Origin of the sequence: Paenibacillus sp. FSL M8-0142, from assembly GCF_038597315.1 — a bacterium.
Taxonomy (GTDB): Bacteria; Bacillota; Bacilli; order Paenibacillales; family Paenibacillaceae; genus Paenibacillus_AQ; species Paenibacillus_AQ lactis.
In genome coordinates this window covers 5,414,570-6,337,315 of sequence record NZ_CP152008.1, presented here as the reverse complement: position 1 = coordinate 6,337,315, position 922,746 = coordinate 5,414,570, and the positions used below count along the sequence as shown (strand labels likewise).

The 922,746-nt window shown below is 52.1% G+C and carries 773 protein-coding genes, 1 tRNA gene, 3 rRNA genes, 5 pseudogenes and 7 riboswitches; of the genes and pseudogenes, 556 read left to right on the top strand and 226 right to left on the bottom strand.

Going from position 1 to position 922,746, the window contains the following annotated elements:
- Positions 1-109: 109 nt before the first annotated feature.
- Entirely contained in the window at positions 110-529 is a 420-nt protein-coding gene (locus NSQ46_RS28590; RefSeq protein ID WP_342575654.1) for a VanZ family protein, read from the bottom strand.
- A 218-nt stretch (positions 530-747) separates the two neighbouring features.
- Here NSQ46_RS28590 and NSQ46_RS28585 point away from each other — a divergent pair, with 218 nt between their 5' ends.
- The 33 genes from NSQ46_RS28585 to NSQ46_RS28425 all read left to right on the top strand — a co-directional run bounded on the left by NSQ46_RS28585 (position 748) and on the right by NSQ46_RS28425 (position 41,404).
- Positions 748-2,712 carry a glycosyl hydrolase family 28-related protein gene (locus NSQ46_RS28585; protein WP_342575652.1) on the top strand — a complete coding sequence of 655 codons (1,965 nt, stop codon included), beginning with the start codon at positions 748-750 and terminating at the stop codon, positions 2,710-2,712.
- Between the two features lie 271 nt (positions 2,713-2,983).
- Complete coding sequence (locus NSQ46_RS28580; RefSeq protein ID WP_342575650.1) at positions 2,984-3,736, top strand: Wzz/FepE/Etk N-terminal domain-containing protein; 753 nt, start codon at positions 2,984-2,986, stop codon at positions 3,734-3,736.
- Positions 3,717-4,358, top strand: coding sequence for a CpsD/CapB family tyrosine-protein kinase (locus tag NSQ46_RS28575; protein WP_342575649.1), 642 nt, complete (start codon positions 3,717-3,719; stop codon positions 4,356-4,358). Before NSQ46_RS28580 ends, NSQ46_RS28575 begins: the two co-directional genes overlap by 20 nt.
- Before the next feature lie 285 nt (positions 4,359-4,643).
- On the top strand, positions 4,644-5,534 hold the full coding sequence (galU, locus tag NSQ46_RS28570) for a UTP--glucose-1-phosphate uridylyltransferase GalU (protein WP_342575647.1): 891 nt from the start codon (positions 4,644-4,646) through the stop codon (positions 5,532-5,534).
- 15 nt (positions 5,535-5,549) lie between these two features.
- Positions 5,550-6,248 carry a sugar transferase gene (locus tag NSQ46_RS28565; protein ID WP_342575646.1) on the top strand — a complete coding sequence of 233 codons (699 nt, stop codon included), beginning with the start codon at positions 5,550-5,552 and terminating at the stop codon, positions 6,246-6,248.
- The gene (locus NSQ46_RS28560) at positions 6,182-7,195 is read left to right on the top strand and encodes a glycosyltransferase family 2 protein (protein WP_342575644.1); all 1,014 of its coding nucleotides are present in this window, start codon (positions 6,182-6,184) and stop codon (positions 7,193-7,195) included. The genes NSQ46_RS28565 and NSQ46_RS28560 overlap by 67 nt, the downstream gene beginning before the upstream one ends.
- 632 nt (positions 7,196-7,827) lie before the next feature.
- Positions 7,828-8,598, top strand: a complete 771-nt coding sequence (locus tag NSQ46_RS28555) for an O-antigen ligase family protein (protein ID WP_342575643.1) — start codon at positions 7,828-7,830, stop codon at positions 8,596-8,598.
- 1 nt (position 8,599) lies between these two features.
- Positions 8,600-9,382 carry an SGNH/GDSL hydrolase family protein gene (locus NSQ46_RS28550; RefSeq protein WP_342575641.1) on the top strand — a complete coding sequence of 261 codons (783 nt, stop codon included), beginning with the start codon at positions 8,600-8,602 and terminating at the stop codon, positions 9,380-9,382.
- Entirely contained in the window at positions 9,379-10,527 is a 1,149-nt protein-coding gene (locus NSQ46_RS28545) for a glycosyltransferase family 4 protein (protein WP_342575640.1), read from the top strand. The genes NSQ46_RS28550 and NSQ46_RS28545 overlap by 4 nt, the downstream gene beginning before the upstream one ends.
- A gap of 14 nt (positions 10,528-10,541) precedes the next feature.
- The gene (locus NSQ46_RS28540) at positions 10,542-11,885 is read left to right on the top strand and encodes an oligosaccharide flippase family protein (RefSeq protein ID WP_342575639.1); all 1,344 of its coding nucleotides are present in this window, start codon (positions 10,542-10,544) and stop codon (positions 11,883-11,885) included.
- A 64-nt stretch (positions 11,886-11,949) separates the two neighbouring features.
- A complete protein-coding gene (locus NSQ46_RS28535) occupies positions 11,950-12,819 on the top strand; it encodes a glycosyltransferase family 2 protein (protein WP_342575638.1) in 870 nt (289 codons plus the stop codon).
- A gap of 26 nt (positions 12,820-12,845) precedes the next feature.
- Positions 12,846-14,039 carry a glycosyltransferase family 4 protein gene (locus tag NSQ46_RS28530; protein ID WP_342575637.1) on the top strand — a complete coding sequence of 398 codons (1,194 nt, stop codon included), beginning with the start codon at positions 12,846-12,848 and terminating at the stop codon, positions 14,037-14,039.
- Positions 14,036-15,232: a glycosyltransferase family 4 protein gene (locus NSQ46_RS28525; protein ID WP_210094285.1), complete on the top strand. Its 1,197-nt coding sequence runs from the start codon at positions 14,036-14,038 to the stop codon at positions 15,230-15,232. Before NSQ46_RS28530 ends, NSQ46_RS28525 begins: the two co-directional genes overlap by 4 nt.
- Complete coding sequence (locus tag NSQ46_RS28520; RefSeq protein WP_210094284.1) at positions 15,233-16,372, top strand: glycosyltransferase; 1,140 nt, start codon at positions 15,233-15,235, stop codon at positions 16,370-16,372.
- 2 nt (positions 16,373-16,374) lie between these two features.
- Positions 16,375-17,751, top strand: a complete 1,377-nt coding sequence (locus tag NSQ46_RS28515) for a sugar phosphate nucleotidyltransferase (protein WP_342575633.1) — start codon at positions 16,375-16,377, stop codon at positions 17,749-17,751.
- 48 nt (positions 17,752-17,799) lie between these two features.
- Positions 17,800-19,137 carry a UDP-glucose/GDP-mannose dehydrogenase family protein gene (locus tag NSQ46_RS28510; RefSeq protein ID WP_342575630.1) on the top strand — a complete coding sequence of 446 codons (1,338 nt, stop codon included), beginning with the start codon at positions 17,800-17,802 and terminating at the stop codon, positions 19,135-19,137.
- A gap of 32 nt (positions 19,138-19,169) precedes the next feature.
- Complete coding sequence (locus NSQ46_RS28505) at positions 19,170-20,336, top strand: nucleotidyltransferase family protein (RefSeq protein ID WP_342575628.1); 1,167 nt, start codon at positions 19,170-19,172, stop codon at positions 20,334-20,336.
- A 43-nt stretch (positions 20,337-20,379) separates the two neighbouring features.
- Positions 20,380-20,673, top strand: coding sequence for a lasso peptide biosynthesis PqqD family chaperone (locus NSQ46_RS28500; protein ID WP_213613295.1), 294 nt, complete (start codon positions 20,380-20,382; stop codon positions 20,671-20,673).
- Complete coding sequence (locus NSQ46_RS28495; RefSeq protein ID WP_007132650.1) at positions 20,673-21,173, top strand: lasso peptide biosynthesis B2 protein; 501 nt, start codon at positions 20,673-20,675, stop codon at positions 21,171-21,173. The genes NSQ46_RS28500 and NSQ46_RS28495 overlap by 1 nt, the downstream gene beginning before the upstream one ends.
- Positions 21,170-22,975 (top strand): ABC transporter ATP-binding protein, encoded by a 1,806-nt coding sequence (locus NSQ46_RS28490; protein ID WP_342575624.1) that lies wholly within the window; start codon positions 21,170-21,172, stop codon positions 22,973-22,975. The genes NSQ46_RS28495 and NSQ46_RS28490 overlap by 4 nt, the downstream gene beginning before the upstream one ends.
- 157 nt (positions 22,976-23,132) lie before the next feature.
- Positions 23,133-23,657, top strand: coding sequence for a GNAT family N-acetyltransferase (locus NSQ46_RS28485; protein ID WP_251536174.1), 525 nt, complete (start codon positions 23,133-23,135; stop codon positions 23,655-23,657).
- A 318-nt stretch (positions 23,658-23,975) separates the two neighbouring features.
- Positions 23,976-24,680, top strand: a complete 705-nt coding sequence (locus NSQ46_RS28480; RefSeq protein ID WP_341341370.1) for a PspA/IM30 family protein — start codon at positions 23,976-23,978, stop codon at positions 24,678-24,680.
- Positions 24,681-24,707: 27 nt separating this feature from the next.
- Entirely contained in the window at positions 24,708-25,739 is a 1,032-nt protein-coding gene (locus tag NSQ46_RS28475; RefSeq protein WP_007132645.1) for a TFIIB-type zinc ribbon-containing protein, read from the top strand.
- Positions 25,736-26,521 carry a TPM domain-containing protein gene (locus tag NSQ46_RS28470; RefSeq protein ID WP_341341371.1) on the top strand — a complete coding sequence of 262 codons (786 nt, stop codon included), beginning with the start codon at positions 25,736-25,738 and terminating at the stop codon, positions 26,519-26,521. Before NSQ46_RS28475 ends, NSQ46_RS28470 begins: the two co-directional genes overlap by 4 nt.
- Before the next feature lie 21 nt (positions 26,522-26,542).
- Entirely contained in the window at positions 26,543-27,595 is a 1,053-nt protein-coding gene (locus NSQ46_RS28465) for an SPFH domain-containing protein (RefSeq protein ID WP_341341372.1), read from the top strand.
- Between the two features lie 259 nt (positions 27,596-27,854).
- Complete coding sequence (locus NSQ46_RS28460; protein ID WP_077570320.1) at positions 27,855-28,046, top strand: hypothetical protein; 192 nt, start codon at positions 27,855-27,857, stop codon at positions 28,044-28,046.
- A 424-nt stretch (positions 28,047-28,470) separates the two neighbouring features.
- Positions 28,471-29,580 carry a BMP family protein gene (locus NSQ46_RS28455; RefSeq protein WP_007132641.1) on the top strand — a complete coding sequence of 370 codons (1,110 nt, stop codon included), beginning with the start codon at positions 28,471-28,473 and terminating at the stop codon, positions 29,578-29,580.
- Between the two features lie 161 nt (positions 29,581-29,741).
- Positions 29,742-31,268: an ABC transporter ATP-binding protein gene (locus tag NSQ46_RS28450; RefSeq protein WP_342575620.1), complete on the top strand. Its 1,527-nt coding sequence runs from the start codon at positions 29,742-29,744 to the stop codon at positions 31,266-31,268.
- Entirely contained in the window at positions 31,265-32,359 is a 1,095-nt protein-coding gene (locus NSQ46_RS28445; RefSeq protein WP_007132639.1) for an ABC transporter permease, read from the top strand. Before NSQ46_RS28450 ends, NSQ46_RS28445 begins: the two co-directional genes overlap by 4 nt.
- Entirely contained in the window at positions 32,343-33,296 is a 954-nt protein-coding gene (locus tag NSQ46_RS28440) for an ABC transporter permease (protein ID WP_342575617.1), read from the top strand. Before NSQ46_RS28445 ends, NSQ46_RS28440 begins: the two co-directional genes overlap by 17 nt.
- 167 nt (positions 33,297-33,463) lie before the next feature.
- Positions 33,464-39,736 (top strand): 5'-nucleotidase C-terminal domain-containing protein, encoded by a 6,273-nt coding sequence (locus NSQ46_RS28435; RefSeq protein WP_342575614.1) that lies wholly within the window; start codon positions 33,464-33,466, stop codon positions 39,734-39,736.
- Between the two features lie 163 nt (positions 39,737-39,899).
- Entirely contained in the window at positions 39,900-40,391 is a 492-nt protein-coding gene (locus NSQ46_RS28430) for a sigma-70 family RNA polymerase sigma factor (protein WP_210094271.1), read from the top strand.
- 65 nt (positions 40,392-40,456) lie between these two features.
- Positions 40,457-41,404 carry a hypothetical protein gene (locus NSQ46_RS28425; protein WP_244869055.1) on the top strand — a complete coding sequence of 316 codons (948 nt, stop codon included), beginning with the start codon at positions 40,457-40,459 and terminating at the stop codon, positions 41,402-41,404.
- Positions 41,405-41,815: 411 nt separating this feature from the next.
- Here the strand turns inward: NSQ46_RS28425 and NSQ46_RS28420 are convergent, their stop codons facing one another.
- A complete protein-coding gene (locus tag NSQ46_RS28420) occupies positions 41,816-43,732 on the bottom strand; it encodes a beta-N-acetylhexosaminidase (RefSeq protein ID WP_342575612.1) in 1,917 nt (638 codons plus the stop codon).
- A gap of 334 nt (positions 43,733-44,066) precedes the next feature.
- Here NSQ46_RS28420 and NSQ46_RS28415 point away from each other — a divergent pair, with 334 nt between their 5' ends.
- The 9 genes from NSQ46_RS28415 to NSQ46_RS28375 all read left to right on the top strand — a co-directional run bounded on the left by NSQ46_RS28415 (position 44,067) and on the right by NSQ46_RS28375 (position 66,486).
- Positions 44,067-45,080, top strand: coding sequence for a LacI family DNA-binding transcriptional regulator (locus NSQ46_RS28415; protein WP_342575610.1), 1,014 nt, complete (start codon positions 44,067-44,069; stop codon positions 45,078-45,080).
- Between the two features lie 158 nt (positions 45,081-45,238).
- Positions 45,239-46,912 (top strand): ABC transporter substrate-binding protein, encoded by a 1,674-nt coding sequence (locus NSQ46_RS28410; RefSeq protein ID WP_342575608.1) that lies wholly within the window; start codon positions 45,239-45,241, stop codon positions 46,910-46,912.
- 107 nt (positions 46,913-47,019) lie between these two features.
- Positions 47,020-48,930 carry an ABC transporter permease subunit gene (locus NSQ46_RS28405; RefSeq protein ID WP_342575607.1) on the top strand — a complete coding sequence of 637 codons (1,911 nt, stop codon included), beginning with the start codon at positions 47,020-47,022 and terminating at the stop codon, positions 48,928-48,930.
- Between the two features lie 12 nt (positions 48,931-48,942).
- The gene (locus tag NSQ46_RS28400) at positions 48,943-49,773 is read left to right on the top strand and encodes a carbohydrate ABC transporter permease (RefSeq protein WP_342575606.1); all 831 of its coding nucleotides are present in this window, start codon (positions 48,943-48,945) and stop codon (positions 49,771-49,773) included.
- A gap of 26 nt (positions 49,774-49,799) precedes the next feature.
- Positions 49,800-51,947, top strand: a complete 2,148-nt coding sequence (locus NSQ46_RS28395) for an alpha-L-rhamnosidase C-terminal domain-containing protein (RefSeq protein WP_342575604.1) — start codon at positions 49,800-49,802, stop codon at positions 51,945-51,947.
- The gene (locus NSQ46_RS28390) at positions 51,944-54,304 is read left to right on the top strand and encodes a family 78 glycoside hydrolase catalytic domain (RefSeq protein WP_342575602.1); all 2,361 of its coding nucleotides are present in this window, start codon (positions 51,944-51,946) and stop codon (positions 54,302-54,304) included. The genes NSQ46_RS28395 and NSQ46_RS28390 overlap by 4 nt, the downstream gene beginning before the upstream one ends.
- Positions 54,305-54,407: 103 nt before the next feature.
- A complete protein-coding gene (locus tag NSQ46_RS28385; protein WP_342575601.1) occupies positions 54,408-58,274 on the top strand; it encodes a DUF5722 domain-containing protein in 3,867 nt (1,288 codons plus the stop codon).
- Between the two features lie 16 nt (positions 58,275-58,290).
- Positions 58,291-60,978 (top strand): family 78 glycoside hydrolase catalytic domain, encoded by a 2,688-nt coding sequence (locus NSQ46_RS28380; protein WP_342575599.1) that lies wholly within the window; start codon positions 58,291-58,293, stop codon positions 60,976-60,978.
- 513 nt (positions 60,979-61,491) lie between these two features.
- On the top strand, positions 61,492-66,486 hold the full coding sequence (locus tag NSQ46_RS28375; RefSeq protein ID WP_342575598.1) for a pullulanase: 4,995 nt from the start codon (positions 61,492-61,494) through the stop codon (positions 66,484-66,486).
- Positions 66,487-66,869: 383 nt separating this feature from the next.
- On the opposite strand, the gene NSQ46_RS28370 is transcribed toward NSQ46_RS28375, so the two are convergent.
- Positions 66,870-68,222, bottom strand: a complete 1,353-nt coding sequence (locus NSQ46_RS28370; protein WP_342575596.1) for a sodium-dependent transporter — start codon at positions 68,220-68,222, stop codon at positions 66,870-66,872.
- A gap of 397 nt (positions 68,223-68,619) precedes the next feature.
- Between NSQ46_RS28370 and NSQ46_RS28365 the strand changes: the two genes are divergently transcribed.
- Positions 68,620-69,939, top strand: a complete 1,320-nt coding sequence (locus NSQ46_RS28365) for an amino acid permease (protein WP_342575593.1) — start codon at positions 68,620-68,622, stop codon at positions 69,937-69,939.
- A 143-nt stretch (positions 69,940-70,082) separates the two neighbouring features.
- The gene (locus NSQ46_RS28360) at positions 70,083-70,982 is read left to right on the top strand and encodes a sigma-70 family RNA polymerase sigma factor (protein ID WP_342575592.1); all 900 of its coding nucleotides are present in this window, start codon (positions 70,083-70,085) and stop codon (positions 70,980-70,982) included.
- On the opposite strand, the gene NSQ46_RS28355 is transcribed toward NSQ46_RS28360, so the two are convergent.
- The 4 genes from NSQ46_RS28355 to NSQ46_RS28340 form a co-directional block, all read right to left on the bottom strand.
- Positions 70,951-71,397, bottom strand: coding sequence for a carboxymuconolactone decarboxylase family protein (locus NSQ46_RS28355; protein WP_210094261.1), 447 nt, complete (start codon positions 71,395-71,397; stop codon positions 70,951-70,953). The two genes, NSQ46_RS28360 and NSQ46_RS28355, sit on opposite strands and share 32 nt — an antisense overlap.
- Before the next feature lie 468 nt (positions 71,398-71,865).
- Positions 71,866-73,521 (bottom strand): DUF4179 domain-containing protein, encoded by a 1,656-nt coding sequence (locus tag NSQ46_RS28350; RefSeq protein WP_342575590.1) that lies wholly within the window; start codon positions 73,519-73,521, stop codon positions 71,866-71,868.
- Entirely contained in the window at positions 73,508-74,041 is a 534-nt protein-coding gene (locus NSQ46_RS28345) for an RNA polymerase sigma factor (protein WP_210094259.1), read from the bottom strand. The genes NSQ46_RS28350 and NSQ46_RS28345 overlap by 14 nt, the downstream gene beginning before the upstream one ends.
- A gap of 216 nt (positions 74,042-74,257) precedes the next feature.
- Positions 74,258-77,053 carry a glycoside hydrolase family 3 C-terminal domain-containing protein gene (locus NSQ46_RS28340; protein WP_342575589.1) on the bottom strand — a complete coding sequence of 932 codons (2,796 nt, stop codon included), beginning with the start codon at positions 77,051-77,053 and terminating at the stop codon, positions 74,258-74,260.
- Positions 77,054-77,307: 254 nt separating this feature from the next.
- Here NSQ46_RS28340 and NSQ46_RS28335 point away from each other — a divergent pair, with 254 nt between their 5' ends.
- Together NSQ46_RS28335 and NSQ46_RS28330 are read left to right on the top strand one after the other, a co-directional pair.
- A complete protein-coding gene (locus NSQ46_RS28335; RefSeq protein ID WP_210094257.1) occupies positions 77,308-77,637 on the top strand; it encodes a PadR family transcriptional regulator in 330 nt (109 codons plus the stop codon).
- 2 nt (positions 77,638-77,639) lie between these two features.
- Positions 77,640-78,959: an FtsW/RodA/SpoVE family cell cycle protein gene (locus NSQ46_RS28330; RefSeq protein WP_342575586.1), complete on the top strand. Its 1,320-nt coding sequence runs from the start codon at positions 77,640-77,642 to the stop codon at positions 78,957-78,959.
- A gap of 226 nt (positions 78,960-79,185) precedes the next feature.
- Here the strand turns inward: NSQ46_RS28330 and NSQ46_RS28325 are convergent, their stop codons facing one another.
- From NSQ46_RS28325 to nikC, 4 genes are read right to left on the bottom strand one after another with little or no spacing between them, the layout of a single operon-like run.
- On the bottom strand, positions 79,186-80,196 hold the full coding sequence (locus NSQ46_RS28325; protein ID WP_342577025.1) for a dipeptide ABC transporter ATP-binding protein: 1,011 nt from the start codon (positions 80,194-80,196) through the stop codon (positions 79,186-79,188).
- A 4-nt stretch (positions 80,197-80,200) separates the two neighbouring features.
- Complete coding sequence (locus NSQ46_RS28320) at positions 80,201-81,217, bottom strand: ABC transporter ATP-binding protein (protein WP_342575584.1); 1,017 nt, start codon at positions 81,215-81,217, stop codon at positions 80,201-80,203.
- 32 nt (positions 81,218-81,249) lie between these two features.
- Entirely contained in the window at positions 81,250-82,173 is a 924-nt protein-coding gene (locus NSQ46_RS28315; RefSeq protein ID WP_028404120.1) for an ABC transporter permease, read from the bottom strand.
- Between the two features lie 19 nt (positions 82,174-82,192).
- Positions 82,193-83,092, bottom strand: a complete 900-nt coding sequence (gene nikC, locus NSQ46_RS28310; RefSeq protein ID WP_028404119.1) for a nickel transporter permease — start codon at positions 83,090-83,092, stop codon at positions 82,193-82,195.
- 227 nt (positions 83,093-83,319) lie between these two features.
- Between nikC and NSQ46_RS28305 the strand changes: the two genes are divergently transcribed.
- From NSQ46_RS28305 to NSQ46_RS28230, 16 genes and pseudogenes are all read left to right on the top strand, one after another.
- Positions 83,320-84,984 (top strand): glutathione ABC transporter substrate-binding protein, encoded by a 1,665-nt coding sequence (locus tag NSQ46_RS28305; RefSeq protein WP_341341379.1) that lies wholly within the window; start codon positions 83,320-83,322, stop codon positions 84,982-84,984.
- Positions 84,985-85,249: 265 nt separating this feature from the next.
- On the top strand, positions 85,250-85,582 hold the full coding sequence (locus NSQ46_RS28300; protein WP_100085238.1) for a metalloregulator ArsR/SmtB family transcription factor: 333 nt from the start codon (positions 85,250-85,252) through the stop codon (positions 85,580-85,582).
- A gap of 69 nt (positions 85,583-85,651) precedes the next feature.
- Positions 85,652-86,161 carry an SRPBCC domain-containing protein gene (locus NSQ46_RS28295; protein WP_342575580.1) on the top strand — a complete coding sequence of 170 codons (510 nt, stop codon included), beginning with the start codon at positions 85,652-85,654 and terminating at the stop codon, positions 86,159-86,161.
- A 15-nt stretch (positions 86,162-86,176) separates the two neighbouring features.
- A complete protein-coding gene (locus NSQ46_RS28290) occupies positions 86,177-87,001 on the top strand; it encodes an alpha/beta hydrolase (protein ID WP_251536141.1) in 825 nt (274 codons plus the stop codon).
- A 269-nt stretch (positions 87,002-87,270) separates the two neighbouring features.
- A complete protein-coding gene (locus NSQ46_RS28285) occupies positions 87,271-88,230 on the top strand; it encodes a LacI family DNA-binding transcriptional regulator (RefSeq protein ID WP_007130687.1) in 960 nt (319 codons plus the stop codon).
- Between the two features lie 164 nt (positions 88,231-88,394).
- Positions 88,395-89,657: an ABC transporter substrate-binding protein gene (locus tag NSQ46_RS28280; RefSeq protein WP_007130686.1), complete on the top strand. Its 1,263-nt coding sequence runs from the start codon at positions 88,395-88,397 to the stop codon at positions 89,655-89,657.
- A 294-nt stretch (positions 89,658-89,951) separates the two neighbouring features.
- A complete protein-coding gene (locus NSQ46_RS28275) occupies positions 89,952-90,827 on the top strand; it encodes a sugar ABC transporter permease (RefSeq protein WP_007130685.1) in 876 nt (291 codons plus the stop codon).
- The gene (locus NSQ46_RS28270) at positions 90,827-91,663 is read left to right on the top strand and encodes a carbohydrate ABC transporter permease (protein ID WP_341035069.1); all 837 of its coding nucleotides are present in this window, start codon (positions 90,827-90,829) and stop codon (positions 91,661-91,663) included. The genes NSQ46_RS28275 and NSQ46_RS28270 overlap by 1 nt, the downstream gene beginning before the upstream one ends.
- Positions 91,660-92,421, top strand: coding sequence for a ChbG/HpnK family deacetylase (locus NSQ46_RS28265; RefSeq protein WP_342575577.1), 762 nt, complete (start codon positions 91,660-91,662; stop codon positions 92,419-92,421). Before NSQ46_RS28270 ends, NSQ46_RS28265 begins: the two co-directional genes overlap by 4 nt.
- Before the next feature lie 54 nt (positions 92,422-92,475).
- On the top strand, positions 92,476-93,915 hold the full coding sequence (locus tag NSQ46_RS28260) for a serine hydrolase (RefSeq protein WP_341341385.1): 1,440 nt from the start codon (positions 92,476-92,478) through the stop codon (positions 93,913-93,915).
- A gap of 275 nt (positions 93,916-94,190) precedes the next feature.
- Positions 94,191-95,111 (top strand): proline dehydrogenase family protein, encoded by a 921-nt coding sequence (locus NSQ46_RS28255; RefSeq protein ID WP_342575574.1) that lies wholly within the window; start codon positions 94,191-94,193, stop codon positions 95,109-95,111.
- Positions 95,112-95,679: 568 nt separating this feature from the next.
- Positions 95,680-95,854, top strand: a riboswitch (cyclic di-AMP (ydaO/yuaA leader).
- A 129-nt stretch (positions 95,855-95,983) separates the two neighbouring features.
- Entirely contained in the window at positions 95,984-96,394 is a 411-nt protein-coding gene (locus tag NSQ46_RS28250) for a hypothetical protein (RefSeq protein WP_340897820.1), read from the top strand.
- Between the two features lie 264 nt (positions 96,395-96,658).
- The gene (kdpA, locus tag NSQ46_RS28245; RefSeq protein WP_340897818.1) at positions 96,659-98,338 is read left to right on the top strand and encodes a potassium-transporting ATPase subunit KdpA; all 1,680 of its coding nucleotides are present in this window, start codon (positions 96,659-96,661) and stop codon (positions 98,336-98,338) included.
- A 22-nt stretch (positions 98,339-98,360) separates the two neighbouring features.
- A complete protein-coding gene (kdpB, locus tag NSQ46_RS28240; protein WP_342575572.1) occupies positions 98,361-100,394 on the top strand; it encodes a potassium-transporting ATPase subunit KdpB in 2,034 nt (677 codons plus the stop codon).
- Between the two features lie 96 nt (positions 100,395-100,490).
- A complete protein-coding gene (gene kdpC / locus NSQ46_RS28235) occupies positions 100,491-101,123 on the top strand; it encodes a potassium-transporting ATPase subunit KdpC (protein WP_342577024.1) in 633 nt (210 codons plus the stop codon).
- Positions 101,116-103,054, top strand: a pseudogene (locus tag NSQ46_RS28230) (histidine kinase). The gene kdpC and the pseudogene NSQ46_RS28230 overlap by 8 nt, the downstream one beginning before the upstream one ends.
- 157 nt (positions 103,055-103,211) lie before the next feature.
- Here NSQ46_RS28230 and udk read toward each other — a convergent pair.
- Entirely contained in the window at positions 103,212-103,847 is a 636-nt protein-coding gene (gene udk, locus NSQ46_RS28225) for a uridine kinase (RefSeq protein ID WP_007130673.1), read from the bottom strand.
- Positions 103,848-104,045: 198 nt separating this feature from the next.
- Here udk and NSQ46_RS28220 point away from each other — a divergent pair, with 198 nt between their 5' ends.
- A complete protein-coding gene (locus tag NSQ46_RS28220) occupies positions 104,046-104,675 on the top strand; it encodes a carbohydrate-binding family 9-like protein (protein WP_342575570.1) in 630 nt (209 codons plus the stop codon).
- A 65-nt stretch (positions 104,676-104,740) separates the two neighbouring features.
- Positions 104,741-105,160: a hypothetical protein gene (locus NSQ46_RS28215; RefSeq protein ID WP_144869610.1), complete on the top strand. Its 420-nt coding sequence runs from the start codon at positions 104,741-104,743 to the stop codon at positions 105,158-105,160.
- A gap of 195 nt (positions 105,161-105,355) precedes the next feature.
- Here the strand turns inward: NSQ46_RS28215 and NSQ46_RS28210 are convergent, their stop codons facing one another.
- The 4 genes from NSQ46_RS28210 to fabF form a co-directional block, all read right to left on the bottom strand.
- On the bottom strand, positions 105,356-106,477 hold the full coding sequence (locus NSQ46_RS28210; protein ID WP_342575568.1) for a stalk domain-containing protein: 1,122 nt from the start codon (positions 106,475-106,477) through the stop codon (positions 105,356-105,358).
- A gap of 202 nt (positions 106,478-106,679) precedes the next feature.
- On the bottom strand, positions 106,680-107,564 hold the full coding sequence (locus NSQ46_RS28205) for a DUF3298 domain-containing protein (RefSeq protein WP_251536122.1): 885 nt from the start codon (positions 107,562-107,564) through the stop codon (positions 106,680-106,682).
- Entirely contained in the window at positions 107,564-108,076 is a 513-nt protein-coding gene (locus NSQ46_RS28200; RefSeq protein ID WP_342575567.1) for an RNA polymerase sigma factor, read from the bottom strand. Before NSQ46_RS28200 ends, NSQ46_RS28205 begins: the two co-directional genes overlap by 1 nt.
- A gap of 201 nt (positions 108,077-108,277) precedes the next feature.
- Positions 108,278-109,522 carry a beta-ketoacyl-ACP synthase II gene (gene fabF / locus NSQ46_RS28195; RefSeq protein ID WP_342575565.1) on the bottom strand — a complete coding sequence of 415 codons (1,245 nt, stop codon included), beginning with the start codon at positions 109,520-109,522 and terminating at the stop codon, positions 108,278-108,280.
- A gap of 138 nt (positions 109,523-109,660) precedes the next feature.
- Here fabF and NSQ46_RS28190 point away from each other — a divergent pair, with 138 nt between their 5' ends.
- A complete protein-coding gene (locus NSQ46_RS28190; RefSeq protein WP_007130666.1) occupies positions 109,661-110,497 on the top strand; it encodes a helix-turn-helix transcriptional regulator in 837 nt (278 codons plus the stop codon).
- 433 nt (positions 110,498-110,930) lie between these two features.
- On the opposite strand, the gene NSQ46_RS28185 is transcribed toward NSQ46_RS28190, so the two are convergent.
- Positions 110,931-112,022, bottom strand: coding sequence for a S1 family peptidase (locus NSQ46_RS28185; RefSeq protein WP_342575563.1), 1,092 nt, complete (start codon positions 112,020-112,022; stop codon positions 110,931-110,933).
- A 38-nt stretch (positions 112,023-112,060) separates the two neighbouring features.
- Here NSQ46_RS28185 and NSQ46_RS28180 point away from each other — a divergent pair, with 38 nt between their 5' ends.
- Positions 112,061-112,420: a DUF3221 domain-containing protein gene (locus tag NSQ46_RS28180; RefSeq protein ID WP_007130664.1), complete on the top strand. Its 360-nt coding sequence runs from the start codon at positions 112,061-112,063 to the stop codon at positions 112,418-112,420.
- A 371-nt stretch (positions 112,421-112,791) separates the two neighbouring features.
- On the opposite strand, the gene NSQ46_RS28175 is transcribed toward NSQ46_RS28180, so the two are convergent.
- The 4 genes from NSQ46_RS28175 to NSQ46_RS28160 all read right to left on the bottom strand — a co-directional run bounded on the left by NSQ46_RS28175 (position 112,792) and on the right by NSQ46_RS28160 (position 118,368).
- Positions 112,792-115,752 carry a DEAD/DEAH box helicase gene (locus NSQ46_RS28175; RefSeq protein WP_341341393.1) on the bottom strand — a complete coding sequence of 987 codons (2,961 nt, stop codon included), beginning with the start codon at positions 115,750-115,752 and terminating at the stop codon, positions 112,792-112,794.
- Entirely contained in the window at positions 115,749-117,401 is a 1,653-nt protein-coding gene (locus tag NSQ46_RS28170; protein ID WP_341341394.1) for an SWIM zinc finger family protein, read from the bottom strand. The genes NSQ46_RS28175 and NSQ46_RS28170 overlap by 4 nt, the downstream gene beginning before the upstream one ends.
- A gap of 304 nt (positions 117,402-117,705) precedes the next feature.
- Positions 117,706-117,876: a hypothetical protein gene (locus tag NSQ46_RS28165; RefSeq protein WP_007130661.1), complete on the bottom strand. Its 171-nt coding sequence runs from the start codon at positions 117,874-117,876 to the stop codon at positions 117,706-117,708.
- 201 nt (positions 117,877-118,077) lie between these two features.
- Positions 118,078-118,368, bottom strand: coding sequence for a hypothetical protein (locus NSQ46_RS28160; RefSeq protein WP_341341395.1), 291 nt, complete (start codon positions 118,366-118,368; stop codon positions 118,078-118,080).
- Positions 118,369-118,922: 554 nt separating this feature from the next.
- Between NSQ46_RS28160 and NSQ46_RS28155 the strand changes: the two genes are divergently transcribed.
- The 7 genes from NSQ46_RS28155 (at position 118,923) to NSQ46_RS28125 (ending at position 127,888) form a co-directional block, all read left to right on the top strand.
- Positions 118,923-120,728: a sensor histidine kinase gene (locus NSQ46_RS28155; RefSeq protein ID WP_210094240.1), complete on the top strand. Its 1,806-nt coding sequence runs from the start codon at positions 118,923-118,925 to the stop codon at positions 120,726-120,728.
- A complete protein-coding gene (locus NSQ46_RS28150) occupies positions 120,725-122,287 on the top strand; it encodes a response regulator (protein WP_342575560.1) in 1,563 nt (520 codons plus the stop codon). The genes NSQ46_RS28155 and NSQ46_RS28150 overlap by 4 nt, the downstream gene beginning before the upstream one ends.
- 97 nt (positions 122,288-122,384) lie before the next feature.
- Entirely contained in the window at positions 122,385-123,710 is a 1,326-nt protein-coding gene (locus NSQ46_RS28145; protein WP_007130658.1) for an extracellular solute-binding protein, read from the top strand.
- A gap of 51 nt (positions 123,711-123,761) precedes the next feature.
- Positions 123,762-124,637, top strand: a complete 876-nt coding sequence (locus NSQ46_RS28140) for a sugar ABC transporter permease (RefSeq protein ID WP_007130657.1) — start codon at positions 123,762-123,764, stop codon at positions 124,635-124,637.
- Positions 124,638-124,655: 18 nt separating this feature from the next.
- Positions 124,656-125,525: a carbohydrate ABC transporter permease gene (locus tag NSQ46_RS28135; RefSeq protein WP_342575558.1), complete on the top strand. Its 870-nt coding sequence runs from the start codon at positions 124,656-124,658 to the stop codon at positions 125,523-125,525.
- Positions 125,526-125,832: 307 nt separating this feature from the next.
- Positions 125,833-126,894: a trifunctional transcriptional activator/DNA repair protein Ada/methylated-DNA--[protein]-cysteine S-methyltransferase gene (locus NSQ46_RS28130; protein ID WP_342575557.1), complete on the top strand. Its 1,062-nt coding sequence runs from the start codon at positions 125,833-125,835 to the stop codon at positions 126,892-126,894.
- Between the two features lie 145 nt (positions 126,895-127,039).
- Positions 127,040-127,888 (top strand): arylamine N-acetyltransferase, encoded by an 849-nt coding sequence (locus NSQ46_RS28125; protein ID WP_342577023.1) that lies wholly within the window; start codon positions 127,040-127,042, stop codon positions 127,886-127,888.
- 154 nt (positions 127,889-128,042) lie between these two features.
- Here the strand turns inward: NSQ46_RS28125 and NSQ46_RS28120 are convergent, their stop codons facing one another.
- Positions 128,043-128,861 carry an AraC family transcriptional regulator gene (locus NSQ46_RS28120; RefSeq protein WP_028405938.1) on the bottom strand — a complete coding sequence of 273 codons (819 nt, stop codon included), beginning with the start codon at positions 128,859-128,861 and terminating at the stop codon, positions 128,043-128,045.
- A gap of 141 nt (positions 128,862-129,002) precedes the next feature.
- Here NSQ46_RS28120 and NSQ46_RS28115 point away from each other — a divergent pair, with 141 nt between their 5' ends.
- Both NSQ46_RS28115 and NSQ46_RS28110 read left to right on the top strand, forming a co-directional pair.
- Entirely contained in the window at positions 129,003-129,776 is a 774-nt protein-coding gene (locus NSQ46_RS28115) for a sugar phosphate isomerase/epimerase (protein WP_007130652.1), read from the top strand.
- Positions 129,777-129,815: 39 nt separating this feature from the next.
- Positions 129,816-130,835, top strand: coding sequence for a Gfo/Idh/MocA family oxidoreductase (locus tag NSQ46_RS28110; protein WP_007130651.1), 1,020 nt, complete (start codon positions 129,816-129,818; stop codon positions 130,833-130,835).
- Positions 130,836-130,901: 66 nt separating this feature from the next.
- Here the strand turns inward: NSQ46_RS28110 and NSQ46_RS28105 are convergent, their stop codons facing one another.
- Entirely contained in the window at positions 130,902-132,191 is a 1,290-nt protein-coding gene (locus NSQ46_RS28105) for a Gfo/Idh/MocA family oxidoreductase (protein WP_007130644.1), read from the bottom strand.
- A 128-nt stretch (positions 132,192-132,319) separates the two neighbouring features.
- Here NSQ46_RS28105 and NSQ46_RS28100 point away from each other — a divergent pair, with 128 nt between their 5' ends.
- From NSQ46_RS28100 to NSQ46_RS28090, 3 genes are all read left to right on the top strand, one after another.
- Positions 132,320-133,180, top strand: coding sequence for an AraC family transcriptional regulator (locus NSQ46_RS28100; RefSeq protein WP_341034541.1), 861 nt, complete (start codon positions 132,320-132,322; stop codon positions 133,178-133,180).
- A gap of 237 nt (positions 133,181-133,417) precedes the next feature.
- Positions 133,418-134,548, top strand: coding sequence for a DUF4261 domain-containing protein (locus tag NSQ46_RS28095; protein WP_007130642.1), 1,131 nt, complete (start codon positions 133,418-133,420; stop codon positions 134,546-134,548).
- A 297-nt stretch (positions 134,549-134,845) separates the two neighbouring features.
- Positions 134,846-135,391: a hypothetical protein gene (locus tag NSQ46_RS28090; protein WP_138919333.1), complete on the top strand. Its 546-nt coding sequence runs from the start codon at positions 134,846-134,848 to the stop codon at positions 135,389-135,391.
- Positions 135,392-135,395: 4 nt separating this feature from the next.
- On the opposite strand, the gene NSQ46_RS28085 is transcribed toward NSQ46_RS28090, so the two are convergent.
- The gene (locus NSQ46_RS28085; RefSeq protein ID WP_007130640.1) at positions 135,396-135,902 is read right to left on the bottom strand and encodes a hypothetical protein; all 507 of its coding nucleotides are present in this window, start codon (positions 135,900-135,902) and stop codon (positions 135,396-135,398) included.
- Positions 135,903-135,931: 29 nt separating this feature from the next.
- Positions 135,932-136,891, bottom strand: coding sequence for a phosphotransferase (locus NSQ46_RS28080; protein WP_341034540.1), 960 nt, complete (start codon positions 136,889-136,891; stop codon positions 135,932-135,934).
- A 292-nt stretch (positions 136,892-137,183) separates the two neighbouring features.
- Between NSQ46_RS28080 and NSQ46_RS28075 the strand changes: the two genes are divergently transcribed.
- On the top strand, positions 137,184-138,422 hold the full coding sequence (locus NSQ46_RS28075; protein WP_341035068.1) for a DUF4073 domain-containing protein: 1,239 nt from the start codon (positions 137,184-137,186) through the stop codon (positions 138,420-138,422).
- A gap of 127 nt (positions 138,423-138,549) precedes the next feature.
- On the opposite strand, the gene pgmB (NSQ46_RS28070) is transcribed toward NSQ46_RS28075, so the two are convergent.
- On the bottom strand, positions 138,550-139,224 hold the full coding sequence (gene pgmB, locus NSQ46_RS28070) for a beta-phosphoglucomutase (protein ID WP_341341400.1): 675 nt from the start codon (positions 139,222-139,224) through the stop codon (positions 138,550-138,552).
- A 274-nt stretch (positions 139,225-139,498) separates the two neighbouring features.
- Positions 139,499-141,787 (bottom strand): glycosyl hydrolase family 65 protein, encoded by a 2,289-nt coding sequence (locus NSQ46_RS28065; RefSeq protein ID WP_144869588.1) that lies wholly within the window; start codon positions 141,785-141,787, stop codon positions 139,499-139,501.
- A gap of 111 nt (positions 141,788-141,898) precedes the next feature.
- On the opposite strand from NSQ46_RS28065, the gene NSQ46_RS28060 reads away from it, so the two are divergent.
- From NSQ46_RS28060 to NSQ46_RS28000, 13 genes are all read left to right on the top strand, one after another.
- On the top strand, positions 141,899-142,651 hold the full coding sequence (locus NSQ46_RS28060) for an AraC family transcriptional regulator (RefSeq protein WP_007130635.1): 753 nt from the start codon (positions 141,899-141,901) through the stop codon (positions 142,649-142,651).
- A 17-nt stretch (positions 142,652-142,668) separates the two neighbouring features.
- The gene (locus NSQ46_RS28055; RefSeq protein ID WP_040738808.1) at positions 142,669-144,471 is read left to right on the top strand and encodes a sensor histidine kinase; all 1,803 of its coding nucleotides are present in this window, start codon (positions 142,669-142,671) and stop codon (positions 144,469-144,471) included.
- Between the two features lie 6 nt (positions 144,472-144,477).
- Positions 144,478-146,028: a response regulator gene (locus NSQ46_RS28050; RefSeq protein ID WP_341034538.1), complete on the top strand. Its 1,551-nt coding sequence runs from the start codon at positions 144,478-144,480 to the stop codon at positions 146,026-146,028.
- 174 nt (positions 146,029-146,202) lie between these two features.
- Positions 146,203-147,441, top strand: coding sequence for a sugar ABC transporter substrate-binding protein (locus NSQ46_RS28045; protein WP_007130632.1), 1,239 nt, complete (start codon positions 146,203-146,205; stop codon positions 147,439-147,441).
- Positions 147,442-147,544: 103 nt separating this feature from the next.
- Positions 147,545-148,489: a sugar ABC transporter permease gene (locus tag NSQ46_RS28040; RefSeq protein WP_007130631.1), complete on the top strand. Its 945-nt coding sequence runs from the start codon at positions 147,545-147,547 to the stop codon at positions 148,487-148,489.
- 5 nt (positions 148,490-148,494) lie between these two features.
- A complete protein-coding gene (locus NSQ46_RS28035; protein ID WP_007130630.1) occupies positions 148,495-149,319 on the top strand; it encodes a carbohydrate ABC transporter permease in 825 nt (274 codons plus the stop codon).
- Positions 149,320-149,368: 49 nt separating this feature from the next.
- Positions 149,369-151,477, top strand: a complete 2,109-nt coding sequence (gene bglX / locus NSQ46_RS28030; protein ID WP_007130629.1) for a beta-glucosidase BglX — start codon at positions 149,369-149,371, stop codon at positions 151,475-151,477.
- A gap of 33 nt (positions 151,478-151,510) precedes the next feature.
- The gene (locus tag NSQ46_RS28025; protein ID WP_342577022.1) at positions 151,511-153,583 is read left to right on the top strand and encodes a glycogen debranching N-terminal domain-containing protein; all 2,073 of its coding nucleotides are present in this window, start codon (positions 151,511-151,513) and stop codon (positions 153,581-153,583) included.
- Between the two features lie 241 nt (positions 153,584-153,824).
- Positions 153,825-154,298, top strand: a complete 474-nt coding sequence (gene tnpA, locus NSQ46_RS28020) for an IS200/IS605 family transposase (RefSeq protein WP_251535087.1) — start codon at positions 153,825-153,827, stop codon at positions 154,296-154,298.
- 239 nt (positions 154,299-154,537) lie between these two features.
- On the top strand, positions 154,538-155,008 hold the full coding sequence (locus tag NSQ46_RS28015) for a DinB family protein (protein WP_007130627.1): 471 nt from the start codon (positions 154,538-154,540) through the stop codon (positions 155,006-155,008).
- A gap of 906 nt (positions 155,009-155,914) precedes the next feature.
- Positions 155,915-156,220 carry a DUF3139 domain-containing protein gene (locus NSQ46_RS28010; protein WP_007130626.1) on the top strand — a complete coding sequence of 102 codons (306 nt, stop codon included), beginning with the start codon at positions 155,915-155,917 and terminating at the stop codon, positions 156,218-156,220.
- Between the two features lie 240 nt (positions 156,221-156,460).
- Complete coding sequence (locus NSQ46_RS28005) at positions 156,461-157,243, top strand: helix-turn-helix domain-containing protein (protein WP_007130625.1); 783 nt, start codon at positions 156,461-156,463, stop codon at positions 157,241-157,243.
- Positions 157,244-157,318: 75 nt separating this feature from the next.
- The gene (locus NSQ46_RS28000) at positions 157,319-158,116 is read left to right on the top strand and encodes an inositol monophosphatase family protein (RefSeq protein WP_007130624.1); all 798 of its coding nucleotides are present in this window, start codon (positions 157,319-157,321) and stop codon (positions 158,114-158,116) included.
- Between the two features lie 123 nt (positions 158,117-158,239).
- On the opposite strand, the gene NSQ46_RS27995 is transcribed toward NSQ46_RS28000, so the two are convergent.
- The 4 genes from NSQ46_RS27995 to NSQ46_RS27980 are packed head-to-tail and all read right to left on the bottom strand — an operon-like array spanning position 158,240 to position 161,720.
- On the bottom strand, positions 158,240-159,229 hold the full coding sequence (locus tag NSQ46_RS27995) for a ketoacyl-ACP synthase III (RefSeq protein ID WP_007130623.1): 990 nt from the start codon (positions 159,227-159,229) through the stop codon (positions 158,240-158,242).
- 12 nt (positions 159,230-159,241) lie between these two features.
- Positions 159,242-159,583, bottom strand: coding sequence for a hypothetical protein (locus NSQ46_RS27990; RefSeq protein ID WP_007130622.1), 342 nt, complete (start codon positions 159,581-159,583; stop codon positions 159,242-159,244).
- Between the two features lie 59 nt (positions 159,584-159,642).
- Positions 159,643-161,268, bottom strand: coding sequence for a thiamine pyrophosphate-binding protein (locus NSQ46_RS27985; RefSeq protein WP_007130621.1), 1,626 nt, complete (start codon positions 161,266-161,268; stop codon positions 159,643-159,645).
- Complete coding sequence (locus NSQ46_RS27980) at positions 161,265-161,720, bottom strand: GAF domain-containing protein (protein WP_007130620.1); 456 nt, start codon at positions 161,718-161,720, stop codon at positions 161,265-161,267. The genes NSQ46_RS27985 and NSQ46_RS27980 overlap by 4 nt, the downstream gene beginning before the upstream one ends.
- Before the next feature lie 951 nt (positions 161,721-162,671).
- On the opposite strand from NSQ46_RS27980, the gene NSQ46_RS27975 reads away from it, so the two are divergent.
- The 8 genes from NSQ46_RS27975 to NSQ46_RS27940 all read left to right on the top strand — a co-directional run bounded on the left by NSQ46_RS27975 (position 162,672) and on the right by NSQ46_RS27940 (position 171,477).
- Positions 162,672-164,012: an ABC transporter substrate-binding protein gene (locus tag NSQ46_RS27975; protein WP_342575549.1), complete on the top strand. Its 1,341-nt coding sequence runs from the start codon at positions 162,672-162,674 to the stop codon at positions 164,010-164,012.
- 5 nt (positions 164,013-164,017) lie between these two features.
- Positions 164,018-164,968 carry a sugar ABC transporter permease gene (locus tag NSQ46_RS27970; protein WP_342575548.1) on the top strand — a complete coding sequence of 317 codons (951 nt, stop codon included), beginning with the start codon at positions 164,018-164,020 and terminating at the stop codon, positions 164,966-164,968.
- Positions 164,958-165,818: a carbohydrate ABC transporter permease gene (locus tag NSQ46_RS27965; protein ID WP_007130617.1), complete on the top strand. Its 861-nt coding sequence runs from the start codon at positions 164,958-164,960 to the stop codon at positions 165,816-165,818. The genes NSQ46_RS27970 and NSQ46_RS27965 overlap by 11 nt, the downstream gene beginning before the upstream one ends.
- A 110-nt stretch (positions 165,819-165,928) precedes the next feature.
- The gene (locus tag NSQ46_RS27960) at positions 165,929-166,648 is read left to right on the top strand and encodes a glycerophosphodiester phosphodiesterase family protein (RefSeq protein ID WP_007130616.1); all 720 of its coding nucleotides are present in this window, start codon (positions 165,929-165,931) and stop codon (positions 166,646-166,648) included.
- A 274-nt stretch (positions 166,649-166,922) separates the two neighbouring features.
- Complete coding sequence (locus NSQ46_RS27955) at positions 166,923-168,380, top strand: MDR family MFS transporter (RefSeq protein WP_342575547.1); 1,458 nt, start codon at positions 166,923-166,925, stop codon at positions 168,378-168,380.
- 59 nt (positions 168,381-168,439) lie between these two features.
- On the top strand, positions 168,440-169,015 hold the full coding sequence (locus tag NSQ46_RS27950; protein WP_232239381.1) for a TetR/AcrR family transcriptional regulator: 576 nt from the start codon (positions 168,440-168,442) through the stop codon (positions 169,013-169,015).
- A 250-nt stretch (positions 169,016-169,265) separates the two neighbouring features.
- The gene (locus tag NSQ46_RS27945; protein ID WP_342575545.1) at positions 169,266-170,588 is read left to right on the top strand and encodes an MFS transporter; all 1,323 of its coding nucleotides are present in this window, start codon (positions 169,266-169,268) and stop codon (positions 170,586-170,588) included.
- Positions 170,560-171,477, top strand: a complete 918-nt coding sequence (locus tag NSQ46_RS27940) for a polysaccharide deacetylase family protein (protein ID WP_251536102.1) — start codon at positions 170,560-170,562, stop codon at positions 171,475-171,477. Before NSQ46_RS27945 ends, NSQ46_RS27940 begins: the two co-directional genes overlap by 29 nt.
- Before the next feature lie 317 nt (positions 171,478-171,794).
- Here the strand turns inward: NSQ46_RS27940 and NSQ46_RS27935 are convergent, their stop codons facing one another.
- Complete coding sequence (locus tag NSQ46_RS27935; RefSeq protein ID WP_251536100.1) at positions 171,795-172,694, bottom strand: hypothetical protein; 900 nt, start codon at positions 172,692-172,694, stop codon at positions 171,795-171,797.
- A gap of 161 nt (positions 172,695-172,855) precedes the next feature.
- On the opposite strand from NSQ46_RS27935, the gene NSQ46_RS27930 reads away from it, so the two are divergent.
- The 26 genes from NSQ46_RS27930 (at position 172,856) to NSQ46_RS27805 (ending at position 209,861) form a co-directional block, all read left to right on the top strand.
- Positions 172,856-173,578 carry a response regulator transcription factor gene (locus NSQ46_RS27930; protein WP_251536098.1) on the top strand — a complete coding sequence of 241 codons (723 nt, stop codon included), beginning with the start codon at positions 172,856-172,858 and terminating at the stop codon, positions 173,576-173,578.
- The gene (locus tag NSQ46_RS27925) at positions 173,575-174,960 is read left to right on the top strand and encodes a HAMP domain-containing sensor histidine kinase (RefSeq protein ID WP_251536096.1); all 1,386 of its coding nucleotides are present in this window, start codon (positions 173,575-173,577) and stop codon (positions 174,958-174,960) included. The genes NSQ46_RS27930 and NSQ46_RS27925 overlap by 4 nt, the downstream gene beginning before the upstream one ends.
- Positions 174,961-175,181: 221 nt before the next feature.
- Positions 175,182-175,772, top strand: a complete 591-nt coding sequence (locus NSQ46_RS27920) for a TetR/AcrR family transcriptional regulator (RefSeq protein WP_342575541.1) — start codon at positions 175,182-175,184, stop codon at positions 175,770-175,772.
- A 142-nt stretch (positions 175,773-175,914) separates the two neighbouring features.
- Positions 175,915-176,382, top strand: a complete 468-nt coding sequence (locus NSQ46_RS27915) for an SRPBCC domain-containing protein (RefSeq protein WP_342575539.1) — start codon at positions 175,915-175,917, stop codon at positions 176,380-176,382.
- Positions 176,383-176,624: 242 nt separating this feature from the next.
- A complete protein-coding gene (locus NSQ46_RS27910) occupies positions 176,625-178,046 on the top strand; it encodes an aspartate ammonia-lyase (RefSeq protein WP_342575538.1) in 1,422 nt (473 codons plus the stop codon).
- 309 nt (positions 178,047-178,355) lie between these two features.
- A complete protein-coding gene (locus NSQ46_RS27905; RefSeq protein WP_342575537.1) occupies positions 178,356-179,993 on the top strand; it encodes an ATP-binding protein in 1,638 nt (545 codons plus the stop codon).
- A 109-nt stretch (positions 179,994-180,102) separates the two neighbouring features.
- Positions 180,103-181,731: a Na/Pi cotransporter family protein gene (locus NSQ46_RS27900; protein ID WP_342575535.1), complete on the top strand. Its 1,629-nt coding sequence runs from the start codon at positions 180,103-180,105 to the stop codon at positions 181,729-181,731.
- A 273-nt stretch (positions 181,732-182,004) separates the two neighbouring features.
- Positions 182,005-183,336 (top strand): hypothetical protein, encoded by a 1,332-nt coding sequence (locus tag NSQ46_RS27895; RefSeq protein ID WP_342575533.1) that lies wholly within the window; start codon positions 182,005-182,007, stop codon positions 183,334-183,336.
- A 286-nt stretch (positions 183,337-183,622) separates the two neighbouring features.
- Positions 183,623-184,714 carry a DUF4349 domain-containing protein gene (locus NSQ46_RS27890; protein WP_342575531.1) on the top strand — a complete coding sequence of 364 codons (1,092 nt, stop codon included), beginning with the start codon at positions 183,623-183,625 and terminating at the stop codon, positions 184,712-184,714.
- A gap of 229 nt (positions 184,715-184,943) precedes the next feature.
- Positions 184,944-185,960 (top strand): NAD(P)-dependent oxidoreductase, encoded by a 1,017-nt coding sequence (locus tag NSQ46_RS27885; protein WP_028406198.1) that lies wholly within the window; start codon positions 184,944-184,946, stop codon positions 185,958-185,960.
- The gene (locus NSQ46_RS27880) at positions 185,961-187,043 is read left to right on the top strand and encodes a dihydrodipicolinate synthase family protein (protein WP_028406197.1); all 1,083 of its coding nucleotides are present in this window, start codon (positions 185,961-185,963) and stop codon (positions 187,041-187,043) included. It abuts the gene before it with no gap.
- Positions 187,044-187,082: 39 nt separating this feature from the next.
- A complete protein-coding gene (gene sdaAB / locus NSQ46_RS27875) occupies positions 187,083-187,766 on the top strand; it encodes an L-serine ammonia-lyase, iron-sulfur-dependent subunit beta (protein ID WP_007130600.1) in 684 nt (227 codons plus the stop codon).
- Entirely contained in the window at positions 187,763-188,683 is a 921-nt protein-coding gene (gene sdaAA, locus NSQ46_RS27870; protein WP_028406196.1) for an L-serine ammonia-lyase, iron-sulfur-dependent, subunit alpha, read from the top strand. The genes sdaAB and sdaAA overlap by 4 nt, the downstream gene beginning before the upstream one ends.
- A 6-nt stretch (positions 188,684-188,689) precedes the next feature.
- Entirely contained in the window at positions 188,690-189,625 is a 936-nt protein-coding gene (locus NSQ46_RS27865; protein ID WP_251536090.1) for a Gfo/Idh/MocA family oxidoreductase, read from the top strand.
- Between the two features lie 292 nt (positions 189,626-189,917).
- Positions 189,918-193,409, top strand: a complete 3,492-nt coding sequence (locus NSQ46_RS27860; protein ID WP_028406195.1) for an endo-1,4-beta-xylanase — start codon at positions 189,918-189,920, stop codon at positions 193,407-193,409.
- A 332-nt stretch (positions 193,410-193,741) separates the two neighbouring features.
- On the top strand, positions 193,742-194,605 hold the full coding sequence (locus tag NSQ46_RS27855; protein ID WP_034273841.1) for an ABC transporter permease subunit: 864 nt from the start codon (positions 193,742-193,744) through the stop codon (positions 194,603-194,605).
- Positions 194,606-194,627: 22 nt separating this feature from the next.
- Entirely contained in the window at positions 194,628-195,506 is an 879-nt protein-coding gene (locus NSQ46_RS27850) for a carbohydrate ABC transporter permease (RefSeq protein ID WP_028406193.1), read from the top strand.
- Positions 195,507-195,623: 117 nt separating this feature from the next.
- The gene (locus NSQ46_RS27845; protein ID WP_028406192.1) at positions 195,624-197,318 is read left to right on the top strand and encodes an extracellular solute-binding protein; all 1,695 of its coding nucleotides are present in this window, start codon (positions 195,624-195,626) and stop codon (positions 197,316-197,318) included.
- Positions 197,319-197,461: 143 nt separating this feature from the next.
- Positions 197,462-199,171, top strand: a complete 1,710-nt coding sequence (locus NSQ46_RS27840) for a histidine kinase (RefSeq protein WP_051425175.1) — start codon at positions 197,462-197,464, stop codon at positions 199,169-199,171.
- Positions 199,149-200,768 (top strand): response regulator, encoded by a 1,620-nt coding sequence (locus NSQ46_RS27835; RefSeq protein WP_028406191.1) that lies wholly within the window; start codon positions 199,149-199,151, stop codon positions 200,766-200,768. Before NSQ46_RS27840 ends, NSQ46_RS27835 begins: the two co-directional genes overlap by 23 nt.
- 599 nt (positions 200,769-201,367) lie before the next feature.
- Complete coding sequence (locus NSQ46_RS27830; RefSeq protein WP_007130597.1) at positions 201,368-202,990, top strand: extracellular solute-binding protein; 1,623 nt, start codon at positions 201,368-201,370, stop codon at positions 202,988-202,990.
- Positions 202,991-203,073: 83 nt separating this feature from the next.
- On the top strand, positions 203,074-204,039 hold the full coding sequence (locus NSQ46_RS27825; protein ID WP_007130596.1) for an ABC transporter permease subunit: 966 nt from the start codon (positions 203,074-203,076) through the stop codon (positions 204,037-204,039).
- Positions 204,033-204,911 carry a carbohydrate ABC transporter permease gene (locus tag NSQ46_RS27820; protein ID WP_007130595.1) on the top strand — a complete coding sequence of 293 codons (879 nt, stop codon included), beginning with the start codon at positions 204,033-204,035 and terminating at the stop codon, positions 204,909-204,911. The genes NSQ46_RS27825 and NSQ46_RS27820 overlap by 7 nt, the downstream gene beginning before the upstream one ends.
- A 66-nt stretch (positions 204,912-204,977) precedes the next feature.
- Complete coding sequence (locus tag NSQ46_RS27815; protein WP_341341414.1) at positions 204,978-207,218, top strand: AraC family transcriptional regulator; 2,241 nt, start codon at positions 204,978-204,980, stop codon at positions 207,216-207,218.
- 27 nt (positions 207,219-207,245) lie between these two features.
- Positions 207,246-208,244: a zinc-binding alcohol dehydrogenase gene (locus tag NSQ46_RS27810; RefSeq protein WP_342575520.1), complete on the top strand. Its 999-nt coding sequence runs from the start codon at positions 207,246-207,248 to the stop codon at positions 208,242-208,244.
- Between the two features lie 42 nt (positions 208,245-208,286).
- Complete coding sequence (locus tag NSQ46_RS27805) at positions 208,287-209,861, top strand: FAD-dependent oxidoreductase (protein WP_251536082.1); 1,575 nt, start codon at positions 208,287-208,289, stop codon at positions 209,859-209,861.
- A gap of 98 nt (positions 209,862-209,959) precedes the next feature.
- Here NSQ46_RS27805 and NSQ46_RS27800 read toward each other — a convergent pair whose 3' ends face one another.
- A complete protein-coding gene (locus tag NSQ46_RS27800; protein WP_028406183.1) occupies positions 209,960-210,325 on the bottom strand; it encodes a hypothetical protein in 366 nt (121 codons plus the stop codon).
- 305 nt (positions 210,326-210,630) lie between these two features.
- Here NSQ46_RS27800 and NSQ46_RS27795 point away from each other — a divergent pair, with 305 nt between their 5' ends.
- From NSQ46_RS27795 to NSQ46_RS27775, 5 genes are all read left to right on the top strand, one after another.
- Positions 210,631-211,857 carry a glycosyl hydrolase family 8 gene (locus NSQ46_RS27795; protein WP_342575515.1) on the top strand — a complete coding sequence of 409 codons (1,227 nt, stop codon included), beginning with the start codon at positions 210,631-210,633 and terminating at the stop codon, positions 211,855-211,857.
- Between the two features lie 393 nt (positions 211,858-212,250).
- The gene (locus tag NSQ46_RS27790; RefSeq protein ID WP_342575513.1) at positions 212,251-214,653 is read left to right on the top strand and encodes a LamG-like jellyroll fold domain-containing protein; all 2,403 of its coding nucleotides are present in this window, start codon (positions 212,251-212,253) and stop codon (positions 214,651-214,653) included.
- A gap of 307 nt (positions 214,654-214,960) precedes the next feature.
- Positions 214,961-215,362 carry a DoxX family protein gene (locus NSQ46_RS27785; protein ID WP_007130588.1) on the top strand — a complete coding sequence of 134 codons (402 nt, stop codon included), beginning with the start codon at positions 214,961-214,963 and terminating at the stop codon, positions 215,360-215,362.
- Between the two features lie 30 nt (positions 215,363-215,392).
- Entirely contained in the window at positions 215,393-216,019 is a 627-nt protein-coding gene (locus tag NSQ46_RS27780) for a nitroreductase family protein (RefSeq protein WP_007130587.1), read from the top strand.
- Positions 216,020-216,268: 249 nt separating this feature from the next.
- Positions 216,269-217,381, top strand: a complete 1,113-nt coding sequence (locus tag NSQ46_RS27775) for a hypothetical protein (protein WP_251536077.1) — start codon at positions 216,269-216,271, stop codon at positions 217,379-217,381.
- Between the two features lie 113 nt (positions 217,382-217,494).
- On the opposite strand, the gene NSQ46_RS27770 is transcribed toward NSQ46_RS27775, so the two are convergent.
- From NSQ46_RS27770 to NSQ46_RS27745, 6 genes are all read right to left on the bottom strand, one after another.
- Positions 217,495-217,929 carry a DUF6376 family protein gene (locus tag NSQ46_RS27770; protein ID WP_007130585.1) on the bottom strand — a complete coding sequence of 145 codons (435 nt, stop codon included), beginning with the start codon at positions 217,927-217,929 and terminating at the stop codon, positions 217,495-217,497.
- Between the two features lie 216 nt (positions 217,930-218,145).
- Positions 218,146-218,655: a hypothetical protein gene (locus NSQ46_RS27765; RefSeq protein ID WP_244152713.1), complete on the bottom strand. Its 510-nt coding sequence runs from the start codon at positions 218,653-218,655 to the stop codon at positions 218,146-218,148.
- Between the two features lie 300 nt (positions 218,656-218,955).
- Positions 218,956-219,606 carry an amino acid ABC transporter permease gene (locus tag NSQ46_RS27760; protein ID WP_007130583.1) on the bottom strand — a complete coding sequence of 217 codons (651 nt, stop codon included), beginning with the start codon at positions 219,604-219,606 and terminating at the stop codon, positions 218,956-218,958.
- A 65-nt stretch (positions 219,607-219,671) separates the two neighbouring features.
- Complete coding sequence (locus NSQ46_RS27755; RefSeq protein ID WP_040738847.1) at positions 219,672-220,325, bottom strand: amino acid ABC transporter permease; 654 nt, start codon at positions 220,323-220,325, stop codon at positions 219,672-219,674.
- A gap of 132 nt (positions 220,326-220,457) precedes the next feature.
- A complete protein-coding gene (locus NSQ46_RS27750; protein ID WP_007130581.1) occupies positions 220,458-221,267 on the bottom strand; it encodes an ABC transporter substrate-binding protein in 810 nt (269 codons plus the stop codon).
- A 99-nt stretch (positions 221,268-221,366) separates the two neighbouring features.
- Positions 221,367-222,095 carry an amino acid ABC transporter ATP-binding protein gene (locus NSQ46_RS27745; RefSeq protein ID WP_040738845.1) on the bottom strand — a complete coding sequence of 243 codons (729 nt, stop codon included), beginning with the start codon at positions 222,093-222,095 and terminating at the stop codon, positions 221,367-221,369.
- Between the two features lie 192 nt (positions 222,096-222,287).
- Here NSQ46_RS27745 and NSQ46_RS27740 point away from each other — a divergent pair, with 192 nt between their 5' ends.
- On the top strand, positions 222,288-223,475 hold the full coding sequence (locus NSQ46_RS27740; protein WP_342575506.1) for an acyltransferase: 1,188 nt from the start codon (positions 222,288-222,290) through the stop codon (positions 223,473-223,475).
- A 152-nt stretch (positions 223,476-223,627) separates the two neighbouring features.
- Here the strand turns inward: NSQ46_RS27740 and NSQ46_RS27735 are convergent, their stop codons facing one another.
- Positions 223,628-224,161 (bottom strand): AAA family ATPase, encoded by a 534-nt coding sequence (locus tag NSQ46_RS27735; protein ID WP_040738801.1) that lies wholly within the window; start codon positions 224,159-224,161, stop codon positions 223,628-223,630.
- Between the two features lie 301 nt (positions 224,162-224,462).
- Between NSQ46_RS27735 and NSQ46_RS27730 the strand changes: the two genes are divergently transcribed.
- From NSQ46_RS27730 to NSQ46_RS27685, 10 genes are all read left to right on the top strand, one after another.
- The gene (locus NSQ46_RS27730; RefSeq protein WP_342575504.1) at positions 224,463-226,085 is read left to right on the top strand and encodes a cellulase family glycosylhydrolase; all 1,623 of its coding nucleotides are present in this window, start codon (positions 224,463-224,465) and stop codon (positions 226,083-226,085) included.
- A 25-nt stretch (positions 226,086-226,110) separates the two neighbouring features.
- On the top strand, positions 226,111-226,575 hold the full coding sequence (locus NSQ46_RS27725) for a pyridoxamine 5'-phosphate oxidase family protein (protein WP_251536058.1): 465 nt from the start codon (positions 226,111-226,113) through the stop codon (positions 226,573-226,575).
- A 338-nt stretch (positions 226,576-226,913) separates the two neighbouring features.
- Positions 226,914-227,114 carry a cold-shock protein CspD gene (gene cspD, locus NSQ46_RS27720; protein WP_006207896.1) on the top strand — a complete coding sequence of 67 codons (201 nt, stop codon included), beginning with the start codon at positions 226,914-226,916 and terminating at the stop codon, positions 227,112-227,114.
- Positions 227,115-227,289: 175 nt separating this feature from the next.
- Positions 227,290-227,532 (top strand): cold-shock protein, encoded by a 243-nt coding sequence (locus tag NSQ46_RS27715; protein ID WP_028404717.1) that lies wholly within the window; start codon positions 227,290-227,292, stop codon positions 227,530-227,532.
- 188 nt (positions 227,533-227,720) lie between these two features.
- On the top strand, positions 227,721-227,894 hold the full coding sequence (locus NSQ46_RS27710; RefSeq protein ID WP_007130574.1) for a hypothetical protein: 174 nt from the start codon (positions 227,721-227,723) through the stop codon (positions 227,892-227,894).
- 275 nt (positions 227,895-228,169) lie between these two features.
- On the top strand, positions 228,170-229,168 hold the full coding sequence (locus NSQ46_RS27705) for an ABC transporter permease subunit (protein WP_007130573.1): 999 nt from the start codon (positions 228,170-228,172) through the stop codon (positions 229,166-229,168).
- Between the two features lie 22 nt (positions 229,169-229,190).
- On the top strand, positions 229,191-230,072 hold the full coding sequence (locus tag NSQ46_RS27700) for a carbohydrate ABC transporter permease (protein ID WP_251536056.1): 882 nt from the start codon (positions 229,191-229,193) through the stop codon (positions 230,070-230,072).
- Between the two features lie 171 nt (positions 230,073-230,243).
- Positions 230,244-231,917, top strand: a complete 1,674-nt coding sequence (locus NSQ46_RS27695; protein ID WP_007130571.1) for an extracellular solute-binding protein — start codon at positions 230,244-230,246, stop codon at positions 231,915-231,917.
- A gap of 223 nt (positions 231,918-232,140) precedes the next feature.
- The gene (locus NSQ46_RS27690; RefSeq protein WP_028404719.1) at positions 232,141-234,072 is read left to right on the top strand and encodes a sensor histidine kinase; all 1,932 of its coding nucleotides are present in this window, start codon (positions 232,141-232,143) and stop codon (positions 234,070-234,072) included.
- Positions 234,047-235,630 (top strand): response regulator, encoded by a 1,584-nt coding sequence (locus NSQ46_RS27685; protein WP_213613206.1) that lies wholly within the window; start codon positions 234,047-234,049, stop codon positions 235,628-235,630. Before NSQ46_RS27690 ends, NSQ46_RS27685 begins: the two co-directional genes overlap by 26 nt.
- Before the next feature lie 180 nt (positions 235,631-235,810).
- Here the strand turns inward: NSQ46_RS27685 and NSQ46_RS27680 are convergent, their stop codons facing one another.
- Together NSQ46_RS27680 and NSQ46_RS27675 are read right to left on the bottom strand one after the other, a co-directional pair.
- Positions 235,811-235,963: a hypothetical protein gene (locus NSQ46_RS27680; protein ID WP_007130568.1), complete on the bottom strand. Its 153-nt coding sequence runs from the start codon at positions 235,961-235,963 to the stop codon at positions 235,811-235,813.
- A 300-nt stretch (positions 235,964-236,263) separates the two neighbouring features.
- Positions 236,264-237,133 (bottom strand): AraC family transcriptional regulator, encoded by an 870-nt coding sequence (locus tag NSQ46_RS27675; protein WP_007130567.1) that lies wholly within the window; start codon positions 237,131-237,133, stop codon positions 236,264-236,266.
- Between the two features lie 157 nt (positions 237,134-237,290).
- On the opposite strand from NSQ46_RS27675, the gene NSQ46_RS27670 reads away from it, so the two are divergent.
- The gene (locus NSQ46_RS27670; RefSeq protein ID WP_007130566.1) at positions 237,291-238,685 is read left to right on the top strand and encodes an MATE family efflux transporter; all 1,395 of its coding nucleotides are present in this window, start codon (positions 237,291-237,293) and stop codon (positions 238,683-238,685) included.
- Between the two features lie 195 nt (positions 238,686-238,880).
- On the opposite strand, the gene NSQ46_RS27665 is transcribed toward NSQ46_RS27670, so the two are convergent.
- A complete protein-coding gene (locus NSQ46_RS27665) occupies positions 238,881-239,282 on the bottom strand; it encodes a hypothetical protein (protein ID WP_007130565.1) in 402 nt (133 codons plus the stop codon).
- 496 nt (positions 239,283-239,778) lie between these two features.
- Here NSQ46_RS27665 and NSQ46_RS27660 point away from each other — a divergent pair, with 496 nt between their 5' ends.
- From NSQ46_RS27660 to NSQ46_RS27635, 6 genes are all read left to right on the top strand, one after another.
- Positions 239,779-240,771: a LacI family DNA-binding transcriptional regulator gene (locus NSQ46_RS27660; RefSeq protein ID WP_007130564.1), complete on the top strand. Its 993-nt coding sequence runs from the start codon at positions 239,779-239,781 to the stop codon at positions 240,769-240,771.
- 149 nt (positions 240,772-240,920) lie between these two features.
- Positions 240,921-242,417, top strand: a complete 1,497-nt coding sequence (locus tag NSQ46_RS27655) for a sucrose-6-phosphate hydrolase (protein ID WP_007130563.1) — start codon at positions 240,921-240,923, stop codon at positions 242,415-242,417.
- Complete coding sequence (locus NSQ46_RS27650) at positions 242,414-243,835, top strand: sucrose-specific PTS transporter subunit IIBC (RefSeq protein WP_007130562.1); 1,422 nt, start codon at positions 242,414-242,416, stop codon at positions 243,833-243,835. The genes NSQ46_RS27655 and NSQ46_RS27650 overlap by 4 nt, the downstream gene beginning before the upstream one ends.
- A 141-nt stretch (positions 243,836-243,976) precedes the next feature.
- Positions 243,977-244,519, top strand: coding sequence for a sigma-70 family RNA polymerase sigma factor (locus NSQ46_RS27645; RefSeq protein ID WP_007130561.1), 543 nt, complete (start codon positions 243,977-243,979; stop codon positions 244,517-244,519).
- Positions 244,509-245,330: a hypothetical protein gene (locus NSQ46_RS27640; RefSeq protein WP_007130560.1), complete on the top strand. Its 822-nt coding sequence runs from the start codon at positions 244,509-244,511 to the stop codon at positions 245,328-245,330. The genes NSQ46_RS27645 and NSQ46_RS27640 overlap by 11 nt, the downstream gene beginning before the upstream one ends.
- Positions 245,331-246,098: 768 nt before the next feature.
- Positions 246,099-247,319, top strand: coding sequence for an asparaginase (locus tag NSQ46_RS27635; RefSeq protein ID WP_034272904.1), 1,221 nt, complete (start codon positions 246,099-246,101; stop codon positions 247,317-247,319).
- Positions 247,320-247,531: 212 nt separating this feature from the next.
- Here the strand turns inward: NSQ46_RS27635 and NSQ46_RS27630 are convergent, their stop codons facing one another.
- Positions 247,532-249,538: a S9 family peptidase gene (locus NSQ46_RS27630; RefSeq protein WP_028404722.1), complete on the bottom strand. Its 2,007-nt coding sequence runs from the start codon at positions 249,536-249,538 to the stop codon at positions 247,532-247,534.
- 531 nt (positions 249,539-250,069) lie between these two features.
- Here NSQ46_RS27630 and NSQ46_RS27625 point away from each other — a divergent pair.
- Together NSQ46_RS27625 and NSQ46_RS27620 are read left to right on the top strand one after the other, a co-directional pair.
- The gene (locus tag NSQ46_RS27625) at positions 250,070-250,654 is read left to right on the top strand and encodes a nitroreductase (RefSeq protein ID WP_007130557.1); all 585 of its coding nucleotides are present in this window, start codon (positions 250,070-250,072) and stop codon (positions 250,652-250,654) included.
- Positions 250,655-250,765: 111 nt separating this feature from the next.
- Positions 250,766-251,137 (top strand): hypothetical protein, encoded by a 372-nt coding sequence (locus NSQ46_RS27620; RefSeq protein WP_007130556.1) that lies wholly within the window; start codon positions 250,766-250,768, stop codon positions 251,135-251,137.
- Positions 251,138-251,250: 113 nt separating this feature from the next.
- On the opposite strand, the gene NSQ46_RS27615 is transcribed toward NSQ46_RS27620, so the two are convergent.
- Positions 251,251-251,442 carry a hypothetical protein gene (locus NSQ46_RS27615; RefSeq protein WP_028404723.1) on the bottom strand — a complete coding sequence of 64 codons (192 nt, stop codon included), beginning with the start codon at positions 251,440-251,442 and terminating at the stop codon, positions 251,251-251,253.
- Positions 251,443-251,635: 193 nt separating this feature from the next.
- Between NSQ46_RS27615 and NSQ46_RS27610 the strand changes: the two genes are divergently transcribed.
- Positions 251,636-252,466 (top strand): aldo/keto reductase, encoded by an 831-nt coding sequence (locus tag NSQ46_RS27610; protein ID WP_007130554.1) that lies wholly within the window; start codon positions 251,636-251,638, stop codon positions 252,464-252,466.
- An 84-nt stretch (positions 252,467-252,550) separates the two neighbouring features.
- Here NSQ46_RS27610 and NSQ46_RS27605 read toward each other — a convergent pair whose 3' ends face one another.
- The 8 genes from NSQ46_RS27605 to NSQ46_RS27570 form a co-directional block, all read right to left on the bottom strand.
- On the bottom strand, positions 252,551-253,126 hold the full coding sequence (locus NSQ46_RS27605) for a PadR family transcriptional regulator (RefSeq protein WP_342575456.1): 576 nt from the start codon (positions 253,124-253,126) through the stop codon (positions 252,551-252,553).
- Between the two features lie 14 nt (positions 253,127-253,140).
- Positions 253,141-254,646, bottom strand: a complete 1,506-nt coding sequence (locus NSQ46_RS27600; protein ID WP_342575455.1) for an MDR family MFS transporter — start codon at positions 254,644-254,646, stop codon at positions 253,141-253,143.
- A 281-nt stretch (positions 254,647-254,927) separates the two neighbouring features.
- Positions 254,928-255,335, bottom strand: coding sequence for a VOC family protein (locus tag NSQ46_RS27595; RefSeq protein WP_007130551.1), 408 nt, complete (start codon positions 255,333-255,335; stop codon positions 254,928-254,930).
- A gap of 261 nt (positions 255,336-255,596) precedes the next feature.
- The gene (locus tag NSQ46_RS27590; protein WP_007130550.1) at positions 255,597-256,658 is read right to left on the bottom strand and encodes a glycoside hydrolase family 130 protein; all 1,062 of its coding nucleotides are present in this window, start codon (positions 256,656-256,658) and stop codon (positions 255,597-255,599) included.
- Between the two features lie 120 nt (positions 256,659-256,778).
- Entirely contained in the window at positions 256,779-257,720 is a 942-nt protein-coding gene (locus NSQ46_RS27585; protein ID WP_186311115.1) for a DUF1861 family protein, read from the bottom strand.
- Positions 257,721-257,785: 65 nt separating this feature from the next.
- Positions 257,786-258,625, bottom strand: coding sequence for a carbohydrate ABC transporter permease (locus NSQ46_RS27580; protein WP_210094230.1), 840 nt, complete (start codon positions 258,623-258,625; stop codon positions 257,786-257,788).
- Positions 258,612-259,490, bottom strand: coding sequence for a sugar ABC transporter permease (locus tag NSQ46_RS27575; RefSeq protein ID WP_342577021.1), 879 nt, complete (start codon positions 259,488-259,490; stop codon positions 258,612-258,614). Before NSQ46_RS27575 ends, NSQ46_RS27580 begins: the two co-directional genes overlap by 14 nt.
- Positions 259,490-260,803, bottom strand: a complete 1,314-nt coding sequence (locus NSQ46_RS27570) for an ABC transporter substrate-binding protein (protein ID WP_342575450.1) — start codon at positions 260,801-260,803, stop codon at positions 259,490-259,492. Before NSQ46_RS27570 ends, NSQ46_RS27575 begins: the two co-directional genes overlap by 1 nt.
- Before the next feature lie 358 nt (positions 260,804-261,161).
- On the opposite strand from NSQ46_RS27570, the gene NSQ46_RS27565 reads away from it, so the two are divergent.
- Entirely contained in the window at positions 261,162-262,193 is a 1,032-nt protein-coding gene (locus NSQ46_RS27565; protein WP_340897691.1) for a LacI family DNA-binding transcriptional regulator, read from the top strand.
- A gap of 281 nt (positions 262,194-262,474) precedes the next feature.
- Here NSQ46_RS27565 and NSQ46_RS27560 read toward each other — a convergent pair whose 3' ends face one another.
- The gene (locus NSQ46_RS27560) at positions 262,475-264,967 is read right to left on the bottom strand and encodes a UvrD-helicase domain-containing protein (protein ID WP_210094227.1); all 2,493 of its coding nucleotides are present in this window, start codon (positions 264,965-264,967) and stop codon (positions 262,475-262,477) included.
- 191 nt (positions 264,968-265,158) lie between these two features.
- On the opposite strand from NSQ46_RS27560, the gene NSQ46_RS27555 reads away from it, so the two are divergent.
- Positions 265,159-265,338 carry a hypothetical protein gene (locus tag NSQ46_RS27555; RefSeq protein ID WP_028404731.1) on the top strand — a complete coding sequence of 60 codons (180 nt, stop codon included), beginning with the start codon at positions 265,159-265,161 and terminating at the stop codon, positions 265,336-265,338.
- A gap of 31 nt (positions 265,339-265,369) precedes the next feature.
- Here NSQ46_RS27555 and NSQ46_RS27550 read toward each other — a convergent pair whose 3' ends face one another.
- From NSQ46_RS27550 to NSQ46_RS27530, 5 genes are all read right to left on the bottom strand, one after another.
- Positions 265,370-265,996, bottom strand: coding sequence for a hypothetical protein (locus tag NSQ46_RS27550; protein WP_342575446.1), 627 nt, complete (start codon positions 265,994-265,996; stop codon positions 265,370-265,372).
- A gap of 268 nt (positions 265,997-266,264) precedes the next feature.
- Entirely contained in the window at positions 266,265-267,392 is a 1,128-nt protein-coding gene (locus NSQ46_RS27545; RefSeq protein ID WP_028404733.1) for a glycosyltransferase family 39 protein, read from the bottom strand.
- 155 nt (positions 267,393-267,547) lie between these two features.
- Positions 267,548-267,778, bottom strand: a complete 231-nt coding sequence (locus tag NSQ46_RS27540; RefSeq protein WP_007130540.1) for a hypothetical protein — start codon at positions 267,776-267,778, stop codon at positions 267,548-267,550.
- Between the two features lie 109 nt (positions 267,779-267,887).
- Positions 267,888-269,744, bottom strand: coding sequence for an HD-GYP domain-containing protein (locus NSQ46_RS27535; protein ID WP_007130539.1), 1,857 nt, complete (start codon positions 269,742-269,744; stop codon positions 267,888-267,890).
- Between the two features lie 262 nt (positions 269,745-270,006).
- Entirely contained in the window at positions 270,007-270,624 is a 618-nt protein-coding gene (locus tag NSQ46_RS27530) for a DUF5317 domain-containing protein (RefSeq protein WP_210094224.1), read from the bottom strand.
- 315 nt (positions 270,625-270,939) lie between these two features.
- Here NSQ46_RS27530 and NSQ46_RS27525 point away from each other — a divergent pair, with 315 nt between their 5' ends.
- Both NSQ46_RS27525 and nfsA read left to right on the top strand, forming a co-directional pair.
- Positions 270,940-271,143: a cation transporter gene (locus NSQ46_RS27525; RefSeq protein ID WP_007130536.1), complete on the top strand. Its 204-nt coding sequence runs from the start codon at positions 270,940-270,942 to the stop codon at positions 271,141-271,143.
- A gap of 365 nt (positions 271,144-271,508) precedes the next feature.
- Positions 271,509-272,249 (top strand): oxygen-insensitive NADPH nitroreductase, encoded by a 741-nt coding sequence (gene nfsA / locus NSQ46_RS27520; RefSeq protein WP_028404734.1) that lies wholly within the window; start codon positions 271,509-271,511, stop codon positions 272,247-272,249.
- Between the two features lie 213 nt (positions 272,250-272,462).
- On the opposite strand, the gene NSQ46_RS27515 is transcribed toward nfsA, so the two are convergent.
- Positions 272,463-274,790, bottom strand: coding sequence for a helix-turn-helix domain-containing protein (locus NSQ46_RS27515; RefSeq protein ID WP_210094223.1), 2,328 nt, complete (start codon positions 274,788-274,790; stop codon positions 272,463-272,465).
- A 287-nt stretch (positions 274,791-275,077) separates the two neighbouring features.
- Here NSQ46_RS27515 and NSQ46_RS27510 point away from each other — a divergent pair, with 287 nt between their 5' ends.
- The 4 genes from NSQ46_RS27510 to NSQ46_RS27495 all read left to right on the top strand — a co-directional run bounded on the left by NSQ46_RS27510 (position 275,078) and on the right by NSQ46_RS27495 (position 279,123).
- On the top strand, positions 275,078-276,121 hold the full coding sequence (locus NSQ46_RS27510; protein WP_342575441.1) for a sugar ABC transporter permease: 1,044 nt from the start codon (positions 275,078-275,080) through the stop codon (positions 276,119-276,121).
- A 30-nt stretch (positions 276,122-276,151) separates the two neighbouring features.
- Positions 276,152-277,036: a carbohydrate ABC transporter permease gene (locus NSQ46_RS27505; RefSeq protein WP_007130532.1), complete on the top strand. Its 885-nt coding sequence runs from the start codon at positions 276,152-276,154 to the stop codon at positions 277,034-277,036.
- Positions 277,037-277,124: 88 nt separating this feature from the next.
- Positions 277,125-278,675: an extracellular solute-binding protein gene (locus tag NSQ46_RS27500; RefSeq protein WP_342575440.1), complete on the top strand. Its 1,551-nt coding sequence runs from the start codon at positions 277,125-277,127 to the stop codon at positions 278,673-278,675.
- Positions 278,676-278,946: 271 nt separating this feature from the next.
- A complete protein-coding gene (locus NSQ46_RS27495) occupies positions 278,947-279,123 on the top strand; it encodes an aspartyl-phosphate phosphatase Spo0E family protein (protein WP_028404736.1) in 177 nt (58 codons plus the stop codon).
- 135 nt (positions 279,124-279,258) lie between these two features.
- On the opposite strand, the gene NSQ46_RS27490 is transcribed toward NSQ46_RS27495, so the two are convergent.
- From NSQ46_RS27490 to NSQ46_RS27465, 6 genes are all read right to left on the bottom strand, one after another.
- Positions 279,259-280,101 carry a TatD family hydrolase gene (locus NSQ46_RS27490; RefSeq protein WP_007130529.1) on the bottom strand — a complete coding sequence of 281 codons (843 nt, stop codon included), beginning with the start codon at positions 280,099-280,101 and terminating at the stop codon, positions 279,259-279,261.
- Positions 280,102-280,482: 381 nt separating this feature from the next.
- Positions 280,483-281,313: an ABC transporter ATP-binding protein gene (locus tag NSQ46_RS27485; protein WP_342575437.1), complete on the bottom strand. Its 831-nt coding sequence runs from the start codon at positions 281,311-281,313 to the stop codon at positions 280,483-280,485.
- Positions 281,314-281,503: 190 nt separating this feature from the next.
- Positions 281,504-282,259, bottom strand: coding sequence for an ABC transporter permease (locus NSQ46_RS27480; protein WP_342575436.1), 756 nt, complete (start codon positions 282,257-282,259; stop codon positions 281,504-281,506).
- Positions 282,256-282,549, bottom strand: a complete 294-nt coding sequence (locus NSQ46_RS27475; protein WP_340897672.1) for an MTH1187 family thiamine-binding protein — start codon at positions 282,547-282,549, stop codon at positions 282,256-282,258. The genes NSQ46_RS27480 and NSQ46_RS27475 overlap by 4 nt, the downstream gene beginning before the upstream one ends.
- Positions 282,550-282,652: 103 nt before the next feature.
- Complete coding sequence (locus tag NSQ46_RS27470) at positions 282,653-283,693, bottom strand: ABC transporter substrate-binding protein (RefSeq protein ID WP_342575434.1); 1,041 nt, start codon at positions 283,691-283,693, stop codon at positions 282,653-282,655.
- Between the two features lie 120 nt (positions 283,694-283,813).
- A riboswitch (TPP riboswitch) is annotated at positions 283,814-283,925 on the bottom strand.
- Positions 283,926-284,124: 199 nt separating this feature from the next.
- Positions 284,125-284,508, bottom strand: coding sequence for a VOC family protein (locus NSQ46_RS27465; protein ID WP_007130524.1), 384 nt, complete (start codon positions 284,506-284,508; stop codon positions 284,125-284,127).
- Between the two features lie 302 nt (positions 284,509-284,810).
- Between NSQ46_RS27465 and NSQ46_RS27460 the strand changes: the two genes are divergently transcribed.
- Together NSQ46_RS27460 and NSQ46_RS27455 are read left to right on the top strand one after the other, a co-directional pair.
- Positions 284,811-286,349, top strand: coding sequence for a GGDEF domain-containing protein (locus NSQ46_RS27460; RefSeq protein ID WP_210094222.1), 1,539 nt, complete (start codon positions 284,811-284,813; stop codon positions 286,347-286,349).
- Positions 286,350-286,561: 212 nt separating this feature from the next.
- Complete coding sequence (locus NSQ46_RS27455; RefSeq protein ID WP_028404740.1) at positions 286,562-287,605, top strand: EAL domain-containing protein; 1,044 nt, start codon at positions 286,562-286,564, stop codon at positions 287,603-287,605.
- 353 nt (positions 287,606-287,958) lie between these two features.
- Here NSQ46_RS27455 and NSQ46_RS27450 read toward each other — a convergent pair whose 3' ends face one another.
- The 3 genes from NSQ46_RS27450 to NSQ46_RS27440 form a co-directional block, all read right to left on the bottom strand.
- Positions 287,959-290,265: a glycoside hydrolase family 65 protein gene (locus tag NSQ46_RS27450; protein ID WP_342575432.1), complete on the bottom strand. Its 2,307-nt coding sequence runs from the start codon at positions 290,263-290,265 to the stop codon at positions 287,959-287,961.
- Between the two features lie 88 nt (positions 290,266-290,353).
- Positions 290,354-291,013, bottom strand: coding sequence for a beta-phosphoglucomutase (gene pgmB / locus NSQ46_RS27445; protein WP_213613163.1), 660 nt, complete (start codon positions 291,011-291,013; stop codon positions 290,354-290,356).
- 142 nt (positions 291,014-291,155) lie between these two features.
- On the bottom strand, positions 291,156-292,190 hold the full coding sequence (locus tag NSQ46_RS27440) for a LacI family DNA-binding transcriptional regulator (RefSeq protein ID WP_077570010.1): 1,035 nt from the start codon (positions 292,188-292,190) through the stop codon (positions 291,156-291,158).
- A 626-nt stretch (positions 292,191-292,816) separates the two neighbouring features.
- Between NSQ46_RS27440 and NSQ46_RS27435 the strand changes: the two genes are divergently transcribed.
- Positions 292,817-294,559 (top strand): alpha-amylase family glycosyl hydrolase, encoded by a 1,743-nt coding sequence (locus NSQ46_RS27435; protein WP_342575429.1) that lies wholly within the window; start codon positions 292,817-292,819, stop codon positions 294,557-294,559.
- Between the two features lie 104 nt (positions 294,560-294,663).
- Here the strand turns inward: NSQ46_RS27435 and NSQ46_RS27430 are convergent, their stop codons facing one another.
- Entirely contained in the window at positions 294,664-296,955 is a 2,292-nt protein-coding gene (locus NSQ46_RS27430) for an excinuclease ABC subunit UvrA (RefSeq protein WP_342577020.1), read from the bottom strand.
- Between the two features lie 173 nt (positions 296,956-297,128).
- On the opposite strand from NSQ46_RS27430, the gene NSQ46_RS27425 reads away from it, so the two are divergent.
- From NSQ46_RS27425 to NSQ46_RS27400, 6 genes are all read left to right on the top strand, one after another.
- Positions 297,129-298,073, top strand: a complete 945-nt coding sequence (locus tag NSQ46_RS27425) for a YafY family protein (RefSeq protein ID WP_007130516.1) — start codon at positions 297,129-297,131, stop codon at positions 298,071-298,073.
- A gap of 147 nt (positions 298,074-298,220) precedes the next feature.
- Complete coding sequence (locus tag NSQ46_RS27420) at positions 298,221-298,895, top strand: response regulator transcription factor (RefSeq protein WP_007130515.1); 675 nt, start codon at positions 298,221-298,223, stop codon at positions 298,893-298,895.
- Positions 298,892-300,367 carry a HAMP domain-containing sensor histidine kinase gene (locus NSQ46_RS27415; RefSeq protein ID WP_007130514.1) on the top strand — a complete coding sequence of 492 codons (1,476 nt, stop codon included), beginning with the start codon at positions 298,892-298,894 and terminating at the stop codon, positions 300,365-300,367. Before NSQ46_RS27420 ends, NSQ46_RS27415 begins: the two co-directional genes overlap by 4 nt.
- Positions 300,368-302,261: 1,894 nt before the next feature.
- On the top strand, positions 302,262-303,176 hold the full coding sequence (locus NSQ46_RS27410; RefSeq protein WP_007130512.1) for an ABC transporter ATP-binding protein: 915 nt from the start codon (positions 302,262-302,264) through the stop codon (positions 303,174-303,176).
- Positions 303,173-303,889 carry an ABC transporter permease gene (locus NSQ46_RS27405; protein WP_007130511.1) on the top strand — a complete coding sequence of 239 codons (717 nt, stop codon included), beginning with the start codon at positions 303,173-303,175 and terminating at the stop codon, positions 303,887-303,889. The genes NSQ46_RS27410 and NSQ46_RS27405 overlap by 4 nt, the downstream gene beginning before the upstream one ends.
- 1 nt (position 303,890) lies before the next feature.
- Positions 303,891-304,625 (top strand): ABC transporter permease, encoded by a 735-nt coding sequence (locus NSQ46_RS27400; RefSeq protein WP_007130510.1) that lies wholly within the window; start codon positions 303,891-303,893, stop codon positions 304,623-304,625.
- A gap of 152 nt (positions 304,626-304,777) precedes the next feature.
- On the opposite strand, the gene NSQ46_RS27395 is transcribed toward NSQ46_RS27400, so the two are convergent.
- The 6 genes from NSQ46_RS27395 to NSQ46_RS27370 all read right to left on the bottom strand — a co-directional run bounded on the left by NSQ46_RS27395 (position 304,778) and on the right by NSQ46_RS27370 (position 311,779).
- On the bottom strand, positions 304,778-305,635 hold the full coding sequence (locus NSQ46_RS27395) for a hypothetical protein (RefSeq protein ID WP_007130509.1): 858 nt from the start codon (positions 305,633-305,635) through the stop codon (positions 304,778-304,780).
- A 33-nt stretch (positions 305,636-305,668) separates the two neighbouring features.
- Entirely contained in the window at positions 305,669-306,751 is a 1,083-nt protein-coding gene (locus NSQ46_RS27390; protein ID WP_028404750.1) for a Gfo/Idh/MocA family oxidoreductase, read from the bottom strand.
- 171 nt (positions 306,752-306,922) lie between these two features.
- The gene (locus NSQ46_RS27385) at positions 306,923-307,855 is read right to left on the bottom strand and encodes an AraC family transcriptional regulator (RefSeq protein ID WP_341034519.1); all 933 of its coding nucleotides are present in this window, start codon (positions 307,853-307,855) and stop codon (positions 306,923-306,925) included.
- 603 nt (positions 307,856-308,458) lie between these two features.
- Entirely contained in the window at positions 308,459-309,055 is a 597-nt protein-coding gene (locus NSQ46_RS27380) for a TetR/AcrR family transcriptional regulator (RefSeq protein WP_341034517.1), read from the bottom strand.
- A gap of 7 nt (positions 309,056-309,062) precedes the next feature.
- Positions 309,063-309,818 carry an alpha/beta hydrolase gene (locus NSQ46_RS27375; protein ID WP_341034515.1) on the bottom strand — a complete coding sequence of 252 codons (756 nt, stop codon included), beginning with the start codon at positions 309,816-309,818 and terminating at the stop codon, positions 309,063-309,065.
- 212 nt (positions 309,819-310,030) lie between these two features.
- Positions 310,031-311,779, bottom strand: a complete 1,749-nt coding sequence (locus NSQ46_RS27370; protein ID WP_341034513.1) for an alpha-glycosidase — start codon at positions 311,777-311,779, stop codon at positions 310,031-310,033.
- Positions 311,780-312,210: 431 nt separating this feature from the next.
- On the opposite strand from NSQ46_RS27370, the gene NSQ46_RS27365 reads away from it, so the two are divergent.
- Both NSQ46_RS27365 and NSQ46_RS27360 read left to right on the top strand, forming a co-directional pair.
- Positions 312,211-312,471, top strand: a complete 261-nt coding sequence (locus NSQ46_RS27365; protein WP_007130503.1) for a metal-sensitive transcriptional regulator — start codon at positions 312,211-312,213, stop codon at positions 312,469-312,471.
- A 150-nt stretch (positions 312,472-312,621) separates the two neighbouring features.
- Positions 312,622-313,635: an NADP-dependent oxidoreductase gene (locus NSQ46_RS27360; RefSeq protein ID WP_007130502.1), complete on the top strand. Its 1,014-nt coding sequence runs from the start codon at positions 312,622-312,624 to the stop codon at positions 313,633-313,635.
- Between the two features lie 118 nt (positions 313,636-313,753).
- Here the strand turns inward: NSQ46_RS27360 and NSQ46_RS27355 are convergent, their stop codons facing one another.
- The 3 genes from NSQ46_RS27355 to NSQ46_RS27345 all read right to left on the bottom strand — a co-directional run bounded on the left by NSQ46_RS27355 (position 313,754) and on the right by NSQ46_RS27345 (position 315,752).
- Entirely contained in the window at positions 313,754-314,245 is a 492-nt protein-coding gene (locus NSQ46_RS27355) for a cytochrome c biogenesis protein CcdC (protein WP_007130501.1), read from the bottom strand.
- 212 nt (positions 314,246-314,457) lie between these two features.
- Positions 314,458-315,030 carry a TetR/AcrR family transcriptional regulator gene (locus NSQ46_RS27350; protein ID WP_007130500.1) on the bottom strand — a complete coding sequence of 191 codons (573 nt, stop codon included), beginning with the start codon at positions 315,028-315,030 and terminating at the stop codon, positions 314,458-314,460.
- Complete coding sequence (locus NSQ46_RS27345; RefSeq protein ID WP_007130499.1) at positions 315,027-315,752, bottom strand: MBL fold metallo-hydrolase; 726 nt, start codon at positions 315,750-315,752, stop codon at positions 315,027-315,029. Before NSQ46_RS27345 ends, NSQ46_RS27350 begins: the two co-directional genes overlap by 4 nt.
- Positions 315,753-315,994: 242 nt before the next feature.
- Here NSQ46_RS27345 and NSQ46_RS27340 point away from each other — a divergent pair, with 242 nt between their 5' ends.
- The 3 genes from NSQ46_RS27340 (at position 315,995) to NSQ46_RS27330 (ending at position 318,369) form a co-directional block, all read left to right on the top strand.
- Positions 315,995-316,183 (top strand): hypothetical protein, encoded by a 189-nt coding sequence (locus NSQ46_RS27340; protein WP_007130498.1) that lies wholly within the window; start codon positions 315,995-315,997, stop codon positions 316,181-316,183.
- Positions 316,184-316,448: 265 nt separating this feature from the next.
- Positions 316,449-316,979 (top strand): sigma-70 family RNA polymerase sigma factor, encoded by a 531-nt coding sequence (locus NSQ46_RS27335; protein WP_144867153.1) that lies wholly within the window; start codon positions 316,449-316,451, stop codon positions 316,977-316,979.
- On the top strand, positions 316,972-318,369 hold the full coding sequence (locus NSQ46_RS27330) for a DUF4179 domain-containing protein (protein WP_342575419.1): 1,398 nt from the start codon (positions 316,972-316,974) through the stop codon (positions 318,367-318,369). The genes NSQ46_RS27335 and NSQ46_RS27330 overlap by 8 nt, the downstream gene beginning before the upstream one ends.
- A gap of 227 nt (positions 318,370-318,596) precedes the next feature.
- Here NSQ46_RS27330 and NSQ46_RS27325 read toward each other — a convergent pair whose 3' ends face one another.
- The 3 genes from NSQ46_RS27325 to NSQ46_RS27315 all read right to left on the bottom strand — a co-directional run bounded on the left by NSQ46_RS27325 (position 318,597) and on the right by NSQ46_RS27315 (position 320,907).
- On the bottom strand, positions 318,597-319,007 hold the full coding sequence (locus tag NSQ46_RS27325; protein ID WP_007130495.1) for a hypothetical protein: 411 nt from the start codon (positions 319,005-319,007) through the stop codon (positions 318,597-318,599).
- Positions 319,008-319,193: 186 nt separating this feature from the next.
- Positions 319,194-319,571, bottom strand: coding sequence for a hypothetical protein (locus NSQ46_RS27320; protein WP_007130494.1), 378 nt, complete (start codon positions 319,569-319,571; stop codon positions 319,194-319,196).
- Between the two features lie 175 nt (positions 319,572-319,746).
- Entirely contained in the window at positions 319,747-320,907 is a 1,161-nt protein-coding gene (locus tag NSQ46_RS27315; protein WP_244869046.1) for a copper amine oxidase N-terminal domain-containing protein, read from the bottom strand.
- A gap of 242 nt (positions 320,908-321,149) precedes the next feature.
- Between NSQ46_RS27315 and NSQ46_RS27310 the strand changes: the two genes are divergently transcribed.
- On the top strand, positions 321,150-322,229 hold the full coding sequence (locus NSQ46_RS27310) for a lactonase family protein (protein ID WP_213613145.1): 1,080 nt from the start codon (positions 321,150-321,152) through the stop codon (positions 322,227-322,229).
- 162 nt (positions 322,230-322,391) lie between these two features.
- Here NSQ46_RS27310 and sleB read toward each other — a convergent pair whose 3' ends face one another.
- On the bottom strand, positions 322,392-323,051 hold the full coding sequence (sleB, locus tag NSQ46_RS27305; protein WP_028404758.1) for a spore cortex-lytic enzyme: 660 nt from the start codon (positions 323,049-323,051) through the stop codon (positions 322,392-322,394).
- A 383-nt stretch (positions 323,052-323,434) separates the two neighbouring features.
- On the opposite strand from sleB, the gene NSQ46_RS27300 reads away from it, so the two are divergent.
- The 4 genes from NSQ46_RS27300 to NSQ46_RS27285 all read left to right on the top strand — a co-directional run bounded on the left by NSQ46_RS27300 (position 323,435) and on the right by NSQ46_RS27285 (position 326,697).
- Complete coding sequence (locus tag NSQ46_RS27300; RefSeq protein WP_213613143.1) at positions 323,435-324,529, top strand: sulfate ABC transporter substrate-binding protein; 1,095 nt, start codon at positions 323,435-323,437, stop codon at positions 324,527-324,529.
- A gap of 29 nt (positions 324,530-324,558) precedes the next feature.
- Entirely contained in the window at positions 324,559-325,416 is an 858-nt protein-coding gene (cysT, locus tag NSQ46_RS27295; RefSeq protein WP_007130489.1) for a sulfate ABC transporter permease subunit CysT, read from the top strand.
- Between the two features lie 21 nt (positions 325,417-325,437).
- Entirely contained in the window at positions 325,438-326,301 is an 864-nt protein-coding gene (cysW, locus tag NSQ46_RS27290) for a sulfate ABC transporter permease subunit CysW (protein WP_007130488.1), read from the top strand.
- Between the two features lie 171 nt (positions 326,302-326,472).
- On the top strand, positions 326,473-326,697 hold the full coding sequence (locus tag NSQ46_RS27285; RefSeq protein WP_007130487.1) for a YezD family protein: 225 nt from the start codon (positions 326,473-326,475) through the stop codon (positions 326,695-326,697).
- A gap of 213 nt (positions 326,698-326,910) precedes the next feature.
- Here the strand turns inward: NSQ46_RS27285 and NSQ46_RS27280 are convergent, their stop codons facing one another.
- Positions 326,911-327,801 carry a hypothetical protein gene (locus NSQ46_RS27280; RefSeq protein ID WP_028404760.1) on the bottom strand — a complete coding sequence of 297 codons (891 nt, stop codon included), beginning with the start codon at positions 327,799-327,801 and terminating at the stop codon, positions 326,911-326,913.
- A 217-nt stretch (positions 327,802-328,018) separates the two neighbouring features.
- Here NSQ46_RS27280 and NSQ46_RS27275 point away from each other — a divergent pair, with 217 nt between their 5' ends.
- The gene (locus NSQ46_RS27275; protein WP_213613141.1) at positions 328,019-329,002 is read left to right on the top strand and encodes an alpha/beta hydrolase; all 984 of its coding nucleotides are present in this window, start codon (positions 328,019-328,021) and stop codon (positions 329,000-329,002) included.
- Positions 329,003-329,013: 11 nt separating this feature from the next.
- Positions 329,014-329,766, top strand: coding sequence for a MerR family transcriptional regulator (locus NSQ46_RS27270; protein WP_028404762.1), 753 nt, complete (start codon positions 329,014-329,016; stop codon positions 329,764-329,766).
- Positions 329,767-330,151: 385 nt separating this feature from the next.
- Here NSQ46_RS27270 and NSQ46_RS27265 read toward each other — a convergent pair whose 3' ends face one another.
- A complete protein-coding gene (locus NSQ46_RS27265; RefSeq protein ID WP_007130483.1) occupies positions 330,152-331,045 on the bottom strand; it encodes a hypothetical protein in 894 nt (297 codons plus the stop codon).
- A 349-nt stretch (positions 331,046-331,394) separates the two neighbouring features.
- Here NSQ46_RS27265 and NSQ46_RS27260 point away from each other — a divergent pair, with 349 nt between their 5' ends.
- Together NSQ46_RS27260 and NSQ46_RS27255 are read left to right on the top strand one after the other, a co-directional pair.
- Positions 331,395-332,027, top strand: coding sequence for an NAD(P)-dependent oxidoreductase (locus NSQ46_RS27260; RefSeq protein WP_007130482.1), 633 nt, complete (start codon positions 331,395-331,397; stop codon positions 332,025-332,027).
- Positions 332,028-332,224: 197 nt separating this feature from the next.
- The gene (locus tag NSQ46_RS27255) at positions 332,225-333,967 is read left to right on the top strand and encodes an NAD(P)H-hydrate dehydratase (protein ID WP_213613139.1); all 1,743 of its coding nucleotides are present in this window, start codon (positions 332,225-332,227) and stop codon (positions 333,965-333,967) included.
- A 27-nt stretch (positions 333,968-333,994) separates the two neighbouring features.
- On the opposite strand, the gene NSQ46_RS27250 is transcribed toward NSQ46_RS27255, so the two are convergent.
- Positions 333,995-334,453, bottom strand: a complete 459-nt coding sequence (locus NSQ46_RS27250) for a hypothetical protein (protein ID WP_007130480.1) — start codon at positions 334,451-334,453, stop codon at positions 333,995-333,997.
- Between the two features lie 70 nt (positions 334,454-334,523).
- Positions 334,524-335,432 carry an SDR family oxidoreductase gene (locus NSQ46_RS27245; protein ID WP_028404765.1) on the bottom strand — a complete coding sequence of 303 codons (909 nt, stop codon included), beginning with the start codon at positions 335,430-335,432 and terminating at the stop codon, positions 334,524-334,526.
- A 191-nt stretch (positions 335,433-335,623) separates the two neighbouring features.
- Here NSQ46_RS27245 and NSQ46_RS27240 point away from each other — a divergent pair.
- The 4 genes and pseudogenes from NSQ46_RS27240 to NSQ46_RS27225 form a co-directional block, all read left to right on the top strand.
- A pseudogene (locus NSQ46_RS27240) lies at positions 335,624-336,439 on the top strand (VanW family protein); the annotation flags it as partial.
- Between the two features lie 414 nt (positions 336,440-336,853).
- Positions 336,854-337,399 carry an NADPH-dependent FMN reductase gene (gene ssuE / locus NSQ46_RS27235; RefSeq protein WP_210094350.1) on the top strand — a complete coding sequence of 182 codons (546 nt, stop codon included), beginning with the start codon at positions 336,854-336,856 and terminating at the stop codon, positions 337,397-337,399.
- A gap of 96 nt (positions 337,400-337,495) precedes the next feature.
- Positions 337,496-338,086, top strand: a complete 591-nt coding sequence (locus NSQ46_RS27230; protein ID WP_210094207.1) for an AAA family ATPase — start codon at positions 337,496-337,498, stop codon at positions 338,084-338,086.
- 194 nt (positions 338,087-338,280) lie between these two features.
- The gene (locus NSQ46_RS27225) at positions 338,281-339,039 is read left to right on the top strand and encodes an AAA family ATPase (protein ID WP_007130474.1); all 759 of its coding nucleotides are present in this window, start codon (positions 338,281-338,283) and stop codon (positions 339,037-339,039) included.
- A gap of 98 nt (positions 339,040-339,137) precedes the next feature.
- Here NSQ46_RS27225 and NSQ46_RS27220 read toward each other — a convergent pair whose 3' ends face one another.
- The 3 genes from NSQ46_RS27220 to NSQ46_RS27210 all read right to left on the bottom strand — a co-directional run bounded on the left by NSQ46_RS27220 (position 339,138) and on the right by NSQ46_RS27210 (position 340,732).
- Positions 339,138-339,935: a DUF817 domain-containing protein gene (locus tag NSQ46_RS27220; protein ID WP_050954042.1), complete on the bottom strand. Its 798-nt coding sequence runs from the start codon at positions 339,933-339,935 to the stop codon at positions 339,138-339,140.
- A 64-nt stretch (positions 339,936-339,999) separates the two neighbouring features.
- Positions 340,000-340,239: a helix-turn-helix transcriptional regulator gene (locus NSQ46_RS27215; RefSeq protein ID WP_210094206.1), complete on the bottom strand. Its 240-nt coding sequence runs from the start codon at positions 340,237-340,239 to the stop codon at positions 340,000-340,002.
- Positions 340,240-340,249: 10 nt separating this feature from the next.
- Positions 340,250-340,732 carry a DUF2975 domain-containing protein gene (locus NSQ46_RS27210; RefSeq protein WP_007130471.1) on the bottom strand — a complete coding sequence of 161 codons (483 nt, stop codon included), beginning with the start codon at positions 340,730-340,732 and terminating at the stop codon, positions 340,250-340,252.
- Positions 340,733-341,012: 280 nt separating this feature from the next.
- Here NSQ46_RS27210 and NSQ46_RS27205 point away from each other — a divergent pair, with 280 nt between their 5' ends.
- Together NSQ46_RS27205 and NSQ46_RS27200 are read left to right on the top strand one after the other, a co-directional pair.
- On the top strand, positions 341,013-341,153 hold the full coding sequence (locus NSQ46_RS27205) for a hypothetical protein (RefSeq protein WP_007130470.1): 141 nt from the start codon (positions 341,013-341,015) through the stop codon (positions 341,151-341,153).
- Positions 341,154-341,306: 153 nt separating this feature from the next.
- Entirely contained in the window at positions 341,307-342,248 is a 942-nt protein-coding gene (locus tag NSQ46_RS27200) for a GNAT family N-acetyltransferase (RefSeq protein WP_210094205.1), read from the top strand.
- Positions 342,249-342,520: 272 nt separating this feature from the next.
- On the opposite strand, the gene NSQ46_RS27195 is transcribed toward NSQ46_RS27200, so the two are convergent.
- On the bottom strand, positions 342,521-343,552 hold the full coding sequence (locus NSQ46_RS27195) for a ribonucleotide-diphosphate reductase subunit beta (protein ID WP_210094204.1): 1,032 nt from the start codon (positions 343,550-343,552) through the stop codon (positions 342,521-342,523).
- A 1,252-nt stretch (positions 343,553-344,804) separates the two neighbouring features.
- Entirely contained in the window at positions 344,805-347,138 is a 2,334-nt protein-coding gene (locus NSQ46_RS27190; protein WP_007130467.1) for a ribonucleoside-diphosphate reductase subunit alpha, read from the bottom strand.
- A gap of 193 nt (positions 347,139-347,331) precedes the next feature.
- Positions 347,332-347,572, bottom strand: a riboswitch (cobalamin riboswitch).
- Positions 347,573-347,927: 355 nt separating this feature from the next.
- Between NSQ46_RS27190 and NSQ46_RS27185 the strand changes: the two genes are divergently transcribed.
- Together NSQ46_RS27185 and NSQ46_RS27180 are read left to right on the top strand one after the other, a co-directional pair.
- Positions 347,928-348,233 (top strand): MTH1187 family thiamine-binding protein, encoded by a 306-nt coding sequence (locus tag NSQ46_RS27185; protein WP_007130466.1) that lies wholly within the window; start codon positions 347,928-347,930, stop codon positions 348,231-348,233.
- A 113-nt stretch (positions 348,234-348,346) separates the two neighbouring features.
- A tRNA-Thr gene (locus NSQ46_RS27180) sits at positions 348,347-348,418 on the top strand.
- 275 nt (positions 348,419-348,693) lie between these two features.
- Here the strand turns inward: NSQ46_RS27180 and NSQ46_RS27175 are convergent.
- On the bottom strand, positions 348,694-349,224 hold the full coding sequence (locus NSQ46_RS27175) for a dihydrofolate reductase family protein (RefSeq protein WP_210094203.1): 531 nt from the start codon (positions 349,222-349,224) through the stop codon (positions 348,694-348,696).
- 620 nt (positions 349,225-349,844) lie between these two features.
- On the opposite strand from NSQ46_RS27175, the gene NSQ46_RS27170 reads away from it, so the two are divergent.
- The gene (locus NSQ46_RS27170) at positions 349,845-349,949 is read left to right on the top strand and encodes a YjcZ family sporulation protein (RefSeq protein WP_232239453.1); all 105 of its coding nucleotides are present in this window, start codon (positions 349,845-349,847) and stop codon (positions 349,947-349,949) included.
- 318 nt (positions 349,950-350,267) lie between these two features.
- Positions 350,268-351,131 carry a carboxypeptidase-like regulatory domain-containing protein gene (locus NSQ46_RS27165; RefSeq protein ID WP_007130464.1) on the top strand — a complete coding sequence of 288 codons (864 nt, stop codon included), beginning with the start codon at positions 350,268-350,270 and terminating at the stop codon, positions 351,129-351,131.
- A gap of 385 nt (positions 351,132-351,516) precedes the next feature.
- Here the strand turns inward: NSQ46_RS27165 and NSQ46_RS27160 are convergent, their stop codons facing one another.
- Complete coding sequence (locus NSQ46_RS27160; protein ID WP_028407331.1) at positions 351,517-351,801, bottom strand: hypothetical protein; 285 nt, start codon at positions 351,799-351,801, stop codon at positions 351,517-351,519.
- A 141-nt stretch (positions 351,802-351,942) separates the two neighbouring features.
- On the opposite strand from NSQ46_RS27160, the gene NSQ46_RS27155 reads away from it, so the two are divergent.
- Both NSQ46_RS27155 and NSQ46_RS27150 read left to right on the top strand, forming a co-directional pair.
- A complete protein-coding gene (locus NSQ46_RS27155; protein ID WP_050954041.1) occupies positions 351,943-352,704 on the top strand; it encodes a DUF2935 domain-containing protein in 762 nt (253 codons plus the stop codon).
- 20 nt (positions 352,705-352,724) lie between these two features.
- Positions 352,725-353,114 (top strand): YmaF family protein, encoded by a 390-nt coding sequence (locus NSQ46_RS27150; RefSeq protein ID WP_007130461.1) that lies wholly within the window; start codon positions 352,725-352,727, stop codon positions 353,112-353,114.
- A 168-nt stretch (positions 353,115-353,282) separates the two neighbouring features.
- On the opposite strand, the gene NSQ46_RS27145 is transcribed toward NSQ46_RS27150, so the two are convergent.
- The 3 genes from NSQ46_RS27145 to NSQ46_RS27135 all read right to left on the bottom strand — a co-directional run bounded on the left by NSQ46_RS27145 (position 353,283) and on the right by NSQ46_RS27135 (position 356,248).
- A complete protein-coding gene (locus tag NSQ46_RS27145) occupies positions 353,283-354,041 on the bottom strand; it encodes a MerR family transcriptional regulator (protein WP_342575405.1) in 759 nt (252 codons plus the stop codon).
- Positions 354,016-354,942: a DUF2268 domain-containing protein gene (locus tag NSQ46_RS27140; protein WP_342575404.1), complete on the bottom strand. Its 927-nt coding sequence runs from the start codon at positions 354,940-354,942 to the stop codon at positions 354,016-354,018. Before NSQ46_RS27140 ends, NSQ46_RS27145 begins: the two co-directional genes overlap by 26 nt.
- A 190-nt stretch (positions 354,943-355,132) precedes the next feature.
- On the bottom strand, positions 355,133-356,248 hold the full coding sequence (locus NSQ46_RS27135) for a nitronate monooxygenase (RefSeq protein ID WP_342575403.1): 1,116 nt from the start codon (positions 356,246-356,248) through the stop codon (positions 355,133-355,135).
- A 242-nt stretch (positions 356,249-356,490) separates the two neighbouring features.
- Here NSQ46_RS27135 and NSQ46_RS27130 point away from each other — a divergent pair, with 242 nt between their 5' ends.
- The gene (locus NSQ46_RS27130) at positions 356,491-357,363 is read left to right on the top strand and encodes a LysR family transcriptional regulator (RefSeq protein ID WP_342575402.1); all 873 of its coding nucleotides are present in this window, start codon (positions 356,491-356,493) and stop codon (positions 357,361-357,363) included.
- 184 nt (positions 357,364-357,547) lie between these two features.
- Here NSQ46_RS27130 and NSQ46_RS27125 read toward each other — a convergent pair whose 3' ends face one another.
- Positions 357,548-358,138, bottom strand: a complete 591-nt coding sequence (locus tag NSQ46_RS27125; protein WP_341341433.1) for a hypothetical protein — start codon at positions 358,136-358,138, stop codon at positions 357,548-357,550.
- Positions 358,139-358,286: 148 nt separating this feature from the next.
- On the bottom strand, positions 358,287-358,619 hold the full coding sequence (locus tag NSQ46_RS27120) for a hypothetical protein (protein WP_144872333.1): 333 nt from the start codon (positions 358,617-358,619) through the stop codon (positions 358,287-358,289).
- Between the two features lie 408 nt (positions 358,620-359,027).
- On the opposite strand from NSQ46_RS27120, the gene NSQ46_RS27115 reads away from it, so the two are divergent.
- The 3 genes from NSQ46_RS27115 (at position 359,028) to NSQ46_RS27105 (ending at position 363,347) form a co-directional block, all read left to right on the top strand.
- A complete protein-coding gene (locus NSQ46_RS27115) occupies positions 359,028-360,773 on the top strand; it encodes an ABC transporter ATP-binding protein (RefSeq protein ID WP_342575397.1) in 1,746 nt (581 codons plus the stop codon).
- The gene (locus NSQ46_RS27110) at positions 360,770-362,584 is read left to right on the top strand and encodes an ABC transporter ATP-binding protein (RefSeq protein WP_007130454.1); all 1,815 of its coding nucleotides are present in this window, start codon (positions 360,770-360,772) and stop codon (positions 362,582-362,584) included. The genes NSQ46_RS27115 and NSQ46_RS27110 overlap by 4 nt, the downstream gene beginning before the upstream one ends.
- Before the next feature lie 487 nt (positions 362,585-363,071).
- Complete coding sequence (locus tag NSQ46_RS27105) at positions 363,072-363,347, top strand: phage holin family protein (RefSeq protein ID WP_007130453.1); 276 nt, start codon at positions 363,072-363,074, stop codon at positions 363,345-363,347.
- A 328-nt stretch (positions 363,348-363,675) separates the two neighbouring features.
- Here NSQ46_RS27105 and NSQ46_RS27100 read toward each other — a convergent pair whose 3' ends face one another.
- Together NSQ46_RS27100 and NSQ46_RS27095 are read right to left on the bottom strand one after the other, a co-directional pair.
- Complete coding sequence (locus tag NSQ46_RS27100; protein ID WP_007130452.1) at positions 363,676-363,906, bottom strand: hypothetical protein; 231 nt, start codon at positions 363,904-363,906, stop codon at positions 363,676-363,678.
- An 18-nt stretch (positions 363,907-363,924) separates the two neighbouring features.
- Entirely contained in the window at positions 363,925-364,479 is a 555-nt protein-coding gene (locus tag NSQ46_RS27095; protein ID WP_341341435.1) for a hypothetical protein, read from the bottom strand.
- 183 nt (positions 364,480-364,662) lie between these two features.
- Between NSQ46_RS27095 and NSQ46_RS27090 the strand changes: the two genes are divergently transcribed.
- From NSQ46_RS27090 to NSQ46_RS27080, 3 genes are all read left to right on the top strand, one after another.
- A complete protein-coding gene (locus NSQ46_RS27090; protein ID WP_341341436.1) occupies positions 364,663-366,912 on the top strand; it encodes an excinuclease ABC subunit UvrA in 2,250 nt (749 codons plus the stop codon).
- A gap of 558 nt (positions 366,913-367,470) precedes the next feature.
- On the top strand, positions 367,471-369,168 hold the full coding sequence (locus NSQ46_RS27085; RefSeq protein ID WP_342575392.1) for an alpha-glucosidase: 1,698 nt from the start codon (positions 367,471-367,473) through the stop codon (positions 369,166-369,168).
- 19 nt (positions 369,169-369,187) lie between these two features.
- The gene (locus NSQ46_RS27080; RefSeq protein ID WP_342575391.1) at positions 369,188-370,249 is read left to right on the top strand and encodes an NAD(P)-dependent alcohol dehydrogenase; all 1,062 of its coding nucleotides are present in this window, start codon (positions 369,188-369,190) and stop codon (positions 370,247-370,249) included.
- A 202-nt stretch (positions 370,250-370,451) separates the two neighbouring features.
- Here NSQ46_RS27080 and NSQ46_RS27075 read toward each other — a convergent pair whose 3' ends face one another.
- Both NSQ46_RS27075 and NSQ46_RS27070 read right to left on the bottom strand, forming a co-directional pair.
- The gene (locus tag NSQ46_RS27075; protein ID WP_342575389.1) at positions 370,452-371,300 is read right to left on the bottom strand and encodes a hypothetical protein; all 849 of its coding nucleotides are present in this window, start codon (positions 371,298-371,300) and stop codon (positions 370,452-370,454) included.
- On the bottom strand, positions 371,290-371,811 hold the full coding sequence (locus NSQ46_RS27070) for a sigma-70 family RNA polymerase sigma factor (RefSeq protein ID WP_251535998.1): 522 nt from the start codon (positions 371,809-371,811) through the stop codon (positions 371,290-371,292). Before NSQ46_RS27070 ends, NSQ46_RS27075 begins: the two co-directional genes overlap by 11 nt.
- A 354-nt stretch (positions 371,812-372,165) precedes the next feature.
- Here NSQ46_RS27070 and NSQ46_RS27065 point away from each other — a divergent pair, with 354 nt between their 5' ends.
- The gene (locus NSQ46_RS27065; RefSeq protein ID WP_144873448.1) at positions 372,166-373,404 is read left to right on the top strand and encodes an MFS transporter; all 1,239 of its coding nucleotides are present in this window, start codon (positions 372,166-372,168) and stop codon (positions 373,402-373,404) included.
- 471 nt (positions 373,405-373,875) lie between these two features.
- Here NSQ46_RS27065 and NSQ46_RS27060 read toward each other — a convergent pair whose 3' ends face one another.
- Complete coding sequence (locus tag NSQ46_RS27060) at positions 373,876-379,563, bottom strand: WIAG-tail domain (protein ID WP_342575384.1); 5,688 nt, start codon at positions 379,561-379,563, stop codon at positions 373,876-373,878.
- Positions 379,564-380,270: 707 nt separating this feature from the next.
- Between NSQ46_RS27060 and NSQ46_RS27055 the strand changes: the two genes are divergently transcribed.
- From NSQ46_RS27055 to NSQ46_RS27035, 5 genes are all read left to right on the top strand, one after another.
- Entirely contained in the window at positions 380,271-381,776 is a 1,506-nt protein-coding gene (locus tag NSQ46_RS27055; RefSeq protein WP_342575382.1) for an HD domain-containing phosphohydrolase, read from the top strand.
- A 295-nt stretch (positions 381,777-382,071) separates the two neighbouring features.
- Positions 382,072-382,275, top strand: coding sequence for a CsbD family protein (locus NSQ46_RS27050; protein WP_007130439.1), 204 nt, complete (start codon positions 382,072-382,074; stop codon positions 382,273-382,275).
- A gap of 28 nt (positions 382,276-382,303) precedes the next feature.
- Complete coding sequence (locus NSQ46_RS27045; RefSeq protein WP_007130438.1) at positions 382,304-382,585, top strand: hypothetical protein; 282 nt, start codon at positions 382,304-382,306, stop codon at positions 382,583-382,585.
- Positions 382,586-382,839: 254 nt separating this feature from the next.
- Entirely contained in the window at positions 382,840-383,514 is a 675-nt protein-coding gene (locus NSQ46_RS27040; RefSeq protein WP_007130437.1) for an NAD(P)H-binding protein, read from the top strand.
- 69 nt (positions 383,515-383,583) lie between these two features.
- A complete protein-coding gene (locus NSQ46_RS27035; protein ID WP_007130436.1) occupies positions 383,584-383,964 on the top strand; it encodes a RidA family protein in 381 nt (126 codons plus the stop codon).
- Positions 383,965-384,289: 325 nt separating this feature from the next.
- Here the strand turns inward: NSQ46_RS27035 and NSQ46_RS27030 are convergent, their stop codons facing one another.
- Together NSQ46_RS27030 and NSQ46_RS27025 are read right to left on the bottom strand one after the other, a co-directional pair.
- On the bottom strand, positions 384,290-385,903 hold the full coding sequence (locus NSQ46_RS27030; protein ID WP_007130435.1) for a response regulator: 1,614 nt from the start codon (positions 385,901-385,903) through the stop codon (positions 384,290-384,292).
- A gap of 9 nt (positions 385,904-385,912) precedes the next feature.
- Positions 385,913-387,694 carry a sensor histidine kinase gene (locus NSQ46_RS27025; RefSeq protein ID WP_007130434.1) on the bottom strand — a complete coding sequence of 594 codons (1,782 nt, stop codon included), beginning with the start codon at positions 387,692-387,694 and terminating at the stop codon, positions 385,913-385,915.
- A gap of 153 nt (positions 387,695-387,847) precedes the next feature.
- Between NSQ46_RS27025 and NSQ46_RS27020 the strand changes: the two genes are divergently transcribed.
- The 3 genes from NSQ46_RS27020 (at position 387,848) to NSQ46_RS27010 (ending at position 390,996) form a co-directional block, all read left to right on the top strand.
- Positions 387,848-388,729: a sugar ABC transporter permease gene (locus NSQ46_RS27020; protein WP_007130433.1), complete on the top strand. Its 882-nt coding sequence runs from the start codon at positions 387,848-387,850 to the stop codon at positions 388,727-388,729.
- Positions 388,729-389,565, top strand: a complete 837-nt coding sequence (locus NSQ46_RS27015) for a carbohydrate ABC transporter permease (RefSeq protein ID WP_007130432.1) — start codon at positions 388,729-388,731, stop codon at positions 389,563-389,565. Before NSQ46_RS27020 ends, NSQ46_RS27015 begins: the two co-directional genes overlap by 1 nt.
- Positions 389,566-389,703: 138 nt before the next feature.
- A complete protein-coding gene (locus NSQ46_RS27010) occupies positions 389,704-390,996 on the top strand; it encodes an ABC transporter substrate-binding protein (protein WP_007130431.1) in 1,293 nt (430 codons plus the stop codon).
- Positions 390,997-391,170: 174 nt separating this feature from the next.
- Here the strand turns inward: NSQ46_RS27010 and NSQ46_RS27005 are convergent, their stop codons facing one another.
- Complete coding sequence (locus NSQ46_RS27005) at positions 391,171-391,383, bottom strand: hypothetical protein (protein WP_007130430.1); 213 nt, start codon at positions 391,381-391,383, stop codon at positions 391,171-391,173.
- Between the two features lie 190 nt (positions 391,384-391,573).
- Here NSQ46_RS27005 and NSQ46_RS27000 point away from each other — a divergent pair, with 190 nt between their 5' ends.
- The 3 genes from NSQ46_RS27000 (at position 391,574) to NSQ46_RS26990 (ending at position 396,698) form a co-directional block, all read left to right on the top strand.
- Positions 391,574-394,675 carry a DEAD/DEAH box helicase gene (locus NSQ46_RS27000; RefSeq protein WP_007130429.1) on the top strand — a complete coding sequence of 1,034 codons (3,102 nt, stop codon included), beginning with the start codon at positions 391,574-391,576 and terminating at the stop codon, positions 394,673-394,675.
- Between the two features lie 217 nt (positions 394,676-394,892).
- A complete protein-coding gene (locus NSQ46_RS26995; protein WP_342575378.1) occupies positions 394,893-395,618 on the top strand; it encodes a hypothetical protein in 726 nt (241 codons plus the stop codon).
- A 180-nt stretch (positions 395,619-395,798) separates the two neighbouring features.
- Positions 395,799-396,698 (top strand): M15 family metallopeptidase, encoded by a 900-nt coding sequence (locus tag NSQ46_RS26990; protein ID WP_340897568.1) that lies wholly within the window; start codon positions 395,799-395,801, stop codon positions 396,696-396,698.
- 444 nt (positions 396,699-397,142) lie between these two features.
- Here the strand turns inward: NSQ46_RS26990 and NSQ46_RS26985 are convergent, their stop codons facing one another.
- The gene (locus NSQ46_RS26985; protein WP_007130426.1) at positions 397,143-397,511 is read right to left on the bottom strand and encodes a hypothetical protein; all 369 of its coding nucleotides are present in this window, start codon (positions 397,509-397,511) and stop codon (positions 397,143-397,145) included.
- Positions 397,512-397,884: 373 nt separating this feature from the next.
- On the opposite strand from NSQ46_RS26985, the gene NSQ46_RS26980 reads away from it, so the two are divergent.
- From NSQ46_RS26980 to NSQ46_RS26955, 6 genes and pseudogenes are all read left to right on the top strand, one after another.
- Entirely contained in the window at positions 397,885-398,688 is an 804-nt protein-coding gene (locus NSQ46_RS26980) for a zinc ribbon domain-containing protein (protein ID WP_342575374.1), read from the top strand.
- Positions 398,689-398,794: 106 nt separating this feature from the next.
- Positions 398,795-399,574 (top strand): annotated as a pseudogene (locus tag NSQ46_RS26975) (helix-turn-helix domain-containing protein); the annotation flags it as partial.
- Positions 399,575-400,053: 479 nt separating this feature from the next.
- Entirely contained in the window at positions 400,054-400,359 is a 306-nt protein-coding gene (locus NSQ46_RS26970; protein ID WP_007130423.1) for a hypothetical protein, read from the top strand.
- A gap of 140 nt (positions 400,360-400,499) precedes the next feature.
- Positions 400,500-401,600, top strand: coding sequence for a metallophosphoesterase (locus tag NSQ46_RS26965; RefSeq protein ID WP_342575372.1), 1,101 nt, complete (start codon positions 400,500-400,502; stop codon positions 401,598-401,600).
- 295 nt (positions 401,601-401,895) lie between these two features.
- Positions 401,896-401,996, top strand: a riboswitch (purine riboswitch).
- Between the two features lie 150 nt (positions 401,997-402,146).
- Positions 402,147-402,716 carry a xanthine phosphoribosyltransferase gene (locus tag NSQ46_RS26960; protein WP_007130421.1) on the top strand — a complete coding sequence of 190 codons (570 nt, stop codon included), beginning with the start codon at positions 402,147-402,149 and terminating at the stop codon, positions 402,714-402,716.
- Between the two features lie 43 nt (positions 402,717-402,759).
- Positions 402,760-404,118 (top strand): nucleobase:cation symporter-2 family protein, encoded by a 1,359-nt coding sequence (locus NSQ46_RS26955; RefSeq protein WP_341341446.1) that lies wholly within the window; start codon positions 402,760-402,762, stop codon positions 404,116-404,118.
- A 140-nt stretch (positions 404,119-404,258) separates the two neighbouring features.
- Here the strand turns inward: NSQ46_RS26955 and NSQ46_RS26950 are convergent, their stop codons facing one another.
- The 4 genes from NSQ46_RS26950 to NSQ46_RS26935 all read right to left on the bottom strand — a co-directional run bounded on the left by NSQ46_RS26950 (position 404,259) and on the right by NSQ46_RS26935 (position 408,229).
- Complete coding sequence (locus NSQ46_RS26950; protein ID WP_007130419.1) at positions 404,259-404,597, bottom strand: hypothetical protein; 339 nt, start codon at positions 404,595-404,597, stop codon at positions 404,259-404,261.
- Positions 404,598-404,702: 105 nt separating this feature from the next.
- Complete coding sequence (locus tag NSQ46_RS26945; protein ID WP_007130418.1) at positions 404,703-406,658, bottom strand: hypothetical protein; 1,956 nt, start codon at positions 406,656-406,658, stop codon at positions 404,703-404,705.
- A 165-nt stretch (positions 406,659-406,823) separates the two neighbouring features.
- A complete protein-coding gene (locus NSQ46_RS26940) occupies positions 406,824-407,099 on the bottom strand; it encodes a transposase (RefSeq protein ID WP_144869925.1) in 276 nt (91 codons plus the stop codon).
- A gap of 92 nt (positions 407,100-407,191) precedes the next feature.
- Positions 407,192-408,229, bottom strand: a complete 1,038-nt coding sequence (locus NSQ46_RS26935) for a serine hydrolase (protein WP_007130416.1) — start codon at positions 408,227-408,229, stop codon at positions 407,192-407,194.
- Positions 408,230-408,567: 338 nt separating this feature from the next.
- Between NSQ46_RS26935 and NSQ46_RS26930 the strand changes: the two genes are divergently transcribed.
- The 14 genes from NSQ46_RS26930 to NSQ46_RS26865 all read left to right on the top strand — a co-directional run bounded on the left by NSQ46_RS26930 (position 408,568) and on the right by NSQ46_RS26865 (position 422,285).
- Positions 408,568-408,756, top strand: coding sequence for a hypothetical protein (locus NSQ46_RS26930; protein ID WP_007130415.1), 189 nt, complete (start codon positions 408,568-408,570; stop codon positions 408,754-408,756).
- 298 nt (positions 408,757-409,054) lie between these two features.
- A complete protein-coding gene (gene map, locus NSQ46_RS26925) occupies positions 409,055-409,804 on the top strand; it encodes a type I methionyl aminopeptidase (protein WP_144869929.1) in 750 nt (249 codons plus the stop codon).
- 402 nt (positions 409,805-410,206) lie between these two features.
- Positions 410,207-411,256, top strand: coding sequence for a cytochrome c oxidase subunit II (gene coxB, locus NSQ46_RS26920; protein ID WP_144869931.1), 1,050 nt, complete (start codon positions 410,207-410,209; stop codon positions 411,254-411,256).
- An 83-nt stretch (positions 411,257-411,339) separates the two neighbouring features.
- Entirely contained in the window at positions 411,340-413,187 is a 1,848-nt protein-coding gene (gene ctaD, locus NSQ46_RS26915; protein WP_050954040.1) for a cytochrome c oxidase subunit I, read from the top strand.
- A complete protein-coding gene (locus NSQ46_RS26910; RefSeq protein ID WP_028407358.1) occupies positions 413,184-413,807 on the top strand; it encodes a cytochrome (ubi)quinol oxidase subunit III in 624 nt (207 codons plus the stop codon). The genes ctaD and NSQ46_RS26910 overlap by 4 nt, the downstream gene beginning before the upstream one ends.
- Positions 413,808-413,810: 3 nt before the next feature.
- Positions 413,811-414,134, top strand: a complete 324-nt coding sequence (locus tag NSQ46_RS26905; RefSeq protein WP_007130410.1) for a cytochrome C oxidase subunit IV family protein — start codon at positions 413,811-413,813, stop codon at positions 414,132-414,134.
- Positions 414,135-414,233: 99 nt separating this feature from the next.
- Positions 414,234-415,139 (top strand): cytochrome c oxidase assembly factor CtaG, encoded by a 906-nt coding sequence (gene ctaG, locus NSQ46_RS26900; protein WP_007130409.1) that lies wholly within the window; start codon positions 414,234-414,236, stop codon positions 415,137-415,139.
- 29 nt (positions 415,140-415,168) lie between these two features.
- Positions 415,169-415,633 (top strand): DUF420 domain-containing protein, encoded by a 465-nt coding sequence (locus NSQ46_RS26895; protein WP_007130408.1) that lies wholly within the window; start codon positions 415,169-415,171, stop codon positions 415,631-415,633.
- 1,082 nt (positions 415,634-416,715) lie between these two features.
- A complete protein-coding gene (locus NSQ46_RS26890; RefSeq protein ID WP_007132528.1) occupies positions 416,716-417,432 on the top strand; it encodes a hypothetical protein in 717 nt (238 codons plus the stop codon).
- A gap of 70 nt (positions 417,433-417,502) precedes the next feature.
- The gene (locus tag NSQ46_RS26885; RefSeq protein WP_028407361.1) at positions 417,503-417,904 is read left to right on the top strand and encodes a GntR family transcriptional regulator; all 402 of its coding nucleotides are present in this window, start codon (positions 417,503-417,505) and stop codon (positions 417,902-417,904) included.
- 3 nt (positions 417,905-417,907) lie between these two features.
- Entirely contained in the window at positions 417,908-418,810 is a 903-nt protein-coding gene (locus tag NSQ46_RS26880; RefSeq protein WP_144878776.1) for an ABC transporter ATP-binding protein, read from the top strand.
- Between the two features lie 16 nt (positions 418,811-418,826).
- Positions 418,827-419,729 (top strand): ATP-binding cassette domain-containing protein, encoded by a 903-nt coding sequence (locus tag NSQ46_RS26875; protein ID WP_007132525.1) that lies wholly within the window; start codon positions 418,827-418,829, stop codon positions 419,727-419,729.
- On the top strand, positions 419,722-421,020 hold the full coding sequence (locus tag NSQ46_RS26870; protein WP_007132524.1) for an ABC transporter permease: 1,299 nt from the start codon (positions 419,722-419,724) through the stop codon (positions 421,018-421,020). Before NSQ46_RS26875 ends, NSQ46_RS26870 begins: the two co-directional genes overlap by 8 nt.
- 47 nt (positions 421,021-421,067) lie before the next feature.
- Positions 421,068-422,285 carry a TraB/GumN family protein gene (locus NSQ46_RS26865; protein WP_007132523.1) on the top strand — a complete coding sequence of 406 codons (1,218 nt, stop codon included), beginning with the start codon at positions 421,068-421,070 and terminating at the stop codon, positions 422,283-422,285.
- A 182-nt stretch (positions 422,286-422,467) separates the two neighbouring features.
- Here NSQ46_RS26865 and NSQ46_RS26860 read toward each other — a convergent pair whose 3' ends face one another.
- Positions 422,468-423,340 (bottom strand): AraC family transcriptional regulator, encoded by an 873-nt coding sequence (locus NSQ46_RS26860; RefSeq protein WP_007132522.1) that lies wholly within the window; start codon positions 423,338-423,340, stop codon positions 422,468-422,470.
- Between the two features lie 154 nt (positions 423,341-423,494).
- Here NSQ46_RS26860 and NSQ46_RS26855 point away from each other — a divergent pair, with 154 nt between their 5' ends.
- From NSQ46_RS26855 to NSQ46_RS26805, 11 genes are all read left to right on the top strand, one after another.
- Positions 423,495-424,679 carry a Gfo/Idh/MocA family oxidoreductase gene (locus NSQ46_RS26855; protein ID WP_007132521.1) on the top strand — a complete coding sequence of 395 codons (1,185 nt, stop codon included), beginning with the start codon at positions 423,495-423,497 and terminating at the stop codon, positions 424,677-424,679.
- A gap of 291 nt (positions 424,680-424,970) precedes the next feature.
- Complete coding sequence (locus tag NSQ46_RS26850) at positions 424,971-425,570, top strand: TetR/AcrR family transcriptional regulator (RefSeq protein WP_007132520.1); 600 nt, start codon at positions 424,971-424,973, stop codon at positions 425,568-425,570.
- 190 nt (positions 425,571-425,760) lie between these two features.
- Positions 425,761-426,234, top strand: a complete 474-nt coding sequence (locus NSQ46_RS26845) for a DUF3574 domain-containing protein (protein WP_007132519.1) — start codon at positions 425,761-425,763, stop codon at positions 426,232-426,234.
- 39 nt (positions 426,235-426,273) lie between these two features.
- Positions 426,274-426,951 (top strand): hypothetical protein, encoded by a 678-nt coding sequence (locus tag NSQ46_RS26840; RefSeq protein WP_007132518.1) that lies wholly within the window; start codon positions 426,274-426,276, stop codon positions 426,949-426,951.
- Positions 426,944-428,749 (top strand): NPCBM/NEW2 domain-containing protein, encoded by a 1,806-nt coding sequence (locus NSQ46_RS26835; RefSeq protein WP_007132517.1) that lies wholly within the window; start codon positions 426,944-426,946, stop codon positions 428,747-428,749. The genes NSQ46_RS26840 and NSQ46_RS26835 overlap by 8 nt, the downstream gene beginning before the upstream one ends.
- Positions 428,750-429,000: 251 nt before the next feature.
- On the top strand, positions 429,001-429,666 hold the full coding sequence (locus NSQ46_RS26830; RefSeq protein ID WP_007132516.1) for a TetR/AcrR family transcriptional regulator: 666 nt from the start codon (positions 429,001-429,003) through the stop codon (positions 429,664-429,666).
- A 115-nt stretch (positions 429,667-429,781) separates the two neighbouring features.
- Positions 429,782-430,450 carry a pentapeptide repeat-containing protein gene (locus NSQ46_RS26825; protein ID WP_084047061.1) on the top strand — a complete coding sequence of 223 codons (669 nt, stop codon included), beginning with the start codon at positions 429,782-429,784 and terminating at the stop codon, positions 430,448-430,450.
- A 99-nt stretch (positions 430,451-430,549) separates the two neighbouring features.
- Positions 430,550-431,779 carry a serine hydrolase domain-containing protein gene (locus NSQ46_RS26820; protein WP_040740216.1) on the top strand — a complete coding sequence of 410 codons (1,230 nt, stop codon included), beginning with the start codon at positions 430,550-430,552 and terminating at the stop codon, positions 431,777-431,779.
- Between the two features lie 310 nt (positions 431,780-432,089).
- Entirely contained in the window at positions 432,090-432,626 is a 537-nt protein-coding gene (locus NSQ46_RS26815; protein WP_223260682.1) for a sigma-70 family RNA polymerase sigma factor, read from the top strand.
- Positions 432,613-433,821, top strand: coding sequence for a DUF4179 domain-containing protein (locus NSQ46_RS26810; RefSeq protein WP_007132511.1), 1,209 nt, complete (start codon positions 432,613-432,615; stop codon positions 433,819-433,821). The genes NSQ46_RS26815 and NSQ46_RS26810 overlap by 14 nt, the downstream gene beginning before the upstream one ends.
- 42 nt (positions 433,822-433,863) lie before the next feature.
- Positions 433,864-434,808 (top strand): DUF5643 domain-containing protein, encoded by a 945-nt coding sequence (locus NSQ46_RS26805; RefSeq protein WP_340897553.1) that lies wholly within the window; start codon positions 433,864-433,866, stop codon positions 434,806-434,808.
- 397 nt (positions 434,809-435,205) lie between these two features.
- On the opposite strand, the gene NSQ46_RS26800 is transcribed toward NSQ46_RS26805, so the two are convergent.
- The 6 genes from NSQ46_RS26800 to NSQ46_RS26775 form a co-directional block, all read right to left on the bottom strand.
- Positions 435,206-436,198 (bottom strand): hypothetical protein, encoded by a 993-nt coding sequence (locus NSQ46_RS26800; protein ID WP_007132509.1) that lies wholly within the window; start codon positions 436,196-436,198, stop codon positions 435,206-435,208.
- Positions 436,199-436,227: 29 nt separating this feature from the next.
- A complete protein-coding gene (locus NSQ46_RS26795) occupies positions 436,228-437,334 on the bottom strand; it encodes a DUF4179 domain-containing protein (protein WP_007132508.1) in 1,107 nt (368 codons plus the stop codon).
- Complete coding sequence (locus NSQ46_RS26790; RefSeq protein ID WP_007132507.1) at positions 437,324-437,902, bottom strand: sigma-70 family RNA polymerase sigma factor; 579 nt, start codon at positions 437,900-437,902, stop codon at positions 437,324-437,326. The genes NSQ46_RS26795 and NSQ46_RS26790 overlap by 11 nt, the downstream gene beginning before the upstream one ends.
- Before the next feature lie 72 nt (positions 437,903-437,974).
- Positions 437,975-439,222: an anti-sigma factor gene (locus NSQ46_RS26785; RefSeq protein WP_342575359.1), complete on the bottom strand. Its 1,248-nt coding sequence runs from the start codon at positions 439,220-439,222 to the stop codon at positions 437,975-437,977.
- Complete coding sequence (locus NSQ46_RS26780) at positions 439,219-439,659, bottom strand: sigma-70 family RNA polymerase sigma factor (RefSeq protein WP_342575358.1); 441 nt, start codon at positions 439,657-439,659, stop codon at positions 439,219-439,221. Before NSQ46_RS26780 ends, NSQ46_RS26785 begins: the two co-directional genes overlap by 4 nt.
- A gap of 386 nt (positions 439,660-440,045) precedes the next feature.
- Complete coding sequence (locus NSQ46_RS26775) at positions 440,046-440,264, bottom strand: hypothetical protein (protein WP_342575357.1); 219 nt, start codon at positions 440,262-440,264, stop codon at positions 440,046-440,048.
- A gap of 324 nt (positions 440,265-440,588) precedes the next feature.
- Between NSQ46_RS26775 and NSQ46_RS26770 the strand changes: the two genes are divergently transcribed.
- Together NSQ46_RS26770 and NSQ46_RS26765 are read left to right on the top strand one after the other, a co-directional pair.
- A complete protein-coding gene (locus tag NSQ46_RS26770; RefSeq protein WP_342575355.1) occupies positions 440,589-441,560 on the top strand; it encodes a hypothetical protein in 972 nt (323 codons plus the stop codon).
- 16 nt (positions 441,561-441,576) lie between these two features.
- Positions 441,577-442,032: a hypothetical protein gene (locus NSQ46_RS26765; RefSeq protein ID WP_342575353.1), complete on the top strand. Its 456-nt coding sequence runs from the start codon at positions 441,577-441,579 to the stop codon at positions 442,030-442,032.
- Between the two features lie 136 nt (positions 442,033-442,168).
- Here the strand turns inward: NSQ46_RS26765 and nfi are convergent, their stop codons facing one another.
- Positions 442,169-442,843, bottom strand: coding sequence for a deoxyribonuclease V (gene nfi / locus NSQ46_RS26760; protein WP_028407375.1), 675 nt, complete (start codon positions 442,841-442,843; stop codon positions 442,169-442,171).
- A 292-nt stretch (positions 442,844-443,135) separates the two neighbouring features.
- Here nfi and NSQ46_RS26755 point away from each other — a divergent pair, with 292 nt between their 5' ends.
- Together NSQ46_RS26755 and NSQ46_RS26750 are read left to right on the top strand one after the other, a co-directional pair.
- Complete coding sequence (locus NSQ46_RS26755) at positions 443,136-443,699, top strand: SMI1/KNR4 family protein (protein WP_028407376.1); 564 nt, start codon at positions 443,136-443,138, stop codon at positions 443,697-443,699.
- Between the two features lie 37 nt (positions 443,700-443,736).
- Complete coding sequence (locus tag NSQ46_RS26750; protein ID WP_028407377.1) at positions 443,737-444,711, top strand: aminoglycoside phosphotransferase family protein; 975 nt, start codon at positions 443,737-443,739, stop codon at positions 444,709-444,711.
- 23 nt (positions 444,712-444,734) lie between these two features.
- Here NSQ46_RS26750 and NSQ46_RS26745 read toward each other — a convergent pair whose 3' ends face one another.
- Genes NSQ46_RS26745 through NSQ46_RS26735 form a run of 3 tightly spaced genes read right to left on the bottom strand, consistent with a single transcriptional unit; the run spans position 444,735 to position 447,061 of the window.
- The gene (locus NSQ46_RS26745; protein WP_028407378.1) at positions 444,735-445,601 is read right to left on the bottom strand and encodes a DUF4097 family beta strand repeat-containing protein; all 867 of its coding nucleotides are present in this window, start codon (positions 445,599-445,601) and stop codon (positions 444,735-444,737) included.
- A 31-nt stretch (positions 445,602-445,632) separates the two neighbouring features.
- On the bottom strand, positions 445,633-446,337 hold the full coding sequence (locus tag NSQ46_RS26740) for an ABC transporter permease (protein WP_007132495.1): 705 nt from the start codon (positions 446,335-446,337) through the stop codon (positions 445,633-445,635).
- Positions 446,330-447,061 carry an ABC transporter ATP-binding protein gene (locus NSQ46_RS26735; protein ID WP_028407379.1) on the bottom strand — a complete coding sequence of 244 codons (732 nt, stop codon included), beginning with the start codon at positions 447,059-447,061 and terminating at the stop codon, positions 446,330-446,332. Before NSQ46_RS26735 ends, NSQ46_RS26740 begins: the two co-directional genes overlap by 8 nt.
- A gap of 187 nt (positions 447,062-447,248) precedes the next feature.
- Here NSQ46_RS26735 and NSQ46_RS26730 point away from each other — a divergent pair, with 187 nt between their 5' ends.
- The 14 genes from NSQ46_RS26730 (at position 447,249) to NSQ46_RS26665 (ending at position 461,388) form a co-directional block, all read left to right on the top strand.
- Entirely contained in the window at positions 447,249-447,968 is a 720-nt protein-coding gene (locus tag NSQ46_RS26730) for a response regulator transcription factor (RefSeq protein ID WP_028407380.1), read from the top strand.
- A complete protein-coding gene (locus NSQ46_RS26725; protein WP_007132492.1) occupies positions 447,959-449,080 on the top strand; it encodes a HAMP domain-containing sensor histidine kinase in 1,122 nt (373 codons plus the stop codon). Before NSQ46_RS26730 ends, NSQ46_RS26725 begins: the two co-directional genes overlap by 10 nt.
- Before the next feature lie 344 nt (positions 449,081-449,424).
- Complete coding sequence (locus tag NSQ46_RS26720) at positions 449,425-449,922, top strand: pyridoxamine 5'-phosphate oxidase family protein (RefSeq protein WP_007132491.1); 498 nt, start codon at positions 449,425-449,427, stop codon at positions 449,920-449,922.
- Between the two features lie 162 nt (positions 449,923-450,084).
- The gene (locus NSQ46_RS26715) at positions 450,085-451,011 is read left to right on the top strand and encodes a helix-turn-helix domain-containing GNAT family N-acetyltransferase (RefSeq protein ID WP_007132490.1); all 927 of its coding nucleotides are present in this window, start codon (positions 450,085-450,087) and stop codon (positions 451,009-451,011) included.
- An 87-nt stretch (positions 451,012-451,098) separates the two neighbouring features.
- Positions 451,099-452,298 carry an acyl-CoA dehydrogenase family protein gene (locus tag NSQ46_RS26710; RefSeq protein WP_341034480.1) on the top strand — a complete coding sequence of 400 codons (1,200 nt, stop codon included), beginning with the start codon at positions 451,099-451,101 and terminating at the stop codon, positions 452,296-452,298.
- Between the two features lie 369 nt (positions 452,299-452,667).
- Complete coding sequence (locus NSQ46_RS26705; RefSeq protein ID WP_210094188.1) at positions 452,668-453,336, top strand: hypothetical protein; 669 nt, start codon at positions 452,668-452,670, stop codon at positions 453,334-453,336.
- A gap of 211 nt (positions 453,337-453,547) precedes the next feature.
- On the top strand, positions 453,548-454,333 hold the full coding sequence (locus NSQ46_RS26700) for a hypothetical protein (RefSeq protein ID WP_210094187.1): 786 nt from the start codon (positions 453,548-453,550) through the stop codon (positions 454,331-454,333).
- A gap of 185 nt (positions 454,334-454,518) precedes the next feature.
- Positions 454,519-455,283, top strand: coding sequence for a MerR family transcriptional regulator (locus NSQ46_RS26695; RefSeq protein ID WP_028407384.1), 765 nt, complete (start codon positions 454,519-454,521; stop codon positions 455,281-455,283).
- Positions 455,284-455,552: 269 nt separating this feature from the next.
- The gene (locus NSQ46_RS26690) at positions 455,553-456,965 is read left to right on the top strand and encodes an alanine/glycine:cation symporter family protein (protein ID WP_210094186.1); all 1,413 of its coding nucleotides are present in this window, start codon (positions 455,553-455,555) and stop codon (positions 456,963-456,965) included.
- Positions 456,966-457,120: 155 nt separating this feature from the next.
- On the top strand, positions 457,121-458,188 hold the full coding sequence (locus tag NSQ46_RS26685) for an anti-sigma factor C-terminal domain-containing protein (protein WP_210094185.1): 1,068 nt from the start codon (positions 457,121-457,123) through the stop codon (positions 458,186-458,188).
- A 222-nt stretch (positions 458,189-458,410) separates the two neighbouring features.
- Complete coding sequence (locus NSQ46_RS26680) at positions 458,411-458,773, top strand: PadR family transcriptional regulator (RefSeq protein WP_028407387.1); 363 nt, start codon at positions 458,411-458,413, stop codon at positions 458,771-458,773.
- Entirely contained in the window at positions 458,760-459,443 is a 684-nt protein-coding gene (locus NSQ46_RS26675; RefSeq protein WP_232239456.1) for a permease prefix domain 1-containing protein, read from the top strand. Before NSQ46_RS26680 ends, NSQ46_RS26675 begins: the two co-directional genes overlap by 14 nt.
- Entirely contained in the window at positions 459,440-460,033 is a 594-nt protein-coding gene (locus NSQ46_RS26670; protein ID WP_144867678.1) for a DUF4825 domain-containing protein, read from the top strand. Before NSQ46_RS26675 ends, NSQ46_RS26670 begins: the two co-directional genes overlap by 4 nt.
- A 50-nt stretch (positions 460,034-460,083) precedes the next feature.
- A complete protein-coding gene (locus tag NSQ46_RS26665; protein ID WP_028407390.1) occupies positions 460,084-461,388 on the top strand; it encodes an LLM class flavin-dependent oxidoreductase in 1,305 nt (434 codons plus the stop codon).
- Positions 461,389-461,482: 94 nt separating this feature from the next.
- On the opposite strand, the gene NSQ46_RS26660 is transcribed toward NSQ46_RS26665, so the two are convergent.
- The 3 genes from NSQ46_RS26660 to NSQ46_RS26650 form a co-directional block, all read right to left on the bottom strand.
- Complete coding sequence (locus tag NSQ46_RS26660) at positions 461,483-462,001, bottom strand: DinB family protein (RefSeq protein ID WP_210094184.1); 519 nt, start codon at positions 461,999-462,001, stop codon at positions 461,483-461,485.
- 130 nt (positions 462,002-462,131) lie between these two features.
- Positions 462,132-462,737 carry a class I SAM-dependent methyltransferase gene (locus NSQ46_RS26655; protein WP_028407392.1) on the bottom strand — a complete coding sequence of 202 codons (606 nt, stop codon included), beginning with the start codon at positions 462,735-462,737 and terminating at the stop codon, positions 462,132-462,134.
- Positions 462,730-464,145: an NAD-dependent malic enzyme gene (locus NSQ46_RS26650; RefSeq protein WP_341341459.1), complete on the bottom strand. Its 1,416-nt coding sequence runs from the start codon at positions 464,143-464,145 to the stop codon at positions 462,730-462,732. The genes NSQ46_RS26655 and NSQ46_RS26650 overlap by 8 nt, the downstream gene beginning before the upstream one ends.
- 208 nt (positions 464,146-464,353) lie before the next feature.
- On the opposite strand from NSQ46_RS26650, the gene NSQ46_RS26645 reads away from it, so the two are divergent.
- Complete coding sequence (locus NSQ46_RS26645) at positions 464,354-464,653, top strand: hypothetical protein (protein WP_007132474.1); 300 nt, start codon at positions 464,354-464,356, stop codon at positions 464,651-464,653.
- Between the two features lie 448 nt (positions 464,654-465,101).
- Positions 465,102-466,139 carry a lytic polysaccharide monooxygenase gene (locus NSQ46_RS26640; protein WP_342575342.1) on the top strand — a complete coding sequence of 346 codons (1,038 nt, stop codon included), beginning with the start codon at positions 465,102-465,104 and terminating at the stop codon, positions 466,137-466,139.
- 284 nt (positions 466,140-466,423) lie between these two features.
- Here the strand turns inward: NSQ46_RS26640 and NSQ46_RS26635 are convergent, their stop codons facing one another.
- A complete protein-coding gene (locus tag NSQ46_RS26635; RefSeq protein ID WP_144867668.1) occupies positions 466,424-467,185 on the bottom strand; it encodes a DeoR/GlpR family DNA-binding transcription regulator in 762 nt (253 codons plus the stop codon).
- 355 nt (positions 467,186-467,540) lie between these two features.
- On the opposite strand from NSQ46_RS26635, the gene NSQ46_RS26630 reads away from it, so the two are divergent.
- The 6 genes from NSQ46_RS26630 to NSQ46_RS26605 all read left to right on the top strand — a co-directional run bounded on the left by NSQ46_RS26630 (position 467,541) and on the right by NSQ46_RS26605 (position 473,780).
- A complete protein-coding gene (locus tag NSQ46_RS26630; protein WP_144867666.1) occupies positions 467,541-468,596 on the top strand; it encodes an ABC transporter ATP-binding protein in 1,056 nt (351 codons plus the stop codon).
- Positions 468,589-469,467, top strand: coding sequence for a sugar ABC transporter permease (locus NSQ46_RS26625; protein ID WP_007132470.1), 879 nt, complete (start codon positions 468,589-468,591; stop codon positions 469,465-469,467). Before NSQ46_RS26630 ends, NSQ46_RS26625 begins: the two co-directional genes overlap by 8 nt.
- Positions 469,468-469,592: 125 nt before the next feature.
- Positions 469,593-470,333 carry a carbohydrate ABC transporter permease gene (locus tag NSQ46_RS26620; RefSeq protein ID WP_260985731.1) on the top strand — a complete coding sequence of 247 codons (741 nt, stop codon included), beginning with the start codon at positions 469,593-469,595 and terminating at the stop codon, positions 470,331-470,333.
- A 76-nt stretch (positions 470,334-470,409) separates the two neighbouring features.
- Positions 470,410-471,747 (top strand): ABC transporter substrate-binding protein, encoded by a 1,338-nt coding sequence (locus tag NSQ46_RS26615; RefSeq protein ID WP_342575338.1) that lies wholly within the window; start codon positions 470,410-470,412, stop codon positions 471,745-471,747.
- Between the two features lie 36 nt (positions 471,748-471,783).
- Positions 471,784-472,548 carry a glycerophosphodiester phosphodiesterase family protein gene (locus tag NSQ46_RS26610; protein WP_144867658.1) on the top strand — a complete coding sequence of 255 codons (765 nt, stop codon included), beginning with the start codon at positions 471,784-471,786 and terminating at the stop codon, positions 472,546-472,548.
- Complete coding sequence (locus NSQ46_RS26605) at positions 472,548-473,780, top strand: sn-glycerol-1-phosphate dehydrogenase (RefSeq protein WP_342577019.1); 1,233 nt, start codon at positions 472,548-472,550, stop codon at positions 473,778-473,780. Before NSQ46_RS26610 ends, NSQ46_RS26605 begins: the two co-directional genes overlap by 1 nt.
- 179 nt (positions 473,781-473,959) lie before the next feature.
- On the opposite strand, the gene NSQ46_RS26600 is transcribed toward NSQ46_RS26605, so the two are convergent.
- Both NSQ46_RS26600 and NSQ46_RS26595 read right to left on the bottom strand, forming a co-directional pair.
- Positions 473,960-474,370 (bottom strand): VOC family protein, encoded by a 411-nt coding sequence (locus NSQ46_RS26600; RefSeq protein ID WP_144867656.1) that lies wholly within the window; start codon positions 474,368-474,370, stop codon positions 473,960-473,962.
- Positions 474,371-474,443: 73 nt separating this feature from the next.
- Positions 474,444-475,196, bottom strand: coding sequence for an RNA polymerase sigma factor (locus NSQ46_RS26595; protein WP_144867654.1), 753 nt, complete (start codon positions 475,194-475,196; stop codon positions 474,444-474,446).
- 388 nt (positions 475,197-475,584) lie between these two features.
- Here NSQ46_RS26595 and NSQ46_RS26590 point away from each other — a divergent pair, with 388 nt between their 5' ends.
- From NSQ46_RS26590 to NSQ46_RS26570, 5 genes are all read left to right on the top strand, one after another.
- Complete coding sequence (locus NSQ46_RS26590) at positions 475,585-477,549, top strand: methyl-accepting chemotaxis protein (RefSeq protein WP_144867652.1); 1,965 nt, start codon at positions 475,585-475,587, stop codon at positions 477,547-477,549.
- A gap of 162 nt (positions 477,550-477,711) precedes the next feature.
- The gene (locus NSQ46_RS26585; protein ID WP_342575330.1) at positions 477,712-478,572 is read left to right on the top strand and encodes a transporter substrate-binding domain-containing protein; all 861 of its coding nucleotides are present in this window, start codon (positions 477,712-477,714) and stop codon (positions 478,570-478,572) included.
- Positions 478,573-478,795: 223 nt separating this feature from the next.
- Positions 478,796-480,022, top strand: coding sequence for an extracellular solute-binding protein (locus NSQ46_RS26580; protein ID WP_342575328.1), 1,227 nt, complete (start codon positions 478,796-478,798; stop codon positions 480,020-480,022).
- Positions 480,023-480,085: 63 nt separating this feature from the next.
- Positions 480,086-480,952: a sugar ABC transporter permease gene (locus tag NSQ46_RS26575; protein WP_144867646.1), complete on the top strand. Its 867-nt coding sequence runs from the start codon at positions 480,086-480,088 to the stop codon at positions 480,950-480,952.
- A complete protein-coding gene (locus NSQ46_RS26570) occupies positions 480,952-481,770 on the top strand; it encodes a carbohydrate ABC transporter permease (RefSeq protein ID WP_342575327.1) in 819 nt (272 codons plus the stop codon). The genes NSQ46_RS26575 and NSQ46_RS26570 overlap by 1 nt, the downstream gene beginning before the upstream one ends.
- 210 nt (positions 481,771-481,980) lie before the next feature.
- On the opposite strand, the gene NSQ46_RS26565 is transcribed toward NSQ46_RS26570, so the two are convergent.
- Positions 481,981-483,444, bottom strand: coding sequence for a carboxylesterase/lipase family protein (locus tag NSQ46_RS26565; protein ID WP_007132458.1), 1,464 nt, complete (start codon positions 483,442-483,444; stop codon positions 481,981-481,983).
- A 364-nt stretch (positions 483,445-483,808) separates the two neighbouring features.
- Here NSQ46_RS26565 and NSQ46_RS26560 point away from each other — a divergent pair, with 364 nt between their 5' ends.
- From NSQ46_RS26560 to NSQ46_RS26545, 4 genes are all read left to right on the top strand, one after another.
- Positions 483,809-484,807, top strand: a complete 999-nt coding sequence (locus NSQ46_RS26560) for a Gfo/Idh/MocA family oxidoreductase (RefSeq protein ID WP_007132457.1) — start codon at positions 483,809-483,811, stop codon at positions 484,805-484,807.
- On the top strand, positions 484,804-485,790 hold the full coding sequence (locus tag NSQ46_RS26555; RefSeq protein ID WP_007132456.1) for a Gfo/Idh/MocA family oxidoreductase: 987 nt from the start codon (positions 484,804-484,806) through the stop codon (positions 485,788-485,790). Before NSQ46_RS26560 ends, NSQ46_RS26555 begins: the two co-directional genes overlap by 4 nt.
- 231 nt (positions 485,791-486,021) lie before the next feature.
- The gene (locus NSQ46_RS26550; protein ID WP_342575324.1) at positions 486,022-486,927 is read left to right on the top strand and encodes an AraC family transcriptional regulator; all 906 of its coding nucleotides are present in this window, start codon (positions 486,022-486,024) and stop codon (positions 486,925-486,927) included.
- A gap of 105 nt (positions 486,928-487,032) precedes the next feature.
- Positions 487,033-487,353 carry a hypothetical protein gene (locus NSQ46_RS26545; RefSeq protein ID WP_028407405.1) on the top strand — a complete coding sequence of 107 codons (321 nt, stop codon included), beginning with the start codon at positions 487,033-487,035 and terminating at the stop codon, positions 487,351-487,353.
- A gap of 541 nt (positions 487,354-487,894) precedes the next feature.
- Here the strand turns inward: NSQ46_RS26545 and NSQ46_RS26540 are convergent.
- The 8 genes from NSQ46_RS26540 to NSQ46_RS26505 all read right to left on the bottom strand — a co-directional run bounded on the left by NSQ46_RS26540 (position 487,895) and on the right by NSQ46_RS26505 (position 496,461).
- Positions 487,895-488,737, bottom strand: a complete 843-nt coding sequence (locus NSQ46_RS26540; RefSeq protein ID WP_007132453.1) for an undecaprenyl-diphosphate phosphatase — start codon at positions 488,735-488,737, stop codon at positions 487,895-487,897.
- 132 nt (positions 488,738-488,869) lie between these two features.
- A complete protein-coding gene (locus tag NSQ46_RS26535) occupies positions 488,870-489,481 on the bottom strand; it encodes a DedA family protein (RefSeq protein ID WP_007132452.1) in 612 nt (203 codons plus the stop codon).
- Between the two features lie 55 nt (positions 489,482-489,536).
- Positions 489,537-491,474, bottom strand: a complete 1,938-nt coding sequence (locus NSQ46_RS26530) for an ABC transporter permease (protein WP_007132451.1) — start codon at positions 491,472-491,474, stop codon at positions 489,537-489,539.
- Positions 491,449-492,219, bottom strand: coding sequence for an ABC transporter ATP-binding protein (locus NSQ46_RS26525; protein WP_007132450.1), 771 nt, complete (start codon positions 492,217-492,219; stop codon positions 491,449-491,451). Before NSQ46_RS26525 ends, NSQ46_RS26530 begins: the two co-directional genes overlap by 26 nt.
- Positions 492,220-492,319: 100 nt before the next feature.
- On the bottom strand, positions 492,320-493,315 hold the full coding sequence (locus NSQ46_RS26520) for a HAMP domain-containing histidine kinase (RefSeq protein WP_007132449.1): 996 nt from the start codon (positions 493,313-493,315) through the stop codon (positions 492,320-492,322).
- On the bottom strand, positions 493,312-494,013 hold the full coding sequence (locus NSQ46_RS26515) for a response regulator transcription factor (RefSeq protein ID WP_007132448.1): 702 nt from the start codon (positions 494,011-494,013) through the stop codon (positions 493,312-493,314). Before NSQ46_RS26515 ends, NSQ46_RS26520 begins: the two co-directional genes overlap by 4 nt.
- 208 nt (positions 494,014-494,221) lie before the next feature.
- On the bottom strand, positions 494,222-495,778 hold the full coding sequence (locus NSQ46_RS26510; RefSeq protein WP_342575321.1) for an ATP-binding protein: 1,557 nt from the start codon (positions 495,776-495,778) through the stop codon (positions 494,222-494,224).
- Positions 495,775-496,461 (bottom strand): response regulator transcription factor, encoded by a 687-nt coding sequence (locus NSQ46_RS26505; RefSeq protein ID WP_144878038.1) that lies wholly within the window; start codon positions 496,459-496,461, stop codon positions 495,775-495,777. The genes NSQ46_RS26510 and NSQ46_RS26505 overlap by 4 nt, the downstream gene beginning before the upstream one ends.
- A gap of 241 nt (positions 496,462-496,702) precedes the next feature.
- Here NSQ46_RS26505 and NSQ46_RS26500 point away from each other — a divergent pair, with 241 nt between their 5' ends.
- From NSQ46_RS26500 to NSQ46_RS26485, 4 genes are all read left to right on the top strand, one after another.
- On the top strand, positions 496,703-497,467 hold the full coding sequence (locus NSQ46_RS26500) for a pirin family protein (RefSeq protein ID WP_007132445.1): 765 nt from the start codon (positions 496,703-496,705) through the stop codon (positions 497,465-497,467).
- 478 nt (positions 497,468-497,945) lie between these two features.
- Positions 497,946-498,662, top strand: coding sequence for an SH3 domain-containing C40 family peptidase (locus NSQ46_RS26495; RefSeq protein ID WP_244152786.1), 717 nt, complete (start codon positions 497,946-497,948; stop codon positions 498,660-498,662).
- Between the two features lie 209 nt (positions 498,663-498,871).
- Positions 498,872-499,069 carry a YwbE family protein gene (locus NSQ46_RS26490; RefSeq protein WP_007132443.1) on the top strand — a complete coding sequence of 66 codons (198 nt, stop codon included), beginning with the start codon at positions 498,872-498,874 and terminating at the stop codon, positions 499,067-499,069.
- A 281-nt stretch (positions 499,070-499,350) separates the two neighbouring features.
- Entirely contained in the window at positions 499,351-499,929 is a 579-nt protein-coding gene (locus tag NSQ46_RS26485; protein ID WP_007132442.1) for a hypothetical protein, read from the top strand.
- Positions 499,930-500,046: 117 nt separating this feature from the next.
- Here NSQ46_RS26485 and NSQ46_RS26480 read toward each other — a convergent pair whose 3' ends face one another.
- Positions 500,047-500,391, bottom strand: a complete 345-nt coding sequence (locus tag NSQ46_RS26480; protein ID WP_007132441.1) for a hypothetical protein — start codon at positions 500,389-500,391, stop codon at positions 500,047-500,049.
- Between the two features lie 76 nt (positions 500,392-500,467).
- Positions 500,468-500,953 carry a GAF domain-containing protein gene (locus tag NSQ46_RS26475; protein WP_007132440.1) on the bottom strand — a complete coding sequence of 162 codons (486 nt, stop codon included), beginning with the start codon at positions 500,951-500,953 and terminating at the stop codon, positions 500,468-500,470.
- A 186-nt stretch (positions 500,954-501,139) separates the two neighbouring features.
- Here NSQ46_RS26475 and NSQ46_RS26470 point away from each other — a divergent pair, with 186 nt between their 5' ends.
- A complete protein-coding gene (locus NSQ46_RS26470; protein WP_007132439.1) occupies positions 501,140-501,445 on the top strand; it encodes a hypothetical protein in 306 nt (101 codons plus the stop codon).
- A 110-nt stretch (positions 501,446-501,555) separates the two neighbouring features.
- Here the strand turns inward: NSQ46_RS26470 and NSQ46_RS26465 are convergent, their stop codons facing one another.
- Entirely contained in the window at positions 501,556-502,545 is a 990-nt protein-coding gene (locus NSQ46_RS26465; protein WP_144878041.1) for an alpha/beta hydrolase, read from the bottom strand.
- A gap of 222 nt (positions 502,546-502,767) precedes the next feature.
- On the opposite strand from NSQ46_RS26465, the gene NSQ46_RS26460 reads away from it, so the two are divergent.
- From NSQ46_RS26460 to NSQ46_RS26440, 5 genes are all read left to right on the top strand, one after another.
- Positions 502,768-503,346 (top strand): GNAT family protein, encoded by a 579-nt coding sequence (locus tag NSQ46_RS26460; RefSeq protein ID WP_341341467.1) that lies wholly within the window; start codon positions 502,768-502,770, stop codon positions 503,344-503,346.
- A 2-nt stretch (positions 503,347-503,348) separates the two neighbouring features.
- Entirely contained in the window at positions 503,349-504,107 is a 759-nt protein-coding gene (locus NSQ46_RS26455) for an energy-coupling factor transporter transmembrane component T (RefSeq protein WP_341341468.1), read from the top strand.
- 264 nt (positions 504,108-504,371) lie between these two features.
- On the top strand, positions 504,372-504,902 hold the full coding sequence (locus NSQ46_RS26450; RefSeq protein WP_050954094.1) for an ECF transporter S component: 531 nt from the start codon (positions 504,372-504,374) through the stop codon (positions 504,900-504,902).
- A complete protein-coding gene (locus tag NSQ46_RS26445; RefSeq protein ID WP_342577018.1) occupies positions 504,899-506,566 on the top strand; it encodes an ABC transporter ATP-binding protein in 1,668 nt (555 codons plus the stop codon). Before NSQ46_RS26450 ends, NSQ46_RS26445 begins: the two co-directional genes overlap by 4 nt.
- A gap of 155 nt (positions 506,567-506,721) precedes the next feature.
- On the top strand, positions 506,722-508,242 hold the full coding sequence (locus NSQ46_RS26440) for an MDR family MFS transporter (RefSeq protein ID WP_144878043.1): 1,521 nt from the start codon (positions 506,722-506,724) through the stop codon (positions 508,240-508,242).
- Positions 508,243-508,429: 187 nt separating this feature from the next.
- Here NSQ46_RS26440 and NSQ46_RS26435 read toward each other — a convergent pair whose 3' ends face one another.
- Positions 508,430-508,897: a MarR family transcriptional regulator gene (locus tag NSQ46_RS26435; RefSeq protein ID WP_007132432.1), complete on the bottom strand. Its 468-nt coding sequence runs from the start codon at positions 508,895-508,897 to the stop codon at positions 508,430-508,432.
- Between the two features lie 250 nt (positions 508,898-509,147).
- Here NSQ46_RS26435 and NSQ46_RS26430 point away from each other — a divergent pair, with 250 nt between their 5' ends.
- Positions 509,148-509,882: an ABC transporter ATP-binding protein gene (locus NSQ46_RS26430; RefSeq protein WP_007132431.1), complete on the top strand. Its 735-nt coding sequence runs from the start codon at positions 509,148-509,150 to the stop codon at positions 509,880-509,882.
- 14 nt (positions 509,883-509,896) lie between these two features.
- Positions 509,897-511,192 (top strand): ABC transporter permease, encoded by a 1,296-nt coding sequence (locus NSQ46_RS26425; protein ID WP_244152784.1) that lies wholly within the window; start codon positions 509,897-509,899, stop codon positions 511,190-511,192.
- 167 nt (positions 511,193-511,359) lie between these two features.
- Here the strand turns inward: NSQ46_RS26425 and NSQ46_RS26420 are convergent, their stop codons facing one another.
- On the bottom strand, positions 511,360-512,628 hold the full coding sequence (locus NSQ46_RS26420; protein ID WP_007132429.1) for an NAD(P)/FAD-dependent oxidoreductase: 1,269 nt from the start codon (positions 512,626-512,628) through the stop codon (positions 511,360-511,362).
- Between the two features lie 211 nt (positions 512,629-512,839).
- On the opposite strand from NSQ46_RS26420, the gene NSQ46_RS26415 reads away from it, so the two are divergent.
- From NSQ46_RS26415 to NSQ46_RS26380, 8 genes are all read left to right on the top strand, one after another.
- Positions 512,840-514,567 carry an ATP-binding protein gene (locus NSQ46_RS26415; protein ID WP_342575319.1) on the top strand — a complete coding sequence of 576 codons (1,728 nt, stop codon included), beginning with the start codon at positions 512,840-512,842 and terminating at the stop codon, positions 514,565-514,567.
- 322 nt (positions 514,568-514,889) lie between these two features.
- A complete protein-coding gene (locus NSQ46_RS26410) occupies positions 514,890-515,324 on the top strand; it encodes a BrxA/BrxB family bacilliredoxin (protein WP_007132426.1) in 435 nt (144 codons plus the stop codon).
- Between the two features lie 111 nt (positions 515,325-515,435).
- Positions 515,436-516,245, top strand: a complete 810-nt coding sequence (gene nadE / locus NSQ46_RS26405) for an ammonia-dependent NAD(+) synthetase (protein ID WP_007132425.1) — start codon at positions 515,436-515,438, stop codon at positions 516,243-516,245.
- 670 nt (positions 516,246-516,915) lie between these two features.
- Positions 516,916-517,212 (top strand): transposase, encoded by a 297-nt coding sequence (locus NSQ46_RS26400; protein WP_007131733.1) that lies wholly within the window; start codon positions 516,916-516,918, stop codon positions 517,210-517,212.
- Between the two features lie 11 nt (positions 517,213-517,223).
- The gene (locus NSQ46_RS26395) at positions 517,224-518,084 is read left to right on the top strand and encodes an IS3 family transposase (protein ID WP_244152709.1); all 861 of its coding nucleotides are present in this window, start codon (positions 517,224-517,226) and stop codon (positions 518,082-518,084) included.
- A gap of 375 nt (positions 518,085-518,459) precedes the next feature.
- Entirely contained in the window at positions 518,460-518,861 is a 402-nt protein-coding gene (acpS, locus tag NSQ46_RS26390; RefSeq protein ID WP_028406117.1) for a holo-ACP synthase, read from the top strand.
- A gap of 19 nt (positions 518,862-518,880) precedes the next feature.
- Entirely contained in the window at positions 518,881-520,218 is a 1,338-nt protein-coding gene (gene mutY / locus NSQ46_RS26385) for an A/G-specific adenine glycosylase (protein ID WP_007133069.1), read from the top strand.
- 31 nt (positions 520,219-520,249) lie between these two features.
- A complete protein-coding gene (locus tag NSQ46_RS26380) occupies positions 520,250-521,482 on the top strand; it encodes an MFS transporter (protein ID WP_007133068.1) in 1,233 nt (410 codons plus the stop codon).
- Between the two features lie 211 nt (positions 521,483-521,693).
- Here the strand turns inward: NSQ46_RS26380 and NSQ46_RS26375 are convergent, their stop codons facing one another.
- Entirely contained in the window at positions 521,694-522,302 is a 609-nt protein-coding gene (locus NSQ46_RS26375) for a superoxide dismutase (protein ID WP_007133067.1), read from the bottom strand.
- A gap of 284 nt (positions 522,303-522,586) precedes the next feature.
- On the opposite strand from NSQ46_RS26375, the gene NSQ46_RS26370 reads away from it, so the two are divergent.
- The 4 genes and pseudogenes from NSQ46_RS26370 (at position 522,587) to NSQ46_RS26355 (ending at position 528,621) form a co-directional block, all read left to right on the top strand.
- Positions 522,587-525,160 carry a hypothetical protein gene (locus NSQ46_RS26370; RefSeq protein WP_007133066.1) on the top strand — a complete coding sequence of 858 codons (2,574 nt, stop codon included), beginning with the start codon at positions 522,587-522,589 and terminating at the stop codon, positions 525,158-525,160.
- A gap of 36 nt (positions 525,161-525,196) precedes the next feature.
- A pseudogene (locus NSQ46_RS26365) lies at positions 525,197-525,856 on the top strand (ABC transporter ATP-binding protein); the annotation flags it as partial.
- Between the two features lie 314 nt (positions 525,857-526,170).
- On the top strand, positions 526,171-527,499 hold the full coding sequence (locus NSQ46_RS26360) for an ABC transporter permease (RefSeq protein WP_007133064.1): 1,329 nt from the start codon (positions 526,171-526,173) through the stop codon (positions 527,497-527,499).
- A gap of 36 nt (positions 527,500-527,535) precedes the next feature.
- On the top strand, positions 527,536-528,621 hold the full coding sequence (locus tag NSQ46_RS26355) for an efflux RND transporter periplasmic adaptor subunit (protein ID WP_007133063.1): 1,086 nt from the start codon (positions 527,536-527,538) through the stop codon (positions 528,619-528,621).
- A gap of 146 nt (positions 528,622-528,767) precedes the next feature.
- Here NSQ46_RS26355 and NSQ46_RS26350 read toward each other — a convergent pair whose 3' ends face one another.
- Positions 528,768-529,565, bottom strand: coding sequence for a nucleotidyltransferase domain-containing protein (locus NSQ46_RS26350; RefSeq protein WP_007133061.1), 798 nt, complete (start codon positions 529,563-529,565; stop codon positions 528,768-528,770).
- Between the two features lie 403 nt (positions 529,566-529,968).
- On the opposite strand from NSQ46_RS26350, the gene NSQ46_RS26345 reads away from it, so the two are divergent.
- From NSQ46_RS26345 to folE, 5 genes are all read left to right on the top strand, one after another.
- Positions 529,969-530,397, top strand: a complete 429-nt coding sequence (locus NSQ46_RS26345) for a GNAT family N-acetyltransferase (RefSeq protein ID WP_007133060.1) — start codon at positions 529,969-529,971, stop codon at positions 530,395-530,397.
- 385 nt (positions 530,398-530,782) lie between these two features.
- Entirely contained in the window at positions 530,783-531,385 is a 603-nt protein-coding gene (lepB, locus tag NSQ46_RS26340) for a signal peptidase I (protein ID WP_007133059.1), read from the top strand.
- Positions 531,386-531,426: 41 nt separating this feature from the next.
- The gene (queG, locus tag NSQ46_RS26335; RefSeq protein WP_342575312.1) at positions 531,427-533,295 is read left to right on the top strand and encodes a tRNA epoxyqueuosine(34) reductase QueG; all 1,869 of its coding nucleotides are present in this window, start codon (positions 531,427-531,429) and stop codon (positions 533,293-533,295) included.
- A 147-nt stretch (positions 533,296-533,442) separates the two neighbouring features.
- Positions 533,443-533,679 carry a YneF family protein gene (locus NSQ46_RS26330; protein ID WP_007133057.1) on the top strand — a complete coding sequence of 79 codons (237 nt, stop codon included), beginning with the start codon at positions 533,443-533,445 and terminating at the stop codon, positions 533,677-533,679.
- Positions 533,680-533,875: 196 nt separating this feature from the next.
- Complete coding sequence (folE, locus tag NSQ46_RS26325; protein WP_007133056.1) at positions 533,876-534,469, top strand: GTP cyclohydrolase I FolE; 594 nt, start codon at positions 533,876-533,878, stop codon at positions 534,467-534,469.
- Between the two features lie 176 nt (positions 534,470-534,645).
- Here the strand turns inward: folE and NSQ46_RS26320 are convergent, their stop codons facing one another.
- The 5 genes from NSQ46_RS26320 to NSQ46_RS26300 form a co-directional block, all read right to left on the bottom strand.
- On the bottom strand, positions 534,646-534,918 hold the full coding sequence (locus tag NSQ46_RS26320; RefSeq protein WP_007133055.1) for a hypothetical protein: 273 nt from the start codon (positions 534,916-534,918) through the stop codon (positions 534,646-534,648).
- 35 nt (positions 534,919-534,953) lie between these two features.
- Positions 534,954-536,228: a hypothetical protein gene (locus NSQ46_RS26315; protein WP_342575310.1), complete on the bottom strand. Its 1,275-nt coding sequence runs from the start codon at positions 536,226-536,228 to the stop codon at positions 534,954-534,956.
- A gap of 23 nt (positions 536,229-536,251) precedes the next feature.
- The gene (locus NSQ46_RS26310) at positions 536,252-536,548 is read right to left on the bottom strand and encodes a hypothetical protein (RefSeq protein WP_028406127.1); all 297 of its coding nucleotides are present in this window, start codon (positions 536,546-536,548) and stop codon (positions 536,252-536,254) included.
- Between the two features lie 376 nt (positions 536,549-536,924).
- Complete coding sequence (locus NSQ46_RS26305) at positions 536,925-538,139, bottom strand: Fe-Mn family superoxide dismutase (RefSeq protein ID WP_028406128.1); 1,215 nt, start codon at positions 538,137-538,139, stop codon at positions 536,925-536,927.
- Positions 538,140-538,276: 137 nt separating this feature from the next.
- Positions 538,277-539,278, bottom strand: coding sequence for an alpha/beta fold hydrolase (locus tag NSQ46_RS26300; RefSeq protein ID WP_007133051.1), 1,002 nt, complete (start codon positions 539,276-539,278; stop codon positions 538,277-538,279).
- Between the two features lie 334 nt (positions 539,279-539,612).
- Here NSQ46_RS26300 and NSQ46_RS26295 point away from each other — a divergent pair, with 334 nt between their 5' ends.
- Positions 539,613-540,353 carry an IclR family transcriptional regulator gene (locus tag NSQ46_RS26295; protein WP_007133050.1) on the top strand — a complete coding sequence of 247 codons (741 nt, stop codon included), beginning with the start codon at positions 539,613-539,615 and terminating at the stop codon, positions 540,351-540,353.
- A 242-nt stretch (positions 540,354-540,595) separates the two neighbouring features.
- Here the strand turns inward: NSQ46_RS26295 and NSQ46_RS26290 are convergent, their stop codons facing one another.
- On the bottom strand, positions 540,596-540,757 hold the full coding sequence (locus tag NSQ46_RS26290) for a hypothetical protein (protein WP_007133049.1): 162 nt from the start codon (positions 540,755-540,757) through the stop codon (positions 540,596-540,598).
- A gap of 184 nt (positions 540,758-540,941) precedes the next feature.
- Positions 540,942-543,659: an aconitate hydratase AcnA gene (gene acnA, locus NSQ46_RS26285; protein WP_007133048.1), complete on the bottom strand. Its 2,718-nt coding sequence runs from the start codon at positions 543,657-543,659 to the stop codon at positions 540,942-540,944.
- A gap of 299 nt (positions 543,660-543,958) precedes the next feature.
- Here acnA and NSQ46_RS26280 point away from each other — a divergent pair, with 299 nt between their 5' ends.
- The 8 genes from NSQ46_RS26280 to NSQ46_RS26245 all read left to right on the top strand — a co-directional run bounded on the left by NSQ46_RS26280 (position 543,959) and on the right by NSQ46_RS26245 (position 551,001).
- A complete protein-coding gene (locus NSQ46_RS26280; RefSeq protein ID WP_007133047.1) occupies positions 543,959-544,981 on the top strand; it encodes an amidase domain-containing protein in 1,023 nt (340 codons plus the stop codon).
- 46 nt (positions 544,982-545,027) lie between these two features.
- On the top strand, positions 545,028-546,122 hold the full coding sequence (locus NSQ46_RS26275) for a D-alanine--D-alanine ligase (RefSeq protein ID WP_007133046.1): 1,095 nt from the start codon (positions 545,028-545,030) through the stop codon (positions 546,120-546,122).
- 97 nt (positions 546,123-546,219) lie between these two features.
- The gene (locus tag NSQ46_RS26270) at positions 546,220-546,537 is read left to right on the top strand and encodes a hypothetical protein (protein WP_007133045.1); all 318 of its coding nucleotides are present in this window, start codon (positions 546,220-546,222) and stop codon (positions 546,535-546,537) included.
- Positions 546,534-547,535: a UV DNA damage repair endonuclease UvsE gene (gene uvsE / locus NSQ46_RS26265; protein ID WP_342575307.1), complete on the top strand. Its 1,002-nt coding sequence runs from the start codon at positions 546,534-546,536 to the stop codon at positions 547,533-547,535. Before NSQ46_RS26270 ends, uvsE begins: the two co-directional genes overlap by 4 nt.
- A 261-nt stretch (positions 547,536-547,796) precedes the next feature.
- Positions 547,797-548,660 carry an inositol monophosphatase family protein gene (locus NSQ46_RS26260; RefSeq protein WP_007133043.1) on the top strand — a complete coding sequence of 288 codons (864 nt, stop codon included), beginning with the start codon at positions 547,797-547,799 and terminating at the stop codon, positions 548,658-548,660.
- Between the two features lie 144 nt (positions 548,661-548,804).
- Positions 548,805-549,098, top strand: a complete 294-nt coding sequence (locus NSQ46_RS26255; protein WP_007133042.1) for a hypothetical protein — start codon at positions 548,805-548,807, stop codon at positions 549,096-549,098.
- 224 nt (positions 549,099-549,322) lie between these two features.
- Entirely contained in the window at positions 549,323-549,655 is a 333-nt protein-coding gene (locus NSQ46_RS26250) for a hypothetical protein (RefSeq protein WP_007133041.1), read from the top strand.
- Positions 549,656-549,741: 86 nt separating this feature from the next.
- Complete coding sequence (locus NSQ46_RS26245; RefSeq protein ID WP_007133040.1) at positions 549,742-551,001, top strand: stalk domain-containing protein; 1,260 nt, start codon at positions 549,742-549,744, stop codon at positions 550,999-551,001.
- 141 nt (positions 551,002-551,142) lie between these two features.
- Here the strand turns inward: NSQ46_RS26245 and NSQ46_RS26240 are convergent, their stop codons facing one another.
- The 5 genes from NSQ46_RS26240 to NSQ46_RS26220 all read right to left on the bottom strand — a co-directional run bounded on the left by NSQ46_RS26240 (position 551,143) and on the right by NSQ46_RS26220 (position 556,542).
- Entirely contained in the window at positions 551,143-552,000 is an 858-nt protein-coding gene (locus tag NSQ46_RS26240) for a DUF4367 domain-containing protein (protein WP_244152808.1), read from the bottom strand.
- Positions 552,001-552,076: 76 nt separating this feature from the next.
- Positions 552,077-552,676, bottom strand: a complete 600-nt coding sequence (locus NSQ46_RS26235; RefSeq protein ID WP_007133038.1) for a sigma-70 family RNA polymerase sigma factor — start codon at positions 552,674-552,676, stop codon at positions 552,077-552,079.
- Positions 552,677-553,005: 329 nt separating this feature from the next.
- A complete protein-coding gene (locus NSQ46_RS26230; RefSeq protein ID WP_007133037.1) occupies positions 553,006-553,878 on the bottom strand; it encodes an aminoglycoside 6-adenylyltransferase in 873 nt (290 codons plus the stop codon).
- A 184-nt stretch (positions 553,879-554,062) separates the two neighbouring features.
- Entirely contained in the window at positions 554,063-555,379 is a 1,317-nt protein-coding gene (locus NSQ46_RS26225; protein ID WP_007133036.1) for a glutamate-1-semialdehyde 2,1-aminomutase, read from the bottom strand.
- Between the two features lie 86 nt (positions 555,380-555,465).
- Positions 555,466-556,542 carry an LCP family protein gene (locus NSQ46_RS26220; protein WP_007133035.1) on the bottom strand — a complete coding sequence of 359 codons (1,077 nt, stop codon included), beginning with the start codon at positions 556,540-556,542 and terminating at the stop codon, positions 555,466-555,468.
- A 138-nt stretch (positions 556,543-556,680) separates the two neighbouring features.
- On the opposite strand from NSQ46_RS26220, the gene bcp reads away from it, so the two are divergent.
- From bcp to NSQ46_RS26085, 27 genes are all read left to right on the top strand, one after another.
- The gene (bcp, locus tag NSQ46_RS26215) at positions 556,681-557,154 is read left to right on the top strand and encodes a thioredoxin-dependent thiol peroxidase (protein WP_040740367.1); all 474 of its coding nucleotides are present in this window, start codon (positions 556,681-556,683) and stop codon (positions 557,152-557,154) included.
- A 183-nt stretch (positions 557,155-557,337) separates the two neighbouring features.
- A complete protein-coding gene (locus tag NSQ46_RS26210) occupies positions 557,338-558,678 on the top strand; it encodes a polysaccharide deacetylase (protein WP_342575301.1) in 1,341 nt (446 codons plus the stop codon).
- A 271-nt stretch (positions 558,679-558,949) separates the two neighbouring features.
- Positions 558,950-559,408 (top strand): DUF1641 domain-containing protein, encoded by a 459-nt coding sequence (locus tag NSQ46_RS26205; protein ID WP_007133032.1) that lies wholly within the window; start codon positions 558,950-558,952, stop codon positions 559,406-559,408.
- Between the two features lie 33 nt (positions 559,409-559,441).
- Entirely contained in the window at positions 559,442-560,620 is a 1,179-nt protein-coding gene (locus NSQ46_RS26200) for an NAD(P)/FAD-dependent oxidoreductase (RefSeq protein WP_144878063.1), read from the top strand.
- 548 nt (positions 560,621-561,168) lie between these two features.
- Positions 561,169-562,944, top strand: a complete 1,776-nt coding sequence (locus tag NSQ46_RS26195) for a sensor histidine kinase (protein WP_007133029.1) — start codon at positions 561,169-561,171, stop codon at positions 562,942-562,944.
- The gene (locus tag NSQ46_RS26190) at positions 562,922-564,478 is read left to right on the top strand and encodes a response regulator (protein WP_007133028.1); all 1,557 of its coding nucleotides are present in this window, start codon (positions 562,922-562,924) and stop codon (positions 564,476-564,478) included. The genes NSQ46_RS26195 and NSQ46_RS26190 overlap by 23 nt, the downstream gene beginning before the upstream one ends.
- A 154-nt stretch (positions 564,479-564,632) precedes the next feature.
- On the top strand, positions 564,633-565,952 hold the full coding sequence (locus NSQ46_RS26185; protein ID WP_007133027.1) for a sugar ABC transporter substrate-binding protein: 1,320 nt from the start codon (positions 564,633-564,635) through the stop codon (positions 565,950-565,952).
- A 29-nt stretch (positions 565,953-565,981) separates the two neighbouring features.
- Entirely contained in the window at positions 565,982-566,935 is a 954-nt protein-coding gene (locus NSQ46_RS26180; RefSeq protein ID WP_007133026.1) for a sugar ABC transporter permease, read from the top strand.
- Positions 566,936-566,964: 29 nt separating this feature from the next.
- Positions 566,965-567,798, top strand: a complete 834-nt coding sequence (locus NSQ46_RS26175; protein WP_007133025.1) for a carbohydrate ABC transporter permease — start codon at positions 566,965-566,967, stop codon at positions 567,796-567,798.
- A gap of 323 nt (positions 567,799-568,121) precedes the next feature.
- Complete coding sequence (locus NSQ46_RS26170; protein ID WP_085978431.1) at positions 568,122-569,129, top strand: MoxR family ATPase; 1,008 nt, start codon at positions 568,122-568,124, stop codon at positions 569,127-569,129.
- Positions 569,126-570,433 (top strand): DUF58 domain-containing protein, encoded by a 1,308-nt coding sequence (locus NSQ46_RS26165; protein WP_342575299.1) that lies wholly within the window; start codon positions 569,126-569,128, stop codon positions 570,431-570,433. The genes NSQ46_RS26170 and NSQ46_RS26165 overlap by 4 nt, the downstream gene beginning before the upstream one ends.
- Positions 570,408-572,780: a transglutaminase-like domain-containing protein gene (locus NSQ46_RS26160; protein WP_342575297.1), complete on the top strand. Its 2,373-nt coding sequence runs from the start codon at positions 570,408-570,410 to the stop codon at positions 572,778-572,780. The genes NSQ46_RS26165 and NSQ46_RS26160 overlap by 26 nt, the downstream gene beginning before the upstream one ends.
- A gap of 78 nt (positions 572,781-572,858) precedes the next feature.
- A complete protein-coding gene (guaA, locus tag NSQ46_RS26155) occupies positions 572,859-574,397 on the top strand; it encodes a glutamine-hydrolyzing GMP synthase (protein WP_007133021.1) in 1,539 nt (512 codons plus the stop codon).
- 274 nt (positions 574,398-574,671) lie between these two features.
- A riboswitch (purine riboswitch) is annotated at positions 574,672-574,770 on the top strand.
- Between the two features lie 213 nt (positions 574,771-574,983).
- Positions 574,984-576,354: an NCS2 family permease gene (locus NSQ46_RS26150; protein WP_007133020.1), complete on the top strand. Its 1,371-nt coding sequence runs from the start codon at positions 574,984-574,986 to the stop codon at positions 576,352-576,354.
- A gap of 764 nt (positions 576,355-577,118) precedes the next feature.
- Positions 577,119-578,672, top strand: a 16S ribosomal RNA gene (locus NSQ46_RS26145).
- A 346-nt stretch (positions 578,673-579,018) separates the two neighbouring features.
- Positions 579,019-581,945, top strand: a 23S ribosomal RNA gene (locus NSQ46_RS26140).
- A gap of 270 nt (positions 581,946-582,215) precedes the next feature.
- A 5S ribosomal RNA gene (rrf, locus tag NSQ46_RS26135) occupies positions 582,216-582,332 on the top strand.
- The 16S, 23S and 5S rRNA genes sit together here, the layout of an rRNA operon.
- A 425-nt stretch (positions 582,333-582,757) precedes the next feature.
- A complete protein-coding gene (locus NSQ46_RS26130; protein WP_341034423.1) occupies positions 582,758-583,501 on the top strand; it encodes a GDSL-type esterase/lipase family protein in 744 nt (247 codons plus the stop codon).
- A 124-nt stretch (positions 583,502-583,625) separates the two neighbouring features.
- Positions 583,626-584,606, top strand: coding sequence for a ketoacyl-ACP synthase III (locus NSQ46_RS26125; protein WP_251537867.1), 981 nt, complete (start codon positions 583,626-583,628; stop codon positions 584,604-584,606).
- Positions 584,607-584,925: 319 nt separating this feature from the next.
- On the top strand, positions 584,926-585,990 hold the full coding sequence (locus NSQ46_RS26120) for a PhnD/SsuA/transferrin family substrate-binding protein (protein WP_251537866.1): 1,065 nt from the start codon (positions 584,926-584,928) through the stop codon (positions 585,988-585,990).
- Positions 585,991-586,228: 238 nt separating this feature from the next.
- Positions 586,229-587,593 carry an extracellular solute-binding protein gene (locus NSQ46_RS26115; RefSeq protein WP_028406392.1) on the top strand — a complete coding sequence of 455 codons (1,365 nt, stop codon included), beginning with the start codon at positions 586,229-586,231 and terminating at the stop codon, positions 587,591-587,593.
- 133 nt (positions 587,594-587,726) lie between these two features.
- On the top strand, positions 587,727-588,686 hold the full coding sequence (locus tag NSQ46_RS26110; protein ID WP_342575293.1) for a sugar ABC transporter permease: 960 nt from the start codon (positions 587,727-587,729) through the stop codon (positions 588,684-588,686).
- Positions 588,683-589,546, top strand: coding sequence for a carbohydrate ABC transporter permease (locus NSQ46_RS26105; RefSeq protein WP_007132753.1), 864 nt, complete (start codon positions 588,683-588,685; stop codon positions 589,544-589,546). Before NSQ46_RS26110 ends, NSQ46_RS26105 begins: the two co-directional genes overlap by 4 nt.
- Positions 589,547-589,624: 78 nt before the next feature.
- Positions 589,625-591,346 carry a sensor histidine kinase gene (locus tag NSQ46_RS26100; RefSeq protein ID WP_007132752.1) on the top strand — a complete coding sequence of 574 codons (1,722 nt, stop codon included), beginning with the start codon at positions 589,625-589,627 and terminating at the stop codon, positions 591,344-591,346.
- Positions 591,347-591,360: 14 nt separating this feature from the next.
- Positions 591,361-592,704, top strand: coding sequence for an extracellular solute-binding protein (locus tag NSQ46_RS26095; protein WP_028406391.1), 1,344 nt, complete (start codon positions 591,361-591,363; stop codon positions 592,702-592,704).
- Positions 592,705-592,726: 22 nt separating this feature from the next.
- The gene (locus NSQ46_RS26090; RefSeq protein ID WP_007132750.1) at positions 592,727-594,325 is read left to right on the top strand and encodes a response regulator; all 1,599 of its coding nucleotides are present in this window, start codon (positions 592,727-592,729) and stop codon (positions 594,323-594,325) included.
- A 469-nt stretch (positions 594,326-594,794) separates the two neighbouring features.
- Positions 594,795-595,766 carry a ring-cleaving dioxygenase gene (locus NSQ46_RS26085; RefSeq protein WP_007132749.1) on the top strand — a complete coding sequence of 324 codons (972 nt, stop codon included), beginning with the start codon at positions 594,795-594,797 and terminating at the stop codon, positions 595,764-595,766.
- A 100-nt stretch (positions 595,767-595,866) separates the two neighbouring features.
- On the opposite strand, the gene NSQ46_RS26080 is transcribed toward NSQ46_RS26085, so the two are convergent.
- Positions 595,867-596,817 (bottom strand): YafY family protein, encoded by a 951-nt coding sequence (locus NSQ46_RS26080; RefSeq protein ID WP_028406390.1) that lies wholly within the window; start codon positions 596,815-596,817, stop codon positions 595,867-595,869.
- Positions 596,818-596,951: 134 nt separating this feature from the next.
- Here NSQ46_RS26080 and NSQ46_RS26075 point away from each other — a divergent pair, with 134 nt between their 5' ends.
- Positions 596,952-597,845, top strand: coding sequence for an SDR family oxidoreductase (locus NSQ46_RS26075; protein WP_007132747.1), 894 nt, complete (start codon positions 596,952-596,954; stop codon positions 597,843-597,845).
- Between the two features lie 186 nt (positions 597,846-598,031).
- Here the strand turns inward: NSQ46_RS26075 and NSQ46_RS26070 are convergent, their stop codons facing one another.
- The gene (locus NSQ46_RS26070) at positions 598,032-598,289 is read right to left on the bottom strand and encodes a GlsB/YeaQ/YmgE family stress response membrane protein (protein WP_007132746.1); all 258 of its coding nucleotides are present in this window, start codon (positions 598,287-598,289) and stop codon (positions 598,032-598,034) included.
- 210 nt (positions 598,290-598,499) lie between these two features.
- Here NSQ46_RS26070 and NSQ46_RS26065 point away from each other — a divergent pair, with 210 nt between their 5' ends.
- From NSQ46_RS26065 to NSQ46_RS25920, 30 genes are all read left to right on the top strand, one after another.
- The gene (locus NSQ46_RS26065; protein WP_028406389.1) at positions 598,500-599,237 is read left to right on the top strand and encodes an acyl-ACP thioesterase domain-containing protein; all 738 of its coding nucleotides are present in this window, start codon (positions 598,500-598,502) and stop codon (positions 599,235-599,237) included.
- Positions 599,238-599,311: 74 nt separating this feature from the next.
- Entirely contained in the window at positions 599,312-600,010 is a 699-nt protein-coding gene (locus NSQ46_RS26060) for a response regulator transcription factor (RefSeq protein WP_251537871.1), read from the top strand.
- Complete coding sequence (locus NSQ46_RS26055; RefSeq protein WP_028406387.1) at positions 600,007-600,993, top strand: sensor histidine kinase; 987 nt, start codon at positions 600,007-600,009, stop codon at positions 600,991-600,993. The genes NSQ46_RS26060 and NSQ46_RS26055 overlap by 4 nt, the downstream gene beginning before the upstream one ends.
- A gap of 270 nt (positions 600,994-601,263) precedes the next feature.
- Positions 601,264-602,034 (top strand): ABC transporter ATP-binding protein, encoded by a 771-nt coding sequence (locus NSQ46_RS26050; protein WP_007132742.1) that lies wholly within the window; start codon positions 601,264-601,266, stop codon positions 602,032-602,034.
- Positions 602,009-603,940, top strand: a complete 1,932-nt coding sequence (locus NSQ46_RS26045; RefSeq protein ID WP_342575289.1) for an ABC transporter permease — start codon at positions 602,009-602,011, stop codon at positions 603,938-603,940. Before NSQ46_RS26050 ends, NSQ46_RS26045 begins: the two co-directional genes overlap by 26 nt.
- Before the next feature lie 85 nt (positions 603,941-604,025).
- Positions 604,026-604,850 carry an MBL fold metallo-hydrolase gene (locus tag NSQ46_RS26040; protein ID WP_007132740.1) on the top strand — a complete coding sequence of 275 codons (825 nt, stop codon included), beginning with the start codon at positions 604,026-604,028 and terminating at the stop codon, positions 604,848-604,850.
- A gap of 269 nt (positions 604,851-605,119) precedes the next feature.
- Complete coding sequence (locus NSQ46_RS26035; protein ID WP_007132739.1) at positions 605,120-607,258, top strand: DNA topoisomerase III; 2,139 nt, start codon at positions 605,120-605,122, stop codon at positions 607,256-607,258.
- Between the two features lie 102 nt (positions 607,259-607,360).
- Positions 607,361-607,498 carry a hypothetical protein gene (locus NSQ46_RS26030; protein WP_007132738.1) on the top strand — a complete coding sequence of 46 codons (138 nt, stop codon included), beginning with the start codon at positions 607,361-607,363 and terminating at the stop codon, positions 607,496-607,498.
- Between the two features lie 342 nt (positions 607,499-607,840).
- Complete coding sequence (locus tag NSQ46_RS26025; protein WP_007132736.1) at positions 607,841-608,104, top strand: DUF1294 domain-containing protein; 264 nt, start codon at positions 607,841-607,843, stop codon at positions 608,102-608,104.
- A gap of 134 nt (positions 608,105-608,238) precedes the next feature.
- The gene (locus NSQ46_RS26020; protein ID WP_007132735.1) at positions 608,239-608,673 is read left to right on the top strand and encodes a universal stress protein; all 435 of its coding nucleotides are present in this window, start codon (positions 608,239-608,241) and stop codon (positions 608,671-608,673) included.
- 367 nt (positions 608,674-609,040) lie between these two features.
- Positions 609,041-609,142, top strand: a riboswitch (purine riboswitch).
- Positions 609,143-609,439: 297 nt separating this feature from the next.
- Positions 609,440-609,925, top strand: a complete 486-nt coding sequence (gene purE, locus NSQ46_RS26015; RefSeq protein ID WP_007132734.1) for a 5-(carboxyamino)imidazole ribonucleotide mutase — start codon at positions 609,440-609,442, stop codon at positions 609,923-609,925.
- Positions 609,922-611,109, top strand: coding sequence for a 5-(carboxyamino)imidazole ribonucleotide synthase (purK, locus tag NSQ46_RS26010; RefSeq protein WP_007132733.1), 1,188 nt, complete (start codon positions 609,922-609,924; stop codon positions 611,107-611,109). The genes purE and purK overlap by 4 nt, the downstream gene beginning before the upstream one ends.
- 3 nt (positions 611,110-611,112) lie before the next feature.
- Positions 611,113-612,408, top strand: a complete 1,296-nt coding sequence (gene purB, locus NSQ46_RS26005) for an adenylosuccinate lyase (RefSeq protein WP_007132732.1) — start codon at positions 611,113-611,115, stop codon at positions 612,406-612,408.
- Positions 612,409-612,667: 259 nt separating this feature from the next.
- The gene (locus NSQ46_RS26000; protein WP_007132731.1) at positions 612,668-613,558 is read left to right on the top strand and encodes a phosphoribosylaminoimidazolesuccinocarboxamide synthase; all 891 of its coding nucleotides are present in this window, start codon (positions 612,668-612,670) and stop codon (positions 613,556-613,558) included.
- 50 nt (positions 613,559-613,608) lie between these two features.
- Entirely contained in the window at positions 613,609-613,854 is a 246-nt protein-coding gene (gene purS / locus NSQ46_RS25995) for a phosphoribosylformylglycinamidine synthase subunit PurS (protein ID WP_007132730.1), read from the top strand.
- Positions 613,855-613,858: 4 nt separating this feature from the next.
- Positions 613,859-614,548 carry a phosphoribosylformylglycinamidine synthase subunit PurQ gene (purQ, locus tag NSQ46_RS25990; protein WP_007132729.1) on the top strand — a complete coding sequence of 230 codons (690 nt, stop codon included), beginning with the start codon at positions 613,859-613,861 and terminating at the stop codon, positions 614,546-614,548.
- Entirely contained in the window at positions 614,526-616,769 is a 2,244-nt protein-coding gene (purL, locus tag NSQ46_RS25985) for a phosphoribosylformylglycinamidine synthase subunit PurL (protein ID WP_007132728.1), read from the top strand. The genes purQ and purL overlap by 23 nt, the downstream gene beginning before the upstream one ends.
- The gene (purF, locus tag NSQ46_RS25980; RefSeq protein WP_007132727.1) at positions 616,754-618,232 is read left to right on the top strand and encodes an amidophosphoribosyltransferase; all 1,479 of its coding nucleotides are present in this window, start codon (positions 616,754-616,756) and stop codon (positions 618,230-618,232) included. Before purL ends, purF begins: the two co-directional genes overlap by 16 nt.
- A 482-nt stretch (positions 618,233-618,714) precedes the next feature.
- Positions 618,715-619,755, top strand: a complete 1,041-nt coding sequence (purM, locus tag NSQ46_RS25975) for a phosphoribosylformylglycinamidine cyclo-ligase (RefSeq protein WP_341034405.1) — start codon at positions 618,715-618,717, stop codon at positions 619,753-619,755.
- A complete protein-coding gene (gene purN, locus NSQ46_RS25970) occupies positions 619,755-620,387 on the top strand; it encodes a phosphoribosylglycinamide formyltransferase (RefSeq protein WP_007132725.1) in 633 nt (210 codons plus the stop codon). Before purM ends, purN begins: the two co-directional genes overlap by 1 nt.
- 624 nt (positions 620,388-621,011) lie before the next feature.
- Positions 621,012-622,559, top strand: coding sequence for a bifunctional phosphoribosylaminoimidazolecarboxamide formyltransferase/IMP cyclohydrolase (gene purH / locus NSQ46_RS25965; protein ID WP_007132724.1), 1,548 nt, complete (start codon positions 621,012-621,014; stop codon positions 622,557-622,559).
- 200 nt (positions 622,560-622,759) lie between these two features.
- Complete coding sequence (gene purD / locus NSQ46_RS25960; RefSeq protein ID WP_341034404.1) at positions 622,760-624,028, top strand: phosphoribosylamine--glycine ligase; 1,269 nt, start codon at positions 622,760-622,762, stop codon at positions 624,026-624,028.
- Between the two features lie 493 nt (positions 624,029-624,521).
- Complete coding sequence (locus NSQ46_RS25955; protein WP_007132722.1) at positions 624,522-625,238, top strand: response regulator transcription factor; 717 nt, start codon at positions 624,522-624,524, stop codon at positions 625,236-625,238.
- Positions 625,235-626,437, top strand: coding sequence for a HAMP domain-containing sensor histidine kinase (locus NSQ46_RS25950; RefSeq protein WP_007132721.1), 1,203 nt, complete (start codon positions 625,235-625,237; stop codon positions 626,435-626,437). The genes NSQ46_RS25955 and NSQ46_RS25950 overlap by 4 nt, the downstream gene beginning before the upstream one ends.
- 90 nt (positions 626,438-626,527) lie before the next feature.
- On the top strand, positions 626,528-627,448 hold the full coding sequence (locus tag NSQ46_RS25945) for an ABC transporter ATP-binding protein (RefSeq protein ID WP_007132720.1): 921 nt from the start codon (positions 626,528-626,530) through the stop codon (positions 627,446-627,448).
- The gene (locus NSQ46_RS25940) at positions 627,445-628,152 is read left to right on the top strand and encodes an ABC transporter permease (protein WP_342575284.1); all 708 of its coding nucleotides are present in this window, start codon (positions 627,445-627,447) and stop codon (positions 628,150-628,152) included. Before NSQ46_RS25945 ends, NSQ46_RS25940 begins: the two co-directional genes overlap by 4 nt.
- Before the next feature lie 14 nt (positions 628,153-628,166).
- Positions 628,167-628,901 (top strand): ABC transporter permease, encoded by a 735-nt coding sequence (locus NSQ46_RS25935; RefSeq protein WP_007132718.1) that lies wholly within the window; start codon positions 628,167-628,169, stop codon positions 628,899-628,901.
- Between the two features lie 571 nt (positions 628,902-629,472).
- Positions 629,473-630,783, top strand: coding sequence for a maltose ABC transporter substrate-binding protein (locus NSQ46_RS25930; protein WP_007132717.1), 1,311 nt, complete (start codon positions 629,473-629,475; stop codon positions 630,781-630,783).
- Between the two features lie 100 nt (positions 630,784-630,883).
- Entirely contained in the window at positions 630,884-632,197 is a 1,314-nt protein-coding gene (locus tag NSQ46_RS25925; RefSeq protein WP_007132716.1) for a sugar ABC transporter permease, read from the top strand.
- Positions 632,197-633,039: a sugar ABC transporter permease gene (locus NSQ46_RS25920; protein WP_007132715.1), complete on the top strand. Its 843-nt coding sequence runs from the start codon at positions 632,197-632,199 to the stop codon at positions 633,037-633,039. The genes NSQ46_RS25925 and NSQ46_RS25920 overlap by 1 nt, the downstream gene beginning before the upstream one ends.
- 595 nt (positions 633,040-633,634) lie before the next feature.
- Here NSQ46_RS25920 and NSQ46_RS25915 read toward each other — a convergent pair.
- A complete protein-coding gene (locus NSQ46_RS25915) occupies positions 633,635-635,776 on the bottom strand; it encodes an alpha-amylase family glycosyl hydrolase (RefSeq protein WP_007132713.1) in 2,142 nt (713 codons plus the stop codon).
- 440 nt (positions 635,777-636,216) lie between these two features.
- On the opposite strand from NSQ46_RS25915, the gene NSQ46_RS25910 reads away from it, so the two are divergent.
- From NSQ46_RS25910 to NSQ46_RS25900, 3 genes are all read left to right on the top strand, one after another.
- Positions 636,217-637,641 (top strand): serine hydrolase domain-containing protein, encoded by a 1,425-nt coding sequence (locus NSQ46_RS25910; protein WP_342575282.1) that lies wholly within the window; start codon positions 636,217-636,219, stop codon positions 637,639-637,641.
- 159 nt (positions 637,642-637,800) lie between these two features.
- A complete protein-coding gene (locus NSQ46_RS25905) occupies positions 637,801-638,760 on the top strand; it encodes a GNAT family N-acetyltransferase (protein WP_342575280.1) in 960 nt (319 codons plus the stop codon).
- Between the two features lie 29 nt (positions 638,761-638,789).
- Complete coding sequence (locus NSQ46_RS25900; protein WP_244152791.1) at positions 638,790-639,500, top strand: PIG-L family deacetylase; 711 nt, start codon at positions 638,790-638,792, stop codon at positions 639,498-639,500.
- Positions 639,501-639,888: 388 nt separating this feature from the next.
- Here the strand turns inward: NSQ46_RS25900 and NSQ46_RS25895 are convergent, their stop codons facing one another.
- Entirely contained in the window at positions 639,889-640,803 is a 915-nt protein-coding gene (locus NSQ46_RS25895; RefSeq protein WP_342575278.1) for an arginase family protein, read from the bottom strand.
- A 105-nt stretch (positions 640,804-640,908) separates the two neighbouring features.
- On the opposite strand from NSQ46_RS25895, the gene NSQ46_RS25890 reads away from it, so the two are divergent.
- From NSQ46_RS25890 to NSQ46_RS25825, 14 genes are all read left to right on the top strand, one after another.
- The gene (locus NSQ46_RS25890) at positions 640,909-641,250 is read left to right on the top strand and encodes a helix-turn-helix domain-containing protein (protein WP_341341478.1); all 342 of its coding nucleotides are present in this window, start codon (positions 640,909-640,911) and stop codon (positions 641,248-641,250) included.
- A 212-nt stretch (positions 641,251-641,462) separates the two neighbouring features.
- Positions 641,463-642,077: an alpha/beta hydrolase gene (locus NSQ46_RS25885; protein WP_341341479.1), complete on the top strand. Its 615-nt coding sequence runs from the start codon at positions 641,463-641,465 to the stop codon at positions 642,075-642,077.
- Positions 642,078-642,183: 106 nt separating this feature from the next.
- Positions 642,184-643,155 carry a sugar ABC transporter permease gene (locus NSQ46_RS25880; RefSeq protein ID WP_342575277.1) on the top strand — a complete coding sequence of 324 codons (972 nt, stop codon included), beginning with the start codon at positions 642,184-642,186 and terminating at the stop codon, positions 643,153-643,155.
- A 16-nt stretch (positions 643,156-643,171) separates the two neighbouring features.
- On the top strand, positions 643,172-644,011 hold the full coding sequence (locus NSQ46_RS25875) for a carbohydrate ABC transporter permease (RefSeq protein ID WP_007132705.1): 840 nt from the start codon (positions 643,172-643,174) through the stop codon (positions 644,009-644,011).
- 85 nt (positions 644,012-644,096) lie between these two features.
- On the top strand, positions 644,097-645,467 hold the full coding sequence (locus tag NSQ46_RS25870) for a sugar ABC transporter substrate-binding protein (protein WP_342575274.1): 1,371 nt from the start codon (positions 644,097-644,099) through the stop codon (positions 645,465-645,467).
- A gap of 90 nt (positions 645,468-645,557) precedes the next feature.
- A complete protein-coding gene (locus NSQ46_RS25865; RefSeq protein WP_050954100.1) occupies positions 645,558-647,570 on the top strand; it encodes a sensor histidine kinase in 2,013 nt (670 codons plus the stop codon).
- Positions 647,563-649,197, top strand: coding sequence for a helix-turn-helix domain-containing protein (locus NSQ46_RS25860; protein ID WP_007132702.1), 1,635 nt, complete (start codon positions 647,563-647,565; stop codon positions 649,195-649,197). Before NSQ46_RS25865 ends, NSQ46_RS25860 begins: the two co-directional genes overlap by 8 nt.
- 63 nt (positions 649,198-649,260) lie before the next feature.
- Positions 649,261-651,084, top strand: coding sequence for a heparinase II/III family protein (locus NSQ46_RS25855; protein ID WP_007132701.1), 1,824 nt, complete (start codon positions 649,261-649,263; stop codon positions 651,082-651,084).
- A 26-nt stretch (positions 651,085-651,110) separates the two neighbouring features.
- On the top strand, positions 651,111-652,247 hold the full coding sequence (locus NSQ46_RS25850) for a glycoside hydrolase family 88 protein (protein ID WP_210095588.1): 1,137 nt from the start codon (positions 651,111-651,113) through the stop codon (positions 652,245-652,247).
- Between the two features lie 163 nt (positions 652,248-652,410).
- A complete protein-coding gene (locus NSQ46_RS25845; RefSeq protein WP_210095590.1) occupies positions 652,411-654,423 on the top strand; it encodes a DUF2264 domain-containing protein in 2,013 nt (670 codons plus the stop codon).
- Positions 654,424-654,943: 520 nt separating this feature from the next.
- Complete coding sequence (ilvA, locus tag NSQ46_RS25840; RefSeq protein ID WP_213617248.1) at positions 654,944-656,176, top strand: threonine ammonia-lyase IlvA; 1,233 nt, start codon at positions 654,944-654,946, stop codon at positions 656,174-656,176.
- 507 nt (positions 656,177-656,683) lie between these two features.
- Positions 656,684-657,892 carry an IS4 family transposase gene (locus NSQ46_RS25835; protein ID WP_342575273.1) on the top strand — a complete coding sequence of 403 codons (1,209 nt, stop codon included), beginning with the start codon at positions 656,684-656,686 and terminating at the stop codon, positions 657,890-657,892.
- 405 nt (positions 657,893-658,297) lie between these two features.
- Entirely contained in the window at positions 658,298-658,594 is a 297-nt protein-coding gene (locus NSQ46_RS25830) for a transposase (RefSeq protein ID WP_007131733.1), read from the top strand.
- An 11-nt stretch (positions 658,595-658,605) separates the two neighbouring features.
- Positions 658,606-659,466: an IS3 family transposase gene (locus NSQ46_RS25825; RefSeq protein ID WP_244152709.1), complete on the top strand. Its 861-nt coding sequence runs from the start codon at positions 658,606-658,608 to the stop codon at positions 659,464-659,466.
- Positions 659,467-659,745: 279 nt separating this feature from the next.
- Here the strand turns inward: NSQ46_RS25825 and NSQ46_RS25820 are convergent, their stop codons facing one another.
- From NSQ46_RS25820 to NSQ46_RS25805, 4 genes are all read right to left on the bottom strand, one after another.
- Positions 659,746-660,036: a YfzA family protein gene (locus NSQ46_RS25820; RefSeq protein WP_210095616.1), complete on the bottom strand. Its 291-nt coding sequence runs from the start codon at positions 660,034-660,036 to the stop codon at positions 659,746-659,748.
- Between the two features lie 81 nt (positions 660,037-660,117).
- Complete coding sequence (locus NSQ46_RS25815) at positions 660,118-661,050, bottom strand: hypothetical protein (protein WP_210095617.1); 933 nt, start codon at positions 661,048-661,050, stop codon at positions 660,118-660,120.
- Between the two features lie 130 nt (positions 661,051-661,180).
- Entirely contained in the window at positions 661,181-661,843 is a 663-nt protein-coding gene (locus NSQ46_RS25810) for a DUF1129 family protein (RefSeq protein WP_007130999.1), read from the bottom strand.
- Positions 661,840-662,181, bottom strand: a complete 342-nt coding sequence (locus NSQ46_RS25805; protein ID WP_007131000.1) for a PadR family transcriptional regulator — start codon at positions 662,179-662,181, stop codon at positions 661,840-661,842. The genes NSQ46_RS25810 and NSQ46_RS25805 overlap by 4 nt, the downstream gene beginning before the upstream one ends.
- A 628-nt stretch (positions 662,182-662,809) precedes the next feature.
- Between NSQ46_RS25805 and NSQ46_RS25800 the strand changes: the two genes are divergently transcribed.
- The 7 genes from NSQ46_RS25800 to NSQ46_RS25770 all read left to right on the top strand — a co-directional run bounded on the left by NSQ46_RS25800 (position 662,810) and on the right by NSQ46_RS25770 (position 671,070).
- Complete coding sequence (locus tag NSQ46_RS25800) at positions 662,810-664,837, top strand: penicillin-binding transpeptidase domain-containing protein (protein ID WP_213615014.1); 2,028 nt, start codon at positions 662,810-662,812, stop codon at positions 664,835-664,837.
- Between the two features lie 153 nt (positions 664,838-664,990).
- On the top strand, positions 664,991-665,374 hold the full coding sequence (blaI, locus tag NSQ46_RS25795; RefSeq protein WP_040739251.1) for a penicillinase repressor BlaI: 384 nt from the start codon (positions 664,991-664,993) through the stop codon (positions 665,372-665,374).
- Positions 665,375-665,751: 377 nt separating this feature from the next.
- Complete coding sequence (bla, locus tag NSQ46_RS25790; RefSeq protein WP_007131003.1) at positions 665,752-666,702, top strand: class A beta-lactamase; 951 nt, start codon at positions 665,752-665,754, stop codon at positions 666,700-666,702.
- A 67-nt stretch (positions 666,703-666,769) separates the two neighbouring features.
- The gene (locus NSQ46_RS25785) at positions 666,770-668,542 is read left to right on the top strand and encodes a BlaR1 family beta-lactam sensor/signal transducer (RefSeq protein ID WP_342575268.1); all 1,773 of its coding nucleotides are present in this window, start codon (positions 666,770-666,772) and stop codon (positions 668,540-668,542) included.
- A gap of 409 nt (positions 668,543-668,951) precedes the next feature.
- The gene (locus NSQ46_RS25780) at positions 668,952-669,203 is read left to right on the top strand and encodes a hypothetical protein (RefSeq protein WP_342575266.1); all 252 of its coding nucleotides are present in this window, start codon (positions 668,952-668,954) and stop codon (positions 669,201-669,203) included.
- 191 nt (positions 669,204-669,394) lie between these two features.
- Complete coding sequence (locus NSQ46_RS25775; protein ID WP_028406998.1) at positions 669,395-670,216, top strand: alpha/beta fold hydrolase; 822 nt, start codon at positions 669,395-669,397, stop codon at positions 670,214-670,216.
- A gap of 77 nt (positions 670,217-670,293) precedes the next feature.
- A complete protein-coding gene (locus NSQ46_RS25770; RefSeq protein ID WP_213615012.1) occupies positions 670,294-671,070 on the top strand; it encodes a class III extradiol ring-cleavage dioxygenase in 777 nt (258 codons plus the stop codon).
- A 1,504-nt stretch (positions 671,071-672,574) separates the two neighbouring features.
- Here NSQ46_RS25770 and NSQ46_RS25765 read toward each other — a convergent pair.
- The 3 genes from NSQ46_RS25765 to NSQ46_RS25755 form a co-directional block, all read right to left on the bottom strand.
- Positions 672,575-673,117, bottom strand: a complete 543-nt coding sequence (locus tag NSQ46_RS25765) for a DoxX family protein (protein ID WP_144878511.1) — start codon at positions 673,115-673,117, stop codon at positions 672,575-672,577.
- Positions 673,118-673,358: 241 nt separating this feature from the next.
- Positions 673,359-673,883, bottom strand: coding sequence for a DoxX family protein (locus NSQ46_RS25760; protein ID WP_342575261.1), 525 nt, complete (start codon positions 673,881-673,883; stop codon positions 673,359-673,361).
- A gap of 281 nt (positions 673,884-674,164) precedes the next feature.
- Complete coding sequence (locus NSQ46_RS25755) at positions 674,165-674,704, bottom strand: DoxX family protein (protein ID WP_007131012.1); 540 nt, start codon at positions 674,702-674,704, stop codon at positions 674,165-674,167.
- A gap of 812 nt (positions 674,705-675,516) precedes the next feature.
- Here NSQ46_RS25755 and NSQ46_RS25750 point away from each other — a divergent pair.
- The 5 genes from NSQ46_RS25750 to NSQ46_RS25730 all read left to right on the top strand — a co-directional run bounded on the left by NSQ46_RS25750 (position 675,517) and on the right by NSQ46_RS25730 (position 680,270).
- Complete coding sequence (locus NSQ46_RS25750) at positions 675,517-676,791, top strand: DUF3048 domain-containing protein (RefSeq protein WP_342577017.1); 1,275 nt, start codon at positions 675,517-675,519, stop codon at positions 676,789-676,791.
- Between the two features lie 213 nt (positions 676,792-677,004).
- Positions 677,005-677,619: a DUF47 family protein gene (locus tag NSQ46_RS25745; RefSeq protein ID WP_028406869.1), complete on the top strand. Its 615-nt coding sequence runs from the start codon at positions 677,005-677,007 to the stop codon at positions 677,617-677,619.
- A 14-nt stretch (positions 677,620-677,633) separates the two neighbouring features.
- Entirely contained in the window at positions 677,634-678,614 is a 981-nt protein-coding gene (locus NSQ46_RS25740; RefSeq protein WP_007131015.1) for an inorganic phosphate transporter, read from the top strand.
- 105 nt (positions 678,615-678,719) lie between these two features.
- Complete coding sequence (corA, locus tag NSQ46_RS25735; RefSeq protein WP_007131016.1) at positions 678,720-679,676, top strand: magnesium/cobalt transporter CorA; 957 nt, start codon at positions 678,720-678,722, stop codon at positions 679,674-679,676.
- A gap of 228 nt (positions 679,677-679,904) precedes the next feature.
- A complete protein-coding gene (locus tag NSQ46_RS25730; RefSeq protein WP_007131017.1) occupies positions 679,905-680,270 on the top strand; it encodes a YrhK family protein in 366 nt (121 codons plus the stop codon).
- 269 nt (positions 680,271-680,539) lie between these two features.
- Here the strand turns inward: NSQ46_RS25730 and NSQ46_RS25725 are convergent, their stop codons facing one another.
- Positions 680,540-681,166, bottom strand: coding sequence for a hypothetical protein (locus tag NSQ46_RS25725; protein ID WP_007131018.1), 627 nt, complete (start codon positions 681,164-681,166; stop codon positions 680,540-680,542).
- A 319-nt stretch (positions 681,167-681,485) separates the two neighbouring features.
- Between NSQ46_RS25725 and NSQ46_RS25720 the strand changes: the two genes are divergently transcribed.
- The 3 genes from NSQ46_RS25720 to NSQ46_RS25710 are packed head-to-tail and all read left to right on the top strand — an operon-like array spanning position 681,486 to position 683,443.
- Positions 681,486-681,776 (top strand): YerC/YecD family TrpR-related protein, encoded by a 291-nt coding sequence (locus NSQ46_RS25720; RefSeq protein ID WP_028406870.1) that lies wholly within the window; start codon positions 681,486-681,488, stop codon positions 681,774-681,776.
- A 2-nt stretch (positions 681,777-681,778) separates the two neighbouring features.
- Positions 681,779-682,543 carry a CbiX/SirB N-terminal domain-containing protein gene (locus tag NSQ46_RS25715; protein WP_028406871.1) on the top strand — a complete coding sequence of 255 codons (765 nt, stop codon included), beginning with the start codon at positions 681,779-681,781 and terminating at the stop codon, positions 682,541-682,543.
- Between the two features lie 18 nt (positions 682,544-682,561).
- Positions 682,562-683,443 carry a diacylglycerol kinase gene (locus NSQ46_RS25710; RefSeq protein WP_007131021.1) on the top strand — a complete coding sequence of 294 codons (882 nt, stop codon included), beginning with the start codon at positions 682,562-682,564 and terminating at the stop codon, positions 683,441-683,443.
- 170 nt (positions 683,444-683,613) lie between these two features.
- On the opposite strand, the gene NSQ46_RS25705 is transcribed toward NSQ46_RS25710, so the two are convergent.
- The gene (locus NSQ46_RS25705; RefSeq protein WP_028406872.1) at positions 683,614-683,808 is read right to left on the bottom strand and encodes a hypothetical protein; all 195 of its coding nucleotides are present in this window, start codon (positions 683,806-683,808) and stop codon (positions 683,614-683,616) included.
- Between the two features lie 120 nt (positions 683,809-683,928).
- On the opposite strand from NSQ46_RS25705, the gene rlmD reads away from it, so the two are divergent.
- The 5 genes from rlmD to NSQ46_RS25680 all read left to right on the top strand — a co-directional run bounded on the left by rlmD (position 683,929) and on the right by NSQ46_RS25680 (position 690,713).
- Entirely contained in the window at positions 683,929-685,605 is a 1,677-nt protein-coding gene (gene rlmD, locus NSQ46_RS25700; protein ID WP_342575256.1) for a 23S rRNA (uracil(1939)-C(5))-methyltransferase RlmD, read from the top strand.
- A gap of 286 nt (positions 685,606-685,891) precedes the next feature.
- Positions 685,892-687,037: an endospore germination permease gene (locus NSQ46_RS25695; protein WP_007131025.1), complete on the top strand. Its 1,146-nt coding sequence runs from the start codon at positions 685,892-685,894 to the stop codon at positions 687,035-687,037.
- A gap of 2 nt (positions 687,038-687,039) precedes the next feature.
- On the top strand, positions 687,040-688,566 hold the full coding sequence (locus NSQ46_RS25690) for a spore germination protein (protein WP_007131026.1): 1,527 nt from the start codon (positions 687,040-687,042) through the stop codon (positions 688,564-688,566).
- Positions 688,563-689,699: a Ger(x)C family spore germination protein gene (locus NSQ46_RS25685; RefSeq protein ID WP_007131027.1), complete on the top strand. Its 1,137-nt coding sequence runs from the start codon at positions 688,563-688,565 to the stop codon at positions 689,697-689,699. Before NSQ46_RS25690 ends, NSQ46_RS25685 begins: the two co-directional genes overlap by 4 nt.
- 786 nt (positions 689,700-690,485) lie before the next feature.
- The gene (locus NSQ46_RS25680; protein WP_342575253.1) at positions 690,486-690,713 is read left to right on the top strand and encodes a hypothetical protein; all 228 of its coding nucleotides are present in this window, start codon (positions 690,486-690,488) and stop codon (positions 690,711-690,713) included.
- Between the two features lie 58 nt (positions 690,714-690,771).
- Here the strand turns inward: NSQ46_RS25680 and NSQ46_RS25675 are convergent, their stop codons facing one another.
- Together NSQ46_RS25675 and NSQ46_RS25670 are read right to left on the bottom strand one after the other, a co-directional pair.
- Positions 690,772-691,752 carry a BtrH N-terminal domain-containing protein gene (locus tag NSQ46_RS25675; protein ID WP_341034356.1) on the bottom strand — a complete coding sequence of 327 codons (981 nt, stop codon included), beginning with the start codon at positions 691,750-691,752 and terminating at the stop codon, positions 690,772-690,774.
- On the bottom strand, positions 691,736-692,308 hold the full coding sequence (locus NSQ46_RS25670; RefSeq protein ID WP_213614984.1) for a PadR family transcriptional regulator: 573 nt from the start codon (positions 692,306-692,308) through the stop codon (positions 691,736-691,738). Before NSQ46_RS25670 ends, NSQ46_RS25675 begins: the two co-directional genes overlap by 17 nt.
- 322 nt (positions 692,309-692,630) lie before the next feature.
- On the opposite strand from NSQ46_RS25670, the gene NSQ46_RS25665 reads away from it, so the two are divergent.
- The 4 genes from NSQ46_RS25665 (at position 692,631) to NSQ46_RS25650 (ending at position 698,267) form a co-directional block, all read left to right on the top strand.
- Positions 692,631-693,587 carry an AraC family transcriptional regulator gene (locus NSQ46_RS25665; protein WP_210095629.1) on the top strand — a complete coding sequence of 319 codons (957 nt, stop codon included), beginning with the start codon at positions 692,631-692,633 and terminating at the stop codon, positions 693,585-693,587.
- A gap of 197 nt (positions 693,588-693,784) precedes the next feature.
- The gene (locus NSQ46_RS25660; protein WP_341034355.1) at positions 693,785-695,617 is read left to right on the top strand and encodes an ABC transporter ATP-binding protein; all 1,833 of its coding nucleotides are present in this window, start codon (positions 693,785-693,787) and stop codon (positions 695,615-695,617) included.
- Entirely contained in the window at positions 695,586-697,334 is a 1,749-nt protein-coding gene (locus NSQ46_RS25655) for an ABC transporter ATP-binding protein (RefSeq protein WP_210095631.1), read from the top strand. Before NSQ46_RS25660 ends, NSQ46_RS25655 begins: the two co-directional genes overlap by 32 nt.
- Positions 697,335-697,403: 69 nt before the next feature.
- The gene (locus NSQ46_RS25650) at positions 697,404-698,267 is read left to right on the top strand and encodes an alpha/beta hydrolase (protein ID WP_028404462.1); all 864 of its coding nucleotides are present in this window, start codon (positions 697,404-697,406) and stop codon (positions 698,265-698,267) included.
- Positions 698,268-698,371: 104 nt separating this feature from the next.
- Here the strand turns inward: NSQ46_RS25650 and NSQ46_RS25645 are convergent, their stop codons facing one another.
- The 4 genes from NSQ46_RS25645 to NSQ46_RS25630 all read right to left on the bottom strand — a co-directional run bounded on the left by NSQ46_RS25645 (position 698,372) and on the right by NSQ46_RS25630 (position 702,388).
- Positions 698,372-698,782, bottom strand: coding sequence for a VOC family protein (locus tag NSQ46_RS25645; protein ID WP_342575249.1), 411 nt, complete (start codon positions 698,780-698,782; stop codon positions 698,372-698,374).
- A 338-nt stretch (positions 698,783-699,120) separates the two neighbouring features.
- Complete coding sequence (nhaC, locus tag NSQ46_RS25640; protein ID WP_210095633.1) at positions 699,121-700,497, bottom strand: Na+/H+ antiporter NhaC; 1,377 nt, start codon at positions 700,495-700,497, stop codon at positions 699,121-699,123.
- 225 nt (positions 700,498-700,722) lie between these two features.
- On the bottom strand, positions 700,723-701,373 hold the full coding sequence (locus NSQ46_RS25635) for a nitroreductase family protein (RefSeq protein ID WP_007131039.1): 651 nt from the start codon (positions 701,371-701,373) through the stop codon (positions 700,723-700,725).
- Between the two features lie 31 nt (positions 701,374-701,404).
- The gene (locus tag NSQ46_RS25630; protein ID WP_007131040.1) at positions 701,405-702,388 is read right to left on the bottom strand and encodes a DMT family transporter; all 984 of its coding nucleotides are present in this window, start codon (positions 702,386-702,388) and stop codon (positions 701,405-701,407) included.
- A 205-nt stretch (positions 702,389-702,593) separates the two neighbouring features.
- On the opposite strand from NSQ46_RS25630, the gene NSQ46_RS25625 reads away from it, so the two are divergent.
- Positions 702,594-703,934: a PLP-dependent aminotransferase family protein gene (locus NSQ46_RS25625; protein ID WP_028404459.1), complete on the top strand. Its 1,341-nt coding sequence runs from the start codon at positions 702,594-702,596 to the stop codon at positions 703,932-703,934.
- Positions 703,935-704,000: 66 nt separating this feature from the next.
- Entirely contained in the window at positions 704,001-704,708 is a 708-nt protein-coding gene (locus NSQ46_RS25620) for a DNA alkylation repair protein (RefSeq protein ID WP_028404458.1), read from the top strand.
- Positions 704,709-704,858: 150 nt separating this feature from the next.
- Here the strand turns inward: NSQ46_RS25620 and NSQ46_RS25615 are convergent, their stop codons facing one another.
- The 4 genes from NSQ46_RS25615 to NSQ46_RS25600 all read right to left on the bottom strand — a co-directional run bounded on the left by NSQ46_RS25615 (position 704,859) and on the right by NSQ46_RS25600 (position 708,277).
- Positions 704,859-705,041: a hypothetical protein gene (locus tag NSQ46_RS25615; RefSeq protein ID WP_028404457.1), complete on the bottom strand. Its 183-nt coding sequence runs from the start codon at positions 705,039-705,041 to the stop codon at positions 704,859-704,861.
- The gene (locus NSQ46_RS25610; protein WP_028404456.1) at positions 705,022-706,182 is read right to left on the bottom strand and encodes a hypothetical protein; all 1,161 of its coding nucleotides are present in this window, start codon (positions 706,180-706,182) and stop codon (positions 705,022-705,024) included. The genes NSQ46_RS25615 and NSQ46_RS25610 overlap by 20 nt, the downstream gene beginning before the upstream one ends.
- A gap of 51 nt (positions 706,183-706,233) precedes the next feature.
- Positions 706,234-707,487: an MBOAT family O-acyltransferase gene (locus NSQ46_RS25605; RefSeq protein WP_232239262.1), complete on the bottom strand. Its 1,254-nt coding sequence runs from the start codon at positions 707,485-707,487 to the stop codon at positions 706,234-706,236.
- Between the two features lie 394 nt (positions 707,488-707,881).
- Positions 707,882-708,277 carry a helix-turn-helix domain-containing protein gene (locus tag NSQ46_RS25600; RefSeq protein ID WP_007131046.1) on the bottom strand — a complete coding sequence of 132 codons (396 nt, stop codon included), beginning with the start codon at positions 708,275-708,277 and terminating at the stop codon, positions 707,882-707,884.
- Between the two features lie 209 nt (positions 708,278-708,486).
- Between NSQ46_RS25600 and NSQ46_RS25595 the strand changes: the two genes are divergently transcribed.
- The 12 genes from NSQ46_RS25595 to NSQ46_RS25540 all read left to right on the top strand — a co-directional run bounded on the left by NSQ46_RS25595 (position 708,487) and on the right by NSQ46_RS25540 (position 726,004).
- Positions 708,487-709,065, top strand: coding sequence for an NAD(P)H oxidoreductase (locus NSQ46_RS25595; protein WP_028404454.1), 579 nt, complete (start codon positions 708,487-708,489; stop codon positions 709,063-709,065).
- Positions 709,066-709,296: 231 nt separating this feature from the next.
- Positions 709,297-711,594, top strand: a complete 2,298-nt coding sequence (locus NSQ46_RS25590; protein ID WP_034272647.1) for a beta-L-arabinofuranosidase domain-containing protein — start codon at positions 709,297-709,299, stop codon at positions 711,592-711,594.
- A 192-nt stretch (positions 711,595-711,786) separates the two neighbouring features.
- Positions 711,787-712,956, top strand: coding sequence for a DUF4317 domain-containing protein (locus NSQ46_RS25585; protein ID WP_007131049.1), 1,170 nt, complete (start codon positions 711,787-711,789; stop codon positions 712,954-712,956).
- A 239-nt stretch (positions 712,957-713,195) separates the two neighbouring features.
- Complete coding sequence (locus NSQ46_RS25580; RefSeq protein ID WP_007131050.1) at positions 713,196-713,765, top strand: hypothetical protein; 570 nt, start codon at positions 713,196-713,198, stop codon at positions 713,763-713,765.
- A gap of 203 nt (positions 713,766-713,968) precedes the next feature.
- Positions 713,969-715,129 carry a cobalamin-independent methionine synthase II family protein gene (locus tag NSQ46_RS25575; protein WP_007131051.1) on the top strand — a complete coding sequence of 387 codons (1,161 nt, stop codon included), beginning with the start codon at positions 713,969-713,971 and terminating at the stop codon, positions 715,127-715,129.
- Positions 715,130-715,476: 347 nt separating this feature from the next.
- Positions 715,477-718,848: a HEAT repeat domain-containing protein gene (locus NSQ46_RS25570; RefSeq protein WP_341034349.1), complete on the top strand. Its 3,372-nt coding sequence runs from the start codon at positions 715,477-715,479 to the stop codon at positions 718,846-718,848.
- Between the two features lie 15 nt (positions 718,849-718,863).
- Positions 718,864-719,673 carry an AAA family ATPase gene (locus NSQ46_RS25565; protein WP_341034348.1) on the top strand — a complete coding sequence of 270 codons (810 nt, stop codon included), beginning with the start codon at positions 718,864-718,866 and terminating at the stop codon, positions 719,671-719,673.
- A 218-nt stretch (positions 719,674-719,891) separates the two neighbouring features.
- Entirely contained in the window at positions 719,892-720,473 is a 582-nt protein-coding gene (locus NSQ46_RS25560) for a TetR/AcrR family transcriptional regulator (RefSeq protein WP_077569673.1), read from the top strand.
- Between the two features lie 39 nt (positions 720,474-720,512).
- Entirely contained in the window at positions 720,513-721,802 is a 1,290-nt protein-coding gene (locus tag NSQ46_RS25555) for a cytosine permease (RefSeq protein WP_342575242.1), read from the top strand.
- Between the two features lie 4 nt (positions 721,803-721,806).
- Positions 721,807-722,922 carry a DUF917 domain-containing protein gene (locus NSQ46_RS25550; RefSeq protein ID WP_342575240.1) on the top strand — a complete coding sequence of 372 codons (1,116 nt, stop codon included), beginning with the start codon at positions 721,807-721,809 and terminating at the stop codon, positions 722,920-722,922.
- Positions 722,919-724,496, top strand: a complete 1,578-nt coding sequence (locus NSQ46_RS25545; protein WP_342575237.1) for a hydantoinase/oxoprolinase family protein — start codon at positions 722,919-722,921, stop codon at positions 724,494-724,496. Before NSQ46_RS25550 ends, NSQ46_RS25545 begins: the two co-directional genes overlap by 4 nt.
- A gap of 539 nt (positions 724,497-725,035) precedes the next feature.
- Positions 725,036-726,004: a tRNA-dihydrouridine synthase gene (locus NSQ46_RS25540; RefSeq protein WP_341034346.1), complete on the top strand. Its 969-nt coding sequence runs from the start codon at positions 725,036-725,038 to the stop codon at positions 726,002-726,004.
- 278 nt (positions 726,005-726,282) lie between these two features.
- On the opposite strand, the gene NSQ46_RS25535 is transcribed toward NSQ46_RS25540, so the two are convergent.
- Positions 726,283-726,456, bottom strand: a complete 174-nt coding sequence (locus NSQ46_RS25535; RefSeq protein ID WP_341034345.1) for a hypothetical protein — start codon at positions 726,454-726,456, stop codon at positions 726,283-726,285.
- Between the two features lie 666 nt (positions 726,457-727,122).
- Here NSQ46_RS25535 and NSQ46_RS25530 point away from each other — a divergent pair.
- The 5 genes from NSQ46_RS25530 to NSQ46_RS25510 all read left to right on the top strand — a co-directional run bounded on the left by NSQ46_RS25530 (position 727,123) and on the right by NSQ46_RS25510 (position 730,288).
- The gene (locus NSQ46_RS25530; RefSeq protein WP_077569668.1) at positions 727,123-727,413 is read left to right on the top strand and encodes a type II toxin-antitoxin system Phd/YefM family antitoxin; all 291 of its coding nucleotides are present in this window, start codon (positions 727,123-727,125) and stop codon (positions 727,411-727,413) included.
- Positions 727,391-727,708, top strand: coding sequence for a type II toxin-antitoxin system RelE/ParE family toxin (locus NSQ46_RS25525; RefSeq protein ID WP_341034344.1), 318 nt, complete (start codon positions 727,391-727,393; stop codon positions 727,706-727,708). Before NSQ46_RS25530 ends, NSQ46_RS25525 begins: the two co-directional genes overlap by 23 nt.
- A 308-nt stretch (positions 727,709-728,016) precedes the next feature.
- Positions 728,017-728,868, top strand: a complete 852-nt coding sequence (locus NSQ46_RS25520; RefSeq protein ID WP_341034343.1) for a hypothetical protein — start codon at positions 728,017-728,019, stop codon at positions 728,866-728,868.
- Between the two features lie 31 nt (positions 728,869-728,899).
- Entirely contained in the window at positions 728,900-729,343 is a 444-nt protein-coding gene (locus NSQ46_RS25515) for a hypothetical protein (RefSeq protein WP_007131066.1), read from the top strand.
- A 195-nt stretch (positions 729,344-729,538) separates the two neighbouring features.
- Positions 729,539-730,288: a superoxide dismutase family protein gene (locus NSQ46_RS25510; protein ID WP_007131067.1), complete on the top strand. Its 750-nt coding sequence runs from the start codon at positions 729,539-729,541 to the stop codon at positions 730,286-730,288.
- A gap of 114 nt (positions 730,289-730,402) precedes the next feature.
- Here the strand turns inward: NSQ46_RS25510 and NSQ46_RS25505 are convergent, their stop codons facing one another.
- Entirely contained in the window at positions 730,403-731,059 is a 657-nt protein-coding gene (locus NSQ46_RS25505; RefSeq protein WP_007131068.1) for a transcriptional regulator, read from the bottom strand.
- A gap of 164 nt (positions 731,060-731,223) precedes the next feature.
- On the opposite strand from NSQ46_RS25505, the gene NSQ46_RS25500 reads away from it, so the two are divergent.
- From NSQ46_RS25500 to NSQ46_RS25450, 11 genes are all read left to right on the top strand, one after another.
- The gene (locus NSQ46_RS25500) at positions 731,224-731,838 is read left to right on the top strand and encodes an FMN-dependent NADH-azoreductase (protein ID WP_007131069.1); all 615 of its coding nucleotides are present in this window, start codon (positions 731,224-731,226) and stop codon (positions 731,836-731,838) included.
- A 38-nt stretch (positions 731,839-731,876) separates the two neighbouring features.
- On the top strand, positions 731,877-733,415 hold the full coding sequence (locus NSQ46_RS25495) for a DHA2 family efflux MFS transporter permease subunit (RefSeq protein ID WP_342575233.1): 1,539 nt from the start codon (positions 731,877-731,879) through the stop codon (positions 733,413-733,415).
- Between the two features lie 38 nt (positions 733,416-733,453).
- On the top strand, positions 733,454-734,593 hold the full coding sequence (locus NSQ46_RS25490; protein ID WP_342575231.1) for an NADH:flavin oxidoreductase: 1,140 nt from the start codon (positions 733,454-733,456) through the stop codon (positions 734,591-734,593).
- A 194-nt stretch (positions 734,594-734,787) separates the two neighbouring features.
- Positions 734,788-735,183 (top strand): hypothetical protein, encoded by a 396-nt coding sequence (locus tag NSQ46_RS25485; protein ID WP_007131072.1) that lies wholly within the window; start codon positions 734,788-734,790, stop codon positions 735,181-735,183.
- A 52-nt stretch (positions 735,184-735,235) separates the two neighbouring features.
- A complete protein-coding gene (locus NSQ46_RS25480; RefSeq protein WP_341034339.1) occupies positions 735,236-735,598 on the top strand; it encodes a hypothetical protein in 363 nt (120 codons plus the stop codon).
- A gap of 102 nt (positions 735,599-735,700) precedes the next feature.
- A complete protein-coding gene (locus tag NSQ46_RS25475; protein ID WP_077569658.1) occupies positions 735,701-736,654 on the top strand; it encodes a sugar ABC transporter permease in 954 nt (317 codons plus the stop codon).
- The gene (locus NSQ46_RS25470; protein WP_342575228.1) at positions 736,651-737,496 is read left to right on the top strand and encodes a carbohydrate ABC transporter permease; all 846 of its coding nucleotides are present in this window, start codon (positions 736,651-736,653) and stop codon (positions 737,494-737,496) included. The genes NSQ46_RS25475 and NSQ46_RS25470 overlap by 4 nt, the downstream gene beginning before the upstream one ends.
- A 120-nt stretch (positions 737,497-737,616) precedes the next feature.
- Positions 737,617-739,338 (top strand): sensor histidine kinase, encoded by a 1,722-nt coding sequence (locus tag NSQ46_RS25465; protein WP_342575227.1) that lies wholly within the window; start codon positions 737,617-737,619, stop codon positions 739,336-739,338.
- Positions 739,339-739,450: 112 nt separating this feature from the next.
- On the top strand, positions 739,451-740,776 hold the full coding sequence (locus NSQ46_RS25460; RefSeq protein WP_341034334.1) for an extracellular solute-binding protein: 1,326 nt from the start codon (positions 739,451-739,453) through the stop codon (positions 740,774-740,776).
- Between the two features lie 206 nt (positions 740,777-740,982).
- Positions 740,983-742,605, top strand: coding sequence for a response regulator transcription factor (locus NSQ46_RS25455; RefSeq protein ID WP_342575226.1), 1,623 nt, complete (start codon positions 740,983-740,985; stop codon positions 742,603-742,605).
- A gap of 335 nt (positions 742,606-742,940) precedes the next feature.
- Positions 742,941-743,414, top strand: a complete 474-nt coding sequence (locus tag NSQ46_RS25450) for a hypothetical protein (RefSeq protein WP_210095773.1) — start codon at positions 742,941-742,943, stop codon at positions 743,412-743,414.
- Positions 743,415-743,458: 44 nt separating this feature from the next.
- Here the strand turns inward: NSQ46_RS25450 and NSQ46_RS25445 are convergent, their stop codons facing one another.
- Both NSQ46_RS25445 and NSQ46_RS25440 read right to left on the bottom strand, forming a co-directional pair.
- Positions 743,459-744,247, bottom strand: coding sequence for a DUF4367 domain-containing protein (locus tag NSQ46_RS25445; protein WP_342575224.1), 789 nt, complete (start codon positions 744,245-744,247; stop codon positions 743,459-743,461).
- Entirely contained in the window at positions 744,240-744,815 is a 576-nt protein-coding gene (locus NSQ46_RS25440) for an RNA polymerase sigma factor (RefSeq protein ID WP_342575222.1), read from the bottom strand. Before NSQ46_RS25440 ends, NSQ46_RS25445 begins: the two co-directional genes overlap by 8 nt.
- A gap of 371 nt (positions 744,816-745,186) precedes the next feature.
- Between NSQ46_RS25440 and NSQ46_RS25435 the strand changes: the two genes are divergently transcribed.
- A complete protein-coding gene (locus NSQ46_RS25435) occupies positions 745,187-745,645 on the top strand; it encodes a hypothetical protein (protein WP_007131082.1) in 459 nt (152 codons plus the stop codon).
- Positions 745,646-745,713: 68 nt separating this feature from the next.
- On the opposite strand, the gene NSQ46_RS25430 is transcribed toward NSQ46_RS25435, so the two are convergent.
- Positions 745,714-746,988, bottom strand: coding sequence for a M56 family metallopeptidase (locus NSQ46_RS25430; protein WP_341034331.1), 1,275 nt, complete (start codon positions 746,986-746,988; stop codon positions 745,714-745,716).
- 9 nt (positions 746,989-746,997) lie between these two features.
- Entirely contained in the window at positions 746,998-747,372 is a 375-nt protein-coding gene (locus tag NSQ46_RS25425; RefSeq protein ID WP_007131084.1) for a BlaI/MecI/CopY family transcriptional regulator, read from the bottom strand.
- A 313-nt stretch (positions 747,373-747,685) separates the two neighbouring features.
- On the opposite strand from NSQ46_RS25425, the gene NSQ46_RS25420 reads away from it, so the two are divergent.
- The 6 genes from NSQ46_RS25420 to NSQ46_RS25395 all read left to right on the top strand — a co-directional run bounded on the left by NSQ46_RS25420 (position 747,686) and on the right by NSQ46_RS25395 (position 754,838).
- A complete protein-coding gene (locus NSQ46_RS25420) occupies positions 747,686-748,015 on the top strand; it encodes a nucleoside triphosphate pyrophosphohydrolase (protein WP_341341521.1) in 330 nt (109 codons plus the stop codon).
- Positions 748,016-748,344: 329 nt separating this feature from the next.
- Positions 748,345-749,889, top strand: a complete 1,545-nt coding sequence (locus NSQ46_RS25415) for a hypothetical protein (protein ID WP_342575219.1) — start codon at positions 748,345-748,347, stop codon at positions 749,887-749,889.
- Between the two features lie 21 nt (positions 749,890-749,910).
- A complete protein-coding gene (locus NSQ46_RS25410) occupies positions 749,911-750,945 on the top strand; it encodes a hypothetical protein (protein WP_342575217.1) in 1,035 nt (344 codons plus the stop codon).
- A 262-nt stretch (positions 750,946-751,207) separates the two neighbouring features.
- Positions 751,208-751,648, top strand: coding sequence for a hypothetical protein (locus NSQ46_RS25405; RefSeq protein WP_342575216.1), 441 nt, complete (start codon positions 751,208-751,210; stop codon positions 751,646-751,648).
- Between the two features lie 53 nt (positions 751,649-751,701).
- Complete coding sequence (locus tag NSQ46_RS25400) at positions 751,702-754,257, top strand: DUF4268 domain-containing protein (protein WP_341341525.1); 2,556 nt, start codon at positions 751,702-751,704, stop codon at positions 754,255-754,257.
- 17 nt (positions 754,258-754,274) lie between these two features.
- Entirely contained in the window at positions 754,275-754,838 is a 564-nt protein-coding gene (locus NSQ46_RS25395; RefSeq protein ID WP_342575214.1) for a hypothetical protein, read from the top strand.
- A 62-nt stretch (positions 754,839-754,900) separates the two neighbouring features.
- Here the strand turns inward: NSQ46_RS25395 and NSQ46_RS25390 are convergent, their stop codons facing one another.
- Positions 754,901-755,128: a hypothetical protein gene (locus tag NSQ46_RS25390; protein WP_342575213.1), complete on the bottom strand. Its 228-nt coding sequence runs from the start codon at positions 755,126-755,128 to the stop codon at positions 754,901-754,903.
- Positions 755,129-755,385: 257 nt separating this feature from the next.
- Between NSQ46_RS25390 and NSQ46_RS25385 the strand changes: the two genes are divergently transcribed.
- From NSQ46_RS25385 to NSQ46_RS25370, 4 genes are all read left to right on the top strand, one after another.
- Positions 755,386-755,736, top strand: a complete 351-nt coding sequence (locus NSQ46_RS25385; RefSeq protein WP_342575212.1) for an HIRAN domain-containing protein — start codon at positions 755,386-755,388, stop codon at positions 755,734-755,736.
- A 101-nt stretch (positions 755,737-755,837) separates the two neighbouring features.
- Positions 755,838-758,735 carry a PD-(D/E)XK nuclease family protein gene (locus NSQ46_RS25380; protein ID WP_342575211.1) on the top strand — a complete coding sequence of 966 codons (2,898 nt, stop codon included), beginning with the start codon at positions 755,838-755,840 and terminating at the stop codon, positions 758,733-758,735.
- Positions 758,728-762,027, top strand: a complete 3,300-nt coding sequence (locus tag NSQ46_RS25375; RefSeq protein WP_342575210.1) for a UvrD-helicase domain-containing protein — start codon at positions 758,728-758,730, stop codon at positions 762,025-762,027. The genes NSQ46_RS25380 and NSQ46_RS25375 overlap by 8 nt, the downstream gene beginning before the upstream one ends.
- Before the next feature lie 189 nt (positions 762,028-762,216).
- Entirely contained in the window at positions 762,217-763,173 is a 957-nt protein-coding gene (locus NSQ46_RS25370) for a WYL domain-containing transcriptional regulator (protein ID WP_342575208.1), read from the top strand.
- A 9-nt stretch (positions 763,174-763,182) separates the two neighbouring features.
- Here NSQ46_RS25370 and NSQ46_RS25365 read toward each other — a convergent pair whose 3' ends face one another.
- Entirely contained in the window at positions 763,183-763,845 is a 663-nt protein-coding gene (locus tag NSQ46_RS25365) for a 3'-5' exonuclease (RefSeq protein WP_342575206.1), read from the bottom strand.
- Between the two features lie 209 nt (positions 763,846-764,054).
- Here NSQ46_RS25365 and NSQ46_RS25360 point away from each other — a divergent pair, with 209 nt between their 5' ends.
- The 5 genes from NSQ46_RS25360 (at position 764,055) to mutT (ending at position 773,837) form a co-directional block, all read left to right on the top strand.
- Positions 764,055-767,129 (top strand): metallophosphoesterase, encoded by a 3,075-nt coding sequence (locus NSQ46_RS25360; protein WP_342575204.1) that lies wholly within the window; start codon positions 764,055-764,057, stop codon positions 767,127-767,129.
- 327 nt (positions 767,130-767,456) lie between these two features.
- Positions 767,457-767,786 (top strand): nucleoside triphosphate pyrophosphohydrolase, encoded by a 330-nt coding sequence (locus NSQ46_RS25355; protein WP_342575203.1) that lies wholly within the window; start codon positions 767,457-767,459, stop codon positions 767,784-767,786.
- A complete protein-coding gene (locus NSQ46_RS25350) occupies positions 767,767-770,214 on the top strand; it encodes a DEAD/DEAH box helicase family protein (RefSeq protein ID WP_342575202.1) in 2,448 nt (815 codons plus the stop codon). Before NSQ46_RS25355 ends, NSQ46_RS25350 begins: the two co-directional genes overlap by 20 nt.
- 57 nt (positions 770,215-770,271) lie before the next feature.
- Positions 770,272-773,424 carry a DUF3427 domain-containing protein gene (locus NSQ46_RS25345; protein WP_342575201.1) on the top strand — a complete coding sequence of 1,051 codons (3,153 nt, stop codon included), beginning with the start codon at positions 770,272-770,274 and terminating at the stop codon, positions 773,422-773,424.
- Between the two features lie 11 nt (positions 773,425-773,435).
- The gene (gene mutT / locus NSQ46_RS25340) at positions 773,436-773,837 is read left to right on the top strand and encodes an 8-oxo-dGTP diphosphatase MutT (protein WP_342575200.1); all 402 of its coding nucleotides are present in this window, start codon (positions 773,436-773,438) and stop codon (positions 773,835-773,837) included.
- 1,031 nt (positions 773,838-774,868) lie between these two features.
- Here mutT and NSQ46_RS25335 read toward each other — a convergent pair.
- Positions 774,869-775,150 (bottom strand): hypothetical protein, encoded by a 282-nt coding sequence (locus NSQ46_RS25335; RefSeq protein ID WP_342575198.1) that lies wholly within the window; start codon positions 775,148-775,150, stop codon positions 774,869-774,871.
- Between the two features lie 192 nt (positions 775,151-775,342).
- Between NSQ46_RS25335 and NSQ46_RS25330 the strand changes: the two genes are divergently transcribed.
- The 7 genes from NSQ46_RS25330 (at position 775,343) to NSQ46_RS25300 (ending at position 793,672) form a co-directional block, all read left to right on the top strand.
- On the top strand, positions 775,343-776,308 hold the full coding sequence (locus NSQ46_RS25330; protein WP_342575196.1) for a hypothetical protein: 966 nt from the start codon (positions 775,343-775,345) through the stop codon (positions 776,306-776,308).
- A 310-nt stretch (positions 776,309-776,618) separates the two neighbouring features.
- On the top strand, positions 776,619-780,143 hold the full coding sequence (locus NSQ46_RS25325; RefSeq protein ID WP_342575194.1) for a helicase-related protein: 3,525 nt from the start codon (positions 776,619-776,621) through the stop codon (positions 780,141-780,143).
- A 2-nt stretch (positions 780,144-780,145) separates the two neighbouring features.
- Entirely contained in the window at positions 780,146-782,986 is a 2,841-nt protein-coding gene (locus NSQ46_RS25320; protein ID WP_342575193.1) for a DUF1156 domain-containing protein, read from the top strand.
- 30 nt (positions 782,987-783,016) lie between these two features.
- A complete protein-coding gene (locus NSQ46_RS25315) occupies positions 783,017-785,872 on the top strand; it encodes a DUF499 domain-containing protein (protein ID WP_342575192.1) in 2,856 nt (951 codons plus the stop codon).
- A gap of 624 nt (positions 785,873-786,496) precedes the next feature.
- Positions 786,497-792,370 carry a DUF3320 domain-containing protein gene (locus NSQ46_RS25310; protein ID WP_342575191.1) on the top strand — a complete coding sequence of 1,958 codons (5,874 nt, stop codon included), beginning with the start codon at positions 786,497-786,499 and terminating at the stop codon, positions 792,368-792,370.
- A gap of 168 nt (positions 792,371-792,538) precedes the next feature.
- Positions 792,539-792,709, top strand: coding sequence for a hypothetical protein (locus NSQ46_RS25305; protein ID WP_342575190.1), 171 nt, complete (start codon positions 792,539-792,541; stop codon positions 792,707-792,709).
- Between the two features lie 258 nt (positions 792,710-792,967).
- Positions 792,968-793,672, top strand: a complete 705-nt coding sequence (locus NSQ46_RS25300) for a nuclease-related domain-containing protein (protein ID WP_342575188.1) — start codon at positions 792,968-792,970, stop codon at positions 793,670-793,672.
- A gap of 67 nt (positions 793,673-793,739) precedes the next feature.
- Here NSQ46_RS25300 and NSQ46_RS25295 read toward each other — a convergent pair.
- Positions 793,740-794,860, bottom strand: a protein-coding gene (locus tag NSQ46_RS25295) for an IS3 family transposase (RefSeq protein ID WP_156124786.1) whose coding sequence is annotated in 2 segments (ribosomal slippage) — positions 793,740-794,611 and positions 794,611-794,860 — 1,122 coding nt in all. Because the reading frame shifts where the segments join, the coding sequence is not laid out codon by codon here.
- A gap of 134 nt (positions 794,861-794,994) precedes the next feature.
- On the opposite strand from NSQ46_RS25295, the gene NSQ46_RS25290 reads away from it, so the two are divergent.
- The 7 genes from NSQ46_RS25290 (at position 794,995) to NSQ46_RS25260 (ending at position 799,244) form a co-directional block, all read left to right on the top strand.
- Entirely contained in the window at positions 794,995-795,342 is a 348-nt protein-coding gene (locus NSQ46_RS25290) for a hypothetical protein (RefSeq protein WP_342575186.1), read from the top strand.
- A complete protein-coding gene (locus NSQ46_RS25285; RefSeq protein WP_007131112.1) occupies positions 795,342-795,671 on the top strand; it encodes a hypothetical protein in 330 nt (109 codons plus the stop codon). The genes NSQ46_RS25290 and NSQ46_RS25285 overlap by 1 nt, the downstream gene beginning before the upstream one ends.
- A gap of 391 nt (positions 795,672-796,062) precedes the next feature.
- The gene (locus NSQ46_RS25280; RefSeq protein ID WP_342575185.1) at positions 796,063-796,428 is read left to right on the top strand and encodes a hypothetical protein; all 366 of its coding nucleotides are present in this window, start codon (positions 796,063-796,065) and stop codon (positions 796,426-796,428) included.
- 169 nt (positions 796,429-796,597) lie between these two features.
- Entirely contained in the window at positions 796,598-797,086 is a 489-nt protein-coding gene (locus NSQ46_RS25275; protein WP_342575184.1) for a SitI3 family protein, read from the top strand.
- Between the two features lie 256 nt (positions 797,087-797,342).
- Positions 797,343-797,744 carry an Imm7 family immunity protein gene (locus NSQ46_RS25270; RefSeq protein ID WP_342575182.1) on the top strand — a complete coding sequence of 134 codons (402 nt, stop codon included), beginning with the start codon at positions 797,343-797,345 and terminating at the stop codon, positions 797,742-797,744.
- Positions 797,745-797,898: 154 nt separating this feature from the next.
- Positions 797,899-798,300 (top strand): hypothetical protein, encoded by a 402-nt coding sequence (locus NSQ46_RS25265; protein ID WP_342575181.1) that lies wholly within the window; start codon positions 797,899-797,901, stop codon positions 798,298-798,300.
- Between the two features lie 542 nt (positions 798,301-798,842).
- Positions 798,843-799,244, top strand: a complete 402-nt coding sequence (locus NSQ46_RS25260; RefSeq protein WP_342575180.1) for a WXG100 family type VII secretion target — start codon at positions 798,843-798,845, stop codon at positions 799,242-799,244.
- Here the strand turns inward: NSQ46_RS25260 and NSQ46_RS25255 are convergent.
- A protein-coding gene (locus NSQ46_RS25255) for an IS3 family transposase (RefSeq protein WP_156124786.1) occupies positions 799,188-800,308 on the bottom strand; the annotation gives its coding sequence in 2 pieces (ribosomal slippage) (positions 799,188-800,059 and positions 800,059-800,308; 1,122 coding nt in all). The genes NSQ46_RS25260 and NSQ46_RS25255 overlap by 57 nt on opposite strands.
- A 107-nt stretch (positions 800,309-800,415) precedes the next feature.
- Between NSQ46_RS25255 and NSQ46_RS25250 the strand changes: the two genes are divergently transcribed.
- The 10 genes from NSQ46_RS25250 (at position 800,416) to NSQ46_RS25205 (ending at position 806,738) form a co-directional block, all read left to right on the top strand.
- Positions 800,416-801,333, top strand: coding sequence for a hypothetical protein (locus NSQ46_RS25250; protein WP_342575179.1), 918 nt, complete (start codon positions 800,416-800,418; stop codon positions 801,331-801,333).
- Between the two features lie 16 nt (positions 801,334-801,349).
- Positions 801,350-802,470 (top strand): IS3 family transposase gene (locus NSQ46_RS25245; protein ID WP_156124786.1). Its coding sequence is split into 2 segments (ribosomal slippage): positions 801,350-801,599 and positions 801,599-802,470, totalling 1,122 coding nucleotides; the frame shifts between segments, so codons are not numbered across the junction.
- A gap of 50 nt (positions 802,471-802,520) precedes the next feature.
- Positions 802,521-802,691: a hypothetical protein gene (locus NSQ46_RS25240; protein ID WP_342575178.1), complete on the top strand. Its 171-nt coding sequence runs from the start codon at positions 802,521-802,523 to the stop codon at positions 802,689-802,691.
- A gap of 8 nt (positions 802,692-802,699) precedes the next feature.
- Positions 802,700-803,179 carry a hypothetical protein gene (locus tag NSQ46_RS25235; RefSeq protein WP_342575177.1) on the top strand — a complete coding sequence of 160 codons (480 nt, stop codon included), beginning with the start codon at positions 802,700-802,702 and terminating at the stop codon, positions 803,177-803,179.
- Positions 803,180-804,039: 860 nt separating this feature from the next.
- Positions 804,040-804,399: a hypothetical protein gene (locus NSQ46_RS25230; protein WP_342575176.1), complete on the top strand. Its 360-nt coding sequence runs from the start codon at positions 804,040-804,042 to the stop codon at positions 804,397-804,399.
- A 291-nt stretch (positions 804,400-804,690) separates the two neighbouring features.
- Positions 804,691-804,939, top strand: a complete 249-nt coding sequence (locus tag NSQ46_RS25225; RefSeq protein WP_342575175.1) for a hypothetical protein — start codon at positions 804,691-804,693, stop codon at positions 804,937-804,939.
- A 372-nt stretch (positions 804,940-805,311) separates the two neighbouring features.
- Positions 805,312-805,554, top strand: a complete 243-nt coding sequence (locus NSQ46_RS25220; RefSeq protein WP_342575174.1) for a DUF1871 family protein — start codon at positions 805,312-805,314, stop codon at positions 805,552-805,554.
- Between the two features lie 228 nt (positions 805,555-805,782).
- Positions 805,783-805,992, top strand: a complete 210-nt coding sequence (locus NSQ46_RS25215) for a hypothetical protein (protein ID WP_342575173.1) — start codon at positions 805,783-805,785, stop codon at positions 805,990-805,992.
- Positions 805,993-806,126: 134 nt separating this feature from the next.
- Positions 806,127-806,249 (top strand): restriction endonuclease fold toxin, encoded by a 123-nt coding sequence (locus NSQ46_RS25210; RefSeq protein ID WP_342575171.1) that lies wholly within the window; start codon positions 806,127-806,129, stop codon positions 806,247-806,249.
- Between the two features lie 84 nt (positions 806,250-806,333).
- Positions 806,334-806,738 carry an Imm7 family immunity protein gene (locus tag NSQ46_RS25205; RefSeq protein WP_342575170.1) on the top strand — a complete coding sequence of 135 codons (405 nt, stop codon included), beginning with the start codon at positions 806,334-806,336 and terminating at the stop codon, positions 806,736-806,738.
- A 408-nt stretch (positions 806,739-807,146) separates the two neighbouring features.
- On the opposite strand, the gene NSQ46_RS25200 is transcribed toward NSQ46_RS25205, so the two are convergent.
- Positions 807,147-807,989 carry an AraC family transcriptional regulator gene (locus NSQ46_RS25200; RefSeq protein WP_342575169.1) on the bottom strand — a complete coding sequence of 281 codons (843 nt, stop codon included), beginning with the start codon at positions 807,987-807,989 and terminating at the stop codon, positions 807,147-807,149.
- A 113-nt stretch (positions 807,990-808,102) separates the two neighbouring features.
- Between NSQ46_RS25200 and NSQ46_RS25195 the strand changes: the two genes are divergently transcribed.
- From NSQ46_RS25195 to NSQ46_RS25175, 5 genes are all read left to right on the top strand, one after another.
- A complete protein-coding gene (locus NSQ46_RS25195) occupies positions 808,103-810,088 on the top strand; it encodes a beta-galactosidase (RefSeq protein ID WP_342575168.1) in 1,986 nt (661 codons plus the stop codon).
- 501 nt (positions 810,089-810,589) lie between these two features.
- Complete coding sequence (locus tag NSQ46_RS25190) at positions 810,590-810,865, top strand: hypothetical protein (protein ID WP_342575167.1); 276 nt, start codon at positions 810,590-810,592, stop codon at positions 810,863-810,865.
- A gap of 89 nt (positions 810,866-810,954) precedes the next feature.
- The gene (locus tag NSQ46_RS25185; protein ID WP_342575166.1) at positions 810,955-811,392 is read left to right on the top strand and encodes a hypothetical protein; all 438 of its coding nucleotides are present in this window, start codon (positions 810,955-810,957) and stop codon (positions 811,390-811,392) included.
- A gap of 203 nt (positions 811,393-811,595) precedes the next feature.
- Entirely contained in the window at positions 811,596-812,066 is a 471-nt protein-coding gene (locus NSQ46_RS25180; RefSeq protein ID WP_342577016.1) for a hypothetical protein, read from the top strand.
- A gap of 32 nt (positions 812,067-812,098) precedes the next feature.
- Positions 812,099-812,608, top strand: coding sequence for a hypothetical protein (locus NSQ46_RS25175; RefSeq protein ID WP_342575165.1), 510 nt, complete (start codon positions 812,099-812,101; stop codon positions 812,606-812,608).
- A 597-nt stretch (positions 812,609-813,205) separates the two neighbouring features.
- Here NSQ46_RS25175 and NSQ46_RS25170 read toward each other — a convergent pair.
- The 3 genes from NSQ46_RS25170 to NSQ46_RS25160 form a co-directional block, all read right to left on the bottom strand.
- Complete coding sequence (locus NSQ46_RS25170; protein WP_342575164.1) at positions 813,206-813,868, bottom strand: hypothetical protein; 663 nt, start codon at positions 813,866-813,868, stop codon at positions 813,206-813,208.
- 493 nt (positions 813,869-814,361) lie between these two features.
- Positions 814,362-815,906, bottom strand: a complete 1,545-nt coding sequence (locus NSQ46_RS25165; RefSeq protein ID WP_342575162.1) for a response regulator — start codon at positions 815,904-815,906, stop codon at positions 814,362-814,364.
- Entirely contained in the window at positions 815,899-817,689 is a 1,791-nt protein-coding gene (locus tag NSQ46_RS25160; RefSeq protein ID WP_340897217.1) for a histidine kinase, read from the bottom strand. Before NSQ46_RS25160 ends, NSQ46_RS25165 begins: the two co-directional genes overlap by 8 nt.
- Before the next feature lie 213 nt (positions 817,690-817,902).
- On the opposite strand from NSQ46_RS25160, the gene NSQ46_RS25155 reads away from it, so the two are divergent.
- The 4 genes from NSQ46_RS25155 (at position 817,903) to uidA (ending at position 822,866) form a co-directional block, all read left to right on the top strand.
- Positions 817,903-818,790, top strand: a complete 888-nt coding sequence (locus tag NSQ46_RS25155) for a sugar ABC transporter permease (protein WP_342575160.1) — start codon at positions 817,903-817,905, stop codon at positions 818,788-818,790.
- Between the two features lie 13 nt (positions 818,791-818,803).
- Positions 818,804-819,634, top strand: a complete 831-nt coding sequence (locus NSQ46_RS25150; RefSeq protein WP_099477429.1) for a carbohydrate ABC transporter permease — start codon at positions 818,804-818,806, stop codon at positions 819,632-819,634.
- A gap of 77 nt (positions 819,635-819,711) precedes the next feature.
- Entirely contained in the window at positions 819,712-821,055 is a 1,344-nt protein-coding gene (locus tag NSQ46_RS25145) for an extracellular solute-binding protein (RefSeq protein WP_342575158.1), read from the top strand.
- Positions 821,056-821,066: 11 nt separating this feature from the next.
- The gene (uidA, locus tag NSQ46_RS25140; protein WP_342575156.1) at positions 821,067-822,866 is read left to right on the top strand and encodes a beta-glucuronidase; all 1,800 of its coding nucleotides are present in this window, start codon (positions 821,067-821,069) and stop codon (positions 822,864-822,866) included.
- A 188-nt stretch (positions 822,867-823,054) separates the two neighbouring features.
- On the opposite strand, the gene NSQ46_RS25135 is transcribed toward uidA, so the two are convergent.
- The 6 genes from NSQ46_RS25135 to ssuC all read right to left on the bottom strand — a co-directional run bounded on the left by NSQ46_RS25135 (position 823,055) and on the right by ssuC (position 828,947).
- The gene (locus NSQ46_RS25135) at positions 823,055-824,041 is read right to left on the bottom strand and encodes an aliphatic sulfonate ABC transporter substrate-binding protein (RefSeq protein ID WP_342575154.1); all 987 of its coding nucleotides are present in this window, start codon (positions 824,039-824,041) and stop codon (positions 823,055-823,057) included.
- 27 nt (positions 824,042-824,068) lie between these two features.
- Positions 824,069-825,211: an LLM class flavin-dependent oxidoreductase gene (locus NSQ46_RS25130; protein ID WP_342575153.1), complete on the bottom strand. Its 1,143-nt coding sequence runs from the start codon at positions 825,209-825,211 to the stop codon at positions 824,069-824,071.
- 1 nt (position 825,212) lies between these two features.
- Positions 825,213-826,112, bottom strand: coding sequence for an aliphatic sulfonate ABC transporter substrate-binding protein (locus NSQ46_RS25125; RefSeq protein ID WP_342575152.1), 900 nt, complete (start codon positions 826,110-826,112; stop codon positions 825,213-825,215).
- Positions 826,109-827,125: an ABC transporter substrate-binding protein gene (locus tag NSQ46_RS25120; RefSeq protein ID WP_342575151.1), complete on the bottom strand. Its 1,017-nt coding sequence runs from the start codon at positions 827,123-827,125 to the stop codon at positions 826,109-826,111. The genes NSQ46_RS25125 and NSQ46_RS25120 overlap by 4 nt, the downstream gene beginning before the upstream one ends.
- Positions 827,126-827,356: 231 nt before the next feature.
- Positions 827,357-828,154, bottom strand: coding sequence for an ATP-binding cassette domain-containing protein (locus tag NSQ46_RS25115; RefSeq protein WP_342575150.1), 798 nt, complete (start codon positions 828,152-828,154; stop codon positions 827,357-827,359).
- 13 nt (positions 828,155-828,167) lie between these two features.
- The gene (gene ssuC / locus NSQ46_RS25110; RefSeq protein WP_342575148.1) at positions 828,168-828,947 is read right to left on the bottom strand and encodes an aliphatic sulfonate ABC transporter permease SsuC; all 780 of its coding nucleotides are present in this window, start codon (positions 828,945-828,947) and stop codon (positions 828,168-828,170) included.
- A 289-nt stretch (positions 828,948-829,236) separates the two neighbouring features.
- Here ssuC and NSQ46_RS25105 point away from each other — a divergent pair, with 289 nt between their 5' ends.
- On the top strand, positions 829,237-829,719 hold the full coding sequence (locus NSQ46_RS25105) for a hypothetical protein (protein ID WP_342575147.1): 483 nt from the start codon (positions 829,237-829,239) through the stop codon (positions 829,717-829,719).
- Between the two features lie 224 nt (positions 829,720-829,943).
- On the opposite strand, the gene NSQ46_RS25100 is transcribed toward NSQ46_RS25105, so the two are convergent.
- Entirely contained in the window at positions 829,944-831,755 is a 1,812-nt protein-coding gene (locus NSQ46_RS25100; RefSeq protein WP_342575145.1) for an Ig-like domain-containing protein, read from the bottom strand.
- Between the two features lie 523 nt (positions 831,756-832,278).
- On the opposite strand from NSQ46_RS25100, the gene NSQ46_RS25095 reads away from it, so the two are divergent.
- From NSQ46_RS25095 to NSQ46_RS25085, 3 genes are all read left to right on the top strand, one after another.
- On the top strand, positions 832,279-833,013 hold the full coding sequence (locus NSQ46_RS25095) for an SMI1/KNR4 family protein (RefSeq protein ID WP_341341552.1): 735 nt from the start codon (positions 832,279-832,281) through the stop codon (positions 833,011-833,013).
- A 150-nt stretch (positions 833,014-833,163) separates the two neighbouring features.
- The gene (locus tag NSQ46_RS25090) at positions 833,164-834,411 is read left to right on the top strand and encodes a WXG100 family type VII secretion target (protein ID WP_342575144.1); all 1,248 of its coding nucleotides are present in this window, start codon (positions 833,164-833,166) and stop codon (positions 834,409-834,411) included.
- 6 nt (positions 834,412-834,417) lie between these two features.
- Entirely contained in the window at positions 834,418-834,891 is a 474-nt protein-coding gene (locus NSQ46_RS25085) for a hypothetical protein (protein ID WP_251536554.1), read from the top strand.
- Between the two features lie 399 nt (positions 834,892-835,290).
- Here the strand turns inward: NSQ46_RS25085 and NSQ46_RS25080 are convergent.
- Positions 835,291-835,398, bottom strand: a pseudogene (locus NSQ46_RS25080) (putative holin-like toxin); the annotation flags it as partial.
- 53 nt (positions 835,399-835,451) lie between these two features.
- Here NSQ46_RS25080 and NSQ46_RS25075 point away from each other — a divergent pair.
- Both NSQ46_RS25075 and NSQ46_RS25070 read left to right on the top strand, forming a co-directional pair.
- Positions 835,452-835,796, top strand: coding sequence for a hypothetical protein (locus NSQ46_RS25075; protein ID WP_340897182.1), 345 nt, complete (start codon positions 835,452-835,454; stop codon positions 835,794-835,796).
- 318 nt (positions 835,797-836,114) lie between these two features.
- Positions 836,115-836,618 (top strand): C40 family peptidase, encoded by a 504-nt coding sequence (locus tag NSQ46_RS25070; protein WP_007131131.1) that lies wholly within the window; start codon positions 836,115-836,117, stop codon positions 836,616-836,618.
- A 324-nt stretch (positions 836,619-836,942) separates the two neighbouring features.
- Here NSQ46_RS25070 and NSQ46_RS25065 read toward each other — a convergent pair whose 3' ends face one another.
- Entirely contained in the window at positions 836,943-838,328 is a 1,386-nt protein-coding gene (locus tag NSQ46_RS25065) for a helix-turn-helix transcriptional regulator (protein ID WP_210095351.1), read from the bottom strand.
- A gap of 402 nt (positions 838,329-838,730) precedes the next feature.
- Between NSQ46_RS25065 and NSQ46_RS25060 the strand changes: the two genes are divergently transcribed.
- Together NSQ46_RS25060 and NSQ46_RS25055 are read left to right on the top strand one after the other, a co-directional pair.
- The gene (locus NSQ46_RS25060) at positions 838,731-839,156 is read left to right on the top strand and encodes a DUF6157 family protein (RefSeq protein ID WP_007131133.1); all 426 of its coding nucleotides are present in this window, start codon (positions 838,731-838,733) and stop codon (positions 839,154-839,156) included.
- 45 nt (positions 839,157-839,201) lie between these two features.
- Positions 839,202-839,381, top strand: a complete 180-nt coding sequence (locus tag NSQ46_RS25055; protein WP_342575142.1) for a hypothetical protein — start codon at positions 839,202-839,204, stop codon at positions 839,379-839,381.
- On the opposite strand, the gene NSQ46_RS25050 is transcribed toward NSQ46_RS25055, so the two are convergent.
- Complete coding sequence (locus tag NSQ46_RS25050; protein ID WP_007131134.1) at positions 839,382-840,251, bottom strand: hypothetical protein; 870 nt, start codon at positions 840,249-840,251, stop codon at positions 839,382-839,384.
- Positions 840,252-840,401: 150 nt separating this feature from the next.
- On the opposite strand from NSQ46_RS25050, the gene NSQ46_RS25045 reads away from it, so the two are divergent.
- The 4 genes from NSQ46_RS25045 (at position 840,402) to NSQ46_RS25030 (ending at position 843,656) form a co-directional block, all read left to right on the top strand.
- Positions 840,402-841,103, top strand: coding sequence for a MerR family DNA-binding transcriptional regulator (locus tag NSQ46_RS25045; protein WP_007131135.1), 702 nt, complete (start codon positions 840,402-840,404; stop codon positions 841,101-841,103).
- A 92-nt stretch (positions 841,104-841,195) separates the two neighbouring features.
- On the top strand, positions 841,196-842,014 hold the full coding sequence (locus NSQ46_RS25040; protein ID WP_007131136.1) for a helix-turn-helix domain-containing protein: 819 nt from the start codon (positions 841,196-841,198) through the stop codon (positions 842,012-842,014).
- 80 nt (positions 842,015-842,094) lie between these two features.
- The gene (locus NSQ46_RS25035; RefSeq protein ID WP_342575141.1) at positions 842,095-842,550 is read left to right on the top strand and encodes a VOC family protein; all 456 of its coding nucleotides are present in this window, start codon (positions 842,095-842,097) and stop codon (positions 842,548-842,550) included.
- Between the two features lie 560 nt (positions 842,551-843,110).
- Positions 843,111-843,656, top strand: a complete 546-nt coding sequence (locus NSQ46_RS25030; protein WP_342575139.1) for a hypothetical protein — start codon at positions 843,111-843,113, stop codon at positions 843,654-843,656.
- A 261-nt stretch (positions 843,657-843,917) separates the two neighbouring features.
- Here NSQ46_RS25030 and NSQ46_RS25025 read toward each other — a convergent pair whose 3' ends face one another.
- Together NSQ46_RS25025 and guaD are read right to left on the bottom strand one after the other, a co-directional pair.
- Complete coding sequence (locus tag NSQ46_RS25025; protein WP_342575137.1) at positions 843,918-845,270, bottom strand: solute carrier family 23 protein; 1,353 nt, start codon at positions 845,268-845,270, stop codon at positions 843,918-843,920.
- Positions 845,271-845,314: 44 nt separating this feature from the next.
- Complete coding sequence (gene guaD, locus NSQ46_RS25020; RefSeq protein WP_342575135.1) at positions 845,315-846,679, bottom strand: guanine deaminase; 1,365 nt, start codon at positions 846,677-846,679, stop codon at positions 845,315-845,317.
- Positions 846,680-846,901: 222 nt separating this feature from the next.
- Between guaD and NSQ46_RS25015 the strand changes: the two genes are divergently transcribed.
- A complete protein-coding gene (locus NSQ46_RS25015) occupies positions 846,902-847,411 on the top strand; it encodes a DUF4241 domain-containing protein (RefSeq protein WP_144870926.1) in 510 nt (169 codons plus the stop codon).
- 91 nt (positions 847,412-847,502) lie between these two features.
- Positions 847,503-848,096 (top strand): GNAT family N-acetyltransferase, encoded by a 594-nt coding sequence (locus tag NSQ46_RS25010; RefSeq protein WP_342575133.1) that lies wholly within the window; start codon positions 847,503-847,505, stop codon positions 848,094-848,096.
- Between the two features lie 198 nt (positions 848,097-848,294).
- Here the strand turns inward: NSQ46_RS25010 and NSQ46_RS25005 are convergent, their stop codons facing one another.
- Both NSQ46_RS25005 and NSQ46_RS25000 read right to left on the bottom strand, forming a co-directional pair.
- Positions 848,295-849,056 carry an alpha/beta hydrolase gene (locus NSQ46_RS25005; protein ID WP_210095356.1) on the bottom strand — a complete coding sequence of 254 codons (762 nt, stop codon included), beginning with the start codon at positions 849,054-849,056 and terminating at the stop codon, positions 848,295-848,297.
- 96 nt (positions 849,057-849,152) lie between these two features.
- The gene (locus tag NSQ46_RS25000; protein WP_144870930.1) at positions 849,153-850,073 is read right to left on the bottom strand and encodes a copper amine oxidase N-terminal domain-containing protein; all 921 of its coding nucleotides are present in this window, start codon (positions 850,071-850,073) and stop codon (positions 849,153-849,155) included.
- Positions 850,074-850,160: 87 nt separating this feature from the next.
- Here NSQ46_RS25000 and NSQ46_RS24995 point away from each other — a divergent pair, with 87 nt between their 5' ends.
- The 3 genes from NSQ46_RS24995 (at position 850,161) to sigJ (ending at position 852,660) form a co-directional block, all read left to right on the top strand.
- Positions 850,161-850,412 (top strand): hypothetical protein, encoded by a 252-nt coding sequence (locus tag NSQ46_RS24995; RefSeq protein ID WP_144870932.1) that lies wholly within the window; start codon positions 850,161-850,163, stop codon positions 850,410-850,412.
- Positions 850,413-850,496: 84 nt separating this feature from the next.
- The gene (locus tag NSQ46_RS24990) at positions 850,497-851,798 is read left to right on the top strand and encodes an NAD(P)/FAD-dependent oxidoreductase (RefSeq protein WP_342575131.1); all 1,302 of its coding nucleotides are present in this window, start codon (positions 850,497-850,499) and stop codon (positions 851,796-851,798) included.
- Positions 851,776-852,660 carry an RNA polymerase sigma factor SigJ gene (gene sigJ, locus NSQ46_RS24985; RefSeq protein ID WP_210095357.1) on the top strand — a complete coding sequence of 295 codons (885 nt, stop codon included), beginning with the start codon at positions 851,776-851,778 and terminating at the stop codon, positions 852,658-852,660. Before NSQ46_RS24990 ends, sigJ begins: the two co-directional genes overlap by 23 nt.
- 183 nt (positions 852,661-852,843) lie before the next feature.
- Here sigJ and NSQ46_RS24980 read toward each other — a convergent pair whose 3' ends face one another.
- Together NSQ46_RS24980 and NSQ46_RS24975 are read right to left on the bottom strand one after the other, a co-directional pair.
- A complete protein-coding gene (locus tag NSQ46_RS24980; protein ID WP_245256134.1) occupies positions 852,844-854,430 on the bottom strand; it encodes a glycoside hydrolase family 30 beta sandwich domain-containing protein in 1,587 nt (528 codons plus the stop codon).
- Positions 854,431-854,520: 90 nt separating this feature from the next.
- Positions 854,521-857,202 carry a glycoside hydrolase family 3 protein gene (locus NSQ46_RS24975; protein WP_210095358.1) on the bottom strand — a complete coding sequence of 894 codons (2,682 nt, stop codon included), beginning with the start codon at positions 857,200-857,202 and terminating at the stop codon, positions 854,521-854,523.
- Positions 857,203-858,009: 807 nt separating this feature from the next.
- On the opposite strand from NSQ46_RS24975, the gene NSQ46_RS24970 reads away from it, so the two are divergent.
- The 3 genes from NSQ46_RS24970 to NSQ46_RS24960 all read left to right on the top strand — a co-directional run bounded on the left by NSQ46_RS24970 (position 858,010) and on the right by NSQ46_RS24960 (position 863,636).
- The gene (locus NSQ46_RS24970) at positions 858,010-861,363 is read left to right on the top strand and encodes an S-layer homology domain-containing protein (RefSeq protein ID WP_342575129.1); all 3,354 of its coding nucleotides are present in this window, start codon (positions 858,010-858,012) and stop codon (positions 861,361-861,363) included.
- Positions 861,364-861,537: 174 nt separating this feature from the next.
- Positions 861,538-862,371 (top strand): hypothetical protein, encoded by an 834-nt coding sequence (locus NSQ46_RS24965; protein ID WP_342575127.1) that lies wholly within the window; start codon positions 861,538-861,540, stop codon positions 862,369-862,371.
- A 107-nt stretch (positions 862,372-862,478) separates the two neighbouring features.
- Positions 862,479-863,636 carry a hypothetical protein gene (locus tag NSQ46_RS24960; protein WP_342575126.1) on the top strand — a complete coding sequence of 386 codons (1,158 nt, stop codon included), beginning with the start codon at positions 862,479-862,481 and terminating at the stop codon, positions 863,634-863,636.
- A 186-nt stretch (positions 863,637-863,822) separates the two neighbouring features.
- Here the strand turns inward: NSQ46_RS24960 and NSQ46_RS24955 are convergent, their stop codons facing one another.
- Together NSQ46_RS24955 and NSQ46_RS24950 are read right to left on the bottom strand one after the other, a co-directional pair.
- Complete coding sequence (locus NSQ46_RS24955) at positions 863,823-864,839, bottom strand: hypothetical protein (protein ID WP_028406424.1); 1,017 nt, start codon at positions 864,837-864,839, stop codon at positions 863,823-863,825.
- Positions 864,840-865,046: 207 nt separating this feature from the next.
- Positions 865,047-865,592 (bottom strand): hypothetical protein, encoded by a 546-nt coding sequence (locus NSQ46_RS24950; protein ID WP_340901493.1) that lies wholly within the window; start codon positions 865,590-865,592, stop codon positions 865,047-865,049.
- 183 nt (positions 865,593-865,775) lie between these two features.
- Here NSQ46_RS24950 and NSQ46_RS24945 point away from each other — a divergent pair, with 183 nt between their 5' ends.
- The 3 genes from NSQ46_RS24945 (at position 865,776) to NSQ46_RS24935 (ending at position 868,677) form a co-directional block, all read left to right on the top strand.
- Positions 865,776-866,369, top strand: coding sequence for a TetR/AcrR family transcriptional regulator (locus tag NSQ46_RS24945; RefSeq protein WP_340901492.1), 594 nt, complete (start codon positions 865,776-865,778; stop codon positions 866,367-866,369).
- Between the two features lie 170 nt (positions 866,370-866,539).
- Entirely contained in the window at positions 866,540-867,661 is a 1,122-nt protein-coding gene (locus NSQ46_RS24940) for a beta-ketoacyl-ACP synthase III (protein WP_251536587.1), read from the top strand.
- A gap of 158 nt (positions 867,662-867,819) precedes the next feature.
- The gene (locus NSQ46_RS24935; protein WP_251536588.1) at positions 867,820-868,677 is read left to right on the top strand and encodes a hypothetical protein; all 858 of its coding nucleotides are present in this window, start codon (positions 867,820-867,822) and stop codon (positions 868,675-868,677) included.
- A 50-nt stretch (positions 868,678-868,727) separates the two neighbouring features.
- Here NSQ46_RS24935 and NSQ46_RS24930 read toward each other — a convergent pair whose 3' ends face one another.
- The 5 genes from NSQ46_RS24930 to NSQ46_RS24910 form a co-directional block, all read right to left on the bottom strand.
- Positions 868,728-869,516: a response regulator gene (locus NSQ46_RS24930; protein ID WP_144878173.1), complete on the bottom strand. Its 789-nt coding sequence runs from the start codon at positions 869,514-869,516 to the stop codon at positions 868,728-868,730.
- Positions 869,509-871,209 carry a sensor histidine kinase gene (locus tag NSQ46_RS24925; protein ID WP_342575123.1) on the bottom strand — a complete coding sequence of 567 codons (1,701 nt, stop codon included), beginning with the start codon at positions 871,207-871,209 and terminating at the stop codon, positions 869,509-869,511. The genes NSQ46_RS24930 and NSQ46_RS24925 overlap by 8 nt, the downstream gene beginning before the upstream one ends.
- 134 nt (positions 871,210-871,343) lie before the next feature.
- A complete protein-coding gene (locus tag NSQ46_RS24920) occupies positions 871,344-872,999 on the bottom strand; it encodes an iron ABC transporter permease (protein WP_342575121.1) in 1,656 nt (551 codons plus the stop codon).
- Positions 872,996-874,108: an ABC transporter ATP-binding protein gene (locus tag NSQ46_RS24915; protein WP_007131172.1), complete on the bottom strand. Its 1,113-nt coding sequence runs from the start codon at positions 874,106-874,108 to the stop codon at positions 872,996-872,998. The genes NSQ46_RS24920 and NSQ46_RS24915 overlap by 4 nt, the downstream gene beginning before the upstream one ends.
- Before the next feature lie 22 nt (positions 874,109-874,130).
- Entirely contained in the window at positions 874,131-875,153 is a 1,023-nt protein-coding gene (locus NSQ46_RS24910) for an ABC transporter substrate-binding protein (protein WP_342575119.1), read from the bottom strand.
- Between the two features lie 246 nt (positions 875,154-875,399).
- On the opposite strand from NSQ46_RS24910, the gene NSQ46_RS24905 reads away from it, so the two are divergent.
- From NSQ46_RS24905 to NSQ46_RS24850, 12 genes are all read left to right on the top strand, one after another.
- Positions 875,400-875,639: a hypothetical protein gene (locus NSQ46_RS24905; protein WP_213615024.1), complete on the top strand. Its 240-nt coding sequence runs from the start codon at positions 875,400-875,402 to the stop codon at positions 875,637-875,639.
- 338 nt (positions 875,640-875,977) lie between these two features.
- Positions 875,978-876,352 (top strand): BlaI/MecI/CopY family transcriptional regulator, encoded by a 375-nt coding sequence (locus NSQ46_RS24900; protein WP_007131175.1) that lies wholly within the window; start codon positions 875,978-875,980, stop codon positions 876,350-876,352.
- Between the two features lie 5 nt (positions 876,353-876,357).
- A complete protein-coding gene (locus NSQ46_RS24895) occupies positions 876,358-877,884 on the top strand; it encodes a M56 family metallopeptidase (protein ID WP_342575117.1) in 1,527 nt (508 codons plus the stop codon).
- Between the two features lie 270 nt (positions 877,885-878,154).
- A complete protein-coding gene (locus tag NSQ46_RS24890; RefSeq protein WP_007131177.1) occupies positions 878,155-879,030 on the top strand; it encodes a radical SAM/SPASM domain-containing protein in 876 nt (291 codons plus the stop codon).
- A gap of 439 nt (positions 879,031-879,469) precedes the next feature.
- Entirely contained in the window at positions 879,470-880,942 is a 1,473-nt protein-coding gene (locus tag NSQ46_RS24885; RefSeq protein ID WP_007131180.1) for a DEAD/DEAH box helicase, read from the top strand.
- 739 nt (positions 880,943-881,681) lie between these two features.
- On the top strand, positions 881,682-882,119 hold the full coding sequence (locus NSQ46_RS24880) for an NUDIX domain-containing protein (RefSeq protein WP_342575114.1): 438 nt from the start codon (positions 881,682-881,684) through the stop codon (positions 882,117-882,119).
- A gap of 56 nt (positions 882,120-882,175) precedes the next feature.
- On the top strand, positions 882,176-882,616 hold the full coding sequence (locus NSQ46_RS24875) for a hypothetical protein (protein ID WP_342577015.1): 441 nt from the start codon (positions 882,176-882,178) through the stop codon (positions 882,614-882,616).
- Positions 882,617-882,668: 52 nt separating this feature from the next.
- Complete coding sequence (locus tag NSQ46_RS24870) at positions 882,669-883,343, top strand: uracil-DNA glycosylase (protein ID WP_028406402.1); 675 nt, start codon at positions 882,669-882,671, stop codon at positions 883,341-883,343.
- 50 nt (positions 883,344-883,393) lie between these two features.
- The gene (locus NSQ46_RS24865) at positions 883,394-883,942 is read left to right on the top strand and encodes a delta-aminolevulinic acid dehydratase (RefSeq protein ID WP_340901485.1); all 549 of its coding nucleotides are present in this window, start codon (positions 883,394-883,396) and stop codon (positions 883,940-883,942) included.
- 294 nt (positions 883,943-884,236) lie between these two features.
- The gene (locus NSQ46_RS24860; RefSeq protein WP_342575113.1) at positions 884,237-885,268 is read left to right on the top strand and encodes an ROK family protein; all 1,032 of its coding nucleotides are present in this window, start codon (positions 884,237-884,239) and stop codon (positions 885,266-885,268) included.
- A gap of 99 nt (positions 885,269-885,367) precedes the next feature.
- Complete coding sequence (locus NSQ46_RS24855) at positions 885,368-885,928, top strand: sugar O-acetyltransferase (protein ID WP_028406399.1); 561 nt, start codon at positions 885,368-885,370, stop codon at positions 885,926-885,928.
- A gap of 207 nt (positions 885,929-886,135) precedes the next feature.
- Entirely contained in the window at positions 886,136-886,891 is a 756-nt protein-coding gene (locus tag NSQ46_RS24850; protein ID WP_342575110.1) for a hypothetical protein, read from the top strand.
- A 20-nt stretch (positions 886,892-886,911) separates the two neighbouring features.
- On the opposite strand, the gene NSQ46_RS24845 is transcribed toward NSQ46_RS24850, so the two are convergent.
- From NSQ46_RS24845 to NSQ46_RS24835, 3 genes are read right to left on the bottom strand one after another with little or no spacing between them, the layout of a single operon-like run.
- Positions 886,912-887,307 (bottom strand): hypothetical protein, encoded by a 396-nt coding sequence (locus NSQ46_RS24845; protein ID WP_340901482.1) that lies wholly within the window; start codon positions 887,305-887,307, stop codon positions 886,912-886,914.
- A 25-nt stretch (positions 887,308-887,332) separates the two neighbouring features.
- Positions 887,333-888,163, bottom strand: coding sequence for a WYL domain-containing protein (locus NSQ46_RS24840; protein ID WP_007131191.1), 831 nt, complete (start codon positions 888,161-888,163; stop codon positions 887,333-887,335).
- On the bottom strand, positions 888,150-889,457 hold the full coding sequence (locus tag NSQ46_RS24835; RefSeq protein ID WP_007131192.1) for a WYL domain-containing protein: 1,308 nt from the start codon (positions 889,455-889,457) through the stop codon (positions 888,150-888,152). Before NSQ46_RS24835 ends, NSQ46_RS24840 begins: the two co-directional genes overlap by 14 nt.
- 886 nt (positions 889,458-890,343) lie before the next feature.
- Here NSQ46_RS24835 and NSQ46_RS24830 point away from each other — a divergent pair.
- From NSQ46_RS24830 to NSQ46_RS24820, 3 genes are all read left to right on the top strand, one after another.
- Positions 890,344-891,162: a nucleotidyltransferase domain-containing protein gene (locus NSQ46_RS24830; protein ID WP_007131193.1), complete on the top strand. Its 819-nt coding sequence runs from the start codon at positions 890,344-890,346 to the stop codon at positions 891,160-891,162.
- Complete coding sequence (locus NSQ46_RS24825; protein WP_245256135.1) at positions 891,137-892,741, top strand: limonene hydroxylase; 1,605 nt, start codon at positions 891,137-891,139, stop codon at positions 892,739-892,741. Before NSQ46_RS24830 ends, NSQ46_RS24825 begins: the two co-directional genes overlap by 26 nt.
- A 317-nt stretch (positions 892,742-893,058) precedes the next feature.
- A complete protein-coding gene (locus NSQ46_RS24820) occupies positions 893,059-894,285 on the top strand; it encodes an RtcB family protein (RefSeq protein ID WP_340901478.1) in 1,227 nt (408 codons plus the stop codon).
- A 404-nt stretch (positions 894,286-894,689) separates the two neighbouring features.
- Here the strand turns inward: NSQ46_RS24820 and NSQ46_RS24815 are convergent, their stop codons facing one another.
- Positions 894,690-895,421 carry a class I SAM-dependent methyltransferase gene (locus NSQ46_RS24815; RefSeq protein WP_144868969.1) on the bottom strand — a complete coding sequence of 244 codons (732 nt, stop codon included), beginning with the start codon at positions 895,419-895,421 and terminating at the stop codon, positions 894,690-894,692.
- Between the two features lie 247 nt (positions 895,422-895,668).
- Between NSQ46_RS24815 and NSQ46_RS24810 the strand changes: the two genes are divergently transcribed.
- From NSQ46_RS24810 to NSQ46_RS24740, 15 genes are all read left to right on the top strand, one after another.
- Positions 895,669-895,914 carry a PepSY domain-containing protein gene (locus NSQ46_RS24810; protein WP_007131197.1) on the top strand — a complete coding sequence of 82 codons (246 nt, stop codon included), beginning with the start codon at positions 895,669-895,671 and terminating at the stop codon, positions 895,912-895,914.
- 407 nt (positions 895,915-896,321) lie between these two features.
- A complete protein-coding gene (locus tag NSQ46_RS24805; RefSeq protein WP_007131198.1) occupies positions 896,322-896,510 on the top strand; it encodes a hypothetical protein in 189 nt (62 codons plus the stop codon).
- Positions 896,511-896,791: 281 nt separating this feature from the next.
- A complete protein-coding gene (locus tag NSQ46_RS24800) occupies positions 896,792-897,397 on the top strand; it encodes a metalloregulator ArsR/SmtB family transcription factor (protein WP_028405445.1) in 606 nt (201 codons plus the stop codon).
- Positions 897,398-897,637: 240 nt separating this feature from the next.
- Entirely contained in the window at positions 897,638-897,901 is a 264-nt protein-coding gene (locus NSQ46_RS24795; RefSeq protein ID WP_007131200.1) for a B-box zinc finger protein, read from the top strand.
- Positions 897,902-897,946: 45 nt separating this feature from the next.
- Positions 897,947-898,735, top strand: a complete 789-nt coding sequence (locus NSQ46_RS24790) for a prolipoprotein diacylglyceryl transferase family protein (RefSeq protein WP_028405443.1) — start codon at positions 897,947-897,949, stop codon at positions 898,733-898,735.
- Positions 898,736-898,758: 23 nt separating this feature from the next.
- Positions 898,759-900,174: a radical SAM protein gene (locus NSQ46_RS24785; RefSeq protein ID WP_007131202.1), complete on the top strand. Its 1,416-nt coding sequence runs from the start codon at positions 898,759-898,761 to the stop codon at positions 900,172-900,174.
- Between the two features lie 5 nt (positions 900,175-900,179).
- Complete coding sequence (locus NSQ46_RS24780; RefSeq protein WP_342575099.1) at positions 900,180-901,292, top strand: SGNH/GDSL hydrolase family protein; 1,113 nt, start codon at positions 900,180-900,182, stop codon at positions 901,290-901,292.
- A gap of 289 nt (positions 901,293-901,581) precedes the next feature.
- Positions 901,582-902,637 carry a LacI family DNA-binding transcriptional regulator gene (locus NSQ46_RS24775; RefSeq protein ID WP_028405442.1) on the top strand — a complete coding sequence of 352 codons (1,056 nt, stop codon included), beginning with the start codon at positions 901,582-901,584 and terminating at the stop codon, positions 902,635-902,637.
- A 1-nt stretch (position 902,638) separates the two neighbouring features.
- Positions 902,639-904,510, top strand: coding sequence for a sensor histidine kinase (locus tag NSQ46_RS24770; protein WP_342575098.1), 1,872 nt, complete (start codon positions 902,639-902,641; stop codon positions 904,508-904,510).
- Positions 904,511-904,512: 2 nt separating this feature from the next.
- Positions 904,513-906,027, top strand: coding sequence for a response regulator (locus tag NSQ46_RS24765; RefSeq protein ID WP_210095370.1), 1,515 nt, complete (start codon positions 904,513-904,515; stop codon positions 906,025-906,027).
- 113 nt (positions 906,028-906,140) lie between these two features.
- Positions 906,141-907,025, top strand: a complete 885-nt coding sequence (locus tag NSQ46_RS24760) for a sugar ABC transporter permease (RefSeq protein WP_342575097.1) — start codon at positions 906,141-906,143, stop codon at positions 907,023-907,025.
- Positions 907,022-907,852 carry a carbohydrate ABC transporter permease gene (locus NSQ46_RS24755; protein ID WP_007131208.1) on the top strand — a complete coding sequence of 277 codons (831 nt, stop codon included), beginning with the start codon at positions 907,022-907,024 and terminating at the stop codon, positions 907,850-907,852. Before NSQ46_RS24760 ends, NSQ46_RS24755 begins: the two co-directional genes overlap by 4 nt.
- Positions 907,853-908,209: 357 nt before the next feature.
- Positions 908,210-909,196 (top strand): 1,4-beta-xylanase, encoded by a 987-nt coding sequence (locus NSQ46_RS24750; protein WP_210095371.1) that lies wholly within the window; start codon positions 908,210-908,212, stop codon positions 909,194-909,196.
- Between the two features lie 299 nt (positions 909,197-909,495).
- Positions 909,496-910,806: an extracellular solute-binding protein gene (locus NSQ46_RS24745; RefSeq protein WP_210095372.1), complete on the top strand. Its 1,311-nt coding sequence runs from the start codon at positions 909,496-909,498 to the stop codon at positions 910,804-910,806.
- 368 nt (positions 910,807-911,174) lie between these two features.
- Positions 911,175-911,753 (top strand): SEC-C metal-binding domain-containing protein, encoded by a 579-nt coding sequence (locus NSQ46_RS24740; RefSeq protein WP_007131211.1) that lies wholly within the window; start codon positions 911,175-911,177, stop codon positions 911,751-911,753.
- Positions 911,754-911,811: 58 nt separating this feature from the next.
- Here the strand turns inward: NSQ46_RS24740 and NSQ46_RS24735 are convergent, their stop codons facing one another.
- From NSQ46_RS24735 to NSQ46_RS24720, 4 genes are all read right to left on the bottom strand, one after another.
- Positions 911,812-912,270, bottom strand: coding sequence for a hypothetical protein (locus NSQ46_RS24735; protein ID WP_251536607.1), 459 nt, complete (start codon positions 912,268-912,270; stop codon positions 911,812-911,814).
- Positions 912,271-912,399: 129 nt separating this feature from the next.
- Entirely contained in the window at positions 912,400-913,251 is an 852-nt protein-coding gene (locus tag NSQ46_RS24730; RefSeq protein WP_050954056.1) for an ABC transporter ATP-binding protein, read from the bottom strand.
- Positions 913,252-913,274: 23 nt separating this feature from the next.
- The gene (locus NSQ46_RS24725; RefSeq protein ID WP_341034288.1) at positions 913,275-914,321 is read right to left on the bottom strand and encodes an iron ABC transporter permease; all 1,047 of its coding nucleotides are present in this window, start codon (positions 914,319-914,321) and stop codon (positions 913,275-913,277) included.
- Positions 914,318-915,301, bottom strand: a complete 984-nt coding sequence (locus NSQ46_RS24720) for an iron ABC transporter permease (RefSeq protein ID WP_144878184.1) — start codon at positions 915,299-915,301, stop codon at positions 914,318-914,320. The genes NSQ46_RS24725 and NSQ46_RS24720 overlap by 4 nt, the downstream gene beginning before the upstream one ends.
- Positions 915,302-915,500: 199 nt before the next feature.
- Here NSQ46_RS24720 and NSQ46_RS24715 point away from each other — a divergent pair, with 199 nt between their 5' ends.
- The 7 genes from NSQ46_RS24715 to thiE all read left to right on the top strand — a co-directional run bounded on the left by NSQ46_RS24715 (position 915,501) and on the right by thiE (position 922,645).
- A complete protein-coding gene (locus NSQ46_RS24715; protein WP_144878185.1) occupies positions 915,501-916,529 on the top strand; it encodes an iron-siderophore ABC transporter substrate-binding protein in 1,029 nt (342 codons plus the stop codon).
- A gap of 348 nt (positions 916,530-916,877) precedes the next feature.
- Entirely contained in the window at positions 916,878-917,411 is a 534-nt protein-coding gene (locus NSQ46_RS24710) for an RNA polymerase sigma factor (protein WP_028405431.1), read from the top strand.
- Entirely contained in the window at positions 917,371-918,774 is a 1,404-nt protein-coding gene (locus tag NSQ46_RS24705) for a DUF4179 domain-containing protein (RefSeq protein ID WP_342575092.1), read from the top strand. The genes NSQ46_RS24710 and NSQ46_RS24705 overlap by 41 nt, the downstream gene beginning before the upstream one ends.
- Positions 918,775-918,937: 163 nt before the next feature.
- Positions 918,938-919,041, top strand: a riboswitch (TPP riboswitch).
- 399 nt (positions 919,042-919,440) lie between these two features.
- A complete protein-coding gene (gene tenA, locus NSQ46_RS24700; protein WP_144878187.1) occupies positions 919,441-920,145 on the top strand; it encodes a thiaminase II in 705 nt (234 codons plus the stop codon).
- Between the two features lie 138 nt (positions 920,146-920,283).
- Positions 920,284-921,144, top strand: coding sequence for a hydroxyethylthiazole kinase (gene thiM / locus NSQ46_RS24695; RefSeq protein ID WP_342575091.1), 861 nt, complete (start codon positions 920,284-920,286; stop codon positions 921,142-921,144).
- Entirely contained in the window at positions 921,141-921,974 is an 834-nt protein-coding gene (thiD, locus tag NSQ46_RS24690; RefSeq protein WP_210095379.1) for a bifunctional hydroxymethylpyrimidine kinase/phosphomethylpyrimidine kinase, read from the top strand. Before thiM ends, thiD begins: the two co-directional genes overlap by 4 nt.
- Positions 921,971-922,645, top strand: coding sequence for a thiamine phosphate synthase (gene thiE / locus NSQ46_RS24685; RefSeq protein WP_342575090.1), 675 nt, complete (start codon positions 921,971-921,973; stop codon positions 922,643-922,645). The genes thiD and thiE overlap by 4 nt, the downstream gene beginning before the upstream one ends.
- The last annotated feature ends 101 nt before the right edge of the window (positions 922,646-922,746 follow it).

Below are 922,746 nucleotides of genomic sequence, written 5' to 3'. Positions count from 1 at the left end.
TTTATCCTCACGATTATTTAGATACACTTCGTATCAATGACATTATATATCATGTATACGTTTTGTATCAATACATTTTCACCCGTATTATGCAACAACTTAATCCCAATCATTTTTTTAGATGTATTGCTCTGTGTTCATTCCTACGGAATATGAGACAAATCAGGTAAGCGAGACCGATTCCGAAGGCATCGTTGATTACATCATAGATCCGCCCGCCCCTGAAGAAAAACAATTGCAAGATCTCGGTTAATGCCGCATATCCCACGCATACATAGAAGGCCATCTTGCTTTTGCCGAAGCCGGAGGCAAGCTGGGCAAGAATAAAGAAGCCCAGGAAATGACCTATTTTTCGCATGACCCAATTCGTGCTGTACCATTGAAAATCCATTTTAAAGAGCTCCGACCAATCCGGGGAGGGGTTTAGTTGAAAATTGATGATGTGATACCGGATAAGAAGCTGAAAGTTCAGTGAGCAGGTGAAGATGAAGAGAATCAAGCCCCATAGGACGGTTAGAATGGTGCGCATGAGAAAGCTCCTTTAATGAAAACGCTTCTATTATAAAAATGTGATGTTGTTAGTCTTAAGCATGATGATACAAAATGTATCTTTAGATATGTATATTATAGGAGGATCGGGGCCATTGCAAGTCATAAATTGGGTGAGAGGCATGCGTCCCAAATAGGCATCTTCATCAAGCACATCCGCAAAGGAACCACTACTATGGTAGCAAGGAGGCGATCAGCATGGCCAAGGAAACGGATTTCATGAAGATGGATACATGGTCATCCACAGACCCGATCAATCCAGAGGATTTAAGCTCCAATTTCAATATGCTCGATGAGGAATTGATGGAACGCGGGATCAACGTCAAGTGGTTCGGAGCTAAGGGAGACGGCCGGACGGATGATACGGCTGCGTTCCAGGCTGCTATGGCCGTGTGCGACAAGCGGTATAGGTTGTTTGTTCCTGCGGGGAGTTACAGAATTAGGAGAACCATAGAAAACAATAGTCGAGGTATTTTTGGTATCGCCCCCTATATAGACGGCGGGCAAATGGGCACAAGACTGATATGGGATCCTATCGATAACTCGACTGACCTGCTTCCTTGCATAAGGATTGCGACGGCAGGTATAAAGGCAGTCTTTGAGGATTTTGAAATTGTAGGAGTTACAAACTATTCCACTAAAATTCTGTCTTCCTGGGTGAAAAAGGATTTGTTTGAACAAAGCCTATACAGCATGTTTGCTGTCGGCACGGCAGCCATCGAAGTAGCAAACACATCGACACCGATATTCAGAAACATTAAAACATCGGGTGTTAAAGTTGGCCAATTGCTGAATAGTATTCATGGCCATATATCCTCATACGATTGTATTTGGAATGGACTGATTGGTGTCTATTGCCGGCTCAATTCAGGCGATTATTTTTACCAAGGATGTTCGATTTTAGGGGCATTTTGCGGAATTTTAATCGGAACATTAGCAGTTGCAGGCCATCGTGGAGGTTTTAATGGGCACTTGCTTCGGACACATTTAGGGTTTTCGCCATACGCGATTTATCAATGCATCGATACTGAACCTAATGATTATGAAAGAACCTCCACTGTGCTGGGGTTAAGCGGCATCATATTGAACTCACCATTCGAGCAATGTGGAGAAGCAGCTATCAAATTGCTGACAAAATCCTCGACTACAAACTTAACCATTTTTGGGTTTGGATTGTCTTGGTCAGTAACCAACAATACTGGAAACTCAACCAACTGGGAATACGCGCTGCCGGATGATCTTATGAAGCCAGGGGAAAAGCAACAGTATGCCGCATGGTTCGGTACGATAAGTTCTCCTGTCAACATTAGAGATGACCTTGGGAGGTTGAGAAGGTCTCCAGTTTCCGGAGCAATGGGTTCGGCTTATATCGATACTTTAACCGGCGATAAGGAATCGGATCTAATCGGGCTTGATCCTGCGGATGCCTTTATTCGAAGAAAGGTTGCTCCTTTATACAAAACTGCAGACTTAAAGACGCGCATGGAAGAAAGAGAGCATCGGGCCTTGATGCCTGTATCGGCACCAAATCTGTTGAGAAATCCAGAGGTGCTATCCAATTGGTCAGTAACAAATGGAGCTATCCTAAGTATTGTCACGGTTGATCAAGTTCCAATCCCGATAACAAATGAGATAAAACAGATTGTCGGTCCTCATCCGGCCATTTTGAAAATTACGCCAGATGGAGTTCGGTCGCCAATGATCTCGATTAAGTTTAATAGCAACAGTCTGCCTTATCAAGGCGATCCTAACCGCAATTTGGCCATGCAATATTTTATCCTGGAAACAGAGTATGAGAGCGGATCATTATATAAATCAATAGGGCGGATTTCGGCTCAAAATGCGGAGTATATTTTTAACGATGCAGCCACCTGGTCCGATAAAGGCTGGAAGCATATGAGAGGAAGGGAGCTTGCCAGTCGAACCGGACTCCTGTATGAGTTCAGCATTGGATTTATCCCCAGAAAAGGAGATACCTATATTTTGGGGGTAATGGTTACCTGGGACCATATAGGCTCCTATTCGCCATACTCGCATAGCTACATGACAGATACTCTTGAGATTGCCGGCCCGGGAAATGGTATTATTTTGACGGACGCTGTAACCAACAAAAGATACCGAATATCAATGGTGAATGGCAGTATCCAAATTAAACCTGAGTGATGGAGATTTTCGCAAAGTACGGCATCAGCTCTGTTGATTTTCGACAAAGCTGATTCTTTATTTCTAACAATATTGTAAGCGTTTTTAGATACATAATGTTTCTCTATTTTTGAAAATGCATGAAAATCGGCCTTGACATGATACAAAATGTATCGTAAATTATGGATTGTAAATTATACAGATTGTAGCCGAACCATGGCTAGGGGAATGAATTCATGTCAAGCATTTAAGGTTTCCAATCCACATTACAGAGTTGGAGGACTGCTGCAGAATGGAACTTAAACAGTATTTTCGAATTATGAAGAAGAAATGGTGGTTAATCGCGGTCATTGTCTGCGTTGCAATGGTAGCAACAGCAGTTAAAACCTTCTATTTTACAACACCGATTTATGCAGCGAATGCCAAACTCATCGTAAACCAGTCGTCAGGTGATGGAAGTGCAACTCTAAACGCCAGCACCATTCAAACCAGTATTTTCCTTATTAATTCATACAAGGAAATTATTAAGTCGTCTGCCGTGATGAACAAAGTGGTTGAGCAGTATCCTGAACTCGGGCATAGCGCCTCACAGATTGCTGCGAGAATATCTGTTACCTCTGCAAACAACTCTCAGGTAATGAACTTAGTTTATGAGGATACCTCGTATGCAAAGGCTGCCAATGTTGTGAATGCTGTATCGACGGTATTCAAGGAACAAATCCCCAACATTATGAACGTGGATAACATCACAATATTAAGCGAGGCAGACGTGTCTGCTTCCCCTGCTCCAATTAACTTTAATCCAGTCATGAACATGATTATTAGTTTTGTTATCTCTGCCTTGTTAGCGGTTGGCTTTGTATTTCTGCTCGATTATCTGGACGATACGCTCAAAACCGAAGTGGAGATTACTGAAATCATGGATGTTCCTGTACTGGCCGTAGTTGGGAAAATTAGCAGAAGAGAACTAAAGGAGTCGTCAAGATCCAGGATGTTTAAGAAACCAAAGGCAGGTGAAAGTCAATATGCGACGGTCCACCAATGAGAGTAGCCTAATTGTTTCAGCTAGCTCCAGGTCGCAAATATCTGAAGTGTATCGGCTTCTTCGGACAAAAATTCAGTTTTTCTTTAAAGACCAGGAGCTGAAGACGGTCATGGTTACATCGTCTCAGCCAGGAGAGGGAAAAAGCACTACCATCAGCAATCTGGCAATCGCCTATGCACAAGAAGGCAAGAACGTTCTTTTAATTGACGCAGATTTAAGGAAACCTTCATTGCACCGTATGTTTTCGTCCCTCAACAATCCCGGACTAAGCACTGTTCTGGCCGGTAACTCCGAGGTATTGGATTCAATTCAGGAGACCGGTTATGAGCGACTGTCACTCCTCCCATCCGGACCAGTGCTCACTAATCCTTCGGAACTTATTGATTCGCAGACTATGCGCGAATTATTGGAGCAATTGAAACCGCAATACGACGTCATTCTAATTGATACGCCATCGGTCCTCGAAGTGTCAGACACGGTACTTGTCAGCGCGTTATGTGACGGAGTTATTATGGTGGCTGCTGCCGGTAAAGTGAAGAAGGACCATCTTAAAAAGGCACGAGAACAGCTAGACCATGTTAATGCTCGAATGCTGGGAATCGTAATGAATCGAGTAATGTGAAATTCTTTGAGAATAGTTTTTAGCCAAAGGTGATACCGAAGAACTGTTGAAGCACCAGGTAATGTCTACTGTACCTCTATCACTGTAGACACTCGGTTACGCTGTGGGTCGATACGACCTTAGACATGATTGTCGAGGGTGTAATGTGAGGACGGGTTAAATGCCCTAAATTCCATGAAAGGCTTAGCCATATACTCTTCCTGACTAAAGAGAATATGGCTAAGCCTTTCCATTATGTGTAAACAAGGATATCTATATAAAAATTGTTGGAGAGTGAATTGGGCTATGATGAGAGTAAAGAAAGCAATTATTCCTGCAGCTGGCCTTGGGACTCGCTTCCTGCCTGCAACGAAAGCCATGCCGAAAGAAATGCTGCCGATTGTTGATAAGCCCACTATTCAATACATAGTGGAAGAAGCTGTGGCCTCAGGAGTTGAAGATATTATTATTGTAACCGGTAAAGGCAAGCGTTCTATAGAAGACCACTTCGACCATGCCTTTGAACTGGAGCAAAACCTTTTCTCTAAAGGGAAATTGGATTTACTGGACGAAGTGCGTCGCTCCTCTAACGTGGACATCCATTACATACGCCAGAAGGAAGCCAGGGGGCTTGGCCATGCTGTATGGTGTGCAAGAAATTTCATCGGTAATGAACCGTTCGCTGTTCTTTTGGGAGATGATATCGTACAATCAGATGTCCCATGCATCCGCCAATTGGTCGAGCAATTTGAGCAGGTGCAGAAGTCAGTGATTGGTGTTCAAACTGTGGATTACAATCAAACCCACCGCTACGGAATCATAGCCCCGCTGGGTAAAATGCAGCGTTTATATGAAGTTGATTATTTTGTGGAGAAGCCCCCGGTTGGCCAAGCGCCATCACAATTAGCCATCATGGGTAGATACATATTGACTCCAGAAATTTTTGATTTTTTAGAGAAGCTCGAAGAAGGCGCAGGCGGGGAAATCCAATTGACCGATGCTATCCAGAAGCTTAATGAAAGTCAAGGAGTGTATGCCTACAATTTCGAGGGCACCCGGTATGATGTGGGCGAAAAACTGGGATTTATCTTGACTACCTTGGATTTTGCTCTGCAAAATGGAGAACTTCGCATGCCGCTTCTGCAAGGTATGGAGAAACTTCTCGAAAGAGAGTATTTAGGTAAAATAAATGGCTGATGAGGTGAATGATTCATGTACCCCAATCCGCAACGAAACGATGCAGATATTTTCTTCGAGGGGAATGCCAGCTATAAGAGAGAAGTAACTCCAGATGCAGAGCCGAATTTGGCTTATATGATTACCAAGCGGATGATGGACTTTACATTCGCCATGATCGGGCTGATTATGCTTTCCCCGCTCTTCCTAATCATATCGATTCTTATTAAGTTAGAGGACCCAAAAGGGTCCGTTTTTTTTTGCCAGACTCGTATCGGAAAAGGAGGAAAGCCGTTCCGAATGTTTAAATTCCGCTCGATGGTATCGAATGCTGAAGAAATGTTGGAAGGGCTTCTGGATTTAAACGAGATCAGCGGCGCGATGTTTAAGATGAAGAATGATCCCCGCGTTACTAAAATCGGAAAATGGATTCGGAAGACAAGCATCGATGAACTCCCACAACTATGGAATGTAATTCGAGGAGATATGTCTTTGGTCGGCCCAAGACCAGCATTGCCCCGAGAAGTTGAGCTTTACAGCAACTATGACAGACTACGATTGAGGGTGAGCCCCGGCTGTACTGGATTATGGCAAGTTAGTGGTCGTAGCAATTTAAGCTTTAACCAAATGATTGAACTGGACCTTAAATACATCGAACGGAGAGGGCTTTGGTTGGATTTAAAATTAATATTCTGCACGATCAAAATCATGTTATTTCCAAACTCAGCCTATTAATGGAGCGTGTTAAAATTATGCAACTAACAATAAGTGTAGTCATCCCAACCTATAACAGGGTGGATGCGCTTGTGAACTGTATAGAGGGAATACGTCGGCAGGTGCGGTTACCTGACGAAATAGTCATTGTGGTTAGAAGTTCTGATGACAATACCCGGCAGTTTCTAACATCAATTGACATAGGAGACCTTAAAGTCGCTTTAGTTGAACGGGGCGGTATGATTGCAGCCCTCAATACGGGAATCTCCAAAAGCAAGGGCTCGATTATAGCACTAACTGATGATGATACAGTTCCGCATCCGGATTGGCTGCAGAATATGGAGCGATATTACATAGAAATGCCTGACGTTGGAGGTGTTGGCGGTAGGGATATCGTTTATCATGGAGGAAAGCCGGTTCCGCCTCAAAAGCGAAAGGTAGGAATTATAAGGCCTTACGGGCGTATTGTAGGTAATCATCATATTGGTATGGGGGGAGTTCGAGAAGTAGATATCCTCAAAGGTGCCAACATGAGCTTTAGGAGAGAGGCTATTAGAGGGTTGACCTTCGACGAGAGGCTCAGGGGGACAGGAGCACAAGTCCATAATGAATTGGATTTCAGCCAGGCTGTCAAAAAGAAGGGTTGGAAGCTCCTCTATGATCCAAATATAATGGTAGATCATTTTCCTGCAGTGCGATTCGATGAAGATCAACGTCACAGTTTCAATGAAATAGCCTTTTTTAATGCCGCCCATAATGAAACCTACGCGATGCTTAAGCATCTGGGGTTATTCAACCGAATCATGTATTTATTATGGGTGGTGTCGATAGGTAGCAAATCATCGCCCGGTGTGGTCCAAGGTATTAGGATGCTTCCACGTCAAAAAGGCATTGCATTGAAGAAAGTAGCTCTGGCATTTAAAGGCAGATGGGGTGGCTGGAAAACATGGAAGGGATCTATGGAGTAAGTATCAGGAGGAAAACTGTCTCCCATATTATATTGGGTGCGGCAAAGATAGCAGGGTTAATCGCATTTGGGGGAGCCATCGGGTATGCAAGTTCTATCGACTCCTTGCATGTGAAACTGCTAGAGTTGGTATTCCTGCTCCTCGGCATATTACTTTGTTTACATATCTACAGTAGAAGTCCCCAAAATCTAATCCCCTATACACTCGTAATATGGACGATCAGCCCGGAGGCAAGGCGTTTGCTTGACTGGAGTTTTCAAACGTATAGCGATACTTCAATTATCATGTTGACACCTTATTGCGTCAGCTTAGTTCTACTTATACCTATCCTTAGGCAGTTTAAACATGTTGATTCTCGAATAAGTCTGATACTAAAAATTATAGGAGCTGCATTCATATACGGGTTCTTTCTCGGATTTCTGAAGTATGGGCTATCCTCGGTTTATGAATTGTTGAACCTAATCGTCCCGTTTCTGGTACTTGTCTATGTACGGGTCAGCAGATTTGACAGTCGGGTCTGGGACAGATGGCTGCGGAGTTACGCTTATCTAGCGGTCTTGGTCGGAGCTTACGGTATATATCAGTATCTGGTGCTCCCCCCGTGGGATCATTTTTGGATGATTAGCGCCGACATGAATTCCGTCGGACTTCCGGAACCACAAAAATTCCGGTTGTTTTCCCTTCTGAATTCACCCGGACCAGCGGGGATGTTTCTCGGATTCGCTCTTGCAATTATGATTGTGCAGAAGAAATGGCGAGCATTTGGTATCTTAGGCATCATGGTTGTTGCGTTTGCTTTATTGCTCACATTGGTGAGGGTAGGTTGGATAAGCTGCATCATTATGATTGTCGCGTACTTTGCTCGGTCTCAATTAAAGAATAAGGTGCAGTTGATTGTTCTCGGTCTAATCTTGATTCTAGCTTATGTATTTGTTCTTCCAACATTGCCTGGTGCAAAGGAAGTGTCTTCCCGAATAAGTACATTTGAATCATTGGAGGAAGATCATTCATTTAATGAGCGACTGGTATTTGCTCAACATATTATATCGGATGTTATCTCGAACCCCGTCGGAAGAGGTATAGGGAGTTCAGGATTGGGGGTTAAGCTGACTCAAAGTTCTGATACGGTAAAGGTTTTTGATAATGGGTACTTAAATTTATTTTATTTATTCGGATTACCGTTGGGGCTCGGTGTAATCTTCATGTTAGGGTATATATTTTTGGTTTTATTCAAAATCAGCAAGATGGAGAAGATTTATGCACCTATTTCCTTTGCAGCCATCAGTGCCACTTTATTTCTTCTACTAGGCAGCAATGTACTGAGTGGGTTATCAGGGTACATTCTAATGCTCGTGATTTCGTTTGCATTATCGCATACGACTATAAAGCGGAGGGACATGTAAGATGCAAATCGTTTTTATAGGAGATTCCATTACAGAAGGATTAGGTGTGATTAGATCCAAGACCAATTATGCCAATCTTCTGCAAGCACAGCTTAAGTCCTCGATGGGCCAGCCTGTCCATGTTGTAAACTTCGGTTCAAGTGCCATGCAGGTCAATGAATCCAGAGAGAAGTACGAGCGGCGTATCTTGGGATTGCAGCCGGATATTATTGTGTTTGCCCACGGGATAACTGAAGCGATTGTTCGTGAGCAGAAGAAGTATTTAAAATGGATGCCAAAGCGCTGGAGGAGACCTGGCTGGATGGATCCAAGGCCTTACTACTCGACTCGAAAAATTCGGAAGTGGATGGAGAAGGTTGAATCGGGTGTTCGCTGGCGTTTGAAGGTGGCACTGATCAAAACGTTTGGAGGTAAGCCATGGATGAGTCTGGAGGAATTCAGGCAGCATACGAACGATTTTGTACTGAATGTACTGAATTATAGCCCGAACACCAGCATTATTTTCCTTGCTCCAAGCGATATTGAGGAGAAGTACTTCCCGGGATCATCGGAGTCAATGCGGATATATCGTCAAGTGTTTCATGAAATATGTAACAATACTAGATCGACGAACAGGATATTCTTTTGCGATACCTCTCAAGCCTTACATAAGTGGAAGGACTATTTAGAAGACCGATTTCATCCTAACGAGCTGGGTCACAGCAAAATAGCAAGGGCACTGCTGAATACAATAGTGGAACACTCGTTGATAAGTCGGTTTGTACAGAAAGAGGTAAGCCGATGAGAATCTGCTTTGTTACTCATAAGGTAATAAAGGGAGACGGACAAGGCCGCGTTAATTATGAAGTTGTTACAGAGGCATTAAAGAAAGGGCATAAAGTCATAATCATCTCCTCAGAATTGTCCGAAGATCTAATGAATCAAGCTTCTGTAGAATGGATTAAGATCAAGATTCCCAATTTGCCAACCGTGCTCCTGAGGTATCAACTATTTGCAATTGCTTCTGCCTTTTCTATCTGGATGCGTAAAAGCAGCATAGATCTCATTGTTGCTAACGGGTTCATAACTTATGCCCGTTCTGATATAAATTGCGTACATTTTGTACATAGTGCTTGGGTGAGGTCAGAATATCATCCATTTAGACAACAGAAGGATATTAGGACGATGTATCAGTTTGCTTATAATCGTCTGAATTCGGTGCTAGAGCGATTTGCTCTGAAACGCTCTCGCCACATCATTGCCGTTTCCGAACAGGTAAAGCAGGAGCTTGTATATGATGCAAGAATTAATGAACAACTGATTTCGGTAGTTCATAACGGTGTTGATATTAGCGAATTCTACCCGAAGCAGATTAGTCGAACCCAATATAATCTGGATGAGGATACGATTTATGCGCTTTTCGCTGGTGACTTAAATTCCGGAACTAAGAACTTGGATACTGTGCTTCAGGCATTACGCGAAGTAGACGAGGTCCACTTGCTGGTACTCGGAAATGCTGAAAGGAGTCGTTATCCGAAAATAGCTGAACAATTGGGCATTGGACACCGGGTACATTTTCTCGGTTACAGGAAGGATATTTCGGATATTATGTCCCTTGCTGATTTGTTTATTTTCCCCTCTAGGTATGAATCCTTTTCGCTCGTGATCTTGGAGGCTATGGCTTCCGGCTTGCCTGTTATCATGAGCAATCGCTGCGGAGTGGCAGAATTGATATCTGAAGGTGCCGCTGTCATTATGGAAGACCCCGACGATAAAGTAGGTTTAGTTAACGTGCTTACAGAGCTTGTTGCTGATCCGGAACGACTTAAAACTATGGCAGCAAGAGCAAGAGAGGAAGCCTTGAAAAATCATTGGGGCATTATGGCAGACAAGTACATGAACATATTCAAGCAAACAGTCAACCCACTGCCGGCGGCGAATAAGGCCTGAAGGGAAGCATTCAAATGGCGATATTACAAATGATTAAACCTAGAAAAATACGCGGTAGCGTAGGGAATGTGATGCAAATTTTCGCATCCAATATTTTTATGCTTGGCATAAATGTATTAAACGGTATCATGATCGCAAGGTTTCTAGGCCCCGAAGGTCGTGGCGAACAAGCTGCAATCATCATGTGGCCGCAATTTTTGGCTTATTGTTTAACTCTAGGTATTCCTTCTGCGCTAGTTTACTATATGAAAAAAAAGGGAGAAGATCAGGGGACTTACTACATTACTGCATTGTATATGAGTGTGATTCTTGGAAGCGTTGCGATGGTCATCGGGGCTGTATTGATTCCCTTTTGGATGAAGGATTATTCTCAGGAAGTCATTGAATTTGCTGCTTGGGCATTAGTGATGACGCCTATCGCTATGATAGGTACAGTAAACACAGCAGCTTTACAAGCGCGAGAAGAGTTCACGCTTTATAGTTTCTCCAGATATATTCCGTTAGTTGGAACGATGCTGTTGCTCAGCGGTCTGATTATCACTGGGCATTTCACACCCTTTTTCTCATCGGTTGCCTACCTCTTTCCTGTCTTGCCAGTCGCCGTGTGGATTACGCTTAAATTGGTCTCGCAATATAAAGTAAGTCAAAGGAATAAGCGGAAATCTGGCCGGAAAATATTGAGTTATGGGATCCGCTCATATGGAACCGATGTCGCGGGTACTTTCTCCGGTTATATTGACCAAATACTGGTGGTAGGCCTTCTTTCACCGGCTAGTCTCGGCTTGTATGTTGTTTCACTGAATTTATCGAAAATTGTGAATATGATCCAAAATGCAATTACATCGGTGCTTTTTCCCAAGGCCTCGGGGCTTGAACAATCGGAGGCTATTCAACTAACATTCAAAGTTTATCGTATTAGTACCCTGGTAACTATTTTCGTAGGTATCGGGGTATTCATCGTTGCGCCGTACCTATTGATTCTGTTGTACGGAAGGTCATTTGCTGATGCCATTCCAGTATTCCGTATTTTGATTTTTCAAACGGCCATTGCAAGTTTGTCGTGGGTTCTTTCCCAAGGCTTCATGTCTACGGGCAAGCCAGGAATAGTTACGGTCATTCGTGTATTGACACTAGGGCTTAACATTGTTCTCTTGAGAGTTCTGATTCCGATTCTGGAAATCAAGGGAGCGGCAATTTCGCTATTGATAACATGTTTGGTGGAATTTTTAGCGATATTTTTGATTTACACGATAAAGCACCAAATGAAACTAAGAGACTTTATCGTCTCAAAGAACGATGTTAGATGGCTGCTTCAGCTTGTTCGCGGTCGCAGAAGAATAAATGAGATGAATGTATGAATTTTCTCGGTTGTACCTCAAAAACAATTTTGAAAAATTTTATTATGTATAGGGTGACGGTAGCATGGAGATTTCGGTAGTGATTCCCACCAGAAACCGACCTAGTAAATTACTTAAGTGTCTTAAAGCTCTAGAGAGAGCAAGAGAGCATATTAATTTCACAGTGTTTGTATGTGATTCAAGTACGGATGAAGAAACTTTCCAAAAGGTTGTTGATGTTTGCAGTTCTTTTGAATTTGTTAAAGTGTTCAAGCATGATGGAAAAAACGTTGCAGCAGCTAGGAATACTTGTGCAAGAGTTGCAACTGGAGATGTAATTGTCAATGTCGATGATGATATTTATGTCGAGCCTGAGTCGATCCTTAAACTGTATAATAAGTACATTTCTGAGGGGGGATGGCGAGTGGTTGCTGGGAGTGTAGCCTGGAGCAACGATTGGAGCACACCTGTAATTATGAGACCGATTGGCTATGCCCGAAAAGTTAACCCTGGAGAAAAACCGAGTTTCATTATTGGTGCATTCTTCATTTATTCAAAGGCCTTGGCTCACTCGCTTCCATGGAATGAAAGGGTTCGAACCTCAGATGACAGATTTATGGGTGCATTATGGCGAAGCAAAGGGATACAAATGTTATTTGAACCCGATGCCAGGGCATTCCATGATCATCAACATACAAGTTATGGGGCGGAACATTACGAATCACATATTTATGTGAATATGTTTGACGCCGTCGTTACCAATTTCAATTGCTCGAGGATTTTAAGTTATCAGTTTCTAGGGTTTTTAGCGGGTATAAAGCAGTACAGAAAGAACTTGAAAGAGATTAGGATATTTATTAAAGCATGGATAAAAGGAAATTATAAATTTATAAAAGATTTAAAGTTTTTATACAACTATAAGAAATTAGCTCTTAAGAATGATGTCCACTACTAGGATAAAATTTACGGGAGAAAAGAGAGATGGCCATGAATGTGCTTTCGACGGGAATGGGATGGATTGATATCCAGCATGGAGGACTGAACCGCTATTTTGCGGACTACACCAAGGCTATGAAGGAATACGGTCATACCGGGCTGGGTGTTGTGGTAGCCCCGCAAGGAGCGGAGCTGCCTCCCGACCGGAACATCAGCAATGCAACCAAAGAGCTTCGTCTCAACCATTTCCTGCCGCGCATGAAATCGGTGCAGAAGCATGCGGTCCATGCGGTCCGAAGCTTTCGGCCGGATGTCTTTAATCCGCATTTTGCTTTCTATACAACGATGGTTACTAGAAGCCATATCCCTTCCCATATCCCGATCGTTACCCATTTTCACGGACCGTGGGCGATGGAGTCCAGGGTAGAGGAGAAGGGCAATATCGGCATGATCCAAGGCGCGAAGTTTTGGCTCAAAAAACAAGTGGAGCTGCTGACCTATCGTCGGTCGGATAGCTTCATCGTGCTTAGTGAGTATTTCCGGGACATTTTAAGGAACACCTACGGCGTAGATGAACGAAAAATCCATATTATACCGGGTGCGGTTGACCATCATCTGTTCCTGCCTAACCCGGATCGGGAAGGGCTCCGATTGCAAATGGGGATCCTTCCGGACCAGCCTGTGTTGTTCTGTATTCGGAGGCTGGTACGCCGGATGGGAATCGATCGCCTCATTCATGCCATGGTGGCTGTCGTTCGCGAGCACCCGGATGTCCGCCTCTATATCGGGGGAGACGGGCCGATGCGCGAACCGTATGAAGCGCTTATTCGGGAGCTCGGGCTTACTGCCAATGTTCGACTGCTCGGCCGGATTACGAACGAGGAGCTTGTGCAATACTATCAGGCTGCCGATATCAGCATCGTTCCGACATTGACGCTCGAAGGCTTTGGCCTGATCACCGTGGAATCGCTAGCTTGCGGAACACCTGTGCTCGGCACCCCGTATGGAGGAACGAAGGAAATTTTGCATCGCATCTCCGACGACTTGATGTTTGAGGACGGGACGTCTGAGGCGATGAGCCGCAAGATCATTGACGTGCTCAATGGGCAATCGTTTCTCCCGTCACGTGAAGCATGCAGAGAACATGTATTGAATCGATACACATGGAACCGGGTTGCAGAAGCCGTGACCGAGGTGTTCGCGGAGGAAATCGATAAGAGAAGGGTGTTTCGGAAATGAAGATCGCCTTTTATAACCATACGAGCGCGATCAGCGGCGCGGAGATCAGCCTTCTGCTGACCGCCAAGCATCTGACGAGAGCCGAGCCGATTCTATTCGCTCCCGAGGGGGAGCTGCTGCAGAAGGCTCGCGATCAAGGGCTTGAGGTAGTAGCCCTCCCTAGCTACCGTGCGAGAATGACCCGCAATCCGTTTCTCCTGCTGATATATGTTATGGGGATGCTCTTGGCAGGCTGGAGGCTGGCGCTTCTAATGAAGAAAAGCGGGGTGGATCTCATCCATGCCAACTCCATACGCGCCGGCATCATGGCAGGGCTGTTCCGGTGGTACCATCGGATACCGGTCATCTGGCATGTGAGGGATATGCCTCCGGAAGGAATAATAGGCCGCTTGATCCGGAGGTTTGCAGGCAGCACCGCCGGGGCGCTGATCGGCATTTCCGAGCCAGTCATTCAAGCGATGGACCATCGGTCCCTAACCGGGAAATGCCATCTTGTACATAATGGAGTCGAGATTAAGCCATTCCGAGCTGAAGAGCGGCAATCGATACGTGAACGGACCCGGAGGGAGCTGGGAACGCCGCAGGATGCGGAGGTCATGGCAATCATAGGCCAGATCGCCCCTTGGAAGAGACAAGAGGACGCCATTGAGGCGCTTTCCCGTTTATTCCGCGAGGGAAGGCAGGCGTATCTGTGGATCGTTGGTGAAGCGAAGTTCCGCCAGGAGAATGAGGATTACCTCACTAGCTTGAGGGAAAAGGTACGATCGTTAGGGCTTGAACAACACGTCATATTTACGGGATTTAGAGAAGATGTACTGGAGATCTGCTGCGGAGCAGATCTCCTTTTATTATGCTCGGATCGCGAGCCCTTCGGCCGGGTCGTGATCGAAGCGATGTCTCAAGGCACCCCAGTCGTGGGAACCCGGGGCGGAGGCGTCCCCGAAATTATTGAGCACGGCAAGAGCGGATTGATGTACGAGACTGGAAACATTGACGAGTTGAATCATTGCATCCGTCTCCTTCTGGATGATCCGCAAATCCGGGCTATGCTGAGCCGTGGCGGACAGGAGCGGGCGGAGGAACGGTTCTCCATCATGCAGACATCGCACCGCGTGGAACTGATCTATCAGCAGCTGCTGACGAAATCCGGCCGGGAACGGTCCCGACGCCAACAGGCAAAGGAGTTCATGTAAATGCGAAAAGTGAAGGTTGCCATTGTCCATGATTATCTCAACCAAATGGGCGGCGCGGAACGGGTGGTGGCCGTATTCCACAAAATGTTCCCGGACGCACCGATTTATACGACGATTGTCGACCGGGACAAATTGCTTCCGGAATTGAAGGATGCGGACATCCATACAACCTGGATGCAGCGGATACCGGGGATTTTGCGCCAATTCAAGCTGTTCTTCTGGCTCTATCCCTTCGCCGTATCATCCATGAAGTTGAAAGGCTATGACCTCATCCTGAGCTCTAGCAGCGCTTATGCGAAAGGGGCAAGGAAGGGCCGTGACAGTGTACATATCTGCTACTGCCATACGCCGATGCGATTCGCCTGGAACTTCGAGGCCTATATGGAAGGTGTTCCGGTGCCAAAGAACGTAAAACGGATTGCAAAATGGCTGACATATCCGCTTCAGGCATGGGATTGCCGCAACTCCAAGCGGGTGGATCGTTTGATTGCCAACTCGACCATTGTTAAAGAGAGGATCGGACATACGTACGGAATGAACGCAACGATTATTTTTCCTCCGGTAGAAATCAGCCGGTTCAGTGTTGGAGAAGGCGATCCGGAGGATTACTTCCTGGTTGTCTCCAGACTTGTGTCGTACAAAAGGATCGATCTTGCGGTTGAAGCCTGTTCCCGGCTTGGCCGAAAGCTCATCGTGATTGGGGATGGGCCCGATCGGCCTCGGCTGGAGCAGCTTGCAGGTAATACGGTTACGTTCCTTGGGAGAAGAAGCGACGAGGAAGTGGTCAGTCATATGCAGCGCTGCAAGGCACTGATCTTTCCGGGAATCGAGGATTTCGGGATAACGCCGCTCGAGGTGAATGCTTGCGGCAGACCGATTGTCGCATTTCGCGGAGGCGGAGCATTGGACACGGTTGTAGCCGAGCGGACAGGTCTGTTCTTTGCAGAGCAATCGGTGGAATCCTTGGCGGAGACGATCGAGCGTTTCGACCAATATGAATGGGACCCGGCCCGGATTCGGGAGCATGCAGAGGCTTTCGGCGAGCATGTATTCATCGAACGTCTGCAATCGAGTATTGACGGACTGATGGGCGCCAGGGAAAGAGGCGCCAAGATCGCGCAAGTGGAAGGGAGCTATTAACTATGCAAATCATACTGTTATCTGGAGGAAGCGGTAACCGGTTATGGCCGCTATCGAATGAAACCAGATCCAAACAGTTTCTGAAAATACTAAATAGCGCTTCCGGAAAGCGGGAGTCCATGGTGCAGCGGGTGTGGAGCCAGCTGGGGCTGATGAATCTCCAGCCATCCGCCGTAATCGCTACCGGAAAGTCACAGGTGGAGTTGCTGCAGAATCAGCTGGGCTATGAAGTGGAGCTGGTCGTCGAGCCGGAGCGCCGGGATACCTTCCCGGCCATCGCCTTATCGGTCTGCTACCTGTACTCCGTTAAAGGCGTCAGTCCCCGGGATATCGTGATCGTTCTCCCGGTGGATCCGTATGTGGACACGCATTTCTTTCGAAAGGTGCAGGAGCTGGAGACGCTGATGCAGGAAACCGGGGCAGATATCGGGTTGATCGGCGTCTCGCCGGATCATCCTTCCTCGAAGTTCGGTTATATCGTCCCGCAGTCGGTATCGAGACTCGAGAACGGCACGGAATATTTGAACGTAAGCCACTTCGTCGAGAAGCCGGAAGAAGAGGCCGCACGCAGCTTAATCGAGCATAAGGCTCTGTGGAACTGCGGCGTCTTCGCGTTCCGGCTGGAATATGTTCTTGAGCACTTGTTGGAGCGCTCCCTTCCAATCCAGTACGATGAGCTGCTTCGGCAATACGGGCAAGTCGAGAAAACCAGCTTTGATTACGCGGTTGTCGAGCAGGCGAAGAATATCGTTGCACTGCCTTATCAGGGGCTATGGAAGGACCTCGGGACCTGGGATGCGCTCACGGAGGAGATTCATACACCACTAGTCGGAAAGGGGACACTGACCGACGACTCCGTTAATACGCATGTCATCAATGAATTGGATATCCCGATTACGGTAATCGGTGCGCCGAATTTGATCGTGGCCGCCAGCCCGGACGGGATTCTGGTATCCGAGAAGAATGCCAGCATGCGGATCAAGGAGGTGCTCCAATTCGGAGACCAACGACCGATGTATGAAGAGCGTCGATGGGGACGTTATCGCGTGTTGGATTATATCAAGTATCCGAACGGTCATGAGGTGTTGACGAAGCGCATTTGCGTCCTTCAAGGCAAAAATTTGAGCTATCAATACCACTTGCTGCGCAGTGAAGTGTGGACCGTCGTATCCGGGCAAGGCGAAATGATATTGGACGGCGCCGTTCGCATGATCGGCAAGGGCGATGTCGTCATCATTTCGGCGGAAGCCAAGCACAGCCTGCGGGCCATTACGGATATTGAAATTATAGAGGTTCAGACGGGCAGCGAGCTGATTGAGGACGACATTGTCCGGTTGGCCATGGACTGGGATGAAATCAAGATTAGCGTTTTGAATTAATAGGGCTGACCGTTGTGCAAGAACCATTATAAAGGTGAGGTGAGAACCATGAAAATTACGGTGATCGGTACAGGTTACGTCGGGCTGGTATCCGGCGTGTGCTTTTCCGAGCTTGGCAATGAGGTTATATGCGTTGATCAGATCGAGGCCAAGATTGAAATGCTGAATCGGGGAGAGGTACCGATTTATGAACCGGGACTGCAAACATTGATCGCAAACAACCGTGAGAGGGGGCGGCTGCGCTTTTCGACCGACTTGAGAGCGTCCGTAAAGCATGCCGAGGTCATCATCATTGCGGTAGGGACGCCCTCGCTGCCGAACGGTCAGGCTAATCTGAGCTTCATTGAACAAGCGGCGAGCGAGATCAGTCAGGCCATGAACGGCTATAAAATCATTGTCACCAAGAGTACCGTGCCGGTAGGGACGAACGAGCGTATCCGGGACATTATCGCGCAGCATTCGAAGGAGCCTTTCGATATTGCTTCTGTGCCGGAGTTTCTGCGAGAGGGAACGGCGGTTTCGGACACGATGAACCCTGACCGTATCATTATCGGTACGGACAGCGAAGTGGCGCGGGAGCGGCTAACCGAACTCCATCGGAGCCTGACCTCCAATATTATCGTTACGGATATCCGCAGCGCCGAGATGATCAAATATGCCTCCAATGCATTCCTGGCAACCAAAATTTCATTTATCAACGAGATTGCGAATATTTGCGAGAAGGTAGGAGCGGATGTAACGAAGGTCGCCTATGGAATGGGATTTGACCAGCGCATCGGCGCATCGTTCTTAAAGGCCGGCATTGGATACGGCGGCTCCTGCTTTCCAAAGGATACCCAAGCCCTGATCCAAATCGCCGGACAGATGGATTATGATTTCAAGCTGTTGAAATCGGTCGTCGAGGTGAACCGGGAGCAGCGGTTTAATGTGATCCGCAAGCTGGATTCCTTGATGGGCCATCTCGCCGGGAAGACGATTGGCATATGGGGTCTGGCGTTTAAGCCGGAGACGGACGACGTGCGTGATTCCCCTGCTTTCGAAATCATTGCAGCTTTAACCGAGATGGGGGCCAAGGTGAAGGCTTACGACCCAATTGCTGCTGAGAACTTCAGAAGAAACTGCGATGTCGACAGTCTAATCTACTGCGACACTGCCCGCGAAGCCGCTTGGCAGGCGGATGCGCTATGTGTCCTCACGGAATGGAAGGAGTTTCAGCACATTCCGCTTTCCGAGATCGAGAGTTGGCTGAAGTCCCCGTATTTGATCGATGGCCGCAATATCTATAAGGAAGAGCAGCTGGCCAATACGCAGCTAGTGTACTATTCCGTAGGCCGTCCGGGGATGAATCGGGGTGTGAAGGAACCTGCACCGTATATTTTGCTATGACAAAGCAAACATTTGGGGTGGTTGGATTGATTATGGAGGACGCCTTGACGCTTGAAATGCGCGATGCGCCGAAGGAGCTGTCGTTCCTGCTGTCGATTTTACGGAATCGGGATCAGGATCAGGCCATTCTTCCGCAGGAGGCCGCCGACATGGATTGGAATCTGTTCATGAAGCTGGCTGTGCATCACCGAGTCTATCCGCTGGTTTACTTGGCTTTGAAAGGGAGCGATACCTCGCTGATCCCGGCTTATGTGATGCAGTCGCTGCAGCGGCATTATCATAACAACACGATCAAGATGCTTCACTTAAGCAGAGAGATGAGCCGAATATGCGACGTATTCGCAGAGGCTAGGATTAGGAGTCTTTGGCTGAAGGGGCCGCTTCTGGCCCTGCACCTATATGGGGACGTGGCTCACCGAACGTCGAAGGATCTGGATATCCTAGTCGATGCAGAAGATGTGGAGAAGGCGGAGCAAGTGCTGACACAGCTCGGATATGAGGCCGAGGAAGAGATCGTGCTGGGCAATTGGAAGAAGAAAAGCCATCATCGCTCGTTCGAGCATCGGGAGCATTTCGCTCAGGTGGAGATTCATTGGCGATTAAATCCCCATTATAGCAGGTCCTTCTCGTTTGAGCAGCTGTGGCAGCGGCGAAGAGAGGTCAGGCTGTCCAGCCAGACCTATTTCTGCCTTGGTAACGAGGATCTGCTGTGTTACCTGACGGACCATGGAGCCAGGCATGGCTGGTTCCGATTACGTTGGTTAGCGGATATTGTCCGTTTGCTGCCTCTGCTTGACAACAGCCGATTAAACCAGCATCTGGAGCGGTACGGAGGCGAGATGTATGCAGGGCAGGCCTTTATTTTATCGTCGCTGCTCCTTTCGGCTAAGGTTCCTCATGACTTGGAGGCGGCAACAGTTGGCGCTAATTCGTACCGACTGGCGGAGCAGGCTCTTTATTACATCCAAAGAATCGTGCAGCTGAATCCGGTACCGGAAAAAAGCGTAGCCCGTCATTATAACCGTTATCTTTTTTCGCTGATGTCCGGCAAACAGAGAATCGCCTACGTGTTTAATAAGCTGCTTCCAAGCTCGCGGGATGCCCTGCAGCTGCCTTTGCCTAAACCGCTTTATTTTTTATATGTTCCGCTTCGGCCCTTCCTTTGGTTTTGGAGGCGGATGAAGCAGCCGTCGGTGTGACGGGTGTAACGGTTACGATGTAAAACGAACGGAGGATGAGCCCATGAGCACGGAATTCATTACGGATGAGGTACTGATCATGCAGTCCGAAGGCTTTCTGGTCAGTGATATGGACGGCGAGAAGGTTATGCTGAGTATCGATAATGGAAAGTATTACAATCTGGGCCGGATTGGCGGCCGGATCTGGGAGTTGGCGTCTACGCCGATTACGGTCGGCGGTATGGTGGAGAGGCTCGTTGAGGAATACGATATCGAACCGGATGCGTGCGAGGAGCAGGTACAGCGGTTCCTGCGGCAGCTTGCCGATGAAGGGCTTGTGCAGGTGAAGAAGGCCTAATGAGTCTATACCGGAAAGCAAGGACGTATATGTCTTTTCCCGTTGCGATGAAGCTGATGTTCATCGAAGCCTATGTTTACTTGGCTTGGGGGAGAGTGTTCAAGCAGCTGCCTTTCGCGAAGGTGGCGCCCTCCTTGGGCGATTTTATGAAGGAAACGCCGTATACCTGCTCGGAGGAGGAGCTGAAGCAGCTCCGCCAAATCTCCAGAGCCGTACATGCGATGAGCCGAGTTACCTGGTGGGAAAGCCAGTGCTTGGTCAAAGCCGTTGCCGCCAAGAAAATGCTGGAGCGAAGAAGCATTCCCTATACACTGTATTTAGGAAGCGGGCGGGATGACCAAGGACAAATGGTGGCTCACGCCTGGCTCCGCAGCGGTTCTTACATTGTTACGGGCAAGGAAGGGCATGAGAAATATGCGATCGTCGGAATATTCGGCAAGGATATGCGGGCGGAGAAGATGAACTTTAATCGGTCATCCGGTAAGGAGTTTTTACGTTGAAGGATCTCATTTATTTTATCCGAAAAATGCACGGGATGGCCGGGTTCAAGCTCTACCTTAATATGTGCATGATCCTGGTCATCAGCATCCTGGACGGTATCGGCATCTACCTGATCGTCCCGCTTCTCGGCGTGATCGGCGTATTTCAGACCGATCTGAGCGGAGTCCCGCTCGTCTCGACCTTGACGGATCTTGCGGATTCGTGGTCCCTGCAGCTCAATTTGCCGATGGTGCTGGGCATCTATGTCGTGATTGTGGGCGGGCAGGCCCTGCTGCAGCGAAGCCAGACCTTGCTAAACGCCAAGATCCTGCAGCGATTTATCCGCAAGCTGCGAATGGAGACGTACCAGGGATTGCTGCATGCGAAATGGGAGTTTTTTCTCCGCCACCGCAAATCGGATTTCAATCATGTCATGACCAATGAGCTTGGGCGCGTGAACCAAGGCACCTTTCTGTTCTTCCAAATGATCTCGTCGTTGTTGTTCACGGTCATTCAGATTGGCCTTGCCTTATGGCTGGCTCCGTTGTTAACCCTCATCGTGCTGGTCAGCGGAGGGGTCCTCGCCCTGTTCGGGCGCAAGTTCATCCGCAGCTCGAAGCGGATCGGCGAGCAGACGACCGAGCTTTCAAAATATTATTTTGCCGGCATCAGTGAGCATTTCAGCGGCATCAAGGACATCAAGAGCAACCGGCTGGAGCCGTCCCATATGGATTGGTTTGACAGGCTGTCGCGAAAAATGGAGCGGAACTTCATCCAATTCAATAAAGTGAACTCCCTATCCCAGCTCATTTACCGGCTCTCGTCCGTCATCCTCGTTGCCGGGTTCGTATACCTTGCTCTTGAGGTGCTTCGCACCCCGGCTGAGCAGCTGCTGATGATTGTGCTTATTTTCTCACGGTTATGGCCAAGATTTATCAGTATTCAAACCAGTACCGAGCAGCTTGCTTCGAATTTCCCGGCGTTTCGGGCAATACGCGAGCTGCAAGCGGAATACGAGGCAGACCGGGAGCTTGCCGGAACGGCTGGAGTCCCGGATGGCGAGCGACTGCATCTGCAGCAGGGTATTACTTGCAGTGATGTGGACTACCGATATGACGCTTCTTCTCCGACCTACGCTTTGCGGGGCATTAACTTACATATTCCGGCCCGCCGCATGACGGCCATCGTCGGCAAATCCGGCGCGGGCAAGAGCACCTTGATCGATCTGCTCATGGGACTGATCCAGCCGGAGAGCGGGCAGGTTCTGGCGGACGGGGTGTCTATCCAGGATGAACGTCAGCTTCTGTCGCTCCGGGGGAGCATCGGTTATGTGGCGCAGGACCCTTTTCTCTTCAATGAGAGCATCCGGGATAACCTGAAGCTGGCCGCTCCCGAGACATCGGATGATGAGCTGTGGGAAGCGTTGAGGTTTTCGGCGTCGGACGAATTCGTGCGAAGCTTGCCGCAGGGTCTTGACACGGTCATTGGCGACCGCGGCGTGCGCTTGTCCGGCGGTGAGCGACAGCGGATCGTCCTGGCAAGAGCCATCTTGAAGCGGCCCTCGATTCTTGTGCTGGATGAAGCGACAAGCGCGCTGGACAGCGAGAATGAGCGGCAGATCCAGGAGGCGCTGGAGCAGCTGAAGGGAAGCATGACCATTATCGTGATCGCCCATCGGCTGTCCACGATCCGCCATGCCGATCAGGTCATCGTGATGGAGCAAGGGCGGATTATCCAGCAAGGAGGCTATCAGCAGCTGTCTCAGGATCAGAAGGGCACCTTCCGGCAGCTTCTCAGTTACCAAACAGGCGCCCAGATGTAAACAGTGTTCAACAGCCGTCCCTCGTTGAGGGGCGGCTGTTTTTTTGTTTTTAGTTTGCGGTGTTGGCGCTCACCCGAATTCCTATTATCATTTGTACTAACGATGGCCGTTGTTTATCGGCCAATGTTCAATCTTTATATGCAGAGGGGGAAAGTGAATGGATGGCCAAAGCAACCTTTCACAGTGGATTCACATACGGCCGATTACCCTGGATGATTTTGAAAATGTCTTGGCATGGAGCAAGGATGACTCCTTCTGTGAAGCGAATGGATGGGAAATCAACAGAAGCTCTGAAGAATTATATAAATGGTGGCGCAATTGCGTAAATCATCCTGCCGAAGATTTTATTCGAATGGGAATTACGTTGAACGGGAAATTAATTGGATATGCAGATATGGCCTGCATGAAAGGTAATACGGCTGAACTGGGCATTGCAATTGGTGAGAGCAGGCTGTGGGGGCAGGGGATCGGATCTGCTTCGGCAAAGTGTATGATGGAATATGCATCGAAGAAGTTAGGAATTTCAATTTTTAACGCTGAAACTCACGAGGCCAACGCTCGTTCAAGAAAAATGCTTGAGAACTTAGGGTTCAAAGAAATAAGTCGAATAGGCAGTGAAGAATATCAAGGGATGAGGAGCGAACGAATTCAATATAGACTTATTTTTAATGGGGAAACCTGAATGAAGAATCTACGCACAAGGCCTAAAACTCCTCCTTCAACCAGTAAAAATCCTTAAAGCTAGACGCTTTGATAACCTTTTGTCCAATTTGCCTTAACAACAATTCCTCGTCATATTTCCCAGAAATACTCAACATTCGACCAGGATAGACAATGGTTTCCCCGTTACGATCAACCACTAATGAAGCCCCGCCTAACTACCTCTCGCTACCCAATGTAAATTTTAGGAAAACATGCCATGAAATATCGAGAAATGAAACCCCTCCGGATGAATTCCGGTATTATTAGATAAACAAAGTTGCCAAGGAGGAACATGTCCATGGGAATGCTGTCGAGATTTACCGATATAATGCGAGCGAATGTGAACGCTTTGCTGGATCGGTCGGATGATCCGGAGAAGACGATTGATGAATATATGCGCAGCCTGCACAGCGACTTGGGCCAGGTGAAGGCGGAGACGGCCTCACTGCTTGCGGAGGAGCGGCGGGCCAAACGGACGCTGGATGAGTGCATTACGGAGGTCGCCAAGCTGCAGCGGTATGCCGAGAAGGCGGCGGAAGCAGGAAATGAAGTCGATGCCCGCAAATTCCTGGAGCGTAAGGCGGAGACGGCCGTGAAGCTCGATGACTTGCAGCAGGCATATGAGCAGGCCGCTTCCGATGCGGCGAGCATGAAGCAGATGCAGGATAAGCTAGTCGCGGATATGGAGCGGCTCGAAGCAAGACGGTTGGAGCTCAAAGGGAAAATGGCCGAGGCGAGGCATCAGCAGCGCTTAAATGAGAGCGGCTCCTCCCGTGGCGACGTTGCTGGGGCGTTCCAATCGATGGAGGAGAAGGCGAACCGGACCCTGGACGAAGCGCTGGCGCTCGCGGAGCTACGGGCCGGATCGAAGGAAGACGATTTGGACGTGCTGATGGCGGAGCTTGAGGAACAGATGAAGCAACGCAGCGATGATAGCCATCCGGCAGCAAGTCCGGAAGCAGTCCCGGATGATCGCAGCGGCGAATCGAAACAGAAGGAGTAATGGTCTGATGGGAATTGAGGTGATCCGATGCCGGTAATTGAATACAAATGTCCGTACTGCGGCAGCGGGATGAGCTTTGATGCGGCGACGGGAACGCTGTCTTGCCCGGGCTGCGGAAACCAAGAACATATTGATCAGCTCCCCGATCCGATGAAGCAGCAGGTGTTTACGGAGGGTGAAGTCAAGGAATACCACTGCGGCAGCTGCGGGGCCGTGATCATGACGGATGCGGAGACCAGCGCAACGAGCTGCAGTTATTGCGGTTCCGCGGTAGTGCTCGCTGATCGGCTGACCGGAGAGCTTGCTCCGGCGATGGTCATTCCTTTTTCCATTAGCAAGGAGGAAGCGATCAAGGCTTTTCGAAAATGGTGCAGAAACGGCCTTCTCACGCCGCGGGGGTTCATGAACGCCAACCGGATCAAGAGCTTAACCGGCATGTATGTGCCGTTCTGGTTATATGAGCTGCATAACCGGGTGGAGGTACACGGTCACGCAACGAAGGTAAGAACATACACGCAAGGTGACTACGAATATACCGAAACGCAGCACTACGAGATCTACCGTAAGATGCGCTTGAATTACACGAAGCTTCCGCTTGATGCATCGGCGAAAATGGACGATGAGCTGATGGATAAGCTGGAGCCTTTTCCTTACGAGCAGCTGAAGGAATTCAAAACCCCGTATCTTGCCGGATATTTGGCGGAAAAATACAGCTACAACGACCAGGAGCTTCTCCCTCGGGCGAAAGAGAAGGTTCGCAGCTACATCGATGCGGCTATTTCGTCTGCAGTCGCCGGATATACAACGGTTAATTACACTAATAAACAGATTGATACAATGATGAAAAAAGCGGATTACGTCCTTCTTCCGGTATGGATGGTGCATTACGACTACAACAAAACCGTGTACACGTTCGCCATGAACGGTCAAACGGGCAAGGTGGTGGGCAGGCCGCCGCTCAGCAAGGCGAAGATCGCCGCGTGGTTCGCCGGGATATCCGGCGTGTCGTTCTTGTCCTTGAAGCTGATCGCCTGGATGATGGGAGGTGGGTTCTGGTGAGAAGACGACGGTCGTTGCTAAGGTTAGGATGGATTATGATGCTGGCGGTATTCCTTATGATGCCGCTTCGAACGGCAGCCGCTGCTGCCGAGGCCAAGCCGCTCATCTTTGATGACGCCGGGCTTTTGAGTTCGCAGGAGTATGAGGAGCTCAGCGCCTTGGCCCGCGAGTACGGAGCCGAACGGGAGACGGACTTTATCATTATTACTACAGACAATCCGGACAATGTGGATATCGAGATATTGATTGAGGATTTTTATGATACGTATGCGCCCGGGTATGACAGACCTCACGGCAACGCCGTAATTTTGGCGCTGGATATGCGCAACCGCGATGTGGAATTGCAAGGATATTACAAAGCCGAGGAATACCTCGACGATAACCGGCTGGATAAAATCCACCGCAAGATCACGGGCGACTTATCGGATGGGGAGTATAAGAAGGCATTCGAAGCCTACATTATATCCGCGCATGAATATATGGGCTATGAGCCGGGATTCAATCCCGATAATCCGCTGTTCAATATATGGGTTCAGCTCGGCGGTGCTGTCCTGATCGGCGGGCTGGCCGTCGGCCTGATGACGTACCGCGCCGGCGGCCGGGTGACGGTCAATCGCCGGACTTATGAGGATGCGAGCACCTCGGGCATTATTGATCAGGAAGATCGGTACATTCGAACGACGACAACAAGACGGGAGATACCCAAAAATGATGGAGGCAGCTCCGGCGGAGGCGTAACGAGCGGCGGCCATTCGCATAGCAGCAGCCGTGGGAAATTCTAAAGGAAGGGATGGAATCGTAGCATGGGATTTTTCAGAAATCAATTCTCCAACGTGGTGGAATGGGAAGAATTTAGAGATGATATGATTTTTTGGAAGTGGAGCAACCGGGAGATCAAGAAAGGCAGCAGACTGATCATTCGCGCCGGCCAAGACGCCGTATTTGTGAACAACGGCAAGATTGAAGGGATCTTTGAAGATGAGGGCGAGTACAGTATCGATTCGGATATCATTCCGTTTCTGTCCACGCTGAAGGGCTTTCGGTTCGGGTTCAACAGCGGTATGCGGGTAGAGGTTCTATTCGTCAACACGAAGGAGTTTACCGTCCGGTGGGGAACGCAAAATCCGATTCTGATTCCGACGCCCCAGCTTCCGGGCGGCATGCCGATCCGGGCTAACGGCACCTTCAATTTCAAAGTCACCGATTATGTGACGTTGATCGACAAGATTGCGGGCATGCGGGAGAGCTACCTGGTGGAGGATGTCAAAATTCGCATTACGTCCGTTTTGGATCAGCTCCTGATGAAATGGATCAGTCGTGAAAGCAAGAACATGTTCAATCTACAGGCGAATGCCTCCGAGATCGCCAAAGGCATCCGGGAGGACCTGGATATGGAAGTGATGGACAACGGAATCTCTATCACCGGCTTTCAGGTCATGAGCTTCAATTATCCGGCGGAAATCCAAGAGATGATCACGAAGACGGCATCCCATGAAATGATCGGCAACCTGCAGAAATACCAGCAGGTCAGCATAACGGACGGCATCGCTTCAGGTAAAATAAAGGGCGGAGGCGCTGCTTCGGATATGGCCGGCATGATGATGGGGATGAATATGGCCAATGAGATGATGCGAAACATGAATGCGAGCTCAAATCCGGGCCAGCGTGGCCCCGAGGGGGCGGAGGGCCAAGACCAAGCCCGGAACGACAAGCAGCATGCAGGCGGAGAATCCCAGTCATCGTCGCCGGCGTCTTCTTCCTCGGAAGGCAAGGGCAAACCGAACTTCTGCCCGAATTGCGGCGCGAAGAACGAGGGCTCCAACTTTTGTCCGAACTGCGGACATAAGCTGGGATAGATTCAGGCAGAGCCTGGCGTAAAGTACAGCCATAAGCTGGGGGCTTTTGATAAGCGGCCAACTTATGGCTGTTTTTATCAGGATACCGCTATCTAATATAGTTGCTTGAATCTCATTGTAGATTCTACATTGGAGCTGCTTTCTAACCATTTTATAAAATGTATGCGCATACTTATTCATGGTATAATGTTTTTATGAAAGATGATAATGCTGGGAGCAGGATGCGTCAATAGACCTTGGGGGCAGGAGTGTTGCGGGAATGAGAGGATATAATGTGTGGCGGCCGTTGATCTTGATTGCGGCGGCGCTGCTGACTAGAAGCTTGGTAACCAATTTATGCGTTTTGTTTGGCATGACGCCGGAGTCGGCGAGCAATTTGGGGTTCATCGCGATGATCGCTGCCGCGTTCATCACATACAGCCGAATGATGAAGCATCAGCGTAGGAAGTAAGAAGGTTCAGCTGTGAGCCGTAAACGTACATATACAGAATGCATCATTATATATACTGAATGAGCACCTCGGGAGGGGTGCTCTTTTATGCTTTCAAATGAACGGAATAGGCGCATGCTACTGGAATGAGAGGATCAACTCTATTTTTTTCTTTCTCTATAAAATTCGTTGCTTCAACCACTGCATCACACCTCCTGTAAACCCTATGTTATCTATAAATGCGGATCTATTGCCTTCTTTCTGTTCAGGTGCTCTAAAATGCGCATGAAATGGCTATATACCAAGGCTTAAGCCATTCACCGCTTTACAGATGTACTTTGGCAAAAACACCCAAATTTTTGTTGAAAACGGTCTATATTATTAATATATTGTAAATAGCGCGAATCTACCATTCGGGCATATAAACCTAGGAGGGTCAACCTTAATGAAAAAAGGGGTCTTATCATTAATCAGTTTGGCGTTATCGGTCACCATGCTCGCGGGCTGCGGCGGCAAGCCAGCATCTGAGCCAACCGGAGGTGCAGGCTCGGACGCACCGAAGGCAAACTTCAAGGTCGGAATGGTTACCGACGCAGGCACCATTGACGACAAGTCGTTCAACCAAGGGACGTATGAAGGTATTCTCAAGGCGAACAAGGACTTTAAAATCGAGTATAAATACCTGAAGCCGGCCGGAACAACGGAGGCCCAATATACCAATGAGATCGTCAACCTGTACGATGCCGGATTCAAATTCATCGTAACGCCGGGCTTCAAGTTCGAGACGGCTGTGCATAAGGCACAAGAGAAATATAAGGACGCAAAATTCGTCCTGATCGACGGATCTCCTCGTCCTAATCCGGATGCGGATCCAGAACTTAAAGAGAACACCGTAGCCATCTACTTCGCCGAGCAGGAGTCCGGCTTCCTGGCGGGCGTTGCAACAGCCCTTCACGTGAAGGACGGACAGGCCGGCTTTATCGGCGGCATGAAAATTCCTCCGGTGCAGAAATTCAACTGGGGCTTCCAGCAGGGCGTGAAATACGCGAATGAGAGCCTGGGGACGAAAGTGACGATCAACAAGGAAAATGTCGTGTATCAGGGTACCTTTGATGATGTTGCCGCAGGCAGCCAGCTGGCCGCCCAAATGTACGACCGCGGCGTGAATGTCATCTTCGCTGCCGCAGGCGGCGTTGGCGTTGGGGCGATCAACGAAGCCAAGACGCGTGTGCAGAACGGCAATGACGTATGGGTTGTCGGCGTAGACGTCGACCAGTATCAAGACGGCGTGTATGAAGGCGACAAATCCGTGATCCTGACTTCCGCAGTGAAGAAGATTGACCAAGCGGCTTACGACATGATCAAAGCCGAAACCGAAGGCAAGTTCCCTGGCGGACAGACGATCACGCTGGATGCGAAGAATGACGGCGTCGGCCTTCCGGCTGAAAATCCAAACTTGAGCGAGGACATTCTCAAGCAAGTGGATGAAGTGTTCAATAAGATCAAGGCCGGCGAAATTACGGTGGCGGCAGAGCAAGGCGACCTGATCGAATAGTCAAGGGAGCGCCCTGCTCGGGGTTGCCGGGCACATTTGAATGGATAACCGCAATGCGTTAAAAAAAGACGGACTTCCCTCCGTCTTTTTTTAAGGTAAGTGGGAATAGGATTGGAACAACAGACGGCATCTACCAAATATGAAGGAGAGGACGCTAAACCATGGACTATGTTGTCGAGATGGTGGGCATCCGCAAGGAATTTCCGGGCATCGTGGCCAATGACGACATCACGCTTCAGTTGAAGAGAGGGGAGATCCATGCGCTGCTCGGCGAGAACGGCGCGGGGAAATCAACCCTGATGAGCATTCTGTTCGGCATGTACCAGCCCGACCGCGGAGTCATTAAGGTCAACGGCCGGGAAGTGCGGATTTCGAATCCGAACGTGGCGAACAGGCTCGGCATCGGGATGGTGCACCAGCACTTTAAGCTTGTTGAGGCGTTCACCGTGACGGAGAACATTATACTGGGCAGCGAGACGCGTCGAGTGGGGATGCTAGATATCAGGACCGCTGCCAACCGAGTGGAGGCGTTGTCCAAGCAGTACGGTCTGAACGTGGACCCGCACGCCAAAATCGAGGACATCTCGGTTGGCATGCAGCAGCGCGTGGAAATTCTCAAAATGCTGTACCGCGATGCGGAGGTGCTGATCTTCGACGAACCGACCGCGGTGCTGACGCCGCAGGAGATCGAGGATCTGCAGGGCATTATGAAAAACCTGGTTCAAGAGGGCAAATCGATCATCCTGATCACCCATAAGCTGAAGGAGATCAAGGCGGTGGCTGACCGCTGCACCGTCATCCGGCGCGGCCGGACGATCGGCACCGTCGACGTGGCTGATACGAGCCGGGAGACGATGGCCGAGATGATGGTCGGCCGCAGCGTTTCCTTTAAGGTCGACAAGCAGGAGAGTCGACCGGGAGAGACGGTGCTCGATATTCGCTCGCTGACCGTGAAGAACAGCAAGAAGGTCGATGCGCTTAAAGCCTTCTCGCTTGAGCTGCGTGCCGGCGAGATCGTCGGCATTGCCGGGGTGGACGGTAACGGGCAAACCGAGCTGATAGAGGCTATCACGGGTCTGCGGCAGGCAGAGAGCGGCAGCGTGATCCTGAATGGAAAGGATATTACCGGGCTGTCCGTGCGCCAGCGCAATGAGAGCGGCATCGGGCATATCCCCGAGGACCGTCAGAAGCGCGGGCTTGTACTGGACTATACGCTGGAAGAGAATTTGATTCTGGAAGTCTACAAGCGGCCCCCGTACTCCAAGAACGGGCTATTGCAGCGAGCGGCCATCCGCAAGCATGCGGAGCATATCATTCAGAGCTTCGATGTCCGTTCCGGGGAGGGCGGGCGCTCCATCGTCCGCTCCATGTCCGGGGGGAACCAGCAGAAGGCGATCATCGGCCGCGAGGTCGAGCGCGATCCGGATCTGCTGATCGCGGTTCAGCCGACGCGGGGTTTGGATGTCGGCTCGATCGAATATATTCACAGACGTCTTGTGGAGCAGCGGGACAAAGGAAAAGCGGTGCTGCTCGTATCCTTGGAGCTCGATGAGGTGCTGAACCTGTCCGACCGCATCGCGGTCATCAACAACGGCGAGCTGGTCGGCGTGGTCATCGCTTCCGAAACGAACGAACAAGAGCTGGGCCTCATGATGGCCGGGTATCATAAAGAGGAGGGCAGCGCATGAATAACAGCATAAAATCACTGCTGGCCGTCCTCTTCGGCCTCCTGGCTGGGGCGCTGCTGATGGCGGTGACCGGCCACAATCCGGTGGAAGGCTACAAATTCCTGATCCAGGGCGGGCTGAAGAGCCCGGAGAGGATCGGCAACACGCTGGCGACGGCAACCCCGCTTATCTTGACGGGCTTGTCGGTTGCTTTTGCCTTCCGGACGGGGCTGTTCAACATCGGGGCCGCAGGCCAGATGCTGTTCGGCGGCTTCTGCGCGACGGCAGTCGGCCTGTCGGTGGATCTGCCGCGGGCCTTGCTGCTGACGCTGATGGTGCTGGCCGGATTCATCGGCGGCGCTTTGTGGGCGCTGATCCCCGGCATTTTGAAGGCCCGTTACAACGTGCATGAGGTCGTATCGACCATCATGATGAACTGGACGGCGTATTGGACCGTGTATTACGTCATTCCGGGATATTTTAAAGGGGAAAGCCTGGAGACGGAATCCCGTCAGCTCCCGCCGGAGGCGATGCTTCACGCGTCCTGGCTGAGCGATATGTTCCAGGGCTCGTACATCAATCTCGGCTTTTTTATCGGGGTGGTGGCCGTTCTGGTCGTCGCCTTCCTGATCAATAAAACGACGCTCGGCTATGAGCTGAAGGCGGTCGGATTCAACCGCCACTCGGCCGAATACGCAGGGATTGCGGTGAAGCGCAGCATCGTGCTGTCGATGTTCATCGCCGGCGGCATTGCCGGCCTTGCGGGCGTGGCGCAGTACGCCGGGAATGCGTCGAGCCTTCAGATCGGCGTCTTGCCGAGCCAGGGCTTTGACGGCATTGCCGTTGCGCTGCTCGGGGCGAACGCGCCGCTTGGCGTGATGGTCTCCGCGCTCTTCTTCGGCGTGCTGTACTCGGGCCGGGGATTCATGAATGCGATGACGGAAATTCCGCCGGAGATCGCCGATTCGATTATTGCCATCATCATCTACTTTGCGGCGACAAGCATTCTGATCGAGCGCCTGTTCCGCAAGTGGAAAGTGCGCAAGTCACGAGCACCGCACAGCGCGGCAAATAAAAAGCAGGGGGAACGAGAACATGTGGACAACGCTTGAACAGATTTTTCCGTATGCCATCGTCTTCACCATCCCGCTGTTGATAACCGCCTTGGGCGCGCTGTTCAGTGAACGAAGCGGGGTCGTGAATATCGGCCTCGATGGACTGATGATCGTCGGTTCCTTTATTGGAGCCTTTGTCGTATCCAAAATGCAGGCGCAGTTCGGGGGAAGCTGGTGGGTGCTGTGGGTCGGACTTCTGGCCGCAGCGGCGGCAAGCGCCCTGTTCTCGCTCCTTCACGCCTTTGCGAGCATTAATCTTAGCGCCAACCAGATCATCAGCGGTACGGCAATCAATATGATTGCCGGGGCGCTGACGATCTTCCTGGCCCGGAATATTACGGGGAGCGGCAACATCCGCATTACGAGCGGCTTTAGACCGTTTGATTTTCCGTTCTTGTCGGATATTCCGATCATCGGAGATCTGTTCTTTACGAACACTTACATTACGACGTGGCTCGTGCTGATCCTGCTATTGGTGAGCGCGTTTATCCTGTACAAGACGCCGTTCGGTCTGCGCCTAAGAGCTTGCGGCGAGCATCCGCATGCGGCGGAGGCGGCCGGAATTCGGGTACGCGCCATGCGGTATGTCGGCGTCATGATTTCCGGCGCTTTCGCCGGGCTTGGCGGTGCCGTTATCCTGATGACCTATTCCGGCGAATTTACCGGCAACGTCGCAGGTTTGGGCTTCCTCGCCCTGGCCTCGCTCATCTTCGGCCAATGGAAGCCGTTCGGCATTCTGGCGGCAACGTTCTTCTTCGGATTTGCGAGCACCGTGGCGAACGTCTCGCAGGTTATTCCGCAGCTGGCCGTGATCCCGCCGGTGATCCTGAAGATTTTCCCTTACGTGGTCACCTTGATCGCATTGGTCATTTTCTCGAAGTCCTCCAATGCGCCTAAGGCCGTCGGGGAGCCGTTCGACTCAGGCAAGCGATAGGATTTTGACGAAAAAAGAAACCTCCGATAGGACCTCCGCCTGGAAGGCTGGGTCTAACGGAGGTTTTTTTACATAGGATTCACTTTCTATTAGATCGGCCAAAACAATTCTGGTATATATAGTAAATAAGGCTGAAAATCTAATAGAGTTGAGGAGTGAATACCTGAATGCGCATTCGATTCCAGAAGGGCCGAAAACCACTTAGTGTACTTCTTGCTATTGCTATGCTGGTAAGTATTCTTGTTCCTTTCGGATCCGTGCAGGTAGCGGAAGCTTCGCCTCGGAATGATCAAGTGGTCATCAGCCAGGTTTATGGGGGCGGCGGGGGCAACGGGGCGGTCTATGCCAACGATTTCATCGAGTTGTTCAACCCTACGGGACAGGCCGTGGACCTTACAGGCTGGAAGGTACGTTATGCAAGTGCAGCAGGTGATTTTAATAACACAACCTCTTTAACAGGTAGCATCGAGCCTTATCAATATCTATTAATTCAGCAAAGCGGGGGCTCAACAGGTAGTCCTCTTCCTGAGCCGGATTTGAAAGGGACTTTGAATCTGAGCGGCAGCCAGGGCAAGGTTGAGCTTGTAAACGCGGCTGGTGCCCGTATTGATTTCGTAGGCTACGGCCAGGCGAATGAATTCGAAGCTAGTCCGACACCAGCTCTATCGAATGCCAAGGCGGCGATCCGGAAAGAATTGACCGCAGGTCAGCCAGGGAATCGCGGTTTGGATACGGACAACAATGCAGAAGATTTCTACGTTGGTTCACCGGACCCTCGAAACAAATCATATCAGGCTACGCCCGGAAATCCCGGCAGCGGCTTAGGCAAGGTAACGGCCTCCCCGGAACCGAATGCCTGGCCGGCAGGGACAGAGATTACGCTGGCCCCGCCTACGGTAGGCGCCTCGGTCTATGCGGATGTGTACGTTTCGGGTAACGCTGGCAGAGGGTTTGAGCTCGTAGACGGTCCGATCGTCATCAACGAGCCGACCCGAATCGATGCGTTTGCCGCTATGGAAGGCATTCCGGATGGGCCGGTAACGTCGTTCCAATATGATATTTTGAAGCAAACATCGGTTGCGGAAGCGAGAGCCAAGTCTAAGGGCGAACACGTCTGGACGGAAGGCATCATCACACATATCGAAGGCAGAGAAACTTATATCCAGGACGATACGGCCGGCATCGTGCTCTACGATTATCCGATTGGCGCAGGAGTGGGCGATCGGGTCAGCGTGGCCGGCGTGATGGAAATTTACAACAATTTGCAAGAGATCAAGCCGCATGCGCTGCTGCCGTATAACGTGACGGACAGCAACGTCGGATCGCCGCAGGCGGTACGGATTAGCGGAGCGGATCTTGCTGCAGACAAAGGGGAAGCTTACGAGGCAAGGCTGGTTTATTTGGAGGATGTGTCCATTAAGTCCGAGAATCGGGCGGGCGAGTTTACGGCCGAGCAAGGCGGGCACGAATTCATCATTTATTCCGGTCTGTCGAAGCTTGCTCCGGGTAAAACCTTCAGCCGGGTAACGGGCGTGGTGAAGCAGTACGGCAATATCTACGAGCTGATCCCGCTAAGCAATGACGCCTTGATTGAAGACTTGTTCTCCGTGATCGCAAGCCCGGGGCCAGGCCCGATCATGATCGGAAGCACGGTAGAGCTGTCGAGTCCGACGACTGGAGCCAGCATCTATTATACGGTGGACGGAACGACTCCGACGACGGCAAGCACGCTGTACACCAAGCCGATTCAAGTGGACCGCGACATGACCATCAAGGCCATCGTGGTCTCTGGCACGAATATGAGCAAAGCGTATGAGTTTGCTTACAAGGCGACACAGCAGCCGCGCATTGCGGACATTCAAGGCGAAGGACACGCCTCGCCGTATAATGGGCAAACCGTAAAGGGCATTGAGGGTATCGTTACGCAATACGGCTATACCTTCTCCAATGGCAGCATCAAGGGCTTCTATATCCAGGATGCAGAGCCGGATAATAATCCGAACACCTCCGATGCGATTTTCGTGTTTGGGACGGGCAGTACTAACCTGCCGGATGTAGGCGACCTTGTGTCCGTTACCGGCAAAGTGGCGGAATATAACGAAGGAAGCTCGTCCAATCTGACTTCAACCCAGATCGAGCTGCAATCGCTCACCGTAATCTCGGAAAATCAGCCGCTGCCGGAGCCGGTTACGCTGGGCAAAGGCGGACGGCCGATCCCGGCATCGATCATCGATAATGACGGATTCCAGGTGTTCGATCCGGAAGAAGACGCCATCGATTTCTACGAATCGCTTGAAGGGATGCGGGTCAGACTGCCGGATCCGACGATTATTAGTCCGTATTGGACGAGCAGCGGCACCTACAACATTCCGACCCGTGTCGAAAATAACGTTCCGGACGTCATTACGCCGGCAGGCGGTCTGGTGCTGAAGGAGCAAGGCAACTTCAACCCGCAGCGCCTGATCATCGCTTACGGGAATCCGGGGCAGGAAGTGAGCACGGGCGATACGTTTGCCGAGGATGTCATCGGCGTGATCGGATACAACAGCGGCAATTTCAAGGTCATTCCTCCAAAAGACGGGCTGCCTGCGATCGAAGGCGGTTCCTTTGAACAAGAGGTATCCACGATCGACGTGAAGGATGACCAGCTGCGCGTGGCGACCTATAATATCGAGAACTTTTACCCTGGCGTGGGCTCCGCCAAGATCAACAAGCTTGCGGATTCCATCGTGAGTCATTTGAAATCCCCGGACATCATTGGACTGGTCGAAGTTCAGGACAACAACGGGGAGAAGAATGACGGCACGACCGCGGCGGATCAAAGCTATCGGGCGCTGATCGAAGCGATCAAAGCGGCCGGCGGACCGGAGTACAGCTTCACGGACATCGATCCGGTCAACAACAAAGATGGCGGTGCACCGGGTGCGAATATCCGGGTTGGCTTCCTCTATAACGCCGACCGCGTCAAGCTGTCGGAGAGCGTGAACGGCAAGAAAGGCTCCTCGACGGATGCGGTTGCCTATGATGCGGCCACGGATCAGCTTACCTACAATCCGGGCCGGATCGAACCGGAGAACAGCGCGTTCCATGCATCCCGCAAGCCGCTGGCCGCCCAGTTCGAATTCCGCGGCGAAAAAGTGATCGTCGTAGCGAATCACTTCAATTCGAAATCCGGAGACCAAGGGCCTTTCGGCAGCACGCAGCCGCCACTGCTATCCAGTGAGGCTCAGCGCCATCAGATTGCGGCTGTCGTGAACGGCTTCGTCAAGGATGTGCTGCAGGGCAATCCTGACGCGAATATCATCGTTCTGGGCGATTTGAATGATTTCCAGTTCACGCAGACCGGAACGATTCTGAAAGGCAATGAGCTCGACAATCTGATCGACATTCTGCCGCCGGGAGAGCGGTATACGTATACGTACGATGGCAACTCGCAGGTGCTTGACCATATTCTGGTCAGCAAGAATCTGACGAAGTCGGCTGAGGTTGACGTTGTCCATCTTAACGCCGATTTCCCGGCCTCCAAAGGCCGCGTGTCCGACCATGATCCGGTGGTCGCGCAGCTGGACCTGACGGGCGAGGCCGCTTCGGGCTTCCCGCTGACGATTCTGCATACGAACGATACGCACGCGAATCTGGATACCGTCAGCTCGCCCGACAACATCGCGCGCCGGGTGACGGCCATTAAAGAAGCGAAGGCTTCAGCGGTGAATCCGCTGCTTGTGGATGCGGGGGATGTATTCTCCGGGACGCTCTATTTTAATCAATATGAAGGACAAGCCGATCTGGCGTTCATGAATCTGGTTCAATACGATGCGATGACCTTCGGAAACCATGAATTCGACAAAGGATCCGAGGTGTTGAACGCATTCATCGAGAACGCAAAATTCCCGTTCGTGTCTTCGAATGTGAACTTCTCGGCAGATCCTGTGCTTCGGGAGAAATTCAACGATGGCGTCACGCGGGATGCCAAAGCCGCCAACATTTATCCGGCGGTCATCATGGAAGTGGACGGCCAGGAGGTCGGCCTGATCGGCCTGACCACCGAAGACACGGCGAACATTGCCTCTCCGGGGCCGGTCACGTTTGACGATGCCGTACAGAAGGCTAAGGATACCGTCGCGATGCTTCAGCAGGAAGGCATTAACAAAATCGTCGTGCTGTCGCACTTGGGCTACGACGTCGACGTAAACCTGGCCAAGGCCGTGGAAGGCATCGATATTATCGTGGGCGGGCACAGCCACACCAAGCTGGATCAAGCCGTCGTGGATCGTACGGACAGCGAGCCGAAGCTGATCGTACAGACCGGCGAGAAGGGTCAATTCCTAGGCAGGCTGGAAGTCGTGTTCGACGACGAGGGTGTTCTGCAGGATTGGAACAGCCGCTTGGCCTCGGTTGATGAAAAGGATAGCAGCGGCCAGTACGTGATCCAGCCGGATGCCGAGGCGCTCAACCTTCTGAATACGAAATATAAGCCGGGCGTAGAGGAACTGAAGCAGACGGAGGTCGGCTATACGGAGGTTAAATTAAACGGTGTCCGGGCCGATGTGCGGACGAAGGAGACCAATCTTGGAAACCTGATTGCCGACGGCATGCTGGATGCGGCGCGGGCAGCGGGAACGAATGCGGTGATCGCGCTGCAGAACGGCGGAGGCATCCGGGAGTCGATCGAAGCCGGCAAGGTTACGATGGGCGACATCATGACGGTCCTGCCGTTCAACAACGATCTGGTTACCATCACCCTGACCGGTCAGGAAATTAAAGAGGCGCTGGAAAACGGAGTGTCCAAAATCCCTGCCCAGGACGGACGGTTCCCGCATATTGCCGGCATGAGGTTCTACTATGATTCCACGAAACCGGCCGGTGAGCGTGTGCTCCGCATGGAAGTGAAGGGCAAGAACGGCTATGAGCTGATCGATCCGAAGCAATCGTACGAGGTTGCTACGAACGCGTTTACCGCCAAGGGCGGCGATTTCTACGCATCGCTAGAGAAGGCCTATCAGGAAGGGCGCGTAAAGCTGCTTTATCTTCCGGACTATGAGGTTTTCTCGGGTTACGTGAAAAAGGTAGGCACGATTACGGACAAAACCTCGGCAGTCGAAGGCCGGATCGTTGACTTGAAGGGAGCACCGCTTCCTGGAGGACCGGATCCAGGGCAGCCAGGACAGCCAGGGCAGCCTGGCCAGCCGGGAAATCCAGGCACACCGGGTTCCCCTGGACCGGCAACCCCTCCGGTGAACCCGCCGGGTACCGGCACGCCATCGCCTGCAGAGCCGGGCAAAGTCAAGGTGCAGGTTCAAGTGAAGGATGGAGAAGCTTCCGGCACGGTGACCGGGTCTGCCTTGAAGGATGCGTTGAAGCAGCCGGCTGGCGGAAAAGTAACGGTCGAGGCCGTTAGCGCGCAGCCTTTCCAATCCACTTCGATTACGGTGGATAACGAAGCGTTGCAGGCTTGGCTTGCCCAAGCAGGCGTCCAGGTGCTGAGCGTCGTAACGCCTTACGGAAGCTTCGAACTGCCGAAGAAGGAGATTAACCTTCAGGAATTGGCGAAGCAGATTGGGACGGATACCGCCGGGATTCGCCTGGTTGTCCGGGTGGCCAAGGATACCGACGCGCTGAAGGCAGCTGCAGCCCAGGGCTATCGCCCGCTGCAAGCGGTGAACTACGCTGTAGAGGCGCATGCTTCCAGCGGCAAAACCGCGCAGTTGAATGAGTATGCCTCTTACGTGAAACGCTCGGTCGCGGTGGATCAGACCGGGCCGGCCAATTCGCTGGCGGTGGTGCGTCTGAACGAGGGACGCTACACACCGGTGCCGTTCAAAGTGAATGGGCAGCAGGTCGATATCTACAGCCGGGAGAGCGGGACTTATCTGGTTCTCCGGAATACGGCCACGTTCCCAGACATCGGTTCCCACTGGTCGAAGGGGGACGTTGAATCACTCGCTGCCAAGATGATCGTTACCGGACGTTCGGAGCAGTCCTTCGTGCCGAATGCTCCGATCACGCGGGCGGAGTTTGCAGCGCTGATTGTAAGGGCACTCGGTCTGACTGCTGCTTCGTCATCGGATCCTTTCCAGGATATATCGGTGTACGACTGGCATGCCGGTTCGATCCGGGCAGCTGTGGAAGCAGGCATCGTCAATGGTTATTCGGACGGCACATTCCGACCGGACCGGACGATTACGCGCGAAGAGATGGCGGCTATGGCGCATAAGGCGCTGGAATACGCCGGGTACGAGCAAGGCGGCGATGTGCCAATCCGCTTCGCTGATGAGGCTCATATCGGTGCTTGGGCCGAGGAAGCGGTGCAAGTTTTAGGCGAGCTTGATATTCTGAACGGCGATAACCGACAGCGGTTTGCGCCGAAGTCCCATGCAACGCGAGGCGAGAGCGCCGCGGTGCTGAACCGGATGCTAGGCAAGCTGACCTTTGCGAAGTAACATGGGCGCACATCATCGTGCGAAATGTACGGCAGCTTCGCGCTGCTGTGAGGATTGACCGCAAAAGAGCTGTTCCCTATGGGAACGGCTCTTTTTTTTGTACCCAAATGTGACCCATCTGCGTCCATAACTGTGTTAAGGGTAAAAGGAGGTCTGAAACACCATGCAGACATATTCGCTCCGGCCGGGCGGGGATATTGCGGAAGCCTATGAACTTTACGGCGGCATGCTGTTCAAAATTGCAATGGTATACCTTGGAAACAAGCAGGATGCCGAGGAAGCCATGCAGGAAACGTTCATCAAGCTGATGAACAAAGCACCTGTGTTCACAGACAGGGAGCACGAGAAAGCCTGGCTGATCCGGGTGATTACAAACCAGTGCAAAAACATGCTGTCCAGTTTGTGGCGCAAACGGGTGACCCGAATGGAGCATATGGACGATTACTTCGAGGAGCCGTCGGAACGTCTGCTTATGGATCATGTGATGGGCCTGCCTTTTAAATACAAGTCGGTTATTCATCTGTTTTATTACGAGGATTATTCGGTGCGGCAAATCGCCGGCATTCTCCAGATCAGCGAATCTGCCGTCAAGATGCGTCTTCAGCGCGGCAGAAAGCTGCTGCGAATGGACCTGGAAGGGGAGGAGCGCCCATGAACCGGAATGATTACAAGAAATTGATAAATCGTATAGAACCTGATCAAGGATTGGAGGAACGTCTCATGAATGGAATCCGAGAAAAAGAGCAAGAGAAACATCCGCCGATAAGGAGAAGCCGGATCGGCATGGCTGGCGTTGGCGCTGCCGTTATGCTAGGCGTGGTGCTGGTGATATCGATCATCTGGCAGACAGAGAATACGCCTATAGCGGAAGCGCCTGCTGTGACGCCGACCGTGAGCGATGGCCAGGACGCACTGCCCGGGATGGAGGGTCCTCGGGATCCGGCCGAAGCCGGGCACGAGAAGGTGGAGCTTCCTGCAATCGAGCTTCCGAAAGACGACGGCGTCATGATGGATATGATCGGCCTGGTCGTCTATAAAGGCAACATTTACACCCAGACAGGGACGCAGATCACGGCCGAGACGGCCAAGGAGCTGCGCGGAGAGAAGCTCGGCAGGACGACGGCGGGCATTACGGAATGGAGCACGCAGGCGGATTATACGGAGCTTGCCTCCACCATCGGCGAGGCGGATATTTACGCGGTACAGGGGTACGATGAGACGTTTCGGATCATGTCCTATGAAGAGCACGACGGTCAGGTCTTTGCCGAGTTATATGAGCATTTGAATGGCATTACCGTTATGCGGGGTGAGGATATCGCGGGCAAGCTTAAGCTTGACGGCCGGATCGCCTCAGCGCAGTGGCAGGACTTTGACAGCTGGAATATGGGGGAGACCCGTCTCGAGGAGCTGCCCGCGGATGCTTCACTGGACGCTTTCATCAAGGCGTTATATGAGGCAAAGCCGGTTGCGGAGAACCAGCTGATGGAAGCCGGAATATACGATGCCGGTTCGGGTGAACAGAAATTCTTATATCTGAATCTGGAGGATGGAACCAAGGTAGAGCTGCGGCTGTTCAAAAGCGGGCCTTATGCAAAATACAGCCATGCGCAGGTGTTTTTCGAAATGGATGCCGAGGCCTTCGGCGCGCTATGGGATCGCATGGAGTAGCATAAATGGAGTGCCTTTGATTATAGGAAACGTTGACTTTATGAAAAAAGAGCGACCCTTGGGGCCGCTCTTTTTTTGGGTCACTCGTTGGATGAGCCAGCCGAGCTGATGCAAATGGGTTGAGTTACCGCGGATGAGACGCTGGGTTCAACGGATGAAGCCGGTTTAACTTTGATTCGAGGTGATTCCATGTTGGTCCAATGTTGGTCCAATGTTGATCCAATGTCGGTTCAATGTCGGTACAATGTGGTTCAATGTCGGTTCAAAGTGGTTCAATGTCGATTCCATGTTGGCTTGGTGTTGGCCCATTGTTTGCTCAATGATGTTGGCTCACTGCTGCGACATGGACAAGAGGCACGCCCTGGTAACCCGAGGGCATTCGGCCTTCGGGTCCATTCGGAGTTTGCCGGATTAGAACGGATTCAGCACATGATAGAATACGTTTGGCGACGCCATCCGGTAATAGTGGCTGCACCAGCCGACGCCTTTGTGGTTGAAGCGGTTGGTGGTGCTGAACACGAGCCGCTCCTGCTCCAGCTCCTCGAGCCGCGGGATTCGTCCGTCCACATAATCAAGAATGCGGAGCGATGCGGTATCCAGGCGGGTGAGGACGCCGCCGTAGCGGATATCGATGACCTCCCAGCCGAAAGGCTTGAACATCCGGTGCCACTGGATGCGGTGCGAGGCGCGCAGGTCACGGACGGCATCCGCGATGGCAGGAAGCACGCTTTTGGCGATATGCCGCAGCGACTCGTGATCCTTGGCATCATAGGCATGTTTCAACGTAATGCCGATTTCGCTTTTGCGCTTCAATACGGCGCTCAGCTTTTCCGGCATGTCGAACAGATAATCCAGCCCGGCATCCGGGCTGCGCTTGTCGCGAATGCGCTGCTCCAGCTCCGCGTAATGGTTCGCGAGGTCCAAGCCCTCAATCTGCTTGTCGAATAAACCGAGAAGCACATCCTGGTACAGCAGAAATTTAGATGGATTACTTTGCTTCGCATTGTTCGGCTCCTGGCCCGGAATTTCGTCCAGATCTTTGAGCAGCAGAAAGGTGTCCATCTCGATGCCCGTGCAGAATTTTACCCGTTCGGCCAAGTGGGCCCAGGAGGGTTTTTGCTCCGAGTAGGCATGCTCTGCGTATAACTGAAGGCCCAGCAGGGCCGCGAACGGATTGCCCTCATTTCCGTCGTCTCCCCACATGGTTGCGTATACCTCGCGGATGCCCTCCTGCTTACACACCTGCAATGCGACATCGGATGCGTTCAGGGAGAGCCCGTAATTGACGCCGAACGTATTGAAAATCCACACCGCGCCGGCAAAGACGAGGTTGCAGCCGAGAGGACGGTGATTTGCGATCAACTTCTCATAGTCCCCCGGCTCCATGTGGGTATAGTCCCAGTACACCATGTCCACGTCCTTCGGGATGCGGCGGGCCATCTCTTCCGGGATCGAGGTGTCCTTAGCGTAATATGCCGCATCGCCGCCTCCGCCGGAAGCGAGCTTGAGGAACATGTCGCTCCACATCATCGGCTTGAGTCCGCGCTTGCGGACGGCAGCCAGCACTTTGTCCAGGTGCGCGAGCATGATGTCGAAGCGGCTCTCATATCCGTTCAGGTCCAAATATTTGCCGCGACCGAGCTCCTCCGCCTCGTCCATGCCGATGTGGATTTTCTTGCTGCGGAACGGGGCGCTGGCTGCTTCGATCATCCGTTCAATAAGGGAATCGGTTCGCTCGCTGCCGACGAGCAGCGCTCCCTTCGTATCGCGGTAATGCTTGATCGGCTCCCACTTCAGGAATTCCTCCAGATGTGCCAAGGTCTGGATGCTCGGGAACGCCTCAATGCCGAATTGATCGGCATAGTCGTCGATTTCCCGCAGCTCCTCCTGCGTATAGCGGCCCCGCATATATCCGAAATAGGGCTCATCCTCGATCTCGTACGTATCCTCCATATACAGCATGACGGTATTCATGCCCATTAAGGCGAGTTTATTCAGCATCAGCTTGAAGCTCTCTACCGTGAGCACTGCATTGCGGGACAGGTCGAGCATAGGCCCCATCTGGTCGAATTGTTGTTGTTCCCGAATATGGAAGGCTTCGCGCTGGCGGCTGTGCTGAACGAGCAGGCCAAATCCACGGAAGAATTGATGCTTCGCCCCATAGCGGATGTAGGCATGGTCCGCTTCGCGGCCGACCACGAGTTCGCCCTCCGACTGTCCGATGCGGACAGGAAATCCGTCCTCACTCATCTCCACGCCAAGCTCATGCAACAATATCCGGGCACCGGATTCAATATCCGCGGTTAGGCCCTCGAAACGTAATTTCATCGAGATAATCCCCCTGTTTCACGATTTTTACGTCACAACATTATATCATTATAATGTTTAATGGTATTGCAATCGTGGGCGGAAAGCAATAAGGATTTTATCAAGCCGGGCTGAACCGGTTTCTTAACAGCAATCTGTAACTCATTCCAAATCCGCGGTATCGAATCGAGGAAAAATTCTGTTGACACTGGTAAATTACGGGTGTATTTTAGATACAAATCGTTTTTGCAAAAACGTTTTGCATACCGAGCTACTACTCCAATCGATCGTTTAGGTTATTATGATATCGCTTACACGGATTACATATGATTTCATTCGAGATAAGGAGATAACCATGGCAGCAACCATTAGAGACGTCGCCCGCGAAGCGGGAGTGGCAGTATGTACCGTATCCTTCGCGATGAATGGATCGGCCCATGTGGCCGAAGCGACGAAGAAACGCATTTTTGAAGCAATCGAGAAGCTGAATTACCGGCCGAATCAATCGGCGCGCGGATTAGTGACCAAGAAGACGAACAACATCGGCTTGGTCGTCGAGGACACCGTAGACGGGCTGGAGAACAGCATTCTTCTTGACGTGATCAAGGGTCTCGGGCAGGCGACGGGAGATAATAATTACGATCTGCTGCTCTCCTTCCAGAAGCCCAGCACAAGCAAGCTTGCGGATCATCTGCTCGACGTGTACCGGAAGCAGTCGGCCGACGGCCTGATTTTGATGGGGGCAGCCATCAATCAGCCATTCGATGAATTGATCAAGAACCGCTTCCCGTTCGTGCTGCTTGGAAGGCCCGCCATCCCGGGTCTATGCCACAGCGTTAACGCGGATAACGAACAAGGGGCATACGAAGCGGTGAAGTATTTAGTCGGCAAGGGCCACCGCCGCATTGCGCTTATTACGCCATGCACGCTGGAGGTGGATGCCTCGCTTGACCGGTATAACGGGTATCGTCTGGCGATGGAGGAATTCGTGGGCCGGTTCGACGAGCAGCTGGTTGCCATCGGTTCGTTCGAGCAGGACAGCGGATATGCGGAAACCGAGAAGCTGCTGAGCCTGAAGGACCGCCCAACCGCTATTATCGCAGGCCGGGACGTCATTGCCTCCCGCGTTGTGGAGCGGGCGCAGGAGCTCGGCTATGCAGTGCCGGACAACGTAGCGGTCATCGGCTTCGACAATACCGTCGTATCCCAGCTGGCCCGTCCGTCCATCACCTCGATCGAGCTGCCGATGCGGCAGATGGGCCTCGAAGCGGCGCAGCTGCTGATGAAGCTGATCGACGGCGAGATCGGCTTTGATGATATCCAGACCATTGTACTGCCTTGCACCGTGTGCGAAAGAGAATCGACCTGATAACGAATAGATTTCGTTGGACGGTTCTTTTTTTAAACCATACAAAAACGTTTTTGTACCCCATCGTCATTGAAGGGAGTGATGCAGGTCAACTTGATCAGCTTAGACTTCACATAAATGTAAGCGAATACATTGAACGCTTAGGGGGAGTGAAAGTCATGTTTCCATTTCGAAGATTCGTTAGCCTCATCCTGATCACCTCGCTCATTACGCTGCTCGCCGCTTGTTCCGGCGGCAGCGCCAACCGTGCCGAACCGGCACCGACTCCCGTTAGTAACGACAATAACGACAATACGACACCCGCAGAACCTGCTACCGGCCAGCCGGTAGCACAATCAAAAAGCGGCACCATCCAGATCTCCTTGCGCGGAGCCTCCGCCGAAGTATGGGGCAAGGTAGCCGAAGCCTATATGGCGAAGCATCCCGACGTTAAAGTGGTCGTGGATATCAAGCCGGCCGAGGGGTACCGGGATTGGCTGCAGGCTCAGTTTGCCGCCGGGGAACCGGAGGCCGATTTTGTGAACACGAATGAGAACAGCGATCTCAATGAAGACCAGAAATTCGTCGATTTCAAGCCTTGGCTGGAGACGGAGAACCCCTATACGGGGAAGCTCTGGAAGGAGAGCTTCAATCTCGACGGCATGGGCGTCAATTTGGATGATCCGAATCTGCAAACGCTGCAAGCGCTGAACTTCGAATCGGTGCAAATTTTGTGGATGTACAACAAAGAGATGTTTGAGAAGGCTGGTATCACAGACACCCCGAAAACCTTTAACGAGCTGACCGCGGCTTTTGACAAGCTGAAGGCAGCAGGGTACATCCCGTTTACGATCGGCGGCAATGCGCTCTCCTTATGGAGCGGTCAGGCCGGTTGGCTGATGCGCATTTATCCGGACCAGTATTTCCGCGACTATGTGGAGCTGATCCGGTCCAAGCCGGAAGATTATACCTATATGCCGAGCATCGACGATAACTGGAAGTTCGATCTAAACGATCCGTACAACGATTCCCGTTCCAATGTGTCGACGAATGAGCTGCGGATGTATAAGGCAATCAAAGACAAGGTCGGTCCATACAAAGTCGAGGGCAATCCTGCTTGGCGCGAGGTGTTGACCAATCTGAAGACCTTGTTCAGCTACGCACCCGAGGGATTCATGGGCATGTCGGAGGAGCAGGCCTACAAGCTGTTCCTGACCGGCAAGGCCGCAACCATGGTTGCGCTGCCGTCCTCTTATTGGCAGCTTCCGAAGGATTTTGCCGATGCGGAGAAGACGGGCGAGAGCGGAGGCGTAAAATCATTCGATTTCGGATTCTTCAACATGCCTTCCATGGAAGGGGAGCTGGTGCAGGCGCCTGCTAGAACGATCCATATCTATACCGGTTTTTACGGCTTTGTCAAAAAGAATGCGGAGCAGACCGCACTGAACATTGATTTCATGATGTATCTGACCAGTCCGGAAGGATACAAGGTATACCTTGAGGCTGTTCAAAACTCCAAGGATGCTTCCTTAAGCGGCGCTCCGCTGTTAAACGATATCGAGCTGCCGGAGGAAATGAAGAAGACATTCGAGTCGTTCGACGCGATCGGAAACACGGAAGGACTGAACAGCCCGGGCAATGTGCTGGCGCGCGGTCTCCACGACTATCAGCCGTCCGTGCAGAGCTACATCGGCCTCATCTCCAAATATTTCAACGATGAAATCGATGTGGACCAATTGCTGAAGCAGTACCAGGCCGACATTGATGCCAAGTTTGAGGCTATGCTGAAGGAACGCAAGAAGGAGCTCTCCGACCTTGAGCATCCGGAGCGGCAGCCGCCGGTTAGGCAGTAGCATGCGAAATCGTGAAGCGCAGGGTACCGTTTTAAACAAAAAGGGGTACTCGTATCGAACGGTCCTGCGTTTCCACTTGGCATGGAAGGGAGTGTGAACATAAGGTTATGCGGGCAATCAAATCCATCCTATTAGTACTGCTGCTGCTATGTCTGTGGATCCCGCCGATTTATGCCTCCGTGCCGATCTGGACCATGGAGCAGGGGCTGACGATCAAAGCGGTGTCCATCTCCGAAGACGGCGAGCAGGTGGCGGTCGGCACGCAGAATGCAACCGCAATATTGCTTCAGCAAGATGGCACGCAGCAGTTCGAATTTGCGGCAAAAAACGTCGTTACCGGTGTCGCGCTTCTGAATGACGGGCAGATGCTGGTCTCCTCCGACGACCGGCATCTGTATAAGCTTGATGCGAAGGGCGAGGAGATCTGGAGCCGGGATTTCCGAAAAATGATCAAGAATTTATCGGCAACACCGGACGGCAAACGAGTGATCATAACGCTCCACAACGAAAGCGTGATTCGTTTGCTGGACGAACAGGGAGAGGTGCTGCAAGAGATCCCTGTGGGCATCGCCGTGAAGACAGCAGCCTTATCGCCGAATGGGCAATGGCTGGCAGCGGGTGCGGCCAATCAGTATGCTTATATGTTCGGCCCTTCCGGAGAGCAGCTATTTCAGATCCCCCTAGATGGTGATATCCAGCATGTGGCTGTCAGCGACAATGGCACGCTGGTCGTAGGATCGTCCAACAACAAGGCGGTCATCTACTCGTCCGAAGGCGACAGCCTTGGCGAATTGGTGACCAAGGACAAGGTCACATCTGTCCATATCACCAATGATGGAGCATTTGTTGCGGCCGCTGATTATTCCGGCAATTATTACGTGGCGGACGAGGGCGGCTCTCTGCTGTGGAGCACGAAGGAGGTTGGTGCCGGCCAGCAAATCCGATTCAGCGCTGACGGCACGAGGCTCTTTGCAGGATCGGATCAAGGAGCCGTTTTCCAATATGAAGTCGGAGCCGTGCTTGCGCAAGGCAAACAAGCGGCGATGACTCAGAAGATGCTTCAAATCGGGGCGGTCGTGGTCTCCATCGTGCTGATCGCACTGTTGTTCCTGTGGCTTTGGCGCAAGAAGCCCCACATCCTTCAGCGATTGTGGAGGAGCAAGCTGGCCTATGCCATGCTTCTGCCGAGCTTCACGCTTCTGATCATATTCCTGTATATCCCGGCTATCTCCGGCTTGATTCATTCCTTATATGACTGGAATCCGGGGGCCAGGAGCGAATTCATCGGCCTGGACAATTTCAGGCGCATGCTGAATGATCCGTACGTCACCAAAGGCGTGGGCAATCTTCTGATCCTGATCGTGACCGGGCTGATTAAGGCTCTCATCCCTCCGCTGATTGTAGCGGAGCTGATCTACCATCTGAGAAGCAAGAGATCACAATACGTATTCCGTACGTTCTTTGTTATTTCCATGGTCATTCCATCCGTCGGCATGCTGCTGGTCTGGCAGGATATGTATGATCCGAACATCGGTCTCGTGAATCAGGTTCTGCGGATGATCGGGCTCGGCTCGCTTAGCCATGCATGGCTGGGAGACCCGAATACCGCGCTGTGGGCTATCATCATGATGGGCTTCCCGTTCGTCGGCATTCTTCAGCTGCTGGTGCTCTACTCGGGGCTGATCGCCATTCCGGACGAGGTCATTGAAGCGGCCAGGATCGACGGGGCCAAATCCTTCCGGATTATCCGCACCATCCATCTGCCGCTGCTGGCCGGGCAATTCAAGCTGCTGATCGTGCTCGGGCTGATCGGCATCATCCAGGACTTCGGCTCGATTCTGATCGTAACGGGGGGCGGGCCGGCGGATTCAACCTACGTACCGGCGCTGCAGATGTATTTTGCCGCTACGAAATTCAATGATCTGGGGTATGCCTCGGCGCTCGGCGTCAGCATGTTTGCCATCATAATGATCATTACGGTCATCAATATGAAATTTATCAAAACGAATACGGACTAGGAGGGGAGCGGCATGAATACCAAGGCAAGGCTTGTTCAGCAGTCGGCGCTTTATGTGCTGCTTACGGTTTTTGTAGGATTAACCCTCGCCCCGATCGTCTTTACGCTGATCTCATCCTTCAAAAATAACGCCCAGATTCTAGGAGGCATCTGGACGCTGCCCATTCCGGCGCAAACCGGCAATTATGCGGAAGCGTTCGCTGCCATTTGGCGGTACACCTTGAACACGGTGCTGTATGCGGCGGTGGGAGGCACGCTCGTGGTGGCCTTGTCCGCTGTGGCGGGCTACACCTTTGCCAAGAAGGAATTCCTCGGCAAGGAGGTGCTCTTCATGATGATGCTCGCGATCATGATGATCCCGGGCGTGATGACCCTAATCCCGTCGTACGTGCTGTATGCGAACCTGGGCCTGGTCAACACGCCTTGGGTTATTATTATCAGCGCCGCGGCTGGAGGACAAATCTTCGGCACGTTTCTGTGCAGAAGCTTCATGGCGGGGATTTCCAATGAGCTGTTTGATGCGGCCAAAATCGACGGCGCAGGCGAATTCGTCGTTTTTACGAGAATGGTGCTGCCGTTGTCGGTTCCGGTTCTCATGACCCTGATGATCATGCAATCGGTCGGTATTTACAACGACTATATTTGGCCGCTGCTCACGATCAAATCGAACAGCATTCAGATGATTGGCGTCGGTCTTACGCAGTTTACGAACCAGTTCGGCATATCCAACATGGGCGTGGAATTCGCAGCTTATATCATTTCGGCGATTCCGCTCGTGCTGCTGTTCAGCTTCGGGATGAAGTACTACATTCAAGGGGTTACGCAGGGTGCCTTGAAAATATAAACGACGGACCAAATGGAGAGAGATGGATGAATATACACAGACAAGCGGAGAAGATTCCCAGCTGGATCTGGCACCGGGAACGGGAAGGCAGACGACGGATCGTGCTGGAGAGATCCTTTGTTCTGCAAGAGGCGGAGCGGATAGAGATGAAGCTTGCCTGCACGGGAGAAGTGGAAATCATGCTGAACGGAGCGCCCGTTGGTCGCGTTGCGGAGCACGCCAGGCATACGTCGGCATTCTTCAAGGTAGAAGGATTGCCGGACCGGCTGGAGCCGGGGGCGTACACGATTCGTTTGGAAATCCGCAACACGGTATCGATGCCCATGCATCCGATCAACATGCATCTGCACGACCGCTCGGTCGGCTGTATCGCGTATATAAGCGGAAGTGAAGGATTATGGCTGGCCACGGACGAGACCTGGAGCGCTGGCGATTCCCCTGCCGAAGTGGTTTGCGTATGGGGCGAGGAGCCCTTCGGTGATCTGGACGGGGCTCCCGGCTGGTTCATTGCCGGCGGTTACGGCGATATCGCTACCGAGCCGATCCATGGCGTGAACGTTATGTCGGTTCACGGCATGGTGGCGGACTCTGATCAGGATGGCGCCTTTCTCCTACAAGGGACTACAACCGGACCGATCCTCCTGGGGGAGGTAAAGGCCCGGAACGAGCGGCATATTTTCTACCACCTCCTGAAGCAGGGCGAGTGGAAGGAACGCCGGACGCAGCAGCGCCAGCTGGATTTAAGCCGGGTGCCGCAGCTGCTGCTTGAACTGCCTCAGGAGCTGAACGTGCGGTTCTGGGTCGAGAACAGGGGGGATACGGAGATCGGTCTGTTGTGGAACGGCGCGGAATCTTTGCAAGAGCTGCTGCATTACGACGGATGTATGACCGAATGGCTGACCGTGCCTGCGGGGAGCGCCGTCGCAACCAATCCCCAAGGCATGCGCTACGTCAGGATGTATGTGAGCGGGGATTGCGGAGCGCCCTTCCAAGCCGAGATTCGGCTGGAGGCTGCCGGCGTTGCACTGAACCAGGTCGGGCAATTGCAGGTCGATCAGCCGTTGATGCGGCGAATCTATGATGTATCAGTCCATACAAGCCGGGTATGCCACCAAATCGGGCTGTGGGACGGCATCAAGCGGGACCGTCTGAATTGGGCGTACGATATTTATTTGGCAGCCAAAACCGAATATTCGCTGTGGGACGATTACTCCGTCCTGAAACGGTCGCTTCTCGAGCTGGGCCGGACGCCTTACGGCTATTGGATGAACAATCTGCCCTCCTATACGCTGTGGTGGCTCAGCAGCATTTGGGATTACTACTTTGAGACGGGCGACCGTGCGTTTGTGCTGGAGCTCCGGGAGGAGCTGCTGCGGCATATCGCCTGGGTAAGGGCGAATGCGGATGCCGGCACCGGGGTGTTCATGCCGGAGGCCGAGGGGACTTACTCCTTCATCGAATGGTCGCCGATGGCCGAGTCCGAGTCCTGGGCGTGCTTAAATGCGATTTATAGCATGACGAAGAGCCAAATGCAGCAGCTGGCAGGGGATATACCGGAGCTTGGCATTCAGTGGGGTGAGCCGCGCGCGGAGCTTGACGAGAGCCGATTCATCGGCTCCTCTTACGCGTTGCTGACTTCGGTCATCGGCATTAAGAGCGGGTATGTCGGTAAAGAGCATGCACGCCGGTTTCTGCTTGGCTATCGGCTGAGGGACCCGCTCACCCCGCTTTCGGCTTATTGGCTGGCCGAGTGCTATTCGGAGCATGGAATGCACGAGAGGGCGTGGGAAGTGATTGCCACCGTGTGGGGGACGATGCTGGATGCGGGAGCAACGACCTTTTGGGAAGGCGTGAGGCTGACGCCGAGCAGCGATATTCACCACGCGCTGACCACATATACCGCGTACAGCTCCTACAGGATGAGTCTGTGCCATAGCTGGTCCAGTACGCCGGTCGTGTGGATCGCCAAGTATGTGCTCGGCATTCGGGCGCTTTCTCCCGGATATGAACGCATTGCGTTTGAACCTCATGCCATCGGAGGGCTGACGGCGGCAAGCGGCGTGATCCCGAGCCCGCGGGGACCCATTTCGGTGGAGTGGAGATTGGAGGAGGACGGTCGTATGATCAAATCGGCCCGCATCCGAGGGGCGGAGCTGGCAGGGAGGCTGGGATGAAAGCTGAATTGCACAAAAAGAAGGCGTCATGGCAGGCGAGCTGGATCTGGGGAGACATTCCCCCCAATACGCCGAATGTTTACCTGGAGGCTCGAAAGAGCTTTGATCTTGAAAAACCAGCTTCCCGAGCCCGGCTGTTCGTGTCGGCGAATCAAAAATATCAGGTGTACCTCAACGGAAGCTTTGCGGGAAGAGGCCCGTCTCCCGCTGACCTTCAGTGGAAATATTACGACGAAATCGACGTAACCGGCCTGATCCGCTCAGGAAGGAATGCGCTCGCGATCGTCGCCTACAACTTCGGAACCTCCGATATCGTGACAGGACAGATGCAGGGTCCGGGCGGCCTCATCGCTGAGCTGGAAATAGAGATGGGCGACGGGACACTAGCTGTTATTGCAACGGATACCGACTGGAAGGTCCGCCGTTCGCCAAGGTGGATGGCCCAGGTCTCCAGGCAGCATTTGTGGAACGGTTTCCGCGAAATTTACTTGGCGGAGAAAGAGGATGGCTGGGAGGAGCCCGATTATGACGATGCTTCATGGGCCGGAGCATCCGTAGTCGCCGCTGCGCTGGATCCGGACTCCCCTTGGCCGCGGCTGCTTCCCCGGGAGATTCCGCCGCTGGAACGGGTATTGGCGAAGCCGGCTGCGATCATCCGGACGGACTCCAATTTCGGGGTCAGCGCCGGAGAATGCCGGATGCTGGCCGAAGCAGCGCAAGCATCGGCCGGAGCCGGCGGCAGCGGCTGGGATAGCTGGACGCTGGATGCAAGCGCCCCCGGATCGCTCCCCGGGGTGGTGTTCGACTTCGGCAAGGAAACGGTAGGGTACCCCGAGCTGGAGGTTCATGCACCAGAAGGCGGCGTCATCCAGCTGTCGTATGGGGAATCGCTGGAGCTGCAGCTGTACGATACGTTTATTCTGCGTCCAGGGATGAACCGGCTTAAGCCGTTCGGTCGGCGGGCATTCCGGTTTCTGCAGGTGTCGTGCCAGGCGACGCCGGTTCCGTTGAAGGTGGCGCATTTTGCCGTCGAATCCGTGCATTATCCGTTTGACCGTTCCGGTTATTTCCGAAGCAGTGATGAGCGGCTCAACCGGATCTGGGAGGTCGGCGTCTACACGACCCTCGTCAACAGCCAGGATCATCTGGAGGATTGCCCGCTGCGGGAGGAGGCGCTATGGGTAGCGGATGCCGTGGTAATGGGCAAAGTGATTTACCATGCTTTCGGCGACGAACGGCTGCTTCGTAAATGCTTGCTGCAAGGAGCGCGCATTCAGAATCCGGACGGCTCCATTCCGGGTACGGGACCGGAGCGAAATTCGTTCCTGCTGCCGGATTTCTGCGCGCACTGGCTGTTCGGCGTGCACGCCCATTGGCTCTACACGAAGGACCGCGGGTTTCTCGGCGAAATCTGGCCAGCGGTCGAGCGGCTCATGGCGTGGTTCCTGGACCAGGAGGATTCCAGCGGCTTGTTTGCACGGGCCGACAGGCCAGGCTGGTGGTGCTTTATCGACTGGGCCGATTACATCGATCGGCGGGACCGGGTGACGGCCGTTTCCTGCTTCTATTACAAGGCGCTGGGATTGGCGGCGGATCTGGCTGCCGAGATGGATCTCCACGATTTGGCAAGGCAGTGGCGGGAGCATGCGGCCCGGCTGAGGACGGCGATCCGGGGGCAGATGCGGAAGCCCGGCGATATCGTATTCGCTGATTGCATCGGTCCGGAAGGGTTGTCGGCTCAGATCACGGCTCAGACCAATTTTGCTGCCGTCTGGTCGGGCGTTATGGATCCGAAGGAAGCCGATCGGTTTCTGGATGAATGGTATGAGGCCGGGAAGCTTCCTCCTTTAAAGGGCGCTTTCTTCTATCATGTGGTCCTTGAAACGCTAATCGGCAAAGGGAGAACCCGGCGCGCGCTGGACCTTATTCGCGAATACTGGGGCGGAATGCTGGACCGCGGAGCGACGACCTGGTGGGAGACGTTCGATCCAGCCCTGCCGTTCAGCACGGTGCCGAGTCCGTATCAGGGACACACGCCGACCTATCTGATCGATCATATCCCTGTGAGCTTCAGCCATGGTTGGGGGGCGTCGCCCAGCTATATTTTGACCCGATATGTGCTGGGATTGGATTTGAGACGGCTTGGCGATCGGGAGGTGCGAATTGAATTCGATCCGGGTGATTTGTCCGAGGCGGAAGGAGCAGTGCCAACCCGTTACGGGCTGATTGAAGCCCGCTGGAATCGAAAGGAAGGGGGAGGTTTGCGCTATGAGCTGACGATTCCGCAATGCCTGACGGTGAAGGCTGAGCAAGGAACGGAGCTTGTTGTGAGCACACGAGAAGGGATGATTGTGTAACGGATCCGGAACAATGCGGAGGAGAGCGGAAAGGGGGTGAATGGTGAAGCAGCAGTAATATCCGTGTGTGAACATATTCATAGCCATGCGAGGAGGATTGAACGTGAATAAGCTGAAGAGGTTCATGAAACCGCTGCTCGTTGCCGCCATGGCGGCGATTGCCCTGCAATCATTCCCTGCGGGGATTGCCCTTGCAGGTACGTATGACCCTGACCTGACAGCATCTGCCCATGTCAGAAGCGTCTCGGGTTACACGCCGTCCATCATCATCGATGATTTTAATCAGCCTGACGAGGTGAACCAGCCGGGGAAATGGAGCGCGGGAGCCGGTGCGGAGAACGTTACCTATGCCGACCGGTATGCGAACGGCCCGAATACGCCTTATGAGGGAAGCCATACGCTGGAGATTTGGTCGGACCAAGTCAAAGCCTATGAATGGAGAACCGTATCCAAGGAGTTTGATCAGCCCATTGACTTATCGGGAGTAAACTATTTAACGTTTGCGGCAAACAGCTATGGCTGGCAGACGGAGGATTATCTCATTAAGGCGACGTTGTTTAACGGAGACGAAGCCTACGAGAGCATTGCCAAGATCAACCCGAACAGCTGGAACAAAATTGCGGTATCCATCGAGGATTGGGCGCATCGGGATGCGATCACGAAGATCGAATTCGCGTTCATGCTCAATTTTGACCACGGCGGCTTGAAGCCAGGAGATCCCGGCTATGAATATTGGGGAGGCAATTATCAAATCGATTATCTCAGCGGGTCGAACGCGATCGGCATGGACTTCAGCATCGACGGTGAAACGGAAGGATTTACCGCGCAGGGGGCGGCCGTGAGCGCGGCCGGCGGCGAGCTGCTGCTGGATGTGTCGGATGCTGCTCCGGTGCTGCAGTCTCCCATGATCATTCAGGACATCGAGCATTACAATACGCTCAGCGTAAAGCTTCGGAATGATGCTTCGTTCCATAAAGTAAGGGTCGAATGGGTGACGGAGGAGAGCCCGGCCTGGGACACCGCCAAATCGGAGGAATTCGATATTGCGGCTAATCACGCCTCGTCCGCCGAGTATGAGTTCAATCTGTCGCTGAGTCCCGACTGGACCGGTACCTTAAAACAGTTCAGGCTGTCGTTCTTAAGCGAGGACGGAGCAAGCGGAGGACAGATCGGCATCGATCAGATCCGGTTCAAGCAGCTGGCGCCGATCGAGCGTTTCCCGGGAGAGCTGACCAGGCATGAGATCGCCTCCTCTCTCGACCGGATCATCATCGAAGGAGTGCTCGACCCGGAAACGGTCGATTCCTATGAGAGCGCAAAGCTTCAATTGTTTGAGCTCCAGCCTTACGAATCGGATCGAGACCTGCAGAATCGGGCGCCGTTAGCCGAGCAGGATTTGTCCGAAAGATTCACGTTCGACATCGGCTTGGCGGACGACGCGGGCCATACCCGGATATATTCCAAATTCGCCGTTGCCATCGTCCGGCAGGACGGGACGATCGACCTTGTAGACCGAGCCAAGTATGTGAGCAATCCGGATGCGCTCGCGCTCGGAACTTATCCGTTCCCGGTTGCGAAGAGCAAAAAGGGGCTCCAGGTGCAAATGGTGGGCGATGCGGAGGATTTGGGCATCAGTCACGCGGCGCTGAATGTGGACTACAATAACGCCTTATATATCGATGGCACGGTTAACCCCGCCAATACGTTCGAATACGTGCATGAGGGAGAGACTTTTTACTTCAAGAAGGATTGGATCGAAGAGAGGGATAATTCCATTAAGAGCTTGTCGGATAACGGGGTGACGGTATCCCTGATCCTGTTGATGTATAAGACCGGGATGGACGCCACAACGCCAAACCGGTATCTCCTCCATCCGGATGCGACCGACGGCATTGTGTATGCCTTCAATACAACGGATGAGTTCGGCATGAAGTACTATAAAGCGATTACCGCCTTCCTGGCGGAACGCTACACGCGCGAGGACGAGAAATACGGAAGGGCCGTGAACTACATCGTCGGCAACGAGGTGGACGCCGGGGAGACATGGTACAACATGGGCAATGATAAGACGGTGCGAGAGTTCGTATCGGACTATGCCCGGACGGTGCGTCTGACGAATACGATCGTAAAAAGCTACTACAGCAACGCCAGAGTATACATCTCGCTCACGCATAACTGGGACCAGCAGCTGCCACCGACACAGATCGGCTCGTTTGACGGCCGCTCGATTATCGACACGCTGCAGGCGGAGATTGCTGCGGAAGGCGATATTCCATGGCATATCGCTTATCACCCATACCCGGAGAACCTGTTCGATCCGCGGGCATGGATTGCACCCCAGTCGCTGGAGCAATTCGATACGCCAAAAATCACGTTCAAGAACCTGCACATCCTTGTAGAATACATGAACCAGCCGAAGTTCCTGTACGGTGATGAAGCGCGCCGGATCATCCTTTCGGAGCAGGGCTTTCATAGCGGCGACAATTCGCCGGAGAGCCAGCGGGTGCAGGCGGCCGCTTATGCGTATGCCTATTACATTACCGATTTTCTGGACGGGATTGACTCCTTCATCTTGCACAGGCATGTGGATCATGCCGGAGAATACGGCTTGAACCTCGGTCTGTGGACGCATGATCCAGACACGAGTAAAGGCTTAAACATCCCTGACGAGCACAAGCTCGTATACGATGTGTTCAAATATATCGATACCGAGCGCTCGCTCGAGGTGACGGAATTCGCAAAACCGATCATCGGCATCGGCGATTGGACGGAGATCGCGCCGGCTTTTGATGCCAGCAAGCTCGCGCGGCGGGAAATGCCGGATGCAGCCCAGGCCGAGGCGATTCAGGTCGGCCAGCTGGAAGGGGCCGAGGTCAGGTTTGATTTCGAACAAGACGATCAAGGCTGGACCAAAGCGGAATACGTCTCCCAGGTCGGAATGGATGATTCCATCGCCGCCAGCGGCAGCCGGTCACTGAAGGCATCCGTGATGGGGAGAGCACAGCTGGGCGACAGCAAAGGGATTGCCAAGACGTTCGATCAGCCATGGAGCGCCGAAGGCAAGCGGTACCTGTTCTTCGGCATTCATCCTTCGCAAGGTCCGGCGTCGGCCGAAGCTTATACTGTACGGGTGAAGATCTACAGCGATCAGCATATACTTGAAGCGGAAGAGAATGTCCCGGCGAAGCAGTGGACCCAAGTGGCAGTCGATCTTGGAGAATGGGCGCATAAGGACCGCATAACGAAAATTAAAATCTGGATTGCCCCGGAGAACCGGATTCCTTGGTCTGGCGGTTCCTTCCATGTCGACGGCATCGGTCTTGCGGACAGCATCGAACGGGTGAAGCTTGCCGCAGCTGTATCGCCCGAGCAGCCGGATGGACGCGGGGACTGGTACCTTCAGCCGGTGAACGTGTCCATCGAGGCGGAAGGCGGCGTACCTGAAGGCTGGAGCATTCAATATCGCGTCAACGGCGGAGAGTGGCAGGCTTACGACGCCGCATTTACGATCGATACGGACGGTGTCAATACGGTCGAATACCGCGCCGTCCATACATCGGGTGAAACTGGAAAGTCCACATCGCTGGCCATTCCGATCGACCGGACTGCGCCGAGCGTGAATGTTACGCTTGATCAAGCGGTGCTGTGGCCGCCGAATCAGAAGCTCGTGCAGGTGAATGCGGTCGTGGAAGCAAGCGACGAAGCTTCGGATATCGACTCGGTCGTTCTCACTTCGATTACGAGCAATGAAGAACTGCAGCCTGAGGATATTCAGGATGCGGACTACGGCACGCCCGATACCGCCTTCCTGCTGCGGGCAGCAAGGTCAGGCCAGGGCTCCGGCCGAATCTACACGATAACGTATACCGTTACCGATCAGGCAGGCAATGAGACGGTGGCTACGGCTGAAGTACAGGTACCGCATGACGGGTCAGAGATGAAAGAGAGTGGTTTGGCAGAGGTCGAATGAACAGGGGATGGACGACATGCTTAGGATACAAAATCCAAGGGTCAACGGGCTCAATGCGCCGCCGGGGCTGGATGAGCGGTTTCCTGTATTCTCCTGGCAGTTGACCGGCACTAGGCGGGGAGAGGAGCCGGCTGCCTGCCGGGTGAAGGTAGCCTCAACGAAGGCGGGTCTTCGCAGCGAGGATGGGGAAGTCTTATGGGATAGCGGGAAGCGCTGCGGTCATGAGCTGTCCCTGTCTTATGAAGGACCCGCGCTTCGCGGAAACCGGCGCTATTGGTGGCAGGCCGAGGTGTGGGACTGCGACGGGAGCCGTTATGCGATGGAACCTGCCTGGTGGGAGACGGGACTATTCTCTGGCGACTGGCAGGCGGAGTGGATCTGGCGAGCAGGCGACATTGTGATCAATGATTTCGTCTATTTCCGCAAAACCTTTGAGCTTGGCGCACCGGTCGTTCGCGCAAAATTATTCGTCTCGGCCCATCATATTGTGCAGTTGTATGTAAATGGGCAGCGGGTAAGCGGCTTCGGGTCGCCTGCGCCGACGGGAGTTCCCCGCCGCAAGTTTTACCTGGCGTATGACGTCACCTCCTTGTTGTCCCATGGCGCCAATTGTATCGGGGCATGCGTCCATTATCTGGGGGGCAGCGGCCAGAACTATGTCGACGGCTCCCCGGGACTTCTGCTGCAGCTTCATGCGGAGCATGCGGACGGCAGCGAGTCGCTCGTCGCCTCCGATCGGAGCTGGCGGACGCTTCGGCGCATCCCGCATCGGATCGGGACTTCTTATCAACAGAACCGCCGTCTGTCCGCCGTGGAGGATTACGACGGGGGCCTGCTGGATCCGAGGTGGCTTACTCCGGCTTACGACGATTCATTATGCGATCCTGCCGTTGCGGCCAGCCCGGATTGCCGAGCGTGGCCACTGATGTGGCAGCGGCTCCCGGAAGGAGCGGAGCTGGAGCTAATCCAGCCGACCACCGCGGGGCAGCCGAGGAAGGGGGCAGAAGGCTGGGTTCAGGTGTTCGATGCGGTGAAAATCGTCTCTGGTTGGCCTCGGATTACGCCTCCCGGCAAGGCTGGGGTGACGGTGCAGCTGCGTTACGCGGAATCGCTGGACCCGGACGGCCGGGTGCCGCATCAGGTCTGCAATGAAATCTCGCATAGCTATTTCGACCGTTATACGATGCACGGCCGGGGAGGTCCCGAGTGCTGGCAGCCGGATTTCAGCTACAAGGCCTTTCGCTATGTCGAGGTGACCGGATATCCAGCTCCTCTGGAGAAGGGACAGCTGACCATCTGCGCAGCGGGAACGGACATGGAGCGAACGGGACATTTCCGCTGTTCCTCCGCTTTCATCAACAAGCTGTATGACGTTTGCATGCAAACCCAGCGCAACAACGTGCTGGGCCAGGTCGTGGACTGCCCGCATCGCGAGCAGGCGCAGTATTTGGCGGATACCGATCTGCAGGCCGAGGCCTTGCTGTATAATTTCGAAGCGGTTCCGGTGCTGGACAAAACGCTGGGGGATTTCGCGGACGGGCAGCTTCCGGATGGCACCTTTCCGTTCGTGTTCCCGTCGAACTACTTGCATCCGGACTTCAATCTTCGTATTCCGGAGTGGGATTTGCATTATGCGACGCTGCTTTGGAAGCTGTACCGTTTTACCGGGGATCGGCAGCTGCTTCTCCGCCATTACGGGCCGATGCGGCAAATGATTGACGCCTACATCTCCGGGGCGTCGCCGGAGACCCGCTTAATACCGGTCGGAGATGGCTGGCATATCAGCGATTGGCCATATCCAACGGTTGAGCATGAGGGCGAGTTCCTGACGGTGCAGCAGATTAAAGCTTGGCAGGCGCTCCGGATTGCGGCGGAAGCGGCGGATGTGCTGGGCAAGGCGGAGGACCAGGAAATGTATGAACGACAGGCTGCGGCATTGCGCTCAGGTATTCTGACTTTCCTATACGATCCGTTCCGAAAGCTGCTTCGCGACAGCTCCGGCTCGCAGGCCTTCCACCAAGGCGTGAATGCGTTGGCGATCTATGCCGGACTGCTGCCGGAGGAGGACCGGGAAGCTGCGGTGGAAGCCGTTGCGGGTATGCCATGGGAGAGCAGAACCGTGCTTTCGCTGCCGCTGGTGCGCTTGTTGTTTGAGGAAGGACGGTCTGAAATGGCTTATCAGCTGCTTAGTAAATCCGATTACCCCGGTTGGGGGTATATGATTGCCCAAGGCGCAGAGACGCTGTGGGAGGGCTGGGACGACATCGAGTCCCACTGCCATGCGTGGAACGGGTATCCCGCCAGACTGCTGCAAGAATATATATGCGGTATCCAGAGCGGCAAGCCGGGATTTGCGGAGGCTCGAATCCGTCCCTTTTTCCCGGATGAGCTTGAGTTCGCCGAGGCTGCGGTGCCAACTGTGAGGGGAAGCATCAATGTGCGCTGGGAGCGGGTTCTGCGCGGCGGGATTCGGCTGCGAGTTACACTGCCCTGCACGATGAAGGGGCTTGTTGTCCTTGATTCGCGGCCTGATCGTCCCATAACAAGCATAGCGGACCGGGATGAGCCGGTCTGGGAAGATGGGGCCGTCCTTCGGGACTTTCCGGGGATCGCGGGGTGCCGGCTTTGCGGAACGCGGCTGGAATTGGAGCTTCTGTCGGGGGACTATGAGCTGATGATTCGATATGCCGGTGAGGGCTTGTAGCGATTTTGGCGATCTTCCAAGAGAGTACGCTCTGGACGGCGAAGCGGAAAGTAGGATTTCGGACATAAGGTAACCGAGAAATCATGAAACGCTGGAATACGGCAGAAATGGTGTAGTGGCTAAACGCTGGAATGGAACGGGAAATTGAAGGGAGAGGTCCGCTATCGTCGCGGGATCTCCCTTTTTTATGAAGTGTTATTGGCTGCCAACGAAACCAGCACTCCTCACATTTTGTTGATGAAGTCAAGAGAAGGGAGAAATGAAGTAAAAAAGGGTGGTTGACGTTAACTTGGAGCGATACTACAATAGAGAATGCAAACGTTTACATTATAATCGCTTTCGGTTAATTAGCCTATGACAACGCATCTGAAGGTTCAGCATCTTTCAGCAGACTTTGTCGGGGAATGTCGTCAGTTTCGAAGAATTGAAAGCCCTTACCCATTTATGCAAGCGTTTGCGCAAACGGTAGCACTCAATCAGTATTGTACATTTAACGAAAAAAGGAGGCTTTTGATGATGAGTAGGGCCGTAATGAATCCGGCAATGAAGCGAGCATGGTCCATCCTGGTGATTCTATCCTTGGTGCTGTCCATGCTGGGCATCTCTCCTGCAACGGTACATGCGAACCAGGCGCCAAGCAAGGTTGTCCTCGTCGGCAGCCTGCAAACCAAGCTGGGCCATGACAAGGACTGGGACCCTGCGGCGGCGGTTACCGAAATGACCGCTACCGCTGACGGCGAATACCGTCTGACAGGGGTACTGCCGGCAGGAACGTATGAGTACAAAATCGCGATAATTGGCGATTGGAACGAAAGCTACGGATTCGACAATTACTCGAACCGCAATGGTGTCAAGAAGGGCGATAACATTGAGATTACACTCGATAAGGAGACCGAGGTAACCTTCTACTATCATCACGGTACACATCGGATTGCCGATTCTACATATTACAAGCCGCTTGCCGCGGACAAGCTTCCGCGGGTCATTGGCAGCTTCCAGACCGGCATTGGTGAAGCCGCCGATTGGTCTGCTTCAGATGCGCGGCTCATGCTGCAGGATACGGATTATGACAATGTTTATACCGTGACGGCAGACGTTTACGGCGGCGATCATGAATACCAGATCGCGCTCGGGGCGGATTCAGCCGCCGAGGTCTATCCGGCAAGCAAAGAAACGCTCAAGCTGCCAGAGGACGCTGCGGTCACCTTTGCTTACAACGCGCTGGATCACAGTGTATCCGCAACCTATCAAATTCCGCAGCAGCCGGCCAACCCGGCGGATCCGATCCCGGTCGATCATGTTCGGGTTCATTACCAGCGGATGGACGGCAATTACCGCAATATGGGGCTGTGGATTTTTGGCGATGTCGCGTCACCGTCTGCAAATTGGCCGGCAGGTGCGACACCATTTCCTGACGGGCAAGTCGACGAATACGGCGCCTTCGTGGACATTCCGCTGAAAGCGGACGCCAAGAAGGCCGGCATCGTGGTCGTTGACCGGGTCAGCGGCAACAAGGACGGCGGCGACAAAAACTTCGCTGTTACGTCTCCGGAGATGAACGAGGTATGGCTCAAGGAAGGCTCCGATACGGTATACCTCTTCGAGCCGGTGGATCTGCCGGCGGACACCGTACGGGTTCATTATCAAAGACAGGACGGTAACTATTCTTCATACGGCCTATGGCTGTGGGGAGATGTGGCCGCGCCTTCGGAGAACTGGCCTACCGGCGCAACCATGTTCCCTGCGGGTCAGACAGACCGTTACGGGGCTTATGTCGACATTCCGATGAAGGCCGATGCGCAGAAGATTAACTTGATCGTGCTGGATCCGTCGAAGGGGGATGCAGGCAAGGACGGAGGCGATCGCGGCTTTGCTTTAGTCGACCGTTACCAGCATCTGTTCTTGAAAGAGGGAGACAATACGGTGTATGTATCTCCTTACGGAGAGGTTGCAACCGGGCTGGTCTCGGCCGAAGTGCTGGCTCCAGGCAAGCTGCGTCTTGGCTTTACAATGACGGACGGGCTGGAAGCCGGCGCTGTCCAAACCGAGCTGCAGATCCGCGACAAAGACGGCAGCACGGTCAATGTCGGCAAGGTGAGCATCCTTGATGGCACGACGGTGGAAGTGGAGGCTGATTTTACGCTGGACCAGGTGCCGCTTCAGGTCACCTATGCCGGGAAGACCGTAACGGCCTCCACCGGCTGGCGCATGCTGGACGAGATGTACGCCTACGAAGGCGATGATCTCGGCGCGACCTATCAAGGCGGAGGTGCTGTACTGAAGCTGTGGGCGCCGACGGCGGACAATGTGGCGGTGAATGTGTACGATAAAGGCGACGCGACAAAGCTGATTGGAACCGTCCCGCTGCATAAGGGCGATCGCGGCGTATGGTCGGTGGAGCTGAAGCCGGGAGACCTCGGGATTGCCGACTTTAGAGGCTATTACTACCAGTATGAAGTGACCAACCAAGGCGTTACGAAGAAGGTGCTGGATCCTTACGCCAAATCGATGGCGGAGTTTCGGGTCAACACGAAGGGCGAAGCAGGACCGGACGGCGACACCGTCGGCAAGGCTGCGATAGTGGACTTGAGCGGGACAGACCCGGCCGGCTTCGACTTCGCGAATATCCCGGGGTATCAGCAGCGCGAAGATGCGATTATTTGGGAAATCCATGTCCGGGATTTCACGTCCGATCCTTCGATCGAGCACGATCTGAACCATGCGACATGGGGATCCTATGATGCCTTCAAAGAGAAGCTTGAGTACATTAAATCCCTCGGCGTGACGCATGTTCAGCTTCTGCCCGTCATGGCATGGTATTACGGCGACGAGGCCGCCATGAAGAACCGGGAGCTGGAATACTCCGCGAAGGACAACGAATACAACTGGGGCTATGACCCGCACAGCTATTTCTCGCCGGACGGCGCTTACTCGGAGAATCCGGCCGATCCGGAGCTTCGGATCAAAGAACTGAAAGCGATGATTCATGCGATCCATGAAGCGGACATGGGCGTCGTTCTCGACGTCGTGTACACGCATATGGCCAAGGCCGATTTCCTGAACGATATCGTGCCGAATTATTATGCCTTCCAGGATGCCAACGGCAATTTCATCGGCGGGTTCGGCAATAACCTGGCCACCAACCGCAAAATGGCCGAGAAGCTGATGGTAGATTCGGTGAAATACTGGTTTAAGGAATACAAAATCGACGGCATGCGCTGGGACATGATGGGTGATGCCACATATGAGGCTGTCCAGAATGCGTATGACGCTGCAGCTGCAATCAATCCGAATGCGCTGTTCATCGGCGAAGGCTGGGTGACATTCGGCGGGCATCTATCCGATCCATCCCTGGCAGGCAAAGGCGCAGACCAGAACTGGATGGATAAAACGGATGATGTCGGCGTATTTTCCGATGAGTTCCGCAATGAGCTGAAATCGGGCTTCGGCCATGAAGGGGAGCCTAGATTCATTACCGGCGGGGCACGCGACATTCAGACGATTTTTAACAATATCAAGGCACAGCCAAGCAATACGAAAGAAGACGATCCGGGCGATATCGTGCAGTATATCGAAGCTCATGATAATCTGCCGTTATATGACATCATCGCGCAGTCTATCAGGAAGGATCCTTCCGATCCGTCGAATGATCTGGAGATCCATAAGCGGATCCGGCTTGGCAACCTGATCACGTTAACATCCCAGGGAACGGCGTTCCTCCATGCCGGGCAGGAATACGGCCGCACCAAGCAATGGAAGGGGCAGGGGGTTCCGGAGCAGAAATATCACGAATTGTTTGATGAGAACGGCAGGAGCTTCGGCTATTTTATTCATGACTCCTACGATTCCTCGGATGCGATCAATATGTTCGACTGGGCGAAGGCGACGGATGAAGTCCAGTTTCCGGAGAACAACAAGACGCGGGAGTATACCACAGGCCTGATTGAGCTTCGGAAATCAACCGACGCATTCCGGCTCGGCGATCGCGGCTTGGTGGATTCCAATGTGACGCTGCTGCAGATTCCGGAAGTAAAGGCGCAGGACTTGGTGATCGCGTACAAAAATAAGGCAACGGACGGCACCGGATCCTATTATGTGTTCGTGAATGCCGACAATCGGGAGCGTTCGCTGACGCTGAGCGAGGACTTGACCTCCGGGCAAGTGCTCGTGGACGACGATGAAGCCGGCACGAGCGGGGTCACAACGAAGTCGGGCTTCACGCTGACATCCGGCTCCATTGCGCTGGAGCCGTTGACCGCGGTCGTTATTAAGATGAACCCTGCCACGAACCCAGGAGGCAACGACGGCGGCAGCCCTGGCGCAGGCTCCGGCGGCGGTTCAGGCAACGGAGATGGAGGTGCCGGTGGCATTGCTCCGCCGACGAATCCGGCGAAGCCGCAGCAACCGGAGACCGGTCAGCGAATCCTTACCGAGGACATGCTGAAGAGCGGACAGGGCAGCGTAACGATCGGACTGCAAGCAGGGGACAAGGAGATCCTGCTGCCGCTTCAGGCAGGCGATTTGCTGGGCACGAAGGCACTGGAGCTCAAACGGGAAGGCTTGGTGGTACGACTTCCTGCCTCACTGCTAAGTTCGCTGCAGAAGCTGGTACCGGCAGGCCAGGGGAAGAATGCCGTGATCTCCTTCACGCTGGAGGAGATCGCGCAGCAGAACGCGGATGCAATGACGACTAAGGCGGCATCGTCCGTGAAGGCCAAGATCAAGCGCGGCGGCAAGATGTACGACGTTCAGCTTGCCGTTAAGCTGTCCGACGGCACGGAATACAAGCCGGAAGCGTTCGCTTCGCCGATTACGTTCGGGTCGGCCCTGGAAGCGGGGATCAATGCCAAGTGGGCAGGAATCTACCGTATTGCAACCGATGGAGGTTTGATGTATATCGGCGGCAAGTCGGGTGATGGCTATTTGACCGCGCAGCTTAATCAACCTGGCATATTCGCCGCTTGGGAGTACGATAAGTCATTTGCCGACCTTGCCGGCCACTGGGCGGAGCAGGCGGTTAAGGAGCTGGCGGCCAAGCATATCGTGAACGGCACCAGCGAATCGACATTCAGCCCGCAGCAGCAGCTGACACGGGCGGAATTCGCGGCTATGCTCGTACGTGCATTGCATTTGGAAGCCGATCAAACCGAGGCTGTCTTCCGTGACGTCGACAGCTCGGCGTGGTATGCTTCCGCCGTCGCCGCCGCGAGCCAGCATGGACTGGTGAATGGCAAGGGCAGCGGGATGTTTGCGCCTCACGCGGCGGTGACCCGTCAAGAAATGGCGGCCATGCTCCTGCGTGCTTACGAAGCGAACGGAACAGCTCCTAAAGCGCCGGCTCCTAAGGATCAGGAGCAAATCTCGGCGTGGGCAGCAGAGATGGTGGAAGAGGCGCTGACGCACGGCCTGATGAAGGGCCGCACGGACGGCAGCTTCGCACCGAAGGATGCAACGACCCGGGCGGAGAGCGCTCAGGCGATCTTGAACCTGCTGAGCAAACGGCAATAAGCAGAATTGGAATTGGGGAATTCAAGCAATCCTGCTCATGCAGGGGAGCGTTGGCGATGACCGCGGGGACGTAATAATAAAACTGGCGAATAACGAACAACGGGCACCCTTTGGGGTGTCCGTTTCTATTCGTCATACAAAATAGGCGATATCGGCCCATCGAATAACTGCTGGAACTCCGCAACCGTTTCGGCCTTATATATGAGCATTAAGATCCTCGATCATGCATGTTTTGAGTGGCAAGGCGCTTGATTTCGTATGCTCTGATTGTCGAGCGTAGCAATAGCGCGGAAATTCTTGCTTAGTCCCAATCCATGAAAAAGGCAACCTATCCCCGGTGACGGGTCAGGTTGCCTTAAGTTGTCTTGCTTTAAGTCTTCTTATTAGACTTTAATTACGCCTGTCGTATGCAGCAGAACGAGGACAACCAGAATCGGTGCAATGTATCTGAGCATGAACAGCCACACGCGGAACCATCCGGCTTTGAGGCCGGCGGCATCGGCTGCTTTTTTCCAGAAGTATCCTGCAAACAAGGTTGTAATCAAGCCGCCTACCGGAAGCAGGATATTGGACGTAATGAAATCAAGCCAGTCAAAGAAATTTTTGCCGCCGATGTCTTCAAGGCCGGGTACGATCCCGAAGGACAATGCGGATGGAAGACCCAGCAGCAGCACCAGCGAGCCTACGATAGCAACGGCTTTCGTCCGCCCCCAATGCCAGCGGTCCATGACATACGACACGGGCACCTCGAGCAAGGAGACGGCCGAGGTCAATGCGGCGATAGCAAGAAGGATGAAGAACAATCCGCCGAAGAATGCGCCGAGCGGCATTGCCGAGAAGGCAGCCGGCAGTGCGATAAATACGAGCGACGGACCGGCATCCGGTGCGATTCCGAAGGACGCGGTCGTTGGAAAAATAATCAGGCCGGCGATAAAAGCATAGATCAAGTCTCCGGCGCCAATAGCAAGGGTAGCTTGTCCAAGCGACTGCCGCTTGTCCACATAGGCCCCATAAGTCAGCAATATCCCCATTCCAAGCGACAAGGAGAAAAAGGCATGGCCGAGAGCGACCAGTGCAGCCTCTGCACTCAGCTTCGAGAAGTCCGGGTTCAGGAAGAAGGATACCCCCGCGCCGGATCCCGGAAGCGTGACCGCCCGTATCATCAATACGATCAGCAGGATGACGAGACCCGGAATCAGAATTTTATTGAATTTCTCAATTCCGCCGGAGACGCCTTTGGCGACAACCCATCCGGTGAGTGCAATCGCAACGACCTGCCATACAATCGGCATATAGCCTGCCGTGAAGGAGCCGAACTGTCCGGTAAAATCGGTGCTCTCATACAGTGCACCGCTAAAGGACATGACCGCATAATGGAGCGTCCAGCCCGCCACAATGACATAGAACGTCAGAATCAGGAATGGAGCGATGACCTGCAGCAATCCGAGATGGCCGAATATTTTGGCTCCTCCAGCTTTCACGAAGGAAGTGGCCGCACTGCCGCGGCCGGCTCGTCCAATCGCGAGTTCAGCGAGCAAGACCGGCAAACCGATCAGGATGAGACAGATGATAAAGAGCAAGAAGAAGGCGGCGCCGCCATGCTCACCCGTAATGTACGGAAACTTCCACATGTTGCCGAGTCCGACGGAGCTTCCGATGGCCGCCAGTATGAAACCCGCTGAAGAAAAACGATCCTGTTTTCCGGATGCAGCTGGGTCGTTTAGCTGTTTTTTCATAGATGTTCCCCCAGTAGATTTTTTATTTAAGTTTCTCTATTATATTTCAAGTTTGCTTATAAGGCATAAGTAAATTTTCCTAATACGTCCGAGTGCGCAGGCCACGGCCGCTAAATTGGGAGTTTCGTCACAACTCCGCGTTATCCGAAACAGCTTTGTTTTGTACCATGTGCGCCGCCTGTTCCATGCCTGCCAACCCATATCTTATTGAATATTTGCCTGATTGTCGATAGATTTATTGGTTTTGGAGCGGCTAATGTCTTCAAGCAGGCCATTGCCCTAGAAGACTATCCGCTAAAAATCATTGAAAACTGACCCTTTAAAAGCGATGGGCCCTCAGCTAGAGTAGGAGATAATTTGGGGAGACAAAACATACTGAACGAAAGGAAGGTGCAAAATGGATAGAAAAGAGCTGCGCCAGGTGCTTCGGCTTCCGCATATTATTGCGTTATATCTCGGTTCGGTGATCGGGTCCGGCATTCTGCTCATCCCCGGCTTAACGGCAGAGCTGGCAGGTCCCGCATCGCTCATAGCCTGGCTGGCCATGTCCATCCTGGTTGTTCCGATGGCCGTAACAATGGGGCTGTTGGCGTCAAGGCACCCGAGTTCCGGCGGCGTATCCCATTTTGTCAGGCTGGCCTTTGGCCGCCATTACGGCAATCTGGTCGGTTGGCTGTTCCTATTGTCGGTGCCGATCGGGGGACCGGTCCTTGCGGTAACGGGAGCACAGTACGTGGCTGTTTTGCTTGGGTGGGGCAGTATGGAGACGTATATCCTTGCCCTGCTCATATTCATCCTGCCTTTGGTTATGAACGGGTTTGGGCTAAAATTAGCCGGGAGGGTGCAAATGATCGTCGTAGCCTTAATCCTCGGCATCCTGCTGCTGGCAATCTGCACGTCGGTTCCGCATTATGACGCCGCTCATTTCACGCCTTTTCTTCCGCACGGCGGGCTGAGCGTGTTTCAGGCAGCTGCTTTAATGTTCTGGTGCTTTATCGGCTGGGAGGCGGTGACCCACCTGTCGGCCGAGTTCGTTGACCCGAAGCGGAATGCTCTTCGCGGTGTGATATGGAGCGCCGGCATCGTAGCGATCATATATTTTGCCGTGGCATTCATGAACGTGGCAACCCGAAGCTACGGCCAAGAGGAGGGCTCGGCAACTTCCCTGAGCGCCATGGTGCAGCTGACGCTTGGCCCGGCAGGCGGGTGGATTGTTGCCGCGGCCGCGCTCTTTATTTGCTTCGCTGCACATAATGCGTATTCAAGCGCAGCCTCCCGCATTGCGTTAACGCTGGCTCGGGAAGGGGCCGCACCGCGGTGGATGGGTACGTTGAACGGCAAATACGGGACGCCTGTCGGCGGACTTGGTTTTATCGCAGCCGGCGGAATTCTCGCTTTGTGCGTCTTGGGGAGCGGTGCGGTAACGTTAAACGAATTGATTGCTCTGCCCAATGCGACATTTATAGCAACGTATGTCGGCGGCTGCCTTGCCGGATTCAAGCTGCTGCGGGACGATCGCATAGGAAGGCTGGCTTCCGGGGTATCGCTTGTCGTGACGGTGGCTCTTTATCCATTCCTGGGATGGCCGGCCGTCTATCCGCTTGCCGTCGTCGCCGTTGCGGCGTTTTGGAGAAAGCGTCACACGGGTTGGCTTGCACGGAAGAAGGGCACAGATTTTATAGCCGCCCCTGAAGACGGGGAGGCCCCAAAGTTGTGATAGCTGGTCACAGCTTCGCAATTTCGCAGTTTCGGGACACCCTAATCATGACAGTCGGCAGGTGACGTCACAAATGCGGCAGCTGAATTGTCTTCATTATGAGGTAAGGATAGAGAAATGCAGAAGTGACGAGGAGGGAGCTTATGCTGCTGGAACAAATTTATACCGCCTATCGACCGCTTCTGTTCAGCCTCGCATACCGAATGCTGGGAAGTGCCGCCGATGCGGAGGATATTGTACAGGACGTCTTTTCCCAATTTGTTGCGATGGACCAAGGTGAGGTATCGAATGTAAAGGCGTACTTGGCAAAAATGACCACGAACCGCTGCATCAATCTCCTGCGCTCGTCCCGCCGTCAGCGCGAGACTTATACAGGACCTTGGCTGCCGGAGCCGCTGCCGATTGACGGGCCGGTAATGCCGGCCGATCCCGCCGAGCGCCGTGAAAATATAGGCTATGCTTACCTGGTGCTCCTGCAGCAGCTGACGCCGCTGGAACGTGCAGTGTACGTATGCAAGGAAACGCTAGGGCTGGAATACAAGGATCTGGCGGAGATGCTTGGCAAGACGGAGCCCGGCTGCAGGAAAATCTTCAGCAGGGCCAAGCAGAAGATTGGCCGAATCTCATGGAATACGGACACGCGGCAGCACCGGATAGAAGCGCAGGAGCGTTTTGTCGAGGCATTCTTGAAAGCTTCCGATGAGGGTAATTTCAAACCTCTGCTGGCATTTTTGACGGATGAGGTAACGCTCATCTCGGATGGAGGGGGCAAGGCAAGAGCTGCGCTTAAGCCCATTCTGGGGGTCGATCGGGTACGCGCCTTTTTCGAGGGGCTTTCGGCAAAGGGTAGATTTCGTGAAGGCTTTGAGCCGGTTGCGGTGAATGGGGAGCCCGGGCTTCAGCTGAAACAGAACGGCCGGGTTACGCTGGTGCTGACCGTAGAGTGGGAGCCTGACGGCTCCCGCATCAGACGGATCTTTCTTATGGTAAATCCCGATAAACTGCTCCGATTTAATCAAAGCAGCCCGGGAACATGCCGGTAGACACGCCGATCCGGTTCCAGGCATTGATCGTGCTGATGGCCAGGATCAGATCGACGTATTCCTTCTCGTCGAAATGCTCCCGCACGCGCGCATAGACGTCATCGGGAACGCCGGCCTCATGGAGCTTCGTCACGCATTCGGTCAGCTCCAGAACGGCGCGCTCAGCCTCGGAATAGATCGGTACTTCCCGCCACATTGGGAGGAGAAGCAGCCGATCGGTGCTTTCCCCCATGGACAGCAAGTCCTTGGCGTGCATATCGACGCAATACGAGCAGCCGTTGACTTGGGATGCCCGAAGCTTGATCAGTTCGTACAGCTTGTGGTCAAGGCCGCTGTTTTTGGCGGACTGCTCTAAGGCGAGCAGCGACTTAAAGGCATTTGGATTGACGGATCTGTGATTCATTCTAAGGGTCATGGGAGGGTCTCCTTTGCGGTTGTTTTATTTTGTGTTCACCCTTATGACAACCGGGTCCATGGAATTGTGACGTCCATCCGAAAAAAGTTTTGACCAAGCAAATCCAGCAACTTCTAGTGGACTTTAGCTGTGGACCTTAGTTGACGATACCCTATCTAAGGCAGTTTAAGGGATAATTATCAGCGGCATGACTGTGCCAGCTCGGAGAACCCCTCCGACAGAACCGGATTATCGGCAGTGAAAAAACAGCAGCCCGTCCTGGGCAGAGATTCTGCCGGAAGGGCTGCTGTTTTTGTGGGCGAGAGAGCCCGCTTAGGCTGTCAGCCGTGAAAAATGAGGGAGCGGCCGGATTGCGGGCTTCGCGCAGCTGCTAAATGGTTGGCTGCACACGAATTGGCTGCGACGTGCGTTAATGGCTTGTCGTACCAGCGTGGACGCTAAGCAACGCACCGGTGGTATCATCATGACTTATTTTCCCTGTCTAATTGGAACGCGAAGCTCGTCATCAGGCTGGGTGGTCGTATAGTTATAGATATACAGCTCTTGCTCGGTTCCGGTATAGTTCTCATAAACGTCCATATGCTGATTATTTCCGTCTCCGAATACCCCGAGGATGGCAGGTCTTCCGTATTCCCGATCCTTGCCGTCCAGATAATAGGTTTGATTCACTCCGCCGAACGCAGAATCCGTGCTGCTGGATTGTACGTACAGATTGCCGTCCTTCATGTAGTAGGTCCAGGTGACCGGATAACCCCCAATGATGGAGCTTACCGTTTGCCGCTCTGTGGAGATCCCGGTTAGCCGAACCACCGGATTATCATCGCCCTTGTGCTCATCGACCCGATGGTTAGCAATCAGCGTTAGTGGTTGTTGGGCCAAGCTTTCAGGCGTAAGGCCGGCCATTTCGAACCGAAGCTCCGTTTTGTTTGATTGATTCGGCACAGTCCACACGTTGCCATTGAGAAGCTTGCCGCCCACATCCAGCTTGTAATTCATATAGTGGGCCCTTGTAAATTTCTCTTCATGGGTCAAGACGAGCCGAACCTGAGTTGGCGTGACGATCATTTCTGCGATTTTCGTTCCCCCTGGTACCTCGGTGAATGGAATATTCAACTCTTCCTTAAACGAGCTGTCCTCCAGCTGCTTCTTCGAAAGGGAGGTGCCCAGGCTCCAAGTTCCATCGGCCCTTCCGATCGTGCGATCATATTTGAGCTGGAACGTCGTTCCTTCGGCGCGCAAGGAGGCTGCGGAAAATACCTGTTGGCTCGAATATTCGTCGGACGCTCCCGGTGTCCCGAATACCGGGGTTTCCGTTTCCTTTATACGCGCTCCCTCGTGATTCGTCGCTTCGATCCGAACCCAGCTGTTAGACTGAACGGCCGGATCGGTAAAGGTAATGACGGAATTGAGCAGAACCTTGTCTCCGGGCTGATCGAAGGATTGCAGCGTAACCGTGCCGATCCCGTCCTTCTGGATCTCGAATGTTTGCGTCTCCGGATGGTCGGGACGGAAAGCGATGGTTTGGCTGCCGTCTCCGATAAAGCGGATGTTTTCCACGACAAACTCCATCTCGGCTTGGCGCTCATTCAGCACCCAATCGGTTTCGAAATATCCCTGGAAGACCTGAAGCTCCTCATTCCATTGGTGATAGTAGCGGCCTTTAATCAGCTTGCCGTTGGCATCTTTAAGCCCGATGTTTTCGAAGCTGACAGATTTCCCTTTCGCGGACGCTCCAGGATCGAGACTGTATAAAAGAAAGGTCCGGTTCTCATCCGTAAAGGCGGTATGCAGCGTCAACGTGATGCCGTCTCGGGTGACCGATTGCTCGATCGTTTGGCCGAGCCCCTGCTCCAGGGCAGTCTCAATACCGGCTCTGAAGGACAGAAGATTGGACCAATCATAGGTCACTGCTGCGTATACGGGCGTTGCCATAAGGGCGACAGACAACGAGACTGCAATTGCGGTCCGCTTTCGGCTGCGCGAACGGGGGGCTGCTAATTCTCCTCCGGCGGCTGTCCGCAGCTCGCCCTGCTGGATGCTGCTCCACATCCGGTCGAAATCCGGATAAGGCACCGTGTTCGAGTGTTTCATTAGGTCTTTCATTTGATTCTCAAGACGTTCCAAGTCGTTCCTCTCCCTTCAACCATACGGAATGATTTTGTTCCAGCTTCTTGCGCATCAGCTTCAATGCTTTATGGAGCCTTGACTTCACGGTTCCTTGCGGAATATGCAAGGTATCGGCGATTTCCGCCACCGACAGCTCGCCGATAAAGCGGAGGGTTACCACCGCAAGCAGCTTATCGGGAAGCTGCTTCAGCAGTTTCTCCCATTCGGCCGAGGTCTCTCTCTCGAGCACGACTGCGTCGACCGATTTGATCGATGCGGCCTTGTGTTCATGGAGCCACTGAACCTGGGGCTGCTTCTCGCGTTTCGTCTGGTTTTTCCTAAGCAGATTCAGGCAGTGATTCATCGTGATGCGCATAATCCATGCCCGGATATTCTCGATACGCTTCCAGTCCTGCCGAAATACGGTGACGAATACGTCATGGCATACATCCTCCGCATCCTGCGCGTTTCGGAGCATGTAATAACAAGTCCGGTACACTTCCTTGTTGTACGAATCAAACAGCTCACGTTCGGTCAATTACGGCACTCCTTTCTTCGCGTTATGCTATATAAACAAATGACCCTTGGAAAAGGTTCATTTTCCGAAATAGCCCCAAGTATGGTAGAACAATCCGTTAAAGCTATGACTCTAAGATAGCAAAAGAACATCTGTCCCGCTCTAAAAAAAGAGGGGCAGATGTTCTCGGAATTGATAGGGAGAAGGCATTGCCGAAAATATAAGCAGTTTCGCCGATTAAACCATCCGCAGCCAGCTTACTTGAACTTCGCCTTTTAAGATAAGGAACACATCATGCCGTCCGCATATGGCCTCTACGGACGCCTTGACGGTCGTCCAGGCTTGGCGTCCGCCGGTCGGGATCACCTTGCAGCTTCCGATGATCGGGCCATCTGGGCTGCCTGTTGCGAGAACTAACTCGCCGCCCCGGATATGGCCGGACACTCTGGCCTCGAACGTAGAGACAGGTTCGCTGAACTCAACGTCATGGAAGGCGATCCATCCGCTTTCCGTGGCGACACGGATGCTTTCGCCGCCTTCGCGGCATTCGTCGATGAACACCCCGCTGTAATCGTCGTAATTGACGGCACGGACACGCCCGGATAAGGAACGCGGCGGAATGACTTCTCCTTCCACTTGCAGGATAGCCGTTTCGGCAGCCTGTGAAGAGGAAGGTCCGACCATAACGCTGTATTCACCGCTCTCGATGCAGTAACGCTCGCGCGTGACGTCCCAGAACGCCAGCTCCTCCGCGGCTAGCTCGAAGCTTACCGTTTCCGAGGCGCCCGGGTCCAGGTGAATCCGGCGGAAGCCCTTTAACGTTTTGAGCGGACGCACGACGCGGGAGTTGTTCGCGCTGACGTACAGCTGGACGACCTCGTCGCCGGCGCGATCGCCTTCATTGCGCACCTGAACGGAGACCGTAACCTGACCGTCCGCTTTCATAACGGGTTCGCTGATGGACAGCCGGCCGTAAGCGAAGCGGGTATAGCTAAGACCATGTCCGAACGGGTAAAGCACATCCCCGTCAAAATATTGATACGTACGCTTCCCATTAATGATATCGTAGTCCATCAGGTTCGGAAGCTGATCAACGGATTTATACCAGGTCATGTTCAATCGGCCGCCCGGATTGTAGTCTCCGTATAGGACATCCGCTACGGCACGGCCGAGCTCCTGGCCGGCATGCGACGTGAAGACGATGGAAGGCACGTGCTCCTGCTCCCAGTTCACGGCGAATGGATAGCTGCCCACAATGACAACAACCGTGTTTGGATTCGCTGCATGTACTGCTTGAATCAGCTGCTGCTGGGATGACGGGAGCACGATGTCAGGACGGTCGATGGTTTCCTTGCCGTTAATGAACGGGCTGTTGCCGACAAAAACGATGGCCGTTTCGGCCGCTTTCGCCGCGGCAGCCGCTGCTTCGATGCCATCCTCAACGGTCTCCAGCATAAACGGTGCGGCCTCTGCACCGTCAGCACCGATGGTTAACCGGCCTTGTTCATCCAGAATGACCGGCTTGCCTTCCCATGAAGTCATGACCGTTGTACCGTCCGGAAGCGTTTCGAGACCAAAGGCTTCCTTCACGAACCAGCCGCGGGCTTCGTCAGCGATTGCCTGAAGACCGTTCTCGGTCTCCGTCACGAATTTGCCGCTGCTCACAAGGCGGAGCGTAACGGATCCCCAGCCCCAATCGTTGCGTTCAAAGAGGGCAGCCTCCGAAGACTCGTTCGTTCCGAAGAGAAGCCTGTTATCATCCGCCAACGTCACGTACTGACCGCTGGCCGCGCTGCGCAGGCGCACTTGATCCAGCCCGGTATGGAGGTTCACCTTGCGGCCGTTCATTTTCTCCGTAATGCCTTGGAGCGGCGTGATCCGGTATGGCGGCGTGCCGCTGTACCAGTCGGTAAAGGCTTCATCCGCAAGCGGGCCGATCACCGCTGCCGACGGCATATTGTTGTTCAGCGGCAGCAGGCCGTCGTTCTTCAACAGGACTACGGATTCACGAGCTGCCCGTAAGGACAGCTCGGCATGCTCGGGTGCGCACAGCTTCGATTCCGGGACATGGCTGTATGGATTGCGGTCCTCCGGATCGAATTCGCCGAGGCGGAAGCGCACGCGAAACGTGTTGCGGAGCGCGTGATCGAGATCCTGCTCTGTAAGCAGGCCCTGCTCCAGCGCATCGCGGAGGGCGCGGAAGGAGATCTCCTGGTCATCGGTAATGCTGTCGATTCCGGCCTTTACGGAACGGGCTACAGCCTCGGCGTAGGAATCGACGTAATGATGGTCCATGACGGTGCCGAGCACGTCCCCGGCATCGCCGACGACAAATCCGTCCATGCCCCATTCCTGTTTGACGATCCGGTTTACCTCATCGTTCAGATTGCACGGCGTACCGTTAATGCCGTTATAAGCGGTCATCATCGACTTGGCGCCGCCTTTACGGAAAGCCGGCTCGAAGGCCTTCAAATAGTACTCCCGCTTGTTCCGCGGGTCGATGCTTACCGAAGCGCAGCCGCGGTCAACCTCGTTGTTGTTGCCGTAGAAATGCTTAAGGGTCGCGACCGTTTTGTAGTAGAAAGGATGGTCGCCTTGCATGCCTTGAACGAGTCCGGTGGACAGCTCGCCGGTCAGATGGGGGTCCTCGCCGTAGGCTTCCTCGGTGCGTCCCCAGCGGGGATCGCGCTCCATATCGACGGTCGGCGCCCAGATGGTCAGGCCGTTGACGGCCTTGTCGCGCTGGTAGTAGACGCGGGCCTCATCGGCGATAACTGATCCGATCTGACGCATCAGCTCGGGATTCCAGGTGCAGGCAAGCCCGGTATTTTGGGGAAAGACCGTCGCTTCGCCAAGCCATGCAACGCCGTGGGCACCTTCAGTGCCGTGTTTGTATTTTTGCACGCCAAGACGGGGAATCTCTGCCTGGTATTGGCACATGAGCTCGATTTTCTCCTCCAGCGTGAATCTTGAGACCAGGTCGTTAACCCGTTCTTCCAAGGGAAGATCGGGATTCTGGAATGGATAATTCATAATATAACCTCATTTCTTAGCATGATTGTGAAATGGAAACGCTGTCAGTAACAGCCGAGCAGCGTCTACACATTGCAGCCGAATTGAAATCAACTCTATCATATCGTGGACGGCGGCCGCTTCATACACGCATAATTAGCGTTGTTTTCATGCGATAATTTAGCCTGTTTAGGATTGCGAATCAGGGGAGGATGTTTTATAATCATACCTAGAATTACGATACATAGATTTACTAGGTATGGGAGGGTAGCGGGATGGGCATCAACAAAGAATTGCTGAAGGGCAGCACCGTCATTTTACTGCTGACCGTTTTGAACAAGCGGGAGATGTACGGGTATGAGCTGATCAAGGAGATCGAGCAAAGCTCGGACGGCGTATTCGTTATGAAGGAAGGCACGCTGTATCCGATCCTGCATACGCTTGAGGCGGAAGGGTGGCTTGAATCCTATTGGAGTCAGGTTGATGGACGCAAACGGAAGTATTATCGGATCACGGAGCGGGGGAAGGATCAGCTTCATGAGAAGACCAAAGAATGGATTGCGTTCCGAACCGCTGTAGATACCGTCATCGGGGAGGGAAGCTAACCGTGCGGTATATTGAAGAGTACAGGACGGTACAGGATTTTCTGGACCGCGTGTGCAAGCAGGTTCGGGCAAAGCCCATGCACGCGGAGATCCGGGAAGAGCTGCTAAGCCATATCGAGGAGCGGGCAGAGCTGCTGATGCTGGAGGGGAATGCCGAGGAGCCGGCCGTGCTGGAGGCGGTTCGGCAGATGGGCGAGCCGGAGGAGATCGGGCGAAGTCTGCATATGGCCCACCGGCCGCAGCTGGATTGGAAGCTGCTTGTCATTGTAGGATTGTTCTCGGTAATCGGACTGTTCGGGACAATGAGCGTTTACTATACCGATGTTATTCGCTTTATGCAAATCCCTGATAGGAAGATACTGTTTTTTGGAATAGGGATTTTCCTGCTTATCGTTCTTTATTTTACGGATTATCGAAAATTAAGAAGATTCGCGGGAATCGTATTTTTCTCTGTCTTATTCTTACTTGGATATGTTTTAGTCTACGGTAAGCTGCATGGATACAATACAGGATATTTGGGTATCGGCTTTATTGGGGTCAATATGATTACCTTTTCCTTGCTCCCGCTCCTTGTTGCACAGGCTGGAATGAAACCTGCATTCGAGTGGGGGCGATGGGAGATGGTGCTGAATCTGCTGTATCGGGGCGTTCTGCCAATCGTGCTTTACAGCATGAGCAACTCGGTTATGTATTCTCTTATTTACGCGGCCGGATTCCTTGTCTTGACCTGGAGAACGAAGAAAAAACCGCGGCAATTTGTCCTAATCATGACGCTTCCACTTGCGAGCTTAACGATTTCTCTTTTTACGCATATGGAACTTTTGCTTATTCGGTGGAGGGATATGTTAAACCCGCTTTCCGGCTATAACTGGCATGTTGGCAACAGCATAAGTGCGATTAAGAATGCCGGGTGGTTTGGGCAAGGTTTCGGAGCAGAATCCCCCAAATTGCCTTATATCTTGAATGATAGCGTATTTCCTTATCTCGTATATTGCTTCGGTTGGATTTTTGGTATTGCCGTTGTAGTCTTGACGATATTATTCCTGATTAGAATCTGGAAAGTTTCCAAAACGCATCGGGATCTTTATGCCAGACATATGGCAGCGATGATCATGGTCGTCTTTGGAATCCGGCTGTTATGGCCGTTACTTATGGGAATAGGGATTGCCCCGCTCGTCTCTCTGGACCCGCCCTTCATCTCCTACGGTGGGACGAACCAGCTCATAGATTTGGCTGTCGTCGGCCTGATCCTGTCGATTTACCGGCGGAAAAATATGATTCCGAGCGACCTCGGAGGAATCGAAGCGGTTAGAGTGAAGTGAGCGAAAAAAAGCTACCACGTAGCGGTTGATTCTGCTCTAGCCCATGATTAAGACCGAGCGGCACAGCCGCTCGGTCTTTCTATTGCATCACTTCTACCCGCACCATTTCTATCACACCTGTTTCTTACGCATTTGTTTCTATTCGCACCTGCGTCCACTCCATCAGTTAAATTTCGCACCCGGTTCTTTCCTCCGCATAGCGATGTATTACCGGGAGCCTGCGGTATTACTCCTTCCTAGAATAAAGCGCACCTTCCGCAATCTCCTCGATATAATGGCACGCTGCCTGATGGCCGCCGCCCATGCCTGCTTCCCGAAGGACTGGGGCTTCGGATTTGCAGCGGTCCGTGGCGTACATGCAGCGGGTATGGAAGCGGCAGCCGGACGGCGGGTTGAGCGGGGAAGGGACGTCCCCTTTCAGCAGAATCCGCTCCTTCTTGCGGTCGGGATCGAGGGTGGGGATCGCAGACAGCAGCGCTCGGGTGTAGGGATGCTGCGGCCGCCGGAACAGCGATTGTTTGTCCGCAATCTCAACGATCGTGCCAAGGTACATCACGATGATCCGGTCGGAGATGTGGCGGACGACGCCAAGATCATGGGAGATGAACAGATACGTCAGCTTGAATTCCTTCTGGAGCGATTTCATCAGGTTCAGCACTTGAGCCTGGATCGAGACGTCAAGAGCGGACACGGCCTCGTCGCTTATAATGAGCTTGGGATTGACCGACAGCGCGCGGGCGATGCCGATCCGCTGCCGCTGTCCGCCGCTGAACTCGTGCGGGTAGCGATCGGCCTGATAGGCGGATAAGCCGACGGTTTCGAGCAGCTCGATGGCCCTTGACCGCCGCTCCTTTTTCGGGACGATGTTCTGAATTTCCATCGCTTCCTCCAGCACTTGAACCGCCGTTTTGCGAGGGTTCAATGAAGCGTACGGGTCTTGGAAAATCATCTGCAGGTCCTTGCGCTTCCGATTCATCTGCGATTTGCTTAAGGCAAGTAGATTGGTGCCCTCGAACACGACTTCGCCGGAGGTGGGCTCATCTAGGCGCAGAATTGCCCGTCCGGTCGTCGATTTGCCGCATCCGGATTCGCCGACGAGGCTGACGGTCTCCCCCTCGTTAACGGAGAAGGAAATGTCGTCTACGGCCTTCACGACATTGACGGTACGTCCAAAGATGCCGCCCTTGATCGGAAAATACTGCTTCAGATGCTTAACGGACAATAATTCCTTGCCGATTCTATTATCGCTCATCGTTATCGTTCACCTCGCTTACGGCATCCCATTGATCGGTATACTTCCAGCAGCTGACCTGCTGGCGGTTCGTCAGCGCCGACAGCTCGGGCTGCTGATCATAGCAGAGCTTCCGGGCATCCGGGCAGCGCGGGGCAAACCGGCAGCCTTTCTGCAGGTCGAATGGGCTCGGCACCGAGCCCCGGATCGGCTCCAGCGCTTCTTGGTCGACGTCATGGCGCGGCAGCGAATTCATCAATCCGATGGTGTAGGGATGCTTCGGATGCTTGAATAGGGAACGGACATCGGCATATTCCACGACCTTGCCGCAGTACATCACCGCCACATCATCACAGGTTTCGGCGACAATCCCCAAATCATGCGTGATGAAAATAATCGACATATGCAGCTTCTGCTGCAGCTCTTTCATCAGCTCCAGAATTTGCGCCTGAATCGTCACGTCGAGCGCGGTCGTGGGCTCATCCGCGATCAGGAGGTCGGGATTGCAAGCGAGCGCCATTGCAATCATGACGCGCTGCCGCATCCCGCCTGACAGCTGGAACGGGTACTGCGAAATCCGCTTCTCCGGTGAGGGGATGCCGACAAGCCGCAGCATGTGCACGGCTTTCTCCAGCGCTTGTTTTTTGCCCAGCTGCTCGTGAATGCGATAAACCTCGGCGATTTGATCACCGATCGTAAAGACCGGGTTCAGCGATGTCATCGGCTCCTGAAAGATCATCGAAATTTGATTGCCCCGCAGCTTGCGCATCTGCCGGTCCGTTTTATCCAGCAGATTCTCGCCGTTATATAGAATTTGACCGCCTACAATCCTGCCCGGACTCAAGATGAGGCGGAGAATCGACAAGGACAGAATGCTCTTCCCCGAGCCGGATTCGCCTACGATGCCAAGCGTCGCTCCTTTGCGGACATGCAGGCTGACCCCGTCCACGGCCTTGACCTCCCCCTGCTCCGTGAAAAAGGAAGTCTGCAAATCCTTAATGTCCAGCAGCGTTGATGCTGACTTCATCTACCATCTCTCCCTTCTCTGCGTATTCGCGATTAATCGAAATCAATGCGTTTGTTGAAATACCGGTAGGAGATGTCCACGAGCAGGTTGACCAGCACGAACATGACCGAGAGCACCAGCACCGTAGCCTGCACGACCGGGAAATCCCTGCCCCTGATGGAATCGACCACATAACGGCCCATGCCATTGACCGCGAATACGGATTCGGTAAGCACCGCGCCGCCAAGCAGTCCGCCGAATTCGAGACCGATGACGGTGATGACCGGAATCATCGCATTTTTCAGCGCGTGCCGGTAGATGATGACGCGTTCCCGAACGCCCTTCGCCCGCGCTGTGCGGATATAATCCTGGCTGATCACCTCCAGCATGCTGGAGCGGGTCATCCGCGCAATGATCGCGGCACCGCCGGTCCCAAGGGTAATGACGGGCAGGACGGTCTGCGACCAGGTGCCCCAGCCGGAGGGACGGAACCAGCCGAGATCCACTGCAAAATATTGGATCAGCATCAGACCGAGCCAGAAATTCGGCATCGACAGCCCGAACAGGGCGATGAACATGACCCCGATGTCGGCGGGGGAGCTTTTCTTGACGGCGGAGATGATGCCGGCGAGGATGCCGAGAAACACGGCCAGAATCGTACTATACACGGCGAGCTCTAACGTAATCCAGAACCGGCTGGTGAAAATCTCATCGGCAATCGGCCGGCTGCTGCGGATCGAGTCGCCCAGATCCCCCTGAAGCAGCCCGCTGACATAGTTCCAATACTGAAGCGGCAGCGGATCGTTGAGTCCGAGATTTTCCCGGATCTGTTCGACTTGCTCTCTCGGCGCGCCTTCCCCGATGATGACCTGTGCCGCGTCCCCGGGAATGAGATGCATGAGCAGGAAAACGACAATCGTGACGCCGATGATCACGGGAATCGTCTGAATCAGTCTCCGAACGGAATACTTGAGCATGGCCCGGCAGCTCCCTTCATTATTTTTTTAATTTCGGGTCAAGGACGTCCCGCAGCCCGTCGCCCAGCAGATTGAAGGCAATGACGACAAGCACGATCGACAAGCCGGGGAATAAAGCGACATGCGGATGGTCGGTAATATAGTTGCGGCCGTCGTTCAGCATGGCCCCCCATTCCGGCGTAGGCGGCTGCGCCCCGAGCCCAAGGAAGGAGAGTCCGCTTGCCGTCAGAATGGCAACGGCAATCCGGAGCGTAGCCTGTACGATGATCGGCGACAGGATATTCGGCAGTATGTGGCCGAAGATAATCCGTCGGTCGCTGGCGCCGAGCGAGCGCATGGCATCAATGTACTCCAGCCGGCGTACGGCAAGGGTGGAGCCGCGCACGACCCTGGCGAACATAGGGATGGAGAAAATACTGACGGCGATGATGACATTGAACAGATTTTTGCCAAGAACGCTGACGATCGCCAGGGCAAGCAGTATGCCGGGGAATGCAAGCATCACGTCGGTGATCCGCATGATGAACGTATCCCATTTGCCCCCGTAATACCCCGAAACAATCCCGAGCACGATCCCGAACGCGGCGCCGATGATGACGGAGACGAAGCCGACCGACAGCGTCAGCCGCATGCCGTGAATGATGCGGGTGAAGATATCTCGTCCATTATGGTCCGTGCCGAACCAATGATCGGCGGATGGCTTCAGGAATTTGGCCGTATAGTCGATTTTGCTCGGGTCGTATTGGGTCAATAGCGGACCGATTATCGCAACGAGGATGACGAATAGGAGAAAGTAGCCTCCGAATAATGCCGCTTTATTCTTCCTCAACCGATAATAGAAAGATTTCCATCTAGTCCTGTGAGCCTCATGCAGGCCGGGCTGCTGTGTTGTTCTAGCATCAGCGGTCAGGTTATCCATGGGGAATCATCCTTTCTCCAAAATATGAATTTGAGAATTGCTGCTAACATGCGCATGCGGATGTTGGATTAATATCTAGCTGGTATCAGGAATATGCAATATAGCTGATGGAAAGTCGATCTTTGGATTTTTGCAAAATCCTCGTATAAATATCAAATAGTAAAATATATGTTAACTGTGCATGAAATATTTTCCTATTTATCGCAAGAAGGGGGAGGATGTTTACTATGACAGGTAACAAGAGGACAAAATGGTGGCTGATCTGCATGCTGGTCATCTTTACGTTGCTGCTGTCGGCCTGCGCAGGCGGCGGCAAGAGCGCTAACCCGGAGACGCCGCCAAGCGGCGGAACGACTACGCCTTCCGGGACGGACAACAAGGACCCCGGCACGGACACCGGCAAGGATACCGGGGAGGCGGCAGCTAATGAGCTTGTGATAGCCTGGCTTTCGGATCCGGCATCGATGGATCCCCACATGTCGACAGACCAGCAAAGCAGCATCGTGACATCGCATATCTATAACACGCTGCTGGTGCATGATAAAGACCTGAACTTCCAGCCGGGGCTTGCCGAGAGCTGGGAGGCTGTCGATGAATTAACGTGGGAGTTCAAGCTGAGACAAGGCGTGAAATTTACGGACGGGTCGCCTTTTAATGCCGAAGTGGTGAAGGCCAATCTGGATCGTATGCAGGATCCGAAGGTCGCATCGCCGCGGGCTTCGCTCGTCGCTATGATTAAAGAGGTCAAGGTCGTGGATGAACACACGGTTCAGCTTATAACCGAGTATCCTTACTCGCCGCTGCTCGCCCATCTCGCCCATCCGGCCGTCGGCATGATCAGCGCGGAGGCGATCAAGCTGGATTATGAGAAGGTCAATGCCGGCGAAAAGGCCGGTGCTTATCTCGCCCAAAATCCGGTCGGCACGGGGACCTTTAAGCTGGAGAGCTGGAATCCGGGCTCAGAGGTGAAGCTTGCGGCCAACCCGGACCACTGGGGAACCAAGGCGAAGGTGGACCGGGTGACGTTCAAGGTCGTCAGCGAAGAGGGGACGCGGATTGCGGAGCTGGAGACCGGATATGCCCATATCATCGATCCGGTATCGCCAAGCAGCATCAGCCGGATTGAGAGCAATGACGGAATGTCGCTGAATCGGCAATCGTCGTTAAGCTTGTCTTATATCGGGTTCAACAACAATAAGAAGCCGTTTAACGATATTCGCGTGCGGCAAGCCTTGACGATGGCCATCAATAAAGACGAAATTATGCAGGGCATCTACGAAGGAACGGGAATTCCGGCCGTCGGCCCGCTGGCCCCGGACGTGAACGGCTATGATCCGAGCGTGAAGCCGATTGAATACAATATGGATAAGGCGAAGGAGCTCCTGAAGGAGGCCGGCTATGAACAAGGCTTCTCGACGTCCATCTGGACGAACGACAATCCGGAACGGATCAAGATCGCGGAGTACGTCCAGTCCAAGCTGAAAGAATTGAACATCGACGTCAAAATCGAAGTGGTGGAGTGGGGGTCTTACCTCGCCCAAACGGCAGAGGGCAAGCATGATATGTTCGTGCTCGGTTGGTCCACGGTCACGGCCGATGCCGACTACGGAATGTATGAGCTGTTTCACTCGAAGAACGCCGGAGAGCCGGGCAACCGAACCTTTACCAATGACCCTGAATTGGATCAGCTGCTCGATGCCGGACGCAAGGAGAACGATCCGGAGAAACGCAAGGCGATCTATAAGCAGGCCCAGGAGAAGCTGGTCGAGCTCGCACCGATGCTCTACATTCACCACCAGGAGTATTTGAACGGCGTTAGCAGCAAGGTGCAAGGATTCTGGAGGCACCCGAATGGCATAATGCAGCTGCACGATGTGTCCATTCAGCCCTAATGTGCAGGCATAAAAGAGGCATAAAAGGGTAATGGCGCGACGGGATTTCAATTTCTCGTAAGCAGCTTCATTTTAGGGGGAGGCAGCCCGATCGGGCTGTCTTTTTCTTTTTCATATCGGATAGAGCACTGAGCACTCACCAGGGAAGATCCGCCCGGTTAACGATGCTGAGAAGAAGAGGCTGACGGGAGCATTTGAAAGAAAAATAATGTTTACGTCAATATATTTGTTGACACGTATATACACATAGGTGTATATTTCAATCATGAACACTTCAGCAATGCAATTAACCCTGTCTACGATCTCGGAACCGAACCGTTTTAACATTATCGAGCTATTAAAGCAAGGACCGCGTTCGGTAAGTGACCTCGTAGAGCTGCTTAACATCGGTCAGCCGCAAGTATCCCGGCATTTGCGGATCCTGAACGAAGCGGGATTGGTGAAGGTCCGCAAGAACGCGCAGCAGCGCATCTATAGTCTTGAAGCCCGTCCGTTCCAGGAACTGGACGAGTGGCTCGACTCCTTCAGCCGCCTGTGGGAAGAGAGACTCGACAATTTCGAAGACTATATGAGCGACTTGAACGGAAAGGAGAGTTAATTGACTTTTTTGCTAGATCCACAGGAAGGGCTCTGCCGGGGCAGAGCCGAATAGACGGGAGGGATTCACATGGGCAGGAAGACAACCATTAGGAAAGACAGAGAACAGCGAAAGCTGACGGTGGAACGCATCGTTTCCATCCCCCTGAAGCTGTCCTGGGAAGGCTGGACCAAGCCTGAGCACATCGAACGCTGGTGGGGGCCGAGGAACTGGACCGCCACGGTGTACGAAATGGATGTAAGACCGGGCGGCGCTTGGCGCTACCGGATTGCGCCCGATACGGCCGGTGAGGGAGATACGGCATTCTGCAAGGCGATTTATACCGAAGTGGTGGAATGGTCGAGGCTTGTTTACAATGATACATTTACAGACTCGCAGTGGAACCCCGTCGAGGGAAGCGATATGCTGACGTCCGTCACATTCGACGAGGCAAGGGGTGGGACAAGGCTGAGCATTATCACTCAGTTTGCAAGCGCAGAGGACCTGGATCAGGCAGAGCCCATGGGCATGGTGGAAGGATACCAGGAGACGCTGGAAAGATTCGAGCATCAAATGCAGTACATATTGAATCAACCATAACAAGGAGGAATTGGGATGAGCCATGTGATTTCGAAAGACGGAACACGGATTTATTATGAGAAAAAGGGTACGGGACCGGCAATCGTGCTTGTGTCCTCCGCCGCTGCGGATCACAACGATGGATCGCGCCTTGGCGAGCTGTTGTCCGAGCATTTCACCGTCTATAATTATGACCGGAGAGGGCGCGGCGACAGCGCGGATACGGCTCCATATGCAGTTGAACGCGAGATCGAAGACTTGGAAGCCCTTATTCAGGAGGCGGGCGGCAGCGCCTATTTATTCGGGAGCTCATCGGGGGCCGTTCTGGCTCTGGATGCAGCCAGCAGCCTCGGCAGCGGTAAAGTTAGCAAGCTGTTTCTATACGAGCCGCCTTTTATCGTTGACGACAGCCGCGCACCCGTACCGACGGAATACGTGCAGCATCTAAATACATTGATGGCCGGCAACCAGCGTAGCGAAGCGGTAGAATACTACATGACTGCAGCTCTGGGAATTCCCGGGGAATACCTGGAATTCATGAAAGCAGACCCATCCTGGAAGGCGATGGAAGGCTTGGCGCATACGCTGGCCTATGACGGTATGATTATGGGAAATACGCAATCCGGTCAACCGTTGCCGACGGACCGATGGGAGGTCAATGCCCCGGTTATGGTGGTGACGGGCGAGAACAGCGGGGCTCTATTCCATAACGCTGCCAGCGCATTGGCCGACTTGCTCCCGCAATGCGAGCACCGCATGCTTCCAGGCCAAGACCATTCGGCTGTCGTCATGGCGCCGGAGGTGCTGGCCCCGGAAATCGTGGATTTCCTGCAGCCTTCAGCGGGCCATATATCGAGATAACAAGCGCATAGCGTGAAAAGAAACCGTGGCTAATAGGGCCACGGTTTCTTTGTTATCGTTCCGATTGAAAGCTTCAATCGGACTTCTCAAAGCAGCCCGGCACGGCCTGTTTTTTGCTTGATAAAAAAAGAGCTGTCCGGTCCGTAAGTATATAGTGACAGGGGGAAGGTTCCGGCAAAAAAATTCGTTTACCCAGAACAAGTAAATTTTATTAAAAATAAAACCATGTTATATTAAAATTACATAGCGTTTGGAGGGGGACTGGAATCATGAGTAGTTTAAAGGAAATTGCCAAGCTCGCGGAGGTCTCGGTTTCGACGGTATCCAATGTGCTCAACGGACGGAAGAACGTTGGCAAGGACACCCGGGAACGGGTGCTTCGGATCTGCTCGGAGCAAGGTTATTTTCCGAACAAGGCGGCCAAATCCGATCACAGCAACACGATCATCTTTGTATTCAGCGATTTCGACCGCGACTATTATTTGAAAATTATTAAGGGCATCAGCCACTGCCTGACGGAGAACGGCTATGATCTGATCATCTGCACCAGCAAATCGAGCGCGAACTTCATGCGCAGCAAATTTGCAAGCGGTACCATAAGCCTGGATCGGCATATGACGGACGATTATTTAATCTCCGTGGCGACCCCTCAATTCCCTGTCGTGCTCATGGACCGGATTATCGATAATGCATTTGCCAATACCAAAAGCGTCCTTGTCGACAATTATCCGGTGATGTGCGATATGGTGCAGGCGTTGGTGGATAAGGGGTTCCGCAGCTTCGGGTTTATGGGCGGTCTCGAGTTTACGCTTGACCATAAAGAGAGGTACGCCGGATTCGTCGATACGCTGGAGAAGAATGGGATCCTCTTTGACCGCCGCAACTACTTCCATGGGGACTACAGCGAAGAGAGCGGATATCAGGCAGCCAAAATTCTGATTCTCGGCAACTCGCTTCCGGAAGTGCTGGTATGCGCGAATGATAATATGGCGCTTGGGGCGATCAAGGCTTTCGAGGAGAACGGGCTCCGCGTGCCGGAGGATATTTCCGTTACCGGCTTTGACAACTCGGACGCGGCGGCCATGGCGGGCCTGACGACGATTGCGATCCCGCGTTATGAGAGCGGTTATTTGGCCGCCAAGGAGCTGCTCGGCATGATTAAGGGGACGACCGGCAAGGAGCCTTTTAAATTAAGTGCCACCATTCAGTGGAGAAAGACCGTTAAATAAAGTTTTACGAATAATTCTAGTAAAAAGTAATATATTTTACTTAATATTTTACTTAATATTTTATGAAAACGTGTACATTTTTTATTGACATGAGCGCATAACAGGCCTATGATTGGGTTGTAAACGTTTTACTTTATTGAGTCCTTACGGGGGAGGCGTGTCACTTGAAAAAAGTAAAAAAGGTATTAAGCGTACTGACTGCAACGGCTTTGGTGGCCACACTGGCGGCCTGCGGCGGCACTTCCGGTACAGCCGACAAAGATTCGGGAGCAGCATCCGGAGGAGATAAACTAAAGAAAATTACACTCTTCCAATCGAAGGTTGAAATTACGGAGCCTCTTGAAGCACTGGTTAAGACCTATAAAGAAGAAACCGGCAATGAGGTTGAAGTATGGGGAGCCGCCGGCGATGCTTATTCGCAGCAGCTGGTAGCGAAGCTTGGCAGCAATCAAGGCCCTACGATTTTCAGCGTAGCGCCGGGGCCTGAATCGGAGAAATTGAAATCTTATTTTACGGACTTGAGCGGTGAGGAATACGTCAAAAATATCGCGCCTGACATGGAGCTGAAGGTGGAAGACAAGACGGTCGGCGTTCCTTACGGCGTTGAAGGCTTCGGCCTCGTGTACAACAAGGATCTCGTCGATCCTGCGAACGTGAAGGACTTGGATTCGTTCACCAAGCTGCTGGAGCAGATGAAGGCAGAGGGCAAGAACGGGCTGAGCCTGTCGCAGGAGGCTTACTTCCTGATCGGGCATATCCTGAATACGCCGTTCGCGCTTCAATCCGATCCGCTGGCCTTTATTGATCAGCTGAACAAAGGCGAAGTGAAGATGGCGGATACGAAGGAATTCCAGGAATGGGCGAAATTCATGGACGCGATCAAAGCCAATGCCAAAAACCCGATGGAAGTGAAATACGACAGCCAAATGGGTGACTTTGCAACAGGCAAAACGGCGATGGTTCACCAGGGCAACTGGAGCTATTCCATGCTCGCCGATTTCGGGGATATGGATTCCAAGATCGGCATGATGCCGTTCCCGCTGGCAGGCAACGATAAACTTGCGGTCGGGGTTGCGAGCTACTGGGTGATCAACAACCAGGCCGATGCGGACGAAGTGAAAGCAGCCAACGCATTCTTGAACTGGCTCTTCACCAGCGATACCGGTAAAAAAGCGATCGTCGACGACTTCAAGTTCATTCCGGCGCTGACCAACATCGAGGCAGGCAACCTGGATCCATTGTCCCAGGCCGTGCATGAAGCGACGAACAGCGGCCAGACGATTCCTTGGGCGCTGAACTACTTCCCGTCCGGCATCATCACGAACGACTTGGCGCCGGCTACTCAGGAATTCTTCATGAACAAGGATATGACAGGCGAGCAATTCCTGCAGAAGCTGGATGAGGTGTGGGCGAAAGCCTCGAAATAAGGGATACAGCAAGCGCTCGTGAACGAGCGGTGATCTAAACAATTTCATCATAACGAAAGCCTAGCCTCTGACGTTCCGAATTGACTCTGAGCGTTAGGCTTTTGTTTTTTCAAGCTCGAAGTATCGGGTAACGAACATCATCTACTCCCACCAGCATTCTTAGCACAACGGCTTCGGAGGGGGCCTGAAACGGTCGCCCGACCGGACTCGCTTAAACGAAAGACACAGCAATTGCAAGTATCAAGGTGATGCCTTACCACGGGGATCATCCGGGACAGAAAGAAGGTATGGATTATGAGCAAAGGAAAGGATAAAGCCTGGTTTGCCCTGTTCACGGTACCGCTTTTGTTTATTTTCACGACCGTGGTCATCATCCCGTTCATCATCGGGATTTATTACTCCTTCGTCCAGTGGGACGGAATTCCGGCCAATCCGAAAGTATTTGTGGGCATGGACAATTATGTCCAGATCTTCCAGGACGAACGCTTCCTGTCATCGGCTTGGCACACCGTGCAGTTTACGCTTCTGGCGCTGGTATGCGTCAACATCCTGGGCCTGGGATTCGCGCTGCTAGTGACGACCAAGCTTCGCTCGCGTAATGCCGCACGGACGATGTTCTTTATGCCGAACCTGATCGGCGGCCTTATTCTCGGTTATATTTGGCAGTTCATTTTCACCGATGCCTTTAGCTTCCTTGGGGAGAAAACCGGGCTCGGCAGCATCTTCTTCAACTGGCTCCTGCATCCGCAGTTCTCGCTTTATGCGATCGTTGTCGTATTTACCTGGCAGCTGGCCGGCTATACCATGATCATCTACATTGCCGGCATCCAGGGGATCCCGGATGAATTGATGGAAGCGGCCAAAGTCGACGGCGCGAGCCTGTGGCAGCGGCTGAAGAGCATCGTCTTCCCGCTCCTGATGCCATCGTTCACGATCTGTCTGTTCCTGACCCTGTCGGGCGCATTCAAAATCTACGACGTGAACCTGTCCCTGACCAAGGGCGGTCCGAATAACGCGACCGAGATGTTTGCGATGAATATTTTCAATGAAATATTCGCTTACGGCAATTACGGCATAGGCCAGGCGAAAGCGATCATCTTCTTCCTGATCGTAGCCGGACTTACCTTGACCCAAGTGATCATTACGAAGAGAAGAGAGGTGCAGATGTGATGAGGAAAACAGGCAAATGGCTGCTCGATATTGTGCTGCTTCTCTTCGCGATCGTCTTCCTGTCTCCTGTCTTCATCATGCTGATCAACTCGTTCAAGGACCGTGCGGAGCTGTATGAGAACGCGCTTGCGTTTCCGTCATCCTTCAGCTTCGAGTATTACAAGTCGGCGATGGAGAAGATGAATTTCTTTACGGCGCTTGGCAACTCGCTCTACGTGACGGTCGTCTCAGTGATTCTTGTCATCGTGCTGGCTTCCATGACGGCATGGATGCTGGTGCGGACGGATAACAAGCTGAGCAAAATCATTTTCTTCACGTTCGTGGCGACGATGCTCATTCCGTTCCAGACGCTGATGATGCCGCTCATGCAGGTCATGGACTGGATTCGCAGCAATCTGCATATTCCGATGCTGAACACGCATGAGGGCTTGATCTATATGAATGTCGGTTTTACCTCGAGCATGGCGGTCTTCCTATACCATGGCTTTATCAAGTCGGTACCGGTCGCTCTGGAAGAGGCCGCGACGCTGGACGGCTGCTCCAAGCTGGGCGTATTCTGGAGAATCGTATTTCCGCTGCTGAAGAACATCACCGTAACGGTAGCGATTTTGAACGTGATCGCCCTGTGGAATGACTATCTGCTGCCGTCCCTGACGCTGTCGGATAAAGGGCTGCGGACGATTCCGCTTTCGACGTTCTACTTCTTCGGGGAATTCACGATCGTATGGAACCAGGCGATGGCCGGCCTGACCTTAACGATTATCCCGGTGGTCATCTTCTATATTTTTGCGCAAAAGTATATCATCAAAGGGATTGCTGCAGGTGCGGTAAAATGAGGCGGATCATTACCAGAGCGGATGATCTGGGCTCGAGCCGTTCGGCCAATCTGGCGATTGCAAGAACCGTAAACGCCGGATTTATCAAAAACGTATCCGTTATGGCGCCGGGGCCGTATGTGGCGGAAGCTGCCGAGCTGCTGGCCCGCCGCGATGACATATGCTTCGGATTCCACATGACGCTGAATGCGGAGTGGGACCGCATCAGATGGGGACCTGTTTCGGCGAAGGAACAGGTTCCTTCGCTTGTGGACCCAAGCGGATATTTCTATCAGGATCCGTCGATGTTCCAGCAATCTCCTCCGGCCTTGGAGGAGATTGTGGCCGAGTGCAGCGCGCAGCTGGATAAGCTGACGGCGCTGGGCTTTCGCATAACGTATGCGGATTCGCATATGATGCCGGAGCGCTTCGTCCCCGGGCTTCAGGAAGAGCTGGACCCCTGGATCGCAAGCAAAGGACTGATCAATCACCGGTATTACTATAACTTTTTCCCTGACGGCGTTCCATCTTCCATCCCGCAATTCGAGGCTGTGCTCAGCAGGCTCACAGACGAGCAATATTTCTTTCTGTCTCATCCGGCACTCTATTCGGAGGAGATGACGCAATGCGGCAACGCCCGGGTCGACGGCGAAGAGCTTGCGCGCGGGCGTGATGCCGAGGCTGCCTTTCTGATGCAGGAGAACTTGATCGAGATCAGCGAGCGCCATGGCTTTCGACCGGTTCGATATGATGAAGCGGTTTCAGGATCTGGTGTATAATGGTTCTGACAGGATGATCGATTACTTGCAATATACAGGGAGAGGCGGATTCTTATGAGTATGGACACGGTTCAATCATTGTCAAGAAGCACCCCCGAACGCCAAGGCATTTCCTCGCGGGCGATCGAGCGCTTTATCGGTTCGGTCCAGGATCAAGGGCTAGAGCTGCACAGCTTTATGCTGCTTCGCCGCGGCCATGTCATTGCGGAAGGCTGGTGGGATCCGTACGGGCCCGAGCTTCCGCACATGCTGTTCTCGTTAAGCAAGAGCTTTACCTCGACTGCGATCGGACTCCTCGCAGAGGAAGGCCGCATCGCCTTGACGGATCCAGTGATCGGCTTCTTTCCGGAATATGCGCCGGAGGCTCCATCTGAAAATCTGGCGGCGATGACTGTGCGGGATTTGCTCGTGATGGGGACCGGCCATGCGGCGGAACCGGCGCTGGAATCCGAGGACTGGGTAGCCGACTTCTTCAAGCAGCCCGTAGAGCATGAGCCGGGAACCCACTTCGTGTACAACAGCGCGGCGACGTATATGCTCTCGGCGATCCTGCAGAAGATTACCGGCAAGACGCTGCTGGAGTATTTGGAGCCCCGGCTCTTCGAACCGCTCGCCATTCACGGAGCCACATGGGAGAGTTGTCCGCGGGGCATCAATGCCGGCGGCTGGGGACTCAAGCTGAAGACGGAGGATATTGCGAAATTCGGTCAGCTGTATCTGCAGAAGGGCGTTTGGGGAGACAAGCGCCTCATTCCGGAGGCGTGGGTCCTCGAAGCGACGTCGAAGCAGATTTCGAACGGGCCGGCAGACGGCTCCTCCGATTGGACGGAAGGATACGGCTACCAGTTCTGGAGATGCCGGCACGGTGCCTATCGCGGCGATGGCGCATTCGGCCAATACTGCATCGTTCACCCCGAGCTGGAGGCGGTTATCGCCATCACCTCGGGCTTGAATGATATGCAGGCCGTCCTGAACAGCGTATGGGAGCATCTGTTGCCGGCCTTTGAGCCGGAGGCTTTACCGGAGAATGAAGGGGCGGCGGTCTCGCTCACCGAAACGCTTGGAGCGCTGAACGTGCAGCCGCCGAAACTCGCGGCCTCTTCCACGCGGGAGCAGGATGTTTCCGGAATCGTGTTCGAGCTCGAGGAGAATGAGCAGAAGCTTCGTACCTTCTGCGTTCGTTTCTCGGAGGAAGAAGCCTTGCTGGAGATCGAAGCGCACTACGGCCTCGAATCGCTCACGCTTGGCCGGAACGCATGGGCGGAAGGCACGACGAGACTGTTCCGGATGGAGGAGGGCAAGGTATGCTCCTCCATGACATGGAATGACAACGGCAATCTCGTGATCACGCTTCGAGCGGTCGAGACGCCGTTCTGCCTGACCGTGGAGGCTGACTTTACAGAAGACGGGCTTCATTTGGCCCAATCGGTCAACGTATCCTTTGGAGACCCGAGGCTGAAGCCGATTACGGGTCAGGCAAGGGAAGGGCAGTAATGAGGCTAGGCGCTCCCTCAAGTGCAGATTGGGGCGTGAACCATAGAATTGCTTCAAGCACAGCCGTAACATCAGCAATGAACAAACGCGCTTGGACGCTCGGAGATTTCTCCGAGCGTTTTTTAACGTGTGTTTCTTTCCCTTCCGAAGTCGCTTTTCCATTTTAGCGGAAACTCCCGCCAAGCCGAAGGAATGTCCTCTTCGCATGATGCGACCTTTTTTGCATATGAGTTAAGGTAGAGCGCATTTTACTCCGAGAAGAGGGTGAGGCATGCATGGACGGGACCGAGCTTTACCGGAAAGTCGTGTTGACGGTGTCGGGGAACCGGCTGGTGAAATGGCTTTCGATTCGTTACGGCAAGAAACTAGCGGGCAGATTCATTGCGGGAGATACGCTGGAAGAGGCACTCGATGAGATCGAAAGGCTGAACGGGAAGGGAATCCTGGTAACGCTGGACCATCTGGGAGAGGGCATTACTTCGCTGACGGAGGCTTCGGCCTACCGGGAGGAATATATTCGGCTTGTGGAGGGCATCGCCAACCGGGCAGTGCAATCGAACGTATCCCTGAAGCCGACGCAGATGGGCTTGGCGCTCGACCCGCAGGCAGCATACGAGAACATTAGAACGGTGGTCCGGGCGGCCCAAAGGCATGGCAACTTCGTACGGCTGGACATGGAGGACTCGCCATTTACGCAGGCCACGATCGATATGACGCTGCGGCTTCATAAGGAGGGGCTGACCAATGTGGGAACGGTCATCCAGGCCTATTTGTACCGGTCGGAGGAGGACGTCCGGATGCTAATGAAGGAAGAGGTGAAACTCCGGCTGGTCAAGGGAGCTTATAAGGAGCCGGGAACGATTGCGTATCAGAAGAAGCAGGAGATCATCGGCAATTATAAAAATTTAATCAAGCTTCAGCTGGACCAAGGAGCCTATACCGCTGTCGCGACCCACGATAACAACATCATCGATTGGGTCAAAGTATTTGCAGAGCAGAACCGGATCAAGAAGGATGCGTTCGAGTTTCAAATGCTGTATGGGCTGCGCATGAAGGACCAGGCCCGGCTAGCGCAGGACGGTTATCGAATAAGATGCTACATGCCGTACGGCACGATGTGGTACCCGTATTTTACCCGCCGCATTGCAGAGAAGCCGGCCAATCTGATGATGGTGCTGAGGAATATGTTCAAGTGATTGGGAAGCGAAAAACCGCTGACGATTTCGGTAGGGAAACGGTACGAAAGGTCGGAAAAAGTAAATTCCGATTTGTGGCCGTTATTTTCTGAAAAAACGTGAAAACAGCGAAGGAAAGCGCGTACATTTGGGAATGGCATTCATTATTGCCATTCCATCGCCTTATATCGCTTTATTGCTAAGAAATGGCGAAATAGAGAGGGATATCGAGTATGGAGAAGATAATCGGGGATGAAGAGGACTTTCCGGATTGCACCTGTTCCATAATACGTTACACGGGTTTTCGTCTGCATTTACTTCCCGAATCGCCGGTCGTATGATACGAACTATGAATTGACCGGATGATTTCCGGAAGCTGGCAGGGCGGCCTGATACCGCCGTGGAAGCCGGCCAGTGTGGGAGCTGCGGCCTTCCATCGGAAAAAAGCGCGTATGCCGGAGACCGCTATGGGGTCCTTCGGCTCGTACTTGCGTCAAGTGCCTCTCACCGCTTGACCCTCGGCCGGGCCGCTTTGACAGTTTTCGAAAACATCAGGGTCAACCATTAACCGAATACATGCAACTCGCTAGATTCATTTTCGCTGAGTCCTTGAATGAAAAAGGAGCGGGGGAACCAATCGGGAGACGCGATTTCGCGCGTTCTCTCCGGGGTGAATCCCATAGACAAGATAACGGTCTATGGGTAGGGCGACTCTCACGCCCGAATCCGTCAGCTAACCTCGTAAGCGTATCGAGAGAGGCAACGATTGTCGTGACTTGACGAAGCCGCGGTGTTTTTCGCCGTGCCTTTAGGAAGAAGCCGCGGGAAGAGTTCTTCTCCTCCCGAGGCTTCTTTTTTGTTGCCTTCTCCGACGGACACGAGGAGGAGAACGTATGGAAAAAAAGCAAGACACGATTCTGATATCCGCGCCGACCAAGGCCGGAGAGGCATTCATCCGCCAATTGCTCTTAAGGGAGATCCCGTTCGCCGTTCTGGCAAACAACCCTGCAGAGGGGGAGAGGGCGAGCAGGCTCGGATGCAAGGATGTCATCATGCTCGACACGAGAGACGAGCAGACCTGGGTGCTTCCCGAACGGCCGATCGGCAAGGTGTTTCTGTTCGAGAACAGTTTGAACCTCTGCTGCCGCTACTTGCGAATATGCCGGACATGGACCTCGGCTTCGATCTATGTTATTACAAATTCCGGCAATCCGAGACTGATTTACAGAGGGCTTGGCGCGGATGTCGTGCTGCACACGAATCATGACCGCGTCGATTTCCTGATCGCCGCGCTTTTAGACTAGCTACCGGAAAGAGCTGTTTTTACGGCTTACCGCCAAGGAGGGATAACAATGCAGGATGTATATATGCTGCTTCTGCTAGGTGCAGCCTACGGGCTGTTCCGGCTGTTCATAAGCTGGTGCGGCCGCGTTATTCAAGAATCGGAGGGTGACAGGCCATGACGCTGATTTTGATATTGACCGCTGCGTTATTTTTATATTTGGTTTATGCGCTGATTCATCCCGAAAAATTTTAGGATTCCAACATAAAGGAGGAAGCCGCTTATCATGGGCATCGTACAAATCGCCATCGTCATCCTGGTTCTGCTGCTGCTCGTCAAGCCGCTTGGAACCTACCTCTATCTCGTGTTTCGCAATGAACCCGGCGGCACGGACAAATGGTTCTCCTGGGCGGAACGCCCGATATTTGCCCTCATCGGACTCAAGGAACGCAGGGGGATGAGCTGGAAGGGCTATGCGCTCAGCTTCCTGCTCACCAATATCATCCTGGTCGGAGCAGGGTATGCCATCCTCCGTTTTCAACAGGTGCTGCCGTGGAATCCGAACGGCATCGAGAACATGGAGCCGACGTTGTCGCTCAATACAATGATCAGCTTCATGACCAATACGAACTTGCAGCACTATAGCGGGGAGTCGGGCCTCTCTTACTTTTCCCAGATGGCCGTGATCATGATGATGATGTTCACGTCCGCCGCCACCGGGCTGTGCGTTGCCATCGCCTTTATCCGGGCCGTGACGACGAAAGGCGCTACGGTCGGCAACTTCTTCGAAGACTTCGTGAAGGCCATGACCCGGGTGTTTATCCCGGCGGCCTTCCTTATTGCCATGCTGCTGGTGGCACTGCAGGTGCCGCAGACGTTAAAGCCGACCATGAGCGTAACGACCCTTTCGGGATCAGAGCAGCAGATTGCGGTCGGCCCGGTAGCCGCGCTTGAATCGATCAAGCACTTGGGAACGAACGGAGGCGGCCATATGGGAGCCAATTCCGCGCATCCGTTCGAGAATCCATCCCCGTTGACGAACGTGATCGAAATATTGTGCATGTGGAGCCTCGGGGCTGCCCTGCCCTATACGTTCGGATTGTTCGCCAAGAGCCGCAAGCAGGGCTGGATCGTGTTCTCTGTCATGATGACGCTGTTCATCGGTTTTCTATCCCTGAACTATGCGGCCGAATCAAGCGGGAATCCAGCGCTGAACCGGCTCGGGATTGATTCGTCCCAAGGCAGCATGGAAGGCAAAGAGGTCCGCTTCGGCATTCCGCAATCCTCCTTGTTTACGACCGTCACGACGGCGGCCACGACCGGATCGGTCAACAACATGCACGATACCCTGACCCCGCTTGGGGGCATCACGCCGCTAGCGCTAATGATGCTTAATTCCGTCTTCGGCGGGAAGGGCGTCGGCTTGATGAACATGCTCATGTACGCGATTCTGGCCGTATTCCTGGCCGGGCTGATGGTCGGACGAACACCCGAATTTCTTGGCAGGAAGATTGAAGCGAAGGAAATGAAGCTGATCGCCGTCGTGATCCTGGTGCACCCGTTCATCATCCTGGCACCGACAGCGCTTGCGTTGATGACCGATGCGGGTCAATCAGGCATTACGAACGCAGGGTTCCACGGCATCTCCCAGGTGTTGTATGAATATACGTCTTCGGCGGCGAACAACGGGTCCGGGTTTGAAGGGCTTGCCGATAACACGCCGTTTTGGAATGTAACAACCGGTCTGGTCATGCTGCTCGGCCGTTATATTTCGATGATCGCATTGCTGGCGGTCGGCGGATCGCTGATGCGGAAACAGTGGGTGCCGGAGACCCCAGGAACGTTCCGTACTGATAACGGGTTGTTCGCCGGCATTCTGATTGCCGTCGTGCTGATTATCGGCGCGCTGACCTTTTTGCCTGTACTGGTTCTCGGGCCGGTTGCCGAGCATCTTACGATTCGTTAAATAGAAGAGGTGACTTAGGACAATGAATAACCCCAAACAACGTTTAATGACCAAAGCGATGGTCGTTCAGGCGCTGAAGGACAGCGTTGTGAAGCTGAATCCTGTCTTGATGCTGAAAAATCCGGTCATGTTCGTGGTGGAGGCCGGAACGATCGTGGTGCTGCTGATGACGCTGTTTCCGTCCTATTTTGGGACGGAGAGCAGCATCGGCTTCAATCTGACCGTGTTCCTGATCCTGCTCTTTACGCTGCTGTTCGCGAATTTCGCGGAGGCGATGGCGGAAGGGCGCGGAAAAGCGCAGGCCGATTCCCTGAAGCAGTCCAAGAAGGAGATGACGGCCAATAAAGTAACGGAAGGAGGCAGCGTCACGGCGGTTCCGTCGACCGAGCTGCGCAAAGGGGATATCGTCATCGTCTCCCAAGGCGAAATGATACCCGGCGACGGCGAGGTCATCGCGGGATTGGCATCCGTCGACGAATCGGCCATCACCGGCGAATCTGCGCCGGTGATCAAAGAGGCCGGCGGCGACTTCAGCTCGGTTACCGGGGGCACCCGCGTGATCAGCGATACGATCAAAATTCGGATTACGAGCGATCCGGGAGAGGCATTTCTCGACCGAATGATCTCGCTTGTTGAAGGAGCCTCCCGCCAGAAGACGCCAAACGAAATTGCGCTTAACACGCTTCTGACCGTACTGACGCTCATCTTCCTGATCGTGGTGGTGACACTGGCGCCGATTGCGAAGTATCTAGGCATTGAGCTGTCGGTTCCCGTGCTCATCTCGCTGCTTGTCTGCCTCATTCCGACGACGATCGGCGGTCTGCTGTCAGCGATCGGCATTGCGGGGATGGACCGGGTCACCCGGTTCAATGTGCTGGCGATGTCGGGGAAGGCGGTAGAAGCAGCCGGGGATATCAATACGATGATTCTGGATAAGACAGGAACGATCACATTCGGGAACCGGATGGCCAGCCGGTTCATTCCGGTGGGCGGCGAATCGCTCGCTTCCGTTGCCCGGTGGGCGGCCGTTAGCTCTCTGCTGGATGAGACGCCCGAGGGCCGTTCCGTGCTGGAGCTGATGAAGAAGGAAGGGCATGCCTTCGATGAAGGGGTGGCGTCCGGCGCCGAGTGCATTGAATTCAAGGCCGAGACGCGGATGAGCGGCATGGACCTGAAGGATGGCCGGAAGGTTCGTAAGGGAGCGGTGGACGCGGTGAAAGCCTGGGTGCAGGCACAGGGAGGAGAAATCCCCGCAGATCTGATCCCAAGCAGTGATGCTATCGCCACCGAGGGCGGCACGCCGCTGGCTGTCGCCGTCGACGACCGGCTCTACGGCTTGATCTATCTGAAGGATACGGTGAAGCCGGGCATGAAGGAGCGGTTCGGGCAGCTGCGCCGGATGGGCATCAAGACGATTATGTGTACCGGCGACAATCCGTTGACCGCAGCGACGATCGCCCGCGAGGCGGGCGTCGATGATTTCATAGCGGAGAGCAAACCGGAGGATAAGATTGCGGTCATCCGCCGGGAGCAGGCGGAGGGCAAGCTGGTTGCCATGACCGGCGACGGGACGAACGACGCTCCGGCGCTGGCGCAGGCCGACGTCGGCCTCGCCATGAACAGCGGCACGGTTGCCGCGAAAGAAGCGGCCAACATGGTGGATCTCGATTCCGATCCGTCGAAAATCATCGAGGTGGTTGCCATTGGCAAGCAGGTGCTGATGACGCGCGGTGCCTTGACCACGTTCAGCGTGGCCAATGACGTGGCCAAATATTTCGCAATTATTCCGGCCATGTTCACAGCGGCTATTCCAAGCATGGGAGCACTTAATGTTATGGGGCTCGGCTCCCCGATGTCGGCGATTTTATCGGCGCTGATTTTCAATGCGATCATCATACCAGTGCTGATTCCGCTTGCGATGAAGGGCGTGTCCTACAAGCCGATGAGCTCATCCAAGCTGCTGCAGCGCAATGTGCTGGTCTACGGATTTGGCGGGGTTATCGTCCCGTTCGTCGGCATCAAGCTGATAGATATGATTGTCCATCTATGGATTTAAGGCGAGCGCCTTGGCGGTCCTAGCAAGGGATGCAAGAGTTTGCCCGCCGGTCACAATATCGTGATGAACCTAATCAGAAGGGATCGAAGAACCATGATGAATCATCCTGTGCAAAAAGCCTCTGGACGTGTTTCCGCTCGAGCCGAGGCGATCCGCGTTCCGGTCGGGATTGCGGTGAGAACGAGCTTTGTCTTTATTGTCCTGTGCGGCTTGCTGTACCCGCTCGTAACGACAGGCGCCGCGCAGCTGCTGATGCCGAAGCAGGCCAATGGCAGCTTGATCGAGGATCGAAGCGGCAATGTGGTGGGTTCGGAATTGATCGGTCAGAGCTTCACGGATCCGAAATATTTCCACGGCAGGTTATCCAGCATTGAATATGACGGGGCGGGATCCGGCAGCAACAACTATGCCCCGTCAAACCCGGAAATGCTGGAGCGGACCAAGGCTGAGATCGAGGCGTGGAAGAAGAACAACCCGGGCGTTCCCGTCCAAGAGCTTCCGATCGATCTCGTCACGAACTCGGGCTCGGGACTAGACCCTCATATCACGCCGAAATCGGCTGAAGTTCAAATTCCGCGCGTCAGCGAGCGGACGGGGATTGCCGAAGCGGAGTTGAACCGACTGGTGAAGGAGCATACGGAAGGGCGGGATTTCGGCGTGTTTGGCGAGCCCCGTGTCAATGTGCTCAAGCTGAATCTGGCGCTGCAAGAGCTTTTGGAACATGACTGAGCCGTACCGAAGAAAATCGCCGGAGGAAATCCTGCGATCGATCTTAAAGCTGAGGCAAGGACGTCTCAAGGTTTATATCGGAGCCGTAAGCGGGTCCGGCAAAACCTATCACATGCTCCGCGAAGGCCAGAGCCTGAAACGGCAGGGGATCGATGTTGTCATCTCGGCCGTATCAACGATGCAAAGGCCTGATACGGTGGAACAGGCCCGGGATTTGGAGCGGGTGCCCAGCATCCATTGGTTCGAAAGCGGGAATGAGCGTAAGGACCTGGATCTGGAGCGGCTGCTGCGGCGGAATCCGGAGGTGCTGCTGGTAGACGGTCTGGCGCACCGGAACCGCAAGGGAGCCAGGTTCGAGACCCGGCTAGAGGATATCCGTTTTCTTCTTAGCCACGGCATCAGCGTCATTACGACGATCAATGCTTACGAGCTGAAGGACGTAGGCGATATCGCGAGCAGATTGACGGGCGTCACGGCCGGTTATTCGCTGCCTGCGGATACGCTGGAGTCCGCGGACGAAGTGGTACTGATCGACGTTACGCCCGAGACGATGCTGGAGCGGGTGCAAAGCGGTCTGCTTGCCGGCGGCGATGCTTGGGAGCGGGGCAATCTGGCCGTGCTTAGAGAGCTTACCCTTCGGCTGGTAGCGGAGGGCGTTAACAGTTCGCTGGAGCGGCATCGGAAGGAGCGTGGGCTGACCGGCCCTTCCGGCGCCGCCGAGCGGATCCTGGTCGCCGCGCAGTATCATTGGAACGGCTCCATCTATATGCGTCGCGGCCAGCAGATTGCCAAGCGACTGAACGGCGAGCTGCTCGTCGTCACGTTCGTGAAGCCCGGATCGACGCTCGGGAAGGAGCAAGATGTATATCGGCGCGGCCCCCGGCGTCGGGAAAACGTATGCGATGCTGCGGGAAGGCGGCGACCTGCGCCGAAAAGGTCTGGACGTGATCGTCGGTCTCCTCGAGACCCACGGCCGCGCCGAAACCCAATCTCAAGTTGGCGAGCTGGAAGTAATGCCGCGAAAGACGAAGCAATACCGCGGGACGCGATTGGAAGAGATGGATACCGACGAGATCCTGCGGCGAAAGCCCGATGTCGTGCTGGTCGACGAGCTGGCCCATACGAATGTGCCCGGCAGCCGGAACAAAAAGCGGTATGAGGATGTGCTTGATATCTTGTCTGCCGGAATCTCCGTCATTACGACCGTGAATGTGCAGCATCTGGAGAGCCTGAACGATGCGGTCCTGCAGGTTACCGGCGTCCGCGTCAGGGAAACCGTGCCTGACCGCATTCTGCAGCTGGCTGACGAGGTTCAACTGATCGACGTCACCCCCGAGACCCTGCAGCAGAGGATGCGGGAGGGCAAAATCTATGCGCCCGAGAACATTCAGCAAGCGCTCGGCTCCTTCTTCAAGACCGGAAACCTGATTGCGCTGCGGGAACTAGCGCTAAGGGAAATCGCCGACGACGTGGATGAGCGGCTGGAATCCCTTGAGCGAAGCGCCTCGCTGCGGGGACCGTGGCGACGGGAGGAAGTGATCTATGTTCTTGTCGGCAGCGGCCCCGAGTCGGAGCGAATCATTCGCCGCGGCTTTCGAATCGCCTACCGGCTGAAGGCGGCCTGGTATGTAACGCCGCTGCCGGATAGAACTGAAGACTGCAAGCCGTCCATGCCGGCAAGGGATCCAATACAGGCGATGACGGAGCGGCTTGGGGGGATTTTTCGTCCACTGGAGCTGCAAGGGAAGCAAGTATACGACTTACCTGCGATTCTAATCGCGGCGGCTGATGAAGTGAAGTCAACCCAGCTTATTATTGCTCAGCCGCCGGGCAATGGGTTCCCCGGCTCTTCCCAAATGCGGTTCGCGAAGCAATTGCTGAGACGGGCCAGGCATATGGATGTGCTGGTCATTTCCGACGGTGGCCGGTAAAGGGCGGTTGTTTAGGCGATAGATACCCGGCGATTCGCTATAAGCTCAATGACCCGCTGATAGTGTTCCCGTTATAACAACGCCCGCCTTCCTGTATAGGAAATGCGGGCGTTGTTGTTATGCAAAGCTACGGTAAGTTATGCGTTTAAGGGGGCGTTTACTCGCCGGACAGCGAGCGGTCGCCGGTCAAATATTTTTCCGTCAGGGTGGATAGCAGCTGGATGCCGACTTCATTCTGTCCGCCTTCCGGAATAATCAGGTCGGCGTATTTTTTCGAAGGCTCGATAAACGCTTCGTGCATCGGTTTTACGGTCGACAGGTATTGATTATGGATGGACTGAATCGTCCGGCCGCGGTCCTCGATATCCCGGACGACCCGGCGGAGGAGACGCACATCGGGATCGGTGTCCACGAATACTTTAATGTGCAGCAGCTTGCGAAGGTTCTCATCGGACAGCACATGCAGTCCCTCGATGATGACAATGTTGTTGGGCTTAAGCTCTACGGTCTGATCCTTGAAGCGGGCATGCTTGGTAAAGTCATACACGGGCGCCTGTGCCGGCAAGCCCTGCTTGAGGATGCCCAGATGCTCGATGAGCAGGTCGTTATCGAAGGCAAACGGATGATCGTAATTGATCGCTTCGCGCTCCTCGAAGCTGAGCTCCGGGTGATCCTTGTAATAATTGTCTTGAGAAATGAACGTCACTTTATCTGAGCCGAGTCGGTCGATGACTGAGCGGGCAACCGTTGTTTTGCCCGACCCCGTGCCGCCGGCGATACCTATAATGAGCATGGCGAATCCATAACCCTCCCTAGAAGTTTACAATTTCATTATTGTAGCACAGCATGCGCCTTTTTTCACTATGAGGACGCAGAGTAAAAGCTGGGATTTTCGAATTTTTCTCATCATTATTCTAACCAAGGAATGGTTAACAGAATCTGGATCGATTATCATAAAGCTAAATGCTCATATGGACAGGAGAGATGAAGGATGGCATCAGTACCGATTTATCCTTGCAAGCGCGCGGTTTACAGGGGGGCAGGAGAGGACGGCGCCGCAATCGATTGGGAGCGCTGTGAAGCGGTGGAGCTGACCGATACCGTGACGGGAAAGCCTGTGAAGGAACAGACAAGCGTCCAGGCCTGTTGGAGCCCGGAATGGTTTCATGTCCGGTTTATCTGCCAAGACTCACATGTTGTATCCCGATATCGGCACAGGGATGATCCGCTGTACGAGCAGGATGTGGTCGAGCTGTTCATTGATGAGACGGGAGCGGGGCGCGAATATATCGAGCTTGAGGTCAGCCCGCATAATGTTGTTTTTGACGCCCGGATCCAAAACGACGGCATGAAGTCGATTACCGCCAGTGATGTGGCGTGGGATTTGGCCGGACTTGAAACTACCGTAACGCAGGATGATGAAGGGCAAAGAATATACGACATCGCGATCCCGGCCGTCAATTTCGGGAATCCGCCTCGTGCGGGCGGGAGCTGGAACGTCAACTTTTACCGTATAGACGAGGATCCCCAGGGCTTGCAGGAATTTCAGGCGTGGAGCCCGACGGGAGAGGTGAATTACCATATTCCGTCCCGGTTCGGCAAGCTCGTATTTGAGGAATAGAGGCTTAAATGGTTCAGCGGATAAAAGGCTCTCCTTTATACATAAACAACATGGGGTGAAACAAAATGGATCGAGAGCATGCCGTATTCCTTCTGAAATGTCACGCTTTCGTGCATGAAGACCTCGAGCATCCGAAGATGCAGCGCGGGTTTCTCGGCATGCTGCGCCCGTTCAACGGCGAGCTGGTGGAGGAGAACTTTCACGAGTTGATGCAGATCATCGAGGTGCTGGCTGATGACCTTGGCCAACCGGCGCTGGATCGGGAGATCATCGCTTGCTTCTGGAGCATCTGCCAACTGGCAACGGCCTGGGCGGTGTATCCGGAGGGGATGCTGCGGAGGAATGGGCTCTTGACGGCCGACCAAGAGGAAACAATCGAGGAATGGATTGACATGATCTCTTATGCGGTCATGGTGCTGCTGGAAGGCGAAGGCCAGCTGGATGAAGCCCTGTGGGGTTATCGGGAGTATTTGAAAAGGGCGTAGGGGAAGCAGTCATGGGGCGAATACCATCTGTATGTTTATAATGATGACGGTTCGGAAGGTGCCTTAAACATCGTCGCTTCGACGAGAGAATAGGCGTTTTGGCCGTGAAAAAGAGACCGCTCGCGCAAATGAATGCGGGCGGTCTCTTAATGTACTGTAATATGAGGGCGTGTAGAAGGACTGAAGCGCGTTTTTTTATTTTCCTGCGAGGGAGATCGTGATCTGACCGTGCTTGTCTTGGATGACCTTCAAGTTCAGAATGTCGGACAGGAACTCAAGCGGCACGTATACGTGTCCGTTTCTCATCTCCGGTGCTGCACCGAGCTTGCGGGGAGCTTTTTTTCCAAGAAAGTAGCTGTCCTTGTTCAAGCTGATGGAGCTCCGGAGGGCTCCTTTGGAAATGTCGGCGGCTTTGCGCTTGCCGTTCCATGCAACGTCGAACTGCAGCTGGCGCAGGGCGCTTGCCAACGGCACCATGATCTTGCCGTCTTTGCCGATGTAATGCTTGCCGGAAGGAATGATCGATTGGACAGCTCCGTGCACTTCCTCCTTACGGTCCGGAAGCTTCACGGCAAATTCGGGCGTGCCGGTTGATCCCGGGGCGATGCTGTATTCTTGGAACACGATGTACGCTTTGCCGTCCTTCACGTAAAAGCTCTGCTCGGGATCTACACCCTGAAAGCCGTCCTCCCCTTCAAAATAGCGCTCTTGGTCTGCAGCGATCGCGGATTTAATATGCGCATCCAGAATGGATGGGTACTTATTGCCGAACAGGTCCGCAAGCGTTACGCGCTTCGCTTCGGCCTCATTCGTGAAGTTGTACGTATCGATACGGGTATCCGGATTGTTCATGCCGGCCCCCTCCGTCGTGATTTTCAGGGAGACCAGACCGTTGTCCGAGCCGTCTGATGTCAGCTCATATTGAATCAGCAGCTGGTAGGGATGCATGGCGTAGCCGTTCTTTTGGGCCAGAGCTGCGGATGCCGCGGCCTCCTGTTCCCATTTTGCGAGATCCTTGAAGGCATGGGAGTCAATGATATCGTTCAGCTGATCCTGATATTTGGTGTCGGCGAGCCCTTGGAATACGGGAATGGTGATATCGGCCTCGAGCCATTTCTCGGTGGATTGGAGCGTCTTGCTGGTAACCAGCGGCGCGGCAAGCGCGGGAGCCGTGATCCGTCCGTTGCCGGAAGCGGCCTGGGCCTGTGCATGGACATGAGCGGAAGGAAGCCCGGAAGCGGAAACCATCAGAATGCCTGCCAAGCCGGCGGTGGCCAAGGTTTTGGTCCATTTTGTTGTATGCTGCATCGTTTTCATCGTAATTAACTCCTGGTGTTAAAAAAGGATATAGTCGTACAGTAGTTGTTAGTTGTTACATTGGAATCATGCCCAGCCGGGCTCGCCCGAGGCGATTTCCTGCTCCCTTACGCGGCGCCATTCATGTGGTTGATTTCCCGACATGTGACGCAACACCGTACACTGTGGAGCTATTGCGCGGTACAAAACGGCTTCTTATTAGTTATTTGATATACTCGTTGCTGACGAGCAAGTCCTGGATCGCCTCCGTCGGAATCGTGAATTCCACAACGCCCATGTAGCCCGGCGCTACGTCATATTCATCGAAGCTGATGACCAGCTTGCCGTCCTGATTAATGTAGAAGTTCTGATCCTTCGCGATGCTTCGGAACATCTCCTCTTCCGGCATATCGGGTTCGGTGCCCGGCTGCTGAACCCAGTAGACCTTGTTAGGGTCGTCCTTCATCTGCTGACGCATTTGCTCTTTAATATTGTCGCTGATCGCTTGGATATAGCGGTCGTCGCTGAAGAGGCTCGGCAGCGTGATGACGATGTGATTGATTTTATCGATCGTATCGTATTTGCGGGATTCGGCGGATGATCCGGCCGATTCGACGACATAACGGGAGAGGGTCAGCAGCCGATCCGTATCGGTGACGACTTCATAGCCGCTTTCCAGCCCGAGATGTCCGCCCCCGCCTTTTTCCAGCTGAGCCACTTCATCCTTGAAGTCCTCGTACAGCTTCCTGTTTTCCTCCAAATACTTGGTATTTAGGGACTGCTCCAGCTCAGGATCGCCGGTGCCGGCAATGCCGGGCGTTTTAAGATGCACATCGGTGTTTTCGTTCTGCTCGGCATATTCCCGGATGGTGATCACCTTGACGATCTTCCCGAGCACCGGCACTTCAGACAGCGCCTGGGCGAAGGCCGGGCTGGCGTTTACGCCGGCAAACAGCAGGATGCATGCAGCCGCGGCGCTGGCGAGCCAGGGCATGGCCTTTATTTTTTTTCGCCGGGAGGCGATCGTTCTGTTCACCATCTCGTTTAATTCATCGGGAATAGGAATGGACTCATACTCCTGCTTCATCCTATTCAGCTTGTCATGCATTATCGTAGCTCCTCCTCTTGGTCTTCCTCGCTCATGTTCACCCGAAGCTTCTGCAGTCCTTGATAGAGCCTTGTTTTCACGGTACTGAGATTCTCATGGAGCACTTCGGCAATTTCTTCGATCTTCATATCTTCAAAAAATCGGAGGATAATCACGATCCGGTATTTGTCCGGCAGTTCATCCAGTGATCTTGCCAGGTCCAGATTCGGATAATGGTCTTGGCTGCTTGGCAGCACGACCTCCAGTTTTTCATCGTCCATGATTTGGACTTTTTTCTGTTTTCGTATGAAATCCAGGGATGTTGTCACAACGATCCGGAAAAACCAGCTTTTTAATGAACCCGTATGCTTTAGGTTTTCCATGGACATGAACGCTTTGTGGATGGCGTCCTGTACGATGTCGAGGGCATCCTCTTTGTTGCGGACATAGCTGTAAGCCAGTCGATATGCCCTTTCCTGGTTTTCGGTGATGCATTGGATTAGAAGCTTCTCCAGCTTCCGGCCGCCTCTCATGTAATCAGACACTCCTTTGGGCCCGCGCGGGTAACCATCAATTGCAATTGCCTTACGGAAGCAAGACGTGCGAGTGGTTTGAAAAGTTTGATTAGCTTAAAAAAATTTTTGGTCTGCTGCGACCGTCCACGATTTAGCAGGCAGAGAAAGCCGCGCAACAAGCAAAAGACCCCAGCTTCACCGGGGTCCTGACGCTAACTTCTATTCACCTTCATATTTTTGGATAATAATCGCGGAATTATGCCCGCCGAAGCCGAACGAATTGGAGATGCCGATCCGCAGACCATCGGAGCCTCTAGCATGGTTCGGTACATAATCGAGATCGCACTCGGGGTCTGGCGTTTCCAGATTGATGGTGGGCGGAATGACGCCCTCTTGCAGTGATTTGACGAGCGCGATCGCCTCGATGCCGCCCGAGGCGCCAAGCATATGGCCGGTCATCGATTTGTTGGCCGTCACCGGAATCCGGTACGCATGCTCCCCGAATACCTGCTTGATGGCCGCCGTTTCCGAACGGTCGCCAATGACGGTGCTCGTAGCATGGGCGCTGATAACATCGATATCGGCCGGCGACAGCCGTGCTTCGGCAAGCGCAGCTCTCATCGCCCGGGCAGCTCCTTCGCCATCCGCAGGAGTCGCGACCATATGATAGGCGTCCGAGCTGGCGCCGTAGCCGATCACTTCGCCAAGGATCGGAGCGCCTCTGCGTTTGGCATGCGTAAGCGACTCCAGGATCAGGATGCCGGCGCCCTCCGCCATGACGAAGCCGTCGCGATCCGCGTCGAACGGACGGCTGGCGCGGGCGGGATCGCCTTCCCGGGTAGAGAGGGCGGTTGCGTTCGCGAAGCTGGCTACGGAAATGCCGGTCAGAGCCGCTTCCGTACCACCTGCAATGACGACATCCGAGCGGCCAGCCTGGATGTGATAAAAGGCCTCGCCGATGGCGGTGTTCCCGATCGAGCAGGCGGTCACCGGAGCGAGCGTCGGCCCTAACGTCCCATACCGAATGCTGATCATGGCGGCAGCCATGTTGGGGATCATCATCGGCACGAGCGTAGGACTTATTCGCTCCGGCCCCCGCGTGGCCAATGTTTCGCTTTGATTCATGAGCGTCTGGATGCCGCCGATGCCGGAGCCGACATAGACGCCCATGCGCTCCCGGTTGACCTGGGTCAGGTCCAGCCCGGAGCTGGACACGGCCTGATCGGCCGCTGCCAAGGCGAACTGGCAGAAGCGGTCCATACGGCGGGCTTCCTTCGCGCCGAATCGTTCGTTTGGATCAAATCCTTTGACGGTGCCTGCTATTTTCACTTTATGCTTTAAGGTATCAAATGTATCGATAGGCGATATGCCGGACTCTCCCCGTGACAATCTCGACCAGAAGGTTTCGGTGTCATTGCCGAGCGGCGAAATGACGCCCATGCCCGTAATTACGACTCTTTCCATAAGATTCCAGCCTCCTCTAAGACTTTATATCTTGTCTTGCTTAAGGCTATAATGTCATTAGTTATATCCTATTACAAGATAGCGTTTATCCTAGTATAATTACTGCTATCCTGAGCTGGATAGCGAGGGGGGACTGGTATGAACTCTCAAATCAGGCTGCAGGCGCTGTCGGCGTTCCTGAAAGGCCAGCGGGCCAAAATATCGCCGGAATCCGTCGGCTTGCCGCCAGGCACGCGCAGAAGAACGCCGGGATTGCGCCGGGAAGAAGTGGCGCAGCTGGCCGGCGTCAGCACCACCTGGTATACATGGCTGGAGCAGGGACGGGACATTCAGGTGTCCTCGTCCGTGCTGGATTGCGTTGCGAATGCGCTGCAGCTGAATGCGGATGAGCGGCGGTATTTGTACTCCTTGGCATTTGAGGGGGGCGGGGAAGTGTACCCCGTTCAGCAGGAAGCCGTTCAGATCAGTCCTTCGCTGCAGAAGATCATGACAGAGCTCAAGCTGTGCCCTGTCGTGATCTCCGACCGGATGTGCAACATCGTCGGGTGGAACCGGGCCGCAGCCTTCGTATTCCTGGATTTCGACCGGATTCCGCCGGAGGAACGGAATATGATCCGCCTGCTGTTCACACGCCGCGAATTCCGGCGGCTGGCCGTGAACTGGGAGCAGTTCGCCAGCGGTTATCTGGCGATGTTCCGGTCCTACTACGGACAATATGTCGGAGATGAATGGTATGACCGATTTCTGGAAGAAATGAAACGGAAGAATCCGGATTTTACCCGGATGTGGGAGGAGAGCCAGGTCAGCTACGCGCCGGAGGTGCATCTGGAATTCAGGCATGCGAAGGCCGGAAAAATGGTGTACGAGCTCACCTCGCTGAAGGTGTACGGGAATGCCGACCTGCGCTGCAGCATCTACACGCCTGCACCGGACACGAATACGGAAGCGAAGCTGCGGCAGCTGATGGAGGAGTAGCGATCATGTCGTATACACAGTGCGTATATAGCTTGAAACGCATAATCAGGGTAATAATGAAACTATAATAAAAATGAACCCTCACCGCTGCGAACGGTGAAGGCTCTAAGGAACAAAGGCTGTGCGAACACCACGGCGTCGCAGTTAAACTTGATATCTAGCAGGAGAACCCACCGAAGGCGGCCAACTTATCAAGACTTTTTTGCATAATAACGAGGTGCATATATTTATCGCACCTCGTTTTTCATTAGCGTTAAATTACTTTTAAAGTGGGTTAGATGACTTATAAATTGTAAAGTCTGATCCAAAATGTTCTGCTACCTTACTTGTTTTTGCAGCATATCCCCAAGAGAGTGTACTAGTATCTCCACCACCACTATGAACCCCTAATAATACTTCTCCAGCCCAAGTAGTTGCGCCGCTGTCACCGGGTCTAGAATTCTGTAGTATTACCAGTCGCATATATTTTTACAACGTCCTTAACTGTAACTCCTGTTACGTCATCTTTATAACTTGTACTCGTTTCCTGTACCTGTCCACAAGTATAATTAGTCGTAATTCCTGCCTTACACACGTATTGATTCATTAAGAAAGAACCTGAGTTGGTATATTTCGCATCATAGTAAGTTACAGCATTAGCAAATATATAATTCGATATCTTTCTACCTGAATTAGTTACATTGATTAATCCTATGTCGAAACCGCGGGACTGAAAGTAACTCACATGGTCAGTACCTACATTATTACTCCACTGTCTTATTATCGATCCATCACCATTAAGACAGTGCCCAGCTGTAGCCAAAAATTTAGTATTCCCTTGCGTAGCAGTGAATGCTGTTGAACAAGTACCGCCATCGGGAAGCTGTAACCCGATTCCACCACCTAAAATACTATGATTATCCCTTCTGGAAAATTCCATGTAGTTTTTTGCTTCAGGGTCAAAAACAAAATTTATAATATCATCTGTCCCACCGTATTTTTCCTCGAATAATTGAGAGGCAATTGATAGATTATCTACCTTATTAGCAATTACATTGACTTTGTTGTTTTCTTCATCTACACCAACAGAAGTAATGTGAATACCACTAGACTCCAAACTTTCGCGGTTATCGAAGATATCGTCCTTAATTTTGCTTAATTCATTATAAGTAATGTCTGTAACGGCAAATTCAACCTTTTCACCAAGTTTCTCAGACAGTACATTCTTAATTCTGTTTGTAATAAGGTCCTCATTTTTAAAACCGATAACAATTTTAAAACCATTAGCTCGATCAATATAAACGGTTCCATAATTCTGGATTTCTTCATAACTACCTAATATACTAGCTACTTCATTTTGCATTACAATGATGTCGTCCATCTCTGACGATATTTGTTCTTGTGATACTTCTTTTTCTAATTCTTTTAAGTCAACTTCTGCAAAGACTTGCTGGTTATAAAAGAACATAAAAAAAGCAAAACTAAAAGCGGATAGAACTGCATAAAGTACTTTTTTCATTTGAAAATGGGGTATAGTTTTAGACAAGGCACTAATTCTATTTCACATCTGTGAGGAGGTTTATTATGAAAAAAATAATTCTGTTTATTTTAATTAGTATCTTTATACTAGCTGGCTGTTCAAACAAGGATGAGAAAGAAGAGTATCCAGTTTACGAAGGTACTGTAGTATATAAAACAGATCAAAATGACCTGTACAAACTTTTTGTTCTTCAAAATATTAGTGAGGAAGATTTGAAAAAAGGTAATCTTGAGTATTTTGTAAAATTAGCACAAGACCAACCTGAAGCTTCGTACTATTTGGTTGAAAAAGAGACTTACGAATCAATTGAAGTAGGACAAAAAGTAAAAATCACTTCTGGATTTGACCAACTAGAATCATTTCCACCCATTAGATTCGTTAAGAGCATTGAAAAAATCAATTAAGATACTACTCCGCAGAGAAAATTCGCAACAATGTTTCCCAAATCAAAGAGCAGCAGCCGGTTCAGACGTTGCCTGACCCCACTGCTGCTTACAATGATATATCCGATCTTCTGATCGCCTGTACCCTTATGCTTTTCTTGTTAAAGAGACAAGTTTGGTAGTCCAGTTTCCAAGAACCAAAGGCTGTGTGAACACCACGGCGTCGCAGTTAAACTTGATATCTAGCAGGGAAACCCACCGAAGGCCTCCAACCTATGCGGTGGGTTTTCGCTTGTTTGGCTCCGACGGAACCAACGGTACAGATTCCGTGGTGCGATGCCTCGGCTATCCATTCACTTTTCCTATACCTAGATACAGGGCTTCCTGCTCGCCTACACCCAGTCCCGCCGCAGCGTGAACAGCTCCTTCAATTCATCGGTGGAGAGCTCGGTAATCCAGCCTTCGCTGCTTGAGATGACCTGATCGCTGAGCATCTGCTTGCTCTCCAGCATCTCATCGATCCGTTCCTCGAGCGTTCCCATAGAGATGAACTTGTACACCTGGACATCCTTGGTCTGGCCCATCCGGTAGGCCCGGTCCGTTGCCTGATTCTCAACGGCCGGGTTCCACCAGCGGTCGAAATGGAACACGTGGTTGGCGGCGGTCAGGTTGAGACCGACGCCGCCCGCCTTAATTGACAGGATCATCACATTCGGCTGTTCATTTGGGGGCAGCGACCGGGATTGGAACCGCTCGATCATGCTGTCTCGGGCCCGCTTGGTCGTGCTTCCGTTCAGGTAGAGCACCGGCTCGCCAAGCTCTTGCTCCAGCACCTGGCGCATCATATCGCCCATGCCGATATATTGGGTGAAGATCAGGCAGCGCTCGTCTTCTTCCCGCAGCTCCTTCACCATGGACAGCAGCCGCTCCAGCTTCGCAGATCTGCTCACGATCGCTTCGGTGTCGAGAAGCCCGCCCGTTCCCGGCAATTCGGGAAGCGGCTCCTTCGTCAGCAGGGCAGGATGGTCGCAGAGCTGCTTGAACTGCGTCAAGGCGGCCAAGATCGCGCCTTTGCGCTCGATGCCTTCGAGCTTTTGCATCCGCTCCAGCAGTCCGCTTACCGTCTGATCGTACAGGGCGCCCTGCTCGGCGGTCAGATGAATATAGGTCTTCATCTCGTTCTTCTCCGGCAGGTCGAGCTGAATGGCCGGATCCTTCTTCTTGCGCCGGAGCATGAACGGCTTGATCAGCTTCTGCAGCTCCGCCGTGCGCTGCTCGTTCTTGTCCTTCTCGATCGGTTGAATGAACCGCACGGTAAATCCGCGGAGACTGCCGAGATATCCCGGATTGATGAAATCGTAGATCGACCACAGCTCCGAGAGGCGGTTCTCGATCGGCGTACCGGTCAAGGCGACGCGGTGCCTTGCGGGAAAGCTGCGGACAGCGGCGGATTGCTTGGTATCTGCGTTTTTGATGTTCTGGGCCTCGTCGATGCCGATGGACTCCCACTTGACGTCCCTTAACAGCTCCTGGTCGAGCGTGGCGGTCGCATAGGAGGTCAGCACGATGTCGGCATCATAGGCCATCCGATAAAATGCTTCGCCGCCGCTTCGCTTGCCTCCGTAATGAAGCATGACCCGCAGCGTCGGTGCAAAGCGCTCCAGCTCCTTCTGCCAATTGCCCAGAACCGAGGTCGGGCAGATCAGCAGCGATGGAAGCGGCTCTTCGCCGCGCTGCCGCACCGTGTCCTTCACATGCAGGAGGTATGCGATGAACTGCACGGTTTTACCAAGGCCCATGTCGTCGGCAAGGCAGGCTCCGAGGCCGTAATGCCGCAGGTAAGCAAGCCATGCAAAGCCGTCCCGCTGATAGGTTCGAAGCTCGGCCTTAAGGTCTGGCGGCACGGGAAGCTCCGGCCATTCTTCCTGCCGGCCGAGCCGCCCGATCAGCTTCACGAAATGCTCGTTAAGCTCTACCTCCAGCTTCACCCGATCTGCGTCTGATGGAGATTCCCCGGCGGCTTCGGACGTCTCCGCTTCGTCGCTGCTGCCCAGTAAATGCAGCTGAAGAATGTCTTGGAAGGACAGCCCCTCTTCGCGGTTCATGCCCGCCATCATCTGACGGATCTGCGCGACGAGAGCCGGATCGAGCGGAATCCACTCCCCTCGGAAGCGGACAAGCCGTTCGTTCCGGGCGACAAGGTCGGCGAATTCGGCCTCAGTCAGCGTGGATTCGCCGATCGCGATACGCCAGTCGAAGTTGACCAGCGAATCCAAGCCGAACAAGGAGCCGCCGCTGCTTCCTCCGGCGGCTTCGCCTTCCCCAGCGCGCACCTTGGCCCGCAGCTTCGGCTTCTTCCGGCGCGCCGCTTCCCACCAGGCGGGAAGCAGCACCTGCCAGCCGGCCTCCAGCAGCCGAGCGCTGTCGGCCGTCAGAAACTGCCAGGCGGCCTCATCGGAGAGGGGCTTGCCGAGCACATGTTCACCATGGCCGTCAAAGAAGCGGTCCGGCAGGGCCGCTCTCAAGCTTCGGAGCCAGCCGGGAGAGCGCTCGGCGATATGGGCAGCCCATGTGTCCGGCCAAGCACCCTGCGCCGTTCCGTCTTCCGCCAGCCGTACGTCGGTAAGAGCCGCCGCGTCCTGCTTGTCCTGCAGCACAAGCGCAAGACGCCAACTCGTCTCTTCTTCATCGGGCTCCAGCAGCTGCAGCAGCGGACGGAAGGGAGCGGTATCTGGACGCCATCCGATGGAGATGAGCCAAGCCGCCGCGTCCATGGCGGCAGCCGCCGCCCGTTGCGGCGTGAAGAGCAAAGGATATTCTCTGCGCAGATCGGCTGCCGCTTCTTCCGTTCCATAATATAGGCGGTGAACATAGGCCGAGAAGGAAGCGCGCAGTCCCTCATTCCATGTTTCGTCCGCGCACAGCAGGGCGAGCTTCTCCTGCCCCTCATGGGTTAAAGCCTGCTCATCCCACACCCACTGCAGCTTTCCGGCCTTGTAGGCGCCGAAATCGGGGGCGAAGCGGCGGTCCCTCGCGCATGCAGCGAGGGCAGGGGCCAATTCGATAAAGGGAATACAGGCTTCGTCCCACAGCCATTCGATATGTTCCAGCAGCTGCAGGTCCGCGAAGAACGGAATGGCCTGTTCAGCCGGCAGTATGACGACCTCGATATCGGAGACGGATTGGACCGTGAGCTCCGTGCCGTAGAAGGAGTCCTCATGCCAAGCAAATAAGCGATGCTTTAAATACGTTCCGGGTGCATAGCCCTGCATCAGGGTCGAGCCGTAAATCACCGCGTCCCCGAATTCGCTTATAGCCATATGAATCGTGATGGTTTCCGTGTATTTGCTCATGATATCAGCTTTCCTCTCCGCAGCTCTTCTTGAAATGCGCGCAGCCTGCTGTTGCGGACGGACAGGGACGTGATAAACAAATCCCAGCGTTCCTGCTGCTTGAGCTTCTTATACAGCTTGGCCAACCGCTTCAGCAGCTTGACGGCAGCTTTGTAGCCGTCCCGGTTCTTATGGAGAATGTAGCGTTCGACCGCCTGGTGGTAAAACGGCAGCAGAAGCTCCGGCGCATGCTTCTCAACAGGCGCAAGTTCGCTTACCCTCAGCTCCAGCGGTTCTCTGCCCGTGCTCAGCTGATAATCGATCCACTCCCGCCAGCGGCCGTGGGTCATGAGCGCATTTTGGTAAATGTGCTTGGAGTATGGAAGCAGGGAGGCAAGGCAATTCCACATGCGCTCGGCCGCCTCCGGAACATGCTCGATCACCGCATCCCAGTAGTCCTGGTAACGGCTGAGATGTTCGTTTCGATGGCTGCCAAGCAGCGGGCCGATCTCCGGAAGCCAGCGGGCGAGTCGTTCCCACTCGGAAGCCGAATACAGCATATGGAAGAAGCCCAACACGAATTCGGCCGAAAGGGTGCTGAGCTTGTCCGCTTCCCGGAGCAGCTCCCAGGCCGCCTCGTCTTGCCTCATATAGAAGTGCATCAGGCTCTGTGACGTCAACCATGCCGCACGGGAGAGCGATGCGCCGAAATCGCCTTCGGCCGCTTGCAGCTCCTTAAGCTCATCCGCATATGTCTGCTGATTCTCCCCGTAAACCGGGCTGATCCAGTAGATCCACAGCTGCATATAGACCTTGGCAAAAAACTTCCGGTTCCTCGGCTCGACCAGCATGCTCCTGCGGATATACGCCTTGGTTTCGTCCAGGCGTTCCCGAAACGCCTCTCCCGGTTCAATGTCTTCAAGTCCGTCTTTTAAGATTCTCCCGATTTGGTCTTGGACGTGGTCAGCTGCCACTTGGGTATGGTAGCCGATATAGGAGCCGGAGGAATTCCAGGCGCTCGCCGGCTGCTTTACCAGCTTCTCCAGTACAAAGAGATGGGCATGCAGCCCGTATAGCGGTTCCAGATCGGCAGGCAGAGACGGCTTGATATGATGAAGGGCGGCCAAGGCGTTTTTGGCGTAAAACGAATTTTGGGTGTTCGTTCCGAGCGAAGCCGTGCAAATATCGAACAGCTCATGCCATGCCGTAATAGGCAGCGTCGGCAGCTGCTCCGCTTTATCTCTCCATTTCGGGGGGCTCGGAGCAGCCTGCCCTGCTGCAGTCCTGGGCCGTAGAGAGTTGGGAGTAATGGGGGAGCTGGCCCAGGACATCGAATGTGCATTCACGAGGGCGTGAATGGACCGCCCTTGCTGCTGGGCGTAATCCAGCAGAACGGCCGCCATATGCTTGCATGCCCCTTCAACAGGGCATGAGCATTCGCTGTCGCTCAGGGAATTGACGCGAAGCCGGACCTGATAGGGTTCCGCAACCGAGCCTTGTACGAGGGCATCGATCACCCCGGAGGAAGGGTCGGACAGCTCGCTTGAGCGGACGCGGCCTTGCTTGAAATATTGAAAGCCCCTCTTGATCGTGAGGTCGCTGAAGGTCTGGGTCGTTCGCTGAATGAGTTCCTGCCACTGCATATCGTCTAAGGTCAAGTATGAATTCATGTTCGCATAGTCTCCTAAGAGAATTTATATCCATGTATCCATTTAATCTATCATATTCACAGAATTGGCGAAACAAGGCCAAGAGGCCGAAACAGCGGAAAAATTCCCTAGCATGCATGAAACAGGGGGCTAAAGAGAGAAGGGGGCTAGAAGCCAAGGGGAGAAGAGAGACGTACGCGCCAAAGGGAGCTCCATACCCTCAGCAAGCAGCAGATGTGCGTGACAAGCAGCGGTAGGGAGCCCCCTAGGTTTTAGGCAAGTCTTCCAAAAGAAACCTGCATGTTATTTGACGTCAGGCATCCTTTTATAGACGACGGTTCTTCTTATCATCAATGTACAGCTCGACCGCCGTGATGAGCCGGATCAATAGCTTGATCAGAAGAAACAGCGCATAAAGGCCAAGCAGTGCGAATAGCCCCTGAACGATTAATGCGATAAGCGGCAAGAATGCAAATGCGGAAAAACCCATGCTCACAGTGCATCACCTCCTCCCACAGAATCAACACCCCGATTTAGAGCGAAAGCATACGAAATCCATTTCAGGCAAAGAAAATGGACATCTTACATCAATTAGGAGAAGAGGATGTATCCTTTGCTATATCTTGCGCCCTTTTTGCCTTGGACATTTTTATCCGTCTTCGTTTAGCAAAATAAAGCTAAAAATAAAAATCGAGTTTTAGAAATTGTATTTTTCAGGGTTTTTAAAAAAGTCAAGATAGTTATATCTTCCAATAGGATCAAAGGTCTTCCTGTCCTCATTGAACTCCAAAACAATTACTTCTCCACTCAGTCCAGAATTAGTTTCTGTTTCAACTATAGCTATTCTGTTCTCAGCTAGTTGTACAACTGACTCGCTGACGTATGATGGAAAATCAGGAGCATTATTTTGGGGGACTGGCTTAAGAGCAATAATTATAAGACAAATTAAGATTCCAATCATAATAGTTAATTTGCTTTTTTCCTGCATGCTTCTCCTCCTAATAAGATTTTTTAAGTATCTAATTATAAAAACACAAGTTATCCCATAAAGTTTGGTTCATATCGGGACATACTGTGCTCTTTAAAGCTGTATTGCATATTTCTGCAAATCTAAACGGCTTGTGATAGATTATAGAATGCAGCTCAAAGCATTGGTATCGCAGGCATGCAAAGCTCACCCGGCCTGCTGCCGCTGACCATTTGCAGAGGCTTTTTTAATTGGAGTTTTCTAAGCTTACTAATGGCTTCAAGGCCCCTTGGGCCAAGAAATCTTCCGGTTTAAAGACAAGCTGCAGAAGGTAATATGTAAGGCTGCAAAAGGCGCTTCCCATAAGCTGCTTCCTGGATTTCTGGTGAGCGGGATGAAGGGAACGTATATTTTCCTCCCTAAGCCTTTAATACCATTTACTTGAGTCTTAAGTATCCTCTAAGATAGGTAATAAACTTGGTGGATGTCGACCGTTGTCCAATTTTGTAGTAACCGCATACAAAGCTAACTAGCCTTACGGACCCATTCCCTAGGGTATAAATGAGGTGAACGCATTGCAGCAATGGCTTGGGAAATCATTAAAGCATAAATTATCGCTGCTTATCATTATTACGACGATGGTTCCTTTGCTGTTTCTCGGCTTTTTCTCTTTTAACATGGCGGAAAGCCTGACGGAGGAGAAGGCCAAAATTACGGGCATGAACACCTTGCGCCAGCTTGAAGCGTATCTCGATACGATGGTGAAGGATGTTGAGAACATGTCGCTGTTTTTGATCGGCCATAACGGAGTGCAGTCCTATCTGAAGTCGTCCGAGAGCAATTACGTTCAGCAGACGACCGTCATCAACTTTTTGACCAATCTGGCGTTTTCCAAAGACTACATCGCCAACATTATCGTGGAGCCGCTCGGCAATAAGGATCCGATCTCCCATAAATCGCTGGTGCGATCCGAGTTCAAGGACATTACGGAGGAGATTCCGGATTATTACGCGCAGCATCCGAAATGGTGGTCTTTCGTCCACCGGCAGTGGACTTTTGAAGGAGTCAGGAAGGTGATCACCCTGGCGAGGCCGATCCGCAGCACGGACAAGTACAAGCCGATCGGCAATTTGCAGATCAACCTCGATCAAGCGGTCATCGCGAACCAATTCCGGCAGGCGGTGCTGGAGAAGAGCGGCTTCGTGCTGCTTCTGGACGAGCAGAACCGGATCATCGTCGGCCCGCCGGATATGGAGACCAATCTGACGCTTTCGGATTACTACCCTTCCATCGGCGAATTTGAAGGCGTCAGCGGCAGCATGGATTACGGCAAGGATGAAGACAAGAAGACCATCCTATATAAAAAAATGTCCAGCGTGAACTGGAAGCTCGTCGGCATCATCCCGTCGCAGGAATACCGCTCGCAGAACCAATACTTCTTGAAGCTAACGGCGGTGGCGGTCACCGTGGCCGTCGTGTTCGTGATCGTGCTCGTCTTGTTTCTGATCCAGAAAATTACGAACCCGCTGTCCGTGCTCGCGAAGTTCCTGAAAAACTCCAGTCCCGAGGAGCCGCTGCCGGCCCTCCCGGTCAAAACGGTTGACGAGGTCGGCCAGCTGATCATCAGTTATAACCGTCTGAGCTCGCGGATTGTGAAGCTGACCGATGAGGTAAAGCTGAGCGAGTCGCTGAAGAAGGAAGCGGACATGCACGCGCTGCAGGTACAGATCAATCCGCATTTCCTTTACAATACGCTATCCTCCATCCACTGGCTGGCCCTGATGAACCAGGATGTAAAGATTGCCGAGATGGTGGGCTCGCTCAGCGACTTTTTGCGGTTCAGCCTGAACAACGGCCAGGAATACTGCACGATTCAGCAAGAGATCATGCATGTCCGCCATTATGTGAATATTCAGAAGATCAGGTACCCGGACAAGTTCGAGTTTGACGTCCGCGTGGAGGAGAGCTTGTATAACCAGACGATGCTGAAGCTGCTGCTGCAGCCCCTCGTGGAAAACTCCATGCTGCATGGTATTTTGAGCCGGGACGGCCTAGGGATGATTACGATTTACGGGGAGCGCGTACCGGGCGGTATTCGCTTCACCGTGGAGGATGACGGAATCGGGATGTCCCCGGATCGCCTCAGATGGCTGCAGGAGCAATTGACGGAGCATCCGCAGCAGCAAGAACGGGAGAAAGCCGAGCGCGGGAGCTACGGGCTGCGCAATGTGCATAAACGGCTTCTTCTCCATTACGGGCGGGATGCCGGCTTGGAGATCGAAAGCACCGAAGGTGCCGGAACCCGGGTCCTGTTTACGATACCGGATACGATGGATGACACCGGCCATGAAGGAAATAACAAAGGGGATGACAAACCTTGAAGGTATTGATCGTTGATGATGAAGTGATCATTCGCAATGGCCTGAGCACGGTGATTCAATGGGCGGAGCATGGCTATACGGTGCTTCCCCCCGCGGCTTCGGCTGAGGAAGCCCTTCAGCGGCTTCCGCTCGAGATGCCGGATATTATATTTACCGACATTCGGATGACGGGCGCAAGCGGGCTCGATCTGGCTCATGAGGTACGGCAGCATTTTCCCGAGATCGAGATCATTATCATCTCCGGCTATGACGAGTTCGTTTATGCCCAGCAGGCGATGCGGGAGGGGGTCAGCGATTATTTGCTCAAGACGAGCAGGCCGACCGAAATCATCGAGGCTGCCAATCAGGCGAGGGCACGGATTGAAGCGCGCAGGCAGCATCACGCCAAGGGCATGGAGCAGGAAGCCGCCGTTAACCGCAGCTTTCTGCGAAGGGTGCTTGCAACGGGCTCTTCGCCCGATGAAGCGAGCATAGCTGAGTTGTGGAACCGATATCCCCAGCTTCGCATCGAAGCGGGCAAGTCGCTTCAAATTTGGCTGCTGTCCATTCAGGCGATGGAGCAAGGGGACGAAGCATCCCGGCCAACCGAATGCAACGCATCCCTAGGCTCCGTCCTCGCCGAAGAGCTGCCCTGCGCGTGGATTGAATGGAACGGCGCGCTGCTTGTGCTTGCTAGAACCGAGCCAGGCTTCCCGGACCGGGTGAACGCCGCCGTCCGAGCGTGGGAGACCCGGCACGGCTGCCGGGTCTTAGCCGCAAGCGGCCGGCCCGTTCATGATGCCTCGGAGCTGCATATTGCCTTGGCTTCGGCGGAGGAGGCCGCCTCCTATGCATGGCTGCTGGGGCATGAGCGGAGCATCCGCTTTGAGGACATCTCCGGCCGTAAAGGGATCCGGACCGTATGCACGCAGGACGAGGAAGCGGAGCTCGCTTCGCTGCTTCGTTCCGGCCAGGAGCCGGCTCTGTATGCCTGGATCGGGCGTTTGCTCGAGCGGATTTCAAGCGATCCGGACGCAACCCCGGGATCGGTGCAGGCATATCTGCATTCCCTGCTCATCTATGCGCAGCGCTGGCTTGAACGCGCGGCGGATTCGATCGGGTATTCCAGCCCGCTGGCTTCGGAGGAGCCAATCCATTTCGGGGAGTTGAAGATTTCGCCGGAGAGCGTGCTGACCCGTTATCTCGGGCTGATCATGAAGCAGTACGGTGAAATGGTATCGGCGACTACACCGGTTCAACGGGCGATCGCCTATATTCACGAGCATTTGGGCCAAAGCCTGTCGCTCCAGCAGGTTGCCCGCCATGTGCACATGAATCCGAACTATTTCAGCGAGATGTTCAAGAAGGAAACCGGTCAAAATTATATTGAATTCGTCACCCAGGCGAAGCTGCGGAAGGCCATGGTGCTGCTTCGGGAGACACCGGCCAAAATCAGCGAAATTGCCAATGAAATCGGCTATGAGGACATCAAGTACTTTAACCGGCTGTTTAAGAAATGGACCGGACAGACCCCGTCGGAATATCGGGCAAATCCTGAATTTTGTCCCTCTATGGACTGAAGTATATCCCCTATGTAAGCGCTATATCCTCTTTTATACTAAAGACGAACATCAAGAGATTAACCCATCCGAACGATTATAAAAGGGGGATTTAACTATGAGACCAGGAAGAAAAATAGGTCTAGTCCTGCTGGCGATGTCTCTGCTCCTGGCCGCTTGCGGCGGCGGAAAGAGCAGTGAGAAGGCCGGCGAGAGCACGAACGGCTCGGAGAAGGTAAAGCTGACGATCTGGCACAACTTTGCCGGTGACGACCTGCGGGCGAAGGCCGTTCGCAGCTATATCGATCAGTTCGCACAGGATCATCCGGAGGTTACGCTGGACGCACAGGCGATCCCGCCGGACGGCTATCGCCAGCGCCTGAGCACGGTGGCTGCCGCCAACGAAATGCCGGACGTATTCTTCGTCTATGCCGGAAGCCAATCGTCCGAGCTGCATCAAGCGAAGCTGCTCCAGCCGATTACGGAAGTGCTGGATGCGCATCCGGAATGGAAAGAGAAGTTCCTCCCTGGCGCATTCGATCCCTTCGAATTTGAAGAAGGCCAGATTTATTCCGCTCCGCTCGGAATGTCGGCGACATCGATCCTGTATTACAACAAGGCGCTCTTTGAGAAGCACAACGTGAAGGTGCCAACGACGTGGGATGAAATGATGACCGCGATCAAGACGTTCAACGACAACGGAATCACGCCGATTGCGCTTGGCAACAAGGCGCCGTGGGTAGCCCAGTCGACGATTCTCGGTTCGCTTGCGGATCGGGTAACGGGTACGGAATGGTTCAAGAATGCCGCTGCCCAGCAGGGAGCGAAATTCACCGATCCGGAATTCATCGAGGCGCTTGGCTATTTCAAGCAGCTCGTGGATAACAAGGCGTTCCAAGAAGGCGCGAACAGCATTGATAACACGCAAGCCGAGCAGTACTTCATTCAAGGCAATGCAGCGATGATGATCAGCGGTGCTTGGACCTTGACGAATCTTGCGGCATCTTCTACAGAAGAGCAAATGAAGGACATTGAAGTAACCACATTGCCGGCGATTCCAGGCGGCAAAGGCGAAGCGAACACCATTTCCGGCGGCGCCGGCGGCGGACTTGCGCTCAGCAGCAGAACCGAGGGCAAAGCGAAGGAGCTCGCACTGGAGCTGATCTACACCGTGAGCGGACCGGAAGCCCAGAAATCCATTGCCGAGAGCAATTCCATGGTTATGTACGATGCCGAGATCGACCAATCCAAAGTAACTTCCCTTTACTACAAGGCGTACAACCTTGTGAAATCGACGGGAATCACGCCGGTATACGATGCTTATCTGTCTGCAGAAGCAGCTGAAGTCATCAACAACGGTCTGCAAGAAATTATGATGGGCGGCTCCGTTGAAGATGTGGCTAAGAAGCTGCAGGATGCGCAAGCCAGATCCGCTACTCCGTAAATTGTCAGCCCTGAACATGCTTAAGGATAAGGATAGGAGGAGGAGGCTGCCATGCCTACAGCGATGAGAAGCAAAGGATTTATAGCCATAGCGCTTCTTCCTGCGCTTCTGTTGTTTCTGATATTTGTCATCATCCCGGTGTTCTGGTCGGCCTATTACGGATTTTTCAGCTGGAAAGGGTTTGGTGAAGCCACGTTTATCGGACTTGATAATTATAAAGAGATGTTCAAGGATCCGATCTTCTGGCGCGCTCTTCGCAACAACTTGATCCTGGTCGTGTCCTCGATTATCGGTCAGGTGCCCATCGCGTTGGTTCTGGCGATCGTCCTGTTTAAAAATTCGCTCTTCAGCCGGTTCATCCGTTCGGCCGTATTTATGCCGATGGTTCTTTCCACGGTGGTTGTCGGCCTCATCTGGGGGTACATCTACCACCCGCAGTTCGGAATTGCGAACCACGTGCTGGAGATGCTCGGATTGGAATCGTGGACCCGGGCCTGGCTGTCGGATCCGAAGGTGAATATGCTGGCGATTTCGATTCCGATCAACTGGGCCAACGTCGGCCCGTATCTGGTCATCTTTATCGCAGCGCTGCAAAACATCTCCCCGGAGATTCATGACGCAGCCAAAATCGACGGATCCTCGGGCTGGAACAAGCTGAGAAACATTACGCTGCCGATGATCTGGAGCACGGTCGTCGTTACCATCGTGCTCTGCATTTCGGGAAGCTTGAAGGCGTTCGACCACGTTATCGTCATGACGGGCGGCGGACCGGCGCAATCGACGGAGCTGCTTGCCACCTACATGTACAACAGCACGTTCAGCGTCTATCGTTACGGTTACGGCTCGGCCGTATCCACCATGATCATGATTGTCAGCGCGATCCTGATCGCCATCAACTATTTTGCAACGCGCAGAAAGTCAAGTTAACAGGAAGGAGTGAGCGACATGAATTTACAGACAACCGGTATCGGAAGCGCTTCGGGAAAAAGAACGATCATGAAGGGATTATCCGGGTTCGTCAAACTGCTGCTGCTTGGTTACGCCATTCTTACGCTCTACCCCCTGTACTGGCTTTTTACGAGCGCGTTTAAATCCAATCAGGATTTCTTTACCAATCCTTACGGCCTGCCGAAGGAATGGATGTCAGAGAACATATTCCGGGCGTGGGAGCTTGGAAATATGGGCCGCGCGATGCTGAATTCGACCGTGGTGACCATTATATCCGTCGCCCTGACGATTCTGCTCAGCGTTCTTGCTGCCTATGTGCTGTCCAAATTCCAGTTCCCGTTCAAAAAGGCCGTCGTGGTTCTGTTCACGACAGGCCTGCTGATCCCGATTCAAAGCACGCTTGTGCCGCTGTTCATTATGATGAAGAACATCGGCCTGCTCGATACGTACGGGGCGCTCATTCTTCCCTACACGGCGTTCGAGCTGCCGATCGCAATCTTCCTGTCGATGGCTTATATGTCATCGATTCCAAGGGAGATCGAGGAAGCGGCCATGATCGACGGCAGCGGCTGGTGGGGAATCTTTGGCAGAATGATTCTTCCGCTCTGTATGCCGATCGTGGCAACCATTTCGATTCTGGCGTTCCTGCGGTTCTGGAACGATTTCTCCTTCGCGCTCGTCTTTATCAATACCCAAGCGCTGAAGACGCTGCCTCTCAGTCTGTCGCTCTTCTCGGACGGCTTCGGTACGGATTATGCGTTGACGATGGGAGCTATGGCCATCGCGGTCATTCCGACCATTGTTGCCTACCTGATCCTGCAGGAGCAGATCATGAAGGGCATGGTGGCCGGCTCGATTAAAGGTTAAGTCAGCTGCAAGGGAAATTAACAAACCTGTACCGTATAGCGGGAATACAGTCGATGGATTCAGGAAGTTCCACTTCATATGCATCTTGAAAACCCTCTACCGATTCATTCGGAAGAGGGTTTTTGTTGATGGCGGTGGATTCAACGTGTTAATTTTAAAAAATTCATGCACGATTTTCGGCGATGTCATGCTTGCAGAAGAAATATAATGAGAACAAATGGCGGTGCCTGGATTACCCCAAAGCAGCTCACAACATGAACCACGGTCGCACATGGCGTGCCAACAAAGGATACGGGAGGAATTTTGCATGATATCAGCCTCGAATCAACAGGAATATTACCAGGCGCTGCTGGAGAAGAAGTCGGAATACGAGGGCGTCTTTTATGTAGGCGTCAAGACAACCGGCGTATTCTGCCGCCCGACATGCCCGGCAAGGAAGCCGAAAATCGAGAACTGCGAATTTTTTGGGACGGCCGAAGAAGCGCTGCTTGCTTCCTACAGGCCCTGCAAACGATGCCGGCCGCTTTCGCATCCCAATCAGGTGTCCGACCTGGTTCGGCTGCTTGTAGACGCGGTGGAGGCAAACCCGGAGAAGAGATGGACCAACCAGGACTTTCAGGATCTGTCGGTGGATGCCTCAACGGCGAGGCGCCAATTCAAAAAGCGGTTCGGGATGACCTTCGTCGAATATGCAAGGGCGCGGCGGATGGGGCTTGCCTTGAAGCAGATCCGGGAGGGACATGCCGTCATCGATGCCCAACTGACGACCGGTTACGAGTCCAGCAGCGGGTTTCGGGATGCCTTTTCCCGGATTATGGGCGCAGCGCCTACCCGGTCCGGCGATCACTGTGTTCTAAGAGCTTCCTGGCTGGACACGCGCCTCGGGCCGATGATCGCGATTGCGGACGAGGAAGCGTTATGTTTGCTTGAATTCGTTGATCGCAGGGGGCTGGAGCGCGAGGTTGAACGCCTTCGGCGGAGAACCCGTTCGGCAATCATTCCGGGTTGCACCGCTCCCCTCCGTTCGATTGAGCGTGAATTGGGCGAGTATTTTGACGGGAAATTAACGGTGTTTCAGACCCCCTTGCGCTTGTTGGGATCGCCGTTTCAAACCGAAGTCTGGGATCGATTATTACAGATTCCTGCCGGTCAAACGTCTTCGTATGGTGAAATCGCGGCAGCGATGGGAAGGCCAACCGCGTATCGTGCTGTTGCTCAGGCGAATGGGGCGAATCAGCTCGCGATTGTCATACCCTGTCACCGCGTGATCAATGCGAATGGTGAATTGGGCGGGTACGGCGGGGGATTGTCGCGCAAGCAGTGGCTGTTAAACCATGAGAGGGCGATGGGGGCCGGAGCTGATAATTAGACTTAAGTCGTAGGGAATGGTCTTAGCTCGGGCCGGACTTTTTTTGTATCGATTAAGTAGTCGTTCGTATGATGTATTCAGATGGAAAGTCTTTAAAATAAAGAGCATAGCTTCCGCTATCGGAGAAGGGAGACTGATCATCGTGATGGATCAAGAACGATTACCCCAATGGGTCACGAATTATCTGAACTATATTCAAGTTCCGTTAAAGGAGCCTTCCTATTCGTATTTAACAGAAATCTGCACGGCGCATCATAACCGGATTCCGTTTGAGAATATCAGTACACTCCTTCGATTCCATGAGTATCATCAAACAGGAAGCCTCCAGGAAGATGCAAAGCGGTTCGTGGATCATCTGCTGCAGTTCAATATGGGGGGGACCTGCTACATGATCAACAGCAGCCTTCATCAGCTGTTGACACAGCTTGGCTTTCGCAGCCGCTACACGTTTCTTGGAGGCGGGCATGTCGGATTGCTCGTTCAGCTTCCTGATGAGGAGGAAGAGGTCTATGTGGATTGCGGGAATGCGGCACCATTCTTTCAGCCGGTTCGATTGATGAGCGAGCCCGATTACGTGTCAGCGTATGCCGGTATTGAAGTAAGATTACGTCCAGCCGACGAACCGGGAACCTATGCGTATTACCGGTATGTCGACGGCAAGCTGCAAACGGATCTCTTGTGGACCTTCGATACGAGAAAAACCTATCAATATGACGATTTTCAGCCTGCGATACGGCAATATTTCAAGCCGGATGATATGTTTACTTCGACCTTGCGCTGCCAGCTTTGGCAGCTGGATCAGCAGCGTTCGCTGTCCTTGGTCAACAATGATTTGAGCATCCGGTATATCGATGGAACGGTCGAGAAGCGGGTATTGTCGGATCTTGGAGAATTACGTGAAGTCATCAATCAAGAATTCAAACTCCCCAAGCTGCCGGTAGAAGAGGCGGTTAATGTTCTCCGGCAGCTGGGGGTGGATATATGGAAGGAATAATGATGCCTCTTTTCATAGAAGCGAAATCCCATAGGCCGCCGCCAGTTGGTAGAAGAATTCTCATGGGCTGCCGTCAGTAAGTTGAAGAATACTCATAGGCTGCCGCCATTGGTTGAAGAATGCTCATAGGCCGCGTATTCGTTGAAGAATACACTCAAATGAGGCGCTCAGGACTCGCCGGGACGGTGGCAGCTTCCCGGAATTTAACCGGCGACATGCCGTAGTTGGCGCGGAAGACGCGGTGGAAGTAGGAATAGCTGGCGAACCCCGAGGTTTCCGCGATTTCCTCCAGCGTCATCGTGCTGTATTTGATCCGCTCAACGGCCGCGTTGAGGCGGATTTCCAAAGCATATTGAATCATCGTCTTGCCGTAATACTCCTTGAACAGCTTGACTGCCCGCGACAGGCTCAGGCCGACGTGCTTTGCCGCATCCTCCAGCTTAAAGGTAACCGTGGCATGCTCCTCCACAAACCGCTTCAGCCGGAGGGCTGTAAAGGCGAGGCGGTCGGCCGGCTTCGTCTCGGTAATGGCGCGATCCAGGCTGAGGCACAGCCCGCGCAGCAGGTAGCCTGTCATTTCATCGTTTTCCCCGTCCATTCCGCGCCGTTTCTCCAAGAGGAGATGTCTCCATAGTCCAAGCAGATGATCGTCCAGCCCGATCCGGCTGACGACCGGGCGCTGCATCCGGCCCCACCATTCATCGATCCATGCCCCATCGCAAAATATGAAATAATCCCCGCTGGACACGCGGCCTTCCCCGCCGCCGTCCTTGACACGCAGCTCGTACTCGTCGCCGGGCTTCAGCAGCAGCAGATCTCCCCCCTGCACATGGTGCACGATTCCGTTGCAGTACACCTCACAGGATCCTTCCGTCTGCAGACGAAACAAATAGTTCGTCAAGCCGCCCCGATGGCTGTTGCTGAATTGCTGGAAGTGGTACGAATAGTCGCAGATCAGCAGTCTTGCATCCATAATGGCCAAAACCTCCAGTGAAAAATATAAGCAGATAGTTCATGTTGCAGCCATATTGTTTATGTTCATTTTAGCCCATTTCCTTGTATGATAGTAGCAGATTGAGCATTAACCCAAATTTTGAATCGAGGTGCGCCAAACATGAGAAGAATGAATATCGGTTTGCAAATGTACACGCTGCGCGACGAGACGGCACAGGATTTCCGCGGTACGCTCCGCAAGGTGGCGGAATTGGGTTATGAGGGTGTTGAATTTGCAGGCTACGGAGACATTCCCGCCGAAGAAATGAAAACGCTTCTTCAAGAACTCGGACTGAAAGCGATCGGCAGCCACGTCGGTCTGCATCTGCTGCGCGAGGATCTGCAGAAGGAGATCGATTACCTGAAGACGATCGGCGCGAAATACATGATGTGTCCATACGTTGCTCCGGAGGACCGCGAGAATGCCGAGGATTGGAAGAAGCTGTTCGCGTTCCTGGAAGAGGTAGGGGCTGAAGCCCGCAAGCAGGGTCTTATCTTCGGTTATCACAACCATGCATTTGAATTTGAAGATAAAGTGGATGGAGCGTTCGTATTTGATGCCATGTATGCGGCAACCTCACCTGAAGCTGTGCAAGTGGAAATGGACGTATGCTGGGTACAATTTGCCGGTCAGGACCCGCTTGCCTATATTCCGAAATATGCCGGCCGTCTGCCGCTTCTCCATCTGAAGGACTTCAGCAAGGATGCTGAGGGGAACATGAAGACGCTGGAGCTTAGCCAGGGCGACGTAAACCTGCCGGGCGTCATTCAGGCTGCATCCGATGCAGGCACGGAATGGCTGATCGTTGAGCAGGACGTATGCCAGAATCCGCCGCTCCAAAGCGTGGAGAACAGCATGAACTGGCTGAAGCAGAACTATTTGAACCAATTTTAATTAATTCGTACCTGAGAACGAGGAAAAGGAGAATTGTTCATGAGCAAAATTAGAGTAGCTGTATTCGGCTGCGGCGCGATCGCCCAGCGCAGACATATTCCTGAGTATGCCAACAATGAGAACGTGGAGCTGGTAGCCTTCGCCGATCCGGTGAAGGAGCGTGCCGAAGAAATGGCGGCCCAGTACGGCGGTACGGCGTACACGGACTACCAGGAGCTGCTGAAGAATGAAAAGCTGGATGCCGTAAGCGTATGTACACCAAACTACCTGCATGCGCCAATGACGATCGCGGCAGCTAATGCCGGCCTGCATGTGCTGGTCGAGAAGCCGATGGCTTCCAATGCCGAAGAAGGGGAGCAGATGATCGAGGCTGCCCGCAAGAACGGCGTTTATCTGATGGTCGGACACAACCAGCGCCTGATGCCTCCGCATGTGAAGGCGAAGGAAATTCTGGACTCCGGCAAGCTTGGTAAAGTGCTGACCTTCCGTACATCCTTCGGTCATGGCGGTCCGGAGGGATGGAGCTTGGACGGACGCGACAGCTGGTTCTTCCGCAAGGAGGAAGCGGTTATGGGCGCCATGGGCGACCTCGGCGTGCACAAATCCGACTTCATCCGTTACTTGCTGAACGATGAAATCGTGGAAGTTGCCGGCTTCATCGGCACAGTTCATAAAGAAGGCACCGACGTGGACGACAATGCGACTTGTATCGTGCGCATGAAGAGCGGGGCCGTAGGCACCTTGATGGCGAGCTGGACGCATTACCGGGCCGGCGACAACGGCACCGTGCTCTGGTGCGAGAAGGGCGCCATGAAGATCGGTACGGTTCATGGCGACGAAGTGATCGTCGAGCTGACCGACGGCACGGTTGAGACATATAAAGTCGGTGCGATGGCAACGAACGAGAAGCAGGTGCCGAGCGGCGTTATCGACGAGTTCGTGGAGTGCATCCTGACCAATACGCCTCCGCGGATTTCCGGCGAAGAAGGTCTCCGTTCGCTCAACGTAATTCTGGGCGCGTTCGAATCCCAGGCTACCGGCAAAATCGTGAAGCTGTAATATTGAACATCAAAAAAGGCCGGTCTTAGGATCCTAGATCCATAAGACCGGCCTTTTTATGCCCTCCTAGAACCGGACCAGGCTATGAATATGAACCGGCATACCGGTTGCGATGGCGCGGTTGGCTGCAATTCCCGTGAGGATCGATCGGGCCCCATCGATATGATTGGCCGCGCGGTGGAATGGATCCTCCGCGGCCTCTCCGAACAGATCGTTCAGCAGAACCGGATCGCCGCCGCCGTGGCCGCCTGCCTTTTCTTCAACCTCAACTTCATACGGAGCCCCGAACATCGGAAGTACGCGGAGGCTTTTTCCTTTCAACGCGCCTTCCAGCTTCTTATCTCCTCCCGAGTTGACGTAGGACTGCTCGATGACCGACATCTCGATCCGGCCCTTGGTCCCGTTGATGGCAAGGCGGTATCCCTCCCATGGCTGGTAGGCGACCAAGGAATAGGTCAGGATGGCTTTGTTGCGGTAACGGACGAGGACGCCCATCGTATCCTCGATATTAATGCCGTCCCCGAACACGCTCTGATCCCGCTGGTAGCCGTCCTCTTGCTCCGCATCCAAATACATCGCCTTCAGATGGTCATTGGAATCCAAATGGAGCGCGAAGGGATCGTCCTTGGCGACCGGATTTCCGGTCGCCCGGTTGTAGAACTGCGTTACTCCGCGGGCTTCCGCATTTTCCCTTCCATAAAACATGAGATCGCCAAAAGCAAACACGGTTTCCGGCTGAGACCCGATCCAGAAATTGACCAGATCAAAATGATGGGTGGATTTATGAACGAGAAGCCCGCCGCTATTGCGCTTATCCCGATGCCAGCGGCGGAAGTAGTCTGCGCCGTGGCGCGTATTGAGCAGCCACTCGAAATGGACCGACGTCACTTGTCCGATGGTGTCGTTCATGATCAACTCCCGCACCTTGGTATGATGGGGCGCATAGCGATAGTTGAAGGTGACCCGGATGTTTCGGCCCGTCCTTTTGGCGGCATCCAGAATGGCTTGGCATTTCTCTTCGTCGACGGTCATCGGCTTCTCCGTTACGACGTCGCAGCCGAGCTCCATGGCGCGGATAATGTACTTGTGATGCGTCCTGTCAATGCTTGTCACGATGACGTAGTCCGGCTTCTCCGTTTCGATCATCCGGTCGAATTGATCGGCGCCGTAGGTTGGCACCTCGGGGTGGTTATATTTCTCGCGAAGCAGCCGGTTGGCATAGTTCATGCGGGTATGGTTGATATCGCAAAAGGCCGCAAGCTCGGATTGATCGCGGAAATGCTCCGCCAGCGCACCGTAGAAAAATTCGGCCCGGCCCCCGGTTCCGACCAGGACATAGCGTTTTTTGCTGCTCATCTTAAATCGCCTCCTTGAATATAGCTCAAGCCTATAACAAGGGAACACTTCTTTCTCCGCATTTTATGCGTAATCGCTTTCAAACACCGCATATTTTGCTATAATTCAGAACAAGAGGGGGCGAGCGCATGGTGAGACCGTTCAAAGCGGAGTACCGCGATCCGGGCGGATACCTGGATATTGAATATGATCGCCGGATCGGGTATTTCTCGATGGCGACCGATCATCTTCATGACCATTATGAGCTGTATTATCTCTTGTCCGGGGAGCGTATTTACTTTATTAAGGACCGCTCGTACAGAGTGATGGCGGGGGACCTCGTATTCGTCGACCGGAATGCGGTGCATAAGACGCTGGACAGCGGCCGGCCCGACCACGACCGGGTCGTCCTGTATATAAGCCCAGGCTTATTCGGCGATTTATCGGTTTCGTCCGAGCTCGAGGAGAGCTTGCTGGAGCCCTTCCGCTGGGAGGTTCCTTTGCTGCGGCTTCCAACCGCCGAAGGAGAAGCGATCCGGCGCATCGTGGACGAGATGGTGGGCGAGATGGTCCGCCCTCAAGCGGGGAGCGGCCAGCTGCTGCGACATCGCGCTTTGGAGCTGCTGCTCCAAGCTTACCGGGGCCGGCATCTGGGCCAGGTCCGCCCGGCGGACACCGAGCCGGCTCTTCATCCGAAAGCCCAGGCGATCGTGCAGTATTTGAACCGGCACTACCAAAGCCCCGTCACCTTGACCGGTGTCGCCGAAGACTTCCGGATCAGCCCGTATTACCTCAGCCGGTTGTTTAAACAGATGACAGGCTTTACCTTCAGCGATTACGTGAATCTGCTGCGGATCAAAGAAGCACAGCGTCTGCTGCGCGAATCCGGCGATTCCGTAACGGATGTCGCCTTGCATGCCGGATTCGGCAATTTCTCGCATTTCGGGAAAGTGTTCAAGCGGATCGTCGGCATGTCGCCAAGGGAATATCGCCGGCAGTACAGGCCGTAGGGATGAGGGGACCGAGAGCTTGATTGGTTTGCTTGCATAAGAGGGAGCTGGGGGAGGGGAATGGTGAGTGCGTTTTGACATAATCGCATGTGTTGAGGATACATGTCGCCGCAGCGACCGCCCCAGAGCCTCCGGGAGTGTGGATTGGCTGGCCATCTGCCGTTCTGTTGCTGAACCTGCTGGGGGCTGGTAGAATATAACAGGTGCAATCCTAGATGAAATTAAGGAGAGGAATACATGACAGCTCAACAGCAAGCGGCCACGGATTCAATGATCGAATGGCTGGCCCATGAACAGGAGCTCGGCCACAAGCCCAGCAGAATCGAAATAGCCGGAGAATTTGATCTCCACGATATGCATTACTACATATTTAAATATAAGAAGTCCATGCTCGGGAAATGGTTACTTGGCGTCTGCGGCGGCTATGAAAGCTCCTCTGATACTGACCACTGCGGACATGTATTTAGCGAGATGCAGCCCTACAACCCCGCAACAGCAGAGCAGGAGGCCATAGCTATGGTCGAAATGATCCGGGAGTATTGGATGAAGCAGGCGGCAGCCTATGAACAAGAAACCGCAGAGGACAGCAAGGCCGAGCCAGATGAATCATCCGGATCCGGCATCTTTAACGGGTTTGTTCTGCTGAACTCCCCGGAATGTGATCTGGAACAGATCAAGGCCAATCTCCGGCATGACTGGAATATCACCTGGTCCCCCGAGGAGGAAGATGGTGCCTCCAGTAAGGAGAAGGACGGCATTCTGGTTTTTGAGGCAGAGGGCTGTATGGCTGCGGTCAGCTTCGTTGAGGCTCCGGTTCCGGATGGAGAGGCTGAGCATTACGCGCAAGGAAACTATTTGTGGCCCGAGGCGGCTGCGGTTACCCAGACCCATGTTGCGCAGCTGATCGTGGCGGTATTTACACGCACAGGTTCTCCGCTGGACAGCGGAAAAATGTATGCGAAAGTGGCGGCAAGCTGTTTGAAGCTGCCCAATGCGGTGGGGCTTTATTCATCCGGAACGGTATTTCAGCCCGAGATTTTTGTCGATATGGCAGAGCTGATGAAGGAGGAAGATCTATTTCCTCTGTTAAATCTGGTTCACTTCGGTTTGGTCGGAACGGAATCGGGAGTGAGCGGATATACCTATGGGCTGAGAGCTTTAGGCAAGGACGAAATTGAGGTGCTGGACAGCCAGGTAACCCCGGCTGAGCTCCGTGAATTCTTGATGGATATTTCATTGTATGTTGTTGAGCAGGACGTCACGTTAAGGGCTGGGGAAACCATCGGATTTTCGGCTGAGCATAAGCTGCCGATTACCCGCTCCGAGGGCGTGTATGTTCATGGGGACACGCTTAAAATTCAGTACTAATCCAAGGCTGTTGGCCATGGTTCTTCGCTTGCCGTGAAGATCCGCAGCCATGCCGGGTTGCAACAAAGAGCCTTTACCGTTAGCGCGGTGAAGGCTCTTTGTTTATAAGTAACATTGCTGCCAAAACACGTGAATATCAACTTAACAAAGCACAGCTGGTCACATAAATAGGAGGGGATTTTTTTTGGTTATAACCTGAAACCTTGCCTTTCGTTCCGGAGTCTATAAGATATAGCCTAAAAAAATGTAGAAGACCTTAATGAACGGGATCGCAAAGAGCAAAAGGGGTGCATGATTTTGAAAGCGTTGAAGATGCTTACCCTTCTATGGGTTGCCCTATTCGCATTGGCAGGATGCTTCCAGGCGGAATCGAGGGGGCCTGTTACGAAGCAGGAAACCGAAGGGCGGGCTCAGGCTGATAACCCGATGGACTCATCCGCCGCGGGGGAGGCCACTGAGGTACGGTTTACGCTTGAGGATGTGGAAGAAGCATTGAAGGGGCAAGGGATCGACCTCCGCTCCAAGCACATCAGCCCGGACTGGGTGCTAAGTGGCGTGCAAGCCATGATGTATGCACTGGATGAGAACCAGCCGGAAGGCTCAGGCATCGAGGAGCGAATTTCGGTGTACATTTTTGATACGGAAGAAGAACGCATCCAAGGCCAGGCTGATTTCCATAAGCAGAAGGATGTGTATAATATGCAGGTCCCGAATGAACATGAGCTTGCGAACGTCCTGATTTTATACTGGCACCGGGAAAGCTTGGACGAGGCAGCCAATGCGAAATGGGAACAGGACATTAAGACCGCCCTGCCCTCAGCCTTTCTGTCAGTTGTCCACTAACACGCTATTCTTGAAAAAAACGCCCCATCGAGATATTCCTCTTGAAGGTCAGCCCCAGGTATCGATATTTCAGCTCGACTGCCCGGATCGGCTCATCGTGGAGTAGGCGTATCCCATAATTCAGCGGGATGCGGGGGCTTTGGTTCAGCGCGGCCTGCTTGTCTTCCGGGGAGAGGTCCGGATGGAGGGGCATGTCCCCGAGCCCGACAAACGCGATATCGGGATTGCCCTCCAGGTTGGAGCCGCCGACAAGGTGCAGCGAGTAGCTCACGCCAAGCTCTGCCTTAACCGGCCGGTGTCCGCCGTTGACGAGCACGTCCAGCAGCTGCACGTCCGCAATCCCTTCGTTCACCGCCTCGAAGATGATCGTATGCTCGTTGTCGACCGTCGTAAAGAAATCCGTCTTAATCGGTGTGGGGCGGAGATACAGCAGATAGAGCAAGGCGGCTGCGAGGAGCAGCCCCGCCGCAAGAAAGAGGGTCCGCCGTGTTCGCTTCGTGGTTGATTTCATTTTGAAATAGGTCCTGCTTTCCTTATCGATTATGATATCGGCAAATGAACGACCGGAGTGCCGGCCTCGATATCGGCTTTCATCCCTGCGAGATACTTCCGGGTCCGTTCGTCGAGCTCATGCCAGTCAACGTATTTGGAGAAGTAGACGAAGGAGTATACGTTTCGAAAATCAATGAAAAAAGGAATCCGCTTGATCCAATCGGTGCTGAGCGGATGCTCCTGAAGATATCCGGTTAAGAGCGCATCGCAGAAGCGGGAGGCAAACTCGGCTTTTCTCGGGCCGGGAACGGTCTGTACCGCATGATAGATCGAGATCGCGATATCGTAAGCGTACCAGTGATAGCCAATGTCTCCGAAGTCGAAAAAGACGATGTCGCCGTCGTGGACATGGAAATTGCGATGATGCAGATCATTATGGACGATGCCGTAGCCTTGCGGATCTTGGGGGAGGGAGGACAGCTCCTTTAGATACTCCTTCCAACGGGTGTGCACCTTTTCGCCGGCGGCAGCCGGAAATTCATCCGTAAAGATCGGATGGCTGTTCCAATGGGCAAAGCCCATTTGGTGAAGGAGAGCGGCGGAATCGTGCTTGCCGAGCGCATGCATCCTGCCCAGACCGCGTCCCCAGCGCTCGATCACGGCAGCGTCCGATTCCAGATCGGTTAACGGCCGGCCCGGGGCCATCGTAAAGGCGATCACATAAAATAATTGCCCATTATGGGCTACCTCTTCAATAAGAAGCCCCTCCCGCGAGGTTACGGATTCCGTAATGCGAAGCCCGTGTCCTGCCAGATGGGCCATCCAGGTCTGCTCCCGGATGATGTCAGCCTTCCGGTATTTGGCGGCATCCAGAAACTTTAATACGAAACGGGACCCATCCTCCCCGGCATACTCGAATACACTCTGATCAAATCCCCCCAGCAGCTTTAACGAATACGCCCCCTTGCCGAATTTCCCGGCACCTTGGTTCAAAACAGCCTGTTCCATCGATCATTCCCCTCTCTTCCGCTACTCGTCATAGATTCCCGCCCACGGCATAACCACTATCATATGATGGGAATCACTGTATCTATCAGTCTACTATTTTTTAATGTCGGATTGTCAAGTCAAGGGGGCGGCAACTCTTCTGAAAAGGCTTCCCGCTCATTATGTGAACGATTTACTTTAAGTGAATATTAGCTTAATATTTCCTGTTTACAATAAGAGAGAAGCATACATTAAAGCATACATTGTTTTGCGAAAGTATTCTGAACATGAACATTACTAGGAGGAATTAATGATGAAGAAGCTGCTAACAAGTATTATGGCAACATCTATTTTTTTTAATATAGGTGCTGTTTCAGGATCCGCTCAAGCAAAACTGGATGAACATCTATTTTCGAAAAAACCAGGCCTTACCTTTGATGTCATTAGTGACATTCAAGGGGATTACGCTGACTTTAAGCATGTGCTTCATGATATGAAAGAGGTAAATCCTGCTTCGAAAGCATTAATCATTAATGGCGATATTACGGACCGAGGGTGGGATTTCGAATATCAAGCCGTACAACAAGTGTTAGATCGTAATCCTCACCCGGAAAATGTATGGTACAGCATAGGAAATCATGAATTTTATAAACCGAAATGGGCAACACCGAACAAATTAGCACAAGACACATGGCCCAATCATACACCGGAATCTGAAATGTTCCAAAATTTTTATAACTTTACTGGTGAGGAAAAAGTCTACCATAAAAAAGAGTTAGACGGATATCCGTTCCTTTTCTTGGGTACCGAAAAATATATGCACTATCATGATGAGTCTTTGTGGGATGAGGTTTATCTTAGCGATGAGCAGCTTGATTGGTTAAAGCAGAATCTTGAGGAATATTCAAAGAAAAAACCAAATAAACCGATCTTTCTCTTTAGTCATCATATCCTAAAGGATACGATTTCAGGCTCTAATCAATCGCCGTATACAGGTGACTACTTAGACCAGGCTAAATTAGAAGCAATCTTAAAGGATTATCCGCAAGTCATTCTTTTCACAAGCCACAGTCATTGGGATCTGAATCTTCCGGATTGGGCAGGTAAAAAGGTAGTAGAAGGTGGAGATCAACGTGGGTTTACCGTTGTGAACACAGCCGGGATTCAAGCGGGGTGGGCATCGGCAGGGCCTAATGGCGGTGAAGTTTCGACAGGCAATGATTTTAAACAGGGCCTCCAGGTTGAAGTGTACGGAAATGATGTAAAGATCAAGGCGTATGACTATAAAACAGATAAAGTTATTAAAGAGCTTGGTGTGCACAATGGTACTGTTGTTCAATTACCACCCGATGTAGTAGCAGATGACGAAAAAAATCAATTGATCGGTGCTACCCAATACATGGAATACTCTGTGAATGGGAAAAGTCGCTGGGTAGACTATGATCCGAAGAACCCTCCAACATTTGAAGGAAACCAAAATGTATTCGTTCGCCATAAAGGTGAGATGAACCTGGAAGACGGATTATCCAAAAAGGTGACTTTCAAAAAATAATATCTGCAATTCAAGTGTTATAAGAGAGAAAACGATTTAATCGACAACGGTGGCATTGGAATAAAAAATGGGAGTGTCCGAAAGAACGCCAGACTCTTTCGAGAACACTCCCATACTTATTTCAAAGCTACCCTTCAAACGCTTGCTTCAGCTCGCGGAAGTCAAGCTGCGACGTGCTAGGCAGCACGATATCCGCATGCGGGAAATGCTCGGCCCGGCCGATCGCAACCGCGAACATGCCTGCGGCCTTGATGGCCTCCACGCCGGACGCAGCGTCCTCGACGCCGATGCAAGCGGCCGGATCGGCGCCAAGCTGGGCAGCCGCCGTCAGGAAAATCTCCGGGTCCGGCTTGTTGTTCTTCAGCTTCGTGACGTCAACGATGATGTCGAAGCGATCCATGACGCCAAGCCGGGTAAGGACGGCTACGGCGTTCTTGCTGGCCGAAGCGATGCCTGTCGCCAGGCCCGCCGCCCGGATAGCGGCGACGAAATCGGCGACGCCGGGAAGCAGATCGGCCGGCGTAATCGTCTCGATCAGCTCGACGTAGAGCTTATTTTTACGCTCCGCCAGCTGATGCAGCTCCTCGTCCGAATAGCTGACGGGCGTTTCCGCTTGGCTTAAGAGCAGCTTCAGGGAGTCTATGCGGGAGACGCCCTTCAGGTTCTCATTAAACTCGCGGGTGAAGGGAATGCCAAGCTCGGCGGCAATGGCTTTCCACGCCTGGTAATGATATTCGGCCGTATCGGTAATGACGCCGTCCAGGTCAAAGATGACGGCTTGAAGCGTTCTTCCTTCGCTCATGGTTCATTTCTCCTTCTACCAACGGAAACATGTCTAAGTCATGTTCCCGATTATCACTTTTGAATAGTCTGGCAGCCGATAGGGGATGGACTTTCATGGACCTTCACCAGCAACATGTTGCGTCAATCCCGGCAATTTTGCGATGTGTACCCAGTATGCAATTTGTACCCAGTATGCGATTGTGCTTGGTACATGTCTGGTGAGATTCCCGGCGCATGCGTCGTACGAGCCGTGGACATGCCAAGCCTCTGGCTGAGTTAAAACCCTGAGCTGTTTAGCCTTTAAGCGGCCGTTTCACCGGCTGTCCGGAAGCCAGCTCCACAAGCTCCTCATACAGCTTGATTTCGAGGGGTTCACCCTCGACGAGCTCGATCGTCACACCTGATTTTTCAATCGATACGCCGATCAGCCGGCCCCGGAAGTTCAAGCGGAACGCATACTGCTCCCAATCCTTCGGAATGGCCGGAGAGAGGGACAGCCCGTTTTCCTTAATGCGCATCCCGGCAAATCCGTATACGATGGACATCCAGGTGCCGCCCATATTCGCCATATGCAGCCCGTCCTTCGTATTGCCGTGCGTGTTGTCCAGATCCAGGCGCGCGGTTTCGATGAAATACTCGTACGCCTTGTCCATATTGCCGATCTTCGAAGCCATGATGCTGAAGATACAGGAGGACAGCGAAGAATCGTGCGTCGTGATGCCCTCGTAATAATCGTAGGAGCGGCGGATCGTCTCGAAATCCTGCTCGTCCTCCAGCAGGAAATGCGCCAGCACGGTGTCCGCCTGCTTGCACACCTGGTACCGGTAAATCGTCAGCGGATGGTAGTGCAGCAGCAGCGGATATTTGTCTTCCGGCGTGTTCTCGAAGTCCCATACCGCTTTGCGCAGGAACGTGTCATCCTGCGGATTGATCCCCAGCGTCTCGTCGTAAGGCAGCAGCATCGCGTCCGCAGCCTTGGCCCAAGCGGCGATTTCCGCATCGGTTACGCCGAGTCTGTCGCAGAGCGCTTTGTAGCCTTCCGCATCGTAGTCTTGCAGGATCGAGCAGCTCTTGGCGGCCCACTTCAAGTTATGCTTCGCCATCACGTTGGTGTAATAGTTGTTGTTCACGCAGCAGGTATATTCATCCGGTCCCGTCACTTCATCGATGTGGAACGCCCCGTTGTAGTAATGGCCGATGTCTGCCCAGAGGCGGGCCGTCTCGATCAGCACCTCCGCACCGTAAGACAACAGGAAGTCCTGATCCTGTTCAGCCAGATAATACTGAATATAGCTGTAAGCGATATCGGCGCTGATATGGTACTGCGCGGTTCCCGACGGGAAGAACGAGGAGCATTCGGTTCCCGAAATGGTACGCCACGGGTACAGGGCCCCCTGTTTATGCCCCATCTCGCGGGCTCTTGCCCGTGCCTGGTCAAGCGCAGCGTAACGATACAGCAGAAGCTGGCGTGCGATGTCCGGCTGAGTCATCAGGAATACCGGGAACATGTAAATTTCCGTATCCCAGAAGTAATGCCCTTCGTATCCTTCGCCGCTGAGGCCTTTAGCCGAGATGTTGCTGTACTTGTCCCGACCGGCGGATTGCAGCAGCTGGAACAGATTGAACCGGATGCCCTCCTGAAGACGATCATCGTTACGAATCGTGACATCGGCGGACTTCCAGTAGTTGTCCAAATACCGGGTCTGCTCGGCGACCAGATCCTCGAACGACAGATCCTGCAGTCGCTCGTGGAGCCTGATGCCCTCCTCCACGAGATCCGAGCCATGACGCAGGCTGTCCGTGTACATATTGTATTTCGTCAAAGTAACCGGTCCGGAGAGCGGGAATGAAGCGGTGAACAGAACTTCGCCCGATCCGGCTTCCAGCTGCACCTGCGCCTCGGAGCCTTCCAGACGGTGACGCGTCACGCAAGCCGCACGCAGCTTGGAAGCCATCGTCTCGTCAATGACGTAGCCGTCCTGACCTCGAACGCCGGCATCGATCACGGTCATCCGCTCCGCATGACCGGCTCCGACCCGCGGATCGTTCGGGTTCGTGTAGTTTTTTACGTTACCGTTCACCGTCGAGACGATGCGTACCCGGCCGTTGAAATTGACCGGCTCCAGCTGGAGCTGGATCGCAAACAATTCGCGGCGGGTGAAGGACACCAGGCGTCGGAACGTCAATCGGATTTCTTTGCCGGACGGAGAAGTCCACTGCACCTTTCGCTCCGCATAGCCTTTATCCATGTGCAGATGGCGTTCATGGGCCGAAATCGTGCCGTGGTCCAGACGAAACGGCTCCGGCTCGTCGTCCAAGTAGACGAGAACGGTTTGAGCGTCGATATTGTTAACAAGCTTTTGCTGGGTATCGGGAAAGGCGAACAGTTTCTCGCCGTATGGAATTTCAATGATATCGTGAAAAGCATTCAGATAGGTTCCGCGAATGGTCGACATGGACGGGCCATATCCCTCCTCGAAGTTGCCCCGGACGCCGAGGTAACCGTTTCCAAGCGCGAACAGGCTCTCCATATTGAGCAGTGCCTGCTGTGATAATTCGGAATTTGAAATCTTCCAAGTCATCGTGTACACTTCCTCCCTAGCAAGGTTATGTTTGAATTTTAGAGCCAAAAAGGGTTATATTATACTAAAATATTCAGATTTTTATCAATATTTTTAGGTGGTGTGCAAATAATGAAGGAGCTGTCCCGGCCGGCAAACCCGCCCTTTGTTTTGTCTTCCCGGATGCAGTATTTACGCGACAATTTTATCCATCCGCCGTTCGATTACGAGCATGAGCTGCTGGAAGCGATCCGATTCGGCGACGAGGCCAAAGCGATGGATATGCTGCGCAAGATCAATGAGCTCGAGGCCGCGGTCTTGGCCAGCTATCCGCTCCGCTCCAAGAAGAACGCGCTGATTGCCTCTTGTACGTTATTTACCCGGGCGATTATTAAGGGCGGAGTCGATCCGGAGACGGCCTTTCATCTCAGCGACACGCTTATTTTGGAAATCGAGAAGATCGGCGATGTGGAGCGTCTCGTCGCATTCGAATACGAGATGCTGGTGCAGTTCGTCTCGATGATCCGCAAGGAGAAGGAAGAGCTGACGTACTCGCATATTGTGAACCTGGCGATCTATTATATTCGCGAGCATATTTTTCAAGAGCTGTCCCTGCAGGGAATCGCGGACCATCTGGGCGTTCACCCGAGCTACCTGTCCGACCGCTTCAAGCGGGAGACCGGCATGCCGCTGACCTCGTATATTAACCGGAGAAAGGTGGAGGAATCCAAGCATCTGCTTGTGTACACGAATCAGTCCATCTCCGAAATCGCATTCACGTTCAAGTTCTGCAGCCAGAGCTATTATACGCAGGTGTTCCGAAATTTTACGGGGATGACGCCGCGCCAGTTCCGGTTAAGCGGAGCCAAATCCATATCGACATGAAGAAAGAGACCTCTAGCATGAACAGACTAAAACAGAAAATGCTGGATTTAAGCCTGGAGCATAAGCTGATCGCCGCTTTCTCCTGCTTCATCATTGTGCCGCTCATTCTGATCGGCGGGATCGTATCCTGGGTATATGTGGACAACAACCGTACAACGATGATTGATGCGGCCGTGGAGAACAATAAACAGATCGTCAAAAATATCGATACATCCCTTCAGCCCCTGCTGCGGCTGTCAATGTTCCCGATCCAGGACTCGACGGTGTATCAGATCATGCGCAAGGATTACGCCAAAATCGAGTATCCCCTGCTGGAACGCGGCCAGGATTTCGACAAAGTGAACGGCTTGATCCAGAGCGGCATCATGCTATATTCTGATCTGATCGATTCGGTGGTCATTTATCATGAGAACAGCAAGTCGATCATCGGCCGCAGCAACCGGGAATATATGAATGCTGCTTATTTCAGGGACCGATTCACCGAGGAGCCGTTTGTCCGGAAGATCCGGGAGGCGTATGGACTCTTTGTGCCAATCGGCATACACAAGGAGGAGCTGCTGTCCGCCAAGGGCGTGCCGGTCGTATCGGTAGGCCGGGCCATTATGGACCCCTATACGAAGGAGGACCTCGGCTTTATCCTGTTTAACATTTCGGTGGACAAGCTGAAGACGCTGTGGAGCGATACGGCCTTTTCGGAAAACACGAGCTTTTACCTTATCGATGAAGCCGACCGGATCGTTCACAGCATGAATGCGGAAGAGATCGGGCTGCCGGCTTCCGAGGTGCTTGGCAGCGAGTTTCAATATCATAAGGACGGCAAGGTGAACACGCAGATTGCCCGGGACACCTATATCATTTCTTCCGGTTCCTCGCTGGCGAATTGGAAGGCCGTCACCGTCATTCCGAAGAAGGACCTGTTCTCGATCGTGTACCTGATGGTAGCGGTTTTGATCGGCGTCCTCATCTTGCTTCTGGTGCTCTCGATCCTGATCTCCGCCCGAATCGCGACCACGATCATGAAGCCGCTGGCGGTGCTCAACAGCAAGATGAAGCTGGTATCCCAAGGGCAGCTGAACGTAAGCCTGGATACGAAGCAGCGTGGGGAGATCGGCGTCATCAACAACACGGTCGACCAAATGCTCAAGGAGATCCGGGAGCTGATCGAGCGAATCTACGTGGAGGAGGAGGAGAAGCGGAAGCTGGAAATGAATGCGCTCCAGTCGCAGATCCGCCCGCATTTTATCTATAATACGCTGAACGTGATTAAGTGGATGGCCAAAATCCAGGGCGCTGCGGGCATCGAAGAAGCGCTGCAGGCGTTCTCGTCCGTCATCAAGTTCACGGTAAAGAAGGAAGGGAACTACGTTACCATTGCCGAGGAGGTCGAATTCATGGAGAATTACACCAAAATCCTCGATTTTCGGTACTTTAATACCTTCGATGTCACGTATGAGGTCGATCCGGCCGTTATGAAATATAGGACGCTGAAGTTTCTATTGCAGCCGCTAGTGGAAAATGCGGTGTTTCACGGATTCGAAGGCATTGACTATAAAGGCCACCTGATCATCGCTATTTATGAGGATCAAGGAGCGCTTGTCATGAAGGTCGAGGATAACGGACGGGGCTTCCCGGAGGACGGGCAGCCCAAGAAGGAACAGAACGGGCCAAGGGATGGCTTCAACTCGATCGGATTGAACAATATTCGTAACCGGATATCCCTTCACTTCGGTCCGGAATACGGGCTTTGGATCCAGCGAAGGGAGCAAGGCGGAACGGTGGCATGGATCCGCGTTCCGATCATCACAGAAGAAGCAGGGTGATAGCAAGTGCGGATACTTATCGTGGATGACGAGCCGCTCGTTCGGATCGGCATCAAGTCAGCAATCGACTGGGAAGCTCAGGGTGTGCAGATCGTCGGAGAGGCCGGTGACGGAGAGGAGGCGCTGCAGCAAATTGCGGACAAGGACCCGGATGTGGTGCTCCTCGACATCAAAATGCCCAAGCTGGACGGCATTGAGGTGCTTCGCAGGGTTCGTGAGCAGCAGCTGCCGGTTCAGATCGTGGTGCTTAGCAGCTTCGACGATATAGCTTATGTGAAGGAAGCTTTGAAGCTTGGGGCTTTCGATTACTTCCATAAACCGGATATGAACGAACGCGAGCTGACAGCGATGCTTCGGAGCATCCGGGAGCAGCTTGGAACAAGCGGGACGCCTGCCCCGCCGACCGTGGTGACGCAAGGCAGCCGGAAGGAACAGCTGCTGTATGAGGCCCTCGAAGGCAAGGTGCAGGACCTGTCCGAAACGAGTCTTGAGGAAGGGAATATGTATATCGTTCTCTTTAAAATCAAAAACTATCGCACCGTCATTCAGCGATATACGAAAGAAACCGAATCGGTGCTCCCCAGCACCGTTCAAAATGTGGTGCGCGAGATGCTCTCCAAAGAGAAGGAGGTCGAATACCTGCAGCTAGACGTCCAGCATAGCTGCGTATTCATCAGCAACAGCGAGCATAAGAGTCTGCTCGCATCCCTAAACCGCGTAAACAAATTGGTGCAGATGATCAGCTCGGCCCTGAAGCGGTTCGTGAACATCGATATCGTGCTGGGCGTCAGCGATTGGTTCGAAGGCTACAGCGCCATTCCTGCAGGCTATGAGCAGGCGGCTAAAGCGCTGTCCCATCATTTTTACCATCCTGATACGTCCATCTTCTATTATCAGCATCTGCGGCTGCAGGGGGAGAGCGCGCTGAAGCAGGCGGATGCCTATGTGAGCCAGATGAAGTCGGCGCTGCGGGAAGAGGAGAATGAACGTTTTCTGGAGCTGCTGTCCCGCTGGGAGGCGTTCTTGGAGCAGGAGGAGTGCATGGAGGAGCGGGATGTCCGCAAAGTGTACGAAGGCTTGCTGTTCATGATCGGCGGGGACGACGGCAAAGTTGAATCAGGGGCGGAGCACAGCGGAGGCTTCGAGGAGATCGAGGATTTCCGGGGAATGGCCGCGGGATACCGGAAGCTGTTCGAGGACCGTCTCAAGCAGCGCCAGCGACTGTCGAATAAAGGCTACAGCCAGCTTACGCGCAGCATTATGGAATATATCGAGGAGCATTATGCCGAGAGCCTTTCCCTGAAATTGTTCGGGGAGCTGCTGCATGTCAGCCCGAATTACGTCAGCCGGCTGTTCAAGCAGGAGGTTGGCCAAGGGCTGTTCGACTATATTAATGAGCTCCGGATTGAGAAAGCGAAGAGACTGCTTCGGGACTATCGATACAAAATATATGATGTCGCCGAGATGGTGGGATTTCATAATCAGGCCCATTTTGCGATTGTATTTCAGAAATACACAGGCTTATCTCCTAAGCAATATAGGAAAGAAGAAGTGTGATTTTAGAGAAGAAAGTGTAATTTTTCATAAAATCGTTTCTCTCGTGCAAGATATCTATAAAAAAATAGTCAATATTAAAAAATTAATCATCATTTGATTAATTTTTTTTATTCTTCGGACTCCTTATCATGAATGTGTAAGGTTTAACGAAACGAAACATAGGGGGTAGCATTCATGGGTAAAGTGAACAAGAAGATTTCCGCCATGCTGGTATTATGCCTGGCTCTTGTTGTCGCGTTAACCGCTTGCGGCGGCAATAAAAGCGCTGACAATAAAGAAGGAGCATCCGGAGAGAAAGTGACCGTAAACTTCGGCTTCTGGGGTACGGCGCAGGATTTGGAGATCTACCAGAAAGCAGCCGATACCATTTCCGAGAAATATCCCGAGATCGAGCTGAAGATCAAGCAGTATCCGAGCAGCGAGCAGTTCTGGAATACGTTGCCCGGCGAAATTGCGGCAGGCGTAGCGCCTGACTTTATTAAGATGTCCAATGAAGGCGCATACGAGTACATCAACAAAGGCCTGTTCACGCCGATTGATGATCTGGTTCAAGCGACGGGCGTTGACATGGGCCGTTTCCCGGATACCTCGAAGAAGATCTGGAATGTTGACGGCAAGCAGTACGGCATTCCGAACAGCGACATGCCGGCCATGTTCTTCATTAACGAGCAGATGTGGAAGGACGCCGGTCTTGGCGATTACCCAACCACATGGGACGAAGTGATCGAAGCGGCGAAAGTGCTGAACAAAGGCAATGTAAAAGGCATTATCGTCAATCTGGACGCATTCCATATTACGAACTACGTGAAAAGCTTCGGCGGCGGATGGGGCAACGGCAAGACCATAAACTCCCCTGAAAACGTAAAAGCGCTGGAATTGATCATCGACATGTACAACCAAGGCATCGCGGTTACTCCGAAATCCGCCGGCTTCGGCTGGGACGGCGAAGTGTTCGCGAACAGCCTGGGTGCTATGAGCACCGGCGGATATTGGTATAAAGGCTACCTGAAGGACGCCAACCCGGATATGAAATACGTTGCGATTCCGGTTCCGAAAGGCACAACGAACGGCAGCACCATGAGCTCCGACGCTTATATGGTGCTGAAGGATGCCAAGAACAAGGAGGCCGCACTGAAGGCCGCTTATTACATGACCAATGACGACACGCAAACCGCATTCATGGATCTTGGCTTCAATCCTGCCGTGTCGTCGCTGTCCGAGAAATACTTCGAGAAAAATCCGGAGTTCAAGGCGCTTCAGCCGGCGCTGGAATACAGCACCGACTATGGCTATCCGACCGATACCAAGCGCTTCACGGATGAACTGGTGAAAGAGCTGGAAGGCCTTGTGCTTGGCGGTTCCGGTAAGACGGCTCAGCAAATTCTCGACGATATTCAGAGCCAGTTCCAATAAGAAAAACAGGCAACAACCTGCTCCCGCTCCTTGATATCAGGGAGGCGGGAGCCTTTATTTTGCATGAGCGATTCAATTCTAGCATGGGAGTGGGGGATAACTTATGTCCGAATACAGCAGCAAGCATGTCGGCGCGAAGGGCGGCAAGATCAAGCAGTCCTGGCTGCGTTCGCTGGCCGACTCCGACAAGACACTCGGCTGGTTGTTTACGCTGCCCTTTTTGATTTTGTGGGCTTGGTGGTTTTTATATCCGTTTATCCAATCCTTCGTGAGAAGCTTCCAGGACGCCAATTTTGCGGCACTGGACCAGGCCAAATTCATCGGCCTCGAGAACTATACGGCGATTCTTCACGATAAGGAGTTTTTCCGGGCGCTGCTGCATTCCTTGGAGATCGTGGTCATTTCGATCCCGATCCAAACGCTGCTCGGGCTGCTTTTGGCCATCCTCGTGAACCAGAAGCTGAAGGGCAAGGGGATTTTCCGTACGGTGTTTTTCCTGCCGTATATCACCTCGCAGATCGCCATTACGACCGTTTTCATGATGATGTTTAAGCAAGGGACCTTTCTGACCGATTTCTTCGGCGTTTTGGGCTTCGGGAACGTCACCTGGTTTGCGGATACCCGCTATGCGCTTCTGTTCGTCTGCATCCTGTTCATTTTCCAGCAGGCAGGCTTCACGATGATCGTGTATCTGTCCGGCCTGCAGGAAATACCGAAGGATCTGTACGAGGCCGGCGAGATCGACGGCGCTTCGAAATGGAACAAGTTCCGCTATATCACCGTGCCTTATCTGAAGCCGATCACCTTCTTTATCGTGTCGGTATCCACTATCGCCGGCTTCCAGATTTACGACCAGATCGCGGCGATTTCGCGTTACGGCGCACTCGGCTCGCCGGCGGGAGCGACCAGCACGGTGGTGACGTACTTCTACCAGCACGGGATCCGTTACATGAACATCGGATACGGAAGCGCGGCGGTCGTACTGTTCTTTATCATTATTATGCTGATCACGTACCTGCAAAAAAAATTCCTGGATGAGAAGGAGTGAGAGCAATGAAGACCCGCATAAACAGCAATCGGCCGTTTCTGTATATCGGCACGATCATTCTGGGGCTTTTATTCGCCCTTCCTTTTCTCTATACGATTTATACGTCCGTCATTCCGATGCGGTATGTCAATACGCTGACGTCGCCGGCCAACTGGACGTTCGAAAATTTCAAGGTATTCTTCACAAACGATGCGTACAACGTGCCAAGATGGTTTCTGAATACGGTCATCATGACCGGCGCCGTCGTGCTGGGCAACCTCGTCATTAACCCGATGGCCGGCTTTGCGCTTGCCAAGCTGAATTTCCGCGGGAAAGGCCTGATTTACTGGATCGTGGTGGCTACGATGATGGTGCCTTATCACATGATTCTGATCCCGGTATATGTGAACGTGGCGCAGCTGGGATGGCTGAACACGTTCTGGGGCTTGACGGTGCCGTTCTTGTATCAAGGGTTGTATATCTTCATGCTCCGGCAGTTCTTTATCTCGGTTCCGAATGAATTTCTGGAAGCCGCCCGCATCGACGGCTTGACGAAGATGGGCGCCTTCTGGCGGATCGTCTATCCGCTGGCGCGCTCTTCCCTGATCACGATGTCGATTCTTGCGTTTGCGGGCACCTGGAACAGCTATTTGATTCCGAGCACGCTCGCCAATACGCCGGAGATGTACGTGCTAGTCGTCGGCCTGAACAGCGTGAAGGACATGTTCTTCGAGAATACACCGATGATCATGGCGGGCGTCGTGCTGTCGACGCTGCCGATCATCCTGTTCTTCTTCCTGTTCCAGCGCCAATATATTGAAGGCATCTCGAATGCCGGCGTCAAAGGCTAGATTGCTGATTGTTGATCGCTAAGTAGACATACGTTGAGGAGGGAGCTGCATGGATCAAGCAGAACAGCGAGCGCGGGAGCTGTTAGCCCGGATGACGCTGGCCGAGAAGATCGGCCAGACGGTACAATACGGCCGCTGCGAGGAACGGGAGAGGCAGCTGGTCGCCGAGGGGCGGATCGGGTCTTTGCTGAACGTTCACGGGGCGAAGAAAATAAATGAATTGCAGCGTCTGGCAGTGGAGCAAAGCCGCCTCGGCATCCCGCTGTTGATCGGCGACGATGTCATTCACGGCTTCCGGACCATCTTTCCGATCCCGCTTGGCGAAGCCGCCAGCTGGGATCCCGAAGCGATGGAGAAGAATGCCCGCATCGCGGCGAGGGAGGCGGCGGCCGAAGGCATCCGCTGGACCTTTGCCCCGATGGTGGATATTACGCGCGATCCCCGGTGGGGACGCATCGCGGAGAGCACGGGCGAAGATGTGTATTTGTCTTCTCTGGCTGCCGCGGCGAAGGTCAAGGGATTCCAGAGCCCGAACGAGTCCGGATATCCGGCCGTGGCTGCCTGCGTGAAGCACTTCGCCGGGTACGGCTTTGTCGAGGGCGGAAGAGATTACGATACGACGGATATGTCGGAGCGGACGCTGCGGGAGACGGTGCTTCCGCCGTTTGCGCACGGCATTCGGGCCGGCGCCATGTCGGTGATGAGCGCATTCAGCGAGCTGAACGGCGTGCCTGCATCGGGCAGCCGGTACTTGCTGCGGGATATTCTGAAGGAGGAGTGGGCCTTTGACGGCATCGTGGTCAGCGACTGGGAGTCGATTGAGGAGCTGATTCATCACGGCTACGCGGAGGACCGTAGAGATTCGGCGCTGAAAGGCTTGGCGGCAGGCGTCGATATGGATATGCATTCCGGCGTCTATCTCGATCATCTGGAGTCCATCATTGCGGAGCATCCCGAGATGATGGAGCTGCTGGATGATGCCGTGCTTCGCATTCTGAAAGTGAAATTCCGGCTCGGCTTATTCGAGAATCCTTATGTAAGCGAGGACGATCCGGAGGAAATCGGCATTCCTGCCGCTCATCTGGAGCAGGCCCGGGACAGCGCACGCAAATCGATCGTGCTGCTTCAGAACGATGACGGCATCCTGCCGCTGGATACCGGACGATTCAAGAAGCTGGCCCTGATCGGGCCGCTGGCCGACGATCGCCACAATACGATGGGCTGCTGGGCGTGGAAGGGCCGCGACGAGGACGTTGTTACCGTATGGGATGCCTTCCAATCCGAGCTGGCTCCGGATACGCAGGTGTTCCATGAACCGGGCAGCGGCATTTTGGAGGAACTTCCCGGAGGGATCGATCGTGCCGTGGACCTGGCAGGGCGCTGTGACGTCGCGGTCGTGGTCGTCGGGGAATCGGAGCCGATGACCGGGGAGCATTACAATGTGGCGTCCATTACGCTCCCGGCGTGCCAAGAGCGGCTGATCCGGGAGCTGAAGAGCCGGACCTTCACGCCCGTCGTGGTCATCCTGATGAACGGTCGCCCGCTCGCGGCGCCATGGCTGCACGAGCTGGCGGATGCGGTCATCGAGGCATGGCACCCGGGGACGGCTGCGGGGTATGCCGTGGTCGATGTGTTGACCGGGGCGCACAACCCGAGCGGCCGCCTGCCGGTAACCGTTCCGCGGGCAACCGGACAAATTCCGATGTATTACAATCGGAAGAATACGGGACGTCCGCACTTGTACGAGGATTACATCGATTGCGACGATTCGCCTTTGTACCCGTTCGGGTACGGCCTCAGCTATACGACGTTTGAATATGCGGATCTGGCGCTGGACAAGCCTGTAATCGGCAAGGATGAGAGCGCGAATTTGTCTGTGAGAATCAGGAACACCGGCAAGCGCGCCGGCGAAGAGACCGTGCAGCTGTACATCCGGGATCTGGTGGCCAGCTCTACCCGTCCCGTCCGGGAGCTGAAGGGCTTCAGCAAGGTGTTTCTTGAGCCAGGAGAGAGCCGTGTCGTCCATTTTGCGCTTGGGCCGGATGAGCTCGGGCTTCTCGACGAACGGATGGCGTTCACGGTTGAGCCCGGGAAGTTTCATATTTGGGTCGGGCCGCATTCGGAGGAAGGGCTGCGTACGGAGCTCACCGTGATTTGAAACGCCGTAAGGGCGATAAAAGGGGGATGAATGATGGATTATCGCGTAATTAAGGAAGGGGATCTGTTCTTTCTGACGGGGCTGAATGGGGATATGGCTCCTGGGGATGATCAGGGTCACGGTTTATATACGAAGGATACGCGCTTCTTAAGCCGCATGGAGGCGTTCATTGACGGGGAGAAGCCTTCCCTGTTGTCCTCCGCCGGGGATAAGAGCTACATCGCTTCCTTCCGCTTGATGAAGGATTCCAAGGATGAGGGAGCGATCGAGCTGCACCGGGAGCGGTTTATTTACGGCGGGATCCTCTACGAGCGCTGCACGCTGACCAACTATTTTATCGATGCCCGGAACGTTGAGTTTTCGGTCGCATTCGATGCCGATTTCCAGGATATGTTCCTGGTTCGGAAATACCGCACCGGGGACGTTGGCCGCATGGAAGAAGCACGCGCCAAAGACCGGGAGCTGACGCTGTCTTATATGGGCGCGGATAGCCAAAGACGCGAGACGCGCATTTCCTGGGATGCCGAGGGCGGCAAGGCGCATGGAAGCGGAACGATTACGTTCCCGATGTTCTTGAAACCGAAGGAACAGCGGGTGGTCACCTTCTTCATTGCGCCGATCACGGAGGAGCACGCGGAGCCGGAGCCGCTGTCTTATGACGAGGGGCTGAGGAAGCTGGAGGCTTCCTATGCGCAGTGGTACGCAAACAGCACGCGGGTGAAATCCGACTCTGCCGTGTTCAGCGGATTGTTCGAGCGAGGTCTGCAGGATTTGCGCATGCTGACCCTGGACGTCGGCTTCGGCGACACGACGGTGGCCGGACTGCCATGGTTCGCGGTTCCATTCGGCCGGGACAGCCTGATCACCGCCCTGTTCATGCTGCCGGTGAATCCGCAGCTGGCCAAGGGAACCCTGAAGACGCTGGCCTCCAATCAAGGGGAGAAGACGGATCCTTGGCGAGACGAGCAGCCGGGAAAAATCATGCACGAGATTCGTTACGGTGAGCTGGTTATGACCGGGCAATCGCCGTTCTCTCCTTATTATGGCACGATCGATTCCACTCCGCTGTTTCTTGCCCTGATCGGAGAATATTACCGCTGGACGGGCGATTTGTCTCTCGCGGGGGAGCTGAAGCCGAACATGCTGCGGGCGCTTGATTATATCAATGCTGCCTTGGAAGCGGGGAACGGCTTCATGGCCTACAAGCAGGAAGCCGAGAAGGGCTTCCCAAACCAAGGCTGGAAGGATTCAGCGAACTCCATCATCCATGAGCATGGGGAATATGCGGAGTCGCCCATCGCATTGTCCGAGGTGCAAGGATATGTATATCAGGCGAAGAAATCGCTCGTCCCCGTGTTCGCTGACATGGGCGAGCACGAGCTGGCCCGCAAGCTCGAAGAGGAGGCCGAGGAGCTCCGCGCAAGATTCGAGGCGGCGTTCTGGATGGAGGATCAGCAGTGCTACGCGATTGCGCTGGATAAGGAGCAGCGTCAGGTGCGAAGCGTAACCTCGAATCCCGGGCATCTGCTCATGAGCGGGCTCCCTGAAGCCGGGCGGGCCGCAGCCCAGTCCAAGCGGATGCTGAAGGACGACATGTTCAGCGGATACGGCATCCGTACGATGAGCACAGGCTCCACGGGCTACTATCCGATGAGCTATCACAACGGCAGCGTGTGGCCGCACGATAACGGGATGATTCTGCTTGGGCTGGGCAAGCAGGGCTTCAAGGAAGAGGCCGGCAAGGTCATTTCCGGACTGCTCAAGGCCTCGGAGCACTTCGAGTACCAGCGCCTCCCGGAGCTGTTCTGTGGGAATGATGCGGGGCTCGGTTATCCGGTGCCTTATCCGACGACCTGTTCGCCGCAGGCATGGGCGGCCGGCACGTCGATCGCTTTTCTGCAGGCGATGCTCGGATTGTACCCCGATGCGCCTAAGAAGGAAATCGCGTTGTCACCGTTCCTGCCGGAGGGCATGAACGAGCTGAAGGCCGAGCGGATCGCGATCGGTAATGGCCATCTGTCGGTCAGCGTAACGCGTGATGCCGGCGGAGCATCCTTCAACGTGAAGGTGCTTGAAAATACGACCGGCTATACGCTGGTCGGATAGATAATATGAACAGCACGACAGCACGACAACACGAACAGCAAATACACGGACAACAACCTGGTTCTCTCGCTTCAAAGAGAACCAGGTTGTTTTTTATTACGGCTTTAGCCAGTTGAGCTCGCGAAGCGTGCGAAACAAAAAACCACCCGCTATGCGGGTGGAGGGATCGAGGGTTTGACCAACAAGACCATTCCGATAAAATTGAGATGTTCAGGCTCAATAATGAAAGGAATGGTCTTAGATGGCAAACAAGAGCTATAGTTTAGCTCACACGAAGTGGATGTGCAAGTACCACATTGTGTTCACCCCGAAGTATAGACGGAAAGAGATTTATAATCAAGTGAGGAAAGACTTAATCGAAATTTTCAAACGATTATGCAAATACAAGGGAGTGGAGATAATCGAAGGTCACATGATGCCCGATCATGTACATATGTTGGTAGCAATTCCCCCAAAAATCTCAGTATCATCATTTATGGGATACCTGAAGGGGAAAAGCTCACTCATGATATTCGAGAAGCATGCTACCTTGAAGTATAAATATGGTAATCGAAAATTTTGGGCGGAGGGATACTACGTCAGCACAGTGGGCTTAAATGAAGCAACTGTAGCAAAATACATTCGTGAGCAAGAAGCACACGACCAAGCAATTGATAAACTGAGTGTGAAAGAGTATGAAGATCCATTCAGCAAAAACAGTAACAAGAAGAAGTAAACCAGTTTAACTGGTAAGTGAAAGTGACAAATTACACTGAGCCTGAACAATTTTATTGTCAGGCTAGCGTCTTTAGGCGCAGTTTGGCAACAAGGGGTTATACCCCAAGAGCAAACCACCCGTTTGACGGGTGGTTCTGATTGAAAATACAGGAACATGTGTTCTATAATATAGAGCGGAGTTTTAAACTACATACCCCAAGCATGCTGAACGACAACCTAAGATAGGAGAGAACGGGAATGAATACCTTTTGTACATATGCGCTGCACCAGATCGAAGTGGCGGTGCTGTCGGTCGTGGCGATTATTGACAAGCTAACAGAGGAGGATCTGCTCGTCAGGCCAACGGCGGACAAGCATTCCGTCGGCGAGCTGCTGAAGCATATCGCGGTCATCTGCAGGGCCGACTTCCTTATATCCGGCGGGGCGACGCAGGAAGAGATGAGCGCTTATTACGCCGGCGTGTCGCTGAATAACCTGAAGGATATCCAGGCTGAATTGTTAACGAGCTATTCGTATCTGGCGCAGGCATTTCATGATATGGACGACGAAGAACTGCATCGGGAGGTAACGTCCTATTGGGGCGCAACCTATACCCGTTACGAGTGGCTGCTTGAGATTCTGGCCCACCTGTACCATCACCGGGGACAGCTGCATGCGATGCTGGTCCACTGCAATGGCAAAGACCCGAAGGTGCCGCTGTTCGAGTAAGATATTGGCATCAAAGAACCGCTCCCGAGATGCGATAGGAGCGGTTTTTTGTTTAGGCTTAGGCCAAGGTGCTGTTATTTGAATATGAAGGCACAGGAGTGGCTGGAAACGGAGGGAGACATTAGCTGCATTTTTCCCAACGGGGGGATCAGTTGTTAGTGCTGAGAGTCTTACTTCTGAGGAGAGTATCAATCTTTATAACATAGAAGTTAATGATAACACGGACAGTAGCGAAGATATTTCAATCCAAAATGATAGCGAATTAATTGAACCATTTGCGGAGATTGGGCCTACATATCCCGGTACTAATGTTCCAATGCGAATCGGAGATGTCCTCTATTCGACAAAAACGCTTGGCTTTAGTTCACAGATTGTGGGGCATACTGGAATTGTAAATTCAAATTATAAAGTGGTCCACGTAACATTACCTGTGAATGGTGGGACCGTAGATAACATGTCAGGTTATATGAGTAGACATGGCAAAGGAGAAACTATCAAAGTCTATAGACCTATTAATGGTATGGGGGTTGAGGCTGCCAAATGGGCAACATACAACTATAAGTATGTGACAAAATACGAAATTGAACCATACGCAAAGAAGAGCACACTCTCTCCACTCCAAACTATTGTTCGAAATTTGTATGGCAGGCATTCTATTACGGGGAAGGAATAGATCTATTGGATCTTGGTAATACCCCCGATCTAAGAGGATTTATTACTCCATCAATGGTAATAAATGCTCCTAATTTGGTATATGTAACTCAATTTACAGCACAATAATTTATACTAGAAACTGCCATTGTGCAGTTTTTCTTTTTAAGATTATCGGAGCTTTACAAAGTATGATAAAGTGTTATGAGATTTTCAATTTGACAACTTAGATTTTCGTAAGGGAGGATGTTAATAGTGAAAAAAACCTTGGCTATTTTTGTGATAGTAATTGTGTTAATTATAGGAGGCGGTTATGCAGCACTACAATACAAATACAATGCACTAGAAAAGAGCTTAAAGAACCATTTATTTAATGTAGAAGGCTACGCTGAATCTGATATCATCAGTATTAAGGCGAAACTAAGTGGTATGCCTAAATTCCCTGTTTACGTAATATTCGCCGACGATCCAAATACTAAATATATTTTTACTGATAGAGATACAGGAGAATGGACACAATTAGATCCTAAAACACCGCAGCGTTTAAATGTAAAGAATTGAAGTTTGATCTAAACCACTGATCTTGATAAAATCAGTGGTTTTTATATTAGACTACTTATCGAGGTTATAGCCTATTGCTAGATAGCGTTAAAGAGATGCCTATATCATGGCTAATTAATTTTGCGGATTAGAGTTCCTCATCACAATTGGAATGGCTGATAAAATGAAAGGATTGACAACATACCTCCTCAACAGTAGTATTATTGAATAATACTAATAATAGCGTGAAGGAGCGTTACGATGATTGATGAGCTGCGAAGCATCGGGCTGTCGGATTTGGAGGCGCGAATTTACCTTGCCCTGCACGAATCCCCCGAAATGTCGGGATATGAAGTAGCCAAGCGGGTGTCGGTATCCCGTTCGAACGTTTATGCGGCCCTGCGGGCGATGACGGATAAGGGGGTGTGCCGAACGATCGAGGCGGATCCCGTGTTATATGATGCGGTGCCGATCGGTCAGGTGGTGAAGACGCTGAAAACCCAATTCGATCAAAATGCACGTATGCTGCTTGAGGAGCTGAACGCGCCGCCGAAGTCCTCGCCGTCGTTCTACAGCTGGAAGGGGGATCAGGCGCTGCGCAAAGCCATTGACCGTCTGGCGGCAAACGCCGAGAAGAGCATTGTCGTTGATCTATGGTCCGAAGACGTCCACTGGATGAGCGAGGCGCTGTCTGAGGCCGAACGGCGCGGCGTCCGAGTTGTCGCGATTGTCATCGGAGAATCCGGGCTCTCCCTGAAGCATGTCATCGAGCATAAGCGGAGCGAGATATGGCAGCAGGCGCAGTCCAGAAAATTCTCGATGCTGTGCGATTCGAAGTCGGCATTAATCGGAAGCTTCGGCCGGTCTCTCCGATTAACGGCGCTTGAAACCGATCATCCTTCCATAATTGAACTGCTTCAGAACGGTCTATATCACGATCTGGTGATGGAGCGGATTGAGGAGGATTTCGCCGCCGAGCTTTCGGATCAATACGGCAGCGATTATGAACGGATTATCAGCCCGTTTCGGGAGCTGCTGGAATAGAGTAGCGGGAGACCGCTTCTTTTTGCGAAAATATTAGTAGTATTCAAAAATACTATCCTGAGGAGTGGACATTTTATGATCCATGTAGATCCACATGCCATCGGGGCCATACTGGCTCAAGTCGGGGAAGAATTGTTGGAGGAATATGGAGGGCTTGCTCCTGCAGCGTCGCGGGAGCAGCTGATTGAACGTTTTGCGGACGCCAACGGCTGGGCAGAGCGCCGCATACGCCAGGCGGTGAACGAAATCCATCCCGGGCTGCCATGGTCCGATGCTGAGCTGGATGCAGCCAGGCAGGGAAGTCCGGAATACGGAGACGCCTACTGGGTGCTTGACCCGATCGACGGAGCCGTCCATCTGCATCAGGGATTCGGATTTTGGGCGATCTCCCTTTGCTTGATCCGGGAAGGCGTTGCCGTCTTCTCGGCCGTTTATGATGCCGGCCGCCGCGAATTGTTCCATGCGGTCCGCGGAGAAGGGGCTTACTTGAACGGCGAGAGGATTCGGGTATCGGCGAAAACGGGTCTGGCCGATGCGCTTCTGCTGACGGCTCCCCCTAACAAAGTCGAGGTGGAGCCCGAGAACGTCAAGCTGACCGCCTGGAGCGTCGGCAAGCTGCTGCCGGAATGCACGGCGCTGCGCATGCTCGGCTCCGTCGCGCTTCAGATGGCTTATGTGGCCTGCGGGCGCATGGATGCCTACTGGGAGTTTGGCCGCGAAATTTACGACTGGCTGGCAGGCGCGCTGCTGATCGAAGAAGCGGGCGGCTGCGTATCCGATGTCGACGGATCGCCGTTCACTTGGGGAACATCCGGGGTTGTTGCAGGACCGGACGCGCTTCGGGACAAGATCGTAACCGTATTGGCAGGGTGATTTTCCCCTGCATGAATCCATGACATGGAGAAGCCCGTCCATTGCGGAAAATGGGCGGGCTTCTTGCTGCAGATACCTTTTATTATTAACGTTGAGAATCGGTCCGTTCCCAGAGCAGGATGCTCAGTACTGAATCAACAGGCTGACATTTTGCCAACCCGCTCCTACCGTCCAGAAGACCAGGTAATCGCCGCGCTTCACTTTTCCGGCCCGAACTGCTTCGTACAGGGCGAGGAAAGGGCTCGTTGTCGCGGTGTAACCGTACTTGTCCCCGATATAAGGAACCTTGTCCTGATCAATCCCGAGGCGCTCCGAAACATGCTTGATATTGCCCAAGGTAAATTGGGAGAACATAAAGCCGGCAATATCATCCTTGGTCAGATCGTTGCGTTCCAGCAAGATGCGAATCGAATTCACCGCGGATTCGGCACAGACCGAATCATCGAAAGGCGTAAACTTCACCTGCGCATCCTTAGCCGTAAACTCCTCACGGTACAGATTCGACAAGCCGTGGGCCGGGAACAGGGAATTGTCGATAACGGATGTATCGGTTTGATAGACGGAATCGATCAAACCGCGGGTGCCTTCCGCTTGCTCCAAAATCACGGCTACTGCCGATTCGGCAAAATTCGAATAATACACCGGCTCCTCCGGACTGTGAACCGAAAGATAATCGGAGCCGACCACAAGCGCACGCTCTACCCTAGGATTAGCGGTCATATAGCGGGAAGCCTGCTCTACCGCAACAAGGATGCCGGCACAATTCGCGTTAATGTCGAAGCAAGCCGTTAGGAGATCGCCTCCAAGGGCATGGTGGAGCTTCAGCGCATTGCTGGGCAGCAAATATTCCGGTGTCTGGGAAGTGAAGATGATCAGATCTACGTCTTTTGCGGACAGCCCGCTCTTCTCCAGCACCAGCTTGGATGCCTGCACGGCCATCGTGAATGTATTCTCTTCCGGATTATCGATAATAAAACGCTTATTACGGCCCAGAGCGGTTACAAGTCCGGTAACATCCGTACCTCTTTCCGCAAAATAGTTAATGTAGTATTCGTTGTCTACTTCATTAGCAGGATGGTAGATTTCAATCTCGCGAATTTGTACACCTCTCATGGCCATCTCTCCTTATTGTTCGATAATTTCGTAGTTGTCCAGCTTCACGCCACGAGCAACACGCCCGAGCTGCATCTTCAGGATCGGATTTTTGGAAATGCGCAGCGTAACTTTCTTAAAGCCGTCTTTTTTATACATCTCGAAGCATCCTTCCAAAAGCGGAAGCGTCTCAGGCGCAGAGACGTTCAGCTTCGTGCAGTCGATGTCAATTTCATATTCCGGAACGGAAATGGTTGAGATGGCCTTGCCGTAAGCCTCAATGGATGCCATTCCGTCTTCCGGCGAGAAGGTGCCTTCCACCTCGGCATGAAATACTTTTGCAGCTTGATCGATTTTGATATTAAAGCTTCCCATGTTGCTCTTCCTCCTATGATCGAAACATATTATGTTGAATTGGTGTTGTACCTTAGTGCTTATTTCTTCAGGGCTTTCAAGCGATCCAAGATCGGCGCGGGCTCGCTGCCGTCCGTATTGACCTCAATGATGCACGGCCCTGTCATCTCCCGCAGGAATCCCGGAATATCCTCCATGTCCTCCAGACGGTCGACAGACATCGCTCGGATTCCGGCGATTCGCATCATGTCGGCGATGGAGATTCTCTCCTGCTTGTAATCCGGGATCGTGCGGTTATATAGAAACTTCTGCCCGCGCTCGACGTAAGACAGCATGGCGTTGTTAATAATGAAATAAATGATGGGCAGACCGTACTCTTTAGCGGTAAGCACCTCGGTGCCATTCATGAAGAACGAGCCGTCCCCCGCAATAACGGCAACCGGGCGGGTCGAGTCGGCCAGATATAGTCCCGGTCCTCCCGCCATCGCCGATCCCATCGCTCCATAGTTCAGATTGATTTCAAAATCGCCGCCGGCGGGCACTTCCAAGTACTTCAGGACAAAGTTGGTAAATTCCCCGATATCGCATACATATCGCGTGTCTGCCGGCATCACTTGGCTCAGCTTCTCCAGAAACAGGCGCAGCGACAAGCCTGTATGATTGGGCTCGTAGGCCTCGTTAAGCGGGAACGGCTTCTTAAATGAAGCTGAAGACGGACTCACGTGCTCCGCAAAATAAGGAACGGCATCCCGGAGATCGGCAACAACGGCTGCATCGGTCCGGAAGACTTTCCCAAGCTCTTTGGCATCACGGTCGACATGAATCACCTTGCGTCCGTCCACCAGGACATCATTGAAGTTGCATGTAGAGGACTCTCCCAGGCTTGTACCCAAGATTAAAATGCAGGTGGCCTTCGAAGAGGTGACGTATTCCATCGCCGCATCGGTGCTTGAAAATCCGTAATTCCCTAAGTTAAGCGGAAATTCGGCCGGAATGATGCCTTTGGCCGATGGCGTCGTAATGATGGGCCACTGCAGCCGTTCGCTGAGACGCATGATGGCTTCGGCTGATGAGCGCCCGCCGCGTCCGACCATAATGATTCCCCGCTCAGCCTCATTCAGGAGGGCTGCAGCACGCTCCATCTCATCCGGATTCGGGCGAATACGCTGAAGCGCGGAAGGCTCTGGAGCCGCAGGCAAGAGCGCCGGCGCTTCCATCCGCTGCACATCGATCGGAACCGAAATATGCACAGGCCCGCAAGGGGGAGTCAGCGCGATCCTTACCGCCTTATCCAGCTCGGCCAACACATCGGCTTCGTTCATCACGGTGTTGCTGTATTTGGTGATGGGCCGGACAATATCCTGCGCATCCATCTCTTGGATGGCTCCCTTGCCGATCTGCCACCGGTTTACGTATCCGGTGATGACCAGCAGAGGGGCTTTGGCGCGCATGGCATCGGCAATCCCGTTCATCATATTGCCGACCCCGACCGCACCGGCACCGGCACAAACGGCGAGCTTGCCGGAATTGCTGGCATATCGCGCAGCCATATAGGCGGCGCCGGCTTCATTTTTCGTAATGATCGGCTTGATATCGACATCAATCAACGCGTCATAGATCGGGCCGATGATCCCGGCCGGAATTCCGAATATGCAGTCCACTCCGACATTTCGCAAATACTTCAGCACGGCTTCGGCAATATTCATCTTGAAGAATCCTCCTTATGCTGTAGTTGAAACGCATCCTTGTATTCAAACACAAGTGATTCTGCACGTTTGACCTCTTCTTTCGTAAAATCATGCCGTGCTCCAATCGAGGCGACGACGACGATCCCCTTCACCGTCTCATGCTGCATGACAGGCAGAACCATAATGCTGTCGATCCCAAACAGGAAAAACTCGTCGGCCGCGCGCGGATCGTTCTTGACGTCTTGCAGGACAACCGTTTGCGGATGCTCCATCATTTCGCGCAAAAGGCGGTCATGCCGGATGTAGACGGGGTGCTCTGCATGAACGCTTTTCCACTTCTCCACGCCGAGCTGGTCCGTCTTCGTTTTGGATACCGGATTCAAACGGCCGTCCCGGATTTCATGATAGGCGATATCGGCCACGCCTGTGAGGCGTTCAAGCTCTTCAAACAGTGATGCTAATCGCTCCATGCCCATTTCTCCTCCGTATCAAAAATCTCATTGTCCGATCGGATGTTTAGTTTCTTCGTCCGATTCAAGCAGCTAGGAGGACGTTAACATTTCTCCCTTAGCGGATAGCTTAAAGCAGCCGCTCTTGTCCAAATTGTCGGTGTCGTTATGTTTGCTGAAGTACGGTACGCCCCCTTTGTCGCAATGGCCGCGGCATTTCCGGGTACGGGCAAACTGCGGCTATTTTTGGAATTGCGTGTAACACACCATTTATATCGGATCCTTTTTTTCGTTCTTTCATGGTTTTTCGGAAATATTATAATTTTTTTCACTTTTTCATAGCGTGTTATCCAAGTTGAGGTGAAGGGTTTGTTTCATTTGTTATGTTCGCAATGACAATTGTTACATCAAGCTAAAATTCTTTTTAATTCGACAAAAAAACACAAAATTCGCTATAGACTCCTGCTAATTAATTCCTCTATGATAGATACTAAACATGATAGACACAGCTTGAGAGCAGTTTTGGCTATTCTGAAAGCGCTCTCCTGGGTGAGGCGGCGAATAACTGAAGGATTGGAAGAGGCTAAAGCCGGTATGATAACTCCTATCCATCGTTCGTGCAGCAGAAACCGAAAGCGCATTCATAGAATAGCTGTTCTTGAACAGGAGGTTGTGTACACTAGCGTTCGGTTAATACTCCCTTGATCAACCGTCGCTAACATGAAGTGGTGCGTGTTTCATAAGGCGGTTCGATCCGCAGTGAATGAATTGCTTAATTGCATATCGCTAGGGGTGGAGACGATGAGATAACCCTGGGAGGCAGCTGCTTTAGCTTTTTTAGGAGGTGGTGGCTCTTTTGGTTGCTCGTTAACGTCTCTATTTTTGTGCGCATTTTTTAGGGGATATCCAGGCTTTGAATCACAGACAGCAGATATGCAGTGATAGAAACATTCGAAAGGGGCCAGAACATTGATGAAAAAGAAAACATGGTTGCTTACGCTGTTGACCATTATGATGATCATGACGACCGCGTGCGCAGGAGGCAGCGGAGGAAGCGGGAACGCAGGGGGCGAGGTTAACCTCGATGACGTGGAAGCGGCTTCAATGGATTTGAAGAACGATACAACGCCGATCAAGATCCAGTATTGGCACTCGCATGCCGAGGCACAACTGGAAGGCTTGAACTACATGATTGGAGAGTTTCAGAAGAAGTATCCGCACATTACAGTTGAACCGGTATTCCAAGGCGGGTATCCGGATCTGCATAAGAAGCTGTCGGCTGCCGTGGCCGCCGGCGACGTTCCGGCTGTAACGAACGTGGAAGTATCCTCCCTGCCGAACTTTGCGGACAGCGGCGTATTCGCCGACCTGGGACCATGGATCAAACGGGACGAAGTGAAGATGGACGACTTCGCGCAAGGCATGTTGAAGGCGTATGCATTTAACGGCAAGCAGTATGGATTCCCGCTGATCGTCAGCACCAGCGTCTTCGTGTACAACAAGACGATGCTGGACGAGCTCGGCGTAGAGCCGCCGCAGAAGTGGGACGAGATTGAAGCCTTCAACGCCAAAGTCGCGAAGAAGGAAGGCGACAAGACGACGCGGTATGCCTTCTCCGTTCCAGGTTGGGATACCTGGTACTACGATCCGTGGAACATTAACGGCGGCGGGCAAATCTTGACAGAGGATATGAGCGCATCGGCGGTGGAGAACGAGGATTCCCTGCGCTACCTCCAAAACTTCTACAAGTGGCAAAACGAAGGCAGCATGCATATGGGCTTCGGCAAGGGCGCTTCCGACAATATGCGTCAAATGTTCCTGAACGGCGAGATCGCAATGGTACAGCATACATCGGCCATGCTGAAAATGTACCGTGAGAACGCGGATTTTGAAGTGGGCGTATCCTTCCTCCCTGGCGACAAGAAGCGTACCTCCAATATTGGCGGTGCGGGCATCGTGATGATGAACGGCGCCAAGGATCTGGAGAAGGAAGCCGCATGGAAGTTTATCGAGTTCATGACCTCCGCCGAGCATAACATCAAGTGGGCGGAATCGGTAGGCTACCTGCCGACTCGGAAATCGGCCATCGAATCCGAAGAGGGAGACCAATATTTCGAAAGATGGCCTCAGTACAGAGCGGTTTACGAGCACTTTGATGAAGTGACACCGCGCCTGCAGCATCCGGCTTATCCGGAATTCAGCGAGGTGTACAAGGAAGTCATCGGCGAGATGGTGCTTAACAAGAAGGATCCAGTGCCGTTGATGCAGGAAGCGGCCAAGAAGATTAACGATATTCTGATGGATTACGAGTGATGTCTATGGAAACCAATCCAAAATTAAACAAGGCGGCGCCCAACCGGGCGTCCGCTTCCGTATCCAGACGGGTGTCGAATTCGGTCATCGAGAAATGGAAGGACTTTGCCTTTTCGGTGCCGGCCCTGGTATTCATGGGGGCTTTCCTGTACTTTCCGCTCCTGTACTCCATTTATATCAGCTTCACGAACTGGAACATGACGCGCCCGGTGATGAAATTTGTCGGAGCGAACAACTATACCCGGCTGCTGACGAACGAAGAGTTCTATCAATCGATGAAGGTGACGTTCCTGTACACGCTCATGGATGTCGTCTTTACGCTGGCGATCGGCTTGCTGCTGGCGCTGCTGCTCAACGTGTCATCCTCCCGCCTGTTCGGATTCATGCGGGGCGTGATCTTCATGCCGTATTACATTTCCATGGTCATCGCGGCCATGGTGTTCACTTGGATTTATAACGGGCAGTACGGGCTTCTGAACCAGGTGGTGTCCTGGTTCGGAATGGATCCCGTGGAATGGCTCATCAATCCGTCCACCGCGCTGCCGGCGCTTGTCGCCGTCTCGGTCTGGAAGGGCGTCGGCTTTGCCATGATCCTGTTCATTGCGGGCATGCGCGGAATTCCGGCGGAATATTATGAAGCGGCCTCCATTGATGGAGCCAGCCGCCTTCGGCAGTTCCGCAACATTACGCTTCCGCTCTTGTCGCCCATGACGCTGTTCCTTGTTATTACCAGCTTCATTTCGTCGATGCAGGTCTTCCAATCCATCGATGTCATGACAGATGGCGGACCGCTTAAGGCCACCAACGCGATCGTATACTGGATTTATACGATGGCCTTCGTCGAATTCAAGACGGGAAGAGCTTCTGCGCTTGTCATGATTCTGTTCGTGATTATATTGCTGTTAACGATGTTTCAAATGTGGGTCAGCAGGAAGAAGGTGCACTATGAGGGATAATTATATGGCCGGTTCGGCCGCAAACCGCAAACTGCTCATGGCGCTTCGCATTATAGCGGCGGTCCTGGTCACTCTGGTCATGTTCTTTCCGGTATATTGGCTCTTGATCAGCTCCCTTAAGACGCAGGCAGAGATGCGGATGGCCGTACCGACGTTCTGGCCGCAAAGCTTCGCATGGGAAAACTTCGCCGAAGCTTTCCGCGTCATTCCATACGCGCGGTATTTCGGCAATACGCTGATTATGGCCGTAGGGACGATCATTCTGCAGCTGAACGTGGCGTTAATGGCGGCTTATGCGTTCGCAAAAGGGCAATTCCGGGGACGGGATGCGCTGTTCTTGCTCGTGCTGGCTGCCCTAATTGTCCCCGAGCAGGTTACCTTCGTGCCGGTATACGTCATGATGTCGAAGCTGGGCTGGCTGGACACATTCTTGGCCCTCATCGTGCCTCATGGCGCTTCGGCTTATGCGATCTTCCTGCTGCGGCAATCGTTCAAATCGATCAACAATGATGTGCTGGAGGCGGCGCGGGTCGACGGTGCGGGCCGGTTCTCCATTTTGTACAAATTGCTGCTCCCGATGGCGCTGCCGACCGTCGTAACGATGGGCGTTCTGATCTTCATATCGACCTGGAACTCGTATTTCTGGCCGCTTATCATGACGAATGACAACGATATGCGGGTGCTTACGGTCGGCATCGCGATGCTTCGCGATTCCATTGCGGGCAATGAAGCGATGTTCTTCCATATCATTATGGCATCGAGCGTTATGGCGATCATTCCGATCGTGCTTGTCTTTACGGTCATGCAGAAGCATATCGTAGCCGCTATGGCAAATTCGACATTTAAGTAATAGGCATGCCTTGGCCTTCGGGGCGCTCGCTCCCCGGGGCCTTTCCATGTTGCGGCGGCAGGCCGCATCATGGAATAATAACCACAAAGCTTACGAGGGGGAATTGAACGATGACAGTACGTGGACTGGCCCATCGGGGATATCCGCTGAAATACCCGGAGAATACGATGCTGGGCTTTCGGAAGGCGCTTGAGCTTGGGTACACGCATTTGGAGCTGGACGTTCAGCTGACGAAGGACGGGGTGCCTGTCGTCATCCATGATCCGACGGTCAACCGGACGACGAACGGCACCGGAGAGGTGAAGTCCTTCACGTTCGAGGAGATCCGGCGACTCGATGCCGGACAGGGGGAAGCCATCCCCACGCTGGAGGAAGCGCTGCTGCTGGCGAAAGACCGCATGACGGTGGATATCGAGCTGAAGCAGACAGGCCTTGCTTATCCGGGGCTGGAGCAGAAGGTGATCGAGACGGTGCGGCATGCGGGCATGGAGAAGCAGGTGTTCCTGACCTCCTTCGATCATTATTCGATCGAGCGGGCCCGGACCCTGGATTCGGACATCGAGCTTGGCCTGGTTATTTACGGGGCAACGCCATCGGTATTTCCGTATCTGGATCAATTAAGGGCAAAGTATGTGTCCGTAAAATACGTGTTTATCACGCCTGAATTTTTGGAGGAAGCGCGAAAGAGGGATATTCAACTGATTGTGTGGACGCCTGACGATGAGTCGGTGCTCGAGTCCCTCGCACAGTATCCGGACCTGTTGATCTGCACGAACAATCTGGAGGGCTGGGCGAAGGTGTACAAGGAGAAGGTGCTGCTGAACTCGTAAAGCATTTGCAGTGTTTGCAGAGAACCTGAAGAGCTTCCAGCATGTAATGCAAGTTGTTCTCTACTCCTCGTTTGGCCGACAGCGGGTTTGGAGTTGAATCAAATGGAATACGAATGGTTAAGGGTATGTCCGGGCCGGGGAGGCCGGACATACCCTTTCTTTGTAAAGAATATGAAAATTTTAAATTTCAGTTTGACTTGCGGACAATTGTCCGTTAGAATAATACCACGCTAACGGACAATTGTCCGTATATAGAGATAAGGAGGATACATTTTTGGATATGGGAGTGGGGCCGAGTTCGGCCAAAATTGATTTAAGCAAGATAAAGAGGGGGCCGATCGTCGCCGCGCTGATTATCGGCGCGTTCGTCTCGATCTTGAACGAGACGCTGCTGAATATCGCGTTTCCAAGCTTGATGGAGCAGTTCGGCATCGGTGAGGCGACGGTGCAGTGGCTGTCCACGTCTTACATGCTCGTTGTCGGCATTCTCGTGCCTATCACGGCGCTGCTTCAACTGTGGTTTTCGACAAGGCAGATGTTTATCGGCGCGATGTCGCTATTTCTTGTCGGGACCATTATATGCGGGTTCGCTCCAGTATTCGGGGTGCTGCTGACCGGCCGCATTTTGCAGGCAGTCGGAACGGGTCTCATGATTCCGGTGCTGATGAATACGATCCTCAGCATCTATCCGCCGCAAAACCGCGGAGCCGCCATGGGGATGATCGGGCTTGTCATTATGACCGCCCCGGCGATTGGACCGACGCTGTCCGGTTTGATTGTTGACGCGCTCAATTGGCGCTGGTTGTTCTACCTCGTTATGCCGCTGGCTGCGTTCTCCATTATTTTTGCAGCTATGTTTTTGAAAAATGTAACCGAGCTTACGAAACCGAAGGTCGATTTCATCTCCATCATTCTGTCGACGATCGGCTTCGGGGGCATCGTGTACGGCTTTAGCAGTGCCGGAGAAGGCTCCTGGTCGGATCCGGTGGTTATTTGGTGCATCGCGGCCGGGGCTATCAGCCTGCTGCTCTTCGTATGGCGTCAGCTGAGCATGAAGGAGCCGATGCTGGACCTGCGTACCTTCAAATATCCGATGTTCTCGCTGGTGACGATTCTGATGCTTGTGCTGATGATGAGCATGTTCTCCACGATGATCATGCTGCCGCTGTTCTTGCAGAATGCACTGGGAATGACGGCGCTGGCAGCCGGCCTTGTCATGATGCCGGGCGGCATTATCAACGGACTGATGGCGCCGATCACGGGCAAGCTGTTCGACAAGTTTGGGCCGAGAGTGCTGGTCATTCCGGGACTCGTCCTGTTAGTTATTGCCATCTTCCTGTTTTCGCGCGTTAACGCTTCATGGACGGGTGGTTATGTCATCTTCCTTCATGTTATGATGATGATAGGTATATCCATGGTCATGATGCCTGCCCAAACAACGGCTCTGAATCAGCTGCCGAGACTGCTGTACCCGCACGGAACCGCGATTATGAATACTCTTCAGCAGGTAGCGGGGGCCGTCGGTATGGCGCTGTTTATCAGCATCATGACAGCAGGAGCTAAAAATTATGTCGTGACAACCGGGGATCTGGATAATCCGGTCGAGAGTATGATAGCCGGCCTTCATAGTGCTTTCATCACCGGACTTGTTCTGGCAATTGCGGCATTGGTGCTGGGTCTGTTCGTGAAACGCGCATCTACGCCGTCTGAACAGGAACGGTCCGCCGCATAAAGATTCCTGTGTCGATGGGAAAGGATGCATGCATTCTGAGCAAAAGAGAGAATGACGAATTGAGTCAAAAAATCTTGGATACGGCTCAAGCGTTGTTTAATAAATACGGGGTCGAGGACGTATCCATGCATCAGGTGGCCAAAACGGCCGGGATCGGTCAAGGCACGCTCTATCGCCGTTATCCAAGCAAGAGCAAGATATGCTTTTCCTTGATGGAAGCGAAAATCGATCGGTTCCTGCAGGAGTTGGATGAGTATCTTCGCAACAGTGATGAACCGGTCGCCGTCCGGATTCGGACGATTATCACCCGCGTGATCCTGCATTTTAATGAGGATTTGGAGTGGCTTCGGGTGATGCTGACCTCCGACAGGCTGGAGGAAACCAAGAATCATCTGTGCGAAAATCCGCCCTTCACCTATCTGCGGCTGCAGATCAAGACTCTGCTTGAGGATGCGGCGGAACAAGGCGTCCTGATGCCCGTGGATCCGCAGTTTACTTCCGTCATGATGGCCTCGCTGCCGCGTGCGGATATTATCTTGTTCCTGCGCGACATGGGATACAGCGCGGAGCAGATTGCCGAGCAATATTGCCGTAGCTTTGTGGATCCGCTGTTTGTAGACCGTTCAACCATATAGCATTCGCGGTAACCATGCCGCTTCGCCTCAAGACCAGCCGGTCTTGGCGAAGCGGCTTTTCTTTTCCTGTTGTTACAGCAGGCCTGAAGCGGCAAGCCGGTAAAAGAGAAGGGTCCCGCGAGACTCATTTGGCAAGTGCTTTGCTCATAATCGGGCCCCGGGCGCGTGAGCAGGTATAAACCCAGGCTGCGGCGAATACTGTACACCAATATCGTCCATTCCAGGATGGACCTTTGGTGGGGGGATGCGCATGAAGCGCAGTTGGGTCAATTCGCCGTATTCATTTTCGCTCGGGATGTTTGCCATGATGGTGCCGAGCCAGGCGTTCAGCTCCTTTTACATCTTCTTTTATGTGGATCAGCTGGGATTGGGAATTGGGCTGGCATCGCTGGCACGGACGGTTTTTCTAATCTGGGATGCGGTCAATAATCCGCTGATGGGGTATTGGTCCGATCGGACGAAGACAAGATTCGGAAGGCGCAGGCCGTGGGTGTTCGGCGCGATTCCGCTGTTTATGCTCACCTTTGTGCTCGTATTTTCCCCGCCGGAGGGACTTGGGCAGAACGGACTGTTTACGTGGTTTCTGATAACCCTGATTCTTTACGAGGCGGTAGCGACGGTGCTCTGGGTCAACTACGGGGCATTGTTTCCGGAGCTGTTCCGGGGCGACCGTCTCCGTGCCAAGGCTTCGGCGGTGCAGCAGGGCTATCAGGTCGTTGCTCTGCTGATCGGTACGGCCGTGACGCCGATTCTGTATGATGCGATGGGGTTCTCGAACATGGCGATCCTATATGCGGTGCTGTTCGGCGCGTTCATGTTCATATGCATGATGAGCGTCCGGGAGCAGGAGGCTTATCGGGAAGCAGATCCGCTCCCGCTTGGCGCGGCATTCCGGGAAACGCTGCTCAACAAGAAATTTTGGGTATTCAACATCTCGAATTCGTTCGTACAGACGGTGAACGGGCTTATTAGCTCGACGATTCCTTTCTATGCCAAATATGTGCTGAAGATTCCTGACGACCAGGTGTCGCTGCTGCTGGCGTCGGTATTTGTATCGGTCATTCCGCTCGTGTTCGTCTGGTACCGGATCATTCGCAGCATGGACGGTGTGAAGGCCTGGCGGCTGTCATTGGCCATATATGGTCTGTCGGTCATTCCGCTCTGGTTCGGCTTTAACCTGGTCAGCGGCATCTTGGCCGGCATCGGCGTCGGCTTCGGGCTTGCCGGCTTTCTGGTGACCCCGGCCGTTGTCAGCGGCAGTATCATCGATGAAGATGCGTTGCGAACAGGCTTGCGGAGGGAAGGGATCTACACGTCCGTGAGCGGGTTTATTACGCGTTCGAGCGGTCTGATCTCCGCGGTTGCCTTCTGGGTGGTCGGCATCATCTTTGGATATGAAAGCGGCGACAACCCGGGAAGCGATCCGGAATCGACCTTCCGTTATTTAATGAGCGTCGTTCCGCTATGCCTGCTGGTCGTTTCATTCCTCGTATCCTTCCTTACCAAAATCGAATTTTCTAAACCGATCGGAGGCGTGCATGAGCATGGAGCGAAGATTGATCATCAATTGTGACGATTTCGGGCAGAGCGGGCCGATGAATCAGGCCATCCAGCACCTGCTTGAAGAGAATAAGGCATCATCGGCCACCATCATGACGGTCGCTCCCGGATTCGAGGAGGCGGCAGCGTGGGCCGCGCGCAGGAATCAGGCCAATGTGGGTCTTCATCTGACGATGACCAGCGAATTTGAGGCTTTGCGATGGCGAAGCCTGACCGGACATTCCTCGCTTCATGATGCCGAAGGCTACCAATACCGGACGGTCCGCGAGTTCGAACAAGGCGCTGAGGCTGGAGCGGTGCTTAAGGAACTGGAAGCCCAGTACCGGCTCGCCCGCAGGGCAGGGATCCGGATTAGCCATGTCGATAATCATATGGGGAGCCTGTACGGGATAGAGACAGGGCGAAGCTTTATCCCTCAGATGCTGTGGAAGACCTCCCGCTGGAAACTCCCGGTGCGGCTCTTCCGCTATATCGATCCGGAGGACTCCCTGCTCCGCTCCCTGCCGAACATCGAGCGGCCGGTGGCGCTGGCATCGGGCTTAGCCGATACCTTCGGGGTTCCGATTCCGGATTATTTGCTCTCGCATTCCTTCGCCAAGCTGGAGGGGGAGACGTACGACAGCTTCAAGCAATCGATCATTGCCAGACTGTATCGGCTGCCGGAAGGCGTATGCGAAACCTATGTCCATCCGGGAGTAGAGGATGACTGGATGGAGGCGAATATTCCGAACTGGGAGAAGCGGGTGTGGGAGTTCAAGCTTTTGTTTGATGAGGATTTTGCCTACGGAATGCGGGATGCCGGCGTAATCCTGACGGATTACCGGTATGTCGAGGCGCATTTGAAGCGTCCCCGCATGCGGTCGGCGGTGAAGCTGGTCAAGGTGCTGGCCAAGAAGTCGTAATCGGGCGCTGGAGTCTGGCAAGCTTGGTCGCCGAATTCGGCCAGCCGACACACCCGAGCCTGCATGACATAGTCCAGCCAATAACTTGCCGGATCCAGCAAGCAGTCTCTGCCCGACCAGACCCGCCAACAAACTTGCCTAGCCTAGGCTCTCCAACAACCTCCCGGGTCCAGCAAGCAAGCCACCCCGGAGCGGGTCAGCTATAATGCCTGCCTCGCCTGGACCAAGCATCGAGCCTGCCGGGTCCGCCAAGCCAAGCCCTGCCCAACCCGGGCAGGGCTTGTTCTTAAATAAATAAGTATATCCATTCGTATAACCTATTCAGCGCCAGCGTCTTCCTTCGCAGCCTTCAGCTCCAGCTGGGCGATCTGTGCCTTATACTGTTCGAGAAGCTGGGCCAGGGCGTTCTTGATGGCGTCGGAGTCCTTTGATTCCACGGCCTGTGCAAGCTCCATTTGCGCTTTGATGAAGGCGATATCACGCTCGGTAAGTTTGACGGCCTTAACTTCCTCATGGCGGCCTGGAGCTGCTTCAATAAGGATATCATCCGGAGATACGGCTGCTGCCGCTTTGATAGCGATGCTCACTTCTTTAGGCGAGGAGGTTATATCGTTAGCCGTACCATCGCTCTTAAGCTCTTGCCGTATGAGCGTTTTTACCCATTGCTTAGGGACGTCCTGGTCCGCGATATCGCTCGGTTTCGCGGCATGTACCAGGCCGGAATCACCTTTTATCTCGTAATTTCCCAAGATCTCTGAATCTCCCAGGATCTCTGTAATTTCAACCGTTTTCGCAGCCTCTTTCAATTCCTTGATGTCTTGGCCCTGAGGGTCCGGCGCTTTAACTGCTGCAATGGCTACTCCATGGATGGGCGCCGACTTTTCCTGGGCTTCCGGATCCGGCTCAGTAGGAGGGGCTTCGGCCGCAATAAAGAAGGCCTTCCCTTCCGTTACAGTCAGCTTCTTATATTTCTCCAGCGTCTGCTCCCAGTCTTTCAGCGTCTCCGGTGCATACTGCTTGACCAGCTCCAGCGGATCAGGCAGTATGCGAACGGAGGAAGCGACCGGACCGGCCTCCGTTTTCGTTTGGTATATCTTCACGTTGTGAAGGGGCCGATCCGTCGCAGACGAGTCTGCGGAGGCATGGGCCGTGCCTGCGGAAGCCGCAAGAAGAGCAGCCGAAAGGGCCAGTTTGCCAAAAACATGCTTGTGATTCATGGTAACACTCCTTTTTTTGAGGGATAAGTTGTCTTACAGCTTTCAATTTACAGACCGGCATTGGCAGAACGTTGGTGCTTTTGTGGAAAAATAATGGCATTTCCCATTCGCCGACCGCCGCTTGGTATACTGGGAGAAGATAAAGCCCGGAGGTACATGAAATGAATGCAAATGTGCTGATTGCGGTCGTTGACGATGACCAACATATCCGTAACTTAGTGGAGGCCTACTTGCGTAAGGAAAACTACAGGACGGTCGGTCTTGGAACTGCTGAGGAGGCTTGGGAGCTGTGGCGGACGAATCCGCCGGATATGTGGGTGCTCGACATTATGCTTCCTGGCATGGACGGCTTCGAGCTGTGCCGGCGAATTCGTACCGAAGCTGAAGTGCCGATCATCATGATTTCCGCCAAGGACAGCGAAGTGGACAAAATCCTGGGGCTCGAGCTCGGCAGCGACGATTACATGGTGAAGCCGTTCAGCCCCCGCGAACTGGTAGCCCGCATCAAGCGGCAGCTGAGCCGGTGGTATAAATTCCATCATGCAGGCGGAGCTTCGCAGCTTGCGCCGTCCGCATCTGCCGCCATTACGAACGGCCGTCTCCGGCTGCTGCCGGATGAGCGGCGCGTATTTTGGGACGGAGCTGAAGTAGATATGACCAACAAAGAGTTCGAGATGCTCCGGGTGTTCGCCGAGCACCCGAATCGCGCATTTACGCGGGACGAGCTGCTGACCTCCGTATGGGGGGATGATTATTTCGGCAGCGACCGTGCGGTCGATCATCTGATCAAACGTCTGCGGAAGAAAGTGGAGCAGCTGCCGATCGAGGCGATTTGGGGGCACGGATACCGAATGCGGACCGAAGGAGGGGAGATATTGCCATGAAGCTGGTGCATCAGATCAATCTGGCGTTTGCGATATCGCTGATCGCCGTCCTGTCGGTGACGGCGGTGATCATTCATTATGTACTTCTGGATCATTTCATCGGAACGCAGCGGAAGGACATGCAGTCTATAGGAGCCCAAATAACGGAGACATTGGTCAGCGCGGCCAAGAGGCAGATTCCGATTGAAGAGGCCCCTTTGGCAATGGCGAGCGGGATTTCCTCTTATCCGATCGTCGGCATGTCTGCCGTCATTACGGACACCCAGGGAAATGTGGTCAGCTCCACGCCGCTTCCTGCGGCAGTCCCGGCTGAAGCTGTCCGGGTCGATGGTGACGAGTACCAATCTGTCGGGATAACCAAAGGCCTAACGGTCCGGCAGATACTCAAAGATGACCTCTTCCTTACGGAGGTCACCTCGGTGCCTCAAGGCACGCTTACGCTGATCACGCCGATCAGCAAGATCAAGGCGATCGAGCAGGCGCTGCTGGGACGGCTGCTGCTCGTCTTCGGCGCCGGGGCGGTCATGATGCTGACCCTAAGTCTGTTTATAACGAAAAAGCTGATCAAGCCGCTCATGCTGCTTCGGGAAGAGCTGAAGAAGGTGAAGGAGCGTCAGTTCTCGGAGGTCCGGCGAGTGGGCGCTCCGGGGGAAATCGGCATTGTGGCGGAAGCCGTCCATGAAATGGCGAACGAGCTGGAGCGGTATAACCATGTGCAGAAGCAATTTTTTCAGAATGCCTCCCATGAGCTGAAGTCGCCGCTCATGTCGATCTCCGGATATGCGGAAGGCATCCGGGATGGCGTGTTCGAAGGGGAGGATATCCGCAAGGGGTTGGACATCATCATGAGCGAAAGCAGCCGAATGAAAAATATCGTAACTGAAATGACCCTGCTGGCGAAGCTGGACAGTGAGGAGGATATTTTTCAGGCGGCTCCCGTCCACCTGAAAGAGCTGGTGGAAGAAGCCGTCGAGAGGATCAATCCGGTCCTCGTCAAGAAGGGGCTGTCCGTGCATCTTTCCTATGCAGAGAACGAAACATTAATCGTATATGCGGACCGCGATAAGCTGCTGCAGGCTCTTCTGAACATCGTCACTAATGGCGCAAGGCACGCCAGTAAGCATATTTACATCCAGGCAGGCATTGAGAAGGGACGGGTGGTGCTGTCCGTCTCCGATGACGGGGAGGGAATCGCCGAGGAGCTCCTTCCATATCTCTTCCACCGGTTCGTAAAGGGGAAGAACGGGGAATCCGGTCTCGGCTTGGCCATCGCACGGGCGATTGTCGAGCGCTGCGGGGGGCTGATCATGGCTGCTAACCGCACGGAGGGGGGCGCAGTTATCACGCTCGGATTCCCTCCGTATCGTGCTGCAGGAGCCTGAGCTGAAGCCGCTTAGGGACCAGGTTGCTGATACGAACGGCCCTTGGGAGGTAACGGATAGCCGCTAAAGCATGCATTTTGATCTGAGCGGAGATTGAGGGCGCGTGGAGTAAGCGGATCCGCACGCCCGATTACCATCTATTGACAATCGGAGTGCAATGGGCTAAAATGCATACACGATGATAGTGAACACTAACAATTGAAATGGAGAGGATGCTTGGGGTGAAGCGTAGTAGTGAATCGATGAGTAACAAAGACAGACTGCTGCTTACGGCAATCGATCTGATGGCCTTGAAGGGATACAAGGGAGTATCGACGAAGGAAATCGCATCAGCCGCGGAGGTTAGCGAAATGACGCTGTTCCGCAACTTCGGAAGCAAGCAGAATCTGCTGGAGACAGCAATCGAGCGCTTTTATTACGCCGGGGAAATGAAGCGTGTGTTTGACGAAGAGCTGGTCTCGGATTTGGAGAGCGACCTGCTGCTCATCAGCCGGCGATACCAGGACAGCATGAACCGCAACCGGAAGATGATCCGCATCGTGCTGCAGGAGCCTGAGCTAAAGCCGCTTAGGGACCAGGCACAACGACACCCGAGGCTGCTCAAGGAGCTGCTGACGGAATATTTCGATCAGATGCAGCGCGAGGGGAGGGCAGCGCGAACCGACTCGGAAGCGGCGGCGTTGTCGTTCATGTGGATGAATTACGGGGCATTCATGAGCAGCTTGTTCGAAGCGGATCCGATTACCGACGGGAGTATGCCGGAGCTTCTAGAGAACGGGATCTCGCTGTTCGCAAAGGCCATGAGGCCGTGAGAGCCAGCCTCGTGCCCCGAAATTTACGCCAACGGTACAGGAAAAAGCTCGTAAAAACGATGTTTTTTTACAAGTAATAGATAGTTAGCACTAACTAAAACTAAAGATAAAAGGCAAGAATGAAAAAAGGAGGGATTTGCTTATGAAAGAGTCTCTTAATACACGCTCCGGGCAGAAGCCGGTCGGCTTGACCGCAGCTGCCGGATTTCAGGTCGGGGTCCGCAGAACGTTACCGGCAACGCAGGAGGAGGCATGGCGCTTGCTGACTTCACCCCATGGATTGTCGCTGTGGCTGGGTGAGGTCGAGTCGCTGGAGCTTGTCCGGGGAACGGCTTTTGCGACTAGAGAGGGAAACCATGGGGAATTGCGCGTCGTCAAGCCGCTGCACCAGCTTCGGATGTCATGGCAGCGGGCCGGCTGGAGCGCCCCCTCGACCCTGCAGATTCGCCTTCTGCCAACCAAGCAGGGAGGCACGACGATCAGCTTCCATCAGGAGAAACTGAAGGATCTGTACGCGAGGGAGCAAATGAAGGCGCATTGGGAGCAAGTACTGCACCGATTAATGGAAGCATTCGATGGATTCGGCCGGGAAGAGAATGCCCGTGAGTAGCTTCTGCTGGGCCAATCTCGATGGATCGCCCTTCCTTCTCCCTTAAAGACTGTCTTCAGACAGGTGATTGCTGGCGCATCCGCACAAAATGATCATTCTTCCCTGACATCGGACGTAAACTATAGAGGAGGGAGTTAGAGGATTTTCCCGTTTCAAGCAGAATTCTATATATATCCGGGCATGATGGATGATAGCAGGTTCCCTGCATTTTACAAAAAAAGAAAAGGCGATGGTGATTGTCCATGGGTATGCAATTTCGGGTTGAAAAAGATTTTCTGGGGGAAAAACAGCTTCCGGCTGAAGCTTATTACGGCATTAATACCGTCAGAGCGGTTGAGAACTTTCCGATAAGCGGCGTGCCGATCCACGCAGAGCTGATCTCCGCGCTTGGGGAAGTGAAGAAGGCGGCAGCACTGGCCAATATGGAGCTTGGGTTTCTGCCGAAAAAGATCGGCCAAGCCATTGTGGAAGCAGCAGATGAAATTATCGTAGGCAATCTCCGTTCGGAATTCATCGTGGATTCGATTCAAGGCGGAGCAGGCACCTCGATTAATATGAATATGAATGAGGTTTTGGCGAATCGTGCGCTGGAGCTTCTAGGGAAGCAGAAGGCGGAATACTTTTACTGCAATCCTAACAATCATGTCAATATGTCGCAGTCCACGAATGACGCCATTCCGACCGCGATCCGCATTGCCTCTTACCGCCTGGCGCAGGAGCTGCTCGCGGTATTCCGGACGCTGGTGGATGGTATTCGGGCGAAGGCCCGGGAGTTCGATGATGTGATCAAGATGGGACGCACGCATCTGCAGGATGCCGTTCCGATTCGGATGGGGCAGGAGTTCGGGGCGTACGCCAACGTGCTCAGCCGGGATATCGCCCGGATTGATCGGGCTGCGCAAGGGCTGCTCGTCGTGAACATGGGGGCGACAGCTGTTGGAACAGGACTGAATGCAACGCCGGCTTATATGGACAGCGTGGTTAAGCATTTGGTTGAACAGACGGGATTCACCTTGAAACAGGCCGAGGACCTCGTCGATGCTACCCAGAATACCGATGCTTATATGGAGCTCTCGGCTGCCTTGAAGGTATGCGCCGTGAATATTTCGAAAATGTGCAACGACATCCGCTTAATGGCCTCAGGGCCGAAAGCCGGGTTGAATGAGCTGAATGTGCCGGCAAGACAGCCGGGCTCTTCCATTATGCCGGGTAAGGTTAATCCGGTGATGGCCGAAGTAATGAACCAGATCGCCTTCCAGGTGATCGGAAACGACCATACGATCAGTCTGGCTTGCGAAGCGGGACAGTTCGAGCTTAATGTCATGGTTCCGGTAGCGGCGAACAATTTGATGCATTCCCTTAAAATTTTGAGAAACGGAATGGACGTGTTCTATAAGAACCTGGTGGTTGACCTGCAGGCCAATAAGGAACGCTGCAAGCACTTCGTTGATACCAGCTACGGCATCATTACCGCATTGAATCCGCATTTGGGTTACGATGTGGCGTCCCGCTTGGTGAAGGAAGCACAGAAGACGGGCCAGAGCATCCGGGAGATCATTCTGGAGCAGGGTCTGTTGACGGAGGAGCAGGTCGAGGTTATTTTGGATCCGTATCACATGACCTCCCCGGGAATCGCAGGCGAGGAATTTCTGCTGAACCAGTAGGCTCCAAGAAGGCAGAATGCTTCGGTTCCAGGTAAATGGCAACACGGCAGATCCAGGCTTACCGTAAACGAATTACGGCTTGAATAGTATGGCGGTGCAGGTTAATCCTGCGCCGCTTTTTTTCATGAACTTATATCTTAGTTCCTTATCCGACATCCGGCTCATGGCGATCGAACCCAAACGGCCAAAAAAAGCCAAGGGCGGAGACAAGCTGTTATGGTATGATAATGTTAGATATATGAGGCAGAGGGCAGGCCGCAGGGTCTGTGTCGAGCCCTCTGATTGTATTAAAGAGCAATTCTTAAATAGATGAAACGTAATATAAAGGGGTACACGCTTGTGGAGAATCAATACGGTGAAATCACAGATCGGGAGATTATACAGGATGCTAAACAGCAGTGCAAAGATAAAGGGATGAATCCGGCGTTTCTTCCATCTCATCCTGATCGATTGGATCCCGAGGCATTAGCCGCAAGGCGTGAAAAATATAAGGAATATATCGAAGTTACGCAGATGTTCGTTCGGAAATTTCTCTCCTCCGGCTCAGGCAATCCGGTCATCATTACGCTTACGGATGATGACGGGTACGTGCTTGATCTTGCAGGGGATCCTGCCATTATCGAAACGGTGAGAGAACTGGGAATCGGAGAAGGGCTCGGGTATAACGAGCATAACGGCCCGAGCTCGGTTCATCTGTGCCTCCGGCACAAGCGCCCGTTCCGGTTAGTCGGAGAAGATCACTATCATCACATTCTCCAGCGGATGGCCTGTTATTCCGCTCCTTTCCGGGGCGAAGATGGCTCAAGGATTCTAGGCACGCTCTCCCTCATGACCGATATTGAGCACGAGCATCCTCACCTGCTTGCGTTGCTCTGCACAATGGCGGATTCGCTCGAGCGCGAAATGTTTACCCGGAAGCAGAACACCCAGCTTCAGACTCTGAATCAGGTGCTCATGGATACAAAGTACCACGGCGTCATCATTACCGACGACAGCGGGCGGATTCTGAAGATGAACGACTGCAGCTTAAGGCTGCTCTGTCCGGATGATGGTGACCGTTCGAACTATGTGAGCCGGCCGATATTTGAGATTCCTCCGATCAGCCGGTATTATGAGCAGGTCATTCACAAGGGGGAATCCTGCATCGGCGCCGAGCTGACCATGGAGCTTGGCGGGGATATTCATCACTATATGCTGGACGTGCAGCCGGTCTACGACCGGGAGGGCAACCTCATCCGCGTGATCGGCACCCTGCGAGACATTACGGAGATGAAGCGAACGGAGGAAGTGCTTCGCAATACGGAGAAGCTGGTCTTTGCCGGACAGGTGGCCGTGAGCATTGCCCATGAAGTCCGCAATCCGCTAACAACGGTCAAAGGGCTGCTGCAGCTGGCACATCGGGACAATAACCTGCGCCATTATGATTTGATGATGTCCGAGCTGGAACGGGCCAACCTCATCGTGGGGGAATTTATGATATTGGGCAAGCCCCAGGCGACGGTGTTCAAGCTTGAGGATTGCGGCGGAATTTTGGAGGAAGTGCTCCAGCTGTTCGAAATTCAGACCGATTTGAATGACATTGAAATAACCCGCACCCTTGAGCAGAGCGCCACCATCCGCTGCGACCGGAATCAGATCAAGCAGGTGTTCCTGAATATTTTGAAAAATGCAATGGAGGCACTGCCTTACGGCGGCCATATTCATGTTTGTTTGGATGTATGGGAAGGGTATCAGCGGATTACCTTTACCGATAACGGCACCGGCATGACGGAGGATGTGCTTTCCCGGATCGTGGAGCCGTTTCATACAACGAAGCCCGAAGGGAATGGCCTCGGGATGATGATCGTTCACCGGATTCTTGAAACCCACGACGGGACGATGACCATTCGAAGCGAAGCTGGGAAAGGAACATTGGTCGAAATCGGACTGCCGATTCAGGATATGTAAACTATTAGATAGATGTATAATCATGCGATTCTATGTTAAATTATCAGGGGGATTCAGGGCTTTGCTAATCCCTTCAGCTTGATTATACAGTCTAAAGGGGGACTTATTCTTGGATTGGCAGGAGATCCTGTTCAAATTTGTAGGGGGGCTTGGAATATTTCTGTTCGGCATTAAATACATGTCGGACGGGCTTCAGAAATCCGCAGGTGACAAAATGCGAGGGCTGCTGGCGAAATATACGTCCAACCCGGTGCTCGGGGTATTGGTTGGCATCGGTGTTACGATTCTGATTCAATCCTCATCCGGAACAACGGTGATGGCCATCGGGCTCGTGAATGCCGGGCTAATGACGCTAAGGCAAGCGATCGGGGTTGTGATGGGGGCGAATATCGGCACAACCATGACCGCATTTATTGTCGGTATCAAAATCGAGGAGTATGCCCTGCCTATTATTGCAGTCGGAGCGATCTTTTTATTTTTCTTTAATAAGAAAAAGTTTCAATACATGGGTCAGATCGTATTCGGTTTCGGCGCGCTGTTTCTGGGATTGTCCACCATGAGCGGGGGGCTGAAGCCGCTTAGGGAGCTCCCGGTCTTCATAGATTTCATGGTTCAAATGAAGGACCAGCCGTTCTTGGCGCTCCTGGTTGGCGTCGTATTTACGGTTATCGTGCAAAGCTCCAGCGCGACCATCGGAATTCTGCAGACGATCGCCGATGAAGGGATGATCGGCTTGCAGGGAGCGTTGCCGATTCTGTTCGGCGATAATATCGGGACGACCATTACGGCTGTGCTGGCCTCGATCGGCGCTTCAGTTGCCGCGAAACGAACCGCATTGGTACACGTCATATTTAACGTCGTAGGATCCATCATTTTCATGATCTTCTTGGCGCCCGTTCGCGATCTCGTCCTTTGGCTTGGCGAGGGTGTCAACATCCGGATGCAGATTGCTTATGCGCACGGCATCTTCAATACGACCAACACGCTGATCTTCTTGCCGCTGATTCCGGTGCTTGCCTGGATCGTAACCAGAGTCGTTCCAGGAAAAATGCAGGAAATCGAGTTCAGGCCGATGTATCTGGATGAGCGCCTGCTGGCGACGCCTGCCGTTGCCCTCGGACAAGCCCAGCATGAAATTGTACGGATGGGGCGGTATGCCCGCGAGACGCTGGAGGATGCGGCCGTCTTTTTCTTCACCAAAGACAGCAAGTCGGCTTCGCTTGCGCTGCAGAAGGAGCAGCTCATTAATGAGCTGAATCGGAAGATTACCGATTACATGGTAAGAATTCATCAGTCGAATGGCTTGCCGGCACAGGAGTCGGAGAAGGCTAGCGGTTGGCTGCAGACCGTGAATGATATTGAGCGAATCGGCGACCATGCGGAGAATATCGTAGAGCTGTCGGAATTCAGCATCAATAACAAGGTCGAGTTTTCCGAGCTTGCAGGACGCGAGTTGAAGGAGATGCTTGCAGTTGCCGATAAGGCCGTCGAGCGCGCAATTTCCGCCCTTGAGCATAACGACGCCGAGGCTGCGCAGCAGGTGCTTGATTATGAGCGCGAATTGGATGAGATGGAAGCACGTTTCCGCAAGAGTCATATCCAGCGCTTGAATCAGAATTTATGTACCGGCAGCTCAGGTGCGGTGTATTTGGATATCCTGAGCAATCTGGAACGCATCGGGGATCACAGCAAGAACATTGCCCAGTTTGTGCTGCATGAGGAGGATTATACGGACTAACGAGCAAACGCTGACCGCTTCATCTTTCGGTCTGAATCGACCGGGATGGGGGTCAGCGTTTTTATGATCATTTGCTTGAAGTCGCGTAGTACTGAGTGCTCCTTTTTGTATTCCATGTGCAATGCTTCATTCGATCCCATCATGCTGGGAGATGGATTCACTTTGGCTTCTTCACTTGCCAAATTTTCGATAGCAGGTATGATTTAGGTAACCATGCCGGCTTGATTAACTCGAATCGCCGGTGCAAACCGAAAACAACGGGAGTGAAGGATCGTGAGTGAGAGCAGCCGGCTGCAGGTTCAGCAAATTCGCATCGGAGTCATTGGGACGCAGACCATTGTCGATAAAATCATGAAGATCATGGACACCTTCCCGTCCTTCGACCCGGTGCCACTGGTATTTCAGGAAGAAGATGAAGCGCCTGCCTTGGCTCAACGAATCAGTGATGGGGTGGAGGTATTGTTCCTCTCCGATCCGTTGTCGCAGCGGAAGGTAAAGGAGAGCGGGCGCTTGGCAATCCCCGTTCATTATGTGCCGGTCACCGATGCCGGCTTGTATAAAGCGTTGTTTTCAGCCAGCCAGAAGGGGGAGCTTGCGGGCGGAATATCCGTGGATACGCTGACGGAAACGATGGTTGTGCGCACGCTGAAGGATTTACGCATCCCTTCGGTACGGGCCGTCGTATACGATGGGCCGGCATATGCCCCTAAGCAGCACATAACCGCCTTCCACCAAGCCCAGTACGAATCGGGTGCATGCTCCATTGCGCTTACCGGCGTCGAATCGGTCGCCAGGGAGCTGGCGGCCCTTGGTATTCCGCATGAATGGCTGCTTCCCTCGGATCAGGATATCGTGGTGTCGCTGGAGCGGGCATTGTTATCTACGGCATCCCGCCGAAGCCGGGAAGGGCAAATCGTTGTCGGCATGATCAATGTCGATGATTTCGGAGCCCAGGCGCTTCGCCGCAGCAATGAGCACGAGGTGCAGAAGCTGAAGCTCGATATCCACCGGATGGTGCTGGATTATGTGGAATCGCTCGACGGGTATTTGACCCATCTGGGCGGGGATGAATATTTGTTTTTTACGACACGGGGGATCTTTGAGCGGGAGAGCGGCGGGTATAAGACGATTCCGCTGGCCAAGGACGTGAATAAGACCCACGGGATCTCGCTGAGCATCGGGATGGGCTTTGGCAGATCGGCCAGCATGGCGGGGACGAATGCCCGCATCGCGATGCGGAAGGCGAAGGAGGTCGGCGGCAACGCCTGCTTCATCGTCCGGGAGGACGGAACGCTGATCGGTCCGCTGGAGATGGCCGATCCGGTGCAGGAGGTGCTCTCCGTGACGGATCCGGCCTTGATCAAGCGGGCGGAGGATGCGGGGATGACAAGCGCGTATTTGAGCAAGCTGCTGAACCAGCGGGCCCGCTCCGGCAAGTATGAGTACAAGGTCCATGAGCTTGCGCATCTGCTGGATATTACGGTGCGGAGCGCGCATCGGCTGCTGCAGCTGTGGACCGACCACGGCCTGGTCGAGATCTCGGGGATCGAGAAGGTGCCCCGGGGAAGACCGAGGCAGATATTCAGGTTTACGTTTTTGGAATAGCTCTGTGGAATTGCTCTGAGAACAGGCGCCTCTTCCGTTATGCGACGGAGGAGGCGCTTTTGGCGATGGGCTACATCATCAAAAGTGAATTGGAGCAGGTGGGGCTAAGATGGTGTTCTAAGCCGAATCGCCGAGCGCAATATGCGGAGTTAAGGGGATAACCGCGGCATATTGCGAGCCGTAAGACTCCGCTTGGATAATTTCTTTTAGCACGCCCGCAACCTTCCATATGATGGAACCGTTAGTAGATAAAATGGAAAATATCCATCTACAGGGGGGCTAAAGGATGAGAAAGCGGAGTTCATGGATTGCTGCGTTGATGCTTATCGTGTTGCTGGTCAGCGGCTGCTCATCGGGTTCTCAAGGCAAAAGCGAAAGCGCCGGAGGAGCCCCGGAAGCCGAATCGCAATCAGCCTCGGCGGATCGGGCTTCAAACACAGACGGAGGTGCGTCGGCGAAAAACGTAACGTCGGTGAAAAGCGGTCACAATGCCGAGGAACCGGCATCGGCGGATCCCGAGCTTCCGAATATGCCATCGTCTGCTCAGACTTCCGGCGCGGGCATTAATTCGCAGGATCTGTCAAACGGGCTTAACAAAAAGCTGATGTACAAAGCGAATATCGTGATGGAGATTCAGGATTATGGCAAAGCGCAGTCGGAAGTCCGCAACATCGTGACGCTTTCAGGCGGCTATATCGTGAATTTCAGCGAAACCCAGTCCAGCAGCGAAAGAGGCGGCACGTTTATTGTGAAGGTTCCTGCAAACGGCTTCTCCTCCTTCTTAAACCGTTTGGAGAACATTGCGCATGAAAACCTGCAGCGAAGCATCGAGGGGCAGGACGCGACCGAGGAATATGTCGATCTGGAATCCAGGCTCAAGGCCAAGCAAATCATGGAGGAGCAGTACGTAGCCTTCATGAAGAAGGCGACCAAAACGACCGACCTTGTTGCTTTTGCCAACGAGCTGGAGCGCATTCAATCAGAAATCGAGCAGATGAAGGGCCGGATGCGGTACATTGACCAAAACGTGTCTTATTCCACCGTAGAAATCAGGCTTTACGAGACGCCGCAAAAAAAGGATGATCCCAAATCCTCCGCCGCCCAGGCGCCGCTCGGCCAGCGGGTCTCCGAAGCCTTTCAGGGCAGCATCGACGTGATCACCATCATCGTCCAATGGATGATCGTCATCCTTTCCGGCTCGCTTCCCGTCTTGGTCATCGCGGCCCTCGTTCTGCTCATCCTTTGGCTGGTTCGAAAATCGGGGCAGCGGAAACGGGAAGAGGCTGCACAAAAGCGAAAGCTGCTCAATAACGGGCCGACGTTTGAGGAAGGGCATCCGGAAGGCCCACAGGACGAGGAAAACGAAAGGAAAGACTAATAACGGCAAGAGTTAAACTTAAGAATACGATGCAGGCAGTCGCCTTTGGTTTCAGATTTCTACTGTGCCAGGTTCTATACCGTCAAGAAATCTGAAACCTACAGCGATTGCAGAAACATTTTGCGTGCTTGCCCTAACATCCATTCATTTAAAGACGATTTAAAGATTTGTCTTTATATAATGTCCCCCGTATGATGAAAGGGAATCAATACGAGGAGGAGATGGAATGATGTTGACCGTTGAAGAACTAGAAGCGAAGCTGGCTGAGCCTTCGGAACAGCTGGTCGCCGATCTGGCGTCATTGGATGGAGATATTGTGGTACTGGGCGTCGGTGGGAAGATGGGTCCGAGCCTTGCGAGACTGGCGGCGAACGCTGTTCGCGAAGGAGGCGGGGGCAAACGGATCATTGGCGTGTCCCGGTTCTCGAACCAGGAGGCTAGACGCGAACTGGAGGAAGCGGGCGTCCACACGATCTCGTGCGACCTGCTGAACGATGGGGAGCTGCAGCAGCTGCCGGAGGCCCCGAACGTCATTTATATGGCCGGGAATAAGTTCGGCACGACCGGCCGCGAGTATTTCACCTGGGCAATGAATTCGTATTTGCCTGGGCGGGTGGCTGAGAAGTTCAAGCAATCGAGGATCGTGGTGTTCTCGTCGGGGAATGTGTACCCCTTCTCCCCGGTAGGGAGCGGCGGTGTGGACGAATCGGTTGCGCCGGAGCCGATCGGCGAGTACGCGCAGTCCTGCCTGGGCCGGGAGCGGGTCTTTGAATATTTCTCCCATCAGAATGGAACGCCGATGGCCATATACCGTCTCAACTACGCGATCGATATGCGGTACGGCGTACTGCATGAGCTGGCCAAGGCCATCCATGAGGACCGCCCGATTCACCTGGCGATGGGGCACGCGAATATTATATGGCAGGGGGATGCCAACGCGATGGCGCTCCGATCTCTCTTGCATTGCAGCACTCCGCCCGAAATCATTAACATTACCGGACCGGAGACGATGTCGATCCGCTGGGCGGCACAGGAACTGGCCAAACGGATGGGGAAAGAGGCGCAGTTTATCGGCACGGAATCCGAAACGGCGCTGCTGAATAACGCGTCGAAGTCGCACCAGCTGTTCGGCTATCCGAAGGTATCCCTGCTGCAGATGATCGACTGGACCGCAGCATGGGTACAGGCTGGCGGCGAAAGCTGGAACAAGCCGACACACTTCCAAGAGAGAAAGGGGAAATTCTAAATGAGCGGACTGACAACCACCACCTTGCAATTGGCGCCCGAAAAATTAGCGGCCCTCCATCAAGGGCTCGTCATTCCGGCTCACCCCCTCGCCTTGGACGAGAACCGTAAGCTGGACGAACGTCGTCAGCGGGCCTTATCCCGTTACTATGCGGCATCCGGTGCCGGCGGCATTGCGGTCGGCGTGCATTCGACCCAGTTCGAAATTCGCGAGCCCGGCATTGATCTGTACGAGCCGGTGCTGCGGCTTGCGGCCGAAGAAATCGGCAAGGCCAAGCTTGAGCGTCCGTTCATCCTGGTCGCGGGCGTCTGCGGACCGACTCCGCAAGCGCTCAAGGAGACGGAGACCGCCAGAAGGCTCGGTTATGATGCGGTGCTGCTCAGCATGGGCGGTCTTGACGGCTGGAGCGAGACAGACATCCTGAAGCGGACCGAGGCGATCGCCGCTAAAATGCCGGTTATCGGCTTCTACCTTCAGCCATCGGTCGGCGGAAAGATCTTCTCCTTCGATTTCTGGCGGGCTTTTGCCGAAATTCCGAACGTCGTGGCCATCAAGATGGCGCCGTTTAACCGGTACCAGACGATCGATGTCGTTCGTGCCGTCTGCTACTCCAGCCGCCGGGACGAGATCGCGCTGTATACCGGCAATGACGATAATATCGTGAACGATCTGCTGACCACGTACCGTTTTCAGGTCGACGGGGTTGCTGTAGAGAAGGGGATCGTCGGCGGACTGCTCGGCCACTGGGCTGTTTGGACGCAGAAAGCGGTCGAGCTGCTGGAGGAAATCAAGGAGGCGAGAAAAGCCGGAAGCCTCTCCAAGGAATGGCTGACGCGCAATGTCGAGATTACGGATTGCAATGCGGCTTTCTTTGACCCCGCGCATGGGTTCGCCGGATGCATCCCGGGAATTCACGAGGTTCTCCGGCGCCAAGGGCTGCTGAAGGGCACCTGGTGCCTGAATCCGCATGAGACGCTGTCACCGGGACAGGCCGAGGAAATTGATCGGGTCTATCGTGATTATCCGCATCTGAATGACGACGACTTTATTCGCGAGCACTTGGAAGAATGGCTTTCGGACTGATACAATGAGGGCAGAATAGTCGAAAGTGGGGAATCGCGCATGCGGTTTAAAGATGTGTTTTCAATTATCGGGCCGAGTATGGTGGGGCCGTCGAGCTCCCACACCGCCGGGGCCGTCCGGATCGGAAGGGCTGCGCGGCGCATATTCGGCGCGTTCCCCGACCAGGCGGAAATTGTATTTTACGGCTCCTTTGCCGATACCTACCGCGGTCACGGCACGGACCTGGCCGTCGTCGGCGGACTGCTGGATTTTGCCACGGACGATATGCGCATCCGAAGCTCGATTGAGCTGGCCGAGGCGGCAGGCATGAAGCTGACCTTCAAGACGGCGCAGAATGTCGCTTTCCATCCGAATACGGTGGAGCTGAGACTAATCAGCGGAGAGCGCGAAGATCGCATTGTAGGCGCTTCCATAGGCGGAGGGAGCGTTGAGATGCTGCGGGTGAACGGCTTTGACGTCAAGTTCACGACCAACTATCCGGTGCTGCTGGTCTTTCATGACGATACGCCGGGCATGGTGGCGCATATCACCCGCCTGCTCGAGGGCGGAGGCGTTAATATCGCCTATATGGATGTGGATCGCAAGGGACGAGGCGGTGATGCTCTGACCGTCGTCGAATCGGACGAGGCGGTTCCGCAGGAGCTGATGAAGCATATCGAGGGCCTGCCGGGCGTGCATCGCGTCGTGTTCGCGGATTTGACGACAGAGGAGGCGGCGTCATGAAATTTTCCACATTGAAGGACATCATTGCCTACTGCGAGAAGGATCAAGTGACGATCGGGCAGCTGATGCTGCAGGAGCAGATCAAGGAAACCGGCAAAAGCCGGGAAGAGACATTCAAGCAAATGGCCGATTATTACGGCATTATGAAAGAGGCGGTTCACCGGGGCATTCATGAGCCGGTTCCGTCGAAGAGCGGCTTGACCGGGGGCGATGCCGTCCGGGTTCATGAATATTTGTCAACGGGCGTGCCGGCGCTCGGCACGGATGCGTGCACAGCGCTCGCTTATGCGCTGTCCGTATCGGAAGTGAACGCGTCCATGGGGCGGATCGTGGCTACGCCAACCGCCGGCTCATGCGGCATCATCCCCGGCGTGTTCGTCAGCGCGCAGCAGCGATTTGGCTGGGATGACGATCATCTGGTCATGGGGCTGTTCAGTGCAGGCGCCATCGGATATGTCATAGCGAACAATTCATTCATTTCGGGCGCCGAGGGCGGATGTCAGGCCGAAGTAGGCTCTGCGATCGGCATGGCCGCCGGCGCATTGACGGAGCTTCGTGGCGGCACGCCGGAGCAGGCGGTCCATGCGGTAGGGCTTGCACTGAAGAACTCGCTGGGTCTCATCTGCGACCCTGTCGGCGGTCTGGTGGAGATTCCGTGCATCGTCCGCAACGGCTTCGGCGCGGTTACGGCGCTGGCGGCGTCGGATATGGCGCTGGCCGGCGTTCGAAGCGTCATCCCGTCGGATGAAGTGATCGATGTCATGCTGGAGGTCGGCACGGCTATGCCAGCCAAGCACCGGGAGACCGCAAAGGGCGGGCTTGCACAGACGCCGACCGGCAAGAAAATTTTAAAGGACCTCTACGGGAAGGAAGGCAAGAAGCTGCGCGAGAAGGGTGCAAAAGGGAAGGGGGAGTAACCGGATATGACGCAGTTGAATATCGGCATTATCGGACTGGATACGTCCCACGCGGTTGCGTTTACCCGGCTGCTGAACGATCCCGGGCACCCGTACCATATTCCGGGCGGCCGGGTTACGGCTGCGTTCCCCGGAGGATCGCCGGACTTTCCGCTTAGCGCCGGCCGGGTGGACGGCTTCACGAAGGAGATCAAGGAGCAATTCGGCGTCGCGATTCTGAATACGCCGGAAGAGGTGGCTGCCGCTTGTGACGCCGTCCTTCTGCTGTCGGCAGATGGGCGGGTACACCTCCGGCAGTTCCGCTCGATCGCTTCTTACGGCAAGCCGGTATTCATCGACAAGCCGCTGGCGCTGCGCACGGATGAGGCGAAGGAAATCTTCGCCGCGGCATCCGGCGCCGGCGTGCCGCTGATGAGCTCCTCCTCGCTCCGCTATGCGGATGCGCTCGCCAAGGAGCTTGCCGGAGAAGGCCGCGGCAGCATTCTGGGCGCAGACGTATCAGGGCCGATGGATGTGCAGCCGACCCAGTCCCACTATTTCTGGTACGGCATTCATGCCGTCGAGATGCTGTATGCCGTGATGGGGAGGGGCGCCAAGGAGGTCACCGCGGTCTCTACGGAGACCGAAGAGCTGATCACCGGCGTCTGGGAGGATGGCCGCATCGGAACGGTGCGCGGGAGCCGGAGGGGCACCGGCCGGTTCACGGCGTTAATCCATCGAAGTGAAGGCAGCCGATTTATCGATGCCGGGGCATCGGATAAGCCGTGGTATGCCAGCCTGTTGGAGCAGGTGATGATCATGTTTACCGAGCGGCGAACCGTTCTTCCGGCAGAGGAGACGCTTGAAGTCATCGCGTTTCTCGAAGCGGCAGAGAAGAGCAGGGACACCGGACGCATGGTGAGCCTCAGCAGCTGTTTGAACGAGGATCGCAGATGTCGATAAAGTTCGAAATACGGTTGGAGCAGGAAGAAAGTAAACATGTCATATAAGAGGTTGGCCCAAAAGTCATGTATGATGACTTTTGGGTCAACCTTTTTGTGATTATAAGGATAAATTTCTTAGAGGAGAGATTCACCACTTTATTTTGTTATTTAAGCAATGCTTTTGTTATATGGGTTTCGTCATGCGGGGGATATAATCTAGTTGTCCTGCCCTGTGAAAACGCTTCACATTCGCCAAGGCTCCATAAGTATGCAGCGAGAGGACATATAACCAATCTAGAAGGGGGATCCACATGCAGAAGGGTAAAAAAGATATTGCAGCTTGGCTAGTGATCATTTTGCTGGCCGCAATGCTAACACCGCAGGGTCTGGCTGATGCGCGTAGCGCTGAGGTCACAGACTCTTACTTTGACGACGACTCCATATCGAGCTGGAAAAACCAGAACAGTCTGACCATGACGGTAATTGATTCCGTTTATAACGGGGAGCCCGTACCTTCATTTGAAGGACTCGCGACAGATTTCGAGGACGGTACGCTGCAGGGGTGGGAAAAACGGATTGGTGACGAGTCGCTAACGGTTACCGGCGATGTTTATCGCAGCGGCAGCTTCAGTATGCTTGTAGACGGCCGCGAGCGGACTTATTACGGTCCGATGCTGAATATTAAAGATCGTCTGCTTCCGGAAAAGGATTATCAATTTACAATGTATGTTCGTTTGAAGGAGCAGCCGCAGGAGGATAAAACGATCCAAATGACGGTTTATAATTCTTCGAGCACCGAACCATATATTGTGCCGGACAAGATCACGATCCATAAAGAGAATTGGCAGGAGTGGCACCGTCTGCAGGGGAATTATCGATACAGTAACGCTCTCTCCGACCTGTATCTTTATATCGAAACGCCATACCTTATTACGGAGCCAGTGGATACTCTAGCGTTCTATGTGGATGATGTTGTCATTGAACCGGCTCCCCCGCTCACGATTCAACCGGATATTCCGTCTTTGAAAGACGTGTTCGCTGATGATTTCAAAATAGGTGCGGCTGTATACACCTGGCAGCTGGAAGGCTCATATGGAGAACTGCTCAAGAAGCATTTTAACAGCATTACGCCAACCTATGAAATGAAGCCGAAGTTCATCTCACCGGCTGAGGGACAGTATAACTTTGCAGCAACGGATAACTATGTGCAGTTTGCCGAAGCTAACGGGATGGACATACGGGGACATGCTCTGCTATGGCATATCGATGCTGCAGAGTGGATGTTTACAGGCCCTGACGGACAGCCGGCGAGCCGAGAGCTACTTCTAAAGCGTCTTGAAGAATATATTACGGTTGTAATGCATCGCTATAAAGGCAAGATCGACGCCTGGGACGTGGCGAATGAAGTGATAGCCGACAACGGCGGGGATGGCAATGGTCTGAGGATTACGCCCTGGTATACACAGATCGGACCCGACTATATTGAAAAGGCATATGAATTCGCAAGGCGGGCAGATCCGGATGCCAAGCTTTATTATAACGATTACTATACCGAGGTTCCTGCCAAGAGAGAGCACATCTATCGGCTGTTAAAGAGCCTGAAGGAGAAGGGCCTCATCGATGGAGTCGGTTTGCAGTCTCACCATCTGTTATATTCTCCTACAATCGAAGAAGTTGAAAAGACAATTAAGCAGTATTCTGAGCTCGGTCTGGACATTCAGATCACGGAGCTGGACGTAGATTCGGGAGTCAGTGCAGAGCTGCCGCTGCCCGCAGATATTGCGGCTCAGCAAGGCTATCGTTATATGGAGCTGATGGAGGTATACAAAAAATATAAGGATTCCATCTCCTCCGTGACCATCTGGGGCCTTCAGGATGAGAAGGGCTATAACCGCCATGCCATGCTGTTTGACAAAAACCTTCAAGCCAAGGATGCTTATTGGGGTCTTGCAGATCCGTCCCGCCTGCCTGTGATTAGTCAGGCGTCCATAGCTCTTTTTGGATCGCCGAAGCAAGAGAGTACCGAAGATCCTCTATGGAACAAGGCTGTAAAACGCATTATGGCGGAGCAGGGGAGCTTGGGTGCTTCGTATCAAACGTTGTGGGACAGCACGAATTTCTATATTAAAGTCGATGTTCAAGATGACACAATAAATTCCGGGGATAAAGTGGAGTTGTATATAGACGAGAATAATGATAAGTCCGGAACATTTGAACCGGATGACCGTAAATTCGAAATTTCACGTTTAGATAAAGAGACTGAGGGCATACAGACGACGGTCAGGTCAGTCCCGGCCGGTTATACCGTGAAAGCGGCAATCCCGTGGTCAACGATTCAAGCTGAACCAGGCAGCCTTATTGGATTTGATATTCGAGTAACCGACGGCAGCGGTCCCGAACCTGTGCGGATTTACTGGAATGACCGAACTCTTGGACAAGATACGGACACCAGCAGGTATGGTATAATCCGTTTGGCTTCTATGCCAAAATCTGCGGGAGCTGTTCACGGATCGGCCGTCATAGACGGCGTGAAAGAAGCAGTATGGAATAAAGCGGAACCCGTCCGGGTCAATCTGACCACGGCACCAAGCAGCGCTTCTGCAGAAGCTTGGACGATGTGGAGCAATGACAGCTTGCTGATGTTTATTGAAGTAAAGGATTCGGTGCTTCAAGCGGATGCGCCCGAGCCTTGGTTTCAGGATTCCGTGGAGATCTTTCTGGATGAGAATCATCAAAGAACGGCGTACTATCAAGGGGATGACAGTCAATTCCGCATCAATATTCGTAATGAACCCTCCTTTGCAGGAGGAGCCTCGGCGGACAGGCTGGAAAGTGCGGTAGTGCAAACGGAAGACGGCTATCACATGGAACTGAAAATCCGACTGGACACGACATTGCCGAAAGCGGGCCAATCGATCGGGCTCGATCTTCAGGTCAATGATGATCAGGGCGGGGGAGTCCGTACTTCAGCCAAGTGGAACGATCCATCGAATGATACGTGGCAAAATACGTCTCAATTCGGCATCCTGACGTTTTTGGCCCCTCAGAGCACGCCAACACCGACACCAGGCCCAACACCGACACCAACACCGGTACCAGCACCGGTACCAATACCAACACCAGCTCCAGCACCGGCACCATGGCCGGCTCCAACTGAGGCCGGTATATTTAAATCGAATCTAGTTGCTAGTGCATCGGCTAAGATCGAGTCCTTAGTCAAGCGTGCGTTAGAAACAGGCGTTTCTTTCACGCCTGCGGATATTAAAAATCACTGGGCTGAAAAAACCATAGGCAAGTTCATGCGTCTGGGAGTCATCAAGGGATATGCAGACGGGACGGTAAGGCCGGATAGAGCAATTACCCGTGCCGAGTTTGTATTTATATTGTCCAGTCTCCTCGATGTGAATGGCACGAAGCTTGTCGATTTAAAGGATATCGACAAGCATTGGGCACGGGATGCCCTTGCTGATTTCGCTGCAGCCGGAATTATTCAAGGTTACAAGGATGGCAGCTTTAAGCCTAATAAATCGATTACCCGTGAGGAAATGGTGGTCATCTTATCCCGTATTTTGGATCTGGAAAACCTGCCGAAGGAATCTCAAAGCGTGGACTTCTTGGATCTGCAGGCGTCCTGGGCATCAGATATCATTAGACAGACTGCCCAGGCAGGAATCATCTCCGGGAAAGGGAATGGCAGGTTTGTTCCGAAAGCGGAGGCTTCCCGCTCAGAAGCACTCACGGTCATTTACAACAGCCTTAGTCTTGATCCGGAAATTCAAGCACTGCTGAAGCAGCTGAACTAAAGCCATGCCATTGTGGCGCCCTTGATAGGGAAGGACCTGTGATTCTTACAGGTCATTCATATCAGAGGCGCTTTTTCATATTTGTAGTAGGTTACAGGGTTTGCGCTGACAGCAACAATTTGTTATCGATGCTTTTAAATTACCGTATATCTGAATTCATGGGGACGGTAAGATAAATCTATAAGAAAGGTCAACCACGGTTGGTACAGAAGGGAAGCATGCGAATGAAACAAACGGAATCATCCAATAAGCAAAGCGAAAGCGGCAAGAGTATAACGCAGGCTGCTTCAAACCCAAAGGGGGCGAAGTGGAAAAAGACGATTGTACTCGATATGATGCTGGCGCCGGCGCTTATTCTGACGTTTATTTTTTCTTACATTCCAATGGCAGGTCTAGTCATGGCGTTTCAAAATTACAGGCCGGCGTTAGGGATGACGGGATCAGAGTGGATCGGGTTTGATCACTTTAAATTTTTGTTCAGCATCGATGAGAACGTTCAGGTCATCTGGAATACGGTCATTATCGCAGGGCTGAAGATGGTTGCGAATCTGATCGTTCCTTTCATTTTTGCCCTTCTTTTAAATGAGATCCGAAAGATGCTCTTTAAAAGAGTAGTCCAAACGATTGTTTATATGCCTCATTTTCTGTCTTGGGTGCTTGTCGGGGGAATCTTGATTGATCTGCTTGCACAGGATGGGGGCCTTGTGAACCAGACTTTAACCGGCGTTTTTGGCATAAAGCCGATCTTCTTTTTGGGAGACGGGGACTGGTTCCGTTTGGTCGTGGTAGTGAGTGATGTATGGAAAGAGTTCGGTTTCAACACCATTGTTTTTCTGGCAGCGCTGTCAGGCATCAACCCCTCGCTGTACGAGGCGGCAGAAGTGGACGGAGCGGGAAGGTGGCAGCAAACCTGGTCGATTACCATCCCATCCATGCTTCCGATTACGATCGTGGTCGGCACACTTGCGCTCGGCAATATTTTGAACGGGGGCTTTGATCAAATTTTTAATCTGTATAATGCTCTCGTCTATGATAAAGGCGATATTATTGATACCTTTGTTTATCGCTACGGAATTATCGGCGGTAAATTCAGTTTCTCTACGGCTGTGGGTCTGTTTAAGTCGGTTGTCAGCTTTGTCCTGATCGTTATCGCTTACCGGATGGCCTATAAACTGGCGAATTACCGAATCTTCTAGAAGAAAGGAGGTCTCAGGGCGCGTGTATCATAAATCGACATCTTACAAAGCTTTTACAGTGTTTAACTATGTGTTCATGATCGCAGTTTCGCTGGCTTGTATTATTCCCTTGGTTCATATTCTGGCCGTTTCATTCAGCGGCAAGGCGGCAGCGAGCGCGAATCTGGTCAAGCTGTGGCCGGTGGACTTCACTTGGGATGCTTATGTAAAGACCATAGCGAATGAAAATTTTATAAGATCCATTTGGGTTACACTCCAGCGTACGGTCCTGGGCACCGTGTTCGGTATGCTCATTGTGATCTTTGCGGCTTACCCTCTGTCCAAGGAGACCCGCAGCTTTAAACGAAGAAATATCTACATATGGTATTTCGTGTTCACCATGCTCTTTAGCGGCGGTTTAGTCCCCTTCTATATCTTGATTCGAAATCTGGAGATGCTGAATACGCTGTGGGTTCTGATTCTGCCTGGTGCGGTTTCGGTATGGAATATGATCCTGCTCCTTAATTTCTTTCGGGGGATTCCAAAGGAGATGGAAGAAGCATCGTTAATTGACGGGGCGGGACATTTAAGGACCCTTCTAAGTGTGTATCTACCGATTTCAACACCCGCCTTGGCTACGCTTTCCCTGTTTACCTTAGTCGGGCACTGGAACTCATGGTTTGACGGTCTGCTGTTCATGACAGATCACAAAAATTATCCCTTAGCTTCTTACTTGCAGACCGTTATTGTACAGCAAGATTTCAGCAAGGTGTCTGTCAGGCCGGAGGATCTCGAAAACATCTCTCAGAGAACGGTTAAAGCGGCCCAAATTTTCATCGGAATGGCCCCGATTCTGCTTGTCTATCCGTTTCTGCAGCGGTTTTTCGTAAAAGGCATCGTACTAGGGGCTGTAAAAGAATAGAGCGATTTTCTCCATAGCATTTCGATGGGAGGTGAGGGAAGGCTGGCAGCAAGAAGACCAGGTTCATAATAAACATCCTACGCATATCACTTTTAAAGATTATTGGGGGTTGAAAAAATGGCAATCACGATGAAAAAAACCATGATGGCCTTATTAAGTACCGTCATGTTATCCGGCGTATTAGCCGGCTGCTCCGGTACCAGCAAAAAAACAACAGAAGAAGCGGGTACGGGGGAGGAGAGCTTTTACTCGGCTCCTTTTGAAAACGGCAAATATACAGAACCGGTAACCTTGACCACCGTATTTCCGATCTCCAGCAACCTGAAGTTCAAAAACGGAGAAAACATCGAAGACAACGTCCATACCCGGTGGGCAAAGGAGACCCTTGGCATTGATATAAAATATTTATGGACAGTCAGCGAACAAAACAATGCCTATGAAACCAAGCTGCGTCTCATGCTGACGGCCGGCGAAGAAATGCCTGACATTGTGGCATTCCGGGGAAGTCCTGCCCTGATTGCCGATCTGATTGACAGCGGGCAATTTACAGATGCAGGTGAGTTGTTTGATAAATACGCTTCGGATACTTACAAAAAGGCGATGGCAGAGGATCCGAATGTCTGGAATCCTTTGATGAGAGACGGAAAAAGAATGGGTATCCCGATTTTGGAAAATGCCTACAATAATGATCCTGTGATGTATATCAGAGAAGACTGGCTTAAAAAGCTCAACTTGAAGGCACCGACAAACATTACTGAGCTCGAGGCCGTCATGGACGCTTTCACAAATCAAGATCCGGACGGAAACGGCAAGAACGATACGACAGGTCTTTCCGTTGGGTTTAAAAACAACCTGAACACCTGGATGTCGGATTCCGGATGGATATTCGGAATGTTTGGGGCCATGCCGAACCAGTGGAACAAAACAGAAGATAACCGGCTTGTTTACGGTTCTGTCCAGCCTGAAATGAAACCTGCCCTACTCAAAATGAAGGAGTGGATGGATAAGGGATACATCTCTGCCGAGTCCGGGTTGTATGATGAAAATAAGGCGACGGAAGCATTCACGGCAGGGAAGTCCGGGATTATCGTAGGTCCGTACTGGATGACAGGGTGGCCGCTTCCAGACTTGAAGGTAAACGTTCCGGATGCTGAGTACAAGCCATACCCTCTGCCAGCAGGTCCGGATGGCAAAATTGGACGTCACGGTACTGCGATCAGCAGCGGCGCGGTATTGATTAACAAGGATATGAAACATAAAGACGCTTTCTTCGTGTATCAGAATTACCTGTTTGATCACTGGGCTAATCCGGAGAGCACGGTCTTTACTGATGGATTTGCCAAAGGTTATGATTACGATATTGGTCCGAACGGAGAAGTGTATAGAGAGCAGCAGAGCGATAAAATACCTGGCGGATGGGTGGATGCCATTCGGTATACGCTGACCTTTGACGGTGCGATCATTCCAAATCTGATGATGAACTCCCTGGCCAAGCTTGCAGACGGGGCCGAGCCGGCTAACCAGTATGAGAAAATCCTATCGGAACGTATTGCTGAGCAGATTCAAGCAGCCAAAATTGTAATCGATCAGAAAGATGCGGTTATGCCGGAAATGTTCACGGGTGCGCCAACTCCTACACAATTGTCCCGCGGGGATATGTTGAGCAAATTGGAGAAAGAAGTCCTGAACAAAATTATTTACGGTAAAGCTTCCATTGACGAGTTTGATGCCTTTGTGGAAAAATGGAAATCTACGGGCGGGGATCAAATAACGGAAGAAGTTAACGCCTGGTATCAATCTGTCCAGAAATAAATAGGACACAGGTTGGACAAGGGCAGCCTTAAAGGCTGCCCTTTATTTGCACTATTCTTATTGGCTAGAACACCAATCCGGTCTTAATAAATGTAAGTTTACTGTCAAGATTGATACAGATCATGCTCCAGGAGGAACTGCCAATGATAACGCGACTGTCCATTTTTCAGAAACTTCTATTATTTCTTCTGCTCATGGTGGCGGTTATTGTTATCGCTTTCTGGTACATTTATAACTTGAATATCAAAGCTATACAGTCCGAAGTCAATAAGAACAAGATGAATGATATCCGTTTTATCACCTCCCAGCTTTCAAACCAGTTTGAGCAGGTGCTCATGAATACGATGACGCTTTCGCAAGACTCCACGGTCCGCAGCTTTCCTTTTGCTATAAAATCCGGCGATAAATATTCACGGTATGAGACGAAGCTAGCCATCATGGATAAACTGGCGTTGAACTCTGCCTCCACCTCATGGAATAATACCGTGATTCTTTACTATCTTAATGAAAAAGAAATGGTCTCATCCGCGAATTCCTTTTCGTTCACCACCTTCAAGCTTCCGGATGCAAAATATAACGAATGGACAATTCATATGGAGGATGATGAAACAGGCTATTACTCCTATATCATGCGGAGTCATCTCAGCGCGCTGTTGATCGAGGTTAGAATCTCTTTGGAAAATATAAAAAAGATGATGCAGCAGTACAATTCCGGAATTCCTTTGCTTTATGATGCCGGAAAAAATACGTTCATTCGCAGGGAGTTTGATCTCCACAAGGATTCATATCGGACGATAGCAGAAGAAATTACTGGCGAAAGCGGTTCTTTTGTATTAAAGGATCAGGGAACAGAGTATCTGGTTAACTACATGAAATCCGATATGCTCGATCTTTATTTTCTCGACTATCACCCTAAGAGCCAGTATACCAAACAAATCTTTCGCAATAACCAGTATTTTGTTTATGCGGTTCTAATCGTACTCATAGGGGCTCTCGGTTATACTCTGCTGCTGCGAAGACAAGTTCAAAAGCCTATTCATGTGCTTCGGAGAGCGATAAACCGCTTTGACCGGGGAGATTTGTCCAGCCGGGTCGCCACTCTGAATTCCAACGAGTTCTGGATGCTTGGCAATTCGTTCAACCGCATGGCCGAGAATACCCAAAGACTGATCGAGCAGGTCCTGTTAATTGAAATTGAAGTGAAGGAAGCCAAGCTTAAACAGTATCAAGCCCAAATTAATCCCCATTTTCTGTTTAATTGCTTGAATTACATTCAAAGCAAGGCAAGTGTCAAAGATTACGAATCCGTAACGGCAATGACACTTCACCTGGGTTCTTACTGCCGGTATATTCATAAAATTGAGCTGGTTGATTCTACCTTGCTGGAGGAGTTTACATTTGTAGAGCATTTTCTTTCCATCGTCCAGCTCCGTAAACGAGAGATTGCCTTTGACATACACATTCCGGAAAGCCTCTATGATGAACGGGTGCCAAGGATGATTCTTCAGCCTTTGGTCGAGAATTGCGTGAAGCATGGAATTGAGCCGGGAAATCGGCCAGGGATTGTCTCTATAACCGCTGTGCTTATGAAGGATGGGTTTCAAATCGTCATTTCGGATAACGGGGTAGGGATGACGGAAGAGAGAAGGCAGGCTATTCAACGACACATGGATGACGTGGTACCGCAGAATGGAGCTCTTGGAGCCGGCATCCGGAATGTGCACCAGCGGCTTCGTTTGTATTACGGAAAAAACTCCGGCATTATTATTGAATCAGCGCTTTCTAAGGGAACCTGTTACCGGATTCACATCCAGAAGGGAGACGTTGAACATGCTGCAGATCTTGCTGGTTGATGATGAACAATATGTGGTGGACGATCTGAAAGTCGCCTTCCCATGGACGGAGTTCGGAATCGGCCAAGTCCATAAGGCCTATTCCGGGCTTCAAGCCAAGCAGCTCCTGCAAGAACATCCAATTGATATCCTCATTACCGACATCGCCATGCCAGGCATGAGCGGACTGGAGCTGGTTGGCTACACCAGAGAAAGCCATCCCCAAACCAAATGTATTCTGCTTACGGGATTTTCTGATTTTGAATACGCGGTAGAAGCGCTTAAACATGGAGTGCTTGAATATTTGGTCAAACCGCTTGATCAAAACAAGCTGCGTTCTGCACTCGAGTCAACTATACAGAAGATTCAGGAAGACCTGCGTATGTCAGCCTCTTTAGATAACGCCAAGCTTGCCTTCAATGAGCATTTGCCCATGCTGAAAGACAAGCTGCTGTGTGAGCTTATTCAGGGTAAAAAATTTAAAGCGGGCGAGCTGGCGGAGAAAATGGCAATCTATCAGATCTCCATTCACGAGCAGGATCGGATATATTTGGTTTTGATACGTTTGGAAGAGCGTTTCACCAATTATGGACCAGACAGCCAAATGCTGTTCGAATATGCCGTTATTAATATTGCGGAAGAGATATTTGGGGACAGCTTTGAAGTTTGGCATTGCCGGGACCCCTATGAATATCTCGTGCTTATTCTTAAACACAAGGAAGACGAAGAGGAACCGGATCATGACAACGTGATGAAGCAGCTTAATTATAAGGCAGATCAACTTCATTACAATGTGAATGAATATTTGAAGGGGGGCATCTCGGTCGTAGTATCCTATTCCGGATTGTTCGCTCAAGATGTGCGGACAATGTACGAAGATGCCGTCTATGCGCTGAGGCAGCAGGTGGGTAACTGCCAAGGATATTTATTATCGGTGGCAGGAAAGCCTAAAGAAACCTCCGTACAGCCTTTAACCATTCTCTACGAGCCGCCATCACTTATTCATTTGCTGGAGACGGGGCAATGGACAGGTTATAAGGAACGGCTGAACCGAATCAAACAGGAGTGCGGGAGCCTGTCCGGTTATAATGAGGAATATTTTGAAGAAATCCGCAGCTTGCTGCTGGCCTCATTTCATTATATAGCTCATAAAAATCAAAAACTTTTATCTGATTTAGTGGGATATGAACGAATGCAAAGATCCTCCTTTCGCTCACTGGAGCAACTGATTCGATGGGGAGAAGACCTGGCGGACCTTCTAAAGGACAAGTTGGAGACGGATACGCGTTCAGCCCAGCAGAAAGTGGTTCATGAGATCCGTAACTATGTAGACCACAGTTATGCGGATGCCAGCCTTCAAGCAGCAGCCGACCATGTCTCGCTGCACCCGTCTTATGTGTCAAGGCTGTTCAAACAAGTGACAGGGAGCAGCATTAGTGAATATATTCATAAAGTGAAGATGGAACGGGCTTTAGTTCAATTAAAAGATTCGGAAGCCAAGGTTTATGAAATATCCGAACAGCTTGGTTATTCGAATTCCCAGTATTTCATCAAGGTATTTAAAGAACAATTCGGAATGACACCGCAGGAATATCGCGAAAAAGCAGCAGTCCGATAATTTCTTGCTTTAACAGTGGTCAAGCGGTGGCGAATTGCTATACTCCTGTTCATTTATACCGGGTTGATGTGCCAGATGCAGCTTCGGAACCAAACTCCGCCACCTCCGTTTCGGAGGAGAAAATGAACATCAAATGAACACGAAATGTGAGGGATTTCCGGAGGGAAATCCCTTTGTTTTTTGTTCTATTTCTACCGCTTTAGCATTTTCTACACAGCTAAAAAGCCTGCTATATCAAGGGATTAAGCGATTTTAACATCGGCTGCAGGGAAAAAGTCCAGCTGGCTGAAATACGATGGTTTACGAAAACCTGAAAGCGCTTTTATGATGAGGGCGGGTAGAAAATGCAATATGGACTTCAGCCCGAAGGCAGCTTTATGAAAAGTAAGAAATACATTCTTGAAAAGCTGCACAGGACGATAGGACTTGGGAGGGGATAACGCCCGCAGGAACATCTGATGAAATGTCATCATCTAAGCGCATCACGCGGCAGGGCATGATTGAGCGAGAATGAAGTAGGGAAACGACGGGGGTAGTATAACGAAGGCATCTTATGACTCAGTCAAATACGAAAATCCAGATTTAGGAGGAGCACATATATGAGAAAACCAAAACCATGGTTTCGTATGGCACTTGTATTAACCATTATCATGTCGATGCTCGCTGCATGCAGCGGCGGGGGCAAAGGGGCTGCGCCGGAGGCGGGAGGCGGCTCAGGCGAAACACCTGCTCCGGCCGCACCGGCCGATCCGAACCAATACGGAGATACGGGCGGGCTCACGCTGCCGCTGGTGGATAAACCGACAACCCTCACTTGGATGGTGGTGAGCGAGAAGACGAATCTCAATGACTCTTTGCTGGCCAAGGAAATCGAGAAGCGTACCGGGATTAAAATCAACTTCCAGGCGTATTCGGCGGCCACGTTCAACGACAAGCTGAAGGTAACGGTCGCTTCCGGCAAGCTGCCGGATATTTTCCACGGCCTGACGCCGTCGGAGCTGAAGAAGATCGGCAAGCAGAAGGCGGTTGTGGCGATTAACGAACACCTTGACATGCTGCCGAATTTCAAGCGGATGTATGTCGAAGAGAATCCTTGGGTCATTCCTTCCTATGGGGATGAATCCGGGAACATCTATACCTGGCCGGTGGCGAACATCAACCGTGACGTGAACCACGGCTTCCTGTACCGCAAGGATATTTTCGACGAGCTCGGCATTAAGGAATGGACGAATACCGAGGAGTTCTACCAAGCGCTTAAGAAGCTGAAAGAGGCTTATCCGGACTCCTATCCTTACGCTTCCAAGACGAAAGAGCATATTTTCCGCGACTGGGCATACGGCTGGGGCATGGGCGGCGCCAACTATCCGGTATATTACGACGAGGCGGCCAAGGTTTGGAAATATGCGACCGTGCAGCCGGAGCATAAGGAAATGCTCGACTTCATGAAGAAGCTGTACAACGAGGGTCTTCTCGATCCGGAATTTATGACCGATACCGACGATTCCTGGACCGCGAAGATGACGAGCGGTAATAAATCCTTCGTTACCTATGACTGGATCGGCCGCCTTGACCTGTTCTACAACCAAGTGAAGGACCAGAACCCGAACTATGATCTGCGTTACGGCAATCCGGTAGGCCCGACGGGCAATGGCAAGACGATCGAGAGCATTACGAACGGCTTCAGCATCGCGGTTGCGAACAATGATAATAAGGAAGCGGCCCTGAAGCTGCTGGACTACTTGACGAGCCCGTCCGGCGCAACGCTGGTAACGATGGGTGTAGAAGGCGAGACATTTAAAATCGAAGGCGATAAAGCCGTTTATCCTGAGCTGACGGACGTTCCATTGGTGGATATCAGCGTCCTGGAGGACCGCTATGGACTGTGGCTGCAAGGCTTGTACGTCAATGCCGACAAACGCAGCGTGTACTTCAACTATACGGAGAAAGAGCAGGAAGCCCAGGATAAGCTGCTGAACGGCAACAAATTCGAGCCGCTGGATCCGGTCCTGAACTTCACGGACGACGAAACGGCCACGATTGCGGAAATTCAGACGTCACTGAAAAAATTGGCGGATGAATTCAACGCGAAGTACATTCTGAACAAAGACTACGGCGACGCGCAGTGGCAGCAATGGCAAACGCAAGCCGAGAAGCAAGGCGCCAAGCAGCTGGTCGACATCTTCAATGCCGCTCAGAAGAGACTGGATGAAGCTACGAAGTAAGCAGCAACAGATATAAGGCTGATGGCGGCATCCGGGATTCGCACCCGGGTGCTGCTCATCTTCTTAAGGAGGGAAAGAACACCATGGCAAGTGCAGGGACAGAGATGAAGCCGGCCGCTCCCCGCGGGGGAATCGGCGGACGAATGGTTGCAGCCTTTCAGCATATGAAGCGGGACCGGCAGCTGTTAATTTTGTTTATTCCGTGTCTGTTGTTTTATATTATTTTCCGTTACGGGCCCCTGTACGGCTTGATTATTGCTTTCAAGGACTACAGCGTGTTCACCGGCATCATGGAAAGCGAATGGGTGGGACTTAAGCATTTCGAGAAATTTTTCAGCAGTCCGGACTTTTGGCTGCTCTTTAAGAACACGCTGCTTCTCGGCGTATACAATCTGATTTTCGGATTTCCGTTTCCGATCATTTTGGCGATTCTCTTAAATGAGGTTAGGGTCCGCTGGTTCAAGCGTTCGGTACAGACGCTCAGCTATCTCCCCTCCTTTCTGTCGGTGGTCATCATCAGCAGCATGATTATCGATTTCCTCTCGCCGAACCAAGGGATCATTAACCAGTTCATCGCGGCGTTAGGCTTTGAGAAAATCTATTTCCTAGGGGAACCCAGCTGGTTCCGAACCATTTACGTCTCCTCGGACATCTGGGCGACCGTAGGCTATGAGGCGATCATTTATATGGCAGCGATCGCGGGCATCAACCCTTCCTTGTATGAAGCGGCGAAGGTGGACGGGGCCAAGCGGCACCATATGATTTTTCGGATTACGATTCCCGCTATTCTTCCGACGATCATCATTATGTTTGTCCTGAAGACGGGTTCGATGCTTCGCATCGGTTACGAAAAGGTGCTCCTGCTCTACAGCCCGATGACATATGAGGTAGCCGACGTATTCTCTACTTACGTCTACCGGAAGGGACTCATGGAGAGCAATTACAGCTATGGCGCAGCCGTAGGCTTGTTTGAAGCCGTTGTCGCGATGATCCTGCTGTTATCCTCTAATTACTTCAGCAAGCGATTGGGAGGCAGCGGACTATGGTAAACAAACGATTCAGCCTTCGAAATATTTCATTGTTCGGCGTCGTAAACACGATCATTCTGACGTGTCTTGCTATCATTACCGTGTATCCCGTGATATATATTACAGCCGTTTCGCTCAGCGCGACGTCCGAGGTGGTGCAGGGGAATGTTACGCTGTTCCCGAAGGGCTTCAATCTGGACGCGTATGCCCAGGTGCTTAATGACGACCGGGTGCCGCGCGCGTACCTGAATACGATCATGTACACGGCGCTCGGGACGGCCATCAACTTGCTCTTAACGGCCGTAGCGGCCTACCCGCTGGCACGCAAAAATTTCTTCGGACGCAAGTTCTTTTTGCTGGCCATCATCATCACCATGTTCTTGAACCCGGGCATTATTCCGAACTATCTGATCGTCTCGGAGCTGGGGCTGCTGAACAGCGTGTGGGCCTTGGTGCTGCCGAATGCGATCTGGACCTTCGAGCTGCTGATTCTGAAGAGCTTCTATGAGAATATGTCGGAATCGCTGCGCGAGGCGGCTGTCGTCGACGGCGCATCCGAGTACCGGATCCTGTTCCAGATCGTGATCCCGCTCTCGAAGCCGGCGCTCGCTTCCATCGGTTTATTCTACTTCATGGGTCACTGGAACAGCTTCTTCATCCCGATGATCTACTTGAACGATTCGGTGCTGTACCCGCTGCAGGTGGTGCTGCGCGATATGCTGATCTTCAGCGAGAACGGCAGCAATCCGAGCCTGGTCGACGCGGCGGCGCTGGCCCCGCAGGCGATGAAGAACGCAACGATCGTATTGTCGATGATTCCGGTGCTGCTGATCTATCCGTTTGCGCAGAAGTATTTTGCCAAGGGGGTTATGCTCGGCTCTGAAAAAGGCTGATCGTGAAGGGACCCGGGCCATGTGTGTTGAATATGAAGGGATGACATCAAGAGAGGTGAATCCATAATGAATCGACTGATCGCCAACAGAGGATTGCTTCAGATTTTCTTCGCTCTGCAACTGGTCATCGGCATCATGTTCATATTCAATTACATCGTGTACAAAAATTCCATCAGCGGAATTTATGACAAGGTGAGCGATAACAATCGCATGGTGATCAAAAACGTCATTCAATCGTTTGATACCAGCTTCTCCTCCATCAACAACCTGATCTTCAACATTCATGCGCTTCCTTCGGACCGGATTCAGGCGGACAGCGGAGGGCTTGACATGGAGAAGGTCATAACCCTGCAGGACAATCTGACGAGCATTGTGTCCAATGTTGATATCGTGGAGGACGTGATCATCTCGTTCGATGATCATGATCTTGCCATTACGACCCGGGGAACGAGCAACCTGGATGCCCTCTTTGACAGACGCTACACATCCCAGCGCTACAATTCGATGTTCTGGAAGAATCTTACCCGTTCCGAGCACGAATTTACGGTATTTCCGGCCGAGGTTTACATGGATCAGAGCACCGGGTACGGGCGAAATCTGATGATCGCGGTGGATAGCAACAAGGTCCGGTTATCGAACAAGAACCTCATGATTCTGATCAACGTGAACAAGCTGCTGAAAGGCATCGACCTGAACTCGATGATCCCCGGCGCTTCGCTCATCGTGCTGGATGCGAACCGTAACGTCATTCTGAGCACGGAGAAGGACCTGGATTTGGTGGATATCTTGAACGATGTGTATTTTAACCCGTCCCAGGAAGCTTCCCTGACGCATGGCAATTACGAGTACAATTTCTACAAGTCCGAGTATAACGGATATATCTATATCAACAAGCTGCCTTACAAGTTTCAAAATATCGATTCCGTCACCGATGCCAATCAGTGGATTATGTACGGGGCGATTGTGCTGGCGGTGCTGATGTCGCTGCTGCTCAGCGTCTACCTGTACCGGCCTGTCAAAAATATCGTCAAGCTGCTTGGCGGCAGCACGCTGAAAGGGAACGATTTCGTAAAAATTCAAAGCGGCATTATCAAGGTCCAGCGGGAGAACGAATCGCTGAAGAAGCAAATGGACCTTGTCGACGAAGAAATACGAAGGGGCGTATTCCTGCAAACCCTTGACGGTCAGAATCATTCGCGGGAGCAGGAAATTCAGATGCAGAAGCAGTACACGCATTTTTTCCAGAGCAGGCATTTCGTGATGGCGGCCATCTATTTGCAGCCGGAAGACAAGCCGGACTCGGAGGGCGGATTCGTGCTGGAGGAATTGACGGCAGCGATTCGAAGCGATCTGACGGCGCGCTACGAGCATGCGGTTGTGTATCATATCGAGCATTTGCAGTTTCTGGCGCTGATCGGCCTTGACCAGCCTTCGGAACGGAAGAAGCTGGTGCAGCGGTTCGAGGAATTCCTCGGGGCAGCGAAGCAAGGGTATCTGCAGGCATTCGGGGTATGGGGTTGCGTCAGCCGAGCTTACGAGTCCAAGATCAGCAACTGCCGCGCAGCCTATGAAAATATTAAGGAAGGGCTGCTGTACCGGCATGTGAACGAGGGGACTGTCATAGTGGACACGGAACGCATCCGGTACGTCCCCGAGCTGTATTTCCCGCTTCAGGAGATCGAGAAGCTGAGCAACTGCATGTTGAGCGGCAAGGTGGATGAAGGGCTGCGGATCGTCAATGAGATCATTCAGGAGAACGTCTCGCTGCAAATTCATCATCATCAGATGGTCCATATTGCCAAGAGCATGTTTTTCTTTGTCCTGAAGCAGGCGGAATCCTCTTCCGCGGACCGCAGCGAGCTGTTCCAGCTGGAGAGCGCCTTTATCCGCAAGGTCGATCATGCGTTTACGTACAAGGAAATTCAGGAGGCGCTGGTTGAAGTGATTCGCGTGGTCGCGAATATGCGCAATCACGATCCGCGCAGCAAGCTGAATCCGGCATTCATCTCTCAATATATCGAGCTTCATTATATGGAGAACCTGTACCTGGACCATATGGCGGAGGTGCTGGATACAAGCTCCAAATATTTCTCGAATTATTTCAAGAAGACATTCGGCGTCAATTACGTGGAGTATTTGAACAAGGTCCGGCTGGCCCATGCCCGGGAATATCTGCGCAACACGGAGCTCAGCATCGCTGAAATCGGCGAGAAGACGGGCTATTCGAACTCGTCCACGTTCACAACGACATTCAAAAAGTACTGCGGCGTCTCCCCGAGCGAGTACCGTAAGGCCTCGGGGAAATAGGAGCCGCAAGGAAGCAGGAGGCATCATATGAAGGCGGTGGCTACGATTCAAGGCAATGTGATCATTGCCGATCTCGAGGAGCCGGTTGAAGTGCCGGCAGGGCATGTTCGAATACGCACCGAATATTCGGCCGTGAGCCCGGGAACCGAAATGACGTTTATCAAAAGAGCTTCCGATCAGCCTGTGGTGATGGGTTACAGTGCAGTCGGGATAGTTGAAGCGATCGGGGAGCGCGTCAGCGGCCTGTCTGTCGGCCAGCGCGTCGCCTGTTACGGGGCGCCTTATGTACGCCATGCCGAGGTGCTGACCGTTCCTTCGAATTTGACGGCAGCGGTGCCGGATGAGGTCGATCCCAAGGAAGCGGCATTCGCGGGTCTCGGAGCGATCGCGATTCATGCGCTGCGGGTGGCCGACTTACGCTTCGGCGAATCTGCCGTTGTCGTGGGCCTTGGTATTCTCGGCCAGCTGATTGCCCAGATTGCGCATGCGGCCGCTTTCCCTGTCGCCGGATTCGACTTGAATTCGGAGCGGGTGAAGGAGATGCGGGCGTATATCCCGCATGCCGCCGATAGCCGTGAGCAGCTGGAGGAGAGCATCCGGCGCTTGACGGGCGGGCATGGCATGGACAGCGTTATTTTGTGCGCAAGCGGCCCCGGAGAGGAGCTGATCAACGCCTCGATGGATTGGATCCGGGACAAGGGGAAAATCGTCATTGTCGGCGATTTGACGACCGTTTATTCCAGGGGAAAGATGTTCGCCAAGGAGGCGCAGGTTCTCATCTCGCGGGCAGGCGGTCCGGGGCGCTACGATGCGAACTACGAGCTCGAGAACCATGATTATCCGATCGGCTTCGTACGCTGGACGGAAGGGCGCAATGTCGCCGAATATATCCGTCTGCTTGCGGAAGGAAGAATATCCGTAAGACCGCTTATTTCCCACGTCGTTCCCGTAGAGCAAGCGGCCGGCGCATATGAGCGGTACGGGCCCGGCTCCACCACGCTCGGAACGATTTTTAAATACAGCTAGTCCTGGCGGATAAATAACATTATCGATACGAGGTGAACAGACGTGGGTCAACATAGAGAGGCGGACATTATCATCCTCGGCGGGGGGCTGGGCGGATGTGCCGCAGCATTGGCGGCGGCCCGCAGCGGGAAACGCGTCATCATGACGGAGGCCGAAGAATGGCTAGGCGGGCAGATTACCAGTCAGGGCGTGCCGCCGGATGAGCATCCTTGGATTGAACAGTTCGGATGTACGGCGAGCTATCGTGAATTTCGCAGCCGGGTTCGGCAGTATTATCAGTCATGGTTTCCGTTAAAGCCGGAAGCCAGAGCGGCCGAGCACTTCAACCCCGGCAGCGCGCTGGTGAGCGCGATCGCTCATGAACCCCGGGCAGCCCTGGCCGTTCTGCGGGATATGCTGGCTCCGTACGTCCACAGCGGTAGGCTCGTTATCCTTACGGAGCACGTCCTAACCCGAGCAGAGAGCGACGGTGACCGGGTCACGGCCGTTTCGCTGCGGAACGCAAAATCCGGCAATGAGGTTACCCTTACCGGCGCGTTGTTTCTGGATGCGACCGAAGAGGGGGATCTGCTGCCGCTTGCGGGAATCGAGTACGTCACCGGCGCGGAATCCATGGAGGATACCGGGGAGCCCCATGCTATGTCCGGTTCGCCGGACCCGATGGATATGCAGGCGTTCACGTGGTGCTTCGCGGTTGACTACCTTGAAGGTGAAGATCATACGATTCCGAAGCCGGATAGGTATGACTTTTGGAAAGCGTATCAAGCCGATTTCTGGCCCGATCGCATGCTCAGCTGGAGCGGGCTCGTCCCGCATACGCTGGAGCCTGTCACCTACAGCCTGTTTCCGGACGGCAAGTCATTCTCGCTGTGGAAATACAGGCAGATTCTGGACCGGGAGCATTTCGCCGCAGGCGCTTTCGATAGCAGCGTGACGATCGTGAATTGGCCGCAGAACGATTATTGGCTGGGACCGATCATTGATGTAAGCCCGGAGGAGCGGGAGAAGCATTTGAAAGAGGCCCGGAGCCTAAGCTTGTCGCTTCTCTATTGGATGCAGACGGAGGCTCCTCGTCCGGACGGAGGAGCCGGTTATCCGGGGCTTAGACTCCGTCCCGATGTGCTCGGCACAGAGGACGGTCTGGCAAAGGCGCCGTACATTCGCGAGTCGCGCCGAATCCGGGCTGAATTTACGGTAAAGGAGCAGCATGTCGCCAGCGATTGCCGGCCTGATGGAAAGGCAGCGGAGTTCTTCGATTCCGTCGGCGTCGGCTGCTACCGGATCGATTTGCATCCAAGCACGGGACAGCGCACCTATATCGACATTTCGAGTCTCCCCTTCCAAATTCCGATGGGAAGCCTGATTCCGGTTCGGGTGAGCAATGTGCTGGCCGCATGCAAAAATATCGGCACGACACATATTACGAACGGCTGTTACCGCCTTCATCCGGTCGAGTGGAACATCGGAGAGTCGGCGGGGTATTTAGCGGCTTATTGCGTGGAGCATGGTTTGAAGCCCTCCGAGGTCCGCAGTAATCCCGAGCGGCTGGAGGCGTTCCAGCACCTGCTGGTGCGGCAGGGGATCGAGCTGTCGTGGCCATCCATTCACGCGGTTTAAACCAGAGCGGTGCAGGTATAATAGGGCGGTGCAGGTATGATCCTGCACCGCCCATTTTAGGTTACATCTATAGACCGGGCGAACGCGGTCCGTTTGCCTTAATTTTTGAATAAATAAGACAAAAAGTAATGCAGAACGGCAACCACAGATCCCGCCAGTACCAGGATAATGATCGTCGAGATCGGCATCAGATTCATCGTGATGACATAGAAGAGGGCGACGTTGGCAGGATAGATCAGAATGTAGAGCACGCGCCTGAACGCACGATGCCCCTTTAAAACCAGGATGGCAGCCTGAAGGATCATGGACAGAAACAGGATAAAGAATGAAGGCGTGAAGAAAATGGCCGTTGCAACATCATTGAACAGAACCATTTCGTCATCCGGCGAATAGTTCGGCCAATACGTGACTACCCCGTACAAGGACAGCAGCACGGAAACAACCAGCCATATGTAATAAGGCATATACCCACCACCTTTATCTTAAGGATGTTCACCTTCGGATACTCCCCGTAATTCCCCTTCGCTATTAACAAACGCTTGGAGCAGGGGGTTAGTTCGATGCTTTCTATCTTTTTTTTGAAAAACTGAAGGGAAAACGAGACTATAGACTTACATAATTAACCATTTTAGATTATACTTGGATTACATCAAGATTCTCCGTCACCGTGTCATCCAGTGATGAAAGGTGGTGATCGAAGCGAAATCGGCCGGACAAGCGGTAAGGGTAACCGAATTTTCAATTCGAATCTATGAAGGAGATGAGGTTGATGAAATCAAGCCGTAAACGAGTCATCCGCAAGAGCGCGCTGTTGTTCTGTGTCGTCCTCCTGATGCTGCCGGCGGGATTGTCCATGGCGGCGAATCAAAAGCCGTTTCCGCAGCATACGAGTTATACGAGCGGTTCGATCAAGCCCAATCATGTGACGCAGACGGCGATGGACGATGCTGTAAGGAGCAAGTGGAACAGCTGGAAGGCTTCTTTCCTCAAGCCTGCCGGCACTGGGCAATATTACGTAAAATACAACTCGGCCGGAGAAACGGTATCGGAGGCACATGGCTACGGGATGATCCTGACCGTCATGATGGCCGGAGCCGATGCCAACGCTCAGACGTACTTCGACGGACTGTACCGATACTATAAAGCTCATCCGAGCAATCAGAATCCATACTTAATGGCATGGAAGCAGAACAGCAGCTTCCAAAATATTGAGGGGGCCAACTCGGCGACAGACGGCGATATGGATATCGCATACGCACTGCTGCTGGCAGACAAGCAGTGGGGCAGCAGCGGCAGCATTAACTATTTGCAAGCCGCCAAAAACATCATAGGCGCCATCATGAGCCATGACGTGAATCAATCGCAATGGACCCTTCGTCTGGGAGACTGGGCAACGAGCGGGAGCTTCAATACCGCCACACGCCCGTCCGATTTCATGCTGAATCATCTGAAGGCGTTCCGGAAGGCTACCGGCGATGCCAGATGGGATCAGGTGATCAACAAAACGTATAGTATTATCAACTCCGTCCACAGCAGCTATAGCCCGAATACGGGATTGCTTCCGGATTTCGTCGTGCTGCAGGGGGGAAGCTATCAGCCTGCGGCGGCCGACTTCCTTGAAGGCGCGAACGACGGGAACTATTATTACAATTCGGCGCGGACGCCTTGGCGAATCGCTACTGACTATTTGATGACCGGCGACACGAGGGCCTTGGGTCAGCTCGAGAAGATGAACGCGTTCATCAAATCGAACACGAGCCAGAAACCGGCAAATATCAAGGCTGGCTATACGCTCGGCGGAAGCCCGCTTGTGTCGTATAACAGCGGCGCATTCTACGCTCCGTTCGGCGTCAGCGCGATGGTCTCCCAGAACCACCAAAGCTGGCTGAACGCCGTGTGGACCTATACGGCGAATGCGTCGGCCGAGGGATATTACGAAGAAAGCATCAAGCTGTTCTCGATGCTGGTCATGTCCGGGAATTGGTGGACCTACTAATCTCAGAATAGCTGTTATATTCATTTGATTCATAAAAACATAAAACAAAACCCCGACCTCCGTTTGTGGTCGGGGTTTCGTTCGTTCATTAAGATCCCATCCTCCGTGCAAGCGGCGGAGAGGGGGGTGAAAATATAACAAGGGCAGGTTTTTCTAAGGGGATTCGGCATTTTCTTATACTGGGTCTTTAAGACCATACCGATTCGCTTCGGATAAAATAAATAGAAAAGGGGATTGAAATTGGAGCAACTGCAATGATAATATCTTATATAATATAAAACGTTTTATATTTTAATGAATTAAAATTATCGTGGTTCGGGCTTCATGTCACTCTTGTTTATTTGTTTTGAAAGGGTTTACAAAAAATCAGCGATTGGTTGAAAGGAGCGTCGTATGCGAAAGAACATGATTCGAACTGGAGCTGCCGCAGCGGTTGTATGCGCTTTATTGGCGGGAAGCGCTATGGCATTTGGGCAGGGGCCGGAGACGGGGAGCTTAGGCGTGAAAGTGGAGGCGGCGGCCAAAAAGAAGGAGCCAAGCGCTCCGGTATTCCGGGAGGCCTCCGTACACGATCCATCCGTGATCAAGGCGGGCGATACCTACTATGTATTCGGCTCCCATTTGGCAGCGGCCAAATCCAAGGACCTCATGAAGTGGGACATGATCGCTTCCGGGGTTGCTGAGGGGAATCCTCTGATTCCGAACGTAACGGAGGAACTGAAGGATGCGCTGGCGTGGGCTCAGAGCGATACGCTATGGGCGGCCGATGTGATCCAGCTTGCCGACGGCAAATTTTATATGTACTACAATGCCTGCAAAGGAGACTCCCCGCGCTCGGCGATGGGGATTGCCGTAGCCGATCGGATCGAAGGACCTTATAAGGACACCGGCATTATTCTGAAATCCGGCATGTGGGGCGAGCCGAGTGAGGACGGCACCGTGTACGATGCAACGAAGCATCCGAATGTGGTGGATCCGGATGTTTTCTTTGATAAGGATGGAAAGCTGTGGATGGTATACGGCTCTTATTCCGGGGGAATCTTCATTATGGAGATGAATCCTGCGAACGGCAAGCCGCTTCCTGGACAGGGCTATGGCAAGAAGCTGCTGGGGGGCAACCATAGCCGGATCGAAGGACCGTATATGCTCTACAATCCGGAGACGGATTATTATTACTTGTATCTTTCGTACGGCGGACTTGATGCGGTTGGCGGGTACAATATGCGGGTCGTCCGATCCAAGAACCCCGACGGCCCGTTCTATGATGCGGAAGGGAACGACATGAGAGAGGTGAAGGCCGATCCGTCCCTGCCCCTCTTCGATGACCGGTCGATCGAGCCGTTCGGGACCAAGCTGATGGGCAACTATCTGTTCAAGCGTTTGATTGGCGATCCGGGAACGGGCTTGGGAACCGGTGCGGTATCCCCTGGACATAACTCGGTATACTACGATGAAGCAACCGGCAGAACGTTCCTGATCTTCCACAGCCGCTTTCCGCAGCGCGGCGAAGAGCATGAAATCCGCGTCCATGAGCTGTACATGAACGAGGAAGGTTGGCCTGTCGCAGCCCCGTTCCGTTATGCAGGAGAGGAAGCAGTGGACAAGAAGGTAACCCCGAAGGATGCAACAGGGGAATACAAGCTGATCAACCATGGGAAGGATATTTCCGCAAACATCAAGGAGTCGCAGCCGATCCAATTGCATATAAACGGCCGGGTGACAGGAAGCGTCTCCGGCACATGGAAAACAAGCGGAAAGCAGCAGGTTACGCTGACTTTGGACGGTGTTGTGTATAAGGGCGTGTTCGCACCGCAATGGAATCCCGAGGCCGGGCAGCAGCTCATGACCTTTACGGCATTATCGCCGGATGGAACAGCCGTTTGGGGAGCGAAGCAGCCGGAGCGCAGCGATAAGCAGATTGCGGAGGACGTTCGAGCGGACCTGTCGCTCGGTGATGTGAGCGGCATCTTCTACGATTTGACCCTGCCTTCCGAGGCATCCGGCGGCACAACGATCCAGTGGTCGACCTCCGATCCGAACGTGATCAGCGCTGACGGCAAAGTGACGCGTCCAGCCGCGGGCTCCGGAAATGCGAAGGTTACATTGACTGCCGGGATCGTCAAGGGCAGCTACAAGACTTCCCGGTCCTTTGACGTGACCGTGCTGCAGCAGTCGGCCGGACCGATGCTATTGAACTATGGCTTCGGTGAGAACCGAGAGGGCGTCGTGATCGACAGCTCCCCGAACGGATATGACGGGCGGACGCACGGCGGCGTTCAGTGGAATGAGCGAGGCTATCAGGGCGGGGGCATTGATTTTGACGGCAAGAACGGATATATTGAGCTGCCTAATCTGGTAACAGACACGGATGATCTAACGTTCGCGGCATGGGTATATTGGAAGGGAGGGGCTCCGTGGCAGCGGGTGCTCGATGCCGGCAGCGGGCTCGCAAGGCATATGTTCCTGACCCCGTCCCAGCACACCGGCGTCCTTCAGTTTACGATTCACGGCAACGGCGGCGACCAGAGTCTCCTTGCTGACGCGCCGCTTCCGGTAAATGCATGGACGCATGTAGCCGTGACCCTTCAGGGGGATACGGGCAAGCTGTACGTAAACGGACAGCTTGTTGCCTCCGGCGATCATATGAAGCTGAACCCAAGCGGGCTGTTGACCACGGAAGCTTACTTGGGCAAAAGCCGCTTTGCAGCCGATCCGTACTTCAATGGAAGCCTGGATGAGGTTCGGATTTATAACATGGCGCTAACCGACAGCGAAATCAAGAAGCTGGCGGAATAATATAGGAAAAGATCCGATGAAGCATTCCTGCTCTTTGCATGCAGGAGTGCTTTTTTCGTTGTTCTGATGGGAATCCGTCATTTTCATAATCAGTGGTTGACAGAAGGGTAGTCTATGATTTATCTTAATATCAAGACAAATAACTATAAAAAATATAGTAAGTATAAAGGAGTGAGTTGATGTTGTATAAACGTTAGCGGCTATGAGCGAATGGTTCCGTACGGCTTTATCTGCGATTCAGAATGTAAAAATAAATCGATCATGAGAAATGATTTTAAATAAAGCAAATAACTTGGAGGTTTTTATAATGACGATGGATTTAGGTTTGCTTATTCTTCGTTTGGTCATCGGGCTGTCATTTATGGCCCATGGCGCACAGAAATTGCTTGGCTGGTTCGGCGGCTACGGTCCGAAGGGAACCGGCGGCTGGATGGAATCGATCGGCATCAAGCCAGGAGTTGCAGCGGCTGTAATGGCTGGTTTGATGGAGCTGGCGGGCGGGCTGCTGCTCGCTTCCGGCTTCCTGACCGTGCTTGGAGCTGCCCTCATCACGCTGACAATGCTTGGGGCAATCGTTAAAGTTCATGGAAAGAACGGCTACTGGTCTACTGCGAATGGTTACGAGTATAATCTGCTGCTGATCGCAGCTGCGGTGGCGCTTGCTCTTACCGGTGCGGGAACTTACTCTCTGGATGCATTGATCTTTTAATGAAAGAATTCGATTGGAGGGGCGTACAAAATGAATGATTTAACAACCTTAATCAAAAGCCGGAGGTCGGCGAATCGGTTCATCGAAGGCATCGACATTCCGGACAGAACGCTGGACGACATATTTAACGAGGTGAAATACGCTCCTTCGGCTTTCAATCTCCAGCATGCCCGCTATGTGGTGGTGAAGGCTCCGGACCTTAAGGATAAGGTGTACGAAGCCGCAAACAAGCAGCATAAGATCCGAACGGCCTCTGCGGTAATCGTTGTGCTTGGCAATATGCGGGCCTATGAGGAGGTTGGACGGATGAACGAGGGATTCCTCAGTCTGGGGATCATCGACAAGCTGGAATATGACCAGACGGTTGAGGAGGTCACCCGATTCTACAAGGAACGGGGAGAGTCCTTCATGCGGGATGAGGCCATTCGCAATGCAAGCTTATCCGCGATGATGCTGATGCTCGTGGCGAAGGATAAAGGGTGGGATACCTGTCCGATGATCGGCTTTGATCCCGAATTGCTTCGTAAGGCGCTCGGTATTCCCGCTGAATATGTTCCCGCCATGCTGATTGCGATCGGCAAGGAAGATGCAGCCAAGCCTCGTCCGAGAGGCTACCGTAAGCCGGTGCTGGAGTTTGTCAGCTATGACCGGTTTTGAAGATGTGCAATGGTTCATGATGCAGCAGCAGGCCCTTCCTATATCCCCGATAAGCTCGTAAGTTTGGGCTTGCGTGAGTTTGGGCGAGGATGCCGCTGGGGCAATGGCAGCTATCGCACGGGTGAATTCTTTCATCCGTGCGATTTTTATTGCTGCAGCAATTAACATTCGCTTCGGGAATGACGATGATGAATATATAGGGATTGACACAAAGATTACATATAAATCGTTGGTTGTCGTTACGAGGGGGTGTACAAGCTGAATGATCGTATAAGGCGGTACCGCCGTAAGGGAGGATTATCCCTGTGGATTGCGTTGATGCTGCTGACTGCGGCGTGCAGTCAAGAGGGGGCATCGCCGCAGCCTTTGTCCAGCGCTATGCCGGCTTCCGTCGAGGAGCTCTCAACGGCTCGGGCGCAGCAGCCGCCAGCGGAGAAGTCCGAGGTCCAGCGTACGGCAAACGAGGATAAGGAGCGAGTGGGCACGGTTTCGCAGAGCCTCGGCCAGCTGGAGAACAGACGGGACCGCATGGCTGTCGATACCGTTCTGCAGATGTACGAAGCGCTGCATGCGGAGGATCGCGAAGCGTATTTCCGGTATGCGGACATTGCCAGTGTCCGCATGACGCCGTCAAAGCTGGATGTGCTGATCGAGGAAGCAGGGAAGCGCGAGCTGAAACCGGAGCGCTTTCGGTCCTTCGACAAGCTGACTCTGGCGGAAGACAGCAGGCGGCTGTTGTCCATCCATTACGGCAGTCAGGTCGAACTTGTGCTGGAAGAGCTGAGCTATGGGGATCAGAATGTATGGTTCGTCAATGTGTTTCCGGACGGACCGAAGGTGATCGACCAGACGGCGATTTATCCGGGAGCGTATGAGCTGGGAAGGGAGGCGTCCTTCGAGGAGCTCGTTGCGGCAGGCATTCAGTCGGCTGCGGAATACAGGGAGTTCCTGGCCTCCAATTATGATACGCCCCTCTGGACGCCGATTCAGACGGTTTCTCTGCTGTACCAGGCTGCTCAGGAAGGCGACGAGCAAGCCTTTGCAGCCATAGCAGGTGGAGGAGAAGGATATTATGCGCAGCTGTATGCATCGGATATGGTGCCGTTCGCTGACTGGATGAAGGCCTATGGCAGCGTTCAGGCGTTCCCGCTGGAGCTCTTGCCCCATGACCGGATTGCCGAAGCCTTTCGGGAATCCTGCGACGAGCGGTACGGAGAAGACTGGCAGCTCATTGCGGCCTGGGAACCGGAGGATCCGGCGGAGAGGCGCGGCACGTATTGGATTTTGACTCCCAGCACGGACCAGACCCGGTATGTCGTTCGTGAAGCTTTTACGGGCAATCTTCAGCTCTTTGTTCAGTGAGTCGAAATTGATCTCTATGCATGACATAATCTGTCTTCGGACACAAGCGATAAGGCTGTCCTCGAGATCTGCGAGATCTTCGGGAACAGCCTTATTGCTGTGCGAATGTTCGATTATGGCTGGAGGTTTTGGATGAGGTCCATCGTTTCGTTGATTTTGTTCACCGTCTCAACAATGCCGGAATTTTGGAGGTCGGTCACACCGTTTTGGATTTGGTCCATATATCCGTTGATGTCGGTTAGCAGCGTATCGTTTAAAGCTACAAGCTGCTCATGTATATCCTGCGCAAAAGCGGGAGCCTCGATCCCGTTAAACTCCGAGATGCGGGTCTTCATCTCTTCAAGCTCCTTGGTCAGCGTCTCTTTGGCATCCGCGCTCGTAGCCGCCTGTTGGGCCAGATCCGGGATGGACTGGGCGAATTGTGAAGCCTCATTGATGAACGTGCCGGCTTCCTTCGTATAATCCAGGGAATTGTTCACGCTGTCCAGCAATGAGCAGCCCGAGAGAACCCCCAGTAGAAGCGTTAGCAGCAAAAATCTCTTGATCATCTCTCATCCTCCTGTCAGCTTGTGCAATCTTATTGTTATATACGCATGTTCGGAGGATTGGTTCGATATTTTTGAAGATATCAGAAAGTATAACCTCGGAGGATCTGCTGCCTGATATCGCAAGAAAAAATACTGCTAAACGCGGTCTGTCTTCTGTGGGAGTACGTCTATAGGGGGTTTCTTGTGGAGATGGCACGAGGCTTGAGGTAGTCGGTTTTAATATTTGCTGCATAGGAAGCGGATAATCTCAATCACACTGCCAAGGAGGTTTCCGAATCCCGCCCCGGATGCCGTCCTTTCGGGCAGTTCGGAAGCTGCAGGTTGTTTGCCTTCGCCCAAGGAAGAGGTGTCGACCGATGAGGAAGGCCCCGTATTCCCGCAGAGTCGGGCTTTGACCCTTTCTTTACCCGCATTCGCGAACACGATGTATTCCCTTCCTTCCTCAAAGGTGTCCCAGCCGGTAGGATGGAGCGTGATCGTCCCTTTCTCCAGATCGCCCTTCCACCATTCCGAAACCGAGAATGTATAGGTGCTTTTCATGAAGTCGGCGTTCTCGTCGTAGGAGACGAGGGTTCCGCGGAACACGATATCCGATACTTTGAGCTCTTCGGTGATTTTTCGGGGCTCAGCACAAGATAAGGCCGAGGCCTCCGGGCTCGCCGGGCCGAGCCAAAGACCGGCCATCAGGGAAACGCCGACCAGCAGCTGCAATCCTCTCTTCATCATCTTAGCACTCCTTTGTGAATGATTAGCATGTATGCCCATTAGACGATGTGTTGACGTACAGGGTTGCAGTCCGCTTGGAAAATCATCCGAATTTCCCCAGAATGACCAGTATGACGGAACGGCAAAGAACCGCAGGGCGTAAAAGACCTCGCGGTTCAAGAAGCAGCCTTGCGGTTTAAGGGGCAGCCTTAGGTTTTCAAGGAATAGCCTTGGGGATCAAGAAGCAGCTTTGCGGTTTGCGAAGCTCCTGCCTCCTTGACGAAGGCTTCATCGGAGCAAGCGCCCAGGGTCTTCGTCTCCTTAAATCTGTCTGGCCTCGAGCCGTTTAGCAACCAGCGACAGCGAATAATTCAAGGTGAAGTAGAGCAGGGACGCAAATACAAGCGCCGGAATGACATAAGAGAAGCTGGATCCGCTTAGAATCTTTACGTTCCGCATCAGCTCCGGCAGCGAAATGATGATGGCCAGGGATGTGTCCTTTATCAGCGATATGAATTGGCTCACCATCGGCGGGGACATTCGGCGCAGCGCGAGCGGGAGGATAACATGCCGAAGCGTCTGCATGTAGGATAGACCCGAGGCGCGGGCTGCCTCGATCTGCCCCTTATCGACGGATACGAGACCGCTGCGTACGATTTCGGAGATCATCGCCCCTTCGAAGATGCTCAGCCCGACGACCGCCGCCCAAAAGGTCGGAATGCGGATGCCGGCTTGAGGCAGAATCATGCCGATGAAAAAAATGATCAACAGGAGCGGCAGATTACGGATGGCATCCACGAGGATGGCGACCGTCCTCGAGACGAAGGCAACCCTCGTATACCTGACGGTTCCCAGCACGGTTCCGATGATAAAGCTGAATAGAATCGACAAGCCGGCAACCTGTACCGTAATCCAAAAGCCTTGAAGGAGATATCGCAAATTTGGCCAGGAATATGCGCCAATAAAATCCATCTTGTGCCACCTCCCTTATAGATGAGGATTTGCAAAATCCTGAGATCGGCAAGTTTCAAAAGATATCAGTTGCTTTTGGCAAAGCGCCGCTCCATGTAATGAACCGCCTGACTGAGCGGTATGGTCAGCAGCAGGTAGAACAGGGCAACAAGCGTATACACCGGAATACCCTTGAACGTTTTCAGATTGATGATGTCCGCGTAGTACATCAGGTCAAGACCGGCGATGACGGCCAGCACGGAAGAATTCTTCACGAGATTAATCATCTGGTTGCCGATTGCCGGCAGCACGATTTTGACCGCTTGGGGGAGAATAATGTAGCGCATGGTTTGAATATAGCTGAGCCCGGAGGAGCGTGCCGCCTCGGATTGTCCTGAAGGAACAGCCTGGATACCGGCCCGGATGGACTCCGCAACGAAAGCGGCAGTGTAGACGATTAAACCGAGCGTGCCGGCGGTAAAGGGTTCCATGGCGATCCCGAGCGCAGGGACCCCGAGGAAAAAGAAAAAAACGGTCACCAGCAGCGGAATGTTGCGGATGAACTCGACATAGACGGTCCCGACCACATTGAGTATGCGAAACGGAGCGATTCGGAGGATGGCAATCAAGGTGCCGAGAACCAAACTGCCGATCAGCCCGAGGAGGCTTGCGAGAACCGTCCGACCTAGGCCTGCCATAAAATCATCCCAATAATCGATCAGGATGCTGAAATCCCACAGGTTCAATGTTCCTCACCTCCGATAGGGGGATTAGGCCAGCGTCCGGTAAGGCTTAAAATCGCTCCCTCCCCCGATCAATAAAGAGGAGGGGCGGTATGCGCATACCTGGAACGCCTTGCATTCATGAGCGGATTATTCCGGCTTGATGCCCATCCACTGCTCATACAGCCTGTCATATTCGCCGCTTTCCTTCATTTCTTTAAGCAGCTCGTTGACGGTCTTCACAAACTCGGGATTCCCTTTTTTAATGGCCATGCCGTATGGCTCATCCGTAAAATTGCCGCCGACGAGCTCGTAATTCGGATCCTGCTTCTGCATACCGAGCAGAATGGAATTGTCGGTGGTCAACGCATCGCCTTGACCTGCCCGGAGCGCGGTGAAGGCATCCTGATAGTTCTCGAATTCCAGAATCTCGGCGTCCGGCGCTTTCTCGCGGATATTTTGCGCAGAGGTCGAGCCTTTAACGGTGAGCACTTTCGTGTCTTTGTTCAGACTCTCCAGTCCTGTGATCGGACTGCCCTTCTTCACGAGAAGCGACTGGCCGGCCTCGAAATAAACATCGCTGAAGTCGACCTGCTCCTTGCGTTCCTCCGTTATCGTCATGGTGGCGATGATAATATCGATATCCCCGTTTCGCAGCATGTCGATTCGGGTTTTGGAGGTGACTTCCTTCAGCTCGAGCTTGGTCTCGTCGCCCAGGATTTTTTTCGCGAGGGCCTTGGCCATATCGATATCGAAGCCCTCCACTTGGCCGGTAGCAGGGTCCTGCAGCCCGAACAGCTTCGTGTCGTATTTCACGCCCGCCACCAGCTTGCCGCGCTTCTTGATCGCCTCAAGCGTGTCAACCTCGCCTGAACTGCCGCAGCCCGCGGCGATCAGCATGATGATCAGCGACAGCACCGCCGCGCTCCACCTGAACGTTCTGGACAATTTTCTATTCATTTCGGATCCCCCTTCAAAATCAATGTTCTTCACGGTATCAATCATTAAGGTCATGAATGAATCATCCCGAGACCAAGGAAGCCTCGCTTGATTTTCGGGCTAATGATGCAGCAGCCGGCTTAGAAAGGTTCGCGCCCTCTCTTCGCGCGGCTGCGAGAAAAACTCGGACGCCGTAGCGTCTTCGATAATCTTGCCTTCATCCATGAAGACGATCCGGTCCGCCGCTTCCCGGGCAAACCCCATCTCATGAGTGACGATGACCATGGTCATGCCCTGGTGGGCAAGCGAACGCATGACGTCCAGCACTTCGCCGATCATCTCGGGATCGAGGGCCGAGGTCGGTTCGTCGAACAGCATGATTTTGGGATTCATCGTCAGTCCGCGGGCGATCGCCACGCGCTGCTGCTGCCCGCCGGACAGCTGGGAAGGATAGCTGTCCGCTTTATCCGCAATGCCGACGCGCTTGAGATAGGTCATCGCCTTGTCCGTGGCTTCGGCTTTGGTCATACCCAGCACCTTCATCGGTGCAAGAATGATGTTATCGATCACCTTTTTGTGCGGATACAGGTTGAAATGCTGGAATACCATCCCGATATCCCGCCGGAACCGGTTGATATCGATTCGCTTGTCATGCAGCCTGACGCCGTTTACAACGAGCTCGCCGTCCGTGATGCTCTCGAGCCGGTTGATGCAGCGCAGCAGCGTGCTTTTCCCCGAGCCGGACGGCCCGACGATGACCACGACTTCCCCTTGCGAAACGGTCAGGTCGATTTCTTTCAGAACGTGAAAGCTTCCGAAAAATTTGTTGACGCGTTTGAATTCGATCAGCAGAAATCTCCTCCTATTCGCTGAATGTTGAAATGCAGCCTGAGCCGGTTGTTGTCCAGACTTTCCTGCCAGGCTCTTTTTACACTGGTATGGCAAAGAATGCTTGTTCCATACCAAATTCAGAAAAATTTAAGTACCAAGGGGGTGTAACGTAGGCTATAATAGGGGGCGTTCGGAAAAGAGGGGAAATGAATGGAGAAACGCGCCAAACTTACGGAAATCGACCTGGTTCGAGGCTTTGCGATGATGGGCGTGCTGATGGTGCATGCGACATCGTTCGCGACGGTCCAGATGCGCGGGGACGATTTTTTTGGCTTATACAACTTTTTGAACATATTTTCTAAAGTCGGTACGACGACGTTTATTTTTCTGAGCAGCTTCGTGCTGTTTTACAACTACTATCACCGTCCGTTTCGGGGCAAAGACCTTGCCCGGTTTTACCGCAACCGGCTGATGTATATTCTGGTGCCGTATTTTATCTTCTCGGTGCTGTTTTTTACGGTGGCTTGGTACCATCGGGGAGGCGTGACCGACGTCTCTGCGATGCTGGATAGCTTCTGGCCTAAGCTGGCTACGGGAAAATCGTACACGCATTTGTATTTTATTTTCATCAACATTCAATTCTACTTGCTGTTTCCGCTGGTACTGCTCCTGCTGAAGCGCTTCAGGGGCTTTGCTGCCATCTGCGTACTGGTCGGGATCGTGCTGCAGTGGATTTTCTACTTGGGGAATGACGCGTGGTGGCATGTGACGAACCGAAACAGCTGGTCGCTGTCGTTTCTGTCATATTACTTCCTCGGTGCCTGGATGGGGATTCACTATGAGCGCGTCAAATCCTGGCTGACCGATGCCAGGCATGCTGCAAGGCCGCTGCTTCGAAGGTTCGGCTGGGCCGCGCTGTGGACAACGTGGATCGCCAGTGCGCTGGTTCATATCGGGCTGCGTTATAATCAGAGGCTGCATGGAATCGAGGTTCACCCGCTTGTCTATGACGCGTTCTGGAACGTGCATACGCTGACCACGGCGCTGGTCATGATGCAGACCGCTCTGCGCCTCGGCGGCAAGCGGAGCCTGCTGGTTCGCGGCTTTCGAAGAATCGGGGTGTATTCCTTCGGGATTTATCTGGTGCACCCGCTGGTGCTGCTCGTTTACCGGGACTATCGGCCGAAGACGGATAATTCCTGGCTTCTGCTTGCATGGTATGCTGGCGGACTGGCAGCGGCGCTGGTAGTCTCCTACTTGCTGGTGTACGGCATTCGCCGGCTCGGGGGCTGGACATGGGTCCTGTTCGGCAAACTGCCGGGCGGGGAGCGCAGGGGCTCGGCGGGAATTCCGGCTTCAGCCGCTTCTACACCAGGGATTACCAAGGCGGCACCGTAAACGCTCGGGATTAGCCGCAGCTCATCCGCAGGATGACGTAAGCGGCTAAGCACGCGGAGAAGAAATAAGGGTGGCTCCCGGCAGAAGGCATCTGCCAATGGGGAACCACCCTTTTTGTGTCGCACGAACGTACTGCAATTTTTTTGCCGATGTCATGAAAGCACCTGGAAACGGGGCTCCAGGAGTATTGCTTCCGCCGTGTCCTCGGGCCGCTTCAGCGCCGTATCGTACAGGAACTGCCGGTTCTGCGGCATGGATACCAATTTGTCCAGCAAAAATAGTGAGCGCTCCAGGGAATCAATATCCCCTCTTGTTGTCAGCCTTTCGGCGATTTTCTCCTTGTCTGCATGCAGCACAGCATACTTTATGCTTACATCCAGGTCGGATAACTGCTCGCAAAACCACTCGAGCTCATCCTCTACGACAAAATCAATAACGACATTCAGGCCTTGGCGCAGCATATTTTGTGTTAGTGCCAGGAGGTTCTTCCATGTTAAGCTTAAGCGTTCATCCCATGAAAGCGGGAGCTCATGATGCAGCATGTGAAGCAGCAGGTCACCTTCAATCAGCACGCATCGTTCCACGCGCTCTGCCAACATCTTCGCTGTCGTTGATTTTCCAACGCCAAGCGGACCCGAAATCAAGTACAGCAGGCTCAGATTCGTTTCTTTTGTCAAAGGGATCATCCTTTCCAAAGCGTGCGGCCGAAATTTACCGGGGTTTAGGGCTATACAGCACATAAGCTGTTCCGTTCAGAAACCGTGTTCCGTTCGCTTGCAGTATACCATGGCCTAAGAAGCAGCGGCACGAAATTTCAGGATGTTTCCCTGATTTTCGGCAGCAGAAGGATTGGCATCCCGGCCATCGTATAAAGTTTGGGTGTTATGCGTTACGAGCCGAAGGTATATCGCCGTGTCATCGGAAGCGGCGGCTGGGAAATCGGCAGTCAAGTACATTCGTTACAGACAAGAAAGCGGGGAGGATGACATGATGGGATGGAGCGGCAATTCATTGGTAAACGGTTTCATTCGTGCAGACGGCAAACGTCTTGTGAACGGGGAAGGACAAGAAATTTTGCTTCGCGGCGTAGGACTTGGCAGCTGGCTGCTGCCTGAAGGATACATGTGGAAGATGCCCGAGCAGGGAGACCGGCCGCGGCGGATCGAGGCTATGGTGAAGGATCTGATCGGAGAAGAGAAAGCAGCGCTCTTCTGGGAAACCTATTATGACCGGTATATCGGAGAAGCGGATATTCGGCAGATCGCCGAGCAGGGCTTTAACTCCATCCGGCTGCCGATCAATGCCAGGGTTATTATGGAGGAGGGGCAGCAGAAGCCTTTTCACTTCCATGAGGGCCATCTTCGGTTGATCGATCGGGTGATCGATTGGTGCAGGTCGTGCCGGCTGTATGTTATTCTGGATTTACATGGAGCGCCCGGAGGACAGACGGGAGCGAATATTGATGATTCAGCGCGTGATCTGCCGGAGCTGTTCACAAATCCGCTGAATACCGAGCGGACGGTGGCGCTGTGGCGGATGCTCGCCGAGCGCTACGATGAGTGGATCGTAGCCGGCTATGATCTTCTGAACGAGCCGCTGCCGGATTGGTTCAGCGAGTATAACGACCGGGTCATGCCGCTCTATCGGGAAATTACGGCAGCGATTCGGGAAGTGGATCAACGCCATATGATCATTTTGGAAGGCGTGCACTGGTCGACGGATTGGCAAATATTCGATGAACCTTTTGACGATAATCTGCTGCTGCAATTCCATAAATATTGGAACAATCCGGATACGGAGAGCATTCAGAAGTATTTGGATCACCGTGAGCAATGGAATGTGCCCATCTTTATGGGCGAAGGCGGCGAGAACAACCCTCAGTGGTATACGGGGGCGTTCCGGTTGTTCGAGGACCACAATATTTCATGGAATTTCTGGACGTGGAAGAAGATGGACACAAGCAACTCGCCGTACTCGATCCGGAGGCCGGAAGGCTGGGATAAGCTGACGGGCTACCTCGAGGGCGGAGCGAAGCCTTCCCAAGAAGAGGCCGAGGCCATCCTTCAGGCGTATTTGGACAGCCTTCCGCTGGAAGCTTGCGACGCCCATCCGAATGTATCGCGTTCGCTGTTCCGGCAGCTGCCGATCCAGATTCCGGCTGAATTTTACGGCTACCGCGGGGAAGGCGTTTCTTATCACGTTGGCACGAAGGCAGAAAGAAACATCGGGCTGCGGGTAAGCGACGGCGTCCCGATGCGGATGGTGACCGGCAAGGCCGAGAAGCCGAGCTACGCGCCGGAAGGCGGCAAGCCGTGGGAGACGGACAATCTGGTATGCGTGCAGCTGCAGGCAGGAGACTGGCTCGCCTATGAAGCTCTGTGCGCCCAAGCGGCTGCATACCAGCTCGATGTCCGGGCGCTGCTTCCGGAAGGCAGCGCAGAGTTAACGCTGCGGATCGGGGACAGGGAGCTGGGGAAGCTGTCTGTCAGCGGTGAAGGATGGCAGGTGTTCAGGCTTGCTTCGGAGCTTGTGGTCGAACAAGGGCCGGTCCATCTCATGATCGGCGTAAGCCAAGGTTGGGTCGAGCTGGATTGGGTGGAGTTTTCGTAAGAACAAGGAAGGAGAGGATGTCGCTGTGACGCAGAGGGCTTCAATCTCGGAAGGTTTATGCCAATGGCTGAACGGCCTGGAGCTGGAATCCAAGCAGCATACGGCAATGATGCTGCTGACCGTTACGGAGGATTTATGGCCGCATACCGCCATGGTCAGCGCCGGGGAGGTGCTGGCACTAACCCGGAGCACGATCCGGATCGCGCTGTGGCCGGGCACGGTAACGACGGGCAATATTCTTCGTTCAGGCCAAGCTACGTTGGTCGCCATTAATGAGGGGGCGGCCCACTACGTGCGGCTTGCGCTGCGCGCACTTCCGGATGTGCCGGACGCCCGCCATCCCCGGCAGCGATTTAGCGCCGAGGTTGTGGCGGTTCGGGAAGACCGGGCGAAGTATGCGGATATCCTGTCCGCCGTTACGATCCGGCTGCATAACCCAAATGACGTGCTGGAGAGATGGCGGGAGACGCTTCGGGAGCTTCGGCAATAATGGCAATAATACGGCCCTTTCGATGAAGATATACAGCTGCAAGAAATCCCCGGCGTTAAAACCGGGGGTGTCTTGCTTCGGTCTTTAGCGCGGATAAAACGCGGCGATTGCCCGTCAGATCGGGCTTGCGCACCGGTTCATTATGGTGTACGATTATTTTTTTCAAATTATTTGCTATCGATGCGCAGATGTGGTAAGATATGAATATCGAAATCGACCTGAATTCACATATTGTAGAGGGTTGTCATTTCAGATAACCTTGTGCAATATGTGAATTTTTTTATTCCGCTTGCGAAGAAAAAAAGGTCATGTAAATACAAATCAAGGAGGATTCCCCCATGCAAACAGGAACTGTTAAATGGTTTAATGCTGAGAAGGGCTTCGGTTTCATCGAAGTTGAAGGCGGAAACGATGTATTCGTTCACTTCAGCGCGATCCAAGGCGATGGCTTCAAGACGCTGGACGAAGGCCAACGCGTTGAGTTCAACATCGTTGAAGGCAACCGTGGACCACAAGCTGAGAACGTTGTAAAACTGTAAGTACGAGCGAGGACTGCCCTTAATGTGTCACATTAAGGGCAGTCCTCTTTTCGTTTTTCAACAAAAGCCGGATGTTCAGGGGCCCCTGCGGAGGCGGGCTGGCTTGCAGGCAAGCGCCCGTTTGCAGGAGAGATGTTTTTCGATTTCTAACGACAAGCACAAGGAGGAGCGTTATATGTATTCGCGTAAAAACTCGATGGAGAGTATTCCTGAGGAAATTACGGAAGTGTGGGCATGCACGAAGGAAGACTGCAAAGGGTGGATGCGGGACGATTTTGCGTTCGACACGGAGCCTGTGTGCCACTTGTGTCATTCCCCTATGGTCAAGGAAACGAGAAAGCTTCCCCAGCTCATCAATACGAACAAACAGCAGAAATCGCTCAGCAAGGGAATCCAGATTAACGGAAGCAGCAGCTAATACCCAGAGATAGAGCCGGAAGAAGGGAGAGCGTGGGTTCGCTCACGAATGCTCCAATACCTGGAAATTCGGCCGAAACTGATTCATCGGATGGAGTTTGGTTAGGTAATACACATGTCCCTGTCACAGGTTGTCAGATTTTTGGACGAATCTGCAGGGGTGTGATTATTTAAAAGGAGTGAATCATATTGAACACGCATACCGAGGTACTCAAGCGCAACATCGACAACATGATCATTCAGGATAACCAAGGAAGCCTCAATGATCAGGAAAAATTCATCATGCAGAAGCTGATGCGCGAAAAGTTTCAGCAAGAGCATGAGAGCAAGCACGAACAGCGCGAGCAGGAGAAATCGGAATAACCGAATTACAGCAGCTTAATATAGATTGAGAACATGAGCGGGAGCGAGCTTTAGCTTCCCGCTCATGTTTTTTTGTGCAATTTTTTTGTTCGGCGTTACGGACATCGGATGCTGAAAGAGTCTAAGCAAGGCGGATTGCCGAAATCACCCGAAAAATGAGCACCCCGATACGAAATCTGAAACCTTACGAGAGGATGCCGTGTGGGACTACAATATAGCTAAACATTTGAAAGGGTTTACAAAAATAGAGAGACATCAACCTGGAGGTCATAACCATGCGCAATCAACCCCATGCCGAACCTGCAGCAGAGACCGGAGCGGGCCGGGCGCCTGCGCCGCCCCTTGAGGACGCGAGGAAGCTTGCCCGAAGCCGATGGCTCAAGAAGCTTTACAGCCAGCGGCATCTGCAGATCATGGCGCTGCTCGGCGTCATCTGGATGATTATTTTCAACTATATCCCGATGTACGGCGTCATCATCGCCTTTAAGGAATTCAACATCATCAAGTCCATTGGCGAGGCTCCATGGGTAGGACTGGAGCATTTCAAGGAATTTTTCGCCAACGACGATTTCACGAGCGTCATGCGCAACACGCTCGGGATCAGCTTGCTGAAGCTGTTCATCGGGTTTCCGCTGCCGATCATTTTCGCGCTGTTTCTGAACGAAATCCGGTCGTTCCGTTACAAGCGGACGATCCAGACGATATCGTATTTGCCGCACTTCATCTCCTGGGTTATCCTGGGCGGCATTCTGATGACCTGGCTTGCCGACACCGGCGTCATTAACAAAATCCTGCTCGCGCTGAACATGATTGATCAGCCGATTACGTTCCTGGCTGAGCCGAAGTATTTCTGGGGCATCGTCATTACGTCGGATATTTGGAAGGAGCTCGGCTGGTCCGCGATCATCTATCTGGCCGCCATCGCGAGCATCTCGCCGGAGATGTACGAGGCCTCTACAATCGACGGGGCGGGGCGCTTTCAGAAAATGTGGTATATCACGCTTCCGAGCATTAAAGCGACCATCTCCATTTTGTTTATCCTGGCCGTCAGTAGCGTGCTGAGCTCCAACTTCGATCAGATCCTGGTGCTTCGCAACCCGCTGAACGAAAGTACAAGCAACGTTATCGACATCTTCGTCTACCATACCGGCTTGCAGAACGGACGCTATTCTTACGCCCAGGCCGTTTCGCTGTTCAAGTCGATCATCGCGATCATCCTGCTGCTGATTGCCAACCGGGTTACCAAAAAACTGAACGATACATCCCTGTTCTAACGAAAGGAGGCAGCGGCAAACGATGTTTAAACGCAAAACAAAGGGCGAAGCCATCTTCGACATGTTCAACAATTTCGGCATGCTGATCGTATGCTTTCTGACCATTTACCCGATCTGGTACGTGCTGGTCAATGCCTTCAACGACGGGCAGGACGCCATGCGCGGAGGCATTTACTGGTGGCCGAGGGAGTTCAGTCTGCAAAATTTTGAGGCCGTCTTCCAAAGCTCCGGCATCATGACGGCCATGGGCATTACGGTCGCCAAGACGGTCGTCGGCGTTTTTGTCCACGTCCTGTTTACGGCGATGGTAGCCTACGCATTCTCCCGCAAGGGGCTGATCGGCGGCAAGTTGTATATTTTTCTCGGTACGGTCACGATGTTCTTCACCGGCGGGCTCATTCCGACGTATCTGCTGATCAAGGATCTTAATATGCTGGACAGCTTCCTGGTGTACATCATTCCCGCCATGTTCAGCTTCTTCGACCTCATCATCTTCATGACGTTCTTCCGGGAAATTCCGGACGGGCTTGAAGAAGCGGCGAAGATCGACGGGGCGAACGATTGGTCGATCTTCCTGCGGGTCGTGCTGCCGGTCTCGATGCCGGTCATCGCCACCATCGCCCTGTTCCACGGCGTGTACCAATGGAACGACTATTTCACGGGTGTGATCTATATCAACAACACGGATCTGCAGCCGATCCAGACCTACTTGTACAAGGTCATCGCGCAGTCCAGTTCGAACCAGATGATGGCCCAGGTGCCGGGAGGCATCTCCAAGACGGTGACCTCGCAGTCGATCAAAATGGCGACTATGGTCGTGACGACGCTTCCGATCGTGTTCGTCTACCCATTCCTGCAGCGTTATTTCGTCAAAGGGATGATGATCGGCTCCATCAAGGGTTAAACCGTAATCGGCCGCGGAGCGCCAGGGCATGTATGCAGCAAGGGCGGCGCTTCCGGACGGCCGGCGGGGCAACCGCTGGAGTGTACTGCCGAAGCAAGGGTAGTTTCTCTTGCCACTCCTGGCAAGGGTTCTATATAATCATATCTCTAAATAAGAAAAGGGGAAAAACACATGAGCAAGATGCTTAAGCCAAAGAGCCTTCTGCTGTTGATGTTCGCGCTGGTCATGGCCTTTACGACAGCATGCTCGTCCGGCGGCGATAACAAAAACGCCTCCGAGAAGGAAGGGGAGCAGTCGCCTCCTGCAGAGGAAGTGAAGCTGACCCAGGACGATCCGGGCTGGAAGGTGGACACATCGCCGATCACGTTCGACTGGTACATCAACTTCGCCTGGTTCCCGAACAAATGGGGAGAGGACATCACCTCCCAATACGTAACGGAGAAAACCGGGGTTAACATCAACTTTATCGTCCCTGCCGGCAATGAGACCGAGAAGATGAACACGATGATCGCCTCCGGCACGCTTCCGGATTTCATCACGCTGGACTGGAACAATGACGCGGTTAAGAAAATGATCGAGGGTGAGCTCGTCCTGCCGCTGAATGAGCTGGCGGAGCAATACGATCCGTATTTCTTTAAAGTAACCGATCCCGGGAAGGTATCGTGGTATACGAAGGACGACGGCAACATCTACGGCTATCCGAACGCGTCCTCTTCGCCGAAGGATTACGAGAAGTTCAGCGACAACATCACGTCCAACCAGACATTCCTCGTGCGCAAGGATATGTACGAGGCGCTCGGCAAGCCGGATATGCGCACGCCTGAAGGTTTCTTGAAAGCGCTTGAAGATGCAAAGAAGATGTTCCCGGACGTGAACGGGCAGCCGCTGATTCCGCTTGGCCTGCACGACTTCCACGAGAAGGGCAACTATTCGCTAGAGAGCTATATCCAAAACTTCCTGGCGATCCCGCTGGAGAAGGACGGCAAGCTGTATGACCGCTCCACCGATCCGGAATACGTGAAATGGCTGAAGACGCTGCGCCAGGCGAATGAGAAAGGGCTGCTGTCCAAGGATATCTTCGTGGATAAGCGTCCGCAGATGGAAGAGAAGATTGCGCAAGGCCGCTATTTCGCGATGCTGTATCAGCGCAGCGACATGGCTAACCAGCAGAACGTGCTTTACGCGAACGATCCGAACTCCGTATATATTGCGGTAGACGGACCGGCCAACTCCAATCTGGATCAGCCGACGCTGTCGGGACCATCGATCTCCGGCTGGACGTTGACGCTGATCTCCAAGGATGTTAAAGACAAAGCGCGCGCCATCCGCTTCCTGAGCTATTTGATCTCCGAAGAAGGACAGCGCGACCTGTATCTCGGCAAGCAAGGCGTTACTTGGGATACGATTGACGGCAAGGACCAGTTCCTCCCTGAGGTTGTGGAGCTGCTGAACAGCGACCGCGGCGCGTTTGACAAAAAATACGGCGCGTCCCACACCTTCTGGATGATGATGGACACGAACATGACTCCGGCATGGGCGCCTCCGGCCGTCGAGCCGTTCAAGCAGATGGAAGACTGGACGCGCGGCAAGGCCCACAGCTTCTCGCAATTTGACCAGCTTGATCCGGACGGCAGCTCCGAGGAAGGGATCATTAACGACAAGGTCCTGACGGAATGGGGCAAGACGCTGCCGAAGCTGCTGCTCTCCTCCTCGGATGCGGAGTTTGACCAAGCATGGAACGATTACTTGGCTAAACGCGAGTCGCTCGGATTTGCGAAAGTGCAGGAATACAGACAGAAAGAATACGAGGAGAACGTGAAAAAGCTTGAGGAATTCCTGAAATAATGAAAGGAACCCTCTTGAGGTGAACGGCTGCTACTATTTGCGGCGAGGTTGACGCTAACTAGTTGCTCCAATAGATGCGAAGGTACCCTATTTCATTTGATGTCGAAATAGGGTGCCTTTTGGCATGTCAAGCGATATGATAGGAGCATATCCGGCTTGTCGCAGGAAGAGCGTCAGTTTCACGATGGAAGCGCGGACGTTAACGAAACAGGAAGTGACCGTCATGAGAAAACGATGGGTGCAGCTAATTTCATCCTTTATGTACTGGGTCGGGCGCAGGTCCATGCAGAGCCGCCTGGTGGCCGCCTATATATTGATTTTGCTCATTCCGAGCATCATCGTGTCGAATTACTTTTTTCAACAGATTCGGGATACGTATATCAGCGATGCGCTGAACCAAAACACGTTCCTGCTGGAGACCGAGAAGATGAACATGCAGAGCCAGATCGAGTCGATCGAGATGGCGGCGCAGCTTGCGATCTCTGACCAGGCCATCAAGGATTACCTGGGGATCGAGGAGGAGCTCAGCTCGGCTGCGCTGATGGAGGTGGCGTGGGGGCCGTCCAAGGACATCCAGCGGATTCAGACGAATAATCCCAACATCGCACACCTCCGCTTGTTCACCGGCAATGAGCATGTCATGGAAATGTGGCCGATTATATTCAAGGAGAGCCGCATTGCCGCGGAGCCCTGGTTCGCCCCGATGAAGTCGCAAGGCGTTAGCGAGCTGTGGGTATTCAATCACCGGGATCCGGACATTCTTCAGCGCTACGCTACAGACGTGCCCGAGGAGCAGCCGAAGGTGTCCCTGATCCGGCGGGTCGGAAGCAGTGCCGAGGACGGGCTTATTCAGGTCGATATGCTGCTTAAGTATTTCGCGCCGAAGACGTTCGGAGGGATTCATGATACCGGCTCGCAGATGGTGATCGTGGATCGGGACGGCCAGTTCTTCATGGATCGCAGGCAGTCCTTCATGACAAGCCGCGAGGGGCTGAGAGACGAGGTCGAGACTCAGTTCAAGAAGCTCCTAAAGGAGGAAACCGATCCTGAATCGGACCGCATCGTCCATTCCCGGTTCAGCGTGGACGGGGCGTCGTACCTGCTCATCGCCGCGCCGGTGGAGCGTTTGCAGGCACATGTGCTGAATGTCGTTTCCCTGGAGGGCGCGTTAAACAATGTCTCCAAGGCACAGTGGCAGATCATAGCGGCGAACGTGATCCTGATCATTTTGCTGTCGGTCATCACGTACTATTTGAACTCGATTATTTTGAAAAATTTGCGGCGCCTGACCGACACGATGAAGAAGGTCCGCAAGGGCGAGGTTTCCTCCGGCATCGATATCCGGGGCGGCGGCGAGGTCGGCGAGCTAGCGCATCATTTCAATAAGCTGATCCGCACGATTAATGAGCTGATTGCTCAAGGGATCCGGAAGCAAGCCGTCACGAAGGAAGCAGAGCTCCGAACGCTGCACAGCCAGATCGACTCGCATTTCCTGTACAACACGCTCGAAAATATCAAGATGCTGGCCGAAATCGAGGGACAGCGCACGATCTCGGATGCGTTAACCTCGCTGGGCGGCATGATGCGCTACAATTTCAAGTGGTCGGGGGAATACGTCAAGCTGAGGGATGAAATCCGCCATATTCGCAATTACATTGACGTTATGAATATCCGGTACGATGAGCCGATTGAGTTTGAGCTTAATATACCTTCGGAATTCATGGAGCTGGAGGTGCTGAAGATGTCGCTGCAGCCGATCGTGGAAAATGCGGTGAAGCACGGCTGGCCGGACGGCTCGGCCGAAGCGAAGCGGATCCAGATCGATGTGGTGGCCTGGGAGGAGGACCGGATTACGATTTACGTGAAGGATAACGGGGTTGGCATCGAAGCCTACCGTCTGGGTAGGCTGCGCGAAATTTTGCGCACGGTGCATGATGAGGATCTTCCGTCCGGAGATTACGGGCGAGGCGGGCACCAGGCCGGAGGCATCGGGCTCCGGAACGTGCATCAGCGGATCAAGCTGTTCTACGGGAATGAATACGGCTTGGACGTGAATAGCGAAGCAGGCGGGTTTACGCAGGTGACGATGACGTTTCCGAAGGTGTTGTTAACGGGAGGAGGAGGCGGACATGAGAAATCTGTTGATCGTGGATGACGAGAAGAACATCCGCTTCGGATTGAAGATGATGATCGAGCGGGAGTTCCCGGAGGCGTACGATATCCGGATGGCTTCGCAAGGGGAGGAAGCGCTGCAGCTGCTTCGCGCCCAGCCGGCGGACATCGTGATAACCGACATCCGGATGCCGGTCATGGACGGCATCCGGCTAATCGAGTCGCTGGCCGAGCTGGAAGGAACGGGGGCAGCCAAGCCGGTCGTGCTGATCCTGAGCGGCTATGAGGACTTCGAATACGCAAAGGCAGCGATCCGGTATCAGGTGAAGGAATATCTCCTGAAGCCGATCCGGCGCGAGGAGCTCTTCGCCGCCCTTCGCAAGACGGAGGAAGCGCTGATTCGGCAGGCCGAAGTGGACAGCCGCATGGCCGCCACCGACGTGTATCTGCAGCAGCTGCAGTCTCACCGTCTCAAGGAGCTGCTGGAGCAGCCGGAGGATACCGACATTGATTTGGCGGCAGCAGCCGAATCGATCGGCTTCGAAGCGTACGTCAAGCCGTTTCGGGTGGCTGTCATGAAATATAAGTACGAAGACGGCAACACGATGAACAAGGATGAGCTGAAGCAGCTCGTGGAGAAAATGATGGAATCCGTCGAGGGGCGGATCAGCGCCAGCGTTTTGGACGGCCGGGGGAGGCTCGTGCTGGTCGGCAGTCCCGATGGACAGTTCGAGAAGCTGGCGCGGCAGTTTGCGGAGCGGGAGATGGACGGATTATTCGTCGGCATCAGCCGGGAAGGCTCCCGGATCGAGGATGTCCGGATCTGCTATAGTCAGGCGCTCCTGGCGCTCAGCTACACCTTCATTCAACCGAACATCAGGCTGATGAATCATGAGGACATAAACGGTGAGCTGCGCAGCTATCCGATGCCGGAGGAGGATATCCGCAAGCTCGGCAATATGCTGGGCACCGGGCGCGACCGGGAGATCAAGACGCTGCTGCTGGATATTTTTCATATCGGGGATATGCCGCATGTCGATATCGCTTATCTGGAGCGTGTCGGCAAGCAGATCAATGAGCAGGTGCTCGATGAAGTGTTCCGCGTATACGGGGAGTCGATGGTCGAGGTGCTCAAGCTCTACCGGAGGGTAGGGACGATGGATAATTACCGTCATTTTCATGCGTATTACCGCAGTCTCGAGCATCTGCTGCTGAGTGTGGACGAATATATTCAAGGCATCCGGTCCGCTCATAGCGAGCATTCCGAGATGAAGGCAGCCATCGCTTATATGGAAGAGAACTATCACCGACCGCTGAACATGGCGATGGTCAGCAATCACGTGTCGCTTAATTATTCGTATTTCAGCGAGGCATTCAAAGCCCATACGGGCGAAAACTTTGTCGCTTATTTGAAGAAGCTGCGGATCTCGCGGGCCAAGGCATTGCTTCAGGACGGGGCGATGAAGCTGGCCGATATCGGCAAGGCGGTCGGATTCGAGAACACGAAGCAATTCTCGCGCGTGTTCAAGGAGCTGGAAGGCATATCGCCGCATGAATACCGCATGAAGCTGCAGGCTGACGCGGAGCTGGGGCGGGGATAGAGAAGTGGAGTCGCTCCGTCCCTTGCCATGCTGAGGATTCAAAGCATCTCGTCACTTAACGTCAAAAAAAGACACCTTAAACGCTCTTCACGGCCACGGTACTTTCCGGGGCACAGACGTCCAGGTGTCTTTCGTATATATGGGATCATGTGGCCATAATCCTTAAATGTATGGATGTGATTATTTCGAGGTCGTTTCCAGAGAGGACAGCGTCATTTCCATCTTGCGGGTAATTTCTCTCTGCCATTTCACATCGCCAAGCTGGATGGCAAGATTCAGCAGATCCAGGTAATCGTCAATCTGCAGTGAACAACGGCGGGAAGTCGTTTTCATAAGACCATCGGCTCTCCTTTATAATTCAACTCTTCAAGCAGGAATGGCGGTCATGGAGGCGGTCTTGCCAGCAGCGGATGTTCCAGACCCGCACGGATGTCTGTCTGAGCCCTCCACGCTTATTGCCCTATAGAACTAACTGCTTGCATCCACCGCTACAGCAGCCAGGCGGCCGCTGCGTCCATTCTCAGCTCATTCTCACTTGTCCGGTAATGATAATCATTATCATGTAACTAATGTTTATTATAAAGACTTCCCGCGTAATTGCAAGTGATTTTCCTATCCGGCATCAAAAAAACATTAACTCATAAAGAAACGCTGCCTGTACTTTCGAGGCGAGATCCCTTCCTGCTTGGTGAAGCAGGAGGTGAAGTAGGCCGCATGGTTAAACCCCACCTCTTCGGCGATGCGGCTGATGCTCAGGTCCGTCTGAAGCAGCAGCAGCTTCGACTGCTCGATCCGGTAGCGCTGCAAATATTCGACGGGAGAGCAGCCGTATTCCTTCTGCATGCAGCGTGCGATATACACCGGATGGAAATTGATCCGGTCCCCTAGCTGCTGCACCTTGAATTCCTCCTTGTAGTGCTTCCGCAAATAAGCGGCGGCCCGTTCGGCGCAGGCGGAGGAAGGCGTGGAGACCGGTGCATCCAGGGCGGCGGCAAGCTGTTCGATCAGCTCCTGAAAGACGACCTGCTGCCGCCATAGGAATTTGGCCTGCTGCCCATGCTGGACCAAGGCGTTTAGCGTGGCCAGCAGCTCTGCCGCCTTCTCCGGCTGCGGGAGGCTTCCGAATTGCGGGATTTTGACGGAAAAATAGTTCGGCGTCATCGCCTTCAGCTCAACGATGTCTTCTCTTCTCGTAGCATCGCCGGATTCCTCCGCGCTCCATGGCCCCGACGACTGAAAGTGCAGCCAGTAATAATCGGTTTCCTCCGTGCAGCCTCTTGTACCGAAGTGATGGGTGTCGGGACGCAGAATAAGGAACATGCCCTGCCTGATTTCATAGGGATGGCCGTTCTCGGTCACGTCAAGCTGCCCCTTGACGACGACGAGCAGGTCGAAGATGCCGATGTTTTTACGGTTCGGATGCCCTCCATTCACGGGGGCACGGGTGAGTCCGCTATGAATATAGACCGGCAGCGGCGGAACGGTAAAATTCAGGATCGTCATAAAGAAAAGCCCTTTCGTGATGAGTGAGGTTGGATTTTTTATAATTTACGTTCGGATACTGATATTATAACCCTAGTATACCATCTATAATTTGAAAAGGTTATCGCCGTTTGAAGCGAATTGGCGTGTAACCCTTACATCATGGGTGGAGGTTGGAATGTTGGATAAAGATACGAAAAAATTTACGCTATGGGTTCTGGCATGGCCCATATTTATAGAACTGTTCCTGCAGTTTTTGCTGGGAGCGGTGGATACATTGATGGTCAGCCGCATTTCCGATGACGCGGTAGCGGTGGTCGGCTTCTCGAACCAGCTGTTCCAGGCGATGACGACGCTATTCATGACGGTGGCGAGCGGGGCGGGGATTCTGATCGCGCAGAAGATCGGCTCATACAAAACGGGTGATGCCCGGACGATCGGCATCATGGCGGTGAGCGTCACGACCCTGATCGGCCTGGTGTGCAGCGTGATTCTGTTCGCCATGCCTGAGGCGATTGCTTCCATGCTTCAGCTGCCGGACCGGCTGCTGCCGCTTGCCGGAACCTATATCTCGATTGTCGGCGGGGGCATGGTGCTGATCGCAATGATGGCAACGATGAGCACCGTCATTCGCAACACGGGCAATACCCGCGGACCGATGTACGTGGCGATCGGCATGAACGTTATTCATGTCATCATGAACTACGGCTTTATTTTCGGCGCCTTCGGCTTCCCGCAGTGGGGCTTGACCGGGGTGGCGATTTCAACTGTGGCCAGCCGGCTGCTCGCGGTGCTGATGCTGCTGTACATGTTCCTGCGCGCGTTCGAATACAAGATCAAGTGGAAGGAGTTCCGGGTGTTTGACCGTCCGCTGTTCGGCGAGATTTTGAAGATCGGCTGGCCGCTCGGCATCAATATGTCCTGCTGGGTATTCTCGCAGCTGGTCATCTACTCGTTCATCGCGCAGCTAGGGGCAGCGGAGCTGGCGGCGCGTACGTACATGAATACGCTGGAATCGTTCTGCTTCCTGCTCGGCTCCTCCATTGCGATGGCGGCCCAGATCCAGATCGCGCATTTGTACGGGGCCGGCCGGACCCGGGAGGCGTACCGGAGCGCATACCGTGCGCTCGGCATCGGCGCGATCTACGTGATCGTGAATGCGTTCGTGCTGTATGTGTTCGGCAAGCAGCTGCTCGGACTGTTTACGGATGACAAGACGATCATTGCGATCGGCGCGTCGCTGCTCGGCATGAACCTGATCCTTCAGCCAGGCAAAATGCTCAATATGGCGCTCGGCAACTCGCTAAATGCAGTGGGCGATACGCGGTTTACGATGTATATCTCCCTCGGCTCGATGTGGATCGTCGCAACGGTCCTGTCCTACGTACTGGGGATCTATATGGGATGGGGACTCATCGGCATTTACTCCTGCATGATTGCCGATGAATACTTGCGGGGCGTCTTATCCTATTTCCGCTGGCGGGGACAGAAGTGTCTGCGCAAAGCGGAATCGCAGGCACCTGCGGATTCCGTGAAAATGCCAGGGGAATCGGTGGCAGCCGCCGGAGTGTAGCGTATAAATCATTGTGCTGCAAGCGTAGAGGTAGAAAGAAGATTGCAATTGTTTTAGTTGGCGGGGGTTGGCCAAAAAAGTGTCCCAAAGTCATCGTGAAGACTTTGGGACACACTTTTTTTAGAGAGGCGATTGCATCAGGCGGGCTTTTTCTTTTATACAATTTAAATCTTCATCTCTACATAAACCATCGTTTCAACGAATTAGATAAGCTCTATCCTTTTCCAATTGGTCAGGATATAAATCCATAAAAGTGTTAAAATCCAATTCTTCATTTGGTAGTGAAGAGATAATGTCCTGTATTTCCAATTGTAAGTTGGTATATTTATTGTTATCTAAGATAATGCAGAAGGTAATATCCGTACATAAATGTAATGCTTGAAATAACTCTTTTATTTCATTAGCCTGATTTCTTTTTGGGTCAGAAGAGACAAAATCGCAGGAGCATTGGTTGGTAATATCATAATAGTACTTCTCTGGATGTTTATGTTCCACACCCTGTGTAATGTCCCTAATATAGATATTCATGTCGATGAATTTCCCGATAATAGAATCTGGGATATTACGATCTATTACAATATGCATAAAATAACACATAGCTGCCTCCTATTTAAAAGATGAGGTGGATCATGATCAGCATCTGTTTTGGCGGTATCTGGGTTAAGAACCGGATGCTATCATTACCTAGAAAGGTACAGCAGCATACGAGTTCCTCTTTTTCCATCTAACTTACATAACAGTTTGAAATTGATCAATGTTACATCCTTGGAGTAAAAATTTCCATTCTAATAGACCGTGTTTCGATCCATCCTTGGTATGAACAGTTACAAAGTTGGAGAATGGGGCAGGGAAGAGAGAGGGAAGCCGCATTGAGAGCGCGCTCAAGGAATTTGGTTTTGAAGCTCAAATAAAATTCAAGGTAACTCCCGTTACAGCTAAGTTTTTGCCGCCAAGCCCCCTTAGTTTCCCGCATCCCTGCCTGCATGTTATATTTAGGGGAAACAGAGGATGAAGGAGAGAATACTGTGTACAGACATATCGCAACCATTCTCGGGGCTGGACAGGCCGTTGACGTCATGGGTGGAGGACAAGAATGAACACTACCATTTCAGATATCGCCAAAATCGCAGGCGTGGCCAAGAGCACGGTGTCCCGTTACCTGAACGGCGGTTCCGTCAGCGAGGCTACCCGGCGGAAAATCGAGCATGTCATCAAGGAAACGGGCTACATTCCAAACTCCTTCGCCCAAAGCTTGAAGGCCAAGAAGACGAGCATGATCGGCGCGATCGTACCCCGGCTGGATTCCTTCGCCGCATCTCAGACGGTGACGGGCATGGATGAGGAGCTGAGGGAGAACGGCTACCAGCTGCTGATTATCAATACAAGCCAGAATCTATCGCGGGAGATCGAGGCCCTGTATGACCTGGCAAGGCAAAAAATATCGGGGATCGTCCTGTTCGCTACGCAGATTACGGAATCCCATTTGACGGCGATCGAGGAAATCGGGATCCCGGTCATTTTTCTCGGTCAGCAGCATGAGGATGTCCACAGCATTATTTATGACGATTACACGGCGGGGTATGAGATCGGCCGGTATATTTTAGCCAAAGGACACCGGGATATCGCTTATTTGGGGGTAACCGAGAAGGATGTGGCCGTTGGAGTGCGGCGCAAGCATGGGTTCCAGCAAGCGCTGAAGGAGCAGGCCGGCGCCTCGGCCGATTTTTATGAGAGCGGGTTTAGGATGTCGGTAGCGGTAGAAGCGGCTTCCCGTATCCTGGATAACCGGGACCGGCGTCCGACGGCCATCGTATGCGCAACGGACAATATTGCGCTTGGAGTGATGAAGGCGGCGCATATGCGGGGAATCCGGATTCCGGAGGATATTTCGGTTACCGGCTTTGGGGGCTACGATGTGACTGAAGTGATTCATCCGGGCCTCACAACGGTTAAATATGGCTACGCAGCGGGGGGACGTCTGGCCGCGCGTCAAGTCATGAAGCTTGTCCAAGAGGAATCCGTCGACACCCTGACGGTACTGGATTATGAATTTATCGAGCGCGAAAGCGTTGACAATATCGAATAGAATCGATTATACTCAAAGCATCGGAACCGGTTCCAAAGCGTTGAAACACTTTGGAACTGCGTCCTTTATTTTTACCTCGGGTTGGAACCGGTTCCACTACAATGTCGCTGTTGTGATGTTGTTAAGAACAGACCAGTAAGGAGAAGGATATGAACAGAGAACAGAAATACCGCCGCCTGGAACAGGCTTCTCCCGAAGAAATGTCCGCCTTGAGGAAGAAGGTGGAGGATAGCGGCTGGAGGCAGACGTATCACATTCAGCCGATCACCGGCCTTTTGAACGATCCGAACGGGTTTGCTTATTTTGCAGGTGAGTATCACCTGTTCTATCAGTGGTTTCCGCTCGGAACCTACCACGGGCTCAAATATTGGTACCACACGGCATCGAAGGATTTGGTCTTTTGGCGCAATGCCGGAATCGCGATCGAGCCGCGGGATCCGCATGATTGGTATGGCGCCTACTCGGGGAGCGGTATCGTGAAGGACGGCAAGCTGCACTTGATGTACACGGGAAATACCAGGGATCGTGACTGGAACAGACGCTCCTTCCAGTGCATGGCCGTCATGGATGCAGCGGGAGCTGTCACCAAGCTTCCCGAGCCTCTCATCGATCATGTGCCGGAAGGATATACCGAGCACTTTCGCGATCCGAAGGTGTGGAAGGATCCCGATCTGTACCGCTGCGTCATCGGCGCCCAGAGAGAGGATGCCACCGGGACCGCCGTCATGTATGAGTCTTCGGATTTGCTCAATTGGCGCTTCGCCGGGGAGATCAAGACCGGGCTGAAGCATTTCGGCTACATGTGGGAATGCCCCGATTATTTTGAGCTCGATGGCCAGGGGGTTCTTCTCTTCTGTCCCCAAGGGATAGAGCCGCAAGGAGATCGCTTCCGGAATGTTTACCAATCCGGTTACCTGGTCGGCAAGCCGCTGAACCGGGAGACGCTGGATTTTGAACACGGCGCCTTTCATGAGCTGGACAGAGGCTTTGATTTCTATGCGCCGCAGACGATGGAGGATGATCAGGGGCGCCGGATCTTGGTCGCCTGGATGGGGCAGGCGGAGATCGGCTACCCGACGGATTCGCACGGCTGGGCGCACTGCCTGACGCTGCCGAGGACGCTGGAGCTTCGGGACGGCAAGCTGGTGCAGCAGCCGGTGCGGGAGCTGGAGAAGCTGAGAAGAGAGCGCCGCGAGGTACAGGACACCCTAACGAATGAGAAAAAGTCATATGCAGGCGTGAGCGGAACCGCATTCGAGCTGATCTGCGAATTTGCCGATGTGAACGCCGAATCCGTAGGCATCGAATTTCGGGCCGGTGAAACGGAGCGTACCGTCATTCATTATGACTTCGAGCGGCAAATCCTGACGTTTGATCGCTCGGAGGCCGGCGAGAGGATCAACAGCAAGTACGGCTCGACCCGGTCATGCAGAGTGCAGACGAAGTCCCTCAAGCTTCATTTGTTTGTGGACACTTCCTCGGTGGAGTGTTTTATCAACGACGGGGAAGAAGTGTTTACTAGTCGTATTTTTCCACACCCCGACAGCACGGGCATTCGGTTTTTCGCCAATAACGGCAGTGCCGGCTTGAAGGTAGCCAAATGGGATTTGGCGCAAGCCGTAAATGATATGGAAGGGAATGAATGAGCATGGCAGCTAATAACCGCGAGATTGCTAAGCAGGTCGTTGAAGCCATCGGCGGCAGGGAGAACATCGCTTCCTTTGCCCATTGCGCCACCCGGCTTCGCATTATGGTTCATGATCAGCAGAAGATCGACCAGAAGAAGGTCGAGAATATCGACAAGGTGAAAGGTGCATTTTTCAACTCCGGCCAGTATCAGATCATCTTCGGCACCGGTACCGTCAACCAAATCTTTGAAGAAGTTGAGAACCTTGGGCTGGAGAGCACAAGCAAAGAAGAGCTGAAATCCGAAGCGAAAAAATCGGGCAATGCGCTTCAGCGCGCGATCCGCACATTTGGCGATGTATTCGTTCCGATCATCCCGGTATTGGTCGCTACGGGACTGTTCATGGGGCTGCGGGGCCTCTTGACCCAGGAGACGGTGCTTGCCTGGTTCGGGATGGCGCCTGACGATATTTCGGCTAATTTCCTGATGTTCACCCAGGTGCTGACCGATACGGCGTTTGCGTTTTTGCCTGCCCTTGTCGCTTGGTCGACCTTTAGAGTATTCGGCGGAAGCCCGGTGCTCGGCATCGTGCTGGGATTGATGCTCGTCAACCCGGCTCTACCTAACGCTTATAGCGTGGCTAACGGGTCCGAGGAAGCACTTATTATGTTTGGTTTTATCCCGGTGGTTGGCTATCAGGGATCGGTTCTGCCGGCATTTTTCATGGGGCTGCTCGGGGCGAAGTTCGAGCGTTATCTGCGGAAGCGCATTCCTGAAGCGATCGATTTGATCGTGACGCCATTCGTCACGCTGCTGGTGATGATCATTCTCGGCCTGTTTGCGATCGGCCCGATCTTCCACTCGCTTGAAGACGTCATCCTGAGCGCGGTCACGTATCTGCTGGATCTTCCGTTTGGCATCGCCGGACTGTTGATCGGCTTCTTCAATCAGATCATCGTCGTGACGGGGGTTCATCACATCTTTAACTTCCTGGAAATCCAGCTGCTGGAGCAGACGGGAAGCAATCCGTTCAACGCGATCGTTACCAGCGCGATGGCGGCTCAAGGCGCAGCCTGCCTTGCCGTCGGCATGAAGACGAAGAACAAGAAGCTGAAGGCACTTTCCCTGCCATCTTCGTTCTCGGCATTTCTCGGCATTTCGGAGCCGGCCATATTCGGGGTGAACCTGCGATATGTGAAGCCTTTTATCATGGGTCTGATCGGCGGGGGCATTGGAGGCTTCATGGCTTCGATCTTCCACTTGAAGGCAACCGGCATGGCGATTACAGTTATTCCGGGGACGCTCCTGTATCTGAACAGCCAGCTGCCGCTCTACATTTTGTGCAACCTGACGGCGATGGCGATTACCTTCGTGCTGACCTGGATGTTCGGCTTTAACGATAAAATGCTGGACGACTTGAAGACGGAAGCGAAATAACAAACACGAAAAGGGTACTGTGACTGCACTGCAGCATGGTATCCTTTTTTTGTCATGAGAAAAAATTATAAATCGAAAACTTTGCGCAACCATGCCGGGGTATCTTAAGTGATTGGCCAATTGGAAAGGAGGCAGGCGCGGTTGGTACACGACCTGATACAACGATTACAACAGGAATATAGTGACGAGCTGTTCGAACAGCTATACCGGCTGTATGCGGATCGGGCGATCCGAACGGCAACGGCGATCACCGGCAGCGCGGCGAGCGCCGCGGATGTCGTCCAGGAGACCTTTATCCGGGTATACCGCAATTTGGGGATGTATGATCTGAGCAGACCGTTTGACCCTTGGTTTCACCGGATTCTCTATAACGAATGCAACCGTTATTTGAAGAAGCATGCGAGGATGGTACCTTCGGAAATTTCGGAGGAGACGGACCTTCCACCTGAGACGGACACTTACGAATTTGACCGCCACGGCGATGTTTATGAGATGGTGCAGCGGCTGGATGACGAGCATCGGATCCCCATCGTGCTGAAATACTTGAATGATCTGGCGGAGAAGGATATCGCGGACATGATGGAGCTGAACGTCAATACGGTGAAATCAAGATTGTTCAAGGCGCGGAAGAAGCTGAAGGAATGGATGCTGCAGAGACAAGGAGGGAGTCAGCATGGGACGTGAGCCATGGGAGAAAGAGTTGAAGGACGGCCTGGAAAAAGGGACGGAGGACGCGATGAAGCAGCAGGATGAAATATGGGCGTCGATTAAGAAGCGGATTGACAGCGAGCGCGCATCGCAGTCTTCGGAGCCGGCCGCGGTGCCGTTCGCCCCGCGGAAGACGAAGGCGCGCCGTTCGGGAAGAAAGACGGCCAGCTGGATGGTCGGAACGGCCGCTGCGGCGGTGATTGTGCTGGCATTAAGCGTTCAGACGCCGCCGGTGCAAGCATTTATCGACCAGGTGAAAGAGTGGTTCGCTCCCCAGAAGACGGTGGAGCAGGAGCTGGAAGGGTCGCCGGAGACGAGCGTGGATTCCCTGCATGAGAGCGCCGATTATGTCATCTATATTGACGAAAGCCGGTTCAAGATGATTCAAGGCGAAGGCGTGGATCGGATCGAGCCGGTTCATAAGCCGGAGGATGACCGCTATCCGGAAGTGTACATGGAGATCTCGCAGGACCAAGAAGCACCGAAGGTGGTATCCGAACGGCTGGAAGCCGAGCTGTCGGATCAGCCGAAGGTAGAGGCGGAAGCCATTCAGGAGCCGGTTAACGGCTTCGAAGTCCGGGCGGTAGGCGGGACGGGCGGCAAGGAATGGAATGATCCGATCGTGCGCTACTATATTTTCGATAACGGACAGGGCGGAAGCTTTGTGGTGAAGCAGCAGTATTTCCTTGAAGCGGCTGAAGGCTACGGGGCGCGTTTCCACAATATGATGAAGGAGTTCCATATTACGACGAATGCCGGGGAAAAACAGGCGGGAGAAGGAGAATAAAGAGATGAGAAATTTCAGCTTGGTGCTGGATGAGAGCGCCCCCGACGCTTCGTTAAGGATGTTCCGTTCGTCGGCAAGACAATGACGACATCCGGGCGCAGCTGGGGGAGCCTAAGACGACGGGCAAAGCCGGCGGCACCGCAACATGACAGTACGACTTCGCCAAGGAGGGCTACCGGTACCCGGAGAAGGCCGTATCGGTCGATGTCCAAGGCTTGTCGAACGGCAGCATGAAGGAACAGCTCTTTGTGACATTCGGGGAGGACGGGACCGTGCAGTCTGCCTCGCTGTACTATATGGCGGATGGGGAGATTATGGAGTATCGGGTAACGGAAGACGGAGCCGTTGAGGAGCCTGCCGGGAGAGATTGAGATTGATCTGACGGGACAATGGGCGGCGGGGGTTCAGTTGAATAAGATACGGGACCAACAGAACGAGTGATGTACAATGTACAAAATTTGAAAATTCAAACAAGCATATAAAAGCGGCTCGCCTAGTGGCGGGCTTTTTTATGTTGTGAAAATAACATACGTCATTGATGTTATTTATTATCACATATAAAGTAGGATTATGTAGTTACAGATATGGTGTCCGCAAATCGAAATTTAAAGATAAAAGCCGATAAATCGGAAATAAACCATGAATTAACTAGATGTAATCGCTTAATTGAAGGAATTTATCGTTTGTGATATTAATTAACATAAAATAGAATGAACTCAATAAATACATAGTATTGAGTTAGGAAATATGACATCAGAGGAGCGTGCGATCATGAAGTCCAGAACCAATCACCCTATAGCCGTCTGGAGCACGGCAGCTTTAACCGCACTAGTCATTTCGTTAACCCCGGTCGGCAGCTATGCGGCATATGCCCAGACGGTAACGGAGGTCAAAGGGACGGTTAGTACGCCTGCATCTGCATCGACAGCTGCGGCGCCGGGACGGAATACGACGGTTCCGCCGTTGTCCGAGGCTTCTAAACAGTCGACGCGTCCGAATGTGCTCGTCATCGGAACAGGCGGCACGATTGCCGGGCAGTCGACGGATGCGACCAGCTTCCAGTCCTACAGAGCAGGAACGCTGGCGATTGAGGATATGGTCGGCGAGCTGCCGAACAAGGATAAAGTTGCCGATGTAACGGCGCTCCAGTTCGGCAACTCCGGCTCCAGCGCCTATACGATGGAAGACTTATACGACCTGTCCCTGACGGTGGACAAAGCGCTTGAGACGTATGACAGCGTGGTGGTAACCACCGGGACGGACACGATGGAGGAAATCGCGTATTTCCTTGATCTGACCGTGCAGAGCGACAAGCCGGTCGTCATTACAGGAGCGATGAGGCCGTGGACGGTGATCGGTTCCGATGCCCAGGCCAACCTGTACAATGCCATCAAGCTGGCGGGCAGCGGACGCACCGCCTCGTTCGGGACGGTGCTGATGCTGAACGACACGATACATCTGGCCCGTGGCGTCACGAAAACCAACGACTATCGTACGGACACGTTCGAGACGCCGATGCTCGGGGCCGTCGGCTACATTGATGAGGAGAATATCCGCATTTACCGCGCACCGCTTCGGGCAACGAAGGCGGACGGCGAGGGCAAGCCGGTGTTCGATCTGAGCAAAATTTCGAAAGCCGATCTCGCCAAGGTGGAGATCGCGGTCTCTTACCAGCAAGCTGGGGGCGGCGCGATTAAGGGCTTTGTCGCCGACGGCGCGAAGGGCATCGTCACGGCAGGCACCGGAGCCGGCGGCATCTCCCGTGAGATGAGCGCCGCACGAAAGGAGGCGATTGAGAAAGGCGTTGTGTTCGTAACGACCACCCGCACCGGTTCGGGAAGCGTCTACGGCGGGGGAGAAGGCATTATTTCGGGCGACAACCTAAGCCCGCAGCAAGCACGGATCCTGCTGCTGCTCTCCCTGTCCTTTACCGACGATTTCAATACGATCAAGGGCTGGTTCGAAACGTACGGTACGCCTGAAGTGTAAACGCGTTGTTGTCTGTTGGCTCGGTCATCCTACTGAACTTATGAAGTTCCTTCCACCATTTTATACACTTGCCGCCAGGGCATCCCTGGCGGACTTTTTTTGTTTGAACACAAAAAAACGCCCCTGCAATGTTCATTTGCAAGCGATGCATTCCAATGAACATTGCAAGGGGCATTGTGAAGTTAGGGGCGAAGCAGCCGATGATATCGATCTTAACGCTCGATATGCTCCTCAAACCAGCGAACGATGTGGCTCAAACGTCTTACCCGCAGATGCGGATGGCCGCTCCGGGACAGATTATGGTCAGCGCCAGGGAAGCGGATGAGCTGTGTCTTTCTGCCGAGCTTCTTCAAGGCGATAAACAGCTGCTCGCCCTGCTCGATCGGACAGCGAAGATCCTGCTCCCCATGCAGAATCAAGAGCGGGGTATTCACGTTCTTCACGTAGGCGAGCGGGGAATGCTTCCACAGCTTCTCCAGATCGTCCCACGGGTTGCCCCAGATCTGGTCATGCGTGAACGTATACCCGATATCGCTGACGCCGTAGAAGGAGATCCAGTTCGAGATTGAGCGCTGCGTGACCGCCGCCTGGAACCGGTCGGTATGGCCGACGATCCAGTTGGTCATGAAGCCTCCGTAGCTGCCGCCGGTTACGCCGAGACGGGAGCCGTCCACGTAATCATAGGTATTCAGGACATAATCCACGGCTTCCATGAGGTCCTGGTAGTCCCGGCCGCCATAGTCTCCCCGGACGGTGTTGACGTGAACCTGACCGTATCCATGACCGCCGCGGGGATTGGTGTAGAATACCGCATAACCGGCAGCAGCCAGCAGCTGGAATTCATGCATGAACGTGTGCGCGTACATCGCCTGCGGTCCCCCGTGAATCTCAAGCACCGCCGGAACCTTCGAGCCTTCCCTGAAATCAACCGGCTTCATGATCCAGCCTTGGATCGACCAACCGTCGGAGGTGCGGAACGTGAATACCTCCGGCTTGCTGAGGTCAAGCTCATCCCACAGCTCCTTGTTGCACTCCGTAAGCTGCTTCTCCCTGCCGTTGTCTGACGAGTAGAGGAACAAATCGCCCGGCTGCAGGGAATCGGCTGCGGCGAATACGATGTTCTCTTCCGGAGTCAGGGCGAATTGATAAACCTCGCGTTCCCCGGATACGACCAGCTCGTAGGAGGAGCCGTCCAGTGCAAAACGGCCGATGTACACGCCGCCGTCCTGGCTGAGCTGGAGATATACCGATTGGCCGTCTCTGCTGAACAGCGGCGGCGTGCCGGCGCCGGCACGCATATCGCTGACTGCCGCATGGCCCAGCTGGATATCCATGTCCGGGAAGAGCATACGGGATTCTCCACCCGCTAGCGGAACCAGATGAATCTTGGAGAGGGTGGCGAATCCGCAGGACAGATCACTGGCGAGCAGGAGAATGTGACGGCCGTCCGGCGTGAAAGCGATCGTTCCGATGGATAGCGACCCATCCGTAATTTGGCGGGCGTTGGAGCCGGATGCCTCGGCTACGAATACATCGTTCGTCAGTCGGAAGTCCGGATCGGGAAAAGCCTCGGAAGCGGTGCTGGCACTATAAGCGATACGTGTGCCGTCCGGCGACCAGGCAAAGGACTGCACATCGAACTCGCCATCCGTAAGCTGCTTGGTTTCTTCGGCCGCAAGATCCACGAGGTGCAGATGAGACCGGCGTCCGTTCCACAATCCCGCGCCATCGGCTTTATATCGGATACGGTTGTAGATTTTCTCTTCCGGCAGCTTATCCTTCCCGCCTTGCTCCTGCGATTCTTCTTCTCCGCTCTCTTGCGCGGCATCCGCCACTTCGCTTCGCACGAGCAGCATCTTGCTGTCCGGCGACCACTTAAAGGCGCTGACGCCATATTTCAAATCGGTAACGGGGCGAGCTTCGCCGCCGCTTGCCGGCATCGTCCATACTTGAGGCTTGTCATCCTTTTTCCGTAGGAAAGCAAGCTGTTGACCGTCCGGCGACCAAGCCGGGGCGCCATCCGTTTCGCCCGCGGTGAACGGAATGTCCCGATCCGCGCCGGCTGGAAACAGCCGGATATGGGTGCGGTAGCCATCCTTTTTCTCATTAACGGTCTTATGTACATAGGCAATAGCGCCGCTGGCAGGAGATACGACCGGGTCGTTCACCCAGCTCATCCGGTACAGATCCTCAGGGGTCATCCGTCTCTTTGCAGTCATAAATCATCCTCCAATTCTAGTATATATTAATGCTCATTATCCCAGATAATGGCATGAATTACTAGATGAAAATCGAGAGAATTAACCTGGTAATTTTCATGCAAAACCGAAGATATCAGGAATATATGACAGAAATGAAGGGGGAGCTGCCTCCTGCTAAGGTTGAATTCACTCTATTAATTATCAGACGGTCAATTTATCCTCGTTTTACCTGCGCATTCCGGCCCTGACCCGGATGCGTCTCGGGAGCGTCCCAGGCAATTCGTGAGCCTCTTCTCTTTTTGGTATAATTGAGATAGACTCTCAATTGAGGATATTGCAAAAATCCAAAGAGCGACTTTCAATTAGCAATATATAGAACGAAATGGTTTAGTTCATCTATATAATGTACCCGGAAGCGGCTGAAATCGAATTTTGCAAAATCTGAACTAGGAGTCGGCGTAAGCCGATTCTGAAGAGAAATGAATCTGCTTACTATGCGGCCGCATAGGAAGGCCTAATATCGATAATATGCTTAGGAGGATACAGGATATGAACGTAAGTGAAGCGATCCGCACGCGCCGCAGTATCGGCAAAGTAAAGCCTGACGCCGTGCCGCAGGAGCTGCTGGAACGAATTATTGAGGCGGGCACCTGGGCGCCGAACCATAAAATGACGGAGCCTTGGCGATTTTTTGTGATGCAGGGCGAGGGCCGGGATATACTCGGTAACGCTCTTGGCGACATTCAAGCTGCAGGTGCAGGCGACACCAGCGAAGAAGGGATCGCCGCCGCCCGTGAGTCGGGACGCACGAAGGCATACCGTGCCCCGGTCGTGATCGGGGTTGCTGTCGAGCCCTCAACGGATCCTAAAGTGATTGAGGTTGAGGAGTACGGCGCGGTATTCGCCGCCATTCAGAACATGCTCCTTGAGATTCATGGTCTTGGTCTGGGTGCTGTATGGAGAACGGGAGAGCCGTGCTTCCACGCCCTGATGAATGAAGCATTCGGCTTGAGCCCGAATGGGAAAATGCTCGGCTTCCTGTACATCGGATATCCGGATATGGAGCCGAAGCAAGGCAAGCGGCAGCCGGCAGCCGACAAGACCGTTTGGCTGAACAGCTCTAAGGACGTGTAGTTTCTCTACCGTCCCCGGTCAAAATCCGGTATAATTATCCCTGACTTTGTTGAAGTCCACGGTTCATCCGCCCTTTTGCGGCGATGGACGCGGGCTAGGGGAGTGTAATGAATGAAGCTTCGGTTTATGGAATGGGATTTGGGCGGCAAAATCATTTTTATCGCCACCTGCCTCGCGCTGGCCTCTTTCTTTTTCAACTGGCTGGATATCGGTATCGACGCGGAGAACGGGTTTCTTCAGGGCGGGGTGTTTTTTATCGTGTGCTATATTTATCCGTTCGTGAAGGTAGTACGAGAAAAGCGGATGAACAAGATTATCGCATACAGCTTCGCGCTGCTGGCCGTGCTGTTCACCATCATGTACGTGTCGTCCAGGACGATCGAATTCTTAGGGGAAACGATCCGGGGCGCTGCAGCAGGTCCGTATCTGTTCATGGTTGCTTGCGGCCTGCTGACATTCGGCATCTTCATGCGTAAATATTGACTGACGGGTTTGGGCAGCGTGTTCATCCAAAAGCGGGGGCTGGTCTTTGGGGCATATTTTCTATTTGCCTTGAGATCAGCCCTTTTCGCGTTCAGCTCCAGGACCTATCCAAGTCAGATATTCCTGAGAAGCACGAAGCAGCTGATGGAAACGGCGTAGATGCATAATGACGCTACGGCGTATTTTTTGGCGCGGGCATTCATGGAAAAGGCGGATGCAATTCCGTTGTTCCAGATGTTGCCTATAAAAAGGATCGCGGCAACCGCAAGGGCAGCAAGCGCGATGACCAGCGTTATTTTTTCCATCCGGCATTCCTCCCTGTGTTCTTAGCTGTCTCTATTGTACATGTCCAAGTTTAAATCCCGTTTAAAGCAAGTTTAGAAATCACTTAGGCCGAGGCGGTTAACGACTAACGTTGAGCGGGATACTTGGAATTTGATATACTGGAGGAAGCGGCCGCTAACCGCATGACATTACATAATCAGGAGGGATTTCAGAATGGCCAATCAAGTTTTTACCGATGGACCTACTTTGAATGACGGCGTCAAGATGCCTTGGCTGGGCCTCGGCGTATGGAAGACCAAAGAAGGCGAAGAGGTTATTCAGTCCGTAAAATCCGCCATTGCCGCCGGATACCGCATGATCGATACAGCTGCGATCTACGGCAATGAAGAGGGTGTAGGACAAGCCATTCGCGAATCCGGAGTTTCTCGGGACGAGCTGTTCATTACAACCAAGGTGTGGAACGACGATCAGGGCTACGAGAAGACGCTGCAGGCTTTCGAAACGAGCCGCAAGAAACTGGGTCTGGAAGTCGTGGATTTGTACCTGGTTCACTGGCCGGGTAGAGATAAGTATCTGGAGACATGGAAGGCACTTATTCACCTGCAAAAAGAGGGGCTTGTCCGCTCGATCGGTGTGAGTAACTTCCAAATCCGCCATCTGAAGCATATTATCGAGGAAACGGGCGTCGTTCCGGTCGTGAACCAGGTCGAGCTGCATCCGCTGCTCTCCCAGAAGGAGCTGCTTGCCTATGCGCGTGAGAACAACATCGTGCTCGAAGCCTGGAGCCCGCTGATGCAGGGCAATCTGGATCATCCGGTGCTGGCGCAGATCGCCGAGAAATACGGCAAGACGACGGCGCAGGTCATTCTGCGCTGGGATATTCAGAACGGCGTGATCGTCATACCGAAGTCAATCAAAGAGCATCGTATCCGCGAAAATGCCAACATCTTCGATTTCGAGCTGTCTTCCGAGGATATGGCAGCTATCGACGGCTTGAACGAGAACAAGCGCTTTGGCTCCAATCCGGACGAGTTCCTGTTCTAAATTTGAAAATAAACAAAAAAGAGCGAGACCGCCCGGCAGGGGCGTCTCGCTCTTTGTCATTTTTAACATCCGTTCAATGTCCGATCATCGTTCATCCTCATCAAGCGGCAGCGGCTCTCCCTTTATGCCGAGCCGTCCATCGATCACATCCGCATATAGCCGTTTCAGCCAGTTGAGATCAGTCTTCGCGTGCTCATACATTCCGACCATCAGATGCTGGGTGCTTCGGGGAACGAAGCCGCGGTGCTCCACATACAACTGATACGCCTGATTGACCCGATGCTCGGCATCCCAAATCCGGGCCTGAAGGATCGGGCCGAGGGTTTCGGGATCCGCATGTCGGGAGAAGGGGAGCGCGATATAGAGCGGGTGATGCACCGGCTCTATATCCCTGAACTTCTTCAGCAGCAGCTGCTCAAAATGCTTGCGGCCGGCATTCGTGATCCGGTAAATGGTTTTGTCCGGCCGGTTGTCGCTCTGAATCGTTTCTACCGCTTCGATATAGCCCTCCTCGGCCAGCCGGTCCACGGCATAGTATAGGGAGCCCAATTGGAGCTTGGTGTATTGGTCCATGCCGCGGTCCTTCATGATGCTGTGGATTTCGTAAGGGTGGTAGTTGCCCTCCAGCAGCAGTCCGAGAATGGCCAGCTTCATCGACATAGGCTTATGCCCTCTTACGCATTCTTGGCCTTCTTGCCAGGTACGATGACCCGCTCTTTGCCCATCATGAGCACGAAGACAAGAGCGAGGACGGCCGGCACCAAGGCCCACATAAAGGTCCTTGCAACGGAATCCGCCAGCGAGCCGATGATCTGCTCCCGCACCTGAGGAGGCATCTGGTTCATTACCTCAGGCGACAGAGTGGCATCGGCGCTCAGGTCGGCGCCGGCAGGGGCGTTTCCGCCCAGATCGGCAAGACGATTATTCAGGCCGTTACGCTGAATGATGCCGAATATCGTAATCCCTACCGTCATTCCGAAGGAGCGGAGGAAGGAGTTCGTAGACGTGGCGGCGCCCCGCTGCCGTGCGTCAAAGTTATGGATGGAGGCCATACTGAGCACGGAGAAGGAGAATCCGACGCCAAAGCCCGTCAATACCATATAAACCGTCAGCAAATAACGCGGGGTATCCGGGCCGATGGTGCTGAGGCAGAAGATCCCGGCGATAAAGCATACCGCGGACAGAATCATAATGTTCCGGAATGCGGCACGGGTCGTCAGCATGCCGCCCAGCTGGCTCCCGACTACGCTGCCAAGCATCATCGGCATCAGGATCAGCCCGGAATTGGTGGCGCTGCCGCCGTATACGCCGCTGACAAAGATCGGAATGTAGATGGTCGCCACGATGAAGGTTGCGCCATAGAACAGGGCGACGAGATTGCTTGAAGCGAACAGACGCTTGCGGAACATCTTGAACGAGATAATCGGCTCGGCTGCTCGGGTCTCCGCAAACAGAAACACGATGAATAGGACGAGGAAGCCTGCGAACAGTCCCAGAATTTGCGGGGAGCCCCAAGGATAGGTCTGGCCGCCGAGCTCGAGGCCGAACATAAGGCAGATGATGGCGCCGACGAGCGTAGCCGCTCCCGTCCAGTCGATCTTCTGCTTGGTGTGCCCAGGGGATTCCTTGTATGCCGTCATAATGAAGATGAAGGATACGATCCCGATCGGAACGTTGACATAGAAAATCCATTCCCAGCCGATGCTGTCGGTGATGAAGGCGCCAAGAAGCGGCCCCATGATGCTCGAGGTCCCGAAGACGGCGCCGAGCAGACCCGTCATTTTCCCCCGTTTCTCCGGCGGGAACAGGTCGAACACGATCGTAAAGGCGATCGGCATGAGGGCGCCGCCCCCGATGCCCTGAATGGCCCGGTAAATAATGAGCTGGGTCATGCTTCCGGCCATTCCGCATAAGGCGGATCCGATAAGGAAGACGACAAGCCCGAAAATGAAGAACCGCTTGCGTCCATACATGTCGGACAGCTTGCCGAAGATCGGCGTACCGGCCATGACGGCAACCATATACACCGAGGTTACCCACACCACTTGATCGAATCCTTGCAGATCGCGAATGATGGTGGATAACGCCGTGGCGACAATCGTATTATCGATTGCGGACATGAAGATCCCGAGCAGCAGCCCGGCCACAACGAGTTTGATGTTGCTTTGCTGTGCATTCATGATATGTATGCTCCTTTTTTTATATGCAAATTGATTCATATTATTCAAATTTGAATAATACGGTGGTTCTATTGTAGCCGGATTAACAGAAGTTGGCAAGAGGTTAGGAGGGAGGGGAACAGCCGGATTTATGCGGAGAAAAAAAGAGCTGTTCAGCAGGGAACGTACTCCCGCGGAAGAGCTCTAATTGAGTCGATGATTCCGGATGTTTATGCCAACTGCTAGGACGGTACGTCACTATGCCGGCTCATGGAATGAGTTCTCTTTTGTAAAAAAATTCATTAGCAGTTCATCTGAGGCGATTTCGGATCCAGCTGCATGAATTCGATCCGGTTCCCGTCAGGATCCTTGGCCCAGCACTGCCAGTTGTGATCCTTGCCCTGCACAGGCTCCACGTCGAGAGGGACGCCATGCTTGCGGAGATGCTCGGCGATTTCATGGATATCCCGCACCTCCAGGCAGAGATGCGAGAAGCCGATCGGCTGCTGCACGCGCTCCGGCTTGTTCCGGCCGCCGTAGAACAATTCGATGAATTGTCCGTCCCTGACCTTAATGTACTCAATCCATGGCCGGCCCTGATCGTCCGGAATATCGAACGCGCGGGTGAATCCGAGAATGCCGCAGTAGAAGTGCAGGGATTTCTCCATGTCGGCCACATCGAAAGCCAAATGGGCAATGCCTTGAATCATGCCGTCGATTCCTCCTTAGGGTTCCAGGGAGCATTTCATAGAAAGGGTTCACATGCGCACCTGGAGCGTCAAAATGGAATTCATTTGCCTTCTATTGTAACGCAATTCGAATGCGCTTCCATAGTCATTTTTTAGGATGAATCTGCCGGTTCTATGGAGAGGGTTTATCCCGTAAAAAAATAGCCGAGCCCCCACCTTCAGCGGGTCTCGGCTTCATGTGCATCAGTCATCCGGCGCGTTACTCATAGGTGAGCCGGCGCATTACTCATAGGCAAGGCTGTCCAAAATCTCGCTAAGGCTCAGCTCGGCGCAAGCCATGGACGTATCGGCAACGCCGTAATACATCTTCACGACGTCCCCATGGACAAGGGCACCGCAGGAGAACACAACGTCGCCGAAAAATCCGTTCTTCTCATAGTCTGCTTCAGGCTCCATGATCGGGCGGCTCGAGCGGGCAATCACTTTCGACGGATCGTTCGGATCCAGCAGCAAGGCGCCCATGCAATAGCGGTGCTCCTTGGTAGCGCCGTGGTAGAGCTCCAGCCAGCCCTTCTCCGTACGGATGGGAACGGCCCCGCCGCCGATGCGGCCGCTGTCCCACATGCCTTCGCGGAGTCCGGCAAGATGCTTGTGGTTGCCCCAATACACAAGATTGTCGGATTCGGCAATCCACATTTCCGGATTGCCGGTGCTTTTGGTGGTCGGCCGATGAAGCGCATAGTATTTGCCGCCGATTTTCTCCGGGAAGATCAGCACGTCCTTGTTGTCCGGCCCGAAAATCATGCCGTGATGGGTGAAGGTGACAAAGTCCTTGGTGGACACCATCGATTCCCCGATCCCGACGGGGGAGACGGCGGAGAAGTAGATATAGTAAGTGTCCTCGATCTGGGTTACCCGCGGGTCCTCGATGCCGAACGTCTCAAGGCATTGGGCCGGATACACGAGCGGCTGATCCTCGATCGTAAAGCGGTGGCCGTCCTTGCTGCGCGCCAGCCGAATATATGACAGAGAGGTCAAATACTCGAACGATGCGCTTTGATGGACGTTGCGGATGACCCGGGGATCGGAGAAATCATAGCGTTCATCGTCTGTGCGGAATTCCAGAATGTCGAGCTCCCGGGTTCGGGTGTTGTATACGGGAGCCTTCACGATGCGAGGGTCGCTGCTCACCGGACGCTCCGCAATGCGCAGCAGCAGCAGCACTTCACCGTTGTATTCGGCAACGCCTGCATTGAAGGCGCCAATCACCTCGAAGCCCTCGTGGTACGGCTTTACGTCGGCCGGCGTGATCAGAGGGTTCTCCTCATAACGATATATATTCATAGCTGCAACCCCAATCATTAAGCAGATTTATAATTAAGAAGATGAATCATGTCCAAGTTCGGGTAGCGATCCGAAAAACAGCTGTTTCGGGAATCGAGCATCAGTCAAAAAGCAACGGCATCAGGACTCAAATCGCAGGAAAGGATCGGGCATGCTGATTCGCTGCGCCTCGGCATCGCTGATTCCCGCGTAGAGGTCCGCCGTTCCGTCCGGCTTGCGCATGAGCCCGCCGCTAAACACGACATCGGCGAGATCGGGACGTTTGGCTTCGCCCGGCAGGAAATCGGCCCGGACTGCGATTAGGGCCATGTCGGAATGCTCACCCGTAGCCGGGTCGAGCGCGAACACCATCGGGTAGTAGTGCCGGTCTCCGGCGTCATCGAAGCAGGCGACGTGTCCGAGTACGCCGATCCGCCCGTTCTTGAGCAGGTGCAACTCGTTGGCACCGCCCCATTCCGCGTCGATGAACTGGTCCGCGAGCAGCGGGGCCTCGTTGACCAGCTCTACGGTCAGGTCGCGCAGCGAGGAGGCGACGGCGTACCCGATTTTGCCCCGGCCGCCTTTCGCTCCTTGCGGCCGGGTAAAGACCGCGATCTCCCCGCCGGGCAGCTCGGCGATGCGCAGATCCTTCATGGCGTCGGGGCCGGTGAAGAACGGAGTCAGCTCATGGAGCGTTTTTCCCTTGTACAATACCGTCCGCCACAGCGGCGCATCCGCCTTGAGGGGATGCGGGAAGACTTCGACACCGCCGAGGATCAGCTCCCCTTGAATGAAGGTGAAGAACGGATCCTGCAGCATAAAGACGGGAGCGCCGCTTAGAGGCGCCCAGCTGCTGTCCGGGCGCTCGGTAAAGAAGCGGATTTCCGAACGCTCGCTGTCCCGGGATTCCACCCGGCCGGCGAGGATGGTCTTCCCGCCCAGCGTGAACGGCGCCGTAATGTTATACACATCCTTGCCGCCAACGCCGGTGAAGGACAGCTTCACCGGGTTATTGACGCCTTTCGGCTTATCCTGGTATTCGCGCAGCAGGATCTCGCATGTTTTTATAGTTGAACGGTTCATAGTCAATGCAGTATGCCTCCTTGGACAGTAAACGTAATGATGGGTTTTGGCCGCAGCAAGTGGCCTTATTTCAGGCTGAACTGCATGCCTTCCTTGAACTTCTTGCCGAAAATGATGAACAGGATGATGATCGGCGCGGTCAGCAGCACGGATGCCGCATACAGCGGTCCGGGATAGCTGCCGTACGGCCCGAACATCTGGGACAGGAGCACGTTCAGCGTCAGCATGTTGTCGCTGCGCGCAACAATCATATCCCAGAGCAGCTCCGTCCACCGTTCCATCAGCAGGAACAGGAAGATGACCGCGGTAATGGACTTGGACATCGGTACCATGATTTTATACAAAATTTTAAAGTCTGAAGCGCCGTCCAGCTTGGCCGCCTCGATGAACGCATCCGGGATCGCCTTGAAGAAATTCGTGTACATGAAGATGGCCCACAGGCTGACCGCCTTCGGTATGATCATCGCCCAATACGTGTCGTACAGCCCCAGCTTCTGAATAATCAGGAAGTTGGGGATCAGCAGGATGATGGCCGGGAAGAACATATGAAAGAGCACGAAGTTGTTGACGGTGTCCCGGCCTCGGAACTTCATCTTGGACAGGGCATAAGCCACCATGATCCCGAAGAGCATCATCAAGAAGGTGGAGGCGACTGATACGATTACGCTGTTCAGGAATGCGTTCGTCCACGGTCTGGCAATGCCGACCTCGCCCCCGGTCAGCAGCCATTCATAGGATTGAAGCGAGTATTGGCTCGGAAGCAGCTGGCGGTCCACCTGTGACCAATCGGCGAACGAATTGAGCACCATGTACAGATACGGATAGACCATGACCAGGAGCAGCAGGGTTGCCAAGACATAACGGACCGCAAGACGCCGCTTGTTATTTTTATTAGACCCAACCATTGCGTTTCCCCCACATTTCCAGCACTTTGCGAATTGCGAAGATGGAGATGAAGGTTACCAGGGATGCCAGAATGGCGATCGCCGAAGCATATCCCGCTTGCAGATTCGTAAAGGCTTGATTAAAAATTTCCATCTGCCAGGTGTTCGTCGCGAAGTTCGGACCGCCGCCCGTTAGCTGGTACACCTCGGTGAAGATGCCGAAGGTAACGCCGAACGAGAGAATAAGCGTCGTATACAGCGCAGGATACAGGAGCGGCAGCGTGATTTTCCAGAACCGCTGTCTGTCCGAGACCCCGTCAATCGCCGCAGCTTCATAGATTTCCTGATCGATGCTTTCCAGCCCCGACGTCAGGATCAGCGCATAGTAGCCCGTAAATTTCCAAGCCAAAATCAAACCGACGATAAACAGCGCCGAGAGAGGAGAGCCGAGCCAGTCGATCTGGATGCCGAACGTCCCTCTCAGAAATTCGTTGACCGGACTGTTATAGGTCAGGAAGCCCTGCACGATCAGTGATGCGACGACCCCCGAGGACAGATACGGCAGGAAGAACCCGATCAGGTATACGCTTTTGAACCGGGGCAAGCCTTGGATGACGACGGCGACGGCCAGCGACATGGCCGTGACCAAAGGAACGAAGATGATCATGAATTTGTAGGTGACCCAGAAGGCAGCCTGAACCCCCGGCGTTGCCATGGCTTTCAGGAAGTTGTCGAGGCCTACATAATCGTATTCGGGAGCGATGAGATCCCAATCCGTGAAGGACAGATAGAGGGACCAAACGAGCGGCCCCAGGAAGAACACCAGTCCGAAAATAAGGTAGGGGCTGGAGAATATCCAGCCCAATTTATCATTTCGCTTATCGATCATGATTGAAGCTCACCTTCAATCGCTTTCTTCATGTTGTCCCAGCCGGTTTGCGGATCGATTTCACCTCGGATGATTTTATTGAACGCCTCTTGACCGATGAGCGTCTGAATCTCGTTGAACTTCGGATTGTCCATCGCCGGCACGCCCTTGGACACCGCTTCGGCGTAAGGAGCAAGCTCCGGCTTCTCCGCGAGAATCTGCTTGAAGCCTTCCAGCTCCGTCAAATCATCGCGTGCAGGCGGCAGATTGGTCTGCTCGAACCATTTGACGTCATGCTCTTCCTTGGAATACACCCATTTCAGGAACTCGGCTGCCGCTTGCCGGGATGCTTCCGGTGCTCCCCGAAAGATGACGAGGCCCTTGGCGTCCGCATAAGTCTTCGCATCCGCAGGGTCCATGCCGTCCGGAACAGGAGGCAGCGTCAATTCATAATTCTCGCCGTACTTAAGCTCCGGATACTTCGTCTTCCACATATCGAAGGTCCAAGGGCCGATATCGGTGAAGACGCCGGCTCCGGTCTCGAACGGGTCGGTCGCGTTCTGGGACAAAATGCCGCCCGCTTGGCGAAGCTCATCGACGAAGCTCAGCACTTTGACGCCGGCTTTGTCATCCGCAACCAGGCTGGTTCCTTCGACGAACTTGTTGCCGTCCGAGGCTGCATTATACAGCAGGAAGAAGTCAAACCAGCGCTTCCATGCGGTCGGATCCGCCAGGTCGGCGCCCTTCGTCCACATGAATTTATCCGGATGCTTCTCCTTCAGCTTGCTCGTGGCATCCAAAATCTCGCCGTACGTACGGGGAGGCTCGTTGTAGCCGATTTCGCGGAGCAGGTCGGTGCGCCATCCGATGAGCATCGGATTGGAATAGATCGGCAGCACGTACTGATGACCGTCGGCGAATACCCAGGGCTTGATCGTCCCCTTCATGTTGCGGGAGCTGACGATCTCTTGGAATTGGGGCAGCTCGTCAAGAGGAATGAGCGCTTTGCTGTTCGACAGCTGGGCCGCGAAGCCGCGGTTGATGTTTTCGGCTACCGTCGGCGCATTGCCGCCTGCGATGGCTGCCTGGATGCTGGCTTCCGAGCTTGGCGATTCCTTGATCGGGCTGACGTTGATCTTCACGTCCGGCTTAACGCTCTCGTATTCCTTGGCCATCTCCTGCCAGAAGGCCTGCTGCGGCGGGTTCGGGGCAGCCCAGAATTCTACGGTGGTCGTCCCGTCAGCGGCTTTCCCGCCGCCTCCGCAAGCGGTGAGCACAGCGCCGCCTACCAATGTCATGGCAAGAAGCATGGCGATTCTCTTTTTCCTCATGTTGACCTGTCCTCCTAATTTACGTATGACTTCCAATGGGAGAATGACAATAAATTTATTTGTAACGTTACTTAATTCGATTAATAACATGACTGAAAGCGCCATATCCACATTATTATGGATTTAAACTCGGTTTGTCAACGATATAGTTGTGAAAATTATCAGATTTCGTGTGTTTATTGACGGAAGGTGTAGAACGGTTTTGCTTTACAATGATTTATTGTAACGTTACAATATTAATTGTAATGTTATTGGGCGAATCTTTCAAATCTCTATCGGTTTTCGGTATAGTAGGATGAGAATCCAATATTTCGATGCGATGCTACTATTCTTCATATAAGAGAAAGGAACGTTATCCTTGACGAAGCCAAAAATTACGATGCAGGATATCGCAGACCGGTTGAATATCTCGAAAAATTCAGTTTCCCAGGCCTTGTCCGGCAAGGCGGGGGTAAGCGAGGAAACGCGCAGGCTGATCTTCCGGACGGCGGATGAACTGGGTTACGTGTATACGGGAAGCCGGAAGCGGAGCGCAGGTCAGGCGGAACAGACGGGAGGAACCGGCAGCATTGCGCTTGTTGCGACGGACTTTGCCTTTTCCATGAGAGGTTTCTTCGGGGAAATCTACTTGACGATCGAGAAGGAAGTGCAGAAGAGGGGCAAAAGCTTGCAGATTCAATCGATATCCAAGCAAATGATGGACGAAGAGGCGCTGCCGGCCTTCATTGAACAACGGGAAGTCGACGGCATTCTCATCCTCTCCCACTTGAGCACCGACTATATGAATAAGCTGGTAGACACCGGCATTCCTACGGTGCTGATCGATCATCATCATCCCGACGTGCACGCGGACGCCATTTTGACGAACAACCGCTTTAGCGCTTACCGGGCCGTGAAGTACCTGTCTGAGCTGGGGCATTCCCGAATGGGCTTTATCGGAAACACCTCCTTTTCGCCGAGTTATTACGAGCGGCTCGAGGGCTTCCATCTTGCCCACCATGAGCTTGGGCTGACCGTGAATCCGGAGTGGGTCGTTTCGGACGCGCTGGAGGACCCGGAGTTCTTGGAGAAGCGGATCGGGGCGATGGGGGAACAGCCGACCGCTTGGTTTTGCGTCAACGACGGTCTCGGCTTCATCGTGAATTCGACCGTTCAGAATATGGGTTATCAGGTTCCGACGGATATATCCATCGTCAGCTTCGATAACGGGCAGCTGTCCAGGCTCGCAACGCCGAAAACGACTACGATGGCCGTCGATCTGGCGCTATTCGGTCAGACCGCGATCCGGCAGCTGTTCTGGCGGATGGAGCAGCCGGAGGCCCCGTATATGGAGCTGCTGCTGCCTACGACGCTGATTGAGCGCGATTCCACGTCATCTCCCCGTGCGTAAGCAGGATCAAGCGATAATGTACGGCGCTTGCGAATGACCTAAAGCTCACCGGGGCGGAAATGCACGACACTTACGGAACGACCTAAAGCGTCACCGGGACGAAAAATGCCGGATAATCAGACCAAAGAGCCTCCTCTCTCGGATCCCAGCATGCGAGAGAGGAGGCTCTTTTGAATCTTTCGTTATTATATAAGGAAACATCGAATGGTGTCGAAATTTTCGGATGTTGTAGGCATGGCCCTTACGGCCTCCATGGTTCGATTCACCGGGAAGCCTTGCAATTACGACCTTCGCACACGCTTCGGGACAGGCACCTCTTTACGGCCCTGCTTCATCGGCGCTTGGCATAGCGGGCATGCCTTGCCCTCAGAACCCCGGGAGCCGCGGACAGGAGCTTGCCCGGCAGGCTGGATCCGCTGCCAGCCCTTGCAGCCCGCTCCCGTGCACAGCCATACGTTGACGGTTTCCATTTCAACGGGCGGCTGGGGCTCCCGTCGCTCCGGGTTAACCGTACCGGGAACTGTTACCGGAATCGGCTTCCGCTTATGCTCCCGTGATGCTCTGTCGGAGCCGCCGCCTGCCGTCCGCGTTGACACGGGCCGTCCCGAAGATGCCGGCCTGCGGGCTGTCTCAAAGCCATTTCCGCGGGTTCTCCGGGCTTCGGCCGCTTCCGAAGCGTTCCCGCGTGCTTGTTCGCGCTGCTCTTCCGTAAGGAAGACGTCCCGGAAGAAGCGCGACACGTCGGTTTTACGCCCGCGATAGTAAGCCGGTGAGCTTATGATGAGCTCATCCCGGGCTCTGGTGATCGCCACGTAAGCCAGCCGGCGCTCCTCCTCCAGCGCATCCAGTGCCTTATCTTCCTTGTCCGACAACGGATGGTGATCGTCCAAATGCTCGGCGAGGAGCGAAGAGGAATGGGGTAAAATGCCCTCGCTTGCCCCGATCAGGCAGACCGAAGGGAATTCCAGCCCCTTCGATTTATGAATCGTCATCAGCCGGATCGCATCCGCTTCCTCGTCCCGCTTCATTGCCGCCATCTCCCGATGGATATCAATGAGACGGTCCACGAAGCCGACGAACTCGGCAACCTCTTTGAACCGCTTGGCTGAGGCCTCCAGCTCATCAAGCCCTTCCTGAATCAGCTCCTTATGCAGCGTCAGCTCCTGCCGCTCATCCGCCTCCAGGAACTTGTCATAGAAGCGCCGCCGGATCTCTTGAATGGCCGATACCGGCTCCATGGCCTGCAGCCCTTTAATCAGCTTGGAGCGTTCCCGGATTTGCTCGACCTGAAAGTCTTTCAGGCCGGGATAGCTCAGCAGATGGGCAAGAGGTCCCTTCTTGGGACGGGGCGCATCCTTCTCCCGGATAAAGGCCATGCCTTTGTCCCGGTTCACATACAAGGTATGGAGCATTCCCTCCATAGCGTTAAAATTGCGGCGGTCCAGCGACAGGCGCAGATGGTCCATCACCGGCTTGACGACCCATTGCTCGTAGAACAGCTCGCCATTTTCATAATGAATGAACGGAATTTCCCGCATCACCAGCTGTTCAAATATGGCTCTGCTATTGCTGGCGGTCCGGTATAAAATCGCATAATCCCGATAGGACCTGCCGCGCTCCCGGATCTCTTCCGTAATATGGTTCAGCAGCAGCTCGGCTTCTTGGTCAGGGTCGCCGGGACGCAAGTACAGCGGCACGCTGCCGCTCTTGCGGGTGGATCGCAGCTGCTTGGGACGGCGCCGCTGGTTGACCCGGATGATTTCATTGCCGAGCCCGACGATCGAGGAGAGGGAGCGGTAATTGATATCCAGGGTGATGATTTTCGCATCGGGGTAGGTCTGATCGAATTCAAGAATAAACTCGTTTCGGGCGCCATTGAAGCCGTAGATCGTCTGATCGTCATCGCCGACCACCATGAGGTTGCGGTGCGGGGCGACGATTAGCTTCAGAAGCTCATACGGCAGCAGCCCGGTGTCTTGAAATTCATCGACCATGACATACCGGTAACGCCTTTGCAGCGAGGCCAGCAATGCCGGCTCGGTTGTAAGCAGACGATGCGACAGCACCAGGATATCGTCAAAATCCATCTGGTCGTGCGCTTCCTTCCACGCCTCGTAGCGGGCGAAGATTTCGCGCTGCTCCACTTCCGCCGGCGTGCTGCCGGGCAGCTCATTCATCCCGGTCATGTTCATCCGGTAAGCGGACCATAGCGAGAGCAGCGTTTCAGCCTCATAGCGGTCCTGCAGTCCCATTTCCCGGAGTATGCGCTTGATGATGAATTGCTGATGCCTTGCGTTTCCCAGAATTTCCTGGCGATACCCTCGCGTGCGGAGCAGATACAGGAAGAAGGAGTGGAATGTTCTTGCCGTCACTTTGGCCGCTTCTCCGGCTCTCAGCCCGGGAAGCGCCATGATGCGTTCCTTCATCTCGGCCGCGGCCTTGGATGAGAACGTAACGAGCAGGATGGAGGCCGGGGCGGCCCTGCGGCAGGCGATCAGGTAGCCGGTGCGGCTGACCAGCACGGACGTCTTGCCGGAGCCTGCTCCGGCAAGGGTAAGCAGCGGGCCCTGCGTATGCCGTACGGCCTGGATCTGGGCGCGGTTCAAGAATAGACCCTGCGATTCCAATCCGCGAAAAAAAGCCGCGTCCGGCGCATCGTGGGCCACCAGATCCCGGCTGTTTTCCAAGGTGGCCAGCTTTGCCAAGGGAACATCCAAGCGGTTCGTGCCGAACGGGCGTTTATAAAAAGGTATGCTAACGGTTGAGGTTGTCATAAGCTTCACCAATCATTTCGTCATCCGATATTTGGGGTCCGATTCAGCAATCGGAGTTAAAAAACATGCCTATCCAGTTTACCGGATTCGCGGAAATCTGGCAAAGCTCCAAACCAACCGTAGGAACAAGGTGTTTTATTTATTAAAGGCAGCTTTGGGTGAACCATACTTTAACGTTAGGGGGTGATGTTGTGCTGGCTATTATCGTCATCCTTCAGCTTGTCATGATTGCTATCCTGCTGAATATGAATGGCAAGCTTAAGCCTCGCGATTATATCGCGGAAGCAATGGAGCGGGACCGCAAAGCGAGAGAAGAGCGGGAGAGGAAGCAGCGGATGGAGCAGTTGGCTTCGGAAAACGAGCTGCAGTAAGGGTAGGGCGTTCTCCGTCAAATGATAGGCGTTACCACTGCATGTCCGGATCCAGCACTTTCACCGTACCATCCTTCAAGGCGGCTTCCAGCAGCTCGTTTCGAAGGGCATGGCCGGTGGCGATCACGTCCCGTCCGTCCTCCTTCTGCTTGGCGACCAGCGCGCTAACCAAATTCGCTTTGGATAATTGCTCCTGATACACCGGGGCAGCGTAATCCTCCCAGTATGCCTCCTCGCTGACCTTCAGCTCGTCGATAAAGGCTGCATGCTGCGCCTGCACTTCGGCCGGCTGCTCCTGTAATGTCTTCCGCATCCGCTCAGCCTCCCGAATCCCTTCCTCACGGGTTGCAGTCAGCCCTTGTTCATTCGCCAAATGCAGCATCAGCTGGTCGATGGCAAGCTCTTTCACAAGCGTGGAGTCATCAGCTGGTGTTTCTGAAGTAAACTGCATATGTTCTTTATATCGGGCAAGATCAGCCTCCGTAATGTACAAGGAGCCGATCTGAACCAGCGGTCGTTCGGAAGCATTCTCCGCAGCTTCATGTCCTCGCAGCTCTGCAGGATTCGAGCGATCGCCAAAGTGAAGAATCAGGATGACAATAAGCACGCAGGCAGAAGCAATGCCGAGGAGCATCATGGATTTTCGTTGTATTTTCATGAAAGACCATCCTCCTTCATAGGTAGTCGTCAGATCGTCTTGATTGTCTTTACCTTTATAGACGTTTAGAGCCGACAAAAGGTTATCGAGAAAATTGCTTTTTTAGAAGAAAATGTTAGGGCAATTGTACCCGGACATAAAAAAGCCTGTAGGCACTTGGCGATCATTATCCGTGCTTTCAGGCTGAGTATGAAATATATATAGGTCCTTGCCTGCCGGATGGCGGGCGGGACGAGCCGGCGGACCATCTGTCTCACGACGTTCTGTTCTACGACCGCAGCAGGCGGGTCTTATGCGCGTATATAATGGCTTTGTCCGCCAGAAACCCGACATACAGCAGCAGGAATACCGCATAAGGGAAGCCGGTGCCGTCGAGGCTTGGGACGAGCCACTCCGCCGTAATGAAATACAGGAGCGTAAGCAGCACGGGAAGCTGCCGCTTCAGCCGGTATTTCCATACCGACCAGATCACGCCGCTTACCCCGGCGTAGAGAAGCACCAGCCGGACGGCGTCGAGGGCGGACTGCACGACTCTGCGTGCCTCTTCGTTGCCGAGTGCAGCGGCATATTTGGAGGTCCGGCCTTCGAATATGCTCCGGTACAGATGCACCAGCGGGTTGCCCTCGATATATCTGGAGTCCAGCCATAAGGAGGCTAGATTCCACGGGCCCGGCAGGTAGGTCGCCAGCCGATTGAAGAGGGGGATGTTAAGCCACCACGGCGAGAGGATCAGCAAATAACCGGCCATAATGAGCAGGGTTCCGCCGGCGATGATGCTTGCCGGGCTGCGGTATTTGATCCAGAACGGAATGAATAGGAGCGGATACAGCAGCGCCTGAAGATTGTAGCACGCCATAATCGCTGTGAGCGCCCCTGCAGCGGCGTACCAGCCGGCCTGCTTCAGCTCGAGCGCGCCGATGACGGCGCAGACGAGAAGCAGCATCAGCATCTGCATCGTCGTATCCGGCAGGATCAGCCGCACGGCCCCGTAAGCCGGCCAGAATAGGGCATAGATGAAGCAGCACAGAAAAGCGATCCGCGGATTAAACATATACCGTGACAGCACGAACACCAGATAGACAGAGAACGCATGGAAGATGCACTGGAGAAGCTGATAAATGATTAGCGCCGCATCCATGCTTCCGAGCAGCCCGATCAGTCCGGCCATCATAAGCGGTACGCCGGGCATGACGCCCGAAGCCTCTTCGGGGGCAGGCCCCGGATCGCTGATCATGGCCGCACTGTCGATATATTTCTGTTCGATGGCGGCCGTAATGCCTTGAGAGGCTTCATGGCCGCCGGCTATCACCAGCAGGCATGAAAGGGCCAGAACGGCTCCGATCAGTGACAGCAGCATCCTCCGCTGCAGGCGGTTCAATGTCCAGATGGAAAACAACAGGTCCAACTCCACTCTTTTATAATCTCTAGGGCGTTTGCCAATAATCTATCCTCCTCTATATTAAAGAAAAAAGACGGAAATAAAAAGGCTCCGCCAGAACGGAGCCCGCATGTTAAGGGAGAGAGGGGGAAGACGATGGTTCGTTTACCGGCCTAAAAGCCGCTGTGATACTTGCCTGGACTGGAGGATTGGTCCTTGGATGTGCCGTCCCGCCGTTTCTCCTCCCGGCGCTCCAATGCAGCATCCTCCATCGGAATCGGGTCGACATGACGCTCGCTTTCGAACTTGTCGAACAAGCTCTCTTCTTCCGTCGGATATTGCTCAGGATGGTCCATATGGCCCGGACCGTGATCAAGGGGAAGCTCCTTTTTGCGATCAGCCATGAAACTCACCTCATTATTTGTTGGGATACTACCTTTTACCTTTTTTAAAGGCATATCAAACATCAAATCAGGGAGAATCAGGCTAAAGAGTCGCCTGTCCGCTATCATGTTAATTGGTTTCCAGACCTGCAGCGGGCTGCTGCTGCCCTGCGATCTTGTCCACGATATACAGAATGAACACTTCAACAAGCTCGGGGTCGAATTGCGTCCCGGCGCAGCGGCGGAGTTCGTCAATACCCTCCTCGAACGTTTTGGTTTTTTGATAGGGCCGTTCCGTTGTCATCGCATCGAAGGAATCGATAATGGTAAGCATCCGGCACAGCTTCGGAATTTGGCTTCCCTTGAATCCGTGCGGGTAACCGCCCCCGTCATACCGTTCGTGATGCAGCTCGATATACGGAACGAGCTCCTTGAATTTCTCGTTCGTTTCGGCGATGCGCTTGCCCCAGCTGACATGCCGTTTCACGGTTTCCCATTCACTTGCCGTAAGCTTGTCCCGTTTATTGAGGATTCCCCATGGAATTTCGAGCTTACCGATATCGTGGATGAGCGCTCCAAGCACGAAATTGCGGCGCTCGACACTGTCGAGGCCAAGCACCTCGCTCATATCCATCGCGTAGCGGAATACCCGTTTCGAGTGCTTGAACGTATCCACATCCTTGTAAAGAAACAGCTTCAACTGCTGCTCGATATCCCGCGCATCCTCCGCAAAGTCGATCTCGAATTCCTTCTTCTCGCCGCTTCCGTACACATGGACATTGTTCTTGCCCTGTTTTTTGGCGTAATACAGTGCCTGATCGGCCTGCTCGACCAGCTGCGATTTATCGTGGATATCCATCCGGTATGGAGCGATCCCAGAGGAGAAGGAGAGGCAGCCGGACGGGAAGATTTCCACGCCGTCGAAATACGAATCATTCAATTTTTTGCGGAGCCTGTTGATGAATACCTCGGCTTTGCTTTCGTCATACCCTGGCATAAGCAGCGTAAACTCCTCGCCGCCGAACCGGGACGCCACAACTCCGGCCGCCTGGGCCTCAACCTTCAGATAATTTCCGAGAAAGCCGAGCAGCATGTCGCCCTTCAAATGTCCGAACTGATCATTGTATTTCTTGAAATCATCAATATCGATCATCGCCAAAGACAAAGGAGATTGACTGGCCTTCGCTTTTTTGATCTCGTCTTCGAGCAGGCTCTCGAAATAGCTGTGGTTATACAATCCTGTCCGCTGGTCCTTGATGGCCTTCTCCTGAACCTCGTTGTACATCAGGAACAGCTGCTTGAAGGAATACGAGAGCATGACGCTGAGCCCGATGAACAGCGTGAGCCCGAAGACGCCGTTATGTACGATCAGAACGGATAGAACCAGGGAAAGGATCAGTGTGCTCAAGTAGACCAGCAGCGTATCCTTGATAAAGGATTTGAGAATATCATATAGAGAGCCTCTGTACAGTAAATAATAATAGAATCCGAGCAGAAGCACATTAATGATGAAATAGATGAGAAGGGCTGCCAGATAAGCGCCGAAATGATTGTTGAGAATAGGCCCTGTCTGCCCTCCGGCGGCTTTGAACACCAAAGAGGAGCCGACGATCATAAGGGTGTATATGCAGAAGTTAACAAAATGCTTCCAGAACGGCACCTTCCTGTCATAGAGAGCGATTGCGATTGTATTAAACAGGATGACAGAGAGGGCGAACGGAGCGCCATAAATAAATATGCACGCCAAATAAACGGAGGAATCCATTGATTGCAAGTTGCCTTCAGGAGGGAGCTGGAAGGTGAAATAATTCAATATCAGCGCGGCGCCTAACATGGCATAAACCCATACCCACTGCGAAGGAGCGTAATTTAAAAATTCTCCTTGATGTACGATCATAAAGGTTATACAGCCCATCAGTGAAATAAACACAAAGTACAGCTGTCCTGATAGCTCTCTGGAGATCTGAGCGCGCTTGAATAGGGACATAATGGTTTCTCCTCAATAAAGCATGTTGTTTTCTACACATTTTAAGATATATTGCAGGGCAAAACAACGAAAAAGATGTAAAAAAACAGGCTGAAAATTCCAGCCTGTTTTTTGTGAGATGCTTATTATCCCAATCTGTAACCGGAAGTCAGGGCGACAACAACGGAAGCAACGATGATCGCATTCAGCACGATGCGGGAATACTTGATTTTATCAGTTTTCTTCATAGTTCTCCCTCCTTTCCAGGTAGTTTGATGTATGATTAATTTTGCGGTTCCACATGTTCAGGCTTGCCTTGCTTGCGCATGATGTTCTTAACGGCGGTATTCTTACCGGAAGTCATGAGATGAACGATGTAGAAGAATATTCCGATATTCATGATAATATCGCCGATGCTGATAACCTGTGTTCTCGGATATGGCGGAGATAATGGAATGATGTCGCCGAGGAATGCAAGACGCGTTGATGCATCCATCAAGTAATGCTTGGTTGTCGCCGTCGCATCCATGAGCATGTCCACATAGACAGGATCCAGGACAGATGCGGCGCTCATTGACACCGGCATTCTGCCGCCGTTGACGGCCATGACGAGGAAGTTAAGGAACACCCCTGCCAGTATGCTGCCGAAGCCCTTCTGATCCCGGTTCATCCATAGGAAAATCATGCCTGCAACGTAGATGAGCATAAATATATATCCGCTCGCGTCTGCCAACCAACCGATATTCTCTTGAAAGCGGAATATGAGCAGCTGCACAATCAGGAGGATCGGGAATATAAGGCCGCCCTTCAGGCGAATCTTGCTGAATTGCTGCAGTCCGTGACGGAAACCGCCCCGAATCAGTCCGACAAGTATCCCTAATATAATACCGTCAAATACCATGATCGAATTCCTACTTTCATCATTCATTACTTCCGTAATAAGAGAGTTCGACACTGGATTGGTAATTCCTGCAACAATATTCAAATTTTATGGAAAAAATTTTGAGGATGCTGGGGAGATGTTGTCCGAAATTGTATGAATTGCAATTAAAGCGTTGATATTGTTTTCATTATAGCAAAATTAAAGGATAAATCTTCCTACTTTTTTCGTGTTTTTATTGCAGAAACATGCGTAATCATGGACTTTACATACCTACCGGGGGTATAGTACAGTGAAGATGTGTAAGATGAAACGATCGATAGGAGGAGGAGCATCATGAAACAAGTGACGTTAACCGTAGAAGGCATGTCCTGCAATCATTGCGTAAATTCGGTTGAAGGCGCGCTGAAGAATGCCGGAGCTTCGGGAACCGTAGATCTTGCATCAGGCACCGTAAGCATTGAATATGATGATTCCAAGGTAAGCCTTGACGCGCTGAAGGAAGCCATCGAAGATCAGGGATACGACGTCGTATCTTAAGGGAAGGCAATGGATTAATCCGTAGGCTGTCAGCTTCGGGCTGAATAGAAACCGGCTGCTATCTCGCCATAGCACGCCGGTTTTTTTGCGGTGCTTCCCTTCGTATGCTGGCGGGGCGCGGAAGCTTGCGGCTCCAAGTCCAAAGTTACATAATAGATTGAAAGTACCACGCAAGGGGATAATGACTTTTGGTACAACTATGCATGGCAAGTCGGTCCGAGCGATCAGCTTTCGTGCGGTGCGCCATCATGGTTTAACTGCGAATGCCAAGCGAGGAGGCAGACAGGTATGTGCACAGAATGGAGCATTTGCCTGGAAAGGATAGTATACCTCATATTACAAAAGCCTAGGAGTGAGAATAGCTGATGAACGATACGTTGTCCTTGTTAATGAATCATCGATCGATTCGGAAGTTCACGGACGAGCCTGTGACGGAGGAGCAGCTGAAGACGATTGTGGCGGCCGGGCAGATGGCATCCACGTCCAGCAATGTCCAGGCTTACAGCATTATCGCGATTACCGATTCGGAGAAGAAGAGAAGATTGGCGGAATTAGCGGGAAATCAGGCGTATATTGTGGAATGTCCCGTATTTCTCGTATGGTGCGCGGATCTGTACCGGCTGAAAAAAATAACAGAGCCCCATGTCGGCGACCAGCCGACGTATGAGGATTCGACCGAAAACTTCATCGTTGCGACGGTAGACACTGCGCTCTCTGCGCAGAATGCCGCCATCGCCGCGGAATCGCTCGGACTCGGCATCGTTTATATCGGCGGGATCCGCAACAGGATTGCCGAATTTGCCGAAGCGCTCGATTTGCCGGAGCTGGTCTATCCCGTATTCGGCATGTGTCTCGGCCATCCGGACCAGCAGCCGGGCCTCCGCCCGCGTCTCCCCGTGGAAGCGGTGCTGCACCGGGAAAGCTACGACCGGGCGACAATTGAAGAAGCGAAGCGATATGACCAAATCTCCGCCGAATACCTGTCCAAGCGGACGAACGGCAAGAATCGCACGCCTTGGTCGGAGCTGATGGGCAAGCGCCTCGCCGAGCCGGTGAGACTGCATATGAAGGAATTCCTGGAGGGGAAGGGCTTCATGAAGCGGTAGGCGAGCGGCAGAATGAGGGCCAGGCATAACTGGACGATACAGCCGCGAGGAGCCCGGATAAAGGGAGAGTTTTCGTCCGCTTGTCCTTCCAATATCCAATAGGAAAAACCTATTTATCAATACGAAATCAAGCCGCAGGTGGATTGCTGTTGCAGCCAACCTGCGGCTTTTTCATTCTGCTCCAATCGAGGAGGGGGTTCTCGTACAATTACACTAATCGGCGGAGCCCTGCTGGCGGTATTGGCCTGGCGTCACGCCTTCGAGCTTCTTGAACATTCGATTGAAGTACGAGGGCTGGTACCCCGCGGCCTCCGCGATTTCATGAATCCGCAGGTCGGTCGTGAGCAGCAGCTCTTTACAGCGGTTCATGCGCACGGTTGTCAGATAGTCCACATAGTTCGTGCCCGTCATCTGCTTAAACGCTTTACTTAGCTGAGATACGCTGACGCCGGCTTCCATGGCGATCGTATCCAGGGACAGATCCTGCATCCCGTTCTGTTCGATTTGCTCAAGCACGTGTTCCACCAGGGATTTCATGGAGCTGTTGAAATTCTTCTTCAGCTGATCGAGATAGGGCTCGATAATCTCCCTTTGGAACCAGTCCACGCAAGCTTTGGAATCGCGGAGCAGGGACAGCTGCTCCTGCAGATTGGAGAAGTCGTACACCTGGTAAGGGTTCAGTCCGGCCTGCAGCATGGAGCGATGAACGCTGGTAAGCAGCCGCATCAGCCCATGATGGACATGCCATTCCGAGCCGCCTCCCGCCTGAAGGGCCGTGACGAACCGGCTTAGGGACCGCCGTGCATTGTCGTGCAGCCCCAGATTCAAGGCATGAATGAACTCCTGCTCCAGCTCCAGCGGAAAGTCGACCCAGTCATTTTTCTGGGACAGCACCGTTTCGGCCTCAAGCACCTGACTGCCGGCATCGAAGGAGCGGTAATGCAGCGCCCGCTTGGCCTGCTCCAGCAGATGGGGAACATCGGTCCATTTCCGGCTCGGCCCCCCAAGCACAAGGGTTGCCGTCATGCGCAGCGTATCCCGCAGGGCGCGCATGATCTGATCGCACAATGATTTGATGATGTCGGCACGCCCGTCATCTGCATCGGAGGAGGCCGGGACGATCAGGATGACGCCGAAGGAGCCGTCAAAGAAGTTGATCGGATGAACGTAGGCCTTCAAATCCTCCGCCAGCTCTTGAATGACATTCAGGGCGGCGTAAGTAAGGAGATGCTCATCATTTTCCGTTAACGGTGTCCGGTCTTCCCCGTGCGTATGCTGCTGAAGGACAATGGCCGCAAACTGCTTGCCGGTAATATCGAGCTCCATTTCCTGCAGCTTTGCCGCGTATTCACTCTCGGTCAGATGGGCAGCCTGTCCGCTCAGAAATTGATTGATATAAGCCTCGCGAATCGCCGGCAGCGATTGGCTCCACTGGCTCTGCATCGTGGAATGGGAGAACCGGTACTGCTTCCACTCATTTTCTATGTAATCGAGCTCATTATACCTTGCGCCGGGCTTGGCTTTATCGCTGCCGATCATATGGAGCATTTTCCGGATCGGACGGTACATGCTCTTGGACGCATACCAGCTTATTGCCAAGGAAGCCGCGAGCGCAAAAGCAAAGCAGATCAGAATGATATGCGTGTACGGTTTTGTCGGTGCGATGATTGCCGATTGCGGCGTACCGGATACATAGGTCCATTGCCGCTGCATCTTTTCAAATTGAACGGTATTTACAAGCAATACATCCTGTGGGATCCGAACCTTCATCCGCAGCTGATTGGAGGTCTGGACGTCTTCGCGTCCGCGCAGCATCAGCTGCTCCCGGATCGCTTGCATCGCCTCCGGCATTTGGCTGCTCATCCCGGACTCCCCGATCACATGGCCCTGGTCATCCAGCAGGAAGGATACATTCTCGCTATTGCGGATAACGTGCAGCTTCGATGGGTCAATGTAAATGACGATGGCCCCGTACGGCGTATGGCCGTTGAACGGAAGCCTCATCACGAGCGCATGGGTGGAGCCCCCTTTGTTGAAAGGACGCTCAAGATCATGCACCCAGAACATATCGGCATCCCCGTCCATCAGACTCTTGAAGCTGGCCGCATCCTTTTCCCGGTCAAGCGATCGGAGGCCGAGATCAGGCTCCATGATTTTATTTTGCTTTTTGATATAGAGGTATACCTGGTCGACAAGAGGATCGGCATTCTCCACCAGGTTCAACGTATTGAACAGCTCGTCCGTCTCTTCAATATTCGATACAAAATCCATATCTGACAAGGAAGGCTTAAAGTGGGGCTTCACCACCATATTGAGCGCATATTGGACCAGCTGCGTGAACTGCTCGTCCACTTGCCTCGCAGCGTCGACCAAGGTTTCCTCGTTCCGCTGTTGATATTGATTGATCATATGCTGATTCCCTACATACAGATAAACGGCCGTTATGGCCGAGATGGGAAGGCATGTTAAGAGCACGGCAAGCGCTATGCTTCTCCAATACATAATTCCTTTGAAATCGGTTTCAAGATTTCTTGCCCTCATTGCATGAACCCCCTGGTTGGTTATAAACGAAATCAAAGGCTTGGTCGAAGTAAGCCGGGATGGATTAAGTATTATCATAACGAATGAGCGGTGCAGTGAAAAGGTCGTATCTGCCTAAATCACCTCCAGGAAAAAAAGTGCAAGAGAAGGAAATGGACAAGCCAAACCACTTGACGTATCAAGCTTTGCGCGGATGCTGCATCGATTGGAACGAGGGGAAGGGCCGGCGGAAAAAAAGTGAAATTGCAGGGAATGTTGGAACCGTTTACATTTAGAATGCGTTCCAAATGAACGGCAGATCGAAACGAGATGACGAGGCTGAAAGCGAGGGAATAACGATGAAAGAACTGGAGACCGTTCAGATCGAACCGAAGAACAGGGGAGCAAGCAGGAAAGCTCCCACTTCCGGGAAGTCCAAAACGAAGTGGGGACGGCTATGGGCGGATGTAGCGCGCGATAAATATTTGTATGTCCTGGCCTTGCCGGGCCTTATCTTTTTTATCATTTTCAAATACGTTCCGATTACGAATCTCGTCATTGCCTTCCAGGAGTATTCGCCGTACTTCGGGGTGCTGGGGAGCCCTTGGGTAGGCTTTGAGCATTTCATCCGCTTTTTCTCCAACAATGATTTCTGGATGCTGCTGCGCAATACGCTTGCGATTAGCTTCCTGAGCTTGATTTTCTTTTTTCCGGCGCCGATCATACTGGCTCTGATGCTGAATGAGGTTCGAAGCTCCCTTTATAAACGAACGATCCAATCGTTAGTGTATATTCCGCACTTTTTGTCATGGGTGCTGATCTATGGCTTGACTTATCTGATGTTCTCGCAATCCGAGGGCTTGGTCAACAAGTGGTTCATGTCCATGAATTGGGAGACGGTCGATATTCTCTCCAATCCGAACTACTTCTGGGCCATGCTTACGGCACAGTCCATTTGGAAAGAGATCGGGTGGGGAACGATTATATTCCTTGCGGCCATCGCCGGCGTTGATCCTCAATTGTATGAAGCGGCCGTCATGGACGGCGCGGGGCGCTTTAGACGAATGTGGCATGTTACGCTGCCGGCCATGCGCAATGTGATTATGATCCTGCTCATACTCCGCCTGGGAACGATCCTCGATACGGGATTCGAGCAGATTTATCTGATGATGAATGCGCCTGTCACCCAGGTGGCCGAAGTGTTCGACACTTATGTTTACAGGGTGGGGATCCGGCAGGGAGAGTTCAGCTACAGCACGGCTATCGGATTGTTTAAATCGATCGTCGGCGTCATTATGGTCGTTACCGCCAACCGGTTGGCCAGACGATACGGCCAGGAAAGTTTGTACTAGAACATCGACGAAGACAAGGAGGATGGAAGCATGCATGAGAAAGGTTGGAAGACGCGGCTCTTTAGCCTCGTAAATAACGGGCTGCTGCTGGTCGTCGGTCTGGCAACGATATTTCCCATTTACTATACCGTGATTCTTTCGTTTACGGATCCGGTGGAGTATTATCAACGAAGCCTGATTTTATGGCCGCGGGTCTGGACCCTGGATGCGTACAAGCATTTGCTGTCGAACGGATTATTTGTCAGCTCGATATCGGTGAGCGTGTTCCTGGCGACGATCGGCACGCTCCTCAGCCTGCTCGTTACGGGCGGGATGGCGTATGCATTGTCCCGTAAACGCCTGCGGTTCCGCAAAGCGATGATGATCATGGTGCTGCTCACGTTTCTCTTCACGCCGGGGCTCGTTCCGCTCTACCTGGTCGTCCGCAATCTGGGACTGATCGACAGCGTCTGGTCGCTTATATTGCCGAGCTTGACCAGTGCATGGTATGTCCTGCTCATGAAGGGCTTCTTCGACAGCATTCCGGTCAGCCTGGAGGAAGCCGCCATGATCGACGGCTCCAATGATATCGGCGTGTTCTGGCGCATCATTCTGCCATTGTCATTGCCTGCCCTCGTTGCCTTCGGATTGTTCTTCGCGGTCGGCTATTGGAATACGTACTTTAACGCCTTGATGTTCATTAACGACCAGAAGATGTGGCCGCTTCAGGTGCTGCTGCAAAATATGCTCGTCGATCCGACAACGATGGGATCAGGCAATGGCGGAGGGTTTGCGTTCCAAGTGAACCGGCAGGTTCCGACCGAAACATTGAAAATGGCGGCGGTCGTTATTGCAACCGTGCCGATCATGCTGGTGTACCCATTCCTGCAGAAGCACTTCGCCAAAGGGGCGATGGTAGGCTCCGTCAAGGAATGATTCGATATATGGTTACACATGGATACAACATCCATTATCCATCAGGTTCAGACAGAAGCCAATCCAATGATAAAGGGAGGTCCATTTTATGAAAACAATGAAGCTCAAGCCTGGAAAATCGCTTGTTAAGACGGCCAGCTTACTGATCTTGGCCAGCTCGCTCCTGCTCAGTGCATGCGGTGGCGGCTCGGGAGGCACCGCCAGCGGCAGCGGAGGCGGAAAGGATGGCGGAGAGCCGACAAGCATTACGATTCAGACTCTGAACTACGCGACTGAATTCATCGATAACACGAATCCTCTCTGGAAGGAGCTGGAGAAGCGAACCAACACCAAGCTGAACATCACCTGGCTGTCCCCTTCCACGGCGGAGGAGAAAATTAACGTCATGCTTGCGTCCGGCGACCTGCCGGAAGTAACGTTCGTCGAATCGATGCAGAACCCGCAGCTGCAGAAAATGCTGAAGCAAGGGGTGTTCTGGGACTTGACCCCGTTCCTTAAGGATTATCCGAGTTTAAACCGCGAAGAGCTGAAGGAAATGTGGGAGATCACGAAGGTCGACGGCAAGAACATGGTTATTCCGCGCTACTATCCGAGCTATGGCGGCGGCGTGTTCCCGATGATCCGCAAGGATTGGCTGGATGCGCTGGGACTGGAAACGCCCAAGACGCTCGACGAATTCTATAACGTGCTAAAGGCCTTTAAGGAGAAAGATCCGAACGGGAACGGCCAAGCGGATGAAATTCCGTACGCGGCCAACCCGGGCGCGCTTGCTTATATTTATAATATTTTCAACGAGACGCAAGGGGGCTGGAAGCTGGAGCCGGATAATACGCTATCTCCGATCATCACGTCGGATGCGTCGAGGGAGGCTATGCTGTGGATCAAAAAGGCTTATGACGATGGCCTGTTCCCTAAGGACTTCGCCATCATGAAGTTCTCGCAGGTCATGGATACGATGCGCAGCGCCAAGGCCGGAGTCGGGGGCATGTCCATGAACCATGCCTGGGTAACCGGTCAACCGGTGAAGGAGGTTGATCCGAAGGCGGACCTGATGCCGCTGGCTTATTTGGAAAATGCGAATGGGGTGAAATATACTCCTTCAGGCTCGCCGTATTATGGCGTATATCTGATTCCGAAGAAGGTTCCGGAAGCCAAGGTGAAGAAAATTCTGGAGTTCTTTGACTACGGCTACAGCGTGGAAGGCAACGAGATGCTGACGTACGGCCTCGAGGGCGTTCATTACAAGGTAGAGAACGGCAAGAAGGTGGCAACGCCGCAAGCGGCAATCGATAAGACGGGAGACGGAAACCTGAACAATATGATTCATCTGGTGAGCGACGATATGGCGATCAGCGCCGTGGGGATGCCGGATGAGGTATATCAGCGCAACGTGGAGATCGTAACGGAGCGCAAGACGGTCAAGGTGCCGAATCCTTCGGCAGAGCTGTATTCGGAGGCGTATAATAAATACTATCCTGAAATCTCCAAGAAAGTGGAAGACATGCGCGTCATGGTCATTACGGGCAAGGAGCCGATTGAAGCGTATGATCAATTGATCGAAACGATCAAGAATGATCCGAAGATGGCGGAAATTACGGAAGAAATGACTAAGGCGTATCAGGAGAAGTACCTGAAATAATTTTATAGAGGCTGTTCAAATTTCGGTGCTGAAAAGCCGGCGACTTGAACTCGCATCTATATATGAAAAAGGCCGTCCGGGCAGAGAAGACTCTGCTCATGGACGGCCTTGTTTTTATGTGAAGGGGCGCGCTAACTTCAAGCCCTGCAGTGATTATTCCGTATTATAACAGGCTTCCGAGCCTCTGTGTTATGCCTCCCTGATGTCTAACATCAAACATTCTAGAATTTTACATTAAAGTATAAAATATTACATAAGGGAGGCATAAATCATGAAAACGAAGGACGGCATGAAATTTGATATCGAGCGAGAGAGAAATAAGCTTCATAAGATGAAGCAGCGATATCGTGATTTTAATCATCCCAAGGTCCTCGAGCAATCGGCGGTGCTGGACGAGCTGATTAATCAGTATAACCGCTTCCTTCGGGAGGACAAGCCGATTGCATAAAGATTGACTTGAAGCGGTTTACCGAAACGCAAGATTCATAGATTCCGATTTCACATTACTCCGCGAACCATGGATAGTATATCAACCGTCGAAACCAACGAAAAGCTGCCTTCGGCCAGCATGTATCGTTCGCTTTTATAGTCCGTACAGCCGCGCGGCATTTCGATACAGCTGTCTGCGCGCTTCCTGTTCGGAAATCCCCTGCAGCTCGGCCCAAGCGGCAGCGGCAAGGGCGGTCATTTCCGGTCGGGTCGTCTGCCCTTGAAGGGGACCCTCGAACGGCCAAGGACCATCCGTCTCGGTCATGACCAGCTGCGGAGGATACATTCTCGCAATATCGCGGATCTCTTCTTCATAAAGGATATCCGGCGTAAAGGAGATATGATAGCCGCTTGCGGCCATCCGGTCTAACGTATCGCGTGAGCCCTTGAACCAATGAAAATGAGCGCGGGCGATCCCGTAGGCTTCGAGCAGATCGCATGCGGTATCCGCATCCTCATACACGGCGTGCAGAATGATCGGTTTATCGTGCTTCTTCGCAAAGGCGACGAATCTTTCGAGCAGCTCGATATAAGGCGCGTTGTCCCACGAATGTCCTGCTGACTCAGCCTCCAGTCTTGCATAATAGGGGAGGCCGACCTCCCCGACCGCCACCATGTCTTGGACATGGTTCTCCATCCAGCGAAGCAGCTCTTCGGTTTCGTCCGGAGAGGGGAGAGGCTGCTCCGGGTGATAGCCGAAAGCAGGCTTAATGGAGTCCCCGTAGATTCGCGACAGCTCCAGATTGCGTTTGCAAGAGGGCAGATTCATGGACACGGTGATGATGTATTGGACGTTTCCCATCGCGAGCGCCGAGGCGATGCTCTCCTGATCGGCAAGCGAATAGCTGTCGAGATGGATATGCGTATCGATGAGCGGGATATCCGCGCGATCATACGTTTCAAGCGGTAATGAGGTTGAAGCTGTTCCGGATGCCATAATGAGCCCTCCTTTCGTTTCCAATGTTCTTACAGTTTGTCTCTACATATATTATATAGAAGCTATTCTTTACATATCCGGCTCCGTGCCGGAACCTATAACAGCCGCCGGCCGCTTGCTTATGCATGCAGCCGGCTGTTCCGTCTGAGGAATGGGATCTGAATCCGCATCAAATGAAGTTGGTATAGCACGCATACCGAAGCTTCCGAGGAATGGCAAGTTAACATTTCCTACAATCGGCTGAAGCATAACAAATCTGCACCTGACAGCGGCTGAAGCATAACAAATCTGCACCTGAAAGCGGCTGGAACATAACAAGTCAGCATCTTGAATGCAGCCGGAAGCATAACAAGTCAGCGTCCTGATAGCAGTCCCTGCTAGTCAATTGCGCTTCTGCTGCTCCTGCCGCAGCACGGCTGAAATCTCGGATTTCAGCTCGATGAAGGACGGATCCAGCAGCAGATCCTCCCGGCGAGGACGGGTGAACGGAACCTCGACCCGTTTCAGAACCGAGCCGGGACGCGCGGACAGAATATAGATGCTGTCCGAGAGCAGCAGCGCCTCCTCAATATGATGGGTGATCATCAGCACCGAGCGCCGCGTGTCCTCCCATATATCGAGCAGCCAGCGCTGCATGTCGCTTCGGGTCAGGGCATCGAGCGCGCTGAACGGCTCATCGAGGCACATGACCTCCTGCGGGCTCATGAGCGCCCGCAGAAATGCCGCGCGCTGCTGCATCCCGCCTGATAGGGTATGCGGATAAGCCTGCTCGAAGCCGCCAAGCCCGGCCCGTTCCATCCAAGCGCGGGCATGGGCGCGAGCGGAAGCTTTAGAGATCCCCCGGAGCTCCTCCGGCAGCAGGACGTTGTCCTCAATCGTCCGCCACGGGAACAAGGCCGGCTGCTGGGGCATATAGGCGATGCGGCCCTTCTCCCCGGTGACCTCCCGTCCCTCCATGAGGACCTGGCCGGCATCAGGCGCAATCAATCCGCCGATGATGTGAAAGAGCGTGCTTTTTCCGCTGCCGGAAGGGCCGATGATCGATACGAATTCCCCTGGAAGCACCCTAAGCGACAGCTCCTCCAGCACATGCACTTCACTGCGCCGCTCGCGGAACACCTTGCGAATCCCCCGGACCTCCAGGGCAGGAGCGGGGGCGGCGGCTGCGCCGCCGGTTGAATTCAAGACGGAATCAGTCGCTCGCTGCGGCATATGGGCAGCCTCCCTTCTTTATTAAGATCCCTGATTTCAACCTTATCTGTAACCTGAATTTGAAAGAACCATTTATAATCTGGGGAGCAGTCGCGATGCTTAGAGGAACCCTGCATGTATTTGCCCCGCATCCCGGTCCAATCGTTCAACTTATGAAGCAGAGAGCATCTATATAGCCAAGCCATGCCAATCAATGCTTCCGGTTCCAGCGGATCAGCCGTTTTTCCAGCAGGGTAATAACGCCTACCATGAGCAGGCTGAGCAGCACGATAACCAGAATGGCCACGAATACGCGATCGGTCCGGTACCCGGATTTTTGCAGCATCATATAATAGCCGATTCCCCGGTCAGACCCGATCCATTCCCCGATGACCGCCCCCATGACCGAATACGTGGCCGCGATCCGAATCCCGGAGAAGATGGATGGCAGCGCGTGCGGAAGCTCCAGCTTGGTGAAGATTTGCCACGGCGTGGCTCCCGTCATCTGCATATAATTCATCATCGTGCGGTCGGTCCGTGCCAGCCCGTCGAGGGCCGCTACGGCTACGGGGAAGAAGCAAACGAGCGTAATGACGATGACCTTCGGCAGCATGCCGAACCCGAACCAGATCATGAGGAGCGGGGCCAAGGCGATGGTCGGCACGTTCTGGCTTAAGATGAGAAGCGGATAAAGGGCTGTTTTGAGAAAAGGTACCCTGTGCAGAGCCAAAGAGAGCAGGAGTCCGATACCGGTTCCGATGGCAAATCCGATCACGGTTAACTTTAGGGTAGCCCAGGTGTGTTCCATAAGTCCCGACGCCCCGGTGATGGCTTCATGCCCGATAGCCGTCGGCGAAGGCAGAATGAATTTCTCGATATCGAACATCCAGACCGCAGCCTGCCACACGATCAAAAAGAAGAGGACCGCCACGACGGGCGGCCATATCGAGCTCCACCAGCTTTTCATGGACGGTATTTCTCCGTGAGCTTATCCATGCTGATGCCCTGCGGATGATGTGCGATTTTGACTTGGGAGATGATGCTCGGACTCCCGGCTTTCACCAGCGCATCATGCATGCGCTCCACGATACGGAGCAGCTCGGGCAGCTCGCCTTCCATCGTTGTTTCCAAAGCATGGACCTCGTATTTGACGCCGGAATCCTGGATTACCTTTATGGCTTCATCCACATAAGGGATGCTGTCTCCGCCGTCCGGCGTACGCGGAATGACTTGAATGCTCAGCAGTGTATTCGCCATGAGTCAATCGTCCTTTCGTATATGGGTTCTCATTTGCACGGCCGTTAAGCCTCATGCCGATGAGCCGCGAAGCAGCATTGCAATGCTGCGGGGAGTGCTTCTCCTATTTGTCAGGCAAAAACTCATTCGTAAACGCGCGCTCCGCGTCCAATTCCTTCTCCAGCAGCTTGCGCTCAAACATCCAGTCGGCATATCCGGACCAAACCTCGGCCTTCTGCTCGCCCCAGCGCGGCGCGTCATCTTGATAGCGCGGGCTGAGCCACTTCTGGCTTTCCAGCACCAGCTCGGCATCCAGGTCGGGAACTGCCTTCGACAGCAGTGCCGCGGCATCTTCCGGATGGTCTATCGCATATTGATAGCCTTTGGACGTTGCGCGCATGAACGCTTTGACAAGCTCCGGGTCATCCGCGATCAGCTTCTCGTTCGTTACGATGACCGGCGTATAATAATCCAGCTGTTCGGAATAATCCTTCACGTAGATCATGTCCAGCGGCTCGCCGCGAAGCTGGGCTTCAATGCCTGTCCAGGCATAGTAGATCCAGGCGAAATCAATATCCCGCTTAACCGCCGTAAAATAATCGGCGTCTCCGATGTTCACGATGTTGACCTTGTTCACATCGGCTCCATCGATCTCCATGATCGATTTCATGACGGCTTCCTCAATCGGAGAGCCCCAGCCTCCGTAGGATTTTCCTTCAAAATCGGAGGCCTTCTGGATGCCTCGATCCTTCGGTGCAGCGAATCCGGACGTATTATGCTGAATGATGGCTGCGATCGAAACCAGCGGCAGCCCCTGTGTCCGGGCGAGCGTTACGCCCTCCTGATAGCTGATGCCGAACGGTACGTTGCCGGAAGCGACCATCGCATCGGTTCCCCCGGAGCCCGGCTGTACGATTTGCACGTTCAGCCCTTCCTCCTCATAATATCCGAGCTCCTTGGCTGCATATAATCCGGTGTGGTTCGTGTTCGCCGACCAGTCCAGCATCAATTGGACATCGCGGAGCTTGGCCGGCTGTTCTCCTTCTCCGGCAGTCTCTTGCTTGCCGGGCGCGCTTCCGCCGTTCTGGCCGCTTGCCCCGCAGGCGGAAGCGACCAGAAGCAGGACGCAGGCGAGCAGCAGAGAGAGCCATGTACGTTGTTTCATCGTGTTTCTCCTCTCCTTATATGTCTTCCATTTTCCGTATTAACTTCATAACAACAACAAAAAACGCCCCGATCGTATCGGAGCGCATGACGGCGTAAGTATATACTACGGCTTATGAACAGCCGCAATCTTATGGCTTCCTACGCTGGCATTACCCAGATCAGGTATAAGGGTCAGTATCTCTATGGGATACACTCTCAGCCGGCCGATTCCAGCTCCCCCGGTATTTATGAAGTTACGGGTTATACTTCCGTTATTATAGACCTACCGGAAGCACCTGTCCAGTACGGGAACGCCCCATGCCTGAAGGCGATTTTCTACGTTCGTATAGGTCGCCGGGATGAGTGGCTGTCCAGGCATGGAAGACCCGAATGATCCAGGCGACCCATAGGAGTCTCTATATGCGGGCGGGCAACCTTAGACCTGGCCTGTTAGCGCTGGAAAAATTCAATCCATTCGCCTTCCGGACCGTGCACGAAGAAATAGCGGTAGCCGTTGGGCAGCGTGACGATTTCCTCATCCAGATGCGGAACGTCCAGCTCCTTCACCCGTGCATATTCCGCTTCAATGTCGTCCGTGCTGACGGCAAAGTGATGCACCGTTCCCTCCGCAGGAAGGGAGTCGCTGTATCCTTGAATCAGCTCGACCTCGGTTTCATCGCTGCCGTTAAAGCCGAGGAAAGCCAGCTGGATGACACCGTTCGTGTGCGTCAGACGGTCCTTGAGCTCAAGGCCGACCACCTTCGTATAGAAAGCGATCGTTGCTTCCAGATCCCTTACGACAATGCCTACATGGTCCAATCGTCTTTGTCCCATTTTACAAGAACCCCTTCCATGAAACTATGCTAGGATATAAAACCAAAGATACGTTGATATGAAAGAATAATACTACATAAACCCCATGTGTCAAGTGGGGATTGAGTGACTACAATCCCGGGACAATTCCGCAAATAACGATTCTACGCGGCCTATATGCCTATAAATATCCAGTTGTTGGGCGCTTCTTTCTTTACTTTTCCTCGGGCTAAAAGTATGATTGGATATGGAAACGCTTTAATTCGAAAGACCTATTCATCATGAATGACCAAGCCTACCTTTTGTTTCAGGGAGGGATATGAATGAGCCCGGGTCCATCCGATTCCATATATATTCGGCTCGCGATTGGATACGCATTGATCCAATGGATATTGGCCCTGTGGATGCCGGACGCTTTATTGCTTCACCGCATCTTAGCCATTATGGCTCCGATAGCCGCATTCGCGTATTTGATCGGGGTGATTGGCAGTCGGTATGAGCAAGGCCATCTTCGCAGATTTTGGCTTCTGATTGCAGCCGGATTGGCCGGCGATGCAATAGGGCGCATCCTGTATGCGGGTGATGAATGGATTGGAGGGGTGTTTGGCGGATCCATCCGGCTGGCGGAACTGTTCTGGAGCTTGGAAGCTCTATTGTTCGCCGGTGCCCTGATTTACCTGTTCAGACGAGTGCAGGGTCCGCTGCGGGGCGCTCGGTTTACCCTGGACATCATCATTGTTGCGATTACCTTGATGACGGTGGGGTGGGAGTATCTCATTAAGCCGGAGATGGAGAGCGGGACGGATACCGTCTGGAGGTCGGCCGGAGGAGCGATGCTCTATCCGCTGTGCGGAATCGTACTGATGTTCTTTACGCTGGTCGTGTATTTTAACACTAAGCAGCTGCACAAGCGGGCGGTCATCTTCCTGTGCCTTGGTGGAAGCGCATTTGCGCTCGGGGATGTCCTTCGGATCTTTCTTGATAGTTTCATGAACATCGGAGCTGGCCTATATGTATATCCGCTGCACACCCTCTCTGCATGCTTTATCGGCTTTGCGGGTGGACAAACGCTGCCTCGAAGGGGGAGGAGATCCCTATCCGAGAAGAAGCCGTGGCCGGCAGGAACCTTGATCGTACGATATTTGCTGCCCTACAGCGTCCTTGGCGGAATGTTTGCCCTGATGGCCCATCGGTTCGGGGGATGGAGCGGTCTATTTACCGGCTTGACCCTCTGCTTCATTCTCATTTTGATCAGGCAAATCCTGATTCAGGTCGAGAATGACCGCTTGTTCGAAAGGCTGCATGTCAGCCTGCAGAAGAGTGAATCGCTCGCGCACCGCGACGATTTGACGGGCCTGTATAACCGTCGTTATTTTAACGCCAGGCTTTCGGAAGCTTTGGGCGAAGCAGATCGGGCCGGTTTCCGTGTCGGACTGCTGTATATGGACTTGAACCGTTTTAAGCGCGTGAATGACAAGTATGGGCACCGTGCGGGGGATTTGCTGATCCAGAAGGTGGCGCAGCGCCTCCATTCGCTGGAGTCAAAGGGCGTAATCGTATCCCGGCTCGGCGGCGATGAATTTACGGTTATGCTGTATCCGGCCGGAGAGGATCAGGAGCTGATCTGGATGGCGGAGGATATCTGGACGCTGCTGAGCGAGCCCTATGAGCTGGAAGGAACCGAAATTTACACCTCGCCGAGCATCGGGATTGCGGTTTACCCCGATCATGCCAAGGATGACCAGGAGCTGATCGGCCGTGCGGATACGGCGATGTATGCGGCGAAGGAGCGGCATGCCCGGTGGCATTTTGACGTAGAGCAGACCATGCTGCTGCAGCTTCTTCATAAGAAAGCGGATTAAAAGGTGCGATTCCTTTGTCGGATCGTCGAAAGTCAGTTGTTATCGGCAATTCTTGTCGATTTTTGCTATATCAAGAGTCGCTTTAACATAGATATTACGCATTTGCAGTAAAATTAGGTCATAAGTTTGATAGAAATCCATAAAATGCAAAGAAATCATATTCTAAATGCCGATAAAGCATAGTGAGAGCTTGCTTGCCAAGGAGGACGAACATGATTTGCGACAATTGCAGCACCTTTGAAGCGATTGAGGACCAAGGAAGAACCGTTCATATGAAGCCTGCTCGGCAAGAGCTTGTGCGCTTGCTTGCACAGAACGGCTACACGGTGCAGGAACACAATGAGAGTTGTGCTGTGAACTATAAGGAACGTTCCGATCTGATCTCCATTATGGAGTGTCTGCAATCCCTTCCGCGAAATCTATGTGATGAGCTGTCCTTCTGTGTCACTGGAGGGGAAGCTCCGAAGACCCGGCATATTTGGACGCCGATGCAGAGGTTTGAGCTGCAGATGGAGCACTATGATATGGTGAACGTTATATTACATAAAGAATTTACGAGCTATATGCAGCCGATCGTGGATCCGTCCGAGCATATTGTTGCCTATGAATTTCTGCTGCGTCCGCTCAAAGGCGGGATCCCGTTTAAGCCCCATGAGCTGTTCGAAACGGCACGCAAGACCGGTTTGCAGGTTTTTCTGGATCAAGCGGCCAGAACGTCTGCGATTGAAACCAGCGCACAATGGCTTCCGAAGGGCGTGAAGCGCTTCGTGAATTTCCTGCCATCTTCGATCTACGACGCCCAGATGTGCCTGAACCATACCTTCCATACGATTGAACGACTCGGGCTCGATCCCGGGGATTTCGTATTCGAGGTGGTGGAAACCGAGAAGGTCGATGATGTCGGGCACCTGCAATCGATCTTCGAGGCCTATCGCAGCCATGGGATTTCGGTAGCGATGGATGACGTAGGGGCAGGCTACTCCACCTTGGAGCAAATGATCAAGCTGAAACCGGATTATGTCAAAATAGACCGAAGCCTGATCGACGGCTGTGATCAGAATCCAACCCAGCAAAGGCAGCTTGTGACCATTACCCATATGGCTCACGAGTTCGGGGCGATGGTGCTTGCCGAAGGGATTGAAAGACGGGAGGAATTTCATTTCTGCCGGGAAATCGGAATCGAGCTGTCGCAAGGATATCTGTTCGGAAAACCGTCCCAGCGACCTCCATGCGGTCCGGAGCCGCAGCTCATTTAACCAAAGCTAGCCCGGCGGCTTAGCCTGATCATCACAGTATTATTATAGTCTCAGTGAAGATACGGGTCCTGTCCGAGCGTGCCAACGGCAAGCGGAATATCCGTTTATATAAAGGAAGAAGCTCCGCACACAGGTGACGGAGCTTCTTCCTTTTCTGTCATGATAGGGCAGAGAACGGCAAAGTAAATCCTCAGACCGTCCCGAGCATTAGTCGTTTCTACAAGCCCTCAATGCTACACTCAGTGGATCCTACATCAGTGGATCCTACATCAATGGATCCTACAATCAGTGGATCCTACAATCAGTCGGTCCTACATGAAGCCCGGGCTGCTTGGGTCTGCCGAATAAACCGATCAAGCTCGCGGTGCTTTTACCTCGCCACGGCCGGCGATGCTGTATTCCTTGCCGCTGACGTTCAGCACGGCAGGCGTGTCGGTCTCGTTAACGATGATGGTTTCCTTGTCGGTCACCTGAACCTTCAGGCGGGCTCCGCGGAACATCACCTTGAACGAGAAGGAGGACCAGTGGCCCGGAATGAACGGATTCAGGTGGAGGACACCGTCTCTCACGCGCAGGCCGCCAAAGCCATGCACGACGGACATCCATGTGCCTGCCATGCTGGTCGTATGGCAGCCGTCTTCCGTATCGTTGTTATAGTTGTCGAGATCAAGGCGAGCCGTGCGCAAATACATCTCATAAGCCTTCTCCTGATACCCGAGCTCGCAGGCAAGTATCGCATGCACGCAAGGGGAGAGGGAGGACTCGTGTACGGTGAACGGCTCGTAGAAGTCGAAATTGCGCCGCTTTGTCTCCAGATCGTACCGATCGCCCAGGAAGAACAGACCCTGCAGCACATCGGCTTGCTTGATATATACGGAACGCAGGATCCGGTCCCAGGACCAATTCTGATTCAGCGGCAGGTGCGCAGGATCAAGCTCCTTGACCGGTACCAGCTCCTTATCCAGGAATCCGTCCTGCTGCAGGAAAATACCGCGTTCCGGATCCTCCGGATAGTACATTTTGCTGATGATGTCCTGCCACTTGGAGGTTTCGCTGCCCTCGAGCTCCAATTTATCGATCAGCTCAGCATAGCGCGAGGCTTCGTTCTCCTTGACGTAGGCCAGAACGTCCAGCGTATACTCCAGCGTCCAGCTGGCGATCCGGTTCGTGTACCAGTTGTTGTTCACGTTGTTCTCATACTCGTTCGGGCCGGTGACGCCCAGGATCATATAACGGTCCTTCGCAGGCACGTAATTGACGCGCTCCTCCCAGAAACGGGAAATTTCCACGAGAACCTCAAGCCCGTATTGGCCCAGGTACGAGAGGTCGCCGGTGTAGTTGACATAGTTATAGATCGCATAGGCAATCGCGCCGTTGCGGTGAATCTCTTCAAACGTAATTTCCCATTCGTTGTGGCACTCTTCGCCGTTCATGGTGACCATCGGATAGAGGGCGCCCTTCGTGAAGCCGAGCTTCTTGGCGTTTTCCTTCGCTTTTTCCAGATGCTTGTAACGGTAGATGAGCAGATTCCGGGAGATGCTTGCATCGGCCGTGCTCAGATAGAACGGCAGGCAATAAGCCTCGGTATCCCAGTATGTGCTGCCGCCGTATTTTTCTCCAGTGAAGCCCTTCGGACCGATATTCAGGCGGTCATCCTCGCCGCTGTATGTCTGGTTCAATTGGAAAATGTTGAAGCGGATCGCCTGCTGTGCCGCCACATCGCCTTCAATGACGATATCGCTCTCTTTCCATTTATCGCCCCAGGCGTCAGCCTGCTCCTTGAGCAATTGCTCGAACCCGGTCTGGACCGCAGGCGCCAGCACGGAACGGGCTGCGTCAAGCAGCTCACCGAGCCCGTGGTTGCGGGAAGTCACGTTAGCCACGTATTTATAGACGGTGATTTCATCATCCTGAGCGATCTGAACGCGCAGTCGGTTCGCCGCATACTTTTCCTTCTCTACCAATTCCGCTTGCAGGCTCAGCTTCTCGCCGTTTTTCACAATATCGTAGGACATGACGGAGGTGACGTGGAAATCGAGCTTTTTGGTTTTGACCGTCAGCGCGGCAGAGCCCTGAGAAGCTTCCTTGAACACTTCCAGCCAAAATTTCTCGTCATAGTTGGCATCCTTGTTCTTCACATCCCCATCGAGGTATGGGGTGATCGTCAGCTCACCGCTGAAATTCAGAGGAGTTACTTTGTAGCGGATGGCCCCGATCTCATGACGCACGATGCTTACGAAACGGATCGCTTCCACCTTCAATTCCTTGCCATCCTCCATACGCGCAGTAAAGCGACGGGCGAGGTAGCCTTCCTTCATGTTCAGCTCGCGGACGAAGTCCTTCACCGTGCACTTGGCCAGATCGAGCGGCGTGCCGTCAACTTCAATGCCGATCCCGATCCAGTTCGTACTGTTCAGCACTTTGGCAAAATATTCGGGATATCCGTTCTTCCACCAGCCCACGCGGGTCTTATCCGGGTAATACACACCGGCCATGTAGCTGCCCTGCAGGGAGGGGCCGCTGTAGGACTCCTCGAAGTTGGCGCGCTGGCCCATAAAGCCGTTGCCGATACTGAAAATACTTTCCGAAATTTCATGCGTATGCGGGTCAAAGCCTTCTTCAATAATTGACCATTCATCAAGCTTTAAATATTGTTTCACAATCATCGGCTCCTTTGATTTTAGGAAAATGGTTGCTAATGCAAAAAATATATGGATGATCGCTGCCGGAAACGGCGGGAGAACTGCTTTACTTCTCCTGCAATCCGAGCAGACGGTCCACCGTAAAGCCTTCGAGTGAGGAGATTACCAGATTGGCGCGCCCCAACGTTTCCGGCGATCCGATGCCGACACAGCGCATGCCGGCCCGGGTGGCGGCCTCGATTCCAGCCTCGGCATCCTCGAATACGACGCAGCTCTCAGTCGGTACGCCAAGCTCCCGGGCACCGAGCGTGAAGACCTCCGGGTCCGGCTTAGCCTGCTGGGTTTTCGTGCCGTCGATAATGGCATCGAAGTAGGGAGTTAGCCCCGTGTTGTTCAGAATCAGAATCGCGTTCTTGCTGGCGGACCCGAGCGCGACCTTTATGCCGCGCTCCTTCAGCGACTGAATGAACTCCAGCGCGCCGGGCAAAATTTCCGAGGCGTCCATGGTGGAGATATACTCCACGTACCAGGCGTTCTTTTTCGCGGCAAGATCCAGCTTGGTCTCCTCATCCGGGGCAAGCCCGCCAATCTCAAGCAGGATGTCCAAGGAAGCCATCCGGCTTACGCCCTTCAGTCGCTCATTGTCCTGCTCCGTGAACTCAAATCCCAGCTCTTCGGCAAGTCGCTTCCATGCGATATAGTGGTATTTGGCCGTATCAACCAAGACGCCGTCCAGGTCGAATAAGCATGCGGTGATCGATGACATGCAATTCCTCCTCATTGCGTAAAATCGTTGAAATGCGAATTAGTGCAAACGTTTGAACCAAACGTCAAAAATAAAGGAAGCACTAGGTGGCTTCTTTATTTTACAAAAATTGTTGGTGGCCTGACGGCAATAGCCGCCAAGCTTATGATTTCGGCATCGAGTACATCGATGACTCCCGGATCATCAAGCGATGCGGGATAATATAGCGATGGGGCAAGACCGTCTCGTCATCGTGGCGGATTGACTGGATCAGCGCCTGGGAGGCGGTGTAGCCAAGGTTGTAAATCCCGATGTCCACGCTGCTCAGCGGCGGTGTCGACAGCTCGGTCAACGAAATGTTGTTAAAGCTGATGATCGACACGTCCTCGGGAACCTTGTATCCAAGCTCGTGCAGGCCCCGAAGCACGCCGAACGCCACGATATCGTCGACGATAACGAGCGCGGTAGGGCGCTCCGGCAGATTCATGAAGAAGGACATGGCACGATAGCCGCTTTCCTGGAGAAACTCGCCTTCGACAACCCACTCCTTCCGCATGTCGAGCCCGGCATCCGCAAGCGCCTTGCCATAGCCCTTCATCCGGTCCTGGGATACGATCAGGTTAGGCGGACCGCTGACAAAGCCGATCCGTTTATGGCCCAGGGAGATCAGATGCTTCGTCGCATCATACGCCGCCTGGACGTTATCCGTATCGACCGATAGCAGGTCCGGATACTTCTCGCTGCGTCCGACCAGGACGAACGGATAATCGTTGGATTTCAGGAAATCGACAACGGCATCATCCTGTCGGGAATACAGCAGAATCGCGCCATCGACGCGGCGGCCGTTCAGCAGCCGTGATACCGCTTCGACCTCCTCCTTCTCATTGCCGCCCGAGCTGATCAGGACATCGTACCCGGAGCGGTTGGCTTGGGCGACGATCCCGCGGATCAGCTCCATGAAGAACAGGTTGAGAAACAGCTCTTCAGCCGGTTTGGGAAGAATGACACATATGCTTTCCGTTGTTTTGGAAACAAGGCTTTTTGCCATAATATTGGGGTGGTAGCCCATTTCCTCCATAATGTCTCTGACCTTCCGCGAGGTTTCGCGGCTGATTCTCGGGTGATTTGACAGCACCCTAGAGACGGTAGAGGGGGATACGCCCGCTCGTTTAGCGACATCTTTAATCGTCACAGACATAATAGGACCTCCAGTGGAACCGTTTGCGTTTTTTTGAAAACAAGAAAAGGGCAGCCGCTGTTTTTAGAACAGAATCAATAGCTCTTGCGCGAGCCGCGGTGCTCCTCTTCATTTCCATGTTGGGTCTGTAAGGCCCCAATTATACAAGGTTCAAGCTGATAATAAGCCGTATTCATGCGATACTTTAAACGGTTTCACACTGTAATATTAACGTTAATCGAAATGCTTGTAAATACGTATCCGGATCCGCCGAGCGCAATTATTCACAAACGCAACAAAAACGAAGATATTTACAGATATCGAGAGAAAACCCTATATTATTTTTGGAAAACTGCTGAAAACAACACAATACGGACTTGTGCAAACGATTTAACAATTTTGTGAAGTGATGTATGATAGGAGAAGTTCGAGTGTTTTACAAAATGATCATAAGCATAGCATGGGCAGTTGGACCAGGCTGTAAAAGGAAATCCGTTATGTTGATTTAAGAATTGTAACCGTTTTATTGGTAGATGTTAGGAAAATGAATTCAAACGTTTGCGCGTTGTTATGAGCTGTAGGCAAAACCGCTCTAACTTTAAGATTAAGGCAAAATTTAAGAATAAGACAAACAGGAGGAAGTGAAGATGATGAAGCAATGGAGCAGCAGGCGATCTTGGGCCGTCTGGTTTAGCTGCGTGGCGCTTGTAAGTGTTCTGCTTGCCGGGTGCAGCGGCAGCGGAGGGACTTCGGCGCAGGAAGAAGCCGGGTCGAAGGCGGGAACCGGGCAGGAGCAGGGACAGAACCCCGGCAAGGCGGAGACTGCCCAAGAGCCGGGGAAAGGAGGGGATACGAGCCCATCTGAGTCCGCGCAGGCGGAGGTGGATGAACAGCCGTCCGATGTATACTACGAAATTTTCGTGCGATCCTTCTATGATTCTGATGGAGACGGTTTCGGCGATTTGCGGGGAGTTATCGAGAAGCTCGATTACTTAAACGACGGCAATCCGGACACGACCGATGATCTGGGGGTCACCGGCATCTGGCTCATGCCGATTAATCCATCACCCAGCTATCACGGATATGATGTGACCGACTACCGGGCGATTCATCCTGACTACGGAACGCTGGAGGATTTCAAAGCGCTGCTGGCCGAGGCGGAGAAGCGCGGAATCAAGGTCATCATGGACCTGGTCGTCAACCATACAAGCACGGAGCATCCATGGTTCAAGGAGGCAGCCGCCGACTCGAAATCGCCGACCCGGGATTGGTATGTATGGGCCGAGGACCAAGGCAAGAAGCCGACGGGCTCGAGCGCAGCCGGCAGCGGCACCCCTTGGCATGAGTTAAACGGAGCCCATTACATGGGGACGTTCTGGGGCGGCATGCCGGACCTGAACTTCGACAATCCCAAGGTCAGGGAAGAGATGAAGGATATTGGAGCCTACTGGCTGGAGATGGGAGTAGACGGCTTCCGCATCGATGCGGCCAAGCATATTTATGAGGATCTGATGTCCGACAAGGGCGAGGCCACGACAGCCAAAAATACCGCTTGGTGGCAGGAGTTCCGCAGCCGCATGAACGAGGTGAACCCCGATGCCTACATCGTAGGGGAGATCTGGGACAACTCGGCAGCCGTTATTGCCCCGTACCTGGATAAGGCATTTGATTCGGGCTTCAATTTCGGTCTCGGCGAAAGCATGATCGGGGCCGTAACGAATGAGAAGGATAACAATCTGGCCTTCACGCTGGAGCGGACATACGGCTTGTTCAGCAAGGTATCGGGAGGCTCGTTTTCGGATGCGGCGTTCCTTACCAACCACGACATGAATCGTGTAATGACCCAGCTGAACGGCAATTTGGATCATGCCAAGATGGCTGCGGGCATTCTGCTCACCATGCCGGGCAACCCGTTTATTTACTACGGTGAGGAAATCGGCATGCGGGGAGCGAAGCCGGACGAACAGATCCGCGAGCCGATGATCTGGTCCAATACAGGCAGCGACAAGGGACAGACCACTTGGGAGCCGCTCAAGCATAACCGGGGCGATCAGGTCGAAGGTGTGCTGCAGCAGACGGGCGATCCCGATTCCCTGTTGTCCCGCTACCGTACCTTGATCGCATGGCGCCATGAAATGCTTGCGCTAAATCGGGGAACGATCGAATCGTTTGCCTCCGGCAACGAGAGCGTGATGGCTTACGTTCGTCGGACGAACGACAGTAAAGCGCTAGTCGTCCACAATCTGTCCGGCAAGGAGCAGCGTGTGGAGCTGGCGGGAACGGGCGGCGACAATCCGTTCAAGGCGCTGGCCAAAACGACGGATGACCGAGCCGCGTTAAGCGGATCAAGCTTAGCGCTGCCGCCGTACACAACCGTCGTGTTGGAGTAGAGTCCGTAAGGGAAGCGGCTGCTATAGCTGCAGCAAGACCCCCGAGCCTTCGTATATGAGGGCTCGGGGGTCTTTTTGGATGCTTGCAATTTCATGACTTGCAATTAACGGTACGCTTCTAGATATCTTGCGGTTAAGGAGTCTTTGCACTCTAACAGTTCCCTCGGCTTGCCTGAGAAAAGCAGCCGCCCGCCGTCCATGCCCGCGCCGGGGCCAAGATCGATGATCCAATCCGCCTGGCGGATGATATCGAGATTATGCTCGATGACAATGACGGTGCTGCCTTGCTCCACCAGCCTCTCGATGACCGATACGAGCCTCTCGCAGTCGGACAGATGCAGCCCCGTCGAGGGCTCATCGAGCACATAGATCTCGCCGTGCTTGTCCAGTTCCGCCGCCAGCTTGACCCGCTGCCGCTCGCCGCCCGACAGTGTGCTGAGCGGCTGGCCCAGCGTCATATAGCCGAGACCGGTATCGTGCAGGCGCTGCAGGGCGGGGCGGATGTCTTTCTCCGGGAAGAAGGTCAGCGCATCGTCAACCGACATTGCCAGCACCTCGCTGACGTCTTTGCCGCGAAGGCGGTACTGCAGAACGTCATCGCGGAAACGGCGGCCCCGGCATGCATCGCAGACGGTGACCAGCTGATCCATGAAAGCGAGATCGGTCGTGATCGTTCCGGCACCGCTGCAGGCCGGGCAGGCGCCCTTGGCATTAAAGCTGAACAGGGATGCGCTAACATGGTTAGCAGCGGCATACAGCTTCCGAATCGGATCGAAGATGCCGGTATAGGTGGCGATGTTGGAGCGGTTCGAGGCATGGATGGCGTCCTGGTCGACGATCACCGTTTCCGGATAGCACTGAGGGAGCACGTGGTTGATCAGCGTGCTTTTGCCCGATCCGGCGACGCCGGTGACAACCGTCAGCACCCCGGTGGGGATGCGAACCGTGACATCGCGCAGATTGTGTAAGGCGGCGTTCGAAATCGTCAGCCACCCGGAAGGTTCCCGCACCTGTTCCTTTAACCGTGCCCGCTGCTGCAGATGCTTGCCGGTCAAGGTGCCGGACTCCAGAAGTCCTTCGTAATCGCCTTCGTAAACGATCGTGCCGCCGGCAACGCCGGACCCGGGGCCCATGTCGACGATATGATCGGCCAACCGGATGACATCCGGATCATGCTCCACGATCAGGAGCGTATTGCCCTTGTCGCGAAGCTGGAGCAGCAGCTTGTTCATGTTATGGACATCATGAGGGTGAAGACCGGTGCTCGGCTCGTCGAAAATGTAGGTGAGATCGGTCAAGCTGCTTCCGAGCTGCCGGACCATTTTGATGCGCTGCGACTCTCCGCCCGACAATGTTGCGGTCTCGCGATCCATGGACAGGTACCCGATCCCGACCAGCTTCAGCTGTTCCAGCCGGGTTATGCAGGCGCTTGCGATCGGTGCAGCCTCCGACTCGCGAATCCTCCGCAAAAATGCAATCAGCTCATCCGCCGGCATCCGTGAGCAGTCGGCGATGGAATAGCCGTTGATTTTGCAGGACAGCGTCTCTTGATTGAGCCTGCCCCCTTGACATTCAGGGCACACCGAGCGGGGGGCTACATCGTTGATCGCTTCCCTGTACAGCTGCGCATCTCGGGAATCCTTGCTTAGAAATGACCGCTCGATTCGCGGAATGACGCCTTCATAATAAGAGGTCGGCGGCCATTCCGGCGTCGGGTTCGGCGGCTTGAACCCGGATTGGTACAGGAGCAGGTCCCACTCTTCCGGACTATAATCCTTCAGCTTCCGGTCATTGTCGAATAATCCAGTGGCCGTATACCGCTTCCAGCGGAAATCGCCGGGACGAAAGGTCGGGAATCGGATCGCTCCTTCATTCAGTGATTTTTCCTTGTCGATCAGGCGATCGATCCGGATGACGTTGACTTTGCCAAGCCCCTCGCAGCGCGGACACATGCCCTGCGGATTGTTGAAGGAGAAGACGTCCGAGTGCCCGACAAAAGGCTGACCGATCCGTGAAAACAATAGCCGCAGCAAAGCATGGATATCCGTAGCCGTTCCGACGGTGGACCTTGCGTTGCTGCCGATCCGCTTTTGGTTGATCAGGATCGCTGCGGATAGATGCTCGATCGATTCGACATCCGGTTCCCCGTATCCGGGAAGGCGGTGCCGAATAAAGCTGGAATAGGTCTCATTCATCTGGCGCTGCGACTCGGCGGCGATCGTATCGAAGACGAGGGCGGACTTGCCGGAGCCGGATACGCCGGTGAATACCGTAATTCGCTTTTTGGGGATATCGAGACTGACGCTGCGCAAATTTTTATTTTTGGCGCCGATAACGCGAATGACATTGTTCGGATTTGAAGCGTTGCTCTTGTCCGAAATCAAGCTTGGACTCATGCTCGATTTCGTATTCGAGTTCATGTCTGATTTTTTGCCCGAGTTCATGTCTGAGCTCATGATTCATTCTCCTTTCCGGTTCCAGTCTTTGACCTGCTTACGGGAATAGCATATCTTATAAACATGACAATAATTGTCTACTTATTGGCAAGACCGAAAAGGAGGAGCAAGCGGTGTCCAAAGCCAAGCTGTTGATGGATGTGATTCTGTTCGTCAATGCCAAACGAAGCTTTACCGCCCAGGAGGTCGCCGATGAATTTGGCGTTTCGGTGCGCACGGCGCACCGATATTTGACCGAAATCAGCGATATGGGCGTTCCCTTATATACCGAGCAAGGACGTCATGGGGGCTACCGTACGCTCAGCAGCCGTGTTCTTCCGCCAGTGCTGTTTGATGAGGATGAGGTGTTTGCGATCTTCTTTGCCTTCCAGTCTTTGAAGCGCTACCGGTCACTGCCGTTTGAGCTGAACATGGATTCGGCCGCACGGAAATTGCTGGCGGGGTTTCCCGAGGATGCCAAAGCGATGATCAGCCGTTTGGAATCCGTGCTGGCCTTTTGGAGTCCGCGCCGAACGGCAGGTTCCCCTTTTCTGAAAGAAATGATCGAAGCAGCCCTATACCAGCGCGTTGTGAGGATCGGGTACCGCTCAAAGAACCGTACGAGTGACCGGGAAATTCAGCCGATCGGCGTGTATGCCCGCGACGGTCTGTGGTACATGCTGGCCGCCGAGGGGGAGACGGAGGAGCCGCGCTTGTTTCGGGCTGACCGGATCGAGTCCTGGACCCCGACGGACCGGTCGTGGGAGCTTGATATGACGCTGGAGGAATGGCTTCAGGAATACCCGATCCGGCAGCCGGTCCGCCTGTATGCGGAGCTCACAAGAGAAGGGGCCCGTCAATGCGCGAGCATCCCCTGGCTGGAGGATGAGGTGGTTATGCTTGAAGATAATCGCGGCGTTGTCGACGTGACGGTAGACCGCAGCGATTTTGAATACATAGCCGATGTGTTTCTCAGGCTTGGAACGGAAGCGAAGATCATCGAGCCTCAGGAGATTGTGGATTTGATCCGGGATAAGGCAAGGCGGCTCATCGCCCACTATGATCAGGGACGGTTGTGAGTGGGCTGCAGAGGTGTAGCTCTTCCTTTTTTACATGTTACAATGACAAATGATAGGTGCCGGAGGAACGAATCGCTGCCCCGCACCTTGGCGTTAGCGGCTGGAAGAAGCATTGCCGACATTTTGGTGGTGGAAAGGGAGATATCCATGAGCGCAAGCATTTTATATATCGAGGATGACCGCGATATCGGCGGATGGGTGAGTGATTTTTTGAAGGAAAAGGGCTATGGGGTGAAATGGCTCCAGAGCGGAGAAAAGGCAGTGGAAGAAGCTGCCCAATGCGCGGTTGTCGTCTTGGACGTCATGCTCCCCGGGCTCGATGGGTTTACGGTCGGACAGCGGCTGAAGAAGGCGTACCCCGGATTGCCGATTCTGATGCTGTCGGCCAGAACGTCCATCGACGACAAGCTCCAGGGTCTGGAATTCGCGGACGATTACTTGACCAAGCCTTTCCACCCGGACGAGCTGGCGGCAAGGGTCGAGGTGCTGCTGCGCCGTTCTGCCGTACAATCCGCCGAACCGGTGAGGGTCAAGCATTTGACGGTTTATGAGGGCGAGAACCGGATCGTCAATGAGGATACCGGAGAGGAAATTTTGCTGACCGGCAAGCAGTATCAGATTTTTATGTACCTGCTTCAGCATCAGGGCCGCGTCATGACCAAGGAGCAGATCTATGAATCGGTATGGGGTGAGTCTTATATCGAGGGGGACAAGACGTTGATGGTTCATATCCGTTACCTGCGCGAGAAGCTGGAGCGGGACCCGGCGTCCCCGGAAATTATCGAGACGGTCCGCGGGCTCGGCTACCGGGTGAAAGCATGAAAGGGTGGAGATCGAAGGGGCGGTTTCGCAAATCCCTGACGAATCGGTATCTGCTGCTTATTTCGGTGGCCATGATTTTCATGCCGATTCTGTTCCCGCTCGCCTCCGTGTTCTACTGGTTCGTTGCCAACACATTCATGGACGTGCCGCCGCTTCCCGACAAAAAATATGAGAACGGGACCGTATTGGAGAAAATGTGGCATAAGGAAGCAACCCAATTAGAAGGCGCATCGCCGGAGGAGATCGAGCAGAGGCTGAAATCGCTGCGGCAGGCTTATCCTGAAGTTCAGATGCTGTGGGTGGACAGCAATAGTCGAAAGCGGATCGAGCTCCCTGTGCAGGAGGATATGCCCGCGTTATGGAGCGCCCAGCATACCGTACAATTTATGAAAAATTCCGTCGGGGCCGATCCGTTCACGGTGGTCGCTTTTATCGGGGATGAGGGAGCGGACGAGGGCTTCATGGTGATGCGGATTCCGAGAAAATATATCAGCGTACAGGATCCGATCGCCAGCGAGACGACCCTGTACGGTTTATTCATGGCGACCATGTCCGGCCTCTTCATCCTGGTGTCCTGGCTGTTCTTCGTACGCATCCGCAAGCGGCTGCTGCGCCTCCGGAACGCAATGACATCCCCGAATGAAGCAACAGGCATCCCGCAGCCGGTCACGTTGACCAAGCTGGATGAGATCGGGCAGCTGGAAGAGGGCTACAACGATATGGTGAGCCAGCTGGAAGAGGGCCAGCGCCGCCAGCGCGAGGAGGAGGAGCTGCGCAAGTCGCTCATTGCGAGCTTGTCGCATGACTTGAGGACGCCATTGACGGTTATACGAAGCCATATTTTCTCGTTGGAGCGGGAGCCGCTCAGCGGGAGGGGCAAGGAATCGCTCTCCCTCATCGAGGCCAAAATCGGCGATTTGGGGGGATTAATTGATAACCTGCTATCCTATAATCTGCTCACGAGCGGCAAGGTGCAGCTAAACCTTGATGCGAAGGACGTTTTGAGACTGGTCAAAGAGAGTGCGGCCGCATGGTATCCGGTATGGGAAAAAGCAGGCATCGAGCCCGACATTGCTCTGCGCGAAGAGCCGCTGATCTGGAATGTCGATGTATTATGGTTCCGGCGGCTGCTCGACAATTTGTTTCAAAATGTCGTGCGCCATGCCCAATCCGGTAAGTATATCGGCATTTATACCGAGGAACGCCAAGTCGAAGGCGGTGAAGAGACCGGAGCGCTGATCATCTCGGATCGCGGCCCGGGATTCGGCAGCGAGTCCCATAACAAGGGCGCAGGCATCGGGCTTGCGGTCGTGGATTTCCTAGCGAAGGAAATGGGGTTAAAATGCGAGGTCGAGAGCTCCGGCGAAGGAACGAGAATCACCATCTGGAAGCCGGGAAGCGGCGGCGTTTACCCAGGGCAGGAGCTTAATCCCGGAGGGAAGCAGGTCCGGTTCGAAGTGGACGATATGTAATAAGCCGCGACGGCCTGTAAAGCTCATTCGGAAGTTGATGATCGTGATGACGCGCAGCGCCGTGAACAAGACAAATCATTGAGGTGCGAATGAAGGAGCCGGACGTTTCCGGGTCCTTTTTTTGTGCTGTTTGCCGCCTTAACTGCGGCATTTACCTAGGGGAAGGCTAATCCTCCCTTTATTAAAACAATCTCATAATCCAACGTGGGATATACAAGATCACATCCAGGATCAAAGTCACGTAATTGGAGAAGTTGTCTAGCTTGGTTCTTCCAGGCCAGGTTACCTTTTTCATGCGAATGACCTCATTTCGAATTGAATTGTCGGGCATAATCCATGAACGGGGGACGATAGCCAGCCTACAGTGCCTATAGAAGCCGCACCACTACCAGCAACAAGCACAGCTCGGACCTTAGGCTGTAACATGCCCTTATCCTGTTGGCCAGCGTCGACTAGCATGCATTCAGTGATTAAGCCCTAAGTGACCATACGTAATGAGGGATTGGAAGTTTCAGTAAATTTTAGATCATCATCAATCGACGAACTAATTATAGGAAAATAAAGCTCTGTATTGCATAATCTCATACCCGCCGCACCAGCGATAGGGGAGGAATATCGGTCTGGAGAAGCGTAGCGTTCGCCTTTAAATCCGGGAAACAACCTCGTTTAGGATCATTCCGGTTTCTCGGATTTAACAGCGATCGGAAGGACGATCCGCCACCGAAGCGGCTATCGTTGCAGGAGGAGTTTATGACCGTCACCGAAGCGGCCTTAGTTGCAGGAGGAGTTTATGACCGTCACCGAAGCGGCCTTGTTGCACGGGGGTTTTATCACCACCACTCGAAGCGGTGGTGGTTGTCCTACCCATCCCCCAGCACTGCGATCATGGGTAAGGCGAGTAGTATGGCATTAGGTAGCTGCATGAGAAGTCTGAGTGCCTTATAGAAGGAGCGATGTGCGCTGACAGCGAGCAGAGGCATGGAAACTTAGAAACCTCGGATAGCACATATCTCATACCCGTCGCACCAGCGGAGGGGGAGGAATCGGTCTGGAGAAGCGGAGCGCTCGCCTTTAAATCCGGGAAACAACCTCGTTTAGGATCATTCCGGTTTCCCGGATTTAACAGCGATCGGAAGAACGATCCGCCACCGAAGCGGCCTTGTTGCAGGAAGAGTTTATGACCACCACTCGAAGCGGTGGTGGTTGTCCTACCCATCCCCCGCACTGCGATCAAGGGCAGAGCGAGCAACTGTATGAGAGTTTGAGTGCCGGCTCATAGAAACATTGTAAAGCATAACTTGATATTCGCAGGCACCAGCGGAGGGGGAGGAATCGGTCTGGAGAAGCGAAGCGCTCGCCTTTAAATCCGGAAAACAACCTTGTTTGGGATCATTCCGGTTTCCCGGATTTAACAGCGATCGGAAGAACGATCCGCCACCGAAGCGGCCATCGTTGCAGGAAGAGTTTATGACCACCACTCGAAGCGGTGGTGGTTGTCCTACCCATCCCCCGCACTGCGATCAAGGGCAGAGCGAGCAACTGTATGAGAGTTTGAGTGCCAGCTCATAGAAACATTGGTGGGCATATCTTGATATTCACGCACCAGCGGAGGGGGAGGAATCGGTCTGGAGAAGCGTAGCGCTCGCCTTTAAATCCGGGAAACAACCTCGTTTAGGATCATTCCGGTTTCCCGGATTTAACAGCGATCGGAAGAACGATCCGCCACCGTAGCGGCCTTAGATACAGGAAGAGTTTATGACCGCCACCGAAGCGCCATAGTTGCACGAAGCTAGGAGCGCGCTCTACCCTGATTCGCTTTTTTAAAGAAAATTTAAACTTGCCCCCGACCGCCATTTAACCTTGACCAAGTACGATGGTTTACGAGGTGATGAACGTGACGGAACTCGTCATTCAAACAAAGGGACTTTATAAAACATACAAAAAACGCGCGGCAGTCGAGGACTTGAATCTGGAGATCGCGCGCGGTGACATTTACGGCTTTCTCGGGCCGAACGGGGCCGGAAAGACAACGACGATCCGGATGCTGCTCGGGCTGATCCAGCCGACGCGCGGAGCCATTCATCTATTCGGCAAGGATTTGAAGAGCGAGAAAATGGACATCTTGCGCCGTACCGGCTCGCTTGTAGAATACCCGTCGTATTATGGACATTTGACGGCGGTGGAAAATTTGGAGGCCATCCGCCGGATCACCGGAAGCCCGAAATCCCGCATTGCGGAAGTGCTGGAAATCGTCTCTCTGACGAAAGAGGCGAAGCGCCCGGTGAAGGGATATTCCCTCGGCATGAAGCAGCGACTCGGGATTGCGGCTGCCCTGCTGAACAATCCGGAGCTGCTGATTCTTGATGAACCGACCAACGGATTGGACCCGTCCGGGATTCATGAAATCCGGGAGCTGATCAAAAACATGCCGCGCCAATACGGCATCACCGTTCTGGTCTCCAGTCATCTGTTGGGCGAGGTTGAGCAGATGGCCGACAAGGTTGGCATTATCCGTGAAGGCCGAATGGTATTCCAGGATTCGATCGATAACCTGATCCAGACGGCTTCCAGCGGCTTCCGCCTGGCGGTGTCGGAGCCGGAGGACGCTCTGCAGCTCGCGTTGGATCTTGGCTGCGAAGGCACGCTCAGAAACCATGTGCTCGAGCTGGAATCAATGCAGGATGCTAAGGTGGCGCTGCTCGTCAAGCGGCTGGTCGAGAATCGGCATGCGGTATATCGGGTAGAGGAGAAGCGGAAGTCGCTCGAGGATATCTTCATGCAAATCGTAGGGGAGGGGAGCCGCCCATGATGGTCCGAGCACTGTCAGCCGATTGGCTGAAAATCCGGGGCAAAGGCATTTGGTTTCTCGCCGCGCTGGGACCGATCGGGCTGGTGGCGATGCAGGGCCTCAACTTCGGACTGCGGTATGACTACTTGATGAAGTCCTATGCGGATGATCCGTGGGGCGGCTTGCTGGAGAACGTACTGTTCTTCGTGCCGATCGCGCTGTTCCTTGGCATCACGCTGGTCTGCTCCCTCATGGCAAACGTCGAGCACCAGCTCAGCTCCTGGAAGCAGCTGCTGGCATTGCCGATTTCACGAACGGCCGTGTTCAGCGCGAAATTCGTGCAGGCGTTCCTGATTCTGTGCGTGTCCTGCATTTTGCTGACATTAGGTACGGCTGGCTTGGGGCTGCTGCTGGGGATGGGCGTCGAGCAGATGCCGTATCTGGATCTGCTGCGGATCGGCTTTGTCCAGTTGTTCGCCGCACTACCGATGCTTGCGCTCCAGCTGTGGCTGTCGCTGACGCTGAAGAATCAGGGCTTGCCGGTAAGCATCGGCATTACGGCATCGGTCGTGTCCATGTTCGCCTTCCAATTTCCGAATTGGATGCCGCTCAAGTGGCCGCTGCTAGCGTATATGGGGCCGGGTGAAGCGAAAGTAATCGGTGCGGGCCTGCTGCTGGGCGTTGTCATTGCTTGCGCCGGGCTGATTCATTTTAACCGGAAGGATGTGGATTGAGATGACGGCCTATACAAGAGCGGTGTCCTGCGAGTGGCTAAAATTATCGAAGTCAAGACTATGGGTGCAGATTCTTATGTGCGCGGCCCTGGTTATGCTGCTTGGCATTGTGGAAGGCTCATCGAATCCGATCGCGCCTTGGGAAGCGCTGGTCGGCATAATGAGCATCCTGCATGCGATGCTCTTTCTGCCCATCATGACGGGGATTTTCAGCGCAATGGTGTGCCGGTATGAGCATTCGGGCGGAGGCTGGAAGCAGCTGCTGGTGCTGCCTGTCTCGCGCAGCGCGGTTTATTTTGCGAAGTTTACCGTAGTCAGCCTGCTGCTCGCAGTCGTGCAGGCACTGTTCCTCGCAGCGGTGCTGGGAGCAGGGATGATCAAGGGGATCGACGCTTCGATTCCGTGGGACATGATGGGACGCAGCCTGCTTGGCGGCTGGGTGGCCTGCCTGCCGCTCGCAGCCTTACAGCTTGGCGTGTCCACGGCTTGGAGCAGCTTTGCCGCTCCGCTGGCACTGAACGTGGTGTTTACGATTCCGAATATGCTCGTGGCGAATTCGGAAACCTATGCGCCGTATTATCCATGGGCTCAGCCGTTTTTGGCCATGATGCCCCAGGGACAGGCCGGCTTCGGAGCGTTCAATCTGCCGTTCGAAAGCCTGATGATGGTGGTGGTCGGCGGGTTCCTGCTGTTCTTTATCGCGGGTCTTATCTATTTTCAGCGGAAGGAAATATAGCTCGTGGAGGACTCTCCAACCGACCGAAATTGCGCAAAACGGAATCTTGCTCGACATGAAAAGAGCTGTTCTTGAGGACGCGTCCTAAGAACAGCTCTTGTTTTTCCATGATGGAAATGAACCCTATGAACTATGCAAAATTCTGTTAAGCTTTACTGCAAGTTGTTCGCGAATACCGGCAGCTCTACCCAAACATACGGCGTTGTGGATGCCTTCAGCCCGTACTCGATGATCGTAATGACGGCAATCGTCTCGGCGGGATCGACCGCAGGCTTGCCTGTCTCGAAGAAGTGCACCAGATTCTCGATGAACGCCCCGAAGAAGTTGGAGTTCGCCGTTGCCTGCTTGAAGCTGCCGGAGTCGTAACGAACACCTAGCGTAAATGGGCAATTGTCCCCGAGGTGGTTCACTGCAGCCTGGCGTCCTTCGCCGAAGTCGATCAGCAGGGCGGGAGACGCCTCGGTTCCGGTGAACATGACGCGTTTCGGATTCGAGCCCATCAGCTGGACGATCGGCTCGATCTGATGGATGGAATAATTCGAGAAAGCACCGGGTCCCCAGCTGCTGATCGTTTGAATCCCTGCGGGTTCAAGCTCGGCATACTCGCTGGCGAAGCGAAGCGCCGAGGTCGAGTACATCGGCGTTCCATGCTTCGCGGCCAGCTCGAACAGACGGATGGCCGTCTCGCGATCAGGCGCAAACGTTTTGTCGATATACGTAGGCTTCCCGGAAGCCAGCGGCAGCTGCGACAGCTCCTCATGGTACTCGGGATTGTCCGGGGACAGAACGATCAGATAGTCGCTTCGTTCAACGACCTCCTCGATGGAATGCACCTGCTCGATCCCGTTCTCCTTGCACCAAGCTTCATTGGTGAGGCCGCCTTCTTTGTCCTGTTTGCCGTAGGCGCAGACGACTTTCATGGTTCCGTTGCTTGCCTGCTCAATCCAACCGGGATATTTATTCGCATGGAACTGGTCGAGATGCAGATCGACAAATCCGATTTTTTTCATAAAACCTATGCCTCCCTGACGTTTCGAACTGGGTTAGTTGCTGCTCTGGGCTACGGGCTGAAGCGATACCTCTGCTCCCTTGTCGGACGAATCATAGATCGCCTGGATGATCTGAGAGGACAGAATGACCGTATCGATATGCGATGGCTGCTTCTCCCCGGTCTGGATGGAGCGGATAAAGCCATCGATCTCGTTCTGGAACATGTTGCCGATATTGAATTTCGGCGTCGTTTCAAGCAGCGCGCCATCTTTCGCGGTATAGAAGGTGAACTCGGCCCCGTATTTCAGACGGATGCCGCCTTTGTCACCCAGGAAGTCGATGAACATTTCTTCGGCTCCGATATTTTGCGCCCACGCTCCGTTTAAGGAGATCGTAGGACCTTCCGTCCGAATGAGGGCCGTAACGAAATCGTCGACGTCATATGTGCCATCGTATTTCGGCGGGCCTGCCCACATCTTGAGGAAGGTGTAGTCCTCCATATCCTTACCGAGCTTGCAGTAAGCCTGGCCGGAAACGGTTTGCGGTTTCGGATCGCCGGTACAGTACATGACGACATCCAGGAAATGAACGCCCCAGTCGATCAGCGCGCCGCCGCCGGCGATCGCCTTCGTCGTAAATGCGCCGCCGAGACCCGGAATGGAGCGGTGGGCACGGAAGCTGGCATAGACATGGTACAGCTCGCCGAGCTCGCCGTTTTGAATCATGTTCTTGATACGGTTAACGCTTTCATTATAACGGTTCACGACCCCGATATTGAGCGTCTTGCCGGTCTCGTGCTGAACCTTCTGCATCTCGAGTGCTTCGGCATAGGTACGTGCTGCAGGCTTTTCGCATAATACGTGCTTGCCTGCCCGCAGGCAGTCGATAGCGATCGAGGCATGAACATCGTTCGGCGTGCAGATTGAAACAGCATCAACCTCCGGATCGTTCAGCACTTGCCGGTAATCCGAAACAGCTTGGCCGCATTCATATTTGGAAACGGCAGCCTCCGCCCGGTCCAAGGCAATGTCACAGAAGTATTTGATTTCAGCATCTTCGTTGGCTATGTAGGCGGGAATATGAGCGCTGTTGGCAATCGTGCCGCAGCCAATGACGGCAATTGTAATTTTGTTCATCGGTTCTCCTCCAAAATCGTGGATTTGTTAAAGCCTGCGTAATGGTGACGCCGAATTGAACTTTCATTAGTTTCTTGCACAGAGTATACCATGGGCTGCATGCATTCGGATTTCACTATTGTGTTTATTTATTGGATTATCGTTCAGGGTTAAAAAAACAAGGCTCGCGATCTAATAGGCGTTCTTCTTATAGTAAGCCGGAGTTGTGCCGGTATATTTCTTGAAGATGCGGCAAAAGTAGGGCAGTTCGTTAAATCCCACCTTAAAACAAACCTCCGTCACGCTCAGCTCGGGCTGCGCGAGCAGCTTCATCGCCATGCGGATCCGGTAGTTCGCCACATACTGGCTGAAGGTGCGGCCGGTCACCTCTTTGAAATGCCGGCAGAAGTTCGTCCGGGACATCATCGTGACGGCGCACAGCTCCTGCAGGCTGAGGGGCTTGTCGTAATGGTTATGGATAAACTCGATGGATTTCATAATAGGCTCGCGATACTGGTTGGTCGAGCCCGCCACTCCGGCGGCCCCGTTCTCAGTCTGCTCCCGGCTCAGGATGCCAAGCAGCTTGAGCAGATTCGCTTTAAGCAGCAGCTCGAAGCAGGGGCCTCGGCGGCCGTATTCGGCTAGCATCTCGGTCAGCAGCTCCCTGACGGCAAGATCACTGCTGCTGGAGAGCAGGATTTTGAGAGGAATCTTATCTTCAGGGACCGTGAACGACTCAATGAAAGCCTGGTCGAACCCGCTGGAATCTCCCATGTGCGCACGCAGATGCTCGTTAACGAACTCGGGCATAAACTCGCAGCCGAGCACTTCAAGCTCTTTTCCTGGAAGCATTTCGACCCTGTGCACGCTGTAGGGAGGCAGGACGAATATGCTGCCTTGGGTCATCCGGTATTTTTGGCCGAACAAGGTGTGGTCGAACTCTCCCCGGCTGATGTACCAGATTTGGAAGTAGTCGTGCATATGGTCCGACAGGCTGCCGAATTCCTCGGTAATCCGGTATATTTTGCACGGCAGGCCGCTGATCATCTCCAGCTCCGACGTGAAAAAGGCGACGCCCCGGCGGGTGCATTCGGCAATATCGGGCTTGATCCAGTGAATGGCCATCTCGATGTCCTCCTGAATGAATTCTTCGCTGAATTTGATAGTTCATCATATATACTATTCATAGCATAACGCATTCATGGCATGAAGGAAGAGGGAAATATAGTATCAATCAGGTAAGATATGAGCGACAAACTGTCCTATGCGTTCAAGCGACGGAAATAAAAGTTCTACCAGGGGAATTATGGTATAATTGAAGAGACAAAGTAACCGGTGGGAGTGACGCGGCGAAGCTAACCCGAGAGGGGGTGACGCCGTGTCCCTTCTTGAATTGACGCTCAAGCTCCTTGACGGAATGCTAAAGCTGGTTGGCATTATTACTGGCCTGAACGCTTTAGTTAATGCCTCCCGGAAACGATCGCGGCCAAACAAGAAAAACCACCGGGAATAGGTTGGCGCCTAGCTATCCGGTGGCTTTTCATTGAATTGTGAAATCCTCGCCGTGGTCGCCCACCGGCCTTTGTTAGAAGTCGCGATGTGTCCAGCATCGCGGCTTTTTAAGTTTACGCATCTTTAACCAAAGTATACCACAAAAGCATGAAAACAACACAGGCATTTCAATGGATGAAGCATGCCCGCTGCATTTCAGCATAGGGCGATATGGCGTCAATAGGGCTGCTGGCGGCGGAATTCGTCCAGCATCTGCGCCTTGATCTCCTCGATCGGAAATTGCTGGGGATAGGTGGAGATCATAAGCATGATGCCTTGGAGCGTAGAGGAAAAATAAAGCGAGCGCTTGCGCGGTTCGGCGACGCCGAGCCGCTCGAATATCCTGCACTGGAGCTCGAACTGCCGCGCCGCTTCCTCTACGAGGAGCCTGCTGTACTTGATCAGCTCCTGATCAGCTTCGGGCTGAGTCTGGAGATGGAGATAGAACCGGTGTTCCTCCGGCTTTTGATAAACGCTGTCGATCGCGTGCCCGATAATGAACTTCAGCTGCTCAATAGGTTCGGTGAGCGCAGCTGCATCCTGCATGACCTGCGCGATGGCCTCGATGCGTTCCGTTACCATCGTGGCGAGCAGCTCCTCCTTGCCTTGAAAGTAATTATACATCAGGCCTTTGGATATCCCGGCATGGCGGGCTACATCGCTGATGGAGGTGGCGTGGTAGCCTTGGCGGATAAACAAGTCCATCGCGGCCTCCAAAATGTTGGCTTTCGCCATCTGTCGAATGCGTTCGTTCTCGCTAGGTGTCCGCGGCATGAATCCTTCAGTCCTCCACAAAATCGGTAATATGCTGAGATACAGCTTCAGGATGAGTCAGCGTAACCATATGATCGGCCCCTGTTATCCTGACGAATCGGATGTCCGGAACTCTCTGAAAGCTTTCGGCGACCAGCAGGTTATCAGGAAGTTCCTGGTCTCCGATGATGAATAGCGTTCTGGTCTGAATCTCTTCGAGCCGCTCGTAGGCAGGCGGCGCCGGCCAGATCGGCGCAAAGGCGGCGGCAGGCCACGTAAAGGTACGCATGAAATGGCGGCGCAGCATGTCAACCATGAGCTCCCGCTGGAGGCTGTTCCTGGCCACCTCATAGGACGGGGCGCCGATCGAACGCTCAATCATCAGCTCTACGTCCGGAGCGGCTTCGCCCACGTGTTTCATATAGTCCTGGAATTCATCGGAATACGGATAGCCGGATAAGGCAGGTGCGATCAGGACTAACTCCGATACTCTTTCAGGATAATGGATCGCGAATTCGGTGGCAATCTGGCCGCCCATGGAGTGGCCGACGATGGCAGCCTGCGGAAGGTTGAGGTGGTCGAGCAGGGACAGTACATCAAGAATATAGTTGGGCTGCCCGACAGGAGAAGGGGAGTTGCCGATTCCTCTACCGTCCATCGCAATCACTTGAAAGCGATCTTGGAGCAGCGGCGTGATGAGGCTCCAGTCCCGCAAATCGGCGCCGCCGCTGTGAATCATCAAGATCGGCTTCCCTTTGCCGTGAATCTCGTAATACAAATCCATGTGAACACCCTCCATTCATTTTCCGAAATATGGATCGGCCGATGCGTTTATTTTATTATTGGTTGACCGGTTAGTCAATAAAAAAACGGAGGAATACGATCACCTATCAACGAAAGATTGACACCGAAACCACGCGCGCCGGCATTCAAAAAGCTCCCCCCGAGTCGTAAGCACGGCGCTCGAAGGGAGCTGCTCTTATTGTAGAATATGAATTATTGCAGGGCCTTCAAAATCGCAAACCCGTATGCAGGCAGCTTCACGGTCAGCTGGCCTTGCTTCGCGCTGAGCGATTGACCGTTCCACAGGTTGGTCCATTGCTGGTGCTGCACAGGCAAGGAAATGGTATTGCCGGCTCTATCGTTGTTGACCGCCACGATAATCGTTTCGTTGTCGTCCTCGCGCAGGTAGGCAAGCTTGCCGCCGTTCTTCTCCGCCTGCAGGAACTTGAAGGAGCCTGTGCGCAGCGCCGGATGGGATTTACGCAGCTTGATGAGGGTCTGGTAGAACGTGAACAGATCCTTGTCGTGCTTGGTCTCATCCCACTCCATGCATTTGCGGCAGCCCGGATCGTGTCCGCCGTCCATGCCGATTTCGTCGCCATAGTAAATGCAAGGGGTGCCGAAATAAGTGAACTGGAACATGGCCGCAAGCTTCATCAGGCGCTTGTCGCCGCCGGCCTGCGTCAACAGTCTCGCGGTATCGTGGCTGTCCAGCAGATTGAACATCACTTCGCTTGCCTGTCTCGGGTAGCCCGCAAGCTGCTTGCCCAGCATGAAGGAGAACTTCTCCGCATCCGCGGTGCGGTTAATGAAGAAGTCCAGCACCGCATTCGTGAACGGATAGTTCATGACGGCGTCGAACTGGTCCCCTTCGAGCCAGATGGAGGACTCGTGCCATACTTCACCCAGGATGTAGGCGTCAGGATTGGCTTTTTTCACGACCTGACGGAATTCGCGCCAGAAGCTGTGTCCGACCTCGTTGGCGACGTCCAGGCGCCAGCCGTCGATGCCTGTCTCTTTGATCCAGTATTCGGCAGCCTTCAGGAGGTAAGCCCGCACCTCCGGATTCTCCGTGTTCAGCTTCGGCATGAGCGGTTCGAAGGCGAAGGTATCGTATGTCGGGATGCCGTCCACCACTTCAAGCGGCAGGGAACGGATATAGAACCAGTCCTTGTATTTCGATTTTTCACCGTTCTTCTGCACGTCCACGAATGGCGCGAACGTTCTGCCGGAATGGTTGAAGACCGCATCGAGCAGGACGCGGATCCCCCGCGCGTGGCACAGGTCCACCAGCTTCTTCAGCGTATCTTTATCCCCGAACTGAGGGTCGATTTCCAAATAGTCTTCCGTATCGTATTTATGGTTGGTCGTTGCCTTAAACAGCGGCGTGAAATAGATCGCGTTGACGCCAAGCTCGCTCAGATGATCCAAATGATCGATCACCCCTTGGAGGTCACCGCCGAAGAAGTTGTTCGGCGTCGGCTCTGCGCTTCCCCATGGCAGTGCGCCTTCCGGATCGTTGCCCGGGTCGCCGTTTGCGAAACGCTCAGGGAAAATCTGATAGAATACGGCGTCCTTCACCCAAGCCGGCGGCTGGAATACGTCATCCGGGTTAATGAACGGGTACTCGAACAGGCGATCCGGATTAGCCGGCGGCTCCGTCAGGAAGTCATATTCCGTCATCCAGCGCTTCTCCTGCCCCTTCTGGAGCAGGAAGCCGTATTTCAGGCGGCGGTATGGCGGCGTAGCCTCGCACTCCCAATAGTCGAACAGCTCATCCGTGGCCAGCTTGGTCATCGGAATGTATTCCATCGTCTGATCCCACATGTATTTATCGCCGGCAAGCGCGTAGACTTCGGTGAGATCATCCTTTTTCGTACGGATTCTGAGGTGGACGGTCGTTCCGTCGTAGGCATAAGACCAGTTTTTGCGCGGGCGATGATAAATGGCTTCCAAGAACATCGATAAATTCCTCCCTTGATTGATAAAATTAAAAAAAGGCACACCCAGGACTAAAAAATAGCCGAGGTTGTACCTTTTGTAAGTAGGGGATTTTGCAAAATCCGATTCCAGCCGCTTCAGGGCCACAATATACAGACGAATTAAACCGTTTCGATCTCTATATTGATGATTGAACTATGGATTTGTGCAAAACCTCAAGTAAGATAACATTGCCTTTAAATTATGAATTTGATGACTCTGCTAAAAATATACCATGCGGTCTGCGACGATACAAGCCCTAAGCCGGGAACAATCAAGATTCAGCAGCCAATCATAGTACCGTGCCTGTGCCAGTACGGGTATGATTGCGGGTTTCAGGGGCATGAATGATGCTATAATTAGAAGAAGAGGGACAAGCCTGGACGGATAAACGTTAAAGGGGATGACAAAGAATGCATTACGATGATCAGGTGAAGAACCGCGTTAAGCGGATTGAGGGACAGCTTCGGGGGATATTGAAAATGATGGAGGAGGCGAAGGATTGCCGGGAGGTCATTACGCAATTAACGGCTGCCCGAACGGCGATCGACCGCACGATCGGTGTCGTGGTCAGCGCCAATCTGGTGGATTGCGTGCGCAAGGCCGAGTTGGACGGCGAGAATACCGAGAAGCTCGTGCAAGAAGCGGTGAACCTCCTCGTCAAGAGCAGGTAGGCCTCCCGGCAATCCCAAGCGGCGAGAAGGGGAGAAGCACGGGTGCGCTGCGTCTTAAATGTTAATTTGCTGCGAGTGGTTCATGAAATGGATCAGGATCGGACAAAATGGGTAAATAAATGTAATGACTTCTTAAAGGAGGGTACTCATATGTCTGTCAATGAGCAAATTATTCTGGCCAAGCGTCCGCAAGGGATGCCGAATCAGGCGGATTTTGCGTTCGAGGAACAGCCCATGCCCGTTCCGCAGGCCGGCGAAGTGCTGGTGCGGACGGTGTATCTTTCGGTTGACCCGTATATGCGGGGAAGAATGAGCGAAGCGAAAAGCTACGTCAAGCCTTATGAGGTGGGCGAGGTCATTCAGGGCGGCGCGGTCGGCCAGGTCATGGAATCCACGCACCCGGGATTTCGGGAAGGCGATTTCGTTGCAGGCAATTGGGGCTGGCGGCGGTACGCGGTTGTGAGCTCATCCACGCTGCGCAAGATCAATCCGGAGCTGGCTCCCGTATCGACCGCACTGGGCGTGCTCGGGATGACCGGCTTGACGGCGTACTTCGGGCTCCTCGACATCGGCCAGCCCCAGGCTGGCGAGACCGTCGTTATATCCGGGGCCGCCGGGGCCGTCGGCATGATCGTTGGACAGATCGCCAAGATTAAAGGAACCCGGGTGATCGGCATTGCCGGATCGGATGAGAAGATAAGGTATTTAACGGAGGAGCTGGGTTTTGACGCGGCTCTGAATTATCGCTCGGAGACGTTTGAGGACGAGCTTCGGGAGGCTTGTCCCGACGGCGTGGACATTTACTTCGATAACGTCGGCGGGGAAGTTTCCGATGCGGTGCTGCGTCTGATTAACAAAAATGCGCGCATTCCGATTTGCGGACAAATTGCGCTGTACAATCTGGAGAAGCCGGATACGGGTCCGCGGATTCAAAGCCTGCTGCTGACCAATACGGCCTTGATGAAGGGATTTCTCGTCGGCGATTATCAGAGCCGGTACAATGAAGCGCTTCACGAGCTGGCCGAGTGGCTGCGGGACGGAAAGATCAAGTATGCCGAGAATATCATCGAAGGCTTCGAGAATACGCCGGAGGCGTTCCTGGGGCTGTTCAGCGGGGAGAATCTCGGAAAACAGCTGGTGAAGGTAAGCGAGGAGCAGAATTGACCCATTGGATTCGGGCATCCGGCAAATAGAAAAAAGAGTGGCGACCGCACAAAGGCTTGGCTCAAAGGAGCCCTTGCACCGTGCGATCGGCACTCTTTTTTTCGTGACACGCCCTGGCTCACATGGCCGCTTCGGGGCCCGTGATTTGCTGATACTGGCGGTACATGGAGATGCGCCAGTGTACGATCATTCCGTATGCGAGCAGGAAGAACAGCGCCGCGGTCTGCGGAATGGAAATATGCTGCTCAATATACCCGTGCAGCAGGAGCCTGAAGGCCAGCAGGCCAAGCAGGATGTAGACAAAGCTGCGAGACTTCTGCATGAAGATCTGCCCGTCCACCTTCTCGAACCGGGTGCTCCGAATGAGCGGATAGGAGAAGATAAACCAGCCGACAAGAAATGCGATGATCCCCCACCATATCGGGATTCGCACCTGCTTCTCCACGAACATCAGAAATCCTGTGCTCATCGCGAGCGGCGGAATAATGATCTTCCTAACGGTTACCGGCCGGTGGCTGGCCTTCATCCGAATGAATATCACCGTCAAGGCCATGACGAGCATCGCGACCGTGGAGCCTATTTGAAGAATTGGGGAATTGAAATCAACCACAATTCAGAACCTCTTTCCCTAAGTAAGATGAGATGGCTATATTCTGTTCCTTGATTATAGCATATTCTCATGACAGGCAAAATGAGGGGCGAGAGAAGCTGTCGCAAGCTTAGTTGTCCGTACACCGGTTCGCGAGACATCGGGCGGGAGCTATCATTGTACTGCGCCGCCTGGACAGGCACACGGAGAGGAAGTGGAGTCTGAATGAACGTTCAGTCTCTGCGCTGTGCGTTCAGTCCCTGGATGAATATCTGGATCATGTACGCGAGGCTTTCGTCCAGGGACAGATCCATGGCAAACTGGCCTCCCCGTTCCAGGGAGGAAAAGCCGTGGCACAGGCTTCGGAGCGTCCGGACCGAGTGCAGTGCCTCGGCTTCTTCAAGTCCGTAGTGGGCGAGCACCTGCAGCAGCAGCCCGACAATGTCATCGCCGATCTGCTTCGTGTCCGCATGGTCGGGTTGGATCGGCTGAAGGGCGGCCTCATATAGGCCGGGGTGCGTTCTGGCGAACTCGACATAGGCGATGCAAACGTGTCGAAGAGCCTCCTCGCCGGAACGGCCGGCGACAGCCTTCAGCAGCCGCTCATGCAGAATCTGGAGGCCATACTGCGTTAAAGCGGCATGCAGGCCGGGAAGCCCATCGACATGGTTATACAGCGACGGGGATCTGACGCCTAGCCGCCCGGCCAGCGCGGCCAGCGTAACGGAATGGAAGCCGCCCTGGTCGGCGAGCTCCGCCGCGGCCTGCAGGAGCTGGTGGCGATCAATGCCGGGTCTTGGACTCATTGCGCAGCCCTCCCGATGCGTTTTTGCGCCTCTTCAATTGCACGCTGCATGCGCGCCTCCGGCTGTGTAATCATCGGACCATGCCCGACGGCCAGCACGGCCGGCTGAAGCGCTGCATGGGCAATCGCGGTCGACAGAGCCAGCTCCTTGCTCCAGGTTGCCATTGCCGGGAAAGGGAACCACGGGCGGAGCACGCCGGAGACTGCCAGCCCGCCGCGGGTCTGCCAGGCGTCCCCGGCGATCAGAATGCCGCTGCGCTGGTCCAGAAACGCCATATGTCCCGGCGTGTGGCCAGGCGACGCGAGCGCTTTAAGCGAGCCGACGCTGTCGCCGTCCTCAAGCAGCACATCCGGCACCGCCTTTACCGCTTTAGGCTTAGGCACGCCGCCGCGGATCGCGGTTTGCGGCTCGCCCGGGAGCAGATCCCGATTGCCTGCGAGCAGCTGCGCATCCCGCCTGGAGATATACACGGCGGCTTGAGGCAGCGCCTTCTTCAACCCGTCGAGGGCGCCGATATGGTCATCGTGGGCATGGGTTAACAGGATGCGCATAATCGGTTTTCCGATCGCCGCTGCGGCTTCGAGGATGCCTTTCTCGGAAAACGGCATGCCGGCATCAATCAGCGTCAGGCCGTCATTTTCTTCAACGAGATAGACATTAACGGGAAATAGGCGGGGCAAAAACGAAACTTGGGTCACCTGTTCGATCATGCGGGTTAACATGGAAATCAATCCCCTCTCGCTCAAAACTAATTATGTTAGTATATTAACTAATATCATTAGTTTTAGCAAGCCTGATTTTAAATATTACTTGAACATGCAAGATGCGACACTAAAAAATTTATAATTTTACCAAAATTTGAGTGCAATTTTATAGCGTATACGTTACCATAAAGAATAGATATTCCGGAAAAAAATGTAGATTATTTTTAAACATTTATGCAAAGGGTGAGAGGGCGGACGAGATGGACTTTTTCAAGCGTATCGTTCTGTTGATGCTGATGTATACCTTCTCGGCAGTGCTGCTGTACGTGGCCAGCGAGCATGCGCCGTATCTGCTTCCGGTCATCTGGTTCTCGGCGCTCTTGCTGTTGCTGTGCGGAATTGCTTACTTAGGCTATCATTATTTATATAAGGGCCGCAGAAGAAGCTAGCAGATGGCCGTATTCGCCTGTCCGACCGCCGGACAGGCTTTTTTGCTGTCTTTTTCAAAATAATAAAACGATTCCCGATGCTGTACGGTCTTTACTATAGTGAGGATTTTGCAAGAATTTAAAGGGCAACTTTCAAACAGAGCAATAAATCGAGCGAACGGTTGAGTTCGTAATTTATTGTACCCGGGAGCGGCCGGAATCGAATTTTGCAAATGTGACACTTTTATACAAAAGCTGCAGGATTCATGGGGGGAAGGAGCGGCGGATGGACGAGAAAGAGCTTGCGCTGGCTGCATGCCGGGGGGATGAGGAAGCGTTTTACACGCTTGTCGCAAAGCACCGGAGACGGTTATACGGGATCGCGTACAGCTATCTGCATAATGAGATTGATGCGCTGGAGGCGCTACAGGAGACGGTGTGCCGGGCATGGATGAAGCGCCGGAAGCTTAAGCAGCCGGAAGCGTTCGTTCCGTGGCTGATTCGGATCTTGATTCATTGCTGCATCGATGAGCAAAAGCGAAAAGCGCGAACGGTGCCGGTGGAGCATGTGCTGGAATCCGGGACGATGTTCGAGATGATCCATGACAGCAAGCTGGATTTGGAGCGTGCGTTAAGCCGGATGAAGCCCAAATACCGGCATGTGCTGATTCTTAAATACTATCAAGACATGACCGTACCCGAAATCGCCGACATTCTGGACTGCCCTGAGGGCACGGTTAAGACGCGGATCCATCAGGGACTAAAGCTGCTGCGGCAGAAAATCGGTGAACCGGGAGGTGCCTTATTCCATGTTTGAGAAGGAAGAGCGGCTGCTGGCTGAAATGAAGCATGAAACGGAGAAGGAATCCATGATGGTGCCCGATGAGGCGCTGGATTCGGCGATTCGGAGCGGGATTCGAGCGGGGGAGCGGAGAGGGAAGAAGCGGTATCGACTTCGCGCTGCTTCTGCCGTGGTCATCGCTGCCGCCGCCGTGCTGCTGCTGACCCTTTGGGGAGGCGGCAGCCCGCCGGGACCCTCGCCGCAGCTCGCCCAAGGGCCGTATCCGCCGCTGACAGGATTCGATATCGCAGACGATATTACGGCTCGTACGGCGAACCGACACGGCTTGATCCAGCCGGTGAACCAATCCAAGTCATCAGGCGAGTACACAGTCACTGTTCAAGGTGTACTAACGGGGCCTCAGCGGCTGCAGGTCTTCTACACGATAGAGAATCACTCTGGCCGTAAGGCAACGGTACTGCGAGAAAAACTGAAGCAGCCGGACACCGGAAAGGAGCTGTCCTACGCCTCCAGCACAGGCGGGGATCCGCTTCTGGAGAAGGGAAAGTGGGCGAGGCAGGTGAATTTTTATTTTGAGGAGAGTACGCCAATCCCCGAAACAGTCACCCTCGACATTGCGGTGGCTCCGTATTCCACAAATACGGTGCACAGCTCGGAGTCCCCGAACGAAGAGGTCATGGAGATGGACCTGAAGCTTGATCTGGAAACGATGAGACGGTTTACGAGCACCGTGCCGTTAAACCGAACGATTGAAGTCCAGGGGCAGACCATGACGCTTAAGGAAGCCGTGCTTTCGCCGGCGGGCATCACAGTGAAGGCAAATATTCCAAAAGAAAATTCGATGAAGGTGTCCGGACTGTTCCAGCCTTATATCGAGTCCAGCAAAGAGGGTTCCTCTGCCGTGCAGCTCGGCAATTCCCTGACGTGGTTGCCGGGTGCCCAGGGAGACATGACGTATTTCTTTGAGAGCGATGCACTCGATCATCCGGACACACTCGTTTTGAAAGCTGGAGGGATGCATGCCGTAGACCGGGACGATATGCAGATCGTCGTGGACGTTAAGCAGAAGAAGGTGCTGAGCTCGCCGGAGGATCGTATTCAGTTCGGAGACTATACGAAGAGCAAGGACAAATATACGCTATCGCTAAAATATGAAGAACGCGATTTCAATCATGGAGCAGTCTCCATCGACTCCCTAGGCTTTACGGATGGGGAAGGAAAGCGGCATGTATTTAAAGAGCAGGAAGGCTCCCGGTCCAGTTCGGAATCGACCGGAGTGGATGGATACTGGAGTACGACGATGTACCTGTATCTGGAGCCCGAGGATTACCCGCAGCCGTTGACCTTTGACGTTAGCAGTTTTCCCGGCGTGATCGAGCAGGCGATCGAAGTGCCGATCCAGTAACGGGCTTCAAGCGGCAATTTAAGTCCGGGCCGCCAGAAGTGCGTTCGGTGCAGCTTGGAAGCTTCACGATGCGGACGATGCAGTCTCTGCCCACGCTCTACTGCCGGTGCAGTCGCAAGCCCCTGTTCTGCTGCCAGTGCATGCGGCCTGCCTTTTTCCCGCCCCCAAAATGACGAAGCCCCTCCGGGATTTTCCGGGGGGCTTTTTGTATCGTTATCTCAACCGAACTACTTCCTGCGCTCGGTCGGCGAGCTTCCTTCCGGGCGCTTGGCGTCGAACAGCTCGATGAGCGGTTTCGGCACGCCGTTCAGCAGCAGCCACTGCCGCAGCGTTTCAATAGCCCGGACGTGGCCGTTCCCCTCGTCCTTCCAGGTCAGCAGCTCGGCGACTTTAATCACCAGGAGCGTAAGCTCGAGCTTGTCCCGTTCGGACTGGTCGGCCCGAACCTTATGGAAGACGGCCTCCTTCTCCCAATCGAGCAGTATTTCTTCCCCAATGGTCGGCCGCATGAGGGAGTAGCTGTGCTCGCAGCGCGGACAGTGAACCGTGGTGAACGGTTCCTCATGGAAATGGGTCTCTACTTCGCAGCCGCACTTGCGGCAGCGGAAGGTGACGCGTACTTCAGTATTGGTCAACATGTCTTGGATGCCTCCTTCGAAGAGAACGGTACCTATCCTTACCCAAAACTTGGAGGAGGTGACCCACACGGACCATGACAGGCTGCCCGCCCGGCACGAAAAAACGGGTCATCCAAGGGGCATTCTGCGTTGAAGCCGCATTCCTTGGATGGCCCGTACAGCTCTTCGCTCGGCCAAGAACAACTCCTACCGTCTTGCACCTTCCCGGACATTTGCCAACACGTTGTACAGGAAAGCCAGAATACCAAGCGTGACCAGGACTCCGCCTACTGCGACGACCGGCTCGACCGATTCGGTTCCGCTCATCAGCAGGAACAGACCGATCATCATGATGGGCAGGCCGATGTTATGGAGCCAGAAATGAACCTTCCCTGCGGCTGACTCCCCTGCGGCGGGGAACAGATAGTAGACGATCCCTGCCAGAGCCAAAGACGCCCAGCCGAGCAGGTTGATGTGCGCGTGAATCGAGCTGTAGGTATAGCTGTGGGAGATCGACATATACATGCCGAGCAGGACACCGATGACGAAATAGACGGCTGCAATTTTGATGAGTTTGATTCCCATATTAGGCCCCCTTCATGGATAACTACTATGATATATGTCCGCTGCGGTGAAGTAGAACCGAAGGAAGGCGGGATTTATCTATCCAAAATAGAAAACCGGCGGCTCCACTAGGGAACCGCCGGTTAAGCATGTGTCCGGTTCATAGGCCGGGCCAGCAGGTTTAATAAGAATTCTATTATTCCAACTCGAGCACATCGTAGATCATCCACTTGCCTTCCGACTTCGTCAGCCAGTATAGATAGGTGGTAGATATCATATCGCCGTCGGCATCATCGCTTTCCTCGATATACAAGACCGCGTCCTCCCCGTCGTAGAAGAGAGGATGGGTCACCTCGGCCTTCAGGTTGAAGTTCAGCTCATCGAAGATGCCGTCTGCGATGCTGCTCTGGAACAGCTCATAATATTCGGAGTTCGGGTGAATGACGGACATCAGCAGCGGGCCATTCTCCGTGTTAAAGCCCTTGTACTGGGTATCGATCACATCCTGAATCGCCTTCAGCTCCGCTTCAGGCACGTTGGCCCGGGAGGCAAGAAATTCGTCGGAGACGTTGTATTCCTGCTCGTACTCCCCCGGGAACGCGAGCTTCCAGACGCCGGAGGCATCCTTCTTGAAGTAGTTATAGCTGTAGATCGTAGTGTCCCAAGTGAAGGGCCCCGAGACGCGCTGGACGGTCGTGGCGACGAACGCTTCAGCCGTTGTGCCCGCAAGCATTACGTCCGATACCTCGCTGGATACGTTAAGGTCAAATTGGAATTGATCCTTATAATATTCGTCGAGTCCTGCCAGAAGCGGGGATTGCGGATGGTATGCCGTTTTGGCCTTGGCGAGATCCTTGGCATTCTCGGCCGCATCCAGCGTGCGGTACAGCTTCTCGATATCGGCTTTCGCCTTGGCGGTCGGCCCTTGGCGGTCGATCTTGATCGTGCGCGCCTTGGCATCCCATTTGACCGGCAGGCCGGTCGCTTCCGCGACGAACCGCAGCGGAACGAGCGTGTTGCCTCCTTGCGTAAACGGAGCGCCCGGAAGCTTGCTCTTCACGCTGTTGACATATGCCACGGACTGGCCGAGCGTCATCTGCAGCTTTTGGTCGATGTATGTCCCCGTAATTTGCTTCTTGGCTCCATCCCATCCAACCGTGTAGTTCAGTGCCTGAAACAGCGGCCGGAATTGGACGTAGGTTACCCCGTTCTTCATGATCGGCGGGGCCTGGAACTTGATTTCCTGGCCGTCCAGGTACACGCGGATACGGCTTTGTTCCTTCGCCTGCACGGCCTGGGCAGCACCGCCGAACAGCAGAAGGAAGGCAATGGCGAGAAGGCTGATTTTTTTGTACAAGTTACTGTCATCTCCCTCATCTAATGATAGAATAGAGTAGTAATCGTGGTAATCGTACATGATAAAACCAGCTCCGGCAATACTTTTCTATGGGACTAATATATGGAATGCCCTGCGGTCTACGCTTGCCCGTTTTTTGCTCAAGTAACGGTAAGACCGGGGCGATGCTGGGTAATACATAGTGAGCGAAGACAAACGCTGATGGATTGGCTTTTCTATCCAATGATAAAGGAGTGGATCACATGACAGCAGGACAGGAACTGATATTTTACATAGGAACGTATAATTCCGAGAAAGAGAATGCCATTCATTGGGGAGCGATGGATCGGAATACCGGAGAGCTGAGGCTTCTCGGCGGTACCGCTGGCATCGAAAATCCGACCTATTTGGATTTTGACGAGTCCATCTCGGTGCTGTATGCCGCCAGCGAGATCGGCGAGAGCAAGGTGGCCGCGTATTCTGCGAATCTCGTAACCGGTGAATTGACCATATTGAACGTCCAGCCTACCGGCTCGTCCGGTGCTTGTCATGTGTCGCGCACGTCCGACGGGAAATATCTGCTTACGACGGGGTACAGCGACGGGCATATTTCCGTGCTGGTTTTGGAGAAGGACGGCAAAGTGGGCGAAATCGTCTCCAAGATTAAGCACAGCGGACGCGGGCTTCGCGATGACCGCCAATCCGAGGCGCATCCTCACTCGGTGTTTGAAGACCCGCAGCATAAATATATCGTCGTCAGCGATCTTGGCATGGATGACGTCAATTTATATCGGCTGGATGAGGGCAAGCTGGTGACACACCGCGAAATCAGCCTGCCGCCGGGTTCAGGTCCGCGCCATGTAGCCTTCCATCCGAGCGGGAAATGGGTGTACGGCACCAATGAGCTGAACAGCACCGTAACGGCTTATGCGTATGATGCAACATTCGGGGATTTGAAAATTCTTCAGCATGCGTCCACGCTGCCGGAGGATGTCGTGATGGACAACAACACGTCCTCCCATCTGCTGGTATCCCCATGCGGCCGCTGGCTGTACGCTTCCAACCGGGGGCATGACAGCATTGTCCAGTATGTCATCGACCAGGATACCGGTATGCTGAGAGCCGTGAATTGGGTTTCTTCCGGTGGAAAAACCCCGCGCCACTTCAATATTCTCCCGGGAGGATTTCTGCTTGCGGCGAATCAGGACAGCAGTCTGATCGCGAGCTACCGGATCGATCCGGACAACGGAAACCTGGTATCGACCGGCTATACGCTGGAGGTTACACGTCCGGTATGCATCTGCCCGGTGGAAAAGGCGAAAGCGAAAGTGATTAGGGGGTAGCATATTGAAGGAAGACGGCCGAGAACAGAGGCTCTTCCCGCGCATAGATAAAGGGGCAGCGATCACCGCCTGACGGTGCAGCTGCCCCTTGCTGTATACCCATTAACGTAGTTGTAATTCCCGGTCACAGTATGCCCGGAGCAGACCTCGGCCAGCCGGAGGTTATCGGGCGAATATATGCTTGCCGATCTGCACGGTCTGCGGTCTGGACCAGATCCAGGTGCTGGTCGCCGTGACCGGATTGAAATAATAGAGCGACTCGTAGGTCGGATCCCAACCCCGCACCGCATCAAGTGCCGCCCTATAGGCGGTTCGGTTCGGCGTCAGCCAATACTGGCCGTCATCCACGGCTGTGAAGGCCCGCGGCTGGAATACGACTCCCCTAATGTCATTCGGGAATTCGCTCGACTGGATACGGTTCATGACAACGGCTCCGACCGCGACCTGACCTTTATAGGGCTCGCCGCGGGCTTCGCTGTAGATGATTTTGGCCATAATGTCCATTTCGGACTGGTTCAGCGTATATTTTTTCAGCTGTCTCCAGGTTTGCGGACCCGTGATGCCGTCGGCAGGCACGCCGTACTCTTTTTGGAAACGCAGGACGGCTGCTTTGGTGTTCGGTCCGTATTTACCATCGAGCGGCTGGGTATAGAAATCAAGCGTTTTCAAGCGATACTGAAGATCCCATACATCTCCGCTGGCGCTTCCGGGCTTTAATGTGGCTGCTGCCTGTACCGGCTGCGCGAACACGGGGATAAACAGAAGAAAGCTTAAGATAAGAGCAGAAATGTTTTTCCGCAATTTCGTTCGTATGATGATCATCTCCTTTCGGGTTGAATTATAAGGACGGAAGCGGCGGCATACAACCATCAGGATATGGAAAATCGCGTAACGGCGGGGGATTTTCCATGAAAAATGGTGCTTTGGACCGAGCATAAATTTACTGGATTTTATTCAAAAAAAAGGTTTGACAGCAGCACCGTGACTCATTACAATTACAAATAACACACTAAACAGGTAGGAATTATTATATATCGTTCTCACCGTACGGACGGAGGAACGCTCCCAAGCATGAAGCAGGGTCCTAAGCTTTAACAGGCCGGGTCCCACGCTCATTTCATGCTGCCGAGCCTTCCTCTGTCTTTTTTTTGGACTGATGATCCTGCGGCCTGTTTAGTAGAGAAAAATAAGGGAAGTGGTCTGGTATGAACAAAGCGTTGAAATTAGGGGTTCTGTCAGGATTAACGATGCTGCTCGCCGTCATGCTCACGGCGTGCGGATCGGGTACGCAGGGAGAGGGCAAGAATGCGGCGGAAGGAAATACACCTAAAGCTTCGGAGCCCGCACCAGAGGGCGCCAAGGAGAGCGTAGAGCTGCTGAACGTGTCCTATGATCCAACGAGAGAGCTCTACGATCAGTACAATAAGGCATTTGCCGCGTATTGGGAGAAGGAGAAGGGGCAGAAGGTTACGTTTAAGCAGTCGCACGGCGGCTCGGGCAAGCAGAGCCGATCGGTTATCGACGGCCTGGAGGCCGATGTTGTAACGCTGGCGCTCGGCTATGATATCGATGCGATCCGCCAGGCCGGGCTAATCGAAGAAGGCTGGGAGAGCAAGTTCGAGCATAACAGCTCCCCGTACACGTCTACGATCGTGTTTCTCGTTCGCAAAGGCAATCCGAAGGGGATCAACGATTGGCCGGATCTGATCAAGGAGGGCGTCGAGGTTATCACCCCGAACCCGCAAACCTCCGGCGGAGCACGCTGGAACTATCTCGCGGCATGGGGCTATGCCCTCAAGGCGAACAACAACAATGAAGCGAAGGCGCAGGAATTCGTGAAGGAACTGTTCAAGCATGTACCGGTGCTCGACAGCGGGGCGCGCGGCGCGACAACCACCTTCGTGGAGCGGGGCATCGGCGATGTGCTCCTGGCATGGGAGAATGAAGCCTACCTGTCCATCAACGAACTCGGTCCCGACAAATTCGAAATCGTCAATCCGTCCGTCAGCATCTTGGCCGAGCCGCCGGTCGCCGTTGTTGATAAGAATGTCGACAAGCGCGGCACACGGGAGGTCGCTGAAGCCTATCTGAAGTACCTGTACAGCGAGGAAGGACAGACGATTGCGGCTGACAATTACTACCGGCCGACGCTGGCTAGCGTAAGCGAGAAGTATAAGGACAAGTTTCCGGAGATCGAGCTGTTTACGCTGAAGGACGTCTTCGGAACATGGGAGGAAACGCAAACGAAGCATTTCAATGACGGCGGAATCTTCAATCAAATTTACGTGCCGGGCAGCTGATCGGCCTAAAAGGCCGAAGGCGGAAAGGAATGAGTGAGATAATGGCTGTGCTTAAGCGACAGAAAAGGAGCGGCAATCGCAGCGTGCTTCCCGGATTCGGGGTCGGCATGGGAGTTACGGTATTTTACATGAGCTTGATCGTGCTGGTGCCGATGTCGGCTTTGCTGCTGAATCAGACGGGGCTGACCTGGGAGAAGTTCTGGTCGGTCGCAGCCGACCCGCGGGTACTGGCATCCTATCGGGTCAGCCTGACGACCGCCGCATTGGCGGCTCTCGCGGATACCGTGCTGGGCTTGCTGCTGGCATGGGTGCTGGTCCGCTATGACTTTCCTGGCAAAAAGCTGTGGGATGCGCTGATCGACCTGCCGTTCGCCCTGCCGACGGCGGTGGCCGGCGTCGCCCTGACGGCGATCTATTCCGCCAATGGCTGGATCGGGTCGCTGCTTGAACCTCTCGGGATCAAAGCCGCGTTCTCGCCGCTAGGCATTACGCTGGCTCTGATGTTCATCGGCATTCCGTTCGTCGTGCGAACGGTGCAGCCGGTGCTCGAGGACGCGGAGCGGGATACCGAAGAAGCGGCTGCGACGCTTGGCGCGGGGAGATGGCGGACCTTCCGCACGATTATCCTTCCGACGCTGATCCCGCCCCTGCTGACGGGCTTCGCCCTTGCTTTCGCCCGCGGCATCGGGGAATACGGCTCCGTCGTCTTTATCTCGGGCAATATGCCGATGAAGACGGAGATCGCGCCGCTCCTGATCATGTCGAAGCTGGAGCAGTTTGATTACGCCGGGGCAACGGCAGTGGCTTTGCTGCTTCTGCTCATCTCCTTTGTGCTCTTGCTCGGCATTAACATCCTGCAGCATTGGACGCGGAAGACCGCGCGCTGACCTTGGAAGGAGGGAATGACGATGGCTGGAATTGTTCCTGCGGCGGCATCCGTGAAGAAGGGGGCCTCGGCGTCCCCGGCGGCCGAGGAGAAGCGCTGGGTGAAGTGGACGTTGATCAGCCTGGCCGGACTCGTGCTGCTGTGGCTGATCGTCCTGCCGCTCGTCACGGTGCTGACGGAGGCGCTTAAGAAGGGCTGGGATGTGTATATCGCGGCTTTGTCCGACCCGGATGCGCTATCCGCGCTTCGGCTCACCTTGCTGGTGGCCGCCATTGCGGTGCCGCTCAATACGATCTTCGGCGTCATCGCAGCCTGGACGATTACGAAGTTCAGCTTCAAGGGCAAGCAGCTGCTCGTGACGCTGATCGATCTTCCTTTTGCCGTATCGCCGGTGATCGGCGGGCTGATCTTCGTGCTGGTCTTCGGCCGTCAGGGCTGGTTTGGCCCATGGCTTGCGAGCCATGATATCAAAATCATATTTGCCGTCCCCGGCATCGTGCTGGCAACGCTGTTCGTGACATTCCCGTTCGTGGCCAAGGAGCTCATTCCGCTCATGGAAGAACAGGGCACGAAGGAAGAGGAGGCGGCCGTGACGCTCGGCGCGAAGGGCTGGCAAATCTTCACGCGGGTGACGCTGCCCAACATCAAGTGGGGCCTACTGTACGGTATCATTCTGTGCAACGCGAGAGCCATGGGCGAGTTCGGCGCCGTCTCGGTCGTTTCCGGTCATATCCGCGGAGAGACCAATACGCTGCCGCTGCATGTCGAGATTTTATACAATGAATACCAGTTCTCGGCATCGTTTGCCGCAGCCTCTCTGCTCCTGCTTTTGGCGCTAATCACCTTATTATTTAAAAATTGGCTTACTCGGAAAAATGTCCATTGACAGTCGTTTCCATCCCGTGCTAATGTAAAGTTAATTCATAGTATACGGGTTGGAAAAGAGAGAATAAACCTTCGGATGCAGGAATGTTATCTTGTACCCCCGCAAGCATAAACAGATCAAGCATCCGTATATTCACATATTTTGGGCCCTGCCCGTTAAGGAGGCGTATCCATGGCTAAACCTCTTAAAGTAGATGAAAAGTGGCTTGAACGCATTGCAGGTCTGCTAAACGACATGGAATTTGGTTCGCTGCAAATTGTGGTGCATGAGGGACAAATCGTTCAGATGGAACGAACGGAGCGTAAGCGGTTTGAGAATACGGCCTCCGGAGCGGCCAAATCGGCAGGGCAGTCCCGGGGTTCGGGTCAGCAGAACCGGAGTGCCAACGTGAAATAATCGTTGGGGCCGGCAGAACCGGATTGTCAACGTGAAGTACAAGTGACATAGAGAAAAAGAGCACTTCCGCGTATCGTAAGCTAACTTACGAAGCGGAGGTGCTTTTTTTTTTTTTGTATCCACTATAACCCGGTTGGCCGGGTACCGTCAGCAGGTCGCGCACATGGAATGAACGCGCACCAGCCTGCGGCATTAGCACGGAAGTCTGCGGCTTTAGCGTCCGCCTTCTTCGTCCGGGGATGCCGGATCGCCGCCAGTCTGAGCGGTGCCCGGCTGCTGCACGAACTGATCAAGCAGCTCCGGATGCCCCGCATACGGACGCTCCCGTCTTCTGCGCGTCACCGTGAAGCGAAATCCGGCAATGTACAGGAGAATCTGGGTAGTCAGTACATAGGGCGAGGCTTCGGCCCATACCAGATTGAGCAAGGCTAAAGCGGCAATCAGCAGATGAAGCAGGATGTAGATCAGCCCGTGGGATTTCTTGCGGGAGTCCATGAGCAGCCGGTAAAAAGAAACGGTAGCAATCATATTCGACAGCCATAAGCACCATTCATAAGGGTTGGTCCAGCCTTGGTGCTCCTGTAGTCCCTGGACAAGGTTTGCGGTCCACACAATAGCCGCCGCCAGGGATAAAGCCGGTATGGCCGGCTTCAGCAGCAGCCACAGTCCCATGCCCCAGCCAGGCTGCTCCAGCCGTTTTACAAGCTCGTCGCGCTCCTGCACCAATTGATTGATCTCGCGGTTCAGCTGCTTATACAGCATCATGAGCCTCGACTCATCGCGATCGCTCAGAAAGATATCGATCTGCCCGTGAAGCTCGTGTGTCAGCCGATCCGCGGTTTTGCATTCCTGCAGCAGCCGGATCAGCTGCTCCTCGGGAACAGCGCTTCGGCCCGGATGATCAATCAGGGTGCTAAGCGGGCCTGCCAGCTTCGTATAGAGCGATAGGGATTGCCGGATGCGGGAGAGCGAGTCCTTGCGCGCTCCCAGCAGGCGTGATGCGCTATATATGTATAGGCCCGAAAATACGGCAGCAGCAAGCAATACCGCCAGCAGCCCGTTCAGCGAGCCGAACAGATCGTAAATCCAATCCGTAAGGGACAAGCGGATCCCTCCTTCATTATTCTATTTTCACTATTGCATAAGAAGGAAATGATTTCAAGCCGATTCGAAGATCGATAGGGACAGATTAGGGACATAAACGCAAACGACATAATTATGATTAACCCTGGAAAGGGAGAACGCGAGCAGGCAGGGGTTCAGCGGGGGTTGTCTATAACGTTACGTTATAGACTATAGTGGCCTCAGGAGGGGATATGAAATGAAACGGAAAAAAAGATGGATCGTCCTGGGCAGCATTCTCTTTGCAATACTGGCCATACTGACGCTAGTCGGTTTTCTATTCAGAGATGATGGTTCGATGAGCGGCTTTGTTACAGCGGAAGGGCGGAAGGAATATATGACGGCTTATCGAGAGGCGATGGGTTACTTGCCGAAACCGGCGGAATCCCTGAGGATCCGTACGGATTTCGGAGAGGTGCAGGTCTACAAGTTCCAAAACGGTGACACGCCGGATAAAACGCCGCTGCTGCTGCTTCCTGGAAAGGGATCCGCAACCCCCATGTGGGAAGCCAACCTGAACGATTTCCTTGAGCATCGCCCTGTATATACGCTTGATTTGATCGGAGAGCCTGGATTGAGCACGGAAACAAGCCGCATTCGTACGGCTGCTGATCAAGCCGTCTGGCTGCAGCAAGTGTTGGACCAGCTGCCAGAATCGGAACTCCATTTGCTGGGACTGTCGTTCGGCGGGTGGAGCGCGGCTAATGCGGCACTCAAGCATCCCGGTAACATTCAGTCGCTCATCTTGGTGGATCCGGTCTATGTGTTCGGCCCGATTCCCTTTAAAATGATCTTAGCATCCATTCCTGCGACCGTTCCCATTGTACCCAAACCGATCCGGGAGAAGATGCTCAGTTATATCTCCGGCGGAGCCGAAGTGGATGATAGCGACCCGACCGCCAAATTAATCGAAACCGGGATGCGGACGTTTAAGAGCAAGCTGCCCATGCCGGAAACCATCAAGCCGGAACAATTAGCCGAATTGAAGATGCCGGTGCTCGGTATATTGGCCGGAAAGTCAACGATGCACGATTCGAAGAAGTCTTATGAGACCGGCGTGAATTCCTTGAAAGACCCTTTGAGCAAGATGGTGATTTTTGAAGAGGCCTCTCATGCCATTAACGGGGAATATCCCGATGCGTTGTCTGAAACGATAGAAGCCTTCTTAGATAAACTCGAGTGAGGGATGGGATTATGGGAAAAAAATATTCCGTAAAAGAAATCAGCCAATTGTCGGGAGTCACGCCGCGAACCGTTCAGTATTACGACAATGAAGGGATACTGAAGGCGGAACGGGACGAGTCGGGGCATCGGGTTTATTATGAAAAACAACTATATTTGCTGGAACAGATCATGTTCTTTCGGGCGATCGGCTTTTCATTAAGCAAGATCAAAGAACAATTGATCGTAGGTACTGAGGTCAAAGACATCGAGCGTATTCTGGATTATCAGGCATCGGTGCTGTATTCGCAAAAAGAGAGCATACAGGCCAAGCTTGACGGCTTGCATGTGGCCAAGGAATTGATGAGCGAAGGTTACGAGGTTCCTTGGGAGCTGTTATCCCATCTTATGCGATCCCTGGACGAGGTCGATATGTCGACGTGGGGAGAGTACGAATATTCGGAAGAAGACTTGCGTTTGTTTCAGGAAGTTTTTGATTCGGAGCAGGCGGCCCTGGATTTTTACAATAGGTTCCGAAAAATATCGCTCCAAGCGGCAGCGTATAACGCATCCGGCGTTCCCGTCGAGTCCGAATTAGCCAGAACCTTGGCGAAGGAATGGCAGGGAATGGTCCGCCACGCGACACAGGGTGACGAACGGATCCTCTCCGCCTTCACGTCGGTCGACCATAATCGAGACCGATGGAATGCCGGAGAGCGCCGCCTGATCATAGAGGCCGAGGAATATTTGCAAGAAGTCTTGAAGCGCTATCCTGACGACCTGTAAAGGTGAAACGCATTACTTTTAGGTTTTTGGTATTGCCCCAAATAAACAGTGTTTCCTCAGGGAAACAAAAGGGGGCGAGCCGCATATATTGAACTAAATCATCACTGCTTGCAGGGAAGAGAGGGAGGGGCGGGATCATGGAAATGCAGGTGAAAAAAGCGCCGTTTTGCCGCGCGAAGATGACGGTGGGATATGTCTTGCTTCTCTTGTTAACCGTTTGAGATCGACCGGGCGAGATGCACGGCGGAATGGACGAATTGGGAAGCCAGCAAAAAAGATGGCGTCAGAGGAACAGCCTCTTGAATACGCCATCTTTTTTATGTTGTCTGCTGACATTGCAGAAATCTAAGCTTATCGGCAATTTACAGGCAAGGGGCTGACCCTCTTATCGGCCGGATTCGTACAGCGCTCTCCAGCTTCGGTATTCATGGATCGCAACACCGGAGAAGGAGGAATGTGAGCCAGCCATGGCGTCGACCTTGAGCAGCTGCTCTTCCATAAAGGAGACGCCCTCCTCGTAGAAGGTGATAAACTCCCCTTCATTGCTGGATTTCGTTTCGACTGCGATCAGCGCTTCTTTTCCGAGGGCATCTGCTTCTTTAAGCTCCGCAGCCGCCAGGTTATAGATATTCGCAGCCGTGTCGCGGTAAGCCATAATCGCGATTTGATCGAACTGGCCGATCATCCAGCGGCTGATCGTCATCGATTGATCCGGAAGGCTATACGTATGCAGCCAGAACGTAATATCCGCGCCGACCGGCAGGTCCAGGCAGTGGGCCCGGCTGACCAGATAGCGGACATTGGATTGCCACTGCTCAACGAGCCAGTCGCGGTCCGTTTTCCATTGGGGCAGCGTATGCGGCTCGATATCGACATGAATGCCGGTAAAGCGTTCTTCCGGAGCGGCAGCAGCCTGATATTCGGCGGTCCAGTTGAGGAACGTATCGATCCGGTGCCGCTCCGACTCCAATGCCCAATTCGACGCGCCGCCGAGCACATGAACCTGAATCCCGTTCTCCCCGGCAAGCCGGATGAATTTGCGGTAATGCTCGGGACGTACATCTTGATTCATTTGGAGATAGATGAGATTGACGCCTTGACGGGAAGCGAAGCCGATAATATCATCCGCCGAGCTTTGGATCATCGAGGTGTGCCATAACCAGGTGGCTTTGAGATGGGACTGTGCCTTCGCAGGCCCGGGGTGAACGGACATGCCGGTCAGCATCAGCAATCCGCAAGCGAGACAGAGCGTCAGGAAGCGAAGGGCGTGCTTTTTCATTGTTGAATGGCTCCTTTAATAAAAAATCGGGTATACCTAGCATAATTCGACAATCGAAGAAACGTTGTCAGGGCGGATGATCGATTTTATATGCAATCGGATTTCGTAATTATGCACTTACGTTTACTATCGGAAATGTACATCATGCTTTATATAGGTCTATAGTCTCTATGTTTGGAGAAAAAATGAAATTGTGGGAGTTTGAACCCCGCAGACTGGGGATAAGTAAATAGAAGGCGCGTCTTGCGTCTTTCGTCAGCCTGCCAAAAGAAGCTTGGTGGTGAATGGATTGTTCCATATTCGATCGACTGAAATGTACTATAATTGTGAACAGAAGGAGCGATGAATGATGAACATAGCATTGATAGGAGCAAGCGGTACGATCGGGCGGCGAATTGCAGAGGAGGCTTTGCGGCGCGGCCATGAGGTGACGGCGATTATGCGCAACCCGGAAGGGCTTGACACCGAGCATGAGCGGCTGAAAAAGCAAAAGGCGGATGTCATGGACCCTGCCTCGCTGGAAGAGGCCATTCGAGGTCATGAGGCGGTGATTTCCGCCTTCGGCCCGTCATTCGGACAGGAGGAAGAGCTGGTCGCTGCGGCCCGCACGATCGTGGAAGGGACAAGACGCGGCGGCGTATCCCGTCTGCTCATCGTCGGCGGCGCGGGCAGCCTGATCACGGACAGCGGCGTTCCGCTCATGGAGACGCCCGAATTTCCTGAGGAGATCCGGACGCTCGCGCGTGCCCATGCGGATGCTTACGATCTGTACGCGCAGAGCGGTCTTGAATGGACATATGTCAGCCCGGCGGCGATCATAGAGCCGGGGAAACGCACGGGCCAGTTCCGCATCGGGATGGACCGGCTGGTGACGGACGAGAGCGGGGCAAGCCGCATATCCGCGGAGGATTATGCGGTAGCCATGATCGACGAGCTGGAGGATCCGCAGTTTATCCGGGCCCGCTTCACGGTAGCGTACTAGATACGCCTGAGCCTTCTGCTGTAGCTGAATTTGTGTCGAACAAGCTTCAATAAAAGCAGCCCAAGGTTTTGGGATCCTTGATCCTTTGGAGGCATGTTTCAATCGTTGATGGTTCGATCCAGCGAACAAGCGAACCACAGGGCGATTGTGCCAGAACCGAAGCACAGGAATATATCGAAGCGAAGGGGAGAGCTTGGATGTATGTTGTAACATCGGAGCAGATGAGGCTGCTCGACCGCCATACGATCGAGAAGATCGGCATTCCGGCGGCAGCGTTGATGGAGAATGCGGGCAGGGTGATCGCAGAGGAAGTGCTGAAGCTATGCCTGCACAAGAGAGCCGGAAGCGGATGGATGGCGGAAGCCTGGCATGGCCCGGCGGCGAATGATGCTGCGCCGCAATGCGGCGCTGCGGATGGTGCTGCGCGGCGGGGCGCCTGTACGCCCGCCGGCGCATCCGAAGCGGGCGCGTCAGCGCCGCTTCGGGGCTTGGGCCCTGCCTGCCCGCCGCCTGTGGCGGTGGATGAGCTTCTGCCGGCCGAAGCGGCCGGGCAGGAGCACTGGCTCATCCTGGCGGGCAAGGGCAACAACGGCGGCGACGGCGCAGCCGCCGCCCGCTATTTGCGTGACGCCGGCATGCGCGTCACGCTTTACGCCGCCGAGCCGTCGACGCTTGCCGGCGAGGCGGCACTGCAGCGGGATGCCGCAGCTGCGCTCGGCATCCAGGTTCTGGTCCACGGCAGAGATGCCGTGGACTTCCGCGCGTTCACCGGGATCGTGGACGCGCTGCTGGGCACGGGATCGGCGGGCGCCCCCCGCGGGGCTTACGCCGAATTGATCCAGGCCGCCAATGCGAGCGGCCTTCCGATCGTGGCCGCGGACATTCCGAGCGGACTGGACGCCGACACCGGCGCGCTGCACGAGCCGTGCATCTCGGCCGAGGTGACGGTGTGCCTCGCCTTTCTGAAGCGGGGACTGGTGCAATATCCCGGCGCCGGGGCCGCGGGTCGTGTGGTCGTGCGATCCATCGGCATTCCCGCCTCCCTCTGCCGGGACCTTGGCATCGGCACCTACCTGCTGACGCCGCATGTTCTGCGGACGGTCCTTGATGCCGATGTTGCCCGCCCCCGCTCTCCGGAAGGGCATAAGGGCACCTACGGGCACGTGCTTACTGTAGGAGGCAGCCGCACGATGAGCGGTGCAGGCCTGCTCGCTTCCCGGGCGGCCCTGCGCGCGGGCTGCGGTCTCGTGACCTGGGCCTTGCCCGCAAGCCTGGTGCTGCCGCTAAGCGGTGCGGCCCCGGAGGTCATGCTCGCCCCCGCTACAGGCGAGGAGAGCGGAGGCTATTGGGACGAAGCTTCCGCCGAGCGGGTGCTGGAGCTGGCCAAGACGCGGGACGTACTGGCAGTAGGTCCCGGGCTTGGCCGCTTCGAGGGGGACACCGGATGGCTGCGCAAGCTGTGGGAAGGCTGGGACGGGCCGATGGTCGTGGATGCCGATGCGCTGAACATGCTGTCATCGGCAGACGTCGTTGACGCCTGGAAGGTTCGTCCGGCGGCAACGGTGCTCACTCCGCATCCCGGCGAGATGTCCAGGCTGCTCGGCATCTCTACGGCCGAGGTGCAGCGGGACCGAATCGGCGTCGCTACCGAATATGCGGACCGGTACGGGGTTACGCTCGTCCTCAAGGGCGCGCGTACCATTGTCGCCTCACCGGACGGCAGCGCCTATATCAACACAACCGGCACCTCCGGCATGGCGACCGGCGGAACCGGGGATGTGCTGACCGGCATCATCGCCGGCCTGCTGGCGCAAGGATATTCCGGTCCCGGTGCCGCTGCGCTCGGCGTGTGGCTGCACGGGCGCGCCGGCGAAGAGGCGGCCAGACGCCGCGGGCACCCGGCTTCCATCCTTGCCGGCGACGTCATCGATGCCCTCTAAAACATACGCTTCCAACGGCACGGGCGTTTAGATCGCCCAGCACAGCAGCGGTACGGCAATGGCAAAGATCGGCGTGATCAAAGAATGGGCAGGGAAGGCATGCTTCCCCCATAGAAACAGCAGCAGCGTCACTGCTCCCAAGGCGGCCCGGATCCACAACTGGTCCGGGCTTCCGCCGTTGAACAAGGCGAAGAAGCCAAATCCGGCCGCCGCATACAGCCCGATTTGCAGGCTTTTGGCGCGCTTGGGCAGAAGGGACAGCAGGGCATCGGCAACCAGCGAGGCAATCAGCGCATAGCCGTAGACCCATTCCTTCTGCTCCATGGAAAGTCCGAGCAGCTCGGCCGGCTTCTCCGTCCCGGCGGGCCATACCTGACCGATTACCGTGAGCAGCAACAGTACGACGCCGGCGCTGGCCAGCTTGTTTAATGCGTAGAGTCCGACGTCCATCCGTCCACTGGACCATTTGGCATTTCCATTGTTCATACCGACACATCCTCTGTATATGATGACAAAGTTTTGAAGCTATGGAGCTTCTGAAGTTAGCGGCCCCGGATTAGCTGGTCACCATCTGACCTCCGTTTACATGGATTGCTTGACCGGTCACAAACGATGAATCGATGGAGGAGGCCAGGTATACATAAGCCGGAGCAAGCTCATAGGGCTGTGCCGCCCGCTTCATGGGCGAATCGGTGCCGAATACGGCGACTTCCTCGGCCGGGAAGCTGGAAGGAATAAGCGGCGTCCAGACCGAGCCGGGCGCAACCGTGTTGACGCGTATGCCTTGATCGACCAGCGAGAGGGCCAGTGACCGGGTAAGCGAGACGATCGCCCCCTTAGTGGAGGAATAATCGATCAGCTCCTTGAAGCCCGCGTAGGCGGTAATCGATGCCGTATTAATGATCGAAGCGCCGGCTTTCAGATGCGGCAGAGCGGCCTGAATCATAAAGAAGAACGGGAAAATATTCGTCTGGTAGGTCTGGTACAGCTGCTCCTCCGTAATGTCCAAAATACTCTGCTGGACATATTGGACGCCATGATTGTTAACGAGCACGTCCAGCCTGCCGAACTCGGCAAGGGTTTGCCGGATGACAGCCTCGCAATTTTTTTTGTAGCGCAAATCGATTTTAATCGGGATGCAGCGCTGCCCAAGCTGTTCGATTCGGGCTTTGGTGACTTCCGCATCCGATGTCTCATATAAGTAGGGGATGACCAGATCGGCGCCTTCCTTGGCAAAAGCAATGGCTGCCGCCTTGCCGATTCCGCTGTCTCCTCCGGTCACGATGGCGACTTTGCCTTCCAGCTTGCCGCTGCCGCGATAAGCCGGGTCTTCCGTAATGGGAACCGGCTTCATCAAGCTTTCAAGACCGGGCTGAACGGGTTGATGCTGCGGCGGGAACGCAATAGGCTGCTCCTTGCATACCGTTTTGAAGCCGATATAAGGGATGGGCTGCTCAGCATTCATGACAATCCTCCTCGGGCATAGATGACATTGCATCCACGGTGATGTTTTATCTCTATGCATTCGCCCAGTTCGGGGTGCGGCCTCATTACAAGATATTCACAACATCCTGCAAATAGTGTGTTAAACTGTTTCCAAATTGATGGAAGTGTTGGGATTAACGGGAATGGTCCGCGAGGGGAGAATGGGAAGTCATGAAACCGGTGAAACGCTCTAAACTAAGGCTTTGGGCGGGAAAACAGTATTTTACCTGCCGGCGCTATTGGGAATGGCTGAAGCAAGGCAGAAGAGGCATGGCACGGATAAGGTCTTCCGAGCCGCTGCACTATCCCGTCTTCAAGCATCGGACGCCGCTGATGCGCCGGCTGAAGGATGTCGACATGTGGTACCAGCATAATAAAGTAATCAATCTGCGCCTTGCGGTGCGACGTCTGGACGGCCTTCTCATCCGTCCCGGCGAAACCATGTCCTATTGGAAAATGATCGGCCGTCCTACCCGGCGCAAAGGTTATGTGGATGGCATGGTGCTCTTTTACGGCGGCTTTAGGGCAGGCATCGGCGGAGGCCTGTGCCAGCTCTCGAATTTGATATACTGGATGACGCTGCATACGCCGCTTCAGGTGACAGAGCGTCATCGCCACAGCTACGACGTGTTTCCGGATTCTGGCCGCACCCAGCCGTTCGGCAGCGGAGCGACCTGTGCTTACAATTATTTGGATCTACAGATTTATAATCCGACGGAGGATATTTATCAGCTGTCGGTATATGTATCAGACGAGGAGCTGATCGGGGAGTGGCGCTGTACGGCTCAGCCGCTGTACCGCTATCAGGTGTATGAGCGGGAGCACCGCATCACGCAGGAAGCGTGGGGCGGATATGCGCGGCATAACGTGATCGGCCGGAAGGTGTTCAGCCGGGAAGGCGAGCTGCTTGACGATGAATGGATTACGGAGAATCATGCGCTTATGATGTATTCTCCCCTGCTTGCCCAGAACGCAGAGGACACAGAGAGTACAGAGAAAGCACAAGCAGCACAGACAGCAGAGAACACAGGGAAAGCACAAGCAGCACAGACAGCAGAGAACACAGAGAAAGCAACCATTTTTACCGGCTGATGAATCGTCCATGTTCATGCACTGCCTGCAGAGCGTTATATGTCGTAGGCGTCCATTGACAAAGACGCAGACACATTGATACGATGATAATAATTCTGACTAATTTGCTCTGATTTGACATTCCGTAACGTTCCGGGAGGGCTGACGGCCCTTATTGATGAACGAAGACTTTGCGGGTGCGTTTATGTAAAGCCTTGGTATATGGAAGTGGAGCATACATACCGTCCGATCTTTCCCGACGGGGGACATTAGCGAGGGTGTCCGGGAGGGGATGACGGAAACATTATGAAAATAACCGAGGTGAGAAAAATGGCGAAAGCTGTCATCATTAACGGGAGTCCGACAGCAGGCTCCCGCTTGAATGCGATTATGGAATATGCCGAGCAGGCGCTGACTGCCGCGAATTTCGAGGTGAGCCGGATTGATGTTGCTTCACTTCCGCCTGAGGATCTGATCCATACCAAATTCGAGAGCGAGCATATCGTCAAAGCGAACGGCCTCGTCGCCGAGGCCGATGCCGTCATTGTAGCGAGTCCGGTATATAAGGCTTCCTATACGGGGGTGCTTAAGACGTTTCTGGATTTGATTCCGCAGAAGGGCCTGGCCGGGAAAATCGTGCTTCCGCTCTTTATCGGCGGTTCATTGGCACATTTGCTGGCGATTGATTATTCACTGAAGCCCGTGCTCTCCTCAATCGGAGCCCGCCATATTCTCGGCGGCGTGTATGCGGTGGACGCCCAGGTGGCTCGTACGGAGGATGGCGGCTTTGATGTAGCGGAGGTGCTTCAAGAGCGCCTGGCTCAAGCGATAGAGGAGCTGATCGAGGAGACTCGTTACCGGACCGGGCGCGGTTAACCGCTTGCCGCTGCTGGCCACTTGATAGATGGAACCAAGATACTTTGAACCTATATACATCAAACCTATATACATCAAACCGTGGAGGGATAGCAATTGCAGAAGCTAGTGTTTTTTGTCGGAGTCGCAGGGACGGGGAAAACCACCGTTGCCAAGAAGCTTGCGGTACGTATACCGGCCGCTTTTCTTGACCGCGATACGGTAGGCGGCCGTTTTGTTGAAAAATTCCTGGAAAGCAACGGACTGGATCCGAATGACCGGGACTCTTCCTTCTATAAGGAAAATCTGCGCGACCTCGAATATGATACAACGAAGGATATCTGCATCGAGAATTTGAATGCGGGGCAGAACGTATTCATGATTTCGCCGTTTACCGCCGAGCTCAAGAACCGCGAGTGGATCAAGGAGGTCATCACGGCCGCTGGCCTGACGAAGAGCGATGTGGACGTGAAGGTGATCGTGGTGACGTTAAAGGATATGGATCTGCAGAAGGAGCGGATTATCGATCGCCAAACGGAGCGGGACCAGTGGAAGCTGGACCATTGGGATGACTTCAAGAAGCGGGTGGATTTCGTGCCGGAAGTGAATTGGGACATTCCGCAGACGTCGATCAAAGTATTCGACAACAGCGGTGATCTTACCGAGGATAAGGTGGACGAGCTGTACCAATTCATCGTGCAGGAATAGAAAGGCCCCCCTTTTTGGCAAAAGGACCGGCTTTTCGTTCACCACGAAGCTTATGCTGCGCGCATGGCAGGCTATCTTCATGAAGCCGTCATGCGCGCTTGTCGTATAGGGAGATGCAGGATAAGCAGGTGCCGAGCATTATGTAACCCGCCGAATCGTAGATTTTAATCATAGGACGCAAGGAGGGAAGGCCCTTGGAGAGCTCTGCCATGCTGGCTTATTTACGAAGCGTTGTGCTTATGAGAGACCGGATACCTTCATTTCGGGAATATCCTTTCAATCTGCCGGCTGTAAACGCGATGGACGGCTTGACGTTCCATCCGAAGGTCACCTACATCGTTGGGGAGAACGGAATGGGCAAATCGACGCTGCTGGAGGCGATTGCGGCGGCACTCGGCTTCAATCCGGAAGGGGGAACGATGAATTTCTCGTTCGCTACCGAGGAAACCCATTCGAGGCTGTATGAATACATCCGAACGGTCCGGGGCGTCCGCAAACCGCGGGACGGCTTCTTCTTCCGGGCGGAGAGCTACTACAACGTTGCGTCCGAGGTGGATGCGATGGAGCGGGAGATTCCCGGGCTGTACGATTCCTACGGAGGAAAATCCTTGCATGCGCAGTCGCACGGGGAATCCTTCTTTGCCACCTTTTTGCACCGGTTCCGCGGGAGCGGGCTGTACATTATGGATGAGCCGGAAGCGGCGCTGTCCCCGTTTCGCCAAATGGCGCTGCTTCGGAGAATCCATGATCTGGTTCAGGAGGATTCGCAGTTCATTATTTCGACGCACTCCCCGATTGTCATGGCTTACCCGGACTCGGTCATTTATAAGCTGACCCCTGAGGGCGTAGAGGAGTCCAGCCTGGAGGAGACGGACCATTATATGATCACCAAGGAATTCGTAAACAACCGGGGAGCGATGCTGCGCGAACTGTTTGCGGACGATGAGGAATAGCGTGATTTTATTCGTAAAACCCGTGTTTCAGCAGAACGCTGCACTAAAAAAGTCGAACCTTACCATGTAAGGATTCGACTTTTTTAATAGCAGGGTCCCTAACCGTTATACCAGTGATCTTTCCTGTCGGAATGCTTTCCCTTTCCTTTGACCAGCTTTAACGTTGCCACGATCAGAAAGCTGACAATCACCAATAAGAGCCATGAGCTCACCTTCCCCAGATGAACGAGACTCCAGGCTTCGGCCTGGTTTGGATATTTCCACGCGCCAAAGAATGTTGCGATATTTTCGGCAACCCATATAAAAAATCCGATAAGTACAAAAGAAAGGGCAAGCGGCATCCGATAACGAGTCCCGTTCACCTCGTAGGTGACCCAGGATGGCCAAAAGACGAGGATGACGAGTCCGGATAACCACCATCGAACGTCGATCCAATAGTGGTGCGTGAAGAAATTTAAATAAATCGCGGCTGCCAGCGTTACAACGAGCGAGAAAGGAGGCCATTTCACCAGTTCAACCTTCAGCCGCCTCCAAGCCTGGCACAGATAACTTGCTACGCTTGCGTACATGAATCCGCTATACAGAGGCACGCCAAAGATTTTAAAATATCCCTCCTCCGGGTATGACCAAGAGCCCATGTGAACCTTGAAAATTTCAAGAGCGAGTCCGATCAGGTGGAACAACGTGATCACTTTGAGTTCATCCCGTGTTTCAAGCCCGGAACGCACCATCCACCACTGCATCAGCAGGCAGATAATGAGAAGCCAGTCGTAGCGCGGAAGGAAGGGAAGCGGCACGAATTTCGTAAAGGCCAATGAGGCAAAAATAACGACCGGAAACAAGCACGATAAGGCCTGCTCCCAACCAAAACGAACGAGCTGTCGTAGTGCCCTCATGCTGCGCGTCTCCATTTTTGAATGGTCCATGAGCAAGCTCCCCTTCTGGAATGGATTCATTGAACTAACTCCCTGATGAATCCCGTTTAACCTGGACGTCTTCATCGCGGTATTCTAAAATATCTCCGGGCTGGCAGTCCAAAGCCTTGCAAATGGCTTCTAACGTTGAGAAGCGAATCGCTTTGGCCTTTCCGTTCTTCAATATCGACAGGTTTGCCATGGTGATTCCTACCCTCTCCGACAGCTCGGTAACACTCATTTTCCGTTTGGCCAGCATCACATCAATGTTGATTATAATTGCCATTGTTTTCACCTCAGACCGTTAAATCATTTTCGGATTTGATATGAATCGCTTCTTGTAAAAGTCTTTGGAGAACAGCGGCAAAGACGGCGATCACGGATGAAGCAAAAATAATGACCAGTCCGAGCACGATGATCCCCGGGGCATCATCTTTCTCCGCCAGGAGATAGAAGAGCGGCATGCCGGCCGCATACAAAATGCTGATCGTAATGGCGCAGTTCCTAATACTCTTTAATGCCTTCACGGACAATTCGGAGAAGGCTTTATTCTGGTCGATGTAGTTTAACAGCTTAAAAGCCTGATACAGAGCTAAGTAAAAGGGGATCGCCGATGCATACAAATCGATGGAAACGAGATATTTTAGATAAACATGGTCCGGATACAATTCAGCCGCGAAACTCGCGATATTAGGCACCACAAATATGCACAAAGCAAGAACCGGAATTCCAATCAGAATAACCGCGATTCTTAAAAAGAGTGTTGTTCCTTGTTTCATAACATGCACCTCGCTTATTTATTGTTCATCATAATAACACGACTTTTATCGTTTATCAATAAATTAATATTGATTAATATTATATTATTGTTGTTATGGAATATTCCTGTCGTCATAAATCCATAGCTGCGATTAGACCTTCAGTCCAGGTAGAATCGGGATGGTAAGGGGATGCGGCGGCGATTTGCCAACCGTTTTGAAATGATGTATTCTATGGGGGATTAAGAACGTACGGCAGGTTAGGAAAGTTCATTTTTTAACGAAGAGGAGGAGTATTCGGATGAAGAAGAGATCGCTTGTTTCGTTGTCCCCCGGCATCGGATACTCCACCGCTGTTTTCTTTGATCTTGGCCAATCACGGGAGAAGTGTGTCCACAATTGGAAACTGAACGCGACCGTTATCCTGCGATCGGCCTCATGATCATGTAAGGATACAGTGGAATAAACGCCACAGGTCGCTTACCTGTGGTGCATGGATCGGCAGCGTACGCCACAGGTATAACCTATGGTGTTTTTTTGTTTTGCCGCATAGGAGATGCGGCCATATCATCCTATCGAAAAAGGAGAGATTTGCATGCAGCTGCAAGGGGAACGTATTGTTGTGAAGCCGGTGGAGCTTTCGGATGCCGAGGCTCTGCTGAAGCTGGAGAAGGAGAATCGGGAGTTTTTTCAGCGGTTTACTGGCAAGCGGGACGAGCATTTTTTTACCAAGGAGGGACAGATCGAACGGATCCGGAAGGCGGTGGACGATCGGGAAACGGATCAAGGCTATCTGTATGCCATTGTATTGCGGGACACCGGGCAGATCATCGGTGAAGTCATGCTGACCGAGCCGGTGCGTGGGAATTTGCAGAGCTGCTGGATCGGCTATTTTCTGGATAAGTCATTCAATGGGCAGGGGTACATGACGGAAGCCGTACGGCTGGTCGTCCGCCATGCCTTCGAGGAGCTGCGGTTCCACCGGATCGAGGCGGGAGTCATGCCGCATAATCTCGGCTCGATGAACGTGCTGTTGAAGGCCGGGTTCCATAAGGAAGGCATCGCCCGTAAAAACGTCAACATCAACGGACGGTGGGAGGACCATCAAACGCTGGCGATCCTAAACGAAGCCGATGAGGAGAAGCGGTCCGGAATTGAACGTTGCAACCCGCCCGTCATTGCGCCGCCGCTCGGTCCGTACACCCATGTCACCAAGGTGCCGCATGGAGCCGCGCTGCTGGTCTTCTCCGGCCAAGTCGGAACCGATCCGGAAGGGAAGCTGCCGGATGACATGAAGCAGCAGGTGGAGCATACGCTTGCGAATATTCAGCGGTTGCTGGAAGCCGAATCGCTCACGGCGGACCATATCGTCAAAATCAATATTTGGGCAGTGGAAGAGGTCGATTGGAGCCATTTCCATGAGGTGTGGGCGAAGTTCCATGGCGGTCGGCCGCCGGCGATGACGATGGCTTATGTGCCGGGGCTTGCGATGCCGGAGCTGAAGGTCGAGATCGAGGTATGGGCGGCTGCCGGATAAGAAAAGGCGGGCAGGAAGAGGGATCGCGTCCAGAGGGAATTCATTCATGTAACCCGTCCAAGTAATTCATCCATATAGCCCATCCAAATATATTCAACAGTTCATCCGCCCAAGTAAAATCATGATGGCATCCATCATGTCATCGAAGTAAATTCATCATCCACCCTGTCATCCATGTAAAAAACCTCCGTCCATCCCTTTGCAGGGATAGCGGAGGTTTTGTCTATGAGAGATAAAAGCTTGGCAGATCCGGGCTTACCTGCGAGTACAGCTTACAGATCGTCAAACCCGTTGTCGTCGCCGACTTTCCCGTAGTTGCGGGACTTCGCTTCGAAGAAGTCAGTCTTCGTTGCATTCAGCGCTTCGTCGGAGAACGGCTTGATCCATGGCATGCAGTTCACGTCCACGCCTTCGTACGCTTTCTCCAGTCCCATCATGGTGATGCGGCGGTTGGCGATGTATTTGATGTAATCGGACAGCTCGTTCAGATCAATGCCGCGCACATTGCTCAGCGTGTAATGCGCCCAGTTCGTCTCCAGCTCGACCGCGCGATCGATCGTGCGGTACACGTAATCGATGTTCTCCTTCGTGTTCAGCTCAGGGAAGTCCTTGAGCAGCTGCTTGAACACTTCAGCGAAGAAGTAGCAATGCTGGTTCTCGTCACGCTGAATGTAGGAGATCATTTGGCTCGTTGCCATCATCTTCTGATCACGGGCCAGGTTATAGAAGAAGGCGAACGTACTATAGAAGAAAATGCCCTCGAGAATCAGGTCGGCGACCATCGCTTCAAAGAAGGATTGCGGCGACGGATTGTCCCGGAAGCTCTGGTAAATGTTCGAGATGAACTGATTGCGCTCCAGCAGAACCGGATCATGCTTCCAGTATTCGAAAATTTCCTTTTGCTCCTGCTCCGTAACGATCGAGGAGAGCACATAGGAGTAGGATTGGTTATGAACGACTTCCTGCTGCCCGATAATGGCCGAGATGGCCTCAAGCGAGGAGTCGGTGAAATAGCGCTTCACGTCGCTGACAAACATCGTCTGCATGGAGTCCAGCACAGCCAGCAGGGAGATGTTGATCTTGAAGGTGCGCTGCTCCTCCGGATCAAGGTGCGGGAATTGCTGCGCATCCTTGGACATCGGGATTTCGTCCGCGATCCAGTGGTTCAGCAGCAGCACCTTGTACAGCTTGTACATATGAGGCATCCGAATATCGTTCCAGTTGAGGATCCCTGAGCATTCGCCCTCAATGATCCGTGTGGAGCGGTTAGGTGCTTCGGTATTGAATATTTTTTGCATTTGCATAACCATTCTCTCCTTGCATTTATAGTAGGGCGGGTATCAACAGGACGGGTATCCACTCTCCGGCCGCTGTTGTCCGCCCTTTGCCTGAATGTATTGTGAAGGGTGCAAAGGGCTCCCAAAGGCGGACGTAAACTCCTCCGATTGGATACCCTTACCCTTGTAGTCTTTTTTATTGCTTACTCAACGGATGTTCGCTTCGCGCTCGACTAAACGCAAGCAGCCCGCTCATTGTGTTTGCGCCACATGAGCAGCGAATCCCAAAGGGAGAGCGATCCTTGCAGGAAGTTGAACCAAACACGCAAGCAGCCGCTCATTGTGTTCGCGTCGCATGGGCAGCGAATCCCAAAGGGAGAGTGATCCTTGCAGGAAGTTGCACCAAACACGCAAGCAGCCCGCTCATTGTGTTTGCGCCGCATGAGCAGCGAATCCCGAAGGGAGAGCGATCCCTCGCAGGAAGCCTCGCCAAAAACGCAGGCAGCCGCTCATTGTGTTCGCGCCGCATGAGCAGCGAATCCCGAAGGGAGAGCGATCCTTGCAGGAAGTTGCACCAAACACGCAAGCAGCCCGCTCATTGTGTTTGCGCCACATGAGCAGCGAATCCCAAAGGGAGAGCGATCCTTGCAGGAAGTTGCACCAAACACGCAAGCAGCCCGCTCATTATGTTCGCGCCGCATGAGCAGCGAATCCCGAAGGGAGAGCGATCCCCGCAGGAAGTTGCACCAAAAACCGCACGCAGCCGCTCATTGTGTTCGCGCCGCATGGGCAGCGAATCCCGAAGGGAGAGCGATCCCCCGCAGGAAGCCTCGCCAAAACCGCACACAGCCGCTCATTGTGTTCGCGCCGCATGAGCAGCGAATTCCGAAGGGAGAGCGATCCCCGCAGGAAGCCGCGCCAAAAACGCACGCAGCCGCTCATTGTGTTCGCGCCGCATGAGCAGCGAATCCCGAAGGGAGAGCGATCCCCGCAGGAAGTCGTACCAAACACGCAAGCAGCCCGCTCATTGTGTTCGCGCCGCATGAGCAGCAAATCCCGAAGGGAGAGCGATCCTTGCAGGAAGTTGCACCATCAAAGCACGCATGAAATCATTCGTCCCTGCGCCAACATTCCAGCGTTCCCGCAGGGAGAAAGCGCTCCTAGCACCAAAGTACCTGGGAGAAGAAGCGCCTCACCCAATCATTCCACAAACTTGCGGGTGTCCAGAGGGCAGAGCCCTTGGGGCCCTCCCTTGGAAGGGAGGGTTTGGGTGGGTTCGTTAGCTAGCACAGCTTTCGCATTCCTCGATCGTCAGCGCACGGCTGCGCACATAGTACGTCGTCTTGATGCCGGCTTTCCAGGCATGCAGGTGCAGGTCCAGGAATTCCGATGCCCGGATGTCAGGACGAACATACAGGTTGAAGCTTTGCGCCTGGTCCACATGACGTTGACGGGCAGCAGCCATTTTAATGGACCAATGCTGGTCGATCAGGAAGGCTGTTTTGTAATACCAGATTGTTTTTTCAGACAGATCCGGAGCCGGGTTGGCCACTTTATACGTCGTCTTCTCTTCATAAGACAGCAGCTCATACAGCGGGTCGATGCTAGCCGTAGAACCGGCAATGATCGACGTGGAGCCGTTCGGTGCGATCGCGAACATCCACGCGTTGCGGACGCCGTTCTCTTGAACTTCCTTCTGCAGCTCGCGCCACTGCTCGGTGGTTACGAATTTGCCTTCATGCTCGCCGTCGGTGTAACCGCGGAACGTAAAGTATTCGCCGCTTTCCCAGGCAGAGCCTTTGAATTTCGGATAGTGGCCTTTTTCCTTGGCCAGCTCCATGCTGGATTTCACGAGCAGGTAATTGATGTGTTCGTACAGATTATCATTGTATTCAACCGCTTCGTCGGATTCCCAGCGGATGCCTTCGAGGGCCAGCAGATGATGCAGGCCGAAGGTGCCGAGTCCGACAGCGCGGTACTGGCTGTTCGTATATTGAGCTTGCAGCACTTCGATATTATTGATGTCGATAACGTTGTCCAGCATGCGAACCTGGATCGGTACGAGCCGCTCCAATACGCCGGCAGGCACTGCACGCGCCAAGTGAATGGAGTTCAGGTTGCAGACAACGAAATCGCCAGGGATTTTCGAAATCACGATCCGGGTTTGGCCGTCTTTGGTGACGAGCTCTTCTTGCTCAACCACGGTTGGCGACTGGTTCTGCATGATTTCCGTGCACAGGTTCGAAGAGTAGATCATGCCGTGGGCGGAGTTCGGGTTCGCACGGTTTACTGTATCGCGGTAGAACATGTACGGAGTTCCGGTCTCCAGCTGGGATTTCATGATCCGCTTCATAATATCGATCGCTTGTACCGTAATGCGCGGCAGGTTCGGATTCGCTAAGGCTTCCGCATATTTCTCGCGGAACGCGCCTTGACCCGGCGTTTGATCGTAGAAGTCCTCAAGGCCGAGCGGGCGGCCGTTCTCATCTTTCCAGCCCATGATCTTCTTCACTTCATGCGGGCAGAACAGGCTCCATTCTTCACGGGCTTCAACAGCCTCCATGAACAGGTCAGGCAGACATACGCCGTGGAACACGTCATGCGCTCTCATGCGCTCATCGCCATTGTTCAGCTTCAGATCCAGGAAGGACAAAATATCCTTGTGGAACACGTCCAAATAGACCGCAATGGCGCCTTTGCGTGTGCCGAGCTGGTCAACGCTCACCGCCGTGTTGTTCAGCTGGCGGATCCAAGGGATGACGCCGGAGCTGGTGTTCTTGTGGCCGCGGATATCGGAGCCGCGTGCGCGGACCTTTCCGAGGTAGACGCCGATGCCGCCGCCCATTTTGCTGAGACGGGCTACGTCGGTGTTGGAATCGAAGATGCCTTCCAGGGAATCGTCAACGGTGTCGATAAAGCAGCTGGAGAGCTGGCCTGCGACCTTCTTGCCGGCGTTGGACATCGTTGGCGTTGCGGCCGTCATGTACAGATTGCTCATTGCCCAGTACGCTTCCTTAACAAGCTCGAGGCGTTTGTCTTCAGGCTCCTGGTGCATGAGGAACATGGCAATGACCATGTAGCGCTCCTGCGGGAGCTCCATCACGCGCCCGTCGAAATCCGTTGCAAGGTAACGCTCGGCCAGCGTCAAGAGACCGATGTAATCGAACAGCAGGTCGCGGCTTGGATCAATGCACTCGCCAAGCTCCTCGATTTGCTCCTTCGTATAGCAGGTCAGAAGGTCTTCACGATAGATGCCCTTCTGGACGAGCTCCGTAATGAGCGGATAGAAAGCGCCGTATGGCTCTTCCGGATAGGCTTTGTAGCGGCGGTTGTGGGCCGCCTTTTTATATAAAGATGTTAGGAATGAACGAGCCGCCGCAAATTTCCAGTCAGGCTCTTCCTTGGATACAAGCTCAAGCGCGGACATCGTGAAGGCATTGCTGATTTCCTCGCCGGTAACTTGCTCACCGCGGAGTTTGGAATTCACGCCTCGAAGCAGGCGCTCCTTGTCTAGCATGTCCAATCCCTTCAGGATCCGGTCGGCATAGACGGAGAGGCGGATTTCATCGAAGGCAAGCTGACGGTTGTTTGGTTTAACTACGAGCTGGGGCATACAAAAATCCTCGCTTTCTTTGGGGGAAATTGAAAAAAGAACATGAAAAAAACATTTTCTAAAACCTAAGGGCAGGCTTGAAAATGTCCGTGCGCTGTGGATGGTTTGAATAAAGCTGACATAAGCCCATATTTGGGCATGATGTTATGTACAGACGCAAGTTTCACGAACACATCCCTATAACCCCGTAGGTCGGTGTCTGAAGTATACAGGCAGGTCTCCTGACTTAGGCCGTACATATTCGGCGTCTTCCCAAAGTTCGCTTTCGGGGAACTTCAGTGACGTATTGCCAAACTGCCGGCAGCTGCATATGCATATTCATAACAGCCCCGAGGCCTTTACAGTGGCGGGTCCGTGATGGATTTTCACCATGCTTCCCTATTAAGCCGGGCTGCCTGATAGGCTAGCGCGGCACCTGTATACACTATATTTGGTTGTCGTTAATCTAATGTAACCCAATATCTTGTATCTGTAAACCGATTTCTTAAAAATAAACGCAAGGAGAATTATAGCAAACGGACAGGTAATATGCTAGTTGGCCAACCGTCAAAACCGCTCAAGATTCCATGGATTGTGACCAAATGCGACGGTTTTTGCGCGGATTCCGCATCGGTTGCGTTTTGACAACGGATCGTATGACCCATATAAAAATTTGATCTTGGACATACAAGATATTGTGTGTTGACGACTTTGCGAAATTTTGAAAAGACGCCCCGGAATTGATATGATATCTATATCGGATTCAACCACGTTGTGGATGAATGGAATGCTTCGAGGGAGGTTATTGTGATGGCAATTGCAGAAGTAACGGTCATTCCGATCGGAACGGCAACGACCAGCTTAAGCTCATATGTGGCGGAAATGCAGCGTATATTGAAGCAACAGGAGGGAATTACGTACGAATTGACTTCGATGAGCACGATTATTGAAGGGGAGCTCCCTATGATTTGGCGTGCGATCGAGGCGTTGCACGAGGCGCCGTTCTTGTCGGGTGCCAAGCGGGTATCCACCTCTGTCAAAATCGACGACCGGCGCGACCGGGCATCCTCAAGCAAGCAGAAGATCCAATCGGTGCAGGAGAAATTAGGCGGGTAATGCAACCCCTCCTATAGGGTGTTTTTTCCATTAATGAGGGGCTTGCATTTTCCCGCCGAAGGAATATAATATATTTTGTTGTTCCAAAAACGAATGATAACTTCAACAAATTCGCTGGTGTAGCTCAGGGGTAGAGCAACGCACTCGTAATGCGTAGGTCGGGGGTTCAATTCCCTTCACCAGCATCCTTAGAAAGTCAATAACGGCGCGGTTTTCCGAGTTTTCGGAGACGGCGTCTTTTTCGTGTTTTTGGCCGATCTTTTACCATTTTTCTACCCTTTTAGTCAATTGAAGTGGGTTTTTCGCCATCAATTAGGGATTCAATATCCTTTTGAAAAATAAGTTCTAGACTAACACACAGTAACCTAAACAGCGGTAGCCAAGAATGAAAAAATAAAGTCATAGACCGCCGCTGTTTATCGAACTATCGTCCCCTTAGGTCGCTGGACCAACCGCAAAACTAAACTGGAACGTAGGTCAACCTGATCACCTGCTCGCCAATGCGATCGCTTGCCACGAGGCGCAGGGGCGGACGCGGTCCGGCGAAGAACGGCTTGCCGTGACCCAGCACGACGGGATGGAGATAGAGTCGATACTCATCAACGAGACCGAGCTCCGTTAGACTGTGCGCCAACTCCGGCCCGGCAACTTCAATGTCCCCTTCATGCTGAGCCTTCAGCCCCCGTATGGCCGCTGAGAGGTCGCCCTCGATCAGAGAAGCGTTCGGTCCGACGGACTTTAACGTCCTCGACACCACCCACTTCGGTTTGCTTTGCCACGCAGCTGCGTATTCCCGTTCCTGCGCATCCCATTCAAAAGGGTCTTCGTCCCAATATCGCATAGTCTCATACATACGGCGCCCGTACAGCATACCCGTCAGACCGCGCACGTCTTCGATGAAATGAAGGAATAGCATGGGGTCGCGCTGAAGTGCCATGTGGTCGACGAACCCGTCCAGAGACTGATTCAACGCGAAAACGATTTTTGCCATGTGATTGACTCTCCTCCCTGTTTTTCTTGCACATTCATCATCAGGATTACACGTTCCATATGCAGCCTCCTCTATGTCTAAAATTTTATCATCCAACGGCATGCCCGGTTTCTCATGGATTGCTAATGTGGCACAGCCCGACCGAATACAACGTTAGCTTAGACGATTCAACCATATATCCCGATTTACATTGCTGATGCTATATCATTGATTTCAACTATAAAATCCGAATACCCATTAAAAATCCCCGAAGTATTAGCTCACGGGCTTCAGTCTTCTAACAGAACTTCTAACAAATCTTCTAACGGCCAAGAAATACTTCGAGAACCTTAAACGGATTTAGGCGCATAAAAGCCCATAACTAATAGACCTCCGGAACCCTGTAGAACCTTTCCGAAACCTACGGTGTCGCACTTGTAATGCGTAGGTCGGGGGTTCAATTCCGCGTTTTTTTATTTCCTGCAGGGGCGTGATAGTTCGTGAAATGAATTAAATGGTTGATCAGAAATCTATCTCCATGATACATCCGCACATTCTGAACATTATTACCGAAATGTCCAGTCTAAGGGCGTCTATGCTCATAAACTGTACTATTCCAAAATGCGAGGAGGTAAATATCAGTGGGTTACGAAAAACCTTGTTACAACGGCTATGGGAATACAGTAGGTATTGTCCTAGTTTTATTTATTCTCTTGGTTATTATCTTAGGAACTTTTTGGATTTAATCACACAACGGCAAGAAAAACATTGTAAATTTGTTTAGAATTCATTCATCTCTGTTGTGATGTCATGTCAAACTCATGGATCATCCCTTTGGTTTGGGGGCGGCGATTTACCGTCCCCATGAAAGCTCTCCTACACGATAGTCAGCTTATTCGGAATGCCAAATACATAAGCAAGAGGCAAAATCATCGACAGAAAGCTTTTTCGACGTTGTTCAGGTTAGTAACTGCTTAAAAAGTAAGAGTATCGTCAATAGACCAGTCGCTTATAAACGCCCAAGCATATATTGAGTTGAACGATTGGTGAAAGGAGGTGTTGTTTTGCCGATTTCCGACTTGTATAAACTTCAACCAAGTGCTCCAGTTACCGTAGATGGACATGAAGAAGAGAGTGTCAATTTAGCACTTCAAGCCTCACCCAACACCTCCGTTGGTGTCGTGCAGGGGACAGTGCTGCTGCCGAATGGAAATCCGATCCCCTTTGCCACAGTACAGTTATATACTTCTCAAGGGGTGCCATTTGAGCATGTTAACAGCAACCCTCAGGGGCAATATATCATACCAGATATTCCAGTAGGCTCTTATTTAATCACTGCTGCTGAACCTGGCTACCTGACACCTGTCCGTATTCCGCTAACAGTTACCCAAGGTCGACCAACACAAGTTTCGATTACTTTACAGCCAAACCCCGCAGCAACGAGAGGAGCATTGTTTGGCATCGTAAGGAACGTTTCGAATAATGAACCTGTGAATAATGCTTTGGTTAGTCTTTTTCAAATCAATGGGGGCACGGTTACTCCGATCGGAACCTTGACATCCAACGCATCCGGACAGTATTTGTTTGCTGAGCTTCCGGACGGTACCTATTTCGTTCAGGCTACCCTAGCCGGATTTTTATCAAGCCAAAGTGCCACTGTAACGATCCAAGGTCCTGAATATGCCCCCCTTGACATCAACCTGACAGTCGATCCGGATGCAAATACAGGGACTGTAAGTGGTATCGTGACAGACCAAGCAACTGGAGCAGCGATACCCAATGCCCTAGTGGCGCTCTATAGGTTAAACGCAGGAGTGGAACAGATCATCCAGATTACGCGTACGAATCAAGGGGGGCTCTACCTATTTGGCGATTTGCCCCCGGGAACCTATCGTGTGAAAGGGACCGTTCAGGTGAATACAGGATGAAGGAGACTAAAATTCTTACAGGCAGTTCTGTTTTTTCAATCGGTGCTGAAGAAAGTAGATGGGTTCCGCTGGCGCTTAAGGGCAAGAATCATTCCGTCCGGCATGGCTTCAGTCCCGTTCGAGTCACGTTTTGTTTGGTTGTCAGAAAAAAACGAACCGTCTATAAGCATCGGTTTCAGCTCTACATTCGCAGCAAAGCAGGTTGCAGAAACACAATAAAATGGAGCAGTAAAAGAGAGCGAAACTCATGCCTAAAATACCGTAGAATATGCCCGGTAGACATCAAACTGGGGGTGTCGGTGAGGAATAATAAACGGGTAAGCCGCAAGAAAACTAAAGCTGTTATATAAAACACATTTTTTAATCATCCGAATAAATTAAAGTGCTAAAGGTGTTCTTCGGCAATTAGAAGAACGTCTTTATTTTTTGTGGCTAGCTTCCATGTGATTTGAGCGTTGAAATGGACGCTCTTTCTATTTGGGGAGGCACCGGTCAGGCAGTGGAAGTACCAAGATAAGCGGGCTTCCGATTTGAAGATAAACGCGCCGCTCCCAAAGGGAACTAAAACGCAACGGGAAACCCCGGCGAAATTTTCCTGTCCCAGCAGGATATCTGATGAGGAATTTTTGTGAATTAGCTCTTTAATTGATTTTTTGTTCTCCAGTAGCATATTGAAACATGCCATCCTCATACGCTCTGATAACATGACAATATAAACGGTTGTCTTGTAGTGTGCCGAAAGGTGGGAGATGGTTTGTCGGATCCTTTTGTAATCAGATCATTAGACGAAATACGTTTTTGGTCACGCATTATGAAAGAACATTCTTTATTTCTTCGACTTGGATTTAGGTGTGAAGATACGCAGTTAATTAATGAGGCTAACCAATTCTATGCAATATTTGAGGATATTGAAAGAAGAGCACATTCATATCAAGCAGATACGGATCCCGAAACCATTAGACAGTTTAATTCAGAAGTCCGCAATGCAGCTTCACACATTTGGGCATTTAAGAGAAAGGTCCTTGGGCTTATACTTAGGTGCCAGCTTCCTGGGGGAAACAATTTTCCCTTGCTTGTCGATCATGTTAGCCGGGAAGCAAATTACTTTAGAAATCGGTTGGAGGAACTCAATAGCGGGAGACTTGAACCATTGCCTGATGCGATTATTGATGAAAATGTCTTTTTCCTGAAAATAATGGCTGACCATGCAAAATTTATAGGTCATCTGCTTGATCCATCCGAGCGAAAATTAGTGGAACAGGCTAGAGAGTTTAGCCAAGAATTCGATACGTTGATGTTTCAAGCCATCGACTTAAGTTCCATGCGTCCACAATCGCAAACACATCCACTGCTTAGTCAATTTGTTGATGAAAACCGCGTTTCAGTCAAATCCTTGCGAGATTTTAAGAAGACTGCGCGCGATTTGATTGAGCAGTGTCGAATCAAAAGCATCATTCACCCTCTATTAGCAGATCACGTGTTTCGTGAAGCCGAACGATTCTTATTCATACTCGACATGTTCGACCGGTCATTGAGCGGCATGAAGGTAAACAAAAAAGAAATCCTGTTTTAATGTAAGGGAGGCCTTAAGTGATGGAAATACAAGTAACGGGATTTGTTGTTCATTCCGATGACTCCGGTTCCGGACATTCACATCAACTTTTTCTTACATCTTGGGATGGAAGGCCAGTTAACGTTCATGTTCATCCCTTTGAAGGAGATACATCCTTTGATGTTGGACATTACCATCATTACGTGGGTGTAACTGAACCAGCTCCGAGTGGTGTTCCACACGTCCATAACTATCATGCTCAAACATCGTTTAATGACCAGCACAAGCACATGATTAGAGGAACAACGGGTCCTGCCATTCCCTTGGCAGGTGGTGGGCACTATCATTATTTTGAAGGTTATACCACCGTTGATGGCAGAATCCCGCATGCTCATCGATATAGTGGAAATACAGGCAATGAATACGGCTGACCAGTGATTCGGTATAGATGCATTTTTTATGAGGTTGGTTCTAATGATCAGAAAAAGAAAAAGCTTGATCAACGAAAGAAAGCAAACACATATTTTCCTTTAGGGAAAGTGTTTGCTTTCTTTTTTTATTGAAATAACAAGAATCGCCGAACCCAGAGCATTTACCATTCATTGAGATGTTTCACGGTTGATATTATGCATGATTGCACTGTAGAGAAAATCGGCTAACTCTTCATTGCCATATTGATTAAAATAGTTTTTGAATCGTGCATCGAATTTGTAAGTATGGGCAATGCAAGCCAGTAACTCTGCATCACATGTCATGAATTGCATCAGATTATTTTTCCATTCCTCGATTAATCGCTGAACTTCATCGGAGGAAGGATCCTGGTCGATACAAGACGCAATTCGTTTGAATATGTCCTCCATGGCTTGAAAGCTTTCCTCTTTATCATCCGGTGACAATTCTTCCAACGATTCATTAAACTCTTTATACGCCTCGGTTTCGCCATAAAAGAATCTCGCCTCATTTGCATACTGCTCTTTCAATGGCAGGACGGAAGTGCCGTTGAAGAGCTGCAGATCACTAATATCATTTCCCGAAACGTATTCTTCGAGAGCCGCCATGATCGTTTCTAATCTTTGTTTTCTCAATAATAAGGCTTGACGCTGCTCCTTTAATATTTGATTTTGCTCTTGTCTGGGCAGCTTTAAAATGTCCGCAATTTCTTTCAAGGAAAAATCCAATTCCTTTAGGAACAAAATCGTTTGAAGTTTTTCCAAACTGCTTCGATCATATAGTCGATACCCTTTTTCCGTCAGATGTGTCGGTTTGAATAAATCAATTCTATCGTAATAATGCAAGGTCCGACTTGTAATGCCTGTAATCTGAACAATATCTTTAACCGCTAATAATGGTTTCTTCATCCCAGAATCCTTTTACTTCGTCCAGTATTTGAGCAGCAGGCGTGATGGTGGCCTCAAAAATCGTTCTTCCTGTTTTTCTTAAATAATATTGGATCAAATAATATCCGCAGGCGTATCCGGCACTATAAGGCATATTGACTGGTTGAGAATGTTGAAGCTTCGCGATCTCGTCACCGTAAAGATACGGAGCAATTTGATCAAACCCCGTTAACTGCAGCTGCTCTCTAAGCACAGGCTTTATGCGCCGGTTAAGCGTTTCTGCGTTTGTTTTCGTTACCCAAGGACCGAGCAATTCTTTCCCAAACATAAACGTAGCATAATTTTCAGCCAATCCTTCACTTACAATGAGCTCGCCCAAATTCACGGTGTGATCCCACTGGATAAATTGGTATCGCACATTATGGTTGCATTCGTGCGCCAGCGCAGCCTTCATTCGAGGCATTGTGTATTCATTTGGCAGGAGCGTACCCCAGATAAACCCGGGAATGCCACCAAAACCGCTATATCCTTCGTTTATGGTTAAGGCACGGTTTTCCGGATTCCCGAGTTGAATGGTAAACAAATAATCGGAAACGGGAAGATTTATATCGTGCTCAACAAATAGATTCAAGCTTTTCTTCACGGCATGCTCACACTCTAACCAAAAGGCTTCGGACGAAATCAGCTCGATCTCTGCCGAAATCTGCGGGCTAATCTGATGAGGGGCTCGATGCATCATACTATTAAACGTAATCACATCAAAACCGTTGGCCTCTTCAGCTTTAAAAGGGAGCTGTTGAATTTGCCACTGCTTCATAAAGGGAGCCATCATCTCGTTTCTGAATAATTCTAGCTTTTCCTCGGGCGGAGCCTGGGCAACTTTTTGATAAATTTTGTCTGAACGCAGTGTTTGTATGTTCATATCTTTCACTCCTAGTTATGTTTTCATAGCGAGATTATGCACTATGACCTAACGTCATAGTCAAGCGCTTTGAATCAAATCATGAAAAATTAGGTAAAGACGTACCCAGATGCATTCATCTTCCAGCTCCCCGTTCAATAAAAAACGGAAGCCGCGTATCGTTCGATCGCTGCGTCCGTTCTGTGCGAGGTTATTCGTCTAATGGGTGAGAATCATGAATACTTTGATCATTCTTAGAATGCAAGCGCTTGTTTACAAGCAGAATTGCCTGATCCATTGTTTGTTTGATAATGGCAGCGGCAGGTCGGGCTTTAGCCAGCCTCAAGCCTTGTCCAGCCCAGAGCGACATATACTCCGGGTTGTTTGCCATTGCCGCAGCTTGCCTAATATCCCGTGTCATGACATGCTGAATGGGATAAGGGGGGATCTTGCCGGGATACATATGCATACCGCGTATGAATTCTGTACGAATACCACGCGCTGCTTTGCCTGAGTAAGCACATGTAATTACGGTAGCGTCCTCGTTTGCCGAAAGTATCTTTTGTTTGTACGTAGGATGTGCGCCACTCTCTGTACAGGCCAGAAAAGCAGTGCCCATTTGAACCGCTGCTGCTCCTAAAGCAAGGCTGGCTACGAGACCCCGTCCATCCATGATCCCCCCTGATGCGATCACGGGAATCGAAACATGATCACAAATTTGGGGAACCAGAGCCATGAGTCCTATTAAAGCATCGGAGCCGTTCTTCAGAAATGTTCCTCGGTGTCCCCCTGCTTCGCTGCCCTGCGCTACAATAGCGTCAACCCCCGAGAGCTCCAATTGTATAGCTTCATCTACTGTCGTAGCAGTACCCATTACAAATGTTCCACGCTGCTTCATACTTTGAATAACACCCGGTGATGGTATACCAAACGTGAAACTAAAAACGGGAACGCGCTCCTCCAGCAGTACTTGCACCTGCTCTTCAAACGATTCCGAATATTGGGGAAGTGGTGGATTTTGCGGGATTCCAAGCTCCTTACGGCAGGAGTTCAGGTATTCAGCCATTTTGGCAATGGTTTTTTCGGATTCCTCCGGTTGCTCCAGGACAAATAAATTCACTCCGAAAGGCCGGTCGGTTAACGCTCGGATCTTACGGATGGCATGACGGAGTTGTTCAGGGGTTAAATATCCGGCCCCTAGGTTGCCTAGTCCACCTGCGTTTGAAACGGCTGCGACTAACTCAGGAATCGTTGGCCCGCCTGCCATCGGTGCCTGAAAGATCGGATAGCGAATGTTGAGCTTGCTTGTGATCGCTGTTTCAAACATTTTTAATGCCTCCTGTTAATCATGCATATTTCGTGCCTCCATATGGCGAGGACATGTTTAGCTTATAACTGCAGATTAAGGTTGAGCTTAGATTGAGCGCCACCTGGGCATCCATTACGAAACACGGATGATAAAACGTAAGTAAGATTACTGCTTATTTTACCTGCCTTCACATATCAAGTAAAATGAATCTAAATGATGTTTAACATTAAAAATTTTAATGCCTAATACGGAGGTATGCAGTGGACATCCGGGACATGCAGATTTTTTTGGCTGTAGCCAATGAGGGGAGCTTTACCCGAGCAGCCGAGAAGTTAGAATACGTTCAGTCAAGCATAAGCATTAGGATTCAGCAGCTTGAAAGCGAACTAAACACAGAACTGTTTCATCGCGGTCGTCAGGGAGTTCGGCTCACATCATCCGGAGAGGCGCTTAAATCTTATGCTGAAAAAATTATTTTCCTTACCCAAGAAGCAGAGCGGGTCGTATCCGATCGTTCAATCCCTCGGGGGCCTCTTCGAATCGGATCGCTTGAAACCACAACGGCGATTCGGCTTCCATCGATTCTCGCTGAATACCATCATTCATATCCCGACGTCGATTTAGTACTCAGAACGGGGACGACGGAGGAGCTTGTCCATTCGGTACTGAAATACGAGCTGGACGGAGCTTTTGTGTCCTCACCAGGTGAGCATGCAGAGCTTGAAACCGTAGAAGTTGGGGCTGAGGAACTTGTTCTCCTATCAGGCGGGCAAACTGACCCGATCCATCGGCCGGAACATCTACGCCATCTGACCATATTGGTATTTCGTGTTGGATGTCATTACCGTCGTATACTCGAGGATTGGCTGCATGCAAAGGGTGTTTCCGCGAAAATCATGGAATTCGGAACTTTGGAGGGGATTCTGGGATTTATTCATGCCGGGCTCGGCGTTTCGCTGCTGCCTCGGTCGGTAATCGAAAGAGCCATGATGAAATATAACTTACAAGCTCACAACATCTCGGATGAGTTCCTCAGAACACCTACATTGTTTATACGACGTAAAGATACCTTTAAAACAGCAGCGGTATCCGAATTCATTAGGATTTCCAGAGAAAGGTTCAACGATATCTAATAAACAAGACGTAGAGAATGCGGATTTTCTGGATTTGGGGGGCCGTGTCTTTGTGGTTGCTGCAGCAGGGAATCAGCTATCGGTCCTAACTTATACTTTTTGTTCTCAGCATCAGGTGAGTGATTAAGGAATCGGGAGATTCTAAAAGAGACCTGTCGCCTCTATGCGACAGGTCTCTTTGCTATTATGGCAGTTGTCCAGAACCCTTATATTTAAGCTTATTTGGGTCCCAGGTGTAAACCGCTTTAGCGGCTTCCCATCCGCCTTCCGGGAAGTACTTCTTCCAGTACTCGACAACTCTGCTTTTAGAGTCTATGAACACTTGCAAATCCCCCATAATGTTTAGTTTCTCTATCAAGGTTCCGTTTTGTAATCGGTATACGTACATTCTTGTATTGGAAGGGAAATAGTTAAACGAGACCGCAACATGCATTTCTTTCTTCGTAGCGGAGAAGATCTGAATCGATGGGTCATCAGCGTCATCATCGCTCAAAATTCCTGTATTTATCAATACAAGGATTCCTTTTGAATTAAGAAGATAAAAGTTACCCGCTTCGGTAAGTATGAAGTACTCTTTTTTGTTGTCGTTATTAAGGTCGGCAGATTTTATTATCTTTACTCTTTCATTAGGGTATTTCTGATTCAGTATTTTCATTGGATTGTGTGGTTCAGCGTAAGACAAGTTCGCTGATAAAAAGATGAGGCTTAGCGCAAAAATAGACAATGTAAGTTTCTTGAAAATAGGCAATGGTCCCGCAAGTTTTTTATCTTTCACTAATCCAGCTTTAAGCTTCCTTTAAGATTCGAGAACTATGATAAAGACACCCCTTACAATAGATTGGAAGCCCCGCCGAGTGAGCATCGGCGGGGCTTCTTCGCGTATAGGGCTTATGCAGCGGATTAGGCCTTCTTACACAACAATCTTATAATCCCAGCAATCGGGTGATGTAGGCGGTCACGGCCTGGTCTTGGAATGCCTGCCAGTTATCAAATGGTGTGTGCTCCGCCATGAACCGGCTAATCGAGGAATGCTGAATGAAGCGGTCGAAATCCTCGTCGGTTGTTCCTTGATATCCGGCGGACTTCAGAAGCTCTCCAATGGAGGGAAATCCGGTATGCCGCTGCACGAAAGCATCCGTGAACACTTCCTCAACGGGCACTTCCTGCTGCATCTCGGACAGCTTCGAGGCGTTATCCCGAATTTCCTGCAGCTTCTCTTCATTAAGCCCATCCAATGGGTTTATCTCCGTATTCATGATGTGCACCTCCGGTAAGATCACGCAGCGATGGCGTACGTGGTATTGATCCATTCATTATATCTACGAGTTTATAAATATCCGACTTCGATTTTTATGCATAAGGTGGTTGTTATGTGTTGGGAAGGTCAGCTTTTTTGCTTATTTAACCTCATGAACCATCATCAGAATCAACGGAAGCGTTAGAATCTCCTTTCATGACCGATCTACATGACAGACTGTTGTCAATGATCCATATACTATACCACTGGCTGCTTGCGCCGGGAAGGAACTTTATAATCATTCTTTACCTAGGAAAGGCCGGGTTTATCATGTAAACTGGTAATGATTTACTGGTGAGCGGCTTGATCCGATCATGGCTTCGTAAAGGTCGACATCCATATTGGTTGCATAATGGGGGTGGGCACTGTGCCCAAAAAAGAAAAGATATCCATGTCCTGGCTCCTGCGGTACTTGAGTCCGGTCAAGGGAAGGCTGATCATTCTGCTCGTCATGCTGCTGACATCAAGCGGTCTGCAGCTATTGAATCCGCAGATCGTGAAGCGGTTCATCGACACGGCAGCGGGCGGAGGGCTGCTTGGCACCCTGCTGCAGCTGGCAGGGCTGTTTCTGATTGTCGCCGTTGTTAATCAGCTGATTACGGTGGCGGTCAGCTATTTAGGCAACGACATTTCCTGGCGGGCGACGAACCGGCTGCGCGGAGATCTGCTGAAGCATTGCCTCCGCTTGGATATGCGGTTTCATAATACGAAAACGCCCGGCGTCATGATCGAACGCGTGGACGGCGATGTGACCAGCATCTCCAATTTTTTCGCGATGTTCATCGTGCAGGTTATCGGCAGCTTCGTGCTTCTCGCCGGCATATTAGGATTCATGTTTACGGTCAATCTGCCGATTGCCATTGTCATGACCGTCTTCACGCTGCTGTCGATTATGTTTATGGTGATCATCCGCAACCTGGGCGTTCAATCGTCCAAGAACGAGCGCGAAGCAAGCGCATCCCTGTTCGGGCTGATTGAGGAGCGCATTGCCGGGATCGAGGATGTGCAGGCAAATGGTAACGTACCGTATGTGATGAACCGGTTTTACCGTTTGATGCAGGCCGTGTTCCTGAAAGGGCGGAAGGCCTGGATGCTTCGCGTCATCCCTTGGAACACCACGGTTATCCTGTTCGCGCTTGCGGTCACGGGCGTGCTTCTGCTCGGAGTTCGCTACTATCTCATCGGCGAGATCAGCCTCGGGACGTTGTTTCTCATCTATCAATACACGCAGATGCTGAACGATCCGATTGAGATGCTGGGCGACCAGGTGCAGGAATTTCAAAAAGCCAAGTCCGGCATGCTCCGCTCCAGGGAACTGCTCTCGAATCGCAGCGAGATTGTAAACGGGAAGAAGGAACAGCTGCCGGAGGGGCCCCTCGGCCTGGAGTTCGAGCGGGTGAACTTCAGCTACAACGAGGATAAGCCTGTCCTGAAGGACATTACGTTTACCGTGAAGCCAGGGGAACGCCTCGGCATCATCGGACGCACCGGAAGCGGAAAGTCGAGCCTGAGCCGGGTGCTGCTGCGGCTGTACAATATCGACGGCGGGGTCATTCGCGTGGGCGGCACGGATATTACGGAGCTGACGCTCCCGGCCCTGTACCGGCGAGTCGGGATGGTGACGCAGGACGTTCAGCTGTTCGACGGCACGCTCCGCGACAACTTGACGCTGTTCGATGCCGGCGTATCGGATGACTTCATCCTGGAAACGACGGAGCGGCTTGGACTTCGTCAATGGATTGATGCGCAGCCGGAAGGGCTGGACACCCATCTGTCGACGGGAGGGTCATCCTTGTCTGCCGGGGAAGCCCAACTGTTCGCGTTAACGCGAGTCTTTCTGACACAGCCGAGTCTCGTCATTCTGGATGAGCCTTCCTCGCGCCTGGATGCAGCCACGGAGACGATGCTGCAGGCGGCTGTGGATCAGCTGATGCGTCAATGCACGGGAATAATTATTGCGCACCGGCTGGCAACGCTGGAGCAGGTGGATAAAATCATGGTGCTCGGCGACGGACGCATCCTGGAATTCGGGGAGCGTGAGGCGCTGGCCCAGGATCCGTCTTCCCATTATGCCAGACTGCTGACGACAGGCAGAGAGGAGGAGCTTGCATGACGGTAGCCGGTTTTATCGGGCGATTGTTTCGTTTCCGCCCCGCATTGTTTTTGATTAACGGCGTCTTGTGGTGCGTATTCCACTCTTTGCCGCTGTTGATCGGGCTCGGGATGCAGTGGTTCTTCGACCGGGCGACTGCAAGCTCCGGGGCTGCCGACTACCTGTGGCTGGCCGTGCCGCTGATTTTTATTGCGGCTGTGCGGGTCGCGAGAGTCGGGACTTTCTTCGCCGCGTTCTATGAATGGGTAACCTATATCTACCACATTCAGGCGATTCTGCGCACGAATATGCTGGCCGGCATTATGCGCTGGCCGGGGCGGAATCTGCCCGCTTCGCCGGGCGAGGCGATGAGCCGCTTCCGCGATGACGTGGATGAGGTTGTCGAATATGTTGAGTCCTGGGTGGATTTCTGGGGCCGTCTCGTATTTGCATTGGTGTCCGTTGTCATTATGGCGAGCATTAACTGGAAAATCATGCTGGTCGCGGTGCTGCCGCTGGTCATCGTAACGCTGCTGAACAATCTGTCCGGCAACCGGGCGCGGAGATACGGTCAGAAGAACCGGGAAGCGACCGGCCGAATCACGAGTTTTATCGCGGAGACCTTCGGCGCGGTTCAGGCGCTCAAGCTCGGCCAGGCTGAGGATCACGTGCATGAGCGCTTTACGAAGCTGAACGAGGAGCGCCGCCAGGCAGCGCTCAAGGATAATCTGTTCAAGCAGTGGATGCGGTCGCTGAACCAGCATGTGCTCAGCATTTGCACAGGATTAATCCTGCTGATGTGCGCTGCGGAAATGCAGGCCGGACGGTTTAGCGTCGGCGACTTCGCCTTGTTCACGAGTTATTTGGCGAACATCGGATTCAGCATTTCCTTATTTGGTTACATGGTGTTCCAGCATAAGCGGCTGAAGGTATCCTTCGACCGGATGCGGATGTTGTTCCGGCCGGGCGAAGAGGACCGGCTCATTGAAGCGCGGGAAACGTACCTGAACGGGGAGCCGCCGGAACTGCAGGAGCCCGTCAGGGATCCGAAGCTGCAGCTTAAGGAACTTACGGTGAGCGGGCTAACTTACCGGTATCCGGGTTCCGAGAGCGGCATATCGGATATCAGCTTCCGGCTTGAGCGCGGCAAGTTCCTGGTGGTTACAGGGCGGATCGGTGCGGGCAAGTCCACGCTTGTGCGGACCCTGCTCGGTCTGCTGCCGAAGCAGGAGGGGGCAATCAGCTGGAACGGCACGGAGGTGGATCCCGCTGCGTTCCTGGTTCCGCCGAGAGCCGCCTATACGCCGCAGGTGCCGCGTTTGTTCAGCGATACCTTGAGGGAGAACATCGTCCAGGGCAAAAGAGACCATGCGGACGAGGCGTTGAATCGCGCAATCCGTCTCGCCGTTATGGAGAAGGATATCCAGGACCTCGACCAGGGCCTCGAGACCTTCGTCGGCCCGCGGGGCGTCATGCTCTCGGGAGGACAGATCCAGCGTGCGGCTACGGCGCGCATGCTGATGACGGGGGCGGATCTGTATATTTTCGATGACCTGTCCAGCGCGCTGGATGTCGAGACGGAGCAGCAGGTATGGGAGGGGCTCTTCCAGGAAAGCGATGTTACCTGCATCGCGGTATCGCACCGGAGGGCGGCGCTCGCCAAAGCGGATCATATCATCGTCATGAAGGACGGCCGGATTGAGGCGGAAGGCACGTTATCCGAGCTGCTCGCGACAAGCGAAGAAATGAGGCTGCTGTGGGCGGGAGAACAAACGGCCGCGGAGCGTGAAGAGCCGAAGGTCACGGTAAGCGAAAAAGTCGTTCTCAGGTAACGAACGCAACACGTAAGATTTTATTGGAATTGGGGATTGGCAAGAAGAAGATGACGCGTACCCGTATAATACGGGGCGCGTCTTTTTTTATGTGGTCGGGCAAGGGCTGAAGCGGAAGCAAGGATCGATCAAGTTGTGCTATATCCATCCGCTTCTTCTCAAAAACTCTGAATATTCCACCTCCTGTCCCGCATACCTTGATAGTAGAGGAAGAGTACGTTAAGTAACCCTAAGTACCCAAGCGAAATTCTTCATTACGCATTGGGTGCTTGGCAGCTATGGACGGTTAACAGTGGCGCAGAGACTGCTTGGCATGCCTCAAAAATGCACTCAGAAATGCAAAGAATCAAACAATGACAGCCAAATAAAGGCTTGGTTAGCGGGAATGCACAAGGTAGGGGGTTACAGGGCATGAGTCCAAGCAAATCGATAGATTCCGAGAATAGGATGTAGTAGAAAGACATCAGAGGAAGGGTAGGGATATGCCATGGAATGGAGCATTATTGCACAGATGATCGACCCGAGGCTGTCCTTGGTAGTTGTCGCCTGCTGGGTCATCGGCTACGTGCTCAAGCAAACGCCAAAGGTTCCGAATTGGAGCATCATCTATGTCGTTATCGTGGTATCCATTTTGTTCACGGCAGGCCTTATAGGCTGGAGCGTTGAAAATATCATACAAGGTATTATTGCGGGCGCATTTGCCGTATTCGGCCATCAGGCTGTAAAGCAGACGGCAGAGGCGATTTCCGGAAAGAAGAAGTAAATGCCCGGCTTATCTTCGAGTACTCCAAGCGATTAGAGGCGGATATACGCCTTGGAGGCATAAGGACTGATAAAAAATCCAGCTCTTCTTCCTAAACAGCATCGGACAAGCAGACGAGGGAGGAATCGTTAGGGCGGGTGTCAAACGCAATCTGGGTAATCGCTCGAATCCCGGGTAGAAATGCTTCGTGCACCGAAGCATTTCTACCCACAAAAAAGAAGGTGTTTCCTAAGATCTAACGATCTTATGGGGCACCTTCTTGTGTTATGCTCGGCATTTTTAGACTGTAATAAGGTAATGAGAATTACGGGACTGCCTCATAAAATCCTTACATGCGCTGAAACATAGCCGTATCCCGGCTGTAGTGGCTGACCAGACCGGTTTCTTCATTCCGGACACGGACTACGTCCGGCGTATAGCATTCGATGTATCCACGCTCAACCTCCACATACACGCTGGCGGGATCCTCTTCCCACACGGATACGAGCGTTTCCGACAGCGCAGCTGCAAAGAAATGAACGTCTTGCGACAAGTACCTACTATTTCGTTCTATATTCATTGTTTATCCCCTTGATTGTTATTTTTCGGACAAAATCCGGCCGACCAATTCGTTCATGCCCTTCCAGGAATCCTTCAGGATGAATTCATGCTGAATATGCGCATTCCATGGACGCGGGATGAGGATCGTCTGCTTCCCCGCTTCCCTTGCCGCAATCGCGTTATGCGGACCGTCGTCGATCAGGAGATCGAACTCTACTAAATATTTGCGTTTGGCGACGAAAAAATTATCGAACGGTATAAACGGCATATGCGTCTGCAGCCATTTCCATTTCTCGGGCACGGAGGACGGGCGGGCAGCCGTAATGATAATGACGTCATAATCGTGCGTCATCCGCTCGACTTCGTCAATGGTATATTCATCAAAAATGTCGAGCTCCTCATATAAACCGGGCTTTCCGAAGAAGAAATCCTCCGAGCATTCGGGATGCCAGATTTCACTCAGGTTGTAGTCCGTAATCTGATCCAGCTTAAGCTGCGGGTCTTTATACTGCAAATTATGATAGTGAATGGCTTTAGGAATCAGGTGGCAGATCGTGTCATCCATATCAATCGCTACGATTTTTTTACTCATATCTCTATTATTCTCCCATAATCCGGAACCGGAATAAATATGATTTTCCCGTAATTGTAACGGACTGGATGCACATTGGCAAACCATTCATCATTTTTTAGAGGTTTCCTTCAATTATGACGGTACATGTCATGATTCATTCTTATAATGGAAGCACATTACAAGGCATAGGAGGATTTTAGGATGTCACATTCGTTTATCGACATTCAGGGAGCAAGGGAGAACAACCTGAAGAACGTGTCACTGCAAATTCCGAAGCGGAAAATCACGGTGTTTACCGGCGTGTCCGGTTCCGGCAAATCATCGATCGTGTTCGATACAATCAGCGCGGAGGCCCAGCGCCAGCTGAACGAGACCTTTACCGCATTCGCCCGCAATCGCCTTCCTCGGCATAAGCAGCCGGATGTCGATTCGATCGATCATCTGTCCACGGCCATCGTCATCGATCAAAAGCGGCTGGGCGGCAATTCCCGGTCGACGCTTGGAACGATTACGGATCTGTATTCGATTCTGCGGCTGCTGTTCTCCAGAGTGGGGAAGCCGTTCATCGGGTATTCCAACGCGTTCTCGTTTAATGACCCGCAAGGGATGTGCCCGGAATGCCAGGGGATCGGCAAGAAGGTCGAGCTGGATCTTAATAAGCTTCTGGATCCGTCGAAATCGCTGAACGAGGGAGCGGTGCTGTTCCCGATCTTTTCGGTAGACAGCTGGTATTTAAGAAACTACACGTATTCCGGTTTCTTTGATAATGACAAGAAGCTCTCGGACTATACCGACGAGGAGTGGGAGCTGCTGCTGTACGGCAAGGATCGCAAGGTGTCGTTTCCGTCCAAGGGCGGGCCGATCGAAGCCGAATTTGAAGGGCTCGTTCATAAATTTAATCGGCTCTACATTCAGCGGGACAGCAGCGAGCTGTCCGAACGGACGATGAACCATGTCAAAAATTTCATCACGCACGCCTCTTGCCCGTTATGCAAAGGGACCCGGCTCAGCCAAGCGGCTTTAAGCTGCCGGATCAACGGCTACAATATTGCCGAGTGCACGGCGATGGAAATCCCGGAATTGAAGAAGGTCATTGAGAGCATTCGGGAGCCGATCGCGCAGACGATGGTGGACAGCTTAACCGAACGGCTGCAGCATTTGATCGATATGGGTTTGGATTACCTGACCTTGAATCGGGAGACGACCACCTTGTCCGGCGGCGAGTCCCAGCGGGTCAAGATGGTCCGTCATCTGGGCAGCAGCTTAACCGATATGATGTATGTCTTCGATGAGCCGAGCGTCGGGCTCCATCCGCGGGATGTGCAGCGACTGAACGGGATGCTGCGCAAGCTGCGCGATAAAGGGAACACGGTGCTGGTCGTGGAGCATGACCGGGATGTGATCGAAATCGCCGATCATGTGGTGGATGTCGGGCCTTACGCGGGAACCCGTGGGGGAGAGATTGTTTTTCAAGGAACGGTGGAAGATCTGTACAGCCAGGAGGACACCTTAACCGGGCGCTTCATGAAGCAGAGCTTGCCGATTAAAACAAGCTTCCGAAAGCCCTCCGGCCATATGAGGATTTCCGGCGCGAACGTGCATAATTTGAAAAACGTGACGGTCGATATTCCGGAAGGCGTGCTGACGGTTGTCACTGGGGTAGCAGGGTCGGGCAAAAGCTCGCTCATTCACCATGCCTTCCTGCCGGAGCATCCCGAAGCGATTGTCATTGACCAGTCTGCCGTAAGCACCTCGATTCGCTCGAATCCGGCCACCTACACCGGAATCATGGACGATCTTCGGAAACGGTTTGCCAAGGCGAATGGACAGAGCCCGTCGCTGTTCAGCTTCAATTCGAAGGGAGCCTGCCCGGAATGCCAAGGGTTGGGCTTTATCTACACGGACTTGGCCTTTATGGAAGGCGTTGTGTCGCCATGCGAAACATGCGAGGGACGACGCTTCAGGGACGAGGTGCTCCAATACAAGCTGAATGGCAAAAGGATCACCGAGGTGCTGGATATGACGGTGCTGCAGGCGCTGGACTTTTTCGAAAACAAGGAGATCATCCTTCGTCTCCAGGCGCTGCATGATGTCGGGCTGCATTATTTGACGCTTGGTCAGCCGCTCAGCACCCTCTCCGGGGGAGAGAATCAGCGCATCAAGCTGGCGAGCGAGCTGCACAAGCAGGGCAAGGTGTACGTGATGGACGAGCCGACGACCGGGCTGCATATGTCCGATGTCGGGCATTTGATCGAAATCATGAACCGGCTGGTGGATAACGGTAGCTCGGTGATCGTCATCGAGCATAATCTGGACGTCATCCGGCAGGCGGATTGGATTATCGATATGGGGCCGGAGGGCGGCAGCCGGGGCGGAACGGTTGTGTTCGAGGGGACGCCTGCGCAGCTGGTGAAGGCGAAGCATTCGCTCACCGCCAAGTATGTGGTGTGATTAATCATCCTTAAGACCTGCGATGCTGGAGTTGTCCCAAACAGTGGTGTTTACTGCTGCGGGGCAGCTCTTTTTCAGTAAGTCCCCCAGCAGCTCCGATTCAGGAGGCCCCCCAACGTCTCCGATTCACACGAAGTCCTCAAACAGTGCCAATGAAGAAGTCGCCTTAACAGCTCGTTTCAGGAAGCCTCACCGACCAACTCAGGATGGTCTCCCACATGGAGGGCTTATAAGCAGGGCAATCCGGCAATACTGGATGCAGCGGCAGGTACAGGAGAGGCATGGAGAGCAGTTTCCGAACGATGAGCGGCCGCTCTTACACCGGGTGCAGATACGTCGGCTGAAGATGCGTCAACTGAAGTTACGCCAACTGAAGATACGCCGGCTGCAGTTAAGTTAGCTGCAATTACGCCAGCTGAAGTTCCGTCAGCTGAAGTTACGTTAGCTGCGATTACGCCCGCTGCAGTTACGCCAGCCCTCTCCTGCCTGCACCATTCAATCATTGCAGCGTCCTGTCAGCTACCGCACGGGCCGCATACATAACGGGGGATACTAACAATGCGAACAGTATGGTGGAAAGAAGTTGTCGCTTACGAGATATACCCGCGCAGCTTTATGGATACGAACGAAGACGGCATCGGCGATCTTCCTGGCGTCATTTCCCGCCTGGATTATTTGAAGGAGCTCGGCATCGACGTGATCTGGATCTGCCCGATCTATAAATCGGCCAATGATGACAATGGCTATGATATCAGCGATTATCATGCCATCATGGAGGAATTCGGCTCAATGGAGGATTTTGACCGGCTGCTGGCGGAAATTCACGACCGGGGCATGCGGGTGATCATGGACCTGGTCCTGAACCACACGTCGGACGAGCATCCGTGGTTCATTGAATCCCGGTCTTCCCGGGACAACCCCAAACGGGACTATTACATATGGCGCGACTCCAAGGAAGGGGCCGAGCCCAACAATTGGGCGTCGATGTTCAACGGCTCCGCCTGGGAGTACGATGAGCAAACCGACCAATATTACCTGCATCTCTACTCGAGAAAGCAGCCGGATCTTAATATGGAGAATCCGGAGGTGAGGCAGGAGCTGATCCGGATGATCCGCTGGTGGCTCGACAAGGGCATTGACGGCTTCCGCGTGGATGCCATAACGCATATCAAAAAAGCGCCGGGTCTCCCGGACATGCCGAATCCGGGCAATTTCCGCTATGTCGATGCGAATCCGGGCCACCGCAATATTGAAGGCATTCATGACTTTTTACAGCAGTTCAAGCGCGAAGCCTTTGCGGAGTATGACATTATGACGGTGGGCGAGGCCAGCGGAACCGATGTCTCCGAGGCCGATCTGTGGATCGGTGAGGAGAACGGGGCCTTCAATATGATTTTTCAATTCGAGCATGTCAGCATGGATTTCGGAGCGGAGGGCCGCTGGGATTTTGCCCCGTGGGATTTGGCGGAGCTGAAGCGTATTACCCGCAAGTGGCAGAAGGGACTTGAGGGCGTCGGCTGGAATGCGCTGTTTATGGAGAATCATGATCAGCCGCGCTCCGTCTCCCGTTTCGGCGATCCCGTGAATTTCCATAAGGAATCCGCCAAAATGCTGGCTACCTTCTTCATGCTCCAGCAGGGGACGCCGTTCATTTATCAAGGACAGGAGATTGGCATGACCAATGCGGATTTCAGCGAGCTGAGCCAATACCGGGATGTAGAGATCTACAACTATTACCGGGAGCGGCTGCTGGACGGGAAGGACGTGGAGGAGACGATGCGGAGAATCGCATATCGGGCACGCGATAACGCAAGAACCCCGATGCAGTGGGATGACTCGTTGTACGGAGGCTTTTCGACCGTTGTGCCGTGGATCCGCCCGAACCCGAATTACCATGAGATCAATGTACAGCAGCAGGAGAAGGATCCGGACTCGATCCTGAACTTTTACAAAGCATTGATTCGCCTGCGAAAATCCAGTCAAACGCTCATTTACGGCACCTATGACGATTGGCTGGAGGAACATCCGGAAATTTTCATGTATTCACGAAGCTTAGAGGATGAGGCTTATTTGATCGTCTTGAACTTTTCTGGAAACACCCCCGAGCTTCGCATGCCCTCCCCGTGGCGGGAGCGCAAGCTCGAAGTCGTTCTCTCCAATTATACGCCAGCCGAAATTCTACAGGACCGATTCACGCTGCGCCCTTATGAAGCGGTTGTATATCGTGTTACACTACAGGAGAAAGCGATTACTTGAGATTCGAGGTGTTGTCAGTATGTCACAATCGAAAATGATGGCAGCGGCCGTTCTGGACAAGCCGATGTCGATCGGCGTGAAGCAGGTTCCCGTTCCCGAGCCGAAGCCGGATGAAGCGCTCATTCAGGTTTACTGCATCGGCATTTGCGGTTCGGATGTCCATTACTATGAACATGGGCGAATCGGCAGATATGAGGTCAAGGAGCCGCTAATTCTGGGACACGAGCTAGCAGGCACTGTGGTTCAGACCGGGGATCAAGTGACGAACGTATCGGTAGGAGACCGTGTCGCCGTCGAGCCGGGCGTAACCTGCGGTCGCTGCGCGTATTGCAAGAGCGGCCGGTACAACCTCTGCCCGGATGTCGTATTCATGGCTACCCCTCCGGTGGATGGGGCATGGGCGGAATACGTGGCGGTTCGCAGCGATTTTCTGTTTAAGCTGCCGGACGATATGTCTTTTGAGGAAGGGGCGCTGCTGGAGCCGCTGTCCGTTGGTCTCCATGCGGTTCGCCGCGGCCGGATCCGCCCGGAGGACCGGGTGCTGGTGCTCGGCCTCGGACCGATCGGCCTCTTGGCCATCGAGGCGGCCAAGCTGTCCGGGGCATCGCAGGTGTACGGAAGTGATGTAGTGGAATTCCGGCGCGATTTGGCGTCGCGGATCGGAGCCGCTGGCGTAATCAATCCGCTGTCGGATGACGTGCCTGAGCGGCTGAAGGAGCTGACTGGAGGAGAAGGCGTGGACCTGATCATCGAGACGTCCGGCAATGCGGTCGCGATTGGAAGCTCCATCGGCTACGTGAACCGTGGCGGACGGATCGTGTTTGTCGGCCTGCCGACGAAGGACGCCATTCCTGTCGATATCGGCGCACTGGTGGATGCCGAGCTGGACGTGTACGGCGTGTTCCGCTATGCCAATACGTATCCGGCGGCGATTCGATTGCTGCAGAGCAGCAGCAGCCGGATCCGGGATATCATAACCCATGAATTCCCGCTGGACCGGATCCAGGAGGCCGTGGAGCTGGCCCGGACGCAGAAGGACACCAGCGTGAAGGTTATGATATATCCGGGACGGACGTCATAACAAGCGGCCCATTCGTTCGTTTCTCGGCACAGCAGCACTCTGGATGATACGGTTCTCTAAATTTCATTAGTGCCTAATCCCAAAAGTTACTTAGCAGCAAGCAGCCCGGCTCCAATCATCATGGAGCCGGGCTGCTGTACATTTTGGGGATTCGTTAAATGTATGTCTTCCCAAATAAAGGGGCGAAATCCTCCCAAGCCTCTTATTCCGGATGGGCATTGCTCATCCAGCTGTCAATGCGCAGATCCCCGGCGTAGCCTTCACGGGATGAGATTTCGCTGAGCTTCTGTTCCGCTTCCTCCCGGGTATCGAATCCGCCAATCGCGGCAATGAAATCACCGCCTGCTGTCTTAATGAACGTTACGTCATCTTCGTAATATATCTCCTCGAGGATTGCGAGGGACTCTCCCTGCGGCATAGCTTCACTACGGATATAAAACACTTCGCGCGGCGTTGCCTGTTTGCCGGTAGATGCAAGCCTGAGCTCGATATACCCCGGATCCCGATACTCCGACACGCTGTGGGTCACACCATCCTTCAGCTCTACCACAAAACGCATGGCGGAATCATCCAGGATGATATTTTCATAGACGTCCTCCACGAGCGGAAGAGCCAGCAGATCGTTCTTGACTGTATCGTAATCGAAATTTCGAACGCCGTTGAGCGTAAAAATGAGCCGGTTCGGCGCTTCCCGGTGCTCTACGGTATAGGAGGGCACGCTGGATACCGTTTCGCCTGCCTGGTCGAAGTTGATGCGAAGCACATCCGCTACAGTTTCGGTGGTGACGCTTACGCCATCTGTCCGCTCACCGCCCCCGCCAAACTGAAGCACCTGCACAATGCTGCCCACAACCGGGACTTTGGACAAGGCATTGGCAACGCCCGGTATGTTAACGACAAACAACAGGGCGAGGCTTGCGGCAACCACGCTCGAGTATCGCATCAAGCGGAGGGATCTTTTGCGCGCGGCCGCTTTGTGCCGGGCCGACTCCATCACATTAGCCAGCTGAGCCGGAATCTCGATCCGTTCATAACGATCCTTACCTGTCATATCCCTCGACCTCTCCTTCGATCAAATATTGTTTAAGCTTTCCGATGATTCGGTAAAACCGGGTTTTGACCGTGTTCTCCGGCAGCTCCAGGACATCGGCCATGTCTCTGAAGCGCAGGTCCTCGAAAAATTTCAAAATAATATACGCCTTCTCCTCCGGCGCAAGCCGGTCCATTGCCTCATATAAATCCAGCTTCTCTTCCAGCGGAACGGCAAGCTCGGCGGCCGCGTACTCCTGGGTCTGATCCTCCATAAAGGCGATCCGCTTGTTCCGGTTCAGACGATCGAGCGCGCAGTGAATCACGATCCGGGTAATCCAGGAGTCGAAATACTGCGGCGTCTTCATCCGCTCGAAGGAAAGATAAGCCTTGTACGTCGCCTCTGAGACGATATCCAGCGCGTCCTGCTCATTTTTGACATAACAATATGCCACCCGGTACAGTTTGCTGCTGCACCTCGTAATATGTTCGCTGAACTGCTGTTGGGAAAGTGCCTTGGCCAGTTCACTCACTCCTTGCTATTTAACGTCTTAATGATGCTGTACAGGATCGATGCTCGCGCGCGCATCATTGGCTGGCCAGCTTCATGCTTGTTAGCCATACCGACTATTAGACCGAGTAGGAGCCGAAATAGTTTTAGCGCATGACTAAAAAGTCATGGGAGTTTCAGGAAACCCTTAGACGCCAGAGTAGAAGACATCTTTCACGCAAGGAATTCCCTGGGTTGATTTCGTTTCTTGGGGTTAACAAGCGATAGGGAATAATGTTAACATGTGAGCATATAAGACTAGGAAGCGAGGCCGGAACATGTAGGTTGCTACCCCACCACCCATACAATTGAATACTGAAAGAAACGGGGTAGAACCATGAATAACAAGTCTTTCCGCTATCTCTGGACCGGTCAGGCCCTCGCCAATTGCGGCGATTTATTTTACGTTGTCGGGCTAATGGCGATCGTCCATGAGATCACGGGATCTGCCATGTATATGGCTATGATTCCTTTTGTTACTACGCTTGCTCGATTTATTAGCGGGGGCTTTGCGCCCGTACTGATGGACAAATATGCCCTGAAGTTGCTGCTTCTCATCTCGCAATGGGGAAAAACAACAGCACTGCTGCTGCTCGTCATGACCCGATATGCACTGGGGAATCAAGAGATGACGGTGTATGTGATTCTTGGCATGGTGTTCCTTATCTCGTTCCTGGACGGCTGGGCCGCTCCGGCGAGCCATGCAATGCTCCCCCGGCTTGTTCCGCGGGATGAATTAACCCGGGCGAACAGCTTCGTTGCCGTAGTTGACCAGATCATTCAGCTAGGCGGCTGGGCTGCCGGAGGAATGCTGGTCGCCATGGTCGGAGGCGGTCAGGTCATTTGGCTGACCGTCGTACTGGCAGCGGCTGCAGCTGTTTTGATGAACAGGATGGAGGATCCGCTCGTTTCAGGCGACTCAAGCGAACGGAGGGACCGTCCTCCGTATTGGAGCTCCATGCGTGAAGGCTGGGTACTCATCTGGAAACAGCCTGCTTTGCGGACGATCCACGTCATATATGTGCTGGAATCCATTGCCGGAGTCGTGTGGATCGCTGCTATCCTATATGTATACGTGTCCGAGGTGCTGCACAAGGAAGAGGCTTGGTGGGGATATATTAACGCCAGCTTTTTTCTGGGATTGATGGCAGGCGGATGGTGCGGCATGAAGGGCTCGAGGTGGATTGATCGCCATATCGGCAGCATAACCGTATATTCCTCCTTCGGCATCAGCCTGATGACGCTTGGCTTCGGAATGACCTCGATGCCGTGGCTGGCTTTGATGTTTTCGGCAGGGTTTGGTCTGTTTGATCAGCTCAAGGCGGTTTCATTGCAAACCATGCTTCAGCGGAGCGTGTCCCTGCAGCTGATGCCCAAAGTGTATGCGGCCCAAAGCTCGCTGATCTCACTCGTTTTTGGAGCGTCCACGCTGTTGTTCGGGTATGTCACAGACCGGTTTGGTGTCAGGGCGACCTTTATGGCAGCGGCAGGGATATTGTTCTTATCTGGCTGCTACGCGTTCGGGGCACGGTCCCGATGGCCGTCGGGTAAAAACGCTCCAGATAAGGCGCAATGAAAAATACGCTGGGGTATTTTTTCGTAATGCAGCACGGGTCCGTCATATGTACCGAATAGGGATTTGTGTCGGCAGTAGAGGGCGATTGTCGCGCCACAGGTACTTAAAAGGGTCCTGTAGCGGCAGTAAAAGGCGATTGCCGCGTTACAAGTACTTAAAAGGGTCCTGTTTTCAACTGCAGAAGGCAGGGGGCTACTCGGTCCGCCCGATTTCGGATGATCAAGGGATTATCATTCATATTGAAAGACGAGCTCTATGGCTCGTCTTTTTTGGCATAATATAGACCATTTGATAAGCTGTCCAGGAGCGGAGGATGTTAGCAGATTGCCGTGCTTTTCATAGGTCGGGAATTGCTGCTTACACTTACAATCATGCACATCCCCTGATGGGCAGCTTTAGCTGCAGCCGTGTACAAAAAGACTCCCCCAAGACGCTGAGATCGGGGGAGTCTTATAAAGAATTATGCACGTTCTACAGGGAAGGGCCAATCGCAATCCAAGATATGAAGCCGTAGGCCAGATTGCAGCCGGGCTGGCGCACAACCTCGAGCACGGCGCTGTCTTCTTGCTGGGATTTCAGCGAAATTTGGAAGCCGGGATTGTTGCTCATGCCTACGATGACATAGTTGATGCCGCCAAAAGGCTCCTCAAATTGAACCCCCACTTCGGCTTTGGCCTCGGGGCCGCTCAAAACGAAAGGCGTCATTCCATATTGTTGGAGCTTCGCCTGGCCGGCCGTACCGCGCACTGGCGTAAATCCGAGATGGCGGCTTTGAATGGAGCCATCGGCAATTTGCGTGCCGCCCAGAGAACCGTCAGCGACATGAGAACCTGTAATGGCACCTTGCGCAATATGGTCGCCGGTGATGGAAGCATCGGCGAGGGTGAAACCGTCGAAGGCATCCGGCCCGAGATGGCGGCTTTGAATGGAGCCATCGGCAATCTGCTTTCCGCCCAGAGAACCGTCAGCGACGTGCGACCCCGTAATAGCGCCCTGCGCAATATGGTCGCCGGTAATGGAAGCATCGGCGAGGGTGAAACCGTCGAAGGCGTCCGGCCCGAGATGGCGGCTTTCGATGGAGCCATCGGCAATTTGCGCACCGCCCAGAGAACCGTCAGCGACATGAGAACCTGTAATGGCACCCTGCGCAATATGGTCGCCGGTAACGGAAGCATCGGCGAGGGTGAAACCGTCGAAGGCATCCGGCCCGAGATGGCGGCTCTCGATGGAGCCATCGGCAATTTGCGCACCGCCCAGAGAACCGTCAGCGACGTGCGACCCCGTAATAGCACCCTGCGCAATATGGTCGCCGGTAACGGAAGCATCGGCAAGGGCGAAGCTGCTGAAGACGTCCGGTCCGAGATGGCGGCTCTCGATGGAGCCATCGGCAATTTGTGTGCCGCCCAGAGACCCATCGGCAACATGAGAACCTGTAATAGCACCCTGCGCAATATGGTCGCCGGTAACGGAAGCATCGGCGAGGGTGAAACCGTCGAAGGCATCCGGCCCGAGATGGCGGCTTTCGATGGAGCCATCGGCAATTTGCGCACCGCCCAGAGAACCGTCAGCGACGTGCGACCCCGTAATAGCGCCCTGCGCAATATGGTCGCCGGTGATGGAAGCATCGGCGAGGGTGAAACCGTCGAAGGCATCCGGCCCGAGATGGCGGCTCTCGATGGAGCCATCGGCAATCTGTGCACTACCCAGAGAACCGTCAGCGACATGAGAACCTGTAATAGCACCCTGCGCAATATGGTCGCCGGTAACGGAAGCATCGGCGAGGGCGAAGCTGCTGAAGACGTCCGGGCCGAGATGGCGGCTCTCGATGGAGCCATCGGCAATTTGCGCACCGCCCAGAGACCCATCGGCAATATGAGAACCTGTAATAGCACCCTGCGCAATATGGTCGCCGGTAACGGAAGCATCGGCAAGGGCGAAGCTGCTGAAGACGTCCGGTCCGAGATGGCGGCTTTGAATGGAGCCATCGGCAATTTGTGTGCCCCCCAGAGACCCATCGGCAATATGAGAACCTGTAATAGCACCCTGCGCAATATGGTCGCCGGTAACGGAAGCATCGGCGAGGGTGAATCCGTCGAAGGCATCCGGCCCCAGATGGCGGCTTTCAATGGAGCCATCAGCAATTTGCGCGCCGCCGAGCGACCCATCGGCAACATGCGATCCCGTAATAGCGCCCTGCGCGATGTGGACTCCGGTGACAGCGGCGTCGGTCAAATGAGCGCTGGTCACTGCCCTCATTCCCAGCTTGGCACTGTCAATGGCTCCATCGGCGAGGGTAAATCCGCTGAAGGCGTCCGGTCCGAGATGTCTGCTCTCGATGGCGCCGTCGGAAATGTGCGAGCCTGCAATGGTTCCATCCGCGATCTTATCTCCAGTCATCGTTCCTTCAGCTATGAGTTCCGCCGTAATCGCCCCGGCTTCGATATGCTCTGTACTGATGCAGTGCATCTGCAGGTGGTGGGGAAGGACCGCACCTTCGGCTAACTGCCGGGATCTTACCGAACCCGACTGCAGTTGATCCACGCCGACACTGTCTGGCTGCAGATGCACGTGCCCTACGGATTGATTCCCCAGATGGGCGGCATTAACGGAATAAGGCGCCAGGTGATGGCTCTGAATCGCGAACAGCTCAATATGATTGGAACCGACAGAACCTTCTGCGATATGCTGGCTGTTTACAGAGTCCTCCGCGATATGACCTGCAAGAATGCTTCCTTCCGTGAGATGGGAAGAAGTAATACTTGTTTCTTGAATATGGTGCGACCCGACCGAATCCGGAGCAAGATGGCGATCCGTTACGGCATTGTTCCCGATATGCTCTGATTTGACAATGTCTGCCCCTAGATGCTCGGACTGAATACTCACCTGCTGCAGGTGCCCGGAGCTGATGGAGAGCGGCTTGATTTTGTCCCCGCTCACGGAGTTTGGTTTCAGAGCCTGCTCGGATACCGACTCTGGGGAGAGATGGGCTTCCGAGACGGACCGATCTCCCAGCTTGGAGCCCGGAATGCTGCCGTCATTAAACAACATCTCCGGAGAGCGGGCTTCGTCCGCTAAGTGATTTAATGTGATGGATTTTTTCTTCAGGTGGTAACCGTAAATCGCTTCCTGCACAATATGCTTGCCCAAGATGGATTCCAGGCCGAGATGAGCGCCTTCTATTGCCTGCGGTGCGATTTTGTCTGAAGTAACCGCCTGGTCCTGGATCGCCTCTCCCGATACGGAACTTGGGGACAGGTGGGCCGATTGTACGGCCTTCTGGGCAATCTTATCTGCGGTGACGCTGCCCTCCGCAAGCTTGGAGGAAGTAACGGCAAGATCCACAAGCTTGTCGGTCGATACGCTTTCCGGCGACAGCTTCAGCGATGTAACGGCGTGGTCGCCCAGATGGCGGGGGACAATGGCGCCGTTCGCGATGGCGGATTCGGTAACGCTGTCCGGTGCAAAATGCTTCGGAATCAGGCAGCCCTCCGCAATATGAGCCTGATTTACCGCTTGTTCAGCCAGGTGCCGGGCCGAAATGGCTTGAACGGCGACATGGTCCGATTTAATGCTCGAGTTCTGAATATGATGCGTTTTGACCGAATCCGGAGCAAGATGGCGATCCGTTACGGCATTGTTTCCGATATGCTCTGATTTGACAATGTCTGCCCCCAGATGGTCGGACAGGATGCTCTCCTGCTGCAGGTGCCCGGCGCTGATGGAGAGCGGCTTGATTTTGTCCCCGCTGACAGAGTTTGGTTTCAAAGCCTGTTCGGATACCGACGCAGGGGAGAGATGGGCTTCCGAGACGGACTGATCTCCCAGCTTGGAACCCGGAATGCTGCCGTCATTAAACAACATCTCCGGAGAGCGGGCTTCGTCCGCCAAGTGATTTAATGTGACGGATTTTTTCTTCAGGTGGTAACCGTGGACGGCTTCCTGAACAATATGCTTGCCCGAGATGGATTCCAGGCCGAGATGAGCGCCTTCTATTGCCTGCGGTGCAATTTTGTCTGAAGTAACCGCCTGGTTCTGGATCGCCTCTCCCGTTACGGAACCCGGGGACAGGTGGGCTGATTGTACGGCCTTCTGGGCAATCTTATCTGCAGTGATGCTGCCCTCTGCAAGCTTGGAGGAGGTAACGGCAAGATCCGCAAGCTTGTCGGTCGATACGCTTTCTGGCGACAGCTTTAATGATGTAACGGCGTGGTCGCCCAGATGGCGAGGGGCAATAGCGCCATTCCCGATGGCCGATTCGGTCACGCTGCCCTCCGCGATTTTGTCCGCCGTGACCGAGCCTCGCGCAAGCGCCTTGCTCTGTACGCTTTCGGCCTTGAGATGCCTTGCTTCAATTGCTTGGTCGGACAGATGGGCCGAGCGCACCGCTTCTTCCTGAAGAGCGCTGGTTCCGACACTGCCTTGAGCTAGGTGATGCTGCAACACCGACTGTTTGGCGATATTGACGGAGGTGACGCCATCAAGCGCAATGATCGCTCCGCCGACAGAGCCGAGCGCCAGCTTGCTGCTTGTGACGCTGCCAGAAGCCAGCTGCTTTTCGCCAATGGATTCAGGCTGAAGATGCTGCCTGGCTACGGCGCCGTCGGCCAGATGCTGCGGTCCGACCGCTTTAGGCTTTATGGCGGATCCGGTTACGCTTTCCGCTGCAAAATGCTTCGGCGTCAGGCTGCCCTCCGCGATATGGGACGCTTTCACCGCTTGCTCAGCCAGATGTTGGGATGAAATCGCTTGATCTACAATATGGGCCGATTCTACCGATCCTTTGCTCAAATGCCGGGTCTGCACCGCTTCGTTAGCAATTTTGCTCGGGAGAACGCTTTGGTCTGCGATCTTGGAGGCAGTGACGGCTTGCTCCACCAGCTTCGCCGTATGGACAGACTGGTCGGCCAGCTTGAAGCTTGTAATGCTGGAATCGGCAAGATGCCGAGAAGCCACGGCGCCAGAAGCGAGTTGCTCATCTCCAATAGAGCCATGTCTGATTTGCTCGGTACCGATCGCGCCGTCCGCGATATGGCGGGAGAGGATGGTGCCAGCCTGTAGATGTGCCGAACCAACGGCGCCTTCGGCGATTTGGCTAGAACCGACGCTGCCATAAGCTAAATGCTCGGCAGTGACCGATCCGGGTGCCAAATGCCCGCTGTCTACGGAGCCTTGTTGGATATGTGAGCCGGAAACGGCACCATATTCAATCTTTTCGCTGCTGATCGCGCCGTCACGGATTTTGGTTGTCGTGACTGCGTAGTCAGCGAGCTTGGAGGTGTGCACGGCTCCGTTGGCCAGATGCCGGGTTTCGATCCCGCTGGAGGCAATTTTGTCGCCTCTGACAGATTGATCGTCAAGCAGCTCCGTCGTCACGATCAGATGCTGCAGGTGGCGGGCCGTCACGGCGCCATCGGCAATTTTATTCCCTTCGACCGAATGATCCGCGAGCTTCTGGGCAGTGATTGCGCCGTCTTTGATTTTGCTTCCGTTTACTGCGCCGTCGCGGAGCTTCCGAGTGGATAGCGAGCCGTCCATCAGGTGATCGCTGGTAATGGACAGGGGGGCGATCTTGCTTGAGGTAACGGCCTCGTCCGTGATATGGATGCTGCTCACGCTGTAATCCTGAAGCGCCTCGGCTCCTACGGCACCGGGTGCGATTTTGGAGGCGGTCACGGCCCGGGAGGCAATGCGGCTATCGGTAATCGCATATTCGCCGATATCTTCGGTGTATATGAATGCTCCCTTCACTCCGGGCATTTCCCTATCGGCCAGCAGCTGCTCTTGTTCAGCATGTATGGCCGCAAAGGATGAGGTATCGGCAGGTTTCTCTTGGCTCGGGAAAACTTCGCTCAATGGATTGCTCGGGTTCTGTTCCGGCAGAATATCGTGGATGACCTGTATCTGTTCCTGTATCTCTTCCTGTTCCTGCCTTATCTCCTGTTCAAACTGTTGTTCGTTCTCTTTCTCCTGCTTCAGTTCAGCTAGACCAACAAGGTCTTCCTCGGAATCCAAGACGGAAGCCGCGGACAGGATGCGGGCCTCCTTGTCTTTTTTGGAGTTGCGTCCCGTACCTCGCCCCAGCAGGTCAATCTCCCGGGTACTCGGATCGACTCTGAAGGGCTGGGTAGAGGAGGATGAGGTTTTCTTCTTTTTTTTCAAAACGGCACACTCCTTCTGAATACTAAATCGTCTCCGATATCCTATGCAGACGCGTAGGCGGCTGTCACAGATGTTTCGGGAGCTTAGCAGACGAACGGCCGGGGCTTTTATCAGGGGGCCTCTCCGATAGAAGTCGCCATGGGGAGCTGCCGGTAAAATGGAAAAGGGACCCGGCTGTGCAGCCAGGTCCCTTATTGCGGCGTGAAATGCGCCGCCTATAAAATTTAACCCCTGACAGACGCATGCGGTCTGTACAGTCGGTTCCGTGTGTGAAGTCATTCAAGAATCATTACTTCCAAAACAACAAAAGCCCTGCCTCTCTTTCGTCCTTGCGGCTCCGATGACCGCTCCAGTGTGAATCAGAAAACGTTCCTTAAAACTCTTACTCTTAGGGTCATTAAATAGGAATTTTCCACTTCATCTGAGATGTAATATCAATTTTCGAGGAACTTACGGGGTTAAACTTCATGTAACAGTTTATTATTATATCATAGTTGGGCCCGATAAGCAAAAATATTCAAGAATCTTGGCGAATGAGGTTTAAAGTTCTTGATTTTTTTGGCATTTCCAACGATATTCATAGTAACGACAATTTTAGCAAATTCGATAATTATCCTCATTTCATGCGGGATTTTGTGAATGATGCTGCAGACCGATGTTCGGCTTAAACGGGGTGTTTATTTCTGTTACGAAAGTAGAGGCGGACCATGCAACTGTATAAGTCATTTCTTAATCAGCTTATTCGGAATTATATGATCGGCTCGATTGCGGCTGTTCTTGTCGTCGGCGGCGTATTATTGGTAACGACCCTGGAAATTTCCTTCGAGGAAGGCGCGCGTCTGATGGTCATCCTTGCCATTTCGTTCATGATCATGAGCGTTTCGGAGCTCAGCGTCTTCCTGAAGCAGCTTAAGCCGATCCGTGCGGTCTTTGAAGAGGAAAACCCGGATCTGGATCTGCTTGAAAAAGCCTATTTACACGTGCATCGTATGCCGCGCCTCGCCGTTTATCGCATATTCGGCCCCCATCTGCTCGGGCTGTCGCTGCCGGCCATTCTCCTGACCTTATGGATGATGGAGCAGGGGAAGCTGAGCTTTCCTGCCTTTTACATATGGCTTGCGTCACTTGGAGCCGTTCTCCTTGCAAGCTGCCATGCCATGATTGAGTTCTTCCTGACGATTGCCGCCATTCGCCCGCTGATCAAGGGAATAAGGCGGAATGCGCTGTCGAGGTATGGTGTCGATTTCTCGCTGGAAGGGCAAGTATTCATGGCGATTCGCACCAAATTTTTGCTAAGCACGATGCTCATCGGCACATTTCCGCTCTTTCTGTTCTCGCTGGCCGTCCAGATTAGGCTGGAGGGGCTTAACAAAATTGCTCCGCAGCAGTATTGGGGTTGGGCAGGGTTCGTCCTGCTGCTCGGCGTCGGATTCGCATATGTCGGAGCATGGCTTTTAACCCAGGATTTACAGCGCCCCATCCGCCAGCTGTACCGGGCGATGAATGAAATTAAAGAAGGACGCCTTATCCAGACCTCGAATCTATATTCCGACGAATTCTCTACACTGATCGCGGGCTTCAATATGATGGTTCGCGGCCTTCAGGTGCGCGAGGAACGGAACCGTAAGCTGCTTGACAGCTACTTCGCGGCGCTTGCGGCCGCGCTTGATGCAAGAGATCCTTACACGGCCGGTCATTCGCTTCGGGTTGCGGAATATTCCGTTCTGATCGGCCGTCTGGCCGGTCTCAGCGAGGAGGAGATCGATCTGCTGCGTAAGACGGCGCTTCTGCATGATATCGGCAAAATCGGTGTGCGTGATCATATATTGCTGAAGGAAGGGAAGCTGACGGAAGAGGAGTTCAATCAGGTCAAGACGCATCCGCAGCAGGGCGAGAATATTTTGCTGCAGATTGAACCGGCCGACGCCATGGCTCCTTACCTGGAAGGGGTGCGATCCCATCACGAACGATATGACGGGTGCGGTTATCCGGATGGCCTGAAGGGCAAGGAAATCCCGTTGTTCGGGCGGATTATTGCCGTCGCGGATGCGTATGATGCGATGACGTCGGATCGTCCTTACCGCAGCGGCATGCGATCGGCGGATGCGCTGAATATATTGGAGGAGGGCAAGGGGACCCAGTGGGATCCGGATTTTGCAGGCATGTTCGTGAATTATATGAAAAGCGAGACAAAGGTGGCCTCGATTCGCTAAGAATGAGAGGCTGTTACATCAGACCTCAAGTACAGTTGATAGATAGATGCCCTGCGGGTCCTCATGGATTCGCGGGGCATTTTGCTGTGTTCGCCCCTCTGCTGCCTTGGCTATAGCATGGATGATAAAGCAGTGACCCTCCCTACAGAATTGGCGCCAGGTGAGGCAAGCGGTAGAAGGTGATCCTTCCATGACAGCTTCCTTCAAGGATTCAGAGCGGCAGCAGGCGGGTAAACACAATGTACAGACGATAGATGAATGCAGGAGTCATTACTTGATAGGGAGGCAGATATCTATGGATAACAACGTTTTTAAAGGGAAATGGAACCAGATCAAGGGTGAAGCGAAGAAGCAATGGGGCAAATTGACCGATGACGACCTGGATGTCATCGCCGGAGAGAAGGATAAATTGGTTGGGAAGCTGCAGGAACGCTACGGACATTCGAAGGATGCCGCAGAGCGCGAATATGCGGATTGGAGCGCCAGATTTCGGGATTAAAGCCTTAGATTAAGGGAGGCGAATGATCGTGTTGGAGAACCGGGTTGTGACCGGCAAGGTGATCGATATTCGTAACGATAAGGTGCTTACGCTTCATGGAGACATGGTCAGTACGTTTGATATGAAGTACTATGTCTGGATGGAGGAGGAGCCCTTCCCTATTCACGAAGGCTTGAGCGAGGCGTCCATAACGGGCGGTTTGCCGGAGGGGGACGCGGCGCATGCCGAAGCCCCCGGCTGGTTCCGCAGAGATTGGAAGCCGCTGCTTAACTTGATAACCGCTTGGAGAAAGAGTGCGAATCGTGCCTGATTTGCACTCTTTTTCTGTATTTAAGCTGCGGCTCATCCTCCTGTAAACGGCTGTATGGTCCATGAGTGGTTTCACCTGATTCAAGTATGTTGACAGCTCCGTTATGGGGTGTAGAATGATCTCAGTAGCAGGAGTTCGGTCAGCCTAACTTTGACGGAGGTTTTGTCCACATCTAAGCTGTCCAGGTTGTCCATAAGCCGCGGTCTTAACCTGATGAATGATTTAGATGATGAATAATTAAGGAGGGCAGTTAGATGGGACGGATAACACTCGTTATTGGGGCAACGGGGCTTGTAGGGGGACAGGTTACCGAGGAATTGCTGAAGAGACCCGAGATGAATGAGGTCCGGGTGCTGGTGAGAAGACCGCCTGACGCTACCCATCCGAGTCTGCGGAGCATTCCCGTGAATTGGGATGAGCTCGAACGCTTCGAAGAAGCCTTCGCGGGTGTTCACAGCGTGTATTGCTGCCTCGGGACAACGATCAAGAAGGCCGGCTCCCGGGAGCAATTCCGGAAGGTCGATGTGGAATACGTGCTGAAGTCGGCGACCCTTGCCAGAAGGCACGGCGTTCGCCAATTCCTGGCGGTCAGCTCGATGGGGGCAAGCCCGGATGTGCGGAATTTCTATCTTCGGACCAAGGGCGAAATGGAGGAAGGCCTGACCGAAATGGGCTTTCATGGCCTGCATCTGTTCCGTCCGTCTTTACTGCTTGGAAAGCGGCCGGACAGCCGTTTCGGCGAGCAGGCAGCTGCGGCATTGATGACTTCTCTGGATGTGCTGTTCAGGCGTCCGAAGCTCGCTCCATACCGGGCAGTCCCTTCACTGAAGGTGGCCCGCGCCATGGTGAGGATCGGGCTTACCGATATGAAGGGGCATCACATCTATCCGAATGAAGTCATTCATGTGCTGGGCGATACGGCTGAATAAATTTGCCAGTCTGCAGCCGGACGTTTACAATGTGAACATAACAGAATTACATAGAAGGGAGCCTTATCCATGAACAAACATATTATTTCCACGCCTAAAGCGCCAGGCGCGATCGGCCCTTACAGCCAGGCGGTAGAGATCAACGGCTTCGTATACACCTCCGGCCAGCTCGGTCTGAATCCGGAAACGGGGGAATTCGGTGAAGGCGTGCAGGAACAGGCGCGGCTGTCCTTAAGCAATGTAAAGGCCATTCTTGAAGCGGCAGGGACAAGCCTGGACCAGGTCGTCAAAACAACCGTATTCCTGAAGGACATGAATGATTTCGCAGCGGTAAACGAGGTGTACGGCAGCTTCTTTTCCGAGCCTTATCCGGCGCGGAGCGCGGTGGAGGTAGCCCGCCTGCCTAAGGACGGACTGGTGGAAATCGAAGTCATTGCAGTCAAGGGATAATGGATCGAAGGAAAACGTAAGGAAGAGCTCCGGCGCCCTAGAGGCGGCCGGGAGCTCTTTTTTTTGTCAGGGTCAGCTTTACTTGTATGGGAGCCGGCCAGTTCAACTGGGAGCGCGAGGAACAAGACTGGACGTTGCCGTCGCCAAGCGGGTGTTTCCCGGGCCCAAGCGGGCGTACCCGTGACCCGGTGTTTCCAGGAACCCAAGCGGGCGTTCCGTGCCCCCCGGTCTTTTCGAGGCCGCAGTAGGTGTTCCAGTCCCGTGACCCGGTGTTTTCCCAGGCTCAAGCCGGTGTTCCCGTAGCAAATATTCCGGCTGTTGCTTCTTACTTCTGGTGCACCTTCCGATATTCGTTGGGCGTCACGCCCTCCATTTTTTTAAACACCTTGCTGAAGTACTTTTCATCCTGGTAACCGACCATCTCTGCAATCTGGGCAATGCGGAGCTGAGGATTGAGCAGCAGGGTCTTGGCCTTGTCGATGCGTACACGTCCGAGAAAATCGGAGAGGGTCACGCCGAATTCCTGTTTGAATTTGCGGGAGATATACTCCCTGCTGAGGAAGAAGCGACCGGCAATCTGCTGCAATGAAATCTCCTCATGATAGCTGTTTTCCAAATACCGGGCGATATCATGAATAATATGGCTGTCCTTCGAATGAATCTGGGTAAGCACTCTGGAGGCTGCGTTGAGTCGGCCGCAAATCTGTTCCCGCCAGCGGTCCCAGCACAGCATGCCGTCCTCATTCAAGGGAAGAGGGGACGGCAGGTCTTGGGAGATTTCCGCGTCCTCCACGGGCTCCTGTACGCTCTTTACCTCATTCTCGGTCCAATGCTGCTGCATCCAGTCCCATTCGGAGTTTATGCGCAGCAGCTGCTCCGGAGACACCCGATCCATGTCCCGGATATCCTTCATCCACTCATCCGCGGCTGCTTCGATCCGTTCCTTGCTCCCGCTCAGGGCGGCTAATTTGAATTTCTCTTCATACGTGGCCAAGCGAGGGGTACGGGAGCCTTCGCTTTCCGGGACGCGGTCTTTGTGAACTCGCGATTTGCCTGTCAGCAGGTTGCGGCTCCACAAGGCCTGGACGGCGTTCAAGTATGCTTTCGGCAGCTCAGCAGGGAAAGCTGCTGCCGCATAGCCGAAATGGGCCCGGCGCCGGAGAATGGCGAACAATCCGTCGTTGATCCGTTCGAGCATATCGTTGACGGGCAGACGAGGGTTCCAGTACAGCACAATCATTTCACCGGGCTTGTCGATATGGCGGAAAGCGACACCCTGATCGCGCAGCAGCTCGTTGCAGATATTAATCAAGGTGAAGGAGAGCAGATGCCGCCGGTTCCGAAATTTGGACAGCAGGTCTTTGTCAAACTGAACATCGCTTATAACGACGATATGACAGAGAGCTCCTGTCTGAGGCAGAGCTATCCGGTTTCGCAGCTGGGCTACGATGCTCTCTCTGCTGCCGTATCCGTTCACAAGATCCGAGAGAAGCCGGTCCATATAGAGCGGGGTCATCTGGTTCATCTCGATATTTTGGCTCATGATCTGCTTCCGCTTTTCTTCCTCCAACCGCCAGGCATCCGCCGCTTTGCCGAGCGCCTCGTTCAGACTTTCCGCCTCGACCGGCTTCAAAATATAATCCGATCCCCCCGAGCGGATCGTATGCCGGACATACTCGAAATCATCGTATCCGCTGATGACGAGCACCTTGATGTCGGGTCTGGATGTGTGCAGCCAGGTCAGCAGCTCGAGGCCGTTTGAATTCGGCATCCGCATATCGGTCATGACGATCTGGGGATCTTTCTCCTCAATCAGCCGAACCGCTTCCTCGCCGTCGGCAGCCTGATAGATTTCCGTTATGCCATGACGCTCCCAGTCCGCAAGCATCTCAATCGCTTCTCTTACGTGCTGTTCGTCGTCTACGATCAATACTTTCATCTCTTCTGCTCACTCTCCCCAAGCGTTGATATTGAGCGTGACAATGACGCCATGCGGCACTGCATTCTCGATGGTTAAAACAGCCTTGTTGTCCGTATACAGGTTCAGGCGCATCAGCACATTCATAAGCCCGATGGAGATATCCCCGGCATCGCCGCTTCGCGGCTCATAGCCCGAAGGATCGGCCAGCATGCGGCGGATAGCGGCCAGTCTGTCTTCCTCAATCGACGTGCCGTTATTCTCGACCACGACGACGAGTCTATGTTCCTCTGTAATACGCGAAGAAATCGATAAGCGTCCCACGGTATCCCTGGTGTTCATGCCGTGCTTGAAATAGTTCTCGACGATCGGCTGCAGAATCATCTTCGGAACGGGAGCCTGCAGGCTTTCCGGCTCCAAATCCCATGTAATTTCAAGCTGATCGCGGAAACGCTGCTTCTGGAGCTCCAAGTAGAGCCGCACATGATGGATCTCATCCTGCAGCGTCACTTTCGCCTCGCTGTTACGCATATTGTAGCGCATGATATTGGCGAGGGAGGAGAGCAGGGAATAGATCCGCGGCACCTTATGCTGAAGGGCCAACGTTCCGATGGACTGAAGCGCATTGTACAGAAAATGCGGGTCGATCTGTGCCTGCAGCGCTTTCAGCTGGTTGGTCTTGTTGGCCAGCTCCAGCCGGTATTCCCGCAGGATCAGGTTGTTGATCGTGTCCATCATATTCCGGAACCGCCGGGATAAAATTCCGATCTCGTCCGGGCTCGTTACATCGATATCGACATCCAGCCGCCCGGTCTGTACCTGATTCATATAACTCGTGAGCTGTTTAATGGGTCTTGTAATCCGAATGGATATCCATAGGGTGCCGAAAATGACAACCAGTAGAGCAAAAATGGCAATGATCGCGTTGATCCCCGTCAGTTCCGTCGAATTTTTGTACAGCGTTTTATGCGGTATCTGCTTCACCAAAGTCCAGGGGGCGTACGGCAGATCCAGCTTCTCATAGATCACCATCGCTTGCTTGCCGTCATAATAGCCCTGTTTTTCCTTGGCGATTTCATTCAGCAGCGTCTGATCGGCAAAGGGCTGCCCGATTTCATCGGGATTCGGACTATACATGATGCTGCCTGTATCATCAATCAAGTATAACTGCTCCTCCCCCTTGGCATACAGTTGGTCGCAAATGGCCAAGATACTGTCAAGTTTCACATCAATCGCCATTAGAGCGTACTGCTCGGGAGATGGAATGTTGTTGATCGACCGGTAAAAGGTGATCACCTTGAAATCGGTAATGTCAGCCGGTCTGCGGGGAAATCCGTAGTTATGAACCTCATGGATCGGCTCGACCGCGGCAGGGCCGGGACCGAACTGCTCAATCCGGCGGTAAGGCTCCTTCCGGAACTCGCGCCTTGGAAGATTGCTCGACACTTGGGTCGATTGACCGGTTAAGTAGTTGTGCAGGTAGATCTGATGAATGTCCTCCATCCCTGTCTGAATCGCCTGCAGGGTGGCATAGAGCTCGGCAATGACGCGGTGATTGTCCGGATCCAGGGCGAGATTGCGCAGAAAATAGGAGTCCGAATAGACGGAGAGCGAAGCCCGATTGATGCTGTTCATATAGTTTCTTAAATTGGTCGCTCCTTGATAAATTAGCCGAATGTTCTCGTTAACCGTCTGTTCCTTCACGGATTCGCGGGTATGCGAGAATGTGATGATTAAGGAGAGCAGAAGCGGAATCGTTGTAACGGCCAGCATGAATTGAATCAGCCGGGTTTGAATACTGCGGAATTTCATGACAGCTCACCTCAGATAGGATCAATCGTACAAAAGGGTATGGTCAATATTTTACACCTAACGGTTCATGATTCTCCGTGTTCAATGATAACAGGTTACCTCATAATGGCTATACATCATACAACATCTTATCGCAAAGGGGAGATCACAGGGATGAATCGAAAAAAATCATCGGCGCTGCTCCAGCAGTTTCTGTTCGTGGGACCCTCCACTATTTTTTTCATCCTGATCATGATCATTCCATTCCTTCTAGGACTGTATTATTCCTTCACCAACTGGAATGGCGTATCGAATAAAATCGATTGGGTCGGCTTTGATAACTTCGTAACGATATTTACCAATGACGATAAATTCCGCAGCTCATTCTGGTTCACCACAAGGTTCACGGTGCTGGGTGTCATTCTTACGAATCTTCTCGGCTTCGTGCTGGCCTATTTTCTGACCAAGCCTCTCAAGACGAGGAACGTGCTGCGAACGATCTTCTTCATGCCGAACGTGATCGGCGGCCTGCTTCTGGGCTTCATCTGGCAATTCATCTTCGTAAAAGGCTTCGCGGCGATCGGCAACGCGACGAATCTCGGATTCTTCAATCTGCCTTGGCTCGGGACGAAGGGGACGGCATTCTGGGCGATCGTCATCGTCTTCGTATGGCAGACGGCCGGTTATCTGATGGTCATCTATATTTCGTCGCTCAATAACGTGCCAAAGGATATTCTGGAGGCGGCCGAAATCGACGGCGCAAGCAGGGGACAAGTTCTTCGGTCCATCATTATACCGCTCGTGATGCCTGCCGTCACTGTATGCCTGTTCCTGGCGATCTCATGGTCGTTCAAGATGTTTGACCTGAACCTGTCGCTCACCAAGGGCGGGCCGTTCGGCTCCACGGAGTCGGTGGCCATGAACATCTATAACGAAGCGTATACGAATAACCGTCTGGGCCTCGGCACAGCGAAGGCGGTCATCTTCTTCATCGTCGTCGCCATCATCACAAGCCTGCAGGTTCGGTTCACGAAGAGCAAGGAGGTCGAGGCTTAATGGAGACCGTTAGAAAATACAAGCTGAATACGCTGGCTACCGAGCTCATCATGATCATCGTTGCTCTGCTCTTCCTGGTACCGTTCTATTTCCTGTTCGTCAATTCGGTCAAAACCTTCGGCGAGCTGCTGACCGATTCGGCGGGGCTGCCGACAACGTTTGAATGGAGCAACTATTCGCGGGCATGGGATATTACGAACTTTCCGTCGGCGCTCTGGAACTCCCTGGTCGTCACGGTTGCCAGCAACCTGCTGCTGGCGATGCTGAGCGCCATGACGGCGTATCAGATGGTGCGGCGCAATACGCGCTTTAACCGGCTTATGTTCGCCCTGTTCGTTGCAGCCATGGTCATTCCGTTCCAGTCCATCATGATTCCGCTGGTGAAGGTAACCGCAACGATGGGCATCAATAACAGCCTGTACGGCCTGATCATCTGTTATCTCGGGTTTGGTGTTCCGCTCAGCGTATTTCTGTTCCATGGATTTACGAAGTCGATTCCGCTGGAGATCGAGGAAGCGGCAACGGTGGACGGAGCGAGCGGCTACGGCGTATTCTTCCGGGTCGTATTTCCGCTCATGAAGCCGATGTTCGTGACCGTGATCATTCTGAACACGCTGTGGATCTGGAATGACTATCTGCTGCCGTCGCTGATCCTGCAATCCGCCGAGCTGCGGACGATACCGATTGCGACCTTCGCCTTCTTCGGGCAATATACCAAGCAGTGGGATCTGGCGCTGCCGGCGCTGGTGCTCGGCATTCTGCCGATCATCATTTTCTTCCTGGCGATGCAGAAATACATTATTGAAGGAATTACCCACGGGGCGGTCAAGGGATAAACCGGTAAAGCGGTCAATTTCATCCACCCGAGAGATCAATATCGTACCTGATGAATCGAAAAAAGGTTAATTATACTGAAGAAGCAAAACGCCATTCATAGCAACTGATACACCTATACAAAAGGGAGGATTCATAACATGAAGAAACAAGGTAAGCTTCTGCTGGTCATGATCCTGGCGTTCTCCACCTTGCTTGCAGCATGCGGCGGCGGCTCGAAAGAGAGCGGCCAGGGAGCCGAAGGCGGCGCTGAGGGCGGAACGAAGACCATTAAGATTTTCCAATTCAAGGTTGAAATTGCGGAGGCGCTGAACCAGCTGAAGGCGGAATATGAGAAGGAGCATCCCGGCATCAAGCTGGACATTCAGACGGTCGGGGGCGGCTCTGACTACGGCGCGGCATTGAAGGCAAAGTTTGCATCAGGCGATGAGCCGGACATCTTCAACGTAGGCGGGTACCGTGACCTGGAAACCTGGTTCGAGAATATCGAAGATCTGTCCGACCAGCCATGGGTGGACGATGTGCTGGACGTAGCGAAGGAACCTATGACGAAAGACGGCAAGCTGTATGGGCAGCCGTTCGGCATTGAGGGCTACGGCTTCATTTACAACAAGGACCTGTTCAAGCAAGCGGGCATCACCGAGCTGCCGAAGACGCTGACCGAGCTTGAGGCAGCTGCGCAGAAGCTCCAAGCGGCAGGCATTACGCCATTTGCCAACGGCTATCAGGAAACGTGGATTTTGGCCAACCACCTGCTGAATATCCCGTTTGCCCATCAAGAGAATCCGGATGCTTTTGTCAAAGGCCTGAACGAAGGAACGGAGAAGATTGCGGGCAATGCGAAATTCGACGAATGGATCCGCCTGCTTGACCTGACGGTAAAGTATGGCCAGAAGAACCCGCTGACGACCGACTACAACACCGAGATCACGATGTTTGCCAGCGGGGAAGCCGCCATGACACAGAACGGCAACTGGACCCAGGTGCAGATTGACGGAATCAATCCGGAGCTGAACATCGGCTTCCTGCCGATGCCGATCAACGACAATGCCGAGGAGAACGACAAGCTTCCGGTCGGCGTGCCGAACAACTGGGTAGTCAACAACAAATCCCAGGTAAAGCCTGAAGCGAAGGAATTCCTGAACTGGCTTGTCACCTCGGAAACCGGCAAACGGTACATCACGGACGAATTTAAGTTCATCCCGGCCTTCAAGAGCATTGAAACCAAGAGCGAAACACTGGGCGATCTCGGCAACGATATCGTGAAATACAGCAAGGAAGGCAAGACGCTCAGCTGGGAGTTCAATAAATTCCCGGATGGCGGCATGAACGAATTCGGCAGCCAAATGCAAGGCTATGTTGCCGGCAATGTGAATAAAGACCAATTGTTCGAGGGCATCCAGAAATCCTGGGAGAGCCTGAAGGCGAAATAAACGAATAGAAGCGAGAAGAGGCCGCTCCGATTAGTCGGAGCGGCCTCTTCTGCGTGTATGGGGCAGCTATGGGAATGCAGGCGCGCAGGAATAGAGTGATGTCCTCGCATCATTGCGATCGCCAAATGATCCCGGAGTGTTCGCTGGATATGCCGCGACGACGGCTGACAAGCTCTAAGCCCTTCGGATCAGCAGATAGATGATGAGTCCGACAATCGGAAAGAACAGCAGACCGAGGACGACAAGCAGCGCGAATTCAGGGCTTCTGCCAAGACGGCGTGCATCGCGGTATCCCCATATACAAATCAAGATGTGAATAATAAAAAATAAAATACCTATTAATATAACGCCCAGCCCAATAATGCTTCCGGCAAATAAGATGTCCACACGAGCTCCTCCTGACAAATGTAGGTTTATTTATTCAATACGCATGAAGGACCGGCTAGGTGGCAACATTTAGGGGAGCGGCATCCTTTATTTGCCCGAAAATTCTTTTGGTTACCGTTTTGAAATTATGCGGCGATCGTATAAGATAGTAATAATATCTATAAAAAGCAGGAAAAGACGGGAGACAACGATGAATCAACCGCTTTATGGCGTATGGTTAGGTGACGCATTCTTTTGTTTTTCCGGAGAGGTATCCGAGCCCAAGGTAGATGCATGGAGCCGCGTTGTCCGTGCCGTACGGATGCAGGATGGAAGCCGTCCCTTCGCAAATGCAACCCTCCGGCTGGCCGAGCTCAGATATCCGTCCCCGACCTATGGGGCGAGAAGCACGCGTCGTCCGGAGCGGAAGATGGTTGGCGGCCGGACGATGGAAGGACTGGCGCTGACGCCGGGGGATGCGTTCCAAATGCTGCTCGAGCTTACGCCGGCAAACTATGAAGCACAGGGCCTCGCAGCCGGAGAAGAGATGGAATTTTGGATACAAGCAAGCCGCTTTGCGCTGCAGCTGCTGCTTCAAGGCAAGCTTGCGCCCGGAACAGCCGAAGTGCCGGCGGTCGGAAGACGGCGCACCACGATGCAGAGCATCCGTGCGGTATGGAAGCCGCAGCTCTCCGGGGAGGACTCGGAGCGATTCATGCACCTGGCGGCCAATATTCCGCCGGTCTGCATCGGCGTGCCGGCAGCTCTGGCCGGGCATGACCCGTCAACCCGGGAAGAAGCGGGCGCGATCGTGCTGTACTCGTTCTTGTGCGGCATTCTGAACAGCGAGGCCCGGGAGGCGGTGCGGGAAACCCAGGATAAGCTGCGGCCCCATCTGGCGAATTATCGCCGCGGGCATTCTCCCTTAGCCGAGCTGTGGTGGAACAGTCTGCTGACGGTGAACCGTGAGCTCCCGGTTCAAGGAACAGCCGAAGAGATCGGGGAGCTGACATCGGCGGTGGAGGCGGCGGGAGGAACGTCGGTTCCGTATGCCGCGGGCGAGGATGCGCCCCCTGAGAGCGGAACGGTCGGGCTCGGACTTCGGCTTGAGCCTCCGCTTACGGACAACCGGCAGGATTGGCAAATCTCGTTTTGGGCACGGGGCTTGGAGGATGAGGGCTTGCTGCTCCCCGCAGGCAGCATCTGGGGAATGGCGGAGCCGGATCCGCTGATCCGGGGACGGATCTATTCCTCCGTGAAGCAGCAGCTGCTGCTAAGGCTTGGCGAAGCCGCGGAGCTTGCGCCGGAGCTGGCGGAGGGCTTACGCGGACCGGCACCCGATGGGGCGACGATTCCGCTCAGCGCCTTGTCTTCCTTTATGAAGGATTCGGTTCCGAGACTGGCCCGAAGAGGCGTGACGGTCCAAATGCCGTCAAGGTGGAGCAAGGAAGGCCGCAGACGGGTCGGGCTGTCCCTAAAGATGATGTCCGACGCGAGATCGCCGGGCGGGATGCATCCGCTCCCTGTGATGGGGATGGAGCATCTGGTTCGCTTTGAAATTTCCGCGGCCATGGGAGGCCAGCGTCTCACCCGGGATGAGCTGAAATCGCTGGCGGAGCAGAATTTGCCGTACGTCCAATTCCGCGGTGAATGGGTTGAGGTCGACTTGAAGGAGATCAACCAGGTGCTCCGTTTCATGAAGCGCCACGAAAAGGGCGAGATGGAGCTCGCGGAATGGATGCATCTGACCGCCGAGATGGACGGGGAACGGCTGTGGAAGGGCCTCTTTATCGAGGAGGTGGAATCCGCAGGACTGCTGTCCTCCTTGCTCGAAGGCGAGTTCATCCGGAAGGTTCCTCCCCGGCCTGTCCCCTCGACGCTGCATGGGGAGCTGAGGCCGTATCAGGAGCGGGGGTATCAATGGCTCAGCATGATGCGCGACATGGGCTTTGGCGTATGCCTTGCGGATGATATGGGGCTTGGCAAGACGATTCAGGTCATTACTTGCCTGCTGGACCGGAGGGAATCGGACGGGGAGACCGGGCCGGTCTTGATCATATGCCCGACGTCTTTGCTTGGGAACTGGCAGCGGGAGCTCCAGCGGTTCGCCCCGGAGCTGTCGCTTCATGTTCATCATGGTGTCCGGCGGCTTCGGGGCGAAGAGTTCACGCAGAAGACCAAGGAGTACGACGTCGTGCTGACCACGTACCATCTGGCCGGGCGTGACGGAGGAGATCTGTCCGGCATCAGATGGTCCAGCGTTGTACTGGACGAGGCCCAGTATATTAAGAATTACCGTACCAAGCAGGCGCAGAGCGTCATGAAGCTGTCGGCCCCCCACCGGATTGCCATGACCGGTACACCGGTGGAGAACCGACTGGCAGAGCTGTGGTCCATCTTCCATTTTCTCAATCCCGGGTATTTGGGCTCCTTCCATGCCTTCCGTCAGCGGTATGCAGCCGGCGAAGGGCAGCAGGAGAGGTACCGGGAGCTTCACCGGCTCGTATCGCCGTTCATGCTGCGCAGGCTGAAGAGCGATCCGGACATCCGCAAGGATCTGCCGGAGAAGCTGGAGGTGAAGTCCTACTGCACGCTGACGGAGGTGCAGGGAGCTATGTATCAGGCCGTCGTGGATGAGATGATGGGACAGATCGAAACCCAGACGGGCATGGCTCGCAAGGGGCTGGTGCTGTCCTCGCTGACCAAGCTGAAGCAAATATGCGATCATCCTCAGCTGCTGCGGCAGGAGGAGGGACGAGCGGTGCGCGCGGAAGCCTCCGGGAAGATGGAGCGGATGCTCGAGATTCTCGACCAGATTGCAGATATGGGGGAATCGGCGCTCATCTTCACCCAGTATGTCGGCATGGGCGAGCTGCTTGTGAACGTGCTCGGACGCAAGTATGGGAAGAAGCCTCATTTTCTCCATGGCGGCGTCCCGAAGCGCGAAAGGGACGAGATGGTCCGGGCCTTCCAGAACGGCGAAGGCACGGAATTCTTCGTGCTGTCGCTGAAGGCCGGCGGCGTGGGGCTGAATTTGACCCGCGCGAATCATGTGCTCCACTACGACCGCTGGTGGAACCCGGCGGTGGAGAATCAGGCAACGGACCGGGTGTTCCGGATTGGACAGCACCGCAATGTGCAGGTGCATAAGCTGATCTGCCAGGGGACGCTGGAGGAACGGATTGACGAGCTGATCGAACAGAAAAAGGCGTTGTCCGAGCAGGTCGTCGGCTCCGGCGAGACATGGCTGACGGAAATGTCCGACGGCGAGCTCCGCCGACTGATCGAGCTTCAAGGACAGGATTGGATGTAAACGGGCATCCCGTTCGATTATGAATGAGGGTGCTATACGGATTTTCTCTTTTGATTGAGATGCTGTCCAGATTCTCTTTCGATCAGGACGCTAGCCAGATTCTTTCGTTCAGGATGCTTGCCCAGATTCTCTTCTGACCAGGCTGCTATATCGAGCGAAACAATTTTGAATGTTTGGATGACATAGAAGGATTTACGGCGAAGAGGAGGGTGCTGTTATGGAACCGACGAAGACTGGCGAGCCCCGGTTTGATTTGACTGCGGGGAGGCTTCAGGGCTGGACCGGTCCGGACGGGGAGCAAGGCGGGAGCTGCGGAATCAGCGTGACAATCGAGCCGCTTACTAGCGATGCCCGCAATACGATAATCGCCTACCTTACGGATCATCCGCTGGAGCTGTACTCGCTCCTCGCAGGCCGTGAAGCCCCGTGGCTGGCGGGCTTTGTTCCTTCGCCCCTGCCGGGCGAAGGGGAGGGCGTGCCTTGCACATGCGGGCGCGAAGCCTGCGGTCAAGCCGCGGCCGTGCTGGACGCCGCACGGCAGAAGCTTGCGGCGGAGCCGCTCCAGCTGCTGGCGCTGCTGGGGCTGCCGCGGGAGGCGCTGCTGGCCGGCGTCTTCGACGCCTGGGCCAAGGCCGTACCGCCGCGGCCCGGCGGCGCCGCCGGGGACGCGGCCACCCGCGTGAAGGAGAAGGGGCCGTCCGGCCCTTCTCCCGGCGAATGGGTGGCCGAGGCTGCGGCCGAAGGCCGGCTGCACCGGCCAGGGCCGCAGCTGGGCGAGCTGGCGGTGCCGCTGTCCCCGCCGCCGCCATGGGAGCTTGGGCCCGCCGGCGATTGGGCGGGCCTGCTGCCGGGGGTAAGCGGCGTTACCCAGGCGCTCGGCCTCATTGCCCGTGCGGCTTCGGAGCGGGCCGAGCAGAAGCGCCGCCGCATAGAGCAGCCATAGCTGTAGCCGCACCTCTCGAAAGGAGCGGCCAGGCGCATGGCTGCTTTTTTCACGCCTAATGGCCGTAAAGCGCGGCCTCGGCACCGCAAATTCGGAGAAATGACGGCATAGCGCGTCATTCTTCGACATGACAGCGTTTGTCCTGTACCGCTTGGATAAGGTACAATGAGGACAATGAAGATGGGAAAGGACGAGGCAGCGATGAATGCATTTTATGGAAAAAGGATACGCTGGACAAGCCTGATGCTGTCATCTCTGCTGGTAGCGGGGAGCATTTTGGCCGGATGCCAATCGAATGACGCGGGTTCAGGCAAAGAGCAGGGACAGGAGCTTCAATCGCCGGCCGAGGGCCAGGAAGGCACGACGCTTCCGGAAGGAACCGGGGAGGGCGCAAGCGCGGAGGCCGGGAACGAGCCGGCGGATCCCGTGATGGCCAAGCGGAGCGAGAATGCGCTCCAGGCAACCGTGCAGGAGGAGAACGGCAAGCAGGTCGTGACCAATCCGGATGCCGTCACCGTAGTGGTGAACAAGCAGCGCAGTCTCCCGGACGGCTACGAGCCGAATGATCTTGTGGAGCCGAACGTTCCGTTTTCCTTCGACGGTCCCCATGAGAAGCGGATGTTGAGACAAGAGGCAGCCAAGGCGCTTGAGGAATTGTTTGCAGCGGCCGAGGCGGACGGAATGGAGCTTCGCGCGGTTTCGGGTTACCGTTCATATGACCGCCAGAAGGTGATATATGAAAATAATGTCCGCACCAAGGGAGAAGCGGAGGCGAACCGGGTCAGCGCAGTGCCCGGCACGAGCGAGCACCAGACCGGCCTGACGATTGACGTGTCGAGTCCAAGCGCAGGCAATGCGCTGGAGGAAGCGTTCGGCCATACGGAGGAAGGCGAGTGGCTGGCCAGACGCGCGCCGGAATTCGGATTCATCATCCGGTACCCGGAAGGGGCGGAGGATATTACGGGATACGTGTACGAGCCTTGGCATATCCGCTATGTCGGGAAGGATCTGGCGCCGGACATTGCCAAGAGCGGCCTGACGCTGGAGGAGTATTTCGACGAAGCCAACCTGAAGCTGTAGCTGTCGTGTGAAATGGTCGGAGCCGGGGGAATACGCAATCCCTTCATTGCCATGACCGGACAAGGCTAAACCGTTGAACGAGCTTTCAGGCTTATTGGACGTCGGGAATGCTAAGCAATCGCAAAGAAACCCCGGAGCTGTGCTTCGGGGTTTCTTTGGATCAATCCTGCGAGCGGTTCCCGGCATGCAAGCCTCACGCCTGATTCAGGCTTCACGCCAGGTGCACAAGCTCCACGCATGATGCAGGATTTCCGCCTGATGCAAGCTTCCGACCTCATGCAGAATTTCCGCCTAATGCAAGCTTACGGCCTCCATGCAGGATTTCCTACTAATGCAAGCAGCGAGTGGCTTGTCATGCCTTTCAGCCGCTGAAATTGTGTAAGAAGAGCCGCCTACCAGGAATTTTTTTTCACATGGGTGCTGCTTTATGGCTTGTCATTTCGTTTATTTATTAAGCGGAGCATTCTCGTAGCCGGGATCGTCATAGCCTGTGTCATCCATTTTGCGGATAATGTTCATATCCTCGATCATGCGGCGCGTACGTTCATCCCCATGCTCATGGAGGAATGCGTACAGGTCGATTGTCCGCTCATCGAATTGCTCAATGGCTTCATCGTGATCAGCCGATTTATACGGTACAAAGGTCCGTTGGAACGCATAGCGGTCGGTGCTGCTGAAATCATTCATCAAGTCCTTCAGCCGGGTTAATTCGTCCTTGCTGAGCATGACGATGAATTCATTGGAATCTCCCGGGACATCCCGGATCAGGTTATGGTTGACGGAGACATAATAGGTTTTTTTATCGGTTGTCATGCGTTATCCCTCCAGTAATGGCAGCCGGCTTATCGCACGGCCGGTAAGCTTTCGATGCCAGATTGAACGCTGGCTTGAGGCAGGTGCTGGCTTTTTTCTATTCTTTACACAACCGGAATCGGGTTGAATCACTTGAAATGACAGGAAGACGGCGATTTTCACAAGAAGCAAGGAATTTGGTATGATAGAATCACCGTCACCGCCGTATACTGGATAGATGAGATGTCCGCCTTCCTGGCATGGCCCGATCGACGGCATGCGGGAACCGGAGGACCGGTTAGGGGTGAGCGTTCAATTCATTAATGATGTTAACTATGCGCTGCTTTAGGAAGCGCAGTTATGAGTCGGGTATAAGGAAGAGGAGGAAATAGGGATGAATATATTACAGAGGCTTAAGGACGGTGCGAACCGGGCAACGGAAAAAGCTCAGCACGTGGTAGAAGTCAATAAACTGAACAGCCAAATTGCGGAGATTGAGCAGCAGAAAAATTCGTACTACCTTCAAATGGGGAAAGTATTCTACGAAGGCTACCGCATGCAGGATATGTCCGTTGCCGAGCAGGAAATGGTAGAGCTGGCCAAGACCTGCGACGGTCTTCAGGAGAAGATTGAAGAGATCCGCAACCGGATTGCGGTGCTGAAAAATGAGCGGGTCTGCCAATGCGGACGCGTGGTGGCGCTCGATGCCAATTTCTGTCCGAATTGCGGCCGCAAGCTGGCCAGCATCGCTCCGAAAGAGGAAGAACTCATTGAAAAAGCGGTGAAGGAGCCTGAGCTGAACAAGGTTAGATTCGATTTCGAGGATGAAGATGAGGCCGATGCTTATGCGGCAGCTGCCGATGAGCGAGACCATGAGCCATTCACATATCGCCAAGATCCGGAGCCGTTTAGCCCTGTCGATGAGGAGCTTCTTGAGCCGGAGGTGGATCCTGAGCAGCTTCGTCTTGAGCAGGAGGAACAGGAGAAGGAGCGCCGCCACTGGGAAGAGCTCGAGCGTGAACGGGAAAGACAGCTGGAGCTGGACCGGCGCATTCGTTTCTGGCAGGAAAACAATCAGAACCAGGATTACGTGTCCGGAGAAGAGACGGTGCGGGATACGGTAAAATGCCAAATTTGCAGCGTCGACCTGCCGAAGGGCTCGAAATGGTGCCCGCGCTGCGGAGCGGAGCAAATCTAATTGAATTGTAAGGGAATCGGACGACCATGGCCTTAAGCGCAAGTTCAACAACAATCGTGTGTATGATAGAGCAAGCGTTCGAGCATCTTTGGGGGGACTAGAAATTATGGAACAATTGCTGCATCATCTGCGCAATTTAGGATTTACCGAGATCGAATCGAAAATTATGGTGGACCTTGCCGAGCATGGACCCGCCGGAGGCTACGAGGTGGCGAAGCGCCTCGGGGCCTCCAGGTCCAATGTGTATGCGGCCATGCAGCGGCTGGAACGGCAGGGAGCGCTCGAGCGCATGAACGGAGAACCCGTCCGATACCGGTCGCTGAAGCCGGAGGAATTGACGCGCATGATCTCGGGACGCGTGGAGGCTTCCCTTGCCTATGTGGAGAAAAGCCTGCCGCGCAGCAGCGGTACGGCTGCCCCGTTCCTCAGCATGGAAGGAGATCAAGCCGTGCTAGATGCTCTCGTTCGGGAGCTGGGACGGGCAGAGCGCGAGATTGTGGTCGATGTCTGGCGGGAGGAGGCTGCGCTGCTTCGCGAGCCGCTGGCCGAAGCGGAGGCTAGAGGCGTGAAGGTGCTGTGGGCATGCGACGGCCCTGAGCAGAGCTTGTCGCGGACGCTTGCTTGGCCGGGCTGGAGGGGCCTCGAGGAACGAAAGCGGGGCGGCCGCAAATTCTCCTTCGTCGTGGACCGCGAGTGGTGCATGCTCGGGATGCGCGGCGGTGAATTCGAGACCGGTGCCGTAATTACGGAACACCCTGTGATGGCTGAGCTGCTGCTGCATCATTTCACCCAAGAGATGGTGCTGTTCCAGCTTGAGCAGGATATGGGAGACACGCTGGAGTCGCGGTACGGCCGGAATTTCGGGCTCATTCAAAGCGAGTACGTCACGCCGGAAGGCTATGCCGACCCGTACGGGGAAGAGGATGAACGTGCGATTGATCCTGATGCCTTAAGGGTAGCTTTACCCGAGACGGGAGCGTTTGAAGAAGCGGCGACCGGCTTGGAAGCGGAAGCTGAATCCGGCGTTAACGCGGAGGCAGAGCAGGGGCCGTCATCTGAGCACGCATCCAAAGGGACAGATAGCTGATCGTGACATGCACGATCTGCCCGTATTAGATGCTGCGCCTGAAATCGCTAGTTCATCTATACTAGGCTTGCGCACACCAGCGCAATGGCATTGTATGAATCGGCAATGACATGAATCACAGCCCGATCCGTAATTTTATGATAAAATACAATCAAACTTTAACGAACGCCGGGAACTATCCTGGCGTTTATTTGCATAAGGGACTATACCCCCGCGATGCAGGATATCATGAGTAAGGGGCAGGATATTCAGACAACGAAGCGAGAGGAGTGGCTTGCATGGAATGCATCGTTCATTTTACAGTCGGGCACAAGGAAGGACCCAAGAAATTAAGGGGCCTGATCTTTGTTGATAAGGGGAAGCAGCCCACCGGACAGCAGCTTCTGGATATGTTTCACGATATGGAATACAACGTCGTTCCGGATGAGCGCGATGAGCTGCTGTTCAAGCCGGTGACTCCGGATGCAACGTACTCCTACATCCGGGTCAATGAATTGGATATGGGTCAGGAGCGTTATACCGAGGATCGCAACCTGAAATCGATCTTGAATGAGCTCATTCCGCGAAAGCATACGGGGTTGTAGCCTATAATTATGAACAAGCACCAATATAGCATACGATCTCAAGTATGAATGTATCATTACGGATGCTGTCTTCCTTACCGGCGAGTGCTGGGATTTGCTCATTAGCCTTGATATAATGAGTGTATGAAAAGGAGAGGGCGATGTATATTTTCATAGGAATCATAGCGTTGATCATTTACGGCTTGCTCGTCTATTATATCGGGCGAAGTGTATGGAGCTGGATGGGGCCTGGGAAATCAGCCCTGTTCAAGACACTGTACATTATCGTCCTGACGGTCGTATCGACCTCTTTTATATCAGGGCGTTTCCTCGGCAATCTTACGGTGCTGAACGTAATCGGTGCCTATTGGATGGCGGTCTTTTACGTGCTGATCCTCGTTCTCCCGTTGTTGCATTTAACGATGTGGGTGCTGCGCCGAACGAAGCTCCGCCGGGACGGCGCGGGGAAGAGGGCAGGTCTGCTCGTGTTGGTTCTCTTACTGCTGTTGATCGGGCTTGGTACGTTTAATGCCTATAGCCCGACGATACGGGCATACAGCGTGAATATTGCCAAGGATGCCGGAGCGATGGATGAGCTTAATATCGTCATGGCCTCCGATATGCATTTCGGACTGCTGTCGGGAAAAGGCCATGCGAAGCGGATGGTTGAGGAAATTAATGCGTTAAAGCCGGATCTGGTGCTGTTCCCGGGTGACATGATCGACGACGATCTGGATGCTTATCTTGGCCAAGGCATTGACGGAATCTTGTCAGGCATCCGTTCTACATACGGGGTATATGCTTCGCTTGGCAACCATGACCGCTTCGAAGGTGACATTAAAGAGCTGATTGAAGCACTGGAGCGCAGCGGGATGACCGTGCTGTATGATGAGGCGGCATCCGTCGAGGACTTGATGATTGCCGGGCGACGGGACAAGCAGGATACGGAGCGTGCCCCATTATCCGAGATCCTGAAGGAGGCCGACAAGACGCGGCCCATTCTTCTTCTGGATCATCAGCCGAATGCGCTGGATGAGGCCAAGGAGCAGGGCGTGGACCTGGTCGTATCGGGCCATACCCACCGCGGGCAGGTATTCCCGGCTCACCTGATTACCGGGGCGTTGTTTGAAAATGATTGGGGTTATTTGAAAAAAGGACAAATGCACTCCATCGTTTCCTCGGGCTATGGATTTTGGGGACCGCCGATCCGGCTCGGCTCCCGCTCCGAAATCGTGCAAATTCATGTCGCGTTTCAGCCATAATACAACGTGGGCCACCGGTTAACGGTGGCCTTTTGGTGCTTAAATGCTCAAGATTTGGCCGCTTAGCTCTTCGTTGAAGATTTCCGTAAATTTTCACTTTATTTTTTCATACTAATTGCGTTATACTTCATTCATTCGGAATTATCACATTACACGTAAGCATGAGATTGATTTTTTCTTACCATGCAGATTTTGCACAAATCGAACTCGACTTTCAATCAGCAATTATTAGAGCGAAACGGTTTGGTCGCCTATGACATTGTACCTGGGAGCGGCTGGAATCGAATTGTTGCAAAATGCTGAACATACGTGTTCTCGTATATGTGCAGGGATTGGCCTGCATGTTTCTACCCGATCACCGGAAATGATTGGACTACGGGATACAGCGGCAGCGACGGACAAGCTATGAGGGCCACGGCCCATCTTGCAGCTTTCGGCGTATTATTGCTGCTTATGCCCATTTGTTTCTTTTCCCGGCGATAACGGCGAAAGAAGGAGATGGGCTTTTCGTGCTTGGAATGTGTACAAAAATGAAGGGGGAGCATCATGCAATTACTGCAGAACAAAGTGAAAGAGGAAGGCATCGTACTTAGCGGACAGGTGCTGAAAGTGGATTCGTTCCTGAACCACCAGATGGATCCGGTACTCATGAAAGAGGTAGGCAAGGAATTTACGCGGCGGTTCAAGGATGAGAACGTCACCCGTGTATTGACCATTGAATCCTCGGGCATCGCGCCGGGCATCATGACCGCCCTCGAGATGGACGTGCCGATGATCTTTGCACGGAAGCAGAAGTCGCTGACGCTCCGTGAGGATATCTTCGTGGAGAAAGTCTATTCCTTCACCAAGCAAGAGACGAATGAAATTACCGTTTCAAAGAAATTCATCAAGCCGGGCGACCGCGTCCTGATCGTCGATGACTTTCTGGCCAACGGCGAGGCTGCATTCGGCTTGGCCCGAATCGTTGAGCAGGCCGGCGCCGAGGTTGTCGGCATCGGCATCGTGATCGAAAAAGCGTTCCAGCCGGGCGGACGGCTGCTCGCGGAAGCAGGCTACCGGGTGGAATCGCTCGTACGCATTGCATCGCTTGAAGACGGAACAGTAACTTTTGCATAGGTAACAGGCCATACAACAATCAATTAGGAGGAATTCAAGAGCCATGGAAGAACAGAAACAAGCGGTGCTGGAGCCGATCTTTGATAAACGCCGGAATCCGGGCAAGACCTTTTCACTTGGTTTGCAGCATGTGCTTGCCATGTACGCGGGAGCCATTATTGTACCGCTGATCGTGGGGAACGCGCTTGGGTTGACGACGGAGCAGCTGACCTACCTCATTGCGATCGATTTGCTTGCTTGCGGTGTGGCGACATTGCTTCAGGTATTTGGCAATAAGTATTTCGGCATCGGGCTTCCGGTTATGCTCGGATGCGCGTTTCAAGCCGTTGGTCCCATGATCATCATCGGCCAGCAGCATGGCTTGTCCGCTATATATGGAGCGATCATCGCCTCAGGCTTGTTCGTCATTCTTTTCTCAGGTCTGTTCGGCAAGCTGATCAAGGTGTTCCCGCCGGTCGTAACGGGCTCTGTCGTTACGATTATCGGCCTGACGCTGATTCCGGTAGCCCTTAATGATCTGGGCGGCGGTCAAGGCAGCGAGGATTTCGGCAGTGCCTTGAATATCTCGCTCGGCTTTGGCGTCCTTGCTTTCATTATCATTATGAATCGCTTTGCCAAAGGCTTCTTGCGTTCGATCTCCGTTCTGCTCGGCCTTATCCTCGGAACGATCGCTGCAGCGCTGTTCGGAGGGCTTGATCTGACCCCGCTGCGTGAAGCGGGCTGGTTCCGTGCACCGCAGCCGTTCTATTTCGGTACTCCGGAATTTAAGCTGATGCCGGTTCTGACGATGATTCTGGTTGCGATTGTCAGCGTGGCGGAATCCACGGGCGTATTTATGGCTCTCGGTAAAATCGTGGACCGCGATATCAAATCCAAGGACCTGGCCCGGGGCTATCGCGCGGAAGGTCTTGCGATTGTGGTCGGCGGTATTTTTAACTCGTTCCCGTACACGACGTATTCCCAGAACGTCGGCCTGATTCAAATGAGCCGCGTGAAGACGCGCGACGTCATTGTCGTTGCGGGCGGCCTGCTCGTGCTGATCGGTTTCGTGCCGAAAATTGCGGCATTGACCCAGCTTGTACCGACATCCGTTCTCGGCGGAGCTATGGTTGCCTTGTTCGGGATGGTCGTCTCCTCTGGCATTCGCATGCTGGGCGACCAGGTGGATTTGAACCGTCATGAGAATCTGTTCATTATCGCCTGCTCTGTCGGCATGGGGCTTGGGGTAACAACGGTGCCGGGGCTGTTCGAGAGCCTGCCGGAAAACTTCCGCATTCTTGCCGATAATGGCATCGTCGTCGGCAGCGTGACGGCGATCGTGCTCAATCTGATCTTTAACGGGTTGAAATATACGAAGCCTGCTATGAAGCAGGGCGATGCAGCCGAAGGGCACGCCGCATAAAGGATGCAGCTCCTAAGCTAAGGCTGGCTGCGCCGGTTTAGTAGATATCCATGGAATTCTTCCTTATATAAATGATGACGCAAAACGGCCGCAAGCCCTGTTCACAGGGCTTGCGGCCGTTTTCATAGAGCGGGGATTGCTCAAATCCGCTGCATCTGCTTTTCGGCGATGGCTCCAATCCAGGGAAGCTTGTACCATTTTCCCTGAATGGCGTTGGCCATCAGCACGAGCCACAGCACCACGCCGACCAGCGCCAGCAGAGCCGAAGCGAGCAGCCCGATAATCGGAACTGCGCCTGACAGCAGATGTGCAATCGCCAGAACCGCAAAGGTCATTAAGGACTGCAGCGCATGGAAGATTACGTAGCGGCTTCTTTTCTCTAACGCCAGAAACAGAATTCCTCCGACCATGGGGAACAGGTAGCAGAGCGTTGCAGCCAGATTCTCGGGAAGTCCTGTGGACGATTTGAAAGGGGACAATGTCATCAACTCCTTGTCTTGAGCACCGTTCATTTCGGCAGGTCAAGCTGTATACCTTACCTTATGAACGGTTTGGACAAAGTATGATGCTTATTGTCCCCGATCCTATTTCATTTTCAGGCTGAGCAAATAGTGCACCAGCGCATCCTGCTGCTCCTTCGTAAAGCCTGTGCCGTCATCCACCCAAAATTCATGGCCTTGCCCCGTGACATGGGTGTCCCTGAGCCGGGAATCCTTCCGGTTGGCATCGATGACCTGCTGTCTAAGCCGCCGGTCGATCATCGCCTTCAAGCTGTTGTAAGGGTCCGGCTCGATTCCCTTCATAAGGGTTTCGGAAAGCCCTGCCTGCGACAGCTCGGGGCCGACGGCCACACCGCCGTCATGGAGATACGGTGCTGACCACCGCAGACCCATCAGTCCTTTCACCTTATAGCCGCCTCTTCCGTTATGCCCAAATCCAAGCGCAATCTGCTTCGGATCGATGTGCTCCATCGGCACTTTGACCACCTTGGCGTCAGGGGGGATGGGCACGGGCGTGTCCGGCGCGTAGAACAGCGCTTCTCCGAAGTCCTTTTTCGTCCGTTGAAAGGCCTTCGCTCTGGACGGCTCGGTGCCGACCTCATTAACCGGCAGGATGCGATTGTTCGTAAAATAATCGCCTGCATGGCACGTAATGCACTGTGCTTTTTTGAATACTTCAGCCCCGAGGCTTATCGTCTTGGCGTCTGCACCTTTCTTAGTTGTCTCCGGAGGCCGGATCGTATTCTGGTAAGCGGACATGGCAGTGACCTGTTCACCTGCCCTGTAGCCGGGCGAGCTGATATATAGACCATTCGGAGCAATCGGCGATACCTTCGGGAAGTTCGGCATTTTAATGACCTCATTAACGCCGGGCGTTCCGGGATTCGGGTCCTGCTTGTTGAAAAATTCGGTCGGTGTAAGCCCGCTGTTGGGGTCATAGCGGAACTTCCGGCTTGGGGCATTTTGCAAGATGGTACCGACGTAAAGTTCCTTATCGATACCGAGTAGAACCTCGCTCACCTCGGTCTGGCTGAGCGTATCCGTATTCTGGGCGTGGACGTTGTTGCCGAAGGTGCTTAACCCGCTGAACCCGCCGGCCATGGCAAAGCCGCTCCAGCTGAACGGGTGGCCGCCTTTAGTGAACATGTCGGGAATCTGGGTAACGTTGCTGATCATATCCACCGTTGTATCGAAGCTTCCCGGCACCCATTTGACCAGATTATCGTCAACGGCCTTCTCGAGCATATCCGGGTCGGGCAAAGGTTCTGCCTTTCCTTTGGAGTTGATCACCGTCCGGTTCTGGTCTTTCACATAATCCACAAGCTTGGCTACATCGGTATGCGTGAAATAGGCTGAGCTGTTAGGAGCCAGCGCGAGCAGCAGTCCCAGGTTCAGATCGGAATTCGGAGCACCCTCCACAATTTTACCGGTATCCCGGTTGACCGTAGCATGGCATGCCATGCAGCTGACGCCGAGCTTGGTCCTGCCCTCGACGTACCGGAAGGTGACTCCGATCGGGGCATGGGCTCCTTTGGGTACGTCGAAGCCGGTGGCGATTTTATCTCCTTTGCGGAACGTTTTTCCCCCGACCGTAATGTCTTCATCCAGTTCAACCTGAAGATTGTCCGTTCCCTTTCCTTTCAAGTCGGCGACGGCCTTGAGAATGCCTTTCAGCTTCATCGGGCCGTCAATGATGCCCACGATATCCGTTAAGAACACTTCATTGCCGAACGACTCCTTGTAAAGCGTGCGCCTGCCGAGCGCAAGTAAATCCTCTGTGATCTCGACGGCTCCGTTACCAGGCTTGAGACGGGGATCGGGATCCTGCAGAGCGGTTCCCGGAACGGTCAGCGTCTTGCCCCAGATATCATACTGGCGTATCGCGTTACGCTGAAGAAGAACTTGAAGAGCTTGAGTATTTTCGAGCTTGCTTTTGGGCGGAATATAGGCATATTCAAGCCCTCTGATATCGACGGCGAGCCATATTCCGCAGATGACAGCCAGTGGGATGAGAAGCCTAAGCCATCTGGATGTTGTCATATTCTTATTCACCCTTTGCATGAGAGCAGTACGAATGTGCTTCTGCTCACGGAAGAACAGTTACCGCGGATCCGGATGTCTGTTCATTGAAGTATATCGCATCGCAGTTTCGTTTGTTCGCCGCTGAATCGGCCGCATCTTTTGTTTCATTTAAAATAAACCGTGTCAGTCGATTTCTACGTGGCGGAACGGGGAATCGATATTGACCTGCTTGTCCGGCCCTTTCTCTTTCGGAACGAGACGTTCATCGGTTCGTCCCTGGTGATGGTTCTCGAAATCGTATTCGGACAGCTTCCATTCCGTAGAGCCTTTTTGCGGATCGAAAGGAAAGGTCTCTCCGCGCTTTAAATATTCCTCCCGGCCCCATTCGTTGGTATAGATGCCGTCTACTTCAACTTCATCCCTTGAAATCGGTGGCAGATCTTTGTCCTTGCCGGCCATGTTGCATGCTCCTCTCAGCTTGAAATTTAGTAATGATTCATATCGCATAAAGTAACCAGAACCGGGGAGGACTATCCGTATCATTCGAGATTTCAGGATAACGAGTTGAATTTGGACTGCAAGAGCCCGATAAGGTGCCGTTCCAGAAGAATTCTTGGATTTCGCCAACGGCTTACCTTGCTGTCAGCCGTAAAAACGACCACAGCGTCGAGCTTGGGGAGCAAATAGATCTGCTGACCGCCATGGCCGTGGGCCAGCGCGAAGGGAGTTCCGCTTAGGGTGCCCGTCCACCACTGATATCCATAATCGCCGAAGGCGGGGTATCCCTCAGCCTGAGAAGTCAGAGCCTCGCTCAGCCAGCCTTCCGGGATCAGCTCATGACCTTCCCATCGTCCGCCGTTCAGGCAGCATAGCCCGAATTTGGCCATGTCCCTAGAAGTCAGGTACAAGCCGATGTGCCCCATGCTGTGGCTTTCCGGGCTCGGGGTCCAGGCTGCGTGATCGATGCCAAGCGGCTCGAACAGATTCGCTCTGCCATAGGCATACGCATCTTTGCCGCAGGCCTCGGTCAGGGCAACGGAGAGCAGATGCGAGTCCGTGCTGCGGTATTGAAACACGCCCATGTGCTCCTCCATGATCGGGAGCGAAAGCGCGAAGGAGGTCCAGCTGCGGCTGCGATGAAAGCGGTGAATGAGCGGCTCCCCGAGCTTTTTGCCCGTCTGCCAGGCGAAGCCGGAGGTCATCGTCAGCAGATGGCGAAGCGTCACTTTACCGAGGAGGGGATGCGCCCGACTTGGGATATACCTGCTGAGCACATCCGTAACCGGTGTATCCAGATCCGGGAGCTCGGATCGGGAAACGGCAATGCCAATCAGGATTGACGTGAAGCTCTTGGTTGCGGACCTGAGATCGTTCAATGACTGGGCCGTATGCCCGCCGTAGTATCGCTCATACAACAGTTTGCCGGCATGAACGAACAGGAAGCTCCGCATTTTCGGATACTGATTCCGGATTAGGCTGTCCACCTTGTCCAGCGGATCGCGGGCAAGCCCGAGCTCCTCCGGTTCGGCAGCTGGAAACGGCGAGCTGGCAATGACGGGAGCGCGCATGATCGGCTTAGGCTTCATCATGTCCTTCCAGACCTCCTTCATGTACAAGAAATAGGGATGGTTGTATGTATCTTAACCAAATTTACGCATGAGGGAGCTGTACATAAAATATGGGCAAAAAAACATTTTTTTGGGAAAGATGAAACAAACAGAAGAATATGATACAATATATTAATGATTCAGATGCATGCTGCTAGGGTATGTATAGTGTCAGGTGTACTTGGTTAGTTGCTGAATATCAACCTATGGTCACCGTAAGAACTGCAATATGGCTTCATCTTTAATTAATGGGGTAGATCTTTTCGGCATTCTCTTTAAACGGAGTTTTTTAATTCCACACGTTTTAGGAGGGATCCATCATGGCAACGAAAGGTCACAATGAGGTTAAGGAAAGTCTGCGGGAAATGACACGAATTTTCCGGCCTAAAGATCCGAAAAAATTTGTAAAGGAGTATGTCCGGAAATACCATATTATGGGAGGTTATGAAGAAGAGCTCACCCTCGTCGTCGAGCATGAGCTTGGGAAGATGAATTCCTCCGTATCCTGACCGTTAGCGCACCTGAACGATAGAAATATCGCTATTAGCATGTTTCACCTTGTTACTACGTATATGGTTAAACCGTTTTCGGGTATTACCCGAAGGCGGTTTTTTTGCTTATTGGGGCTTAAGTCGTCCTCCGTAAAGGCTGTGCACAGCTGGCTCTTTTATAAGACGGGAACGGGCCTTCAGAGAATATCCATCCAAGATAGGCATTCGAGGCTTTTCATCCCTGCGGTTAATTATCGCTTTGTCCCGGACATATATTGATAGCAGTTGGCGAAGCCATATAAGGGAGTGGGCGGATGTGAGAATACAGCTGAAGAGCGCCGAAGAGATCGGATATATGCGGGAAGCCGGCCGCATACTTGCGGCATGCCACCGGGAGATTGCAAAGCACATCAAGCCGGGCGTGAGCACGTTGGAGATTGATGGGCGTGTAGAGGACTTTCTAAAGAAAAAGGGGGCGACTCCCGAACAGAAGGGGTATAAAGGATTTCCTTATGCCACATGTGCTTCGGTTAACGAGGTGGTGTGTCATGGGTTTCCGGATGACCGGCCGCTGCGGGAGGGAGACGTCGTGACGATCGATATGGTCGTGAACAAGAATGGCTGGCTGGCGGACTCGGGCTGGACTTATGCGGTTGGCCAAGTCAATCCTGCTGTCATGAAGCTGATGAAGCGAACGCATGAAGCCCTATTCAAGGGAATTGAGCAGGCAAGACCCGGGGCCGCCATGGGGAATATCGGGCATGCGATCCAAGAGGTTGCGCAGAGGGAAGGCTACGGGATCGTGATGTCTTTGGTCGGGCACGGGATCGGAAGGCAGCTTCATGAACCGCCGGATGTCCCCAGCTATGGCACACCGGGCAGAGGATTAAAGCTGAAGGCGGGGATGGTCATTACAATCGAGCCGGTGTTTACGTTAGGGTCCTCCGGTGCGGTATTCTGGGGGGACGACGGCTGGACGATATCGAGCGCGGACGGGTCGATCGGCGTTCAGTATGAGCATACGATCGCCATCACGAAGGAAGGTCCGTTCGTTCTGACGGATTAAGATTCGGAAAAATATCGCATAATGATAGGAGGAACCTTGCAGGCCGGAGATGGCTTGCTTAAGGGACCTCCTTTTCGATGGTCGATTCAAAACGGAGAAATGACTGTATATAATGCATAGAACGTTGTCGTACAAGCTCCGGTGAAGATTGTCGAACCATAGGGCACGGGATGGGAAATAAGCCGTGAAAGCGATTGCAAATTCAGTAACGGCGGGACTTTGACGACTTTTCGAACAATTTGTGAACTCCCTGTGAATGATTGACAAAAGCAACCCGTGAACTTATATTTAATAAGTGATTGCTTTAATTGACAGGATTACTTCATCCGTGATTGTGCAGGTAGATTACCGCTGTTTGCGCCGGATGGTAGTCTACGAAAATCGGAAAAGTGGGGTAGATCAATGATGAAACGGTGGCAGGCTGTAAAGCGTCTTCTTCCCTTGTTGGCCATGTTTGCTTTGGTGTTATCCGGATGCGGCCGGGAGGATTTGTCGGTCCTTAGACCTCAAGGTCCGGTGGCGCAGGGTCAATTGGATTTAATTAAGCTGGCCATTTCGATTATGATCGTCGTAATGGTCGTTGTATTTGGCATCGCCGCGTACGTGCTTGTTAAATTCCGCAAGAAAAAGGGACAGGATAAGATTCCGGAGCAAGTCGAAGGGAACCACAAGCTTGAGATTATTTGGACGGCTATTCCGCTGCTCCTGGTGCTCGTGCTTGCAATTCCTACTATTCAAAAGGTGTTCGCTTACGGCGAAAACGACTGGAACAATCCGGATGCAGTGAAGGTAGAGGTTACTTCTCACCAATTCTGGTGGGAGTTTAATTATCCCGACTACGGTGTTAAGACGGCTCAAGAGCTTGTCATTCCTGTAGGTAAGAAAATTGCTTTCCAATTGAAAACGAACGATGTGCTTCACTCCTTCTGGGTGCCGTCGCTCGGCGGCAAGATGGATACGAACACAGAAGGCAGCGTCAACTACATGACCCTGATTGCCGACAAGGCGGATACATACATTGGTAAATGCGCAGAGTTGTGCGGGCCTTCCCATGGATTCATGGAATTCCGGGTGAAAGCGGTTGATGATGCGACATTTGACAATTGGGTAGCAGCATTTAAAGCACCTGCTGTGCTTCCAGAAGATCCGGCACTTGCCGAGAAGTTCAAGACCAACTGCCTTTCTTGCCATGCTGTGGGCGACCAAGGCGGATCGGTGGGTCCTAACTTGACCGGTATGGGATCACGTGAGACCGTAGCGAGTATCTTGCTGAACGATATAAGCGGCGAACCAGGCTCGAAGCCGACGAAGGACAACCTGGTGGAATGGCTGTCGGAGCCACAGGCTGTAAAACCTGGAAACACGATGCCTAATCCGAAGGATCTCGGCTTTACCGATCAAGAGATCGAGCAAATCGCCGATTACCTGGCCAATTATAAGTTGGATTATTAATACAGCAAGAACTTTAAAAGGGGGTACAAACCTTGGCTCATGCTCATGCTCATAGCCATAGCGTCAAGCGCTACTCGGGGTTAATGGATTGGCTTACAACCGTTGACCACAAGAAAATCGGAATATTATACCTGATAGCGGGCGGCTTGTTCTTTGGTATCGGCGGTATTGAAGCAATTCTGATCCGCCTGCAGCTGATCAAACCGATGAACGATTTGGTATCGGCTCAGGTATTTAACGAATTGATTACGATGCACGGAACGACGATGATCTTCCTCGGCGTCATGCCGGTCATCTTCGCTTTGATGAACGCGGTGGTTCCGCTTCAGATCGGCGCGCGGGACGTCGCGTTTCCGTTTTTGAACTCGCTTGGCTTTTGGACGTTTTTGTTCGGTGGACTATTGCTTAACCTTAGCTGGATTATGGGCGGCGCTCCGGATGCGGGCTGGACTTCCTATACGCCATTGTCCACAACTGAGTATTCCTCTACGCACGGCGTAGACTTCTATACCATCGGCTTGCAGATAGCAGGTCTTGGTACATTGATCGGCGGTATCAACTTCCTGGCTACCATCATCACGATGCGTGCTCCGGGAATGTCCTTCATGAGAATGCCTATGTTTACTTGGACTTCTTTCATTACATCGGCAATGATCCTGTTTGCATTCCCTGCGATTACCGTAGGTCTCGTATTGCTCAGCTTCGACCGGTTGCTGGGCGCGAACTTCTTTGACGTTGCGGCAGGCGGAAGCCCTGTATTGTGGCAGCATATTTTCTGGATTTTCGGTCACCCTGAAGTGTATATTCTGATTTTGCCGGCTTTCGGTATCATTTCCGAAGTCATTCCGACCTTCTCGCGTAAACGGTTGTTCGGATACAGCTCCATGGTGTTTGCGACCATCCTGATCGCCTTCCTGGGCTTCATGGTTTGGGCTCACCATATGTTTACGACAGGTCTTGGACCGGTAGCGAACGCATTGTTCGCCATTGCAACGATGCTGATAGCAGTACCTACGGGTATTAAGATCTTTAACTGGCTCTTCACCATGTGGGGCGGACAAATCCGCTTCACCAGCGCGAACTTGTTCGCGATCGGTTTCGTGCCGACGTTCGTTATGGGCGGCGTGACCGGGGTTATGCTGGCATCGGCTCCCGCCGACTTCCAGTTCCACGACACGTATTTCGTAGTCGCGCACTTCCACTATGTTATTGTAGGCGGCTTGGTATTCGGTCTGTTCTCCGGACTTCATTACTGGTGGCCTAAGATGTTCGGCCGGATGCTGAACGAACCGCTTGGCAAATGGACGTTCTGGACGTTCGCCATCGGTTTCCATCTGACGTTCTTTGTACAGCACTTCCTGGGCTTGCTCGGTATGCAACGCCGGATCGTGTCGTACCTGCCGAACCAAAACTTTGACACATTGAACTTTATTAGTACAATCGGCGCGATCTTGATGGGCGTCGGCGTATTGCTCTTCCTGGCTAACGTCGTCGTGACGGCGAGAAAACCTTCCGGTGTTGCGAACGATCCATGGGAAGACGGTCGTACCCTCGAGTGGAGTATTCCTTCTCCGCCGCCTGAGTACAACTTTAAGCAAATCCCGCTTGTTCGCGGTCTTGACGCTTTCTGGAAAGAGAAAATGGCAGGCAACAAGGAGATGACTCCGTCGGAGCCGCTCGGCCCGATCCACATGCCGTCGCCAAGCATTCTTCCGTTCGTCATGTCGCTTGGTTTGTTCATCGCGGGTCTTGGCTTCATGTTCAGCACAGAGGAATTCTCGAATTCGTTCATGAGCCTAATCTTTAACAAATACATCGTTATGATCGTCGGTCTTGTCATTACGTTCGCTGCAATGATTGCACGTTCCGTATTCGATGACCATGGTTATCACATCGAGACTGAAGAACTCGAAGGGGAGGGGAAAGCATGAGCGCACACGCTGAACATGTAAATGGAGAGCTTCCTCACGAGCCGGAGAAGGCAACGCTCGAGGGCCGCAATAAGGTCTTGGGCTTCTGGCTCTTCCTTGGCGGTGAAGCCGTGCTCTTCGGTACGCTGTTTGCAACATTTTTGGCCCTGCGCCATCAGAACAACGAGGGCCCGACAGCAGCCGAACTGTTCTCGCTGCCGATTACGGCAGCAGCGACTCTGATCTTGCTTGTCAGCTCCCTGACCAGTGTGTTTGCCATCCAGGCTATGCACCGGCATAATCTCGAGAAGCTGAAGCTTTGGCTGATCGTTACCGTTGTTCTTGGTCTCGGCTTCCTTGGACTTGAGATTTATGAATTCTATGAGTATGTCGCCCATGAATCGTTCGACATGAAGACGAGTGCATTCTCGTCCTCGTTCTACACATTAGTCGGATTCCACGGTGCCCACGTTGCATTCGGGGTTGTGTGGATCAGCCTGCTGATCGCTCAGCTGTTCAAAAAAGGGTTAACCGTCGTGACAGCACCTAAGGTTTACGTGTCTGCGATGTACTGGCACTTTATCGACGTTGTATGGGTGTTCATCTTCTCGGTCGTATACCTTCTTGGAAAGGTGGGCTAAGATATGACAGCGAATCAACAATCCAATGAGGGGCATACGGTGAAGCACCGCCATCGTACCGAAGGCCCTGAGAAACATATTATTGTCTTTATCTTCTCCATCATCCTGACTGCCATCGCGTTTGCCGCGGTTGCGGCCGGGGGCGTGAATCCTGCATTTACCATCATTCTTTTGCTGGTGATGGCGATCCTGCAAGTATTCGTGCAGATGGGGTACTGGATGCACCTTAAGGATAAAGGTCATCTGATGCCGATCGTGTTCATGATCGGGGGCTTCTTCGTAGCAAGCACCTGTATCATCATGGCATTGTTCTGGGTTTGGTGGTAAAATGAAAAAGAGGAGGGCTAATAGCCCCCTCTTTTTTTAAGTCGTAGGAAGGTGTCACAATTTCGACTAGAATTTAACCCGTTATGGGGAGGTTTTTGCATGCTGGGCTTAGAATATTTTAGTTTTGCGGATAAATGGAGTCCTTTGTTTCTGGCGTTCATGCTGCTTGTGACCGCTGCCTATTTCTTGTTCACGGGACCGCTGAGCAGCCGGTTTAAAGGCCATGCTCCGGTGTCGGCAGGCCGGAAGACCTTATTCGTTGCAGGTATGTTCACGCTCTACCTTGCCCAGGGCGGACCGATCAGCTTGCTGGGCCATACGATGTTCTCGTTTCATATGGTCAGCATGGCAATGTCCTACCTGATGGCTACTCCGCTCCTGATTCTGGGTATCCCGGTATGGATGTGGCGCGCCTTTGACAGAGTGAATCCGTTTAAGAAGCTCGGTTTCCTCACTCGTCCGGTTGTGGCTGCGATTTTATTCAACGGCTTGTTCTCGTTCTACCACTTCCCGGTGATTCATGACTTTGTCATGCTCAATTTCTGGGTGCATCGTCTGTACTATCTGATCTTGTTCATTGCTTCACTTGTGATGTGGTGGGCGATTCTGAATCCGATCCCTGAAAAGGACAAGACGACAGGGCTGGCGAAGATGGGATACATCTTCCTCAATATGGTGCTGCTGACGCCGGCTTGTGCGCTGATCATCTTTTCGAGCGAGCCGATGTATGCGACCTACAGCGATCCTGCCATTTGGGCAAAAGCGATGGGATACTGCGTATCCGATACGTCCGGATTGCTCACTCAATTCGGAGGCCCGGAGTATTTCGGATATTTGGAGCCTGCGATTGACCAGCGGGTCGGCGGGATCATCATGAAATTCTTCCAAGAGATTATCTTCGCTTCCATGCTCGCATACGTATTCTTCCATTGGTACAAGCGTGAAAATAAGGAGGACGATCCATTGCCTACCGAGGTTCCGCCGGGCAAGCTGAACCAGGCATAATGAGGATTATTTTTTGAAGGGGGATCTACATGGATTTGTTCTTTCTCTTTCCCACGATCAGTACAACCTTCATCGTGATCAGCGCCGTGCTGGTCGCCATCGGTTGGGGACTGATTATCAAGGGAAAACGGGAGGCTCACAAAAAAACGATGATTTGGGCTGCCGTGGCAGCTATCATCTTCTTTATTATTTATTCTTCCCGGACGGTGTTCATCGGGAACACCTCGTGGGGCGGTCCGGATAGCCTGAAGCCGTATTATCAGACATTCCTGATCTTCCATATCGTGCTGGCCACGGTGGCCGCCGTCTTCGGAATCACCACGCTGGTTCTTGGCTTCAAAGAAAAGTATGCGAAGCACCGCAAATGGGGCCGAGTGACCTCGATCATCTGGTTTATTACAGCGATCACAGGCGTTGCGGTATACACGCTGCTCTACCTGATGTATCCGGGGGGACATACCCAGCCGGTGTGGAAAGTTATTTTTGGCTTATAAATGGAGGAACACCCGTCAGAGCGATCTGGCGGGTGTTTTTACATTTATAAGGCTGGATTTCAGGCAGTGGGACCAGGGATTGCAGGCAGCTGGCCCGGGGAGAACAGTCGCTCCGGTCGCTGTTGAAATCGGGAAACCCTGAATGTTAATGAGGTAAATGGAGTTTCCCGATTTCAAAGGCGAACGCCAGGGCTCCTCCGCGCCTGTACTCCCCTCTAGCAGGGAAGCTCGATGACCCAGCTGCAGCCGTGTCAATGGAGGAACATCCGCAAGGATCACTCTTGCGGGTGTTTTGTTGTTGAGGGGGCAGGTAGCTGGCCCGGGAGTTAGCTGTGAGAGGAAACAGCTTGCAGGCCCGGGGAGAACAGTCGCTCCGGTCGCTGTTGAAATCGGGAAACCTGAATTGTTAATGAGGTTAATGGAGTTTCCCGATTTCAAAGGCGAACGCCAGGTCTCCTCCGCGCCTGTACTCCCCTCTAGCAGGGAAGCTCGACCCAGCCGCAGCCGAGTCAATGGAGGCACACCCGCAAGGATCACTCTTGCGGGTGTTTTGTTGCTGAGGGGGCAGGCAGTTGGCCCGGGAGTTAGCTGTGAGAGGAAACAGCTTGCAGGCCCGGGGAGAACTGTCGCTCCGGTCGCTGTTGAAATCGGGAAACCTGAACGTTAATGAGGGTTAATGGAGTTTCCCGATTTCAAAGGCGAACGCCAGGTCTCCTCCGCGCCTGTACTCCCCTCTAGCAGGGAAGCCCGACGACCCAGCCGCAGCCGAGTCAATGGAGGCACACCCGCAAGGATCACTCTTGCGGGTGTTTTGTTGCTGAGGGGGCAGGCAGCTGGCCCGGGAGTTAGCTGTGAGAGGAAACAGGCAGCGAGCCCGGGGAGTACAGTCGTTTTGCCGCCTTCACATTATTTTACAAACGCTATTGACACTGTTTATCTACACACTGTATACTGTGTATAAAGATATACACAGTGAGCACAGTGATCATTACATAATCACAGTATCGGATCAATCAAACCAATTCATAACGCGAAATATTAACAAGGTTAATGTGGGGAAAGGATGAGGCCAGTTGCAGCACATGCTTCATAACGCGATGAAAATCGTCAGGAAAGATTTTGCCAGCGATAAGCTTCAAATATTATGGACCCTGATCTTTATGATATACATGGGATTCGCGACAAGCGTAGTCATGAACGAGCAGTTCGAGCATTTGAACGAATATGTGAACCCGCTGGTAGATTTTCTGCTAGTCCTCTACGCGCCGCTGATGGGCCTCACGTTTAATCGCAGGTCGTTCCGGTATATCAACGAGGATTCTTACACACAGATGCTGTACTATTACCGGAGCCTCCCGGTTCCGGCCTATGCGATCTTTATCAGCCGGATCATTAACGCGATCATCGCCTATGTGATTAACGGCATCGTATTTTTCGGAGTCGCCTACGCGATCGCCAATCAAATGCGAGAGGCAGTGGATATCGCCAGCTACGCCGCATTTGTCATCAGCTGGATCGGCATTGGGTTTTTATTGACTGGATTTTATATTTACTGGGAGAACATGGGGAGCGGCAAGGCTTACCTGGGGAAAACCCTCATACTCATGATCGTCACGGTCGTTGCAGCAGGTACGCTCAGCTTGCTTGGATACAGCATGTTCAAATTCGTTATGGATTCGGCCATGAGATGGAAGCTGCTATCCCCGGTTATGTGGGGATCACTGATCATTGGATTAGGCGGAATGCTGCTGATGAGCAGACTGACCTATATCCGGCAGCAAACCCGGGATTTATCGTAATTAATTGGATTTATAAGCAGAAGAAATAGGGGGACCCCATAAGGATATGGAAAAAGCGAGGTGGTAGAAGGTGCGAATTCCGATTCAGATTAACGAAAATAGCGCAGAGCCTTTATATCACCAGATAGAGACACAGCTGCGCTCGCTCATTATCAGCGGTCAGATCGAGGAGGGGACATTATTGCCGTCCATACGGGAATTTGCCGGAAATCTGAATTGTAGTGTGATCACGGTACGCAGGGTGTACCAGGATTTGGAGAGTGAGGGCCTTCTTCGCACCAGACAGGGTACGGGAACCTTCGTTGCCGGTGTCGGCGACCAGGCAAGGGAGCAATTTAAACGCGATGCCGTAATCGAAGCCTTAAACCTGGCCGTAGATCGAGGGCTTGCCGTCCAGATGAAACAAGAGGAGTTAACTGAGCTGTTCATGGAAGTTGTCCGCGAACGATATCAATCACGGGGAGGTCATTAACGAATGGAACCACATGTCATTGAGTTTCGTAACGTCATGAAACGGCGTCGAACGAAAACCATCGGACCCATCCAATTATCGATTCCTCAAGGGTATATCGTTGCGCTGGTGGGACCGAACGGATCGGGGAAAAGCACCTTGCTGAACATGATGATCCAGACGGTGTTCCCGGATGAAGGGGAGGTTACCTGGTTCGGTGAATCGTATTCGAAGGAGCTGCCGATCGAGGTTCGAAAGCAGATGGCTTTTGTGCCTGAGCAGCTGAGCGTGGAAGAACAGCATATGACGGCGGATCAGGCGGCTACCTTTCGTGCATCCTGGTATGACAATTGGGACGGGTACTTTTTTGACGAGCTGATGTCAAGGTTCGATGTTCCACGCGGCGTGAAGCTCCGCAAAATGTCGAAGGGCGAACGGCGGAAATTCGAGATCGCCGCTGCGCTGGCCCCAAGGCCGAAGCTGCTGCTGCTGGATGAGCCGTCGTCGGGACTTGACCCGTTTGCCTGGAAGCAGATGATTGACCAGCTGCACAAGCTGATGAAGTCCATCGACACGACGATTATTCTCTCCACCCATGTGGTGGATGAAATCCGGCGTCTTGCGGACTACGTGATTTTGATTCATCATGGCAAGCTGCTCGGCATGGTCGAGAAGGATTCGCTGCTCGATAATTGGAAGGAATGCTGGATTCAAGGCGATGCCTCCATCGTGCGTGAACTGCCGGGGATTATCAGCAGCAGGCAGGAGAATGCGACAACGATATCTTTTGTGACGACGGAATGCTTGGAAGTTGAGAATATTCTACGGTCAGCAGGAATGACCTTTATCCAGACCCGCTCGCTGGAGCTGGACGAAGTGCTTCGTTTATGGATCGATGGCCATCAACCTGCCGGCATGCAGAAATAGGAGAGGGGAATAAGAAATGCAACGATTACTATTGGATAATGTCGTTAAAATTTATGCGGACAAAACCGCGGTGAACCGGATTTCGCTACAAGTGGAGGAAGGCGAAATTTACGGACTCCTGGGCGCCAACGGTGCAGGGAAGACAACGACCATGCGGATGGTGCTCGGCCTGATCTACCCGGATGACGGGACGATTCTTTACAACGGCAAGCCTTACAGTAAGGAACTTAGACATATTATGGGTTATCTGCCGGAAGAGCGCGGATTGTATCCGAAGGTGAAGGTCAGCGAGCAGATTACGTATCTCGGCCAGCTTCGCGGCATGTCCGCCAAGGACGCCGACAAGAGCCTCAAGTACTGGCTTGAGCGGTTCGAAGTACCGGAATATTACGATAAGAAGATTGAAGAGCTGTCGAAGGGGAACCAGCAGAAAATGGGCTTTATCGCAGCCGTCATCCATAACCCGCAAATCTTGATTCTGGACGAGGCGTTCAGCGGTCTTGATCCGGTTAACGTAGAGCTGCTGAAATCCACCGTAAAAGAGCTTCGCGATCAAGGCACCAGCATTCTATTTTCAACCCACCGTATGGAGCATGTCGAGGAGCTGTGTAAAAACATAACGATCCTGCATCGATCCAACACGGTCGTGAAAGGCAATCTGAAGGAAATCAAAGCTAAGTACCCGCGCGAGGAAGTCATTCTTGGCACATCGGGCGAGGTTCAAGGACTGGAGTCGGTACCGGGTGTTACGGCGGTGAATCGTACCGAGGACGGATATTCCATCCGGATCTCTGACGTAAGCGCTGGGCAGCAAATTTTGAATAAGGCAATATCGCAGAGCGTCGTGCATCGGTTTGAAGTGAAGGAGCCGACGCTCAACCAAATCTTCATAAAGGCGGTAGGTGAATCCAATGAATAATATGTGGACGGTTATTCGATTTACATTCATGAATAAGGCAAGAACGAAATCGTTTCTTGTATCGACCTTGATTTTTGCACTCATTATTACCATCGGCATCAATTTGCCGTTCCTGATCCAATGGTTTACCGGCGACAAGGACGACTCCGGCGAAGCGGTACGCATCGGCCTTGTTTACGGACAAGAGCAAACCCTTGCTGAACAATTGCAGACCACATGGGGCAACCTGCCGACTACGTATGAACTGGTGAAATACGAGGCAAATGATGAGGCTGCGCTGAAGCAAGATATTAAAGACGGGGTTATCGAGGGGTACCTGACATTCGAAACCCAAGAAGGCAATGCCTTCCCGACGGTTGTCTATAGCTCGGAGGATGAGGGCATCAACATGGAGCTTCAATCCAACCTGCAGGCGGCGCTCCAAGTTGCAAAAACCCGGACGATCGTTGCGGGGCTGAATCTGACGGATGATCAGATCAATGCGCTGAATACGCCGGTTCAGATCGATACTCGCAGCATTGACGCTAACGAAGCCGGCAAGGCCGGCGGTGCTGCTGCCGAAGACGAAGCTTCCGAGGTTATGAACTACATCGTGGTTTATGCACTGGTCATCCTGTTCTTCTTCACGCTCATGGGGACCGGGAATATGATCGCTTCAGAGGTTACAACCGAGAAAAGCTCCCGGATTATGGAGATCCTCATAACCAGCGTATCGCCGCTTAGCCAAATGTTTGGCAAAGTCATCGGAATGTTCCTGCTGGGATTGTCGCAAATCGCTGTATTTGCTGTCGTGATTGCCGTGAACGTGATGCTGCCGCATAATATCGGCGCACTTCAGGATATGAACCTGGATGTCTCGGCCATTGATCCAATGCTGATCGTGTTCGGTCTGATCTTCTATATTTTCGGATACTTCCTCTATGCGGTGCTGTATGCAGCTATCGGCTCCATCGTCAGCCGTACCGAGGATTTGGGCCAGGCGGTTATGCCGATCACGATGCTGTCGCTCGTCGCTTTCTACATCGCAATCTTTAGTCTAAGCACGCCGAACTCGATGCTGCTGAAGGTATCCAGCTACATTCCGTTCATCTCGCCGACAACGATCCTGATCCGAATCGGCCTTGGAGATATCCCGCTCTGGGAAATCCTGCTGTCGCTGGCGATTCTGTTCGTCGCAATCCTGATCTTTGGCTGGCTGGCTGCGAAAATCTACCGCACCGGCGTGCTGATGTACGGCAAGCGTCCGACCTTTAAAGAGCTTCGCAAAGCAATGAAGGCTTATAAGATGTAACCATGATCGCAATCCCACAACACCAACAATATTAAGGAGAACCACACATGAAAAATTGGAAACGAATGCTCTTATCGCTCATCGTCTCAGCGGGAATTATCACCACAGCGGCTGCACCTGCAATGGCTGCTCCCAAGCAGCCGGCAGTTAAGGTGAATGATCAGACCGTAGCATATGCCGGAGGTACTCCGGTCATCGATCACGGAACAACGTATGTTCCGCTGAAAACGACGCTCCAGGCAATGGATGCGAAGCTTAAGAATGCCGCAGATGGTACGATTCACGCCGTTGTGGACGGCAAGACGATTACGCTGAAAAGCAAGCTCAAGCGCATCAATGGCGTAACCTATGCCCCAATTCGGGTGGTCGGCGATGCGGCCGGATATGAGGTCCGTTGGGATGCCAAAACGCGCACGGTGGTGCTGGTTTCCAAGGCAACTGAAACCGCGCAGACCGGCGGCCGCGGGTTTATGTGGGAAGTAGAGAGCAATGGGAACACAGTGTATCTGGTGGGCTCCATGCATATTGCGGATGACAGCTTCTACCCGCTGCGTCCGGAATTTGAGGAAGCCTTTGCCGAAGCGGATTATCTCGGTGTCGAGGTGGATGTCAGCAAGGCAGCCGACGACGCGCAGCAGCAGCTGATCATGGATATGGGCATGTATAAGGATGGAACAACGCTCAAGGATCATGTGTCCAGCGAGACGTACGCCAAGCTCGGCAAAATCCTGACGGAGAGCGGCATGAAGCCGAATGCCTTGGATGCGTTCAAGCCTTGGGTAGTGGAATCCACGATCAGCAGCTTGAAAGCGGTGAAGGCTGGATATGAAGCCGCTCAAGGGATCGATCTGTATTTCGTCCAGAAAGCGATCGAACGCAAAATTCCGGTAATCGAGCTGGAATCCTATGAATTGCAGCTGGGCATGTTTAACGGCTTCTCCAAAGAGCTGCAGGAGAAGAATCTCAACATCGCCTTGGACAATTTCGACGTGCTGGATGACGGCGTGGAGCAATTGGCTAAAATGTGGAAGACGGGCAATGATGAGGCGCTGCTGGAGTTCACCAACAGCATGGCTGTTGATGAGGAATACAACAAAGCGATGCTGATTGACCGAAACATCGGAATGGCCGAGAAAATCGACGGATACCTGAAAAACGGCAAAAACGAAGAGTACTTCATCGTGGTTGGTGCAGCCCATTATCTGGGTGAGCATGGGATCGTCAAGCTGCTGGAGGACAAAGGGTACACCGTTGTTCGTAAATAGATTGGCCTGCAAAAGTTGAGGCTCTAACACCGGGTTTGGAAAGAAGCTAGTAAGGCTTATCGAATCATACTTCGTAATAATTTGGATTATATTAGCTTAAATCAATGGTGAACAAGAAGCCAAGAGCAGGGATGTGCTCTTGGCTTCTTGTAGTTGCTGACTATGATATCTAAACAGAAGAATCATGTACTCGTCCATTTCTTTCGATATTGATGCGGCGTGATTCCCATATGCGACTTGAACAATTTGCAAAAATAGGAGCTATTCGTTAAACCGATCTCCTCCGCAATGAGTGAGATCGGTTTTTTCGTAGTTGCTAACAGCTGGATGGATTGATGAATCCTTCGGGCTGCAATGTATTCCGTGATACTGATCCCTGTCGCTTCTTTAAAGAGATGTGACAAATGGTAGGGAGACAGATGCAGCGACTTGGCCATATCGTCCAATCGGAAAGGAACCGAATAGTTCGTTTCGATCCAGTTCAAAATGTGCTCCACCCGATGATTTTTACGGCGGGCTGGGTATGTTGTGCCTCGTTCTTTCCGCTTATCCCATATCTGTTTCAGGGAGCGAAACAGTGCGACAAGAAACAGCGAAATTTCTTCATATTTTTCCGTGCCGGTCAGCGTCGGGAATCGATCGTGCATGCTCTTGTATGCACTGTCCAGGTAAGGGTCATCGACTTCATAGAGACAAGGGAAGGGGAGATTGCCTAAGTATATAAAATTGTAAAATTCGTGGAGTGCGGGCCATTGTTTAAAATAAGACTCGTACACGGTCGGTTCGAAAATCGCAATCGATCGTTCGAAGCATTGTTGGTTGTCGTATTCAAGCTTTAGATGATGGAGTTGGCAAGGCTGAAAAATACAAAGCATGCCCGGCTTAATCTCATAGCTGATGTTATTTACGATCATGGTTCCTCTTCCTTGATGAATGAACAACACTTCAAGTCCAAGGTGGGAATGGAAAGTCTCTTTATGCTCGTAATTTTCGCTTTTACGTCTATAGGCAAAGTACAAGGGAGAGATCCTGTCGTCGCTTGCAACCAACGGCAAGTTATTCGCCTCCTTCTTCCTCGTCTTCGTGCTTGCATTGAATATACCATACAATCCGCAACACAGCGTTATTTTCCCCCCATAACAAAATACATTTGCAAGGCTGCCCCAGCTACACTTCTTTATATAAAACAAAGTTGGGAGGCAAAAACGTATGTTAAAGGTTGCAATTATAGGTACGGGAGCAATTTCACCCAGTCATATCGAAGCATATCTGCAATTCGAGGACCGCTGTAAAATTGTTGCCCTATGCGATCTTTATCCCGAGAAGGCAGAAGCGAGGCGGGAGCAGTACGGACTAGATGCCAAAATCGTACAAGATTATAAAGAACTGCTCAAAGACGGAATCGATCTCGTTTCCATCTGTATGCCTCCGTATGTTCATGCGCAGGTTACGGTCGATTTTCTGAATGCAGGAAGCCATGTCGTTGTTGAGAAGCCTATGGCAGCGTCGCTTAAGGAATGTGACGATATGATCGAAGCGGCACAGAATAGCGGTAAGCTGTTGTCCGTTATCGCCCAGAACCGATTCAGAAACCCGATTATGAAGCTGAAGCACATATTGGACAGCGGCATGGCCGGCAAGATTCTGCATGCTCAAGTGGATTCTTTCTGGTGGCGAGGCCATTGTTATTACGACTTATGGTGGCGCGGCACTTGGGAGAAAGAAGGGGGAGGCCCTACTCTAAATCATGCCGTACATCATATTGATGGATTGCTTTGGATGCTCGGTCGTCCAAGCCAAATACAAGCCTATATGAGCAACGTTGCTCATGATAATGCGGAGGTTGAGGATTTATCCATTGCGATGATGAAATATCCGAATGGAGCCTTGGGGCAGCTTACCAGCTCGGTTGTTCACCACGGCGAAGAGCAGCAATACGTCTTCCAAGGGCAGTTTGCCCGGATTTCCGCACCTTGGCGGGTCACGGCCTCCATTTCTTTGCCGAACGGATTCCCTGAACGCGATCTGAAGCTGGAAGAGAAAATTCAGAAATACTATGACGAATTGCCGGATTTGCCGTACGAGGGCCATACCGGTCAGATCGACAATATGCTGAGCGCGATCGAGCATGGAACACCGGTGCTCATCGACGGAGAAAGCGGCCGCAGCACATTGGAGTTGATCATGAGCATTTACAAATCCGCGAGCACGGGAGAGAACGTGCAGCTTCCGCTGCGAAAGGACGATCCTTTCTATACGCAGGATGGTGTTAAAGGGAATGTTCCTTATTTTTACGAAAAGGGCAAGAGCGTTGAGAATTTTACGGAGATGAAAATCACGACAGGAAGCAATTATGGCGCACAAAAGGATCATGTTGGAGGCATATCACAATGATCAAAAGCGATGGAATGAACGACGCCCCGACGTTTTTTTGGGAAACGGCAATCTGAACAAGTCTAGGAACGAACAAGCGTAATCATATGGAGCATTGGAGCTTCATTTTTCATTTGTTGGTGATTAAGAAGCCAAGAGCAGGCGTGCTCTTGGCTTCTTTTTGCAGCTGCTATGTTAAATCGGGGCAGCAGAATTTGTGATGGCACATCGACCTGATGTGACCCTATTTCGGCGGCGGGACCGCGTTATGTTATACTCGGATATATTAAATAATTTACAGGGGAGTATGCAATGAAACACAGAGAAATGTCCGAACGTACCGTGCGGAAGCTCATCGAGGTCGGAATCGATTTGTTTTCGGAGCAGGGATATACAAGCACCAGCATTGATCAAATCGTCAAGAAAGCGCAATTGTCCAAAGGGGCGTTCTATGCCCATTTTGAATCGAAGGAAGAATTTCTGATCCGGATTCTGAGAGAAAGCTTTCGCGAATATTTTGAAGGACTGCAGCATATTTTGGACCGGAAGAATCAGAACTTAATGGATAGTTATATGGAATCATCCAAGCTGACATTAAAAGAATCATATCAAAAGGGTTTCTCCCAGCTTCTGCTGCAATCGGCGATGGTTTCCCGGCAATTGCCTAACGTCCATGAAAAACTGAAGGCGTTGATCGATGAATGGAAGCATAATCTGATCCCCTATTTCGACGAGATGAAGAAGGAAGGGTTCATCAACAAAACGCTTGATTCCGAAAGAATATTTACGGTAGGAGTCGCTTTGTTTATGGGGTACAATATCCAGCATTACATCGACGAACAAGTACCGTTGGAAGATATGATGGAGGTTTTTTTAGGGGTATTACAATCTGATCAGCTTACGAAGGAGTGAATTTTGTTCGCTCCATATCCTCATTGCCGCGTTTTCCGTCGGTCCGATTCCACCGTTGTCTTTGGAACCAAACGGCCATTTTTATAAGACTAAGTTCCCATTGTGCATGAAATCTGCACATTCTATACTGGTGAAGTAAATACCGACCGGTAGGTATTTAATTTGACCTGACAAAGGAGATCTGAAAATCATGAAGAAGATGTGGCTTGCCGCGCTGTCTGTTGTTTTCGTATTGGCTTTTTTCATTGCACCCGTGCAGCAGTCTTTCAGTTCAGCGGAAGGCAGCTCCGGTGCGAACGGCACCGCCGGAAGCGCCCTGGACGGCCAGTTTCAACTCGGGCACGTTGTGAAAATTTACGTTCCTTCCACGGTGAACGGCGATATTCCGATTACCGAAGAGGCGCACGAAAAGTTCGTCGACCAAGCGCTTACCCAGTTTTCAGGCTGGTTCGGAGGGGCTACGGCGGTTGAAGGTACGGGAGCCTGGGTGGACGACAATAAGAAGCTGATCAAGGAAAAAGTGACGATTGTCTACGCGTTCGCGGAGAAGCTGGATAAAGCCGCAATTAATCAGGTTGTCGATTATGCCAAAAAAATGAAAGTGGAGCTAGGCCAATCTTCCGTATCGCTCGAAGTGGACGGCAAGATGTACTTTATCGAGTAAGCTGCTGGTACACAACTATCGATAGGCGGGAGATAGAAGATGAGAAAAATCGTAATCGCCTTGTCCCTTATGATGCTTGTCGTCTTGACGGGATGCGGAAAGCTGGATCTCGTCATCCATGATGACGGCTCGGGTAAAGGGAAGTTTTCGGTCGATCTTTCGGGGATGATATCCGCCGATGAACTGAAGGAGGAACTCGAGAAGGAGATCACGAACGCGAACGCGGATGCCGGGAAAGAAGTCATCCGGCTGGACAGTTTCAAGGAGAAGGACGGAAAAGTCGACGCAACGGTTTCGTTCGATAGCCTGACCGCGCTGAGTGGCGGGGAAGACTCGCTGCTGGCGACGGTTGCGGATATGAAGAGGCTCTATCCCGAGCGGATCAACGAGCTGGTCGAAGCGCCCGGGGACATCGAGAAGATTGCGGATAAGCCTGTCGTCTATCTGAACCTGGACGATGATATGGAAATTACGGTTACGGTGCCGGGCAATATTCTGTATGCCACCGGCGGAACCGCTGCCGAAGGCAAGCCTCGAACGCTCCAACTGGCCTCAGATGAAGCGGTCATCGTCTACGAACCATCTGCGAATAGGTCGTGGATGGTATGGGTTGGCGTGCTGCTGGCCGTCATCATCGCGGCGTATATCATCTATCGGAAAGGGCGGTTCCGGAACGCAGCGTCCGGGACGAAAGGAGGAAACGCTCCGAATGCGTAACCGAAATCGTGCATGGGTCGGGATATTGGGATGCCTCTGGTTGCTGGCCGGCTGCAGCAGCGGCGGCGGAGAGTACGAGAAGCTCATGGCGGCGGCCGATAAGGCGATGGAGAGCCTGGACGTGGATACCGCCATTGCCCAGTACCGCAAAGTAACGGAGATGGACCCTGAAAAGTTGAAGTACGGCGAAGGACGGCTCGTTATCGCCAGTGAGCTGCTGATGAACGCTGAAGAACTGAAGGGCCGACTGGATGAACTGAAATCGCGCACCGAGGAAGTGAAAAAGGCGGTAGCAGGCCTCGATATCGAGAATGCAGAGGCGGAGGAAGTCGTCCGAATGAACGGGGAGCTAAACGATATTCAATCAAACCTCGAAGAGTTCTCAACGACCTCCTTGTACAAGGAAATCTCGGATTTGCGAAATCAATTCATGAATGACATCAAAACCAAGAGAATCGATCCGATTGTGAGCGGGATCGAAGCCAGTATCGGGAAACTCGAGTTTGATGTTGCCGAAAGCGGCGTAGCGGAGCTGCGACAATTCGCGGACGGCTTCTCCGAGGTGGTGGGGAGCATTCCGGAGGATTTTTCCTCCCGGATCGAGATGGAAAAAGCGAAGTATATCGAATTTCCGGTCACGTACAACAATCGGGAAGTAGTGCTCCTGCAAAATGATGCAGGCAAAATTACGTTCCTTGGCGAAGGGGTAAGACAGAACGAGCTTGTGCTGGTTTACAAATATGAAGGGGAAATCCGGCTTGCGTCCACGAAGGTTGCCCCGGAAATCCAGGCCGTATTCAGTGACGGCAGTTCGGTCGAGCTGGACGAGGATGACACCACGTTCCGCCATTTTCCGGACCACACCATTGCATACCAGCCGGTGTCGGATGATCCGGCCCACACGCTCGTCCGGCTCGACTATCGATTCGGTATGAACGAAGACGAAACGTACAAAAAAGCCGAAATCGGACCTGCAGGCGAGACGGCAACGCTCAAGGAGGTCGCGGCGTTGCCGGACACGGAGCTCCAGCCTTCCTTGAGCGCCGTGAACGGCAAGATGACGGTCGAGATCAGCAAGATCGCCATCCAGGAACGTACGGTAACCGTCGAAGGCAAGCTGACGTCGGGCGCAGATGTCAGTCTTGAAACCCCTGCGTCGCTCTACGTGCCGTCCCATGAACTTTTCGACTCTAATTGGATGAACGAGGAACTGTTCGCCGGGGTGGGTAAAGAGTTTGCCGTACAGTTCGATTTACGTCACAGAATTCCAGCTGAAGCCAAGTACCTGAAATTTTACATTGCGGGAGTTCAAGTAAACATCGACCTCGCGACCGGGAAGGAATATGCTCCGTTGGGCCAAGAACTATTAACGCAGCAGATCATCGTTCCCGGCGAAGAAACGGACGTCACCGAAGGCTTCGATGAATGGAACGATACGTTTCTGGAAGACGGGAGCGGCAATCTGTTCGCCGACGGAATCGCCTTTATCCAGAAATATCATTGGACCGAGTCACCCTCCTTTTCAGTCGGCTTGAACCAGCAATATAAGCGATTGACCGCGAAAGCCGCAGTCGACAAGCTGACCGCCGGAGGCGAGTACGGAAGCAGCAAGGTCAAGGTCATGGGCGACGGAAAAGTGTTGAAAATACTGTCGTTCAGTTCGGCAAAGTCCGCTCCGCTGGACCTTGATGTGAATGTGAGCGGCGTCCGCACGCTGGAGTTTATCATCGCTCCTACTCCCGGCAAATATGGCGAGACCCAGCGAATTATTATCGGCGACGGCGTTCTTACGCCGTAAAGCATTGAACCGGCCTGCTGCAGGCCGGTTTTCAATCCTTTTTGCGGGTCCCCACGACCCCCTACTGAAGACGGCGGATAATCAAATATTGATTTCAGGAAGGTTGACTAATGGTGCAGCAGCCGGCGAAAGTTGTTCATGATACATAACGACAAAGAATTTTATAAAAATAACGAATTAGAGGTTGACACCAAAAGATTCATCGGATATATTCAATACATACCAACCGAATGTATGAAAGGTGAAAACGAATGGCAAGAAATAAATATCCGGAAGAAACCATCAATCAAATCCTAACCGTGGCTCTTAACCTGTTCATGCAAAAGGGATACGAGCAGACCTCCATTCAGGATATTATCAACGAGCTGGGCGGACTGACAAAAGGAGCAATTTATCATCACTTCAAGTCGAAGGAAGAGATCTGGCAGGCCGTCATCGATCATGCGTTCAAAGGCGTTGACGAGATGCTGTCCGGCATCCGGGATGATAAAGGGCTGAACGGACTGGAGAAGCTCCGCAAGATTTCTCAAGCCTCTCTCGACAATGCTGCCAGCAACGAACTGGCATCGGTGGGGCCGAACCTCTTGCGTAATCCGAAGCTGCTGGCGGCCCAGATCGAGAACATCCTCGAAAAAGCCGTACCCGTCTATATCCAGCCCATTATCGAACAGGGAATGCGGGACGGCTCGATCCGAACCGACTATCCAAGGGAGCTTAGCGAAGTCCTGGTGATTCTCACCAATATTTGGCTAAACCCGGAGGTCATTGAGGCTTCCCCCGAGATGATGCTGCATAAGGTAAGATTTTTCGATGAAATATTGAAAGGCCTGGGGCTTGATCTGTTCGATGAGCAAATGTATCAACGATACGAGGAATTGTTTCGAGTGTCAGCGAGAGAAGTCAGCAAAGAAAACTAAACTGCCGAGAGGCAGCTTATTTTTAAGCCTATACATACCATCGGTTGGTATGAATAGGTGACCTGGCTCAAAAGTGATCATTAGAAAACTAATTATAAGGGAGATGTGAATATTTATGAATCAAACCAAAACCTCTAACTCGCAGGATCGGCAAGTAGTGACAAGCTTTAACGCAAGCAATCTGGCGAAAAGCGACTTTGCAGGCGTTACGGCCCACAATGGACAGTTTAAAAGCAGCTCGCTCTCGGGTTCCGACTTTTCGGGCGCTGATTTGACCGGCAGTTCGTTTAAGAGCAGCGACGTACACGGTGCCCATTTTGACGGCACGAATCTGACGGACTGCAACCTGTCTACCCTTGACCTGGCCAATGCAAGCTTCAATAAAACGGTCCTTGTGCGCACCGACTTCAGTAAGTCGAGGTTGGCCGGAGCAACATTCCTGGATGCCAAGCTGACCGACGTCAATCTGACGATGACCGATCTTAGAAACACCGTCTTTGAAAATTGTATGTTCGACGGGGCAGACTTCACAAATAGCGATCTGACAGGGCTGGTGCTTGACGGCCAAACCTTCATCGGCGTCAGGTTTGACAAGGCGGGGTTGAACGGCGTTTCGTTCAAGGGGGCGGTAATCAAGAATTCGTCTTTCCAAGGATCTTCGTTGTCCAAGAAGTATTACCGTGCCATCAAAACCATCTGCTTTGACGGCGCAACGATGGATAAGCTGACCTATGCGGCGCTTAAAGGCTTGGAGGCTAATCTGTCCAAGGTTACGGTTGTTTAAGACAAATGGAAAACGCCAAGCCGGGCGAAAGTGTAGTTTAAAAACAATGGGATTTACAAAAAAAATTTAAGTGAGGGATATCAAATGAATAAGATTGCAATGGGACATAGCAACAAAGGATTTACCGACAAAGGGCTGCGCAGAATGCGCGACGTGCTGGCAAGTCATGTGGATTCCGGGAAGATACCAGGGCTCGTCGCCCTCGTCAGCCGAAACGGGGAGACGCACGTCGAAGCGATCGGCACGATGCGCCATGACGGCGGCGCGCCGATGCGCCGGGACACGATCTTCCGGATGGCGTCCACTTCCAAGATGATCGGAGCCGCGGCGGTGATGGTCCTGCTCGACGAGTGCAAGCTGCATCTGGATGACCCGGTAGATAAGTGGCTGCCCGAGCTCGCCAACCGGCAGGTGCTGAAGCGACCTGACGGCCCGCTGGACGAAACCGTGCCGGCACGGCGACCGATCACCGTGCGGGATCTGTTGACCTCTACGTTCGGACTCGGAGTGGATATGACGTTAATGGGCTCCCCGATCCAAAACGCGATCTTCGAGAATGGATTATTTGACACGCCAGGGCAGGAGATGCCGGAGCCGGATGAGTGGATGCGCCGCCTGGGTACGCTCCCGCTATGCTACCAGCCCGGAGAACGGTGGCAGTACCACATGAGCAACGAAGTGCTCGGCGTACTCGTTGCGAGGGTTACCGGTCAGACATTCGAGACGTTCCTGCGCGAACGCATCTTTGATCCGCTGGGGATGAAGGATACCGGCTTCTACGTGCCCGAAGGCAAAATTGACCGGCTGCCTCCGGCCTACGTTCCCGATCCGCAGACCGGCGAGTTCATCGTATGGGATGAGGCGTGCGGCGGACGCTACAGTAAGCCGCCAGCGTTCCAAGCAGGCGGCGGCGGACTGCTCTCCACCGTCGACGACTATGACGCATTTTTACGAATGCTGCTGAACCAAGGGATGCACGGGAACGAACGGATCCTGTCCCGGCCCGCTGTCGAGCTGATGAGCACGAACCGACTCACGCCCGAGCAGCAAGCATTCCGGGACGACTTGGCCAAAAACAACGTCCACCTGTCGCATGGCCAAGGGCAGCACGGCGGCTGGGGCTTCGGAATGGCGGTGCGCACCTACCGCGGCGACTATGCGTCCATCGGTCAGTTCGGCTGGGACGGCGGAAGCGGCACCTCGGCGTACGCGGACCCGGCCAAACAGCTGACCGGAATCCTGCTCACCCAGGTCGGGATGTCCACCCCGGATTCGGCGCATCTTATCCACGACTTCTGGACCATGGTATATCAGGCAATCGAAGACTGATATCGAGCCCGCGGGCTGGTCAGTCCGCCGATAACTCACGACACCAACCAATAACGGCTTTTGGAGAAAGTACTTCTCTAAACCTTGATCATCTTTACGAATGAATTCATATGTTTAGGACATTTTTGATAGCTGGTATGTTAAAATTGAAGCAGCAGAATATGGTTGGATCGCAAGAAGATCGCCCTCCCTGATCTTAGAGTCAGGAGCCTGGCGATCTTTTTTTGCTCGAAATATAACCTTTCGCAAGACAAGCCCATCTAATCTTATAGAGGGCCCTCAAAAGGAGATGAATAAAATCGTGCAGAACATGGAATCGGAGGTCAAGCGGGCACAGCGGGGAGATCGGGAAGCGTTTATTCGACTCTTCCGCCAGCTGGAACCCGAGCTGTACTGCTTGGCAAAGACCATTGTAAGACGCGATGAAGATTGTGCGGACGTCTTTCAGGAAACGACCCTGAAGGCATATAAAGCTTTGTCGACATTGCAGCAGCCGAAGTATTTTAAAACCTGGGTGATCCGGATTTTGATCAATGAGTGCAACCAGCTGCTTCGCAGCCGGGAACGAACGGTTGCCATGGCCGAGGTTCCGGAAACGGCCAGCTCCGCGGATTATTACGGGGACAGCCACAAGCTGGACCTTCGTGAAGCCGTCGATCACCTGGATGAATCATTGCGAATCGTCATTCATTTGTTTTATTTTCAGGATTTACCCATTAAGCAGATCTCAAGCATACTGGAAATTTCGGAGGGGGCTGTCCGGGCACGCCTGCACCGGGCGCGCGGGATTCTAGCGGAACGGGTAAAGCAATCACGGGAAGGGAGGCTGGCGTATGAAGCCTTTTGACTTAGACCAGGAACTCCGGAAGACAGGAAAAGAAAAGCTGGCGGCCGGGGTGCCGGATATGATTCGGCAGCGTCAGGATGAAGTTTATGCATCGCTGGCCGACCTGCCGATGCAGACCAGAACCGGCCGGAAGCAGCGCTCGGGCAGGGCCCGTACCTTCGCCATTGGCGCAGCGGCCGCAGCCTTTATCGGGGTGATGAGCAGCGCTTATGTATCGCCGATTATGGCGGAATCGCTCAAAAAGGTCCCGCTGATCGGGAGCATCTTTCAGATGGTTAACGACCTGGGGCTGCAGACGGCGGAAGAACGCGGGCTGGTTACTCCGCTGAGCGTCAGCGCCGAGCAGGAAGGCATAACGCTCAGCATACCGGAGGTCGTCTATGACGGAACCCGTCTGTCCATGGCCGTTAAACGGGAGGGTGAAGGCTTGGAGGGCGGTATCCTGGAGCATACGGCCATTCAGGAAGGCAATACGTCGAAAGATATCTATCCGAGAGGCGCGATTACCCGGATCGAAATGCAAATCGACGGCACCTCGATTGATGACTATGACCTTGGAGCAAGACCAGGGCTATCGGGCAAGCCGACTTCGGACCCGAACGGCGCATTATTTGAATTGCTGAACATGTCCTTGGACGAGAACGGGATCCGTATGCCTGATGAGTTTCAATTGACGGTGAACATCACGCTGGAAGGGATTGCGAAGCCGTTCGTGATGGAAATTCCTGTCCGCAAAAGCACGGATCAGATCATCCTGCCTCTCAAAGAAACCAGGGAGTGGAACGGCATTCAATTAACGCTCGAGCAGCTTAAATTCACGCCGATCACGACCGGCATTCTGATGAACATTGAGCAGACGAATCCGGACAAAGCGCTCAGCGATGAGACCCTGCTATTCGAGGTGTGGGATGAGAAGGGCAGAGTTCTGGAAACGGTGGGCGGATTGGGGATATATTCGGAGGACAACCACCGGCAAGAACGGGAGGAGCTGCTGTTTGACCGCTTTGCAGAGGCTCCCCGAACGATCACGCTCAAAGTGTTTAAGCCCGAGCTCGCGGATCCTTCCCAAAAGAGCGGATCATTTAAGACCGACGAAAATGGGGACTTATTAAAGACGTACTTGGACGAGCTTGAGATCACGATTCCGGTCGATCAGGCCGGCTTGAAGCAGCTGTATGATGATCGTCAGCAATAAAGATGATACGGACGATAACAAACTTAATCAGGAGGAATCAATATGAAAAAGGCATATAAAGTGATGAGCTCCGTGGCTTTGGCCGGCATGATTATAAGCGGTGCTGCATGGGGGACGGCGCAGGCAGCCACTCAGCCTTCCGCGAAAGCACAGTCTGCGGTATCCCAGCGTGTAACCCAAGAGGGGGTAACCTTGAGCGTTGCCAAAGCGCTGTATGACGGAAACCATGTCCGTATTGAGCTTAAGCGCAGCGGGAAAGGATCTGATGGGAAGCTTGTCGGAGGGAAAATTGACGAGAAGACAGGCGACTACTTGCTTGGCAAGGGATCGATCAGCAATATCAAGATGGCCATCAACGGCAAATCGATTAACGAGTATGGCGGCGGCGATCACGCGAAAAGACCAACCCTCGTATGGGGACCAAAAGGAAATGATACGGCCGTCATCTACTTGACGGATGCCTCCCAGCTCGGAGGCAATCTCGAAGCATTCCCGGATAAGTTCCAGCTTACCGCCGAGGTTGATCTGGAAGGCTACAAAAAGCCGTTTAAGCTGAAGATTCCTGTCCAAAAAACAGCCGAGAAGCCGGTTGTTGTCAAGCCTAATGTAACCAAAACATCAGGCAACGTAACCATCAAGCTGAACAAGGCAACACTCACATCGACTTCGTCCAGGCTGCAATTGATCATGGAGGGGTACAAGCAGCATCCGGAAGCAAATCAGGACATACTCTTTGATTTTGTGGACGATCAAGGCCGTATCATCGAACGTATCTCCGGATCCGGCACAGACGAAAACAATGCGAAAGGGGATATGTACTACGATTTCGTGTTAGAAGCTGTCGGAAAATCTGCCAAGTCCATGACGGTGAAGCCGTTCAAACCGGTAGTGATAGATGACGGCTCCGGTCGATTCAAGCTAGATGGAAACGGCGAGATTGTCAAACAATATATCAAAGAGCTCGAAATGGCCGTTTCCGTAAAGTAGCAAACGCCTTGCAGGATCGCCGGGGACAGACCCGTTTATGAGAAAAAGCTTAAAACCTTACAAGCACATGTACAAACAGCCAGTCGCCGAATATCCGGCGACTGGCTGTTTCGTTTCGTTAATCGTCTTCAACTATAATAAAATGAAGCGTCGGGTGCGCGTTGGATCAAGTCACTTCCGAAGGTGGCCACAGAAAAATTTAAACAACCTTGATACGGTGGAACTCCGTACCAAGGTTGCTTAAAGCCTATCCGTTTTAATGCTGTCTACTTGATGGGGGGAAGATCAGCGTACCGACACCCATTTTTTCAACGCTTTAATTGATCTCCCACTGGGCTCAATTCCTCGATGATCAGGGCATACTTTATGGAGAGAGCCGTCTTAGAAGGAGCAGCGGTTACTTTAACTTGAGAGCATAGATTTGCCCTTTCGAATTATACACGCCTTCTACGCTTTGTTTATTTTTCATAGTAAAATGGACGGTTCCTGGAAGATCTTTATCCTTGGCAGCTTTGTACCCGGTCAAATCCAGATTCATGCTGCTCTGGGCAAGTGGAATGGCAGCCTGCAAGAGCTTGTCCTCGCTCATATTCATTAGATTCTTATACCCTTTGGTATATTCGGCTGCGGAATCCTGAAGGCTGGATACTTCAAACATCGTAACTCCCCGCGACGCTTCGTCAATGCTTATAAAGATCGGCATTTTTGCGGAAGTTCCTTGGAATGTCAGCTCGAAATGAGATTTGCCCTTTTCGGTAACATAGGACGCCTTCGTCAGTTTGCCGAGGCTCAAGCCCTGGAATCCTTTGGTAACCTCGCTCGCTGCATCCTGTATGTCCTGAGATACCGACTCAACTGGTATGGTGGACATCACCCGCTTAACTTTGCCGTCAAGAAGTGTAATGTAATGATTATCTACGTGTGTAAACACTTCAACCTTGCCTGAATCGGCTTGCTTGCCGGAATAGCTGACCGTAAGCGTGGCTGATTCGGGCAGCGACTCCACATCCAGATCCTTGAGCACCGATTGGATAGTCTCTTTGCTGGAGCTTTGCAGATCCGCCCATTTTTGTTCAAGTTGGATGGAGTCTATTTTATTATTGGTAATGTTGACGTAACTGTAATGAGCTCCCTTAATCGTAAGCGTCCAGCCGCTATCATTTCCAGTTTTCCAACTTTCCACTTTGCTGAAAGAATAGCTTTTACCGGTTGCATCTTTCAGCTTTTTCTGTGCCTCGGATATTAATTTGGGATCGATTTTTTTGAGGGAAGAAGCCGCGGCAGCAGAAGTATTGGCTTTGGCTGCGGCATGCGTAGTCAACAGCGGTGCGGAAGTCATTAAAAGGCCTGCAGCCGTCAGGATCGTCATTGCTTTTATCGATTTTTTCATGTATGTTTCCTCCAGTGATTCGAAAATTTTTAGTCATTTCCCTCGATCGGTACAGTCAATTCCAGATCCTTGATGTATTCTTTCTCCCAAGCGTCAGGGGAGTCTCCATACACATAACGGAACGGCTTAATCGTGAATGACTGATGATCGGAAGGAAGGGGCTCGTACAGCATGTCCAAGCGACGGTAACCTTGTTTCATATCGTTAGCGTAGAGGTCAATGATTTTTATTTCTGTGCCGTCTTGACCTACGACTTCAAAGTAAATGGTCCGTTCATCCGAAGAAGTCTCTTTTAATACCAGCTCCATGCGAGTGGAGACTGGGGAGCGCTCCATTTCTTCCAGCCTCCAGCTAACTTGCCTTGATGATTTCTCCGCTTCCGGATATAGGATATGATTATCTGTATTTTTGCGCATCGGAATTTGCAGGATAAACGGCTCCGGGATCATCTCGAGCCTAACCTCAAGCGTCAAATTAAACGTTTCCGGCAGCACAGGCCTGCGGGCAGCTTGGTCCGAAGACGCTCCGGTAATCGTGACAATGGCGGATTCCGCATCGTTGCCGGGGCCGATATCCCAAGTAATGCTTTCTTCTGTTCCATTGATGAAGGCCCTCATCACTTGAAAGGAACCCTTGCTTTTTAGTGATGAAGCTTCGGATTGGCCGCGAGCGAAAGGATCAAACAGGGAGGCGGGATGTCCTGCCTCATCCAGTTGAAGCGCTATAGCTCCGCGCATGCCGTCGAACATAGCCTGTGATGCCGTCAAAGTGTAGCCCTCGTGTGTGTCATAGTAATCCGTTTCCGTGGCCAACCCTTTCTGCTCAGCTGCCTTTAATCCTAAGTCGCCTGCTAGCTTAAACACATTATGCATCATTGGAATGCGGCTTAGGGTTTCGGCCATCACGGGGGAAATGAAGGCAGAGGACACGATGACAACGACAATGAAAACAGCTGCCGTTCCGATCACAAAGGCATTACGAATGATGCTGCGACTACGTGATTTTCGGGTTAACCGATCTCTGTCGGAAATGCGTTCCTCCGTCGATTGTAATATGCTGTCATATAGATCCTGCGGGATATTCAGATGATCAGCCGCCTGATGCATGTGATCCTTCAACCGTTCTTCAATGGACAAAGCAATCACCTCCCTTTTCTAAATCCAGCTCTACAGAATGTTTGCGAAGCTCTTTCAAGGCTTGATGGTGCCTCGATTTCACGGTCCCGATCGGGACCGCGAGCAGCTCGGAAATCTCGGTTAGGCTGTATTCATGATAGTACCGGAGAACAACGACAATTCGAAGCTTGTAGGATAAATGATTTAGAAGCTCGAGCAATTCTCGGCTTGTCTCGTTCCATACAATGACCCGGTCCGTCCGTGGGTGCTCGGGCTGGATTTCAAGCATTTTTTGGCGCTCGAACAGGCGGAATTTACGCCATTTTCGGCGCCTCCAGTCCTGAACCTGCCGGATCGCGATTCCGTGCAGCCAATTCCGAAAGGGACGATTGGGGTCATAGTTGGGTAGCGAGAGCCACAGCTTAAAATAAATTTCATTCATGATATCCTCTATATCCTGCCGGCCGGATACAAGAAGAGCCACCGTTCGGTACACATTATCGACGGTTCGATCATAAACATACCGGAATGCTTCCTTGTCCCCCTCCTTTAGTCGCTGCAGCCACGGTGTTAAGTCTGAACCTTGCAAGCTTGCTCCTCCTTTAATGTGACCTCACCTATATATTCGCTCCGAGTCGCCAAGAGGTTCGGTGAAAAATAATTACTCGTTCCAATTCCACAGCCGTACTTCCCCGACACGCAGGTCATGCACCCAGGAAACCTCGCGCAGCGTCAGCAGCTCCTTGACGGGACCGGTAATGACGGCACCATAGAGATGAACGCCATTCTCCTCTACGTAAGCCAATGAAGCGTCGACGTCAATGAACGGAGCTACCCGCTCGCTAATGAGTTTATACTCCTGCATAAGCCGCAGTGATTTGATGAAGTGAGCATTCCGCAGCTTCCCGTCCCCGTAGGTGTCCAATGACGGATAATGTCCGCCGCTGGACACGATTTTGCCGAACCAGCCGCGCTTTTCTTCCTTATAGGAGGTGATCGTCAAATCGTCATGATGCCAGACGGGATAGGATGGAAAGCCGACAGGGTCGGTGATTACGCCATCATGATTGCCGAACCGGTCCTCCGGTCCGGTATCCACGGCAAACCAGACGGGCTCCATGTTCCGTTTCTCGAATTGCTTCAGCAGCTCATCCGTAGTGAAGAAACGGTTAAACGATACATAGGCTTCGGCCACGGTGCCTTCGGGAAGCTTCTCGAGCCGGGACCAGTCACCGCTTTTTGCGGAAGAGGCGCTTGCTGTCTGTTTGTTTGACTGTTCCCTGGGATCTTCATTTGGATTCGCGGAAGAAGTCTCTGGAGTAGGGTCCGGCCGATAGAATATCTGCGATTGACGCGAGCTGCCATTCTTCCAATCCGCATTGACGGAAGGCAGCCCAAACAGGAAGTTGACGGTGTACTCACCGACAGTCACTCGTTCGCTTCCTACTTGCTTTTCCATATCTCCGTATATCTCTTGCATGAAATAGGTTTTGCCCTGACTGTTCAGTGAAACGTTAATGTTAGGCATGGTGATCGAGATGGCCGAAGCAATGGCATCCCGATATTTATCGTTTCGGCTCGGATCGCCGACACCGTAGAACAGCGCGGTACCGATCGAGCTAAGAAGGGTAATCACCAGGAATGCGGTTATCACTGTCAACGTATTTGAGATTCGGGCTTTCCATTTGGCCCTGCGAACAATGCGTTTTTCCTTCTTGGGTGAGAGGTCGTTCTGAACATCGGCCGGGCGCTTAGATCCAGCATTGTCCGGTTCGTTATCCATCCATTCGTTTAAATAAGCCTGATATTCCTCCAGCTTCTCCATTTCCCGTTCGATTTCGTTTTTCTCCTCGTCCGTCAGCTTGCCGTCCGCATAATCTCGCAATCGCTGCTTGAAATCTTCGCTCATAACCTTCCGTCCTTTCGTTTCATTTCCCGCAGCCGCTGCCTGGCTCGAAATAAGGTGATCTTGATATGGGATAAGGTGATGCCCATAATATCGGCAGCTTCCTGGTAGGTGAATTGGTGAAAATCCACCAGGAGCACCGCTTGCCGCTGCTTCTCCGGAATATCGGCCAACATTCGTCCAATTTCTCTTTGGACTTCTTGCTGGAGCAGGGTGATCTCCGGCGTATCCCGGTCGACCATCCGAGCGAAAAAAGCGGCATCCTTGACGATGCTGCGGCTTGCCTTGCGCTGATAATCCACATAAGCGTTATGGGCAACGCGAAATAGCCATGGCTTGATTCGTTCATTCTTCCAATCCTCAAGGTACAGGTACGCCCGGTAAAAGGTTTCCTGTACCAGGTCTTCTGCCGTATGGTGATCATAAGAGAGGGAGTACAAGTAACGGTAAACGTCTTTGACGTAATATTGATAAATCGATTCCAGACTGTTCAGTTTCCCGCCCTCCTCTCTATGTAATTCACGTATAAGCGGAGCATAAAGTTACAGTTTTCGTCTCAAAAAACTGAAACAGCGCTTTGTTGCAATTCGAAAAGCTAAATAAACCTGAAGAGCCGGTCTTCGAATTGCCCCTTCACCACAGCCGCCCGTAAACCCGCTTAAGCAAATGCAAAAATAAAAGCCCGCCGGGAGCGGGCTTTTATTAGACATGCAGTGCAGGAAGCGATACTAGCACGTCATAATAGCAAGCTACTACGGGCTATCATCTCTACACAGAAAATGCGCTTGTAATATGCTTAAGGTGGGAGCAGGCAGATATTCATGGTTTAATCCGTTTCTTTTTTTCGATAATGATCCAGGCATAGCCCTGCAGCAAAGCAGAACACGAGGGTAAAGCGAGCACCGTAGGCTATGGTCAAAGGACTGCCGGGAGCTTTATCTTTCATCATATGGATGGCCCAATCGAGCCCATAACTGAGGCCGGAAAATAACAGGGCACATAACAAACCGATCAGTATGGATTTTACAAATACAAGATGCTTCATCCGTACGGATTCCTCCTATTCAAACGTCGGGGGATGGATGGCTCGAAGCTTATCCGAAAGCTTATCCGAGTGCCCCCTCTTTGATTAGATCGTAGCAGACCTTCGAGCGGCAGGTTTGATTATTTTTGCTAAACGCTCCCCTTGAATCAAGGCACCCCTTGGATGAAGTGAAGCAGCAGTTAAGCGATTTCTACCATTTCATGGAGTTATTTGGCCCATTGCAAGGGTTTCGTACTATCCATCTCGAATATGAAATTCTAAAAGGTCTAAAATCCATGGAGCTCTTTCTCTTATTCAGCTAGGTTCATTGATAGGGAGGATGTAATGCTAAACCAAAAGAAATTAGAAATGGCTTATAAAAGATATAGTAAAAATTTTGTGGATGGGATCAAATTTGAAGATGTTAAAGATAAATATGATGCCAGCAAAAGCAAGATTAAGAAAATCGTAGAGCAAAATGACACAGAGAAAGATCATATCCTATTAATAAATCTAAATAAAATTTTCTCATATTACTTGTCACAATGGAAACACGATGTATTGATCAGCGGGGGAAACAACCCAGAAGGATTAAAGAACATGCAAAAGGTCGTGTTTTATCAATGTATGGGGCAGGACCTTTATACAATCAGGTATCCGGAGATGATCTTGGGATATTCGTTTAGAGAAGTGGTCATTACCTTGGTACATTTCGCTATGTATGGATGGGAGAAAGAAGAAAATATACTATATGATTTTATGGTTCATCACTTCGGTGGACATTTAATGGATGCCAATGAAGAGAACAGACATATTTGGTTTTTGCTTGAGCTGTACCTGCAGTATAGAAATAAAACCATCATGGGAACGAATAAACAATTGCATCTAGCCGTGAAAAATAGCTTTAAGGAAGCTGGACAGCGATGCGGATCAATCCCTGATGATCTAGACGTTTATGATGAAGTGCTTGAACGATGGTCCACAGGTGATTTGCAGGAAATAGAATCTCTGATTTCGAAAATGTCCCTGTATCATTCTGCATTAGCTTCTGAAATAGGTCAGTTGGGTGAATTTGGTGACTTCAGATACGGATTTTATCCATTTGAAATCATATTTTTGATCCATGTAAGAAATAAACTTGGATTGCCTAATCCCACTCACCTAGACGACTTGCTGATGAATACCCCGGAAGCGAAAATGGTGTTTGGAGACCCTGAGCCATACCCTGAATGGGACCCGACGCTTCAGATGATCGATCAATTTTATCGTAAAAACTATCCCGAATACATTCCTAACCAGCATGGGGAGTTGTTTTAATAAAGGGGGGACAAGTATGCAGGATCAAGAAATAGCACAGCTCATATTCCCTGATGACAAGAATCTTGAACAGTTTTTGAAAGATGAAGGAAGTTATGACATTCATGAAGACCTCTTAAAATATGGACTGAAGACGAAACAGTTTTTATACGTTGATTATAAAGGTGAGCAATATCAAGAGATCGTCAATTTTATTCTCGACTATGAATTCGCCCACCAAATTGAATTAGCAGCAAAAGAAGAACTTGAGCAATTAGAAGCGTATGACTATGAATATTTACCTGATAAAATCAGAGAGGTTAACAAGATACTGTTACCAAAGGGATATGGACTATTTTCATATCCAAATTCGGGTGACTTTTACGCACTATTCATTGCAAAAATAGAGAATATAACAAATTTGCTGCAGGAAGAATTGCTGCTCTATGATAGAATCCCTTTCCAAGAAAGGTGTGTCAAGTATTACAGGTAGGCTTGCTGGAGGCGGCGTAAATCGCAGATTCAACATCGTTTGGTACAACAAATCACGTATACTACACATCTCGGTTTACCCGTGAAAAGTAATACTATACATAACAAGGATGGGGACAAATCCCATCCTTTGCTATTTAGGTAAGCTTTAATCCCTTTCTAACGATTTGGTCCGCTTGACGGGTGGTTTCCGGCAGGCGGTATGTGGGGGAGAGCTTTAAAATCCATTCGCATGCTGTCGCCAGAGAAATGCGGTGGCCGATAGAGACAAACACAGGTTTAACGCCATCCTGGGTGCGCAATACATTCCCGATTATTTCATGTTGATCCATGAGCGGTGAATATGAGCCTCTCTGGATATCGGGTTCAATGTAACTTCCCGAGAGCTTTGTTTTTCCGCAGCCGATGGTTGGAATATCATAAAGAACCCCTAGATGGCAGGCCAGCCCAAAACGTCTCGGGTGTGCGAGCCCTTGACCGTCGCAAACGATTAACTGGGGCGAGATGCTGATTTGCTCAAAGGCTTTCATGATGGGCGGAAGCTCCCGAAAGGAAAACAACCCCGGAATATACGGAAACGAAACGCTCTCTTCAACCATAACGGTGTCAACGAGGGTTAAGGAGTCGGCCTCTAAAATCGCAACCGCAGCGATAAGCTTATCATTCTGCTCACTATAGGCAACGTCCACGCCTGCGACATAACGAACCGGCTCCAGCGCATCTTCCTTCATCACTTGCAAAGCCAATTGATGCTGTAACTCAATGGCTTCCTGCTCGTCTAAATCCCACCTGTGCGTAGTTTTTAATTTCATTACACGTGATCCTCCAATGGTTGATCGTAATATTTTATCAAATATCCACAGGTACATAAATACGCACATGTTAGGTATTGCCTGTGCAGGAGGGTAGAGAGGGAATCTTGTGGTCCAAGCAGGGCTCCTTGTCATGCTATAATATGGAAGATTCGTTGATTGAATCAAGGATAGGGATCAAGGAAGAAGGAAACTTCGGTTTCGAACCGGAGACGAAGCACGTTCTCTTCCCGCTCCGTATAGATTAGCAGCGCTGAGCGGAGTGTATTTTCTGCATAAGGAGATTTGGAACATGGACATACGCGACTATATCCAACGAGGCTTTGATGCCTATTACGCAAAATACAGCCAGGTTACGGAGGACGGCTTCTGCAGGTGGATGCGCCCGGACGTTCCTGCAGAGATGAAGGCCACCGATACCGACGAGGAGTGGTCCATCTGGAAGCTGGTTCCTTCCGTTGTGAGTGAAGCTGATATTAGGGAGCTGGAAGACGAGTATGGATTGACATTTCTCGAGTGGTATAAAGCATTTATCTCTACATATCATCATTACTTTGACGTCATCCCTGAGCAACCGGTGGACGAGCCGCTGGATAACGTCAGGGATATGTACAATCCCTTGTTGTGCCGGCTGGGCTATCTGCCTTTCACATGGGATTCCGAATACGCCAAGATATGGTGCATCGACGTAAATGAAGAGGCTGGCGAAGGCTTCGGGGCCATCTATGAGATCGAGCATGAAATCTTATTTGATCTGGATGAGGAGCAAACGGACCGGGTCGAGCTTCAAGCATCGCTGGATTATCTGTATCCGGACTTCAAGGCGTACTTTGACCATACATTCCTCGGAGGGTGATATAGTCAATGATTATGAAGGGTAAGGAGAAGCCCACATGCAAAATGAACAGCTGCAGGATATTCTAATTCAATACGGCATCCGGGAATCGGAGATTACGTTTATCAGGCATAATGAGAATCGAACCTATAAAGTAAAAGGCCATGACGGAAGCCCGTATCTGCTGCGCATTCATCAACCGGTCAAAGACGGAATGGCCGGTCTGCAGCATACCTATGACGGTCTGCTGGGTGAACTGCAGATGCTGGAGGCGATGTCAGACCGGGATCATCTTCTCGTCCAGAGGCCGCTGCGTAATCGGAAAGGTGACCTGATTACGATCATCGAGCTCGAGGGGAAGAGGTGGAACAGCTCTGTGCTGTCTTGGCTGGAGGGAAGAGACCTGCGGAAAGAAGACGTAAGCGACCCGATATTGGTCGAGAAGCTGGGGACTCGCATTGCAGAGCTGCACCAATTCTATAGCCAGTACGAGCAGGAAGGCCTGGACAAGCGTCCGAGTCAGGGGATTGGCTATAATCAATATATGATCGAGGTTATAAAGAAAGGGCTAGGGAGAGGATTGTTCGCTTCCTCCGATGTTTCCCTTATTGAACAAACGGTATTGCTGGTAAATGCCCGGCTTGAAGCTGGCGGACAGCAAGATGCCTGGGGACTCATCCACGGCGATTTAAGCTTGGGGAACATCATCATGACCCCGGGAGGGGAGCTGAGTTTTATCGATTTTGGTTTTTTCGGGCCGGGTTATTGTTACACGGATGTTGCTATGGGGGCCATGATGGTTCCATCGGAGCTTCGGGATCGATTCTTGAAAGGGTATTATGGCAGTGATCATACGGGAGCAGAGGAACTCGTTCTGTTAGAAGGCTTCATGCTGCTGGCCATTATCGGATACTATGTCTTCCAGATGGAGAATGAAGCCGTGCATGCATGGATGCGCGAGCGGATGCCGAAGCTGTGTGCCGAATACTGTACACCTTATTTGTCGGGTGAACGTATATTTTATTCCGTTTAATTCCTGCCCCCACAGGAACCCAACTATTTTACACTGATCGTTCCGTCCTGGCTGACTAGCTCTAAGGTATTCGATGCGTCTCCAATCGTGCCCTCCACGGATTGTTCCGTGCGCCGTGTTTCCTTAAAGCCGTCTAATCGGGCGCTGATATCCGATGAGCCGCTGTTCGCGGTAAGCTTTAATGATGCCGGGGGCGTTGTATAGGAGACGGCGATATCACCGGATTCTGTCTCAACGCGCAGCAGCCTTCCTTCTTCGGCCGCTTTGATCGATACCTCCCCATCATTTGAGGCTATTATCATCTCAGGGCTGGTCACGTTGGTAATATAGCTGCCGCCGCTGCCTGTGGTTACCGTTAATTCGTTTAGCGAGCTGTTTGTCAGCTGGATATCCCCGTCTATGGAAGTAAACTCACCATGGTCCGCCGAGAGCCCTTCGAGATCGGCTGAGCCCGAATGGTTGGTTAAGACCACGCGAGGGGCCGCGACATCCTGCAGCTGGATATCCCCCGCGTCGTTATTCAATGTAATCGTATCGACTTCATGGTCAGGAATGGATAGGGTGATCGTGCCTTTTTTGCCAAAAGTAAAGCCTCCCATGCCATCCCCTTGATCCTCCTGGGTCACGATGATTTTATTCCCGTCAAGATCTATCGTTACTGGTTCGCTCTTATTGTTCTGCCGCTTCCCATCGCAAGCGATGGTGATGCTAGGGGAATCTGAATGCTTGAATTCGATATCCCAAGAATCGTTGTTGACTTCAATTTCATCAATTCGGTCGGCCCCAAAGGATACCTCATGGTTATATTGTGATGTTCCTAGGCCTCGGCAGCCCATAGCTAACCCGCCAACGGCAAGCAAGACCAGCGAAGCGGTTATGATTTTTCTCATGTTCGATTCCTCCAGTTATCTACGGTACATCTTAGGCCACGTCGCATCGATCCACTCTGTAAAAAGAAAAATAGCCAAGGATCAGCCCAAGCAGGCAGAGCGTCATCGGGACGGCAATGAATTGGAACAGGCTGGTCGAGCTTCCTCCGTTAGACACCGTGGCATTAATCACGAAGCTAATGATGACAGCCGAGGTAATCGTGGAAGCCGTCGACTTTTTCCTCATGCCAAACAATAAAGGAATCAGGCTGATTCCGGCGATCATAAAGGCGTTTAGCAGCGTTGCCGGAAGGGTAGCCATCATTTCATCCACGTGAACCGATCCTTCAAATAACCCGATCTTCGGATTCAAGAAGTACGTTAACAGATTGATGACAACCGTCGTGACGAGGATGCTGAATAAGCAAAACCCAAATACAATCGATAGCTTGGCTTGCATGATTTTTTTTCGCTGCAGCGGGTAGGTGAACAGCACCTGGATCATGTTGCTCTTGTATTCCTCAATCACTAAACGCGACAAAATCACGCTTGCGAAAATGATATAGGTGATGCGCGTCAAAATATCCGCTAAAGACATAAATGCGGCGTAATTCTCAAACATCGGTTCACTTTCACCGCGCGAGCCCAGAGCCATCAAACTGACGGCGGCGAAAATAGCGATGATGCAAACGGCTAATCCTTTAAAATAACCGGTGATGTTGCTTTTTTGCCATTCCAGCTTTATGAGTTTAAGCATAGCGTTTGCCTCCATGAATGAGATGAATGAAGTAGTCTTCGAGCGATCCGGCATGCTGCCTTCGGATGTCCTCCATCCTTACTTCCTTTAACAGGGTTCCCTGATGAATAATGCCGATCGCATCGGCGACCGATTCGATTTCGGACACGATATGACTCGAGATCAAAATGGTCGTACCGTAATTCTCCTTAAGCAGCAAGAGAAGCTCTCGCATCTCCTTGATCCCGATCGGATCCAGTCCGTTGATCGGCTCGTCCAGAATGAGGATGTCCGGCTTCGTAACCAGGGCGCGCGCGATCCCCAGCCGCTGTTTCATGCCTAGTGAAAATTCATGGATTTTCTTCTTCCCCACGCCGTGAAGACCTACGATCTCCAGCGCTTCCTGGATTGCCGGCTTATTGCGATAATCCATGTATCTGCAATGAAGCTCCAAATTGGCCTCGGCCGTCAGCCGGTCGTAGAACACGGGATATTCAATGATGCTGCCGATTCTTTTTAAGTATTGAACCGATGACGGTTGAATCCGCTGATTGAATACTTGGATTTCACCCGAAGACGGCTTCACCAGGTTTAATATCATTTTCATCACGGTTGTTTTGCCGGCTCCGTTCGGACCCAAAAACCCGTAAATCTCCCCTCGGTTAATACGCATGCTGACGTTCTTAATCGTTTCCGTGCCTTTGTATGCCTTGCTTATCTGATTGATTTGAATGACGGCGTCCATGTCTGATTACCTCCCGTTTCGTAGTGATGTGCTACCCTAAGCTTAGGGAATGAAAGTAAAAACAAAGTAAACGGTGCGGAAAAAGCTCGTAACATTTTACTTCGATGGAGCCCCTGCCTTTTTAAATAGAGTAAGATAGAGAGACAGCATGTTTGAGGATACATATGAAATGAGGGAAGAATTGATAATGGAATCTGCATCCATATTAGCTGTCGATGATGAAATTGGGATTTTGAAGCTGCTGGAGATTACGCTCCGGAAGGAGAGCTTCACCCATATTGATACCGCCTCATCGGGCAAAGAAGCGCTGCAGCGTGTCAAAGAGAAGACATATGATATGATTTTGCTCGATATCATGCTCCCGGACCTTAGCGGTTTTGAGCTGTGCACGGAGATCCGGAGGCATACGAATACGCCGATTATTTTTATCAGCGCTCGCTCTACCGACTTCGATAAAATTACGGGGCTGGGGCTTGGCGGGGATGATTATATTACCAAGCCGTTTAATCCGCTGGAGGTCACTGCCCGAATCAAGGCGATTCTTCGCCGGCAGAGACTCATGGAGAATGCGGCTCAACAAAACACGGCGTACGATTACGGATACTTCTCTTTTCATCCGGAGTCGGCAACGTTAACCGTAAAGCGTCAACCTGTAGAGTGCACGGCGAAGGAGCTGGAGCTGCTGCATTTCTTCTGCAAGCATCCGAATCATATCTTTACGACGGCGCAGCTATACGAATTGGTGTGGGGAAATGATGTGTTCGGAGAAGAAAAAACGGTCACGATCCATATCTCCAAGCTGCGGAAAAAACTCGGTGACGATACCCGAAAGCCGAAAATCATCGTGAATTTAAGGGGAATCGGATATAAATTCATCCCCCCGAATGAGGAACGGCTATGCGAATAAAAACACGATTCACGATCCATTTGGCATTAGGACTTATTCTATGGATGCTGGGGACCGGTTTGCTCATTGTCATTATGCTGGAAGGGCTTCTTCCCGTGCTCGGTATCCATATCAGCATGGACGATGAAGGTCTTGTTGTAGGAGGAATCTTCGGGGCCAGCACGCTGCTCTGCATTGCCTTGTTCGGATGGTATTTCGGCGGCCCGCTCGGCTTCATCATGTCCTGGATTCATCGACTTTCACAGGATATTTACAAGCCGCCTGCTAATGTATCCAAGATATATACCCGAAAAGGCAAGCTTCGCATGCGATTTCGCCTCTATCGGGAGGTGCTGGAGCATCTGCAGTCCTTGGGCAGCATTTTGCAAGCGAACGAAATCGAGCGAACCCAAATCGAGCAGGCGAAGCAGGATTGGATCGCGGGGATTTCCCATGATTTGAAGACGCCGTTAACCTATATCAAGGGCTACTCGGCCCTTTTATTGAATGAGCAGTACGAGTGGTCGAAGGAAGAAGCGATTTCTTTTATCCGGGAAATGGATGACAAGGGTAAGCATATGGAGGAATTGATTCAAGACCTAAGCTTAGTCACGCAGCTGAATCGCGCTGATGGCGCGCTCCCCTTACAGAAGACGAATCAAGATCTCGTCGAATTTACGAAAAGGGTAGTGGCCGATATCAGCAACAATCCGCAAGCGGGCAGCTATCATTTACATTTTCAAGCGGATTCTCCTGCCATTCATGTTGATTTTGATTCGAAATTCATGCAGCGCATCCTGCAAAATATAATGATGAACTCCGTCCTCCACAATCCTGAGCATACGGATATCTATGTACAGATCGCGGACTCGGGAGAACATGCCGTTATTCGCATCAAGGACAACGGCGTCGGCATGCCGGCTCATACGGTAGAGCATTTATTCCACCAGTATTACCGCGGGACCACCACGGACTCTTCCTCTGAGGGGACGGGGCTCGGAATGGCGATTGTCTACAAGCTGGTCCAGGCCCATGACGGTACGATTACGGTGGAGAGCGAGCCATCGAAAGGCACTACCTTTACGGTTCTGCTGCCGAAAAAGGGCTTGTCCTCTTCGGGCAGTGAGCAATAAGCGAATAATCATACGATCTGCCCGTCAAATCGTCCAAGATTTGACGGGCTTTTTCATGGCATGGCTGATGGCCCCTGGCGGTAAAACCGTATAGTTTCGCCGAAATAACGCATCCTACCCATATCTGCGCTTCTTGGGAAAACGAGGATAGGGCGAGGGCGGCTGCCCGGTTGCTGTTTGTTTAAAGATTCGATTGCAGGTTTAAGAATCGTTTAATTACAAAGTTGAACTAAAGAATTTTGTAAAGAGGCAAGAGTGAGAAATGAGTGATCGGAAGAACATTTTTCATAGCTGCCTTAAACGCAAAACATCGACCAACATAACTACATGAATGAGGTGATACCATGTCGAAGGATGCAGTAATCAACCAAGAAGCGGTCGAGACTGTTAAGGATATTATCAAAGACGTTGAAACCGCCATGCTGTCGACCATATCGGAGGGCGGCATTAATTCCCGGCCGATGCAGACGCAGGATATCGAATTTGACGGAGACCTGTGGTTCTTGACCAAGAAGGATACGAGCAAATACAAGGAAATCCTGGAGAATCCGAACGTGAACGTCGCTTATGTCGGCAAGTCGTATGTGTCCATTCGCGGCACCGCGGAAATCGTGGATGATCTGAACAGGAAGAAAGAGCTTTGGAATAAGATGTACGAAAAATTTCTGGACACGACCTATGATGATCCAAACATCATCTTGATCAAAATCCGGACCGAGACGGCCGAATACTGGGAAACGGGAGACCGAATGAAGACCGTAAAAGCGTTCTTCCGGAAAATGACCGGCCAGCGCCAGGAAGAGGATTCCGAATTGAATAAAACCGTCGACCTGCACAAGTAGGCAAGGTGGTTGGAGCGGGTCACCATGGGAAAAGCACGGAACTTACGGATTCCGTGCTTTTTGTCGTTTATTTAGTTGACTGTGTCAAATTGATAATTGACTTAGTCAAGTATAAATGTTAATTTTTTGCTAACCGAATAAAAAGAAAGGGGCTCACTCATCATGTCAGATGCAACCATCATTCAGACGATCCGGCGCTTTAACCGTTTTTATACGAATGTGCTCGGACTTCTCGATCAACATTTGTTGAACAGCGATTTTTCTCTCTCCGAGGCAAGGGTGCTGTATGAAATTCAGAATACGGAGCATTGCACGGCCAAAATGCTGATCGACAAGCTGAGCATCGACGCCGGTTATTTAAGCCGCATTTTAAAGCGATTCGATAAGCTCGGGCTGACCTACCGCGTTCAATCCGATAAAGACGGCAGGTCCTACTACCATTACTTGTCCGATCAAGGCCGTGAGATGCTGCACAAGCTTGATGCGCTATCCGACGAGCAGGTCCGCCGGTTGATTGAGGGACTGCCGGAGCACAGAAAGGGCCTGATTGCCAAGAGCATGACGGCCATTGAAAGCTCCCTCTCCGGCGAAGAGGATCGCGGCCCGGGCGTGGTCATCCGCACCGAGCTGCGACCGGGGGACGTTGGCGTTCTGATCCATCTGCACGGCTGGCTGTACGCGGAGGAATGCGGTTATAATCATGGATTCGAGGGCTATGTTTGCAAGACCTTTCATGAATTCTTCCAACGTTATGACCGGGAGAAGGACCGGTTCTGGCTGGCGGAGGCGGACGGCCGCATCGTCGGCGCCATCGCCATTGTCGGGCATACGCCGGACAAAGCGCAGCTCAGATGGTTCATCCTGCACCCCGATTTCAGGGGAAGGGGACTTGGCAAGACGTTATTGAACGAGGCCGTCAAGTTTTGCCGGGAAAAGGGCTACCGGAACGTGTTCCTGGAGACGACCGAGGATCAGAAGAATGCGATTCGGATGTACGAGAACGTCGGCTTCCGCAAGACCGGCGAGCGTCCGAACGAAGCATGGGGCGTAAGCCACGTCGAGCAGGTCTTCGAGCTTCACTTGCCATAGCGTCCCTTCATTGACACCCCAAATCCGGGTTGCTACAATTTCTATATTGCTACCGGAATACACGGTATTGAAAAGGAGGGGGCGAGCTTGAACCGATCTTATGCCGCAGATCCATTCATACGAAATGAACGCGAGGCGAACATTGCGGAGCGGGCCGACCGGCTGGCCGCCATATTCGCGGAGAGAGCTCCCAAGCATGATCGGGAAGGATCGTTTCCGTACGAGAACTTTGAAGATCTCAAGGCGTCAGGCTATTTAAAACTAACCGTTCCCAAGCGATTTGGCGGAGAGGAAGCCTCCGTCTATGAAATGGTGCTGGCCCAGGAACGGCTGGCGCGCGGAGACGGCTCCACCGCACTGGCTGTCGGCTGGCATATCAGCCTCATACTTAAGCAGCGTCTGACCCGGGCATGGCCCGAGGCATTGTTTGAAAGTCTGTGCGAATCGACTGTCAAGGAAGGCATCGTGATCAATGAGCTGGCCAGCGAGCCGGCTACCGGAAGCCCGAGCCGGGGAGGCCGGCCCGAGACGACGGCGGTAAAGGTCGATGGAGGCTGGAGCATCACGGGCCGCAAAACCTTCAGCACGTTAAGCCCGATTCTAAAGGTATTTGTCGTTACGGCGGGAATCGAAGGCAGCGAGCGTAAGGGGGCGTTTCTCGTTCGGAGCGGTCCCGGCGTGGAGCTAGAGGAGACCTGGGATACGATGGGCATGCGTGCGACGGGAAGTCATGACGTCGTCCTGAAGGACGTATTCGTACCGGATTCGGAAGTGATTCGGGACGAGAATTACGAGATGCCGTCCTCTCCCGTACCGACTGAAGGAACGCTGCTTCATATTCCGGCTTGTTATCTGGGGATCGCTTATGCGGCCCGGAATTTTGCGATAGATTTTGCGGCGCGGTACCGGCCCAATTCGCTGACGGTGCCGATTGCGGAGCTGCCGCATATCCAAAGGCAGATCGCTCTGATCGAGGCCGATTTGATTACGGCCAGGACCTATCTGTACCAGGTGGCCGACCGCTGGGACCGGGAGCCGGACAACCGGGCCTCACTTAAGGCGGAGCTGGGGCTGGCTAAATATACGGCGACCAATGCGGCTGTCCGCATTGTGGATCAGGCGATGAGGATCGTCGGCGGAAGCAGCTTGTCCCGGAAGCTCCCGCTCGAACGGATGTACCGGGACGTGCGGGCAGGGCTTCATAATCCGCCGATGGACGATATGGTTCTGACGAATCTGGCCAAGCAGGCGATTCGAGAGCGGGAGGAACGGCCGGATCAAGGTTGACCCGGCCGACAATGACCATCTGAAGCCTATGGCGAGACACATTTAGCACCGTACTAAGCTCCGGAGCGCGGCGCTTGGCGTGATATAACGGTATTCAGCCACGGAGGCCGAACGTGATGCGAGAATTAGAATAACATGCAGCGCTAGAGGGGGAGAGCTCCTTCTGGCGCTTTTTTTGTTATTACATGCATGACGGCAATGATTGGGCATTATGATGATAAAGCCGTTATTTCTCAGAGCCCGCTTCCCGCTTAGCCGATAACAACCCCGAGGATGCGGTTAACGGGGCGGTTTACAGGGTATAAATGGTAACGGAATTCGATAGGCTTAAGCGAAAAGATGATGGACTGGAAGGGAGCTGACACAAGTATGGATGCTGTACTCTACTTGATATTGGCCGCTCTGTATATGGCGCTGTTCGTTTATGGCCTGGTGCTGTTCAAGCGGGATCCATCGCCCGGGCTGCGGTATCTGCTGCTCGTGGTGACGGCGGGGCTGGTTTGGGACAACGGAGTTATCGGACTTGGCAGGTGGATCGGAGAAGGGAGGCTGCTTGAGCAGCTGAATCTATCGCGCTACTGGGTGCATGCTTTGGCAACGCCTTTATTGGCGCTGGTGTCCTTCGATCTGATCCGGCGGTCGGGAAGCGCCTGGGCCCGGAAGCCGGGGGCCGCTTGGGGGGCTTGGCTCGTGACCGTCCTTCTCATCGTGCTGGAGGTTGTCACGGTAACGATGGATCTGTCGCTTGCCCCTTCACATCAATACGGTGCCCTTCGATACGTATCCACCGAATCGTCCGGCCCGCCGCTGATGGTCATGATCGTCCTTGTGCCGCTGCTGCTTGCAGGCGTGACTGTATGGCGCAGAGAACGGTCGCCCCTGCTATTCATCGGCACCATATTGATGGCGGCGGGAAGCGCCATTCCAATCCCGGTTGAAAGCTCTGTCGTGACGAACGTGTTCGAATTGCTATTGCTTCTTACCTTGTGGCTGACGGTTCGCAAAGTCATGAATGCTCGCACTTGGTCCTTTCGTTAGGCTGGCAGAGCCTGATCCTGAAGCCCGGGATCAGGCTCTTTGCAATAGAGATCGGCTCCGTGGCCTGTAAAGGACCTGCCCGCTTGCTGCATTCAGCAAACCTTCAGCTTGGCCTAAGCCAGGCATAAGGCTGCTCTAAGCCCTGTTTCAGCTTCGCCTTCTATACTTCGGATTGTAAGCAAATCTAAATCACCCAAAAGGAGAGATTGCAATGAATCCGATTAGTAAAAAAGTGCTGGTAAGCAGTGTGGCGGCAGCTCTGGTACTGGGAGGAGCGGGATACCTGCAAAGCAAGGTCTTCGCCGCCGCAAGCACAGACGCAGCGGCTTCCGCAACAGAAGCTGGACAGGCAGGCACAAACGCCGGGACGGACACGGATGCCGTGAAGAGCAGCGATGGGAAGCGTTTAGGAATCCGGGGCGGCGGTCCGTTTGGCGGCCATCTGATGACGGAGGCGGCTGAGGTGCTTGGCTTGACGGAAAGCGATATCCGGACAGCGCTCGAGGCTGGCAGCACATTAGCAGAGATTGCTGAAAATAACGGCATGTCCAAATTCGATTTCGTGCAGAAGCTGGTCGCGCTGGAATCCGCGAAGCTGGATGAGCGTCTAAGCGAGGACGGCATATCGGACACAAAGGCGGCGGAGCTGAAGGAAGGGCTGAACGAACGATTAACGGAAGCGGTTGATGGGAGTGCGCAAGAGCTTCTGATGAAGGGGCATGGCAAAGGTGGCCGCGGCTTTGGAAAGTTCGGCAAGCCTGAGGAAATCGCAGCATTGCTCGGGATGACGGAGGACGAATTGAAGGCGGGCCTTGAGGGCGGGCAATCGCTGGCCGAGCTGGCGGCCGCTAAAGGCATGACGGAGGAAGAGCTGCTGCAGAAGCTGAAGGAGCAATTGACGGAACCTTTAAAGCAATGGATCCATGAGAAGAGCACGCATTCGAATCCATCTGATGCATCGAAGACGGATACGGAAGCTGAGTCAGCCGCCGAATAGTTAAGATCTCATGGATGGTTTAAGATATGGAATGTACAAGCCGGGGGGACCGGATATACTGGAGACTGCAGGGGCGATGGGTCCCGCAGTCTTCTTTTTACGAATTGGGCGAATGTTTTGCAATGATCCTGTTGACCTTAACGTTACGTTAAGGTGTACAGTTTAGGATGTCAGGAGGTGAAATCATGGAATATACCGTACAGAAGCTTGGACGGCTGGCTGGGATCAGCACCCGGACGCTCCGATATTATGATGAGATTGGCATTCTGAAGCCGGCCAGAATCAGCTCGTCAGGATATCGAATCTACGGGGAGGAGGAAGTGAACCGGCTGCAGCAGATTTTGTTTTACCGGGAGCTGGGGCTTCAGCTGGAAGACATTAAGGCGATCATGGCCTCGCCATCCTTTGACCGGGTCCGGGCGCTGAAGGAGCACCATGTGCAGCTTCTTGACAAGAGACGGCAGCTCGATCTGCTGATTGCGAATGTGGAGAAGTCGATTGCCTCCACTGAAGGGAGAATAACCATGAGCGATCAAGAGAAATTCGAAGGCTTTAAGCAGAAGATGATTGACGACAATGAGCAACAATACGGCAAGGAAATCCGTGAAAAATATGGTGACGAGACGGTAGACCGGTCCAATGCGAAATTGAAGGGCATGACGCAGGAGCAGTACGAGGAAGTGACCCGTCTGGCTGACGATCTGTATGCAACGCTTGCCGAAGCGTTCAAACAGGGGGATCCGGCCGGGGAGCTGGCACAGCGTGCGGCGGATTTGCATAAGCAGTGGCTCACGTATTATTGGAGTGATTACAGCAAGGAGGCCCATGCGGGTCTTGCCCAAATGTATGTGGATGATGAGCGGTTTACGGCACACTATGATGCGAAGCAGCCGGGAACGGCGGCGTTCCTGCGCGATGCGATTTTGATTTACACCGGCATGAAATCTTAAGGACCCATCGCCATGACACGAAGCTAAGTCATCCGCTTCGAAAATCTCCCCTCTGCGTGCGGTTAACCCGCAGTAGAGGGGTTTTCGTTATGTCCGGATATACAGTGCCATAGGCTCCATTCCCCCTGATCCCCCGGCTCAAAAGGCCGGCCAATTTCCACAATCTGTTCCTTGTCACCCGCAGGGTAAAAATGGTTAGATGATCTTTGGACTAATTTTCACAAATCCTGCACCAATCGGTGTTTATCTCATATAAAACGGGGGGAATTATGGAGCTGTTTATTCAACATGCGGTGGACATCATCAATGATTTTCTGTGGTCCAAGCTGCTCATTGTATTGCTTATTGCCGGAGGGCTGTATTTTACGTTCGGCACCAAGTTTTTGCAGTTCCGTCTGCTGGGTGAAATGTTCCGGGTGATCCGGGAATCCAAACCGAAAGCCAAAGGCAGCATCTCTCCCTTCCAAGCATTTGCCATCAGTATGGCGGCGCGGGTCGGAACCGGAAATATTACGGGGGTTGCGATCGCGATATCGCTCGGAGGGCCGGGCGCCGTGTTCTGGATGTGGATCATTGCCATTATCGGAGCGGCTTCCAGCTTTATTGAAAGCACTTTGGCGCAGATTTATAAGATAAAGGACGGCGCAGGAGGCTTCCGCGGCGGTCCGGCGTACTACATTCAGCAAGGCCTGAAGAAGCGCTGGATGGGCGCATTGTTTGCTGTGCTGATCACATTATCCTTCGGATTGGTGTTTAATGCCGTTCAGTCGAATACGATCACGATCGCCTTTGAAAATTCATTCGGCTCGAGCCGTTTAACGGTGGGCCTTGTGATGGCTGCCATCTTCGCCGTTATTATTTTTGGGGGTGTGAAGAGAATTGCGAAAATGTCGGAGCTGATCGTCGTCGTGCTGGCTGTTCTGTATGTCGGTGCCGCGCTGTATATCATTCTGGCCAACATTACGAAGCTGCCGGAGGTGCTCACGCTGATTGTGAAAGGCGCGTTCGGTTATGAGCAGATTGCAGGCGGCACCCTCGGGGCGGCCCTAATGAACGGCATCAAAAGGGGATTGTTCTCCAATGAAGCGGGGATGGGTAGCGCCCCGAACGCTGCCGCAACCGCAACGACGAGCCATCCTGCGAAGCAGGGGCTCGTGCAATCACTTGGCGTGCTGATCGATACGCTCGTTATCTGCACAAGCACGGCATTCATCATCTTGTTTACGGGCGCATATAAAGAGACCGGGCTGGATGGCGTTGCCCTGACCCAAGCGGCGCTCGGCATGGAGATGGGGGCATGGGCGTCGGATTTTCTGGCGATCATGATTTTCCTGTTTGCGTTCAGCACGCTTCTGGGCAATTATTATTATGGCGAAACCAATATCGAATTTTTGAAATCGAATCGGGCCTGGATATGGCTCTATCGTGCCTGTGTGCTGGCCATGGTGATCTTTGGCTCCGTTACCAGCGTCAAGCTGGTATGGGATCTTGCCGATTTGTTCATGGGGCTGATGGCTATTGTAAACCTGATTGCGATAACGCTGCTTTCCAAGGTGGCTTTTGCCGCCTTGAAGGATTACTTGAAGCAGCGGCGGGAAGGGCTGGATCCGGTCTTTACCAAAGCGAGCATCAAGGGATTGGAAGATGTGGAGTGCTGGGATGGAAAGCCCGGTTCGCTTTGAACGGATGTACTCATTTTATATAAAATTCAGCATTAAATCGTTACGGTTTGCAGCGGGAAGCTGCAGCCGTAGCGTTTTTTTTTTATGTTTTTTCGTAACATTAAGTGAATACTCCCGTTGTCTATATGAGTAGAAGGAGGGAGGTCTGGTGTTTTATGAGCGATCATAAGGGAGCGGATGAGGAGGGGCAGGTGCTCTTTGTTGACGAGCAAGGACAGTCGAAGCCCGGAAAACGGATTAAGGATCGGCGTAACCGCATGATTTGGCCGACAAGGGTGAAGTTTCTGACGAACGTGCTTGGCGCAGCTATCCTGTTGTTATTGCTTTATAGCATTTATATTTCGGCTATTCATATTTACTTGGACAGATCAGGGAGAAGTGAGCAATTTAACCGGGCAGTCCTATCGGTTATTGAGCTTCACGAGGATGGCCTTCGGGTGGAGAAGCCGGCCTTTCCGAATATTGAGGTTACCCCGTTCCTCACCCAAAAAACAACGCTGAAACTGTATCGGGATGTGGGCAAATGGCAGGTGATCACCGGAGAGGTTCACGCGAAACTAACCATCTCCGGCAAGCTGACCTATTCGGTCGAGAGAACAAGTCCCTATCTTAATCAGGATGATCGGCCTGCTTTTATCCTCCCCTATTCGGTTATGTTTGAGGAGACGATAGAGGCAAACCCGAAGACGGAAAGCGATCTTAAACTTCTGGATCAGGTCGGAGAAGGTCATGTTGCGCAGCTGTCATTCTCAACGAAAACTTTAATGCCGCCGGAGGAGCTGCACAAGCTTCTTGCGGATTACGATCTTGCCATAACGGGGATGCCGGTATATGCAGGGGAGCTTAAAGAGTTTGAGGTTGGTTATTCGCTGGGCGACAGCAAGGATTACTATGTTTCGCATTTGTCGCTAAAGCCCAGATACGGCTTCAGGGAGGATAACAGTCTATCCATGTGGCAGTTTTATTTTAAGCCGGAAGAAGATCAACACAATATGCCCGAGCATGTGGAGCATATGAAGTCGGACATCGAATGGATGATCAACAATGCTTCGTATAACGGGGAGGATGAGGATAAACAGCGGCTTGCCTATATTCAGAAAAACGGGGTTCAGGTGTACGGGGCAACGGTCACGGGACCGGTGAAGGAGCTGCAGCGGCTTAAAGAGCGTCCGGAGTTTCGCGAATTCCGGCTGGGCCGCATCGAGGTATGGAACTGGGATTAACGAGCAACGGCAAAATGGAAGAGAAAGACAGCATGTTAATAAGAGAATCGAAGGGTCTGCCGCAAGAGCGTCTACTAGGACGGCGGCAGCCCCTTTTTTCTGTCCCAGCATTCAGCGGAAGCATGAATCAGGAATTATTATGTCTTTGATATTACTTTGACACACATAGTAATTTGTGTTATATTAATCCCATTCTTTCCGTCAGAGGAGGCTTCGGAAACGTTGCTTGAATCATTACATAACAGCGATTTGATACGGGGAAACATCGACACGTTTATTCTTCGCGTGCTCATGGACGGAGATAATTACGGGTATCAAATCATTAAAGAAATTGCAAGGCGAAGCGGCCAACGATTCGAGCTTAAGGAGCCAACGCTGTACTCCAGTCTGCGAAGGCTAGAGAAGCAGGAGCTTATACGCTCGTATTGGGGGGAGGAGACCCAAGGAGGACGACGGAAATATTACCATCTTACACCGCAAGGGCGTGAGCGTTTTTTAAGAAACAGGAGTGAATGGAAGGCTGCGCGGGTCGTTATCGATGACTTGATCGGATATGGAGAGGAGCTGGATCATGATGTCGAATGAACATGAATTGGAGGTTTACGTTAATCGGTTATTTGCGAATCATCGGAAGACAAGGGAGACGCTGGAGCTGAAGCAGGAGATTCTTAGTAATCTGGAGGCAAAGGTTGCCGATGAGATGGCTCATGGAATGGACCGTCAAGCGGCAATCCGTTTAGCGATCGATGGCATCGAGGGAATCGATGACCTGCTCGATGACAACCCGAGGATGTATGTTACCCGTTATCGTTATGAGCTTCTGCAAAGTGCCTTGATCTATATTCTGCTGGCATGGATACTGACTCTGCCTGCACGGATTATGCCTAGCGGGGTGATGATTAATTCCCTTCTGCTGTGCTTGGCCGCCCTTGCCGGCATCATGTTTTTAGTCGTGTCCTCGCATCTAAAACGAGATGACACGCAAACGGCTGTCGTCCATTCGGCCGGACGGTCGCACTGGCCCAAGACGGCGTGGGCGATCTGGGGGATATTCATGGTCGTCGTTACCGCGTATACGTTTATTTTGCATTTCGGCAGTGATATTTGGTTTGGCCGTCCCCTTAAGGTAGATGGGCCCTATTCGCTGTATGTCCTCGCAATGCAGCTTGCCCTTCCCTTGACATCGGTGATCGTCCCGATGCTGGTTCATCGGGCCTCCAGATTAACCGACAAACATGAGGTGAAGGAAGCATGAGCAGAAAAAATGTATGGATCGTTGTACTGTTGATGATCGGCATCAGCGGCCTCTTCGCGTTGGAAGGCTTCATCAAGCCCAGGGCGAATGCGCAGGCGGTTCGATACGAGGCTGAGCAAAACGATCCGTTAACGCATGACATCCGTCAATCGATACCGTATTCGAACAAGTATATGGGGAATGCGGCGAACTTCGCCAATCTGAACGCATCCCTGCCTTTTCGCAGCATCGGAAGAACCTTTCAGATGTACCCTGACCGGCTGACAGCCGAGATTCTGTATCAGGCTAGAGCAGGGGAGCTTGCCCCTGATAAGCTGAATGCATTGTTCATGTATAATTCAACGGCGAATTTTGCATTGATCGATAACCTCGAGGAGCTGATATTCACTTTTGAAGATCAAAGCTTTACGATTCGGCGGGATGAGGTTGAGACATGGTACCGGGAAGTAGGAAGCGTTGCGCTTCTGCGCGATATCGATTTGTGGAGGACCCACGTCCAATCCCGCATAGCTGATGAAGACCAAGTTACCGACTTTGTCACGAGTGTTGTGAGACCAAGTTCGCAAAAGAAGGATAGATCATCGATATAGAAGTGTGTAAGACCTCAGTTCACAGTGTCTGAATGTATGGAGGAATAACGATGAGCCAACAGGAGAGACGATTGAGTCTCGGTGCTTTTCTGATGAATTACGGTCATCATATCGCGGCATGGCGTCATCCGGAGTCGTCGAAAGTCCGGCCGATCGATTTAGCCTTTTACAAAGATTGCGCTCTTGCCGCTGAGCGCGGAAAATTTGATATGATATTCCTTGCGGACAACAACTCGATTCCTTTAATAGGGGATTTAAGAACCAATGTCAGCTTTCTTCAGCCTGAAGCCTTGACGATGCTGAGCGCTTTGGCGGGCGTGACCTCACATATCGGCCTGACGGGGACCGCTTCAACCACCTTCAACGAGCCCTATAGCTTGGCCAGAAGGCTCTCAACGCTGGACCATATTAGCGGTGGCAGGGCAGCTTGGAATGTTGTCACCTCCACCAAGGATGCGGAAGCGCGGAATTTCGGATCAGCTGCATTGCTGGAGCATGGGAAGCGGTATGAACGGGCGGAAGAATTCATGCGGGCGGTTACCGGCCTGTGGGACAGCTGGGAGGAAGATGCTGTAGTTGTGGATCGGGAAGGAATCGTGTTTGCCGATACGGATAAAATCCACCGGGTTCATCACCAAGGGGAATATTTTCGCATCGAAGGGCCGTTGAACATGCCAAGATCGCCGCAAGGCAGACCCGTGATTATCGAGGCAGGCACCTCGGCCGCCGGACAACGGCTGGCTGCGCGAACGGCGGATGTTGTATTTACGGCATGCGAGGATAAGGCGGAGGCCATCAGGTACTATCAACGGTTTAAGAGCCTGCTGACCGAATATGGGCGTGAACCGGATGATGTAAAAGTAATGCCGGGCCTGCTCGTATTCCTCGGGGAGAGCGAGGAGGAAGCCCGCGAATCCAGGCAGATGTGGAGCGAGCTTATTTTGCCGGAGGCTGCGGTTAAATATCTGTCACAGCTATTGAATACGGATCTGAGCGGATACCCGGCCGATGGGCCGTTACCGGATCTCCCCAAGGAAGGGAACAGCAGCCGGGCGGTCATGATTATAGAGACGGCTAAGCGAAGCGGAATGAGCGTTCAGGAGCTGGGACGGCATTATGCTGTGGCACGAGGCCATATGACCGTTACCGGAAGTCCTGATCAGATCGCGGATATGATCGAGGACTGGTTCAGGAGCGGAGCCTGCGACGGCTTTAATGTTATGGCGCCTTTATTGCCAAGCGGGCTGGAGCGATTCGTGGATTCGGTGGTGCCTTTGCTGCAGCAAAGGGGAATATTTCGTTCAGAATATTCGGGGCGCACATTGAGAGAGCATCTGGGGATCAGACTTAGATAAGCGGAAGACCGATCGGGTTGACCTGTACATCCTTATAAAAAAGGGCATCCAGTACCGGAATGTTGGCGATTCCAGTGCCGATGCCCTTTTTCATTCATGACCTTAAATATTTATCGCGAATCAAATTCATATGGTGAATTTCGTGACCGGCAATGATAAAAGCGGCGGCTCGGGCGGAGAGGGGGTAGTTGTTAAAGCTGCCTTGCGCAAGCATCCCCTTCTCCGTCAGGCTTCCCACGAGCGTTAATGTCGACATCCTGACCGCGGAGTAATCCCGCAGCACTTCCTTCAGCGGCAAGCTGGCAAAGGGCGAGTTTTGAACGAATGCCTCCCGGTCATAGCCGGAAAACTCCCGGGCGTCCCCGCGGGCTATATGAAGCAGACGATAACTCCATAGACGCTCCCCATCCGCGATGTGGCCCATCACCTGCTTCAAGCTCCATTTTCCCTCGGCATACCGGTACTCTGCTTGCTCCTCCGTTAGATCGCCCAGCGTCTTTAATGTATCGTCATGCAGCTCCTGCAGCACATCCACAATGTTTCCGTCAGGCACCAGGCTGATGTACTTCTCAGCCAAAGGCAAATATTCTGTTGGATCCGGTCTTGTATTCATAACGATTCCCCCGATTTAAGAATTTACTGTCTCATACATAGACTCATATGCAGACAGAGCCGCCAGAATGATGATTCGTTAGGAAGGCTTATGTTATGCTCAATCAAGCGCCTGAATGATCAGTACGCCATTAGGTTGCATGCGCCCAGATCAAGTGGACGATGCCGTTCCAATAGCGTTCGGATCGAAGCACCTTCAGCGGTGAGTCCTTCACGATGCGAAGGATATCGCGGTTGAAGTGACAGCCGGATATCCGCCGGGCTGCAGGATTGGCCAGATGCTGGGCGAGGCCGATAAGCCGGTTGGCGCTGACCCCATGCTCCAGCAGATAGACGCGGCCGCCGGGTTTGGCCCAGCGGTTCATGCGGCGCAATGCTTCCAAGGGATCCTCGTAGCCGCATAGCGACAGCGTGGACACCACGCAGTCAAAAGACCGCTCCGGAAGCTCCAGCGTCTCGATATCATGCTCAAGAAAAGTCGCATGAATGCCAAGCTCCACCGCAAATTGCCGCGCGCGGCTCAGCATTTCCGGCGAGAAGTCGACCGCGGTCAACTCGACCTTGTCCCGCTGATAGAACGGAAGGTTCGCACCGGCACCGACGGCGACCTCAAGCACTTGTCCTGAGACGTCCTGAAGCAGCCGCTGCCGCCATCTCCCGATATAACGCTGCCTGGAGTTTCTTTCGTACATGGCGGCTTGCTTGTTGAACTTCCGAATCAGCGCCCCTTTATTCACGCGGAATTCTCCGTGCTACGCCGGTTTTGATCGCAGCCTTTACAACAAGCTCACGGATAGCCTTTACGACGTTTTGATTGAATACGCTCGGAATAATGTAGGAAGGGTTCCGTTCATCATCCGGTACAGCCGACGCGATAGCCTCCGCTGCTGCAAGCTTCATTTCCTCGTTAATCGTGGTCGCTCTGCAGTCGAGCGCCGCGCGGAAAATTCCCGGAAAGCAAAGCACGTTGTTGATTTGGTTCGGATAATCCGAGCGTCCGGTAGCGATGACGCCAACGATGTCTTCCACCTCTTCGGGCCGGATCTCCGGCGTTGGATTGGCCATGGCGAAGACGATCGGGTCGTCGGCCATCGCCAGTACGTCCTCGCGGCGGAGCAGGCCGCCTGCAGACAATCCGATGAACACGTCGGCACCGCGAATGACTTCCTGCAGCGAGCCTTGCACCTTGTCCGGATTCGTATGCTCCGCATACCACTGCCACATCGAATTGTTGTAATTGCCACCGGCAACTAGTGCCCCTTCGCGGTCGACGCCGATGAGATTTTTGACTCCGGCCGAGAGGAGAATTTTACTGCAAGCGACCCCGGCGGCACCGATTCCGCAGACGACCACCTTGATCTGATCAATCGATTTTCCGACGATTTTCAAGGCATTGATGAGCGCCGCATATAATACGACGGCTGTGCCGTGCTGATCGTCATGGAACACGGGGATATCGAGCTCATCCCGCAGCCGCTGCTCGATTTCAAAACAGCGCGGAGACGAAATGTCCTCCAGATTGATGCCGCCGAAGGCAGGCGCCAACGCTTTGATGCAGGAGATGATCTCCTCGGTATCCTGGGTGTCCAGACAGATCGGGAACGAATCCACGCCTGCCAGCTGCTTAAACAGCATGGATTTGCCTTCCATGACCGGCATCGCTGCATAAGGACCGATATTGCCGAGTCCCAGTACAGCGCTTCCATCGGAAATGACGGCGACCGTATTTCTTTTGATCGTCAGGGTATAGGCCTTCTTGGGGTCTTCCTGTATGGCTGCGCAGACACGGGCGACATCTGGCGTATAGACTCGGGAGAGGTCATCGCGGTTCTGGATTGGAATTTTGGGCTGAGTTTCGATTTTGCCTCCGAGATGCATGAGGAACGTGCGGTCGGATACGTTGACGAGTCGAACGCCCTTCAAATTTTTGACGGTGTCGGTGATCTTGCCGATGTCGACGCTGTCAGTAACGGTAATCGTAATATCGCGGACGGTGATATGGCCGCTGGACTGGATGACGTCGATCGCCACCATATCTCCCCCGGCTTCGAAAATCGCGGATGCAACCTGGCCGAATTTGATGTCTTGCGTGTTCATTTCCAGTCTGAGAATAATGCTCTTTCCTCCGAGTCCGTTTTTTTCCATTGCTACCTCCATGAGTGTTTAATCATTGACATGATTGTTAGTGGGTGTAACGGTGTATAATGTTAACAATAAGATCTTTCGCTAAACGCTGGTCAATTTCCTGTTTCCCGGATCGAACAATCCCGGATCCGCATAAAGAAATTAATGGCAGGGAGCAGCGTATACGGGGATTGGATCCAAATCATTATACGGTGAAGGAGAGAAGACGATGAATGCCCGAATCGAGGAACTCGAGAAACGCCTGGAGAGCAAGCACCATAAAGACCTGTTTCTTCAAATGAAGCATACGCTTCAGGCCGTGGACGATCTGGCTGAAGAGCACCGAAGGTACCAAGCGGTTCAAGCGCTCAGCGGGGTACGGATCGTCGGCTCCGAAGAGAGTGTCTATTTTGATACCCTTAACCAGGTGAAGGAGCTGATCGTGCACACGCTGGAGATGACGATCGAAGACCTGGAGCACAAAGGGGATAAGCGGTACGAGAAGAACTTCAAGGATGGCGTTGAGTGATCTTCTGAAGACGGCTGGCTCGCTTCCGGCAAGGCAAGCGTACGAGAGAACTGTTTCATAAGTAGATTTTTCTACTATGGGCAGTTCTTTTTTTGATTTACAACGCGAAAAACGGAAGCCGGAATCGTGCGCTCTTGCTTGCAAACCTGTCAGCTGTTGTCGTGGACGAGCTAAGTTTGTCTGATGTGGGATACAATATTATCCAATTGTCATTGGAATGTGTAAAAAATCGTTGTTTTCTATTATGGGATACCGGGATTTGATCCATTAAAATGATGATAGGGATGGTAAAGCTTGGACATTATAATGATTCTTCCAAGCTTGACAGAACTTAGGTAACGGCTCTGCTTGCGGAGCTACGGACAAAGGAGGTGTGCCAAGAGAGAAGGGAACGACAATCGCTTGCGGCAGTGGATTGAATTTTACAATTAAAAGGAGGAACAATTGTATGACATTAAGTTTGCCGAACAAATCTTGGCTCAAGCATGTAATCATTGCAGGCTCCACGATGCTGTTAATGGCCTTATTTATGGTTTTATTCGCGGATAAGGCATTTGCCCACGGATATGTTGAATCCCCGGCGAGCCGCGCGCTTCTGTGTAAGCAAGGGGTTAACTCCGATTGCGGCGCGATCGTTTACGAGCCTCAGAGCTTGGAAGCTCCTAAAGGCTGGCCTGCAGCAGGTCCTGCCGACGGTAAGATTGCAAGTGCAGGCGGCGCGTTCCCTAAGCTTGACGAGCAGTCCGCTACACGCTGGAGCAAAGTCAGCATATCTCCAGGAACGACGACGTTCAAATGGCATTTGACAGCTCCGCATGCGTCGGCAAGCTGGAAGTACTACATTACGAAGGACGGCTGGGATCAAAATGCTCCGCTGAGCAGAGCTTCCTTCGACCTGACGCCGTTCTGCTCGATTAACTACGGAGGCGCAAAGCCGCCAACAGATTACACATCAAGCTGTAACGTTCCGGCAAAATCCGGATACCATGTCATTCTGGCTGTATGGGAAGTAGCGGATACGGCAAATGCATTCTATAACGTCATCGATGTTGACTTTGGCGGCGGTAACGGTACTCCGAACCCGAGCGTACCAGCTCCGACAGGTCTGACCTCTCCATCCCAAACAAGCAGCAGCGTTTCCCTGGCTTGGACAGCTTCGACAGGAGCTTCCAGCTACGAGGTTTATCGTAACGGAACCCTTGTGGGTACATCCGCAACAACCTCTTACAATGATACGGGCCTGACGGCTGGTACGTCCTACACGTACACCGTGGTCGCTGTCAGCAGCAACGGCAGCAAATCCGCGGCATCTGCACCGCTCTCGGTGTCGACGTCCGGCAGCTCCGCAACCTACCCTGCTTGGAGCGCAAGCACCGTGTATCTGGGCGGTGACAAGGTTTCGTACAACGGAAAGAACTATGAAGCAAGATGGTGGACGCTTGGCGAGACTCCGGGATCTGCCGAAGTGTGGAAGCTTCTCCCATAAGCATTTCCTTCGATTATCAAGGATTCTCTAATGTGAATGAATAATGAACTGTCCTTAAGTAGATTTCTCTACTGCGAGACAGTCTTTTTTTATGGATTGTGATGAAAAGCGAAAGCGTTAGGACTCCCTAGCGTTCCATCTTCGATGGGAGGAACGATTCATACATAACACATTTCGGGACGTTCCATGCGACAATAATGAAACAAGAAGGGGCCTCCCGCAGGGTCCCTTCTTGTATTTTCATCGAGCAGTCAAGATAGGCCGTTGCCTTAAGTCTAATCCCCTTACGCCCGGTACACCGTGATGCCCCGTTCCTGGAACGGCCGAATATCGGCATCGGATGCTTCGGTTCCCGTGACGAGGGTGTGAATAGCGCTGTTTGGGGCTACGGTATGCAGGGACAGCTTGCCGATCTTGGAATGGTCGGTAACAACGACGATTTCGCCTGCGGCGCGGATCATGCCCTGTTTGGCGGGGACGAGCAGCGCTTCCGGGTGCATCAGCCCATGCTGCGGATGCAAGGCAGGCGTTCCGATGAAGGCCTTTTCCACATGCAGCGAACCAAGCACGTGATCGGTAAACATGCCGTTCAGCATATAGCTGGAGGGGTACAGCTCCCCGCCGGTGAGAATGACCTTAATGCCAGGGGCATCCCGCAGCTCAACGGCTACGTTCATATCGTTGGTTATCACGGTAATATCGGAGCGGTGAATCAAATGGGTAGCAATATGCAGCGTTGTTGTACCTGAATCGATAATGATATTCTCCCCGTCTTCGACAAGGGAGGCCGCCAGCTGGCCAATTCGGATTTTCTCATCACGGTGAGCGTTGGCACGTTCATTAAAGGACGGCTCGTTCCGCGTCCACTGCTCCATGATGACCCCGCCATGAGTGCGCTTCAGGGCGCCTTCCTGTTCAATCTCCGCCAGATCCCGGCGGATGGTTGCGGTATGAACGCCGAATTCCTGCGCAAGCTGAGCGACCGTAGCCGTTCGATATTGCCTTACATAATCAATGATTCTTCGCTTTCTTTCATGTGCCAGCAACCGATCATATCTCCCTTCCTGACTCGAGCATAGACTTACGGCATTTTTATATACAATGCGCATTATTGCTCTTTTATGCTCACCGTTCGGTACCCTCTCATTGTACCCTTCTAACGTTAAGCGAATGTTAAAACTGCAGGAACCGCGCGAATTTACACAAACCGAACCCCAAGCTAACACTCTCCTAATAAAGCGGATCTACAATCGATTTGAATAAAAATGAACAAAAATGATCATTATCTGCTCATTTCCTGCGTACAAATAAGCAGGGATTGAAAGGGATTTCATAAATGATGATTTGTTCATTACGCTGTACAGCAGGATCAGATTATTACACAGGTGAGGGGGATCGCATTTGGCATCCATTGAATTCGTGAAGGTAAGCAAATATTTCGACCGTCAGCCCGTCATACAGGATTTGGATCTCAAAATTGAAGACGGCACGTTCACCGTCCTCGTCGGCCCGTCCGGCTGCGGAAAAACCACGCTGCTGCGCATGATTGCAGGGATTGATCCGCAAACCTCCGGCACCGTGCTCATCGATGGCAAGGACGTGACGCGCATCGCTCCGGGCAAACGCGGAGTGGCGATGGTGTTCCAGAATTATGCCATTTACCCGACGATGTCGGTCCGGGAGAACATTGAGTTCGGGTTGGTCAATAACAAGGTTCCGAAGGCGGAACGAACCCGGCTTGTCGAGACGATCGGAGAAACGGTCGGCCTTGCCGATTACCTGGACCGAAAGCCTTCCACGCTGTCCGGGGGACAACGGCAGCGGGTCGCGCTCGCACGGGCGATGGTGAAGAATCCGTCCGTATTTCTCATGGACGAACCGCTGTCGAATCTGGATGCGAAGCTGAGAGTGCAGATGCGCATCGAGCTGATCGAGCTGCACAAGAAGCTCGGCACCACCTTTGTCTATGTGACGCATGATCAGGTAGAAGCGATGTCTATGGCCGATACGATCGTGCTGATGAACAAGGGAGTCATTCAGCAGGAGGCGCCGCCGGAGGTGGTGTACCGGAAGCCGAGCAATCTGTTCGCCGCCCAGTTCATCGGCGTGCCGCCGATGAACATCGCTCCGCTCGGCGAAGACCGGAGCACATTCGGCTTCCGTCCGGAGAATGCCGTCCTTGCCGCCGAGCCGGGCTCGTTCTATTTTTCCGCCAAAGGGGAGATTGCCACGCGCGAAATGCTCGGCTCCGAGACGATCTACCAGGTGAAGACGGGGGATGGACGGTCCTTTATGGTGAAATGCCCGGACGATATATTCCATGTCGATCAGGAGGTATACCTTGGCGTGCCGGCCGACAAACTGTTCTTCTTCGGGGCGGATGGCAACCGCATCGAGGAGCGGGACGCGCGCTACCTGGATTTCCTGGAGCGGCTGCGGGGGCAAAGTCATGGATAAGAAGCGGATTTGGGAAGGATTTCGTCCTTACGTTCTAATCGCGCCGGCGATGGCAGGAATCTTCCTGTTCGTCATGTATCCGGTGGGCTACCTGATCTATTTGAGCCTCTTCAAATACAATCTGCTCAACAAAGACAAGAGCCGATTCGTCGGACTGGATAATTTCACGCAGATCCTGGGCCGGGGCGATTTCTATAAGGCGCTGTGGAATACCACGATCTATACCGCCGGCGTCGTGGTGCTGACCATGCTGCTGTCGCTGCTGTTCGCCGTATGGCTGAACAAGAAGGGGCGCTTCAATTCCATCGTGCAGGCGGGAATTTTTACGCCGCATGTTGTCTCGATCGTTTCGATCTCGCTTGTGTGGCTGTGGCTGATGGAGCCGAATCAAGGACTGCTCAATTATGTCCTCAAACTGGTCGGGCTCCCGCCTTCGGATTGGCTGCAAAGCTCCAAGACCGCCCTGATGTCGATCATCATCGTGTCCGTATGGCAGGCCATCGGTTACTATACCCTCATTATCGTGGCGGCTCTTCAGAGCATATCGCCCAGCATCTATGAAGCGGCTGCGCTGGATAACGCAAGCAAATTCAAGGTGTTCTACAAAATCACGCTGCCCATGATTTCGCCGCAGCTGTTCTTCATCCTGATTATTATGACCATCGGCTCCTTCAAGGTGTTCGATACCGTTCAGGTCATGACGGGCGGGGGGCCCAACAATGCAACAACGACGCTGGTGTATTACATTTACGGCTTCCGTACGACCAATATCGGATATGCATCTGCAACGGGCGTACTGCTGATGGCTGTCATCGGGCTTCTCACCTTCGTTTATTTCCGGCTGCTGGCCAAGAAGGTCCATTACCAATAGTCTCCGCCGCTATGGCAGAAAGGAGGAACAGCTTGAAGACCCTGGAATGGAAGAGCATCGGGCAAGCACTGAGCATCGTGCTGAAGGCCGCCGTACTGATCCTATTTATTTTTCCGTTTCTGTGGATGATCTCCACTTCCTTGCAGACGTTTCGCGAGACGATGGCGTTTCCGCCGACATGGATTCCGGCCTCGCCGCAGTGGGGTAACTTCGTAGAGGCGATGAATGCCGGTCCGTTTCTGACCTATTTCAAAAACTCCGTCGTCGTAACAGGCTCCATCATTATTTTGCAATTTCTTGTTATGATTCCGGCGGCTTATGCATTCGCCAAGTATAAATTCCCGGGGAAAACGGTCCTGTTCGGCATGATTCTGCTGGCGTTCATGATTCCCGGCCAGGTTACGTTCATTCCCGTCTACCTCATGATGGCGGAATGGGGGCTTGTGAAGACGCTGCTGCCGCAGATTATCCCGTTCGTCTCGAATGCCTTCGGCATTTTCCTGTTGCGGCAGTATTTCATGCAGATTCCGGAGGAAATCATCGAGGCGGCCCGGCTGGATAATGCCAGCGAGTTCAACATTATGCGGAAAATCATGATCCCGATGTCGGGGCCCGCGCTCGCAACCATTGCGCTGTTCAGCTTCGTCAGTCATTGGAACGATTATTTCTGGCCGCTCGTCATGACCGATTCGGCCGAGGTCCGGCCGTTAACCCTCGGGATTGCGATGCTGCGGGAAACCGAGGGCATCAGCAACTGGCATATCATTATGGCCGGCAACGTGATGCTGGTCGTACCGATCCTGCTGGTGTATCTATTTTGCTCGAAGCATATCGTGAAGGCGTTTGTGTATTCAGGAATTAAGTGAATAATATGCGAGTTCTTTTCTTAAATTTGACAGGAAACTACAATTCATTATCGAAACGTAATGGAGGAATGAAAAAATGAGATCCAAGTGGTTTACGCTTTTGTCCATCATCGTGCTGTTCAGTATGCTGGCCGCGTGCGGCGGGGGAGGGGGCGGCACCGCGAATACCGGCAATACCGGAAGTACCGGCGAGAGTCCGGGAAGCGGGGCTGCAGAATCCCCTTCAAGCGGCAAAGGGGTCACGACCGTTCAATTTTGGCATTCGCTTGGCGGCAAGAACGGGGAATATATGGATGCGCTCATCCAACGCTTCAATGACTCGCATGAAGATATTGAGGTGGTCGGTACGTTCCAGGGAAGCTATGACGAGACGGTGACGAAGCTGCAGCAGGCCATCGCGTCGGGTACGGGCCCGGACGTGAGCATGCTGGAGCGGGCCTACGTGCAGATGTTTGCCGATGCTGAAGTATTGGAGGATCTGACGCCGTATCTCGAACAATCCGGGATCAGTGCCGATGACTTTACGCCGGGGCTGATGGGTCACTCGTACTTCAACGACCAGCTTGTCTCGCTGCCTCTGAACCGGTCCACTCCGATTTTACATGTGAATAAGACCTTGCTCGATGAGCTCGGGCTCTCCGTTCCGACAACATGGGAGGAGATGAAGGAAGTCGCGAACGCGCTGGTTGTAAAGGAAGGAAACGAGTTTAAGCGGTACGGGGTCAGCATGCCTTATGACACCTGGTATCCGATCGCGATGATTTCGCAGGCCGGCGGCACCTTTTTCAATGAAGATAATACTTCGATCGGTTTTGGCGATAACGGGGCCGGAGAGAAGGTATTCGCTTACCTGAAAGACCTGCAGAGCACAGGCGCGCTTTATTATCCGCCGGCCCAGGATTCCGGGAATATTGTGAACAGCATGTTCGTGGAGGGCAAGGTCGGGATGATCTTTCAATCCACAGGCTCGATCGGCGGTCTGGCCAGCACGGTGGATTTCGATTATGTGACGGCTTTCCTGCCGAAGGATGAAGTACACGCGAATCCGACGGGAGGGGCGAATGTCACGATGCTGTCTTCTTCCAAGAATAAGGACGCCGCGTGGGAGTTTATCCGCTGGATGGAGATGGAGGAGGAAGGCGGGCTCGAGTTTATTTTGCAATCCGTGTACTTGCCATTTACGAAGCAGATGGTGGAATCGGAGAAGATGCAGGAGCTGTGGGCGAAGGAGCCGAACCGCAAGGTTGCTTACGATCAGCTGGAGTTTGCCGTCGATACGAACAAGGATGTAGCCTGGCCTGAAATTATGCATGAGTTTTTCTCGGCGATCGAAGCGATCATGTACGACAGTAAGGATATCCCGTCCACGCTGGACACGTTCAAGAAAGAAACGGAGCGGATTTTGGCTCAGTAATCGATGACAAAAGGGAAAAAAGGAGTGGCAGGACTTATGATCGAACGACTGCAGGAACAAGCCGGCATTATGGTGGCCGCACACCGCGGCTACAAAGCGGCCTATCCGGAAAATACGCTGGCGGCATTTCGCGAAGCGCTGGAGCTCGGCGTCGACATGCTGGAATTCGACCTCCGGCTGTCCAAGGACCGCCAGGTCGTCGTCATTCATGACGCAACCGTCGACCGGACGACCAATGGCACCGGCAAGGTAAGCGACTTTACGCTGGAGGAGCTGAAGGCGCTGGATGCGGGCGGCTGGTTCGGGCAGGCGTTCAAGGGCCGCGTCATCCCGACCCTGGAGGAGCTGTGCGAGCTGCTGGCGGAATATCCCGAGGTGCTGTGCAACGTGGAGATTAAGCCGAGTCCGGATGCCAAGGAAGCTGCGGATCTGACGATCGCGATATTAGGCCGGCACGGATACCTGGAGCGCTGCGTGTTTACCTGTTTTGATGCTGAGGTGCTTACTTATATACACGATGCTTACGGAATGAAGACCCAAGGCTTTCCCGGAGAGAAAATGTCGCATTTCGTCCCGGGCGAAGACGGCACATATGCAAAAATGTGGGCGATCGGCATTGAGATGTCGCTCTTGTCTCCTGCGATCGTCGCGCGGTTTCAGGAGCAAGGGCTGCTCGTCTGGAGCTACTGCCCGGACGATGAGGAAGGGGTCCGAGCTTCGCTGGAATGCGGCGTAACCGGCATGACCTGCAACGATCCGCTTCCGGCGCTTGCGCTAACCCGAAAGAAGGGTGACCAATGATGAGCTCTTTGTTATCAAACATTAGGAAGCAGACGGCAGATTTGCCGGCGCAGCATCTCGCCAATCTCGATGAAGTCGAGACGATCCGGATAGAATCCGGGGCTTTGTCCGGCGTTGCCGGTTTTTTGGAGCAGAAAGGCTGGACCTCGGTCGTCTTGGTCGCGGATCGCAATACGTACGAGAAGGCCGGCAAATCATTGGAGAAGCTCCTCGTCCGTGCATCGCTTCAGGTGCAGGTAACGCTGCTTCGCCCTGATGCCAAAGATGATGTCATTGCCGATGAAGCCTCGCTGATCCAGGTTATTCTGGATATTCAGCAGAGCAGGGCCGGCGCCGTGCTTGCGGTGGGCGGCGGAACGATTCACGATATTAGCCGGTATGCGGCCTATACTGCCGGCCTTCCGTTCGTCTCGGTGCCGACGGCGGCATCCGTGGACGGCTTTACGTCCAAGGGAGCGCCGATTATCGTGCGGGGGGAAAAAAGGACGATCCCCGCCATCGGACCAAGCGCGATTTTTGCCGATGTCGACATTCTCATGCAGGCCCCCGCGCCGCTAACCGCTGCCGGGTTCGGGGATATGCTGGGGAAATACACCTCGCTCTTCGACTGGACATTCGGCAGCCTGATCGCTGATGAGCCTTATCTGGACCGAGCCGCGGACATCACGGCGGCGGCGCTTCGCAAATGCGTGGATGCGGCAGGGGCGATCGTGGGACGGACCGAGGAGGGAATCCGGATCTTGATGGAGGCGCTGATCGAGTCCGGCCTTGCGATGCTGTTGTTCGGTCAGTCGCATCCCGCATCGGGCTCGGAGCATCATCTGTCCCATTATTGGGAGATGGAGTTTATCCGGCTCGGCAAGAAACAGCTGCTCCACGGCGTCAAGGTGGGCGCAGCCTGCATTGAAATCTCGCGTCTGTACCATGCGATAAAGGAAGAAGGGCTTGAAATCCGCGCAGGGCGTTTCGGGGAAACGGGAACGAAAGCGGAGCAGGAAGCGGACCGCATCCGTCATCGGGTATCCGAGCACTGGAGCGACATTTGGCTGCTTCTGGAACAAATCCCGAGTCCGGCCGAGCTTAGTGAGCTGATGCGTTCGGTCGGAGGTCCGGCATCGGTGTCGGAGCTTCCGATATCCGGCGAGCTGCTCCAGCGGAGTCTGCGTGAAGCGCATCACGTTCGTTCGAGCAGGAAGACCTTGCTTCATATCTATAACGAATACGTCCGATAACAAAGCTTCTGCGGGCTTATGCCTTTAAGGCTTCTGCCTGTCCTTCTGACAGCTTGTCTTTAATGACTTGACGGTTTCACTAGACGGCGGTCAACCGCAAAGAAAGCTGTTCCCTTAGCGACTGAATGGCTATGGTGAACAGCTTTTTTGTGTTGTGATAGGGCTAAAATTCCGATTGTCTACTCCGGCCGTTCTTCGTCAGGTGACGGCCAGCCGCCCCACAGACTTACGTGATTGCCGTCCGGATCGGTGAAGCTAAAGCTGTAACCGCCGTCCTCAATATACCTCATTTCGCTGACGGTCACCCCGCTATTCTGCAGATGCCGGTACACTTCCTGAATCTCATCGACCTGAAGCTGGACGATGGGCTGAAGCCTGCCCTGTGAATCGGTGAACTGAAGTCTCGGGATGTCCTCGGCCTGTACGAGGCCAAATCCGACATCGCCGATGCACAGCCAAGCGGCGGGATCTCCAGGCGTATAGGGGAAAGACAGCTGTACCCCCAGCAGCTCCTGATACCATTTCAGCGATTTCTCCACGTCTTTGACCGGCCATTGAATTACGGCAACGCGGTGCGGTGTAATTGCCATGGTTATTTTCACGCTCCTCATATCAATTGGTTAACTTGTTTCTCATCTACGCCTTCCCATAGGTGTGATCACTCTAAGAAACGGAAGACGATGCGGAAAAAGAAACGGGCTCGAAAAAAAATTTTGTCCTAAAGGCAAGCAAATGTCCGTCAGGATCCCAGAACGTAAAGAATAGCGCCTGTCCGGAACGCTGGACCTGGCGCAGCGTGATGCGGTTTGCGCTGATGGACAGGTAGGCATTGGCAATGGCATACGGGTTGGCCGTTTGAAAGCCGTGAATCAGCGCCTCGAACCAAGCCGGTGAGCCGGAAGGCTCCTGCAGCGGAGAAGGCGGAACGGATGCTCCGTTCTCCGCTTGCAGCTTGGCTAACCGTTTGCGGGCCCGTTTCAATGCTTCCTTCACGGCTCCTTCGGTGCTCTCGATAAGCTGAGCCGCCTCTTTGGCCGTAAACAAGAAAATGTCCACCAGAATGACCAGCACCGTCTGCTTGGCAGTAAGCCGGCCGGCGATCAGTTCGATCGTCTCCCGGATAAGGAAACCGTGCTCCTCGTATTCTCTTTCCGTTAAGTCGTCTCCAGAGAGCATGGCCTGACGGCGCTGCTTGCGATAGCTGTCGATCCAGACGCTGCGGGCGACCTGGTATAAATACGCCTTGGTAATCGGGCGATCCTGCGATCGGGATAGCGATCGATGAAGCTTGATCAGGGATTCCTGCAGCAGCTCCTCGGCATCCCAACTAGAGCCCGATGCAAGTTGTAGACAGTAGCGTCGAAGAAGAGGCATAAACGGGGTTATGAGGCTTGAAAATTCGGAATCGAAAGCCATATGTATTCACTCCTAATCATCCTGCCTTTAACATTCCATAAAGCCTGGAATAAGTCCTGCCGAACCTGCCTCAGGTCTATAGATGATGTGATCAATAGACTATATTGGTCCTTTTTTCCTAAATCCACCAAATGCGTTTCGTAGGCGAACGAAGAAGTCGAATTTTGTAAAAAGTGAAATGAAGCTCTTAAATTCCTCTCCTAAGCTGCCGATAACAAACTAAGCGGAGTCTTACAGTCCAGCTTATACCAATATTTTTTCGATACCGCTTGTTCGTTTTTGTTTTTGTAGTGAGCGCGCCTTAACACAAAAAGAGAGCATACGCAAAAATTTTGGACACAGGAATGAGTAGGACCCCGGAACCATTTTTGGGGAGGATTTTAGAGCCATGCTAAAGAGCCTTAAGCAAAAGATGATAACGATGATTTGTTTGATTCTGCTTGTCAGTCTCGGCACTGTCTTCGCGGTAACCTATAACAGCTCATCCAATTTGCTGGGAGACAGTCTGGACAAGGAAGCGCTCTTGAGCGCCGAGAATCTGGCGCTGCAAATCGACGACTTTCTGAACGCGGAAATTGCGAAGATCGAAACCGTCGGCAAGTTCATTACGGGGGACAAAGAGCAGGATTTGAAGTTGATTCAGAAGGCGCAGGAACAGAATACCGAATTCGAAACCTTCTTCTTCTCCTATGATCTGACAGGAAAGAACGTAATCAACTTCCTTGGAGAGGTTACCGACGTGTCCGACCGGGTTCATTACCAGGAAGCCGGAAAGGGCGAGGGCAAGATTGTCGTGTCGGAGCCTGTGCTGTCCAAGCGGACCGGAAATAACATCGTGACGATGATCATTCCGCTCATGAAGGACGGGAAGCAGTATGGATATATGGGCTCGACGCTTCCGATTAACGAGGTACAGAAGAAAGTATCAGATCAATCCTTCGGCGAAACCGGCTATGCCTTCTTGTTGAGCCGTACCGGAACGTTCATGTGGCATCCGTCCGAGGAGCTTGTCCTGCAAACCAAGGTTCAGGATGTCGATGCGGAACTGACGAAAGCTTATGAAAAGGTGAGCCAAGGCCAGCCGGGAGAATTCCAATATAAACTGGACGGAACGGCATATACGGCAGCCTATGCCCCGTCCAAATTAAATTGGGGCGTATTCGTTACGGCGCCAAGCAAGGAGCTGAACGCTCCGATCTCCAAGCTATCGGTAACGCTCGTTGCCATCTCGGCAGGAGCGCTGCTTGTATCCATCGCTGCAGCATATTGGGTGACGTCGCAGATTGTGCAGCCGATCCGTAAGCTGAATGCGGCCGTGAAGGAAGTGGCCGCAGGGGATTTGACCAAGACGATTCAAGTGAAGGGCAAGGACGAGGTCGCGGTTCTCTCCGGCGATTTCAACCAGACGGTATCCCATCTGAAGCATCTGGTCGATGGAGTGAACGATTCATCCAAGCAGGTGCTGACCGTAACCGAGGTTGTCTCAGGCGGAGTCGATACGGCTTTGAACAGCGTCGACCGGATTGGAACGTCCATTCGCCAAATTGCGAGCGGAGCGAACGCCCATGCTGCAAGCTCTTCCGAGATCGCTGTATCGATGAGCGATATGGCGAGCGGCATCGTGAAAATTGCGGAAACTTCATCCATGGTGTCCGAGGCTGCGCAGGAAGCGGCAACGCAGGCGGAGAGCGGCTCTGTCGTCGTTGAGCAGGCCGTGAAGCAGATCGGCAACATCGGCGAGGGGACATCCAAGGTTGGAACCGCCATCGAGCGTTTGAACGAACGTTCTTCGGAAATCGAGCAGATTTTGAGCTTTATTACGGAGGTCACTTCCCGCATCCGCCTGCTGTCGCTCAACGCTTCGATTGAAGCGGCAAGAGCAGGGGAACATGGCCGAGGCTTTGCAGTCGTCGCTGAAGAAGTGAAGAAGCTGGCCGGGCAATCGGAAGCGTCCACCGATCAAATTGCGAAGCTGATCACCGAGATTCGGGAAGACACGCTGAATGCGGTAGAAGTGATGGACGTCAGCCGTAAGGATGTGCAGGAAGGCATCGCCCTCATTGAAGAGGTGCGCGAGAAATTCGATAACATTCTGTATGCGACCCGGAACGTAGCCGATCATATTCTCGAAGTTTCGGCTGCTTCCGAAGAGATGTCGGCAGGCTCCGAGCAGGTCAGCGCTTCCATTGAGGAGCTGAAATCGATCGCCGACCATACCTCCAGCGATGCGAAGAATGTGGCAGACGCTGTTGAAGAGCAGATCGTGACGATCAAAGAGATTTCGAACTCTGTTAAGCAGCTTGAGAGCGTAGCCGAGGAGCTCAGCAAAGAGCTGGCAAAATTCAAGTTGTAGTCTCCCCGGGCTGCTTGAAAGGGGGGATGCCTGTAGGAAAGGGTTAAGAGAGTCAAGCAGCAAACAGGGGTACGAGGCAAGCAGGCAAGACAAGAAAGCAGAAGTAAAGCATGCAAGAAAGCAAGAACTACAACAAGAAGAAAACTGGAGGAATTAAAAACCATGGCTAAGAATTGGAAAAAGGTATTACTGGCAGGGGTAGTCAGCTTATCCCTCGTAGCAACAGGCTTTGCGGCAAACGAGGTTCTGAGAACACCGGACGTTTCCGCAAAATCCGCTTCATCCCAAGCGCCGGGACAGCTTAAGAAACAAGCGGAATCCCAATTGGATGAAATTATTGAAAGAGGCTATATTCGGGTAGGCATGACCGGAGACTATAAGCCGTTTACATATTTGAATCCGGAGACCAAAGAGTACGAAGGCTACGACGTTGACGCGATGAAAGAGCTTGGTAAAGATCTTGGCGTAGACGTTCAGTTCGTGAACACGACTTGGTCCACGATGATGAAGGATCTTCAGGACGATAAATTCGATATCGCCGTAGGCGGAGTTACTCGTAACACAGCTAGACAAAAAACAGCATACGTTTCCCAAGGCTACATCTCCTTCGGTAAAGCGCCTTTGATCCGCGCTGAAGACAAGGACAAATACTTGACGATTGAAGACATCAACAAGCCTTCCGTACGCATTGGCGTTAACCCGGGCGGCACAAACGAAGTGTTCGTACGCGAGCATCTGAAGAATGCGAACGTAACGGTTGTTCCTAACAACCTGGACATCCCGCATCTGGTTGCGGACGGCACGTATGACGTGATGATCACCGATACGATCGAAGCGATCACTTATGCGAAGGCTGACTCCAGATTGTACGCTGCGTTGACGGACAAGCCTTTCACCAACAGCGAGAAGGGCTACATGATTCCTCGCGGCGACTTCGAGTACGCAAGCTACCTGGAAATGTGGATTGATGAAATGAAGCTGCAAGGCAAATTCGACGCAATCCACAAAAAGTGGCTGGAGTAGGATCCAGCCTCACCAATGTATAACTTGCACCAATATCTGCCGGCAGAACAGGATGAAATTCCTGATCTGCCGGTATTTTTTTGCGTTCGTCCGCTCGATCCGCGTTGACCGGCCGTACCTCTAGCGCCGTTTAGCAACCAAGCGATAAGGGTAATAAATAGACATAAGGTACGAAGCAAGCGTACCTGTATACAGCATCAGGATTTGAAATGGAGGGCGGACGATGAAGTTTGGAAAAGGGTTGGCGGCAAGCGTAAGCATCCTGTTGATATGCATGCTCACGGCTTGCGGCGGCAGTGACACATCCGGGCGCGTGCAGATTGAATTTTTCCAGAACAAGCCTGAAGCCAAGGGCTCCTTCGATGCATTGATTCAGAAGTTCAACGAATCCCAGTCCGACATTACGGTCGTTCAAGTCAATCCGCCGGATGCGGAGACGGTCCTGAAGACACGGGTCGTCAAGGACGACATTCCCGACATCGTCGGCATGGGGGCAACCGATACATATTCACTGCTGGCCCAGAGCGGCATTTTCATGGATATGACCGGCAGTCCGCTGCTGAGCCGGGTAGATGAGACGTATGTGCAAATGCTTAAGGACGTTTCCGGCATGGAGGAAGTCATCGGCATTCCATATTCCACGAACGCCAACGGCGTGATGTACAACAAGGAGATTTTCAGCAAGCTGGGCCTTTCCGTTCCACGCACTTGGGACGAGCTGCTGGCCACCGCGCAGAAGGCAAAGGACGGGGGAACGATCCCGTTCTACTTCACATACAAGGACGATTGGCAGACGGTGCTCCCGTTCAATGCCTTGGCCTCCAATCTGGCAGGCATCGAGTTTTATTTGGACCGCAGGGAGGGGAAGGTCACGTTCGCGGACCGATACCGTGAGATCGCGGAGAAGCAGCTGGAGCTGATGGAGTATGGGCATGGGGACAACTTTGGCAAAAACTACGCCGACGGCAACCGCGCCTTCGCCAGAGGCGAGTCGGCGATGTACATTCAGGGGACTTGGGCGATTTCCGAAATCCGGAAGGCCAATCCCGAGGCGCCGATCGGCTTCTTTCCGCTGCCGACCGGCGACGATCCGGAATCGAACAAGCTGATTTCGGGAGTGGACACCTTGCTGGCGGTCGCCGAAGAGTCCAAGCATAAGGAGGAGGCATTGCGGTTCATCGAATTTTTGCTTGAGCCGGAGAACAGCAAGCAGTACATCTCGGAGCAGACGCTGTTCTCGACCGTGCAGGGCGTTACGCAGGACGATCCGGCCGTGGCTGAGCTTTTGCCTTACCTGGAGCGAGGACGGGTGGTCGATTTTGCCGACCACTACATCCCGGCTGCCGTTCAATTGAACTCCATTATCCAGTCCTTTCTTCAAAATCGGGATATCGACGCCTATCTGAAGAAGCTGGATACGGAATGGGACAAGGTTGCGGACAGGCGCTAAGCGGGGAGGAACAGGCAGCCCTGACCAACGCCATTCCAATGAGACAACGAGGAGGATTCAAGCATGAACAAGCGGCTTATGCCTTACTATTTGATGACCGTACCGGCAGTTGTGCTGTTCTTCGTATTTCTGACCCTGCCTGCGCTGCAAGGCGTGTATTATTCCTTCACGAACTGGAACGGATTCGGCGACCATTACGATTTCATCGGACTCAAAAACTACGTGAACCTGTTCAAAGACGGCAATGTCGGCAATGCCTATTGGTTCACGTTCAAGTTCGCGGTCGTGGTCACGATTCTGATCAATATTCTCAGTCTCTTGATCGCCATGGGACTGAACGCAAAGATCAAGGCGAGGAATTTTTTTCGGGGCATCTACTTTCTGCCGAACATTCTCAGCGTCCTGATCGTCGGCTACATTTTCAACTATTTATTCTCGAACGTCTTTACGATATGGGGACAGAACCTCGGCATTGGCTGGCTCTCGACCAACCTATTGGGAAGCGAGCAGCACGCCTGGATCGGCATCGTCATCGTGGCGGTGTGGCAGGGCGTCGCCTATAATACGATTTTGTATCTAGCCGGACTGCAGACGATTCCGGGCACGCTGTATGAAGCCTCGAACCTGGATGGAGCGAACCGCTGGCAGGAATTCTGGAAGATTACCTTCCCGCTGATCGCCCCGTTCTTCACGATTAACATGGTGCTGGCGATGAAGAATTCCCTGATGGTGTTCGACCAGATCGTGGCGCTGACAAACGGCGGCCCCGGACGTGCGACGCAATCCATCTCGCATCTCATCTATACGGGGGGCTTCGAGGGCGGCGAGTTTGCGTATCAATCCGCCAACTCGGTCATTTACTTTATTCTGATCGCCGTCGTGTCCATTGCGCAAATCCGGTTTTTACAGCGAAGGGAGGCGGAGATGTAATGCGGACCAAAACCAATTGGCCGGTCATGATCCTCATCGCCTTGGGCACTGTGCTGATCCTGTTCCCGTTATACATGACGGTTACGATAGCGCTCAAATCGCCGGAGGATATGCTGACATCGGTGTTCGGCCTGCCGAAGGAGCTTCATTTCGAGAATTTCGCCAATGCGATCGCCATGACAAACTTCTTCAATGCCCTGGGCAACAGCGCCATGGTAACGACCGCAACGGTCGTCCTGACGCTGCTTACGAATTCGCTCGTGGCCTATGCGATTGCGCGTAACATGAACCGGAGGTTTTTCAAGGGGCTCTACTTTTACTTTATCAGCGCGATGTTCATTCCGTTTCCGATTATCATGCTGCCGCTGGTGAAATTGACGGCCGGCTTGAACATGACTAATCTGGTGGGACTGACGATCCTGCATACCGTGTATGCGCTCGCGTTCAACGTGTTTGTCTATGTCGGCTACATCAAGTCTATACCGGTTGCTCTTGAGGAAGCGGCCCGGGTTGACGGGACGTCCACGTGGGGGACCTTCTGGAGGATCATCTTCCCGATTATGGCGCCGATCAATGCAACGGTGGGCATCCTGATCTGCTTGTCCACCTATAACGACTTCCTGCTCCCGCTCATCATCATCAGCGACACGGATTCCTATACGCTGCCGCTGGTGCAGTACATTTTCCAAGGGCAGTTCAATACCGATTTCAATCTGGCCTTCGCCTCGTACCTGATGGCCATGCTGCCGATGATCATCATTTATCTGTTCGCCCAGAAATGGATCATTAACGGCATTACGCAGGGAGCGGTCAAGTAGGCGGGAGATGGGATAGTAAAAAATTAAATATGCTGTATGCCAAAAAAGCTGTACGCTTTCGCGCTAGTGGTTCATGCGCGGCGTACAGCTTTTATTCGGTTAATCGCCGGGAAAGCTTGTTCGAGATCCGGCTGCCCGCATGCTGTCTCGGTCCCGGTGCTCCTCAAATCGGGATTGATTAGGGGAGCTGGTCCGCCTTGTCCCGTAATTCTACAATCCCAGCATCATGCGCTTGTCCGAATCCGGATCGCTGGCAACCTCGCTGTGGCGGTTGAAAATCATCGTCGACCGTTCGCTCCGGTCGTACTGTGGCCAAGGCAGCGACGGCGTGTCCGGGGATCCGGTGCGGGCAAATGCGGCCCAGGCATCCTGCATCCGTTCTGCAAGCGACTGCGTGTCCCGGTCAACTTCAACGCCAATGTTGCGGAACAGTCGTACCGTGTTGAACACGAACGGGATTTCCAAAGCATGCATCGCTTTGCCGAGAACCGGATGCTCCGGGAGCGTCCAATCGAACCGGTACATCCAGACCGGAGCCTGCCCGCTGTGAGCTGCCGCGAATTGAACGGCAGAGCGCCAGAAATAGAGGTCGGTCATGATTTGGGCATGGCCATCAATGGTGTAAGGATATTGCTTCGTAAAGGCGCCCGCGTCCTGAATCCCGGTCATCGCTTCGACAGCATGCACCAGATGCTCTTCCTTGATCAGCGGCGAGTTTGGCCGGAAGAACAAAGCTCCCTCCTCGAGATTCGTTCCGATGAGCAGCGGCACGGATGCGGCTGACCCGGCCTGCACCGCCTGCAGCGGCTCTAGCGGCAGCGTGTCCGGCTCGACGACAGGCTGGAAGATCATGTTCACGCCGGGCCCGATCCGCTTCTTCAGTCGTTCCCCGGCCTCGAAAATCTGCTGCGCAGTCATGGCCTCCAGCTGATCCAGCCCATCGGCGGTTACGCCAAGCTCCTGGAGCAGGCCGTCGGCAATCTGCTGCGCCTGTCCCGAAGGCAGCGCCTGCGAAGCTCCGCTCTGCATGATCGCTTGATGAAACAGCCCCTTGGCTGCCGGCATGGCGAGCAGCGCGGCAATGCTCATGCTGCCAGCCGACTCGCCGAAGACGGTAACCCGGTCAGGGTCCCCGCCGAATGCGGCGATATTGTCCTTAACCCACGTCAGCGCCGCAATCTGGTCCAGCAGACCGACATTGGAAGAGAGGGCTTCGTGAAAAGGGCTGAGATGGACAAAGCCGAACGGCCCCAGTCGGTAATTGATCGTGACCAGTATGACGTTTCCTCGCGTGGCGAAGGAATGGCCGTCATAAGTCGGCAGGCTGCCCGAGCCCGTTACAAATGCGCCGCCGTGAATCCATACCATGACCGGCAGCGGCTCCCCGGCTTGATGCCCGGGTGCCCATACATTCAGGTACAGGCAATCCTCGGACATCGTCTTCGTAACCGCACCGGTCATCATGCTGGAGGAGGATTCCACGGGCTGCGGGCACATTGGAGAGAACTGGCGTGCATCCAGAATCCCTTCCCAGGCTGCCGGCGGTACAGGAGGGCGGAAGCGAAGTTTGCCGATCGGCGGCTCTGCATAGGGGATGCCTCTCCATATGCGGACGCCGTTCTCCAAACGGCCTTCAATTCGTCCATACTTGGTTGATACAACGGGATTCGTCATATTGTTCTCTACACCCTTTCTCTCTTTCTTGTATCGGTAATTGTGTCTAAACATGAAGGATCCGGCAAGCGGCGCCCGAATTCGGAAGGAGGAACGGTAAAAGTCCGACGTGCATTGTTACTCCCCACCTCTTGCCCTGGATCGAAAATTCTGTGTTTATGGAAGCATCTATATACACTTTACCAAGTTAACGACCGGGTTTCAAAAAATGACATAATCCGTCTTCTTGAGCAGGAATGCGAAGAACGTTGAAGAATGTTATGTAGGTCAGCCATATTTTCAAAAGAAGGCACTACCGTCCTGGCCACCAACAAAAAAACGGTGCGAGGAGATCATCATTCAAGGATAATGGAGGTAATTTAACGTGAACATAGCGATTATAGGCTGTGGAACGATGGGAATGGCTTACGCGGGCAATCTTGCAGCCATGCCTGGAGTCAAGGTTACGGGTGTTGTAGACATTAACGCCGGGCGGGCGGAGAAGGCTGCAGCCGTGTCCGGTGCGAAGGCATATACGGATGTCGATACGCTCCTTCAGCAGGAAGAGTTGGAAACGGTTGCGATTTGCTTGCCGACCTATCTGCATAAACCGTTTGTCCTGAAGCTGGCGGAGAAGGGACTCCATATCATCTGCGAAAAACCTGCGGCGCTCACGCTAGAGGATGCGCTTGAAATGAAGGCTGCATGCGAGAAGCATGGCGTCCGGTTATTCATCGGGCATGTCGTGCGCTTCTTCCCGAATTATGCAAATGCTTACCGTCAAGCGCATTCGGGCGTGATTGGAACGGCGAAGATGGCCCACTTCAAGCGATACGGCTCCTATCCGAAGGGAATGGACGGCTGGTACAGCAATCATGATCAAAGCGGCGGCGTCATTCTGGATTTAATGATTCATGATATTGATTTTGCCTGCTGGCTGTTCGGCGAAGTAGAGTCCGTCTTCGCTTCCGTGATCAAACGGGAAGAGCCTGAGATGGAATATGCTCAGGTCACGCTTCGATTCAAAAGCAGCGCAATTGCGAACCTAACCGGATACTGGGGTTATCCCGGACCGTTTACAACCCAGTTTGAAATTGCGGGAGACCAGGGGATCATCCGGTTTGACAGCAATCAGGTGCAGTCGCTGGATATCAAGCTTGCCGCCGGACCGTCGGGAGAACAGGCAGCCGTTCAGATTCCTTCAAGCCCCAGCCTCCACGATCCGTATTATGATGAGGTGCAGCATTTCATCAAGTGCATTCAAGACGGCAGCGAACCTAGGGTCAGCGCGGCGGATGCCTGCTATGCGGTAGAAATCGCTTTGGCGGCAGAGCGTTCGGCCCGGACGGGACAGCCTGTGATTATGGGAGGGAATGCATCATGAACAAAATTAAAGTCGGATTTATCAGCTTTGCCCATATGCATGCGGTCAGCTATTTGAATTCCATGCAGAAACGGGAAGACGTTGAGGTGGTCGGCATTGCCGATGAGAATGCGGAGCGGGTACGCCCTTACTCGGTGGAGCGGGGCATTCCGTATTATGCGAATTACGATGAACTATTGGCACAAGATTTGGACGCCGTTGTGATCTGTTCCGAGAATGCCCGTCATGCGGAGATCACGAAGCGGGCGGCGGCTGCGGGCAAGCACGTTCTCTGCGAAAAGCCGCTCGGGCTGTCCGAATCCGAGATGCTGGATATGATTCAGACCTGCAAGGACAACGGCGTGCAGCTGATGACGGCTTTCCCGTGCCGGTTCATTACGTCGGTCCGGCAGGCGAAGGAAGCGATCGACGCCGGTCAGATCGGCGAGATCCTGGCGATGAAGGGAACCAACCGGGGCACCATGCCGGGGGGATGGTTTATCGAGCGCGAGCATTCCGGCGGCGGAGCGGTGCTGGACCATACCGTTCACGTAATGGATTTGATGCACTGGTTTACCGGCAGCGTCGCGGAGGAAGTGTACGCCCATGCGGAAACACTGTTTCATGAAACCGATATTGACGATGCCGGCATGGTCCATGTCAAATTTGCAAACGGCGTTGTGGCTGTTCTTGATCCAAGCTGGTCCCGAAACCGGACCTTCCCGACCTGGGGGGATGTCACGCTGGAGATTATCGGTACCAAGGGCGTGATTAACATCGATTCGTTCGCCCAGAAGAACGATGTGTACAGCGATATCACGGGCAAAGCCGCCTGGAGCTTCTGGGGGGACGATATGGATGAAGGGCTCATTAACAGCTTCGTGGACAGCATTCGGGACGGCAAGCCGGTTGCGATTTCCGGTGAAGACGGATATTATTCGGCGCGGGTGGCACTGGCGGCGTATGAATCGGCAAGCTCGAAACAAACGGTCCGCCTGAAGTAAGGGATTCCCCGCACCTTCCGGTACAGAAACCTAAAGTTCCAGCGGTATCTGTTCCGGGACTGCCTCAGTGGCAAATAGGCGAATCAACGGGTTTTAGCTGCATACCGCACCGCATACCCTAAAAATTCGAAGAAAGGCCTCTTTGATTGAAGAGGTCTTTCTTTTTTGGCAAAAAAGATCAAAAATGACGACGCTCGTTTTGTTATCCTTAGGGGCAAAGGAGGGCCCGCCTTGAACACGAAACAGATCATCCAAAAAAGCATTGCGTATATGGAGCAGCATCTGGAGCAGCCGCTGACGCTGGCGGATATCGCCTCGTATGCCGGATTTTCGCCGCACCATTTTCACAGACTGTTCCGGCGAGAGATCGGCTTGAATATTGCGGACTATTTGAGAAGACGCCGGCTGGCTTTGGCAGCGCAGCTATTGCTCCACACCGAGACGCCGATCATCGATATTTCGCTGCACTGCCACTTTGAGAGCCAGGAGTCTTTTACGCGAGCGTTTAAGAAAATGTACGGCATTCCGCCCGGACGCTACCGGAAAATCTTCTTGCTCCACGCGCAAAGCTCAATCCAAGCCAAGGGAGATGATAGCATGAATCAACAAGCAAACAATCCATCCGCTCTAAAGGGCTGGTTCCTGAGCGGAAGCCACCCGCAGGATTATGAAATGGGAGTCGATCGGACCGTCGTGCACCAAGGTAGCGCATCCGGTTATTTACGCGCCCTGACGCCGATGGATCCCGGCGCTTTCGCCACGATGATGCAGCAGTTCAAAGCCGATAAATACAGGGGGAAGCGGATGAGATTCTCCGGCTTTGTCAAAACCGACAACGTCGCCGAGTATTGCGGCTTGTGGATGCGTATCGACAACCACGCCGAGGACGTGCTCCAGTTCGATAACATGAATGATCGCCGCATCACCGGGAGCACGAATTGGAACCATTACGCCATTGTGCTGGATGTACCGGAGGAGAGCGCCACGATCTCGATTGGCGTGCTCTTGATGGGAGCAGGCAAGGTATGGGTGGACAGCTTCCGATTCGAAGAAGTGGACCCGAGTGTCCCGACCACCAATCTGGACTTTCATTATGAGCTTCTGGACGAGCCGTCTAACCTGTCCTTTGAAGAGTAGAGCGATTTCGTCCGTTGGCACTAGAGGAGAGATCATGGAAGTTACGAAAATCGGGGAGCCTAGATCATTCCCTCAATCACCGTTAAGGATAAGGAGAGCGCAGCAATGAAGGTCATTACATTATGCGGGTCGACCAGGTTCAAGCCTCAATTCCGGGAGGCTGAGGCGGCCCTGACGTTGAGCGGGCATATCGTGCTCAGCGTCGGTTTTTTCGAGCAGAGCGACGGCATCGACATCACGCCGGAGCAGGAGGCGCGGCTTAAGGAGCTGCACTTCCGTAAAATCGACATGTCGGACGAGATCTACGTCATCGATGTGAACGGTTATATCGGAGAGAGCACCCGGGGCGAGATCGAATACGCAAGCTCGCAGGGGAAAGCGGTGCGCTACTATTCCAAGGAGCCGCTGATCCTGCCAGAGGGCTGACGATTAGTGATAGTTGAAGCCGTTAAGGGTCCTCGAAGGGCGAAGGAGTGCAGTCAGGGCGGTAGGCGGAGCGTGAGAGAGGAAGCGGACCTGGGTGAGGATCATACTATAGGCGGAACGATACGACGCGGAGGACTTGCGGAGCGAAAGTTCGGAGACAAGTGAGAGAAGAGAAACAAGAGGAACAAGGGACTCCCCTTACGTACCGCCCTCAAGGGCAGCTTACAGCTTTTTGACTTCTCGAAATCCGGAGCATAACAAAAAGGAGGGCAAGAGATGGAATCTTGCCCTCCTTTATTTCCCCAAACATAGGCAGCGGGATGTTGCAGCTCTTCTTGTGCGCACCAGCGGAGCGGACGAATCGATTCCGTAGAAACGAAGTGTTCGCCTGAAAGCTTTCCGAAGGAAAGCTCGCATCGGAAGCATAGGCTGTCGACGGATTTCCCCTATACCAATGACAATTCGAGAAATTCGTCGACAACAGCGATCGCAGGAACGATACGTACGCGAAGCGTCTCCGGCGCGTGATACTCTCGTATTCTTACAGATAAAGCACAAGCGCAATAACCGCTGCCAGCACAATACGATAAATCGCAAACGGCACCAGCTTGATCCGGTTAATCAGCTTCAGGAAGAAGCGGATCGAGATCAGCGCGAACACGAAGGCCGCCAAGAACCCGGCGATGAAGAACGGCAGTGCATCCATCGTGAAATACTCCCAGTTTTTCAGCAAGGACAGCAGGCTTGCCCCGAACATGATCGGCACAGCCATGATGAATGTGAAGTCGGCCGCTGCGCGGTGACTCATGCCGAGCATGACGCCTCCGGAAATGGTGGAGCCTGAACGGGAGAAGCCCGGCCAGAGCGATAGACATTGAATCAGGCCGACACTGAAAGCCTGCTTGTACGTAATTTGATCGACCGTTACGACCTTCGCTTCCTTGTTCGAACTCATTTTGTCAGCGAGGATCATAAAGATTGCCCCGAGAACAAGGCCGATCAGCACCGTTTCCGTCGAGAACAGATGCTCGTCGATGAAGTCCTCGAACAATACGCCCAGCACGCCCGCCGGAATCAAGCCGACGATCACTTGGCTCAGCTTCAGGCGGCCGGTACCGGCGGGAGCGCCGGCTTCGGGCTTTTTGCGCTTCAGGCCGAGAAGATCAAGAAAGCGATCTTTAAACACGACAACGACCGCGAGGATCGAGCCAAGCTGAATGACGACCTTAAAGGTGTTGGCTACGTATTTCGTAAGAAACTCTTCGGATTTCAGCCACATGTCGTCCACGATGATCATATGGCCGGTAGAGGAAACGGGAGCGAACTCGGTCAGTCCCTCGACGATTCCCAGAATGATTGCTTTGAGGATAGTTATAAAATCCATGACCTGCAGTCTCTCCCTTACTAAAAAATAAAAATGTAAAAATGCAGCGCCGTTAATGATTTATCGCATGAAGAAGCCGGAGGTCGACCGGTCACGCGGACCTCACGTACCATAATTGTTCACATGATGCGATTAAGCGGATTTTCTCCGCTTGCGGAAAAAGATAATCAGGAATGCGATAACGGCCACAGCTATTACAGCATAAGCGATATTGGAGTATACGTCCATGAAGGCGACGATATCTTCCCAGGATTCGCCAAGCGCGGCGCCGACCGAGACCAGAATGACGTTCCAGATCAAGGTGCCGATCGTGGTGAAGAGGAGGAACATGCCGAATTTCATGTTGGACATGCCCGCCGGGATGGAAATCAGGCTCCGGATCAGCGGAATCATGCGGCAGAAGAGCACCGTCCAGTAGCCGTATTTATCGAACCATGCATCCGCTTTGCGGATATCTTCTTTTTTCACACGGAGAATATGTCCCCACCGATCCACAATCTTCTCGAGCCGCTCCACGTCCAGCAGGCGGCCGATACCGTACAGGATGACGGCCCCGACGACGGAGCCGAGGGTCGCAGCAAGAATGACGCCGGGAACGCTGAGCTTGGTATAGGTGGTCATAAACCCGCCGAAGGTGAGGATCACCTCGGACGGAATCGGAGGAAACACGTTTTCCAGGGCAATCATCAGGAAGATCCCGACATAGCCGAATTGCTCCATAATATCCGTAATCCAGTTTTCCAAAAGTTACACCTCTTTCACATAGTTAAAGGCCTGGGAGCGTCGATCGCTGGTCCTCTTAGATCAGGGTCTGCTTCAGCTTGCGCAAATACTGGCTTCGAATGAAGTAGAAGTACAGGATCTGCATCATGAGGAAGCTCAGCAGCACGATACCCATTTCGGCCGCAATGGACAGATAGAAATAGCTTTGCAGCGCGATGAACGCAAAGATGCTGTGCGTGATCGCAAGTCCGATCGGAACGAAAAAGAGCAGAGCCAGCTGTCCGGTGACGATTCGACGAAACTCCCTGTCCGTCATGCCAAGCCGCGAGATGGTGGCATAATGCCTGCGGTCATAGTCAAGATCGGCATACAGGCGGAAATACAGGAAGCTGCCGGCAGCGATAAAAAATACGGTTCCGACGAGCAAAGCGGCAAAAAGCAGCATATTGTACAGGCTATCGCGCAGGGCGAAGAGGGTTCCGCTTACGGTAAGCGCGTAAGGACGGTTCATTTCATAACGGACGGCCCCTCTGGGCGCAAGCTGGGATGCGACGCCCTCCGTCTGCCGGAAATCCTCGATGTAAAAGCCGGTGTACCGTTCTGTCCGGGAAGGAGGGATGCGCTCAAACATGTCATCGCTGATGACCAGACCGCCAAAGCGGTCGTCTCCATCCAGCTTCGGAAGCAAATATTCCGGGACGCCGGCATGCTCCGAATACCCGACCTCGCGCAGCCGGATATCCGTATCCGGAATCTGGTACGATACATGGTGCCGGGTCCGGATATAGGCCCGGTCGTTCTGCGATGCGACAAGGACAAGGGCAGCGTCAGCCTCCAGCGGAGGCTCGTTAAACGGCAGTCCGGCCATCAGGACAGCCTCCTTGTAGTCGGAGAAGGACAGCAGGGTGAGCGGGACCTCCGACCGGGAAGAATCGGGATTGGCTTCGGTATATTTAACGTGAAACGACAACGTTTCAAACGGTATTTTACGTTCATCCAGCTCCTGCCGGATGGTCTGAAGATGCTCCCTCTCGGCGGTGTTTCCTTCCTTGGCGATGTAGCCGATGGCGGCAGGGAAATCCTCGTTAAATTGCTTGGTGAGCACCGGGATGGAGGCGAACACGCCGACCGAGCAGAATGAGACGGCCAGCACGATGGTGACCATGGCAAACATCTGTGCATTGTCCTTCAGCCTGTAGTGCAGGCTGGACAGCAGGATCAGCTTGGTCCGTTTCCAGGTAAATCGGCGGCTGTTCTTCATTCGCCGCACCAGAGCTACGCCAAGCTGCGAATAGAACAGGTAGGTGCCGAGCATCGTCATCAAGGTTACCGGAAACATCCGCAGAGCAAGCGTAGACGCCGTGGTCGTGGCCGCCAGCGTGTAGCTGACGATCAGCAGCACGGCTGCGAGAACGGACAGCCAGGGCGACGTCTTCGGAGCTGTCTTCGGACGCTGCCCGGATTGGAACAGGTCGATGAGCGCCTTGGGCCGCATGAGCCTGGAGGTGAACATTGAAATCACGATGAACAGCAGCACATAGCTGGCGATGGTCAGCCCCAGCGCCCGCAGCGACAGGCGAAACGGCAGGGGAGGCACCCCGAGAAAAGCCGAGCCGGCCATGAGGAACAGCTTGCCGGTGATGATGCCGGACAAGATCCCGGTCGCAATGGCGCTGATGCCGATGATCATATTTTCCAGGAACACCATCTGGTTGAATTGGCGGTCAGTCATGCCGTGCATGAACAAAATGCCGAACTCGCGCTTTCGCGTCTTCAAAAACGCCCCCACTGAATACAGCACGAAGAAGAACGAGAACACGTACATGATCAGCTCGGCGCCAACCATGGCCTGAATAACAACCGGATAGAACATTTGCCGAGAAAGCTCCGGATGAAACAAAAACAGGGAGCACACAAAGAAAATCATGACCGAAAATGCACTGCTCAGGAAGTAGGCTGCATACGTCCGTTTATTCCTCAAGACATTTCTAAAAGCGAATTGTCGAAAGGTCATGGCTTCCTCCTCCCAGCAGGGCGAGCATATCGATAATTTTCTGGAAAAAAGCCTGGCGGTTGTCGCCGCAATACATTTCATTATATAATTGCCCGTCCTTGATGAACAAGACGCGGTCGCAATAGCTGGCGGCAACCGGGTCGTGCGTCACCATCAGCACGGTGGCGGAAGCCTCCCGGCTGGCGGCGGACAAGGTCTGCATGACGTCCTTGGATGCCTTGGAATCCAGATTCCCTGTCGGCTCGTCGGCCAGGATGAGGGACGGCTTTTGAATGAGCGCCCGGGCAATGGCGGTCCGCTGCATCTGCCCCCCGGATATTTCATAGGTGCGCTTGTGCAGGATAGGCTCGATAGCGAGCTGACCGCAGATTCGTTTCAGTTTAGCTTCCATTTCAACTAAAGGCATCCCCTCCATGGTTAGCGGCAGCACGATATTTTCCTCGACTGTCAACGTATCGAGCAGGTTGAAATGCTGGAACACGAAGCCCAGCTCCCGGCGCCGGAACAGTGCCATCTCGGTCCGGTTCAGCAGATGGGGATTGCGTCCGCCGATGATGACCTCGCCCGCCGTCGGCTGATCGATGGTGGCGATCAGGTTCAGCAGCGTCGTTTTGCCGCTGCCGGATGGGCCCATGATCCCGACGAACTCTCCTTTTTCAACCGCGAAGTGAATGTTGTTCAGCGCTTGGAACGCCACTTTGCCTTCGTAGATTTTGGATAGATGCTTGACGCTAAGGATCGGCATAACTTCACTCCTTGTGTACGTTGCTATCATTGTAAAATACCTGCATCCGGCTCCGCCATGTCCGTAACTTACAGTTTCCTTACAACCTTGTAAGGTTTTTTTAGCAAACGGAACGTTCAAAAATAATGCGGACCGTGGTGCCCTCACCCACCTTGGATTCAATCTCCAAAGCATGACCGAGCTTGTCCAGTATCTGTTTCACAAGATAAAGCCCCATGCCTGTCGACTCCTGGAACCGGCGGCCGTTCTCTCCGGTGAAGTAAGGGTCAAAGACGCGCGGCAAGTCGCTTGCGGGAATGCCTATGCCTTCGTCCCGGATTTCCAGCACGGCCTGCTCACCTCGCGCATAGCCGGTCAGATGGACCGTGCCTTGCTCCTTTAGCGTATACCGAACCGCGTTCGTCAAAATCTGCGTGAGCACGAAGGACAGCCACTTCTCGTCCGAGGCGGCCGTCAAGCCGCTCTCGATCCGTACGGCGGGATAGATTCGGCGCCGGATGAACAGCCGTTTCTGTTCGGAGGTTACCCCGCGGACGACCTGCTCCAGCGGCAGCTGCTCAACATAGAAATCATGCTCGAAGGTATCGAGCCTTGCAGTATATAAGACAAGGTCGAGGCCTTTTTTGAGCCGGTCGAGCTCGTCGCCGATGGCGGCGAAGCGCGGGTCGTCATCGTCCTGAAGGATCAGGTGGATGACCGAGATCGGTGTTTTCATCTGATGAGCCCACTGGTTGATAAAGTGGAGATGTCCCTCGATTTTATGCTTATAGTTGTGCAGTTCGGTCGAGTACTGGCGGAATTGGCTGCGCAGAAGCTGCTGCAGGGCTTCGGCAAGCGGCGTATGGGAGGATTCGGCCGAGGATTCGCCGGTAACGGCTTCGCCCGCGATCGGCTGGGCAAGCCGGCGGTAGAAGGAGCGGTTGGCGATATAGCGGAATGCCAAATAGCCCAGCAGCAATAGGAGGCTGATCATGTAGGCGTACAGGACGACCTTGCCGTTGCGGTAGCCGTCCAGCCGGTAGATAAGCGATACGAGCAGCAGCTGGGCGATGTAGACGACGATTAAAGGGCGCTGCTCTTGCAGGAACAGTCTCATGCGTCATCCCTCCAGTTCGGTATGAGGCGATAGCCGCGCCCGCGTACGGTTTGGAGTCCTTCTTGGATGCCAAGCGCCGCCAGTTTTTTGCGAACACGGGTGATGTACACATTTAGCGTATTATCATCAACGAAGGCCTGGTCATCCCAGATTTTCTCAAGCAGGCGGTCACGGCTGACAACCTGCTCGGGCTTCTTCATCAGCTCGTCCAAAATTTTAGCCTCCGTATGGCTGAGCTCGGTATGAGCCTGATCCAGCGACAGGGAGAGACGCTCGACGTCCAGCGTAAGGCCAGAAACGGACAGCGTCCGTTCGTTGTGCCCGGCGGCGTAGGAGCCGTAGGCGCGGCGAAGCTGGCTCTTGATCTTGGCCATGGCGATCTCGTAATCGAACGGCTTGGTAATGTAATCGTCCGCACCGTTTTCAAGCGCCATCACTTGGTCCATCTTGCCGTCGCGGGCCGAAATGAAAATAATCGGGCAGGTGGAGAGGCTGCGGAACTGACGGCACCAGTAATAACCGTCGTACTTGGGCAGATTGATATCCAACAGCACGAGATGGGGATCGAAGTCCTCGAATTGATCGCGGACCGTTTCGAAATCATCCACGGACTGGGTCGTATATCCGAATTTATGAAGATGCTCTTTCAGCAGGCTGACGAGACGGGTGTCGTCCTCAACAATCAAGATTTTGAACATATCGATAAAATTCCCTTCAATTGACATTGTACTAACGTCTGTTATTGTACCAAATTGTCAGGTTACAGGGAAAAGCAAAGGGACTGTCCAACCGGATTTTTTGGAAATGAAAAACCCTGAAGACAGCCCCTATGCAGGCTCGAAGTATGGCCACCAGGCCTCACGAGCGCAAATACGAAGAACGATGGAGATTCTCTCGCTTCGGTCCCTATTCCGCCGGCCATTCCGCGCGAAACGCAGTTCCCTCACCGAGGGTGCTGGCGACGGACAAGCTGCCGCCGTGCGCAGTCATGATGGAATGGGCAATGGCCAGTCCGAGTCCGGCCCCGCCCTGGATGCGGGCTCTTGAACGATCAATGCGGTAAAAGCGCTCGAACAGATGGGGAAGATGCTCTTCCGGAATGCCGGGCCCATTATCGCTTACGATGAGCACGGCGTGATCTCCTTGCTGCTTCAAGGCTACGGTAATAGCGCCATCGATCGGGTCGGTGTGCTGGACCGCGTTTTGAAAGAGGTTGTAGATGACCTGCTTCAACTTGTCGGGGTCGCAGCGGCCTTGGACAGGAAGGGGCTGAAACGCTACGGCTCTGTTCTGGGCGAGCATTCGCAAATGCGGCTCCATTTCGCGGAGCAGCAGATCCAGTCTTGCGTGTTGAACCTGAAGCTTCGGCCTCTGGTCAAGCTTGGCCAGCAGCAGCAGATCCTCGACCAGCTTCTTCATTCGCCGGGATTCCCCGTGCATGCTGGACAGCGCCGCATGCAGCTGTTCCGGGTGATCGGCCGCCCCGCGCAGCAATACTTCCAGGAAGCCGTGTATGGAGGTAAGCGGCGTTCGCAGCTCATGCGAAGCATCGGCAACAAACCGCCGCATGTGCTCTTTCGCCTCCCGTTCGGCTTCGAAAGCATGCTCCAGCCGTTCGAGCATGCCGTTGAACGACTCGGCCAGACGGTCGATTTCCTGCTGGCCTTGGGCTGCCGGAAACCGTTCCGCCAGATTCCCGGCATCGGTGCGCTTGACCGTATCCACGATCCGGTTCAGGGGCAGGAGCGTCCGGCGAAGCAGAGGCAGATACAGCGCCACGCCCCCCGCCATCGCGAGAAAGGCGAGCAGAGCGAAGATGACCAGCTGCCGCATCAGCACGGCATGCAGCGCGTCCGTGTCGATCCCGAGCTGAAGCAGGCCGGTGGGGGATCCCGGAGTTCCCAGCGGCCGGAATACGATCAGCTGCTCGTTGCCATCGGCATCGTCGACAACCTTGTATTTCACGGGCCGGTGCTCCTTGAACTCCTGAAGGATTTGACTATAGGTATCTGGTGATAGCTTGGGAGCGGACCGTCCGCTGCTATCCGAGGACAGATCGGTATGGCTGCCGTTCGTTTCTATTCGGGCAAGCGACATGTTCGGCAGAAACATCAGAGGTCTCTCCGAACGCGGCGGAGATGTCCAGCCCTTGCCTGCATGATCCGCCGTATCCTTCGAACCGCCTGTCATTTCGTTCTCCGTATTGTCGGCGCCGGGGCCGGATATCGCTTGCCGCGCGGCGTTCCCAAGATCCGGATCCCACAGCTCCCTTGGGATCGAGCGAAGCTGCAGGGCCAGCGCTTCCGCCTGGTTCTGCAGCATGGCGTTCTTCATCCAGACATATTGCAGCATGCCGATCAGAATCAGCAGCACCGCGAGGACAATGAGGGATCTGGACAGCAGCTGCATGCGCAGCGATCTAGGCCCTTTGAGCCGCAGCCGTCGCTTGGTTTGCTGGCTCATGGCAGGTCCACGCGGTATCCCGCCCCGCGCAGGGTCCGGATGATGCGATGCTCCTTGTCCCCCAGCTTCTCACGCAGCGATCGGATGTACACTTCCACGATATTATCCTCTCCGCCGAAATCATAGTTCCATATGATATTCAAAATATTCGTCTTGCTAAGCACGGTGCCGTGCTTGGTTACAAGCAGCTTCAGCAGCTTATATTCCGTAGGCGATAGCCCGAGGGCCTCTCCGCGAAAAGCGATTTCCTTCTTGCGATCGTCAATGACAAACGGCCCCAGCCGGATTTCTCCGAGCAGGCTGGGGAACTGATTTCGAAGCCGCGCCTGGATGCGGGCAAGCAGCTCCTCGAAGCTGAACGGTTTGGCCATATAATCATCGGCCCCGATCGAGAGTCCTTTGACGCGGTCATCGATTTCATCCTTCGCCGTCAGCATGATGATCGCAATGTCCGCTTCTTCCTCCTTTAACCTGCGGCACACCGTTAGACCGTCGGTTCCGGGCATCATGACATCAAGAATAATGACATGCGGCTGATAGCTGTGCACGGCCGCCAGCGCGCTTTCCCCGTCAAACGCCGTCTTTACATCAAAGCCCTCATTGCGTAATCCGAGCTCCAAAAATTGCAGGATATGCGGCTCGTCATCGACGAGCAATACGCGAATTCCGTTGAATGATTCCATCTCTTACAGCGCTCCCCTATCTGTTAGCTAAAGCCTATCATAAGTAGTCTAACTGAAGCCGAGCTGAACCTAACCTGAAAAAAAACTAAAAAATCGACTGCTGCATTAAAACGGAGACAGGGAAAAATAGGATGTTGATATATAATCTGTTATCAGCGATGCTATCTTGAAGTCGAGATGATCTGGGCAAGTCACCTGTTCATAGGGAATTTGCGGGATAGGTTAAAGGGGGAGACTGAACATGATAGGCAAAGTATATATGCCGGAGAACTATGGGAAAGGCTCTTTAGACGGAGGAAGAATTGCCGAGCTGAAGCCGATCGGCCTCTCAGGGGAAGGGTCAGCCGTGAATCGTGTCGGGCCGATATTCTACTGGTCTTGGTTTCGTTCGCCTATCGAAGGCACTGTGGGAGAACATCCTCATCAAGGATTTGAAATCGTAACGTATATGATACAGGGCACTGCGGTGCATCAGGATTCGCAAGGCCTGCGCGGCGAAACGGGAGCCGGAGGCCTGCAGCTGATGAGAGCGGGCTCGGGGCTGAAGCATGAGGAGCATTATACCGGACCGGATGCGGAAGGCTTTCAAATTTGGCTTGAGCCTTATCTGCGCGATTCGCTGAAGCAGAATCCGGCCAGCCGGCAGTATCGGCAGGACGTGTTTCCGGTGAATCGAATTCAGGGGGGCTCGGTGACGACGTTAATTGGCAGCGGTTCCCCGGTCGACGTATCGGTGGATGCAAGGATGCTGGATATTCAGATTTTAGCCGGACATGAAGCCAAGTATGAATTGAAGCCCGGAAGGTATGCTGCCGCATTGACGGTTCGGGGGAAGGGCAAATTCAATTCAGGAGAGGACGAGCTGGTTTTCCATCATCGGGACTTTGTAGTCATGAAATCAGAGGAGGGAGAATGGCTGACCCTTAAGGCTCAGGACAATCTGCGCATGATTCTTATCGATGTGCCGGAAGATCCTGGATACCGGCTGTACGCCAAGAGGCCATAAAGCCCTAAAGATTACAAAATTGTAGTGGAATAAGATATAAGTCGTGCGATAAACTAGAGTTTGTCTGATAGGAAAACGATCGGACAAGCTCTGATTTTATCCCTTCCGCATTCGAATACTACCGTAAGAATAAAGACCCATCATACCGAAGAAACGTTAGTGACGCTTCCGGTGCATGGGTTATTTTGGCATTTATTTCTTCAAATATGTGTTATTTATTCAAAATACAGGTCTAAAAAGCGACTAAAGTCCTCCTCTTTACCAATACTTGGCATGCTGTTTTATGAAAATAGTTGCATGCGTCCCGAGACATAGCCTGTCTATAATGATTGCGGGATCACGAAATATGACAATTTCGTCATTCCTAAAATCAAACGAGACGGGGGAGATTCATATTTTCTCGAAAACAAGTGTTAAAAGATTGATGGCCGGAGCACTACTGTCAGCAGCTGTTCTTGGTTCTTACGGATATGGGTCTGTGAATGAGGTTGCTGCTGCAAGCGTGCAGTCTGCAGCTAGCGGCGTAGCGAATGCGAATGTATATATGCGCAGCCAGCCTTCGACGTCGGGCAAAGTGCTTGACCGTGTCTATAAAGGCGACAGCGTTCAAATTCTGGGTGTCAGCTCGGGATGGTATAAAATTAAAAATTCGGACGGCAAACAAGGGTATGCTTCTTCCAAGTTCATTACCCAGAAAAGCGGCTCCTCAAACTCCAATTCCGGAAGCGGTTCGGAAAGCGCTGCCAAGCCGTCCGCCAATGCCAGTGTTGAAAAAGTCATCAGCGCAGGCATGAAGTACCTGGGTACACCATACGAATTCGGCTCCAACCGCAGCTCAACCAAGACCTTTGACTGCTCGGCATTCGTCCGCCGCGCATATATGGACGGAGCCGGCATTACACTCCCGGGCAACTCCCGGACTCAAGGCCAATGGATCAAGGATAAAGGAACCGATGTATACAACATCAGCCAATTGAAGCGGGGCGACCTCGTGTTCTTTATGAGCTACAGAGGCTCTTCGGTATCCGCGTATGCCGGTGTAAATAAAGCAACTCAGCGAATTACGCACGTAGCGATTTACTTAGGCGATAACAAGCTGCTGCATACGTACTCCAAAAAATCCGGAGGCGTCCTGGTAGGCGAGTTCAGCAGTTCCTGGAAGAACCGCTTCCTCTATGGCGGCAGCGTACTGTAACACCAATATGAATCGTCATATCTTTATCATATGTGTCTGACAATAGGGCCGTTCCTTGAATGGATGTTCGTATCCAAGAAGGGGCGGCCCTGCTGTGCGTAGGGAAGGCATAAGACGGGTATTTGCAATTGAAAGCCGTATTCAGTATGGTGTACATAACTTTCATTGCATCAGAGGCTATACACCACATGAACAGGAGTGATCAGAAAATGAATGGCGGACAGCGTTCCAACATCAAGCCGGGACTTGAGGTGGATATCGTATTGAAGCAGGATCAGCGAACAGGGAAGCTTACACGCGGCGTGGTTAAGGACATATTGACCAATTCTCCCAGCCACCCGCACGGCATCAAGGTTCGGCTGCAGGATGGACAAGTCGGGCGCGTTAAACATATCTACGAGCCGTAAACGCCTCGGCCCATGGGCCGAGAAAGATTCTTTAAATCGATGATGCACAGCGTCTTACCGATGATGGCCATTCGTGGTCCGGTTTTTGGTGCAGGCCCGCGTTGCCGCTTGAAAGTCCTTGAAAGTCCCTCATAGAGTTCACGATATGGTCATGTGAAGCTAAGTTTGGAAGCCGTTATTGGAGCTCCTCCATGTGGGAGGGATTTCCAAAAACGGTTTTTTTTAATTGAGCATGCAACATTGTTCCCGCTTCGGCCGTCTGGAGGTTGAGGTGATCAAATATGCGAAAATACCTGATAGCTGCGGCTATTGTGATGCTATTTATAACGGGATGCGCCCAGAAAGGAGAACCTGCGCCTGCCAAGCCTGAGCCTGCCTCAGATCAAGCAGTCCGGCCCAGCCGTACCGAAATGAAGGAAGGGGATTTCGTCTACCGACTGGTCAGCGAAAGCGAGCGTTACGGTCAAGGAGAGAAGCTAAAGATTTATGCAGAGCTTGAATATGTCGGGGAACAGGATGAGATTACCATTGGCCATGCCGCCTCTCCTTTCTATTTTCCGATAAAGGAGCTGACCCGAAATTACAGCATTGACTATATGATGAACGAGCCGTACATTACAACGACCCTGAAGAAGGGGGAGCTGTTGCGGGAGGATTATACAGGCAGCGGAGGTTATAGCGAACAGGATACGAAGGATTATCAAAATTTCATACGTTCCTTGAAGGATGGATTTCCCGAGGGACGTTATGTCGTGTATGGCTCGGCTGATTTCGTGATTCACCCGGCCGAAGGAGAGACGGGCGAAGAACCCGAAAAGTACAAGATTCAGGCGGAGATTGAATTTGAGGTAAGCCCGTAAGCAAGGCGGCGGGGGTGGACCGGAAGAAGGTTATATCGAAGTCTAGACTTAAAATAAGGGGCTCCCGGGTCGAGAAGAACCTTGAGGGAGCCCCTTATTTGTCTCGTGCTTAAAGGCTTATTGGAAGCCTTGATGTGTATTCGGGAAGCCTTGGCCGAAGGTAGGCTGGATATGCTGGGCTTGATTAGCCCGCGCCGAATATTCCACTTGCTTCACCAGCTGAGAGATTTGCTGGAACTGCTGAATCGCTGTCTGGTGCCCTTGCAGCGCGGACTGGATCATTTGCGTTGCTTGACGCTCGCGTTGTGCAAGCTCTTCCAGTCTGGCGGCGTTCTGCTGCTCCTGCTGCATCATCTGCTGGTACATGGCGGAAGCTTGCTGCGTTTGCTGCGTCAGCTGCTGCAGCAACTGCTCACACTGGCGGATTTGCTGCGAAATTTGCGTGTTGTTCGTTGAATACATGCGCGTATTCCTCCTCAAGAGTTTGTAGGTATGAACCCTTGATTATTGTGCGGAACAACACGGGGAAACATCCGGTCTACAGGGATAGAGAGCCTTCCAATATGTGGACGAATTCCTCCAGGAACTGCTGATCCTCTTGATCGAATCTTCCCTTCAACGGACTGTCGATATCCAGAACACCGTAAAGCGCTCCGTCAACGACGATCGGAACGACAATTTCGCTGTTGGATGCGGCATCGCACGCAATATGTCCCGGGAATGCATGTACATCCTCTACCAGGACGGTGGATTGCTTGGCAGCGGCGGTTCCGCATACGCCGCGGCCCATCGGAATCCGGATGCAGGCCGGCAGACCCTGGAAGGGACCGAGCACCAGCTCCTTGCCGTCATAGAGGTAGAAGCCGACCCAATTGGTATCTGTTAAAAAATGCTTCAGCAAGGCCGAGGCGTTTGAGAGATTGGCAATCGCATTGGGCTCGTCATGAATCAATGCCTTCAATTGTTGAAGGACCTGGGCGTACTGCTCGCTCCGGGTACCCTCGTATGGCGTATTTTGAAACATCGTGTTCCCCGTCCTTCCTTAATCATGTTATCGTTCACTCACGATAGTATAAGTATAAGATATTCGTCAAGCATTGGCATCCGGTCCGGGCCGTATCGATCAGAATCCGCTGATTCCCCGCACCTTCCGAGGGGTAATGAATGACAGAATAGGTGCCAACCTAATGTCAAGGAGGAGAGGATCAGAATGCGTGCAGACGTACAAAATTTGTTTATCGGTATTCACATGCTATATCACGCTCACGAACGGGACCTTACCGTCAGCGAAATGCAGCCCGAGCTCGAACGCCACGGGTATAAGGTTGGTGACCGGGAGGTCAAGAATGAGCTTGAACGCTTGACGCAGGAAAATTTCCTGACGGCTCATGGGGATGCATATAGTCTGACGGGGGCTGGCATCGAAGAATTCAAAGAGCTTCAGAGCAAGCTGAAGGAGCTCTGCAACGAGGTGCTGAAGCCGGTCAACGCGAAGAAAGCGGACACCATGGCTTAACGGACGGCTCCCCTTTTTCGAAAAAAACATGAAAGCAGCCCTGGATGATGGTCAGGCCTAGGCCGACGCGGGGCTGCTTTTTTGATTGCATGCTCCGTAATTCAAGATGTCTACACGCTTTCAAGCGAACGGTCCATCGGTACGGCGCTCATTTCTGCTTGATGCAGCCGGGGCTGCGGGCTGGCCTGGGGTTGACCCATATACTCCCGCAGAAACGATTGGACTCCGTCTCTGTAGCCTTTCGGGTCAATATGATAGGCATTGGCATGAATAGCTCCTTCGACAAGCAGCAGCTTCTTCGGCTCAGGCTTCGCCTCATACATTTCAAGACTCATCCGGGTTGGCACGTAATTGTCCTTCGCCCCATGAATAAACATGACGGGCAGCGTGCTTTCCCGCACTGCGCGAATCGGGCTGACCTGATTTAGGCTAAAGCCGGCTTTCCGCCGTATTCGGGCATCGACCCAGGATAGGAAAGGTCTGGCCGGGATTTTATTAAGCGAGGACAGCTGATGGCGGATGAGGTCCGTCAGGTCGGAATAGGGACAATCCGCTATGACAAGCTTCACTTGCGGATCCGCAATCGATAAATATTCCAGTACGGTGCCTCCGCCAAGGGATTGCCCATGCAGTCCAACGGCTATATCCTTCCCGTATTGTGAGGTAAGCCAGCGAATCCATGCCTGGATATCGTATTTTTCATAATATCCATACGTCGTGTATCGGCCTTCGCTGAGGCCGTGACGGCGCTGATCAATCAGCAGCACATTGTAGCCTTCCTCCGTGAACATATCGATAAACTGGGTGGATACCGCCCGGGAACCGGTATACCCGTGAACGATGAGCATCCAGTGCTTAGAGCCGGGATTCGCTTCGATGGATGCGCCGCACAGCTTCAACCCGTCAAAGCTGGTTATGTTCACCTCTTGTTTGCTCAGCGAATCATACTTTTCACGCGTGTACAATCCCGCCTGCTCAAGGACGGTGAACAGCTTCAGGTCATTTTTGACTTTCATCCGCGTGATTTGGAGATATCCGATCTCCGTGATGGCTGCGGCGATAAGAGCAACAACGATCAGAACGACTAAAGTAATATACATATCGAATATCCCTCCTCTGTTCTATGCTGATGAACGGGGGATGCTACGCATATTGACGGATGCCTCCCGAATCCATCAATATAGATAGCATCGAAGCCTTCATGCGGATGTTTGCACATCCCGGGCCAAAGGAATCTTAAAGCTATACATCTTTAATACACGCAGTTAGTATCACCGAAAACGTTAAATACAAGTCAGCATTTTTGTAAAGGGGTGGACGCGGTGTATGCATGTGAAGGTCATATTCCGGAGCTCGCGGGCGATCGGGTCCGGCTCCGCAGGCTTACTGAGGATGACGCTGCGGATATGCTCCGGTGCTGGTCCGATCCAGATACGAGGAAGTTTACCGAGCTGCCGGCTATGCACGCGGCAGCGGATGCGGCGGCGCTCATCGCATGGCTAAACGCCATGTCGGAAGAGGAGGATGCGCTCAGGTGGGGCATTGAGCTTACCGGCTCCGGACGGGTCATTGGCAGCTGCGGACTGAACCAATGGCAGCTGGCTGGGGCGTACCGGGGGGAATTCGGCTGCGAGCTGGCTAGCGATTGTCAGGGAAAAGGCTTTATGACGGAAGCAGCCGAGCTTGCGATGAGGTTTGCTTTTCAAGAGATGGGCCTGAATCGGATCGAAGCCTTTGTTCAACCGGGCAATGCGCGAGCGGTACGGTTTTTTGAGCGTTTAGGCTATACGCTGGAAGGCGTATTGCGGGAGTACCGGCATACCTCCACGGGATATGTAGATGCAGTAGTTTTTTCAATGTTGAAAAGGGATTGGAATCATCGCAAGGGAGAGGTTGGATAGGCATGTTGATTCAGTACAGGAGGGGAAGCTCTCTCCTTCATCGATACGATCCGTTAAGCAAGCTGGTCATTCTGCTGTGTACCGCGGTCATCGCCATGATGCTGGACCAGGCCTGGCAGCAGGGGGTGTTTCTGCTTCTATGCATCGGCACGGCGCGATTCGCCGGGCAACTAACCTGGAGAAGCTTGCTTCTGGGCATCCGGCTGATTGCCGTCGTGGCTATCCCGTATTTCATCTTGACCGGCTTGACGGTGAAGGGGGAAACCGTGTGGATGCAATGGAGACCTTTGACGATTACGACCGAAGGGCTGAATGCCGCGGGAGCGATGACGCTTCGGATGTTTACGCTGTTTTTATCCTCGATGGCTTATATCGTTACGACCGACCCGCGGGAGCTGGTGGCAGAGCTGAATCGCAGGCTTGGCGTTCCGTACCGTTTTGCCTTCGGCATTTCCGCCGCGCTCACGTTTATTCCGCTCTTGGAGCAGGAGGGAGCACAGATTCGGGCAGCTCAGCAGGTTAGGGGACACCAGCCTCCCAAGGGGCTCATGAGCCGAATCCGCTATGTGCTGGCATTCGTATCATCCGTGCTGTTAAATGCGCTGCGGCGGGTTCAGCAGACAGCCGGCGCAATGGAGGCCAAGGGCTTTGGAGCAAATCCGGACAGAACGTTTCGCCAGACGGTTAACATTTCGCCGATGCATGTAATTTCTGCATTCGCCTACGTCTTGTTAACGGCATTATTGGGGTGGATTGTTTAAATTGTTAACCGGATTATATTAAAATGTGGTTGACGATAAGCACGGATATATGCAAAATATGACTTAGCAAAGCGTCCAGCTTGGCCGAAATCTGTAGTCTAGCAGCTTAATTTTCGGACTAGCATATTCGGTTGGCTGCGGGACCCCTGTGAACCCTATCAGCTCGCGCTGGCCGATTTGGACGGTACCTAAGGAGGATTAATTTTGAATCATTCATCAACGAATCGAAAATGGTTTGCATTCACGACCCAGGAAATTATTCTGATGGCGATGCTGGCTGCGGTCAACGCCGTCATCACCGTGTATATCGGGCCGGTCAACAAGCTGCTGAGCAGCCTTGGCGGACCGATCGCGACATCGACGACCACGGGCATCTACATGGTGTACGGCCTGTTGGCTTATTACATCATCCGTAAACCCGGAACGGCGGTTGTCACTTATGCGATCGGAGGGACGATCCAGGCCATGACGGGAACGGTTTACGGCATTGCGTCATGCTTTGTCGCCGCCGCATGCTACATGGTCATCGCGGAGATTATATTTGCGGCTGTGCGTTACCGGAATTGGAGCACGGGTGTGCTTATGCTGGTCGGCGGCGCGATGGTGCCGCTCTGGTTCGTGTTTGCCGCGAATATGTTCGGCTACACGGCATGGCCGATCGGTGTTCTGGGGATTGCGCTGGTTGTGCGGATCCTGAGCGGCATCTTCCTGTGCGGCCTGCTGACGAAAGTGCTGGGCGAAGCTTTGGCGAAGACGGGGCTGCTGCGCAGATTTGCCGTCAGCGCGAAGGGATGATTCGCTTGATCGGAACGAAGGTGGAGTGCCGGGACGTCGGTTTTATGTACGACGGCGAGGAGCGGCCGGTCCTGCATCAGCTTAGCTTCACGGTGCAGCCGGGCGAGTGGACGGCCGTGATCGGGGCAAGCGGAAGCGGCAAATCCACGCTGTGCCAGCTGCTCAGCGGTCTTCTTCCGCGAAGCGGGGGCGGAACCCGGGAAGGCGTTCTGCTGCTGGACGGGATGGATCCTGCCTCAGCCCCGCTCGCCGATGTTACGGAGGCGATGGGGGTGCTGTTTCAGGATCCCGATGCGCAGCTTGTCCAGGGCATCGTCGAGGATGAGGCAGCATTCGGGCCGGAGAACCTGCGGGTTGCGCCGGAAGAGATCGAGCGGCGCATCGCGGCCTCCTTGACCGCGGTCGATCTGCTGGACCGGCGGTCCGATCCGGTGCGCAGCCTGTCCGGCGGACAGCGCCAGCGCACCGCCATTGCCGCGGTGCTGGCGCTGCAGCCGCGGCTGTACGTCTTCGACGACGCCTGCGCGAGCCTGGATACGGCTGCGCAGGCGAGATTCCTGCAGCTGTGCCAAGCGCTGCAGGGCGAGGGCCGGACGCTCATTACGGCGTCCGGCCGCTTTGACGATGCCGCGCGCGCCGCGCAGCGCGTCATCGTCCTGGACGGTGGCACCGTCGTGCTCGACGGGCCGCCGGAGGAGCTGCTGCGCCGCTGCGGGGAGCAGCTGGCGCAGCTGGGGCTGCTGCCTCGCCCCGCAGGGGAGGCAGCTGGCGGCGCGGCCGCGCGGGGCGCCGTGGCGCCGCAGGTAGCTCGCGGCGGAGCCGCCCCGCCAATCGCCGCGCCTGTCACGGCGCCAGCGGAAGATGCCGCAGGCATGCAAGGCGCCGCGTCACAATCGGCGTCGGCTGCGCCCACCACCGCGGCCGCGCCAAATCCGCCCGCCGCAGCACCCGCAGCCAGGCCCCCTGAGCCGCTGCTCGAGCTGCGCTCGCTCCATTACAGCTATCCCGGCGAGCGGGAGGCGCTCAGCCCTGTCGATGCCGTTCTGGAGCCTCGCAGCTGGGCGCTGCTGACGGGAGAGAACGGCTCGGGCAAGACGACGCTGAGCCGTTTGATCATGGGCCTTTTGCCTGCGCCGAAAGGGAGTATTCTGTGGCGGGGGGAAGATCTCACCGGGATTCCGGTGCATCGCCGGGCCGAGCGGATCGGCTATGTGTTCCAACAGCCCGAATATATGTTTACGGCTCCGAATGTCTGGGAAGAGCTGGTCTACAGCCTGCATGGCGGACTGTCTGCAGCCAAGCGCCCGGAGCTGACAGACGCCGAGCGGAGCAGAGCGAACCATCTGCTTGAAACGGCAGGCTTAGCCAAGCGCCTTCATATGTCCCCTTATCTGCTTAGCCAAGGAGAGAAGCGGCTGCTCAGCATGATCAGCCAAATGATCCTTGCCAGGCCGCTTTATATTTTGGACGAGCCGACCTCCGGCATGGACTATGCCGCTATGGAGCGCATCGTCCAGCTCTGCCGGTTTGTCATTGACGAGGGCGCTGCGATCCTGATGATTACGCACGATCCGGACATCATGCGGCCGTACGCCGATTCCGTGATTCATCTTCGGGGCAGAAACCAAGAAGAGTCTGTGCATATCCCCAAGCAGCATTTATAATAGAAATATTACATGTGCGAAAAGCGCTCCTGCATTTTTGGGAGGCGCTTTTTATACTGTTGTCAGCTCTTTTTCGCATATCCTTAATCGCCGGGGGATGGGCGCCCTGGGGCGGGCGGTCAAGAGCTGTTCAAAGTAAAGGGGACGAAGGATACGTGAATGCACTGAAACAAAATAAGCGGGGCTATATCCTGGTCGGTATTTTGCTGTCGACCTTTATGGCCGCGATCGAAGGAACGGTTGTCGGTCCTGCAGGACCGGCGATTATTAGCAGCTTCGGCAGTGTTAGTCTAATGAGCTGGATCTTTACGGCGTTCTTGCTAACGATGGCCGTCACGACGCCGATTTTCGGCAAGGTTAGCGATCTGTACGGGCGAAAGCCGGTATTTCTGTACGGCTCCCTCATATTCCTGGCGGGGTCGCTGCTGTGCGGCCTCTCGCAGAGCATGACGCAGCTCATTATTTTCCGGGCGATCCAGGGGATTGGGGCCGGGGCGGTTATCCCCGTGACCTTTACGATTATCGGGGACATCTACAACCTGGAGGAGAGAGGGAAGGTTCAGGGAATGATCAGCTCCGTATGGGGCATTTCTTCCCTGATCGGTCCATTGATTGGAGGATACTTTGTCGACTTTCTGTCCTGGCACTGGATTTTTGTATTCCATATGCCGTTCGGCGTTGTTTCCATCTGGTTGATTCTCCGCTATTTCCGGGAAGATCGTACAGCCCGCCAGGTTTCGATTGATTATACCGGCGCGGCATTGTTTGCGGTCGGCATGACGGCGCTTCTCTTCGCGCTGGCTGTCGGAGGGGGAGAGGGCTATTCCTGGACATCCCCGATGATGCTCGGCCTTATCGGAGGTTCCGTGGTGCTTCTCATTGCCTTCTTGATCGTAGAGAGCCGCGTAAAAGAGCCGATGCTGCCGCTGAATTTATTCAAGATCCGGGATATTTCCGTGTCCACGCTGGCGAATATTCTCGTAAGCGCACTGATCATCGGATTAACCACTTATTTGCCGCTATGGATTCAAGGCGTCAGGGGAGGCAATGCCACCTTGTCAGGTCTGTCGCTGGCTCCGATGTCCATCGGCTGGCTGATCGGATCGGTGATCGGGGGACGCCTGATCGTGAAGACGGGATCCCGCAAAACCGCTTTGATCGGTGTCGTTTTTCTCATCATCGGGGCCGTCGGGCTGGCATTTATGCATAAGGAGACGGCACTCGCCCTGCTGCTGACGTTTACGTTCATTTACGGGCTGGGCTTCGGGTATATTTCGACATTGTTTCAGATTATTGCCCAGTCATCGGTCGGTTATCAGGTGCGGGGAGCCTCGACGGCGCTGAATTCCTTTATCCGGACCTTTGGCCAGACGGTTGGCGTTGCGGTGTTCGGATTATGGGTGAATGCCGGGATTGCAAACCGGCTTGCAGCTGAACCGGATGCGGTCGGCATTACCAGTGACGATATTAACAAGCTGCTTTCTCCGCACGGGACGGCGGAGCTTCCGGAGGGAGCAGGCGGATTGCTGAGCGGCATTTTGGAAGGAAGCTTGAACTCTTTGTTCATCGGCATGGCCGTCATGGCTGTTGTTTGTATGCTGATTGTAGCGGCCTTCCGCAATGCGCCTCCTCAGCCTGAGGATGAGACCGACGGAGAGGCGTCACCGGGGAACTGACCACGCGGCTGTTTCATTAACATAGACACAGACTGAATTTGCATGAGCGAAATGTCCGATGGATGTATTCATAAAATGTTCGTTAGGACTTTTTAAGATGCGGCTATATTAATCATTGAAAAATACGAAGAACCCTGTCTCCCATGGAGGACAGGGTTCTTTCCTATGTTGTCCTTTTTTCAGGACACTACCGACGTGCCGAAGAATGGGCTTGCTTCGCATATTCCCCCATTTTTCGAAGGAGCCGGATGAGCTGGAGCTTCTCCTCTTCATTTAACCCTTCCAGCGCATATAAGATCTGGCGTTCATGCTCAGGATAAAGCCTCTGCATAAGAGCTTCGCCTTGCGGGGTCAGCTCGGCATAGATCACCCGTCGGTCCTCGGGGCAAGGGCTGCGCCGCACGAGCCCCTTCTCTTCGAGTCGGTCGACGACATAGGTCACGTTGCCGCTCTGCAGGAGCAGCTGGGATCCGATCTGCTGAATAGGCAGGCGGCCTGCATTATGCAATATTTCCATGACGGCAAAAGACGTCGGGTTTAAGCCTTCGGTTTTACCGCCGTTTACGACATGCTCGCTCACGCTTTTGAACGAGTTGGCAAGCACTTTGTAAAGGCTCATCGCCAGCTGAGTCTTTCGATCCATGGATACCTTCATTAATTTTCCCCGCCTTTAACTTGGATATGACATGTCCACCATAATTCCTTCAAATCTAAGATTACTCGAATCACAGGCCGTTGAAACATGCGATTTGTCACAGTCCAATAAAAATATTTTCAATATCCGGCCCGGTGCCCTGCTACGTCTCCGGTCCGAACGGCCAATCAGAATGGATCCTCTTGCAACGAATTCCATCCCTTTACGTATTACCTGAAATAGGAATTCAAATGGATGGGGGATTTACGAGATGGAAATGATACGGGAGAATCATGAATCACAACCAGACCCCGTTCTCGCCGTGAACATTCAGGAAGCCGGATATGAGCCCGGGCGGCCGCGGATACGCGATATCTCGTTCCGGGTCGCTCCCGGCGAGCTGCTCGGGCTGATCGGCCCCAACGGCGCAGGAAAGAGCACGACGATCAAAGCGGTCCTTGGTTTACTGAAAGATTGCAAAGCCGAAGTCAAGATTGCCGGCGATCCGCCAAGATACGCATATGTCCCGGAGCAGCCCGTATTTTACGAGGATTTGACGCTTTGGGAGCACCTGGACCTGGCTGCGGCCGCATATGGGATCGACGATGGACGGTTCGAGGAGCAGGCGGAGACGCTTCTACGGCAGTTTGGCATGGAGTCGGTACGTCATGAGCTCCCCGGAGGCTTCTCCAAAGGGATGAAGCAGAAGATGATGCTCATGATCGGCTTCCTGTCCAAGCCGGATGTCTATATTGTGGACGAGCCGTTTATCGGACTTGATCCAAGGGCAACGAGGGATTTTCTGAACCTGCTTTTGGAGGAGAGGCAGCGCGGGGCAGGTGTACTGATGTCCACCCACGTCCTAGATACCGCGGAAAGAATCTGCGACAGCTTTGTCCTCATTTCACAAGGTCAAGTAGCGTCACAGGGAACACTGGATGACATCCGGCTCGCAGCGGACCTTCCGGGTGCCTCTTTGTTTGACTGCTTCGATGCACTGACATGAACGGGGAGGAGGACATGATGGTACGGTCGCGACATGTGAAGAACCCGGGCTCCCTGTTCTGGACAAGAGTACGATCCCATTGGAAGCATCAGCGTGCAAGTCTCGCTACCGTGGCAGATTGGACGGTAATGCTGTACATCATTGTGCCGGGTCTGCTGCTTGGCGGAGGGCTTTATCGGGAGCTATGGACAAGACCGATTCCCGTCTGGGTTGATTATATCCCGGTGCAGGGAGCTGCTTCGCTTCTGCTGCTGATGTTCTTCGGCAGGGTGCTGCTGTTTCTCGAGGAGGCCGACGTGCTGTTCCTCCGCCAGCATCCGCAATGGATCAAGGGCTTGATGGTCCGCGGGATGGGATACAGCATTTGTGTTTCCGCGGTTAAAGGGCTGCTGTTCACGGGGCTTGCCCTCCCGTTTCTTGTAAGAGGCTATGGATTTGGCGAAGCGACATTAATCCCCCTGCTGCTGGCAGCCGCAGCCTGCGCCTGGTGCGCCAATCTGGCGGGTAGGATAATCCGTTCTCGTTATAAGGGATGGGCAAGGCGGCTTGGGGGCTATTTCAGCCGCTGGCTCTTCTTCGGCACGTTCATGGTAGGCGTGACCTTCGGGCTTAAAACGCCGCTTGTTTTATGGTTTGGCGCTGTGATTTTTCTCGTGCTGCTGCTCCTGCTCGGCAGGTACCGATTGCGCATGAAGGGAGACTTCATCTCCGATACGCGGGAGGATGCGAGCACGCGTATCCAATTAACCGAGATGATTATGATCCAAGCGGTCGGCAAGCCCCCAAGCATCCGGAGCAAGACCTGGTTGTTCCGCAAATCGGGGCGCATTTTTAAGGGGGCCGCAGAGAAGCGGCTGGCGGATGCCGGTCTGAAGGCGATCCTGCGCAAGTCTGAAAATCTGGCCGTGTACCTCCAGATCACATTGCTCGGAGTTCCGGCGATCTGGATGCCGCCGCATGTAGTCAAAGTGATCGTCTACATTGCCATGGTCATTCTCATATCGTATTGGCTTCATACCCGTTGGGCGCAGTTTGCCAAAGCGGATTTCATGCATATCCTTCCGTTCAACAACCGCCATTACCGGTCGGCAGGCGTGGTCGTGGTTCGGACCCTGCTGGTATTGCCGGCGTTACTATATTCGTTGGTAGCGGGCCTGACGCTCTTTCCAGGAGCGGCCGGGTGGTTGGCCGGGCTTGCATGTACGGCTGTGGCCGTCATCGTTGCACCGACCCTGACGTCCTTGCCGGTCTACAAGGAGGAACGGACTTTAAGAGAGAACGAGGAAGAAGTCGGCGACGAATCGGCATGAGTGGTTCGATCGGTACCATGAATTGCCGCTTCTTATAATAGTAGGATTTGCATTTGGAGAATGAAAATAAGCGCTGGTCAGTCCTTAAGGAGCTGACCAGCGCTTTTCCATGTTGATGGGGCAGTTAGGGCGTCGGCTTTTAGGATACGCCCGAAGGAGGGCGGTAACTATCCGGAAGCGGCCTCTGCAGCGTGCTTGCCAGCCGTGTATCCGGTGGAGAAGGCTGCCGTGATATTGTATCCCCCGGTGTAGCCGTGGATGTCTAATATTTCACCGCAGAAAAAGAGGCCCGGCATCAGCTTGGACTCCATGGTTTTCGGTTGGATCTCCTTAAGGCTTACGCCGCCTCCCGTTACGAACGCCTCCTTCAGCGATCTCGTTCCGGAAGCCCGGAACATGAATTTCTTAAGGGTGGCGGCCAGTCCGGCTACAGCGGTTTTGGAGATGCCGCTGCAGACCGTATCGCTGTCGATCCCGGCCTTGGACAGCAGCAGGGGAATCATGCGTTCAGGCAGATATCCTTTGAGCGCATTCTTAATGCTTTTCCGCGGCTCCTCCTCAAGGTATATCCTAATTTCACGTTCCATTTCCGGGGCAGATCGGTCCGGGAACATATCGATGGCCATGTCCACATTCACGATATCGAATTTCCGCTGAACCTGGCGGATAAACTGGCTGCATCGGAGGGCGATCGGACCGGATACGCCGAAGTGGGTGAACAGCATGTCGCCGCGGTGGGCAATGATCCGCTTACCCTTCGGGTTCCAGACCGACAGCTCTACATCCCTCAGCGAGAGTCCTTGCAGCTCCTTGGAGGCAATCCATGGCTCCGTAGACACGATCGGCACCTCCGTCGGGTACAGCTCGGTGATGGTATGGCCGGCTGCCTCTGCCCACGGATAGCCATCGCCGGTGGAGCCAGTTTGAGGTACCGATTGGCCGCCGGTCGCAACGATCACGCAAGAGGAGGTTATGGTCCTTCCTGATTTTAATTCTATGCCCGCCGCATGATGGTTCTCGAATAGAACCCGGTGCACGGGGCTGTTCGTCAGGATATCGGTGCCCAGCTCACGGACCTTGCCGATCAAGGCGTTGACAACGCTTGAAGCCTTATCCGTTACCGGGAACATCCGCCCGTTGTCTTCCTCCTTAAGCGGAATGCCGAGCCCTTCGAAGAAGGCCATAATATCCCGGTTATTCCAATGCTGAAAAGCGCTGTACAGAAACCGGCCGTTACCCGGAATATTGGCGATCAGTTCATCCTGCTCTTTCGCGTTGGTCACATTGCATCTGCCGCCGCCCGATATGCCGAGCTTACGGCCAAGCTTGTCCCCTTTATCCACGAGTAAAACGGAGGCTCCTCTCTCTCCGGCCGCCACGCAGGCCATAAGCCCGGACGGTCCGCCCCCGATCACAATTACATCATAATCCGGCATGTTTGCTCTTAGCTCCTTTAAGGGTATATCACTAGTAGATCATCCTTATTATATACGGTAACCGTGAATTATCCTAAGTCCTTCAGCATAGGACGAAAAGCCTTTGTTCTTCGTCATTTCAACATGAACTTACAAGATATTGTAATCTGGTGTCGCCTGTGATTTAATCAAAAATATTAGAGGCGTTGTCGAATTGAGGTGATTTAGCGTTGTGCTGAGCCTATGGAAAGATATTCTGCTGCAAGTTCTGCTGTATGGTACGCTCATCTTTCATCTGCCGCTTCTCCTCGACAGACATGTAAATTGCCTGTACAAGAAGAAACCGGATGTTGTGCTGCGATTCCGCGATCATATCGTCATCGCATGCGGAATCAGCATCATTCTATGTGTCCTGCTCTCGGCAATGAGCGATTATTATGTTCCGATTCATCTTGGAGTCGTTCCCCTGTATTTAGGCATTTTATATGGGAGCCGGTTTTCCGGGTTATGTCTTGCAGTCGTATATATAACAACCCATGGGCTGATTTACGGGTTGCCGTTGGCCTGCCTCTTGTTAAATATGCTAATCATATGCTACTCAATGCTGCCTCGGGTATCGACTCATTTCAAGAAGGGCTCAATCCTTGAAAAGATATGCTGGCTATGGAGCGCCCTTGTTCCATCCATGCTTCTCATTGTGGGCCACGAGGCCGTTGACGGAAAAGTCAATAATCATCACCTGAATCCCGATATGATTCTGGTAGCGGTTCTCTATATGCTGATCGGCATGTTCCACTCCGGATTGATTGTATACTGGATTGAAATGAACGCGGAGCGGCTCGCTTCCAATCGATATAACAGCCCTTTGATGAGCAAGGAATCCGTGAGTCCGTTTCTGGATCTCATCCCGCTGGGCATTATAGCTGTTGACCTGAAGGGCAATATCATAGCAGCCAACCACCATTTGATCACGGACTTGAGCAAAGCTGCTTATCCGCATCTGTCAAGGAGCGATATCGTCGGAAAACCGTTACACGAGGCTTTGGACGGTATGTTTCAGAAGGAGCATTTGCTAACGAGGATCGAGAAGGCCCTTCAAGGTATCGAAACGCCGGGAGAAATTGTCCGTAACGCCTCCCGAGTCTACTCGACAGGGATTTACCCCCTTATACATAATCAAACAGGCAAAATTTCGGGGGCGGTTGGGATTATTGAAGACATAACGGAACTTGATAAGCTGCGCTCCGAGTTTATCAATGTGGAGCGTCTCAGCTTAGTCGGTCAGATGGCGGCCGGCATTACGCATGAAATTCGGAATCCGATGGCAGTTGTGCGCGGATTTTTGCAGCTGATGCAGGAGAAGAGCCCGGATACCCTTGATCATTATTACCGTATTGTGATGGAAGAGCTGGACCGTGCGAACAGCATCATTAACGATTTTCTATCCTTGGCCCAGAATCGTACGGCCGAGAAGGAAGAGTGTCATCTTCACGATATCATTCACGAGCTGAGCCCGCTGTTATGGGCGGACGCCAATTTGCGCGGACAGTCCATCGAGCTCAAGCTGGGATCGATGATGCCGAAGCTTCTTTTGAATCCAAAAGAGATGAAGCAGCTGATCCTGAATTTATGCCGCAACGGAATGGAAGCGATGGGGGAGAAGGGAACGCTGACGATCGAGACCCGCCTGGAAGGCGAACAGGTCAAGCTATTCGTCAAGGATACCGGGATAGGAATTCCGGACGATGTACTGCAACGGTTGTTCGAGCCCTTTTTTACAACGAAGAATAAAGGCACCGGGCTTGGGCTGGCACTGTGCATGAGCGTGGTCCAGCGGCACAACGGAACGATTGATGTCAAATCCAGTGAAGGACAAGGCACGGTCTTTATCATATCGCTGCCCGTCCGCTCCTCTCCGCAGACGATGATTGAACCCCAAAGCGCAGCTGCATTCGAATAATCGGATGTACGGATTGGCATCATAAGACAGAGCCAACGGTAAAGGAGGGATTCGGATGAGCAAAAACAATTCCAAGGAGCAAGAGCAGCAAAAGCGTGAAAACAAAGAGCGCCGCGGTGAGCCCATCGTGGACAAAAAGCAGGACGGGATTAATTACCCGGCCACCTAGGCTTGCATCACCTCTTTATCGGCGGGCGGCATCCTACCTAAGATGCTGCTCGTTTTGTATTTTCTTGCTTTCACTCTTCGTGATTGTATAATATAGATAGCGATGAGTTGTTATCAATCGAATAATCTTGTTTATATAAGGAGTGAAGCAGTTATGGGTATGTCTTTTGACCGATATATGCGCGACATGGTTCAGCCAATGCGCGATGAGCTCACGGTTCTGGGGATCCGCGAGCTGACAACGCCGGAGGAAGTGGAAGAGCAGTTTGAGGCAGCTAAAGGAACGGCGCTCGTTGTTGTCAATTCCGTTTGCGGCTGTGCGGCTGGTCAAGCGCGTCCAGGCGTTGCACTTGCACTGCAAAACGAGGTGAAGCCGGATCATTTGTTCACGGTATTTGCCGGGCAGGATAAGGAAGCAACGGCGAAGGCCCGTGAATATTTTGCGCCATATCCGCCATCCTCGCCTTCGATTGCTCTTTTGAAGGATGGGGAGCTGGTACATTTCATTGAGCGTCATCAAGTTGAGAACCGCTCCGCCGAGGAGATCGCAGCTGATCTGACAGACGCATTCAATCGCTACTGCCAGTAATCCGGCAGCAACAAAGCCCCCGAAGCGTTCGGCCTATTCCGAAGCCGCGGGGCTTTTGTTGTAAGTGCCGTCATTGGAGAAGAGAGAAGCCATTCTGAAAGGAGTCTTACGATGAGTCTACAGGAACAGATTATTGCCGAACTGGGCGTCAAGCCATCGATCAATGTGGAGGAAGAAGTCCGCAAGCGGGTGGATTTTCTGAAGAGCTATGTTACCAATTCTGGCACGTCGGGGCTGCTTATCGCGATTAGCGGCGGGATCGACAGCGCGGTTGCGGCAGGCCTGTGCAAGCGGGCAACCGATGAGCTTACGGAAGAGACCGGCAAGGAATATAAAACGCTGGGTGTATTTCAGCCATATGGCGAGCAGGCCGACATCTCGGACAGCTATGCGACGGCGAAGGCTTTTAATCTGAAATATACGGTTGAGACCAACATCGAGGAAGCCGTCAACGAGATTGCGCTTGAAGTGGAACATGGTTTGAAAAACATCGGAGTCAACAAGCATATCAGCATCCCCGGCAAAGGCAACGTGAAGGCCAGAGTGCGGATGGTTGTCCAGTACGCGCTTGCGTTCGAACAGAATCTGCTCGTCGTTGGGACGGATCATGCATCCGAAGCGATTACCGGCTTTTACACCAAATGGGGCGACGGCGCGGTGGATATAACGCCGCTTAGCTCCTTGAACAAGCGTCAGGTGCGCCAGCTGGCTTCCTACTTGGGCGTGCCGCAATCGATTCTGGACAAGGCGCCTACGGCAGGCCTATGGGAAGGGCAGACGGACGAGAAGGAGCTCGGCATCAGCTACGAGGATAACAGCGACTATCTGGAGGGCAAGCAGGTAGCTCCGGAGGTCCAGGAGAAGCTGGAGAGCTACTATCGCAGAACGGCGCATAAACGGAATACGATCCCGGGCATTTAATAGCCCGGAGAGAGCGAACAAGTCCCTGTTTGGGACTTGTTTTGCGTCTGGGGCCCTGGAGAGAGCAAACAAGTCCCTTTTGGGGACTTACTGCGCGCCCGTGGGCCCGGAGAGAGCGAACAAGTCCCTTTTGGGGACTTGCTGCGCGGCCTGTGGGCCTGAAAAGCGCGAACAAGTCCCTTTTCGGGACTTGTTTTGCGTCTGGGGCCCTGGAGAGAGCGAACAAGTCCCTTTTGGGGGCTTGCTGTGCGCCTGTGGGCCTGAAAAGCGCGAACAAGTCCCTTTTGGGGACTTGCAGCGCGCCAGTGGGCCTGGAGAGAGCGAACAAGTCCCTTTTGGGGACTTGTTGGGCGATTGTGGGCCCGAAAAGCGCGAACAAGTCCCTTTTGGGGACTTGCTGTGCGCCTGTGGGCCTGAAAAGAGCGAACAAGTCCCTTTTGGGGACTTGCTGCCGCCCGTGGGCCCGGAGAGAGCGAACAAGTCCCTTTTGAGGACTTGCAGCGGGCTTATGGCCCCGAAGAGAGCGAACAAGTCCCTTTTTGGGGCTTGCTGCGCGGCCTGTGGGCCTGAAAAGAGCGAACAAGTCCCTTTTTGCAGCTAGAATAAAAAGTGGACACCCCTTAGTGATAAAACGATAATGAAACAAAGCAGACGAAAGGGTGTCAAAAATATGAGTGGTAACAGGCAGCATTATAACGAGACATTTAAGCGTGAAACCGTAAAGTACGTGCAAGAACAGTCGAAGACGCTGGAGCAGATCGCCGATGAGTTGAACATTAATCCAGGCACATTACGCAACTGGGTCAAAAAGTATCGAACATTCGAGCACGAGCCTGTCAATCATGGGGAAACCTTACGTCAGCAAACCCAACTTATCGAAGATCAGAAACGCGAAATTGATGATTTGAGAGAAGAAATTGCGATCCTAAAAAAGGCCATGCACATCTTCAGCAAAGAAAAGAACTAAGGTTCCAGTTTATCGAAGATCATCGCTCCGAGTTTCGATTGGAGAAGATGTGCGTTCTCTTTCACGTGTCTCGGAGCGGTTATTACAAATGGCGTACCTCTGAAGCTTCTGAACGGGAAAAACGTAAGGCAACGCTGGCTGAACGTGTGAAATGGCACTTCTATGACTCCGATGAAACCTACGGCAGTCCCCGAATACGAAACGAGCTGGTGAAGGAAGGATGGACGGTATCGGAACGTACGGTGGGCCTCATTATGCGCGAACATGGCCTTCGTTCATGCATGGCCCGTAAGTTCCGAGTGGTTACGACCGATTCCAAGCATGATCTCCCGATTGCCCCTAACGTGTTGGAACAAAATTTCAAAGCCACAAAGCCCAACGAAAAGTGGGTCGCTGACATCACGTACATCCCCTGCCGCCAAGGGAAACTCTACCTTGCGAGCATCCTGGATCTGTACACCAAACAAATCGTCGGTTGGAAGCTAAGCGATCGGATGACCACAGACCTTACCCTCGATGCCCTAAAGATGGCGTATGCTGCTAAGAAGCCTCCGAAGGGATTGATTCACCATTCCGACCGCGGTTCGCAATATGCCGCTAAAGAGTACCGTGAACAGTTGAAGCAATTTAACATGAAGCCCAGTATGAGCCGCAAAGGAAACTGCTACGACAACGCCTGTATTGAAGCGTTTCACAGTATCCTAAAGCGAGAATTCATTTACAGCAAACCTAAGTTTAAAACAAAAGAGGAAGCCGGGCAGAAGCTGTACCGGTACCTTGAATTTTTTTACAACCGAAAACGTTCTAACAGTACGATTGGGTATATGTCCCCGGTGCGTTTTGAGCAGTGCTATTACGAGTGTATAGCTTAGCTTAGAGGTGTCTACTTTCTTGACAGAAGAGCATTTGGGGACTTGCAGCGGGCTTGTGGGCCTGAAAAGCCCGAACTAGTCCTTTTTCGGGACTTGCTGCGCAGCCTGGGCCTTTTAGCGCCCAGGGCACTAACTCTCTATTACACTCCCACATTCAATGGGCTGACCCATCAGTAGATGTACTGCTGGGTCAGCCCTGTTTTGTTTACTATCGATCCTAATTTGTGCACCCGGCCTTAAACGCTCGAACGGTAATTTTTTTCAATAAATCATATTGTGCAACGAAAATCTCGCTTTTGGGGTACAAGCACTGATACAATAGTCTGAGGCAGAATAATGGTCGGACTAGAAATCAGAGAAGGGGCGCGAGCGATTGTGATTTATGGTATCGGACATGATGTGCTGGATATGCGGAGAGTGGAAATTTTGATGACCGGCCCGCATAGCGAGAAGTTTGTGGAACGGGTGTTGACCGAAGCAGAGCGGGAGATCGCGCTCCAGAAAGGCGCCAAGCGCACCGAGTTCGTTGCCGGCCGCTTCGCGGCGAAGGAAGCGATATCGAAGTCCTTCGGCTGCGGGATCGGAAGCCTCATCGGCTTCTGGGATATTGAAGTGCTCCCGCATCCGGGCGGGCGGCCGATCGCCAGCCTGTCTCCTGAAGCGTGGAGCCGTCTGTCGATCGGCGATCCAGCCGACTACGCCATCCATTTGACCATTTCCCACCAGCCGGAGCTGGCCTCTGCGTTCGCAGTCGTGGAAAGGATCAGGCAAGGATAACAGAAGGAGATAGACTAGCATGCACACAGAGCGCAATCACGATAGATATTTCAGCAGCGAGCTGCTGGATTGGTATGACGTTAACAAAAGGGATCTGCCTTGGCGAAGATCCCGGGATCCCTATCATATATGGGTATCCGAGATTATGCTGCAGCAGACAAGGGTGGATACGGTGATTCCTTACTTCCACCGGTTTATTGAGCGCTTCCCGACCATCGAGGCGCTGGCGGATGCGCCGGAAGACGACGTGTTGAAATGCTGGGAAGGCCTCGGGTATTATTCTAGAGCCCGCAATCTGCAGAGTGCTGCCAGGCAGATTACGGAGCAGTACGGCGGGGTCATGCCGAGCGGCAAGGAGGAAGTCGCCGGTCTAAAAGGCGTCGGGCCGTATACGGCCGGCGCGATCCGCAGCATTGCGTTCAACATCCCCGCCGCAGCAGTGGACGGGAATGTGATGCGGGTGCTGTCCCGGTATTTTTTAATCGAAGATGACATTATGAAGATAAAAACACGAACCCGGATGGAGGAACTGGTGCTTACGCTCGTTCCGGAGGGGAGGGCTTCGGATTTTACCCAGGCACTAATGGAGCTCGGGGCGCTGATTTGTACGCCGAAATCCCCCAAATGCCTGGTATGTCCGGTAATGGAGCACTGTGCAGGCAGGCTTGAAGGGAAGGAAGAGTCGCTTCCCGTTAAGACGAAGGCAAAGCCTCCGCGTCCCGAGCATCGACTGGCAGCCATCGTGGAAGGAACCGGGGTGCACGAAGGGAAGATCCTGATCCGCAAACGGCCGGCGTCAGGGCTTCTTGCCGGGATGTGGGAGCTTCCGCATATTGAAGTGACTTCCGGTGCGAGCGCGGTATCAACCAAGGGAGCCACGGAGCAGTCCGGTCTGAGCGCGGTATCGACCAAGGGGGGTACGGTGGCATCAGATACGGCTTCCGTTCATTCCAAGGCAGTCGCGGAGCGGTCAGAGGTGACCACGGTGCCTTCGGAGACTGTCATGGTGCCGTCCAATGTAGCGGTGCCTTCTGAGAAGGCCGCGGTCATCCGGCTTACGGATGGCTTGCTTGCGGAAGGGGTTCCGGTACGGCCGATCGGCCATTACATGGATGCCGAGCATACGTTTAGCCATATCCAATGGAAGATGTCCGTCTACCGCTGTGTATGGCAGGAGGAGCCGGAATCACTCAGCGGGCTGCAGGCCGCTGAGAGCGCTGCTGCGTATGAAGCGGGGGAGACGAACGATTTTCGCTGGATCGATGCCGGCGATATGGAGCGATACGCCTTTCCGAACGTGTTCATCCGCATCCTTTCTTCCTATTTCTCCAAGATGGATGGTGCCGGTTCGCGATAGAGGATAAGACGAAATGGAGCTGTGATGCTGCTTGCATAGCTGGAAACATGCATTGTTATATATCGCCGGAATCGGCGTTTCGAACTTGGGGAGTTGGATTTATCTCGTTGCAATCAATTTGCTTGTCTTGAATATGACGGGATCGCCGGCCGCAGTGGCCGGCTTGTTTATCATCCGTCCGCTTGCTACGCTGCTCACCAATTCCTGGGCGGGGAGCATCATCGACCGGGCCAACAAGCGCACGCTGATGATCGTGACGGACGTGATCCGTGGCGGGCTCATCGCCTTGATCCCGTTCATGACGTCGGTGTGGGGGATTTATACGATCATGTTTTTGATCAGTGTGGCGGGCGCCTTCTTCGGGCCAACCTCAATTACGTACGTCACGAAGCTCGTCCCGGCTGAGCAGCGAAAAACCTTTAACGCCTGGTCCAGCTTTGCCTCGTCCGGCGCGGCTCTGCTGGGTCCGGCTATCTCGGGCGTCCTGATCGCATACACGGATATCCGCATCAGCATTATCATTAACGCCGTTTCCTTCTTCCTGTGCGCGCTGGCGATTTATTTCCTGCCGGATGTGGATGCACAAGGGAGCAAGGCCGGCAAACGGGCAGCCATGACCTTGAAGACGCTGGTCCAGGATTGGATTGCCGTGATTGACTTCGGGAAGGCTGCGGCTTATTTTGTGCTCATCTATATCTTGTTCCAATCGGCGATGCTGCTGGGCTTCGCCCTGGACTCGCAGGAAGCGACTTTTATCAAGCAGGTCCTTCAGCTGGGTGACGAGGATTATGGCTTGCTTGTGAGCGTTGCGGGGGCAGGGTACCTCGCAGGCTCCGCCGCGGCATCGTTCACCGTAAAATGGCTTTCGGTCCGCATGCTGATCGGAGCGGGAACGCTGCTGTCGAGTGCCGGCTATTTCGTGTTCTATGCCTCGAACGGATATGCGATGGCGGCAGCGGGATTTGTCATTTTCGGCTTCTTCTCATCGTTTGCGAATGCCGGTTGTATGACGTTTTTTCAAAACCAGGTTCCGATCGATCTCATGGGACGTTTCAGCAGCGTGACACGTTTATTGGAAGGAATCGTGCAGATTTTGCTGACGCTGCTGCTCGGCGTTGCCGCAGATCTTTGGTCCCTGCAGACGGTATGCCTCATCGGTGCCGGTGCGGCATGCGCGGTCTCAATAATCCTGCTTATTGCGGCCTATGTCCCGTCCAAGGCTCTCCACTACGAGTCCCAGCCGTCCGCCGGAGCTTCAAGCTGATCGACCAGGGAGGCAGAGGATCAGCCAATCTGCTTGAACGCACCTCGATAAAAACACTAAAAAAGTGGAGAACAGCTGCTCATTTGTGAGCCCGCCTGTACTCCACTTTTTTTTATATTCAACATAAAGAAGAGCTGCCCCGCAGCAGAATGATCTGCTTGCGAGACAGCTCCTTATTATAATCGGCTTCGCTTAGAGCGAGAACGCTGGATTACTTCGCGCTTTCGTAACGCTTGCCGACTTCTTCCCAGTTTACAACGTTCCAGAATGCGGAGATGTAATCAGGGCGTTTGTTTTGATATTTCAGGTAGTAAGCATGCTCCCAAACGTCAAGGCCGAGGAGAGGCGTTTGACCTTCCATGAGCGGGCTGTCTTGGTTCGGTGTGCTAGTTACGGCCAATTTGCCGTCTTTCACAACGAGCCATGCCCAACCGCTGCCGAAACGGGTTGTAGCTGCTTTCGTGAAGTCTTCCTTGAATTTATCGAAGCCGCCGAGCTCGTTGTTGATCGCTTCAGCCAGAGCGCCGGTAGGCTGTCCGCCGCCGTTTGGTCCGATAACTTCCCAGAACAGGGAGTGGTTAGCATGGCCGCCGCCGTTGTTGCGGACTGCCGTGCGGATGCTTTCAGGAACGGCGTCCAGATTCGAAATCAGCTCTTCAAGGGATTTGTCTTGAAGCTCTGGAGCGCTCTCCAGGGCAGCGTTCAGGTTGGTAACGTACGTGTTATGATGGCGATCGTGATGGATCTCCATCGTTTGTGCGTCGATGTGAGGCTCGAGCGCGTCGTTTGCGTAAGGAAGAGGTGGTAATTGGAATGCCATAAATGAAAACCTCCTGTAAATTAGTTTTTTGGTTATGATCAAGGCCGTCCTTGTTCAGGAAGTCCTTATCATCCGGGCACTGCAGTATGTAACATAGGCTACACTACTTATATTAAACCGTTTGGGGGGATTAAATCAACTTTTATGTTTGAAAAGTCTGAAAGTTCGTTGGAACGGCAGTCCAAACTTTCTCCGCGAATCTATCGTTATTCTAGTATAGCCATCACAATCCGTCGATTGGAATCGATCGGGGGTGCTTGGGCGGAAAGGAGCAGTTTCATAATATGAATAAAAAAAGGTACACAGCGGCAGCCATTCTGCTGGCTGCAACATTGGCGGCCGCGCCGCATGCCGATGCGGCTGCGTCTAAGACGGCGTCATCGCAGGCTGTCGGATCTGCTGCGGCCCAAAGTCCGGCTCTCGACTGGCGTGTGAAGCTTGGCGGCGGCGTCACGGCGACGCTTGAGCAAGCCGACGTATGGCAGCAGAACGGAGACAGCGTGGCCGTATTTACCCTCCAATACAAAAATGGAGGAAAAGCCGCGGCCAGGCTCGTCACGTACTTCCCCAAAGCGGTGCTTCCCGGAGGTTCGGTCAAGGCCGCCAATCCGATATCCAAAGACCTTGCGAAGAAGAAGGTCGAGCCGGGTCAAAGCCTGACCGTAACCTATTACGTCAAGACGGACACCCCTTCCTTGTCTGGCATGAAGCTTGCTATGGACGTATGGAATCCGAAGGTTAAAGGCTATTTGGAGCGTGTCGGGTCATACAGGCTGCCTTCCAATTATTCAGCCGCGGTTGCTTCAGGCGTGAATGCAAAGCTGAGCCTGAGCGGAACTCCGGTTACCGTAAAATCGGAATCGCTGGAGATCATCAAATATGACGGCAAAGTCATCGCCAGGGTAGGCATGTCGATGACGAATAACGGCAGCAGCGCATGGTCGGACCGCGGTTATGACCCGTTCCTGGTCACGAAGAGCGGCAGCTCCTTCCGGCTTCAGCGCGAGGCAGGGCCCGAGGGGACACCGATTCAGCCGAAAGAACGGAAGCTGGTCTATTACATAACAGAAGTTCCAACGTATCTAAAACCGTCGGGCTTGCGTTTTTTATGGACGGAAACCGATGAAGCCTTGAAGCTGAGCCTGCCTGTAGGCTCGTTCCGGCTGCCTGCTGCCACCGCTCCTAAATGGGACGTGCCTGCAGGTGCGGCCAAGTCCCTGACGATTAGCGGCCAGCCTGTCGAAGCGAGAATCCGTCAAGCCACGCTTCGCTCTTCCGGGGACCAGGGGATATGGAATATCGAGATGGCTTTCAAGAACAAGGGGAAGAAAACCGCCAAGATTCCGGCGTATGAGTATGCGATTAAGGCGTCGGAGGGCTCCTATCATCCTTATGCGCCGGGAGATCCGGGGAGCCTGATGCTGACGCTTCGGCCCGGGCAGGAGAAGACCGTAACGATGGAAATCTCCCTGCCGATGGAGCTCAAGCAGGACCGCTTGAAGCTGCAGATGATCGAAGCATCGGGAGATGAGCGCACACCTTCTCCGCCTGCGGGTCAGGAGGAGCCGGGGGGAAGCACAGGCTCGGATGCTCCAAGCAAAGCGAGTCTGCCTTTGGCCTACTTCAGCATACCTTATCAAACGGAACGCCAGTCCTCCATCGGGGTAGAGTATGCGCCCCAGAGTGCCGGCGGGTTTGCTTACACGCTGGAATCCATTCAGCGCCTGCCATGGCAGGATACGGATCTTATTGTAGCCAAACTGCGATTGCGCAATACCCATGAGACGAACGCCCTGCAGCTGCCTGAGCTGAAGGCGGATGTCACCGCGGACGAAAAGACCGTACTCGCAAGTCCCGAGGTCATTGCCGGGGAGCAGGGCTCCTTGATCGCGCCGGGAGCATCCACTGAGGTGTCCGTCCTGGCCAAAATTCCGTACACGAAGGATATCCGCACGCTTCGCTTCAAGCTGTTTGCCCAGCAGGAAAGCGTGAAGACACCTTTCCTTACCCTGACGACGCCGGGACATACGCAGTCGATTGAGCTGCTGGAGAAAGGGAAGCCGTATACCGTCACGACGGCCGGGAAACGGGCAGAAGCGCAGGAGAGACGGACGCTGATTTACGAAGGAGCGGATTCGGATATCATTTATTCCGAACTGACGCTGACCAGCGGGGAGGCGCGCCGGGTACAAGCGGCTTTGCTGAAAGGATATTTCCAAGGTACGGACGGGAAAATTTACGAGGCCGATACCGTGCAGCCGGAAACGCCAATTCAGCCGGGAGGCAAACAATCGGTCGTATTCTGGGCCAGAGTGCCGAAGGGGACGGCCGGAAGCCTGGGACTTGCCTTGGGCACTGCGATGTCCGGGGGCAAGCTTGCCGAGCCGGGCAAAGACGTGAGCGGCGTCCTCGGCGTGAAGAAGATGCAGCTGAATCCGGTTCGTCCGGCCGCAAGCTCCAATCTGACGGGGCTCGACTGGTATCCGTACAGCATTTCCGTGACGAAAGCGATGGGGCATTTGCAGGAGGGCAGCTCGAGCATCTCCATGAATGTGACGGTGGACGTGAAGCGAAGCGACAGCATTACCGCTGCGGATGCCGGCCACAAGCTGATTTTGACGATCAAGGACACCCTGGGACAGACGCAGGAGCGCATCCTTACGCCGGGGACGGATATCCAGGTTCCGGGCACGAGGACGCTTTCGTTTGAAATGACGGATGAGCAGTACAAAAAATTGAAAGGCGGATGGTTTACCCTGACGCTCGCGGACGAATTCCAGAATGAACGGATCACCCTCGGCACTCAAAGCTACAATGTGACGTTCTATCCGAATGTTGTGGAGCCGCCGGAAGAGTAAGAGGGAAACCAAGGACCAGGGAGAGGAAAGGCGAACATGTTGCGTTTGGAAAATGTATCGCACAGCTTCAAAAACGGCAGCGAGGTATTAAAGGTGCTTCATAATATCGAGTTCGAGGTCAAGGAAGGCGAGATGATCGCCCTTCTTGGCAGCTCGGGCTCGGGCAAATCCACGCTGCTGAACCTGATGGCCGGGCTCATGAAGCCGACGGAGGGCCATATTTATATCGCCGGCCAGGATATCGTCAAATATAGCGAGAACAAGCTTGCCGTCTTTCGGCGGAAGCATATCGGATTTATATTTCAAGCCTATGAATTGATCCCTACGCTGACGGTGCGGGAGAATGTAGAGCTTCCGCTCGTCTTTCAATCCGTCCCGAGATCGAAGCGTCGCAAGAAAGCGATGGAGCTTCTGGAGATTACGGGGATCGGCGATAAAGCCGAAATGTATCCTTCCCAGCTCTCGGGAGGGCAGCAGCAGCGGGTCAGCATCGCGCGGTCGCTGATCACGGAGCCTTCCGTTATTTTTGCGGATGAGCCGACCGGCAACCTCGACACCAAGACGGAAGAGGAGATTCTTCGCATCATGATGACGCTCAACCAATCGATGAACACGACGTTCGTTATCGTCACGCATGAAATGGAAGTGGCGGCTCAAATGAAGAAAACGATCATGCTTCGCGACGGCTACCTCGTCACCCCGGGGGAAGGATCGGGACCGGAAGCGCCGCGTCAGCCTGAAGTCATTGCACTGGCTGCTTGCGAGGAGCCAGTTGTGCATAAGCCAGAAGTCGTTGCACCCGCAGCTAGCGAGGAGCCAGCCATGCATTCGCCTGAAGTCATCGCACCCGCGGTTACCGAGGAGCCCGGGGCGCGTCAGCCTGAAGTCGTCGTACCTGCAGCTTCCGAGGAACCCGCAGCTCCCGAGCCGGCAGATGCTGCCCAAGAGCTGCAAGCCGTCCCGTCCGGGCCGGAGAAGGCAGGTGACGAAAGCTGAAATTTGTAGACAGTATGCGGCTTGCCTGGGGCCAGATCAAGCGCCGCAAAGTGGTGACGGCCCTGTGCATGACCGGGATATCGATCGGATGTGCGGCGATCATTGTAGCGATCAGCATCGGAAACGGCGCCCAAAGCTACCTGGAGAAGGAGATCATAGGCGGCTTGAAGCTGGATGAGATTACGGTAACCCCTCAAGGCTCGGGCGGCTCTTCGGATGGAGGCAGCGGGCCTGGCGCGGAGCGGGGGCTATTGACCGATGACAAGGTTCGAGTGATTGAGGGCTTTCATCATGTGAAGTCGGTCATTGCCGCCAAGCAGATGGGGTACTTCCGGTTCCTCTCTTCCGATAATTTGGTTCATGACGGCATCAATATCATGGCCGTTGATTTGACGAAGCTTAAGGAGCAGGGCAACCGTTTCGCGCAGGGCGGGCCGCTGGATCAGATGGGTGCGGTGGTGCTCAACTATGGCGCAACGTCAGGCTGGAAGGATGCCGAGACCAGCGAAAGATTGATGAACATGATGAACAGCGATCCCAACAATCCGAAAATATGGGAAGAGTTATATATGTACGACAGCGCCATTACGGATATGATGGGCAAGAGCATCCAGCCCGAGCGGATGGAAGGCGAACAGAAAGCGCTCGGCCCGCGCCTTTATATCGGGGGCGTGCTCGATGTTCCGAAGGGGCAGAATGCCGAGTTTGCCATCTACGACCGCCAGGCCTATGTATCGTTCGAAACGGCGGATTGGCTGAATGACACCTTGAATTCCAATAATGGAGCCGCCATGAAACAGCGGACGTACGATACGTTAACGGTCAAGGTGGATGATCTTCAGCACATCCAGCAGCTGGAGGAGCTCATATCGAAGCTGGCCTTGAATGCCAGCGACAACTTGGCCGCGCGCGATCAGATCGCTTCCCAGCTGAATACCTTCAAAGCGATTGCGCTCGGCGTCGGCGTCTTCATTCTGCTGCTGGCGTCCATATCGATCATTGTGGCCATGACCATGTCGACGCATCAGCGCCGCCGGCAAATCGGCATCATGAAGGTTCTCGGGGCGAATTCGGGTCAGATCCGCGTCATGTTCATCGTTGAAGCGAGCCTGCTAGGTTTCCTTGGCGGCTTGCTCGGTATCGTATTCGCTTATTTTATCGTTAATGGGCTGAATTCGTTCATTACGGCTTCCGCGGGCATGGCGGGGCTGCAGATTGAGGTGACCCCAAATACGCTGCCGATCGGCATCGCATTCGCTGTGACGACGGGGATTTTTTCAGGGATTTATCCGGCGATCAGCGCCGCCAGAACCAATGCGCTGCTCGCGATCAAGCGGGATTAGGAGACTACCGGATCGGAAAGGACGCTAATATACGGTATGAAAAAAATAATAAAATGGTTGGTTATTGCAGCGGTCATCGGCTTGGTCGGCTATTGGGGATACGGACAGGTAAAGCCTAAGGAAGCGCCGATACCCATGATGGAAGAGCCGCAGGTGATTTCATTTCCTGTCACCGAGGAGACGATCGTGACCACTGTGCAGGTCAAGGGTACCTCGGAATATGGAAAGGAAACGAATGTATACGCCCCTTTTGAGGCGAAGGTGGAATCTTGGAACGTTGCGAACGGGCAGCAGATCAAGAAAGGCGATACGCTGTTCAGTCTAGAGCAGAAGACCATTCACCAGCAGCTACAGCAGAAGGAGGCCGAGCGGAAGAAGCGGAAGCTGGAGCAGGAGCTGAAGGAGTTCACGCTCAATCAGGATTTGGACAATGCCCCGGTTGGAGCGACGGAAGCAGAGCGCCTGAAGCTGCTGGCCGATCAGGAAACCGCCAAGCTGAGCAGTGAGCTGGACGGGGTCAACGAGATGATCGAGGCTCAGACGATCGCAGAATTGAATGAGCGTCTGAAGCAATCGATATACCGGGCGCCGTCGGCGGGCATTTTTCTATTCGACAATTCGCAGAAGCAGCCGCAGTCGGTGACGGCCAATCAATATATCGGCAAAATCGTTGATCTGAACTCGCTTCGGTTCGCTGCCTATGTCGGGGAGAGCGAGGTGTTCAGCATTAAGCCGGGGATGGAGGTTGAAGTGAAAATGCCTTCCATTAAGGACATGAAGCTGAAGGGAAAAGTGGAAGAGGTGGCCAAATTCGCGGAGACGACTTCCCAGGAAAAGCAGACATCCCAGACGCCGCAATTCAAAGTGATCATCTCCCTGCCAAAAAACGACCGTTTGATCGGCGGACTGACCTTGACCGGAGACATCGTTACCGAACGCAAAGAGAAGGCGGTTGTCGTGCCGAAGCTGGCTGTTATGACCGAAGGCGACATCTCTTATGTGATGGTCGATAAGGGCGGCGGTCATATTGAACGGCAGGATATCGAGACGGGCATGCAGACGCTGGATAAAATCGAGGTACTGTCCGGACTGAAGCCGGGGGATACCGTGGTTCTTCAATAGGAAGAAAGACCGACTATTCATAGCAGGAAGAGCAGCAGGCGGGCGAAGAGATGATTCGCATGTGCGGCTTCTTCCACACATACCAGGAGGCTGCTCCAGGTCTAATGACCTTTGGGACAGCCTCCTCGCGTTTTTCTATTTATGCATTAACTATTTTTGATTATCGTGTCATAAATATGCTCCAAATAAGAAATAGAGATCTGCTCGGCTTCTGATCTGGCTATGAAGGTATCCGAGGCTGGCCGCAAGCGTTGGTACATGCGGATCGTGGTTTTCAACGCATGGTAGCAGCTGTTGGCGTCATGAACAGGAAGGGTTCGCTTAAGCTCCTCCAGTTCGCTCTCTGCATGCTCCTCCAGCCTTCGGACCCCTCTGGGCAAATGTCCCTCTTGCATTAGGATCAATGGGCCTAATACCGTGCCGCGAATAAAGGTGATCAGGTCGATGGCCTCAAAGATCTCCCCTCTCCCCAGCTTTGCGGCGCCGTAATGGATCCATACCCAGAAGCGATCCTCCATCCATTGCGGATCGGGAGTTGGATACGAGGGGGAGGTCGCTTGAAGGATCGAGCTGATCTCTCCCGTTCGCTCCCATATGATGAGCGGATTCTCAATCCGCGTTGTAAGCTCCGCCGAGGTGATGAATTTGAGATCGACATGGAGCGGCTGCGGGCCATATAAGCAGATAACCAAGCGGGGTTCGCCGACATGCTCTCCAGTAAAGGCCGATAGCAAGTGGCCTAGCCCTTCTGCAATTTGAATCCGTTCCTCCATGATTGAACTAAGGTAAGCAGCGTCATACACGATAACGAGGTCCAAATCGCTGTATTCATCCATCGTTCCCGTCATCATGGACCCGCCAGCAAGCAGACCCAGCAGTCGATGGTCTTGGCTGAGCTTCGCCTTGGCTTGTTCCAGGAATTGTTCGTGTAAAGGCAATTGCATTGAAACCACTCCTTAAAATAAGACCCATTCCTCAAAATGGGTATTACGCCAATCTACCACCCTCCAGGCCGGACTGTCAATTATATCCTTCAAAACAAGGAGATTCAATTCCTTGTCCATAGCATAAATCTTAATATCAAGCTAATCCTTTCCTTTGAATTTTTAACATGCTTTTAACAAATATAAGAAGTTTTATCCAAGTTGTAAAATGTAAACGCTTCAAATGAAGCGCTTTCAGAAGAAAACTCGTGAATTTAGGAGAAAGTTGTGGTTTAATGGACAAGGAAACAGGATTTTCGGGTTTTTTGTAGTAAAACATTAATGTCAGGTTTGCGTAAACGGAATACTTGTTCTTTGTAAACCGGGTAAACCGCATCATGCTAACGAAAAGGGAGATTTTGAAATGCATGTTCGTTCCTTTCAGTTGAGTGACTGTAACCCCGTAACCGAGCTATTACAGATTGCTTTATCGGAAGAATGCTACGAAAACACGATGGAGCCCTTCTCCAGGCAGCTTGCTTGGGACTCCGACCTGATCATGGTTGCGGAGGAAGACGGCGAAATTGTCGGTGTCCTAATCGGGACCATCGAGCGCAATCATGGCTGCTATTATCGCATTGCTATTCATCCTGATTACCGTAGAAGAGGGATCGGCAAAGCCCTGGTATCCGCTATGGAGCAGCGTTTCCAATCACGCAAAGTAAGCCGGATCCTGGTAGCCGGAGACGAGCATAATGCCGCAGCGATGCCGTTTTATGAAGCGATGGGCTACGGAGCCAGCAAGATTCTGCAGTCGTTTCAGAAGCTTAGCATTGTGGTGGGGCCCCGGTAAGAGCCTCTTGGCGTTCTATGCGGGCACACGGCAGCCTAAGACCTCTACAGAGATAAATCATTAAATTTTTCCATAGTGTGTGATTTCAAAAAGCCAACTTTTCAGCGCGAATGAAGGCGAAGGGCCGTCAGAAGCACAGCAGCGGCAATCGCAGGAACGCCGGAGGAGCAGCGATTTTTCGAGCATGCATGCCGGATTCGCTTAGGAATCCGCCGCCTGATCTTCTTCGTGATCAAAAGGGGACTTTTTGAATGACCTCTATATGAAGCATATCTTTCAGCCGTTGCAAATGGAGGGGAGATATGCTTTTCTATTAATGTACCCCAATTTTGAAGGTGCCGCCTGTCGAGGTTCGAAGGTGAAATCGAAGTAAAGTAGGTGTAGTATGGGACAAGTGATTCCTCCGGATTCAGCCGAGAACGGACAAAGCAGCGAGCCGCGCCAGCAGACTGGCGGAAAGAACGGCTGGGCCGCCGAGCTATGGGATTGGGTCAAGACGATCGCAATTGCCTTTGTTATTATGGTGCTTCTTAATATGTTTGTGTTTAATTTGTCGACGGTTAAGGGCGAATCCATGCAGCCAACGCTGACCGCATCGGAGCGGCTGTTTATCAATAAAGTGGTCTACCGCTTTGCAGAGCCCAAGCATGGTGATGTCATCGTGCTGAAGGACCCGAGCGACGGTCCGGATAAGAAAGAGTTTCTTGTTAAACGTATTGTCGGCGTGCCCGGGGATACAATTGAGGTGAAGAATCAGAAGCTGTATGTGAACGGTGTCCCGCAGGACGAGGAGTATACGGACGTCCCCATTGAGGATCCGGGCTTTAAACCGGTGAAGCTGGAAGAGGGACGGTATTTCGTGATGGGCGACAACCGCCACCTCGGAAAGAGCAAGGACAGCCGCATGTTCGGAAGCGTTAAGGAATCGGATATTGTGGGCAGAGCCGAATTCATATTCTGGCCGCTGTCGGAAATTAAAAAGCTGTAGCCAAAAATAAAGCTTCAACCTAACGAAAGGAGGCGCTGGAGATGACCTACACACTTGGCTCGTATGCTCCTCCGCCTTCGGTATGGGAGGAGCTCAAGCAGGAGCTTAAGACTGCTGCACCGGAGCTGGGCATCGATGATATCGGGTTCGCTTCGGCGGAGCCGTTCGTATCGTTGCGAGGCATATTACAGAACCATCGCGACAAGGGCTACGAATCGGGATTCGAGGAGCCGGATCTGGATAAGCGGGTCACGCCCGCCTTGCCGGGAACCGAGCCTGCTTCGCTAATCGCTATTGCGGTGGCGTACCCCTCCAAGATGGAAAATCCGCCGAAATCCGAACCCGGCAAGTACCGGGGGATAATGGCCCGTTCTGCTTGGGGAAGAGACTACCACCATGTGCTTCGGGAGGCGATGAGCCGGCTGGAAGCTTTTATACGGGAGCGGGTGCCGGATGCGGTGCTGGAAAGCATGGTCGACACGGGTGCGCTGGTCGACAGGGCGGTTGCGGAGCGGGCCGGAATCGGCTTCAGCGCCAAGAACTGCGCGATCATCTCTCCCAAGTTCGGGTCATGGATCTATCTTGGCGAAATGGTCACGAATATTCCGTTTCCGCCGGATCAGCCGGTTACGGAAGACTGCGGCGAATGCACCAAATGCATCGACGCCTGTCCAACGGGCGCGCTGGTCGGACCCGGACAGCTGAATGCCCAGCGGTGTGTCTCTTTCCTGACGCAGACCAAAGGGTTTCTGAGCGAAGAAGTGATGCGGAAGATCGGCAACCGTCTGTACGGCTGCGATACTTGTCAAATCGTTTGTCCGAAGAATCGGGGGAAGAACTGGACGCATCATGAGGAGCTCCAGCCCGATCCGGAAAAAGCCAAGCCGCTGCTCCTGCCGATTCTGGATATGAGCAACCGCGAATTCAAGGAGACGTTCGGCGATACGGCTGCGGCCTGGAGAGGCAGAAAGCCGATCCAGCGCAATGCCGTCATTGCCCTTGGCAATTTTAAAGACATTTCGGCAGTACCGAAGCTGAGCGAGGTGCTGCTGAAGGATCCGCGCCCTGAGCTGCGGGGAACCGCCGCATGGGCTCTGGGCCGCATTGGAGGCGAAGAAGCGTTGAACAACTTAGAGAAAAGCATGAAAACCGAAGGGGATCCCCAAGTACGGGACATGCTGCAGCAAGCCTTAGCGAAACTCAATGCCGATGCAGCGACATCGGAGAATACACGGAGCGAATCGGCTGCCCCGGTGCCGGAGGCAGCGGAGGAACAAGGCTCTGCCGGAGCGGCGGCAGGGAAAGCTTCAGCCGGGAATGCAGCCGCCGAGCCGGAGCAGCCGCTGCCTGCTATCCAGGGGGTTGAGCCGATGGCCGTTCCCGAGGGAGGGCCGGAGGTATTGTATTATGATGAGCTCCAATCCCCGATCGGTACGCTGACCGTCTGCGCGACGGAGAAGGGACTGTGCCTTATCGAATTCGGGAGCTTCCATGTGAAGGAAGCGGTCATTCAGCAGTGGTGCCGCACCTGGTCCGGCAACGGTGGCTATGAGCGGGATGAAGCCCGCCTGGCTCCGGTAACGGATCAGCTGAAGCGGTATTTTGCAGGAGAGCTGAAGGAATTCACCCTTCCGCTGGATATGCGGGGAACCTCGTTCCAGCTCCAGGTATGGGAGGCGTTGAAATCCATTCCTTATGGAACCGTATGTTCTTATAAGGACATCGCGGAATCGATCGGACGTCCGAAGGCGGTTCGGGCGGTCGGCGGGGCCAACAACAAAAATCCGGTGCCAATCGTCGTGCCGTGCCACCGCGTCGTTGGAGCGGACGGTGCGCTGATCGGCTACGCCGGCGGACCGGAAATCAAACGGACCTTGCTGGCGATCGAGGGCATTACGCTGGGCCGGTAAACGCGCGTCATTCTTCTTGGAATGCCTCGTATGGCCGCCCGCGCATATCCGGATTTTTCATTTGCTGTCCTTCATGGGACATGCTATGATAAGTTCGTGTATGTGCCATGAAATGGTAAATATTAGCATGATTAAAGGTGGTCAAGCATGAATATCGTCATTCCGATTGTTACGCTGATCGTGGGTCTGGTTGCGGGCTTCTTTATCGGGGCATTCTATCTGCGTAAGCAGCTGGAGAAGATGCAGAACGATCCGGAAATGCTGCAAAAAATGGCAAAGCAAATGGGCTACAACCTGAACAGCAAGCAGATGCAGCGCGCTCAGCAAATGATGAAAAACCAGCCGATGCCCGGCAAAGGGCAAGGCCGCAAACGCAAAGGCTAATGAATAGGAGGGCCGCCTTCGTTTATCCATTTGACGGAGGGGGCGCTTCTATTTAGTGAAGACTGCTAACAGCGGTTATATGTGGCTGTTCATTCGATCGCTTTCGGGTGCTGCCCGGCAGCGTAAGCATACGGATTGAACAAGCATAAAATACGGATACCGTTTACCTGGTTGTAGGCGGAAAGGGGGATGTACTGTGGCAGGTGTAAAGGATTATGTTAACGATAAAGTTGTAGAAAACCGGGAGCAGATCGAATACCATATCGAGCAAATTTTGAAGCTGATCGGTGAAGATCCGCAGCGTGAAGGGCTGCTGGAGACACCGGCCCGTGTCACCCGGATGTATGAGGAGATTTTCGCGGGATATTCCGTGGATCCGAAGGATGTACTGGGAGTAACCTTCGATGAACAGCATGAAGAGCTTGTCATCGTGAAGGATATCGTATATTACAGCCAGTGCGAGCATCATATGGCTCCATTCTTCGGCAAGGTTCATATCGGCTATGTGCCGAGCGGGAAGATCGCGGGACTGAGCAAGCTGGCTCGTCTGGTTGAGGCGGTTACGCGCCGTCTTCAGGTTCAGGAACGCATCACGTCGCAAATTGCGAACATTATTGTGGAGGAGCTCCAACCGAGCGGCGTAATGGTCGTTGTGGAAGGGGAGCATCTGTGCATGTGCGCCCGCGGCGTGAAGAAACCGGGAAGCAAGACGGTGACCTCTGCCGTACGGGGAACGTTCCAAAGCGATGCTGCACAGCGTTCGGAGTTTCTGTCATTAATCAAGGAATAAACCATAGTGCAGTGAACAACGGCTGGACCCGTAGATGGTCCAGCCGTTGTTGTTATTCCACCGTTTCAGGAAACGAAAGGATTATGGGGGATGCTCCGTTCTTTTAGATTCGGCAGATCCATGATTGCTCTATAGGGGATGTCTTGGCGCTTAAGGTTAAACAGCATCACGGCCGGCTATCTTGAGCCATCCACCTGCTTCATATGCTGGACGTAACGGATCAGCTCCGCTTTCTGCAGCTCCAGCTCATGAATCCGCCTGGACATCTCACTGAAGAAGAGCTCGATCTGATCGCGCAGCACATTGGCCGATTGCCCCCTCCAATCCGAGAGGCGGGCGTACATCGCCCTTGCTTCCTGTTCATCCTGCCGAAAGAGGGCAAGCAGCCTGGACAGCTCGCGTTCAGCCTGAAGCAAGTCATCCAGCTCTAGCAATATTTCCTGACTCATCAATTGATCCCTCCAGAAGACTTGTAAATGGGCTGTTATCCGCTGCGATCCGTCTGTTCGAACAGATCCGCCTTGTACTTAATGTACTGGACCATGTCGGTCGTATGCTGTATATGCCACTGGCTCAACGACATAATCGAAGCATCCAGCTGCTGCACAATCGGCTGGAGCCGTCTGCTGTGGCTGGAATACATCGTTCTGGCAAGCCGCTGACGGATCCCCTCCAGCTCGCTCTGGCTCTGCTGGGCATTGGCCCTCCACGTTTCCGCAACGCTGCGCAGCTCCGCGGGGGTCACCTCAATGGTGCCGGCTCCTGCCGATTGGCCCGCCATTGCGGCTGCTCCGGCTGCGCCCAGAAGCGAGCCGTGGATACCAGCCATCATTCCGTTCATCATCCCATGAAGCGATTGGAAGAGCCCGCTGTCCGAAGGAACTCGGGGTGAATCGACAGGCTTACCGGTTTCACCGTCATAGAGCGGGTTGGATATGTAACCATTCTCGAATTTATAGCGATCGAGCTGGTGGTAATTGGGCCCGCCGAAGGTGTTGCCGATCTTGTCCCACAGGCTGACCCCGTCGTTGGCATCCTCATAGTTGGAGTCGATGTAATAAGTCGATCCCACATGACCCTCATACCCGCCGAAGGTGCCGCTGGCAACGATATCGCCCGGGTGGGCAAAGTTAATGATCTGGGAATCAAACTCGCCGTTCTCGGCCATTCTCCGGGCTTCCGGGGAAAGGCTCCCAATGACGGAGGGGGCACTGAAGGTGACGGCGGGCAGGCCGGTATAAGCTGCTGCATACTGGGCGTTGGCGCCGCCAAGCGAGTGGCCGGTCAGCGTGAAGTTTAAGTCCGGGTGCTTCTCCTGCATTTCCCTGGCATAGTCTTCAGCCTGAAACATTTGGTTTGTGCCGAGGACATCGGCTTTTTTCATAAGGTTTCTGGATTGTTCACCGACCCAATCGTTCAGGCCTGTGATTCCCACAGCGTCCTCGAATTTGGTGATCTGCTCATCGAACGGCCTTTCGATTTCTACCTTTCTTCCAAGCTCTCCAAGGCCGATCCCAACATCATTTAGCAGGTCAGGACCGGAGGTGGATAACTCGGCTTCTCCCTCGGTTCCGCGGTAAGCGATGACAGCCTCACCGGTCTGCCGGTTCACGAACGTAACGGCATCGAATCCCGAAACGGCATGGCTCTTCGTATCCTCCAGCACTTCCCAATCGGGCAGATCCTCGATCTGTGCGCCTTCCTTTAAGTCCTTATAAGCTAACCGTGATAACTTGTTATACGTTTCATCATCGACCATGACGCTTCCTCCATAATTGAAGTTTACTTCTTCTTATTGGCTTCAATGACTTCTTTCAGCTCCGGGCTCATGACAAAGTTCTTGGTTTCAAACGTCTTGTAGTTCACCGAAATGTTGAACGTCTGATCTTTATGCCCTTTGACGTGGCCCTCGACATCGATCTCATCCGCTACATAGGAAGGCATCTTCTTCTGACCTGTAACTTCGACCTCCAGGCCGTATTGATCCTTGAAAAATTGAATGGCGGTCTCCTTCGTTTGGGCCATGAGCTGATCCTCGCTCGCCGCAATCTCCGGATCGCCGGATTTACCGGATTTCATGCTTTGGCATCCTCCTATCATGAACGTGGCTAAAATAAAACAAATGAACAGGATCTTCCATCCGGAACGCATATCCATTCTCGTTTCATCCCTTCAGTAGACTCTTTGATCCTCATACCCATGCTTAGTCCCAGTAAAATGCTTACTGTATTATCATAGACTGGGAGACTGCAGCAAACAACGTATTAAATAACCAGAAACATGGTAATAAAGTCCTGTCGGGCCCGGTTCGGCAATACCTGATGTTGAGCTTTCCAGATTAGATAGAAGAAGATAAAAGCCCTCCCTAAGCCTCGGTTACGAAGCAAGGAGGGCGGACTCTGATAGCAGTCTCAATTTGACGGGCTGCCATGAAGCGGTTAGGATCGGTTCATCATTAAAACGGCTTCCATTTCAGCTTGCTTGCATGCTTGAACCGCTCGGCCACTTCGGGCCAGTACACGACGTTCCACCAATCCCTGATGTAGTCTTTACGCTTGCTTTGATGCTTCAAGTAATAGGCATGCTCCCATACATCGAGAGCGAGGAGAGGAACCACATCCCACTGGGAGAGGTTCTGATGCTTCTCGGCCTGTAATATTTCCAGACGATGGCTGCGCGGGCTCCAGACAAGGATGGCCCAGCCGCCGCCTTCCACCTTCTCAGCCGCCTCGCTAAAATGCTTCTTGAACCGTTCAAAGCTGCCAAAATCCTTCTTGATCTGCTGGGCAAGCTCTCCCTCTGGCATGCCGCCGCCCTTCGGGTTCATGATGCTCCAGAAAAGGGTATGCAGGTAATGTCCGGCGCCGTGGAAGGCGAGCTCACGCTCCCAATGCTTCACAAGCTCGAAGTTGCCGCTCTTGCGCGCTTCCTCAAGCTTTTTCTCGGCTTTGTTCAACCCGTCCACATAGCTCTGGTGGTGAACATCGTGATGGACCCGCATCGTCGCTTCATCGATATGCGGCTCGAGGGCATTGTACGGGTACGGAAGCGGAGGGAGGCGGTGGCCGCCGATCGGGACCGGCTTGCTGCCCGAATCCGCTAAGCCGTGGATCGCGGCCTCGGGCCCAGCGGAGGCTGATGAAGCCGATGAAGCTGGTTCTTCCCGATCTTCCCGTTTTTCTCGAGGCTCCCTATTTTCCGCGGGTGGAGGGGGCGCTGCCGCTTCTTCCATGAACCGTTCCACCGCTCCTGGAGAATTCAAAGTGTCCAGAACGCCAAGGAAGTACTCCGATTCGCGGATGATATGAAGCAATACCGTCTCCGCAAGCGGCACGGTTCGAACGGCAGGGCTGTTATCCTTCATGCCTTCCAGCTGGCGGATGAATTCCCTGGACTGCTCGAAGGAGACGCGCAGCAGATGCTCGACCTGTGCGATGACCTCGGGCGATGGCGGCCCCGGATGGCGGAGAACATATTGCAGCAGGACATCGGCGGCTTTTTGCGTATGATCGAATACGACGGCCCACTGGTCCAAAACGTTCACGTAGGGCTCCTCAAGCCCCGGAACAATCGCTTTAATGACATCCGTATGCTCCATCTCCTGGAGCTTCCAGAAGGCAATCTCCTCCAGAATACGGGCCGGCAGCTTCGCGCCGTAAATATATAACATCGATTTCCCTCCCCATATAGCATTCACCATAGTCACTATATTCCGGGACGGGCTTGTATTATGTAAGGCAATATAAAAACCCCCGCTGCCGGTTCCGGCAGCAGGGGAGAAGGTCATCCACTATAAAGGTACAGCACTTATTGGGCTTGCAGCCCTTCCCGGCCCTCGAGCTTGCCGAGGAAGGTGGAGACTCTGCGCAGATACTCTTTCGGATGCTCTCGGAAGATAAGCTCGTGGTGCGCATCCTTCACAATCCATGAATCGGAATCTTCATGGGTCTGGTTTGCGGCGATTTTCTCGGCGATCGGGTAAGGCGCCTTATCGTCCCTAGTTCCGTGGATGAACAGGATCGGGAACGGATAATCATGCTTTTTTACCTCATTATAAGGGATTTGATCGAGACTCGTTCCATTCAGCACCGGGAAGAGCAGCTCCAGAATTTCCAAGGAAGGATGCCTTGGAAGATCAATCTGGTTGTGAATATTGTGATAAAGCGTGTCCGGCTCCAGCAAAAAGGTGCTGTCCAGAATCATCGCGTCAACATCCTTCGTCTCGAGCCCCGCCTGTAATGCGGTGCCCGCGCCCATCGAGAACCCCCAGACGACAATCTGCTTCGCGCCGCGGTGCTTCACATGTTCAATCGCGCCTAGCAGCTGACGCTTCTCCTCCTTACCGCCGGTAGCTACCTCCTTGCTGGTTTGGGATGCAAAGCCATAGTCGAACATCAGCACATTATAATTCATGCTGTGCGCGTAATGAGCGATATCATACATCGGCACCCAGGTCTCCTCACGATTGGCTCCATATCCATGGCTGAGCACAATCGTCTTATCCGAATGATCCGCAGGAATATACCAGCCGTTCATATTTCTTTTGCCGTCAATGGAATGGAAGGTGACGCTCTCGTAATCCATTTCCTTGGCAAGCTTCGGATTGGAGTAAAGGGGAGCCACCGTCGGATTCGACAGCACCCAGGCAATATAGGCGTGCAGCGCTATAAAGCAGAAGATAAGGAAAAAGACGACGGATAAAATCAAAGCTAGCAAAATATGCTTGAACCGCACCAAGCCTGTAGAAAGCTCGGCCGGGGCGTCATTGACTTGGGAGAGTGGGGCATTACGACCAGTTACCATGCTCATGGATGGCCCCTCCTTACCATAGTTTTATTGCGCGAAAGTGAAATACACTGATTTTTTATAATAATCGTATGCCGGGATGCCTATTATGTCAATGTAAATCGAAAGTTTGTTAGATGAGGATTTGGCAAAAATCCAAAGAGCGACCTTCAATCAGCAATAGATAGCAAAACGGTTTTATTCATCTATATATTGTAACCGGGAGCCGATGGAACCGAATTTTACAAAATCCCGCGATAATTGTAAAGCTGGCAAATGGTTTACTTCTGCCGTAATTTTTCATATAATTCTTGTAACCAGGTTTCATGTGATGAAACAGGAGAGGAGCAGGTCGGGGATGGAAGACCGCAAATTAACTGTACGTGCCGTTGAAAGGGCTCTTGATATATTAATATGCTTTACGAAGAACAGTGAGCTCGCTCTGACCGAGATTTCTTCGCTGATCGGGCTGCACAAGAGCACGGTTCACCGCCTGCTGGCAACGCTGGAAGACAAGGGATTCGTGGTGCGGAATCCGGAGACGGAGAAATACAGGCTGGGTCTGAAAATATGGGAGTTGTCCATGCACTTGTCACAGAGCGATGATCCGGCCATTCGGCTGCTGCCGGCAATGGAGGCGCTGCGGGATCGGCTTGGCGAAACTGTAAGCCTGTATCTGCGGGACGGTGCGGAGCGTTTGCGCATTCAGGCGGTACAGAGCAACCAGGCCATCCGGCGGGTCGCCCAGGTAGGCGTGAGGCTGCCGCTGTCCGTCGGCGCTTCCAGCAAGGTTCTGGTGGCGTTTGCGCCGCCGGAGGATCAGGAGGAGCTGCTGAATGCACCGGATTGGCCCGAGTCGGTAGACCGTGAGACGTATCGGAAGCAGCTGGCCGAAATATTGCAGAAGGGCTATGCGATCAGTATCGAGGAGCGCGAGCCGGGGGCGGCAGCGGTATCGGTGCCGATCTTCGACCGTTACGGCAAGGCGGCAGCGGCGCTTTCGATGTCGGGGCCGGTCACCCGCTTGTCAGCCGAGAAGCTGCGCGAGTATGCGCCTGTGCTGAAGGAAGCGGCTCGGGAGATGGGAATGATGATGTGATGGCTGCCCAGGAATCTTAAGCCGTACGCATATCGTTCAAGGGACGAAGGATTCGTCCCAAGTGTGAAAGTGGACAGGGAAACAGTACCGCCTGTACGCTAAAAAAGGAGATGACCCGGACTAGATCCGGTGCATCTCCTTTTTTAGTTCCAAGCTCCAAGCGATGGATATTCATGTTTGCGGTTTCTATTATGTAGACGTTGGCAGTATACGTTCATGGACGCACAAATCAGGCCTGGTGATCATCGTTTCGCTTGGTGTCCTTTCGTCGCCTCTCTCATTTTCTGATTCAAGATCTCTTGAAAGGTAGCCGTCTTGGCATTCGTTGTTGCTTTAGGCGCAACCATTGGCTGCGGGCGTTGATATTGATGGTGGAACGGGGTCATCGTATGGATTTTGATCATCGGTACAAACCTCCTGGATCACTCGAGTATCCGCAATGTTTGTACCCATTAACCTTCCCGGCTCTATTTGAAACGGGACTTCCAATAAACAGGAATATGGTACTGCAAATATGAAAATCCCCATCTTCCGAGACCGAAAGATGGGGATTTGTTCCTGAGACTTAAGTGCCTTTAGAGAGAGGTGTTACTGGTTCGATGCGATCATTTGACGAAGCACCGTTTGGAGGATACCGCCGTTATGGTAGTAGTCCACGTCGACCATGCTGTCAAGACGAGCGATTACCGGGAACTCGAACTTGGTCCCGTCTTCGCGAGTAGCGACAACGGTCAATTCCTGACCCGGCTTCACATCATTGCTAAGGCCGATAATATCGAACGTCTCGCGTCCGTTCAGACCAAGGCTCTTCCAGCCGTGTCCTTCTTGGAACTGGAGCGGAAGTACGCCCATGCCCACAAGATTGGAGCGGTGGATCCGTTCAAAGCTTTCGGCCAGAACGGCTTTGACGCCGAGGAGGTAGGTACCTTTAGCCGCCCAGTCGCGGGAGCTTCCCGTACCGTATTCCTTACCGGCGATAACGATCAGGTTCTGTCCGCCGGCTTGATAGTTCATCGAAGCGTCATAGATGGACATGACTTCGTCCGTAGGCAGGTACGTGGTCACGCCGCCCTCGGTGCCAGGAGCTACCTGGTTGCGGATGCGGATGTTGGCGAACGTTCCGCGCATCATGACTTCATGGTTACCGCGGCGGGAGCCGTAGGAGTTGAAGTCTTTGCGCTCAACGCCACGCTCGCTCAGGTATTTGCCTGCCGGGCTGTTCGTTGCAATGTTGCCCGCCGGCGAAATATGGTCCGTCGTAACGGAGTCGCCCAAGAGAGCAAGCACGCGCGCTTCCTTGATGTCCTGAATGTCGCTCAGGCCATTGCCCAGGCCTTCGAAGAACGGCGGATTTTGAATGTACGTCGATTGATCGTCCCACTCATACAGCTCGCCTTCCGGCACAGGGATCTTGTTCCAGCGCTCGTTGGCTGTAAATACGTTCTCGTATTTCTTGCGGAAAGCATCCGCGCTGACGGACAAGCCGATCGCTTCACGAATTTCGGCGCTCGTTGGCCAGATATCCTTCAAATATACCGGCTCGTTGTTTGGATCGTAGCCGATCGGATCGTTCTGAAGGTCGATATTAACCGTTCCTGCAAGCGCGTAAGCCACAACAAGCGGCGGAGAAGCCAGGTAGTTGGCTTTAACCTGAGCGTGCACGCGGCCTTCGAAGTTCCGGTTACCGGACAGTACGGCCGCAACCGTCATGTCATTGTCGGCGATCGCTTCGCTGACTTCGTCAGGCAACGGACCGGAGTTACCGATACATGTTGCACAGCCGTAGCCTGCTACATAGAAGCCGAGGGATTCCAAGTAGTGCAGGAGACCGGCTTTCTCCAGATAGTCGGTTACGACCAGGGAGCCTGGAGTCAAGCTGCTCTTCACATAGCCAGGCTTCTTGAGGCCGCGTTCCACGGCTTTCTTCGCCAGCAGGCCTGCGCCGAGCATAACGCTTGGGTTGGAGGTGTTCGTACAGCTTGTGATAGCCGCGATGACAACCGCACCGGTTCCCATTTCGCTTGTGGAGCCGTCTTTATGCTTAACGGTAACGGTCTGCTCGATCTTCTCGTCGCTGAGGCCGTATCCGCCCTTGTCGATCGGCGTACGGATAATATCGTTGAAGTTCTGCTTCATTGCAGTCAGCTCGATACGGTCTTGCGGACGCTTCGGACCGGCAAGGCTCGGCACGACGGAAGCGAGGTCGAGCTCGATCACGTCGGAGAACTCAGGGTCCGGCGTATCGGCCGTACGGAACATGTTCTGCGCTTTGTAGTAGCTCTCAACGAGTGCAACCTGCTCATCGGTACGACCGGTGTTGCGGAGATAAGCAAGCGTCTCGTCGTCAACAGGGAAGAAGCCGATGGTTGCGCCGTATTCCGGAGCCATGTTGGCTACGGTTGCACGGTCAGCCAAGCTGATGTTGGCGAGGCCAGGGCCGTAGAACTCCACGAATTTGCCGACAACGCCTTTTTTACGGAGAAGCTCGGTGACGGTAAGGGCAAGGTCGGTTGCCGTTGCGCCTTCGGCCAGGCTGCCCGTCAATTTGAAGCCGATAACTTCAGGCGTTACGAAATAGAGCGGCTGGCCGAGCATGCCGGCTTCCGCCTCGATGCCGCCGACGCCCCAGCCTACGACGCCAAGACCGTTGATCATGGTAGTATGGGAGTCGGTGCCGACGAGGGAATCCGGGAATACGAGCGTTTCGCCGTCTACCGTCTTCGTGGCCGCTACGGAAGCCAGGTATTCCAGGTTAACCTGGTGAACGATACCTGTTCCAGGAGGAACCGCACGGAAGTTATTGAAAGCGGTTTGAGCCCAGCGGAGGAAGCGGTAGCGCTCTTCGTTGCGCTCAAACTCGACTTTCATGTTATATTCAAGAGCTTGGTCCGTACCGAAAGCATCAACCATAACGGAGTGGTCGATAACGAGGTCAACCGGTACGAGCGGGTTGATCTGCTTCGGATCTCCGCCGGCTTTCTTAACGGTGTCGCGCATAGCTGCAAGATCGACGACAACCGGTACTCCGGTGAAGTCCTGCAGTACGATGCGTGCAGGGATGAACGGAATTTCCTTGTTGTTGTCACGTCCTTCGTTCCATTTGGACAACAGCTTTACATGATCTTCTGTAATGGCGCGTCCGTCGAATTGGCGAACGGCGGCCTCAAGCAGCACCCGAATCGAGAACGGAAGCTTGGACACGCTGCCGTATCCTTGCTCTTCGAGCGCCTGCAGGCTGAAATAACGATAGTTTTTACCGCCCACCTCGAGGTTGCGCGAGATGGAGAATTGATCCTTTACTGGCATACCTGAACCTCCTTGAGTCATTTCTGAGTTCAACTGTCAGTTGTTTCACTAGATGAAACCCAATTTCATAATTCACACACTCTAAGTATAACGATTTCAAGCCGCTACGTAAAGCATTTTTTATAGAAGAAAAGTATTTCAAAACGGTGAAAATCCGCCTGTTTTCAGCGTCCCTGCAAGCGTCTGCCGAAGCGGTCATGGAGGGCTGTTCTTGGAGCGGGTTCATAGCCCGCTTCCTTGCTTCATATAGTTGTGATAGGGAACCGTGCGTTAGGCCAGGTTAAGAGGAGGAGAGAGGTATGAGCAGTCTGCAGCAAGCGGAGAAGCCTTGGAAGCAAAGCTTATATATTTATGTCAATCAATACAACCAAAACCGGGTCGACTATTCTTCAGGCCTGAAAGAGCAAATTGTAGCGGATTTGAATTACTTGGTAGAGAGAGGCGAGAGGCAGTTCCGGCTCCAAGCATGGTACGAAGAACGGGAGGTTGTGCCGCTCAAGAGCGAAACCCGGGCCCGGCTTCAGCGCATCCTAAGGGAGACGGAGGATGACGTCGTTGCCGACGTCAGGCTCAGCAGCGTCTTTTATTATGAAAAAAGAGGGATGACGCATCGGGAGGATATCGTTACGCGCGAGCGCCTTACCCTGATCCGCGACGGCGACGCCTGGCTGATCGTCGGCATCGAGCGGCTGGAGGACGAACGCCATCCGCTGCAGCAGGCTGGGAACCTGAGTGCAGACCCGTCTGCGGCCGGGCGCGAGCCTTCGCTTCCGTTCATGAACGGACGTGTGTATGCGGCGGGAATGAGCCCGAGATCGGGCCGCTACGAGCGGGAGGCAGCCGCAGCTTATGCGGACCGCTGGTGGGATTCGGGAAATCCGGAGTTCGCCGAATTCGATGTGGATTGCACGAATTATATATCCCAGTGCCTCTTTGCAGGCAAAGCCCCAATCCACTATACTGGTAAAAGAGAATCGGGATGGTGGTACAAGGGATATGTGGGCGGCCGAGAATGGTGGAGCTACAGCTGGGCGGTTTCGAACAGCTTTGCGAATTACTTGTACACCAGCACGACGGGTCTGCGGGGCGAATTGGTCGAACGGCCGGAGCAGCTTATGCTCGGCGATGTGATCGTGTACGACTGGGACGGCGACGGCGCCTTCCAGCACAGCACGATCGTCACGGCGTTTGACGCAGGCGGCATGCCGCTGGTGAATGCCCATACGGTGTCCAGTCGCCACCGGTACTGGGACTATCGCGATTCGTATGCGTGGAATGACAAGACCAAGTACCGGTTCTATCATATCCCCGATTATTTTTAAGGCGTGCGCGCATCATGCTGCAAAACGTACAAGAGAGAGGTTATTCATGGGACAGGATAAATTAACGGTCGGCTTGGTATACGGAGGGAAATCGGGGGAGCATGAGGTGTCGCTGTCGACAGCCTTCGCCGTCATGAACGCTTTTGATTTCGACAAATATGATATCATGCCATTTTATATTTCGAAGCAGGGAGCATGGAGGATCGGCACGAAGCTGACGGCGCCGTTCTCCGATCAGGAGGAGCTCAAGCTCGCCGAGGGGGAAGGCACCCGTACCGCGCTGAATGCGGTGTTCAGCAGACTGTACGGCAGTGAAGAGCCGGTAGTTGACATCATGTTTCCGCTGCTGCACGGAACGTTCGGTGAGGACGGAACGATTCAGGGACTGTTCGAAATGGCGGATATTCCTTATGTCGGAACCGGGGTGCTTGCCTCTGCTGCAGGCATGGATAAAGTCGTCATGAAAAAGCTGTTCGCCCAGGCGGGACTGCCGCAATGCGAATACTGCAGCTTCACCAGATCCCAGTGGGAGCGCAATCAGCATGAGCTGCTTCAAGGGATTGAGGACAAACTGGGCTTCCCGAGCTTCGTCAAGCCGGCCAATCTGGGCTCCAGCGTCGGCATATCCAAAGCGAAGGACCGGGAGCAGCTGAAAGCCGCGATTGAAACCGCGCTTCGCTTCGACAACAAGATTATTGTTGAAGAATTCGTGGATGCCCGCGAGGTGGAGGTCAGCGTACTCGGTAACGATGAGCCGATGGCTTCGGTCCCGGGTGAAATCGTCTCTTCGAGTGAATACTATGACTACGCGGCAAAATATATCAGCGGACAGTCCAAGATGCAGATCCCTGCCGATATCGATCCGGATACGGCCGACCGGCTGCGCGAGCTGGCCATATCGGCCTTCAAGGCGATCGAGGGCAGCGGCATCACCCGCGCGGACTTCTTCCTCCGCCGGTCGGACGGCGCGATTCTGATCAATGAGGTCAATACGATGCCGGGCTTTACGCCGTTCAGCATGTATCCGCTCTTGTGGCGGGAGACAGGCATGTCTTACCGCGAACTGCTTGACCGGATGATCGAGCTCGGTCTGGAGCGCTACAACCGCAAACAGGCGTTGATTTACGAGAATCAGGCTTAAGACTTACAATTGGATATGAATGGCCAGGGGGAGTCCGCGAACAACTGATCACGGCTCCCCTTGAGTCTAATATTTAAGCAGGAAAGGAAGAGGTCTTATGGGATTTCAAACCGAGTTTAACTCCGTCTGCAAGTTTAAGAGCGAGCAAGAGCTCTACGAGCTGCTGGAATACGGACGAGGCAAAATGCTGAAGGACGGCCTTCGTGTGTTTCCGACCGGACAGAAGGTGATTGCCTACACGCCGGATAACCGGGCGGTAGCCATCGTGCTGATTACGGCATGCGTATCCGAGATCAATTTCCAAGGACGCGAAGTCACTTCGGTCGAGCTGCAGCTGATCCGCAAGCTGACGGATGAGGAATCCCGCGTCCAGACGGCGCTGGCTCACGAAATGTTCTTCGGGGACCATGCATGATCGTAAGATTCGGATATGTAGCCATGTCCACGGTCGTTCAGAATGCTTCTCCCTCCAAGACCATGACGATGAAGAGTTTTCTGAAGCTGAATGACCGCGAGGCCGGCATACATAAGCTGGAGCGGATCGCGAATGAAAATCTTCATAATACGCTTCGCCTGCTGAAGCACAACGCAGCGCATGATATTATGGTGTACCGCTTTTCCTCCAAGCTGATTCCGCTGGCAACCCATAACGATATGCAGGACTGGGATCCGTTCCCTGCCTTGCAGGAAGGCTTTCGGGCGATCGGAGACTACGTGAAAAAACACGGCATGAGGGTATCCTTCCATCCGGACCATTTTACCGTGCTCAGTACGCCCAGGCCTGAGGTGCTCGCTAGTTCCATACGCGACTTGAACGCACATGTCGATATGCTTGAAGCGATGGGGCTGCCGGCCGCGATGAAAAACAACATCCATATCGGAGGCGCTTATGGGGACAAGCCATCGGCGGCCTCCCGGTTCATCGAGCACTTTCATGAACTTGACCAGCGTATCAAGGAGCGTCTGACGCTGGAGAACGACGATAAGACCTTTACGGCACAGGAGACGCTGGCGGTATCCAAAGCGACGGGGGTTCCGATGGTGCTCGACATTCACCACCAATGGGTGAACAATGACGGCGAAGCGCCATGGGAGCTGTGGCCTGAGATCTTTCGCACTTGGGAGACGCCGCTCGCCCAGGCCGGGTCGGATCCCGGGCAGCCGCTGCCCCCGAAGATCCATGTATCCAGTCCGAAAAGCCCGGAGGACATCCGCAGCCATGCCGATGGGGTGGACGTGGTGCCGCTGTTGGCCTTTTTACGGAACATTGCAGGAGAAACGCCGCGGGTGGATGTCATGATCGAGGCGAAGATGAAGGACGGCGCTCTGTTCGGGCTCATGAAGGAGCTGGCAGAGTATAAGAATGAGGGCGTCACGATCTTGGACGGGGCCTCTGTGGAGATCCATCCATAGAACGAGTAGAACGAGCGGACGGTCCTCTTGCATCCGGAGGGATTTTAAGGTACGGTGAAAGTGGAAGATAGAGGATGATTCCCATGACATACACGCAGAAAAGTTCGTTCTCGCCAAGCATTCACTGCTCCGCAAGGAACGGACTTTTGTTGAAATAGGCGAAATTTTGAGAAACGCTGCCCGCTCCTGTTTCGTAATACCGGAATAGGATAAAGGGATGTTAACAATCAATAGATTGATATAGAAAGTAGAGTGAGCGCTTTGAACGAGAATGACAAGACTCCTTATGTAGTCAGCAGTAAGAGTTACACTGCCGTTGCGATTAATTGTGCCGCGAAGGCGGGGGAGTGGATTAAGAGCAGACTCGGATCCGTGAAACAGCTCAGCACCAAAACATCGCCTCAAGATATTGTCACGGAAGTGGACAAAGGGGCCGAGCAGATGATCCGGAAGCTGATTCTCACTCACTTCCCGGACCACGCGATTTTAGGAGAGGAAGGGGTTGAGCCTGGGGCCGAAGCTGCCGCACGGGCGCTGAAGGCGGCCCAGGAAGAGGAGTATCTCTGGATTATCGACCCGGTTGACGGGACGACGAATTACGTCCATGGTTTCCCGTTCTATTCCGTCTCCATCGCGCTAGCCCATCGCGGAGAAGTGATCGTCGGGGTGATTTACGATCCTTCGCGGGACGAATTGTTTGTGGCCGAGAAGGGAAAAGGGGCCTATGTGCACGGCAATCCTACGTATGTATCCAAGGAGAGCCAGCTGTCGGAGAGCTTGCTTGCGACCGGATTCCCGATTGACAGCAAGGTTAATCTGCCGCTGAACATGGCCGAGCTTCACGCCCTCTTGCCGAAGGTGCGCAATGTAAGAGCCGGGGGCTCCGCCGCCCTTCATCTGGCGTACGTTGCCGCCGGACGCTTAAGCGGATACTGGGAGCACGGGCTGAGCGCCTGGGATATCGCCGCAGGGGCCCTGCTGGTTCAGGAATCCGGCGGAGCGGTGACGGACACCGATGGCCGTCCGTTCGATCTGTCCGTACGGAATATAGCGGCGACCAACGGCTTGATCCACCAAGGCTTGCTGGATACGCTGAAGGAAGCGGGCGAGGGCTCCGTTCGTTAAGACTGACTTGGCCTAGGCAATATGCAGAAGATCAGGTGGAAATGACGAAGAGCCGGATAAGATACCGGCAGTAGAGGGTAATGTAAGATAGAAGTATCAAGGTGGCAGCGTCTACAACAGCTTGTTAAAGGAGTTATGACTGAGATGAATGAGAAATCAGATCAGGATTTGGAACGCCGGCTTAGCGAGATGTTGACTGAAGGCGAGATGGAGAGGAAGGATCGGGAGCAGGAGGAGCGCCGTCAGGTCTCTCCGAAATACGAGATCCGGATTCAGACCCAGCTCGACCCCATCGTGGAAGAAACACTGAAATACCGTAGCATCGCGAAGGAAATCGATGGCCGTTACGACAAATACATGGAGCAGGCAGGCAAAAGCAACGAGCCGAAGGCCGAGCTGGAGAAGGGCCGCAAGGAGCAAGGGGATGCGTCCTCTTGATGAATGGAGTCAGGCTCTGCCCGGTTAGAGGCCGTGAATACGGCAAGCAACTGTATAAGCATTACAGGAATGGACAGCGCGATTAAGGAGGCTGTCCATTTTCTTTTTTTTGTATACCGTTCTTAGTAGCGGAACTTCGGAGGGCATAAAACACACGCGTTTTCTGCAGGAGCAAAAAAGCAGATATGTATTCAAGGACAGGATTATAGTGAGGAGTCATGAAGATGAGAGGGCTGCGGACGTTTCATATTGCGGGTGCCGTATCGGGCATCGGCTCCATGCTGTTGTGGTGCATCCTTATATTTTTCAATCCGTATACGGATACGGTGAATGCAGATGCGGCACGGAACACCTTTCTCATGCTCTTTCTACCTGGTGTGATCGCACTGATCTCGCTGTTCGGACCGTGGAAACCGTTAATGCTGATTGCCTTCTTATGGTCGGTGCTGCCGAGTCTGTACTTGGCTGGAACTCCGGGCATCTTCGCGTTGTTCGGCGTAACGTCCGCAGGTTATTTAATTGCTTACCTGCTCATGAAAAGAAATGGGAAGGGATAGTTCTGCAAGGGAGGGCTTTGTACCCAATCAGGGACGCAGGTGGTAAAATAAGGAGGGTATCGAATAAATCTAGGGAGAGTGAAGGCATGTTCAAACAATGGAAGAAGAGGCTGGCAGCGGTAACAGGATTTCTGATGCTGGCCGTAACGCTGCTTGGCCCGGGTGCAGCCACGGTGTTTGCCGATGGGGGCAGCGTAAAGGAGGATACTACATACCAAATTGTAGCGCTGGGAGACTCGCTCACGGTCGGTTATGAGCCGGGAGTGGATTTGAACAAGCTGTATGGTTTCGTCGAACGTTTATATGAACAAGGGCTTTTCTACGGAAGAACCGAAGTGACGAATCTAGGGATAGCCGGATTGAAGACGGACGGACTGGACCATTACCTCCAGGCCATCGTTGATGGACGTTCTCTAACGGCCGAGGAGCTGCAGCCTGGGCTGGCGGACCCGCGCGCGAAGCAGATCGGAGCGGACGCACCCAAAGCGAAAGCCGCAATCGCCGAAGCGGATCTGATTACCATTACCATCGGCGGCAATGATATGATGAGCCTGGTCGGCACGATCGACAAGCTGAGTGAGGAGCAGCTCGCAGCCAAGCTGCAGGAGCTGTTTGCACAGTACACCGAGAACGTCACCGCCGTCATCGGTAATCTGCGGCTGCTGAATCCGGATGCGACCATCGTCATCGCGGACCAGTATAATCCGATCCCTAAACTGGCGGGCGAGGCTGCTTATGCGAAGCTGCTGGAAGCGGCCGGCCATTTCACCAAGCTCGTGGATGACATCGCTGCGAGCTTCGCGAACCAAGGCGCGGATATCAAGGTAGCGCATGTAGCGGAAGCCTTCGTGGGATCTGAGATTACGATGACGCATATCCTTAAGGATGATATCCATCCGAACCAATACGGTTACGAGACGATGGCAACCGTATTTGCGGAGACGATCTGGGGCAGCTATAAGCAGCCGCCGGTGCAGGAGCAGGGTCAGCCGATGCGGATCGTCGTCAAGGGACAGGAGCTCACTACGCCGTACAAACCGATTCTTCGCGACAATATGAACTACGTGGCGATTCAAGATATCGTTAATGCGGTGGGGGCAACGACGAAGTGGGAGAATAAAACCTCAAGCGCCACCATCACATATGGCGATAAAACGGTTGTAGTCACGATCGGCAAGAAGTTTGTGAAAGTAAACGGCACGAACGTTCCGATCGATACGCCTGCGTTTCTGCATAAGGTAGGCAAGGAAGACAAGACCTATGTTCCGCTTGCCGTCATTGCATCGGGTCTTGGCTTCGATGTTCAGTACAGCGCCAAACAGCGTACCGCATTCATTAATTTATAAATGCATCCGCCCTAAGATAAGGTTGATCATAGCTGCGGAACCAAAGAGAGACGCCGATTTGGCGCCTCTCTTTTCCTTTTTCATATTCTCCGTTTAATTGTCTATGATTTTAAAGCGTCAAGTGATATATGAGCCGGCTGCTCACTTGGAAGCCGCCTTCGGAATGATCGTTTCGGCGATACGGATCAGTTCCTCGGCTGGGACATCTCCCTCCATGGAGCTGAGCGTATACAAGTAGTGGTGTCCGGTACTTGGATCCTCATAAGCCCAGTCCAGCTGCGTCGTGCTTCCATCGTTCCATGTTTTTTGCAGGACGTCCTGCCCGTTGATCTCGATCTTCCGGTTGATCATGTCCATATTCTCGTCCCAGTAAGAGGTCACGCTGCCGTGGTCTCCGTTATTCAGAATCGTCAGGGCGATCTCCTTGCTGCCGCTGGTGTAATAAACCGTCGACAGCCAGAAATTGTCCGTAAACTGTATCGGCATCAGGGCGTAATCCTTGCCCGAAGACTTGGCTTTCGTAAGCAGTTTCTTCGCGATGTCGGCCTTTTCCTGCTCGGTCAGCGGCTTTGCGTCAGTCTCGCGCTCCATGTGCACGCTGGCATTATTGAACATATATTTGTCCGAGGCGGAAGCGGAGATCTCCTTGGCCAGCGGTACGCCGGGCACGTTCACCATGCTTGTCAGCTTATCGAAATCCTTGACGGCATGCGGAGTGGATTTGATATCGATGACGTGGTTCGGATTATTCGGCACAATATAAATGGCGGCGGCTTCGCCCGGCTTGATTTGCTCATCCCAGACGGTATTCATAAGATGGATGCGATCCAGTTCCTCTTTGGAATAATCCTTAAGCGGAGGAGACACTGCGCTCGATTTCTCCTCATAGACGACTTCTCCCTTGCCGTTGGTTAAAGAATGGTACTTGACAGCTGCGAAGCCGGTCGATGCGGTAAGCAGCATGCCGGCGATCAAGAGAATGCTTACTTTGTTTTTCACGAACAATCGCTCCTTTTGAATATGTTCTTCCCGAATTTGGCGCATAACGCGTTTCTGGAGGGCGGCTCCGGGCGGCTCAACCCTTTGAAAGAGTGGTTTCAGGTCTTTGTCGCTGTCCATGCTCATTCGTTTCCTCCCCCTCTGCCATGGCGTAATGTTTGCGGAACTTGGCGGCGGCCCGCTCGAACTTTTTCCTGAGATAGGTCGTGCTTTGTTGCAAAATAAGGCTGATCTCGTGATAGCTCTTGTCCTCGACGCAGCGCAGGATGAGCAGGCTTCGTTCCTCGGCGGTCAGCCTGGCCAGCGCCCGGAGCACGGACGGATTGTAGTACTTGTGCTCGATGACCTGATCGACATGCCGGTTATCCTGGTCTTTCTGGTATAGAAAGGGGAGGTACCGATACAGCTTGCGTTTCCGCAGCAAGTCGATGCATTGGTTGCAGGCGATGCGGTAAAGCCAGGCCTCGAAGGGCTTGTCCGTTTCATATTTGGACAAGTGGCGGTACGCCTTCAAGAAAACCTCCTGGGTGCAATCCTCGGCTTCGGCATAATCGCCAAGCATGTGGTAGCAGTAATTGAAGATGGCTTTGTTGCAGCGGTTCATGATCAGCTCGTATTGGTCGATCTCTCCCTTCAAAACATCAGCAACGATCTGATGGAATGCTGGTTCATCCAAGTGGTTTCACCCCTTTACAATCTGTATTACGTATCAGCATGGTGCTAATGTGACAAACAGGCTCTCTCAGAACTTCCCGAGTTTTCATTTGCAGGAGAACGGCTTGGATCAATATGAGGCCCCGGCAGATGGAGCGAAGGTCTGAAGTGAGGCTAGGGGGAAAACAGGGAGCGTACAAAATAAAAGAGAGACGCCGCGAATGGCGTCTCTCTTTGCTGCTTCCCATAGCCTTGGGAGCGGGGTTAAACGGGTCCCCGGTCTGCCCTGGCCGAGAGCGGCTGCCTTATCCTATTACCCGAATTACGGGCATAGCAGCTTCCCGCATGATTTTAATAGATTTCCTTCGCATCCCGCGGCAGCTGGCGGACATGGTGCAGGAAGCCGGTAACGCGCCCGTCCTGTCCCATGTCATACGTGTAGCCCAGCTGCTCGCCGACGTACAGCGCCGTCTTCCGGAAAAGTGCTCCGGCGGCGAAGAGGGCATCCCAGACCTCGTCATAGGTTCCCCCGGCGTAGGTATCCATCAGCTCGTTCCAGCTGTCCTCGGGCAAGTATCGCTTCAGATACTTGGCATTCTTGCCAACGCTAAGCGAGAAGCCGGTCAGAACCCCGGCCTGCCATTCCAGCATTTTGATCAGCATCGGCCGAACAATATTGTTCAGGTGATCCTGGGCATACAGAATTTCCTCTCTCCACAAGCCCTTGGCTACATAAGTGGTGACCCACCAGAATTCGTTGCTGCAGTCCGCAAAGAATTCGGCGGACGGACGTTTGACGCGATAGTCCTCATCCGACGGCTCCGGTATTTCGGGAAACGTCCCGTCTTTGTCCATAAGCACCTTGATCAGCTTGTCATGCTGGCTGTAGGATTCCTTTTCCTCGATGGGAATCAGGGTCATGTCAATCCGGTTCCCGTCCGTAAACAGCATCAGATAGGAGAACCAGTTCCCCAGATCAGGAGGGAACATCGCCATATCTTCGGGCGTTTGCAAAATGATGCGTTCCCCGAAGACGTCAATCCAGCCCGGGTCTTGAATGAAGCTGTCCATGTCGGTGACGTGGAAGCTGATATCATAGTCCTGAAATACATCCTTCGGCACATTAGGGTTCGTTCTTGAGCCTTCCAGGGTCACGGCGCGAACACGTTCATCGCGCTTAGCCACACCCAGAATCAAATCCATCATTTCTTGCTCGCTTCTCATCGTTGTTCCCGCCTTTCGTTTTCATTGGAATGGGTCAATCTTATGAACCGTTAAGGCAGGAGGTCCGCGGATGCGAACCGTGGAAGCGGGATATGGACACGCAGCATGTTATAACTTGTTCAGCAGCTTCTTCATATTCCGGTTCCCCTTTCCAGGATTTTCCCTACATGAAATATCAATGCCATTAACCTTTCATGGCTTGAAATGAAGCCTCTGCGGCTTCCAATGTTGCATCGATGTCCGCTTCCGTATGGGCAGTCGTCATAAACCAGGCCTCGTATTTAGAAGGGGCCAGATTAATGCCGCGGTCCAGCATATGGCGGAAGAAGGAAGCGAAGGCCTCGCCGTCCGTATCCTGGGCTTCATCATAGTTGGTCACCGGATGATCGCAGAAATGAGTGGAGAAGGAGCCGCGAATCCGGTTGATCGTGAGCGGAATGCCATGGCGGTCCGCCGAGCTCTTCAGCCCTTCGGTCAGCTTGATCGTCAGACGCTCCATTTCCTCATACACGCCTTCGCCTTGCAGCACCTCCAAACAGGCGATCCCTGCGGCGATCGACGCCGGATTGCCAGCCATCGTTCCTGCTTGATATGCAGGTCCGAGCGGGGCAACCTGCTCCATAACGTGCTTCCGGCCGCCGTAAGCGCCGATCGGAAGACCGCCGCCAATGATTTTGCCGAGCGCGGTCAGATCCGGCTGAATGGCTTCGTGATTCGCCAGACCTGCGTATGTCTGGGAAGAGCCGTAGTGGAAGCGGAAGGCGCTGATGACCTCGTCATAGATGACGAGCGAGCCGTTATCATGGGCCAACCGGCACAGTCCTTCCAGGAAGCCTGGCTTTGGCATTACCATGCCGAAATTGCCGACAATCGGTTCGACCATCACCGCGGCCACGTCATCACCCCATTGCTCCAAGGCGTCACGCAGGCTGTCAAGATCGTTAAACGGAACCGTAATGACCTCGTGGGCAATGCTTGTCGGAATTCCGGCGCTGTCCGGAATGCCGAGCGTGGAAGGTCCTGATCCTGCGGCGACAAGCACGAGGTCGGAGTGGCCGTGGTAGCAGCCGGCGAACTTGATGATTTTATTGCGCTTCGTATATGCGCGTGCAACGCGGATCGTCGTCATGACGGCCTCAGTGCCGGAATTGACGAAGCGCACCTTGTCCAAGGAAGGGATGGCATCCTTCAGCATTTTGGCAAGCTTGATTTCAAGCTCGGTCGGCGTCCCGTACAGCGTGCCGTTCTGGGCTGCCGCCGTAATGGCGGCCGTAATGTGCGGATGGGCATGGCCGGTAATAATCGGTCCATAGGCCGCCAAGTAATCGATGTAGCGATTGCCGTCTTCATCCCAGAAATAGGCGCCGCTTGCGCGTTTCATGAAGACGGGGGCGCCGCCGCCGACCGCTTTGAATGAGCGGGAGGGGCTGTTGACGCCGCCGACGATATGCTGAAGAGCTTCCTGGTATAAGGCTTCGGAACGGGTTCTGGATGTGTTCATCGTGTAAAAACTTCCTTTCTTCATGAAGCAGGACAGGCCGCCAAGATTCCAAGCTGCCTGTCCTGCATGCTGTATAGTGTGCTAAGTTAGTTGCGGTCTGTCTCTGTGGATGTAGACGTGGACGTCGATGCAGAAGGATTACTTTCTTTGCCGGCAGGATCGCTCTCCTTGCCTTCGCTTTGGCCTTCCTCGGTCTCCGGGTCAGGATCCGGCGGGCTCATGATATCCTGAATGTACTGCTTTAAGGTGTCCGGATTGCCGACCGTCAAGACAGCTGCACCGCCGATCGTTTCTTCCTTCAGCAGCTTCATCGGAGGGACCTGCTCGCTGCCGCTCATGCTGCTCTTGTATGCGACGGTGGCCAGCTTCCACATGTCTTCGACCTCGAGATTCGTGTCGATGTAAGGGCTGACGGATTTCAAAATATCCGGCAGCTTCATAATGGACGTGGTCGTCTGCATTTTCTTGGCGACCGCCTTAATCAGCTCGCGCTGCCGCTCGGTACGGGTAAAGTCGCCCATAGCGTCGTAACGGAAACGGACGTATTGGAGCGCGGCGTTGCCGTCCAGATGCTGCATGCCTTCCTTCAGATTGATGTCATATTCATTCTTGTCCGCTTTGCTGGAATAATTCATATCCTTCTCAACGTAAAAATCAACGCCGCCGACGGAATCCACCAGCTTGATAAATCCTTGGAAGTCGGTGTAGACATAGTATTGGATCGGGATGCCGAGCAGATCGCCGACCGCCTTCATCGCGGTATTGGGACCATGGGTGATCGCCGTGTTGATCCGGTTCGGGTCATGTCCGGGTATGTCCGTGTACGTATCGCGCAGAATAGAGAACAGGTACATTTTTTTCTTAACCGGGTCGATGGAGGCTACCATCATGCTGTCCGAGCGGGGGATTTCCCCTTCCTCGAAGCCGCGGGCATCGACGCCCATCAGCAGGATATTCACCGGCTCGGTGCCTTCCCATTCCGGAGGCGCAGGGACTTTGGCATCCACCTTCTCAATTTCATGGAACGGAGAGGATTCACCGCTTTTGTTCAAGCTTTGCAGGCCGTCATAGAATGAAACTGCATAATAAGTGCCGTAGGCGATGACAGCCGCAAGTACGATACATATGCTCCATATAATCGTCTTCTTTGTTTTTTTGGTCATTGTGTTCTTCCTTTCGGATTGCGCTGGTGAATAAAATCGATAGAACATTTGAACATTCGACATTCACTCTATTATAATTTTTTTCGAAAAGACAATCAATTTTACGGGTCTAAGGTCCCGTTCAGCAGGAGGAGCTTAATCGTGAAACCATCACATGTTGAAGTAGGGAGCCCGGTCCCTGATTTTACCCTCCCGGCTTCAAGCGGAGAGAATGTATCCTTGAGCGACTTTCGCGGACGCAAGGTCGTGCTGTTTTTTTATCCGAAAAATATGACGCCCACGTGCACTGAGGAGGCCTGCAGCTTCCGCGATCACTACGGCGCACTGAAGGAAGCGGGGGCGGTCGTCATCGGCATCAGTCCCGATCCGCTGAAATCCCATGCCAAATTTATCGATAAGCATAGCCTGCCCTATTTGCTTCTTGCTGATGAAGAGCATAAGGTAAGCGAGCTGTTCGGGGTGTGGCAGTTGAAGACGATGTTTGGCCGCGAGTACATGGGGATCGTGCGCTCCACCTTCCTGATCGACGAGAAGGGGAGGCTCGCCCGCGAATGGCGCAAGGTCAAGGTGAAGGGCCATGTGGAAGCGGTCCTCGAAGCTGTGCTGTCATAAGCTATATGAAGATTTGCCCCTCCGCATGCCTGGACAGGCTTGCCGCGAGGGGCTATTTTTGTTCACCCGTCCTTCTCTCGCAATTCTCGCTAAAATATATATCGGCTGATAGTCTTTTTTCGAAAATACCTCCATATAATCTAGCAGAAAGCCGAACTCATAGAAATGATGGAGGTAGAAATCATGAATATTGTAGCGAGAGTTGCATCCATTGCCTTGTTTTTTGGTGTGTTGGCGTTACTGATAACGGTCTGGGCCGGATTTCCCGAGGGAGAAACGAAACCGGACGATATGAAGGTATATATGGAGCAGGCGCTGCTGGCTCCGGCATCCGCCACGGGGGTTCAGACGAAGGCGCTGTTAGGCCAAAGCGGTGAAACGCAAATCAAGCAAGCGGTTTACACAGCGGCAGCAGGCAAGCAAGCCGCATCCGCTGCAGCAGCGCAAGCCCAGGTCCCGAAAGCTGACCCGAAAGCTGAGAAGAAGGTCTATCTTACCTTTGACGACGGTCCTTCGGATTTGACGCTGGAGGTGCTGGACATATTGCATAAGGAAGGCATTAAGGGAACGTTCTTTGTGCTTGGGGAGCAGGCTGAAGCCCGTCCGGAAATTATCAACCGCATATATGAGGAAGGACACACGATCGGCAATCATACATATGATCATCGTTATGACAAGCTTTACGGTCATTTTCAAGATTTCTGGGCGCAGATCAAGAAGACGGAGGAGCTGATCCGCTTGATTACAGGCGAACGTCCGCAGCTCGTCAGGGCGCCGGGCGGGACAGCCGGACACTTTGACCAGTCGTATTTCGACCTGATGGAGCAGGGGGGATATCGCGTATTCGATTGGAATGTCGACAGCGGGGATTCGAAACGCCGGGGGGTTCCGGCCAAGGATATCGTAAAAGGCGCAACGGCAAAGGTCAGCGGCAGCGAGGCGATCGTGCTGCTGCATGACAGCAAGGGCCATGAGGAGAGCGTGAAGGCATTGCCGGAGATCATCGGTTATTACAAAAAGCAGGGCTATGCGTTCGATGTGCTTACGCCGGAGATGCAGCCGGTCCAGTTCAAGGCGCAGCAAGGCGCGGTTAAGGCCTCGCAGCCTTCCCGGCAATGGATCAAGGATCATGTTCTGGCCAATGCCAAACTATTCGAAACGGGCCGAACGCTTGCGGTCGAGTTTGGGGCCATGGAGACTGCATTCGAGCCGGGCGAGTATAAAATGGAGGACGGGCGCTTGATGGTTCCTCTGCGCGCCTTGTCCGAGCGGCTCGGGGGGACGGTCTCCTGGAAGGCTCACAGCAAGACCGTCAGCGTGGCCCTCGGAGGGAAACGCTGGGAAGCGGACCCGCTGAGACGCTCGATAAGTCCGGCTGAAACTTGGGGGAGGCCGCTGCCGTCCGATGTGCGCCTGATCGGCGGCACGGCCTGGATTCCGCTCCGTGACGCCCTTGCTGCATCCGGGCACCCTGTTACAAGAGTGACATATGAAGATGGCGAGATTCGAGTCATAACTTTGTAGTCGGAATTTGTATTTTATGTTTGTAATTATGCTGCACAAGTTATAGACTAGTACTTAGAGATAATAATCACAATCCCTGAGAACGTTATTCGTAAAGGAGGGGGGAGCCATCCCCCTGCCTTTATTTTGGCGCGAGTGAGTCACCTTGAAGTTCACACTTTATGTCAGTGATGCATAATAGATACCGGTTATCCCGAAATTAAAGCTAACCGGTTCGATCGTCGCCAAGTTCATCTTGGGAGTTCACTTAAAGAAAAGGAGGCAATTCTCTATGACAGAAACATCTAACCCGCAACCGTCCGAAACGCCGGATAACGTTGCAGGAAACCAGGCCAGCCGTCCTGATGTGCTGCTCGAACAATTGCTAAAGCCTGAGGTACAGGAATCGCTGACTACGCTCGTGGATAACCTGCCTAAGCTTACGGAAATGCTCACATTCTTCACGAAGGCTTATGATTTCGGCAAGTCCGTAGCTACTGATCCGGTGCTGGCGGAAGACACCATGGCTTCTCTCGCTGGATTCACGAAGCCTGTTACCGACAAGGCAAAAGCAATTGCGTCTGCCGCAATCGAAGCCGGCGACCGTATTCATGCCCAGGGTGATCATGCGCAAATCGGCGTATTCGGTCTGATGAAAATGCTGAAGGATCCTCAAGTTCAAAAGGGTCTTCGCTATGCTCAGGCTTTTCTTGACGTTCTGAACGAGCGCGACCAACAGAACAAGCGTTAATTCCATATATCTTAAGAAGAACGGAGGATGGTCATGTCTAAACATATTTTAATTTTGGGCGGGGGCTACGGCGGCTTGCTGAGCGCACTTTCTGCGCGCGAGCATTTTGGCGTCAACGACGCTAAAATTACGCTGGTCAACCGTTTCCCAACTCACCAGATCATTACAGAACTGCATCGATTGGCAGCAGGCAACATCGCAGAGAAAGCAGTGGCCCTGCCGCTGGATAAATTGCTTCGCAACGCCAACGTGGATCTTCGCATTGGCAACGTCAAGGAGATCAAGCCGGATGAGCGCTCGGTATCCTTGGATGACGGCGGAAACTTTACTTATGATATTCTCGTTATCGCACTGGGCAGTGAAACTGCATTCTTCGGCATTCCGGGACTTCAAGAAAACAGCTTCATTCTGAAGTCGGTAAACGATGCGAATCGTCTGCGTGCCCATGTGGAATCCCGCATCGCGGAATATGCTAAAACGAAGAACAAGGCCGATGCAACGATCGTTGTCGGCGGCGGCGGCTTGACCGGCGTCGAGCTTGTCGGCGAGTATGCGGATATGCGCAGCGAGCTTGCACGCAAGCACGGGATCGATCCACAGGAAATTACTCTCTACTGCGTAGAAGCGGCTCCTTCCATTCTGCCAGGCTTTCCTGCAGAGCTGGTTGACCGTGCTACAACAAGCTTGCAGAAGCGCGGCGTGAACTTCCTCACCGGCTTGCCGATCACGAAGATGGACGGAACAACCGTTGAGCTGAAAGACGGCAGCACCATCGAAACAAGCACGCTGGTATGGACCGGCGGCGTACAGGGTAACTCCGTTGTAGCGAACTGCGGTATCGAAGTAAACCGCGGTCGTGCGGTCGTTAACGAGTACCTGCAATCCGCTTCCCATCCTGACGTGTATGTCGCTGGCGACAGCGCGGTTGTTATGGGACCGGAAGGCCGTCCATACCCGCCGACAGCGCAGCTGGCATGGCAGATGGGCGAGCTGATCGGCTACAACATCTTCGCGAATCTGAACGGCGGCGCACAAGCTTCCTTCGAGCCGGTATTCTCCGGTACGCTGGGCAGCTTGGGACGCAAGGATGCCATCGGAACTATCGGCGCGAACAAAACGCAATTGAAAGGTTTGCCTGCGACGTTGATGAAGGAAGCGAGCAACATGCGTTACCTCTCTCACATCAATGGATTGTTTACGCTGGCATACTAAGCCGAAGGCTTGCATGAATATGAATTTAAATCAAGAGATGGGCTCTGATATTGGGGTCCATCTCTTTTTTGCGTTTGCGGTGAGGGAAGGCAAAAAACATAAGAAGATGGACATAGGGACAATCTTTCTCAAACATATTACGATGAATACACTCCGGACGGACCTTACTTGAAGTTGAGGCTTCGCCGGGGGTCAGAAGGAGACCGGAGCGGGAAGAGGATGGGCGGAAAGGAAAGGGAAGCAGACAGCCGGAAGCGAACGCATGGGAGGTTGAGGTAGGGGAAGGGGAGCAGGAGCAGCCAGAAGCGAACGCGAGGAAGGAAAGGTAGGAAGGGAAGGGGAGCAGTAGCAGCCGGAAGCTAACGGACGCTGAAGGAAAGATTGGAAGGGAAGCAAGGAAAGGAGGGGCCGGAGGGAACCAACATAAGGTACAGATATGCCTGGAAGCTTGTCGACAGATGTACAAGAACACAAAAGCCTCTTAAGTTGAAAGCGCTGTCAAAAAAATGTAATTCATGTTCTGATCTGGTAGAGGAGGGAGTTTGCATATGCGGGGATACCGCCGTCTTCATTCAATCGTAACACAGCTGTTTTTGTTCTTTTTCATCGGTACGACATTGCCGGTTCTGATGATGGGCTTCCTATCCTTCCACAAGTCGGCATCCATCGTGGAGGAGCAGGTGGGCAAGGTGGCATCGCTGACGATTACCCAGGTCAGCGACAAGCTGAATATGTTCTTCAAGAAGCTGGACGATTCCTCGATGATGGTGCTGAACAGCAAAGTCGTCCACGGCATTTTGGAGGATCCGGATCTCAGCCAATATGACCTGAACCTCAAGGTTAAAGAGGGCAAGGATCTGCTGACCTCCATTATGATCAACTCGCCGGAAATCATCGACGTGTACGTCTTTGATATCAAGCGGAACAATTCCGTCCTCAGCGCCGACTCGCTGATGTCCATTCCGAGTCAATGGGAATCGGCGTGGTTTCAGTCGATTTTGGAGGCTCGCGGGCAAACGGTGTGGTTCGGTCTGTCCGACACCTCCTATCTGAAGCAGACAAGCATGGGGTTTCCGGTATTTGGGCTTGGAAGGGCGATCCGCAGCTGGGATACGGGGGAGATCGTCGGCGTCATGTTCTTCGAAATTATGGGGGATGTGCTTATTGACGAGCTGAACCACGTCCAGTTCGGGGATACGGGTTACATGTATGTCGCCAACGACGAGAACCGCTTCTTCTATCATCCAGATCCGGCCATGTACGGGAAGCGCTCCCCTGTGGAGCTGCCGACAGGGCCGACGGAATACGAGTGGAACGACAAGAAAACGCTGATGATCCCTTCCCGGCTGAATAACGGCTGGCATGTCGTAGGAATGGTTCCGCTTAAGGAGCTGACGGCCGATTCGGCCAGCATCCGCAGCTTTACCGTATGGATCGTGCTCGGCTCGATGCTGGCGGCCATCGGGATCGGATACTACATGACGCGGAAAATCGGCAATCCGCTCGTTCATTTAAGCCGGCTGATGCGCCGCAGCGAAGCCGGGGACTTGAGCGTCCGGTGCCGCAATGTCGGTCCAAGCGAGATCGGTCAGCTCGGCAGAAGCTTCAACAAGATGATCGAGCAGATTGACCTGTTGATCCAGCGGATTGCCGCAGAGGAATCGGAGAAGAAGAAAGCTGAAATCCGGGCTCTTCGCTATCAGATCAATCCGCATTTTCTATATAACACGCTGAACTCCATCCGGTGGATGGCCAAGCTGAACCGCACCAATGATGTCGACAAGGCCGTAGCGGCGCTCGTGCATCTTCTTGAAGGCAGCCTGGGGCGCAGCGGGGTATTTATACGCCTTGGCGATGAGCTGGAGCTTCTTCGCCAATATATGATCATCCAGAAATACCGCTATGACCATCCGATTGAGCTGGTCGTCGACTGTCCGGCTGGCATGGATGACGTGCAAATTCCCCGCATGCTGCTTCAGCCGATTGTGGAAAATGCGATTTTCCACGGGATTGCGCCCCTGGACGACAAGGGGGTCATCCGGGTTGTCATCCGGCGGCAGCAGGAGGATGCCATGATCCACATCGAGGACAACGGCATCGGAATCGAGCCGGAGAAGCTTGCCGGGCTGCTGGATTATGAGCGCAACCGCTCCAAGCAGGGAATGACCCACATCGGACTGTCGCATGTCCATCAAACCGTGAGGCTGTATTACGGCAGTCGTTACGGCTTGAACGTCGAGCGGAAGGAAGAGGGAGGCACGCGGGTGACCATCTTGATTCCGGCGAACGGAGGGGATATTCATGTACAAAGTGCTGCTCGTTGATGACGAAGCGATTGCCCGCACAGGGCTCCGGACCACTTTTGACTGGGAGGGATACGGCTATCGGTTGGTCGGGGAGGCATCGAACGGTCAAAAGGCTTTGAAGTGGATCGAGGCGGGAGAGGTCGACATTCTGATTACGGACATCGCGATGCCGGTCATGGACGGGCTTGAGCTTACCCGCCGGACAAGGCAGCTATGCCCATGGGTGAAAGTGCTGCTGCTCAGCTGCCACAGCGATTTTGAATACGTCCGGGAAGGCATTCGGCTCGGCGCGGCCGATTACATTCTGAAGCCGACGCTCGATTCAGCGTCGCTGAAGGATGTGCTGGAGCGGATGCGGCAGAAGCTGGAGGAAGAGAAGCGCCTTGAGCGTATCGTAACCGAGCATGAGCGGCAGCAGCGGGAACAGCGGAAACGGGCCGATGAGAAGACGCTGTATATGGCATTGCACGGGGAAGCTGCCGCCCTGGAGAACTTGGCCGGGTTCCGGAGTGACGGCCAATTCGTCGTGGCAGTCTGCCGACTGGACGGAGGGCCGAGATCAGACGGCTTCGGAGCAGCCCCGTTGGACGGAGAAGAAGAAATGGAACGATTCAAGAGCTGCTTATATGAGCAGCTGCCGGATGCGCTTGCGGTCCGAACGGGACCGGATTTACTGGCGGTCTGGGTGCCCGTTGACGGCATGGAGCGTTCAGAGGATCCTCGCTGCGATCATCTCCTCCGTCCGCTTGCCGCCTTCGCCACCATCGGGCTCAGCCGCCGGTATGCCGGGCCCCAGCGGCTCGCCGAGGCCTACGTAGAGGCGAGTGCAAGCCTGGAAGCCTCTTTCTTTTACCGGGAGGGGCGCATCTTTCACGCGGAGGATATTGGTGCCTTGGGCGACCGTGGCGGACCGGAGCAGGCAAAGCCCGAGCTGCAGGCCTTGAGGGCTGCGCTGGCCGTCGGAAACCTGCCGAGGTGCGAAGTGCTTCTGCAGTCGGTAATGGAGCGATGGATGCCGTCCCGAATGGGGAAGCAGGAGGTGCTCGTTGAAGCGGAGGAGCTTCTTGGCATGCTGTCCACGTACAGCCTGTCCGCCCTGCCGATTGTATCCCCGGCGTTTGAGCTAACCCGGCTTCGGTCTGTCGAAGAGGTGCGGAGCGTCATGCTGGACGCGTTTCAGGCGGTTCGGGACGAGCCGAATCGCGGTCCGTTTCCGGAAGCCACGCTTCACGAGCGGATCGTCCTTCAGGCCATTTCCTATATTAACGCCCATTACACGGAGCCGATCTCCCTTCAGGAGGTCGCCGATGAAGTCGCCGTAAGCCGGAATTACTTCAGCGAGCTGTTCAAACGGGTGACGGGGAGCAATTTTATCGACTACGTGATCGATCTTCGGGTAAAGCGTGCCAAAGAGCTGCTGGCTGCAACCTCGCTCAGGGTGTATGAGGTGGCGGAGCTTTCAGGATTTAACGATGTGAAGTATTTCAGCAAGCTGTTCAAGAAGCTGGTCGGGATGACGCCGGCCGAGTATCAGGGATTGAACCGCAAATGACAAGGCGGCAGCAGGTTTCTTGCAGGATCGGAAAAGAAGCCACTTATTCGGAACATAATCCGTTCCAAAGCTTTTTGCCAAAATTTTATAATTAAAGCGTTTACAAGAGTCTTTTCAGGTTAGTCCAAATCGGTCGGAAACGGAGGAAATGAAAATGACAAGAACGCGTAAAAGAGGGGCATTGCTTGCTGTCATTCTAGTGCTGTCCATGCTGCTTCAAGCATGCGGTGGCGGTGAATCGGATGGGGGCGGCTCGGCAAGCGGCGAGAAGGTCAAGATCAAATGGGCGACATGGGGCAACCCCGGGGAGCTCACCCGATTTCAGGAGATGACGAAGGACTTCAACAAGCGGCATCCGGAGATCGAAGTGGAGTTTATTCCGATTCCCGGCGAGTATGACCAGAAGATTTTGACGCAGCTGACAGGCGGAACGGCTCCGGATATTTTCTATGCCGGCGACGGCCTGATCGTTAAGCTGATCGAAAACCAGAGCATCGAGAACCTGACCCCGTATATGGAGGCTCCGGACAGCCTCATCAAGAAAGAGGACTACTTCGAAGGACTATGGGGGGCGGCGGTCCGGGACGGACAGACGTACGGGGTTCCGGTGGATTGCAACCCGATGGTGCTTTGGTACAACAAGAAAGTACTCAAAGAAGCGGGAATTACCGAGATGCCGGCGGAGCTGCAGGCAAGCGGGCAATGGACCTGGGACAAGTTCAAGGAGATGACCGATAAGATCCGGGCGAGCAATAAGTACGGCTACGTGCTGGATAACTCCTGGAACAGCTACCACAGCTGGGTTACCTCCAACGGCGGCCGGGTGTATGACGAGAACGGAAATTTCGTCGCGGCCGACGATCCGAAGGCGAAGGAAGCGTTCCAGTTCCTGTATGACAACGTAAAGTCGAAGAATATCACGTTCTCCGGCACGCTGCCGAAAGGACAGGGCGGGGATGCGATGTTCATGTCCAATCAAGTAGGCTTCGTGGGTGCCGGGCGCTGGTATCTCCCATTGTTCAAGAAAAATGAGAGCCTTGAATACGACGTCGTTACCTGGCCGACCAATACGGGCAACAAAATCGAGCCGGCCGGCATTCCTACGGCATACCTGGTGATGAATAAAGCCTCGAAGAATAAAGAGGCCGCGTATACGTTCTTCTCCGAATATTTGAATAAAGACGGCCAGCGTTTCCGCCTGCAGGGCGGCGGCAATGCGGTTCCGTCCGTCGCAGGCACCGATGAAGTCGTGCTCGAGGGCAATCTGCCGGAGCATGCCCAGCTGTTCCTCGACGCGCGCGAGGTCGGTTATGCGCTGACGCCGTTCGAGGCCGGCATCCCTGGGCTGAGCCAAGATATTACTTCGAAGTTCGAAGCGTTATGGCTGAAGAATCAGGAGCTTGATAGCTCGCTTAAGGATATACAGACCATGGCCAACCAGAAGATCCAGGATTACAAGAACAGCAAAAAATAATCCAGCTCTGAGAGGAAGGGTGAGTAGACATGAACGTGCAGCCTGCAGGAAGCCCGGGAGCCGCCCCTTCTCCGGAGCGGCTCCCGGAGAGAAGGGGCTCTTCCCTGAGCAGCAAAACATCCGAAGGATTGTGGGGCTATTTATTCATCTTCCCGCAACTGCTAGGACTGGTCGCTTTTTCATTAATTCCGCTCGTCTCGGCCTTCGTGATCAGCATGATGAATTGGGACGGGATGGGGACGAAGCAGTTCGTCGGCTTTCAGAACTTCATCGGCCAGCTTCGGGACGAGGAGTTTCGCATCGCGCTCGTCAATACGGTGTACTACACCATTCTGTCCGTGCCGACAGGGATCGTGCTGGCGATGCTCGTAGCCGTGGGCTTGAATCGGGTTCGCGGAAAAATCCTTTACCGGCTGATCTATTTCATGCCGAACATCACGATGTCGGTAGCGGTCGCCGTCGTATTCATGTGGCTGTTCAACGCCGACTTCGGGCTGATCAACATGTATCTGAAGCAGTGGTTCGGCATCACGGGGCCGTCATGGCTGACCGATTCGAGATACGTCATGCCTTCGATCGCCATGCTAAGCGTGTGGATGGGGCTTGGAGGCAACATGGTGCTGTTCCTGGCCGGGCTACAGGGTATCTCTAGAAGCTATTATGAAGCGGCTGAAATCGACGGGGCCGGCAAATGGCAGCAGCTCATCCACATTACGATTCCGCTGCTGTCGCCGACCACCTTTTTCGTGACCATTATGTCGATTATCGGCTCCTTCCAGGTGTTCGACCAATCCTTCGTCATGACGTCCGGCGGTCCGGCGAAAGCCAGCTATACCCTTGTCTATCACATTTATGAAACGGCCTTTGCGGACTTCACCTTCGGCAAGAGCACGGCGGCGGCGGTCATCCTGTTCTTGATGATTCTGTCCCTGACCCTGTTCCAGATGAAGATGTCTAGGCGCTGGGTTCATTACGAGGATTAATGGACGCAAGAGGAAGGAGGAGAAGCTACATGCCGTACCGAGGATTGCGGGCGTCGACCGTCCTGCTGCACACCGTCCTGATCATCGGCGCCTGCATCATGGCCTTGCCGTTCGTATGGATGGTGCTCAGCTCGCTCAAGGATTTATCCCAGGTGTTCGTCGTGCCGCCCAAATGGATTCCGGACCCGTTCGTCTGGTCCAACTACAAGGACTCCCTGACGGCGCTGCCCTTCGGGAGAGCTTATCTGAACAGCTTTTATATCAACGTCATCGTGGTGGTATCGCAGCTCGTAACCTGTTCGATGGCCGCCTATGCTTTTGCCAAAATATCGTTTCCGTTCCGGGAGCCGCTGTTTATCCTGTTCCTGGCCACGATGATGGTGCCGGGGCAAGTCACGATCATCCCCCTGTACCTCATCATGAAAAATATCGGTTGGCTGGATACGCATCTGGCAATCATCGTTCCCTCCGCCCTGCTCAACGCCTTCGGCGTGTTTCTGCTCAGGCAGTTCTTCAGAGGCATACCGAAGGAGATGGAGGAGGCGGCCATCGTGGATGGTGCGAACCGGTGGACCATCTATGCGCGAATCATGCTGCCGCTTATTAAGCCGGCCTTGTCGGCGCTTGGAATCTTCACCTTTCTCGGGATGTGGAACAATTTCTTCAACCCGCTGATTTTTCTCAGCAGCACGGACAAATTTACCGTGCCGATGATGCTGAACCTGTACCGGGGCATGTATTCCACGGACTGGACGCTGATGATGGCGGGTGCTTCCATCGCGCTGATTCCAGTATTGATCGTATATATCATCGGACAGAAATATATCATCGAAGGCGTGACCCTGTCTGGAATTAAGGGGTAGATTACAGGAAGGGGTTCATAAAGGAAACGAACGCACGAGCCGGAGCAGGCCCGTAAGAGGAAGCGATAGCCGCTTTCTTCTTGCGGGCTTTCTTCTGTCCGCTATCCACAAAATAAAGCCGAGCTATGCTCCGATGCTGATGCACTATCGATGCTTCTCATAGCGGCAGACCGGATTTGAACCTTACGGAATTTCCTGCTTCCACCGCTATTCGCCTCATTGCCGATGTCTATCTTGGAGTCATCTTGGAAAACCTATTCATAGATTCATAACTAAGGCTATCAACTATGTTTTGTTCTATGAATATGGAAGGTTGGAGGGTGATGTTCTTGTTGCGTTCATCCATGATGGAAGAGGAGCGAATGGATCCCGAGTGGGCTCCGGACCTGCTCGGTAAAGTTAGAAGCCGGATCGGCAGCGTCATTGTCGGGCATGAGGAACAGATTTCGCTCACTATGATCGCACTGCTGGCCGGTGGGCATGTGCTGCTGGAGGATGTTCCGGGCGTTGGGAAGACGATGCTGGTCAAAACGGTGGCCGCGTTGATCGGCTGCGATTTCAATCGGATTCAGTTTACGTACGATTTGATGCCGGGGGATATTACCGGTGCCTCCGTTTATTATCCGCATTCGGGAGAGTTTGTCTTTCGCCCCGGACCTCTCATGGCGAACATCGTGTTAGCCGATGAAATTAACCGGGCATCGCCCAGGGCGCAGTCTGCGCTGCTGGAAGCGATGGAGGAGGGCAGGGTCACCGTCGACGGCCGGACTTACCCGCTGCCCGCCCCATTCTTCCTGCTTGCAACCCAAAATCCCTATGAATATGAGGGGACGAGCCGGCTGCCGGAAGCCCAGCTCGACCGCTTCCTCATGAGAATGTCGCTGGGCTATCCCGATATGGAAGGTGAGATGGTGCTGCTGGATCGGAGGAGCAGCAGCGCCATGGCGGATAAATTGAAGCCATTAATGGCAGGCTCCGAGCTGATGGCGATGCAGCAGGCGGCGGCGCGGGTGTTCGTTGATGAGAGCATCAAACGCTACATGGTCAGCGTCGCTGATGCATCCCGCCGGCAGCGGGGAGTGGCGCTTGGCATCAGCCCGCGGGGCACCTTGGCCTGGTACCGGGCGTCCCAAGCATCAGCCTATATGGATGGGAGAATGTACGTCATTCCGGATGACTGCCTTCGCGTTGCCGTCCCGGTGCTTGCCCACCGGATTCATATGAATCATGAAGGACGGGCTGCGGGACTGACTCAGCAGGAGATGGTGAACGCCATCCTTGCCCAGTTCGAGCTCCCGCGCCAGCGCAGCCGGAAAGGCGGCTCGCGGTGAAGCGGGAGCTGGCGGATTGGATGAGAGCTTTGGCCATATGGCTCGTAGCGCTGGGTCTTTATGTGTGGCTGGGGGGCGAAGCTCTCCGGCTGCTGTGGCTCGCGTGCACGCTGGTTCTGATCGGAGGGGCCGCGCTCAGGCTGCTCGGACCGTCCCGGATTACCGTTAGCCGGACATGTACTCCGGCATACATCTATAGGGGAGACTCCGCTCATGTCACAGTTCGGATTGATTATAAAACCGTGCTGCCCGTGCCTTGGATGATGGTTCAGGATACGATCGGAGGCTGCTCGCATCGGAAACTGCTGTTTCCCGGATTACGCAAAAATCTCACTTACAGCTATCAGCTTGACCGGCTTCCCCGCGGCATCTGGACGGAGGCCTCCAGCGAAATTGCTTGGGGGGACCTGTTCGGATGGTTCCGGTTCAGCCGTCAGCTTGCCGGTGAAATGACCGGGATCTCCGTTCTTCCCCGGCCGGCGGTTGGCCCTGAGCTTCAAGCTGTCCCCCGCGGCGGGTCAGCCGATCGGGAGGATGAACGGACCTTCGCGAAGAGGCGGACGGACATTCGGGGCAGCGGCCTGCGGGATTATATTCCCGGGGATCCGATGAACCGGATTCACTGGAAAAATTCCGCCAAGCTGGGGCGTCTGCAATCGTTCCTGCCGCAGGAAGGGAGCGGCATCCGCCAATGTATCGTGTTGGATACGAAGCGCCAAGGTGTTTTTGGAAGAGAGGGAGGCACGTACGAGGAGGCCTTCGAGGATACGGTTGCTGTCGCAGCCGGGTTCCTCTGTCAGCTTCATGACCGCCGAGTACCTTACAAGCTATGGACAAGCGCGTACCAATCCCTGACGCCTGTGTCCGAATATAGAGGCGATAACGCTGCGCAAAGGCGGGATATCCTCCTTCCGCTGGCATCTGTCCGGATATCGGGCGGGGTGGAAGCGGCTGATCCTTATGAGGAATACGCGCGGATGTCGACGGATGTATTGGAGAGGGATACGGCTTGGACGATCATAACCGGGGCCATGAATGAGCAAGCGGCCCTGCTTGGAATCAAACTGCTGAATAGCGGTGTTCGGGACGTTACGATATGCTGCTTGCGCAGCGGGCAGCAGCGGACAGCCATCCGCATTTCCGGGGATGGCGGGCATCCGATTCGTTCGACGGGACAGGAGCGGGCCGAGGAATTTTACCGCCTGGGAGGAAGGCTGGTTATTGCAGGCGGAATACCGGAAGCTCCGGCAGATGGATCGCTGAAGGGAGGGAATGGGAATGGATCCGGTCAGCTTGCACGATAAGGCGGAAGAACGCGTTCGGCCCGGGAGCCATCCCGCCGGGCATTTCCGTTCTTCCCTCGTTTCCAGAACGTTTCCCGGGACCCTGCTTCAGCGTGCGCTCATTACCCTGCCGGTAGCAGGACTGCTGTCGGAGTGGCTGCTCCCGCTCCAGGCCGTTAACGGGGCGGGCGGGGACCTGATTCTGCAAGCACTGGCTCTTCTTGCGGCGATTCTTCTCCTTCAAGGCCTGTCCGCCTGGCGTGAATGGGTGTGGCTGCCGCTGAACGCTTTGCTGGTCATTTGGCTGTGTGCCCAATTGTTTAACTACGCCAATCCGCTGGAATGGCTGCACGAATATGCTTCGGTCATCCTTCCAGGGGACGCGGAGGCCGTCATAAACACGCGGGCGTTTACCGGGCTCAGCGAGGAGAGCAGAACGATGGTTCTCTTGATCGGCTGGGGCATCATGGTATCGGCCATTCATATGCTGTCCCTTTACCGCCTGTCCGTCTGGCTGTTCGGAGGCTCGACGCTGGTTTATTTGGCCGTGCTTGCCTCCGTGTCGGAGCGAAGCTTGTATTCCGACATGGGGCTGGCTATGCTCTACCTTCTGATGGCTCAAGGGCTGATGCATATTGTGAGGCTGGGCCGGGAAGCCTCAGATGATGAAGCAAACCGGAGACGAGCTGTTCATTCTGATGGAGATGCAAACCAGAGACGAACTGTTCATTCGGGTACTTGTACAAACCTGAGGCCATCTGGTCAGTATGCGTCTCTGCCCATGCTGCGCTGGAGCATGGCCGTGATCGTGACGGCCGTACTGGCAATCGGGGCAGCCCGTCTTGGCGGATCCTTCAACGAGCCTTATGAAGGCGCAGGCTTGACGTTAACGGATCTCGCTGAGCGGATCTCGGGCATAGGGGAGCACGTCCGGGAGGCGGCGGAGGATGCACTGCCTGCCGCGCGAATGATCGGATACTCACCTGTGATGGGCGATTTGGGAGGTCCGCTATCGATGAGCGATGAGGTGTTCTTCACGGCGAAGTCTCCGATTCCGACCTATTGGCGGGGCGAAGCCTATAGCTTGTACGACGGCCGGAAATGGGACCAGGATCGCGCCATCCGAACGACTGCTAAGCTGAGGGACAATTTAAGGGACAAGCTCCCCTTCTGGGAGCGGTCAGAAGGACGAACACTGGTGCAGACCCTGCAGTTTGAGGAGCCTTCCCAGGTGAAGCCGCTGCTGGCCGGAGGAATTATTTCCCGGGTATCTGATGTACAAACTGCCGGAGGGAAGCGGGAGCCGGGGCTCTCTGTGGAGCGGATGTCCGAGACCGTCTCCATGCAAGGGGAGGCTGCACTATCCCGCTATACCGTGGAATCCCTATATATCCAGCCGGATATGCAAGGTCTTCGTGCTTCAGCCGGCAAAGATCCGTCGTATATGAAAGAGCTGTATCTGCAGCTCCCTGATTCACTCCCCGGCAGGGTCCGTGATTTGGCGAAGACGGTTACGTCGGATGCTTCGAACAGGTATGAAATGGTCAAGGCTATCGAATCCTATTTGGAGCGGAACTATACGTATACGCTGCAGACGGCCATCCCCCCGGAGGGCAGCGACTTTACCGATCAGTTTCTGTTTGAGTCGAGAGAAGGGTACTGCGCGCATTTTGCAACGGCGATGACCGTCATGCTGCGAAGCGAAGGAATCCCCGCCCGTTACGTGACCGGATTTGCGCCGGGTGAACCGGTGGAGGGGAAGGAGCATACGTACCGCGTTGCCGAAAAGAACGCCCATGCCTGGGTGGAGGTATTTTTCCCCGGAACGGGCTGGGTGATGTTCGACCCTACCCCTGGATTCGGCACCGAGCCTTCCACGCCTCCAGCGACATCGGACGAGATTACGGCTTCGCATCTGCCGTGGTCCGGCTTATGGGATCGTATGCTGGATGCCGCCGCCAACGTGCTGATGCTGATCTCTACCCTTGGGCCTGTTTCTTTTGGAGCAGGGCTTTTGATCCTCGTTCCGACGGCTGCGGCAGCGATCTACTGCATTCCGTCCATTCGGGAGAGGCTTTTCTTCCTGATGCTGTCAAGCCGGATCGCGGTCTCTCCAAGGGAAGGGCTTGTCTCTGCCTCGGCTCCCGTATGGGAGAAAATCCAGCGCAGGTTCGGAGCGTTCGAGAGGGGCCAGACTGTCCGTCAATATATTTCGTCGTTATCGGTTACGGATGAGGCTTTCCGGCTTGAATTAATGCAGTTTGCCTGGCGCTGGGAGAGGGCGGCTTTTCAAAATGAACCGTGGACCCGGACGGAAAAGGTACACTTTTTACGCCAGTGTCTTCGAATTGTCAAAAAACTGGCATGAAAACGAAGGGGCCTCTTTCTTGACGGTATGAATTCGGGTTGCGTATAATTAATTTCATTAATCAAGGGAGGCCCGGTAATGAATAAGCCTAATGAAATCATCGTTGTTTTGGACTTCGGTGGACAGTATAACCAACTTATAGCACGACGGATCCGCGATCTTGGCGTATATAGCGAGCTTTTGCCTTATAATACGTCCGTGGAGAAGATTAAGGAATTGGCACCGCGCGGGATTGTTTTTTCGGGAGGCCCTATGAGCGTTTATTCCGAAAATGCCCCGCATGTCGATCCTGCCATTTATGACCTGGGTGTTCCGATTTTCGGAATTTGCTACGGCATGCAGTTGATGGCCCACCAGCTGGACGGTAAAGTAGAGCGTGCTTCCAAGCGCGAGTACGGAAAGGCTGAGCTGGAATTTAATCCGAACACCACGCTCGTTAAGGGTCTGGAGCAGAAGCAGACCGTATGGATGAGCCACGGCGATCATGTGGTATCACTGCCAACCGGCTTCAAGCTGGATGCAGGTACGGAATCCGCTCCGATTGCTGCGATGAGCAACGAGGACAAGAAGCTGTACGCCGTGCAGTTCCATCCGGAAGTACGCCACTCCGTGCACGGGAATGAAATGATCAAAAACTTCCTTTATGAAATATGTCAGTGCGAAGGCAACTGGAGCATGGAGACCTTTATCGACGACCAGGTTCGCGAAATCCGCGAAGTCGTCGGAGACCAGAAGGTGCTGTGTGCCCTGAGCGGCGGGGTTGACTCTTCCGTTGTGGCCATGCTGATTCATAAAGCGATCGGCGATCAGCTGACTTGCATGTTCATTGACCACGGCTTGCTGCGCAAGGGCGAGGCTGAGAGCGTGATGGAAACCTTCGTCGGCAAGTTCGATATGAAGGTCGTCAAGATCGATGCGCGCAACCGTTTTATGTCCAAGCTTAAGGGCGTGGATGATCCGGAGAAGAAGCGCAAAATTATCGGCAACGAGTTTATTTACGTATTTGACGAGGAATCCAGCAAATTCGACGATTTTGCATTCCTCGCTCAAGGCACGCTGTATACCGATATCGTTGAGAGCGGAACGGATACGGCGCATACCATCAAGTCCCACCATAACGTAGGCGGACTTCCTGAAGACATGAAGTTCAAGCTCATCGAGCCGCTGAAGGCCCTGTTTAAGGACGAGGTCCGCAAAGTCGGCGAGGAGCTTGGCCTGCCGGACGAGATCGTGCACCGTCAGCCGTTCCCGGGACCAGGACTCGCGATCCGCGTGCTTGGCGAAGTGACCGAGGAGAAGCTGAAGATTGTGCGGGATTCCGACTACATCCTGCGTGAAGAGATCGCGAAAGCCGGACTGGACCGCGAAATCTGGCAATATTTCACCGCGCTTCCGAACATGAAGAGCGTTGGCGTTATGGGCGACGCCCGTACGTATTCCTACACGGTCGGCATCCGTGCCGTAACCTCCATCGACGGCATGACGGCTGACTGGGCCCGCATTCCTTGGGATGTGCTCGAGAAGATTTCGGTGCGCATCGTCAACGAAGTGGAGAACGTCAACCGGATCGTGTATGACGTTACGTCCAAGCCGCCTGCAACGATCGAGTGGGAGTAGGAGTACTCCGGGAGATCGAACGATATAAACCGATTCGTTGAAGTCGGGAGACGAAAAGGATGAAAGTGAACACCTCTGCTACCGGGGATATCAGGTTATGATATGCCTTGATGGCAGGGGTGTTTTTTTACAAATAGTTCTGTCGACCCACAATGATTATGGATTTCTCCCCAAATCCCGAACATTACTTTAAATTAACAAGTGTAATATTCGTTTTTGTTATTGACAAGCTTGGGCATCTCGTCCTAGAATATGAGTAGAAATCGACACGACAACAACAAATAACGAGCTTTTTCGTATAATCCCGGGAATGGGCCCGGGAGTCTCTACAGGTCACCGTAATGATCTTGCTACGAAAAGAGGAGCGGCAATATAATGCGGACACGTACTGCGTTTCTAAAGCCGGCTGTCACTGTCAGGAAAGATGCTTTCCGGCAGTGCGCCCGGTTTTCACGAAGCGATTGTTAGCCTGTGTTCCGATGGCTATTGTTTTGCGGCTCTTTTTTCCAAGCAGCGGCCCTGGGGATATATCCTTAGGGTCTATTTGTTGTTGCGGGTCATTAATTTTAAGGGGGATATCTCTATAATGGAGCGTTTCTTTAAGCTAAAGGAACACGGAACAACAGTAAGAACCGAGATTATCGCTGGCCTTACGACGTTTATGACGATGGCCTACATCCTGCTTGTTAACAACCTGTTTCTCGGTCCTAACGGGGCAGGCATTCCGCAGGAAGGCGTCTTCTTCGCGACTGCGGTCGGTGCGGGACTCGTAACGATGGCGATGGGCTTCTTCGTTAATATTCCGGTTGCGCTGGCGCCGGGTATGGGTTTGAATGCATATTTCATGACCGTCGTGCTGAGCTCGAATGGAGCCATTACATGGCAGGCTGCGCTCGGAGCCGTATTTATTTCAGGTATCGTCTTCATCATTCTGACGGTAACGAAGGTTCGCCAAATGCTGCTGACGGCCGTTCCGAATAACCTTAAAATTGCCATTACGGTCGGGATTGGCTTGTTTATTACCATTGTCGGATTGAAGCTCGGCAATCTGGTTACCGTGTCGATCAACCCGGGTACGGATGTTAGCCAGCCGGTACCGGGAGGCGCGTTTAATATGGGCCTTGGGAACTTCGTTGAGCACAAGGACACGCTGCTTGCTCTAATCGGGCTGTTCCTGATTGCGATTCTTATGGTGATGAAGCTGAAGGGCGCTTTGCTGATCGGTATCGTGCTGACAACATTGATCGGTATTCCGATGGGCGTAACCGACCTGTCCAGTCTTAGCACCGCAAGCTGGATTCCATCCTTTGATAATTTGGCCGTTGGCCAGATGGATCTGAAAGGCGCGCTCGGAATCGGGCTCATCGAGGTCATTTTTATCTTCACGTTCGTTGAACTGTTTGATACCTTCGGTACATTGGTCGGTACTGCAGGCCGTGCAGGATTGCTCAAGAATAAAGAAGAAGGCGAGAAAAAGCTGGGTAAAGCGATGCTCGTCGATGCGGGCGGCGTGAGTGCCGGCGCATTCCTTGGTACAAGTACAATTACGGCATTCGTAGAGAGCACCTCCGGTGTTGCCGAAGGCGGACGTACCGGTCTGACGGCCGTAACGACAGGCGTGCTGTTCATTCTTGCGCTGTTCCTGGCTCCACTTGCTCTGGTTGTTCCTTCTGCTGCTACGGCTCCGGCGCTTGTCGTTGTCGGCGTGCTGATGATGAGCCAGGTTCGTGATATTGAATGGGATGATTTCATGCAAGCCTTCCCTGCATTCCTGACCATCATCCTGATGCCGTTCACGGGCGGAATCGCCAACGGGATTTCGGCGGGGATCATTGCTTACGTCGTGCTTGCCGTATTCGGTAAGCTGACAGGGCGCACCGACACGAAGGTGCACTGGCTGATGTGGATTCTGTTCGTGATCATCTTGGTTCGTTACGCGTTCCTCGGGGCCGAATAATCATTCGTCAATTACGCATAATAAAACCGTCTCTTATATATAGAGGCGGTTTTTCGTTTGTATGCTTTTCAATAAATGTCATCAGGACCGGTTGCTTCTTCGCGCGTTTATTAATTAGCAGCGGTTCGATTCCTAAACGTTTGTTTTGCCGAGACATCACCATACGTTGGCTCTGTCCCCGATCCCGTTCATCATTTAAATAGAAGCTTAGCTGGTGGATGTGCGAACAAATCTTATTATTAATGAAGAGGTCAGGCTGTATTATATGCCGTATGATGAAGCGAAGGACGATTACTAATGATCGTCCATCTAGCCCAGTTGGCGGATTACTTTGTATCGGTATAGGTGTATTGAAACTCTATTTATAATTATTTTAAAAAAATGCTTGCATTCTTTCTTGAAGATGTGTTATATTCTAATTCCGGCCGAGAAAAAGGCAGGGACAACATTTGAATCACAAGCTGAAATGAATGAACGAAAAATTAAATTCAAAAAAAGCTTGCAAAACTCAAATGGATGTGGTAAATTATAAGAGTTGCTGATGCGAACTAGATTCGCCGGTAACGAAAAGGTTGATCTTTGAAAACTGAACAACGAGTGAGTAAAAACAAACCGCTTCGGCGGGGAGTTACAATAGAGAATTGAACAAATTCTCGTCAGTTTTTCTAAATGAGCTTAATCGCTCTTTCAAGACTCACCAGATTTGATTCACTCATCCGAGTGGAACCCAAATCCGGCGAGGTCGATCGTCCTTCGGACGATCTTTATTGGAGAGTTTGATCCTGGCTCAGGACGAACGCTGGCGGCGTGCCTAATACATGCAAGTCGAGCGGACTTGAAGAGGAGCTTGCTTCTCTGAGAGTTAGCGGCGGACGGGTGAGTAACACGTAGGCAACCTGCCCTCAAGACTGGGATAACTACCGGAAACGGTAGCTAATACCGGATAATTAAATCTGCCGCATGGCGGAGTTATGAAAGGCGGAGCAATCTGTCACTTGAGGATGGGCCTGCGGCGCATTAGCTAGTTGGTGAGGTAACGGCTCACCAAGGCGACGATGCGTAGCCGACCTGAGAGGGTGAACGGCCACACTGGGACTGAGACACGGCCCAGACTCCTACGGGAGGCAGCAGTAGGGAATCTTCCGCAATGGGCGAAAGCCTGACGGAGCAACGCCGCGTGAGTGATGAAGGTTTTCGGATCGTAAAGCTCTGTTGCCAGGGAAGAACGTCTCATAGAGTAACTGCTATGAGAGTGACGGTACCTGAGAAGAAAGCCCCGGCTAACTACGTGCCAGCAGCCGCGGTAATACGTAGGGGGCAAGCGTTGTCCGGAATTATTGGGCGTAAAGCGCGCGCAGGCGGTTCTTTAAGTCTGGTGTTTAAACCCGAGGCTCAACTTCGGGACGCACTGGAAACTGGGGGACTTGAGTGCAGAAGAGGAGAGTGGAATTCCACGTGTAGCGGTGAAATGCGTAGATATGTGGAGGAACACCAGTGGCGAAGGCGACTCTCTGGGCTGTAACTGACGCTGAGGCGCGAAAGCGTGGGGAGCGAACAGGATTAGATACCCTGGTAGTCCACGCCGTAAACGATGAATGCTAGGTGTTAGGGGTTTCGATACCCTTGGTGCCGAAGTTAACACATTAAGCATTCCGCCTGGGGAGTACGGTCGCAAGACTGAAACTCAAAGGAATTGACGGGGACCCGCACAAGCAGTGGAGTATGTGGTTTAATTCGAAGCAACGCGAAGAACCTTACCAAGTCTTGACATCCCTCTGAATCCTCTAGAGATAGGGGCGGCCTTCGGGACAGAGGAGACAGGTGGTGCATGGTTGTCGTCAGCTCGTGTCGTGAGATGTTGGGTTAAGTCCCGCAACGAGCGCAACCCTTGATCTTAGTTGCCAGCACTTTGGGTGGGCACTCTAAGGTGACTGCCGGTGACAAACCGGAGGAAGGTGGGGATGACGTCAAATCATCATGCCCCTTATGACTTGGGCTACACACGTACTACAATGGCTGGTACAACGGGAAGCGAAGCCGCGAGGTGGAGCCAATCCTAAAAAGCCAGTCTCAGTTCGGATTGCAGGCTGCAACTCGCCTGCATGAAGTCGGAATTGCTAGTAATCGCGGATCAGCATGCCGCGGTGAATACGTTCCCGGGTCTTGTACACACCGCCCGTCACACCACGAGAGTTTACAACACCCGAAGTCGGTGGGGTAACCCTTACGGGAGCCAGCCGCCGAAGGTGGGGTAGATGATTGGGGTGAAGTCGTAACAAGGTAGCCGTATCGGAAGGTGCGGCTGGATCACCTCCTTTCTATGGAGTACCTCGCTTCCGTAGCGAAGCGGTACAAATACGGTCAGCGTAAGCTGCCGGAATAGACTTTACGAAGTAAAGTCAACCAACTCACTCGTTGGTCAGTTTTGAGAGTTTAACCTCTCATTTGATCCTTGAAAACTAGATAACGAAACGAATTTGCGTTTTAGAAATATCCTTCTCTAACGACTTGTGTCAAGTGATTGACCAAGAAGTGAAAGAGTAGCGTTAGAGCGAAAGATTCGTGACAGGTGATCCTTTGGAAGCTTGTTTCACCATTGAGTGGTTTTATCCAATCAGGAAACAAGCGGACAACAGAGCACATGGCACGAAACTGGAGCGACATGGTTAAGCTACTAAGAGCACACGGAGGATGCCTAGGCGCTAGGAGCCGATGAAGGACGTGGCGAACAACGATACTGCCTCGGGGAGCTGTAAGCAAGCTTCGATCCGGGGATGTCCGAATGGGGAAACCCAGCTGGTGTAATAGCCAGTTACCCGTATCTGAATACATAGGATGCGAGGAGGCATACCCAGGGAACTGAAACATCTAAGTACCTGGAGGAAGAGAAAACAAGAGTGATTCCGTCAGTAGCGGCGAGCGAACGCGGAACAGCCTAAACCAGAGAGCTTGCTCTCTGGGGTTGTGGGACGTCTCACATGGAGTTACAAAGGTTTAGATTAGACGAACAGGTCTGGAAAGGCCGGCCATAGAAGGTAAAAGCCCTGTAATCGAAAATGTGAACCCTCCGAGACGGATCCCGAGTAGTGCGGGGCACGTGAAACCCCGTATGAATCCAGCAGGACCATCTGCTAAGGCTAAATACTCCCTAGCGACCGATAGTGAAGCAGTACCGTGAGGGAAAGGTGAAAAGCACCCCGGAAGGGGAGTGAAATAGAACCTGAAACCGTGTGCTTACAAGAAGTCAGAGCCCGATCTATGGGTGATGGCGTGCCTTTTGTAGAATGAACCGGCGAGTTACGTTCCCATGCAAGGTTAAGGCGAGAAGCCGTAGCCGCAGCGAAAGCGAGTCTGAATAGGGCGCTTTAGTATGTGGACGTAGACCCGAAACCGTGTGATCTACCCCTGTCCAGGGTGAAGGTGCGGTAACACGCACTGGAGGCCCGAACCCACGTACGTTGAAAAGTGCGGGGATGAGGTGGGGGTAGCGGAGAAATTCCAATCGAACTCGGAGATAGCTGGTTCTCCCCGAAATAGCTTTAGGGCTAGCCTCGGAATTGAGAGTCGTGGAGGTAGAGCACTGATTGGGTGCGGGGCCCGCAAGGGTTACCAAGCTCAGTCAAACTCCGAATGCCATAGACTTATATCCGGGAGTCAGACAGTGAGTGCTAAGATCCATTGTCAAAAGGGAAACAGCCCAGACCATCAGCTAAGGTCCCCAAGTGTGTGTTAAGTGGGAAAGGATGTGGAGTTGCACAGACAACCAGGATGTTGGCTTAGAAGCAGCCACCATTTAAAGAGTGCGTAATAGCTCACTGGTCGAGTGACTCTGCGCCGAAAATGTAACGGGGCTAAACACACCACCGAAGCTATGGCTTGATGCTTGCATCAGGGGTAGGGGAGCGTTGTATGCAGGTTGAAGGTGTACCGTAAGGAGCGCTGGACAGCATACAAGTGAGAATGCCGGTATGAGTAACGAAAAGATCAGTGAGAATCTGATCCGCCGAAAGCCCAAGGTTTCCTGAGGAAGGCTCGTCCGCTCAGGGTAAGTCGGGACCTAAGGCGAGGCCGAAAGGCGTAGTCGAAGGACAACAGGTTGAAATTCCTGTACCACCGTAAACCGTTATGAACGATGGGGTGACGCAGGAGGGTAGTGACGCGGACTGATGGATGTCCGTCCAAGCAGTGAGGCTGATGTGTAGGCAAATCCGCACATCGTAAGGCTGGGCTGTGATGGGGAGTGAAAATTACAGTAGCGAAGGTCATGATCTCACACTGCCAAGAAAAGCCTCTAGTCAGGTGAAGGTGCCCGTACCGCAAACCGACACAGGTAGGCGAGAAGAGAATTCTAAGGCGCGCGGAAGAACTCTCGTTAAGGAACTCGGCAAAATGACCCCGTAACTTCGGGAGAAGGGGTGCCTCGGTAGGGTGAATAGCCCGAGGGGGCCGCAGTGAAAAGGCCCAAGCGACTGTTTAGCAAAAACACAGGTCTGTGCGAAGCCGCAAGGCGAAGTATACGGGCTGACGCCTGCCCGGTGCTGGAAGGTTAAGGGGAGCGGTTAGGGGTTAAACCCGAAGCTGTGAACCGAAGCCCCAGTAAACGGCGGCCGTAACTATAACGGTCCTAAGGTAGCGAAATTCCTTGTCAGGTAAATTCTGACCCGCACGAATGGCGTAACGACTTGGGCGCTGTCTCAACGAGAGATCCGGTGAAATTTTAATACCTGTGAAGATGCAGGTTACCCGCGACAAGACGGAAAGACCCCATGGAGCTTTACTGCAGCTTGATATTGGATTTGGGTACGATCTGTACAGGATAGGTGGGAGCCTTTGAAGCATGAGCGCCAGCTTGTGTGGAGGCGACGTTGGGATACCACCCTGATCGTATCTAGGTTCTAACCTGGTACCGTGATCCGGTACGGGGACAGTGTCAGGCGGGCAGTTTGACTGGGGCGGTCGCCTCCTAAAGAGTAACGGAGGCGCCCCAAGGTTCCCTCAGAATGGTTGGAAATCATTCGAAGAGTGCAAAGGCATAAGGGAGCTTGACTGCGAGACCTACAAGTCGAGCAGGGACGAAAGTCGGGCTTAGTGATCCGGTGGTACCGCATGGAAGGGCCATCGCTCAACGGATAAAAGCTACCCTGGGGATAACAGGCTTATCTCCCCCAAGAGTCCACATCGACGGGGAGGTTTGGCACCTCGATGTCGGCTCATCGCATCCTGGGGCTGAAGTAGGTCCCAAGGGTTGGGCTGTTCGCCCATTAAAGCGGTACGCGAGCTGGGTTCAGAACGTCGTGAGACAGTTCGGTCCCTATCTGTCGTGGGCGTAGGAAATTTGAGAGGAGCTGTCCTTAGTACGAGAGGACCGGGATGGACGTACCGCTGGTGCACCAGTTGTTCCGCCAGGAGCATGGCTGGGTAGCTACGTACGGACGGGATAAGCGCTGAAAGCATCTAAGCGTGAAGCCCCCCTCAAGATGAGATTTCCCAGTATGTAAGACCCCTTGAAGACGACGAGGTAGATAGGTTGGAGGTGGAAGTGCAGCAATGCATGGAGCTGACCAATACTAATCGGTCGAGGGCTTATCCTACAAGCTTTCTGAAAGAAAGCTCGCTACGGAAGCATGAACAAAAACCCCAAAAAGTGAAGCGAAGCTTTGAAGCGGATGCCGAATACTTTTCGGGGGCCCCGATCCAACATTGGGGAAATGCTACGGATTCTAATCAACGCAAAGACGTTTCGTATCTAGTTTTCAAGGTTCAAAAGATCTTGAAACGATTTTGAAGCTGCATGCCTTTTCTAAGGCTTGATATTTTGCTGGTGAGCAATCATTGAAGCAAAGTGCAGCGCAAAAATCACGTTTGGTGGCGATGGCGGAAGGGTTCCACGCGTTCCCATACCGAACACGACCGTTAAGCCTTCCAGCGCCGATGGTACTTGGACCGAAGGGTCCCGGGAGAGTAGGACGCCGCCAAGCACAACCAACAAGCGCGTTATCGATATGTCGATAACGCGCTTGTTTTTTTGTATGGTTACACGCATAATCGGAGGTTTGCGATTCCTGCCACGTCAAAAGCGTGTGAATGCTCATAAGGTGCTCGTGCACGCTCTGGGCACGCGCTGTTGAGCGAGGGTGTCTGCCCGCTCGCCCGCTCATAATGGAGCTGCAGGCCGTCATGGAGCCTCCAGGCCACCATTTCGTAGCTGCAGGGGACGACGTATCGAAGACAGGACCGGATTTAGGGCATAGCCTTGTCCGGTCCTGTTTTTTTATTTATTCGGTGAATATCAGCGTATTACATCACTCCAAACGATCAAGGGCATTGCGGGAGACGTGAAAAGGCTTAGAATGAAAGGGTAAACAAAATCAAAATCTGAACCTTTGAAAGAGGAGGGATATAAATGGCATCAGCGGACGAAAATAAAGGGTGGCACACGGCGGAGGATCGCGAGCCGGGGATTCAGGAAGACACATGGCCTGAAGCGAACGATGAAAAGAAGATGAAGCTGCTGCACTACCAGAAGCTCAATCGATTGGCCCGGAAAGGGCAGGTGGTGATGGTGGGCTCATCGCTGATGGAATTTTTCCCGATCAATGAGCTGCAGCAGACGCTGGCACTCCCATATTGTATCTACAATCGCGGGATTGCGGGCTATGTCACTGCGGAATTATTAGCGTCGATGGAAACTTGTGTTTTTGACCTTGAGCCTTCCAACATCTTCATCAACATCGGGACCAATGATATCAGCGCGCCTGATTATAAGCTGGAGCGTCTGCTTGCAAACTACGACGAGATTTTGACCCGCATCGCTACAAGGCTGCCCGATTGCCGGGTATTTGTCATGGCCTACTATCCCGTTAATGCCAAAGACGACTTTCCGTTTGTGTCCAGAGCTTCGATGGAGGAGATTTTTCAGAGAAGAACGAATGAGGCGATTCGGGAAGCAAACGATGCGATCAAGCAGTTGGCGGCCAAGCACGGGTATACCTTTATTGACGTAAATGACGGGTTGACGGATGCCGAGGGCCATTTGCACAAGGAGTATGCCATTGACGGCATTCACATGTTTCCTGACGGATACGCGGTCGTGTTACAAAATTTGAAGAAATATCTTGAACATCTCGACGTCCCGAAGGACGGTTGACGCCCTTGCGGATAACCTTGATTTTCAGGAAGGGGAGTTCTAATGGCGCCTATCCAAATAAAATTAGTACCAAGTCCTAATACTTGGTGTTATAATAGACGTAAATAAAAATGGAGGTGTCATCATGAATCAATCCAAGTCAAAAATAACGGCCATCGGGACGTATGTTCCCGACCGCGTCCTGAGCAATGCGGATTTAGAAAAGATGGTGGATACGAGCGACGAATGGATCGTTCAGCGGACGGGGATGAGAGAGCGCCGCATCGCTGCGGAGGATCAATTTGTATCCGATCTGGCAATCAAGGCCGTGGAAGATATGGTCAATCGATACGGTGTTACCGTGAAGGATGCGGATATGATTCTTGTGGCAACCAGCACGCCGGAGTATTCCTTCCCGAGCACGGCTTCGAGAGTCCAGTCCAAGCTTGGCATCGTCAGTACGGGCGCCCTTGATGTGAATGCGGCATGCGCCGGCTTCGTCTATGCACTGCAGATGGCGGACGGGCTTATATCCGGCGGTGCCTACTCGAAAATTTTGGTCATTGGCGTCGAGACGCTCTCCAAAATTACGGATTACACCGACCGAACGACATGTGTGCTGTTCGGAGACGGGGCCGGCGCGGTGCTGCTGGAAGCGGATGAGAGCCGGCCGGGCATTCTGGCGTCCACGTCCGGCACATTCGGCGAAGGCGGCATTCATCTATATAAAACCGCGCTGTCCGAAAAGATGGACGGCGAGGAGCTAAAGAGCGGCTGTCTCGTGCAGAACGGCCGCGAAATTTATAAATGGGCCGTCCGCAACATTCCGGACGGCGTCCGCGAGCTTCTGGATAAAGGAGGCATGTCGCCGGAAGACATCGACTGGTTCGTCCCGCATAGCGCCAACCTCCGAATGATCGAAGCGATATGCGAACGTGGGCCGATGCCGCTCGACCGGACGCTGACAAGCGTCGAATACCGCGGGAACACATCGGCCGCATCCATCCCGTTGGCGCTGCAGCTGGCTATTGACGAAGGCCGGCTGAAGAGCGGGGACAACGTGCTGCTCTACGGCTTTGGCGGCGGCATGACTTATGCGGGATCCATCATTCGATGGATGATCTAAGGCGATGGCCGACAGTGAACCTTTTTTATTCGAGAAACGAAGAGTTAAAAAGCTAGAGCTTTCCATAAATCTGTCAAGAAAATTCAAGTCAGGATGATTCGGTCCTGGCTTGTTTTTTTATTTGCCCAACTTCATGTTTACCTTGGTTTTACATAATTATTACACTGCATTGACCCTTGCGACCCAGCAACAGGCTAGACTGATTTCATATAGGGAAGTTGGGGAAACAGTGTCTTCGGAGCTGTGGAATACAGCACGTTTTTCCGGTCTTGATGCATGGCAGACAAACGACCGGTGGTCCCCGAGAGGAGATTGTTTGATGAAGAAGATTTGGCTGCTCATGATTTCGCTGGTTGTGCTGGTGGCAGCGACAGGCTGCGGAACGAATGGCGGTGCGTTACACGTAGCAGGGGCAGGGGCAGGCCCAAAATCCGAGGGCACGATAACCATCGCCTGGCTTCAAGGCGAATCCGGGGCCGTGGTGAAGGAAGCCCGTGATGAGCTGGGCAAAGTGATCGAGAAAGCGACGGGTAAACAAGCCGAGCATACCATCTTTACGGAGGATACGGATGCCATCGATGCGATTGCGAACGGACAAGTCGATCTGGCATTCATCGGGACAGAGGGCTATGTCAGAGCGAACGCCGCAAATCCGATGGTCCAGCCGCTGGTCGTCGCAAGCGGGGAAACCGGAACGCTCGAAGACGCTTTCTATTTTAGCTGGGTGAGCGTGCGACAAGGCGAGGAGGGGGCGTATAAACGCGGAAACGGTTATGCTTTGGAGCCTATTGCCGGTAAAAAAATATCATTTGTGTCCGAAACCTCCATGTCGGGGTTTAAGATACCTGCCCATGAAATGATCGGAGCTTTGGGCAGGTTGGACAAGTATCCGGATTTGACGATAGATGACTTGCTTCAAGGAGGGAAGGACCGGATTTTTCGCGAAGTGCTGTACGGGGGAACGCATCCGGGCTCGCTTGCAAATTTGTTGACAGGTAAAGCTGATGCAGCGGCCTTCTGCGATCTATGTCTATCCGATGCTATCGAGCTGTCATCCGGAACGGCGAAAATGCCGGGCGCCGTCTACAAGGTCAAGGCAGATGCGGGAGAACCGCTTCATGCACTGGCCGGCAAAGCCTTTACGATTATATCGGTCACACCGGTGCTGAACCCTCCCTTTGCGATCAATACGGATACCGTTAGCGGTGAGGATCAGCAAAAATTGCTGGATGCCTTTACTTCCGATGAAGTCAGCAGGAATCCGCACATTTTCCAGCCGGAGGACTTGGAGGGATCGGGCCTGTTCAAGCAAACATCCGGAATGGAGCGGTTTCTTCCCGTCGATGATGCATGGTTCCACCCGATTCGGGAGCTAACCGATTAAGGGAGGGTATAGCCGTCCCGATCAGAGCGGGCGGTATTAGCAGTTGAAATAAGAAACCCAATCAAGACGTTATGCCTCTAGAGTGCATAAGGTCTTTTTTGTCGTGGATGAATTTCTTCCGGTTATCGAACTGAATCGTAATAAATTCAACCTGAATTCGGAAGTTTGCCTCCTCAAAATGTCGCCCGTCTCCCATTAGACTAAAAAAGAAAATAAGTTACATGAGAGGGGTAAAAGCATGAGCAGATTCAAAACATGGAGCGCATTGCTCCTGAGCATCATCATGGTCTTCTCACTGGCTGCCTGCGGTGGCGGCAATTCTGCGGAATCGCCAGGAGGCGGTACCAACCAAGAGGGAGGAGGCAGCACGAACGAAGGCGGCTCGAACGAAGGGAACTCGAATGAGGGCAGCTCTACAGAGAAAATCGAGCTTTCCTTCTGGTCGCTGGGTACGACCAACTATGAGGATTTGGCCAAGGAGTATACGAAGGAGCATCCGAACGTCACCGTGAAGTTCCAGAACACGTCCGATCAGACGGCCCATCATAACAATCTGACGACAGCATTGTCCGCCGGCTCGGGCGCGCCTGACATTTTCATGCTTGAAATCGCCTTCATGGAGCGCTTCATTAACAACCAGGACAAGTTCCACAACCTCTATGATCTCGGCGCGAAAGACATTGAAGGCAACTATCTCGACTGGAAATGGAAGCAGGCAACATCCGTGGACGGCTCCTTCCAGCTCGGCCTTCCAACGGATATCGGCCCTACGGTCGTGTATTATCGTACGGACCTGGCTGAGCAAGCGGGGCTGCCGACGGATCCGGAAGCCTTCAGTGCCGCAATCGATACGTGGGATAAGTTTGCAACCGTGGCGAAGCAGTTCAAGGATAAAACGGGCAAGCCGTTTGCCGACCTGACGGATCTGGTTTATAACGGCGTTCGCGACCAGTCGCCGGATCAAATCTATTTCAATAAAGAAGACGGCAGCTTTATCGGCGAGACCAACCCGCAAGTGAAGAAGGCCTATGATTTCACCGTCAAGGGCATCCAGGAAGGCTGGATCGGCAACTGGATTCTGTGGTCTCCGGAATGGCAGAAAGCGATTAATGACGGCGATTTCGGGGTCATGCTCGGCCCGGCTTGGATCGCAGGCACCATTCGCAATGCTGAGGACAGCGCAGGCAAGTGGAAAATCGCCCAATTGCCTGAAGGCGCAGGCAACTGGGGCGGCTCGTTCCTGACGCTGCCGAAGGAAGGGAAGCATCCGAAGGAAGCCTACGAATTCATCTCTTGGCTCGTCAGCAAAGAGAACCAGCTGAAATCGTTTAAAGACAGCGGGTTGTTCCCATCGATTCCGGCCGTTTACGACGAACCGACGTTCAAGGAAGACCAGGACGAATTTTTCGGCGGCCAGGTGATTGCGGAAGCCTATGCCCAATCCGCGGAGCGCGTCAAGCCGGTATACTACGGACCGCTGCATGACCAGACCGACACGATTATTAAAAATGCGCTCAAAAACGTGCTCGAGAAAAAGGCTGACCCGCAAAAGGAATGGGAGAGCGCCATGCAGCAAATCAAAACATTGGTTGAGCGCAGCTAGGGCAGCGGGAGGGCAACCCACTCCCAACGCATGACAACCATATGAAACTTAAAGCGTCCGAATTCGAGAGGGGATCTTCTGAAGCATCCTCTCCCGGATTCGGATTTATCACTTACTTCCTGGAGGTGCATCCATGGCGGATACCGCTACAGCCGAACGGCCGCAGCCGCTGCCGCAAAAAAGGCGGTTTTTGACCGAGACCCGGCGCAGCCGTTTTACGGCGTATACATTCATTTCACCATTCTTTATTTTGTTCTCCATCTTTGGATTGTATCCCATCGTGTTCACCATCTATTTGTCATTCTATAAATGGGACGCGCTTGGCCCGATGAAATATGTCGGCCTCAAAAACTACGAGTTCGTCACCGGGGATCCAACGTTCTGGATCGCATTCGGCAACACGCTGCTTATGGCGCTTATGGGTACCGTCCCGCAGCTCATCGTGGCCTTGTTCGTTGCGGTCATGCTGAATTCTGCGCTGAACAAGTTCAAGAATACGTTCCGCGTCCTATATTTCATGCCGAATATTACGTCTATTGTGGCCGTTACGCTTGTCTTCAGCACGATGTTCGGCAACAACGGGATGGTCAACTGGATGCTGAACACGTTCGGCATGGAAAGCGTTCCGTTCAATTCCGGCTGGTGGGGCGTCAAAATCGCCATTTCGACCATGGTCATGTGGCGCTGGATGGGATACAACGCCATTATTTTCTTGTCCGGGCTGCAGAGCATCCCGACCGACATTTACGAAGCCGCGAAGATCGACGGCGCCAGCCGCCGCCAGCAGTTTATATACATTACCATGCCGCTGCTTCGTCCTTTTATTCTGTTCGTCACCCTGGTGTCCACGATCGGCGCGCTGCAGCTGTTCACGGAGCCGTATGTGTTCCTGGGGCAATCGGGTACAGGCTCCACGAGACAGGAAGGGGTCACGATGGTCACCTATTTATACAATGAGGCGTTCAAGAACGGCTTCTTCGGAACCGCAGCCGCTACGGCCGTCCTCTTGTTTATCGCAACGATTGTGTTCTCCGTCCTGAATATGATGCTGTCGAGCCGGATGGGCGGAGCTACGGGGAGGAAAAAAGCATGAGCACACTTTCAGTCACCCGCAAAAAGCCGGATGAACCCGGTATCGTCGCCAAGACGTTATTTTACGTATTCCTGATCCTCGGCGCCCTGGTTTCGATATTTCCGTTCTACTGGATGTTCGTCGTCGCAACCAACGGCAAGGATGCGGCCTTTCAAATTCCGCCGCTGCTTACGCCGGGAACGGCCTTTTTCGATAACTTCGCACGCGTGCTGGAGCGGACCGAGTTCTTCCGGGCGCTGCTCAATTCGGTCGTCGTATCGACGGCGGTTACCCTTTCGGTCGTATTTCTGTGCACGCTGGCCGGCTATGCCTTTGCCAAATATGAGTTTCCGCTGAAAAAAACGCTGTTCGTGTTCGTCATCGCGACCATGCTTGTGCCTGCCCAGCTCGGCGTCCTGCCGCAATATGTCATCATGGCCAAGCTGCAGTGGATCGACAGCTATAAAGCGCTGATCGTGCCCGCCATGGTCAACGCCTTCGGAATCTTCTGGATGCGGCAGTATATCGCCTCGGCCGTCCATACCGAGCTGATCGAGGCGGGCCGGATCGATGGCGGCGGCCATTTCCGCATCTTCTGGAACATAGCCATTCCGGTCGTTACGCCGGCGATGGCAACGCTTGGCATTCTGAACTTCATGAACGTGTGGAACGACTTCTTCTGGCCGCTCGTCGTGCTCAAGAACCGGGAAAACTATACGATCCAGATCGCGCTTCAGCAATTGTTCACGAACAAGGACGGCCTTGATTTTGGGATGATCATGTCCGCGACCTTCACGGCAACGCTGCCTCTGCTGATCGTGTTCCTGCTGTTTAGCCGCTGGGTTATCGCCGGCCTGACATCAGGCGCCATAAAAAGTTAATCGACAAGAGGGCATTCGACAAGGAATGCCGCCCGGCGCGAAGAATAATAGAGATAGAGATTGGGGGGAGAACCGGCCATGAAGCTCCGCCGAAAAATATTGCTGGCTATTATTCTGCTTGTCTTCATCCCCGTCATTGCGCTGGGCGGCGTATCCTATTACAGCTTCTCCGCAGCCATGGAGAAGAAGTCGAACGATTTCTATTCGATATCGCTCTTGGAAACGGACAGCAAGCTGAAATTCGCATTAAGCGAGATTACGACGATTTCCAATTCGGCGATAACCCAGCAGACCGTTCAGCAGATGCTGAAGCAGCCGGATTATCCGATCACATACGAGCGGCGGCAGGAGATCAATAACCTCGTCAATCATCCGATGATTGCGTCGTTTGCGCTGTATTCGAACGAACAGCTTGTCTATCATACAAGCGGAGGCATGCCGCTTGCCGAGCTGAGAGGGCAGGATTGGTATAAGGCGGTCGGGGAGGCGGAAGGGCGCCCGCTGTGGGTCGGGCCCGGCGAGAACGGCTCGGCCGAATCGGGTGCCCCGGTCTTGATCCAGGCCAGGATGATCAAAGACTATTACTCGCTGGAGGATATCGGAACCTTCGTGATTTACGTGAAGCCGGATCTGTTGGATCAGGTGTTCTGGGAAGCGGCAACGCTAAAGCAGGGGGACATCCTGCTGGTTAACAAGCAGGGCCGGATCGTCTTCAACAAGTCCGGGGAGCATATCGGGGAACGGGCGGAGTTTCCTTTTCTGGCCGAAGAGGGCGTGAACGGCAAAGGGCATTACGTCGACCGCTACTTAGGCGAGAAGTCGCTGATCACGTATATGCCTTCCCATAATAAGGACTGGTTTCTGGTCGCGATTACGCCGAGCAAGCTGATCGCCGCCGAATCGGTGTCCATCCGCAACCTTGCGCTGATCCTGGGGCTGATTTCATTGGTATCGGCTTTTTTATTCGACCGTTTTTTTGTCCGGCGCATGGTCCGAAGCATCATCAGCGCGGTGAACGGCATGAAGCGGGTGAAGCAGGGGATTTTCGTCCCGATTCCGCCGCATCACGGGGCGCAAGACGAGACGGGGCTCTTGATCGACGGCTTCAACCGGATGAGCACGCAGATTCAGGAGCTGCTGGCTCAAGTGGAGACCGAGCAGGCACGTAAGAAGGAAGCGGAGCTGCAGGCGCTGGTGGCGCAGATCAATCCGCATTTTATATACAATTCGCTGGAGTCGATTAACTCGATGGCTGTTCTGCAAGGAAACAAAGATATCAGCAAAATGGTGATCTCGCTCGGCAAGCTGCTGCGCATCAGCATCAGCGAGCACCATGAGCTCATTCCGCTCAGCATGGAGCTGGAGCATGTCCGACATTATATGCGGATCCAGAAGTTCCGGTTTGAGGAGAAATTCGATTACGAGATCGAGCTTTCGGATTCGCTCAGGCACTTTGTCACCCAGAAGCTGATCGTGCAGCCGATTGTCGAGAACGCGCTGTATCACGGCATTGAGCCGATGGAGGAAAGCGGCTATATCAGCATCAAGGTATCCGAGCAGCGGGACGATATCGTCATTGACGTCACGGATAACGGACCGGGCTTCGACCCGGAAACGCTGATCGAGCTGTGGAACAAAGACCAGGGGCAGCTGAAAAAATACCGCGAGAACGGCGTCGGGCTCAAGAATGTCCACGAACGGCTCCGCATTCGGTTCGGAAGCCGATACGGCCTCATGATCTGCTCTTCGGCCGGCTACGGATCGATGATTCGTATTCGGATTCCGAAAATACTCACATGAAGGGGGAGCTCCACTTGAGATGGTTTTGGAATTGGGGCTGGATTGTTGTGTACGCCTCTCTTTTGGCGCTCTCCGTCGTGTGGATTACGCTGCGGCAGCATGAGCCGGCACAGGAAGCCGCACCCGAGAAAATAACGCTGACGTTCCGCCACTTCTGGAACAAGGAGCATGACAAGCCGGTGCTGGATATTTTCGAATCCATCGTGCGCACGTATGAGAAAGCGCATCCAAACGTGAAAATAAACTTCGAGAGCATCGATCAGACGATCCACCGCGAGCAGAAGCTGAAGAGCGAGATGGTGACGGGAACGCCGCCGGATATGTTCGTGCTGTTCGGAGGTGCGGAGATCATCCCTTACGCGAGATCGAACCGGCTGATGGATTTGACGGACTTTTTAAAGGAGAACGGCCTCGCGGATCAATTTAAGGATCTTCATCACTGGACGCTGGAAGGCAGGGTGTACGGTCTGCCGTTTGAAGGCCATGCGGAGCCGATTTATTACAACAGGACGTTGTTTCGGAAGCTGGGGCTTGAGCCTCCGGAGACGATGAGCGACTTGAGCGAGGCGATCCGGGTGCTGAGGGAGAACGGGCTGATTCCGTTTGCGCTAGGGAACGAGGACCGCTGGCCGGCCGGGATATTCGCGCAATATTTCATGGATCGCCATGCGGGTCCCGGGCTGATCGGCAGGCTGGTCGAGGGACAGGATGGGGTGAGCTTTCATAACGAGCCCTATCTTCAGGCGTTCCATGACCTTGAATCGTGGATCGGGCAAGGCGCTTTCAGCGAGGGAGCCAATGATCTTTCCACGGAAGAGGCGATCGCTTTGTTTACCGAAGGTAAGGCGGCGATGTATTTGAACGGCAGCTGGGACATCACGCTGTTTCAGAATGAGGACCGCCCTGAATTTCAGCAGGAGGTCGGCGTCATTCCGTTTCCGTCGCTCCGCCCAGGCGAAGCCCGCTCCTTGGCCGGCGGATATACGATCGGAATCGGTCTGTCCTCTAATATGGATGAGCTGAAGAAGCAGGCAGCGCTGGAGCTGCTGCAGATGTTCTATACGCCGGAGGTCCAGACCCGCCTAGTGTATGAGGGACTGCGCGTCCCTTCGATGAAAATTACGTTTGACGCCAACGAGACGGGGCCGGTCTTCGCCCAGGTGATCGAGCTGATGGAGCAGTCGCCCAGCACCTTCATACCTTATGACAACCAGCTGTCGCCGGAGGTTACGCGGACCTTTCTTAAAGTGGTCGAGGAGATGATCGGCGGACGGATGGATGCTGCGGCGGCGCTGGAGGAAATTCAGGCGTCCTCGGTGCGGTATTGGCAGCTGCGAAGAAATGCGGTAATCGAATAATAGGGGGCAAGGGGGGACGGCTATGGGAGGGTCGGACGGAAAATTCAGAGTGATGCTGGTCGACGATGAACCGATGATACTGCGCAGCCTGAAGGCGGCGATTCCTTGGGATGAGCTCGACCTCGAGGTCGTTGGGGAAGCGAAGAGCGGTGACAGTGCGCTGAAGCTCGCGCGAGAGCTTTCGCCGCATTTGGTCATTAGCGATATCCGCATGCCGGGCATGGACGGGATTACGCTGATGAAAGAGCTGAAGGCCGACCAATCCAGGCGCCTCATTATCTTCATCAGCGGTTACGGCGAGTTCGAATACGCAAGGGAAGCACTCCGTGAGGGCGCCTTCGATTACTTGCTGAAGCCGATCGATCATGAGGAGCTGACCGAGACGATTGCCAGGGCCGCCAAGACGCTGGAGCGGCAAATGGCCGACGACCGGATGCTGCATTCGGTTAAGGTTCTGTCCTTGCTTGCCCGCGAGCGGATGCTGACGGAATTCATCGAGGGCAGCCGAAGCCCGCTCCAGCATATGCAGTGGCTCGAAGACAGCGAGCTCGAGGACGGCTATACAATGGCCGTGATTCAGCTGGATCACTATCCGCGGCTGAACCAGCAGTGGTCGATGGACGAGAAGCGGCTGTGGCTGTTTGCGGTGCGCAATGTGCTGGAGGAATGGTCGGTGATGAATGGAGGCCTAACGGTATTTCCGTTCCGCAGCGGGGAGTGGGTGCTGCTGCTCCCAAGCTTGACCCGCGACCGGCAGGAGACAATCGGGCGGGATCTGGTCGGGCTGATCAAGCGATATACGAAGCTGTCCTGCTCCGTCGGCTTCAGCGGCGGCATGGCCGGTATCGACCGGCTCGGCGTGGCGTACGAAACGGCGGTGAGGGCTTTGTACCGGCGGTTTTATACGGGAGCGGAGGGCGTGTTCCCGGGAGGAGGGGAATCCGAAGCGGAGCAGTCAGGCGGATTGAAATATCCCAAGCAGCTGGAGTCGCTCATGGTGGAAAGCATCCGTACGCTCAACAAGGAGCGTCTGCTTGAGCTCTTGGACGAAACCAAGGCGTATATCGGCGAGCATGCCATCAGCCGCGAAATGGCGGAACGTTTGCTGTTTGAGCTGAGCGTCGTGCTGTATCGGCAATTCGAGCATATGAAGGTGACGTTCGAATGGTCTCTGGAGGAACTGCTGCAGCAGTTCCAATCATCCCAGACGCTGCAGGAGCTGATGGATGTCATGAAATCGCGTTTCGGCCAATGGATGACCGATAGCCGAACCGGCCACTCCCGGGACAACGTCCAGGCTGTCATCGGCAAAGCCAAGGCGTACATTGCCGAGCATTACCAGAAGGATCTCAGCATCGAGGAAGTATCCGAGCTGTCCGATTTGAGCATTGGCCATTTTTGCACGCTGTTCAAGCAGACGACGGGGTATACCTTCCTGGAGTATTTGACGGAGTGCCGGATCGAGAAGGCCAAGAGCATCCTGCGTAATACCAATGTTAAGGTGTATCAGGTTGCGCCGCTTGTCGGCTATCAGGATCCGAGGTATTTTACGCAGGTGTTCAAGAAAATAACGGGCAAGACGCCTTCCGAATACCGTGAGGAGGCCACAACGGCTATGTAAGTCGGGGCTTCAGGCGGCTGTAACGAAGTATGGTGTAACGAAGTATGGTGTAACGAAGTATGGTGTAACGAAGTATGGTATGAAGAAGTGCGGTATGAAATAGAATGCGAGGGTGCATTAACAGGTGTGTTTTTCCTAACGATAAGGGAGGGGCACCTGTTTTGATGTTTATGTTGTTAATATGGATGCCTTTTACACCGAATATATCTTTATTTTATAAATCTTAAAATTAAGACTTGACGTTCATTCCTTTTGGGTCTAAACTGATTCCACAAGCACCTCAAAACTCAAATAAGAGCAAGGCGTTGTTTCGAAGGAGCCGGGCGTCAATTTTACAACGGCATCGTTACGAGTCAAGGAGTCGTTCCGTCCCGCGAACCGCAAGGCTGAACGAACAGGAGAACCGCTGAACCTGTCCCGAATTCACGGCAATCAAGATCAAGCCAGATCACCCAAGGAGGTAATCATCATGGAGTTTAAAGGCATTCACCACGTTTCCGCACTGACCGCGTCGGCTTCCAATAATTTTGACTTTTATACTGAAATTATGGGGATGAGACTCGTCAAGAAGACGGTCAATCAGGACGACGTGTCGGTATATCATTTATTTTACGGCGATGAGAAGGGGAATCCCGGAACAGAGCTTACCTTCTTCGAAATTCCGATGGCGGGACGGACGCGTGAGGGAAACAACAGCATTTCCGCCACTTCGCTGCGGGTGCCGAGCGATCAAGCGCTGACCTATTGGGCGGAGCGTCTGGATCAGCACGGCGTTGAGCGCGAGGACGTGAAGGAACGCGCCGGAAGGCTTACCTTGGCGTTCAGGGACTTTGAGGGACAGCGGATCATACTTGTGTCCGATGAGAACAATGAGGGCGTAGCCGGGGGCCGTCCGTGGGCAAAAGGGCCGGTGCCGCCGGAATACGCGATTATCGGCCTGGGTCCCGTTCAGCTGACCGTACCGAACGCGCAGCCAACGGTGCAGGTGCTCACGGAGCTGATGGGCTTCCGGCGCAAAGGCCAGTACGCCTCCCCGGCCCAGGGTCAGCCGGACATTGTCGTATTCGAGACCGGAGAAGGGGGGACCGGTGCCGAGGTTCATGTGGAAGAGCGGACTGACCTCCCTCGGGAGCGCCTCGGACGCGGGGGCGTTCACCACGTAGCCTTCCGGGTAGAGGACGAGGAGGAGCTGAAGGCATGGATTCAGCAGATCGGCGCCGTCGGCTTCCCGAATTCGGGATATGTCGACCGATACTACTTCCGTTCCCTGTATTTCAGGGAGCCGAACGGCATCTTGTTCGAAGTGGCTACCGACGGCCCGGGATTCGATACCGATGAGCATGTCGACCACCTGGGAGAAACCCTCGCCCTGCCGCCGTTCCTCGAAGGGAAGCGTGAAGCGATCGAAGCGAATTTAAAGCCGTTAAACACCAAACGATAAATTCATGCCCTATCATATTCACCCCATAAAATGATCCTCTTAAAACGCCGGCCGCTCTCTGTTCATCGAGAGTCGGCCGGCTTTCGTCTTGCCCATGCCTTTACTCGTACAGCCGGCATATCGCTTTCGCGGCCGAGCTTACATGATCGCGGAGCTCCTGAGGGGCGAGCACTTTAATCTCCGCGCCGCAGCTTAACAGGAAGGCCGAAGCGGATTCCAGCGTTTCAAGCTCCAGATCGGCTTCGATCCAGCCTTCCTGTGCGAGGGGCTCTTGATGGAGGATTTTGACATACCGCTCTCTTTCAAAGCGCTTGATCAGGGACTTCGTCATCTCGACCCGTGCGGTGTAGCTGGGCAAGTTCCGCTTAAAGCTCGCGACCGACTCTTCCCAATAACGACCGAGATCGAAGCCCTCCGGCCGGATGAACGTATCCTCAAGCACCAAGGCATCGGCTATTCTTGAGACGCGGTATGTCCGGAGTCCCTCCTGCGTATCGGCAGCAAGATACCAGGTATTTCGTTTGGCGACAAGGCCGAGCGGATGTACGATGCGCTCCACCCGTTCGTCTCCCTTCATATAATGGATCCGCAGCTTGCGGTTCTCCCACAGCGCCTCCTGAATGACCGTTAAGTATGGATGCGATTGATTGAAGGAGTGCCAGCCAGCGCCATCGATATGGATTTTCTCCCGGATCATCTCGGCGTCCTGCCGAATGGACCGTGGAGAAGACGCCAGCAGCTTCTGATAGGCGGCATCAAATTGCTTGCCGATCTCCAGGTCGCCGATCAGCGGGCTGTGGCTTGATATGAGAAGCGAAATCAGCTCCTCCCGCGTCATCCCCGTCAGATTCGTCCGATAGCTTTCCTCGAGCATCCATCCCCCTGCCTGGCCCCGCTCGGCATATACCGGAATGCCGGCTGCGCTGAGGCTCTCCATATCGCGGATGATGGTCCGCTCCGATACCTCCAGCTGCTCGGCCAGATAACGCGTATTCTTTTTCCCCCCGTTCTGTAGCATCAGCATGATCGACAGCAGACGGTCAGCTCGCATGAAGGCGTCACCTCGATTTCGATAATTTCATTCATTGTAGCATGGATATAAGACAATGGATGTCATATATGAAGGATAAAATAATGGCCGTAAGCATGCGAATTTCGAAATCAAACATGCGGGAGGTATTATCCATGGAAACCTTGGAAACGAAGCCATTGAAGGGGAAGGTTGCGGTCGTAGCAGGCTCAACCCGGGGAGCGGGCCGGGCGATTGCGGTTATGCTCGGAGCAGCGGGAGCGACCGTTTATTGCACCGGCCGCAGCGTCCGAGGACAGAAATCGGACATAAATCGTCCCGAGACCATTGAGGATACGGCGGACATGGTGACGGAGCGCGGCGGTGTCGGCATTCCGGTAAAATGCGACCATACAGTCGAGGCGCAGGTAAAGGCTTTGTTTGAGCGCGTGAGCGAAGAACAAAACGGTCAATTGGACATTCTCGTGAACGATGTATGGGGCGGCGAGCATCTGACGCATTGGAACGTTCCCTTCTGGGAGCAGTTCCTGTCGGACGGCCTGCTTATGCAGGAGCGGGCCGTTACCTCCCATCTCATGACCAGTTATTACGGTGTGCCGCTTATGGTCCAGCAAGGGAGCGGACTTGTCATTGAAATCACGGACGGCTCCACTTATCGTTACCGGGGCAATCTATATTACAGCCTTGCGAAAATATCGGGCATCCACCTGGCGGAAGCAATGGCGGCCGAGCTTAGTCCCTATAACGTGACGGCGTTGTCGGTTACCCCGGGGTTCCTCCGATCCGAGCAAATGCTTGCGCATTTCGGGGTCGGCGAGGATAATTGGCAGGATGCCGTGGCGAAGGATCCGCATTTCATCGAGTCGGAGACGCCCTACTTGATCGGACAGGCGGTGGCGGCGCTTGCCGCAGATCCGAAGGTGTCGGAGAAGAGCGGGAGAGCGCTGACCAGCTGGGATTTATCGGATGAATACGGCTTCTCCGATATCGACGGCCGCAAGCCTCATTGGGGGAACTACGCTAAGAAGCACGGATTGCCCCTCCCCTAAAGGAGTGGACTTCAATCGCAGCAAAACAGGGTGCCAAGCAAGCTGAAGGCTTGCGGCACCCTGTTTCTGCATCTTTTAACGTATACCCAATATTGAAGGGCTGGAGCTATTCATTGGTCCCTTATGTTTGAACGCAAAGGAACGTTCTCCATGCCCGCGCCAATGGGGTTTAACCCGAGGCAAAGATTAGGAACGGTTACGTCTCATCGAGCCCATGATCAGGCTGACGATAAAGACGAGCACCACGGCACCAATCAATGCAGGCACGAGGTAGAAGCCGCCCATCTCAGGGCCCCACTCGCCCAGCAGCAGGCCGCCGAGCCATGCGCCGACAAAGCCGGCGATGATGTTACCGATAATACCGCCAGGGATGTCTCTTCCCATAATCAAGCCCGCGATCCATCCGATAATACCGCCTACGATTAATGACCACAGAAAACTCATGTTTATCACCTCGTATAAGTTATAGTTGTTTGTGCCTTACTATTAACCAAAGAAGTGACTTTTAAACCGGGTAACCCCAAAACTCGAATGTATTACTTTATTCCAGCAGCCTCAACCTTTGGGAGTACTGCTTTGAAAAACGGACGGGAATTGATATCCTTGAAATGTTGCAGCGGGCTTAGGCTAATAAAAGGAGATGGAGTTAAGGCTATGGTAGAGAAATGGACCGAGACGTATACGATTCAATCCGTGGATGCGGATTTCAGGGGAGACTGCCGCTGGTCGTCGCTGCTGAGCATTATGCAAAGAGCGGCGGACAAGCATATCGAGGCGCTGGGAATCGATCGCGAGGAGATGATTGAGCGGGGACTCGGCTGGATGCTCATTACGCTTGAAGCGGATATGACAAGCATTCCACGCGATATGGAAACCATACATGTGGAGACCTGGAGCCGCGGCTCCAAAGGGGTGCTCTGGCACCGGGATTACCGGATTATGAACGATCATGGGGAGCAGGTGGGCGGCGCCCGTTCGGTATGGACGCTGGTGGATATTCAGAAACGGAAAATTTTGCGTCCATCCATGTTTCCGTATGACGTTCCCATCGGGCAGGATTCCGTAGGGGAGCTGCCGAGCAAGGCGGTATTGCCGGAAGGCATCGAGCTCGGGGAAGCCTATACGACCGTGGTCCGATACAGCGGAATCGACGTGAATGGTCATTTGAATAACGCACGCTATGCCGACTTGTGCATGGACGTGCTGGATGAGCCGGAGCTGCAGGGCGATAAGGTCACCGGATTCAAAATTACCTACAACCACGAGGCAAGGCTGAAGGACACGATCATCGTCCGGCGCTCCGGCGAAACCGGAGGGCGGATTTTTGTGCAGGGCGTTTCCCCGGAGGGAACAAACTTTTTCGAAGCCGCGCTCGTTAAAAGGAAACAGTAAAAGACGAAACAGTAAAAGACGAGGTGAAGCGATAATTACGCTTCTGGCCTTGCATGCCATGAGGGGGAAGGATGATGTACAAAATCATGATCGTGGAGGATGATCCGAAGCTGGCGGGTTTGCTTGAATCGCAGATCGCAAGGTACGGAAATGAAGGCATCATCATCCGGGAGTTCGATCATGTGCTTGAGCGGTTCCGGGAAATCAAGCCGCATCTCGTATTGCTGGATGTCAATCTGCCCAGCTATGACGGGTATTTCTGGTGCCGCCAGATCCGGTCGATGTCCACGTGCCCGATTATATTTATTTCCGCAAGAAACGGAACCCCCGACCAGCTGCGGGCGCTGGAGAACGGAGCCGACGATTACATTACGAAGCCGTTCGCGTATGACATCGTCATTGCCAAGATCCACAGCCAGCTGCGGCGGGTATACGGCGACTATGCCCCCGGCTCCGGCGAACGAACGGTGGAGAAGGAAGGGCTGGTCCTTTACCCTGAACGGATGGAGCTCCAGCTGAACGGACAAACGTCGCCGCTTACGAAGAAGGAAACGATCCTGCTGGAGACGCTGCTGGCCCGGAGCCCGCGCCTTGTCACCCGCGAGACGATCCTGGAGAAGCTGTGGGACGATACATTCGTGGATGACAATACGCTCAGCGTAAACATTAACCGGGTACGAAAACGGTTGATGGAGCTGGGCATCGAAGGCGCGTTAGAAACGGTACGGGGCTCCGGGTACAGGCTGCATCCCGTCTGGCAGAGGCCGCAATGAAGAGGCTGTTCTGGCGCGAGCATCTGCCGCTGATCCTGTTTACGGCCGCGGAGCTGTTGGTGGTGCTCCTCGTATTCTGGTACGACGGCTATGATCATCCCGTGACGGCCTCGTACGCGGTGCTGCTGGGGCTTTCCGTGATGGGGGGATATTTGGCATTCCGGTTTTACACCCACCGGGACTTCTATGAGCGTTTATCGCAGCCCCTAATCTCGCTGGAGGAATCCATCAAGCACAACGAATCGGCCCCGCTGCCGACCGCTCTCAGCGAGCTCATGGAGGAGCAATACCGCCAATACCGGAACCAGATGGAGGAATGGGAGCGCCGGCGGCGGGAGCATCTCATATTTATGAACCAATGGGTGCATCAGATGAAAACGCCGCTCTCCGTCATCGAGATGATTACCCAGGAGGACGACAACGACGGCTACAGGAGCATCTCCGAGGAGTCCGACCGCATTCGGCGCGGCCTGGATATGGTGCTGTACATGTCGCGGCTGGAAACCTTCGAACAGGATTTCAGCGTGGAGCCGGTCAAGCTTCACCAGGCTGCGGTGGACGCAGTGCATGAGAACAAGCGCTATTTCATTCACAGCCATGTCTACCCGGAGGTGATCATCGATCCCGCTCTCACTGTTCAGACGGATGCAAAATGGCTCCGCTTCATTCTCATGCAGCTGCTGTCCAATGCCATCAAGTATTCGTCCGGTTCCGGGCTAAAGGTTACGGTCCAGGCGTTCTACTCCAAGGATCGGCGCCAAGTGGTGTTGGAGGTGACGGACCGGGGGATGGGCATTCCGAAATCCGATATCAAGCGGGTATTCGATCCGTTCTATACGGGGGAGAACGGCAGGAAGCTGAAGGAGTCGACCGGGATGGGCCTTTACCTGGTCAGCGAGGTCGTTCGGAAAATGAACCATCGAATCGAGCTGGAATCCGAGCCCGGGCAGGGGACGACCATAAGGCTCCTGTTTCTGCAGTGATTCGGATTATAAGGCGGAAGAAGGATCCAGCCGCGAACCTTATCCCGATGATCATGATGATCCCCCTGCGGACATCTTGAACCCGGCGATAAGGTTTTTTTGTGTCCGCAAGGCGTTCTTGAACGTTGTGCCGGGATGATGCACGGGCACTAAAAACGAATCTTACATCGATGTAAGATTCGTGAAAGACGGATCGATAGGAGCTTAGAGGGGCATGCGCTACACTAGCCTTACGAGCGAAAGCCAATTTTTGAAAGCGAGGTTTATTTCATGGAAATTCTATCCGTGCGCAATCTGGGCAAAGTCTATAAGGCGGCCGTGTCCCACGAAGCGCTGTCGAATATTAATTTAAGCATCGAGGAAGGGGAGTTCGTCGGCATTATGGGGCCGTCTGGCAGCGGGAAAACAACCCTGCTCAACATGATCTCGACGATCGACCGGCCTACCTCCGGAGAGATCCGGATCGGCGGAGAAGATCCGTTCCGGCTGTCGCAGGATCAGCTGGCGATGTTCCGCCGCCGCGAGCTCGGTTTCGTCTTTCAGTCCTTCAATCTGCTCAATACGCTCACGGTGAAGGAGAACATTGTGCTCCCGCTTGCACTTGACGGTATCGAACTTGAGGAAATGAACCGCCGTGTCGAAGTGCTGGCCGATAAGCTCGGCATTACCTCCATCCTGAACAAACGGACCTACGAGATTTCGGGCGGGCAGGCGCAGCGGACGGCCGTCGCCCGCGCGATGATCCACGTGCCGAAGCTGGTGCTCGCGGATGAGCCGACCGGCAACCTGGATTCCAAGTCGGCGCGGGACGTGATGGAGATCATGGACCGCCGAAACAAAGAGGACAAGGTCACGATGCTCCTGGTCACGCATGACCCGGTAGCGGCGAGCTATTGCAATCGGGTCATTTTTATCAAGGACGGCCAGCTGTATAACGAGATAACGAGCGGGGACAATCAGTCCGCCTTTTATCAGAAAATTATTAATGTGCTGTCACTGCTGGGAGGTTCGGGACATGAATTTTCGCCAGTTCGCCATTAATAACGTTCTGCGGAGCAAGCGGACCTATATTGCGCATTTTCTGAGCAGCGCCTTCTCCGTGATGATTTTCTTCACCTACGGCCTGCTAGCGTTTCACCCCGAGCTCAAGGACGGGATCGTTTCCTCCAGCGGCACGATGAGCGAGCTCGGAACGATAGGCATGACGGTGTCGCAATATATCGTATTCATCTTTTCATTCTTCTTCCTGCTGTACTCCGTCGGGGCCTTCATTAAGCTCCGCAAGCGGGAGTTCGGGATTCTGCTGATCCTCGGCATGTCCCGGAAGCAGCTGAACCGGATGCTGTTCATCGAGAACCTCCTGATCGGGGCGGCGGCAATCGTGGCAGGTATTGGAACCGGCGTGCTGTTCTCCAAGCTCATTCTGTTGATCAGCGCCAAGGTGCTGGCGGTGGATAACGGGCTGCCGTTTTATTTTCCGCTAAAGGCGCTCCTGCTGACGGCGGTGGCTTATGCGGTGCTGTTCCTCCTGATCGCCTTGTTCTCCTCGGTCATGCTTCGAAAGGGAACGCTGCTTGCGCTGGTTAAGGCGGAGGAGAGTCCCAAGCCGCAGCCGAAGGCTTCGCCTTGGCTGGCTGTCCTGGCGGTGCTGCTGATCGCTGCAGGATACGGCGTGGTTATGGCGTTTGCCGTACTGCAAATCTTCAACTTCCTGCTCCTGTTCGGTGGGGTAGCGCTGGTCATTCTGGGAACGTATTTCCTCTTCACCCAGTTCAGCGTTTATTTTATGCGGTATCTGCAGAAGAAGGAGAGATTTTTCTTCCGCAAAACCAATCTGCTGACCATTTCCGAGCTGATGTACCGGATCAAGGATAACGCCGTCATGTTCTTCCTCGTGTCGATCATCTCGGCTTCAGCCTTTACGGGAATCGGAACAACGCTGGCGATCGGGGATCCGGGGCTGTCGGCCATGGAAAATCCATATGCTTATACGTATCCCTATTTCGAGGAGGAAGCGAAGCTCGGGAATCAGCATTTGTCGATCATCAGGGAGGAGCTGGAGAAGGGCGGATTCGACTATAACGAAACGTCGGTGCAGCCGATTTTCTCGGCGAACGGCATGAAGCTGGTCAAGCTTAGCGAGTATAATGAGCTGATCCGATCCCTCGGGTACCCGGCGGAGACTTTAGGCGAGCATGAGGCGATTCTGACGCCCAGCACCGTTACGGAAAAAAACAGCTACAGAATCCATGGGCCAGCGTATGAGGAGATCGAGCTTGAGACCGGCAAAGAGGCGGTCACGCTTCAGATAGCCAAAGCGGAAACGTTTATCGCCGTGCCTCAGGGCTATGGCGAGCAGTTTGTCGTATCGGACAGCCTGTACGAGAAGGTGAAAAAAACACAGGAGGAGCAGGGGGAGTACGGCTTCGTCATCTTCCATGCGTTTTACGTTAAAAACTGGAAGGATACCGGGGATGCGACAAGAGCGATGGTGGAGCGGTTCAACGAAAGCGGCGATTACAGCTATTACCTGAACTCCTTGTACATTGATTGGAAAAGCGCCCAGCAGAAAAACGGCATTTTGCTGATGGTCAGCGGCCTGGTCGGCATCGTCTTCTTCACCTTTGCGGCAAGCTTTGTTTATTTCCGTCTGTATGCCGATCTGGCACGGGATGAGCAGCAGTACCAAATGATCGCGAAGGTGGGATTGAGCCGTAAGGAGCTTGGAACCATCGTGACCAGGCAGTTACTGATCATGTTTTTCCTGCCGATGCTTATCGCGCTTATACACAGCGGGGTTGCGTTCGTCGCGCTTCAGCAGCTCGTCGATTTCTCGATTGTGGGCCACAGCCTCAAGATTTTCTTGTTCTTCCTGACCGTCCAGATCGTGTATTTCTTTATAACGCGCTGGCGTTATCTGGAACGATTGAACAAAATCATTCAATAACCGCTCCCTTCTCACGTTGAAATGCGCGAAAACGGGTATGTTATAACCAAGAGCGCATTAACGGAAAAAAGGAGGCGTTAGAAGCATGAACGAACACAGCATGCTGAATACAGGAGCGGTGGATACCGAAGAGGTGCTTCCCGATCTTATCAATCTTCGCACGATGATCGTCAATCTTCAGATGGTCGGTTCGCCCGGCTCGGGCGACTGGGTGCTGGTGGATACCGGCATCGGTAATTTTGAAGGCTCGATTGCCGAGGCGGCGGAGAAGCGGTTTGGGCGGCCGCCTGTAAGTATCGTGCTAACGCATGGCCATTTCGATCATGTCGGCAATGTGAAGGAGCTGGCGGACCGCTGGGATGTGCCCGTTTATGCCCATGAAATAGAGCTGCCGTATTTGACGGGGCGCGAAGACTATCCTCCCGGCGATCCGAGCGTGGGCGGCGGCTTGATGGCACGGTTAGCGCCGATGTATCCGAACCGGGCGATCGATCTCGGCTCGCGGATCCACCCGCTGCCGATGGACGGCACGGTGCCAGGCTTGCCGGAATGGCGCTGGATTCCGACGCCGGGGCACAGCCCGGGGCATATCTCGCTGTTCCGCGAACGGGACCGCACGCTGATCGCGGGGGACGCGATCATTACGGTCCAGCAGGAATCGGCGCTGGCGGTGATCAGCCAGGAGAAGGAGCTTCACGGACCGCCGATGTATTTTACCCCGGACTGGGATGCGGCAAGGGAATCGGTGCGCCGGCTGGAAGCGCTGAATCCTGCGCTTGCGGTGACGGGGCATGGGGTGCCGATGTCGGGCGAAGAGCTGGCGGTGTCGCTGAAGCGCCTGGCCCGGGATTTTGACGAGCTGGCCGTGCCGGAGCAAGGGCGTTACGTGGAAGAGAATCAGAAGCAATAGAGGAACCGACAGGACGAAAAATCGTCCTAACCTTAATTCTTCATGATGTTAATGGTTTACGGGCTGGTGCAATATTGGCCAGGCTTGGATTGTTATCAGAGTTTGTCCTTGCGATTGCAGGACATGAGGAGTATGGGGTTAGCGAAGTATCGGATAAGTGGCATGAGGCCGTTTTGCTGCCGCCTTAAGGTGGAGCCAAAGCGCGTCTCTTTTTTTGTGGAAAATACGGGGAGGAGGTTATAATAGGGATACAGAGGAAGGGGAGAGCTATGAAAGTATTGGTATTGGCGGAGAAGCCGTCCGTGGCCAAGGAAATTGCCCGGGTGATGGGCAGCCGCGAGAAGCATAAGAGCTATTTCGAAGGACCGAAATACGTCGTAACCTGGGCGCTCGGGCATTTGATCGGCCTGGCGGAGCCGGAGGACTATGATAAGAAATATCAGACCTGGGCGCTGGAGGATTTGCCGATTCTGCCGGATTCCATGCGGCTTAAAGTGCTCAGAGAGACCAGCCATCAATACAAGAACGTGCAGCATCTGATGAAACGCCAGGATATCGGCGAGCTGATCATTGCGACGGATGCCGCCCGCGAGGGCGAGCTGCTGGCGCGCTGGATTCTGAAAATGGCGAAGTGGAACAAGCCCTTCAAGCGGCTGTGGATATCATCCCAGACGGATAAGGCGATCAAGGAAGGCTTTGCTTCCCTGAAGCCGGGCCAGCAGTTCGACCGCCTGTACGAGTCGGCGCGGTGCCGGGCGGAGGCGGATTGGATGGTCGGGCTGAACGTGACGCGGGCGCTGACCACGAAATTTAATGCCCAGCTCTCGGCGGGCCGGGTTCAGACGCCGACGCTTGGCATGATTATGGACCGGGAGAAGGAAATCATAAACTTCCGCTCCCAGGAATATGAGACGCTGCAGGTCGATCTCGGCAGCTTCGAGGCTTCCTGGCGGGCAGCCGGGGGAGACGGCCGTCTGTTCGAGAAGGAGCGCGCAGCGAAGCTCAAGCAGAAGCTGGAGGGCGCCTCGGGGAAGATTGTCAGCGTGAAAAAGAGCGAGAAGAACGAGCCGCATCCGTTAGCGTACGATTTGACCGAGCTGCAGCGGGATGCGAACCGCCGGTTCGGCTTCTCGGCCAAGCAGACGTCGAACGTCCTGCAGCGGCTGTACGAGCAGCATAAGCTCGTGACCTATCCGCGTACGGACAGCCGTTATTTGACCTCCGACATGGTCGGAACGCTGAAGGAGCGGCTGTCGAGCATCGCGGTGGGGCCCTATGCGGCGCTGGCCCGTCCGCTGCTCCGCAAGAGCCTGTCGCCGGGCAAGCGGGTCGTAGACGACAGCAAGGTAACGGATCACCATGCGATTATCCCGACGGAGCAGACGGTGCTGCTGAACCAGCTCACGGCGGATGAGCGTAAGCTGTACGACCTTATCGTCCGCCGCTTCATCAGCCTGTTCTATCCGCCGGCACGGTACGATCAAGTCGCCGTCACCGTTCAGATCGAAGGCGAGACGTTTCATGCGAAAGGGACGACGGTCAAAGACAGCGGGTGGCGCGAGGTGTACGGCGGCGATTATGACGATGACGCTGATGGCGAGGATGACGACGCACAAGGTTCGGCTCCGGGAGGCAAGCTGCTGCCCGAGCTGAAGGAAGGCCAGCCGGTGAAGGTTGCCCGCTGCATCCTGAAGCCGGGGCGCACCCAGCCGCCGAAGCGCTACACGGAGGCGGCGCTCCTGTCGCAGATGGAGAAGCACGGCCTCGGCACGCCGGCGACGCGGGCGGACATCATCGAGAAGCTGGTCAGCTCGGATACGATCGAGCGCCAGGGCTCGTCCCTGCATCCGACCGGGAAGGGCAAGCAGCTCATCGAGCTGGTGGCGCCGGAGCTGCGGACGCCGGAGCTGACCGCCCGCTGGGAAGCCGAGCTGGAGCGGATCGCGAAGGGGCAGGGCAAGCCCGAGCCGTTCCTGCGGGGCATCCGGGATATGACGAAGAAGCTGGTAACCGAGGTCAAGGGAAGCGATGTGGAATACAAGCCGCATAACGTCTCGAACAGCCACTGCCCGGACTGCGGCACGCGTCTGCTCGAGAAGAAGACGAAGCGCGGCAAGCTGCTCGTCTGCCCGAGCGAGGACTGCGGCTACAAGCGCTCCGGCGAGAAGCGGCTGTCGAACCGGCGCTGCCCGCAGTGCCATAAGAAGATGGAGCTGAAGGAAGGCAAGGCCGGCATGTATGTCCAGTGCCTTGGCTGCGGCATTACCGAAACGCTCAAAAAGGACGCGAAGCATGTGAACAAGCGCGAGGAACGGAAGCTGCTCCAGCAATACAGCAAGCCGGAGTCGATCGGCTCGAACCTCGGCGAACTGCTGAAGGCTGCGCTTGAGCAGAAGGGGAAGGAATAGGTACGGAGCGCAAGGCACGGCAAAACGTATTTCGTTAATCTTTGCTCCTGTCCGCATAACCTCCGGGACAATAGCCCATTCTACGGACAGGAGGTGAAGGGCATGCCGAACCATAAAGCAAGAAAAACGGAGAACCAGCAAAACAAGGCAAGCATTCTCGAAGAGAGCAAAACCTTGAAACCGAAGAAGGCTGCGGACTATGTTCCGAGCCTGAATGAGATTCCGAAGGGTGAATCGTAAGCTTTGGGACGGGACAGACCCTTTAATCATTCTTTTTTTGCCGTCTTATAAGAAGGCCCGGCGCTTTATTCGGCCGGCGTCGCTCTTATGGGCGGCTTCTTACGCTTTTCGTCTGCATATCCCGCCAAGGAATTATGCGATCGCTGCGACGGCATGGATCTTCAACACATGCGATCGTGTCACAACGTCACACACGCTATCCCTCACTCACCAAGGAGGGGAGTTTTCCGGTGTACTTCTATATCATGCAGATTTATAATATGGTGAGAACGTTAGTATACAGGCCGGGGTCGTGCGTAAAAGACCGATTGAACCGGCTGGTCATGGGGGGCGGGAACATTCGTGAGAACCGCGTTGATTGTATGGTTTATATTCATTAATGCGGTTGCCTATCTGGTGATGTCCGAGGACAAGCGGCGTGCCAGGCTGGGACGGGACCGCGTTCCGGAACGGACGCTGTTTCTGCTGGCTGCGGTCGGCGGCGCTTTAGGCGCATGGATAGCGATGTATCGGAAGCGTCATAAAACAAGGCATTTATCGTTCAAGATCGGCATACCGCTGCTGTTGTTTTTGAACGCGGTGCTGTACGGGTATTTCTGGAGGTAATCTTAGTCGGTTCCTACATACGAGATTACACTTAAAGCAAGTTAGACGGCTCGGTTCAAACAGAGGCATTATGGGTAAATAAATAATATTACAGTAGGTCTTCAGTCTTATCACATAGGAAAGAGGTGGCCTGTATGCTGTTTACGAACATTCTACTGGCTTACGACGGCTCCAAAGCGGCAAATAAAGCACTCGGACGCGCGGTCGAGCTGACCCAGGCGAATCCGGACGCTACGCTGCATGTGGTTCATGCTTATGATTTTCCGCGTTTTTTTGTCGGGGAAGGACTGGCTCCGATTCCGGCTTCACTGAATAAAGACGTTTACGATATTGCGGTGCAGACGACAGAAGAAATCAAGGAGCGCATCGAGCATTCGGGTGTGAACGGCCAGGTCAACATGATACAGGGAGCCCCTGCCGAAGTGATTCTGGAATATGCCAAACAGAACGACATCGATCTTATCGTGATCGGCAGCCGCGGCTTAGGCGGCATTCGCGAGTTCGTGCTCGGGAGCGTAAGCCACAATGTTGTCCAGCATGCAACCATCCCGGTGCTTGTTGTGAAATAGAGGCTGGTTCAATCAAATGTGAGACATACAATAATAGAGGCACTCTAGCAGATCATGGATCTTGCGAGAGTGCCTTCTTTTTTTCATTTGAGATGCGAAGTGTTGTTATGTGGGCGTTCCTCCCGATGGCTTGTGGTCGGTATGCATGGTTCAATCCCCGCGCAGGGATTCTGTTTACATGTTAACGCAGCCATGATGATATGTTTGGTTAAATACGAACATTATATTTTCAATATTTGAGAATGTTCGGGTTTAGGTTGACATGGGGTGTTAGAGATTGATAAACTGAGGATGTTGAGGTTCAAAAGAACTTATTTAGTGTGATTAATGATTGAGCAAGATTAATGAAATTGTGGGTTTTACAAAAATTCTAGAATTAAATATTTCTCGTATAAAGCCGGGGATATGGCCCGGAAGTCTCTACCCGGAAACCGTAAATTTTCGGACTACGAGGGAGTACACACGGTGCGGCAGGATGAGCGGGCCAGGGCTTCAAAGCTTGATGACCGCTTCTTGGGCGGGTCAGCTTGATCGTTAAGCTCGTTTTCCCACCATGTCTTTTTTGACATCGGGCGGCAGCGTCGTATTCCTTGATTGTCCGAGACCTGCACAGCTTTGTGTTTACGGGATCGGACTTTTTTCATCTGTATCGAATGCGCGTGACTGGCTTCCCGCAAAGATTTTCGAGGAAACAGCGGTTAGCGCCGGAGGCTTTGCAGGGAATTTCAATGTTACCGAGATTAATCATGAGAAAGCGGGGGTACTCATGGCAGCACAAGTTGGAGTCATTATGGGCAGCAAGTCGGATTGGGCGACGATGTCCGAGGCATGCAAGGTGTTAGATGAATTGGAAATTCCGTATGAGAAAAAGGTCGTATCCGCGCATCGCACGCCGGACCTGATGTTCCGGTACGCCGAAGAGGCGGAGGGCCGGGGAATTCGCGTCATTATCGCCGGCGCCGGCGGCGCGGCGCATCTTCCGGGAATGGTGGCCTCGAAGACGGTGCTGCCGGTCATCGGCGTGCCGGTGCAATCCAAATCGCTGAACGGACTGGATTCGCTCCTGTCGATCGTGCAGATGCCTGGTGGCATTCCCGTCGCTACCGTCGCGATCGGTACGGCGGGTGCCGTCAACGCAGGGCTGCTCGCCGCGCAAATATTGGGCGCTTCGGATGCGGATATCCGTGCCAGAGTGCAGGCACGCCGGGATCGGATTCGCGACGAAGTACTGGAAAGCGGCGATAGCCTATGACGGAGCGTCAGACATTGCAGCAGACGGCTGCCGGGAGACGGCTTCTGCCGGGCTCGGTGATCGGCGTCCTCGGCGGCGGCCAGCTGGGCCGCATGATGGCGCTGGACGGAGTCAAAATGGGGTATTCGTTCGTCACCCTCGACCCGACTCCAAATTCGCCGCTCGGACAGATTTCCGAGCAGATTACGGCAGGCTATGACGATGTGGAAGCCGCACGCAAACTAGCGGAGCAGGCGGATGTCATTACGTACGAATTCGAGAATGTGGATGCGGGCGTGGCCAAGCTGCTGGAGGAGCAGTCTTACGTGCCCCAGGGCAGCAAGCTTCTGTATACGACGCAGCATCGGCTGCGCGAGAAGGCGGCGATTGAAGCGGCAGGCGTGCCGGTCGCCCCGTATCGTGAGATCAACAGTTTGGAAGATTTACAATCCGCAGCAGCCGAGCTTGGACTTCCATGCGTGCTAAAGACGGCTACCGGAGGTTATGATGGTAAGGGGCAAGCCGTTCTTCGCAGCGAGGAGCAATTGCAGCCGGCGTACGAGACGCTGGCGGTCGGCGGGGCTGAGCTTGTGCTGGAGAAGTTCGTGAAGTTCGCCTGCGAGATTTCCGTTATCGCGGCGCGCACGCCAAGCGGCAGCGTCAAGAGCTTCCCGCCGGCGGAGAACGTGCATGTCAACAATATACTGCATCTATCCATCGTCCCTGCGAGAGTGCCAAGCGATATTCAGCTCAGGGCCCGCCAGCTTGCCGAACGCGTGGCAGAGGGCTTGAACGCGGTAGGGCTCCTGGCCGTGGAGATGTTCGTGACGGAGGAAGGGGAGCTGTACGTGAACGAGCTTGCGCCCCGTCCGCACAACTCCGGCCACTATACGATGGAGGCCTCTGCAACGTCGCAATTCGAGCAGCATGTCAGAGCGATCTGCGATCTGCCGCTAGGTGATACGACATTGCTGAGCCCTGTGGTCATGGTGAACGTGCTGGGTCAGCATTTGGAAGCAGCGGTGCAGCGCTTCGGCGAACATGACGAGCTCGCCGAGTCGCTTGGCGTCGTGCCGAAGCTTCATCTGTACGGCAAGAGCGAGGCAAAGGCCAATCGCAAGATGGGACACATCAACCTGTTATGCGGGGATGTCAGGGACGCCTTGGAGTGGGTAGAGAAAACTAATATTTGGAGGCAGGATTAAACGATGATTGAACGTTACAGCAGACCGGAAATGCGGGCGATCTGGACCGAGGAGAACAAATTCAGAGCATGGCTGGAGGTTGAGCTTTGCGCATGCGAGGCTTGGGCCGAGCTCGGGGTAATCCCGAAGGAAGATACGGTGAAGCTTCGCCAGAATGCATCCTTTGATATCGAACGGATCTATGAAATCGAGCAGGAAACGCGGCATGACGTGATCGCCTTTACCCGCGCCGTATCGGAGACTCTTGGCGACGAGCGGAAATGGGTTCATTACGGGCTGACCTCCACGGACGTGGTGGATACCGCGATGGGTTATCTGCTGAAGCAGGCAAATGAAATTCTGGAGCAGGACATTCTTCGGTTTATCGGTATTTTGAAGGAGAAAGCCATTGCCTACAAATACACGCCGATGATGGGCAGAACGCATGGCGTTCACGCAGAGCCGACCACGTTCGGTCTGAAAATGGCGCTGTGGCACGAGGAAATGATCCGCAACCTGGAGCGCTTCCGCCATGCTGCCGACGGCGTGCAGTACGGCAAAATTTCCGGAGCGGTCGGCACCTATGCCAACATCGACCCGTACGTTGAGGAATTCGTCTGCCGCAAGCTGGGCACAAAGCCTGCGCCGATCTCCACGCAGACGCTGCAGCGTGACCGCCATGCGGAATATATGGCGACGCTGGCGCTGATCGCGACATCGCTGGAGAAGTTTGCAACCGAAGTGCGCGCGCTGCAGAAGAGCGAGGTGCGTGAGGTGGAGGAAGCTTTTGCAAAAGGGCAAAAGGGCTCCTCGGCTATGCCGCATAAGCGCAACCCGATCGGCTCGGAGAACATCTCCGGTCTGGCTCGCGTGATCCGGGGCCACATGGTATCCGCTTACGAGAATGTGTCGCTGTGGCACGAGCGGGATATTTCCCACTCCTCCGTGGAACGCATCATCCTGCCGGACGCCACGATGCTGCTGAACTATATGCTGAACCGTTTCGGCAATATCGTGAAGAACCTGACGGTCTTCCCTGAGAACATGAAGCGCAACATGGCCCGTACGTACGGCGTGCCATTCTCCGGCCGCCTTCTGACGAAGCTGATCGACAAGGGCTTCAGCCGCGAGCAGGCGTACGATACCGTACAGCCGCGTGCCATGCAGGCATGGGAGGAGCAGCGTCAATTCCGCGAAATCGTAGAGGCGACTCCCGCTATTACGGAAGTGCTCAGTCCCGAGGAAATCGAGGATGCCTTTAATCCAAGCTGGCATCTGAAGCATGTCGATACGATTTTTGCCAAGCTCGGCCTGGAATAGTTTAAGGCGCGGATTTATCCGCTTTTTACAATAAGCATGGAGAAGATCGATTTCTGCAAATCAGAATGATTTAGAAGTGCAGCAGTCTCCTGAATAAAAGCCTTCCAAACGGAATGCTGGCATTGCAAGCATAGGCCGTCCCCGGATTTCAACGAGCAATTGCGGGAATCCGGGGACTGTGCCCCGAAGCGCTGGAAACGAATTTTGCAAGATCGTGTAATAAACAGGCAGACAATCTGTAGTCTAATGGGAGGATCCTATGACATTACCGGCATTATCGACCGCCGCCCACCTGATCAACGCACCGCTGCTTTATAAGGGCAAGGTCCGTGAGCTTTATGATTTGGGTGAGCATGTACTCATCGTAGTAACCGACCGCATTTCCGCTTTTGACTATGTCCTGGAGCCGCCCGTACCGGCTAAGGGAACCGTGCTGAATAAGCTGAGCGCCTTCTGGTTTGAACAGACGAAGGACCTGATCGCCAACCATATGGTGCATACCGACGTGAACCGGCTCGGGGATGCCGTGAAGGACAAAACGCTGCTGGACGGACGGATCATGGTATGCCGCAAGGCCGAGCGCATTGATATCGAATGCGTAGTCCGGGGATATATTACCGGCGGTGGCTGGCGGCAATATCAGTCCACGGGCGAGGTTAACGGCATTAAGCTGCCGGAGGGCCTGCGCAAGAACGAGGCGTTTCCGGAGCCGATCTTCACGCCGGCTGCGAAGAACGATGTCGGTCACGACGAAGACATCTCGCTCGGCCGGATGAAGGAGCTTGTGGGTGAGGAGCTGGCTCTGCAGCTGCAGGACAAAAGCTTGATGCTCTACACATTCGCCCGCGACTACTGCCGGAAGCACGGCATCATTCTTGCCGATTGCAAGTTCGAGTTCGGATTGATCGACGGCGAGATCGTCCTGATCGACGAAATTTTCACGCCGGATTCCTCCCGTTTCTGGGATGAAGCGAACTATGCGCTGGACATTGAGATCGACAGCATGGACAAGGAGCCTGTACGCACGTACCTCGCTTCTTCCGATTGGGACAAGAACAGCGAGCCGGATCCGCTTCCGCTGCATGTGGTGGAGGAGACGATACGCCGTTATACCGATATTTACCGCCGGCTGACGGCAGCAAGCTTGTAATACGAGCAGTCCTTTATACCATTTATTATTTCGAGGAGGAGCAGGAGAACATGTTGAAAGCTAAGGTCTACGTCACGATTAAACAGAGCGTTTTGGATCCGCAAGGGGTCGCGGTGCAGGGGGCGCTTCATTCGATCGGCTACAAGGAAGTGGAGAGCCTGCGGATCGGTAAGTATATGGAGCTTGAGCTGAATACGGATAACCGTGAAGAGGCTGAGCAGCGCGTCAAGGAAATGTGCGAGAAGCTTCTGGCGAATACGGTGGTCGAGAACTACCGTTATGAATTGGAGGGCTAAAACCATGAGATTTGCAGTGCTGGTCTTTCCTGGCTCCAATTGTGATATTGACTGTTACAAAGCGGTGGAAGAGACAATCGGGCAGCCGGTGGATTATGTATGGCATACGGCAACGGATTTATCCGCGTACGATTGCATCTTGGTGCCCGGCGGGTTCTCCTATGGGGATTACCTGCGGTGTGGTGCGATTTCCCGGTTCGCCCCGGTTATGAACGAGGTGGCGAAGGCGGCAGAAGAGGGCAAATATATTCTTGGCATCTGCAACGGATTTCAGATTTTAACGGAGGCGGGGCTCCTTCCGGGGGCGCTGCGCCGCAACGAAACGATGAAATTCCGCTGCCATGACAGTGTCCTGAAAGTGGTCAACAACTCAACGCCGTTCACGCGCGAGTATGCGGAAGGTCAGGAGATCGTCATTCCGATCGCGCACGGCGAGGGCAACTATTACTGTGATGAAGAAACGCTGAAAAAGCTTCGGGACAACCGGCAAATCGTATTTACGTATCAAGATAATCCGAACGGCTCCGTCGCGGATATCGCAGGCATCTGCAACGAACGCGGCAACGTGATCGGCATGATGCCGCATCCGGAGCGGGCGGTAAGCAGCCTGCTCGGTTCGGAGGACGGCAAGGCAATGTTCACATCCATATTACAGGCATGGAGGGATACTCATGGCGCAGCAAACGTCCGTTAAGGAACCGACGGCAGAACAGATTGCAGAGCATCAGATTTACAAACAGATGGGAGTTTCGGACAGCGAGTACGAGTTGATCTGTTCCTTCATGGGACGCAAGCCAAACTATACCGAGATCGGCGTGTTCAGCGTCATGTGGTCCGAGCACTGCGCATACAAAAACTCCAAGCCGCTGCTGCGCCGCTTCCCGACCAGCGGACCACGCGTTCTGATGGGACCCGGCGAAGGCGCGGGCATCGTCGATATCGGCGACAACCAGGCGGTTGTATTCAAAATCGAGAGCCATAACCACCCTTCGGCCGTTGAGCCATACCAAGGCGCTGCTACTGGCGTGGGCGGCATTATCCGCGATATTTTCTCCATGGGTGCAAGACCTGTTGCGATCCTGAACTCCCTTCGCTTCGGCAAGCTGGAGAGCGATCGCGTGAAGTACTTGTTTGAGCATGTTGTATCCGGGATTGCCGGCTACGGCAACTGCATCGGAATTCCGACGGTCGGAGGCGAGGTTGTCTTCGACGAGAGCTATGAAGGCAATCCGCTGGTCAACGCGATGTGCGTCGGCATTATCGATCATGACAAAATCCAGCGCGGTGTAGCTAAAGGGGTCGGCAATCCGGTCTTCTACGTCGGACCGCCGACCGGACGCGACGGCATTCACGGGGCAACGTTCGCTTCCGTCGAATTGACGGAGGAGTCCGAAGCGAACCGCACGGCCGTTCAGGTTGGCGATCCGTTCATGGAGAAGCTCGTCATGGAAGCCTGCCTTGAGCTGATCGACTCCGGCATCGTGCTCGGCATTCAAGATATGGGCGCGGCAGGCCTGACCTGCTCCAGCGCGGAAATGGCAAGCAAAGCGGGTAACGGGCTTGAGCTGTATCTGGATCAAGTTCCGCAGCGCGAGGAAGGCATGACGCCTTACGAAATGATGCTGTCGGAATCGCAGGAGCGGATGCTGTTCGTTGTCGAGCCTCAGCATGAAGCGCAGGCGCGTGAAATTTTTGAACGCTGGGGCGTGATTTGCGCCAAGGTCGGAAAGGTGACCGATGACGGCCGTCTGAAGCTGTTCCACCACGGCGAAGTCGTCGGCGACATGCCGGTTACGGCTCTCGTCGACGAGTGCCCTGTATATAATAAACCGTCCGAGGTGCCTGCTTATTACAAAGAGCAAGCCTCGGTCGACACGCTCCGATATGACGAAGTGAAGGATCTGGGAGGAGCGCTGAAGCAAGTGCTCGGCTCGCCAAGCCTTGCAAGCAAAGCATGGGTGTATAACCAATACGATTATATGGTCCGTACCAGCACCGCCGTTCGTCCGGGCTCGGATGCGGCCGTCGTGACCGTTCACGGCACGCGCAAGGCGCTGGCGATGACAACAGACTGCAACGGACGTTATGTATATCTTGACCCAGAGCTCGGCGGCAAGATCGCCGTCAGCGAAGCGGCGCGCAATATCGTATGCTCCGGCGCCGAGCCGCTGGCGATCACGGACAACTTGAACTTCGGAAGTCCGGAGAAGCCGGATATTTTCTGGCAGATGGAGAAGGCCGTGGACGGCATGGCGGAAGCCTGCCGCGAGCTGGGGACGCCGGTGATCGGCGGCAACGTTAGCTTGTATAACGAGAACGCCAAAGGCGCGATTTACCCGACGCCGGTTGTCGGCATGGTCGGCCTGATCCACGACACGGATCATATTACGACGCAAGGCTTCAAGAACGAAGGCGACCTGATTTATGTACTCGGCGAAACCTATGCCGAGCTTGGCGGCAGCGAGTTCCAGGCCGTGGTGCATGGCGTGTCCGAGGGACGGCCGCCGCAGCTCGATTTGGAGAAAGAAAAGAAGCTGCTTAGCGGCGTGCTGAAAGCGATCCAAGCCGGCCTCGTTCAATCGGCGCATGACGTGTCGGAAGGCGGACTTGCCGCAGCGCTTGCGGAGAGCTGCATCAGCGGCAATGTCGGCGCGACGATCGAATGGTCGACCGACCTTCGCAGCGATATCGCTCTCTTCAGCGAAAGCCAATCCCGGATCGTATTGTCCGTATCCCCGGACCATAAAAATGCGCTGGAGAACCTCCTTCAAGAGTCCGGCGTTCCATTCCACGCGCTTGGCGTTGTTGGCGGAAGCAAGCTCAGCATGAACATTAACGGTGCTTCTGCGCTGAATGAATCCGTGGAGGCTTTGAAATCCGTCTGGGAGGATGCCATTCCATGTCTCATGAACTGATACCCGAAGGATTATGGACAGGGGATTACTACAATGAGGGAACAGGTAAGAGCGATATATTCGATACACTAAAAGAAGAGTGCGGCGTATTCGGAGTGTTTGGTCATCCCGATGCCGCCTCCCTATCCTATTACGGGCTGCATGCCCTGCAGCACCGGGGAGAGGAAAGCGCAGGCATCTGCGTGGCCGACGGGGACAGTTTCAATTATCACCGCGACATGGGCCTCGTGAAGGAAGTATTCGACAAGGATAAGCTGGAATCGCTCAAGGGAAACATGTCGATCGGGCATGTACGTTATTCCACCAGCGGAGACAGCCGGATTACCAACGCACAGCCCCTTGTCTTCAAATACCGGGAAGGCAATCTGGCGATTGCCACGAACGGCAATATCGTGAATGAGCCGATGCTCCGGCGCGAATTGGAGAAGGCAGGCTCGATCTTCCAGACGACGAGCGATACCGAAGTCATTGCGCACTTGATCGCGCGTTCGCCGAAGGATTTCGTCGAAGCGGCGAAGGACGCGCTGCAGCGTCTAGTCGGCGGCTTTGCATTCCTGCTGATGACCAATGACAAGCTGCTGGTTGCCTCCGATCCAAACGGACTGCGTCCGCTGACGATGGGACGCCTCGGCGACGCGTATATTTTCACATCCGAGACGTGTGCTCTCGAAGTGATCGGCGCGGAGACGATTCGCGATGTCGCTCCGGGGGAACTGCTCATTCTTGACCGCGAAGGCTTGCGTGAGGAGCGTTATACGGCGCCGGGCCGCAAAGCGCTGTGCGCGATGGAATACATTTATTTCTCCCGCCCGGACAGCGACCTGAACGGCTCGAATCTGCATTCGGCCCGCAAGCGGATGGGAAGCCGGATGGCATTGGAGTCTTTTATCGACGCGGACGTCGTGACAGGCGTTCCCGATTCCAGCATATCGGCAGCCATCGGCTACGCCGAGCAGACCGGCATTCCTTATGAGCTGGGTCTGATCAAGAATAAATACACGGGCCGGACGTTCATCCAGCCGAGCCAGGAGCTGCGGGAGCAGGGCGTGAAGATGAAGCTTAGCGCCGTGCGCCGCGTGGTCGAAGGCAAACGGGTCGTCATGATTGACGATTCGATCGTGCGGGGAACCACCTCCCGCCGGATCGTCAACCTGCTTCGCGAAGCGGGGGCAACCGAGGTGCATGTCCGGATTACTTCGCCGCCGTTCAAAAATCCCTGCTTCTACGGCATCGACACGCCGGACCGCAGGGAGCTGATCGCTTCTTCCAAGAGCATCGAGGAAATTTGCCAGGAGATCAATGCCGACTCCTTGTCGTTCCTTAGTGTGGAGGGGCTGATCTCGGCCATCGGCGGTTACGACGAGCAGAGCTATAAAGGCGGTTTATGCCTTGCTTGCTTCGACAATGATTACCCGACACCAATTGATTTTGACGGGGAAGAGAAGATGGGCTGCAGCTGTTAAGGGTTAGCTGCTAAGTACTAAGTGCTGAGTTAAGTGCTATGAGCTAGAGTGCTGTGAGCTCAGTGCTCAGTGCTCAGTGCTCAGTCTTGGGCCAAGTGCTATGAGCTATGAGCTATGAGCTATGAGCTATGAGCTAAGTGTTCAGACTGCGGTTGCTAAGGGGGGCGTCACTAGCCTTCATGGCCAACGATAACAATCCTATCTTCCTCCTGTCTTTTCTTTCTTAGTGGCGTTCTCGGGAAGCGGGACCTCATGAGCCGACTTTTCGTACAAAACCATGGAGATACCTGGTATGAGGCCCAAGATACGTCACGTCATTCCTATTGAGTATCGACGCAGGGACTTGAGACCAAGGGGAATGGCGAACAGGACTTATCTCCGTATTTGGCTGTTGTGTTGCACCGTTTAGCGGATGATTGATTAAGGCCATAAATGATTAGTGCACTGATTCTTTCTTTTAAATGAAAAGGAGTGTTAGACGCGTGTCGGATACTTACAAACAAGCAGGCGTAGATATCGCAGCAGGCAACGAAGCGGTAGAGCGGATGAAAAAGCATGTCAAAACGACATTCAGACCTGAAGTCATGACGGATCTCGGCGGTTTCGGCGCCCTGTTCAAGCTGAATAAAGAACAATATGAAGAGCCGGTACTCGTCTCGGGCACCGATGGCGTTGGCACGAAGCTGAAGCTTGCATTCGCGATGGACCAGCATGACACCATCGGAATCGATGCGGTAGCCATGTGCGTGAACGACATTGTGGTGCAAGGCGCGGAACCGCTCTTTTTTCTCGACTATTTGGCCTGCGATAAGGTGATTCCTGCCAAAATCGAATCGATCGTCAAAGGCATTGCCGATGGCTGCAACCAAGCCGGCTGCTCCCTGATCGGCGGGGAGACGGCGGAAATGCCGGGCATGTACAGCGAGGGGGAGTATGACATTGCCGGCTTCACGGTGGGCATTGTCGACAAGCCCAAAATGATTAACGGCTCGAATATCGCGGCGGGCGATACCGTGATCGGCCTGGCTTCCAGCGGGGTGCACAGCAATGGGTTCTCGCTCGTGCGGAAGCTGCTTCTGGAGGATTCCGGGTACTCGCTGCAGCAGGAGATTCCCGAACTGGGGGGACGCCTTGGCGACGTGCTGCTGGCACCGACCAAAATCTACGTCAAACCGCTGCTGGGCTTGCTGAAAGAGATCGAAGTGAAGGGCATGGCACATATTACGGGCGGCGGATTCATCGAGAACATTCCGCGTATGCTGCCGGATGGCGTCAATGTCGACATTGAGTACGGAACCTGGCCGATTCTGCCGATCTTCAAGCTGATGCAGGAGAAGGGCAGCATCTCCAATAAAGACATGTTTACGACATTCAATATGGGGATCGGCATGGTTCTTGTCGTGAACGAGAGCGATGCGGATCAAGCGCTGGCGTATCTCCGCTCGGCGGGTGAAGAGCCTTACGTGATCGGCCGCGTTACGGAAGGCGAGCGTGTCATCACCTTTACGGGGGCTAAAGTGTAATGAAGGCCAATCGGATTGCGGTATTCGCTTCCGGGAGAGGCAGTAATTTTCAGGCTTTGGTGGAGGCTCAGCGAAAGGGCTTGCTGGGAGCGGAAATCCGGCTGCTAGTCTGCGACAAGCCGGAGGCTCCCGTCGTAGAGCTGGCGAAGGCAGCGGATGTTGACGTGTTTGTTTTTCAACCGAAAGCTTATGCCTCGAAGGAAGCGTATGAGCGCGAAATTGTGACGGAGCTGGACCGCCGGGACGTGGATTTGCTCGTGCTTGCCGGATACATGCGGCTGCTCAGTCCATCGTTTGTCGAAACGTACAGCGGGCGAATCGTCAATATCCATCCGTCCCTGCTGCCGGCTTTCCCTGGCAAGGATGCCATCGGCCAGGCAATCGAGTACGGCGTGAAGATGACGGGGGTAACCGTGCATTTTGTAGACGGAGGCATGGATACCGGTCCCGTCATTGCCCAGCGGGCTGTCGAAGTACGGGAAGGCGATGACGCAGCTGCGCTGGCGGAACGGATCCATGAGGTCGAACAGAAGCTGTATTATGAAGTCGTATCGTGGTTCGCCGAGGGTCGGGTTTCGCTGAACGGGCGGCATGTGACTATAGCTGATAAAGTACAGGAAGTCGAACATTAGGTTGCGTAAAATCTAACTTAGGGCTAGTAAATCTAGTATGTTGGTATTCTGGCAGGTTCGCTGTAGGCTCGCTACAGTTTCGTGCAGGTTCGATGCCGGTGATTTGTTCCTTTAACGCGAGTGCTGACGGATATGGATGGATTATTTCCAGACGGTTTTCTTCTAAAAGAGAACAAGCTTGCACAGGCAATCGACATGTTCGATATTTCTCGGGAAATAATTTGGAATTATCGTGTATCGACAGCATCTACGGATTCAAGACAGGCCGTTTTTGCAGAACGAGGCGACAGAAAACGTTATGTTGAGTAGGACGGGCATTTCTCGGACCGCGCAGCGGGGCGAGGTAAAGAGTAGCCGCAAACAAGACCCTTTTAGGTACTTGTTGGGTCGAAAAGGAGCCAAAGTGCTGTGGACAAGACCCTTTTAGGTACTTGTTGAGCCGGAAAAGTGCCGAAGTACGGCGCACAATTCCCTTTTAAGTACTTGTTGAGCCGAAGTCGCAGTGCGGCTAGGATGCGACGGACGATCCCTTTTTCAAGGGGAAAAAGGGATTGAGCAGTGTCGAGCAAGATGGCGGATGTCGTAAGGTAAGAGTTTTTTTCATTCAAATGAGGGGGTATGGACGTGGGTATCAAAAGAGCATTGGTCAGCGTTTCGGATAAAACCGGCATCGTGGAATTTTGCCGTGAGTTGTCTTCATTGGGTGTAGAGATTATTTCGACAGGAGGAACCAAGAGTCTGCTCGCCAAAGAAGGCGTTCCTGTCATCGGCATCTCGGATGTGACGGGCTTTCCTGAAATTTTGGACGGTCGCGTGAAGACGCTCCATCCTGCGGTGCACAGCGGGTTGCTGGCGATTCGCGACAGCGAAGACCATCAGCGTCAGATGAAGGAGCTGGGCCTGGATTACATTGACCTCGTGGTCGTGAATCTGTATCCGTTCCAGGAGACGATTGCCAAGCCGGATGTCGAGTATGAGGATGCCATCGAGAATATCGACATTGGCGGGCCGACGATGCTGCGCTCGGCTGCGAAAAACCATGCATTCGTAAGCGTTGTTGTCGACGCAGCGGACTACGGCCAGGTGATCGAGGAGGTCCGTGCAGGCGGGGATACGACATTGGAAACACGCAAACGGCTTGCAGCCAAGGTGTTCCGCCACACGGCCGCTTACGACACATTAATCTCCGAATATTTGTCGAACGTAACCGGCGATCCGCTCCCTGAACGCTTCAGCGTCACTTATGAAAAAATCCAGGATCTTCGTTACGGCGAAAATCCTCATCAAAAAGCGGCATTTTATCGCAAGCCGCTGGCACCTGCCGGTACGCTTACGACAGCCGAGCAGCTGCACGGCAAGGAGCTGTCCTATAATAACATCAATGACGCGAATGCCGCGCTGCAGATCGTTAAGGAATTCGACGAGCCTGCGGTCGTTGCCGTGAAGCACATGAATCCGTGCGGCGTCGGAATTGGCGCAAATGTATTGGAAGCTTACAAAAAAGCGTACGACGCGGACCCAACCTCCATCTTCGGCGGGATCGTAGCCGCGAACCGGACGATCGATGCGCCTACGGCCGAGCTGCTTAAGGAAATTTTCCTTGAAATTATCCTGGCCCCGGATTTTACGCCGGAAGCGCTCGAAATTCTGACGAAGAAGAAAAACATCCGCCTGCTGAAAATGGGCGAGTTCGGTTCGGCGAAGGAGCGTCAAAGCACGCTCGCCGTTACGACGATTGAAGGCGGCATGATCGTTCAGGAGAGCGACGTGCATTCCCTGGATCCGGTTGACCTGAAGGTTGTGACCGACCGCGAGCCGACCGAAGCGGAGCTGAAGCAGCTGCTCTTCGGATGGAAGGTCGTAAAGCACGTGAAGTCCAACGCCATTGTACTGGCGGCAGACGATATGACCGTGGGTGTCGGCGCAGGACAAATGAACCGCGTAGGCTCGGCGCGCATTGCGGTTGAGCAGGCAGGCGAGAAAGCAAAAGGCGCTGTCCTGGCTTCGGATGCATTCTTCCCGATGGGAGATACAGTTGAATTGGCCGCGAAAGCAGGAATTACCGCCATCATTCAGCCGGGCGGCTCCATTAAGGATGAAGAGTCCATCAAGGCTGCAAACGAGCATGGCATCGCGATGGTATTCACCGGCGTAAGACACTTCAAACATTAATAACACCAGGAGCCCGGGCCCATCGCTGCTCGGGTTCTCACATCATTTGCGGGATAAACGATTTACGGAGTGAAATGATACGAACTTGTGTGGGATAACGATACCGTAGTAGATGATACGGACTCGTGCGGAGTAGACGATTTACCCAGTGAACCGATAGGGGCTTTTCCAAAATGGATAGGAATATGAGGAGGGGTAGCATGGATATTCTGGTCATCGGCGGCGGCGGCAGGGAGCATGCCATCGTATGGGCACTGGCGAAGAGCCCGAAGGCAGGCAAGATTTATTGCGCGCCCGGCAATGCAGGAATCGGCCAGTTGGCCGAATGCGTGCCGATCGCCGTTTCGGAGTTTGACAAGCTGACCGCTTTTGCGGTGGAGAAGCAGGTGGGTCTCGTCGTGGTAGGACCGGACGACCCGCTGGCGGATGGCATCGTGGATGCGTTTGACAGCACGGGCATCCCGGTATTCGGTCCGCGCAAAAACGCCGCTGAAATCGAGGGCAGCAAGACGTTCATGAAGGATCTGCTTCATAAGTACGGCATTCCGACGGCAGCTTATGCGAAATTCGACGACTACGAGGAGGCGCTGGTCTACCTGCGCCGCCAAGGGGCGCCGATTGTGGTGAAAGCCGACGGGCTCGCAGCCGGCAAAGGCGTAACCGTGGCACGGACGCTGGAAGAAGCGGAGAAGGCGCTCAGCGACATTATGCAATCCAAGGTGTTCGGGGAAGCTGGCAGCCGGGTCGTGATCGAGGAGTTTCTTGAGGGCCAGGAGATGTCGATTTTGGCTTTTGTCGACGGGGAAACCGTCAAACCGATGTCTGCCGCCCAAGATCACAAGCCGGTATATGACGGCGACCAAGGACCGAATACCGGGGGCATGGGGACCTATTCCCCGCTGCCGCATATCGATCCTTCCATCATCGAGGAAGCGGTCGAAACGATCATCAAGCCGACGGCGAAAGCGATGGTAGCCGAGGGACGTCCGTTCCGCGGCGTATTGTTTGCCGGCTTGATGATTACGCCGGACGGCAAGCCGAAAACGATCGAGTTCAATGCAAGATTCGGCGATCCGGAGACCCAGGTCGTGCTGCCTCGCCTCCAAACGGATTTGCTCGAGGTGTTCCTTGCAACCGTGAACGGAAAGCTTGCGGATCTGGAGCTCGAATGGAGCAAAGACGCAGCGGTATGCGTCATCCTGGCTTCCGGCGGATATCCTGCATCCTATCCGAAAGGCATTGCAATCTCCGGCCTGGACGATGAGCAGGAAGGGACGATTGTATTTCACGCAGGAACCTCCCGCGATGCCGATGGAACCTGGAGAACGAATGGCGGGCGTGTGCTCGGCGTGGTCGGTCTTGGAGCGGATATCGCTGCCGCTCGGGCGAAGGCTTATGCTCGGGCGGAGTCGATTGCGTTCGAGGGGAAGCATAACCGGACGGATATCGCGCTGAAGGCGCTGGTCTAAGATTCTAAGATCTTTTTAAGGCTTATAAAAAATACAGGGTTACAAACAAGGGAGTCTTCATCGCGAAGGCTCCTTTTGTATGTAGGCGGTACTGATTTATGCGTCGTTAGAGGGGATCGCGTGACGAGGCTGCGATGGAATAATCAAGCATCATTTACCCTTTGTTCAGCCTTTGTTTACCTAAAGTTAATTTTATATCGATAGGATGAGAGGGGGCGGTCAGATGGATGTTAGGAGAATAGCAGAGAAATGCTAGAAGAATGGGAGAGGGATCATAGTGAGATCCCGGAGGAAACAAAGCCGGACCGTATAGTGATCATAGAGAGTTCATGATGGAATATCGTGGATCGTAGAATGATGAGCACAGGGGCGCTAGAGGGATGGAAGAGGTGATAGAAGAGTGATTGTAGGGATTCGGGGCGTTGGCGACGAGGCTGTTATATAATACAGATAACAGTTTGTGGAAATTTCAAATCACATGGAGACTAATGCGATGGATAACATTTCTGTTCTGCTTGTAGACGATGAGCAAGGGTTATGCGATATGTTGACTGCCGTGCTCAAGAAGGAAGGCTTTCGGTTTGTCAGGAGTGCCGGGACTGGCGAGGAAGCCATGCGCTTGCTAAAGGAGCTTGATCCGGATGTGATCATACTGGATGTTATGCTCCCGGATGAAGACGGATTCGAGGTGTGCCGAAAAATCCGCAAAATTACCGAAGCGCCGATTCTTTTTCTTACCGCCAGGGATACCGATTTGGATAAGCTGATGGGGTTTGGCATCGGGGGAGACGATTATATGACGAAGCCGTTCAATCCGCTCGAGGTCGTTGCCCGCATCAAAGCCCGCCTGAAATATAAATTAAAACAGGAGCGGTCTGCCCAGTCACGGATAACCCAACTCGATTTTGGATATTTTCGTTTGGATCTTGAGGCAGGGGAGCTGATCGTAAATGGCAAGGAAGTGGAGTGCCCGGCACGCGAATGGGAACTGCTTGTATTCCTGTGCCGTCATCCCAACCGGATCTTCAGTACGCGCCAATTATACGAATCGGTGTGGAACGAGCCCTACCTTGGGGATGAGAAAACTGTGGTCATCCATATTTTCCGGCTGCGTAAAAGGATGGAACCCGATCCCGGAAACCCCCGGTTTCTTGTTAATGTCCGGGGACTTGGCTACAAAATGCTGGCCCCGAGGAAGGAACAAGAATGAATCCGATGGTGAGAATGGCTATTCGCTTTATCAAGGTAACCCTCATGTTGGTGATAATGTCTATCTTAAGTTTTATTTTATGCGCAGTGATATATATATATCTTCTGGATTGGATGAATCCCCAGGGCGCGATTTCAATGAAAACTTTTTTAGTTGTTACAGGATTTACGCTGACGGTTATTTTTTTCATTGCTTTCGGTTGGTGCGTGGGCAAACCGCTCACCTATTTAATCCGCTGGATCAACCGATTATCTGAGGGGAACTACAGCCTACCGCTGGAACACTTCCGCCAGCCGAAGGGTGATCGCGGCTTGGATGGCACAGATAGCCACGATGGCCCCGATGTCTCCGGAGGCACCGATTACACCAAGGGTTCTGACGGCTCCGTTGGCTACGATATTTACGATAGCCACGATGGCTTCAATGGCTCCGATGGCTCGCTACAACATAACCATTATCGTTATCCTTATGTCCTATATAAAGAATTATTTGATCGAATGCATTTATTATCGAACCAACTGCAGCGCAGCGAGACCGAACGACTGAATTTGGAGGCCAAGAAGCAGGAATGGATCGCGGCTATTAGCCATGATCTTAAGACGCCATTGTCCTATATCGAAGGCTATGCTCATATGCTCACGGCTGACGATTATGTATGGTCCGATAAAGAAAAGCAGAATTTTAGCAGGCAGATCAGCGGCAAAACAGCGGAAATGAAGCAGCTCATCCATGACTTGAACCAGGCGGGCCGGTGGTCTGTCGAACAGTTCCCTATGAATAAAAAGATAGATGATGTGGTCGATTTTCTGCGCGAGTTGATGATCGATATCGCTAACTATCCGTTAGCCGAGCAAACCTCCTTTACGTTTCATACTGAAAAGAATGGGTGCAGCATGGATTTTGACAGCAGACTGTTAGGCAGAGCTCTTCAAAATGTAATCATGAACGCGGTGATCCATAATCCCCCCGGCACCGAGGTTCAATGCAATATTTCCGTAAAGAAAAACTATTGTTGCATTATGATCGAGGACGATGGCATCGGAATCGAAGAAACGAAATTAAGACACATTCTAAATCATTCGGGTAAAGGAATAGCGATAGCAAAAGCTTTTGTCGAAGCTCATTCTGGTCGAATGAACATTCTATCGGCTGAAGGCAAGGGTACGCGCGTGGAAATTTTAATACCGATCAGTCTCTGAATTATCCTATCGTTCATTTTATGTTTACCTGCTGTTTATTCCCCGTTGCTAAACTCGAATTGTTAGCGATGCCAAGCAGGAGGAATTAATATGAACGAATATGCAATCGATACACATCAGTTGACTCGGCGATTCGGGGAGAGGGAACCGGTCAAGCAGATCAATTTGAAGGTCCCCAAGCGGGAGATCTATGGATTTTTGGGTCCCAATGGGGCCGGTAAGACAACCACGATTCGGATGCTCTTGGGGCTGATCCGCTCGACATCCGGGACAATTCGTATCCTTGATAAGGATCTGAAGGAAAACCGCATGGACATTTTAAAAGATGTCGGTTCTCTCGTAGAATCTCCGTCCTACTATGCCCATCTATCTGGATACAAAAATTTAAAGATTATGGCCCTAATCCACGGCATACAGGAATCCAGGATTCAAGAGGTGCTTGAATGGGTGAGGCTTAGTCAGGCAGCTCATCAACCGGTCCGAAGTTATTCACTTGGCATGAAACAGCGGCTCGGGATTGCGATGGCGCTGATTGCTAACCCCAAAGTATTGATTCTAGATGAACCGACGAACGGGCTCGATCCATCAGGCATTCAGGAAGTTCGGGAGCTCATTACAAGACTTCCTCGCGAATTTGACATAACAGTGTTGCTCTCTAGCCATTTATTAAGCGAAATTGAGCAGGTCGCAACCTGGGTGGGAATTATTAACCAGGGGGAATTGATTTTTCAAGGACCGCTTCAGGAATTAACGGCTCGAAGTAAGCCTTATGTATGGATTGAGACGGATCGTCCACTGGAAGCTGCAGCGGTTCTACATGACCATGGATGGGATGCGGAGCCGGAAATCGCAGCAGGCCAGATCCGAACCTCTATGACCAACCGGTCGCAATCGGCGGAGATGATTCGCTTCCTTGTTAACCGGCAATTTGATGTCTATCGGGTAATGGAGAAGAAGAAGACCCTTGAGGAAATCTTTCTGGAATTAACCGGTCAGGAGAACAGCTTATGATGCTGGAGCTGATATGTGCAGAGGGAGTAAAGCTGAAGAGATTATGCCGGTGGATGCCTGTTATCCAAGGCATGATTCTGGTTAGCATGACGGCCTTGGAGTGGTATCTTTATTTCCGTCAAGGCCCCGGGGGCATCTACGCCGGCTTTGCAGTCATGTACATGTTTTTATCGTTTGTTTTTCTACTAGGCATAACGCTTTTAGCCAGTATTATGGCTGGTACCGAGCACGAAACCAAGGCATGGAAGCAGCTTCTCGCGATGCCTGTTCCGAAAGGTTCTGTATATCTTGCAAAACTGGCATGGATCTTCATTTTGCAATTATGTGCCGTAATCATCACGATCATTGGGATGTGCGTGGTCTGGATACTCTACTCCAATGAGCCCATACCGTGGGGAATGATGATATTGCAGCCGCTATTCGCATGGTTGTCGACACTGCCGATGATGGCTATTCAGCTCTGGCTGTCCACCTTGTTTTCCAATCAGGCGTTACCACTGGCTCTAGGAATATTCGGTTCCATTTCCAGTTTGTTTTTAGCACGAAGTGATTCCTTCATGATTAAAATCCTTCCCTGGTCGTATCCGGCATTATCCAGCCCGCTTATCCCGGGTCATATGCAGTGGATTGCAATCTCAATTGGAATAGGAATGATGGTATCGGTGTTGGGTGCTCTTCTGTTTGCCAGAAGAGAATATGGATAGGGGGCTGCCGGATCATGAGAATGCTGATACGAACCGAAGGAATGAAGCTCCAATGGAGGGTCATAGGGTTGCTCATCGTCTTGGATACGCTGATCAACTCCGCGATGGGGGCGATGCAGCTTCAAAGCCTGAAAGATTTTTTTTCGCCAAGCTGGTCCACGCTCTATATACACAGCGTCAATTTGCACTCTATGTTTTTCTATCCTTTGTATAGCGGGATTGTGGCCTCCTTATTGTGCGTTTACGAGCATAGGGATGGAGGCTGGAAGATAACGATGAGTTTGCCGGTCCCTCGGGGCAAGATTTTTATGGCGAAATTTATGTTGTTGCTCGGAATTCTTGGTATGGTGCAAATTGTATTTATGCTCGGTTATTTTGCAGCGGGTTATTTTGTTAAAGCCCCGGGAGAGCCTCCGTGGGATACCTTGCTGTATTCGGGCATCGGAGGATGGATCAGCGTGTTCCCGCTCGCTGCATTACAGCTTATGGTCGCAATCAGGGTTCGCAATTTTGGAGCTGCGCTGGCCATGTCATTAGGTTATGTCGTACCGAATATCGTGCTGACCGGTTTTCATTCTGCAATAGGGGCCTGGCTTCCGTTCACCATCCCCTACTATGTCATGATGCCGCAAGATGCGATTTACGCGCCAAGAGTTGAGCTTTATAGCTTATGGACTATTGTGTTATTAACAGGTATCGTGTATCTGTTATCTGGGAAGCGGGTTGTTGAAAAAAGAGATTGGTTGTAGCCTTGTCCCATTCCTGCTTTTAGTTTTTGATTAGTATAAAAAGCTTCCGAAACCCGAGTGCACCCGCACCCGGGTTAGTTGTTTCAGGACCTCGCAATTGCATCGGCAATTCGCTGTCCTATCGACAGCATGCAGGCAGTGAGTGAAAGGCCAGCATCTATGGTGTTTAGGGTTGATTCTATCAGTAAAAGAGCACGCAGAACTTTATGTGCAAACGTTTGTGCAGCAATGAAGCATTTTCCGGGCGAACCTGTCCGATTTGGAGAGCAAAATGACTGAATTGCACAGGATCTTGCGCACATATTTTTACGATAACCTACGATATAGGGTGAATAAGCGAGATAATATAGGATTTTGGCCGAAAATCGGGGATAAACGATCTGTGCAAACGTTTTTGCAATCAATCCGAAATGTTGTATGATGTCTACAGTGGATGAAGCGCTTTCTCACCGGAATTTTTCCTTGGTTTCTCGCCAAACGTTACATAGAAAAAGAGAGGCTGAAAATTTTCTGAAATCGTTTGCGCAGATTTCCAACATTTCTGATCATTATTGAGAGGGGTAATCATGGAATGAAGATGAAGAAAATTCTGACGCTGGCTGCAACCTTCACGCTGGCATTCTCCATTACGGCATGCGGAGGAAACTCGGGTACTCCGGCTGCGGAAGCGCCTGCAGAGAACCCGCCTGCGACAGAGACGCCGGCTGAAAATACAGAAACCGTAGAACTGAAGCCCGAAGAAGGCGCGAAGCTGATCGTATGGGAGAGCCGTGACGAAAGAGCCTATACGGATGAGATTGCCAAGGAATTTACCGAGAAGTACGGCGTAGAAGTTACGATCGAAGAATTGTCCCCAACCGACCAAGTAACCAAGCTTGCGCAGGACGGACCATCCGGACTGGCTGCGGACATCGTATTGTTCCCGCACGACAACCTGGGTAAAGCCGTTACGACGAACCTGGTTCTGCCAAACGACGTATTCGAGGAAAAAACAAAGAGCAGCAACACGGAAGCAGCGATCCAAGGTGTCAGCTACGACGGCGTGCTGTACGGATACCCGCGTGCGGCTGAAACTTACCTGATGTACTATAACAAGGATCTGGTGAAGGAAGTTCCTACAACGATGGAAGAAGTCATCGAGTTCAGCAAAACCTTCACAGACAAGAACAAGAATAAATACGGCTTCATGTTTGAAACCGGTAACTTGTACTTTGCTTATCCATTCCTGGCTTCCAACGGCGGTTACATCTTTGGAAGCGGTGGCACGGACGTCAATGACATCGGTCTGAACAACGAGGGTGCCATAAAGAGTATGGAAGTCTATGCTAGCCTGAAAGAAATCCTTCCGGTTAAATCCGGCGACATCACGCCTGATATCAAGCGCGGATTGTTCACTTCCGGCGATCTGGCAATGGATATCAACGGACCATGGGAGCTTGGCGGATATAAAGAAGCGCTCGGCGACAAGCTCGGCGTAGCTCCAATCCCGGCCATCGGCGGACAGCCTGCCGTATCGTTCTCCGGTATCAAAGCTTGGTATGTAAGCTCGTTCACGAAATATCCGCAAGCTGCAAGATTGTTCGCTGATTTTGCAACGACGAAAGAAGCTCAGCTGAAACTGAGCGCCCTGGTAGGCTCGGTTCCAACGAACATCGAAGCGCAAGAAGATGACCAAATCAAGAATGACGAGTACGTATCGGCATTCACGGAGCAGTTCAAGTCTTCCCAGCCAATGCCTTCCGTACCGGAAATGGCTAACGTATGGTCTCCTGTAGGCGCTGCCCTGTCTGAAATTTGGGATAACGATAAAGACATTAAAGAAACGCTTGATAAAGCCGTAAACCAAGTTAAGGACCTGAACAGCGGCGGAGGCGGCGAGTAAGGGACATACAGCTTCATAACACGAAAAAGATGAAGAAGTTCACCCGCCGATGGTCGGCGGGTGATTCCTCGATTATACGGTAGAGGAGATTGGAGGGAGCATGCGTCAACATCGTACGATAGCGGCTGTACTGTCAGCTATATGCATGGGTCTGGGTCAGCTTTACAATCGTCAATGGATTAAAGGCATTCTTTTGCTTATCGTAGGCGTATTCAGCTTGTATTACTTTATCAATAACCTCGGAGACGCAATCTGGGGCATGGCAACGCTGGGGGACCAGGGAAGCCATTTAGCGAAGGTTAACGGATTAACCCAAATGGTAGCAGGCGACCACTCCATCAATCTGTTGATTGAAGGTCTAATTACAGTCATGATGCTGGCCGTATTCCTTGTTGGATACTATGCCAATATCAAGAACGCATATAACGCTGGAAAACAAAGGGACATGGGGATCGCACCCAATAACTTTAAACAAACCCTTAACTATATTTTTGAAATCAAATTTGCGCAGTCGTTTCTGACCTTGCCGGCTATCGGTATCATGTTCTTTACGATCATGCCGATCATATTCATGATTTTGCTGGCATTCACGAACTATTCCGCACCGAACAATCTGCCGCCTGCCAATCTGGTAGACTGGGTAGGCTTTAAAACCTTTACGAATCTCGTTGCCTTAAAAACGTGGAGCCACACCTTCTTCGGAGTACTGACCTGGACGATCATTTGGGCGGTGCTTGCCACGGTGACCACGTATTTCGGCGGGGTGCTGGTAGCGCTGCTTATTCAGCAAAAAGGCATTCGCTTCAAAGGCCTGTGGCGCGTCATCCTGATCATTCCGTATGCGATTCCGCAGCTGATCTCCTTGCTCGTGATGCGCAACATGTTCAACGGCCAATTCGGACCGATTAACCAGTATTTAAGATATTTCGGTATGGACGGCCTTCCATGGCTGACCGATCCGTTCTGGGCGAAGGTAACCGTCATCATCGTTAACATGTGGGTCGGCATTCCGGTATCCATGCTGCTGGTTATGAGCGTGCTGACAACGATTCCGAAGGACCTGTACGAGGCGGCAGACGTTGACGGGGCATCCGGCTTCCAGAAATTCAAAATTATCACGCTGCCGATGATTCTGTTCTCGACGGCACCGGTGCTCATTACGCAGTTCGCCGGTAATATCAACAACTTCAACCTGATTTTCCTCCTCACCAACGGGAACCCGGTGGTGGGCGACTATCAATATGCGGGAGCAACGGACCTCTTGGTAACCTGGCTCTACAAGCTGACACTGGATCAGCAGCGATATAATATGGCGTCGGCGATCGGGATCATTATCTTCCTGATTATCGCGACCTTCTCGATTTACAACTATCGCCGAACCAGATCATTTAAAGAGGAGGATATGATCCAATAATGGGAATTAAAATGAGAAACGCGATCCGGTTAACGGCTAGCTACATTTTGCTGGTTATTATCGCGATCTGCTGTATTTACCCGGCGCTCTGGATTGTTCTGTCCTCTTTCCGTCCCGGAAAGTCGCTCTATAGCAAGTCCCTGATTCCTGAAAGATTTACGCTGGATCATTACAAAGAGCTGTTCACGTCCCAGAGCTTCCTGTTCGAAACCTGGTATATGAATACGCTCAAAATCGCACTCTTCTCGATGGTGATCGGTACGATCCTCGTACTGCTTACGAGTTATGCGGTTTCCCGTTTCCGGTTCAAAGGCCGTAAGAACGCGCTGTCCACGATTCTCGTGCTAGGCATGTTCCCGGGCTTCATGAGTATGATTGCAATCTACATCCTGCTCAACTCCTTGAACCTGCTGAATACGCATGCGGCGATGATTATCGTGTATGCGGCCGGGGCGCCGCTGGGAGGAACGCTTATCATGAAGGGCTTCCTCGATACGATTCCGCGCAGCTTGGATGAGGCGGCCAAAATCGACGGTGCGACCAACTTCCAGATTTTCCGCAAAATCATTCTGCCGCTGTCGAAGCCGATGATTACGTACATGAGCTTGACGCTATTCGTCGGACCATGGGTAGACTTCATCTTTGCTCGTCTCGTACTGCGGACGAAAGAGAACTGGACGCTGGCTGTCGGTCTATGGGACCTGGTCAACTCCACCCAGGACAGTAACTTTACGCTGTTCGCGGCGGCTTCGGTTCTGATTGCATTGCCGATTACGATCCTGTTTATCTTCCTGCAGCGTTTGCTGGTTGACGGCATGACGGCAGGCGCGAGCAAAGGTTAAGCTGGGGAGCATTTACGGTTCAGGCAGCACTCTGCATGCGGATTCTGCTTCCGATCCCTGTTATCCCCGGATTTCTTTATGAATTGATTATTTAATGTAGAAATCCGGGGATAAAGGGGACCACTTTGTTTCTCCAGCATGATTCCGCCTGCTCCGTTGAAGCCTCCTCCCGTCAACTCAGGAGGGGAAGTGTAATGACCAAAACAAGCTCTGCGATTATCCCGCGGAGCTTGTTTTGGTATGAGCATAAATTACTGATGTTTATCTTCTTGATGATTCGAAGAAGATGATTGCTACGTTGGATTGCTTAAGGAGGCCAGTTCTTGCGTGCAATCCATGGAGCAAGTCGGTCAGTTCTCAACATGCTCAACCCATGTGGATGGAATAACGGACGGATGGACTCAGGGCCCCCAAGCGTGTACAGAGAGAAAATAAAGGTTTGAAGAAAGCTATGGTAGATTCGGTATTCCAAAACATTCAATCAGAGGAAGCTGATGCCGTTCGATAGGCACAAGGAAAACATATAAAGCAAAGCGGCTCCGGAGAATCTCCAGAGCCGCTTGCTGTTGCTTCATTTTGTATAATTCAATCTCCCTTACGGCTGCCAATTCACATTAATGGTTGCCGTGCCGCTGGTTGGTGCGGTAAAGGTATGGTTGCTTCCGCCTTCCCAAGTGACGGTGGAGCCTGATTTTTTCAGGAACTTGAATTCAATGGTCTTTCCTGCCGGAACACTGACATCGTAGTACCAGTTCGGGTACTGGTAAACGACCTGATTGTACATCGGGCCGATCGCTTTGGCCGGATCCCAGTTGCCCAGCTCGCTGACATTGCCTGTCAGGAACACATTTTGCCCCAGGGAGGTTGTCGCATTGTTAACGACAAAGCGGACGCTAACCTGATCGCCGGACAGCACTTCGAAATTGTCGTAGACATTGCTCGACACTCCGGCGGCGTTCGCGATTTTAATATTGTAGATGCCGCCTGCAACCGCAGGGATTTTTACTTGAATCTGCGTATCTTCCCAGGACGTGATGTTCGCGCCGGTTACCGGCGTCGTCCCGAAGTAGACGGTGCCTTTGCTGGTACCGAAGCCGCGTCCGTCGATGGTGATCAATGCGCCCGGCTTGGCCATCATCGGACCGACATGCCCGATGGTTGGGGTCGTCGTGGCCGTTGTATATTGCCATACGGCTGTACCGCCGGCGGCGAGCGTGAAGTTCGAAGCGGCTCCGCCGGAGCCCACGGTTAAGGTGTTGCCGTTCAGAAGGCCGCCCAGCACATCGGTGTAGCTGCCCTGCGGCAGGGAAGTGACCAGGCCGGAGATGGAAGCCGGCGTGCTCAGATTGCGGTTGATGGCAATGACCGCAACATTATTGCCGAATTTGCGCTCATAAATCAGCACGTCATTGTTAATCCAGCGCTCCTGCGTCGATCCGTAGGCGATAGCCGGATTGGATTTGCGCAGCGGAGCAAGCTTTTGGATCACCTGATAGGCGGTGGTTGTCGTAGAGAAGGAAGGGATCCGTGCCCGGTTGTCCGGGTCGTTCCCGCCTGACATATACTGCTCGGTGCCGTAATAGATGGCAGGGACGCCGCGGGAGGTCAGGGTAAATGCCAGCGCCTGCTCCAGCTTCCGGCGGTTTGCATTGCTGCTGTGGAACCGCTCCATGTCATGGTTATCGATGAACGTCACTTGATCATCCACCTGGGCATAATCGGCTGCGGAGCCCTCCAGCATCGATTTCAAGCCGTACATATTGTCGGTGTTATCCCGGAACACCTGGCGAACCTTTTGAGCAAACCGGAAATCCAGCAGGCTCATGCCGGATTCGTTGGCGAACTTGTGATTTTCCGGGCTGACTTCGTTGACGCCGAGGAACCACTCGCCGAAGGTGAAGACCGGCTTGTAGTTGTTGACGGTGGCCATAAAGCTCTTCTGCCAGCCGAACGGCATATGCTTGACCGCATCCATGCGGATGCCGTCGATGCCGAGATCCAGCCACATTTTGATGGCATCCTTCAAATAGACGTCTACGGTGCTGTTGTTATGGTTCAGGTCGGCGAGATCGTAAAGATTTTTGTAAATCCCGTTCTCGGTCGTGGAAAAATCGGTGCCGCCGTTATGGTGGAACAGATTTTGGGTATCGTTCGTGTATCCCCCAAGCAGCGTGCCGTTATTGTACAGCTTCCCGTTCTCCGCGAAGGATGGCTGATCGGAAGAGGCCGGAGACGTATGGTTCGGAGCGAAGTCGATAATCACTTTAATGTTCTTGGCATGTGCAGCGGCAATCAGGTTTTTGAAATCAGCAATCGTGCCGTATGCCGGATTCGTCTTCTTGAAGTCCCGCGCCCAGTAGCCATGATAGGCCGTATTGTTGACGCCGGAATAATTGATGACGCTGTAAATATTCTCAACCGGTTGGGAAATCCAGATGGCCGTAACGCCCATTCCGGTCAGGTAGCCGTCATTGATTTTGTTGATGATCCCCTGCCAGTCGCCTCCGCAGTACAATCGGAGATTCGTGCAGGTCCCGTCAAACGCCGCGCCGGTCGGATTGTTCGCTGGATTGCCGTCCGAGAACCGGTCAGTAAAAATTTGATAGATGACGTCGGTGCTAAAGTTCTGCTTATTGGATACCGAGGTATCCGGCGCTGCATGGGCAGGGGTAAACATTCCCAGCGTCAGGGATAACGCGAGGGACAGCGCGGCTGTCATTTTCATCAATTTCTTCATACTCTACCTCCTATGTAATCGTTAGAAGTGGTAAGGCTTGTCCGCAGTTAATTGCATCACCTCCTTATGAAATCCGGCGACAAAAAACCCCGGCTTCTCGAATTGAGATACCGGGGTTGTTCCATACCGGGTGTACGGTTAAGGAATGCATGGCCCTTATTTTGTGCGAGCGTTATATTCACCCATATTTTAATGAAAGCGAATTCAACTGTCAATATATAACAAACCTTTCTGATGAAAAAAATATCATTTTTATGAAAATCGATGATTGCCACGAAATAAAATTTTATATTGTATATATTTTGTTGATACAAAATTTCACAAGTCATATAATGGATTTGTAAAGCGTTTACAATGGTGAGAGTGCGGGCTGAATTTACAAAGGTCGGGAGCATGGTTCAAAAAAAAAGAGCATATTGACGGAAAGGAGTGGTTGCGTTGTGAATCGAAACGAGGGCGCGGAACGTTTGGGGCTGGACATGAACGGTCTTCAGGCCGCTTGCGCGGCCGTAAACCGGGCCATTGATGCAGGAATTATGCCCGGCGCTGTACTGGGCGTGCTGCATCGCGGAGAGACGTGGTTTTATGCGGCTGGGTTTGCCGATCCGGATCCGAAGCAAGGCGAGCCAGCAGCTGTCCACAAGGACACGTTATATGACTGCGCCTCCATCACGAAGGTTGCGGTCACGCTTCCGCTGATTCTCCAGCTGGTGGATGAGGGAAGGATTACGCTTAGCACGAAAGCGGCTGATATTGTTCCGGCATTCGGAGCCTCCGGTAAGATGGCGATTACGGTAGGCGAGCTGCTGACGCATACCTCGGGCCTTGCGGCGGATATGAATCTTCATTCCCACGGCTGGAGCCGGGAGCAGATGTGGGACGCGGTGCTGACTTTCCCGCTCTCAAGCGAAACGGGCATGAACGTAGTATACAGTGATTTGGGATACCTGACGCTCGGCCGCATCGCCGAGGAGCTGCTGCAGATGCCGCTGGACCAGGCGGTAAGACAGCGGGTATTTGAACCGCTCGGCATGCTTGATTCCACCTTAACGCCATCCCTGGAGCAGCTCGGCCGGTACGCGGCGACCGAGTATGACGAGGAATTCCAGGGCCATTTATGCGGTGTGGTGCATGATGAGAAGGCGAGAGCGCTCGGCGGCGTATGTGGTCATGCCGGACTATTCGCGACGGCGGGGGATTTGCTGCGATATGCCCATATGTGGCTGCTTGAGGGGGCGGTTCCTGCACCTAGTGGCCAGACTGATGAAGGTGCAGCTGTTCTCACGGATATCGAAGCCGATGCGGGGGCAGCATCCAATACCGAGACCGGAACAGCGGTAGCTGCAGAAGCATCGTCACCGGCGCACAGCCTGTCACTTGCCGCAGAAGCATCGTCACCGGCGCACAGCCTGTCACTTGCCGCAGGAGCATCGTCACCGGCGCACAGCCTGTCACTTGCCGCAGAAGCATCGTCACCGGCGCACAGCCTGTCTCCTGCCGCAGGAGCATCGTCATCGGCACGCATCCAGTCGCCTGCCGCAAGAGCATCGTCGCCTGCACGCATCCTGTCACTTGCTGCGGCGCGAACGGCAATCAAGCCGCATACGGCAGCGATTCCGGGTGCGAACCGCGGACTTGGCTGGGTCCTCAAGGGAGACCGCATGGATGCCTCCGGCGATTGGATGAGCGAACGCGCCTATGGCCATACCGGCTTCACCGGTACAAGCCTGTGGATCGACCCCGCGTATGATCTTGCCGTCGTGCTGCTGACCAACCGGGTGTACGGCGGACGGAGCAGCAGCGTCAAAGAGCTGCGGGTCCAAGTGCATAACGCCATCACCGGCGCAGTTCGCGATCCGAATTAGCCTCGTATGCTGGCTCAACGAATACACCAAGCGGGATTGTGCTTAGGTCGGCATTCGTCAGGGGCAGTCAGTTACTGAATCATTACGCTGTGCTGCAAATACTTGCTTATTGGGCAATGAAGTGTTCATAAGTTGATACCTAAGGGATGGAGGCGGTGCATGGTGAGCGGCATCATTTATCGGTCATACCGGCCTGGAGACGAGGAAGGGATTATAGCGCTGTGGAATGCCTGCTTAACGGGAGATCCGGTTACCCGGCTGCGGTTCCGCAATCTGGTCCTGCTCGATCCGAATTTTGATCCGGAGGGGCTGCGGGTCGCTGAGGAGGAGGGAACCATTACCGGTGCGCTGTATGCCGTGCGGAGAAGGCTGCCGATGATCGGCACGGAGCTAGAACCCGCACACGGATGGATCACGTTCTTCGGAACCGCGTCTTCGTCGCGCAGGCAGGGCATTGCGAAGCGGCTGCTGGAGGAGGCGGAAGCGTTTCTTCGCAGTCATGGGCGCAGCAAGGTGTTCTTCTCCTCGTACGCGCCGAATTATATCGTTCCGGGGATCGACGGTGAAAGCTACCCCGAGGGACTTGCCTTCCTGCAGGCCGCGGGGTTCACAAGAAACTACACGGCGGCTGCAATGAACCGCTCGCTCATCGATTTCCGCGTACCGCCGGACGTAGCGGAGCTGAAGCGGCAGCGCGAGAACGAGGGCTTTACGTTTGGAGCGGCTTCCGACAGTGATCTGGTGGAGCTGATTTCTTTTGCCACGGACGTATTTAATCCCGATTGGGGCCGGGCGATCCGCGAAGGACTGCTTCAGCGCTTGAAGCTGGATCAGATTCTGATTGCGAGGGACCGGGGGAAGCTGGTCGGTTTTTGCCTCCATGGCGGGTACGAAGGGGTTGCCGAGCGCTTCGGCCCGTTTGGCGTCGATCCTTCCATGCAAGGCAAGGGGCTTGGAAAAATTCTGCTGTACGACTGCCTGGCCCTAATGCGGGCGCAGGGACTCCACGGCGCCTGGTTTTTGTGGACCGGCGAGCAAAGCCCGGCAGGGCATCTGTATCGGAGAGCGGGCTTTCAGATCACACGCCGGTTTGACATTATGAGCAAGTCATTGCAATAGATCGTACGCGAACGATAAGGGGAGGACTTATGATGACGGAAGCGAAGCAGCAACACATTCTGGCGATCGGCGGTCATGCGGGAGATATGGATCTGACAGCAGGCGCGGTTATTGCTAAATATACGCAGGCAGGACATAAAGCGACATTTTTGCATCTGACACCTGGAGAAAAGGGGCATCCCCGTATGACCCCCGAAGATTATGCAAAGCAGAAGATAGAGGAGGCGCACCAATTCGCTGATATCGTCGGGGCCGATGTCCGGTTTCTTGCCTATAAGGACGCAGAGCTTCCGCTCAACGAGGAGGTCAAGTACCAGGTTGCCGACGTCATCCGGGAAGTGAAGCCGGATATCATCATTACCCATTGGAAAGGGAGCATTCATAAAGATCATTCCAATACGCATTACATTGTGGAGGACGCCCGCTTTTATGCCGGCCTGAAGACGATCGAGCGCGAGCTGCCTTCGCATTATGCGCAGCATTTGTACTACGCCGACAACTGGGAGGATCCGTACGATTTTCATCCCGAGGTGTTTATTGATATTCCGGATGAAGCCTACGAGACATGGGTCAAGGCCATGAATGTATATGCCTATGCGCGCGGAGAAACCTACGGCTTTCCGTTTATTGAATATTACAAGGCGCTGACCATCGTTCGGGGTGCCCCGAACAACTTCAAGCGGGCGCAGGCATTCGCCGTACCGCAAGGGGCTTTAACAAAACGATTGCAATTTTTCTAAATGGGGATTATGCTGCAAAAATCCAAAGAGCAACTTCAATCAGCGATATATTGAGCGAAACGGTTTAATTCGTCTATATATCGTACCCGGGAGCGGCTGGAATCAAATTTTGCATAATCCTGAAAAAATATGCTATTCCATCCATCAATCTGGAAGATTAACTAATAAAATCGTAAAAAAATTGTGAGAAATGACAAGTCACTCGCTGACATAGTTCTAATCTTCTGGTATAATGGTCTCTGTTACGGGGGAACACGTACGGAATCATATAGAGAATACAACAAGGGAGGCCTTCCATTTCGGAAGGCCTCTTTTCCTTTTTAAGTTATGCAGGGTGCCGTTCAGGGACTGGAAGCCCGTATGGATCCGTAATGGAGCATGTGCTTGTTCACTTGTTTAAAATAGGTATTTCTCCAAGCAAATTTTTCAAATATATGGCGTCCCACGGCATATGCTCCGTTATACCTAGTCCTACGACATCCGTTTCCTCAGAAAGCTCTTTCAATAGTTTAAGCAGTTGAGGCAGTTGCATGGTTCCGGCAGGAGACAGATCAAAGGGATCTTCAGGATTTGCGAATAATAGAGAACGAAATGCTTTTGGATCAAGCACGTCTAGGTCAAGATGAATCGCCAGGTGCTTAATGCTGTGTTCTTTGATCCATTTTTTGATCGGTTCCGTACTGTTCGCTAACTCTTCAGAACTGGCCGTTCGAATACCTAATCTTTGGATGACCTCTGTATCTGCTTCTGCAGTAGTTATTCCCAGTCTTTGAAATGCCTCTGAAATCACTTCCGCTTCTTGCTCTGTAGGCGCCGCTAATCCGGCGATAAAGACATGATCAGGCTTTAGCGGGACTTTTACATGTTGTGCGAAATCCTTATCTCCTTCTCCCAAAAGATTTCCGAGCGGCAGCGCATGTCCGTTATCGTACCCGACGTAATTAACCAAATCAGAGTGAGCATCGATCCAAATTAAACCTAATTCGCCGCCATATCGTTCGTTTAAATAGGCAAACGGGGCTTGTTCCACTAAACAGTCGCCGCCAAACATGACAATGCGATCCGGTTTATGAGCATCAATGAGATGCTGTGCGGATTTTAATTGTTCGAGCAGCTGGGTTCTTCCATGCATGCCGTTCTCCTTCTCAAGCGGAGTTCCATCATATGCTTGAACAGGCACATGAATAAGGGGCTGGTCATTGTCGGGAGCCAGCCAGGCAAGCAGCTCTGCTCCAAAAGAGTAGTTAGGGTTATTGCCTCCTTGCCATTGCGGCATTAACAGACGAATGGTTTTTTGAGTCATGTTTTTATCTCCTTTACTTCAAAGTAAGGCAAGTATAAAATGAGCACAAATAAAAATGTAGTACGCACAAATTTGATAGGTACTACCTGAAAGGATAGTGTGAAGATGAGCATGGCTGAATATAAGGGCAAGGTGAAGCATATTCAAGACACGCCATTTGGTTACACCTTGTCGGTGATTGGCGGCAAATGGAAAATGGTTATTATTTACCTTTTGGCAGAAAACCAACCGGTCCGGTTCAATGATCTGAGAAGGCAAATAGGAGCGATTACTTATAAAACATTGAGCTCCCAGCTAAAGGAACTGGAAGCGGACGGTTTGGTGAACCGGAAGGAGTATCCTCAGGTTCCCCCTAAAGTCGAGTACAGTCTTACTGCTAAGGCGGAAACGCTATTACCGGTATTGGAAGGATTATGCGAGTGGGGAGAGAAGAATCGCAGCCATTGAATCAAGGAGGCCTGTGAAGCCTCAAGAACGATAATCAGCGTACGGTACCGGATGCAATAAGAGCCTGACCTTCCTCGAGTCCATTTCGCACTTGTAATTCATGAAATCCATGGTATGATGTAATTAAAGAATCTTAAATTAAAGATAATCAGTAAATGCTTTATGGGTATTCTATGAAAATAAGCTGAATGGACCGAAAGGAGATTTGTCATATGGAGCATCAACATATTTATCGGAAGGGCACGTCCGCCGAGGCGCCGACCCTGCTGCTGCTGCACGGTACCGGGGGAAACGAGGAGGATTTGCTGCCGCTGGCCGAGATGGTGTCGCCGGCGTCGAACGTGCTGGGCGTCCGCGGGAATGTGCTGGAGAACGGGATGCCGAGATTTTTCCGGCGTCTGGCCGAAGGCGTTTTTGACGTGGAGGATCTCGTAAAACGGACCCAGGAGCTGCATGCGTTTCTGGACTGGGCGGCGGAGAAGTATGAATTCGACCGCAGCCGGATCGTGGCCATCGGTTATTCCAATGGCGCGAATATCGCGGCCAGCCTGCTCTTCCACCGGGGGGATGCACTGCAAGGGGCTATTCTCCATCACCCGATGGTTCCGCTTCGCGATAAGACGCTGCCGGATTTGAGCGGCGTGCCGGTGTTCATTGCGGCAGGACGGCGCGATCCGATCTGTCCTCCGCAGGAGACGGAGGATCTGAATGAGCTCCTGAGCGGAGCGGGCGCCGACGTGAAGCTGCACTGGGAGAACGGCGGCCATCAGCTGAGCCGGTCCGAGGTCGGCATGGCGTCCTCATGGTTTAAAGAGAAGTTCCTGTAAGGGGAGCAAAGGTAAAAATTAAAGGGAATCTGATCAAAATACCGTCAATGCGTTGACGGTATTTTTTTTATACTGAAACCATCCGAAACAATCGAGGTGGTCAGACATGGCACGCACAATGAAAAGCTCGCCTCCTCTGGGCCTGCACGAGGCCGGCACCAACAGGGCCGGCACCAACAGGCGCAGGGGCTTCGGAAGGAGTCTCCGGCGGGGAGAGCAGCTATGGGGAATGGTTTTTATCAGTCCGATGCTGATCGGCGTCATGATTCTGGTCCTGTTCCCGATTATCGCAACGCTGGTGCTCGGCTTTGCCGATTGGAATTTCGTGCAGGGCTGGGACGGCATCCGGTGGGTCGGACTGCAGAAGTTCCGCAGTCTGCTCGAGGATGATATCTTCTTAAAGTCCATCCGAAACAACATGATCTTTCTGCTGACGGTCCCGATCTACATGATCATCTCCATGGCGCTTGCGATCCTGATCGACCGGCATGTGTACATGAAGGGATACTTCAAGGTCGCTTACTTCATGCCCTACATTTCGAACATCGTCGCGGTTGCGGTCGTGTGGCAGGTGCTGTTCCAGCCTTCCTACGGTCCGATTAACGAGGTGCTGCGAAGTATCGGCATCGCGAGCCCGCCCAAATGGATCGCCGATCCGAACTATGCGCTCGTCTCGATCATGATGATCTCGGTGTGGATCTCGATCGGGTTCAATCTGATTATCTACATCGCCGGCCTGCAATCCATACCGAAGGACCTGTACGAGGCTGCCGAGATTGACGGGGCGAATGGATGGACCAAATTCAGGCGGATTACGCTGCCGCTGTTGTCGCCGACATCCTTTTTCCTGCTGGTAACGGGAATCATCTCGACCTTCAAGGTGTTCGACATTATCGCTGTCATGACCCAGGGCGGGCCGATCGGATCGACGACGATGATGGTCTGGTATTTGTACGACACGGCGTTTGTGAATTTGAAGGTTGGGTATGCATCGTCCATTGCGGCCGTGCTGTTCGGCTTCGTCATGCTGATCACGCTCGGGCAGTGGGCGGCCCAGAAGAAATGGGTCAACTACTAGAGAGGAGGAGGAAACCATGCACACGTTACTTCGGGCCGACTGGCGCAAGGCGTTCGTGACGGCGGTCATGTTCGCGGTCAGCATTCTGTTCCTGCTCCCTTTTGTCTGGATGCTCATCACTTCCTTCAAGGTGGAAAAGGACGTCTTCGTTTACCCGATCCAATGGATCCCGAGGGAATGGAACGCCATTGAAAATTACAAGGAGGTGTGGTTCGGCGATTACCCGTTCTACCTCTACTACTGGAATTCGATCAAGGTCAGCCTGCTGACCACCGCGATTTCGGCGCTGGTGTCGGCGCTGGCGGCCTACGGCTTCTCGAAAATCCAGTTCGCCGCAGGAAAATGGCTGTTTCTGATCGTACTTTTCACCTATATGATTCCGGGTCAGGCAATCCTCATTCCGCAGTTTATTTTGTACCGCAATATCGGTCTGTTCGATAACCATTTCGGCCTGATCGTGCTCGGCAGCTTTAGCGTGCTGGGAACGTTTATGCTGCGGCAATTTTTCATGGGCGTGCACCAGGAGTTTATCGAATCCGCGAAAATCGACGGAGGCAGCCATCCGCGCATTTTCTGGTCGATCGCGCTGCCGCTGGTCAAGCCAGCCGTTGCAACCTACGCCATTCTCCGGTTTATCTGGACTTGGAACGACTATCAGAATCCGCTGATTTTCCTGCGCACCGACGGGCTGTTCACCATTCCGCTGGCGATGCAGAAATTCACGTCATTAAGCGGCGAATTCTATTCCCTGATCATGGCCGCTGCGGTCTCGGCGATTTTTCCGCTGCTCATCGTGTTCATCATCGGGCAGAAGAGCGTCATTGAAGGCATTGCTTTAGGAGGCGTCAAGGGCTAAAGCCGAATCGGCCGGCCTGCAATAGATCAACAGCTACGACCCATCATCACGGGATCCAATCGAAAACATGGGAGGTTGCAATCGAATGTTGAATAAGAAATGGCAAGCCGGCTTGCTGGCCGGCACGCTGCTGCTCGGGCTGCTGTCCGGGTGCGGCGGCGCGAAGGAGCAAACGGCGCAGGGAGAGAGCGGGCAAGAGGGCAACAAGATCAATCTCAGACTGTATACGTACGGCACGGAGGAAGCTTACAATTGGAAGGAGACGCTGGCGGCATATGAGGCGAAGACGCCCGGCGTGACGATCGAGCTCGTCCAGCTCAGCGAGAAGGGGGACACCCAGGAGGCGTTCAAGAAGCTGGATCTCGAAGCGGCATCGTCGGCGCAGATGGACATCCTCATGTTCAGCGACCCGGCCGGTTATGCCCAGCGGGTGGCGCTTGGCATGGCGGAGCCGCTGGATGAATATATCGCCAAGGACGGCTTCATCCTGGAGGAGGACTACAAGGTCGACACTCGGCTGGACGGAAAAGTGTATGCGCTTCCCGGTAAATTCAATCCGTGGTACGTGCTGTTGAACAAGGACCATCTTAAGGAGGCGGGACTTGCCGTTCCGACCGACTGGACCTGGGACGACTATGCGGATTACGCGAAAAAGCTGACCCAAGGCGAGGGCTCTGCCAAGCGTTACGGAACGTATTTTCACGGGCCGCAGGGCGGCGGATGGCTGGAGTTTCTGAAGCTCAAAATGGCGAACCAGCCGCAGGACACCGACTTTTTGAAAGCCGACGGCACCTCCAATCTGGATAACCCGACCTTCCGTGAGACGCTGGAGCTTCGGGTGCGCATGGAGAAGGAGGATCAATCCTCCGTGCCGTACACAGACATGATTTCGCAGAAGCTGAATTACCGGACCCAATTCTTCAATCAATCGGCGAGCATGATCACGATCGGCAGCTGGATGAACACGGAGATCGGAGGAACCGATAAAGTGCCCCTTGAGTTCGAGGTCGCCGTCGCCCCGTTCCCGAAAAACAAGGAGGGCGATCCGACCGGACTTACGCCGGTAACGACCGACTACGTAGCTGTTGCCGCCAAGTCCAAGCATAAGGAGGAGGCTTACAAGTTCGTCCGCTGGTACACGACCGAAGGTCAGGTTGTCCAAGGCAAGAACATTCCGGCATGGCAGGGTGTCAAGAGCGAGCAGGTCGAGAAAATCATCGACACCATTCTCGCCGGAACGAAAAGTCCGGAGAAGGTCGACAAGAAATCGCTCATCGATACCCTGGTTGCTTCCAAGGCTTCCGCCATCGTTCCGCCGGCTCCGTATCAAGCCGAGGTCTATGAGGCGATTAACGAGGAGTACGAGAAGCTCATTCTCGGAAATCAGGATATCGATCAGACGATCCGCAATTCCCAAGAACGTGTGAACAAAATTATCGAATCTAACCAAAAATGATCTGATATAATGACAGAAAAAACCAAAGGGGCGAAATCTTCGTCCCTTCTTGGCATCAACAGAAAGTTTGAGGATCTCGGGGTGAAGGACATGTTGACCCGGCTGAAGAGGTGGGTGCCGAGCTCCATCCGCCATAAGCTGATCTGGGCGTCGGTTGCCTGCATCGCGGTGCCGGCACTCGTCAGCTTAATACTCTACAATGCGATGACGAAGGAGGCTTTGAAGGAGCAGGCCGTACAGAATGCGAATGACGCGCTCCAGCTGATCCGCGGCTCGGTGACGAATCTGCTCTCAAGCAAGCTGAATATCGCCAATTACATTCAGGTGAATTCCACGTTGAACTCGTATTTCAAACAGGTCGCCTCCGGCAATGAGGAGGCCGATCCATACGATCGGTTCGTGGAATCCCGACGTGTGCTGGAGCATATCGAAAGCTTGACGGTCGTAGGCGAGCCCAGCTATGTCACGGTGCTGCTGACCAGCGGCGCCTATTACATGAACTATTCCGTAAGCGATTACAATCCGCTTGATTATATGGACCAGCCCTGGTTCGACCGGATCCACCGGCTTCAGGGGCTGGAGTCGCTCTGGGTTGGACCCGAGGAGACGGTATTTCGCTCCGACCGGATGGATCATCCGTATCAGCTGTCCGTCGTTCGAACGCTCCGGCTTCCGGATTCGGATATCTACGGGTATGTCATCGTAAGCTTTACGGAGGATCAAATCAGCCGGATCTTCGACTCCCTATCCGAAGGGAGCGACGTGCTGATGCTGGATGGCAGCGGCATGGTGGTATCCTCCCATCATCCTGAACGTATCGGTACGAAGTTCCCGTACGTGGAGGAATGGAGCGGATCGGCTCCTTACGCGATCATGCCGATGGACGGCGAGAAGCATTTAATGGTGGAGCAGGATATCCCCTTTGCCGGGTGGCGGCTGGTGCTGATGCAGCCTTATAAGGATGCGATCGTTAATATCAATGCGATCTTTAGCCGCGCATTTCTGCTTCAAATGGGCTCCTTTCTGGTTTTTCTCATGCTGCTGATCGGACTTGTACGTACGTTTACGAAACCGCTGGTCCGGCTCGGCAAGGCTGCGGCTGCCGTTCAGCGGGGAAACCTGGAGGTGCGCTCGCATGTTCGGGGCAACGACGAAATCGGGCGTCTGGGGCATCTGTTTGACGATATGCTGAGCCGCATCCAGACCATGATTTTCGAAATATCCGACAATCAATCGAGAAAACGAAAGGCTGAGCTGAAAATGCTGCAGGCGCAGATTCATCCGCATTTTTTGTTCAATGTTCTGAATTCGATCCGGATGAAGGTCATGAAGCGGGGGGACCCGGAAAGCGCCAGAATGATCGGCTCGCTGTCGATGCTGCTCCGGATGACGATCAGCCGGCAGGAGGATGAGATCGCCCTCCACGAAGAGCTTGAGCTGATCTCTCATTATCTGGCGCTTATGAATCTGCGACAGAAGGAGGAGGTCAGGCTGGAGCTTGACATCGCTTCGGAGGCTCTGCTGCTGAAGGTGCCCCGCTTCTTCCTGCAGCCGATCGTGGAGAATGCGCTCATCCACGGGCTGAACCGGCGGGCAAGGGTCATCTCGATCACGGCTGTGGTGGAGCCGGGGGGCATCATCCTGCGCGTGAAGGATGACGGTGCCGGCATGGACCCTTCGGTGCGGGAGCGGATCGCCCGCAGCTTGCGCCTCGGCGCGGGCGACGCCATTGCTGATGCGGAAGATGCCGCACGGGGCAGGCCGAGTCCGGTCGTCCCTGAAGGCTTCCAAGGGCAAGGGCAGACAGGGACGGGAGATCGTACGGTGACTGCGAGTTCTTCCGGCGCTGCCGGTGGCGATATGGCCGGTTCAGGTTCGGATAGGGGTTCGGATGCGGGTTCGGATTCGGATTCTCAAGCGCTTCGCACATCGTCTCCCATGGATGCGCCGGGGAGCGGCTTTTCCGGCATCGGCCTGTCCAACGTCATGGAACGAATGCGGATGGTGTTTGGTTCCGGGTTTCAATGCGCTGTTTACAGCGAAGAGGGTCAAGGGACGGTGATCGAAATGTATATACCGGAAAGAGGGAATGCCGATGTATAACGTGATGCTGGTCGATGATGATTATCCGGTGATCGAGCTGCTGTCGGAGACGATATCGTGGGAGGAAATGGGCCTCCGGCTGATGGGAAGCTACGACAACGGATTAAGCGCCTGGGAGTTTGCCAAGACGCAGCCGCCGGACATTCTGATCACGGATATCGGCATGCCGAGGATGAACGGATTGGAGCTGTCGGAACGGATTCGCGAGGTGAAGCCGGATGTGCGCATCGCCATTCTGTCCTGCCACAGCGAATTCCATTATGCGCAGCAAGCGATACGGCTAAGCATCCAGGATTATCTGCTGAAGGAGACGCTGGACCCGAGCGAGCTCGCCCGGCTGCTTGTGCGGTTCAAGCAGGGGATGGATGAGGAAGCCGAGCAGGGCTGGGAGAAGAGCCGGATGCGGCATCTGGCTTCCGAAGCTCAGGAGCTGCGGCGGGAGCAGCGCATGAAGGATTTCGTGCAACAGCCGCTTCTGTCCCCGGAAAAATGGCGGCATGAGCTGTCGGAATTCGGCGTGCTCCGGGGGAATGATCACTGCCTTCCCGTGATCGGCTATCTGGAGGAGCTGCGGCAGATCAAGCAGCGCTTCGCTTCGGAGCAGACCCTCCACTTCGCCCTTGGCAATGTGCTGCGCGAGGTGCTGGGGAGTCTGAAGCCGGAGGCCGTGCATATCCGGTATGACCCAAGATGCTCGCTGTTGCTGTTCTCCTACCGCCCCGGTCTCCGGCATAACGTTTACGATGAGGTCGGAGCCTGTCTAAGACAAGTGCAGTCCACGCTCTTCCGGATCCTGAAGATCCGCATGTCCTTCATCATCGGGACCGGCTGCGACAGCCCTCAGTCGCTGAAGCTGGGCCTCGGGGAGCTGCTGGGCAGCGAGCATCAGCGGTTTTATATGGAGCCCGGGACGATCGAGAAAATCAAGCCGAAGCAAGGCGGCGCCAAAGTGGGCAGCGCCTCCGGCCTGTACGACTGCTATGAACAGGCCAGCCGGGAACTGCTGGAGATGCTGCTTGGCAAAGCCGGGCCGAGCGATGAGGACCCGGCGGACCGGTGGATCTCGCGCATCCGCGAAGCCGAGTACGCTCCCGAAGCCGTCAAGGACTGGCTACTTAAGCTCATGCTTGATCTCAAGCTGAAGCTGAGGCTCCATCTGCTGCCATCCATGCCGCAGACCTATGCGGCCGATACGCTGCATAAAGAGATGATGGACATGGATGCTTTGAGCGAGCTGCATGTCTGGCTGAAGGCGTATCTCGCATCGACGGCCCGCGAGGCCGGCAGAGGATGGGGAGGAAGCCGAAGAACCGAGGTCGCCGAGGCATGCAGGTACGTGTCCCTTCGGCTGGACCAGCGGATCTCGCTTGATGAGGTTGCGGGCTTCCTGCACCTGAATCCAAGCTATTTCAGCCGGATGTTCCGGAAGGAGACGGGAATCACCTTTATTGAGTATGTCACCCGAATGAAGATGGAGCGCGCGAAGGAACAGTTGCTGCGCACCGACCATACCGTCGGGGAAATATGCGAGAGCCTCGGCTATGATAATGTAAGCCATTTCGCGAAGACGTTTAAGTCCCATGCCGGGGTAACCCCGGTGGAGTATCGGAGCCGCTTGAGCGTTTGATTGTTTTGAGCATTTTAAGCGTTTGATGAAGGCTGGACGAAAATTGGAGGGGGAACGGTACACATGGAGAAGAATCGGGAGCTTGGCTCTATCGTTCGCGGGATGGCCCCGGCGGATCTGCGGCTCTATTACCCGGGCGGAGATCAGCGACGCTTCTGGCAAGGCGTCCTGAGCCATCCGGCATACCGGAGCGCGCTCCGGGAGATCGAAGAGGAAGGCGTGCGCTTGTCGCAGGATTCGATCCCCCAGCTGACCTATGGGCTGTTCGCGTTGTATGAACGGCAGGGGACGAGGCTCGAGTATGAGCGGGTTTACTTCGAACGCAGACGGAGAATGAACACGTTCGCGCTTCTGTCGCTTCTTCACCCGGAGCGGGAGGATTATTTGACGTCTCTGCACGACATCCTGTGGGCAATATGCGACGAATATACGTGGTGCCTGCCCGCGCATGTGGATGCCTCGTCTGCGGAGAAAATCCGGGGGACCATCGATTTGTTCAGCGCCGAGACCGGGTTCGCCTTGAGTGAAATCCGTCTGCTGCTCGGAGATATGCTGCCACCGCTGCTTCATTCAAGGATAGCTGACGAAGTGAACGAGCGGCTGTTCAAGCCCTTTCTGGATCACATGCACGGTTGGGAGACGGCGACCCACAATTGGTCCGCCGTGTGTGCGGGCTCTGTCGGCTCGGCCGCGCTATTGCTCGTGCAGGATTCGGAGCGGCTAACCCAAATCCTGAAGCGTACAGAAGCGAGCATGGCTTGCTATCTTCAGGGCTTCGGTGCGGATGGCGCTTGTCTGGAGGGTCTCGGCTACTGGAATTACGGCTTCGGTTATTTCGTTTATTATGCCGATCTGCTGCGCAAACGCAGCCGGGGAGCGATCGACTGGCTCCGGGAGGAAAAGGTTTCGAAAATCGCTTTGTTTCAGCAAAAATGCTTCCTTGGCGGCGGGGCGGTCGCAAACTTCTCCGATTCCCAGCCGCGTGCTGCCGTCCAGACCGGCTTGTCCCACTACTTAGCGGGAATCTATGAGGCGTTCGAATCTCCGCCCCTCTCCCTTTCGGCGGGGTATCGGGAGGATCATTGCAGCCGCTGGGCACCGGCCCTGCGGAACCTCATCTGGCTGGATCCCGGGAGAACGGGAAAGGAGTGGGGGGAGGCCGACTATTATTTGGAAGACGCCCAGTGGCTCATTTCCCGGGTCGCGTCCGGTCATGAGCGATACGGGTTCGCGGCCAAGGGAGGACGAAATGACGAGCCTCACAATCATAACGACCTCGGGCACTTTATCCTGTACGGTGCGGGGGAAGTATGGTGCTCGGATCTGGGATGCGGGGAATATACGGCCGACTACTTCGGCGAAGGGCGGTACGGCTATGATTGCAACGGTTCCCAGGGGCATTCCGTGCCGGTGATCAACGGCCGGGGGCAGAGCGAGGGGCCGGACAGCGAAGCGATCGTGCTCGAAGCGTCACTGGAAACGGAAGAGGCTCGGCTGCGGCTCGATTTGACGAAGGCATATCGCGAACCCGAGCTGCTTGGACTTATACGGACGATGGTATGGAACAAAAGGAGGCCGCAGCCCGAACTGACCGTCATCGACGAGTATCGCTTCAACCGACCGCCGGACAGCCTGCTTGAGCGAATCGTTACGCGGGTGAAGCCGGACATCCGGCTCGAGGACGGGGAACATGCGGTCGTTCTGGGGGGCAGTAAAGGGAAAAGCGGATTGGTCATCCGATATGACGATGGTCGGCTGACGGCCGCCGTTCAGGCACGTACGTATCGTGATCATTACGGCAAGGAAGCGTTGTGGTATGCGGTTGATTTTGAGGTGAAGCAGCCCGAAACGGTCATGGCGCTGGCGTTCGAGTTTCGATTCATTTAAGTCAAAATAGGCGAAGGAGAATGAAGATGAAGACGGAAGCGGCATTGGATTGGAAGACGGAAGCATGGATGAAGGCGCTGGCGAAGACGCAGCGGAACGTCAAGCGCATTGGAGACGGCTTCCCGCATGCAAGCCAGAACGGAAGGTATGAGCTGGAGGCGCCGCACTGGTGGACTGCCGGCTTCTGGCCGGGCATGCTGTGGCTGCTGTACACCGGCAGCCGGGACGAGGAGCTGCGCGCTGCTGCGGAAGCCTGCGAACGACGGCTGGATGACGTACTGAACGATTACGTGCGGCTGGATCATGATCTCGGTTTCATGTGGACGCTGACCAGCATGGCGTCCTATAAGCTGACCGGAAACGAGACGTCGAAGATTCGGGCGCTGAAGGCGGCGAATTATTTGGCCGCACGCTTTAATATTAAGGGCCGGTACATCCGGGCGTGGAACCCATGGATAGAAGGGGAGGACAACGCCGGGCTGGCGATTATCGACTGCTCGATGAACACGCCGCTGCTGTTCCTGGCTTCGGAGATCAGCGGAGATCCGCGGTACCGGCATGTGGCGGAAGCGCATATGGATACGGTCGTTCGTGACTTTGTCCGTCCGGACGGATCGGTCTATCATATTATCCGGTACGATCCGGCAACCGGCGAACGCCTGGAAGGCCTCGGCGGGCAGGGCTATGCGCCGGAATCGGCCTGGTCCCGGGGAACCGCCTGGGCGCTGTACGGCTTGACGCTCGCCTATCATCATACCGGAAAGCAAATTTATCTGGATACAGCGAAGACGGTCGCGCATTTCTTCCTGGCGAATCTGCCGGAGGATCATGTGCCGTATTGGGATTTCCGCGCACCGGATGAAGCGAGGATTTACCGCGATTCTTCCGCCGGCGCGTGCGCGGCCAGCGGTCTGCTGCTGCTCGCGGAGAAGGCTGGGGCCGTGGAGGCATCCATTTACCGAACACCGGCTCAGCGAATTCTTGAATCGCTGTACCGAAACTATGGTGCTTGGGACGATGACAACGAGGAGGGCTTGATCCTCCACGGAACAAGCCATGTGCCGGAGGGGCGCAATATCGACGTGCCGCTCATCTATGGGGACTACTTCTTTGTGGAAGGCTTGGCTCGGCTTCAGGGACAGGGGCCGTTTTACTGGGAGTAGCTTTATTAGGTAGCCGCGCCGTGCGTACGGCTTCCTATGGGTACGGTGTGTGGACGGTATGGTGTATGGTCTGAAGTAAAGCCGCTGCCCGGCCATATGTCCCGGGCCCGGAAAGATGAAGCTTGGCGAAGGAGCGTGAAGCAAAATGAGTCTTCAAGGTAATATGAGCATAGATAGGACGAACTGGCCTGCAGCCGGCGCTGGCCTGCACCCTGTTGCGGGGAATCCGCTAAAGACCCGGCAGGATATGTACCGTGCTCTCGGCGAGCTCCTTGCACCCCTGCAGCCGTATTACAGCAAAGGGTACGCGAGACTGTCCATCGGGAGCACAGGCACGGGGTATTCGGCGAATGTCGCCGAGATGGAGGGCTTCTCCAGGGTGCTCTGGGGACTTGTACCAGCCATTGCCGGCGGAGGTCATGAGGAGCTGTGGGAGCGGTGCCTGGACGGCATCCGCACAGGCACGGACCCGGAACATGAGGAGTACTGGGGAGAGGTCACCGATTATGATCAGCGGCTTGTCGAGATGGCGGTATTCGGTTTGGCGCTGGCACTTGTGCCGGACCGGATTTGGCATCCGCTGAACGAGCGGGAGCAAGCCAATCTGTACCAATGGTTGAATCAGATCAATAGGCACCCTTGTTATGACTGCAACTGGCTGTTCTTCAACGTGCTGGTTAACATCGGCTTCCGGAAGGCGGGCCTTCCTTACGATGAGGAGCAGGTGGAACGAAACCTGAACCGGATCGACGAATTCTATCTGTCAGGCGGGTGGTACAGTGACGGTGTCGGTGGACACTGCGATTACTATGGGCCTTTTGCGATCCATTACTATGGTCTGGTCTATGCCCGGCTGATGGCAAATGAGGACCCGAAGCGCGCCGAGCGGTATCTGGAGCGGGCCGCTGCCTTTGCTTCGGACTTTGTCTATTGGCATGCGCCGGACGGTGCCGCCATCCCCTACGGCCGGAGCCTGACCTACCGGTTCGCGCAATCCGCCTTCTGGTCGGCGGCGGCATTCGCAGGTATGGACGGATTCAAGCCGGGCGAGCTCAAAGGCCTCGTGCTGAGAAACCTCCGTTGGTGGTTCCGGCAGCCGATCTTCGACCGCGGCGGCATCCTAACGATCGGGTATGCCTACCCGAACCAGATCATGTCCGAAAATTATAATTCGCCAGGCTCCTCCTACTGGTCGCTAAAAACCTTTCTCGTACTGGCGCTGGCCGAAAATGACCCGTTCTGGACAGCGGAGGAAGAGGAGCTTCCAACGCTGGAGCGTATCTCCGTGCAGGAGCCCGCGCACCTGGTCGTCTGCCGGGAGCCGGAGACCGGTCATGTGACGGCTTTTAATACGGGGCATTTGTCCTCCAATGAGCATACGCACACGTCGGCCAAGTACGAGAAGTTCGCCTACTCAACTGCCTTCGCGTTCAGCGTTCCGCGTGCGGAATGGGGGCTCTCCCAAGGTGCCTTCGATTCCATGCTCGCCCTCAGCGAAGGGGATCAACTGTTCAGGGTGAAGCGAAAGTGCGAGGAAGCGTGGATTCAGGATCAGGTGCTGTATGCCAGATGGAAGCCTTGGGCGAACGTTGAAGTCCGTACCTGGCTGGTGGCGGGACTGCCTTGGCATATTCGGATTCACCGGATTCATACGGAAAGGCCGCTGGAGGCGGCTGAGGGAGGTTTTGCCTTAGGGCTTGGCGAGCGTGGTGTGGGCTTGACGGAAGGCGGGGGGGCTATCGTTGAGGGTCGAAGGGCTGCGGCCTCTACCCTCTGGGGCGGAAGCTCCGTGCACGGCCTGCTCGGATTTGACGCGGCTGAGCTGATCTATCCGCATGCAAACACGAATCTGCTGCATCCCCGCACCGTTATCCCAACGTTAAGAGCAAGGCTTGATCGAGGCACCCATTGGCTGGTTTCGGCCGTATACGGAAAACCGCGGGATCTTGGATCGACATCCGAGCAAGCGTGCCCTGGACCACGCTCCCATGGTGTCCATTCGGAGGTTATTGCTGGCAATGATCCTGCTGCGAAGCAGCAACGTTTCTCGTTGGTTGCAGGTGCTGATCAAGGTGCGGGTCAGGCTGCCGCGGAGAAGCTTGGAGTACGCATCGGGCAGGGGAACATTATTATCACTTCTCTGTCGGGAATCCCGATTACGATCGCGATGGATTAGGCGGAGTGTCACTGTCCAAACCAGATTACGACTACGATGGATTAGCGCAACGTCTCAAGCGGGTTGCAGGCATTTCACCTCTTGGCCGTTTATTTGCAGTACGGGTGAGGTTACCCTTCCTGCAAAAAATATGTATGTATCGGGCCGGGGAACTCTCCGGCCTTATCTTTTTTTTGGAAGCTATCTGTTCTTTGAGAAATGGGAGATTGGAAATGTTTTTAGCATCTGCTGCACCTTGTTTTTCGCCTAGGTCAGAATCGTGCGTATGCGGGCGATCAAAATTGCTGCTTAGTCAACGAGTCAAGGAGTCTCTTGTATTCCCCGATGGATATTATTAGAGGGAGCAGCGTATTCCGGGCTAAAATTCGTGTAAAATGACCCGAGAAATTACGATGAAAAGTGTTACAATAGGAGAAATAAAAAAAGTTCAAGGGTAGAGATAAAGGCGATTTTGCCGCCCGGACGGTGAAGTGGAGTGAGAGAAGTGAAGGAATTGCAAGCTGAGCGCAAGGCCGTCAGCATGGAAGATATCGTACGCGCGCACCATGTGCTTCGCGAAGTGATCGTCCGCACCCCGTTGCAGCGGGATGCCGTATTATCAGCCAAATATAATTGCGATGTGTATTTGAAGCGAGAGGATCTGCAGGTGGTCCGGTCATTCAAGATCCGGGGCGCTTACAATATGATTCGCAGCTTGTCCGATGAGGAACGTCGTGCTGGGATCGTATGCGCCAGTGCCGGCAATCACGCGCAGGGCGTGGCATTCTCGTGCAATGCGCTCAACATCAAGGGCAAGATTTATATGCCAAGCACCACCCCGAACCAGAAGGTGAAGCAGGTGAAGCGTTTCGGCGGGGACAGTGTCGAGGTGATTTTGACGGGGGATACGTTTGATGATGCCTATCATGAAGCGATTAAGGCTTGCGAGGAGCAAGGAATGGCCTTTATCCATCCGTTTGACGAAGCGAAGATTATCGCCGGGAACGGAACGATCGGCATGGAGGTCATGGAGGACCTTGATGCTCCAGCTGATTATGTATTTGTGACCATCGGCGGCGGCGGACTTGCGGCCGGGGTGGCGACCTATGTGAAAACGGTGAGCCCATCGACACAAGTCATCGGTGTTGAACCGCTTGGCGCGGCCTCCATGCTGGAGTCGAAGAAGCAGGGCGAGGTTGTCACGATGGACGAAATCGACAAGTTTGTGGATGGAGCTGCGGTCAAGCGCGTCGGGCAGCTGACCTATGATATTTGCAATGAGCTGGTGGACGACATCGTGATGGTACCGGAGGGGAAAGCCTGCACAACCATTCTGGAGCTGTACAACGAGAATGCAATCGTTGTTGAGCCTGCCGGTTCGCTGGCGGTGGCTGCACTGGACATGAACCGGGATAAGATTCGCGGCAAAACCGTTGTGTGCATCATCAGCGGCGGAAACAATGACATCGACCGGATGCAGGAGATCAAGGAGCGATCCCTGATCTATGAAGGGCTGAAGCATTACTTCATGATTAATTTCCCGCAGCGTGCCGGGGCTCTGCGCGAGTTCCTCGAAGAGGTGCTCGGCCCTAACGACGACATCGCCCGGTTTGAATATACGAAGAAGCACAACAAGGAGAACGGGCCTGCGCTTGTAGGCATAGAGCTGCTTCGTCCGGAGGATTACGGCCCTCTCATCGAGCGGATGCAGCGCAAGGGTCTTGACTACACCGAGCTGAACAAGAACATGAATTTGTTCAACCTGCTGATCTGATGCGGGTTAGGTAAAAAAGGAAGCCTCGCGTTGAAAACGTGAGCTTGATGGAGCGGGGAAGGGGCAACCGCTGGTGAGCCAGAGGCGGAAAGTCCCTTTTGGGGACTTGTTGGTGCGTCGCGGCGGGAATTTCCGTGAACAAGTCCCTTTTGGGGACTTGCTGGTGCGTCGCGGCGGGAGATTCTGCAAACAAGTCCCTTTTGGGGACTTGTTGGTGCGTAACGGCGCGAAGTCCCGTGAACAAGTCCCTTTTGGGGACTTGTAAGTGCGTAGCGGCGGGAATTTCCGTGAACAAGTCCCTTCTGGGGACTTGTTGGTGCATCGCGGCGTGAAATCCCGTGAACAAGTCCCTTTTGGGCATGAGCGTTGCATAAAACCTATCACAACTTTTGCTGAAGTTACTATTTCTGTAACTACCTGTATCTTTTTCATGGACAAAACAAAAAAAGGCTCCTAATTTAGAAGACGTAGCACGTTGTCCACGACCTCTAAAAAGGAGTCCAAACCATGGATAACGTAACCCAAAACACTGTCGTTCGTCAACTGCTTTCTTTACTGCCTTTGGATGTACACGATCGACTCCTTCATGCCGATCGCTACGCCAAGAAGCTCACCATCAACAAAAGCATTCTCATTTTCATTCTGGCTCAGTTCAACCATTGGCAAAGCTATATCGAGATGGAAGAACAAATTTATGCACACTCTGAAATTCGGTCCATCCTTGATCTGCCCAGCATCAGCGCAGCCCAATTGTCACGGAAACTCAGCGAAATCCCGACGGAAATCTTGCACATGCTTTTTCTCCATAGCGTTGCCCGTGTCCAGAAGCTGACGGCTCACCAGCAGGGCATTTCTTCAACCATTGGACCTCTGGCACTCATTGATTCGTCGAAAATCACACTCCCCTTGGTACTTGGGGATTGGGCCAGAGTTTCGCATACCTCCAGCGGGGTAAAGCTGCATGTGCGGCTCGTAGCCGCTTCACCCGAAGTGGTATATCCGGACGCTGTCATCCCATCGACTTTAAACGTAGGCGACCGAGCCGGGGCGGTCGAACTGGTCACCGAGCAGGCGGCAACTTATGTCATGGACCGTGGTTATGATAGCTACAAAAACATGGATAACTGGATGGAGCGCGGCATTCAATTTGTCATGCGAATGAGAGATCGCACCTCAATCCATGTTGTGGAGGAACGAGAAATCCCTCCAGGAAGTCCGATCACACGAGATGCTCTTGTGAACGTAGGTAGCGGTTGGCGCAAGATGAAGGAACGAGTCCGGCTCGTAGAGTTTTATGATGAGCAGGGGCGCTATTATCGCCTACTTACCTCTCGACAGGACATAACGGCCGAAGAAGTAGCTCATATCTACAAATGCCGATGGCTTATTGAACTTTTCTTTAAATGGATAAAGCAGCATCTGCGCCTAAAAAAACTGCACAGCTATAAGCCGCAAGCGATATGGAACCAGATTTACCTTGCGCTGATCGCTTACGTGCTGGCACAGTATATGCAGCTACGTCTAGAAACCAAGAAAAGCGTTTGGCGTGTCCTTGAATTGTTTCGAATTCACATGTATCATCCGTGGTCCCAGTTCTTGAACGCTCTGTTTCGAGCACCTACGCGAACAACTTCTGGAAAGCCACGCGGTGCACCAAGGAAGGTACCTGAATTACGAACGAGCATTGGCATTTTTAAAACAAGCAAAGTGACTTAGGAAACGAAAATCTCGCACAAAATACATTTTATGGGAAAACGTAGCTACATTTAAGAAGTGTTGGATCTTTTAGTGTAATTCTCGAAAAAACAACTGTAAATTAATTGTTCTTATTCAGATTTCATCCAAGTGCTTGCAGATGTAAAGATTTATGCAACGCTCATGCCTTTTGGGGACTTGTTGGTGCATCGCGCGGCGCGAAATTCCGCGAGCAAGTCCCTTTTGGGGACTTGTTGGTGCATCGCGGCGTGAAATCCCGTGAACAAGTCCCTTTTGGGGACTTGTAGGTGCGTCGCGGCGGGAGATTCCGCTAACAAGTCCCTTTTTGCAGCTAGAATAAAAAGTGGACACCCCTTAGTGATAAAACGATAATGAAACAAAGCAGACGAGAGGGTGTCAAAAAAAATGAGTGGCAATAGACAACATTACAACGAGACATTTAAGCGTGAAACCGTAAAGTACGTGCAAGAACAGTCGAAGACGCTGGAGCAGATCGCCGATGAGTTGAACATTAATCCAGGCACATTACGCAACTGGGTCAAAAAGTATCGAACATTCGAGCACGAGCCTGTCAATCATGGGGAAACCTTACGTCAGCAAACCCAACTTATCGAAGATCAGAAACGCGAAATTGATGATTTGAGAGAAGAAATTGCGATCCTAAAAAAGGCCATGCACATCTTCAGCAAAGAAAAGAACTAAGGTTCCAGTTTATCGAAGATCATCGCTCCGAGTTTCGATTGGAGAAGATGTGCGTTCTCTTTCACGTGTCTCGGAGCGGTTATTACAAATGGCGTACCTCTGAAGCTTCTGAACGGGAAAAACGTAAGGCAACGCTGGCTGAACGTGTGAAATGGCACTTCTATGACTCCGATGAAACCTACGGCAGTCCCCGAATACGAAACGAGCTGGTGAAGGAAGGATGGACGGTATCGGAACGTACGGTGGGCCTCATTATGCGCGAACATGGCCTTCGTTCATGCATGGCCCGTAAGTTCCGAGTGGTTACGACCGATTCCAAGCATGATCTCCCGATTGCCCCTAACGTGTTGGAACAAAATTTCAAAGCCACAAAGCCCAACGAAAAGTGGGTCGCTGACATCACGTACATCCCCTGCCGCCAAGGGAAACTCTACCTTGCGAGCATCCTGGATCTGTACACCAAACAAATCGTCGGTTGGAAGCTAAGCGATCGGATGACCACAGACCTTACCCTCGATGCCCTAAAGATGGCGTATGCTGCTAAGAAGCCTCCGAAGGGATTGATTCACCATTCCGACCGCGGTTCGCAATATGCCGCTAAAGAGTACCGTGAACAGTTGAAGCAATTTAACATGAAGCCCAGTATGAGCCGCAAAGGAAACTGCTACGACAACGCCTGTATTGAAGCGTTTCACAGTATCCTAAAGCGAGAATTCATTTACAGCAAACCTAAGTTTAAAACAAAAGAGGAAGCCGGGCAGAAGCTGTACCGGTACCTTGAATTTTTTTACAACCGAAAACGTTCTAACAGTACGATTGGGTATATGTCCCCGGTGCGTTTTGAGCAGTGCTATTACGAGTGCATAGCTTAGCTTAGAGGTGTCTACTTTCTTGACAGAAGAGCATTTGGGGACTTGTTGGTGCGTCGCGGCGTGAAATCCCGCGAACAAGTCCATTTTTGGAACTTGTAAGTGCGAAGCGTTGACTTGCGCTCACATTGAAAAGCCGGATTCCCCTTCCAGGAATCCGGCTTTTTGGTTGTACTCAAAGTGCTTAGCATAATGCAGTTAAACCAATTGGACACATAACAATTAGAACTTAAATCAGCAATTGGTATTCGTTTTCCTAAAGTGTAGGTAAGGTTCTTAAACTCAGCGAGAAAAAACCTTTCTTATCACACTGATTATTCCAGGAACAAGAAAAAAGATGCCAAAAAAGACAGTAAGTAAATTATATTGGGGCGTTTCGTAGAAATTAAACCATTCAGTGAAAATAGTAGAGTCAAGAATCCTTCCAAATAACGTTCCATCCGTATCTCTGTAGTTAAGTATCCAACCTGTTGCTTCAGATGTGAAAAAGAACATTTGTGATAATAAAAATACGCCAATAGTAGATACCCAATAGCTTTTCAAAAATGGTACAATCGTTTGTTTCCTAACCAAAGTAATCCCATCCTAATCAAGTTACTATTCTCTATATATTACAAAATAAATATGGCTATTTAAGAATTAAGTTCCAATCGCTTATTCCAGCGGGAACTCCTTTTGGCGGTAGTCCTCGACTTCCTTTGTCAGCTTGTCATTGTTGCTTTTAAGGACGTCGGACCAGGCTTTTAGCTTTTTCAGGAACGGGCTGTTCTCGATGTCATTGCGCTTCAAGGCTTGATCCAGCGCTTGGCGCACCTCGGGATCAAGGAGATTATCTTCATAAGCGAAGAGCGGCGTGTTGTTGTAGCCGTAGAACAGGCTGAACTCCATGAACCACAGCATGCGCTCCACTTCAGCGGCCCGGTTTGATTTAGGATGAGCTTTTAGGAAAGCTTCCTGGACCAGCCCCCGATCAATGACGTCCGACCAAGGAATAATGAGTGCACCATCGCTGACGGATACCTTCTCGGATTCAACCACCATGATGTCGATATAGGCTTGAATATCTTTGTTAATATACGGCTTGTAAGACACCAGCGACTTATAGTCGACGATCGGGAATACAACGCCTTCGGTCGTGAACAACCGGTAGCCGCTGTCGCGCAAATTGATCAGGACTTGTCTGAGATTGTCGTCCTTCGTGCGGCTGAGCGTAGCGCTGATGGGCTCATTGTATTTGTAAATGTTCATTAGTTTGTCTTGGATGCCGGTTTTATAGACGATGTCGGTCTTGGCTGACAGCTGCTTTTTCATCGCATTCTCCAGCTTCAATACAAGCATGGTCGCCTGATAACGGGTTACGCTGCGAATATGCTTGGTGATATACGTCTTGGCGTATGCGACGTCTTTCTCCTTCAGCAATTTGCTGGCCTTGTTGTATACGGCATTGCCGAAGGCAGTGGCTTTATTTGAGGCGGCTGTTGAAGCTGATTTGGTTTCCGAAGAAGGGGCTGCTCCCGCAATGATTCCCGTCTGAAGGGATAGAGCAAGGGCAAGGATCGCAGCCACGGCGGACTTTTTGGATTTCATAAAGAGATTTCCTCCTTTTACCACGCATTACCCTTATCCTACCACCTTCTACCGGACATTGGTTTACAATATTTTTGGAAAATATTAAAAAAATCTTCATGAACTATAACGAAATTGCGGCGATTTTGCATTATTTGCTCGAAAAAAACAGCTTCGTTCCCAAGAGTCCGATGACAAAAATGACAAGGCTGACCCAAGGCTGAATATGAAGCACCGGGAGCAGCCGCCCCAGCCACACGCCGCCGACAAGAATGACTACAGCGATAACGACGTAAATGCCCATATGGCGGATATTGATTTTGCGCCGCTCTTCTTCCGGCTGGAACGTTCCGTTCTTCATCCATTTCATTATTAATTGAATCAAGATGTAGGAGCCTCCGGCCAGGAGAATCAGCGTTGAAACCCGTACCTGCGTCATCCGTTCCACCGGACCTCCCGTCCAAGTGACAATAAAACCAACGATCGCCTGCACGAAAAAGAACCATGTCAACGAGATCCAAGGAATCATAACGTGAAGCTGCAGTTTGTTGAGGCCCTTCATAGGCGGCAGCTGCTCAACCAGGTCTTTGCAATAGGCTTCCGGATCGCTGCCGAAGACTTCTTCCGCAGTCTTTCCTTTAGCCTGAGCATCCAGCAGATGCTGGCCGATTTCCAGCAGCAGCTCCTCGCCCTTCGCTTCATTGACGGAACTGCTTCGTATATAGACAACCATGTCCTGATAATATGACAAATTGCCGGGTGTCATCGCATCCTGAAGCCGGTTGTTTTCCTTGATCATTTGTTTAATCTTCATGCTTTTTGTCCTCCGGAAGTTAAAATAAAGTCCACGCTCTCTTTAAGCGTTCCCCAATGCTGCTTGAATTGTTGGAGCGTCTCCTGTCCTTTGCCGGTCAGCCTGTAGTATTTGCGGGGTGGTCCGCCTGCACCCGGCTCGGAACGAAGGGTGCCTTCGATTAACGCTTCTTTCTGCATTCGAAGCAGGAGCGGATAGATGCTGCCCTCGCTTACAAACGTCAGTCCGCTGTTCTCCAGCAAGGTGCTGAGCTCGTAGCCGTACACTTCCCGGTGCTCCATAAGCGCCAGAATGCAGCCTTCGAGAATGCCCTTGAGCATCTGGCTTTGTGTTGTCATAGATGGTGGTGGTCTCCTTTTCCGACTAGGTTGTTATGCAAGGTAGGTGGGTACGGCAGAGAATCCGGATTTCAGTAATCCTCCGGCTGATTTGCTACCTTATGTTAACCGCTACCTTGTTATGCAACCCATCTTAGCATGACTTGACTTGCAATGCAAGATAGTTGCTCAAATGGCTAACTGCTATGTGCTAGCTGGAAGGACAGGAATAATACGCGGCTTCGTTAAAAAGGTTGATGGGCTCATCCTCCGTTATCGAGCCTCTCGTGGTCGAGCCACTGTCGTCGAGCCACTGTCATGGAGTTGGATGGTCGAGCCATGTCGTCGAGCCACTGTCATGGAGCTGGGTGGTCGAGCCACGTTGTCGAGCCTCTCCGATGTCGAGCGTCCATCGTCGAGTCTCCGAACTGACGATCACAAGAAGCAAGGCGTGATGGGATCCGCATCAGCTTCGATAGATTCGAGTTATTGACACACCTTGATTACAAATGTAGTATTCAATTTAGATTACATTAGTAATCTGTTTTTGGGAAGGCGTTTGAAAAGGGCTACGGCAAGAGAGCCGAAACTCCGGCAAGCTCAAATCTAAGGGCAACATTCTATCAAGAATCGGAAAAGAGGGGATTTCATGCGTTGTGTTCGATATGTGGGCTGTATCGTCATCATCCTGATCATGTTTACGGGCTGCAAAGAGAAAGAGACCCTCCCGGAAGAGGTGTTCGATCGCTACATCGGGCTCTGGCAGCAGGGACAATATGAAGCCATGTACGAGCTGGTCTCCAAAGCGGCGAAAGAGGCGATTCCTGCAGAGGCGTTCGCGGCTCGCTACCGTTCCATTTACGAGGGCATCGGCATGAGCAATCTGAGCGTGACCGCGCTGCCTCAAGCCGGCGAGCCGGCGACTGACGACGGATTAAGCGAAAAGACGTTTGCATATCAGCTTAAGATGAATACGAGCGCAGGCCCGATTGACGTTGAAGGGGCCATGCGCGTGGCGAGGGACCAGGAGACGGGTGAATGGAAGGTGGATTGGAAGCCATCCCTGCTCTTCCCATCGATGGAAGAAGGGGATAAGGTGACGGTTCGCACGCTGCAGTCGAGGCGGGGGGAAATCTATGACCGGTCGGGCAACGGGCTTGCCGTCAACGGAAGCATTGAAGTGATCGGGATCGTGCCGGGTGAACTTGGAGAGGCCAGGGAGAAGACGATTGCCCAGCTTGCGAAGCGGCTTGAAATCCCGGAATCGTTCATTCGGGAAAAACTCGCGGCTTCGTGGGTCAAGGATAATGTGTTCGTGCCGATCGTCAATGCGACGGGGGATCGGGCCCGCCTTGATTTTAGCGATTTGCAGGGTGTAACGAAACGGGACAAGAGCGCCAGGGTCTACCCCTACGGGGAAGCGGCCGTTCATTTAACCGGATATATCAGGCAAGTCACGGCGGAGGATATGGAGAAGCATAAGGACAAAAACCTGGAATCCGACGACGTGATCGGAAAATCCGGACTCGAACAAATTTACGATGATCGGCTTAGAGGAAAGGACGGCGTCCACATCTCGATCATCGCGGCGGACGGAACGGTGCGTGAGACGCTGGCGAAGGTCGAGCCGGCAAACGGCGAGGATATCCGCCTGACCATCGATGCCGGCCTGCAAGAATCGATGTATCGCTCACTGGATGGAGACGCGGGAACGGGGGCGGCCATTCATCCGCAGACGGGGGAGATTTTGGCGCTTGTCAGCAGTCCGGCATACGATCCGAACCTGTTCATCCAAGGATTATCGGAGGAGCAGTGGAAATCGTGGAACGAGGACCCCAAGAAGCCGTTATTGAACCGATTCACGAAGCTGTACGCTCCCGGTTCGGTGTTTAAGCCGATTACCGCTTCCATCGGATTGCAGCTTGGCGTGAGCTCCGTCGATGAGGTCAAAACGATCGAGGGACTGCGGTGGGCCAAGGACGGCAGCTGGGGGAGCTATTACGTGAAACGGGTGAGGGACGTACCCGTCGAGGATCTTACCGACGCGATCGTCAATTCCGACAATATCTATTTGGCCCAGGAAGCGCTCGAGATGGGGGCCGAAGATTTCAGCAGGGAGGCGGAGAAATTCGGGTTTGGCGCATCGTTGCCGATTGACTATCCGTTCCCGAAGGCAAGCCTGTCGAACGATGGCATCACGAACGAAATACTGCTGGCCGATTCCTCCTATGGACAAGGGGAAGTCCAGATGAGCCCGCTGCATCTGGCCTTGTCCTACACCCCATTCATCAATGAAGGGAAGCTGGTTGCGCCCGTATTGGAGCTTAAGAAAGACAAGGAGCTTCAGGGGGAAGCGCAGGGAGAACGGGTTCTGACCCCGGACACGGCCGAAGCCATCCATCGTATGCTGCTTAGGGTCGTCGACGATCCCAAAGGGACAGGGCACGGGGCATATATCCCGGGCCGCAAAATTGCGGGGAAGACCGGCACCGCAGAGCTGAAGCGAACGAAAGCGGAAAGCGGGCAGGAGAACGGGTGGTTCGTCGTTTATGATGCAGACGGATTCGATTTTCTGATGGCCGTTATGATCGAGGACGTGCGCGATCGCGGCGGCAGCGGCTACGTCGTTCGCAAAACCGCGCCGGTGGTAAAGGGTTACGTGGAGAACCGGCACTAACGTCCGGTTTGAAAAATTGGAAGAGACATGCGATATTAAGATCAGCAGCCGGATCGGACCGTTTGTATCCATCCGGGATTGGACCGCGGAAGGTATGCGGCATGGCCGCCTTCAATCTGCGGTGGAGTCAAAATGAATCGGGAAGTGATGAAAGTGCCTGAGCAAGTGCCAAAAATTTCGGAAGCGGAATGGGAAGTCATGAACGTGCTGTGGGAGAGATCTCCGCTTACCGCCAGCGAAGTCATTCAAGCATTACAGGAAAAAACCGATTGGAAGCCGAAAACAATTCGTACCTTGCTCGACCGTCTGGTCAAAAAAGAGGTGGTCGGCGTCAACCAGAATCAAAAAGTGTACACGTTCACGCCGCTGTATTCCCAGAGCGAGTGTCAGCGGGCTGAGGCGAAGTCGTTTCTTAATCGCATCTATGGCGGGACGATGAAATCGATGCTTGTTCATTTTTTCGAAGAGGAGTCGCTAACGGAAGAGGAGATCAAGGAGCTGCGTAACATGCTGAACGAGAAATCCGACAAGCGGTAACCGATGACTTTGCGCAAATAGCGGTCTAGCCGCTGCCTATCCCGGCGCGCGGTGTAATGATGACTGCCGCACGATGCTAAAGCGTCGACGCTTGGACGACAAGCCAGCGGTCGAGGATCGGAAATAGGGGATAAACGATTCATGTAAAGCCAAGGAGAGTTCGTTCTGAAGGTTGGAACGAGCTCTTTTTTATTGGAAAAATAGGGTTCAACTTGCACGACTGAGCGTTTCAAAAAGAGATCATGCGGAGCATTTGACAACAACAGATTACAAATGTAGTATAATGAAATAGATTACATTAGTAATCCAACTGATTGGAAAGGGGGACTAAGATAACATTCGCACCATCCTAGATCAAGCTGAAATGAGGATTGCATATGTTAAAAGCAAAACATTCATATCATTTTCGGACCAAGCCGAAATGGACCATAGTACCGATTGTGCTAACCGCTATACTTATGCTTGCCGGTTGTATGAAGAATGAAGCTCCAGCCGCCGAGACCGGGAAGGAGGTTCCGCCTCCGCCGTCTACCGTGGAAGCAGCAGCAACCGATCCGTTGTTTGAAAACCTGGAGAACGAATATGACGCGAGGCTCGGCGTTTACGCCATCGACACGGGATCGGGGGAGACGATCGCTTATCGGGCGGATGAGCGTTTTGCGTATACGTCGACCTTTAAGGCGCTGGCTTCGGGCGCGGTGCTTATGCAGAATTCCGTCGAGGATATCGACGAGATGATCTCCTACTCCGCTGAGGACCTTGTGACCTATTCGCCTATTACGGAGAAACATGTTTCGACGGGGATGACCCTTAGAGACATTATGGATGCAGCCATTCGCTATAGCGACAACACGGCCGGCAATCTGCTGCTTAAGCAGTTGGGCGGACCGGACGGCTTTGAGGCGGCTTTGCGGCAAATCGGCGATACGGTTATCCAGGCCGATCGTTACGAAACCGAACTGAATGAGGCTGTGCCTGGGGATGACCGTGATACAAGCACGGCACGAGCTTTAGCCACCTCGCTCAACGCTTTTGCCCTTGGCGATGTGCTTCCAGAGGATAAACAAACGATACTCACGGACATGCTGCGGGGCAACACGACGGGCGACGAGCTGATTCGCGCGGCCGTGCCCGAAGGCTGGGTCGTCGGTGATAAGACGGGGGCAGGGAGTTATGGAACGCGGAACGACATCGCCATTGTCTGGCCTCCGGAGGGCGATCCGATCGTGCTCGCGATTTTATCAAGCCGGGATGCGCAGGATGCAGACTACGACAATGCGCTGATCGCTAAGGCAGCGGAAGCTGCGCTTTCGGCCCTGAGGGATTGATTTGATATATCGCCCGGGTCATGCGATAGTGGTAGTATCTCGTTAAGGAAGAAGGGAGAGCGGCGACATGTTGTTTTCGATGCTGGTCGCAGGCTGTATCATATCTAGTATTTCCGCAGCGGGAATGATGGGCGTCAAAGCCGTGTTTCGAAAACAACTTACCGCAAGGTGGCACTACCGGATTTGGATGCTGTTATTGGTCGCGTTAACGATTCCTTTTATGCCGGGGCATTTATTTCAATTCTCATCGTGGGTTCCCGGTTTGGGCGGGCCGCAGCACCGTGACTTAGGCGCTGCCGGGGACGGGGCCGGATTGCAAGAGGCTGCTAATGCGAATATGCTGCAGGACTTCACCATCTCCGTGAACCGGGGGACGCCGGAGTTTCTGCAAACCATGACGGTAGGTATATGGTTCGCAGGCATGCTTGTTTTTGCCCTGATCATCACGCGCGCTTGGCTGAGCATCAGACGGATGAAAAAAACGGCCCGCCCCGTATCGAATGCGGATGTGCTGGCCGTATTGGAGGAGTGCAAGCGGAAGCTTCGTATCACCCGGGAAGTGATGGTGTTGGAGTCGCCGCTTGTTCAATCGCCCATGCTGGCCGGCGTGCTGAAACCTTCCCTGATGCTGCCGTCCCGGTGCATGGATTGGCTTTCCATGGATGAAATCCGATATATCTTGCTGCATGAATTAAACCATTGGAAAACGAAGGATAACGTTACGAATTACGGGATCGTGGCGTTTCAAGCGGTCTACTGGTTCAACCCGCTCATCTGGATGGCTCTGAAGCAGATGAGGCTGGATCGTGAAATCGCCTGCGATCATGCCGTGCTGCAATCCTTGGACGAACGCTTCCATAGCGATTACGGGCAAACGATTCTCCGTTTTGCGGGCCGAGCATCGCACTCCGTGCCTTTTTCGCTGGCGAGCCCCTTTGTGGGCCCGAAGAGCCCGATCCGACATCGCATCGAAACGATTGTCCGGTTTCGGGCGGACTCCAGGCGGCAAAACATCAAGAGTCTTGCGGTCGTTGCGCTTGCAGCTCTCATGGTGGCAAGCCAGCTTCCCGTCGCAGAGGCCATGAACCGGGACGATTCGCGATATGATTTTACGGGTGAACGTACCGAATACGAGGATCTGAGCGCCTATTTTTCGGATTATGAAGGAACGTTCGTGCTGTACGACCTGAATGCTGACCAATACCGCATCTATAACGAATCGCAAAGCACGCGGAGAGTGTCTCCGGACTCTACTTATAAAATCTACAGCGCTTTGTTCGGACTAGAATCAGGGGCCATTTCGGCCGAACGCTCGACCATCGAATGGAACGGCCAAAAATACCCGTACGATGCCTGGAATAGGGACCATAACCTGTTTACGGCGATGGATAGCTCGGTCAATTGGTACTTCCATGCGCTTGAGAACCGGATGGACCGGGGCGAGCTGCAGGGGTATCTCGAGCGAATCGGGTACGGGAATGCCGATCTATCCGGCAGGTCCGAGCCGTTTTGGCTGGAATCGTCATTAGCGATATCGCCGGTTGAGCAGGTTCAATTGCTGAAGGCGCTCTATACGAATCAATTTGGATTCGACGATAAGCATATCGAGACGGTGAAGCAAGCGATCCAACTGCAGGAAAGGGGCGGTGCCCGTCTGTTCGGCAAAACCGGCACAGGCACGGTCAATCATAAAAACACGAACGGTTGGTTTGTCGGTTACGTCGAGAAGGAGGGCAACACTTACTTTTTTGCAACGAATATTGCGCATGAAGATCAGGCAAGCGGGAGTACGGCGGCCGAAATATCATTGCGGATATTGAAGGATAAAGGCATCTACTGAAACAGGGAATAGAAGGGTGTTTTTTCAGTCAAGACGTTGCTCATGAGGCGAAAAAACCGCCGCCTGATCTGCAGCTTTATCATGTCACAAGCCGTGAAGCCGTATAGACTAATTCTCGATGCGTCCAATAAAAGCAGGAACGTTGCACCTTGTATTGGATCGGATATATAACCCCCTTCAATTTCTAAGTTGAAGGGGGTTGCTTTCTATATAGAAAGGGCTCAGCAGCACCATGGGCGTCAAGGCCGCGAAATCCTTAAAGATCATAGCCCACCTTTTCGCAGATCCGCCGGGTTTTTTAGCATATTTGGGAGCGGGAGTATAATTCCGCCTCTCGTACTTCAAAATAATAAGCATTCAGAAATGACCATACAGGCCTCGCCGAACGGGGCGGAAGGAGGATTTTCAGATGAGTGCTTACTTTGAAGAACAGTATAACAGGAATGAAACCGTATCCTCCGGATACGCCTTGGAGTTGGACCCGGACTATGCCTCCGGGGGACAAGAAGGCGCAGAACCCGCACAGGATGCAGTGCACCCGAATCGGACAGGGATGGCGGATCCGTCCCTATGGAACGACGGGGCGGATGGAGAGAGCTGGCTGAACGGCTGGGATGGCCGCGAGGAGACCCATGCGATGTTCCGCCAAAGCTATGAGTAGGACGAAGGATATAAGCCAGCATTCAGGGTGATTACCTTACACAAGCGGTAGCCGCATACCGGGGGTTCGATTTTTTGAATTGTTGACAACCCGCGCATCACGATGCTAAGATAAGTTTAATTAATTCATATTAAACTTATCGGAATTATTATAGTATCTAAAAGCGTCTGATTTCGCGGGGAGGAATTAGGATGGAGCGTCAAATTACGATCCGGCATCGTCAAGAGGAGCTGACAGCAACGATACATTATCCGCAGAAGGAGGCGGATGCTGGAAGCAGCCGGGTGCCGCTGATTATTATTTGCCACGGGTTTGTGGGGAGCCGCATCGGGGTTGACCGCCTGTTCGTCAAAACCGCGCGTGAACTCACCCAAGATGGGCATATGGTCATTCGGTTCGATTATATCGGCTGCGGCGAGAGCTCGGGCAGCTACGGCAGCGAGGGGCTGGAGTCGATGATCGCCCAGACGCGGACCGTTCTGGATTATGCCCTCAGCTGCACGGATGTCGACCCCCAGCGAATTACGCTGATCGGCCACAGCCTGGGCGGCGCGGTAGCGCTCCAGACCGCCGTGCGGGACCGCCGGGTGAAAAATCTCGTGCTATGGTCAGCGGTAGGCTATCCTTTCAACGATATCGTGAAAATCACGGGCCGCGACGTATATGACACCGCCGTCAAATCGGGTGCTGCCGATTATTTGGGGTACTCGTTCACTCCGGTATTTTTCGAGTCATTGGCGCAGGGCCAGCCGTTCCAAGAGGCTCTGAAATTTACGGGCAATGTGCTGGTCATTCACGGCACCTCGGATGACATTATCCCGGTGGACTATGCTTTTCTGTATCAAAAGGTGTTCTGGATGCGCTCGGAAGGCCGGTGCGATAAGGAGATTATTTTTCAGGCGGATCACACCTATTCTGCCGGCCCGCAGCGCGAGCTGCTGCTGAAGCGAACCCGGGATTGGCTGGACGAGCAAGAGCATATTCAGCAGGAATGGCAGCATTGGAGTATTTGAGGAAGTTATTTGGCATATTGGGCAGAATAACGGTACAATAGAGTTGTCCCTTGATTTTGAAGCTGGAGGTGGCATCCATGACGTTACCTGCTCTATTTATTGCACACGGTTCGCCGATGATGGCGCTGGAGGACAACGAGTATACCCGTTTCCTCGCACGTCTGGGACGGGAACTGCCGAAGCCCCGAGGCATTGCGGTATTCTCAGCTCACTGGGATGATCCGGATCAGCGCCTGACTGACGATGCCGAGCATGGCACGATGCATGATTTTTATGGATTTCCCGAGGAGATGTACCAGATCACCTATCCGGCCAAAGGCAGCGCGGAGCTGACGAATCAGATCATGCAGCGCTTCGAGGCAGGCAATCTGCATGCCAAACCGGTTACCGGCAGGGGATTGGATCATGGGGTCTGGGTCATTTTGCGCCAAATGTATCCGGATGCGGATATCCCTGTCGTTGCCCTTTCCATCGATTCCAAGCGCTCGCCCAGCGAGCAGTACTCGATCGGCGCAATGTTGTCCGATCTCCGTGAGGACGGCATTCTTATCATCGGCAGCGGCGGCCTCGTGCACAATCTGCGGATGGTGCATCCGAGCGACGAGCCTGATGATTGGGCGGTACAGTTTGATGAATGGATAGCGGAGCAGCTGGAGACGTGGAATCTCCATCAGTTATTCGCGTATGACAAGAAAGCGCCTCATGCCCGCGAAGCCGTACCTTCTTATGGGACGGAGCATCTGGTTCCCCTGTTCTATGCGATGGGGGCTGCGGATAACGGCCGCAAGGCGGAACGGTTGTTTCAATCTTACCAATATGGCAGTTTAAGCTTGAACTGCTGGTCATTTCAATAAAAGGAGAAGCCGGGCTTGGCGATCAAGCCCGGCTTTATTGTGCTTTGGGGGCTCAAGGGGAGCGGGAGCATGAGCCGGTGCACTTGGGGGTGTCGTCCGGTCCCCCGTCTCTTCGCTCGCTTGTTGTCCGCCCTTTGCCTGAATGTATATTGTGTAAAGGTAGCAAAGGGCTCCCAAAGAGCGACCGCTGTCGCTGCTCCGAGACGGGGGCCCTCCCTGAGGGGGCACCGGCGCAGCTCCGTGGTGTGTAAGCATCCCGGGAAGCACAAAAGCAGCCCGGCTTGAGAAGCCAAGCCGGGCTTTGGGTGTGGGCGGGGGAGAGGGGGGAGCTGAGCCGGTGCACATAGTTGTGTCGTCCGGTCCCCCGTCTCTTCGCTCGCTTGTTGTCCGCCCTTTGCATGAATGTATATTGTGTAAAGGTAGCAAAGGGCTCCCAAAGAGCGACCGCTGTCGCTGCTCCGAGACGGGGCCCTCCCTGGGGGGCACCGGCCCAGCTCCGTAGGGTGTAAGCCGCCCGGGAAGCACAAAGGAGCCCGGCTTTAGAAGCCAAGCCGGGCTTTGGGTGTGGGCGGGGAAGAGGGGTGTTGGGAGCTCAGCCGGCGGATCTAGTTGTGTCGTCCGTTCCCCCGTCTCTTCGCTCGCTTGTTGTCCGCCCTTTGCATGAATGTATATTGTGTAAAGGTAGCAAAGGGCTCCCAAAGAGCGACCGCTGTCGCTGCTCCGAGACGGAGGCCCTCCCTGGGGGTGCACCGGCGCAGCTCCGTAGGGTGTAAGCCGCCCGGGAAGCACAAGGAGCCCGGCTTGAGAAGCCAAGCCGGGCTTTGGGTGTGGGCGGGGGAGAGGGGGGAGCTGAGCCGGTGCACATAGTTGTGTCGTCCGGTCCCCCGTCTCTTCGCTCGCTTGTTGTCCGCCCTTTGCATGAATGTATATTGTGTAAAGGTAGCAAAGGGCTCCCAAAGAGCGACCGCTGTCGCTGCTCCGAGACGGGGCCCTCCCTGGGGGGCACCGGCCCAGCTCCGTAGGGTGTAAGCCGCCCGGGAAGCACAAAGGAGCCCGGCTTTAGAAGCCAAGCCGGGCTTTGGGTGTGGGCGGGGAAGAGGGGTGTTGGGAGCTCAGCCGGCGGATCTAGTTGTGTCGTCCGTTCCCCCGTCTCTTCGCTCGCTTGTTGTCCGCCCTTTGCATGAATGTATATTGTGTAAAGGTAGCAAAGGGCTCCCAAAGAGCGACCGCTGTCGCTGCTCCGAGACGGAGGCCCTCCCTGGGGGTGCACCGGCGCAGCTCCGTAGGGTGTAAGCCGCCCGGGAAGCACAAGGAGCCCGGCTTGAGAAGCCAAGCCGGGCTTTGGGTGTGGGCGGGTGGTTATGCCATTGCTGGTGGTGGGCTGGATGTCCAGGGGAGCTTCTTGCCATCTGGCGTTGTGTCGTTATGCTCCCCGGGCATTGTGCTCGCATATTGTCGGTACGAATTTTTCTAACTCGCCCCGTCCCTGTATCAGCGGTGCCGGTTAAGCGGTTTGCTTTGTCAGAGGTGTTGGGGTTGTGCCGCCGTCATGGCGGGTCGTTTTGTGTGTCCATTTGTTCCACAGGCCGCGGAGGTAAGGGATTACCCAGCGGTCGAGACCGATTTTACCGGCGTTCGCTGCAGCAACCAGGATGAACATTTGCAGCAAGAGCATTTGCGCATTCGTGCTCACGGTGCCCGAGAAGAGGAACGCGGCGTTCATCACGATGCCCATGAGGGCGGCGAAGGTGGTGAAGGTCCCCAGGATCAGCCCGAGGCCGACGAGAAATTCACCGAGCGGGACCATGACGTTAAAGATCTTTACGCCCGGCAGCGCCGCGTGCTCGAGGAAGGCCGCCCACCAGCCTTGTACGGCGGGATGGTCGCCGGTCGCCTTGGCGATCGCGCCTTGCAGGAAGCCTGCAGCCTCGAAGCCGCCGGTCAATTTGCCCCAGCCGGCCACCATCCATTCATAACCAATGTAGACCCGGATGAAGGTCAGCAGCCACATCGCCACTTTGTTAGTTCTCAGCCAATTGTTAAACATATCAACCACTCCTTGGGAAGATGATTTTTTTATTGAGTTCATTGTTGTTGCTTGCCCTCGACCGGCTTATTGGTGTTCATCTGGTTGAGGGAGGAAGATGATCATCTCTTTCTGATTTCATTATAAGTGAAACAAATCACAATATATGTGATTAAAATCACATTCGTGATAAAAATCATAATTATATTAAAAAAAGAAATAACCCTGCGCTCTTTGAGAGGAGCACGCAGGGTTACGTTGGCTACGCCGTTTGATTATTCATAAGAGGTTCATGATAACTGACATTCATTTTACGGGCAAACTTCCGTTTAAGGAAGGGCATAAGCCAGCGGTCCAGCCCGATCCTCCCGGCATTGGCCGCAGACAGGATGAGAAGAAATTCAAGCAGCAACAGCTGGCCGTTCGTACTGATCGAACCGGAGAAGAGATAGGCGAAATTCATCACCAGTCCCATCAGCGCGGCAAAGGTGGTAAACGTCCCGAGGATTAAACCCAGCCCGACAAGAAACTCCCCAAGCGGGACGATGATGTTGAAGAATTTTACGCCCGGCAGCGCCGCATGCTCCAGAAAGGCCGCCCACCACCCCTGCACCGGCGGGTTCTCACCGGCTGATTTGGCGATCGCTCCTTTCATAAAGCTGCTGGCATCGAAGCCCCCCGTCAGCTTGGTCCAGCCTGCGGTCAGCCACTTATACCCGACCCATACCCGAATCATCGTCAATACCCACATGGCGATTTTGCTTGTCTGAAGCCAGCTCATCCACATCCAACACCACTCCTCCATGAATAATTATTCTATATTTTGTTTTCGGATTTTTGAGAAAATGAAAATAATTACCGCAGAAAGCATGAACGCATCAAGGATTTTCGCTCACGCTGGGAAAGTGATTAGCAATGTATATTTTCAAAAATCCGTATTAAAATACATTATTCACTTCCACCTGGCTTATGCCTGTGCGTTTTGGAATGCGATCCGGACATACCAAAAAGTGATGAAGAACCGAGGTTCTCCATCACTTGGATGCTGCCTAATTGAGTTGCAGCCGATTAAGCCGTTTGCTTCTTCAGCGGCGTTGGCGTCGTGTCGCCATGGCGGGTCGTTTTGTGTGTCCATTTGTTCCACAGGCCGCGGAGGTAAGGGATTACCCAGCGGTCAAGACCGATTTTACCAGCGTTCGCTGCAGCAACCAGGATGAACATTTGCAGCAAGAGCATTTGCGCATTCGTGCTCACGGTGCCCGAGAAGAGGAACGCGGCGTTCATCACGATCCCCATGAGGGCGGCGAAGGTGGTGAAGGTACCCAGGATCAGCCCGAGGCCGACGAGGAATTCACCGAGCGGGACCATGACGTTGAAGACCTTAACGCCCGGCAGCGCCGCGTGCTCGAGGAAGGCCGCCCACCAGCCTTGTACAGCGGGATGGTCGCCGGTCGCCTTGGCGATCGCGCCTTGCAGGAAGCCTGCAGCCTCGAAGCCGCCGGTCAATTTGCCCCAGCCGGCCACCATCCATTCGTAACCGATGTAGACCCGGATGAAGGTCAGCAACCACATTGCAACTTTGTTTGTTCTCAGCCAATTGTTAAACATATGAACCACTCCTTAATTGAGTTATTTTTTGTTTGCATTGTTGTCTGTCATGGATGTTGTTTTGTTGATCTGCTTACTGGTGACTTCATTGTGCTTACTTTCTTGTTGTTCACTTTCTTGCTGTTCACTTTCTTGCTGTTCACTTTCTTATTGTTCGCTTTCTTGCTGTTGTCTTGCTTGGTGCTGTTTGGTTTAAGTGATCACCTTTCTTACACTTTTATTATACGTGAAATTATTCACAATACAATGTGATAGAAATCACAAATTTGTGAACATAGCATTCTGCCTCTGAAATACATTGCATTCTGCCCTTCAAATAGGCTGAAATACGGCAGCGGCTCCTTAAATGGTTTGAAACCTTGCGCGGTCTGCCCCTAGAATCGGCTGATGAAATAAGTGAATGTTCTACTACAGGGAAAGGGAGGTAATTGTAGGGCATCAATGACAGCAGCCAAATGTTCGTGGTCCCACCCCAAGCAGGCTTGCGGAGAACTTATCGAGTTATCTCCAATAGAAAGGCTTTGCCGGAGGACGGATCGAGTTATCTTCCATAGAAAGGTAGGCTTGCGGAGAACCTAGCGAGTTATGAATCAACCGAGATTACAAGACTTGATCGATGAATGACCTAGAGCCAGGCGTCTTACGAACGGTTCTTTATTACAGACAAAGGCGCAGCGTTTATGATTAAATGTAAATTAAAGTTGAATTGTCGGTTGGAAATTTCGGGTAATAAGTATTTGGGAGAGTCCATAGGGGGAAATGATATGCGCAGTAAACATCGACTTGGCAAATTTGCATGGAGGACAAGCTTCATGGCGATTGCGGCCGTCCTTGCATTGTCTGCTTGTGGTGGGAAGCCGCAGACAGAGCCGGTAGAGAGTCCGGAGGTACAGAGTCCGGTACAGCCTCCGGTGGAGGATGTGAAGGAGCCGGCAGCACCGGCTCCGTACAGGGCGCCTTTAACCGGGCTGGCGGTTGAGGCGCCGGTCACGCAGCGGCCGCTGGCGGTTATGATCAATAACGCGCCGGCGGCAAGGCCGCAGTCGGGGCTGAGCCAAGCCGATATCGTATACGAGGTATTGGCCGAGGGCGGCATTACGCGATTGATCGGGATTTTCCAAAGCCAAGAAGGCATCGAGCAGATCGGGCCGATCCGCAGCATTCGTCCTTATCTGATCCGTCTTGGCGAGAGCTATGGCGGCGTTCTGGTTCATGCCGGCGGCAGCCCCGAGGCTTATTCGATCATTCAAAAGCAGGGGAAGCAGGATTTGGACGAAATCGGCAATGCCGGTGCTTTTTTCTGGAGATCGAAGGACCGTAAAGCGCCGCATAATCTGTATTCCAGCGACGAGAAGCTGCGTCAAGCTGCTGCTAAGATGGGCTATGATCAGCAGGTTCAGGTTCCGCAATACAGCTTCCTTACGGAAGAGCCTGCAGGAGGCACGAGTGGAACGAATGGCACCGATGGCACCCCATCCTCCGGTGGAACTGCGGACGGCACGGAGGGTTCGACGCAGCAAGACGGAACGACGAATAGCGGGAAACCATCTGCCGATGTTGCGGAAAATACAAGCAATGCGGAGCAATCTTCAGCATCTGCGAACAGCGCAGGCAATGCAGGACAACCGGCAGATGCCGGGAATGCAGCCAGCGAAGCGGGGTCCCAAACGGAGGCAGCCGGAGAAGCCGCGGGCAAGGTGGACATTACCTTTTTGCTGAACAGTTATGTGGTTTCCTATGAATACGATGAAGCATCGAGCACGTATAAGCGATCCATCAATGGGTCTCCCCATGTCGATCTTAACAACAATGAGCAGCTGGAAGCTGCCAATGTGATTGTGCTCGGAGCCGACCATAAAGTGCTGGATGATATAGGGCGTCTAGCCGTGGATGTAGAAACCGGGGGCGAGGCCATGCTGTTCCAACGGGGCGAGGTGATCCGGGGGCAGTGGGTCAGAGCCGCGAATGATGCGATCCGGTTCGTCAAGGACGGGGCAGAGGTGGCGCTTGTTCCGGGAACGACATATTTCAACATTGTGCCTAACTCTCCATCATTTGAGAGCCATGTGAGCATATCCAATCCATAATTCATGGGCGGCGGATAATATATCCTTATACGGGGATGTTAAGTATCAGGCATAAAGGTGTGGAGCAGGCTAGGGATGCGCTTCCTTGTTAGTTTCTTACTTTTTTGAGTGTTAGTTTTCTATACACACCCTGCGGCGGATGTGATAAGATATTCAAGGTTGTCTATCTTTTCTTTCGTTCGCGGCAATTTATCCGTAAAGGGGTTAAAGAGTATGAAAATGAAGAAAAAGGATATATTTTTCCAATGCCTGGAGAATATGGCCGACACGGTGGTTCAAGCTGCAGATTATTTTTCACAGCACGTTACCAATCTTCAGGATGTGCTAGAATTCGCCAATGAAATGAAAAAATTCGAGTCCCAATGTGATACTTATACCCATACGATCATCACGGAGCTCAACAAAACATTTATAACGCCGATCGAAAGAGACGACATCATGGACCTGGCAACCAGCATGGACGATGTGATGGACGGGCTCGAGGCCACCGCATCCCGGTTTTATATGTACCAGCTCGGACAGCCTGACGAATACATCGTGCAGTTTGCAGAAATTCTTCGTCAATCGGCCTACGAAATTCAGAAAGCCATTCATTTGCTCTCGCAGAAAAAACTTCTTGCGATCCGCGAATATACGATCCGCTTGAACGATCTGGAGAACCAGGGCGATGAGCTGCTGCGTATCTGCATTAAGGATCTGTTCGCGACCGTTTCCGATCCGATTCTGCTGATCAAGAAGAAAGAGATCTATGAGCGTCTTGAGACAACCACGGACACCTGCGAAGACGTGGCGAATATGCTGGAATCCATCATTATGCGTAACTCGTAAGGGAGTCCTGAACTATGGATATCGTAATCATTCTCGTTGTTTTCCTGGCACTCGCCTTCGACTTTATTAACGGGTTTCACGATACGGCTAATGCGATTGCTACGTCGGTATCGACCCGTGCCTTGAAGCCTCGAGTTGCCATTCTGCTTGCAGCCTCGATGAACTTCGTTGGCGCGATGCTGTTCACAGGCGTTGCCAAAACGATTGGCGGCAGCATTGCAGACCCCGCTACACTGGATAACGGAATCGAGGTTGTAATCGCGACGCTGTTGTCGGCGATTATCTGGAACCTCGTAACCTGGTGGTTCGGCTTGCCTTCATCCTCCTCGCATGCTCTGATCGGTGCATTGACCGGTGCGGTCTTCGTCGGAGCGGGTAGCGATAAGCTGAATTACGGCGGCTTTACGGATATCGTATTGGCGCTTGTCCTTTCGCCGATCATCGCATTTGTGGTCGGTTATCTGGTGATGCAGCTGTTGAAAGTCATCTTCGCAAAACGCAGTCCGCACACCGTGAATAAGGGCTTCCGCACGATGCAGATCTTTACGGCTGCGCTCCAATCCTTCACGCACGGCACGAACGATGCGCAGAAGGCGATGGGGATCATTACGTTCGCTCTCGTGACTTCCGGTCATCTCTCGGAGATGGAGGTTCCGTTCTGGGTTAAGCTGGCGGCTGCAACCGCGATGGCATTGGGAACCTCGATCGGCGGCTGGAAGATCATCAAGACGATGGGAACGAAAATTTTCAAAATCGAGCCGATTAACGGATTCGCCGCAGACTTCTCGGCAGCCTCTGTTATTTTCTCGGCGACACTGCTTCACTTGCCGATCAGTACGACCCATGCGATTACATCGGCAATTCTCGGCGTAGGCTCGGCGAAACGCTTCTCCGCCGTGAAATGGTCCCTGGCAGGGCGAATTGTCGTAACCTGGTTCATCACGATTCCGATTACGGCTGTGCTGGCGGGACTTATCTTTAAAATTTTCTTCTAGACCAATACTTACTTACAGATAGATAACGGATAGATGTGGAGCCAATCAGCATACGATTGGCTTTTTTTAATAGACGATTACATATCTGCAGAAGGGAGGACGCCTATGATTCGCACGTTGGCCATCACGCCGAGCTATGAGCCGGTGCTGGGACTGTCGCTGGCCGAGATGAATATGGCGGAATACGCCTGGGTCTGGGTGGATTTCAGCGAACCGACGCCGGAGGAGGCGCGGATGCTGGAGACGTATTTTCATTTTCACCCGCTGGCCATTGAGGATTGCCTGCATTTTCTGCAGCGTCCCAAGCTGGATTATTACGATGAAATGCAGTTCTTCGTCCTGCATGCACTGCATCCGGATACGCTCCAGGCGGTGGAGGTGGATCTGTTCCTCGCGCCAAGGCTCGTCGTGTCGTTCCACCAGCAAAATCTGCCGGAGGTAAATGATGCATGGGACCGGGTCGTGGAGGCTGCCAGGAAGGGAGCGGTTGGCGAGGATGGCCCCAGCTTCACCGCTTATACGATTATGGATAAGATGGTGGATCAATATTTCCCGAGCTTGTACGCGATTGAGGACGAGCTGGCGGATCTGGAGAATGAAGGTGAACGGGAGTCGGTGGAGGAGCTGATGAACCAGGTGTTTGCCCTTCGGTCACGGCTGCTTCGCCTCCGGCGGACGGTTGTGCCGATGCGGGATTTGCTCTATCGGATTATCAACTCGCAGCATATGAAGCATCATGTGCACCTTGCTTATTTTTCCGATATCTATGACCACCTGCTCAAGCTGTCCGACATGATCGAGACCAACCGCGAGATGACGGCGGATCTTCGCGACAGTTACATCTCCGTAAATTCGAACCGGATGAATCAAATCATGAAGACGCTGACCGTGATCACCACGATCTTCATGCCGCTGACGCTGATTGCGGGCATTTATGGCATGAATTTTGAGGTGATGCCGGAGCTGCAATGGAGGTATGGTTACTTTGCCGTGCTGGTTCTGATGTTCCTGCTCGGCGGCGGCATGGTGATGTGGTTTATACGCAGGGGCTGGTTTAAATAGTGTTATTTTCTGGATGATATTCCGGGTTAACAAAAAGAGTGTAAGAGAAGATCTGCGCCGGGTGACAAGCTTACAATTGCTTGAGACAAGCCGAAAGACGGAATCAAGGCTGGGTATGTGACCCTTGATCGTCTGAGACTAAGTTCCAGCGCACACATCTTCGGAGCTTGGCTGCCGGGGTTTATGGATGGTCCATCACGGGTAAGGCTTCCTGAGGAGGGAGTTACGATGGTACCCGGTCTGAATCGACAAGGCAAACACCATAGAAAACGACACCTGAACCTGTCCGTACGTACCGGAAGGCTGCGCCGGCTGCTCCGACTGTCGCGGGCGCGAAAGCGCCGGCTAACCGTCACCAGCCGTTTCGAGGCAGGGATGATGCTTAGCGAGCTGCTGACCGGACTGCTGTTTATTACTGGCAGCATCTTAATGTTCTACCCGGGGACAAAACGTATCTCCACGGTGCTGTACCTGCTCGGAAGCATTATGATGCTGCTGCGGTCGGGCATTCGAGGCTCTTATTGGTTCCGGTTAAAATCGCTCGAGCATTCAGCCGATCAGGAGAGCAGCTCCGATCAGGATTGGTCGCGTTGAACAGCGTAAGCGACATACGGTAAAAAGCTCACGCCATTGAAGCATCTTTCAAGCCATGCCCTGATGTCCACGTTAGACGGGAATGCTCTACCCGGCGCAAAAATATGCTCCAGCCCTGAGCTTTCAGGGCTGGAGCTGTTCATGGAGCGGTCATGTACTGCCGTCTAACCTGACTATATCCGGGTAAGCCGGACGGTGCCCTGCGCGCCCTAAAAATGCAAGGGCTCTGCGGGGGGATTGCATCGCCCTCGCCTCGGGGCGCCTTTCGGCTACCGCCGGCGTCTGCGTTTGCTGGAGCCGGACGACTTGCGCGAGCCGGTCCGGCGTTTGCCGCCTCCGGATGAACGTCGTCTTGGCGGCGTATACTCGTAATTGCCGCCGGAGTCGGCGTAATCAGCCGATGGCGGATTGTTTTTCTTCTTGAACGCTCCTGCCAGCAGGGACACCATCGGCGCTAGCTGCTGGAAGCCCTGCATGACCTTTTGAACCTTGCCGAGATTGTTGACGATGCCGTCAATGCCTCCCATCCGGTCGATAATGTTTTTCAGATCGCCCATGTTCTTCAGACCCAGGCCTCCGAGGAGGCCTCCTAATCCTCCGCTTCCGCTGCTGCCTCCTCCGCCGAGAAGGCCGCCGAGGCCGCCGTTCGAATTGTCGGACGGCGCGAACGACGAAGCAGTAGCTTCCGTGCCGGGTACCGGCGCTAAGGCCGGAACCGAATCGGTGTATGGATATAAAGCGGATGGATTAGCATCTGGATACTCGCTGTAGGAATTCAGGCCGGGATACGGTGACGATTCCTGGGGAAGTGATTCGTTCAGCGAGCGGTAAGTACTGCGATGGGAAGGACGTTGGGAAGAAGGTCGACGGTGATAATAGTGGGAATGACCAGTCATCATATCACTTTCCTTTGTAAGTTAAGATACTATACTGTATGTTCCGGGCGGGCGATGGGTTTAGGCTATTGTCCCGATTTTCGGGATAGGAGCGGAATCGGGCGGATGCCTACGGGAATGATGTGAGGGGACAGCTGCGGATTATGAGGGAATATATGAGATCTAGGTTTAATTCATTTCGTTTAGGTTCATACCAAAGATTATAATGTATGGTCGTCCTGTAGTGCGTGAAATCGTTAATGCTTGAAAAGACTGTACCCGCTCGGGTACAATGGGAGTGCGAGTGTTATACACAGTAACAATAGGGGATGATAATTCAGTGCAGCTGAAGAAACTTAATGACAAGAGCATTGATCAATTATTTGAGGCTATATTAACCTTGAAGAACGTGGAAGAATGCTATGTATTTTTCGACGATCTCTGCACCGTTAACGAAATCCAGTCCTTGTCCCAACGGCTCGAGGTGGCTCGGATGCTGGGCAAGGGATGCACATACAACCAGATTGAAGCCGAAACGGGAGCCAGCACCGCGACGATCTCGCGGGTGAAGCGTTGTTTGAATTATGGCAATGATGGGTATAAAATGACTTTGGAGCGTCTCGGGCGTTAATGATGGCACAGCCGGGCGTGCTCGTGATCAGTCATGGCTCCAGGGAGCAAGGATGGGTGTCGCTTGTGGACGAAGCCGTCGGCAAGCTGGCAGCCCGCATGGATATGCCGGTCGTAGCTTCATACTTGGAATTGGTAGAGGGCCGTCTGATTCAGGACGGCATTACGGCTTTGGAGGACCAGGGTGTTACGGACATTGTGGTCATTCCTCTATTTGTGTCATCAGGCAGCACACATGTCGACGAAATAGCTTATGCTATAGGAGCGAAGGCGGTTCCGGAGCTGGAAACGGATCTTGAGCCGTTCCGGGTCCGCGCCGCTGTTCATTTCGGCACGCCGATGGACGATCATCCGGACATCGCCGCCATGGTGTGGGATAAGGTAAGCGAGCTGTCCGTTCAGCCCGAGAAGGAGGTCATCCTTCTCGTGGGACACGGCAGCAGGCATGATGGATTTCGCCGCCGCTGGGAGGAAGGCATGTCCCGGCTTGCCGGGCGCGTTGGCGCCTTAAGCGGCACAAGCGTCGATTATGCCCTGCTGAGCCCCGGGAATGTCCGGGAGAAAGCATTGCAATGGAAGGAGCGCGGCTGCGAGGTGATCGCGGCTCCGCTTTTTTTAAGTGAGGGGTATTTTACAGAGAAGGTCATTCCGGACAGGATTCAGGGGCTCTCGTGCCGCTATTCCGGCAAAACCCTGCTTCCGCATCCGCTGCTGTCGCACTGGATGGAGTCCCAGGCCCATCTGATGATACAATCCTTGAAATCATGAGTAGGTGGCGTATCGTTAATGAGAAATGCAAGATTAATTTATAACCCGACCTCAGGGCGGGAGGAAATGAAGCGAAGATTAGCTGATATTTTGCACCGTCTGGATAGCGCGGGCATTGAAACCTCCTGCCATGCAACAACCGGGGAGGGGGATGCGACCCGTGAAGCGGCGGATGCCGTGGAGCGGGGGTACGATCTTGTGATTGCGGCCGGCGGCGACGGCACGCTTAATGAAGTGATCAACGGGATGGCGGGAAGGGATAACCTGCCGCCGCTTGGTATTTTTCCGCTGGGGACAACGAATGATTTCGCCCGTGCGCTCGGCATCTCGAGGAACTGGGAGGAGTACTGCGACCTGGTGATCCGGGGCGAGACCCGCCCGATCGATGTCGGCAAGGCGAATGACCGCTACTTCATTAATATCGCCGGGGGCGGTACGCTGACGGAGCTTACGTATGAGGTGCCTAGCAAGCTGAAGACGATGATCGGGCAGCTGGCGTATTATTTGAAGGGGATCGAGAAAATGGTCAGCCTTACGCCGCAGGAGCTCATCATCCAAGCCAGCGGGCAGGAGATCATTCATGACGAGTTCATGGTGTTCCTCATTGCCAACAGCAACTCGGTCGGCGGCTTCGACAAGCTCGCACCTGGCGCCAGCATCGATGACGGCCTGTTCGACGTCATTGCCCTGCGCAAGTGCAACCTGGCGGAGTTCGTGCGTGTAGCCACGCTCGCGCTGCGCGGCGAGCATGTGAATGACAAGAAGGTGTTGCATTTCCGCACCGACTACATGGAGGTTACGTCACCGGGACAGGTGCAGCTGAACCTGGACGGCGAGTTTGGCGGCATGCTGCCGGGCACGTTCCGGATTTTGCCGCAGCATCTGCGGATTTTTGCTTGATGCCGGTAGGTAGTGGTGCAGGGTGGGCTTTAAGGAGCCTGGTTAAGGACTGGCGGGACGGTAGACGTTAAATGAATGAAAGCAAGAGATGGCGAGACATTTGTCGTTGAGTGAATGGCGTAAGCGGCGCATGATGTTCGTGCCCGGGTCTGTGCGGTCTTGTGCGGATGCTAGCCGGATGCTTTAGCCGATTCAGCGCATCCGTCTCCCGGCTCTTGTAAGTAAATGATTGGATTTTGCAGGCGATGCCGATTGAATATGGAAGGAAGCTCCCGTATAATGATGGACGGAGCTTTCGCAGGCAAGCTCCCTTGGGGGAGCTTTTTGTTGTATCCGGGAAGAAGCTGCTCGTTCGGCAATCTCATGGGTCTCCCCCATGGGAGATATTATGGATGCCGGGCGATATGGGAATAGATGAAGAAGACGAGTAACCGTACGTATAGATCGATATAGAAGCTAAAGCGGAAAGAAGTGAATGTCACATCATGAACAAGAAGCGCAGCAGGCGCGATTCGCGCCGCAGCAGCAAGCCGGCCGGAGCCTCGGCGGCCATCGCCGATCTGCCGGTGGCGAAGAATGACGAGGTTATCCTCGAGATTATCGGGATGACCCATGACGGCGAGGGCGTCGGTCGCGTCGAAGGATTTACGCTGTTCGTGCAGGGAGCCTTGCCGGGCGAGAAGGTCCGGGCGAAGGTGCTCAAGACGAAGAAGCAGTACGGATATGCCAAGCTGCTGGAGCTTGTCGAGCGCAGCCAGCACCGCATTGCTCCGCCTTGCCCGATCTATGACCAGTGCGGCGGCTGCCAGCTGCAGCATATGGATTACACCGCACAGCTGGAATGGAAGCGGCAGCTTGTGATCGACAATCTGGAGCGGATCGGGAAGCTGCGGGTGGTGCGCGAGGGGAGCGGAGTTGAAGGAGCTTCCCCGGCAGCAGGCGGATTGAGTGGGCAGGCTGATGCCGCGGCTGCGGCTGCAGGTCAAGACGCATCGGATCGCGGAGCGCAAGTCAGCGGCGACAAAAACAACAGCACCGGATTATATCAAGAGCCGGGCGCCGGCATCAGCGGCACCGGACTCCATGATGAACCAGGCGCAGACTTCGGCACTGGACTACATCAAGAGCCGGAAGCAGGCATCATCGTCCGTCCGACGCTCGGCATGAACGAGCCTTGGCGCTACCGCAACAAGTCTCAGGTGCCTATTGGTGTGACCGAAGGCGGGCTCATCGGCGGCTTTTACGCCCGCGGCAGCCACCGGATCGTCGATATGGAGACCTGTCTGATCCAGCATGAACAGAACGACGAAGTCGTGCGCCGCGTTAAGGCCATCGGCCGCCGGCTCGGCATTACCGCTTACGATGAAGAGAGCGGACAAGGCCTGCTGCGGCATGTCGTGGTGAAGATCGGCTTTGCCACCGGCGAAATGATGATCGTGCTCGTCACGAACGGCGAGCGCATCCCGCGCATGAACGAGTGGATCACGGCGATCCGCGAGGAGCTGCCGGCCGTCGTGAGCGTCTGCCAGAATATCAACACACGCAAGACGAATGTGATTTTCGGGGATGTGACTCGCGTCCTGTGGGGACGTGAAGTTATCCATGACTATATCGGCGACGTGAAATTCGCCATTTCCGCCCGCTCGTTCTACCAAGTCAACCCGGCTCAGACCGAGGTGCTTTACGGGAAGACGGTGGAGTATGCGGGGTTAACCGGGGAGGAAACCGTCATCGACGCTTATTGCGGAATCGGGACGATCTCCCTGTTCTTGGCCCAGCATGCCAAGAAGGTGTACGGCGTCGAGATCGTGAAGGAAGCGATCGAGGATGCGCGCGCGAACGCGGAGCTTAACGGCATGGGGCATGTCGAGTTCGAGGTTGGTGCCTCCGAGGACGTCATCCCGCGCTGGAAAGAGCAGGGCATCGAGGCCGACGTCATCGTCGTCGACCCGCCGCGCAAGGGCTGCGACCCGCGCCTCTTGGAGACGATTCTTCAGATGAAGCCGGAGCGGGTTGTTTATGTAAGCTGTAACCCGAGCACGCTAGCAAGGGATCTGCGGGTGCTGGAGGATGGCGGATACCGGACGGTAGAGGTTACACCGGTGGATATGTTCCCGCATACGGTGCATGTGGAGTGCTGTGTGTCGCTAGTAAGAAAGTAGTAATTAGGAGCCGCATTTACCTTCTATATTAGGGCCTAAGCGATGTGAACGCTTAGGCCTTTTCTTATGCGGGAGACAATGTGGAGGCAACAGCTAATGAACAAGATTTTCTTCACCCTGATAGTAGGTTCTTCATGTTCTTCCCAAAAAAGACCGAACTTCTTATTAAAAAGCTCTGTCTCGATCTCGTGCATAGCAATTATCGAAGCAGCTTTATGAAGGCATTGGTTGATTAGGGATCCCCTCCAAGAACAGTTACCGAATTTCTAAAATGAGTGATTTTGGGATGAAAATGAAGAAGATGGGAAAAGTAATGGTACTGCTTCCATTTAGTGCTTCACAGGGTAAGGTGAGTTTGATGCCGAAAATTTCAGTTTTACAGTCATACATGATCATAATACTTTCTGTCGGTTTGCTGAACCACGTCATCATCATACCGTTACTGCTCGGTTCATCAGGGCGAGATGCCTGGCTTGTAGTACTTCTTGTATTAATCGCTTCGCCAATTTGGATTGGCATTCTGAGCCATATCCTAAAAAACATGAACGGAATGCACGTTAGGGATTGGTTAAAGCAACAATTCGGAATGGTTCTCTCGGTAACCTTGATTGTTCTATACAGTGTACTTGTATGGCTTATGGGAGTCATTTCCCTTAAGGACACTATAACATGGACAATTGCAACTTATATGCCTCAATCTCCAATGCTTGTTCTCGCAGGAACGACGCTTTTCGGATGCTTCTTCGCGGCATTTAAAGGGCTTCGCACCATTGCAATTTTAAGCGGGATATTGTTGCCTTTTGTTGTTATTCTGGGTGACCTTGTCATGGTTGCAAACTTTCAGTTTAAAGACTACACCATGCTATTTCCTCTTCTCGAAAATGGGTTATCTCCGCTTTGGAAAGGCATACCCTACGCAGCTGGGGGATTGTTGGAGTTGTCGTTGCTGATTTTGTTTCAGCACAAGTTAACGAAAAAACCAGGTTTCAAAAGTTTAATGCTTATTTGCATCATATTATCCGGGCTAACGCTCGGCCCTTTGATGGGCTCGATCGCCATGTATGGCCCTGATGAAGCGGCACACCAACGATACCCCCCTTTCGAACAATGGAGAATGGTTCGACTGGGCGAGTATGTGGAGCATATTGATTTTTTCTCGATTTACCAGTGGTTATCCGGTATGTACATTCGAGTTTCCCTTTCCCTGTTACTCTTAAGCGAATTGTGGGAATTGCAAAAGTATAAGTGGTTGCCTATGTTTCTGGGCGCTTTATTCATGCTGGTTGTTACATTGTTGCCAATCAGCGATATGATTTTTCAAGACCTGCTCAGCCGATATTACTTTCCTTTGTTTTGTGTCTTTACCATTGTGGTCATGTTCGTATATTTCGTGCGAATTTTAATCTCAACACGGAGTAAAAGGAGCAATTGAAATTGATAAAGCTTTTCAGTAATAAATGGGCAAAGGACATAAAATCGTCGACACAACAAGGGGCGCCTGATACACAACCGCTTAATGAACAAACACTTCTTCAACGTTTCCAGATGTGTAGTGATGTAAAGGATCATGTTTACAAATTAAAAACTGGCGACGATCAATCAAGGATCGTTTTACTGTATTGCGATGGGTTATGTGACAACCAACAACTCATTCAGGATGTGGTGCTTCCTCACTTGACTCGGTTTTACGAAAATCACGGTTTTCAAAAGAACAAGGAAGTTCTGGAGTCGTGTCAATTACAGCTTGAGAGCATTTCCTTCGAGGAGTGGGGGCAAAAATCCGAAACGGACATTTTTGAGGGAAAACTGCTTTTGTTTATTCCGACACTAACTTCATTGTTCTCCCTCGACATATCGAAAAAACCGGCACGCCAGCCCGAAGAATCCAATATCGAAGTCTCTATTCGCGGGCCGAAAGACGGTTTTGTTGAGGAACTCGGTGTCAATGTTGCGTTAATTCGGAAACGAATCAAGTCAACAAGCATGGTATACGAAACGAAAACAGTAGGTGTCCGGACAAAAACAACTATTGCAATTCTCTATATGCAAGACATTGTTGATCCGAAAATCGTCCAAGATATCAAGATGAAATTGGATCGTGTTCACATTGACGGAGCAATCAGCGCCACTCAACTGGAAGAGTTAATGGAACCGACCAAAGCTTTGTTTCCTTTGATGGGCTATACGGGAAGACCCGACTTTACCGTTAACTGCATGATGAATGGACGTGTAGCGCTGATTGTGGATGGTACGCCTGCCGCGTTGATCGCACCGGCAAATTTGTTCCTGCTCTTGAAAACGCCGGAAGACATCCACTTTACTGCATTATCGTCTACGTTTGGGCAAGCGCTTCGTTTGCTCGGATTGACCGTATCACTCATGCTGCCCGGTTTTTGGGTTGCCATTCTTTCGTTTCATCAGGATCAGTTGCCCTATTACCTTCTTGCAACAATTGGCATCAACCGATTAGGCATTCCTCTTGGCGTGACAGGGGAAATGTTTCTCGCGCTCATCTTTTTGGAAATATTGCGGGAAGCCGGTATTCGGTTGCCTTCAGCGATAGGATCTACAGTTACGGTAGTGGGAGGGCTTATTTTAGGGGATGCAGCCATACGCGCAGGATTTTTATCCCCTAGCATTGTTGTCATAGGAGCTATTACGCAAGTGTTCGGTTCGACTTTATCCAACCAGTCAATGAGTGGGACAATAAGCATTTTGCGCTTCTTCCTGTTCGCTTTGTCTGCCATCTTGGGGTTCTATGGCTATTTACTTGCTTTGTTTATCGTGATAACTCATTTAGCCTCTTTGCGTTCATTCGGATTGCCTTACCTGGCTCCGGTTTCGCCTCTATATGAAGACTTCGCCAATGCCTTGTTCCGATTACCATGGAGATGGCGGAAAACTCGGCCAGACATGCTAAATACTCAAGATTCTACAAGCCAAGGGGATAAGCAGAAATGAACGCATATAAATTTACCGCAGTTCTTCTGCTTCCCTTCTTTCTCACCGGATGTTGGAGCAAATACGAAGTACAAAACATGAACTATGTAACTGCCGTTGGAATTGATTATGCGGATGGCCAATACATTATTTATGCACAGTTGCTCGATTTCTCCACAGTGGCAAAATTGGAAGGACAACAGAAATCGGAACAGCCTCCGATCTGGATCGGCATAGGAAAAGGTATCTCATTTACAGAAGCGGCGAATGATTTATACAGCACTTCGGAACAAAGGTTAAACTGGGGACAAATCTCAGCAATCTTGTTTAGCGAAAGATTATTGAAGGAACGAAAAGTGGGTGAAGTGTTGGAACTGATCGACCGATATCGTGAGATAAGGTACTTAGCTTGGGTGTTCAGTACGCGCGATCCCCTTGACGAGGTCTTAATTGCGACTCCATTTTTCAGATTATCGCCGAAAGCGTCGATTCTACATAACCCCGAACAGAATTATCGGCAGCGTTCTATCCTCGCTCCGATCCGCCTGCAAAGATTTGTAATGGATTCAAACGAAAAGGCGAGGACAAGCTACATACCAGAATTATCTGTCCGAAAGGATCAGTGGAAGGAAAATCAAAAACCGCATGATCTGCTTAGATATTCAGGCATACAAATATACGATAAGGACAAATATTACGCACGCATGAACCTCGAAGAAATAAAAGGATTGCCATGGCTGAATAAACACACAATCCGACTGCCCGTCAACTTGTTTTCCGATAACAAGCTTGTTGCAGTTCTCGTCGCGGAAAAACCCAAATATGACGTTAAACCAAGGGTTACATATAACAAAGTATATTTCGATGTTTCCGTTAAAGTGGAGGCTGGAGTAAATGAGCTACATGCAGACGTTACGGAGCAGGAACTCACGCAACTGGCCCAAAAAGAAATTGAGCATCAAATTAGGCAGACCTTTCAAACCGCGGTTGAAAAGAGAATAGATATTTATAATCTAGGGGAATCTCTTTTTCGCAGGAATCCGTATGCGTGGAAACGGATTGTATCTGGGACTGTATTAAACAAAGATTCCTTACAAACGATCAACGTTAACGTACAAATCGTGTACCCTGGCAGGTATAAACTTTCCCCTTGAATTTGGTTGTGATTTACTTTTGCGGGTGGTGCCAGCTTCCTAGTACTGCCTTATATGGGGTATTGGGCGACCGGTACCCGTTTCATTCGAGTTATTACCTCCTTGCCCGGTATCAGGAAACTTTACTTATGATAGTTGACACTGCTTATTCAACACATGTTGAGTGCTGTGTGTCGCTCGTATGGAAGTAATGATTAGGAGCCGCATTTACCTTTCATTAAAACTGATAGAGCCTAAGTGGGGTCACCGCTTGGGCTTTTATTATGCACAGATATTATAGAGACAAAATGAAAGGTGTTCAGGAAATGGAGGCCCTTTTTGTTATTGGGCATGTGGGCATGCGCGTGACCGTGATGTCCGTGAGCATGTCCATGGCTGTGATCATGCCCGTGATCATGATGATCATGGGTGGAATGCGGATGGCTGGAATGGCTCATAACATTTACCTCCTCGTATATGAGCAATTGCTCATATATTCTTATGAGATGATCATACACTCATTTTCCGACTGACGCAAGCCTTTTTTTGACATGTTGCGAAAAGCGAAGTAACGCGAAAAAAATTTACATATCCGATACATGTAAGGCTGGGATGATACATCTGCCCGATACCGTTTGAGCCGTGAGGGTATCCTCATGAGAATTTGAAAAAGGGAGGGCGGGAGGCGCGACCGATAACGAAGGAAAGGAGCTGGCCGCAGCACAACGTGGAGAGATCGCTTATTTTACGAAGTCTGTCCCCCGGTTATCCAAAAACTCTCAGCAGGTGTATGCCGGGGATTACAACATGGATATGCGAGTATCCTCCCGCGATGAGATCAGTGAATTGGCAGGCATGTTTAAGAAGATGATGCAGAGGATCAGGGAGCAAATCCGTATCATTGAACAGAAACGAGGTGCATTAAAGAAAGCTCAGGCACAAAACAAAGTGTTTTTCGCTAATGCTGCGCACGAGATGAATCCTCCGTTAACAACGCTCATAGGTTACGCCCAGATTATAAAGAAAAAGGGATAGAGTCATCAGAATACCTTCTGAAACTCTATCCTTTTTTACAAAGGAACGATTTATTTTCTCACAACAATAACTCCATGGCTGTGCGTTCTTTATCCGCGATCTCGAGCAAGAGCTTGGAAGCCTGCTGCAGCTCCTGGTGGCTGCCCGTTCTTCCCGCACGGTCGATTAATGCTGAGACGCTGACCCACATTGGGGCGATCTCCGTGAACAATTGGTAGGCTTGCTCGATTCGCGGGTCTGCTAATTGATCGGCGCATTCCTTCAAGTAATCCCGATACAGATTCCGAAACAAAGCGCCGCCGGTTCCCGCGCGTTCCATCAGCAAAGCCGTCAGGCATAAATCATGCTCGAAATGGCTGCTGCGGGAAGGCCACTTCAGGATTTCTTTGCTCATTTTCACGATGCCTTTATTTCCGATATTGCGGATAGGCGGGTTCAGATAGTCCTGCGCATTCTTGGTCAAGGATTGGCGTAATGCGGGAGCGAGCGGAGGTAAGGCGTCAATCGGCTCGAGCGTAAAGGAACGATTCCGGGAACTCATGGGTCCTTTTGCATTTCTGGCTTCAGCCAAGCTTGTCAAACGCGTCTTCACCAGACTGCCCTGTTGTCCGGTATCCGCCATATAGGCGTATTCGTCATCCATACCGTATAGGACCGCATAGTGACCGGCAAAGTGCACTTTGCTCGTGAAATAGTCCAAGTAATAGGAATCCAATTTCAGCCCGACCGGAATCCCGCGTTCGATACAGCCCCGTACGTTCCGCCACGCTTTATCGACGGAGGACGTTTCTTGAACGTTAACGGTCAAACGCAGCATGTCGGCGAGGTTGGCCGTCAACTGATCCACTTTCACTCTTCCGCCGATGAACGGAAAATCCATTCCCTTCGAGTCCCAATAAATGAATCCGAGCCCTTGTCCGAGTCCGAACAGCATCGGCTCCGACAGCTGGACTCCCGCAAACTGCATTAAATTGCCCATGGCAGTCGTTTCGCAATGCTCACCTTGGTAAGGAACGAAGCCTTCAATGATTGTGCTCATCTTCCCTGGTCTCCTTCGACAATTCGTTAATTAAACTGGCAACGAACGCTTGCTCACTCTCTATCAGCCTGAGCGGATGCAAGAACAGCGCCCTTACGTGCAGCGGCAATCGAACGCCGCCTTGGGATTCGAATTTTTGCCGTATGCCTTCTGAAGCCTCCCGAAGAAAATCCAACCTTTTCCGTAATGCAGCTATGGCCATGTCGTTCCCGATAAAAGGCATAGCGGCCAAGCCAAGATCGAAGCGATTGTCGCGCTCACGTGCTGACGACAAACTGTCAAGGATCTCATCTTTCAGCTGGGCCATGCCGGCTTCGGTGAGGACATACCGGGTCGGCGCTGGTCCCTTGCCGGATTTTCCATCGGATTCCTCGGATGCAATCCATCCTTTATCGCTCAGTTTCTTCAGTCCGACGTAGATTGAGGTCGTGCCGATGTTCGCCCATTCCCGATACCCTCGTTGATCGACTAATTTCTTAATATCGTAGCCCGAAGCTTGACGGCATTCCGCGATCATTTGCAGCAGCATGAATTCGACATTGGAAATAGGGTGCATGAAGAACCCCCTTAAATTTATTATTTCACATATGTAATATAACACCAGTGAAATATAAGTTCAATAACGGGTTCTATGGAGGCGCGTACGGCTGGTCAGAGTTGACCAACAGCACATTCGAAAGGGGAGGCACTCATCTTGTAGACTTGCACCGACTCATGTGGGAAGAGTTATTGGTCTTTTTTTAGAAAAGGCGATATTTCTGGGAAACATTATTTTATAATTTAGACATCATCGAGGTGCTAATGATGCTACAAAAGTATATTTATAAATTTTGCAAAATCCTGAATTAACAATTTTTGCGAAACGGGGTAGGAATAAAATGGCAGATTTCCATCATAACTTTCATTTGTTTTTCGACGAATTCGGCCTGCGGCAGCAAAGTACAAAGGGGTCGGAAATGACGATGAATACGCCGATCGGAGATGGAAGCATTCGTCGACTCGTTCCTCGCCCCGATCTCGAGATCGTGTTTGAAGAGTTGATGTTCCATGGCGATTTTCTCATGCCGCTAGCCACAACAACGCCAATGGTTGAGCTTCACTATTGTTTGCAAGGAACGAGGGTTATTCATGTCGAACGAAATCAGTACGAATTTGTTCCCGGGACGTGTGCGCTTCAACTCATCGACGAAGGGAAAGCGCTGTTTGAATTTACCGGAAATCAGCCTTATCAGGCACTATCAGTCGGGATTCCCGTTTCGACCTTCCATCATTACATGGAGGATATCTCGGGTGCCAGGCATCTTCATTTTTCCAGCCTTCTCGGGAGAAAGCCTTTCCGCCTTTTTGATGAGCCCATCGATCCCGCGTCTGCCGTAATTATTAAACGCTTGTCTCAGTCTGTGCAAACAGGCAGCATGAAGAACCTGGAGCTGGAGTGCAATGTGCTGGAGCTCCTGTCATCGGCCTTTCAGTCATTTCTTACCGAGCCGAAGACTCCGAGACTATCTAGCATTGAAAGGCAAAAAATACAGCGGGCGCGCGATATTATGTTGGAACGAATGGCGAATCCCCCCTCGCTGGTCGAACTGTCCCGTATGATTGGCCTGAACGATAACAAATTAAAAGTTGGCTTTAAAGAACTATACGGAACGACCGTATTTGGTTATTTGAGGGAAAAACGACTGGAAAAAGCCTTTCTCCTTTTGCAGCAAGGAGACTTGAATGTGACTGAAACGTCGCTTTCGGTAGGCTACTCCAACCCCAGTTACTTTACTGAGGCATTTCGGGAAAAGTACGGCGTAAATCCCGGAAACCTGCTTAGACGTTCATTTTGATTTGTAGCATGGAATTCATGAACAATTGTTTTATGGAAAGGCTGTTCTTCGGAGCAGTCTTTTTGTTTTGGATCGATGGCTCCCTGTAACCGCGAAAATACTCCGTCTACTGGTAGAGAAGGAATCGATTCGACTGTACGCTAAGGATTATGGAGTTTGTTTAAATACAATAAAACTCGAAAGGTCGAGGGAGAGCTATGACAAATAAAAAGGGGATAGCCAGACTGCTGGAAATCGCCGGAGAGAAGCGCGGACTGATGATCGTCTCCGGCCTGTTATCTTCGCTTAGTGCCATTTGTATGCTGGTGCCTTACGCTTCCGTCTATTTCATTTTGAAAGAGTTGTTGGAGCACGCGGCGTCCCCGGCTTTGGCTGACGGAGCGAAGATGATCCGCTTTGGCGTTATCGCTTTGCTCGGCTTCGCAGTCGGCTTGATTACGATGTACGCAGGGGGAATGGCTTCGCATATCGCCGCTTTCCGTATTCTTTACGGTCTCAGGATCAAGCTTTCCGGCCATATCGGCAAGCTTCCGCTCGGATGGCTGACCGGCAAATCGACGGGAGCCGTCAAGAAAACGCTGGAACAAAGCGTAGAGAAAGTGGAGACGTTCATTGCTCACCAGTTACCTGATCTCGTACATGTTGCCGTGACCACGCTCCTGATGATTGCCGTGATGTTCACGCTGAATGTTTGGCTGGCGATTGCTTGCATCGTGCCGATTGTTCTCGGTTTCGCGGTTCAGATCGCGCTCATAAGCGGGTCGGAGACGAAAGAAAACCTCAAGCGGTGCTATGATTCACTGGAACGGATGAATGCTTCTGCCGTCCAATATGTGCGGGGGATGCCTGCCGTCAAGGTGTTCGGACAAACCGTACAATCTTTTCGCCAGTTTCACCAGGACATGATTCGTTACCGCGACTATGGCGTTAAATTAACGGATCAGTTTCAATACGGATCTTTAATTTTCAAGGTGATTCTTGGCTCGTTAGCCGCGTTTATTCTGCCTGTCGGCGTGTTTTTGTTAAGCCGCGATCCGGGCAGCGTCGCCTTCGCCTCTGTTCTGTTGTTTTTCCTGGTCATGGCACCGGGCATATCCGCCCCGATGTTTAAAATCATGTTCCTGGCCGAAACGATCAGGGATATTAACGAGGGCGTGGAGCGCATCGACCGCATATTGGCGGAGCCGCATGTGCCGGAGCCCGAGCATCCGAGCCGGCCGACTTCATTCGATGTTACATTCGATCACGTCTTTTTTTCGTATGGATCGGAGCATGCGGATACCGATGCGCTTGCGGACATTTCCTTTACCGCCCGCCAAGGGGAAGTGACGGCGCTCGTCGGTCCGTCAGGAGCGGGCAAATCAACCATCGCGAACCTGGTGCCTCGTTTCTGGAATGTGAACACGGGATCGATTCGCATCGGCGATGTGGATATCCGCGAAATAGCGACCCCTGATCTGATGAACACCGTTGCATTCGTGTTTCAGGAATCCTTTTTGTTTTACGACACCGTGTACAACAATATCGCGGTTGGGCGGCCGGACGCGCCGCCGGAAGATGTGTACGCCGCGGCGAAGGCGGCGCAGTGCCATGCATTCATCGAGGACCTTCCGCTTGGGTATGACACGCTGATTGGAGAAGGAGGCGTTTATTTGTCCGGCGGGGAGGAACAGCGGATCGCCGTGGCTAGAGCGATCCTGAAAAACGCCCCCATCCTTGTGCTCGATGAAGCGACGGCGTTTGCCGACCCGGAGAACGAGCATGAGATGCAGCTGGCGTTGAAAACATTGATGAAAAACAAGACGGTCATCGTCATCGCGCATCGCCTGTCCACCATTCGGGATGCAGAACAAATTCTCGTCATGGACAGCGGGAGAATCGTCGAGCGGGGAAGGCATGAAGGGCTCCTCTCGGCGGGCGGCCTGTACGGACGCATGTGGAATTCCTATCGTCAAGCGGCAGCTTGGCATATGGGCAAAGGGGAGGTGGACGCTGAACATGAACATGCTGCGCAGCATTACGGCGGATAATCCGCGCTCGCTCGTCAAACCTGTTTTTTACACGACGATTGCCAACCTGGCGGGGATCATTCCTTTTGCGCTGTTGGTGGAAGCGGCGAGATTGATCTTTAACCCGTTTGTCCATCCCGATATCCCGCTGGATACGGCACGACTCTGGTGGGTGTGCGGTGGGCTGGCGGCTTCGCTCGTTCTCTTGTTTGTCTGCGAAATTCCTGCTTATCGAGCCCAATACCGCGACGCATACGGTGCGGCGGCGAACGGACGGTCTCGGCTGGCCGAGCATTTGCGCAAGCTGTCTCTGGGATACCTGAACAAGCGGGATCCGGGTGATCTGGCCAATATGATAACGGGCGATTTTGCGATGCTGGAGCACGGCATCTCCCATTTGGTTCCGCAGATGATCGGAGCCGTCGTCATGCCGGTTCTGGCCTTGATCGGCCTGTCTTTCCTCGACTGGCGCCTCGCGCTTTCCTTGTTCGCGGCTATGCCTTTGGCCATCCTGCTGGTGTTCTTGACGTCCGGCATCCAGCGCAAACTCGGCTCGCAGCATATGCGGGCCAAGATCGATGCCGGAGGCCGGCTGCAAGAATACTTGAACGGTATCCGGGTGATCAAAGCCTATAACTTGACAGGAGAACGTTTTGTCCGGCTTGAAAGCTCATTCAGGGAATTGATGCGGCAGAGCATCCGCCTCGAAGGGATCGTGGGGCCCATTGTACTGAGCGCGATTGCCTGTATTCGTGGCGGTCTAACCCTGATGGTCATGGCTGGTGTTCATCTGCTGCTCGGCGGAAGCCTGGATGTCATCACATTCGTAGCGTTCCTGATCATCGGAACCCGAATCTTCGATCCGTTGATGACAGCGCTCGCCGGTTATGCGGAGCTTCGCTATCTCGAGCAGGCGGGCGGACGCATCGTGCAGCTTTTGCGGGAGCCGGTCATGCAAGGAGAGCGGCTGCCCCCTGCAAATCATGATGTCGAATTGAAGCAAGTTACGTTTGGCTACATGGATCAGCAGGTTCTCCGGGAGGTGAGCCTAAGCATGCCGGCGGGTTCCTTTACCGCATTGGTCGGCCCTTCGGGCAGCGGCAAAAGTACGATTCTTCGGCTCATTGCCCGTTTTTACGACCCGGATAAGGGAACGGTGATAATGGGCGGGGAGGACATTCGTGCCATGGACCCGGAAGCATTGCTTCACAAAGTATCGATGGTGTTTCAAGATGTGTACCTGTTTCAGGATACGATCGCAGGCAATATCCGGTTCGGCCGAAAGGACGCAACGCGTGAGGAAATCGAGGAAGCAGCGCGGCTTGCTTGTTGTCACGATTTTATCCTGAAGCTGCCACAAGGTTACGACACGATGGTAGGTGAGGGAGGAAGCACATTGTCGGGAGGTGAAAAACAGCGGATTTCCATTGCCAGGGCGATGCTGAAAAATGCGCCGATCATTCTCCTCGATGAAGCAACGGCTTCTCTGGATCCCGAGAACGAAGCCGAGATTCAAAAAGCAATCGATCGTCTTGTTCGAGGCCGAACCGTCATCGTCGTTGCTCACCGGCTTAAGACCGTGCAGCATGCCGACCGGATTGTTGTAATGGATCATGGGCAGATCGTGGAGCAGGGCCGCCATGATGAATTGCTTTCGTCGAATGGCCTGTATGCCCGGTTATGGAGTCGGCAGCATTCGCCCCAGCAACCAGATATATTCCCTGACCACCGTCCTTAAGCTAACGGGCAGTGATGGTGAGGAAGCACGCGGTTTCTAAATTTATGAATGAGCATGGAGGATGAGCATATGAGGGATTATACCGTGATGTTGAATGATGGCAGAAAACTTGGATGTGCAGAGTATGGTCAAATTGATGGTGAAGCGGTCTTTGTATTCCATGGAACGCCGGGAGCACGCTACCAAATCTACGCTGCCCGGCTGGAATCTATTGCACAAGAAGGCCCAGTTCCGTTGCGAATTTTCGTACCAGAACGACCTGGGTACGGGTTATCGGATGCAAAAGCGGGAAGAACACTGGATGATTGGTGCCAGGATTTTGAAGCTTTGGCTGATGAAATTGGTGTTAAGCGGTTTTCTATTGTCGGGATTTCCGGGGGGGCGCCTTTTGCTCTTGCCTGTACGTATAGAATGCCAACACGCGTTCGGAAAACGGCCGTTATTTGTGGAATGGGTCCTATCGATATCCTTGGTCAAGAGGGGCTCTGTCTCTTTACGGAAGAAAAGGTTTGCCTTCAGGGTCCTGAATTCACCCGGGCATATATAACTAAGCTAGCAAATATGGTCAATGCTAACCCAGACCGCTTCACGGAATATTATATCGATAACCTTCCAGAATTGGATCGAAAATTAATTTCGGACGACCTGGTTCCCGTTCTTAAGCAATCCGGTATCGAAGCAACTCGGCAAGTGGACGGAATGGTAGATGATTATGTGATTTTTGGTCAACCATGGAACATCCCACTACAAAAAATACGCGTGCCCGTTGCGTTCTGGCATAGCGAAGACGATCATGTTGTCCCGATTCGCTATGCGGATTACCTAGCATCTATCATCCCGAACGCGAAACTGAGGCGGATGCAAGACTATGATCACTTTGGGTCGTTTTTAGCCGCACAACCTGAGCTTTATGACTTTTTAACTTTAGACTGATGTGACCTAGCCCTTTATTTCTGCAGAAATAAAGGGCAAAGTCAATTGGCGTATAAGAGGCTTGTTCGATTCTAGGGTCTTCCAAATTGAATGAGAGGAGGTATTCAGTCATTAACCATAACATCCCATGCTACACCAAACTTATCCCTAAGATGACCAAAATAATCTCCCCATGGTTGATCTGCAATCGGATATATTATAGTTCCCCCTTCGCTTAATGCCGCAAATAAGCGGTCAGCTTCTTCCCGGGATTTTGGATTGAGACTTATGGTTACATTCGGGATCAAATCCCAGTGCATGGGCTCCTTAGTATCGCTTGCCATTAATATACTTTCACCTAAATCTAGACCCATATTTAAAATAAGATTTTTGTCTTCATCCGGTAATTCTTTGTCACTTATATCCTGATAGCGTACAATTGGTCCTGCCAAATCAACCTTCAACGCATCTTTATAAAAGAACATAGCTTCTTCAGCTTGACCATTAAATTTCAAATACACGTTTAACTTTATCATCGAACATCCCCCCTTCTTTTCAATCCCTTTAATCATAGCGTTTAAAATACCCGCATGTTTCTTCTCGATTGCTGAAGTATCCTTTCTTTATTCCCTCCACACTCATTTTCATGCAAACCAATAGATTTGCCCGCCGGCCAGCGGCACCTATAATGTCAACAAACTAATCTTCACATCCACCGGAAACGAATCGAAGCCGTTTGAGCACGCAGCGCTTATCCAGTGAGCCATACTCGGAATCCTGCGAATATGGAAGGAAGCTATACCCGCATAGCTCATAATAAAAAAGGCCTTGTATCCTAATTGATAGGGTACAAGACCAGAGTTGAAGCTTGATATCACTTACTTTCTCCCAGCGAGTTTCGTTGTAATTGCGGAATCAAGGCAAAGGCGAACGTGAATATCGGACTTAACCATAGGAATGCAGCGAACGGGGTATATTCTAGTACCGGAACGCCAAGGGTGGCAGCGAAGAAAGCTCCGCTGACGCCCCATGGAATCAGAGGGTTGACAAGGGTTCCGCAATCCTCCAAGGTTCGTGACAGGGTTTTGGCCGGTATTTGTCTGCGGGTATACTCATCCTTAAACATTTGGCCCGGCAGCAGGATGGATAAATACTGCTCCCCTGTCATGCCGTTAACGGCGATCGATGATGCGCCCGTCATAAGAACAATGCTGCTGCGCCGTTTCAGCGGCTCAATCCATTTACGGAACAAGGCTTCGATGACTCCGCAGTGCTGCAGCAAGCCGCCTAATGATAAGGCGATCAGGATCAGGGACACCGACCCCATCATCGATTGCAGGCCGCCACGATTCACGATCTGAGCTACAGTCTCATTCACGATGCTACTCTTGTAACCGCCCTGCATCACGCTAAACCAGCTGCTTATCGTGGTTTGCTGTTGAACGAATGCCGTTATCAACAGTCCGGTAACGATGCCTGCTATTAATGTGGGAAGGATCGGTATACGCTTTGCCGAGCATACAATGACCGCAAGGGGTGATAGCAGCGTTAACCAGTGAAGATGAAACCCGTCTTGCAGCGACTCCTTGATGGGCTGAATAGAGCTCAAATCCATAGACCCGGTCGTCGGGATCAGAAGAAATAATATCGTTGTGATGATTAACGCAGGTACCGTGGTATACATCATATTACGAATATGGGTGAACAAAGAGATGCCGGCCACGGCAGGCGCAAAATTCGTCGTATCGGACAGCGGAGACATTTTATCCCCGAAACAGGCACCCGAGACGATGGCCCCCGCTGCCAGAGGAAGCGAAATTCCCGTCGTCATGGCAATTCCCATCAAGGCGACGCCGACCGTGCTGACCGTGGTAAACGAGCTGCCGGTGAACATCGATACAATGATCGTCACATATAACGCGCTCACTGCAAAATAATGCGGTTCGATATAATCCAAGCCGTAATACAGTATGGTCGGCACGGTTCCGCTCATCATCCACACGGCAATTAATATGCCAATAAGCGAAAGGATCAAGATCGGCATAATCGCGGATTGAATGCCTTGTATGATAGAGGATTCAAGCTTCTTCCAGGAGAATCCGTATAGGCGTAATATGGCGGCAGTGCCGATCGTTGCGCCCAGAAGCGGGATATGAGGCTCCGCCTTGAATATAAAGATCGAAACAAACAGAAATGCTAGAATGAAAGCGATAAGAATGATGCTTTGTACAAAACCAAGCTGTCGTTCCATGATGCTGGAGCTCCTTATACATGAGGTTAGCGGCTTGAAGACATGGATCCCCATCCGCTCTTTTTTGCTTTTTCACTTTTGTGCTTTTTGGCTTTTTTGCATTGAAGCACGTAGGTACTATAAACGATAAGATGAGATCGAGTCAATGTTATAAAAATACAATCCATAAGAAAAAGCCAAGTTTCCCAGCTGTACTGAGAAACTTGGCTTTTCTGCTCTGGCATACTACACCTGGAATCCGAACCCATTCCAATGAATCTTCTCTTCGACCGGCAGTCTTACGGAAGGCCGAGCCGGCTCTGCTGCCTTGCCGATGGCAACGAGCATGACCGGCACGTACCGGTCAGGAATCGCGAAGGCCTCGATCAGTTTGTCCGGATTAAAGCCGCTCATCGGGCAAGAGTCCAGTCCCATCGCTTTTGCGGCAAGCATCAGCTGCATGGCGGCAAGCGAGGCATTGGAGAAGGCCTGATCCCGCGCCCAGTTAGGTTTGTTCGTATAGGCTCCCTGGATTTGCAGGATCAGATTTGCCTTTATCTCCGGAGATAACCGACCTGCCTGCACATCCGCTTCGAATATGCTCTCCGCATTCCGGTCGGCTTGCAAATCTCCGAGGATCGCCACGGTCGCCGATGCTTCGACGACCTGCTGTTGTCCGTTCGCAATACCAAGGAGGATGTCCTTGCTCGCTTGATCCGTCACGACGAGGAAATGCCAATGCTGCAGATTCCAGGCGGAAGGTGCTTGCGAAGCGATTCGGAGCAGTTCTTTGATTTCGTCTTCGCTCATCCGATAAGTGCGGTCATAACGCTTTACGGCATGCCTTTCTTTTGCTACGGTCAAAAAATCCTGCTTGCTATCGAGGTTTACGTTCATTTTCGATACACTCCCTTTATTTAAGTATGGGTCAAACAACATTATCCTTCGGCATGCTTCGTTCCGTATCCCGGAGCACTGCTGCCGCTTTGGGCTTTGGTCTCACATTCGTTCCAATGACGCCCGCGACAATGAGTACCGAACCGATAAGATGATAGACGGTCACGGCCTCTCCGAGTAAAAACGCTCCGGCTGCGATGGAGATGACGGTGGACAGATTGGAAAATACGCTGATCTTCGAAGCCTCGAGCTTGGAGAGCGCATAGCTGGACGAGAAGGCCGTTACCAGCGATGCCAGAATGCCGAGATACAAGATAGCCCAGATAAAATCCGGATTGGCCAGCGGTGTGAAGATTTGATTCATCGTTCCGTTGGCCGCATGATCCAACAGCGACGCCAGCCAAAAGGTCACGCACCCGATCGTCATCATAAAGCTGGTCACTTCGGGCGGCGTGAACGTACGCAGCAGGAAGCGCGATAGTACGGTATACCCTGCGGATACGAGACAAGAGAGGAACAGCAGCAGCATTCCGGCCGCATTCGTAAGATCCATGCTTGAGCCTTGCATGACAAAGATCAGCACCACCCCGAATACGGACAGCAGAATGGAGAGCTTTTGCCGCAGCGTCGTGGACTCCTTCAGAAAAAATCCCGCGAGCATGGCGGTAAGGATCGGCGTGACGGCAAAAATGATGCCGCCTTCGGCAGAGGATGCATGCTTCAGACCGAACGCCTGCAAGGTGAAGAACCCCAGCGGATACATCAAAGCCAACAGAAGCAGCCTCGGCCATGGCTTGCCCTTGAGCGAAAGGCGAAATACGCCTGTAGCAACCAGAATCACAATTGCCGCGAAGGACAAGGTGAAGCGAAGCGCCAAGGTGTCGATGGCGCTTGCGTACGCCAGAGCGACTTTCGTATACATAAAAGATAACCCGATGATGGATGCATAGATGAGAACGGCTAAATACGCAAAGGCGCGATCTCGTCGCGACTTGTTGGATCGCATGGATGACATGGATAAAACCTCCTATTAGCGAATGGTTGATGAAGCTTGCAATTGAAATCGTAAGGGATTCCTGATCATGCCACAATGCGAAAAATCCCTAACTGTATCGGTACAGTTAGGGCCAGCTGTTATGGTGTGGGGGCGCTTTTTTCGGTATAGTATGGTTTAAGAAGAAACTCGGACTGATCTAAGGGCGTGGGGAGCGAGGCAAATCATGAACAAATATTCGGTGATCCTGGCGGATATCGAACAAAAGCATGCTGCTGGCGAGCTGCGACCGGGACAGAAGCTGCCATCCGTACGTCAAGCGGCCGAAATTTACGGCTGCAGTATCAGCACGGTAATCCGGGCCTATGCGGAGCTGGAGAAGCGCCACTTCATCTACTCGATTCCGCAGAGCGGTTATTATGTGGTGCAGGATGAAGAGAGAGAAACCGATATGAATCACGGGATCATTGATTTTGCCTCTTCTTCACCCGATTTGAATGTGTTTCCTTACCGGGATTTCCAACATTGCTTGAACAAGGCAATCGACACGTATAAATACCATCTGTTTACCTATGGGGATCCGGAAGGTCTGGGGGCTTTGCGCGAAACGCTCGTGAAGCACCTGGCTGCGGACCAGGTGTTTGCCAAGGCCGGGCAGATTGTGGTAACCTCAGGCATCCAGCAGGCGCTTCACACGTTAGCGGAGATGCCGTTCCCGAGCGGCAAGCCGGCCATCCTGGTGGAGCAGCCGAGTTATAATAAGTTTTTGGATTTTCTTGAGGCAGAAGGGTTGCCGGTGAAGACCATCGCCCGCACCGCGGACGGCATCGATCTGCAGCAGCTGGAGGAGATATTCCGCAGCGGCGATATTAAATGCTTCTACACTATGTCAAGGCATCATAACCCGCTTGGCACATCATATAGCGACAGGGAGAAGAAGGCGATTGCCCGTATGGCCGCCAAGCACGACGTGTATGTGATCGAAGACGACTACATGGCGGATTTGGGTGATCGGCGCGGGTTTGACCCGATTTTTGCGTATGACCGGAGCGGGTATGTGGTGTATTTGAAAAGCTTCTCGAAAATCATTTTTCCGGGACTGCGGATCGGCGCCGTGGTGCTGCCTGAGTCGCTTGCAGCCAGCTTTCACAAAGCAAACCAGCTAAACGGTGCTGCACTTCTCTCTCAGGCGGCGCTGGATATCTACATGAAGAATGGTATGTATGATAGGCACCGGGATAAGATCCATCGGCAGTATGAATCGAGGATGAGGACCTTACACGATGCGGTGAACAGGTATAACGAACCGGGACTGCTCGAAGTGGCGGAAGTCCGATCAGGCATATATACGCAGTTCAAAATGCCGCAGGCGGTCAATCTGGAGCGGGTGGTGGAACGACTGCAGAAACGGGGCGTGCTCGTGTTGAGCGGGAAGCTGTTTTACCTGCCCGACTATCGGCAGAGGGAGAAGTTTTTGCGAATCAGCATCTCCCGCGCCCGTCCGGAGCAGATTCATGAGGGCGTGCAAGCCGTGATTGAGGAAGTCAAGCGGGGAATGAATGTGTGAGGCAATCGAATTTTGCGAAAATAATGGTAAGTAAATACAACTAAAATAAAGACGGGAGGTCCCACGATGAATTTTGAAACGGTGATGCAGGAGCTTGAAGCGCTCGGCAAGGAACGGCTCAAGAAAATGTACATGTCTAATGGAGCGCGCGAACCGCTGTTCGGCGTGGCGACAGGCGCGATGAAGCCCATGGCCAAGCAAATCAAAATCAATCAGCCTTTGGCCGAGGAGCTTTACGCTACAGGAAATTACGACGCCATGTACTTTGCCGGCATCATTGCCGATCCGAAAGCGATGACCGCGGCGGATTATGAGCGCTGGATCGAGGGGGCGTATTTCTATATGCTGTCCGATTACGTGGTTGCGGTCACCCTGGCGGAAGCCGATATTGCGCAAGAGGTTGCCGATCAATGGATCGCAAGCGGCGATGAGCTGCGAATGTCAGCAGGATGGAGCTGTTATTGCTGGCTCTTGGGCAGCCGGCCGGACGCCCAGTTTGACGAAAGCAAACTCGCGAGCATGCTGGAGAGGGTGGAACAGACGATTCACGAATCTCCCGAACGCACGAAAGCCTCGATGAATAACTTTATGTACACCGTTGGGGTATCCTATCTGCCGCTCCACGATAAGGCAGTCGAGACTGCTAAGGCCGTAGGCCCGGTTGAAATTAAACGGGATAACAAAAAGAGCAGCATCGTTAACGCCTCCGAAAGCATTCAGAAGGCGGTTGACAAAAATCAGCTTGGTTTCAAACGCAAATATGTAAGATGTTAAACCGTCCGGGGTGGACGAGCCTCAGAGCGAAAAGTCCGTTCGGACATCGCGGCGGGCGAAATTGCAAAACGGCATGCAGGACTGAAAGTCAGTCATTTGCACGCCGTTTTTTATGCGAGGATTTTGCAACATCCTGTTACGCATCAGATATTAGAAGTTCATATAAATAAATTCCTGCGTTTCTCCGGAAAAAAAGATAATACCAAGCACGACGGCGATCAGGACGACGGCTCCGCCGAGCGCCAGGCCGACCATGATCAGCGCCCGTACGACACGATCCGTAAGGCTGCGGGCTTTCGCTTCCGCCGATGCGTTATGGGGCTGCAATTCCATAATTGTTCATCCTCGTATACAAGATTTCGCCAAACCGGTGACTCCCTTGGTCGATCAGATGAGCCGGGTCGCGATAATATTCATGCGGAATGGTGTTGATCGGTTCTTGATTAAATTCGATAAAGGGGTAGCCTCTTGATTCTACCAGCTTCTGATAGGCGCCCATCGCTTCCGTATACTCGCTCCAATGGAACAGCTTCTTGTCAGCGATATGCTCTTTATCGAGCGGAGCGGAATAGAATACGGCTTGCTTCTGATGCTCCTCCAGCAGATCAAGCGTTTGTTCGATCATGAATAACCCGAAGCTGTGATCTGGATCGAAAGGCTTATTCCAGCGATAGAGCTCTTCGTAGTGCTGGTCGATGCCTTCCTGCTGAGCGTCATTCATGTTGTCATAAGCGGTATACATCGGCGTATAGCTTTCTTCGATCCCTTTTCTTTCATTTTCGTTCTTTTGAACCTCCTGGCGGATTTTCTCCATCGGCGTACGGGTCTTGAACAGACGGTAGCTGATCGCGTCGCGGTCATGATAGAGGGTCCATTGATTCAGGAGGCGGGACGTCACCCAATTGTGGGCATTACTCGGAAGCGACTCGCGGTTTTTGTCCGGGAAATCAGCAAGCCAGCTGCGCGGGATCGGCTGTCCCAGCTTCTCCACCAGCGACGGGTAGACAACAACGTTCGGCTCGTTATCCGACACGACGACGATCCCATAGTTGATCTCAAAGACAACATAATCAACCTTATCGATCATGGAGGCGAGCAGCGCGTAGGTCTCCGTAAATCTTCCTCCGGAAATTCCAAGGTTGATCACACGGCTGTCCTTCAAATGAGCCTGAAGGACGCCGGCCGAGGTATTCTCCCCTTTTCTTACGGTCGTGCCGAAGAGCGTGGAGGGTCCGAACATGCCGATCACCCTGGTGCCGTCATCCAGGTGCTTCTTCAAATATTCGACCCATAACGGCGTATAGACAATGGCATCATAGGTCGGAACGCGCAGCTCTTTCTCCGCGTATGTCACGACTTCCTGTCTCATTTCTTCGACCGCTTGATTCGCCCGAATGCTCAATCCGAGCAATCCGATCAAGGCAAAGGAGATCATCATGACAAATACGGTTTTATTCAGAATGAATTTAGGCAAGACAGCTTACACTTCCATTTCCATCCATATTCATATTCGAGTATCGACAACTTATCGCATGCCAAGCAGCCGGAGCATTAAATCCCATCCGTCTGCGATCGGCAATATGAAAAATACGCGGCTGATCGTCACCCCGAAGAATGTAAACAATATCGCGACCGTGACGGTTGCCGGCTTCAGCCATTTCGGAACGGGCTTTAAAGCAGGCTTCAGCTTCTTTACATAAAAGCGGTGCACGCACAACATCACGCCGTGGAACATGCCCCAGACCACGAAATTCCAGGCGGCTCCGTGCCAGAGACCGGAGACGGTCATCGTGGCCATCAGGTTGAAGTAAACCCGGGGAGCAGAGACGCGGCTTCCCCCGAGGGGAAAATACACATAGCGGGTCAGCCATGAACCGAGCGAGATATGCCAGCGGTTCCAGAACTCGGCGATGCTGCGGGCCAGATAAGGGAAGCGGAAGTTCTCCGGGAGGACGATGCCGAACAAGCGGGCGGTCCCGATGGCAATGTCCGAATAGCCGGAAAAGTCAAAATAGATGACGAACGTATAGGCGATCAGCGAAATCCAGAGTCCTCCGGTATCTGTCCCGGCGATGCCGGACGCCGAATAGACAGGCTGCGCCAGGATATCAATCGATCCGGCGAGGACGAGCTTTTTGAACAGGCCGATCCCGATCCGTATGACGCCGGTCAGCAAGTGGTCCACGTGAAATCTCGCTGTTAGCTGTGAATGAAACGTTTGAAATTGCTTAATGGGGCCAGCCACCATCGTCGGGAAGAAGAAAATGAACGACAACAGACCCTCCGGCCGATGCCCCGGCAGCGTTCCGCGTTTGCGTTCAACCAAGTAATGAATCAGCTCGAACGTAAAGTAGGAAATGCCGAGCGGGAGCACGATCTGCTCTGCCTTAGGCAAGAAGGGCTGATGAATAAAACCGAATAGATTATGTAACGTATCCAGCATCATATTCGTGTACTTGAAATAGCCAAGGACCAGAATGGCGGTAAGGATCCCTGCGGGATAAATCCATCGCCTGCCCCATTTCGCTGCAGATTTCACGACAATAATCGCGATGACAACTTCCGCAAGCAACAGGAACAGGTAAGCACCTGCAAAATTGTAGTAAAAAGCGACACCTGAGGCAAACAGCACCCAAGGTCTGACACGTTGCGGCACGAGGTGGTACGTGACGACAGCCACGAGCACGAACAGCCAGTAAAACCAATCCGTATACATCATAATTTTTCCGTATCCACCATCCAAGCCGTCAAAAATACGTAACTTTATACCCTTGTTCATGTTACACGATCCACAAGTCGAAGCCTATGGAAATTTTATGAACAAGCTTCATATATTGACGAATGATACATTAAAGTGAAAGACTCAGGCTATGAAGGCTTCGTGAGCTAACCGCCACCCGGGTATTTACGGGGGCAGTTAATACGAAGTGCGGCAGCCGTCTTGCCAATTTCCTATCAGAGGCCGTTACATGATGATGCCTTGAGGAAAGCACAGCACATAGAGTAGACGGATCCATTTCAATAAAAGTTGCAACCGGGTATAGGTCAAGAGAATCGTCTACAAAGGTTGTTGTGAAAAAAACCTGCTCTTAAACCGGCAGGTTATGTTTTCGTTACGTATCAAGTATCAAGCAGTCCCAGTTTTTCATGGCTCGGAGAGTACACTTAAAGGCTTATTTCTCCTCCGTACGGCAGCCTTGGAATTCCTCCAAAACCTTGGATTTGTCTCCGTACATCTTATCCAGGTGATCCTCTCCCCAGTAGCATAACAGGTCCAGCGCGGGCTTTAATCCCCAGCCGTAAGGCGTTAGCTCATACTCCACTTTAGGCGGGACCTCGTTATATACCTTCCGTGTCACGATCTCATCCTTTTCCAGGCCTCTGAGCTGGGTGGTCAGCATTTTTTGAGTAATGCCGGGCATTAACCGGCGAAGCTCAGACGTACGTTTCCGCCCTGTCATCAGATGGTAGATGATTAAAGGCTTCCATTTCCCTCCCATGACCTCTAAAGCCGCTTCCACACCGACTTGATATTTCTTTTGAGCACTGTTGTTCACCGGTTCCGTCATCTCTCCATCCTCCAATCCCGTTTATCCATTGCTCAGGCCAAGATTCAAGGGATTCCCCTAGGGAACTTCCGTGTTCCTATGGCACATGTATCTTCCTATAGCACATCAAAGTGCGTACTTCCGGATCATTTTCCTACTGTTTATAATAACAGCAGCCATAGGTCATGGCTACAAATCAGCTGCTGAAGAAAGGTAGTGAAGATATAAGCATGAGAGTACTAACCGTTGTTTCCCACCCAAGAAAAGATTCCTTGACCTTTAAGGTTGCCGATCGTTTCGTACAAGGTCTTGCCGAGGCTGGCCATGACTATGAGATATTGGATTTGCACGGGATTGGTTTTGATCCTGTCCTTAAAGGCGCAGATGAACCCGATTGGTCCGCTTCGGTCCAGACCTTTTCCCCTGAAGTGGAAACGGAAATAAGGCGGCTGAAGGAGCATGATGCGTTGGCATTGATTTTCCCCGTTTGGTGGTGGCATCTGCCGGCAATGCTAAAGGGGTATATTGACCGTGTATGGAACAATGGGTTTGCATACGGTGCGAACAACCTTCATCACCAGCATGCCTTGTGGATTGGTTTGGCAGGCGTTTCGGAAGAACAGATGAACAAACGCAGCTATGGTGAAATGATTACTCACCTGCTGAATGTGGGAATTGCAGGTTATTGCGGTATTTCCAATTCAAAGGTTGAATTCTTATATGAGACTCTGGAATCCGAGCCTGCTCATTACGACATGCTGCTGGACCAAGCTTATCGCTTAGGTTTGAATTATGGCAAGGATCATTAAGCTCAGCAGTTCCTTCTATATGACGTAGAAGGGACTGTTTTTTTATAAATGGAATACCAGCACTGAAGTTGAGTTTTCTGTAATGGGTGTTAATGTTATGGCTAACGATCCGTGGCTTTGTGTGAAATTTTATAAAAAAATGGTTGGGTTCTTTCATCGTTCATCTCGCATGCAGAAGGTAAACTGGAATGTATGAGTGTTAAATTGGTGGACTTGTGGGGAGATGATATAATGCCAAAGACCGAACTGTTGGAAGGTATTTTTAAAGAATCGCAAGAAACGGGAAAAGGATATTTACTTCATCTGGATGTCGATCGATTAATGGCCCCTTGTTACGAGGCGGCCTCATTGGAGCCGAAAAAACCGCGATACGGCGGATGGGAAGAGACACCGATTGCAGGACATTCCATCGGGCACTGGCTGTCCGCAGCCGCAGCCATGATTGATGCAACGAGCGACGAGGAGTTGCTTAAGAAGCTGGTCTATGCAGTTAACGAATTAGCTTATGTGCAGTCGCATGATAAGGATGGTTATGTGAGCGGATTTCCTCGCGATTGCTTCGATATCGTATTTACCGGCGATTTTGAAGTTCACAACTTCAGCCTTGCCGGATCATGGGTGCCTTGGTACAGTCTGCACAAAATTTTTGCAGGGCTGATCGATGCTTACCGATTGACTGGAATCGAGCAGGCGCTTGAGGTCGTGATCCGACTTGCGGACTGGGCCAAAAAGGGAACGGATCGACTGACGGACGAGCAATTCCAACGCATGTTAATCTGCGAGCATGGCGGAATGAATGACACTATGGCTGATCTGTATCGCCTGACGAATAACCACGCATACCTGGAGCTTGCGATCCGGTTCTGTCACCGGGCAATCCTTGAACCACTGGCCCGCGGTGTGGATGAACTTGAAGGAAAGCACGCAAATACGCAAATTCCGAAAGTCATCGGCGCTGCCAAGCTATATGAGATCACAGGCGACGATTTCTATCGGAAGGCCGCAGAATTTTTCTGGAAAGAGGTTACGCGCAACCGCTCCTACATCATCGGAGGCAACAGCATCTTCGAGCACTTCAGGGCTGCGAACCAGGAGAAGCTTGGTGTTGAGACCGCGGAAACCTGTAATACCTACAATATGTTGAAGCTTACAGACCACTTGTTCGGCTGGTCGCAAGATGCGGAATACATGGATTTCTACGAACGGGCCTTATATAATCATATTCTTGCATCACAGGATCCGGATACCGGCATGAAAATGTATTTCGTATCCACGGAGCCGGGCCATTTCAAAGTATATGGAACTGCTGAACATTCGTTCTGGTGCTGTACAGGCACCGGCATGGAGAATCCGGCCCGCTATACGCATGAAATCTATCATGCCACGTCGAATGCGATTTACGTGAATCTGTTCATTGCCTCCAAAGCAACCTTCGACGATCACCAGGTCGTCATCCGACAGGAAACAGAGTTCCCGAAACAATCGCGAACTAGACTCATTATAGAAGAGGCGAAGGCTGCTCATTTCAAACTTCGTATCCGTATTCCGCAATGGACCGCCGGAGCGGTAACGGCCGTGGTGAACGGGAGTGAGATCTATGCCGATGCGGAGCCCGGATATCTCAATATCGAGCGGGATTGGAATGCTGGGGATACGATTGAAGTGACCTTACCCATGGAGCTTCGCTTGTACCATGCCAAAGATGATGCGAAAAAGGTAGGCATCCTGTATGGCCCAATCGTACTTGCGGGTGCGCTGGGCACGGAGGCGTTTCCTGACAGTGATATCGTGGACAATCATACGAAGCTGCATCAGCATCCATTAATTGAGGTTCCGATATTGGTCTCAGATGAGCCGGATATCCGGCAATGGATTAAGCCTGTTGACGGGGAGGCATTGACGTTCGTCACGGAGCCTGTCGGGCAACCCGGCAATTCGCGGGTGAGACTGATCCCTTTCTACGCCCTGCACCATCAGCGATATACGATTTATTGGAATCTACTGACTGAAGAGGAATTCAAGAACTATGAGAATCGCGAGCGGGCTGAGAGGGAACGGTTGAAGGCCATTACGGTGGATGTCGTCCATCCTTATCAACAGCAATCCGAGGTTGATCACCATATGAAATCCGAGCAATCGAGGTCAGGCTATTCCGTTTACGCTCAATGCGGCTACCGAGATGCGATAGGCAGCGGATATTTTAGCTATCAAATGGCGGTTCTGCCTGATCAACCGATGTTGTTGCAGGTGACCTACTTCAGCCGCGAAGGAGCAGCTCATGTTGACGGAAGGCTGATGGAGCGGGATTTTGAAATTTTAATTGATGACCATGTGATTGCACGGCAGAGGCTGGAGGGGACGCAGGGGGAACAGCTCTTTAATGTGTCTTATGAAATCCCCATCCACCTGACGGAAGGAAAACGGAGTGTTGAAGTCAAGTTCGCATCGGCTAATGGGAAATTGGCCGGAGGGGTATACGGCGTTCGAATGATCGACCGAGTTCAAATGGAGAAGTTTGTGACGAAATAGGGAAAGAGTGGTCCGGTCGAGAGCAGGATTTTGGCAAGTAGAATTAAGTTGTCGTTGGGCGATAGCTTCACAGATGGTTGGCTCTGACTGAACAGGCGTCATGATTATAAAACCCTTCCCTTCTGGCGAAGGGTTTTTAATTCGTTTATACTGGTAGAGCCAATTTACTTTCTAGGAGTTGTCTGCCGAGCTATGAATAAGAAAGAAGTCGCACATATACGCAAGCAGTTTAAGATGGATAACGATTTGCTGAATATTGAGGATATTCTCAACGTGTACATTATGAAGGAAACGAACGAAATCTATCACTGGGAGCGGCTGCCGTTTGGTCTGCTGGATCGAGAGAAGCAGGAACTGCATATGGGCAATTTCAAGAAGCTGCTGACCGGTGAGCTGGATCATAAGCTGTTTGAATTGAAGTTTCAGGAGGAGGCAGGGGAACCTACGCGGGTGATGCTTCATCAAGGCTTGTCGACAGGAGATCCGGAAGAATGGCAGGACCTGATGCTGATGCTGGTGGACAAAATGATGGCGGATACCAAGTATGAGCGAGATACGGTGATCACCTTCGTTCGCGGGCAATATTACCGGCCGACCAAGGCCCGGAATGAGGAGGCCGAGGAGAGCGAGAAGGACGAGGTGTTCGGGCACCCGTTCATTCTATGCAGCGTGAATTCCACGGAGAAGCAGCGGAAGACGCTCTTGTTCGATTATGTGGAGAAGGAATTCAAGTACAATGTCATGGTGGACCCGGTTATCAAATTGAGTTCGCCGGAGCAAGGGTTCTTCTACCCCAGCGTGACGGACAATTACTCGGATGTGAACCGCGTTCTGTATTGTACGGGAAAATCCAATTTTCCGGATCAGGATTTCATCGAACAGGTCTTGAATGCCGAGAGGTCCATGACCGCAATGGAGGAGAGGGGCATCTTCGAAGAAATCGTGAAGGAAGTGGCTGGCGAACAGCTGGACTCGGCTACTCTCGCGCAGGTGTATGAGGAGATCAACCATGTCATTGAAAGCCACCAGGAGGAGGAAGAGCCTCCGAAGCTGGATTATAAAGATGTGGAACGCGTGCTGACCGTAAGCGGCGTAGAGAACGTGACGCCGGAAAAAGTAGAACAAGCGTTTCAAACGGTTGTCGACGATACGAATTATGAACTGAAGGCCAGCAGCGTGATGCCGAAATTTTCGTCGAAATCGATTAAGATCGATACCAAGGTAGCCACGATTTCGATCAGCCCGCAGGATTTACGATATGTGAAGCAGGTGAATTACCAAGGGAGACGCTGCATCCTGATTGAGGTCGACGAGGATGCCGTCATCGAAGGGTTTACGCTTAGTACAGAAACGCTATTATAGACTCGTTCATCGTACGCTAGTATATAATAAAGTGGAGTGAGGATGCTGGTAACATCCTCACTCCTGACAACAGCCGCTTTTAAGGGCGGCAGGCTGTACAAGGTTCAGAAATAGGTCGTCACCCTTGCCTGGGGAGTCCTATTTCTTTTTATTTTGGTTCAGTGCTAAGATTAAATATGACCATAATCATGGTATGATTGACCTTCACCCAAGGGTAATCTTTTCAATTAGGAGGAACCATGTCCTGGAGCAAATTGAAGCAACAACTGGAGAGCTTTCTCTCTCCTGCGTTACATGGAAGGGTCGAATACCGGGCAACCAGTTATCGTTACCTGCCAGGCAAACCCGGAATCTGTTATCTTGCCGTAGATAAGAAGAACGTGCTCAATATGAGTGAGACCACGGGTTCCATCCGCTGGTACCAGACAGAGCAGGAAATAAAGAATGATCCGGATCTCCAAATCCCTATCAGCCAGGAGGAAATTGAAGCGATCCGCAAGGAAACCAAGGGGACCGTTCCCGAGGAGCGTCTGCAAGTCATCGCAAGAAACCGAAAAATAACAGAGCTTGCAAAAGAGCTTTTGTCGGCACAGGCCGCATTAAGCAAATCCAATTTTGTGACTACAGCGAATAAGTTCTTATCTACTTCTATAGATGAAAGCTTGGAGAGTAATGATATTTTATTGAATATTCTAGCTTTGGTGGACAGACGAGTCGGCAAAAAGCGCATATTGAACATGGCCGAGAAGATGAAGCTAAAGCATCCCGCTGTGCAGTATTTTTATGAGCTGCGGCGCAGTACGTTGTAAACAAACAGTTTAATAAACACAGCATATCATTTTGGATATCCTTATCGAATTCTGCAACTTCACTGTTTAAGTTGGCTTCCTATGCATTTTCCGCACCTTTTTTGCTATAGCTTCTAGCTATAGCTAGTTATGATTTTTTGGTATGCCTTCTAACCCCGCTCGTCGTGATATGATCATCGTATACAACGAGGGGGGTTATTTACATGACTGATAAGTTTCAGATCGTAGGAAGTTTGTTGCGTCCTGAAGAGCTGCTGAAATATAAAAAGCAAATTGAACATCGTGATGATATCCAGTATCCGTTCTATGAAAATTTTGAAGGGTATGCCGAGTGCGAGACCGAGGCCATCAAAGAGGTCGTGAAGAAGGAAATCGAGCATAACCTGTCGGTTATTACGGACGGCGAATTTTCCAAATCGATGTGGCATCTGGATTTTGTATGGGGCTTTGGCGGAGTCCAGCGTTATATCGCGGACCATGGCTACTTCTTCCGGGATGTGGACGGAACCTCGAAATATGAAACGCGCAAAGATATTGGATTGCGTATTACTGGCAAACTTAGCGGAAAGAATCATCATTTCATCAAGCTGTTCAAACAGCTTCAGGATTTCGCAGGCGATCACCAAACGAAGCTTTGCGTACCGTCTCCTTCCCATATTTTCGGCGAGCTCTCCTGGTCGGATAACATTGGCGGAACGGATGCCGTTTATCAGAACAGACAGGAGCTCAAAGAGGGCCTTGTAAGCGCGTATAAGGAATTCGTGGCGGAATTCGCTGCGGCGGGCGGCACGATCCTGCAATTCGATGATTGCTTATGGGAGCTGTTTGCGGACGACAACCCGAACTCTCCGTTTACCGGGGAGCATATTAACCAAGCGGAAGTACAGGGTCTCGCCACCGAATTTATTGAACTAAACAATACATTGATTGACTACGGTCATAGCCTCGGCTTAAAAATGTGGACACACAACTGCCGCGGGAACTATGATTCCCGGAACATGGGCGGGGGATCTTACGCAAAAATCGCCAACCTGTTCCTGAAGCAATTGAAATATGACCGCTTCTTCCTGGAGTGGGATGATGAGCGTGCGGGTTCGATTGAAGCGCTGGAGGTCTTCAAGGACCGGCCGGAAACGGAGATTGTTCTGGGCCTGCTGTCTTCCAAAACAAATACGCTTGATGATGAAGCCCGCGTCATCCGTCTGCTTGACGAAGCATCCAAAATCATTGACAAGGATCGTCTGCTGCTCTCGCATCAATGCGGCTTTGCATCCTGCGATGGCGGTAACGAGCTAAGCGAAGCCGAGCAATGGGCAAAAATCGATCAAGGTCAAAAGATTGCCGAGCAGTATTGGAATAACTAAATTCGGATAAATATCATGGAGCTAAAAAGGGATGACTCGAAGGACCTTTAATGGGCCGGGAGGCATCTCTTTTTGTTTGCGGCTTGTTGTACGCAGCGAGTTACTGTTTCCCCGTTCACGGGCAGAAGTCCCGAAAATATAGATCATGAATATGGATTGTGCACCTGCTTCCCCATACATTAACTAGGCTGCAATGGCCGATTCCGTAGGCTATGCAGGCCCGAACTGTCGCATCGAACAGGAGAAGCCCTCGCTTATGGAGAAGTTATATGTTTCCAGGAGAGCTTGCGCAAACCGGTTACGAATAAATGGGGATCGGTCATAAGAGCATGAGGGGAGAGGAAATATTGACATATAACCATGATCTGTTGAACAAAGAGCAGCTGCTCAAGGAGCTGGATTTGCTGGGTTACTCGGACAGGATGAAGCGGATGGCGCTTCTGGGGCGCCAGTATAAAGGAGATGCGGATTTTTCCGCGCTGCTCATATCCTTGCTCGAAAGCGGCACCGCCTATGAGGCGCATTTGGCATTGACCGGTGCGGGTGTAGTAAATGATGCACGTGCGGTTTTGTTTGCCCTGAAGCATCCGAAGGCAGGGGTCAGAGGACGGGCGGCCAGATTACTGCCGGAGGTGGTGACAGCTCCGGACTTTTCGGTTGAATCCGAAATCGTGCAGATGTCCTATCATTGCCGTCGTCAACTGCTGCGGAGCATCGTAAATACCCGTCGCCAGGATTGGGCGGAACGGCTGCTGCCGCTCGTGCTTGACCGTTGGGGGGCGCAAGAAGCCTCTTTATTATTAGCCGCGTGCAGCGGAGAGACGGTTCGCAGCAGGCTTCCTGAGCTGGGGTATGCGCTACGCCATTGGCGGCTTGTAACGAAGCGCTATCCCGATCTGGCTGCAGCGTATTTCAAGAATGCTTTGCAGAACGCAACGCATCGGGAAAAGGTCAGCGTATGGTGGACGCTCTCTTCCGCGATTGAGGTACTGAGTGTTTCAAGGCCGGCAGTCGTGTTGGAATGTGCCTTGAAGCTTGGACCGACGGATATGATTCATCCTGTACTCAAGTTGCAATTGGGCATACTGATTCAGGCCAGCCCTGCGGACGTATTCGAGCTGCTGACACGTGAGGATGCGCGTGAACAGCTTTTGAATCAAGGCATTCCGGCAGGAGTTTTGAAGAAGAGAAGATGGTTCACCACAGCGCAGTGGACCACGCTGACGACTTTGCTTGCAGATCGGCCTGAGCATGTTGCCAAGGTGCTGGATACCCTTGCCCCGTCTTGCCGTGTAGCGATGTTTGATGCCGCTTATAAGGAGGATGAGCGGAAGACGCGTATGTTCCCTATGCCGCTGCTGGATGTACTGCCGCATCGGCTGCGCGACAAGGAAGCTGCCCGCATGCTGGGGCTTCGCGATGTTCGCGATCATCGGGATAGCATGCTCGAAACGGCGGCGCGTCGTTTCATTGCGAATGCCAGGGAGAAGCTGGTGCAGGCCGTCCAGGTGTCAAATAGCGATGAGCGTGCTGCGGCCTATGCCCACCTCGTTCGGAGTACGGCGTTATCCCGAAGCGGAATGGATGAGACGCTGCGCTTCCTGACCCGGATCAAGAACGACCAGGATCCGGTGCGCTGGCAAGTGATGGTCGAGCTCTCGAACTGTCCTGCTCCCATGTTTAAGGAAGAGCATGTGAATGATCTGACTGTGCTGGTGGATAGCGTGGTGGAAGCGAGAGACACTTCGTACGGGACAAGGTCGGCCACGGAGAAGCTGGCTTTTGCCCTGCTGCGTGAACATGCACTGGAGCCGAAGAGCGAGCTGTTCAAATTCGCTTTGAGAACGTTCGGAAGATTGACGATGCGTGACGGTCAGTTGGCGCTCTTCTCGATGGATTGGGAGAGCATACCAAGCTCTGCGCTGGAAGCGTTGTTCGATGAGATTTACGCCTTTGGCGTAGAAGCGAACAAGCGCGAAAACGTGAGTGTGGTCCTGCGAATGGCTAATTTGTTCGGGAAAGCCGTGGATCGATTGCCGAAGCTGCAGCTTCTGCTGGAAGAGCTGCTGGATTCCAAAACGGTATCGCCGCAGGCGGTCCATTATTGGCTGGCACCGTACAGAACGCGGGATGAGAGAGTTAGAGAACTGCTGGACAGAGACCCATCCTTCATCTCATTCCACGACGTATTCATGCATCTGCATCTGAAGCGTCAGGAGTGGCTGGACCCGTTCATCTCGGGGCAAATCATCCAAGGCAAGCATTTATCGGGAAAAACGATTTATGTCGTGCCCGCCCACAATGGGTTTCACCGGTGGCTGCCGCGTCAGCAAAAGGCATTAGCCTCCCTCTTGGAGCGGGTGGCATTGGATGCCAAACGAAGCTTCCATGAACGTGCAGCGGCGATGCGAAGCTTGGCCGTTATGCCGGATTATCGCTCTAATCAATTCGAGGTTCTGCTGCAGGACCAAGAAGTGCATGTCGTCGAGGCAGCGCTTCACGCCTATTCGTTAGAGGAAGAGCCGGAGAAGGCACTTCCTGTATTGCTGGGCAACCTGGATGGAGACCGTGCCCGGGTCGCCATGTACTCGATCCCCAGATGCATGCGCAGGGTGAGCCCGATGATGTTAACGTCGACGCTGTCGGACCTGCTGAGCCGGGAGAAGTTGAAGATCACGGTCAGAAAAGAGGTCATCCGGCTCCTTGGGGCTCATAAAAGCAGTGAGAGCATGGCGCTTCTCATCCGTGAATACGAAAAACCGAATGTGCACAAAGACGTGATGATCGCCATCGGGCATGCTGCCAGACAATGGCTTGATAATGAACGCAGCTGGTCCATGATGCGTGCCATGGCTGCTTCGCCGCAGCGTGATATCGCAAGAAGCCTGCTTAACCAGTACCCTGGCGGACTTCCGGTGGAGGCTCGGCCAAGGTATTTGCAATTGATTACGGAGATCGCAGGACATCCCGATGCTGTGGTGGCAAGAGAGGCTTTCCAGGCGATGAGCTATTGGGTGAATGGAAGCGAGGAGAAGGTGGCGGCTAGCACCGGCAGAGCGATTCTTGATATGGAGGACAACGCCAGATGGAAGGCGGCGATGGATACGCTCGTGGTGGCATGCCGTGACGGCAAGGTAAACGATCGGGTCATCAGCGTTTGCACACAGCTTGCCGGCATGGAGACGAGGGCGGAATGGAATGCTGCGCCGGAGAGAGACCTTCCTCAGCGGCAGCGTCTGGCGGCGTTGATCGACAAGCTGACCTCGTTGCCTCTCAATGCAAGGCGGGTGCTCATTCCTTTATATACGGGCCTGATCGATGCTCTTAAATCCCAAGAAACCCTGAAACCCGCCGTGATCAAGTTATATTTGGCGATGGTGGAATGGAGCGAGGCGGATCAGGCGGCCCTGCATTTGGACCCTGTGATTCAGGTCGTTGACACGCATCCGTATCTGCTGGATCACGTTTACAGACAGATCGCTCAGGCAGCCAATGCCAGCAAGGCGTATTGGAGCCCGGAGGCGATGCTGGATCTGGTGGATCATTTGAGAGATCGGCAGTCGTTTGCGGCCCAATATTTCGGTCTTTCTTTGATGCAGGTTGCGGGGGCAGCCTTATTGTGGAACCAGGCGTGTACCGACCGTTTGAGAGCGTACCGGAAGCATGAACATGAGGCGATCCGTCTGGCTGCGTTGGATATTTGGACCGTGCGTGAATAGAGGTGAGCGAAAGCGATGCTATATTTAAGGAACTTCAAACTCTCTTCCACCATTTCCAGCAATCCCAATATATATCCCGATCATGTGTTCAGGCACATCGCAGGGGAAGTTCTGCTGTTTGATCGAATCACAGTGTTATATGGCAGTAATGGCTCAGGCAAATCCACCTTGCTGAATTTAATCGCTAACAAATTGAACATCGCGGGCGCTGAGCGAATGACGAGTTATGGTCACAACGCGTACGCACAGCGGTTTATCGAGGAAAGCAGCTATGAGCTCGGGCATGATGATCAGGAGCATCCCGTATATAAGCTTCCCGAAGGGAGCCGGTACATTAAGTCAGAGGATATATTGTACGAAGTCAAGAAAATACAGCAGGAAAACGTGCTCCGCGAAGGGCTGCTGCATGAGCAGCTCGTAAAGGGAAAGAGCAAGCAAGAGGTAGAGGAGCTGGAGCAGTCGTATGAGTTCAAAAAGAAGGTGGATATCATTCAATTCGCTCAGGAGAAATACTCGAACGGGGAGACGTCGATGCAGTTTTTTGAGGAGCATTTGCTACCCGGTAAACTGTATTTACTGGATGAACCGGAAACATCGCTCTCTCCGGCGAATCAAATCAAGCTGGCCGAGCAGATGAATGATCTGGCGCGTTATTTTGACAGTCAATTTATTATCGCTACACACTCTCCCTTTGTTCTGGGTACGCTTCATGCGAAGATCTACAATCTCGATGCCCAGATTTTGCACACGGCAGAATGGTTTGAACTGGACAATGTACAATTCTTTTACCGATTTTTTCATAAGCATCAAAGATTGTTTGAATGAATAGGTTTGAGTTTCCAGAAGAGGTATCCTTCGAGTTGGGATATCTCTTTTTGGTATGGGAATTTTTATCTACCTTGGTGCATTGTCCTGCTTAAATCATTGAACGTATAAAGATTCGAAGACAATTCGGCTGGGCAATTAAATCAATTGATTTTTATGCAGAAAGTTGTATAATCTACTTAATTAACGTTAATTAAACTGGGAAAAAGGGGATGAACATGACCAGAACGAAGCTGAAAGAAGCTGCGCTGAGGTTATTCGGACAGAAGGGCTACGACGGAACGGCATTATCGGAAATCGCGAAGGAGGTTGGTGTCAAAACCCCGGCAATCTACGCTTTTTTCGAGAGCAAGGAAGATCTGTTCATGACGGTCTTCGAAGAATCGATGAGCGCCTACAACGAATATATCCAAGCGATGGCGGAAACCAGCAAAGGAATGAGCACGGAGAAAAAATTGCATGCGCTGCTGCTTCGTCAATACGATTTTCACCGGGACAAGCGGGAGCTTGCCGTATTTGCCTTCCGGTACTTAATTTTCCCGCCGGATTTCTTGCAAGATCGGATGCACGAGGCGTTTGGGCGGTTCGATACGCTTCTGAGCAGCATTATCGGCGAGATTATGCAGGAAGGTCTGGATCGCGGCGAACTGGCCGTCATCCCGATGGAGACGCTGGTGGATTCGTACCTTACCTTGATGGACGGGCTGGGCATGCAATATTACTACTATAAATCGCCGGAGCTGTTTGAACGGAAGCTGAAACATGCCTTTGAGATGTTCTGGAGATCCGTCAAAGCTTAGGCAATCAACAAGATGGTACAGAAAGCAGAGGGTGGGAGCATGAGCAACGATACGAAAATAGAAGATTACGAACGGGAGCCCGTACCCCAGCATTTGAGGAAATCATGGCTCTCGATGGCATTCGTCTGGATTGCGATCGGCATTGACCTGTCCGCGATGTTCTTGGGGGCGCAGCTCGGCGCGGGCATGAGCATCGGCGACTCGTTTACGGCGGTCATCGTCGGTTCGGCCATTTTGGGCTTGATCGGGGCTGTCTGCGCTTATGTAGGAGCCAAAACGGGCCTGTCCACGGCCATGATCAGCCGGTTTCTGTTCGGGAACCAAGGGGCGCTGATCGTCTCGGTCATTCTCGGCATTTCATCGCTGGGCTGGTTCGGCGTTCAGGTCGGCTTCTTCGCTTCCAACTTCCAGACGGCGTTAAGCGAGCTGTGGGGTTGGCATTGGTCGCTCTGGGCGCTGTCGATTATTGGCGGACTTCTCATGATGTCCACGGCGATCTGGGGCTATAGGGCGATTGAGAAACTAAGTGTCTGGTCGGTACCGCTGCTCGTCGTGTTTATCATTATCGCGCTGGTCATGGCGCTTAACGGGGAAGGCGGAAGCACCGTCTGGTTACCGTTCGAGGGCGAGGCCCTGCCGATGGGGACGGCGATCTCGCTGGTCATCGGCATCTTTATTCTTGGAACGGCGCTGTCCCCTGACATCGCGCGCTGGGCCAAAACGCCAAAGCATGCGGTTACCGCCGCGTTCATCGGTTTCTTTGTCGGCAACAGCTTCATGACCATCATCGCGATCTTCCTGTCGCGTGCGATGGACTCCGACGATCTGACGGGCATTCTGCTGACGCTCGGACTCGGAATTCCGGCGATTATCGTGCTGACGCTGGCACAATGGACGACCAACACGAACAATTTATATTCCGCGGGACTGGGTTTCTCCGTCGTATTCAAACGGGTGCCTAAATCCGTGATCACGATCATTGCAGGTTTAATTGCGACGGCGCTTGCTTGCTTCGGTATTTATGACCGTTTCATGACGTTCCTGACGTACATTACGATGCTTGTCGCACCGCTGGGCGGCATTTACACGGCTGAGTATTTGTTGGTGAACAAAACGAGATTCTCGTTTGACGGGCTGGACAGCAATCGGAGCTGGATCCCCCGCTCCATCGTCGTATGGGTCATCGCCACGTTCTTCGGGTTCATGACAACGATGGCCCCGGATGGGCTCGGATGGTTCCAGTTAACGCAGGTTCCGGCGCTGGACAGCTTCCTGATGGCATTTATCGTACAAGCAATCATTGGCAAATGGGTCGTAAAGAAGGGATGAAAGCATGAACAAGGCAACCAGATTAACAACATTGGATGAACAGTCAATCGAATATATCGCGATCGGCGCTGCGGTGCTTGGCACGGGCGGCGGCGGAGATCCTCATGTCGGAAAACTGATGGCCATGGAGGCGATCCGCGAGCTTGGCCCGGTTCGAATTGTCCAGCTCGAAGAGCTGGACGATGAAGGGCTTATCGTGCCGGTATCGATGATCGGAGCACCGACGGTGATGCTGGAGAAAATCCCTTCGGCAGACCAGCTGACCAAGCCGCTGGATCTGATGGAGAGAGAGCTCGGCCGCAAGGTGGATGCCGTCATGCCGATCGAGGTCGGCGGCGGCAACTCGCTCGTTCCGGTCATTGCGGCGGCACGGCGCGGAATTCCGCTTGTCGATGCCGATGCGATGGGGCGCGCGTTTCCCGAATCGCAGATGGTGACGTTCCATCTGGAAGGTATCCCGTGCAGCCCGGTGGCGATGGCGGACGAGCGCGGCAACAGCGCGCTGATGCATACGATTGACGGCGTGTGGGAGGAACGGCTGGCGCGTGCGCTGACGGTGGAGATGGGGGGCTCTGCCTCCATCTGCGATTATCCGGTATCCGGCGCGCAGGCGAAGCGAAGCGCGATCGGCGGCACGCTGACGCTCGCCTATGAGATCGGGCGGACGCTGTTCGAAGCGAAGCAGGAGAAGCTGAACCCTGTGCGGGAGCTGCTCAGGAGGCTGAACGGCCATGCACTGTTCCATGGGAAGGCCGTGGATACCCGTCGCCGCATGGACGGCGGCTTTACGCGCGGCGAAGCGGTATTTGAAGGCACCGGCGAGAACAAGGGAGAAACGATGCGGTTGTTTTTCCAGAATGAGTTCCTGCTCGCCACCGTTGACGATCAACCGCTTGCCATTACGCCTGATCTGATTACGCTGCTGGATCAGGATACGGGCATGCCGGTGACGACGGAGAACTTGAAGTATGGTGCCCGGGTGACGGCAGCAGGTTTGCCGTGCGATGACAAATGGCGCACGCCGAAGGGCATCGAGACGGCCGGGCCGAGATATTTCGGTTATGACTTTGATTATGTGCCGATCGAGACGTTGGCTTCGAAAGGAGGTGCGGCGAAATGACCGAGACTACAACATCTAATGCAAACCGGATTTACCGCATCGGCATTGATGTGGGTGGAACGAATACAGACGCCGCCCTGCTGGATTCCGACTTGCGCTGCGTGCACAAGGTAAAGGTCCATACGACGGCCGACGTGAACGAAGGCATTGTGGAGGCCGTTCGCCTGCTGCTGCAAGAAAGCGGCGTAAATGGCTCGGACATTCGCTATGCGATGCTCGGCACCACGCATTGCACCAATGCCATCGTGGAGCGCAAGCATCTCGGCCGGGTAGGGCTGATACGTATCGGCGCTCCGGCAACGACGGCCGTTCCGCCGCTTGCCGGCTGGGACGAATCGCTGCGCGCTGCGGTGGGGCCGCATAGCTATATCGCCTCCGGCGGCTATGAGTATGACGGCCGCAAGATCGCCAGCCTGGACGAGAAGGAGATCGCCGAGCTGTGCCGCCGGATGAGCGGAGAAGTCGACGCGGTGGCGGTGTGCGGGGTATTTGCTCCTGTGAACCGTGAGCAGGAGAAGCGGGCCGGAGAGATTGTGCGCGAAGTGTTAGGTGCGGATATGCCGGTCACGTATTCCAGCGAGATTGGCAGCATCGGGCTGCTCGAGCGGGAGAATGCCTCCGTGCTGAACGCGGCGCTGCTGCAAGTCATTGCAGGCGTGGTGCGCGGCTTCGAGAAAGCGTTGAATGGCTTCGGCATTGATGCGCAGCTGTATATTTGCCAGAACGACGGGACGTTGATGAAGAGCGAATATGCGCTCCGCTACCCGATTCTGACGATTGCGTGCGGACCGACGAATTCGATTCGGGGCGCGGCGCATTTGTCCGGGCTGAGCGACGCGCTGGTCGTCGATATCGGCGGCACAACGACGGATATCGGCGTGCTCGTGCAGGGCTTTCCGCGGCAATCGTCGGCAGCGGTGGATATCGGCGGCATTCGCACGAATTTTCGGATGCCGGATATTTTGTCCATCGGCCTCGGGGGCGGCACGATCGTCCGGCTTGATGACGCGGGCGGCGTAATGGTTGGCCCGGACAGTGTGGGCTACGAGCTGACGAAACGGGCCCGCATCTTTGGCGGGGATACGCTGACGGCGACGGACGTAGCGGTGAAGCTGGGCCGGGCCGCATGGCCGGGCACCAACGCGGATGCCGTGGACGAAGTCGTCTGCGGCAAAGCCGATGCAGTCATGCAGCAGAGCCTGGAGGATGCCATTGACCGGATGAAGACGAGTGCAGACCCGGTCGATGTCATTCTGGTCGGCGGCGGCAGCTTGTTGGTGCCGGAGACGCTGGCCGGGGCAAGCCGGATCATCCGGCCGGACAACTATGATGCGGCGAACGCCATCGGCGCAGCATTGGGATTGGTCAGCGGGGAGTCGGAGCGGATCTATTCGCTGGACGACTGGAGCTATGACGACGTCATCCGCGATGCGAAGGAGAGCGCCATGAACGAGGCAGCGGCTGCCGGCGCGAACCCGGAGACGTTAGAGATCGTGTCCGTCGAGGACATTCCGATTGCGTATTTGCCAGGCAATGCGCTGCTTGTGAAAGTGAAAGCTGCGGGTAAGCTGTAACGCGCTCAAGGCATTAGCCTCGCTCGGCCACTATTCGCTGCCGCATGAGAAGTTTGCGCATAGCCAGTGGGCATTTCGCATATCGGGGCTCGCGGCGATCGGTGAACAGCGCGGGACCCAAGTAAACATGAAAAATGGCGGTACGGATTCATTTCCGTACGGCCATTTTTTATTTTGCGGCCTAACTTTAAAATTCGATTTCCTCATATAAAAAATTGAAGTGCTGAAAAGTCCTTTGGCCTTTCCGTTATGGAGGCGAAGGGAGTCGAACCCCTGTCCGAAGATAACGACAGCACAAATTTCTACAAGACACTCTGATAAGGGGCGATGCCCCTTCTTTTTTTACTAATCTATGGGAGTATGCTCCTCACTTCGGATTGTGATATATTCATTTATGTGTCTACGGCTTTAACATATACTGCCGTTTGATATGCATGGCTTAAATATGCTATAAGTGAAGAAAAAGCAAGGGTATGAACGAGCTTACATTTACTATTTCGGGATAAAGATTTCCCTGCATTTATAGAGGAGTTTTGGATATGACAGAAAATTTTTGGCGGGATTTGCCGCGGCCTTTTTTTGTGCTGGCGCCCATGGAAGACGTGACGGATGTAGTGTTTCGCCATGTCGTAAGCGCAGCAGCCAGACCGGATGTGTTTTTTACGGAGTTTGCGAATACAGAGAGCTATTGTCACCCGGAGGGGCATCATAGCGTGCGCGGACGTTTGACGTTTACAGAGGATGAACAGCCCATGGTAGCGCATATCTGGGGCGATAAGCCGGAATACTTTCGTCAGATGAGTATCGGCATGGCGAAAGAAGGGTTTAAAGGCATCGATATAAATATGGGTTGTCCTGTACCGAATGTAGCCGAGAATGGGAAGGGAAGCGGCTTGATCTGCCGTCCCGACGTTGCAGCGGATATTATCCAGGCCGCAAAGGCCGGAGGACTGCCCGTCAGCGTAAAAACAAGGCTCGGCTTTAGCAGGGTGGACGAATGGCGCGGCTGGTTAACCCATATTTTGGAGCAAGACATTGTGAATCTGTCCATCCATCTGCGGACAAGAGACGAGATGAGCAAAGTAGAAGCTCACTGGGAACTGATTCCGGAGATTAAACAGCTTCGTGATGAGGTAGCGCCAGATACACTTCTAACCATTAACGGGGACATTCCTGACCGTCAGACCGGCCTGAAGCTCGCTGAACAATACGGCGTGGACGGAATTATGATCGGGCGCGGGATTTTCCATAATCCATTCGCTTTTGAGAAGGAGCCGAAGGAACATAGCAGCGAGGAATTGCTGGGTCTGCTGCGGCTGCATTTGGATCTGCATGATCAATATTCCGAACAGATGCGGCGCTCCTTCAGCGCCCTTGTCCGCTTCTTCAAAATCTATGTCCGTGGATTCCGAGGGGCAAGCGAGTTGAGAAATCGCTTAATGAACGCAAAGTCAACCGATGAAGCACGTGCACTGCTTGATGAATTTGAGGGTGGAGGAGTAGTATAAGCTCGGAACCGTATAGGTTCACATCCAAACCATTCCTTACGTTAAAGGAGTGGTTTTCTTATTGTCTTTTGAATGCGAGGGTTGTGGCTGCATCCGTTAGCGAGCCGTGGGCGGTGCGTATATCGGCTTCGGTCGCTGTTAAAATCGGGAAGCTGAGTGGATATCAGCTAAATGCCCCGCGTGGCGGCCCGCTTTATTAGCCAGGGACTACCCCGGTCGATAGGGGACGTTGCTGCGTCTTCCATTGGACAAAGAAAAAGACCGCCCCTTGACGGTCTTTATCCTGCGCTCACAAATTGGAGGATCCCAATAAGAACTAATAAGAGAAAAATAACGAGTACTATGATGATTCCTATTTTAAGTGTCTTGAAGCCATTTGACTTCTTTGCCAGCTGCTCTTCAACAGAATTCAATCGCTCTTTAAGCGCTTGGATTTCATCCTCCTGCCTCATGCCAACCTCCTTACAAGCATTTTGTAACCTATCATATGTATTCAATATTCAGCAACGATACCCTCTTTCGATGCAGAATGGATACGAAATGAGGACTTGCTCTGTACCAGTGGCTGCCGGATATCGCTGGTTATTGAAGTGGCAGAATACCGGATCGAGCGTTCATCTGAAAATCAGTTCGGATCATTGAGGACTAAAACCGGGTATGATATGATAAGAATAAATAAGGGACCGTGCTGTAACACGATCCCTGCACAACAACCGCTAACAGAGCGGTCGGCTGCAAGTCTTCAGTCAGAAAATAGACCGTAACCTTGCGACGGGCGGTCTATTATCGTTTATTAAACGATAACAATGCGACGATTAACGTCCCGAAGGTAAGCATTAAGCTCATCGCTTCCATACACTGTCATGGGCATCACCTCCCGTCCGGGAGACTAGCCGACCGCCTTTATTAGCCAAATGTCGTACATTCCAAATTATGGCATGCAAGCTCCGATATTCGGGGCTTTTTCTTTTGCCTCCATGCATGAATACGACCATCAGAAGTGAATCGTTATTGCCCATTTTCAAAAGTGTACAAGTGAAAGTAGGGGGTTACATTGAATATATAGCAGAATATAGGTACAATATGATTAAAGAATGGCTATGAAAGGAGTGGATACGGTGTTAATTAAACCATCGGCGAGTATACGTCAAAACTATAATGAAATTGCTGATTTGTGTAAAACGTCCGGGGAACCCGTGTATTTGACCAAAAATGGTGAAGGGGATCTCGTCGTCATGGACATTGAGGCATTCTCCCGTCGTGAGAAGATGTTGAAGCTCCGTGAAGAGTTGCTGGCTGTTCAAGAGGATCGATTGGCTGGACGCATTGGTGTAACTCCTGACGAATTGGATGCCTATTTGGACAGTGTTATTGATGAGGTCGAACATGGAAAAAAAACCTCGTTATAACGTAATCATTTCTGACCGTGCCCGTCAAATGTTAGCAAACCATGTGCGTTTTCTTGCGGAAAAAAGTCCCGAGGCTGCACGCAACACGAAAAACGAATTGCTCCAAGCGATACGTTCATTGGAGCGGATGCCAGAACGTTATCCTTTTCTAGAAGCGGAATTTATACCTCCGAACAAATATCATAAGATGTTTGTGGAGAAGTGGTATCTAGTGCTGTACCAGGTCCAAGATGAGATGGTGTATGTGGATCATATTGTAGATTGCAGGCAAGATTATCGCTGGCTGGTACGCTAACAACACTAAATTGAAGGTATATGCTGATGGAAAAGTTAGCAGGGGAAAGGGACATTGCCGCCACTGCTCTTTCAGTTCGTAATCAACCATTCCATATAAGGAGTGGTTTTTTTCTTATGATTGAGATTACTTACCTAGTAAATCCCTATCTTCGATTCAATTTCGGAATACGGTAAGATACCGAGTATTTCTCACTGCTGCGGACGCAAAGTCTTTCGCAGCCTTTTTATATGGGGAAGAGGATATCCGTTGGGTCCTACAGAATAATTTGAAACTGTAATTATTTTGAGCTTTGAAGGCAATTTGTAATGAAAACAAAATTGATCCTGGTTGAGGGCCTGCCTGGGTTCGGCAAATCGACGACGTCCCGGATGATTCATGACATTCTTACCGAACGAAACATCGAGGCCCGGCTTGTCATGGAAGGGGATGCAGAACATCCGGCAGATTATGAGGGAACGGCGTGTTTAACTGAAGAAGAATTCGGACGTCTGCTGCAGGTCGCAGGTCCTTTTAAACAAATATTGATCGAACGGGCTGCCAAGAAAGGCAGCTGGTATCTCTTGCCCTACCAGAAACTGAAGAACGAATATGAAGCCTCTATGCCGGATGATCTATATCATTCGTTGTCCAAACAGGATATTTACGAGCTCCCGCCGGACCTCAACAGGAGACTCATCACCGATCGGTGGGAGACATATGCGGAGCAGGCGGTGCATGAGAATACGCTCATGATTTTTGAGTGCTGTTTCATTCAGAATCCGGTGACCGTCGGTATGGTGAAGCATGATGCGCCGGAAGAGCAAGTGACTGACTACGTGCTGGGGCTGGAAAAGACGATCCACCCGCTGAATCCCCTATTGTTCTACATTGAGCAAAACGATCTCGGATATGCATTCCGCAAGGCCATCCGGGAACGCCCGGAGGCTTGGGCCACAGGATTCGTCCATTACTACACCCAGCAGGGATACGGCAAGCATCACGGTCTAGAAGGCGTCGAAGGGACTTTGCAAGTCTTGGAAGCCCGGCGCCAGCTGGAATACAGCATCTTGGACAAGCTCGGACTGAACAAGGAGCGAATCAATAACTCCCTTTATGATCAAGACACGTACAAAACCATGCTGATCAACAAGCTGAAGCTGCATGGCGTTATCCAGTAATATTCTTCCATAGATAAGAAAGGCCGGTTTAATGAAGCGCTTATTAACGATCACGATTCTGTGTATTACAACGGTCCTAATGGCAGGCTGCGAGAAAGAGACGGGTTGGGCGACGATGCAGCTTCTAGACGAACAGATCGCCGAAATCCGGATCTCGGCATTCGAGAATTGGGACGAGATGAATGGGGATACGCTGCTGTCCTTGAAGGAAGCGAAAGATGTAAGCGTATTTGAGGAAGCCATCCGTACGACCCGCAAGCAGCCAGATGATGCCAAACGAACGGAACCGAATTACGATGTGATGGTTGTCTATGCACAGCAATCTCCCGTTCATGCCATCAGGCTGTGGCTAGGGGAAGAGGGACAGGAAAGTGTATTCAGCTATGCTTTCAAAGATTGGGGAGAAGATGTATATGTGGTACCGTCCAAATATACGGATCGGATGAGAGAACTCATTTTGTCTGAGGGGAATTAAAGCCGTAGCCTGTATCCTCTTCTGCTCCGCCGTTTCAGATGATTCAAGTGCTAAAATTTATCTGTTATCGCTTGAACCTGTCTTTCGGAATCAATCGCTAACGCCGAAAGCCCCAACTCTCATAAAATCACGGCCCAGACGTATAAAATCAGAGGATTGGGAGATGAATGATACCATCATTCAGGAGGCGATGAAGTGAAGAAGAAGACTAACAAGTTAAAATATATGGCGGGAGCTTTTCTTGCCGGAGCCCTATTACTTATAGGGATCTTGATTGCTGCGAATCCCGAAGGAACCCTAAGCGCGATTAAACACACAACGTCTAAAATAAGCGATTACGTTAACGGGAAGGACAACTCCACCGCTGACGGCCCATTAGCGAAACAAGGGACGGCAACCTCGGATCCTAATATGCCTGCCGGCCGCAACGGTGTGTCAGCTCGCATGGATTCGGAACCAGTTAACCAACCCGTCTACTGGAGCGAGGCTTCCAGGAAGGAATCCATGGGGCATCCTGTAGTCAAGCTGTACAATGCGGCGGGAGAGCCTATTGGTTCCGCTACCTTGGAGCAGATCCATGACGGGGTGAAGGTGAAGATTACCGCATCCGGACTAACTCCGGGCAAGCATGGGTTCCATGTGCATGAGAACCCGATTCAAGATGGGGATTTTAAATCTGCCGGCGCCCATTTTAACCCGACCCATAAGCATCATGGCCTTGAAAATCCGCAAGGAAGCCATGTCGGCGATATGCCGAACCTGGTCGTAGGCGCTGACGGCACCGTGGAAGCGGAGACGATCATTCAGCATGGAACGCTAGAGAAAGGCCAGCCCAACTCGGTACTGGGGCGCTCGCTGATCATTCATGCCGGCGAGGATGACAACGTCACCGATCCGGCGGGCAATTCGGGCGACCGTGTGGCCGGAGGAAATATCCCGGAGTAATCCGGCAAGCAGGCGGCGCTATCGGTTAACACATAGAAATGCCCGTGAACAACGCATCTCCACAGGGAGATGCGTTTTTTAGTTACCAGAAAGTATAAAATGATCCAGTGATCTTCACAGACCCTGATTGTCCGTTATCCGATAGGCACAGCTGGGGCCGTCTGACAAAAGATATTCAACACGTTCGATGGTCACATGATCGCCAAGCACCGATTGAAAGAGTTCGAGCTCGTTATCGATAAAACGGGAACTGACAGCGACAGCCTCTGCGATCGGGCAATGTTTCTGTACGAATAAGAAGCTTCCGTCCTCCTGCTCTTGTATTTCCGGAAAATACCCTTCGTTCATACGGATCATGACCAGCTTTTGGAGCCTGTCCATTAGGCTGTCCGCATCGGACAAATGCTCCCGATATTTTATTATTTGATTATGTTTGAGGTCCTCAAGCACTCTCCCCAATCCTTCATCTCCGAACGTGGCCCTGACCGAATGAATTAAATCGATCGATAATTGCAAATAGCCGTTAGGAAACCAACGGTTGGCCAAGGCCGTCAGCCTCCATATTTTTGCTGGCCTGCCGATGGGACGAGCCTCTTCCTCATATTCAACGACTTCCTGTTTCTGTAGTTCATATAAATGCTGACGCACAGCCATCCCTGTCAATGATAACTTCGAAGCTAACGTAACGGCATCCATAGGACCATGCTGCTTCAGCAGCGTTACAATGGCTTTTCTGGTGGATGTTACAGATGACTCGTCCTTCTTTTTCAATGGTTCACGACCCCCACATCACATATTACGAGAGATGCCTCTCCCCTTATATTCTAAAGAAAGTTCTTTACAAAGTCAAAAGAAACTGGTTAAATTTGTTTTATAAATAAAATACTTTATAAAGTATAGTCCATCAAAAGTGGCCTATGAATGGAGGAAATGAAATGACAACAACGTTATTTATTCAAGCGAGCAATCGCCCGGCGGAGCATGCCGTCAGTGTGCAAATGTACGAAGCCTTCTTGTCAAGCTATAAGGAATCGCACCCGCAGGAGACGATTGTGGAAGTGAACTTATTTCATGAACCGCTGCCCTATCTGGGGACCACGATGATTACGGGAAATTATAAAATCGCCCAAGGCATGACGCTCACCCCGGAAGAAGAAGCCGAGCAGCAGATTGTTCGTAAGTACCTGGATCAGTTTCTTGCAGCCGATAAAATCGTCATAGCTTTCCCGCTCTGGAATTTGACGGTTCCAGCCGTCTTGCATTCGTATCTGGACTATCTGCATCAGCCCCGCAAAACCTTTAAATATACAGCGGAAGGCTTGGTTGGACTATTGCAAGGCAAGAAAGTCGCTCTATTAAGTGCCAGAGGCGGTATCTATGCGGAACATGATGAGCTTGCGGTTAGCTTCGTCAAAAAGCATTTGCAGGTGTTCGGCATTACGGACATTACCACGATTGTTATAGAAGGTCATAACCAATACCCCAATCGCAGGGAGACCATCATTGCCGAAGGTCTCAGAAACACGGCACTTGCGGCAAAAATGTTCTGACGGCGGCTGGATATCGAAAATAGAGGGAGTGGAGTCGATTGGCCCAACAACGAAGGTTTATCATACTGATGTCCATTGCTTTAGGCTTGGTGCTGACCGCACTGGATCACACGATCGTATCGGCAAGTGTCAGCAAGATCATAGACGACATCGGCGGTCTGGATAGAGTCACCTGGATTTATACCACCTACGCACTGGCCGGAACGAGCACGATGTTAATATTCGGCAAGCTCTCCGATCTTTTCGGGAGGAAGACCTTGTATTTGGTTTCCATCGGCATCTTCCTTCTGGGCTCCGCACTCTGCGGAACGGCCCAGACGATGGAGCAGCTAAGCATTTACCGGGTCATACAAGGAATCGGATCCGGCGGTATTTTTCCGATTTCCTTCTCCTTGATATATACCTTGTATACCGATCCCAAAGAATCGGGGAAGCTGTCAGGAATATTTGGTGCCGTATTCGGACTCTCTTCGATTGCGGGGCCGCAGATCGGCATGTGGATTTCCGAAACGCTATCCTGGCGTTGGTGCTTCTATATCAACCTGCCGATCGGGATCCTCTCGTTCGCGGCACTGCTCCTGACGCTCCGGGAATCCCGAGCGGAGACAAAGCCGAAAATCGACGTGCTTGGTGCCATACTGATAGTCATTGCTACGGTCTGTTCCATGATTGCGCTCGAGCTTGGCGGTAATAACGTATCATGGACCTCCTGGAAGATCATTGCCCTGTTCGGGATCTCGGTTTTGGCGGTCATAAGCTTTTTCATGGTGGAACGGCGGGCCATGGAGCCCATCTTGCCGCTCAAGCTATTCAAAAACCGTATGGTGACAGGAACAAGCATCGTCGTCTTCTGTCAAGGCGCCATGATGTTCGCCGCGATGACCTACCTGCCGCTCTATACCAACTATGTACTGGGAGAAAGCCGATTAAATTTATTGCTGACTCCGTTGATGTTGTCCATGATCATCGGCTCCGTTCTGATGGGTTTAATTCTCACCCGTTTCCAAATCCGGACCGTCATGGTGGTCAATATGGTGGTCGGAATCATTGTTTCTAGCTTGTTCATGAGTCTTTCGCCGGCTGTTCCTTTTTGGCAATTCATTGGAATGGTTGTCCTGCTCGGGCTGGGCGTGCTCGGCCCCTTGAACAGTCTCAGTCAGAACGCCGTCGCTTACAGCGTTGAAGAGCGATTTATCGGTATTTCTTCATCGCTTGTCGGCTTCTGCCGCAGCATGGGCGGCGTAATGGGTGCTTCGATCATGGCCGTCATCGTCAATTCCCAAATAACCGCGTCGGTCGAGACGGCAATTACACGATTCAACCTGAATTCGAGCTCCAACCCGTCCTATCATCCGCCGGATGCTGAAACCGTGCTGCGATATAAAGATCGTTTTGAACCGGAGTTGGTGTCCTACTTTACACACGCGATGGATCATGCTATTACACAAGGATTTGTTCTGCTTCTTGGCTTCTCTGTCCTCGGTGCCATCGCGGCTCTGACGGTCGGATCGATGAAAATTAAAAAACGTTCCGAAGAGGCGTCCCGGGCTAAAACAAGTTCACGGCTTGAAATTTAAAAATTACGCAAGAGAACAAATAAGGAGGATTCATTATCATGTCTAATCAATCAAACGGGAACGCATCTGCCGTTCACCCTTCCGTACAACCTTTATTTACGCCATTTTCGATCGGCAAATTGTCGCTTCCTAATCGAGTCGTCATGGCGCCTATGACCCGATCATTTTCGCCGAATGGCCTGCCCGGTGCTGATGTTGCCCGGTATTACCGGCGTCGTGCCGAGAATGGGGTGGGTCTGATCATAACGGAGGGAACCGTCATTAACCATCCCTCGTCAGCTGACCATCCGAACGTCCCCCATTTCTATGGCCCTGCTCTGAAAGGCTGGTCGTCTGTCGTGGAGCAAGTCCACGCGGCAGGAGGCCGAATTTTTCCTCAATTGTGGCATGTCGGCATGGCACGGAAAATCGGCAGTCCTCCGAATCCGGAAATTCTCCCTATAGGACCATCCGGAATCGACCTGTCCGGCCAACAAGTAACCGCCCCTATGACCGAATCGGATATCCTTTCCGTGATTGACGCATTCGCCCAAGCGGCTGCCGACGCCAAGTCACTCGGTTTCGACGGTATCGAAATCCATGGAGCCCACGGCTACTTGATCGATCAATTTTTCTGGAAACAAACCAATAGGAGATCGGACCGATACAGTGGCGACAGCTTCGAGGGGGCAACGCGTTTCGCTGCAGAAATCATTCGCGCCGTTCGGCATGCGGTCGGTCCCGATTTCCCGATTGCTCTGCGCATATCTCAATGGAAAACCGCCAACTATACGGCCAAGCTGGCGGAAACGCCGGAGCAGCTGGCAGCATTCCTTGAGCCGCTGACAACCGCAGGTGTTGATATTTATCATTGCTCGACCCGGCGCTTCTGGGAACCCGAATTCAAAGGCTCTGACCTAAACTTGGCAGGATGGGTCAAATTATTGACCGGACGACCGACCATTACCGTCGGTTCCGTAGGGTTAAACGAAGAATTCATGCGTTCCTTCGCTTCCGGCCAAGCGACACAGTTTACCGGGCTCGATGGTTTGATCGAAAGACTTGAGCAAAATGAGTTTGATCTGGTGGCCGTTGGGCGCTCGTTGTTAGTAGACCCAGAGTGGGCGATGAAAATCCGGAACGGACGGTTCTGCGAGCTGAAACCTTTCACAGTCGATGCGCTGAATTCCCTATACTGATCCATGATTGAACATCATTCGGTGCACCGGATCTGAACTCATAAGAGGATTTGGTCGGGGATTTATGGAAAGGTATATAGATCCTTACCGCAAGCGCAGGACATGAACGGCAAGGATTCGAAGAACGTGGACTTTAACTTATTTTTTCATACTAAACTACCGGGCCTATCGGAGCCCACCCGCGGGGGATGATCATGGGAATAGCATTCAAATTGGAGTGCGGTACGTGCCATTACAACAGCATTATTTATGAAGGAATCGGCTTTATGTACATCTCCTTGAAGTCGATCGCTTCGTTTGTCACAGATCCGGCGCTTAAGCAGGTGATCGGAGAATTTATGGAGGATGGTTCCGTCTCGTACGACGCTCATCAGGCACTGTATGTGTGCCCACAATGTGATGGCATTCAAAATGAATTGTACATTGAGATGAAGTCAGACCGGTCACAGTATCGGCGCGTTTGCAACTGCAAGAGATGCGGAGCCGAAATGGAACGGACACCGATTGAGCACAACGTGCCGATTCGTCTAACCTGTCCAGATTGCAGGGAAAGCGAGCTGATGGCGACGTCTTTTATGGATTGGGATTGATGGGGCGGCGGATCGTGATGAAGATAAATCCAAAACTAAAGGGGAACTTTCATTGTCGATATTACTAATATTCCTTTTGTTTGTTGCCGGCGCTTGTTTCACATGGTTGGGATCGAAGCTGTCTTACATGAGTATCCGGGCCTCCCGATCCATTGCTAGTTCAAGTGCACCTGGTGAGTTAACCCGGCAAGATAAAATTGAATTACTCGCAGTGCACGTGGCTGGCTTCTTGGTCGTATTAGGCATCCTTCTTCTTCTGTTCTACCTGCTTACCAAAGGTCGGCAAAACGCAAAGGCATATCATATCTATGCACTGATCATCCAAATCCTATTTGTCATTGGATTTTTCATCATCAACTATACTTATCTTTTTGTGGATTATCCGGCACACCTGGATTCCGGTTTTCCGTTCTGACGACACATTCTGAAAATATTGAATGATTTTGAGCAATTGTCTTATGTAGTTCCCGGCGGCTCTCCTTCTATACTGAAGGTACGAATAAAGGAGAGTGAGTTCATGGAACGAGCAACATCTGCAGCATCCGGAATACCTGTTCGCAAAAAGCCATTACGCAAGCGCTGGGACTCTCCCCTTGCAGGTTATCTGTTTATTTCCCCTTGGTTGATTGGATTTTTGGCGTTGACGGCCTATCCGATGCTGTTGTCCCTCTACTATTCCTTCACGGATTACACGCTCATGAAGCCGATCGAGTGGGTCGGCCTGGACAATTACGAGCGCATCATTATGGCGGACGACAAATTTGCCCAATCGCTCAAGCTCACATTTTATTATGTACTCGCTTCGGTGCCGCTAAAGCTGATTGCCGCGCTGATGGTTGCGCTCCTGCTGAAGAGGGCTGTGCGCGGGATATCCGTCTATCGGACGGCTATCTATTTCCCTTCCTTAATCGGGGCGAGCATCGCGGTGTCCCTGCTGTGGAAAAATATTTTCGGCGTGGACGGCTTCTTCAACAAAGTGCTTGGATTTTTCGGGATTCCCGGCACGGGCTGGGTCACGAACCCCGATACCGCATTATGGTCCCTGATTGGGTTGTCGGTATGGCAATTCGGCTCCTCGATGGTGATTTTCCTCGCGGGCCTGAAGCAGATTCCGAATGATCTGTATGAAGCCTCCGCGGTGGATGGTGCGGGCAAGGTGAAGCAATTTTTCAAAATCACGCTTCCGATGCTGTCGCCCACGTTGTTCTTCAATCTCATTATGGGGGTCATTAACTCCTTCCAGATGTTCACGCCTGCATACGTCATCACCGGCGGTGGGCCGATGAACTCTACCTATGTTTATGCGTTATACCTATATGAAAGGGCATTCAGCCGCTATCAGCTGGGCTACTCCTCTTCCTTGGCCTGGATCATGCTGATCTTGATTGTGGCTGCCGCCGTGATCATTAACCTGACGTCGAAATACTGGGTATTCTATGAGTCCGAGAGCCAAGGAGGGAAAAGAAAATGACCAGACGCAAATGGAGCCCCGTGATTCGCCATGCGGTCCTCATCCTATTCAGCTTGGTTATGGTGTATCCGGTCATTTGGTGGATTGGCGCTTCCTTGAAAACGAACCAGGAGCTCAGCTCCCCGTCCATCTTCCCGTCCGTGCCGCAGTGGTCCAATTACGTTAACGGATGGAATTCCGTACCGGGCTTCACCTTTACCGACTTCTATTTGAATACCTTTTATTTAATTACGGCGGTCATTATCGTAACGGTCATTTCCTGTACGCTGGTCGCCTTCGGATTTGCAAGGCTGGACTTTCCGCTTCGCGGCTTCTGGTTCTCACTGCTCATGCTCACGCTGATGCTGCCGGGCCAAGTGCTCATCATTCCGCAGTATGCGATGTTCCACCAGTTCGGCTGGGTCAACACCTACCTGCCGTTCATCGTGCCCCATGCGTTAGCGGGAGGTGCGGGAGGAACCTTCTTCGTCTTCCTGCTCGTTCAGTTCATACGCGGGATCCCGCGGGAACTTGACGAATCGGCCAAGATCGACGGATGCAGCTGGTTCGGGATCTACTGGCGGATTGTGATGCCCTTGATGAAGCCTTCCATCGTGACGGTCATCATCTTCTGCTTCCTATGGAACTGGGATGATTTCCTTGGCCATCTCCTGTACATTAATTCCGTCGACAAATACACGGTAGGCTTGGCTTTGCGGATGATTAACGATTCGCAAGGCGGCGCGGAGTGGGGACAACTGCTGGCGATGTCGCTCGTATCCATTTTGCCGGCTACGCTGCTGTTTGTCTTTGCCCAGAAATATTTTGTGGAGGGCGTGGCTACCACTGGATTAAAAGGGTAGTAGCTAGGCCAGCCGATATATTATAAAATGAGAAAACATTGAGGCAGCGGTTCGCCGCACGGCTTCAATGTTTTTTTCGGATCGGAATGGATAAGCATGGAGCACGGAGGATGAGCGCGTATGATCAATCCCTTCAAGAGATACCGGATCGATTCCCTGTTTATTATTTGCTTTGCAGGGCTGATCACGATTGTGCTGGCGATCACGGTATGGACCAGTTATGCCATGACCTCGCGGGAATTGGCCGACAACACGTCGTATTACCAGAAAAGGCTGCTCGAGGAGCTGAACAATGAAATTACGGGACGTCTGACGTCGATCGAGCAGATCTCGCTGACCACGTCCAGGGACAATGATTTGCTTACGTTTTTGTCGGGAAAAGAGGATGAGTTTAATCACTACAGACGCTCCAAGGGCATACAGGAAGCGCTGGCTCATCTTACGTATTCGATTCCGCAAATTCAAGCCATCGATTTATATATGGAGCAGCCCGAGTGGGGGGATCGGCAGAGCTATATTCAGTTCCATGGATTAACGGAGGCTGAGACAAAGCCATGGTATCCTTTGCTGAAGAACAATGACTTTTCCTGGTCAGAGGAGCATGATTTAACGACCTATAATGGGAACGTGCCTGTGCTCAGCTTTTCCCGCAAGGTGTACAACAACTCCCGGTACTTGGGTATTCTTGTCGTGCATGTGAAAGCGGATTGGATCCGCGGGATTCTCGAAGGATACTCTAAAGATTCGAACCGGATGCTGCTGGATCTGAACGGCAGGGAGCTGCTGAGCGTCGGGAAATCAATGAGGGATGCCGGATTACAGGAGCATGATTTGCGGTTCACGGACCAATCCGGTGTGCCACGGCTGCATACACAGCATGGCGTCGAGTCTCTGATCGTCTATTCCAAAGTCGCCGACTCCAACTGGATGCTGGTTGAGATTACCCCTTGGGAGAGAATTACGTCAGGCAGCGTCAAGCTGGCTGGAGCCATTATTACCATCGGCATCGGAGCCCTATTGCTGGCTTTTTTGTTAACGCTATGGCTAAGCAGGCAATTGTTGAAGCCGATCGCCCAGTTAGTCAGAGCCATGAAGAATTACGATGTCGGAGGGAAGCAAGCGGAGCTGGCCGGTGATTACACGAATGAATTCGGCATTCTGTTTGCAGGGTTTCGCAGACTGAATGAGCGAATCCAGGCATTGTACGCCTCCCTGGCGCAGCGTTACGAGCAGCAGCGGAAGGCGGAAATCGAAGCGCTCCAAGCCAATATTAATCCGCATTTTCTATATAACACCTTGGACCAGCTGAACTGGATGGCGATTGCGGAGGGACAGGAGAAGATGAGCCGCATTCTGGAGCTGATGGGCCGCATGTTCCGCATCGGATTATCGCATGGAGAAAGCTTTATCACGATTGAAGAAGAGCTGACTCACGTCGCATGCTATTTGGAAATCCAGCAGATCCGGTGGGAAGACGGTCTGGAATACGAGGTGCATGCCTCCCAGGAAATCCGCAACTTATTCATTCCCAAAATGACGCTCCAGCCTTTCGTCGAAAATTCAATCATTCATGGATTTAATTCAAGGCAAACTGGCCGAATTCAAATTAAGGCTGAGGAAGAGGGCAGCCGGATCCGAATGACGATTATCGACGACGGAAGTGGGCTTGCTCCTCAGAGCAAAGGGAGCCATCGCCGCAAAGGAGGTTACGGGATCCGGAATGTGAGAGAGCGGTTCTCGGCGTTTTTTAATGAAAATTATGAGATCCACGTTAAGGACGGCGAGTTTGAAGGGGTCGTTGTAACGATCATCTTCCCTAGGCTTGAGGAAGCACAGACGTAATGCATAATCAGACGATTTTATAATAAATTGTGCATCTCTCTTATACTCCCGTCATCCCGGAATTGATAGGATCATATTGACCACAATATATTGTTTCTAGGGGGAAGTCGGCATGAATAAATGGAAGCGATTGCAGATTCTCGCGTTATTGATGGTGTTCTCCTTGCTGGCAGCGGCATGCGGCGGCGGTAACGGAGGCACCGGCACAAACACAGGCAGCACAAACTCATCCAAGAACAATACACAGGCCGAAGGCGGTTCGGCAGACAACGTCAAGCTCCGGATTATGTGGTGGGGCTCACAGCCGCGCCATGAAGCGACACTGAAGGCATTGGAGGCCTATACGGCGAAAAATCCGCATGTGACCTTCGAGCCCGAATACTCCGGGATGGATGGTTATCTGGATAAGCTATCTACGCAGGCAGCGGCGCATAATGAGCCGGATATTTTCCAAATGGACCCGGGCTGGATTTCGGACTGGACCTCCCGCAACCAGCTCGAAGAGCTCGACACCAAGGTTAAACTGGATGAATTGACGCCGAGCCTGCTGCCGATCGGGCAGAGAGACGGCAAGCAATACGGCGTGCCGCTCGGATCGGTTGCTTTCGGGATGATTTACGACAAGGCGGCTCTGGAGAAGCTGGGCGCAACGATGCCGAAGGACGGCTGGACATGGGATGATTTCTTCGCATTGGCGGAAGAAGTAAAGCCTAAGCTGGCGGAAGGCCAATATTTCACGCTGGATTATGCCGGCAACTACTTCATGTTCAGCGCGTATCACTATGCCAAGGGCAAGGGTACCTTGATCACGGAAGACGGCAAATTCAACATCGATGAGGCGACATTCCTGGAGTGGACGAAGAAGTTTGAACAGCTGCGCAAGGACGGACTTGTGCCTCCGGCGGATCTAAACGCATCTGACAAGGAAATGGATCCGACGGCCGACCTGCTGGTCAACGGCAAAATCCTGTTCCGCTACTCCTTCTCCAATAACTACACCACATGGGACAGCATGAAGGAAGGGGCGTACGATCTGGTTACGATGCCGCGGGCCGAGGAAGCAGGGGGCTGGCTCAAGCCGTCCATGTACTTCAGCCTGTCGCCGAATTCCAAGCATAAGGAAGAAGCGGCCAAATTCATCGACTGGTTCATCAACGATCCGGAGGCAGGGGCCATTCTTGGTACCGCTCGAGGCGTGCCAGCCAATGCCAAAATCGCCGAGTCGCTGATTCCGAAGCTTCCGGAGGGCGAAAAGGTCGGGATGAAGCTGATCGACGCCACGACGCCGGACGGACAGATCTTTACGACAGGGCCGGAAGGCTGGGTGAACTTCATCGACAAAGACTTCCCGCTCGTCCGGGATGAGCTGAGCTTCGGCAGAACGACGCCGGAGGAGGCCTATGAATCGTTGAAGAAGGCCGCGCAAGAATATGAATAACTCTTATACAATGGAATGACTGAGAACGAGATGTCAGCAAGGGAGTAAAATGACTCGGTTATTCGGTGAAAGCTGTCTGTTAAAATAGTTCCAGTCTATTCCTGGTTTACGTCATGCCTGAGCGGTTTCACAGCCGATCGGGCAAGGCTTATTACCGTTAGAGTGAAGCTGTTTTTCTTTTTGCAAATAAGAAGGGGGCTCTTCAGATGTGGAAGATAGGAATCGTGGATGACGACCGCGCCGTGCTGCAGGGAATCCGCAAAGCCATCCCGTGGGATGAACTGAATGCAGAGTGGGCGGGGGAAGCATTGAACGGGGAAGAAGGGCTTGAAATGATTGCATCGGCCAGCCCCGACATCGTGATTACCGATTTATACATGCCTGTCATGAACGGTCTGGATATGATCGAGCACCTGCGGAAGAACGCCGGTTATACGGGAAAAGTGATCATTCTGAGCGGTTACTCGGACTTCGAATATGCCCGCCAAGCCTTGCGTCTGGACGTAAGCGATTATTTATCCAAGCCGGTCAGCCTTCCGACGCTGAAATCCGTGCTACACCAGGCGATATCCGATTTGGAGGAGCGTGAAGAGCTGCGCAGCAAGCAGGATGAGCTGCTCCAGAAGCTGCATCTGTACGAGCCCTTCGTCGAGAAGGAGTGGGTCAAATCGGCCGCAGCCGGCACCCTGCTGCAATCAGGACTCCAATCGGAAATCCCGGAGCCCTATCGGTATTGGTCCGATCACGATCATACGGTCATCGGCATCGAGCTGGTCTACGACCAACGGGCAGCCAAATTAAGCTTGCCGGACTGGAGCCTCCTTCGATTTGCAATCAGCAATATGGCGTGCGAAATTACCCAGGCGGCATTTCCATGCTTCGACCACACGGATCTCCACACCAACCGCTCGGTGGTCATTATTCATCATGACCGAACAGAGCCTGCCGAGCGAGTGCGGCAGCGGCTGGAGCAGCTGGGTGTCCGATTAATCGACTGTGTGCGGAACTACTTGAAGCTGAAGATTCGGATCGGCATCGGTGAACGCAAGAGCAGCATAAGGGATATCGGCATCTCGACGGAAGAAGCCTTCCGCGCGATCGATGTGACTTCCCGGCCGGCGGTTCCGGAGCATGAGCTGTATTTCTACAGTGCACAGGAGCCGGGCAATGCGGAGGCCAAGTCTCCGGTGCGTCCCGTTAAGCTATACCTGGAGCTGGCCGGCGCGATTCGTACCTCACAGGAGAATCAGGCACAGACGATTATAAGGGATTATATGAAGCGGCTGGAGCAGGAAGGGGGCATCACCAAACCCTACGTCGGCATGCTGGCCGGCGAGCTGTGGGGCATTATCGCCTTCGCTTTCTATGAGACGGGGACCATCGTTGACGATATCTTCCCGTATGACGGCATTACGCGCGAAATGGCGAAGCTGCAGCGTCCCTCCGAGCTTGCCGAATGGCTGATCACCAAGATCGGGCTCGTATTCGGCAGCCGCGAATGGGGCGGGAACGGAAAGCATCGCCAGGCGGTCGACTTTATGATCGATTACATTCACGAGCACTATGCCGAGGACCTCACGCTTGGGGGACTGGCGGATAAGGTATATATTTCGAGAAACTACTTGTCGATGATTTTTAAGAACATGACCGGAGAGACGTTCAACAATTACCTGACCCGAGTACGGGTCGAGAAGGCCCGTGAGCTGCTGATGGAGAAAAATGCGTTGGTTTACGAAGTAGCAGAAAAGGTCGGATATAAAAACGTTCCGTATTTCAGCACGGTATTCAAGAAATTCACGGGCATGAACCCGACGGAGCTCGTGAAATGATTCTGGGGAGGCGTTAAGAACTGCTGGAAGACTGGAGAGAGCAAAGGAATGGCGTGATGGGGAGCAGGGGAGCCGCAAAGGAGTGGTGGCGCAATGTCATCAATGCGTATTTTTATCGGAAATCGGGATCAAAGATTAACATCATCGAAGATTAACATCATCGAATGATCAACTCATGGTGGTGAGGACCTTGAATTCAACCTAGGTCGAATTCAAGGTCTTTTTGTTATTCGTGGCTGAGGAATTACATTTTCTTATCCGAAATAAAAATTGCGTCATATTTGATGGGGATAAGTCGTTTTAATAGTAAAGGAAAACAGAAAGGATGAAAACGAATGAAGAAAATAGTTTTGTCTTTTTTATGTTTCGCCATGCTACTGTTGTTCTCGGCGCAGTTAGTTTCAGCCGAATCGATGGATGAAACGCAATCCCCGTCCGATGACGAGCTGCCGCTAACGAATTATTCCCTATTCGATCCGAACTACAAGTATTTGAACAACGGAGGGACAAGTGTTAGTAATATTGGAAATTCAAAAATTAGCATTTCAGGATATAGCACAGCCAAGCAGCGAGTAGATACCATCGGTGTACAATTGACTCTGCAACGATGGACAGGCTCAAGTTGGGTGGACATTTACCGCAGTCCCAAGGCAGAGTTAGCAACTTCCTCAAATACATACACGGAACATGAGGTTACGGTAGCCCCAGGCTATTATTATCGCTCTAAATCGTCTCATTGGACGCAACATGGAAGCGTAAAAGAAGAGGGGACGTTATATTCGGGATCAATTCTAATTCCAGACAGGTGATAACAAAAAGTAGCAGGGTTCCTTAAGTACCTGCTACTTTTTGTTTACTGTAAAGATTCCGCAACTGAAATGATTTCCTCTTCAGCCAAGACCCCAAAGATAGATCGTTTAATATGATCGGCGGTGACCCACTCTAAATGGGTTAAATCGGGATCTTGAATAATCAGAACTGCTTTATAACCGTTAATGACAGTATCCTTAATAATGGCCATGGCATGGTTAATCGTTGTTTTCTCCGGGGAGGAATTCTCTCGAATCAAGTGCTGATTGAATTGAAGGATCTGTCCTTCTCCATAGACGTATTCCATAAAAACCGTCCGGTACTCCCCGTCAGAATCCTGGAATATACGGACAGTTTCTAAAGCATAACCGGCTGGTAAATAGGTAGGAGAAACCAGAGTGAACATGACCTTTCTTCTTGCATCATTCAAACTTGTTTCTTCCATACGGCCTTCTCCGCGTGGAGGAGGCGAAATTATAGCGTCTGGTGGTGGAGACGACGTTTTAGCTTCAGGATTTTGTTCAATATAAGGTTCAGGGTCTTCAAAGAAAATATCGATAAAGTTCTCCTGTACTTTTTTGACAAGGCCTTGGAACTGGGAATAAGCGGTAGGCAAGTCTGTCGTTATGAAAAAACTAATCAGCAAAGATGCACAAGCGACCAACGCACCTATTTGGAGTCGCCTGATCCAACGTCTGCGTGTTCTTATTTTATCCAGCTGAGCTTTCACTTCTATCCATGATTGGGTATCGTCTGGAATGTCCACGTCTTGATGGACGTCCTTTAACCATTTTTGCAAAAGCTCATCGTTGTGTTTGAATTCATCATTCATCGGCATCAACCCATCTTTTTGAAAAATAGCGGTACAATTTCTTTCTGGCTCTGACCATCGTTTGGGCTAAAGCTTGCTCGGTTTTACCAAGCTCTTGTGCAATTTCTTTAAACTTTTTCTCCTCGATGTAATACTTGAACAAAGCCTGACGATACTCGGGGCTTAACTCATTAAGGGCCTCGTGAAGTATCTCGTTTCGAATCTGATCTTCCACCTGTTCGGCTACTGTAGGGTGAAAGGAAGGAGCCTCTAAATCAATAACGACTTGAGGCTCCCTTAGATGACGATACTTTTTATTCTTTTTGAACAAATCATAGGCGTGATTTCTAGCGACTTTAACGATCCAGGCCTTGAGATGCATAGTGCTTTTCAGTTGCGGGGCTTTAGCCACCACCTTGTAGAATGATTCCTGCACAACATCCTCAGTCAGTTCATGACTTCGTGTCAGAAAGAAAATGTCCCGATAGACTAAATGCCGATAAGCTTCATAGGCTAACCTTTGGGCCTCGTGGTCTAAATCAAAGAAATTGCTGCGTAAGAAATACAACCATTGTTCCTCCTGCTCCACTTATACCCTCCCCCGTTTAACTCTTTTACTACTAGTTATAAGTACCTAATAATCATTCCATCTTTAGTAAAATACTAACATAAAATAACATTAATTTCCTAGATTAAGTCATTGAAATATTTTTTAGAAAAAACAGTCATATTTTCCTAGTATAAGTCGTTATAGTAGTAGATTAGCTCTTTTTGATTAAACAGGCATCTTAGAGACTGCCTTATTTCTAAGAGCAAGAGACAAGAGGCTGTGCACTAGCATAAAGACATTTGCTATTAGAAGCGAGGTGGCACACAAAGTAATAAAGGGGGAGGTGAGTTCTTTTAGGGGCTAGTCTATTGTTTATTGTTTTCTATTAAATTCTAAGGAGGATTTTCAGTATGAAAAAGCTACTTACTGTTGCTCTGACATTGGTAATGATGATGACACTCTCCATTTCAGCTTTTGCTTCTTCTCCTGAATTGAAAATTGAGGAAAAATCCAATAGCAGCGTAAACGGTAGCGAGACACATGCTAACATCGTTAATGATGAAATAGGGGTATTTGCTCGATACAATATTGACTGGAATATTCCTGCTGGATATGATGAGTATGGTGTAAGCCAATTCAGTATGAGCAAGGGCAATACCGTTGAATATAATATTAGCTGGAGTCCACGTGCAGGTTTAGTACGTGTTGGATTATACGATAGAAATTCTGGTAATTTCTATTGGGAAGAAACAGATTCTAGACCGCCTCTCAGCGGCAAAATTACAGTACCTTATACGAGTGTCTGGAGCCTTGCAGTCGGTAATCTCTCTGATCAGCGAATTAATGCAACTGGTTATTTTATTTATTAATCTTCTTAGTAATAGCGCCACAAGAAAAAGCCCACGACTATTTTCGTGGGCTTTATTTTTCACTAGATTTATTTGAGCTTATCAATTACTTCAGAAGTGTAAATTCCATCTTCTTTAGTAACTTGAGTCTGTTCGGCTGGTGTGAGTTTTTCATAAGGAACCAAGTTGTCGTAACCTTTAGGCTCATAAAGCCCCAATTCTTTAGTTACTAATTCTTTCTCATCAGGTAAAAGAGCGTCATACTTAAAATAATGTATGCTTTGGGAGATTGTATTTGATGCAGAACCACCGATCTCTTCAATGGTTTGATTAGTAGCATCGTTTATCGTTGCTTCAGCTTTGATCTCAGGTGAATTTTTTGAAGCCCAAACGGCTGTAGATGCCCCGATTGCTCCAACAGCAATGATTGCCGTTGCCGCAAAGATTACGGTTTGTCTTTTCAACTTCTTCACACTAAGCATCATGATCAATCTCCTTTTCAATTGTTTGCCGTCACTGGATAAGAAGGCACAGAATTGCATGGGTAAATTCCTTGACCCTTCCATGACGTTCAAGATCGTCTCCCCATAGCGTTTTCGCTCGGCATAAGACATCTCTTTTACGACTTCTTCATCGCAAGAAAGCTCGCTCCATGTCTGAATGTCCTTGCGAAGAATGTGGACTAAGGGATTAAACCAGTGGATGGCGGACGCTCCCATCGCAAATGCTTTGACCCATATATCTTTCCGTTTTAAATGGGTCAGCTCATGACGGATCACCATACTCATATCCATATCCGCCGTATTTTCCATAGGGAGGTAAATAGTCGGTTTCCATAGCCCGACAAGGACAGGACTCCGAACAGCAGAACTGTATGCAAGATGAACGTTGCTGCGCATGCCTAGAACTTCCTTCATTAAGGTAAGTTGTCTGGCAGCTTCACTGTTCTCTGGAACGGGGATGCGAGTTTGCTGTAATTTCCCTACAAACGTACGATAGCAATACACCTGCCACACTGCAAAAACTAAAGCTCCGATCCCCCACATACTCAAAAAGGCAAGAGCAATATCAGCCGAAAAATTCAGTTCCGGGATAACCACTTTGGATAGATCAGGCTGTATTTGCTGCACACTCATAGGTAAACCGGATAAAGAAGGGTTTTGCTTCGGAGTAAAGAGCAACCCTAGAGACTGCAGAACAAGAGCTACGGGCAAAAGATAGAAGCCTACGGACATTTTGCTAAGTCCGTAACGCCACTTTGTAGGGAAGGCATCGGTGGGTAATAGACGCAACAACAGAATACAAGCTACAACGACACTACCCGCTACATTCAACGTAAACAGCAGTTCAAGAATGGTATTCATGAATGGCACCTACTTTCCCGAAAACCATTGCTTCAGTTCCACAATATCTTCATCCGAAAGCTTGTCACCGTCATACAGGGCCGCGATTAAATTTTTCACCGATCCTTGATATATTTCGTCCAGAACATGCTGCGTCTCGGCCAGTTTGTATTCTTTCGGTGTGATCAGGGGCGTATACTTGTTCGTTCGGCCATGCTTTGTTGCTTTAAGCGCTCCTTTATCAACCAACCGCGATAGGAAGGTGGAGATCGTTTGCGCTTTCCACTCCTTGCCCCGCCCAGCGAAAATATGCAGTAATTCGGTCGATGTGACAGGAGGGTCGCATTCCCAAATTACCTCCATGAGTTCCATTTCAGTATCCGATAGCTTTTGAATTTGGTTCACGGTGAACACCTCTTCAAATCGTTATGCGTCCATAACGAATCGTATTACTACACTACGTAGTGATTATAAATTACTACGTAGTGTAGTGAGTGTCAAGCAAATATGACATAAGATTTACCATGATGTGTAGTGAATGGATTGCGAATAAGGTGTAAGTAGTGAGTAGATCAAGAGGTTGGGTTGGTGGGGAGCTACTCAGTGAATTGATTTGGGTTGAGCCTAATCAAGGGATGCAACCGACAATTAAGCTTCCTTGGTTCATGGATTTGATACAATGGGATTACATAATTAGCCATGTAAAGGATGGGAATCTATGCCGGTTTACAATAAGCTAGTTCGGGATCTGATTCCCCAAGTCATTGAAGCTACAGGCAAAGAATTTCGCACACGGATCTTGGATGAGGAAGAGTATAAGAAAGAACTGATCATAAAGCTCAAACAAGAGTCGGAGGAATACTTTACTGCTCAAATTTCAAAAGAGTCGCTGGAAGAACTTGCAGATATGCTTGAGGTTATCCGGGCGTTGACAGTTGTTCACGGGGCAACATGGGAAGAGCTTGAGGCCTTGAGAGAGAAGAAGGCGGAAGCTCGAGGCGGTTTCCAGGAACGGGTGTATTTAATTGATGTTGAGGACGAGGCTTAATGTCATTGGGGCGGATCATGAAGGAACTATTAGTATTGGGCGGCAATATGAAACATGTGAAATAATAACTCGCAAGGGCACGAACGACCGGAGTAAAGGTCATTCGTGCTTTATTTATATTGTCCAATGTGGTTTGCTCAAAATTTGAATGGGAACGAATATTCGCTGACAGAGTCATGTCAAACACCGACTGTAGAATGAGAAATGTTAGCAAACCCTACTTAACAATAATTTAGTTTTTTATCCTTGATACTTTGTATAGGAGGGATTTACTGGATTTTGTCGAATTAGTTCGATGTACCTATAACAGTGCTGTGAAAGGTTATTTTATGGGGAATACAGAGAAGGACAAAGGTCATAGCGGTTTTATTGATGCAACTATAGGGGCTGCAACAACAGAAAATATTGAACGCTATGGTCAAGCGGCATCGGAATTTATTAAAGGCTATAAAGGGTCAGTTGATGCTAATGGCGATATTGTAAGGAAAGGGCTCAAGCAGGTAGCTGAGTCCAAAGTTAATCCGGATTTTGAGTACCAGAATATAAAGCAGCAAGCTGGTTTTTCAGCCGAAATCCATTATGTTGATAAAACGAACGCCGAGAATATCATCAACAAAAGTAATACTCGCGTTCATCGATCAAATGACATAGGAAGAGGAAACGACCCACAATTCGACATATTGTCAGTCGATGACTCCGGGAACCCTTCGTGGGGAGCTCAGATGAAGTTTTGCGGCAAGTTTGGAACTCCTGAGGAAATAAGAATTAGCTCTGAAAACTTAGTAGATAAAATGAGCGGCGATAAATGGGAGAGGTATAGGGGCAATGACGTTCTAGTTCCGAAAGAGCAATTTGTGATCGCCAAAAAGTATGCCGAAGATCAAGCCAGCAGCTTATCTGAACAAGCCGAGAAATTTAGAAGCCAGGGTCAATTCGATAAAGCTGAGCTATTAGAGCAGAAGGCAGAAAAATACCGCCAAGTATCGAGTGATTTGAAGGACAGTGGGATAACATCCAAAGAAGCGATATTCCTTCGTGAGCATCCCCAACTGGCGACAGCGAAGTATGTACTGGAAACTGCCCATCGATCAGGGCTTGAGAATGCAAAAGGTGCAGCCGTCGTATCTGCAGTCATTTCAACAGTACAGAACGTCACAAGTTTTATCCGAGGCGAGAAACAGGCAGTGGAAGTGATAAGGGATGTGGCCAAAGATACCGCAGCTGGAGCAGCTTCCGCGTATTTCATTGGTGCGACCGATACTGCAATCAGGGGGTTCATGGGAGCAAGCAAGAACAGCGTCTTTGTTAATCTGTCAAAAACCAACATGCCTGCAATGATTGCAACTGCGACAGTCCAAGCAGGAAAATCACTATTTCGATATGCCAAAGGTGAAATCGATAGTCTTCAGCTTGTTGAGGAGTTAGGTGAAAAAGGTACCGGCATGATGGCAGCGAGCTTTGGTGCAGCCGTAGGGACAGCGATATTCCCAGGTGTAGGAACTGCCATTGGGGGGATGGTCGGCTATCTAGCAAGCTCGTCCATATATATGGCATGCATGCAGACCCTTCAGGAAGAACGGCTTTCTATTGAACGAAGAAACAAAATTCATACCATCGCAACAGCCGCTAAGGAGGCGATGGGTAAGCAGGGGAACGAGCTGCTTGAAATGGTAGGAAAGTTCTACGCTGATAGGCAAAGAGTCTTCGCGGAATCCCTTTCCATGTTAGAAACTGCAAGTCGGATTGAAGATATGGAGTTATTCACTCAGGGGCTGAACAACATTGCGGTTGAAATGGGTGGGGCCCTAAAGTTTAAGAATTTCACAGAGTTTGATCGTTTTATGTCTGAGAAGGATGCAGTTTTAGAATTTTAACTTTATTGAGGAGGGCAATACATGCCACTACCATTAATCCCTGCAATTGCTGCCGGACTAGCAGTTATAACAGCGGCGGCAGGAGCCAAAAAAGGATTTGAAGCAAAACGGGACATGAATAAAGCAAAATCCATTAATCAGACATCGCAGGAGATTGCACAAGAAGCGGAAGAATTTATTGCAATGGCGAGAGAAAGAACAAATGAGGCTATTACTGAGCTTGGGCAAGAGAAGATTCGAATCCTGACAACGTCGATCAATGAGTTTATAAGTAATTTTGAGAAAATTAAAAATATCAACCTTAAGAACAGTCAAGGTATTGATGAGCTTAAAAACTTCAATCCAACTAGTGAGAGCTTTAAACAGTTGAAGGAAGCATCGTTTGAAGCTAAAAAAATTGCAATGAATGGGTTAGCGGCAATTGGTTCAGGGGCTTTGCTCGCTTATGGTACATACAGCGTGGTTATGAGCGGATTAGGTGGACTTATAGTCACCGCTACGACTGGCACTGCAATAGGCACCCTTTCAGGCGTAGCAGCGACGAATGCGACATTGGCTTGGCTTGGCGGAGGGGCGTTGACTGCAGGAGGGTTAGGAGTAACCGGAGGCATGGTTGTTCTAGGGGGGCTCGTGGCTGGACCCGCACTTGCCATTGGCGGAGCTATTTTTGCAAGCCAAGCGAAAACTGCTTTAAACGATGCATACGGCAATTACGATAAAGCCAAAGCCTTTAAGAAACAGGCAAGGAATATCGGCATCGCGTTGAAAGCAATTTTTACTCGGGCGAACCAACTTACAGAATTATTGAAAAAGCTAGACGTTTTCTTTGCCTATCAAGTAGGTGTGTTACGTGACATCATCCATTCAAAAGGGGTCAATTGGCAGGACTATTCCAAGGCTGAACAAGAAGAAATCTACAAATGTGTTCAAATGGCTCAAGCCATTAAGATCATCCTTGACTCGTCCCTTCTTAAGCAAGAGGGGCAATTGGATGAAGCGACAGATTACGTGCTTGAGAACGGTAATAAATATCTCGATATGCTAATGCAAGGATAGCATGTTTCATTGCGACCAATGCGGATTGTGTTGTAAGCGGGTAGGCATAACCGATCAATACAAACATCTGGATCGGGGGGACGGCGTATGCCTTCATTTTGACACTGGGACGAATCTGTGCAGCATCTACAAAGATCGTCCCGTCATATGCAGGGTAGATGCATCATTCGAGTTGTTTTTTCAAGATCAGATGACTATAGAGGAATTCTATGAAATTAACTATAAGTCATGCGAAATGTTAAAGGGATTGGAGAGTCATACAATGAGTGATTTGAAGTCTGCACTGGTTGCAAAGTTTGAAGAAATTTTCGGTTATACACCCGGCGATGAATATGCTCCAAGAGTTAAAAATGCTCGCGAAATTATTTGCCAAGGTCGATATAGCAAGGATGAAATGATTGATATCACCGATACGAGTATCTTTAGCAACGGGAAGTCGGGTTTAGTTCTGACCGTCGATTCGGTTTGCGTGAAAGATTCGGGCAACTTCACGTCCAAGTTTATCGCGAAATATGAAGATATAGAATCCACGTACATTAAAGAGGAAAGATTCCTCGGTGCCGATCTATCGGCATTAGAACTTAATATGCGATACGGTGCTAAGTATCAAATCAGCATTAAAGCAATTAGCAGGAACAAATTAATGAAATTCATAGACTATGTAGCTTCACTCTATCAAGAAGATGATACGTTGGAGTGGTGACATTAGATAATTGATATTTTTACTCTTAAGAGGAACTAAAAAGGGGATCAAGCATGAGCGACCTACAGTCATTATCTGAATTGTTTCAAAATAAATTGTTTCGTATTCCAGACTATCAAAGAGGTTATGCCTGGAAGCAGGATCAACTCGTAGATTTCTGGGATGATATCGTAAATTTGCAGGAAGACAGGTATCACTATACCGGCCTGTTGTCATTGAAGGCAGTTCCAAAATCTGAATCAAAAGGATGGAGCAATGATACGTGGCTGCTGGACTCCGGATATAAAGGATACCACATTGTTGATGGCCAGCAGCGTCTTACTACCTTCTCGATTCTCGTGAATGAGATCGTCTTATTCGTTAAGAATTTAGAGTTTAATGCGGAAAAAAATGATGAGGAGATCGTTCTTTGCTACCAAACGCTGAAAGCGATCCGTAATAAATACATCTCGCAGAAACGGCCGCCTCAAAACCTTATTACGACCTACCTTTTTGGGTATGAGGCTGACAATCCAAGCGCTGATTATCTTATCTATCAAGTATTTGAGGAGCCTTATAGCGGTGCCGTAAATGAAACCTACTATACTCAAAACTTAAAATATGCAAAAGAGTTCTTTTTTGATTGTTTGCAAAAGTTGTATGAAGACGAGGGTATGGATGGCATAGAAGTCGTGTTTCGTAAAATCACATTACAATTGATGTTTAATATTCATGAAATTGAGGATGACTATGATGTTTTTGTAGCCTTTGAAACGATGAACAATCGCGGTAAAAAGCTGACCAATCTTGAACTGTTGAAAAATCGTCTGATTTATCTGACTACTCTATATGATACCGATAAATTGGATGCGATGGATAAAGCAGAATTGCGCAAACAAATTAATGAGGCGTGGAAGGAAATCTATTACCAGCTCGGCCGCAATCAGAATTCACCATTATCGGATGATGAGTTCTTAAGAGCTCATTGGATTATGTATTTTCAGTACTCTCGTAAGAAGGGCGACGATTACATAAAATTTCTACTTAATAAGTTTTCTTCTAAGAATATTTTTGATAAGCAGATCGTGGCCATTGGAGAGGATGTTCCAGGAATTGTTGATTCGGATCTTGAGGAAGACGATGATGTTCCACAACCTACGGAGTCTGAAGTAGAAACAGTTACAACAATTAGCAAACTTGAGCCTAGTGAAATAGCAGCCTATGTTAATAGCTTGAAGAGCGTTGCGAAATATTGGTTTTATACATTTTTCCCGGAACTTAGTGAGTTAACACATGAAGAGAAGGTTTGGATTGAACGTCTCAATCGAATTGGGATTGGTTACTTCAGACCACTTGTTGCAGTATCATTAACCCCGGATGCCAATACCACGCCAGAAGAACGTGTCGATTTCTTCCGTGCTGTAGAACGCTTTATCTTCTTATCATTCAGAATGGCGGCATTCCAGTCGAGTTATAAGAGCAGTGATTATTACCGAAAGACCCGCGATGTTTATATCGGTGAACTTGCCTTAAGTGAGGTTACAGCGTCCCTGATGGAAACGTCCACGAATGATATGGATTTTGCGATCAAGAACTTCATGACCCGGATCGATAAACGTTTTTCAAATGGCGATGGATTTTATGGCTGGCGCGATCTTCGATATTTGCTTTTTGAATATGAATTTAAGAAGGCAGAAGAAACAGGGATTGAAAAACTTGGATGGATGCCATTTACAAAGGTTGAAAAAGACAAGGTGTCAATTGAGCATATTCTTCCTCAGACTCCAACAAAATGGTACTGGAAAAATCAGTTCCGTCAGTATACAGATGACGAGATAAAAATATTATCGGGTACACTTGGCAATTTATTGCCGTTGTCGCAGAGCGTAAACTCTGCTTTACAGAATGATAGTTTTGTAGATAAGAAATCTTCAAAGAGCAGCGGACGACGTGGTTATGAGGATGGATCTCACTCCGAAATCGAAGTGTCTCGGGAAGTAGATTGGGATGCTCAGCGTATATTAAAACGTGGCATTAAGCTTCTGAAATTTGTTGAGACTCGTTGGAACATTCAATTTAAAGACGAAGCGCAAATGATTGATCTGTTACACCTATCCTTTGTCAATGATGGCCGTGCGGATGTCCCTGAACTGCCGAAGCCTGATTCTGAAGAGTCGGCCGCCCTTGTTTCTGAAACAACAAGGGTACTTTCTGATCGACATTTTTTAAGGATGGATTTCTGGACAAATTTTGTACAGTACTGTCGCGATCATGGACGTGGGGATGATATCGCATCCCGAAAACCATCATATGACGATTGGTACGATGTAGCGGTTAATCATCCGGAGTATCATCTCTTCTTTCAGCTTGTCAGAAGGAAAATACTGCGGATTGGGATTTATGTTCATCGCCCGGAGTATTTTGCATTACTCGAATCGAAAAAGACGGAGATTGAAAATATATTTGGGGATCCACTTGAGTGGTATACGAGCAGAGAAAAAAGTGTAGCCAAAAGAATTCTCTATTCTCTTGAAGCCGATATTCATAACCCAGAAAAGTATCAGCAGCATTTTGAATGGCTTGTCAGCCACTTTGATAAGCTTAAAAGTGCTCTTGATGCCGTTGAATAGTGATTGAGGTGACTCAGATGCTAGAACTAAAAAAGAGCATATTAGAATTCTTTAGGTACGTTCAAGAAAGCCATATTGAAATTTATAATGAATTCAGCCTGCAACATGAGTTGGGGATTTTTCTAAGAGAAAGTCTCCCCCAATACAAAGTTCAGTTTGAGCGTAACGTTTCGTATTTTTCAAGCAATCGTAACACGATCAAAAAGGAAATCGATATATCAATTTTTTCAGTGGATAAGCTGGAGAAATACGCGATTGAGTTGAAATGCCCTCTAAATGGACAATATCCGGAACAATTATACTCCTTCACGAAAGATATTAAATTCATGGAAGAGTTGAGGCGACTAGGGTTCACTAAGACGGCTTGTGTTGTTCTTGTATCTGACAAACCGTTTTACCAGGGGAAAAACAATAATGGCATCTACAAATTTTTCAGAGAGGAGTATGCCGTTTACGGTGAAATATACAAACCGACAGGCTCCGGTAAAAATGAAGAATATATTACTTTAGAGGGCAACTATAAGGTTGAATGGAATGACTTAAATGCTCAAAGCAAATTCTATGTTATAGAAATAGAATAACGGTTTAAAATCTTGTCGACCCAAGCCCCCATCAGGAATGATGGGGGCTTTATGTAGAATTACTATTCTTTCGGTATCACAAACTCCGATAAGTTTATTCCTTTATTTACTTCCGTAGCATAAGAGTGATTTATACCTGAGAAACCAACAATTTCCTTAATACTCAGATGGTTGGTAAGAATTACATCTGCATATTTAATTCCAAAAAGATGAATCATGGTCACCTGTCTTCCATGCGGGGCGCGATTATACATATCGCTTAATATTTCTCCTAATTTTCGTGCGTCCAATTTAATCACTCCTATCAGCAATAGTAAATTGTTGAATAATGACATAATTCTAGACAACAAGTATTGAATCCTCTTATACAGCAGTATCCTGCTAAAACCTTCACACGTCATTCGTGTGAAGGTTTTTTAGTTAGAACATGCATTCGCTGACAAACAGGTGTTCATCCTGAGCTTTAAAATAAGCTTATCAATGATCGGGGTTGAATATCCGGAATACATAAATACAGTTTCGGGTTAGAAACGGAGAGTAGATATGCATGGAACAAAGGTTTATTGCAATTACCGGGACATCGCATTATTTCGGCGCAAGTTTTTTGAAGCCGGGGATGGTCGTGCAGCTCATTAAAGATCCGGGCAATCCGTATGACGAGGAGGCGATCCAGGCGGTGATTCCTCCGCTTGGAAAGATCGGCTACGTTGCGAACAGCACGCATACAGTGCCTAAGGGATGTCGGAGCGCTGGTCGGATCTATGATTCATTTGAACAACAAGTTTACGGTGTGATCCGGTTTATTGTGAAGGATTTGGCCATTGTTGAGCTTATGGAAGGAATAGCATCACTCGATATATTCCTCCAAACAGAACATCAATCTTTTCCCTGGAAATGAGGAAAATTGGCGTATTTTGTTTTTTGTTGCGGATTTAGGAAGGGGACAATGGGAAATTTGGCGAATGTAGGTATATAGAATTACAAGGGAGGAGGATTGGCATGGACCTAATAGATCGATTGTATCAGAAAATAAAAGAAGATCCGCTGTCCCCTAAGATGCTGATTGTCCCGTCCTATTCGCAAGGCCACCAATTGCTAGAGCGAATTTGCGAACGTTTCGGTTCTGTTTTTAATGTGGGAGTTGAGACACTTCAGGGCATGGTGCATGCCAATACGGCATTCGAGCTGTCGCGTCGAAAGATACGTTTTCTTGAGGACGAGCAAGCGTTCTGGGTGATTCGACAGCTAATGCTGCACCAGGCCGAAGCAGATCCGCATAGTTATATTACGCACCAATCAATGCTAAACCCCGGGGTGGTCCGTAAAGTTCATCAGTCGCTCGTTGAATTACGGATGGCTGGGGTTCGTTCCGGAGACATACATCCGAAGGACTTTTCGAACGAGAGCAAGGGCTTGTATCTCCAACAATTGCTTGATCGTTATGAGGCTTACCTCAAAGAGCAGGCGCTGACGGACTTTGCGGGTTTGGCCGAGTATTGTTCTCCAACTGCGGATAACACAAGATTTTTACTTCTGCAGCCCGCCGGATGGTCGAGAATGGAATGGGATCTGATCGAGAAAATAGCCGGGAGCCAACTGGACATCATCAATTTCGATGAGCCTTTTTATTCTCATGCAAGATTCTCTAACAATCGACTAATGATGTTTCGCGCCGCTGGAAGTTTAGCTGAAGTTCGCGAAGGGTTTCGCAGAATGATTGCAGAGCCCGAGCCGCTGGATCAGATGGAAATCATGTTGTCGGATTATGAACGATATGCGCCTGTACTTTACTCGCAGGCCGAGGCGTCGGGGGTCCCGTGTACGTTCTCCAATGGGCTTCCGATCTCCTACTGTACGGCAGGTAAGGCTGCTCTAGCCATTCTTGCTTGGATTAAGGAAGGGTTCCCAGTGACTCGCCTTACGGAGATGCTTCGCAGCGGATGCCTGCAAATCGCTGACCAGCAAGCATCCGCCAGGGACTGGATTCGCCTGCTGGAGCAGAGCGGAATCGGCTGGGGCAGACATCGCTATGCCGGAATCCTTGATTCCCGACAACGCATGGGGGACGGGCAGCAGGAGCTTGGAATGAAGCTGCATGAGGTGCTTCAAGGCTGGTTCGACAAGCTTCCGGAAGGAAGCGAGTGGAGGCCCGATCGGTTGCTCGAATGGTTGGGGGATTTTGTTGAGAAGCATGTACCTCTTCATTCGAGCGACGACCAGAACGTAAAAACGGCCATTCAAGCTTGGAGCACACGTCTATCGGGAATCCAAGTTGGGTCCATGACGCCCGAGTGGGCGGTACGATATGTAACTGAAATCTTGAACGGCATACGGATCCGGGTTGATGCAACACCGAAGCCGGGGGCAGTTCATGTTACTTCCATCCATAACGGCGGCTTCAGCGGAAGATACCGAACATGGATCGTCGGCATGGATGAACGGGCCTGGAGCATGCCGATCATGCAGGATCCTCTGTTGCTGGATGAAGAGCGGACGGCGGTATCGACACATTTACAGCTGGTCCGTGAACAAGCCAAACAAATCAGAAACGCTCGTGATGTCCGATTATCACTCATATGCGGGGAATTGTGGCTTAGTTATGCTTCATACGATCCGGGGGAGCGGGAAAGCCGAAGCCCTGCATTCGAGATGCTGCAAATAATGAGGCTGCAATCTGGGGATGACACGCAGGATTTCAGCGCTTTAGAGAGAGTATTAGGGCAGCCGTACAGCGTAATGGATGTGCTGCATCCGGAAGAACGAAGAAGTACATATGATGAGATCGATGTATGGGCGCAATATCTTCGGGATTCAAACGGAACAAAAGATGGATGGAAGGCTGTATCACATGCTTATCCGGCTTTGGCGCAGGGATATCTGGCACAGGTGAATTGCCAAGATGAAAGGCTATCGGTTTATGACGGGTGGCTGAGTACGAACAAAGCGGATCCTGCAGGTTCGGACGGAATACCGGGGCAACAAGCCATCAGTGTGAGTCAACTGGAGAAATATGCGGCATGCGGATTGCAATACTACTTTTATTCCGTGTTAAGACTGCGTCCTAAAGAAATTCCTGTCTTTGACCGTGCCCGTTGGCTGCAGGCCGATGAACGGGGAACGCTCCTGCATCATATTTACAGGCTGTATTTGGAGGAGGTTACGGAGTTCGGTACGAAGCCGCCGCAGCATGACAGACGCAAGCTGCATAGGATTGTAGACCAAGCACTTGATGATGCCGCGAAGTCCATACCGGCTCCCAGCCCGCATGTGCAGAAGAAGGAATGCGAGGAGATCCGGCGCGATGCAGAGGTTTTTTACAGGAACGAAGAAGGGAAGACCGAACAGCCCTGCTATTTCGAATTGGAACTAGGTACACCTGAGGGTGAGCCGATGGAGCTGACATTGCCGGACGGCATGCAAGTGAAATTGAAAGGGTTCGTCGATCGGGTGGACCGCATCGGCCCTCATGAATATCGAATCATTGATTATAAAACAGGCAATACCAAAAGATTTGCCTCGGCCGAATATTTCAGCGGAGGAACACAGCTTCAGCATGCCCTGTACTCAATCGCGGTTGAACAGTGGCTTCATGTAACAGGAAATGATGTTGAGGCCAGGGTAACGGAAGCGGAATATGCTTTTCCAACCGTACGGGGAAGAGGAGAGTATGTCAGGAGGAAGCAAGACCGCAGGGAGGAATTAGGCGACATCATCTCTAAACTTCTGGATTCCATGAATCAAGGTCTGTTTATTCCAACGAAAGATATTAATACATGCAAGCGATGCAAGTACAAGTCCGTGTGCGGCTCGCACGCCGAGTGGATGGGGAATAAACGGGGAGCTGCTGTCAATTCAGCTGTACTAGGTTCACTGCGGGAGGTGGAAGGGGTTGATTGAATCCAATTTATTAAACTTGCCGGCGGATCAAGCAGACCGTCATCGAATCCTTCATGATTTAGATACGACGCTGCTTGTGGAAGCAGGGGCCGGATCGGGTAAAACGACCAGCTTGGTAGGCAGGCTTCTTGCCTTAATTGCTCATGGCGTGCAGGCAGAACAAATCGCAGCGATCACATTTACGAATAAAGCTGCCGGGGAGCTCAAGGAACGATTCCGGGTCGCGTTGGAAAACGCTTATCGAACAGCTGAGTCCGGTTCAACGAGCCGCCGTCGATATTCGGATGCTCTAAGCAAGCTGGATCTCATGTTTATTGGAACGATCCATTCTTTCTGCGCATTGCTGCTGCGGGAGCGTCCGATTGAAGCAGGGCTGGATCCGTATTTTGAGGAGATGGCCGAAGAGGAGGACAGGCACTTTCGTGATGCTTGTTGGGATGACTATATTACAGAATTGAATGAAGCGCAGCTGCGGCTCTTGGACGAACTATCGCTGCTCGGCGTTGATGTGAATACACTGCGGGATGTTTATGATCGGGTAACCACATTCTCCGATGTCGAGCTGCCTTGTCAAGAACGACCGTATCCAAACTTGGACCGCATTCGGGATACGCTCTTTCCACTGCTTGAGGCGGCGGCGCCGTATATACCATCGACTGAGCCTGACCAAGGATGGGACAAGCTTCAAACACTTGTACGTACAAATTGCCAAAAGTTGCGGCTGATTGACGTGAAGGATGATATGCGCATTCTTGAAATTGCAGAGCAGTTCGAGAGCAAGATCCATGTAACGCAGAAGCGATGGACATCCAAAGAGCAGGCAGCCCAGCTGAAGACCAGATTTATCGATTGGCAGGAAACCGTGTTATTTCCCTTTCTGCAGGAATGGCGCGAGTATTTATACCCGAAGCTGATTGCGTTCGTTCGCCCGGCTATTCTCTATTGCCAGGAACGCCGCTTATCTGCAGGCCGGTTGAATTTTCAGGACCTGCTCGTAGAAACTGCCAGGCTGCTTCGCGACCATCTTGAAGTTCGGGCTTACTTTGCACAAAAATACCAACGGATCCTCGTTGATGAATTTCAGGATACGGATCCGGTGCAAGCTGAGCTTATTTTTCTGCTCACGGGCGTTATCGAGTTGGGAATGGAGAATCAGGACTGGAGGCGGCTGAAACCGCGGCCCGGCTCCTTATTTCTGGTGGGAGATCCGAAGCAGTCGATCTATCGTTTTCGCAGGGCAGATATCTCGATTTATAACGAGGTCAAAGCGCGAATCCGTGAGTGCGGGGGTGTTCTTAAGTTAACGTCTAATTTCCGTTCCGTTCCATCGATCGGCGATTATATCAACAGTCGGTTTGCAGACAAATTTCCTTCAGTCGAAACCGAATATCAAGCGGCGTTCGCGAAGATGGAGACGGACTGGGATCTCTCGTCCCAAGCAACAGGGCATGGTGTATACGTGTTGAACTATCCCAAGATTACCGGGGGAAAAGCAGCGGCTGCCCTGGAAGATGCCAAGCGTATCGCAAGTTATATTTCATGGGCTTGCACCGATGGCAACCTGCAGATCATCCAGAGGGACGGCACAAGCCGGAATGCAGTTCCGGGGGACTTCCTGATTCTCACCAAGACGAAAACATTCATTCATGTCTATGCGGAACAGCTGGACCTAAGCGGTATTCCTGCCGATACTTCCGGAAGTACGGCCGCTTATGAAGAAATGCTGATGCTATGGCAGCTGGCCCGCTGTCTTGAAGACGCCTCCGATCAGCCTGCATTGCTCGCGGTTCTGCGCGGCATGTTATTTGGATTAAGCGACCAGCAGCTGTGGGCCTATAAGCAGGAAGGCAGCCGGATATCCATACACGAATCGAGATCGCAAACAGAACTGAGCGAAAATGCGCAGCCGGTTGGCGCAGCGCTGGCCAGATTGCGCATGTATTCGGAATGGGTCCGTACATTACATGCAGCGGCAGCCTTCAGTCTTATCGTTGAAGATTTAGGGATCATACCGTATGTATCGGCATTGCCCGCTGGTTCGGTACGCGCGGGAACCTTGGTCGGATTGATGCAGCTTGTGCACAGCGATGCGAGGGCTGCTTCAAGCTGGAGCGAACTATGCCGATTGATGGAAAGAGCATGTCAAGGAATGGAAACCTCGAGTCTGTATGTCGGAGGCGATCAAGCCGTCCGTGTGATGAATCTGCATAAAGCGAAAGGGCTGGAGGCGGCGGTCGTTATTCTTGCGGGTCCATGCGAAGAGTCCGAACACGAGCCCGCGCACTATATCGATCGGTCTTCCGACCCGGCAGCCGGGTATTTTACGATCCATAAGAAAACAGGGGGATTTCATCTGAAAATAGCTGCTCAGCCCCCCGGTTGGGACGTAATGAGTGAGCGGGAACGGACATTCACACAGGCTGAGAAAGATCGGCTGCTGTATGTAGCAGCGACGCGGCCCAAGCAAATGCTGGTCATCAGTTTATATCCCGAGCAGCCGGCCAAATGCCCCTGGACCCCGCTCGTTGAAGGAATGCCAGAGCTTCCGGAACTTCAGGTTCCTGAACGCGTACAGACGCCCAAAACGGAGTTAACCGAAGGACCGGATATCCTCGGCATTCGGGTTGCTCGTCAGCGCCAATTGGATGATATAAGCCGGCCAACCTATTCGCTGCTGTCGGTAACGGAACAGACCAAGACGCTCCATGACCGTCCGGAATGGTCCTCGGAGGGGAAAGGGATGGCATTCGGCAGCGTTGTCCACCGCTCGCTGGAAATGCTCGGCAAGGGATTGGCGGAGTCGGATCTGGATGAGGCCGTACATTGGCTTGCGAGCGAAGAAGGATTGGCAGCAGAGTACATCCCCGAAGCCGTACGGATTGCGCAAAGCATCCTGGTCAGCGAACTGTGGCAGCGAAGCTTGCGTGCACGCCGCCGGTTGTTTGAGCTGCCCCTGTTACTTAGGAAGAACGCCGCAGAGCTTAAAACATTCAACAGCATGGCTATGGAAGACATAAGGCTCGAAGCAGCGCCGGCTTCGGCAATCGGGGATGATGCTGTGAAGCATGCTTATTTGCGAGGCGTCATCGATTTTCTGTTCGAAGAAGAAGACGGCTGGGTCATTGTTGACTTCAAGACCGATCACGTCGAGGAGGGTGCCCTGCAGACGTTCGTTAATTTCTATCGTCCTCAGGTCCTTGTCTACGCTTCGGAATGGGAACGCACCTTTGGCTTCAAAGTGAAAGAAGCAGGGCTTTATTTCGCAGGGATCGGGCGGTATATAGTGCTGTGACACTAGCTCCATCGTGCTAGCAGCTTCGTAATTATTCCCGGTCTTACATAATGCTGCGGGCGATTTGCGCAGGACTTTAAGTTCGCCACTTGATTTGGGGAGGCTTTTTTAGTTCTATGGAAGGATATGGACGGATATTGTCGAAGTGTGTATATATCATAAATGAATAGATAACAGGAGAATTGAACTATGACCGATAAGTTGTTCAGATGGTTCAAAATTATTTATGCCATCCAAGCAAGGCCGGGGATCAGCGCCAAGGAATTGGCGCAACGATGTGAAGCGGAAGAAAGAACGATATACCGGGATTTGCGTTCATTAGACCATGTAGCACCGATTACCAACGAAGGGTATGGCAAAGGCTACACGTTTGCCGGGGATTTTGCCATGTTTCCATTCAATTGGACGCAGCAGGAGGCGTTGGTCTTCTCCATGCTCCCTTCCTTTGTCGACCAGAGCAATATGCCGCCGGGATTCGACACGGCGTATGACAAGGTTATGGCCGCTCATTTTCGGCAGAAGAAGCGGGATCGGGAAATACTGAAGCATGTCACGGATATAATCCAGATGGGGTCTCCCGCATATCGGGAAGATGCCCCCAACTATCTATATCAAGTCATCCAGGCCATTGTGGAAGAAAAGACGATCACCGTTGTATATCATACGCAGAGCCGGAACCAACAAACGGAACGGGAGATCGATCCGTACTACCTCGTTCCGAGGGATCAACGATTCTATCTGATCGGGTATTGCCATCAGGCGAAGGATATTCGGACCTTCCGTCTGAGCCGTTTCCGCTCTATGGAGATGACCAGCCGCACTTTCGAGCGCGGGGACTTTAACCTGAAGAATTATATGAAGAACACCTGGTCGATTGAACGCGGCGAGGAACAAATTCATTTCAAAGTGAAATTCTCGCCGGATGTCGCCCGTTACATCAAAGAAGAAGAGATGTTCGTCAGACCAAGGATGAAGGACCTTCCGGACGGCAGTTTGTTGTTCGAGGTTACCTTGAATCACGATCGGGAGTTTATGAACTGGGTAAGTCAGTACGGGCCGGATGCTGAAATTCTGGCCCCGGTATCTTACCGGGAACGAATGAAGGAACGGCTTGAACGATGGCGCAAGCTGTATGAGGGGGAATAAGGAACGGCACTATTGCGCCATTCCCAGCATTTCCGCCAATTTACTGAATGGGTGATTCTCTTCCGAGCCTGTGGAATATACCATTTCCGAGACGTACAGCTGATCTTCTGCGGCATTATTCGTAACCAACTGGATGTTAGGGAAGATCGAAAGAAAGACTTTGGCGGTGTTATAGGCATCATCGGTGGCTCGATGCGGCTCTCCGATGAATGGGAGCTGCAGCAGGTCTAGCGCCCGTTTCAATCCGATCCTCTGTCGATGATCCGATTGGTGAAGTCGAGTAAACGCCAGCTGAAGATCGTTATAATTTTGCAGCCAATCTAAGGAGATCTGATGATACCGGCAATGCTGGATGAACTGATATTTATCGTCCATACCCCACGCGCATAAATAATAGGGCGCTTCGCCGATCCACTCTTGAAAAGCCTTTAGCGCTTCGGGAAAAGACGGTGCTTGATCGACTTGATCCTGTGTAATCCCCGTAAACGGCGTCGTTTCCGGTGTTAATTTATACTGTCTCGAAGGCTTTACATAGGAATGAAACACATCAGTCATGACCAGTGTTCCTTCTTGCTCGGTCATTTTAATCGCACCGATTTCGATAATGTCGGCAAGATGCTGATGTTTACGAACCACCATGAATTCAAGATCGAAGATGATATAAGTTGGCATTGGAATGCTCCTCTCTGCATTGGTTGTTATTAGTTTAGCAGGGAGGAGTGGCTGGAGTTGTCAGGGAATGGGTGTTCGGGGATGGGGAGCTCTTTCGGTAGATAAATAACTTGCTAATAAAAGATTTACCTGTTCTATTTATAGTTGAGTGCAATTTTTGGTTGGTTTCATAGAAATTAATAAATCCAAATAATAGAGGTGGTCAGTGTATGATAGTAGGTTTGTTGCAATTAAGTGATATACATATAGAAGTTCAAAACAATAGTATTTTTAGTAAGCACGATAAAATTGCATGGGCTTTACAAGAGTACATATATCAGTTGGACCATCTTTTTATCATTATTACCGGTGACAGCGCATTTTCAGGAAGAGACATAGAATATCTTCAAGTTATGCAAATGATAGATGACATAAAAAAAGATATAATTTCAATAAAAAGGATAGAACTTTCTATTTTAATTATTCCCGGCAATCATGATTGTTTCTTACCAGAACTACCAGTTCGAAGTATTCTTATAAAAAATATTAAATCAGGGATGAGTAGTATTACTAATGATGAAATTAGTATTCTTACTGAGCCACAAAAAGAATTTTTTGAATATCTTAAATGTTATGAGGAAACATCAGCTTTAATTTTGGATGACATACTATTAAAAACATACTCCTTTGAAATAAACGGTAAAAAAATTGTATTTAACTGTTTTAATTCTTCATGGATATCAGAAAGGAAAGAGACACCAGGCACCTTATACTTTCCGATAGAGAGATATACAGAACATTTGTCTAAAATTGAAGGAGATTTAATAATTTCTGCTATCCATCATCCGAACAATTGGTATATACCAGAGAATGGACGAGCACTTAGGAGTGTATTAGAGAAATATTCTGATCTTATTCTTACTGGCCATGAGCATGTTGCAACTGCAAAGAAAATTGAAAATTTTGATGGGGAAAGAGCGCAGTATATCGAAGGGGGGGTACTGCAGGAAACTGGTATAGAAAGTATTAGCAATTTTAATTTTATTTTGTTCGATTTAGAAGAAGAATTGCAAATGATTACCCGATTTACTTGGAGCGAGGATTACTACTCTAATAGTTACGCCTCTGGCTGGATGAATTATTACCATGCTAATTCAGCCCGTAGTACTCATTTCATATTGTCAGATAATTATCAAGCAAAATTAGATGACCCAGAAATTAATCTTAAGCATCCTCGGAAAGCCAAAGTAACACTAGGTGATATTTACATATACCCGGACGCTAAAATAGTTCTATCCGATGAGAAAACAAGTAAATTTGAGCAAATTATAAATCTAGAAAAAATAACATTAGATTGCAAACTCAATGTGATTGTTTTTGGTTCAGAGAGGTCAGGTAAAACATCATTATGCAAAATGATATATTCCCATTTTTATAACAAGGGATATGTTCCGGTATATATAAATGCGGTCGATATTAAAGCTAGATCTCTTGAGGACTTTAATAAAACAGTATATAAAAATTTCTCAATACAATACTCAAAAGAAATGATTGAACGATATAAGCAATTAGATCATAAAAAGAAAATAATTATCATTGATGATATGGAAAAATTCAAACAGCCAAGTGAAGTTATGTCGAGGCTTTTAAAGCAAATTAAAGAAGTATATCCGAATCTCGTCATAACAGGAAGCGAAATGTTGAAATTTTCAAATATAATTGGAATAAGCGAAGAAGAGAATGAAGTTTTCGAGCAATTTGAAAAGTATGAAATTCTCCAGTTTGGTCATTATCAAAGATCCAAATTGATTGATAAGTGGAATAATATCGGTAATAGTGGCCTCTCTGAAGTTGATTTGCTGGAAAAAAACGACAGAATTACTGCTGACATAAATACTGTAATAGGTAATAATTTTGTCCCGTCGTTTCCTTTCTTTCTATTGATTATTATACAAACCGCAGAAAGTGATATCCCACATTCATATAAGGACTCTGCATATGGTTATTATTATGAACTTCTTATAACACAATCTTTTATTAATATTGACATTCAACCTAAAGAACTTGACGCATATTATACCTATATTTCAGAATTAGCATATTATGTTTATAAAAACGAAGTCTACGAAATTTCAGACACTGAGTTACGGAGATTCAACAATTACCTATGCCAGAAATATGATCTGGATCATGAGTATGAAAGAACTGTAACAAGGCTTGTTGACTCATCCATACTTGAAAAGTTAGGTGATTATTATCGATTCAAACTCAATTATATTTATTATTATTTTGTAGCAAAATATCTCTCTTCTAGAATTACTAACCCTGATATAAGGGCAATAATTAAGGACATGTGTCTACATCTTCATATTGAAGAAAATGCCAATATTATCATGTTTTTGACTCATCTATCAAAAGATCCATATATCCTTGATAGTTTATATGAAAAGGCACTGGAAATATTTGATGAATTCACGCCTACAAAATTAGAAGACGATATTGGTTCACTAAACACATTGGTTAGTGAAATCCCTAAAATTGTTTATCGTAACATCGAAGTGAAGAAGCATCGTGAAGAGAGGCTAATTGCAAAGGATGAGGCGGACCTAGGAAGACGTGAATCAGCAATTACTAGTCATTATCCCCGCAGAAAAAATAAAGATTCAGTAATGGATGTTGTAACTAAACTAAATGTAGCTTTTAAAACAATCGAATTGTTAGGACAGATTTTGAAAAATTATTATGGTTCAATCGAAGCGGAGCAAAAGTATATTCTTACTGAAGAAGTTTATATGATTGGGTTAAGAACACTTAATTCATTTTTATCACTAATTACCGATAATGTAGAAAATGTAGCGATTAATTTACAGAAAATAATTGAAAAACAAGAAACTAATGAAAGTCACCATGACTCGAAATTAGCGGGTAAATTATTATTCAATATTTGCTGTGTCCTCTCATATCAGATATTCATCAAAATAGCAGAGTCAGTTGGTTCAAAAAATATGAGAAATACCTTTAGTCAGATTACAGAGAATAATAAATTCACATCAATTAGATTAATTGAAATTGCTATAAAACTTGATCAATTACGTTCTCTACCCTATCCAGATATAAAATTACTGAAGGAAGATGTGGAAAAAAACGTAATGGCTCTAAGTATTTTGAAATTATTAGTAATTAATCATCTCTATATGTATGATACCAATCGAGTAGATAAACAGAGAATATGCGATCTACTTGGAATACCAATTGATAAACAAATTACTATAGACTTGACTTCTAATCGAAAAAAAGACAGATGAATTATTTATCAAGTGCAAAGGACGACACGTTCTGTCTATAGCATACTAAAATGCCTATTCCCTAGTGCAAAGGCACTTGTCAGCCTTCAAAATTACTCCCATCGTTAGTATTGTGGAGAACTCGGCGAAGGAGACTGAAAGGGTGTTAAAAATCCTATCGCAAACAAAAAGGAGTGGAGTCGGATGCCAAGGGCCGTAGCTGCTTTAAAGTCTACGGCCTTATTATTTTGCAATAATGTAACCAGGTAGGCCAGGAAGCTTCTTCGACGATTTTTTTGATATGATACAATAGGAATACATAATTAACCATGTAAAGGATGAGAATCTATGCCGGTTTACAATAAGCTAGTTCGGGATCTGATCCCCCAAGTCATTAAAGCTACAGGCAAAGAATTTCGCACACGGATCTTGGATGAGGAAGAGTATAAGAAAGAATTGATCATAAAGCTTAAAGAAGAGTCGGAGGAATACTTTGCCGCTGAAAGTCCTAAGGAGTCATTGGAAGAGCTTGCAGATATGCTTGAGGTTATCCGGGCATTGGCGGTCGTACATGGAGCAACATGGGAAGAACTTGAAGCCTTGAGAGAGAAGAAGGCGGAAGCTCGGGGCGGATTCCAGGAACGGGTGTATCTAATCGATGTCGACGACAACGCTTAATGTCAAACTGATTACGGAAAACTTAGCAGACGATTTAATCACCGGGATGCAGAATGCATCCGGAATTTATATTATGACTTCCTTCGTTATGCAGTCTGGAGTGCGTTTATTGGCGCCCCATTTGAAAGGTGCGATTGAACGGGGAGCCGAGGTAAAGGTTCTCGCTGGGGATTACTTATTCGTTACGCAGCCGGAAGGTCTACAGGAATTACGTAATATTGATACCCGGCTTGAGGCAAGGTTATGGCGCAGTATGGGAACTTCCTTTCACCCCAAAGCCTATTTGTTTGACTACGAAAATGGTGAAGGGCTCCTTATCGTCGGTTCCTCTAACTTTTCCATGTCTGCCATGAGAATGGGGATGGAGTGGAACCTGGCTATGAATGCAAAGGCCGAGCCTTATACGTTCCAAGTCGCGTTAGAAAAGTTTATGCAAAACTTCTATCACGATTCTACGCTGCCGCTCAATGACAACACCATTTCTCTGTATGAAGAGGAATATCGAACGTATCATCGCAAAAACCCAGAGTTAATTCGAATGATAACCGAGATGGAGGAAAATGAGTACCGAACCGAAAACGCTAGCGATCCTGTTGAGGAAAAGGTTCCTGAAGACGAACAAGCGTCCATTCATCCACGTTTTGCTCAAATTGATGCTCTTGATGCTCTAGAGAGAACGTTAGAAGAAGAATATGACAAAGCTATGGTCGTCATGGCAACCGGACTCGGAAAAACCTATCTAGCAGGCTTTTTCGCCCAGCGTTTTCAACGGGTGTTGTTCATTGCGCATCGAGAAGAAATTCTTTATCAAGCCAAACGGTCATTCCAGCGCATCATGCCGGACAAAACCTTCGGTATCTATAACGGTGTCAAAAAAGAAGGGAACGCGGATTGCGTGTTTGCTTCAATCTACACGCTAGGGATGAAGAAGCATCGTGAATCGTTCGCACCGGACGGATTTGATCTTATCGTGGTGGACGAATTCCATCATGCAGCTGCAAACTCATACCAATCGGTTATCCAGTATTTTAAGCCGAAGTTTTTACTTGGCATCACGGCAACACCAGACCGAATGGATGGGAAGGATGTGTATGCCCTTTGTGATGGCAACGTCGCCTACCAGATTCATTTCATTGAAGCCATTCGTCGCGGCTGGTTGTCGCCGTTCCAATACTATGGGGTCTATGACGATACAGATTATTCATCCATTCGGTGGCTTGGAACGCATTATGATGACGAGCAGTTGACTGCAGCTCAGTTGAGAGAGTCGCTGGCTGACAAGATCTACGATGCTTGGAACGAGCATAAGCAAACACGGACAATTGGCTTTTGCTCATCAATTCGACAAGCGGATTTTTTGGCGGGCTATTTTCAAGAGAAAGGAGTAGCTGCAGTCAGCCTTCACTCTGGAGCCATAGGAATCACGAGGGGAGAGGCAATAGAACATCTAGATAGAGGAGATTTAGAAATCATATTTACGGTAGATTTGTTCAATGAGGGAGTAGATATTCCCAGTGTGGATACGCTGCTTTTTGTCCGACCGACCGAATCCTTAACCGTATTTACACAGCAGGTTGGCCGGGGGCTGCGGTTATCGGAGCGAAAGACGCACTGCACAATCATTGACCTCATCGGTAATTATCGTAATGCAGACGTGAAGCTTCGATTATTCGCCACTGACGGTGACGGAAAGAAAACGGCAAAGGAACCGATCATCCCGACGGTGCCGGATGGATGCGAGCTCCATTTGGAGACATCTGTTGTTAACCTCCTGGATGAACTAAGCCGTAAGAAACTGCCACATCGCGAGCGTCTGCACCGGTCTTTCCTGGATCTCAAGAATGAGCTCGGTCGAATCCCTACATATTTGGAGCTTCACCTCCACGGGAGCTCGAACAGCTGGGAATATCGGAATGAATTCGGTTCTTATATCGGATTTCTCCTCTGGGCTGAATGCTTAACGAAGGAAGAAGAGGAGATTTATTATCAGTATGAGGCTTGGATACGTGATGTCGAGAAGACTGTCATGACCAAGAGTTATAAAATGATCGTACTCCTGTATATGCTCGAGCGTGGGCCCGAACATTGGGCAGAATCAGTTACTCCTCAGGAAGTAGCGCCATTCTTCCACGAATACCTAATGGAAAAGGAATACCGAAGAAGAATCGATTTCTCCGATAAGGATTCGAAACGCCTATGGGAATACAATGAGACCGGAGTTAGCCAGCTCATCGAGCGGATGCCAATGACAAAATGGGGCTCGGCTAAAGGAAGCATGACCCGCTTCGAGGATGGTCTGTTTAGTCTAAGAATTGAACCTGCCCCCGAGCATCGATCCATTTTGCATCGGTGGACGAAGGAAATCTGCCTATATAGGCTGCATCATCATTTTGAACGTAAAGAGCAGAAGCAGAGACCCCTTCAGTGATGAGGGGGTTTTCAAATATCAAATCGCTTGCTCAAACAATTAAGGAGTTGCTGCTATATGAAACAGGGCCTTTATGAGCAGATTATAAATAATCTTACTAGAAGACGGTTATTGACTTTGGATAGTACCTTATACGAAATTGGGATTGAGCCATTAGATCCGGAGGAAGCGCGCAAGGTGCTCTCTAATTACTTAGGCACCGTGATTCGTAGAGCATTGAAAATTATTCGGGAAAGTAGCAATGATGATGAAGCACTCCTGTTACAGGTACGTGCCTGCAATGAAATTATTGCCACTCTGCGTAATACACTGGACAATGAAGAATTAAGGGAATGGCAGCTTGATGAACAGGGTGAGGTTTTAACCTATGTCTATTCCAAACTAAATCATATTCGAGGCATCAAAGAGTCTAAGGTTCATCGACCTACAACTCCTTTGTCTCAAAGTTCATTGTTTACGGGTTCCCATTCGGAACCTAATATGATGAGTGAGCTTAAAGCAGAGATTATTACTTCGGATCAGGTTGATCTGTTGGTTTCTTTCATAAAATGGAGCGGGCTACGTTTCCTAATGGAGCAGTTAGAGGAGTTCACGGCAAATGGAGGCCGGTTACGTGTCATAACAACGACCTATATGGAAGCAACGGATTACAAGGCTGTGACAGAATTAAGTAAACTCCCGAACACAGAAATCAAAATCTCATACGATACAGAGCGAACACGGTTACATGCGAAGGCATATTTGTTTAAAAGAGATACTGGATTTACTACGGCTTACGTCGGATCATCTAATCTTTCGAATACTGCGCTTACGAGTGGTTTAGAATGGAACTTAAAGATTACGGAGAAGGATTCTTATGACGTCCTACGGAAAATAGAGGCAACCTTTGAGAGTTATTGGAACGATCGTGAATTTAAAAGTTTTTCCTTTGCGGATCAGGAGCATCAATTGCTTCTCCAGCAGGCACTTGGCAAAAAGAAAGAACATGAGCGAAATCAGTTAACCTTCCCATTTACCCTTACGCCTTACGATTACCAGAAGGAAATCCTTGAGAAGCTCGAGGCTCAGAGAGTGATATATGGAAGAACGAGAAATCTACTAGTGGCGGCTACGGGAGTAGGAAAGACGGTTGTTTCTGCTTTCGACTACAAACGGTTTGCCGACCGGAATCAAAAGTCGAGATTACTTTTCGTGGCCCATCGTGAGGAAATTCTAAAGCAAAGCTTGGACACCTTCCGTTTTATACTGAAAGACCTAAATTTTGGGGAACTTCACGTAGGGAGTAACCAGGCCGATTCGATTGATCATCTATTTATTAGTATTCAAAGCTTCAATAATTTAAAACTTACTGAAAAAACCACTCGGGATTTTTATGATTACATCATCGTTGATGAGTTTCATCATGCCGCGGCCCCTTCTTATCAAAAGCTACTGGCATATTATCAGCCACAAATTTTATTGGGTTTGACAGCTACGCCTGAGCGAATGGATGGGAAAGATATTTTGCACTACTTTAATGATACAATTGCAGCAGAGATACGCCTAACAGATGCAATTGATCGAAAACTGCTCTGTCCCTTTCATTACTTCGGTGTGACGGATAGTGTCGATTTGTCTCAGGTCAAGTGGTCAAGGCGAGGATACGATCTAAATGAGCTTCAAAATTTATATTCCCATAATAAAATTCGGGCAAGCCAAGTTATAAACAGCCTAAATAAATATGTAACCGATTTGGATGAAGTGAAGGGCCTCGGTTTTTGCGTGAGTGTTGCTCATGCACTTTACATGGCTAAAGTTTTCAATGAGTCGGGGATAGCCGCGATTGCCTTGCATGGAAAGTCAAGTAACGATGAGCGGAACTCTGCAAAGAGAAGGTTAGTGTCAGGGGAAATCAAAGTGATCTTCGTTGTAGATCTTTATAATGAAGGGGTAGATATACCGGAGATTAACACGGTTTTATTCCTTCGTCCCACAGAGAGCTTGACCGTATTCATACAACAGCTTGGCCGTGGACTTCGTTTGGCAAAAGGAAAAGAATGTTTAACGGTTCTTGATTTTATTGGGCAAGCCCATAAAGAATATAATTTCCAGGAGAAGTTTAGGGCTTTGCTTGGTAAAACAAAGCATTCTATACAGCAATATGTCGAGAATGGTTTCTCGAGCCTGCCACGTGGAAGCTTTATTCAGCTTGAGAAGCAAGCTCAGGAATACATCCTGAGAAATATTAAGCAAACCACAATCAATAAGAGAAGCCTTATCGAGAAGCTAAAACACTTTACAGAAGATACTGGATTAAGCCTTACACTAGATCATTTTACTCGATATCACGGAATGAGTCTTTACGAGTTTTACGGTGGACGTAACGGGAAACGGACATTCCGAGGATTGATGGCTGAGGCGGGTTTGATCGAACCATTCGAATTCGAGGATATGGAGTATCTGACAAAACGTATTCCAGCTTTATTAAGCATAAACTCCCGGAGACTTCTAAGTTTTTTAATCGACTATCTTGAGGATCCAGGGAAATCAACCCATACAGAAGAAGAACGACTGATGTTAAATATGTTTTATTATACCTTCTACCGATCAGAACCGAAGAAACATGGGTTTCTGGACATTAACCAGGCTATTCAGTCTATTGTTTCCTGTAAAGAGTTCAGGGATGAGATCATTGAAATATTAAAGCATAATTACGAACACATTAACTTTGTAGATAAAAAGAATGAGTTCCCATTCGTATGTCCATTAGACTTACATTGCACATATTCGACGGACCAAATTTTGGCGGCTTTTGGTTTTTGGAATGAAGACAAGTCCCCAGCCTTTCGCGAGGGTGTTAAATATTTCGAGGATAAGAAAACGGATATTTTCTTTATTACGCTAAATAAATCGGACAAGGACTTTTCTCCTTCTACTTTATATGAAGATTACGCCATAAATGAACGGCTGTTTCACTGGCAAACACAAAGTCGTATTTCGGAAGAAACGAATACGGCTAAGCGATATATCCATCATAAACAGACCGGGAACAGAATTGCATTATTTGTCCGTGAATACAAAGAGGAGAATAATTATACTTCGCCTTTTGTTTTCTTAGGAGAAGCCGAGTATGTGAGGCATGAAGGCAATAAACCAATGAGTATTGTGTGGAGGTTGAAAGAAGAGATGCCTCCGGAATTAGTACCGGCAGCAAATAAAGCTATTGGATAGGGAGTGAATCGATGCTCGCGGTAGCAGCGGCCATCATTGAAAATGAAGTCGGCCAAATCTTAATAGCCAGACGTAAGATGGGAAAGGCTCAAGAAGGCCTGTGGGAGTTCCCCGGTGGCAAAATCGAGCCTAATGAATCGGTTGAAGATTGTTTAAAGAGAGAACTGCAAGAAGAAATGAATATTCAAATTCAACCGTATGAGTCGTATGGTGAACATGACCATTATTATGGATCGACACATATTCGCTTGTATGCCCATAAGGCTGAACTTGTGAGTGGTGAAATAATGTTAGTTGACCATGACGAGTATAAGTGGGTATATCCACCAGAGCTTGGAGAGTATGAATTTGCTCCGGCTGATGTTAAATTCGTAGAGATGTTAAGAGGACATTCAGCAGAGTCCATGGATTAATCCATGGGCTCTTTTAATTTCAAGAACATGCATTCGCTGACAAACAGCTGTTCATCCTGAGCTTTAAAATAAGCTTATCAATGATCGAGGCTGAATTTCGAAGTATTTAGAAAATGAGTTTCTGTTAGAAATGGGGAGTAGGTATGAGTGGGGCAGACTTATATTACAATTACGGGTACATCGCATTATTTCGATGAAAAAGCTGGGACTAGGCCACAGCAGTAATTCTTGTTGGATGCGGCGCTGAGGCAACAGACTACAGCAAAGGCGGGGCTAAGGTCAAGGTAACGCAAAAGGAAAGTATCAGTAATCAGTGTGGGCCTGAAGTAGCTAAGCCGGTTAAAGTACAGTTTACTTCTTTTAAAGAAGGAGCAACTGACTGCAAAGTGTTTATCGGGGGAGAACTGAGAACAGTCGTGTCGCTTTAACAGTAAGGGAAGCTGGAACAACGGGGATGAAATATCGCTGTTCAGGGCACCCATTATAGCGGGAGACAAGCAGTACGTGGCCTGCCAGTTGATTGTGTACTTGTCAAGGAGAAGACTGGTAAAGAGCTACACACAATCGATACGGCAATAATCGACAATGTTGCAACTGATAACAAGCTGCTGATGGTTTCCGATATCGTAGGTGGGTAACTGCTTCTAAAGAGCAAGAAATTGAAGTGGAGCTATAAGAATGACGTCTTCGACTTTAAAGAATAGACCATATGTGATTCTATTCGGTAGTAAGGTGCTCATAACAGAAGTGAAGAGTGGCATGGCGGTAAAACTTGATTCTGAGAAATAGAATCGTATTAAAACAATCGTACAAATTGTTGTATAATAGATAGGACTACAAACCTATTTGTGAGCTTAATTGACCACATCCGAGAGGAAACGTAATATTGCATACTTGGTTATACGTAATTATCGAGACGCGATTGAAGAATGTCAGCCATTATATGCAAAATCATTTCTCGTTCTACGTTCTGGAAGTAGCGAGTAAATATGATTGTCTTTTATTTCGAATCGGAAATTGTCTCAACCATTTCATTCTGTACGGAATGCAAGCCTCATCAGATTGGCTTTGGCTATCCTCCAGAAAGGATAAAAATTTAATAGAGAGGGTATGAGAATGTGGATTCTATCTTCTTCGATTGGAAAACAAGTAATGCGCTGAACAAGATCGAGTCGCTTAAAGACATTGAATTTCTTCATGTGGCAACAGCATTCTTGGAGCAACAAGGCGTAAATTGGATAAGCCAGCTTGCCCATAAGTTCGCAATACCAAAGAACCGCATAAAAAGTATTCCTATCAATCGATTTTTCCATTAATAAGCCTTCTTCTCTGCTTGAACAATTGAATAGCATTGCAATAGCATTGCTGTTGTCTACATCGTAACGAAACAAAAGCTTCATGCTAAAACCATATTGGCGGTAAATAAGAATGGAATCGGTAAGGTAATGCATGGTTCCGCCAATCTAACGCATATGGGGATGAATCGTAATCTGGAGCTTAGTTCCGTGCTGGACATAAATGTTTCTAAACACGGCAGCAACACCAACATACATCAATTCTTCGAACGCCTAGAAGTGTTGTCGGATGAGGTAACTCCTGAAATCATTGCAGGGTACCAAGAGCGTCAAAAGGTTGTTGATAGTCTTCCATTTATACAGGAGACTGAGAGTTCGATATTTAAGACGGTGTTTGCTGATGACGAGGCAATCCCTTCCCCCGAAGAACTTGAAGGGTTTTATTTCACGCATCAGGACTACGAAACGCTTCTGGAAAGTAACGCCTCGCTTGCAACGCAAGAACTTCGTAACAGACGCGAGGCTATCCGTAATAAACTGTTGGGCATACACGATAAGTTGGAGCCTTTTGCGAAAAGGTTAGGTCTTAATTCTCACTGGGATCGCAATCATAAGGTGTCGCAGATTGAACCCAATCAGTTTAACTTTGGACGTGTGAACTGGATGGCCGTTCGGTTCGGTAAGCATCGCACACAATTAGACGGTTTACTTCCAGAACGAGCGTATGGAGAAAAAGAGCTTTACAAGTTTCCGAAGCATGGGTGCATTCAACTGTCTGTTACTCAAAACGGGCTATCAGTAGGCCTGTTTCATGCGGTCAGATACGATTCATGGGATAGAGCTTATGTCGCAAACAAGTTGGAGAAGACGCCAGATTTCATAAGGACTATTACTCGACATTTGAGGGATCTTCAAGGATACGGATATACATGGTTCATCCATGACCCCACGACTGGCCAAGGGACTTCATTTTCGGTAGACGATGAATCGCTGGATGACTTCCCCACTTTCTATCGGAATGACGAAGATGGCTATGAATCATTCCTGATTACGACATATGAACACAACCATGACGAAATCGAAACTGTTGATGACATTGTTAACCTTATTAAGTTTCATATGGAATTGTTGCTTCCACTATACAGGGAAATGGTTCAAGTGCCTCAGAAAATATGACAACAACCTCAACGTACTTAAGACAGCTAGGAAATAGAACGATAAGTACGGCAACAATAATATTAACAAGCAGTCCCTTCGAAACGAACCTTACGCTGGATGGTTTGTTCTGTCTATGCAGTTGAAATCAATACTAGGGTATATCACGATGAGGTGACATCATGATTTGGATACACCCGTTTAGGGGTGTCTTTTTACCTTGGCTTGTGCAGGGTAGCTGACTCTACTTGTCCAAGTATGTGGGTCTAATGGTATAGAACGACAATGAACGATAACGATCGACCAACACAAGATAAGAAGGTGTTTGTATATGCTAAGGCTTGAAGAGGTTAAGAAAGATGCAATAATCAACGGCCTTTTCTCAAATGAAGCGGCCAAAGTCATAATGGTCGAGCAAGTAGGTACTGACGCTTTATCTGTTGTTTACAAATCAATGAGTGGTGCCATTCAAGAGCGTATGCTTTTTCGGAGTGACGAGACAAACTTATCATTAGCACAAGCTGGTCGACCATGGTCATTCGACGCCGATGCTGACGCTTTTAAGTTAGCCGCAGAAGCGTATCGAATTAACGTTGCTCATTTATTTGATCCCATGATGGCTGTACATACATCGAACGTTGAGCCACTCCCTCATCAGATTACTGCTGTTTACGAATCAATGTTGCCTCGTCAACCATTACGATTCGTTCTTGCAGATGACCCGGGGGCAGGTAAAACAATTATGGCTGGGCTTCTTATGCGCGAACTCATGATCCGTGCAGATGCGCAACGTATCCTAATCATCGCGCCTGGTAGCCTCGTGGAACAATGGCAAGATGAACTGCATGAGAAGTTCGATTTAGAATTTGAATTGTTTACACGAGAGCTTGAGAACGCCAGTCGATCAGGCAATCCATTCGAAGAGAGAGACTTTCTTGTTGTTCGGTTAGATCAGTTAAGCCGAAGCGAAGAACTTCAGGATAAATTGAAGGCAACGAACTGGGACTTAATCGTAGTGGATGAAGCCCATAAGATGTCAGCTAACTGGTACGGCCAAAAAGTAAATGAAACCAAGCGGTTTAAGCTCGGCAAGCTTGCGGGCAGTATAACCAGGCATTTTCTTCTCATGACGGCAACCCCTCATAACGGGAAAGAAGAAGATTTTCAATTGTTCCTATCCTTGTTGGATTCAGATCGGTTCTACGGGAAGTTCAGAGACGGAGTACAACAAGTTGAAGTAAGTGATCTGATGCGACGTATGGTCAAAGAAGAGCTGTACAAGTTCGATGGTACAAAGCTCTTTCCAGAGAGACGAGCGATAACCATTAATTACAAGCTCTCTGATATGGAAGCGTCACTTTATGGCAAGGTTACAACCTATGTCAAGGAAGAAATGGATAAAGCCGATAAGCTCGAAGATAAAAAACGCAAGGGTACTGTTGGATTTGCGTTGACATCGCTTCAGCGACGGTTGGCTTCTAGTCCTGAAGCCATCTATCAATCGCTTAAAAAACGTAAGGAGCGTTTGGAACGCCGTATTGAGGAAATGAAGGTACAGCAACGCGGCAGAGTTGCCTGGGATACTACCTATGAAGTTCCCGATGATATTTATGAATCCGATGAAGAGATGGCGGACACTCAATACGAGGAATTCGAAGAAGAAGTTGTTTCTCAAGCGACCGCCGCGCAAACGATTCAGGAATTGGAGAAGGAAATTCAATCGCTAAAACATCTGGAACAGGTTGCGCGAGAAGTTGTTCAATCCAATCAGGATACAAAATGGTCACAGCTCTCGAGCCTCTTACTGGATGAGCCCATGATGCGTGACTCATCTGGCAATCGTCGTAAGCTTATAATCTTTACTGAGCATCGCGACACGCTGAATTATTTACAAAATAAGATAAGTGGATTGCTTGGTAATAATAAGGCGGTCGTAACGATTCACGGTGGAGTGAAGCGGGATGATCGGAGAAAGGTACAAGAACTGTTCAGACATGACCATGATACTCTTGTCTTGATCGCAACAGATGCAGCTGGTGAGGGTGTCAATTTGCAGAACGCCAATCTAATGGTGAATTACGATCTTCCATGGAACCCTAACCGACTGGAGCAACGATTCGGTCGTATCCATCGGATTGGACAAACGGAAGTATGTCATCTTTGGAATATGGTAGCAACTGAGACCCGTGAAGGCGATGTATTCCAACGATTACTGAACAAATTGGAAATCGAACGCGAAGCCCTTGGTGGTCGTGTATTTGATATACTGGGTAAGGTGTTTGAACATCGTTCGCTTCGCGAATTACTAATAGATGCAATCAGATACGGCGATCGCCCAGATGTTAAGGCCCAATTGCAACAGCAAGTGGAGGGGGCTTTGAGCCCAGAGCATCTGCGTGATATTTTGAATCGAAATGCATTAACTGAAGAAGTAATGACACTTGAACAAATGTATAAGGTTAAGGACGAGATGGAGAAAGCGCAGGCGCGAAGGCTTCAACCTTACTTCATCCGAGCCTTTTTCCGCGAAGCGTTCGCACGCCTTGGGGGAGACCTTAAAGAACGGGAGCAAGAGCGTTACGAAATATCTCATGTTCCCGCTGTGATTCGTGAACGGGACCGTCAAATCAGCGGTCGAACACGTAATCGGAAACCAGTTTTAACGAAGTATGAACGTATTTGCTTTGAAAAACAGTTAATCAGAGTTAAGGATAAACGTGAGGCAGCATTAATTCATACGGGACATCCGCTTATGCAATCTGTAACGGACTTGATCTTAGAGCGGGAACGTGGGAAGCTTAAACAAGGTACTGTCCTAATTGATGAGAGCGATGATGGCATTTCGCCTAAGATGCTCTTTATGGTGGAACATGCGGTAAGAGAAAATGACTTCGAGAATACATCTCGAGAAGTTTCTCGTCGTATTCAGTTTGTTTCAATTGATGAGCAGGGTAATGCTACTTCTGCTGGATATGCACCTCATCTTGATTTACGGAAACCTTCAAGTGAGGAGCGCCACTTGGTTGCTGACGTGCTTCAAGGTCAATGGATATCTGGTGATCTAGAAGGCTTTGCATCCCGTTTCGCGGCTGGTCATATTGGAATGCCGCATTACGAGGAAGTCAAACAACGCAGAGAACTGGAAGTCGAACGAACTCTTAAAGCGGTACATGAACGGCTCATCGTAGAGATCAACTACTGGCAGGACAGGTATTTGAAGCTTCAGGAGGATATTAGTGCAGGGAAAAAACCTCGAATGCATCTAGAAAACGTCCGACGTACAATTGATGACTTAACCGCGCGTTTGGAGCAACGTCATAAAGAGTTGGAAGCAAAACGGCATGTCGTATCAGCATCTCCCATTATCATCGGTGGTGCTCTGGTTATTCCAGCAGGGCTTCTTGCTCAAAGAAGAGGACAGCAGCCCACTGTTGATGCAGCAAGTCGCAGGCGAATAGAGCTATTGGCTATGCAGGCAGTTATGGATGCAGAGAGACGGCTAGGACATGAAGTCATCGATGTGTCTGCTGATAAATGCGGATGGGATATTACTGCCCGTATTCCACTTGGAGATGGCAGGTATGGGTTAGAACGTCATATTGAGGTTAAGGGCCGCGCTAAAGGGCAGGATACAATTACAGTAACTCGGAATGAGATGCTATATGGGTTGAACCAGGGAGATAAGTTCATCCTTGCTATCGTAATTGTAGATGGTAATGAAGTTGATGGTCCATACTACATTCGCAATCCATTTCAAGAGAGACCTGATTGGGCAGAAGTAAGTAAGAACCTTGATGTCGGTTTACTGCTAGGAAGAGCTGAACGGGTGACCATTACGAATAAAGAGAGTGAATAACAATGTCAAGCATAAAGATACCTAAAAAGTTGATTGAAGTTGCAATACCTCTAGAAGATATTAATATAGCTGCGGCAAGAGAAAAGTCAATACGGCATGGGCATCCGTCATCAATCCATCTCTGGTGGGCTAGACGTCCAATATCAGTAGCTCGTGCTATTTTATTTGCGCAATTAGTAAATGACCCTGGGTACGAGCGTCATTTGCAACGAGGCATGAACAAAGAAGCTGCAAAGAAAGAAAGAGAACGATTGTTTAACATCATACGGAAACTAGTTGTGTGGGAGAATTCCAATAACGAAGAACTCCTAAAAGAAGCCTACGAAGAGATAAAAAAGAGTTGGAAGGAAACGTGTGAGTTAAATAAAGGAGTTCCTGGTTTTGACCCAGATATTTTACCTGCTTTCCATGATCCATTTGCTGGAGGAGGCGCTATTCCACTAGAGGCGCAACGTTTAGGATTGGAGTCGTATGCGTCTGATCTTAATCCTGTTTCCGTTATGATAAATAAGGCTATGATTGAAATACCGACTAGGTTCTCAGGACAACATCCCATCAACCCAGATTATGGAGGTGGATTGGTGAGTTTGGTGGAGGATTGTAAGGGTGCTAAAGGCATAGCTGAAGATGTTCGTTATTACGGTGCTTGGATACGAGAAGAATCCATTAGGCGCATTGGTCATTTACACCCTGAAGTTCAATTGCCTGAAGCCCATGGTGGCGGAAAAGCAACAGTAATTGCATGGATATGGGCAAGAACTGTAAAAAGCCCAAACCCAGCTTATAACCATATTGAAATTCCACTAGTTAGATCATTTAAGTTAGCGAATCGAAAAGGGCTAACTTATTGGATCGAACCGATTATTTCTGAAGATAAGATGAGTTATAAGTTTATCGTCAGAGACAGTGGAACACCCCAACTTGAAGGAACTGTAAATCGTAACGGTGGTGTCTGTTTACTTTCTGGCACTTCTGTTCCATTTCAATATATTCGTCAAGAGGCCAAAGCGGGTAGGATGGGAACAAAACTTATGGCTGTTGTAGCTGAAGGTAAGAAAGGCAGAGTTTATCTTTCACCAACTCCACAACTGGAGAGTATTGCGCGTGTTAGCATACCCGAGAATGTACCTAGCACAGAAATGCCAGATAAAGCGATAGGGTTTAGAGTGCAGGAGTACGGAATGAAAAGACATTCTGAGTTGTATACTCCAAGGCAATTAGTTGTTCTCGCTACACTTTCTGACTTGGTACAGGAAGTCCATGGCAGAATACTTCAAGATGCTATTAAAAGTGGTATGAAAAATGACGAATTACCTTTTGAGAATGGAGGAACAGGCAGTAGGGCATACGCCGATGCAATTTGCGCATATTTAGCTTTTCAGATTGACCAGCTAAGTAATCATCTATCAACACTCTGTGCGTGGCACGTAAATAATGAGCAACTTAAGAATACATTTTCAAGACAAACATTAGCAATGACGTGGGATTTTGCTGAAACAAACCCATTCTCAACATCAACTGGAAGTCTGTATAACCTTCAGGAAAGACAGGTAAAAGGAATTGCATCATTAACAAGCACAACACAGGGATTTTCATTACAGCTCGATGCGAGTAAGCAGAATTTAAGTGTAAATAAAGTAATCTCTACAGATCCGCCGTACTACGATAATATCGGGTATGCTGATTTATCTGATTATTTTTATGTGTGGATGCGGCGCTCGTTAAAACCTTTTTTTCCTAGTATATTTGCTACTTTACTTGTACCGAAGGAAGAAGAGCTTATTGCAACACCGTTTAGACATGGAAATAAGAAAAAAGCTGAAGAATTCTTTCTGAGTGGTATGACGCAAGTAATGAGAAATTTATCTTTCAGTTCCCATAAGGCATTTCCAATAACAATCTACTATGCGTTTAAGAGTTCGGAAACTAAAGATAATGGTGTGTTTTCTGCTGGGTGGGCAACATTTTTGGAGGCAGTTTTTAATGCGGGCCTGGTAATTACTGGGACCTGGCCAGTTAGGACTGAGCAAACTTCTGCTATAAAACAAAATCTCAATGTACTGTCTTCATCTATTGTTCTGGTGTGCAGACCGAGAGAAGAAACAGCTCCATCAATATCTCGAAGGGAATTTATTAGAGAATTAAATACAGTACTACCTTCAGCTCTTAACGAAATGGTAAATGGTTCAATTGAATATTTACCTGTATCGGCGGTCGACTTACAACAAGCTGCGATTGGCCCAGGTATGTCAGTGTTTTCTAAATATTCCTCTGTAATAGAGGCTGATGGTTCCTCCATGAGCGTCAAGACCGCGCTTCAATTAATTAATCGTTCAGTGGATGTTTACTTAAATTCATCTGAAGGAGATATGGATTCGGATACATTATTTTGTCTTACTTGGTTTGAACAATACGGATGGCAAAGTAGTAACTATGGACAAGCAGAATTATTAGCAAATGCAAAAGGTACTACAGTAGATGGCTTGAAGAATACTGGAGTCCTTGAATCAGGCCAAGGAGTTGTTCGTTTGCTAAAATGGGCAGAATACCCTGTGGACTGGCACCCCGTAAGGGATAACCATACCCCCATATGGGAGGCCCTCCATCATTTAATCCGTACATTACAGCAACAGGGTGAACAAGCCACAGGTATATTACTGGCAGGTATGCCTGTACTTTCGAATGCAATTCGTAACCTAGCATATAGACTCTATACATTATGTGAACGCAAAGGATGGGCAGATGATGCGCGGGTATACAATGAATTGATCGCTAGTTGGGATGGAATTGATACAGCAGCAATTGAGTTTGGTCACCACGGATCACAACTGGAATTATTTTAACTGAAGCACAGTTAAAGGAGAGCATCATTAATGAGTATAAAATCTTGGCGAGAGATCGCGATTCCACATCAAGATGTTCTGCAAGGGACATTTCAACAATCCGAATTTGCGGCAGATTTAAGCCGTGTACATCAAGGATCGGCATCTCCAGAGTACGGCGATGCAAAACTGTTTTATTCTCGGACTTTCATTACCAAAGGTATGGAACTGTTGTTAGACTCTGTTATTAAGCGTTTGAGCGGCAACGGGGGAGATCCTGTTATTCAGCTTCAGACAGCCTTTGGAGGCGGTAAGACTCATACTATGCTTGCTGTATACCATTTAGCAAGTGGACAAGTGCCTCTTAGAGAACTTCAAGGTATAGCATCAATTGTAGATGCTGCTGGCATTATGGAAGTTCCGAAAGCTCAAGTTGTTGTACTGGATGGAAATGATCTTTCACCGAACCAGGCGCATAGCAGAGAAGGCGTATTAATTCACACTATGTGGGGAGAGCTCGCTTGGCAACTTGGGAAAACAGAAGCCTACAATATCGTAAAGGCTGCAGATGTTAGCGGTACATCACCAGGAAAGGCCCAACTGACTGAGCTTCTAAGTAAATATTCGCCATGCGTAATACTTATCGATGAGTTGGTTGCCTACCTTCGACAATTTGAAGAAGGCAGAACCTATGCAGGAGGTACATTTGACTCCAATTTGTCCTTCATTCAGGCACTGACCGAAGCGTTGAAGGCTGTTCCTCAAGCGATAATGCTTGCGTCTCTCCCTGAATCTAATGCTGAGCTTGGCGGAATACGTGGACAGCAGGCTTTTGATGCACTTGAGAAGTATTTCGGACGTGTACAAGCACTATGGAAGCCTGTAGCTACTGAAGAGGCATTTGAGATTGTAAGACGCAGACTTTTTACGAACATATCTGACGTACATGCCGTTGAAGAGGTTTGCCGCGCTTATTCCGAGCTTTATGTACAGAATAGCACGGAATTTCCCTCCGAGACACAAGAAATGCGGTATCTGGATCGTCTTAAGCAATCATACCCTATACATCCTGAGGTCTTTGATCGCTTGTATGAGGATTGGTCGTCGTTGGATAAATTCCAGCGTACCCGTGGTGTGCTCAAACTTATGGCCAAGGTTATTCATAAGCTCTGGACAGAAGGCAATGCATCACCGATGATTCAATGTAGTGATTTGCCGTTAAATGATCAGGATGTTCGGAATGAATTAGTGTACTATCTACCGCAAGGGTGGGACCCTGTTCTTGAGCGGGATGTTGATGGTCATCGTTCTGAGACAGTTACTATTGACCGTGACTCTCGCTTTGGTGCATATCAAGCAGCACGACGAGTAGGAAGAACAATCTTCTTGGGTAGTGCGCCCAGTGTTACACTTAAATCGCAACGCGGCATAGATCAGTCACGAATCCTTCTTGGATGCGTGCAACCTGGGCAAACAATCGGTGTATATAAAGATGTTTTGAGACGTATGAGCGATGTTCTACATTATCTAAATAACATGAATAATCGTTTCTACTACGACACCCGTCCGAACCTTCGACGAGAGATGGAAGAGCGAAAGCAACGTTTTACTGATACAGATTCAGAGATACGTGCCCGTCTTACCAAGTTACTGAATACCAGAAGGGAGTTTACTGGCATTCACATATTCACTCCTTCGGCTGATATACCTGACGATGAAGAACTACGGTTAGTGGTTCTTCCGACAAATGGCGCTTACAATCGGTCGGCACACAATCAAGCATTTACGATTGCCAATGAAATTCTGACGAAGCGGGGAAACCAGCCTCGAAGCAATCAGAATCGATTAATCTTCATGGCAGCAGATTATGAAGCGGTACGACGTCTTCGAGAGAGCATTCGAACGGTGTTGTCGTGGCAGTCCATTGTAAATGATATCAAGGATGATAGACTTAATCTGGATCGAGTCCAGCAAAAGCAAGCCGAGGAACAACTGGCGCGTTCTCAAGATGTTGCTACGCGTACCTTGCGTGAAACGTTCAAATGGCTTCTGGTGCCGTATCAGGAAGCCTTACGAGGGCAAGGAGTAACCGAAGTGGCTTGGGAAGCAATGCCAATCCAACCGAATGCGAATGATGTAATGGTAGAGATTGCAAACAAACTAAGCGAAGATGGGCTGCTGATCACAACGTGGGCCCCAATACACCTTAGTTCCATGTTGAAGACATGGTTTTGGAAAAATGAATTGAATGATGCATATGCACTTGATGTATGGAAGAATACTTGTCAATATCTTTACTTGCCTCGTCTTCATAATCAATCTGTCTATCAACAAGCAATTGATGCAGGAGTTCGTAGTCGTGACTTTTTCGGTGTTGCTTATGGACGAGAAGGGGAGCAATATCAAGGCTTTGCACTTGAGCAGAATATTAGCGTCATTCTGGACGGAACTACATTGTTAATACATCCGACAATTGCACAAGCATATGATGCTGTACAAAAGCAATTGAAGGCGCAAAGGGATGCTGAGAGCCAGGGAAGTGGGACAACACCTCCTAGCGGAGGTCATCCACCAGTTTATCCTCCTTCAGGAGGACCGTCAGGAGTGCCGATACGCCCTGTTGGCCCTATCATTCCAGAGCAACCTGTAGACCTTCCGCCAGCACAGAAAGTTAAACGTCGATTCTTCGGTAAGGTGCAATTACCAAAAACGACGGCTAAAATGGACTTCGCAAAGATTTATGACGAAGTGCTGAGCCATTTTGCTCTTAAGCATGACGGAACGGTTACTATAACCATAGAAGTAGAGGCCACATCTCAAGGCGGGTTCGATGAAGCGTTCCAACGTATTATCCGTGAGAACGGCGGACAACTACGGTTCAGTATGACAGAGTTTGAAGAGGAATAATTATCGATCATTCATCCATTCATCGAAAGGGGTTAGGTTAATGGCCTAGCCTCTTTCTTTAAGTAAACAAGATAATCATTAATTATGAATGCAATTATAATGAGCATAGGAAGGGGGGCTGTGCATTATCTTAAGTTCAAGAGAGCATAAACGGGTAAGTGTAATATATGCGGTAAAATAAAGCAGTTAACCTGGGATCATGACCCTCCTAAATGCGGGCAAACTCCGCGTGGTCTATAAGTATATTTGATTGGGTTTATGGCTGGGAGGACATGAAAAAATTGAAATCGTTACCGTATGATCCAGATTGGTGTTATCAAGACCCAAGGTTGAATGGTTTATCTTAAATTAATCTGCTAAACAGTGCTGATTGAACTCATCATTCAACCAAAAAACCGTTACATTGAACAGGTTGATTATGGTCTAATATGCGTTGTTTCAAATCAATCACAATTAATATACTTATCCTCCAAGATGTCGTCTTTTACGAATCATCTTTTATTTTCTAGCATTTTCATGTCGAATAAAGCAGATACACCCATTATTTAGTGTTATTATAGAACTAATTGGCAATCGCTGTAGGTCTACAGGACTGAGAGACAAGAATTATAGGAGGATTTGGAAGTGGAGAGCAGAATATCATGCGAATGGTTGTATAGCGAAACCGTGAACTACGCTATGCAGCAGAACCATGTTCCTGTTATGAAGAGCATCATCTTAACGAATACAACGGGTGAAGATATCAAGGGAATCACGGTGAAGCTAGAATCTGAGCCGCAATTTGCATATGAATGGAAGAAGGATTTTGACATGCTTCCAGCAGGGCAATCCTTGGACATGGGTACGATTGATTTACATATGTCGACCTCATTTTTGGGGGATTTGTCGGAACGCATATCAGGTACATTGACATTGACGGTATGGCAGAATGACACCGAATTGTTCAAGCAGCGCGGCTCGATTTCCGTCCTTGCCTTTGATGAATGGAGTGGGCTTGCCGTATTGCCTGAGATGACCGCTGCTTTTGTCACGCCAAATCATCATCAAGCGGCCGAGATCGTACGGGAGGCGGGCACCATTCTGGAGCAATGGTCGGGAAGCCCTTCGTTTACAGCTTATCAGAGTAAGGATCCCAACCGGGTACGTATGCAGGCCGCTGCGATCTACTCGGCTTTGCAGAATCGCGAGATTTCCTACTGTGTAGCTCCTCCTAGTTTTGAGTTGATCGGTCAGCGTATTCGTCTTCCTGAGACCATCTTCACGCATGGCCTGGGAAATTGTCTGGATCTTTCCATGCTCTATGCTGCTTGTATGGAGGCGGTGGGTCTACATCCTCTGATCATTTTCACGAAAGGGCATGCGTTTGCCGGAGTCTGGCTTGTAGAGGAGACGTTCTCGGAGACGGTTCAAGATGATATATCGTTATTAACGAAAAGGCTCGCAGCGGGAATAAATGAAATCTGCGTGGTGGAGTCTACGGCTATGGTCAAAGGGGATCATATTCCATTTGATCAAGCGGCTATGCTAGCCGAGGAGCATCTGAGAGATCCCGATTCATTCGATGGCTTGGTCGATATTCGAAGAGCGCGCGCAGCAGCCATACGACCGTTACCACTGCGCACGAAGGCGACAAATGGATGGGTCATTGAGGAGACTCGTGAGACGAAGATCCATGAAAGTGCTGCTCCGGAACTTCTGGAAGTGCTGGAAAAACCATTGGAAGTTGATTCGTTGCAGCCTACAACGCGTCAAAAGCAATGGGAGCGTAAGCTGCTGGATTTGACGCTTCGTAATTCACTGCTCAATTTTCGCTTAACCAAAGCGAGCATTCCGGTCATTTCTGCCCAGTTGGGAGATTTAGAAGATGCGCTGGCTGACGGCGATGAATTTCAACTGTTGGCTAGGCCCAGTGACTGGGAGGATAACGGGCGAAACGCCAGCTTGTATCAAAGTGTGAATGCCAGTCATCCACTCGTTAAATTGTTGCAGGAAGAATTCGTCCGGAGACGACTGAGAGCCGATTTGAATGCTCAGGACTTAGAGAAAAGAATTGTACATATTTATCGGTCTGCCCGAACTTCATTGGAAGAGAATGGGGCTAACACGCTTTTTCTTGCGTTGGGTCTCTTGAAATGGTATGAATCACCGGTTAGCGAACTTCCTCGATATGCGCCGATTGTGCTGATTCCTGTAGATATTTTACGAAAATCTTCACGACAAGGCTATGTCATTCGGGCGAGGGATGAAGAACCGCAAATTAATATTACACTGCTGGAGATGCTCAGGCAGGATTTCGGTATCGGCATCGATGGCCTGGATCCGCTTCCGAGGGATGAGAAAGGCATTGCCTTGAAACAGATCTTTAACGTTATTCGACATGCATTAATTCAAGTATCCCGCTTTGACATCGAGGAAACGGCTAATCTCGGATTGTTTTCTTTCGGGCAATTTGTAATGTGGAATGACATTCGCACGAGAGCGGATCATTTGGCGGAGAATCAAGTGGTGGCGAGCCTTATTCAGGGGCAATTACAGCTACAGGAATCTGTGGAAGTGAAGCCCGAGCCGCTCGATGATGAAGAGCATCCGGCTCACTCGTTGATTCCGGTCAGTGCAGATTCTTCACAATTGTCGGCCATTCGCGCGGCGCTTAAGGGGCAAAGCTTTGTGCTGCACGGCCCTCCAGGAACCGGGAAGTCCCAGACCATTACGAATATGATTGCTAGTGCTCTGGCCAATGGGAAGAAAGTGCTGTTCGTAGCGGAGAAGATGGCAGCATTGTCCGTTGTTCAGCGAAGATTAGAACAGATCGGTTTGGGCCCTTTTTGCCTGGAACTTCACTCCAACAAAAGCACTAAGCGAGCAGTCCTTGACCAATTAAGCAATGCGATTGATGTGCAGCGGATACAGTCTGGCGAGTCATGGAAAAGACAAGCAGATCGCTTGTTCCAGTTGAGAGAGACGTTAAACGGTTATGTAAAAGCCCTTCATCGAAAACATGCTTTTGGCTTATCTTTATTTGAAGCGATATCGGAGTATGAGAGAGCGGGTGAAGCACCGGATGTCGTTACGTTCAATGACGCAGCGATTGAAGGACTGGTCCCGGATACCTTGGTTGCATGGAATGACACGGTTGCTCAATTCATCGCAGCCGGGGCTGCCCTTGGCAATCCGGGCACGCACCCTTGGGCTGACTCTAAGGTTACATCCTATACACAGGAGCTGAAGGCAAACGCAGAAGTATTAATAAAGAGCTACATTGTAGAGCTTGAGGGACGTCAGAAAGCGATGAATGAAGCGCTGACGCATTTCAAGCTTGGAGCTCTTCCGATGACTCAAGACAAAATCTCCATACTTGCACAGTTGTGTGAGCTGGCTAGCCGTGTACCGGATATTAAACCTGCCCTCATGCAAGAGATCAATCTCGAAGAATCGGTTGAAAGGCTAAAGGCCGCAGCACTTCAGGGCAAACGCCGAGACCAGATTAGAGATCGGGTTGCCAAACTATTCACTGCAGAGACTCAGCGTCTAGATGCCCAAATGATGTTATCTACTTGGGATAGCTTGGAGCTAAAATGGTTCCTTCCGAAATGGGCCGGGCAAAATCGCATTTTAAATATGCTGAAGAAAATGACGGTTCCCGGTCAAGGGATAGCCAAGCAGGATGTCAGATCTCACTTGCTGGATATCATTTCCCTGCAGGAAGAGGAACAGAAGTTAAGTCGAGCAAGGGACGAATCCGCTCCATTCCTTGGTTCCTCGCTGATCTGGGATGACGAAGGCAAGTGGGACGACCTCATGGAGACTTGCGAGTGGCTGAATCGATTGCATGCAGCGTTAACGGCTTGGTTTGAAAATACGACCGATGCCCATCACGCAAGAACACAGATTGCAGAATTTATGGTTGAGCTTCGTGGGAATGCTGCGCTGAATCAATCGATACAGTCTGTACTCCGCAGTCATGAACAAGTGAAGCATCAGGAAAAGGAGCTCCGCGATCTATTGCAGATTGACTTTGAGCGCATGGCGCATCAGTCTCAGGATTTGGACTGGCACGATGATCTCCTGGAAAAAGCAAATGGATGGATATCTCATCTAGATGTATTGAGAGATTGGTGTACGTGGCAAAGAGTGCGATCGCAGGCGGAGGAGCAAGGACTTCTCCCTCTTGTCATTCCATACGAAGAAGGGCGTCTATCTAATGACCAGTTGAAGGATGCTTTTGAACGTGGACTCTATAAAAAAATAGCGAATTACATCATTGCGCGTGATGAGCAATTCGTGTCATTCTCCGGCAATGTATTTGAAGAGACCCTACTTCGCTTCAAAGAAGCCGACGAGGAATATACGAGACTAACCCAACAAGAAATTGTGGCCAGGCTTTCTTCGAGAGTCCCTCAAATGTCGCAGGAAGCATCGCAAAGCTCGGAAGCCGGCATTCTTCAGCGGGCGATTCGCAGCGGCGGGAGAAATATGTCAATTCGCAAACTGTTTGAACAGATTCCGAATTTGCTGCCGCGATTAGTGCCCTGCATGTTGATGAGTCCGATTTCTGTAGCACAGTACCTCGATCCTGAACGGTCCCCATTCGATATGGTGATATTTGACGAAGCCTCTCAGGTGCCAACGGCACAAGCGGTTGGGGCACTGGCAAGGGGACAGCAGTCTGTCATCGTAGGTGATCCGAAACAGCTGCCACCAACGAGCTTCTTTTCGAAGAGCCGTCAGGAAACGGAGGAAGAGGAACCGGCGCTGCAAGACATGGAGAGCATATTGGATGATTGTTTGGCGCTTGGAATGCCGGAGCGACATCTGACCTGGCATTATCGTAGTCGGCATGAAAGCCTGATCGCTTTCAGTAACGCTCATTACTACGAAAATAAGTTAATGACTTTCCCATCTCCGGATGAACCCGTTTCAAGTGTGAAATGGTGCCCTGTCGAAGGATATTATGATCGGGGACGTACGAAACAGAACCGAGCCGAAGGTGAGGCTGTCGTTGCTGAGATTATCCGCCGCATTAAGGATCCGGTCTTGCGTCAACAAAGCTTGGGGGTCGTCACGTTTAGCTCCATTCAGCAAACCTTGATTGAGGATATGCTTGAAGAAGTACTGAAGCAAGAACCGGAAGTGGAAATGTTGATGATGCAAATGCCGGAACCCCTATTCATCAAAAACCTTGAGAATGTTCAAGGGGATGAACGGGACGTTATTTTGTTCTCAGTAGGATATGGTCCTGATGCAAACGGTAAAGTAAGTCTGAATTTTGGCCCGTTAAATCGGCAGGGAGGTTGGAGACGGTTAAATGTTGCCGTATCAAGAGCTAGGTATGAAATGCTGGTATTCTCAACACTGCACGCCCATCACCTGAATGCGAGCAGGATCAGCAGCGAAGGTGTACTAGGCTTAAAAGCGTTCCTTGAGTATGCGGAAAAAGGAAAACGGATCCTGCCTGCAAGCGAGGCGTCATCTCAAGCGCTTCAGGTTTCGCATGTTCACCGAAGTCTGGCCGCTGAGTTGAAAAAGCGCGGATACCAAGCAGATCTATATGTCGGGGCATCGGGATATCGCATTGATTTAGCGGTATTGGACCCTGAGTCCGATCATTATGTATTAGGGATTCTCCTTGACGGACCGATGTATCAAAATGCAGAATCTGCACGGGATCGAAATATTTTGCGGGAAGAAGTGCTTAAGCAGCTTGGCTGGAATTTGTTGAGGGTGTGGAGTCCGGATTGGTGGGACAATAGAGAGGGCGTAATGAGCCGTATTGTGGAAGCTGTTAAGCGAGGAAGAGAGGTCACGAAGTTACGGGTTCAGTCCCAAGCTGAAGCAGCAGTGACTCATGAACAAGTGACTTTTGATCGTTCACAGAATCCTCCGGTAAGCATGGATAAGGATCATCATGTTCAACCTGCACAGCCTCAGAAACCGAAAGAGATGCAGCCTTACCATGTCTGCGTTCTGGATGCTGTTTCTTTAGGGTCGGATTGGTTCCATTCCCCAGAATCGACGGAGCTCCTTTTGGGTCAAATCCGAAAGGTCATTCAAGAAGAGGGACCTATCAGCCGGAGTTTACTTACAAAACGCATTTTACAGGCATGGGGCATTACCAGACTTGGGACACGATTGGATCAGAGGTTTAGAGAGTTGTTGATGAAGATACAACCTGCACATACGGAAGTGAACGGAATGACCTTCTTGTGGCCAGAGGGAATAAAACCATCCGAGTATGGGATTTACAGGGTAGCGACAGATGATGCTCAGCGGCGAATGGCCGAGGATTTACCGCCGGAAGAAGTAGCGGTTACCGTGAAATCCATTCTGTCTTCTCAAATTAGTCTTCCTTATGATGAGCTAACGAAACAAGTGGTTAAGGCGCTCGGATACGCTAGATCTGGCAGTGCTCTGGAGAAGTCGATTAAATCGGGGATTCAAAGAGCTATTGAGCTGGGCTTCGCTTATGAAGATGAAATTCAGCGGGTGGTTGTGAAGTAATTAAACCAGCTATTCTCTATGTTACCATAAGGCTAATCAATGGCTGCTCAATGAGCAGTCTTTTTTTTATGCCGATTTTGGGTTCCGAACTTACGTTTGCTGGCATTCCCATGTCACCACTATTCTTTAAACTATGGATAAATGAGGAATTAGTGATGGAGGAATCCCATGAAACCAAGAAACCGTGCAATGCATTTGGAGATTAAACAAGTCATTGAGAAGTTAGGTTTAACGAGTGATAAAGTAACAGAGTTTTATGATGAACTGAAGGAGAAGTATAGGGAAGAGGAGCAAAAATCTGATGAAAGCTGCGATCCCGATCCACATAAAGAGGATTAAACCAATAAAAATTTGGTTGTCATTCGTATTAGTAGTAGGTCATTAGTAATGGTGTTGAAGTTAGAGAATAATCTGCAATGGTTCTATAGAAGGGTTTTACCGATTTCTGGCGAAAGGATGTATATGTTGACGAGGATCGTCGATGGATGTTGTGAAAACGATAAAGAGGAGTTTGAAAATGTAAAATAAATCGGCCGTGCTAGTACGAATCGCTTGAAGGCGTTTATTCTCCACATCATATAAGAACGGAGCTCCAATATGCTAAAGAAATTAATGTCGATATTCAAATCAGATACTTCGGATAAGAAGCCTACCCAACCTAGTACTGAAACATCTAGCCGCAAACCTAAACCTAAAGTTCAGCCAACGCGAATCGGAGAGCTGGGAGAGCATAAGATTAACATTCAGCTAGATCAGCTCCCTAAAGGGTGTAAGTATGTGAGTGATTTAATGGTGGCTAATTCGAAATCCCGTACAGGATATTCGCAGATCGATCACGTGGTCATTACCCCTCAAGGAATATTTGTAATCGAGACCAAGAACTACAACGGGGAGATAAAGGGTACTAGAGACAATAAGTCCTGGACAGTGAGCAACCGATTTAAAATGTACAACCCGTTTATGCAGAATTACGGTCATATTCAAGCGATTAAAAGCTTACTCCCCGACTATAAAGAGGGGCGATATATATCACTCGTTTCCTTCACGATGCGTTGCCGATTTAGCGTGGACCCCGAATTGAGAAAAATCCAATCGGATGAGCTGATCGTGTACGATGTTGAACTATCCGAATATATTCAGCGTAAAATGAACCGGATTCAAGCCGAGAAGACGGGACCTGTTCTAACAGAGTCGGATATTCAGAAGATCTATCAATCTTTGAAAGAAGCCAATATCACTTACCCGAAGATTCGGGCTGATCATGTGGATAAGGCGGGGAGTGTGGGGAAGGCCAAAAAATAGTAATAAACCAATTGCCGCTGGACCACTTATTGAAGTGGAGAGCGGCGATTGGATTGTCAACAGTAAATCAGACAGCATTTTTAAGGGCTGCATGGCGATACTGAACCGGTGTCATGTATCCTAGTGTTCCATGAATCCGATGCTTGTTAAACCAGTTAACATAATCGTATAATTCCAGTTCCAGATGACGAAGACTCTGGAAGTTCATCTGGTTCACGAACTCTGTTTTCATAATCTTGTAGGTCGCTTCCGCCACAGCGTTGTCGTAGGGGCAGCCTTTCATGCTCAGGGATCGGCCAATTTCAAATGTCTCCAAAAGTGCATCCATCTTTTGATTTTTAAACTCACTGCCACGGTCGGTATGGAACCATTGAATCTGAGATAAATCACCCTGAACCGTTGCAAAGGCACGAGAAACCAACACGGCATCCTTATGAGGGCCTACACTATGGCCGATGATCTCTCGATTGAACAGGTCGATAAGTACACAAATGTAATGCCACCGGTTCTGAACTTTCACATACGTCAGATCGCTGACAACGACTCGTTTAGCCTCCGTTTGATCGAATTCGCGATTCAGCGTATTGGCTGTAGACGCTTCATTACACGCGGACTTAAGGGGTTTATATTGCGACACGGTGTACGTAGAAACAAGTCCCTGCTCTTTCATGATCCGGCCAATTCGACGTCTGGAGACGACGAAACCACGTTCCTGGAGCTTGACTTTAATCTTGCGTGTACCGTAAGCTTTTCGATTCTTATGGAAAATGTCCGCAATCGCTTCGGCGACATCGTCTTCGCTCGTTTGTTCTTTCGCTTCATAGTAAAACGTACTTCTTGCGATTTGCAGGACGTCGCACATTGCTGATACCGAGTATTTATCACGGTTGTTCTGGATGATAGCTACTTTCGTCCCATGATCAGCGCGGCTTGCTTTAAAATATCCACCTCCATTTTCAGACGCTGGTTCTCCTTTCGCAAGGCAATCAGCTCATTGTCTTCGGAGGAGCGATTGTCCTTCTCCTTGAAGGAACCCGTTGTTTGGGCTTGTTTGATCCAGCGGTCTAAAGCGGAGGCTGTGAGGTCATATTCCTCCACGATCGCTGCTCTGGATTTTCCGTTTTCATAGAGTTCTACCATTTGTTTTTTGAATTCTGCTGTAAAGGTACGTCGTTGTTGTTTTGGCATTGTAGAGATCCGCTCCTTAGGATGATAGGTTTATTCTACAAGCCCTCATTTTTATTGTCCAACTAAGTGTAGACGATCCAGTAGAGATTGTTGATAAGAATGGAAGACCAATCGGTGAGTTAGACGAAATCGATTTGAAGAACGGTGTTTTTTATGAAGATAAAACAGCTAAAGGATTAAACATAGTAAATCCTAAAACAGGGTTACCTGCCCAAACTCCTCAGCAGTTTGCTGATAAGCAAATACTAGATAAGACTAGAAAAAGGATAGTTAACCTGGAAGAAGCTATTGCAACTAGACCGACAAAAAATGGTACGCCGGATGTACCTTCACTAGACCAAATCCAAAATATCCGTAAGTTCGTCTTTAGATTGGACGGAGATACACCTGAACTAAGGCAGGCAGTCGAGAACAGCCTAAATCAACTAAGAAAAGAATTTCCTGACCACACATTTGAAGCAATATTTGGAGGGAAAGATTAATGTCTATTGCAGCTATGATATTAAACTCAGAAAACGAGTTTGAGGAAAAATTTTACATTCCTGTAGCGTCAGAAGCTTTTTTCGAAGAATGTTGGATACCTGCTATTGAAGAACTGAACTTAGAATGGATTAATGTTTTTTCCGTTGGATTAGATATGGAGAAAGAAGACTTGCCTTTTGTGATGAAGGAGCTATCTCAGATAAAGGAGTGGGCAAAAACAAATTTACCTAGCGAAAAACAAGAAAAGATAATTGAAAGAATTGAATTACTTGAAGCTGAACTTCCTATCGCTTTTCGAAGAGATGGGGCAGTAGTGTTTATTGGCTAGGTTTCAATAAGTACTGGTGGGGCTACCCAGTGCCGAAACAAAACACTTATACCTATGTTTGGGTAACCTATCAGTTGATTAGTGGCTATTAAACAACCGTGCCTATTTAGATAATATTCTGTCCGCCGTCCACCACGCATCGCCCGTTAATCGGGCGGGAGATAACTAAGCCAAGCAAATTCATCTTTCATGCCAGTATGAGGATTAGATCGAATTGGTAATCATCCAATTATTGTGATGAGATGCGGTGAACAAATCGAATGCATTCGGCTTGTGGATTTTTCGGCGCATGCCTTTTCCGGATATTGCTCACTTAAGAGCAGTACAAGGGTATACGCCAGTTTTGTGATAAACTACACTAGACAGCTATTAGCAGAGGTGGCGAATGACTTTGAAGAAACCTTGGAAGATCATAGCATTCGGTATTATTGGCATCATTTTTCTTGTCGTTATATTCATAGGTCTCTATATCAATAATATCGGATTCCATAACCTAAAGCTCATGTACACGTTGAGTACTACGGAGAAATTAATAGTTCCAATGGATAAAGTGGGGCATTATCTGGCAAGAGAGGATCGTTCCGTTGAGCTTCTAAAAGAGCGGATGAGCAGTAGAGGATGGAGCTATGTCGAGCAAGAAGGCTCTAACTATTTTTTTGAAAAGGGAAATGAAGAAGCGATCGTTACCTTACAGCAATGGAATCATAAATATATCATCTATCAGGTTAAAGATAACGTCATCAATATAGCGGACTAGTGAGTAATTATGTTATACACTTTAATAAACAGACTTTCATCATTGTTATTTGAAATGGTGGAAATTAATTTAATTAATACTTTATCAATTTTAAACGATTAGCGGATTGGCCGATTAATGGACTTAAAGAATTAATAGCAATTGATTTACATAATATAGGAGTGCTCAAGTGGCTATTGAATATTCTCTCAAAGCAGAACAAAAAATATCCGAATCCTGTTTATTACAAGAACTAGCTTCAATGGGGTATAAAAATATTGATGTAATAGACATTCCAAAAAGAATTAAAATTAGTCAATTTGAGAAATCACTGGGTCTGTCTGTTTACTTAACCGAGTCTGGCGAATATCCGTATAACGCCTATGACACTCAGTTTTTGAGCAGTGAGTTTGTATATGAAAGTACATTGAGTATTCGCTTTATAAACAATTTATACAATAATGAATCCTTTAAGTTTGCTTTATCTCTAGTGTTCAATTTGATGAAAAACAATAATTCAAATGCTTTATTTTTATCAAATGGTGATAATGAATTATCTTTCTTTACTAAAGGACATGTATATTTGGATAATTCATCACATGTCTGGGATAATGGTTATTTTACTGAAATTCTTAAGGGATATAGATATAGTTATTATGATGGAAATTTTATAGAATAGAAAGGGCATTTATGAGCCAGAAGAGAAGTACTACATTGGAGATAAGAAAGTGTGCTTTATAGGAGAGCCCCCAGAAGATAAAAATAGATTAATACTTCATTAGAAAAAATAGATTAGGTATGTAACTTGAACAAGATCGCAAAATCCTGCCAAGCCACAAAGCGAGCTATACGTCCGTATTGTGGTTTTCTTATACCCTTTTGTCCGCTCCCATCCAGTTATAATTGATACAAAACCATTGAAATAGGTGATAACAATGTATGAATTTCACGGTTGGGCTAATATCCATGAGACAACAGCAGAAGCTAATGCAGGTAGTTTAGAATTGATTATTAAGAATATACAGAGCTTTATTTCAGAGTTAGATTGGAGTAGTGGACTTCTAGAATTGTATCCTGCTAAAGGCAACTGTTATCTTTCCGTAGGCGGATTCTTGAATCGTAAAACTTCCGAAGCAGAGGAAATAATTAAGCTTTATCAATTCATCGCGGACCAAGCACCGGGTTCTTACGGCTTGCTTTATACAAGGGACGATGAAGATATCGAAGGCTACGATAATCAGTTTAGAGTCTTTGTTTTAGCGCGTGGTAATATACAACTAAAAGAAGATGTGTTCTTATCTCCCTTTGTTCCAGTAGTGGAAGATGATAACGAGTAATTTTTATCATTATCCTTGATTGGCTTACGCCTTTCAAGGTTTTTTTCTTTAGTAGAAGGATGGCGATTGAATCCATCTCTCAACCAATAACACACAATCCGACTTATACCGATAAAAAAGTCGAATATTATTTTGATATTGACGGAAATATATTGTGGGTAAAGGTTCGAATGATTCTCATATTGTAATAAAGGACGGTGAGCTAAGTATGAAAATAGCTACTTTTATTGAAGAATACGATCTGCATGACAGCCTATTGGAAAGTATTAGTATTAACGGCGAGAAACTGGTTCTCGATATCGATCTCTGTAATTGGAGGCAAAAAAATTACAGTCCCGAGGAAGATGAAATGAAAGTAATTAAGGTTACTTTTGAAAATGTACAAAGTTATCATTTAGATTCAACAAATGATACGGTAGATTCCGATTCAATCTTGGAGATCAATTGTACGGACGTGGATTCTTCTTCAACGTCGAAAGACATAAAAATCGTCTTTGAAGGTGAAGGAGATATAAAAATAATGACATTTAGAAGTGATAATGTAACCGTAGAGTAATTAGTATAACCTTGATCGAGTGCTCGTCGCTCAGTCGTTGATATTTATGCAATCTGTATCCTTTTTGTCACAGGAGAACTCTTTAATCCGTAAAATGCAGTCCGCACATCTGATGAATCTGATCAAGAGAGCAGATGAACTCCTTCTCCAAATATCCAGCCTGCTAGAATTGCCCTGCCAATCATACCACTCCGTTTTAAAATATAGGACCTAAAGACAAGGACAAATCATTCTTTTCTAAACATTTTCAGGGTAAGCAAGGGCGAGAATAATAAAGGATAAATGAATCCATCTATTCGCCCCCTTTTTTAAGGTATGCCATGTCGTGACTCCCTTCATCCTCCCACCTATAATAATGGTCATATTACTGAAAACCTTGCTCGTAATAAAGTCCCGTATCTAACTGAGAAAAAGATCCTAGTTTTAAATGACATAGCAAGGCCGTGAGAACATTTTCCATATAATTCAAGTGGAGTAAAATATTTAAGTTAGCTATGATCGGAGATCGGGTTCAATCCCGAAAGCAAGATGGAGAGGTTGTTATGAGTAGAATTTTGGTCACACCGGAGATGTTGCTGCGCGTTGCAGAGCAATGCTCCAGGGCGCATGAACAGCTGGAAGCAATGATATACATGCTGAGCCAGAACATTCATATGCTGGAGTCTGGGTGGGAAGGTACGACGAGATCCCGTTTTTACGCGGATTTTCAGCAGGCGCATCGAGAGATGATGCAAACCACGGAGCATATCCATCGGACAAGCCTGGAGCTGAGAGGGATTGCCCAACGATTTAAGTCAGCAGATGAGCGGGTACAACCGATCCAAGTTGCTGGGCATGTGCTGGGAACATTCCCTATGATGAGGGGACCCTGGATTGTCAACAGTAAATCAGACAGCATTTTTAAGGGCTGCATGGCGATACTGAACCGGTGTCATGTATCCTAGTGTTCCATGAATCCGATGCTTGTTAAACCAGTTAACATAATCGTATAATTCCAGTTCCAGATGACGAAGACTCTGGAAGTTCATCTGGTTCACGAACTCTGTTTTCATAATCTTGTAGGTCGCTTCCGCCACAGCGTTGTCGTAGGGGCAGCCTTTCATGCTCAGGGATCGGCCAATTTCAAATGTCTCCAAAAGTGCATCCATCTTTTGATTTTTAAACTCACTGCCACGGTCGGTATGGAACCATTGAATCTGAGATAAATCACCCTGAACCGTTGCAAAGGCACGAGAAACCAACACGGCATCCTTATGAGGGCCTACACTATGGCCGATGATCTCTCGATTGAACAGGTCGATAAGTACACAAATGTAATGCCACCGGTTCTGAACTTTCACATACGTCAGATCGCTGACAACGACTCGTTTAGCCTCCGTTTGATCGAATTCGCGATTCAGCGTATTGGCTGTAGACGCTTCATTACACGCGGACTTAAGGGGTTTATATTGCGACACGGTGTACGTAGAAACAAGTCCCTGCTCTTTCATGATCCGGCCAATTCGACGTCTGGAGACGACGAAACCACGTTCCTGGAGCTTGACTTTAATCTTGCGTGTACCGTAAGCTTTTCGATTCTTATGGAAAATGTCCGCAATCGCTTCGGCGACATCGTCTTCGCTCGTTTGTTCTTTCGCTTCATAGTAAAACGTACTTCTTGCGATTTGCAGGACGTCGCACATTGCTGATACCGAGTATTTATCACGGTTGTTCTGGATGATAGCTACTTTCGTCCCATGATCAGCGCGGCTTGCTTTAAAATATCCACCTCCATTTTCAGACGCTGGTTCTCCTTTCGCAAGGCAATCAGCTCATTGTCTTCGGAGGAGCGATTGTCCTTCTCCTTGAAGGAACCCGTTGTTTGGGCTTGTTTGATCCAGCGGTCTAAAGCGGAGGCTGTGAGGTCATATTCCTCCACGATCGCTGCTCTGGATTTTCCGTTTTCATAGAGTTCTACCATTTGTTTTTTGAATTCTGCTGTAAAGGTACGTCGTTGTTGTTTTGGCATTGTAGAGATCCGCTCCTTAGGATGATAGGTTTATTCTACAAGCCCTCATTTTTATTGTCCAACTAAGTGTAGACGATCCACCCGCAGGCTATGGGGCCGTAGAGGATATGGGGAGAAAAGCGGAGGAAGCCTGGAATTCGGTGCAGCAGGAAGCCGGGAAGGCATGGGACACCGTGAAGCAAGAAGCAGGGGAACTATGGGAGGGCGTAAAGATCGGGGCCGTCCAGTTAGGGAACTCGTTAAAGGATACGGCGATATCCTTGTACGAAGATCCGCTTGGAACCGGGCAAGAGATGCTCTATAATGCAACCATCGGAACGGTCGAGGAAATTTGGAACACGGGGATGTGGGCCGGCCGAATGCTTTTTAGCAATGAGTACCGCGAAAAAGTTGCAGAAGACGTAAAGGCCGAAGTCGATTCAGCAGGTGGTTGGTCCAATTATTTGGGGCAGGCGGCAGCTTTGATCGTTGGGGAGGTTATTCTCAACCGTGCTGGAATTAGGGGGAGAGGCCCACTGAATAAAAAGCATGATGATCGTGGTGGCGGTAGTGGCGCCGGTAATGGAAGCGGTAGCGGTGGTGGTAGTGGTAGCGGTAATGGCAGCGGTAGCGGTGGCGGTGATGATAGCGGCGATCCTGGCGGTGATGGTGATAAGTCGGGGGATGAGGGGACGCCAAAAGCTCATTATTTAAGAACAGTTAATAAATTTGAAGATCAAATTCGAAAAGAACCCTTGGAACATGGTCAGTTTTTTGATAAGAATGGTAATTTAATAGGAGAGACTGTTGTTGGTACTGAAAAGTCTATAAACTTAAGTAAGCATAAAGATATCGCTAAAGATACGGTGTTTACTCACAACCATCCTACAAATGGACCTTTTAGCCTTGAGGATATAGCCACAGCAGTAGATTTTAATATGGCAGAAATAAGAGCTGTGTCACCTAATGGTACTACTTTAAGTGGATCGTCTACACTTAGTTGGACAATAAAAATGAGGGCTTGTAGAATAAACCTATCATCCTAAGGAGCGGATCTCTACAATGCCAAAACAACAACGACGTACCTTTACAGCAGAATTCAAAAAACAAATGGTAGAACTCTATGAAAACGGAAAATCCAGAGCAGCGATCGTGGAGGAATATGACCTCACAGCCTCCGCTTTAGACCGCTGGATCAAACAAGCCCAAACAACGGGTTCCTTCAAGGAGAAGGACAATCGCTCCTCCGAAGACAATGAGCTGATTGCCTTGCGAAAGGAGAACCAGCGTCTGAAAATGGAGGTGGATATTTTAAAGCAAGCCGCGCTGATCATGGGACGAAAGTAGCTATCATCCAGAACAACCGTGATAAATACTCGGTATCAGCAATGTGCGACGTCCTGCAAATCGCAAGAAGTACGTTTTACTATGAAGCGAAAGAACAAACGAGCGAAGACGATGTCGCCGAAGCGATTGCGGACATTTTCCATAAGAATCGAAAAGCTTACGGTACACGCAAGATTAAAGTCAAGCTCCAGGAACGTGGTTTCGTCGTCTCCAGACGTCGAATTGGCCGGATCATGAAAGAGCAGGGACTTGTTTCTACGTACACCGTGTCGCAATATAAACCCCTTAAGTCCGCGTGTAATGAAGCGTCTACAGCCAATACGCTGAATCGCGAATTCGATCAAACGGAGGCTAAACGAGTCGTTGTCAGCGATCTGACGTATGTGAAAGTTCAGAACCGGTGGCATTACATTTGTGTACTTATCGACCTGTTCAATCGAGAGATCATCGGCCATAGTGTAGGCCCTCATAAGGATGCCGTGTTGGTTTCTCGTGCCTTTGCAACGGTTCAGGGTGATTTATCTCAGATTCAATGGTTCCATACCGACCGTGGCAGTGAGTTTAAAAATCAAAAGATGGATGCACTTTTGGAGACATTTGAAATTGGCCGATCCCTGAGCATGAAAGGCTGCCCCTACGACAACGCTGTGGCGGAAGCGACCTACAAGATTATGAAAACAGAGTTCGTGAACCAGATGAACTTCCAGAGTCTTCGTCATCTGGAACTGGAATTATACGATTATGTTAACTGGTTTAACAAGCATCGGATTCATGGAACACTAGGATACATGACACCGGTTCAGTATCGCCATGCAGCCCTTAAAAATGCTGTCTGATTTACTGTTGACAATCCATAAGTATGAAAAGAGGGGCAGACGGTTGGAAAGTGAATGCTGAAGAATTAGGAAGTACATTCGCTAATGTTCAAAAAGAACTAAGAAATGATCCTTTAGCCCAAGAATATTTTAAAACCGGTAATAAAGATGCAGTATGGGATATGCTATTTGACAGAGTTGCCGAAAAAATAGGTGGGGAATATAAAGCTCATAGAAAGTAGGGTGAAATATGAATAAAGATTTTCTATACAGTAAGCCATATGTCCCAGGAATAATAGACGATACACCAGTGGATTTGGATTCATGGTTTTTAGATGATTCAAGAGAGAGGATGGAAGAGAAATTAAGAAACAGTCCTCTTTGTGACCTAATTATTGAGTTTATAAATATTTTCAAAGATGGTGAACCGAATTATCAAGTTCTCTTAAGTTTATTAGGTGAAAAATTTGTTAAGGAAGTTCGAGGTGGAAAGAATGTCTATTGTCAAAGTGATATTTTGCGACCTTACAATGATATAAAAAGAATTGAGATAGAAATTGATGAAGAGAGTTTGAATATAAAAAAGATGAGTATATATATTAATGTAGCTTCATTTGTAGTGTTTGAGAAGGAAATAACTAGCTTATACGTTGATGCTCACATACAAAAAACAAATGATGCCTTCTCGATTTCTGTCAAAGATAAGATAATCACTTTATTAGCGATTTAATTACAGCCGGTTTCCATTGCGAAGAGTTTACATTGTGACAACAAGATCGTACAATACAAACCAACAAACTAAACACTAACTGATTCAAACACTTGATAAATTTTCAAAGCTCTTTCCAACTTGTTTTATGAGTAGGAATGAGCTTTTTTTTGCGTGCCTAAAATCAAAGGAGGAAGAAACGAAGAGCGGAGCATTTGGATGCGGTAGCAGATCAGAAGGATGAACTGCCACGCCAGCAAGCAGCATTAGAAGCACGTCGGGATACAGAAGACAGTATGAACGAGAATATCGGCACAAATGGCGGCAGAAGCCGGAGAACCGATTAAAGGAAAAAGAATGCGCAGATACTGGGAACGTAAAGCGAAGCAGTCTAAGGGATAACACATGCAGCCAGGCGCTCTTAGGCTGAAGCACCGATTCAAACATACAACCAAGGACACATTTTACCGCAGCAGGTACGAAACCACGAGAGCAACCAAATATGAACATCACAGGAGGAAGTAACACAATGAAAAAACATGAAGAATTCTTATGGGAAATGCTCCTCCACGAGATTGAAACGAAAGCAGAACTAAACACGTATGTACTTTGACTGCTTTACGTTTATTGCTAAAACGGAACAGCTTGAGGAGTTGCAGTTGCATAAGAAACAGAGGGAAGAAAGTAGAAGGAAAGCATTAAAGGAGTCATTCCTTGAAGAAGATGAACAAGAATAGTGAACATGTATTGAAACAGATAGATAAACAGCTTGGAGGCAAGAAGCCCTCCTCCAGTCGGGGAAACGATCCCCTATGAAATATTATGACTGTATTAACCGATAAGCATGGAAATCTAGTTACTGCTACACCGGGAGTGATAAAATGAAACTCAAAGGAAGTAAACAAGAACAAGATTTCAGAAAGGAACTAGAGGGTTCGAATTTGGTTTTGGCTAAAGACGGAAAAGCCGAATTAATAATGAATGTGTTAAAAGATACTTTTGGAGAATTAAAAAGTGCATATATTTTGAATTGGACACCTGAACAAGGAGAGGATATATACACTATTTTGGTTGACATTGATAAAATCGCTAAAGTTGAAATTAGTAGAGTCAATCATTCGGAAGTTCCTTTAATTGAAACTTACAATCTGAAGGATTTCCAAAAACGGTTGAGTAAAGTATTTCAAATTAAACTAGCCGTGGCGATTGATTTAGTGAAAACGGAACATCAGGAAGGTTAAAGATTTTATTTCGAACCTTGATTGGCGTCATGCCTTTCAAGGTTTCTTTTTTTGGGGGGGACGAATGCTGTAGCTACAATAATGGAAAAAGAAGATGATTACACACTCATTTGTGATATTCAAGGTCTGGAAGAAACGTCTTAGTGGAATTTTGAAGAAAAGGTTAGTGTGGAAATCGGAGCAAGTCTAAGAATTCAAGGAAATTTATAAGCAGAACTTGATGACTGAACGAACCCAAAGAATACTTGAAGTGCTTTAATTATTATTAACTAAAGGAGAAAAAGAAAGAAAATGTATAGAATACTTACAGACAAAGGAAAAATAGACAATATGTTGGAATCTTATTTCTGGGTTATTGATTTCCCAAGGGCTTTGGAGTATTTTGGGGATATTGAGAGACATGGGTATGGATCAGGTCCATTAGAGGTGCAATTTTCATCTTATCATGAGCCAGAAGAGGAGTATTACATTGGAGATAAGAAAGTGTGCTTTATAGGAGAGCCCCCAGCTTATGACGAAGATGTAATGACGAAGATGTAATGGCAGTAATTGAGTATGATGAATTTTATAACTATTTAATTATATTTAGTGCAAAACATCTTGACGAGCACCCAGAAGATAAAAATAAGATTAATACTTCATTAGAAAAAATAAAAAACAGATTAGGTATATAACTTGAATAAAGATCGCAAAAACCTGCCAAGCCACAATGCGAGCTATCCGTCCGTATTGTGTATATAACTGTTTGCAAGAAGGAAGAAGTTCATTGGTTGAAATTTCCCTCTATGAAGATCCACCAAGTTCAGTATGTTTAACCGACGGAAAAAGAGTATGGGAAAGGGAGGATATATAGGGGGACCATGCATACAAGGCACTGTCTCAATCTTTATTTGGAAAATAAGGAGGTAACCAATGGGGGATAAAGTTTTCGAAATAATTAACGAATGGAATCCAGTAGAAATATATCCATTGTTAGAAGATGAGTACTGTAGTGAATCAAAGAGAGTAATTGAAGCCAGAAGGAAACTAAATTCAATTGAAGAATTAGCAGTTGAAATTTTTGGTATTTTCAAGAATTCATTTGGTAAGGAATTTACTAAATCCATCGAGGAATGTAAGGCGATTGCAGAAAAAATAATGAAGTATCAACAATGAGCAGCAATCAAGGAACTCAGTATTCTACATTCTAGGAAAACTACGTTTTCGCTAAATGGTATAATTCTGATGACGGAGAAATTAAGGTTAAATTTGTAAGATACTAGTTCGTTAGAAACCTTGATTGGCTTTATACCTTTCAAGGATTTTTTGTTTATGGGGCTCTTCAGTGCTGAAATGCTTCTTCTGGAAAAGGGCAATAATACCATATTGAGGAAGGTGTAAGAAATGGAGAGAGAATACCCTGAATATGTTACAAAAGAGGCTGTTGATAGTCTTACTCAAAAGTTAGATCTTCCGAAGAAGGATGGTTTTTCGCAAGATTGGGAATATGAGGTATCTGATTCATCTAAAGTAGAAGAGTTCCTTTATTCTTATGAGAATCTCGGTCTAAACAAGGACGAAAATCGTGCTCATCTAAGCTGTCCTGATAATTAATCTTATCTGACAAATCTAAGACTCGCTTCATATTAGTAATATCTAATTCAGTAAATGCAACATTATGTCGCGACCCCAAGGGTCGAGAGTTTGATGTAGTTTTTGACCAGTACATTGGTCAAACCAAAACTTCAATGAATGGTCTAAGTTCCCAATTTAGGGAACAGGCAAAGGCAACCATTGAAGCTGCTATCGAAACAGGTAGGCAGGCATACTTTCATTTTGAGACCGCACCTGCTGATAAAATAATTAGATAATTAAGGGAATATGAGAAGAGATATAATGTTGAGATTATTATTGATATCTCGCCATTTTAATAAAGGACTAGAGAGGTGTTAAGTATGTATCAATATCATGGTTGGGCGGTCGTATTAGAAAGTACTGGTGATGAGGCTAGTAACGAAAATGAAGTAAATATTTTTGAGCCAATTAAAAAGTATATTGAGGAATTACAACCGAATGTTGATGTGTTAGAAATGAAGGCCATAAATGGACAATATCATCTTTGGATGACGGGTTTATGGAATCGTGAGCCTTCTTCAAAATTTAATCCAGTGGATATAATGAAGAATATAGGAAATATTGCCCCCGGCTCGTATGGAATGCTCTATGTTTTTAATGATGAGCACCCAAAACATTTTAATGAATTTAAAGTTTACGTTCTTGCGAGGGGAAAGATTGAAGAAAAAGACGACCCATTTTTGTCGCCATTAATACCTGTTATAGCTGATGACTCTGAATTTTAGAATTTGGTGGGGCTACCCAGTGCCGGATGAACCCATCATTCAACCAATAGCACATATAACCCATGTAATCATGTATAATGACTGACGCCCGGTGTGCACCACACACCGCCCAATTAGCGGGCGACAGAGCGCTGCACCTCTTATTGTGAAACCTTGATAGGCTTCGTGCCTTTCAAGGTTTTTTCATTGGTGGCGGTGGGTGACGAACGATGTCATCATTCAACCCATAACAGGTATAACCCATGTAATACCCGTACAAAGGTTTCGCCATTTTATTTGTACGCACATCAGCCTTTGAGAGATCGTTCCTTACCTAGATATTATCGCCCGGTAAAGAGAACATGGGGCTAATTTTGCTCTTGTTCTCTTGCCGGGGATCGGATCGGTGGAGCTTGGACGGTACATATTTTACGATTTCTGATAGCTGCGGCGAAAGGCGCCGGGTGTCATCCGCTCCATCTTCTTGAAGATTGCTCCATAATAGCTGGCGGATTCGAAGCCGACTTGACGAGCAATATCCTGCATCCCGCGCTGCGCATTGTCGAGCAGCAGTTGCTTGCTCTTGTTAATCCTTACCTGATTGACATAGCTGATGGGACGAATGCCTGTCGTCTTCTTGAACAGATGGCAGAAGTATTCCGGTGTGATGCCCATCAGTCCGGCGAGCGACTGCAAAGTAATCTCTTCGGCATAATGCTGGTCAATATAGTCCAAGACCGGCTTCAACCGCTCATACTGCTGTCCGACGGTATCGCTCCCCTCGACAGAGATGCGCTGTATAATTTCCGTCAATAAGGTATAGAGGATGGCGGAGCAGGCGTAATTGCTTAACGTTTGCTCTTGCGGCGTAAGAGCAGCTTGCAGCAGCTCCCGCATTCGGGATAGAAGGTGTTCGGGTGTCGCGAGCGTGAATACGCATGTGCCGACAATGCCGACTGATTCAAACAAGCTTGCTACTCCTCTGCCATCGAAGACGATCCAATCGACTTCCCAACTCCCCGATAAAGCATAGTACTCGTGCTTCTGGTCGGGAAACAGCAACATCCCCATGCCTTGCTTGACGATCTGTTCCGTTTCACCTAGTTTGAACTTGCCCTCGCCGCTGCGGCATTGAATCCACTGATAATCCTGAATGCCTTGGTCTCGACGGATAGGCTCCTGTTCATGATGCAGACCAATACCAAGCAAATAAAAAGGGAGCAGCTTGTCTCGGGCGGATAGTACCGGGAAAGCGTAATTGGGATAAGGCATGTGACCAATTCCTTAATCTTAATATTGTTATATCTAATTAAATATTTAAGATATTCACTCCATTCAATATAACATATAATCGTAATATACTGATAGATAAAGGGGAGCGCAGGATGACGATTAAAATCGGAATCGATTATTATCCGGAGCAATGGACGCCCGAGCTGTGGGAGAAAGATGCAGCGCTTATGCAGGAGACGGGTGTCGCTGTTGTGCGAATGGCGGAGTTCGCCTGGAGTCGAATGGAACCGACCGAAGGCGATTATCGGTTTGAATGGTTGGATAAGGCGATAGAAGTATTCGCCTCGCGCGGCATGGAGATCGTGTTATGTACGCCTACCAATACGCCGCCGAACTGGATGACAACCCGTTATCCGGATGTGCTGCCCATGAACGAGCAACGTCAAATCATCCGGCCGGGTGTGCGCGGACATCGGTGCTGCAACAGCTATTCCTTGAGAATGCTGGGCTCCAAATTTATAGAAGCGATGTCACAGCGCTATGCGGAGCATCCCGCCGTCATTGGCTGGCAAATCGATAACGAGATGGACTTCCAGGAATGCCATTGCGATACGTGCAATCGTGCATTTGTTGCTTGGCTGCAGAAGCGTTATTCCAGTCTGGAAGAGTTGAACCGGGAGTGGGGAACGGTCGTCTGGAGCGGGGAGTACAGCAGCTGGGCCGAGGTAACGACGCCGCTTGGCACCCGCAAGCAGATGAATCCTTCCTATCTACTGGAGTACAAGCGGTTCTGCTCGGAAAGCGTAGGCTATCTGCTGGGATGGCAGCTTGAAATTATACGCCGCAATTGTCCCGGCCAATTCGTGACGCATAACATGTGGCAATACCCGAATAGCCTGGACTATTATGATCTCTACAAAGAGCTGGACTTCGTCTCTGTCGATTATTATCCGAATGAACTGTACCGTGATTATGGCGATCGGTTTCCGAGGAACGGAGCGCTGACGCTGGACTTGGTTCGCGGCATCAAGCGCAGCAATTTCTGGGTAATGGAGCAGCTGAGCGGCGCACAAGGTGCCTGGATGCCGATTCAGCGCACCCCTTATCCCGGACTGATCCGAGCTCGCTCCTGGCAGACAATCGCCCGCGGCGCGGATACGGTCGTCCATTTCCGCTGGCGGAGTGCCGCCGTCGGAGCCGAGCAGTTCTGGCATGGGCTTATCGACCATAGCAATATTCCCGGCCGCAGGTTCAGGGAGTTCGCGGAGCTTACGCGCGAGGTGAACCGGGTAGGGGAACTATTGGTGGGCTCGACAATCGTCAACCAGGTTGCAATTCTGCATTCGCACGATCAGCATACGGCGCTTTCCCTTCAGCCGCAAGCGGAGGGGGGGATGCACTATATCGACAACTTGTCTTCGATGCACAATGCATTTCTGAAGATGGGCGTCGGTACGGACGTGATCAACTGGACCGAGGCGCTCGATGGCTACAAGCTGGTCATTGTCCCTTCGCTCTTCCTGTTAAATGAAGAAGTCGCGCAGCGGCTGGAGCGATTCGCAGCCGAAGGCGGCACGGTCGTCCTCACCAACCGGACAGGCGTGAAGAACATGAGGAATGTATGCGAGATGCTGCCTCTGCCGGGGTTGCTGGCGGAAGCGGCCGGTGTTGTCGTTAGTGAATATGATGCAATCGGCAACAGCGAGCATCGGATTCGGAACGCGGAGGGTCGGACATTCGCTGCGAAGCAATGGTGCGATCTGCTGGAACTGCGAGGAGCAGAACCGATTGCCTGGTATGACAACGACTTTTACGAGGGCGTGCCTGCAGTTACGGTCAATAAGCTCGGTAAAGGTGAAGTGTATTATGTCGGCACTTGGCCCGAGCCGTCGTATTTCTATCAGCTTTTCGAAGGCATATTGAAGGAAAAAAACTTGGCCCCCAAGCTCCAGCTGCCGGAAGGTGTCGAGTTGTCGATTCGAACAAAGGGGGAGGAAAGCTTCCTGTTCCTGATCAATTTAACGAATGAGCAACGAGAGGTTACGCTTGACGTTCCCTACCGCAGTTTGTTAACGGGCGAAAGATTGGAGCAGAAGATCACGCTGCCGGCTCTGGGCGTAGATATTTTAACTTTATAGAATCACATGCGCAGGGCTGTCTCACAAGGCCAAATACCTTGAGGGGGCTCTTTGTCGCTGTTTAACGAATTTAATTCAAATCATCACGAACAAAAATCAATCGTTATTGTATAGTGGGCTTTCTCGCGAAGGCTTACAATGGAACGCAAAGGGGGAGGTTCGATGGGAAGACTTATCAAATACCGTTGGCAGTACTTGATGATATTGCCGGCAGTCGCGCTGTTGTTGAAGGAGACGGTCCCCCTGTTTTAGTTTGGGACAGTTTTAGTGCATTCATTAGAAATTCAATAAATTCATGCGCTCAAGCTATTAAGGATAGGATTATTCCATTATGATGGTGGGGAATGCCGCCCAGTGCACACTGCGCACCGCCCAATTAACGGCCGGGAGATAACGAAGCCAAGCAAATTCATCTTTCATGCCAGTGCGAGGATTAGACCGAATTGGTAATCATCCAATTAGTGTGATGGGATGCAGTAAACAGGTGAGGTGTTAAAATAAGTGGATGGTTATTTGAAATTTGTTAAAAGCGTAGCTAACGAACAAAATAAAGTGTTTATTATGGATACTGGTGAGGGAGATGACTTTGCCGACCCAGTAACTGGGTGGTATATGGAGGATATTAGCGGTTGGCTAATAGAGCCTTCAAAAGAAAATCTACTGATTCAAGCTATCAATCAAGGAACTCCGTATTCTACATTCAAGGATAACTACGTTTTCGCTAAATGGTATAATTCTGATGACGGAGAAAATAAGGTTAAATTTGTAAGATACTAGTTCGTTAGAAACCTTGATTGGCTCTATGCCTTTCAAGGTTTTTTGTCGATGGGGCTCTTCAGTGCTGAAATGCTTGAAAGGGGTAGGCTATGAAACTTGAAGGTATCATTGAAAAAATAATCGCAGATGGTTATGAACGGCTTATTTATCTAAGCTTAACTGCTAGACAAGAAAAACTCTGGTGTCACTTAATCCAATACGACGAGTACTTGGGAAAGGGGGAGCAGTCTCAGTTCCTTCATGTAAACCAAACTATAACCCTAAAGGTTAGGATTGAGTGGGTAAATGAATATTCAATTATTACTAAGCAACAAGGGCTTACTGAAGAGTTGCTACAGTCTATAAACGAATCCTCTCATACAATTGCTGTAGCTACAATAATGGAAAAAGAAGATGATTACACACTCATTTGTGATATTCAAGGTCTGGTAAGAAACGTCTTAGTGGAATTTGAAGAAAAGGTTAGTGTGGAAATCGGAGCAAGTCTAAGAATAAAGGGAAATTTAAAAGCAGTACTTGATGAATGAACAAATACTTGAAGTTCTTTAATTTTCATTTCCCTGATTGGCTTCGTGCTTTTTAAAGTTTCCCTCTTTTGGCGGGGCTACCCAGTGCCGACTGAACCCATCATAGTAACAAGTATGGGGATAGAACATAGAGATCATTTTAAGAAATGATAAGATAATTTCAGCTTATCCTATTTTAGATGGGAGCAGATATACTAATGATTATGATTAAGTATAAATATAAATTGAAATATATGGAAATATTTAATATCGTTGTATTGGATTTTGACGAGGAAAAATCGCTAGAGTTCGCTAGTATGATTAGTGATCCCTTAGGATCAGATATAAATTGGAGATTTAATGATTTGAAAAATGATATTGATCATTATATTGAATTATTAAGGGGAAATATACCGCGGTATGATCACGGGGGGAATGCATCAAGCGTTATATCTTACAAAGACTATACAATAATTGAAGATCCATTTTATGATGAGGAAGAAGATGAAGTAGAACCGATCTGTAAATTAGAGACAGTTGAATTTGTGAAAATCATATTAGTGTGGGCATATGAAACTTATAAATATAAAAGCAAGAGAGGAGTGATTGCTCTAGAAGAGGCAGAAATGGTTATGAACTGGATTGAACAAAAAATGCTAGAAGTTCAGAGTATAGAAAATGAATCTATAAAATAGTTTGTGTAAAGCCATTCAAGGAGGCAAGTGGATTGAGGAAAAAAACCAGGAATATACTGATTTCCTTCTCTGTAATAACGCTGATTATCTTTTCTATATTTTTGATGAGTCAAAACATCACGAACGATAGGGATTCAAAAATGAAACTGGAATCTATAATCGGTAATTCCGTATTTGAAGTGTGGAATTTTTATCATGATCTCGGAAACCTTCAAGATGTGGATGGTAAAAGCATTCAAGAACTAAATAATCGGCTATATCGTGTAGAGGGCTATTCTAAAGTTATAGATTCCGGAGTATCGACGGAGTTATTAGTTCCTATTGCCAATAAAATGAACACAAAAATTAGTGCAATATTCTCAAACTATAATGAAACAGGGGGAATAAGTGAAGCTGATCAGGAAATATTCAATGAAATGGTTGAAGATGCAAGAAAGATCTCTGAGCTGATTACAGAAATTTATTATCAAAATAACATTCATCAAGAAGGGAAAATCAAACTTAACATTACGAACTATGAAGAGTTAACGAAATTTAAATAAGTAGATTCACTCTAGAAGAAATAGGTCGTAATCCGATCACGGCCGACCTATTTCTTTTTTTGGTCTCCATAGAAGCTCAACATGACGGAGCAGCAGTTCGTTTTGCCTGTCCCTGCTAAACAGAGTGCAACGAGACCGTTTTTCCACAGCAAGAATCACAAGAAGATATAGATCACAAGAATGGTGGATAAAAAGGAAATCGAGGAAACGGCGCTAAAGAGGTTGGACTGCTTCGGAGTGTGATTCGTATTCATTTTTGAAATGATAAATCGATGAATGCCAAAAAAGAGCATTAAGCTAACGACCCATGAGAGGATGTTGAATAATCCGTTATTCCCCGTATTGATTAAATGAACAATGAATCCAGCAAAGTAATACCATAAGATCCCAAAGCAAACATTCAATATCAGGACAGCTGTGATTTTCACCTTCATGGCATACTCCTTTCGAGTTCCAATAATAAACATATTATATCATAAAAGGAATATTGGTTGCCTGGAACCTTCAGTACGGAAAGCAGAAAAAAAAGGACACCAAGTCCTTAACAGACCTCGTGCCCTCCAATCAACGGATTCATATTGTTCGTTGTACTTCTTATTATTTCACGAATGAGTCTGGCAGCTTCAGGGAAACGACAGCATCGTCAGTCTCCTGCAACCCCGAATCACTTAGAAATTGCTCGCGGAGCTCTTTTTTATTCTTACCTAATGCATACTTAACGCTAATATCAACGACATTGCCATGTGAACGAAATGCGGGGAATTGGTCCAACGAAAAAACAACCGCATTCGCTTGATAAGTCTTCGAATCCTCAGCCCCGCAAGGAGATTTGGAATCATCCGGGCATAGGTTTACGGTAATGGGACGGTGCCGCGGATTGTGCTTGGCTGTTTCCCCATTGATGGAGCCGTCGATGTACTGGATGCTGATTTCCCGATCCTTCCTCGTATTCTCGACCGCAGAAACGACATACAGCCGATCCGGAACGGCTTGATTATTCTGGTTGACGGCATCCTTCACCAAGAAAACGTATTGGTAGTGGATGCTGATATTGTCTTCAATCTCCGAGATTTCGGTCAAAGGCTCCGTGTTCACGGATCCGGCGGATTTGATCCCTTCCAAATCATAGATTACGCTTAATATCGATTCGGGGTCCGTGTTCAGCGGGACAGTTTGTTTGACGGACGTGCTGCAGCCGGTAAAAAGGGCAGAGAAGGCCATGAAGATGGCTATGATATATCGGTTCTTTTTGCGAATCACGCCTTTCCCAATCCTCCCTTACAACGGCATGTACAATCATGGTTAATATATGAAGCTATCAAAACTAAGTTAATAGAATTCAGGGCATAATGCAAGCCAGGACGGTACGTAGGGAGGGGTGAAGGCGAAGACGGATCAAAGATCCTTAATGGCTGCGTGAAAAGTTACCTTTAACCGAAAGCCGAATCCAGAACTTGAAGATCCATCACCACTTTCTGCATTGACGGTCCGATGTATTGTTGAACATGAAAAAAAGGACACCAACTCCTAAGCAGACCTCGTGCTCCCAGATAAATTGGTTATTGATGCTCGCAACATGACCCTTGATAGTGGATCGGTTGAACTTCATAAGAAAAACAGGAGATCATCTCTCGCAAACAGAGGCAGGTCTCCTGTTTTTCTTCATGACAACTTTCAGTAAGCTGATGCCTTATATTGATCGCCGGTATTCGCTCGGCGACATCCCGGCGTAATTCCGGAATAGCTTAATAAATTAGCTCGTATGCTCATATCCGAGCTGCTCGGAAATTTCCGCAACGTTTAAATCGGACTGGTTCAGCAACTCCTGGGCTCTTTCCATTTTCGTGCGGGTGACGAATTCGACGAAGGTTTCTCCGGTTTCCTGCTTGAAAATACGACTGAAATGAGACGGGTTCAGATTCAAGCGATGCGCCATTTCCTCCATGGCGATTTTCTCGCCCATATGGAGGCGGACGTATCGTTGCGCCTCGGCAATTTCCCGGCGTACGACGGTTTGTTCCCGAAGCGACTCGATTTCGACGGATTTTTTTTCGAGAAATTCTTGGAGCCATTCCAGCAAATGGTCCAGCGTTTCAATCGAGGCAATTTTCCGCTGGAGCCTTTCGGTATTGAAGTTCGTGACGAAGTTTTGCATGACGGTGTACTTGAGCTGGAGTTCCATGGTCATTTTGAGCACCCAGCATTTTACCGCCTCCACAGGATAGACCTTGCTTTCTATAAAACCTTTCCATTCTCTGACGGCAAGCGAAATCCGGGTCTTGTCCCCGGCAAGAATGCAATCTTTCAAATCCTGCAGGGCTTTGGAATAATGCAGGAAAATATCCTCTTTCGTCGTCTCCAGGGGCTGCATGTTGGCATAAACGCGCTCGCCCGAATAGAATCGAAACGTTGCGGCATCAAGCAATTTCTGGATCTCTTTTTTCAAATGAAGCAATTCGCGGCTCACTTCCCCGCGGATAAACGAAATGCCGATGCGCAGATGTTGAAACATCTGTTGTTGGACGCGAGACAGTTCGTCCTGAACGTCCTCATAGAGATTCCGTGTCAACGTATGCGGGAAGGGGAACAGAAACAGGTATTGGCGTTCGTTCAGGACAAACAAGAAGCTTCCGTTAAAACGAACTAATTCCTGCAAGGCGTTATGGATCACAAACTGCATGTTGACGGCTCCGCCGAACCGGACTTCCAATTCGGCGGCTCTCTCCGGCAGGGCCAGGACTGGCAGATAAGGGACGCCGTCACGGAGAAGGATACCGAAATTTTGAAATTCGTTCGCCCATTCGGCTTCGCTCCAGACCGGTTGTTCAAGAAACTTGCGGATCAATCCGGATCGAATGGCGGAAAGATGTTGTTGGATTTTCTTTTGGAGCTGGTTCCGGTCGTGTTCCAAGTCATTTTCCACGGTCAATTGGTTCGTCAATCGGCCCAGCACGGAAACGACCTGATCAATCCGAAGACTCTCCTTTAAAATATATTCGCTCACGTTAAGTTTTACGGCCGTCTGCGCGTAGTGAAAATCTTCGTGGCAGGACAAAATGACCGCCTTCAACCGCGGGTTGGCTGCGCGCGCTTTTTCGATTAATTCCAGTCCGTCCATGACGGGCATTCCGATATCCGTTACGAGAATGTCCGGACGATGAATTTGGCAAGCTTCCCAGGCTTCGCCGCCGTCGGAACAAACGGCAGCCAATTCCAGACCTAGTGTCGGCCAGGGAATGCCGGCACTCAAATAATCCAATACCGTATAATGATCGTCGGCGAGAAGAACTTTAAACACGTTGATCATCCTCCCCTGCATTCTCGATCGGCAGCAGCAGCTCCACAGTCGTGCGCCGCCCGTATTCGCTTTGAATGTTCATTTCAAACCGCTCCCCGTACAACAATTTCAATCGGCTGAAGACGTTGATCAGGCCGATACCGTCAGAAGAGATCCGTTCGCCCAAGTTCTTCTGCGCGATGAGATCCTGCTTTTGATAGCTAAGCCGCTTCTTTAATTCCTCAAGCGTATCCGGATTTATGCCCAAGCCGTTATCCTCGACCGTGATGTTTAATGAAGCGCCGGCGGTTTGCGCACGGATCCAAATCATCCCCCCATTCTTCGAAAAGCCGTGTTTATACGCGTTCTCGATAATCGGCTGCAAGATAAAGCGGGGGACGGTAACGGCAAACGGGTCCGCATGGATTTCCCAATGAATCTCGATCGGAAATCGCGTAGTAAACTTCATTAAGTCCGTATATTGTTTAGCTGTTTCCATTTCGGCATAAAACGTGACGAATTCATCCTGCCTAAGACTTGCTCGGAGCAACGAGGATAGCGACTCGACGGTGACAGCGTTTTCATCATCACCTCTCATCAACAATTTCAGTCGGATCGAATTTAGAACGTTAAAGAGGAAATGCGGATGAACTTGCGCCTGCAGCATCGCCATTTCGGCTTGACGCTTCAATTCCTGCTCCATCTTCACCTGCGTCAGGATTTGCTGGATGCGGTCGAGCATAAAGTCGAACGAACGGCCGAGCCGGCCGATTTCATCAGGTCCGCGAACGTTGGAACGCACGCTTAAATCCCCGGATTCCACTTTCTTGGCCGCCTCCCCGAGCGCCAGAACCGGCTTGGTGAAGCGCCTCAACAAATAGGTAAGGGCGAGCAAAAAGCCGATCGCGAACATGGCTTGCAGAAATAGCATCGTTTTATAAATCCCGTTCAATTTTCCCGTAAGCTGTTCGTAAGGAGCCACGCTTACAAGCTTCCATCCCGAAAAACGAAGCGGGAGCGAAAGAAGCAATTGATTTTCTCCGCCGATTTGAATAATCTCCGGCGAAGCTGAAATAGGATGCGGCAGCACGTTCTCGAACCGGTCTCCGATCCAATCGGCATGGCGATTCGATAGGATGCGATTGTTCTCGTCTACCAAATACACGTCCTCCTCCATATCGGCAAAGAGCTCACGAATGCTGTTTTCCGTGCGGCTGACCACGAGGTAGGCAAACGGCGCTTTATGAACGGTCTCGGTCAATGCCCGCGCGGTCATATAAACATATTTCTGTTCAGGGTACAGCGGTGGCAGGTAGTTTTCCAGTCCGCCTAAAAATAATGTCTCGTAAGGCGTCAAGCGTTCCGCCCTGGGAAACCAGTCCTGCCGGAAAAAGCGCTGTGGCTGAAAGTCGTAGAAGGAGTAATCGGAATATGCCCGGCCGTCCTCTGTCAGCAAGGTCAGGCGCAGGTCCTGCTTCTCGCCGGCGACCTGCTCCAATCGGGTCGTTAGCTGCCTCGCGGCAACCGGACTTTTTTTCGCCTCTTCCAATAGTGTTTTAATTTCCGGATCCAATTGGACGAAGTTCGATATGGACACCATTTCCTCCAGTATCGCTTCCACTTGAGATTGCACAATCATGAGCGATTGCTCCGCTTTTCCGAGCGTGTGCTCGCGAATGATGATTTTGGAGTATACGCCGGTGGTGTAAAGCATGCCGATGGCAGGCAGTACGAGGCAAGCAATGGATGTAAGAATCAGTTTTTTTCGCAGGGACACATGCTTGAAATTCAGTCGGATGCGCATTCGTTGTCGATCACCTCGGCCACAATGAATCGATTGCTTTTGCGTGATAAGCAAATATTAATGCATTCTGTGGACGGATTCATTCAACATTTTTTTCTATGCGGGAAAAAATATCGCAAAAATCTTTTTCGATTAGAAAAAATCGTTTCATGTGCGCCGGATACACCGGTGTCTATAATGAGAAAAAATAGAGATTAACAAAGAGGTGATGAGGTGATCCGAAGACGAACGTTCTACGAGACTGTTACCGGCTATTTGTTTATTTTGCCGATGCTGGTCTTGACGATGACCTTGGTCGTCATCCCGATTGTGCTGTCGGGGGTGATCAGCTTTACGGACTGGAATTTCATTGCGGGCATGGGGGGGCTGAACATAATCGGATGGGACAACTACATGGAGTTGTTTCGGGACGAAGCGTTTCACCGCTCCTTGCGAAATAACACCGTGTTGATCGCAGTCGTTCCGGTGTCCATGTTCATTGCGATGGTGCTCGCGGCACTGATTAACAAGGGGACGTACTTCAAGAGCTTTTTCAAAGTCATCTATTTTATGCCGTTTATTTCTAGTATTGTCGCAATCGCTTTGCTTTGGAGGGTGCTGTTCCATCCGAACAGCGGACCGATTAACGGCTTTTTACGGTCGATCGGTATCGATCACCCACCGATGTGGCTGGCGGATCCGAACTACGCGCTGATGGCCGTCATGATCATCATGATCTGGACTTCGCTAGGGTTTAACATGATCATTTATTTGGCCGGACTGCAAGGCATTCCGAAGGATCTTTATGAGGCGGCCGAAGTGGACGGAGCTTCGCCGATACGCCAGTTTTTCAAAATTACGCTGCCTATGCTGTCGCCGACAACCTTTTTCCTGTTGATTACGGGGGTTGTAGGATCTTTCAAGGTTTTTGATCTGATTATGGTGCTAACGAACGGAGGGCCGGCTGGTTCGACATCCGTTATTGTTTTCTATCTGTATGAAGAGGCTTTCGTGAATCTGGAATCCGGGTATGCATCCGCCATGGGGATTGTTCTGTTGATTCTGATACTGTTCATCACCTTGATCCAATGGGTAGGACAGAAGAAGCGGGTAAATTACTAGGAGGCCGTTAAACATGAAATCCATTCGACTGAACCGGGTCATCATTACGGCCCTGATGGGCATCGCAGGGATCTTCTTTATCCTGCCGTTTCTGTGGATGTTGTCGGCATCGTTCAAGCCAGAGCTTGAGGTGATGACTTATCCGATTCAATGGATCCCGAGTACGTGGAAAATCATTGAAAATTACAGCCAGGTATGGCTGGGGAGCATCCCGTTCGGGCTTTATTATCTGAACAGCATCAAGGTGACTTTACTGACGACTGCATTATCCTTGGTCATCTCCGCCATGGCGGCTTACGGCTTTTCCAAGGTTCATTTCAAAGGACGGGATGCGGTCTTTATACTGGTATTGGCTACGTACATGATTCCGCATCAAGCCATCCTTGTTCCGCAATTCATTATGTTTCGCTGGCTCGGATTGTTTGACAATCACATGAGCCTCGTGTTGCTGGGCGCTTCGGGGGTGTTGGGCACGTTTTTGCTGCGCCAGTTTTTCATGGGGGTTCATAACGAGATTATCGAATCCGCAAGAATCGACGGCGCGAATCACTGGAGGATCTTTTTCCGGATCGGGCTGCCGCTGGTCAAACCCGCGCTTTCGACCTACATGATACTCCGTTTCATTTGGACCTGGAACGATTATCAGAACCCGCTGATCTTCCTGCGCACCGATTCGCTGTTCACGCTCCAGCTGGGCATTCGGAAATTTGCCGATTTTAACGGCGAATTTTATTCGCTCATGATGGCGGGAGCCGTATCCGCAATCCTGCCGCTGCTGATTATTTTCATTATAGGTCAAAAACAAGTCATAGAAGGGGTGGCATCAGGAAGCGTCAAAGGATAAACGATCTAACCGTAGTTCAAACCGTCATCGTCTGGTTTTTTGGAACGCTTATTATCATATACCAAGGGGGAATCCACATGTTCAAAAGAAATTGGAAACGCTTTTTCGCTGCTGCGGCCATCCTTTCGCTCATCGTATCCGGATGTGCTTCAGGTTCGGGAGAAAGCCAGGGGGGCGGTTCGAACGGCAGCGCAGCGGACGGTACAGTGACCATCAAACTGCATACCTGGTATCCGAAGAAGACCGACAACTGGGATGTTGCCATCGCGGAATTCGAAAAAAAACATCCCAATATCAAAGTGGAATTCGTATCCGCGGAAGACAACAATTCCAACGAATATTACAAGAAGCTCGATCTCGCAGCGGCCTCCGGCGAAGCGCTGGACGTCGTAATGTTCAGCAACATGAATTACCTCAGCCAGCGTATGGAACTCGGCATGCTGGAACCGATCGACGGCTATCTGGAGCAAGAAGGTGCAGTCCTTGCTGACGAGTATACGGTAGATACCAGGATTGGGGGGAAAACGTACGGGTTGCCGGGCAAATCGGTTCTCCCCTTGGTGTTCATCAATGAAAACCATCTCAAAGAGGCGGGGCTTGAGCTTCCGAAGGATTGGACGTGGGACGAATATATGCAGTATGCCAAGGCGATGACAAAAACCGACGCCGGCAAGACAAGATACGGAACTTATTTCCATAGTTGGTCCACGCAAGCATACTTTGTTCAGAGCATGAATCAGGCGGTCGGAGCGAACTTGACCACGGACGACGGAACGAAAGCCAACGCGGATACGCCGAGCGTTCGCAAGTCGTTGGAGCTGCGGCTGCAAGGGGAGGAGGAGGGCTTCGTGACGCCGTATTCGGAAGTCATCAGCCAAAAATTGAACTATCGCCCCCAATATTTCAATCAGGAAACGAGCATGATTTCAATGGGATCATTCCTGGTTCCGGAAACCGGAGGAACGGATCAAGTGCCGGCGACATTCAAAACGGTTTTCGCTCCCCTTCCGAAGGTGAATAAGGAAGATCCGATTTCGGGTAATGTCAGCGGCGATGTTTTGGGGATCTATAGCAAATCGAAGCATAAAGAGGAAGCGTACACGTTTATCCGCTGGTATACGACGGAGGGAATTGTCCTTCAAGGGAAGTACTTTCCTTCCTGGAAGAAGGCGGAGATGAACGAAGTCGTCGATAACATCATCGCCGGCACGAAAACCCCGGAAATGATCGACAAGGAATCATTGCTCTATGTCCTTGAACATACGAAACAAACGACGGCGGCGGTCGCGGTGCCGTTCCATGCGGAGCTGGAGAAAGCGTTCATCGAAGAATTCGACGCGATGATGCTGTCGGGCCAGGATCTTGATACAACGGTTAAAAATGCGCAGCAACGCATTCAAAAAATCATCGATTCCAAGTAGGAGGGAAGCTTATGCTTTATCCAATTGTGACCGCCTCCCGGACCGTCATCGATTTAAACGGAATATGGAATTTTAAACTGGATTCCGGCAACGGATTCGCCGAGAAATGGCAGGAACGTCCGCTAGCGGATACGATCCCGATGGCGGTACCTTCCTCATACAATGATGTGGGGGTTAGCGCCGAAATTCGCAATCATGTCGGTTGGGTGTGGTACGAACGGGATTTCATCGTTCCAAGCGCGCTTTCCTCAGAGCGAATCGTTCTCCGATTCGGATCGGCCACGCATAAGGCGAAGGTGTACGTCAACGGCCGCTTGGCGGCCGGGCACACGGGCGGGTTTACGCCGTTCGAGACCGAAATCAACGAATGGTTAACCGAAGGGAAAAACCGGCTCACCGTTGCGGTCTGTAACGTGCTTGATGAATCAACGCTGCCCGTCGGCAACTATTCAGAGCAGGAGGTTGAAGGACTCGGCAAAATCGTTCGCAATCGTCCGAATTTTGATTTCTTTAATTATGCGGGACTTCACCGGCCGGTCAAAATCTATACGACGCCTTGGGTCTACATTCGGGATGTCGAGATCGTATCCGGCGTGCAGTCTGATGGATCCGCCTTGGTGAATTATTCGGTGGCTGCAAGCGGCACGGTGGAGACAAAGGTCAGAATCCTGGATGAGGACGGCGTCGTTGTCGCGAGTGGAGAGGGGGCGGAAGGCGAATTAATGATCACGGGAGCGAAGCTCTGGGAGCCGCTGAACGCTTACTTGTACAGGCTGAAAATCGAGCTGCTGCAACATGGTGAGAAGATCGACGAATACGAGCAGCCCTTCGGGATTCGAACGGTGGAAGTGAAAGAAGGAAAGTTCCTCATCAACGGTAAAGCGTTCTACTTTAAAGGATTCGGCAAGCACGAGGATTCCCCGATTCACGGCAGGGGATTCAACGAGGCAGCCAACGTGATGGATTTTCGCTTGATGAAATGGATCGGCGCCAATTCGTTCCGGACGTCCCATTATCCGTACTCGGAAGAGCTCATGCGGCTAGCCGACCGGGAAGGCTTTGTCGTGATCGACGAGGTGGCAGCTGTCGGCTTGCATTTGAATTTCATGGCGATTCATGCAAAGGGCCCGAAACGGAATACGTGGAAGGAAATCAAAACCGGCGAGGCGCATCGGGAGGCCATTCGTGAATTGATTGCGAGGGACAAAAACCACGCCTGTGTCGTGATGTGGTCAATCGCCAACGAGCCGGCAACGGCGGAGGACGGGGCGTATGAGTACTTTGAACCGCTGTTCCGGCTGGCGAAGGAATGCGATCCGCAGCAGCGTCCCGTCACGGTAGTGACCTTGCAGGAAGGCAGCCCCGAAGATTGCAAGGTATCGGATCTGGCGGATGTCCTGTGCTTAAACCGCTACTACGGTTGGTATGTGGAAGGCGGGGAGTGGGAGTTGGCTCAGGCCAAGCTCCGCCGCGAACTCGAAGGCTGGAACAAACGCTGCCCGGACAAACCGATCATCATGACGGAATACGGCGCGGATACGATCGCCGGGTTTCACGATGTCGATCCCGTCATGTTCACCGAGGAGTTTCAGGTCAAATTTTTGCAGGCGAATCACGAAGTCTTTGACGAATGCAGAAATTTCGCCGGGGAACACGTATGGAATTTCGCCGACTTCCATACAAGTCAAAATATCATTCGGGTTCAAGGAAACAAAAAAGGCGTATTTACCCGCGACCGCAAACCAAAAGCCGCTGCACACGAGCTGAGAAAGCGGTGGCATTCGATTCCCGATTTTGAGTACAAGCCGTAAATTTTCCTGTCCCGCAATGATAAGGAAGGGGCTTTAAACGGGAAGGCAAGGAGCTTAGTCTCCTTGCCTTTTTCAATATTAAACGTGACCAGGGTCATGACTGCCCTACCGCCAAATGAAGTTCCTCTTGTTTTAGTTTACCGAACACTCCTGATGCTCACCGCTCCTCTAAGCTTCCTCAAGCGGCTTCACTTCAACGTCCTTACATCCACCGTATTGGACAGGACATCCACTTCATTCGGAATAATCCCTTTCTCAAACATATAATCGGCGACCGCTTGCCAACGTTGGCGGACGGTGTCATCAATCGGGTCAAACGGGTATAAAGAGCCTTCCAGCTGCTGACGGGCGACGGCTTCGGAGACGCCTTGGATGTCCTGAATTAATTGGACGGTGTGATCGACGTCGCCGGATAGAAGCGCGGACTCTTCATTCAAGCCTTCGAACACTTCATGGACGAGCTCAGGGTGCTCCTTCAGGAAGCCGTTTCGCACAATATACACCGTATCGTTCTCGGATTCGATATCGCCTGCGGAAATGACCAGCTCTGCACCGAAGTCGACGAGCGCCACGGCCGTAAAAGAACCCCATGTCGCCCAAGCGTCAACTTGCCCGCTTTCAAAGGCGGGTCCCGCTTCCGTTGGCGGAAGATAGACGATCTCGACTTCGCTTGCATCGAGTCCGCCTTTCTCCAATGCTTTATACAGTAAGTATTCGCCCGTGCCGCCGCGGTTGACGGCGATTTTCTTGCCCCGGAGGTCGGAAGGCCCCTTGATGCCGGCTTCCGGCTTGGCCACAATGCCTTGATTATCTTGATCGCCAGGCTGCTTCGCAAAAATCGTGAATTCCGAGGAGCCTCCGACAAGGGCGCTGATGGCTGCCGTAATCGAGCCGATCGTGATATCGATCGAACCGGCGTTTAACGCCTCGATCGCTGGCGACATGGCGGCGAAACCGCCAGTTTTTTCAATGCTCGCTCCGGCTGCTTCCAGCCTTTTATACAGGGGCCCGCCTTCCTCTGATAAACTTAGTGGCTGGGCACTGCGCAGGATGCCAAGACGAACGGGGACGGCTTCATTCTCGGCACTGGCTTGTTTCGCTTGGCCGGCTTTACCGCAAGCCGATAACGTAACTAACAGAATTACTAATAGTAAATGTAAGCTTATTTTTCGCATAGGACACTTCCCTTTTTGCCGGATCGTTTAGTGGATGTTATGAGCCCACGTGAAGACCTTCTCCTGTTCTTCTAGCTTCGGCGTCGTTACGGCCTCACGGTTCACGCGCAGATGGGGCAGGATGTATTCTCCTACACGGTAAGCTTCTTCAAGCAGCGGAACACCGGAGAAAATAAACGTTGAAATGCCCGCATCCTGATACTCTCTTAACCGCGCCAGAACGGTTGCCGGACTGCCAACGATCGTGGTGCCCGGACCTGGTCTTACCAGACTCATTCCGGCCCATAAATCCGGATAAATTTCGAGCTCCCGCGCGTCTTTCGGAATTTGGCCGTTGTGATTGCGAAGCATGCGCTGCTGCCCCACCGAGTCGCTGTTTCGCAAGACGGTTTGCATATGCTCCACGGTCTGCGGATCCATCGTCTTGAGCAGCCGGTCCGCTTCTTGCCAAGCTTCTTCATCCGTATCGCGCACAATTAGGTACAGCCGGATGCCATACCGCATCGTACGGCCTTGCTCAGCAGCTAAAGCCTGAAGATCTTGAATCTTCTCGGCGACCTGCGGAGGCGTTTCGCCCCAGCTCAGGTATGTGTCGATGTGCTTGGCTGCCGTGAGGTGAGCCGCTTGCGATGATCCGCCGAACCACAGGGGCGGCGTTGGCTTTTGCGTGGAGGTGAGCTGCAAGGCTTTGCCTTCGGCGGTAATGTACTTGCCATGGAAATCCAGGTGTTCTCCGGCTACGGCTTGCTTCCATACCTGAATCCATTCATCCGTGTAGGCATAACGTTCATCATGCCCAAGCGTTGATCCATAGGCGCGCATTTGCGCCGTGTTCCCGTTCACGATGTTTAATAGGACGCGTCCTCCGGAGAAATCATCGAAGGTCTGCGTCATTTTCGCGGCGAGCACGGGGGAAATCAGCGGCGGATGCACAGCGATGAGAAAACGCATATTGTTCGTGCTGGAGATCAGGGAGGAGCCCAGCACCCACGTATCATGCGGGCCCGTTGCTAGCAAGGCGCCGGTAAACCCTAATTGATCGACAGCCGAGGCAATCTGCCTCAGGTAAGGCAAATCGATTTTGCGCGCGCCATCCGTTGACCAAGGACTGCGGCCATCCGGCGCGGTTAAATACCAATACACTTCAACGTTCTCTTTGTGAGCAGCCATGCTATTCTCCTCCAATTTCTACGGGTACGGGCAGAACGGCATCGGAAACGACAATGCTTTTCGGCAAAATATGCTGCCTTGCCAACAGATCGGCAACCCGCTGCTGTTCGGTTATGAACTCCTCGGTAATCGGCTGCAGCCCCCAAGGTCTCCGCCGAAGCGCGGCTTCCCATGAATCCGCGGATGGCCAATCGGGCAGGTCCCGGGCAAACAGCTCTGCCGCTTCGCGCGTGTTGTCTTGAATCCATTGATCTGCTTGCTGCAGCGCTTCAACGACAGCCTTAAGGAGCTGCGGCTGATTCGTCGCAAAATCCCGGCTGGCAAACCATACGGAACGGTGGGAGATATGGGACTCAAGCGGCACCAGCGTGCGAACGAGACCTTTGTTATGCAGCTCCGTCAGCTGCGGATCGTTGCCGACCCAAGCCTCCACCTCGCCGGCCAGCAGTGCTTTTGCCCCCTCATTGCCTATATCCGCACGAGCGACATCATCATATAGAAGGCCTGCCTTATCGAGCGCGGTTGCGAGAAAGCTCGTATGCCAGGACCCTTCGGACAGCGCAATGCGCAAGCCTTTCAAATCCGCAACGGATTGCACCGGCGATTCCTTGCGCACGACTAAGGCGCCGCTGGCTGTACGAGGATTCGATACCGCAACGTAGACGATATCGATACCCGACGCCTGCGCGGTTAAAGGCGGGGTAGACCCTGTACCGCCGAAGTCGATTTCGCCGGATGCGATCCGCAGCGGCGTCCTCGCTCCGTCGGTGTAATCAACCCAGGCAACGGTTGCGTTAAGGTCTTTAAGAATCTCTTCCAAAAAGCTCAAGCGGCGCAATACGAATAACGAATGATTATTAGGATGAACGCCGATGGTTACGTCTGCTTTCGTTTGAGTCATGTGAGGGACACTCCTTTGGCAATGTTTTGTTCAGCCGCGGCTAACGGTTCTGGAAGAATCCAGTCCCATACGTTTACGGGATTCGGGAGGAAACCATGCTCGAACAGGAATCTGCTCTGGGCTTCAAGCGCTTTTAAATAGTCTTCACGCAGTGACGGTCGAAGGGAAATATTGCGATAAGCGGAGGCAACATATTCGGAGGAAGCGCCGGTTTCCTTCGTAACGACCCGAATGAAATCCTCGGGATGATCTTTGGACCAATCGGCGGCGCGAAGCAGAGAAGTGAGAATCTGCTCCACGACATGCTCCTGCTCCGTTAAGGCCGTATCGACCGTCACGGTTCGGGGCACGCCATTGTTGACTCGCACCAGCGGATCCGGATGGAACCCGAGCTCGATCACTTCCTTCAGCCCGACCGTACGGGCGACCTCCAGCCCGGTAGCTCCTTTGACAAAAACAGCATCGATCTCACGCCGCTGCAGCGCCTCGATTTCGGTATTCCAGGAATCCCTTCTTCCTTCACGAACGGCTTCAAGATCAATGATGTTGACGTCATTCAGCGCTAGATTCGCAAGCGAGAGGGCATTATGAAAACCGCGAAGCGCTTGGGCCGCCCGAAAATCGATCTCTAAATAACGATGACGAGGAATCCCGATTCGTCTTCCGCGCAGATCGCCAGGCTCCTGAAGATCCGAGTCGGGAAGGGTAAGAATGGCTTGATATTCATCGACCCAGCTTAGTCCGATCAGCCGCGTATCGCTTCCGGTTGAGCGTGCCCATAAAGCCGGAATGTTGCCTCCTTCCCGTACCAGGAAAGGCAAGGTGTGATTAAAATGCGCATCAGGCAAAGCTTGACGGGTGTCTCTCGTTAGTTCCGCTGCCGTACATCCGGACTTTTCAAGCTCCTGATCAAGAAGCCCGAGGTCAAGGGCCAAGCTGGCTGCTGTCGGAACGGGGCAGCGGGTGATCCTAATTTCTTTTACGATTTCTTGCGGACTATCGATGTTGGGCATGGTTTCTATGGCTCCTTTCTTTTTCTAGATATCAGAACGTATAAACTTCGGAGAATCTGCTGCCTGATATCGCAAGAGAAACTACCGCTAAACGCGGTCTGTCTTCTTTGAAAGTACGTTGATAGACGTTTTTCTTACGGTTTCACATCCGGTCATACCGCTCGCTTGTGATCCACCTCCTTCTAGAAATAGTTATGGAATTCTCCTCCCAAGCGGGAGGGTATTCGAAACCTATGAACCTTTCTTTAAGGGATAGGGGAGGCTTTCTGCTTCATGCCGGCATGCCACTTCGGTTATGCCCAAGACCCGTTTCAGGATGTGATCGATGAATGCGGCCAGCTCGGCATTATCCCGTTGACGGGGGCGGGGGAAAGGGACAGCTCGATCCATCGCGATCCGGCCTTCCTCAATGAGGACCACGCGATCGGCCAAGACGACAGCCTCTTCGACATCGTGCGTAATCAGGACGGTCGTAAATGGCTGCTGCTGCCACAACGATTCGATTAATTGCTGCATTTCAATGCGGGTCAATGCATCCAGCGCGCCTAGAGGCTCATCGAGCAGCAATAGTTTGGGCTGGCTCGCGAGCGCTCTGGCTAAGGCGACGCGCTGCTTCTGACCGCCGGAGAGCACGGACGGCCAATCATTGGCCCGGTCACCGAGCCCAACCTGTTCTAAAGCGGCTTCGGCTTTATGGCGATCTTCTTTTCGAAGTCCGATCGCTACGTTATCGATGACCTTATTCCATGGCAGTAGTCTGGCATCTTGAAACATCATCCGGGTCTCGGCATGAACATGGTGGACCGGGTGGTCATTGATCCATATGCCTCCCGACGTGGCGGGTTCTAACCCGGCGATCACGCGCAAAAGCGTGCTTTTCCCGCAGCCGCTTCGCCCGATGATGGCTATGAACTCTCCCGGCTTCACGGCCAGCTCAATGCCTCGAAGTACAGGCTGTTCGCCAAAGCTTTTCTGTAATTGGGTTATACGAAGATGCACACCGTGGGTAGAGGATTTCAGGGTCGACACATCCTTTCAGAGCTTAGTTGTGATAATTCGGGTTCCATCGTAAGAACCGCCTCTCTAAGAGCTTGGCGATGGAATCGGCCAGCTTTCCAAATAAGGCATACAGCACAATGGTCAGCAGAATGATATCGGTTTGCATGTATTCTCTTGCATTCATGGCCAGAAAGCCGATGCCCGAATTCGTAGCAATCGTCTCGGATACGATGAGGGTGAGCCACATGATGCCTAAAGCGTAGCGGAGTCCGACCAGAATGGAAGGCAGGGCGCCAGGCAAAACGATTTTCCAGAAGAGCGAAGCGGTGCGCAGCCCGTATACGCTGCCCATTTCGATCAATCCGTGGTCCACGGATCGGATGCCATGCAGGGTATTGATGTACACCGGGAATAACACGCCGATCGCGACCAAGAATATTTTCGATTCCTCGCCAATGCCAAACCATAGAACGACTAGGGGAATCATCGCCAGATGAGGAACATTGCGTACCATTTGAATCGTGGTATCCAACAATTTTTCGGCGATGGACGATAAGCCGTTGATGAAGCCCAGCACAAGACCGATTCCCCCGCCGATTAAGAAACCTATGAACGCTCTTTGAAAGCTGATGGAGATGTGTTCGATTAACTTTCCTGATAACAGCAAATCTCTGAAAGAAAATAAAACGTCTTGAGGCAGGGGGAGGATTTTCCTCGATATGACGTCAAGATTGGATAATATGGCCCACACAACGATTAGTAAGATGGGGAGGATCCAAGGCAAACATTTTCCGATGAACGGATTGGACATGAGCTTTCTCATCGCTTCTACTCACCTGGCTTTCAAAAATAAGATGATCAACAATAAAAGGCCACAGCTCCAGCAGAATATCCTGCTGAGGCTGTGACCTCCATTTGAATGGTCGGTATCATTTGATATTAAATAATTCCTATGAGTTTAATATGGATTTGATTATACTTTCCGATTTTGGTTTCGTCAACCGGAAATGTGCGAGTCCATGGAAGAAGTTATGTTAAAATATGGTGTAATGCAAATTCTCTCTTACGGAAAATACGTACTTGAGTGAAGATGATGTGTAGGAGTGTTTTATATGAACAAAAAAATAGTCTTGTTGTATCTTCTTCTTGTTACGTTGCTCATAACTTCCTGTTCGCCAAGAAACCACGATCGAATAGAAGAAGAATCCGGCGCGTTGGAGATAGTAAATATATATTTGTACCGTAAAGACTCCGGTCGCGTACAACCCGAACTGATCAATATACAAAGTGATCCTGATTTGCTAAAGACTGCTGCACAATGGGCAAAGAGTGGGGAGCCTGAAGAGTTGCCTAATGCCCAAGAAATAAAACAAATGTATGTCTTTCAGTTTCAATTTCGGAACGGAGATACCATCCAAGATGTGTATTATATGTACGTTACGGACACGAGTAATAAGCAGTACATGAAGGAATTTGAAGGGAGTCTTAAAAAGGATACCGACAAATTTGACGATTTGGAAAAAGAACGGATACTAAATTTAATTGGACTTGAGAGCTGGAAAAAGGTTTCAGCATCAGACTTATTAAATTCGTGATCGTTACGTGGTAATCAGGGCGAATCTTATATAGACATGAAATGTGTGGGGACAAGAGTGTCTAATATATTATATGGTTTTGGGACGTTCCCCGTATATCCCCCAAGGGTGCAATAACTAATATGAACCGCTCCCGCTGGGAGGATGTGTTCATTCAAAAGTCACAACTCCAGCACAATTATCTGCTGAGGCTGTGACCTTCATTTAATTTTCGTCAACCGGCATTATTCTGACACAGGTGCATGAACGACCATCACGCTGGCATACGTCAAGCTTCCCTTATACTTCGCATAGATTATGGTTTCTCCCGGTTTATGGCCGATCAGATTTCCTTCCTCATCTACTTCGGCAATGTCCGGATTATCGCTGATAAACGTTGTTTGCTTGGTGATGTCGGTTTCCGTATTTGTGTTATAGTCATAGAATGTGACCTTCAGATCAAGACTCGAGCCTTCCATAACTGAATACTCGCCCGAATCCAGTTTGATAGTCCCGAAGACGGGATCGAATTCGTCCGTATGTTTAGGGAACACCGTGACGTTTATTCTGGCAGTGAAACCCTCATACGTTGCTTCGACATAGGTCTGTCCCGGCATATGCCCCGTGATCCGGCCCAATGCATCGACATCTGCGATGGCGCTGTCCCCCGCGATGTATACTGCTGCGCTGGACAAATCATCCTTGACCCCGTCGGAATAAACTGCTTGAAGCACGGTTGTGACGCTTGCGCCTGCTTTCAATTTCTTCTCCTTATCCGTAAACGAGATACCCGTTAGCGTACGTTCTGCTGGCGGCCGGGCCTCCGAAGGAGATACCTTCATCAGCTGAAATTTATTGTCGTCTCCCCGCAAAACGGTTCCAGAGAAAATAAAGCCGCCGTCAGGGGTTGCTGCTGCGGTCCCAATGTTGTAAATTGGAGCCCCCTTAAACAATTCCCTGCTGATAAACCCGCCGTACGCGTCCACGTTTACCACATTGTATTGCTGTCTCCAATCCAAAGCGCCCTTAGTAGTATGTCCTCCCAACATGACGTAGCCGTCTTTTGTCTGGAGCAGGCGATTAAAGGATTCGGAATTTGCACCATCGCGATATGTTTTCTCCCAATGTACCTGCCCGTTCGAATCGGTTTTAGTAAGAACAGTTACACGTTTACGATCCATATATTTGGAGCTTAAGATCACATAACCTCCATCCTCCGAAGCAATAATCGATTGGCCAGTCCAGCGGCTGCCTGGGTCAGCGAATTGTTTCAACCAGACCTGTTGGCCTTGATCATCAATCTTCACCATCAGCAGCGCATCAAGTTCTTTCGATTCATATTCGACATTGCCTCCAAAGCCAACAGCGATATAACCGCCGTCAGTCGCGGGTATCAGATCGTATATAGAGTCGGCAGTACCCGAGAAACGGTACCTTTTGTACCACAGCGTCTCTCCGTTTTTATCGATTTTTGTAATATTCGGTGTTTCATAGGCGACACCTCTTGAAATCCCTGTGCCGGCAATTAAAAAGCTGCCGTCGTCCGTTTCGACAATAGCTTCGGGGGTATTAGAGAATCCGTCATTGACCAGAGCCTTCTCCCACAGCACATTCCCCGACGAATCCAATCGGACTATGAACAACTGGTGGATGGGTTCACCGTCTCCTCTCGCTGAACCTACAACAAGGTATCCTCCGTCTTTTGGTTCAATGGCCAGATATGCCGTGCTGTTGTCCGAATTATTTTTCAGTTTCTGTTCCCATTCCACCTGTCCTTCCGCATCAAGCTTCAGAATATAGGACTTTTGAAACAAAGACCACTGCCAATCCTCCGGTCCAACCTTTTCCTTCTCGTATATGCTTCCTAAGGCTAAGTAGCCGCCGTCAGAAGTCGAGATCACTCCTTTCCCGGTGGAGTTGCTTCCGTAATCCCTGGACCATTCGACAGCTGATTGCACCTCTTCGGCAGCTGCATGTCCCAATCCGGACAGAAACCCAAACGTCAGCAGCACCCCGGCAATGCATACCGTAATAAACCGCGAAAAGATTCTTGTCATAATCAAACCCCTTTCGATACAAATGATGTATTTGACTTGAGAATTTTTTGATATCCTCTGTCAAATTCATTATTCATTTGATTCTAAGGTGTTGGTATCCCACAAACTTCATAATTCCCTACTGCATTGGAACCATCTTCCATATTTTGAATCTAATAATAAGTCGTGCTCATGGGACTAAAGGGAATACCTTCATGACTCTTTCCTTGCTATGAAAAAAAGAAGCCGGCGGATCCGCCGGATTTCCTAATATTTGTTCACCCGGAAGTTCGAAAGCATCACTCTATGAAAACGTAACAAGGGTGCTGGATCTTTGATAGAATGGTTTTTGACGAAAACAAATTATCCAAAGATAGGGGCAATCATTAGGTGTACGCTACCCCCGCAATCTTCAGCAAAATCAAAACTAAAGAAACCGAATAAACTAGATTGGATTCGTTGTGATGGGTGGAAGAAGGCTCTCTGGCAGGGAGTTCCGGAAGCTTGTTTAAGGATGTAGACGTCGAGGAGGTTGACTCAATTAATGAAAGCGACAATCGAAGGACTTCTCCGTGTATTAGGGGAGCATCATAAAGAGGCCCACGGCATTCCGGAAGCGGACATCCAGGCCAAGGAACAGAGCCTTGGCTTTCGGTTGCCGGTGGTCTTGCGGGATTATTATAAGAATTTGGGACGTTCCCCATATATCACCCAAGGGTGCAATAACCAATATGAACCGCTCCCGCTGCAGGATGTGTTCATTCCGGATAAAACGTTTTTCACGACAGACAAGGCATTCCTGGTCTTCTATCAAGTGGAGGAATCCGTGATCTATTGCGGGATCCGCATTCAGGATTTGGAGAAGGAGGATCCACCAGTCTATCTCTGCGCGTGGAACTCACCCGACTGGCAGCTGGAAAACCGGTCACTTCAGCATTTTCTAGCTGGTAAGGCATTTGTGCAGTTGGGCGTCGAGGATCGGCTGCCGTATTGGGCCATTTTCGATGAGAGCATGTGGGGCTTGTCCGACTATTGCCGCAGCATGCATTTGGAGCGGGAGCATGAGATTGATGAGGGGTCAGAACTGAATGCATGGAAAATCTACGTAAAGGATGATGTGCTGATTGTGTTCGAGCTCTACGTATCCGAAGAGGAAACGGATGACGTGTTGGCTGTGTACCTGGCGTCTTTCGAGCGAGCCAATTTGGGGAAGCTGTTGAGCGGGATGGGGCGAGTGGCCAACTTGCCTGCGTTTCGATCGAATCAATCAGAATCGTGACGATTCTTGTGTAGTACGTTGCAGATTTGGCGATTCTGATAGGCACTTTCGGCTGAGCTAAGCTGCGTATAAGAGAGGACCTTGGAACCTTTTCCAGTTATTTGAAGTAGGGTAGAATGACTATCTAGCAAATGATGAAGAGGTTGAATTATGTCCAAAATCCTTGTGCCTCCTGAGGTGCTGCTGTCGGTGTCAGAGCAGTTCAATCGAGCCTCCAATCAGTTGGAGGCGAATTCAAACACGCTGAACCAACACATTCAGATGCTGGCGTCATGTTGGGACGGGACCACGTGCTCGCGTTTTTATTATGATTTCCAGCAGGCGTATCGCGACATGAAATTGACGATTGAGCATATGCAGGTGACTTCTCAGGAATTAAAAAAAATTGCTTATAAATTCATGCAGGTCGACAATGAGCAGGGAAACTTAGACCCTAGGTGCGCATCTCCACAGACCCTGAACTCTTTGGGGATGAGCAATGACCACTATGAAAAGGCCATCAAGGAAAAATCGTTTGGAGACCATGTCAATGAACTGGGAATGGAATTTAAAGCATTCGGCGTGGGAGTTCAGGCAGCTGCCGCCGAGATGTGGGACTCAGCTAAAGATACGGCGAACGCCTTGATCGAGGAACCGGTCGAGACTGGGAAGCAGATGGCATACAATGCTACGATCGGGACCGCGGAGGAGATTGTAAAGACAACGATTTGGGGTGCCAAAATGGCACTTGATATCGGTGACACCCGCGAGAAATTAGGTGAGGAGGTCCAGGCGGAGCAAGAACTAATCAATGAGATGGGCACATCGACCTACCTGGGTCAGCAGGCTGCCATGATTTTCGGCGGCTTTGCCTTGAAACGACTTGGTGTCAAGGATACGCCTAACCTCAAGAAAGATTCTGGTGGCGATGGGGGTAAGGGTGGAGCGGGGACTGGTGATGGTGGTACAAAACTAACAGAACCCTCTTTACCTAATGGAGGTAAGCCAAAAGGGCATTACACTAAAGGTGATTCACATGGTGTTAAGAAAGAGAATGAAACAGCAAATATCTTTGCAAATCAGGGATATGATATAGAGATGTTGGATGAAGTGAATGGTGGAAATGGACGTGGTATAAAGAATACATCAAATCCAGATTTTCTAATTGAAGGCGAAGTATTTGACTGTTATGCACCTACAATAGATACAAATGTGGACAATATTTTAAGAAATATTAGAACTAAGACAAAAACACAGGCAGAGAGGATTGTACTTAATTTAGATGGTTTCACTCCAGAGAAAATAACTGAAGTTACTGAAGGGATTCTAAGGAAGGCTAATCCAAACGGAGATTTAAAAAATCTACAAGAATTGTTAATTGTGGTTGACGGTAAAATCACTAGGATATTTGGGGGATAGATTTGCATGGATTTCGAATTGTTTTTAGAATCTAATTTAAGTTGCAAATCATTGGCAGAAGTTATTGAACAATTTATAATCAACTTTTTGAATGAAAAGGTATCGATCCAGAAAGATGAAGAAGAAATAGTTATCGGAACTGAATACTTTTCATTGGCTCTTGAACTTGAGGATATCTCAGATATAAATTTTGTTAGAACCCACTATGACTTAGATGTTAATATTTGCATCAGAGTTCAGTTATTTGGAAACACCTTTGATCAGGGAATAACATCTTTGTTTAAAGTTATCGGGAAGTTATTAAAACAATGTGGTGGGAATCTGTTGTTTTTAGAAAATGGTTCGGATCAGCTGCTTAGAAAAGAGAATGGTCAGTTAATTGTCAATAGTGATTTGGATCAATACCAGATAAAGTACTTAACCCCAAGTTTACTAAGTTTACTTGATCATTCTTATATCGAAAGAAAGTTGAAGAAATAAAGTGCTTCATCGGATTTTTATTGGGGCTACCCAGTGCCGAAAGAGCCTTACATTTAACTATAACGCATATAACCCATATGGTATAATGACCGATGCCCGTCTCGCATCACACACTGCGAGAGATAATGCAAATGCTCGTCCCCCTTTAGAAGAGATCTTGAGGGGGGTAATGGTTTTGCTGGAGGGTGCCTATCATAGACAGCCCTCTTTGTTCTTATGGAAATCTTGGACTATTCTGTAGTAACAATACCAGGTAATATAATGGTACAATATGTAATTAATAATGTGGAGTGAGGATGCAGCTAGCATCCTCACTCTTTAACAACAGCCGCTTCTAAGGGCAGTAGGCAGTTAGAGGGACTAGAAATAGGTCGTTATCCCATCCACGGGCGGCCTATTTCTTTTGTTTTGGTTCAATGCTAAGACAATTGTTACGACCAGCCCGATAAGCGTGACAAGTAGCGAACCGAACTGGATCATTAATGTCAGAGCATCCCTTTCATAAATACGGTATAATTTACTTCCTATGATTTACAGAAATAATGGAAATGGGGTAGAAAATGAAAGAAGTAAAATCCATTAAGTTTTCAATAACATTTTTTCTTATTCTTATTATTTGTTCGGCATGCCTGAGCACTAAGGAAGAAGGGCCAAGTGGAGCTATTTTATTAGATGAATTAAAAGGCTTGTCTGAAAAGGGTGTATCACTGAATTGGGATGATTTCAACAAATACTCTTTTGAGGACATCGGTTCAGGAGTATATATAAGAAAGTATCAAATCGAAGGAGGACACGAGTTATTTATTACAGGTAAAAGCCTAAAGACTCTTCCGGAGAAAATTTATATTATCAATAAAAATGGTAAGGAATTATCTCTTGCTCAGGATGATTTGAGCGTTTTATAGCCGCATGATAGCGGCTTTTTTATTTTAAAGATACAGGATCTTCTCAACTGCTGTTTAGAAATGCGGTCACGAAGTCCATTCCACATGACCCGGATGTTTTATCAGATCGTAAAGAATTTTCTCGAGGAGTTTAAATTAGTGACTCCTATCTTTCGAATAGGCCAATTCATTGGTGAATGAATACATTTTTTAGAGAGCATATTTGCATATAAACGAATAACCAAACCTTTTGTTTGGTTTTGAATAATCTGTAGCATTGCAAAAAAGGTACATGTCACCATTTGTTGATCTATTTTTGAATCTGGAGGGGAGGAACTTATGGCACAGCCGAAAAAAATAAATACGCATGAAAAAATTATTATTGCTGGAATGAAGCATATGAGTAAACCATACAGGTTGGGGGCTGAGCCGTTTCAGACCAAAGAGTTTGATTGCAGCTCATTTGTACAATATCTTTATAGCCAAGTTGACGGGATTCTTCCTCGTACTTCCAGGCAGCAGAGCCTGATCGGCAAAAAAATAAAGAAAGAAAATATTCGAAGAGGAGATTTATTGTTTTTTACCAGTCGGGCCCGATATTCAAAAAAGGGCATTGAAAGGATAGCCCACGTTGCTATTTTTATTGGAAACGACAAAATGATACACTCATGTAAAATGGGTGGTGTCGTTATATCGAAATTATCAGATGTCATCAATAAAAATGATAACAAACGCTGGGATGATTATTATTTATTCGCGAAACGAATATCAAAAGATGAATTGCAAGATCTAATCACAAAACCTCAGGAAAACGCTAGTTCCAAGTTAAAGGCTAAACAGTAAACCCAAATCTTGAAATGTAATAAATTAAGGGGACCATGAAATAAAGCAGAAAGAGCCGTATATTTTCAAATTCCGATCTGCAAAAAACTCGTAAGCCCTAATGATACTACCAGCCCTTGCACAGACTCTTCCTCTAAGCAGGCGATGCTGTGGCTCAGCTAGAAACCACGGCCCTCGAGTGAACTGCCCCCCCAATGTTAGATGATGTCTAACATTAGGGGGGCAGTTGAAATCTCTATTAGAATCGGCTGGTTTTCTTCACTCAAGCATTCAAATGAAGTTACATATTTCTCAATTATACCTTGAGGCCCCGTAGGTAGTGATTCAAGAAATATTTCTTTTCCTGGACCAAGAATCGCCTTCCTTCCGAATTGCTCCATACCGTTGAAGAATGGATGGATTTAATTTGGGCCTTAGATGCTCCATCGTGGTATTGCACCTTACGATGTTGACCGGATTATTGATGCGATAGGAAACTTCAAGACCGTCCAAGAGATACTTCGTTCCTTTGAGGAGGTTGTTCTTCCGTAAATAATAGTCGCCGACATCGATCAGGAAATTGGCAAAGCGGTCATCGATGATATGTCGGGTGTAATTGCCGATGATTCCCCCAGGGCGGAGATGCTCTTCAATGAGCTCCTCAAATCTTTCGAGATAGGGATCCACCTCGAAATGATACATGTTAGCCGCTTGAATGATTTTAAACAACGCTTTTAAAATTTCGTCCTCGTGAGCAGCAATATATTCAATGTACGGTTCAAGAACATCGATATTCCCCTTCATGAGGCGGTACAAATAACGGTTGCCTCTGGCCCATTCCCGAAACTGTTCCTTGGTCTGTTCAGCCTGTTCGTCGGTTTCGATAATCCAGCTCTGGTCCTCGTAGCGGGATAAATAGTAAAGGGCTAGATCATAATCAGCGTTTTCTGCTGCTATCGAACCTAATAACAAATCGGAGTACAAAATATAGCCGAACAATGGTTTTACTGGCTCAAGTTGTCTCCGGTTTGTCTTGATTTGGCTATGCTTCTGAGCGTACAACATTCTTGCGATCCGCCCCATTTCCTGGGCATGCGTCTTGGCTTTGTTCCATTTGCGTAAGGATAATAACGTGTTGGTCAGGTCTTTTAAAGCATCTAATTGCACGCCTTCGGGGACTCGCCGGATATAAGCTTCAAACTGAATGGCGCAGTGCAGGTTATTCTCCTGGTTCTCATTTAAGGAGCAGGTAAAAATCCGGTATTGGCACAAGCCAAGCCGCTCGGCGTGCTGGTACTTCTCACCGTCAGCCACTTTTTTGTATATGATTAGGGGCGCTTCCCGTTTCCCTTGCTGGAATAGTTCTTCCGCACAATCAAAGAGCGGTGCAGCGTAAGATGGATAATCCATCATCATATCGACTGCCTGTGCGACGCAGTCTAGTTTTCCTAGCTCGGCACAGCGCATGATAAAGGGTCCAAGCCGCCGCCAGTTCAAGGATAATTCGTTTAAATATAGATCATAAAAAAATCCTTCTTCTACATCCATAGCTCTTGTAATGGAATCAAGGCTTGAAACGGACAAGGCTTGTTGTCCCTTGATAAACCGGCTGAGCGTTCCCGAATTAATGCCTGCTCGATTGGCAAAAGAAGTGATGCTTAATTGCTCCTTCTCTAGGTATCGTAATAGCTCCCTACTGATCGTAGCCTCTGTAGGTAACAAGAATATCATCCTCCGACCTCGTTATTCCAGAATTTAGGAAATGACTTATATAAGTAATTTAACGCATGATGGTAACTTTAATCAACCATTATTTTGTTTGAGTGACGAGGGGATTCTCCATGCGAACAGAATGAACTAAAGGCCAGGTCGTTTACCTGCAAGGTCCATCAGGCCCAGGAGTATCGAATGAACCCATCATTCCAATAACACTTCTAACCGATATAACACCCGGTATAGAGGATAACGGGACGAAAGCGATTCAACATTACACCATCTTGATTTCGTTCGAAATCTTGCTCTATCTTTGCCGTAATAACTGACCGATTCTGTCAGGAATAAAGGGTTATAATAGATGTTAGAAAATTCGATGTGTGATGAGCGAAGCTATACATCGGTTCAGGAGGAACGAAGATGGAATGGAATTACTATGATACGTTTATTACCGTTGCCCCGGATTGCCCCGCAGAGACCGGAACGAAGCCTCCGGACAAGAAAAGCGGAAAAACCAAGCCGGGCATCGAGTTTGAGCTGCTTGAGAATCATCCGTATGTCTATACCCAGGAGGAGCTCCAGTTCGAAGTGCATATCCGGCACAAAAACATTCCGGAAGCGGAGCTGGCCGAGAGAAGGGAGCAGATTCGAGAAGCGTTTTTTAGGAAGCCGCAACCATGCTTGAGAGCATCCATGCTCCCGAAAAAGTACGGATGGGGTCTTCATTTCAATGCGAAGGGGCAAATCGCGATCGTTCCGGTAGAATCTCCGGACTACCATCGCTTCGTGGAAGGGGCCAACGGAAAGGTGAAGCTGCTCGCCGCCATGAGGAACAAGAAGAAGTGATTCGGGACAGCGGCCACGACGATGTCTAGGTGACTTTTGTTGCTCTTGATTGATGATAAGGCTGTGGCTGAAGCTGCCTATAAAGCCATGAAACCAGAATTCCTCAACCAGACGAGCTTCCAAAGCGGTCAACATCTGGAATATGGAACTATACATATAAAAGGGCAGCCGATGGAACTTGATCGGCTGCCCTCTTGTTTTTTCAATCACCAACAATTTTACTAACTACTTCAAATGTTTAATGAACCAAGCCTTTATCAATGGCAGAACCGTTGCAGGTTGCATGGCTTTGGTGTGATCCATATCCTTTCCTTTTAAAATTTCTATATCCCATCCAAGCTGTTCTAATTCTTGTTTCTTGTTTTGAAGTATACCGATAATATCAACTGTGACATTGCCGAAGTTTTCTCCATAAACGATAGTGTCTTTTTCCCCGGCAAACGCCAATCTCGGAATCGCTAATTTATGTTGAATTTCCCGATCATCAAATTCCATTAAATGTTCGTACATTGTAACAAACTGTTTAGTTTGATTCGTGTCGATCTTTACTTGGATGTTATCCCAATCGACCTTTTCTGGACTGATTTGGCTTTGTTCATCAACAACGGAAGCATTTTGATTGCTTAAAGCTTGTTTATATGTTTTATTTGTCACAACCATCATTTCTTTATACGGACCATCTATTGGCGGAAAGCCACCCATGATTAAGCTTTCTAGTCTGTCTGTCCGAATAGCTAATAGTAATCCAACCAAAGCCAACCAAGAGTAACCATAATAGCTAAACTTCTTAACGTTCATTTCATTAGCAATGGTTAGTATATCTTTTACAATGCTTTCAGGTGTGAGATTCTCTGGATTCGGATGTTGTAAACGGTGCCCTTCGTAGTCGAAGTGTAAAATCCGGAACTTGTCCATAAGTCCCTCAACAAAATGCTTTCCTAATTCGGGGTCTACTCCCCACAGCTTTAAGTGTTCGGCATCCTGTCCATAAACGGATTCTTTAGCAACCGGAAGCATGATGGTGGGAGAGTTTGCATTTCCTACTAGACCAACTTTTAGCTCTGTTCCATCCGTAAGTTTTATGTTCTTTTCCATTTTTATCACTCCTAAACGGTTCATACGACCATCATATAACATTCATGCAATCTTTCGGTTTTCTATTTCCCGCCCTTTATATATTGGGGCTTTATTGGAAAATATGTTATTGTAGCACTTGAAGGTCTTACTTTAAAAAGGAGGTAATAGATGGAGACATATACCCCTAAACAAATTGCAAAGACCTTAAATGTCAGCACTACAACTTTGCGAAGGTATGAAGAACTAGATCTCATTCCTGCCGTACCGAGAACAAAAAGTAATCACCGTTTCTATACAGCGCAACACTTCCAAGCTTTTATTACGATTAGGGCCTTGTTGAAAGGATATGACATCCCTATTGTTTACGAAGTCATGAGACTGAGTAAAAATGCACGATATGTAGAAGCCCTTTGGTTAGTTAATGAACAGCAATATCATATTCAAGTGGAGAAGCAGCGAGTCGAAGAAATACTTACGATGATACAGAATGCCGATTTTACCAAATATAAAAATGTAAAACTAAAAGAATATATGAGTATTGGAGAGGCTGCCCAAATAGCGGGCGTAAATACTTCAGCTATCCGGCATTGGGAACATGAGGGATTAATCCATTCGGAAAGAAATAATGAAAACGGTTATAGACTGTTCTCGATATCTCAGCTTCGCAAAATCCTGGTCATAAGCAGCTTGAGGAAAACCGTTTATTATATTGAAAATATGAAGAGTTTATTGAATAATTTGGACAACCAAAACTATGATAAAGTCGAACGTTCCTTTCAATTGGCTTTGGAAAATTTAAATAATCAACTAATGCTTCAAATGAAAGGAATCGCAGAATTGATAAAATATATAAGCTTTTGCCAAAGGTAAACGATATCTGTGTTCGATTGTTTGTTATTTCATTTGTATTATTATACAATCAGGACAATATTTTGGAATTATAAGTTGAGGAAGTGGTGATCATGGTATTTCATACCTATATTCCAAGTTTGCCCCTATCCAGATTTATTGACTTCTGTTGGTTGTACCAGGGATGCGACCGTTCCTTTAATCTGGAACATGTTTTGCCGGACGGTTGTGCTGAATTGATCATCAACCTTCATGAAGACAAATTCCGAGTATATAATCGTAACCTTCATCACGTCCAGACTTTCTTCGGTTCGATATTATCTGGATCGCAATCGGAATATGTCGTCATCGATACGGCCAGTCAGGTTTATGTCATGGGGGTACATTTTAAACCGGGCGGCTTGTTCCCCTTCCTATCCTTCCCCGCATCCGAGGTGCACGACCAAGTCGTATCCTTGGACACGCTTTGGGGTACGGAAGCGAATGAATTGCGTGATCAGCTGCTTGATGCGGATACGCCGGAGATCAAATTCCGTTTAATGGAACAGTTTATGTTCAGTATGGTGCGAAAGCCATTGCAGCACCATCCAGCCGTGTCCTATGCGTTAAAGGAAATGTACAAGCTGCCCGGCATGCGAAGCACTGCCGATTTAAGCCAGCACCTCGGCTTTAGTAAGAGACATTTTATTCAAATGTTCTGCAACGAAGTAGGAGTGACCCCCAAATTGTTCGGTCGTATCCGGCGGTTCCAGGAAGTGCTGCACCTCATTCATCGAGGCGAGCAGATCAATTGGGGGGATATTGTTTTTGACTGCGGTTATTATGACCAGGCTCATTTCAATCACGATTTCCGTGCCTTCTCCGGGCTTAATCCGACAACCTACATGAAGCATCAAAGCGAGCATCGCAACCATGTCCCCCTTGTTCAATGAGGTAAATTTTTTACAATATAGGCTGCCAGGCTGATCGTAAAATGGATTCATCTCATAAACAAGAGGAGGACATGCCCATCATGGAACAAAACAAGATTAACCATGTAAAGCCGGTGCCGGAGGGGTATCCTACGATTACGCCGTATATGATTATTCAAAATGCCGGGGATGCCATCGCGTTCTATAAGAAGGCTTTCGGAGCTGCAGAGTCGATGAGGATCACAGACGAAGACGGGAAAATCCATCATGCCGAGATCAGGATCGGCAGCTCGCCCGTCATGATTGTGGACGAGTTTCAAGAGTTTCCATATATAAGAAGTCCGCGCGCGCTTGGAGGAGCGTCGGTTCACCTGTATCTCTATGTTGAGGACGTTGATTCTTTATTCGAACAAGCGATTGCTGCGGGTGCCCAAGTTCTGGAGCCGCTTAAAGATCATGATGATGGGGATCGCCGCGGCGGATTAACGGATCCTTTTGGCCATGTCTGGTGGATAGCTGCATGTATTAATGGTGATCGATTGGAAGAGTTACGATAGGGGGGAGAGCGATTCAACCGTCCGACCATTTTCATATCGTTCGAAATCTTGCTCTATCCTTGCCGGCCGTAGAAGAGGGGACCTCTTACGGAACCCCCGCATATCGCATCAAAGGAAAGCTATTGGCGCGTCTGCACGAAGATGGGGTTACCCTCGTACTAAGAATGGACTACGAAACGCGGGACTTCTTGATGCAGTTCGATCCCGATGTCTATTACATCACAGATCATTACCGCAACGCTCCGTATGTGCTTGTGCGCCTTTCGGCCGTCGACCCGAAGGAACTGCTGGAGCATCTCGAACGAGCGTGGAGATCCTGTGCACCAAAGAAGCTTCTGGATGGGTACAGCCCTAGTTGGAGGTTCGAATCGGAATCTTAGTGCTGCGTGTAAATGCAAAAGCGTTTAGCCAGCGCCTTAAATTGTGTTTTAATATAACTTATACTTCTCAATCTAGAATCACACTCGGTGGCATTATCATACTAAAGATAATTGGAAAGATCATAAGGGAAATGTTGACCGGTATCAAAATTCACTTCCAAAATGGGGTTCGGAATAAAAGTGGAAAAGAGAAGATTTTTATTAACATTTGGTCGGAATTTAGACCATAGCAATATCGACTACTTGGTCCAGAGCCGACTGTTTAAGTATAGGGGGAGGATTCAGGAGGATTATTTCAATCCTGTTCTTAAAAGCGGCGCTGAGTTAATTCTGAACTACCAGATTATCGATACGAATTTTAATCGAGTGTCAATGAAGTATTATTTGGAAGATTTTCATTTAACGGAAGCGCAGAAGAATGGGTTTATGCTTTCCTTGCAAAAATTGAAGGGTACGCATGTCTGGTGTGATCCGAAAGTTCAAGGACATGCTTTTTGCGAAGTGAATGGGATTAAGTACAGTTTTCACGTTTATCGGTCACTTCAAGGACAAGAATTTCGCTTCCCGGAATATTACAATGACAGCACGACTGACGCTACGATTCAGAGCCAACTGCATAAGTTGCCATCGGAAGAACAATATTTACAGTTTCCTGCAGATATGAATCCAGAGGTACAAGATGAAATTACGATTAAATGGATAAAAAGACTAATTGAAATGAAATAAACAGGTGAGACTCTGCGCTTATATGTTGCAGGGTCTTATTTTCTTTTGTGAATTGCCCAGCCCAACATGCGGAAATATAAAACACCTGCCATCACCTAATAAACAGCAAGCATCTTCTAAGCTCCTAGACTTTGTGTGTAACGAAGTGTTTATCCCCTAACTATAAAAAACACCCCCAAAGTCTGCGATGAACGCAGCCGCTTTGGGGGCAGTCCTGCTTAGCTTACATATAATCCGCTCGTTTTTGCCTCGCTTTACAACCTACTTCGCGCTCGGCAGTAACTTATTCAACACAATCGCTGCAAGGGAAGCAGCCAGAATTGGGGAGCCCAATAGATATTGCACGAACGTAGGAAGCGTATATAAGAAATCTTTAGGAATGAGCACTAGCGCCAACGTCAGGATCATCGGGATGGCGATAATGTACATTTCCTTTTCACGAATGGTTACGTTCTTCATGACCTGGATTCCGTTAATCGAGATGATGCCGCAGACGATCGCGAATACGCCGCCGATGACAGCCGTTGGGATCGAGGAGATCAGCGCAGCCAATTTACCGGAACAGCCGAACAGGACGAACCATCCGCCTACCGCAAGGAAAACCCGGCGACTGGCTACACCCGTGATGGAAATAATGCCTGCATTGGTGGAATAGCCGGTAACCGGCGTTGAACCGAGTACCGAAGCGATCAGACAGCTAATCCCTTCGCCAATAACCCCGCGGTTAATGTTCTTATCCGTTAACGGTTTATCAATGACGTTGCTGATGGCAAACCATGTCCCTGTCGTTTCCGCCAACAGCACGAGGTAAATGATGACCATGGTGATGATCGCCGAGAGATCAAATGAGAAGCCAAAGTCCTTAAACGGCAGCTGCGGCATGCTGAACCACTTGGCGCTTGCGACAGCGCTGAAATCCAGGACACCCATGAAGTTAGCCGATATGCATCCGATGATTAACGCGATCATGACGGAGGTAACTCGGAAGATCGCGCCTTTCGCTCGCAGCAATGAACCGAGGGCCACGAATAGAAGGAGTGCACCGGCTGAGATCAGCGCCAGCAGCACGTTCTGATTGATGGCAGCGTCCGTGGCGCCATAGATATTGTCGCGGATGGCAACCGGCAGTAACGAGAGACCGACAATGAAAATAATCGTGCCCCCTACAATCGGCGGGATGAAGGATTTCACGATTTTATTGAAGATTCCCGTATATCCCAAAATCACCACGAGAACAGCACCGACCAAGCTGGCACCCAGCACCGAGCCCCAGCCCGTCTCCCCGCCGCCGCTGGCGGCATAAATGGCGACAATCGCGCCGAGCGGAACATAGGAAGGACCCTGCGCCATCGGCAGCTTCATACAGAAGTACGTCTGCACGATCGTGGCAAGCCCGGCCGCAATAAACGTGGATTGAATTAAGGCGCTGGACTGATTGGGCGCTAAGCCGATTAACATGGCAATCAGGAACGGAACGACGTAGACGTCCATCGCGACGACATGCTGCAAACCGAGAATGGCGGATTTTCCGAAGGAAATTTTGCCGTCGGGCGGAACCGTTAATTGCTGTGAATTCGTTTGTGCGTCATTTTGCTTGTCTGCTTGTGTTTTCACTCCGATGGACACCTCGAATGTTTAGATTAATTGATCTATCATGCTTAACGCGAATGAACCTTGTCCCCTTGCACCCACACCTCGCGGATATGCTCAGGTCTTGCCAAATACATGATTTTCTGAAAAATATCGTGCACATCCTCATGCTCATCGAAAATCGGCAGCTTGGCGGATGGAATGCTCGTATCGATCACCTGCACATCCCATGCATAGCCTTCCTGGATACGACCGATCGGCAAGCTCAGACTATCCCCGCCGCCGGCCGTTGCCAGATAGAATGCCTGATGGATCGTAATGCGCGAATCGGGTACGCCGCGATCTTCGGCAGGAAGGGAAGGGTTAACGCCATCCTCCAGCATCCGCGAGGATATTACCGCTTGTCGAATATTATCGAAGAGGCTTGGCGAGAAGCCGCCGGAGATATCCGAGCCCAGGCCGATCTCGACATTTTTGGCATGGAAACGGGCGACCGGGATGACGCTGTTGGCGAAATACGCGTTGGATATCGGACAATGGGCAATCGCGGTGCCGGTGTCCGCAAATAACTCCGCATCCTGATCCTCCAGAAAATTGCAATGCGCCATAACGGATTTATCCCGCAGCAGGCCAAAATCATGTAACGCAAACGCATCGTTCTTGTGGAATCGATTCTTGACATATCCGTGCGCCCAATCGCTTTCGCTGCAGTGGGATTGAACATAGGTGTCATATTTGGCAGCCAGCTCGCCTAAGCCTCTAAGCCCCTCATCGGTGCAGCTTGGAATGAATCGTGGGGTGACGACGGGATAGACGCCTTGTTTTGTAGTCTTGGCTAATTCCTGTACAGCGATAATAAATTCTTTCGTATCCGCAAGTGCGGTGGATGTGTCCGCATCGCGGTAGTATTCCGGATTCTGCTCGGGATCGTCCATGACGACTTTGCCAACAAGTCCGCGCTGGCCTTTGCTCGCACAGATTTGGGCTAACAGCAAGCTGGCTTCCTTATGCACCGTTGCAAAATAAAGGGCCGTTGTCGTTCCGTTGGCCAGTAAGGTGCTGACCACATCGTCGTAAACCTTGCGCGCAAACTCGAGATCGGAAAATTTCGATTCCAGCGGGAAGGTGTACGTATTTAACCAGTCGTAGAGCGGGATGTCTAATGCGGTTCCGGATTGGGCCCACTGCGGCGCATGCACATGCAAGTCGACAAAACCAGGCAAGAAATATTGACCCGCCTCTAACCGTTGAAATTTGTCAGTGCCTTGATACGCATCCAGCAAGGACGCGTACTCGGCGTCCTCCGGGGCGACGATTCGCTCAATCATACCGTCGGCATTGATGCAATACAGATGGTCCCGTAATACTTGAATTTCTGTGGGCGATTTGCTTGAAAAAGACGTGCCTTGAAATAATTGCATATATTTACTCATGGTTACCGCCTTAATGTTCGTTTTTTGGAATGTGGTTGTTATTATAGACCTTCAAAAAGGATTCGTCCATACCCTAAAGGCGAATAGATGTAGATACATGTCGAATAGGAGCGATTGTAATACCCTATCCTGATGGATAACCATCCTGGTGCGTCATTAAACTTTCCTTTGCACCCATGATAGAATAGATGTAAATCCAAGCGGTTATGGGAGGTATCCTCATTGATCATTCAACTGGGTAATTTCGAAGTAACTTCCGGACAATTGGTTGTTGCTGATCCGTGTTACGAATTAGATACGAGCATCGTCATTATGGGTGTAGTGGAGCCTGCATTGAATGGAACGTGGGTCTCGGAAGTGGAGAAGGCGGAGATCCCGGACTGGGGTGAAGCCAACGCCAAGCTGACGGCATACCATCAGTCCGTTGCGGAACAAGGGGCATCCTTGGAGTGGATCAAGTGTCCTTTCGTGGCGGGGGTGGACAGCGGACAGGCTGGGATTTTTGATATTCACAAATACCGGATTCCGGATGCGGAAGGATCATCGGACGGCACGGATACGGAATGGTATTATGCCTGCTGTGATATCACCGAAAGCGGGGAAGAGGCGGGTGTTCTCGAGGGAGGCGTTGTCTCGCGTACCGGCATTGGCGACGGGGCGTACGGCGTGTACAAGGCGGTGAATGGGCAGGATCAGGTGGTAGGCGTGAAGATTGTTTTTATTAAAAGCTAGGATACAACCACAACGACTAATGCATCGTAGTCTGTACATGACGTGCACGTGTCTTTAGGCAGCGGGACAGTCGGGATTATTTTTATAGAGGGTGATTTCCATAGAAGCTATATGCATTAAACCGATTCATAGGTTCACGGACGAAGAACAAACTGAACTTGGGGAGTGTGGATATTCCTCAAACGCAAAGTACAAGGTGACCAAAATTGAAAATGAAGAGAGAACCACGATCGACATTCAATTAGTAGAGCTTGAAGCACCGTATCACAAAGAATATACAGACAGTGAAGATGATTTGGAGCTTTACAGCAAGATCGTCCCCATGGGATATTCACTAGGAGCATACATAGGTACTCGATTAATCGGGGTCGTAATCGCTGAGGAAATAAAGTGGAATAATACCGTTTTGATTTGGCATTTCCAAGTCTCGGAAGACTGTAGAAGAATGCATGTTGGCAAACAATTGATGGATGAATTAGTACGTCTTGCAGAAGGAAACGGAATAAGAGCAATAAACCTGGAGACGCAAAACACGAACGTAAATGCTATAAGGTTCTACAGAAAATGTGGATTTGAAATCGAAGGCATTGATTTATCTCATTACACCAATGATGATGTTGTAGATGGGGAAGTGGCCATATTTATGAAAAGAAAAATCGGGCAAACCGGGCAAGAGTTCAAATAAATGCGGAGCAATGGCTCTCCCCAACTTGGGGAGAGCACCCCATAGAGTGAGCATCAGAAACATATGATAGTGATAATGGAACCGCACCCCTATTGTTTGACAGAACTAACAACGGAGGTGCAGTTTTTTTATGATTACATTTCGTTTTTGGAGACAAAGCGGGATGCCTTCTGTTAATGAAGAGTTTCGTTTCTACATTTATTGACCTTCCTGTTTATGAAGACTCAAATCATGGAGGATATGTTCGCAAATGTCGTCAGGATGGGTCAGGGTAATGATATGATTCGCGCCAGGTATTCGAACGACTTTAATTTTAGGAATTTGATTATATAACTCAGCTATGCGGAAAAGATCTTTGGATTCATTCTCGCCGATCAATAATAAAGCCTCTGCCTGAATTTCGTCCAACCTTCCTAATGCGGGAGGTAAGGAAACCGTTTCGTAAGTTTTCCATTCAAATGTCTTTTGAATGTTGTGTCTCATCATTTCACGTAGTAAATCATAGGCTTCTCCTGGTGAAATGCTCCAGGAAGGTTCGCTCAATGTTAGATCAATCATTTTATTGACGTCCGGCAACGCTTTGGCAGCTTGTTTCTCTAGTTCAGCATACTCAGGAGAAAATTGATACCCGGATAGGCCAGGAGCAATTAATACGAGTTTAGACACGATGCTCGGATAGGTCAGAGAGAAATCAACAGCAATTTGACCTCCTAGGGAATGACCAATGAGTACAGCTTCGTCAATGTTAAGTTCGGCTAATAGCTGCCTTAAGTCCCCAACATGGTCAATTGGTGCTTCTGGAACTGGGGACCTTCCGGCTCCACGTACATCGTAAATGATGACTTTGAATATCTTAGCTAGCTTTGGCGTAATAAAGTTCCAATCACGAGAATCCATAGCGCCGCTATGGATTAATACAACTGGCCTGCCACTCCCATGAACTTCGTAGTAAAGACCCATCGTATAAATCCTCCTCGATAAAATGTCGTTGAAACATCATCTTCCTCAACATTTGGACCCGAATAAGTCATTTTTTTACGTAAAACAATAGATTATTTATTCTTCGGGAATTTCCACGATAATATAATTTTCCTTCATTTGATTTTGCTCGAGTTCCTGATCTTTATATGTGACCTTATTCCAGTTTTGTTTGTTAATAAGGCTGTAACCCGTAGCTCCAATATGAGGCATCCAACGGAAGCTTGCAAAGGTTGTACCCTTAAATGACGGAAGTGTTCCAGCTTCATCTATTAACATGCGATTAATAAAATACAGGTCGTTTGCTGTGCCTGGTTTATCACCCAGGAGGCCCTGCCATTTCAGGTAAGCCGTATGGTTAGAAATTTTATAGTAACTAACTACGTTATTATTTACTTCTATGAACTGGCCGGATTCCCGTTCAGGAAAATAATATTGAAGACTAAACGTATCCAATGTCGGCTCAAATTCTTTCGGTAGTTGGGAAACCCTTGGCAAATTTATGGCTGCATTTCTTGCAGTACTAAGCTCGTCGCTTTTATAATCCTTGGTCAGTTTTGAACTTGCTTTTGTGATATATGCGGTTTGGGTCGCCTGATTCCAGGTTACGGAGCTGCTCATTGCTTCTGTAACAAAGCGCAAAGGAATCATGGTCTTGCCTTTATGGATGAACGGCGCGGAGCTAAGTTTTACGGGTTCACTATTCTTTTGTGCAGTTGTTTTATTGATCGTGAGTATTAAATGAGTCTCTTTTCCTTGGACGGTCACTTGCTTTGTCTTATTGTTCCACTTAAACGTTAAATCGTCTAAAGTCTTGGCTCCCGTTAAGGTAATAAATACTTGGTTGTTTTTTAGAAGTATATCTTCAGAGGATAGACTTGTGTTGTTGATGATTACATGTGGTTCCTGTTTTGAAGCTGCTGAAGATATGTTGTAGCTTGGAGCAATTAGAGCCGCACTGCATAGCAGCGCGATTGAAATTTGCGATATTTTTTTCATGAATTTCCCTCCAAAATATGGTGTCATACTTTATGACGTAAAAAAAGCTGGAAAGTTACAAGGATTTTATTCATTGGAGCCTCTCGCTTGTCCATGAAGACCGAAATTAACAAAATCCTTCATATGGGGCATGTGGTCCATGATATGAAAACGATCCCGGGAGAAGCCTTCACGTCCTCACCGGGATTTGCCGGATATGCAGTAAAGGTGCGAGACCTTGCCATTACCCGGCGGCATCTTGAATCGAATGGATTCCCGGTGGTTGAGACGGCCCGGGGAGATATTTTTGTTCCGAGCGCCTCCCTTCTCGGGACGGCTCTCATTTTCACGGAAAGATAAGCATCATAATTTTTTTTCGATTCCTGTCACACTCCGCACCCCTTGCCCGTCATACAGGTAAAAATCGGAAGGGAATGATGAACGATGCAACAGTATGATGTGGTCGTTGTTGGCGGAGGGATTGCCGGGTTGACCGCTGCAATTTATGCAGCGAAAGCAGGGAAGCAAACGCTCATCATTGAGAAACAGGAACGATTAGGCGGCCGGGCCATGTCCATGAAGAAAAAAGGGGCTTACTTCAATCTGGGCGGGCATGCCTTGTATAAGGGAGATGCTTACGCGACTTTCATGGATTTGGGAATTCATGTACAGGGAGCGGAGCCCTCGATTGAAGGTTATGGGGTGTGGAAGGGGAAATTGAGCATTTTGCCCACGGATATGAAATCTTTATTCACGACCCCGCTCTTGTCTTGGAAAGGGAAGCTGGAGCTTGCTGCCTGGCTGGGGAAACTCGGCAAAATGGATACTCATCCCTATGATCGCATCAGTATTCGCGAATGGGTCGAATCGAATTTGCGGGATCCGATGGTGCGTAATATTTTCTATTCTTTGCTGCGAACCGCAAGTTATGTGGTGGGGCCGGATTTGCCTGCAGCGGGTCCTGCATTGAAGCAGCTTCAAAGTGCCCTTAAAGGTGTGTTGTATCTGGACCGAGGCTGGGGCGAATTGGTCGAAGCGTTAAGAAGAAAGGCATCCGATCTCGGCGTGCGGTTTGTAACGAACAGCCTGGTTACGTCCATCGATGTCCAGGATGGCAGCGTGCGTCACGTGCTGTGCAAGGATGGAGCGAAGATCGGCGCACACCATGTCGTTCTCGCCACACCGCCTTCGATTGCCCATCAGCTGGTGCCTTTTTCAGAAAAAACCGCCCTTCATACCTGGAAAGAACAAGCGATCGAAGTCACGGCAGCCTGCCTGGATGTTGCATTGAGACGTCTACCGAAACCCAAACAACAATTTGTATACGGCATCGATCAAACCGTCTTTCTTTCCAATCAATCCCGTGCCGCTTATCTAAGCGACGACGGTGCGCAAGTCATATCCGTTCTGAAATACCAAGGGAAAGAGACCGACCCGAATAAGGATTTGCGCGAGCTTGAGGGGATGCTGGATTTGGTGCAGCCGGGGTGGCGGGAAGAGCTGATTGTCAAACAATACCTGCCGAAAATGACGGTTTCTCATGATTTTATGCATGTGAACGGACGTGTTAATCCCGGACCGGCCGTTCCCGAAATTAGCGGTTTATATGTAGCAGGAGATTGGGCGTCACATGGTGAACTATTGGTGGATGCCGCGACGGCAAGTGCCAAAAGAGCGGTGCAACACATCCTCTCCCTTGAACGGAAGGAAAGGACTGACCTTTATGAGCATCGAGGAATTGTATAAGCTTTATAAAGCTCCGCTGTTTTCTTTAGCCTATCGAATGCTCGGAAGCGTCATGGATGCGGAGGATATCGTACAAGAGGCCTTCCTGAGTTATGAAAGGCTTCAGGATGCGGATGCCATTCGAAATGAACGGGCGTATTTATACAAAATCGTTACGAATCGGTGTCTGGACCTTTTACGCTCATCCGTCAAAAAAAGGGAGTTGTACGTCGGCCCCTGGCTCCCGGAGCCTCTCATTGAGAGGGGGGCTTCGGATGGAGCTTCGGTTGGCGATCCCTCCGACACGTATTTGCGCTCAGAGTCGATTTCCACGGCCTACCTATTGCTGTTGCAGCAGCTGAATGCGATGGAACGGGCGGTTTTTCTCCTGCGGGAGATTTTCCAGTATTCATTTGAAGAAATTGCCGATATGGTCGGGAAGAGCAACGCGAACTGCCGGCAAATTTTCCATCGCGCCAAGAAGAGCATCCATTTCGATCCGGACCAGCAACCGTCGGTATCGACGGCGGAGAAGCATATCAAGGATTTCGTGGCATCGCTATTGCAGGGAGATACGACTAGACTGCTAGAGCTGGTTAGCGAAGATGTGGTTTTCTACTCGGATGGCGGAGGCAAAGTCAAAGCGGCGCAAGTGCCTGTGGTTGGATTTGAGCTCGTGCTGAAATTCCATCAATTCCTGATCAAAACGTATGCAGGCCGATTTACGTACTCTTTCCTCATGGTGAACGGACTCCCGGGGATCCGATTCCTGCTGGATGAAACCGTTCAATACGTATATTCCTTCGCTTACCGCGATCAAAAAATTCAGACAATCTATACGGTTGCGAATCCGGATAAGTTAAGACATCTATCTCTAGGATGATTTCCGGTTTTTAATGCAGCTTATGTTTGGAAGGATTCCGCATGCAAAGTGCAGGAACTAACTTGAAGCAGAAATAACCGAGCGAAGAGCAGGGCCGGTCCCTGGGGTTCGCTCGGTTTTTTTTGTTTATAACAGGCTTCCTTGAAGTAATAATAGAAAGCCAAGAAAGCTAAACGTTTCCTTTTAGGAGCGGCTCCCGGAACCCGGCAGCCATTTAAAAGTGACGGCGCTTTGGGGAGGCAGGCTGTAAGAGAAAGCTTTACCGTTCCATTCCACGCTAAAGGGCAGCTCCTCGGCTCCTGGATTGGCGCCGATCAGGACAAGGGAGCCGTCGGGATTCTCATATGCCACGGTTTCTAATAAACCTTTGTAACGAGTAGATGCGATCCGGACAGCCCCGGGATCCACAAATTTGCTGGCATGCCCGAGAGCATAATATTCCACGTTTTTCTCCACGTCTCCCGTTGCAGGATTCACCGTAATCACACCTCGGCAGTCCTTGCAGCCTCCGTTGGTCGGCCCCCCGCTGGGGTCCAGCGCCAGGTTCCAGAAAAGAACCGTTTTGGCGGCATTTCGCGGTGCACCGACGATCAGGTGGTCCATTTGCCAGCTAAGGTTGTCGCCAAAGTCCGGGCTCCATTGTCCGCCGCTGCATTCTGTAAGGTATATATTTTTGTCCGGAAAATCATGGTGAACGGCCGACATGGCCTCCGCGGAGCCTTCATAACAATGGTACGCGGTTCCGTCGATATACGAAGCGGCTCCTGCGTCTCCAAGAACTTGTCGGGCGTACGCTTCCCCAAGTCCCCAATTATGGTCGAAAGCGATAATTTTAGTCCCGATCCCTTGCTTGGTAAAGGCGGGGCCGAGGTAATCCCGGATGAACCGTGCCTGCTCCTCGGCACCCATGCTCATGCTTGGATAGTCCGGCGACGTGAATGCCGGTTCGTTCTGAACCGTCAGGCCGTAAATCGGAATTCCCGATGCCTCATACGCCTGAATGTATTTCACGAAATAATCCGCATAAGCGGCATAAACCTTGGGATTGGTATAATCCAAATACCAGCCGTTGTATGTCTTCTCCCCATATTTCATCCACGGCGGGGCGGTCCAGGGGGTGCCCAGTATTTTGACCGCATGGTTTTTCTTCAGGATTTTTTGCAGCAGGGAGACCACATCCGCATCCTTAGCTATTGAAAAGTGCTCCATGCCGTAATCCATTCCCGATTCGATATCGTCATACGTATAGCTGCTCGGGCGGCCTTGTTCATCCACGGAAAAATCGGAAGCGCCGATCGTATGTCGGACAAAGCTGAGGCGGATGCCTTCTTCCGTAAACAAATCGCCCAGAAGGGAACTTCGCTGAGCTTCGGTCATGGTATGGTTGATCAGATACGCCGAAGAGCCGGTAATCGCTGCGCCAAAACCGTCCATGGTTTGATAACGGATTTCCGGATTCACCTTGATGTTGAGGGTTTCCTGGCTTGAAGCTTGATTCGTGAATGCGACGGGCTCCTTTTGGGTGAGCAGGTTGGTCTGATCGCCGGTCGTTAGCCATACCTCGGAAGAGATTTCGCCTTCTGTACCGGGTGGGATGGCTATAGAACAGATCAGCAGCAGGAGAACGAGCAGCAGCAGACTGAGCAGGAACCGTCTGCGCCGCTGTGTGCTTCCCGGTTTATTCGCCCGGCCGGATAGGAGCTTGGTCTCTGTTACGGCTTTGGCCGCGGTCTTGACTTCCAATACCGTCCTCTTCTCCGTTAGTTTCAAATTCCGCTCCTCCTTATCTCCTAACAAAAAGTCCTGGGGCGAAAACGCCCCAGGCTAAGAATTGATGAATAGAATGAATGAATCGTATGGTTATTTGCCGGAGCCTTTAACAGCGACGCTGCCTGTAAGGCGAATGTCGTCGGAGGCGCCGCCTACATAGATCGGCACTTGTCCGGAAGGCATAACCCAGGTCTTTTTATTTTCATCCCAATATGAGAAGGCCTTAGGATCAAGCTTAACCGTTACGCGCTGCTGTTTGCCCGGTTTAAGCTCGACTTTGGCAAAGCCGGCCAGCTGTTTGGACGGTGTTGCTACGCTGGTCGGAAGCTTGCCTGCATAGACTTGTACAACCTCCGCGCCCGTTACAGCTCCCGTATTCCGGAGGTTCAGCGAGACTTCAATCGTGGAGTCCTGCCCATTCCCTTTAGCTTTCGTCTTCAGATTTCTATAGTCAAAGGTCGTGTAGGACAGGCCGTGACCAAACGCGAACGCTGGTTGGATGCCTTCTTTCTCATACCCCTTATATCCCACGAAAATGTCCTCAGAGTATTCCGCGTCTCCGTTTACTCCAGGGAATTGCTTTTCATCCGAAACCGGGGTGGAATGCTCGTCGACAGGAATCGTAATCGGCAGTTTACCGGATGGATTCACGTCGCCAAACAGCACGCTGGCGATGGCGTCACCCTGCTCCTGCCCGGCATACCAGGCTTGCACGATGGATTTAACGTCATCTTGCCAGCCGTTCATTTGCACGGCTCTGCCGCTCATTTGAACCACGATCGTATTCGGATTAGCTGCAGCCACCTTCTTGATCAATTGCTCCTGGTTATTCGGAAGATCCAGGTCGGAACGGTCGATGTACCCTTCGCTTTCATAGGTACGCGTCACCACGACGGCAACGTCGGATTTACCCGCAAGATCAACAGCCTTCTGCATCTTCGAATCGGTTACCTCTTCCGGTGCTTCCCAGCCGAAGCGGACCAGTCCGCCAAAATCGCTGTCGCCGTCCGTCCAATCCGTGCGGTATTCAATGCGCACGTCGTGGCTTTCGCCGGCTTTTAGCTGCAGCGTCGCTTTCTCGGTAGCCACCTTCTCACCTTTATTATCGATCAGAAGCTTGCCGTCGAAATACAGCTTGCTGGAGCCGAAGCTCGAGAGCGACAGGGTGTATTCGCCGTCCTGTGGGGCTGCAATCGCGCCGGTCCAGCGTGCCGACATTCTGCCGTTCAAATCGCCAGGGACGGGAGTCAGCTTGGAGGACTGTCCGTTTAATCCGTCATAATTATAAAAACCAAGGTTCATATTCACTTGGCCATCCGTGCGTACCACGGAAGGTTGACCTTCGAGATTCGTGTTATTGAAATATTCCGCGCGAAGTCCATGCTCGCCTTGAATTACATTACCGTTCTCATCAACGGGGCTTAGCATCGAAGATGGAATGGCCGATGGTCCATTCATAATATCCGCGGTGGAAATCGGATCGGTACCGGCTGCATATTTCACTTCAACGCCCTTTCCGGCACGTTTGCGGATGGCCTCCAGCGGGCTTACCGTATAAGTCGGCTTCACAAGCGAGCTGCCGCCAACCGTTGCATAGTTGTCCGCATCCGGACCGATAACGGCGATCGATTTCAGGCTGTCTGCTTTCAGCGGCAGAGCATTATCTTTGTTTTGCAGAAGCACCATGCTCTCTTCGGCAATCTGCTGTGCTTTCGCTCCATGCTCGGCTGCCGGAATCTGTTTATTTACCGCCGGATGATCAAACAGCCCCTTGTCAAACATCTGATACAGAATATTGCTTACCATCTCGTCAATGACGTCCTCAGAGACTTCGCCGTTTTGGACGGCGTTCATGAGCTTAGAGCCCCAAAATCCGTAAGGGTCCCCGGGGGTTTCCAAGTCAAGACCCGCGTTGGCCGAAGGAGCCGTGCTCAGGTTGGCGCCGTAGTCGCTCATGACGAAACCATTGAAGTTCAACTGGTCTCGGAGCATCGTAGTCAAGACCTCTTTATTTTCGCAGGCCGGCGTGCCGTTGATCTCATTGAAGGAGCACATGGCCGAGCCCAGGCTGGCTTTCTCGATGGCTGCGGCGAATGGACGCAGGTATACTTCCTGCATCGCGCGTTCACTAGCGATCGAGTTCACCGTGAAACGGTCGGTTTCCTGGTTGTTCAACAGAAAATGCTTGGCTGTCGCGATAACCGGATATTTTTGCACCGCATTGACATAAGCAACGCCCATCTTCGACTGCAGCAAAGGATCTTCCCCCATGGATTCGAAATTCCGGGAGCCCCAAGGCAGACGGGCAATATCGAATCCAGGACCGAGCAGGACGTTATGGGTGGTGTTAAAGGATTCATTGCCCACCAGGTCTCCGTACTCCGAAGCGGTTGTCGTGTTCCAGGTTGCGGCCAGCGCAATCGGAGTAGGGAGAGCCGTCGATTGTTTATCCTGAATTTCCGGATTGGCGACCCGCACGCCGGTCGGCCCGTCGGCCATCGTTAACGCGGGAATGCCAAGCCGCTCAATAGGAGCGTTATAAAACCCGTAATTGTTATTGACGTTCCCGGTAACAAAATCAATTTTCTCGGATAGCGTCATGGCGTCAAGCAATAGCTCCGTGCGTTTCTCGGCGGATTGAGATGTGTTCATCCACGGACGCGCTCCTCCATCATTCGATTCTGCGTTTGCAATCTGCAGCGGAGCGGCAGCGATGGCTCCAATAACGGTAAGTGCAACAAGTTTAGAGAATAATCGTGATCTTAACTTCAATGGTATAAGCTCCTCCTTATTTTTGGCTTTTGCCCCTTCACGCATTTCTATGGCATGCGCCGTACTATGTACCGGTACATCTCGTGATCGTTTTGATTTCAAGCGATCATAGGGGTCTAAATGGGTGTTCCCCTTATCCGCCCAGTCACCTGAAAATATATTTTCCCATAGGAATAGTTGGAAAATAGGGAATAGCCTGCAGCCTTCCTCCCTGTTAATGATGGTGGCCGCAGCATGCTGCATAATCTAAGGTGCTGGTACTTCGCCCCGTCAACTTGTTGGGGTTTGCAGGATAGAAGAACTGGCAAGACTGGGTGTCCATCCGATGTGCCGCGGCATCCCTCCTTGGTAAATCGGTTGATCTCCCGGCAATTAGACTAACGCACTTTTAGAGAAAGTGCATCACCCATTTCCTGGATGCCGCTGCTTTAAAAATGACAAGAGCGTCACAAAATTAGGTCTAAAGATTACAAAAACGTCATTAATTAGGCCCCGTTCCTCTTGATTTCGCCTCATGCGCTTTATTTTTGCAAACCGAATATCAGCCTCTTGTCTTAGAAAAATAGGACTGATGAATTTCAGAAAATGACATATATATTTCAGAAAATGGAAGCGGAACGCAGGGTCGGCCTCTGGGATTGGCTCGGTTTTCGTTTATAACAGCCCTCCTTGAACATGAAACAAAAATGAGACAGTTCTTGATCGACAATTGGTTTACACTGATTGAAGATGTTGAATCTATCAGATCACGGAGTATATCTACGACTCATCGCTTGACTTCGCTGATGTAAAAGGAGAAACGGGTTTATGAAAAAAATGTCCATCATGCTGGCGGTACTGCTCATTTTTTCGGCGGTGCTTGCTCCCTTGGCTTCCGCTGCGTCTGTGGTCCGGTCCGGTAGCGCCTCGATTCCGTCCGAAGCGGACGGTTGGGTGTGGGTCGGGACCGCAGAGGAACTGGCCTATATCGATCGGAATCAAGCGTCCTATCTGGATCGGAATATCCGATTGACCGGCGACATCGATATGACCGGATACGATTGGGTGCCCTTAGCCGATGAAGCGACCGTCTTCAGCGGCATTTTCGACGGAAGGGGATACCGGATCAAAGGCCTCACCATTGATGGAGGAGCTTTGCAGTTTACCGGCTTCTTCGGCCGTGTTTCGGGTACGATCCGTAATCTGGACGTTACGGTTCAAGTGAACGGTGGCAGCTATGCCGGCGGATTGGTGGGTCATCTGATCGGCGGCAGCATCATCAACTCGCATTCGCAGGGCACGGTTACGGCCGGAGATACGGGTTACGTGAGTGCTGCAGGCGGGTTGGCCGGAGCGGCCAATGGCGATTCGAGCATTCTCCGCTCATCTTCATCCGCTGCCGTGAAGAGCGGAGATACCCCCAATCAGTATGCCGGAGGGTTGGTCGGATCTCAGGGAGCGGGCACGATCAACGACTCGTATGCCACCGGAACGGTAACGAATTCGGGGGGAGGTTACTATTATTTTGGGGGCGGTTTAGCCGGACAACTGATATACGGAACCATTGCCAACAGCTATTCTTCGGCTGCCGTCATGCAATCCGGAAGCGCTATCTATTACGCCGTGGGCGGTTTTATCGGAACCATGGCGGTTGCCACGATCAACGCCTCGTATTATGATATCGCGGCATCGTCCTTAACCACTGGCGTGGGGAGTGGGGATATCATAGGCTCGCCTCATCTCACGGGCCTTACGACCAATGACATGAAGGCAGCCTCCAACTATCACGGCTGGGACTTCACCGATCTTTGGGCCATGGATGCTGGCGTCAATGGCGGCTATCCTTATTTACGCCCAGGCATCTTGACGACCGATCTTCCGCGGGCAATCAAGGACGCCCCCTATTCGATTGCGATGGACGCTTTCGATGGTTCAAGGGGCGGGCTGACATGGAATGCCTACGGACTTCCGGATGGCCTATCGATGACAGCCTATGGCATGATCGAAGGCAGTCCTAAGGAGAGCGGCACATTCACGGTTGCGATTTCGGCAACCGATGCGGGCCGAAGCACGGTCAGCACGGTGTTGACCCTGCACGTGGATGAATCTGCTCCTGACATCGACGAATTTGTCGTTAGTCCAGGCAGCGTGAACGGGTCGACAAGCGTGACGGCGGTCCCGAGCGATCCCGGCCACATGTTTGCATATCTGCTCGGGCCAGATGCCGGTGTGCGTCCCCTAAGGGGGGGTGCGCTGCCTGGCGAAGCGGTCCTATACTCGCTAGGCTCGGATATTTTGCATCCGATTCCGGGTCAATATCTTCAGGTATTTGAGGTGGATGAACAGAAGTCCATCGAGGCATGGAGCAGCGTCCAGGTAGAAGCAGCTCACATTCAAGACCAGGTCCGCGTTACGGGAGTGACGCTGGATCAGACGGAGCTAACCCTTGCCGTAGGAGCGGCTTCGCAGAAGCTGACAGCCGTCCTTACGCCGGTGAATGCGACAAACCCTGCGGTCGCCTGGGCCTCCAGCGACCCAGCCGTCGCGGCGGTGAGCCAGAGCGGCGAGGTGACGCCGATCGCTGAAGGTACGGCGATCATTACGGTGACAACGGCCGATGGCGGGTACACGGCTTCCGCTACGGTTATGGTGCAGTCAGCGCCTGTGGCAACAGGGACGGTCATCGGCTCGGTATATGGCATTGGTAATACGCCGCTGACTGGTGCATCGGTATCGGCCGGCGGCGTAACGGACGTCACCTACGCTAATGGGGATTTTGCGCTAACGAACGTGACCGCAGGCATCCATGCGCTTACGGTGACGGCAGAGGGTTATGGCAGCCATACGACAACCGTGAATGTCTTAGCGGGTGAGACAGCGGATGTAGGACGCATCGATCTGAGCGCTGCCAATCCACCTGTACTGGAGACCCCTGAACCCGTTGAATCCCCATCCTATGGCTGGGTTTCTGTTCCCGCCCCTGCCCCTGTGCCGGATCCAAGGATGACCGTAAGGATCAACGGTCAACACGTTCGGGTGACCATCAAGAAAGAGCAGGAGCAGGACGGACGCACCGTTCTACGGCTTATCCCGGGCTCCGAGCTGGTTCGGTCGTGGGCTGCCGGCGGGGATGAAATCGTCATCGACATCGACAATGAAGAGCCGGTGGTGAAGGTGGATCTTCCGGCGGAAGCGCTGCAGGATCTCCTTGCGGCGAGGCCGAACGCCGCCATTCGGATTGGGGTGAACGGCGCAAGCTACAGCGTTCCGCTGCACGTTCTAAGCGACCTTCCGAATCGAGCGACTGTAACGATCGCCATTGCGAAAATGACGAAGTCTGCAAACCGCGAGCTGGAGGAAGAGCTGGCCCGCCAAGGGTACGTCATGCTGGCGGAACCGACGAGCTTTGACTTGTACGGCGATGGTGATGAGAGACTTGAAGCCGAGGGCACGTACATGGAGCGGACATTCTCAATGAACGCTGTGGCTGATCCTAATCGTTCCACGGTCATCCGGGTGGATGATGCTGGGAAGCTGCACTATGTCCCGTCCGTTTTCGAAAGGGAGACGGCGACTTTGTACAGCGCGCATAACGGCATATACACTGCGGTACGCTCTAACCGAACCTTCGAGGATATCCGGGGGCATTGGGCGCAAGACGATATCGAGCGGATGGCGAACAAGCTGATCGTGAACGGATCGGCTGACGGCAGGTTAGACCCCAACCGTACGGTGACCCGCGCCGAGTTCGTAGCGATGCTCGCCCGTGCGCTCGAACTGGCCGATAAGCCGCAGCGAGCTTCTTACTCTGATGTTGCGCCGAACGAAGCGTGGTACGCGGGTGCGGTTGGAGCGGCTTCCGCGGCGGGCCTGATTGAAGGCTATGCCGACGGTTCGTTCCGTCCGGACGCTGGGGTCACGCGAGAGCAGGCGGCGGTTATGCTGGGCAGAGCTGTCCGGTACGCAGGAGAGCTTCCGCAGCAGGACGCCTCCGTGTTAGAACGTTTCTCGGATCATGCCGAGGTATCCGGCTGGGCCCAGGGACCGGCTGCCGAGCTGCTGGCCGCTGGCATGATCGAAGGCATCGGGAATGCAGCGTTCGCTCCGCAGGCATTTGCCACGCGGGCCCAAAGCACCGTTCTCTTATATCGGATGCTCCACTACTTGAATTTCATCAACTAATCGCAACCAAATAGCTGACGCGTACATTCCGGCCAGGAATGTGCGCGTTTTTTTGCGTTTCTTCCTTGATCATGCCTGTCCGCAATCTCGAAACATAGTATAGTATACAATTAGAAGGTAGATTGGTTAGCGGATTTCGGCTTGCGGGAAGCGGATGGGGTGAGGATATAACGAATGGAGAACATGGCAAGGCATCGCATCATCGGTTTTGATCGGGAAATGATGAGCTTCACGGATTGGCTGACGGACGCCCAGGCGAAGACATCCATCTTTTCGATATCAGGGATCGGGGGCATTGGCAAAACAACGCTGCTGCTTCAAATGGCTCGCACGGCAAGGCAGTTTTCTGTACGTTCTCTTTGGCTGGACGGACGAGGCGGCTTAACGACATCGGTTTCTTTTTTGGCGAGCCTGGAGATGAGTCTGGCAACCGAATACGGTAGAACCCGGGATCGGGATGCGGCGCTGCTGTCTTACATCGCTTCGGAGTTGTCGCTGGTGCCTACCGTCTTGCTCATAGACAACTGTGAGGAGATCGAAAGGCTGGAAGGCTGGCTGTTTTCGAGCTTCCTTCCGGAATTGAAGTCTGCCCGCGTGTTGTTCGTATGTGCCTCGCGCAATGGACTGCCGCTCCAGTGGCAGACGAATCCGGAATGGAAGTCCCGACTACGAAGATTCCCTTTGCGGCTGTTTACGCGAGAAGAGGTCTACGATTATTTAGGTAGCAGCGGCTTGCCTGTGGAATTGCAAAGGGAGATTGCCCAGAAGACGGACGGCCACCCGTTGTCGCTCGCCTTGACCGTGGATATGCTGTTTTCCGAATCTGCGGAAGAGCGGGATGTATGGCGGGAAGTTCCGGCAGTTTTGAGCGCCGAATTTTTGCGGGAAGCAGCCTCCCCCAACCTCTACCGCGCGCTGACGGCCTTGTCGCTCCTGCCGGCAGCCGATGAGGCGCTGCTGAACCGTTTGTTGGACAAGCCCTTGGAAGGGCGGACTACTACCAGCTGACGGCCCTTTCATTTGTTCGGGATACGCTCGACGGAATATCGCTGCACCAGGTCGTCGCTCGAATCCTACGGGAGGATTTCGCGCGCAGAACCCCCGAGCAATTCGAAGTGGTTCGCCATCGAGCGTTCGTCCTGCTGGCGGAGCGGTTCCATTCGGTCGATCACCGGATGCAGATGCGCCTGAGCGCCCATATCTTGGAGCTGTACCGCGAATTTTTGCCCTCTGCCCATGCTTATGCCAATTTCTCGTCAAGCCTGAAGCCCGGCGAGCAGAAGCCGTTCCAGCTGGAGGATCTGCCGGATTTGCAGCGCTTTATGAAGGCGTCGATTCTCGGTTCCGACTGGCAGTCCGAGCTGGTCGAACCCGCCGATTACCCGGCTTTGCTGGACGGGATTGCCGCTCAATTTCCCGAGGGGATCTTTGTTGTGCGGGACGAGAAGGGGAGACCGCTGGCGTTCTGCGCAGGTCTGTGGCTGCACGCCTTGAGCATGTCCTTGCTGGAACGATACGCGCCTGGATGCAGACAGATGCTGGGCGAAGAAGCTTTTTCGCTGCATGAGCTTCCTCTGGAGGCGGCCGATACGATATTCGTCCTGTTGTCCGCAGTCAATTCCGAGCATTCCTTATATCGCCCCGAAGAGCTGGGGGCCTTGCTGATGCAGCAGTGGCTGGTCCATATGACTAGGGGGCTGCGGGGGATCCTGGCGGCAGCGGATCCGCAGTTGAATGCCTTATTATCGGTACTAGGCTTTCAAGCGTGCGGGAAAGTGACGGGATTCGCGGGCATCGAGTTGACGACATGGGAGCTTGATTTTCGGCAATCGGCCTTTGATCAGTGGATTCAGCGGATCATTCGGCAAACAGAGACAGCAGCAGCTCAACCAGCGCTTCCAAGGGAGAACGATCATCGTCTATCCATTGAAAGAAATGAAATGAAGCAAATGCTCGAACGGCTGTTTGAGCTAGACAAGCTGGAAGAACTCCCTGTCATGCGGCGTTTCTGTTGGAGCGGGATGCAGGTGAGGGCAACCATTCAGGAGATTCTGGCCGACACTCATCAGGCGGGGCCGCTGACGGCAATGGAGAAGGAAATCTTAATCGCGGGTTATCTGCGCAAGGACCGGAATAAAAGCGAGCTCGCAGCATCCTTTCATATGAGCAGGGCGACCTTTTACCGACATATGCGTTTGGCCGAACAGCATCTGGCTTATGTGCTTGGCGATAGGCTGAGGCAGACGGAAGTTGTTTTCAACAAAAATATTTGATAATTTGATATTTCTGAGCCAGATTGAACCTGAAAGATAATTATAAGAGCAGAGTAAATCGTTTTTTCGACTACTCAGGATAGTATTTGGCCGGGTGTCTGAACTTGAGGGAACAAAATTTATAATGTAAAAGAGGCAAAAACCCGACGTCATGGGGAATTTTGCCTCTATTTAATAAGCAATATACTACCTGTAATAATATCTCAGAGCACTTTCACTTGAATAATATGGGCAATCATTGGCCCTATGTTTATATAAGCCGGCCATCCCCCATTTTGAAGTTACATCAGTGAGACTGGACCATCCTTTTCCTGGAGCTGGGGGACCATATAAGACCGAATTAATAATTCCTGTGTGCTCGTTGCCAGAAGTGGAATAATAAATTCTATAACCAGCTGCACCCGAAGAGCTGGATTTGTAACTACCATCCGTCCAATAAGCGCTAGGATTATCCATCCAATATGGGTTGGTTGAGGACGTACTATACCAAGCATATGAGTGACAGTTATAGACTGAAGTTGCGTCCCTCAGTTTAGTTGCATTTGGATAGGAAAGTGCAATATCTTTTGCGATTTGCGCCTTATCTGCAGAGGATAACATCTCAGGGTTTTGGTAAACTAATACATTTGTCCCGTTCGGAGTTTTAACGTATGTGTTCGCCTGAACAGATGAATCATGACCTGACTTTAGTTCTTTCAGCTGTTCAGCAGACAACTTAGAAGATAGAACATTTTGCGATAGCATAACCTTCAAATACATAGAATCACGATAATTAGTCTGTTCAACATTCAAAGAGGAATTTTTCTTATTGTATTTTTCAAACAGCTTAATTCCCGCATCATCTCTTTTAAGAAGTTCTTGGAGACCGTTAAAATTTGATGCTACAGCATTGAAACCTTGTTCATATGAATTGAAAGCAAGCATATCAACTAGAAGAGGATAGTTCAAAACAGATTCAATTAGTGCTTCTGTGGAGAGTTTAGTTAATACGTCTTCAGGAATCTGGCTTACTTTTAGTTTTTCTTCTTTGTCCGCAAGATCTTTCCACTCATCTGTGCCAGGTTTTATAGGATATTCATACGGTTTATCAATAACAGATGGTGTCTGATCCCTGATTTCCTCGGCACTTACAATGAATCCAAGACTCATTAACATTACTGATAATACAAGGGCTAGGGAAAATACCTTTTTCAATAATTTCATTGATTAAGCACCTCACCTTTTTATTGTTAATAAGCTTAAATTACATTAAATGTGCTCCGTGTAACCACCTCCTAATAAATGTTTTAATCACATATTTTATGTCTTTTTATTCTGTCAAATATATAACACCCATAATAAGGTAAATGTTTTGTTTATTTTCTTTTTTTTTTATAAATCTCATCATTCAACTCCCTTCACTGGCAGGATTTACCCCCTCCCATAATGATCGACCGCGAAGCCGAACAATACCTTCATCACAAACAACACGCCAATGATCAGCATATAAGACGTGATTCCCGGCAGCATGGGCATGCAGGCCAGACCGGCGGCCATCAGCAAGCTCGCTGCGAATAATTGCGTGTGCTTCCCGATTAAAGCATTCACGATAAATGCTCCGATCACCGTATAAGCCCATATTCCCAAGGCATAACCCGTGTCGGTATTCAGTAGAAAAGCGATCAGGACGATATGGACATGGATCGCAATGAATACGATTCGATTGGCAGGCCGCGCTGCATAGAAGTTGCTGGTGGAAGCCGTAAAATTCGCAATGCAGCCGGCAAACACGTCGAAAATTAATAATAAGGCCAACGTGCTGCGCCATGCCGGCAAATGGCCGGTCATTTCCGGGAATCGGTAATATAACGCAGCCGTCAGCATGCCCCCAAACAGCAGGATTGTCAGAATGGCTCCTACCGATTGCCTTTCTCCAAATACATCGTGCAAATAAGAAGGAATTCGCAGCTGTTTCATTTCGCTTCACTCCCATCATGATTGGAACAGTCCATAGGCTTTCAATAAAAGTTATGTAGTAGATTTATTATTTCACTCTAAAACAATTATATCGACACGAATCCGATGGTTCAATATGTTTTGTAGTATTTTTATTGAATCAGTCTAAAACTTTGATTAAACTTACATATGAGGTGAAGGCTGATGAACGGCTACGAACGACGGAAGCAGAAGAAAATGGAGCAAATTTTCGAGGCATCGATTGAATTATTTTTCAAACACGGCTTTCAGAAGGTCAACGTTAATGAAATCGCGCAGCAAGCAGAGGTCTCTCCTGCAACGATATATAATTACTTCGGTACAAAAGAGAAGCTCTATGCCGATTCCTTGATCCATTGGATGGACAAGCAGCTGGAGCAGTATGAAGCCATTCTGGATTCCGGGTTGACTTTTCCGGAGAAGACGAAGGAAATCATGCAACTGGAGACACGGAATCTGAACATTTTGGGCGAGGAATTTCCGAAAGTCCCATCCTCCGAGTTGAGTGGGCTGATGGACATAATGGACCGTTACAGCGAGGAGAAAATCGTGGGCTTTTTCAAAAGGTTTATCACGCTTGGCAAGCAAGAGGGATATATTCGGGAGGATCGATCAGAAGAGATGTTGGTGCGTTACTTCACGATGTTCCAGAATGAACTGCGGCGGCATTGGGAGTCAGCGGATCAAGACCGGATGACCTGGAGCATGGATCAATGGATGGAATTGTTTTTCTACGGGGCAGCTGGACGGGAGAACTAACATGAAAAGGCTCATTCTAACCTGAACAGGAGTTAGAGTTGGGCCTTTTGTACGTTAAATCCATGAAAGAAGAATAATAAAGTCTATTATCTAGAATTTTTGGGCATATCTTGCATTTATACAAATATAATATACCAATATTAACCAAAAAAATATTTGCGAGGTGTGCTATGAATTCCGTTTATATCACAAGTGTGGGAAAGTTTCTCCCTGGTTCTCCGGTTAGTAACGAAGAGATGGAAGATTACCTTGGCAAGATTGGAGGAAAATCTTCCAAAACCAAAAGGCTCATTCTGGAAAAGAATCAAATTCGGTTCCGCTATTATGCCATGGATAAAGAGCAAAAGAGCTTATACACAAACGCTGAGATGGCTTCCCTGGCCATTCGGGATGCCTTGGATCGAAACGGCAACGTAACCGAACAAGATATCGACTTCTTAGCGACAGGTACGACAAGAGCAGATTTGCTCCTGCCAGGGTTTGCGAGTATGGTGCATGCAGAGACTGGCCTCCCCCCTATGGAAATTGCATCTCATTCCGGTTTATGCGCCAGCGGGATGCATGCACTCAAGAATGCGTATGTACATATCAAAGCTGGCGAGCACCGAGCAGCCATCGCCTGTTCCAGCGAGTTTTTGAGTCGCGAATTCAAACATACGAAATTTGAAGCGCAGGGGATTTATAGCAACAACCGGGTGCCTTTTGACACGGACTTCTTACGTTTTATGCTTTCAGATGGGGCAGGAGCAGCTGTATTGCAAAATGAGCCCTCCCCCAATGGGCCGTCGCTGCGTATTGAATGGATCGATAACCAATCCTATGCGAACCAGTATGAGGTGTGTATGTATTCAGGCATGAGTAAGGAGAGTGGAATCCGTTCCTGGCTGGACTATCCATCCATTCATGAAGCAGCCGACCAAGGAGCTCTGAATTTGAAGCAGGATGTAAGGCTTGTCAATGAAATAACAAAGGTAGGCACCAATCGAATACTGGAGCTCGTGGAGGAAGGGAGAATTGATCCTGAGAGAATAGACTGGATGGTGTGCCACTATTCATCGCATTTTTTCAGGGACGAAGTCTTCCGGCTACTGGACCTTGGCGGAGTGAGGATTCCGGAAGAGAAATGGTTTACGAATTTATATACAAAAGGGAACACAGGCGCAGCATCGATCTATATTATGCTGGAGGAGCTGATGAATGAAGGACATCTCACTGAAGGAGAGCAGGTGCTCTGCATCGTTCCGGAAAGCGGTAGATTCCAAATCTCGATTATGCTGCTGAGCGTAGTGTAAGCATAGAAGACGCCATCGTCGGACGGCGTCTTTTCTTTCCATCATATAAACAGCCATCATCCTGCGACGCATAAGAAGATTCTTTAATCATTTATAGAGGAATAACCCCCATATAATCGAATAACTCTAGAAACTAAAACGAAGAGAGGGATACTCTGATGAACATGCAGACACTAGCAGAGAAACTGAGTGCCGGCGCGTTTGATGATATTCTAAAACGTGACTTTTCGCGGGACATGATTTCTGAATTAGAACAGATGAACGCGGTCCAATTGGAAAATATATTGAAGGACATATTAGCAGTACCGATCGATATATCCAAGCCGAGGGTATTCGAATACCTTCAATTGTATTATTCAGCATCTTGGCACAATCTCTTCATGGAGCTGAATATGCCCCGTGCATTAAGTCTTTTGGAGGTTGGTTCTGGTGATATTGTTTACATTCCAAAAGCTTTAGACGCTTATTCCAACAACATGGGCACCTATGTGACTGCCAATCTCAACAGGGAGCTGACCCGAAGCTTTCAGGACAAAACGAAAGGGATGGCAATCAACGTACAGGTGATTGAGGACGATGCCGCAAATATCGGTTTATATTATCCAGCGTCTTCTTTTGACGTTGTCGCTTTCCATCACGCAATTAACGATATCATCCAGACCATTATCGCCGACCGTGAGGGCATTGATACGGTAAATCATGATTGGTGGACGATCGAACCTCTAATGCTGCAAGCTGTCATGGATTATCACCGAAAAGGCATGTTGAAGGATGCAGCATACGATGCGTTTATCCAAATCATGGACACAAGCTGCAAGCAGTTAAAAAGCGGAGGGTACATGATTTTCGATAACATTACGTATGCCGGATATGATGAGGTAGGTTATTCCTCCGAATTTCACAGCAGCTATATAGAGCTCGCAAGAAGCTGGATTAGCGAAGCAAACCTAGGTCTGGAAGAGATCGAAATCGATTCGTATGATAAACAATGGTGGATGGTATTGAGAAAAGTGTGATTCGATTATCCTGGGGAACCACCCGCCGCGCCACAAGGCATTCTTTCATCCTACGATTGCTTCTTCTCGAAATACTCCTGGTACTGGCTCGGCGTGACGTGGGCGTACTTTTTGAAGATGCTGATAAAATATTTGTAGTCGCTAAATCCGATATCCTGCGCGATGGTGTATACTTTGTTATCGCCTGACTTCAGTAAATCGATCGATTTCTGAATGCGGTAGCGATTGAGAAAATCATTGAAGGTATAGCTTGTCTCGGCCTTGAATTTCTGGTTCAGGTAGTAGGCGCTTAAGTCGAGCTCTTCCACGAGATCGTGAATGCTGATCTTCTTGGCATAGTTCTCTTGGACATAGGCTATCATCTTGGACACATACTTCGAGGTTTTGGTTTCCTTCTCCAGAAATTTGCTGCTAAGAATCTCTTCCTTTTCCTGCGGATGCTTCGAGATCACTTCATATTTGCGGAGCAGGTCCACTTTAGACTTGGCCGATTCCAGGGCTTCAACCAGCTGCTCGTCCTCGAGCGGCTTCACGAGAAACTCGGTCACGCCTAATTGGAGTGCCTGCTTCGCAAGGTGGAATTCATTATAGCCGGAGATAATGACGCTGCTGAAGGTATGCCGCTTGAGGCCTTCGCGAATCATCGAGATCCCGTCCATGATCGGCATGGTAATGTCGGTGATGACGATATCGGGCTTCAGCTCGCAGATCTTCTCGTAGCCATCCTGTCCGTTCAGTCCTTCTTCGATGACGATGCAATCGTATTGAACCCAGTCGATGCTGAACCGTATCCCCCTGCGAATCATATCCTCATCTTCGACCAGCAGAACTTTAAACATGATATCCACTCCATTCGTAAGGAATCGTAAGTGCGACACAGGTGCCTCTTCCTTCCGCGCTGTCAATATGGATGCCGGATTCCTCGCCATAAAGCAGCACTAAACGGCGATGAACATTGTACAGCCCGATATGCTGCGTCGTATTCGTCTGACTCTGCAGAATGTGGTTCACTTCCTGCAGCCTCTGCTCACTCATGCCTTGTCCGTTGTCGCGCACCTCCAATATGAGCTTGCCGGTGGAGGTGTAAATGTTAATTTCGATCAGCACCTTGCTCTGATTCTCATAGCCATATTTGATAGCGTTTTCGATTATCGGCTGCAGCAGCAGCTTGGGGACGTATACATCCAAGGTTTCCTCCGCGACGTTAACCCGATATTCCAGCCGGTCGTTGAACCGGATTTGCTGCAGCTTCAGGTAATCGCGCACATAGTTCATGTCATTCTTCAGCTGGACGCTGCGGTCAGGCCCGATGCTGTACCTTAGCAGCCGGGATAGAATCAGCACGATCTCCTGGGCTTGATTCGCGTCGATCTTAATGGCATAGCGCAGGGTTTCCAGAACATTGAAAATAAAATGCGGATGGAACTGCGATTGCAGCTGCTTCACCTCGATAATCGTGCGGAGCTCCGACAGCTCTTTATTTTTCTCGATCAACTCTTTCAACCGATCCAGCATCACGTTGTACTCATTACCCAGAATTTGAAACTCGTCGTTCGTCTGAATGTCGACATAGCCATTGAAATTACCTTCGCGCAGCTGTTCCAAGGCATGGATTAATTTATCGATCGATTCGGAGTTGCGCGCCGACATTTTATTCGCCAGAAACTCGATCAACACCCACAACAGCAGGCCGGCAGCAAGGACAAAAAGCGATACCGTAAAGTAGGTATATTGCTCCGATTTGTAGGAATTCAGCGTAATGACTTGAATCGGCGTGCCGGGGATTCGCTTGGCATACATGTAGTATTTGCCTTCGTTCAGCAGTACGCGTCCCTTGCTATCGAGCTTGGGGCTGAATTTGTTCAAGCCGCCTTTGGTCACATTGCTCGTCGTGGCTATGATGGTGTTATGCTCATCGGTGATCATGGCAATCTCATTATTTTGCTTGAAAATCACCTTCTGCATATCGGCTTCGTACAGCTGATAAATGATATAGCCAATCGTCTCGTTGTCCTTCACGATGGCTTGGCCAAACGTATAGCTCGTATCGCGGTCATGCGAATAACGGAAGCTGTTCATTTCCGTCAGCGTGTCGCCGGGCCGCTGGTCGATCCGATGAATGAGGTTGCCGAAGGCGAAATTGGAATACAGCACGTCGGGCGGGGCGGAGCTGGCCAGAAAGACCCCGTCGGTATTGACGATATGAAAAATGCTCTTGACCTTCTGCCGATTGTTGAAATCATAGAACTCGGAATATACCTGCTCGCTGCCCAGATGTGAGCTTACATAGTTGATCACGGTAGGAGAGGCGGCCATCCGCTGAATCTCCTCCTCGTACTGCCGGTATACGCCGGATAGGGTCTGGCTGATAGACTGGGCGGCTTCGGTCGTTTTTTGGGTCAGGTTCATTCTGCCATTCACGATCGTAAACGCCAGGAACAATACGATTAAGATGGAGAACGGGATCATCGCATAGATGCGAAATAAATGACGGGTTGATTCCTTGAAGTTACGATTACGGATATGCTTCATGCTGCCCTCCACCTGCGGTTAGCTGTCAAACCTATTATACTGACTCGGAGCAACCGCAGATAATCCAAATACATCCAAGCCGCTCCCTACAGACTGCAGGTGCCGACTTGGATGTATTCTGTGTTTTGTTGGTTTTACATGGAAACTTCCTTCTGTCCGGAGAGCTTCAGGAAGACGAGCAGGGATACCACCGTAATGACGGTCAGAATCGTGGACAGCGCTGCCGCCACCCCGTAGTTCCCGCGGACGACCTCGGTATAGATGGCCACCGTTACGGTCTTGGTCTTGCCCGTATACAGAATGATGGACGTGCTTAACTCCGTAATGATGGTAATCCAGCTCAGGATCGCGCCGGAGACAACGCCGGCCAGCATCATCGGGAGCGTAATCTTGAAGAACGTCTTCATCTGGGAAGCCCCCAGGCTGATGGCTGCTTCCTCGATCCCGTCGTTAATCTGATGCAGGATCGCTGCGCTGGATCGGATCGTATACGGCAGGCGCCGGATGACAAAGGAGATGATCATAATGACGGCCGTTCCGCTCAAAGCGAGCGGCTTATTGTTGAACGTGATCAGCAGCGCGATCCCGAGAATGGAGCCGGGAACGATATACGGGAACATCGTGAAGATATCCAGCGTGTTGGTTAGCGCATTCTTTCTGCGAACGGTAACGTAGGCGATCAGAATCGCCAGCAGAATGATGACGATCAGCGACACGATGGCCAGGAAGAACGTGTTCAGAATGACGCCGCCAATATTGCTGAAGGCATCCTGGTAGCTTTGGAGCGAGAACCCTTTAACGAACACTCTGCCGTTGGATTTCAGGAACGAAGTATAGATGACATAGAGCTGCGGCAGCAGCGCGATTAACGTGTACAGATAGATAACGGCATGGGCCGCGATATTGCCGAATCCCTTCTTCTTCTTGGCTTCGATCGGATGCAGTGCGCTCATCGTAAAGGATTTGCGATTGGCCACGAACTTTTGCAGCAGGAAGATCGTAGTGGCGAACAGAACGACGATGACGCTGATCGCTGCCGCAAAGCCGTCGTCGCCGCCGACCTCGCTGATGAACTCGTTAAAGATCAGCACGGGCACGGTCTTGTAGCCCTCGCCGATCAGCATCGGCGTACCGAAGTCGGCCAGCGCGCGCATGAAGACGAGCAGGCCCCCGGCCAGCAAGGTTGGGGTGATGAGCGGGAGGAGCACTTTGCGCATTTTGCTAAAGCCCTTATAGCCCATGCTTTCCGCAGCTTCCATCAGCGATTGGTCCATATTCTTCAAGGCGCCCGATACATACATGAAGATCAGCGGGACCATCTGCAAGGTCAAGACCACCAATATCCCCGTAAACCCGTAGATATCCGGCATTTGGATTCCGAATGTGCTGCTCACGAATTTGGTAATGACGCCGCTTCTTCCCAGCAGCAGGATCCAGGAGTAAGCTCCGATAAAGGGAGCCGACATTGACGAGATCAGAATTAACACCCGAATGGCCGAGCTGCCTTTAATCTTCACCGTTGCCATGATGTAGGCCAGAGGCGTAGCGATAATCGCGGCAAGCAGGGTTACGCTGACGGTGACTTTGACGCTGTTGAACAGGGCATTTAAATAGTAGGGCTTGCTGAAAAATTTCGTGAAGTAAGCCAGCGAGAAATCACCGGTCGTGCCGTTGTACAGACTTTTAAACAGCATCGTAAACAAAGGCAGGGCCAGAAACAGGATGTAGAACACAAAGATCAGTAACGAAATGTTGGTCCAGACATCAAATCGTTTGCGAGTGTCTCTCATAGCCGGGCGCCCCTTGTATAGTTCAGCTCGCCTGCCGCATCATAGACATTAATCTTCTCTTTCTTTACCTTGAGATAGATAACTTGACCAGGCTCGAGGATCTGTGACGCTTTCGATTCCTGGGTGATTTCCACGCGTTGACCGGACGCCAAGTCCACAAAATAATGGGTGTTCTGCCCCAAAAATACGCTGTGTACGATCGTTGCTTTCATGCCGGTCTGATCCTCGGTCAGAATGAACTCTTCCGGCCGAACCGAGACTTGAACATTTAGCGTATTAGCTGCGGCATCGGCCTTCGGAACCTCGATGTTAGACAGCTCTTCCGCATAGTCGGAGCCGAGCTGCAAGGCATAGCTGCCGCCTGCCGCTTTCGTTATACTTCCCGCAAGAATGTTGGTGCGGCCGATAAAGGTCGCAACGAATACGTTCGCAGGACGCTGGTAAATCTCCTGAGGCGTTCCGAGATGCTGAATGACGCCGGATTTCATGACCGCAATGCGGTCGGATACCGCCATGGCCTCCTCCTGATCATGCGTGACGTAGACGGTGGTAATTCCGACTTCTCTTTGAATGTCTTTAATCGCGTTGCGCATGTCGACCCGAAGCTTGGCATCGAGGTTGGAGAGAGGCTCGTCCATCAGCAGGACATCCGGCCGGATCACGATCGCTCTTGCTAGCGCTACGCGCTGCTGCTGGCCGCCCGACAGGTTCTTCGGCATGCGGTCCTTATAAGGCTCGATCTGAACGACCTTCAAGATGTCGTCGACCTTGGCGTTAATCTCGGCCTTGGATAATTTCCGATTCTCCAGTCCGAACGCAATGTTTCCTTTGACGGTCAGATGGGGGAAGATCGCGTAGCTTTGAAATACCATCCCGATATTCCGCTTCCCCGGCTCCACCTGGTTAATGACACGCTCGTTAAAGTGAATCGTTCCGCCTTCAATGCTGTTGAAGCCGGCGATCATGCGCAGCAGCGTCGTCTTGCCGCATCCCGAAGGCCCGAGCAGGGTGAAGAATTCACCCTGCTTGATCTCCAGGGACAGCTCGGGAATGACGGTCGTGTCGCCGTATTTTTTAACTAAATCTTGAATGGTTATGGTCACGCTCATGGTTGTCACCTGATTCTATATTTTATTTAACGCTAGTGAACAAATCGACATAGCGCTCAACGATTTCGGATTTATGCTCACTTACATAGTCTGTGTCTTCCTCAATCATGTAGATCTCCTCATAAGGCTTCATATGGTCGCCGAGCTTCGTATCCTGGCGAAGCGGACGGTTCGTTAATTGAGTGCCAAATGCATCTTGTGCTTCTTTAGAGAGAATGAAGTCGATGAACTTCTTGGCATTGTCCATATGCGGAGCGTCTTTGACAATTGCCGAACCCGCGTCCAGGAATACCGCTCCTTCTTTCGGATAAACGATTTCTACCGGAGCCCCGTTCTTCACATAGGTGCTGGAAGGGTCTTCGTAGGTCAGGCCGACGACATATTCACCGTCTGCGACGCTTTTGTGCACCGCGCCGGAGCCGCTGGCGATTTTGCCGTCGAGGTTCTCGATCAGCTGGGCTACATAGTTCCAGCCTTGTTCGCTTTCATAATCGCCGCCCATCGCTTTCAGCATATTGGTTAGCTGGGCGAAGGCGGAGCTGGAACTTGCCGGGTCGGCGGAAGCGATCTTCCCTTTGAGCTGCGGGTTCAGCAAATCCGCATAGCCTTCGATTTTGATGTCGCCGATTAGGTTTTTGTTGACGAGCAGCACGCTGCCATCCGAGATATAAGGGGTAGCGAAGCCGGTTTTATTGCGGTGACCTTCTATCAAATTTTTGTCTTCAGGTGACACATAAGGCTCCCACAGCGCGGCATTTTCACGGAAGCCGGCCATCGAACCGCCGAACATTACATCAGCGTAAGGGTTTTGTTTTTCCGACTGTAAGCGTTTAATAATTTCGCCCGTACCTGCCGTAACAAGCTCAACCGTAATCCCGGTTTCCTTCTCGAACATCGGAATGATCGTTTTGATGATCTCCTCGCTATTCGGGCTGTAGATGACGAGCTTATTCGACGAACCGGAGTCGGACTCGCCGCTGGCGCAACCGCTTAGCGCTCCTATAATGAGCACGCAGGTTAATAGTAAAATCGACAGCTTTTTCATGGTTGATCCCCCTTGAACATAGTTCATTTCGTAATTGCATGTTCATTGTAGCAGGGGTGATAGCGTTTACATAATCCCATAATCCGCAAACATCGTCTAAAATACGCAACCTATTTTGGAGTGGAGAGGAATCCGGGCAGGAACAATTGTAAGAATTCTTTCTCCACGGTTAGGGCAAGATAGGCTTTGGAACGGGTCTGGCAAGAAAGCTGTTCCTGTCACCATTTTTCGAGGGAGTGAGCTATGATGGCTAACAAAAACGATCGTAATTCAAAGGTTGATTCTGACCGCGACACAACCAAGATGGATGTTAACGCTGGAGAAGCTTTAGGCACCGCTGGCGGTGGCGTTGCAGGTGCTGTTGTAGGCTCCGTTCTAGGTCCAATCGGCACCATTGCGGGTGGTATCGCTGGTGCAGCATTGGGGAACAAAGCAGGCGAGGCAGCAGACGATAACGGCAAGAATCAAGATACAGAGCGGCGTTAAACCAGCCATCTGTACGAGTGAAAAAATAAGAGGAGACCGAGGAATGTCGGCGCTCTTGATCATTTAAGCTGTATTGTAGATAAAAGAACCGCGCTCCCGCGCGGTTCTTTAATTTTACATATAAGCTCGATGTACGCATAAGCTCGATGTACGCATAAGCTCGATGTACGCATAAGCTCGATGTACGCATAAGCTCTATGTACGCATAAGTTCGATGAAGTCGTACATTCACTCCCTTCGCTTGACATATCACTACATGATGTAGTAGGTTATAATCACTACACAGTGTAGTGATTATACTCGTTATGGACGCATAACGACGTAAAGAGGTGTTCACCGTGAACCAGGTTCAAAAATTATCGGATACTGAGATGGAGCTCATGGAGGTGATTTGGGAGTGTACTCCGCCTGTCACATCCACAGAATTGCTCGCGCTGTTTGCCGAGAGAGGGAAGGAATGGAAGGCGCAGACCATTTCCACCTTCTTATCGCGCTTGGTGGACAAAGGGGCACTAACGGCTACGAGGCATGGACGGACGAATAAATATACGCCTCGCATTTCGCCTGAAGATTATAAGCTCATGGAAACGCAGCAAGTTCTGGACGGATTATATCAAGGCTCGGTTAAAAATCTAATTTCAGCTTTGTATGACGGCGATAAGCTTTCAGATGAAGATATTGCAGAGCTGAAGCAATGGTTCTCGGAAAAGTAGGGGGCATGATGAATACGATTCTCCAAATGCTGTTTACCCTTACCGTTGCTGGAAGTGCCGTCGTAGCCTGCATACTATTGCTGCGGACCGTATCCGCTAATGCCTTTCCTGCAAAGTGGCGCTATGGAATGAGCAAAATGGCGGTAGGCTTTTATCTTGTACCCGTAGCCCTTGGCATTCAGTGGATCTCGCCGTTGTTTACATTCAATGCAACAGCAACCGCTCCCACCGCGAACGAGCTGTCTTCAACTGTGCAGCATGCGCTGACTGGTCCATATTCGGCAGTTCATCCGAAGCTGCTTGTCCCGGAACTGACCCTGTCAGCAACCGCGGCCGTTGTACTTATTGTCTTATGGGCATTCGGCGCTATAGCTTTTGCTGCATGGCAGATGTATTGTTATCGCAGATTTTTAATGAAACTAGAACCAACCCGTACGATCGCTCCGGAAAGCAGCGAAGCAGCCAAACAGCTCGCTTTCGTCAGGGAAGCCCTTGGCGTGAAAAGCAGCGTCAGGCTTGCCTACAGCCCCATCGTTCGGAGTCCCGTTCTCGTCGGCCTATGGAGACCAACCATTTATCTCCCTATAGAGAATACCGTTAACCTGGACATGGTGATTCGTCATGAGTTGGTCCATCTGAAACGGAAGGATCTATGGATCAAAGCGTTCACGCTCGGAGCAAGCGCCTTACACTGGTTTAATCCCTTGGTGCACATCCTTCGCAAGGATATTCATCTTTGGAGCGAGCTGTCCTGTGATGAAGAAGTCGTAAAAGAGATGTCTCATGCCCAGCGAAAACGCTATGGGGAGACGATCTTAAGCGTCATGGCAGGATCAAGGAATTTGCCCGTGCAATTTTGTGCCTCCTTATCCGGTGACGGCAAACAATTGAAAAGGAGATTGATGATGATGCTTAATGTAAAGAAGCCTAAAAAGAAAACAGTGTACCTCACCATAACAGCGTTGTTTTTAGTGGGTGCAATTAGCACATCCGCAGCGGCATGGGCGTCTGGCAATTCGCCCAAAGTCGTTGGCAATGAGGAAAGCCGGCCGGAAGCTAAACCAAGAGAAGCGGCCCCTAAAGCAGCGCCTTCCGAAGCCGTAGCTGGCAATGAAGGGAACCAAGTTGTAACTTATCCCAAAGAAGCTGCCCCTGCCCCTAGAGAAGTCGTCGTTGAGAATGAAGGAAATCATGTTGTAAGTCTGCCCAAAGAAGCTGCCCCTATGGCGGTCATTGTCGAAAATAGAGGAAGCGATGTTGTAGCTGCTCCAATAGAAGCTGCTCCTAGGGGAGCTGTCGTTGAGAAAACAGGGAACCAGGTTGTAACCTATCCAACAGAAGCTGCCCCGGCGGAAGCCGGCGTTCAGAATGAAGGAAGCCAGATTGTAATCCAGCCCAAAGTAGCAGCTCCTTCGGAGGCGGTCGTAAGTGAAGGGAACCAAGTTGTTGCTCCTTCAACAGAAGCTCGACCTGCCAAGGAGGGTTATAAGCTGCAGCCAAACGAGGCCCCACGGGAAATTCCGTCACGCTAAGATTCATGACACTTGAAGAGCTTGCTGAGTATGTTTGATACTGATAAGTGGCGCATTCCAACATATACGGTGAACGTTAATTCGAGCAAGTGAGAGAAGAGGGGGCTCCCTCTTCTCTCACTTTATACAGAATGGCATCAGATTAATATTTACAGCTGTAGCTGTAGTTGTAGCTGTAAATGCCAGCCTATGGTACGATGTGGATGATTGATAGCTAGCAAACTAGCAGATCATCATGCGATCATAGACATCTGGATAGGGGATAAAATCTTGAAGAAATTTAAGAAGGTTTACATAGAAATTACAAGTATTTGCAATCTGGCCTGCACGTTCTGCCCGCCTACGGAGCGTAAGGCCAACTTTATTAAGGTGGAGGACTTCGCGAGAAGATTGGACGAGATCAAGCCGCATACGAGTTACATTTATCTGCATGTGAAGGGGGAGCCCCTGCTTCATCCGAAGATCGATCAGCTGCTGGATGTTAGCCATGAAAAAGGGTTCAAGGTCAACATCACGACCAACGGCACGCTGATCGCGAAGAACCGGCATAAGCTGCTGGGAAAGCCGGCCTTAAGGCAGATGAACTTCTCGCTCCACAGCTTTGACGGCCATATCGGCTCCACGGACCGTGAGGGATATTTGCGGGACATTCTCTCTTTCGTACGGGATGCCAAGGAGCATAATGTGATCTTCTCCTTCCGCTTGTGGAATTTGACGCAGGACAACCAAACGAACCTGGAGAAGCAGCGAAACCGCCAGACGCTTGAAATTCTGGAGAAGGAATTTAATCTCGACTACCGCATCGAGGAAAAGGTGGAGCCCGGCGGTGGCGTGAAGGTGGCCGAGAACGTCTACCTGAACCAGGACTACGAATTCCAATGGCCTAGCCTGTCGGCACCTGAGGATGACGGCAAAGGCTTCTGCCATGCGCTTCGCACCCAGGCGGCCATTCTCGTGGACGGGACGGTCGTGCCGTGCTGTCTGGACGGGGAAGGCGTCATTAATTTGGGTAATATCCACCGAACGTCGTTCTCGGATATCGTTGACGGGGAGCGGGCCAACAACCTCGTGGATGGATTTTCGCGCCGGGAAGCCGTCGAGGAGCTATGCCGAAAATGCGGGTATCGGCAGAGATTTGGTGCGTAATCTGACTGCATATAAAAGCCATTGATCGGAACTGCGGGCTCAAGGCATCAGCATATTGTAATCCTGAACCAGGTTATAAGTTCCCACTTGACCTAATCAGCCCCTTCAGCCCCCTTGCTGCCGGTATTCAAAGGCATCCTTGATCTGAAAGGCATTATCGGAAAGGCCAAGTCCTTGGGTTACAAGTGGGTCGTTGTTGAGCAGGACCGCCTCAAGATCGATGGCTATGAGAGTATCAAGATTTCGCTTGACCATGTAAAAGCAATGCTGGAGGATCATTAAGGTTAGGTAAAAGCTATATCAACAATTCGGGGAATCGCCAACAGCGTAGCCGGACTTCAAGAGGCGGAAATAAAATTCCGCTTCTTTTTTTATGCCGATCTGTGGTATCGTTATGTGTTAGACTTAAATTTCAGGTATTCACCATAAAGGAGACCCCATGACATTTCAAGATTTAAATATATCCCCGATCATTCTCAAGGCGCTGGCCAAGGAAAATTACAAGACGCCGACGCCTATTCAGGCTCAGGCCATCCCGGCTGTGTTAGCCGGCAGAGATTTGCTGGGCTGTGCCCAAACCGGGACAGGGAAGACCGCTGCTTTTTCGGTACCGATGATCCAGCTGTTAAACGAACAGCCTCCTAAACCAGGTATGGGACGCCGCATTCGCGCGCTGGTGTTGTCGCCGACTCGCGAGCTTGCCCTGCAAATTTCGGATAACGTCAAAGCTTATAGCCAGTTTACGAAGCTGCGTTCGACCGCAATTGTTGGCGGCGTTTCGCAAAAAACGCAGGAGCGGGCCCTTCAGCAAGGAGCTGACATTCTCATCGCCACCCCGGGCAGACTTATCGATCTCATAAATCAGAAGCACGTCGATCTGCAGCATGTGGAGATTTTGGTGCTGGATGAAGCTGACCGTATGCTGGATATGGGCTTTATTCATGACGTGAAGCGGATCATCGCCAAAATGCCGAGCAAAAAACAAACGCTCTTCTTCTCGGCAACGATGCCTTCAGAAATCACCCAGCTGGTCAAAACACTACTGCATAATCCCGTGAAAGTAGAGATTACCCCGGTTTCCTCTACGGCCGAGCGTATCGTGCAATCCGTGTACCTGCTGGAAACGGGGAGTAAGCAGAAGCAATTGAACGAGCTGCTGAAGGATCCATCGATTGCATCCGCATTGGTCTTTACCCGTACGAAGCGCGGAGCTGACCGGGTTGCGCGCGGTCTGAACAAGGTGAATATTACGGCTCAGGCCATTCACGGCGACAAATCGCAAACCAGCCGTCAGAACGCACTTAATAATTTCAAAAGCGGCGAGACGCGGGTATTGGTGGCAACGGATATCGCCGCGCGAGGCATTGATATCGACGAGCTGTCACATGTCATTAACTTCAATCTCCCGAATATCCCCGAAACGTATGTTCACCGGATTGGCCGAACAGGGCGCGCGGGGCTGAGTGGAACGGCAATTTCGTTCTGTGAAGTGGACGAGGTGCCTTTGCTCCGGGATATAGAGAAGTTAATCGGAAAGTCCATTCCGGAAGTGAAGGATCATGCCTATCCGATGTCCGGCTCATTAAGAGCCGCCAAGGTAGACCAATCCCCGAAATCGGGCTCGGCCAAGCCCGGCCAAGCCAAGTCGGCAGCAGTCAGACCTGCTAAACCGAAAGCCGATACCACTCGCAAGCCAAAGACCGACAAGGCTCGTAAACCGAAATCAGACGCGGCTCGCGATTCGAGCACGAATTCGCCACGTAAGCCGAAAGCGGAGGCCGTTAATAATCCGTATTTAGAGATGGCACGTAAGCTGAAGTCGGAAGCTGCTCTGAACCCTAAGGATGGCCAAGCCCGTAAGCGCAAGTCCGATGGGTTCAAAAAGGGAAGCAAGACGGGCAGATCCTCGTAAGCAGAAATAACGTATGGGGGATGATTTCATAGGCGACAGCCATCCGGGCATACTCCAAACCACGCATCGTGCGCACGATGTATACGGGCATTCCCGGCATTTCTGACAATCCCCCTAATAGAAAGCACCCTGTCTCACTTTGTTGAGAATGCCCCCCGTTTGTGAGACAGGGATCAAAACACCTTGCAAGTTTAAGCAGCCAGTCGCCGTAAATTAACCGGTGACTGGTTATTTAGTTTCGTTTGAATGGGAGACTAACGATGATGCATCTAACAATTTCGGAACAATAGCAATATTCCAGCGTATATACTAGGAAATGATTCCGGAGGAGTTGGAGGCGGCAATGAGCAAGGACAAACGGTCGTACTGGGGATTAGGCTATGGGCTTTTCATAGGCGTCATCTTGGGTTGGATTATGGATAATTTTATAACTGGCATTTCGATCGGGATCGTGTTTGGGATATCATTATCGAACAATTTCTTGTAGTCTCCCACCTTCTACAATCCAATTCGTAGTACCCGCTACAAATGTATTGGCTTCATTGTCATAAGTTATATTTCATCCCTTCTGCTCCGATTTGTTATATTTGGAATAAGTAGAAATCCAATTCCGGACTTATTATAGTAGATTCTCTGGACTGGAAAGTTGATACAATGTATTTCTTTTATGAAAGATTAGTAATCTTTTGATTAGCTGACGAACTTACATAAGGTCCTTGACCGGGAGGAGGGGGATTCGATGTTCATCGTCAACGTGGAAGGCGCTGTATACAGGGACGGGCAATGGCTCCTGATTACTCGCAGCATGAAGGAGGAGCATGCCGGGGGGACTCTATCGCTTGTAGGAGGCAAAGTCGATGAAGAAGGGCATTCGCAGGAGATTCTCGAGCGAACGGCAAGGCGCGAACTGTACGAAGAGGTCGGAATCAAGGTTAAAGATGAGGCTGCATTCGTATACAGTTCTTCCTTTGTAACCGACGATGGAATTCATGTCATCAACGTAGTTTTTTTGTGTGAACACGACCAGGGAACAGCCTATTGCAAAAGTCCGGACGAGGTCGAAGCGGTACACTGGCTGGATTACGAGGCTATTATGAATCACCCGCAGGCGCCGCCTTGGACGAAAGAGAGCATTAGGAGAGCAGCGTTGATGAAGGAGAACAGCTGCTCATCGTGATAGGTTCGTTAACGAATGATAGAGTATGCCTAGCAAAAGGAGGTCATCCTTTGGCGGTGCTTCAGGATATGCGTGAGCCGGGGACATGGGTTGAATTTAGGTTCATATCCCGGATACCTGGTGAGGATGAGGGATGTCGGCTTCAGTTCAAGTTTTGCAAGGCGGGGCAGCTTATATATGACCTTGAGTTTGGCTGGACCAATATAACGATCAGAAATTATATCAAGGTCACTTCACGCTTTCCCGTTGAACCCCTGCACAGCATGCCTTTGAAAGGATTGTTCATGTCGTTCGAAAAACATCTATATCAGCTGGACTGGGAGGAGACAGGACCAGAAGGTTGCTACAAGTTAAGATTTTATGGATCGGATCAGGACTTTACGCTGTTCGTCCATGAAGAATCCGTAAGGAATTTTGGCAGGGCATTCAGCAAGGAATGGGAGCATGCACCCTTAACTGTTCTGAAAGGCAAACGACATACTCGTAAAAATAGATAGGTTGGACAAGTCCCTTACCCAACATCCATTGTTTTAACCGAGGTGATACACAGTGGCGATATTGAAAAATGATTGGGCCGACTATTTGGCGCCGGAGTTTGAGAAGCCTTACTATTTAAAACTGCGCAAATTTCTTGCGGAAGAGTATAAGACGAGACGGATTTATCCGGATATGTACGATATTTTTAACGCATTGCATTATACGTCGTTTGCCGATACGAAGGTGGTCATTCTGGGGCAGGACCCTTATCACGGGCCGGGGCAGGCCCATGGGCTGAGCTTCTCGGTCAAACCGGGCGTGACGCCGCCGCCGTCCCTGCAGAACATTTTTCAGGAGCTGCACGATGATCTGAACTGCGAGATTCCGAACAACGGTTATCTTGTTCCTTGGGCCAAGCAGGGAGTACTGCTGCTGAACACGGTGCTGACGGTTCGAGCGCGCACGCCCAATTCGCACAAGGAGATGGGATGGGAAACCTTCACGGATCAGGTGATCCAGACGCTGAATCGGAAGGAGGAGCCGGTCGTCTTCCTCCTCTGGGGGAGCCATGCCCAGCGGAAGGCGGAACTGATTTCGAACCCGAAACATCATCTGATCCGGTCACCACATCCGAGTCCGTATTCGGCAATGCGCGGTTTTTTCGGAAGCCGGCCGTTCTCCCGGGCGAACCGCTTCTTAAGTGAGGCGGGTCTGCCGGAGATCGATTGGCAGATTCCCAATATATAACGGGCTCTGCGCTCAAAAATATCGTTAGGTTAACAGGAGGAATGGAGAAAATGAGTAAGCCTGTGATGCAGGTCGCGCTGGTATGCGGACCGGATAGTGATATGGAGGCCCAGGCCGTGCGAGCGGCATTGGAGTGTTTCGGGGTACGCGTCTTTACCTACTGGATCGGCAGGCCGAATGATCTGATCGACGTCTTGTCCGGCGATGATTTATATGAAGGCACCGATATGATTCTGCTGAGTTTTCACGGGGATGAAGGCCGTCTAATCATGCCGGAGCTCGGTGATGACGTATATGAGCCAAACGAACCGAAAGGCGATTTCGGGCCGGACGAGATCCGGCGATTTGCAAGGCTGGACGGAAAGACGGTGATCGCGAATGGCTGCACGCTGGGAGATCCGGCGCTGGCCGAAGCGTTCCTTGCCCGGGGCTGTAACATGTTCATCGGGCCGGATGACTATCCGGACGGTAACGATGCGCTAATGTTCGTGCTGCGGCTGTTCTATGAGATCATTCAGCAGGGCCGTGATGTGAAGGAAGCATTCGCGATGACCGTACCTATGAGCAGCGAGCTGTCTATGTACCGTTTGTATGAATGAAAACGATGAATGTAAAAAAGACGGATAGACTATAGAAAATGCTATTTTGTCATCTCCTAGCTGTTCCGCAGGAAAGTCCTTGGAGATCTGCCGTACAACCGTAATACATAAGAAAGTCGCCGTGATGAGGCGACTTTTGTTTTTCGCGAATAATTTTTTTCTAATGCTAAGGGCTAAAGCTTTCGTCCATCCCTAATTCAAATGATACAAGGGTAGACAGCAAGAGCGAAATCATATATTTTATTACTTATTAAAAGTATTTTAATAATAGGCAAGGGAGTCGGCGCACCATTCATGAGTCCAATCAGCAATAATACGACGCAGATCAAGAAAATGAATCAAGAGTTAGTCCGGCAGGCTCTCCGAGCCATGAGGCAGGGGACCAAGTCCATGGTGGCACAAGCAACAGGTCTGAGCGTTGCCACTTGCGGCAGCATTTTAAATGAGCTGCTCGGCAACGGCGAGCTGTTGGAGCTGGGGATGGAGGAGCCAAGCGGCGGCCGCCCGGCCAGATTGTACAAGTATAATGAGCATTTTTCTTATGTTGCCTGCATTCTGATCAAAGCTGGAGTAAAGACCCATTCGTTAACCTATAAGGTAGCTAACCTCGCGGGAGAGACCATCGAGGAAGGATACCAGGAGCATGCTCGGGTTGACCTTGCTGCGGTTCATAGGCTGGTTGACCAGATCATCGGTCAATTCCCGCAAATCCGTGCGGTTGGCCTTGGCGTACCGGGAGCTGTTCATCAGGGAGTCATGAATACTAGCGATATCCGGGAGCTGGTTAACGTTCCGCTGGAGGCTTCCATTCGTGAAAAGCATGGGGTGGAAGTCATTATCGAGAACGACATGAATCTCACCGTGTACGGCTTCTACCGGAAGCAGGGATATGAGGAAGAAACATCGGTTGCGGTTGCGACCTTTATCGAAGGCAGCCTTCCAGGGGCAGGTCTGATGGTGAATGGACATATCCACAGAGGGAGCACTCGGTTTGCGGGAGAAATTGCCTTTTTGCCGCTGGGCATGTCCCAAGAAGAGCAGTTTCGGCAGCTGCATGACCGGTCGACGTTTCATGCACTGGCTGGCCGTATGGTATCTAGCTTGATTGCGGTTATGAATCCGGAGACGATCGCTCTTACGGGGAGCTTGGTCGGACACGCCGATGTGGAGCTTATTCGTCAGGAATGCCTGAAATCGATTCCGGAGATGCATATGCCGCAGCTGACCCTGCTCGAGCATCCGGAGGAGGATTATATGTACGGGCTGATCACAATGACCCTCGAAAGCCTGGCCTATTCGCTTCAGCTGGTGGAGAAACGATTGTAGGCAATTAACCGCTGATATCCCGGGTTCTTCGGCCATATTCGCCGGACGCTAACCATTTCGGAACAAATACATGATATGAGAGAGGATTGGGAGTACCACATGAAAACAGAAAAGCAAAAAATGCTCGATGGAGAGCTATACAAGGCTTGGGACCCTGAATTGGTGCGTGAGCAGGCCTATGCCAGACGGATGACGCGCATGTATAACCAAACCACCGAAGCCGACGAGGAACTGCGGGTGCGGATTCTTAAAGAGCTGCTGGGATCGACCGGGAATAACCTGAAGATGGAGCCGAACATCCGATTCGATTATGGCTACAACATTCATGTCGGTGAAAATTTCTTCGCCAACTTTGACTGCACTATTCTGGATGTATGCGAGGTACGGATTGGCGATAACTGTATGTTCGGACCTGGCGTTCACATCTACACGGCTACGCATCCGGTGGATCCGTATGAACGGATCAAGGGACCGGAATACGGGAAGCCGGTTATGATCGGCAACAATGTATGGGTTGGCGGACGCGCCGTCATTAATCCGGGTGTTACGATTGGCAATAATGTGGTTATCGCCTCAGGAGCCGTGGTGACCAAAGATGTTCCGGACAACATGATTGTCGGCGGCAATCCTGCGAAGGTGATTAAAGAAATTCACATTTAAAAAGATGTCGCTGCCTAGCATTGTATAAGGAACATTTCGCTTTCGACGGATCTCCTGGATGAAATAAAGAAGCGATATTATTGGCGATATCGTTTCTTTTTATATACTTGAGGTACTAATATAGAATCAGCAGCCGATCAGATTTGATCAGATTTGCCTCTATGTTGACGCTTCTCGGTGAATAAGTGGGGAGGGATGATGTTGCCTGTGAAAAAGAAGCTTGGTTTCGTCCTATTGATGATCTTTTCGCTGTTTATGATCCATCCGGCTGAGGCATCCGTAGATCCCGTTGAGGAAATTAGGGAACTGGTAAACCCTGAGTTTATGACTTACACATCAGGCTCTTTACGTCCGGTTAAGGATGATTATGGGATCACCGACACGGAGGATGTACAGCTTGGTGAAGGGCAGCCTTACTACATCGTCTCATCCGAATTTCTGAAGTCTTCGAGTGCAGACGGGGAGCACACAAGCGATGATATTTTTGAACACGGCGGGTTTTTATTTGTTATGGAGGAGAACGGCAAACCGGTAGGGAACGTAGACGTCATCAAAGAAAATGGGACTTGGAGCATCTTCAAGCTCTCGAGTGGAATCAGCCCGGTTCAGGCAATTGTCGATACCCGTCAACAATTAGCAGCCGTACCGGATACCAAGCTGATCTACGATCAAGCCTTTGGTCTGTTGGGGATGAGTCAAAATGAGAAATATATACAAACAGCAGGTGAACATCAGCTGAGCAATACACAGGAAATCGACATCCAATCGCTTGGGAATCAACTGATTCGGCAATATCAAGAAAGTCGGAAGCTCCCTCCTGGTTCAGCGGGGGGAAGACTGTTTCCATCTGATTCTACGAATGCGCATGGGAAATATTATACTGTGGGAGCTGTTATTTTTGCCGGATTCGCCATCATCGGAGCCGCAGTCATGCTGTTTAGGAAAAGAAGATCCAAGCTTTAAATAGGAGCAATGGATTGGTGTTACTGAACAATATCATTGAAAAAGCTTCGTATGTCCTCCAGCTCCTGAGTTTTCAGCACCACTTCCTTATCGTTCGTTACCATGATCGCAGGAAATCGGTTGAGGCCGATTTTGTCGGCGATGTCTCGGTTTGTCGGGGTCTCGAGATCATATACCTGAATGCCTTGAATCACTTTCAAGAGAACATCGCTGGAGTTCATGAATTCAAGAAGCTGCATGTCGAGACCCGAGTAAGTTTCATAGAATAAATGGATTTTATATTGATCTTTCGAATCGGATGATAGAAAATCTAGCACATCCTGCTTGCTGGTTCCCGAGCAGCCAAGGGCCATAACCAACAACAGCATCGCGAAAATCTTACCAAATACATTAACGAAATACCGTTTGCTCCTCATGTATTCACCTCACTAACATAATTTCCTATCCCTTTGGCACTTCTTCCTTACAGGCCGAGACGATGCCGTACCGTTCCAGCGCCTTCGTGGATGACTCCAGCATCCGCCGCCGTAAATAGGCACCCTCCCGGATGCGCACCCGCCGGCCGAGAAAGCGAAGCTTGGATAGCAGATACTCCTGCTCGTCACCGGGCACCAAGAGCCGGACGCTGTAGGTATCCTGCCCTTCGTCATACGTTACTTCCTTATCGAAGCAGGAGAGAGCGTACAGAATTCGGGACAGCTCCCCGTTATACCGGGGGACGACGTCAATGACGGCTTCCGTCCGCCTTGCATCGAGCAGTTGCGGAATCCTCTCCAGGATGCGGTCCGCATCGGATTCGGCGATCGGTTCCTCGGACACCGACAGGATGCTGTACAGCCGGGTGCGGAGCAGTGAGCGGTTCTTCCGGTGATACCAGAGCAGGTACCACTCCTGCTTGACCATGGAGAACTCCAGCTTATAAGGCAGCCCAGGCTGGTCCTTATGGGTACGCCCGCCCTTGATCGCGTAGGAGATGTTGATCGCGCGCTTGCGCATGATCGCTCGGCGCAATGGCCGCAGCAGCGGGTGGACGACCGGTTTGCCAGCGGCCTTCGCTTTTTCCAGCAGATGCTCCGGGGTTTCCATTCCCGCATCGGGTTCCAGGATCGCCCGCAGCTTCTCCAGCGTGGCAGGGGAGAAGGCATCCGCTGCAGCCGGATGGTCCAGCATCGTTTTCAGCCAGCTGCGCTCCTGCGAGGTCACCATGAACGTGCCCGAGTCCTCGAGACGGGATAGGATCTGGTAGTTAAAAATTTTTTCAAACGGATTCATAGGCAGCCTGGATCTCCTTCCATTCGTCGATCATTTCCTGGCGGAGCGTCAGCGGCTCCAGAATTTCGCAGGCAGAGCCGAAGCTCCGCAGCCAAGGCTTGATCTCGGTTGTGCCGTTCACGGTAATTTCGTATATGAAGGAGACCTCGTCTTCTTCGATGATCTCTCCCCATTGTCCTTGCAGCAGTACGCGTTCCTTCACGAAGCTCGGCCCGGAGACCCCGGGGTGGAAAAATCGGGCCCGAACCGTCACCGGACGGCCGGTATCGATCAGCCAGCTGTGCCGGATACGCTCCTCCAGCTCCTGCATTTTCGCCTCGAACCATGCCTCGTCAACCGCCGCGTCTTCCTCAATTTGAGTCATGCCCTCCATTCGATATTTGCGAATGCCTTCCCGGCCATTAGCGAGCAGATACCATCTGCCGTACTGGTGGTCGTAGACGACCTTCAACGGAAGCACCTTTTCCCATCTGCCCTTGGATTCCCGCTCGAACAGCGGGTTTGTATTTTTAGACGCATAGCTGAGCTCCGTTTTCGGCGAAAAGTACAGAAAGCGTACCTTGTGCCGATTACGGATGGCCTTAAGGAGGGTGAACAGATGCGCTTCGTCTAAGATGCGGGAATGATAGTGATACTTGTATAAAAAGGTTTCGGTAAACGGCATGGCTTCGCTTCGCTGAAGCTGCTTTTTAAGCCCGTCGCGGAGCAGGTATCCCGGCACGGATGGCACCTGCGTATTTGCCATGATATCAACGAAGTCATAGAGGTCCAGGAGCTCCTCTTCGGACAGCTCATGGACCAGCTCGCCGCGGATCCGGTACCGGTAAGGCCGGGGACCGGGCTCCCTGCAAATGACGCCGACCTCCTCGAGATATTTCAGATCGGAGCGGACGGTTTTTTCATCCGGGTAGGGAACGCCGTCCGGGGTTCCGCCGCAGCAGGCGTCCAGCAGCTCCGAGACCGTTAAGGTCTCATCACGCATGGCGCTGAGGAGCAAAGAAATCCGGAGTCCCTCGGATTCCTTGACCGACTTGGCGCGGAACAGGAACAGCAGTACCGGATCGGCCGACTCATAGTAGCTGAACCGGAGGGCATCAGCCAGCTCGGCGCCCTGCTCCATGGGCAGCTGCTGGTGCACGGTGCTGACGATGTCCTTCAGCTTCCGGATGGTTTTATCAAAGGTATGTACGGAAATGCCGAGCCGGTCGGCGAACTGCTGCCGGCTGTAGGCGCCGCTCGTCAGTGCAAGCATGCGCAGAAACTGGATCTCCTTGTCAAAGCTTTCCTTGGCCATGGTCAACCTCCGTTCGTTAAGCAGGCTATCTCTCTATTGTATCAGGGGTTGAAAAGCGGTGAAACGGAAAACTTTAACCCGGATTTGCCGCTTCGTAAAACTTTTGCCATGTTCAATACCCCCGGAATGCGCGAAGATAGAGGCAACAAAGATAACCGAGTCCCTAAAAAGGACTTGTGGAGCGTGAACGAGCCGGACAGTGGCGAGCAAGTCCCCAAAAGGGACTTGTGGAGCGCAAACGAGCGCGCCAGGAGCAAACAAGTCCCGAAAAGGGACTTGCGGAGCGCGAACGAGCGCTGCCGGAGCAAACAAGTCCCAAAGAGGGACTTGTGTAGCGCGAACGAGCCCGGCCGAGGCAAACAAGTCCCGTAAAGGGACTTGCGGAGCGCAAACGAGACGGGCAGTGGCGAGCAAGTCCCTAAAAAGGACTTGTGGAGCGTGAACGAGCCGGGCAGTGGCGAGCAAGTCCTCAAAAGGGACTTGTGGAGCGTGAACGAGACGGGCAGTGGCGAGCAAGTCCCTAAAAGGGGCCTTCGGAGCGCGAGCGAGCGCTGCCAGCGCACGAGTGAGTTGTACTACGTGAGTTAGCTCTCAAAAACCTGCTTCAACGGAGCAGGCGGAATCAGGTCGGAAAAGCGCTAGCGTTCTCCTTTGTCCTCTAATTTTAACAACTGTGAAGATCATTCCAAAAATTAGAGGACAACAGAGATTGGAGACATGATCCGCATGCGGAGTGCTGATAGGCGACGAACAAAGGATTGATCCGCATGCGGGGTGCTGACAGACACCAATTTTGGTTTTCGGCCCCACGTTTAGTGGACGATGACGCTTCCGGCATCCGAAGTGATGCGACCGCACCAATAGACCCCCAAAGGAGGAATTCAACATGTCGCAGATCAAGCAAACGATCCTCGAAGAACTGAAGCGCATTGAACGGGAGGAGGGCGTCCGGATTCTATATGCGTGCGAGTCGGGCAGCCGGGCGTGGGGCTTTCCTTCCCGGGACAGCGATTATGACGTGCGTTTTCTATATATCCGGCCGGTTGAGTGGTACTTATCCATATTCGACAAGCGGGACGTGATTGAACGACCGATCAGCGATAGGCTGGACATCAACGGGTGGGATTTGAAAAAAGCGCTCCGTCTCTTCCGCAAATCAAACCCGCCGCTGCTCGAATGGCTGCAGTCGCCAATCCGGTATTTGGAATGCTACTCGGCCGCTTCGCGAATCCGGGAGCACGCGTCGCAGATGTTTTCGCCTAGAGCGTGCATGCATCATTACTTGCATATGGCCAGAGGGAACTACCGGACCTACCTCCAAGGCGATACCGTCAAGATCAAAAAATATTTCTACGTGCTTCGTCCGATCCTGGCTTGCGAGTGGATCGAGAAGCATGGCGCGATGCCGCCTATGGAGTTCCAGCGGTTGGCGGATGCATTGATTCCCGAAGGGAGCGGGCTGAAGACGGCCGTTCAGGAGCTGCTCGCCCGCAAAATCGCCGGGGATGAAATGAAAGATGAGCCTAAAATCGCCGTGATCAATGAATATATTGAGACCAAATTAGCCGAATACGAGCGGATCGCGAAGGACATGCGGACGGCCGAAAGGGACGAAGTCGGCATCGATGCGAAGCTTGACGATCTGTTCCGGTCGGTAGTATATGAAGGATGGGAGAAGGATGAGTGCGATGGTCATTTTGTTTAATCAAGCGAAACGGATGCCTTGGGAGGGGAGGACCTCTATATACGATCATATTCGGCAGCAGGGCGGCACGGTGGACGGCTCCCTGCCGGATGATGAGGAATTCTGGGCGGGAAGCCGAATGCGTTGGGTGGCCGGAGGATTGGATGGCGCGCTTGGGCACCATGCGGCACCAGCCGGCGCTTCGGAGGATGTCCGGGAGCTGATCCGCCTGCTGGTAAAGCTGACGAGAAAGCCTGGGGCGTTGAAGCGTAAGGCCGTATACGAACAGCTGATGAAGCTGGATATCGGCGGCAGCATCGATGCCGTGCTGGAGGAGATTCGGCAAGCTCCCGGCATCGAGCCGGAGCCGCTGTTTTACGAAGCTAAATGGTTTGCGGAATGCGGGGCACACCGCAATGTCGTCAAATTCGGCATGGCCGTGCTCGGGTTGTTCCGAAACGAAGCGGCGAAGGACCTGCTCCTGACGCTGGGAAGGCATGAAGAATTTACACTGTATGCCGCCGTAGCGATCACGAACGGGATGGAAAACAGCAATGACGTGTTGTTTGAATTGGCCCAGACGGTCCATGGCTGGGGAAAAATCCATACAGTCGAACGGCTGCAGCCCGATACACCGGAAATTCGGGCGTGGCTGCTTCGTTACGGCTGCCCAAACAGCATCATGGATGAATACCTGGCTTGCATTTGCGCACGGAACGGCGAGCTTCATGAAGCGCTCTCGGCAAGCCGCGTCGATGACGAGCTGTTTGAAGGCGCGACTGATATCATTCAGGCGCTGCTCCATGGCGGACCCGCCGAGGATATCGACGATTACGAGTTCGCCCCGCAGGTTGTAACGGACTACGTGCGGCTCGCGGAGGAGCAGGGGCGGACGGCGAAGCATCTGACGGTCATTCTGAAGCTCCGTGAATATCTGGACGCTTCGGATGAAGGCTGGGTGCAGCGGTTAACCGCGGGATGGACCGAGGAGCGGAGACAAGCCGCTGCCGGCACTTGCGAACGCATCCTATCGAAGCCGATGTGGCAAGAAGTCGTCATGGGAGCGGTCAAGAGCGGAAGTCCCACGGAGCAATGGTACGGGGTGTCCGCTGCCCGCAGGCTGGGCGTTGATATCTGGCAGGAGCTATTTGCTCAGCTTACGGTGAACCCGCTGCTAGATTCGCACTATTTGGAGCTGATGAAATCCAACGATTCCATGCGAATCCGGGAGCTTGTCGACTTCGCCGGGCAGCGGCTGCCGCTCGCGGAGATTGCCTCGGGCCCGGGCGAGGAGATGGGGTTCGGCGAGGAATTTGCGGCACACCGGTGCCTTAGCAGCATCCTTCAGAACCTGGACCGTCATGAAGGGATCGGCCTTGAGCTGATCGCAGCCGGCCTAAACAGCCCGGTGGTGAATAACCGGCATATGGCGCTTACCGCGCTGGAGGCATGGACGGTAGCTTCTTGGAAAGCACGGCTGTCCGAAGTGCTGGTTCAGGTGTTGGCGGTTGACCCGGATGAATCGGTCCGGGAACGCATTCGCTCCCTTTTGGAGGAGATTGGAATTTCAAACAAACAGGCAACGCAGGGAGAAGCATAAGTAAGTTGTTTATGGGAGCTCTTAAGGTGGGGTCATGAAAAGAACGCTTGAGGCTGGCTCCAAGAAAAACGCCTTGGAAGAACTCCTAAGGAACCTCCCAAGGAACTCCCAAGGAACTCCCAAGGAAAAAACTCCTAAGGAGGACTCTTGAGAATGAGGAGAACTTTTGAAGAGAACTCCTCAAGATCACTCTTAAGGAGTCAGCTCCTAAGAAACGCGTAGAGAAATACGCCTAACGAGCACTCATACGTGTAACCTTTAGGGGAAGCATTAGAACAGAAGGCAATCATTTTTTAAAATACTGGAGTGAACGGAAAATGGGATATCAAAACATCGACGGTGTACGGGTGTGGGGAAAGCCGGATGAAAGCGCGGTGGCCCAAGCGCGCAGATGCGCCGAAACCGGCAATGTCATCCGGACCTTGCTCATGGCCGACCATCATAAAGGGTACAGTCAGCCGATCGGAGGCGTCGTTGTATACGACGGCCAGATCTCACCCTCGGGCGTAGGCTACGATATTGCCTGCGGGAACAAGGCGGTACGGACGAACCTGCATGCGAAGGACATCAAGCCGATGCTGGGACGCATAATGGACGACATCGCGCGCAGCATTTCCTTCGGGATCGGGCGCGTCAACAACACGCGGGTCGATCATGAGCTGTTTGATGATCCGGACTGGGACGTGTACCGCTCGATCGGGAAGAAGGAGCACGACAAGCTGCTGGCGCTGGCCCGGAGCCAGCTTGGCACGGTCGGCAGCGGCAACCATTTCGTCGATCTGTTTGAGGAGCAGGAGACGGGACGGCTGTGGGTCGCCAATCACTTCGGCAGCCGGGGCTTTGGACATAAAACGGCGAGCGGCTTCCTCAATCTGAGTGCCGGACGCGATTTTCTGGCAAATGCCCCGGGGGAATCGATGGACCAACCGCCGGTGCTGTTCGACCTGGACAGCGAGCTTGGCGATATGTATTATCGGGCGATGAAGCTTGCGGGCCGTTACGCCTATGCCGGACGGGATTACGTCATCGGGCAGGTGCTGTCGATGCTCGGGGCCGAAGCCGACTTCGAGGTGCATAATCATCACAATTATGCTTGGAAGGAGACGCATGACGGGAGAGAAGCCATTGTCGTGCGGAAGGGAGCCACGCCGTCGGCACCGGGGCAGACCGGGTTTATCGGCGGCAGCATGGGTGATATATCCGTGATCGTTCGGGGCAAGGATTCGGAGGAAAACCGGGACGCTTGCTACAGCACCGTACATGGGGCAGGACGCATCATGAGCCGGACGCAGGCGGCCGGCCGAATGAACTGGAAGACCCGGACCCGCAGCGGCGGACAAATCTCGACAGCACAGATGCTGGCGGCAGTTAAGGAATTTGGCGTGGAGCTGCGCGGCGCCGGTACGGACGAAAGCCCGTTTGTGTACCGCAAGCTCCAGGACGTTCTGGATGCGCACGCCGGGACGATTGAGGTACTGCATGTGCTGAAGCCGATCGGCGTCTGCATGGCGGGTGCAGATGAATTCGATCCGTACAAGGATTAACGCGTATACTGGTATCATCGGACTTACATGGATTACATTGGATTACGTTGCTTTGCATTGCATTGTGCCGTATTGCATTGTGCCGTATTGCATTGTGCCGTATTGCATGTACCGTACTGCATGTATCCGTATTATGTATCGTATTGCATGTATCGTACTACATGTATCGCATTGTATTATATCGCATTGCATTTTATTTTATTGTATTGCATTGAAATGAATAAATATGAAATGAATGAATTGAACAGCATTGAATTGCGGCCGTTTCCTGGAATATCACCATGGAAACGGCCGTTATTATTTCACGGATTATCATAGGACGAATGAAGTCCTGAGTCGTTCATTGGAACACATGATTGAACATCTAATGCCAGACTTTTCGTGGTCATCAACGCAATGAAGCCTTACCCGTTCTTAACCCCCTCCAAGAACAAAAACAGCGGAATCCGCCGCCGGCGTTCATACGTCTCCTCGGTTAGGAAATGCTCGCGAACCGGCTTTGATTCGCGAAGGGACGCCACGCGAAAGCCTGCTTCCGTAAGTGCCATAAAATAATCCTCCACCGTGCGATGATATTTATGGACCGTTCCCCCAAGCCACTGCTGCTCCCGGTACCCCTCGATGAAGTAGTTGTCCACGACCCAATTCGTCCTTATCCCGGACGGCTGAAGGGTAGAGGTAATGACCGGATGCTCAATGGAGAAGATGAATTTTCCGCCGGGCTTAAGGGTCTGATGAATGCCTCGAAAGACGCTCTCGATATCTTGTAGATAATGAATGGCGAGCCTGGAGATTACCACATCATAGGTATCACGCGGATACGCATAATCCTCCATCCTCATGTGCTGAACGGTCCCGTTGTTGAAACCGGTTAGATTGCTCTCCGAGGCCTCCGCCATTTTGCGGGAACCCTCGATTCCCACGTAGGCTGCACAACCTTTTTTCAACAATTCCACGCCAAATCCGGCATCCCCGCACCCCAGATCCAGTATATGACGATCCGAAATATCCCCCAGCAGCTCCATAATGACGGGCTTCTCTAAGGTATCGTTAGCGTTCTCCTGCCATTGACGGCGCTGCATATACTTCTCGAAGTTCGCGTCGTTGTCATAAAAATCAGTTCCGTGATTGCGCATTAGGTCCCTCCCTCGGATAATGTCCCAAATCCTTCCATCGTGTACTTTAACACATAAGCGGAGCCGGAAGCTATGGGAAGGAACAGAGAAAGGCACAATCATGGCGCCAATTCACCGTGCCGTGCTGCAAGGAAGCCTCAAGGTAGAGGGAAAATGAAATGACGGCCGGTAGATGAAGACGCACCAACAGCCGGCCTTTTTCATATGGTACAGGAGCGGATCTTATGATGAAGGGAGTTATTCTTTGATGTACGGAAACTACTACCATGCTCCAGGACCCATGACCAGGCAGAGAGTTTCAATGCAGCAAGCCCAAGAAATTGCACTGGCCCGCGTTCCGGGTCAAATTGTGCATGTCGATATGGAGCTGGAGCACGGCGTGTTGGTATATGAAATATTTATCCTGACATCCGGGAACCGGCTGTTCGAAGTCGAGGTCCTCGCGAAATCGGGGAGAATCTTGAAGATTGAGGAAGAAGACGACGAAGATTAAGGCGGGTCGGGTTATAGAAACAACGAACCGAGTGAGACGTGGGGAAGCCATCGTTTCGCTCGGTTTTTTATCCTGGAGATGCAAAGGCATAACCCGCCTGTCATGTTCATGACATATAGCAGGACAGCAAAATTCCGGATCCATATCCCGAAGCTTGCAGCATACATTCGATATCAAGATTAGGTGAAGCTCGAACCTCGAAGCGATATATGTAAAAAAGGTTTAGAGGCGTTTATTCCCTATATTTTGCATCAAGTTGGCCTCTATAATGGAGTTGAACATGCATAGCGGCTTGTATCCCTAAGGATATGGATTCTCATAACATGGGATAAACGCATCAAGGGGGCTGCTCGTGTACAGGTTCGCTGAAACAAGAGAGAGATATCAAACTAAAGGAGATATGAAACATGGCTAAAACGAAACGGGGCCGAGCCCTGTGGAACACGCCTTCCCGGGGCCGCGGCACATGTCCGGTATGCAGCACGAAGCGCATCAAGCTGCTCTATACCGCGAACAAATCGGACGGCACGGCGCTCAAGGTATGCAAGCGATGCCAGAACGCCGACCCGGCCAGGGTGGACGCTGCCGTAATCTAGAGGGGTTCGGTGCAAGGCGCCGGATGGTGGGAGTGAGCCGCCTTTCTAATAAGAGGCATCCATCAAAAAGTCCATTCCTTATTCAAGGGGATGGTCTTTTCATTTTGACAGGATAACGCTGCCGATGGTGTAGACCTCCAGCAGACCAATGGTAAGCCAGCTGAGGTGTACGTACGTTGTGCCCATGCTGGTTTACTTTTCCGCGCCATTCGTTTAATATTTGATTAGATGAACATTAAATTAGATGGTGATTAAATGGACCGATTGGAGGGACCCGGACAATGCAACTGGATAAAGTGGTCAACTATCACAAAGCACTTGCGGATCCAACGCGGATTAAAATCCTCATCCTGCTCGCCGAAGGGGAATTGAACGGGCAGGTCCTTGCGGAGAAGATCGGCGTTACGCCGGCAACGATTACGCATCATGCCGCCAAGCTGCGGGAAGCGAGCCTCATTAAAGAGCGCCGGGACAAGAACACGATTTATTTTTCGCTCAATCATTATTTCATTAAGAACAGCGCGTCGGCAACGGAGAATTTAATCTACCAGCGCCTGAACCCGGAGCGCACAGCCGAGCGCATCCCGGATGCGGATCAGCAGCTGCGGGAATCGGTGATCAAGAACTTCTTTACACAAGACGGGAAGCTGAAGAGCATTCCGGCACAGCTGAAGAAGAAGCTCATCGTGCTGACGCATATCGTATCCATGCTGGAAAATGGACGAAAGTACAGCGAGAAGGAGATCAACGAGTTCATCGCCGGATTCCATGAGGACTTTGCGACGATTCGCCGGGAATTCATCATGCATCACTTCATGTACCGGGACAATGGCGTGTACGAGCTGAACCCGCAGGAGATGTGGGCACGGTGGGAGGATTTAAAGTAAAAGCAGCGGCACAGCCTGCACCTTAGCATTCCATTCCATGCATGGAATCCGTTTTGATATAGAACATGAACGAGCGGATGGCAAGCCCTCGGACCTTTTTAGAATGCTGGTCCAAGGGCTTGCTTTCCTTATGTCCGGCCCGCATTCGCAGACGCTCCCGATACCGAACCGTAGCCAACCGACCCGGCAGCGGTTACAATAAGAAAATACAAGGATAGAAATTCCAAGTGAGGTGAAAGGATGGACGTTTACCGCTGCATGAACCATCCGGAAGCGCCGGCCATCGGTCAATGCAGGCGCTGCGGGAAACCGATCTGCAAGGACTGCTATAACCTGGACAACGGCTGCTGCCGCTACCGCTGCGGCGAGATCGGCTATGCTCCGCATACGCCGCCCCGGCCCAAGAGCGCGTTTTGGAGCGTCATTGTGTCCCTGCTTGCCATTCTCGGCGGATTGGCGGTGCTGCTGCTTGCGATTTGCGGCGCCATGCTGTTTTCCTATTAGGCAATGAATCTTATGCGTTAAGTTTGTAAATCAAGGAGTGGGCAGATGGAATTTCCCGTTTATATATACCTAGGTTCCTGGCGGATTCATCCGCATGTGCTGTTTGAAGCACTGGCCTACTTTATCGGCTTTCGAGTCTATTTGTGGACCCGGCGGCCCAGCGGCATGTCCAAGCTGATGAGCCTGCAAATTTTGGCAGGGACGATCGCGGGCGCGGCCATAGGGTCCAAGCTGCTGTTTTGGCTGGAGGATCCGGCCGCCACGTGGGAGCAGCTGAGCCAGTTCCATTTGCTGTGGGGCGGGAAAACGATTGTTGGGGGTCTCCTAGGGGGCCTAATCGGGGTGGAGCTGACGAAACGCTGGGTGGGCTGGAAGCATTCTACCGGCGATGATTTCGTATACCCGCTTATCCTGGGCATGGGGCTGGGACGGATCGGCTGCTTTCTGACCGGTCTGGACGACCATACGTACGGCACGGCGACGTCCTGGGTGACGGGCGTGGATTTCGGCGATGGAGTCCTTCGCCATCCGACTCAGCTGTATGAGATTGTTTTTCTGATCGTCCTGGCACTGCTGCTTATCCCGCTGTACCGTCAGAGCCGCAGCCAATCCCCCGGTGAAGGTTATGTATCGGGCCGGATGTTCCAATGGTTCATGGCCGGGTACCTGCTGTTCCGTTTAGGGGTCGAATGGATCAAGCCGACGCCTCACCCCTACCTGGGGCTGAACAATATCCAGCTGGCCTGCATTGCCGGCCTGATCTACTACGCCTGGCTCATCGGCGGCAAGAGCAAGCTTCGCCGATCGATCCCGGAGTCCCATCTTCCAAGCTGATCAAGATAAAGGAGCGTTACATTATGCCGAACCGGCCTTATCTGTATCATGAACTGACGAATAGCATTTGCACGACCTGTTACCGTAAAGTCGAAGCCAAAATCATTGAGGAGAACGGCAAGATCTATATGGTCAAGCGCTGCCTTGTTCACGGCCCGGAGAAAGTGCTGATCTCAACGGAGGTCGATTACTATCACCAGACCCGGAAGTTTATTAAGCCCTCCGAAATGCCGCTTAAGTGGAACACGCCGATACGTTACGGCTGTCCCTACGACTGCGGTCTATGCCCCGATCATGAGCAGCACAGCTGCTTGACCCTCCTCGAGATTACGGACCACTGCAATCTGCAGTGTCCGATCTGCTTCGCGGAATCATCGCCGCACCGTACCTCTTACCGGTCGCTTGAACAGATCGAGTTCATGCTCGACCGGATCGTCGAGAACGAAGGCGAGCCGGATATCGTGCAGATCAGCGGCGGGGAACCGACGACGCACCCGAATTTCTTCGAAATCCTGGATATGTGCAAGAGCCGTCCTATCAAACACATCATGGTGAACACCAACGGCATCCGTATTGCTCAAGATGCCGATTTTGCCCGGCGGTTGTCGGAATATATGCCCGGATTCGAGATCTATTTGCAGTTCGACAGCTTTGAAGCCCATGTATTGAAGGAGCTGAGAGGGGCCGATCTGAGACGTATCCGCCAGCAGGCCATCGATCGCTTAAACGAATTTAATATCTCCACTACGCTCGTGGTTACGCTGAAGAAAGGGCTCAATGACGGCGAGATCGGCGACATTATCCAGTATGGGATGAAGCAGCGGGCGGTGCGAGGCGTGACGATTCAGCCGATTCAGGCGGCAGGTCGTCTGGAAGGCTATGACCCGTCGACGGATCGGCTTACGGTTAGCGAAGTGCGCAGGATGATCATCGATCAGTCCGGAGTGTTCCAGGAGGCCGACATTCTGCCGGTGCCTTGCCACCCGGATTGCCTGGCGATGGGCTATGCGCTCAAGCTGGGCGGGGAGGTGCTGCCTCTGACAGGCATGATCGATCCGAACATTCTGCTTGAGGGCGACAGCAATACGATCGTATTTGAGCAGGATCCGGTCATTCGCGGCAAAATGTTCGAGCTGCTCTCTACCGGACATTCCCCGCAGTCCTCGGCGCTGTCCTTGAAGAGCCTGCTTTGCTGCCTTCCTTTGGCGGCTGTGCCGGAGCAAATTACCTATGATAATGTGTTCCGCGTCATTATCATGCAGTTCCTCGATGCCCATAACTTCGATGTCCGCTCGGTCAAAAAATCATGCGTTCACATCGTCCATCCTGACGGGCGGATGATCCCGTTCGATACCTACAATCTGTTCTATCGGGACGATAAGGAAGAGCTGCTGAAGGAACGCAAAGAAGAGCTGGTCACCGCCTGGGACAGGGGGTAAACAGCATGGGAAGTGATAGCGAGAAGCTAACATCCAGCCCTCTGTATCAATTGGACCGCAATATGAGCATCGGCGGCCCGCTCTCGGACCGCCTGCAGTGGCATTCCCCGCTGGTGGCCCCGTTTCTCGTAGCCGGATTCGGCTGGTTTCAGGCCGAGCGCCTGTACCGGAGATTGCCGGCGGTGCCGGACGTACCGGTCCGCCCGGAAGTGGATGCTTTGTCGAACTGCACCTCGGGCGGCCAGATCCGGTTCCGAACCGATTCGCGCACCGTATCGGTTCGCGTCCGCTTAACGTCAGGCTCCGGTATGTATCATATGCCGCCGACCGGGGAGTGCGGCATGGATGCCTATATCGGAGGCCCCGGGCGCTGGATTCACGCGGGAACGGCAAGCTTCAAGCCCGGTCAGGAAGAATACGAGAGCAGCCTGTTCACCTGCGAGGACGCCGAGGAGCGCTCCTTCATGCTGAATATGCCGCTATATCAGGGCGTACGAGAGCTGTGGATCGGATTGGAACCAGGTGCGAAGGTGTGGGCACCGGAACCGTATGATTCAAGCAAAAAGGTGATCCTGTACGGCACTTCCATCACCCAGGGCGGGTGTGCGTCACGGCCCGGCATGTCCTATCCGAATATCCTTAGCAGGCATATCCATCTGGAGTTTATAAACCTTGGCTTTTCCGGCAACGGAAAAGGCGAGCCGGAGCTGGCAATGCTTGCCTCGCAGATTTCGGATCCGGCATGCTTCGTTATCGATTATGAAGCGAACTGCGGAGGAACCGAGGAGTACCGGCGTACCTTGCCGGGCTTCATCAAGACGTACCGGGAAGCCCATCCGGATGTGCCGATCATTCTCGTATCGCGGATTCCGCATGGAGCGGAGTCCTTCAAGCCGGAGATCCGGGAAGGGCGGCTCGCCAGGCTGAAATTCCAGTCGGAGCTTGTCGCGGAGCGGAATAAGGCCGGGGACCGGCATATTGTGTTCGTGGACGGGTCGGATCTGCTCGGCGACGATCCGGGCGAGGCGATGGTGGACGGCGTTCATCCGACGGATCTGGGCTTTCAGCGGATCGCAGACGGTCTGCTGCCGGTTATTCGGCAAGCGACAAGCCGGTAATACCAAGCATCCGGCTGGTAATGGCCGATTCGTTCAATCATTTACCCGCCGAATAGCGGCGGGAAACAAGACGGCACGGGAGTCATTCCTGCGCCGTTTTTATTTTGCTTAGCTCCACTACAAGAACTTCACTGTAGGCTCAATTGCAAGTTCTCGACCTCACATTCACTACCGCAAGTTCTCTACCGCAAGGCAAAAGATAAAAATCACGATTGTTTTCCTAATTATTATGATGTTATGATAACAACAAACTAACATAATGATGATAGAAAAAGGATGTGCTGTTCACATGGCAGGCAAAGTAACGATGCAGCAAATTGCCGATCATCTCGGCCTTTCGAAGTTCGCGGTTTCTAAAGCGCTTTCAGGAAAGCCCGGCGTTAGTCTGGAAACGCGGGAGCGAATTGTGAGCGTGGCGACGCAGCTCGGGTATTTCGCGAATAAAGCGCCAAAAAACGGAAGCCGGAAGAGCGAGGCGGCGGGCGGGCAGACGGCTGCGCGCGAAACCGTCATCGTGCTCGTCCCGAACGTCCGCTATCAGACCCGCGACTCGATGTATTGGGGGCGCATCATCGACGGAATAACGAGCGAGCTTGAGCGCAGAGATATGGGGATGGTGATCGTGACCGACCAGTTCAAGGACAGCTTCGCCAATCTCATCAATCCCGCCGGCGTCAAGGGCATCATCGGCGTGGGCTTCATCTCGTCGCAGCTGCTGCTTGAGATCCGCAGCCTCGGCATTCCGTTCGTGCTCATTGACCATGAAGACCCGCTGATCCCGTCGGATGCGCTGTTCATGAATAATGTGGAATGTATCCGCAGGACAGCCAGCTACCTGATCGGCTGCGGCCACCGGAAGCTGCAGTTCGTCGGCAACATCCACTTCTCGAGGAGCTTCGCGGACCGCTATCAGGGATATCGGGCCATTCTGGAAGAGCAGGGGATACCGCTCGGCCAGAACGAGGAGCTGCTTCGTCTTGAGGGCGAGAACCGATCCGAGTTGACCGAGGCGCTGGAAGGAATTTTGGGGAGGATGGATGAGCTGCCGACGGCCTTCGTATGCGCGAACGACTCCATTGCCATTTGCGTCATGACCGTACTCGGAAGAATGGATGTAGCGGTACCGGAGCAATGCTCGGTTACCGGCTTCGATAACATCGAGGATGCGGCGAGCTCGTCCCCGTCGTTAAGCACGATCCATGTGCATAAGGAGGCGCTCGGCCAGCGGGCGGTGGAGAGCTTGCTAAGACGCGTGGAGCAGCCGGACAGCCCGCTGGAGAAAATACTGCTGGCCGGGGACTTCGTCATCCGGAATTCAACAGCTTATGCAAGGAAGGTTGACTGATGTGACAGGCTTCCGCCGTATTGCGCAGCTATGGAGAGAGCGGCCGGCCGGCCGGCTGGACCGCAAGCTGTCTGTCGTATTTTTATTTCTGATCATGCTGCCGATGGGGCTCATCACGTATTTTGCGGCGGAGCGTTATACGGCTTCGATCGAAAAGAATACCGTGGCCTATGTCTCCCAGCTGTCGAGCAAGATGATGGGCAAGCTGGACGATTACGTGAATGACATGATGAAGATTTCCATTATCCCTTCGTATTTGAATGAAATTCAATCAGGGCTGGACATGTCGAACCGGTATTACGAAGAGGGAGGCCCGTCTAAGGCAGCGGACCGCCCGAACGAGAGCGAGGTCAAGCTGCAGATTACGCGGAAGGTCGAGCGCAGCATTTATTTTATGAACAATATCAAGGAAGGTACCAGCAACGTATATCTGTTCGATCTTTACGGCAACCCGTATTTCGTGGTCAAAAGCGGCGGCAGCCGCTCGAATCTGCAGCAGTATTACGAGGGCTGGAGAAAGCTCGCCACCGCGGCGAACGGCCGGCCCGTGCTGGTCAGCACGCAGGAGATTGCGGTTCCTGCCGGAAGCAAGCAGTATATGTTCACGGTCGTCCGCGACATCATCGACAAGTCATATCACTCCATCGGGACGATTGCGGTCGATGCAAACATCGGCGTGATCGAGAATATCGTGACCGACCTCGAGGATACGACCCGCGGAAAGACCTTTATTTTGGATGATAACGGAACCGTCATTTACGACAGCGAGAAAAAATACTTGGCGCGCAGCATGAACGAGCATGCGGCCCTGGCCCAGGTTACCGGAAGGGAGGGGAGCTTCCGCATGACGATTGAGGGCGAGCCTCAGCTCGTCGTGTACAAGAAATCCGAGAAGACGGGATGGCTGATCCTGATAACGGTACCGGAGCAGCCGCTGATGAAGGAGGCCTTCGATACCCGCCGGATCACCATTGCCGCCGCCGTAGGCGTCACCGGATTTGCGCTCATGATCTCGCTCGTCCTTATCTATGCGCTGATGCGGCCGCTGAGATCCATTGTCCAGCATATGAAGCAGGTGCAGACCGGCAACCTGGATGTCGTATTTCCGGTCCGCAGGCGGGATGAAGCGGGTTTGATCGGGATTTCCTTCAACCGCATGATGGCCCGGATCAAGCAGCTGATCGACGATATCTACGCGATGGAAGCGAGGAAGAAGGAAGCTCAGCTGGAGAGCCTGCAGCACCAGATCAACCCGCATTTTATTTACAATACGCTCGAGACGATCCGGATGACGGCCGTGCTTCATGATGATGCCGAGGTAGGAGAAATGGTTCAGCTGCTGGGACAGCAGCTGCGGTACAGCATTCACGCCGGCAGCGAAATCGTCGAAGCGAGGCAGGAGTGGGCACATATTAAAGCCTATATTGAGCTGCTGAATTACCGATATGGAGATCGTTTCGTGCTCTCGCTGCCGGAAGAGGAAGCCGTTCATTCCATCCGGGTCATGAAGCTGCTGTTCCAGCCCATCATTGAGAATGCCGTGAATCATGGCTTTGATGAAACGAAAGCCGTCCTGCATCTGACGATTACCCATGAACGCGAGGGGGATCATCATATCTTCTCCGTAGCGGATGACGGACTGGGCATGCCGCCGGCAGCGCTAGTGCGGCTGCGCCGAGCGTTGGAGGAGGAGCAGCCGCAGGCAGCGGAAGGGCGGGGAATCGGTCTGCGCAACGTTCATGAACGCTTACAGCTGCGATATGGCAGAGCTTACGGGCTTGCCGTTCAGAGCGAGGAGGGGCTCGGAACGACGGTCCGGATTACGATTCCAAGTGACGATACAGAGCAACATTTAAGAACAGGAGTTGGTTGAGGATGCTTACGATTGCTGTGGTGGATGACGAGGAGCGAATTCGGCTGGGGCTGGGCAAGCTGATTCGGGACGCGGGCGAGCCTTACCGTGTCGTCGGGACGTTCGCAAGCGGCCAGGAGCTGCTCGACCGAATGCATGAGCTGCAGCCGGACCTAGTCATTACCGATGTCAAAATGCCGCAGATGGACGGCCTACAGCTGATGGCACGCGTGCGGGAGCTCGCGAGCGGCGCGAAAATCGCCGTGCTGAGCGGCTACAACGATTTTGAGTACGCCCGGACGGCCATGCGCCAGGGCGCCGTGGAATATTTGCTGAAGCCGGTCAACATCAAGGAGCTGCATCAGCTGCTTGCGAACGTTCTTGAGATGGTGCAGAAGGAGCGAAGCGAACGAAGACTCGAGTCAGATGATCTGGTGAGCTTCCTGCTGGGTCCGGGTGAGAACAGGGTGCCGGAGCATCTCTTCGAAGAGGTGTGCGCAAGACTGGACCGCCAGCCTTTGTTCCGGGGTTATTATGCCATACTGCTGCTTCAGACTTCCTCGGAGGTGACGCCCGCCGGACTGGAGCATCTCACCGCCGAGTGGGGGGAGGAGCGCAGAATCGTGGGCTGCATCGACGGCCGAAGGGCCGTGATCCTGCCGGTGAGGCCCATCGAGCATGCCGGCATAGCCAGGGAACGCTCGGTGATGCTGCTGCAGCAGCTGCCTGCCGGAACCGCAGTCAAAGCGGGCATCAGCGGCGTGTTCTCCGGCAGCCAGTGGCTACCGCAGGCCTACGAGGAAGCGCTGCGCTCGTTGGAGCAGGCGTGGTACAGCCGAGAACGGCGGGTATGCGGAGCCCAGGGGGACGGGCAAGGGGCGCGGAGGCAGCCGGAGGAGCGCTACCGCCTGGTGCGGCTGCTGGACAAGCAGCTGTTTCCGGCTCTGCACGGGGGCGATTATGCCCGACTGCCGGATTTGGCCGGCGCCTGGCTGGATGAGGTTGCACCGTTGGCACCCGGGTGGGCGGAGCTTAAAGAAGCGTGCGCAGCGATTGCGGCCCATGGCTCGGAGGAGCTGGTGCACCGCGGGATTCCCAAGGATGAGGTTGAATGGCCCCATGATCCGGGGCGGTTCGAGGATTGGCGTGCATTTGCCGCAGCGCTGAAGGGCGCGGTAGAGAAGCTTGCAGGTCTGCTGGAGCAGGTAAAGACTGAGCACCGGGCCGTTGAAACGGTCAAAGCTTATATCCAGCAGCATTTTACCGAGGAGCTCGAGCTTCAGCATTTGGCCGATCTCGTTTACTTAACGCCGAGCTATTTAAGCAAGCTGTTCAAGACCGAGACGGGAGAGACGATTACGGACTATATCATCAGCGAGCGGATCGCGCTGGCGAAGCGGCTGCTGAAAGAGGATCGCGGCCTGAAGACGTATAAGGTCGGCGAACGGGTAGGGTACCCCGACCCGGCTTATTTTACGAAGGTGTTCAAGAAGATGACGGGAAAAACGCCGAAGGAATACCGGGACTTTGTTAGGTGATTGTTATCTAAAATGAGGACAATAAAACGAAACCGAATCTATTATTTTTCAGCATGCTGTCTTTTATAATTATGAAATCGGTACCACTTCAAGCAGAAAGCGAGGAAGGGAGCTTGTTCAATTTCAGTTATAAAACACAGCGCTATCTTATTCTGTTCGGGTTCCTCACCATTCCTGTTGTCCTGTCTCTGACCTTCTCGTATTATCCGGCGATTTCCCTGCTGTATTACAGCTTGACGGATTGGACCGGCCTCGGCTGGGATATGAATTTCATCGGACTGGATAATTATGTGGAAATATTTACGAAGCCTGAAGTGTTCAGCACATTGAAGAACAATCTGTACTATTTGGGCGGCGGTCTGGTGCAGGTCGTCTTTGCCCTGTATTTCGCGGTCATTCTGACCGGGAAGCTGAAGGGGAGAAACGGCTTTCGCGTAGCTCTGTTTCTGCCGTATGTTCTGCACAGCGTCGCGACGGTGATCATGTTCAAGAACGTGTACCACATGGAATACGGCTCGCTGAACACGCTCCTTGGCGCGCTCGGGCTGGATTCTTGGCAGCAGAGCTGGCTCGGCGACAAGCGGATCGTGAATTTCGCGCTGGCATTCATCTCCATGTGGAAATACATGGGGCTGAACATGGTGATCTTCATCGGTGCGCTCCAGTCCATCCCCGGCGATCTTTATGAGGCCGCTTCCATCGATGGCGCGTTGGGCTGGCAGAAGTTCCGCTATATTACGCTGCCAAGCATCCGCGGCGTACTGGAGCTGATGCTCATCCTGACCCTGACGGGCGCGCTTGAGGCATTCGATATTCCGTTTGTCATGATGCTGGGCGCAAACGATACGTCAACCTTTGTCATCCATACGGTGAATACGGCGTTTAAGTATCAAAACTTTGGTCTGGCTTCGGCCATGGCGGTCGTGCTGCTCATCATGGTGCTGCTGTTTATCGTCATTCAGCGGAAGCTGTTGTTTAGGGAGGGGAGAAGCGAATGAAGCGGGAACGATCCATCGCAATGACGATTTTTAATTATTTTACGCTGGCGGTTGCGCTGTTCGTTGTCTTCTTCCCGATCTACTCGATCGCGGTGGGAGCCTTCAAGACCCAGGTGGAGTATTATCAATCGGGTCTTGCGCTGCCGGACAATTTCTTCAACCTGGAAAACTTCAAGCGGGTGATCGACATTGGCGATCTGGGCCTCGGCTTCCGCAATATCCTGATCATTCTGGCCATTTCCGTGGCGGGAAACATCGTGCTCGGAACAATGGTTGCCTATGCGGTAGGACGCTTTGATTTCAAGCTGAAAAAGGCGATCATGGGCATGTACCTTGTAGCCCAGGTTATCCCGATGGTCACGACTCAGGTCGCAACGTTCAGCGTGATCCAAAGCCTGGGCGCCTACAATACGATGCTTGCGCCGATTCTGCTCTATTTGGGCGCGGACGTGCTCCAGATCGTCATTTATCTCCAATTCGTCAACAGCATTCCTAAAGATCTTGACGAGAGTGCCATGATCGAGGGAGCATCCCTGTTCAAAATCTATCGCTCCATCATCTTCCCGCTGCTTGCGCCGGCTACGGCAACGCTGATCATTCTGAAGAGCATTTCGATATATAACGATTTCTACACGCCGTATCTGTACATGCCGAAGCAGGATCTGAAGGTGGTATCCACCGCGATTTATTCCTTCATCGGTCCGAACGCGGCGCAGCTGAACGTCATTTCAGCGGGTATTCTGATTATCTTTATTCCGACGGTGGTGCTTTTCTTGTTCATGCAGCGGTATATTTTTGCAGGCGTGACGAACGGAGCGGTCAAGTAATTAGGGGAAGGCTGACGGTGACGGATCAAAAAGGGCTCGGTGGGAGCGATGTGACGGATAGGTGCATAGGGTTCGACGAGCCAATGTGACGGATGGATTGCATAGGGTTCGACGAGCCGGGGTGCGGATAGGTGCATAGGGCTCGGCGGGGCGATGTGACATATGGACGCACTAGGGTTCGACGGGCTCGATGTGACGGATGGACGCACTAGAGTTCGACGTAGGCTAACGCCGAGTCCCCAACCTCCCGGACCCAACCAAATGATGAATTGTATACCGCTGTGAACAGCGTAGACCCGGTTTGCCGGAGCCTAAAAAAGAGATAAAAACGACATAACGGAGAGGGAGAGTGCCAATATGAATACAAACAAGATATGGCCGGAGTATGTCAACGGCATGACATGGGGGTGGACCGGCATCCGGGGCACCTGGAGCGGGCCTGAAGCGGAGTTCTCCATGGAGCGAATGGCGGAGATGAACGTGAACTGGACAGCACTCGCGCTTTCCGCCGTGCAAGCAACGCCGCAATCGACGGAGATTCCGTTTCGCGAGGAGCCGACGGTAACGGATGACGAGGTCCGATGGGCGATCCGCAAGGCGAAGCAGCTTGGCCTGAAGGTGTGCCTGAAGCCGGTCGTCAACGTTGGCAACGGCACATGGCGGGCGCATATCAGCTTCTTCGATGAAGAGGTGCCTGGCGAGCCAAGCTGGGCGGAATGGTTCCGTTCCTACGGGGAGTTCATCCGCCACTATGCTGTGATCGCCGAAGAAGAGGGCTGCGAAATGCTGTGCATCGGCTGCGAGATGGTACAGGCCGATAAGCGCGAGGCCGAATGGCGGTGCCTGATTGCGGATGTCCGGTCGGTATATGGAGGCTTGATTACCTATAATTGCGATAAGTACCAGGAGGATCGCCTGACCTGGTGGGACGCGGTCGATATCATCTCGTCGAGCGGCTATTATCCGATCGATCAATGGGAAGCGCAGCTGGACCGAATCGAAGACACGGTCAAAAAGTGGAACAAGCCTTTCTTCTTCATGGAAGCCGGATGCCCGAGCCGCGAAGGCTCCGCGGCCCGGCCGAATGACTGGTCGCTGCCGGGCGGGCCGTCCGAAGCGGAGCAGGAGCGGTACTATGAAGCGATGTTCGCTGCATGCGCACAGCGGGACTGGATGCAGGGATATATGCTGTGGGACTGGCCGGCCCGGCTGTACGACGCGCAGGAGGCTTCGGAGAACGACGATTATTGCATGTACGGCAAACGCGCGGCCGGAACGGTGCGGCGCTTCTACGCAAGCGGCTCCCTGGCATTGGAAGCCGGTGAGAGTTCCGATGCTCGATAACACGCAAGTTTAAATAGGTTTATTGCTTTGTGAAGTGAACCGCATCGCATGCAGCTTCTGGCGCATGCGGTGCGGTATTTGCTTGGGAAGAGGCACGCTGTCGGGAGTCGGTATGATCGATAGAATCCCCGCCTAACAAAATAATCATAGGTTAGCATAATTTATGACAATAAAAACAAATGTACTTCATTTGTTTTGTTCTTGTTAGCTATTAATATTTGAGTTGTAAGCGATAACAATATCGGCATTCCCTTTTTGGGAGACGCCGGATCATTACAAAGTACAGGGGGAAGAGACAAATGAAGAACAGACTGACAATGCTGCTGCTTCTGTTATTTACCGTATCATCCATATTGGCCGCCTGCGGAGGCAACAAAGCGAATGATGCGGGCACGACGCCTGGTGCGAGCACGGGCAGCGAAACGGCCGGCACGGAGGGAGCGACCGAGCTTGGCGGCAAGCTAAAGGTGCTGACGCACCGTACGGATCTTGTGAATGACGGAACGCTCGATAAGTATGAGGAGGCTTTTAAAGCCAAGTATCCGAAGGCCGAAATCGAATTCGAAGGCTTGACGAACTACGCCCAGGATATCCAGGTACGTTTGACGACCGGAGAAGCCGGTGACGTGCTCATGATTCCGACCGGCCTTGCAACCTCGGAGTATCCGAAATATTTTGAGCCGCTGCCGGATGCGATGTTCGAGAACGTGTATTTCGCGGACAACACGCTGTTCGAAGGCAAGCGTTACGGGATTTCGACCGGCGTGAATACGCAAGGGATCGTGTATAACAAAAAAGCGTTCGAGGCTGCCGGGATCGACAAGGTTCCGGGGACGCTGGATGAGCTCTATGCCGCGGCCGAGAAGCTGAAGGCAGCCGATATCATTCCGCTCTACATGAACTTCGGCGCTCAGTGGACGATGGGCAACTGGGCCGATAACTCGGCATGGTATGTGGCAGGCGATCCGCAATATCACTCGAAGCTGGTATCGGAAGAGGCTCCGTTCCAGGTTGATAATGCATGGGGCACGCTGGCCCAGATTGCACGTACCTTCGTGCAGAAGGAGTGGGTAGAGAAGGATCTGTACACGAATAACTGGGAGATTTCGAAAGGGGAAATGGCTGCCGGCAAAGCCGGGATGTATTTCCTTGGCAACTGGGTCATTCCCCAGGTGATCGGCGCAGGCGCCGCTTCAGAGGACATCGGGTTCTTCCCGCTCCCTTACGACAACAGCGGCAAGTATAACGCACCGCTTGGCTCGGACTACTTCGTTGCAGTCAGCAAGGACAGCGAGAACAAGGAGCTGGCAACCGCGTGGGTGGAATTTTTCGTGAAAGAATCCGGCTACGTGGAAGATTCGGGCTTTATGCCGATTATCAAGACGGCCGAGTCCACCATTCCGCAGCTGGCTGAATTCCAGTCGTTCAATCCGACCCTCATCGAGAGTGAGGCGACCGATCCGAAGTTTAACGAGATTGCGAATAAAGCCCAGATCGGCATCGGAACCGGCGACTATGTACAGGAATATGTCGTGGCCGAGGATCTGCAGGCAGCGTTCGACAAGCTGAACGCGAAGTGGAAGGAAGCGAAAACCGCGCTCGGTTATTAATTAGATCAAGCCGAAGCTGTCTCCATCACGGGGGCTGGCTTCGGTTTTCTTACATAACCAAGGCTGCTTGCTCCGAAATGAAGTATGTAAATCATGGGAAGGGATAAGTTTTTACAAATTTGTTACTTCTTACTTGCATAAAATGAAATATTATAGAATAATAAAATAGAGCGCGGCTTTCCACGAAGCAACCCGCGTTTTTTTTGCTATTCGCCCCGGCCATTCGTCTCTGAGCGTAAAGGACTATCCCTTTAGGAGATGAATCAGGGGAGGAACGGGAAGCATGCATGAGCATTTTACAGGTAGAGGTGCGCTTTTCGAGCTTTTCCATGTATAATAGAAGAAATCATCTAAATAGGAGCTAGGAAATGAAAAAGCTAGGAAGAAACGATCTATGTCACTGCGGAAGCGGGAATAAGTACAAAAGATGTTGTCTTGAGAAGGATCAACGCACGATCCAAGGTAAGGTCATTCCGTTCCCTGGTACCAGAGCTGCATCCGTACCACAGCAAAAGGCTGACCAGCTGCGCCAGATGATTCACGATAAGCTGGATTGGATGGACTGGAATGCGGACGAGCACCGTGAGCTCGCCGAGTCGTTATTTCCGCAGATTTGCCGGGATTACGAGCTTAAGAGCGAGGAGCAGCTGTTTCAAGTGTTCAGCCTGCTGATCGTCTGGAATAACTTCTCCAGGGAAGCCAATCCGAAGTACCGCAAGCCAGGCGGATACGCCAGTGCATTAGAATATATTGCGACTTCACTGCTTAACATCTCCGTGACGAAGTCCGACATTGCGAAGAAGCATGAGGTTGCCGTAGCAACCCTGACCCGCAATAGCGGACAGATTCAAGATTTTATGGATGGCATAGCGGCCTCCGGTGACCAGTTGGATTCCGAGGATGCAGAAGAAAGCCATGAGGATCAGGATTTGTCTGTAGGGCGTTAAGCAGTCTTACGGAAATATAGAGAAGCCGTCCCGTTTCGGGGCGGCTTATTCGCGTTGTTTACTCCAAGCGCGTGCGTGCCCGTGCACCCGCCAATAGCCTCCCCAATACAACCCCATACAGCAAGTGGCCGGACAGCCACAGCAGGAAAGAGACCGGATCGGTAAGCTCCGGCGTCCGATCGGATAATGCCGTTGTCGGGTAGAGCAGAACGCCCACACCGGTGCAGGCGGCTGCGACAAAGGTGAAGGCTCGTGCAGGCGGCAAAAGCTGCATGCGCAGAATCTGAGCCAGCACAGCGCTAAGCAGGACGGAAATCGCAAGATGGAGCAGAAACTCCACCCATTCCGGCAGCTCCAGACGATTTAGGCCGGGGATATAATCGACGTTCAGAAGCAGCGTATACACGTTGAATGAAGTGAAATGCTCGATGAATTTAAGGTATATCCCCAGAAGGCTGCCTGCAGCTAAGCTAGAGCCGAGCATTCGAGCCGGCGTAATTATAGGTTCTTTCAGCATATACGCCACCTTATTGTTTGTTGAACTGGTTTGTGTCGAATATCCCATACAGATAATTCCATAAAGAAGGGCTGTTTCCCTTCACCTTCACGACTTCGGTGAGGAATACAGCCCCGTGCATTTCGGTTGCTATGCGGTTGTCAGCTCTCGGAGCCGTTCCGTCTCCTCTGGAGCAGACGAGGCGGTTTGCGTCCGGCGAAGGCCCTTTCCATGCGGAACGCACATCGGCGTCCCGTACAGCGGGTCGGGAATAATCTCGCACGGCAGCTGGAACACCGTCTGCATCAGCTCGGAGCAGATAATATCCTCCGGTCTTCCCATCGCCTTGATGCTGCCGTCCCGGATGGCGACAATATGATCGGCGTAACGGCAGGCCAGATTGATGTCATGCAGCACCATGACAATGGTTCGTTGTTCCTGCACGTTCAGTTCGTACAACAGATCAAGCACCTCGATCTGGTGCGTCAGGTCCAAATACGTCGTAGGCTCATCCAGCAGAATCAGCGGCGTCTCCTGCGCAAGCGTCATCGCGATCCAGGCCCGCTGACGCTGCCCGCCGGATAGCGAATCCACCGTTCGATCGGCAAGGCCCGTAAGTCCGGTCGACTCAAGAGCTGCCATGACGGCCTTCTCGTCTTCAGGCGACCATTGGCGAAGCCAGCTCTGGTAAGGGTAGCGTCCCTGCTTGACGAGCTGCAGGACGGTCAGCCCTTCCGGTGCCGTCGGACCCTGGGGCAAGATGGCCAGCTTGCGGGCCACATCCTTGGTCGACATGCCGGCAATGTCGGCGCCGTCGAGCACGACCGCGCCGCGCTGCGGCTTCAGCAGCCGGGCCATGGAGCGCAGCAGCGTCGATTTGCCGCATCCGTTGCTGCCGATGAACACGGTGATTTTACCTACGGGCACGGTCAAATCCAAATTTTCAAAGATGTAGTCGCCCCCATAGGAGAGGCTCAATCCTTTCGCTTCGAGTGCACTCATCATGTCAGCTCCTTTTTTTTATATTAAAACCGATTCCGATTGCGGTACAGCAAATAGAGGAAGAACGGCGCCCCGATGGCGGCGGTGAATACGCCGGCCGGAACGTCGCGCGGCAGAAACGCCGTCCGCGCCACCAGATCGGCGGCAAGCAGCACGATCGCGCCGATCAGGGCGCTTACCGGCAGCAGGCTGCCGAAGGAAGGTCCGACCAGCCTGCGGGCCATATGCGGGGCCATCAAGCCGATGAAGGCGATCGCGCCTCCGATGGAGACAGCCGCCCCGGCAAGCGCCACGCTTAAGCCGATCAGCAGCAGGCGCTGCTTCTGCACATGGGCGCCCGCGCTGCTGGCAACATCGTCCCCGAGTGCCTGGATGTTCACATTGCGGGCCTGCAGCCAGGTCACCGGCAGAAGGACCGCTACCCATGGCAGCAGCGTCATAACGTCCTTATCCCAGGACATTCCATATATGCTGCCTGCCATAAAAGTAAGAGAGCGATCGGCCAGCTGGAGCGGGCCGGAGATGATCAGCATATACGAGATCGATTTGACCGCCGCAGACACCCCGATGCCGATCAGCACGAGACGAAGCGGCGATACGCCCCCTTTCCAGGCCAGCACGTACAGCAGCCCGGTAATGAGGAAGGCGCCGAGGATTGCGAACAGCGGCATCCAGTGAATCGATACGGTTCCGGTGAACAGGAAGATGAACAGCACCGCGCCGAGCGATGCGCCTTCCGTCATGCCGATCACGTCAGGAGAGGCGAGCGGATTGCGGATTACGCCCTGCAGGATGGCGCCGGCTACAGCCAGCGCCGCCCCGATCAGCACGGCGATGATCACCCGTGGCAGCCGGAGCTTCATGACGATGACCTGCTCCATCGGCGGGGCTTTGCCCGCCAGCGCTTTGATGACGTTCAGCGGCGATATGGGCTGGCTTCCCATGCCCGTGCTAACCACAATGACGATGAAGCATACGGCAAGCAGGATGAGGGATACCCAGACGGTTCTTCGCTCCAGCATGAATGAGATGCCGGCCTTTCCTCCACGGAGGATGCGGTGCTTGCTCATGATGTTCGCCTTCCTTTCCTGGCAATGTACACGAAGAACGGCACACCGATGATTGCCGTCATAACGCCGACAGGAACTTCCTTCGGCATCGCGATATACCTGGAGCCCAGATCGGCCGTTACCAGCAGGATGGCGCCGAGCACCGCGCTGTAGGGCAAGATCCATCTGTAATCATTTCCTATAAAATAGCGCACGATATGCGGAATAATAATGCCAATGAATGCAATCGGTCCGGCGGCGGCAACAGATCCGCCAGCCAGCAGAATGACTGCGGCCGCAGCAAGCAGCTTGATAAGCGCGGTCTTCTGTCCAAGGCTTTGCGCGATGTCATCGCCCATGGAGAGCGCGTTTAGATGCCGCCCGAGCAGGAGGGCGATCAGCATACCTGCCGCCATGTAAGGCCAGACGGCGTTCAGTTGGTTCAAGTCCCGACCGGCAACCGATCCAACGAGCCAGATCAGCACCTGGTCGAACATTTTACCGTCGGAGAGCATCAGTCCTTGGGTCAAGGAGTGGAAGAATGCGGCCATGGAGGCGCCTGCCAGCGTAATCTTGACCGGGGTCATGCCGTCACGGCCGATGCTGCCGAGCATAAATACGATGCCTCCGCTGACAGCGGCGCCGATCAGGGCCACCAAGGTAAATGCTTGCAGCCCGTCAACCCCGAGCCAGCCTGCGGCCATAATAATGAAGAAGGCTGCACCGGCATTCACGCCTAGCGTGCTGGGCGATGCAATAGGGTTGCGGGTGATGACCTGCATCAACGCGCCTGCGACTGCGAGGCTCGCCCCTACGGCTGCTGCGATGAGTGCCCGGGGAACCCTTGCGGTCAGGATGATGAGATGCTCGTTGCCGCCATTATAGTGAGCGAACGAGTTCCATACTTCCGTTAGCGGAATGTTCGTTACGCCGAACGCGATGCTGCCCATCATCGCGGCGGCAAGCGCCAGCAGCGATATCAATAGTCCGAGTAAGCGCATATATACTCACTTTCTTAAGTTCATGGATTATTAAGTTCATATGAATTTTAGGTGAAAGGGAGCCGATCTGTCAATGAACTTGATAATCATTCTCAAAAAATATATTGATATTTTTGCTGGAAACCGTTATAGTTTTGAATCGGTAAGTGATAATGATTTTCAATAAAGCGGAAATGATACGAGGGGGATTACGATAGGAATGGGACAAGGAACAGCTAAGAAACCGGGCCGAGGGCTGAAATGGAGCTTGCTGGCGCTTATTATGGTTGTCATACTCGCAGGCTGCGGATCGAATGGAACGCAGAATAATGCAAGCCAGCCATCGAACGAAGAAAGCGGAACGGCTCCTGCGAATAACGGCTCCGGTGCATCCGGCGATTCGTACGAAGTGGTGCATGCGATGGGAACCGAAACGATCAAGGGCACGCCGCAAAAAGTGGTCGTCCTTACGAACGAAGGAACGGAAGCCTTGCTCGCACTGGGCGTGAAGCCGGTAGGCGCCGTTAAATCCTGGACAGGCGATCCGTGGTACCCGCATATTAAAGACCAGATGGAAGGCGTTACCGTGGTCGGCGAGGAGAGCCAGCCTAACATTGAACTGATTGCCGGACTGCAGCCTGACCTGATCATCGGCAACAAAATGCGTCAGGAGAAAGTGTATGAGCAGCTGAAGGCGATCGCGCCGACGGTATTTGCGGAGGATCTTCGCGGAGAATGGCAGAACAACTTCAAGCTCTACGCACAGGCAGTGAACAAGGTAAGCGAAGGGGAAGAGCTTCTCGCGGCGTACGACCAGCGTATTCAGGATTTCAAGGAGAAAGCCGGTAGCAAGCTGGATGAGACCGTCTCTGTGGTGCGTTTCATGGCCGGCAAGACGCGCGTTTACCATACGAACACCTTCTCGGGGGTTATTTTCGATCAGATCGGCATCGCACGTAATGAGATGACGAAGAACGCGAAGGACAATTTCGTGGACGAGATCACGAAGGAGCGGCTTCCTGAGGTGGATGCCGACAGACTGTTCTACTTCACGTACGAAACCGGCGACGGCGGCGCCAACCAGACCGAGCAGGAATGGGTCAACGATCCGTTGTGGAAAAACCTGAACGTCGTTAAGAACGGTCAAGCCCATAAGGTCGATGACGCGATTTGGAACACCGCAGGTGGCATTCTGGCGGCAAACCTGATGATTGATCAGCTGTATGAATTTTACGGCTTGGAGAAATAAATCGTGTCCTGCCCCCATTTTATATAGAGAGTATGATGGGATACTAGTAAAAGCAGCCTGTTGAGTCCGCTCAACAGGCTGCTTTCGTTTGTCCAGTGTTTTCGCATTCGTCAAACACTAAGCATTGCCACCGGGTAACAATTGGACGGTTCGATGGTGTGAAAAGGAATATCTCGCCATTTTTCCTGACTTTTTTCCGCAACTTGAACCGACGTATGATCCAGATTCTATTCTTTCAAAAATATGCCCTGTAGTTAATTAGACTAGCGCAAGCCCCTGCTTTTCTGAGCGCTTTGGGAACCGACAGCGGTTGATCTGCATATTACCTGTGAAAGGAGCGTGAGATTCGTGGAGCAGGAAGAAAGACTAAGGGACTGGATGGAGAAGTATACGAACCGATTGTACAGGCTTGCGTATACCTTGACTCACAGCAAGGCCGAAGCCGATGACCGCGTCCAGGACGGATTCATCAAAGCATATTATGCGATGGGGACGTTTGATCAGCTGCGAGATCCTTTTCCTTGGCTGGCGAAGATCGTCATAAACGAGTGCAAAATGGCAAAGCGACGAAGTTTTCGCGAGATCGTAACCAATCTTCTTCCCGAAAGATTGTCCGTTAGTACGGAGGAGACCGTTCTGCGTTTGGCAACGAGCAACGAGATGTATGAAGTGATTTTACGATTGCCGCTGATTATGCGCATTCCCATCGTCCTTCACTATTTTGAAGAGCTGAGCGTCCAGCAAATCGCAGACATTACCGGCGTGCCGACAGGAACGGTGAAATCTAGACTGGCACGAGGAAGAGCAAAACTTAACCGATCGCTAAAGGAGGCAGGAGTTCATGATCGACCAACAGATTCAGAATGCGAAACGATCCTATGAATCAATGGAGACCGATGTAGACCGTTTGATGGAGCGTGTGCGGTACAGTGTTAGCAGCGAGGATTGTACAGGCATGCTTCATAATAACCGCTCACAGCGGATTATCCGCCGCTTGTCGCTAACCGCAGTCGGAACCCTTGTGGCCTGTGCAGTGATACTCGGCAGCGGCTTCGTCTCCCCTATTATGGCATCCGTACTACAAGAAATACCGTTCGTAGGTTCTGTTTTCCAGCGTCAGGAGCTGCACCAGTACGTTCGCGAAACAGCCTTGAAAACAGCTTCTGAAAATGGAATGACGGCGCAAGTCTTGCAAGCTGTGAGCGACAACGGGATTACGCTGCAAATTCAAGAGGTGATGTATGACGGTGATCGTCTCTCCATCGGTTATATACAACAGGTTGAGGATGGATTCTCCGGTAGGCATGGTTTCATAGACGGAATCAAATTCAAAATTGACGGCAAGCCATACGCAGACCGTGTCGGTGGCAGCGGTCCTCTACCTATTGATAGCCAAACAGGAATTGGACAAATCAGCTTGCTGCCATTCAAACAGAAGTTACCGGATGAATTCGAACTAACGATCGAGGTAGCAAACGTGGACGGAGTTAAAGGTCATTGGGATTTTTCAATTCCCATTAAAAAGACCGTTTCCGGAACGAAATCATGGATGCCGATGAGGAGTGCAACGGATGGAGAAACCACCCTGCTGATTAAGAAAATAGGCTTTAAATCCGGTACGGGTACGATGGACGTGGAGCTAGTATACAGGCGGCCGGCAGCTAAAGCGCAAGATCCCATGTATGATATCCTAGCTATTACTGATACTGGAATGGAGTTCAAACCTTATGAGATGGATGGAGATGGCTACGTCGAAGACGGTACACATGTTCAGTTAGGAACCTTTCGATTTGAATTACCTCTTGTTACGCCGAAGTCCATTACGTTCCGTCCGTATTTGCGCGGGGATGTGCCGGTATATGGAATTAGAGTGCCGATGAAGCATGAACCGTCGACCGATCATCCTCTAATTATTCCTCAAGGGGAATTAGGCCGCCTCTTAGTGACGAAAGTGGAACGCTTAAAAGATAAGACGATCGTACATTACCGGAAAGAAGTCACTGACCCCCTTCAGCAAACCGAGTTGATCCTCGAGGATTTGGAAGGCAAGTACAATTTTTACCCATGGGACATGTACATCATTCCTTCCGAGGAAACGAAGACGAGGTTAATTGATGCCAAAAATAATGCTTACGTAACCGAATTCCCGGCCTTAAATTCGGATCAACAGCCAGTCTTTGTCACCCATGAATACAAAAAACCTATTTTCCTGAAAGAGCTCGAAATGACAATACCGCTTCAATAAGGTAAGCATCGGTCAATTGATGGCATTTGCGAATGAAAGCATGAACGGTCACCTTTTTCTGGAATAAGGGGGTTAGGGGGTTATATCTACCGAGTATTGTAGCAAACACGGAAACGTTTGACACCACCGCTAAACCTATGTACAGTAATAGTCAATAGAATAGGAAGTCCACTAGGGGAGCCGTCAGCGGCTGAGACAAGAGCGTATCTTGGACCCTTTGAACCTGATCTAGTTCGTACTAGCGTAGGAAAGTGGAGCCTTCACGGATAGAGTCCTTTTTGCTCCTGCTTCTGCCGGGCAAGAGGACTATTGCTGAAGCCGCTCCGTTTTTCGGGGCGGCTTTGTTTGTCATGCTCCGAAGAACGTAAATTTTCTGCATATTCGTTGCCCAGCACGATAGCGCACGAGTACGAGCTAGCAGCATGCAAGGTTGCCATATGCCGTGTACATAAAGGGATGCCGGATATGCTCATGTAGCCGGGTACAACGGCTGCCGGATCCCGGATGCAGCCGTTACCATTATGAAAAGGATGCACGGTATGCGTAGGTTTGTGGGACATGTAACGGATGCTTGGCTGCCAATGCCAGGATTGCCCGGATTCCGGGATTGCCGGGTCGCTAGGAGGACTTCCTGCTCTTCATTTCAAGATGGAGGTGGGGGAAACCATGACGTTTACCCAAGAGCTTCGCCAGCAGGCGGACGGAATTTTTGAGGCGATCGTAAACCATCCCTTCGTGCGGGGAATTGCCGCCGGGAAGCTGGACAGCGAACAGCTGATTCACTATGTGAAGCAGGACTTCGAGTATTTGAATGCCTACATTCGCATTTATGGCGTCGCCATATCCAAGTGCACGAGCCGGGAGGATATGGCGGCGTTCAACGAACAGATTGCGTTTATCCTCAACAGCGAGGTGCATCCGCATCAAAATTTCTGCTCGGTCGCGGGAGTGAACTATGAGCAGCTCCAGGGCTACCCTCTTGCACCGTCTGCGCACCACTATATCCGTCACATGCTGACCGTTGCGCATGAGGGAACCCTCGGCGAAATTATGGCGGTCCTGCTTCCTTGTCCGTGGACGTATTATGAGATCGGCCGCAGACTGCTGGATGAAGTTAAGCCGGATCGCACCCATCCGTTCCATGAATGGATTCATTTTTACGGGAATCGCGGAGAGGATGCGGCAGGGAAGTTCCTTGGCCGTGTGGATGCGTGGGCGGAAGGAGCGACGATGAAGGAGCGCGAGCGGATGCGCGAGCATTTCATGCTGAGCTGCCAGCTGGAGTATATGTTCTGGGACATGGCTTACAAGCAGGAGGAATGGCCCGTGCCGTTCCAGCCGTTGGTCGATGCCACGGGGTATGGGCGCTGAGCATTTGAGTTATGGGACAGACAGGGGTAACGAAAGGTCATGCATTTTGAGAATGAATCAGAATTCGGGTTGAGATGAGATTATGGGTTTCATATGTCGTATGTCATATGCCAAAAACCAAGAAAAGAATGGGAAAGGATGATGGCAATGAGCGGAAATACATGGGATTCGGAGCTTGCGGGGCTTTTAACGAAGGTGCAGCAGCAGAAGCCTCTTGTCCATAACATGACCAATGTGGTGGTTACGAATTTTACGGCCAACGGCTTATACGCGCTGGGCGCGTCGCCGGTAATGGCATATTCCCCCGACGAGGTGGCGGATATGGTCCAAATTGCCGGAGCGCTCGTGCTCAACATCGGCACGCTGTCCCGCGAACAAGTGGATGCGATGATCCTTGCCGGGCAATCCGCCAATACGCATGGCGTCCCGGTCCTCCTCGATCCGGTAGGAGCGGGGGCAACGCCGTTTCGGACCGCTTCTGCGCTGCGGATCCTGCGTGAAGTGAAGGTTTCCCTGGTGCGGGGCAATGCGGCCGAGGTTGCCAATCTGATCGGCGAAGTCCGGGTGATCAAGGGGGTCGATGCAGACGACTCTGCGTCCGGCGGGAACTTAGAGCTGGCCCTGCGGGCTGCACAGCGGCTAAATACGGTGGTGGCTATCACTGGAGAGGAGGACGTGATTAGCGACGGTGCTTCGGCGCGAATCATTCGCGGCGGGCATGCGATGCTGACGAAAGTAACCGGGGCGGGCTGCCTGCTCACGTCCGTGCTCGGGGCCTTCGCCGCTGTGGAGCCGGATTTGCTGCTGGCGGGGACGGCTGGCCTTGCCTTCTATGGGGCAGCAGCCGCCCGCGCGGCCGAGCAAACGGCCGGACTCGGGCCGGGCAGCTTCCAGATCGCCTTCCTGGATGAGCTTGCAAAGCTCCACTCCGGTTCGCTCGAAGGGCACGCATCGGTCCGCGAAGCGGACATCCTGACGGAAGGGAGCATGTCCCGATGACAGACGCGCGGATTCCGAGAGCACTGACGATTGCCGGCTCCGACAGCGGGGGCGGCGCAGGCATTCAAGCGGATCTGAAGACGTTCCAGGAGCTGGGCGTATTCGGCATGTCGGCATTGACTGCAGTAACGGTGCAGAATACATTGGGCGTCCATGGCGTCTATCCGCTCCCGCCGGAAGCGGCGGCGGAGCAGATCGAGGCGGTGGGCGGCGATATCGGCGTGGACGCCTTAAAGACCGGGATGCTGTTTCATGCGGATGTTATCCGCCTGGTCAGCGCTAAGATCCGGTCGTTTGGCTGGGAGAACGTCGTTGTCGATCCCGTGATGATCGCCAAGGGCGGTGCGGAGCTGCTGCGTACTGAAGCGGTTGATGCACTAAAGCGGGAGCTGCTTCCCTTGGCGATGGTGGTGACGCCTAATATTCCGGAGGCGGAGGTGCTGGCGGGAATGGGAATCCGCACGAGGCATGACTGCCGGGAAGCGGCTCGCCGCATCGGCGGGCTCGGTCCGCGGATCGTCATCATCAAGGGCGGTCATGGCAGCTTCGAGGAGGATGGAGATCAGGTGGTGGATCTGGTATATGACGGCACCGGCTTTACGGAACTCAGCGCCAAGCGCGTGAACACCGTTCATACGCATGGGACCGGCTGTACGTTCTCTGCAGCCATTACGGCAGGTCTGGCCCAGGGCTTGAGCGCCTTCGATGCGATTCAGAGCGGGCGTTTATTCATTCAAGCGGCCATTGAGGACGGATTAAACTTGGGGCAGGGACAGGGCCCGACCAATCATTGGGCATACAATCGCCGCCGTCAGGAGGTGCTGCAATGACAGGCAGAGTGGCACCTGAGATGATGAGGCGGCATCTGCGGATGTACCTCGTGCTCGGCAGCGTGAACTGCATCGTCGAGCCTAGCTTGGTCGTGCAGGAGGCGTTGGCTGGAGGCGCAACCATGGTCCAATTTCGTGAGAAGGGACTTGGAGCCCTCAACGGGGAGCCGATGCTCCGGCTGGCTCGCCGGATCCAGGAGCAGTGCCGGCAAGCACGCGTACCCTTCATCGTCAATGACGATGTAGAGCTGGCACTGAAGCTGGACGCCGACGGCGTGCATATCGGCCAGGACGACGAATCTGCGGCTTCGGTACGTGAACGGATCGGCAACCGGATGCTGGGCGTCTCGGCGCATACGGTGGAGGAAGCCCGGCGCGCGATCCTCCATGGTGCCGATTATCTTGGCATCGGACCGATCTATCCGACCCGCTCAAAGGATGATGCCAAGGCTGCGCAAGGCCCGGCAATTCTCCGTGAGCTGCGCGAAGCTGGAATCCGATTGCCGATCGTTGGCATTGGCGGGATTACCGTGGAGCGCGTGGAGGAAGTGATTGGAGCGGGTGCGGATGGCGTCGCGGTGATATCCGCCGTGACGGGAGCGGCGTCGGCGCAGGAGGCTGTGGAGGCTTTTATGGGAAAGATACGCCGAGGAGCCGAAGGGATTTCTTAAGTTGTACGAGGATTATAAGCGGATCAAGAACAAGGGTGCCGACTTTTGAGGCATCCTTGTTTGGTTTACCGCTCGCTCCGTTTTCCTGTCAACAAGCCCTT

Coding starts and splice junctions, on each gene's coding strand:
- NSQ46_RS27580 (WP_210094230.1), bottom strand. CDS start 258,625: ATGGTTGGGTCTAATAAAAATAACAAGCGGCGTCTTGCGGTCCGTTAT.
- NSQ46_RS24725 (WP_341034288.1), bottom strand. CDS start 914,321: ATGAGCAAGCACCGCATCCTCCGTGGAGGAAAGGCCGGCATCTCATTC.
- NSQ46_RS25000 (WP_144870930.1), bottom strand. CDS start 850,073: ATGAAAAAAATATCGCAAATTTCAATCGCGCTGCTATGCAGTGCGGCT.
- NSQ46_RS28120 (WP_028405938.1), bottom strand. CDS start 128,861: ATGGATGCAAGACTGCTGATCTGCGACTATTCGTACCACTTCCAGCAA.
- NSQ46_RS24955 (WP_028406424.1), bottom strand. CDS start 864,839: ATGAAATTATTGAAAAAGGTATTTTCCCTAGCCCTTGTATTATCAGTA.
- NSQ46_RS26060 (WP_251537871.1), top strand. CDS start 599,312: ATGTACAAAATCATGATCGTGGAGGATGATCCGAAGCTGGCGGGTTTG.
- NSQ46_RS26410 (WP_007132426.1), top strand. CDS start 514,890: ATGGGTATGTCTTTTGACCGATATATGCGCGACATGGTTCAGCCAATG.
- NSQ46_RS24785 (WP_007131202.1), top strand. CDS start 898,759: ATGCCGAACCGGCCTTATCTGTATCATGAACTGACGAATAGCATTTGC.
- NSQ46_RS25225 (WP_342575175.1), top strand. CDS start 804,691: ATGTATAGAATACTTACAGACAAAGGAAAAATAGACAATATGTTGGAA.
- NSQ46_RS28365 (WP_342575593.1), top strand. CDS start 68,620: ATGGATAGAAAAGAGCTGCGCCAGGTGCTTCGGCTTCCGCATATTATT.
- NSQ46_RS26305 (WP_028406128.1), bottom strand. CDS start 538,139: ATGTTATATATTTACGGCGCGAAGCTGCCGGCCCGTATTCTGGAGGAG.
- NSQ46_RS27020 (WP_007130433.1), top strand. CDS start 387,848: ATGAATCGAAAAAAATCATCGGCGCTGCTCCAGCAGTTTCTGTTCGTG.
- NSQ46_RS26055 (WP_028406387.1), top strand. CDS start 600,007: ATGAAGAGGCTGTTCTGGCGCGAGCATCTGCCGCTGATCCTGTTTACG.
- NSQ46_RS27220 (WP_050954042.1), bottom strand. CDS start 339,935: ATGAGGGCACTACGACAGCTCGTTCGTTTTGGTTGGGAGCAGGCCTTA.
- NSQ46_RS28500 (WP_213613295.1), top strand. CDS start 20,380: ATGAGCACGGAATTCATTACGGATGAGGTACTGATCATGCAGTCCGAA.
- NSQ46_RS25635 (WP_007131039.1), bottom strand. CDS start 701,373: ATGAACGTAAACCTCGATAGCAAGCAGGATTTTTTGACCGTAGCAAAA.
- NSQ46_RS24920 (WP_342575121.1), bottom strand. CDS start 872,999: ATGAGAGACACTCGCAAACGATTTGATGTCTGGACCAACATTTCGTTA.
- NSQ46_RS25650 (WP_028404462.1), top strand. CDS start 697,404: ATGAGGGATTATACCGTGATGTTGAATGATGGCAGAAAACTTGGATGT.
- NSQ46_RS25930 (WP_007132717.1), top strand. CDS start 629,473: ATGAAGATGAAGAAAATTCTGACGCTGGCTGCAACCTTCACGCTGGCA.
- NSQ46_RS25315 (WP_342575192.1), top strand. CDS start 783,017: ATGAGTATAAAATCTTGGCGAGAGATCGCGATTCCACATCAAGATGTT.
- NSQ46_RS25005 (WP_210095356.1), bottom strand. CDS start 849,056: ATGGGTCTTTACTACGAAGTTCATGGGAGTGGCAGGCCAGTTGTATTA.
- NSQ46_RS24745 (WP_210095372.1), top strand. CDS start 909,496: ATGAAGAACAGACTGACAATGCTGCTGCTTCTGTTATTTACCGTATCA.
- NSQ46_RS25740 (WP_007131015.1), top strand. CDS start 677,634: ATGGATATCGTAATCATTCTCGTTGTTTTCCTGGCACTCGCCTTCGAC.
- NSQ46_RS28085 (WP_007130640.1), bottom strand. CDS start 135,902: ATGAAATCAACCACGAAGCGAACACGGCGGACCCTCTTTCTTGCGGCG.
- NSQ46_RS24945 (WP_340901492.1), top strand. CDS start 865,776: ATGAACGGCTACGAACGACGGAAGCAGAAGAAAATGGAGCAAATTTTC.
- NSQ46_RS28585 (WP_342575652.1), top strand. CDS start 748: ATGGCCAAGGAAACGGATTTCATGAAGATGGATACATGGTCATCCACA.
- NSQ46_RS28255 (WP_342575574.1), top strand. CDS start 94,191: ATGGACGGGACCGAGCTTTACCGGAAAGTCGTGTTGACGGTGTCGGGG.
- NSQ46_RS27210 (WP_007130471.1), bottom strand. CDS start 340,732: ATGAAACAAGGAACAACACTCTTTTTAAGAATCGCGGTTATTCTGATT.
- NSQ46_RS26940 (WP_144869925.1), bottom strand. CDS start 407,099: ATGGCCGGCAAGGACAAAGATCTGCCACCGATTTCAAGGGATGAAGTT.
- NSQ46_RS25760 (WP_342575261.1), bottom strand. CDS start 673,883: ATGTGGATGAGCTGGCTTCAGACAAGCAAAATCGCCATGTGGGTATTG.
- NSQ46_RS26520 (WP_007132449.1), bottom strand. CDS start 493,315: ATGAGACTGTTCCTGCAAGAGCAGCGCCCTTTAATCGTCGTCTACATC.
- NSQ46_RS24780 (WP_342575099.1), top strand. CDS start 900,180: ATGGGAAGTGATAGCGAGAAGCTAACATCCAGCCCTCTGTATCAATTG.
- NSQ46_RS28535 (WP_342575638.1), top strand. CDS start 11,950: ATGGAGATTTCGGTAGTGATTCCCACCAGAAACCGACCTAGTAAATTA.
- NSQ46_RS25545 (WP_342575237.1), top strand. CDS start 722,919: ATGACCGAGACTACAACATCTAATGCAAACCGGATTTACCGCATCGGC.
- NSQ46_RS27325 (WP_007130495.1), bottom strand. CDS start 319,007: ATGTTGACCAATACTGAAGTACGCGTCACCTTCCGCTGCCGCAAGTGC.
- NSQ46_RS26220 (WP_007133035.1), bottom strand. CDS start 556,542: ATGACCAAAAAAACAAAGAAGACGATTATATGGAGCATATGTATCGTA.
- NSQ46_RS24815 (WP_144868969.1), bottom strand. CDS start 895,421: ATGCGCAATCACGGAACTGATTTTTATGACAACGACGCGAACTTCGAG.
- NSQ46_RS25615 (WP_028404457.1), bottom strand. CDS start 705,041: ATGGAATTGCAGCCCCATAACGCATCGGCGGAAGCGAAAGCCCGCAGC.
- NSQ46_RS27475 (WP_340897672.1), bottom strand. CDS start 282,549: ATGGCGAATACACTGCTGAGCATTCAAGTCATTCCGCGTACGCCGGAC.
- NSQ46_RS26735 (WP_028407379.1), bottom strand. CDS start 447,061: ATGGACGCCGTCATTCAAATCAATCAGATAAGCAAGGCATACAAAGGC.
- NSQ46_RS24705 (WP_342575092.1), top strand. CDS start 917,371: ATGATCGACCAACAGATTCAGAATGCGAAACGATCCTATGAATCAATG.
- NSQ46_RS27750 (WP_007130581.1), bottom strand. CDS start 221,267: ATGAATAGAAAATTGTCCAGAACGTTCAGGTGGAGCGCGGCGGTGCTG.
- NSQ46_RS26690 (WP_210094186.1), top strand. CDS start 455,553: ATGGAGCTGTTTATTCAACATGCGGTGGACATCATCAATGATTTTCTG.
- NSQ46_RS25620 (WP_028404458.1), top strand. CDS start 704,001: ATGAATTTTGAAACGGTGATGCAGGAGCTTGAAGCGCTCGGCAAGGAA.
- NSQ46_RS25485 (WP_007131072.1), top strand. CDS start 734,788: ATGGGAATAGCATTCAAATTGGAGTGCGGTACGTGCCATTACAACAGC.
- NSQ46_RS27715 (WP_028404717.1), top strand. CDS start 227,290: ATGTATTCGCGTAAAAACTCGATGGAGAGTATTCCTGAGGAAATTACG.
- NSQ46_RS27215 (WP_210094206.1), bottom strand. CDS start 340,239: ATGGCAATTATAATCAACATTGATGTGATGCTGGCCAAACGGAAAATG.
- NSQ46_RS27890 (WP_342575531.1), top strand. CDS start 183,623: ATGAGAAAGCGGAGTTCATGGATTGCTGCGTTGATGCTTATCGTGTTG.
- NSQ46_RS26175 (WP_007133025.1), top strand. CDS start 566,965: ATGCCGTACCGAGGATTGCGGGCGTCGACCGTCCTGCTGCACACCGTC.
- NSQ46_RS25575 (WP_007131051.1), top strand. CDS start 713,969: ATGACTGATAAGTTTCAGATCGTAGGAAGTTTGTTGCGTCCTGAAGAG.
- NSQ46_RS25435 (WP_007131082.1), top strand. CDS start 745,187: ATGAAAAAGCTACTTACTGTTGCTCTGACATTGGTAATGATGATGACA.
- bla (WP_007131003.1), top strand. CDS start 665,752: ATGTTAAAAGCAAAACATTCATATCATTTTCGGACCAAGCCGAAATGG.
- NSQ46_RS26040 (WP_007132740.1), top strand. CDS start 604,026: ATGAACGAACACAGCATGCTGAATACAGGAGCGGTGGATACCGAAGAG.
- NSQ46_RS27470 (WP_342575434.1), bottom strand. CDS start 283,693: ATGAAACAACGTACATGGCTCTCTCTGCTGCTCGCCTGCGTCCTGCTT.
- NSQ46_RS25515 (WP_007131066.1), top strand. CDS start 728,900: ATGAAGCGCTTATTAACGATCACGATTCTGTGTATTACAACGGTCCTA.
- NSQ46_RS25235 (WP_342575177.1), top strand. CDS start 802,700: ATGAATAAAGATTTTCTATACAGTAAGCCATATGTCCCAGGAATAATA.
- NSQ46_RS27405 (WP_007130511.1), top strand. CDS start 303,173: ATGATGGTCCGAGCACTGTCAGCCGATTGGCTGAAAATCCGGGGCAAA.
- NSQ46_RS26750 (WP_028407377.1), top strand. CDS start 443,737: ATGCAAAATGAACAGCTGCAGGATATTCTAATTCAATACGGCATCCGG.
- NSQ46_RS27595 (WP_007130551.1), bottom strand. CDS start 255,335: ATGATTCAAGGCATTGCCCATTTGGCTTTCGATGTGGCCGACATGGAG.
- NSQ46_RS27155 (WP_050954041.1), top strand. CDS start 351,943: ATGAAAGAACATTCTTTATTTCTTCGACTTGGATTTAGGTGTGAAGAT.
- NSQ46_RS24820 (WP_340901478.1), top strand. CDS start 893,059: ATGGGATATCAAAACATCGACGGTGTACGGGTGTGGGGAAAGCCGGAT.
- NSQ46_RS24755 (WP_007131208.1), top strand. CDS start 907,022: ATGAAGCGGGAACGATCCATCGCAATGACGATTTTTAATTATTTTACG.
- NSQ46_RS25595 (WP_028404454.1), top strand. CDS start 708,487: ATGAGAGTACTAACCGTTGTTTCCCACCCAAGAAAAGATTCCTTGACC.
- NSQ46_RS28390 (WP_342575602.1), top strand. CDS start 51,944: ATGAAAGCTGAATTGCACAAAAAGAAGGCGTCATGGCAGGCGAGCTGG.
- NSQ46_RS25470 (WP_342575228.1), top strand. CDS start 736,651: ATGACCAGACGCAAATGGAGCCCCGTGATTCGCCATGCGGTCCTCATC.
- NSQ46_RS26020 (WP_007132735.1), top strand. CDS start 608,239: ATGCTGTTTACGAACATTCTACTGGCTTACGACGGCTCCAAAGCGGCA.
- NSQ46_RS26645 (WP_007132474.1), top strand. CDS start 464,354: ATGAATGCCCGAATCGAGGAACTCGAGAAACGCCTGGAGAGCAAGCAC.
- NSQ46_RS26540 (WP_007132453.1), bottom strand. CDS start 488,737: ATGGATTTTATAACTATCCTCAAAGCAATCATTCTGGGAATCGTCGAG.
- NSQ46_RS25880 (WP_342575277.1), top strand. CDS start 642,184: ATGGCACGCACAATGAAAAGCTCGCCTCCTCTGGGCCTGCACGAGGCC.
- NSQ46_RS25680 (WP_342575253.1), top strand. CDS start 690,486: ATGGATATGCGAGTATCCTCCCGCGATGAGATCAGTGAATTGGCAGGC.
- NSQ46_RS25095 (WP_341341552.1), top strand. CDS start 832,279: ATGAAAGCGACAATCGAAGGACTTCTCCGTGTATTAGGGGAGCATCAT.
- NSQ46_RS28005 (WP_007130625.1), top strand. CDS start 156,461: ATGATTGATGAGCTGCGAAGCATCGGGCTGTCGGATTTGGAGGCGCGA.
- NSQ46_RS28375 (WP_342575598.1), top strand. CDS start 61,492: ATGATGAGTAGGGCCGTAATGAATCCGGCAATGAAGCGAGCATGGTCC.
- NSQ46_RS26250 (WP_007133041.1), top strand. CDS start 549,323: ATGAGAGGGCTGCGGACGTTTCATATTGCGGGTGCCGTATCGGGCATC.
- NSQ46_RS27320 (WP_007130494.1), bottom strand. CDS start 319,571: ATGGGAATCAAACTCATCAAAATTGCAGCCGTCTATTTCGTCATCGGT.
- NSQ46_RS26985 (WP_007130426.1), bottom strand. CDS start 397,511: ATGACAACCGATAAAAAAACCTATTATGTCTCCGTCAACCATAACCTG.
- NSQ46_RS27190 (WP_007130467.1), bottom strand. CDS start 347,138: ATGCCCCAGCTCGTAGTTAAACCAAACAACCGTCAGCTTGCCTTCGAT.
- NSQ46_RS25180 (WP_342577016.1), top strand. CDS start 811,596: ATGATTAAGTATAAATATAAATTGAAATATATGGAAATATTTAATATC.
- NSQ46_RS27690 (WP_028404719.1), top strand. CDS start 232,141: ATGAGAAAACGATGGGTGCAGCTAATTTCATCCTTTATGTACTGGGTC.
- NSQ46_RS27615 (WP_028404723.1), bottom strand. CDS start 251,442: ATGGAAAAAATAACGCTGGTCATCGCGCTTGCTGCCCTTGCGGTTGCC.
- NSQ46_RS27365 (WP_007130503.1), top strand. CDS start 312,211: ATGCATTACGATGATCAGGTGAAGAACCGCGTTAAGCGGATTGAGGGA.
- NSQ46_RS27770 (WP_007130585.1), bottom strand. CDS start 217,929: ATGATCAAGAGATTTTTGCTGCTAACGCTTCTACTGGGGGTTCTCTCG.
- NSQ46_RS28440 (WP_342575617.1), top strand. CDS start 32,343: ATGTGGACAACGCTTGAACAGATTTTTCCGTATGCCATCGTCTTCACC.
- NSQ46_RS27680 (WP_007130568.1), bottom strand. CDS start 235,963: ATGAAAACGACTTCCCGCCGTTGTTCACTGCAGATTGACGATTACCTG.
- NSQ46_RS27110 (WP_007130454.1), top strand. CDS start 360,770: ATGACGGTAGCCGGTTTTATCGGGCGATTGTTTCGTTTCCGCCCCGCA.
- NSQ46_RS26310 (WP_028406127.1), bottom strand. CDS start 536,548: ATGAAATCCGGTAAATCCGGCGATCCGGAGATTGCGGCGAGCGAGGAT.
- NSQ46_RS26030 (WP_007132738.1), top strand. CDS start 607,361: ATGCCGAACCATAAAGCAAGAAAAACGGAGAACCAGCAAAACAAGGCA.
- NSQ46_RS27535 (WP_007130539.1), bottom strand. CDS start 269,744: ATGTCCCTATTCAAGCGCGCTCAGATCTCCAGAGAGCTATCAGGACAG.
- NSQ46_RS27310 (WP_213613145.1), top strand. CDS start 321,150: ATGACAGCAGGACAGGAACTGATATTTTACATAGGAACGTATAATTCC.
- NSQ46_RS26825 (WP_084047061.1), top strand. CDS start 429,782: ATGAATCAAACCAAAACCTCTAACTCGCAGGATCGGCAAGTAGTGACA.
- NSQ46_RS27960 (WP_007130616.1), top strand. CDS start 165,929: ATGACAGTACGTGGACTGGCCCATCGGGGATATCCGCTGAAATACCCG.
- NSQ46_RS25890 (WP_341341478.1), top strand. CDS start 640,909: ATGAGCATGGCTGAATATAAGGGCAAGGTGAAGCATATTCAAGACACG.
- NSQ46_RS27970 (WP_342575548.1), top strand. CDS start 164,018: ATGGAAACCAATCCAAAATTAAACAAGGCGGCGCCCAACCGGGCGTCC.
- NSQ46_RS28480 (WP_341341370.1), top strand. CDS start 23,976: ATGGGAATGCTGTCGAGATTTACCGATATAATGCGAGCGAATGTGAAC.
- NSQ46_RS26200 (WP_144878063.1), top strand. CDS start 559,442: ATGTCTAAACATATTTTAATTTTGGGCGGGGGCTACGGCGGCTTGCTG.
- NSQ46_RS26180 (WP_007133026.1), top strand. CDS start 565,982: ATGAACGTGCAGCCTGCAGGAAGCCCGGGAGCCGCCCCTTCTCCGGAG.
- uidA (WP_342575156.1), top strand. CDS start 821,067: ATGCTTTATCCAATTGTGACCGCCTCCCGGACCGTCATCGATTTAAAC.
- NSQ46_RS27260 (WP_007130482.1), top strand. CDS start 331,395: ATGAACATAGCATTGATAGGAGCAAGCGGTACGATCGGGCGGCGAATT.
- NSQ46_RS27120 (WP_144872333.1), bottom strand. CDS start 358,619: ATGAATACGGAGATAAACCCATTGGATGGGCTTAATGAAGAGAAGCTG.
- NSQ46_RS27075 (WP_342575389.1), bottom strand. CDS start 371,300: ATGACAGGTAAGGATCGTTATGAACGGATCGAGATTCCGGCTCAGCTG.
- NSQ46_RS26400 (WP_007131733.1), top strand. CDS start 516,916: ATGAGTGGTAACAGGCAGCATTATAACGAGACATTTAAGCGTGAAACC.
- NSQ46_RS25940 (WP_342575284.1), top strand. CDS start 627,445: ATGATGCTGGAGCTGATATGTGCAGAGGGAGTAAAGCTGAAGAGATTA.
- NSQ46_RS27335 (WP_144867153.1), top strand. CDS start 316,449: ATGGACGAGAAAGAGCTTGCGCTGGCTGCATGCCGGGGGGATGAGGAA.
- NSQ46_RS27380 (WP_341034517.1), bottom strand. CDS start 309,055: ATGCCGCGGACACCTAGCGAGAACGAACGCATTCGACAGATGGCGAAA.
- NSQ46_RS26510 (WP_342575321.1), bottom strand. CDS start 495,778: ATGAGCCAGCAAACCAAGCGACGGCTGCGGCTCAAAGGGCCTAGATCG.
- NSQ46_RS27350 (WP_007130500.1), bottom strand. CDS start 315,030: ATGAGTCCAAGACCCGGCATTGATCGCCACCAGCTCCTGCAGGCCGCG.
- NSQ46_RS25810 (WP_007130999.1), bottom strand. CDS start 661,843: ATGAAGATTAAACAAATGATCAAGGAAAACAACCGGCTTCAGGATGCG.
- NSQ46_RS24765 (WP_210095370.1), top strand. CDS start 904,513: ATGCTTACGATTGCTGTGGTGGATGACGAGGAGCGAATTCGGCTGGGG.
- NSQ46_RS26245 (WP_007133040.1), top strand. CDS start 549,742: ATGTTCAAACAATGGAAGAAGAGGCTGGCAGCGGTAACAGGATTTCTG.
- NSQ46_RS28395 (WP_342575604.1), top strand. CDS start 49,800: ATGAATATACACAGACAAGCGGAGAAGATTCCCAGCTGGATCTGGCAC.
- NSQ46_RS27845 (WP_028406192.1), top strand. CDS start 195,624: ATGGCAATCACGATGAAAAAAACCATGATGGCCTTATTAAGTACCGTC.
- NSQ46_RS26270 (WP_007133045.1), top strand. CDS start 546,220: ATGGGATTTCAAACCGAGTTTAACTCCGTCTGCAAGTTTAAGAGCGAG.
- NSQ46_RS26045 (WP_342575289.1), top strand. CDS start 602,009: ATGAATTTTCGCCAGTTCGCCATTAATAACGTTCTGCGGAGCAAGCGG.
- NSQ46_RS25285 (WP_007131112.1), top strand. CDS start 795,342: ATGTCTATTGCAGCTATGATATTAAACTCAGAAAACGAGTTTGAGGAA.
- NSQ46_RS27135 (WP_342575403.1), bottom strand. CDS start 356,248: ATGTTTGAAACAGCGATCACAAGCAAGCTCAACATTCGCTATCCGATC.
- NSQ46_RS27100 (WP_007130452.1), bottom strand. CDS start 363,906: ATGAATATAGAACGAAATAGTAGGTACTTGTCGCAAGACGTTCATTTC.
- kdpA (WP_340897818.1), top strand. CDS start 96,659: ATGGGCATCGTACAAATCGCCATCGTCATCCTGGTTCTGCTGCTGCTC.
- NSQ46_RS27330 (WP_342575419.1), top strand. CDS start 316,972: ATGTTTGAGAAGGAAGAGCGGCTGCTGGCTGAAATGAAGCATGAAACG.
- NSQ46_RS28540 (WP_342575639.1), top strand. CDS start 10,542: ATGGCGATATTACAAATGATTAAACCTAGAAAAATACGCGGTAGCGTA.
- NSQ46_RS27465 (WP_007130524.1), bottom strand. CDS start 284,508: ATGGGACAAAGACGATTGGACCATGTAGGCATTGTCGTAAGGGATCTG.
- NSQ46_RS27080 (WP_342575391.1), top strand. CDS start 369,188: ATGTCACAATCGAAAATGATGGCAGCGGCCGTTCTGGACAAGCCGATG.
- NSQ46_RS26730 (WP_028407380.1), top strand. CDS start 447,249: ATGGAATCTGCATCCATATTAGCTGTCGATGATGAAATTGGGATTTTG.
- NSQ46_RS27460 (WP_210094222.1), top strand. CDS start 284,811: ATGAGCCCGGGTCCATCCGATTCCATATATATTCGGCTCGCGATTGGA.
- NSQ46_RS27185 (WP_007130466.1), top strand. CDS start 347,928: ATGGCAATTGCAGAAGTAACGGTCATTCCGATCGGAACGGCAACGACC.
- fabF (WP_342575565.1), bottom strand. CDS start 109,522: ATGGAAAGAGTCGTAATTACGGGCATGGGCGTCATTTCGCCGCTCGGC.
- NSQ46_RS25845 (WP_210095590.1), top strand. CDS start 652,411: ATGAGCATAGATAGGACGAACTGGCCTGCAGCCGGCGCTGGCCTGCAC.
- NSQ46_RS28015 (WP_007130627.1), top strand. CDS start 154,538: ATGAATACCTTTTGTACATATGCGCTGCACCAGATCGAAGTGGCGGTG.
- NSQ46_RS25450 (WP_210095773.1), top strand. CDS start 742,941: ATGAAGAAAATAGTTTTGTCTTTTTTATGTTTCGCCATGCTACTGTTG.
- NSQ46_RS25050 (WP_007131134.1), bottom strand. CDS start 840,251: ATGGAAAAGAACATAAAACTTACGGATGGAACAGAGCTAAAAGTTGGT.
- NSQ46_RS25555 (WP_342575242.1), top strand. CDS start 720,513: ATGAGCAACGATACGAAAATAGAAGATTACGAACGGGAGCCCGTACCC.
- NSQ46_RS25385 (WP_342575212.1), top strand. CDS start 755,386: ATGGAACAAAGGTTTATTGCAATTACCGGGACATCGCATTATTTCGGC.
- NSQ46_RS26980 (WP_342575374.1), top strand. CDS start 397,885: ATGAATATATTACAGAGGCTTAAGGACGGTGCGAACCGGGCAACGGAA.
- NSQ46_RS27065 (WP_144873448.1), top strand. CDS start 372,166: ATGAATAACAAGTCTTTCCGCTATCTCTGGACCGGTCAGGCCCTCGCC.
- NSQ46_RS26230 (WP_007133037.1), bottom strand. CDS start 553,878: ATGAGAAGCGAGCAAGAAATGATGGATTTGATTCTGGGTGTGGCTAAG.
- NSQ46_RS25205 (WP_342575170.1), top strand. CDS start 806,334: ATGTATCAATATCATGGTTGGGCGGTCGTATTAGAAAGTACTGGTGAT.
- NSQ46_RS24910 (WP_342575119.1), bottom strand. CDS start 875,153: ATGAAAAAGCTGTCGATTTTACTATTAACCTGCGTGCTCATTATAGGA.
- NSQ46_RS27000 (WP_007130429.1), top strand. CDS start 391,574: ATGAATCAACCGCTTTATGGCGTATGGTTAGGTGACGCATTCTTTTGT.
- NSQ46_RS25850 (WP_210095588.1), top strand. CDS start 651,111: ATGAAGACGGAAGCGGCATTGGATTGGAAGACGGAAGCATGGATGAAG.
- NSQ46_RS24970 (WP_342575129.1), top strand. CDS start 858,010: ATGAAAAAAATGTCCATCATGCTGGCGGTACTGCTCATTTTTTCGGCG.
- ilvA (WP_213617248.1), top strand. CDS start 654,944: ATGGAAGATATCGTACGCGCGCACCATGTGCTTCGCGAAGTGATCGTC.
- NSQ46_RS27570 (WP_342575450.1), bottom strand. CDS start 260,803: ATGAGGAAAAAGAGAATCGCCATGCTTCTTGCCATGACATTGGTAGGC.
- NSQ46_RS28180 (WP_007130664.1), top strand. CDS start 112,061: ATGAAAAAAATAATTCTGTTTATTTTAATTAGTATCTTTATACTAGCT.
- thiD (WP_210095379.1), top strand. CDS start 921,141: ATGACAGACGCGCGGATTCCGAGAGCACTGACGATTGCCGGCTCCGAC.
- NSQ46_RS25305 (WP_342575190.1), top strand. CDS start 792,539: ATGAAACCAAGAAACCGTGCAATGCATTTGGAGATTAAACAAGTCATT.
- NSQ46_RS27640 (WP_007130560.1), top strand. CDS start 244,509: ATGGGACGTGAGCCATGGGAGAAAGAGTTGAAGGACGGCCTGGAAAAA.
- NSQ46_RS27420 (WP_007130515.1), top strand. CDS start 298,221: ATGAGCGCAAGCATTTTATATATCGAGGATGACCGCGATATCGGCGGA.
- NSQ46_RS25325 (WP_342575194.1), top strand. CDS start 776,619: ATGCTAAGGCTTGAAGAGGTTAAGAAAGATGCAATAATCAACGGCCTT.
- NSQ46_RS27705 (WP_007130573.1), top strand. CDS start 228,170: ATGCGCAATCAACCCCATGCCGAACCTGCAGCAGAGACCGGAGCGGGC.
- NSQ46_RS25230 (WP_342575176.1), top strand. CDS start 804,040: ATGAAACTCAAAGGAAGTAAACAAGAACAAGATTTCAGAAAGGAACTA.
- NSQ46_RS28555 (WP_342575643.1), top strand. CDS start 7,828: ATGAATTCCGTCGGACTTCCGGAACCACAAAAATTCCGGTTGTTTTCC.
- NSQ46_RS26930 (WP_007130415.1), top strand. CDS start 408,568: ATGGCAACGAAAGGTCACAATGAGGTTAAGGAAAGTCTGCGGGAAATG.
- NSQ46_RS24925 (WP_342575123.1), bottom strand. CDS start 871,209: ATGAAGCATATCCGTAATCGTAACTTCAAGGAATCAACCCGTCATTTA.
- NSQ46_RS27525 (WP_007130536.1), top strand. CDS start 270,940: ATGAAACAAGTGACGTTAACCGTAGAAGGCATGTCCTGCAATCATTGC.
- NSQ46_RS26465 (WP_144878041.1), bottom strand. CDS start 502,545: ATGTATATTACTTTAGTCGTTCTGATCGTTGTTGCTCTTATCGCCGCA.
- NSQ46_RS28105 (WP_007130644.1), bottom strand. CDS start 132,191: ATGAGCAGCAAAAAACGCTATGTCCTGGTCGGAACCGGGGGCCGGGCC.
- NSQ46_RS25465 (WP_342575227.1), top strand. CDS start 737,617: ATGATCAATCCCTTCAAGAGATACCGGATCGATTCCCTGTTTATTATT.
- NSQ46_RS26615 (WP_342575338.1), top strand. CDS start 470,410: ATGAGATCCAAGTGGTTTACGCTTTTGTCCATCATCGTGCTGTTCAGT.
- nikC (WP_028404119.1), bottom strand. CDS start 83,092: ATGGATAACCTGACCGCTGATGCTAGAACAACACAGCAGCCCGGCCTG.
- NSQ46_RS27815 (WP_341341414.1), top strand. CDS start 204,978: ATGAATCGACTGATCGCCAACAGAGGATTGCTTCAGATTTTCTTCGCT.
- NSQ46_RS27685 (WP_213613206.1), top strand. CDS start 234,047: ATGAGAAATCTGTTGATCGTGGATGACGAGAAGAACATCCGCTTCGGA.
- NSQ46_RS24790 (WP_028405443.1), top strand. CDS start 897,947: ATGGAATTTCCCGTTTATATATACCTAGGTTCCTGGCGGATTCATCCG.
- NSQ46_RS25755 (WP_007131012.1), bottom strand. CDS start 674,704: ATGTTTAACAATTGGCTGAGAACAAACAAAGTTGCAATGTGGTTGCTG.
- NSQ46_RS27730 (WP_342575504.1), top strand. CDS start 224,463: ATGATGGGATGGAGCGGCAATTCATTGGTAAACGGTTTCATTCGTGCA.
- nadE (WP_007132425.1), top strand. CDS start 515,436: ATGAGTCTACAGGAACAGATTATTGCCGAACTGGGCGTCAAGCCATCG.
- NSQ46_RS27765 (WP_244152713.1), bottom strand. CDS start 218,655: ATGATGAAGAGAGGATTGCAGCTGCTGGTCGGCGTTTCCCTGATGGCC.
- NSQ46_RS24990 (WP_342575131.1), top strand. CDS start 850,497: ATGCAACAGTATGATGTGGTCGTTGTTGGCGGAGGGATTGCCGGGTTG.
- NSQ46_RS25540 (WP_341034346.1), top strand. CDS start 725,036: ATGACAGAAAATTTTTGGCGGGATTTGCCGCGGCCTTTTTTTGTGCTG.
- NSQ46_RS26565 (WP_007132458.1), bottom strand. CDS start 483,444: ATGACGAATCCCGTTGTATCAACCAAGTATGGACGAATTGAAGGCCGT.
- NSQ46_RS25335 (WP_342575198.1), bottom strand. CDS start 775,150: ATGGAAAAATCGATTGATAGGAATACTTTTTATGCGGTTCTTTGGTAT.
- NSQ46_RS28200 (WP_342575567.1), bottom strand. CDS start 108,076: ATGAGAGGCGGCCGGAAGCTGGAGAAGCTTCTAATCCAATGCATCACC.
- ctaG (WP_007130409.1), top strand. CDS start 414,234: ATGCTGGGCTTAGAATATTTTAGTTTTGCGGATAAATGGAGTCCTTTG.
- acnA (WP_007133048.1), bottom strand. CDS start 543,659: ATGCCAGTAAAGGATCAATTCTCCATCTCGCGCAACCTCGAGGTGGGC.
- NSQ46_RS26585 (WP_342575330.1), top strand. CDS start 477,712: ATGGCTAAGAATTGGAAAAAGGTATTACTGGCAGGGGTAGTCAGCTTA.
- NSQ46_RS28380 (WP_342575599.1), top strand. CDS start 58,291: ATGCTTAGGATACAAAATCCAAGGGTCAACGGGCTCAATGCGCCGCCG.
- NSQ46_RS28285 (WP_007130687.1), top strand. CDS start 87,271: ATGAGTAGTTTAAAGGAAATTGCCAAGCTCGCGGAGGTCTCGGTTTCG.
- NSQ46_RS27830 (WP_007130597.1), top strand. CDS start 201,368: ATGAGAAAACCAAAACCATGGTTTCGTATGGCACTTGTATTAACCATT.
- NSQ46_RS27040 (WP_007130437.1), top strand. CDS start 382,840: ATGGGACGGATAACACTCGTTATTGGGGCAACGGGGCTTGTAGGGGGA.
- NSQ46_RS25125 (WP_342575152.1), bottom strand. CDS start 826,112: ATGACTCAAACGAAAGCAGACGTAACCATCGGCGTTCATCCTAATAAT.
- NSQ46_RS26505 (WP_144878038.1), bottom strand. CDS start 496,461: ATGGAATCATTCAACGGAATTCGCGTATTGCTCGTCGATGACGAGCCG.
- NSQ46_RS25925 (WP_007132716.1), top strand. CDS start 630,884: ATGCGTCAACATCGTACGATAGCGGCTGTACTGTCAGCTATATGCATG.
- NSQ46_RS25035 (WP_342575141.1), top strand. CDS start 842,095: ATGGAACAAAACAAGATTAACCATGTAAAGCCGGTGCCGGAGGGGTAT.
- NSQ46_RS25645 (WP_342575249.1), bottom strand. CDS start 698,782: ATGATAAAGTTAAACGTGTATTTGAAATTTAATGGTCAAGCTGAAGAA.
- NSQ46_RS27820 (WP_007130595.1), top strand. CDS start 204,033: ATGGTAAACAAACGATTCAGCCTTCGAAATATTTCATTGTTCGGCGTC.
- NSQ46_RS25100 (WP_342575145.1), bottom strand. CDS start 831,755: ATGACAAGAATCTTTTCGCGGTTTATTACGGTATGCATTGCCGGGGTG.
- NSQ46_RS28025 (WP_342577022.1), top strand. CDS start 151,511: ATGGATTATCGCGTAATTAAGGAAGGGGATCTGTTCTTTCTGACGGGG.
- NSQ46_RS25625 (WP_028404459.1), top strand. CDS start 702,594: ATGAACAAATATTCGGTGATCCTGGCGGATATCGAACAAAAGCATGCT.
- NSQ46_RS28485 (WP_251536174.1), top strand. CDS start 23,133: ATGGATGGCCAAAGCAACCTTTCACAGTGGATTCACATACGGCCGATT.
- NSQ46_RS26105 (WP_007132753.1), top strand. CDS start 588,683: ATGAGCACACTTTCAGTCACCCGCAAAAAGCCGGATGAACCCGGTATC.
- NSQ46_RS28125 (WP_342577023.1), top strand. CDS start 127,040: ATGGATCAAGAACGATTACCCCAATGGGTCACGAATTATCTGAACTAT.
- NSQ46_RS25500 (WP_007131069.1), top strand. CDS start 731,224: ATGACAACAACGTTATTTATTCAAGCGAGCAATCGCCCGGCGGAGCAT.
- kdpC (WP_342577024.1), top strand. CDS start 100,491: ATGAATCATCCTGTGCAAAAAGCCTCTGGACGTGTTTCCGCTCGAGCC.
- NSQ46_RS27490 (WP_007130529.1), bottom strand. CDS start 280,101: ATGGCATCCGGAACAGCTTCAACCTCATTACCGCTTGAAACGTATGAT.
- NSQ46_RS26775 (WP_342575357.1), bottom strand. CDS start 440,264: ATGAAGCATCTTGTATTTGTAAAATCCATACTGATCGGTTTGTTATGT.
- NSQ46_RS27610 (WP_007130554.1), top strand. CDS start 251,636: ATGGCCAATCAAGTTTTTACCGATGGACCTACTTTGAATGACGGCGTC.
- NSQ46_RS24795 (WP_007131200.1), top strand. CDS start 897,638: ATGGACGTTTACCGCTGCATGAACCATCCGGAAGCGCCGGCCATCGGT.
- NSQ46_RS26840 (WP_007132518.1), top strand. CDS start 426,274: ATGAGAAAAATCGTAATCGCCTTGTCCCTTATGATGCTTGTCGTCTTG.
- NSQ46_RS26130 (WP_341034423.1), top strand. CDS start 582,758: ATGGCATCAGCGGACGAAAATAAAGGGTGGCACACGGCGGAGGATCGC.
- NSQ46_RS28545 (WP_342575640.1), top strand. CDS start 9,379: ATGAGAATCTGCTTTGTTACTCATAAGGTAATAAAGGGAGACGGACAA.
- NSQ46_RS27695 (WP_007130571.1), top strand. CDS start 230,244: ATGAGCAAGATGCTTAAGCCAAAGAGCCTTCTGCTGTTGATGTTCGCG.
- NSQ46_RS26425 (WP_244152784.1), top strand. CDS start 509,897: ATGATGGTACGGTCGCGACATGTGAAGAACCCGGGCTCCCTGTTCTGG.
- NSQ46_RS27250 (WP_007130480.1), bottom strand. CDS start 334,453: ATGAACAATGGAAATGCCAAATGGTCCAGTGGACGGATGGACGTCGGA.
- NSQ46_RS26070 (WP_007132746.1), bottom strand. CDS start 598,289: ATGAGTTTTCTGTGGTCATTAATCGTAGGCGGTATTATCGGATGGATC.
- NSQ46_RS24895 (WP_342575117.1), top strand. CDS start 876,358: ATGATGAATACGATTCTCCAAATGCTGTTTACCCTTACCGTTGCTGGA.
- NSQ46_RS26675 (WP_232239456.1), top strand. CDS start 458,760: ATGATGTCGAATGAACATGAATTGGAGGTTTACGTTAATCGGTTATTT.
- NSQ46_RS25675 (WP_341034356.1), bottom strand. CDS start 691,752: ATGAGCACAATCATTGAAGGCTTCGTTCCTTACCAAGGTGAGCATTGC.
- NSQ46_RS26445 (WP_342577018.1), top strand. CDS start 504,899: ATGATTCGCTTGATCGGAACGAAGGTGGAGTGCCGGGACGTCGGTTTT.
- NSQ46_RS24880 (WP_342575114.1), top strand. CDS start 881,682: ATGTTCATCGTCAACGTGGAAGGCGCTGTATACAGGGACGGGCAATGG.
- NSQ46_RS27500 (WP_342575440.1), top strand. CDS start 277,125: ATGAAAACAATGAAGCTCAAGCCTGGAAAATCGCTTGTTAAGACGGCC.
- NSQ46_RS27800 (WP_028406183.1), bottom strand. CDS start 210,325: ATGCCTTATTACATATGGCTGGTTGTTTCCGTGCTGCTGTCCTTGTAC.
- purS (WP_007132730.1), top strand. CDS start 613,609: ATGTTGAAAGCTAAGGTCTACGTCACGATTAAACAGAGCGTTTTGGAT.
- NSQ46_RS25270 (WP_342575182.1), top strand. CDS start 797,343: ATGTATGAATTTCACGGTTGGGCTAATATCCATGAGACAACAGCAGAA.
- NSQ46_RS26430 (WP_007132431.1), top strand. CDS start 509,148: ATGGAAATGATACGGGAGAATCATGAATCACAACCAGACCCCGTTCTC.
- NSQ46_RS26370 (WP_007133066.1), top strand. CDS start 522,587: ATGAATAAAAAAAGGTACACAGCGGCAGCCATTCTGCTGGCTGCAACA.
- NSQ46_RS26725 (WP_007132492.1), top strand. CDS start 447,959: ATGCGAATAAAAACACGATTCACGATCCATTTGGCATTAGGACTTATT.
- NSQ46_RS27905 (WP_342575537.1), top strand. CDS start 178,356: ATGAAACGTAATATAAAGGGGTACACGCTTGTGGAGAATCAATACGGT.
- NSQ46_RS26525 (WP_007132450.1), bottom strand. CDS start 492,219: ATGCCGATCCTTAGCGTCAAGCATCTATCCAAAATCTACGAAGGCAAA.
- NSQ46_RS25800 (WP_213615014.1), top strand. CDS start 662,810: ATGCGTTGTGTTCGATATGTGGGCTGTATCGTCATCATCCTGATCATG.
- NSQ46_RS26670 (WP_144867678.1), top strand. CDS start 459,440: ATGAGCAGAAAAAATGTATGGATCGTTGTACTGTTGATGATCGGCATC.
- NSQ46_RS28315 (WP_028404120.1), bottom strand. CDS start 82,173: ATGCTCAAGTATTCCGTTCGGAGACTGATTCAGACGATTCCCGTGATC.
- NSQ46_RS26815 (WP_223260682.1), top strand. CDS start 432,090: ATGGAATCGGAGGTCAAGCGGGCACAGCGGGGAGATCGGGAAGCGTTT.
- NSQ46_RS25400 (WP_341341525.1), top strand. CDS start 751,702: ATGAGCGACCTACAGTCATTATCTGAATTGTTTCAAAATAAATTGTTT.
- NSQ46_RS28505 (WP_342575628.1), top strand. CDS start 19,170: ATGGAGGACGCCTTGACGCTTGAAATGCGCGATGCGCCGAAGGAGCTG.
- NSQ46_RS27600 (WP_342575455.1), bottom strand. CDS start 254,646: ATGAATGCACAGCAAAGCAACATCAAACTCGTTGTGGCCGGGCTGCTG.
- NSQ46_RS24935 (WP_251536588.1), top strand. CDS start 867,820: ATGAACATGCAGACACTAGCAGAGAAACTGAGTGCCGGCGCGTTTGAT.
- NSQ46_RS27270 (WP_028404762.1), top strand. CDS start 329,014: ATGGGAAAAAAATATTCCGTAAAAGAAATCAGCCAATTGTCGGGAGTC.
- NSQ46_RS26960 (WP_007130421.1), top strand. CDS start 402,147: ATGCAATTACTGCAGAACAAAGTGAAAGAGGAAGGCATCGTACTTAGC.
- NSQ46_RS26875 (WP_007132525.1), top strand. CDS start 418,827: ATGCAACGATTACTATTGGATAATGTCGTTAAAATTTATGCGGACAAA.
- NSQ46_RS25105 (WP_342575147.1), top strand. CDS start 829,237: ATGAACAAAAAAATAGTCTTGTTGTATCTTCTTCTTGTTACGTTGCTC.
- NSQ46_RS26280 (WP_007133047.1), top strand. CDS start 543,959: ATGAGCAGTCTGCAGCAAGCGGAGAAGCCTTGGAAGCAAAGCTTATAT.
- NSQ46_RS27200 (WP_210094205.1), top strand. CDS start 341,307: ATGCAGCTGCAAGGGGAACGTATTGTTGTGAAGCCGGTGGAGCTTTCG.
- NSQ46_RS26120 (WP_251537866.1), top strand. CDS start 584,926: ATGAAGAAGATTTGGCTGCTCATGATTTCGCTGGTTGTGCTGGTGGCA.
- NSQ46_RS27940 (WP_251536102.1), top strand. CDS start 170,560: ATGGAGCGAAGATTGATCATCAATTGTGACGATTTCGGGCAGAGCGGG.
- NSQ46_RS25250 (WP_342575179.1), top strand. CDS start 800,416: ATGGGGAGAAAAGCGGAGGAAGCCTGGAATTCGGTGCAGCAGGAAGCC.
- NSQ46_RS27195 (WP_210094204.1), bottom strand. CDS start 343,552: ATGCAAATGCAAAAAATATTCAATACCGAAGCACCTAACCGCTCCACA.
- NSQ46_RS25130 (WP_342575153.1), bottom strand. CDS start 825,211: ATGGCTGCTCACAAAGAGAACGTTGAAGTGTATTGGTATTTAACCGCG.
- NSQ46_RS25475 (WP_077569658.1), top strand. CDS start 735,701: ATGGAACGAGCAACATCTGCAGCATCCGGAATACCTGTTCGCAAAAAG.
- NSQ46_RS27255 (WP_213613139.1), top strand. CDS start 332,225: ATGTATGTTGTAACATCGGAGCAGATGAGGCTGCTCGACCGCCATACG.
- NSQ46_RS26065 (WP_028406389.1), top strand. CDS start 598,500: ATGGTAGAGAAATGGACCGAGACGTATACGATTCAATCCGTGGATGCG.
- NSQ46_RS27090 (WP_341341436.1), top strand. CDS start 364,663: ATGTCACATTCGTTTATCGACATTCAGGGAGCAAGGGAGAACAACCTG.
- NSQ46_RS28400 (WP_342575606.1), top strand. CDS start 48,943: ATGAATACCAAGGCAAGGCTTGTTCAGCAGTCGGCGCTTTATGTGCTG.
- NSQ46_RS25685 (WP_007131027.1), top strand. CDS start 688,563: ATGAACGCATATAAATTTACCGCAGTTCTTCTGCTTCCCTTCTTTCTC.
- NSQ46_RS26590 (WP_144867652.1), top strand. CDS start 475,585: ATGCTAAAGAGCCTTAAGCAAAAGATGATAACGATGATTTGTTTGATT.
- NSQ46_RS25220 (WP_342575174.1), top strand. CDS start 805,312: ATGGGGGATAAAGTTTTCGAAATAATTAACGAATGGAATCCAGTAGAA.
- NSQ46_RS26035 (WP_007132739.1), top strand. CDS start 605,120: ATGAAAGTATTGGTATTGGCGGAGAAGCCGTCCGTGGCCAAGGAAATT.
- NSQ46_RS27435 (WP_342575429.1), top strand. CDS start 292,817: ATGATGAAGCAATGGAGCAGCAGGCGATCTTGGGCCGTCTGGTTTAGC.
- NSQ46_RS26890 (WP_007132528.1), top strand. CDS start 416,716: ATGCTTCATAACGCGATGAAAATCGTCAGGAAAGATTTTGCCAGCGAT.
- NSQ46_RS26935 (WP_007130416.1), bottom strand. CDS start 408,229: ATGATGAAGCCTAAGCCGATCATGCGCGCTCCCGTCATTGCCAGCTCG.
- NSQ46_RS25865 (WP_050954100.1), top strand. CDS start 645,558: ATGTTGACCCGGCTGAAGAGGTGGGTGCCGAGCTCCATCCGCCATAAG.
- NSQ46_RS27650 (WP_007130562.1), top strand. CDS start 242,414: ATGAGCATGGCAGCTAATAACCGCGAGATTGCTAAGCAGGTCGTTGAA.
- NSQ46_RS24775 (WP_028405442.1), top strand. CDS start 901,582: ATGGCAGGCAAAGTAACGATGCAGCAAATTGCCGATCATCTCGGCCTT.
- cysT (WP_007130489.1), top strand. CDS start 324,559: ATGAGTGAGATAATGGCTGTGCTTAAGCGACAGAAAAGGAGCGGCAAT.
- lepB (WP_007133059.1), top strand. CDS start 530,783: ATGGGACAAGTGATTCCTCCGGATTCAGCCGAGAACGGACAAAGCAGC.
- NSQ46_RS27585 (WP_186311115.1), bottom strand. CDS start 257,720: ATGAACCGTTCAACTATAAAAACATGCGAGATCCTGCTGCGCGAATAC.
- NSQ46_RS28220 (WP_342575570.1), top strand. CDS start 104,046: ATGGCATCAGTACCGATTTATCCTTGCAAGCGCGCGGTTTACAGGGGG.
- NSQ46_RS25805 (WP_007131000.1), bottom strand. CDS start 662,181: ATGACAACACAAAGCCAGATGCTCAAGGGCATTCTCGAAGGCTGCATT.
- NSQ46_RS25300 (WP_342575188.1), top strand. CDS start 792,968: ATGCTAAAGAAATTAATGTCGATATTCAAATCAGATACTTCGGATAAG.
- NSQ46_RS27140 (WP_342575404.1), bottom strand. CDS start 354,942: ATGAACATACAAACACTGCGTTCAGACAAAATTTATCAAAAAGTTGCC.
- purE (WP_007132734.1), top strand. CDS start 609,440: ATGGCAGCACAAGTTGGAGTCATTATGGGCAGCAAGTCGGATTGGGCG.
- NSQ46_RS27760 (WP_007130583.1), bottom strand. CDS start 219,606: ATGGATTTTATTGGCGCATATTCCTGGCCAAATTTGCGATATCTCCTT.
- NSQ46_RS25565 (WP_341034348.1), top strand. CDS start 718,864: ATGCTATATTTAAGGAACTTCAAACTCTCTTCCACCATTTCCAGCAAT.
- NSQ46_RS28435 (WP_342575614.1), top strand. CDS start 33,464: ATGCGCATTCGATTCCAGAAGGGCCGAAAACCACTTAGTGTACTTCTT.
- NSQ46_RS25460 (WP_341034334.1), top strand. CDS start 739,451: ATGAATAAATGGAAGCGATTGCAGATTCTCGCGTTATTGATGGTGTTC.
- NSQ46_RS27385 (WP_341034519.1), bottom strand. CDS start 307,855: ATGGCCATTCACTGGATCAAGCCCGATATTGCCGAATGCACCCGCCGG.
- NSQ46_RS27015 (WP_007130432.1), top strand. CDS start 388,729: ATGGAGACCGTTAGAAAATACAAGCTGAATACGCTGGCTACCGAGCTC.
- NSQ46_RS24715 (WP_144878185.1), top strand. CDS start 915,501: ATGGGACAAGGAACAGCTAAGAAACCGGGCCGAGGGCTGAAATGGAGC.
- NSQ46_RS24860 (WP_342575113.1), top strand. CDS start 884,237: ATGAGTCCAATCAGCAATAATACGACGCAGATCAAGAAAATGAATCAA.
- NSQ46_RS25550 (WP_342575240.1), top strand. CDS start 721,807: ATGAACAAGGCAACCAGATTAACAACATTGGATGAACAGTCAATCGAA.
- NSQ46_RS25630 (WP_007131040.1), bottom strand. CDS start 702,388: ATGTCATCCATGCGATCCAACAAGTCGCGACGAGATCGCGCCTTTGCG.
- NSQ46_RS25915 (WP_007132713.1), bottom strand. CDS start 635,776: ATGAAGAAATTGATGAAAATGACAGCCGCGCTGTCCCTCGCGTTATCC.
- NSQ46_RS26190 (WP_007133028.1), top strand. CDS start 562,922: ATGTACAAAGTGCTGCTCGTTGATGACGAAGCGATTGCCCGCACAGGG.
- NSQ46_RS28450 (WP_342575620.1), top strand. CDS start 29,742: ATGGACTATGTTGTCGAGATGGTGGGCATCCGCAAGGAATTTCCGGGC.
- coxB (WP_144869931.1), top strand. CDS start 410,207: ATGATGAAACGGTGGCAGGCTGTAAAGCGTCTTCTTCCCTTGTTGGCC.
- NSQ46_RS27395 (WP_007130509.1), bottom strand. CDS start 305,635: ATGAAAAAAATCGGATTTGTCGATCTGCATCTCGACCAGTTCCATGCG.
- NSQ46_RS28335 (WP_210094257.1), top strand. CDS start 77,308: ATGGGCATCAACAAAGAATTGCTGAAGGGCAGCACCGTCATTTTACTG.
- NSQ46_RS25830 (WP_007131733.1), top strand. CDS start 658,298: ATGAGTGGCAATAGACAACATTACAACGAGACATTTAAGCGTGAAACC.
- NSQ46_RS26485 (WP_007132442.1), top strand. CDS start 499,351: ATGCGAAAATACCTGATAGCTGCGGCTATTGTGATGCTATTTATAACG.
- NSQ46_RS28190 (WP_007130666.1), top strand. CDS start 109,661: ATGAACTCTCAAATCAGGCTGCAGGCGCTGTCGGCGTTCCTGAAAGGC.
- NSQ46_RS24915 (WP_007131172.1), bottom strand. CDS start 874,108: ATGAGCGTGACCATAACCATTCAAGATTTAGTTAAAAAATACGGCGAC.
- NSQ46_RS25260 (WP_342575180.1), top strand. CDS start 798,843: ATGAGTAGAATTTTGGTCACACCGGAGATGTTGCTGCGCGTTGCAGAG.
- NSQ46_RS25090 (WP_342575144.1), top strand. CDS start 833,164: ATGTCCAAAATCCTTGTGCCTCCTGAGGTGCTGCTGTCGGTGTCAGAG.
- NSQ46_RS27795 (WP_342575515.1), top strand. CDS start 210,631: ATGAAATCAAGCCGTAAACGAGTCATCCGCAAGAGCGCGCTGTTGTTC.
- NSQ46_RS26990 (WP_340897568.1), top strand. CDS start 395,799: ATGGGAAAGGACGAGGCAGCGATGAATGCATTTTATGGAAAAAGGATA.
- NSQ46_RS26770 (WP_342575355.1), top strand. CDS start 440,589: ATGCTAAACCAAAAGAAATTAGAAATGGCTTATAAAAGATATAGTAAA.
- NSQ46_RS25365 (WP_342575206.1), bottom strand. CDS start 763,845: ATGCCAACTTATATCATCTTCGATCTTGAATTCATGGTGGTTCGTAAA.
- NSQ46_RS24950 (WP_340901493.1), bottom strand. CDS start 865,592: ATGAAACAGCTGCGAATTCCTTCTTATTTGCACGATGTATTTGGAGAA.
- NSQ46_RS25860 (WP_007132702.1), top strand. CDS start 647,563: ATGTATAACGTGATGCTGGTCGATGATGATTATCCGGTGATCGAGCTG.
- NSQ46_RS26275 (WP_007133046.1), top strand. CDS start 545,028: ATGGGACAGGATAAATTAACGGTCGGCTTGGTATACGGAGGGAAATCG.
- NSQ46_RS26575 (WP_144867646.1), top strand. CDS start 480,086: ATGAACAAGCGGCTTATGCCTTACTATTTGATGACCGTACCGGCAGTT.
- NSQ46_RS27675 (WP_007130567.1), bottom strand. CDS start 237,133: ATGACGATCCTGAATTTTACCGTTCCGCCGCTGCCGGTCTATATTCAT.
- NSQ46_RS25785 (WP_342575268.1), top strand. CDS start 666,770: ATGTTGTTTTCGATGCTGGTCGCAGGCTGTATCATATCTAGTATTTCC.
- NSQ46_RS28060 (WP_007130635.1), top strand. CDS start 141,899: ATGAAGGAGCTGTCCCGGCCGGCAAACCCGCCCTTTGTTTTGTCTTCC.
- NSQ46_RS25665 (WP_210095629.1), top strand. CDS start 692,631: ATGGCAGATTTCCATCATAACTTTCATTTGTTTTTCGACGAATTCGGC.
- NSQ46_RS28565 (WP_342575646.1), top strand. CDS start 5,550: ATGTACCCCAATCCGCAACGAAACGATGCAGATATTTTCTTCGAGGGG.
- NSQ46_RS26545 (WP_028407405.1), top strand. CDS start 487,033: ATGAAGGTCATTACATTATGCGGGTCGACCAGGTTCAAGCCTCAATTC.
- NSQ46_RS25085 (WP_251536554.1), top strand. CDS start 834,418: ATGGATTTCGAATTGTTTTTAGAATCTAATTTAAGTTGCAAATCATTG.
- NSQ46_RS26555 (WP_007132456.1), top strand. CDS start 484,804: ATGAACAAAATTAAAGTCGGATTTATCAGCTTTGCCCATATGCATGCG.
- NSQ46_RS27245 (WP_028404765.1), bottom strand. CDS start 335,432: ATGAATGCTGAGCAGCCCATCCCTTATATCGGCTTCAAAACGGTATGC.
- NSQ46_RS27855 (WP_034273841.1), top strand. CDS start 193,742: ATGATGCTGGCGCCGGCGCTTATTCTGACGTTTATTTTTTCTTACATT.
- NSQ46_RS26865 (WP_007132523.1), top strand. CDS start 421,068: ATGAAAAATTGGAAACGAATGCTCTTATCGCTCATCGTCTCAGCGGGA.
- NSQ46_RS28405 (WP_342575607.1), top strand. CDS start 47,020: ATGCGGGCAATCAAATCCATCCTATTAGTACTGCTGCTGCTATGTCTG.
- NSQ46_RS28175 (WP_341341393.1), bottom strand. CDS start 115,752: ATGAGCAAATACACGGAAACCATCACGATTCATATGGCTATAAGCGAA.
- NSQ46_RS26330 (WP_007133057.1), top strand. CDS start 533,443: ATGAATATCGTCATTCCGATTGTTACGCTGATCGTGGGTCTGGTTGCG.
- NSQ46_RS28360 (WP_342575592.1), top strand. CDS start 70,083: ATGCTGCTGGAACAAATTTATACCGCCTATCGACCGCTTCTGTTCAGC.
- NSQ46_RS26600 (WP_144867656.1), bottom strand. CDS start 474,370: ATGGCAATTACACCGCACCGCGTTGCCGTAATTCAATGGCCGGTCAAA.
- NSQ46_RS25655 (WP_210095631.1), top strand. CDS start 695,586: ATGAACATGCTGCGCAGCATTACGGCGGATAATCCGCGCTCGCTCGTC.
- NSQ46_RS27300 (WP_213613143.1), top strand. CDS start 323,435: ATGAACAAAGCGTTGAAATTAGGGGTTCTGTCAGGATTAACGATGCTG.
- purQ (WP_007132729.1), top strand. CDS start 613,859: ATGAGATTTGCAGTGCTGGTCTTTCCTGGCTCCAATTGTGATATTGAC.
- NSQ46_RS26255 (WP_007133042.1), top strand. CDS start 548,805: ATGAATGAGAAATCAGATCAGGATTTGGAACGCCGGCTTAGCGAGATG.
- NSQ46_RS28370 (WP_342575596.1), bottom strand. CDS start 68,222: ATGAAAAAACAGCTAAACGACCCAGCTGCATCCGGAAAACAGGATCGT.
- NSQ46_RS27975 (WP_342575549.1), top strand. CDS start 162,672: ATGAAAAAGAAAACATGGTTGCTTACGCTGTTGACCATTATGATGATC.
- NSQ46_RS25950 (WP_007132721.1), top strand. CDS start 625,235: ATGAATCCGATGGTGAGAATGGCTATTCGCTTTATCAAGGTAACCCTC.
- NSQ46_RS28055 (WP_040738808.1), top strand. CDS start 142,669: ATGAACAGACTAAAACAGAAAATGCTGGATTTAAGCCTGGAGCATAAG.
- NSQ46_RS26125 (WP_251537867.1), top strand. CDS start 583,626: ATGAATCAATCCAAGTCAAAAATAACGGCCATCGGGACGTATGTTCCC.
- NSQ46_RS26705 (WP_210094188.1), top strand. CDS start 452,668: ATGGATGCTGTACTCTACTTGATATTGGCCGCTCTGTATATGGCGCTG.
- queG (WP_342575312.1), top strand. CDS start 531,427: ATGACCTACACACTTGGCTCGTATGCTCCTCCGCCTTCGGTATGGGAG.
- NSQ46_RS27510 (WP_342575441.1), top strand. CDS start 275,078: ATGAACGGCAGATCGAAACGAGATGACGAGGCTGAAAGCGAGGGAATA.
- NSQ46_RS25715 (WP_028406871.1), top strand. CDS start 681,779: ATGGCACAGCCGGGCGTGCTCGTGATCAGTCATGGCTCCAGGGAGCAA.
- NSQ46_RS26000 (WP_007132731.1), top strand. CDS start 612,668: ATGACATTACCGGCATTATCGACCGCCGCCCACCTGATCAACGCACCG.
- NSQ46_RS25765 (WP_144878511.1), bottom strand. CDS start 673,117: ATGTTTAACAATTGGCTGAGAACTAACAAAGTGGCGATGTGGCTGCTG.
- thiM (WP_342575091.1), top strand. CDS start 920,284: ATGATGGCAATGAGCGGAAATACATGGGATTCGGAGCTTGCGGGGCTT.
- purL (WP_007132728.1), top strand. CDS start 614,526: ATGGCGCAGCAAACGTCCGTTAAGGAACCGACGGCAGAACAGATTGCA.
- NSQ46_RS25695 (WP_007131025.1), top strand. CDS start 685,892: ATGAAAATGAAGAAGATGGGAAAAGTAATGGTACTGCTTCCATTTAGT.
- sigJ (WP_210095357.1), top strand. CDS start 851,776: ATGAGCATCGAGGAATTGTATAAGCTTTATAAAGCTCCGCTGTTTTCT.
- NSQ46_RS26685 (WP_210094185.1), top strand. CDS start 457,121: ATGAGCGATCATAAGGGAGCGGATGAGGAGGGGCAGGTGCTCTTTGTT.
- NSQ46_RS24965 (WP_342575127.1), top strand. CDS start 861,538: ATGGAGAACATGGCAAGGCATCGCATCATCGGTTTTGATCGGGAAATG.
- NSQ46_RS28520 (WP_210094284.1), top strand. CDS start 15,233: ATGCGAAAAGTGAAGGTTGCCATTGTCCATGATTATCTCAACCAAATG.
- NSQ46_RS25445 (WP_342575224.1), bottom strand. CDS start 744,247: ATGAATGATGAATTCAAACACAACGATGAGCTTTTGCAAAAATGGTTA.
- NSQ46_RS26945 (WP_007130418.1), bottom strand. CDS start 406,658: ATGACAACATCCAGATGGCTTAGGCTTCTCATCCCACTGGCTGTCATC.
- NSQ46_RS26855 (WP_007132521.1), top strand. CDS start 423,495: ATGTTAAAGGTTGCAATTATAGGTACGGGAGCAATTTCACCCAGTCAT.
- NSQ46_RS25520 (WP_341034343.1), top strand. CDS start 728,017: ATGAAAACAAAATTGATCCTGGTTGAGGGCCTGCCTGGGTTCGGCAAA.
- NSQ46_RS27925 (WP_251536096.1), top strand. CDS start 173,575: ATGAAGCTGGTGCATCAGATCAATCTGGCGTTTGCGATATCGCTGATC.
- NSQ46_RS27630 (WP_028404722.1), bottom strand. CDS start 249,538: ATGACTGCAAAGAGACGGATGACCCCTGAGGATCTGTACCGGATGAGC.
- NSQ46_RS26955 (WP_341341446.1), top strand. CDS start 402,760: ATGGAAGAACAGAAACAAGCGGTGCTGGAGCCGATCTTTGATAAACGC.
- NSQ46_RS26610 (WP_144867658.1), top strand. CDS start 471,784: ATGATCGAACGACTGCAGGAACAAGCCGGCATTATGGTGGCCGCACAC.
- NSQ46_RS26210 (WP_342575301.1), top strand. CDS start 557,338: ATGAATATTGTAGCGAGAGTTGCATCCATTGCCTTGTTTTTTGGTGTG.
- NSQ46_RS26820 (WP_040740216.1), top strand. CDS start 430,550: ATGGGACATAGCAACAAAGGATTTACCGACAAAGGGCTGCGCAGAATG.
- NSQ46_RS25920 (WP_007132715.1), top strand. CDS start 632,197: ATGGGAATTAAAATGAGAAACGCGATCCGGTTAACGGCTAGCTACATT.
- NSQ46_RS27930 (WP_251536098.1), top strand. CDS start 172,856: ATGAATGCAAATGTGCTGATTGCGGTCGTTGACGATGACCAACATATC.
- NSQ46_RS26835 (WP_007132517.1), top strand. CDS start 426,944: ATGCGTAACCGAAATCGTGCATGGGTCGGGATATTGGGATGCCTCTGG.
- pgmB (WP_341341400.1), bottom strand. CDS start 139,224: ATGAGCGAAGGAAGAACGCTTCAAGCCGTCATCTTTGACCTGGACGGC.
- NSQ46_RS28160 (WP_341341395.1), bottom strand. CDS start 118,368: ATGCAGGAAAAAAGCAAATTAACTATTATGATTGGAATCTTAATTTGT.
- NSQ46_RS26470 (WP_007132439.1), top strand. CDS start 501,140: ATGCGTGCAGACGTACAAAATTTGTTTATCGGTATTCACATGCTATAT.
- NSQ46_RS26755 (WP_028407376.1), top strand. CDS start 443,136: ATGGACATACGCGACTATATCCAACGAGGCTTTGATGCCTATTACGCA.
- NSQ46_RS25320 (WP_342575193.1), top strand. CDS start 780,146: ATGTCAAGCATAAAGATACCTAAAAAGTTGATTGAAGTTGCAATACCT.
- rlmD (WP_342575256.1), top strand. CDS start 683,929: ATGAACAAGAAGCGCAGCAGGCGCGATTCGCGCCGCAGCAGCAAGCCG.
- NSQ46_RS27150 (WP_007130461.1), top strand. CDS start 352,725: ATGGAAATACAAGTAACGGGATTTGTTGTTCATTCCGATGACTCCGGT.
- NSQ46_RS26845 (WP_007132519.1), top strand. CDS start 425,761: ATGAAGAAGATGTGGCTTGCCGCGCTGTCTGTTGTTTTCGTATTGGCT.
- NSQ46_RS25360 (WP_342575204.1), top strand. CDS start 764,055: ATGATAGTAGGTTTGTTGCAATTAAGTGATATACATATAGAAGTTCAA.
- NSQ46_RS25560 (WP_077569673.1), top strand. CDS start 719,892: ATGACCAGAACGAAGCTGAAAGAAGCTGCGCTGAGGTTATTCGGACAG.
- NSQ46_RS25710 (WP_007131021.1), top strand. CDS start 682,562: ATGAGAAATGCAAGATTAATTTATAACCCGACCTCAGGGCGGGAGGAA.
- NSQ46_RS28460 (WP_077570320.1), top strand. CDS start 27,855: ATGAGAGGATATAATGTGTGGCGGCCGTTGATCTTGATTGCGGCGGCG.
- NSQ46_RS27915 (WP_342575539.1), top strand. CDS start 175,915: ATGAAAGAGTCTCTTAATACACGCTCCGGGCAGAAGCCGGTCGGCTTG.
- NSQ46_RS25070 (WP_007131131.1), top strand. CDS start 836,115: ATGGCACAGCCGAAAAAAATAAATACGCATGAAAAAATTATTATTGCT.
- NSQ46_RS26355 (WP_007133063.1), top strand. CDS start 527,536: ATGAAAAAAATAATAAAATGGTTGGTTATTGCAGCGGTCATCGGCTTG.
- NSQ46_RS25135 (WP_342575154.1), bottom strand. CDS start 824,041: ATGCGAAAAATAAGCTTACATTTACTATTAGTAATTCTGTTAGTTACG.
- NSQ46_RS28515 (WP_342575633.1), top strand. CDS start 16,375: ATGCAAATCATACTGTTATCTGGAGGAAGCGGTAACCGGTTATGGCCG.
- NSQ46_RS27455 (WP_028404740.1), top strand. CDS start 286,562: ATGATTTGCGACAATTGCAGCACCTTTGAAGCGATTGAGGACCAAGGA.
- NSQ46_RS28115 (WP_007130652.1), top strand. CDS start 129,003: ATGAGAAGAATGAATATCGGTTTGCAAATGTACACGCTGCGCGACGAG.
- ctaD (WP_050954040.1), top strand. CDS start 411,340: ATGGATTGGCTTACAACCGTTGACCACAAGAAAATCGGAATATTATAC.
- NSQ46_RS24720 (WP_144878184.1), bottom strand. CDS start 915,301: ATGCGCTTACTCGGACTATTGATATCGCTGCTGGCGCTTGCCGCCGCG.
- NSQ46_RS28590 (WP_342575654.1), bottom strand. CDS start 529: ATGCGCACCATTCTAACCGTCCTATGGGGCTTGATTCTCTTCATCTTC.
- NSQ46_RS27105 (WP_007130453.1), top strand. CDS start 363,072: ATGGAATGGAGCATTATTGCACAGATGATCGACCCGAGGCTGTCCTTG.
- NSQ46_RS28355 (WP_210094261.1), bottom strand. CDS start 71,397: ATGACCCTTAGAATGAATCACAGATCCGTCAATCCAAATGCCTTTAAG.
- NSQ46_RS25210 (WP_342575171.1), top strand. CDS start 806,127: ATGAATGGTCTAAGTTCCCAATTTAGGGAACAGGCAAAGGCAACCATT.
- NSQ46_RS25150 (WP_099477429.1), top strand. CDS start 818,804: ATGAAATCCATTCGACTGAACCGGGTCATCATTACGGCCCTGATGGGC.
- NSQ46_RS24845 (WP_340901482.1), bottom strand. CDS start 887,307: ATGAGGAGCAAACGGTATTTCGTTAATGTATTTGGTAAGATTTTCGCG.
- NSQ46_RS27605 (WP_342575456.1), bottom strand. CDS start 253,126: ATGTCGATGAAGCTGGCCATTCTCGGACTGCTGCTGGAGGGCAACTAC.
- NSQ46_RS27935 (WP_251536100.1), bottom strand. CDS start 172,694: ATGAATCACAAGCATGTTTTTGGCAAACTGGCCCTTTCGGCTGCTCTT.
- NSQ46_RS28320 (WP_342575584.1), bottom strand. CDS start 81,217: ATGAAGTCAGCATCAACGCTGCTGGACATTAAGGATTTGCAGACTTCC.
- NSQ46_RS25600 (WP_007131046.1), bottom strand. CDS start 708,277: ATGACGGAACCGGTGAACAACAGTGCTCAAAAGAAATATCAAGTCGGT.
- NSQ46_RS25350 (WP_342575202.1), top strand. CDS start 767,767: ATGTCGACGACAACGCTTAATGTCAAACTGATTACGGAAAACTTAGCA.
- NSQ46_RS27740 (WP_342575506.1), top strand. CDS start 222,288: ATGGAGAAACGCGCCAAACTTACGGAAATCGACCTGGTTCGAGGCTTT.
- cspD (WP_006207896.1), top strand. CDS start 226,914: ATGCAAACAGGAACTGTTAAATGGTTTAATGCTGAGAAGGGCTTCGGT.
- NSQ46_RS25885 (WP_341341479.1), top strand. CDS start 641,463: ATGGAGCATCAACATATTTATCGGAAGGGCACGTCCGCCGAGGCGCCG.
- mutT (WP_342575200.1), top strand. CDS start 773,436: ATGCTCGCGGTAGCAGCGGCCATCATTGAAAATGAAGTCGGCCAAATC.
- NSQ46_RS27670 (WP_007130566.1), top strand. CDS start 237,291: ATGTTGGATAAAGATACGAAAAAATTTACGCTATGGGTTCTGGCATGG.
- NSQ46_RS25040 (WP_007131136.1), top strand. CDS start 841,196: ATGGTATTTCATACCTATATTCCAAGTTTGCCCCTATCCAGATTTATT.
- NSQ46_RS28295 (WP_342575580.1), top strand. CDS start 85,652: ATGGGCAGGAAGACAACCATTAGGAAAGACAGAGAACAGCGAAAGCTG.
- NSQ46_RS26315 (WP_342575310.1), bottom strand. CDS start 536,228: ATGGTCGATGATGAAACGTATAACAAGTTATCACGGTTAGCTTATAAG.
- NSQ46_RS24730 (WP_050954056.1), bottom strand. CDS start 913,251: ATGAGTGCACTCGAAGCGAAAGGATTGAGCCTCTCCTATGGGGGCGAC.
- tenA (WP_144878187.1), top strand. CDS start 919,441: ATGACGTTTACCCAAGAGCTTCGCCAGCAGGCGGACGGAATTTTTGAG.
- NSQ46_RS26800 (WP_007132509.1), bottom strand. CDS start 436,198: ATGAAAAAATCGATAAAAGCAATGACGATCCTGACGGCTGCAGGCCTT.
- NSQ46_RS27965 (WP_007130617.1), top strand. CDS start 164,958: ATGAGGGATAATTATATGGCCGGTTCGGCCGCAAACCGCAAACTGCTC.
- NSQ46_RS26580 (WP_342575328.1), top strand. CDS start 478,796: ATGAAGTTTGGAAAAGGGTTGGCGGCAAGCGTAAGCATCCTGTTGATA.
- NSQ46_RS25160 (WP_340897217.1), bottom strand. CDS start 817,689: ATGCGCATCCGACTGAATTTCAAGCATGTGTCCCTGCGAAAAAAACTG.
- NSQ46_RS26665 (WP_028407390.1), top strand. CDS start 460,084: ATGAGCCAACAGGAGAGACGATTGAGTCTCGGTGCTTTTCTGATGAAT.
- sdaAB (WP_007130600.1), top strand. CDS start 187,083: ATGCGGTTTAAAGATGTGTTTTCAATTATCGGGCCGAGTATGGTGGGG.
- NSQ46_RS25775 (WP_028406998.1), top strand. CDS start 669,395: ATGGAGCGTCAAATTACGATCCGGCATCGTCAAGAGGAGCTGACAGCA.
- purB (WP_007132732.1), top strand. CDS start 611,113: ATGATTGAACGTTACAGCAGACCGGAAATGCGGGCGATCTGGACCGAG.
- NSQ46_RS27145 (WP_342575405.1), bottom strand. CDS start 354,041: ATGAAGAAACCATTATTAGCGGTTAAAGATATTGTTCAGATTACAGGC.
- NSQ46_RS25215 (WP_342575173.1), top strand. CDS start 805,783: ATGGAGAGAGAATACCCTGAATATGTTACAAAAGAGGCTGTTGATAGT.
- NSQ46_RS27175 (WP_210094203.1), bottom strand. CDS start 349,224: ATGGCAAAAATCGTTTTCGCGTTGAATCAGTCTCTGGACGGGTTCGTC.
- kdpB (WP_342575572.1), top strand. CDS start 98,361: ATGAATAACCCCAAACAACGTTTAATGACCAAAGCGATGGTCGTTCAG.
- NSQ46_RS26660 (WP_210094184.1), bottom strand. CDS start 462,001: ATGAATACAAGACCGGATCCAACAGAATATTTGCCTTTGGCTGAGAAG.
- NSQ46_RS28140 (WP_007130657.1), top strand. CDS start 123,762: ATGCCTACAGCGATGAGAAGCAAAGGATTTATAGCCATAGCGCTTCTT.
- NSQ46_RS26360 (WP_007133064.1), top strand. CDS start 526,171: ATGCGGCTTGCCTGGGGCCAGATCAAGCGCCGCAAAGTGGTGACGGCC.
- NSQ46_RS27030 (WP_007130435.1), bottom strand. CDS start 385,903: ATGAAAGTATTGATCGTAGACGACGAACAGCACGTAAGAGAAGCGATT.
- NSQ46_RS27885 (WP_028406198.1), top strand. CDS start 184,944: ATGTTGACCGTTGAAGAACTAGAAGCGAAGCTGGCTGAGCCTTCGGAA.
- NSQ46_RS28300 (WP_100085238.1), top strand. CDS start 85,250: ATGAACACTTCAGCAATGCAATTAACCCTGTCTACGATCTCGGAACCG.
- NSQ46_RS25580 (WP_007131050.1), top strand. CDS start 713,196: ATGTCCTGGAGCAAATTGAAGCAACAACTGGAGAGCTTTCTCTCTCCT.
- NSQ46_RS27095 (WP_341341435.1), bottom strand. CDS start 364,479: ATGAGTAAAAAAATCGTAGCGATTGATATGGATGACACGATCTGCCAC.
- NSQ46_RS27415 (WP_007130514.1), top strand. CDS start 298,892: ATGAAAGGGTGGAGATCGAAGGGGCGGTTTCGCAAATCCCTGACGAAT.
- NSQ46_RS28425 (WP_244869055.1), top strand. CDS start 40,457: ATGAATGGAATCCGAGAAAAAGAGCAAGAGAAACATCCGCCGATAAGG.
- NSQ46_RS25370 (WP_342575208.1), top strand. CDS start 762,217: ATGACCGATAAGTTGTTCAGATGGTTCAAAATTATTTATGCCATCCAA.
- NSQ46_RS27910 (WP_342575538.1), top strand. CDS start 176,625: ATGGGTATGCAATTTCGGGTTGAAAAAGATTTTCTGGGGGAAAAACAG.
- NSQ46_RS25420 (WP_341341521.1), top strand. CDS start 747,686: ATGCCGGTTTACAATAAGCTAGTTCGGGATCTGATTCCCCAAGTCATT.
- NSQ46_RS25145 (WP_342575158.1), top strand. CDS start 819,712: ATGTTCAAAAGAAATTGGAAACGCTTTTTCGCTGCTGCGGCCATCCTT.
- NSQ46_RS28415 (WP_342575610.1), top strand. CDS start 44,067: ATGGCAGCAACCATTAGAGACGTCGCCCGCGAAGCGGGAGTGGCAGTA.
- NSQ46_RS28340 (WP_342575589.1), bottom strand. CDS start 77,053: ATGAATTATCCATTCCAGAATCCCGATCTTCCCTTGGAAGAACGGGTT.
- NSQ46_RS24855 (WP_028406399.1), top strand. CDS start 885,368: ATGAAAACAGAAAAGCAAAAAATGCTCGATGGAGAGCTATACAAGGCT.
- NSQ46_RS27010 (WP_007130431.1), top strand. CDS start 389,704: ATGAAGAAACAAGGTAAGCTTCTGCTGGTCATGATCCTGGCGTTCTCC.
- NSQ46_RS26350 (WP_007133061.1), bottom strand. CDS start 529,565: ATGCAATTGCCTTTACACGAACAATTCCTGGAACAAGCCAAGGCGAAG.
- NSQ46_RS26810 (WP_007132511.1), top strand. CDS start 432,613: ATGAAGCCTTTTGACTTAGACCAGGAACTCCGGAAGACAGGAAAAGAA.
- NSQ46_RS26965 (WP_342575372.1), top strand. CDS start 400,500: ATGTATATTTTCATAGGAATCATAGCGTTGATCATTTACGGCTTGCTC.
- NSQ46_RS25585 (WP_007131049.1), top strand. CDS start 711,787: ATGAATAAGAAAGAAGTCGCACATATACGCAAGCAGTTTAAGATGGAT.
- NSQ46_RS24750 (WP_210095371.1), top strand. CDS start 908,210: ATGAATACAAACAAGATATGGCCGGAGTATGTCAACGGCATGACATGG.
- tnpA (WP_251535087.1), top strand. CDS start 153,825: ATGGCAAACAAGAGCTATAGTTTAGCTCACACGAAGTGGATGTGCAAG.
- NSQ46_RS28080 (WP_341034540.1), bottom strand. CDS start 136,891: ATGGAACAGGCTGTTTTGAACCAAGGTGCCGGGAAATTCGGCAAGGGG.
- NSQ46_RS26870 (WP_007132524.1), top strand. CDS start 419,722: ATGAATAATATGTGGACGGTTATTCGATTTACATTCATGAATAAGGCA.
- NSQ46_RS27865 (WP_251536090.1), top strand. CDS start 188,690: ATGACGCAGTTGAATATCGGCATTATCGGACTGGATACGTCCCACGCG.
- NSQ46_RS28040 (WP_007130631.1), top strand. CDS start 147,545: ATGTCCGAATACAGCAGCAAGCATGTCGGCGCGAAGGGCGGCAAGATC.
- NSQ46_RS25770 (WP_213615012.1), top strand. CDS start 670,294: ATGACGTTACCTGCTCTATTTATTGCACACGGTTCGCCGATGATGGCG.
- NSQ46_RS25855 (WP_007132701.1), top strand. CDS start 649,261: ATGGAGAAGAATCGGGAGCTTGGCTCTATCGTTCGCGGGATGGCCCCG.
- NSQ46_RS27840 (WP_051425175.1), top strand. CDS start 197,462: ATGATAACGCGACTGTCCATTTTTCAGAAACTTCTATTATTTCTTCTG.
- NSQ46_RS28110 (WP_007130651.1), top strand. CDS start 129,816: ATGAGCAAAATTAGAGTAGCTGTATTCGGCTGCGGCGCGATCGCCCAG.
- NSQ46_RS28270 (WP_341035069.1), top strand. CDS start 90,827: ATGAGGAAAACAGGCAAATGGCTGCTCGATATTGTGCTGCTTCTCTTC.
- NSQ46_RS28205 (WP_251536122.1), bottom strand. CDS start 107,564: ATGCATGACAAGCTGAATAGGATGAAGCAGGAGTATGAGTCCATTCCT.
- NSQ46_RS25935 (WP_007132718.1), top strand. CDS start 628,167: ATGAGAATGCTGATACGAACCGAAGGAATGAAGCTCCAATGGAGGGTC.
- NSQ46_RS25045 (WP_007131135.1), top strand. CDS start 840,402: ATGGAGACATATACCCCTAAACAAATTGCAAAGACCTTAAATGTCAGC.
- NSQ46_RS28495 (WP_007132650.1), top strand. CDS start 20,673: ATGAGTCTATACCGGAAAGCAAGGACGTATATGTCTTTTCCCGTTGCG.
- NSQ46_RS28100 (WP_341034541.1), top strand. CDS start 132,320: ATGGTGAGACCGTTCAAAGCGGAGTACCGCGATCCGGGCGGATACCTG.
- NSQ46_RS26720 (WP_007132491.1), top strand. CDS start 449,425: ATGTCGAAGGATGCAGTAATCAACCAAGAAGCGGTCGAGACTGTTAAG.
- NSQ46_RS25490 (WP_342575231.1), top strand. CDS start 733,454: ATGTCTAATCAATCAAACGGGAACGCATCTGCCGTTCACCCTTCCGTA.
- NSQ46_RS28550 (WP_342575641.1), top strand. CDS start 8,600: ATGCAAATCGTTTTTATAGGAGATTCCATTACAGAAGGATTAGGTGTG.
- NSQ46_RS25660 (WP_341034355.1), top strand. CDS start 693,785: ATGACAAATAAAAAGGGGATAGCCAGACTGCTGGAAATCGCCGGAGAG.
- NSQ46_RS27625 (WP_007130557.1), top strand. CDS start 250,070: ATGAACGTAAGTGAAGCGATCCGCACGCGCCGCAGTATCGGCAAAGTA.
- NSQ46_RS26715 (WP_007132490.1), top strand. CDS start 450,085: ATGTCAGATGCAACCATCATTCAGACGATCCGGCGCTTTAACCGTTTT.
- NSQ46_RS26185 (WP_007133027.1), top strand. CDS start 564,633: ATGACAAGAACGCGTAAAAGAGGGGCATTGCTTGCTGTCATTCTAGTG.
- NSQ46_RS24940 (WP_251536587.1), top strand. CDS start 866,540: ATGAATTCCGTTTATATCACAAGTGTGGGAAAGTTTCTCCCTGGTTCT.
- NSQ46_RS27825 (WP_007130596.1), top strand. CDS start 203,074: ATGGCAAGTGCAGGGACAGAGATGAAGCCGGCCGCTCCCCGCGGGGGA.
- NSQ46_RS25430 (WP_341034331.1), bottom strand. CDS start 746,988: ATGAATACCATTCTTGAACTGCTGTTTACGTTGAATGTAGCGGGTAGT.
- NSQ46_RS25780 (WP_342575266.1), top strand. CDS start 668,952: ATGAGTGCTTACTTTGAAGAACAGTATAACAGGAATGAAACCGTATCC.
- cysW (WP_007130488.1), top strand. CDS start 325,438: ATGGCTGGAATTGTTCCTGCGGCGGCATCCGTGAAGAAGGGGGCCTCG.
- NSQ46_RS27560 (WP_210094227.1), bottom strand. CDS start 264,967: ATGACAACCTCAACCGTTAGCATACCTTTTTATAAACGCCCGTTCGGC.
- NSQ46_RS27790 (WP_342575513.1), top strand. CDS start 212,251: ATGCGAAAGAACATGATTCGAACTGGAGCTGCCGCAGCGGTTGTATGC.
- NSQ46_RS27440 (WP_077570010.1), bottom strand. CDS start 292,190: ATGTCTGTGACGATTAAAGATGTCGCTAAACGAGCGGGCGTATCCCCC.
- NSQ46_RS25725 (WP_007131018.1), bottom strand. CDS start 681,166: ATGACTGGTCATTCCCACTATTATCACCGTCGACCTTCTTCCCAACGT.
- NSQ46_RS25380 (WP_342575211.1), top strand. CDS start 755,838: ATGGACCTAATAGATCGATTGTATCAGAAAATAAAAGAAGATCCGCTG.
- NSQ46_RS24930 (WP_144878173.1), bottom strand. CDS start 869,516: ATGTTTAAAGTTCTGCTGGTCGAAGATGAGGATATGATTCGCAGGGGG.
- NSQ46_RS26650 (WP_341341459.1), bottom strand. CDS start 464,145: ATGGAAAAAAACGGACTCGGAGGAAAGAGCATTATTCTCAGACTGGAA.
- NSQ46_RS28445 (WP_007132639.1), top strand. CDS start 31,265: ATGAATAACAGCATAAAATCACTGCTGGCCGTCCTCTTCGGCCTCCTG.
- NSQ46_RS26830 (WP_007132516.1), top strand. CDS start 429,001: ATGGCAAGAAATAAATATCCGGAAGAAACCATCAATCAAATCCTAACC.
- NSQ46_RS24840 (WP_007131191.1), bottom strand. CDS start 888,163: ATGAATCCGTTTGAAAAAATTTTTAACTACCAGATCCTATCCCGTCTC.
- NSQ46_RS28210 (WP_342575568.1), bottom strand. CDS start 106,477: ATGAAAACGATGCAGCATACAACAAAATGGACCAAAACCTTGGCCACC.
- NSQ46_RS28170 (WP_341341394.1), bottom strand. CDS start 117,401: ATGAATTCATACTTGACCTTAGACGATATGCAGTGGCAGGAACTCATT.
- purN (WP_007132725.1), top strand. CDS start 619,755: ATGAAGGCCAATCGGATTGCGGTATTCGCTTCCGGGAGAGGCAGTAAT.
- NSQ46_RS27945 (WP_342575545.1), top strand. CDS start 169,266: ATGAAGCGCAGTTGGGTCAATTCGCCGTATTCATTTTCGCTCGGGATG.
- sdaAA (WP_028406196.1), top strand. CDS start 187,763: ATGAAATTTTCCACATTGAAGGACATCATTGCCTACTGCGAGAAGGAT.
- NSQ46_RS27205 (WP_007130470.1), top strand. CDS start 341,013: ATGAAGAAGAGATCGCTTGTTTCGTTGTCCCCCGGCATCGGATACTCC.
- NSQ46_RS27265 (WP_007130483.1), bottom strand. CDS start 331,045: ATGAAAAAGCACGCCCTTCGCTTCCTGACGCTCTGTCTCGCTTGCGGA.
- NSQ46_RS25945 (WP_007132720.1), top strand. CDS start 626,528: ATGAACGAATATGCAATCGATACACATCAGTTGACTCGGCGATTCGGG.
- NSQ46_RS28455 (WP_007132641.1), top strand. CDS start 28,471: ATGAAAAAAGGGGTCTTATCATTAATCAGTTTGGCGTTATCGGTCACC.
- NSQ46_RS28575 (WP_342575649.1), top strand. CDS start 3,717: ATGCGACGGTCCACCAATGAGAGTAGCCTAATTGTTTCAGCTAGCTCC.
- NSQ46_RS24735 (WP_251536607.1), bottom strand. CDS start 912,270: ATGCTGAAAGAACCTATAATTACGCCGGCTCGAATGCTCGGCTCTAGC.
- mutY (WP_007133069.1), top strand. CDS start 518,881: ATGCACACAGAGCGCAATCACGATAGATATTTCAGCAGCGAGCTGCTG.
- NSQ46_RS26970 (WP_007130423.1), top strand. CDS start 400,054: ATGGAATGCATCGTTCATTTTACAGTCGGGCACAAGGAAGGACCCAAG.
- NSQ46_RS26570 (WP_342575327.1), top strand. CDS start 480,952: ATGCGGACCAAAACCAATTGGCCGGTCATGATCCTCATCGCCTTGGGC.
- NSQ46_RS27655 (WP_007130563.1), top strand. CDS start 240,921: ATGAACAGAGAACAGAAATACCGCCGCCTGGAACAGGCTTCTCCCGAA.
- NSQ46_RS28000 (WP_007130624.1), top strand. CDS start 157,319: ATGATCCATGTAGATCCACATGCCATCGGGGCCATACTGGCTCAAGTC.
- NSQ46_RS26050 (WP_007132742.1), top strand. CDS start 601,264: ATGGAAATTCTATCCGTGCGCAATCTGGGCAAAGTCTATAAGGCGGCC.
- NSQ46_RS27980 (WP_007130620.1), bottom strand. CDS start 161,720: ATGGAGCGATTAGCATCACTGTTTGAAGAGCTTGAACGCCTCACAGGC.
- NSQ46_RS27480 (WP_342575436.1), bottom strand. CDS start 282,259: ATGAAAAGCTGGTGGAGCTCGATATGGCCGCCCGTCGTGGCGGTCCTC.
- NSQ46_RS24740 (WP_007131211.1), top strand. CDS start 911,175: ATGAAAAAGCTAGGAAGAAACGATCTATGTCACTGCGGAAGCGGGAAT.
- NSQ46_RS26905 (WP_007130410.1), top strand. CDS start 413,811: ATGACAGCGAATCAACAATCCAATGAGGGGCATACGGTGAAGCACCGC.
- NSQ46_RS25745 (WP_028406869.1), top strand. CDS start 677,005: ATGAAAATGAAGAAAAAGGATATATTTTTCCAATGCCTGGAGAATATG.
- uvsE (WP_342575307.1), top strand. CDS start 546,534: ATGATCGTAAGATTCGGATATGTAGCCATGTCCACGGTCGTTCAGAAT.
- galU (WP_342575647.1), top strand. CDS start 4,644: ATGATGAGAGTAAAGAAAGCAATTATTCCTGCAGCTGGCCTTGGGACT.
- NSQ46_RS28265 (WP_342575577.1), top strand. CDS start 91,660: ATGAGGCGGATCATTACCAGAGCGGATGATCTGGGCTCGAGCCGTTCG.
- thiE (WP_342575090.1), top strand. CDS start 921,971: ATGACAGGCAGAGTGGCACCTGAGATGATGAGGCGGCATCTGCGGATG.
- nhaC (WP_210095633.1), bottom strand. CDS start 700,497: ATGGAACGACAGCTTGGTTTTGTACAAAGCATCATTCTTATCGCTTTC.
- NSQ46_RS25355 (WP_342575203.1), top strand. CDS start 767,457: ATGCCGGTTTACAATAAGCTAGTTCGGGATCTGATCCCCCAAGTCATT.
- NSQ46_RS27515 (WP_210094223.1), bottom strand. CDS start 274,790: ATGAGGGCAAGAAATCTTGAAACCGATTTCAAAGGAATTATGTATTGG.
- NSQ46_RS25895 (WP_342575278.1), bottom strand. CDS start 640,803: ATGACTCAAAAAACCATTCGTCTGTTAATGCCGCAATGGCAAGGAGGC.
- NSQ46_RS26695 (WP_028407384.1), top strand. CDS start 454,519: ATGGAATATACCGTACAGAAGCTTGGACGGCTGGCTGGGATCAGCACC.
- NSQ46_RS26075 (WP_007132747.1), top strand. CDS start 596,952: ATGGAAACCTTGGAAACGAAGCCATTGAAGGGGAAGGTTGCGGTCGTA.
- NSQ46_RS25195 (WP_342575168.1), top strand. CDS start 808,103: ATGACGATTAAAATCGGAATCGATTATTATCCGGAGCAATGGACGCCC.
- NSQ46_RS26625 (WP_007132470.1), top strand. CDS start 468,589: ATGGATAAGAAGCGGATTTGGGAAGGATTTCGTCCTTACGTTCTAATC.
- corA (WP_007131016.1), top strand. CDS start 678,720: ATGATTCGCACGTTGGCCATCACGCCGAGCTATGAGCCGGTGCTGGGA.
- NSQ46_RS27835 (WP_028406191.1), top strand. CDS start 199,149: ATGCTGCAGATCTTGCTGGTTGATGATGAACAATATGTGGTGGACGAT.
- NSQ46_RS28275 (WP_007130685.1), top strand. CDS start 89,952: ATGAGCAAAGGAAAGGATAAAGCCTGGTTTGCCCTGTTCACGGTACCG.
- NSQ46_RS28525 (WP_210094285.1), top strand. CDS start 14,036: ATGAAGATCGCCTTTTATAACCATACGAGCGCGATCAGCGGCGCGGAG.
- NSQ46_RS27160 (WP_028407331.1), bottom strand. CDS start 351,801: ATGCTACTGGAGAACAAAAAATCAATTAAAGAGCTAATTCACAAAAAT.
- NSQ46_RS28475 (WP_007132645.1), top strand. CDS start 24,708: ATGCCGGTAATTGAATACAAATGTCCGTACTGCGGCAGCGGGATGAGC.
- NSQ46_RS25955 (WP_007132722.1), top strand. CDS start 624,522: ATGGATAACATTTCTGTTCTGCTTGTAGACGATGAGCAAGGGTTATGC.
- NSQ46_RS26170 (WP_085978431.1), top strand. CDS start 568,122: ATGTTCTTGTTGCGTTCATCCATGATGGAAGAGGAGCGAATGGATCCC.
- NSQ46_RS25670 (WP_213614984.1), bottom strand. CDS start 692,308: ATGCACCCTATTTCCAATGTCGAATTCATGCTGCTGCAAATGATCGCG.
- NSQ46_RS26475 (WP_007132440.1), bottom strand. CDS start 500,953: ATGTTTCAAAATACGCCATACGAGGGTACCCGGAGCGAGCAGTACGCC.
- NSQ46_RS26850 (WP_007132520.1), top strand. CDS start 424,971: ATGAAACACAGAGAAATGTCCGAACGTACCGTGCGGAAGCTCATCGAG.
- NSQ46_RS26620 (WP_260985731.1), top strand. CDS start 469,593: ATGATCTCCACTTCCTTGCAGACGTTTCGCGAGACGATGGCGTTTCCG.
- NSQ46_RS25410 (WP_342575217.1), top strand. CDS start 749,911: ATGCCACTACCATTAATCCCTGCAATTGCTGCCGGACTAGCAGTTATA.
- NSQ46_RS26880 (WP_144878776.1), top strand. CDS start 417,908: ATGGAACCACATGTCATTGAGTTTCGTAACGTCATGAAACGGCGTCGA.
- NSQ46_RS25750 (WP_342577017.1), top strand. CDS start 675,517: ATGGCGATTGCGGCCGTCCTTGCATTGTCTGCTTGTGGTGGGAAGCCG.
- NSQ46_RS28420 (WP_342575612.1), bottom strand. CDS start 43,732: ATGAAATTACGTTTCGAGGGCCTAACCGCGGATATTGAATCCGGTGCC.
- NSQ46_RS25525 (WP_341034344.1), top strand. CDS start 727,391: ATGGAAAAAAAACCTCGTTATAACGTAATCATTTCTGACCGTGCCCGT.
- NSQ46_RS26205 (WP_007133032.1), top strand. CDS start 558,950: ATGACAGAAACATCTAACCCGCAACCGTCCGAAACGCCGGATAACGTT.
- NSQ46_RS27700 (WP_251536056.1), top strand. CDS start 229,191: ATGTTTAAACGCAAAACAAAGGGCGAAGCCATCTTCGACATGTTCAAC.
- NSQ46_RS26595 (WP_144867654.1), bottom strand. CDS start 475,196: ATGGCTTTCGATTCCGAATTTTCAAGCCTCATAACCCCGTTTATGCCT.
- NSQ46_RS28260 (WP_341341385.1), top strand. CDS start 92,476: ATGAGTATGGACACGGTTCAATCATTGTCAAGAAGCACCCCCGAACGC.
- NSQ46_RS27785 (WP_007130588.1), top strand. CDS start 214,961: ATGACGATGGATTTAGGTTTGCTTATTCTTCGTTTGGTCATCGGGCTG.
- NSQ46_RS25900 (WP_244152791.1), top strand. CDS start 638,790: ATGATGACGGAAGCGAAGCAGCAACACATTCTGGCGATCGGCGGTCAT.
- purK (WP_007132733.1), top strand. CDS start 609,922: ATGACGGAGCGTCAGACATTGCAGCAGACGGCTGCCGGGAGACGGCTT.
- guaA (WP_007133021.1), top strand. CDS start 572,859: ATGAATAAGCCTAATGAAATCATCGTTGTTTTGGACTTCGGTGGACAG.
- NSQ46_RS26300 (WP_007133051.1), bottom strand. CDS start 539,278: ATGAGCATGGTAACTGGTCGTAATGCCCCACTCTCCCAAGTCAATGAC.
- NSQ46_RS26420 (WP_007132429.1), bottom strand. CDS start 512,628: ATGCCGGATTATGATGTAATTGTGATCGGGGGCGGACCGTCCGGGCTT.
- NSQ46_RS25905 (WP_342575280.1), top strand. CDS start 637,801: ATGGTGAGCGGCATCATTTATCGGTCATACCGGCCTGGAGACGAGGAA.
- NSQ46_RS26090 (WP_007132750.1), top strand. CDS start 592,727: ATGGGAGGGTCGGACGGAAAATTCAGAGTGATGCTGGTCGACGATGAA.
- NSQ46_RS25815 (WP_210095617.1), bottom strand. CDS start 661,050: ATGAAATCCAAAAAGTCCGCCGTGGCTGCGATCCTTGCCCTTGCTCTA.
- NSQ46_RS25415 (WP_342575219.1), top strand. CDS start 748,345: ATGGGGAATACAGAGAAGGACAAAGGTCATAGCGGTTTTATTGATGCA.
- NSQ46_RS28145 (WP_007130658.1), top strand. CDS start 122,385: ATGAGACCAGGAAGAAAAATAGGTCTAGTCCTGCTGGCGATGTCTCTG.
- NSQ46_RS28130 (WP_342575557.1), top strand. CDS start 125,833: ATGATATCAGCCTCGAATCAACAGGAATATTACCAGGCGCTGCTGGAG.
- udk (WP_007130673.1), bottom strand. CDS start 103,847: ATGCTCATTATAGGTATCGCCGGCGGCACGGGGTCGGGCAAAACAACG.
- pgmB (WP_213613163.1), bottom strand. CDS start 291,013: ATGTCATCGATCACCGCATGCTTATTCGACCTGGACGGCGTCTTGGTT.
- NSQ46_RS24810 (WP_007131197.1), top strand. CDS start 895,669: ATGTACGGAAACTACTACCATGCTCCAGGACCCATGACCAGGCAGAGA.
- NSQ46_RS26480 (WP_007132441.1), bottom strand. CDS start 500,391: ATGTATTCAACGAACAACACGCAAATTTCGCAGCAAATCCGCCAGTGT.
- NSQ46_RS26765 (WP_342575353.1), top strand. CDS start 441,577: ATGCAGGATCAAGAAATAGCACAGCTCATATTCCCTGATGACAAGAAT.
- nfi (WP_028407375.1), bottom strand. CDS start 442,843: ATGAAATTAAAAACTACGCACAGGTGGGATTTAGACGAGCAGGAAGCC.
- NSQ46_RS24865 (WP_340901485.1), top strand. CDS start 883,394: ATGAGTAAGCCTGTGATGCAGGTCGCGCTGGTATGCGGACCGGATAGT.
- NSQ46_RS26320 (WP_007133055.1), bottom strand. CDS start 534,918: ATGAGTCAGGAAATATTGCTAGAGCTGGATGACTTGCTTCAGGCTGAA.
- bglX (WP_007130629.1), top strand. CDS start 149,369: ATGGATCAAGCAGAACAGCGAGCGCGGGAGCTGTTAGCCCGGATGACG.
- NSQ46_RS26895 (WP_007130408.1), top strand. CDS start 415,169: ATGGATTTGTTCTTTCTCTTTCCCACGATCAGTACAACCTTCATCGTG.
- NSQ46_RS26785 (WP_342575359.1), bottom strand. CDS start 439,222: ATGAGCGAAGATTTCAAGCAGCGATTGCGAGATTATGCGGACGGCAAG.
- NSQ46_RS28135 (WP_342575558.1), top strand. CDS start 124,656: ATGAATTTACAGACAACCGGTATCGGAAGCGCTTCGGGAAAAAGAACG.
- NSQ46_RS24905 (WP_213615024.1), top strand. CDS start 875,400: ATGGCTAACAAAAACGATCGTAATTCAAAGGTTGATTCTGACCGCGAC.
- NSQ46_RS27540 (WP_007130540.1), bottom strand. CDS start 267,778: ATGGCTGATCGCAAAAAGGAGCTTCCCCTTGATCACGGTCCGGGCCAT.
- NSQ46_RS25835 (WP_342575273.1), top strand. CDS start 656,684: ATGGATAACGTAACCCAAAACACTGTCGTTCGTCAACTGCTTTCTTTA.
- NSQ46_RS26515 (WP_007132448.1), bottom strand. CDS start 494,013: ATGTTCAAAATCTTGATTGTTGAGGACGACACCCGTCTCGTCAGCCTG.
- NSQ46_RS24825 (WP_245256135.1), top strand. CDS start 891,137: ATGAGTGCGATGGTCATTTTGTTTAATCAAGCGAAACGGATGCCTTGG.
- NSQ46_RS25730 (WP_007131017.1), top strand. CDS start 679,905: ATGGTACCCGGTCTGAATCGACAAGGCAAACACCATAGAAAACGACAC.
- NSQ46_RS26995 (WP_342575378.1), top strand. CDS start 394,893: ATGGAACCGACGAAGACTGGCGAGCCCCGGTTTGATTTGACTGCGGGG.
- NSQ46_RS26910 (WP_028407358.1), top strand. CDS start 413,184: ATGAGCGCACACGCTGAACATGTAAATGGAGAGCTTCCTCACGAGCCG.
- NSQ46_RS27495 (WP_028404736.1), top strand. CDS start 278,947: ATGAAAACGAAGGACGGCATGAAATTTGATATCGAGCGAGAGAGAAAT.
- ssuC (WP_342575148.1), bottom strand. CDS start 828,947: ATGAGAAAGCTCATGTCCAATCCGTTCATCGGAAAATGTTTGCCTTGG.
- NSQ46_RS28065 (WP_144869588.1), bottom strand. CDS start 141,787: ATGACTTGGAAGATTTCAAATTCCGAATTATCACAGCAGGCACTGCTC.
- NSQ46_RS27590 (WP_007130550.1), bottom strand. CDS start 256,658: ATGAATATATATCGTTATGAGGAGAACCCTCTGATCACGCCGGCCGAC.
- NSQ46_RS28250 (WP_340897820.1), top strand. CDS start 95,984: ATGGAAAAAAAGCAAGACACGATTCTGATATCCGCGCCGACCAAGGCC.
- NSQ46_RS27660 (WP_007130564.1), top strand. CDS start 239,779: ATGAACACTACCATTTCAGATATCGCCAAAATCGCAGGCGTGGCCAAG.
- NSQ46_RS27505 (WP_007130532.1), top strand. CDS start 276,152: ATGCATGAGAAAGGTTGGAAGACGCGGCTCTTTAGCCTCGTAAATAAC.
- NSQ46_RS28305 (WP_341341379.1), top strand. CDS start 83,320: ATGACAGGTAACAAGAGGACAAAATGGTGGCTGATCTGCATGCTGGTC.
- NSQ46_RS27530 (WP_210094224.1), bottom strand. CDS start 270,624: ATGGTATTTGACGGTATTATATTAGGGATACTTGTCGGACTGATTCGG.
- NSQ46_RS26295 (WP_007133050.1), top strand. CDS start 539,613: ATGGAAGACCGCAAATTAACTGTACGTGCCGTTGAAAGGGCTCTTGAT.
- NSQ46_RS27990 (WP_007130622.1), bottom strand. CDS start 159,583: ATGGGAAGCTTTAATATCAAAATCGATCAAGCTGCAAAAGTATTTCAT.
- NSQ46_RS26745 (WP_028407378.1), bottom strand. CDS start 445,601: ATGAGAAAAATCATAACCGCTTCGCTGGTCTTGCTTGCCGTTGGCGGG.
- NSQ46_RS27345 (WP_007130499.1), bottom strand. CDS start 315,752: ATGTTAACCCGCATGATCGAACAGGTGACCCAAGTTTCGTTTTTGCCC.
- nfsA (WP_028404734.1), top strand. CDS start 271,509: ATGAACGATACGTTGTCCTTGTTAATGAATCATCGATCGATTCGGAAG.
- NSQ46_RS26490 (WP_007132443.1), top strand. CDS start 498,872: ATGAATGGCGGACAGCGTTCCAACATCAAGCCGGGACTTGAGGTGGAT.
- NSQ46_RS27780 (WP_007130587.1), top strand. CDS start 215,393: ATGAATGATTTAACAACCTTAATCAAAAGCCGGAGGTCGGCGAATCGG.
- NSQ46_RS28075 (WP_341035068.1), top strand. CDS start 137,184: ATGAAGAAGCTGCTAACAAGTATTATGGCAACATCTATTTTTTTTAAT.
- NSQ46_RS25875 (WP_007132705.1), top strand. CDS start 643,172: ATGCACACGTTACTTCGGGCCGACTGGCGCAAGGCGTTCGTGACGGCG.
- NSQ46_RS25870 (WP_342575274.1), top strand. CDS start 644,097: ATGTTGAATAAGAAATGGCAAGCCGGCTTGCTGGCCGGCACGCTGCTG.
- NSQ46_RS26085 (WP_007132749.1), top strand. CDS start 594,795: ATGGAGTTTAAAGGCATTCACCACGTTTCCGCACTGACCGCGTCGGCT.
- NSQ46_RS27550 (WP_342575446.1), bottom strand. CDS start 265,996: ATGAAAATACAACGAAAATCCATGATGCTCCTCGGCATTGCTTCTGCC.
- ssuE (WP_210094350.1), top strand. CDS start 336,854: ATGGCGAAAGCTGTCATCATTAACGGGAGTCCGACAGCAGGCTCCCGC.
- NSQ46_RS25405 (WP_342575216.1), top strand. CDS start 751,208: ATGAGTGATTTGAAGTCTGCACTGGTTGCAAAGTTTGAAGAAATTTTC.
- NSQ46_RS25535 (WP_341034345.1), bottom strand. CDS start 726,456: ATGAGGCAGGAGGATGAAATCCAAGCGCTTAAAGAGCGATTGAATTCT.
- NSQ46_RS26640 (WP_342575342.1), top strand. CDS start 465,102: ATGACATTAAGTTTGCCGAACAAATCTTGGCTCAAGCATGTAATCATT.
- NSQ46_RS27275 (WP_213613141.1), top strand. CDS start 328,019: ATGAAACGGAAAAAAAGATGGATCGTCCTGGGCAGCATTCTCTTTGCA.
- NSQ46_RS27665 (WP_007130565.1), bottom strand. CDS start 239,282: ATGTGTTATTTTATGCATATTGTAATAGATCGTAATATCCCAGATTCT.
- NSQ46_RS27390 (WP_028404750.1), bottom strand. CDS start 306,751: ATGAACAAAATTACAATTGCCGTCATTGGCTGCGGCACGATTGCCAAC.
- sleB (WP_028404758.1), bottom strand. CDS start 323,051: ATGATCATCATACGAACGAAATTGCGGAAAAACATTTCTGCTCTTATC.
- NSQ46_RS26375 (WP_007133067.1), bottom strand. CDS start 522,302: ATGGCATTCCAATTACCACCTCTTCCTTACGCAAACGACGCGCTCGAG.
- NSQ46_RS28580 (WP_342575650.1), top strand. CDS start 2,984: ATGGAACTTAAACAGTATTTTCGAATTATGAAGAAGAAATGGTGGTTA.
- NSQ46_RS25395 (WP_342575214.1), top strand. CDS start 754,275: ATGCTAGAACTAAAAAAGAGCATATTAGAATTCTTTAGGTACGTTCAA.
- NSQ46_RS27995 (WP_007130623.1), bottom strand. CDS start 159,229: ATGAGAGGTGTACAAATTCGCGAGATTGAAATCTACCATCCTGCTAAT.
- NSQ46_RS24830 (WP_007131193.1), top strand. CDS start 890,344: ATGTCGCAGATCAAGCAAACGATCCTCGAAGAACTGAAGCGCATTGAA.
- NSQ46_RS26160 (WP_342575297.1), top strand. CDS start 570,408: ATGGATCCGGTCAGCTTGCACGATAAGGCGGAAGAACGCGTTCGGCCC.
- NSQ46_RS27430 (WP_342577020.1), bottom strand. CDS start 296,955: ATGAGTCCAAGCTTGATTTCGGACAAGAGCAACGCTTCAAATCCGAAC.
- NSQ46_RS26290 (WP_007133049.1), bottom strand. CDS start 540,757: ATGATCAAAATCCATACGATGACCCCGTTCCACCATCAATATCAACGC.
- NSQ46_RS28035 (WP_007130630.1), top strand. CDS start 148,495: ATGAAGACCCGCATAAACAGCAATCGGCCGTTTCTGTATATCGGCACG.
- NSQ46_RS26100 (WP_007132752.1), top strand. CDS start 589,625: ATGAAGCTCCGCCGAAAAATATTGCTGGCTATTATTCTGCTTGTCTTC.
- NSQ46_RS27360 (WP_007130502.1), top strand. CDS start 312,622: ATGTCTGTCAATGAGCAAATTATTCTGGCCAAGCGTCCGCAAGGGATG.
- guaD (WP_342575135.1), bottom strand. CDS start 846,679: ATGAGTAAATATATGCAATTATTTCAAGGCACGTCTTTTTCAAGCAAA.
- NSQ46_RS26740 (WP_007132495.1), bottom strand. CDS start 446,337: ATGCTTAAACTCATAAAGCTGGAATGGCAAAAAAGCAACATCACCGGT.
- NSQ46_RS26805 (WP_340897553.1), top strand. CDS start 433,864: ATGAAAAAGGCATATAAAGTGATGAGCTCCGTGGCTTTGGCCGGCATG.
- NSQ46_RS27735 (WP_040738801.1), bottom strand. CDS start 224,161: ATGATCCCTTTGACAAAAGAAACGAATCTGAGCCTGCTGTACTTGATT.
- NSQ46_RS24835 (WP_007131192.1), bottom strand. CDS start 889,457: ATGGCCAAGGAAAGCTTTGACAAGGAGATCCAGTTTCTGCGCATGCTT.
- NSQ46_RS27620 (WP_007130556.1), top strand. CDS start 250,766: ATGAAGCTTCGGTTTATGGAATGGGATTTGGGCGGCAAAATCATTTTT.
- NSQ46_RS24805 (WP_007131198.1), top strand. CDS start 896,322: ATGGCTAAAACGAAACGGGGCCGAGCCCTGTGGAACACGCCTTCCCGG.
- NSQ46_RS26080 (WP_028406390.1), bottom strand. CDS start 596,817: ATGCGAGCTGACCGTCTGCTGTCGATCATGCTGATGCTACAGAACGGG.
- NSQ46_RS26115 (WP_028406392.1), top strand. CDS start 586,229: ATGAGCAGATTCAAAACATGGAGCGCATTGCTCCTGAGCATCATCATG.
- NSQ46_RS25065 (WP_210095351.1), bottom strand. CDS start 838,328: ATGATATTCTTGTTACCTACAGAGGCTACGATCAGTAGGGAGCTATTA.
- NSQ46_RS27055 (WP_342575382.1), top strand. CDS start 380,271: ATGCAACTGTATAAGTCATTTCTTAATCAGCTTATTCGGAATTATATG.
- NSQ46_RS28530 (WP_342575637.1), top strand. CDS start 12,846: ATGGCCATGAATGTGCTTTCGACGGGAATGGGATGGATTGATATCCAG.
- NSQ46_RS25075 (WP_340897182.1), top strand. CDS start 835,452: ATGAAAGAAGTAAAATCCATTAAGTTTTCAATAACATTTTTTCTTATT.
- NSQ46_RS26110 (WP_342575293.1), top strand. CDS start 587,727: ATGGCGGATACCGCTACAGCCGAACGGCCGCAGCCGCTGCCGCAAAAA.
- NSQ46_RS27860 (WP_028406195.1), top strand. CDS start 189,918: ATGCAGAAGGGTAAAAAAGATATTGCAGCTTGGCTAGTGATCATTTTG.
- NSQ46_RS24885 (WP_007131180.1), top strand. CDS start 879,470: ATGACATTTCAAGATTTAAATATATCCCCGATCATTCTCAAGGCGCTG.
- NSQ46_RS25455 (WP_342575226.1), top strand. CDS start 740,983: ATGTGGAAGATAGGAATCGTGGATGACGACCGCGCCGTGCTGCAGGGA.
- NSQ46_RS25060 (WP_007131133.1), top strand. CDS start 838,731: ATGGAATGGAATTACTATGATACGTTTATTACCGTTGCCCCGGATTGC.
- NSQ46_RS26225 (WP_007133036.1), bottom strand. CDS start 555,379: ATGAACACATCCAGAACCCGTTCCGAAGCCTTATACCAGGAAGCTCTT.
- NSQ46_RS26195 (WP_007133029.1), top strand. CDS start 561,169: ATGCGGGGATACCGCCGTCTTCATTCAATCGTAACACAGCTGTTTTTG.
- NSQ46_RS27340 (WP_007130498.1), top strand. CDS start 315,995: ATGGACTTTTTCAAGCGTATCGTTCTGTTGATGCTGATGTATACCTTC.
- NSQ46_RS26450 (WP_050954094.1), top strand. CDS start 504,372: ATGGCGATGCTGGCTGCGGTCAACGCCGTCATCACCGTGTATATCGGG.
- NSQ46_RS28045 (WP_007130632.1), top strand. CDS start 146,203: ATGGGTAAAGTGAACAAGAAGATTTCCGCCATGCTGGTATTATGCCTG.
- purD (WP_341034404.1), top strand. CDS start 622,760: ATGGATATTCTGGTCATCGGCGGCGGCGGCAGGGAGCATGCCATCGTA.
- purF (WP_007132727.1), top strand. CDS start 616,754: ATGTCTCATGAACTGATACCCGAAGGATTATGGACAGGGGATTACTAC.
- NSQ46_RS27375 (WP_341034515.1), bottom strand. CDS start 309,818: ATGGATTTGTATTACGAGATTCACGGCAAAGGGAAGCCGATCTTGATG.
- NSQ46_RS25345 (WP_342575201.1), top strand. CDS start 770,272: ATGAAACAGGGCCTTTATGAGCAGATTATAAATAATCTTACTAGAAGA.
- NSQ46_RS28410 (WP_342575608.1), top strand. CDS start 45,239: ATGTTTCCATTTCGAAGATTCGTTAGCCTCATCCTGATCACCTCGCTC.
- NSQ46_RS26700 (WP_210094187.1), top strand. CDS start 453,548: ATGAATCCGATTAGTAAAAAAGTGCTGGTAAGCAGTGTGGCGGCAGCT.
- NSQ46_RS28430 (WP_210094271.1), top strand. CDS start 39,900: ATGCAGACATATTCGCTCCGGCCGGGCGGGGATATTGCGGAAGCCTAT.
- NSQ46_RS26530 (WP_007132451.1), bottom strand. CDS start 491,474: ATGACCTTTCGACAATTCGCTTTTAGAAATGTCTTGAGGAATAAACGG.
- NSQ46_RS27285 (WP_007130487.1), top strand. CDS start 326,473: ATGGCTAAACCTCTTAAAGTAGATGAAAAGTGGCTTGAACGCATTGCA.
- NSQ46_RS26345 (WP_007133060.1), top strand. CDS start 529,969: ATGCATGTTCGTTCCTTTCAGTTGAGTGACTGTAACCCCGTAACCGAG.
- NSQ46_RS25705 (WP_028406872.1), bottom strand. CDS start 683,808: ATGAGATTGCCGAACGAGCAGCTTCTTCCCGGATACAACAAAAAGCTC.
- NSQ46_RS25185 (WP_342575166.1), top strand. CDS start 810,955: ATGAAACTTGAAGGTATCATTGAAAAAATAATCGCAGATGGTTATGAA.
- NSQ46_RS24800 (WP_028405445.1), top strand. CDS start 896,792: ATGCAACTGGATAAAGTGGTCAACTATCACAAAGCACTTGCGGATCCA.
- NSQ46_RS27810 (WP_342575520.1), top strand. CDS start 207,246: ATGAAGGCGGTGGCTACGATTCAAGGCAATGTGATCATTGCCGATCTC.
- NSQ46_RS25120 (WP_342575151.1), bottom strand. CDS start 827,125: ATGCCCAACATCGATAGTCCGCAAGAAATCGTAAAAGAAATTAGGATC.
- NSQ46_RS26150 (WP_007133020.1), top strand. CDS start 574,984: ATGGAGCGTTTCTTTAAGCTAAAGGAACACGGAACAACAGTAAGAACC.
- NSQ46_RS28510 (WP_342575630.1), top strand. CDS start 17,800: ATGAAAATTACGGTGATCGGTACAGGTTACGTCGGGCTGGTATCCGGC.
- NSQ46_RS27025 (WP_007130434.1), bottom strand. CDS start 387,694: ATGAAATTCCGCAGTATTCAAACCCGGCTGATTCAATTCATGCTGGCC.
- NSQ46_RS27400 (WP_007130510.1), top strand. CDS start 303,891: ATGACGGCCTATACAAGAGCGGTGTCCTGCGAGTGGCTAAAATTATCG.
- NSQ46_RS27035 (WP_007130436.1), top strand. CDS start 383,584: ATGAACAAACATATTATTTCCACGCCTAAAGCGCCAGGCGCGATCGGC.
- NSQ46_RS27485 (WP_342575437.1), bottom strand. CDS start 281,313: ATGCCGCAGCGAGCGACTGATTCCGTCTTGAATTCAACCGGCGGCGCA.
- NSQ46_RS26455 (WP_341341468.1), top strand. CDS start 503,349: ATGTTGATTCAGTACAGGAGGGGAAGCTCTCTCCTTCATCGATACGAT.
- NSQ46_RS28465 (WP_341341372.1), top strand. CDS start 26,543: ATGGGATTTTTCAGAAATCAATTCTCCAACGTGGTGGAATGGGAAGAA.
- NSQ46_RS25590 (WP_034272647.1), top strand. CDS start 709,297: ATGCCAAAGACCGAACTGTTGGAAGGTATTTTTAAAGAATCGCAAGAA.
- NSQ46_RS28095 (WP_007130642.1), top strand. CDS start 133,418: ATGACAGCTCAACAGCAAGCGGCCACGGATTCAATGATCGAATGGCTG.
- NSQ46_RS27880 (WP_028406197.1), top strand. CDS start 185,961: ATGAGCGGACTGACAACCACCACCTTGCAATTGGCGCCCGAAAAATTA.
- NSQ46_RS27050 (WP_007130439.1), top strand. CDS start 382,072: ATGGATAACAACGTTTTTAAAGGGAAATGGAACCAGATCAAGGGTGAA.
- NSQ46_RS27085 (WP_342575392.1), top strand. CDS start 367,471: ATGCGAACAGTATGGTGGAAAGAAGTTGTCGCTTACGAGATATACCCG.
- NSQ46_RS26435 (WP_007132432.1), bottom strand. CDS start 508,897: ATGAAGGTATCCATGGATCGAAAGACTCAGCTGGCGATGAGCCTTTAC.
- NSQ46_RS28215 (WP_144869610.1), top strand. CDS start 104,741: ATGGATCGAGAGCATGCCGTATTCCTTCTGAAATGTCACGCTTTCGTG.
- NSQ46_RS25605 (WP_232239262.1), bottom strand. CDS start 707,487: ATGAACAAGGGTATAAAGTTACGTATTTTTGACGGCTTGGATGGTGGA.
- NSQ46_RS26500 (WP_007132445.1), top strand. CDS start 496,703: ATGATAGGCAAAGTATATATGCCGGAGAACTATGGGAAAGGCTCTTTA.
- NSQ46_RS26605 (WP_342577019.1), top strand. CDS start 472,548: ATGAGCTCTTTGTTATCAAACATTAGGAAGCAGACGGCAGATTTGCCG.
- NSQ46_RS28290 (WP_251536141.1), top strand. CDS start 86,177: ATGAGCCATGTGATTTCGAAAGACGGAACACGGATTTATTATGAGAAA.
- NSQ46_RS25200 (WP_342575169.1), bottom strand. CDS start 807,989: ATGCCTTATCCCAATTACGCTTTCCCGGTACTATCCGCCCGAGACAAG.
- NSQ46_RS27370 (WP_341034513.1), bottom strand. CDS start 311,779: ATGTTCTTGGAAGCCATTTATCATCGCCCGCGCAAAAACTGGTCTTAT.
- NSQ46_RS27985 (WP_007130621.1), bottom strand. CDS start 161,268: ATGAATATTGCCGAAGCCGTGCTGAAGTATTTGCGAAATGTCGGAGTG.